This is a genomic window from Agrobacterium sp. GW821-FHT02D03 (assembly GCF_059421725.1).
Genome location: NZ_JBWKVN010000002.1, coordinates 858,015 through 1,780,760 on the forward strand (window position 1 = coordinate 858,015; position 922,746 = coordinate 1,780,760).

The 922,746-nt window shown below is 57.8% G+C and carries 810 protein-coding genes, 6 tRNA genes, 9 pseudogenes and 2 riboswitches (2 of these 827 running past the window's edge); of the genes and pseudogenes, 401 read left to right on the forward strand and 424 right to left on the reverse strand.

Annotated features, from left to right (window positions below; genetic code table 11):
* Both AC07U5_RS17315 and AC07U5_RS17320 read right to left on the reverse strand, forming a co-directional pair.
* A protein-coding gene (locus tag AC07U5_RS17315) for a transglutaminase-like cysteine peptidase (RefSeq protein WP_062423626.1) crosses the window boundary here: on the reverse strand, positions 1–275 show its beginning. 340 nt of this gene lie to the left of the window's left edge; only the first 275 of its 615 coding nucleotides appear in the window; it begins with the start codon at positions 273–275; its stop codon lies beyond the left edge, outside the window.
* Positions 276–499: 224 nt separating this feature from the next.
* Positions 500–1,294 carry an alpha/beta hydrolase gene (locus AC07U5_RS17320; protein ID WP_494723751.1) on the reverse strand — a complete coding sequence of 265 codons (795 nt, stop codon included), beginning with the start codon at positions 1,292–1,294 and terminating at the stop codon, positions 500–502.
* Between the two features lie 179 nt (positions 1,295–1,473).
* Here AC07U5_RS17320 and infC point away from each other — a divergent pair, with 179 nt between their 5' ends.
* The 9 genes from infC (at position 1,474) to AC07U5_RS17365 (ending at position 11,959) form a co-directional block, all read left to right on the forward strand.
* On the forward strand, positions 1,474–2,010 hold the full coding sequence (gene infC / locus AC07U5_RS17325) for a translation initiation factor IF-3 (protein ID WP_111847509.1): 537 nt from the start codon (positions 1,474–1,476) through the stop codon (positions 2,008–2,010).
* Between the two features lie 195 nt (positions 2,011–2,205).
* Positions 2,206–2,409, forward strand: a complete 204-nt coding sequence (gene rpmI / locus AC07U5_RS17330) for a 50S ribosomal protein L35 (RefSeq protein WP_027674722.1) — start codon at positions 2,206–2,208, stop codon at positions 2,407–2,409.
* A gap of 40 nt (positions 2,410–2,449) precedes the next feature.
* The gene (rplT, locus tag AC07U5_RS17335; RefSeq protein WP_027674723.1) at positions 2,450–2,854 is read left to right on the forward strand and encodes a 50S ribosomal protein L20; all 405 of its coding nucleotides are present in this window, start codon (positions 2,450–2,452) and stop codon (positions 2,852–2,854) included.
* A 126-nt stretch (positions 2,855–2,980) separates the two neighbouring features.
* Positions 2,981–3,853 carry a BUD32 family EKC/KEOPS complex subunit gene (locus AC07U5_RS17340; RefSeq protein ID WP_274101788.1) on the forward strand — a complete coding sequence of 291 codons (873 nt, stop codon included), beginning with the start codon at positions 2,981–2,983 and terminating at the stop codon, positions 3,851–3,853.
* Complete coding sequence (gene pheS, locus AC07U5_RS17345) at positions 3,846–4,928, forward strand: phenylalanine--tRNA ligase subunit alpha (RefSeq protein WP_494723752.1); 1,083 nt, start codon at positions 3,846–3,848, stop codon at positions 4,926–4,928. Before AC07U5_RS17340 ends, pheS begins: the two co-directional genes overlap by 8 nt.
* Positions 4,929–4,953: 25 nt before the next feature.
* Positions 4,954–7,377, forward strand: coding sequence for a phenylalanine--tRNA ligase subunit beta (pheT, locus tag AC07U5_RS17350; RefSeq protein ID WP_494723753.1), 2,424 nt, complete (start codon positions 4,954–4,956; stop codon positions 7,375–7,377).
* A 211-nt stretch (positions 7,378–7,588) separates the two neighbouring features.
* Complete coding sequence (locus tag AC07U5_RS17355; RefSeq protein ID WP_112520605.1) at positions 7,589–8,578, forward strand: Bug family tripartite tricarboxylate transporter substrate binding protein; 990 nt, start codon at positions 7,589–7,591, stop codon at positions 8,576–8,578.
* Between the two features lie 387 nt (positions 8,579–8,965).
* Complete coding sequence (locus AC07U5_RS17360) at positions 8,966–11,125, forward strand: methyl-accepting chemotaxis protein (RefSeq protein ID WP_113261379.1); 2,160 nt, start codon at positions 8,966–8,968, stop codon at positions 11,123–11,125.
* Between the two features lie 309 nt (positions 11,126–11,434).
* The gene (locus AC07U5_RS17365) at positions 11,435–11,959 is read left to right on the forward strand and encodes a flavin reductase (RefSeq protein ID WP_112520606.1); all 525 of its coding nucleotides are present in this window, start codon (positions 11,435–11,437) and stop codon (positions 11,957–11,959) included.
* A gap of 16 nt (positions 11,960–11,975) precedes the next feature.
* On the opposite strand, the gene AC07U5_RS17370 is transcribed toward AC07U5_RS17365, so the two are convergent.
* Together AC07U5_RS17370 and AC07U5_RS17375 are read right to left on the reverse strand one after the other, a co-directional pair.
* On the reverse strand, positions 11,976–13,094 hold the full coding sequence (locus tag AC07U5_RS17370; RefSeq protein ID WP_494723754.1) for a mandelate racemase/muconate lactonizing enzyme family protein: 1,119 nt from the start codon (positions 13,092–13,094) through the stop codon (positions 11,976–11,978).
* 54 nt (positions 13,095–13,148) lie between these two features.
* A complete protein-coding gene (locus AC07U5_RS17375) occupies positions 13,149–14,150 on the reverse strand; it encodes a GntR family transcriptional regulator (protein WP_494723755.1) in 1,002 nt (333 codons plus the stop codon).
* 124 nt (positions 14,151–14,274) lie between these two features.
* On the opposite strand from AC07U5_RS17375, the gene AC07U5_RS17380 reads away from it, so the two are divergent.
* The 8 genes from AC07U5_RS17380 to AC07U5_RS17415 all read left to right on the forward strand — a co-directional run bounded on the left by AC07U5_RS17380 (position 14,275) and on the right by AC07U5_RS17415 (position 23,050).
* The gene (locus AC07U5_RS17380; protein ID WP_494723756.1) at positions 14,275–15,342 is read left to right on the forward strand and encodes an Ldh family oxidoreductase; all 1,068 of its coding nucleotides are present in this window, start codon (positions 14,275–14,277) and stop codon (positions 15,340–15,342) included.
* 115 nt (positions 15,343–15,457) lie between these two features.
* Positions 15,458–16,156, forward strand: a complete 699-nt coding sequence (locus tag AC07U5_RS17385; protein ID WP_494723757.1) for a FadR/GntR family transcriptional regulator — start codon at positions 15,458–15,460, stop codon at positions 16,154–16,156.
* A gap of 76 nt (positions 16,157–16,232) precedes the next feature.
* On the forward strand, positions 16,233–17,207 hold the full coding sequence (locus AC07U5_RS17390) for a sialic acid TRAP transporter substrate-binding protein SiaP (protein WP_494723758.1): 975 nt from the start codon (positions 16,233–16,235) through the stop codon (positions 17,205–17,207).
* A 112-nt stretch (positions 17,208–17,319) separates the two neighbouring features.
* Positions 17,320–17,895: a TRAP transporter small permease gene (locus AC07U5_RS17395; protein ID WP_112359028.1), complete on the forward strand. Its 576-nt coding sequence runs from the start codon at positions 17,320–17,322 to the stop codon at positions 17,893–17,895.
* A gap of 1 nt (position 17,896) precedes the next feature.
* A complete protein-coding gene (locus AC07U5_RS17400) occupies positions 17,897–19,303 on the forward strand; it encodes a TRAP transporter large permease (RefSeq protein WP_062443734.1) in 1,407 nt (468 codons plus the stop codon).
* Between the two features lie 73 nt (positions 19,304–19,376).
* A complete protein-coding gene (locus tag AC07U5_RS17405; RefSeq protein ID WP_494723759.1) occupies positions 19,377–20,426 on the forward strand; it encodes an L-idonate 5-dehydrogenase in 1,050 nt (349 codons plus the stop codon).
* 18 nt (positions 20,427–20,444) lie between these two features.
* Positions 20,445–21,641 carry a mannonate dehydratase gene (gene uxuA / locus AC07U5_RS17410; RefSeq protein WP_494723760.1) on the forward strand — a complete coding sequence of 399 codons (1,197 nt, stop codon included), beginning with the start codon at positions 20,445–20,447 and terminating at the stop codon, positions 21,639–21,641.
* Entirely contained in the window at positions 21,641–23,050 is a 1,410-nt protein-coding gene (locus AC07U5_RS17415) for a mannitol dehydrogenase family protein (protein WP_494724268.1), read from the forward strand. Before uxuA ends, AC07U5_RS17415 begins: the two co-directional genes overlap by 1 nt.
* 71 nt (positions 23,051–23,121) lie before the next feature.
* On the opposite strand, the gene AC07U5_RS17420 is transcribed toward AC07U5_RS17415, so the two are convergent.
* The 4 genes from AC07U5_RS17420 to AC07U5_RS17435 form a co-directional block, all read right to left on the reverse strand.
* Complete coding sequence (locus tag AC07U5_RS17420; RefSeq protein WP_494723761.1) at positions 23,122–25,008, reverse strand: MFS transporter; 1,887 nt, start codon at positions 25,006–25,008, stop codon at positions 23,122–23,124.
* Positions 25,009–25,388: 380 nt separating this feature from the next.
* Positions 25,389–26,627 (reverse strand): aminopeptidase, encoded by a 1,239-nt coding sequence (locus tag AC07U5_RS17425; protein ID WP_494723762.1) that lies wholly within the window; start codon positions 26,625–26,627, stop codon positions 25,389–25,391.
* Positions 26,628–26,712: 85 nt separating this feature from the next.
* Positions 26,713–27,189 (reverse strand): Cys-tRNA(Pro) deacylase, encoded by a 477-nt coding sequence (gene ybaK / locus AC07U5_RS17430; protein WP_274101770.1) that lies wholly within the window; start codon positions 27,187–27,189, stop codon positions 26,713–26,715.
* A gap of 5 nt (positions 27,190–27,194) precedes the next feature.
* The gene (locus tag AC07U5_RS17435; protein ID WP_494723763.1) at positions 27,195–27,545 is read right to left on the reverse strand and encodes an ArsC family reductase; all 351 of its coding nucleotides are present in this window, start codon (positions 27,543–27,545) and stop codon (positions 27,195–27,197) included.
* 191 nt (positions 27,546–27,736) lie between these two features.
* On the opposite strand from AC07U5_RS17435, the gene AC07U5_RS17440 reads away from it, so the two are divergent.
* On the forward strand, positions 27,737–27,904 hold the full coding sequence (locus AC07U5_RS17440; RefSeq protein WP_165457025.1) for a hypothetical protein: 168 nt from the start codon (positions 27,737–27,739) through the stop codon (positions 27,902–27,904).
* Between the two features lie 152 nt (positions 27,905–28,056).
* Here AC07U5_RS17440 and attM read toward each other — a convergent pair whose 3' ends face one another.
* The 3 genes from attM to AC07U5_RS17455 are packed head-to-tail and all read right to left on the reverse strand — an operon-like array spanning position 28,057 to position 31,528.
* Complete coding sequence (gene attM, locus AC07U5_RS17445; protein ID WP_062423647.1) at positions 28,057–28,848, reverse strand: AttM family quorum-quenching N-acyl homoserine lactonase; 792 nt, start codon at positions 28,846–28,848, stop codon at positions 28,057–28,059.
* Positions 28,849–28,892: 44 nt separating this feature from the next.
* Positions 28,893–30,053 (reverse strand): iron-containing alcohol dehydrogenase, encoded by a 1,161-nt coding sequence (locus AC07U5_RS17450; protein ID WP_494723764.1) that lies wholly within the window; start codon positions 30,051–30,053, stop codon positions 28,893–28,895.
* A 20-nt stretch (positions 30,054–30,073) separates the two neighbouring features.
* On the reverse strand, positions 30,074–31,528 hold the full coding sequence (locus AC07U5_RS17455; RefSeq protein WP_494723765.1) for an NAD-dependent succinate-semialdehyde dehydrogenase: 1,455 nt from the start codon (positions 31,526–31,528) through the stop codon (positions 30,074–30,076).
* A 47-nt stretch (positions 31,529–31,575) separates the two neighbouring features.
* On the opposite strand from AC07U5_RS17455, the gene AC07U5_RS17460 reads away from it, so the two are divergent.
* On the forward strand, positions 31,576–32,394 hold the full coding sequence (locus tag AC07U5_RS17460) for an IclR family transcriptional regulator (RefSeq protein WP_494723766.1): 819 nt from the start codon (positions 31,576–31,578) through the stop codon (positions 32,392–32,394).
* 320 nt (positions 32,395–32,714) lie between these two features.
* Here AC07U5_RS17460 and AC07U5_RS17465 read toward each other — a convergent pair whose 3' ends face one another.
* The 3 genes from AC07U5_RS17465 to AC07U5_RS17475 form a co-directional block, all read right to left on the reverse strand.
* Positions 32,715–33,149 carry a pyridoxamine 5'-phosphate oxidase family protein gene (locus AC07U5_RS17465; RefSeq protein WP_494723767.1) on the reverse strand — a complete coding sequence of 145 codons (435 nt, stop codon included), beginning with the start codon at positions 33,147–33,149 and terminating at the stop codon, positions 32,715–32,717.
* Positions 33,150–33,200: 51 nt separating this feature from the next.
* The gene (locus AC07U5_RS17470; protein ID WP_494723768.1) at positions 33,201–34,028 is read right to left on the reverse strand and encodes a DUF1206 domain-containing protein; all 828 of its coding nucleotides are present in this window, start codon (positions 34,026–34,028) and stop codon (positions 33,201–33,203) included.
* Positions 34,029–34,180: 152 nt separating this feature from the next.
* Positions 34,181–35,092, reverse strand: coding sequence for a LysR family transcriptional regulator (locus AC07U5_RS17475; RefSeq protein ID WP_494723769.1), 912 nt, complete (start codon positions 35,090–35,092; stop codon positions 34,181–34,183).
* A 96-nt stretch (positions 35,093–35,188) separates the two neighbouring features.
* Between AC07U5_RS17475 and AC07U5_RS17480 the strand changes: the two genes are divergently transcribed.
* Together AC07U5_RS17480 and AC07U5_RS17485 are read left to right on the forward strand one after the other, a co-directional pair.
* Positions 35,189–35,518 (forward strand): YybH family protein, encoded by a 330-nt coding sequence (locus tag AC07U5_RS17480; RefSeq protein WP_062443772.1) that lies wholly within the window; start codon positions 35,189–35,191, stop codon positions 35,516–35,518.
* A complete protein-coding gene (locus tag AC07U5_RS17485; protein WP_494723770.1) occupies positions 35,515–36,303 on the forward strand; it encodes an SDR family oxidoreductase in 789 nt (262 codons plus the stop codon). Before AC07U5_RS17480 ends, AC07U5_RS17485 begins: the two co-directional genes overlap by 4 nt.
* A 208-nt stretch (positions 36,304–36,511) precedes the next feature.
* Here AC07U5_RS17485 and guaA read toward each other — a convergent pair whose 3' ends face one another.
* The 23 genes from guaA to dnaN form a co-directional block, all read right to left on the reverse strand.
* Complete coding sequence (gene guaA, locus AC07U5_RS17490; protein ID WP_113326108.1) at positions 36,512–38,089, reverse strand: glutamine-hydrolyzing GMP synthase; 1,578 nt, start codon at positions 38,087–38,089, stop codon at positions 36,512–36,514.
* Between the two features lie 82 nt (positions 38,090–38,171).
* Positions 38,172–38,810, reverse strand: coding sequence for a 5'-methylthioadenosine/S-adenosylhomocysteine nucleosidase (locus AC07U5_RS17495; RefSeq protein ID WP_062443780.1), 639 nt, complete (start codon positions 38,808–38,810; stop codon positions 38,172–38,174).
* Complete coding sequence (locus tag AC07U5_RS17500) at positions 38,800–39,258, reverse strand: PaaI family thioesterase (protein WP_062423657.1); 459 nt, start codon at positions 39,256–39,258, stop codon at positions 38,800–38,802. Before AC07U5_RS17500 ends, AC07U5_RS17495 begins: the two co-directional genes overlap by 11 nt.
* A gap of 111 nt (positions 39,259–39,369) precedes the next feature.
* Entirely contained in the window at positions 39,370–41,172 is a 1,803-nt protein-coding gene (locus tag AC07U5_RS17505) for an NAD(P)/FAD-dependent oxidoreductase (protein ID WP_494723771.1), read from the reverse strand.
* A 115-nt stretch (positions 41,173–41,287) separates the two neighbouring features.
* Positions 41,288–42,361 carry a 2,3-butanediol dehydrogenase gene (locus AC07U5_RS17510; RefSeq protein WP_494723772.1) on the reverse strand — a complete coding sequence of 358 codons (1,074 nt, stop codon included), beginning with the start codon at positions 42,359–42,361 and terminating at the stop codon, positions 41,288–41,290.
* Positions 42,362–42,515: 154 nt separating this feature from the next.
* Positions 42,516–44,399, reverse strand: coding sequence for a sigma-54-dependent Fis family transcriptional regulator (locus tag AC07U5_RS17515; RefSeq protein ID WP_494723773.1), 1,884 nt, complete (start codon positions 44,397–44,399; stop codon positions 42,516–42,518).
* 224 nt (positions 44,400–44,623) lie between these two features.
* Positions 44,624–45,079 carry a TspO/MBR family protein gene (locus AC07U5_RS17520; RefSeq protein WP_062600350.1) on the reverse strand — a complete coding sequence of 152 codons (456 nt, stop codon included), beginning with the start codon at positions 45,077–45,079 and terminating at the stop codon, positions 44,624–44,626.
* Between the two features lie 50 nt (positions 45,080–45,129).
* On the reverse strand, positions 45,130–46,221 hold the full coding sequence (locus tag AC07U5_RS17525) for a DUF1513 domain-containing protein (RefSeq protein WP_494723774.1): 1,092 nt from the start codon (positions 46,219–46,221) through the stop codon (positions 45,130–45,132).
* A 1-nt stretch (position 46,222) separates the two neighbouring features.
* Positions 46,223–47,344 carry an imelysin family protein gene (locus AC07U5_RS17530; protein WP_494723775.1) on the reverse strand — a complete coding sequence of 374 codons (1,122 nt, stop codon included), beginning with the start codon at positions 47,342–47,344 and terminating at the stop codon, positions 46,223–46,225.
* Positions 47,344–48,864 carry a di-heme oxidoreductase family protein gene (locus AC07U5_RS17535; RefSeq protein WP_494723776.1) on the reverse strand — a complete coding sequence of 507 codons (1,521 nt, stop codon included), beginning with the start codon at positions 48,862–48,864 and terminating at the stop codon, positions 47,344–47,346. The genes AC07U5_RS17530 and AC07U5_RS17535 overlap by 1 nt, the downstream gene beginning before the upstream one ends.
* A 96-nt stretch (positions 48,865–48,960) precedes the next feature.
* Positions 48,961–50,238 carry an imelysin family protein gene (locus tag AC07U5_RS17540; RefSeq protein ID WP_494723777.1) on the reverse strand — a complete coding sequence of 426 codons (1,278 nt, stop codon included), beginning with the start codon at positions 50,236–50,238 and terminating at the stop codon, positions 48,961–48,963.
* Positions 50,239–50,394: 156 nt separating this feature from the next.
* The gene (locus AC07U5_RS17545) at positions 50,395–51,684 is read right to left on the reverse strand and encodes an RsmB/NOP family class I SAM-dependent RNA methyltransferase (protein ID WP_494723778.1); all 1,290 of its coding nucleotides are present in this window, start codon (positions 51,682–51,684) and stop codon (positions 50,395–50,397) included.
* 157 nt (positions 51,685–51,841) lie between these two features.
* On the reverse strand, positions 51,842–52,210 hold the full coding sequence (locus AC07U5_RS17550; protein ID WP_494723779.1) for a septal ring lytic transglycosylase RlpA family protein: 369 nt from the start codon (positions 52,208–52,210) through the stop codon (positions 51,842–51,844).
* A gap of 380 nt (positions 52,211–52,590) precedes the next feature.
* Positions 52,591–53,469 (reverse strand): SDR family oxidoreductase, encoded by an 879-nt coding sequence (locus AC07U5_RS17555; RefSeq protein WP_494723780.1) that lies wholly within the window; start codon positions 53,467–53,469, stop codon positions 52,591–52,593.
* On the reverse strand, positions 53,470–54,606 hold the full coding sequence (gene queG, locus AC07U5_RS17560; protein WP_494723781.1) for a tRNA epoxyqueuosine(34) reductase QueG: 1,137 nt from the start codon (positions 54,604–54,606) through the stop codon (positions 53,470–53,472).
* 82 nt (positions 54,607–54,688) lie between these two features.
* Positions 54,689–55,381: a glutathione S-transferase family protein gene (locus tag AC07U5_RS17565; RefSeq protein WP_062423668.1), complete on the reverse strand. Its 693-nt coding sequence runs from the start codon at positions 55,379–55,381 to the stop codon at positions 54,689–54,691.
* A 53-nt stretch (positions 55,382–55,434) separates the two neighbouring features.
* Positions 55,435–56,028, reverse strand: a complete 594-nt coding sequence (locus tag AC07U5_RS17570) for a hypothetical protein (protein WP_494724302.1) — start codon at positions 56,026–56,028, stop codon at positions 55,435–55,437.
* Positions 56,029–56,251: 223 nt separating this feature from the next.
* Entirely contained in the window at positions 56,252–57,232 is a 981-nt protein-coding gene (locus AC07U5_RS17575; RefSeq protein WP_313590680.1) for a complex I NDUFA9 subunit family protein, read from the reverse strand.
* Positions 57,233–57,351: 119 nt separating this feature from the next.
* Positions 57,352–57,639: a DUF1330 domain-containing protein gene (locus tag AC07U5_RS17580; protein WP_062423671.1), complete on the reverse strand. Its 288-nt coding sequence runs from the start codon at positions 57,637–57,639 to the stop codon at positions 57,352–57,354.
* 11 nt (positions 57,640–57,650) lie between these two features.
* The gene (gene pyrF / locus AC07U5_RS17585) at positions 57,651–58,358 is read right to left on the reverse strand and encodes an orotidine-5'-phosphate decarboxylase (RefSeq protein ID WP_494724269.1); all 708 of its coding nucleotides are present in this window, start codon (positions 58,356–58,358) and stop codon (positions 57,651–57,653) included.
* 5 nt (positions 58,359–58,363) lie between these two features.
* Positions 58,364–58,945, reverse strand: coding sequence for a histidine phosphatase family protein (locus AC07U5_RS17590; RefSeq protein WP_494723782.1), 582 nt, complete (start codon positions 58,943–58,945; stop codon positions 58,364–58,366).
* 14 nt (positions 58,946–58,959) lie between these two features.
* Positions 58,960–59,553, reverse strand: a complete 594-nt coding sequence (gene pmtA, locus AC07U5_RS17595; RefSeq protein WP_062423673.1) for a phospholipid N-methyltransferase PmtA — start codon at positions 59,551–59,553, stop codon at positions 58,960–58,962.
* Positions 59,554–59,724: 171 nt separating this feature from the next.
* Positions 59,725–60,843 (reverse strand): DNA polymerase III subunit beta, encoded by a 1,119-nt coding sequence (gene dnaN / locus AC07U5_RS17600; protein ID WP_062423674.1) that lies wholly within the window; start codon positions 60,841–60,843, stop codon positions 59,725–59,727.
* A 259-nt stretch (positions 60,844–61,102) separates the two neighbouring features.
* Between dnaN and rsmI the strand changes: the two genes are divergently transcribed.
* From rsmI to AC07U5_RS17645, 9 genes are all read left to right on the forward strand, one after another.
* The gene (gene rsmI, locus AC07U5_RS17605; RefSeq protein ID WP_494723783.1) at positions 61,103–62,032 is read left to right on the forward strand and encodes a 16S rRNA (cytidine(1402)-2'-O)-methyltransferase; all 930 of its coding nucleotides are present in this window, start codon (positions 61,103–61,105) and stop codon (positions 62,030–62,032) included.
* Positions 62,022–62,390 (forward strand): YraN family protein, encoded by a 369-nt coding sequence (locus AC07U5_RS17610; protein WP_494723784.1) that lies wholly within the window; start codon positions 62,022–62,024, stop codon positions 62,388–62,390. The genes rsmI and AC07U5_RS17610 overlap by 11 nt, the downstream gene beginning before the upstream one ends.
* Before the next feature lie 7 nt (positions 62,391–62,397).
* Positions 62,398–62,955 (forward strand): sugar O-acetyltransferase, encoded by a 558-nt coding sequence (locus AC07U5_RS17615; RefSeq protein WP_494723785.1) that lies wholly within the window; start codon positions 62,398–62,400, stop codon positions 62,953–62,955.
* A 141-nt stretch (positions 62,956–63,096) separates the two neighbouring features.
* Positions 63,097–64,395: an extracellular solute-binding protein gene (locus AC07U5_RS17620; protein WP_494723786.1), complete on the forward strand. Its 1,299-nt coding sequence runs from the start codon at positions 63,097–63,099 to the stop codon at positions 64,393–64,395.
* A gap of 199 nt (positions 64,396–64,594) precedes the next feature.
* Complete coding sequence (locus tag AC07U5_RS17625) at positions 64,595–65,566, forward strand: ABC transporter permease (protein ID WP_494723787.1); 972 nt, start codon at positions 64,595–64,597, stop codon at positions 65,564–65,566.
* 11 nt (positions 65,567–65,577) lie between these two features.
* Positions 65,578–66,420 carry a sn-glycerol-3-phosphate ABC transporter permease UgpE gene (gene ugpE / locus AC07U5_RS17630; RefSeq protein ID WP_494723788.1) on the forward strand — a complete coding sequence of 281 codons (843 nt, stop codon included), beginning with the start codon at positions 65,578–65,580 and terminating at the stop codon, positions 66,418–66,420.
* A 12-nt stretch (positions 66,421–66,432) separates the two neighbouring features.
* Positions 66,433–67,536, forward strand: a complete 1,104-nt coding sequence (locus AC07U5_RS17635; RefSeq protein ID WP_494723789.1) for a sn-glycerol-3-phosphate import ATP-binding protein UgpC — start codon at positions 66,433–66,435, stop codon at positions 67,534–67,536.
* Positions 67,537–67,623: 87 nt separating this feature from the next.
* On the forward strand, positions 67,624–68,205 hold the full coding sequence (locus AC07U5_RS17640) for a helix-turn-helix domain-containing protein (RefSeq protein ID WP_494723790.1): 582 nt from the start codon (positions 67,624–67,626) through the stop codon (positions 68,203–68,205).
* A gap of 11 nt (positions 68,206–68,216) precedes the next feature.
* Positions 68,217–68,744: a GNAT family N-acetyltransferase gene (locus AC07U5_RS17645; protein WP_494724270.1), complete on the forward strand. Its 528-nt coding sequence runs from the start codon at positions 68,217–68,219 to the stop codon at positions 68,742–68,744.
* A gap of 34 nt (positions 68,745–68,778) precedes the next feature.
* On the opposite strand, the gene AC07U5_RS17650 is transcribed toward AC07U5_RS17645, so the two are convergent.
* The 6 genes from AC07U5_RS17650 to AC07U5_RS17675 all read right to left on the reverse strand — a co-directional run bounded on the left by AC07U5_RS17650 (position 68,779) and on the right by AC07U5_RS17675 (position 74,403).
* A complete protein-coding gene (locus AC07U5_RS17650) occupies positions 68,779–71,286 on the reverse strand; it encodes a methyl-accepting chemotaxis protein (RefSeq protein WP_494723791.1) in 2,508 nt (835 codons plus the stop codon).
* 304 nt (positions 71,287–71,590) lie between these two features.
* Positions 71,591–71,770 (reverse strand): hypothetical protein, encoded by a 180-nt coding sequence (locus AC07U5_RS17655; protein WP_062423683.1) that lies wholly within the window; start codon positions 71,768–71,770, stop codon positions 71,591–71,593.
* Positions 71,771–71,921: 151 nt separating this feature from the next.
* Positions 71,922–72,110, reverse strand: a complete 189-nt coding sequence (locus AC07U5_RS17660) for a Trm112 family protein (RefSeq protein ID WP_027674673.1) — start codon at positions 72,108–72,110, stop codon at positions 71,922–71,924.
* A gap of 9 nt (positions 72,111–72,119) precedes the next feature.
* Positions 72,120–72,791 carry an LON peptidase substrate-binding domain-containing protein gene (locus tag AC07U5_RS17665; RefSeq protein ID WP_062443849.1) on the reverse strand — a complete coding sequence of 224 codons (672 nt, stop codon included), beginning with the start codon at positions 72,789–72,791 and terminating at the stop codon, positions 72,120–72,122.
* A 75-nt stretch (positions 72,792–72,866) separates the two neighbouring features.
* A complete protein-coding gene (gene trxA, locus AC07U5_RS17670; protein WP_113273811.1) occupies positions 72,867–73,835 on the reverse strand; it encodes a thioredoxin in 969 nt (322 codons plus the stop codon).
* A gap of 55 nt (positions 73,836–73,890) precedes the next feature.
* Entirely contained in the window at positions 73,891–74,403 is a 513-nt protein-coding gene (locus tag AC07U5_RS17675) for a prolyl-tRNA synthetase associated domain-containing protein (protein WP_062443855.1), read from the reverse strand.
* A gap of 254 nt (positions 74,404–74,657) precedes the next feature.
* Between AC07U5_RS17675 and AC07U5_RS17680 the strand changes: the two genes are divergently transcribed.
* The 3 genes from AC07U5_RS17680 to AC07U5_RS17690 all read left to right on the forward strand — a co-directional run bounded on the left by AC07U5_RS17680 (position 74,658) and on the right by AC07U5_RS17690 (position 76,220).
* Positions 74,658–74,732 (forward strand) — tRNA-Gly (locus AC07U5_RS17680).
* 217 nt (positions 74,733–74,949) lie between these two features.
* Positions 74,950–75,024 (forward strand) — tRNA-Gly (locus AC07U5_RS17685).
* Between the two features lie 137 nt (positions 75,025–75,161).
* Positions 75,162–76,220, forward strand: coding sequence for a D-alanyl-D-alanine carboxypeptidase family protein (locus AC07U5_RS17690; protein ID WP_494723792.1), 1,059 nt, complete (start codon positions 75,162–75,164; stop codon positions 76,218–76,220).
* A gap of 32 nt (positions 76,221–76,252) precedes the next feature.
* Here the strand turns inward: AC07U5_RS17690 and AC07U5_RS17695 are convergent, their stop codons facing one another.
* Positions 76,253–78,190, reverse strand: coding sequence for a putative bifunctional diguanylate cyclase/phosphodiesterase (locus tag AC07U5_RS17695; protein ID WP_494723793.1), 1,938 nt, complete (start codon positions 78,188–78,190; stop codon positions 76,253–76,255).
* Positions 78,191–78,395: 205 nt separating this feature from the next.
* Positions 78,396–79,283: an AraC family transcriptional regulator gene (locus AC07U5_RS17700; RefSeq protein ID WP_494723794.1), complete on the reverse strand. Its 888-nt coding sequence runs from the start codon at positions 79,281–79,283 to the stop codon at positions 78,396–78,398.
* A 197-nt stretch (positions 79,284–79,480) separates the two neighbouring features.
* On the opposite strand from AC07U5_RS17700, the gene AC07U5_RS17705 reads away from it, so the two are divergent.
* The 6 genes from AC07U5_RS17705 to AC07U5_RS17730 all read left to right on the forward strand — a co-directional run bounded on the left by AC07U5_RS17705 (position 79,481) and on the right by AC07U5_RS17730 (position 88,527).
* Positions 79,481–80,935 carry an alpha-glucosidase/alpha-galactosidase gene (locus AC07U5_RS17705; protein ID WP_113273815.1) on the forward strand — a complete coding sequence of 485 codons (1,455 nt, stop codon included), beginning with the start codon at positions 79,481–79,483 and terminating at the stop codon, positions 80,933–80,935.
* A gap of 114 nt (positions 80,936–81,049) precedes the next feature.
* Entirely contained in the window at positions 81,050–83,131 is a 2,082-nt protein-coding gene (locus AC07U5_RS17710) for an ABC transporter substrate-binding protein (protein WP_494723795.1), read from the forward strand.
* A gap of 219 nt (positions 83,132–83,350) precedes the next feature.
* The gene (locus AC07U5_RS17715) at positions 83,351–84,355 is read left to right on the forward strand and encodes an ABC transporter permease (RefSeq protein ID WP_494723796.1); all 1,005 of its coding nucleotides are present in this window, start codon (positions 83,351–83,353) and stop codon (positions 84,353–84,355) included.
* A gap of 2 nt (positions 84,356–84,357) precedes the next feature.
* Positions 84,358–85,479: an ABC transporter permease gene (locus AC07U5_RS17720; RefSeq protein WP_494723797.1), complete on the forward strand. Its 1,122-nt coding sequence runs from the start codon at positions 84,358–84,360 to the stop codon at positions 85,477–85,479.
* Positions 85,480–85,497: 18 nt separating this feature from the next.
* Entirely contained in the window at positions 85,498–87,153 is a 1,656-nt protein-coding gene (locus AC07U5_RS17725) for an ABC transporter ATP-binding protein (RefSeq protein ID WP_494723798.1), read from the forward strand.
* Positions 87,154–87,174: 21 nt separating this feature from the next.
* On the forward strand, positions 87,175–88,527 hold the full coding sequence (locus tag AC07U5_RS17730) for an alpha-glucosidase/alpha-galactosidase (RefSeq protein ID WP_111847314.1): 1,353 nt from the start codon (positions 87,175–87,177) through the stop codon (positions 88,525–88,527).
* A gap of 246 nt (positions 88,528–88,773) precedes the next feature.
* On the opposite strand, the gene nrdF is transcribed toward AC07U5_RS17730, so the two are convergent.
* From nrdF to nrdH, 4 genes are read right to left on the reverse strand one after another with little or no spacing between them, the layout of a single operon-like run.
* Positions 88,774–89,763, reverse strand: a complete 990-nt coding sequence (gene nrdF / locus AC07U5_RS17735; protein WP_111847315.1) for a class 1b ribonucleoside-diphosphate reductase subunit beta — start codon at positions 89,761–89,763, stop codon at positions 88,774–88,776.
* Between the two features lie 16 nt (positions 89,764–89,779).
* The gene (gene nrdE, locus AC07U5_RS17740) at positions 89,780–91,936 is read right to left on the reverse strand and encodes a class 1b ribonucleoside-diphosphate reductase subunit alpha (protein WP_111847316.1); all 2,157 of its coding nucleotides are present in this window, start codon (positions 91,934–91,936) and stop codon (positions 89,780–89,782) included.
* On the reverse strand, positions 91,924–92,322 hold the full coding sequence (gene nrdI / locus AC07U5_RS17745) for a class Ib ribonucleoside-diphosphate reductase assembly flavoprotein NrdI (RefSeq protein WP_111847317.1): 399 nt from the start codon (positions 92,320–92,322) through the stop codon (positions 91,924–91,926). Before nrdI ends, nrdE begins: the two co-directional genes overlap by 13 nt.
* A gap of 8 nt (positions 92,323–92,330) precedes the next feature.
* On the reverse strand, positions 92,331–92,555 hold the full coding sequence (nrdH, locus tag AC07U5_RS17750) for a glutaredoxin-like protein NrdH (RefSeq protein WP_062423697.1): 225 nt from the start codon (positions 92,553–92,555) through the stop codon (positions 92,331–92,333).
* 303 nt (positions 92,556–92,858) lie between these two features.
* Positions 92,859–93,074, reverse strand: a riboswitch (cobalamin riboswitch).
* A 181-nt stretch (positions 93,075–93,255) separates the two neighbouring features.
* On the opposite strand from nrdH, the gene AC07U5_RS17755 reads away from it, so the two are divergent.
* From AC07U5_RS17755 to AC07U5_RS17785, 7 genes are all read left to right on the forward strand, one after another.
* Positions 93,256–94,275 (forward strand): ABC transporter substrate-binding protein, encoded by a 1,020-nt coding sequence (locus tag AC07U5_RS17755; protein WP_494723799.1) that lies wholly within the window; start codon positions 93,256–93,258, stop codon positions 94,273–94,275.
* Positions 94,276–94,310: 35 nt separating this feature from the next.
* On the forward strand, positions 94,311–95,330 hold the full coding sequence (locus AC07U5_RS17760; protein WP_494723800.1) for a FecCD family ABC transporter permease: 1,020 nt from the start codon (positions 94,311–94,313) through the stop codon (positions 95,328–95,330).
* The gene (locus AC07U5_RS17765) at positions 95,327–96,088 is read left to right on the forward strand and encodes an ABC transporter ATP-binding protein (protein WP_494723801.1); all 762 of its coding nucleotides are present in this window, start codon (positions 95,327–95,329) and stop codon (positions 96,086–96,088) included. The genes AC07U5_RS17760 and AC07U5_RS17765 overlap by 4 nt, the downstream gene beginning before the upstream one ends.
* Before the next feature lie 55 nt (positions 96,089–96,143).
* Entirely contained in the window at positions 96,144–97,040 is an 897-nt protein-coding gene (locus AC07U5_RS17770) for a DMT family transporter (protein ID WP_494723802.1), read from the forward strand.
* A gap of 300 nt (positions 97,041–97,340) precedes the next feature.
* Positions 97,341–97,859: a sigma-70 family RNA polymerase sigma factor gene (locus AC07U5_RS17775; RefSeq protein ID WP_062424532.1), complete on the forward strand. Its 519-nt coding sequence runs from the start codon at positions 97,341–97,343 to the stop codon at positions 97,857–97,859.
* Positions 97,860–98,316: 457 nt separating this feature from the next.
* A complete protein-coding gene (locus AC07U5_RS17780; protein ID WP_494723803.1) occupies positions 98,317–99,045 on the forward strand; it encodes a Crp/Fnr family transcriptional regulator in 729 nt (242 codons plus the stop codon).
* 205 nt (positions 99,046–99,250) lie between these two features.
* Positions 99,251–99,853, forward strand: a complete 603-nt coding sequence (locus tag AC07U5_RS17785) for a hypothetical protein (protein ID WP_113261430.1) — start codon at positions 99,251–99,253, stop codon at positions 99,851–99,853.
* Between the two features lie 53 nt (positions 99,854–99,906).
* Here AC07U5_RS17785 and AC07U5_RS17790 read toward each other — a convergent pair whose 3' ends face one another.
* The 4 genes from AC07U5_RS17790 to coxB all read right to left on the reverse strand — a co-directional run bounded on the left by AC07U5_RS17790 (position 99,907) and on the right by coxB (position 104,280).
* Positions 99,907–100,674, reverse strand: coding sequence for a Crp/Fnr family transcriptional regulator (locus AC07U5_RS17790; protein WP_494723804.1), 768 nt, complete (start codon positions 100,672–100,674; stop codon positions 99,907–99,909).
* 128 nt (positions 100,675–100,802) lie between these two features.
* Positions 100,803–101,135, reverse strand: a complete 333-nt coding sequence (locus AC07U5_RS17795) for a hypothetical protein (protein WP_494723805.1) — start codon at positions 101,133–101,135, stop codon at positions 100,803–100,805.
* Complete coding sequence (gene ctaD, locus AC07U5_RS17800) at positions 101,135–103,630, reverse strand: cytochrome c oxidase subunit I (protein WP_494723806.1); 2,496 nt, start codon at positions 103,628–103,630, stop codon at positions 101,135–101,137. Before ctaD ends, AC07U5_RS17795 begins: the two co-directional genes overlap by 1 nt.
* The gene (coxB, locus tag AC07U5_RS17805; protein WP_494723807.1) at positions 103,627–104,280 is read right to left on the reverse strand and encodes a cytochrome c oxidase subunit II; all 654 of its coding nucleotides are present in this window, start codon (positions 104,278–104,280) and stop codon (positions 103,627–103,629) included. Before coxB ends, ctaD begins: the two co-directional genes overlap by 4 nt.
* A gap of 81 nt (positions 104,281–104,361) precedes the next feature.
* On the opposite strand from coxB, the gene AC07U5_RS17810 reads away from it, so the two are divergent.
* A complete protein-coding gene (locus AC07U5_RS17810) occupies positions 104,362–104,859 on the forward strand; it encodes a DUF2231 domain-containing protein (RefSeq protein ID WP_062423707.1) in 498 nt (165 codons plus the stop codon).
* Here the strand turns inward: AC07U5_RS17810 and AC07U5_RS17815 are convergent.
* The 3 genes from AC07U5_RS17815 to AC07U5_RS17825 form a co-directional block, all read right to left on the reverse strand.
* Positions 104,837–105,325 carry a CopD family protein gene (locus tag AC07U5_RS17815; RefSeq protein WP_494723808.1) on the reverse strand — a complete coding sequence of 163 codons (489 nt, stop codon included), beginning with the start codon at positions 105,323–105,325 and terminating at the stop codon, positions 104,837–104,839. The two genes, AC07U5_RS17810 and AC07U5_RS17815, sit on opposite strands and share 23 nt — an antisense overlap.
* The gene (locus AC07U5_RS17820) at positions 105,325–106,068 is read right to left on the reverse strand and encodes a cytochrome c oxidase assembly protein (RefSeq protein WP_494723809.1); all 744 of its coding nucleotides are present in this window, start codon (positions 106,066–106,068) and stop codon (positions 105,325–105,327) included. The genes AC07U5_RS17815 and AC07U5_RS17820 overlap by 1 nt, the downstream gene beginning before the upstream one ends.
* A 135-nt stretch (positions 106,069–106,203) precedes the next feature.
* Positions 106,204–106,431 (reverse strand): hypothetical protein, encoded by a 228-nt coding sequence (locus AC07U5_RS17825; RefSeq protein WP_494723810.1) that lies wholly within the window; start codon positions 106,429–106,431, stop codon positions 106,204–106,206.
* Between the two features lie 159 nt (positions 106,432–106,590).
* Here AC07U5_RS17825 and AC07U5_RS17830 point away from each other — a divergent pair, with 159 nt between their 5' ends.
* On the forward strand, positions 106,591–106,974 hold the full coding sequence (locus tag AC07U5_RS17830; RefSeq protein WP_494723811.1) for a hypothetical protein: 384 nt from the start codon (positions 106,591–106,593) through the stop codon (positions 106,972–106,974).
* Between the two features lie 255 nt (positions 106,975–107,229).
* Positions 107,230–108,222 carry an inositol 2-dehydrogenase gene (gene iolG, locus AC07U5_RS17835; RefSeq protein ID WP_112358962.1) on the forward strand — a complete coding sequence of 331 codons (993 nt, stop codon included), beginning with the start codon at positions 107,230–107,232 and terminating at the stop codon, positions 108,220–108,222.
* 78 nt (positions 108,223–108,300) lie between these two features.
* Here iolG and iolB read toward each other — a convergent pair whose 3' ends face one another.
* From iolB to AC07U5_RS17880, 9 genes are all read right to left on the reverse strand, one after another.
* On the reverse strand, positions 108,301–109,110 hold the full coding sequence (gene iolB / locus AC07U5_RS17840) for a 5-deoxy-glucuronate isomerase (RefSeq protein WP_494723812.1): 810 nt from the start codon (positions 109,108–109,110) through the stop codon (positions 108,301–108,303).
* Between the two features lie 15 nt (positions 109,111–109,125).
* Entirely contained in the window at positions 109,126–110,025 is a 900-nt protein-coding gene (iolE, locus tag AC07U5_RS17845) for a myo-inosose-2 dehydratase (protein ID WP_494723813.1), read from the reverse strand.
* A 2-nt stretch (positions 110,026–110,027) separates the two neighbouring features.
* A complete protein-coding gene (gene iolD / locus AC07U5_RS17850; RefSeq protein WP_494723814.1) occupies positions 110,028–111,851 on the reverse strand; it encodes a 3D-(3,5/4)-trihydroxycyclohexane-1,2-dione acylhydrolase (decyclizing) in 1,824 nt (607 codons plus the stop codon).
* A complete protein-coding gene (locus AC07U5_RS17855) occupies positions 111,848–113,773 on the reverse strand; it encodes a bifunctional 5-dehydro-2-deoxygluconokinase/5-dehydro-2-deoxyphosphogluconate aldolase (protein WP_494724271.1) in 1,926 nt (641 codons plus the stop codon). The genes iolD and AC07U5_RS17855 overlap by 4 nt, the downstream gene beginning before the upstream one ends.
* A 115-nt stretch (positions 113,774–113,888) precedes the next feature.
* Positions 113,889–114,704, reverse strand: a complete 816-nt coding sequence (locus AC07U5_RS17860) for a MurR/RpiR family transcriptional regulator (RefSeq protein WP_062423722.1) — start codon at positions 114,702–114,704, stop codon at positions 113,889–113,891.
* A 101-nt stretch (positions 114,705–114,805) separates the two neighbouring features.
* Positions 114,806–116,809 carry an acetyl-CoA carboxylase biotin carboxylase subunit gene (locus AC07U5_RS17865; protein ID WP_494723815.1) on the reverse strand — a complete coding sequence of 668 codons (2,004 nt, stop codon included), beginning with the start codon at positions 116,807–116,809 and terminating at the stop codon, positions 114,806–114,808.
* A gap of 11 nt (positions 116,810–116,820) precedes the next feature.
* Positions 116,821–118,353 carry an acyl-CoA carboxylase subunit beta gene (locus AC07U5_RS17870; protein WP_494723816.1) on the reverse strand — a complete coding sequence of 511 codons (1,533 nt, stop codon included), beginning with the start codon at positions 118,351–118,353 and terminating at the stop codon, positions 116,821–116,823.
* 91 nt (positions 118,354–118,444) lie between these two features.
* The gene (locus AC07U5_RS17875; RefSeq protein ID WP_062444220.1) at positions 118,445–118,882 is read right to left on the reverse strand and encodes an EamA family transporter; all 438 of its coding nucleotides are present in this window, start codon (positions 118,880–118,882) and stop codon (positions 118,445–118,447) included.
* 121 nt (positions 118,883–119,003) lie between these two features.
* Complete coding sequence (locus tag AC07U5_RS17880; protein WP_112358951.1) at positions 119,004–120,338, reverse strand: dicarboxylate/amino acid:cation symporter; 1,335 nt, start codon at positions 120,336–120,338, stop codon at positions 119,004–119,006.
* 257 nt (positions 120,339–120,595) lie between these two features.
* Here AC07U5_RS17880 and AC07U5_RS17885 point away from each other — a divergent pair, with 257 nt between their 5' ends.
* Positions 120,596–122,416, forward strand: a complete 1,821-nt coding sequence (locus tag AC07U5_RS17885; protein WP_494723817.1) for a sensor histidine kinase — start codon at positions 120,596–120,598, stop codon at positions 122,414–122,416.
* Between the two features lies 1 nt (position 122,417).
* On the forward strand, positions 122,418–123,773 hold the full coding sequence (locus AC07U5_RS17890) for a sigma-54-dependent transcriptional regulator (protein ID WP_333631222.1): 1,356 nt from the start codon (positions 122,418–122,420) through the stop codon (positions 123,771–123,773).
* A gap of 46 nt (positions 123,774–123,819) precedes the next feature.
* Here AC07U5_RS17890 and AC07U5_RS17895 read toward each other — a convergent pair whose 3' ends face one another.
* From AC07U5_RS17895 to AC07U5_RS17920, 6 genes are all read right to left on the reverse strand, one after another.
* The gene (locus tag AC07U5_RS17895) at positions 123,820–124,302 is read right to left on the reverse strand and encodes a BA14K family protein (RefSeq protein ID WP_062423727.1); all 483 of its coding nucleotides are present in this window, start codon (positions 124,300–124,302) and stop codon (positions 123,820–123,822) included.
* A 111-nt stretch (positions 124,303–124,413) separates the two neighbouring features.
* Positions 124,414–125,160, reverse strand: coding sequence for an aspartate/glutamate racemase family protein (locus AC07U5_RS17900; RefSeq protein WP_153310824.1), 747 nt, complete (start codon positions 125,158–125,160; stop codon positions 124,414–124,416).
* A 10-nt stretch (positions 125,161–125,170) separates the two neighbouring features.
* On the reverse strand, positions 125,171–125,989 hold the full coding sequence (locus AC07U5_RS17905) for an ABC transporter permease (RefSeq protein ID WP_062423729.1): 819 nt from the start codon (positions 125,987–125,989) through the stop codon (positions 125,171–125,173).
* A 3-nt stretch (positions 125,990–125,992) separates the two neighbouring features.
* Positions 125,993–126,904 (reverse strand): ABC transporter permease, encoded by a 912-nt coding sequence (locus AC07U5_RS17910; protein ID WP_062443958.1) that lies wholly within the window; start codon positions 126,902–126,904, stop codon positions 125,993–125,995.
* A 192-nt stretch (positions 126,905–127,096) separates the two neighbouring features.
* Positions 127,097–128,386 carry an ABC transporter substrate-binding protein gene (locus AC07U5_RS17915; protein ID WP_062423731.1) on the reverse strand — a complete coding sequence of 430 codons (1,290 nt, stop codon included), beginning with the start codon at positions 128,384–128,386 and terminating at the stop codon, positions 127,097–127,099.
* Between the two features lie 30 nt (positions 128,387–128,416).
* Entirely contained in the window at positions 128,417–129,496 is a 1,080-nt protein-coding gene (locus AC07U5_RS17920) for an ABC transporter ATP-binding protein (RefSeq protein WP_494723818.1), read from the reverse strand.
* 260 nt (positions 129,497–129,756) lie between these two features.
* Here AC07U5_RS17920 and AC07U5_RS17925 point away from each other — a divergent pair, with 260 nt between their 5' ends.
* The gene (locus AC07U5_RS17925) at positions 129,757–130,467 is read left to right on the forward strand and encodes a GntR family transcriptional regulator (RefSeq protein WP_494723819.1); all 711 of its coding nucleotides are present in this window, start codon (positions 129,757–129,759) and stop codon (positions 130,465–130,467) included.
* 37 nt (positions 130,468–130,504) lie between these two features.
* On the opposite strand, the gene AC07U5_RS17930 is transcribed toward AC07U5_RS17925, so the two are convergent.
* Together AC07U5_RS17930 and alr are read right to left on the reverse strand one after the other, a co-directional pair.
* Positions 130,505–131,761, reverse strand: coding sequence for a D-amino acid dehydrogenase (locus AC07U5_RS17930; RefSeq protein WP_494723820.1), 1,257 nt, complete (start codon positions 131,759–131,761; stop codon positions 130,505–130,507).
* Between the two features lie 7 nt (positions 131,762–131,768).
* Entirely contained in the window at positions 131,769–132,935 is a 1,167-nt protein-coding gene (alr, locus tag AC07U5_RS17935; protein ID WP_494723821.1) for an alanine racemase, read from the reverse strand.
* 127 nt (positions 132,936–133,062) lie between these two features.
* On the opposite strand from alr, the gene AC07U5_RS17940 reads away from it, so the two are divergent.
* Positions 133,063–133,539 (forward strand): Lrp/AsnC family transcriptional regulator, encoded by a 477-nt coding sequence (locus AC07U5_RS17940; protein ID WP_062423735.1) that lies wholly within the window; start codon positions 133,063–133,065, stop codon positions 133,537–133,539.
* A 13-nt stretch (positions 133,540–133,552) separates the two neighbouring features.
* Here the strand turns inward: AC07U5_RS17940 and thiD are convergent, their stop codons facing one another.
* The 3 genes from thiD to AC07U5_RS17955 are packed head-to-tail and all read right to left on the reverse strand — an operon-like array spanning position 133,553 to position 135,733.
* Positions 133,553–134,353, reverse strand: a complete 801-nt coding sequence (thiD, locus tag AC07U5_RS17945) for a bifunctional hydroxymethylpyrimidine kinase/phosphomethylpyrimidine kinase (protein ID WP_494723822.1) — start codon at positions 134,351–134,353, stop codon at positions 133,553–133,555.
* On the reverse strand, positions 134,350–135,009 hold the full coding sequence (gene thiE / locus AC07U5_RS17950) for a thiamine phosphate synthase (protein ID WP_494723823.1): 660 nt from the start codon (positions 135,007–135,009) through the stop codon (positions 134,350–134,352). The genes thiD and thiE overlap by 4 nt, the downstream gene beginning before the upstream one ends.
* Positions 134,996–135,733: a hydroxyethylthiazole kinase gene (locus AC07U5_RS17955; RefSeq protein ID WP_443275201.1), complete on the reverse strand. Its 738-nt coding sequence runs from the start codon at positions 135,731–135,733 to the stop codon at positions 134,996–134,998. The genes thiE and AC07U5_RS17955 overlap by 14 nt, the downstream gene beginning before the upstream one ends.
* 71 nt (positions 135,734–135,804) lie before the next feature.
* Positions 135,805–135,907, reverse strand: a riboswitch (TPP riboswitch).
* A 209-nt stretch (positions 135,908–136,116) separates the two neighbouring features.
* Between AC07U5_RS17955 and AC07U5_RS17960 the strand changes: the two genes are divergently transcribed.
* Positions 136,117–136,785, forward strand: a complete 669-nt coding sequence (locus AC07U5_RS17960; protein WP_113265559.1) for a CHASE3 domain-containing protein — start codon at positions 136,117–136,119, stop codon at positions 136,783–136,785.
* A 154-nt stretch (positions 136,786–136,939) separates the two neighbouring features.
* On the opposite strand, the gene AC07U5_RS17965 is transcribed toward AC07U5_RS17960, so the two are convergent.
* The 6 genes from AC07U5_RS17965 to AC07U5_RS17990 all read right to left on the reverse strand — a co-directional run bounded on the left by AC07U5_RS17965 (position 136,940) and on the right by AC07U5_RS17990 (position 146,033).
* A complete protein-coding gene (locus AC07U5_RS17965) occupies positions 136,940–137,911 on the reverse strand; it encodes a LysR family transcriptional regulator (RefSeq protein WP_494723824.1) in 972 nt (323 codons plus the stop codon).
* Positions 137,912–138,126: 215 nt separating this feature from the next.
* Positions 138,127–139,464: a telomere resolvase TelA gene (gene telA / locus AC07U5_RS17970; RefSeq protein WP_494723825.1), complete on the reverse strand. Its 1,338-nt coding sequence runs from the start codon at positions 139,462–139,464 to the stop codon at positions 138,127–138,129.
* Positions 139,465–139,553: 89 nt separating this feature from the next.
* A complete protein-coding gene (locus tag AC07U5_RS17975; protein WP_494723826.1) occupies positions 139,554–140,696 on the reverse strand; it encodes a M24 family metallopeptidase in 1,143 nt (380 codons plus the stop codon).
* Between the two features lie 190 nt (positions 140,697–140,886).
* Entirely contained in the window at positions 140,887–142,251 is a 1,365-nt protein-coding gene (locus tag AC07U5_RS17980) for a virulence factor family protein (protein WP_112358942.1), read from the reverse strand.
* Positions 142,248–144,848, reverse strand: coding sequence for a bifunctional lysylphosphatidylglycerol flippase/synthetase MprF (gene mprF / locus AC07U5_RS17985; protein ID WP_494723827.1), 2,601 nt, complete (start codon positions 144,846–144,848; stop codon positions 142,248–142,250). Before mprF ends, AC07U5_RS17980 begins: the two co-directional genes overlap by 4 nt.
* 147 nt (positions 144,849–144,995) lie before the next feature.
* A complete protein-coding gene (locus AC07U5_RS17990; RefSeq protein ID WP_144620067.1) occupies positions 144,996–146,033 on the reverse strand; it encodes a dipeptidase in 1,038 nt (345 codons plus the stop codon).
* Between the two features lie 110 nt (positions 146,034–146,143).
* Between AC07U5_RS17990 and AC07U5_RS17995 the strand changes: the two genes are divergently transcribed.
* Positions 146,144–147,676 (forward strand): serine hydrolase domain-containing protein, encoded by a 1,533-nt coding sequence (locus tag AC07U5_RS17995; RefSeq protein WP_494723828.1) that lies wholly within the window; start codon positions 146,144–146,146, stop codon positions 147,674–147,676.
* Here AC07U5_RS17995 and AC07U5_RS18000 read toward each other — a convergent pair.
* Entirely contained in the window at positions 147,666–149,177 is a 1,512-nt protein-coding gene (locus AC07U5_RS18000) for an MFS transporter (RefSeq protein ID WP_494723829.1), read from the reverse strand. The two genes, AC07U5_RS17995 and AC07U5_RS18000, sit on opposite strands and share 11 nt — an antisense overlap.
* Before the next feature lie 174 nt (positions 149,178–149,351).
* Between AC07U5_RS18000 and AC07U5_RS18005 the strand changes: the two genes are divergently transcribed.
* Entirely contained in the window at positions 149,352–150,224 is an 873-nt protein-coding gene (locus AC07U5_RS18005) for a LysR family transcriptional regulator (protein WP_443268697.1), read from the forward strand.
* 16 nt (positions 150,225–150,240) lie between these two features.
* On the opposite strand, the gene AC07U5_RS18010 is transcribed toward AC07U5_RS18005, so the two are convergent.
* From AC07U5_RS18010 to AC07U5_RS18045, 8 genes are all read right to left on the reverse strand, one after another.
* Positions 150,241–151,107, reverse strand: a complete 867-nt coding sequence (locus AC07U5_RS18010; protein WP_494723830.1) for a D-amino-acid transaminase — start codon at positions 151,105–151,107, stop codon at positions 150,241–150,243.
* 129 nt (positions 151,108–151,236) lie between these two features.
* Positions 151,237–152,541 (reverse strand): LLM class flavin-dependent oxidoreductase, encoded by a 1,305-nt coding sequence (locus AC07U5_RS18015; RefSeq protein ID WP_494723831.1) that lies wholly within the window; start codon positions 152,539–152,541, stop codon positions 151,237–151,239.
* 15 nt (positions 152,542–152,556) lie between these two features.
* Complete coding sequence (locus AC07U5_RS18020; RefSeq protein ID WP_494724272.1) at positions 152,557–153,903, reverse strand: MmgE/PrpD family protein; 1,347 nt, start codon at positions 153,901–153,903, stop codon at positions 152,557–152,559.
* A complete protein-coding gene (locus AC07U5_RS18025; RefSeq protein WP_494723832.1) occupies positions 153,900–154,685 on the reverse strand; it encodes an amino acid ABC transporter ATP-binding protein in 786 nt (261 codons plus the stop codon). Before AC07U5_RS18025 ends, AC07U5_RS18020 begins: the two co-directional genes overlap by 4 nt.
* A 12-nt stretch (positions 154,686–154,697) precedes the next feature.
* Positions 154,698–155,480 carry an amino acid ABC transporter permease gene (locus AC07U5_RS18030; RefSeq protein WP_494723833.1) on the reverse strand — a complete coding sequence of 261 codons (783 nt, stop codon included), beginning with the start codon at positions 155,478–155,480 and terminating at the stop codon, positions 154,698–154,700.
* Positions 155,477–156,223, reverse strand: a complete 747-nt coding sequence (locus AC07U5_RS18035; protein WP_494723834.1) for an amino acid ABC transporter permease — start codon at positions 156,221–156,223, stop codon at positions 155,477–155,479. Before AC07U5_RS18035 ends, AC07U5_RS18030 begins: the two co-directional genes overlap by 4 nt.
* Before the next feature lie 23 nt (positions 156,224–156,246).
* Positions 156,247–157,083: a transporter substrate-binding domain-containing protein gene (locus tag AC07U5_RS18040; RefSeq protein WP_494723835.1), complete on the reverse strand. Its 837-nt coding sequence runs from the start codon at positions 157,081–157,083 to the stop codon at positions 156,247–156,249.
* 145 nt (positions 157,084–157,228) lie between these two features.
* Positions 157,229–157,699 (reverse strand): heme-degrading domain-containing protein, encoded by a 471-nt coding sequence (locus tag AC07U5_RS18045; RefSeq protein WP_494723836.1) that lies wholly within the window; start codon positions 157,697–157,699, stop codon positions 157,229–157,231.
* A 90-nt stretch (positions 157,700–157,789) separates the two neighbouring features.
* On the opposite strand from AC07U5_RS18045, the gene AC07U5_RS18050 reads away from it, so the two are divergent.
* On the forward strand, positions 157,790–157,900 hold the full coding sequence (locus AC07U5_RS18050) for a Kazal-type serine protease inhibitor domain-containing protein (protein ID WP_494723837.1): 111 nt from the start codon (positions 157,790–157,792) through the stop codon (positions 157,898–157,900).
* A gap of 104 nt (positions 157,901–158,004) precedes the next feature.
* Positions 158,005–158,259 carry a hypothetical protein gene (locus AC07U5_RS18055; protein ID WP_494723838.1) on the forward strand — a complete coding sequence of 85 codons (255 nt, stop codon included), beginning with the start codon at positions 158,005–158,007 and terminating at the stop codon, positions 158,257–158,259.
* Between the two features lie 189 nt (positions 158,260–158,448).
* Here the strand turns inward: AC07U5_RS18055 and AC07U5_RS18060 are convergent, their stop codons facing one another.
* Both AC07U5_RS18060 and AC07U5_RS18065 read right to left on the reverse strand, forming a co-directional pair.
* Entirely contained in the window at positions 158,449–158,745 is a 297-nt protein-coding gene (locus AC07U5_RS18060; protein ID WP_494723839.1) for a PRC-barrel domain-containing protein, read from the reverse strand.
* A 406-nt stretch (positions 158,746–159,151) separates the two neighbouring features.
* Complete coding sequence (locus AC07U5_RS18065) at positions 159,152–160,039, reverse strand: GNAT family N-acetyltransferase (RefSeq protein ID WP_494724273.1); 888 nt, start codon at positions 160,037–160,039, stop codon at positions 159,152–159,154.
* A 236-nt stretch (positions 160,040–160,275) separates the two neighbouring features.
* On the opposite strand from AC07U5_RS18065, the gene argE reads away from it, so the two are divergent.
* The 6 genes from argE to AC07U5_RS18095 all read left to right on the forward strand — a co-directional run bounded on the left by argE (position 160,276) and on the right by AC07U5_RS18095 (position 166,870).
* A complete protein-coding gene (gene argE / locus AC07U5_RS18070) occupies positions 160,276–161,400 on the forward strand; it encodes an acetylornithine deacetylase (protein WP_494723840.1) in 1,125 nt (374 codons plus the stop codon).
* A 12-nt stretch (positions 161,401–161,412) separates the two neighbouring features.
* A complete protein-coding gene (locus tag AC07U5_RS18075) occupies positions 161,413–162,336 on the forward strand; it encodes a 2-hydroxyacid dehydrogenase (protein ID WP_494723841.1) in 924 nt (307 codons plus the stop codon).
* Positions 162,337–162,361: 25 nt separating this feature from the next.
* Positions 162,362–162,715 (forward strand): cupin domain-containing protein, encoded by a 354-nt coding sequence (locus AC07U5_RS18080; RefSeq protein ID WP_062423758.1) that lies wholly within the window; start codon positions 162,362–162,364, stop codon positions 162,713–162,715.
* A 164-nt stretch (positions 162,716–162,879) separates the two neighbouring features.
* Positions 162,880–164,343: an aldehyde dehydrogenase family protein gene (locus AC07U5_RS18085; protein WP_494723842.1), complete on the forward strand. Its 1,464-nt coding sequence runs from the start codon at positions 162,880–162,882 to the stop codon at positions 164,341–164,343.
* 10 nt (positions 164,344–164,353) lie between these two features.
* Positions 164,354–165,403: a tartrate dehydrogenase gene (locus AC07U5_RS18090; RefSeq protein WP_494723843.1), complete on the forward strand. Its 1,050-nt coding sequence runs from the start codon at positions 164,354–164,356 to the stop codon at positions 165,401–165,403.
* A 9-nt stretch (positions 165,404–165,412) separates the two neighbouring features.
* The gene (locus AC07U5_RS18095) at positions 165,413–166,870 is read left to right on the forward strand and encodes an NAD-dependent succinate-semialdehyde dehydrogenase (RefSeq protein WP_494723844.1); all 1,458 of its coding nucleotides are present in this window, start codon (positions 165,413–165,415) and stop codon (positions 166,868–166,870) included.
* A 246-nt stretch (positions 166,871–167,116) separates the two neighbouring features.
* Here AC07U5_RS18095 and AC07U5_RS18100 read toward each other — a convergent pair whose 3' ends face one another.
* Together AC07U5_RS18100 and AC07U5_RS18105 are read right to left on the reverse strand one after the other, a co-directional pair.
* Positions 167,117–168,391, reverse strand: a complete 1,275-nt coding sequence (locus AC07U5_RS18100; RefSeq protein WP_112953215.1) for an NAD(P)/FAD-dependent oxidoreductase — start codon at positions 168,389–168,391, stop codon at positions 167,117–167,119.
* A 42-nt stretch (positions 168,392–168,433) separates the two neighbouring features.
* Positions 168,434–169,102, reverse strand: a complete 669-nt coding sequence (locus tag AC07U5_RS18105) for a haloacid dehalogenase type II (RefSeq protein WP_494723845.1) — start codon at positions 169,100–169,102, stop codon at positions 168,434–168,436.
* 304 nt (positions 169,103–169,406) lie between these two features.
* Between AC07U5_RS18105 and AC07U5_RS18110 the strand changes: the two genes are divergently transcribed.
* The 6 genes from AC07U5_RS18110 to AC07U5_RS18135 all read left to right on the forward strand — a co-directional run bounded on the left by AC07U5_RS18110 (position 169,407) and on the right by AC07U5_RS18135 (position 177,129).
* Positions 169,407–170,246, forward strand: a complete 840-nt coding sequence (locus AC07U5_RS18110) for a GNAT family N-acetyltransferase (protein ID WP_494723846.1) — start codon at positions 169,407–169,409, stop codon at positions 170,244–170,246.
* Between the two features lie 51 nt (positions 170,247–170,297).
* On the forward strand, positions 170,298–171,671 hold the full coding sequence (locus AC07U5_RS18115) for an aspartate aminotransferase family protein (RefSeq protein ID WP_494723847.1): 1,374 nt from the start codon (positions 170,298–170,300) through the stop codon (positions 171,669–171,671).
* Positions 171,672–171,885: 214 nt separating this feature from the next.
* Entirely contained in the window at positions 171,886–173,487 is a 1,602-nt protein-coding gene (locus tag AC07U5_RS18120) for an ABC transporter substrate-binding protein (RefSeq protein WP_494723848.1), read from the forward strand.
* A gap of 201 nt (positions 173,488–173,688) precedes the next feature.
* Entirely contained in the window at positions 173,689–174,618 is a 930-nt protein-coding gene (locus tag AC07U5_RS18125) for an ABC transporter permease (protein ID WP_494724274.1), read from the forward strand.
* A gap of 2 nt (positions 174,619–174,620) precedes the next feature.
* Entirely contained in the window at positions 174,621–175,472 is an 852-nt protein-coding gene (locus AC07U5_RS18130; RefSeq protein WP_494724275.1) for an ABC transporter permease, read from the forward strand.
* 1 nt (position 175,473) lies between these two features.
* Positions 175,474–177,129: an ABC transporter ATP-binding protein gene (locus tag AC07U5_RS18135; RefSeq protein ID WP_494723849.1), complete on the forward strand. Its 1,656-nt coding sequence runs from the start codon at positions 175,474–175,476 to the stop codon at positions 177,127–177,129.
* Positions 177,130–177,203: 74 nt separating this feature from the next.
* Here the strand turns inward: AC07U5_RS18135 and AC07U5_RS18140 are convergent, their stop codons facing one another.
* Positions 177,204–177,680: an Lrp/AsnC family transcriptional regulator gene (locus AC07U5_RS18140; RefSeq protein ID WP_062444238.1), complete on the reverse strand. Its 477-nt coding sequence runs from the start codon at positions 177,678–177,680 to the stop codon at positions 177,204–177,206.
* Between the two features lie 227 nt (positions 177,681–177,907).
* On the opposite strand from AC07U5_RS18140, the gene AC07U5_RS18145 reads away from it, so the two are divergent.
* From AC07U5_RS18145 to AC07U5_RS18165, 5 genes are read left to right on the forward strand one after another with little or no spacing between them, the layout of a single operon-like run.
* Complete coding sequence (locus tag AC07U5_RS18145) at positions 177,908–179,233, forward strand: NAD(P)/FAD-dependent oxidoreductase (protein WP_494723850.1); 1,326 nt, start codon at positions 177,908–177,910, stop codon at positions 179,231–179,233.
* 28 nt (positions 179,234–179,261) lie between these two features.
* The gene (locus tag AC07U5_RS18150; protein ID WP_494723851.1) at positions 179,262–180,458 is read left to right on the forward strand and encodes a hydantoinase/oxoprolinase family protein; all 1,197 of its coding nucleotides are present in this window, start codon (positions 179,262–179,264) and stop codon (positions 180,456–180,458) included.
* The gene (locus AC07U5_RS18155) at positions 180,455–182,077 is read left to right on the forward strand and encodes a hydantoinase B/oxoprolinase family protein (RefSeq protein WP_494723852.1); all 1,623 of its coding nucleotides are present in this window, start codon (positions 180,455–180,457) and stop codon (positions 182,075–182,077) included. The genes AC07U5_RS18150 and AC07U5_RS18155 overlap by 4 nt, the downstream gene beginning before the upstream one ends.
* Positions 182,078–182,122: 45 nt before the next feature.
* Positions 182,123–182,824 (forward strand): SDR family NAD(P)-dependent oxidoreductase, encoded by a 702-nt coding sequence (locus AC07U5_RS18160; protein WP_440598802.1) that lies wholly within the window; start codon positions 182,123–182,125, stop codon positions 182,822–182,824.
* A 1-nt stretch (position 182,825) separates the two neighbouring features.
* Complete coding sequence (locus AC07U5_RS18165) at positions 182,826–184,175, forward strand: NAD(P)/FAD-dependent oxidoreductase (protein WP_494723853.1); 1,350 nt, start codon at positions 182,826–182,828, stop codon at positions 184,173–184,175.
* Positions 184,176–184,268: 93 nt separating this feature from the next.
* Here the strand turns inward: AC07U5_RS18165 and soxG are convergent, their stop codons facing one another.
* From soxG to AC07U5_RS18185, 4 genes are read right to left on the reverse strand one after another with little or no spacing between them, the layout of a single operon-like run.
* Positions 184,269–184,817, reverse strand: coding sequence for a sarcosine oxidase subunit gamma family protein (gene soxG, locus AC07U5_RS18170; protein WP_494723854.1), 549 nt, complete (start codon positions 184,815–184,817; stop codon positions 184,269–184,271).
* Positions 184,810–187,773: a sarcosine oxidase subunit alpha gene (locus tag AC07U5_RS18175; protein WP_494723855.1), complete on the reverse strand. Its 2,964-nt coding sequence runs from the start codon at positions 187,771–187,773 to the stop codon at positions 184,810–184,812. The genes soxG and AC07U5_RS18175 overlap by 8 nt, the downstream gene beginning before the upstream one ends.
* Complete coding sequence (locus AC07U5_RS18180; RefSeq protein WP_112953446.1) at positions 187,770–188,045, reverse strand: sarcosine oxidase subunit delta; 276 nt, start codon at positions 188,043–188,045, stop codon at positions 187,770–187,772. Before AC07U5_RS18180 ends, AC07U5_RS18175 begins: the two co-directional genes overlap by 4 nt.
* Positions 188,046–188,069: 24 nt before the next feature.
* Complete coding sequence (locus AC07U5_RS18185; protein ID WP_494723856.1) at positions 188,070–189,320, reverse strand: sarcosine oxidase subunit beta family protein; 1,251 nt, start codon at positions 189,318–189,320, stop codon at positions 188,070–188,072.
* A gap of 89 nt (positions 189,321–189,409) precedes the next feature.
* On the opposite strand from AC07U5_RS18185, the gene AC07U5_RS18190 reads away from it, so the two are divergent.
* The 7 genes from AC07U5_RS18190 (at position 189,410) to purU (ending at position 196,533) form a co-directional block, all read left to right on the forward strand.
* Entirely contained in the window at positions 189,410–190,384 is a 975-nt protein-coding gene (locus AC07U5_RS18190; protein ID WP_494723857.1) for a GlxA family transcriptional regulator, read from the forward strand.
* Between the two features lie 47 nt (positions 190,385–190,431).
* Entirely contained in the window at positions 190,432–191,100 is a 669-nt protein-coding gene (locus tag AC07U5_RS18195; protein WP_494723858.1) for a helix-turn-helix domain-containing protein, read from the forward strand.
* A gap of 96 nt (positions 191,101–191,196) precedes the next feature.
* Positions 191,197–192,102, forward strand: coding sequence for a class II glutamine amidotransferase (locus tag AC07U5_RS18200; RefSeq protein ID WP_112359871.1), 906 nt, complete (start codon positions 191,197–191,199; stop codon positions 192,100–192,102).
* A gap of 36 nt (positions 192,103–192,138) precedes the next feature.
* Positions 192,139–192,825, forward strand: a complete 687-nt coding sequence (locus tag AC07U5_RS18205; protein WP_062444833.1) for a GltB/FmdC/FwdC-like GXGXG domain-containing protein — start codon at positions 192,139–192,141, stop codon at positions 192,823–192,825.
* Between the two features lie 15 nt (positions 192,826–192,840).
* Complete coding sequence (locus AC07U5_RS18210; protein WP_062423865.1) at positions 192,841–194,169, forward strand: FMN-binding glutamate synthase family protein; 1,329 nt, start codon at positions 192,841–192,843, stop codon at positions 194,167–194,169.
* A gap of 88 nt (positions 194,170–194,257) precedes the next feature.
* The gene (gene glnT, locus AC07U5_RS18215) at positions 194,258–195,565 is read left to right on the forward strand and encodes a type III glutamate--ammonia ligase (protein ID WP_113261352.1); all 1,308 of its coding nucleotides are present in this window, start codon (positions 194,258–194,260) and stop codon (positions 195,563–195,565) included.
* 83 nt (positions 195,566–195,648) lie between these two features.
* Complete coding sequence (purU, locus tag AC07U5_RS18220) at positions 195,649–196,533, forward strand: formyltetrahydrofolate deformylase (protein WP_312930153.1); 885 nt, start codon at positions 195,649–195,651, stop codon at positions 196,531–196,533.
* Between the two features lie 91 nt (positions 196,534–196,624).
* Here purU and AC07U5_RS18225 read toward each other — a convergent pair whose 3' ends face one another.
* From AC07U5_RS18225 to AC07U5_RS18235, 3 genes are all read right to left on the reverse strand, one after another.
* On the reverse strand, positions 196,625–197,872 hold the full coding sequence (locus AC07U5_RS18225) for a hypothetical protein (protein WP_494723859.1): 1,248 nt from the start codon (positions 197,870–197,872) through the stop codon (positions 196,625–196,627).
* Between the two features lie 218 nt (positions 197,873–198,090).
* A complete protein-coding gene (locus AC07U5_RS18230) occupies positions 198,091–201,039 on the reverse strand; it encodes a DUF4838 domain-containing protein (RefSeq protein WP_494723860.1) in 2,949 nt (982 codons plus the stop codon).
* 243 nt (positions 201,040–201,282) lie between these two features.
* Positions 201,283–202,788, reverse strand: a complete 1,506-nt coding sequence (locus tag AC07U5_RS18235) for a lipopolysaccharide biosynthesis protein (RefSeq protein WP_494723861.1) — start codon at positions 202,786–202,788, stop codon at positions 201,283–201,285.
* 583 nt (positions 202,789–203,371) lie between these two features.
* Here AC07U5_RS18235 and AC07U5_RS18240 point away from each other — a divergent pair.
* The 6 genes from AC07U5_RS18240 (at position 203,372) to AC07U5_RS18265 (ending at position 210,344) form a co-directional block, all read left to right on the forward strand.
* Complete coding sequence (locus AC07U5_RS18240; protein WP_494723862.1) at positions 203,372–204,469, forward strand: polysaccharide pyruvyl transferase family protein; 1,098 nt, start codon at positions 203,372–203,374, stop codon at positions 204,467–204,469.
* Between the two features lie 421 nt (positions 204,470–204,890).
* Positions 204,891–205,805 carry a glycosyltransferase family 2 protein gene (locus AC07U5_RS18245; RefSeq protein WP_494723863.1) on the forward strand — a complete coding sequence of 305 codons (915 nt, stop codon included), beginning with the start codon at positions 204,891–204,893 and terminating at the stop codon, positions 205,803–205,805.
* Between the two features lie 169 nt (positions 205,806–205,974).
* Entirely contained in the window at positions 205,975–206,892 is a 918-nt protein-coding gene (locus AC07U5_RS18250; protein ID WP_494723864.1) for a glycosyltransferase family 2 protein, read from the forward strand.
* 66 nt (positions 206,893–206,958) lie between these two features.
* Positions 206,959–208,158, forward strand: a complete 1,200-nt coding sequence (locus AC07U5_RS18255; RefSeq protein WP_494723865.1) for a glycosyltransferase family 4 protein — start codon at positions 206,959–206,961, stop codon at positions 208,156–208,158.
* Positions 208,159–208,176: 18 nt separating this feature from the next.
* The gene (locus tag AC07U5_RS18260; RefSeq protein WP_494723866.1) at positions 208,177–209,016 is read left to right on the forward strand and encodes a glycosyltransferase family 2 protein; all 840 of its coding nucleotides are present in this window, start codon (positions 208,177–208,179) and stop codon (positions 209,014–209,016) included.
* A gap of 308 nt (positions 209,017–209,324) precedes the next feature.
* Positions 209,325–210,344 (forward strand): glycosyltransferase family 4 protein, encoded by a 1,020-nt coding sequence (locus AC07U5_RS18265; protein ID WP_494723867.1) that lies wholly within the window; start codon positions 209,325–209,327, stop codon positions 210,342–210,344.
* Positions 210,345–210,495: 151 nt separating this feature from the next.
* Here AC07U5_RS18265 and AC07U5_RS18270 read toward each other — a convergent pair whose 3' ends face one another.
* The 5 genes from AC07U5_RS18270 to rfbC form a co-directional block, all read right to left on the reverse strand.
* Complete coding sequence (locus AC07U5_RS18270) at positions 210,496–211,206, reverse strand: endonuclease/exonuclease/phosphatase family protein (RefSeq protein WP_494723868.1); 711 nt, start codon at positions 211,204–211,206, stop codon at positions 210,496–210,498.
* Positions 211,207–211,520: 314 nt separating this feature from the next.
* Positions 211,521–212,390 carry a glucose-1-phosphate thymidylyltransferase RfbA gene (gene rfbA / locus AC07U5_RS18275; protein ID WP_062423878.1) on the reverse strand — a complete coding sequence of 290 codons (870 nt, stop codon included), beginning with the start codon at positions 212,388–212,390 and terminating at the stop codon, positions 211,521–211,523.
* Positions 212,387–213,295 carry a dTDP-4-dehydrorhamnose reductase gene (gene rfbD / locus AC07U5_RS18280; protein ID WP_494724276.1) on the reverse strand — a complete coding sequence of 303 codons (909 nt, stop codon included), beginning with the start codon at positions 213,293–213,295 and terminating at the stop codon, positions 212,387–212,389. Before rfbD ends, rfbA begins: the two co-directional genes overlap by 4 nt.
* 5 nt (positions 213,296–213,300) lie before the next feature.
* Entirely contained in the window at positions 213,301–214,380 is a 1,080-nt protein-coding gene (gene rfbB / locus AC07U5_RS18285) for a dTDP-glucose 4,6-dehydratase (protein WP_494723869.1), read from the reverse strand.
* 24 nt (positions 214,381–214,404) lie between these two features.
* Entirely contained in the window at positions 214,405–214,980 is a 576-nt protein-coding gene (gene rfbC, locus AC07U5_RS18290; protein WP_494723870.1) for a dTDP-4-dehydrorhamnose 3,5-epimerase, read from the reverse strand.
* A 286-nt stretch (positions 214,981–215,266) separates the two neighbouring features.
* Here rfbC and AC07U5_RS18295 point away from each other — a divergent pair, with 286 nt between their 5' ends.
* Both AC07U5_RS18295 and AC07U5_RS18300 read left to right on the forward strand, forming a co-directional pair.
* Positions 215,267–216,760, forward strand: a complete 1,494-nt coding sequence (locus AC07U5_RS18295) for an O-antigen ligase family protein (RefSeq protein ID WP_494723871.1) — start codon at positions 215,267–215,269, stop codon at positions 216,758–216,760.
* Positions 216,761–217,155: 395 nt separating this feature from the next.
* Positions 217,156–218,364, forward strand: coding sequence for a polysaccharide biosynthesis/export family protein (locus AC07U5_RS18300; RefSeq protein ID WP_062423881.1), 1,209 nt, complete (start codon positions 217,156–217,158; stop codon positions 218,362–218,364).
* A gap of 520 nt (positions 218,365–218,884) precedes the next feature.
* On the opposite strand, the gene AC07U5_RS18305 is transcribed toward AC07U5_RS18300, so the two are convergent.
* On the reverse strand, positions 218,885–219,082 hold the full coding sequence (locus AC07U5_RS18305; RefSeq protein ID WP_494723872.1) for a hypothetical protein: 198 nt from the start codon (positions 219,080–219,082) through the stop codon (positions 218,885–218,887).
* Between the two features lie 149 nt (positions 219,083–219,231).
* Here AC07U5_RS18305 and AC07U5_RS18310 point away from each other — a divergent pair, with 149 nt between their 5' ends.
* The 5 genes from AC07U5_RS18310 to AC07U5_RS18330 all read left to right on the forward strand — a co-directional run bounded on the left by AC07U5_RS18310 (position 219,232) and on the right by AC07U5_RS18330 (position 225,828).
* Positions 219,232–221,517, forward strand: coding sequence for a polysaccharide biosynthesis tyrosine autokinase (locus tag AC07U5_RS18310; protein WP_494723873.1), 2,286 nt, complete (start codon positions 219,232–219,234; stop codon positions 221,515–221,517).
* A 36-nt stretch (positions 221,518–221,553) separates the two neighbouring features.
* Complete coding sequence (locus AC07U5_RS18315) at positions 221,554–222,213, forward strand: hypothetical protein (RefSeq protein WP_494723874.1); 660 nt, start codon at positions 221,554–221,556, stop codon at positions 222,211–222,213.
* Positions 222,214–223,799: 1,586 nt separating this feature from the next.
* Positions 223,800–224,426 (forward strand): sugar transferase, encoded by a 627-nt coding sequence (locus tag AC07U5_RS18320; RefSeq protein ID WP_062423885.1) that lies wholly within the window; start codon positions 223,800–223,802, stop codon positions 224,424–224,426.
* Positions 224,427–224,693: 267 nt separating this feature from the next.
* Positions 224,694–225,431, forward strand: a complete 738-nt coding sequence (locus tag AC07U5_RS18325; RefSeq protein ID WP_494723875.1) for a YrbL family protein — start codon at positions 224,694–224,696, stop codon at positions 225,429–225,431.
* 130 nt (positions 225,432–225,561) lie between these two features.
* Complete coding sequence (locus AC07U5_RS18330) at positions 225,562–225,828, forward strand: hypothetical protein (RefSeq protein ID WP_494723876.1); 267 nt, start codon at positions 225,562–225,564, stop codon at positions 225,826–225,828.
* A 147-nt stretch (positions 225,829–225,975) separates the two neighbouring features.
* Here the strand turns inward: AC07U5_RS18330 and AC07U5_RS18335 are convergent, their stop codons facing one another.
* Positions 225,976–226,329 carry a hypothetical protein gene (locus tag AC07U5_RS18335; protein WP_494723877.1) on the reverse strand — a complete coding sequence of 118 codons (354 nt, stop codon included), beginning with the start codon at positions 226,327–226,329 and terminating at the stop codon, positions 225,976–225,978.
* Between the two features lie 114 nt (positions 226,330–226,443).
* Positions 226,444–226,528, reverse strand: a tRNA-Leu gene (locus tag AC07U5_RS18340).
* Positions 226,529–226,860: 332 nt separating this feature from the next.
* Here AC07U5_RS18340 and AC07U5_RS18345 point away from each other — a divergent pair.
* Positions 226,861–227,376, forward strand: coding sequence for a disulfide bond formation protein B (locus AC07U5_RS18345; RefSeq protein WP_494723878.1), 516 nt, complete (start codon positions 226,861–226,863; stop codon positions 227,374–227,376).
* 292 nt (positions 227,377–227,668) lie between these two features.
* On the opposite strand, the gene AC07U5_RS18350 is transcribed toward AC07U5_RS18345, so the two are convergent.
* Positions 227,669–228,226: an HNH endonuclease gene (locus tag AC07U5_RS18350; RefSeq protein WP_062423942.1), complete on the reverse strand. Its 558-nt coding sequence runs from the start codon at positions 228,224–228,226 to the stop codon at positions 227,669–227,671.
* A gap of 99 nt (positions 228,227–228,325) precedes the next feature.
* Entirely contained in the window at positions 228,326–228,970 is a 645-nt protein-coding gene (locus AC07U5_RS18355) for a DNA-3-methyladenine glycosylase family protein (RefSeq protein WP_494723879.1), read from the reverse strand.
* 53 nt (positions 228,971–229,023) lie between these two features.
* On the opposite strand from AC07U5_RS18355, the gene gluQRS reads away from it, so the two are divergent.
* Complete coding sequence (gene gluQRS / locus AC07U5_RS18360; protein ID WP_113265705.1) at positions 229,024–229,905, forward strand: tRNA glutamyl-Q(34) synthetase GluQRS; 882 nt, start codon at positions 229,024–229,026, stop codon at positions 229,903–229,905.
* Here gluQRS and AC07U5_RS18365 read toward each other — a convergent pair.
* Positions 229,876–230,784, reverse strand: a complete 909-nt coding sequence (locus AC07U5_RS18365) for a YihY/virulence factor BrkB family protein (RefSeq protein WP_113265435.1) — start codon at positions 230,782–230,784, stop codon at positions 229,876–229,878. The two genes, gluQRS and AC07U5_RS18365, sit on opposite strands and share 30 nt — an antisense overlap.
* A gap of 172 nt (positions 230,785–230,956) precedes the next feature.
* Between AC07U5_RS18365 and AC07U5_RS18370 the strand changes: the two genes are divergently transcribed.
* From AC07U5_RS18370 to AC07U5_RS18400, 7 genes are all read left to right on the forward strand, one after another.
* Complete coding sequence (locus AC07U5_RS18370; protein ID WP_494723880.1) at positions 230,957–231,790, forward strand: SDR family oxidoreductase; 834 nt, start codon at positions 230,957–230,959, stop codon at positions 231,788–231,790.
* Between the two features lie 94 nt (positions 231,791–231,884).
* On the forward strand, positions 231,885–232,082 hold the full coding sequence (locus AC07U5_RS18375; protein WP_062423947.1) for a twin transmembrane helix small protein: 198 nt from the start codon (positions 231,885–231,887) through the stop codon (positions 232,080–232,082).
* 1 nt (position 232,083) lies between these two features.
* Positions 232,084–232,671 carry a cob(I)yrinic acid a,c-diamide adenosyltransferase gene (locus tag AC07U5_RS18380; protein WP_494723881.1) on the forward strand — a complete coding sequence of 196 codons (588 nt, stop codon included), beginning with the start codon at positions 232,084–232,086 and terminating at the stop codon, positions 232,669–232,671.
* 29 nt (positions 232,672–232,700) lie between these two features.
* On the forward strand, positions 232,701–233,477 hold the full coding sequence (locus AC07U5_RS18385; protein ID WP_494723882.1) for a rhomboid family intramembrane serine protease: 777 nt from the start codon (positions 232,701–232,703) through the stop codon (positions 233,475–233,477).
* 180 nt (positions 233,478–233,657) lie between these two features.
* Positions 233,658–234,404, forward strand: a complete 747-nt coding sequence (locus tag AC07U5_RS18390) for an electron transfer flavoprotein subunit beta/FixA family protein (RefSeq protein ID WP_062423950.1) — start codon at positions 233,658–233,660, stop codon at positions 234,402–234,404.
* A 23-nt stretch (positions 234,405–234,427) separates the two neighbouring features.
* Positions 234,428–235,357, forward strand: a complete 930-nt coding sequence (locus AC07U5_RS18395) for an electron transfer flavoprotein subunit alpha/FixB family protein (RefSeq protein WP_062423951.1) — start codon at positions 234,428–234,430, stop codon at positions 235,355–235,357.
* A gap of 164 nt (positions 235,358–235,521) precedes the next feature.
* Positions 235,522–236,403 carry a 3-hydroxybutyryl-CoA dehydrogenase gene (locus tag AC07U5_RS18400; RefSeq protein ID WP_062423952.1) on the forward strand — a complete coding sequence of 294 codons (882 nt, stop codon included), beginning with the start codon at positions 235,522–235,524 and terminating at the stop codon, positions 236,401–236,403.
* Here AC07U5_RS18400 and tlpA read toward each other — a convergent pair whose 3' ends face one another.
* On the reverse strand, positions 236,404–237,072 hold the full coding sequence (gene tlpA, locus AC07U5_RS18405) for a thiol:disulfide interchange protein TlpA (RefSeq protein WP_144620275.1): 669 nt from the start codon (positions 237,070–237,072) through the stop codon (positions 236,404–236,406). It abuts the gene before it with no gap.
* A gap of 22 nt (positions 237,073–237,094) precedes the next feature.
* On the opposite strand from tlpA, the gene argH (AC07U5_RS18410) reads away from it, so the two are divergent.
* From argH (AC07U5_RS18410) to AC07U5_RS18430, 5 genes are all read left to right on the forward strand, one after another.
* A complete protein-coding gene (argH, locus tag AC07U5_RS18410) occupies positions 237,095–238,495 on the forward strand; it encodes an argininosuccinate lyase (protein WP_062423953.1) in 1,401 nt (466 codons plus the stop codon).
* Between the two features lie 107 nt (positions 238,496–238,602).
* The gene (gene lptM, locus AC07U5_RS18415) at positions 238,603–238,797 is read left to right on the forward strand and encodes an LPS translocon maturation chaperone LptM (protein WP_062423954.1); all 195 of its coding nucleotides are present in this window, start codon (positions 238,603–238,605) and stop codon (positions 238,795–238,797) included.
* A gap of 12 nt (positions 238,798–238,809) precedes the next feature.
* Positions 238,810–240,078: a diaminopimelate decarboxylase gene (lysA, locus tag AC07U5_RS18420; protein ID WP_062444885.1), complete on the forward strand. Its 1,269-nt coding sequence runs from the start codon at positions 238,810–238,812 to the stop codon at positions 240,076–240,078.
* A gap of 166 nt (positions 240,079–240,244) precedes the next feature.
* A complete protein-coding gene (locus AC07U5_RS18425; protein WP_494723883.1) occupies positions 240,245–242,932 on the forward strand; it encodes a TIGR02302 family protein in 2,688 nt (895 codons plus the stop codon).
* Between the two features lie 161 nt (positions 242,933–243,093).
* On the forward strand, positions 243,094–244,263 hold the full coding sequence (locus tag AC07U5_RS18430; RefSeq protein ID WP_111847426.1) for a zinc-dependent alcohol dehydrogenase: 1,170 nt from the start codon (positions 243,094–243,096) through the stop codon (positions 244,261–244,263).
* A gap of 147 nt (positions 244,264–244,410) precedes the next feature.
* On the opposite strand, the gene AC07U5_RS18435 is transcribed toward AC07U5_RS18430, so the two are convergent.
* A complete protein-coding gene (locus tag AC07U5_RS18435) occupies positions 244,411–245,427 on the reverse strand; it encodes a substrate-binding domain-containing protein (RefSeq protein ID WP_313057088.1) in 1,017 nt (338 codons plus the stop codon).
* Between the two features lie 259 nt (positions 245,428–245,686).
* Here AC07U5_RS18435 and AC07U5_RS18440 point away from each other — a divergent pair, with 259 nt between their 5' ends.
* From AC07U5_RS18440 to AC07U5_RS18480, 9 genes are all read left to right on the forward strand, one after another.
* Positions 245,687–246,955 carry an ABC transporter substrate-binding protein gene (locus tag AC07U5_RS18440; protein WP_112519821.1) on the forward strand — a complete coding sequence of 423 codons (1,269 nt, stop codon included), beginning with the start codon at positions 245,687–245,689 and terminating at the stop codon, positions 246,953–246,955.
* Between the two features lie 63 nt (positions 246,956–247,018).
* Positions 247,019–247,987 carry a carbohydrate ABC transporter permease gene (locus tag AC07U5_RS18445; protein WP_494723884.1) on the forward strand — a complete coding sequence of 323 codons (969 nt, stop codon included), beginning with the start codon at positions 247,019–247,021 and terminating at the stop codon, positions 247,985–247,987.
* Positions 247,984–248,817: a carbohydrate ABC transporter permease gene (locus AC07U5_RS18450; protein ID WP_112519514.1), complete on the forward strand. Its 834-nt coding sequence runs from the start codon at positions 247,984–247,986 to the stop codon at positions 248,815–248,817. Before AC07U5_RS18445 ends, AC07U5_RS18450 begins: the two co-directional genes overlap by 4 nt.
* Before the next feature lie 10 nt (positions 248,818–248,827).
* Positions 248,828–249,856, forward strand: coding sequence for an ABC transporter ATP-binding protein (locus AC07U5_RS18455; protein ID WP_494723885.1), 1,029 nt, complete (start codon positions 248,828–248,830; stop codon positions 249,854–249,856).
* A gap of 56 nt (positions 249,857–249,912) precedes the next feature.
* Positions 249,913–250,698, forward strand: coding sequence for a ThuA domain-containing protein (locus AC07U5_RS18460; RefSeq protein ID WP_494723886.1), 786 nt, complete (start codon positions 249,913–249,915; stop codon positions 250,696–250,698).
* A gap of 6 nt (positions 250,699–250,704) precedes the next feature.
* The gene (locus tag AC07U5_RS18465; RefSeq protein WP_062600152.1) at positions 250,705–251,748 is read left to right on the forward strand and encodes a Gfo/Idh/MocA family protein; all 1,044 of its coding nucleotides are present in this window, start codon (positions 250,705–250,707) and stop codon (positions 251,746–251,748) included.
* Between the two features lie 267 nt (positions 251,749–252,015).
* On the forward strand, positions 252,016–254,157 hold the full coding sequence (locus AC07U5_RS18470; protein WP_494723887.1) for a GumC family protein: 2,142 nt from the start codon (positions 252,016–252,018) through the stop codon (positions 254,155–254,157).
* Positions 254,158–254,190: 33 nt separating this feature from the next.
* A complete protein-coding gene (locus AC07U5_RS18475; RefSeq protein ID WP_494723888.1) occupies positions 254,191–255,465 on the forward strand; it encodes a lipopolysaccharide biosynthesis protein in 1,275 nt (424 codons plus the stop codon).
* Between the two features lie 41 nt (positions 255,466–255,506).
* A complete protein-coding gene (locus AC07U5_RS18480; protein WP_494723889.1) occupies positions 255,507–256,424 on the forward strand; it encodes an ATP-grasp fold amidoligase family protein in 918 nt (305 codons plus the stop codon).
* On the opposite strand, the gene AC07U5_RS18485 is transcribed toward AC07U5_RS18480, so the two are convergent.
* Positions 256,425–257,726: an oligosaccharide repeat unit polymerase gene (locus AC07U5_RS18485; RefSeq protein ID WP_494723890.1), complete on the reverse strand. Its 1,302-nt coding sequence runs from the start codon at positions 257,724–257,726 to the stop codon at positions 256,425–256,427. It lies immediately after the preceding gene.
* 248 nt (positions 257,727–257,974) lie between these two features.
* Here AC07U5_RS18485 and AC07U5_RS18490 point away from each other — a divergent pair, with 248 nt between their 5' ends.
* Positions 257,975–258,430 carry an NUDIX domain-containing protein gene (locus AC07U5_RS18490; protein ID WP_112360402.1) on the forward strand — a complete coding sequence of 152 codons (456 nt, stop codon included), beginning with the start codon at positions 257,975–257,977 and terminating at the stop codon, positions 258,428–258,430.
* 43 nt (positions 258,431–258,473) lie between these two features.
* Here AC07U5_RS18490 and AC07U5_RS18495 read toward each other — a convergent pair whose 3' ends face one another.
* The gene (locus tag AC07U5_RS18495; protein ID WP_494723891.1) at positions 258,474–259,715 is read right to left on the reverse strand and encodes a glycosyltransferase; all 1,242 of its coding nucleotides are present in this window, start codon (positions 259,713–259,715) and stop codon (positions 258,474–258,476) included.
* 269 nt (positions 259,716–259,984) lie between these two features.
* On the opposite strand from AC07U5_RS18495, the gene AC07U5_RS18500 reads away from it, so the two are divergent.
* The 4 genes from AC07U5_RS18500 (at position 259,985) to AC07U5_RS18515 (ending at position 265,416) form a co-directional block, all read left to right on the forward strand.
* Entirely contained in the window at positions 259,985–261,097 is a 1,113-nt protein-coding gene (locus AC07U5_RS18500) for a glycosyltransferase (protein ID WP_494723892.1), read from the forward strand.
* On the forward strand, positions 261,094–262,173 hold the full coding sequence (locus AC07U5_RS18505) for a glycosyltransferase family 4 protein (protein WP_494723893.1): 1,080 nt from the start codon (positions 261,094–261,096) through the stop codon (positions 262,171–262,173). Before AC07U5_RS18500 ends, AC07U5_RS18505 begins: the two co-directional genes overlap by 4 nt.
* 71 nt (positions 262,174–262,244) lie before the next feature.
* The gene (locus AC07U5_RS18510) at positions 262,245–263,501 is read left to right on the forward strand and encodes a glycosyltransferase (RefSeq protein WP_082546315.1); all 1,257 of its coding nucleotides are present in this window, start codon (positions 262,245–262,247) and stop codon (positions 263,499–263,501) included.
* Between the two features lie 97 nt (positions 263,502–263,598).
* The gene (locus tag AC07U5_RS18515; RefSeq protein WP_494723894.1) at positions 263,599–265,416 is read left to right on the forward strand and encodes an alpha/beta fold hydrolase; all 1,818 of its coding nucleotides are present in this window, start codon (positions 263,599–263,601) and stop codon (positions 265,414–265,416) included.
* 126 nt (positions 265,417–265,542) lie between these two features.
* On the opposite strand, the gene secA is transcribed toward AC07U5_RS18515, so the two are convergent.
* The gene (gene secA / locus AC07U5_RS18520) at positions 265,543–268,260 is read right to left on the reverse strand and encodes a preprotein translocase subunit SecA (RefSeq protein ID WP_062423973.1); all 2,718 of its coding nucleotides are present in this window, start codon (positions 268,258–268,260) and stop codon (positions 265,543–265,545) included.
* Between the two features lie 240 nt (positions 268,261–268,500).
* Here secA and AC07U5_RS18525 point away from each other — a divergent pair, with 240 nt between their 5' ends.
* The 6 genes from AC07U5_RS18525 (at position 268,501) to AC07U5_RS18550 (ending at position 272,750) form a co-directional block, all read left to right on the forward strand.
* A complete protein-coding gene (locus tag AC07U5_RS18525) occupies positions 268,501–269,364 on the forward strand; it encodes a peptidylprolyl isomerase (RefSeq protein WP_062423974.1) in 864 nt (287 codons plus the stop codon).
* Between the two features lie 78 nt (positions 269,365–269,442).
* Positions 269,443–270,684: a bifunctional glutamate N-acetyltransferase/amino-acid acetyltransferase ArgJ gene (gene argJ / locus AC07U5_RS18530; RefSeq protein WP_494723895.1), complete on the forward strand. Its 1,242-nt coding sequence runs from the start codon at positions 269,443–269,445 to the stop codon at positions 270,682–270,684.
* An 18-nt stretch (positions 270,685–270,702) separates the two neighbouring features.
* Entirely contained in the window at positions 270,703–271,473 is a 771-nt protein-coding gene (locus AC07U5_RS18535) for a GNAT family N-acetyltransferase (protein WP_062423976.1), read from the forward strand.
* Positions 271,473–271,886, forward strand: a complete 414-nt coding sequence (gene mutT / locus AC07U5_RS18540; protein WP_112519520.1) for an 8-oxo-dGTP diphosphatase MutT — start codon at positions 271,473–271,475, stop codon at positions 271,884–271,886. Before AC07U5_RS18535 ends, mutT begins: the two co-directional genes overlap by 1 nt.
* A 143-nt stretch (positions 271,887–272,029) precedes the next feature.
* Positions 272,030–272,347 carry a hypothetical protein gene (locus AC07U5_RS18545; RefSeq protein ID WP_062423978.1) on the forward strand — a complete coding sequence of 106 codons (318 nt, stop codon included), beginning with the start codon at positions 272,030–272,032 and terminating at the stop codon, positions 272,345–272,347.
* A 205-nt stretch (positions 272,348–272,552) separates the two neighbouring features.
* On the forward strand, positions 272,553–272,750 hold the full coding sequence (locus tag AC07U5_RS18550; protein WP_062423979.1) for a Flp family type IVb pilin: 198 nt from the start codon (positions 272,553–272,555) through the stop codon (positions 272,748–272,750).
* 34 nt (positions 272,751–272,784) lie between these two features.
* On the opposite strand, the gene AC07U5_RS18555 is transcribed toward AC07U5_RS18550, so the two are convergent.
* Positions 272,785–273,657: a methyltransferase domain-containing protein gene (locus AC07U5_RS18555; protein WP_494723896.1), complete on the reverse strand. Its 873-nt coding sequence runs from the start codon at positions 273,655–273,657 to the stop codon at positions 272,785–272,787.
* Between the two features lie 82 nt (positions 273,658–273,739).
* On the opposite strand from AC07U5_RS18555, the gene AC07U5_RS18560 reads away from it, so the two are divergent.
* Genes AC07U5_RS18560 through AC07U5_RS18575 form a run of 4 tightly spaced genes read left to right on the forward strand, consistent with a single transcriptional unit; the run spans position 273,740 to position 276,119 of the window.
* The gene (locus tag AC07U5_RS18560; protein ID WP_494723897.1) at positions 273,740–274,498 is read left to right on the forward strand and encodes a ComF family protein; all 759 of its coding nucleotides are present in this window, start codon (positions 273,740–273,742) and stop codon (positions 274,496–274,498) included.
* Positions 274,499–274,541: 43 nt separating this feature from the next.
* Positions 274,542–274,796, forward strand: coding sequence for a glutaredoxin 3 (gene grxC, locus AC07U5_RS18565; RefSeq protein WP_062423982.1), 255 nt, complete (start codon positions 274,542–274,544; stop codon positions 274,794–274,796).
* 37 nt (positions 274,797–274,833) lie between these two features.
* The gene (locus AC07U5_RS18570; RefSeq protein WP_112953015.1) at positions 274,834–275,694 is read left to right on the forward strand and encodes a carbon-nitrogen hydrolase family protein; all 861 of its coding nucleotides are present in this window, start codon (positions 274,834–274,836) and stop codon (positions 275,692–275,694) included.
* Complete coding sequence (locus AC07U5_RS18575; RefSeq protein WP_112519524.1) at positions 275,691–276,119, forward strand: DUF1178 family protein; 429 nt, start codon at positions 275,691–275,693, stop codon at positions 276,117–276,119. Before AC07U5_RS18570 ends, AC07U5_RS18575 begins: the two co-directional genes overlap by 4 nt.
* A 22-nt stretch (positions 276,120–276,141) precedes the next feature.
* Here the strand turns inward: AC07U5_RS18575 and ubiG are convergent, their stop codons facing one another.
* Positions 276,142–276,888 carry a bifunctional 2-polyprenyl-6-hydroxyphenol methylase/3-demethylubiquinol 3-O-methyltransferase UbiG gene (ubiG, locus tag AC07U5_RS18580; RefSeq protein WP_062423985.1) on the reverse strand — a complete coding sequence of 249 codons (747 nt, stop codon included), beginning with the start codon at positions 276,886–276,888 and terminating at the stop codon, positions 276,142–276,144.
* Positions 276,889–277,104: 216 nt separating this feature from the next.
* Between ubiG and AC07U5_RS18585 the strand changes: the two genes are divergently transcribed.
* Positions 277,105–277,890, forward strand: coding sequence for an SH3 domain-containing protein (locus AC07U5_RS18585; RefSeq protein WP_494723898.1), 786 nt, complete (start codon positions 277,105–277,107; stop codon positions 277,888–277,890).
* A gap of 33 nt (positions 277,891–277,923) precedes the next feature.
* On the opposite strand, the gene AC07U5_RS18590 is transcribed toward AC07U5_RS18585, so the two are convergent.
* Positions 277,924–279,768 carry a DEAD/DEAH box helicase gene (locus tag AC07U5_RS18590; protein ID WP_062444937.1) on the reverse strand — a complete coding sequence of 615 codons (1,845 nt, stop codon included), beginning with the start codon at positions 279,766–279,768 and terminating at the stop codon, positions 277,924–277,926.
* A 345-nt stretch (positions 279,769–280,113) separates the two neighbouring features.
* Here AC07U5_RS18590 and AC07U5_RS18595 point away from each other — a divergent pair, with 345 nt between their 5' ends.
* The 5 genes from AC07U5_RS18595 (at position 280,114) to AC07U5_RS18615 (ending at position 287,014) form a co-directional block, all read left to right on the forward strand.
* Positions 280,114–281,394: an aspartate kinase gene (locus tag AC07U5_RS18595; protein WP_494723899.1), complete on the forward strand. Its 1,281-nt coding sequence runs from the start codon at positions 280,114–280,116 to the stop codon at positions 281,392–281,394.
* A 163-nt stretch (positions 281,395–281,557) separates the two neighbouring features.
* Positions 281,558–283,825, forward strand: coding sequence for a phosphoenolpyruvate--protein phosphotransferase (gene ptsP / locus AC07U5_RS18600; RefSeq protein WP_062423989.1), 2,268 nt, complete (start codon positions 281,558–281,560; stop codon positions 283,823–283,825).
* Positions 283,826–283,856: 31 nt separating this feature from the next.
* Positions 283,857–284,936 carry a peptide chain release factor 1 gene (prfA, locus tag AC07U5_RS18605; RefSeq protein ID WP_062423990.1) on the forward strand — a complete coding sequence of 360 codons (1,080 nt, stop codon included), beginning with the start codon at positions 283,857–283,859 and terminating at the stop codon, positions 284,934–284,936.
* Between the two features lie 26 nt (positions 284,937–284,962).
* Positions 284,963–285,796 carry a peptide chain release factor N(5)-glutamine methyltransferase gene (gene prmC, locus AC07U5_RS18610; RefSeq protein WP_494723900.1) on the forward strand — a complete coding sequence of 278 codons (834 nt, stop codon included), beginning with the start codon at positions 284,963–284,965 and terminating at the stop codon, positions 285,794–285,796.
* A 384-nt stretch (positions 285,797–286,180) separates the two neighbouring features.
* Positions 286,181–287,014: a DUF4167 domain-containing protein gene (locus tag AC07U5_RS18615; protein ID WP_113180033.1), complete on the forward strand. Its 834-nt coding sequence runs from the start codon at positions 286,181–286,183 to the stop codon at positions 287,012–287,014.
* Positions 287,015–287,249: 235 nt separating this feature from the next.
* Here AC07U5_RS18615 and scpA read toward each other — a convergent pair whose 3' ends face one another.
* The 8 genes from scpA to AC07U5_RS18655 all read right to left on the reverse strand — a co-directional run bounded on the left by scpA (position 287,250) and on the right by AC07U5_RS18655 (position 297,496).
* The gene (scpA, locus tag AC07U5_RS18620; RefSeq protein WP_494723901.1) at positions 287,250–289,391 is read right to left on the reverse strand and encodes a methylmalonyl-CoA mutase; all 2,142 of its coding nucleotides are present in this window, start codon (positions 289,389–289,391) and stop codon (positions 287,250–287,252) included.
* A gap of 167 nt (positions 289,392–289,558) precedes the next feature.
* On the reverse strand, positions 289,559–290,827 hold the full coding sequence (locus tag AC07U5_RS18625) for a GNAT family N-acetyltransferase (protein WP_313590905.1): 1,269 nt from the start codon (positions 290,825–290,827) through the stop codon (positions 289,559–289,561).
* Positions 290,828–291,015: 188 nt separating this feature from the next.
* Positions 291,016–291,909, reverse strand: coding sequence for a DMT family transporter (locus AC07U5_RS18630; RefSeq protein ID WP_494724277.1), 894 nt, complete (start codon positions 291,907–291,909; stop codon positions 291,016–291,018).
* Between the two features lie 101 nt (positions 291,910–292,010).
* Positions 292,011–293,057, reverse strand: a complete 1,047-nt coding sequence (locus AC07U5_RS18635) for a glutathione synthase (protein ID WP_062423995.1) — start codon at positions 293,055–293,057, stop codon at positions 292,011–292,013.
* 10 nt (positions 293,058–293,067) lie between these two features.
* Entirely contained in the window at positions 293,068–294,942 is a 1,875-nt protein-coding gene (locus tag AC07U5_RS18640; protein ID WP_494723902.1) for a flavohemoglobin expression-modulating QEGLA motif protein, read from the reverse strand.
* Positions 294,939–295,757, reverse strand: a complete 819-nt coding sequence (locus tag AC07U5_RS18645; RefSeq protein WP_494723903.1) for an N-formylglutamate amidohydrolase — start codon at positions 295,755–295,757, stop codon at positions 294,939–294,941. The genes AC07U5_RS18640 and AC07U5_RS18645 overlap by 4 nt, the downstream gene beginning before the upstream one ends.
* 186 nt (positions 295,758–295,943) lie before the next feature.
* Entirely contained in the window at positions 295,944–296,195 is a 252-nt protein-coding gene (locus AC07U5_RS18650; RefSeq protein ID WP_494723904.1) for a sulfurtransferase TusA family protein, read from the reverse strand.
* Entirely contained in the window at positions 296,192–297,496 is a 1,305-nt protein-coding gene (locus tag AC07U5_RS18655) for a L,D-transpeptidase family protein (protein ID WP_494723905.1), read from the reverse strand. The genes AC07U5_RS18650 and AC07U5_RS18655 overlap by 4 nt, the downstream gene beginning before the upstream one ends.
* Before the next feature lie 125 nt (positions 297,497–297,621).
* Between AC07U5_RS18655 and cls the strand changes: the two genes are divergently transcribed.
* The 4 genes from cls (at position 297,622) to AC07U5_RS18675 (ending at position 301,344) form a co-directional block, all read left to right on the forward strand.
* Positions 297,622–299,082, forward strand: coding sequence for a cardiolipin synthase (cls, locus tag AC07U5_RS18660; RefSeq protein ID WP_494723906.1), 1,461 nt, complete (start codon positions 297,622–297,624; stop codon positions 299,080–299,082).
* Positions 299,083–299,186: 104 nt separating this feature from the next.
* Positions 299,187–300,008 carry an endonuclease/exonuclease/phosphatase family protein gene (locus AC07U5_RS18665; RefSeq protein ID WP_062424000.1) on the forward strand — a complete coding sequence of 274 codons (822 nt, stop codon included), beginning with the start codon at positions 299,187–299,189 and terminating at the stop codon, positions 300,006–300,008.
* 317 nt (positions 300,009–300,325) lie between these two features.
* Positions 300,326–300,856 (forward strand): DUF992 domain-containing protein, encoded by a 531-nt coding sequence (locus AC07U5_RS18670; protein WP_062424001.1) that lies wholly within the window; start codon positions 300,326–300,328, stop codon positions 300,854–300,856.
* Positions 300,857–300,957: 101 nt separating this feature from the next.
* Positions 300,958–301,344 (forward strand): c-type cytochrome, encoded by a 387-nt coding sequence (locus AC07U5_RS18675; RefSeq protein ID WP_335323627.1) that lies wholly within the window; start codon positions 300,958–300,960, stop codon positions 301,342–301,344.
* Positions 301,345–301,352: 8 nt separating this feature from the next.
* On the opposite strand, the gene recX is transcribed toward AC07U5_RS18675, so the two are convergent.
* The 4 genes from recX to AC07U5_RS18695 form a co-directional block, all read right to left on the reverse strand.
* Entirely contained in the window at positions 301,353–301,898 is a 546-nt protein-coding gene (recX, locus tag AC07U5_RS18680) for a recombination regulator RecX (protein WP_113226508.1), read from the reverse strand.
* A gap of 1 nt (position 301,899) precedes the next feature.
* A complete protein-coding gene (locus AC07U5_RS18685; RefSeq protein WP_494723907.1) occupies positions 301,900–303,147 on the reverse strand; it encodes an adenylate/guanylate cyclase domain-containing protein in 1,248 nt (415 codons plus the stop codon).
* A 184-nt stretch (positions 303,148–303,331) separates the two neighbouring features.
* Entirely contained in the window at positions 303,332–303,562 is a 231-nt protein-coding gene (locus AC07U5_RS18690; RefSeq protein WP_062444964.1) for a helix-turn-helix domain-containing protein, read from the reverse strand.
* A gap of 211 nt (positions 303,563–303,773) precedes the next feature.
* Positions 303,774–304,667 carry a helix-turn-helix domain-containing protein gene (locus AC07U5_RS18695; protein ID WP_494723908.1) on the reverse strand — a complete coding sequence of 298 codons (894 nt, stop codon included), beginning with the start codon at positions 304,665–304,667 and terminating at the stop codon, positions 303,774–303,776.
* 85 nt (positions 304,668–304,752) lie between these two features.
* On the opposite strand from AC07U5_RS18695, the gene AC07U5_RS18700 reads away from it, so the two are divergent.
* From AC07U5_RS18700 to AC07U5_RS18720, 5 genes are all read left to right on the forward strand, one after another.
* Entirely contained in the window at positions 304,753–306,024 is a 1,272-nt protein-coding gene (locus AC07U5_RS18700) for an ABC transporter substrate-binding protein (RefSeq protein WP_112360378.1), read from the forward strand.
* Positions 306,025–306,114: 90 nt separating this feature from the next.
* Positions 306,115–306,975, forward strand: coding sequence for a carbohydrate ABC transporter permease (locus tag AC07U5_RS18705; protein ID WP_062600603.1), 861 nt, complete (start codon positions 306,115–306,117; stop codon positions 306,973–306,975).
* Positions 306,972–307,808 carry a carbohydrate ABC transporter permease gene (locus AC07U5_RS18710; protein ID WP_062424008.1) on the forward strand — a complete coding sequence of 279 codons (837 nt, stop codon included), beginning with the start codon at positions 306,972–306,974 and terminating at the stop codon, positions 307,806–307,808. The genes AC07U5_RS18705 and AC07U5_RS18710 overlap by 4 nt, the downstream gene beginning before the upstream one ends.
* Positions 307,809–307,823: 15 nt before the next feature.
* Entirely contained in the window at positions 307,824–308,906 is a 1,083-nt protein-coding gene (locus AC07U5_RS18715; RefSeq protein ID WP_312805357.1) for an ABC transporter ATP-binding protein, read from the forward strand.
* A 35-nt stretch (positions 308,907–308,941) separates the two neighbouring features.
* On the forward strand, positions 308,942–310,945 hold the full coding sequence (locus AC07U5_RS18720; protein ID WP_494723909.1) for an aldo/keto reductase: 2,004 nt from the start codon (positions 308,942–308,944) through the stop codon (positions 310,943–310,945).
* Between the two features lie 42 nt (positions 310,946–310,987).
* Here the strand turns inward: AC07U5_RS18720 and AC07U5_RS18725 are convergent, their stop codons facing one another.
* Positions 310,988–312,028, reverse strand: coding sequence for a LacI family DNA-binding transcriptional regulator (locus AC07U5_RS18725; protein WP_116492883.1), 1,041 nt, complete (start codon positions 312,026–312,028; stop codon positions 310,988–310,990).
* Between the two features lie 136 nt (positions 312,029–312,164).
* On the opposite strand from AC07U5_RS18725, the gene AC07U5_RS18730 reads away from it, so the two are divergent.
* The 6 genes from AC07U5_RS18730 to AC07U5_RS18755 all read left to right on the forward strand — a co-directional run bounded on the left by AC07U5_RS18730 (position 312,165) and on the right by AC07U5_RS18755 (position 318,318).
* A complete protein-coding gene (locus AC07U5_RS18730) occupies positions 312,165–313,199 on the forward strand; it encodes a Gfo/Idh/MocA family protein (RefSeq protein ID WP_494723910.1) in 1,035 nt (344 codons plus the stop codon).
* Positions 313,200–313,207: 8 nt separating this feature from the next.
* Complete coding sequence (locus AC07U5_RS18735; RefSeq protein WP_494723911.1) at positions 313,208–314,140, forward strand: sugar phosphate isomerase/epimerase family protein; 933 nt, start codon at positions 313,208–313,210, stop codon at positions 314,138–314,140.
* A 52-nt stretch (positions 314,141–314,192) separates the two neighbouring features.
* The gene (locus tag AC07U5_RS18740) at positions 314,193–315,398 is read left to right on the forward strand and encodes an ABC transporter substrate-binding protein (RefSeq protein ID WP_494723912.1); all 1,206 of its coding nucleotides are present in this window, start codon (positions 314,193–314,195) and stop codon (positions 315,396–315,398) included.
* A 124-nt stretch (positions 315,399–315,522) separates the two neighbouring features.
* Positions 315,523–316,425: a carbohydrate ABC transporter permease gene (locus AC07U5_RS18745; RefSeq protein WP_062424015.1), complete on the forward strand. Its 903-nt coding sequence runs from the start codon at positions 315,523–315,525 to the stop codon at positions 316,423–316,425.
* A complete protein-coding gene (locus AC07U5_RS18750; RefSeq protein ID WP_111847473.1) occupies positions 316,415–317,245 on the forward strand; it encodes a carbohydrate ABC transporter permease in 831 nt (276 codons plus the stop codon). The genes AC07U5_RS18745 and AC07U5_RS18750 overlap by 11 nt, the downstream gene beginning before the upstream one ends.
* Positions 317,242–318,318: an ABC transporter ATP-binding protein gene (locus AC07U5_RS18755; RefSeq protein WP_343106886.1), complete on the forward strand. Its 1,077-nt coding sequence runs from the start codon at positions 317,242–317,244 to the stop codon at positions 318,316–318,318. The genes AC07U5_RS18750 and AC07U5_RS18755 overlap by 4 nt, the downstream gene beginning before the upstream one ends.
* Before the next feature lie 3 nt (positions 318,319–318,321).
* Here AC07U5_RS18755 and AC07U5_RS18760 read toward each other — a convergent pair whose 3' ends face one another.
* Both AC07U5_RS18760 and AC07U5_RS18765 read right to left on the reverse strand, forming a co-directional pair.
* On the reverse strand, positions 318,322–318,732 hold the full coding sequence (locus AC07U5_RS18760; RefSeq protein WP_113272428.1) for a TIGR02588 family protein: 411 nt from the start codon (positions 318,730–318,732) through the stop codon (positions 318,322–318,324).
* 7 nt (positions 318,733–318,739) lie between these two features.
* Positions 318,740–319,588, reverse strand: a complete 849-nt coding sequence (locus AC07U5_RS18765; protein WP_112360370.1) for a TIGR02587 family membrane protein — start codon at positions 319,586–319,588, stop codon at positions 318,740–318,742.
* A 209-nt stretch (positions 319,589–319,797) separates the two neighbouring features.
* Here AC07U5_RS18765 and minC point away from each other — a divergent pair, with 209 nt between their 5' ends.
* The 6 genes from minC to AC07U5_RS18795 all read left to right on the forward strand — a co-directional run bounded on the left by minC (position 319,798) and on the right by AC07U5_RS18795 (position 326,061).
* A complete protein-coding gene (minC, locus tag AC07U5_RS18770; protein ID WP_494723913.1) occupies positions 319,798–320,529 on the forward strand; it encodes a septum site-determining protein MinC in 732 nt (243 codons plus the stop codon).
* Positions 320,530–320,559: 30 nt separating this feature from the next.
* On the forward strand, positions 320,560–321,372 hold the full coding sequence (minD, locus tag AC07U5_RS18775) for a septum site-determining protein MinD (RefSeq protein WP_062424020.1): 813 nt from the start codon (positions 320,560–320,562) through the stop codon (positions 321,370–321,372).
* Positions 321,369–321,629: a cell division topological specificity factor MinE gene (gene minE, locus AC07U5_RS18780; RefSeq protein ID WP_062424021.1), complete on the forward strand. Its 261-nt coding sequence runs from the start codon at positions 321,369–321,371 to the stop codon at positions 321,627–321,629. The genes minD and minE overlap by 4 nt, the downstream gene beginning before the upstream one ends.
* Before the next feature lie 114 nt (positions 321,630–321,743).
* On the forward strand, positions 321,744–322,463 hold the full coding sequence (locus tag AC07U5_RS18785; RefSeq protein ID WP_494723914.1) for a GntR family transcriptional regulator: 720 nt from the start codon (positions 321,744–321,746) through the stop codon (positions 322,461–322,463).
* 137 nt (positions 322,464–322,600) lie between these two features.
* Complete coding sequence (locus tag AC07U5_RS18790; RefSeq protein WP_111847541.1) at positions 322,601–323,536, forward strand: dihydrodipicolinate synthase family protein; 936 nt, start codon at positions 322,601–322,603, stop codon at positions 323,534–323,536.
* Between the two features lie 326 nt (positions 323,537–323,862).
* Positions 323,863–326,061: a methyl-accepting chemotaxis protein gene (locus AC07U5_RS18795; protein WP_438370794.1), complete on the forward strand. Its 2,199-nt coding sequence runs from the start codon at positions 323,863–323,865 to the stop codon at positions 326,059–326,061.
* 131 nt (positions 326,062–326,192) lie between these two features.
* Here AC07U5_RS18795 and AC07U5_RS18800 read toward each other — a convergent pair whose 3' ends face one another.
* From AC07U5_RS18800 to AC07U5_RS18825, 6 genes are all read right to left on the reverse strand, one after another.
* Entirely contained in the window at positions 326,193–327,293 is a 1,101-nt protein-coding gene (locus AC07U5_RS18800; RefSeq protein WP_494723915.1) for an RHE_PE00001 family protein, read from the reverse strand.
* A gap of 115 nt (positions 327,294–327,408) precedes the next feature.
* Positions 327,409–328,722 carry a sensor histidine kinase gene (locus AC07U5_RS18805; protein WP_494723916.1) on the reverse strand — a complete coding sequence of 438 codons (1,314 nt, stop codon included), beginning with the start codon at positions 328,720–328,722 and terminating at the stop codon, positions 327,409–327,411.
* Positions 328,723–328,759: 37 nt separating this feature from the next.
* Positions 328,760–329,413: a response regulator gene (locus AC07U5_RS18810; protein ID WP_062424025.1), complete on the reverse strand. Its 654-nt coding sequence runs from the start codon at positions 329,411–329,413 to the stop codon at positions 328,760–328,762.
* 67 nt (positions 329,414–329,480) lie between these two features.
* Positions 329,481–331,136: a phosphoethanolamine transferase gene (locus AC07U5_RS18815; protein ID WP_494723917.1), complete on the reverse strand. Its 1,656-nt coding sequence runs from the start codon at positions 331,134–331,136 to the stop codon at positions 329,481–329,483.
* Between the two features lie 138 nt (positions 331,137–331,274).
* Positions 331,275–332,291, reverse strand: a complete 1,017-nt coding sequence (locus AC07U5_RS18820; protein ID WP_494723918.1) for a DNA topoisomerase IB — start codon at positions 332,289–332,291, stop codon at positions 331,275–331,277.
* Positions 332,292–332,402: 111 nt separating this feature from the next.
* On the reverse strand, positions 332,403–333,626 hold the full coding sequence (locus AC07U5_RS18825; protein WP_494723919.1) for a PQQ-dependent sugar dehydrogenase: 1,224 nt from the start codon (positions 333,624–333,626) through the stop codon (positions 332,403–332,405).
* 183 nt (positions 333,627–333,809) lie between these two features.
* On the opposite strand from AC07U5_RS18825, the gene AC07U5_RS18830 reads away from it, so the two are divergent.
* Complete coding sequence (locus AC07U5_RS18830; protein WP_062424028.1) at positions 333,810–333,995, forward strand: hypothetical protein; 186 nt, start codon at positions 333,810–333,812, stop codon at positions 333,993–333,995.
* Here AC07U5_RS18830 and AC07U5_RS18835 read toward each other — a convergent pair.
* Genes AC07U5_RS18835 through AC07U5_RS18845 form a run of 3 tightly spaced genes read right to left on the reverse strand, consistent with a single transcriptional unit; the run spans position 333,992 to position 335,938 of the window.
* Complete coding sequence (locus AC07U5_RS18835) at positions 333,992–334,621, reverse strand: class I SAM-dependent methyltransferase (protein WP_494723920.1); 630 nt, start codon at positions 334,619–334,621, stop codon at positions 333,992–333,994. The genes AC07U5_RS18830 and AC07U5_RS18835 overlap by 4 nt on opposite strands.
* A gap of 8 nt (positions 334,622–334,629) precedes the next feature.
* Positions 334,630–335,298, reverse strand: a complete 669-nt coding sequence (locus AC07U5_RS18840) for a pseudouridine synthase (RefSeq protein WP_113272436.1) — start codon at positions 335,296–335,298, stop codon at positions 334,630–334,632.
* Positions 335,299–335,350: 52 nt separating this feature from the next.
* A complete protein-coding gene (locus tag AC07U5_RS18845; RefSeq protein WP_113272437.1) occupies positions 335,351–335,938 on the reverse strand; it encodes an IMPACT family protein in 588 nt (195 codons plus the stop codon).
* Positions 335,939–336,118: 180 nt separating this feature from the next.
* On the opposite strand from AC07U5_RS18845, the gene AC07U5_RS18850 reads away from it, so the two are divergent.
* Entirely contained in the window at positions 336,119–337,330 is a 1,212-nt protein-coding gene (locus AC07U5_RS18850) for a TIGR03862 family flavoprotein (RefSeq protein WP_494723921.1), read from the forward strand.
* 140 nt (positions 337,331–337,470) lie between these two features.
* Positions 337,471–340,422, forward strand: coding sequence for a hybrid sensor histidine kinase/response regulator (locus AC07U5_RS18855; protein WP_494723922.1), 2,952 nt, complete (start codon positions 337,471–337,473; stop codon positions 340,420–340,422).
* Positions 340,423–340,488: 66 nt separating this feature from the next.
* Here the strand turns inward: AC07U5_RS18855 and AC07U5_RS18860 are convergent, their stop codons facing one another.
* The 9 genes from AC07U5_RS18860 to AC07U5_RS18900 form a co-directional block, all read right to left on the reverse strand.
* Entirely contained in the window at positions 340,489–341,433 is a 945-nt protein-coding gene (locus AC07U5_RS18860) for a 2-hydroxyacid dehydrogenase (protein WP_494723923.1), read from the reverse strand.
* A 126-nt stretch (positions 341,434–341,559) separates the two neighbouring features.
* Positions 341,560–343,908, reverse strand: a complete 2,349-nt coding sequence (locus AC07U5_RS18865) for a Wzz/FepE/Etk N-terminal domain-containing protein (RefSeq protein WP_111847489.1) — start codon at positions 343,906–343,908, stop codon at positions 341,560–341,562.
* Positions 343,909–343,979: 71 nt separating this feature from the next.
* The gene (locus AC07U5_RS18870) at positions 343,980–344,972 is read right to left on the reverse strand and encodes a glycosyltransferase family 2 protein (RefSeq protein ID WP_494723924.1); all 993 of its coding nucleotides are present in this window, start codon (positions 344,970–344,972) and stop codon (positions 343,980–343,982) included.
* On the reverse strand, positions 344,969–345,838 hold the full coding sequence (locus AC07U5_RS18875) for a glycosyltransferase family 2 protein (RefSeq protein WP_494724278.1): 870 nt from the start codon (positions 345,836–345,838) through the stop codon (positions 344,969–344,971). The genes AC07U5_RS18870 and AC07U5_RS18875 overlap by 4 nt, the downstream gene beginning before the upstream one ends.
* A gap of 59 nt (positions 345,839–345,897) precedes the next feature.
* Entirely contained in the window at positions 345,898–346,914 is a 1,017-nt protein-coding gene (locus tag AC07U5_RS18880; RefSeq protein WP_113272443.1) for a glycosyltransferase family 2 protein, read from the reverse strand.
* Positions 346,911–348,110, reverse strand: coding sequence for a glycosyltransferase family protein (locus tag AC07U5_RS18885; protein ID WP_494723925.1), 1,200 nt, complete (start codon positions 348,108–348,110; stop codon positions 346,911–346,913). The genes AC07U5_RS18880 and AC07U5_RS18885 overlap by 4 nt, the downstream gene beginning before the upstream one ends.
* A 40-nt stretch (positions 348,111–348,150) precedes the next feature.
* Positions 348,151–348,939 (reverse strand): endo-1,3-1,4-beta-glycanase ExoK, encoded by a 789-nt coding sequence (exoK, locus tag AC07U5_RS18890; RefSeq protein WP_494723926.1) that lies wholly within the window; start codon positions 348,937–348,939, stop codon positions 348,151–348,153.
* A 3-nt stretch (positions 348,940–348,942) separates the two neighbouring features.
* Positions 348,943–350,052, reverse strand: a complete 1,110-nt coding sequence (locus tag AC07U5_RS18895; protein WP_082479297.1) for an acyltransferase family protein — start codon at positions 350,050–350,052, stop codon at positions 348,943–348,945.
* A gap of 394 nt (positions 350,053–350,446) precedes the next feature.
* Positions 350,447–351,931 (reverse strand): lipopolysaccharide biosynthesis protein, encoded by a 1,485-nt coding sequence (locus AC07U5_RS18900; protein WP_494723927.1) that lies wholly within the window; start codon positions 351,929–351,931, stop codon positions 350,447–350,449.
* Positions 351,932–352,051: 120 nt separating this feature from the next.
* On the opposite strand from AC07U5_RS18900, the gene AC07U5_RS18905 reads away from it, so the two are divergent.
* Positions 352,052–353,017, forward strand: a complete 966-nt coding sequence (locus tag AC07U5_RS18905; RefSeq protein ID WP_494723928.1) for a glycosyltransferase family 2 protein — start codon at positions 352,052–352,054, stop codon at positions 353,015–353,017.
* Positions 353,018–353,069: 52 nt separating this feature from the next.
* Positions 353,070–354,023: a polysaccharide pyruvyl transferase family protein gene (locus AC07U5_RS18910; RefSeq protein ID WP_494723929.1), complete on the forward strand. Its 954-nt coding sequence runs from the start codon at positions 353,070–353,072 to the stop codon at positions 354,021–354,023.
* Positions 354,024–354,046: 23 nt separating this feature from the next.
* Here AC07U5_RS18910 and AC07U5_RS18915 read toward each other — a convergent pair whose 3' ends face one another.
* Together AC07U5_RS18915 and AC07U5_RS18920 are read right to left on the reverse strand one after the other, a co-directional pair.
* Positions 354,047–355,036 (reverse strand): glycosyltransferase family 2 protein, encoded by a 990-nt coding sequence (locus tag AC07U5_RS18915; protein WP_494723930.1) that lies wholly within the window; start codon positions 355,034–355,036, stop codon positions 354,047–354,049.
* Positions 355,037–355,162: 126 nt separating this feature from the next.
* Complete coding sequence (locus AC07U5_RS18920; protein ID WP_494723931.1) at positions 355,163–355,453, reverse strand: exopolysaccharide production repressor protein; 291 nt, start codon at positions 355,451–355,453, stop codon at positions 355,163–355,165.
* 342 nt (positions 355,454–355,795) lie between these two features.
* On the opposite strand from AC07U5_RS18920, the gene AC07U5_RS18925 reads away from it, so the two are divergent.
* Positions 355,796–356,065: a DUF6074 family protein gene (locus tag AC07U5_RS18925; RefSeq protein WP_062424043.1), complete on the forward strand. Its 270-nt coding sequence runs from the start codon at positions 355,796–355,798 to the stop codon at positions 356,063–356,065.
* Positions 356,066–356,093: 28 nt separating this feature from the next.
* Here AC07U5_RS18925 and AC07U5_RS18930 read toward each other — a convergent pair whose 3' ends face one another.
* Positions 356,094–357,137 carry a LacI family DNA-binding transcriptional regulator gene (locus AC07U5_RS18930; protein ID WP_062445031.1) on the reverse strand — a complete coding sequence of 348 codons (1,044 nt, stop codon included), beginning with the start codon at positions 357,135–357,137 and terminating at the stop codon, positions 356,094–356,096.
* Between the two features lie 162 nt (positions 357,138–357,299).
* Between AC07U5_RS18930 and AC07U5_RS18935 the strand changes: the two genes are divergently transcribed.
* The 3 genes from AC07U5_RS18935 to AC07U5_RS18945 all read left to right on the forward strand — a co-directional run bounded on the left by AC07U5_RS18935 (position 357,300) and on the right by AC07U5_RS18945 (position 360,991).
* Positions 357,300–358,820: a sugar ABC transporter ATP-binding protein gene (locus AC07U5_RS18935; protein ID WP_494723932.1), complete on the forward strand. Its 1,521-nt coding sequence runs from the start codon at positions 357,300–357,302 to the stop codon at positions 358,818–358,820.
* A 64-nt stretch (positions 358,821–358,884) separates the two neighbouring features.
* Complete coding sequence (locus tag AC07U5_RS18940) at positions 358,885–359,898, forward strand: ABC transporter permease (protein ID WP_494724279.1); 1,014 nt, start codon at positions 358,885–358,887, stop codon at positions 359,896–359,898.
* Positions 359,899–360,043: 145 nt separating this feature from the next.
* Positions 360,044–360,991 carry a substrate-binding domain-containing protein gene (locus AC07U5_RS18945; RefSeq protein WP_062424047.1) on the forward strand — a complete coding sequence of 316 codons (948 nt, stop codon included), beginning with the start codon at positions 360,044–360,046 and terminating at the stop codon, positions 360,989–360,991.
* Between the two features lie 175 nt (positions 360,992–361,166).
* Here AC07U5_RS18945 and AC07U5_RS18950 read toward each other — a convergent pair whose 3' ends face one another.
* The 3 genes from AC07U5_RS18950 to AC07U5_RS18960 form a co-directional block, all read right to left on the reverse strand.
* Entirely contained in the window at positions 361,167–362,429 is a 1,263-nt protein-coding gene (locus tag AC07U5_RS18950; protein ID WP_494723933.1) for an NAD(P)/FAD-dependent oxidoreductase, read from the reverse strand.
* A 138-nt stretch (positions 362,430–362,567) separates the two neighbouring features.
* Positions 362,568–364,064, reverse strand: coding sequence for a glycosyltransferase family 39 protein (locus tag AC07U5_RS18955; protein WP_494723934.1), 1,497 nt, complete (start codon positions 364,062–364,064; stop codon positions 362,568–362,570).
* A gap of 246 nt (positions 364,065–364,310) precedes the next feature.
* Positions 364,311–366,599 carry an NADP-dependent malic enzyme gene (locus tag AC07U5_RS18960; RefSeq protein ID WP_494723935.1) on the reverse strand — a complete coding sequence of 763 codons (2,289 nt, stop codon included), beginning with the start codon at positions 366,597–366,599 and terminating at the stop codon, positions 364,311–364,313.
* A 650-nt stretch (positions 366,600–367,249) separates the two neighbouring features.
* On the opposite strand from AC07U5_RS18960, the gene AC07U5_RS18965 reads away from it, so the two are divergent.
* Positions 367,250–369,679 (forward strand): glucose/quinate/shikimate family membrane-bound PQQ-dependent dehydrogenase, encoded by a 2,430-nt coding sequence (locus AC07U5_RS18965; RefSeq protein ID WP_494723936.1) that lies wholly within the window; start codon positions 367,250–367,252, stop codon positions 369,677–369,679.
* Positions 369,680–369,936: 257 nt separating this feature from the next.
* Positions 369,937–371,367 carry a mannose-1-phosphate guanylyltransferase/mannose-6-phosphate isomerase gene (locus AC07U5_RS18970; RefSeq protein ID WP_111847504.1) on the forward strand — a complete coding sequence of 477 codons (1,431 nt, stop codon included), beginning with the start codon at positions 369,937–369,939 and terminating at the stop codon, positions 371,365–371,367.
* Between the two features lie 35 nt (positions 371,368–371,402).
* Here the strand turns inward: AC07U5_RS18970 and AC07U5_RS18975 are convergent, their stop codons facing one another.
* The 13 genes and pseudogenes from AC07U5_RS18975 to AC07U5_RS19035 all read right to left on the reverse strand — a co-directional run bounded on the left by AC07U5_RS18975 (position 371,403) and on the right by AC07U5_RS19035 (position 385,125).
* Positions 371,403–372,095, reverse strand: coding sequence for a ParA family protein (locus tag AC07U5_RS18975; RefSeq protein ID WP_062424054.1), 693 nt, complete (start codon positions 372,093–372,095; stop codon positions 371,403–371,405).
* 123 nt (positions 372,096–372,218) lie between these two features.
* Complete coding sequence (locus AC07U5_RS18980; RefSeq protein WP_062424055.1) at positions 372,219–373,307, reverse strand: protein-glutamate methylesterase/protein-glutamine glutaminase; 1,089 nt, start codon at positions 373,305–373,307, stop codon at positions 372,219–372,221.
* A 6-nt stretch (positions 373,308–373,313) separates the two neighbouring features.
* Positions 373,314–374,162: a CheR family methyltransferase gene (locus AC07U5_RS18985; protein WP_494723937.1), complete on the reverse strand. Its 849-nt coding sequence runs from the start codon at positions 374,160–374,162 to the stop codon at positions 373,314–373,316.
* Between the two features lie 12 nt (positions 374,163–374,174).
* Positions 374,175–374,669 (reverse strand): chemotaxis protein CheW, encoded by a 495-nt coding sequence (locus tag AC07U5_RS18990; RefSeq protein ID WP_062424057.1) that lies wholly within the window; start codon positions 374,667–374,669, stop codon positions 374,175–374,177.
* Positions 374,670–374,767: 98 nt separating this feature from the next.
* On the reverse strand, positions 374,768–376,471 hold the full coding sequence (locus AC07U5_RS18995) for a methyl-accepting chemotaxis protein (RefSeq protein WP_343109154.1): 1,704 nt from the start codon (positions 376,469–376,471) through the stop codon (positions 374,768–374,770).
* 133 nt (positions 376,472–376,604) lie between these two features.
* Positions 376,605–377,660, reverse strand: a pseudogene (locus AC07U5_RS19000) (methyl-accepting chemotaxis protein); the annotation flags it as partial.
* A 288-nt stretch (positions 377,661–377,948) separates the two neighbouring features.
* Positions 377,949–378,668 (reverse strand): annotated as a pseudogene (locus tag AC07U5_RS19005) (MCP four helix bundle domain-containing protein); the annotation flags it as partial.
* Positions 378,669–378,795: 127 nt separating this feature from the next.
* A complete protein-coding gene (locus AC07U5_RS19010) occupies positions 378,796–380,610 on the reverse strand; it encodes a methyl-accepting chemotaxis protein (protein ID WP_494723938.1) in 1,815 nt (604 codons plus the stop codon).
* Positions 380,611–380,784: 174 nt separating this feature from the next.
* The gene (locus AC07U5_RS19015; RefSeq protein WP_494723939.1) at positions 380,785–381,327 is read right to left on the reverse strand and encodes a chemotaxis protein CheW; all 543 of its coding nucleotides are present in this window, start codon (positions 381,325–381,327) and stop codon (positions 380,785–380,787) included.
* Positions 381,324–383,321 carry a chemotaxis protein CheA gene (locus AC07U5_RS19020; RefSeq protein WP_062424061.1) on the reverse strand — a complete coding sequence of 666 codons (1,998 nt, stop codon included), beginning with the start codon at positions 383,319–383,321 and terminating at the stop codon, positions 381,324–381,326. The genes AC07U5_RS19015 and AC07U5_RS19020 overlap by 4 nt, the downstream gene beginning before the upstream one ends.
* On the reverse strand, positions 383,318–383,686 hold the full coding sequence (locus AC07U5_RS19025; protein ID WP_113175918.1) for a response regulator: 369 nt from the start codon (positions 383,684–383,686) through the stop codon (positions 383,318–383,320). The genes AC07U5_RS19020 and AC07U5_RS19025 overlap by 4 nt, the downstream gene beginning before the upstream one ends.
* The gene (locus tag AC07U5_RS19030; RefSeq protein ID WP_062441850.1) at positions 383,687–383,998 is read right to left on the reverse strand and encodes an STAS domain-containing protein; all 312 of its coding nucleotides are present in this window, start codon (positions 383,996–383,998) and stop codon (positions 383,687–383,689) included. It lies immediately after the preceding gene.
* Positions 383,995–385,125, reverse strand: coding sequence for an HD-GYP domain-containing protein (locus AC07U5_RS19035; RefSeq protein ID WP_494723940.1), 1,131 nt, complete (start codon positions 385,123–385,125; stop codon positions 383,995–383,997). Before AC07U5_RS19035 ends, AC07U5_RS19030 begins: the two co-directional genes overlap by 4 nt.
* Positions 385,126–385,780: 655 nt before the next feature.
* Here AC07U5_RS19035 and AC07U5_RS19040 point away from each other — a divergent pair.
* From AC07U5_RS19040 to AC07U5_RS19065, 6 genes are all read left to right on the forward strand, one after another.
* Positions 385,781–387,016 (forward strand): ABC transporter substrate-binding protein, encoded by a 1,236-nt coding sequence (locus AC07U5_RS19040; protein WP_113226333.1) that lies wholly within the window; start codon positions 385,781–385,783, stop codon positions 387,014–387,016.
* Positions 387,017–387,153: 137 nt separating this feature from the next.
* Positions 387,154–388,056 (forward strand): carbohydrate ABC transporter permease, encoded by a 903-nt coding sequence (locus AC07U5_RS19045; protein ID WP_062424065.1) that lies wholly within the window; start codon positions 387,154–387,156, stop codon positions 388,054–388,056.
* Positions 388,049–388,990: a carbohydrate ABC transporter permease gene (locus AC07U5_RS19050; RefSeq protein ID WP_062424066.1), complete on the forward strand. Its 942-nt coding sequence runs from the start codon at positions 388,049–388,051 to the stop codon at positions 388,988–388,990. Before AC07U5_RS19045 ends, AC07U5_RS19050 begins: the two co-directional genes overlap by 8 nt.
* A gap of 4 nt (positions 388,991–388,994) precedes the next feature.
* A complete protein-coding gene (locus AC07U5_RS19055; protein WP_113265372.1) occupies positions 388,995–390,083 on the forward strand; it encodes an ABC transporter ATP-binding protein in 1,089 nt (362 codons plus the stop codon).
* Between the two features lie 43 nt (positions 390,084–390,126).
* Positions 390,127–390,888 (forward strand): sugar phosphate isomerase/epimerase family protein, encoded by a 762-nt coding sequence (locus AC07U5_RS19060; RefSeq protein WP_113265371.1) that lies wholly within the window; start codon positions 390,127–390,129, stop codon positions 390,886–390,888.
* A gap of 122 nt (positions 390,889–391,010) precedes the next feature.
* Positions 391,011–392,144: a Gfo/Idh/MocA family protein gene (locus tag AC07U5_RS19065; protein ID WP_494723941.1), complete on the forward strand. Its 1,134-nt coding sequence runs from the start codon at positions 391,011–391,013 to the stop codon at positions 392,142–392,144.
* Positions 392,145–392,244: 100 nt separating this feature from the next.
* On the opposite strand, the gene AC07U5_RS19070 is transcribed toward AC07U5_RS19065, so the two are convergent.
* Positions 392,245–393,027 (reverse strand): alpha/beta fold hydrolase, encoded by a 783-nt coding sequence (locus AC07U5_RS19070; protein ID WP_113265369.1) that lies wholly within the window; start codon positions 393,025–393,027, stop codon positions 392,245–392,247.
* 139 nt (positions 393,028–393,166) lie between these two features.
* Between AC07U5_RS19070 and AC07U5_RS19075 the strand changes: the two genes are divergently transcribed.
* Positions 393,167–393,634, forward strand: a complete 468-nt coding sequence (locus AC07U5_RS19075) for a MarR family winged helix-turn-helix transcriptional regulator (protein ID WP_111847026.1) — start codon at positions 393,167–393,169, stop codon at positions 393,632–393,634.
* A gap of 84 nt (positions 393,635–393,718) precedes the next feature.
* Here AC07U5_RS19075 and AC07U5_RS19080 read toward each other — a convergent pair whose 3' ends face one another.
* The 3 genes from AC07U5_RS19080 to AC07U5_RS19090 form a co-directional block, all read right to left on the reverse strand.
* Entirely contained in the window at positions 393,719–396,214 is a 2,496-nt protein-coding gene (locus AC07U5_RS19080) for a TonB-dependent receptor (RefSeq protein WP_494723942.1), read from the reverse strand.
* A gap of 90 nt (positions 396,215–396,304) precedes the next feature.
* Positions 396,305–397,255, reverse strand: a complete 951-nt coding sequence (locus AC07U5_RS19085; protein WP_494723943.1) for a FecR family protein — start codon at positions 397,253–397,255, stop codon at positions 396,305–396,307.
* A complete protein-coding gene (locus tag AC07U5_RS19090) occupies positions 397,252–397,776 on the reverse strand; it encodes an RNA polymerase sigma factor (protein WP_062424073.1) in 525 nt (174 codons plus the stop codon). Before AC07U5_RS19090 ends, AC07U5_RS19085 begins: the two co-directional genes overlap by 4 nt.
* A 213-nt stretch (positions 397,777–397,989) precedes the next feature.
* On the opposite strand from AC07U5_RS19090, the gene queC reads away from it, so the two are divergent.
* The 5 genes from queC to AC07U5_RS19115 all read left to right on the forward strand — a co-directional run bounded on the left by queC (position 397,990) and on the right by AC07U5_RS19115 (position 400,569).
* Positions 397,990–398,700, forward strand: coding sequence for a 7-cyano-7-deazaguanine synthase QueC (queC, locus tag AC07U5_RS19095; RefSeq protein WP_062600085.1), 711 nt, complete (start codon positions 397,990–397,992; stop codon positions 398,698–398,700).
* On the forward strand, positions 398,700–399,068 hold the full coding sequence (queD, locus tag AC07U5_RS19100; RefSeq protein WP_494723944.1) for a 6-carboxytetrahydropterin synthase QueD: 369 nt from the start codon (positions 398,700–398,702) through the stop codon (positions 399,066–399,068). The genes queC and queD overlap by 1 nt, the downstream gene beginning before the upstream one ends.
* A complete protein-coding gene (queE, locus tag AC07U5_RS19105) occupies positions 399,065–399,814 on the forward strand; it encodes a 7-carboxy-7-deazaguanine synthase QueE (protein WP_494723945.1) in 750 nt (249 codons plus the stop codon). The genes queD and queE overlap by 4 nt, the downstream gene beginning before the upstream one ends.
* A gap of 244 nt (positions 399,815–400,058) precedes the next feature.
* A complete protein-coding gene (locus AC07U5_RS19110; protein WP_494723946.1) occupies positions 400,059–400,250 on the forward strand; it encodes a hypothetical protein in 192 nt (63 codons plus the stop codon).
* A gap of 163 nt (positions 400,251–400,413) precedes the next feature.
* Positions 400,414–400,569, forward strand: a complete 156-nt coding sequence (locus tag AC07U5_RS19115) for a hypothetical protein (protein ID WP_494723947.1) — start codon at positions 400,414–400,416, stop codon at positions 400,567–400,569.
* On the opposite strand, the gene AC07U5_RS19120 is transcribed toward AC07U5_RS19115, so the two are convergent.
* Positions 400,566–401,120 (reverse strand): DNA-3-methyladenine glycosylase, encoded by a 555-nt coding sequence (locus tag AC07U5_RS19120; protein ID WP_494723948.1) that lies wholly within the window; start codon positions 401,118–401,120, stop codon positions 400,566–400,568. The genes AC07U5_RS19115 and AC07U5_RS19120 overlap by 4 nt on opposite strands.
* 110 nt (positions 401,121–401,230) lie before the next feature.
* Here AC07U5_RS19120 and AC07U5_RS19125 point away from each other — a divergent pair, with 110 nt between their 5' ends.
* The 3 genes from AC07U5_RS19125 to AC07U5_RS19135 all read left to right on the forward strand — a co-directional run bounded on the left by AC07U5_RS19125 (position 401,231) and on the right by AC07U5_RS19135 (position 404,088).
* Positions 401,231–402,010 (forward strand): SDR family oxidoreductase, encoded by a 780-nt coding sequence (locus AC07U5_RS19125; protein WP_494723949.1) that lies wholly within the window; start codon positions 401,231–401,233, stop codon positions 402,008–402,010.
* A gap of 204 nt (positions 402,011–402,214) precedes the next feature.
* Complete coding sequence (locus AC07U5_RS19130; protein ID WP_494724280.1) at positions 402,215–403,219, forward strand: L,D-transpeptidase family protein; 1,005 nt, start codon at positions 402,215–402,217, stop codon at positions 403,217–403,219.
* Positions 403,220–403,341: 122 nt separating this feature from the next.
* Positions 403,342–404,088 carry a L,D-transpeptidase gene (locus tag AC07U5_RS19135; protein ID WP_494723950.1) on the forward strand — a complete coding sequence of 249 codons (747 nt, stop codon included), beginning with the start codon at positions 403,342–403,344 and terminating at the stop codon, positions 404,086–404,088.
* A 20-nt stretch (positions 404,089–404,108) separates the two neighbouring features.
* Here AC07U5_RS19135 and AC07U5_RS19140 read toward each other — a convergent pair whose 3' ends face one another.
* Genes AC07U5_RS19140 through AC07U5_RS19150 form a run of 3 tightly spaced genes read right to left on the reverse strand, consistent with a single transcriptional unit; the run spans position 404,109 to position 407,039 of the window.
* Positions 404,109–405,137, reverse strand: coding sequence for a sensor histidine kinase (locus AC07U5_RS19140; protein ID WP_062424081.1), 1,029 nt, complete (start codon positions 405,135–405,137; stop codon positions 404,109–404,111).
* 13 nt (positions 405,138–405,150) lie between these two features.
* Complete coding sequence (locus tag AC07U5_RS19145) at positions 405,151–405,588, reverse strand: response regulator (protein ID WP_062424082.1); 438 nt, start codon at positions 405,586–405,588, stop codon at positions 405,151–405,153.
* Positions 405,585–407,039: a sensor histidine kinase gene (locus AC07U5_RS19150; RefSeq protein WP_113227512.1), complete on the reverse strand. Its 1,455-nt coding sequence runs from the start codon at positions 407,037–407,039 to the stop codon at positions 405,585–405,587. Before AC07U5_RS19150 ends, AC07U5_RS19145 begins: the two co-directional genes overlap by 4 nt.
* A 218-nt stretch (positions 407,040–407,257) precedes the next feature.
* On the opposite strand from AC07U5_RS19150, the gene AC07U5_RS19155 reads away from it, so the two are divergent.
* Both AC07U5_RS19155 and AC07U5_RS19160 read left to right on the forward strand, forming a co-directional pair.
* Positions 407,258–407,680 carry a hypothetical protein gene (locus AC07U5_RS19155; protein ID WP_494723951.1) on the forward strand — a complete coding sequence of 141 codons (423 nt, stop codon included), beginning with the start codon at positions 407,258–407,260 and terminating at the stop codon, positions 407,678–407,680.
* 152 nt (positions 407,681–407,832) lie between these two features.
* Positions 407,833–409,014, forward strand: coding sequence for a low temperature requirement protein A (locus AC07U5_RS19160; protein WP_494723952.1), 1,182 nt, complete (start codon positions 407,833–407,835; stop codon positions 409,012–409,014).
* A gap of 24 nt (positions 409,015–409,038) precedes the next feature.
* On the opposite strand, the gene AC07U5_RS19165 is transcribed toward AC07U5_RS19160, so the two are convergent.
* The 6 genes from AC07U5_RS19165 to AC07U5_RS19190 all read right to left on the reverse strand — a co-directional run bounded on the left by AC07U5_RS19165 (position 409,039) and on the right by AC07U5_RS19190 (position 415,528).
* Entirely contained in the window at positions 409,039–409,977 is a 939-nt protein-coding gene (locus AC07U5_RS19165; RefSeq protein ID WP_494723953.1) for a LysR family transcriptional regulator, read from the reverse strand.
* Complete coding sequence (locus tag AC07U5_RS19170) at positions 409,958–411,091, reverse strand: PLP-dependent cysteine synthase family protein (protein WP_062441802.1); 1,134 nt, start codon at positions 411,089–411,091, stop codon at positions 409,958–409,960. The genes AC07U5_RS19165 and AC07U5_RS19170 overlap by 20 nt, the downstream gene beginning before the upstream one ends.
* A gap of 255 nt (positions 411,092–411,346) precedes the next feature.
* The gene (locus AC07U5_RS19175; protein WP_062424086.1) at positions 411,347–412,099 is read right to left on the reverse strand and encodes an ABC transporter ATP-binding protein; all 753 of its coding nucleotides are present in this window, start codon (positions 412,097–412,099) and stop codon (positions 411,347–411,349) included.
* Positions 412,093–413,160, reverse strand: a complete 1,068-nt coding sequence (locus AC07U5_RS19180) for a FecCD family ABC transporter permease (protein WP_440612787.1) — start codon at positions 413,158–413,160, stop codon at positions 412,093–412,095. The genes AC07U5_RS19175 and AC07U5_RS19180 overlap by 7 nt, the downstream gene beginning before the upstream one ends.
* A 1-nt stretch (position 413,161) precedes the next feature.
* Positions 413,162–414,298, reverse strand: a complete 1,137-nt coding sequence (locus AC07U5_RS19185) for an ABC transporter substrate-binding protein (RefSeq protein ID WP_494723954.1) — start codon at positions 414,296–414,298, stop codon at positions 413,162–413,164.
* A 96-nt stretch (positions 414,299–414,394) separates the two neighbouring features.
* Positions 414,395–415,528 carry an ABC transporter substrate-binding protein gene (locus AC07U5_RS19190; RefSeq protein ID WP_062600074.1) on the reverse strand — a complete coding sequence of 378 codons (1,134 nt, stop codon included), beginning with the start codon at positions 415,526–415,528 and terminating at the stop codon, positions 414,395–414,397.
* 109 nt (positions 415,529–415,637) lie between these two features.
* On the opposite strand from AC07U5_RS19190, the gene AC07U5_RS19195 reads away from it, so the two are divergent.
* A complete protein-coding gene (locus AC07U5_RS19195) occupies positions 415,638–416,447 on the forward strand; it encodes a class I SAM-dependent methyltransferase (RefSeq protein WP_494723955.1) in 810 nt (269 codons plus the stop codon).
* Between the two features lie 39 nt (positions 416,448–416,486).
* On the opposite strand, the gene AC07U5_RS19200 is transcribed toward AC07U5_RS19195, so the two are convergent.
* The 6 genes from AC07U5_RS19200 to AC07U5_RS19225 all read right to left on the reverse strand — a co-directional run bounded on the left by AC07U5_RS19200 (position 416,487) and on the right by AC07U5_RS19225 (position 422,881).
* Positions 416,487–417,332 carry a dipeptide ABC transporter ATP-binding protein gene (locus AC07U5_RS19200; RefSeq protein WP_162686348.1) on the reverse strand — a complete coding sequence of 282 codons (846 nt, stop codon included), beginning with the start codon at positions 417,330–417,332 and terminating at the stop codon, positions 416,487–416,489.
* Positions 417,329–418,195 (reverse strand): ABC transporter ATP-binding protein, encoded by an 867-nt coding sequence (locus tag AC07U5_RS19205; RefSeq protein WP_494723956.1) that lies wholly within the window; start codon positions 418,193–418,195, stop codon positions 417,329–417,331. Before AC07U5_RS19205 ends, AC07U5_RS19200 begins: the two co-directional genes overlap by 4 nt.
* A 1-nt stretch (position 418,196) precedes the next feature.
* Positions 418,197–419,114, reverse strand: coding sequence for an ABC transporter permease subunit (locus tag AC07U5_RS19210; protein ID WP_062424092.1), 918 nt, complete (start codon positions 419,112–419,114; stop codon positions 418,197–418,199).
* Positions 419,115–419,129: 15 nt separating this feature from the next.
* Complete coding sequence (locus AC07U5_RS19215) at positions 419,130–420,134, reverse strand: ABC transporter permease subunit (protein ID WP_062424093.1); 1,005 nt, start codon at positions 420,132–420,134, stop codon at positions 419,130–419,132.
* A 146-nt stretch (positions 420,135–420,280) separates the two neighbouring features.
* Entirely contained in the window at positions 420,281–421,879 is a 1,599-nt protein-coding gene (locus tag AC07U5_RS19220) for an ABC transporter substrate-binding protein (RefSeq protein WP_062424094.1), read from the reverse strand.
* A gap of 309 nt (positions 421,880–422,188) precedes the next feature.
* Positions 422,189–422,881, reverse strand: coding sequence for a superoxide dismutase (locus AC07U5_RS19225; RefSeq protein ID WP_494723957.1), 693 nt, complete (start codon positions 422,879–422,881; stop codon positions 422,189–422,191).
* 281 nt (positions 422,882–423,162) lie between these two features.
* Here AC07U5_RS19225 and AC07U5_RS19230 point away from each other — a divergent pair, with 281 nt between their 5' ends.
* Entirely contained in the window at positions 423,163–424,215 is a 1,053-nt protein-coding gene (locus AC07U5_RS19230) for a sugar phosphate isomerase/epimerase family protein (RefSeq protein WP_494723958.1), read from the forward strand.
* Between the two features lie 26 nt (positions 424,216–424,241).
* Positions 424,242–425,429, forward strand: coding sequence for a Gfo/Idh/MocA family protein (locus AC07U5_RS19235; RefSeq protein ID WP_494723959.1), 1,188 nt, complete (start codon positions 424,242–424,244; stop codon positions 425,427–425,429).
* A gap of 61 nt (positions 425,430–425,490) precedes the next feature.
* Here the strand turns inward: AC07U5_RS19235 and AC07U5_RS19240 are convergent, their stop codons facing one another.
* From AC07U5_RS19240 to AC07U5_RS19250, 3 genes are all read right to left on the reverse strand, one after another.
* The gene (locus tag AC07U5_RS19240; protein ID WP_494723960.1) at positions 425,491–425,688 is read right to left on the reverse strand and encodes a hypothetical protein; all 198 of its coding nucleotides are present in this window, start codon (positions 425,686–425,688) and stop codon (positions 425,491–425,493) included.
* 169 nt (positions 425,689–425,857) lie between these two features.
* Positions 425,858–425,995 (reverse strand): hypothetical protein, encoded by a 138-nt coding sequence (locus AC07U5_RS19245; RefSeq protein ID WP_494723961.1) that lies wholly within the window; start codon positions 425,993–425,995, stop codon positions 425,858–425,860.
* A 278-nt stretch (positions 425,996–426,273) separates the two neighbouring features.
* Positions 426,274–427,500 carry a putative nucleotide-diphospho-sugar transferase gene (locus AC07U5_RS19250; RefSeq protein ID WP_494723962.1) on the reverse strand — a complete coding sequence of 409 codons (1,227 nt, stop codon included), beginning with the start codon at positions 427,498–427,500 and terminating at the stop codon, positions 426,274–426,276.
* 1,036 nt (positions 427,501–428,536) lie between these two features.
* Here AC07U5_RS19250 and AC07U5_RS19255 point away from each other — a divergent pair.
* Together AC07U5_RS19255 and AC07U5_RS19260 are read left to right on the forward strand one after the other, a co-directional pair.
* A complete protein-coding gene (locus tag AC07U5_RS19255; protein WP_494723961.1) occupies positions 428,537–428,674 on the forward strand; it encodes a hypothetical protein in 138 nt (45 codons plus the stop codon).
* A gap of 350 nt (positions 428,675–429,024) precedes the next feature.
* The gene (locus AC07U5_RS19260; protein WP_062424584.1) at positions 429,025–429,654 is read left to right on the forward strand and encodes an outer membrane protein; all 630 of its coding nucleotides are present in this window, start codon (positions 429,025–429,027) and stop codon (positions 429,652–429,654) included.
* 64 nt (positions 429,655–429,718) lie between these two features.
* Here AC07U5_RS19260 and AC07U5_RS19265 read toward each other — a convergent pair whose 3' ends face one another.
* The gene (locus AC07U5_RS19265) at positions 429,719–430,033 is read right to left on the reverse strand and encodes a BA14K family protein (protein ID WP_082447356.1); all 315 of its coding nucleotides are present in this window, start codon (positions 430,031–430,033) and stop codon (positions 429,719–429,721) included.
* A gap of 363 nt (positions 430,034–430,396) precedes the next feature.
* On the opposite strand from AC07U5_RS19265, the gene AC07U5_RS19270 reads away from it, so the two are divergent.
* The 5 genes from AC07U5_RS19270 (at position 430,397) to AC07U5_RS19290 (ending at position 436,420) form a co-directional block, all read left to right on the forward strand.
* Positions 430,397–431,947 carry a cryptochrome/photolyase family protein gene (locus AC07U5_RS19270; protein WP_494723963.1) on the forward strand — a complete coding sequence of 517 codons (1,551 nt, stop codon included), beginning with the start codon at positions 430,397–430,399 and terminating at the stop codon, positions 431,945–431,947.
* A gap of 12 nt (positions 431,948–431,959) precedes the next feature.
* Positions 431,960–432,652, forward strand: coding sequence for an SDR family NAD(P)-dependent oxidoreductase (locus AC07U5_RS19275; protein WP_494723964.1), 693 nt, complete (start codon positions 431,960–431,962; stop codon positions 432,650–432,652).
* A 162-nt stretch (positions 432,653–432,814) separates the two neighbouring features.
* Positions 432,815–433,096, forward strand: coding sequence for a hypothetical protein (locus AC07U5_RS19280; RefSeq protein ID WP_162741013.1), 282 nt, complete (start codon positions 432,815–432,817; stop codon positions 433,094–433,096).
* A 157-nt stretch (positions 433,097–433,253) separates the two neighbouring features.
* Positions 433,254–434,255 (forward strand): glycosyltransferase, encoded by a 1,002-nt coding sequence (locus AC07U5_RS19285; protein WP_113180191.1) that lies wholly within the window; start codon positions 433,254–433,256, stop codon positions 434,253–434,255.
* The gene (locus AC07U5_RS19290; RefSeq protein ID WP_494723965.1) at positions 434,255–436,420 is read left to right on the forward strand and encodes a glycoside hydrolase; all 2,166 of its coding nucleotides are present in this window, start codon (positions 434,255–434,257) and stop codon (positions 436,418–436,420) included. Before AC07U5_RS19285 ends, AC07U5_RS19290 begins: the two co-directional genes overlap by 1 nt.
* 177 nt (positions 436,421–436,597) lie before the next feature.
* On the opposite strand, the gene AC07U5_RS19295 is transcribed toward AC07U5_RS19290, so the two are convergent.
* Complete coding sequence (locus AC07U5_RS19295; RefSeq protein ID WP_494723966.1) at positions 436,598–437,686, reverse strand: hypothetical protein; 1,089 nt, start codon at positions 437,684–437,686, stop codon at positions 436,598–436,600.
* Positions 437,683–438,972, reverse strand: coding sequence for a lipopolysaccharide biosynthesis protein (locus tag AC07U5_RS19300; RefSeq protein WP_494723967.1), 1,290 nt, complete (start codon positions 438,970–438,972; stop codon positions 437,683–437,685). The genes AC07U5_RS19295 and AC07U5_RS19300 overlap by 4 nt, the downstream gene beginning before the upstream one ends.
* A 119-nt stretch (positions 438,973–439,091) precedes the next feature.
* Between AC07U5_RS19300 and AC07U5_RS19305 the strand changes: the two genes are divergently transcribed.
* From AC07U5_RS19305 to AC07U5_RS19330, 6 genes are all read left to right on the forward strand, one after another.
* Positions 439,092–440,561: a GumC family protein gene (locus AC07U5_RS19305; protein ID WP_494723968.1), complete on the forward strand. Its 1,470-nt coding sequence runs from the start codon at positions 439,092–439,094 to the stop codon at positions 440,559–440,561.
* Positions 440,562–440,605: 44 nt separating this feature from the next.
* Positions 440,606–441,910, forward strand: coding sequence for an O-antigen ligase family protein (locus tag AC07U5_RS19310; RefSeq protein WP_162236297.1), 1,305 nt, complete (start codon positions 440,606–440,608; stop codon positions 441,908–441,910).
* Positions 441,882–442,652: a polysaccharide deacetylase family protein gene (locus tag AC07U5_RS19315; protein ID WP_494723969.1), complete on the forward strand. Its 771-nt coding sequence runs from the start codon at positions 441,882–441,884 to the stop codon at positions 442,650–442,652. The genes AC07U5_RS19310 and AC07U5_RS19315 overlap by 29 nt, the downstream gene beginning before the upstream one ends.
* A 9-nt stretch (positions 442,653–442,661) precedes the next feature.
* Complete coding sequence (locus tag AC07U5_RS19320; RefSeq protein WP_313591035.1) at positions 442,662–443,903, forward strand: glycosyltransferase family 4 protein; 1,242 nt, start codon at positions 442,662–442,664, stop codon at positions 443,901–443,903.
* 167 nt (positions 443,904–444,070) lie between these two features.
* On the forward strand, positions 444,071–445,279 hold the full coding sequence (locus tag AC07U5_RS19325; RefSeq protein ID WP_494723970.1) for a glycosyltransferase family 4 protein: 1,209 nt from the start codon (positions 444,071–444,073) through the stop codon (positions 445,277–445,279).
* 176 nt (positions 445,280–445,455) lie between these two features.
* Positions 445,456–445,707, forward strand: a complete 252-nt coding sequence (locus tag AC07U5_RS19330; protein WP_130978721.1) for a hypothetical protein — start codon at positions 445,456–445,458, stop codon at positions 445,705–445,707.
* Between the two features lie 185 nt (positions 445,708–445,892).
* On the opposite strand, the gene AC07U5_RS19335 is transcribed toward AC07U5_RS19330, so the two are convergent.
* The 5 genes from AC07U5_RS19335 to AC07U5_RS19355 all read right to left on the reverse strand — a co-directional run bounded on the left by AC07U5_RS19335 (position 445,893) and on the right by AC07U5_RS19355 (position 450,431).
* Positions 445,893–447,032 carry a ceramide glucosyltransferase gene (locus AC07U5_RS19335; RefSeq protein ID WP_494723971.1) on the reverse strand — a complete coding sequence of 380 codons (1,140 nt, stop codon included), beginning with the start codon at positions 447,030–447,032 and terminating at the stop codon, positions 445,893–445,895.
* 271 nt (positions 447,033–447,303) lie between these two features.
* Positions 447,304–447,765, reverse strand: a complete 462-nt coding sequence (locus AC07U5_RS19340) for a hypothetical protein (RefSeq protein ID WP_062441741.1) — start codon at positions 447,763–447,765, stop codon at positions 447,304–447,306.
* A 479-nt stretch (positions 447,766–448,244) separates the two neighbouring features.
* Positions 448,245–449,111 carry a glucose 1-dehydrogenase gene (locus tag AC07U5_RS19345; protein ID WP_494723972.1) on the reverse strand — a complete coding sequence of 289 codons (867 nt, stop codon included), beginning with the start codon at positions 449,109–449,111 and terminating at the stop codon, positions 448,245–448,247.
* Between the two features lie 136 nt (positions 449,112–449,247).
* Positions 449,248–449,751 (reverse strand): ribonuclease H family protein, encoded by a 504-nt coding sequence (locus tag AC07U5_RS19350; protein ID WP_494723973.1) that lies wholly within the window; start codon positions 449,749–449,751, stop codon positions 449,248–449,250.
* A gap of 392 nt (positions 449,752–450,143) precedes the next feature.
* Positions 450,144–450,431 (reverse strand): hypothetical protein, encoded by a 288-nt coding sequence (locus AC07U5_RS19355; protein ID WP_494723974.1) that lies wholly within the window; start codon positions 450,429–450,431, stop codon positions 450,144–450,146.
* A gap of 316 nt (positions 450,432–450,747) precedes the next feature.
* On the opposite strand from AC07U5_RS19355, the gene AC07U5_RS19360 reads away from it, so the two are divergent.
* The gene (locus AC07U5_RS19360) at positions 450,748–452,838 is read left to right on the forward strand and encodes a carboxy terminal-processing peptidase (RefSeq protein ID WP_062600052.1); all 2,091 of its coding nucleotides are present in this window, start codon (positions 450,748–450,750) and stop codon (positions 452,836–452,838) included.
* 297 nt (positions 452,839–453,135) lie between these two features.
* Positions 453,136–454,545 (forward strand): sensor domain-containing diguanylate cyclase, encoded by a 1,410-nt coding sequence (locus AC07U5_RS19365; protein WP_494723975.1) that lies wholly within the window; start codon positions 453,136–453,138, stop codon positions 454,543–454,545.
* 33 nt (positions 454,546–454,578) lie between these two features.
* Here AC07U5_RS19365 and AC07U5_RS19370 read toward each other — a convergent pair whose 3' ends face one another.
* The 7 genes from AC07U5_RS19370 to AC07U5_RS19400 all read right to left on the reverse strand — a co-directional run bounded on the left by AC07U5_RS19370 (position 454,579) and on the right by AC07U5_RS19400 (position 462,227).
* Positions 454,579–455,313, reverse strand: a complete 735-nt coding sequence (locus tag AC07U5_RS19370; RefSeq protein WP_494723976.1) for a copper homeostasis protein CutC — start codon at positions 455,311–455,313, stop codon at positions 454,579–454,581.
* A complete protein-coding gene (locus tag AC07U5_RS19375; protein ID WP_494723977.1) occupies positions 455,306–456,550 on the reverse strand; it encodes an MFS transporter in 1,245 nt (414 codons plus the stop codon). Before AC07U5_RS19375 ends, AC07U5_RS19370 begins: the two co-directional genes overlap by 8 nt.
* 225 nt (positions 456,551–456,775) lie before the next feature.
* The gene (locus AC07U5_RS19380; protein WP_494723978.1) at positions 456,776–458,215 is read right to left on the reverse strand and encodes a M81 family metallopeptidase; all 1,440 of its coding nucleotides are present in this window, start codon (positions 458,213–458,215) and stop codon (positions 456,776–456,778) included.
* Between the two features lie 14 nt (positions 458,216–458,229).
* A complete protein-coding gene (locus AC07U5_RS19385; protein ID WP_494723979.1) occupies positions 458,230–460,149 on the reverse strand; it encodes a beta-N-acetylhexosaminidase in 1,920 nt (639 codons plus the stop codon).
* A 27-nt stretch (positions 460,150–460,176) separates the two neighbouring features.
* A complete protein-coding gene (locus AC07U5_RS19390) occupies positions 460,177–460,959 on the reverse strand; it encodes an SDR family oxidoreductase (protein WP_494723980.1) in 783 nt (260 codons plus the stop codon).
* Positions 460,960–460,963: 4 nt separating this feature from the next.
* Positions 460,964–461,830 (reverse strand): MurR/RpiR family transcriptional regulator, encoded by an 867-nt coding sequence (locus AC07U5_RS19395; protein WP_062600045.1) that lies wholly within the window; start codon positions 461,828–461,830, stop codon positions 460,964–460,966.
* A 10-nt stretch (positions 461,831–461,840) separates the two neighbouring features.
* Positions 461,841–462,227 carry a RidA family protein gene (locus AC07U5_RS19400; protein ID WP_440612767.1) on the reverse strand — a complete coding sequence of 129 codons (387 nt, stop codon included), beginning with the start codon at positions 462,225–462,227 and terminating at the stop codon, positions 461,841–461,843.
* 112 nt (positions 462,228–462,339) lie between these two features.
* Between AC07U5_RS19400 and AC07U5_RS19405 the strand changes: the two genes are divergently transcribed.
* Entirely contained in the window at positions 462,340–462,828 is a 489-nt protein-coding gene (locus tag AC07U5_RS19405) for a hypothetical protein (RefSeq protein ID WP_313058298.1), read from the forward strand.
* 34 nt (positions 462,829–462,862) lie between these two features.
* On the forward strand, positions 462,863–464,338 hold the full coding sequence (locus AC07U5_RS19410) for a M81 family metallopeptidase (protein WP_494723981.1): 1,476 nt from the start codon (positions 462,863–462,865) through the stop codon (positions 464,336–464,338).
* Between the two features lie 139 nt (positions 464,339–464,477).
* Here the strand turns inward: AC07U5_RS19410 and AC07U5_RS19415 are convergent, their stop codons facing one another.
* The 5 genes from AC07U5_RS19415 to AC07U5_RS19435 form a co-directional block, all read right to left on the reverse strand.
* On the reverse strand, positions 464,478–465,596 hold the full coding sequence (locus tag AC07U5_RS19415) for an ABC transporter ATP-binding protein (RefSeq protein ID WP_062600583.1): 1,119 nt from the start codon (positions 465,594–465,596) through the stop codon (positions 464,478–464,480).
* 127 nt (positions 465,597–465,723) lie between these two features.
* Positions 465,724–466,896 carry an ABC transporter substrate-binding protein gene (locus AC07U5_RS19420; protein WP_494724281.1) on the reverse strand — a complete coding sequence of 391 codons (1,173 nt, stop codon included), beginning with the start codon at positions 466,894–466,896 and terminating at the stop codon, positions 465,724–465,726.
* Between the two features lie 86 nt (positions 466,897–466,982).
* Entirely contained in the window at positions 466,983–467,843 is an 861-nt protein-coding gene (locus AC07U5_RS19425) for a carbohydrate ABC transporter permease (RefSeq protein ID WP_494723982.1), read from the reverse strand.
* Positions 467,840–468,724 (reverse strand): carbohydrate ABC transporter permease, encoded by an 885-nt coding sequence (locus AC07U5_RS19430; RefSeq protein WP_494723983.1) that lies wholly within the window; start codon positions 468,722–468,724, stop codon positions 467,840–467,842. The genes AC07U5_RS19425 and AC07U5_RS19430 overlap by 4 nt, the downstream gene beginning before the upstream one ends.
* A 13-nt stretch (positions 468,725–468,737) precedes the next feature.
* Entirely contained in the window at positions 468,738–469,916 is a 1,179-nt protein-coding gene (locus AC07U5_RS19435) for a Gfo/Idh/MocA family protein (RefSeq protein WP_113175931.1), read from the reverse strand.
* A gap of 470 nt (positions 469,917–470,386) precedes the next feature.
* On the opposite strand from AC07U5_RS19435, the gene AC07U5_RS19440 reads away from it, so the two are divergent.
* Genes AC07U5_RS19440 through AC07U5_RS19455 form a run of 4 tightly spaced genes read left to right on the forward strand, consistent with a single transcriptional unit; the run spans position 470,387 to position 474,271 of the window.
* Positions 470,387–471,136 (forward strand): GntR family transcriptional regulator, encoded by a 750-nt coding sequence (locus AC07U5_RS19440; RefSeq protein WP_062424132.1) that lies wholly within the window; start codon positions 470,387–470,389, stop codon positions 471,134–471,136.
* Positions 471,137–471,159: 23 nt separating this feature from the next.
* The gene (locus AC07U5_RS19445) at positions 471,160–472,182 is read left to right on the forward strand and encodes an SIS domain-containing protein (RefSeq protein WP_494723984.1); all 1,023 of its coding nucleotides are present in this window, start codon (positions 471,160–471,162) and stop codon (positions 472,180–472,182) included.
* On the forward strand, positions 472,179–473,360 hold the full coding sequence (gene nagA / locus AC07U5_RS19450) for an N-acetylglucosamine-6-phosphate deacetylase (protein ID WP_111847072.1): 1,182 nt from the start codon (positions 472,179–472,181) through the stop codon (positions 473,358–473,360). The genes AC07U5_RS19445 and nagA overlap by 4 nt, the downstream gene beginning before the upstream one ends.
* Positions 473,357–474,271: an ROK family protein gene (locus tag AC07U5_RS19455; RefSeq protein WP_111847073.1), complete on the forward strand. Its 915-nt coding sequence runs from the start codon at positions 473,357–473,359 to the stop codon at positions 474,269–474,271. The genes nagA and AC07U5_RS19455 overlap by 4 nt, the downstream gene beginning before the upstream one ends.
* Before the next feature lie 33 nt (positions 474,272–474,304).
* Here AC07U5_RS19455 and AC07U5_RS19460 read toward each other — a convergent pair whose 3' ends face one another.
* Positions 474,305–475,237 (reverse strand): methylenetetrahydrofolate reductase, encoded by a 933-nt coding sequence (locus AC07U5_RS19460; RefSeq protein ID WP_113260897.1) that lies wholly within the window; start codon positions 475,235–475,237, stop codon positions 474,305–474,307.
* Between the two features lie 262 nt (positions 475,238–475,499).
* Here AC07U5_RS19460 and AC07U5_RS19465 point away from each other — a divergent pair, with 262 nt between their 5' ends.
* From AC07U5_RS19465 to AC07U5_RS19515, 11 genes are all read left to right on the forward strand, one after another.
* A complete protein-coding gene (locus AC07U5_RS19465; protein WP_111847075.1) occupies positions 475,500–477,710 on the forward strand; it encodes a putative bifunctional diguanylate cyclase/phosphodiesterase in 2,211 nt (736 codons plus the stop codon).
* A gap of 43 nt (positions 477,711–477,753) precedes the next feature.
* Positions 477,754–478,662 carry an amino acid ABC transporter substrate-binding protein gene (locus AC07U5_RS19470; protein WP_494724282.1) on the forward strand — a complete coding sequence of 303 codons (909 nt, stop codon included), beginning with the start codon at positions 477,754–477,756 and terminating at the stop codon, positions 478,660–478,662.
* Positions 478,659–479,561 (forward strand): amino acid ABC transporter substrate-binding protein, encoded by a 903-nt coding sequence (locus tag AC07U5_RS19475; protein WP_494723985.1) that lies wholly within the window; start codon positions 478,659–478,661, stop codon positions 479,559–479,561. The genes AC07U5_RS19470 and AC07U5_RS19475 overlap by 4 nt, the downstream gene beginning before the upstream one ends.
* A 456-nt stretch (positions 479,562–480,017) precedes the next feature.
* Positions 480,018–480,239 (forward strand): hypothetical protein, encoded by a 222-nt coding sequence (locus tag AC07U5_RS19480; RefSeq protein ID WP_062424591.1) that lies wholly within the window; start codon positions 480,018–480,020, stop codon positions 480,237–480,239.
* Positions 480,240–480,281: 42 nt separating this feature from the next.
* Positions 480,282–480,842, forward strand: coding sequence for a DJ-1/PfpI/YhbO family deglycase/protease (locus tag AC07U5_RS19485; protein WP_062424138.1), 561 nt, complete (start codon positions 480,282–480,284; stop codon positions 480,840–480,842).
* A 668-nt stretch (positions 480,843–481,510) separates the two neighbouring features.
* On the forward strand, positions 481,511–482,191 hold the full coding sequence (locus AC07U5_RS19490; protein WP_062424139.1) for a sugar transferase: 681 nt from the start codon (positions 481,511–481,513) through the stop codon (positions 482,189–482,191).
* A gap of 119 nt (positions 482,192–482,310) precedes the next feature.
* Positions 482,311–483,594, forward strand: a complete 1,284-nt coding sequence (locus AC07U5_RS19495; protein ID WP_494723986.1) for a polysaccharide biosynthesis/export family protein — start codon at positions 482,311–482,313, stop codon at positions 483,592–483,594.
* 7 nt (positions 483,595–483,601) lie between these two features.
* Entirely contained in the window at positions 483,602–484,873 is a 1,272-nt protein-coding gene (locus AC07U5_RS19500; protein ID WP_494723987.1) for an O-antigen ligase family protein, read from the forward strand.
* Positions 484,874–484,990: 117 nt separating this feature from the next.
* On the forward strand, positions 484,991–485,752 hold the full coding sequence (locus AC07U5_RS19505) for an ImuA family protein (protein ID WP_494723988.1): 762 nt from the start codon (positions 484,991–484,993) through the stop codon (positions 485,750–485,752).
* Entirely contained in the window at positions 485,667–487,184 is a 1,518-nt protein-coding gene (locus AC07U5_RS19510; protein ID WP_494723989.1) for a DUF6504 family protein, read from the forward strand. Before AC07U5_RS19505 ends, AC07U5_RS19510 begins: the two co-directional genes overlap by 86 nt.
* Positions 487,181–490,438 carry an error-prone DNA polymerase gene (locus AC07U5_RS19515; RefSeq protein ID WP_494723990.1) on the forward strand — a complete coding sequence of 1,086 codons (3,258 nt, stop codon included), beginning with the start codon at positions 487,181–487,183 and terminating at the stop codon, positions 490,436–490,438. The genes AC07U5_RS19510 and AC07U5_RS19515 overlap by 4 nt, the downstream gene beginning before the upstream one ends.
* Before the next feature lie 49 nt (positions 490,439–490,487).
* On the opposite strand, the gene AC07U5_RS19520 is transcribed toward AC07U5_RS19515, so the two are convergent.
* From AC07U5_RS19520 to ytfQ, 5 genes are all read right to left on the reverse strand, one after another.
* A complete protein-coding gene (locus AC07U5_RS19520) occupies positions 490,488–491,219 on the reverse strand; it encodes a FadR/GntR family transcriptional regulator (RefSeq protein WP_062424144.1) in 732 nt (243 codons plus the stop codon).
* 21 nt (positions 491,220–491,240) lie between these two features.
* Positions 491,241–492,221 carry a galactofuranose ABC transporter, permease protein YjfF gene (gene yjfF / locus AC07U5_RS19525; protein WP_343107895.1) on the reverse strand — a complete coding sequence of 327 codons (981 nt, stop codon included), beginning with the start codon at positions 492,219–492,221 and terminating at the stop codon, positions 491,241–491,243.
* Complete coding sequence (locus AC07U5_RS19530) at positions 492,218–493,261, reverse strand: ABC transporter permease (protein ID WP_062424145.1); 1,044 nt, start codon at positions 493,259–493,261, stop codon at positions 492,218–492,220. Before AC07U5_RS19530 ends, yjfF begins: the two co-directional genes overlap by 4 nt.
* A complete protein-coding gene (ytfR, locus tag AC07U5_RS19535) occupies positions 493,261–494,784 on the reverse strand; it encodes a galactofuranose ABC transporter, ATP-binding protein YtfR (protein WP_343107896.1) in 1,524 nt (507 codons plus the stop codon). Before ytfR ends, AC07U5_RS19530 begins: the two co-directional genes overlap by 1 nt.
* A 174-nt stretch (positions 494,785–494,958) precedes the next feature.
* Positions 494,959–495,918, reverse strand: coding sequence for a galactofuranose ABC transporter, galactofuranose-binding protein YtfQ (ytfQ, locus tag AC07U5_RS19540; RefSeq protein ID WP_062441680.1), 960 nt, complete (start codon positions 495,916–495,918; stop codon positions 494,959–494,961).
* A gap of 495 nt (positions 495,919–496,413) precedes the next feature.
* On the opposite strand from ytfQ, the gene AC07U5_RS19545 reads away from it, so the two are divergent.
* Positions 496,414–498,225, forward strand: coding sequence for a dihydroxy-acid dehydratase (locus tag AC07U5_RS19545; protein ID WP_113272510.1), 1,812 nt, complete (start codon positions 496,414–496,416; stop codon positions 498,223–498,225).
* A gap of 169 nt (positions 498,226–498,394) precedes the next feature.
* On the opposite strand, the gene AC07U5_RS19550 is transcribed toward AC07U5_RS19545, so the two are convergent.
* From AC07U5_RS19550 to AC07U5_RS19560, 3 genes are all read right to left on the reverse strand, one after another.
* Positions 498,395–499,117: a metallophosphoesterase gene (locus AC07U5_RS19550; protein ID WP_494723991.1), complete on the reverse strand. Its 723-nt coding sequence runs from the start codon at positions 499,115–499,117 to the stop codon at positions 498,395–498,397.
* An 88-nt stretch (positions 499,118–499,205) separates the two neighbouring features.
* Positions 499,206–500,426, reverse strand: coding sequence for a GGDEF domain-containing protein (locus tag AC07U5_RS19555; protein WP_494723992.1), 1,221 nt, complete (start codon positions 500,424–500,426; stop codon positions 499,206–499,208).
* 207 nt (positions 500,427–500,633) lie between these two features.
* The gene (locus AC07U5_RS19560) at positions 500,634–501,554 is read right to left on the reverse strand and encodes a LysR family transcriptional regulator (RefSeq protein ID WP_494723993.1); all 921 of its coding nucleotides are present in this window, start codon (positions 501,552–501,554) and stop codon (positions 500,634–500,636) included.
* A gap of 109 nt (positions 501,555–501,663) precedes the next feature.
* Here AC07U5_RS19560 and AC07U5_RS19565 point away from each other — a divergent pair, with 109 nt between their 5' ends.
* The 13 genes from AC07U5_RS19565 (at position 501,664) to AC07U5_RS19625 (ending at position 515,857) form a co-directional block, all read left to right on the forward strand.
* Positions 501,664–502,440, forward strand: a complete 777-nt coding sequence (locus AC07U5_RS19565; protein ID WP_113272514.1) for an SDR family oxidoreductase — start codon at positions 501,664–501,666, stop codon at positions 502,438–502,440.
* Positions 502,441–502,539: 99 nt separating this feature from the next.
* Positions 502,540–503,526, forward strand: a complete 987-nt coding sequence (locus AC07U5_RS19570; RefSeq protein ID WP_494724283.1) for an aldo/keto reductase — start codon at positions 502,540–502,542, stop codon at positions 503,524–503,526.
* 262 nt (positions 503,527–503,788) lie between these two features.
* A complete protein-coding gene (locus AC07U5_RS19575) occupies positions 503,789–504,424 on the forward strand; it encodes a hypothetical protein (RefSeq protein ID WP_494723994.1) in 636 nt (211 codons plus the stop codon).
* A 2-nt stretch (positions 504,425–504,426) separates the two neighbouring features.
* Complete coding sequence (gene alkB, locus AC07U5_RS19580; protein ID WP_494724284.1) at positions 504,427–505,080, forward strand: DNA oxidative demethylase AlkB; 654 nt, start codon at positions 504,427–504,429, stop codon at positions 505,078–505,080.
* 179 nt (positions 505,081–505,259) lie between these two features.
* Positions 505,260–507,002 (forward strand): methyl-accepting chemotaxis protein, encoded by a 1,743-nt coding sequence (locus tag AC07U5_RS19585; RefSeq protein WP_440612752.1) that lies wholly within the window; start codon positions 505,260–505,262, stop codon positions 507,000–507,002.
* A gap of 253 nt (positions 507,003–507,255) precedes the next feature.
* Entirely contained in the window at positions 507,256–508,149 is an 894-nt protein-coding gene (locus AC07U5_RS19590; RefSeq protein WP_494723995.1) for a DMT family transporter, read from the forward strand.
* A 104-nt stretch (positions 508,150–508,253) separates the two neighbouring features.
* On the forward strand, positions 508,254–508,505 hold the full coding sequence (locus AC07U5_RS19595; protein WP_062600022.1) for a DUF2188 domain-containing protein: 252 nt from the start codon (positions 508,254–508,256) through the stop codon (positions 508,503–508,505).
* A gap of 1 nt (position 508,506) precedes the next feature.
* Positions 508,507–509,016: a 2'-5' RNA ligase family protein gene (locus tag AC07U5_RS19600; RefSeq protein WP_494723996.1), complete on the forward strand. Its 510-nt coding sequence runs from the start codon at positions 508,507–508,509 to the stop codon at positions 509,014–509,016.
* A gap of 51 nt (positions 509,017–509,067) precedes the next feature.
* Entirely contained in the window at positions 509,068–509,727 is a 660-nt protein-coding gene (locus AC07U5_RS19605; RefSeq protein WP_494724285.1) for an ABC transporter ATP-binding protein, read from the forward strand.
* Positions 509,724–512,132: an ABC transporter permease gene (locus tag AC07U5_RS19610; protein WP_494723997.1), complete on the forward strand. Its 2,409-nt coding sequence runs from the start codon at positions 509,724–509,726 to the stop codon at positions 512,130–512,132. The genes AC07U5_RS19605 and AC07U5_RS19610 overlap by 4 nt, the downstream gene beginning before the upstream one ends.
* Positions 512,122–513,192: a lipocalin-like domain-containing protein gene (locus tag AC07U5_RS19615; RefSeq protein ID WP_494723998.1), complete on the forward strand. Its 1,071-nt coding sequence runs from the start codon at positions 512,122–512,124 to the stop codon at positions 513,190–513,192. Before AC07U5_RS19610 ends, AC07U5_RS19615 begins: the two co-directional genes overlap by 11 nt.
* A 106-nt stretch (positions 513,193–513,298) precedes the next feature.
* Positions 513,299–514,540 (forward strand): glucoamylase family protein, encoded by a 1,242-nt coding sequence (locus AC07U5_RS19620; protein ID WP_494723999.1) that lies wholly within the window; start codon positions 513,299–513,301, stop codon positions 514,538–514,540.
* Between the two features lie 99 nt (positions 514,541–514,639).
* Positions 514,640–515,857: an MFS transporter gene (locus AC07U5_RS19625; protein WP_494724000.1), complete on the forward strand. Its 1,218-nt coding sequence runs from the start codon at positions 514,640–514,642 to the stop codon at positions 515,855–515,857.
* A 30-nt stretch (positions 515,858–515,887) separates the two neighbouring features.
* On the opposite strand, the gene AC07U5_RS19630 is transcribed toward AC07U5_RS19625, so the two are convergent.
* The gene (locus AC07U5_RS19630; protein WP_494724001.1) at positions 515,888–516,628 is read right to left on the reverse strand and encodes an MOSC domain-containing protein; all 741 of its coding nucleotides are present in this window, start codon (positions 516,626–516,628) and stop codon (positions 515,888–515,890) included.
* A 52-nt stretch (positions 516,629–516,680) separates the two neighbouring features.
* Positions 516,681–518,360, reverse strand: coding sequence for an FAD/NAD(P)-binding protein (locus AC07U5_RS19635; RefSeq protein WP_494724002.1), 1,680 nt, complete (start codon positions 518,358–518,360; stop codon positions 516,681–516,683).
* 201 nt (positions 518,361–518,561) lie between these two features.
* On the opposite strand from AC07U5_RS19635, the gene AC07U5_RS19640 reads away from it, so the two are divergent.
* A complete protein-coding gene (locus AC07U5_RS19640) occupies positions 518,562–518,795 on the forward strand; it encodes a DUF2171 domain-containing protein (protein WP_113326352.1) in 234 nt (77 codons plus the stop codon).
* Positions 518,796–518,872: 77 nt separating this feature from the next.
* On the opposite strand, the gene AC07U5_RS19645 is transcribed toward AC07U5_RS19640, so the two are convergent.
* The 3 genes from AC07U5_RS19645 to fba form a co-directional block, all read right to left on the reverse strand.
* The gene (locus tag AC07U5_RS19645) at positions 518,873–520,501 is read right to left on the reverse strand and encodes an ABC-F family ATP-binding cassette domain-containing protein (RefSeq protein WP_111847097.1); all 1,629 of its coding nucleotides are present in this window, start codon (positions 520,499–520,501) and stop codon (positions 518,873–518,875) included.
* A 166-nt stretch (positions 520,502–520,667) separates the two neighbouring features.
* Positions 520,668–521,327, reverse strand: a complete 660-nt coding sequence (locus tag AC07U5_RS19650) for a peroxiredoxin (protein WP_062424164.1) — start codon at positions 521,325–521,327, stop codon at positions 520,668–520,670.
* A gap of 185 nt (positions 521,328–521,512) precedes the next feature.
* A complete protein-coding gene (fba, locus tag AC07U5_RS19655; RefSeq protein WP_062424165.1) occupies positions 521,513–522,577 on the reverse strand; it encodes a class II fructose-bisphosphate aldolase in 1,065 nt (354 codons plus the stop codon).
* Between the two features lie 413 nt (positions 522,578–522,990).
* Between fba and AC07U5_RS19660 the strand changes: the two genes are divergently transcribed.
* From AC07U5_RS19660 to AC07U5_RS19675, 4 genes are all read left to right on the forward strand, one after another.
* Entirely contained in the window at positions 522,991–523,992 is a 1,002-nt protein-coding gene (locus AC07U5_RS19660; RefSeq protein ID WP_111847098.1) for an ABC transporter substrate-binding protein, read from the forward strand.
* A gap of 152 nt (positions 523,993–524,144) precedes the next feature.
* Positions 524,145–525,032, forward strand: coding sequence for an ABC transporter permease (locus tag AC07U5_RS19665; RefSeq protein WP_062441642.1), 888 nt, complete (start codon positions 524,145–524,147; stop codon positions 525,030–525,032).
* Positions 525,025–526,113, forward strand: coding sequence for a quaternary amine ABC transporter ATP-binding protein (locus tag AC07U5_RS19670; RefSeq protein WP_494724003.1), 1,089 nt, complete (start codon positions 525,025–525,027; stop codon positions 526,111–526,113). Before AC07U5_RS19665 ends, AC07U5_RS19670 begins: the two co-directional genes overlap by 8 nt.
* Before the next feature lie 91 nt (positions 526,114–526,204).
* Positions 526,205–527,227 (forward strand): LLM class flavin-dependent oxidoreductase, encoded by a 1,023-nt coding sequence (locus tag AC07U5_RS19675; RefSeq protein ID WP_494724004.1) that lies wholly within the window; start codon positions 526,205–526,207, stop codon positions 527,225–527,227.
* A gap of 133 nt (positions 527,228–527,360) precedes the next feature.
* Here the strand turns inward: AC07U5_RS19675 and AC07U5_RS19680 are convergent, their stop codons facing one another.
* The 8 genes from AC07U5_RS19680 to AC07U5_RS19715 all read right to left on the reverse strand — a co-directional run bounded on the left by AC07U5_RS19680 (position 527,361) and on the right by AC07U5_RS19715 (position 535,800).
* Positions 527,361–529,082 (reverse strand): ABC transporter substrate-binding protein, encoded by a 1,722-nt coding sequence (locus tag AC07U5_RS19680; RefSeq protein WP_062424170.1) that lies wholly within the window; start codon positions 529,080–529,082, stop codon positions 527,361–527,363.
* 80 nt (positions 529,083–529,162) lie between these two features.
* On the reverse strand, positions 529,163–529,444 hold the full coding sequence (locus AC07U5_RS19685; RefSeq protein WP_494724005.1) for a DUF2160 domain-containing protein: 282 nt from the start codon (positions 529,442–529,444) through the stop codon (positions 529,163–529,165).
* Positions 529,445–529,458: 14 nt separating this feature from the next.
* Positions 529,459–530,274, reverse strand: coding sequence for a carbohydrate ABC transporter permease (locus AC07U5_RS19690; RefSeq protein ID WP_113180233.1), 816 nt, complete (start codon positions 530,272–530,274; stop codon positions 529,459–529,461).
* Between the two features lie 14 nt (positions 530,275–530,288).
* Positions 530,289–531,155 (reverse strand): carbohydrate ABC transporter permease, encoded by an 867-nt coding sequence (locus AC07U5_RS19695; protein WP_062424173.1) that lies wholly within the window; start codon positions 531,153–531,155, stop codon positions 530,289–530,291.
* A 3-nt stretch (positions 531,156–531,158) separates the two neighbouring features.
* On the reverse strand, positions 531,159–532,229 hold the full coding sequence (locus AC07U5_RS19700; RefSeq protein WP_494724006.1) for an ABC transporter ATP-binding protein: 1,071 nt from the start codon (positions 532,227–532,229) through the stop codon (positions 531,159–531,161).
* 12 nt (positions 532,230–532,241) lie between these two features.
* Positions 532,242–533,324, reverse strand: a complete 1,083-nt coding sequence (locus tag AC07U5_RS19705; protein ID WP_494724007.1) for an ABC transporter ATP-binding protein — start codon at positions 533,322–533,324, stop codon at positions 532,242–532,244.
* A gap of 87 nt (positions 533,325–533,411) precedes the next feature.
* Positions 533,412–534,920, reverse strand: a complete 1,509-nt coding sequence (gene glpD / locus AC07U5_RS19710) for a glycerol-3-phosphate dehydrogenase (RefSeq protein WP_494724008.1) — start codon at positions 534,918–534,920, stop codon at positions 533,412–533,414.
* An 82-nt stretch (positions 534,921–535,002) separates the two neighbouring features.
* Entirely contained in the window at positions 535,003–535,800 is a 798-nt protein-coding gene (locus AC07U5_RS19715; protein WP_494724009.1) for a DeoR/GlpR family DNA-binding transcription regulator, read from the reverse strand.
* A 379-nt stretch (positions 535,801–536,179) separates the two neighbouring features.
* Here AC07U5_RS19715 and AC07U5_RS19720 point away from each other — a divergent pair, with 379 nt between their 5' ends.
* The 5 genes from AC07U5_RS19720 (at position 536,180) to AC07U5_RS19740 (ending at position 542,025) form a co-directional block, all read left to right on the forward strand.
* Complete coding sequence (locus AC07U5_RS19720; protein WP_111847107.1) at positions 536,180–537,778, forward strand: peptide ABC transporter substrate-binding protein; 1,599 nt, start codon at positions 536,180–536,182, stop codon at positions 537,776–537,778.
* Positions 537,779–537,838: 60 nt separating this feature from the next.
* Positions 537,839–538,762, forward strand: a complete 924-nt coding sequence (gene oppB / locus AC07U5_RS19725) for an oligopeptide ABC transporter permease OppB (RefSeq protein ID WP_062424177.1) — start codon at positions 537,839–537,841, stop codon at positions 538,760–538,762.
* Positions 538,755–539,885: an ABC transporter permease subunit gene (locus AC07U5_RS19730; RefSeq protein ID WP_113260923.1), complete on the forward strand. Its 1,131-nt coding sequence runs from the start codon at positions 538,755–538,757 to the stop codon at positions 539,883–539,885. The genes oppB and AC07U5_RS19730 overlap by 8 nt, the downstream gene beginning before the upstream one ends.
* 1 nt (position 539,886) lies before the next feature.
* The gene (locus AC07U5_RS19735) at positions 539,887–541,494 is read left to right on the forward strand and encodes an ABC transporter ATP-binding protein (RefSeq protein WP_113180238.1); all 1,608 of its coding nucleotides are present in this window, start codon (positions 539,887–539,889) and stop codon (positions 541,492–541,494) included.
* 183 nt (positions 541,495–541,677) lie between these two features.
* Positions 541,678–542,025 carry a hypothetical protein gene (locus tag AC07U5_RS19740; protein ID WP_062441615.1) on the forward strand — a complete coding sequence of 116 codons (348 nt, stop codon included), beginning with the start codon at positions 541,678–541,680 and terminating at the stop codon, positions 542,023–542,025.
* Positions 542,026–542,195: 170 nt separating this feature from the next.
* On the opposite strand, the gene AC07U5_RS19745 is transcribed toward AC07U5_RS19740, so the two are convergent.
* Positions 542,196–542,915, reverse strand: coding sequence for a hypothetical protein (locus AC07U5_RS19745; protein ID WP_494724010.1), 720 nt, complete (start codon positions 542,913–542,915; stop codon positions 542,196–542,198).
* A 190-nt stretch (positions 542,916–543,105) separates the two neighbouring features.
* Positions 543,106–546,909, reverse strand: a complete 3,804-nt coding sequence (locus tag AC07U5_RS19750; protein WP_494724011.1) for a vitamin B12-dependent ribonucleotide reductase — start codon at positions 546,907–546,909, stop codon at positions 543,106–543,108.
* Between the two features lie 756 nt (positions 546,910–547,665).
* On the opposite strand from AC07U5_RS19750, the gene AC07U5_RS19755 reads away from it, so the two are divergent.
* Positions 547,666–548,244 carry a histidine phosphatase family protein gene (locus AC07U5_RS19755; protein ID WP_443265813.1) on the forward strand — a complete coding sequence of 193 codons (579 nt, stop codon included), beginning with the start codon at positions 547,666–547,668 and terminating at the stop codon, positions 548,242–548,244.
* On the opposite strand, the gene AC07U5_RS19760 is transcribed toward AC07U5_RS19755, so the two are convergent.
* Entirely contained in the window at positions 548,222–548,362 is a 141-nt protein-coding gene (locus AC07U5_RS19760; RefSeq protein WP_156462345.1) for a hypothetical protein, read from the reverse strand. The genes AC07U5_RS19755 and AC07U5_RS19760 overlap by 23 nt on opposite strands.
* A gap of 71 nt (positions 548,363–548,433) precedes the next feature.
* Here AC07U5_RS19760 and soxR point away from each other — a divergent pair, with 71 nt between their 5' ends.
* Complete coding sequence (gene soxR, locus AC07U5_RS19765) at positions 548,434–548,898, forward strand: redox-sensitive transcriptional activator SoxR (RefSeq protein WP_494724286.1); 465 nt, start codon at positions 548,434–548,436, stop codon at positions 548,896–548,898.
* 105 nt (positions 548,899–549,003) lie between these two features.
* On the opposite strand, the gene gpt is transcribed toward soxR, so the two are convergent.
* The 5 genes from gpt to purC form a co-directional block, all read right to left on the reverse strand.
* The gene (gpt, locus tag AC07U5_RS19770; protein ID WP_062424236.1) at positions 549,004–549,501 is read right to left on the reverse strand and encodes a xanthine phosphoribosyltransferase; all 498 of its coding nucleotides are present in this window, start codon (positions 549,499–549,501) and stop codon (positions 549,004–549,006) included.
* A 186-nt stretch (positions 549,502–549,687) separates the two neighbouring features.
* Positions 549,688–550,092 (reverse strand): hypothetical protein, encoded by a 405-nt coding sequence (locus AC07U5_RS19775; protein ID WP_062424237.1) that lies wholly within the window; start codon positions 550,090–550,092, stop codon positions 549,688–549,690.
* 66 nt (positions 550,093–550,158) lie between these two features.
* Positions 550,159–550,830 (reverse strand): phosphoribosylformylglycinamidine synthase subunit PurQ, encoded by a 672-nt coding sequence (gene purQ / locus AC07U5_RS19780; RefSeq protein WP_062424238.1) that lies wholly within the window; start codon positions 550,828–550,830, stop codon positions 550,159–550,161.
* Positions 550,831–550,949: 119 nt separating this feature from the next.
* The gene (purS, locus tag AC07U5_RS19785) at positions 550,950–551,192 is read right to left on the reverse strand and encodes a phosphoribosylformylglycinamidine synthase subunit PurS (RefSeq protein ID WP_062441600.1); all 243 of its coding nucleotides are present in this window, start codon (positions 551,190–551,192) and stop codon (positions 550,950–550,952) included.
* 17 nt (positions 551,193–551,209) lie between these two features.
* Positions 551,210–551,974, reverse strand: coding sequence for a phosphoribosylaminoimidazolesuccinocarboxamide synthase (gene purC / locus AC07U5_RS19790; RefSeq protein WP_027673419.1), 765 nt, complete (start codon positions 551,972–551,974; stop codon positions 551,210–551,212).
* 247 nt (positions 551,975–552,221) lie between these two features.
* On the opposite strand from purC, the gene AC07U5_RS19795 reads away from it, so the two are divergent.
* Positions 552,222–552,563, forward strand: coding sequence for an ATPase inhibitor subunit zeta (locus tag AC07U5_RS19795; RefSeq protein WP_112357926.1), 342 nt, complete (start codon positions 552,222–552,224; stop codon positions 552,561–552,563).
* Positions 552,564–552,757: 194 nt separating this feature from the next.
* On the opposite strand, the gene AC07U5_RS19800 is transcribed toward AC07U5_RS19795, so the two are convergent.
* From AC07U5_RS19800 to bcp, 9 genes are all read right to left on the reverse strand, one after another.
* The gene (locus AC07U5_RS19800; RefSeq protein WP_494724012.1) at positions 552,758–553,345 is read right to left on the reverse strand and encodes an RBBP9/YdeN family alpha/beta hydrolase; all 588 of its coding nucleotides are present in this window, start codon (positions 553,343–553,345) and stop codon (positions 552,758–552,760) included.
* Between the two features lie 152 nt (positions 553,346–553,497).
* Positions 553,498–554,805 (reverse strand): adenylosuccinate lyase, encoded by a 1,308-nt coding sequence (gene purB, locus AC07U5_RS19805; protein ID WP_062424242.1) that lies wholly within the window; start codon positions 554,803–554,805, stop codon positions 553,498–553,500.
* Positions 554,806–554,919: 114 nt separating this feature from the next.
* On the reverse strand, positions 554,920–555,597 hold the full coding sequence (gene rpe / locus AC07U5_RS19810; RefSeq protein WP_494724013.1) for a ribulose-phosphate 3-epimerase: 678 nt from the start codon (positions 555,595–555,597) through the stop codon (positions 554,920–554,922).
* A gap of 138 nt (positions 555,598–555,735) precedes the next feature.
* A complete protein-coding gene (locus AC07U5_RS19815; RefSeq protein WP_494724014.1) occupies positions 555,736–556,809 on the reverse strand; it encodes an ABC transporter substrate-binding protein in 1,074 nt (357 codons plus the stop codon).
* Positions 556,810–556,958: 149 nt separating this feature from the next.
* Positions 556,959–557,369, reverse strand: a complete 411-nt coding sequence (locus AC07U5_RS19820) for an NUDIX domain-containing protein (protein WP_062599998.1) — start codon at positions 557,367–557,369, stop codon at positions 556,959–556,961.
* The gene (locus AC07U5_RS19825) at positions 557,369–558,871 is read right to left on the reverse strand and encodes a DEAD/DEAH box helicase (protein WP_062599997.1); all 1,503 of its coding nucleotides are present in this window, start codon (positions 558,869–558,871) and stop codon (positions 557,369–557,371) included. The genes AC07U5_RS19820 and AC07U5_RS19825 overlap by 1 nt, the downstream gene beginning before the upstream one ends.
* 188 nt (positions 558,872–559,059) lie before the next feature.
* Positions 559,060–560,322, reverse strand: coding sequence for a M23 family metallopeptidase (locus AC07U5_RS19830; protein ID WP_494724015.1), 1,263 nt, complete (start codon positions 560,320–560,322; stop codon positions 559,060–559,062).
* A gap of 72 nt (positions 560,323–560,394) precedes the next feature.
* Positions 560,395–561,216, reverse strand: coding sequence for a ferritin-like domain-containing protein (locus AC07U5_RS19835; RefSeq protein WP_153311026.1), 822 nt, complete (start codon positions 561,214–561,216; stop codon positions 560,395–560,397).
* Between the two features lie 24 nt (positions 561,217–561,240).
* On the reverse strand, positions 561,241–561,708 hold the full coding sequence (gene bcp, locus AC07U5_RS19840) for a thioredoxin-dependent thiol peroxidase (protein ID WP_494724016.1): 468 nt from the start codon (positions 561,706–561,708) through the stop codon (positions 561,241–561,243).
* A gap of 175 nt (positions 561,709–561,883) precedes the next feature.
* Here bcp and AC07U5_RS19845 point away from each other — a divergent pair, with 175 nt between their 5' ends.
* From AC07U5_RS19845 to AC07U5_RS19870, 6 genes are all read left to right on the forward strand, one after another.
* Entirely contained in the window at positions 561,884–565,285 is a 3,402-nt protein-coding gene (locus tag AC07U5_RS19845; protein ID WP_494724017.1) for a YhdP family protein, read from the forward strand.
* A 106-nt stretch (positions 565,286–565,391) separates the two neighbouring features.
* A complete protein-coding gene (locus AC07U5_RS19850) occupies positions 565,392–568,319 on the forward strand; it encodes a valine--tRNA ligase (RefSeq protein WP_494724018.1) in 2,928 nt (975 codons plus the stop codon).
* Positions 568,320–568,722: 403 nt separating this feature from the next.
* Entirely contained in the window at positions 568,723–569,889 is a 1,167-nt protein-coding gene (locus tag AC07U5_RS19855; protein ID WP_494724019.1) for an OmpP1/FadL family transporter, read from the forward strand.
* 195 nt (positions 569,890–570,084) lie between these two features.
* Positions 570,085–570,420: a hypothetical protein gene (locus AC07U5_RS19860; protein WP_494724020.1), complete on the forward strand. Its 336-nt coding sequence runs from the start codon at positions 570,085–570,087 to the stop codon at positions 570,418–570,420.
* Complete coding sequence (exoR, locus tag AC07U5_RS19865; protein ID WP_494724021.1) at positions 570,414–571,208, forward strand: exopolysaccharide production regulator ExoR; 795 nt, start codon at positions 570,414–570,416, stop codon at positions 571,206–571,208. Before AC07U5_RS19860 ends, exoR begins: the two co-directional genes overlap by 7 nt.
* 198 nt (positions 571,209–571,406) lie before the next feature.
* Complete coding sequence (locus AC07U5_RS19870) at positions 571,407–573,392, forward strand: methyl-accepting chemotaxis protein (protein ID WP_494724022.1); 1,986 nt, start codon at positions 571,407–571,409, stop codon at positions 573,390–573,392.
* An 87-nt stretch (positions 573,393–573,479) separates the two neighbouring features.
* Here AC07U5_RS19870 and xth read toward each other — a convergent pair whose 3' ends face one another.
* Both xth and erpA read right to left on the reverse strand, forming a co-directional pair.
* Positions 573,480–574,274, reverse strand: a complete 795-nt coding sequence (xth, locus tag AC07U5_RS19875; RefSeq protein WP_494724023.1) for an exodeoxyribonuclease III — start codon at positions 574,272–574,274, stop codon at positions 573,480–573,482.
* An 85-nt stretch (positions 574,275–574,359) separates the two neighbouring features.
* Entirely contained in the window at positions 574,360–574,689 is a 330-nt protein-coding gene (erpA, locus tag AC07U5_RS19880; protein ID WP_062424255.1) for an iron-sulfur cluster insertion protein ErpA, read from the reverse strand.
* Between the two features lie 175 nt (positions 574,690–574,864).
* Here erpA and AC07U5_RS19885 point away from each other — a divergent pair, with 175 nt between their 5' ends.
* From AC07U5_RS19885 to AC07U5_RS19940, 12 genes are all read left to right on the forward strand, one after another.
* Positions 574,865–576,082, forward strand: a complete 1,218-nt coding sequence (locus tag AC07U5_RS19885) for a deoxyguanosinetriphosphate triphosphohydrolase (RefSeq protein WP_494724024.1) — start codon at positions 574,865–574,867, stop codon at positions 576,080–576,082.
* A gap of 62 nt (positions 576,083–576,144) precedes the next feature.
* Positions 576,145–577,902: an arginine--tRNA ligase gene (argS, locus tag AC07U5_RS19890; RefSeq protein WP_062600573.1), complete on the forward strand. Its 1,758-nt coding sequence runs from the start codon at positions 576,145–576,147 to the stop codon at positions 577,900–577,902.
* 68 nt (positions 577,903–577,970) lie between these two features.
* Positions 577,971–581,093 carry an SPOR domain-containing protein gene (locus tag AC07U5_RS19895; protein ID WP_494724025.1) on the forward strand — a complete coding sequence of 1,041 codons (3,123 nt, stop codon included), beginning with the start codon at positions 577,971–577,973 and terminating at the stop codon, positions 581,091–581,093.
* A gap of 99 nt (positions 581,094–581,192) precedes the next feature.
* Positions 581,193–582,209 carry a beta-N-acetylhexosaminidase gene (gene nagZ / locus AC07U5_RS19900; protein ID WP_494724026.1) on the forward strand — a complete coding sequence of 339 codons (1,017 nt, stop codon included), beginning with the start codon at positions 581,193–581,195 and terminating at the stop codon, positions 582,207–582,209.
* 47 nt (positions 582,210–582,256) lie between these two features.
* Entirely contained in the window at positions 582,257–583,102 is an 846-nt protein-coding gene (locus AC07U5_RS19905; protein ID WP_494724027.1) for a segregation and condensation protein A, read from the forward strand.
* Positions 583,103–583,109: 7 nt separating this feature from the next.
* Positions 583,110–583,823: an SMC-Scp complex subunit ScpB gene (gene scpB / locus AC07U5_RS19910; RefSeq protein ID WP_494724287.1), complete on the forward strand. Its 714-nt coding sequence runs from the start codon at positions 583,110–583,112 to the stop codon at positions 583,821–583,823.
* Positions 583,824–583,982: 159 nt separating this feature from the next.
* Complete coding sequence (locus AC07U5_RS19915) at positions 583,983–584,195, forward strand: twin-arginine translocase TatA/TatE family subunit (protein ID WP_062424260.1); 213 nt, start codon at positions 583,983–583,985, stop codon at positions 584,193–584,195.
* An 89-nt stretch (positions 584,196–584,284) separates the two neighbouring features.
* On the forward strand, positions 584,285–585,118 hold the full coding sequence (gene tatB, locus AC07U5_RS19920; protein ID WP_494724028.1) for a Sec-independent protein translocase protein TatB: 834 nt from the start codon (positions 584,285–584,287) through the stop codon (positions 585,116–585,118).
* A complete protein-coding gene (tatC, locus tag AC07U5_RS19925) occupies positions 585,115–585,927 on the forward strand; it encodes a twin-arginine translocase subunit TatC (protein ID WP_062424262.1) in 813 nt (270 codons plus the stop codon). The genes tatB and tatC overlap by 4 nt, the downstream gene beginning before the upstream one ends.
* Positions 585,928–586,022: 95 nt before the next feature.
* Positions 586,023–587,306, forward strand: a complete 1,284-nt coding sequence (gene serS / locus AC07U5_RS19930; protein WP_112357940.1) for a serine--tRNA ligase — start codon at positions 586,023–586,025, stop codon at positions 587,304–587,306.
* A gap of 137 nt (positions 587,307–587,443) precedes the next feature.
* The gene (surE, locus tag AC07U5_RS19935) at positions 587,444–588,220 is read left to right on the forward strand and encodes a 5'/3'-nucleotidase SurE (protein WP_112357941.1); all 777 of its coding nucleotides are present in this window, start codon (positions 587,444–587,446) and stop codon (positions 588,218–588,220) included.
* Positions 588,217–588,870: a protein-L-isoaspartate(D-aspartate) O-methyltransferase gene (locus AC07U5_RS19940; protein ID WP_062424265.1), complete on the forward strand. Its 654-nt coding sequence runs from the start codon at positions 588,217–588,219 to the stop codon at positions 588,868–588,870. Before surE ends, AC07U5_RS19940 begins: the two co-directional genes overlap by 4 nt.
* A 77-nt stretch (positions 588,871–588,947) precedes the next feature.
* Here the strand turns inward: AC07U5_RS19940 and AC07U5_RS19945 are convergent, their stop codons facing one another.
* The 7 genes from AC07U5_RS19945 to AC07U5_RS19975 form a co-directional block, all read right to left on the reverse strand.
* A complete protein-coding gene (locus AC07U5_RS19945) occupies positions 588,948–590,600 on the reverse strand; it encodes an OFA family MFS transporter (protein WP_494724029.1) in 1,653 nt (550 codons plus the stop codon).
* Between the two features lie 174 nt (positions 590,601–590,774).
* Positions 590,775–591,119 (reverse strand): formate dehydrogenase subunit delta, encoded by a 345-nt coding sequence (locus AC07U5_RS19950; protein ID WP_494724030.1) that lies wholly within the window; start codon positions 591,117–591,119, stop codon positions 590,775–590,777.
* On the reverse strand, positions 591,109–591,933 hold the full coding sequence (gene fdhD, locus AC07U5_RS19955; protein WP_112519634.1) for a formate dehydrogenase accessory sulfurtransferase FdhD: 825 nt from the start codon (positions 591,931–591,933) through the stop codon (positions 591,109–591,111). Before fdhD ends, AC07U5_RS19950 begins: the two co-directional genes overlap by 11 nt.
* A 9-nt stretch (positions 591,934–591,942) precedes the next feature.
* On the reverse strand, positions 591,943–594,825 hold the full coding sequence (gene fdhF, locus AC07U5_RS19960) for a formate dehydrogenase subunit alpha (protein WP_494724031.1): 2,883 nt from the start codon (positions 594,823–594,825) through the stop codon (positions 591,943–591,945).
* 4 nt (positions 594,826–594,829) lie between these two features.
* Entirely contained in the window at positions 594,830–596,386 is a 1,557-nt protein-coding gene (locus AC07U5_RS19965) for a formate dehydrogenase beta subunit (protein ID WP_494724032.1), read from the reverse strand.
* The gene (locus tag AC07U5_RS19970) at positions 596,383–596,862 is read right to left on the reverse strand and encodes a formate dehydrogenase subunit gamma (protein ID WP_494724033.1); all 480 of its coding nucleotides are present in this window, start codon (positions 596,860–596,862) and stop codon (positions 596,383–596,385) included. Before AC07U5_RS19970 ends, AC07U5_RS19965 begins: the two co-directional genes overlap by 4 nt.
* Before the next feature lie 134 nt (positions 596,863–596,996).
* Complete coding sequence (locus AC07U5_RS19975) at positions 596,997–597,932, reverse strand: LysR family transcriptional regulator (RefSeq protein ID WP_494724034.1); 936 nt, start codon at positions 597,930–597,932, stop codon at positions 596,997–596,999.
* Positions 597,933–598,234: 302 nt separating this feature from the next.
* Between AC07U5_RS19975 and AC07U5_RS19980 the strand changes: the two genes are divergently transcribed.
* On the forward strand, positions 598,235–599,836 hold the full coding sequence (locus AC07U5_RS19980) for a peptidoglycan DD-metalloendopeptidase family protein (protein WP_494724035.1): 1,602 nt from the start codon (positions 598,235–598,237) through the stop codon (positions 599,834–599,836).
* 51 nt (positions 599,837–599,887) lie between these two features.
* Here the strand turns inward: AC07U5_RS19980 and mobB are convergent, their stop codons facing one another.
* The 7 genes from mobB to AC07U5_RS20015 form a co-directional block, all read right to left on the reverse strand.
* Positions 599,888–600,409 (reverse strand): molybdopterin-guanine dinucleotide biosynthesis protein B, encoded by a 522-nt coding sequence (gene mobB / locus AC07U5_RS19985; protein WP_062424274.1) that lies wholly within the window; start codon positions 600,407–600,409, stop codon positions 599,888–599,890.
* Complete coding sequence (gene mobA, locus AC07U5_RS19990) at positions 600,406–601,038, reverse strand: molybdenum cofactor guanylyltransferase MobA (RefSeq protein ID WP_494724036.1); 633 nt, start codon at positions 601,036–601,038, stop codon at positions 600,406–600,408. Before mobA ends, mobB begins: the two co-directional genes overlap by 4 nt.
* The gene (locus tag AC07U5_RS19995; RefSeq protein ID WP_494724037.1) at positions 601,035–602,261 is read right to left on the reverse strand and encodes a multidrug effflux MFS transporter; all 1,227 of its coding nucleotides are present in this window, start codon (positions 602,259–602,261) and stop codon (positions 601,035–601,037) included. The genes mobA and AC07U5_RS19995 overlap by 4 nt, the downstream gene beginning before the upstream one ends.
* Positions 602,258–603,160, reverse strand: a complete 903-nt coding sequence (locus tag AC07U5_RS20000) for a DMT family transporter (protein ID WP_494724038.1) — start codon at positions 603,158–603,160, stop codon at positions 602,258–602,260. The genes AC07U5_RS19995 and AC07U5_RS20000 overlap by 4 nt, the downstream gene beginning before the upstream one ends.
* A 148-nt stretch (positions 603,161–603,308) precedes the next feature.
* Entirely contained in the window at positions 603,309–604,358 is a 1,050-nt protein-coding gene (gene moaA, locus AC07U5_RS20005; RefSeq protein ID WP_494724039.1) for a GTP 3',8-cyclase MoaA, read from the reverse strand.
* Positions 604,359–604,632: 274 nt separating this feature from the next.
* Positions 604,633–605,622: a carbon-nitrogen hydrolase family protein gene (locus AC07U5_RS20010; protein ID WP_494724040.1), complete on the reverse strand. Its 990-nt coding sequence runs from the start codon at positions 605,620–605,622 to the stop codon at positions 604,633–604,635.
* A 177-nt stretch (positions 605,623–605,799) separates the two neighbouring features.
* Positions 605,800–606,480: an alpha/beta fold hydrolase gene (locus tag AC07U5_RS20015; protein ID WP_494724041.1), complete on the reverse strand. Its 681-nt coding sequence runs from the start codon at positions 606,478–606,480 to the stop codon at positions 605,800–605,802.
* A 244-nt stretch (positions 606,481–606,724) separates the two neighbouring features.
* Here AC07U5_RS20015 and AC07U5_RS20020 point away from each other — a divergent pair, with 244 nt between their 5' ends.
* Genes AC07U5_RS20020 through AC07U5_RS20030 form a run of 3 tightly spaced genes read left to right on the forward strand, consistent with a single transcriptional unit; the run spans position 606,725 to position 609,606 of the window.
* Positions 606,725–607,105: a gamma-butyrobetaine hydroxylase family protein gene (locus AC07U5_RS20020; RefSeq protein ID WP_494724042.1), complete on the forward strand. Its 381-nt coding sequence runs from the start codon at positions 606,725–606,727 to the stop codon at positions 607,103–607,105.
* A 35-nt stretch (positions 607,106–607,140) separates the two neighbouring features.
* Positions 607,141–608,958: a monovalent cation:proton antiporter-2 (CPA2) family protein gene (locus AC07U5_RS20025; protein ID WP_062599966.1), complete on the forward strand. Its 1,818-nt coding sequence runs from the start codon at positions 607,141–607,143 to the stop codon at positions 608,956–608,958.
* Between the two features lie 39 nt (positions 608,959–608,997).
* Positions 608,998–609,606: a pyridoxamine 5'-phosphate oxidase family protein gene (locus AC07U5_RS20030; protein WP_494724043.1), complete on the forward strand. Its 609-nt coding sequence runs from the start codon at positions 608,998–609,000 to the stop codon at positions 609,604–609,606.
* Positions 609,607–609,653: 47 nt separating this feature from the next.
* Here AC07U5_RS20030 and AC07U5_RS20035 read toward each other — a convergent pair whose 3' ends face one another.
* Together AC07U5_RS20035 and fumC are read right to left on the reverse strand one after the other, a co-directional pair.
* Positions 609,654–610,724 carry a GGDEF domain-containing protein gene (locus tag AC07U5_RS20035; protein WP_062424611.1) on the reverse strand — a complete coding sequence of 357 codons (1,071 nt, stop codon included), beginning with the start codon at positions 610,722–610,724 and terminating at the stop codon, positions 609,654–609,656.
* 263 nt (positions 610,725–610,987) lie between these two features.
* Complete coding sequence (gene fumC, locus AC07U5_RS20040) at positions 610,988–612,379, reverse strand: class II fumarate hydratase (protein WP_062424281.1); 1,392 nt, start codon at positions 612,377–612,379, stop codon at positions 610,988–610,990.
* A 421-nt stretch (positions 612,380–612,800) separates the two neighbouring features.
* Between fumC and AC07U5_RS20045 the strand changes: the two genes are divergently transcribed.
* From AC07U5_RS20045 to AC07U5_RS20065, 5 genes are all read left to right on the forward strand, one after another.
* A complete protein-coding gene (locus AC07U5_RS20045) occupies positions 612,801–614,687 on the forward strand; it encodes a L,D-transpeptidase family protein (RefSeq protein ID WP_494724044.1) in 1,887 nt (628 codons plus the stop codon).
* A gap of 60 nt (positions 614,688–614,747) precedes the next feature.
* A complete protein-coding gene (locus tag AC07U5_RS20050) occupies positions 614,748–615,677 on the forward strand; it encodes a glutaminase (RefSeq protein WP_494724045.1) in 930 nt (309 codons plus the stop codon).
* Between the two features lie 68 nt (positions 615,678–615,745).
* Complete coding sequence (ttcA, locus tag AC07U5_RS20055; protein ID WP_494724288.1) at positions 615,746–616,624, forward strand: tRNA 2-thiocytidine(32) synthetase TtcA; 879 nt, start codon at positions 615,746–615,748, stop codon at positions 616,622–616,624.
* Positions 616,625–616,668: 44 nt separating this feature from the next.
* Positions 616,669–617,496, forward strand: a complete 828-nt coding sequence (locus AC07U5_RS20060) for an inositol monophosphatase family protein (protein ID WP_112953906.1) — start codon at positions 616,669–616,671, stop codon at positions 617,494–617,496.
* A gap of 24 nt (positions 617,497–617,520) precedes the next feature.
* The gene (locus tag AC07U5_RS20065) at positions 617,521–618,345 is read left to right on the forward strand and encodes an inositol monophosphatase family protein (protein WP_494724046.1); all 825 of its coding nucleotides are present in this window, start codon (positions 617,521–617,523) and stop codon (positions 618,343–618,345) included.
* Positions 618,346–618,420: 75 nt separating this feature from the next.
* On the opposite strand, the gene AC07U5_RS20070 is transcribed toward AC07U5_RS20065, so the two are convergent.
* Positions 618,421–619,629, reverse strand: coding sequence for a multidrug effflux MFS transporter (locus AC07U5_RS20070; RefSeq protein ID WP_112953902.1), 1,209 nt, complete (start codon positions 619,627–619,629; stop codon positions 618,421–618,423).
* Positions 619,630–619,766: 137 nt separating this feature from the next.
* The gene (gene grxD, locus AC07U5_RS20075; RefSeq protein WP_062424286.1) at positions 619,767–620,102 is read right to left on the reverse strand and encodes a Grx4 family monothiol glutaredoxin; all 336 of its coding nucleotides are present in this window, start codon (positions 620,100–620,102) and stop codon (positions 619,767–619,769) included.
* A 187-nt stretch (positions 620,103–620,289) separates the two neighbouring features.
* On the opposite strand from grxD, the gene AC07U5_RS20080 reads away from it, so the two are divergent.
* On the forward strand, positions 620,290–621,006 hold the full coding sequence (locus tag AC07U5_RS20080; RefSeq protein WP_112953900.1) for a polysaccharide deacetylase family protein: 717 nt from the start codon (positions 620,290–620,292) through the stop codon (positions 621,004–621,006).
* Between the two features lie 12 nt (positions 621,007–621,018).
* On the opposite strand, the gene AC07U5_RS20085 is transcribed toward AC07U5_RS20080, so the two are convergent.
* Positions 621,019–621,282 (reverse strand): hypothetical protein, encoded by a 264-nt coding sequence (locus AC07U5_RS20085; RefSeq protein WP_112953898.1) that lies wholly within the window; start codon positions 621,280–621,282, stop codon positions 621,019–621,021.
* 153 nt (positions 621,283–621,435) lie between these two features.
* On the opposite strand from AC07U5_RS20085, the gene AC07U5_RS20090 reads away from it, so the two are divergent.
* Positions 621,436–622,590 carry a hypothetical protein gene (locus tag AC07U5_RS20090; RefSeq protein ID WP_494724047.1) on the forward strand — a complete coding sequence of 385 codons (1,155 nt, stop codon included), beginning with the start codon at positions 621,436–621,438 and terminating at the stop codon, positions 622,588–622,590.
* A 71-nt stretch (positions 622,591–622,661) separates the two neighbouring features.
* On the opposite strand, the gene AC07U5_RS20095 is transcribed toward AC07U5_RS20090, so the two are convergent.
* The 3 genes from AC07U5_RS20095 to AC07U5_RS20105 form a co-directional block, all read right to left on the reverse strand.
* Positions 622,662–622,895 carry a BolA family protein gene (locus AC07U5_RS20095; protein ID WP_003516012.1) on the reverse strand — a complete coding sequence of 78 codons (234 nt, stop codon included), beginning with the start codon at positions 622,893–622,895 and terminating at the stop codon, positions 622,662–622,664.
* 19 nt (positions 622,896–622,914) lie between these two features.
* Entirely contained in the window at positions 622,915–625,149 is a 2,235-nt protein-coding gene (purL, locus tag AC07U5_RS20100) for a phosphoribosylformylglycinamidine synthase subunit PurL (protein WP_494724048.1), read from the reverse strand.
* A gap of 114 nt (positions 625,150–625,263) precedes the next feature.
* Positions 625,264–626,676, reverse strand: coding sequence for an aminotransferase-like domain-containing protein (locus AC07U5_RS20105; RefSeq protein WP_494724049.1), 1,413 nt, complete (start codon positions 626,674–626,676; stop codon positions 625,264–625,266).
* Positions 626,677–626,770: 94 nt separating this feature from the next.
* Here AC07U5_RS20105 and AC07U5_RS20110 point away from each other — a divergent pair, with 94 nt between their 5' ends.
* From AC07U5_RS20110 to AC07U5_RS20130, 5 genes are all read left to right on the forward strand, one after another.
* Positions 626,771–627,064 (forward strand): DUF1127 domain-containing protein, encoded by a 294-nt coding sequence (locus AC07U5_RS20110; RefSeq protein ID WP_113225859.1) that lies wholly within the window; start codon positions 626,771–626,773, stop codon positions 627,062–627,064.
* A 225-nt stretch (positions 627,065–627,289) separates the two neighbouring features.
* A tRNA-Glu gene (locus tag AC07U5_RS20115) sits at positions 627,290–627,364 on the forward strand.
* 89 nt (positions 627,365–627,453) lie between these two features.
* Positions 627,454–628,038: a hypothetical protein gene (locus AC07U5_RS20120; protein ID WP_494724050.1), complete on the forward strand. Its 585-nt coding sequence runs from the start codon at positions 627,454–627,456 to the stop codon at positions 628,036–628,038.
* Positions 628,039–628,103: 65 nt separating this feature from the next.
* Positions 628,104–628,547 (forward strand): VOC family protein, encoded by a 444-nt coding sequence (locus AC07U5_RS20125; RefSeq protein WP_274101316.1) that lies wholly within the window; start codon positions 628,104–628,106, stop codon positions 628,545–628,547.
* Positions 628,548–628,622: 75 nt separating this feature from the next.
* Positions 628,623–629,165 (forward strand): lipocalin family protein, encoded by a 543-nt coding sequence (locus tag AC07U5_RS20130; RefSeq protein ID WP_494724051.1) that lies wholly within the window; start codon positions 628,623–628,625, stop codon positions 629,163–629,165.
* Between the two features lie 85 nt (positions 629,166–629,250).
* Here AC07U5_RS20130 and tyrS read toward each other — a convergent pair whose 3' ends face one another.
* Entirely contained in the window at positions 629,251–630,504 is a 1,254-nt protein-coding gene (gene tyrS / locus AC07U5_RS20135) for a tyrosine--tRNA ligase (RefSeq protein WP_494724052.1), read from the reverse strand.
* A gap of 174 nt (positions 630,505–630,678) precedes the next feature.
* On the opposite strand from tyrS, the gene AC07U5_RS20140 reads away from it, so the two are divergent.
* Positions 630,679–631,224, forward strand: coding sequence for a GNAT family N-acetyltransferase (locus tag AC07U5_RS20140; protein ID WP_144620465.1), 546 nt, complete (start codon positions 630,679–630,681; stop codon positions 631,222–631,224).
* A 99-nt stretch (positions 631,225–631,323) separates the two neighbouring features.
* On the opposite strand, the gene AC07U5_RS20145 is transcribed toward AC07U5_RS20140, so the two are convergent.
* Positions 631,324–632,001: an alpha/beta hydrolase gene (locus AC07U5_RS20145; protein WP_062441481.1), complete on the reverse strand. Its 678-nt coding sequence runs from the start codon at positions 631,999–632,001 to the stop codon at positions 631,324–631,326.
* A 211-nt stretch (positions 632,002–632,212) separates the two neighbouring features.
* On the opposite strand from AC07U5_RS20145, the gene AC07U5_RS20150 reads away from it, so the two are divergent.
* The 8 genes from AC07U5_RS20150 to sufA all read left to right on the forward strand — a co-directional run bounded on the left by AC07U5_RS20150 (position 632,213) and on the right by sufA (position 639,514).
* Positions 632,213–633,382 (forward strand): cysteine desulfurase family protein, encoded by a 1,170-nt coding sequence (locus tag AC07U5_RS20150; protein ID WP_494724053.1) that lies wholly within the window; start codon positions 632,213–632,215, stop codon positions 633,380–633,382.
* Positions 633,383–633,583: 201 nt separating this feature from the next.
* The gene (gene sufB / locus AC07U5_RS20155) at positions 633,584–635,053 is read left to right on the forward strand and encodes a Fe-S cluster assembly protein SufB (RefSeq protein ID WP_062441476.1); all 1,470 of its coding nucleotides are present in this window, start codon (positions 633,584–633,586) and stop codon (positions 635,051–635,053) included.
* Positions 635,053–635,274, forward strand: a complete 222-nt coding sequence (locus AC07U5_RS20160) for a hypothetical protein (protein ID WP_494724054.1) — start codon at positions 635,053–635,055, stop codon at positions 635,272–635,274. Before sufB ends, AC07U5_RS20160 begins: the two co-directional genes overlap by 1 nt.
* A gap of 11 nt (positions 635,275–635,285) precedes the next feature.
* Entirely contained in the window at positions 635,286–636,041 is a 756-nt protein-coding gene (gene sufC, locus AC07U5_RS20165) for a Fe-S cluster assembly ATPase SufC (RefSeq protein ID WP_062424300.1), read from the forward strand.
* A gap of 24 nt (positions 636,042–636,065) precedes the next feature.
* A complete protein-coding gene (sufD, locus tag AC07U5_RS20170; protein ID WP_113326413.1) occupies positions 636,066–637,337 on the forward strand; it encodes a Fe-S cluster assembly protein SufD in 1,272 nt (423 codons plus the stop codon).
* On the forward strand, positions 637,330–638,583 hold the full coding sequence (locus AC07U5_RS20175) for a cysteine desulfurase (RefSeq protein WP_062424302.1): 1,254 nt from the start codon (positions 637,330–637,332) through the stop codon (positions 638,581–638,583). Before sufD ends, AC07U5_RS20175 begins: the two co-directional genes overlap by 8 nt.
* 23 nt (positions 638,584–638,606) lie before the next feature.
* Entirely contained in the window at positions 638,607–639,014 is a 408-nt protein-coding gene (locus AC07U5_RS20180; RefSeq protein WP_112519658.1) for an SUF system Fe-S cluster assembly protein, read from the forward strand.
* A gap of 110 nt (positions 639,015–639,124) precedes the next feature.
* Positions 639,125–639,514: a Fe-S cluster assembly scaffold SufA gene (gene sufA / locus AC07U5_RS20185; RefSeq protein ID WP_494724055.1), complete on the forward strand. Its 390-nt coding sequence runs from the start codon at positions 639,125–639,127 to the stop codon at positions 639,512–639,514.
* A gap of 68 nt (positions 639,515–639,582) precedes the next feature.
* On the opposite strand, the gene AC07U5_RS20190 is transcribed toward sufA, so the two are convergent.
* The 5 genes from AC07U5_RS20190 to AC07U5_RS20210 all read right to left on the reverse strand — a co-directional run bounded on the left by AC07U5_RS20190 (position 639,583) and on the right by AC07U5_RS20210 (position 644,383).
* Entirely contained in the window at positions 639,583–640,518 is a 936-nt protein-coding gene (locus tag AC07U5_RS20190; RefSeq protein WP_312930995.1) for an MYG1 family protein, read from the reverse strand.
* Positions 640,519–640,593: 75 nt separating this feature from the next.
* Positions 640,594–641,076, reverse strand: a complete 483-nt coding sequence (gene greA / locus AC07U5_RS20195) for a transcription elongation factor GreA (protein WP_494724056.1) — start codon at positions 641,074–641,076, stop codon at positions 640,594–640,596.
* Between the two features lie 73 nt (positions 641,077–641,149).
* On the reverse strand, positions 641,150–642,358 hold the full coding sequence (locus AC07U5_RS20200) for an ABC transporter permease (protein WP_494724057.1): 1,209 nt from the start codon (positions 642,356–642,358) through the stop codon (positions 641,150–641,152).
* Entirely contained in the window at positions 642,348–643,070 is a 723-nt protein-coding gene (locus tag AC07U5_RS20205) for an ABC transporter ATP-binding protein (RefSeq protein ID WP_494724058.1), read from the reverse strand. Before AC07U5_RS20205 ends, AC07U5_RS20200 begins: the two co-directional genes overlap by 11 nt.
* Positions 643,071–643,084: 14 nt before the next feature.
* A complete protein-coding gene (locus tag AC07U5_RS20210) occupies positions 643,085–644,383 on the reverse strand; it encodes an efflux RND transporter periplasmic adaptor subunit (RefSeq protein WP_494724059.1) in 1,299 nt (432 codons plus the stop codon).
* Between the two features lie 258 nt (positions 644,384–644,641).
* On the opposite strand from AC07U5_RS20210, the gene AC07U5_RS20215 reads away from it, so the two are divergent.
* Positions 644,642–644,718, forward strand: a tRNA-Pro gene (locus AC07U5_RS20215).
* A 261-nt stretch (positions 644,719–644,979) separates the two neighbouring features.
* Here the strand turns inward: AC07U5_RS20215 and AC07U5_RS20220 are convergent.
* On the reverse strand, positions 644,980–645,120 hold the full coding sequence (locus AC07U5_RS20220; protein WP_165457054.1) for a hypothetical protein: 141 nt from the start codon (positions 645,118–645,120) through the stop codon (positions 644,980–644,982).
* A 343-nt stretch (positions 645,121–645,463) separates the two neighbouring features.
* Here AC07U5_RS20220 and AC07U5_RS20225 point away from each other — a divergent pair, with 343 nt between their 5' ends.
* Entirely contained in the window at positions 645,464–645,769 is a 306-nt protein-coding gene (locus tag AC07U5_RS20225; protein WP_062424309.1) for an ETC complex I subunit, read from the forward strand.
* Between the two features lie 31 nt (positions 645,770–645,800).
* A tRNA-Arg gene (locus AC07U5_RS20230) sits at positions 645,801–645,877 on the forward strand.
* Between the two features lie 292 nt (positions 645,878–646,169).
* On the opposite strand, the gene AC07U5_RS20235 is transcribed toward AC07U5_RS20230, so the two are convergent.
* The 3 genes from AC07U5_RS20235 to AC07U5_RS20245 form a co-directional block, all read right to left on the reverse strand.
* On the reverse strand, positions 646,170–646,784 hold the full coding sequence (locus tag AC07U5_RS20235) for a RelA/SpoT-related domain-containing protein (protein WP_494724060.1): 615 nt from the start codon (positions 646,782–646,784) through the stop codon (positions 646,170–646,172).
* Positions 646,785–646,869: 85 nt separating this feature from the next.
* Entirely contained in the window at positions 646,870–647,982 is a 1,113-nt protein-coding gene (locus AC07U5_RS20240) for a ParA family protein (RefSeq protein ID WP_494724061.1), read from the reverse strand.
* 689 nt (positions 647,983–648,671) lie between these two features.
* Entirely contained in the window at positions 648,672–649,835 is a 1,164-nt protein-coding gene (locus tag AC07U5_RS20245) for a M20 aminoacylase family protein (protein WP_494724062.1), read from the reverse strand.
* Between the two features lie 239 nt (positions 649,836–650,074).
* Between AC07U5_RS20245 and AC07U5_RS20250 the strand changes: the two genes are divergently transcribed.
* The 3 genes from AC07U5_RS20250 to AC07U5_RS20260 all read left to right on the forward strand — a co-directional run bounded on the left by AC07U5_RS20250 (position 650,075) and on the right by AC07U5_RS20260 (position 653,832).
* The gene (locus AC07U5_RS20250; protein WP_425532530.1) at positions 650,075–651,115 is read left to right on the forward strand and encodes a D-alanyl-D-alanine carboxypeptidase family protein; all 1,041 of its coding nucleotides are present in this window, start codon (positions 650,075–650,077) and stop codon (positions 651,113–651,115) included.
* A 112-nt stretch (positions 651,116–651,227) separates the two neighbouring features.
* Entirely contained in the window at positions 651,228–652,379 is a 1,152-nt protein-coding gene (locus AC07U5_RS20255; protein WP_113225871.1) for a CobW family GTP-binding protein, read from the forward strand.
* 160 nt (positions 652,380–652,539) lie between these two features.
* Positions 652,540–653,832, forward strand: coding sequence for a diguanylate cyclase (locus AC07U5_RS20260; protein ID WP_494724063.1), 1,293 nt, complete (start codon positions 652,540–652,542; stop codon positions 653,830–653,832).
* A gap of 118 nt (positions 653,833–653,950) precedes the next feature.
* Here the strand turns inward: AC07U5_RS20260 and AC07U5_RS20265 are convergent, their stop codons facing one another.
* The 3 genes from AC07U5_RS20265 to AC07U5_RS20275 all read right to left on the reverse strand — a co-directional run bounded on the left by AC07U5_RS20265 (position 653,951) and on the right by AC07U5_RS20275 (position 658,965).
* Complete coding sequence (locus AC07U5_RS20265) at positions 653,951–655,960, reverse strand: aq_1923 C-terminal domain (protein WP_494724064.1); 2,010 nt, start codon at positions 655,958–655,960, stop codon at positions 653,951–653,953.
* Between the two features lie 132 nt (positions 655,961–656,092).
* Positions 656,093–658,222, reverse strand: a complete 2,130-nt coding sequence (locus AC07U5_RS20270) for a sensor histidine kinase (protein WP_494724065.1) — start codon at positions 658,220–658,222, stop codon at positions 656,093–656,095.
* Complete coding sequence (locus tag AC07U5_RS20275) at positions 658,219–658,965, reverse strand: response regulator transcription factor (RefSeq protein ID WP_494724066.1); 747 nt, start codon at positions 658,963–658,965, stop codon at positions 658,219–658,221. The genes AC07U5_RS20270 and AC07U5_RS20275 overlap by 4 nt, the downstream gene beginning before the upstream one ends.
* 185 nt (positions 658,966–659,150) lie before the next feature.
* On the opposite strand from AC07U5_RS20275, the gene AC07U5_RS20280 reads away from it, so the two are divergent.
* The 13 genes from AC07U5_RS20280 (at position 659,151) to AC07U5_RS20340 (ending at position 675,150) form a co-directional block, all read left to right on the forward strand.
* Positions 659,151–660,209 carry an ABC transporter substrate-binding protein gene (locus AC07U5_RS20280; protein ID WP_194286689.1) on the forward strand — a complete coding sequence of 353 codons (1,059 nt, stop codon included), beginning with the start codon at positions 659,151–659,153 and terminating at the stop codon, positions 660,207–660,209.
* 98 nt (positions 660,210–660,307) lie between these two features.
* Entirely contained in the window at positions 660,308–661,333 is a 1,026-nt protein-coding gene (locus tag AC07U5_RS20285; protein WP_111846798.1) for an ABC transporter substrate-binding protein, read from the forward strand.
* Positions 661,334–661,427: 94 nt separating this feature from the next.
* On the forward strand, positions 661,428–663,659 hold the full coding sequence (locus AC07U5_RS20290) for an ABC transporter permease (RefSeq protein WP_494724067.1): 2,232 nt from the start codon (positions 661,428–661,430) through the stop codon (positions 663,657–663,659).
* Complete coding sequence (locus tag AC07U5_RS20295; protein WP_312804454.1) at positions 663,656–664,717, forward strand: ABC transporter ATP-binding protein; 1,062 nt, start codon at positions 663,656–663,658, stop codon at positions 664,715–664,717. Before AC07U5_RS20290 ends, AC07U5_RS20295 begins: the two co-directional genes overlap by 4 nt.
* A gap of 30 nt (positions 664,718–664,747) precedes the next feature.
* Positions 664,748–665,557 carry an inositol monophosphatase family protein gene (locus tag AC07U5_RS20300; protein ID WP_494724068.1) on the forward strand — a complete coding sequence of 270 codons (810 nt, stop codon included), beginning with the start codon at positions 664,748–664,750 and terminating at the stop codon, positions 665,555–665,557.
* Between the two features lie 203 nt (positions 665,558–665,760).
* Complete coding sequence (locus AC07U5_RS20305) at positions 665,761–666,498, forward strand: FadR/GntR family transcriptional regulator (RefSeq protein WP_062441426.1); 738 nt, start codon at positions 665,761–665,763, stop codon at positions 666,496–666,498.
* Positions 666,499–666,562: 64 nt separating this feature from the next.
* Entirely contained in the window at positions 666,563–668,074 is a 1,512-nt protein-coding gene (locus tag AC07U5_RS20310; RefSeq protein ID WP_494724069.1) for an ABC transporter substrate-binding protein, read from the forward strand.
* An 80-nt stretch (positions 668,075–668,154) separates the two neighbouring features.
* Entirely contained in the window at positions 668,155–669,102 is a 948-nt protein-coding gene (locus AC07U5_RS20315) for an ABC transporter permease (RefSeq protein WP_494724070.1), read from the forward strand.
* Positions 669,099–669,971, forward strand: coding sequence for an ABC transporter permease (locus AC07U5_RS20320; RefSeq protein WP_112519678.1), 873 nt, complete (start codon positions 669,099–669,101; stop codon positions 669,969–669,971). Before AC07U5_RS20315 ends, AC07U5_RS20320 begins: the two co-directional genes overlap by 4 nt.
* Positions 669,972–669,992: 21 nt before the next feature.
* Positions 669,993–671,777 carry a gamma-glutamyltransferase family protein gene (locus AC07U5_RS20325; protein WP_494724071.1) on the forward strand — a complete coding sequence of 595 codons (1,785 nt, stop codon included), beginning with the start codon at positions 669,993–669,995 and terminating at the stop codon, positions 671,775–671,777.
* Positions 671,778–671,780: 3 nt separating this feature from the next.
* Positions 671,781–673,607 carry an ABC transporter ATP-binding protein gene (locus AC07U5_RS20330; protein WP_494724072.1) on the forward strand — a complete coding sequence of 609 codons (1,827 nt, stop codon included), beginning with the start codon at positions 671,781–671,783 and terminating at the stop codon, positions 673,605–673,607.
* 135 nt (positions 673,608–673,742) lie between these two features.
* Positions 673,743–674,306, forward strand: coding sequence for a cytochrome b (locus AC07U5_RS20335; protein WP_427928489.1), 564 nt, complete (start codon positions 673,743–673,745; stop codon positions 674,304–674,306).
* A gap of 10 nt (positions 674,307–674,316) precedes the next feature.
* On the forward strand, positions 674,317–675,150 hold the full coding sequence (locus tag AC07U5_RS20340) for a RibD family protein (protein WP_494724073.1): 834 nt from the start codon (positions 674,317–674,319) through the stop codon (positions 675,148–675,150).
* On the opposite strand, the gene AC07U5_RS20345 is transcribed toward AC07U5_RS20340, so the two are convergent.
* From AC07U5_RS20345 to AC07U5_RS20360, 4 genes are read right to left on the reverse strand one after another with little or no spacing between them, the layout of a single operon-like run.
* Positions 675,079–675,873 carry a class I SAM-dependent methyltransferase gene (locus AC07U5_RS20345; protein ID WP_427928462.1) on the reverse strand — a complete coding sequence of 265 codons (795 nt, stop codon included), beginning with the start codon at positions 675,871–675,873 and terminating at the stop codon, positions 675,079–675,081. The two genes, AC07U5_RS20340 and AC07U5_RS20345, sit on opposite strands and share 72 nt — an antisense overlap.
* Positions 675,870–676,916, reverse strand: a complete 1,047-nt coding sequence (locus tag AC07U5_RS20350) for a glycosyltransferase family 4 protein (protein WP_427928463.1) — start codon at positions 676,914–676,916, stop codon at positions 675,870–675,872. The genes AC07U5_RS20345 and AC07U5_RS20350 overlap by 4 nt, the downstream gene beginning before the upstream one ends.
* Positions 676,913–677,311: a 6-pyruvoyl trahydropterin synthase family protein gene (locus tag AC07U5_RS20355; RefSeq protein ID WP_062424332.1), complete on the reverse strand. Its 399-nt coding sequence runs from the start codon at positions 677,309–677,311 to the stop codon at positions 676,913–676,915. The genes AC07U5_RS20350 and AC07U5_RS20355 overlap by 4 nt, the downstream gene beginning before the upstream one ends.
* A 13-nt stretch (positions 677,312–677,324) precedes the next feature.
* Entirely contained in the window at positions 677,325–678,464 is a 1,140-nt protein-coding gene (locus AC07U5_RS20360) for a zinc-dependent alcohol dehydrogenase (protein WP_494724074.1), read from the reverse strand.
* Between the two features lie 18 nt (positions 678,465–678,482).
* Here AC07U5_RS20360 and ribA point away from each other — a divergent pair, with 18 nt between their 5' ends.
* Genes ribA through AC07U5_RS20375 form a run of 3 tightly spaced genes read left to right on the forward strand, consistent with a single transcriptional unit; the run spans position 678,483 to position 681,130 of the window.
* Positions 678,483–679,589: a GTP cyclohydrolase II RibA gene (ribA, locus tag AC07U5_RS20365; protein WP_494724075.1), complete on the forward strand. Its 1,107-nt coding sequence runs from the start codon at positions 678,483–678,485 to the stop codon at positions 679,587–679,589.
* A gap of 24 nt (positions 679,590–679,613) precedes the next feature.
* Positions 679,614–680,378, forward strand: a complete 765-nt coding sequence (locus AC07U5_RS20370) for a CDP-alcohol phosphatidyltransferase family protein (RefSeq protein ID WP_427928465.1) — start codon at positions 679,614–679,616, stop codon at positions 680,376–680,378.
* Positions 680,375–681,130 carry an FkbM family methyltransferase gene (locus AC07U5_RS20375; protein WP_427928466.1) on the forward strand — a complete coding sequence of 252 codons (756 nt, stop codon included), beginning with the start codon at positions 680,375–680,377 and terminating at the stop codon, positions 681,128–681,130. The genes AC07U5_RS20370 and AC07U5_RS20375 overlap by 4 nt, the downstream gene beginning before the upstream one ends.
* An 8-nt stretch (positions 681,131–681,138) precedes the next feature.
* Here AC07U5_RS20375 and AC07U5_RS20380 read toward each other — a convergent pair whose 3' ends face one another.
* Positions 681,139–682,056 (reverse strand): lysylphosphatidylglycerol synthase transmembrane domain-containing protein, encoded by a 918-nt coding sequence (locus AC07U5_RS20380; RefSeq protein WP_494724076.1) that lies wholly within the window; start codon positions 682,054–682,056, stop codon positions 681,139–681,141.
* A gap of 108 nt (positions 682,057–682,164) precedes the next feature.
* Here AC07U5_RS20380 and AC07U5_RS20385 point away from each other — a divergent pair, with 108 nt between their 5' ends.
* Positions 682,165–683,751 carry an LTA synthase family protein gene (locus tag AC07U5_RS20385; protein ID WP_494724077.1) on the forward strand — a complete coding sequence of 529 codons (1,587 nt, stop codon included), beginning with the start codon at positions 682,165–682,167 and terminating at the stop codon, positions 683,749–683,751.
* 16 nt (positions 683,752–683,767) lie between these two features.
* Here the strand turns inward: AC07U5_RS20385 and AC07U5_RS20390 are convergent, their stop codons facing one another.
* The 8 genes from AC07U5_RS20390 to dinB all read right to left on the reverse strand — a co-directional run bounded on the left by AC07U5_RS20390 (position 683,768) and on the right by dinB (position 693,478).
* Positions 683,768–685,501 carry a M14 family metallopeptidase gene (locus AC07U5_RS20390; protein ID WP_494724078.1) on the reverse strand — a complete coding sequence of 578 codons (1,734 nt, stop codon included), beginning with the start codon at positions 685,499–685,501 and terminating at the stop codon, positions 683,768–683,770.
* A gap of 5 nt (positions 685,502–685,506) precedes the next feature.
* Complete coding sequence (locus AC07U5_RS20395) at positions 685,507–686,355, reverse strand: ABC transporter permease (RefSeq protein ID WP_062441393.1); 849 nt, start codon at positions 686,353–686,355, stop codon at positions 685,507–685,509.
* A gap of 6 nt (positions 686,356–686,361) precedes the next feature.
* Entirely contained in the window at positions 686,362–687,285 is a 924-nt protein-coding gene (locus AC07U5_RS20400) for an ABC transporter permease (protein WP_062424339.1), read from the reverse strand.
* Between the two features lie 74 nt (positions 687,286–687,359).
* The gene (locus tag AC07U5_RS20405) at positions 687,360–688,895 is read right to left on the reverse strand and encodes an ABC transporter substrate-binding protein (RefSeq protein WP_335323819.1); all 1,536 of its coding nucleotides are present in this window, start codon (positions 688,893–688,895) and stop codon (positions 687,360–687,362) included.
* Between the two features lie 39 nt (positions 688,896–688,934).
* Positions 688,935–690,770, reverse strand: a complete 1,836-nt coding sequence (locus AC07U5_RS20410) for an ABC transporter ATP-binding protein (RefSeq protein ID WP_494724289.1) — start codon at positions 690,768–690,770, stop codon at positions 688,935–688,937.
* Positions 690,771–691,241: 471 nt separating this feature from the next.
* Entirely contained in the window at positions 691,242–691,595 is a 354-nt protein-coding gene (locus AC07U5_RS20415; RefSeq protein ID WP_494724079.1) for a hypothetical protein, read from the reverse strand.
* On the reverse strand, positions 691,592–692,368 hold the full coding sequence (locus tag AC07U5_RS20420) for an exonuclease domain-containing protein (protein ID WP_494724080.1): 777 nt from the start codon (positions 692,366–692,368) through the stop codon (positions 691,592–691,594). The genes AC07U5_RS20415 and AC07U5_RS20420 overlap by 4 nt, the downstream gene beginning before the upstream one ends.
* Positions 692,369–692,371: 3 nt before the next feature.
* Positions 692,372–693,478: a DNA polymerase IV gene (gene dinB, locus AC07U5_RS20425; protein ID WP_494724081.1), complete on the reverse strand. Its 1,107-nt coding sequence runs from the start codon at positions 693,476–693,478 to the stop codon at positions 692,372–692,374.
* Positions 693,479–693,619: 141 nt separating this feature from the next.
* On the opposite strand from dinB, the gene AC07U5_RS20430 reads away from it, so the two are divergent.
* Both AC07U5_RS20430 and AC07U5_RS20435 read left to right on the forward strand, forming a co-directional pair.
* Positions 693,620–693,913: a hypothetical protein gene (locus tag AC07U5_RS20430; RefSeq protein ID WP_062441378.1), complete on the forward strand. Its 294-nt coding sequence runs from the start codon at positions 693,620–693,622 to the stop codon at positions 693,911–693,913.
* Positions 693,914–694,038: 125 nt separating this feature from the next.
* Positions 694,039–694,929, forward strand: coding sequence for a LysR substrate-binding domain-containing protein (locus AC07U5_RS20435; RefSeq protein WP_494724082.1), 891 nt, complete (start codon positions 694,039–694,041; stop codon positions 694,927–694,929).
* 6 nt (positions 694,930–694,935) lie between these two features.
* On the opposite strand, the gene AC07U5_RS20440 is transcribed toward AC07U5_RS20435, so the two are convergent.
* Positions 694,936–695,202 carry a CBU_0592 family membrane protein gene (locus AC07U5_RS20440; RefSeq protein ID WP_062424346.1) on the reverse strand — a complete coding sequence of 89 codons (267 nt, stop codon included), beginning with the start codon at positions 695,200–695,202 and terminating at the stop codon, positions 694,936–694,938.
* Positions 695,203–695,436: 234 nt separating this feature from the next.
* Here AC07U5_RS20440 and AC07U5_RS20445 point away from each other — a divergent pair, with 234 nt between their 5' ends.
* From AC07U5_RS20445 to AC07U5_RS20465, 5 genes are all read left to right on the forward strand, one after another.
* Positions 695,437–696,999 (forward strand): ABC transporter substrate-binding protein, encoded by a 1,563-nt coding sequence (locus tag AC07U5_RS20445; RefSeq protein ID WP_494724083.1) that lies wholly within the window; start codon positions 695,437–695,439, stop codon positions 696,997–696,999.
* Positions 696,999–697,946: an ABC transporter permease gene (locus AC07U5_RS20450; protein WP_062424349.1), complete on the forward strand. Its 948-nt coding sequence runs from the start codon at positions 696,999–697,001 to the stop codon at positions 697,944–697,946. The genes AC07U5_RS20445 and AC07U5_RS20450 overlap by 1 nt, the downstream gene beginning before the upstream one ends.
* Positions 697,943–698,767 (forward strand): ABC transporter permease, encoded by an 825-nt coding sequence (locus AC07U5_RS20455; RefSeq protein WP_494724084.1) that lies wholly within the window; start codon positions 697,943–697,945, stop codon positions 698,765–698,767. Before AC07U5_RS20450 ends, AC07U5_RS20455 begins: the two co-directional genes overlap by 4 nt.
* A complete protein-coding gene (locus AC07U5_RS20460) occupies positions 698,764–700,377 on the forward strand; it encodes an ABC transporter ATP-binding protein (protein ID WP_494724085.1) in 1,614 nt (537 codons plus the stop codon). Before AC07U5_RS20455 ends, AC07U5_RS20460 begins: the two co-directional genes overlap by 4 nt.
* Before the next feature lie 89 nt (positions 700,378–700,466).
* Positions 700,467–702,470 (forward strand): CocE/NonD family hydrolase, encoded by a 2,004-nt coding sequence (locus tag AC07U5_RS20465; protein WP_494724086.1) that lies wholly within the window; start codon positions 700,467–700,469, stop codon positions 702,468–702,470.
* A gap of 136 nt (positions 702,471–702,606) precedes the next feature.
* Here AC07U5_RS20465 and ggt read toward each other — a convergent pair whose 3' ends face one another.
* The gene (ggt, locus tag AC07U5_RS20470) at positions 702,607–704,364 is read right to left on the reverse strand and encodes a gamma-glutamyltransferase (RefSeq protein WP_494724087.1); all 1,758 of its coding nucleotides are present in this window, start codon (positions 704,362–704,364) and stop codon (positions 702,607–702,609) included.
* Positions 704,365–704,915: 551 nt separating this feature from the next.
* On the opposite strand from ggt, the gene AC07U5_RS20475 reads away from it, so the two are divergent.
* From AC07U5_RS20475 to AC07U5_RS20505, 7 genes are all read left to right on the forward strand, one after another.
* Entirely contained in the window at positions 704,916–705,800 is an 885-nt protein-coding gene (locus AC07U5_RS20475) for an AraC family transcriptional regulator (protein ID WP_062441914.1), read from the forward strand.
* A 93-nt stretch (positions 705,801–705,893) separates the two neighbouring features.
* Positions 705,894–706,805 (forward strand): ABC transporter substrate-binding protein, encoded by a 912-nt coding sequence (locus AC07U5_RS20480; protein ID WP_082479273.1) that lies wholly within the window; start codon positions 705,894–705,896, stop codon positions 706,803–706,805.
* 128 nt (positions 706,806–706,933) lie between these two features.
* Positions 706,934–708,436: a sugar ABC transporter ATP-binding protein gene (locus AC07U5_RS20485; RefSeq protein WP_494724088.1), complete on the forward strand. Its 1,503-nt coding sequence runs from the start codon at positions 706,934–706,936 to the stop codon at positions 708,434–708,436.
* Positions 708,426–709,403, forward strand: a complete 978-nt coding sequence (locus AC07U5_RS20490) for an ABC transporter permease (RefSeq protein ID WP_062599863.1) — start codon at positions 708,426–708,428, stop codon at positions 709,401–709,403. The genes AC07U5_RS20485 and AC07U5_RS20490 overlap by 11 nt, the downstream gene beginning before the upstream one ends.
* Positions 709,404–709,440: 37 nt before the next feature.
* A complete protein-coding gene (locus AC07U5_RS20495; protein WP_494724089.1) occupies positions 709,441–710,172 on the forward strand; it encodes an SDR family oxidoreductase in 732 nt (243 codons plus the stop codon).
* Between the two features lie 80 nt (positions 710,173–710,252).
* Positions 710,253–711,863 carry an FGGY-family carbohydrate kinase gene (locus tag AC07U5_RS20500; protein ID WP_494724090.1) on the forward strand — a complete coding sequence of 537 codons (1,611 nt, stop codon included), beginning with the start codon at positions 710,253–710,255 and terminating at the stop codon, positions 711,861–711,863.
* A 56-nt stretch (positions 711,864–711,919) separates the two neighbouring features.
* Complete coding sequence (locus AC07U5_RS20505; RefSeq protein WP_494724091.1) at positions 711,920–712,645, forward strand: SDR family oxidoreductase; 726 nt, start codon at positions 711,920–711,922, stop codon at positions 712,643–712,645.
* Positions 712,646–712,711: 66 nt separating this feature from the next.
* Here the strand turns inward: AC07U5_RS20505 and AC07U5_RS20510 are convergent, their stop codons facing one another.
* Genes AC07U5_RS20510 through AC07U5_RS20525 form a run of 4 tightly spaced genes read right to left on the reverse strand, consistent with a single transcriptional unit; the run spans position 712,712 to position 715,759 of the window.
* Positions 712,712–713,773 carry a CobW family GTP-binding protein gene (locus AC07U5_RS20510; protein WP_494724092.1) on the reverse strand — a complete coding sequence of 354 codons (1,062 nt, stop codon included), beginning with the start codon at positions 713,771–713,773 and terminating at the stop codon, positions 712,712–712,714.
* Positions 713,773–714,072, reverse strand: coding sequence for a hypothetical protein (locus AC07U5_RS20515; RefSeq protein WP_062599859.1), 300 nt, complete (start codon positions 714,070–714,072; stop codon positions 713,773–713,775). The genes AC07U5_RS20510 and AC07U5_RS20515 overlap by 1 nt, the downstream gene beginning before the upstream one ends.
* A 26-nt stretch (positions 714,073–714,098) precedes the next feature.
* On the reverse strand, positions 714,099–714,998 hold the full coding sequence (locus tag AC07U5_RS20520; protein ID WP_494724093.1) for a polysaccharide deacetylase family protein: 900 nt from the start codon (positions 714,996–714,998) through the stop codon (positions 714,099–714,101).
* Between the two features lie 41 nt (positions 714,999–715,039).
* Entirely contained in the window at positions 715,040–715,759 is a 720-nt protein-coding gene (locus tag AC07U5_RS20525) for a FadR/GntR family transcriptional regulator (RefSeq protein ID WP_494724094.1), read from the reverse strand.
* A 165-nt stretch (positions 715,760–715,924) separates the two neighbouring features.
* On the opposite strand from AC07U5_RS20525, the gene AC07U5_RS20530 reads away from it, so the two are divergent.
* On the forward strand, positions 715,925–716,908 hold the full coding sequence (locus AC07U5_RS20530) for an asparaginase (protein WP_494724095.1): 984 nt from the start codon (positions 715,925–715,927) through the stop codon (positions 716,906–716,908).
* 64 nt (positions 716,909–716,972) lie between these two features.
* Here the strand turns inward: AC07U5_RS20530 and AC07U5_RS20535 are convergent, their stop codons facing one another.
* The 7 genes from AC07U5_RS20535 to AC07U5_RS20565 all read right to left on the reverse strand — a co-directional run bounded on the left by AC07U5_RS20535 (position 716,973) and on the right by AC07U5_RS20565 (position 726,791).
* Positions 716,973–718,022 (reverse strand): sn-glycerol-3-phosphate import ATP-binding protein UgpC, encoded by a 1,050-nt coding sequence (locus tag AC07U5_RS20535; protein ID WP_494724096.1) that lies wholly within the window; start codon positions 718,020–718,022, stop codon positions 716,973–716,975.
* The gene (ugpE, locus tag AC07U5_RS20540) at positions 718,022–718,870 is read right to left on the reverse strand and encodes a sn-glycerol-3-phosphate ABC transporter permease UgpE (RefSeq protein WP_494724097.1); all 849 of its coding nucleotides are present in this window, start codon (positions 718,868–718,870) and stop codon (positions 718,022–718,024) included. The genes AC07U5_RS20535 and ugpE (AC07U5_RS20540) overlap by 1 nt, the downstream gene beginning before the upstream one ends.
* Before the next feature lie 9 nt (positions 718,871–718,879).
* On the reverse strand, positions 718,880–719,761 hold the full coding sequence (ugpA, locus tag AC07U5_RS20545) for a sn-glycerol-3-phosphate ABC transporter permease UgpA (protein ID WP_112358007.1): 882 nt from the start codon (positions 719,759–719,761) through the stop codon (positions 718,880–718,882).
* A 79-nt stretch (positions 719,762–719,840) separates the two neighbouring features.
* On the reverse strand, positions 719,841–721,145 hold the full coding sequence (gene ugpB / locus AC07U5_RS20550) for a sn-glycerol-3-phosphate ABC transporter substrate-binding protein UgpB (RefSeq protein ID WP_062441329.1): 1,305 nt from the start codon (positions 721,143–721,145) through the stop codon (positions 719,841–719,843).
* 292 nt (positions 721,146–721,437) lie between these two features.
* Positions 721,438–724,629, reverse strand: a complete 3,192-nt coding sequence (locus AC07U5_RS20555) for an efflux RND transporter permease subunit (RefSeq protein WP_494724098.1) — start codon at positions 724,627–724,629, stop codon at positions 721,438–721,440.
* A gap of 123 nt (positions 724,630–724,752) precedes the next feature.
* A complete protein-coding gene (locus tag AC07U5_RS20560; protein WP_494724099.1) occupies positions 724,753–725,943 on the reverse strand; it encodes an efflux RND transporter periplasmic adaptor subunit in 1,191 nt (396 codons plus the stop codon).
* Positions 725,944–725,993: 50 nt separating this feature from the next.
* Positions 725,994–726,791, reverse strand: coding sequence for an alpha/beta hydrolase fold domain-containing protein (locus tag AC07U5_RS20565; protein WP_494724100.1), 798 nt, complete (start codon positions 726,789–726,791; stop codon positions 725,994–725,996).
* Between the two features lie 139 nt (positions 726,792–726,930).
* On the opposite strand from AC07U5_RS20565, the gene AC07U5_RS20570 reads away from it, so the two are divergent.
* Both AC07U5_RS20570 and AC07U5_RS20575 read left to right on the forward strand, forming a co-directional pair.
* On the forward strand, positions 726,931–727,842 hold the full coding sequence (locus tag AC07U5_RS20570) for a LysR family transcriptional regulator (protein ID WP_062424370.1): 912 nt from the start codon (positions 726,931–726,933) through the stop codon (positions 727,840–727,842).
* Positions 727,843–728,024: 182 nt separating this feature from the next.
* The gene (locus tag AC07U5_RS20575) at positions 728,025–728,918 is read left to right on the forward strand and encodes an NAD-dependent epimerase/dehydratase family protein (protein WP_494724101.1); all 894 of its coding nucleotides are present in this window, start codon (positions 728,025–728,027) and stop codon (positions 728,916–728,918) included.
* Between the two features lie 164 nt (positions 728,919–729,082).
* Here the strand turns inward: AC07U5_RS20575 and rsgA are convergent, their stop codons facing one another.
* The 6 genes and pseudogenes from rsgA to AC07U5_RS20605 all read right to left on the reverse strand — a co-directional run bounded on the left by rsgA (position 729,083) and on the right by AC07U5_RS20605 (position 734,022).
* Positions 729,083–730,093: a ribosome small subunit-dependent GTPase A gene (gene rsgA / locus AC07U5_RS20580; RefSeq protein WP_494724102.1), complete on the reverse strand. Its 1,011-nt coding sequence runs from the start codon at positions 730,091–730,093 to the stop codon at positions 729,083–729,085.
* A gap of 15 nt (positions 730,094–730,108) precedes the next feature.
* Positions 730,109–730,282, reverse strand: coding sequence for a hypothetical protein (locus tag AC07U5_RS20585; RefSeq protein ID WP_165456979.1), 174 nt, complete (start codon positions 730,280–730,282; stop codon positions 730,109–730,111).
* 176 nt (positions 730,283–730,458) lie between these two features.
* A pseudogene (locus tag AC07U5_RS20590) lies at positions 730,459–732,042 on the reverse strand (ABC-F family ATP-binding cassette domain-containing protein); the annotation flags it as partial.
* Between the two features lie 222 nt (positions 732,043–732,264).
* Positions 732,265–732,564, reverse strand: a complete 300-nt coding sequence (locus AC07U5_RS20595) for a hypothetical protein (RefSeq protein WP_494724103.1) — start codon at positions 732,562–732,564, stop codon at positions 732,265–732,267.
* A gap of 217 nt (positions 732,565–732,781) precedes the next feature.
* Entirely contained in the window at positions 732,782–733,480 is a 699-nt protein-coding gene (locus AC07U5_RS20600) for an anti-sigma factor (RefSeq protein WP_111846638.1), read from the reverse strand.
* Positions 733,477–734,022 (reverse strand): sigma-70 family RNA polymerase sigma factor, encoded by a 546-nt coding sequence (locus AC07U5_RS20605; protein ID WP_062424375.1) that lies wholly within the window; start codon positions 734,020–734,022, stop codon positions 733,477–733,479. The genes AC07U5_RS20600 and AC07U5_RS20605 overlap by 4 nt, the downstream gene beginning before the upstream one ends.
* Positions 734,023–734,225: 203 nt before the next feature.
* On the opposite strand from AC07U5_RS20605, the gene AC07U5_RS20610 reads away from it, so the two are divergent.
* Together AC07U5_RS20610 and AC07U5_RS20615 are read left to right on the forward strand one after the other, a co-directional pair.
* On the forward strand, positions 734,226–735,014 hold the full coding sequence (locus AC07U5_RS20610) for a DUF4394 domain-containing protein (protein ID WP_494724104.1): 789 nt from the start codon (positions 734,226–734,228) through the stop codon (positions 735,012–735,014).
* Positions 735,015–735,186: 172 nt separating this feature from the next.
* Positions 735,187–736,212 carry a hydroxyacid dehydrogenase gene (locus AC07U5_RS20615; protein WP_494724105.1) on the forward strand — a complete coding sequence of 342 codons (1,026 nt, stop codon included), beginning with the start codon at positions 735,187–735,189 and terminating at the stop codon, positions 736,210–736,212.
* A gap of 72 nt (positions 736,213–736,284) precedes the next feature.
* On the opposite strand, the gene AC07U5_RS20620 is transcribed toward AC07U5_RS20615, so the two are convergent.
* Together AC07U5_RS20620 and AC07U5_RS20625 are read right to left on the reverse strand one after the other, a co-directional pair.
* Positions 736,285–739,296, reverse strand: a complete 3,012-nt coding sequence (locus tag AC07U5_RS20620) for a DEAD/DEAH box helicase (protein ID WP_494724106.1) — start codon at positions 739,294–739,296, stop codon at positions 736,285–736,287.
* A 468-nt stretch (positions 739,297–739,764) separates the two neighbouring features.
* Positions 739,765–741,801: an oxidoreductase gene (locus tag AC07U5_RS20625; RefSeq protein ID WP_494724107.1), complete on the reverse strand. Its 2,037-nt coding sequence runs from the start codon at positions 741,799–741,801 to the stop codon at positions 739,765–739,767.
* A gap of 142 nt (positions 741,802–741,943) precedes the next feature.
* On the opposite strand from AC07U5_RS20625, the gene AC07U5_RS20630 reads away from it, so the two are divergent.
* On the forward strand, positions 741,944–742,582 hold the full coding sequence (locus AC07U5_RS20630) for a TetR/AcrR family transcriptional regulator (protein WP_313056867.1): 639 nt from the start codon (positions 741,944–741,946) through the stop codon (positions 742,580–742,582).
* A gap of 139 nt (positions 742,583–742,721) precedes the next feature.
* On the opposite strand, the gene AC07U5_RS20635 is transcribed toward AC07U5_RS20630, so the two are convergent.
* Both AC07U5_RS20635 and AC07U5_RS20640 read right to left on the reverse strand, forming a co-directional pair.
* A complete protein-coding gene (locus tag AC07U5_RS20635; protein ID WP_494724108.1) occupies positions 742,722–744,563 on the reverse strand; it encodes a putative bifunctional diguanylate cyclase/phosphodiesterase in 1,842 nt (613 codons plus the stop codon).
* A 56-nt stretch (positions 744,564–744,619) separates the two neighbouring features.
* Entirely contained in the window at positions 744,620–745,114 is a 495-nt protein-coding gene (locus tag AC07U5_RS20640) for a putative pterin-binding protein (RefSeq protein WP_494724109.1), read from the reverse strand.
* Positions 745,115–745,917: 803 nt separating this feature from the next.
* Here AC07U5_RS20640 and proV point away from each other — a divergent pair.
* From proV to AC07U5_RS20665, 5 genes are all read left to right on the forward strand, one after another.
* On the forward strand, positions 745,918–747,150 hold the full coding sequence (gene proV, locus AC07U5_RS20645) for a glycine betaine/L-proline ABC transporter ATP-binding protein ProV (RefSeq protein ID WP_494724110.1): 1,233 nt from the start codon (positions 745,918–745,920) through the stop codon (positions 747,148–747,150).
* A 36-nt stretch (positions 747,151–747,186) separates the two neighbouring features.
* Positions 747,187–748,077, forward strand: coding sequence for an ABC transporter permease (locus AC07U5_RS20650; RefSeq protein WP_494724111.1), 891 nt, complete (start codon positions 747,187–747,189; stop codon positions 748,075–748,077).
* A 66-nt stretch (positions 748,078–748,143) separates the two neighbouring features.
* Positions 748,144–749,043 carry a glycine betaine ABC transporter substrate-binding protein gene (locus AC07U5_RS20655; RefSeq protein ID WP_448745596.1) on the forward strand — a complete coding sequence of 300 codons (900 nt, stop codon included), beginning with the start codon at positions 748,144–748,146 and terminating at the stop codon, positions 749,041–749,043.
* 62 nt (positions 749,044–749,105) lie between these two features.
* On the forward strand, positions 749,106–749,378 hold the full coding sequence (locus tag AC07U5_RS20660; protein ID WP_245495221.1) for a transcriptional regulator: 273 nt from the start codon (positions 749,106–749,108) through the stop codon (positions 749,376–749,378).
* 274 nt (positions 749,379–749,652) lie between these two features.
* Positions 749,653–751,062, forward strand: a complete 1,410-nt coding sequence (locus tag AC07U5_RS20665; protein WP_494724112.1) for an HD-GYP domain-containing protein — start codon at positions 749,653–749,655, stop codon at positions 751,060–751,062.
* A gap of 120 nt (positions 751,063–751,182) precedes the next feature.
* On the opposite strand, the gene AC07U5_RS20670 is transcribed toward AC07U5_RS20665, so the two are convergent.
* From AC07U5_RS20670 to AC07U5_RS20715, 10 genes are all read right to left on the reverse strand, one after another.
* Positions 751,183–753,927, reverse strand: a complete 2,745-nt coding sequence (locus tag AC07U5_RS20670) for a LuxR C-terminal-related transcriptional regulator (protein WP_494724113.1) — start codon at positions 753,925–753,927, stop codon at positions 751,183–751,185.
* A gap of 90 nt (positions 753,928–754,017) precedes the next feature.
* A complete protein-coding gene (locus tag AC07U5_RS20675; protein ID WP_494724114.1) occupies positions 754,018–755,106 on the reverse strand; it encodes an S-methyl thiohydantoin desulfurase family protein in 1,089 nt (362 codons plus the stop codon).
* A gap of 1 nt (position 755,107) precedes the next feature.
* Entirely contained in the window at positions 755,108–756,196 is a 1,089-nt protein-coding gene (locus AC07U5_RS20680; protein WP_062424391.1) for an S-methyl thiohydantoin desulfurase family protein, read from the reverse strand.
* 10 nt (positions 756,197–756,206) lie between these two features.
* The gene (locus AC07U5_RS20685; protein WP_062424392.1) at positions 756,207–757,748 is read right to left on the reverse strand and encodes a hydantoinase/oxoprolinase family protein; all 1,542 of its coding nucleotides are present in this window, start codon (positions 757,746–757,748) and stop codon (positions 756,207–756,209) included.
* A gap of 99 nt (positions 757,749–757,847) precedes the next feature.
* Positions 757,848–758,906: an ABC transporter ATP-binding protein gene (locus AC07U5_RS20690; protein WP_427928486.1), complete on the reverse strand. Its 1,059-nt coding sequence runs from the start codon at positions 758,904–758,906 to the stop codon at positions 757,848–757,850.
* Positions 758,907–758,999: 93 nt separating this feature from the next.
* Complete coding sequence (locus AC07U5_RS20695; RefSeq protein ID WP_236769456.1) at positions 759,000–760,103, reverse strand: ABC transporter substrate-binding protein; 1,104 nt, start codon at positions 760,101–760,103, stop codon at positions 759,000–759,002.
* A 54-nt stretch (positions 760,104–760,157) separates the two neighbouring features.
* Positions 760,158–760,961: an ABC transporter permease gene (locus AC07U5_RS20700; RefSeq protein ID WP_112519715.1), complete on the reverse strand. Its 804-nt coding sequence runs from the start codon at positions 760,959–760,961 to the stop codon at positions 760,158–760,160.
* Positions 760,961–761,893, reverse strand: a complete 933-nt coding sequence (locus AC07U5_RS20705; RefSeq protein ID WP_494724115.1) for an ABC transporter permease — start codon at positions 761,891–761,893, stop codon at positions 760,961–760,963. Before AC07U5_RS20705 ends, AC07U5_RS20700 begins: the two co-directional genes overlap by 1 nt.
* Before the next feature lie 23 nt (positions 761,894–761,916).
* Positions 761,917–762,690 (reverse strand): aspartate/glutamate racemase family protein, encoded by a 774-nt coding sequence (locus tag AC07U5_RS20710; RefSeq protein WP_494724116.1) that lies wholly within the window; start codon positions 762,688–762,690, stop codon positions 761,917–761,919.
* 559 nt (positions 762,691–763,249) lie between these two features.
* Positions 763,250–764,143, reverse strand: a complete 894-nt coding sequence (locus AC07U5_RS20715; protein ID WP_494724117.1) for a helix-turn-helix domain-containing protein — start codon at positions 764,141–764,143, stop codon at positions 763,250–763,252.
* Positions 764,144–764,337: 194 nt separating this feature from the next.
* Here AC07U5_RS20715 and AC07U5_RS20720 point away from each other — a divergent pair, with 194 nt between their 5' ends.
* The 5 genes from AC07U5_RS20720 to AC07U5_RS20740 all read left to right on the forward strand — a co-directional run bounded on the left by AC07U5_RS20720 (position 764,338) and on the right by AC07U5_RS20740 (position 770,079).
* The gene (locus tag AC07U5_RS20720) at positions 764,338–766,464 is read left to right on the forward strand and encodes a molybdopterin-containing oxidoreductase family protein (RefSeq protein ID WP_494724118.1); all 2,127 of its coding nucleotides are present in this window, start codon (positions 764,338–764,340) and stop codon (positions 766,462–766,464) included.
* A gap of 51 nt (positions 766,465–766,515) precedes the next feature.
* Positions 766,516–766,821: a ferredoxin family protein gene (locus tag AC07U5_RS20725; RefSeq protein ID WP_062424398.1), complete on the forward strand. Its 306-nt coding sequence runs from the start codon at positions 766,516–766,518 to the stop codon at positions 766,819–766,821.
* Positions 766,818–768,158, forward strand: a complete 1,341-nt coding sequence (locus AC07U5_RS20730) for an FAD-dependent oxidoreductase (protein WP_494724119.1) — start codon at positions 766,818–766,820, stop codon at positions 768,156–768,158. The genes AC07U5_RS20725 and AC07U5_RS20730 overlap by 4 nt, the downstream gene beginning before the upstream one ends.
* Positions 768,158–769,174 (forward strand): GTP 3',8-cyclase MoaA, encoded by a 1,017-nt coding sequence (gene moaA / locus AC07U5_RS20735; protein WP_494724290.1) that lies wholly within the window; start codon positions 768,158–768,160, stop codon positions 769,172–769,174. Before AC07U5_RS20730 ends, moaA (AC07U5_RS20735) begins: the two co-directional genes overlap by 1 nt.
* 185 nt (positions 769,175–769,359) lie before the next feature.
* Entirely contained in the window at positions 769,360–770,079 is a 720-nt protein-coding gene (locus AC07U5_RS20740) for an SDR family NAD(P)-dependent oxidoreductase (protein WP_113176003.1), read from the forward strand.
* Positions 770,080–770,225: 146 nt separating this feature from the next.
* Here AC07U5_RS20740 and AC07U5_RS20745 read toward each other — a convergent pair whose 3' ends face one another.
* Positions 770,226–771,191, reverse strand: coding sequence for a 2-hydroxyacid dehydrogenase (locus AC07U5_RS20745; protein ID WP_494724120.1), 966 nt, complete (start codon positions 771,189–771,191; stop codon positions 770,226–770,228).
* Positions 771,192–771,422: 231 nt separating this feature from the next.
* On the opposite strand from AC07U5_RS20745, the gene AC07U5_RS20750 reads away from it, so the two are divergent.
* From AC07U5_RS20750 to AC07U5_RS20795, 10 genes are all read left to right on the forward strand, one after another.
* A complete protein-coding gene (locus tag AC07U5_RS20750; protein WP_062424404.1) occupies positions 771,423–772,970 on the forward strand; it encodes an ABC transporter substrate-binding protein in 1,548 nt (515 codons plus the stop codon).
* 68 nt (positions 772,971–773,038) lie between these two features.
* The gene (locus AC07U5_RS20755; protein ID WP_062424405.1) at positions 773,039–774,010 is read left to right on the forward strand and encodes an ABC transporter permease; all 972 of its coding nucleotides are present in this window, start codon (positions 773,039–773,041) and stop codon (positions 774,008–774,010) included.
* Positions 774,007–774,846 (forward strand): ABC transporter permease, encoded by an 840-nt coding sequence (locus AC07U5_RS20760; protein WP_494724121.1) that lies wholly within the window; start codon positions 774,007–774,009, stop codon positions 774,844–774,846. Before AC07U5_RS20755 ends, AC07U5_RS20760 begins: the two co-directional genes overlap by 4 nt.
* A gap of 2 nt (positions 774,847–774,848) precedes the next feature.
* Positions 774,849–776,552: an ABC transporter ATP-binding protein gene (locus tag AC07U5_RS20765; RefSeq protein WP_494724122.1), complete on the forward strand. Its 1,704-nt coding sequence runs from the start codon at positions 774,849–774,851 to the stop codon at positions 776,550–776,552.
* Between the two features lie 125 nt (positions 776,553–776,677).
* Positions 776,678–778,030: an aspartate aminotransferase family protein gene (locus AC07U5_RS20770; protein WP_113226720.1), complete on the forward strand. Its 1,353-nt coding sequence runs from the start codon at positions 776,678–776,680 to the stop codon at positions 778,028–778,030.
* A 17-nt stretch (positions 778,031–778,047) separates the two neighbouring features.
* Positions 778,048–779,475, forward strand: coding sequence for an amidase (locus tag AC07U5_RS20775; RefSeq protein WP_494724123.1), 1,428 nt, complete (start codon positions 778,048–778,050; stop codon positions 779,473–779,475).
* A gap of 71 nt (positions 779,476–779,546) precedes the next feature.
* The gene (locus tag AC07U5_RS20780) at positions 779,547–780,632 is read left to right on the forward strand and encodes a phosphotransferase (RefSeq protein ID WP_494724124.1); all 1,086 of its coding nucleotides are present in this window, start codon (positions 779,547–779,549) and stop codon (positions 780,630–780,632) included.
* Entirely contained in the window at positions 780,629–781,963 is a 1,335-nt protein-coding gene (locus AC07U5_RS20785) for an aspartate aminotransferase family protein (RefSeq protein ID WP_494724125.1), read from the forward strand. The genes AC07U5_RS20780 and AC07U5_RS20785 overlap by 4 nt, the downstream gene beginning before the upstream one ends.
* Positions 781,964–782,000: 37 nt before the next feature.
* Positions 782,001–783,239 (forward strand): Zn-dependent hydrolase, encoded by a 1,239-nt coding sequence (locus AC07U5_RS20790; protein ID WP_494724126.1) that lies wholly within the window; start codon positions 782,001–782,003, stop codon positions 783,237–783,239.
* Positions 783,240–783,368: 129 nt separating this feature from the next.
* The gene (locus AC07U5_RS20795) at positions 783,369–784,079 is read left to right on the forward strand and encodes a GntR family transcriptional regulator (RefSeq protein WP_494724127.1); all 711 of its coding nucleotides are present in this window, start codon (positions 783,369–783,371) and stop codon (positions 784,077–784,079) included.
* 107 nt (positions 784,080–784,186) lie between these two features.
* Here the strand turns inward: AC07U5_RS20795 and AC07U5_RS20800 are convergent, their stop codons facing one another.
* Together AC07U5_RS20800 and AC07U5_RS20805 are read right to left on the reverse strand one after the other, a co-directional pair.
* Complete coding sequence (locus AC07U5_RS20800) at positions 784,187–786,253, reverse strand: ATP-dependent helicase (RefSeq protein ID WP_494724128.1); 2,067 nt, start codon at positions 786,251–786,253, stop codon at positions 784,187–784,189.
* Positions 786,254–786,612: 359 nt separating this feature from the next.
* Positions 786,613–788,082, reverse strand: coding sequence for a sensor domain-containing diguanylate cyclase (locus AC07U5_RS20805; RefSeq protein WP_494724291.1), 1,470 nt, complete (start codon positions 788,080–788,082; stop codon positions 786,613–786,615).
* Positions 788,083–788,376: 294 nt separating this feature from the next.
* Between AC07U5_RS20805 and AC07U5_RS20810 the strand changes: the two genes are divergently transcribed.
* Entirely contained in the window at positions 788,377–789,588 is a 1,212-nt protein-coding gene (locus AC07U5_RS20810; protein ID WP_113176014.1) for a CHASE3 domain-containing protein, read from the forward strand.
* Between the two features lie 189 nt (positions 789,589–789,777).
* On the opposite strand, the gene AC07U5_RS20815 is transcribed toward AC07U5_RS20810, so the two are convergent.
* Positions 789,778–790,008, reverse strand: coding sequence for a hypothetical protein (locus tag AC07U5_RS20815; protein ID WP_113176015.1), 231 nt, complete (start codon positions 790,006–790,008; stop codon positions 789,778–789,780).
* A 23-nt stretch (positions 790,009–790,031) separates the two neighbouring features.
* On the opposite strand from AC07U5_RS20815, the gene AC07U5_RS20820 reads away from it, so the two are divergent.
* Both AC07U5_RS20820 and AC07U5_RS20825 read left to right on the forward strand, forming a co-directional pair.
* Complete coding sequence (locus AC07U5_RS20820; RefSeq protein WP_494724129.1) at positions 790,032–790,178, forward strand: hypothetical protein; 147 nt, start codon at positions 790,032–790,034, stop codon at positions 790,176–790,178.
* 126 nt (positions 790,179–790,304) lie between these two features.
* Positions 790,305–791,201 carry a YihY/virulence factor BrkB family protein gene (locus AC07U5_RS20825; protein ID WP_494724130.1) on the forward strand — a complete coding sequence of 299 codons (897 nt, stop codon included), beginning with the start codon at positions 790,305–790,307 and terminating at the stop codon, positions 791,199–791,201.
* A 161-nt stretch (positions 791,202–791,362) separates the two neighbouring features.
* On the opposite strand, the gene AC07U5_RS20830 is transcribed toward AC07U5_RS20825, so the two are convergent.
* The 8 genes and pseudogenes from AC07U5_RS20830 to AC07U5_RS20865 form a co-directional block, all read right to left on the reverse strand.
* Positions 791,363–791,566 carry a cold-shock protein gene (locus AC07U5_RS20830; RefSeq protein WP_062424416.1) on the reverse strand — a complete coding sequence of 68 codons (204 nt, stop codon included), beginning with the start codon at positions 791,564–791,566 and terminating at the stop codon, positions 791,363–791,365.
* A gap of 447 nt (positions 791,567–792,013) precedes the next feature.
* Positions 792,014–794,323, reverse strand: a complete 2,310-nt coding sequence (locus AC07U5_RS20835; protein ID WP_494724131.1) for a glycosyltransferase — start codon at positions 794,321–794,323, stop codon at positions 792,014–792,016.
* Entirely contained in the window at positions 794,320–797,562 is a 3,243-nt protein-coding gene (locus AC07U5_RS20840) for a glycosyltransferase (protein ID WP_494724132.1), read from the reverse strand. The genes AC07U5_RS20835 and AC07U5_RS20840 overlap by 4 nt, the downstream gene beginning before the upstream one ends.
* A gap of 113 nt (positions 797,563–797,675) precedes the next feature.
* A pseudogene (locus AC07U5_RS20845) lies at positions 797,676–798,815 on the reverse strand (glycosyltransferase family 1 protein); the annotation flags it as partial.
* A gap of 71 nt (positions 798,816–798,886) precedes the next feature.
* Positions 798,887–800,047 (reverse strand): glycosyltransferase family 4 protein, encoded by a 1,161-nt coding sequence (locus AC07U5_RS20850; RefSeq protein ID WP_113176021.1) that lies wholly within the window; start codon positions 800,045–800,047, stop codon positions 798,887–798,889.
* A 172-nt stretch (positions 800,048–800,219) separates the two neighbouring features.
* Positions 800,220–800,822, reverse strand: a complete 603-nt coding sequence (locus AC07U5_RS20855; RefSeq protein WP_062424418.1) for a hypothetical protein — start codon at positions 800,820–800,822, stop codon at positions 800,220–800,222.
* 74 nt (positions 800,823–800,896) lie between these two features.
* A complete protein-coding gene (locus AC07U5_RS20860) occupies positions 800,897–801,217 on the reverse strand; it encodes a PepSY domain-containing protein (RefSeq protein WP_062441223.1) in 321 nt (106 codons plus the stop codon).
* 534 nt (positions 801,218–801,751) lie between these two features.
* Complete coding sequence (locus tag AC07U5_RS20865; protein ID WP_494724133.1) at positions 801,752–802,813, reverse strand: SDR family oxidoreductase; 1,062 nt, start codon at positions 802,811–802,813, stop codon at positions 801,752–801,754.
* Positions 802,814–802,910: 97 nt separating this feature from the next.
* On the opposite strand from AC07U5_RS20865, the gene AC07U5_RS20870 reads away from it, so the two are divergent.
* The gene (locus AC07U5_RS20870; RefSeq protein ID WP_494724134.1) at positions 802,911–803,288 is read left to right on the forward strand and encodes a winged helix-turn-helix transcriptional regulator; all 378 of its coding nucleotides are present in this window, start codon (positions 802,911–802,913) and stop codon (positions 803,286–803,288) included.
* A gap of 433 nt (positions 803,289–803,721) precedes the next feature.
* Here the strand turns inward: AC07U5_RS20870 and cydB are convergent, their stop codons facing one another.
* The 7 genes from cydB to AC07U5_RS20905 all read right to left on the reverse strand — a co-directional run bounded on the left by cydB (position 803,722) and on the right by AC07U5_RS20905 (position 812,326).
* Positions 803,722–804,726, reverse strand: coding sequence for a cytochrome d ubiquinol oxidase subunit II (gene cydB, locus AC07U5_RS20875; protein WP_062441867.1), 1,005 nt, complete (start codon positions 804,724–804,726; stop codon positions 803,722–803,724).
* The gene (locus tag AC07U5_RS20880) at positions 804,716–806,140 is read right to left on the reverse strand and encodes a cytochrome ubiquinol oxidase subunit I (protein ID WP_494724135.1); all 1,425 of its coding nucleotides are present in this window, start codon (positions 806,138–806,140) and stop codon (positions 804,716–804,718) included. The genes cydB and AC07U5_RS20880 overlap by 11 nt, the downstream gene beginning before the upstream one ends.
* Before the next feature lie 332 nt (positions 806,141–806,472).
* Positions 806,473–807,972 (reverse strand): ABC transporter substrate-binding protein, encoded by a 1,500-nt coding sequence (locus AC07U5_RS20885; protein WP_494724136.1) that lies wholly within the window; start codon positions 807,970–807,972, stop codon positions 806,473–806,475.
* A gap of 34 nt (positions 807,973–808,006) precedes the next feature.
* Positions 808,007–809,680 (reverse strand): dipeptide ABC transporter ATP-binding protein, encoded by a 1,674-nt coding sequence (locus tag AC07U5_RS20890; RefSeq protein ID WP_494724137.1) that lies wholly within the window; start codon positions 809,678–809,680, stop codon positions 808,007–808,009.
* A complete protein-coding gene (locus AC07U5_RS20895; RefSeq protein WP_494724138.1) occupies positions 809,677–810,498 on the reverse strand; it encodes an ABC transporter permease in 822 nt (273 codons plus the stop codon). The genes AC07U5_RS20890 and AC07U5_RS20895 overlap by 4 nt, the downstream gene beginning before the upstream one ends.
* Positions 810,495–811,436 carry an ABC transporter permease gene (locus AC07U5_RS20900; RefSeq protein WP_494724139.1) on the reverse strand — a complete coding sequence of 314 codons (942 nt, stop codon included), beginning with the start codon at positions 811,434–811,436 and terminating at the stop codon, positions 810,495–810,497. Before AC07U5_RS20900 ends, AC07U5_RS20895 begins: the two co-directional genes overlap by 4 nt.
* The gene (locus AC07U5_RS20905; protein WP_494724140.1) at positions 811,436–812,326 is read right to left on the reverse strand and encodes a proline iminopeptidase-family hydrolase; all 891 of its coding nucleotides are present in this window, start codon (positions 812,324–812,326) and stop codon (positions 811,436–811,438) included. Before AC07U5_RS20905 ends, AC07U5_RS20900 begins: the two co-directional genes overlap by 1 nt.
* A 97-nt stretch (positions 812,327–812,423) precedes the next feature.
* Here AC07U5_RS20905 and AC07U5_RS20910 point away from each other — a divergent pair, with 97 nt between their 5' ends.
* Together AC07U5_RS20910 and AC07U5_RS20915 are read left to right on the forward strand one after the other, a co-directional pair.
* A complete protein-coding gene (locus tag AC07U5_RS20910; RefSeq protein WP_113226701.1) occupies positions 812,424–813,233 on the forward strand; it encodes a LuxR family transcriptional regulator in 810 nt (269 codons plus the stop codon).
* Positions 813,234–813,426: 193 nt separating this feature from the next.
* A complete protein-coding gene (locus tag AC07U5_RS20915) occupies positions 813,427–814,338 on the forward strand; it encodes a proline iminopeptidase-family hydrolase (RefSeq protein WP_494724292.1) in 912 nt (303 codons plus the stop codon).
* A 472-nt stretch (positions 814,339–814,810) separates the two neighbouring features.
* Here the strand turns inward: AC07U5_RS20915 and AC07U5_RS20920 are convergent.
* Positions 814,811–815,032: pseudogene (locus AC07U5_RS20920) on the reverse strand (hypothetical protein); the annotation flags it as partial.
* Between the two features lie 276 nt (positions 815,033–815,308).
* On the opposite strand from AC07U5_RS20920, the pseudogene AC07U5_RS20925 reads away from it, so the two are divergent.
* From AC07U5_RS20925 to AC07U5_RS20945, 5 genes and pseudogenes are all read left to right on the forward strand, one after another.
* A pseudogene (locus tag AC07U5_RS20925) lies at positions 815,309–815,782 on the forward strand (TetR/AcrR family transcriptional regulator); the annotation flags it as partial.
* A gap of 184 nt (positions 815,783–815,966) precedes the next feature.
* Positions 815,967–816,218: a type II toxin-antitoxin system ParD family antitoxin gene (locus AC07U5_RS20930; RefSeq protein WP_494724141.1), complete on the forward strand. Its 252-nt coding sequence runs from the start codon at positions 815,967–815,969 to the stop codon at positions 816,216–816,218.
* Positions 816,218–816,511: a type II toxin-antitoxin system RelE/ParE family toxin gene (locus AC07U5_RS20935; protein WP_494724142.1), complete on the forward strand. Its 294-nt coding sequence runs from the start codon at positions 816,218–816,220 to the stop codon at positions 816,509–816,511. Before AC07U5_RS20930 ends, AC07U5_RS20935 begins: the two co-directional genes overlap by 1 nt.
* Before the next feature lie 131 nt (positions 816,512–816,642).
* Positions 816,643–817,035: pseudogene (locus tag AC07U5_RS20940) on the forward strand (type II toxin-antitoxin system VapC family toxin); the annotation flags it as partial.
* Complete coding sequence (locus AC07U5_RS20945) at positions 817,007–817,201, forward strand: hypothetical protein (RefSeq protein ID WP_494724303.1); 195 nt, start codon at positions 817,007–817,009, stop codon at positions 817,199–817,201. The pseudogene AC07U5_RS20940 and the gene AC07U5_RS20945, both read left to right, overlap by 29 nt.
* On the opposite strand, the gene AC07U5_RS20950 is transcribed toward AC07U5_RS20945, so the two are convergent.
* From AC07U5_RS20950 to AC07U5_RS21040, 19 genes are all read right to left on the reverse strand, one after another.
* A complete protein-coding gene (locus tag AC07U5_RS20950) occupies positions 817,148–817,639 on the reverse strand; it encodes a GGDEF domain-containing protein (protein WP_494724143.1) in 492 nt (163 codons plus the stop codon). The genes AC07U5_RS20945 and AC07U5_RS20950 overlap by 54 nt on opposite strands.
* Positions 817,640–817,696: 57 nt before the next feature.
* Complete coding sequence (locus AC07U5_RS20955) at positions 817,697–818,362, reverse strand: hypothetical protein (RefSeq protein WP_494724144.1); 666 nt, start codon at positions 818,360–818,362, stop codon at positions 817,697–817,699.
* Between the two features lie 552 nt (positions 818,363–818,914).
* Positions 818,915–819,475, reverse strand: a complete 561-nt coding sequence (msuE, locus tag AC07U5_RS20960; RefSeq protein ID WP_494724145.1) for an FMN reductase — start codon at positions 819,473–819,475, stop codon at positions 818,915–818,917.
* A 50-nt stretch (positions 819,476–819,525) separates the two neighbouring features.
* The gene (locus AC07U5_RS20965; protein WP_494724146.1) at positions 819,526–820,704 is read right to left on the reverse strand and encodes an acyl-CoA dehydrogenase family protein; all 1,179 of its coding nucleotides are present in this window, start codon (positions 820,702–820,704) and stop codon (positions 819,526–819,528) included.
* A gap of 118 nt (positions 820,705–820,822) precedes the next feature.
* On the reverse strand, positions 820,823–821,929 hold the full coding sequence (locus tag AC07U5_RS20970) for an LLM class flavin-dependent oxidoreductase (protein WP_112360862.1): 1,107 nt from the start codon (positions 821,927–821,929) through the stop codon (positions 820,823–820,825).
* 148 nt (positions 821,930–822,077) lie between these two features.
* Complete coding sequence (locus tag AC07U5_RS20975; RefSeq protein ID WP_494724147.1) at positions 822,078–823,172, reverse strand: LLM class flavin-dependent oxidoreductase; 1,095 nt, start codon at positions 823,170–823,172, stop codon at positions 822,078–822,080.
* On the reverse strand, positions 823,169–824,887 hold the full coding sequence (locus tag AC07U5_RS20980; RefSeq protein WP_494724148.1) for a dipeptide ABC transporter ATP-binding protein: 1,719 nt from the start codon (positions 824,885–824,887) through the stop codon (positions 823,169–823,171). Before AC07U5_RS20980 ends, AC07U5_RS20975 begins: the two co-directional genes overlap by 4 nt.
* Positions 824,866–825,711 (reverse strand): ABC transporter permease, encoded by an 846-nt coding sequence (locus AC07U5_RS20985; RefSeq protein WP_112360859.1) that lies wholly within the window; start codon positions 825,709–825,711, stop codon positions 824,866–824,868. Before AC07U5_RS20985 ends, AC07U5_RS20980 begins: the two co-directional genes overlap by 22 nt.
* Positions 825,708–826,718 carry an ABC transporter permease gene (locus AC07U5_RS20990; protein ID WP_494724149.1) on the reverse strand — a complete coding sequence of 337 codons (1,011 nt, stop codon included), beginning with the start codon at positions 826,716–826,718 and terminating at the stop codon, positions 825,708–825,710. The genes AC07U5_RS20985 and AC07U5_RS20990 overlap by 4 nt, the downstream gene beginning before the upstream one ends.
* Positions 826,719–826,741: 23 nt before the next feature.
* Positions 826,742–828,406 (reverse strand): ABC transporter substrate-binding protein, encoded by a 1,665-nt coding sequence (locus AC07U5_RS20995; RefSeq protein ID WP_494724150.1) that lies wholly within the window; start codon positions 828,404–828,406, stop codon positions 826,742–826,744.
* A gap of 350 nt (positions 828,407–828,756) precedes the next feature.
* Complete coding sequence (locus tag AC07U5_RS21000) at positions 828,757–831,123, reverse strand: molybdopterin guanine dinucleotide-containing S/N-oxide reductase (protein ID WP_494724151.1); 2,367 nt, start codon at positions 831,121–831,123, stop codon at positions 828,757–828,759.
* A gap of 39 nt (positions 831,124–831,162) precedes the next feature.
* Positions 831,163–832,536: an FAD-binding oxidoreductase gene (locus AC07U5_RS21005; protein WP_494724152.1), complete on the reverse strand. Its 1,374-nt coding sequence runs from the start codon at positions 832,534–832,536 to the stop codon at positions 831,163–831,165.
* A 108-nt stretch (positions 832,537–832,644) separates the two neighbouring features.
* Positions 832,645–833,247 carry a 2-hydroxychromene-2-carboxylate isomerase gene (locus tag AC07U5_RS21010; RefSeq protein WP_494724153.1) on the reverse strand — a complete coding sequence of 201 codons (603 nt, stop codon included), beginning with the start codon at positions 833,245–833,247 and terminating at the stop codon, positions 832,645–832,647.
* Entirely contained in the window at positions 833,244–833,828 is a 585-nt protein-coding gene (locus tag AC07U5_RS21015) for a TetR/AcrR family transcriptional regulator (RefSeq protein ID WP_494724154.1), read from the reverse strand. The genes AC07U5_RS21010 and AC07U5_RS21015 overlap by 4 nt, the downstream gene beginning before the upstream one ends.
* Before the next feature lie 9 nt (positions 833,829–833,837).
* Complete coding sequence (locus AC07U5_RS21020; protein ID WP_494724155.1) at positions 833,838–834,902, reverse strand: ketopantoate reductase family protein; 1,065 nt, start codon at positions 834,900–834,902, stop codon at positions 833,838–833,840.
* 384 nt (positions 834,903–835,286) lie between these two features.
* The gene (locus AC07U5_RS21025; RefSeq protein WP_494724156.1) at positions 835,287–836,144 is read right to left on the reverse strand and encodes an ABC transporter permease subunit; all 858 of its coding nucleotides are present in this window, start codon (positions 836,142–836,144) and stop codon (positions 835,287–835,289) included.
* Entirely contained in the window at positions 836,141–836,944 is an 804-nt protein-coding gene (locus AC07U5_RS21030) for a taurine ABC transporter ATP-binding protein (RefSeq protein ID WP_494724157.1), read from the reverse strand. Before AC07U5_RS21030 ends, AC07U5_RS21025 begins: the two co-directional genes overlap by 4 nt.
* Positions 836,945–837,010: 66 nt before the next feature.
* A complete protein-coding gene (gene tauA, locus AC07U5_RS21035) occupies positions 837,011–838,024 on the reverse strand; it encodes a taurine ABC transporter substrate-binding protein (RefSeq protein ID WP_494724158.1) in 1,014 nt (337 codons plus the stop codon).
* Positions 838,025–838,280: 256 nt separating this feature from the next.
* Positions 838,281–839,363, reverse strand: coding sequence for an LLM class flavin-dependent oxidoreductase (locus AC07U5_RS21040; protein WP_494724159.1), 1,083 nt, complete (start codon positions 839,361–839,363; stop codon positions 838,281–838,283).
* 427 nt (positions 839,364–839,790) lie between these two features.
* On the opposite strand from AC07U5_RS21040, the gene AC07U5_RS21045 reads away from it, so the two are divergent.
* The 7 genes from AC07U5_RS21045 (at position 839,791) to AC07U5_RS21075 (ending at position 846,228) form a co-directional block, all read left to right on the forward strand.
* Positions 839,791–840,756, forward strand: a complete 966-nt coding sequence (locus tag AC07U5_RS21045; RefSeq protein WP_494724160.1) for an aliphatic sulfonate ABC transporter substrate-binding protein — start codon at positions 839,791–839,793, stop codon at positions 840,754–840,756.
* 62 nt (positions 840,757–840,818) lie between these two features.
* Positions 840,819–841,604 (forward strand): ABC transporter permease, encoded by a 786-nt coding sequence (locus AC07U5_RS21050; protein WP_494724293.1) that lies wholly within the window; start codon positions 840,819–840,821, stop codon positions 841,602–841,604.
* Position 841,605: 1 nt separating this feature from the next.
* The gene (locus AC07U5_RS21055) at positions 841,606–842,373 is read left to right on the forward strand and encodes an ABC transporter ATP-binding protein (RefSeq protein WP_494724161.1); all 768 of its coding nucleotides are present in this window, start codon (positions 841,606–841,608) and stop codon (positions 842,371–842,373) included.
* 172 nt (positions 842,374–842,545) lie between these two features.
* Complete coding sequence (locus tag AC07U5_RS21060; RefSeq protein ID WP_112360844.1) at positions 842,546–842,737, forward strand: hypothetical protein; 192 nt, start codon at positions 842,546–842,548, stop codon at positions 842,735–842,737.
* 50 nt (positions 842,738–842,787) lie between these two features.
* Positions 842,788–844,236 (forward strand): FAD/NAD(P)-binding protein, encoded by a 1,449-nt coding sequence (locus tag AC07U5_RS21065; protein ID WP_494724162.1) that lies wholly within the window; start codon positions 842,788–842,790, stop codon positions 844,234–844,236.
* 120 nt (positions 844,237–844,356) lie between these two features.
* The gene (ssuD, locus tag AC07U5_RS21070) at positions 844,357–845,565 is read left to right on the forward strand and encodes an FMNH2-dependent alkanesulfonate monooxygenase (RefSeq protein ID WP_494724294.1); all 1,209 of its coding nucleotides are present in this window, start codon (positions 844,357–844,359) and stop codon (positions 845,563–845,565) included.
* Between the two features lie 69 nt (positions 845,566–845,634).
* Positions 845,635–846,228 carry an alpha/beta hydrolase gene (locus AC07U5_RS21075; protein WP_494724163.1) on the forward strand — a complete coding sequence of 198 codons (594 nt, stop codon included), beginning with the start codon at positions 845,635–845,637 and terminating at the stop codon, positions 846,226–846,228.
* Between the two features lie 188 nt (positions 846,229–846,416).
* On the opposite strand, the gene AC07U5_RS21080 is transcribed toward AC07U5_RS21075, so the two are convergent.
* The 8 genes and pseudogenes from AC07U5_RS21080 to AC07U5_RS21115 all read right to left on the reverse strand — a co-directional run bounded on the left by AC07U5_RS21080 (position 846,417) and on the right by AC07U5_RS21115 (position 853,605).
* Complete coding sequence (locus AC07U5_RS21080; RefSeq protein ID WP_494724164.1) at positions 846,417–847,208, reverse strand: ABC transporter ATP-binding protein; 792 nt, start codon at positions 847,206–847,208, stop codon at positions 846,417–846,419.
* 30 nt (positions 847,209–847,238) lie between these two features.
* Positions 847,239–848,018, reverse strand: coding sequence for an ABC transporter permease subunit (locus AC07U5_RS21085; protein ID WP_494724295.1), 780 nt, complete (start codon positions 848,016–848,018; stop codon positions 847,239–847,241).
* 118 nt (positions 848,019–848,136) lie between these two features.
* Complete coding sequence (locus AC07U5_RS21090; protein ID WP_494724165.1) at positions 848,137–849,093, reverse strand: aliphatic sulfonate ABC transporter substrate-binding protein; 957 nt, start codon at positions 849,091–849,093, stop codon at positions 848,137–848,139.
* A gap of 355 nt (positions 849,094–849,448) precedes the next feature.
* Positions 849,449–850,651: pseudogene (locus tag AC07U5_RS21095) on the reverse strand (alpha-hydroxy acid oxidase).
* An 82-nt stretch (positions 850,652–850,733) separates the two neighbouring features.
* Positions 850,734–852,242, reverse strand: a complete 1,509-nt coding sequence (locus tag AC07U5_RS21100) for a tripartite tricarboxylate transporter permease (RefSeq protein ID WP_494724166.1) — start codon at positions 852,240–852,242, stop codon at positions 850,734–850,736.
* A gap of 30 nt (positions 852,243–852,272) precedes the next feature.
* Positions 852,273–852,734, reverse strand: a complete 462-nt coding sequence (locus tag AC07U5_RS21105) for a tripartite tricarboxylate transporter TctB family protein (protein ID WP_494724167.1) — start codon at positions 852,732–852,734, stop codon at positions 852,273–852,275.
* Positions 852,731–853,456, reverse strand: coding sequence for a tripartite tricarboxylate transporter substrate binding protein (locus tag AC07U5_RS21110; protein WP_494724296.1), 726 nt, complete (start codon positions 853,454–853,456; stop codon positions 852,731–852,733). Before AC07U5_RS21110 ends, AC07U5_RS21105 begins: the two co-directional genes overlap by 4 nt.
* Positions 853,453–853,605, reverse strand: a complete 153-nt coding sequence (locus AC07U5_RS21115; protein WP_494724168.1) for a hypothetical protein — start codon at positions 853,603–853,605, stop codon at positions 853,453–853,455. The genes AC07U5_RS21110 and AC07U5_RS21115 overlap by 4 nt, the downstream gene beginning before the upstream one ends.
* A gap of 86 nt (positions 853,606–853,691) precedes the next feature.
* On the opposite strand from AC07U5_RS21115, the pseudogene AC07U5_RS21120 reads away from it, so the two are divergent.
* Positions 853,692–854,219, forward strand: a pseudogene (locus AC07U5_RS21120) (RraA family protein); the annotation flags it as partial.
* Positions 854,220–854,502: 283 nt separating this feature from the next.
* Here the strand turns inward: AC07U5_RS21120 and AC07U5_RS21125 are convergent.
* From AC07U5_RS21125 to AC07U5_RS21165, 9 genes are all read right to left on the reverse strand, one after another.
* On the reverse strand, positions 854,503–856,638 hold the full coding sequence (locus tag AC07U5_RS21125; RefSeq protein WP_494724169.1) for an ATP-binding protein: 2,136 nt from the start codon (positions 856,636–856,638) through the stop codon (positions 854,503–854,505).
* On the reverse strand, positions 856,580–858,088 hold the full coding sequence (locus tag AC07U5_RS21130; RefSeq protein WP_494724170.1) for an ATPase domain-containing protein: 1,509 nt from the start codon (positions 858,086–858,088) through the stop codon (positions 856,580–856,582). The genes AC07U5_RS21125 and AC07U5_RS21130 overlap by 59 nt, the downstream gene beginning before the upstream one ends.
* Before the next feature lie 738 nt (positions 858,089–858,826).
* Complete coding sequence (locus tag AC07U5_RS21135; protein WP_494724171.1) at positions 858,827–859,693, reverse strand: D-psicose 3-epimerase; 867 nt, start codon at positions 859,691–859,693, stop codon at positions 858,827–858,829.
* A gap of 83 nt (positions 859,694–859,776) precedes the next feature.
* The gene (locus tag AC07U5_RS21140) at positions 859,777–860,433 is read right to left on the reverse strand and encodes a nucleoside triphosphate hydrolase (protein ID WP_494724172.1); all 657 of its coding nucleotides are present in this window, start codon (positions 860,431–860,433) and stop codon (positions 859,777–859,779) included.
* A 45-nt stretch (positions 860,434–860,478) separates the two neighbouring features.
* Entirely contained in the window at positions 860,479–861,336 is an 858-nt protein-coding gene (locus tag AC07U5_RS21145) for a sugar phosphate isomerase/epimerase family protein (RefSeq protein ID WP_494724173.1), read from the reverse strand.
* 1 nt (position 861,337) lies between these two features.
* Positions 861,338–862,333 carry an ABC transporter permease gene (locus tag AC07U5_RS21150; protein WP_494724174.1) on the reverse strand — a complete coding sequence of 332 codons (996 nt, stop codon included), beginning with the start codon at positions 862,331–862,333 and terminating at the stop codon, positions 861,338–861,340.
* Positions 862,330–863,343, reverse strand: coding sequence for an ABC transporter permease (locus AC07U5_RS21155; protein WP_335323899.1), 1,014 nt, complete (start codon positions 863,341–863,343; stop codon positions 862,330–862,332). Before AC07U5_RS21155 ends, AC07U5_RS21150 begins: the two co-directional genes overlap by 4 nt.
* Positions 863,336–864,826, reverse strand: a complete 1,491-nt coding sequence (locus AC07U5_RS21160; protein ID WP_494724175.1) for a sugar ABC transporter ATP-binding protein — start codon at positions 864,824–864,826, stop codon at positions 863,336–863,338. Before AC07U5_RS21160 ends, AC07U5_RS21155 begins: the two co-directional genes overlap by 8 nt.
* 162 nt (positions 864,827–864,988) lie before the next feature.
* Positions 864,989–865,966 carry a substrate-binding domain-containing protein gene (locus AC07U5_RS21165; protein WP_494724176.1) on the reverse strand — a complete coding sequence of 326 codons (978 nt, stop codon included), beginning with the start codon at positions 865,964–865,966 and terminating at the stop codon, positions 864,989–864,991.
* Positions 865,967–866,208: 242 nt separating this feature from the next.
* Between AC07U5_RS21165 and AC07U5_RS21170 the strand changes: the two genes are divergently transcribed.
* On the forward strand, positions 866,209–867,276 hold the full coding sequence (locus AC07U5_RS21170) for a LacI family DNA-binding transcriptional regulator (protein ID WP_296104867.1): 1,068 nt from the start codon (positions 866,209–866,211) through the stop codon (positions 867,274–867,276).
* Positions 867,277–867,340: 64 nt separating this feature from the next.
* Here the strand turns inward: AC07U5_RS21170 and AC07U5_RS21175 are convergent, their stop codons facing one another.
* The 9 genes from AC07U5_RS21175 to AC07U5_RS21215 form a co-directional block, all read right to left on the reverse strand.
* Positions 867,341–868,951 carry an FGGY-family carbohydrate kinase gene (locus AC07U5_RS21175; protein ID WP_494724177.1) on the reverse strand — a complete coding sequence of 537 codons (1,611 nt, stop codon included), beginning with the start codon at positions 868,949–868,951 and terminating at the stop codon, positions 867,341–867,343.
* Between the two features lie 39 nt (positions 868,952–868,990).
* Positions 868,991–869,719, reverse strand: a complete 729-nt coding sequence (locus AC07U5_RS21180) for an SDR family oxidoreductase (protein ID WP_494724178.1) — start codon at positions 869,717–869,719, stop codon at positions 868,991–868,993.
* Between the two features lie 105 nt (positions 869,720–869,824).
* The gene (locus AC07U5_RS21185) at positions 869,825–870,907 is read right to left on the reverse strand and encodes an ABC transporter ATP-binding protein (RefSeq protein ID WP_494724179.1); all 1,083 of its coding nucleotides are present in this window, start codon (positions 870,905–870,907) and stop codon (positions 869,825–869,827) included.
* Between the two features lie 58 nt (positions 870,908–870,965).
* Positions 870,966–871,961 (reverse strand): sugar-binding transcriptional regulator, encoded by a 996-nt coding sequence (locus tag AC07U5_RS21190; protein WP_494724180.1) that lies wholly within the window; start codon positions 871,959–871,961, stop codon positions 870,966–870,968.
* A gap of 16 nt (positions 871,962–871,977) precedes the next feature.
* Entirely contained in the window at positions 871,978–872,883 is a 906-nt protein-coding gene (locus tag AC07U5_RS21195) for a sugar phosphate isomerase/epimerase family protein (RefSeq protein WP_494724181.1), read from the reverse strand.
* Complete coding sequence (locus AC07U5_RS21200) at positions 872,880–873,698, reverse strand: carbohydrate ABC transporter permease (protein ID WP_062424443.1); 819 nt, start codon at positions 873,696–873,698, stop codon at positions 872,880–872,882. The genes AC07U5_RS21195 and AC07U5_RS21200 overlap by 4 nt, the downstream gene beginning before the upstream one ends.
* Positions 873,698–874,600: a carbohydrate ABC transporter permease gene (locus AC07U5_RS21205; RefSeq protein WP_494724182.1), complete on the reverse strand. Its 903-nt coding sequence runs from the start codon at positions 874,598–874,600 to the stop codon at positions 873,698–873,700. The genes AC07U5_RS21200 and AC07U5_RS21205 overlap by 1 nt, the downstream gene beginning before the upstream one ends.
* 61 nt (positions 874,601–874,661) lie before the next feature.
* Complete coding sequence (locus tag AC07U5_RS21210) at positions 874,662–875,213, reverse strand: SIS domain-containing protein (RefSeq protein WP_494724183.1); 552 nt, start codon at positions 875,211–875,213, stop codon at positions 874,662–874,664.
* Between the two features lie 96 nt (positions 875,214–875,309).
* Positions 875,310–876,659 (reverse strand): ABC transporter substrate-binding protein, encoded by a 1,350-nt coding sequence (locus tag AC07U5_RS21215; RefSeq protein WP_494724184.1) that lies wholly within the window; start codon positions 876,657–876,659, stop codon positions 875,310–875,312.
* A gap of 313 nt (positions 876,660–876,972) precedes the next feature.
* Here AC07U5_RS21215 and AC07U5_RS21220 point away from each other — a divergent pair, with 313 nt between their 5' ends.
* The gene (locus AC07U5_RS21220) at positions 876,973–877,776 is read left to right on the forward strand and encodes an inositol monophosphatase family protein (protein ID WP_494724185.1); all 804 of its coding nucleotides are present in this window, start codon (positions 876,973–876,975) and stop codon (positions 877,774–877,776) included.
* A 316-nt stretch (positions 877,777–878,092) separates the two neighbouring features.
* Here the strand turns inward: AC07U5_RS21220 and AC07U5_RS21225 are convergent, their stop codons facing one another.
* Complete coding sequence (locus AC07U5_RS21225) at positions 878,093–878,461, reverse strand: winged helix-turn-helix transcriptional regulator (protein ID WP_112519766.1); 369 nt, start codon at positions 878,459–878,461, stop codon at positions 878,093–878,095.
* Positions 878,462–878,562: 101 nt separating this feature from the next.
* Here AC07U5_RS21225 and AC07U5_RS21230 point away from each other — a divergent pair, with 101 nt between their 5' ends.
* From AC07U5_RS21230 to AC07U5_RS21245, 4 genes are all read left to right on the forward strand, one after another.
* Positions 878,563–879,528, forward strand: a complete 966-nt coding sequence (locus AC07U5_RS21230) for an NmrA/HSCARG family protein (protein ID WP_494724186.1) — start codon at positions 878,563–878,565, stop codon at positions 879,526–879,528.
* 96 nt (positions 879,529–879,624) lie between these two features.
* On the forward strand, positions 879,625–880,344 hold the full coding sequence (locus AC07U5_RS21235; protein ID WP_494724187.1) for a helix-turn-helix transcriptional regulator: 720 nt from the start codon (positions 879,625–879,627) through the stop codon (positions 880,342–880,344).
* 47 nt (positions 880,345–880,391) lie between these two features.
* On the forward strand, positions 880,392–880,760 hold the full coding sequence (locus AC07U5_RS21240) for a DUF1330 domain-containing protein (protein WP_062424450.1): 369 nt from the start codon (positions 880,392–880,394) through the stop codon (positions 880,758–880,760).
* A 222-nt stretch (positions 880,761–880,982) separates the two neighbouring features.
* Entirely contained in the window at positions 880,983–882,302 is a 1,320-nt protein-coding gene (locus AC07U5_RS21245; RefSeq protein WP_494724188.1) for an alpha/beta hydrolase family protein, read from the forward strand.
* Positions 882,303–882,444: 142 nt separating this feature from the next.
* Here AC07U5_RS21245 and AC07U5_RS21250 read toward each other — a convergent pair whose 3' ends face one another.
* Genes AC07U5_RS21250 through AC07U5_RS21275 form a run of 6 tightly spaced genes read right to left on the reverse strand, consistent with a single transcriptional unit; the run spans position 882,445 to position 888,933 of the window.
* Complete coding sequence (locus AC07U5_RS21250) at positions 882,445–883,329, reverse strand: carbohydrate kinase family protein (RefSeq protein ID WP_494724189.1); 885 nt, start codon at positions 883,327–883,329, stop codon at positions 882,445–882,447.
* Positions 883,326–884,366, reverse strand: a complete 1,041-nt coding sequence (locus tag AC07U5_RS21255; protein WP_112358059.1) for an ABC transporter ATP-binding protein — start codon at positions 884,364–884,366, stop codon at positions 883,326–883,328. Before AC07U5_RS21255 ends, AC07U5_RS21250 begins: the two co-directional genes overlap by 4 nt.
* Complete coding sequence (argH, locus tag AC07U5_RS21260; protein WP_494724190.1) at positions 884,366–885,880, reverse strand: argininosuccinate lyase; 1,515 nt, start codon at positions 885,878–885,880, stop codon at positions 884,366–884,368. The genes AC07U5_RS21255 and argH (AC07U5_RS21260) overlap by 1 nt, the downstream gene beginning before the upstream one ends.
* A 4-nt stretch (positions 885,881–885,884) precedes the next feature.
* Positions 885,885–886,727 carry a carbohydrate ABC transporter permease gene (locus tag AC07U5_RS21265; RefSeq protein WP_494724191.1) on the reverse strand — a complete coding sequence of 281 codons (843 nt, stop codon included), beginning with the start codon at positions 886,725–886,727 and terminating at the stop codon, positions 885,885–885,887.
* A complete protein-coding gene (locus AC07U5_RS21270) occupies positions 886,724–887,665 on the reverse strand; it encodes a carbohydrate ABC transporter permease (RefSeq protein WP_494724192.1) in 942 nt (313 codons plus the stop codon). The genes AC07U5_RS21265 and AC07U5_RS21270 overlap by 4 nt, the downstream gene beginning before the upstream one ends.
* A gap of 14 nt (positions 887,666–887,679) precedes the next feature.
* Entirely contained in the window at positions 887,680–888,933 is a 1,254-nt protein-coding gene (locus AC07U5_RS21275) for a sugar ABC transporter substrate-binding protein (RefSeq protein ID WP_494724193.1), read from the reverse strand.
* A gap of 249 nt (positions 888,934–889,182) precedes the next feature.
* On the opposite strand from AC07U5_RS21275, the gene AC07U5_RS21280 reads away from it, so the two are divergent.
* The 3 genes from AC07U5_RS21280 to AC07U5_RS21290 are packed head-to-tail and all read left to right on the forward strand — an operon-like array spanning position 889,183 to position 893,725.
* Positions 889,183–890,406, forward strand: coding sequence for an ROK family transcriptional regulator (locus AC07U5_RS21280; RefSeq protein WP_494724194.1), 1,224 nt, complete (start codon positions 889,183–889,185; stop codon positions 890,404–890,406).
* 17 nt (positions 890,407–890,423) lie between these two features.
* On the forward strand, positions 890,424–892,826 hold the full coding sequence (locus tag AC07U5_RS21285; protein ID WP_494724195.1) for a PIG-L family deacetylase: 2,403 nt from the start codon (positions 890,424–890,426) through the stop codon (positions 892,824–892,826).
* Positions 892,823–893,725 (forward strand): DMT family transporter, encoded by a 903-nt coding sequence (locus AC07U5_RS21290; RefSeq protein ID WP_111846553.1) that lies wholly within the window; start codon positions 892,823–892,825, stop codon positions 893,723–893,725. Before AC07U5_RS21285 ends, AC07U5_RS21290 begins: the two co-directional genes overlap by 4 nt.
* Positions 893,726–894,239: 514 nt before the next feature.
* On the opposite strand, the gene AC07U5_RS21295 is transcribed toward AC07U5_RS21290, so the two are convergent.
* The 8 genes from AC07U5_RS21295 to pcaQ form a co-directional block, all read right to left on the reverse strand.
* On the reverse strand, positions 894,240–894,494 hold the full coding sequence (locus AC07U5_RS21295) for a hypothetical protein (RefSeq protein WP_494724196.1): 255 nt from the start codon (positions 894,492–894,494) through the stop codon (positions 894,240–894,242).
* A 121-nt stretch (positions 894,495–894,615) separates the two neighbouring features.
* A complete protein-coding gene (locus AC07U5_RS21300; protein WP_062599753.1) occupies positions 894,616–895,320 on the reverse strand; it encodes a TfuA-like protein in 705 nt (234 codons plus the stop codon).
* Between the two features lie 2 nt (positions 895,321–895,322).
* Entirely contained in the window at positions 895,323–896,540 is a 1,218-nt protein-coding gene (locus AC07U5_RS21305; RefSeq protein WP_162693806.1) for a YcaO-like family protein, read from the reverse strand.
* A 32-nt stretch (positions 896,541–896,572) separates the two neighbouring features.
* Positions 896,573–896,791 carry a hypothetical protein gene (locus AC07U5_RS21310; RefSeq protein ID WP_062424462.1) on the reverse strand — a complete coding sequence of 73 codons (219 nt, stop codon included), beginning with the start codon at positions 896,789–896,791 and terminating at the stop codon, positions 896,573–896,575.
* A 30-nt stretch (positions 896,792–896,821) separates the two neighbouring features.
* Positions 896,822–898,777 (reverse strand): AfsR/SARP family transcriptional regulator, encoded by a 1,956-nt coding sequence (locus tag AC07U5_RS21315; protein WP_494724197.1) that lies wholly within the window; start codon positions 898,775–898,777, stop codon positions 896,822–896,824.
* Between the two features lie 51 nt (positions 898,778–898,828).
* Positions 898,829–899,290 carry a helix-turn-helix domain-containing protein gene (locus tag AC07U5_RS21320; RefSeq protein WP_062599751.1) on the reverse strand — a complete coding sequence of 154 codons (462 nt, stop codon included), beginning with the start codon at positions 899,288–899,290 and terminating at the stop codon, positions 898,829–898,831.
* 401 nt (positions 899,291–899,691) lie between these two features.
* A complete protein-coding gene (locus AC07U5_RS21325) occupies positions 899,692–900,483 on the reverse strand; it encodes a GGDEF domain-containing protein (protein ID WP_494724198.1) in 792 nt (263 codons plus the stop codon).
* 895 nt (positions 900,484–901,378) lie between these two features.
* Complete coding sequence (gene pcaQ / locus AC07U5_RS21330; RefSeq protein ID WP_062424466.1) at positions 901,379–902,311, reverse strand: pca operon transcription factor PcaQ; 933 nt, start codon at positions 902,309–902,311, stop codon at positions 901,379–901,381.
* 84 nt (positions 902,312–902,395) lie between these two features.
* Here pcaQ and pcaDC point away from each other — a divergent pair, with 84 nt between their 5' ends.
* The 10 genes from pcaDC (at position 902,396) to aroQ (ending at position 910,792) form a co-directional block, all read left to right on the forward strand.
* Positions 902,396–903,607 carry a bifunctional 3-oxoadipate enol-lactonase/4-carboxymuconolactone decarboxylase PcaDC gene (gene pcaDC, locus AC07U5_RS21335; protein ID WP_111846547.1) on the forward strand — a complete coding sequence of 404 codons (1,212 nt, stop codon included), beginning with the start codon at positions 902,396–902,398 and terminating at the stop codon, positions 903,605–903,607.
* Positions 903,604–904,344: a protocatechuate 3,4-dioxygenase subunit beta gene (pcaH, locus tag AC07U5_RS21340; protein WP_494724199.1), complete on the forward strand. Its 741-nt coding sequence runs from the start codon at positions 903,604–903,606 to the stop codon at positions 904,342–904,344. The genes pcaDC and pcaH overlap by 4 nt, the downstream gene beginning before the upstream one ends.
* Position 904,345: 1 nt before the next feature.
* Entirely contained in the window at positions 904,346–904,966 is a 621-nt protein-coding gene (gene pcaG / locus AC07U5_RS21345) for a protocatechuate 3,4-dioxygenase subunit alpha (protein WP_494724200.1), read from the forward strand.
* A gap of 5 nt (positions 904,967–904,971) precedes the next feature.
* A complete protein-coding gene (locus tag AC07U5_RS21350; RefSeq protein WP_494724201.1) occupies positions 904,972–906,054 on the forward strand; it encodes a 3-carboxy-cis,cis-muconate cycloisomerase in 1,083 nt (360 codons plus the stop codon).
* 325 nt (positions 906,055–906,379) lie between these two features.
* Entirely contained in the window at positions 906,380–907,048 is a 669-nt protein-coding gene (locus tag AC07U5_RS21355; RefSeq protein WP_062424470.1) for an amino acid ABC transporter permease, read from the forward strand.
* 10 nt (positions 907,049–907,058) lie between these two features.
* On the forward strand, positions 907,059–907,709 hold the full coding sequence (locus AC07U5_RS21360) for an amino acid ABC transporter permease (protein ID WP_113326509.1): 651 nt from the start codon (positions 907,059–907,061) through the stop codon (positions 907,707–907,709).
* Positions 907,710–907,822: 113 nt separating this feature from the next.
* On the forward strand, positions 907,823–908,662 hold the full coding sequence (locus tag AC07U5_RS21365; RefSeq protein ID WP_494724202.1) for a transporter substrate-binding domain-containing protein: 840 nt from the start codon (positions 907,823–907,825) through the stop codon (positions 908,660–908,662).
* 11 nt (positions 908,663–908,673) lie between these two features.
* The gene (locus tag AC07U5_RS21370) at positions 908,674–909,432 is read left to right on the forward strand and encodes an amino acid ABC transporter ATP-binding protein (protein WP_062424472.1); all 759 of its coding nucleotides are present in this window, start codon (positions 908,674–908,676) and stop codon (positions 909,430–909,432) included.
* Positions 909,433–909,488: 56 nt separating this feature from the next.
* On the forward strand, positions 909,489–910,358 hold the full coding sequence (locus tag AC07U5_RS21375) for a shikimate dehydrogenase (protein ID WP_112956504.1): 870 nt from the start codon (positions 909,489–909,491) through the stop codon (positions 910,356–910,358).
* Positions 910,355–910,792 (forward strand): type II 3-dehydroquinate dehydratase, encoded by a 438-nt coding sequence (aroQ, locus tag AC07U5_RS21380; protein WP_062424474.1) that lies wholly within the window; start codon positions 910,355–910,357, stop codon positions 910,790–910,792. Before AC07U5_RS21375 ends, aroQ begins: the two co-directional genes overlap by 4 nt.
* Here the strand turns inward: aroQ and AC07U5_RS21385 are convergent.
* Complete coding sequence (locus AC07U5_RS21385) at positions 910,770–911,465, reverse strand: TetR/AcrR family transcriptional regulator (RefSeq protein ID WP_062424475.1); 696 nt, start codon at positions 911,463–911,465, stop codon at positions 910,770–910,772. The genes aroQ and AC07U5_RS21385 overlap by 23 nt on opposite strands.
* Positions 911,466–911,583: 118 nt before the next feature.
* Here AC07U5_RS21385 and AC07U5_RS21390 point away from each other — a divergent pair, with 118 nt between their 5' ends.
* Entirely contained in the window at positions 911,584–913,485 is a 1,902-nt protein-coding gene (locus AC07U5_RS21390) for a bifunctional sugar phosphate isomerase/epimerase/4-hydroxyphenylpyruvate dioxygenase family protein (protein WP_494724297.1), read from the forward strand.
* A gap of 257 nt (positions 913,486–913,742) precedes the next feature.
* Here AC07U5_RS21390 and AC07U5_RS21395 read toward each other — a convergent pair whose 3' ends face one another.
* Complete coding sequence (locus tag AC07U5_RS21395; protein ID WP_494724203.1) at positions 913,743–914,969, reverse strand: MFS transporter; 1,227 nt, start codon at positions 914,967–914,969, stop codon at positions 913,743–913,745.
* Positions 914,970–915,162: 193 nt separating this feature from the next.
* Positions 915,163–915,570, reverse strand: coding sequence for a MarR family winged helix-turn-helix transcriptional regulator (locus AC07U5_RS21400; RefSeq protein ID WP_062424477.1), 408 nt, complete (start codon positions 915,568–915,570; stop codon positions 915,163–915,165).
* Between the two features lie 178 nt (positions 915,571–915,748).
* Here AC07U5_RS21400 and AC07U5_RS21405 point away from each other — a divergent pair, with 178 nt between their 5' ends.
* The 4 genes from AC07U5_RS21405 to pobA all read left to right on the forward strand — a co-directional run bounded on the left by AC07U5_RS21405 (position 915,749) and on the right by pobA (position 920,821).
* Entirely contained in the window at positions 915,749–917,161 is a 1,413-nt protein-coding gene (locus AC07U5_RS21405) for an aldehyde dehydrogenase (protein WP_494724204.1), read from the forward strand.
* A gap of 53 nt (positions 917,162–917,214) precedes the next feature.
* Complete coding sequence (locus tag AC07U5_RS21410; RefSeq protein ID WP_062599739.1) at positions 917,215–918,054, forward strand: p-hydroxycinnamoyl CoA hydratase/lyase; 840 nt, start codon at positions 917,215–917,217, stop codon at positions 918,052–918,054.
* Positions 918,055–918,085: 31 nt separating this feature from the next.
* Entirely contained in the window at positions 918,086–919,582 is a 1,497-nt protein-coding gene (locus AC07U5_RS21415) for an AMP-binding protein (RefSeq protein ID WP_494724205.1), read from the forward strand.
* Positions 919,583–919,645: 63 nt separating this feature from the next.
* Entirely contained in the window at positions 919,646–920,821 is a 1,176-nt protein-coding gene (gene pobA, locus AC07U5_RS21420; protein ID WP_494724206.1) for a 4-hydroxybenzoate 3-monooxygenase, read from the forward strand.
* Positions 920,822–920,828: 7 nt separating this feature from the next.
* Here pobA and AC07U5_RS21425 read toward each other — a convergent pair whose 3' ends face one another.
* Entirely contained in the window at positions 920,829–921,590 is a 762-nt protein-coding gene (locus AC07U5_RS21425; protein ID WP_494724207.1) for an IclR family transcriptional regulator domain-containing protein, read from the reverse strand.
* A gap of 133 nt (positions 921,591–921,723) precedes the next feature.
* On the opposite strand from AC07U5_RS21425, the gene AC07U5_RS21430 reads away from it, so the two are divergent.
* Positions 921,724–922,446 carry a 3-oxoacid CoA-transferase subunit A gene (locus tag AC07U5_RS21430; RefSeq protein ID WP_494724208.1) on the forward strand — a complete coding sequence of 241 codons (723 nt, stop codon included), beginning with the start codon at positions 921,724–921,726 and terminating at the stop codon, positions 922,444–922,446.
* A protein-coding gene (locus AC07U5_RS21435; RefSeq protein ID WP_272865800.1) for a 3-oxoacid CoA-transferase subunit B crosses the window boundary here: on the forward strand, positions 922,443–922,746 show its 5' portion. 398 nt of this gene lie beyond the right edge of the window; 304 of the gene's 702 nt are visible here — the first part of the coding sequence; it begins with the start codon at positions 922,443–922,445; the stop codon falls past the right edge of the window. The genes AC07U5_RS21430 and AC07U5_RS21435 overlap by 4 nt, the downstream gene beginning before the upstream one ends.

Here is a 922,746-nt window from a genome sequence, read left to right on the forward strand (position 1 = left end):
GTCATGGCGACGATTGTGGTGTTCACTTCAGTGTTGATGTCGCGAATGACAGTCCAGCCATAATCCGTCACGCGAGGAGCGGGTGTCAGCTTGCTGCGAATATCGCATTCGGATGCGTATCTCTGGCAGAATTCGTAATGGCCGATCGGCTGCGATGTAATGCCGCCCGTCACCATGGCCGGGCTGCCTTTGTTTTCAGCCTGCACGGAGGCCGCAGAAAGTAGTCCGGCCGCCACTGCAATGAGCAGCGCCCGTGCCTGCGATGCATTCATCATCAAACCCGTCCCTTGAAGTCTTAATAAAGTGTTAAGAGAGATCAGGGGTAAGTGTCAATCGGAAGCGGGCCCTCTATGAACGCAAGATGAATATTATGGTTAAGAGCGTTGCCGAAATGCTCAAAGCATAAGGCCCGAAAATCGAAATCGATTTTCGGAAAGAGCGGCCCATCGATTCAAAGGGGTAGAGCATACTTTGTGCGCCCTTAAGGACGCCCGGTGCCCTAAGCCACAAGGCTTTTGACCGCACCGAGCATTCTCTCAATGTCCTGGGGACGCGAAAGCCGATGGTCGCCATCACGGATAAGGCTCAAGACCACATCGTCGGCAGGCAGGTGTTCCATCAGTCGTAAGGCATGTTGGTAAGGCACGTCTTCATCACGCATGCCTTGCAGAATATGAACGGGGCAGCCGGTATCGATCACACCTGTCAAAACCAGATTGTTGCGGCCGTCCTCCATCAGATCGCGGGTGAAGATGTTGGGCTCGGGGCTGTATTCCGATGGCTCTTCGAAATAGCCGCGCTCGGTAAGCGACGCCTTTTCAGCTTCCGTCAGATTGGGCTCGATCAATTCCGCAGTAAAGTCCGGCGCTGGCGCAATAAGGACAAGACCTGAAACGTTCGGCCCCTTGCCGCGCTTGCGCAGTTCTTCGATCAGTCTGAGCGCAATCCATCCACCCATGGATGAACCGATCAGAATGACGCTTTCAGGTGCCTTGTCGTCCAGAACGGCAAGAGATTCCTCCAGCCATCGTGAAATGGTGCCGTCTCTGAACTCGCCTTTCGATGCGCCATGACCAGAATAATCGAAGCGGATGCAGGCGAGCCCCTCCTGTTGCGCAAAGCGATCGAGCTCGACGGCCTTCGTGCCTGTCATGTCGGAGCGGTAGCCCCCGAGCCAGACGAGGGCAGGGCGATGATCCGACGCTTGCGCCGATCGAGACAGGATTGCGATCTCGCGCGCGGCGTCACCTTCGCCGACGACAATATACTGTGGGGCTTCGTGTGGCTGCGTCATCTTATTCTCCATACGTTTCTTTCCCCTGTAGACCAGATTCGTAAAAACCACGACAGGAGGTGATTTTTTTGCAAAGCCATGCTATTGACTTCCCAGAGGCGTTCACGACATTTCAGCCATTTGCACCGACAAGCTGTTTTTGCCGACGCGATATCGAAACAGATCAGGAGAATACGACCATTCGCAGACCGTTCAAAGCCGATGCCCCCGTCAAGGAAGGCCCGCGCTCCAACAGGGAAATTCGCATTCCCAAAATTCAGCTGATTGATGAAGAAGGCCAGAACCTCGGCGTGATGCCGACGGACCAGGCGTTGAAGATGGCGGAAGAGGCCGGTCTTGATCTTGTCGAGATTTCGCCGAATGCAGAACCGCCTGTTTGCAAAATTCTCGATCTCGGTAAGCTGAAATATTCGACGCAGAAGAAGGCGGCCGAAGCGCGCAAGAAGCAGAAGATCGTCGAGGTCAAAGAAATCAAGATGCGTCCGAACATCGACACCCATGACTATGAGGTGAAGATGAAGGCAATGAACCGTTTCTTTGAAGAAGGCGACAAGGTGAAGGTAACGCTGAAGTTCCGTGGCCGCGAAATGGCTCACCAGGAACTTGGCATGAAGCTGCTTCAGCAGGTGAAGGAAGATACCTTGACAATCGCCAAGGTGGAAGCCGAGCCGAAGCTCGAAGGCCGCCAGATGATGATGGTGCTTGCACCGAAGTAATGCTTGGGCGCGCTGGCATCGAGGTCGGCGTCTTCCACTCTCGCAGGGGAAGTTTGGCTTCCCCGTTGCGCTTTCTCATAACTGCGGTTATAAGCGCGCGTCCGAACGGTCCGGCAGGGCATGCCGTGGCCGTTCTTGAATAGCTTGAAACGGGCTTCGTCTGCCTGTTTCGATACAAAATAACGGAGTAGCAAAATGCCCAAGATGAAGACGAAATCCGCTGCAAAAAAGCGGTTCAAGATCACTGGCACCGGCAAGGTTCTCGCAGCCGCCGCCGGTAAGCGCCACGGCATGATCAAGCGTTCCAACAAGTTCATTCGCGACGCGCGCGGAACCATGGTTCTGGCCGAAGCTGACGGCAAAAAAGTCGTCAAGAACTACCTGCCGAACGGTCTCTAAGACTCTTCCGCATTTTTGGACACTTTAAGGAGATCATGACATGGCACGCGTAAAACGTGGCGTAACTTCCCGCGCCAAGCACACCAAGACACTCAAGGCAGCCAAGGGCTTCTACGGCCGTCGCAAGAACACCATCCGCGCAGCAAAGGCAGCGGTTGACCGTTCCAAGCAGTACGCTTACCGCGACCGCAAGGTCAACAAGCGTAACTTCCGCGCTCTGTGGATCCAGCGTATCAACGCTGCTGTCCGCGAATTCGGCCTGACCTATGGCCGCTTCATCGACGGCCTGAACAAGGCTGGGATCGAAGTCGACCGTAAGGTTCTGTCCGACATGGCTATCCATGAGCCGGCAGCTTTCGGCGCGCTCGTCGACGCCGCGAAGAAGGCTCTTGAGTACCTCAAGGATGCAGGTACGGCCAACGAGTTTGAATCCGCTGTAAAGTAATTACGGCGCGGACAAATTGTTGTTCATTTGAAACCCGCGCCGGGCAACCGGGGCGGGTTTTACGTTTGAAAATGCTTCCTTTCCAGAAGGAAGCCCTCTGGGCGCTTTGGCGCCGACGGGACTATCATGCTTCAGGCTGCCAATGCGAGCGAGAGGGAAAAGGGCTTCCATGTTCATCTGGAAGATGCCGATATTGCTGCGCTCATGCAGACCCTGTTGATGAGCGAAAAGCGCATCCAGCGGCTGGAGCTGAGTTCCGGCGCCGTCTGGATCAAGCGTCAGGGCACCGAAGAACCACGGTGGTGGAGCAAGTTGCAGGGCTTCGCCGCCCGCCTTCTTCCATACGCGTTCCTCAGACCCTCCCCGGTGCTTTCGCCTGTCGAGATGATGGCGCGTGAAAAGCGCCGGATGATAGAGTTCGGCAATGCAGGCTTCACCGTTCCGGCGATCATCTATTCCTCCGATACCGCCATCGTGCTGGAAGACGTGGGGCCGACTATCCAGGGCATCGTGGCGCGCAAGGCAAGCGAAGGACATCCCGATCGGTTGCTGGTTCAGTCGGCGATCGAGCTCGGCGAGCTTCATGCCGCCGGTCTTTGCCATGGGCGCCCGCATATTCGCGACTTCTTTCTTAAAGGCGGCCGTATCGGCTTCATGGATTTCGAGGAAGAGCCGCAGGCGGTCATGCCGCTTGCCAGCGCTCAGGCGCGTGACCTGTGGCTGCTGTTCTTGCCACTGAGCGCCTTTGCCGAAAACACTGATGCAACGCTTGGCGCTGCCTATCGCGGATGGTCCGCCCATGCACCACAGGCGACCATCGATGAATTGCGTCGTCTGGTACGTGTGCTTGGCCGATTTTTGCCGCTCGCCCGGTTGATTGGCCGCGTGCAGATGGGTAGTGATCTGCGACGCTTTATCGTGGCGACCGACTTTCTAAAGAATGCTGTTGAAACCGATGTCGGGGCCAAGACCTCCGGCAGGGCAGGAAAAGATGACTGAACTGGACACTTTGAAATCGCAACTGATGTCGGAGATCGCTGCGGCGGCAGACGAGGCGGCCATCGAGGCCGTGCGCCTATCGGCGCTTGGCAAGAAGGGCTCCGTTTCCGAGCTTCTGAAAACGCTGGGCACCATGACGCCGGAAGAGCGCCAGACACGCGGCGCGGCCATCAACCAGCTGAAGAATGAGGTGACGGACTTTCTTACCGCTCGCAAGAGCGAGTTGAAGGATGCAGCCATCGAAGCGCGGCTGAAGGCCGAGACGCTCGACGTCAGCCTACCCGTCCGTCAGTCTCCTGCAGAACGCGGCCGCATTCATCCGATCAGCCAGATCGTCGATGAGATCACGGCGATCTTTGCCGATATGGGCTTCTCCATTGCCGAAGGCCCGGATATCGAAACCGACTATTATAACTTCACGGCGCTGAACTTCCCGGAAGGCCACCCCGCCCGCGAAATGCACGACACTTTCTTCTTCCAGCCGGATAAGAAGGGTGAGCGCAAGGTTCTGCGCACCCACACCTCGCCGGTTCAGGTGCGCACCATGGAAGCGCAGAAGCCGCCGATCCGTATCGTCATTCCCGGCAAGACCTACCGCCAGGATTCCGATGCCACCCATTCGCCGATGTTCCACCAGGTCGAAGGCCTGGTGATCGACAAGAAAGCGCATGTCGGAAACCTTCGCTGGATTCTCGAGGAGTTCTGCAAGACATTCTTCGAGGTCGATAGCGTCGTCATGCGCTTCCGCCCATCCTTCTTCCCCTTCACCGAGCCGAGCTTCGAAGTGGATATCCAGTGCGACCGCTCCGGCCCGATCATCAAGTTCGGCGAAGGCAAGGACTGGATGGAGATCCTCGGCTGCGGCATGGTGCACCCCAATGTGCTGCGCGCCGGTGGGCTCGATCCGGACGAGTATCAGGGCTTTGCCTGGGGCATGGGTCTCGACCGCATCGCCATGCTGAAATACGGCATGCCGGACCTGCGCGATTTCTTCAACGCCGATGTTCGCTGGATGAACCATTACGGCTTCCGCCCGCTCGACATGCCGACGCTGTTCGGCGGTCTGAGCGTCTGATCGGTCAAGTCGAGGAGTATATAGTATGAAATTCACGCTCTCCTGGCTAAAAGAGCATCTCGATACGGATGCCTCTCTGGAGCAGATCTGCGAACGCCTGACGGCAATAGGTCTCGAGGTCGAAGATGTCGACGACAAGGCGGCTTACAAGCCCTTCGTCATCGCCAAAGTCCTGTCGGCGGAAAAGCATCCGGAAGCGGATCGCCTGAAGGTGCTGTCGGTGGATGCCGGTGACGGTAAGCCGGTGCAGATCGTTTGCGGAGCGCCGAATGCGCGCGCCGGCCTCGTTGGCGCTTTGGCGCGTCCGGGGACCTATGTTCCGGGCATCGATGTGACGCTTTCCGTCGGCAAGATCCGCGGCGTCGAAAGCCACGGCATGATGTGTTCCGAAAAGGAGCTCAACATGTCCGACAATCACGATGGCATCATCGATCTGCCGGAAGATGCGCCGGTCGGCACGTCTTTCGCGTCCTATGCCGGGCTTGATGATCCGGTCATCGAGATCAACCTCACGCCGAACCGTCCGGATTGCACCTCGATCTATGGCATCGCACGTGATCTGGCGGCCTCTGGTCTCGGCACCTTGAAGACGCGGCCCGCACCGAGCTTCAAGGTCGAGGGCGCAACGCCGGTCGATGTCAAGCTGGAGCTTGATGATGCGGCTCTCTGCCCGGGCTTCTCGCTTCGCATCGTGCGCGGCGTGAAGAATGGCCCCAGCCCGAAGTGGATGCAGCAGCGCCTGCTGGCAATCGGCCTGCGCCCGATCAACGCATTGGTCGACGTCACCAACTACATGACCTTCGATCAAGGCCGTCCAATGCACGTCTTCGATGCGGCGAAGGTCAAGGGCGATCTCGTCGTGCGGCGCGCAAAAGACGGCGAAACGATCCTTGCCCTCGATCAGCGTGAATACAAGCTCGGTCCAAACAATGTGGTGATTGCCGACGACAATGGGCTCGAGTCCATCGGGGGTGTCATGGGCGGCGAACATTCCGGCTGCGACGAGAATACCGTCGATGTGCTGATCGAGTCGGCACTTTGGGATCCAATCAACATTGCCAAGACCGGACGTTCTCTCGGCATCATCACCGATGCGCGCTATCGTTTCGAACGCGGCGTCGATCCGGAATATATGGTGCCGGGCCTTGAGCGCACGACGGAACTGGTGCTCGATCTTTGCGGCGGCGTGGCTGGAGAAGCAAAGGTCGTCGGCTACAAGGGCTTCGAGCCGAAGTGGATTGATTTCCCACTCTCCGAGGTAAAGCGCCTGACGGGTCTCGAGGTTTCGGCGGAAGAATGCCTTGCGATCCTCAAAGGTCTCGGTTTCGGCATCGAAGGCTCCGGCGAGCGTGTTTCCGTGTCGGTGCCTTCATGGCGTCCGGACGTCGATGGCAAGGCGGACCTGGTGGAAGAGGTCATGCGCATCCATGGCGTCGATAACATCAAGCCGGAACCGCTTGAGAGCCTCGGCGCCATCAACGGGCGCATTTTGACGACGCTGCAGATCCGCACGCGTACCGCGCGCCGTGCACTTGCAAGCCGCGGCATGCTGGAGGCCGTCACCTGGTCCTTCATTCCGGAAGCGCAGGCGAAGCTCTTCGGCGGCGGCTCCTCCGCGCTCAAGCTCGCCAACCCGATCGCTGCCGATATGTCCGACATGCGGCCGTCCCTGCTTCCCGGTCTTTTGACCGCAGCCCAGCGCAATGCCGACAAGGGCTATGGCGATGTGGCAATCTTCGAAGTGTCGGGAACCTATGAGGGCGATACGCCGGAAGGCCAGCGGCGTGTCGCCGGTGGAGTTCGCCGCGGCACCGCATCGCTTGCCGGTGCAGGCCGCATGTGGTCGAACACAGCAAAGGGCGGCGGAAAGCCTGTCGATGTCTATGATGCGAAGGCCGATGCTCTGGCAGTGATCGAAGCCTGCGGCTTGCCGATGGCGAATGTGCAGATCGAGGCCGGTGCTCCGTCCTGGTACCATCCTGGCCGTTCCGGCACGATCAAGATGGGTCCGAAGGTGGTTCTTGGTTACTTCGGCGAATTCCATCCGAAGACGCTGGGTGCTCTTGATATTTCTGGTGCCTATTGCGGCTTCGAGATTTATCTCGACGCCATGCCAGAACCGAAGAAGAAGGCAACGCGCACCAAGCCGGCGCTGGAGCTTTCACCGTTCCAAGTGGTGAAACGCGACTTTGCTTTCGTGGTCGACAAGTCGGTCGAAGCGGGCGCCATCATCAAGGCGGCAACCAGCGCCGATCGCAAGCTCGTCACCGGCGTGAATGTTTTCGACGTCTTCGAAGGCGCGTCGCTCGGTGAGAATAAGAAGTCGATTGCGATCGAAGTTCAGATCCAGCCGATGGACAAGACCCTGACGGATGAGGACTTCGAAGCCTTGACCGCAAAGATCGTCGGTAATGTCGAGAAGACAACGGGCGGCGTGCTTCGCGCGTAATCCTTTACTCCATGTCATGATGCTGAAAAACCCGCTTTCACGGCGGGTTTTTTATTGCTCAGAATAGCCATCCAAATATAAGAAACGCGTCATGCGTGTATTTCATAACAAATTGACTCCTGGAAAAGCTTAGATCGCATGTAGAGGTTGCTACGGTCGTCGCTTTTAGTACTATGCCTCCCAGGCCGTTGGGCCGTGAGGAGGAGATTTTATGGCAATTGGGTATTTGAAACGCCGTGCAGCATTGATGCTTGCTGCATCGGCGGCAGCTTTATTAACGTTCAACACAGGCGCTCATGCGCAGGCTTTTCCCGAGCGCACGATCACGCTCGTCGTGCCTTTTGCGGCAGGCGGCTCCACCGACGTCGTTGCGCGCGTCATTGCGCAAAAAATGGGTGACACGCTTGGCCAGCAGATCATCGTCGAGAATGTCGCCGGTGCTGGCGGAAATCTCGGTGCTGACCGCGTTGCGCGCGCCGAGCCCGATGGATACACGATCCTCATGGGTACGGTGGCGACACATGCCCTCAACCCATTGATCCTCAAGACGAAGCCCTATGATCCTGAAAAGGATTTCGCACCGATTTCGTTGCTGGTCGTCGTGCCGAACGTGCTGGTTGTCAATCCGCAGCTGCCGGTCAACAATGTTGCCGAGCTGATCGCGCTCCTGAAGAAGGAGCCGGATAAGCATGCCTATGCCTCATCCGGCAACGGCACGCCGCTTCACCTTTCTGGTGAGCTGTTCAAGAGCATGGCCGGCGTCGACATGCAGCACGTGCCTTATAAGGGCTCCGGCCCGGCATTGAACGATCTGCTGGGCAATCAGATTTCGATCATGTTCGACAACCTGCCATCCTCATCCGCGCACATCAAGTCGGGTACCTTGAAGGCGCTGGGTGTGACGACGGCGGAGCGGGCGTCCTCCTTCCCGGATGTGCCGACTATTGCCGAAACCGTGCCAGGTTATGAGACCTATACCTGGAATGCGCTTTTTGCACCGGCCGGAACGCCGCCTGAGGCAATCGCCAAGCTGAATGAGGCTGCCAAAACGGCACTGTCCGATCCGGATGTGGCAAAGCGCATGGCGGATTTCAGCGCTAAAATCGTCGGTTCGTCGCCGGAGGAGCTGAAGACCCACGTGTCGGAAGAGATTGCCAAATGGGGTCCGGTGGTGAAGGAAGCCAACGTTCAGATGGACTAAGGCCAGTACAGCCTCGCGATGGATCGTCTTCCCCAGTATCTCCGCAGGGGAAGGCACCTCCAATCCTTACCTGTTGGTTAAGCCATGAAAAATGTGATCAACTGCTGTTACACCTGATCATCATTTAGGCAATTAAACCGATAATAAATTATTTTATCCTATTACCTTCATCCATGACGAAAGTCGTCGCAGGCGTTCAAGCGCCGTCGAAGAGTCTTCAGATGGATCGAGGCAAAAGTGAATTTTTTCAGGAACTTGAAAATCAGCACCCGCATCGTCGTGGTTGCCGCTATCCCTACAATCGCCCTCCTAGGCGCTGTGGTCCAAGATAATTTCCGAAGGCTGGACGTTGCCTCTCAAGCCAGTTCCGTCTCTGAGATCTCAGCCATGGCACCTCTGATCGGTGGTATGGTCCACGAAATTCAGAAGGAGCGCGGTGCCTCTGCCGGCTTTGTGGGTGCGAAGGGGCAGGGCGAGTTCGGACCTCTTCTCGAAAAACAGCGCCTCGTGACCGATGCCGCGATTGCGAGATTTCGAAAGCTTAATCTGACGACCGAAGAAGCCGCCGGCACTCCTGCTTTCATGCAGCTCGCCATTACCGCGCAAGCAAAGCTCGACAAGCTTGACGCCATGCGGCAGGACATTACCTCGCTAAAGGCATCTGTTGCCGATATTGGTGCTTATTTCGCCGATACGATCGGCAGCCAGATCAAGCTCATCGAATCGATGAGTTCTCTGACGTCGGACAGCCGCATTTCCAATCGGATAATCGCTTATTCTGCACTCCTGCAAGGGAAGGAACGGGCGGGCCAGGAACGAACAGTCGGAACCGCGGCCTTTACCACCGGAAGCATCACTCCCGAAAGCTATCAGAAATTCGTTCGCCTCGGTGCCATGCAGGGCGTCTATTTCTCGATCTTCGATTCCTATGCAGGTGCTGCTGAAAAATCAGCGCTGGAGGCTGCACTTGGCAGCGATGCCGCCAAGCTTGTCGATACGCAGCGCTCTGTTCTTCTACAGGCGCCCTTTGGAGGCCAGTTGAGTGGCATCAGCGGAGAAGCTTGGTACAAAGCGACCACGGACCGCATCAACGTTCTCAAGACGGTCGAAGACAAAGTCGGTGCGGAACTGAGTGCCTATGCTACAGGCGTTGCGACGTCTGAACAACGTGGCCTTACTGTATCAATTCTAACATCCTTAGGTGTCCTTGCCGTCGTGGCTGTTCTTGCCGCAATCATTACCCGCTCGATCACGGGCCCTATCGGCAGCGTGGTTGGCACCATGCGTGAACTCGCAGCAGGTCGCGCCGATGCTGCATTGGATGTTGAACCTGACTGCAGCGAGATCGGCGAAATGGTTCGCTCCGTTGCAGTCTTTAAAACCAACGCCCAGGAGCGTATCAAGCTTGAGGCCGAAGCCGAGGCCAACCGATCGCTCACTGAACGTGAACGTTTGGAGCGCGAAGCGCGGCAGGCCCAGGACGCAGCGGAAGTGCAGCACGTGGTCGATACGCTCGGTGCGGGTCTCGGCGCTCTTGCAAACGGCAAGCTGAACTACCGCATCCAAGACAGCTTCGCTGACCGTCTCGACAAGATCCGCGTGGACTTCAATGGTGCGATAGAGCGGCTTGAGGATACGATCATAAAGGTCAGCGGAAACGCGCAGGGGATTGCGGCGGGTTCCAACCAGATCAGAGCATCTGCCGACGATTTGGCACGACGCACAGAACAGCAGGCAGCGTCGGTCGAAGAGACCGCCGCGGCGCTGGAGCAGATCACGACCACGGTGGCGGATACGACGCGCCGGGCAGAGGAAGCCGGTCGCCTCGTGAGCGAAACGCGTGAAAACGCAGAACGCTCCGGCGTTGTCGTGACAAAGGCCATCGGCGCCATGAACGAGATCGAAGCGTCTTCAAGAGAGATTTCCAATATTATTGGAGTCATCGACGAGATTGCGTTTCAGACCAATCTGCTAGCACTCAATGCTGGTGTCGAAGCCGCACGCGCGGGTGAGGCCGGTAAGGGGTTCGCTGTCGTCGCCCAGGAAGTGCGCGAGCTTGCCCAACGATCGGCCAGTGCTGCAAAGGACATCAAGGCACTGATTGCAAAGTCAGGCGATCATGTCAAAAACGGTGTTGGCCTTGTCGGTGAGACGGGTGAGGCGCTCACCCACATCGTCGCGCAGGTGAAGGATATCAGCGTCAACGTGCTCTCAATCGTTGAGGCATCGCGTGAGCAGTCCACCGGTATCAAGGAAATCAATAACGCGGTTTCCCAAATGGATCAGGGCACGCAGCAGAACGCTGCCATGGTGGAAGAGTCGACGGCAGCCAGCCACTCGCTCGCCAGAGAGGCGGATTCGCTGTTTTCCCTCGTGGGCGCGTTCGAAACGGGTTCGCAGCGCAGCGCTCAGACGGCGGTCTCGGCACGTCCCGTCGTTCCATCCGCGGCACCTCAGCGCTCTCCAGTTCGTAGCCTCGTCAATCGCGTTGCGTCTTCCTTCAACGGGAACGCGGCGCTGAAGGCAAACAGCTGGGAAGAGTTCTGAAACTGCGCGATCAGCATCGCTGATGAAAGGCCCCGGACGTCGTCTGGGGCTTTTTTTCTGTCACCAATAGAGGTGTAAAAATCAGGCTTGAAATTTCGCAAAAATCACGATGCGCGTCTTCAAGAAGGTAAGGCTTTGTTTGTGCATCCAACAAGACGACGTAAGGCGCTCTGGGGGACAGCGAATTGAGGTCGGCCCGCATTTATTCGCTGCGGGAAGAATTTTCGATTCCCTTGCGGCCTCGAGACGTTAATGTGGAGCGGAACAGACGTCCTGTATTTGACGACTCTTTAGGAACAGTCGCTTGAGATGCGTATGTCAGATGGTGAGAAGGAAGCCGCAATGGGGATTAAGACTGCGGAAGAGCGCAGCCTGGACTACAGAAACGCGATGGCGCAGCTTGCCGGCGCAGTCAATATCGTCACCACAGATGGACCGGCAGGCAGGGCGGGGTTTTCCGCCACCGCCGTCTGTAGCGTATCGGACAATCCCCCAACCCTTCTCGTCTGCATCAATCGCAGTTCATCGGCGTACCGGATGTTGTTTGAGAACGCCGTCGTGTGCGTCAACACGCTCTCAGCAGATCAGCAGCCATTGAGCCAGCTCTTCGGAGGCAAGACCCCGATGGAGGAGCGTTTCGCAGGCGGTGAGTGGTCGTCGCTCGAAACCGGTGCACCGATTCTGAAAGGCGCACTCGCCTCCTTCGATTGCCGTGTTCGCGCAATCCATGATGGCAGTACCCACGACATCATCATATGCGATGTGGTCGATACTGCCGTAGGAGAAGGGGAAGAGGCGCTGCTTTACTTCAAGCGGGCTTATCGCACGCTCTAAACGCGCCAACGTCGCTTCAGCCTATGCTTTTGCCAAAACGGGCAAAGCTTTTTTCCAGCACGGTCGTGCCAGCGCCGGGGCGTTGCGGCCGCTTGTAGACGCCGCCCTGAACATCTGCCGGCTCCTCGAAGTGATCCTTGATCCAGGGAATGTATTCGAGGATCGTCGAGGCCGGGTGCCAGTAGCTCAAGTGGACATGGACCTGGCTCATCTCGCCTGCATGCGGCACGACGGGCAGGCGATGCGCCAGGGCCAGATCCGCCACCTGAATATATTCGGTAATGCCGCCAAGCCGGGTCACATCCGGCTGAACATAGGCGACCGCGCCCGCTGATATGAAGGAGCGGAAGGCATCGACCGTGTAGAGCTGTTCACCGAGCGCGATCGGAATTGCCGTGTTGCGGGCGAGTGCTGCGTGGCTGCCGACATCGTCATACCAGAGCGGTTCTTCAAACCAGTAGATATCCAGATCCCGTGCGAGCGCGCAGAAACGCTGGCAGGTCGGCAGATCCCATTTGCCATTTCCGTCGATGGCGATGCGCACCGACCCGCCAAGACGCTTGCGAACCGCCGTCAGCCGATCGATATCCACATTCGGATCGTCGTGACCGACCTTGATCTTTAGCCGGGTAAAGCCATCATGTTCGACGGCTCTTGTGGAGCCCTCGATCAAAGCGTCCTTCGTAAAAGAAAGCCAGCCGATATCGGTATTGTAGGCCTCGAGCTTGTCGGTGTGGGCTCCGCCCAGATAGCTCCAAAGCGGTAGGCCCGCCTTCTTCGCCTTCAAGTCCCAGAGCGCGACGTCTACCGCGGCAAGTGCCAGATGGGTGATGCCTGCACGGCCGACCCATTGCAGCGATGGATAGCGGGCAAGCTTGGTCCAGAGCCGCGAATGGTCATTGGCATCTTCGCCAATCAGGAGAGGCGCATAGCAATCGCGAATGCAGGCAGTGATCAGTCGGTCCGAGGCGAGATGTGCATGCGTGCCGGTAAAGCCGTAACCCTCCAGCCCATCCGTTGTGACGATCTTCGTGCCGACGACGCCCCAATGGGTGATGGAATGGGTCGAGTCCGAAATGGAATCGGACGTCAGTGGCAGATGAAGAATGAAGGGGTGGATAGATGCGATTTTCATGACGGATAACCCTCCTCCGGTTATCGGGTGGTATGTCTTGTGGAATCCTGCTGCTCAGCCGCCTTCCATCTTCTCGAGATAAGGCAACTCGTCAGGCGAAATGACCTCCGCGACGGCTTTGATGCGCATCATCGCGCGGCTTCTGGAGATTTGCAGGTGGCGTGTCAGCCCGGCTTTCGCCCCTTCGATATCGCCTGCCAGAAGGCTGTCGAAAATCGCCAGGTGTTCCGGCAGGAAGGGCTCGGTGTCGAAGAGCCCCATGGTCCAGTGATAGAGAAAATGGTGGGCGACGAGCAGCGCCTGCGGCAGGCTGATGGCACGCATCAGCGAGGCGTTTTCGCAGTAGCCGAGAAGCTCGACATGCAACTGTTGTTCGAGCGCATCGAGCATCTCGCCGTCGATCTTGTCGACCGACTGGATGGCGTCCGCGACGTTTTTGCGCAAGGAGAGCAACAGTCCGTCCGGAAAATTGGCGGCCGCCTTTTCCAGCGCGATCGGCTCGAGAATCCAGCGAAGCTCATAGAGTTCGTCGATATGCTTGGCCGTGAGCGCCGGTGCATACCATCGCCCGCTCTCGTCCTTGTGAACGATACCGCGCTGCTGCAGACGCGCAACGACATCGCGCGCCACGGTTCTGCTGACGCCATAATGCTTGGCCAGCATCGCCTCGTTTATTCGCCAATCTGCGAGCGATGTGCGCGAGACGATCTCGATCTCGATATTGTCGTAGATGAGTTCCCAACTGGATCTCGGCTGCATGCGCATCGTGTCGGTCGTGGGGACCGAACTCTCATCGGTTGTGCGTATCTTTGGCACCGATTTGCTTTTTGCCACGACATCATAGCCGCGGCTCTCGGCCTTGCGCACGAGATGAAGACGCTCCAGTTCAGCCAGCGCCTGGCGTGCCGGTGCGCGGCTGATGCCGAAGCGGTTGGCGACCATGGTTTCGGTCAGCCTCGTGCCGTGAACGATGACGCCATTGGCGATGTCCGCAGCCAGAAGGTCGCAGGCTCTGCGGTACAGGCGGGGCGCGATTCCGGTCGCGGCGCTCTTCATTGTTCTCCTCCCCCACTCTCGGTCTCGTTGCCGACCAGCGATCGTTTTTAGCGCTACAGGGATTGCACGGCCAAAAAACAATGTCTAGTGTATGCATAAGACATTTTGAAAAGGAGAAGCCAGGATGCTGCAAGACCAGGCGCGCGCCCATGTCCCGTTGACATTGCTGGACCGGTTCTGCCGCGCGGTCTTCGCAGCCTGTGGTGCGGATGCCCCAACGGCGGATGCGGCGACGCGCGCCATGATGCATGGAACGCGCTACGGCGTGGACAGCCACGGCGTCCGTTTGCTCGACCACTACGTGACTGCCATGCAGGGTGGACGCATCAACCGCACCCCTCGCCTTCGCAAGGTGGCTGGGCTCGGCGCTGTCGAAACGTTGGATGCGGATGATGCGCACGGGGCGCTGGCTGCCTATACGGCGATGACCCATGCCACCGAGCTTGCGACACAGTTCGGCATCGGGGCGGTTGCCATTCGCAACACTTCTCACTTTGGCCCCGCCGGGGCCTATTCGCTGGAAGCGGCGAGGCGAGGGTTTATCGCCATCACCTTCTGCAACTCCGATAGCTTCGTGCGTTTGCACGACGGCGCGCAGCGTTTTCACGGCACAAATCCGATTGCGGTTGGTGTTCCGTCCGCCGGAGACAACCCATGGCTTCTCGACATGGCGACGAGCTCCATCCCCTATAACCGTGTGCTGCTCTATCGGAGCCTTGGTCAGCCTTTGCCCGATGCGACAGCTTCGGACGAAGGCGGCCATGACACCAAGGATCCGCATGCGGCGGCCATGCTTGCTCCGCTCGGTGGCGAGTTCGGCTTCAAGGGCGCAGCACTTGGCGGTGTGGCGGAAATCTTCAGCGCGGTGTTGACCGGGATGAAGCTCAGCTTCGACATCGCGTCGATGGGTGGCCCGGATTTTTCCACGCCACGAGGTATGGGTGCCTTCGTTCTTGCGCTGAAGCCTGAGGCATTTCTGGAGAAAAGCGTCTTCGAGGGAGCGATGACGCGTTATCTGGACTCGTTGCGAAACTCGCCAGCACGTGAGGGCGCACGGGTGATGGCGCCAGGAGACCGCGAGTGGGAAGTCGCGGCCGAAAGGGAGCGTCAAGGTGTTGTCCTGGACCCGGCGACGCGGCAGTCATTCGCAGATCTGGCAAATCGGTTGGGTATTACGCAGCCATTTGCCTGATGTGACGGGGTCGGAGGCGCGATCCACGTTTGCCAATTGACTTCGTCAGCGAAACAGCCTTAATGGACATGATTGGTAAGACCACTTTACCAATGCCGCAGCGGGAGGGGACATCATGTTTGTGGCGCTTGAGCCGCGTCGCCTCCACAGGCAGGTGGCGGATCAGATCAGGACGTTGATAGAGGCAGGTGAAATCGCGGACGGAGCCAAGCTTCCGGCAGAACGCGATCTTGCCGAACGCTTTGCAGTTTCAAGGCCGACCGTTCGCGAAGCGTTGATCGTGCTGGAAGTCGAAGGCTACATCCAGATCCGCATGGGCTCAGGGGTATACGTCAACCAACGTCCGAAAGCGCACTCGATCTTGCCTGCGGACGACAGCGACGGGCCTTTCGAAATTCTCCAGGCGCGCAGCATCATCGAAGGTGGCATTGCCGAAGAGGCGGCAAAGCGCGCCAATGCCTCGCATGTCGCTCTACTGGATGAGAATTTGAAGCGGATGGAAGATGCCATCGGCGACGCGGTGAAGATGTTGGTTCACGACCGGGCGTTTCATCTGGCGATCGCCGACATCATCGGCAATGTCACACTCCATCGCTTCACCGGACATATCTTCGACCGCCGCATGACGCCTTACTTCGAGCGTCTTGCCAGCCATTTCGAAGGGCCGCGGACCTGGCGCCTGGCGCTTGAGGAGCATGTGGTGATCCGTGATGCAATTGCCGCAAACGATCCGGACGCGGCGAAAGCTGCCATGCAGCGACATCTCAGCCAGTCGCAAAAGAGATTTTCTCAAAGCTTCGGAGAGGAGGCTTGAGGGGAGGTAATGTGCTGTCGCGTTCGACGCGGCGGTAGAGAAGCAACATCTGACACTATCTCGGGAGGAGACAGAAATGACGTTCAGATTGAGAAGCCTGCTGGGTGCCACAGCCATCATCGTGGCCTCTGCGCTGTCTGCGCAGGCGCAGACCGTACTGAAATGGGCCCATGTTTATGAGACGACGGAACCCTTCCACACGGAATCGGTATGGGCGGCGAAGGAGATCGAGAAGCGCACGGAGGGTCGCTACAAGATCGATGTGTTCCCGGCATCGCAGCTCGGCAAGGAAGCCGATATCAATCAGGGCCTGAAACTCGGCACGGTCGATATCATCATCTCCGGTTCGAGCTTTGCAGCCCGCGATTCCAAGCCGATTGGCGTCACCTACTTCCCTTACATCTTCCGCAATCCGGAGCACCTGATCGCCTACACCAAGAGCGATGTCTTCAAGCGTCTTGCCAAGGGTTACGAGGACAAGACTGGCAACGTCATCACGGCGGTCAGCTATTACGGTACGCGCCACACGACATCGAACAAGCCGATCGAGAAGTGCAGCGACCTGAACGGCGTGAAGATGCGCGTTCCGGATGTGCCGGCCTATCTTGCCATGCCGCGCGCCTGCGGCGCCAACACCACGCCGATCGCTTTCGCCGAAGTCTACCTCGCGCTGCAAAACGGCACGGTCGATGCGCAGGAAAATCCGCTGACGACCATCGAAGCAAAGAAGTTCTTCGAAGTGCAGAAGAACATCGTTCTGACCGGCCATATCGTCGACCATCTCAATACGGTGATCTCCAAGTCGCGCTGGGCGAGCCTGTCTGACGAAGACAAGAAAATCTTCGTCGACGTGATGCAGGAGGCTGCCACCAAGACGACGAAGATCATTGAGGAGCGTGAAGTGGCACTCGTGGACGACTTCAAGAAGCGTGGCCTGACGGTGACGGAAGTCGACAAGGCCGACTTCGAAAAGAACGTGCTCGACAAGGTGAAGTTCGAAGACTTCGGATACAACAAGGCCGATTGGGAAGCGATCCGCGCCATCCAGTAAATTGCGCCTGGCGCGGGGCTCATCTCCGCGCCACCCTTCTCGTTTTCAGCACCGGCAGGTGAGCGCATCTTGACACTGCTGCTCGCGCCGATGCTCCAACCGGAAAAATTCAATGACGCAGGAAATCCATACTCAGGTTACGCCCGAGGAGCTTGCCCATACTTTCGACGAGGCACCGCCCGATACCGACCTTTCCGTTTATGCCTTCGAAGACTGGCTGACGCTCGCTCTGTTCTGGATGATGACGGGATGCGTCTTCCTCCAGTTCTTCACCCGTTACGTTCTCAATGACAGCTATGCCTGGACCGAAGAAATCGCCGTCAACTGCCTGATCGGGGTCGTCTTCCTTGGCTCGGTCATGTGCGTGCGCATGTCGCGCCATATCCAGGTCGATGTTCTCTACCACTACCTGCCACCGAATCTCACGCGCATCATGGCAATCGCGGTCGATATCATCCGCATCGGTTTCTTCGCCTACGGCTCATGGCTGATGTGGCGTTATCTGGAGATCGTTGCGGATGAGGAAATGGTCACCGTGGCGCTGCCGCGCAATATCGTTTTCTACACCGTCTTCGGCGCCTTCGTGCTGATGTTCCTGCGCGCGATCCAGGTCTTCGTGGCCAATCAGCGTCGCGGCTATTCGGTTCTTGAGCGGCCGGAAGAATTCCAGACGAGCGAGGAGATTTGAGATGCTGCTGCTGATCGGTTCTTTCCTCCTTCTGATGGTTGTCGGCCTGCCGGTGGCCATCTCCATGGCGACGTCGTCGTTGCTCTACATCGTCTTCTATAATGTCGCGCCGGATATCATCGCGGCGCAACGCATGATCGCGGGCGTCGAAAGCTTTCCGCTTCTCGCGGTCCCATTCTTCATCCTGGCCGGAAACCTGATGAACTCCGCCGGCGTGACGGGGCGCATCTATTCCTTCGCCGTGGCCCTCGTCGGCTGGATGAAGGGTGGCTTGGCACAGGTCAACATCATCGGCTCGGTGATCTTCTCCGGCATGTCCGGCACGGCCCTGGCAGATGCCGCCGGCATCGGCACCATTGAAATCAAGGCGATGAAGGATCACGGCTATCCGGTGGAAGCCGCTGTCGGCGTCACGGCCGCTTCGGCAACGCTTGGGCCTATCTTCCCGCCCTCCTTGCCCTTCGTCATTTACGGGATGATGGCCAACGTCTCCATCGGCGCATTGTTCATGGCCGGCATCGTGCCCGGTGTCGTCATGACGCTGTTGATGATGATCACGGTTGCGGTCTTCGCTTATGTCAAGCAATGGGGTTCGGACACGCCCTTCAGCCTGCGCACCATCTTCGGTGCCTCGCTGGAAGTCTTCATCGTCATGCTCGTTCCCGCCAGCATCTACGTGTTGACCCTATTCGGCATGTCGCTGAACCTCTCCATCCTGATCGTGCTGGCCGTACTGATCTTCTGCGACTGGTACTTTGACTTCTCCGCCGTGATGGCGCTGATGACGCCGGTCATTCTGATCGGCGGCATGACCATGGGCTGGTTCACGCCGACGGAAGCGGCGGTCGCGGCCGTGCTCTGGTCGCTCTTCCTCGGTCTTGTTCGTTATCGGACGATGACGTTCAAAACGCTGGCGAAGGCGACCTTCGACACGATCGAAACCACGGCATCGGTTCTATTCATCGTGGCGGCGGCTTCGGTCTTTGCCTGGCTTCTGACAGTCAGCCAGGCGGCCCAACTGCTTTCCGCAGCGATCCTGACGCTGACCGACAGCAAATGGATCTTCCTCTTGCTGGTCAACCTGTTGATGCTGTTCGTAGGTTGCTTCCTCGACACGATTGCGGCCATCACCATCCTCGTGCCGATCCTGTTGCCGCTGGTCTTGCAGTTCCATATCGATCCGGTGCATTTCGGTCTGATCATGACGTTGAACCTGATGATCGGTCTCCTGCATCCGCCACTCGGCATGGTGCTCTTCGTTCTCTCCCGTGTGGCGAAGCTTTCGGTAGAGCGCACGACGATGGCCATTCTGCCATGGCTTGTTCCGCTCTTCGTGGCGCTGATTTTGATCACCTTCATTCCGGCAATTACGCTGTGGCTGCCAACGGAAATGGGTCTGATCCGATAGGGTATGAAATCGGTCCGCGCAGGTTTAGGCTCGCGCGGACCTCCTCTGTCACGACAAGGAAAGTCGACTGGAAATGCTGACACGCGTCGCGCGTCTTTACGGCAAAAGAGACCTCAAGGTCGAAACGCAGGAGTATTCCGCGCCGGGGGAGGGCGAAGTCCTTCTGCGCATGGCATCCGGAGGGATCTGCGGATCTGACCTGCATTATTATCAGGATGGCGGATTCGGGCCTGTACAGGTGCGCGAGCCGATCATTTCCGGCCATGAAGCCTCAGGCTATGTCGAGCAACTCGGCGCAGGTGTCAGCGGTCTTGCGATCGGTGCGCTGGTGGCCGTCAATCCATCGCAGCCCTGTGGCCAATGCGCTTATTGCCTCAAGGGACAACCTATCCACTGCCTCGATATGCGCTTTATGGGAAGCGCCATGCGACTGCCGCATGAGCAGGGCATGTTCCGCGACCATTTGGTCGTGCCTGCGAAGCAATGTTTTGCCCTCGCCGAGGGCGTGAGCGCACATGAGGCCGCCTGTGCCGAACCGCTCGCCGTTTGCCTTCATGCCGTTTCGCAAGCGGGCAATCTTTCCGGCAAAAGCGTAATGATCACCGGCGCGGGGCCGATAGGCCTCTTGACCGTCGCCGCGGCAAAACACGCCGGTGCGGCCGAAATCCTCGTGACCGACCTTACAGATGCCGCCATCGCCCGCGCACCGGCCATGGGGGCGACAGGAACAGTCAACGTTGCCAGTAACCCGGAGGCGCTAGCGCCTTATCAGGAAAACAAGGGCAGCTTCGACGTGGTGTTCGATTGCTCGGCCGCCGCGCCTGCGCTTCGATCCGCCTTCAGTGCCATCAAGCCGCGCGGCACCCTTGTGCAGGTGGGAGTGACGGGAGACATCACGATCCCGCTCAACCTGCTGGTGGGCAAGGAAATCAACTGGCGCGGGTCGCAACGTTTCGACGCGGAGTTTGGTGAGGCCGTCTCGCTGATTTCGTCTCGCGCCATCGATGTGCGGCCGATCATTTCGCATCATTTTCCGCTTGAACAGGCGGTTGCGGCTTTCGAACAGGCCGGTGACCGCCAGGTGGCCTGCAAGGTGCAGATCACCTTCAGCGACCAGATCTAAAATTCAGAGGATAGGATCATGAGACATACATGGCGCTGGTTCGGGCCAGTGGACAGAGTAACGGTTCAGGACGCCGCACAGGCCGGTGCCGTCGGCATCGTCAGCGCGTTGCATCACATTCCAACCGGCGATGTCTGGCCTGTCGACGAAATCCAGAAGCGTCATGCGGAAATCAAGTCGGGCGGGCTTTATTGGGATGTGGTGGAAAGCGTCTGGATGTCGGAAGACATCAAGACTCAGACAGGCAACTGGAAGCAGCACATCACCAACTGGCAGGAAACGCTTCGCCGGCTCTCAGCAAGCGGGATCCGCACCGTCTGCTACAATTTCATGCCGGTGCTCGATTGGACACGAACCGATCTCAGATGGGAAACCCGCCACGGGGCGAGAGCAATGCGCTTCGACCTGACCGATTTTGCCGCTTTCGATATTCATATTCTCAAGCGCCCGAACGCCGCTGCCGATTATCCCGATTGGCTGGTGGACGAGGCCGCGCGCTGCTTTGCCGATATGCCGGACGCGAAGATTGCCGCACTTGGCAGGAACATCGGCGCTGGCCTTCCCGGCTCCGCCGATGGCTACACGCTCGACCAGCTTCTGGAGAAGTTGCGCAGCTATCACGGCATTGATCGGGCAAGGCTGCAACAGAATCTCATCGATTTCCTCTCCGAGGTCGTGCCGGTGGCAGAAGAGGTCGACATCAATCTTTGCGCCCATGGCGACGATCCGCCGTGGCCGTTGCTCGGTCTGCCGCGCATTCTCTCGACGGAAGAGGATTACGCGCATATGCTGAGTGCCGTCGATAGCCGCGCGAACGGCGTGACGCTTTGCACCGGCTCTCTTGGTGCGCGACAGGATAACGATCTGCCTTTCATCGCCAAGCGCTTTGCCGACCGCATCCACTTCGTTCACCTGCGCAACGTCACCCGCGACACCGATACCGTGCCGTGCTCCTTCTTCGAGGACGAGCATTTGGAAGGTGGAACGGATATGGTTGCCGTGATTGCTGCCCTTCTCGCAGAAGAGAAACGCCGTCTGGATGCCGGTCTTTCCGATCATCAAATACCCATGCGACCGGATCACGGACAGGAAATCCTGGACGATGTGACCCGTGGCGCTCAGCCCGGTTATCCGGCTATCGGCCGGCTGAAGGGTCTCGCGGAACTTCGCGGTATCGAACGTACCCTTTCTCATCCCAACTATGGAATCATTTGATTATGAGCAGATTGTCTTCTTCAACCCTATTGCCTGACGTCATTGCACAGCCTTCCTATGACCGCGCGAATTTGCAGCCCGGCGTCATCCATATGGGGCTCGGCGCTTTCCACCGCGCCCATCAGGCCGTCTATACGCAGCGGGCTTTGTCGGAACAGTTCGGCGCCTGGGGCATTGTTGCGGTCAATCTACGGTCCCCTGATCCGGTGGAAGCGCTTGCCGAGCAGGATGGTCTCTACTCGATCATAGTTCGCAATGCGGAAGGCGATACGGCGGAAGTCATCGGTGCCACGGTCGATTGGCTTTGCGCCGCCGAACGCGGCACGGATGTGCTCGATTATCTTGCCAACGAAACCATCAAGATCGTCACACTGACGGTCAGCGAGAAGGCCTATGGGCTGGACCCCGTCACGGGTGGTCTGGACCTGAAGCATCCTTCCGTCGCGGCCGATCTTGTCAATCCTCACGCGCCGGTCGGTGCGGTCGGTTTCCTTGTTGAGGGTCTTGCGAAGCGTCGCGAGAAGGGGATCGCGCCTTACACCGTTCTCTGCTGCGACAACCTCCCCTCCAACGGTCACGTGGTTCGTCGCCTCGTCCTCGACATGGCGGAGCGTCGCGATCCCGAACTGGCGCACTGGATTGCCGAAAATGGTGCATTCCCATGCAGCATGGTCGACCGTATCGTTCCAGCGGCAACGGCCGAGAGCCGCGCAAGGGCGGAAGCACTTCTTGGCGTTGAAGACAAGCTGTCGATCGAGACCGAGCCCTTCATGCAGTGGGTCATCGAAGAGAATTTCGTCTCTGGTCGACCCGCATGGGAAGCGGGCGGTGCCGTCTTCGCCAAGGCCGTCGAACCCTATGAGAAGATGAAGCTGCGTCTGCTGAACGGACCGCATACGATGATTGCCCATCTTGGCATTCTCAATGACCTTGAATTCGTGCGCGACGTGATGGCTGTGCCGGAATTTGTCGAGAAGGTCAGGCGGCATATGCAGGCAGCGGTCAAGACACTCGATCCGGTGCCGGGCATTGATCTGCCTGCCTATATGGATGAGCTTGTCGAGCGCTTTGCCAATCCGACGATTGCGCATAAGAATATCCAGATTGCCATGGACACTAGCCAGAAGCTGCCGCAGCGCGTTCTGGCGGCAACCGTGGAAACGCTGGAGGCGGGCCAAGATGCTGCGGCGTTTGCCTATGTGATCGCGCTCTGGATCGCCTCGATCCACAAGCGCGGAAATCTCGACGATCCGCGTCGCGAGGAGATCCTTGCCGCCGCGGGCAATGTCGATCCGAGCGACCCCTCGGCGTCCTTCTTTGCCATCGACGGACTTTTCCCGCCAGCACTCGTCCAGAATCGCGCCTGGCGCGATCGCGTCAATGCCGAATTGCAGAGCCTGAAGGTCTAGGCTTCCCATTCTCGAGCAACAAAAAACCCGGCGATCGTCTCGCCGGGTTCTTCTTTGGGATCTGAGGGTCCTCAATCCATCTTGTGGATGTCGCGGTCCTTCGTTTCCGGCAGGAAGAGCAGGCCGATCACGAGCGTGATGCCGGCAAAGACGATCGGGTACCAGAGGCCGTAGTAGATATCGCCCTTGGCAGCGCTCATCGCAAACGCCGTTGCAGGAAGCAGACCGCCGAACCAGCCGTTACCGATGTGGTAGGGCAGGGACATGCCGGAGTAGCGGATGCGGGTCGGGAAGAGCTCGACCAGAAGCGCTGCGATCGGGCCGTAGACCATCGTCACATAGATGACGAGAACGGTCAGAACCGCGATGATGACCACCCAGTTCACGGCTGCCGGATCGGCAACCATGCTGAAGGCGCCGCCGCCCGGAACCGTATAGACGGCCATCTCGGTTGCGCCATTGGCTTCCGCCGGTGTCAGCAGCTTGTCTGTGACAAGCTTGTCGACGGGTACGGTTTTGGCAGGCGTTGCCTGGATTGCATCGGCGTTGAGCGCCAGTTCAGGGTTTGCAGCAACAAAGGCGTCGAGCTTTGCGGCTGGGACCTGAGCGGCGCCGCGAACCAGCGGATAACCGCCGTCATGCAGGGCAATGTTGATCTGCTTCTGGAAAGCGCGATCCTTGGCGGCCGCGTCTGCACCTGCTGCCACAGCGTCGTAGCTGCTTACGGTGGTGTTGCCGATCTTGACGGTGGCGGGTTGTCCGGCAGGGCCTTCCACCACATCATAAGGTACGGAGTTACGGGTCAGGAACGAGGTTGCGATATCGCAGGATGTCGTGAACTTTGCCGTGCCCGTTGGGTTGAACTGGAACTTGCAGTCGCCGGGAGCAGCCGTCACGGTTGCCCGAACGGTCGCCTGGGCCTCAGCAAGGGCTGGGTTGCCCGCCCATGTCAGCGCTTTAAACAGCGGGAAGTAGGTCAGCATCGCCAGAACGAGGCCAGCCATGATGATGGGCTTGCGGCCAACCTTGTCGGAGAGCCAGCCGAAGAGAACGAAGAAGCCGGTGCCGAGCAGGAGAGCGCAGGCGACCATGATGTTTGCCGACTGGCCATCCACCTTCAGAATGCTCTGGAGGAAGAACAGGGCGTAGAACTGGCCCGTGTACCAGACCACTGCCTGACCGACGACCGCACCAAGAAGTGCGATGATGGCGATCTTGGCGTTCTTCCATTGACCGAAGGCTTCGCTGAGCGGGGCCTTGGATGTCTTACCCTCTTCCTTCATCTTCTTGAAGGCAGGGGATTCATTCATTTTCAGACGGATCCAGACCGATACGCCGAGCAGAATGACGGAGAGCAGGAATGGAATGCGCCAGCCCCAGGCTGCGAAGGCTTCCTTGCCGAGGCTGAACTGCACGCCGAGAATGACGACCAGAGACAGGAAGAGACCGAGTGTCGCGGTGGTTTGGATCCACGAGGTGTAATAGCCGCGACGTCCATTCGGCGCGTGCTCTGCCACGTAGGTCGCAGCACCGCCGTACTCACCGCCGAGTGCCAGACCTTGAAGCATGCGCAGCAGAATGAGGATGATAGGCGCTGCAATACCGATCTGTGCGGCACCTGGCAGAATACCGACCACAAAGGTCGAGAAGCCCATGATCAGAATGGTGATGAGGAAGGTGTATTTACGTCCGACGATATCACCGAGACGGCCGAAGACCAGAGCGCCGAAGGGACGAACGAGAAAGCCTGCCGCAAAGGCCAGCAGCGCGAAGATGTTGCGCGTCGTTTCCGGATACTGGCTGAAGAAGTTCGCGCCGATATAGATGGCGAGCGAACCATAGAGATAGAAGTCATACCATTCGAAGACCGTACCGAGAGAAGAGGCGAAAATGACCTTCTTCTCCTCCCCCGTCATGGGGCGGGCCTTTTCCACGCCTGTCGCTGCTATATTTGCCATTGGCTGTCCTCCACAGAAATCAAGAAGACGCATCGCAACAGCTCGACTCCCCTCGAACTGGCCCTTCCGGGCGCGATGCACCTGATTGCAAAGTGACAGAATTTTAACGAAAGGAAGAGCGATGCTTTTGGCTTATGACTTTAGTCTAATAGACGCGCGCTCTTCAGGACCGATTGACAGGGGATAGCAGGCACGAGCGGCGATCCGTTACGATCGCTGTCGCCAATCGCTCTGCCGCAGTGGCGGGCCGGGCCTCTCATCCTGCAGCATCGGCCCGAAAATCGGACTCGATTTTCGCAAAGCACGAAGCGTCGGTTCAAAAGGCAGAGCGGCTGTGCGTCCAAAAGGAAGCGCGGCGCTCTAAGAGGCCCGTGCCGAGATCAGGCCCACTCGCCCCTGCGCATAACGGGCACGACGGAGCCATCGGGCTTGATGCCGTCGATATCGACCTTGTCGGAGCCGATCATCCAGTCGATGTGAATCAGGCTGGAATTGCCGCCTTGCGCCTTGATCTGATCCTGGCTGAGCGTCGCCCCGTCGATGAAGCACTTGGAGTAGCACTGGCCGAGCGCGATATGGCACGAGGCGTTCTCGTCGAACAGCGTGTTATAGAACAGAATGCCGCTCGCCGAAATCGGTGAGGAATGCGGCACCAGCGCCACTTCGCCGAGGCGCCGTGCACCCTCGTCTGTATCGAGTACCTTGTTCAGCACCGATTCACCCTTCGAGGCCTTGGCTTCGACGATGCGGCCTGCCTCGAACTTCACCTGGATGTTGTCGATCAGCGTGCCCTGATGGGAGAGCGGCTTGGTGCTGGAGACATAACCGTCCACGCGCAGCGCATGGGGCGTGGTGAAAACTTCCTCGGTCGGGATGTTCGGATTGCATGTAACACCGTTCTTCGCCACGGAGGCGCCGCCGTGCCATTCATGGCCGTCTGCAAGGCCGATGGTGACATCGGTGCCGGGACCTGTGAAGCGCAGCGAGGCGAAATGCTCGCCATTCAGCCACTTGGAGCGCTTGGCAAGATTGGCATTGTGCTCGACCCAGGCTGCCACCGGATCGGCGACATCCACACGCGATGCTGCGAAGATCGCATCCGCCAGCTTACGAACGGCTTCGTCTTCGCTGACGTCCGGGAAGACCTGCTTGGCCCAGGATGGGTTGGGGTAGGAGATGATGTTCCAGTTGATGTCAAAGTTGGAAATCTTCTCAAGCGCCGGCTTGTAGGCCGTGGAGTTTGCCTTATTGGCGCGCGCGACTTTGGCCGGGTCCTGTTCGGACAAAAGCATGGGGTTGTCGCCGGAGATCGCCAGTCTTGCAGCGCCGTTGGCGTAAGCCTTTGCCATGCCTTCGTAGAGCCAGCTGGACGCCTTGTCGAAATTGGCGTCACTTGCATGGCGATAGCGCGCCAGCGTCGTTTCCTCATCGGAATAGAAGGTGGTGACCAGGCCGCTGCCTGCCATATAGGCGTGCTTGGTCAAGAAACGGACCAGCGGCAAGGCTGCCAGCGGCGCCGTGATCACCAGATCCTGATCCTTCTGGAGCTGAAGTCCAATCTTGACGGCGACTTCGGCCAGCTTTTCGAGTTTGACGGGATCGATAGGAGAAACGCTCATGATCTGCCTTCACATGTCTGCTTGAATGGGTTTGGACAATAGACCATCCATCGGGAAAGCCAACCACCTTCCCAGACGGCAATGCTCAATCTGCGACAAGCGGTGCGGCCTTCGCCTTCAAAGCAGCGAGCGCATCTTTGGGCGAAAGGCGCACCTGCAGCCCGCGCTGGCCGCCATTCATATAGACGTAAGGATGTTCCATTGACTGAGCCTCTATAGCAGTCGGCACCAGCTTCTTCTGCCCGAATGGGCTGATGCCGCCCACATGGTAACCGGTTGCCCGCTCGGCATCTGCCGGCTTCATCATATGGGCAGACTTTCCGCCAAAGGCTGCCGCCAGCTTCTTCATGCTGACTTCCCGGTCGGAAGGGACAGCAACACAGACGGCCTTGCCGTCCACCTCGGCCATCAGCGTCTTCAGCACCAGATGCGGCGGCTCGCCAATCGACTCGGCTGCCTGAAGACCGATGCGTTCAGCATTCGGATCGTATTCATAGGATACAGTGGTAAAGGCCACGCCGACCTTGGTCAGCATCTGCGTTGCACGGGTCGTCTTGGACATGGAGCCTACTTGCCGAAAATCGAAGCGTAGGTATCAGGCTTGAAGCCGACGGTGATTTTGTCTTCGCTTTCCAGAACCGGGCGCTTGATCATCGACGGCTGCTCCAGCATGAGCCCGATCGCCTTCTCTTTGGTGAGATCGGCCTTCTGCGCATCGTCCAGTTTCTTGAAAGTGGTGCCCGCCCGGTTCAGAACGGTTTCCCATCCCGCCGTTTCGCACCAGGCGTCCAGATGGGCGCGATCGATGCCTTGCGTCTTGTAGTCATGAAAGGCGGCGTCGATGCCGTGCGCTTCCAGCCAACTGCGCGCCTTCTTCATCGTGTCGCAGTTCTTGATGCCGTAAATGACCGTCGCCATGGTTCAGTCTCCCTTCCTGTCAACGAATTAACAAAATCTGGGCCGCAGTCAAAGCGCCACCACCCATGCAAATTTGCCGTGGCTGTCATCCGAAGGAGTTCGAGCTCTGCCGCATGGCTCCCCCGCTATATCATGAGTTGTAGAAACGGGTGGATTTGCCCATATTTAGGTCAACCCAAAAGGAGAAAGAAATGCGTTCGGTTGCAAAGACATCGCGTAAGTTTTTCAGTGAAACCCTTGCTGTTTTCGGCGCCGCCGTTTCGGTTTCCGCCGCTGTGCGCGCCCATCGCAAGCCTGCCGGTTCTGATCTTGATGCGCTTGGCATCGATCCCAAGGCCTTCGACAAGGTTCAGCTGTAACATTCGGTCGCGCGCCTTGAAGGGCTGCGCACCGTAAAGCTCGATCAAAAAAACCGGGCTCTGCTTGATGCAGAGCCCGGTTTTTCCGTTTTTGAAACTGAGTTGAACCTTTGCGACGGGGATGGAGCCTCGCCGCCGATGAGAGCGGCATATCAGCCGTAATATTCGGGAGCCTTCTTGAAGGTCGACCAAGCGTCGGGGTCATGCCCCGTCACCACGATCGCATCTGTCTTATCGGCAATTGTTCTGAGTTTCTGCACGGAACGCACGGTGTCCACAGTGGAGGCAAGGAAGCCTGGCAATGCCTTTTCTTCCCAGTGATCGAGCGTGTAGGCAGCGTCGATGGTGAGCAGCAACGGCTTGCTATCCGGCACTCGCACCAGGAAGGACTGGTGGCCCGGAGCGTGGCCGGGGGTGAATATGGTCGTCAGGGTGCCATCGCCGTAGATGTCGTAGAGATCGTCATCCGCGCCGTTGAGGAACTGCCATTTCAGGCCCGGCTTATCGAAGTCCTTTCGGATATAGCCGCCTGCCGCAAACCAGTCCGGCGTGAAGGCGTATTCATATTCTCGGCGTTGGACGATATGGGTGGCATTGGGAAAGCGACCGATGGCGCCGGTGTGATCGAGATGCAGGTGGGACTGGACGACGTATTTGACATCCGCAGGGTCGAAGCCGAGCGCCTTTATCTGATCGACGCAGCCCTGATCCTTGTCCAGAACCGGCCAATAGACATCGCACACGCCGCCCCAATGGCCGCGCGGGTCGGTTGCCACTTCGATCGCGTTGCCGCCATCGATGACCGTATGCCCGTCCGGATGGGTGATCAGGAAGAAAGGAACGGGAATTTCGTAGTCCGCGCCGTCTCCCTGGTTCATCTTGATGTTGTGCACCTTGCACTTCAAGGTTCCGGATTGAAGCATATAAAGCCTGATATCGGTCATAAACGTTTCCTCCCTGAGAGTAGATTTCTGAATGGTTTCGGTGATCAGAACGCTTCCCGATAAAGCGCCAGCGCATCCTCCTCGCGCACCTCGACGGGGTTGTTGACAAGCAGACGCGTCTGCTTCATGGCGTCCGATGCCAACATTGCGAGGCTGTTGTCGGTAACGCCGACATCTCTCAAACGGCGCGGCGCACCGCTCTCGTCCATCAGCTTTTCCATGTGCTGAACGAATGCGGTGGATCGCGTGGTCGCGTCACCTTCGCCCGGCACCTTCAATACGTCGGCAAGCTCCGCATAAAGCGGTGCTGCTGCAGCGGCGTTAAAACGAAGGATGGGGCCGAGCATGAGAGCGTTAGAGAGGCCGTGGGGAATGTGGTAGTGTCCGCCAAGCGGATAAGCGAGAGCATGCACGGCCGCTACCGGCGAGTTGGCAAAGGCTTGACCGGCCAGCGTGGCGCCGAGCAACATGGCCTCTCTTGCGTGACGGTTTTTGCCATCCTTGCAGGCTGCGACCAGATTGTCTCCCAAGAGACGCAGGGCTTCGCGCGCCAGGCAATCGGAGAGCGGGTTTTTCTTGTGCTTGCTGGTATAGGCTTCGATCGCGTGAACCATTGCATCGATGCCGGTGGCAGCGGTGTGGACTTGCGGCAGGCCCACCGTCAACTCGGCGTCAAGCAGCACGAAATCCGCATAAAGCTGAGGCGAGACGACGCCCATCTTGGTGGTCTCGCCGGTGGTGATGATCGAGATATTGGTGACCTCGGAGCCCGTTCCGGCCGTGGTCGGAACCAGTACCAGAGGCGCACGCGAACCCTTGACGTTGCCGATGCCGTACATGTCCGAGAGTGACTGATCGGAAACCAGAAGCACAGCCACAAGCTTCGCGATATCGAGCGATGAACCGCCGCCAAGACCGATGACGATATCCGCGCCGAAGGCTTTGGCGGAGGCGACGCATTCCGAAACCACATGTTCGGGCGGATCGGCAACCACCTTGTCGAAGGTCTCGACGGAAAAGCCGCTGACAGACAGCGCTTCGGCAATCGGTTGGATGAGCCCTGCCTTTACCAGACCGCTGTCGGTTATGAGAAGCGCTTTTCGCTGTAAGAAACGGCCAGCCAGAATTTCACCGAGCTTTGCTGCCCCGCCCCAGGCGGCCTGCATGGAGGGGACGGTTCGAAACTCGAACGGATTGATGGTCATAGTATCCTCCCGATCACGTCTCAGCTGAGAGCCGAGCAGAGATATTTGATTTCAAGATATTCATCGAGGCCGAAGTGGGAGCCCTCTCGGCCGAGGCCGGATTGCTTGACGCCACCGAAGGGGGCAACCTCGTTGGAGATCAGGCCGGTGTTGTGACCGACCATGCCGTAATCCAGCGCTTCCGCGACGCGCCATGTGCGGTTGAAGTTTTCGGTGTAGAAATACGCCGCCAGACCAAACTCGGTGTCGTTGGCCATGGCAATCGCCTGGTCTTCCGTCTCGAAGCGAAAAAGTGGCGCAACCGGTCCAAACGTCTCCTCGCGCGCGACCCTCATGGTCTGTGTCGCGCCCGCAATAACGGTCGGCTCGAAGAAGGTGCCGCCAAGTGCATGTCTTCCTCCGCCAGTGATGATAGCAGCACCTTTCGCCAGAGCGTCGGCCACATGTTCCTCGACCTTCTTGACAGCGTCCTCGTCGATCAAGGGACCGATCGTCACGCCCTCTTCGGTACCCACGCCAACCTTCATCGCCTTCACTTTTGCGGCCAATTTCTGCGCAAAGATGTCGAAGATTGCTGACTGGACATAGATTCGATTGCTGCACACGCATGTCTGCCCGGCATTACGATACTTCGATGCAATTGCGCCTTCGACTGCCGCATCGATATTGGCATCGTCAAAGACGATGAACGGTGCGTTGCCGCCAAGTTCGAGAGAGAGTTTCTTGATCGTCGGGGCCGATTGCGCCATCAGAACGCGTCCAACTTCGGTCGATCCGGTGAAGGATATCTTCCTCACTGTGTCGCTTTCGGTAAAGATCTTTCCGATCTCCCGTGCCTCGCCTGTCACCACCTGCAGCACACCAGGGGGAATGCCGGCTTCCTCAGCAAGGACGCCAAGCGCCAATGCTGTAAGCGGCGTCTGCTCTGCAGGTTTGACGATCATCGTGCAGCCCGCGGCAAGCGCCGGCGCGGCCTTGCGGGTGATCATCGCCGCCGGAAAATTCCAGGGCGTGATGGCAGCGCAAACACCGATCGGCTGTTTTAGGATGGTGATGCGTTTGTCGGTGGTGGGGGCAGGAATGGTTTCGCCGTAGACCCGTTTTGCTTCCTCTGCAAACCACTCCACGAAGGAGGCGGCATAGAGCGCTTCACCCTTGGCTTCGGCGAGCGGTTTGCCCTGTTCTGCCGTCATCAGCGCTGCGAGATCGTCGGCGTTTGCCACCATCAGATCGAACCAGCGCCTGAGTATGGATGCGCGCTCTTTGGCGGAGCGGGTTCTCCAACCGACCAAAGCCTGTTCAGCTGCCTCGACAGCGTGCGCTACCTGGTTGGACGTCAGTGACGGAACCTCAGCGATGACCTTCCCGGTCGCCGGATTTTCAACCTTGATCGTTTGGGAACTATCCGATTGAATCCATTTTCCGTTGATCAAACATGCATCTGTTAGAAGGCGAGGATTTCTCAACTTGAGCACTGTGCGATCTCCAGATAAGTTCATCTAATTGAACCGTGGTCTGTGTATTGAACTATGATCGCTGTTGCCGATCCTGTCAAGGAGACGAAATGCAAAATGACGAGCCCGGCTCTTCTTCCGCGCAAACGGTGCCGGCCCTGCGCCGGGCAGTTGGCATTCTCGATATTCTCGCCTCTGGCAAAAATCTGACGGCTGCTGAAATCGCCCGCGCACTTGGTCTGCCGAAGAGCACGGCCCACGGACTCCTGGCGGTGATGAGTGAGCTCGATCTTGTGGCGAGATCGCCGGATGGAACGTTGAAGATTGGACCTCATCCACTCAGATGGGCGAACGCCTTTTTGTCGCAGCTCGACATCGTCACGACATTTCAGGAAGTGCTTGCACGGGACCGGAAACTTGACCCCTACACTGTTACGCTGACGGTACGCGAAGGCGCAGAGGTCGTCTATGTTGGGTGTCGTAACTCAGATCAGCCTTTAGGCCAGACATTCCGCATCGGCATGAGACTGGCGGCACCGTTTACTGCGACTGGCAAGATACTGTTGTCGGATCTCAAACGTGAAGAACTCGATCATCTGCTGGCCGATTTTCCCAAACCTCTGACGCAACGGAGCGTCCGCACCGTCGAAGAGCTTGAGAAAGAGCTCGAGCTCACGCGAGAACGTGGCTTTTCCATTGACGATGGGCAAATCCGTGAAGGGATGATCTGTATTGGTGCAGCACTTCGAGATCACTCAGGTTCCGCGGTTGCAGGAATTGCGATCAGTATGTTGCGCAGCGAAGCAAGCGACGACAGAATATCCGAACTGGGAGCGCAATTGCAGGTGATCGCAAAGGGAATGTCCGAAGGGCTTGGCGGAGCCTGAAGATGTCGATTCGACGGTCGACCGAATGGAAAACAACGGGGCTCAAAGCAAGAACGGTTGTGATCAGACCCACTATTGTCAATCCACCCGCCGAGTTCTGCGCGATGCCAGCCTGACGCATGCCGCGCAAAACTGCGTGACGGCTTTGCGATAACGACATGCGGCAGGAGAAGGACCCACAGCATTTTGGAGCGAATCTGAAAGTTCGCGAGACGCGTCATAGCGCCGGCCCGAAAATCGGAATCGACTTTCCGAAAAGCACGATGCGTAGATCAAAAAAGATAGAGCGTCCTTTGTGCGTCCGATAGGACGCACGGCGCTCAGAGGTCGATTGTGCCGTTTTCTTCCCCGTCCCAGTACTGCACGCGAACGCCGCGCACCTTGATCAGGACCAAACCGGGAGTATCGACGCCTTCCGTGAACCAGCGATCAAGGTCGGACACCCAGTGGCGCTCGAAGGCGGCCTTGTCCTCTATGAGTTCTGCCGCGCCCTCGATCGAAATGAACATGCCGGGTTTGCCTAGCAGACTTGGCGGCTCGGTGAAGGAAAGCGTCACCTGAGAATTGCGATTGATGTGGGAGACCTTGTGCGTGTCCTTCATCGAGAAAAACCAGGAATCGCCATCGTAAGCGACATCGCCATTGTTGCTCATCGGGCGGTTGGTAATGGCGCCGGATGAGCCGTGCGTTGCCATCATGCAGAAGTCGATCTTCTTCATCGTTGAAGCAATGTCTTCGATTGTCTTGCTGACCATGGAAGGCTCCTTTTCTTGAGCGTTGGATCACTAGAAGGTGGAACGTCGCTGTCACCGCCCGGGCAAAGCGGAGCGCACGGATTGCGTTACTGCGCTTAAGGAAGGGCTCGGGATCGTCCGGTAGCGGGCCTCTATGAGATTGTAGATGCCGAAGGCGGCAAGCCCTGCGGCAACGCAGATATAAAGAGCGCTGCCAAATGGCATCTGCCTCAGCCACTGCATCGCATCGCCCATACTGCCGGCCTCCTGCGGATCGACCTTCATTCCCGCCGTGATGAACAGGATGCCGATGATGGCAAACACCAGGCCGCGTGCGACGAGCCCGTAGATACAAATCCAGGTGGCGATGGCGTTCTGATCCGGGATGCGAAGATAGCGCTCGAACTTTCGCGTCAGTCCCTTCGCAGCAGTCACACCGCCGCCGATGACGAAGCCTGCTCCAACAACAATCAAAAGATAAGATCCGAAGGGCTGGGACATGATCCATTGGGCGAGATCTTTCTCGCCAGATCCTTCATTGCCACCACCGGCAAGAAAGCTATGGCCAAGCGCAAAGCCGGCAAGACCGAGGTAGGTCATCGCACTGCCAATCAGCGCCGTTCGAATGACAAGGCCCTTGGCACTCGTGCCGTGGTCATCCGTATCGGCAATGGCTTGCGCCAACCGCCAGCAGACAAAACCGAGAAGCCCGACGCCGATGGCACCCACCCAGATGCGTCCGAACGGCTGGTTCAGAAGCGTTGAGAGTGCCGACTTCGTTTCGGCTTTCTCACCCGCGACACCGGACAGCAGCGCCAGCCCGCCGACGAGCATGAAGACGATACCGCGTGCGGCGTAACCACTCTTGGCGAGCAGATCGAATCGAAAGGTTGAGGGCATGACGGGTCCGCAGTGCTGGGAACAATGGGTCCCTAACGCGCCGCGCGGATGAATGGTTGAGCCGGGAGTAAAAAAAGTGCCGAAGTTGCCGTCACCTTTTCGCAGAGGTGGCGTCTTCGAGACCGATTTTCAGCGACTGCCGAGATAAAGGCTCAGGGCTGCGCGAGCCGTCCGGCGGCATAGTCGCGCGCCAGCGCGATGAAGGCCTGGAAGGCCGCCGAGGAATTGCGTCGATTATAATAATAGAGGCACAGCGGTACGAGCGGTGGCGTCCAGTCATCGAGGATGCGCACAAGCCGTCCTGCAGCGATGTCTTCGCGGACATCCATTTCCATGAAATAGCCGATGCCTAGACCGCTTGTCACCGCGATCCGCGCCAGGGAGGCTTCGTCGAGCGTGATCGGCCCATCGACGTCGAGTTGCAGGCTTTCGCCACCCTTCTCGAACCGCCACCGGAGCAATGTCCCATCGGGAAGCCGCGCCCGAACGCAGGGGTGGATAAGCAGATCCTGCGGCACTTGGGGAACAGCCTGGTTTTGGAAGAAGGCAGGAGATGCGACGACGGCCATGCGTCGCATCTGGCCCAGCGGTATTGCGATCGCGTCGCTAGGCACAAGATCGGCGCTGCGCACCGCCAGATCGAAGCCCGCTGCCACCACGTCGACAAGCCGCCCCTCAGTCACGATGTCGATATGCACTTGGGGATAGCGCTGCAGATAGTTCAGGACCAGCGGCGCCATGATCTCGCGCGCCGCCGTCGCGAAAGTATTGATGCGCAACGTACCGGACGGTGTCTCCTGCTGGGAGCGTGCGGTGTTCATCGCCTTCTGGATGTTTTCCAGCGCCGGCTTGATCTGTGCAACGAAGATGCGTCCCGCATAGGTGAGCGAGACGCTGCGCGTGGTGCGATTGAACAAACGAACGGCAAGCTCCCGCTCAAGCTTGCCGACAGCGCTGCTGATCGCCGTAGTCGACATGCCGAGTTCGAGAGCCGCTGCTCGAAACGAACCGCACCGAACAATGGCCAAGACCGCCTCAAGTTCAATGAGAGAGTGGCGCGCCATTGTCCCGATTTCCGTTACACCCCATGCGGTTTCATCTCGCTTATCGGGAGAAAAGTCCAGCGCTAAATTAGCCGCATCATTTAGAAGGAGATGAACATGTCACTGAACCTACCTCAACCGATCGCCGATTATATCGAAGCAAATGCGCGTCTCGATCTGGAAGGCATGATGAAGCAATTCACGAATGATGCGGTCTTCATAGATAACGGCAAGCATTTCGTGGGCCAGGCTAAAATCCGCCAGCTGCTTGAGGAGGAAGCGATCGCGGTCAAAGCGATCTTCGAGCCCGATAGTGTTCGGGAAGAAAACGGCGACGTTGTTCTCGAAGGTCCTGCTCACGGAGATTTCCCCGGCAGCCCACTCCGCTTCACCTATCGATTCACGCTGGCGCACAATGCCATCAAGACCCTGGAGACCACGATATGAGTGTCCAGGTACTTCCCCATGAATTTGCCGGCAAGCGTGTGCTCGTCAGCGGCGGCACCAAGGGTCTCGGCCGCGCCACGGTGAAACGCTTCCTCGCCGGCGGCGCTCGTGTCGTCACGGCTGCCCGCACGATCAAAGATAAGATTGAAGGCGTGGAATATGTCCAGGCGGACCTGACCACTGCTGAGGGTAGCGAAGCGGTGGCCAAAGCGGCGATCGAGCGGCTTGGCGGTATCGACATTCTTGCGCATGTTATCGGTGGCTCTGTTTCGCCGGCGGGCGGTTTTGCCGCGCTGACGGATGAGCACTGGCTCGCCGAACTGAACCTCAACCTGCTGGCAACGGTCCGGCTCGACCGACTGTTGATCCCGCGGATGCTGGAGCGCGGTCAGGGCACCGTCGTGCACGTAACCTCCATCCAGTCCGTGCTGCCGCTGCCCGAATCCACGACAGCCTATGCCGCTGCGAAAGCGGCGCTGAGAACCTACAGCAAGTCGATTTCGAAAGAACTCGGGCCCAAAGGTGTGCGGGTCAATTCCGTCTCTCCCGGCTGGATCATGACCGATGCCGCGGGCGACTTCCTCGACATGCTGCGCAATGCCAATGGCGGCACGATCGAAGACGCGCGTCAGTCCGTGCGCGATGCGCTGGGCGGGATCTCGATCGGGCGCGGAGCTGAACCGGAAGAGGTCGCCGACCTTATTGCCTACCTTGCCTCCGACCGGGCCGCTGCGATCCACGGTGCCGAGTTCGTCATCGATGGCGGTACGATCAAGACAGTCTGAAGCGGCCCGCAAACCCTTCGCGGCGAGAGAGTGTTCACGAGGTAATCGACCGCAAGGTACTGACCAGCAGGGCAAAGCGAGCCTCATGGACAGTCATTCAATCGCGTAACGCCGGGTCAACGCGCCATATCTAGAAACCTGAAAGCCCGCAATAAGCGGGCTTTCAGCACTTTCTCTCAATTGCTGCCGGTTTATAGCGGGAGCGGGATCACTCCCACTCGATCGTGCCGGGTGGCTTCGACGTCACGTCATAGACGACGCGGTTGATGCCCTTGACCTCGTTGATGATGCGGGTGGCCGCACGACCGAGGAAGTTCATGTCGTAAGGGTAGAAATCCGCAGTCATGCCGTCGACCGAGGTCACAGCGCGCAGCGCGCAGACGAAGTCATAGGTACGGTAGTCACCCATGACACCCACGGTCTGGACCGGCAGCAGAACCGCAAAGGCCTGCCAGATGGTGTCGTAGAGGCCAGCTTTGCGAATTTCGTCGAGATAAATCGCATCCGCCTTGCGCAGAATATCAAGCTTCTCGCGCGTCACTACGCCGGGGCAACGGATCGCCAGACCTGGGCCTGGGAAGGGATGGCGGCCGATGAAGCTTTCCGGCAGGCCGAGTTCGCGGCCAAGAGCGCGGACTTCGTCCTTGAACAATTCACGAAGCGGCTCGACCAGCTTCATGTTCATGCGCTCGGGAAGGCCGCCGACATTGTGGTGGCTCTTGATCGTGACGGAGGGGCCGCCAGAGAAGGACACGCTTTCGATCACGTCTGGATAAAGTGTGCCCTGCGCCAGGAACGCCGGAGCACCCTTGCCGTCGGCTGCGATCTTGGCAGCTTCGGCTTCGAAGGTTTCGATGAACAGGCGACCGATGGTCTTGCGCTTGACTTCCGGATCGGAAACGCCAGCCAGTTCCGTGAGGAAGAGGTCCGAGGCATCCACATGGACGAGCGGGATATTGTAATGATCGCGGAACATGCCGACGACCTGCTCGCTTTCAGCCAGACGCATCAGACCATGATCGACGTAAACGCAGGTCAGCTGATCGCCGATGGCCTCATGGATGAGGATCGCTGCAACCGAGGAATCGACGCCGCCTGAAAGTGCGCAGAGCACGCGACCATCGCCGACCTGCTCGCGGATCTTGCGGATCATCTCGGCGCGATAGGCGGCCATCGTCCAGTCGGATTTCAGGCCGACGATCTTGTGAACGAAGTTGGAAAGCAGCTTTGCGCCGTCCGGCGTGTGAACCACTTCCGGGTGGAACATGGTGGTGTAGTAACGGCGCTCTTCATTGACTGCGATGGCGAATGGCGCGTTTTCGGAGGTCGCGGCCACTTCGAAGCCGGCCGGCAATTGCGTGACGCGATCGCCGTGGCTCATCCAGACCGGGTAACGGCCGCCGAGTTCCCAGAAACCGTCGAAGAGCGGGCTTGCCTTCTTGATCTCGATATCGGCTCTGCCGAATTCCGCCGCATGGCCGCCTTCGACCGTGCCGCCCAGCTGGGTGCAGAGTGTCTGCTGGCCGTAGCAGATGCCGAGGATCGGGATGCCTGCATCGAACACCGCCTGCGGTGCGCGGGGGCTTCCCTCTGCCGTGACAGATGCGGGGCCGCCGGAGAAGATGACGCCCTTCGGCTGCATCTTCTCGAATGCCTCGCCGGCGTTCTGGAACGGGTGAATTTCGCAGTAGACCCCGGCTTCGCGGATACGGCGCGCAATCAGCTGCGTCACCTGGCTGCCGAAATCGATGATGAGGATGCTGTCGGGATGGGCTATCTGGGTCATGGCGAGCCTTTAAAGAATTGCCGGGCGTAAGGCAACCCGGCAGATGCCTTGAAAAGCCAGAAAATGGGCTTCAGTGCAAGCTTTAGAGCGGAATCTCTCCAGCCTTTATGGCGTCCTTCAGCCTGTCGACGGCCTCTGCCAGCCTCTCGTCGATGACGTGCAGATATTCGGTCCAATCACCGATATGGTGCACGTCGGCCTTGCCATCGGAGATGCCGCGTAAGCCGATCAGCGGAACGCCGAAACGCTGGCAGGCCCGCAGAACCGCGAAGGTCTCCATCTCCACCAAGTCGGCGTCGATCGCCTCGTAGGCACTTCCGGATACGACGTTAGCGCCGGTTGAAACCCGCGCAGTGGGAATCTGCGGGATGATGAATGGGAGCGGAACCTCCGCCGGAAGATCGAGAAAGGGCGTACGCCCCCTTTCGAAGCCGAAGGCGGAGGCGTCCATATCGCGGTAGGAGACGCTCACCGCCTGATAGACGTCCGCCTGTTCCAGTGTGCGCGAACCGGCGGAGCCGAGCGAAACGACGAGGTGCGGCAGGCGCGCCTGGCCGTTGAGGTCGCTTAGTGCCGCGGTCAAGGAGACAGCAGCCTCCACCGGCCCGACGCCGGTCATCAGTGGCCGGAAGCGGGCTTTCAGATGCGGGCCGTACTCGGCATCTGCCGCCATGACGAAGAGAAGGCGCTTGCCGTCGATATCGACCAGTTCATAGCTCATTTTCGTTGAACCCTTCGCGGCCCTTGAGAACCATCATCGTACCGGTCATCGACGCGATCAGTTTGGCTGGTCCGTCGGAGATCGCATAGGCGCGCCCGTCGGCAACGATGATGTTGCTGCCAGGCTTGGTGATTTCGCCGCGAAAGAGAAAACGCTCACCACGCCCCGGAGACATGAGATTGACCTTAAACTCGATCGTCAACAAAGACGCTTCGGGCTCGACGATGGTGTAGGCTGCATAGGTGCAGGCGGTGTCGAGCGCTGCGGCGATGACGCCTGCGTGCAAGATGCCGTGTTGCTGGGTCAGCTTGGGATGAAAGGGCAGTTCGATTTCGACCAGCCTGTGCTCGATACGCGAGAGCTCAGCTTTTATCGCCTGTACGACGCCCTGACGTGCAAAGCTCTTTTCAATGCGCTGGCGAAAATCGCCAGGATCGGTGAATGCCATTCCCCTGCCTCTCATTTTTACGCAAAAATGACATGGCGTCCGTTCACGCGCAAGACAAGGGTGGCTGATCCGTCGGTTGTTGCCAACCGACGGATCGAGGCCAGTTTCACATCATGCCAGATGATGGGGCTTTTGCAGACCATAGACCGGGGTTTCAAGCCCGACCTGGCGCGCCTTCAGCTGAAGCGACAGATATTGCGAGTAGTGGCGCGACTGGTGCAGGTTGCCGCCATGAAACCACAGCGCCTGTTGCTGGGTCGGCTTCCACATGTTGCGTTGCTCCCCTTCCCAGGGGCCGGGATCCTTCGTTGTGTTGGAGCCGAGACCCCAGCACTTGCCGACCTTGTCTGCCACCTCGCGGGAGATAAGATCTGCGGCCCAGCCATTCATCGAGCCGTAGCCGGTTGCGTAGACCACCAGATCCGCCGGCAGCTCGGTGCCGTCTTTCAACACCACGGCATTTTCCGTGAGATGCGAGACATCCACGCCCGATTTTAGCTTGATCGAGCCGTCGATCACCAGATCGCAGGCGCCGACATCGATGTAGTAGCCGGAGCCGCGACGCAGATATTTCATGAAGAGGCCGGATTCGTCATCGCCGAAGTCCAGCATGAAGCCGGCTTTCTCCAGTGCCGCGTAGAACTCGGCGTCCTTCTCGCGGATCCTGTCGTAAATCGGGATCTGGAACTCATGCATGATCCTGTAGGGGAGCGAGGCGAAGATGAGATCGGCCTTGCGCGTCGTCATCCCGCTCGCGACCGCGCGTTCGGAATAGAGGTCGCCGAGACCGATTTCCATCAGCGAGTCCGATTTGACGATGTGGGTGGACGACCGTTGCAGCATGGTGACGTCTGCGCCGGCCTCCCAAAGGGCGGCGCAAATATCATGGGCCGAGTTGTTGGAGCCGATCACCACGACCTTTTTGTCTGCATAAGCATCCGGGCCAGGATGTTGCGACGAGTGCTGCTGTTCTCCCTTGAAAATATCCTGCCCTTGGATTTTCGGCACGTTTGGCTTGCCCGACATGCCGGTCGCCAGCACCAGCTGTTTCGGCCGCAGCACGACGTCCTCACCGGCTCGGTTTACGACAACCGTCCATTCGCCTTTGGCCTCGTCATACTGCGCAGATTTGCACGTCGTTGAGCCCCAGTAATTCAGCTCCATGACCCTGGTATACATCTCCAGCCAATCGCCCACCTTGTCTTTCGGGGTAAAGACCGGCCAGTTTTCCGGAAAGGGAATATAGGGAAGGTGATCGTACCAGACGGGATCGTGCAGGCAGAGCGACTTGTAACGCTTGCGCCAGCTGTCGCCCGGCCGCTCGTTCTTTTCGATGATGATCGTCGGAACGCCGAGTTGGCGAAGGCGCGCACCAAGCGCAATGCCGCCCTGGCCGCCGCCAATAATGACGACATAGGGCTGCTCGGAGTAACCGAGTTCGCTGGCTTCGGCCTCGCGCTTTTCTTTCCAGGTCCGGCGGTTGCGGTCATGGCCGTGTTCGGCGCCCATGGGGCGGCGCGTGCCTTTCGGCTCTTCGTGACCTTTCAGCTCGCTCATCGTGGTCAGCAAGGTCCAGATCAGCCCGTCCTTCAGGCGGATATGGCCGTATCCACGCGCTGTCGCAGTCTCGAACTCAAACCAGCCTTCGGTGACGCCACCGCCTTCCGAGGCCGGCTCTTTACCGTCTTGCACAAAGCCCGAAGGCTTGATTGCGGCAAGCTGGCTCTGCAGCATGTCGCGGATCTCTTTACGGCCTTCCAGCGTCTTCAGGTTCCAGGTGAATGTTACCAGATCGCGCCAGTGGCAATCGGCCTGAAACAGGTGGATGGCAGCATCTATGTCGCCTGCTTCAAGAGCTGTGCCGAACTTGGAAAGAACAGTGTCGATTTTGGTGGCGGGACTGACGTCAAGCATATTCATCTCCTCCATGGTTTGCTTGGGTCTTGTGGCAAGCGGCGGTCTCTCCACTTGCCAGCCTATTGACCTGCCGCATTCCGGGCTCCTCTTCCCGGGCTGCGGCAGGGATGGGCTATTTGGAAAGATCGATGAGGATCTTCAGATGCGTGCCGGCCGGGTCCAGCAAGGTATCGAAGCCCTCAGACACGGCGGTATCGAGCGTGATGCGCTTGGTGACGATCTTCGTGGCGGGTAACAGCCCGGAGGCAATCAAACGGATCACGCGGGGCCAGTAATGGGTCGGGTAGGCCCAGGAGCCCTTGATTTCCAGGTCTCGGAAAGTCACTTGGAACCAATCGAGCGGATTTTCGTGTGGGTGGAGGCCCGTCTGGACTACGACGCCCTGCTTGCGTACCGCATCGGCACAGGCCTTGAGCGCATGTTCGTTGCCGACGCATTCGATCGCGACATCGCAGCCGACAAGCCCCTCGGTTGCCGCGCGTACGACATCGCCGACATGATCGCGCTTGGGGTTGATGGTGATCACGTCGGGAATGACGTTGCGAGCAAGTTCGAGGCGCGCATCGTTGAGATCGGAGACGAAAAGCTGCGCGGCACCGGCGGCGCGAGCGGCGAGAAGCGTCAGCATGCCGATCGGGCCGGCACCTGTTACCAGGACGCTGTTACCAGCGGTTACACCACCGCGGTCGCAGGCATAGACGGCAACGGCCGTCGGTTCTACCAGCGCTGCTTCCTCATCGGTCATGTCGTCCGGAATTTTCTGGACGTTGTATTCATTGACCAGCGCTGCCTCGGCCATGCCGCCGCCGTCCCAGCTCAGTCCAACGAGCGCCAGTTGCGGGCTCAGATGGAAGAGACCGCGATCGGCAAAGTAATCGCCGGAGCGCGGCATGATCAGTGGCTGGATCGATACGCGGTCACCGACGCGCACCGAGGTCACGCCCTTTCCGATGGCCTCCACCACACCGCCGAATTCATGGCCGAGGATCTGCGGACCATGCGCGCCGGTGAACGGGTGCGGCTCGGTGGGCACGAAGATCGGACCGTAGCTGTATTCGTGGAGATCGGTACCGCAGATGCCGACGAAGCGGTTACGGACGAGCACCTGTCCCGGTCCGGGATGTTTCGGATCTGGAACATCCTCGATCCGCAGATCCTTGGCCGCATGAAATCTAAGGGCGCGCATTTTTTTCCTCCATGGCGTCTGATGCCAGAGAAGGTGCAATGCCCATGCCAGACGCGTTCCTAGGCTGAGACGCCGGAGATTGCTGGGGTTTCGCGACAGGCCGGTTTTGCATTCCGCCACAGCTGTGGTGCTACAGCTGTGGCGCGTGCCTCACTCAGTGAGGCTTGCCGATGCCAAGCCTGCGCATCCGACGATGGAGCGTGGTGCGATCAATACCAAGCCTTCTGGCCGCCTCGGAGACATTGCCGTCGCATGCGGCAAGCAGCGTACGGAGATCGAGTTCCCGTTCATCGGCCACAGGCGTTGTCGAGGCGAAAACGAGATGCTCTGGGAGATCGTCCACCGTAATAAATCCGTCGTCGCAGAGCGCTGCCGCGAAGGCTATCGCATTGTCCAGTTCGCGAATATTGCCCGGCCAGCGATGATGCGCGAGCGTCAACCGCGCGGCGTCGGAGAGAGAAAGTGGGCGGCCCGGCACGCTGTGCTTCTCTAGGGTCCTCTCAAGCAGCCACGAGAAGTCCTCCCGCTCTCTCAAAGGCGGCAACGTCATGACGGCGGTATTCAGCCGATAATACAGGTCTTCGCGGAAATCTCCGGTAAGGACCATGTCCCTCAAAGGGCGGTGCGACGCGGAGATGACCCTGAAATCAACCTTCTGCGGTGTCGAGCCGCCGACCGGCAGAACCTCTCCCTCGGCGAGAACACGCAGCAGCCGGTTCTGTGCGACAAGCGGCATGTCGCCAATCTCATCCAGGAAAAGCGTGCCCCCATCCGCTTCCTCCACGAGCCCTTTGCGTCCCTTCGGCAAAGCGCCGGTGAAGGCGCCTGGAAGATAGCCGAACAACTCGCTTTCGATCAGTTGTTCGGGAATGGCTGCGCAATTGATGGTGACGAAGCGGCCGGAGAGCCCGCTTAAATCATGAATGATGCGCGCCAGATGCTCCTTGCCGGTGCCGGTCTCGCCCTGCAGCAGGATCGGGAGTTTCGAAGGTGCCAGTCTCTCCACCTTCCGCTGGAGGTTCTGGATCGCCGGTCCGCTATCACCAATTCGGGAAACCGTCGCCTGAGATTTCGACCGCGCGAGCGGCACGGTCGATCTGGTCTGCTGCGGCTCGATTGCATGCGCGTAAAGGATGGTCCCGCCTTTGACCACGATCCGCCTTTCCTGCGGAAGGCTGGAGCGGGTATGGGACGCAAGCTCATCAAGGTCGGCTTCGAAAAACGCCTCAACGCGCTGTCCGAGAAGTTCGTCCGGCTTTCGCCAGTCCAAACCTCGTGATGCGGCAAGGAAGCGGGCAGCGCCATGGGTCATGCCCGTGATCCGGCCCGCGCCATCGACTGAAAGGGCCGCCTCCGGATCGACATCCAGAAACTCCGGTGCGCTGGCAAAGCGCAGGACGAGATCATGTCGGCTGCTCGCCATCAGGTTTGCCAGTTCTATGCGTCGTACCGTCGAAGACACAAGGTGGCGGGCCATGTTCTGGCTTGTCTTGAGGATGGGAGAACTCAGAAGCGAGATATCCAACACGGCCGCGAGAGCGCCTTGCGTATCGTAGATGGGTGCGGCGGTGCAGGAGAGCGGCGTATGCGTGACATCGAAATGGTCGGTCTGGTGGATGGTCAGCGCTTCGCCCGTCGCAATACAGGCCCCCACAGCGCAGGTGCCGGCGCGGGGTTCGGACCACTCCGATCCGAGGTAAAGTCCTGCCTTGCGCAGATTGTTGTTGAAGGAGGGATCCCCCAGGAATTCCACCGTCACGCCCTGCCGATCGGAGAGAAGGAGCACATAATTCTGCTCCGCCACCTGGCGGTAGAGCGCTTCCAGGGCGGAACGGGCAATGTGCACCAGATCTCCGGATCGCTGCCGATGTTCGCGCAGCCGCGTGTCCGAAACGATCACCGCTTCCCGCGCTTTTGCGGGGTCCAACTGGTAGGTATCGAGGCAGCGTCTCCAGGATTCCAGGACGACGGCATCACGACCGGTGTTCCTGCCATCTGCGACATGCTCGATTTCTTTGATGTGATCCGAAACATTCATAGACTGCCGGCTTTCGATCGCCGCCTCCCATGGCTCTCGCAGAGAGCTTAACCAGTTTCGGTGTGGGTTTCCACTCCGGTGCTCCCGATGGTTGCCGGAAGCGGAGCAGACTTGCGACTACAGCATCATGCTTTGCAAAAATCGGCCTCGATTTTCGGAAAGCACGGTGCGTCGATTCAAAAAGGTCAGGCATCCTTTGTGCGTCCAGCAGGACGCACGGCGCTTTAGTTTAAATAGAGAATGCTGGCATTCAGAAGCGTGGCAAAGCCGACCCAGGCCGCGTAGGGGATGAAGAGCAACATGGACAGCCGGTCGCGGCTGGAGGTCAGAATGATGAAGGCGATGATGCAGATCAGCATCGGAACGATGATGATCAGACCCGCTGCCGGGCTCTGCATGCCGAAGAACATCGGCGACCAGAGGAAGTTCAGCAGCATCTGACTGCCCCAAAGCTGCATCCGTCCGCCCATACGGCTTCGCAACCATGTGCGCGCGCCGGCGATAGCGATCATCACGTAGAGCGTGGTCCAGACGGGGCCGAAAATCCAGTTGGGAGGATTGAATGGCGGCTTGTTCAGGGACTGGTACCAGTCGCCGGGAACGTTGTTGATGCCGATCAACGCGCCACAGGTCACGACGACAGCAATAAAAACGAGATAGACGACGAGCGCGTTCTTCATGCCGCATGAATGGTGGCGACAGGCTTTGGTTCCCGCGCCATTTCAACAAATTAGCGAGAGATGCGCGCGATGTGCTGGTCCCATGAAACAGCACTCATCCGGCCCGCAAAATCTCCGTCATAGGAGGAGGCGATGACGCCGCTATTCGATGCGGCGACGCCTGCCGCTTCGCGCAATGCGGTCTGCGTCAGCACCGTGCCGTGCTTCTCGTCGAGCGTGACGAAGGCGTTGCCATTGGGAGACGTCAATCCGACCACACCCGCCTTGCGGTTGACCGCGATGGCGCCGACGTAGTTGGCTAGACGCCCGGTCGTTTCATCTGGCAGGTCTACGAAACGCAGATCCTCGCCCTTGGAGAAATAGCCTGCAAGTGGGGGCAGGTCATTGCGCGGACCTTCATACTGGCACGCAAACCAGATGCGACCGTCATTGCCGAGATCGACGTGGCGGGTGGAAAGCTGCTTCAACTGCTCCGGGAGTGTGTGTTTCTGGATCAGGTTGCCGGTCGCAGCCTCCAGAAGCACCAGCGAGGGCTCCATGCGATCGATATTGAGTTTGGTGCGGCCAAAATCCGGGTGTGTCTCGATACCGCCATTGGCAATCACGATCATCGAGCCATCGGCGCTCACCGTCATGTCGTGGGTGCCGATCCCGTGGGCGTCATATTCACCGAAGCGGCGGAAGCCGTCTTGTGCGTCATAAAGGCCGATGACGCCACGATTGCCGTCGAAGTCGTTCTCGCTGGCATAGAGGATCGTACCATCCGGCGAAAACTGTCCATGACCGTAAAAGTGCCGCCCCTCGGGTGTGTTGATCACCACTGGAGCGCGACGACCGCGTGGATCGAAGGCGACGAAGAAGGTGCCTGGCCTGCGGGCGAAAGCGACCGTCATACCCGTCTCCGGGCTGAAAGCCATACCATGCGCGCGTGCCGGCAAGGCGACCCTGTCGATGATCTCTCCCGCCTCGCTGAGCGTCGCCACGCCATAGGCACCGTCACGACCGCGGAAGGCGGAGGCGAAGACGGCGTCGGTGCGCTCGAGCGCGAAAAGCGAACGCGGCGCAAGCGAGGCCAGAAAGGGGACACCGGCAGCCTTGATGAAGCTGCGTCTGTCGATAAGAAGCCGCCGGTCCTTGTCCACGTCAGTCTCCGTCCGAGAACGAAAAGCCGGAGCTCAGACCGATGGCGCCACCATACTGGTCGTTGATGCGGTAGATCAGGTCTTTGCCATTCAACAGCAGGTAATCGACCTTGGCGCGCTCCTTGTCGTCAGCCAAGGCTTTTTCGACATCGGGATTTATGCTGCCGGAGACGCGGACCATGGATTTGGCGATGAAGTCGATAGAGCCGATGATCGAGCGCTGATCCGGTGGCAGGAGATCGCCCATATGGGCAGTATGCAATAGATCCTGGACGGCGGCGATGTTGTCGCCGATACTCTTCCAGGTGAGACCGGAGCGCCAGTAGATAGCGGTGCGCGGAAATTTCACATTGTCCGGCCCCTTGTAGAAGGTCTCGATGCGCTGGTCGCGGATCGCTTCCGATGCATGAACGAGCACGCCAAGAAGCGCGACCAGTGCTTCCCGCTCATCGCGAAAGACGGGGTTGTCCGGGCCTGGCTCTTTCCAGTTCTTTGCGGTCCCGTCCGGTGCCGTCCAGATCGTCACCAGTTCGTTTCCGATATTGGCAAGATTGCCGGCGATCGCCGCGCCATAGCGGCAGCGAAAATCGTTCTTCTGGCCGGTCAAAGCCTCGGCGCCGGTGCCGTAGAGCACGAACTCCAGAGCACCGAGACCTTGTGCTGCGACACTCTTTGTCTTCAATCCGTCTGCCGTCGTCACGCTCTCATCCTTGTCGGCGAGATAGCGCTGCACCTGCTTCAGGCCCAGACCCTTCTTGTCCGGATAATAGAGAATGCGCTCGAAACGGTTCTGTTCGATGACCGGACCGACGCGGACGATTTCGATATGCGACCAGGCGTCCACCGTATCGGCAAAACCTTGCTTGGCATCGTTCATCTTATTGGCGGATGGATCGGCACAGAGCGCTTGCATCGTGCTTTCCAGCGCGCGTGCCTTGTCGCGGAATGTCTCATAGCCAGGGCGGATAAACCCGTCGACGGCCTTTTCCGTCGTCGCACGCACCTTGACGGGGTCGAGCGGCGGCGGTGGCATCAACTCGACATCCTGGGCCTTGGCCGTACCCATGAAGAGAAGGATCGTCAGCGGCAGGCTTGCCAGAAGTTTACGCATCGAAATGTCCATCAAAGAGACTCCAGAAATGTCAGCAATGCCTGCCGGTCGGATTTTTGCAAGGCAGCAAAGGCGTCGCGCGCTTTTTGTGCCTCACCCCCGTGCCAGAGAATTGCTTCGGTCGGGCTGCGGGCCCGCCCGTCACGCAGGTAGAACTCGTTGCCGTTGACGGCGCGCGTCAAGCCAATACCCCAGAGCGGCTGCGTGCGCCATTCCTTGCCTGTCGCGTCACCAACCTGCTGCCCATCCGCCAGACCGTCGCCCATGTCATGCAGAAGAAAATCCGAATAGGGCCAGATCAGTTGGAAAGAGTGAAGGGGATCGTCGGCGTTTCGTCTTGTGACAAATTTTGGCGTGTGACAGGTCGTGCAGCCGCTGTCGTAGAACATTTGTTTGCCGCGCAGAACGTCTGGGGCATCCACATTGCGTCGGGCAGGAACGCTCAGGTTTTCGGTATAGACCGTCACAAGATCGAGGACAGGGGAGGGTGCTTCGGTGTCGCCCAACCGCTTTTGCACGCCGGTCGGCATGGCAAGACAGTCCGTCTGCCTTTCCGTGCAATCCCCATAGGCAGTGGGTGCGTCGGGCGTCGATATGCCGAGATCATGCGAAAAGGCCATTGCGGCCTGATCCCGCACGGTTGCGTTCTGGGCTTTCCAGCCGAAACGACCGAGCGACAACGTGCCTGAACGATGGTCGCGTACGAAGGCGGGCTTGCCGGAAATCCCATCACCGTTTTTATCCTCAGGATCGGCATTGGCGAGAATGTCTTCTTGAGCGATCGCTTCGATCAAGCCAAGGCCAAGCGTCGGCTGCGCAATCCGGAGTGAGATGGAGGTTGTGGCTTCGAGAGGTCCAGCAGCCAAGCCATCGACGCGATAGCTCGGCTTGCGCAGTGACACGATTTCGCCGTCGCCAAGCGTAACCGTCCGCTCCTCGTAGGAAACGGTCAATTTGCCTTCCGCCTGCAAACCCGGCACGGCGAGGTTTTGCAGTTGGGCGCCGTAGGTCACATCGGGAAAATTGAGGACCCGATGATCCTGGAGAAGCTTGTCTTCTTCAGGCGTGCGCGGAGCGCGTGCAATTCGGGCGATCATCGAGACGGCGTCCTCGCCCTCCCGCGGCGGGCGCCCGCGTCCGTCATTGATATGACAGGTCTGACAGGAGCGGGCGTTATAGAGCGGCCCCAAACCATCGGAGGCCTGCGTTGATGAAGGCGAGGACACCCACAGCTTCTGAAACAGCGCATGGCCGAGCTTGAAGTCCTGGCGCTGCTCCAGGGCGATGTTGGCGGACGGTTGGGAGAAGGACGTATTGCCCGGCGCAACCCTGGTTGTCGCCCCACCGGCGGACATGGCTTCGAAAGGCTCGGCCTTGGAGAAATCGGTCGTAGGCCTAGTGACGGCGCGAACGCGATCGAGATCGCTTTGGGAGATGTCACGGCGTGTCGCATCGGCAGCCAGTGACGGCAGGCCGCATATGAGAAGGGCGAGGGTGGGCGTGACAAGCCGAACGAGATCAGTGCGCTTCATGTCCTCGGCTCACGATGACCCGGCTTGGAGAAATGGAAACGAGGTGATGAGGCCGTCCGGGATGGCAGCCTCATCTATTTTTCGGATCAATCTATCTTACTTGAAGACGGCGTTTGGATTGTCGAGGCTCTGGGACCCCTCAAGCTCGATCTTGCCGAGGTCGAGGGCGGCAATCACGCGTTCGATCGTCTTAGTCTGGTCGAGAAGCCCGTCGATGGCGGCCTGCACCACGGCGTTACCCTCCTTGTTGCCTTCGCCAATCATCTGGTCGTAGGCCTCAACGGTCTGGGCGCGCTTTTCCATCGCGTGCATGGCATCGAGCGTCTTGTTGAGCTTCGCTTTCATCTCGTCGTCCAGCTTCTTGTCACTGGCGGCAACGAGTTCGGAGAGTGAAGGTCCGGTCATCTTGGTGCCGTCGGCGCGGGTGTATTCGCCGGTATAGGCCGAAGCGATGCCGATCGCGTCGTTGAGATGAGAATTATAGGTGTTGTCGGAGAAGCAATCATGCTCTTCTTCCGGATCGTGCAGCAGCAGGCCAAGCTTCATGCGCTCGCCCGCAAGCTCGCCATAGGACAGCGACCCCATACCGGTGAGGATTGCGGACAAGCCCTTCTTGGGATCGGCTTCGACATTCTTCGCGGCTTCGCCGTCCGGTGCCCAGTTCGCGGCCATTTCCTTCAGGTCGGAGACCAGCAGGGTCGAAGCGGCTTTCAGATAATCGGCGCGGCGGTCGCAATTGCCGCCCGTGCAGTTCTTCGTGTCGTAGTCAGTATAGGGGCGGTTGCCCGCTCCCGGGCCGGTGCCGTTCAAATCCTGACCCCACAGCAGAAACTCGATCGCGTGATAGCCCGTGGTGACGTTGGCTTCCACTTCGCCAGCTTCTGCAAGGCTTCGGATCAGTTCGGGCGTGATCTTGGATGCATCGACCACTTCCCCGCCAACGGTCAGTTTCTTGTTGGCGATGATGTTGGCCGTGTAGAGTTCGTTCTCGTCGCTCTCCGTGCCGTAGGAACTATCGACATAGTCGATCAGGCCTTCATCCAGCGGCCATGCATTGACCTTGCCTTCCCACTCATCAACGATCGGGTTGCCGAAGCGATAGACTTCAGACTGCTGGTAGGGAACACGCGCCTTGATCCATGCTTCGCGGGCAGCTTTCAGCGTTGCGTCACTCGGCGCCGCAATCAGCGCGTCGATCGCCTTGTCCAGCGCTTGTGCGGTGGTCAGTGAATCCTGATACTTCGCCTCAGCCAACTCGGCATAATGCTTGACCACGGCGGCGGGATCGGTCGCTGCTCTTGCGGGCGCCGCGGTGAAGGCTGACGATGCAGCGAAAAGCGCCATGCTGGCGCTTAGAACGGTTTTGCGAAACATGCTCTCTCCTGTCCAGCACTGCGGTAACGAGGCTGTGAAGGCGAGTTCTGAACCAATCATAAACTGGTGTCAAATATTCTAGTTTAGAAGCTTTCCAACAAACGGACTGACACGGTCTTATCGCCTTGCAGCAGCGTTTATATGAGGAAATCCTTTCTAGCCCTTGCGGGTCATGGCGCAGAAGAAGAAGCCATCCGTATCCGTCGTCGCTGGCGTCAGAGTTACCGTTTCACCATCTGCAGAATGGGGCTTGGTCGCGGCAGGTCCAAAGGTCTTTGTCCACCGGTCAAGTGCCGACGTGATGGAGAATTCCGGGTTTTCAGCGCAGAAGCGACGAACCTGACGTTCGTTTTCTTCCGGCAGCACGGAGCAGGTCACATAGAGAAGTTCACCACCCGGACGCACAAAGGCCTTTGCCTGATCCAGAGCTTCGGCCTGTTGACCGACGCGCTCTTCAAGATTGCGTTGCGTGATGCGCCATTTTGTGTCGGGCCGCCTGCGCCATGTGCCGGTGCCCGTGCACGGTGCATCTACGAGAACGCGGTCGAACTTGTCGCGGAACGCGTTCAGTCCCGCCGGCCTGTCATGCACCTGGACGTTTCGCGTGCCGGCACGTTTCAGACGCTCGATGATCGGCGCCAGGCGTTTTCTATCCGCGTCGAAGGCGTGAACCTGGCCCTTGTTGTTCATGGACGCGGCCATGGCCAGCGTCTTGCCGCCGCCGCCGGCGCAATAATCAAGAATCTGCTCACCTTCCGTGGCACCCGCCAGATCGGCAACGATCTGCGAGCCTTCGTCCTGCACCTCGAACCAACCCTTCTGGAAGGAAAGCTCGGCTGTGACGTTTGGCAGGCGCGACGGACCTTCGCCCGCTGGAATGCGTATACCTTGACGCGCGATGCGGGTTGCGACCGCGCCGGTCTCTTCCAGCGCCTTGAGCACCTTATCTCGGTTCGCCTTCAGCGTATTGGCGCGAAGATCGAGTGTCGGGCGTTCATTCAGTGCTTTTGCCTGGCGAAGCCAGTCGTCTGCAAATGCCGCTTCAAGCGATGGCTGAACCCATTCCGGAATATCGCCCTGAATGTACAGAGGCGCGTCGGCCAGCGAGCGGCTTTTCAGTGCGTTGATTGAATCTTCGGAAAGAGGCGGGGGTGCGAACTTATCGCCATCGAACTCTTGCGCCAGTTGCTCCGGCGTTTTGCCCCATTGGCGCAGCATGACGGCGTAGCCCAGCGCCGTGGCGCTATCGTCATCCATCAACCATGCGTGGGACAGTTTCATGCGAAGGGCATCGTAGACGATGTTGCCGATGGCGGCCCTGTCGCCGGAACCAGCGAAACGATGCGCCAGTCCCCAGTCCTTCAGTGCGTCGGCGACGGGGCGTCTGCGCGCCTCGATATCTGCCAACACTTCGATTGCTCCGGCCAAACGCCCGCCCAAACGCATTGTCTACCTCATTTTGTGATGCCCAGTTGGTAGACGCGAATGGCGGCGAGGGCAAGGCTTAGGCTGGAATTCCCGAACAAGCACTTCGGAAATCAAAGCATGGTTCACGTTAAGCGTTTAAACGGCCTCGCGAGAACGACATGCGGCAAAACAAGTCTTACTTGGCGGCAACGATCTCGTAGCAGACTTTGGCGGTACCGGAGCTAACCATGCCGAGGTTCTTGGCTGCAGCCTTGGACAGGTCGAGAACACGACCCTTGATGAACGGGCCACGGTCATTGATGCGAACGACAACGGCTTTGCCATTGCGGGCATTGGTCACCTTGACCTTGGTGCCGAACCGCAAGGAGCGATGCGCTGCGGTCAGATTGGAAGGATTCATCCTTTCGCCGGAAGCAGTCTTGGAAGTGAGAGCATACCAAGATGCGCCGCCGCAACCATTTGCGGCAATGGCTTGAAGAGGAGCGATAAAACAGCAGGCGGCAATAGTTGCTGCCGCGATAGTCATGCGTCGGATAGTCGTCAAACTGTGCTTCCCTGATACTCGGCCCCGCGCCGAATGAATTGCGGAGAGTTTAGGGACGCGGAAAAATGGCAAAAACTTGCCTTCTTCCAATCACGAACTGTTACAGACTGTAACATTCGTGATCGGCAGCGTGAAAGTCAATTTTAGATAGCCGTCTATGGTTTCGGAAAAATTTCTTTAGAATCAAACCACAAGCGCAAAAGGATTGCGGCACCAGCTTACGAGTCACGACTTCACAAAAGTCGAGTGAAATAATTTTCTAAAAGCTGAAAAAATCCCCTAAATTTGCACATTAATAAAAGGTTAAAGACAAATTTGACGATGATAAACATTCTCAAAACGCCACTTGGATGGATTTTTCACCCTTTGAAGATGAACGTTCATTCATCTTTCCAGGTGCCGCTTTCCCACAATTGGCGCAGCGATCCGCGGTAATCGGGGTAGCGAAACGAAAAGCCCATTTGGCGGAGCTTGCCGTTGGAGACCCTTTTGTTCTCGCCATAGAAGGACCGGGCCATGGGGCTCAGCTCCGCGGTCTCGAAGGATTGTTCGGGAGGAGGTTCGATCGCCATCAACTCCGCGGCGAACGTTACGACATCTTGCGGCGGCGCCGGCTCGTCGTCCGTCACGTTGAAGATGCCGTCGGCGTTGTGCGACACAAGGAAAGCGCTCACTGCCCCGATGTCCTCGACGCGGATGCGATTGAACACCTGATCCCGCTTGATCAGGCGCCGGGCAGTCCCCTTTTCCAGGTTCATGAAGCCGTTGCGGCCCGGTCCATAAATGCCCGACAGACGCAGAATACAGAGCGGCACCGAGGCGTCGTTCGCCGCTTTGATCCACGCCTGCTCTGCCTCCACGCGCTCCAGCGAGCGCGCCGAAACGGGCTTGCAAGGCGTCTGCTCATCGACCCATGCGCCATCGTGATTGCCGTAAACGCCGACGGTGGAAAGATAGGCAGCCCATTTCAGCTGCGGCATGAGCGATTGCAGATCCCCACCGCACAGTCGCAACAATGGATCGCCCGTCTTGCCGGGAGCAATCGATTGGACGAGATGGGTGACGGTCGAGAGTGCCGCGCGCAAATCGTCATTGAGCATTTCGCCATCGAAGATGAAGGGGGTGATGCCGAGCGATTGCAGCTTGTCGGCCTGGTCTGCGCTTCGCGTGGTACCGCACACCTGGTCCATGCTGTCCTGAAGACTTTTGGCGATTGCTTTGCCGGAATATCCGGCACCGAAAATCATCAGCTGCGACATCTATGCTCCTGCGATACGCCACTCTTCCTGCACATCCGAATCGTCTTCGGTCGTGTGCGCCGCAGCGTAAGCATGGAAGCTATGGCTGTCCATCAACTGTGAGAGTGCCCAGACGGCCATGCCGCGCACCTCCGGTGATGCATCACTTGTCAGACGCTTGCACTGTTCGACCAAGCGTTGATCCTTTGAATTGCCGGCCGCGATCAGAACGTTGCGTATGAAACGATTGCGACCAATCCGCTTGACTGGCGATCCGCTGAAGAAGGTTCGGAATGCAGCGTCATCGAGCCCAAGAAGAAAGTCGATGGAGGGTTCCTTGAGATCGTCTCGCGCCTGCAACTTCATTTCCGATGCGCTGGCGGCGAACTTGTTCCAGGGACACGCAGCCAGGCAATCGTCGCAGCCATAGATGCGGTTGCCGATCATCGGTCTGAATTCGTGCGGTATCGGCCCTTTATGCTCAATTGTCAGATAGGAAATGCAGCGTCGCGCATCGAGCTTATAGGGCGCCGGAAAGGCGTTGGTCGGGCATGCGTCCAGGCAGGCGCGACAGGAGCCGCAATGATCTCTCTCAGCCTCATCGAGACAGAGTTCGGCCGTGGTGAACATGCTGCCGAGAAAGAGCCATGAGCCGAAAGAGCGGCTGACGAGATTGGTGTGCTTGCCCTGCCAGCCAAGACCGGCAGCGGCAGCCAGCGGCTTTTCCATGACTGGCGCGGTATCGACAAAGACTTTCACGTCTTCTCCGGCACGCGCCGCAAAGCGTGTTGCGATCTCCTTCAGCCGTCCTTTGATGACGTCATGATAATCGCGGTTCCGGGCGTAAACGGAGATTGCGGCCTTGTCCGGCTTTTCGAGGATTGTGCGCGGGTCTTCATCCGGTCCGTAATTCAGTCCGAACATCACGATCGAGCGGACATCACCCCACAGGGTCTTGGGGGAGGCCCGGCGCTCCTGCGTTTCCGCCATCCAGCCCATGGTGCCGTGGAAGCCGCTATCGAGAAATTCACGCAATCGCTCCGGCGCCTGCGGAACAGCGTCCGGCGAGGTGATCCGACAGAGGTCGAAGCCAAGCGCCGTTGCTTCCGCTTTGACGAAATTCGTCAGCTTGCGGGCGCGCAGCTCCTGCTTCTGCAAGACCGTGTCGATTGCTTTTCTCCTGCGACGCCAGCCGGCACCGCGCCGACTGAGACGCTACATATAATGCGTGGTGACAGGATTAGAAATCGAGATCGGCATAATGGGAAGAGGGTGCCAGACGCGGCACGCGTTCGGCCAGCAGCGGACGGAAGGACGGGCGCGACTTAACCCGCTGGTACCATTCCTTGGCAATCGGCGCTTCCAGCCAGTTTATCTCCCCGAGATAGTCAAGAATGGAGACCGATGCTGCGGCCGCGAGATCAGCATAGCTCAAGCGATCACCGGCGATCCAGGTGCGCGAACCCGCAAGCCATTCGAGATATTTCATATGCTGGCGAATGTTCGACCGGGCGGTCCGCAGAAGTTTCGAGTCCGGCGGGCCGCCACCTTGGGCAGCCGTCATCTGCAATTTGTAGACACGCTCGCGCACCAAGGGCTTGGTGACGTCGTTTTCCATCTTCTGAAGAAACCACTCGGTCAGACGACGGATTTCAGCGCGTTGAAACGGTTCTTCCGCCAAAAGACGACGATCGCGCTTCAGCACGCCATGCGCCTCATCCAGAAACTCCGCCAGTACATAAGGCCCACAGAGCGAGCGCATATTGTCGTCGAGATAGACGGGCAAGGTACCGGCAGGATTGAGCGCTAGAAATTCCCGCCTCTTTTCCCAAGGCTGCTCCTCGACAAGATCGATCTGGAAGCCATATTCGGCAAGGATCAGCCGGACGAACCGTGATGCTGTCGACATGGAGGAATGATAAAGAGTTGGCATTTGCGCTCAGAGTTTGTGTTTCTTGCGGTTGCTTATCTGTGGTGGAAAAAAGCTCAAAGTGCGGCTTCGGCATGAAATAATAGACGAAGTTTTTTTAACGTAACTTTAATGCTGCGTTGCACCACAGCATGGGCGCGAAAATCGGGACCGATTTTCGGAAAACGCAATGGGTAGGCTCGGATAAGATGGAGTGTCCCTTGTGCATGCAAGGATGCACGACACACTTTCTCTTTCGTGACGGCCTTGGCGGCTAAAATAAAAAAGCGCCCTGGATTTTCCCTCCGGGCGCTTAGCCTTTTCACGCAACGGCCGTCAGGGCCATCGACCTCACTGCGCAGAGATGGAGCTCGTTGCGCATGGGTCAACCCCATAGGCAGGAGAGCAACCGGTCTTGCCCGCGGCAACCGTGCCCGGAGCCATGAACGAACCTGCCAGAACAACCAACGCCGCACACGCAAAAAAGAGTGCGATAGACCTGCCCATTTCTCATTGCCTTTCAAAATTAAAATACGAGCGGTCACGCCGCTGCTTGGTTGTTCGATGGAGGATGTGTCGTGATTGTGGCGTTTACCAATAACTGACGTTGCTGAACACCGGGTTAATGTGAAGACTTTTCCACCGTTGCCCTTGCGCCACGCTTGCGGCATTCCCCACGCGTTTCCGCGACATTCCCACCCCTTGAACGTCGCGACGAATTCGCCGCCGAACGCTCGTTGGGGTCATAACGGGTGGAGTAATCTTTGGTTGCAGCGTGTTTTGAAAAAACCGCAGGCATCGTAGCGCAGTCGCAATCGACTTCATCAAAGCACGCGGCGCGTCAACTCAGAGAGTTGAAGCGCCGTTCGTGCTGAGAAGAGGAAGAGTTGTGCTTTAAGCGGCTTTTCCCGCATTGCTGAACTGGCCGTGCGGGCGGTAGCTGACCAGATAGGACGACAGCACCGAGGTGATGCGAACGGGGGTGATCCCCATACCTTCCAACGTCAGACCCGCCTTCTCAGCCTCAGCCGATACCACATTGTCATTCTTCAAAAGGGCAATCTGGTCGGAGGTAAAGGGAGGCTTGATCAGCGGAATGAGGGACGCCACCGAACCCATCAACGAGGCAATGCCGAACGGCAGGTTGACCATCGGGCGTTCGCGGTAGGTTGCTTCCAGTACCGCCTCGAGACATTGACGGAAGGTCAGAACGTCCTGGCCGCCAAGCTCATAGGTGGCGCCGGGCTTCAGCTGACCGTCGACGCTGCGGGCGACGGCTTCTGCGACATCTTCGACATAGACGGGCTGGAACTTCGTCTTTCCACCACCGATCAATGGCAGAAAGGGAAGCGTGCGGGCCATGCCGGCAAACTTGTTGAAGAAGTCGTCCTCAGGGCCGAAGACGATGGATGGGCGCAGAACGATGGCGTCTGGCAGAATGGAGCGGATCGCGGCTTCTGCGCGGCCCTTGGTGCGGGCATATCCAATCGAAGAATTTGCATCGGCGCCGATTGCCGAAATATGGGTCAGCGTCGCGCCTGCCGCTTTCGCCGCTTCAGCGACGGCGCGCGCACCAAACTCCTGCACGGCGTCAAAGGTGTTGCGGCCATTTTCGAACAGCAGCCCGACGCAATTGACGACGTGATCGGCATCTTCAACAGCACGGACGATCGAGTCCTTGTAGCGCAAGTTCGCCTGGGCAAAGGAGATTTGGCCGACATTACCGAGCGGCTGCAGGAAGCCTGCAAGATCCGGGCGGCGCACCGCAACGCGGATGCGATAGCCGCGCTTTGCGAGCGTGCGAACCACATGCCGCCCGACAAAGCCCGAGCCGCCAAAAACGGTGACGAGAGGAGGAAGGTTGGCCAAGGGCATGGGACGGCTCCTGCGAAGCGTTAATGGATATATTCTGGTGTCTTAGCCGAAAGCTCGGCGCACGGGAAGAGAGAACAGTATGAAGCAGAACGGCGACTGACAGAGCCGTCCAGTGCTATTCAAATTCCCTCGACGACAACCATTTCCGCATCGGCCACTTCCTGGCGAATTTTAGCTGCGGCCTGATACTCTTCGGAGTTATAGCAATCGACAGCGTGCTGCATCGAAGGGAACTCGATGATGACGTTGCGGGCGCGTGCCTGGCCCTCCAGCTCCGTGAATGCACCGCCGCGAGCGATGAACTTTGCCCCGTAGCGTTCGAAAGCCGGCTTGGCTGTCGCGACATAATCCTTGTAGCGCTCGGCATCGCGAACATCCACGCGGGCGATCCAATAGGCTTTGGTCATGGCTTTCGTCCTTATCGATTGGCTGGGAAGCTGGCGCGCAGCATTTCGTCCAGAATGGCGCGTGCCGCAGCCTTCGGGTCTGCCGCTTTGACGATGGGGCGGCCAACGACCAGATGGCTCGAACCGCCCTGAATGGCGTCGAAAGGTGTGACGACGCGCTTCTGGTCTCCGGCGTCTGCTCCGGTCGGGCGAATGCCGGGGGTGACCACCGCCATGTCGAGTCCAAGGATGTCGCGGACGGCTGAGGATTCTTCAGCCGAGCAGACAATGCCGCCCATGCCCGCTTCTCTTGCCTGTTCGGCGCGCTTGAGAACCAGCGACCGCGCGTCACCTTGGTATCCTGCCTCCACCAGATCGGCATCGTCCATCGAGGTCAAAACCGTGACGCCGAGAAGCGTAAGATCCGATCCCTTGGCCGCAGCAACGGCAGCACGCATAGCCTTTGGATAAGCGTGCAGGGTCAGCATCGACATGCCCATCTTGGCGATGTTTTCCACGCCGGAGGCAACGGTGTTGTCGATATCCAAGAGCTTCATGTCGAGGAAGATTTTCTTGCCGCTCTGGGCGAGCTCGCGGGCGAACTCCAGCCCACCGGCGAAGACCAGCTGATAACCGATCTTGTAGAAGATGACATCGTCGCCAATGGCAGTGACGATCGCCTCGGCCTCCTTGACGGTTGGAACATCCAGGCCAACGATCAGGCGCTCGTTCGTGGTCATCATCTTCACCCCTGCCAATTTTCGATGGGCGTCCAGTCGCATGTCACTTTCCGGTCCGCAAGATCGAATCTGAAAAGATTGCCACCGCCGGGCGGCTGGTCGGTGCTGCGGCGGATGACATCGTGGCTGAGGTGACATTTGAGAAGAGTTCCGACCGCGCCATGACCGATGACGGCAATGGGCTGGCTGGGATCGTGGGCGGCGAGTATGGTTTCGACCGATTTTACAATGCGAGCCTGTGCGTCGGCTGCGGTCTCCCAGCCTTTGTAGCTTGCATGCGGGTGGGCGAAGAACCAGTCAGCGGCCTTTTCGAAGAGGTCAGGCGGAAGAAAGCCGGTCGCGCTGCGGTCGTTCTCGTGCATGTCCTCAACAGTTTCAACCTCAAGACCGCTGGCGCGAGCAAGATATTGCGCCGTTTCGATCGCTTTCGTCTCGGTGCTGCTGACGATACGGCGCAAGTTGCGAGCCCAGGGCTGCGAAAACGCCCTTCTGGCTCTTTCTGCCCCTATATCCGATAGTCCCCATTCGGGAACGGGAACCTTCGGATCGATGCGAACCTGCGGATGGGTTATGTAGAGAGCGTACATCCCCAAAGATTAGACTAGGTGCGGGTATAGGTCCACAGCTGGGCGGGCGGAATGTTGCGCACAACAAAGTCGAAATGGCGGATGTGATAGAGGTGCGGCTGCGCCACGATTGGCGAGACCGGGCCATAGGAAATCTGAACGACGGGACGGCCGTGCGGGACGCGGTTCAGCAGCTCATCCAGCAACTTTATTCTCGCTGCCATCGGAAAATTCAGCATGGGAACGGCGGAAATGACGCAGTCGAACATCTGGTCCTTCTGCTCGCCCAGCGTCTTATCCAGATCGAAGGCGTCGCCATTGATGAAGTTCACGCCAGGATAGCTGCGCAGAAGCTGCTGATAGAAATCCGTCGAATATTCGATCGCCGTCACCTGATCGGGCCGGAGACCGCGGCCGAGGATGGCTTTGGTGATGACGCCGGTTCCGGGTCCGAGTTCAAGAACGGGAAGGCCTGAATGAGGGTTGATGACGCTTGCCATCCGCCGCGCGGTGATGCCGGATGTGGGAACGATCGCGCCGACTTTTTTCGGCTGATTGACCATCCCCTTGAAGAAGCGAATTTCTTCTTCGAATTTTCGGCCGAAGCGTTCTTTCAGGCTCAGTCCCATTTTTTGTCCCCTTATTTGTCGTCAAACACCATTTGTTGAAACTGTGGCGACATCTTGTCTCGTATGGCGCAAATCAAAAGCAAAATGTCGCAAGTGAAAAAACTTATCGCAATGCTGGAGCCAAAAAAAGCCGGAGGAAAATTCCGCCGGCTTTGTTCCAAGATTGTTGTTTTACACGCGCATCGGCATCAGCACGTAGAGCGCATCATCCCCCGCTGTATCACGTACCAGCGTCGGCGAGCCTGCGTCGGCCAGCAGGAAGATCGCATCTTCGCCGGACAATTGCGCCGTGATGTCGAGGAGATATTTGGCGTTGAAGCCGATCTCCATCGGATCGTTCTCATAGCCAACAGCCACTTCTTCCGTTGCACTTCCCGAATCTGGGTTGTTGACGGTCAGCGTCAATTGTCCGTCGGTCAAGGCAAGCTTGACGGCGCGCCCGCGTTCCGAGGAAATGGTGGACACGCGGTCCACGGCCTTGGCAAAGCTGCTGCAATCGACGCGCATTTCCTTGTCGTTGCCGGTCGGGATGACGCGCTGATAGTCCGGGAAGGTGCCGTCGATGAGCTTCGAGGTCATGACGATGTCGCCGATGGTCAGACGGATCTTGGCGTCGGACACTTCGACAGCGACTTCCAGCTCGGGATTGTCGACGAGCTTCTGCAATTCGCCAACCGTCTTGCGCGGAATGATGATGCCCGGCATGCCCTCGGAACCGGATGGCGCGTCGACATCGGCGCGTGCCAGGCGGTGGCCGTCTGTCGCAACTGCACGCAGCTTCAAATCGCCGCCGCTTTCGATCGTGTGGAAGAAGATGCCGTTGAGGTAATAGCGGGTTTCTTCGGTGGAGATGGCGAACTGCGTGCGATCGATCAGCATCTTGAGATCGGTGGCCTTCAGCTTGAAGCTGTGGCTGAAGGTGCCAGCGGTCAGGTCAGGGAAATCCGTTTCCGGCAGGCACTGCAGCGAGAACTTGGAGCGCCCGGACGCCACCGTCATCGACGAACCGTCGGGATTGGTCGCGAGTAGCACTTCCGACCCGTCCGGCAGCTTGCGGACGATTTCATAAAGCAGATGGGCCGGCACGGTCGTCGCACCCGCCTGTTCCACCATGGCCGGTGTCGCTTCTGTCACTTCCAGATCGAGGTCGGTCGCCTTCATGTCCAGATTGGCGCCGGATGCGCGCAGCAGAATATTCGACAGGATCGGAATAGTGTTGCGCCGTTCGACCACGCGATGCACGTGGTTCAGCGACTTCAAAAGGTTGGACCGCTCAAGAGTAATACGCATGGACGCTACCGCTTTCAACCGTTGCGATCCGGCGGTGCCGGATCGGCAAGATAGTCTTTCCCGGCCTGATGCCGGATAATGGGACAGGCAAAATGGCAGAGTTATCGTGTGAAATGCAAGAGGCCAGCATACGCTAGCCGTTGCTATTCCCCGCTAACGTGCGTGATCCACAGATAAGAGTGACATCTTGCGCTTGTTCAGCCGCGTCCGATTGCCCATAAGTGCTTCCTTGGAATGGCAAAATAGATTGGACTGACCCGTGACAGACGAAACCAACCACGACCAGACGGAGACGTCTTCGGGCAAGAGCTTTCGCATCGCGGGCGTTTCGGTTCCGGCACGTCCGCTCGAGAATGCCCTCTATCTTGTGGCCACCCCCATCGGCAATCTGGGCGACATCACATTGCGCGCGCTCGAAACGCTAAGCTCCGCCGATGTTCTGGCCTGCGAGGATACGCGCGTCACCCGCATCCTTCTGGAGCGCTACGGCATTCGCAATCGCCCCTATGCCTATCATGAGCATAATGCCCAGGAGGTAGGGCCGAGATTGGTTGCTGCTCTGGAGGCGGGCAAGTCGGTGGCACTCGTTTCCGATGCAGGCACGCCGCTCGTGTCCGATCCCGGTTATCGGCTTGGCCAGCTGGCGCTGGACGCGGGCTATCGCGTCGTGCCCATTCCAGGCGCCTCCGCACCGCTTGCCGCACTCGTCGGATCGGGCATGCCAAGCGACGCCTTCCTGTTTGCAGGGTTCCTGCCGGTAAAAGATCGTGGCAAGCGCGATCGCTTTGCCGAGCTTTCGAAAATCCCCGCAACGCTCATCTTTTTCGAATCCCCCCACCGCATCGGCGCATCCGTGCGCGTCGCCGCAGAGGTGCTTGGGCGCGAGCGTCGCGCGGTCGTCTGCCGTGAGCTGACAAAGACTTTCGAGGAGTTCCGTCGCGGGACGTTGGGCGAGCTTGCGGAATATTACGACGAAGACCGCACGGTGAAGGGTGAGATTGTGCTTCTCGTGGAGCCGCCATCCTATGATGACATCCCCGATATTGAGGATGTCGAAAAGCTGTTGAAGGATTTGGTCTCCACCATGCCGGCGGCCAAGGCGGCTGCCGAGGCGGCGAAGCTTACCGGCTTGCCACGCAAGGAACTCTATCAGCGACTGCTCGACATGAAGGGCAGCCATGGCGGCTGATGCGCGGCATGTGAAAAGACGCCGTGCGGAAAAACGCGGCCATGCTGCCGAATACTGGGCGGCGCTTTATCTCATGCTGAAGGGCTATCGCATCCTGGCGCTGCGCTATCGCACGCCGCTTGGCGAGATCGATCTCATTGCCCGGCGCAAGGACGTTGTCGCCTTTATCGAGGTGAAGGCCCGTCGATCGGAAAACGGCGCGGTTGATGCTGTCAGCCTTCAATCCCAACGGCGTATTCGCGCCTCTGCCGATCTCTGGCTGGCACGACGTAAAGATGCGCATCTGTTGTCTTTGCGTTTTGACATCGTCGCTGTCTTGCCGCGGCGTCTGCCAGTCCATTTCATCGATGCTTTTTGAGGACGATTTGATGTCGAGCGAACGTGAAAAAATGGCTGCTGGCGAATGGTATTGCTGTCTCGATGACGAGTTGGACGCGCTTCGGGTCAAAGCGCGTTTTGCCGTTCATCAGCACAATATACTGCCGCCGGACGAGCGTGGATCGATTGGCCCGCTGCTTGGCAAGCTTCTAAAATCGGCCGCGGGAAGCGCTTTCATCGAAGCGCCGTTCCATTGCAGCTACGGCCTCAATATCAGCCTGGGGGAAAGGGTCTATCTCAATGCAGGCTGCACCATCCTCGACTCCGGCACCGTCGAGATTGGTGCGGGCTCCATGCTCGGCCCTGGCGTTCACATCTATTGTGCCGATCACCATCGCGACATCACATTGCGCGGACAGGGGATCGAAAGGGCACGGTCGGTAGTGATCGGCAAGGATGTCTGGGTCGGCGGCGGCGCCATCATACTGCCGGGCGTGACGATTGGCGATGGAGCCATCGTCGGTGCCGGTTCGGTGGTGACGAAGAGCGTCGCGCCAGGTGACATCGTCGTCGGCAACCCGGCGCGCTCGACGGGACATAAATGATCTACCTGCGATTGCCCGGCGCGATCGGCCTGCAATTTCGAAGCTTCTCACGTAACAAATCTGACATGAAACTGTAAAATCCCCGTCACGGAACGTCCCTATTCGCATCCTCACCCAACAAGGGCGGTAGAGGATCGAAAGATGATCAAGAAAATTTCCATGGCCGTGATGGCCTTCAGCGTTTCCGCAACATCTTCCATGGCGGCAACCAACATCACCTTCTGGCATGGCATGGGCGGCCGCAATGGCGAAGTCATCAATGAGGTCGCGCAGAAGTTCAACGCCGCGCAGAGCGCATGTTCGTTGACGCCGGTTTCCAAGGGTTCTTACGAAGAAGCGCTGGCAAGCGGCATCGCCGCGTTCCGCTCCGGCGAGCAGCCGAACATTCTCCAGGTCTTCGATGCCGGTGCCGCCACCATCATCAACGCCAAGGGCGCTGTGATCCCGGCGGAAGATATCATCACCAAGGCCGGCTACACGTTCGATCGCGAAGCCTTTATTCCTGGCGTTCGCTACTTCTACGCTGCAGCTGATGGCAAGTTCGTTGGCATGCCGTTCAACTCCTCCGCTCCGATCATGTATATCAACACCGACGCCCTGAAGAAGGCCGGTGTCGAAGCGCCCAAGACCTGGGAAGAGTTTGAGACAATCGCGCCGAAGCTGAAGGAAGCCGGTTTCATCCCGCTCGTTCAGTCGCAGCTGACCTGGCAATTCACCGAGAACTTCTTCTCGCGTAACAACGTCCAGTTCGCCACCAACAACAACGGTTATGACAGCGTCGTCGACACCAAGCTCAAGGTCACCGACCCGAACCTCATCATGATGTTCGAAAAGCTGAAGTCCTGGAAGGATCAGGGCTACTTCGCCTATTACGGTGCCGGCTGGAACGACAACCAGAAGCCATTCGAAGAAAACAAGGTCGCTCTCTGGATCGGTTCTTCGGGTTCCTTCGGCGGTCTGCAGAAGACGGCGCAGATGCCATTCTCGGCAACTTTCCTGCCATACTGGGGCGCAATCAAGGGCGCTGGTACCAACTCCTTCATCGGCGGCGCAGCCCTGTTTGCCATGTCCGGCAAGCCTGAGCCTGAAAACAAGTGCGTAGCGGACTTCTTCCAGTTCCTCACCTCGCCTGAGATCCAGAAGTTCTACCATGAAGCAACCGGCTACGTGGCCATCACCAAGGCAGCCTACGAGCTGGCGAAGAAGGAAGGCTACTACGAGAAGCAGCCTGTTGCTGAAGTCGGCATCAAGCAGCTGTCGCTGCCAGGCGGCGAATGGTCCAAGGGTTACCGTCTCGGCTTCTACCCACAGATCCGCGCCATCATGGAACGTGAATATGGCCGCATCTTCTCCGGCGAAGTGTCCGTAAAGGACGCCTTCAATATCATTGAGAAGGAAGGCAACGACCTTCTGGCTCGTTTCGCCAAGACCGCTGGCTGATCATACCGTCACCCTATCGAAGGACCTCTCCTCTTAATCGAGGGGAGGTCCGTTCCAATTGCAAGGCGCTTCCGAGGCTCCGTCATCCTCGCCTCCAAGGCAGGGCATGACGCACAGCACACAAGCAGCGCTCTCTCAAAATTCAGGGACCGAGGTCTTCACAAGACGTCTGGTCCATAACCAAGGAAGGTTTGCGGACGTGACCTACGTTCCCTCCCAACCGAGTGCCACACAGGTTCTTCCCGGTCTTGCCGCGAAAGCGAAGAAGCCTGTCGTGGCGACAGAGACGGCCAAGCGCGTCCAGTTTTCCCCTTCGCTGCTGCCCTATCTCTTTCTCGCGCCCCAACTCCTGGTCATTTTCATTTTCTTCTACTGGCCGTCGGTCCAAGCGGTCCAGTCCTCCTTCTATATCGAGGACCCCTTCGGCTTCGGCTCGACCTTCGTCGGCTTTTCGAATTACTCAGATGCGCTTTTTAGCGTCGAATATCTGAGCATCGCCAAGTTTACAGGCATATTCACCATCCTCGTCACGGTGTTTTCTCTGGCCATAGGGCTGCTGCTGGCCGTGAAGGCCGACGCGGTCATCCGCGGTTCTTCGGCCTACAAGACGCTGCTGATCTCCGTCTATGCAATCGCGCCGCCGGTTGCGGGCCTGATCGGAATGATGTTCTTCGACCAGCATATCGGTCCCTTCGTCAAGATCGCCGGCTTCTTCGGCTGGCACATGCAGGTGGGCGTCAGTTACTTCGACACGGCTTTCGCCATGGTCTTCGTCTCCGTCTGGAAGCAGATCCCGTATAATTTCATCTTCTTCCTGTCGGGCCTGCAGAGTGTGCCGGTCTCGGTGCGCGAGGCGGCCTATCTTGATTGCCGGTCCGGCTTTCGCCGGTTCTGGACCGTCATCATGCCGCTTCTGGCGCCGACCGCTTTCTTTCTACTGATCATCAACGTCACCTATGCCCTGTTCGATACCTTCGGCATCATCGACGTGATGGTGAAGGACAAGGCGGCCAACAATCCGATCACGCTGGTCTACAAGGTGTTCCTCGATGGTTTCCGTGGAAACGATATCGGCGGCTCCTCGGCGCAATCCGTCATTCTGATGGTCGTGGTCTTCGTGCTGACCGTTATGCAGTTCCGCTTTCTCGAAAAACGCATCCATTACGGTTGAGGTGTTGACCCATGTATAAGACAAAGCCTCTCGACCATCTGGTGCTGATCATCGGCTCGCTGTTTCTGGTCCTGCCGGTCATCGTTGCCTTCATGACCTCGACGCACACCGCAGCCGAAATCCACATGAATGGATTGGCGCTGACGCCAGGCAACAATTTCATCGCGACCTATGAGAAGGTGCTGACACAAAAGGGTGGCTTCACCGGCCAGGTGACCGGCTTCAGCATGGTGATGAACTCGCTGATCCTCGGCATCGGCTTTGCCGTCGGCAAGATCGTGCTGTCGATGATGGCGGCATACGCCATCGTCTACTTCCGCTTTCGCTTCGCGACGCTCGCCTTCTGGATCATTTTCACCACGCTGCTATTGCCACTCGAAGTGCGCATCATGCCGTCCTACGAGGTGATGAGCAAATTGGGGCTTTTGAACTCCTATACTGGCCTCATCGTCCCGCTTCTCGCCTCTGCCACAGGCACCTTCTATTTCCGCCAGTTCTTCAAATCGGTGCCGGACGAATTGCTGGAGGCGGCGCGCATCGATGGCGCGGGCCCGATCAAATTCTTCATCGATGTGTTGATCCCGCTGTCGCGCACCATGGTGGCAGCGATCTTCATCATCATGTTCGTCTATGGCTGGAACCAGTATCTCTGGCCCATGCTGATGACCAATGATGAGAGCTTCTTCACGCTGATGCGCGGCATCAAGTCGATCCTGCAGGTCTGGGTCGGTTCGCAACTTCCCGATTATAACGAGGCTTTCGCGCTTGCGGTTCTCGCCATGCTGCCCCCGGTGATGATCGTCATCATCTTCCAGAGCTGGTTCATCAAGGGCCTCACCGAAAGCGATAAGTAAAGGATACCGACAATGGCCGAGATCGAAATCAGTCAGGTCTGCAAGGATTACTCCAACGGCATGCGCGCCGTTCATGATGTGGATATCTCCATTAAGGATGGAGAGTTCATCGTGCTCGTCGGCCCGTCCGGCTGTGGCAAGTCCACGCTTCTGCGCATGGTTGCTGGCCTGGAGGAAATCTCAGAAGGCACCGTCAGCATCGGCAATCGCATCGTCAATGATGTGGAGCCTGCCGAGCGCGACATCGCGATGGTGTTTCAGAATTACGCGCTTTACCCACATATGTCGGTACGCGAAAATCTCGAATATGGTCTGAAGAACCGCAAGACGCCAAAGGCGGAGATCGATGCGCGTGTGGCCGAGGCCGCACGCATGCTGCAGCTCGAGCCCTATCTGGAGCGCAAACCACGGGCGCTTTCCGGTGGTCAGCGCCAGCGCGTTGCCATGGGCCGTGCCATTGTGCGCAAGCCCGCGGCCTTCCTCTTCGACGAGCCGTTGTCCAACCTTGATGCCAAGCTGCGCGTCTCGATGCGCGGGGAAATCAAACGGCTGCAACGCCGCCTTGGCACCACCTCCATCTATGTCACGCATGACCAGTTGGAAGCGATGACGCTGGCGGATCGTCTCGTGGTGTTGAATGCGGGACGCATCGAACAGATCGGCGCGCCGCTCGATGTCTACCACACGCCCGCCTCCACCTTTGTGGCAAGCTTCATCGGTTCTCCTGCCATGAACCTCCTATCTGGCGAACTGCATGGTGATCGTCTGGCGATCGGTCCTGCTGTCTTGTCGCTGAAAGGTGTTGCGCCGACCTCCGGCCCGGTGACGGTCGGCATACGGGCGGAAGATTTGCGCATTGCAAATGGTGATGAGCCAGCCTTGCCGTTCCGTCTCGATTATGTCGAGGAACTCGGCTCGCAGCGACTGGTGCACGGCGTCGTTGGCGATCAGCCGCTGACGGTGTCGCTTTCCGCCGAACTGGAGCTTCCGGAAATCTTCGCGCTCACCATCAATCCCGGCAGACTGCATTTCTTCGACAAGGAGACCGGCAAGCGGATCGATGTCAGGCTCAATGAGCAGAGTGCGCAGCCGCAAGTCGAACGGGCAAGCGTCTGATCAACAGTGAGGAAGCCGGAGTGCGCGATGCGCCCCGGCTTCATTTTTGTCCATTGACTCCATTATAAGATCGAATATTCTCTTATCATGGAAAATCAAATTGACCCGCTTGAACCGGTAATCGCCGCAAGGCTCAAGCTTCTGCGAGAGCAAAGTGGACTAACGCTCGATGGACTTGCGACGGCGTCCGGCGTGAGCCGCGCCATGATATCCCGCATCGAAAGAGGCGAGGCGAGCCCTACGGCATCATTGCTTGCGCGCATCTGCGCCGCACTCGGCCTGTCTCTGTCGCAGTTTTTCGCCGAGGGCGAGGCGCCGCCATCACCGCTGGTAAAACGAAGCGATCAGCCGACGTGGAAAGATCCAGAAACCGGTTATGTTCGCCGCGCCATCTCGCCGCCCCGTACGGGCTCGGATGTCGACATCGTCGAAGTTTCGTTGCCCGCATCCGCGTGCGTCAGCTTCCCGCCCCACCCGGCCAGCAAGGGCATGACCCAATATGTCTGGCTGTTCGAGGGCGCACTCCACATGACGCTTGGAGAGCAGACCTACCGGCTAGAGCCGGGTGACTGTCTCTTCATGCCCGTTGGGGAGGGCCACATTTTTCACAATCCGTCCGATAGTCCCGCTCGCTATGCCGTCGTGCTGGACCAGAGAAAGCGCATATGATGGAAGAGAACATTATAAACATCCGGCTTTTAGACCGCCAGGAGACACTGGATGCGCTGCCGGATCTTTGCGACGTCCTGTCGGACTGTGTCAATGGCGGAGCCTCGGTTGGCTTCATGTTGCCCTTCGGGCCAGACGACGCATACAGCTTCTGGCAGGATGTTGCAGAAGCGGTAGGCCGTGGCACCACACTCCATGCAGTGGCGGAACGCGATGGCAAAGTGGTTGGCACGGTTCAGGTGGGTCTTGCCACCAAGCCCAACCAGCCTCACCGGGGCGACGTGATGAAGCTGCTGATCCATCGAACAGCGCGCGGTCTCGGTCTGTCACGCCGGCTGATGGCGCATGTGGAAGCTGAGGCGGCAAGCCTTGGTCGGACGCTTCTCGTGCTGGATACGGCAACAGGCAGCGAGGCCGAAGCCATCTATCCGCGCTTCGGGTGGCAACGCGCCGGCGTCATCCCGGATTTCGCGCTCTTCCCCGATGGGCGTTACTGCGACACGACCTTCTTCTACAAACGCATAGGTCCGGCCGAATGACCGGACCTGTTGTAGAAGGCATGCTCTCTTAAAATCAGGCTGCGTAACGGGTTGCAGCACTGTCCTTCGTCAGGCGGAATTGCTGCAGCAATTGCAGCAACTGGTCTGTCTCGGTGTTGAGTTGCTGCGTCGCTGCACTCGTCTCCTCCACCATGGCGGCGTTCTGCTGGGTGAGCACATCGACTTCTCCGACGGAGCCGTTGATCTGTTGCAGTACGACCGCCTGATCCTGGGTAGCCTGGGTGATCTGGTGCACCTGATCGCTGACCTTGGAAATCTGAACGCCGATTTCCGCCAGGGCGTCGCCGGTCTGGTTGACGAGGTTTGAGCCTGCCGAGACCTCTTGCGTCGAGACGGCAACCAGCTGGCGGATTTCCTTGGCGGCAGAGGCAGAACGCTGCGCCAGTTCCCGCACCTCATGGGCAACGACTGCAAAGCCCTTGCCGGCTTCGCCCGCGCGGGCCGCTTCCACGCCGGCATTGAGCGCCAGAAGATTGGTCTGGAATGAGATGGAGTCGATCACCTCGATGATATTGCCGATCGTCTGCGAAGCCGCCTCGATTCTCTCCATCGCCGCTATTGCGTTTCGGACGATAGCAAGGGACTCGTCTGTGTGGCGGCGCGTATTGTCGACGATACTGTTGGCTTGCCGCGCACGCTCCACCGCATTGCGCATGTTGGAGTTGACCTCATCCACGGCGGCTGCGGTTTCTTCCAGCGAGGCTGCCTGGCGCTCGGTGCGCCGGGATAGATCAAGCGTCGAGGCCGACATCTGTTGCACGTTGACGCGGATCGTTCCGACATTGTCCTGAATGCCGCCGATCGTCTGGCGCAGCCGCTGCATGGACTGGTTGAAGTTGAGGCGCAGTTCCTCCAGGTGTCCCGTAAAGGGCGTATCGATCATCGTGGAAATGTCCCCCGCCGACAGCCGTTCCAGGCCATCGCCCAGTGCGGACACCGCAAACTGGATCTGACGATCGAGTTCCCGGCGCTCCGCTTCGTTCATCTGCCGCTCCGCTTCGGCGGCAGAGCGCTGCTCTTCCGTCTGCGCTTCGAGGCGCAGGCGTTGAGCGGCATTTTCCTTGAAGACTTCCAATGCGCGCGCCATGTCGCCGATCTCGTCATGACGGGTGTTGCCGTTGAGCGGCACGTTGACGTCGCCGGTGGCAAGCCGCTTCATGGCGCTGACGATCGTCAGGATTGGGCCCTTGAAGGTCATGACCAGACCGATGCCAGCGAAAATCGCGATCAGGATGCCGGTGAGCATGGCAGAGATAGAGATGCCGTCAGCCTTGCTGCGTTCGCTATCTGCCGCAAGACGCTGGGATTCGGCAAAGCCTGTCAGCTGCTCCCAAATATGGCCGATTTCTTCTGTCGCCTTGGCGAAGGCAGCCTTGCGCTGGTTGAACATGGTCAGGAGATCGGTGGCATTCTTGTCGAGCTTTGTGGAAAGCGCATCGATCAGGGTCGCGCTTTTGATGGCGCTTTCGGACATCGTCTTGTCGGACATCACCGCACCCGCAGAGACGCTCAGACGGAAGGCCATATCGCGAAACCGTTCCAACCCGTCTTTTGTCGGGGCTGCGGCAAAGCCGGCCATCTCAAGCTGCATGTTCTTTGCGTCGTCGCCGATCTGCCGCGCCATCGTCAGGAAGTTGACGGCGGGCTCGATCTTGCCATCCAACTGTCCGAACACCTCGGTCGCCTGGCGCGACTTTACCGTTGCAAATCCTTGAAGGCGGATGGTTGCCGGGCGCATCATGTTGATCGCCTGATCGATCGTTCCAACCGTCATGTCGTTGACGACGCCGACATCGATCTGCTGGCGGATTTGCTTCACATTTTCGGAAATCTGATCAATGACCAGCTTCTGGTCGGCACTAGCGATGGCAGACAGCGACTTTGCCGTAGCCTCAAGCCCGCCGATCGAATCGCGAATGACCGCAATCTTTTCTTCCGGAACTGTACGCTTGTTGAATTCAGTAACGACGGTGGCGATCAGTGTCGCGCCGCGAACCAGCCTGTCGGCCTCGCGCAACATCTCCTTGGCCTTCGTCTCATCGGTTTCAAGCGTGCTGCGGATGTTGGTGGCGTTTGCCAAAAGGCCATTAAGCTCTTTGGTCACGCCCGCCATATCGCCATTCATTTGCGATCTGAGCGCCTGTTCTTTCTGGTAAAAGGACCACAGCTCATCCACCTGAACGCCGATCAGCGAGGTGCTTTTAATGGCGTCCTGAATGGCCGGATCGCTTCCGTCACCCGTCATCTTGAGAAAAGTGATCTGCTCATCGATTTGATGATGAAGCGTATTTCGCGTCTCTTCGGTGGTGTTGTGAAGAAACGAGGTCATGCTTTCATAGACCTGCTTGAAGCCGGTCAAGGATTGCAGGGTCGTGTTGGAAATATCCATGCGACCTTGAAGCAGCTTTGAGGTGTAAAGACCCGAGAGACCAACCGCAAGAATACTAAGAATGAATGGTGCAATGAAGACAATAACCTTTGTCTGGATCTTAAACCGTGCCAGAACTCTATCAATAAACATGCTGTCCCAGAGCCTCTATTACATTATGCCGTTGATTATTATCGGTTTTCCGGCAGAGGAGACTTTTGCAATCAAGCTTTGAAAAAGCGTTAAAAAAAGACCGTATTTTTTGCTGGTGCCATGAGCGATCAGTGGCTGCCCATTAAATGGACGACCAGAGCAATGTGCGTGATATTGGAAATTCGTGTTCGGTCTTCGAGCCGATGCGATAGGCCGCTTATTGACCCATCACTGTTATGGCCGCAACGTTCATAAAATTTGTGATCGCCGCGGCCAGAAGCCATACTAATACTTTACCTAAAGGTTAGCCCGCCCCGGGATTGACCTCGTTGTCGTCCTCGTCCGGGAGGGAGCCGGCACCTGGCGTCTTGCTGTTGTCGGTCAGATGCTTTTTGGCGTGCGGACCGGCAGCGGGAATATCTTCATTGCGCTCGGTCTTCACGTTTTTTTCTTCGATCGCCTCGCGGGCGTTTTTGTCTTCCATCGTTCGAACTCCTCATCGCAATGTGACGATTGTCGTCAAAGATCGAACGCATGGGGGGAATACCGGTTCCCGGGCGTGAGGCAAGCGGGTGCTGCGTGCCGCGGCGTCTATTGGATGCGTACTGTCAGTATGAAGGGGCGACTTGAGGTCGTCAGTCTTCGATCTTGCGCGCTTCCGAAATCAGCATGATCGGCACCCCGTCGCGGATCGGGTAGGCCAGCTTGGCGCGTTCGGAAATCAATTCGTGATGTTCTCGATCATAGGTGAGCCTGCCCTTGGTCAAAGGGCAGACGAGAAGATCCAAAAGCTTCGGATCGACCTTGCTCAGCTTTTCATCCATTGGTGTGGCTCATTGCAGGATGACACCACCCTCTGCCCCGCCCTGAGCCAGCACGATCTCCATGATGGCGATCAGTGCGTCCGCGCGGGATTTCAGGTCCGGAGCCTCCAAGAGAGCCTGCTTTTCCGCCGGTCCAAAGGGGGACATCATCGACAACGAATTGACCAATACGCGATTTCCCGCGCGCTCGACGCTGTCCCAATCCGCCTCCAATTGGTTCGATTCAAGGAAATTGCGGAAGATGCGCAAGAGATTGGCACGATCGATATCTTCCTCCCCATCTTCACCGGAGAGATCGGCAATGAACGGAGCTTGCTTGAACACGCGGTAAGGCGTCTTCTCTTCGATCTCCTCCAGCAGCCTGAAGCGGCAGACGCCTGTCAACGACACGACGTAGCGGCCGTCGCCGGTCTCGGAAAATGAGGTGATGCGACCGATGCACCCGATGGGGCTCAGTGCGCCACCCTCTGTTCCGGCTTCGAGAGCTTGCAGGGCGGGCTGGACCATGCCGATCAGTCGGTGGCTTGCAATGGCCGCGTCGAACATCGCCAGATAGCGTGGCTCGAAGATGTTGAGCGGCAGGTGCCCTTCCGGCAGCAGCAAGGCGCCCGATAATGGAAAAACAGGAATGGTCTCGGGTAGATCGCTTTCTTTCAGATATCTCGCATTTCCGACATGCATCGGAGGGATTCCTTATGTCTCATCGTTCCCGCTCCAGTTTAGATGAGGAGCGGGTCGGCAAAGCGCAAGACGGTTTTAGGAAAAGAGTATGGAGGAGAGCTTTCTGCGACCGGAAATGCTGGCCGGATCCTTGAAACCCCAGGTCTCGAAAAACTCCACCAGCTGCTTACGCGCGCCGTCGTCTTCGAAGGTCCGGTCCTTGCGCATGATGGTCAGCAACTCTTCAACGGCCTCTTCCCGTTTCCCCTGAGCATTTAGAATTTTGGCGAGCTTCAGCCTTGATGCGTGATCGTCCGGGTTCAATTGCAGGGCCTGCTGCAAGGCCAACGGATCGCCGAGCTTGCGGGCTTCTTCGAACTGCGCCAGCTTTTTCGATGCCGCCTGCACGGCTGCGTCCTTGGTAAGTTCTTCCGACAGGGCCGACAGAAGCTCGCTGGCGCGCTCATACTGCCCGACCGCGATCATGCACTCGGCAATGCCGGCGACAGCGGCGGCATTTTCAGGATCGGCCTGCATCACTGCGCCGAAGAGCTGGGCGGCATTCTGGAAATCGCCGGCTTCCAGTAGCTGTTTTGCCTCGGCGAGCGCCGCCTCGATTTCGGCCTCCTGATCATCGCCTGCCGGTCCTGCGAGCTTCTCGATGAATTGCAGAATCTGGCTTTCCGGAACCGCCCCCATGAAACCATCGACCGGTCTGCCGTCGACGAATGCAACGATGGCGGGGATGGACTGAATGCCGAGCTGTCCAGGGATGGCGGGATGATCGTCGATATTGAGCTTGACCAGCTTGACGCGTCCGCCCGCTTCATTGACCACCTTTTCCAGAACGGGCGTCAGCTGCTTGCACGGGCCGCACCACGGCGCCCAGAAATCCACCAAGACCGGCTGCCGGCGCGATTCATCCATGACGTCCTTGGAGAAGTTCGCGGTCGTCGTATCCTTGATATAGGAGCCTTGAGCGCCGGATTGTCCGCCGCCGAAGCTTGCCGAACCCGTCATCTGACCTCCGAGCGAAGCTCCGTAAGGGTTATCCATTCCGCTCATATCTTGTCTCCCATATCATCTCGTGCCGGTGCGCTCATACCGCACAGATCGTGGTTTATTCCGTGACTTTCAAGATCAGCGGCGTGTGCCCCGTCGCCTCCAGGAAGCGCACGAGATCGTCACGGCCGATCGTCGTCGTCGCGTCGTTGGTCAGCGGGTGGCCATTGATCAGGTCGGATTTCATCAACTCGCTATCAAGCACGAAGGTCACTTGATTGTCGGTATCGTTGATCGCGCCGAAGACGGTGACCGAACCGGGAACGACGCCCAGATAGTCCAGCATCTTTTCCGGTTTGCCGAAGGACACCTTGCTGGCGGCATCGATGGTCTTGTGAACCGTCTTCAGGTCCACCGTCGCGTTTTCTTCGACGGTCAGAACGAAATACTGGTCCTTCTTGTCCTTGACGAAAAGGTTCTTCGTGTGGCCGCCCGGGATCAGATCGCGCAGGGATTCCGATTCAGCGACTGTGAAGACCGGCTGATGCTGCGTAGTCGTGTGTTTTATGCCAAGGCCATCGAGAAAGCTGAAAAGATCCTGCGCCGTCTTGGGGGAATGCTCTGCAACCATCACTGCGTGCCTCTGCCGGATTTCGTCTGTCTTTGACAAAGTGAATAGGCCCGACACACCGCTTTTGCAATCCATTCTGCCGTGAAGCCCGCAAAAGATCAGCCTTTTCCGATGCTTGCGATGAGGCACAAATTTTTCTCCCGGTTTTCGTCATTTCCCTGTTGCATTTGAAAATCGGTTGAGCGATATAGCGCCCGTCGCCGCAAGACGGCGCCCACGGTTCAGCGATCTACCCCGAACCGTTGGATTTTTGAGCGGGTGTAGCTCAGGGGTAGAGCACAACCTTGCCAAGGTTGGGGTCGAGGGTTCAAATCCCTTCGCCCGCTCCAAATCTCTCTTTTCAATGTTCATTCTCGTTCTTCGCCATAGACCATGGCGCAATCCGCGTTTGTGGCGCAAACGGCTGGCCGCTGGCGTGCAAAAGATATATCGCACCCTCCCTGCATTTATCTCTTGCATTTGAAAGTCGGTTGAGCGATATAGCGCCCGTTGCCGCATGATGGCGACCCGCGGTTCAGCGATCTACCCCGAACCGTCGGACTTTGAGCGGGTGTAGCTCAGGGGTAGAGCACAACCTTGCCAAGGTTGGGGTCGAGGGTTCAAATCCCTTCGCCCGCTCCAAATTCTCAAAATCAAAAACTTTAGATATGTCTTTATTGCATATCAGCTTACATGCTCGGCCATCTTTGCTCAGGTGGCATCCGGATCGTTTAGCTGATATGGGAACCGCTTTTGCAAGACATTGGATATGCAGTAAGATGAAAAGACTGATCGGCTCCGTTTTGTTGGGATCCTTGTTTGCCGCGCCGATTGCTGCAAATGCAACTCCGGTGCTCGTGCTGGATGCCGATACCCATCAGGTGCTCGTTCAGGAAGATGCCGGCGTTCCCTGGTATCCCGCGTCGACAACCAAGTTGATGACGGCGTTTCTGACTTTCGAGGCCTTGCGTGATGGCGAGATTTCGCTCTCCACGCCTGTAACCATGACGAAAAAGTCCGTCAGCGAGGCATTTCTGGAGTCCGGTCTGTCTCAAGGTCAGGCCATGACACTGGAAGACGCTCTTTATGCCATGATCGTCGCCTCAGCCAATGATGTTGCGATGGCTGTCGCGGAAAGAGTGGGCCATGGCGAGGCACCTTTCGTTGAGAAGATGAACGAAGCAGCCCGGCGCCTCGGCATGACGGGGACGCATTTTTCCAATCCGAACGGATTGTTCGACAAGAACAACTACACCACCGCACGCGATCTCGCGATCCTGGGGCTTGCCATCGAGCAGCAGTTCCCGCAGTTCCAGAACTTCTTCCAGGTCTCTGCCGTATCGATCAACGGCAAGGAAATCCCATCCAACAATTTGCTCCTGACCCGCTACCGCGGCACCACCGGTATGAAGACCGGGTTTCTCTGCGCATCCGGGCGCAACTTCGTCGGCGTCGCCAGGCGCGACAACCGCCGCCTCATGGTGGTGGTGATGGGGGCGACCACCGAGCGCGAGCGCAACGAACGCTCTGCAAAATATCTGGACGAAGGCTTTGAAGGACGGCTGCCTCCGAGCTTCGGAACGGTGGAGTCGATCGCCAACAGACCCGAGGTGAAGCCGGAAGATATGAGAGTGCGGCTTTGCACCAATCAAAGCGTTCAATATGAAGCGACGCGTGAAGCCATGTTTCCGATGGGGCTTCCAGGCCAGCCAAGCTATCTCAATGATGAAATACCTGGCATCGTTCACCGCATCACAACCTGGCAGAATGAAGCCGCTGCCGCCGATGTTCCGTTGCCATCACCGCGACCGGTCGAGAATAATGCACCGCGGAACTGAGACCTCTTGAGCTACACCATGCTTTGGCGTCTTTAGCCGACGGCCACAACATCCGTCCGAACCTGCTGGTCCAGGAAGGGCTGAACGTCGATGGCTTTCAGCGGGCGGGAATAGATGTAGCCCTGGATCAGGTTGCAGCCCATTTCGGTCAGCATATTGAGCTGATCTTCGGTCTCCACGCCTTCGACGACGCAATCGAGGGACAGATCGCGCGACAGGGAGCTGACCGACCGGACGATCTTCTGACTGGCCTCGCTGTCGATGAGGTTGCGAATGAAGCTGGCATCGACCTTGATCTTGTCCAGCGGCAGGCGCTGGATTTGGCTAAGACTTGAGTAGCCGGTTCCGAAGTCATCCAGCGAGATGCGGGCGCCTGTGGCTTTGAGTGCGTTGAGACTGGCGATGCCCTGGTCCAGGTTCATCATCAAGGCCGTCTCCGTCACCTCGAACTCGACCCGGCGTGCAGATACGCCGCTCTTTTCCAGGATTGACATCAAGCCAAGGATTTTGTCCGGAGCTGTGATGTCGTGACCGGAAAGATTGAAGGAAATTCCGACCGTGTCCGGCCAGTTCCGCACCGCGTCCAAGGCCTTGCGCAGCAAGATCGGAGTCAGGGTGGAGATCAGACCGGACTGCTCTGCGACCGGAATGAACCGCGCGGGGGAGACAAGTCCAAGGGCTGGGCTCTGCCAGCGGGCAAGGCATTCCAGAAGGATGGTTTCGTTGCGCCCGGAATCGACGATCGGCTGGAAGGTCAGGAACAGTTCCTTCTCAAGGTCCGCTGCGCGCAGGCTGCGCTCGATCAGGGCGGCTTCGCGCACCGTTTCCTCATGCTCGGCGCTGAACAGGACGGTTTGCTGTTTGCCGGTTTTCTTGGCGTGGAAGAGCGCGTAGTCGGCGCGATCATACAGTTCCGTCGAGGTCGCTCCCGCCTGCGGGAACGTCGAGAATCCAACTGAGCAGCCAAGCGACAGACGCAGGTCGTCGACAAAGATCGGCGCTTTCACGGACTCGATCAGTCCATCCCCAAGGCTGATCAGTTGCTTAGGATCGCTTTCATCCCGCAGGAAGAAGGCGAATTCGTCACCACCCAGTCGATACACCTCGGCATGGGCTAAGAGAATGTCCTGCAAGCGTTGCGCCATGGCCTTCAGCAGCCTGTCACCCACGAGGTGGCCATTGCTGTCGTTGATGGCCTTGAATCCATCGAGATCGACGATGGCGAGCGCAAGCGGTTTGTCTGCTTGGCGTGCGTGATCGAGTGCCTGCTCCAGGTCACGGAAGAAGCGGCGTCTGTTGCCAATCTCGGTCAGCATGTCGGTATTGGCGATGCGGAAGTTGTCTTCGCTCAGTGCTTCGATTTCGCGCGTCTTGGTCTCGATCGAAAGCCGTGAAGAGACGAGGCTGGTGAAATCGCGATAATAGCCCTGAGCGACATAGGCGAGGCCCGCAACTCCGCCGACCAGAAGAACGACGATGCCGATCAGCGCAGAGCCGGAATGGGCGCCGATATAGAGCATGCCGAGAACGCAAAATGTCGCCGACAGAATGGAAGAGGTGCGCAGGTGCAAGAGGCCAAACAGCAGGAAGACCATCTGTCCGCCCATGCAAAGCGCCAAAAGCAGCAGCGACTCGCCCGTTCCCCAATGGGAGAGCCAGACTTGCCAGGCGACGATCATCGCCATCCAGACGGTGATCTCCATACCGAGAATGCGCACCGCGCGGGTACATTCTTGGGATGGTGGGATAACGTTGCGCTTGCGATGCCAAAGATAGGCCCAGATCAGCGACTTCGGCACCAGCACCGCCGGTAGAATGCCCCAGGCCCACCAGGGTGCGAGGGCGGAATGGACAAACGCCACAGCAACAATGTCGGCGCACAGCGCGATGTAGAGCGCCGGCCAGGTTCTGGCCAAGGCATGATATCTCGCCTGCTCTACAGTCCGTGCATTCGCAAAGCCGTCGCTCATCTCACCATCCGCATGTTGATCGTCCATGGTGAGACTGATAACGCAGAAGAGTAAAGTCCGGTCTTACGATCGAAGTTAATACATCATAACTGTTTTACATCGAAAACATACTTGAGAAGAACTGCATCTGCGATATCGCAACCACTGCAGACGCTTTCCAGCCGCATGGGTATATCGAATAAATCTTGCCGCCAAAGCGAAGGCTCTAATGCTGTGGTGGGCCCGGATACATCCCACTGGTGCGGAACTCGCTGGGATTGGTGCCATAGAGCCTGCGAAACACCTTCGAAAAATAGTTCGGGTCTTCGAAGCCGCAGAGCACGGAGACCTCCTTGATCGGAATGTCCGCCGCCGATGTCAAAAGTTTTGCAGCGCGACGCAGCCGCCTTTGCAAAACGAATTCCGCCGGCGGCACCCCTTCATTCGCCGTGAAGATCCGCGAAAAATGCGCGCGGCTCAGACCAGCAACGGCTGCGAGATCATTGACCGAGAGGCGTTCATTGAGATGCCCGTCGATATAGCTGAGCACCTGCTGCATGGTGCGATATTCGCCGCCGAAAGAGGGATGCGAACCGAAGACATCATCATAAAGCGTCATCGCCGCCTCGTAGGCGGCTGCGGACGCCGCTCCGGGCGTTTCTGCGCCGTTGACGAGGCGAGAGCAGCAGCTTGCCAGTTGATCGATCGTCTGCGTCTTCAACTTGAGGATCGGGCCGGTGACGGCGAGGATGTTGCGGTGAATACGCAGCGCCTCCTCGCCATTCATGGAGATCCAGAAAAACTCCCATTCCTGGCCTTCTTCCAACCAGTAACGGTGATTGTGGGGAATAAGAAGCAGCAACGTCTCGCCGGGCTTCACCAGGTAGCGACGATTGTCGTAGCGCAGATTGCCCGAACCGCTGATGCAATATTGCAGGACTGTGAACGGCGTCTGTCCACGCTTTCGCCCATCCCAGTCGTAATTTCCGCCGCGGCGGATCTCATACCCGCTGCTTGTCGGCATCGTATGAAGCGTCTGGCGGCCGCGCGGCAGGGATACGGCGCGCATGCAAGGGCCTTGGTCGATCAAATCTTGCAGCACAAAATTACCCATTAAAGCATAATCCTTCTCTGGCATTGACCATCTTTATACGCATAATCGCCCGCAGAGGAGACAGCCAGCAGGATTATTTAAAAACGATATAGTCAATAATTCTGATTTTCCAATAAGATGGAAGGTCATCTGAGTTTTTGTGACGCGAGAATCCTTTGGCCCGTTTCACCCTTTCCATTTGAAAAAGAGGTGGCGTTATGAGTTTCAAAATCGCTATAATCGGGGCGGGGAGCGTCGGCTTCACAAAAAAGCTCTTCACCGATGTTCTGTGCGTACCGGAGTTTCACGATATCGAGGTGGCGCTGACGGATATCAGCCAGCACAATCTCGATATGATCAAGGCCATTCTCGACAAGATCGTTGAAGCCAACCGCCTCAAGGTCAAGGTCACCGCGCACACCGATCGTAAACGTGCGCTGGAAGGCGCCAAGTACATCATCAGCTGCGTGCGCGTCGGTGGTCTGGAGGCCTATGCCGAGGATATTCGCATTCCGCTCAAATACGGTATCGACCAGTGTGTCGGCGATACGATCTGCGCAGGCGGCATTCTCTATGGCCAGCGTAATATTCCCGTCATTCTCGATTTCTGCCGCGACATTCGCGAAGTGGCTGCCCCGAATGCGAAGTTCCTGAACTACGCAAACCCGATGGCAATGAACACATGGGCGGCCATCGAATATGGCAAGGTCGACACTGTCGGTCTTTGCCACGGGGTCCAGCATGGCGCCGAACAGATTGCCGAAGTTCTGGGCGCAAAATCGCTTTCCGAACTCGACTACATCTGCTCTGGCATCAACCACCAGACATGGTTTGTCGACCTGCGTCTCAATGGTCGCAAGATCGGCAAGGAGGAGCTGATTGCTGCCTTTGAAGCCCATCCGGTGTTCTCGCAGCAGGAAAAGCTTCGCATCGACGTCTTGAAGCGGTTCGGCGTCTATTCCACCGAAAGCAACGGGCATCTGTCGGAATATCTGCCATGGTATCGTAAGCGGCCGGAAGAAATCTCCCGCTGGATCGACATGTCAGACTGGATCCACGGCGAGACCGGTGGTTACCTCCGTTACTCGACGGAAACGCGCAACTGGTTCGAAACCGAGTTCCCACAGTTCCTGGCCGCTGCCGACAAGCCGATTGATCCGGCCAAGCGCTCAAATGAACATGCCAGCCATATTCTGGAGGCGCTGGAAACCGGACGCGTCTATCGCGGCCACTTCAACGTCAAGAACAATGGTGTCATCAGCAATCTACCTTCGGATGCGATCATCGAGTCGCCCGGTTTCGTCGATCGCTTCGGTATCAACATGGTCTCAGGGATCACTCTGCCGGAAGCCTGTGCGGCGACCTGCATGGCGTCGATCAATGTTCAGCGCATGTCGGTGCACGCAGCGGTGACCGGCGATATCGACCTCTTGAAGCTTGCCGTGCTGCATGATCCGCTGGTGGGTGCGGTCTCCACGCCGGAAGAGGTTTGGCAGATGGTCGACGAAATGGTCGTGGCGCAGGCTCAGTGGCTGCCACAATATGCCGATGCCGTTCCAGCCGCGCGCGAGCGCTTGAAGAACGCGACGGTCAAGACCCGCGATTGGGAAGGGTCAGCGCGTCGCGCCGTTCGCTCCGTCGAGGAGCTGCGCGCCATCAAGCAGGCGAGCTGATCGCCGCAGAGAGATCAGACGGCCCTGAGGAGGACCGTCGGTAAAGACCGGGCGGGAGGCCCGGTTCAAAGAGCCACGGCGGGTATGGCCCGTTGTTCAAAAAGGGGAGTGAGGATGAGAAACCGATATCTTGTGAAAACGGCCGCCCTTCTTGTTGGCGTGTCCGCGTTGGCATATGGCGCCATGGCGTCGGAACTGACCGTCGTGCCGCAGCCGCCGGACTTTCCGGCGCAGACCAAGGTCCAATACGTGGATGGCTCGGCCATCCTCGAATACAAGGCGCTGCCGGAATATCATGAGCCTTCCTGGGTAACGAAGCAGTTCGTCGATCAGAAGAAGCTGCCTCCCGTCAAGGATCGCCTGCCGAAAGAGCCGATGGTCTACAAGACCGGCAACATGCCGGATGGTGTGGGCGTTTATGGCGATACGCTGCGTCATGTCATCGGTGGTCGTCCGGAAGGCTGGAATTATTGGGCCGGTCAGAACCAGGGATGGGGCGGCATCGATATCGGTCTCTTCGAGTGCCTGACGCGCACCGGCCCGCTCTTCCAGGTCAAGGCGGACGACCTCCAGCCAATGCCGAACCTCGCGAAAAGCTGGGAATGGTCCAAGGACGGCCACAAGCTGACCATGAAGCTCATCGAGGGTGCGAAGTGGTCCGACGGCCAGGATTTCACCTCCGACGACGTGATGTTCTACTGGGACGACAACGTCCTCGATCCGAACGTCTCGCCGCTGAACGGTGCCACCCAGGAGACCTTCGGCACCGGCACGACGCTGAAAGCCATCGACAAATACACGATTGAATGGACCTTCAAGGACGCGTTTCCGAAGCAGTTCATCTACAATATGGCTTATGGCACCTTCTGCCCAGGTCCTGCCCATATGCTGAAGCCGCAGCATCCTAAGTATTCGAAGAACACCTACGAGCAGTACAAGAACGCGTTCCCGCCGAGCTACATGAACTTTCCGGTCATGGGCGCGTGGGTTCCGGTCGAGTATCGCCCGGACGACATCATCGTCATGCGCCGCAACCCCTATTACTGGAAGGTTGACGAAAAGGGCAACCAGCTCCCTTACCTGGACGAGACGCACTACAAGCTCTCGACCTGGGCCGACCGTGACGTCCAGGCAGTTGCAGGCTCCGGTGACATTTCCAACCTGGAGCAGCCGGAAAACTTCGTGGAGTCGCTCAAGCGCTCCGCCCAGAAGGACGCTCCCGCGAGACTTGCCTTCGGACCGCGCCTGATCGGCTACAACATCGAGATGAATTTCTCCGCCAACGGCTGGGGCGATCCGGATGCCCGCCAACAGGCCATTCGCGAACTGAACCGAAACGAGCACTTCCGTCGAGCCATCACCATGGCAACCAACCGCAAGGAACTGGGCGATTCTCTCGTCAAGGGACCGTTCGTCGCGACCTATGCCGGTGGTATCCTTTCCGGCTCGAATTTCTACGATCGTCAGTCGACCCTCTACTACCCCTTCGATCTTGAAGGCGCCAAGAAGGAGCTTGCTGCAGCCGGTCTGAAGGACACCGATGGCAATGGCATCGTCAACTTCCCGGCAGGGACTGCCGGCGGCAAGGATGTCGAAATCTCGATGCTCGTCAGCAATGACTACACGACAGACAAGAGTCTTGGCGAAGGCGTCATCGCTCAGATGCAGAAGCTCGGCATTCGTGTGGTGCTGAACGCCCAGGCCAGCAAGGATCGCGATGCGGCAAACTTTGGTGGCAAGTTCGACTGGTCGCTACACCGCACCCAGGCAGAACTCGCGTCCGTCGTGCAGAACACGCCACAGCTCGCTCCCACCGGTCCGCGCACCAGCTGGTTCCACCGCGCTAACAACAAGAATGAGCTCGACTTGATGCCATTCGAGAAGGAACTGGCTGATACGATCAACAAGTTCGTCATCTCAAGCGACCCGAAGGAGCAGGCCGAACTGATCAAGCAGTATCAGAAAATCTACACGACCAACGTCAACACGGTCGGTCTTGTGGAATATCCCGGTGCTCTGATCATCAACAAGCGCTTCAAGAACGTGCCGAACGGTGCGCCGATCTACATGTTCAACTGGGCCGAAGACTCGATCATCCGCGAACGCCTCTATGTTCCGGCAGCCGATCAGGGTGACTACCAGCTCTTCAAGGACATGTTGCCAGGCAAGCCTGGCGGTGACGGTCCGCAGAAGTAAGCGTTTCCTCCCGGCTCTGCGCCCCGCAGCATCAGGCGGGGCGTGGAACCTACAGCATCGGCCCGAAAATCGATTCCGATTTTCGGAAAGCCCGACGCGTAGATTCAAAAAGTTAGAGCGTCCTTTGTGCGTCCTCCAGGACGCACGGCGCTCTAAGTGGTGGCGGTTTGTCGGCTATAACACCGCGGACCGCCACCGTCCCCTCGAGGAGAAGTTCTTATGTTGAGGTTTCTGGTTACCCGCCTTCTGTCCGCAATCCCGTTGCTTCTGATCCTGAGCATCGTGACATTTGCGATCATCCAGGCGCCGCCCGGCAACTATGCAGATTATATCCGGTCGCAGCTTATGAATCTCGGGGGCGCGTCCTTCGAGCAGGCCGATGCTCAGGCCAAGGCCTATGCCGTTGCCCACGGTCTCGATAAGCCGATCGTCATCCAGTATTTCAACTGGATCTGGAATATGGTGTCGAAGGGCGATTTCGGCTACAGCATGTACTACAACCGCCCCGTCGGCGAGATTGTTGCAGAACGTCTGCCGCGCACGCTGATCCTTGCGCTCGTCTGCCACATCCTGGCATCCATCCTCGGCATCAGCTTCGGTATTCTTGCGGCGACACGCCAATATAGCTGGGTGGATACGATCCTCTCCGGCATCGCCTTTCTCGGCATGACCATTCCGCGCTTTCTGATGGCGCTGATCATGGTCTATCTCCTGGTCTTCCATTTCAACATCAGCGAAATCGGCAACTTCTTCTCGCCCCGTTATGGCGGCGCGCCCTGGTCCTGGGACAAGTTCGTCGATCTGGTGAAGCATGTCTGGCCGGTGGTCGCCATCGCCACCTTTGGCGGGCTTGCCTATAATATGCGCGTCATGCGCGGCAATCTGCTCGATACGCTGAATGCGCAATATATCGAGACGGCACGGGCCAAGGGCCTGCGCGAAAGTGCCGTCGTCATGCGCCATGCCGTGCCCAATGCGCTCCATCCGCTCATCATGTATCAAGGCGTGGTTCTGCCCTACATGCTGACCGGCGAAATCGAGGTCGCGATCATCTTCGCGCTGCCGACCGTCGGACCAGCCATTGTTGGTTCCATGCACGTGGGCGACGTCTATGTGACAGCCACCTTCATGCTGGTGCTGGCTGCCACACTGATCGTTGGCAACATCATCGCCGACATGCTGCTGGCAGCGCTTGATCCACGTATCAAACTGGGAGGAGCGTGACCATGTTGGTTCCAGCCGAAACCACAATCGAGCCGACGGTAAAGACTGCACCAGCAGGCAACGAAAGCTATCAGGCTCTGGTCTGGCGCCGCTTCCGGCGGTCTTTCACCGGCATGCTTGGCCTCGTGCTCGTCTGCGCTCTTCTCATCATGGCGGTCTTCGCAGGCTTCTTAGCCCCCGTCGATCCGATGCTGTCGGAAGATTCCTTCATGCCGCCGGAATCGATTTCGATCCATGACCAGGAGGGCAACCTGGTCATGCCGCGTGTCTATCCGATCGTCGATTCCGACAAGCTCGATCCCATCACGTTCCAGCCCATCAGCGGACCGGATTATGAGAATCCCCGGGTCCTCGGCTTCTTCGTGACCGGCTTCGAGTACAAGCTCTTCGGCATCATCCCGTCCACGATCCACTTCTTCGGCTCGACGGATGGCAAGCCCATTCACTTCCTCGGTACGGACAAGCTCGGTCGAGACATTCTCTCCCGCGCGATCTACGGCTCGCGGATTTCGCTGATGATTGCGTTGACCGTCGTCACCATCGTCACCGCGATCGGCACGACCGTCGGCATGGTCTCCGGCTATCTTGGCGGTGCCTTCGACACATGGACGCAGCGATTTGTCGAGCTCGTGCTCGCCTTCCCGCAACTGCCGCTTTATCTGGCGCTGACATCGCTGATCCCGGTTACTGCACCCACCAATGTCTTTCTCGGCTTCGTCATCGTCGTCATGTCGGCGCTCGGCTGGGCGCAGATGTCGCGCGAAGTGCGTGGCAAGACGCTCGCACTTGCCCGCATCGAATATGTGAAGGCGGCGATCGCAATCGGGGCAACCGACCGGCGCATCATCTTCCAGCACATTTTTCCGAATGTGATGAGCCATGTGATCGTGGCGGTGACGCTGAACATTCCGACGATCGTGCTTCTGGAGTCCTTCCTTGGCTTCCTCGGCTTTGCGGTGAAGCCGCCGCTGATCTCCTGGGGTCTGATGCTTCAGGATACGGCCAATTATTCGGTCATCGGCTCCTACCCCTGGATACTCGCACCTGTCGGTTTCGTGCTGGTCACTGTCTTCGCCTTCAATGCGCTGGGCGATGGTCTTCGCGATGCGATCGATCCCTATTGAGCCGAGAAAGAGATCACGATGACACAAAATCTCATCCCCGAACTTCGTCTCGACGCAGCGCTTCATACCGACGAGCCGCTTCTCGATGTTCGCCACGCCGGCGTCAACTTCAAGACCGAGCACGGCCAAGTCTCCGCCGTTCAGGATATTTCGTTTCAGCTATACCGCGGCGAGACGATTGCCATCGTCGGTGAATCCGGTTCGGGAAAATCGGTCACGGCACGTCTGGTCATGGGGCTCTTGTCCAAGCGCGCCACGGTCAGTCCCGATACGCGGGTGAAGTTTCGCGGCGAAGACATTCTGAAATATTCGCGCGACAAACGCCGCCTGCTGCGCGGCAGCCGGATATCGATGATCTTCCAGGAGCCGATGAGCTCGCTCAATCCGCTCTACTCCATCGGCACGCAGATTGCCGAAGCCATCCGTGCACATCGCCGGGTGAGCAAGTCGGAGGCGCGCAAGCAGGCCATCGCACTTCTGGCCGAAGTGCGCATCCCGGATCCGGAACTGAGGATCGATCAATATCCCCACCAGCTATCCGGCGGACAGCGCCAGCGCGTGATGATTGCCATGGCGCTTGCCAACAATCCGGACCTGCTGATCGCCGATGAGCCGACGACCGCGCTCGACGTCACCGTGCAGGCGCAGATCCTCAATCTGCTGCGCGATTTGCAGCAAAAGCACGGCATGGCCGTCGTCCTCATCACGCATGATCTGACGGTGGTGCGGCGCTTCTCCGACTATGTCTATGTCATGCAGAAGGGTCTGCTGCAGGAGCACAATACCACAGCCGCGCTCTTCGAGGCGCCGCAACACCCTTACACGCGCCATCTTCTCGGCTCAGAGCCCCGCGGCCGAGCCAAGCCACTGTCGGACGACCAACCCATCCTGCTCGAAGGCAAGAATGTCCGGGTATCGTTTGGTTTGCGCAGCGGCGGCTTTTTCCGCCCGGTATTTCACGATCTCGTTGCGGTGGATGGCCTGTCGCTTGACCTCAGGCGGCATGAAACACTCGGGCTCGTCGGCGAATCCGGCTCCGGCAAGACGACCTTTGGGCAGGCACTGACACGACTGATCAGCAATGAGGGCGGGGAAATCTTCTTCGACAAGCAGCCGATCCATAACAAGGATCGCGATGGCATGCGCCCCTTACGTTCACGCATGCAGGTGGTGTTTCAGGATCCGTTTTCATCGCTCAATCCCCGCATGACGGTCGGCCAGATCATCGGTGAGGGGCTGGTCGTCAATAATATCGGCGCCAACAGCGCCGAGCGGCTGGATCGCGTGCGAGCGGCTCTCAGAGATGCGGGACTTCCCGACAATGTCACCAATCGCTTTCCGCATGAGTTCTCTGGCGGGCAACGCCAGCGTATCGCCATCGCACGCGCGATCGCGCTGGAGCCCGAGTTCCTGCTGCTGGACGAGCCGACATCGGCGCTCGACCTCTCTGTGCAGGCACAGATCATCGATCTCTTGCGCAAGCTGCAGGATGAGAAGGGCTTGAGCTACCTCTTCATCTCGCACGACCTGAAGGTTGTGCGGGCACTTTGCCACCGCGTCATCGTCATGCAGCGCGGGCAGATCGTGGAGCAGGGGTCCGTCGAGGAAGTCCTATCCAATCCCAAGACCGAATACACGCAGCGGCTGGTCCGGGCTGCGTTCGAAATCGCATAATTTCCGAGAGTGGAGAAAGAAATGACAAGAAATCCCAAGATCGCTTTCATCGGGGCAGGGTCCACGGTGTTCATGAAAAATATCATCGGCGACGTGTTGCAGCGCCCCGCTTTGTCCGGCGCCCGCATTGCGCTGATGGACATCAACCAGCAGCGGCTGGACGAGAGCGCCATCGTCGTCAACAAGCTGATCTCGACGCTCGGCGTCAGCGCCAAGGCGGAAACCTTCACCGATCAAAGAAAGGCGCTGACGGATGCCGATTTTGTCGTCGTCGCCTTCCAGATCGGCGGCTATGAGCCTTGTACCGTCACCGACTTCGAGGTGCCGCGCAAATATGGTCTGCGCCAGACGATTGCCGATACGCTTGGTGTGGGCGGCATCATGCGTGGTCTGCGCACCGTGCCGCACCTCTGGAAGATTTGCGAGGACATGCTGGCGGTCTGCCCGAACGCCATCATGCTGCAATATGTGAACCCCATGGCCATCAACACTTGGGCGATCGCGGAGAAATATCCGACAATCCGCCAGGTGGGTCTCTGCCACTCTGTTCAGGGAACGGCGATGGAACTGGCGCTCGATCTTGATATTCCCTACGAGGAAATTCGCTACCGCTCCGCTGGCATCAACCACATGGCGTTCTTCCTTGAATTCGAACACCGCCAGCCGGATGGCAGCTACAAGAACCTTTACCCGGATCTGGTGCGCGGCTACCGCGAAGGCCGTGCCCCGAAGCCCGGCTGGAACCCACGCTGCCCCAACAAGGTCCGCTACGAGATGCTGACGCGCCTCGGTTACTTCGTCACCGAAAGCTCCGAGCACTTCGCGGAATACACGCCCTATTTCATCAAGGAAGGCCGTGAGGACCTGATCGAGAAATTCGGCATTCCGCTCGATGAATATCCGAAGCGCTGTATCGAGCAGATCGAACGCTGGAAGGGTGAGGCGGCCGCCTATCGCTCGGCCGACAAGATCGAGGTCAAGCAATCGAAAGAATATGCCTCGTCCATCATCAACTCGGTGTGGACCGGCGAGCCTTCGGTAATCTACGGAAACCAGCGCAACAATGGCTGCATCACCTCATTGCCTTATAACTGCGCCGCAGAAGTGCCCTGCCTCGTCGACCATAACGGCGTGCAGCCAACCTTTATCGGCGAATTGCCACCGCAACTGACAGCGCTGATGCGCACCAACATCAACGTCCAGGAACTGACGGTCCGGGCGATGATGAGCGAAAACCGCGAGCACATCTATCACGCGGCGATGATGGATCCGCATACGGCGGCGGAACTCGACCTCGATCAGATCTGGTCGATGGTGGATGACCTTCTTGTCGCCCACCGCGACTGGCTGCCGGAGTGGACACAGGCACGCTGATCCAACAAGGCTTGGCGGCGCTTTTCTCACACTTGCCGCCAGTATGATCGCCGCAATCGTTCGCGGTTGGGACTCGCCACTACTCTACGTCTCAGGCACTTTCTCAAGCACATTGGAGATGCCTGAGGCTGCGGGACTGACTGTACCCTACAGCATCGGCCAGAAAATCAGGCTCGATTTTCTGGCCGATGCGTCGATTCAAATAGGTAAGGCGTCCTTCGTGCGCTCCAAAGGACGCGCGGCGCTTCAGAAATCCCAGTCCTCATCCTCTGTGGCGACTGCTTTGCCGATGACATAGGAAGAGCCGGAGCCGGAGAAGAAGTCGTGGTTCTCGTCGGCATTGGGTGACAGCGCCGAAAGGATGGCCGGATTGACCTTGCAGGCCTCCGGCGGAAACAGTGCCTCGTAGCCGAGATTCATCAGCGCCTTGTTGGCATTGTAGTGCAGGAACTTCTTGACGTCCTCGGTCAGGCCGACGCCGTCGTAAAGCGCTTCGGTGTATCGCGCTTCATTGTCATAAAGCTCAAGCAGCAGATCAAAGGCGAAATCCTTGATCTCCTGGCGCGCCGCCTCTGGCAACCGTTCGAGCGCGCGCTGGAACTTATAGCCGATATAGTACCCGTGCACCGCCTCGTCGCGAATGATGAGGCGGATCATGTCTGCCGTATTGGTGAGCTTGGCCCGGCTCGACCAGTACATCGGCAGATAAAAGCCCGAATAGAACAGGAAGCTTTCAAGGAAGACAGACGCTACCTTTTTCTTCAATGGATCGTCAGAGGCATATTGCTCCAGGATCAGGGACGATTTGCGCTGGAGGAACTCGTTTTCTTCCGACCATCGATAAGCATCGTCCACATCGGGCGTAGAGCACAGCGTCGAGAAGATCGACGAATAGGAGCGGGCATGCACGGCCTCCATGAAGGAGATGTTGGAAAGCACCGCCTCTTCATGCGGTGTCGCCACATCTTCCATCAGGCGGACTGACCCGACGCCGTTCTGGATCGTGTCGAGCAGTGTCAGTCCGGTGAAGACGCGGATCGTCAATTGCTGCTCTTCGGCCTTCAGCGTTGCCCAGGACGGGATGTCGTTGGAGAGCGGCACCTTTTCCGGCAGCCAGAAATTGCCCGTCAGTCTGTTCCACACCTCGAGGTCCTTATCGTCCTCAAGGCGGTTCCAGTTGATCGCGCGGATCGCGGTGGCAGCCTTTGGCGCCGTGGTCTTCAGTTGGATGTTCATGGTTGTTACCGAATGATCAGAGGGCGCAGGAGACGCAACCTTGCACTTCCGTGCCGGTCAGCGCCATTTGGCGAAGGCGGATGTAGTAGATCGTCTTGATGCCCTTCTTCCAGGCATAGATCTGGGCGCGGTTGATATCGCGTGTCGTGGCGGTGTCGCGGAAGAACAGGGTCAGCGACAATCCCTGATCCACGTGCTGCGTGGCGGCCGCATAGGTATCGATGATCTTCTCAGGCCCGATCTCGTAGGCGTCCTGGTAGTATTCGAGATTGTCGTTGGTCATGAAGGCAGCCGGATAATAGACGCGGCCGATCTTGCCTTCCTTGCGGATTTCGATCTTCGAGACGATCGGGTGGATGGAGGAGGTCGAGTGGTTGATATAGGAAATCGAGCCGGTCGGCGGCACCGCCTGGAGATTCTGATTGTACAGCCCACCCTCCATCACAGCCTGCTTGAGTACCAGCCAGTCTTCCTGTGTCGGGATGTGAATGCCGGCCCTTTCGAACAGATCGGCAACGCGCGGCGTTGACGGCTTCCATTCCTGTTGCGTGTATTTGTCGAAGTAGTCGCCGCTCGCATATTTGGACTGTTCGAAGCCCTTGAAGCGCTGACCACGCTCTACTGCCAGGCGATTGGAAGCCTTCAGTGCGTGATAGGTCACCGTGTAGAAATAGATATTGGTGAAATCCACGCCTTCTTCGGAGCCATAGAAAATCCGCTCGCGTGCCAGATAGCCATGCAGGTTCATCTGGCCGAGGCCGATCGCGTGGCTCTCTGCGTTGCCCTTGGCGATGGATGGCACGGAGGCGATATGGCTCATGTCCGAGACGGCCGTCAAAGCGCGGATTGCGGTCTCGACCGTCCTGCCGAAATCGTCCGAATCCATCGCCGCTGCGATGTTGAGCGAGCCAAGGTTACAGGAAATATCCTTCCCCGTCGTTTCATAGGACAGGTCGGCCTCATAGGTGCTGGCTTCACTGACCTGAAGAATTTCCGAGCAGAGATTGCTCATGGTGATGCGCCCAGCAATCGGGTTCTCGCGGTTCACCGTGTCCTCGAACATGATGTAGGGATAGCCGCTTTCGAACTGGATTTCGGCCAGCACCTGAAAGAACTCGCGCGCCTTTATCTTCTTTTTGCGGATCCGGCTGTCGGCGACCATCTCCCGGTATTTTTCCGTCACCGAAATTTCGCTGAAGGCAACGCCATAGATGCGTTCCACATCATAGGGTGAGAACAGGTACATATCCTCATTGTTCTTGGCGAGTTCGAAGGTGATATCCGGAACGACGACGCCGAGCGACAGCGTCTTGATGCGGATTTTCTCGTCGGCATTTTCGCGCTTGGTGTCGAGGAAACGCATGATGTCGGGGTGATGGGCATTGAGATAGACGGCGCCTGCACCCTGGCGCGCGCCAAGCTGGTTGGCGTAGGAGAAGGAATCCTCCAGGAGCTTCATCACCGGAATGACACCGGAGGACTGGTTTTCGATCTGTTTGATCGGCGCACCGGCTTCACGAAGATTGGTCAGTGAAAGGGCCACCCCGCCGCCGCGCTTCGAGAGCTGCAATGCCGAGTTGATGCCGCGGGCGATCGACTCCATATTGTCTTCCATGCGCAGCAGGAAGCATGACACGAGCTCTCCGCGCTGCTTCTTGCCCGCATTGAGAAAAGTCGGAGTTGCCGGCTGGAAGCGGCCGGAGATCATCTCATCCACCAGGCCGCGCGCCAGTGTCTCGTCGCCGCGCGCCAGCGTCAGCGCCACCATACAGACGCGGTCCTCGTACCGCTCCAGATACCGTTTTCCGTCGAAGGTTTTCAGCGTATAGGACGTGTAGTATTTGAAAGCCCCGAGGAATGTCGGGAAGCGGAATTTCTTCGCATAGGCATGGTCGAAGAGATCGCGGACGAAGTTGAAGGCGTACTGGTCCAGCACTACCTGCTCGTAATAGCCTTCACTCAAAAGATAATCGAGCTTTTCGCGCAGATTGTGAAAGAACACCGTGTTCTGGTTCACGTGCTGAAGAAAGTACTGGCGCGCTGCCAGCCTGTCCCTGTCCAGCTGAATCCGGCCATCCTCATCGTAAAGGTTCAGCATCGCATTCAGTGCATGGTAATCCAGCACTGCTGCGTCCGACTGCTTCAGGGGCCTCTCGAGTGTCAACGTGTCCAAAATCGTTCCAATCCCTGTCTGACATTGACGACGTCCTCACCCGTCCCCATCAGCTCGAAGCGATAGAGATAGGGCACGCCGCATTTGGCGGAGATGATGTCGCCGGCGATCCCGAAGGTCGCGCCGAAATTGCTATTGCCCGCAGCAATCACGCCGCGAAGGTTTGCTCGATTATTCGCATCGTTGAGGAAGCGAATGACCTGTTTGGGAACCGCGCCCTTGCCGTTCTCGCCGCTATAGGTCGGGACGATGAGGACGAACGGGCTTGGAACATGCAGAGTCACAGCAGCGCTGATCGGGATGCGGCGGGCGGGGGTGTCGAGCTTGGCCACGAAGCGATGCGTGTTTTCCGAGCGCGTCGAGAAGTAGACGATCTCCCCCGCCATAGTCTGCGTCACGATGCAAGCGTGCTGATCATGTCGGGCCGAAAGCCCCCCCAATGCGTCTCGCCGGCAATCACGACTGGCACTTGACGATAACCAAGACCGAGCACCCGCTCATAGGCTTGCTCGTCAGTCGAGACATCGACGATCGTATAGTCGAGACCCTGACGATCGAGCGCGCGGGTGGTCGCAGTGCATTGAACGCAAGCGGGTTTGCTGTAGACGGTGATGCTCATCTTGATCCTCGTTCGAAAAAAGGCATGGGAAATCGCTCTCGCGCCGTGAAGCGCGTGACGGTTTAAAAACAGGGTTAAACGCAAAGCCGTGGTCTGCCGGACACTGCTGTCGCATAGCTAGATAGCAAAAGCGCTGAACGCTTTTGTGCACCATGCCTCAGACGCCGGTTACTCCAACGGATAAAAGACTGAACTCGTAATCATAGGACTTCACCCCGAAGTGGCTCTACGCGAAGGCATGGGGGAAGCGAGACGCACAGGGTCATCCCGTACGCATTCGCGACCTTCCGGGCACCCCGCCGGTGGACGTATTGACTCAAGGCAGGTCTCCTGGCTCGCGGGTCGTCACATTCATCTCGCCTTCCCGAAACCTTATGTTTCAGTGGCTGCTGAGAGAATGCTCGCCGCTTACAGTTGCGGGGGCAGCTGCGGCATTGCTCCACCATTGCTGGCTTCGCGCACCGTATTCCCATCTTCGCTCCCGACAGAATCGGAAGAACCTTGAATACCAGATATAGTAGGCATTTCGTTCAATGCGTCAATAGGCTGTTGCAACGACGCGAACTGGGCTGATCTTGATATCAACAGGAAAAATGCCGACACCATAATATGAAGCAAACGGTCTTGTTTTGTACAAGGAGAGGTGATTATAGGCGCAGGCATTGTGCGGCGGGAGCCGCGTTCAACGGGATTTCGGGTGATGATGAAGCGTCTTTTTGCGGCTGTGGGATTTTGTGCATTTGCAGGGTTTGCAGCAAACCCGGCGACGGCTGCGACGACCTATCCTCTGGCGATCGAAAACTGCGGCGCCACGGTCACCTTCAGCAAGGCACCTGAGCGTGCCGTGGCACTTGGTCAGAACAGTGCAGAGATCATGTTGCTGCTTGGCCTTCAGGACAAGATGGTTGGCACTGCCTTCTGGCCGAACAAGGTTCTGCCGCAGGTCGCCGAGGCAAACGCCAAGGTCAAGGTTCTGACCGTCGAGTTTCCGACCTTCGAATCCATCCTGGCACAGAACCCGGACTTTGTGACCGCCGCTTTGCCGACGCTCGTCGGCCCCACCAGCAAGGTGGCGAAGCGCGAAGATTTCGACAAGCTTGGCATCTCCACCTATCTTTCGCCCAGCATGTGCGCGCTGGACGACATGTCCAAAGACAAGTCCGGTTATGGCAATCGCTCCAAACTCTGGAACATGGAGACGCTGTATAAGGAGATCGATGATCTCTCGCAGATTTTTGACGTGGCCGACAAGGGTCAGGCCGTCATCGCCGACCTGAAGAAGCGCGAAGCTGCATTGCGTGCTGATGCGCCGAAGGATGGCAAGAAGCTTTCCTATGTCTTCTGGTTCTCCAGCCCGTCGCCGTCGGCTGACGCCTATCTCGGCGGCAAGAACAGCCCATCGGGCTATATCGCCGATCTGTTGGGCGGCACCAATGCCATTACCACCGAAACCGAATCTCCGGCCATTGGTTGGGAAACGATCATTGCCGCCAATCCCGACGTGATCGTCGTGACGCAGGTCGACCGCAATCGCTGGGAACTCGACAAGGCAGATGCCAAGATCAAGTTCCTGAATAGCGACCCTGCCACCAGCCAGATGAATGCAGTCAAGAATAAGGCGCTTGTCATCATGCCGGCGCAGGCGATGAACCCGAGCGTTCAGACGATCTACGGCGCCGAGCAGATTGCTCAGCAGTTGAAGACCCTCGGCCTGAAGTGAGTTCGGTGGCGGCAAAGGATCGATCGGGTAGCGGGATGCGACGGCTTGTTGCCTCCGTAGCGCTCTATCTTGCCTGCTTCGCGACGATTGCCCTCGTGGTCGGGATCAGTGTCGGGATTGGCGATTTGCCAATTCCGCTCTCGACCACCTATGCCGCCATCACCAACAAGCTCGGCTGGACGTCGGTCGAGATCAGCCGCATCCATGAGGCAGTGATCTGGGAATACAGGCTGAGCCGCGCGCTCGTGGCCGTCTTCTGCGGCGCGGGCCTCGCCATGTGCGGGGCCATCATGCAGGCCATGCTGCGCAATCCGCTGGCTGAGCCCTATGTTCTCGGCATTTCCGCTGGCGCCTCGACCGGTGCCGTAGCCGTCGTCATTCTCGGGATCGGTGCCGGCGCGGTGTCGCTGTCTCTGGGTGCCTTCTTCGGCGCCTTTGCGGCATTCTTCCTGGTTGCCATTCTGTCCAATGGGGCGCGCGGTGGCGCAGACAGAACGATCTTGGCGGGTGTTGCAGCCGCTCAGCTTTTTAATGCCGCCACATCCTATGTGGTCACCACTTCCGGCAATGCCCAGCAGGCCCGCGACGTGATGTTCTGGCTTCTCGGCAGCTTCGGTGGCGTGCGTTGGCCGGATGTCGGTCTCGTGTCCATCGTCGTCGGTCTCGGTCTGATCTGCTGCCTGTTCCATGCGCGCGTGCTGGATGCCTTTGCCTTCGGCGATGAGGCGGCCGCCTCACTCGGTGTCAATGTCGGGCGCACGCGCATCATTCTCTTTGCGCTGACCGCAGTCATCACCGCCACCATCGTCAGTATGGTGGGGACGATCGGCTTTGTCGGTCTCGTGGTTCCGCATGCAGCACGTTTCGTCGTCGGGCCGCTGCACGCACGGCTCTTGCCGGCCTGCGCCATCACCGGGGCGATCTTCATGGTGCTCGCCGATATCGCCTCGCGCACGCTTGTGCCGCAGCAGGTTCTGCCCATCGGCGTGGTGACGGCTCTGGTCGGAGTGCCGTTCTTCTCCGTCATCCTTTACAGGCTGCAACGCGCGTCATGAGTATCACAGCGGACAATCTGGTGTGGAAGGTCGGCGCAAAGACGATCTTGGATGGCATTTCCTTCACGGTCGAACCCGGCAAGATGCTTGGACTTCTCGGCCCGAATGGCTCCGGCAAGACATCGCTGCTTCGCCTGCTCAGTGGGTTGAAGAAACCCCATTCAGGCCAGGTGCTGCTGGACGGCAAGGATATCAAGACGATCCGCCGCAAGTCTCTTGCACAGCGTATCGCCTTCATCGAGCAGCACGCCACGACGAACGTCAATCTGAAGGTCATCGACGTCGTCAAGCTGGGACGCTTTCCCCACAAGTCAATGTTCTCCGGCTGGACGCGGGAAGACGATGCGGCTGTGAATGAAGCGCTTGAGCGCACAGAGATGACCGCCAAACGCAACGATGCCTGGCAGAGCCTCTCGGGCGGTGAGAAGCAGCGTGCTCATCTTGCCCGCGCCTTGGCGCAGTCGCCGAAGGAACTCATTCTCGATGAGCCCACCAATCATCTGGATGTCCACCATCAGATCAGCCTTTTGCGTCTCGTGTCTCAGCTTCCGGTCACCAGCATCATCGCGCTCCACGATCTCAACCATGCTGCCATGTACTGCGATCACCTGATCGTGCTGCAGACCGGCAAGATCGTGGCGTCAGGAACGCCGGAGGAGGTGATGACGCAGGATCTCTTGCGGGACGTCTTTTCGGTTGAAGCCGTCGTCGAGGCCTCACGCTTCCACGCCAAGCCACATATCCAGTTTCTTCGATAGAACATCGCGTTTGAATGTGTGGCAGCAACCACCCATCTACGGTCCAGGGACACTTGTGAAAACCATCAGCGAAAACCAGACGCTTGGCATTGGCCTTCGGGTTCTCTCGGGATTTCTTTTTGCAGCCATGTCGATCTGCATCAAGGCGACCTCGGGTGAGGTGCCTGTCGGCCAGATCGTCTTCTTCCGCTCGGCATTTGCGCTGATCCCGCTCGTGATCTTTCTATGGTGGCGCAACGAATTTCCGCGTGGGTTAGCGACGCGACGCCCTTTTGGCCATTTGCTGCGCTCCAGTCTTGGGGCTGCTGCGATGTTTGCGTCCTTTGCCTCCATTGCGCGCCTGCCCCTGGCGGAGGCAACGCTTCTCACCTACCTCTCGCCGACCTTCACCAGTGTTGCTGGTGTGGTGCTTCTCTCCGAACGGCTGACCAAGTGGCGTGTGGGTGGTGTGCTTTTCGGGCTTGCCGGGGTGGTGACGCTGGTGTGGCCAGAGATCGGTCACGGCGTCATGGATGACGCGCGAATGTGGGGTTATATCCTCGGTCTACTGATGGGGGTGCTGACCTCCTTCGCCCTGATCATGGTGCGCAGTCTCAGCAGAACGGAACATCCGGGCGCGATCGCCTTCTACTTCGTCATTGCCTCGATGATTGGCGGTCTCTTCACCGTGCCTTTCGGCTGGGTGATGCCGGACCCCATAGGTTTCTCACTTCTCATTCTCGCCGGCCTTTTCGGTGGCTTTGCGCATATCGCCATGACGATGGCCTTTCGACACGCCGAAGCATCCTTGCTGGCGCCCTTCGAATATCTTGCGATCCTCTGGCCGATTCTGGCGGACTTGCTGATCTTCAGGTCGCCGCTCTCCAGCACTTTCATCACCGCCCTGCCGCTGATCCTCGTCGGTGCAGCGCTGGCTGCCATGGAAGGAAGGCGCAGGCGCCCTCAATCATAGATTGCGCTCTGCCATTTTGCGTTATGGACTCTGATCGAGGGCGTGCGGTGAAGGCTGCTGCGGTCGCATGTCATTATCGCAAAACCGCGGCACGGTTTTGCTTGGACCGTGCTCTAATACCAGCGCTAGAGGGGCTCTTTTCCCCGTTAGTGATCCTGCCATAAAAGATACTTCGAACCGTCAGATTCCCGTTCCGTTCCTTAAGTTTTCTCTAATTCAACCGCTGTGTGTACGCTGGCGTACAGCAACGATGACCTTCCCCCTGCATTATGACCTTCATCAACGGAGGGGAATATGGACATGCAAAACGCCAGCACCGCATCCGAATTGGTTGTCACGGAAGACCAGCTCGCCGAATTGAGAATGGGCATCGCCGATCTCAGCCCGGCGCTTTCTGCTTTCGCCCGCCGTTTTGTTCGTACGGAAGGAGAGGTTGATGATCTCGTCCAGGAAACGATTCTAAGGGCGCTTCGCGCCGTCCACCGGTTCACGCCTGGGACAGCGTTGAAGTCGTGGCTGTTCACCATTATGCGCAACACATTCTGCACCCGTTATAAGGTCGCTCAGCGCGAACGCATCGGCCTGCCTGCGGGTGTGGAGAAAATGATGTCCACGCCCCCGAGCCAAGAATGGCGCCTCGAACATCAACAGGTCATGCGTGCTATAGGCGATCTGGATTCTGACCAGAAGAAGGCTCTGCTCTTAATCGCGGACGGTACCAGCTACTCCGACGCTGCGGATCTATGCGGCTGCCGTATCGGCACCATCAAGAGCCGTGTCAGCCGCGCTCGCGAAGCTCTGCGCCGCGACCTTTATTAAAACATCTGATCAGCGCGTTTGACATGGCCCATCCCTGCACGTCGGGGATGGGATAAGAGTTCGTTCATGTTTCCGGCCATGCTCATAAAGCGCCGCCCGCGTATCGGTGCAGATAGGTACTGTCTTCTCCCGTCCGCATGAGTCAATACCGGGGCGAAGTGCGAGACTCCAGACCGCGCAGTGTGAAGAAGCGAAGCTCGCCTCATCCATGGACTGAGCCACCTGTCTCCAATGAGGTATCTGGCGGTTGCCGCCGACATCCTTGGAAACACGGACATTGTTAGACACCTTACCCCTCCTTCGTGCCGCCACATCCTCAGTGGATATTCGTCACATGAATAGGACGGCTGGCAGGGAGCGCGCTCTGTACGGTAGATGACATTGTATTGCTCAAAGGTTTCAACTGTTTAGTGTCCCTCAAACGTCCTGTGGACGATCGAAGGGAATGACGACTTCAATGGATACCGAACAGAACTCTGTACGCAACAAACTGTTGAAAGCTCTGCGTCCGGATGATTACGAACTGCTGCGGCCGAGCATGCAGATCGTCAAGCTTAACGTCCATGAAGTGATAGAGCAGCCGCATGTCCCCATCGAACGGGTCATTTTTTTCGAAACGGGTCTCGCTTCCGCCATCGGTCATCTGTCTAGTGGGAAAAGCATCGAGGTTGGGCTGACAGGTCGTGAAGGCATGTCGGGCTCCGCCATCGTACTCGGCAGTACAGAAGCAACGCACCGCACGCTTGTTCAAGTGGGCGGCTACGGGATCGCCGTTTCGTCTTCCGCTATCGTCGACGCCATGAGAGTCAGCGATACCTTGCGTGATGTATTCCTGACCTACATCCACACATTGCTCACTCAGACTGCGTCGACGGTCGTCGCCAATGGTCTATCAAAACTCGACAAACGTCTCGCGCGCTGGTTGCTGATGATCCATGACCGGATCGATGGCGCAACGGTGGCGATGACCCACGAGTTCCTTGCCCTTGTTCTTGGAGTGAGACGTCCTGGCGTTACTGTCGCGCTTCATATTCTTGAAGGAAAAGGCCTGATCCGGGCCTCCCGGGGGCAGATTACCATCATCAATCGGCAAGGGCTGGAGTTGGAAGCCGGTGGCTCATATGGCCAAGCAGAGAGCGAATACAATCGCCTCATGACCGATATACTCGCAAGGCAAGTATCTTAGTACCACATTGCTTTTACGCTGATGCAGACTACTTGTACTAAAATGAGACAAACTGCTGGTTTCACGGAAATGTGACGTCATTTTTCCCCTATATTAGACCTCAATTATATATAGATGTTTCAAAACAGCATCCTCTAATATACACTCTTAAATGGCATCTTTGATGCTGATGTGGAGTGAGTATCGTGTGTGAGGAGGAAAAATCATGACAAGACTGAGTAGTGTTTTGTTGGTGAGCGCATGTCTGGCGCTTCCGATCAATGCGCATGCCTTGGACGTCAGTGTGGGCGGAGTTAGCGCAAGTGTCGGCGGCAATGGTAGCGGCGGCTTGGGTGTCGGTGCTTCTGTCGGAGGAAGCGGCGGGATCAATGCTGGAGCCAGCGTCGGAGGTCGTTCGGGAGGTGGCCTTGGCGCAGATGTCAACGCTTCGGTGGGCGGAAGCAGAGGCGTGAACGCCAATACCAGTGCGACGGTCGGAGGCCGGAGCATTGCAAATGCGAACGTGAACGCGTCAGTCGGCGGAAGCCGCGGATTGAATGCCAAGGCAAATACCACAATCGGCGGGGCCAAAGCGCTTGACGTCGATCTTGACGTTGGCGTCGGTACCGGTCTTGGAAGACCCAACCCTGGAACCATCAATCCTGGCACCAACCCGTCACTGCCGGCCAACGGCATGATCCGTGCCTACAACGATATGTCGCGCACGGAGCAGCTTCGCCTAGCGAAGCGTTGCGTCGATATAATGAGGGGCGGCTATGAGGCAGATCTCGTGAAGCTCTGTCGGATCATCCGCACCGCCTCGCGGTAAAGCAAAGTCGCGAAAGGGGCCGTCCGCAATCGAGGCGGCCCCCGCGCTCTTGCTCAACCCGCAGAGCGGGTATCGGCCGTCGTAGGGCGCAAAAGTGCCGAGGCGCGAAAGCGGGCAAAGACCCGGTCATGCTCTTCCTCGGACAGGCCGTAAATATCGCCGGCATATTCTTCCAGGGCGTCCCGATTGCGAATGGTGATCTTGGCTCTTTCGGAGCGAATGAACCCCCTGCCTTCAAGAAAATGCAGGGCATCTGTCACGCTCGGTCGCCGGACTGCCAGCATCAGCGACAAAAATTCGTGGGTCAGATGAAGCTGGTTGCCGCCCACCCGGTTGTGGCAGACGAGTATCCACCGGGCCAGCCGTTGGCTGACGGGCTGCGTGGTATTGGATAGCAAGGTGCACTCGATCTGGGTGCGCAGCGCATGCGATGCGCAGGTCAGCAGTTGCTCAAGAATTCGATGACGATTGCGCAGAGCCTGGAACGCGGTGATTTCCAAAACTATCGCCTGCCCTGGGACCTGCATGATGACTTGCGTAAAGCTCGTCTCCGCATCGACCAATGCGCCTGACGGCACATAACCTTCCCGCCCGACAATGCCGGATTCCGTCACCTTGCCGGAGCGCGATTGAACGAGGACCGAGGCGATGCCGCTACAGACGAAAAAGACCTTCTCAATCTTCTCGCCTGCTTTGATGAGGATTTCGCCGGCAGGCAGATCGACAGCCACGGCACGCCTCAGGAGCTCTGAGCGAATGTCATCCGGCAGGAACGAGATCAATTGGTTCTGGCCTGCAAGTTTCTCGTGTTCCTCAATCATTCTGCTTCCTCTCGCGGCACAATTGTTCGGCAATGGCGCAGATTTTCAAGCCACCAGCGTGGAAATGCTCGAGCGGAAGAAAAGTTCTGTGTTCGCCACTCTTCGTATTCGCGGTTAGCCAATACGCTTCAGCAGAGGTCCAGCCATAAAATGCCTGAAAACACATAAGCCGTGCTGAAGAGCGCAGCGCCCGCCGTGTAGCGCGCCACGGCGAGCATCGTTCCGCTCATGGACGAGGAGATTTTCTCAACACTCAGCGCAACGAAGACGGTCGTCGCTATGATGAGGGTCGTGGCAGCGAATAACAGAATGAGAAGCGCTCTCAGCGAAGAGATTGGGCCGATCGCCATGTCCTGCCATCCCAGCGAGCAGCCGGTGGCCTGAGCGCCATAAAGAAGGAGAAAGCCGAGGCTCCAGGCCGTGAAGGGCAGCAGAAGGGCGATGGCCAGCGCATATCGCATCAGCTTCCTCCACCCTGCAGAAGCGACAGAAGAGAGGGATAGACGGCCACGATCGCAGTCGTTGCGGCCACATATCTGTTCCAAAGTCCTGCGATCTGCAGATCGACTAGTCTGTTTTCGGTGACGTAGCCGGTTCGGATTCTCCAGGTGCAAAATACGGACAATAGCGCGCCGATGCCGATGTGAATAAGTCCGTAAATATTGACGGCGTAGATCACGGCATCCGATGCGTGAAACTCCGTTCCATACGTTCTGACGAGGTCCACCAAGAGCAATGCAATCGCGATGCCGTATAGCGCCATGCTTGCAAGGCGCAGGAACGGTGCGCGCAGCATAGCTTTCGCGGGCAGTGAGCCAAGCACAGAAGCTGCTATCGCGATAGCGCAGGCCAAGAGCGTCCAGAGGGATGAGACGGAAGAGGGGGCAAGGTTCTCCCAGCCTGGCGCCGACACCCAGAGGAACAGGCCCCCAAAGAGAAGCGAAGTGAAGAGTGTGGCGGTGACCAGCAATGTCAGTCGCATCGCCATGAGCGAGGGGGGATCTCCACTTTCAAAATGCGGTGGCAAGACGAGCCCCTTGCCCGCGTAAAGTTCACCGCCTGTGGTCTGCACGGCCTCATTTGGAGTCCATCTCAGGAAGAGACCGATCACCGCCAGAAGCGCCAAGGGCGCTATCACGTGGAGCTTTGCGAGCAAGGAGACGAAGAACAGCCCTGTCACCAGGGCCGTGATGAGCGGAAGATAGGTTTGGCGTGGCAGGATAATGATCTGGTTGGGCCTGGCCTGAACGGCGCTTACCCCCAGTGTTTCCATCCAGCCATTGCGGGTGAAGCCGAGATAGCCATCGCCTGCCGCAAGGTTTGAGCCAAGGCGGTTGATGTCGAGCCTGTCTGCCCGTGTGTCGACAGATGGCAGGGCGGCGAAGTTGTAGGATGGCGGCGGTGTCGGCATAGCCCATTCAAGTGTGCCGGCGTTCCAGGGATTGCGCCGGAACGGACGGCCAAAGAAAAACACCAGAAACAGATCGATTGCGGCCAGCACGAAGCCCATCGCCATGATGAAGCTGCCGATGGACGACATCAGGTTCAACCATTCCCACGGCGACTCCGCCGGGTAGGTATCGACCCTCCGCGGCATGCCAAGGAGACCTGTCAGGTGCATCATGAAGAAGGTCAGGTTGAAGCCGATAAAGATCATCCAGAAGGCTGCGTGCGACATATGCTGAATGGGCTGGCGACCGGAGATGTGAGGCACCCAGTAATAGGCGCCTGCCAGCATCGGGAACAGGAAGCCGCCGACAAGCACGTAGTGGAGGTGGGCGACGACGAAATGCGTGTCATGCGCCTGCTGATCGAAGGGTACCATCGCCAGCATCACGCCGGTCAAACCACCGATGACGAAGACGAAGAAGAACCCGAAAATGTGCAGCATCGGAATGGTGAAGGACGGCCGGCCCTGGCTCAGCGTCGCAATCCACGCAAAGATCTGGATTGCTGTCGGCACAGCAACGAGGGCACTTGCCGCGGAGAAGAACGACAGGGCCACATGCGGGATGCCGGTCGTGTACATGTGATGGACCCAAAGCCCAAAGGACAGGAAGGCCATCGACAGGATGCCGGCGATGATGATCTTGTATCCCGTAAGCGTCGTGCGGGCGAGCACGGGCAGGATCGTGGAGATGACGCCGGCTGCAGGCAGAAAGATGATATAGACTTCCGGGTGGCCGAACAGCCAGAACAGGTGCTGCCACAAGAGCGGATCACCCCCGCGGGTCGGGTCGAAGAAGGGCAGGCCGAAGGCGCGTTCCGTTTCCAGCAGGATTGAGCCCAGGATCAGCGGCGGAAAGCCGATCACCATCATGCCCGCCACCACCAGCATGTACCAGGCGAAGATCGGCATCCGGTCGAGCGACATGCCGGGCGCGCGCATCTTGAGGATCGTCACGACAATCTCGATCGCGGCCGTCATCGCCGAAATTTCGACGAAGGTGATGCCGAGCAACCAGACATCGGCGTTGATGCCGGGGCTGTAGGTGGAGGAACTGAGCGGCGTATACATGAACCAGCCGCCATTCGGCGCGACGCCGGCCAGAAGCGCGATGATCAGCATGCTGCCGCCAAAGAGGTAGCACCAGTATCCGTAAGCGGAGAGACGCGGAAAGGCGAGGTCGCGGGCGCCGAGCAGTTTGGGCAGCAGATAGATCGCCAATCCCTCGAAAAACGGGATGGCGAAGAGGAACATCATGATTGTCCCATGCATGGTGAAGACTTGCGCATACTCTGCCGCATCGAGAAAGCGGCTTTCGGATGTCGCAAGCTGTGTGCGGATCAGCATGCCGAGAAAGCCGCCGATCCCGAAGAAGACGAGGGCGGTCAGCATGAAACGTGCGCCGATAATGTTGTGATTGACGGCGGCAAGTCGGCGCCAGCCCTTGCCTGTGCCCCAGATGGCTTCCAGTTCCCGATGCAGGCGAATGGGTGAAATCTTTTGCGTCACGTCGATCCCTGTGCATCTGGAAGTGTCTCAATCACCTGCCGATAGTCGTCAGGCTCATGGGCGATCACGCTGAAAGTCATGGCGCTATGGCCGGTGCCGCAATATTCGGCGCAGATACCGCCAAACGTGCCGGCCTTGTCCGCCTTCAGCCGTATGCGCGTCTCATGGCCTGGAATGGCATCGATCTTGCCGGCAAGGCGCGGCACCCAGAAACTGTGGATCACGTCGGTGCTGGAAACGACGATCTCGACCGTCTGTCCAGCCGGGATGTGGAGGATATTGCGACTACCAGGACCGGCGTTCGCCGCACCATAGCGAACATCCCAGTTCCACATGCTGGCCTGGACACGAATGACGTCGGCAGGTGCATCTGCTCTCGCGCCGAACAGAGCTTCGCCCTGGAGGAAGGCTACACCCAGAAGTGCCGTCAAAACGGGGATGGGCATGACGATCCCGCCGCCGATAATCCAGCGCGAAGCAGGGACGTTTGACAGCTTTCGAGAAAAGGCGCTCAGGAAGAAAAGGCCGAGCACAAGAGCGAATAGGACGGCCGATCCTAAGAGCATGATCCACCACAGTTGCGCCACGGCGCTGGATGCAGGCCCTGCCGGATCGAGTGTGGAAAGATCGCCGGAACAGCCGGCCAGCATCAACGGCAGGGTGGTCGTCGTCGCGATTGCGCGGAACCTCTGCCCGGGCCCGCTGGTTGTCGGAGAAAGAGGAGACGTGTTTTGGATACACCGCCGAAGAAAAACCCGGTCATCTCCAAGCTCGAGGAAAAGGATGCGAGTTCGGCCGTTGCCGTTGCTGGCCATCCCCTTCATGCAATGACGGTGCATTTCCCGATTGCGCTTGTCTTCGGGACGCTCGGTGCGGACATCATGTACTGGTGGGGCGCCGATCCATTCTGGCTGCGTGTCGGGCTGTGGACGACGGGCATTGCATTCTTCAGCGCCATTGCGGCCGGTTTGATCGGCTCGGCCGAGCTCTTTCTCGTTCCAGGCATCCGCGCGCGTGTTGCAAGCTGGGCGCATGCAGTGGCTGGCATGTCGCTGATTGCGGTCTGCGGGGCCAATTGGGGCGGTCGCTATTTTTCCAGCATCGAGGTCCTGCCCCATGGCCTTGTCCTGTCGCTGATCGCGTCTGGTCTGACCGGACTGGCTGGCTGGCATGGCGGCAAGTTGATTTTCGATCATGGCGTCGGTCTCATGGTATCGCCCAAGGACTGATCGACCGCGCGATCTCTTTCAGCCCGCCAGCCTCGATCGGGACCATGTCGAGGCTCCACTCCGGTTTGGCGAGAACGACGAAAAAGATGCCGAGCACGGTCGCGGCGGTGAGCACGGTAGCGCCGATGAAGCGCCACACGGGATAAACCTCTCCCTCGTTGAAAAGACGAATAATGACGAGCCCTGTAACGATGTGCACTGTCACCATCACGCCGATAAGCCCAAGCTTGATGGTGAACCAGAGCGTGAAAGTGTGCTGAAAGAAAATCAGGGCCGTTCCGGTCAGGATCGAGACGAAGGCCGCTGGCGAGGCGACGACGACGTAGCAGAAGCGCACGAGGCGCTGGAGCGCGTAAAGAGCGGGTCGATTGCCGACATGGGCGCGCTGGACGTAAAGAGCAGGCAGACTGAGAAGTGTCGCGGCCCAGATGGAGATCGCTGCGATATGGATGAATTTCAGCAGCATCACCATTGCCAGCTGCCCTTGCCATCCCGGCTAGCGACACCGCGATAAAGGCGCATCAATGCCACGATGAGATAGGGTAGGAGGCCCACCGTCCACATGATGACTCCGGCAAGCTGCTGGTCCTGAAGCGGCTCGAGGCCGAAGGCTTGTGTCGTATCGAGATGTGCGGCGAAAAGTGGAGCGCGCGAGAGCGTCAGGATCGCCGCAAGCATGCCCATCTGCGCAACGGTCGCAAGAGCAAGAGTAACGGCAGTGAAGACACTGGTTCTCGGAGACAGCAGGATCGCCCATAGCCAGATGGCACTGGCAAGAAGGCCTGCCTGCATGATCCAATAGGGGATCATGCCATTAAGGGCGAAGGCATAGCCTGGCGGAATGTGCCAGAACCAGAAGATCAAAGTGTGAAAGATAAACGCCATCTCCGGTGGCAGGCGGCTGGAAACAGCGCTTCTCGTCCGGAAGGCCGTGGTGAGAAGGGGAGCAAGCACTGTCATCAAGATGAAGTGATGGGTCACCCGCACGGAAAACAGCGCGGTGGTCAGAGCGCAAAGCGGTGAAATCAAAAGAAGGGTGGATACGGCGAAAACAGCCGTCGCAATCCATATGCGGTGTCTATGAAGCGAAAGCGCCGACAGCATCGTCAGCGCGACGACGACCGCCAGAGCAAAGGGGTCGAAGTTCCAAGCACCCCAGACTTGCGATGGCAGCGGTGCAGGACCGCAATAAGGAACTGGTTGGTTCACCCCAAAAATCCGTCCGCCCTCCGTTGAAGCGATGCAGAGGCATCAGGGGTCGAACGCTGGAGGGCGGATGAGGTTCCGGCGTTGTATTTTAAGATGAGGGAATGCGTTCGCCTTCATCTTGGAGCGGAGGGTCAATCAGAGGCGCGATGCTTGATCTCGTCTTTGCACGGGGCTTTCCTGTCGCCGCGGGGCATGGTTGGGCTCGCTCTGATGCGTCCTTTGGTTCTTGAGTGAGCGCCGGCTCATCTCGTCCTTGAGCTTCTGCATTGCCAGGTGACGGCTTGGATAGACCTTAGTCAGCATGCCATTGTGCAGCACAGCCCAACCGTGCTCATGGGGCATCAATACCGTGTCATTGCTCATGATTTTTTCCTCCCGATAGGCTCACATTCTATTTTGTGATGTGCCCAAACCGTGTTTGCGCAGTTCGGTTCCTCAAGGGACGGGAAGACGGATGGACATGATGATCGTCTACGGGCCGGAAGGGCGAGTCGATTATCGGTGGATGCAAGGGACTGCTAAATGACCAAAACGAACGCGGAGCGGCGCTTGAGGACGAACGGACGTTTGACGATAGCCGTCTTCGGCAAAAGCGACACGCTCACGCCTGCAATCAAGTCTGCATGGTCCGAGGCATCGATGGTTTTGCAAGGTCCTTACGCCGTGACGTCGGTCAATGATCACGACTGGCATTTCAGCGGCGCAGTCATCGATGCGCGATACGGAGCCGAATTGATGCTGCCGTTGATGGCAGACTTGGACAGCAGAGCAATCCCCTACATCTTTTTCGTTCCCCCCAGCGCCCTCACTCACCACCATGGGCCGTTCGTGCTCTCGGACGCTAAAGCTGAAATCAGACACATCGTCTCCGCGCTCGCGGCCCAGAGCCGCGGCTCCACACATTGAGGCGCTATAGAGTGCCTAGATCCCTCAAGTCAGCGCTCTCCATGTGATCCGATAAGTGTCCGACACACCACGAGCCAAGCAGGAATAGAATAAATATTTCACTGAGGATTCTAATGGAATTTCCACTTGATTTCGCCTTGGCTTGAGCTAGGGTCTCATCGATCGTCATCGACAGAAGATCGGATGGTGACAGGGCGCGACCTGCTTCTTCGGAAGTGGCCGTCCCAAGGAGGAGTTTAGCGTGGAGCAAATGAAATGATCAGGTTCGGTGTGCTGGGTGCGGGCCGTATTGGCAAGGTCCATGCGGCAACGATTGCCGCCAATCCCAAGGCAAAGCTTGCCTATGTCGCGGATGCCTTTCCTGCGGCGGCGGAACAGCTGGCGCTACAAACGGGCGCGCGGGTCGCATCCGTTGAAGAGATTATCGCCGCATCGGATGTCGATGCCGTGCTGATCGCCACCCCGACGCCAAGCCATGCCGATCTGATCGAGGCGGCATCCAAGGCTGGCAAGCATATTCTTTGCGAAAAGCCGGTATCGCTTTCGGTTGATCGCATCAACCAGTGCCTGGATGTGGTCGAACAGAATAAATCCACTCTGATGATCGGCTTCAACCGCCGCTTTGATACCAACTTCTCGATGGTCGAGCAGCGGCTGCGCAATGGCGATGTCGGAGAGATCGAGATCGTCACCATCATCAGCCGCGATCCCAACCCGCCACCGGCAAGCTATGTGAAGTCCTCCGGCGGTCTCTTTCGTGACATGATGATCCACGACTTCGATATGGCCCGCTTCCTGATGGGTGAAGAGTTCGTGGTCGTCAACGCGCTCGGCTCTGCGCTGGTTGACAAGGCGATCGGTGAGGAAGGCGATGTGGATACCGCAGCCGTGCAGATGCAGACGGCATCGGGACGGATCGCAGTGATCACCAATTCCCGCCGTGCGACCTATGGATACGACCAGCGTATCGAAGTGCATGGCTCGACCGGCATGCTCTCGGCCCGCAACATCCAGAATTCGAGCGTCGAATTGTGGAACGCCAACGGCATTGCCGGCGATCCGGTGCAGAACTTCTTCATCGAGCGCTACGCCCAGGCCTATGCCAACGAGATCAACACCTTCATCGACGCGGTCGATGCCGGCAACACCTCGCCGCGTCCAAGCGGTTTCGACGGTCTCCAGGCGCAGAAACTGGCCGATGCCGCCACCGAAAGCTGGCAGACAGGCAAGCCTGTTCAAATCGTCTGATCGGATTTTTGGACCAACAAAAAACGCTCGCATCGTTGTTTCGGTGCGAGCGTTTTTTTTCAGGCAGAGATTGCGCGTTTATGGATTGTCGCGCTTGAAAATCCAGTCGTGATCCGGGTGGTTCTGGAAGCGCCATTTGCGCATCGGTCCGGCCATGACGTTGAGATAGTACATCTCATAGCCATAGGGAGAGCCACAGGGGTGATGCCCCTTCGGTACAAGCACCACATCGCCGCTTGAGACCGCCATGGTTTCGTCCAGCGAGCCGTCTTCGGTAAAGACGCGCTGGAAGCCGAAGCCCTGCTCCGGATTGAGGCGGTGGTAGTAGGTCTCTTCCAGATAGGTCATTTCCGGATAGTTGTCCTCGTCGTGCCGGTGCGGCGGGTAGGAGGACCAGTGACCGGATGGGGTGAAGACTTCCGTGACCAGCAGGCTGTCGGCCACGTCGCGATCTTCCATGGCGATCGGGAAGATGTAACGCGTGTTGCCGCCCTTGCCGCGCTCCGCCAGAGTAATTCCCGCTGGTCCAATGACTTGCGCTTCACGACCTGGCTTTGCCGGTGCGGTGCACACACCAAGCGTGCAGTCGGTAGTCGCAGTGACGGTCCAGGAAGAGCCTGCCGGGATGTAGACACAATGCGGCGGCTTGCGCTCGAAGACATTCATGCGGTCGCCAAGTTCGCCGAAATTCTTGTCTTCCGACGAGATTTCCGCCTTGCCCTCGACGAGAACGAGAATTACCTCTGTCTCGCCGGTTTGTTCGGTTGCGGTTTCGCCAGGCTTCAGGTTGTAGAGCCCGAAGCCCACATAGCCCCAATTGGCGCTTTCCGGCGTGATGTCGTGAACCTTGCCGGAGGTGCCGGTGGGTTTGCGCAGCAGATCTGCCATGTGTCGGACCTTTCCTTAGCCTTTGTCCAGGCCGGCTTCGCGGGCGAAGGCGCGCAGCGATTTCAGGCCGAGGCTCTGATACTCGAAAGGATTGCGGACATCCGGATCCTGCTCGGCCTCGATCACCAGCCAGCCGCTGTAGCCGTGCTCTGCGGCAATCTTGAGAACGGGAAGGAAGTCGACGCCGCCCTCGCTATCACCGGGAACGGTGAAGACGCCACGGCGCACGCCTTCGAGGAAGGAGAGGCTTTCGTCGCGAACCTGCTTGGCGATGACCGGACGCACGTTCTTGGCGTGGATATGGCCGACGCGACCCATGTGCTTCTTCGCCAGCCGCTCCGGGTTGCCGCCACCGAAAAGGCAATGGCCGGTATCGAGCAGCAGCTTGGCGTGCGGACCAGTGTTCTCCATCAGCCGGTCGATCTCGTCTTCGCTCTCGACGATCGTGCCCATGTGATGGTGATAGACGAGCGCGACACCCTGATCGGCAGCATGTTTCGCCAGCGCTTCGACGCCTTCGCCAAAGCGCTTCCATTCGCTGTGGGCGAGCTTCGGGCGGTCGTTGACCGGCTTTGCATCCTCGCCGTGGATGGCGTTGGAGGTTTCGCAGACGATGATGACCTTGGAGCCCATCGCCTTCAGAAGGTCGAGGGCAGGCTGCATGGCGGCCTTCTCGTCTTCGATGGAGTTGGTCAGAAGGTTGAGCGAATGCCAGCCGGAAACGTAGCGCAGCTTGCGGGGCTCCAGCACCGCCTTGAGGCCTTCCGGTTCCTGCGGGAACTTGTGGCCTTTCTCGATGCCGTCGAAGCCAATCTTGGAGGTTTCGTCCAGGCACTGCTCAAGGCTGATATGAGCGCCGAGCGTGCGGTCGTCGTCATTGCTCCAGGCGATGGGGTTTGTACCGTAAAGGATCATGATCAGCGTCTTTCTTTCAGTGCGGATTCATAGGCTGCACGAGCCTGTTTGACTTCATTGCGTTCGGAGACTTCCGGCACGGCGACATCCCACCAGTAGCCCCCGGCATCCGGTGTCGGATAGGGGTCGGTATCGATAACGATCACGGTCGGAACGTCTGCGTTGCGGGCTGCATCGAGTGCTGTTTCGAGTTCTGCGATTGTCGAGACCTTGTGCGCATCCGCGCCCATACTTGCTGCATGCGCGGTGAAATCGATGGCGATCGGGTTCTTCTGATTGGTGTGGGCGTAGAGATTGTTGAACTCTGCCCCGCCGGTGCCCATCTGCAGCCGGTTGATGCAGCCATAGCCGCGATTGTCGGTGATGACGACAGTGATCTTCACGCCCATGGCAACGGCAGTGGCAAGCTCCGAATTCATCATCATGTAGGAGCCATCGCCCACCATGACGATCACGTCGCGCTCGGGCTCTGCCATCTTGATGCCGAGGCCACCGGCAATCTCATAGCCCATGCAGGAGAAGCCATATTCCATGTGGTAGGAAAGCGGCAGCTTCGCCTTCCACAGCTGGTGCAGCTCTCCAGGCATGGTGCCTGCCGCACACATGACGACGGTATTGTCACGCGAGGCGCGCTGTACCGCGCCGATCACCTGCATATCCGTCGGCAGGCTGTTGGCCTCCTTCGGTGCCGCGGTCACGGCGTCGGCCTTGGCGAACCAGTCCTGCTTAAGGCTTGCATCGGGTGCGGAAAAGCGGTGGCTGCCCAAGGCTTCGGTCAGTTTTTCCAGGCCGACTTTTGCATCGGCCGTCAGGCTGATGGCATCGTGCTTGGCGCTGTCATAGGCTTGCACGTTAAGTGCAAGTAATTTGCGCGCCGGGTTCTTGAAGAGCGCCCAGGAGCCGGTGGTGAAATCCTGAAAACGGGTTCCGACACCGAAGACGAGATCGGCCTTTTCTGCAATCGCATTGGCGCTCGATGCGCCCGTCACACCGGCGGGACCGAAATTCATCTCGTGATCCCAGGCCAGCGCGGATTTGCCGGCCTGGGTTTCGATAACGGGTATGGAGTGGCGCTCGGCGAAGCTCTTCAGCGTCTCGGTCGCGCCGGAAAAATGCACGCCGCCGCCCGCGACGATGATCGGGTTCTTCGCCGCTTTGAGGGCGGCGATCGCTTCTTCGAGTTCGGCTCTGTCGGGCTCGGGGCGGCGCTGGCGCCAGACCTTATTGTCGAAGAAGCTCTCCGGATAATTATAGGCTTCCGCCTGCACATCCTGGCAGAAGGAGAGTGTCACAGGACCGCAATCGGCGGGGTCCGTCATGGTGCGGAAGGCGCGTGGCAATGCGGTCAGAAGCTGTTCGGGGCGCATGATCCGGTCGAAATAGCGGCTGACCGGCTTGAAGCAATCATTGGCCGAGACCGTACCGTCGTTGAAGTCTTCGATCTGCTGCAGCACCGGATCCGGCCCACGGTTGGCGAAGACATCGCCGGGGATCAGCAGGACGGGCAAACGGTTCACATGCGCAAGGGCGGCAGCCGTTACCATGTTCAACGCGCCGGGACCGATGGAAGAGGTAACCGCCATCGTCCGGCGGCGGCCAAGTTGCTTGGTGTAGGCAATCGCCGCATGCGCCATGGATTGCTCGTTCTGGCCGCGATAGGTCGGTAGTTCCTCGCGGATGCCATAAAGGGCCTCCCCCATGCCGGCTACGTTGCCGTGGCCGAAGATCGCCCAGACGCCGGCGATGTAAGGCTCGCCATCCTCATTCATCTGGGCTGCCAGGTAACGCACAAGCGCCTGTGCCGCCGTCAATCGTACCGTCTTCACGCTGCCTCTCCCTTTACATGCGCGGCGCGCGCCTTGTCCCAAATCCGGCAAAGCGCATCATAACGGGTTGCCATGTCGGCAACCGCCTCCTCGTCACTCACTCTGCCCGCAAGCCAGTTGCGCGCGGCCTCGGCAAAAATCGTGCGACCCACGGCAAATCCTTTTACCAGATCGAAGCCTGCCGCCAGCCTGAAACTCTCCTCCAGCTCGCTCTGCGGCGCCTCCAGGCCGAGAACCACGATACCACGAACGTAAGGATCATGACGTTTTACCGCATCGGTCGCCTGACGCCAGGCTTCCACGCTCTTCAGAGGCTCAAGCTTCCACCAGTCTGGATAGACGCCGATCTCGTAGAAGCGGTCTATGATGCGGGCAGTCGTTTCATCATCGATCGGTGCCACCTTGGAAGGGATGACTTCCAGCAGAAATTCCAGCCGGTTGCGGCGCGCGGCGGCGAAGAGACGCAAGACCGTCTCTTCCTGCTCGGCGCGCATCGCCTCGTCATCGTCCGGATGGTAGAAGCACAGCACCTTGACCACATGTTCGGCCGGCCATTCGTTCAGACCGCCGCAATCGGGTCCAAGATCCGGCTCCAGAGTCAGTGGGCGCGAGCCCGGCCATTCTGCGGGGCGGCCGATCCACAGGCCTGAGCCTGCCGCCTGATAGAGAGCATCGCGGCCAAGACGACCATCACAGAGAATGCCGTACCCGGCATCGCCACCGGCAACCTGATGGGCGGCTTTCAGGCAAAGCTCCTTGAAGGAGCCGATCTTCTTGTCGTCGACGCCGACATCCTTTGCGATGGCTTCCAGTTGCATACGGTGATCGAAGGCAAAGACGCGCATGGTGCTCCAGTCGCCTTTGCGATTGGTGGCCCAATGCACCTGTTCCAGCGCGTCGTCCTTGCGCAGCGCCTTGTTGCGAATGCCCGTGCGGAAGAAATATTGCAGTTCCTCCCAGCTTGGATATGCAGGCGTGCAGCCATGGCGCGACACGGCGAAAGCGCCGCAGGCATTGGCGTATTTCAATGTCGTCGGCCAGTCTTCACCGCGCAGCCATCCGCGGAAGAGGCCTGCCATGAAGCCATCACCGGCACCCAGCACGTTGAAGACTTCGATGGGGAAGCCTTCGCCGCTTTCGCCATCGTCGAGACTGTCTGGAATGGCGCCTGGAAAGACCACTGCGCCCATCGGCCCGCGCTTGCAGACGAGCGTGGCGTTGGAGACAGCGCGCACGGCACGCAGCGCTTCCAGAGTATCGGTGGAGCCACCGGCAATGTGGAACTCTTCCTCGGTGCCGACGATCAGGTCGAAGAGGTTGAGGGTGGATTGCAGCTTCTGCGTGACCTTCGCCGATTCCACGAAGCGGCTTTCGCCGTCACCATGGCCAGCCACACCCCAGAGGTTCGGGCGGTAGTCGATGTCGAGCGCAGTCTTCGCGCCGCTGTCGCGCGCCAGGCGCAGTGCCTTCAGAACCGCCGCTTCCGTACGGGGATGCGAAAGATGCGTGCCGGTGGCGCAGACGCAGTTCGCTTCGGCGATGAAAGCAGGGTCGATGTCGTCTTCGCTCAGCGCCATATCGGCGCAGTTCTCGCGATAGAAGATCAGTGGGAACTGCTGCTGGTCGCGAATGCCGAGAATGACGAGTGCGGTCAGGCGCTCCTTGTCGGTCTGCACGCCGCGAATATCGACGCCTTCGCGTACCAACTGTTCGCGGATGAAGCGACCCATGTGCTCGTCGCCGACGCGGGTAATGACGGCACTCTTCAGACCAAGGCGTGCAGCACCTGCTGCAATGTTGGTGGGAGAGCCACCGATGTACTTGTTGAAGGAGGACATGTCCTCCAGACGTCCGCCGATCTGCGCGCCGTAAAGATCGACCGACGAGCGGCCGATCGTGATGAGATCGAGTGTCTTCACGATCTGTCTCCTCCGCGCTGTCACGCGCTACAAAGGACGGAACTGAATATCCGTCACTTTTCTCCCTCATTTGTATTTGGACTATAAATTCTATTTTTTCTATTTTCAATACGAATATTCAGTTTTGTCGGTGCGTTCCTACACCGACTGCAAGCGCAATGGCAATGCAGAGGGTCGCCGACAGAGAACGGAATGCGCCGAAATCAACCTCTGACACGGTCAGCACTGTGGCATCGAATTGTCGTAGCGGATTGACCGCCGTATCGGTGATCGCCACGACCGGAATTTTTCGGGCACGGCTGGAGGAAACGATCTCCATCGTCTCAGCCGAATAGGGCGCAAAGGTGATGGCGAGAACCACATCGCCCTGGCGGATTGCATTGGCGCTTTGCAACTGGCCGACGGAGGCGTGCAGCATGGAGGGCACCTGCATCTTCTCGAAAGCGTAGGCGAGATAGCTTGCGACCGGGAAGGAGCGGCGCAAGCCGACGATGTGGATCATCTGCGCGTCGGCCAGCACCTGGATTGCGGCCTCGAAAGCAGATTGATCGACGGTTTTCAGCAGGTTTTCCAGCGAGGCACGCCCCGCTTCGACAAATTCAGCCAGAAGCCGTCCACCACTGTCTTCGCCCTTGTCGCGCAGGTTGGTGAGCCGGGTATCGTAATCCGGCCAACGGCCGGAATAGCTTTCCTTGAACAGTCGCTGCATTTCGGAGAAGCCGGAAAAGCCTAAGATCTGGCAGAAGCGCATGAAGGCGGAAGGCTGGACTCCAGCGGCTTCCGCCATCTCCGCGACAGTGGAAACGGCGATACGATCGGTATTGGCTGCCACATAATCCGCGCACTGCCGCAATCTCTTCGGCAGTTTCGGCGCAACCTCGACAAGTCTCTCCTCAAACTCCTTCACCGTTGCCGGTGCGGCAAGATCCTGCATCTCGTTTCACTCCCCCAAAAATGAAATCGTCTCTCCTGGATTGGAATATCTATTCCAGAAAAGGCAGGACAGGGAAGGGGAATCTTAGGTGGGCACCCTCGTCAATCGAATTGCAGGATCACCTCATCGACGGCAAGGCTGTCACCAGCCTTCACGCAAACCCTGGCAACGCGGCCCTTGCGCTCAGCGCGAAGAATGTTCTCCATCTTCATCGCCTCTACGGTTGCCAGCGCCTGTCCGGCCTCGACTTCATCCCCCTCCGCGACCGAGATCGAGGTAATGACGCCCGGCATGGGGCAGAGCAGCATCTTCGATGTATCCGGCGGCAGCTTTCCCGGCATGAGACGCGCAAGTTCGGCGACGCGAGGGCTGCGAACCTGGGCGACGATGTCCACACCATGCCAACGCAATCGGATGGCGGATGGCGACAGATCGATCTTTACCGCCAGAACCGCATCGCCCAGCCGGAACATGCCAAGGCTGCGGCCCGGTAGCCAGTCGGTTTCGACAGCCAGCCTCTCGCCGCCCTCGACTTGGGTCACGATATGATCGCCCTCGAGATCAACGAAAATCCGGTGCTGGGTTTTACCGAGTTGAACCACCCAGTCCTTGCCGACAATGCGGCGATGGTTGCCGATGGTGCCGGAGATCTGAGCTGCGCGGCTCTGCACCTGATGGTGAATGACCGCAGCAATCGCGGCCAGTCGTTCAGCGGCTTGCGTCTGCGGCTCCACTCCGGAAAAACCGTCTGGAAATTCCTCGGCGATAAAGCCGGTGGTCAGATTGCCGGAACGGAAACGAGGATGCTGCATGACCGCCGAAAGAAAGGGCAGGTTATGCCCGATGCCCTCGACCTCGAAGCGATCGAGCGCCTCGCCCATGGCATCGATAGCGGAGAGCCGTGTCCCGCCCCAACTGCAGAGCTTGGCGATCATCGGATCGTAATACATAGAGATTTCGCCGCCTTCGAAGACGCCGGTATCGTTGCGAAGGATCGTGCCATTCTCCTGGCGGCCTTCTTGCGGGGGACGGTAGCGGGTCAATCGACCGATGGAGGGAAGGAAGTTGCGATAAGGATCTTCCGCATATAGCCGGCTCTCGATCGCCCAGCCATTGAGCTTGATGTCCGTTTGGGAGAGAGCCAGTTTTTCGCCCGCTGCCACCCGGATCATCTGCTCCACGAGATCGATGCCGGTCACAAGTTCGGTGACGGGGTGCTCCACCTGAAGCCGGGTGTTCATTTCCAGGAAGTAGAAGTTGCGGTCGCCATCGACGATGAACTCCACCGTACCGGCGGAGAAGTAGCCGACCGCTTTGGCCAACGCCACGGCCTGTTCGCCCATCGCCTTGCGCGTTGCCTCATCGAGAAACGGAGATGGTGCTTCTTCGATCACCTTTTGATTTCGGCGTTGAATGGAGCATTCCCGCTCGCCCAGATAGAGCACCGTGCCGTGCTGGTCACCGAGAACCTGGATTTCGATGTGACGCGGCTGTGTGACGAATTTTTCGATGAAAATCCGATCGTCACCGAAAGATGCTTTTGCTTCATTGCGTGATGACTGGAAACCCTCGCGTGCCTCGCTATCGTTCCAGGCAATGCGCATGCCCTTGCCGCCGCCGCCGGCCGATGCCTTGATCATCACCGGGTAGCCGATCTCGGATGCGATGCTGACGGCCTCATCGGCAGTCTCGATCAAGCCCATATGGCCGGGAACGGTGGAGACGCCTGCCTCGGCTGCCAGCTTCTTGGAGGTGATCTTGTCGCCCATCGCTTCGATGGCTTTGACCGGCGGGCCGACGAAGGCAACACCTTCCTTTTCCAGAGCCGCCGCGAAAGCTGGATTCTCAGAGAGGAAGCCATAGCCCGGATGCACCGCATCAGCACCCGTTTTGCGAATGGCCTCGAGGATCTTGTCGATCACGATATAGGACTGGTTGGAGGGTGCCGGGCCGATATGCACCGCTTCGTCGGCCTCGCGCACATGCAGCGCATTGGCATCCGCATCGGAATAAACCGCGACCGTTGCGATGCCCATCTTCTTTGCGGTGCGAATGACGCGGCAGGCGATTTCGCCGCGATTGGCAACGAGGATTTTCTTGAACATAGGCTTCATCCTCACAACGGAATCGTATCGTGTTTCTTCCAATGCGTCGTCACCTGCTTGTTGCGCAGGGACGCAAAGGCGCGGGCAATCCGACGTCGCGAGGAATGCGGCATGATGACTTCATCGATGAAGCCGCGTTCGGCAGCGACGAAGGGATTGGCGAAACGCTCTTCATATTCGCGCGTCCGTTCCGCAATCTTGTCAGGGTTCGACAGTTCGGAGCGGTAAAGAATTTCAGTCGCACCCTTGGCGCCCATCACGGCAATCTCCGCCGTTGGCCAGGCATAGTTGATGTCGGCACCGATATGTTTCGACGCCATGACATCATAGGCACCGCCATAGGCCTTGCGGGTAATCAGCGTCACCATCGGTACCGTTGCTTCGGAATAAGCGAAGAGCAGCTTGGCGCCGTGCTTGATGACGCCGCCATATTCCTGCGCCACGCCAGGCAGGAAGCCCGGCACATCCACCAGGGTCAGGATCGGAATGTTGAAGGCGTCGCAGAAGCGGACGAACTTCGCCGCCTTGCGGGAGCTGTCGATATCCAGGCATCCGGCCAGCACCATGGGCTGGTTGGCGACGACGCCCACCGTTTCTCCCTCAAGGCGGATGAAGCCGGTGATGATGTTTCTGGCAAATGCCTCCTGCAACTCGAAGAAATCGCCTTCGTCGGCAATCGCGTGGATCAGCTCCTTCATGTCATAGGGCTTGTTGGAACTGTCCGGGATCAAGGTATCGAGCTTCGCCTCAAGGCGGGCCGGATCGTCATGGAACGGTCGCGTCGGCGGCTTCTCCCGGTTGTTGGTGGGGAGAAAATCGAACAGCGCGCGCACCGCTTCCAGCGCCTCGATGTCGTTCTCATAGGCGCCATCGGCAACGGAGGATTTCTTCGTGTGGGTGGTGGCGCCACCCAGCTCCTCGGCGGTGACGATCTCATTGGTGACGGTCTTCACAACGTCCGGACCGGTGACGAACATGTAAGAGGTATCGCGCACCATGAAGATGAAGTCGGTCATGGCGGGCGAATAGACCGCACCGCCCGCGCAAGGTCCCATGATGACGGAGATCTGCGGCACCACGCCGGACACTTCCGCGTTGCGACGGAAGACTTCCGCATAGCCCGCAAGCGACGAGACGCCTTCCTGGATGCGCGCACCGCCGGAATCGTTGAGGCCAATCACAGGCGCGCCGACGCGCACCGCCATATCCATGATCTTGCAGATTTTTTGGGCGTGGGTCTCGGACAAGGAGCCGCCAAGCACGGTGAAATCCTGGCTGAACACATAGACCTGCCGCCCGTTGATCGTGCCCCAGCCGGTCACGACGCCATCGCCGGCCACCTTCTGATCCGCCATGCCGAAATCCACCGCCCGGTGGGTCACATACATGTCGTATTCTTCGAAGGAGCCTTCATCCAGCAGCACGTCGAGGCGTTCGCGCGCCGTCAGCTTGCCTTTGGCGTGCTGCGTATCGATACGCTTCTGTCCGCCGCCCAGACGAGCCTCGGCGCGGCGGCTTTCCAGTTCTTGAAGGACTGAACGCATAAGACCTCCCTGTCGCATTCGCAGACAAGTCTTAAAGCCTTATTCGTAAAATGGAAATGTCCGCCTTCGTCGCAGACGGAACATACACCAGCTAGCTGCGATAGGCGACGAGAACCGCCCCGCAGGCAATCAGGACCACGCCGAGCCAGTTGGGAAGAGAGAGCCGTTCGCCCAGAAAGAGAACCGCAAAGACCGCGACGAAGACGACGCTGAGCTTGTCGATCGGCGCAACGCGCGCGGCATCGCCGATCTTCAGGGCACGGAAATAGCAGATCCAGGATGCACCGGTCGCAAGCCCGGAGAGGACGAGGAACAGCCAGGTGCGAGGCGTAATCGTCGCCGGGCTTTGCCAGTTCCCGGTAACATAGACCATCAAGCCTGCAGCCAGAAGAATGACGATGGTTCGGATGAAGGTGGCGAAATCGGAGTTGACGTTTTCGATGCCGATCTTGGCGAAGATGGCGGTCAGCGCGGCGAAAGCGGCCGAAAGAAGAGCCCAGACTTGCCATGAGAGAAACAGGTTTTTCATCATCAAGCACCGTTGAGGAGAGGAGTGGTATCCATCTTTACCAAGCCGGGGCCGGAAAAGAAGAGGCCCGCCTCGAATGATCGAAGCGGGCCTCTGTATGCATTGTTTTCAAGAGAGTGTCTTACTCTGCCGGAACCCCAAGTGCTGTTGGATCGTCGACGACTTTGGGCTCTTCGCCTCTTAGCACCGTTGCCAGCTGCTCCTGGTCGAGTTCGCCTTCCCAACGGGCAACGACAATCGTTGCGACCGCGTTGCCGACGAAGTTGGTCAGAGCGCGGCATTCCGACATGAAGCGGTCGATGCCGAGGATCAGCGCCATACCGGCAACCGGCACGGATGGTACGACCGAGAGTGTGGCCGCGAGCGTGATGAAGCCAGCACCGGTGATGCCTGCAGCACCCTTGGAGCTCAGCATGGCAACGAGCAGCAGGAGAACCTGTTCACCGAAGGACAGGTGGATACCCGTTGCCTGTGCGATGAAGAGGGCAGCGAGCGTCATGTAGATGTTCGTGCCATCGAGGTTGAAGGAGTAGCCGGTCGGAATGACGAGACCGACGACGGAGCGCTTGCAACCTGCCTTTTCCATCTTGCTCATCAGGCCCGGAAGGGCGGCTTCCGAAGAAGACGTGCCAAGAACGAGCAGCAGCTCTTCCTTGATGTAGCGGATCAGCGCCAGGATGGAGAAGCCGTTATAGCGGCAGACAGCACCCAGAATGACGAGCACGAAGATCAGCGACGTCAGGTAGAAGGTGCCGATCAGCATGGCGAGGTTGGTGACCGATGCAATGCCGTATTTGCCGATGGTGAAGGCCATGGCGCCAAACGCACCGATCGGAGCAGCCTTCATCAGGATCGCGACCAGCTTGAAGATCGGATACATCAGAGCATGCATGAAATCGACGACAGGCTTGCCACGCTCTCCGACGACGCCGAGCGAAATGCCGAACAGGACGGAGAAGAACAGAACCTGAAGAATATCGCCTTCTGCGAAAGCGCCGACGATCGTCGTCGGGATGATGTTCATCAGGAAGCCGGTGATGGACTGCTCATGCGCCTTGGCGGCGTAGGTGGCAACGGCCTTACCATCCAGCGTGGACGGATCGATGTTCATGCCGGCACCCGGCTGAACGACGTTGGCAACGATCATGCCGACGATGAGCGCCAGGGTGGAGAAGGTTATGAAGTAGATCATCGCCTTGCCGGCAACGCGGCCGACCTTCTTCATGTCGTTCATGCCGGCAATGCCGGTTGCGACTGTGAGGAAGATCACAGGTGCGATGATCATCTTGACCAGGCGGATGAAACCATCACCAAGCGGCTTCAGCTGTTCGCCAAGAGCGGGATAAAAGTGGCCGAGCGCAATACCTGCGGCGATAGCGACGATGACCTGGAAGTAGAGATGCCGGTAAAAAGGCAGTCTGGCGTGGCTTTCGGCCACGGCTGTGCTGTCAATCATTTTAGTTCCTCCTCGGCTTAACCCTGCCCTGACGGCCTCCCGGGTTTGCCTTTGCGTTTTGCCCGGCCCTCTGCCGTTCGGAAATACAAGAGCAAATAGCGTGCCAGTTCGATCTTTGAGGATTAAATGACTGAAAAGCATGGATTTTATTTTGAGCCGAATCAGGAACCGTTTTCACAAGTGTGTTTTCCCGCTCAACATCTCTTGTGTTTTGTGTGGATTCCCGCACATTGGGGCGATGGGTGTCGAGCAATACAATGTCCACTTTCTTAAATAGTAGCCGCTTCCGCTGGATGGCCTTTGCGCTGATGTGGGTCATCATCGGCTTCGGCGCCTTCGTGGCTGCCGACAAGATCGGGCGCGTCCAAGCGACGAAGCGGCTGATTGCCGATTCCACCACGGACGCCGAGCTGAAAACGGCTTTGCTGAATGTGGCACTGGAGCGCCCGCGCGTCCTGCCACTCGTCCTCTCCCGCGACAGGGATATCACCGAAGCATTGGAGAATGGCGGCGCGGCCGTTCAGCGTCTGGACGAAAAGCTGGAGGGGCTGATCGAGGGCACGCAGGCCTCGGTCATTTATGTAACGGATGCGAAGGGCGTCACCATTGCGTCCAGCAATTGGCAGACACCCGAGAGTTTCGTCGGCTCCAATTATGCCTTCCGGGACTATTTTCGCAGAGCCATGGAAACGGGCATGGCGGAGCATTACGCGCTTGGCAATGTCAGCCGCCGGCCGGGGCTCTATATCTCGCGGCGGATCGATGGCGCAGGTGGCAAGCCGCTCGGCGTCGTCATCGCCAAAGTGGAATTCAACCGGCTTGAGACCGACTGGAATATCGGCGGGCGTCCCGTTTATATCGTCGATTCCAACGGTGTGGTGCTGATGACAAGCATACCCGAATGGCGGTTCAAGACGGTGGCGCCGATCGACGAAGCCAAACGGCGAATGATTTCCGCCAGTCTCCAATTCGGAGAGGAAGCGCTCTCTCCCTTGCCGGTAACCGTGCGATCCAAACTCGGTCCGGATGTGGCGCTGGTTGAGGTGAACTCCCCGCCAGCGCTGAGAGGAGATTATCTTCGTCTCGAACTTCCCGTTCCGACGACCAGATGGTCGTTGCATTATCTTCAGCCCGTGACGCCGACGACCAATGCCGCGATACGCGAAAGCCGGATCATTGCTCTTGCCGCCCTCATGCCGCTCTTTGCGCTGTCGGCAATCTGGCTTCGGCGTCGGTTAAAGGCGGAGCAGGCACAGGCTGCTGCAGAGCGGGCGCGGGCGGAGTTGGAGCGTCGCGTGCAGGAGCGCACCGTCGATCTCACGATGGCGCGCGACAAGCTTCAGGCCGAAATTCTGCGACACGAACAGACGGGTAAGGAGTTGCAGAGCGTTCAGCACGATCTTGTCCAGGCAAATCGGCTCTCGATCCTTGGCCAGGTTGCGGCGGGCGTCGCGCATGAGATCAATCAGCCCGTGGCGACCATTCGCGCCTATGCCGACAATGCGCGTGTACTTTTGAAGCGAAAGCGCGCCGAAGAGGCGGATGAGAACCTAGAGAATATCGCCGCACTGACCGAGCGCATCGGCGTCATCACCAGCGATCTCAAAATCCTCGCCCGCAAGGGAAGGACCGCAGCCGAGCCCGTCAGCCTTCGTCTGGTCGTGGAAGGGGCGGTGGTGTTGTTGCGCAGCCGCTTTTCCGGTCGCATGGACATTCTCGATCTCGATCTGCCCGACGAGAGCGTCAAGGTGATGGGAAGCCGCATCCGCCTGGAGCAGATCGTCATCAATCTCCTGCAGAACGCGCTTGAAGCCGTCGAGGAGAAGACTGATGGTCGCGTCGACGTGCGGGTCGAGGAGGAAAAGGACGACGTTGTGCTGAAGGTTCGCGACAACGGACCCGGTATCGCCGCGCCTATTCTCGAGCAGCTTTTCTCGCCCTTCAACACGTCGAAGGAAGGTGGGCTTGGCCTCGGCCTCGTCATCTCCAGCGATATCGCCTCGGATTACGGTGGCCGGATCGAGGTCGATACCGGCGAAAGCGGCACATGTTTCTCTGTCTATTTAAAGCGGGCATAACATGACGGTAATGGGAACGGTCTATCTGGTTGATGATGACTCGCAGCTTCGCAAGGCGATGCGGCAGACGCTGGAACTCGAAGGCATGACGGTGATGCCTTTCCCCAAGGCAGAGCTGGCGCTCGATGCCCTGGAAGAAAATTTCGACGGTGTGATCGTCACTGATGTGCGTATGCCCGGCATGGATGGCCTGCAGTTTTTCGAGCATGTTCGGAAGATCGACGCGGATCTACCGGTCATTCTGATCACCGGCCATGGCGATGTGCCAATGGCGGTCAGTGCGCTGCAGAACGGCGCTTATGATTTTATCGCCAAGCCCTTTCCCGCCGAACGCATGGTGGAAAGTGTGCGCCGTGCGCTGGAGAAGCGCCGGCTGGTGATGGAAAACAGGGCGTTGAAGCAGGCGGCTGACCAGTCGATCGACGACATGCCGCTGCTTGGCCAGACGCCTGCGATGGAGCGCCTGCGCAATACCTTGCGCCACATCGCCGATACGGATGTGGATGTGCTGGTGGCGGGAGAGACCGGCAGCGGCAAGGAAGTGGTGGCGACTGCCCTTCACCGCTGGAGCAAGAAGCGCAGCCACGGAAACTTCGTGGCGTTGAACTGCGGTGCCTTGCCGGAAACCGTGATCGAAAGCGAGCTTTTCGGCCATGAGGCCGGCGCCTTTACCGGTGCGCAGAAGAAGCGTATCGGCCGTATCGAATATTCGAGCGGCGGGACGTTGTTTCTGGACGAGATCGAAAGCATGCCGCCTGCTTTGCAGGTGAAGATGCTGCGTGTTCTGGAAATGCGTGAGGTATCTCCGGTTGGCTCAAACGAGGAGCGTTCCGTCGATATTCGTGTCGTTGCCGCCGCCAAGGTGGATCTCGGGGATCCCGAGCAGCGTAAGGATTTTCGCGAGGATCTCTATTACCGTTTGAATGTGGTGACGCTCTCCATCCCGCCATTGCGCGAGCGGCGTGCCGACATACCGCTGCTTTTTTCTCACTTCGTCAGCAAGGCTTCCAGCCGCTTTGGCATGCCGGTGCCGCAGATCGGCGCATCCGTTTCGCGCTTCCTCAACGAACATCAATGGCCGGGCAATGTGCGTGAACTCGGACATTTCGCCGAGCGTGTGGTGCTGGGACTGGAAGGCGGGCAGCCGCAGATTTCCAGCCCGGCTGCGATATCGAGTGGATCAGGGACGCTTTCCGAACGCATGGATCGGCAGGAGGCGGACATCATTCGCGAAACACTGGAGAAGCATCAGGGTGACGTTGCCGAAACCATCGCGGCGCTCGGAATTGCGCGCAAGACCTTTTACGACAAGCTGCAGCGCCATAACATAAACCGCTCGGATTACGTCCCCAAATGAGGGTTATCCGAGCGGTTCAAATTCTTAAAAATCCAGGCTGTAGCGGTCAGCCTGCGACGCAGAAGTGACTGTTTCCATCATTGCCGATATAGGTACCGCTGTTCGGATTGAAGCTGCGGTAACGCTGCGAGCAATAGTTATACCAGGACTGGGACCACGGTTCGATCGTGCGGTAAACCTGACGCTGTCTGTAGACGGGGCGGGGCTCGTAAACCGGCTGGGCGCGATAGACCGGGCGTGGTGCGGGACGATACTCGCGATAGTCCGGATCATCATATGTGTAGCTGGGCTGATAGGTCTGGTAGCGGCGGACCGGAGGAGGCTCGGCATAGACCGGCTCTTCCTCATAACGCGGCTGCGACAAGGCCGAGCCGACGGCGACACCGGCAGCGAGGCCAAGAACACCGCCGATGATGGCCGCGTCGCGATTTCTGTGACGCCAGTCGCCAGCCGATGCCGTGTTCAAGGGTGCCAGGACGGTTGCAGATACCGCGAGGGCCAGGAGAGATTTAGCTGCAATCGAAGCCATGTTCATTTTCCATCAAAACGGCAGTTGCCCGCCAGTTGTTATCCGATGGTTAAGAAAATAGATTCCGCAGGCTGAACGGGCGCTGAATGAATTGTGGCAGGACCGAAACGCTTAACCTGCCACCATATGGCTAGGCGAAAACGCTTCCATCAGTCCCAGGTAGGGCTTTTCGACGGGGCTTGCATAGGCACCCCGCTTTGCCGTGGTGAGCTTCAGCGAGATCAGGGTCTCGGCATGTTTGACCGCTGCCGAAACACCATCGATGACGGGAACGCCAAATTCATGTGACAGCTCTGCCGCGAGATCCGCCATGCCGGCGCAGCCAAGCACGATGGCCTCCGCCTTGTCTTCTTGAAGCGCTGCCGTGATCTGGGCCCGTAGCCGCGGCAGGGCGTCTGAACTCGGGTCTTCCAGCGACAGGACCGGAATGTCCGCCGCCCGCACCTTGGCGCGCGCGCCCATGCCGTAGCGATGGACCAGATGTTCGAGCGGCAGGCGGGAGCGTTCCATGGTGGTGACGACGGTGAAGCGTTGCGCGATGAAAGCCGCGGTCGCGACGGCTGCCTCGCAGATGCCGATGACGGGGATGGTCGCAAGCGCGCGCGCCGCATCGAGGCCCGTATCGTCAAAGCAGGCAATGACTGCAGCCTGTGCGCCGCCCTTTTCCGCCTTGGCGATCTCCAGGAGAAGCCCCGGTATGGCGAAGACCTCGTCGTAATAACCCTCGATCGAGACCGGTCCCATCGACGACGTCACGGCGACGATCTCCGTCGAGGCGGAAGCGACCGCCTTGGCCGCCGCCTCGATCGTCTGGGTCATCGACTGGGTGGTGTTGGGATTGACTACGAGAATGCGCATGATGTGCGGGTCAGCCTTTCGAGCGGCGGCGGTTCATGGCGGCAATGATGCCAAGCGTTGCGCCGATGACGATGAGAGAGAAGAAAGTGGTGACGGCACCCAGGGCATAGAGCACCGGCGTGGTGACGTTCGTCGTCATGCCGTAAATTTCGAGCGGCAGCGTATTATACGTGCCGGACGTCATCAGGGTTCGGGCAAACTCGTCATAGGAAAGCGTGAAGCCGAACAGGCCGACGCCGATCAGGCTTGGCGCAATCATCGGCAGCACCACGTTGCTGAAGGTTTGCCAAGAATTTGCACCCAGATCACGTGCCGCTTCTTCGTAAGATGGCGAGAAGCGGTTGAAGACCGCAAACATGATGAGGACGCCGAAGGGCAGGGTCCATGTCAGCTGTGCGCCGAAGGCGGAGCTGTACCATGCAGGCTCCAGGCCAAGCTGCTGGAAAAGCACGCCGATGCCGAGCGAGATGATGATCGATGGCACCACAAGACTTGCAACCGAGAGATAAAAGAGCGGGGTGGCGCCGACGAATTTGCGGCGGAAGGCGAGGCCAGCCAGAAGCGAAACGAGCACGGTGACGATCATCACCATCACGCCCAGCATGAAGGAGCGTCGGAAGGAGCCGCCAAAATCGCCGACCGCCTGCTGCTCGAAGAGGTTGGCGAACCAGTGCAGAGAGACGCCGTTTAGCGGGAATGTCAGGCCGCCATTCGGTCCCTGAAAGGCCAGGATCAGGATGGCCGAGAGCGGGCCATAGAGAAACAGCACGAAGAGGGCGAAGAAGATGGCAAGGATGTAGAATTCGCGACCGCGTTTTTCCGAATGCATGGATCAGAGCTCCTTACGGATATCGACGACCCGCAGAATGCCTGCGACCATCAGGAGGACGAGGGCGAGAAGGACAACGGCGTTTGCGGCAGCGGCCGGATATTGCAGGAGCGACATCTGGTTCTTCATCATCAGGGCAACAGAGGCACTCTGTCCGCCGGACATGACCTGCACGGTGGAGAAATCCGCCATGACCAGCGTTACGACGAAGATCGTGCCGATGGCCATGCCGGGCTTCGCCAAGGGAATGATGACGTTCCACAGCACCTGCCAGCTGGACGCGCCCGCATCGCGCGCGGCCTCCACCAGCGACTTGTCGATGCGCATCAGCGTGTTGAAGATCGGCGTCACCATGAAGAGCGTGTAGAGATGCACCATGGCCAGCACGACGGCGAAGTCCGAATAAAGCAGCCATTCGATGGGTGCCGGAACAATTCCCAAATTCACCAGCGCACTGTTGATCAGGCCGTTGCGACCGAGGACTGGGATCCATGAAATCATGCGGATGATGTTTGAGGTGAGGAAGGGCACGGTGCAGATGAGGAACAGGACCATCTGCATGGTGGTGGTGCGAATATGGAAGGCCAGAAAATAGGCCACCCAGAAGCCGAGGAACAGCGTGATTGCCCAGACGAGGAAGGCATATTTCAACGTGTTGAGATAGGTCTGCCACGTCACCCAGGAGCCGAGCGTTTCGGTGTAGTTGAAGGTGACGAAGTCGGGATACATCTGGGCAAAGTCATAATCCCAGAAGCTCACCACCACGATCATCAGGATCGGCAGGAGAAGAAAGAAGCCGAGGATCAGCGCCAACGGCGTTGCCTCGATGTAAGACACAAGTCCCTTCGGCAGGGTGAAGGGCTTACCCGCTTTTTCTTTCTTTTCGCCAACGCCTATAAATCTGACCGTCGCCATTCAATGGAACCCTTTATTGTTGTCATGATCGGCAGCCTCGCACTGCCGGTCCTAGTGCGATAACGACGGATTGAAACCTCCCCGCCGTCATGGTCGGCCCCCGGATCAAGTCCGAGGATGACGAAAAGCAAGTGTTGAAGGTATCGGCAACCGAAGACCGGCGGCGTTGAACCGCCAGCCTTCTTGTTCTCATCAAGCAGCGATGAACTCGTTCCAGCGACGGACCATGTAGCGGTCTTCGTCCATGACGGAGTTCCAGCAGGCGACCTTGCCCATGCGCTCTTCGAAGGAGCCGCCATCGCGCACAGCGCCAGCCTTTTCCATGACCTTGCCGTCCGGAGCGATGATATCGCCCTGGGCAGGCTTGCCTTCTACCCAGTAACCCCACTCGTCGGCGGTCATGTAGTTCTTCGCGGTATCCATGGCAGCGGAGTAGTAGCCCTGGCGGTTGAGGTAAGCGCCAACCCAGCCGGAAGTGTACCAGTTGATATATTCATAGGCCGCGTCGAGCTTCGCGCCGCTCAGGTGCTTGGCGAGACCGAGACCGCCGCCCCAGGAGCGATAGCCTTCCTTCAGCGGCTGGTATTTGCAGGCGATGCCCTTGGAGCGAACGGCGGCAACCGCTGGCGACCACATGGACTGGATGACGACTTCGCCCGACGCCATGAGGTTGACGCTCTCGTCGAAGCTTTTCCAGAAAGCGCGGAACTGGCCGTCCTTCTTGGCCTTGATGAGGAAATCGATGGTCTTGTCGATTTCGGCCTTCGTCATATTGCCCTTGTCGGCATATTTGATGTTGCCCATGGCTTCCATGATCATCGCAGCATCCATGATGCCGATTGATGGAATGTTCAGGATGGAGGTCTTGCCCTTGAACTTCGGGTCCATGATATCGGCCCAGGTGGTGATCTCACGGCCGACGAGATCCGGGCGAATGCCGAGCGTATCGGCATTGTAGATCGTCGGAACCATGGTGAAGTATTCGGTCTCGCTCTTGGCAAACTTCTTGTCGCCGGGCTTTTCGACATAACCCACCGTGTGGGGTGCCGTGCCCTGGGCAATCACGCTGTCCGGCGTCAGCTTGCCGGTTTTGAACAGCGGCACGATCTTGTCGTAATATTTCAGCTTCTTGATTTCCATCGGCTGGATCACACCGGCCGGATAGACCTTCTTCAGGATCCAGTATTCGATGTCTGCGATGTCGTAAGAGTTCGGCTGGGTGACGGCGCGCTGTGCGGCTGCATCCGAATCCGTTGCCGTCATTTCAAGCGTGATGCCGAGGTCCGCCTTGCACTTTTCGGCAATCGCATTGATGTTGGACACGCCCGTGCCGAACTGGCGCAGCGTGATCGGGTTCTGCGCCCAGATAGTGGGGAAGCCGGTGATCAGGCCGGAGCCGACGGCAGCACCCGTGGCGGCAGCGCCCGCCTTCAGGAGACCGCGGCGGGTCAGGCCCTTTTTCGTCTTGTTGGAATCGGTCATTTCAGTTCTCCTCTGGTTGTTTTATGGTCGTTATTCTACCCGTCCGAGCACGATGGCATCGTCCGCATTCCAGGAAAGAGGTATGGCATCGCCAACCTTGATGGGATTTTCGAAGAAGACCGCGTCGGTCAAAATCACGTTGAAATCGTCGATGCCGGCACCGTTGACGGCAAGTTTGACGCTGGCGCCGCGGTACTCGACGTTGGAGACGATGCCGGTGAAACCAAGGCCAGGCGCCCCTTCGCCGATGCGCACACGGTCGGTGCGCACGGCAATATCGACCGCATCATCCGGCGGTGTCTTGCCGCTGGCCTTGAAGATGCCGCCGCCTGCCACTTCCAGCGTCACCATCTCACCGTCAACCTCTTTCAGGCGACCCGAGATGACGTTGTGATCGCCCATGAAGCGCGCTACGAAAGCCGTTGCGGGGCGCTCGAACACCTCGCGGGGTGCGGCGGCCTGCTCGATGCGTCCGTCATTCATGACAACAATGATATCGGCCAGCGCCATGGCCTCTTCCTGGCTGTGGGTCACATGCACGAAGGTAATGCCGAGCGAGGTCTGGAGCTTTTTCAGCTCTGCACGCATGCGGATCTTGAGGAAGGGATCGAGTGCGGAGAGCGGCTCGTCCAAAAGCAGCGCTTCCGGGTCGGTGATGAGCGCGCGGGCAAGGGCGACGCGCTGCTGCTGGCCGCCTGAAAGCTGGGCAGGACGGCGGGTCGCATAGGGCTCAAGCTGCATCAGCTTCAGCATTTCGAGCGCTTTAGCCCGCCGGGTCTCCTTGTCCGCGCCCTTCATCTTGAGGCTGAAGGCGACATTGTCGACGAGATCGAGATGCGGGAAAAGCGCATAGGATTGAAACATCATCGCCGTGCCGCGCTGGGCCGGCGGCAGATCGGTGACGACCGTATTGCCGAGCCGAACATCGCCGCTGGAAATGGTTTCATGGCCTGCGATCATGCGCAGTGTCGAGGTCTTGCCGCAGCCGGACGGACCCAACAGACAGCAGTAGCTGCCCGCCGGTATTTTCAGGCTAATGGCGTGAACGGCCGTGGTGCTTCCATAGACCTTGGTAACGGCGGCGATGTCTATCTCGGCAGCTTTGCTCATGCATGATCCCCTGCTTGTTGCAGATGAACTTGCATAAGCCGTGCCAATTTCAGGCTTACGTGTCTAACCGATTGAAACGGCAGCGCTTTTATTTTAGCTGGCGCGACTTTGATCAGCCTCTGCCACTTGCATGCACAAAAAAGCAGCTATTGTTTTCAATAGCGGGCAGGATTGTATGCAATTTTGCGGGAGCGATGGCCGCTTTGATGTTTCCACGTCGCGACTTTCGCGATAGTAAGAAAATAAATCGGGAAAAAGCAATGACACTTTCGCAACTCGAACCCGACATGGACAACGCGCCGGGGGATCGCGCGCAAGCAATTCGCGATACCTTGCGCGATGCGATCGCAGATCGCCGTCTCACACCGGGAACGAAGTTATCAGAGGCCGAAGTCGGCGCGCTCTTCGATGTCAGCCGTACGGTCGTACGCGCTGCCTTGCAGATGCTGAGCTTTGAGGGACTGGTGAGGACGGAGCGAAATAGGGGCGCTTTCGTATCCAATCCATCGCCGGATGAAGCCCGTCAGGTCTTTGCATCTCGTCGCCTCATAGAACAGGGCATCGTTGCCGCAGCGGTGGAACGGATCACACCCGAAGGCATCGCCAGCCTGCGCGCCCATCTGCAAGAGGAAACGCGATACCAGCATGAGAGGGGGCCTTCTGCCCGTCGAGCGGAGATCAAGGCTTCAGGCGATTTTCACCTGCTCCTGGCCTCACATGCCGGCAACGCCATTCTCGAAAAATTCATGGGCGAACTCGTCGCCCGCTCCTCGCTTGTCATCGCCCTTTATGGCCGATCCGGCATTTCAAGCTGCGGCCATGGCGATCACTCTGCCATTCTCGACGCGCTGGAAGCTCGCGATGGAGAAAAGGCCCATCGGCTGATGATGCATCACATCGATCACATCGAGGCCGATCTCGATCTGCGTGTGAAGGAAGGCCTGGCGCTGAAGGAAGCGCTGGCGCTGTAACAAAAGCCGTGCGCGCAAGCGCCGCACGGCCGTTGTGTTATGCCGCGTAGCGGCTGATTCCGAGGTCGGCGGTATCGATGTCCGGCTTGTTGCCCGACACCAGATCCGCCAACACCCGCGCCGAGCCACAGGCCATAGTCCAGCCGAGCGTTCCGTGTCCGGTGTTCAGGTAAAGGTTCGCGTAGCGCGTCGCGCCAATCACCGGCGTGCCATCCGGCGTCATCGGCCGCAGTCCGCACCAGAATTTCGCCTGGGATTGATCACCGGCACCACCGAACAGGTCTTCCACCGAATGTCTCAAGGTCGCCTGGCGTTTGGCGGGCAGATCCTTGTTGAAGCCGGCAATTTCCGCCATGCCGCCCACGCGGATGCGGTCGCCGAGGCGGGTAATCGCCACCTTGTGCGCCTCATCCATGACCGTGGAGATCGGCGCCTTGGCCGCATCGACGATCGGCACGGTGATCGAGTAGCCCTTGACCGGATAAACCGGCAGGTCGAGACCGAGATGCTTGAGAAAATGCGGCGTGTAGCTACCAAGCGCGCCAACAAAAACATCCGCTTCGATCAGGCCCTTGCTCGTCTCAACGGCCTTGAGGCGGTTGCCTTCGACGATAGGGCGCATGATGCCGGTGTCGTAGATGAACTTGACGCCAGCCTGCTCCGCCAGTTTCACCAGCTCCGAGGTGAACATGAAGCAGTCGCCCGTCTCATCGCCCGGCAGCCGCAGGCCACCGACGATCTTGTCCCGCGCGGAGGAAAGACCCGGCTCTACTGCAACGCAGGCGTTACGATCAAGAATCTCGTAAGGCACGCCACCGGCTTTGAGAACCTCGACGTCCTTGCCGATACCATCGAACTGCTTCTGGGTGCGGAAGACTTCCAGCGTCCCCTGCATGCGCTGATCGTACTGAATGCCGGTCTCGTCACGAAGCGCCATCAGGCAGTCGCGGCTATACTCGGCGATACGTACCATGCGGCTCTTGTTGACGTTGTAGCGCGCAGCCGTGCAGTTGCTCAGCATCTGGATCATCCAGCGCCAGGCAGCGGGATCTGCGGTGGGGCGAATGATCAGCGGCGCGTGCTCCATGAAGAGCCACTTCAGCGCCTTCATCGGAATGCCGGGTGCTGCCCAGGGCGAGGAATAGCCCGGCGATACTTCGCCGGCATTGGCGAAGCTGGTTTCCAGTGCCGCTGCCGGCTGGCGGTCGATCACGGTCACGGAATGTCCGGCCTTGGCGAGGTACCAGGCTGAGGTGACGCCAATGACGCCGGCTCCAAGAATGGTAATGTTCATGCTGGCCTCACAGGTTTCGAGCAATAGTGGAAGAAGCGGCAGCCTGCTTTTCCGGATAAATATAGCGACGGCGATAGCGCTGGCCCAGCCGCGTCAGTATTTCATAGGCGATCGTGACTGCATCCTCGGCAATTGCCTCGAGCGGCTGGTTCGGGCCGATGATTTCGACGAGGCTGCCGTGGGTGAGCGTGCCTTCGGGAAGGGCGGAGATATCGAGCGTGATGCTGTCCATCGAAACGCGCCCGGCAATAGGAAGCCGAACGCCGTTGAAATAAGCGGCACCTCGGCTGCTCAGCGCGCGCGGCAGCCCATCGGCGTAGCCTGCGGCAATCGTTGCCAGACGGGTATCGGCTTTGGTGCGCAGCGAGGCACCGTAGCCGACGAAGCTTTCAGCCGGCACTGTACGAGTTTGAACCACGGCAACGCTCAAGCCGACGACCGGCTTCATCGGATTGGGATGAACTGCCGATGGCGCGCCCCCATAAAGCGCGATACCCGGTCGCATCAGGGCGTTATGGTAGTCCGTGCCGAGAAAGATGCCGCCGGAATTGGCAAAGCAGACCGGCACACCGGGAAACTGCTCGGTGGTTTTGCGCATAACGTTAAGCTGCAGCGCATTGGCCTCATGATCCGGCTCGTCGGCGCAGGCGAGATGGCTCATGATGCAGGCAAGATCGATGCCTTTGAGCATGGCTGGTGTCGCCAACAGCCTTTCCACCTCGTAAGGCGCCAGTCCTAGCCGCGACATGCCAGTGTCGACTTGCAGGGCAGCGGGCAGAGTCTTGCCAAGGACGGCGGCTTGCGCCGACCATTGGGCGACCTGCTCCAGCGAGTTGAGCACCGGAATGATATTCAGCGCAGAGCAGGAGGTTTCGTTTCCGGGCTGGAGGCCATTGAGAACGAAGATTTTCGCATCGGGCGCGATGTGCAGACGAAGAGACAGCGCCTCATCAATATGAGCGACAAAGAAGTGCCGGCATCCCGCATCGTAGAGGACGGGCGCGACGATATCGGCACCAAGACCATAGGCATCTGCCTTCACCACGGCACTTGTCAGCGCATGCGGCGCCTTGGAGGCAAGCGTCAGATAGTTGTCACGAAGGGCTGCAAGATCGATCGTCAGATAGCCGCTTGCGCCACCTTGAGCTTTCTGCTGCTGGAGGGTCATGTCCATTGTCGTTCCCCTTGTTCTTTTGGCAACAGAGTATTGCAATGATCCTTGAATTTAAGCAGGGTAAGGCGAAGAAAATTCGATAAATTCGTTTTTCTTGCAATTTCATGCGATCAATCGGAATGAAATCATGTCTGCTCTCGACGCTACCGATCGTCATATCATCCGCCTGCTTCGGCTGAATGCCCGCATCAGCAATGCCAAGCTTGCCGCTGAGGTGGGGTTATCGCCGTCCGCTTGTTTGCGTCGCGTGGATATTCTGGAGAGGGAAGGCGTCATTCGCGGCTATACGGCCATCACCGGAAGTGCTGCCGGTGGAGAGGTGATTTCGGTCATCGTCCAGATCACCCTCGACCGGCAGACGGAGGATTTTCTCAATCGCTTTGAAAATGCCGTGCGACGCTATCCGGAGGTGCGAGAATGCTATCTCATGACCGGCGGCTCGGATTATTTTCTCCGCGTCGAAGTGGAAACGGCGGGCGATTTCGAGCGGGTCCACAAGGATATTCTCTCCAAGCTTCCGGGCGTCTCACGCATCCATTCGAGCTTCGCCATCCGCAATGCGCTCGCCGCCCCCAAGCCGCGTGCGACGGAGCGCAAATCTTGATCGGCAAGGCTCCTCAGGGCGCCCACCAGCGGTAAAAATGATGAACCGGCCCGTGACCATGACCGACCTTCAGGTCGCGGCCTGCGGCCAGTGCACCCTGGAGATAGTCCTTGGACAGGCCGACGGCATCCGTCAGCGGTAGGCCGAGCGCCAAATGGGCCGCAATCGCTGCCGCAAGCGTGCAGCCGGTGCCATGGTCGTTCTTCGTCTCGATGCGCGGCATGGAAAATTCTTGAATTGTCTCGCCGTCCATCAGAAGATCGGCGCTCTTTGATCCGGTACCGTGGCCGCCCTTGATCAGCACAGCCTTCGCACCAAGCGCCAGGATCATCTCGGCCTGTTTCAGCATCGCGGCACGATCGGTGGCGATGCCGGTTCCGGTCAGCAGTGCCGCCTCAGGAAGGTTCGGCGTGGCAAGCGTTGCCTGTGGCAGCAATTCGCTTCGAAGCGTTTCGATTGCTTCCTCCTGAAGCAGCCTGTCACCGGAGGTCGCTACCATCACCGGATCAAGGATGACCGGTTGGGGCTGGCTGCGCAGTCTCTCGGCGATCGTTCGTATCGTGTCGATACGCGAGACCATGCCGATCTTGATCGCCTTGATATCGAGGTCGGAAAACACCGCATCCATCTGCGCAGCAATGATCGTGGCGGAAATATCTTCAACCGCGGTCACGCCCTTGGTGTTCTGTGCGGTGATGGCGGTGATGACGCTCGCACCATAGACACCAAGAGCGGAGAATGTCTTGAGGTCGGCCTGGATGCCGGCACCGCCGCCACTATCGGAACCGGCGATGGTCAACGCAATGGCGGTCATGGGCGTGCTCCTATCGCGTCATCCACGGCATTGCGAAACGCCTTGGCTGTCGTTGCTATATCGTCCGTGCGGAATAGGGCGGAGATCAGCGCCACCCCATTGGCACCTGCTGCAATCACGTCAGGAACGCGCTCCAGCGTGATGCCGGCAATCGCGCCAACCGGCAGGTCAGGTCGCTCATTGCGCAGGTATGTCCTGATTTGCTTTAGCCCTGCAAGGCCCACAGGCGTATCCGGATTGACCTTGGAGGTGGTTTCGAACACCCCGCCAATGCAGGCATAATCGGCCGGCGCTTGCGCGACGTGTCGGGCATCAGCCATGGATTTGACGGTGAGCCCAATGATTGCATCTGGGCCGAGAAGCCGCCTTGCCGTGTCCCCGTCCATATCGTCCGCGCCGAGATGCACGCCATCCGCGCCGGTTGCCATCGCGACATCGACCCGGTCGTTGATCACCAGCGGCACGCCGGTGCCCTTAAGGGCTTCAACGATGGTTCTCGCCTGGTCGATCATCTGGCATGTGGAGGCCGTCTTGTCGCGATATTGGATGATCGTTGCACCGTTATGTGCTGCCAGAGCTGCAAGCTCGGCAAGCGGCGCGATATCGCTGAGAGAGGCGTCGACAATGGCATTCAGCCGGTAATCAATCTTCGTCATGTTCGATCCTCGCATGGGAGAGTATGTCTTCGCTCTTCAGGTTGAAGAGGGCGTCCAGAAAGGCGACTTCGAACGATCCTGGCCCGCTGGCATGTCTGGCCGCGATCTCTGCGGAAACGCCGGTAACAGTCAGAGCCGATGCTGCAGCCAGCATCGCATCCGGCTCGACGGCCATGAAGGCGGCAATGATACCGCCGGAAAGGCATCCGGTTCCCGTCACCTTTGCCATCAGGGCATGGCCGTTGACGATCCGGACCTTGCGGTCGACATTACTCAAGCGATCCACCGCTCCCGTCTGAATGCGCAATGCACCACCGACGTCGCCGATAACCGCCATTTCTGCCGCGTTCCCACGTGTGATCGAGGGGTGCAGCCGGCTCAATTCATGGGCGAATTCTAGCCGTGAAGGGGAGTAGTCGCAATGGACCGGATCAACGATCCAGGGTTTGCCCTGGCGATTGGCAATAGCGACGGCGATGCGGATGACCTTGCGGCGCGCTTCGTCCAGCGTCCCGAGGTTGATCGTCAGCGCATCCGTCTTCGTCACGAAGCTTTCGATTTCCTCTTCCGACGATGTCATTGAGGGAATGCCGCCGATTGCGGTGATGCCGTCAGCGGTAAACTTCTGCACCACCGTATTCATCAGGCAGTGGACACGCGGTCGTCGCTCCCGCACGAGAGCCAGAAGGTCTGCCGCTTTTTCTGCGGTGGGAAAGCTTGCCATCAGCCGTTCATCTCCAGACACGCGGTTTGCGGACCCGGATAAGCATGACGCATGGAAAAGAAAGCTGTGCCTGACGGCGACTGTTCCGTTCCTACGCCGGTATGAACCGGATCAGGTTCAAGGGTCCGGCTCACCACCATCTCAGCATCGTTCGATGCTCCCCTCGGAATGCCTGACTCTAAATGAGAAATAGAACCTCGTGTCAAGGCGTTTGACAGACCAGTTCAAGTCACATGGCTGCAATCGAATTCGGCGAACGGCTTTGAACTTCCTGATTGTTGTTGCGTTGAACTGCCTGGCACGGTGTATGCCAACCTGTTCGCGCTTTTGCCGTCGGACGGATATAACGACGTTGAACTGCGCTTGCTTGGATGATCCCGTAAATGTCTGACTGGTCTTTGACGTCGCTGCGCCACAAGTATCTGACATTCCCGACACTGCTGCGATCGATACCGGTCGGGGTCGTCCTGGCTGCCGGTATCCTTGCCACCTCATGGACGCATGACCTTTTAAGCGACCACTACGATATGGTGGTCCATACCTATGAAGCGATCGATACCACCAAGGACGTCTTGATCGCGCTTGATGATGCCGAAACGGGACAGAGGGGCTATCTCGTCAGCGGCGACAAGCGCTATCTCGCGCCGTATGAGAAGGCGATGGAGCGCCTTCACCTGCTTCAGAACGATTTGATGACCAGGATATCGGACAATTCCGGGCAGGTTGCCCGCGTCAAAGCGCTCGACGCATTGATCGAGAAGAAACTTGAAGAGCTGAAGCACTCAATATCGCTCTATGATGACGTCGGTGCCGATGCCGCCCGCACGAACGAAATTGGCTACATGGCTGTCGGAACGATGGACCGCATCCGCGATATCATCGGCGAGATCACCGTCACCGAGCATACATTGCTGGACACCCGGCACGCCGAGGTCGAGGCCGATGAATTCCGCATCAGGGTTGTGGCGATCATCGTGGGCCTGGCTTCGTTCCTCACACGTGCTGGCGTCGAGATGTACCTAGCTCGCCGGTATCGTCTGATCCGGTCATGAGCCGCCAAAGCATGGTCTAAGCAGAACTGCGCAGCGGTGTTCCGACGACGACATGCGAACAACAGGACCGTAAAGCGCAAGAGCACATCTGAAAGATCGCGAAGCGCTCCTATTCGACTTACAAAGAACGCGTCTCCCTTTTCGAACCGATGCCTCATGCTTCTTCGACGGCCGGTTCCAATTTTTCGAGCCGGTGCTGTGTAGTAGCGTCCAGCTTGCGGAAGTCCGGCAAGGCGATGGCTGCTTGCTCCAACGCGTCGATAAGTTGAAGCACGTTCGTGCGAAGCGAATGACCCGGCGCTGTGACGACCTCCCATCGGAACGGTATGTGGAAAGAAAGAGGCAGCACGGCGATGTCTTTGATGGGAAGCGCTCGGATGGACGTGGATTCCACGATCGCAATTCCCAGGCCCGCCCGTGCCATGGCGATGGACGTATGGGCGGAATTGCTGTTGAGGATGCCGCCGGTCTCGACGCTTTCGGCACCCATGGCTTGTTCCAGTTCGACGCGTAGCGGATGAGGGCGCGCGGGTGCGATGACGCTTCGGCCGGCAAGGTGCTTTGAGGTGAGAAGTCCGGCATGAACAAGCGGATCGTCGTGCCTTAGAACGGCGACGTGAGAAACCTCGCCGATCCAGTGCGTTTCCAGCCCGGCCTGATCGACCGGCAGGGTGACCAAACCAATATCGGCAGTACGGGCCAGCACCGCGGCGATGACGTTCTCGCAGCTTGTACTGCGAATATGCACCTCATTCGGAAAGAGCGGCTCCGGCAGTCGCGCGAGCGCCAGGGGTGCAAGGCTTGCCGCAAGTTCTGGCACCGCCGTGATCTCCATCGCGCGGCCTGCTGCCGTTTCGATATGTCTGCAGTTTTCGCTGATGGTGCGCAGACCGCCCAGCAGAAGCTCGACCTTGGAGAAAAAGGCGATGCCCTGTGCCGTCGGAAAAATCCTCGGGCCATTGCGATGAAGAAGCGTAAATCCGATGTCTTTTTCAAGATCCTGGATCAGCCGGCTGATGACAGGCTGGGCTTTTCCAAGCGCCTTGGCGGCTCCCGTCATACTGCCAATCGAGATCACCGCCACGAAGGCTTCCAACTGCCTTGTATCGAGATAGCTGTCGATCATGATTGGCCCAACAAGACAAACCCGCTTGAGCGTCCCTCAGCAAGCGCTCTTCAAGTGGTAGGTCATGACGCTATAAGTGGCAAGGACAATAGTCCCACAACCTCGCGTGCTACAACACAATGCGTAGATTCAAAGGTAAAGTGTCCTTGTGCATCCAATAGTGTGCACGGCGCTTTATACGCGAGGCCGTCATAGTCAAAACGGCGTATTGCGGCCTACTCGCCTGCCATGCCGGGGATCTGATTGACGGTGATCATCTGCCGTATCGTGCGATCCGCCACACGCTCCGCCCGCGCTTTCGATTCATGCTCGTCCTCAGGAAAAGCATAGGTCATGTAGGAGAGCGACGTTTCCAGATCATTGTTGTTATGGCCGAGGATGGCGGCGAAATAGCTGTTCTTCGTGACATTGGCGGGCGCGAAGTTGCGATAAGCGATTTCGGCATAGAGGTGCCGTAGCCCATAGGGCTTCGGCGGCTCTTCCTTCGGCCAGATGTCCTCGAATTTCGCGATTATTGCATCGCGCAGCGGCAGTCTCGCATCGGTGGAAAACTCGTCCACGTTCATGCCGAGCCAGAGCTTGCCATCGCTGCTGTTTCTCAGGCGTCGATAGGCCTCGAGCACGATCTTGGCTTGCTCCAGAACCGGAATTTCATAGGTGATGCCGTATTTCGTCCCTTCGCCCTGCTTCGTCTTCGCCTGCCCGTTGAACAGCACGCTCCATTTGGAGACGCCATTGCCATAGGGCGCTGGCGTGAACTCGGCCTGGGTGAAGACTTCGAAGGGGCGCCGACCGGTGGTGCCGATCAGGCCGATGCCGATCGTCAAAGGGTCCTCAGAGTGAAGGAAGCGCCGGCAGCGTCGCATCACCTCGGAATAATGTGCGAAGGTGATCAGCGAGCCGTGCTTGGTGGCGATCTTCGCCATTTTGGCTTTGCGCGCGTCATCGTAGAGCTGCGGCGTGCCAGCGGCGATGCGCAGCATGGGATGCTGCTCGCCAAATGCCTCGCGAATGGCATTGCGATATTTCGTGATGTAGGAGATGACCGTCGCCTGCGTTCTGCCGGTCATGGCGTCCATTTCCCGGTCCCACAGCGCCTGCATCTCTCCCTTGGTGCTGACGCCATTGATGGCGGAGATGAAGTCCGAAACGCGCAGCAGGAAACGGGGTTTGCGGCCCGCCGTATTGTGCTCCGCTCTTTCGATCTTCTCCACGATCGACATCGCCACCCCGCTTTGCGGGTAATCGCCTCGCGCTATGTAGGTATCGAGACGCTCGCGCAGTTTTTTCATGTTGCAGATGGCAAGCGGTGTCGTCTTCGGCCCGAAGGCGTCTTTCAGCGCATAGCGGTACTTAACGATGTAAAGCTCAAGCGTCTTGGCGGTTCTGCCGTTTTCGAAATGGAAACGGACCTCGTCGTCCCAAAGACGTCCGATTGCTTTCGTGTCGAAGCTGCCGTCGTCCTTGCGCGTTGTCTTGATCTTCTCAACGAAGTCGGCGATGCGATCGGCCAGAATGGGCGTTTTTGTTTTTCTTTTTTCCGCGACGGACATCGATTCCTCCTCAAGTTCTCTTGGGATAGAAAATATATAAATTTTACGCAAGGGCTAATGTAGGGGCGACAGGGGCGGGGTTTCTGAATTTAACCGAAAGGGTGGACGGGCGAGTCGGCAGGCTGTGTGAACCAGCGTGGGCCATCGGCGGCCATGTGGATGTGATCCTCAAGACGGATGCCGAATTTTTGCGGATAGACCAGCATGGGTTCGTTGGAGAAGCACATGCCGGCCACGAGCGGCTGCGTGTTGCCGCGCACGATGTAAGGTCCTTCGTGGATTTCCAGTCCAAGACCATGGCCCGCCCTGTGCGGCAGTCCGGGAAGAGCGTAATCCGGTCCGAGCCCATGCCGAGCCATGACCGCGCGGGCTGCCGCATCGAGATTTTCGCAGGGCGCCCCAAGCTGTGCGGCATCGAACACCGCCTGCTGTGCCTCGCGCTCGATAGCCCAGGCGCGAGCAAAATCAGCGCTTGGCTCGTCCATCACATAGGTGCGCGTCAGGTCGGAGTGATAGCCGTCGATCCGCGTTCCTGTATCGACCAGAATGACGTCGCCTGCCTGCAAAGTCTGCTCCCCGTCGGCGCCATGGGGCAGCGATGTCGCCTCGCCAAAGGAGACGATGCAGAAGGAAGAGCCACCCTCTCCGCCCAGCTCGCGGTGCTGCTCGTCGATGAAGCGGACGACATCGGACGCCAGTACGCCTGGCTTCATCATGGCATGGGCACGCTTGTGCACGTCCAGCGTCAGGTTCATCGCATAGTCGATGATGGCAATTTCAGCGCTGGATTTGAGAAGCCGAAGGCCGCGGATCACTGGGCCGCTATCGACCAGACGATCAGGCCCGACCTTGGCGGCAAGGCTGTGATAGATGAAGAGGGGTAGGGCGTCGTCCAGAGCGATCATGCCGGATGAGCCTGCAAGGCTTGCGACGAGGGCCGAAGGGCTTTCCTCCTCCTGCCACAAATGAACCTCTCCCTCGATATGGGGAAGTGTGTCGACACGGCTCTGTTCGAAGCCTGGCACGATGTAATGAAGAGCATCCAGGGTGATCACCGCGCCAAGCAGCCGCTCGCTCTGGTGCCAGACAAGGCCTGTGAAATAGCGCAGACTTTCCGTCGAGCCGAGAAGCACGGCGCTGAAGCCTTGCTCGCCCATCTTCACCCGCAAGCGCTGAAGCCTCTCCTGGCGTTCGGCATCGGAAATGGCAGCGGGCTTGGCTGGAAATCGCATCGTCACACACTTTGGTTGTTTTGCCCAAAGCATGTCCGCGATGTCTCACAGATGCGCGTCACGCTTCAGGCCATTGTTCTTGAGCGGTGTTGCGCGTTGGGGTGGTTAGACCCTTGCGCGCAACGCAGCGTCAGAAGCAGTACAAAGGCTGCAGACTGTATTCAAGATGACGGTAGCGCCTGAGACGCCGTTATTTTTGCAGTCGCTGTTTCAGCGAAGCGACGATCTTGCGGGTCAGCGCCTCATAGTCCTCATCGAAATGGTGGCCGCCCTCAATGCCGATCAGTTCCATGCCCTTGTCTTTGAGAGCAGGGCAGGCGCTTTCATCATCGTCCGTGCCATAGACGCATTGGACGATCTTCGGATTGATCTTGGCGAGATCGTTGACAGGATCTTCCGCTCCATCCGAGGAGACCCCGAGCCATCCGCCAACGGAAATCTCGTAGGACACCTGGTGGGAAAGCGACAGAAGGCTCATCTGCACCACGCGCGCTTTATCCTTCTCCGGCAACCCGTTATAGGTCGCAGGCAGAATATCGGCGCCGAAGGAATAGCCGATCAGAAGAACGTTGTTGACCTTCCATTCCTTGCGATAGGTGTCGATGATCCGCGCGAGGTCGTCCGACACGTCCTGAGGTTTTCTCTCGGACCAGAAGTAGCGCAGTGAATCAACACCGACGACAGGAATACCGTCTTTCTGCAGATAGTCGCCGACATCCTTGTCGATATCGCGCCAGCCACCATCGCCGGAATAGACGACCGCCATCGTATCCATGGTCGGCTTGGCTTCGAGAATCGTAAGCGGCAGGCCGAGCGGGCTGTCGGAATTGGCTGCCGCATCGATCCGGTCCTGCAGAACCTGAATCAGCGCGGTCTGCGCATCATCCGTCACATCCTTGACGTCGATGTCCGCATGCGCCTTCAAAAGCGCGTCGACATGTTCCCGGCCTTTCGGGTCGGCCTTCGGCGTGAACAGCACCGTGACGGGCGCCGGAAGCGGACCGTCCGTCAGGCCGTAGATGGTGCGGTCGCCGTCCTTATCCTTGGTTGCGGGTGTGCAGAGCACCTTCTTCAAGGGAATGCTCGCCACAGGATCGACCGCGACAGCCTCACCGATCGTTGCCGCCGGGCTCTGCGCGATCATCGCCAGGACCAGCGCGCCGCCATCACCCGTGCCGGCGATAATCGGAAGGCTGTAATTGGAGACACCCGCCTTGCGCTGGATTTCCTGCGCAAGCTGTTCGATATCGGAGATCATGTAGACGCAGTCGTCGTCGTCTTTCTCGAGCGACTTGATGTATTCTGGAAAATCGATGCCGACGACGGCGGCGCCTTTTTCGAGAAGGGCATCGGCTTCCTTCTGTTCGGTCTCATCCCAGCCATTGCCGTCCGACACCAGGAACACAGTCGAGGTGATGTCGCCATCGGGCAGCAGGATGTGATCGGCGGGGATCATGCCGGTTTCGTATTTTTGAGCGTCCTGCGCCGGCGCATGTGAAGGCAGCAAAACCGCTGCCGTGAGCAAAGCGCCTGTGAGCCGTTTCAAAAATCTCATTTACCGATCACTCCTCTCACGCCGCCGCTGATGAGAACCGTTGTGTCCATCAATGCCAGCGCGGCGCTGGTGCCGTTCGAGACGGCAACGTAACGTGGCTCCCATTTGGGATGAAATTTAGACTTGAAGGCGCGCAGGCCTTTGAAATTGTAAAACCGCTCGCCGTGCTCGAACAATGTGCCGCCGATACGGTCCCAGACGGGGGCGGCATCGCGTTTCGACATGCCGGACAGCGGCGCCATGCCGAGGTTGAACTGGGCATAACCCTGCTCACGCATATGTTCGATGATGCTGACGAAGAGAAAGTCCATGGAGCCACGCGGTGCATCCGGTGCAAAACGCATCAAATCCACCGTCACCTGGCTCTTGGTGTCGGTCATCAACAGGTTGGCAAAGGCAGTGATCTTGCCGTCCTTGTGCAGCACCGCAACCGGCTGAGACAGGATGTAGTCGCGCTCGAAGGAACCGAGCGAGAAGGTCTTTTCGCGCGTATTGTGATGCTCCAGCCAGGAATCGGAGACTTGCTTCAACTCGTCATAAATGGCCGGGACATCCGGCGTATCGACAACTGAAAAGGTCAGCCCGTCGCGCGCGCCGCGGCTCAGCGATTGACGCAGATTGGCAAGCTTGCCGCCCTTCAGTTCGAAGCGCTTGAGATCGATCATGGCGAGTTCGCCGAGCTTGAAGGCGCGAAGACCCGCATCTGTGCAATAGGGAAGCGACGCGGAGGAAATCTGGTAGAAGACAGCGCGTCCACCATTGGCACGCACGGTCTCGACGAACTGCCAGATCAGATCGGAAAATTCGCTTTCGTCCCCGACAGGATCGGCCAGCGCGATCCACGAGCGGCCGCGAATGCCATACATGATGAAGGCATTGCCCTTTTCCGAGAACATGATGTGCTTGTCGCCCATGCGCACGAGATTGGCGTCCGCCACGTCCTGCTTGGCGACGATATCGGTGGCCTTCTCGATGTCTTCGGGCTGGATCTCTTCCGGCCGGTAGGTGACAGGCCGCAAGAGGCTGAAGATGGCGATGGTCGAAGAGGCGAGAACCAGACCAAGGACGGCGCGAAGCCCGCGCGGCGCTTCCTCTGAAAACTCGAACTGCCACCATAAAGTCTGGCTGTAATCGGTATCGCGATAGACGAACAGGAGGATCGTGGCCGCACCGGCCACGATGACCGCCATCGCGGCAATCCAGGTGGGACCAAGAGCCTGACGCAGAAGCGAGGCGTGGCGGGTAAAGGCGCGCATGTTGTAGAAGAGCGCGACGATGAAGACGCCAAGGAAGATCGCCTCGAAAATCGCGATCGCCTTGATGAGTGAGAGGAACAGGCCGCCTGCGGCCGCCACCAGCGCCACCCACCATGCGCCATCCAGACGCTGGCTCAAGCCGCGGGATGCGACGACGAGGCCGAGACCCAAGATACTGGAGAGAAAGTGCGCAGCTTCGATAATGGGAAGCGGCACGAAGTTGGACAGGAAATCCAGGTTGCTGTTCGGCGTCGGCGTCACGGAGGAGAAGATCAGCATCGCGCCGAGGATCAGGGCAAAGGCCGAGAGAAGCGAGGGCGCCAGCCGACCGGCGAGATTGCCGATATCGGCCATCACCGGCTTTGCGGCGAACTGCTTCATCTCGGTGATCAGCATCAGGATGATGGCGAAGAGAAGCGGCAGCACGTGATAGATGACGCGGTAAAGGACGAGGCCACCGAGAAGCTGATCGAGGCTGATGGCGTTGCCGAGACCCGCCACCATCACCGCCTCGAAAACGCCAAGACCTGCCGGCACGTGGCTGAGAACGCCAAGGCCGACGGCGGTGGCGTAGATGGCAAAGAAGCTTGGCCAGCCGACATTGGTTTCCGGCAAGAGCACATAGAGCACCGAAGCCGATGCCGCGATATCGAGCGCTGACACCAGGAACTGGCGCGACGAGGTGCGGCTATCGGGAAGGCGCAGTTTCAGCTGACGGATCTGAACGACGCGCCCATTGCGACCGACATAGATCAGCGTCGCCAGAACGAGAATGACGATGACTGCGGCACCGCGAAGCCAGATGGCGTCCACGCCCATGATGCTGGCGACGCGCGGCGCAACGATCAAGGTTGCCAGCGCACTGACAGACAGAAGTCCGAGGCCGAAGGACAGGGTGACGAAGGCGATGACGCGGGCGATGTCGGATGGCGTCAGCCCCATGCGCGAATAGGCGCGGAAGCGGATCGCGCCGCCGCTCAAGGGACCGAAGCCCGCAGTGTTGCCAACGGCATAGGCGATGAAGGCCGTGGCGATGACGGAAGGCTTTTTGAGGCGCTTGCCGATAAATTCGAGTGCGTTCAGATCGTAGCAGATCAGCGCAGCAAAGCTCAGCGCCGTGAAGAGGACGGCCAGAAACGCCGACTTCCAGCTGGTGTCGAGAAGGGCGACGACGATGTCATCGTAGCGGACCTCGGAGGTGAGGCGATAGATCGTCACCGTCATCATGACGAAGACGGCAATAACCGCAAGCGATGTCAGATGAGGTTTGTAACGTTCGAAAAAGCCGCTCAGGCCATCTTCGGCCTCTTCAATCGGCGTGACGTCGTTCTTCTCTGTCATTTAATGTTCCACGAAAGCGAGGCGCAGTTTGCCAACCACAGGATTATGACAGTAATTCGTTGTGGTTTCACAAATACGAAAAATCATAATCTTTGTGAGATTATCTACAGTATGTCGTTTGTCTAAAATGCTGGGGAGAATATCGGGTTACGCACCCCAGCTGCGTTCCAAAACTCTTAGCCAGTTGCCGTGACCGATCTTTTCCAGCGACGCCTGATCGTATCCAGCCTTGCGCAGTTCATCGACAAGAAGTGGCAGATCGGAAGCGTCACGCATGGCAGCCGGAATGGTCGTGCCGTCGAAGTCGGAGCCGAGCGCCACATGGTCGATGCCGATACGATCGACGATGTAATTCACGTGGCGAACCAGTTCGCGAATATCCGTATCCGGGTTCTTGATGCCATCCTGACGCAGGAATAGGACGCCGAAGTTGATGCCCACCAGACCGCCCGTATCGCGAATGGCGTCGAGCTGGCGGTCGGTCAGGTTGCGGCTGTGGTTGCATAGCGCATGGGCGTTGGAGTGCGAGGCGACCAGCGGCGCATCGGACAATTTGGCGATATCCCAGAAACCCTGCTCGTTCATATGCGACAGGTCGATCATGACCTTCAACTCGTTGCAGGTCTTGACGAGACGCTGCCCCGCCTCCGTCAGCCCCGGGCCGATATCGGGTGAGGAAGGAAAGCGGAAGGGAACACCATAGGCAAAGATATTGGGCCTGCTCCAGACGGGACCAAGCGTGCGAAGGCCAGCCTGATGCAGAACATAGAGCGCCTCCAAGTCGGCGTCGAAGGCTTCGACACCTTCGATGTGGAAGACGGAGGCGAAGGAGCCGCGCGCCATGGCGTTGCGGATATCCGCAGCGCTGCGGCAGACCGTAAGCCCGCCCTTTGACTGCGCTTCGATGCGAAACAGCAGACCGGCCATTGCCAGCGTGGTGGCAAGTGCTGTCTGCTGGGTCGGAGCCAGGAAATCGCCATTGGCATCGGTTCCGCGCGGCGAGGGGATATAGACGGCACAAAGCCCGCCGGCCAATCCGCCTTTCTTGGCCTTGGGAAGGTCGATATGGCCGGTGCTATCTCCTTCGATGAAACGCTCTTCCGGGTTTGAATAACCGGAGAGTTTCAATCTCAGCAGAACATCATTATGCCCATCGAAGACGGGCAGGACGGTTTGATCGGTCATAGGATTGCTTCCAACTGATGTCATCGCGTCTTTGCTCTATCCCCGAGAGTGGGGCAAATGCAACGCAAGAATGGTTTCCGCTGCCTGGTGGAGCAAAGAGGACGTGGGAGATGACAAAGACGATGGACTGGCGTGCTGCTTCGAAAACGGCTGGAGATTTCGTTTCGCATTGGCGCGACGATGAGCCGGGCGGCTGCGTGGTCGGCTTCGATCTTTCCGGCATTCGCTTCGCTCGTGCGGGCGGCGTTGAAAGTCTCTCCACCCTTGCGCCGTTCTCATCCAGGACCGTGGCCCGCTATGCGTCGCTCACCAAACATGTGTTCTGCGCCATGGTCCTTGCCCATAGCGATGTGATGGGTCTCGATGATCCGCTCGGGGAGCACCTGCCGGAGCTGCAGTCCCCGTTACGCGACGTGACGGTCGGTCAGGCGCTGGATATGAGCGGAGGTTTGCCCGATGTGCGTGAGTGCCTCTCGCTGCTTGGCCTGTCGGTCTACAGCGAGACGAAGACTCAGCCCTTGCTGGACTATGTTGCGCGCCAGACGAGGCTGAATTTCCCCGCCGGTACGGAAGTGTCCTACTCCAATACCGGCTACCGACTGGTCGAGGCCGCACTGGCGCGAAAGGGTTTGTGCTTCGACGATTTCGTGCAAGAGACCTCCACGTATCTGGGGCTTGCGCTGTTCGCGCCGGATGTCTGGAACGATCCTGTTATCGGCCTGGCACCCGGCTATTGGAAATCCGATAAGGGATGGCAATTGTCCGCCGCCGGTCTTCACCTTTCCGCCTCCGGAAGCCTTGCCGGAAGTGCCGAAGCGCTCGTCGCATGGCTGCAATCCCTGTTGAAGGGCGATCATGGTTCCACCGGCGTGCTCGATCGACTGTCAGCTCCGCGTCCGCTCGCCGATGGCAGGGTGAGCGAGTATGGTCTGGGTCTTCGGTGGACGCATCTCGGCAACAGGCGTTTCGTCGGCCATGGCGGATCGCATCCCGGCTACAAGAGCTATTTCCTGCTCGATCCACAGAATGGCACGGGTTTCGTCGTCCTCTCCAATCGTGAGGACACGAATGGGTTCAAGATTGCACTTGAGAGCATGGCGGCACTGACGGGCTTGCCGCTGCCGAGACCTGCAGCATTCCTGCCGGATGGTCTCTACATCACAGAGACCGGGCCCTGGTGGCTGGAGATCAAGGGCAGCACCTGCAGCTTTCTCGATGCCGAAGACACGCTCTATGACGAGGGTAATGGCTGGGTCTCGTCTCGCTCAGCGTCCTCGCCCGTTCGTCTTCGCGTTTATGGAGCAACGCTTGCTGGCGAAGTCGGCCATGCGCCGCGACGGTTTCTACCTGTCGTGGCTGGCAAAGACGTTCCGCCAACGCTTGATGGACGCTGGCGCTCCGACGAGGGCGCGGAGTTCGACATCGCCGCTGGCACCCTAATCATGGGCACTGGGCCCCTTCGCCGGCGCATGCCGCTTATGGCGCTCGGCAATGGGCGCTATCTCTTCACCATCCAAGATGGCCCGTGGACGAAGCGCGTCTGCCTCCACACGCTCGGCGACGATCATGTGGAGCTTGTGACAAGCCGCGCCCGGATGATCGAGTATCGACGGAAATGCGATGGGCTTGGTGCTACCGTTTAAGGGGTGTCCGATTGTTCCCGAAGATTGTGAAGCTGACTAGGGCCAGGATGAATGCTGAGATCGCGCCATAGAGCGCAACCCTTCCTATGCCGTACGACAGCGCCGATTTCGCCAACGTGAGCGAGACCCCGTTGTTCTCGATGGCGGTGAGGTTTCCGGCCGAAACGATATCTGCTAGCGTTCGAAGCGTGGAACCTGAGGGTGCATCGGGAAGCGCACGAAGTATGTAGCCGGATATACTGCTCGACAAGATGAGTCCCATCAGCGCAATGTTGATGGATAGTGAGATCATTCGGGCGCTCATATCCATGCCCGACGCCATCCCGCTGCGTTCCAGCGGTAACGCCCCCGTTGCCGTGTTTGTGACGGGCGTATTGGTCAGGCCTAATCCGATGCCAGCCAAGGCGCAACCCGGCAGCAAGGTCATCCAGCTGGCATGCTCGCTGTTGATCACCAAAACCAAGAGCATGAACCCCGCACCGATAGTGAGGAGGCCAACCGGGATCACAAGTCTCGGACCCCATTTAAGCAATAGCCGCTCGGCAAGCGGCGGAACGACAATGGTTGGGAGCGTATAGGCCAGCACGGTCATCCCTGCAGCGATCGCATCATAGCCGAGCACAGCCTGAAGATAGATCGGCAGATAGATGACGAAGGGCCAGAAGCTGAAATTCATGCCGCTCGACCCAATGATCGCACCAGCGAAGCGACGGACGCGGAACGCTCCGAAATCAAACATAGGCCGCGCGACGCGGGTCTCGATGATTACGAAAAACAGGAAACTCGCAGCGCTTATAGCGAGAATGGTCAATGCAAGAGGGCTTGTCGGTCCAAGCTGCTGACCTTGGGTGATGAGATAGACAATGCCGAAGACGGCAAGCGAAAGCGTTGCAATTCCTCCCATGTCGATGCGTGTCGCGTGCGGATCGACAGATTCTTCGACGCCTTTCTGCGCGAAGACGACAGTTGCGACCGCGATCACCACATGGACGAGAAAAACCCAGTGCCAGCTTGTCAGTGTAATGAGCATTCCCCCGACGATCGGACCAAAACCCAAACCCACTCCAAAGACGATACCCCACCATCCAAATGCTTTCCCGCGCTCAGCCCCATCCTGGAATTGATGGGATAAAACAGCGACCTGACAAGCGAGCATCGCCGCTGCACTGGTTCCTTGAAGAAAGCGGGCTGCGATTAACAGGGGCGCGCTGGTCGCCAGCCCGCAAATCAGCGAAGCGAAGGCGAAGACTGCGATGCCGATCTTGAAGACCCGTTTGCGTCCAAAGCGATCGCCCAACGTCCCCATGGCCATCAGTACGGAGCACATCGCGATCGTATAGGCGTTCATGATCCATTGGAGTTGCTGAAAGTCCGCCGACAGGACTTTCTCGAGCGTCGGCAAAATTGAGGGAATGCTTGTAATTTCAAGCCCTAACATCAGAGCCGAAAGACATACGGCGACGAGCGCGAAACGATTTCTGGATTGTCGATAGGTTGTCATGGTCTGCCTTGCTTTTTGACAATGCAAGGCGCGTCGCCCCCATCGGGAAGCGAAGACTGGGTGTGACGGCCTTGTAGATTGATTTGTGTCGAAGCCAATGTGCCGGAGGCTTGACCATCCATCAACTGCATGGCAGGGAATTTCAGTAACAACAAAATATGATGGATGATCGGGATGCTGGAAGTCGATGCCGTGCGGGCGTTCGTGATGATCGCGGACCATCAGAGCTTCACACGCGCGGCGGAAGCTCTTGGTTCTACGCAGGGCGCCGTCAGCGTGAAGCTCAAGCGGCTCGAAGATCGTCTTGGAAAGCGGTTGATCGAACGCACGCCGAGGCAGGTCCGGCTATCGGCGCAAGGCGAAACCTTCCTGCCACCAGCGAGAGAATTTCTCGCTGCCCATGAGCGTGCAATGGCTGCACTGACGGCAGAGCGACGGCGGTTCCGGCTCGGCATTGCTGCCCATATTATGGGACCGGAGATGCCGATCCTCCTCGCCAAGCTGAAGACACTCGATCCCTGCCTCAAGGTTGAAGTCATGATCGACAATTCGCGTGCGCTTCTCGACTCCTACGAGGAGGGCGCGCTTGATGCAATCATCGTGCGCAGCGATGATGACCGGAGAGGCGGCGAGGTGCTGGGGCCAGAGCATTTCGGATGGTTCGCGTCCGCTGATTTCGAGCATCGGGCCGGCGAGCCATTGCCGCTTGCCAGCCATCCGACCTGCTGCACGGTGCGCGAAGTGGCGACCCGCTTGTTGGACGGCGCATCGATCCCCTGGACGGAAGTGTTTATCGGAGGGACCTCGGCCGTCACTGCCGCGCTTTCTGCTGGACTTGCCGTGGCGGCATTTCCCTGCCGATTGGCAACGCCGGACATGATCGACGTCGGGCATGCGCTAGGCCTGCCGCGCATTCCCTCGCTATCGATCACGCTGCACTCCTCACTCACGGATGCCAAGACGCGGGAATCGCTGCGGGCAATTACCGCAGCCTTCAGTGAGCATCGTAAATCCAGTAACCGGCGGATCAGCCTCGCAAGCGCCTGATCGAGAGAAGACGTCTTTAGCCAGCGATCGGAATACCGGCTGAGAGCTGCTCGCGAATATAGATATCCAGCAGACGGCGGCTGATCGGGCCAACTTCACCATTGCCGATTGTGACACCATCCATTCTGACCACGGGCGTGACGAAGCTCGTTGCAGATGTCACGAAAGCCTCAGAAGCGGCTTTGGCTTCTTCTGGGGTGAAAGCGCGCTCTTCCACCTTGAGATCCGCCTGCCTGGCAAGATGAAGAATGGAGCCGCGGGTGATACCGTGCAGCAGCGCGTTCGACAGATCGCGTGTGACCAGCACGCCTTCCTGCGTGACTATATGGAAGTTTGCCGAGCTTGCCTCGGTGATGTGGCCATTTTCGACAAACAGAACGTCGTCGTAACCTTGGCGATTGGCTTCCGTCTTGCGAAGCGATGAATAAAGAAGCTGGACAGTCTTGATCTGCCGGTCCGACCAGCGGCCCTCGGGCACTGTCTTGACGGAAAGACCGGTCTTCCACTTCGGATTGTCCAGTACCTTCTTGGTCTGGGTGAACATCACGAAGGTCGGCTCCATGGCTTCAGGAAAGACGAAGTCGCGATCCTGAACGCCGCGGGAAACCTGCAAATAAATCAGGCCGTCCTCGATGCCGTTGCGTCTTGCGATTTCCTTGTGCAGGTCCAGCAATTCGGCTTCCGCCACCGGCATGGCAATGCCGAGCGCATCAAGCGATCGTTTCAGACGGGCGAGGTGGCCGGGATAATCGACGAGCTTGCCGTGAATAATCGCCGTCACTTCATAAATCGCGTCGGCAAAAAGGAAGCCACGATCGAAGACCGAAACTTTTGCTTCGCCTTCCGCAACCCATGCGCCATTGAGATAAACCGTTCTGTCCATGATCCTGCCTATGCTTGCCCTATGCCTACCAGCTATCCTCCCTGTCTGGCATTGCGGGCATCAGTATGCAAGGCTGGCGGTTCAGAACCGGAGGCTTCGAGCCAGTGCGTATAGCAGTCTGAAACGAGATCAGACCGAGGTGAGTGCCGGACGCGCCAGACCAAGATGGTCGCGCAGCGTCGAGCCTGTATAATCGGTTCGGAACAGCCCGCGCTCCTGCAGAATGGGCACAACCAATTGCGTGAAGTCTTCCAGGCCCTCCGGGAAGAAGGGCGGCATGACGTTAAAGCCGTCGGCGGCGCGGGTTTCGAACCATTCCTGCATCCGGTCCGCGACTTCGACCGGCGTGCCGAGCATGATATGGTGCCCGCGTCCGGCAGCCACGCGAAGGGCCAACTGGCGGATCGTCAGGTTCTCGCGTCTGGCCAGTGCCGTCAAAAGCTCGGCCCGGCTGCGCAACTGATCGGAAATGGGCAGATCTGGCAAGGGACCGTCTGGATCGTAGTCTGCGAGGCTGTGACCGATGCGTTCTTCGAGAAGCGGCATGGCGCTTTTCAGCTCCGTCCACTGGTCGAGCTCTGCCAGTTTTTCCGCCGCTTCTTTCGACGTGCGCCCAATCACCGGCAGAAAGCCCGGCATGACGGCAACGGCATCTGCAGGACGGCCGAATTTCTCGACGCGTGATTTCAAGCTCTTGTAGAACCCTTGCGCTTCCGCAAGGCTTTGCTGCGCGGTAAACACGACATCGGCGGTACGGGCCGCAAGATCCTGGCCCGGACCGGAGGAGCCGGCCTGGATCAGGATAGGGTGGCCCTGCGGCGAGCGGGGAATGTTGAGAGGGCCTTTAACCGAGTAATATTTACCCTGGTGGTCCAGCATATGCACCTTGTTCGGATCGGCATAGATGCCGCTCTGCTTGTCCTTGATGAAGGCGTCATCATCCCAGCTGTCCCAGAGACCGCGAACCACATCGACGAACTCTTCCGCCACCGCATAGCGCTCGTCATGCTCGGGATGCGACTTCGAGAAGTTGTTGGCCGTGCGGGCATAGGAGGTCGTGACGATATTCCATGCGGCGCGACCGTGGCTGAGATGATCGATCGAGGAAAAGGCCCGAGCTGTATGGTAGGGTTCGCCGTAGGTGGTGGAGGATGTTGCGGCAAGACCGATCTTGTCGGTGACGAGGGCAAGTGCTGCAAGCAGCGTCAGAGGTTCGAAACGGGCGATCGTGGACGGATGGGCATCGACGCCACTGGTCAATCCATCCGCTAGAAACACCATGTCGAACTTCGCCTGCTCGGCGGCTTGCGTGACGCGGCGAAGCAGGTCGAAATTCTCGCTTCCCGCTTCCGCTTTCGGGTGCCGCCAGCCGGAGACGTGATGGCCTGCGCCCTGGAGAAACAGGCCGAGGTGGATTTGTCGCTTGGCAGTCATGGCATACGTCTTTCGTCAGAGGGAGGTCTGGTTGAGCAGCGACAGAAGGCGGACGATATCGGCCTCGCTTTCCATGCTGCGAACGAGTTCGGGAATATCGGCAAAAGCCGAGCTCCCTGAAGTCGCATTCTTGAATTTTTGTTCGGGGTCGGTGAGGCTTGGCAAGCCGTCGAAACGACGGTGGATCTTCGTGCCATCCTTGAGCGCGATATCCAGAAGCACGAAGCGCGTGCTCGGATCGCTCGACATACGCGGCGCGGTATTGTCGTGGCGGCGGCTGGCCTTGGCAGCAAGCGCCATAATGCGATCTTCGACCGGTCTTTCGTCGAAATGATCAAGTCTCAGCGCCCCATCCAGCAGGGCGGCGGCAAACACATATTCCGGACTGAAACGGGCTTCGATACCGTTTTCCGGCTTTGTGACCACGAGAGCCGCGTCCGCGCCTGGCGGATAGGTGAACGTAACAGCTTCCACCTGATCCGCAACCAGACCTTCGCGGTGAAGCTCGATGCCGAGGGATGCGACCGGATGACTTGCCGTGCAGCAGGGATAGGCTTTCAGCGTCAGGCCAGGCGATGCGATCTGCCACGGAGCGCCCCAGTTTTCGGTCGCCAGTTCCGGCCGAGAGGCACCGAAGCCGTAAGCCGAGTAAAAGCCGGTTGGGTTGTCGAGAAAATCGGGCGCGCCGCTGAAGCCAGCCGCCGCGAGCCGGGAAGCAAGCAGGCCTGAGCGCGCCGCCATTCCGGCATGGTAGGGTTTGGCATCGAAGCCGAATTGCAGGCGCATGCCTGAGCTTTGCGTTGCGGCAAGCCCAAGCGCGATCGCGGTCTTTTCGGCGGTCGCGCCGGTGAGATGGCTGATGGCGGCGGCAACGCCGATCGGTCCAAGCGTAGCGGTTGCGTGGAAGCCATTTTCGTAGTGCCTGGAACCGAGAGACAGTCCGAGCCGCGCCAGTGCTTCCAGCCCGACGATGTAAGACGCAACTAGGGCGTCTGCCCTTACGCCCTCATCGGCGGCGAATGCCAGGAGAGCTGGTAGAATGACGGTGGTCGGATGGCCGCGCACGCTGGAATGAACATCGTCATAATCCAGTACGTGGCCCGCGTAACCATTGATGACCGCAGCCGTGAGAGGGTCCGTCTTTGCGGCTCGGCCGATGAGGATCGCGTTGCCTGGAAGATCGACGCCCACTGCCTTGGCGAGGATATCCGTTGTACGGTCATTGGCGCCGGCGATGGCACAGGCCAGAAAATCGATAATCGCTATCCGCGCGGCTTCCATGGCCGCACTATCCTGGCGGGGATCGGCGTTGCTGATTGCCATGGCAAAGGCTGCGGTGATGGGGGCCTTAGACATGGTCAGATCCCTTCGCCATCGCGAACGGAGCGCCCGCCGGAAAGACCGCCGACAAATTGGCGGATGCGGGGATTTTGCGACTGGTGGAAGATGTGCTTCGGCGAGCCTTGCTCCACTACCCGGCCATTTTCGGTGAAGATGACGGTATCGCTGATCTCTTCGGCAAAACGCATCTCATGCGTGACTAGAATGCTGGTCATGCCGTCGCGGATCAGGTCGCGGATCACCCAGAGAACTTCGCCGACCGTTTCCGGATCGAGGGCCGATGTTACCTCGTCGAAGAGCACAAGCTCCGGCTTCATCGCCAAAGCCCTGGCGATCGCCACACGCTGCTGCTGGCCGCCCGACAGCTGGCCTGGATAGGCGTCGGCTTTTTCCGAAAGCCGCACTTTCTCCAGCAACTCGCGTGCGAGTATGACGGTCGCTCCGCGGTCCGCGCCTAAGATGCGGGTCGGTGCCAGCACAATGTTGTCGAGCACGGTCAGATGCGGGAAGAGATTGTACTGCTGGAAGACGATACCGACGCGCTTGCGTAGTGCGATGCGTTCGCTTTCCTTTGTCAGCTCATCCACGCGCGTGCCAGCAACGGTGATGCGGCCCTTCTGCGGCGTAACAAGCGCGTTGATGCAGCGGAGCAGCGTCGACTTTCCCGAACCCGAAGGGCCGATGATCGAGACGGCATCGCCCTTGTTGACGGTGAGATCGATGCCCTTAAGAACCTCGGTCTGTCCGAAGGCGAGATGAACGTCCTCCAGTTTTACGATCGCGGTGTCGGTGGATGTGGTCATGATCGAAATCCTTCAACCCGCATTGAAGCGCTGCTCGAGGCGGCGCGTCAGTCGAGAAAGCGGGTAGCAAAGCGTGAAAAAGGCGGCCATGACCACGACATAGGCGATGACGGTGAAGTCCAGCCGGCGCACGGCGGTGCTGGCATCGGTCGCGGCGTGCATGAGTTCGTGAATACCGACGAGCGACGCAAGCGATGTCCCCATGGCAATCGAAGAGGCGACATTCATCCAGGGTGGCAGGGACCGTCTGATGCATTGTGGCAGGATGACGAAGCGCAGCGCCTGTAACCTTGAGAAGCCGAGCCCCTTGGTTGCCTCCCACTGCGTTGTCGGAATGGAAAGCACTGCTCCGCGCGTAATCTCGGCAATGTAGGCGCCAGCCACGATGCCGAGGCCGATCACCGCCTTGATCCAGTCGGGAAAGGGCAGGTAGTGGCCGAAGGCGACGATCTCGAAGGGAAAGATATAGGTGGTAGCGAATATCAGCACGAGTGCCGGCGCATTGCGGAAAATCTGCACATAGATCGCCGCAGGCCAGCGTATGAGCCAAAGCGGCGCCAGTTGCATGAGGCCAAGAAGCACACCCGCAACGGTCCCCAGCGTCACAGCAGAGAACGTGATGACGATGTTCATCCAGAAGCCGGAAGCGAGATAGGGCACCCACTTCACCAACTCGGCACCAAGTGTGGGATCGAGCAGCAACCAGATGACCACCAGAAGGGGCATGGCAACAAAGCCGATATAGCTCAGAATGCCGCCGCTGGACTCTGTTTGTTGTGAGGTGACTGCACTCATAGCCCATACCCCGGAACCGCCAGCTTGCGTTCTACCCATGTGCCGAGGCGGGCGATGAGGAAATTTATCAGGCTGAAGAATGCGAGCAGCACGATCATCAGTTCGACCACATTGTCGCGCTGCGTCCAGACCATGATGGAAGCGTAGGTGATTTCGCTGACCGCGATCGCGTTGCCGACAGTGGTCGATTTGACGAGGCTGATCAGACCATTGACGATCGCTGGCAGTGAAGAGCGGAGCGCGAGCGGAATCTGCACAAAGCGGAGGATTTCGAACTGGCTGAAACCCATGCCGCGCGCGGCTTCGATCATCGATGCGGGAACCGCCTCGATACCGCCTCGGATCGCTTCCGCATGCAGGGCTGCGACATGCAGTCCCACCACGGCAACCACCCAGAAAAATGGTGACAGCGGATTGTTGACCGCACCCCCGACCATGTTGGACACAATGGTGTTGAGCACGAGGAAGCTGAACATCAACTGCACCAGCGTCGGCGTGTTGCGCGTAAGCTCGACGAAGGCGCGCACAGGTGTTGACAGCCAAGACCTGCCAGAGGTCAGGCAGGCCGCAAAGATGACACCGAAGCACAGGCTGACCGGGATGGTGATGGCGACGAGATAGAGGGTCGTCAGAAAGCCGTCGCGCCAGATCTGCGCTTCATAGCCGGTCAGGAGAAATTCGTAATTGAGGCCCAGCCTGCCCGTCAGATCGACGAACAGGCTGGTCGGGTTCATGTCTTGCATGGAGCGCTACCGCTGCCTTCCGCTTACTGCGCGGCAGAAAGCTTCGTCTTTTCTTCCTCGAGATACTTGGTGTTCAGCAGGCGGTTCGCCTTGGCCATTTCAAGCAGCTTGCCGGACGCGTGAAGCTTCTTGACGCTATTGTCGAGCGCTGCCTGCGTGTCGCTTTCGCCCTTGCGCAGCCAGATAACGGAGTCGGACGGGATGAGCTCGGTTGGGAAGGGGATGGCGTAATCCTTCCATTCATCGGCGCGCTCCACGAGAAGAAGGCCGACGGTTGCGCCCACATGCACGGCGGCAACGCAGTTGCCGCCCTGAAGTGCCAGAAGCGATTCTGGCTGGCTCGGCAGGCCCTTGACGATTGCGCCATAGTCTTCGGCCAATGGCTGTGCGTAGTTGGAGCCCTGCGAAATGCAAACCGGCTTGCCCTTCAAATCGGCCCAGTCCTTCAGTCCGCTATCCTTACGCACCACCGCCGCGCCGCCAGCGCGATCATAAGGGGTCGGAACGTAATCGAGGATCTTCGCGCGATCTTCTGTGTACTGCATGTTGGCAATCAGGATATCGACCTTGCCCTGCTGCAGGAACTGAACGCGGTTCGGCGGTGTCACCGTCACGGTTTCGAGCTCGACGCCGAGATCGGCCGCCAGGGCCTTGGCGAGATCGACATTGTATCCCTTCTGCTCCTGCGAGGCCGGATCGATGTAACCAAATGGCGCGCCGGACAAGATGACGCCGACAGTGAGCTTGCCGCGGCCCTTGATGCGATCAAGCGTGGCATCCGCGGAAGCTTCAGTCGCTGCCAGCGTCGCAAGTGAGATGGAAAGGGCGAAGACAGCTTTGGTGACGGCTTTGACGAACATGGAGGCTCCTATTTCGCCGCGAAACATAATCGAACGGCCAAGGCCTCACGAGGAACGCCATTCTTCATTTTAGCAAGAATGCAGAAAAGCGTTCTTTCTTCATGCGGCGCCTTTGGCAACGCTGCCCCCAATCAAGCGGCTGCCGTTAGATACTCAGTAGTTCGCGAAGGCTTTCCACGATCAGGGCGTGATCCTCTATATCGGGGAGTCCACTGACGGCAACGGACCCGACGAGCGTGCCGCCCTGCAGGATCAGCGGAAAGCCGCCGCCGCTTGCCACATAATCAGTCACGGGCAAGCCGAATTTCGCATTGAAGTCATAGCCCTTGGCCTCAGCCTCGAGCCGCACGCGAAGAGAGCTGCGGTGGAAGCGGTGCACGACAGCGCATTTGCGCCGGGTCCAGCCGAAATTATCGATGGTCGCTCCGGGCAAAAGCGTTGCAAAGACCACGTCGTTTCCGTGCCTGACCTCGACGGCCACAGGGTGATTTTCCTCCGCCGCTTTCTGCCGGATCAGGCTTCCGAGCGTCCAGGCAAAGTCGTAGTGAAATGTTGGAACCTGCAGGGCCGCTTCTTCGGCCTTCACGCTCTCGATCGTCGGCTTGCTACTGTGCATCATCACGTCCTCGGGTCGACGCTTTCGCGCTCAAGATGGGGGATTGAATAGGGGGACCAACCGCATCAGACAAGCCTTTTCGGCGACGGTGTGCGGGAGGATTGTCCTGAGAATTCCAGTGAGTGCGGGATGAGGAGGAGCACATATATGTCCGCTTGCTCCCTGTCACGCAATGGCGCGACCTTCTACTGCAGATATTGAAAGTGAGGCCGATTTTGCAATATCATGAGCTGCCCCAAATACTTATGGGAACAAAACAATTTATTCGGAAGTTGTAACATATATAATTAATGCGTGGTGCCACCATGAACACACAGTCTCCATCTTATTCCACCGTCCCCCTTTCGTCAGATGACCTGGAAGAGGTCAACCGTTTCCTCAACGCCTGGTGCGAAGAAAACGGTGTCGATAAGACCGACGGAAGAGCGCAGGAAGTCGCCTCGGCGCTTATCGAATGGTACGCGACCAGCCCGAGCTATCGGCACAAATCCAAACTGGAGCACTCACCGCATCTGCCAGAATCGGACAAGATTTCGGCTCTCCTCAACCAGTTGAAGTGAGACGAGCTTGTCGAGATACGTTCTGTGCATGGGATAGCGCATAGCGAGAGATGAAAACACCGCCACCAGTGAGACGGTCGTCATAGCTTTTCTGTCGCATAAAGTTTGCCGTAGTCCGCAGACAATGAACGGGCCACGTCGTCGAAGCGAAAGGCGGCCCCTAGAGGCCGCCTCCGCTTTTTCAAAAAATCAGTCGCGATGCTCTGGCATCTCCTTGAGCTGATCCTTGGTCCAGGAGGTCACGGCATGCACATCGCCGTCCTCGTCACGCATGAAGTCCAGATCGGAGATGGAAACCGCAACTGGCTTCGCGCCGATCCCGAGAAAGCCACCGACATCGATAATCACGTTGCTGCTCTCGCCGATACCATGGACGTGGTCAACCTTCCCAACCTTGTGATCGTCTGCTCCGTAGACCGCGGCTCCTGCGAGCACGGAGGGTCTCAGTTCATCAACGGTGAGGCGGATGTGATTGCTATGATCCATGATGTTTCTCCTGTTGTTGGCACCAAGATAACTCATGGATTCCGCTCCTGTTCCGAAGGAAATTTGTATGCGCGAGCGACCCCAAAATTAAGAACGTAAAGTTCGACCGGGAGTTTTGACGGTGCCACGTCTTGTCCGACGACATTGATCTTGCGCCGCGACGTTAGCGAGACATTGGGGGCCTCAATTACGCGTCGATGATCCCATAGCGTTAAGGGGATGTGCGCCTTGGAAAAGCATGCAAAGGTCATCGCCGAACGAATAGCAGCCATTAGGATGGGTGCCCAGCCGGCGGGGACAGTCAACTTCAATCCCGATGGAAATGTCTGCGCCGTCCTGTCAGTCGGAAACTGGGATAAGGGGACCTCGCCTCGATCTCTGCCGGCAGGAAGGGCCAGTCCCGCTTTTAGCCGAGCGTCTGGCTGACTAGCGAATAGGTGACGGGTGCATTCGCGTCACCGCAGGCGAAGTCACTGAGCGTTTTGCCGTGCGACATTGTCAGCACGGTATCGAACACCGAAAGCCCGCAGCGTGATACGACGGCTGCAAAATCGCCCGTCTCGAAATGGGTGTCGAGGCGGAGGAAACCGCCCTCGTGATCGCGGATATGCGGTGAGACCACTGCAATGGCGTCTTCGTCGGTCGCGGCAACAATAGGACCTACGACATGGCCACGCCCGAAGCGGCGGCAAAGTGCGAAGGCAACGAGACGGCCGTCGCGGAAAACGCCATAGCCGCGCGAAAGCTGGAGGAGTTTCCCCATGAGAGCTGGCCGCCCGACGCCGAAGGCGATTGCATCCAATGCGGTCACCGCAGTAAGATCATCATCCGTGAGTGGGCGCATTTCGCCGGAAACAGGCTCTCCGACCTGGGGTCCGGCGACGATGCCCTGACACTGATAGACCGTCTTCTCAGGGCGAAAGCCAAGCGAAAGGTAAAGCCGCTGGGCGGCTCGCGTAGCATTCAGACGCAGATTGACGCCTTCAAGGTCCTTCAGCGCATATTCCATCAGCCAAAGACCCGTGCCCTGCGTCTGCAGGCGCGGCGAGGTGATGACCATGCCGATGGTGGCAAGTTCGGCCGACTGTCGAAACCACATGGCCGAACTCATGATACGGCCGATGTCGTCAAAGGCCACGACGCCCTTCCCGACCTCGCACAGGAATTGCCAGTCGACGCCCCGGTGCGGCCAACCCACGGAAATCGATAGCGCATGAAGCTGGTCAAGGTCGGCAGCGGCGACATCGCCGACCCGCATTGCAAAGGCGTCAATCTGAAGGCTTTCGCGCGGCATAACTGTCTCGGTCACCGATCAATCCTAGAAATGTTTGCGGTTCCTTTGCTGCGACAATGACGGGCAGCAGAACCAGCATAGCGCGGCGTCGCCGCAGATTTTGCTCGAAAATTCATACAAAGCGCAACATTCGGCCGAATGAACCGCAGGTTCGGCATCGAATCCCGCTCGAAACAGCCATCCTGAAAACCTGCAGGACCATGTCACAAACGGCCGTAGGCCGCACCGGGGAATTCATGAACGCCACCGAAATTCTGGAAAAGCTGGTGTCCTTCGACAGCGTCGTCGGTCGACCTAACGGCGCCATCGTCTCATGGATCTGCGACTACCTCGCCGCCCACGGTATCCAAGCACAGGTCATTGCCGGCCCTGAAGGCGATCGCAGTAATCTCTTCGCCACCATGGGACCTGCAGATGTGGGAGGCTATATACTTTCCGGTCACATGGATGTCGTGCCGGCAGATGTCAGCGAATGGACCTCCAGCCCCTTTAGCCTTCGGCGTGAGGGCGATAAGCTTTTCGGGCGCGGCACGACGGACATGAAGGGCTATCTCGCCGCCGCACTTGCTGCCGTGCCCGAGCTTGCCGGGGCGAAGCTCAGGCGCCCGATCCATCTGGCCTTTTCCTATGACGAGGAAGCCGGCTGCCGAGGCGTGCCGCATCTGATCGCCCGCCTGCCGGCGCTCTGTGCGCCGCCTCAAGGCGCGATCATCGGCGAGCCGAGCAACATGCGCGCCGTGCTCGCCCACAAGGGCAAGGCGGCGGTGCGGGTCACGATCCGCGGGAGAGCCGGCCATTCCTCGCGCCCCGATCTTGGGCTTAATGCCATCCACGCCATGGCGGACGTGCTTAATGCCGCGATCGGGGAAGCGACGCGCCTGACGCAAGGCCCGTTCGACACAGCTTTCGAGCCAGCTTATTCCTCGCTGCAGGCCGGCGTGATTTCCGGCGGCAAGGCGATCAATATCGTGCCTGACATCTGCACGCTGGAGCTGGAGGCGCGGGCCATTTCCGGCGTCGATCCCAGCGCTCTGCTGTGGCCGATCCGCGAGACGGCGGAGGGATTGCGCGCAGCAGGCTTTGCGGTCGAGTGGGACGAAATGAGCGCTTATCCGGCGCTGGCGCTGTCGGCGCAGAGCCCGCTTGTCCATCTCGTTGCGGACCTCACCGGCGAGACCCCGCTTGGCGCGGTGAGCTATGGCACCGAAGCCGGCCTCTATCAGGCCGCTGGCATAGACGCGCTGATCTGCGGCCCCGGCGATATCGGCCGCGCTCACAAGCCGGACGAATTCATCCTAGAGAGCGAACTCGTCGCCTGCCAGCGCTTCATCGAAGCGCTCGGCGCTCGTTGCGCGGTATAAGGACAAACTTCAATGACCTTTCTCTTCAATTCCGACGCGCGCCGTGGTGCAATTTTTGCCGATGCCTTCGCGAAGGCCTTGCCCGATCTAAGCTTCAGCATGGATGCAACGCAGGTCGATCCGGACGCGGTGCGCTATCTCATCACTTGGACGACGCCAGCCGATCTGGCGCGTTACCGCAATCTCGAAATCCTCTTTTCGATCGGCGCTGGCGTCGATCAGCTCAATCTGGCGGCCATTCCCGACCATGTGAAGGTCGTGCGCATGGTCGAGGACGGGATCGTGCGGATGATGCAGGAATATGTGCTGCTTGCCACGCTTGCCTTGCATCGCAATCTGCCCGCCTATCTCCACCAGCAGCGGCAGGGCATCTGGTCGCCCATGCCGCAAAAGCAGGCGGAGCAACGACGCATCGGCGTTCTCGGGCTCGGCATGCTGGCCCAGGCGGTTCTCGACCTGCTGAAGCCACTCGGTTTTCCGCTCGCCGGCTGGAGCCGCAGCCCGCGCGACCTTGATGGCGTCACCTGCCATCACGGCGAGGCCGGACTTCGCGCCATGCTGTCCGCCACCGACATTCTCGTCTGCCTGCTGCCGCTGACGCCGGAAACACGCGGCTCTCTCAACCGCGATCTTTTCGCGGCACTGCCGAAAGGTGCGGCGCTCGTCCATGTCGGACGCGGGCCGCAACTCGATCAGGCCGCATTGCTGGAAGCGCTCGACAGCGGGCATCTCTCGTCCGCCATGATCGACGTCACCGATCCGGAACCTCTGCCGGCAGAGCATGCCTTCTGGACCCATCCGAAGATCATTCTCACTCCGCATATCGCCAGCGTCACCCAGCCGGAAAGTGCGGCCCAAGCTGTCATCGAAAATATCCGGCTGCATCTGTCCGGCCGCGACCCTATCGGCCTTGTCGACCGCACACGCGGCTATTGAACGGTAACCCCTCGAAAGGAACGCCATGTCTCTTCTCAAAACACTCGATCCGAACCCGACCTCACCCCCACGCGAATCCGGCCCGATGCCGGAGCGGCTGATTGCCGGTGCGCCCGCCTTCAAGACCTGGGCCATGGATGAGGCAAAGGACGGTCTTGTTCTTTCCGGCGTCTGGGAAGCGACGCCCGGCGAAACGAAGTCGATCAAGGGCGAGGTCTTCGAATTCTGCCACATCCTCTCAGGCGTTGTTGAAATCACGCCCGATGGCGGTGATCCTGTCATCTACAAGGCCGGCGATAGCTTCGTCATGAAGCCGGGCTTTGTCGGCGTCTGGAAGACGATCGAGACGGTGCGCAAGATCTATGTAGTCGTCAACTGAGGCGGCAGTTTCTCCGCCGGAATATCGCGCGGGTGGCACGGCAAAAGATTTGTCTGCAACCCCCTTCGAAAACGCAAGAAACGTCGGAGGAGCGGGGCTCGCGCAACCATTCGTGCTCGCCATTCCCTGTTAGTGTCCTGACGAGACTGAAAGGACCCGCCCTCATGAGCCCGAGCTTCGACCCAGATACGCTTGCCCTGCCGATCGGCCATTTCATCGGCGGCGCGCTGATCGAAGCAAAAGACGGGCTCGACATGCACCGCCCCTCGGACAGCAAGGCTTATGCACATTGCCCCATCGCCGATGCCGATCTGGTAGACCACGCGGTCGAGAACGCCAAGGCGGCGCTGAAATCCAGCAATTGGGGTGGCGTTCGCCCCCGCGAGCGCACCAAGGCGCTTCAGGCCTGGGCAGACCTGATCGAGGCCGAAGCCGAGACGCTGGCGAAGATCGAGGCGCTGTCCTCGACGCGGCCCGTCAGCCAGCTCGTCCTCGGCGATATCGCCGTAACCGCCGAGCAGATCCGTTTCTTTGCCGAATTTGCCGACAAGGAAGGCAGCGATGTCGTTCCAACCGACGACCAGACCTTCGGCATGACAATCAGCGAGCCCTATGGTGTCGTCGTCGCGATCACGCCTTGGAACTTTCCCATTTCCATGGCCGGATGGAAACTCGGACCGGCTCTTGCCGCCGGCAATGCGGTCGTTATCAAGCCCTCCGAAATGACGCCGTTTTCAACCGTCTACATGGCGCAACTGGCGATCAAAGCCGGCATTCCGGAGGGCCTCGTCAATGTTGTTCTCGGCGATGGCCTGACGACCGGCAATGCGCTGACGGGCCACGCTGATATCGCCAAGGTGAGCTTCACCGGCTCGACGCGCGCGGGCTCGGCCATCATGGGAAACATTGCCCGCACCGGCGTCAAGCCGATGACGCTGGAGCTGGGCGGCAAGAGCCCGCAGATCGTCTTCGCCGATGCCAATCTCGACAAGGCTGCCGCTGCGATTGCCGGCAGTGTCATCTTCAATGCCGGCCAGGCCTGTGTCGCTGGCACGCGGCTGATCGTCGAGAAATGCATTGCCGACCAACTCATTGCCTCGATCATCCTCCGCATGCAGGCCGCGCGTCCCGGCCCCACCTGGGACACGGCCACACAATATTCCCCGATCATTTCCGAGGGCCAACGCGGACGTATCGCCAGCATTGTTGACGCAGCGAAAGCGGCCGGTGGCGAATGCCTCACAGGCGGCGGCGACATGGAAGGCGCGGGCTATTTCTACGCGCCGACACTGATCGCTGGGGTAACCCAGGACAATCCGGCCATTGTCGAGGAAATCTTCGGACCCGTTCTCACCGTCCAGACATTCGAGACGGAAGAGGAAGCGCTCGCCCTTTCCACCCACCCGGTCTACGGGCTTGCGTCCGGTCTCTTCACCTCCGACCTCTCCCGTACCCTGCGCTTTGCCCGCGCAGTGGAGGCAGGCACGGTCTGGGTCAATCGCTACAGCCGCTCGCGCGACCACATCCTGCCCACTGGCGGCTACAAGCGTTCCGGCATCGGCAAGGACCTCGGCCGCGAGGCCTACGAGGCCAATCGCAAGACGAAGAGCGTCTTGATCAGTCTTTGAGGATAAGCAGATGAAAACCCACAAGATTGCCTTGATCCCTGGCGACGGCATCGGCCGCGATGTCACCGACGCCGCGTGGAGCGTGCTTCAGACGGTGGCCGCACAGTCCGGCTGCGCGCTTTCCGGAACGGAATTCCCCTGGTCCTGCGCCTTTTACAAAGAAACCGGCCGGATGATGCCAGATGACGGGATCGAAACGCTGCGCAGCTTCGACGCCATTCTTCTCGGCGCGGTCGGATGGCCGGCGGAGGTGCCGGATGCCGTTTCGCTACACGGACTGCTGCTGCCCATCCGCAAGGCCTTCGTGCAATATGCCAATATCCGACCGCACCGGTTGCTGCCGGGTATGCAAGGCCCGCTGAGGGCGGAAAGCTTCGACATTCTCTGCATTCGCGAGAATACCGAGGGCGAATATTCGGGCGCCGGCGGGCGCGTCCATCAGGGGCTCGACAATGAAGTCGCCGTGGAAACCTCGATCTTCACCCGCAAGGGCGTCGAACGCATCATCCGCTTTGGCTTCGAACAGGCACGCGCGCGCCGCGGCAAGCTTGCTTCGGTCACCAAATCCAATGCGCAGAAATATTCCATGGTCTTCTGGGACGAGATCACCAGGGCACTCGCAGCCAAATATCCCGACGTCGAGGTCACGAGCTACCATGTCGATGCGCTTGCCGCGCGCATGGTGATGGCGCCCGAAAGCCTCGACGTTATCGTCGCCTCCAACCTCTTCGGCGATATCCTGACCGATCTTGGTGCCGCCATTCAGGGCGGGCTCGGCTTTGCCGCCTCCGCCAATATCAACCCGGACCGCTCCGCCCCATCCATGTTCGAGCCCGTCCATGGCTCAGCCCCGGACATTGCCGGCAAGGGGATCGCAAATCCCATGGCCACGATCTGGTCCGGCGCGATGATGCTCGATCATCTGGGCGAAAACGACGCCGCCGCCCGCGTGATGGCGGCGCTTTCCGCCGTCACCGCAAAGGGCATCGGCACGGTTGCGGGCAAGGACTCGACCGACACGATTACCGCTGCGGTCATCGCCGCACTCACCTCTGTATAGGACAAAGCCATGCTGAACCTCAAGGACCAGAGCCTTCTCCGCCAGGCCGGCCTCATCAACGGCGAATGGACTGCCGCCTGCTCGGGCAAGACCATCAATGTCATCGATCCGGCAACGCAGTGCACCATCGGCACCGTACCGGACATGGGCAGCGAAGAAACCCGCGCAGCCATCGTCGCGGCAGAGGCCGCCTTCAAGACCTGGAAGGCAAAGACGAATGCCGAGCGCGCGCTGATCATCGAAAAGTGGTTCGATCTGATGATCGAAAACCTCGAGGATCTGGCGCTGATCCTGACCTCCGAACAAGGCAAGCCATTGGACGAGGCGCGCGGTGAAATCCGCTATGGCGCCTCCTTCGTCAAATGGTTCGCCGAGGAAGCCCGCCGCATCAACGGCCACACGATCCCGGCGCCGTCGCGCGACCGCCGCATCATCGTCTTGAAGGAGGCGGTCGGCGTCTGCGGCATCATCACGCCCTGGAACTTCCCCAATGCGATGATCACCCGCAAAGTGGCACCAGCGCTTGCCGCAGGCTGCACGGTCGTCATCAAGCCCTCCGAATTCACCCCCTATTCGGCGCTGGCGCTCGGCGTGCTCGCCGAACGCGCCGGCATTCCGGCAGGCGTGATCAATATCGTCACCGGAATGCCCACCAAGATCGGCAACGAGTTGATGGCCAGCGAGACGGTGCGCAAGATTTCCTTCACCGGTTCGACTCGCGTCGGCTCTCTGCTGATGCGCGGGGCGGCCGACAGCGTCAAGCGGCTCAGCCTCGAACTGGGCGGTAATGCGCCCTTCATCGTCTTCGACGATGCCGATCTCGACCTTGCCATTGAAGGCGCGCTTGCGTCCAAGTTCCGCAATGGCGGCCAAACCTGCGTCTGCGCCAACCGCATTCTCGTGCAGTCGGGCGTCTACGACGCCTTCGCTGCCAAGCTGAAGGCCCGTGTCGATGCCATGAAGGTGGGTCCGGGAACGGAAGCCGGCGTCTCTATTGGGCCGATGATCAATACCGCCGCCATCGACAAGATTAAACGCCATGTCGCGGACGCGCTTTCAAAGGGTGCGAAGATCATCACCGAAACGCCTGTTATGCCGAAGGGCGGCCAGTATACGGCGCCGCTCGTGCTCACAGGCGCGACGACCGACATGGAACTCGCAACCGAAGAGACCTTCGGACCCGTCGCGCCGCTCTTCCGCTTCGAGACGGAGGAAGAGGCGATCGCGATTGCCAACGGCACGCCCTTCGGTCTTGCCTCCTATTTCTACACCGAAAGCATGAAGCGCGCCTGGCGCGTCGGTGAAGCGCTGGAATTCGGCATGGTGGCGCTGAACACTGGCCTCATCTCCATGGAAGTCGCCCCCTTTGGCGGCGTCAAGCAATCCGGCCTCGGCCGCGAGGGCGCGCAAGTGGGCATCGAGGAATATCTGGAAACCAAGAGTTTTCACATGGGCGGACTTGTGTAAGGAAAGACTCGGGCAGTCGGGAGGCTGCCCCTTTTTATTTGGCTAAGGCGAGCAAAGGCGGAGAGGCGGATACCAAAGCTCTCCGTTACGCCGGGCTTAGGCCCGTATCCAATGTACGATCGTCCGTCGCATTCCAGGCTGTCTATAAGCGGAAGAACTCGAGACCTTTTCAGCCCGCAGATGCGGGCTGACGGCATTCCCGCTCGAGGCCGGGGTGACGGGAAGCGGGGATACCCCGCCGATCGCTCACTGAAACCTGTCGAGCATCTTGTAATACTGCCCTACCAGCGGCAGGAACCAGGGCTTGCCGAAATGGCCGGGGACGGCGGGCCAGGGGTAGTCGCGCATCGGGTTGCGGTCCACCTTGCCAAGAATGGCGTCGGCCACCATCATGCCGAGATGGGTGGAAAGCTGAGCACCATGACCGGAATAGCCCATGGCATACCAGAGACCGTCATGGAAGCCGGCGCGCGGGTAGCGGTCGGCCGTCATGTCGACGAGGCCACCCCAGCAGTAGTCGATCTCGACGCCCTTCAACTGCGGAAAGATGCGCTCCATGCTCTCGCGCAGGATCGCGCCGCTCTTCTCATCCGAGCGCTGGTCCGAGGTCGCGGAGAAGCGTGCGCGTCCGCCGAAGATCAGGCGGTTGTCGGGTGCCAACCGCCAGTAATTGCCGATATTCATCGTGTTCACACAGGTGCGGTTGCCGGGCATGACGGCGGCAACTTCCGTGTCCGTCAGCGGTCGCGTGGCAATCAGAAAGCTGCCGACGGCAATGATGCGGCGGCGGAACCAGGTGAAGTTCTGCGTCGTGTAAGCACCGGTCGCCATGACGACATTGGCAGCGGTGACGCTACCGCGCGACGTTTGCAGCGCATGTATCCCATTCGTCTCGCGATGTTCGGTGACGGTCGTGCCTTCAAAGATCGTCGCGCCGTGGCGCGCGGCGGCCGTCGCCAATCCTGCGACATAGCGGCCCATATGCATCATGGCGCTCTTCTTCGACAGCATCGCACCGTAAAAGGGGGAGCCGACTTCCTGCCTCAGCTCCTCCGGCGACAGCAGCGCGGTGTCCGGATCGCATTCCTTGTTCAGCGACTCGAAATTGCGGGCAATGGCCTCGAAATGCTTGGGCTTGGAGGCGAGCTTCAGCTTGCCGGAGCGGCGGAAATTGCAGTCGATGCCCTCTTCGGCGATGAGCGCCTCGATGGAATCGATGGAATCGTCCAGCGCATGATAGAGCGCGATGGCGCGCTCTTTGCCGAGTTCCGCTTTGGCACCGAGATAGCTATGTGCGAGCCCGTTGTTCAGATGCCCGCCATTGCGGCCGGACGCGCCGAAGCCGATGCGTTCCGCCTCCAGCACGACGACCTTCGCCCCTGCGCGTGCCAGCTGCCGCGCGGCTGCGAGCCCGGTAAAGCCCGCGCCGATGACGGCAACATCGTAATGTCCGCTGACCGGGCCCTGAACCGCACCGGTGAAGACCGGCGCCGTGTCATGCCAATAGGAGACGAATTTCATCGGCCTTGCCTCTGCTTTCATTGATCTGCGGCTTAAGCCCGCTCAGAGACCCACAACACCGGGAAGACCGGAAATGTCGGAGATTTCGGTATAGCCGTAATAGGGGTTGGCCGGCTCGTGGCCGCGATTGACCCAGACCTTGTTCTTGATACCGAGATCGTGCGCCGACATCAGGTCATAGCGGAAGGAAGAGGAGACATGCAGCATGTCTTCCGGACCGCAACCAAGCATGTCGAACATGTATTCGAAAGCCTGGAAGCGCGGCTTGTAGGCCTGCGCCTGTTCGGCGGTATAGACCTTGTGGAACGGCGCGCCGAGCTTTTCGACATTCGACATGATCTGCGCGTTCATGGCGTTGGATAGAATGACGAGCGGAATTTCCTTCGCGACCTTGGCAAGCCCTGCCGGGACGTCCGCGTGCGGCCCCCAGGTCGGCACGCGTTCATAGACCATCTGCGCATCTTCATCCTTGAAGGTCACCCCATTGGCCTTGCAAGCACGCGACAGCGAATTGTGCACGACGTCCGCATATGGCTTCCAGGCGCCCATGATCTCGTCGAGGCGATAGGCGGAAAAGTTGCGGATGAACTTGTCCATGGCCTGCGCATCGAGACGGTCGCCATAAAGGTCGCGGGCGGCACCCGCCATGTCGAAATTGATCAGCGTGCCATAGCAGTCGAAGGAGATGTATTTCGGGCGGATGGGAGCCATGATGTTCTTCCTCTGGCTTTCATGTTTCGTTGCCCCGATCATAAGCCGGTTTATCCCACCTCGATTGCGTGAATTCACCCATGTGGGAAGCACAAAGTTTCTAATCTGCCGTCCGGTTTGGCACACTATTGCACGGCGGAGCTTTGCCGCGTCCCTTTCCGGCCCCTTGCAAATGTCGCTCTGACCGGGCCGCAGCATAAGATGCGGCGCCGGCATTGCGCTTCGGCGAAAGATAGTGTCGCGACCTTGCCATTCAGACGAATAGCGTTCGCGTCCTCGCCGACATTTCATGTCAGGAAAAGGAATGACCATGCAGAACCAGATCGACATCGTCGCCTTCGGGCCTGAACACATCGACCGAGCCGTGGCGCTGTCGCGCGCAGAAAGCTGGCCACATCGCCGCGAGGACTGGCAGCTGGTGCAACAACTGAGCGCCGGAATTGCCGCCATGGATGCCGGCCGCCTCACCGGAACGACCCTGTTGACCCCCTATGGTCAGGATTGCGCCACCATCAACATGGTGATCGTTGACAAATCGATGCGCGGGCTGGGGGTAGGGCGCAAGCTCATGGAGCGCGCAATGGCGCTGGCCGAAGGCCGACCGCTGCGCCTCGTTGCCACGAAGGAAGGGCTGCCGCTTTATGAAAAGCTCGGCTTCGTGACCACTGGCGAGATCCGTCAGCATCAGGGCGAGGTTCGCCCCCTCGACCGGCCGGACGGTGTCGAGGACATGCAAGCCGGCGATCTGGAGTCGCTGAAGGCGCTCGACAGGGAAGCCTATGGCGCGGATCGATCTGCGCTGATTGACGCTCTCGTCCGGCACGGCAAGATCGCGGTTATCCGCAAAGGGGAAACAATCGAGGCGTGGGCGGCGATCCGCCCCTTCGGCCGTGGGGAGGTCATCGGTCCGGTCATTGCACCCGACGCCAAGACCGCCTGCGCACTGATTGCCTTTCACGCCGCATCACGCCCGGGCGCGTTCCTGCGTGTCGATACCGGAAGCGAAACGGGCATTGCGCCCTGGCTTTCCGAAATCGGACTCCCGCATGTGGGTGGCGGCATCGCCATGCGCCGCCCATCCAAGGACAATGCCGAACAGGCCCGCCGCAAAGTCTATGCACTGGCCAATCAGGCGCTGGGCTGACGCTGAACCCGCACCCCGATCTGGCTCACGAACTCATACCGGAGACCACCCATGCTCGCCAATTCTCTGATCGAACTCGATCGCGCCCACCTTATCCACCCTGTCGCCTCCTATCGCGGACACGAGCGGCAGGGTGTGCGCGTGCTCAAATCCGCCTTCGGCGCGACTGTCACCGAGGCCAACGGTCACCAATTGATCGACGGGTTTGCCGGGCTATGGTGCGTCAATGCCGGCTACGGCCATGAGAGCATTATCGAGGCGGCGACGAAGCAGTTGCGCGAATTGCCCTATGCGACGGGTTACTTCGATCTCGGTTCGGAACCGGCGATCCGGCTGGCGGCGGAACTTGCCGAGCGCGCGCCGGGCGATCTGAACCGCGTCTATTTCACCCTCGGTGGATCGGATGCCGTGGACTCCACCATTCGCTTCGTCCGCTATTACTGGAATGCGAAGGGTGAGCCGCAGCGCGATCAGTTCATCTCTATCCAGCAAGGCTATCACGGTTCGTCAACGGTCGGGGCAGGCTTGACCGCCCTTCCAGCCTTTCATGCAGGTTTCGGCCTGCCCTTTCACTGGCAGCACAAGCTTCCCTCCCCCTATCCATACCGCAACCCGGTCGGCGAGGACGACGTTGCCATCACCGCGGCCTCTCTCGCCAGCCTGAAAGCCAAGATCGAGGAGATCGGCGCCGATCGCGTGGCAGCATTTTATGCCGAACCGATCCAGGGCTCGGGCGGGGTCATTGTCCCGCCAAAGGGCTGGATCAAAGCCATGCGCGATCTCTGCAAATCCTATGGCATTCTTTTCATCGCCGACGAAGTGATCACCGGCTTTGGCCGCACCGGCCCGCTCTTTGCCTGCTCCGATGAAGACATCGTGCCCGACATGATGACCGTCGCCAAGGGGCTCACCTCCGGCTACGTGCCGATGGGTGCCGTCTTCATGGCCGATCATGTCTATGACGTGATTGCCGATGGGGCCGGCGACGCGGCCGTCGGCCACGGCTTTACCTATTCCGCCCATCCGGTCAGCGCCGCCGTCGCGCTGGAAGTGCTCAAACTCTACGAAGGCGGGTTGCTGGAAAACGGCATCAAAGCTGGCGCGCGTCTGCTGGCGGGTCTCGAAAGCCTGCGTGACCATCCTCTAATCGGCGATGTCCGTGGCCGCGGGATGCTCTATGGCGTCGAACTCGTGACGGACAAGGCGAAGAAGACACCGCTTCCGGCAGCTAGCCAGCCGGCACGCCGTATCTTCGACCGGGCCTGGAGCAACGGTCTCGTTATCCGCGCTTTCCCGCAGGGCGTACTGGGCTATGCGCCGCCGCTTTGCTGCACGGACTCCGATATCGACGCCATCGTCGAGCGCACCCGCAAAACGCTTGATGAGACGCTGCAGGACCCGGAAATCCGGCAGGCCGTGGCCTGAGGAAAAGACGGGAGCCGGCGGCATTTCACCGAAATGTCGCAGGGGGAAGAAAGTTCGCAATTTTATGCCGTGGCCGGAGGCCAAATCGGACGATACGCCCCGGCAGGCATGCGACACTGCTAACTAGAAAAGGCCGGAAACGCCACTATCAAACCAGGTCGGAAAATCCGCACGAGACGGATACCCACCGAGAGCAAAGCAAAAGGGGAATGACATGACCGATACTGTGACCAACTGGACGAACCGTGACGCCGCACAAGTCGAGGACGCCATCCGCCGCGGCGCTTCCCGCCGTGATCTTCTGAAGCTGATGCTGGCAAGCGGCGTCGCCCTTTCCGCTGGTGGTGCCCTCTTCTGCCGCGCCGAGAGCACCATGGCCGCAACGCCGGTTTCCGGCGGACATATGAAGGTAGCCGGCGTTTCTTCTTCCAACGCCGACACGCTCGACCCCGCCAAGGCTTCGGTGGCGACGGACTATATACGCTGCTGCTCGCTCTACAATCGCCTGACCTTCATCGACTCGCACGGCGTTCCGCAGATGGAACTTGCCGAAAAGCTCGACACCAAGGATGCAAAGACCTGGACCGTAACGCTGCGCAAGGGCGTGACTTTCCATGACGGAAAGGCCTTGACCGCTGACGATGTGGTCTTCTCCCTGAAGCGCCACCTCGACCCGGCCGTCGGCTCCAAAGTCGCGAAGATCGCGGCCCAGATATCCGAAGTTAAGGCCGCTGATGCCGGCACGGTTGAAATCGTGCTGAAAGCGGCCAATGCCGACCTGCCTTATATCCTGGGGCTCCACCACTTCATGATCGTACAGGATGGCACCACTGATTTCTCGAAAGGCATCGGCACCGGCGCCTTTGCGCTCGAAACCTTCGAGCCCGGCGTTCGCTCCATCGTCAAGAAGAACAAGAACTACTGGAAGCCAGGCCTGCCGCATCTCGACAGCTTCGAATTCTTCGCAATCGGTGACGACAACGCCCGTGTTAACGCACTTCTGGCAGGTGACGTCCAGTTCGCCTATGCGATCAACCCACGCTCAGCGAAGTTGGTAGAAGCTCAGCAGGGCTTCCAGATTTCGAAGTCGACGTCCGGCAACTATACAAACCTCAATATCCGCCTTGACATGAACAAGGCCGACTTCGTGACCGGCATGAAATACCTCGTCGACCGCGAGCAGATCGTAACGGCGGCACTGCGCGGTTTTGGCGAGGTTGGCAACGACCAGCCGATTTCCCCGGCCAACTTCTTTCACAATGCCAACCTTAAGCCGAAGGCCTTCGATCCCGACAAGGCGAAGCATTACTTCGAAAAAGCGGGCGTTCTCAGCCAGTCGATCCCGGTCATTGCCTCGGATGCGGCCAACAACTCGATCGACATGGCCATGATCATGCAGGCAGCGGGCGCCGATATCGGGCTGAAACTCGATGTCCAGCGCGTGCCCGCCGACGGCTATTGGGACAAGTACTGGCTGAAGGCGCCGATCCACTTCGGCAATATCAACCCGCGCCCGACGCCCGATATCTACTTCTCGCTGCTCTATTCGTCCGACGCGCCATGGAACGAAAGCCAGTACAAGTCGCCTAAGTTCGACTCCATGCTGCTTGAAGCCCGCGGCATGCTGGACCAAAACAAGCGCCGCGAGATCTATAACGAGATGCAGACCATGATCGCCGACGAAGCTGGCACGATCATACCTGCCTACATTACCAATGCCGACGCCGTGTCCTCCAAGGTCAAGGGCCTTGAGACCAACCCGCTCGGCGGTATGATTGGCTTCGCAATGGCCGAATATATCTGGCTGGAAGCTTGAGCGGAGCCATCCGTGTCCGGGAGCGTCAGCCCCGGACCCCACGGCCGTTTTCAGAATGCCCCTTGGAACCCGGTACGCAGGAATTTCTGCGCACCGGTGACAGATTGCTCTTATTTCCTAGGGCTTTTGATAAAAATCGGCATTATTGCCATCATCATACAAAGCTGCCGGAGGTCTCTCGTGAACTCTGAAATCGCACGCATGGTTGCAAAGCGGCTCGTGATCGCCGTCATCACATTGCTCATCGTCTCTTTCGCGGTCTTCTTCGCAACCGCCATGCTGCCGGGCGACACGGCCTCCATTCTGCTTGGCCAGTCGGCAACGCCTGAGGCAGTCGCCGGGCTGCGCCAGGCCATGCATCTCGACGATCCTGCGATGCTGCGCTTCCTGCGCTGGGCGCTCGGCTTCCTCACCGGCGATCTCGGCAAGTCCTACGCCAACGATATGCCCATTTCGGTGCTTGTCAGCGGACGCTTCGTCAATACGATGCAGCTTGCTGGAATTACGGCGCTGATCTCCATTCCCTTCGCACTGACGCTTGGCATCACCTCAGCCGTCATGCAGGGTTCGCTTTACGACCGCATCGTCACCATCGTCACCATCGGCGTGATTTCCGTTCCGGAATTCATGGTTGCCTCGACTGCCGTGCTCGTCTTCGCCGTCTATCTGAAATGGTTGCCAGCCATATCCCTGGTCAATGAGGTACACTCGCTCTACGACCTCTTGCGCATGTATGCCATGCCGGTCATGACGTTGACCTTCGTCGTCTCAGCCCAGATCATCCGCATGACCCGGGCGGCCGTGATCGAGACGCTATCGACTCCTTATGTCGAAATGGCACGGCTGAAAGGCGCCTCCCGCAGCCGCATCGTCCTTCGCCACGCGCTGCCCAACGCGCTTGGCCCCATCGTCAACGCGCTGGCGCTTTCGCTCTCCTATCTTATCGGCGGCGTCATCATCATCGAGACGATCTTCAACTATCCCGGCATTGCCAAGCTCATGGTCGATGCGGTCGCCACCCGCGACCTGCCGCTGATCCAGACCTGCGCAGTGATCTTTTGCGCCGGCTACCTGATCCTGATCACGATTGCCGACATCATCGCCATCATTTCCAATCCGAGGCTCCGCTGATGATGCAAGGCGCTCCGTCGATTTCCGCCGCAACCGGCTTCTTCGGCTACAGGTTCAACCCTGTCGGCGTGCTTGCCTTCCTGGTCATCTTGTTCTGGACCGTCGTCGCCCTCTTCGCACCGCATATCGCTCCCTATCCGGTCGGCAAGATCGTCGACATGGACTATTTCGGCCCGATGAGTTCAAAGCTCTGGCTCGGCTCGGACTATCTCGGCCGTGACGTGCTGTCCCGCATCATCTACGGCGCACGCTATACGCTTGGCATTGCGCTTGCCGGCGTGCTGATCGCCTCCTCCTGCGGTGTGATCTTCGGCATGGCGGCCGCCGTCATCGGTGGCTGGTTCGATGCGGCGCTCAGCCGCTTCATGGATGCCATGATTTCCATCCCCAGCAAGCTTTTCGGCCTCGTCATCGTGGCCGCCGTCGGTTCCTCACTGCCGGCGCTGATCCTGACTCTCGCCTTTATCTATACGCCGGGTTCCTATCGCTTCGCCCGCGCGCTTGCCGTCAATGTCAACACGATGGATTTCATCACCGTCGCCCGCGTTCGCGGTGAAAACACGCTGTATCTCGCCGTGTCGGAAATCCTGCCCAACATCATCCGGCCGGTCCTGGCCGATTTCGGCATCCGTTTCGTCTTCATCGTGCTGCTGCTCTCCGGCCTGTCCTTCCTCGGCTTGGGCGTGCAGCCTCCGCTCGCCGACTGGGGCGCGCTGGTGCATGAAAATATTCAGGGCCTGTCCTTCGGCGCGGCGGCGGTGATTGCGCCATCGCTTGCCATCGCCAGCCTCACGATCAGCGTCAACCTGCTGATCGACAACCTGCCCCGCAAGATCCGCGATCGGAGCGCCTGAGATGAGCACGCTTGTCGAAATCAAGAACCTGCATGTCGAGGCGACCACCGATTCCGGCCGGCGCATCGAGATCATCAAGGGAGTTAATATCGAGATTGCCAAGGGCGAGATCGTCGCCCTCATCGGTGAAAGCGGCTCAGGCAAGACGACGATTGCGCTGACGCTGATGGGCTATACCCGCCCCGGCTGCCGCATTTCCAAGGGCACGCTGCTAATCGATGGCAAGGACATGGCGACGCTTTCCGAGCGCGAGCGGACCAAGGTGCGCGGCACCGAGGTCGCCTATGTGCCGCAAAGTGCCGCCGCCGCCTTCAACCCCTCGCAAACGATCATGGATCAGGTCATCGAAGTGACCCGCATCCACGGCCTGATGACGCCGGACAAGGCGCGTCAACGCGCCATCGAACTGTTCAAGGCGTTGTCGCTCCCCTCGCCTGAAACTATCGGCGAACGTTATCCGCATCAGGTTTCCGGCGGGCAACTGCAGCGGCTTGCCGCCGCTATGGCGCTGATCGGCGGCCCCAAGCTCGTGATCTTCGACGAACCGACCACTGCGCTCGATGTCACGACCCAGATCGACGTGCTGAAGGCGTTTAAGTCGGTCATGAAGGCCGGCGGCATCACCGGCGTCTATGTCTCGCACGACCTTGCCGTCGTTGCCCAGATCGCCGACCGCATTGTCGTCCTCAAGGGCGGCGAGGTGCAGGAAGAGGGCACGACGCAAGCCATCCTGTCGACGCCCGCGCATCCCTACACGCAGGAACTGCTCTCTGCATTCGAACCGCAGGAAACGCAATTCGCCGGCAAACGAACGGACAAGGCACAACCGCTTCTGGTCATCGAGAACGTCACCGCCGGTTACGGAAGGGTGCAGGAAGATGGCCTGCCTCTCGTCAAGGCCGTCCGTTCCGTCAGCCTCTCGGTGGAAAAGGGCCGCAATCTGGGCATCATCGGCGAATCCGGCTGCGGAAAATCGACGCTTGCCCGTTGTATCGCCGGCATCCTGCCAGCCAGCGCCGGCAACATCATCTTCAATGGCAAGGAACTCGACCACGACGCTCGTCGCCGCTTCCGCGAGGCGTTGCGCGAAATGCAAATCGTCTTCCAGTATGCCGATACGGCGCTGAACCCCGCCAAACCTATCGAAGACATTCTCGGCCGGCCGTTGACCTTCTATCACGGCCTGAACGGCTCTGCCCGCAGTGCCCGTATCGATGAACTCCTCGACATGGTGCGCCTGCCGAAGGCGTTGCGTTACCGCCACCCGTCCGAACTCTCCGGCGGACAGAAGCAGCGCATCAACTTCGCTCGCGCACTCGCCGCCAATCCGAAGCTGATCATCTGCGACGAGATCACCTCGGCGCTTGATACCGTCGTCGCCGCTGCGATCATCGAACTGCTGAAGGACTTGCAGCGCGAACTCGACCTCTCCTACATCTTCATCAGCCACGACCTTTCGGTGGTCGAGGCGATCTGCGACGAGGTCATGGTCATGTATCGCGGCGAGAAGGTGGAGCATTTGACGCGTGAAGATATGAAATCGCCCGCGCATCCCTATTCAAAGCTCCTCTTCTCCTCCGTGCCGAAACTCGATCCGACCTGGCTCGACACTCTGGTGTTGGAACCGGAGTTGGTGCGGCAATATGGCGGGGCGTGAGAGCTGGTTGGCCGTTCGATAGGCTTAGCGCATGTCCCGAAGGGGAAAGCGATACCAAACCCACGGAACTAAAATCACACCGGAAACAAACTCGTCAGCGGCAGGTGCGACTTCACGATCGGTGATTTCAGAACGACGAAACTGAAATATTTGTCGATACCGATATCCATGTCGGTCAGTCGCTCCATGATCGTCTGGTATTCGCCGATCCCGGCGGTGACGAATTTCATCAGATAATCATAGCCGCCCGAGACCAGGTGGCATTCGATCACCTGATCGATCTTGTCCACGACGGCAAGGAAGCGGGCGAAATCGACCTGACGGTGGTTCTTGAGCGTGATTTCGGTGAAGACGGTCAATGTCTGGCCAAGCTTGCCGAGATTGATCTGGGCCGAATAGCCCTCAATATAGCCCTCCGCCTGCAAACGCTTGACGCGCATCAGACAGGGGCTGGGCGACAAATGCACCAGATCGGCCAACTCCACATTGGTGATGCGGCCATTCTTCTGCAGCTCGTAGAGGATCTTGATATCCGTCCGGTCGAGTTTCATCATCGCCTTGCCGCCTCCCCCATTTTCGTCCAGCATAAAATGCTGCTGGACAGCCGAAACAACGTTAGCACAGACTGATGCGTTGTCCATCAAGCCGGTAAAACGGAATTGGCGCAGAAGATTTCGATGCCTGTGCCGGGTCCGGAATTTTCTGCCGTCGTGAACGAAACTGCGGTTCCTCAGATGCGCACTAAGCGCATACTGTCGTGGCAGAACTGGAGATTGCCATGCCCGCGCCGCTTGCCCTCATCGACACCCCCTCCGACCTGCCGCAGACCGCCGATGTCGTCGTGATCGGCGGTGGCATTGTCGGCGTCTTCGCGGCCTATTACCTGACGCAGCGGGGCCTGAAAACAGTGATGATAGAAAAGGGCCGCATCGGCGCGGAGCAGTCGAGCCGCAACTGGGGTTGGTGCCGCCAGCAGAACCGCGACGCACGCGAATTGCCGATCTCCACGAAAAGCCTCGATCTCTGGGAGCGGTTCGCAGCCGACACGGGCGAAAATACCGGTTTCCGCCGCTGCGGTCTCCTTTATCTCTCCAACAACGAAGCCGAGATTGCCGGCTGGGCGCGCTGGCGCGATTTCGCCAAAACCGTCGGCGTGACGACGCATGTGCTCTCAGCCGCCGAGGCCACCGAAAAGGGCCGCGCGACGGGGCGATCGTGGAAGGGCGGCGTCTTTTCGCCGACCGACGGCATTGCAGACCCGGCAAGCGCTGCACCCGCCGTTGCGCGCGCCATTGTCAAGCTGGGCGGTGCTGTCATCCAGAATTGCGCGGCGCGTGGCGTCGAAACGGAAGCCGGACGCCTGAGCGCCGTCGTCACGGAAAAGGGCACCATCCGCACGAAGACGGCAATCCTTGCCGGCGGAGCATGGGCCTCATCCTTCTGCCGGCAACTGGGCATCCGCTTTCCGCAGGCTTCGATCCGCTCATCCATCCTGTCCGTTTCGGGCGGCGCGCAGGGCATTCCGCCGGCACTCCACACGGCCGGAATTTCTCTCACCGCCCGCGGCGATGGCGGCTATACGTTGGCGATCAGCGGGCGCGGGCGTGTCGATGTCACGCCACAGCAATTGCGCTTCTCACCGCAATTCCTTCCCATGTTTGCCAAGCGCTGGAAAAGCCTCGCGCCGGGCGGGCTCGAAGGTGTGAAGAGCGGCCATGAAACGCTGGCCCGCTGGCGCTTGGACAGGCCGACGCCAATGGAGCGGATGCGCATTCTCGATCCTCGACCCGATCAGGCCACCATCACACTGACACATGAACGCGCGCTGGCGTTGCTGCCTGAACTGAGGAAGACGAAGATCACGGCAAGCTGGGCTGGCTATATCGATTCCACGCCGGATGGCGTGCCGGCTATCGGCGAGGTCGAGAGCCTGCCGGGCTTCATCCTCGCCGCAGGATTTTCCGGCCACGGCTTCGGCATCGGTCCCGGCGCGGGTCATCTCATTGCCGATATCGCGACGGGGGCTGATCCGATCGTCGATCCGAAACCCTACCACCCTTCCCGCTTCAAGACATCGGCCTGGGGCAAGGTGGCCGACTTCTGAGGGCGGAGTCTACGCATAGGGCCGCGCCATGAGACGCATCCTTTCTAGCGGCCGATACTTTAGGGAGGCTAAGGCGCATAGGAACGATCGATATCCAGATCGACAGGCTGGACTGAGATCTCTCCTTCTCGCGACGTGTCAATGCGCGGCGGGATGGAGGCGAAAATCCGGAACTGCTCTGCGAGCGGGCCCGATGAGCGCCGAAGCGGTACCCGGACCGGTTTGCTACCGGCGCGGCGCAACCCTGCCCACCGTGACCGATGCAAATCTGGTGCTTGGCCGTTTTTCGCCCCAGTCACGACTGGGCGGCACGATGACACTCGATCTCGATGGCGCGCTGAAAGCGATCGATACGGTCATTGCCAAGCCGCTGGGGCTCGATGTTTACGAAGCGGCGGCGGGCATATTGCGGGTCGCCCATGCCAATATCGTGCGCGGTATCCGCGTGGTGTCCGTCGAGCGTGGTTACGATCCTCGAGACTTTGCTCTGGTGCCGTTCGGTGGCGCGGGCCCCATGCATGGCAGCCCCGTCGCCCGTGAGTTGAAAATGCCGCGCGTAATGGTGCCCCCCACTCCAGGTATCCTGTGCGCGCTCGGCCAGCTGATATCGGATTTGCGTCATGACTTCGTCGAGACTCATGTGGTTGCCTATGAGGCGATGACGGAAGCTGAAGCCTCAGCTCGTATCAGGCGCCTGACGGACCGGGCCGACTCCCATCTGGAACACGACGGCGTTGCCCGGGAAAATCGCGAGATGGAAGTGCGCATCGATATGCGCTACCGCGGCCAATCCTTTGAATTGCCAGTCACGGTCGATCCCACGAAGCCGGGTTGGTGGGCAATTCTTCCCGACCGCTTCCACGCGGCGCATCGCGCTCGCTTCGGCCATGCCGACCAGAGTGCGGCTCTCGAGATCGCCGGTTTCGGAGTGACGGGCATCGGCCGCATCGAGACGCCGGTCTTGCCGGAGCTGGAGCGGGGTGGTCCCGTTCCTTCTGAAGATGCCCGCATCGGCGACCGGCAGGTTTACTATGAGCCCGGCGACACCGGCGCCAATGGCGCATTTCAGACCGCTGCGGTCTACGCCCGAGACAAGCTCAAGGCGGGCAACGTCATCGCCGGTCCCGCCATTATCGAGGAAGTTTCGTCCACCACCGTCCTTTATCCGGGTGATCGCCTGACCGTTCATGCATCCGGCAGTCTGATCGTTGAGGTAGCAGCATGAGCAATTTCGATCCAATCCGCCTTGAGGTATTGCGCAACGCGTTGGAGGCGTCCGCACAGGAAATGGGAGTGGTGCTGAAATGCACCGCCTTTTCTCCCAATATCAAGGAGCGGATGGATGCATCCTGCGCCATCTTCAATGCCGAGGCGGAACTGGTCGCCCAGGCGGAGCATGTTCCTGTCCATCTCGGCTCCATGCTGAAGGCTGTCGGCCCTACGCTTGCAGAGCTGCCGGCGCTGAAAGAAGGTGACGTCGTCATCGTCAACGACCCGTTCATCGCCGGTGCCCATCTGCCGGACATCACGCTGATCGCGCCGGTCTTCGCTGAGGGTGAATTGGTTGCCCATGTGGCCAGCCGCGCCCATCATTCCGATGTCGGCGGCATGGAGCCAGGCTCCATGCCGGGAAGTTCCACCGAGATCTACCAGGAAGGTCTCATCATTCCGCCTGTGCTCCTTTACGACGGTGGTGTGGAGCAAAGCGGTATTATGTGCATGGTGCTTGCGAATGTGCGCACGCCGGAAGAGCGGCGGGGCGATCTCAATGCCCAGCTTGCGGCATTGCGCGTGGGCGAAACCCGCATTCACGAACTTGCCGCGCGCTTTGGTGTCGGAGGCTTGAAGGAAGGGCTTTCGGCCATTCTCGCCTATTCGGAACGACGCATGCTGAAGCGTCTCGCCGAATTGCCGCCGGGGCGCTACGTCGCGAACGATTGGTTGGATGACGATGGGTCCAGCCCGGAGCGGGTTATGATCAAGGTCGCTGTCGAGGTGTCGCCGGAACGGCTCGTCTTCGATTTCGAGGGAACCGCACCGCAGCGGCGCGGCAATGTCAACGCGGTCAAGCCCATGACCCATTCGGCAGTGTTTTACGCCATCAAGATTTTGACGGATGCGACGCTTCCGCCCAATGCCGGCGTGCTGCGTCCTGTGGAAATCCGCATTCCACCCGGCTCTTTCCTCGATGCCCGTGCGCCGGCGGCTGTCTGTGCCGGCAATACGGAGACGACCCAACGGGTTGCCGATACGGTTCTGCGCGCCTTTGCCCAGATCGCTCCCGATCGTATCGCGGCCGCCAGCCAGGGCACCATGAACCTCATTGGCATAGGAGGACGCGACCCCAGAAGCACTCGGGCTTACACCTATATCGAAACGATTGGTGGTGGACAGGGCGGGCGTCCCTACGGCCAGGGGATGCATGGGGTCCATGCCAATATGTCGAACACGCTCAACACACCGGTCGAGGCGCTCGAAATCAGTTATCCTCTGCGCGTCGAACGCTACGAACTTCGCGAAGGTTCGGGCGGCGGCGGTCATCATGCAGGCGGTGAAGGGTTGATCCGTGCCATTACAGCCATCGATCACGAGGCGCGTGTTTCCCTGCAATCCGACCGGCGTCTCACAGGCCCCTACGGTCTGCATGGCGGAGCATCCGGCGCCACCGGGCAAAATTCCGTGCGGGACAGGCAGGGCAAGGTCACTGCGCTTCCGGGCAAGGGATCGGTCACATTGGCCCCAGGAGAAACTGTCATTGTGGAGACCCCGGGCGGTGGAGGGTGGGGTGCCCCGCAAGCGGCCGATAGTCGGCTATCTGTGGCTGCGGCGCGGGTAGACGCCTGATACTGAGACACTATCAACGCGTACCAAGCCGGAAAGGATAAGGGCATGATCTCGGAGAAGCGGGTGGCGATGGTGAGCGGTGCGTCGCGCGGCATCGGTGCAGCGATCGCGGAGACACTGCTCTCTGCTGGCTGGAACGTCAGCCTTGGGGTGCGCGCGCCTGCATCGTCGCGTTTTTCGGATCATCCCGATGCCTTGGTTTGCCCATTCGATGCGCTTGATCCGGAAAGCGAGAGGGCATGGGTCGAGGCAACCATCGCGCGTTTTGGCCGTCTGGATGGCCTGGTTCATAATGCTGGTATCATGATACCAAAGTCTGTTCTAGACGCCGGGGACGATGACTTCGACATGATCTTCAACGTGAATGTCAAATCGCCGATGCGGCTGAGCCAGCACGCCTGGCCCTACCTTGCCGATGCCAAGGTCGGGCGCATCGTTACGGTCGCGTCGCTGTCTGGCAAGAGGGTGAAGTCAGCCAGTTCCGGTCTCTACGCCATGTCCAAATTTGCGGTCGTTGCACTCGGCCACGCGCTGCGCCAATGCGGTAAGGAAAGCGGAGTGCGTTCTACGATCATTTGCCCAAGCTTCGTGGCAACGGATATGGGTAACGCCCTTGCGGGCAGAGACAGCAATGAGCTAACCCAACCGGAGGATATTGCGCGGATCGTGCATATGGTGCTGGAGCTGCCCGTCACAGCCAGTATCTCTGAGATCCCGGTGCATTTTAGTGTGGAAGACTGTTACTGACATGAACGCTGCCTTTTCTTATCACATGCCCGCGATCACCCCTGTCGCGAATACAGAAGACCTGCCAGAGGCGGTTGATGTGGCAATCATCGGCGGCGGGATCATCGGTGTTTCGGCCGCATTTCAGCTCGCCAGACGTGGCGTCCGGGTCGCAGTCCTGGAAAAAGGCATTGTCGGTGGCGAACAGTCCGGTCGCAACTGGGGCTGGGTGCGTCTTACCGGTCGTGACACACGCGAATTGCCGCTGATGCTGCAATCCCATGCGATATGGGAAACGCTGCATCAGGAGACCGGCGTGGATGTCGGCTACCGAAAGCGTGGCATCATTTATGCAGCCAAAACGCCAGAGGCGCGCGCGCGATATGAGCGTTGGGCCGTTCTGGGGCGTGAGTTCGGTATCGGTGTCAGAAGTCTTGAACCACAAGACGTTGCGGCGTTTGTGGCTGGGATGGACAGGACGACGTTCGGCGGCATCTTCGTTCCAGAGGATGCGTCAGCCGAACCGCAGCTGGCTGCGCCCGCCATCGCCTCACGCGCCCAACGGGACGGTGCCTTCATCCTTCAGCAGTGTGCGGTACGTGGTCTCGACATCGAAGCGGGACGCATTGCAGGGGTGGTAACCGAGAAAGGCCGCATAAGGGCCTCGACCGTCATTGTCGCGGGGGGTGCTTGGTCATCGCATCTTCTGTCGCGCCACGGGCTTCGCCTGCCGCAGTTGAAGGTCTTGTCGTCGGTCATGCGAACAGCTGCCGTTGATGCAGGTATCGAGCCGACGATGGGCTTTTCGGATTTCACCCTTCGCAAGAGGTTGGACGGCGGCTATACGGTGGCGTCTTCGGCCACCAGCCTTGTCGATATCGTACCCGACAGCTTTCGTTTCTTCCGTGACTTTCTGCCCGCCTTCATGATGGAGCGGAAATCCCTAAAGCTGAGCTTCGGCAAACCCTTCTTCGATGAACTGATCGGATATAGGCACCGGCCTTTCGATCAGGCAAGCATCTTTGAAAAAATCCGCGTTCTCGACCCAACGCCCGACGCCAATTTATTGACGAGTGTCGAGGCCGCAATGCGAAAAAGTGTTCCGGCTCTTCGGGACGTTCCGATTGCCCAGAGGTGGGCCGGGATGATCGATACGATGCCGGATGTCATTCCGGTCGTATCAGAGGTGGAGGCCCTCCCTGGCCTCATCGTTGGAACCGGCTTTTCAGGCCATGGTTTCGGTATTGGGCCGGGGGCTGGACGTCTTCTCAGCGATCTCGCAACAGGCGACACGCCCTGTGTCGATCCGACACCATTCCTCTTCTCGCGGTTCAGCGATGGCAGCCGTCCGGAAATCCAGTATTGGCTATAAGAAAGCCCCAGAGTGTGCAGCGCTCTTGCGATAGCGACACGCTGGCGAATCTAGAAGACTGCGACGGGCTTTAGTCGCAGCGGCGTGAATGGGTCAGGCGAATTCCGCGCTCATTCTAACGAGATCGTCCCATAGGCTTTCGGCAAAGCCGCGCAGCACGATGATCTCGAAGGCGCTCTCTTCCAAACGGGTCAGGTGGGCGGTGATGTGGCCGATCAGTGTCGTGACAGAACTACCCACAGGGAAGGCCGGAAGAGAAAGATCGACCGCCGTCCCCTTGGCCAGAACGCGTTCGACCATCTTGTCCTCGATACGGATGCGAACCCGACCCTGACTTTGGTCCACACCCATCGCCTGCGGCTCTAGCGCGTCGAGCAGAGCCTTCAATTCGCCGTGAGACAGACGTTCATCGCTGACGATAAACCATTGCCCCGGCGATACAGTGCGAACATCACCCTTGCCCATTGCGCGCAGGCGGTCTTCCACCGCGGGCGCGGATGGTTCTGCCAATACGTGGATGATGGTGCCTTCTTGCAAGGCGGACAGGGTAATCATGTTGGAGACGAAAGCTTTTTTCGCGCCAAGCACGGGGCGTAATGTCGGCTGAAAGCCGGATTTGAAATCAAGCTTTTGATCAGGCATGGAGCTTCTCGTTCTTGGGATCGAGGAAAACTGGATCGCACAGGCGCGCGGCGGTGTATTCGTTGCGAATGCCATTCCACACGATGACCTCCTCGCCATGCCTGTGTGACCCCCTCTTCACGAGGGCAAGGCCGATGGTCGATCCGAGATGGGGAGAGAAAGCGCTGGAGGTGACGTAACCCTGATCGTTCTCCAGTGTCGCAGCGGCGTCCTTCGCCAGAATATGGGAGCCGGTGCGGAAGCTATGGTTTTTATCGATCGGGACAACGCCGACCAGATTTGGCCGGTCGCTGGCTGACAGCCCTTCGCGCTGCAGCATCGCCTTGCCGATGAAATCCACCTTGGTGGCGGACACCATCTTGCCGAAGCCGAGATCGGCCGGCACGACCGTGCCGTTGATCTCATTATGGGTGACGTGACCCTTTTCAACGCGCAGGACGCTCAGCGCCTCGACGCCATAGGGCATGATACCCTCCGGCTTGCCTGCCTCCATCAGCGCATCCGCAACGCTCTCGCCATAGCCTGCGGGAACGGCAAGCTCATAGGCGAGCTCGCCCGAGAAGGAGATGCGGAACAGGCGTCCGTTCAGCTTTCCGCCAAACAGAGAGACCTCTTTCGCGGCAAGGAAGGGAAAGGCGTCATTCGAAAGGTCGTCATCGACGATCTTCTCAAGAATGGTTCTCGATTTGAGTCCGGCAATCGCCATCTGCGCCCATTGATCGGTGACGGAGGCTAGCCGCACATCGAGATCCGGCCACAGCGCCTGGGCGCAGAATTCCAGATGGTTCATCACGCCTGCGGCATAGGCCGTGGTCGTCGTCATGAAGTAGCGGTTTTCGTCCAGCCTGCTGGTTGTGCCGTCATCATAGATCATCCCATCCTCGCGGAGCATCAGGCCGTAACGCGCCTTGCCGACGGCAAGCTTGAGGAAGCCATTGCAATAGACCCGGTTGAGGAATTCTGCGGCGTCGCGCCCGCAAACCTCAATCTTGCCGAGCATGGAAACGTCGCAGAGTCCTGCATTCTTTCGCACATTCAGAACTTCGCGATCAACGCTTTCGCGCCAACCGTTTTCGCCCTGTCGCGGAAACCAGGATGAGCGATACCAGAGCCCGGTTTCGACGAATACAGCGCCATTCTTCTCCGCCCATCCATGCAGCGGCGACTTGCGCACCGGCTGGAAATGGTGGCCGTGATAGGCACCGGTCAGCGCGCCGAAGGAAACCGGCGTATAGAAAGGTCGGAAGGTGGTGGTGCCGACCTCTGCCGGAGAAACGCCGCGCGCCTCAGCCAAAAGACCAATGGCGTTGACGTTGGAAAGCTTGCCCTGGTCCGTTGCCATGCCATTGGTCGTATAGCGCTTGGCAAGCTCCACATGGGCATAGCCTTCGGCCACCGCCAGGCCGAGATCCTTGCGATGCACATCGTTCTGGTAATCGACGAAAGCCTTTGCTTTCACGCCAGGAATGGACCAGAGCGGCTTTGCCGCGGCTACGCCGACATCGTGTTCGACCGGTCCGAAGGACGGCGCGGTCGCGGCAAAGCCGAGGGCTTGTGCCAACTCCGCACCCTTGCTTGCACCGTCCTCAAGGCATGCGGCGAGGCCATGCGTGGCAGAGACCGCACCGGCGAGATCTAGCCCTTCGAGACGACCGGGCGCGAGGAAGGCCGCCTCTTCGTCCGACCATACGGGTTTTCCGCCCCGGTGGCAGGCGAGGTGAATGATCGGGCTGAACCCGCCAGACATAGCAAGCGCATCGACATCCAGATGTTCGATGCTGCCGTTTTTGTAGATTTCGATGCCGGTGAGCGCCTTGCTGCCCTTTGTATTGGCAACGACGCCACCTTTGATGATACGCGCCTTTCCGCCATAGGAGAGGTTTCCCTCATTGCGGCTATCGATAATGGCGACGAGCGAGACACCTTTCGCTTCCAGATCGCGAGCCAGCGCATAGCCGCTGTCATTGGTGGTGAATATTGCTGTCGCTTTGCCGGGGCTGACGGCGTAGCGGTTGAGATAGCTGCGCATCGCGCCCGCCATCATCACACCTGGCACATCATTTCCCCCGAAAACCAGGGGCCGTTCTTCCGCACCGGTCGCCAGAAGCGCACGTCTCGCCACGATGCGCCACAACCGTTCCACAGGCACATGAGGCGTGGGATCGGGTAGATGTTTTTGCACGCGCTCCACCGCGCCGAACACATTGCCATCATACCAGCCGAAGGCGGTTGTTCTGGTCAGGACGGTGACATTCGGAAGGGATTCAAGCTCGGCAACACAGGTTGCGGCAAAATCCGGTGCGCTGGTGCCGCCAATGGTCGCCGTTTCTGAAAGCAGCCCGCCGCCCGCGACGGAATGTTCGTCAACAAGGATAACGCGCGCACCTGCCCGTCCGGCGGTGAGAGCAGCTGCGAGTCCGGCAGCACCAGCGCCGATTACCAGTAGATCGCAATGCGCCCAGCATTTGTCATAGGCGTCGGGGTCTGCTTCATAGCTTGCCTTGCCGAGGCCTGCCGCGCGGCGGATGAAGGGCTCGTAGAGCTTTTCCCAGAAGGCGGCGGGCCACATAAAGGTCTTGTAGTAGAAGCCCGCGCTGAGAAAGGGCGAGATCAGGCCGGTCATCGCGCCGATGTCGAAGTCGAGAGACGGCCAGCGGTTCTGGCTTCGCGCTTCCAAACCGGCATAAAGCTCCTGCATCGTGGCGCGGGTATTGGGCTCGGTTCTGCCGCCGTTGCCGATCGTCATCAGGGCGTTCGGTTCTGCCGCACCCGCGGTCAGGATGCCGCGGGGACGGTGGTATTTGAAGCTGCGGCCGACGAGTTGCTGACCGTTGGCAAGCAGGGCAGAGGCGAGGCTATCGCCTTGGAAACCCTGCATCGTCTTGCCATCGAAGGTGAAGGAGAGCGGCTTGGAGCGGTCGATCAGACCGCCAGTGGGCAGGCGGTGGGATGTCATGCGCTTTTGACCTTTGTCTTGTCGGCTGCGTCTTCGCAGGCACTGATCTCGTGCGTTGCCGTATTGCGGGTCACCACAAGCCACCGGCGGCAGCCTGCCGTGTGGTGCCAATATTCCTCATAATCGCCACGCGGATTGTCGCGCAGATAGACATAGTCGAACCATGCCTCCGCACTGTCGTCCGGTGCGGGTCGCTGAAGAACGGCACCCTTGATGGTGAACTCTTCCTTGGGTCTTGGCCCGCAATGCGGGCAGGGCACGAGACTTGCCATTTCGAACGTCCTTGATCCGCTTTGTCAGTGAAGATTGGGCTGGGCGCCCTGGCCCTTTTCGTCAATGAGATAGCCGCGTTGAAAGCGATCCAGACGGAACGCGGTGGCCGTTTCCTGCGGCGCGTCGCGCGCCAGAAGATGAGCAAAGCAGAAGCCTGAGGCAGGCGTTGCCTTGAAGCCGCCGTAGCACCAGCCGGCATTCAGATAGAGATTGTCGATGGACGTGCGGTCTATGATTGGCGACCCATCCATCGACATATCCATGATGCCGCCCCAGGAACGAAGCACGCGGACCCGGGAAAGCGCGGGGATCATCGCCTTGCCGGCTTCCGCGACATGTTCGACGGTCGCGAGATTGCCGCGCTGTGCGTAGGAGTTATAGCCATCGATATCGCCGCCGAAGACGAGACCGCCCTTGTCGGATTGTGAGACGTAGAAATGTCCGGCACCAAAGGTGACGACGCCATCGATGAAGGGTTTCAATCCTTCCGAAACGAAAGCTTGCAGCACGTGGCTTTCGATCGGTAGCCGAAGCCCGGCCATGGCCGCGACCTGGGAGGAATTGCCGGCGGCTGCGAGCGCCAGTTTGTCGCAGCCGATAAAGCCGCGGCTCGTTTCGACGCCGACCACCTTGCCGTTGTCGCGGCGAATGCCTGTCACTTCGCAGCCCTGGATGACGTCGACGCCGCGTTGATCGGCCCCGCGGGCATAGCCCCAAGCAACCGCATCGTGACGCACGGTGCCGCCGCGCCGCTGTAACAACCCCCCTTGAATGGGAAAGCGCGCATTGTCGAAATCGAGAAACGGCAGCATGGATTTGACGGCGGCCCGATCCAGCAGTTCGGCATCGACGCCGTGCAGCCGCATGGCGTTGCCGCGACGCGTATAGGCATCGCGCTGCGCGTCTGAATGGTAGAGATTGAGAACGCCGCGTTGAGAAACCATGGCGTTGAAGTTGAAATCCTGTTCCAGACCTTCCCACAGCTTCATCGATAGTTCGTAGAACGGATTGTTGCCCGGCAGCAGGTAGTTGGACCGAATGATCGTGGTGTTGCGCCCGACATTGCCGGAGCCGACATAATTCTTTTCCAGCACCGCCACATTGGTGATGCCGAATTCCTTGGCCAGATAATAGGCGGTCGCCAACCCATGTCCGCCGCCGCCCACGATGATGATGTCGTAGTGGGGTTTGGGCGCGGGGTCCCGCCAGGCAGGCTTCCAGGCCTTGTTGCCACGAAGGCCGTTCATCAAAATGGAGAGGGCGGAATAGCGCATGGCAATACCTCGACGGATGTCCGACCAGGATAATCGTGCAGCCCGCCGTAAGATTGCATGAAAAGGACGTTTCAATATAAGAATGGGACATGTCACATCCCGATCAAAAAAATGTCCAGCGTATCGGCTTCGTTCTCATCCCGAACTTTGCATTGATGTCCTACGCCTCTGCAGCCGAGCCATTGCGCGCAGCCAATCTGATTGCCGGCACGGATATCTATGACGCCGTCCCCCTATCCTTCGATGGCGAGGCGGTGAGAAGTTCGTCTGGCATCACTGTGGAGTGCCAGCCGCTGATGAGCTTTGGCGAAGGGTGCAACACGATTTTTGTCTGTGCAGGTGGCACGCCGCAGGACTGGGCTTTATCGGAGGGTTCACTTGCGCTTTTGCGCCGTCTTGCACGGCAGGGTGTCAGGATCGGCGGAATTTCCAGCGGCGCCTATGTTCTGGCGGCGGCAGGCTTGCTCGATCATCGCGACTTCACCATTCACTGGGAACACGCCCCCGTGCTGCGAGAAGCCTTCAATCATCTGACGCCGCGGCAGGCGCGCTTCGTGTTCGATGGCGACCGGATCACCTGTGCGGGCGGGGTTGCGCCGCTAGACATGATGCATGCGATGATTTCGCAGCGCATGGGCGCCCATTTTGCAAGGCGTGTCAGCGATTGGTACCTGCATACGGCGGTGGCTGAACCGGGTGCGCCGCAGCGTGGCTCGATCGCCGAACGCTATGGCACCCATCATCCCGCCTTGCTCACCGTGCTGGAGAAGATGGAGGTGACGATTGAGAACCCGCTCGATCGCAACACTATGGCGAAACTTGCCAGAACCAGCATACGCCACCTCGACCGGCTTTTCGCCGATCAACTTGGGGCGTCATTTTTGGAAACCTATCGTGCCATCAGGCTTGATCACGCCCGAAGACTGCTGGAACAAAGCCCACTGTCCATAGCGGAAGTGGCCTTCGCCACCGGGTTTTCCAGCGCGGGTCACTTTTCAGGAAGCTTCAAGGCTCATTTTGGAAAGACGCCGGGCGCTGTCCGACAAAGATTTCCTGCGAATTAAAATATTCTTCCTTTAAAGAAGAGTGACCATACCGTGCCGGAGGCTCCATGGCGAAACAATCCATCAGCGTAGAAGCCGCGCAGCAGGTCCTGTCGCAGGATCCGCATGCCGTTCGCGAACCGAGGGTCAACAATCTGGAGATGGCCATCGGTCACGAGGTCAGAGCCTATCGCAAGAAACTTGGCATAACCGTCACCGACCTTGCTTCCGCGACCGGCGTGTCGGTTGGCATGTTGTCGAAGATCGAGAACGGTAACATCTCGCCGTCGCTGACGACATTGCAGACGCTCTCCAAAGCGCTGGGCGTGCCGATCACCGCCTTCTTCCGAGGTTTTGAGGAGCCCCGCAGCGCCACCTTCGTCAAGGCCGGGCAAGGCGTCAATATCGACCGCAGAGGCACGCGCGCAGGCCACCAGTACAGCCTGCTTGGGCATATCGACAACAACACCAGCGGGGTGACGGTCGAACCCTATCTCATCACGCTCACGACCGATTCCGACGTTTTTCCCACCTTCCAGCACGAGGGCATGGAGTTTCTCTACATGCTGGAGGGCGAGGTCGTCTATCGACACGGAGAGCAGCTTTTTACCATGCAGGCGGGGGATAGCCTGTTTTTCGATGCCGATGCGCCGCACGGACCGGAAGTGTTGGTGCAGCTTCCCGCACGTTACTTGTCGATCATCTCCTACCCTCAACGACGAGTGACGGGCGATTGATAAATTGCCTTAAAGGAAAAAAATATTCCTCATAGTTGACGTCTTGAAATTTCGTGTGATACGCCTTTGTTCACAAACGAACGGAGGTGCCTGTCGATGTGCGGCATTGTTGGATTATTCCTGAAAGACAAAAGCCTGGAACCGCAGCTGGGTCAGTTGCTCTCGGATATGCTGATCACTATGACCGATCGTGGACCGGACTCGGCCGGTATCGCGATCTACGGTGGCGCTGCCGCAGGACGCGCCAAGGTAACGATTCAGTCCGCCGATCCTGATGCAGACTTTACAGGACTTGCAGAGGCGCTGAAGGAAAAGGGCGTTGCGGCTGCGGTGACCGTCAAGAGCACGCACGCGGTTCTGGACATCCCGGCGGACAAGCTTGATGGCATCCGTGCCGTTCTTTCCGCTCTCCGCCCCAATGTCCGCGTCATGGGCTCGGGTGATAGCGTCGAGATTTACAAGGAAACCGGCCTGCCGAAGGATGTGGTGGCCCGTTTCGACGTGCGCTCCATGGCAGGCACCCACGGCATCGGCCACACCCGCATGGCAACGGAATCGGCGGTGACGACGCTTGGCGCGCACCCCTTCTCCACCGGCTCGGATCAGTGCCTCGTGCATAATGGTTCGCTCTCCAACCACAACAATCTGCGCCGCGAACTGGTTCGTGAAGGCATGAGTTTCGAAACCCAGAACGACTCCGAAGTGGCTGCTGCTTACCTCACGGCAGAAATGGCCAAGGGGAAGGACCTGGGTGAGGCGCTGACCGGTGCACTCGACGATCTCGACGGCTTCTTCACCTTCGTTGTCGGCACCAAGTCCGGTTTCGGCGTCGTTCGCGATCCGATTGCCTGCAAACCCGCTGTCATGGCCGAAACCGATCAGTATGTCGCTTTCGGCTCGGAGTATCGTGCCTTGGTCAATCTGCCGGGCATTGAGACCGCCCGCGTCTGGGAGCCGGAGCCTGCGACCGTCTACTTCTGGGACCACGAAAAAGCAGCCTGATGCCGTCATCGGCCTATCCGTGTGAAAGTCATATCCATGCCAGTCTTCGATCTCTCTCATACGCCGCTGCGTGACCTCAACAAGGCGCTGCACGGCCTTTCTGCTGGTGTAAACGACACCGAATTTGAAGTCGTCAATCCGCGCGGCCATCACGCCGTTGCTGTTGGCATTGACAGTCCCGTAACCGTCGATGTGCATGGTTCTGTCGGCTATTATTGCGCCGGTATGAATGATGGTGGCACCGTCACCGTTCATGGCTCTGCCGGTCCCGGTGTCGCCGAGAACATGATGTCCGGTACCGTCGTCATTGAAGGGGATGCCTCTCAATATGCGGGTGCCACCGGTCGCGGCGGGCTTCTCGTCATCAAGGGCAATGCCGCCTCCCGTTGCGGGATTTCGATGAAAGGTATCGATATCGTCGTGCAGGGCAATATCGGCCATATGTCGGCCTTCATGGGCCAGTCCGGCCATCTCGTCGTCTGCGGCGATGCGGGCGATGCACTGGGCGATAGTCTTTACGAGGCAAAGCTTTTCGTGCGCGGCTCGGTCAAGAGCCTCGGCGCCGACTGCATCGAAAAGGAAATGCGCTCCGAGCATCTGGAAAAGCTGGCGGAGCTTCTCGACAAGGCCGGCATCACCGATGTCAAGCCTGGCGAGTTCAAGCGCTACGGCTCTGCCCGCACGCTCTACACCTTCAACATCGACAACGCCGATGCGTATTGAGGCAGGGATCTACCGATGAGCTATCACAACCCATTCACCCCGCCGCGCAAGTCCGCAACCTTTGACGACCATACGTTGGCGGAAATCCGCCGCGCCGCGGCCACCGGCATTTACGATATTCGCGGTGCGGGCACGAAGCGCAAGGTTCCGCATTTTGACGACCTGCTGTTTCTTGGTGCTTCCATTTCGCGCTATCCGCTCGAAGGCTATCGCGAGAAATGCGATACGAGCGTCACGCTTGGAACCCGCTTTGCCAAAAAGCCGATTACGCTCAAGACTCCGATCACGATTGCGGGCATGAGCTTCGGCGCGCTGTCCGGAAATGCCAAGGAGGCCCTTGGCCGTGGCGCCACGATTGCCGGCACCTCCACGACGACGGGCGACGGCGGCATGACGGATGAGGAGCGCGGCCACAGCCAGACCCTCGTCTACCAGTATCTGCCATCGCGTTATGGCATGAACCCGAAGGACTTGCGCCGTGCAGACGCCATCGAAGTGGTCGTCGGTCAGGGCGCCAAGCCCGGCGGCGGCGGCATGCTGCTCGGCCAGAAGATTTCCGACCGCGTCGCCACTATGCGCAATCTGCCCAAAGGGATCGATCAGCGCTCGGCCTGCCGCCATCCCGACTGGACCGGCCCGGATGATTTGGAAATCAAGATCCTCGAACTGCGTGAAATCACCGACTGGGAAAAGCCGATCTATATCAAGGTCGGCGGTGCGCGCCCCTATTACGACACGGCGCTTGCTGTAAAGGCCGGTGCCGATGTGGTGGTGCTGGACGGTATGCAGGGCGGCACGGCTGCAACGCAGGACGTCTTCATCGAAAATGTCGGCATGCCGACGCTCGCCTGCATTCGCCCTGCAGTCCAGGCCCTTCAGGATCTCGGCATGCATCGCAAGGTGCAATTGATCGTATCTGGCGGTATTCGCTCCGGCGCCGATGTGGCGAAGGCTCTGGCGCTTGGCGCGGATGCAGTAGCGATTGGTACCGCGGCACTCGTGGCGCTTGGCGATAACGACCCGAAATGGGAAGAGGAATACCAGAAGCTCGGCACCACCGCTGGCGCTTATGATGACTGGCACGAAGGCAAAGACCCGGCTGGCATCACGACACAGGATCCGGAGCTTGCCGCGCGTCTCGACCCAGTCGCCGCCGGTCATCGCCTTGCCAACTATTTGAAGGTGATGACGCTGGAAGCGCAAACCATCGCGCGCGCCTGCGGCAAGAACCACCTCCACAATCTGGAGCCGGAAGATCTCGTGGCCTTGACCATGGAGGCCGCAGCCATGGCGCAGGTTCCGCTGGCGGGAACGAACTGGTTCCCCGGCAAAGGTGGCTTCTAAAAACGCATGCATTAAGGGCGGGCGCGTTTGGGAGGATGCGGCCGTCTTTCTAAAATCAAGTGTCTGATACCAAAAAAAGGGGAATGACGTGACACTGGACCTCTCCGCATATGCAGCCGATAAGGGCATCAAATATTTTATGATCAGTTACACCGATCTCTTCGGTGGGCAGCGCGCCAAGCTGGTGCCTGCCGAAGCGATCGCTGACATGCAAAAGGACGGCGCGGGCTTTGCAGGCTTTGCCACCTGGTTCGATTTGACACCCGCTCATCCTGATCTTTTTGCCGTGCCAGATGCCTCCTCGGTCATCCAGCTTCCATGGAAGAAGGATGTCGCCTGGGTCGCCGCCGATTGCGTAATGGAAGACCAGCCGGTCGAACAGGCGCCGCGTGTGGTCTTGAAGAATTTGATTGCCGAAGCCGCCAGCGAGGGCTTGCGGGTGAAGACCGGTGTCGAGCCGGAGTTCTTCCTGATTTCCGCCGACGGCAGCAAGATTTCCGACGAATATGATACTGCAGAAAAGCCCTGCTACGATCAGCAGGCGGTGATGCGCCGCTACGATGTGATCGCCGAAATTTGCGACTACATGCTGGAGCTGGGGTGGAAGCCGTACCAGAACGACCATGAAGACGCGAACGGCCAGTTTGAAATGAACTGGGAATATGACGACGCGCTTCAAACGGCCGACAAGCATTCCTTTTTCAAATTCATGGTCAAATCCGTTGCAGAAAAGCATGGGCTTCGCGCCACCTTCATGCCGAAACCCTTCAAGGGCCTGACCGGGAACGGCTGCCATGCGCATATTTCCGTGTGGGATCTGGACGGCAAGGTCAATGCCTTTGCCGACAAGGCAATGCCGTTTGGCCTTTCCGCCAAGGGCAAGACCTTTCTTGGCGGTATCATGAAACATGCCTCCGCGCTGGCGGCTGTCACCAATCCGACCGTCAATTCCTACAAGCGCATCAATGCGCCGCGCACCATATCCGGCGCCACATGGGCACCCAACACGGTGACATGGACCGGCAACAACCGCACCCATATGGTGCGCGTGCCGGGGCCCGGGCGGTTCGAGCTTCGTCTGCCGGACGGTGCGGTGAACCCCTATCTGCTCCAGGCCATCATAATCGCAGCCGGCCTTTCCGGCGTTCGCGCGCAGGCCGATCCAGGTCCACATCACGATATCGACATGTATCGCGAAGGCCATACGGTCACCGATGCGCCGAAACTGCCGCTCAATCTTCTTGATGCGTTGCGCGAATATGAGAAGGATGAAGCGTTGCAGCAGGCGCTCGGCGTCGAGTTCTCCAAGGCCTATTTGAAGCTCAAGCATGGTGAGTGGAACAGCTACTGCTCCCAGTTCACCGCCTGGGAGCACCAGACCACGCTCGACGTTTGACAACGTTTCCCGCCGCCTTGCGGCTTTTCCCGCGCTCCTCGCGTAGCGCGGTTTTTTTCCATCGATGACAGAGAGGGCGCCAGATGACGACCTATGTATTGACCGTAGCTTGCAAATCCACACGCGGCATCGTCGCCGCCATCTCGGGTTATCTCGCGGACAAGGGTTGCAACATCGTTGATAGCTCGCAATTCGATGACCTCGAAACCGGCAAGTTCTTCATGCGCGTCTCCTTCATTTCCGAAGAGGGCGTGTCGCTTTCAGACATCAAGGAAGGCTTCAAGCCGGTTGCCGAGCGCTTCAAGATGGAAGCCGAGATCTTCAGCGATGGCGAACGCACCAAGACGCTGCTGATGGTCTCGCGTTTCGGTCATTGTCTCAACGATCTGCTCTATCGCTGGAAGATCGGCGCGCTGCCGATCGATATCGTCGGCGTCGTTTCCAACCACTTCGATTACCAGAAGGTTGTCGTCAATCACGACATTCCCTTCCACCACATCAAGGTGACGAAGGAAAACAAGCCGAAGGCCGAAGCGCAGCTGAACGACCTGATCGAAAGCACCGGCACGGAGCTTGTGATCCTGGCACGCTACATGCAGGTCCTCTCCGACGACATGTGCCGCAAGATGTCCGGCAAGATCATCAACATCCACCACTCCTTCCTGCCAAGCTTCAAGGGCGCCAACCCCTACAAGCAGGCATATGAGCGTGGCGTGAAGCTGATTGGCGCCACCGCCCACTACGTCACCGCCGATCTCGACGAAGGTCCGATCATCGAGCAGGACACGGTGCGTATCACCCACGCCCAATCGGCAGACGACTACGTTTCGCTTGGTCGCGATGTGGAAAGCCAGGTTCTGGCGCGTGCCATCCACGCCCATATCCACCACCGCACCTTTATCAACGGCAACCGCACCGTGGTCTTCCCGCCAAGCCCCGGTTCCTATGCGTCGGAGCGGATGGGGTAAGTTGTTGCATGCGCCGAACGCCACCGCGGGAGTTCGGGCCGTGGCAAACGCCAAAGCGAAGAAGAAGAAACTGAAGGTCGCGCCTGTTGGTTTAGACCTCGATGCGTTTTGCTTCCGAAGTCCACTCTCGACCGAATTTTCTCCTAATGGCAGACAGAGGTACAGCTACAAATTTAGCTTTTAAACTCGTTGATACGAGTATCCCGATGAAAAGATAATACATTTCTGATTGGTGAAGTGGGTTCAGAAGAGTTAATACTGCAATGGGTAAAAGTGTAATGATTGTGTTGAACCCCAGCCCGACTCCGCAGAAAAAAACAAGCCAAAATGCAACCCCAAAGACACCCGCAACAATCGCCATGTCGAGTGGTACTGCAAATACAGAATTGGTCCCTAGCCCGAGTCCTTTGATGCTTTCGCTGCCCTTTGCAAAATAGGCCTCAACGAAGCCGAAACCATAACCGAGCGGATTTTTCTCGATCAGTTCGATCGAAGATTGAAAGGCCAGCCCTCGTTCCTCTTCAAGTTTCACATCGATCTTTTCTTGAGTGAACTCGTTACCCAGAACGGCGATGTAAAGGGTCGCGCCGACAAGCACAGCAGCGACCTTAGCAACCAACGGCGTGCGCGATCTGAACAAGAACACGAGCCCGCAGGCAACCATATTTGTTTTATTCAATGTTAGCACTGTTACTACGCCATTCAAAAGGATGAACGGAATGAAGCGACGCTCCCCGCCGGTTCTCAAAAGTAACAAGTACGACATCAGAAAAAAATAGGATGACAGCCAGTTCCGCTCTTTAAAAGTGCCGTGAAGTGCTCCGATCCCGAAGTCGATTTGCTGAAAAATGATCGGCACTTGGAGTTTTTCAACGATAATCTGAAACACAAGAAACATCGCCAGAAAGAGATAGCCAAACGGGAGGGTCTTACGCAGCGAGGCATGGCCTAAGTAGCGGCCGACAATATAAAAGCCAGGATAAACAAATAGAAATTTCAGTAACTGCTCACCGCTTTTGATCCTGTCTTCCGGTTGCAATACCGTCATTGCTGTGGCCGCTGCCATACAAGACAGAAAGACACCCGCCTCAACCGAGTTAATTCTTACTTTCCCCCGGATAATAATTAGCGCTAAGACGGCCACCATCCAGAAATGAGCTGGTTGGAGGACCGATATCTGGACAAATTGAAACGGAATCAGCAAGATTCCACTTATCAGAATAATATCGCTAGCGTCTGCCCGACCCAGCCGTCTTAAAACCTTCCGAATAAATATCGACACATATCCAGGTTTGTATCCAGGAAGTGGTGTGCCAAATCTACGTTCGGAAATAGGCATGAGTGACCTTGAGGCGATTGAGCAACCGAGTTTATCTCATCCGCCAAGGCGGAATATCCAGTGCTTTACACCAATCTCGTAGGGTTTCAAAGAGAGGCTATCGACCCGGATATTAAAGTGTATTTCAAAATAGTTTCCCCCGGGATAAGAAGGAGATATATCTCTATAAGCCATTCGCGATCTCCATAAGCCGCTCTAATTGTGCTGCGGCGTCTATCTCAACGGCAGTTCCCTCCTTTTGCCATTTGGACACCACTCGTCACGCGGTTCGAAACCGCCACTGACCGATCAACCAATACCATCGATCCCTCAGGACCCTTGCGTGGCTGGATATAGATGCTGTGAAGGTGGTCTGTGGTGAAGCGAAATGGACCACCGGGCACCTCAATCCAACGATAGTCGTCGCCCGCGGCAGGATCATTGCGCACTGTCGCAAAGCAGGACATTGGAGGTGCTGATCCGACCCTGGCAATTTCCTCATTGCCGCCGCTTCCACCTTTAACCCGAAGGGCCACATACACCCACCAGTCGCCTTGGCGCGGCAGTTTATCGAACAATAGTTGCGTGTTCCATTTTTCTGAGTTCCGGTCAAGCGCGATTGCGGACCCGTCTGAGGCAAGAGGATCGCTGACAATGGTGCTCTGCCAGCCGGCATAACGCTGGAAGGAAATATCCTGAATGTCTTTCCACTGCGGGCTGTCTTTGACGATGTCGGGCACACTGGGTGGCTCGATGATTCTCACCTCCAGTAGGTTCTTAAGTTCCTTAACGTCGCTGTTCTGAATGTATTGCCAGATTTTTTCCGCCTGGATCGTCTGCCAGAAACGCGTGAGCCGCTCTGGACGTGTGCCTTGAACGTCAAAGTCGATGTTCTTCTGAGCACGCACGTAACCTGCTTGCCGTCGAAGAATGACAAAATCGACAGGCAGACGAGCCAGACGCACCTGAGCGGCGTACTCCGTGCCTGCTACCGCCTCTTCCGCCTTATTGAAGAGAGCATTGGCGCGCGACACGAAATCTGCGTCGAACATCGTCATGTCGACCGTCGTCTTTTCAGAAAGTACGTCGTCCGTGGCGGCGAGTTTGTCATGCATAAGCCGGATGTAGTCGAGCACCTGCGGAGCAGCGGGGCCATAATATTTGTCGCAGAACTCGGTAATGACGTCCCAAGGATCCTGCTGCGGGTCCCACAGCAGTCGCGCGATCATCCAGGCGCGCAGCGCAGCGAATTCTGCGCCTAGCGTATTGGAACTGCCTTCGCCCATATAGCCCTCTACATGATTAAGCGAGGCAAGCCATTTCAGCGAATTGCCAATCGGGACGATGTTTGGCGTAGGCTGAATATATCCGGCAAAGTTGGTGATGTGGTCCCAAACCAGTACGTGTTTGGCAATAGTATTCCAACGGACCAGATCCTGGCCAAGTCTTTCGTTGGCGGGACCATTCAATGCATCTCTGTAGTTGACCTGAATGGTCATGGGATAGACAAGAATGTAGTCCGGTACCGTCATGCCCTCGGGGGGCGTAAAGCTCCAATGATAGGCATTGAAGGCCAACCGCGCGCCAGGCAGTTCTGCACGCACGAGATTTGCCACTTCAATCATCATGTCCAGCCGCGGAGCTGATGCATGACCACCATGCTTTGCCGCGAAGGCGGCGCTCGCCGGATCCATGTCCCAACCCCAGTCCATGGCATGGATCGAGAACCAGACGGCCCTGTAGTCCGGTAGAGCTTTTAATTTTTGAACGACGACCCGCGCCATTTCTTTGCGCATGCTCTTGTTCATCATCGCCAACTGCCCGCCAGCATACCAATCGGGATGGCTATCCTGATATGTGTTCTGCGGCAGTAGCTGGAAAAATTCGAAATAAATCCCTTTTGCGGCCCAGCTTTGATTCCAACTGTCGATAGCGATCGGCGTCTGCAATGAGGAAGGCTCGTGCGATTGGCCGTTCATGAGGTTGCGTTGTCTCCAAGGCTTATCTTCTCCCTCTTTACTCAGGACTTCGCGGAATGCGAAGCGCGGCACTTGGCGTTCGTTCAGCGATGGTAGAGTGATGTCTGGCGTATTCGGCCAATAGGTGAATTTTGGAGATAGCCAGCGAACTCCGAGCTTGTGATCGAGAAACCAGTTGACGCCATACATGTCTCCACGAGACGTAGCACCCGCAATCAACACATGCGGGCCAAAGCTTCGGATCAGAAAGCCGTCATCGCCTAGCCCACTGAAGTCGATGTCGGTAAAGGCACGTTTCGCAATGGCATTTTTCCGCCCGACCACCAGCAACGGTTCTGCTGCCACGGCCTCATCGGTCGATAGCCGCTCTGGAGCGGCCGCTCCTGCCAGCTTTGCTGTGAAGTCGGAAAGATCTACAGCAGCTTGAAGAGTAATGATATCTTCCTGGGCGCCAACATGAACGCGCATCCCCATCCTGCCGCCTTCCGCCAGCCGATAGCGATCGTCGGCCGGCGCCGGCCGCACAAGTTGGTCTGTCAAGCGTCGGGAATTAGCGGATGGATCGGCCGGTCTTAGTAGCCTCTGCTCGGCGAGCGCCATCTTGGCGACGTCGCCAGCAGATGTGGGCGCATCGTCGGTCTCCGTTAGCGAGACGTCTGTGAACGCTGCCTCGCCAGAGGAGCAGGCCGCTTTGCGGAGGTAGAGTACCATCTGGTCCGCTCCTTGCGGCGCCCGAAGAACGATCGAATGTGACTGCCAGCCCGACTCACCGCCTGTCACGAACGCTGCACGTTCTTGACGCTTTGCGGACTGTGTCTGACATTGACCTTCCGAACGGTCATCTACAGAGACCAAGGCCGGGCCCTGCCAGCCTTCGTTCATTTTTCCCTGAACGCGGAAACTGTATTGAACATAGACTGTATTCGCATCTGCGGTTTCACTGAACACCTTGGCTGAAAGCCGATAATTGCGTCCGCCTATGACTGATATATGTTCCTGGACCATCATTCCTGACCGGAGCGAAACTGCCTTGTCACCTTCAACGGTTCTTACACCAGTGCCGGAGCCCTGCGCCCACCAAGGGCGCAGTTCGCTCGCCAGGAAAGAGCCGTTGACGATACGATTCCGCACAACGTCTTGTGCAATAGCGGGTGACACAAGGGACAAGACGGCGAGGCAAGTAACAGCAATTTTGCTGATAGGTGACATGGCTTTTTAGTCCCTACGTTCCGTTAAAATGAGGCTTTGGATAAATAGATGAAGGCTTGGAACCGGCGTTGAGCATACGTCTCGTGCTGAGGCAAAGTATATTTCGAGGAATAGGATTACTCGAGATCTAGTTTCATGTGCATTCCTACATGTAAAATGTACAATATCTTGTTCTAAAGAGGCACCTTTTTTAGCTTGAGAGCGTACCAGCCACGCGAAGCTGTCGCCCGAGGAACCTCGCGGTTAAACGCCAGCCCCTCCCTTAGAAGAGCGCAACCTCCTAATCAGCTTGCTCAACTCTTGCAGTATGAAACGCTCCGGTCCATCGGGCTTTCCGCAAACAGCCCACAAAACGAGAATCGACGCGGAATAGGTGCTGCCGCCGACCATAATCGAAACTGCAAGATGAAAAATCTCTGTGATTGTCGGTATCGTATTGCTGATTACGCTATCGATGGCGACAACCGAAAACACCATGATCGCGGTTGCTATCAACGTCCTCGCATTTGCCATCCACTGTCTGCGCATCGACAGTCCGATCATTTGGCGAACAAGGAGCATATTGATAGGTATCGCGAGTGTTCCAGTTATTGCGCGGGCGAAAACAAGGCCGGAAAGACCGCCGAAATATATGCCAATAAAAATCGTTGGAACGCGGGCTAAGAACATTGCCGTATCGCGCATGAACAATCGTCTTGTCTCGCCCACTGCCATAGCCAGTGGTTGAACCGTGGAACTCAGCGTTTGGATGGCAAACACCGATGCCAAGACCTGGATAACGATGACTGCTGGCAGCCATTTTTCACCCAAGGTGATCTTGACCAAGCTTTCGGCAACCAACGCCACCCCAACGCCGATTGGCAAAGCGATGGCGGTAGACAGGGTTTGTGCGCGTTCGTATGCGTTTACAAGCCGTTCGCGATCATCCCTCACCCGTGCGAATGCTGGAAAGAGGGCCGGAGCGAGGGGCGCGGTAGCTTCGCGCGTCGGCATATAGGCGAGTTGGTCACCGACATTGTAATACCCCAGTTCCGCGCGTCCAAGGAAACCGCCGACTAGCAACTGGTCGAACTTAAAATTGATCGTGTTTACGATTTGTCCGAAGGACAGCCACGACGAAAACGCCCAAAGCTCTCGCATGTGAAGAAGGGAGAATCTTGGCCAATAAGGCACAATCCAGTAAGCAACCGCTATCGAGATGATAGGCCCGACCAGCAATCCGCCCACAATTGCCCAATAATTCTGTAAATACAGCGCCAGAGCGATCGACACGATAGTGCTTCCGACCTTTGATAATACCGTAATCGCAAATCCTTGACGGAAATCAAGCTCGCGAGTGAAGGTCACCATTTTCGGGTTAGAGCAAAAGCCTGAAATGGCGGCGTTTCCCGCCAGCGCAAACATAATCGTCAGAAGGCGCGGCTCATCATATATTAGCACCACTGGATAGCTGCAAATGAGGATGACTGCCGCGATGGCAAGGCCCCGTAGACACTCCATTGTCCAGGCCGTGTGAAAGTAGTCTTCGTTGGGGCTTTTATGGTGGATGAGTGCGTTGACCAAAGACAATTCGGTCACGGAAGAAATTATCGCTACCACTGTCGTAGCGATTGCAACGATACCGAAGTCCGCCGGGGTCAGTAGTCGCGCAAGAATGATGGTGCTGACTAATGTAAGCAAATTGGCTAGGGTACGCGCTGCAGTGAGCCAAATTGTACCTTTTACGAGCTTAGATCTTGTATTTGCCACGTCTAGGATACCGTCCTTCGCAGATGACTGAATTCTTCAGATTGCGGGTCATTTAAGTCGCCCTGCACTAATTTTGTACCCAACGGCGTCGGATCTTGACCAGCAAGTCTGTGCAATATTAAAGCTCCAATATAAAATTCCTAACGATATCTTGAGATGATTCATCTTCTGATTACAGGATGAAATTTTGATCCGCGCACTGATGGAAACTCATAGACTTCTGGTCTGAGTGAAGTTGAAGCCTTTTATATGGGGATAGCGTATTGCAGTAATGTACGGCTTCAGTTTCCTAGGATTCTTTCGTAACGTAGAGATCACCAGCGGTCCAGATGGTAAAACGTGTCTTTGGGCTTATCAGATAGACATGGCCTCTGTTCGAAAGGCTATCGCAGTGACGCCGCGATAGCCATTGCCAGTGGGACTCGATATAACTGGCGGAATTTCATTGGCACTGTCGCGATCAATAATCTGAACCCAATAATTTGCCTCTTTGACGCTTCAAAAGAAAGGTCTGGAAGTCTTTCTCAGCGACAAATTTCGGTTGAACGTGTATATTTATTTTTACTAAAGCACCTCAAGGCCGATGTTAATCTTCTCAGAACTCAACGATTGCCGTTCGATCGAGATACGTGTTAACAGCTTTTTGATCTTGGTGGAAAATGTTCTGGGGAATGAATTAATGGTGCATTTGGGGAAGGCCGTTATAGATAAAAATTGCGCATTACTTCAGAATGCCTTGTCTTCATATATCCGTCCGGGTGAGCGTTATGCCATAGTAGATTTCCCTGGGCATTCAAATGTCGGCGACAGTCTTATTTGGCTCGGGGAAATGGAGCTTCTTCGCGAACTCGCAGGAGGTCTTCCGAATTATACTTGTGACTACAATCAATTCGACTCTGATCTTTTAAGAGAAAAGGTGCCTGATGGTCCGATATTTTTTCACGGTGGCGGCAATCTAGGCGATATATACGAGCCTCACATGGAGCTTAGATATAAAATGATGAGGGAGTTTCCCGACAGGGAAATTATCCAGCTACCACAGTCAATTTATTTCGCAGATCAGTCTGCAGCAAAGAATTGCCGGGATCACATTGCGAGGCATGGAAAATTCAAAATCATGGTTCGTGATCATGCGTCACTCCGCATCGCTATTGAGAATCTAGGTTGCGAGGATACAGTTTTGTTGCCCGACTGCGCTTTCGCATTAGGCGCATTAAGTCGTACACAGCCTGTTGAAGCCGAATATTTGTACATGATGCGTGAGGATGTAGAGCGAGTTGAGATAGGGATAGATACGCTTAGGAAAGATTATCCAGGGCCGAGACACGACTGGCTATCAGAGCCCCCCGAAACAACTAGAAAATCATATCGTGCTCTCTTTGAGACTCTTGTCGGCGGACGAATGACAATAGCCGATATGCGCGTAAGCCAGCATAACTTAGTCGCGTGGCGACGAGCAAAACGCGGCATGGATTTGCTCTCCAAAGGTAATGTAGTCATCTGTGATCGTCTTCATGTCCATATCTTATGTGTGCTAATGAATATTCCCCATGTAGCTTTGGACAACTCATATAGGAAAATTCATAATTTTATTGAGGCATGGATGGATGATTGCCCGCTTGTTCGTAAAGCAAGCGATATACGCGAGGTAAAAATGGAACTAGAGGATTTAAAAACCTGACTTCGATGTAGATGTTGCTCGCTAACGTGAATAATCGGGCAATGCTTAAGGGCGGACATTTTTACAGGAAGACGTTGGGTTTGGTATGAATTGTTATTCCGCGGTGTGACTGAGATCCCTGACATGCGTTAGTGCATTTTACTGAGGTATGGCGGTCGTGTTCATCAATGGTTCATGAATTTTTCTGAAGGTTTGTTATTAAAGAAGACGCATGGACCGAGATACTCTATTTTCTATTCAATGGAACTATTGAGTCTGAAGTTGATGTTTCGCTTTACGAAGCCCGAAGCATAAGTGAGGGCAGTTCCACTGAAACGCAGCATTAGCTCTTTGTGTGAACTAAGTTCAATAGCCATACGCGGCGATGCGCAATGCCAGCAGCGTCTAGGAGAATAAACATGATGTTCATAGGGGAGCATGCTTGCTTGTAACCGTTACAATATGCACGCGCAACCGAGCTCGATCTTTGAAAAACGTGCTTGAATCGATTGCTGACGCATCCCTGGGTGTCGTAGACGACTGGGAGTTGCAGATCGTAGATAACGGGAGCACTGACGACACAAAGTCGGTTGTGGAAAGCTTCGCTGCCCGTCTGCCAATTCGTCATGTCTTTGAGCCACTGGCAGGCTTATCCAATGCACGTAATACGGGTGTTGCGCAGGCGAAGGGCAGATTTGTTCTTTGGACAGATGATGATGTCCGCGTCGATGTTGGTTGGTTGAAGGCTTACATAAAGGCGTTCAAGGTCAATCCAGATGTTGCAATTTTCGGCGGGAAAGCTCGCCCTGTCTATGAAGAGCCGGTAGTGACGTGGTTCGCTGACTGCGAGGCTTCTCTATCTGACCTCTTGGCAATTCGCGACGCGGACTGGATCCAAGTCTCCCCTGATCGGCTGCCTTACGGGTTAAACTACGCCGTACGCCGCGACCTCCAAATCAAATACAGATACGATCCCGAACTCGGGGTAGCGCCGGGACGAAGACGAGGTGGTGAAGAGACCGAGATGATGCGTGCGGCACTTAAATCAGGTGCAATTGGGCTTTGGGTATGGGATGCGATTGTATATCATTTAATTCCACCAGATCGCCAGACGATCGACTATGTGATGCAATATTATCGCTCTTCCGGTTTCGATTATGAATACTGGGTTAAAGGGGACATTTTTCGTATTGGAGGTGTCCCGGCCAGTGTTTATCTATTCGTCGCGTATAAATATTTAAAGATGAGTGCGTTGAGGTTTTTGGGGAGTAGGGAACGGTTCTTAGACTCCTACGTCGCTTATGCACTATTGCTTGGTATGCGCGACCGATATGTCAAAGACAATGCAGATGCTTGAATTTCAAGTACGGGCTAAAATCGCCGGTCTCTGGACTCTTAACATCGATCGAGAGCCATCAGGCATCGGACAAAATTTTACGAGCGCGAAACCCGAGCGGGTTGAGACAGCAGCGAAGCCTTTAGTCCCGTGGAGTTATTTGCATCCAATTTACGGTATCGGGTGAAGCATGTTCGACGATTTCTCGGCTTCGGTCGTCATTCCTCTCTACAACAAGAGAAATACTATTCTCCGTGCGATGGAATCGGTTCGTCTGCAACAGACAGATCGCGTTGAAATTATTGTCGTTGATGACGGCAGCACAGATGACGGTCCGGCGATCGTTGAACAACTCCGTGATCCGCAAATACATCTTGTCAGGCAGGCAAATGCAGGACCAGGGCGCGCGCGCAACGTTGGTGCGCGGATGGCGCGATCAGATTTGATCGCGTTCCTAGACGCAGACGATGAATGGTTGCCGGGGTATCTTGAGGCTGGCCTTGGGGCTTTGAACGAGTTTCACGACGCCCTCGCTTACGTGGCGGGTTACGATGCTGGGCGACGTTCTGACTACGCGGCAAACCGAGTTGCCTTAATTGCAACGCGCCCCGAAATCCTGTCTCCACCGACGACCCTTGATTGCGCCGCCCTACTGTCTCGAATTGATGCTCTCCATTCAAGCTCCACGATTGTACGTAAAGATGTTTTCGAGCGTTTAGGGGGCTTCTATGACGCGGAAAGGTGCCTCTGGGGGGAGGACAGTTTTTTGTGGGCACAGGTCTTGTTTTCTGGACCGATTTTCTGGGACCCTGTTGCACGCATTAAGCTGCATGTTGAAGATTCTGCGCTTGGTTACGCTGTGACGAAGCGTATGGAGGCACGGCCTTTGTCAAGATTTTTCCGCGACGTCGAAAAAGCAATTCTCCCTGAATCTCTGTTGTCGTTTCGGAAGCTGGCCAAGGAGCTCGCGTTGAAAGATGCCGCGGACCTTTCCAGCTCCGGTCAATATTGGAAAGCCTTCCATCTTCGAACCTTACATCGTGCCTTCAACCCGCGTGGTTTTATTGGCGATGTTCGTAGATTTAGCCGCTATGTCATTAATGGTTGATCAGTATTTCGCAATGAAGACACGTTGCCACTGTCCTGGCGTATCTAAATTTCTTGGGGAGCATGCATGAAAATTGCGTTTATATCGGTTATCCCTGTTGTCCCGGCGCGGGAGGGCAACAGCAGCCGCATCCTCAACCTTGCGCGTGCAATCCGCGAACTAGGTCATGAAATCTATTTCATTCATCTCCCTTCCAATCTGACCGCGATGACGGATATGGAGGGACACCGAAAAGAGTTTGGCTCGAATCGGTTTTTTATTCTGGAGCGCACGGCTGTGGAACGCGGCCTATATTATGCTAAGCGTCTTGCTTTCGAGATGCGTCGGCGTCTGTTCAAATCCTCCAAATCGGACCTTCGATACTACTTCGGTCTGGACGAATTTTTCGGGGTGGGCTTTCGTCGCAAGTTGAAGGCTTTGCATGAAAAGCATGACTTCGATGCCGCCTTGTGCGCCTACGTCTTTCAATCCGCGACGTTAACGAGCTTTCCACCGAGTGTGTTGAAAATCCTGGATACCCACGACGCCTTCGCCGACCGGCATAAGCTCTATGGTGACGACAGCTATTGGTACTCCATCCCGGTCAGTGAAGAGAACCGTGGCTTTCGACGTGCCGATGTGGTGATCGCCATTCAAGACGAAGAGGCGGGACGCTTTCGCCAGCAACTCGGCGGAGACAAGCCGGAAGTTGGTGTTGTCAGTCATTTCATTGATCTGTCGCGTCGTGTGGAAAATTATGGATCGCGAAATGCCGTATTCGTGGGTTCCGGCAACTCGGCAAATGTTGTTTCACTCAATTATTTCACTTCAAAGGTTCTTCCGATCATTGTCAAAGCCCTTCCCGATTTCCGGCTTGTCGTCGCTGGCAGTGTTGGGAAGGCGATTGCCGATCACCCGAACATCGACAAGATCGGCTTTGTCGATCATATTTCCGACGCTTTCCGATCAGCGCAGATTTCGGTGAACCCAACGCTGGTTGGAACAGGTATCAATATAAAACTCCTTGATGCTATGGCCGCGGGGGTCGTGACGGTCGCGACGCGTACGGGAATGCGCGGGTTGGGCGAGGCTTTCCAGGCAGGTGTCATAGCGGTTCCAGACGATAGCCCCGAAGCATTTGCTCAGGCGATCATCGATCTGGCTTCCAGCGAGGAGAGGCGGGCTGCAGAGGGAGAGAAGGCGTATCAGTCTGCGGTTGCGTGGAATGCGGCTCAGATGACGTCATTGGACACGTTGTTGAAAACGCCTCATCCCGCACGCCATTAACAGATGAAAGACAAACCCATGCAGATTTCCCTCGTGACGACCACTATGAACAGGTCCGATGTCATCGGGCGGCTTCTTGACTCTCTCGAAAAGCAAACTGTTGGCTTTTTGGAATTCGTAATCGTGGATCAGAGCCGTGATAACAAGACTCAGGAGATCGTCGAGCAGTATGTCGGCCGAATTCCAGTCAAATATGTGCGCGACGAAGGTAAAGGAGCTGCACGAGGCCGTAATGTCGGCGTGCGCCACATTTCGGGCGATCTGGTCGGTTTTCCCGACGACGATTGTGCTTATCCGCCGGATGCTATCGAGCGGGTCGTAAAGATGTTCGCTGCTGACCCCCAACTGGATTTTCTATCCGGCTCGAGTATTGACTTCACCGGCGTCCCCTCACAAGGAAGATGGAAGACTACGCCCTGCACGATCGACATGCAGAATGTCTGGATCACCCAGACGATGTACACCACCTTCTACAGAACTGCGGTATTTCGCGATGTCGGCGGCCTAGACGAGACGCTTGGAACAGGTGGCGGTACCAAATGGGGCTCCGGGGAAGAGACCGAGCTGATGATCCGCGCGCTGCGAAAGGGTCATAAGGGAATCTATGACCCAGATCTGAAATTCATGCATCCGGAACCGCTTGCAGTGTTCGATGCTGCGGCACTAGATCGCGGCCGTCGCTACAACCGCGGCTTTGGACGCGTACTTCGTCTCGGCAACTATTCGATCTGGTTCGTTTTTTATATGGCGGGACGACCGCTGGTAGGTTCGTTGGTATCAATCTTTAAGGGGCAGATGGGTCAGGCTCATTATCGGCTGATCGCATTCACCGAGAGGATTCGTGGATGGTCAGACTAACTGACCCCGTGTGGCGAGGGATCATGAGTAGTTGGAAGAAACATCCTGATTCAGAATTGTAGTCATGTATCTTTAAATCTTCAGTTAATGTCTTGAGAAGCAGCTGTAGCGAGAAGTTAGCTTCCTGCTTGGCTTTTTGCGATTAAGTGCTGAGCAGCCAATGCATATCAGCAAAAGTCTGTGGTGGCTTCACGATGGCGACATACGACGACGCAAAGAACTAGAGCGTATAAGCGGATCCGAAAGATCGAAGCACGCTTTGGATCCTCATAAATACAGGACAGATGGACCGATCGAAAGGATAGTGTATGCGTTTCGAGACGAATGGCAAAACCCTTAGCATACTGGCTGACCGTCGCTGGCCTGCGGAGACCGGGATAGGGAAAGTGCAGGCAGAGCTAGAGGCTCGCTTGCCGCAAGACATGAAGCTCGTAGACCTGCATGTCAGGGGACGAATTGGCTCCCCTCTATCTCCACTCGCCATAAGCCGCTCGTTTCATCATCACGGCGGGGAAGGCGTGTTCTTCAGCGCCGGTTTCGTTCCTGCACTTTTCAGCCGTCTGCCTTCAGTCGTAATCGTTCACGACCTCACCCATCGGCGCTTTTACGGTGCCGCGAAGCGGGCCTATTATGATCTTGTCTATAAGCCGCTCTACAGGCGCTGCAGTGCAGTTATCTGCGTATCGGAATTCACAAGACAGGAATTCCTGGATTGGTCCGGCATGCCGGAAGAGAAAGTTCATCTTGTATATAATGGTTGTGAAGCCTGCTTTACGGAAGCGGGAGAGCGGCACACTCCTGGATACGATTACGTGTTTTACGGAGGCAACCATCGCTCGTACAAAAACTTGGACCGGCTGATCCGTGCTTATGCTGCATCGTCTTTGCCGTCTCGAGGGATTAAACTTGTGTTTACGGGCAATCGGAACGATGATCTGACTGCTCTTGCCAGCCGACTATCGGTCGGAGGACACCTTGTTTTCACAGGCCGCTTACCCGCAGAAGAAATTCCATCATTCTATCGGGGCGCCTTGGCCGTAGCTTATGTTTCTCTTTTTGAAGGCTTTGGTCTCCCAATTATTGAAGCTTATGCATGTGGTGTCCCCGTCCTAACATCGAATTTAACTGCGATGCCAGAAGTCGCGGGAGACGGAGCTCTCTTGGTTAATCCTGAATCGGTGCAGGAGATCAGGCTGGGGCTCGACCGCATTACGTCCGATGAAGCGCTTCGCAAAGAGCTGGTTGACGGCGGCCGAAAGAGACTCGGCGACTTTAATTGGGATAAGTCCGCTGAGCGGGTCTGGCAAATCGTGAAAGACGTAGCATAGATTTTTGTTGTGAGCCGCTTTTTGAATTGGGCTGGCAGGCGGTACCAATTAGCCTCAGCATCCCCACGTTGCACGAGTTGACGTTGGGGGGCTCTATATTGTGAGTGTCGGCGTTACCTCGAAATGAGTTGCAGCCAACGTTGTCGTGGTCTCACAATTTGCTGATCGCAATTTCCGCTGTTAGCCCATAGTGGTTGGATCCATATGCATCTCGTAGCCGGGTCACCGATATGATTTTCAGGGGAGGGCGGGCGTAGATGTGGTCGACGGGCAGCCCGAAACGACCAGCTTCAACGGGCCACGTTGCTGGCTCCCACAAGGCCGTGCGCAGGCCTGTAGCTTTGAGAAAGTTTTGCATACCTGGGTCGAGGCTGGAAGCATTGAAATCTCCAGAGAGAACGAGTGGTCCTGTCATTTGTGTCAGGATCACGCCAGCGGCGTTTTTAAGTTCTAGGCTGTGGAAATCGTCGAAGTATGGCTTTGTGGCATGGATGCCTGCGAAATTGATCGTTTGGCCTGCGATCTTGATTGTCGCAGTGATGAACCTCTCGTCGAATATCTTGCTAAGGGACATCAATTGCGGGGCTTCAATTGGGAACTTTGAAAGCATCAGCTGGTCGCATTGTCTGGTCATGGCGCCACAGCCGACCCTGTAGGGATAGACCTGCGCCAACTCATCAATATGGTGTTGCAAAGGGGGCGCCTCCATGACATTCACGACGTCAGCGCCCGATGCCACGATCATGCGCGCTATTGTCTCGCCACTTTCAAAATTGCTGTTGAGCGCATTGATGGAGAGGAGCGTGAATTTTGGCTTGCCTAGATCCGCTGGACCAGCGGGTAGGCTGTAGTGCGTTGCCATAGCGACAGCGTCCGCAGTGAGAACGACCGAGGCAACCAGAAGTCCCCACAACATAATGTCGCGCTTTGCCAGTAGCCCGATGATAGTTGCTAGCACACAGGCCACTGTTATATGAAGATGCATTGTATAAAGCGCGGAAAACATCCAGTGCGGATGAACGTACCGCGTAGACAGCGCGGTTAAGGTCAATAGGACAACGACTCCGATGGCGCAAGCGAGTCTCTGCCTCATGACGAATGTCCACCATGCTTACTTTGCTCGAATGGCGCGCCTGCTACACCAGACCGGTACTTCTTGTTACCGGCCACTGAAGATCAAAGCTGGTTGATGATATTTCTCAGGTAGTTGCCGTAGGTGCCTTTTCCATAATTTCTCGCCAGCTCCTCGAACTCGCCAGCTGTGATATAGCCGAGCCTGAAGGCGATCTCTTCCGGACATGAGATCTTGAAGCCTTGCCGTCTCTCGAGAGTTGCTACGAACTCGGAGGCTTCCAACAAGCTATCAGGAGTTCCGGTATCTAGCCAGGCGTAGCCACGCCCCATTTGCTGGACATTGAGTTTTCCGCGCTCGAGATAGGTGCGGTTGACATCGGTTATTTCCAGCTCACCACGCGGCGACGGTTTTAGGTTCGAAGCGATATCGACGACATCTTTGTCGTAGAAATAAAGTCCGGTGACGGCCCAGTTCGATTTGGGTTTTTCCGGTTTTTCCTCGATCGAAATTGCCTTCATCGAGGTGTCGAATTCCACGACCCCGTAACGCTCTGGATCATTGACATGATAGGCAAAGACCGTCGCACCACTCTCATGTGCCATAGCGCCACGAAACAGTTCGGTGATGCCATGGCCGAAAAAGATGTTGTCGCCGAGAACGAGGCACGAGGATTGGCCCGCGACAAAATCCGCGCCGATAATATAAGCCTGCGCCAATCCGTCCGGCGAAGGTTGCACTGCATAGGACAGTGAAATACCCCACTTCGCGCCATCACCCAACAGCGCCTGAAAGCCAGGGAGATCGCGCGGCGTGGAAATGATCAGGATATCACGAACCCCGGCCAACATGAGTGTCGAGAGCGGATAATAGATCATCGGCTTATCGTAAACGGGCATCAACTGCTTGGAACTGACCAGTGTCATGGGATGCAGGCGCGTTCCGCTGCCTCCGGCGAGGATAATACCCTTCATAATTTCGTCCCATCATTAAAGTGTTTGAGAGTGAGACGTGCGACAACGTGCGCGGTGGAGGTCTTCCAATCTGGCAGCCGGACGTCATGGCGATCTTGCAGCAGGCTACAATTGAGCCTGGAGTTGGCAGGTCTTTTTGCTGGCGTAGGATAAGAGCTTGCCGGGATGCCGACGACCTCCGCCGAAGGGCCGCCATTGAGCGCCGACTGAGCGAAGATCTCCGCAGCAAAATCGGCCCAGCTTGCCTCCCCGGAACCGCTCATGTGGAAAATGCCGCGCAATGCCGCATTGTCGTTGTCGACCAGATTGCTGGCAACAGCAAAAACGGCGTCGGCAATATCGAATGCTGAGGTCGGATTGCCGATTTGATCATCAACCACATTTATGCTGTCCCGCGCTTCAGCAAGCCGTAGCATCGTCTTCAGAAAATTTTTGCCAAAAGGACTATAGACCCAGGCCGTCCTTAGTATTGCATAGTTGGCTGTGGCAGCCGCAATCGCTCGCTCGCCAGCGAGCTTCGCGCGCCCATAAGCAGACACGGGAGCCACCGGATCTGTTTCGACATAGGGACTATCCTTATTGCCGTCGAAAACGTAGTCAGTCGATAGGTGAATAATAGGAATGGAGAGTACGCTGGCTGCTTCGGCAATCTTTCCGCTTGCGACGCCGTTGATGACCGTGGCGGCAGTTTCTTCATTTTCCGCTTGATCGACGGCGGTGTACGCGGCTGCCGAAACGATCACGTCCGGCTTTGCTGCGCTTATGATTGCATGAATGCTGTCCGGAACCGAGAGGTCGAGGCTGGGTCGCCCTAGAGCGACTACCTCAAACCGGCCATTTTCGGCTGCTCGTTCCAGTAAAGATTGGACCACCTGGCCGTCCTTACCTGTAACAATCATCCTCAACTGCTTCATGCATTGCCCTCTTTGCTTGGTGCAGCAGGCATGTTCAAGAGCCCCAGCCGTGACCCGGTATAGCCTTGTCGTAACGGTCCCCACCACCAGGCGTTGTCAAGATACCACCGGACAGTTTTCTCGATGCCGGTGTCGAAGTTTTCCTGCGCCTTCCAGCCAAGTTCAGTCTCGAGTTTCGTTGCGTCGATTGCGTAACGGGCGTCATGGCCCGGACGATCGTCGACATAAGTAATTAAGCTGCAATGGGAGATCGGCTTCGGCGATAACTTGTCCATTAATTCGCAAATGCGGGTAACAACATCAATATTGCGGCGCTCGTTTCTGCCCCCAATGTTATAGGTTTCGCCTACCCGGCCGCGCTCTGCGACGATATTGAGCGCGCGGGCGTGATCTTCAACATACAGCCAGTCGCGGATGTTTGCTCCGTTGCCATAGACGGGCAGCGCCTTTCCTTCCATCGCATTGAGGATCACCAAGGGGATTAGCTTTTCTGGGAAGTGATAAGGCCCATAATTGTTCGAGCAGTTCGACACGACGACAGGCAGCCCATAGGTTCTTTGCCATGCTTTGGCCAGATGGTCAGAAGCTGCCTTGGAGGCTGAATAGGGGGAACTCGGATCATACGGCGTCTCTTCGGTGAAGAGGCCTCTATCTCCGAGCGAACCATATACTTCGTCGGTCGAGACATGCAGGAAGCGAAAATTCGCCTTTGCGTCACCGGAAAGACCTGCCCAGTAGTGCCGGGCACATTCCAACATCGTGAATGTGCCAATCACATTGGTGTCGACGAAGTCTTTCGCGCCGGTGATGGACCTGTCAACATGGCTTTCGGCAGCCAGATGCATAACACGATTTGGCTGGAAGCTTTCAAAAGCGTTTGAAATAGCTGCGTGATCACAGATGTCGGCTTTGAGGAAGCGGTAGCTGGCATTGTCTCTGACAGTTGTCAGGGATGTTTCGGTGCCAGCATAGGTCAGCTTGTCTACGTTGAGAACATCATAGCCCTTGTCAGCTACCAGGTGGCGGACCACTGCAGAACCAATAAAACCGGCGCCGCCAGTTACAAGAATGCGCATAATTGCTTCCGATCCGTTCGACGCTTAGACGGTCCGCGCCGTGCTATATTGAAACACACCGCCAAGGGCGGCGAGTGTTGGTTGCTTGCGATCCTTGTCCGACAGGATCGCTCTGTCAGCAGATACCGGCCAATTGATACCCAGAGCCGGATCATTCCACGATAAGCCCCGGTCATGTTCCGGACTGTAGTAGTCGGTCACTTTGTAGCTGATCACGGTGTTGGGCTCGAGTGTACAAAAACCATGGGCGAAACCAGGGGGTACCCAGAGCTCGCGCGCGTTTTCGGCGCTCAGCTCCTCGGCAACGAATTGTCCGTACGTCGGAGAACCAGAGCGAATATCCACGGCGACATCCAGCAGCGCGCCAGCTGTGCATGAGACAAGCTTGCCTTGTGCCTTTGGCTCAAGCTGAAAGTGCAGACCGCGTACTGTTCCGACTTCCGCTGACATAGAGCGATTGTCTTGAACAAATGTGAATTGGCCAACCTCTGCTTCAAAAAGGGATGCCCTAAAGGTCTCCATGAAATAGCCACGCGAATCCCCAAATTTCTTTGGAACAATCAAGAATGGGCCATCAATATTCAGTCGCTCAAAGAGCATTATCATTACCCTAAAATCGCTTCGAAAAAGACGTAATTGAGAAACCGAGACTTACTGGTTGGAACCAAAATGTCTAGTCGTATCCAGTGTATTGCATGCATAGTTCCGGGAAATAGTGAAGAGATTTTCTTTTGAAAACGTTACGTTGTCCTGCGGAAAGTGCTGAAATGCTCTGCACAGTTTCAAACTATTCAAATCCTGCTTTCATAGCAAGTCAGGAGCATGTATGTGGTGCGGTAGAATTACAGTTACGGAGCGGCCCGTTGTTGCGCCGGCAGGAACTTTTATGGAACGGTCATCCGCCCAGCGAGGGACGCATAGTGAGAAGGATAAGAGCGAGCTTTACCAGCAGCGCGGAAAAATAGCAGGAACGTTGCAGAGCTTGCTGAGGGTTTTGCTGTTGCTGCTGTGCCTTTTCCTGGTGTTCGCCTATGGCGGGGTTCAAGCTGAAACGGTTGCCATCGTATCGCTGATCCTATTCGTCATGATCCCTGTTGTTCTACTCGTGTCAGCAATTCCGGCCGATACGCGAAACATCATAATAATCGCTTTGATCCTGGTTGCCTTGCTGGTCAGCTGGGCCGAGTTTCAGGCATCGGGTATCAGCGGCCTCTTCTATCACGATCCCGCTTGGCAAATGGTACGGACCTATATTCCGTCGGCTCAAGTCCCAGTGTCGCTCACCCCTGGGGACACATCCGGCGCGGTTTTGATGCTGGCGGTCCCGTTTGGCGTATTCATTGCAACATTGATACTTTTTAGTGGCGAGCACCAGTCCAATCGACTTCTACGCTACATCGTGATCGTCGGCGCCGTCATCTCGGTTTTCAGCATCTTACAGTTTCTTGCTCAGCCGGACATGGTTCTCTTTGTCAAGAAAAAGGCCTATCAAGACAGTCTCACCGGCGCATTCATCAACCGCAATACGGCGGCAACGTTCTTCGGCCTGCTTTTGGTGCTGCAGGTCGCGTTGACGTGGCAGAAAGCCAGCGAAACCGACTTGATACGCTCGTTGCTCGCGTACTTGAACGGAATACCCTTTACCAATCGGCGGGCTACAATTTTTGCAGCTCTTTCTGCGTTATCGTGTCTGGCGACCGCGTGTGCGCTCATGCTGACCAAGTCACGAGGTGGTATCGCGTCGACCTTTGTCGCGCTTTTATGTCTTCTGCTGATCCTTGTTCTCTTCCCAGATCAAAGGGAGGCTAGGGCAACCAGCGTCAGGAAAGGCTGGAGTTGGAGATTTGCGACAGCAACCGCGATTCTCCTTGTTGGAAGCGGCATCTTTATTTCGCTAGCAGAGCGTGTTCTCTTTCGGGGGGCGGCTCAGAACTTCGAGAGCCGCGTCTGTGTCCTCCCAGGAATAATCACCGCGATCAAGGACCACATACCGTTCGGGGCGGGTCTCGCCAGCTTCCGAGAGGTTTTTTCCGCATACCGTGATGCGCGATGCGGTATCTATCTTATTTGGGATCGTGCGCACAATGTCTATCTAGAGGGCCTTTTTTCTTTAGGTTTGCCCTTTATTCCACTGCTTTTTATCGGCATGGGAACTTTGGTGTTCGCGTACGTCTATGGGCTACGAGTAAGGCGCCGTCAGCGTTACATTGCGGCGGTTGGTTTGGCCTGCCTCATCCTTACGGTTCTTCATTCGGCCGTCGATTTCTCTCTGCAGATCCCAGGCCTCGCCGCGTTTTTCGCTTTGATGTGCGCGCCAATCGTGTCGATCTGCATGCTTCCACGTAAGCGGCAATCGAGGGTCAAAACAGTAAAGGACTGAGCTAGATCGTCCGGTGCCGTTCGACCTCGACGAGATCAGGCGTACTTCCTCGCATTGTTCCAAGTGAAGCCGATAAGTAGGAGAAAACCTCTCTCGGAGACTGTGTAATAGAAAATCGCTTATGAAGCGCGTTTTCATCAAAAAATAAAATTCTCTGTGTCATATTATTCGGCATAAACTGGAAACTTCCCTTTATGTAAGTCCAGTTAGAAGGGAAAAAGGCATTTTAAAAAATATTTACAGCCCACTGAATGTGGATAGCTAAAACGAGCTCGATGTTGCTCCACGGCAACTTTATATGGAAAACACATGCATAAAGGTATTCGTGCACAACGCAAGTATTGCGTTAATTTTTCAACCATTTTAAGCACATAAAGACTGACGAGGGGCTTACATTGAAACATGTTAAATCTGGCATTCTGCTAAGTACACTTTTGTTTGGAGTGTCGGGGTGTACCTCTTTGCCAGCCTCCGGCCCGTCGGCGCGCGCTGTTGAGTCAAATGCGACGGTAAAAGTATCCAGTGTATCCTCGAAGTCGAACCAGACGGCCGGTATCGATTATGCACTGGTGGATATAAATGCAGCGGTGCTATCTGCGTTCAGCGAGACGACAGTCAAATCATTTGAGGGTGGCTTCGGTGGCGGCCGAGGAGGGGCGCCGGTCCTGCCTCTTGGTGTTGGTGATGTTGTTCAGGTTTCGATATTCGAGTCTCAGGCGGGTGGTCTTTTCATTCCAGCCGATGCAGGAAGTCGTCCGGGTAATTTTGTCCAACTGCCGCAGCAAACCGTGGGGCGCTCTGGTTCGATCAACATACCGTATGCAGGCGAGATCCAGGTCTCAGGTTATACTGAAGAACAGGTCGCGCGCGTAATTGAAGATCGGCTGGCGAACCGAGCCATTGAACCGCAGGCGGTAGTCACTAAGATCAGTGCGCGTTCAGCTCAGATTGCTGTTCTTGGCGATGTGAGAAATCCAGCCAAGATTACTCTGACAGAGGCCGGCGAGCGCGTTCTGGATGTTCTTTCAGAGGCAGGCGGGCTAAACTCTCCTGGCAAGGAGACCTATGTTACCCTGCAGCGGCGCGGTCGCTCTGGAACTATCCTCTATGATCACCTCGTGAAAACGCCCGCGGAGAATATCTACGTGGTTCCCGGGGACATTATCACTGTTGATCGTGAGCGCCGGACTTATCTTGCTTTTGGCGCTGCCGGCCTCAATGGGCGTTTTGATTTTGAAGAGTCTGATCTCTCTCTCGGTGACGCCCTCGGCAAAGCGGGTGGCTTGCTGGATGGCCGTGCTGATCCTGCTCAAGTTATGCTGTATCGTGTGGCTGACAAGGCGATATTGGCCAAGCTCGGTGTTAATGTATCCCACTTCAAGGCTGATACCGTCCCTGTAATATTCCGTGCAAACCTGCGAGATCCGTCGAGCTTGTTTGCTCTCCAAAAATTCCCAATGGAGGATAAGGACATTCTCTACGTCACCAACTCCGACTCGACAGAGCTTGTAAAGTTCCTCAATATCGTCAATTCGGTCACTTCGACTGCAGCAGGCGCTACTTCGGATGTTAAGTCGACACGTGATACAGTAAGAGCTTTCTGAGCGTGATAGCTTCACTGAAGTAGATCAGCCTTTAAGCATAAGTGATATTTGTTTTTTTCCAGGGTTGCTGCTGGCCAGAAACCATGGTGATATGTTGGTAACCAAAGTATTAAGCTCTAGGAGCATCTGGATGTTCTCTTTCCGCGCAACCGGCCTACTGGCTATATGTACATGTGCGTATCTCGGGTTTTCGGCTGGAGTGCACGCTCAGGATGCGCCCAGCGGCTCGTGTTTCGTTGCACCCGCCAAGCTTCCCGACGCAGATGTTCAGGCTTTCCTCAGCAATCCGCAATCCCTTCTTCAGCAGTATGCGGTTGGTGGGATGGCAATGCAGATGCGCGTTCGGGCCTTGGCTGGCTCGAACCCAGCCACACTTGCTGCTCTCATTTCACTGGCTTCCCCCACTGCTGACGGTCAGGCGCAGGTCGCAGCAATTGGTGGTGGGTTGGGACGTGCAGCGAGAGCATGCGTTGTTGCCGATCCAGTTTATGCTGGCACGATCCAGAGGAGCGTTTTGGAGTCAAACAATCAGCCATTGATTGATGCGTTTAATGGCGCCAATGCGGAAGCTCCAACCGCGGCCCTCGGTGGCGCTGGTGGTGCGGGTGCGGGTGCCGGTGCCGGCGGCGCAGCTGTCGGTGGTCCGGGCGCTGGAGGTGCTGTGGGTGGCTCTGGTTTGCCTGGTGCCCAAGCTGCAGGAAGTAATGGTGTCGGGCAAAGCAACGGCTCGCTTGTGGCGAGTGCCAGCAGCGCCAGATTCTTCTCCGCTAGCGGAGGCGGTGGGTCCAGTTCGTCGGTAAGCCCTACAGCGCCGTAATTCAATGAACTCATACATAGCATAACGGCTCGGGGCTGAGATCTAAATCCATGGATGCTAGAAACACGTCTCTCACCGTTAAACATGAGGGGTCGTCGGAAGATCAAGCTTCCGACTTCTCTATCGATTTTGATTGGCTGCTTGGAGTTGCAAAGCGTCAGTGGAAAATTGTCGCTGCCACCGTCGTCGTGTTTGTCGCGCTTGGAATCGCCTATGTGCTGACAGCTGTGCCCCTGTATCAGGCGACTGCAAACATCCTTATAGATAGGGCGAATACCGTCGTCGTTGAACAATTGTCGAAGTTTGGTGAAAACGTGGACGACGATGCGTCCGTGCTAAGTCAGGTCGAACTTCTGAAATCCAGTGCGATTACAATGGGCACGGTAGATAGGCTCAAGCTTGATGAAGATCCCGTTTTCATGGCTTCTGACGACGGCCCGCTCACCCAGGTTAGAAACTTCGTACGGTCTTTGTTGAATGTTTCAACGTGGTTTGTTTCCGATACTGTAGTGAATGAAGACAAAGAGCGGCTAAGGCGCTATGCGTCTGACAAGGTCCGAAACAACATGCAAGTCAGCCGGACGGGCAAATCCTATGTTCTTGCATTGAATTTCGTTTCACCATCTCCAGAGCTGTCGGCGAAAATAGCCAATGGGATTGCCGAAGCTTATCTCAATGATAAGCTCGATTCAAAGTATGACGCGACGAGGCGGGCGAGCGACTGGCTTCAGGATCGCATTGCGGAACTCAAGCAAAAAGCATTAGAGTCTGACCTCGCCGTGCAAAAATTTCGGACTGCGAATGGATTGGTCTCGACAGGAACTCAGCTTGTTAGCGATCAGCAACTTACAGAGCTCAACAGCGCGCTGATCGCTTCACAGGCTGATGTAGCGTCAAAAATGGCGCGCTTTGATCGAATTCAGCAAATCATTAAAGATGGCCAGATGGACGCCATCGTTACCGATGTTCTCGCAAGTACGATCTCAAATGATTTGCGCTCGAAGTATTTGACCGCATCCAAACGCGCTGATCAACTCGCTGCTATCCTCGGCCCCGACCACGAAAGTGTGGTCAGACAACGCAACGAGATGGCCGACTACAAGCGCCAAATGTTCGACGAATTGGGGCGCATTGCAGAGAGTTACAAGAGCGATGTCGATGTCGCGAGAGCACGAGAAAAGAGTCTTAAGGACTCCGTGACTCAAGCGACGAGCGTCAGCGCAGGCGCTAACGAAACCATGGTGCAGTTGCGGGAACTCGAACGATCGTCGGAGACCTACAAGAATCTTTACCAGTCTTTTCTGCAGAAGTTCCAAGAGGCAGTTCAGCAACAATCCTTCCCGGTGACAGAGGCCCGTATCATCTCTCCAGCGGTCGTGCCAGCAACACCCGCCTATCCGAAGAAAACGCTGGTGGTTGCCCTGTTTGCAATTTTAGGGGCTGCAGCAGGCTCTGGCATTGGGATGTTTCGCGAATACAGGGACCGTTTCTTCCGAACGGCCGAGCAGGTGCGCGATGTTCTGGGGCTGGAAACGCTTGGTACGGCACCGCTTATTTCGAAAATCGGCAAGCCTGTAGACAAGTTAGGTCCGGAGCCCTCAGAGCGCGAGATTAGAAAGTCTAGCGCCGTGATGGACTATGTTCTGGACCATCCCCTCTCGCCCTTCGCAGAGGCGATGCGGAGCGTGAAAATCGCTGCTGATATGGTCTTGCCATCCGCTTCTTGCAGGATAATCGGCGTTGTTTCTACCCTTCCCGGAGAGGGCAAGTCGACGATTGCTGTCAACCTGAGTGAGCTGTTAGCGAGCCAGGGATCACGCACTGTGCTGGTAGATGCAGATTTAAGGAACCCAGGCGCGACGCGCGCGATCGCACGACATGCGGAAAAGGGACTGGTTGAAGCTATCTTTGAGCAAGCCTCCTTGGAAGAGTGCTTGCTTCGCAGCAAAAGATCGAATCTTGCTTTTTTACCTGCCGTGATGAAACAGCGCCTGCCTCATTCGGCGGAACTGCTATCTTCAGCCGCAATGAGACACCTGCTTAATCGTATTTCTGATCAGGCAGACTACATCATCGTCGATCTTCCACCACTAGCCCCAGTCGTGGATGCGCGCGCTATGGCGGGCAGCGTGGATGCGTTTGTTTATGTTACAGAGTGGGGTCGCGTTGCGAGGCGCATGGTACGTCAAACGTTGCAGGCTGAGCCGCGGATATATGAAAAGTGCCTTGGCGTCGTTCTCAATAAGGTCGATATGAACCGAATGAAGCTTTACCAGACGTTTGGGTCTGCGGAGTATTACCACTCAAGTTATTCAAATTATTATCGCGAGGGTTAAGGCGATTAGTTCTGTTGATTTTGGGCGGGCGTCGCCGTGAGGTCGGCCATCCTCCCCGCCAGTATCACCTTCATCTGTCTGCTACTGGCGATTACTGCTCTTAAGCAAATCGACTTGAGCCGTGAAGCGGCGGACGTCGTCTATCTGGGGCAGCGACTAAATCTGTCTAATTCGATTGATAGTGCTGCCGTTGAAACCAGAATGGAGGATGTTTCCAGACTGGCTCAAGCGGGCGTGTGTCGGTCAGATGTCGTCATTAGCAGTGCAACGGTGGTACTCGCAAATGTTGATTTCAAAAACCCAGATGATGACTACGAGGAATGGGCAAACGCAGTGATCTCTGCCCGGGGTTATCTTTTGCATGCCTTGACCTGCGTCCCGACGCGCGGTGACCTTTGGTTGCGCCTTGCTATGATACAGAATGCTGCCGGGGAGAATCCCAGCGAGGTGGTCTCGCTTCTATCGCAATCACAGCTGATGGCTCCGTCTGAAGGGGATGTCGTTTTCGGTCGCTTGCGTTTTTGGAGCAGGCTAAGCGATACCACGCTAGATCTTGGAACAAGTGTCCTAGAGAAAGATATCATGACAGCTTGTATCGACCCGACACGGCTAAAAAATCTGCGAGTTTCGGCGTCTTTAGCTGCAAGGTTCAAAAATGTGGCGCCAGCCCGATGCAGGTCGATGGTTTTATCTTAACCGGAGAATGCAGTGATCGTTTCGGAGTGCGTATGCGCATCGCCATAACGTAGTGCGCTTCGAGGATGAAAGAAGGAACGGATAGAGGGTACGCGCGCCTGTAGCGTTCCTAATCTAAGCGAAGTCTGTTCATTTGGACGTCCATCATGCTATCCGTGCTCGGTAAAACGATTATAACAAACAACAACTAGGCGAGAGAAAATGGTCACCGTGCGGGGGAAGTCCATCGTCTCGCTCTAATATATTCATTGATGAAATAGGATTGACGCCCGTGCGCCGCTTCGGTGGCCACCATCAAACACGCCCATTCGTCGCGGAAGCTGTATCTAAAGCGGACCTGTTGATCGGGAGAGACGTAAAACTGCACTGAATGGTATCTCTTCCGTGACTAACGGGCCTCTCAAGGCGCTACAGGCTATGTATTATTCCAACAGCCAGCAGCGCCCAGATAGCGACCGAGAGCATTGTAGCTAACAGTAAATAGCGAAAGCGCCTAGACATAGTTACATTTTAATAATCTAATATTAATGTGCAATGGAACTTGTCGTAGATGGTAAACTATGGGTTAACAAACACGACTTACGGTCTAAAGCGTGCCGCGATCTTTCCGATCCGCTCATACGCTTTAGGTCCTTGTCATTGCATGTCGTTATCGCAAAATCGCTGCATACTTTTGCGCGACATGTTTTAAGCTGAAATCGTGCCAACAGCGGCTTTGGGCGCGCTACTTCGTGCTTGCGGTGTAAAAAGTGTCAATTGAATTTGGGGACAGCGAGTCGGCAATTAGCGCCCCGCCTCTAATCGCGAGCGACCACAAGCCAACCGAAATCAAAATACTCAGCAACCAAATCTTTGAACGGGGCGTCATTTTCATACTCCTAATCAGCTCAAGATTAGGGAAGATTCGTTGCGAGCCCTTTAAGATAGACCTTTAACAAGAGGTTAAAAGCAGCAGAGCTACGGTTATTTTTTTATAGGCAGGAAAATTTCCCACTTCCCTATCTCGATGCGGGTATTCAACGGGGACGCCCTATTTCTTTCCTAAAGTAGAATTTGGGCGGACGGCATTCCCATTTGTTGCGGATGAAAAAGACACCGGCCTCGCTTCACTAATGATAAGCGTAGAATTTTGTCAGCCGCTTCGTTTCCGCCTTCTTACGTCACCTTCTCGAGTCACGGGTTGGCGCTCCTCCCTCCTGCCATACTCTCGACTCTTCAAGTGAGCGAATTACGTAAAGTTATTTTAAATTAAAGGTTGAAAAATCCAGATATAAACAATTTATAGAGGATTCTTAATGTCGCATGTGTACTTTCCGGGCTCGGAAATACAACATCAGTAGTCGTTCCAGTGGAACGTCACGAAGACGTTGTCTCGGTAAACTTAGATTGCAAAAAAGCAACATTCGTCTTGAGGTTAACTATTTATTAATGATAAAGATGACGTGGACAAAAGTTTAGGTTAAGAGAGCGTTATTGTCTTTAGTGCGGTTGGGATTGATATGAGCTTTTTTACTAATCAAAGCGCCACCGATCAACTCAGTGGCTCGATTTCAGACGTGAGTAACGCCAGTCATGCAAGTGGCTTGATGGCGACCGAAAGCTCTTTGGCGGCAGGGTCATCGCTAAAGCGAGGTTTTGACATCACGTTTTCATTGACAGTGCTCATCGTTCTTTTGCCTGTCATGCTTCTGATTGCCTTGGCAGTTAAGCTCGATAGCCCAGGACCTGTATTTTTTAAGCAGGCTCGGTGGGGCAAAGGTCAAAAGCAAATCCGAATTTTGAAGTTTCGATCGATGCGCACGGATTTGTGCGACGCGAGCGGAGTTACGCAGACGATCGACGGAGATCCGCGAGTGACCCGTCTTGGGAGCTTTCTCAGGAAGAGCAGTCTCGATGAACTACCTCAGTTCATCAACGTCTTGATGGGTGACATGTCGGTGGTCGGCCCCCGTTGCCACGCAATTGGGATGATAGCGGCCGGAGTTCCGTACGAACAACTGGTTTTCAACTACCACCACCGACATGAGGTTCGCCCAGGCATTACCGGGCTTGCCCAGGTTCGTGGCTGGCGGGGGCCAACAGTTGATCCGGTGCATGCTAGAGCCCGTATTGCTGCCGACTTACATTATATCGAGAACTACAGCTTTTGGCTCGACCTCCAGATTATAATGGCAACTATTCGCAACGAAGTGTGTGGTGGCACCGGGCTGTAACGCGCCAATGGACTTTTCCCCTTGTTGCTCTCCTGCGTGCACGGATGCGCGGGTTTGGCTTTACAACTGCATCATGCAAAGCAGCTGAGATTATCTGATTTCATTGCAGACCTCGATATGGGGCGACGGTGGGTTGATCGTCTTGCACAAATGTGGTCGTCCCTGATTTTCGAGGTTCGGCTCGTTAGCTATCGTAACTGATGCTTTCCCCCGCCATAAATATTTAATATAAGAAGTATCTGATATTTATGATGGCAGGAGACTGTGATGTCGTTATCGGCGTCGGTAAGCGATAAGTCTCGATCCCCGTTAAGACTTCTGGAAAAGCCGCTGGCGTCCGGCATGTCGCGTGAGGTCTACGCTCTTCCTGATACCAACATGCTCGTGAAGGTGCAGACAAAGATACCGCCACGCCGCTACTTCCAGAACATCCGGCTGCTGTATCTGGTGCGGCGTTTTTATAAGGCCATCGTGCCACTGCGGCGTGAACTGAGAGAGTATGAACGGGTCGCCCATGAAGGCCCAAGAACAGCGCGCCATCTGCAGCATTTTGCAGGCGTCGTCTCCACCGACAGGGGCACGGGAATTCTCGTGAAGGCTGTGCGTCGGAGGAACGGTGCCCTTGCGATGACCCTTCAGGATGCGATCGAGAGCGGGCAATACAGCCAGCAGACGGATGCTGCGCTTTCGGAATTCCTGGACTGGCTGGTCAAGAGCGAGATTGTTGCCGTGGACGTGCACCTGAAGAATATCGTCGTTGACGAGAAGAACGGTGCACTCGTCCTGATCGACGGCATCGGAGACAAGACATTCCTTCCTGTCCGGTCATGGTTTTCCTGGTTGAACAGAAGTTATAAGAAGCGACTGGCCCAGTCGATCTATGCAGAAGTGGCGCACCGCTTTATGAAATCAGCGTTGAGCAACCGGACTGTTCTTCTGCTCTTCGTATTCGCAGGTACGATATTGGGTATCGATATCTCAGACGGTCAGTTGATCGATGGATGAATCTTCGTAGTTTCCAATAAGCCCGTGGACACCTGCATCTGACCCCAGCAAACTATTGACTCGATCTCGATCTTACGTTGTATCCTTGATCAAGGGACGTAGGGGCGTCTTCGAGGGGTAAAGGGACATCATGAAAAAGATTTTGACGCTGCTGGTCGCAGGACTGGCCGTGACTGCCTGTGCAAAAAGACCAGATGCTATTGTTCCAGTCGATGTGCCGATGGCCGCTTATGGCAACATGGACTGCCAATCATTGGCGCAGGAATACCTGAAGGAGCAAACCGCTCTATTGGCCGTCTCCAAGCAACAGAACGATGCCGCAACAGGCGATGCTTTCGGCGTCTTTCTAATTGGGGTTCCGATGTCAAGCACCTTTGGCGGTGATAAGGAAGGCTAGGTGGCTGTCACGAAAGGCAAAGTCAACGCGATAGAAGCCAATCTGAGAAGCAAAGGCTGCAACATTCCGGCGGTGACAAAGCCGGGAAGCAAAAAGTTGGCGAGATGAATGACGTGATCTCGCCGTAAGGTATTACACCTATAGCGATTAATCGACGATAGAAAAATCGACCGGCGGCATTTCGTTGGCGGTCATTCTGGTGATCGGAACATGCTGCTCGACTGTTGTACTTGTTTCTACGGCATTGATCGCTTTGCTTCGGACAAAGCTGGAATTCCCAACGGTGCTAAGGTTAGCGACTGACCGCTGCGCGCTCTCCACATACATTGCAAGCGAGATGTCTTCCCCGTGAAATAGAATGTAATCTTTGACCTCGATAGGTAGAGTACGACGCAGCAAGTATTCTTGCCCGGCCATCCGCTGCGGTTCGCAGTTCATGCCATGTGAAAAACCCAGAAGGCATGACTGCACGAAAGGGAGATCGGATTTGCGCGAGTCCATCTCGACGCAGATTCGGCCAAAGCGCGCGAGTGTCGCTCCACGCTCTGAGGTTGTCAAAAAGTGACACAAAAAGCGCCTAAAAGCGCAGCTTTCTCAGTGGCTTGAAAAATATTATGGTGCCCCTTGCCGGAATCGAACCAGCACTCCTTTCGGAACCTGATTTTGAGTCAGGCGCGTCTACCAATTCCGCCAAAGGGGCAACTCCGAAGCGTGTCGGTTGGTATGCGGCGGACTATACGAACCGCGGGTCTTTGGTCAACCTGTTTTTGCTGAAAATTTCTTTTGATGAGACTTTGCTTGTCTGCCGCGGGAGCGGCGGTTCTGAGGATTGCAGTTCGGGTGGGACTGGATTAGAGCGATGGTGCTTTCCGCTTTAAAGCGCGTCGTGACCGTTCAAGTTCGCTCCGCTCGCTTTGAGGCGTTCTTTTGCAAGACCTAGTTCGTGGAGACGCTGGACTTTCTGCGACGCGGGGTGCCTTAGTTTCCACCTGTTCAGGTGGTTTGCAGGATTTTGGCGTTATGAGGACGATGATGAGCTTAGGTGTTTCAGCAGAAAAAAGCCGCATGGTTTCGGCGTTGCTCGTCACGGCGGGTATGATCTTCACCGTTGGGTCGGCTTTGGGGTTTCAGCAAATTGGCGGCTATACGCCCTGCGCGCTTTGCCTGTTGCAGCGTGATCCTTACTATTATGCGATCCCGATCGGCGTTCTTGCCGTCCTCGCCAGCATCTTCAAGCTGCCGGCTGCCCTCACGCGCGCGCTGCTCGTCGTGATCGGCGTTGCCATGCTCATTGGGCTCGGGCTTGGCGTCTATCATTCGGGTGTTGAATGGGGTTTTTGGCCGGGCCCTACGACCTGTGCGACCGGCGCACCGTCGATTACCACCAATGCCGGCAATCTCTTGAATGATCTTAACGCCATCAAGGCGCCGTCCTGCAACGAGGCAGCGTTGCGTGTTCTGGGCCTTTCCTTTGCGGGCTGGAACGTGATCGCAAGCGCAGTGCTTGCTGGAATCGCGTTCTGGGGTGCTAGCCGTAAAAGCGCTTGATCAAAGCGACATACGAAGTTGGTGCGCGTCGCCACGTTTGAAGCTCGCGGTTCGCTTTAAGCTTTTCGTGTGAATCCCGTTATCGCAACAAGCTTTTTAAAGTGCCGTGCGTCCTATTGGACGCGCGAAGTGCGCTGTATCTCTGAGACTGCACGCATCATGCTTTCCGAAAATCGGTTTCGATTTTCGGGCGTATGCTGCAGCCGTTGCATAGCGCTTCGTCCGCTCGAAGGGCACGAGGGGTCACAGAATCCGCGTCTACCTTTGCCGTCGAAGGCAGTCCTTAAAAAAATCAGGGCTGCAGTTCGGTATCCCAGTAGAGATAGTCCATCCAGCTTTCGTGCAGGTAGTTCGGCGGGAAAGACCGTCCGTTGTTGTGCAGGTCCTGAACCGTTGGCTGGTAGGGATGCTGGTGCGGGAACATGCCGGCCTGTTTCGGTAGCTTGCTGCCCTTTTTGAGATTGCAGGGAGAGCAGGCCGCGACAACATTGTGCCATGTCGTCTCTCCGCCATGGGCGCGGGGGATGACGTGGTCGAAGGTCAGGTCGTCGCGAGATCCGCAATACTGGCACTCGAACTTGTCGCGAAGGAACACGTTGAAGCGGGTAAAGGCGGGGTTTCGCGTTGGCTGGACATAGGTCTTGAGGCTGACGACACTCGGCAATCGCATCGAAAAACTGGGAGAGCACACCGCGTGGTCATACTCCGCGATGATGTTCACACGGTCGAGGAAGACTGCCTTGATCGCGTCCTGCCAGGACCAGAGCGACAAGGGATAATAACTCAGTGGCCTGTAGTCTGCGTTCAGGACGAGCGCCGGCAGGGCCTGTGGTGAAACTGCAATCGTCAAGGGCGTCTCCTGAGCGATTCTGCATCTACATCTGTATATTAGGTCTGTTGTTACAGGATTGTGAAGCCTCTAAATGAAGCGCGGAAAGAAAGGCGGATTTCAGGCAATCGGTAGCGCATCGCGCCGGGTGATCGCGGCGTAATAGGCCCAGAAAATGCGCGCGGCGACCGATTGCCACGGCGACCAGAAAAACGCCCTTTCGGCGAGTTCGTTACGGCTCGGACGGGCGTCCAGCGCGAACGCGTGCATCACGGCGGCCTGAAGCGCCACATCGCTAGCGGGGAAGATATCGGCGTGCCCGCCGCAGAACATCAGATAGACTTCCGCCGTCCAAGGACCGATGCCTTTCAGGGCCGTCAATCGTTGCATTGCGACGGTTGGTTCGAAGTGGCTGAGTTCGATCAGATCCAGCTCGCCTGCGGCAACTGCCGCGGCGAGTGACAAGAGTGTTGTCCGTTTGGCATTCGACAAGCCGAAGCTTGAGAGGGTCGCCTCATCCATGGCGAGAAAACGCTCCGCTGTCATCACTCCCGTTCCCGCCACCATGCGGCGCCAGATGGCATCGGCGCTTGCCCGGGAGACCATCTGCGAGACGATGATATGCGCCAATCCGGCAAATCCGGCCTCGTTCAGCCTGAGCGGGATTTCACCCGCCCGCTCGATCACGGGCTCCAGCCGTGGATCGATCAGGCGAAGTGCGGACACGCCCGCTTCGATGTCGTTCGTGGATTGGATGATCTTCATCTTAAAACCCGGTCCATAATGACAGCTCGCCGCAAAACGTGGCAGAAGACATCATGACTTCGCCTCTTCGTCAAAATCCAGTCTTTCGCTTTGCGCCCAGTCCGAACGGCCCGCTGCATCTGGGCCATGCGCTTTCGGCTTTCCTGAACCATAATATGGCCGTCGCGCAAGGTGGGCGCTTCCTGCTGCGTATCGAAGATATCGATTTGATGCGCTGCACCCCTGCTTTCGAGCAGGGTATCTATCAGGATTTGCGCTGGCTTGGCTTGAATTGGGAAGAGCCTGTTCGGCGGCAATCGGAGCATTTTTTGGAATATCGTGCGGCGCTTGATCGTCTTATCGAGATGGGACTGATCTATCCGGCCTTCATGACCCGCGGCGAGATCAAGGCTTTTGTTTCGGAGTACGAATCAGCCGGTCGAAGCTGGCCGCGCGATCCGGATGGTGCACCGCTCTATCCGCCACTGGACAAGGAGCGTGGGCCCCAAGAGGTCAAAGCCTTGCTGGCGACCGGCGCAAAACATGCCTGGCGCCTGAGTATGGAAAAAGCGCTGGCGCAGCTTTCCGATCCTTTGGTCTGGTTGGAGTTGGGGCAGGGCAGAGACACATCGATCAAGGCCGATCCAGCTGCCTGGGGTGATGTGGTTCTGTCCCGGTCCGATGCCCCGTCCAGCTATCACCTGTCCGTCGTCATCGATGATGCGCTGCAGGGCGTGACGAAGGTTGTGCGTGGGCTCGATTTATTCCATGCCACATCCGTGCATCGGCTGCTCCAGGCGCTGCTCGATCTGCCGGTGCCGGACTATCATCATCATCACCTGATTTTGGGCTCGGATGGGCGCAAGCTGTCGAAGAGCGAAGGCAGCACAGGGCTCGCGGTTCTGCGTGACGCGGGTTGTGCGCCCTCAGATATCCGCCGCTTCGTCGGCCTCTAGCGCACGTCTGAGACTGCCGGTGCGGATGCCAGCCTTCACCACCCGGCGAACGCGGTATTTCATCAGCGCCGCATTGACCTCAGCACCCAGCATGAAGATCACGCCAACCATGTAAAGGAACACGAGGACGATCATCACCGAGGCGAGACCCGCATAGGTGGCGGCATAGTTGGCGAAGGTGGCCAGGTAGTAGGCAAAGATCGCAGCGCCGACGATCCAGAAAATCATCGTCAGCAGAATACCGGGCAGAACGTCCCACAGCTTGCGGCGGCCTGCCGGCAGCCACAAATGCGCGGCAACAAGGCCCGCGGTCAAGACCACGATAGTCCCGTAAAGGCCGAGATTGGAAACCAGTTGCAACACCTCTGTCAGAAGGGAAGAGCGGGTTTCGACGAATTTTAAAGCGACAGGAACGGCAACCAGGACGATGCTGATGCCGGCAAAGATGATGACGGCCAGCACGACATAGAAGAGGCTGAGAAGACGGGTGATGTACCACCAGCGGGTCTCGGTCACGCGGTATGCGCGGTTCAGCGAAATGCGGATGGCTTCCACGCCATTGGAGGCGAAGTAAGCTGCCGCCAGAACCGAGATGGTCAAAAGCCCGCCACGCGGTATCGTCAGAACCTGCTGAACCTGCGCCGCGAGCGGACCGGCAATGGCCTCCGGCCACGTGTCGAATATCAGATGAACCGCCGTTTCCGAAAACTGATCCGCACCGAGGAAACTCGCCAGTGCGGTTCCGAAAATCAGGAAGGGAAAAAGCGCCAAAAGGCCAGACAATGCGACATGGCTTGCCATGGCCCAGCCGTCATCCTCGGCAAAGTGGATATAGGCGTCGTAGGCAACTTTGCGGGCGAGGCTTAAAGCGGCAGCCATGTCACCTCCTTGATCAGAATTTCATTCGTAACGAGCAATGAAATATGGGAAATGGGTTTCGAATTGTATAGCGCCCGAAACCATGCATCGGTTCCATTTTACCGATAAGAATTGTGCGCTATTCAACGGGACGCAAGCTTCTTTGCCTGCTTGTTGAAGTGTCGAGGATACCATGTCTGAAAAGCCCGTCATCATCATCACCGGCTGCTCCACCGGGATTGGTGCTTATTGCGCCGGCGCGCTTCACCGTGATGGCTGGCGGGTCTTCGCCACGGTGCGCCGAACGGAAGATATGGCGGCATTGGAAGGCCAGGGCATCGAAGCGCTGATCATGGACTATACCCGGCCGGAGAGCATTGCCGCCTTGGTGGATGAGGTCGCAGCCCGCACCGGCGGTCGTATCGATGCGCTCTTCAACAATGGCGCTTATGGACAGGCGGGCGCGGTTGAGGATATTTCTGTCGCGGTGCTGCGCCAGCAATTCGAGACCAATGTCCTCGGCTGGCACGACCTGACCTGCCGTGTCATCCCATTCATGCGCAGACGAGGGCAGGGGCGAATCGTTCATTGCTCTTCCATCCTTGGGCTGGTGCCCTATCGATATCGCGGCGCTTACAACGCGTCGAAATTTGCTTTGGAAGGGCTCGGTATCACCTTGCGTATGGAACTGGAGGGCAGCGGCATTCATGTCAGCCTCATCGAGCCCGGCCCGATCGCTTCGAATTTTACGGCGACGGCCTTGAAGCATATCAAGGCCAATATCGATATCGAGAATTCGGCGCATGCGCAGGAATACAGACGCCAGCTTGCCCGGCTGGAAGGCAGCGGACCGGTCAACAAGCATAAGCTCGGTCCCGAAGCGGTCTACAAGGACCTGAAACATGCTTTGACGGCGCGTCGTCCAAAGCCGCATTATGTGATCACCACGCCGGCAAAGCAGGGTGTGCTGTTGAAGCGTCTACTACCAGCTTCTCTATTTTACCGACTTCTTCGCAAGTTCGACTAGCTAAATCGCCATCTCATCCGTTAGAACGCTTTGCAGTCGCCGTTATCGCAAAAACGCTGACCGTTTTTGCGCGACATGCTGAGGGAGGCAATAGATGTCCAGCTTTACCACCGTGCTTGCGGTCATTGTCATGGGGCTGGTCGTGCTGGTTCTCATCCGTGGTCTGTTCAACATGTTGAAGGGGACCGATGCCAACCGTTCCAACCAGTTGATGCAGTTGCGGCTTATTCTGCAGGCAGTGGCGATCGTTTTGATCATGCTGACCTTGTGGCTGACAGGAGGCGGGCGCTAATATGGTAAAACTCAACAAGATTTATACACGGACCGGCGATGACGGCACCACGGCGTTGGTCTCCGGCCCGCGCCGGGCGAAATATGATCTGCGCGTGGAAAGCTATGGTGACGTGGACGAGACCAATTCAGTCATCGGCATGGCGCGGCTACATACCGCCGATTTGACGGAACTCGACGCGATGCTGTTCCGCATTCAGAACGATCTGTTCGATCTGGGGGCAGATTTGGCCACGCCCGATGATGGTAAGCCCTTGTCTTACGAGCCATTGAGGATCGTCGAATCGCAGGTCACCCGCATCGAAAAGGAGATCGATGCTTTGAACGACACGCTGTCGGCTCTCACCTCCTTCGTGCTGCCCGGCGGCTCGGCCGCGGCGGCGCATCTGCATCTGGCCCGCACGGTGTCGAGACGGGCGGAGCGCCGTATGGTGGAGCTTGCGAAGATAGAAGACGAGATCGTCAGCCCAGCGGCATTGAAATACATCAACCGCCTCTCCGATTTCCTCTTCGTTGCCGCGCGTTTCGCCAATCATAATGCGGACGCGATCAAGGCGGATGTCCTCTGGGTACCGGGCAAGAACCGCTGAGTTGAGCGCAAAAGCAGAGGTCGCACTCCATGTTCATCCCGCTGCATGATGCGAACTCGCTGAAGCACATCAAACTGCAATATGTGACGGTGTCGCTGATCGGCATCAATATTCTCGTCTGGCTGGTCGTTGGCGCATTTTCAAGCGATCAGCAGGCGAGCGCTGCGGTGCTGGGGCTAGGTTTCATTCCCGCCATTCTGTTCGACTACGCTTCGCTTGACCCTGCGCTGGTACTGGTGCCGAAAGATGCGACGATCGTTACCTATGCGTTCCTGCATCTGAGCTTTTGGCACCTCGCCTCGAACATGGTGTTTCTTTGGGTGTTCGGCGACAATGTGGAAGATGCGTTCGGCCATCTCGGCTTCCTAATCTTCTATCTTGCCTGCGCCGCCGCCGGTGCGCTGTTTCACGGGTTCATCGCGCCACAGTCCCAAGGTCCACTGATCGGGGCATCGGGTGCGGTTTCCGGCGTGGTGGCCGCGTATCTTCTGCTGCATCCGCGCGTGCGGGTCTGGGTGCTGGTCTTCATGCGCATTCCGGTGCCGCTTCCAGCCTTCATTCCCCTGGCACTATGGGTTGGCCAGCAATTCGTCATGCTGCTCCTGAGCCCGGAAGAAAGCGTCTCCTGGGCGGCACATGTCGGAGGTATTGTGACGGGGGCGATCCTTGTCGTTTTCTTTCGTCGAAGCGGCGTTCCACTGTTTGACCGGACACTGGTTACGCCGCGGGCGGTTCAGCACAAAAATCAGGGGCTGCAAGACGCTGGCGTGTCGCAAACGGAACGGCCATCCGATAGTATTCCGTGAAAATTATCTGAGAGCGAGTATTTACGTTCACGTCAACGTAAGATATTTCGTGAGTGCATCGCGTCATGAGCATTGTTCCGTTGATCTCATTGGAAAAATGCGTATCCATGGCTCAACTTGATTGTCAGGAGGACCGTTTGCGTACGCGCTTTACGGTCAGGAGTTGAAAGAAGGCTGCCGATGAAGATTCTTGTCCCAGTGAAGCGTGTGGTGGACTACAACGTGAAGATCCGCGTCAAGGCGGATGGCTCCGGTGTAGAGCTTGCCAACGTCAAGATGTCGATGAACCCTTTCGACGAAATCTCCGTCGAGGAAGCCCTGCGCCTGAAAGAGGCTGGCAAGGCCGAGGAAGTGATCGTCGTTTCCATCGGTCCTGCAAAGGCTGAAGAGACGCTGCGTACCGCGCTCGCCATGGGTGCCGACCGCGCCATCCTCATCGAAACTGATGAAACCGTTGAGCCGCTCGCTGTTGCCAAGCTCTTGAAGGGTGTCGTCGAGGCGGAAAATCCAGGTCTCGTCATTGTCGGCAAGCAGGCGATCGACGACGATTCCAACCAGACCGGCCAGATGCTGGCAGCGCTCTTGGGCTGGGGCCAGGGCACGTTTGCTTCCAAGGTTGAGCCGTCCGATGGCAAGGTTGCTGTGACCCGCGAAGTGGATGGTGGTCTGCAGACTGTCGAGCTGAAGCTTCCGGCTGTCGTCACCACCGACCTTCGCCTCAACGAGCCGCGCTACGCGTCGCTGCCGAACATCATGAAGGCCAAGAAGAAGCCGCTCGACAAGAAGTCGCCAGCCGATTTCGGCGTCGATATCGCTCCGCGCCTCAAGGTTTTGAAGACCGAAGAGCCCGCTGGCCGCAAGGCAGGCGTCAAGGTTGGATCCGTCTCTGAGCTGGTGTCCAAGCTTAAAGCCGACGGCGTCCTTTAAGGAAAGTGAAAGGGAGATAAACCATGGCCATTCTTCTTCTGGCAGAACACGACAATGCAACCCTTTCCGACCAGACGGCAAAGACGCTGACGGCGGCAACGCAAATTGGCGGTGACGTGCATGTGCTGGTCGCCGGTTCCGGTGCCAAGGCCGCAGCCGATGAAGCTGCGAAGCTTTCCGGCGTTTCCAAGGTGCTACTTGCCGACGACGCATCCTACGCCAACCAGTTGGCCGAGCCGCTGGCTGCACTGATCGTTTCGCTGGCTGCATCCTATGATGTGATCATCGCCCCTGCGACGGCCTCGGCCAAGAACGTGCTGCCCCGCGTGGCAGCGCTTCTCGATGTGGCGCAGATTTCCGAAATCACGGACGTCGTGTCCTCCGATACCTTCAAGCGTCCGATCTATGCCGGCAACGCTATCCAGACGGTTCAGTCGACCGACGCCAAGAAGGTCATCACCGTTCGTACCGCGTCCTTTGCTCCGGCTCAGGCTGGCGGTTCTGCCTCCGTCGAATCCGTCTCGGCTGCCGAGAACCCTGGCGTTTCCTCCTTCGTTTCGGACGCGCTTGCTTCGTCCGACCGTCCGGAACTCACCTCTGCCAAGATCATCATCTCGGGCGGTCGTGCGCTCGGTTCTTCGGAGAAGTTCAAGGAAGTCATTTTGCCGGTTGCCGACAAGCTTGGTGCCGCCGTCGGCGCATCGCGCGCTGCCGTCGATGCCGGTTACGCGCCGAACGACTGGCAGGTTGGCCAGACAGGCAAGGTGGTTGCTCCGCAGCTCTACATCGCCTGCGGTATCTCCGGTGCCATCCAGCATCTGGCGGGTATGAAAGACTCCAAGGTCATCGTCGCCATCAACAAGGACGAAGAGGCACCCATCTTCCAGGTTGCCGATTACGGTCTCGTCGCAGACCTCTTCGAAGCCCTTCCAGAGCTTGAAAAAGCAATCTGATAACCGCAATGATGGGAAGCGGCGCGTTTTTACCGACGCGCCGCTTTCGTTTTGTGGCAATATGCGCAACAACGAAGATCTGAAGCGCGACCGGGTCAGTCTGAAAGACCAAGACGCGCTTCAACGCCATGAGCGCTGAGACCAACCCGACAGGAGATAAACGCATGACAGCCCCAATCAAGAACATCGGTGTTATCGGAGCCGGTCAGATGGGCTGCGGCATCGCGCATGTGTCGGCTCTCGCAGGCTACAAGGTGCATATCTACGATGTCTCCAAGGACCGCATCGAGGCGGGGCTGGCCACCATCAACGGCAATCTTGCGAGACAGGTCTCCAACGGCAAGCTTGAGGACGATGCGCGCAAGTCCGCGCTCGGCCTGATCGGCGGGTCTTCCGATCTGAACGATCTGGCGGCAATGGATCTCGTCATCGAGGCCGCTACCGAGAACGAAGAGGTCAAGCGCAAGATCTACGCTCAGGTCTGCCCAGTGCTGAAACCTGAAGCCCTGCTTGCTACCAACACCTCGTCCCTATCCATTACCCGCCTGGCGTCGGCGACCGACCGCCCCGAACAGTTCATGGGCATTCACTTCATGAACCCGGTACCGGTGATGAAGCTCGTCGAACTGGTGCGCGGCATTGCCACCGGCGAAAAGACCTTCGAGACGGCCAAGGATTATGTCCGCTCGCTGGATAAGGCGATTACCGTTGCGGAAGATTTCCCGGCCTTTATCGTCAACCGCATTCTTCTGCCGATGATCAACGAGGCGATCTATACGCTTTATGAAGGCGTTGGCACGGTGGAAGCCATCGATACGGCCATGAAGCTTGGTGCAAACCACCCCATGGGCCCGCTGCAGCTTGCCGACTTCATCGGTCTCGACACTTGTCTTTCGATCATGCAGGTTCTGCATGATGGCCTGGCCGACAGCAAATATCGGCCATGCCCGTTGCTGGTCAAATATGTCGAAGCCGGCTGGCTTGGCCGCAAATCCGGCCGCGGCTTCTACGATTACCGTGGCGAGATCCCAGTCCCGACACGCTGATCAGGGGGAGGTTGCTGCCGTTACCAGCGCCTTGGCGTCGGGGCTGTCCCAGGCGGCCGGGCCGTTCATGGAAGCAAGCAGGCAGCCCTTGTCATCCAGAAGCAGCGTTGCCGGCAGGCCGAAGGCAAGGCCTTCCTTTTTCAAGGCATTGAAGACGCCCATGGAGCTATCGCGGTAAAGCTTCAGCGAATCGATCTTGTATTCGCTCATGAAGGCTTTCGGCTTCTCATCCTCGCCATTGTCGATATTGATGGTCACGACTTCGAATGCGTCGCTGCCTCTTTCCTTCTCCAAGGCGTTGAGAGCAGGCATCTCCTCGCGGCATGGCACACACCACGTGGCCCAGAGGTTCAGCAGAACGGTTTTGCCTTTGAGGTCCGCTTGCGTCATCGCCGTGCCGTCGGCCGACTTGAAGGAGAGCGGAATGACACGGGGCTTATCGGTTGGCGACATCGCCGCGATCTGGCCTTTCAGCAGGGGTTCGATGCTGGCGATGCGCTTGGCCGCGCCCTCACATAAAGCCGCATCCGCCACCGCTGCCCCTTGAACCTGTCCTTCAGACCCAATATGCCTGAACAACACCACTCCCCCGCCGCAGACAATGCCGGCGATGGCGGCAATTGCAACAAGTCTGACGGAAGGAAGTCTGAAAGGTCTTTTTTCTGTCATCGAATACTCCAGGGCATGCACAATGGCTGACGGCGCAGAACAAAAATCCTCCAACCAGATGTGGGGCGGACGCTTTGCTTCCGGTCCCTCAGCCATCATGGAAGAGATAAATGCCTCCATCGGCTTCGACAAGAAGCTTTACGCCCAGGATATCCGAGGCTCCATCGCCCACGCCACCATGCTTGCCGCAAAAGGCATTATTTCGGCCGAAGATAAAGACAAGATCATCGAGGGTCTGAACACGATCCTGTCAGAAATCGAGGCAGGGACCTTCGAGTTTTCACGCAAGCTCGAAGACATCCACATGAATATCGAGGCGCGTCTCGCACATCTCATCGGACCCGCCGCTGGACGCTTGCACACGGCGCGCTCGCGCAACGACCAGGTTGCACTCGATTTCCGCCTCTGGGTCAAGGAAGAGTTGCAGAAGACCGAAGCCATGCTGAGCGCTTTGATCGCAGCCTTCCTTGACCGCGCCGAGCAGCATGCCGATACGGTGATGCCGGGCTTCACACACCTGCAGACGGCTCAGCCCGTCACCTTTGGTCATCACTGCATGGCCTATGTCGAAATGTTTGGCCGCGACCGTGCCCGCGTTCGCCACGCCATCGAGCATCTGGATGAAAGCCCGATCGGCGCTGCGGCGCTTGCCGGAACCGGTTATCCGATCGACCGCCATATGACGGCGAATGCGCTCGGCTTCCGCGAGCCGACGCGCAACTCCATCGATACGGTGTCGGATCGCGACTTCGCGCTGGAGTTTCTTTCGATCGCCTCCATCTGCGCCACGCATCTTTCGCGCCTGGCGGAAGAAATCGTCATCTGGTCGACACCGCAATTCGGCTTCATTCGCCTGTCGGATGCTTTCTCCACCGGCTCCTCCATCATGCCGCAGAAGAAGAACCCGGATGCCGCGGAACTGGTGCGCGCCAAGACCGGTCGCATCAATGGCTCGCTGGTCGCGCTTCTCACTGTGATGAAGGGTCTGCCGCTCGCCTATTCCAAGGATATGCAGGAAGACAAGGAACAGGTCTTCGATGCGGCGGAGAGCCTGGAGCTTGCGATTGCCGCCATGACTGGCATGATCCGCGATCTGGAAGTGCGCGCTGATCGCATGCGTGCCGCTGCCGGTTCCGGTTACTCGACCGCGACGGATCTTGCCGACTGGCTGGTGCGCGAGGCGGGTCTGCCATTCCGCGATGCGCATCACGCGACCGGACATGCGGTGGCGCTTGCGGAAAAGAAGGGTTGCGATTTGGCCGATCTTTCGCTTGAGGAATTGCAGGCGATCAATTCGGCGATCACCGCCAGCGTCTTCGACGTGCTGTCCGTCGAGGCGTCGGTCGCAAGCCGCACCAGCTTTGGCGGTACGGCGCCGTCTGAGGTGCGCAAGCAGATCGCCTGGTGGCGCGGTCGCAACTGATCGAGCAACCGATCAATCTGGCGTTACGCCACCATCACAAGAAACAGGGTGCACAAGCTCCCTGTTTTTCGTTATCAGAGATGCAAAGATTTCCTTTGGACGGGTCCATGCTCCTTAAAACCTCTCGCAGTATCATCATTCCGGTCAGCGTGGCGCTCGCCGCAGGTCTTGCTCTCTCCAGCTGTGGTCGCAAGGGCGATCTCGATGCGCCGAGCACGCCGGTCGAGCAGCGCAACCAGCGCACAAACGGCAAGGTGGAAACGACGCCGGAACGCCCCTTCATCCTTGACAAGCTTCTGTAACGGATTACAGCCGTGAACCATTTTCATTACATCGACGGCGTGCTGCACGCCGAAAACGTTCCCGTGCCCGAAATCGCCAAGGCTGTTGGAACGCCCTTCTACGTCTATTCGACGGCGACGCTCGAGCGTCACTACAAGGTCTTTTCCGAGGCCTTCAGCGATGTCGATGCAATGGTCTGCTACGCCATGAAGGCCAATTCCAATCAGGCTGTGCTGAAGACGCTGGCAAAACTTGGCGCAGGGATCGACGTCGTATCAGGCGGTGAGCTTCGTCGTGCGCTGGCGGCCGGCGTTCCGGCAAGCCGCATCATGTTTTCCGGCGTTGGCAAGACACCGGCCGAAATGGATCTGGCGCTGGAGGCCGGCATCTATTGCTTCAACGTGGAATCGGAGCCGGAACTCGAGGTTCTCAATCTGCGCGCAGTGAAGGCGGGGAAGAAGGCGCATGTCTCCTTCCGCATCAACCCGGATGTGGATGCCAAGACGCACGCCAAGATTTCGACCGGCAAGAAGGAAAACAAGTTCGGGATTTCCTATCAGCGGGCGCGGGCCGTCTATGCCCATGCCGCGACACTTCCCGGCATCGATGTCAGCGGCATTGACATGCATATCGGCAGCCAGATCACTGAGCTGCAGCCTTTCGAAGATGCGTTCCGACTGCTGCGTGAGTTGGTGGAGTCGTTGCGCGGCGATGGTCACACGATCAGCCATGTGGATATCGGTGGGGGCTTAGGCATTCCTTATAAGGACGACAACAATCCACCCCCCCTGCCGGATGCCTATGCGCATATCGTCAAGAACGAGCTGAAGAGCCTCAACTGCAAGATCGTCACCGAGCCGGGTCGCCTGATCGTTGGCAATGCCGGAATCCTCGTAACCGAAGTTCTTTACGTGAAGGATGGCGGCGAGAAGTCATTCGTCATCGTCGATGCGGCGATGAACGATCTCATCCGTCCGACGCTTTATGAAGCCTATCACGGCATTCGCCCCGTCGTGCAGCCGTCCGCAGATGCGCCGCGCATCAAGGCGGATGTGGTGGGACCGGTCTGCGAGACGGGCGATTATCTGGCGCTTGATCGCGAGATGGCAGAACCTGAGCCCGGTGATCTCATTGCCGTCAGCTCTGCCGGTGCCTATGGCGCGGTGCAGGCAGGCACTTACAACTCGCGGCTTCTGGTGCCGGAAGTGCTGGTCAGTGGAGACCAGTTCCACGTCATTCGCCCGCGCGGCACCTATGAAGAACTGATCGCGCTCGACTCCGTGCCAGCCTGGCTGGACTGAGAGCGTCTATCACGATTAGGCGAACTGGACGAAAAAAGCGGGGCAAGCGCTGGCTTGCCCTCGTCTTCGCCACAAACAATGCTATCCTGCACGCTGTTGCACTGAGAGATTTCGCGGCTGCGTCATTGGCGGCGAGATCGTGTGGCCAGACCGGGAGAACGGATTGATGACCACCAGGCAAGGCGGAAAAGGCGCTTTCGACAAGAGACCTGAGCTGGCACGGCGCGTGGCGGCCAAACGGTTCTTTGCGAAACTCGTTCTGTTTGCCGAGCGCCTTGCGCCGAAAACGCTTCTGCCGCTCTCGGTCGCCGCGGTGTTTCTCTCGCTTGGTTGGTTCGGTCTGTTCCGGCAGATGCCCGACCTTTTGCGCTGGGCTGTCGTTTTTGTCGTGGTCTTTACATTCCTCAGCGCGCTCCTGCCGATTGCGCGTCTGCGCTGGCCTTCGAAGGAAGAAGCCTCGCGCCTGCTTGAAGAGCGCAATGGTCTTCCGCACCAGCCGGTCGGCGTTCAGGAAGACGAGCCCGCTTTCGATACCCCCATTGCGCGCGCGCTATGGAAAGAGCACCAGACGCGCATGGCCGAGCGGATCGCCGCGCTCGATGCAGGTTTGCCGCGGCCGGATATCGCCCGCCACGACCGGATGGCGCTTCGTGCTATCCCGGCGCTGCTCCTTGTTGCTGCGTTCGGCTTTTCCTATTCGAATGGTGCAGGCAGCATTGCCGATGCATTTCGCAGCCGTCCGGCCTCCGGGCCGCTGAACCCGGATATCCGTCTCGATGCCTGGGTGACGCCGCCATCCTATACGGGTCGGGCGCCCATTTTTCTCACCAGCCAGAATGCCGATCGCGCCGACGCGGTCTCCGTTCCGCAATCCTCCAAGCTGACGATCCGAATGACGGGTGGTGCGGGCCAGGAGGAGGTCACCTTCGAGCCTGACGCGGCCGGCGAGTTGCAAAAGCTTGCGCCGGAAGGCGCGCAGGAAAAGGCGACCGTCGCTGTTGCGCCTGCCCAGCCAAGCCCCGAGGGCCAGACCGCAGTTGCGCCGCGCACCTTCACGATGGAGTTCAAGGAGAGCGGTACCATCGAGGCGAACGGCCAGTCTTGGTTCTTCAATATCATCCCGGACAGACCACCGGTCATTGCTTTTGACAATCTGCCGCGCCGTGCGGCCAATGGTGCGCTGGAGATCGGCTTCACCGCCAAGGACGATTATGGCGTGCGTGAAGCCCATGCCGTCATCGAGCCACTCGACATTCAGGCTGACGCCACGCCGCTTTATCCGCCGCCGGAATACAAGCTCGATCTTCCGCGCCAGAATCCGCGTGACATGAAGGGCGTGACGAGCCGCAATCTCACCGAACATCCCATGGCGGGAAAACGCGTCCGCATTACGCTCGTCGCAACCGATGGCGCAGGTCAGACGGGCAAGAGCCCTCCGCAGGAAATGATCCTTCCAGGGCGCAATTTCTCCGAGCCGCTAGCGGCCTCGGTCGCAGAACAGCGGCAGATCTTCTCGCTCGATACACGCCAGATGCCAAAGGCGATCGCCTATAATGAGGCGGTCAGTCTGCGTCCGGAAGAGACCATCCCCAACAAGACGCACTACCTCCTGCTGCAATCGGCGCAGGCGCGCATGAAGCTCGCCTATAATGAGGAGATGCTGAAGAATACGGCGGACTATCTCTGGGAAATCGCTTTGGGGATCGAAGACGGTGATCTATCGCAGGCGGAAAAGCGCTTGCGTGATGCGCAGGATGCCCTGTCGCAGGCACTGGAACGCAAGGCACCGGATGAGGAAATTGCCAAGCTCATGCAGGAGCTTCGCGAGGCGATGAACGAGTTCATGAAGGAACTCGCGCAGCGCATGCAGAATGCACCCCAGGGCAATATGAACCAGCAGGCGCAGAACGTGCTGCGTCAGCGCGATCTGGAAAACATGATGAACCAGATCGAGAACCTTGCCCGTTCCGGTAACCGCGATGCGGCGCAGGAAATGCTGTCGCAGATGCAGCGGATGATGAACAACCTGCAGGCCGGTCGCCCGCAGCGCGGCCAGCAGGGCCAACAGCAACAGGAAAATAGCCAGTTGCGCCAGCAGATCGACAAGCTGGGCGAGATCATGCAGCAGCAACAGAAGCTGATGGACGAGACCTTCAAGCTCGACCAGGCGCTGCGCGACCGTATGCAGCGCGGCGATCCTCAGCAGGGCGAAGAGGGCGGCGAGCAGCAGATGGGCGAGAACGGCCAGCAGCCGCAAGATCAGCAAGGCCAGAACGGCGAGCAGCAGAATGGCCAGCCGCAGAACGGACAGGGGCAAAACCCCGATCAGATGACCGCCCAGCAACTTCGCGAGGCGTTGAAGAACCTGCGCCAGCAGCAGGAGGGACTGGGCAAGCAACTCGGTGACCTGCAAAAGGGCCTCCGCGATCTCGGCATGGAGCCCGGTCAGAATTTCGGCAAGGCCGAGCAGGAAATGAAGGGTGCCGGTGAAGCGCTGGGTCAGGGCCGTGGCGAACGGGCTGTCGAAGGTCAGGGCAATGCGCTGAATGCGCTGCGCCAGGGTGCTCAGGACATGATGGGCCAGATCATGCAGGCCATGCGCCAGCAGGGGCAGCAGCCTGGCCAGGGTCAGCAGGGCATGATGGGGCAGGGCGACCAGAACGGCCGCGATCCGCTTGGCCGTCCCCGCGCCAATTCCGGCCCGGATTTCGGTGATTCACAGGTTCGGGTACCAGATGAAATCGACGTGCAGCGCGCACGTGAGATTCTCGAAGCAATCCGCGAAAAGCTCGGTAACAATCCGCCTGCGGATGTGGAACGCCGCTATCTGGAACGTCTACTGGATATCCAGTAACCGCTACAGACGGGTTATCCCCCACAGCAAGGCCGCGATATGTCGTTGCGCCGTGGTCTTTTCGAGTGGCTTGATTGTTGCCGGCTGACCCCTGTCAGGAACAATCTCAAAAAGCTCTGGTTCGAAGAAGCGCTACACCAAGCGAACCAAAGGAGAATGTTATGAAGGCACTGACCTGGCATGGCAAACACGATATTCGATGCGAAACCGTGCCCGATCCCGTCATCGAGGATGATCGGGATGCCATCATCAAAGTAACCGCTTGCGCGATCTGCGGCTCCGATCTTCATCTTTATCAAGGCTCCGTGCCTGACATGCATTCCGGCGATGTCATGGGCCATGAGGCCATGGGTGAGGTCGTTGAAGTGGGCAAAGGAAACAGCAAGCTGCAGGTCGGCGACCGGGTCGTTGTGCCGTTCACCATTTCCTGCGGGCATTGCTTCTTTTGTCAGCGCGGCTTCTTTTCCGGTTGCGAGAACAGTAATCCCGACAAGGAGAAAGCGAAGAAGATGTGGGGCAATTCCCCCGCCGGTCTTTTCGGCTATACGCATATGCTTGGCGGCTATAGTGGCGGTCAGGCGGAATATCTTCGGGTCCCCTATGCAGATGTGGGGCCAATCAAGGTGCCCGACGGCTTGACCGATGAGCAGGCTCTCTTTCTGTCCGACATCTTTCCGACAGGATACATGGCGGCGGAATTCTGCAATATCCAACCCGGCGAGACGGTTGCCATATGGGGCTGTGGACCGGTCGGTCAGATGGCGATCCGCTCGGCTTACATGCTGGGTGCTGCCCGCGTGATTGCCGTCGACAGTGTGGCGGAGCGCCTCGCGCTTGCGGCGGCTTCCGGTGCGCTGACGCTTAACTATCTGGAAACCGATATCTATGACGAGATCATGCAACTGACCGGCGGGCGTGGCGCAGATGCCTGCATCGATGCTGTCGGGACAGAGGCAGACCCTGCAGCCAGCTGGGACTCGCGCATCGACCGGATCAAGGTCGCAACCTTTATGGGGACCGATCGGCCGCATGTGCTGCGTCAGGCCATTCACTGCTGCCGCAACTTCGGCACTGTTTCGATCGTCGGTGTCTATGGTGGGTTTCTCGATAAGATTCCGATGGGCTCTGCCATCAATCGCGGCTTGACCCTTCGCATGGCGCAGACGCCCGTCCAGCGCTACCTGCCGATGTTGATGGACCGTGTGCTGAAAGGCGAGATCGATCCATCCTTCGTCATCACCCATCGCGCGACACTGGAGGAAGGGCCCGGCCTTTACGAAACCTTCAAGAACAAGGACGATGGTTGCATCAAAGTCGTCATCAAGCCGTAAGGAATGCGACGAGCCTCGACCACAATCGGAGAGGGGCTTGCGCTCCATGCGATGATGAGGGGGATATTGTCAGTGGTTGGACGCTGGCGAAACAGCATCGACAGATGGTTGAGCCCAGCAAAGCTAGAGGAGCTTTGCTATTGTCTTTCAGGACGCTGAGCCGGTGGACTGACGCAGGATCAACTCCACCGGCCACAGTTCCTGACATTCCTGAATCGGCCTGCCGGAGATGATCTGGAGGAGAAGTTCGGTCACGCGCATGCCGGCCATGCGCATGGATGAGCGGGTGGTGGATAGCGGCGGCAGCATGCTTTCAGGCGTCAGGTAGGGAAACACATCGTCATGAGCGATGACGGAGACGTCCTTGCCGATGACGAGACCCAGTTGCGTCGCGGCACGATAAACGCCTTGAGCAGTCATCATCGCTCCAGCAACGAAGGCAGTGGGGCGCGATGGTTGCTCCAGAAGTGCGCGGGCAAATCGAAAGGCCGTCTCTTCGCTGAAATGCTCGTTCATCATCAGCTTCGGGTCGGGTGAAAGCCCGTATTCCGAAAGCGCGTCCGTAAATCCCTGTTCACGGTCGTTGACGAATGTTCGGCCTTTCGGTCCATTGATGAGGGCAATGCGCCGGTGTCCGCGCTCGAGAAAGTGCATGGTGGGACGGTATGTAACGTCGCGATTGTCGATATCGAGCCAGGCATGCGGAAACGACGTCTTCGACCGGCCATGCACGATAAAGGGCACGCCCAGTCGGTTCAACAGGGCCACGCGTTCATCCGCCGGGCGGGGCGAGTGGACGACGATGCCATCCACCTTGCCGCTGGCCGCCAGACGGTTGAAGATCGCCAGTTCCTCATCGAGATTGTTGTCGATGGCGACACTGACAAGAATGTCGGTTTCCTGGCCTTCCAGACGCGCGGCCATGCCGCCCATGAATTCCGAGAAGAAGTGTCCGCCGCCACTGCGACCCATGACGACGCCGATGGCGCCCGCGCGCCCGGTCACAAGCCTGACCGCATTGGCATTGGGGCGATAGCCGAGCCTGCGGGCAGCCTCCATCACCCGCTCGCGGGTTTCCTGGCGAACCTCCGGATAACCCCCAAGGGCGCGGCTGACCGTCGTCGGGGAAAGGCCGACCTGTTCTGCGAATTCCTTGAGCTTCATGATGTCCGCCGTTTTCATCTGCATGCTAGCTCAAAGCGAATTTTTCAAGCAACAAAAATCGAAAGCGATTTAAAATTAGAGAAGGAGGATGAAGCATTTAGATTCAGAGGCTTCTCTGCGATCGTACCTTCAAGGGCGTGTCAATGCGGAAAAATACCATTTCATCCGCTATTGACAGGCGGAAGAGGAATTGTAAGCTTCGAAAAATTGAAAGCGTTTTCAATTTACGTATCGTCAAAGTTTCATAGGGAGGAGAATGATGACGAACTTTTCTAAGAGGGCCTTGTTGCTGTGCGGTAGCCTTTTGGCCTTTGCGGCATCAGCGCAAGCTGCCGAGATCGCCATGGCGGCCAATTCCACCGGCAAAAACCTGAACTTCATTCGTGAGCGTTTGGCCGAGTTTGAAAAGCAGAGCGGCCATAAGGTCAAACTGGTGACGATGCCGCCATCGTCCAGCGAACAGTTCAGCCAGTATCGCCTTTGGCTTGCAGCCGGGAACACGGATGTGGATGTCTACCAGACCGATATCGTCTGGGCGCCACAACTTGCCGATCAGTTCGTCGATCTGACGGCTGCGGCCAAGGACGTCATCGGTCAGCACTTCCCATCCGTGGTCGCGTCGCAAACCGTGGATGGCAAGCTTGTGGCCATGCCGATGTACACCGATGCGCCGGCAATGTTCTATCGCAAGGATCTGCTAGACAAATACGGCAAGCAGCCGCCGAAGACTTGGAAAGAGATGGCAGAGACTGCCAAGGAAATTCAGGACAAGGAACGTGCAGCCGGCCAGAAGGATATGTGGGGCTTCGTGTTCCAGGGCAGCGCTTATGAAGGCCTGACCTGCAACGCGCTCGAATGGGTGGCGTCCGCTGGCGGTGGACATATCGTCGAGACCAATGGCGACATTACCATCAATAACGAGAAGGCCGCTGCCGCTCTCGATATGGCGAAAAGCTGGATCGGCACGATTTCGCCCCAGGGCGCATTGGCCTACAAGGAAGAGGAGGCGCGCGGGGTCTGGCAGACGGGCAACGCCGTCTTCATGCGCAACTGGCCCTATGCCTATGCTCTGGGCAATGGCGCCGATAGCGCCATCAAGGGCAAGTTCAGCGTCGCGCCGCTGCCAGCGGGCGCAGACGGCGAGGCACCTGCTTCGACCCTGGGTGGCTGGAACGTTGCTGTCTCGAAATATTCGAAGAGCCAGGATGCAGCCATTGAGCTGGTCAAGTTCCTGACCTCTGCCGAAACGCAGAAGAAGCGGGCGGTGGAGCTGTCCAATATGCCCACCATTGCAGCGCTTTACGACGACAAGGATGTCGCTGCTGCGCAGCCCTTCATGCCGCAGTGGAAGCCGATCTTCGAAACGGCGGTTCCGCGTCCGTCCGCGGCAACCAAGGTGAAGTACAACGAGGTCTCGTCGAAGTTCTGGGGTGCTGTCCACAACACGCTCTCCGGCTCCGGCACGGCTGCCGAAAACCTCGAACTTCTCGAAGTCGAGCTGACCGATCTCAAGGGCAGTGGCTGGTAACACTGTCAACGCGAAGCGGCATCTCTCGCCGCTTCGCCTCCCGTCCAATCGGTGGAAGCTCTCATGAAAACAACTGTCCCTGATCGACAGGCGGCGATGGTCGGCTCCGACCTGCAGTCGGAGCGGCTACGCTCAGCCTGGCTGTTCCTCGCCCCGACCTTTCTCGTGCTCGCGCTTGTCGCGGGCTGGCCTCTCGTCAGAACCGTCTGGTTCAGCCTGACGGACGCCTCTCTGACCAATCTCTCCGGCGCCCAATTCGTCGGACTCAAGAACTACATTTCGTGGATTACGCTCAGCAGCGGCCGCACCGTCTATCGTGGTCTCCTGGCAGATCCGGTCTTCTGGGGCGCTGCCTGGAACACGGTAAAATTCACCATCGTCTCTGTGTCGCTCGAAACGGTTCTGGGTCTCATCGTAGCGCTGGTGCTGAACGCCGAGTTCAGGGGGCGAGGCTTCGTGCGTGCCGCGATCCTCATTCCCTGGGCCATTCCGACCATCGTTTCGGCCCGCATGTGGTCCTGGATGCTGAACGACCAGTTCGGCATCTTGAACGACATGATGCTGAGCCTCGGTCTCATCAGCCATAAGATCGCGTGGACCGCAAACCCCGAAACGGCAATGACGGCGGTGCTGATTGTGGATGTGTGGAAGACAACGCCCTTCATGGCGCTCCTCATTCTCGCCGGTCTGCAGATGGTGCCGAAGGATATGTACGAGGCAGCCAAGGTCGACGGCATCCACCCGATCAAGGTGTTTTGGCGCGTCACACTGCCGATGATCCGCCCGGCGCTGATGGTCGCGGTTATCTTCCGCATGCTGGATGCGATGCGCGTCTTCGACCTCATCTACATATTGACGCCCAACAATGCCCAGACGCGCACCTTGTCGGTGCTGGCACGCGAAAACCTCTTCGACTTCGACAAATTCGCCTATGGTGCGGCGGTCTCGACGATGCTGTTTCTCATCATCGCCTCGATCACCATCGTCTATATGTGGCTTGGCCGCGTCAACACCGATGGAGGCGCAAAATGACAGCTTCGACTGTTGTGAAAAACACCGCCTTTTATGCGCTCGTCGCCATCATCATCGTGGTGGCAGTCTTCCCCTTCTATTATGCCATCCTGACGAGTTTCAAATCCGGCACGGCTCTCTTCGAAATCAACTATCTGCCGAAGAGCTTTTCTCTCGGCAACTATGCCGACGTGCTGGCCAATGACAGCTTCCTGCGCAATCTCGGCAACTCGCTGATGGTGGCAACCTGCGTCGTGGCTCTCTCGCTGCTTCTGGCGGTGACGGCGGCTTATGCGCTTGCCCGCGTTCGCTTCAGGGGACGCGCGCTGCTGCTGCTGACGATCCTCTCGGTCTCGATGTTCCCGCAGATCGCGGTGCTGGCCGGCCTCTTCGAATTGATCCGCTGGGCGGGTCTGTTCAACACGCCGCTGGCACTGATCTTCTCCTACATGATCTTCACTCTACCCTTTACCGTCTGGGTTCTGACGACCTTCATGCGGGATCTGCCGGTGGAAATCGAAGAGGCGGCGATCGTCGATGGTGCATCGCCATGGGTCATCATCACGCAGGTCTTCCTGCCGCTGATGTGGCCGGCGCTGGTCACGACAGGGCTTCTCGCCTTCATCGCGGCCTGGAACGAGTTCCTCTTCGCGCTCACTTTCACCTCATCGAACGATCAACGCACGGTTCCGGTGGCGATCGCCCTGCTTTCGGGAAGCTCCCAGTTTGAAATTCCCTGGGGAACGATCATGGCGGCCTCCGTCATCGTCACTGTTCCACTCGTCATCCTCGTTCTGATCTTCCAGCGACGCATCATTTCCGGCCTCACCGCCGGCGGCGTCAAAGGCTAGGAGAAATCTCATGACCAGCATTCAACTGCGCAACGTGCGCAAATCCTTTGGCGCTTTCGAGGTGATCAAAGGCATCGACATGGATATCCGCTCCGGCGAATTCATGGTCTTCGTCGGCCCATCCGGCTGCGGGAAATCGACGCTGCTGCGTCTCATCTGCGGCCTGGAGGAAATCACCGGCGGTGAACTGTCCTTCGAGGGCGAGGTGGTCAATCGCCTCACACCCGCCAAGCGCGGTGTCGCCATGGTCTTTCAGTCCTATGCACTCTATCCGCACATGACCGTTTTCGAGAACATGGCCTTCGGCATGAAGCTCGCCGGCTCCAGCAAGCAAGAGCGGCGCAAGCGCGTGGAAGCGGCCGCAGAGATGCTGCAGCTGACGCCCTATCTCGAACGTCTGCCCAAACAGCTTTCCGGCGGCCAGCGTCAGCGTGTGGCGATCGGACGCGCTATCGTTCGCGATCCCAAGGTCTTCCTCTTCGACGAGCCACTCTCCAATCTGGATGCCGCCCTTCGTGTCGCGACCCGTCTTGAAATTGCCAAGCTCCACCGTAGCATGCATGACACGACCATGATCTACGTTACCCACGATCAGGTGGAGGCGATGACGCTTGCAGACAGAATTTGCGTGTTGCGGGACGGTCGTGTCGAGCAGGTCGGCACGCCACTCGAGCTTTACGAAACCCCGGTCAACACCTTCGTCGCCGGCTTCATCGGCTCGCCGAAGATGAATTTCATCAGTGGTCATCTCGCCGAAAGCCATGGCGCCCATTCGATCGGTATTCGGCCGGAGCATATCGTGGTTTCCGATGGAGCGGGTGGCTGGACGGGCGAAATCGTTCACTCCGAAATGCTCGGCTCCGACAGCTACATTTATGTCGATATCGGCGCGGACGAACCGCTCGTCGTGCGCGAGGAGGGCGTTTCGCACCGAGCGCCGGGCGAAAAACTCAAGCTCTCGCCCTTGCCGGAGCACATTCACAGTTTCGATCAAGCAGGTGTTTCTCTCAAACGTGCAGAAACACGCGGAGCCGCCTGATCAATTTCAGTTCACCGGCGTTAACAACCCGCGCTGGTTCATCAAGGAGCATATCTATGACCATCAATACCGTCGTCTGGGGCGAAAACATCCACGAGCATATCAATGAGACGGTTCGTGCTGTTTATCCCAACGGCATGCACAACACGATTGCCGATGCCCTGAACAAGGACCCGAAGATCAATGCGACGACCGCCACCCTGCAGGAGCCCGAGCACGGGCTTTCGCAGGCGAGATTGGACCAGACCGATGTGCTGGTCTGGTGGGGCCACAAGGACCATGGCGCCGTTCAAGATGAGATCGTCGAGCGCGTCGCCAAGCGCGTCTGGGAAGGCATGGGTCTCATCGTTCTCCACTCCGGCCACTTCTCCAAGCCGTTCAAGCGGCTGATGGGCACACCTTGTGCCTTGAAGTGGCGCGAGGCCGGCGAACGTGAACGCATCTGGACCATCAATCCCCGTCACCCAATCGCCGCCGGCCTGCCAGAGCATTTCGAACTGGAAAACGAGGAAATGTACGGGGAGCAGTTCTCCGTGCCGGAACCCCTTGAAACCGTGTTTATTTCTTGGTTTCAGGGCGGCGAGGTTTTCCGCTCCGGTCTCACATGGCGCCGCGGTGCGGGCAACATCTTCTATTTCCGTCCGGGACATGAAACATATCCCACTTACCATGACGCCAACATTCAGACGGTCATCAGCAACTCGGTCAAATGGGCATACAATCCGGCAGGCGCGCTGAAGAGCATCCACGATGCCCCGAACGTGCCCGTTGAAAAGGCGCTTGAGCCTATCGAAGAGCGCGGCCCCAAACTGCACCAGGCTGGTGAAGCAGGTTACAGGTAATCCATCATGAAGCTTCTTATTCTCGGTACCGGTGGCATGGCGAATACGCATGCCACCCACTTCTCTCAGATTTCCGGTGTGGAAACCGTCGCGGCTGTCGACGTGGACGAGGTGATCGTCCGCGCCTTTGCCGCACGCCACAACATTCCACTGACCTTCACCTCGCTGGACGATGCCCTTGCCTGGGGCGAGTTCGATGCGGTGGCGAACGTCACGCCGGATGCAATCCACCATCCAACCAGCCTCAAGCTTCTGGCTGCCGGTAAGCACGTCTTCTGCGAAAAGCCGCTGGCGGAAACCTATGGCAAGGCTGCCGAAATGGCGGATGCCGCCGAAAAGGCTGGTCTCGTTGCCATGGTCAATCTTACCTATCGCAATGTGGCGCCGCTACAGGAAGCGCGCAAGATGGTGCTGGACGGCCGCATCGGCAAGCTTCGTCACCTGGAGGCATCCTATCTCCAGAGTTGGCTGGTGTCGAAAGCCTGGGGCGACTGGATGACAGAGAGCAAGTGGCTCTGGCGCCTGTCGACCAAGCACGGCTCAAACGGTGTGCTGGGCGATGTCGGCATCCACATTCTCGACTTTGCGTCCTATGGTGCGGGAAGTGATGTGGAGCGCATCTTCACGCGGCTGAAGACCTTCGACAAATATGAGGGCAATCGGATCGACGTCTATGATCTCGATGCCAATGACAGCTTCACCATGACGGCGGAATTGCAGAACGGCGCCATGGGCGTCATTCACGCCACCCGTTGGGCGACCGGCCACCTCAACGAGCTTCGTTTGCGCCTGCATGGCGACAAGGGCGCGCTTGAGGTCGTTCATACGCCGGAATATTCGACGCTGCGCGGTTGCCTTGGCGAGGATATCGAAAAGGCGGTCTGGCGGGATATCGAGCCGGAACCCGTGCCGACCAATTACGAGAAATTCGCCAAGGCTGTGATGGAGGGTGGGGTCGCCGATCCTGATTTCCGTCACGCGGCCAACCTGCAGAAGATCCTCGACCTCTCGATCATCACCGATCGCGAGCGACGCGAAATCGCCGTCTGAGGTTTCGACAGTCAGCACAGACATTGAAGGCCGGGGAGCTGCCTGCTCCGCGGCCTTCTTGCATTATGGCTCGCCAACACCCGACAAACGGTATGTTAACAGGTGCTGTTCTAGGGTGATCCAGAGAGTGTCTGTGCTGGAGCGCCGATATACTGAAGCGGCCATCGTTGAAGCTTGGACATCTCTGTCGCGCGGGTCATGGTGATGTTGTCCTCACCAGTTCCTCGTCTGCTTTTATGTGTTTGCGTTATGGGCCGGTGAACTGAGATGGCGATGAATCAGGGCGTGATGGACGGGGCGAGCTATCGCGAACCTACGCATGGACCGGAAAACCTGCTGCGGCTCTTCGCCCTTCTATGGCGTAATATCCTCATCATCCTCTTGAGCGGACTGCTTCTGGCAGCTGCCGCCTTCGGCGTGTCGCTGCTCATCCCCAATTACTATTCTGCGACAACCCAAATCCTGCTTGATCCGGAAGGCTCCAGGATTTTGGAAAGCGATCTGACCGCTCAGCCGCGCGCGGTCGATTCTCACGTGCTGAACCAGCAATATCTGCTGACGTCGAATGAGCTTCTGACCCGCGTCGTCGAAAAAGAAAATCTGCAGAACGATCCAGACTTCGGCGCCTACAATTCCGAATATACCGACAGCAAAAGCCGCACGCAGCTTGCGGTCGATAGACTGCGCAAGGCCGAGTCTGTTGCGATCGTCGGCAAGAGCTTCATCGTCAATGTCACTGTGAGATCGAGCAGCCCGGAGCAGGCGGCAAAGCTCGCCAATACGATTGCCGATACCTACCTGGAACTCCGTTCCGAGATGAATGCCGACACGCTGAAGCGCACGGGCGGTGGCCTGTCCGCACAGTTAGAGCAACTGCGCAAGGCCGTGGAAGATGGTGACCGTGCCGTTCAGGCCTACAGGGCAACCCACAACCTGGCCAATGTCGCCGGGCGTCCCGATATCGAGCAGCAGATTTCCGACACCAATGGGGAGATTGCGCGTCTTTCAGGCACGATTGCGGAGAACGAGGCACTCGTCTCCGAACTGAGGCAGGCGCGTAACGACCGGCAATATCTGCGATCGATCCCCGATTCGTCGCTGACTCCCTCGATCATTTCGCTCAGGGCCCGGTACCAGCAAAGCCAGGAGGAACAGGCCGTTCTCGCAACCTCGCTCGGCGCGCAGCATCCAGCGCTTCAGGCCGCAAGAGCGAGAACGCAGTCGCTTGCCACCATCCTCGACGACCAGCTTCGCAATTTCTCCACCACCACGTCGCGCAATCTCGACCGGCTGAAAAACCAGTTGGCCCTTCTTCAGGCCAATCTTGACCGGCTGACGCGCAATCAAAACGGCGAAGAAAGCACGATGGTGCAACTGCGCGAGCTTCAGCGCAAGCTCGACAGCGATCGTGCCGTCTACGAATCCTTCCTGCTGCGGACGCGCCAGCTTTCCGAGCAGCAGGGAACGCCGACGGAAAATTCGCGGATCATCTCCGTTGCCGAGGCGCCGTTGAAGAAGGCCGGACCGCCGAGAGCCTTGCTGGCCACCGGTGCCGGACTCTTCGGCATGATCCTGGCAGCCGGTATTCTGGTGCTGCGCGACCAGTTCGGGGGACGAAGCTCGGCGGTCGCTGCTGCTACCCCCTCCATTGTCAATCGCTTCAAGAGGGCGAAGCCGGAAAAGACTGCGATCACGCCGCCTGAAGAAAAGCTTCAGACTGTTCCATCGACGCCGGTTTCGACGGTTGCACCTGTTGCTTTGCCACAGCCTGTTCCCGAACCCGTAACTTTTGCGTCAGGCATCATACCTGCCAAGCGCAGCCGCGCGCTTCTGGCCAATGAGAAGGATGACTATGCGGGGCTTGTGAAGGAACTGTGCTCTTCGGTTCCTTTGGCACAAGGATATGCGGTGCTCGTGGCTGCCGTCGGCCCGCAAAATCGCGCCTCGCATACGGCATTCAACCTGGCACATGCTGCCGCGCGCCTGGGACGGCGCGTGCTGTTGGCGGACGGCGCAAGCCGTGACCCGGCATTGACGCGCATGTTGCTGGACGCCTCCTCCTCCGCCGCAGACAACGCTGTCACAGATCGTGCTGAGCGTGGGGAAATTGTGGATTTCGAAGACACGGCGCTGATGAAATTCCTGCCCGCTGGTGCTGATCTTCAGGCTCATCTGTCGGGCAAAATGGTGAGCGAGGAAAACGAGGCTTTCGATTTGATCGTTGTCGATGGCGGGATTGCCAGCGCGCATCCCATCTCCGCACCGATTGCCAAGATGGTCGACGAGGTCGTTCTTATACAAAATGAGGACGATGCCGGAAGCACCGTTCTCTCGCTCGTGGCTCTCGAAGAAAGTGGGCTCAAGCAGGCACGGGTGGTTCGCCAAGACCGTACCGGCCTGCATTATTGAGGCCCGGTCTTGGCAGACAGTAGGCATCTCGCCATGAAGCGCATCCCATTCTGGCAGAAGGGCCTTGGAGCCACAGGCCTCAGCATTCTCTTCAATACGGGACTTCGCGGATCGACGCTCGTTCTGCGCTTCGCACTCTCCTTCTATATCGTTAAGTTCATGGGGCTGGAGGCGGCGGGTATCTATGGCCTGGCGCTCGGCGTCGTCACCACCGCGCCGGCCATCCTCGGATGGGGACTCAATTACTTCATCGCCCGCGATGTCAGCGGTAAATCGAACGGCGTGACCGGCGCCTATATGAAGACGCGGCTTGCGGTGACGATTGCGTCCCTGTCCCTGATGACGCTACTGGCCGTCGTTGCGGCGTTCATCTTCAATTATCCGATCAAACCTCTGTATGTCGTCATCCTGATTATCGTCTGGCTGGAGACGATCTCGTGTGACATCCACATGCCCTTGATCTCCAAGGAAATGGCAAGCGCCGCCAATATCCTTTTCTTCCTGCGAACGACGTCGTGGGTCTTGCCCGTGATTGCTCTGGGCCTCGCCTTCCCAGCGTTTCGCAACGTTGAAACAGTGTTCGTCGGCTGGTCGCTTGGGTATATCGGCATGTTTGTTGGCCTGTTTTACGCCCTGCGCCATTGGCCGCTTGCGCGCATCGCCAAAGCACCGGTGCGCTATGACTGGATCAAGAGCCGCATGCGCCGCTCCTGGATGATCCACATCAGCGAGATTTGCAATGTCGGCCTTGTCTATGCCGATCGCTATATCATTTCGCTGTTGCTGACGTTGTCATTGACGGGGGTCTACACCTTCTACTGGTCGCTGGCGAATGCGTTGCAGACGCTGATCTCGACGGCCGTCCTGCAAATCGCCATCCCAAAATTATTCAAGGCTTACAACGACGGCTCGGCTGCGGAATGGCGGCGGATGATGGTCCGGCAATTTACCAAGACTGCCGTGGCTGGCCTCATTCTCGGCGTGGCGATTTTCGTTGCGGGAAGTGTGGTGGTGGAGGTCATGAACATGCCTGCGCTTATTGAGCATGAGGGCGTTTTTGCGCTGCTGCTGGTCACGGCTGCGGTTCGCGCCTGCACCGATCTCATGGGTTTTGGCATGAGCAGCCTCAGAAAGGACGGCCATTACGCCGTCGTCAATCTTTCCAGCGTTATTATCTCGATCGGCATGAGTTTTCTTCTCATCAGCACCTTGGGCTTCATGGGAGCGGGGCTCGCAGCGCTTGTGACGGCCCTGATAACGGCGAGTGTTTCGGCGCTCATGCTGTGGCGAGCTTCAAGGAATATTTAAAGCAATTGATGCCTGCTGGGGGCAGGCTAAAGGGGATGGGCATGGCAGTCGGTCAACCGCAGAAAACCGTGTTGGGGAAGCTTCTAAAGGCGCTCTATCACGCCACCATACACAGCCTGCCGATCAAACAGGCGACCCAACTGCAGTATTTCCGCTATCACCGGCTTTGGCCCAACATCAATAACCCCAAGACACTCAACGAACATCTGGTTGCACGCAAGATTGCGTGGCGTGAACCTGCGGACGATCCGCGATTGATCATGCTGAGCGACAAGATCGCTGTCAAAGCGCATGTCGCCAAGGTTCTGGGTGACGAGTGGGTGACGCCGACGCTTTGGCGGGGCAAGAACCTCGACGATTGCCCGCCCTTGCCGTTTCCCTATGTGATCAAGGTCAATCACGGTTCGGATCGGAACATCTTTGTCTATGGGCCTGACGATCTCGTCGGCGCCAAGGAGAAGTGCGACCTCTGGCTACAGGGACGTACCGCCTGGCGTCTTGCGGAAGAATGGTACAACCATATCGAACCGGAACTCTTCATCGAGCCCTTTATCGGCGAGAATGGCGAAGCGCCGGTCGATTACAAGCTGTTCTGCTTCGAGGACGATATTCCCTGCATCCAGATCGATACGGCCCGCTTCAGCGATCACCGCCGCTGCTTTTATGACGAGCATTGGAATAAGCTGTCCTTCGGCCATTATTACCCGATGGAAGACAAGGAATTGCCGCGTCCTCCGCATCTCGATGCCATTCTCGCCGCGGCCCGCACCCTGGCGCAGGGCTTCGAATTTGTCCGCATCGACTTTTACGACAAGCCGTCAGGACCGGTTTTCGGGGAAATGACCTTCTCTCCGACGTCGGGATTTGGCGCCTTCCGTCCACCATCGACGGATGCCTGGCTGGGCACCTTTTGGCGCGCTAATCCCAAAGGGCGATTTCGCACATCGGCGGAGGGGTAATCAGCCTGCCGAAGGGAGATCATTGGCGTCCGTGCGATTGGGGACAGTGAGAAGCCACGACAGGATGATGCCGCCCAGGAGCCACGCCGACACAACATAGACGTAGTAGAAGCTCGGGGTGAAGACCGCGTTGAACAGGAATAGGAACGCGATGTAACCGCAGGCCACGCGTCGCACGCCTAGGCCGTTGCGCGGCAGGTCCGTGTGGACCCAAAGATGCAGCTTGCCGAAATAGAAGCCGAAAAGCGTTGCGGCAAAAATGATGCCTGGGATGCCGAAATTGAGGTAGGCCTCGCCGAAAAGGGTGGGGCGCAGGCCTGCATGGAATTCAGGATCAAGCCCTGCGAGCGTCGTGGTGATGACGCCGGTGCGGTAGTCGTTTCGAAACTCGCTGATGAAGGCGGGGATCAATGCGGTGTAACCGGCCAGATAGGTCATGCCGTGGTAGAACTGGCCCTTGAAGCCGCTCAAGATCCACGCGTAGTCGCGAAAATCCGAGAAGTTGTTGCCGTAGAAGATCTGGGCGCTCAGGCTGTCGATCAAGTCGGGTGCTGCCTGGCCATCTGCAGACGAGCGCAATATGCCGAGGCCTACGGCGACAAGGATAAACGCGAAGGCGGAAGCACCGAAGACGAGAAGGTTGCGGTATCGGTAGGCGATGATGATGCAAATGATGAAGGCGAAGAGCGCTTCGATACTGGCGCCGCGCGTACCGATCATCAAGCCAAGGACGCTGCAGAAGAGGCCCATGGCAATGAATTTGCGGCCCCCGGCAAAACCATAGACCAGCAGGCTGATCGCGGTGGTCGGAAGAATGACAGCGTAGAGGTTGATGACCGGGCGGATCGAGGGGTTTTCGAAAGCGAATTCGCGACCCTCGAAGGGCCTCACTCCCAGAGCGAATAGCCCCGCTGTTGCCAGAAGAATGATGAGGAAGGACAGCCAAGCGCCGGTGCGCGTCTGCCAGAAAGAGTAACCGCTTTCAATGAAGTCGAAGAGGTAGCTTCGGCCTGAACTGAATGTCGAAAGGCCCATGCCGACAATGAGAAAGACGACGCCAAGCACCGAGAGAAAGAAGGCCTGGTCGAGGTGCTGCCGGATAGCAAAGATTGCACCACCAACCGCCGCCATGTTCTTTTCCGAGCCGGCGAAGATGGGCATGATGAGGACTGGCAGGACGGTGTAACGAAGCCAGAAATAGGAGGAGAGTGTCAGCACACCCCATCGCAAGAAGGAGCTGATATAATAGAGGACGAAGATCAACCAGCCGAGAATGAGGATGAGCCAAGCGAGATTGGACATTTCCAAGCCTTGTTCACGTGCCGGGCTGCTAAAATCGGCTAGCTGAACCCGCTTCGGTTCAGGCTATGTTTCGTTGCCATCACCATGCCCAAAATCTCTTAAGATATTGTTGACCATGTTTGTTGGTTGGACGTCCACAGCCAATCATGATCGGATTTCCGATCTCTGCCGATTTTGTGCTACTGATTTCTTCTGGGCGCTCGGGGCATTTCTGGCTTGACGAGCCCTCTTGCTGAGAGATCGTTAGGATGACATCTCACATTCAAATTTTGCGCGAAAAGCTTGGCCAAGGCTTATTGCTCTGCCCGTCGGTCGCAGCGGTGATTCACGATTCGAACGGTCGGTTGTTGCTGCAGGAGAAGTCGTCTGGAGAGGGGTGGAGCTTGCCAGCAGGGGCTATTGAGCCCGGCGAAACTCCGCGGGAAGCCATCGTTAGAGAGGTATTCGAGGAAACGGGCCTGTCGATAGCTGTCGAAGAGATCGTCGACGTTTTTGGCGGAAAGCATTTCCGCTACACTTATCCAAACGGCGATGAGGTTGAATACGTTGTGACGCTGTTCAAGTGCAAGGTTACGGCTCCACAGGCGCCGATCCCTGACACTGAGACGAGATCGATACGTTATTTCCACTCGGGAGCGTTGCCGACGTTGGCGCTGCCATATCCAAAGTCATCGCTGTTTGGACGTGATCAAGAGGAAAGCTAAGCTCTGGCGAAGTGCAGTTTACCTGTAGCCCTTGTCGAAGAAACTACACGGCAGAGCCAGTGGCAGCCGTCATTAGGATTTTCTCGAGCTTGTCATAATATCCTGACTGCTCCGCCGTGCCATCAAATGAGGCGATCCCTGGAAACAGCTCGTCACGTCTCTGCCACCAACGCTCCGGGCCGATTGAGACTGCTTTCGCCAGCAGTCCGGCAAGCGCTCGCGGCTGCTCCGGATCGTAGCACCAGCCGGTTTTCTCTGCTTCGATGATTTCCGGCGTTCCGCCTCTCGTGCTGCCGATGACGGGAACACCATAGACGCCAGCCTCAACGAGGATACGGCTTTGCGGCTCGTGCCAGAGAGAGGGAACGACGACAGCATCGGCGATGCGATAGATTTCCTGAGGTGTGACGAAACCGCGAAACTCAACATTCGCCACTGAGCCGAGACGTTTGATACGGTCCTCCTCACCCGGGCGACCGCGTCCCGCGAGGACCAGACGGGCATTGCTCCCTGCAGGCAAAGCCTTGAAGGCCTTGATCAAATCGGGAACGCCCTTTTCCTTTGCCAGCGCACCGAGGTAACCGAAGGTAAACACGCGCTCCACCGGTGTAGTGCGCCCAATGGCGCTTGTGTCGAAGGATTGCAGCGGCGTGTTCTTGTTGTGCATGACATGCCAGTCAGCTTCTGCCAAAACACCGTTTTCGATGAAACGCTGCTTCACGAAGTTGCTGACGGCAATCACTGTCATGCCGTTTCCGCGTAGTCTCAAGCGACGATTGATCAGGCTGCAATCGAAGCAGGGCGTTATGCAATTGTCCTCCCTGCGGAACATGCTGGTCTTGGGACAGAGCAGGGCGTAGTCTCGAAGATGCAGACAGATCGGGATCCCTGCATCCTCGGCGGCCTGAAAAATCGCTGGCTGCATGTAGGAGGAGTTTTGCGCGTAGATGAGATTGAAATTCTCGCGCCTGAAAAATTCTGCAAGTCCTTCCACGCAAAGCGCGCCAAAGGCCGTGCGCAGATGCCATGCGGCACGACGAGCAAAGTTGACCGAGGGCTTGAGGTGGCCGGGCAGGTAGCTGTTCTTCCAGGGCAGTCGAACCACGCGTACATTGCCGGCAAGTCTGGTTTCCCCTGGCGGCACTAGAGGATCTCCGACTTTTCCGAGCGCCAGTACGGTCACATCATGCGTCTTGGCGAGCTCGATCGCCCCCGCGCGTGCCGATATCTCAGCGCCTCCCTCTGCCTGGGGAGCAAAAGTCTGCGAGACGATGCAGATTTTCACGCGTCTTCCCCTCGTTGATCGGGAGTGGTTCGTTACAATTGTTCCTAAATCGCAAACAACTCTTTAAATATGTTGAATAAACCTTCCTTGAGAAAGCATGTCTAAAGTCCTTGCATCAATCAAGAGTTCTTCACTTCGAAGTCGGGAGGAAGGGCGCAGTTGAGCAAATCGGTGGCGAGCGCATGAATTCTGTTTTACAAAATCGCTGGGCAACAAAAACAACAACGCCGCGTATACCCACGTCAATGGGTGGCCCAAGGGAAGAGACAATGAGGGTTCTGCACGTTTTTGAAACACTGCCGGGTGGGCCTGCGACATATCTCAGTGAGGTGGCGCCCCATCAGGTGGCAAAATACGGCGCGGCGAATGTCAGGGTGATCGTCCCAGACCGACACTTGTCTCATGTGCAAAATATTCCATTGTCCTGTATCGCCACGTTCCGAAGGAATGGCCGGTACAAATCCCTTGCGGCGCTGGCACGTGCGGTCACGGAAGAGGTGCAATCGTTTCGTCCGGACGTCGTGCATGCCCATTCGACCTTTGCAGGTCTGGCGGTGCGCTTAGTCGGCGCGCTCAATCGAAATTTCCCCCCCGTCGTCTACTGTCCGCATGGATGGTCTTTCGACATGGAGACGCTTGGCCCTCTGCGTCCCGTCGCGAAGCTGGGTGAGCGTCTGCTTGCGCCCTTGTGCCAGAAGATCGTCGCCATCTCACAGCACGAATATGACAGAGGGATCGAAGCCGGTATTTCTCCTGACCGGATGGTCGTGATCGAAAACGGCCTGTCGAGCAATCGGCCCGTGGCGGTTCCGGTCGAATGGAGCGATCCACGTCTCAAGGTGCTGTTTGTTGGACGCCTTGATCGGCAAAAGGGTGTCGATGTGCTTTTGAAAGCCGTCCAGTCGCTCGGTAGCGAGGTCACAGTCAAAGTCATCGGGGCTCATGTCACGACGAAGGAAGAGCAAAACAAGCCCATCTCTGTTCCGGACAATGTCGAGCTTTTGGGATGGAAATCGCCCGAGGAGATTGCAGGCTATATGAATGCCTGCGACGTGGTGGTCATGCCGTCGCGTTGGGAGGGTTTTGGCCTTGTTGCTGTGGAAGCAATGCGTGCCAGGAAGCCGGTGATTGCTTCTGCAGTTGGTGGCCTTCGCTCGATCGTACGCCATGGTCAGACGGGCTTTCTGGTTCCCGCTGGCGATAGCGACGCTCTCGCGCAAACGATCGTGGCGCGCGATAGAGCGGGTTGGCGCGAGATGGGCCTTGCGGGATATATGCGTTTCCTGTCCCGTTATCAGAGCGACAGGATGAACGGCGATATTGTCGATCTCTATGACCAGATAACGGGCAAGCAAACCGCCGAGGTTCGTGTGCTGGCATGACCACCTTCATCAATGGGCGCTTCCTCACTCAAACGACGAGTGGGGTTCAGCGTTTTGCCCGGGAGGTCGTCATTGCTCTCGACAAACGGCTGGCCGAAAACCCCACCGCGGACGAGTGGGTGCTGCTGACGCCGGAGGGAGCCACGGAAAGGATGCCTCTGCGTGCGATCACACAGCGGGCTGTGGGCCGGTCTTCCGGGCATGTCTGGGAACAGACGAACCTCTACAAAGCCGCACGGCACGGCCGGCTCATCAACCTTGGAAATAGCGGCCCCATCCTTCATTCGCGCGCGGTCACAGTCGTTCACGACGCGATGATTTTCCGCACGCCGGAGAATTTTTCGCGCAAGTACCGGCTGGTTCACGGGTTGTTGGGCCGTCTTCTCGCGCACCGCGGAAAAATCGCCACCGTATCGGAGTTTTCAAAGCGAGAGCTCGAAAGTGCTTTCGGCACCAAGGATGTCACTGTTGTTTCTAACAGCTGCGAGCACATGGCTGCGGTTGTCAGGGATGAGACCATCGTGTCGCGATTGGGGCTCGCGGATGAACCCTATCTCCTGTTCGTCGGCTCGCGTACGCCGAACAAGAATATAAGGCGCGCCATGGACGCTATCCGGATGATGGGTTCAGCAGCGCCCAAGTTCGTCATCGCAGGCGCGCCCGCATCCAGCGTTTTTCAATCCTATGAGACGTCCGATCCGGAGGCAAATTCTGTCACCGATAAGATCGTCTTCACAGGCCGCCTGTCCGATGAGGAAATTGCTGGACTTTATGCCGGAGCGACGGCGCTTCTTTTTCCCAGCCTCTATGAGGGGTTCGGCATTCCGCCGCTGGAGGCCATGTTGCTGGGTTGCCCTGTACTGGCATCGGATATTCCGCCGACCCGGGAGGTCTGCGGCGATGCGGCACTGTTCTTCGATCCCCTTCGACCGGACGACATGGCTCGCGCGATCAAGGAGATTTTGCACAACCCAGAACATCGTGCAAAGATGATAGAGCGTGGATATCTGCGCGCTCAAGAATTTTCTTGGGACAGGAGCGCAGGTCGCCTTCTTGATATTGTCGAGCAGCTTTAAGTAAAATTGAAGATACTTAAATGTAATAGTCGACTGGCAGAGCGCCAGTTGAAAGAAAGTGAATCCAGTCGATGCGGATTTGTATCGTAGCCCAGACATTCGCGCCCCAGGAAGAGGGCGGTGCGGAGATTGTGGCGCGTATGTGCGCTAGGGAGTTGGCGCGCCACCACGAGGTCTTCGTTCTCTCGCTCGGTATGAGTGGCGACAGGTTGGCGCCGACGGGCGAAGCGACGGGTGAAGACGGTATCAGAGTCGTCCGGGTGAATTGGCACAACAGCTACCTCCCTGGACATAAGAAGCCGCTGGTCGGGCGCATCGAGAAAGCGCGCTGGCATCTCAAGGCATCAGTGGGTGCCGTTTCAGCCAAGGAAATCAGGGAGATATTCGCGCGTGAGCAGGTGGACCTCGTCTACGCGCATAACTCGGCACGCATGCAGCCGGCGCTCTTCGAGGCCAGCCGGCAATTGAATATTCCCTTATGTGTGCATCTGCATGACTACGCTCTGCTTTGTCCAAAATCGAGCATGTTCAACGCTGGCGGAAATTGCGACACCCCGTGCCTCAAATGTCGTGTTCTGACGTCGAGACTGAAATCGGATGGCGATGGAATGACCGCGATCGCGGTAAGCGAGGCGCTTAAGCAGACCTATCTTCGGGCAGGCGTTCTCACCAAAGCGGACTGGCACGTGCTGAGGAACGAGAACCTCCGCGAGGATAAGCTTCATCGGCCCTTCGTCGGACGCGATAGCGCTCGTAGTGATATCTTCACTTTTGGCTATCTCGGGGCTCTGTCGGAAGAAAAGGGCATCGAAGATCTCATCCGCGCCTTTGTCGACATGCCGAATCGCCGCTCTGCCAAGCTTATTATTGCGGGTCGGGGCCGCGAAGATTATGTCCGTCACCTGCAGTCCATCGCCAACGGCGCGCCAGTCACCTTCATGGGCTTTACGCCGCCGGAGGAGGTTTACGGAGTGGCGGATGCTGTCATTCTACCTTCTCGCTGGCGCGAGCCTCAAAGCCTCATCCTGATCGAAGCCGCGGCCTATGGTGTGCCGATCATCGCCACCAATCTCGGCGGTACGCCCGAGATCGTGGAAGATATGAAAACGGGCTGGTGCTATGATCCAAGTGTGGCCGGATCGCTCGCCGGGGTGATGGAAAAGGCGCTGAAGATCGGTCACGGAAATTGGTGGGCGGAGCGCGATAAACTTTTTCCAGGTATCCGGGGCTTTAAAGGGACGGCTGAAGCATCGCGCTACTACGAACGGTTGAACGCACTTCTGGTTGAGGCGCAGAGGCCGGATCATCTACATCTTCAGGCTCTCTAAAGTAATAACTTTGGAAAAGCACAGTATCTTTAGATTTTATTTAGCCGATTGTCCGATTTTTGCTTTCGCTCCATAGGTGCAAGCAGGGGAATTGAACATGAACGCCGGTTTCGCTTCCAGTCAGATGTCTGTGTCTACGCAGCAGACATCTGTCGACCATCCGGTTACATTTGCAAACACGGTCGGTCTTTATAAGCCGGCGGATGTTTCCTTGAGCGGCGAGGGTGTCGACACCGCGGTCCTGTTCGTCAGTTCCTGGGGCTTTGAAGAATTATGCGCACGTAAATTCTGGCGATTGCTTGCTGGCGATCTAGCGACACGCGGCCTCTCGAGCATGCGCTTCGACTATCCCGGAACGGGTGACGCAATCGATCCAGTCGACTACGACAAGGGTCTCGATCTATGGCTCGACAGCATTCGCGGGGCAGCAGCGAAACTGCGGGAGCTGTCTCAGACCCGCCAATTGATCCTCATCGGCCATGGTCTTGGCGCACTGTTGGCCTGGAAGGCCGCGGAAACCATGGACAATGTGGTCGGTCTTGCTCTTGCCGCTCCCGCATTGTCCGGGCGTCACTGGCTTCGAGAGTTCGTGGCCTTAAGTCGTGTCGCCAATCCCGATGCCCTGCAGCATAGGGCGCAGGCATCAGGCCCCGCCATGGGCGAACAGGTCTTCCCGGATAGTCTCGCCGCCAGTCTTCGCACCATCGCCATATCGTCTGCCACAAGCGTGCCTGCGCGCAATATTTTTCTCTTGAAGCAGGAGAACCGTCCGGCCGACGAGCAGTTCGCAACCCATCTTGCCGCGCTCGATACCGAGCTGCGGGCGGTGGTGTTTCTCGGCTACAACAACTTCGTGCGCGACGTGCTTTTCTCGGTTCCGTCCTTGAAGGCCATCGAGATGCTCTCTGGTTGGGCTGCCGACGTGGCGGCAAAGCAGGGCGGCAAGACTGCAATGCTGCAGCAGGAAGCCTCGGTGCAAGGTCTCTCTTCGCAACCGCTGGCGGGCGACGGATTTCAAGAGCGCCCGGTCCGCTTTGGCGATCACAAACGGCTCTATGGCATCGTCTGCGAACCCCTTGGTCAGCGACAAGGTGCCACCGTCATCGTGTCTCCAACAGGCTATGAACGCATGTCGGGATGGGGGCGTATATCAGCTCAAATGTGCAGAGACCTTGCCCGCCAAGGCATTGCCTCGCTTCGCTTCGATGGAGCAAATGTTGCCGATAGCCCGCCTGCCGAGGGCGCGCCGGAGCAGATTCTCTATCATGCTAGTCAGTTGACAGACGTCATGGCTGCCGTCGATTTTCTCGAAGCGGAAAACCAGCTCCCCGTGATCGTCACCGGACGTTGCAGCGGCGCGTGGGTCGCCTTCAAGAGCGCCGTAAAAGACCCGCGGATCAAGGGCTGCGTGCCGGTCAACCTCTATGATCTCTATATTCCAGCCGACGTGGACGTGAACCTTTTTCTCCGCTCAACCCGTCAGTCGCTGTCTGGATATGGCTCCAAGTTTATGAGCGGAGCGCTCTGGAAGCGTGTGCTGCGGGGTGAAGTGCGCGTGGTAAGCGGCCTCTCCAATCTGTTCAAGGCGTTGGTGGGGAAGGCGTTTTCCTTTCTCACCCCGCTTTCAGTGAAGTACCCTTATTTTTCCGAACGCGCCCGTTCGCTCTCGCGCGACTTCGGCAAACTGGCCGAAAACGATACAAGGGTCACCTTAATCTACTCTGAAGGAGACGCTGGCTTTGGCATGCTTGAGCGCAACTTCTGCCGGCGCGGGCGCCTTTTGAGAGGTCCATACGGCACGCCTAAGGTCGTCACGATCCCTAAGGCCGATCACAACCTCACCACCGCCGAGGCTCGCGAGGCTTGGACGCTGGAGTTGAAGACACTGGCCCTTCAACTTCCGCTCAAGCCTTAAGATCGGTTTCACAGTCTGTGAGGAAAAGCGGTCACCTTGCGGCTGTCCCATGGCGTGACCTTAAAAGAAAAGCGCGCCACCTGATTTAAACTCAGATGACGCGCTCATTGTTTTCAACGGTAAGGATCAAGCCTGCTCGAAAACACCGTGGCAGTGCTTGTACTTCTTGCCGGATCCGCAGGGGCAGGCCTCGTTGCGGCCGACTTTGCCCCATGTGGACGGATCGTTTGGATTGCGCTGTTCCGGTGGAACATAGACGTCCCCATTCCCGGCGGAGGCCACGGCAAATTCATCCTCACCGGTGATCGGGTCGAGATGATGCGCCGTCATTTCCGGAAGCTCAGCGGGCGGTGGCGGATCGCGCATCAGTTCGACACGCATCAGCTGGGCGGTGACCGCTTCACGCAGATTGGCGAGCAAGGCCTGGAAGAGTTCGAAGGCTTCCGCCTTGTATTCCTGAAGAGGATCGCGCTGTGCGTAACCGCGGAAGCCGACGACAGAGCGCAGGTGATCGAGGTTGACGATGTGTTCGCGCCACAGATGGTCGATCGTCTGCAGAATGACGGAGCGCTCGACATAGGTCATCACTTCAGGACCGAAACGCTCGGCCTTGTCTGTCATGACTTTGTCTGCAGCTTCGGTGATGCGCTGAAGAATATCGTCTTCTGCAATACCCTCTTCCTTGGCCCAATCGTCGAGCGGCAGGTCGAGGTTGAGGGACTGCTGAACGCCAGCCTTGAGGCCTTCGATATCCCACTGTTCCGCATAGGCGTTTTCAGGGATGTGCTTGCCGACGAGAGCTTCGATCACTTCGTTGCGCATGTCCGCTGCGGTTTCGCCGATATTGTCGGCTTCCATCAGCTCGAGGCGCTGTTCGAAGATGACCTTACGCTGGTCGTTGAGAACGTCGTCATATTTCAGCAGGTTCTTACGCGTTTCGAAGTTGCGGGCTTCCACCTTCTTCTGCGCGCGTTCGAGAGCCTTGTTGATCCACGGATGGACGATCGCTTCGCCTTCCTTGAGGCCCAGCTTCTGCAGCATCGAGTCCATACGATCGGATCCGAAGATGCGCATCAGGTCGTCCTGGAGCGACAGATAGAACTTCGAGCGGCCGGGGTCACCCTGACGACCGGAACGGCCGCGCAGCTGGTTGTCGATACGGCGGCTTTCGTGACGCTCGGTGGCGATGACGTAGAGGCCGCCGCCCGCAAGCGCCTTTTCCTTCAGAACCTTGATCTCGTCGCGGATCGCCTGTTCCTTGGCGTCGCGCTCCGGTCCAGGCTCCATGCCTTCCAATTCGCGCTCAAGGCGCATGTCGACGTTGCCGCCGAGCTGAATGTCCGTACCGCGGCCCGCCATATTGGTGGCGATGGTCACAGCGCCGGGCACGCCTGCCTGCGAGACGATATAGGCTTCCTGCTCATGGTAGCGGGCGTTCAGAACCTGGAAGTTCTCAAAGCCCGTCTGGCGCAGCATGGTGGCGAGCAGTTCGGATTTTTCAATCGAGGTGGTGCCGACGAGAACCGGCTGATTGCGCTCATGCGCTGCACGGATCTCTTCGATGATCGCCTTGAACTTCTCTTCGCCGGTCCGGTAGACCTCGTCGTCTTCGTCGATACGCTGGATCGGCAGGTTTGTCGGGACTTCCACGACGTCGAGGCCGTAAATGTTGTTGAATTCTTCCGCTTCCGTCGAGGCCGTACCGGTCATGCCGGCAAGCTTGGTGTACATGCGGAAATAGTTCTGGAAGGTGACGGACGACAGCGTCTGGTTTTCCGGCTGGATCTGCACCTTTTCCTTGGCCTCAAGCGCCTGGTGCTGACCTTCGGAGTAACGGCGACCCGGCATCATGCGGCCGGTGAATTCGTCGATGATGACGATCTCGCCGTTGCGGACGATGTAGTCCTTGTCGCGCTGGAAGAGCTTGTGTGCCTTCAGAGCGTTGTTGATGTGGTGAACGATGGCCACGTTCTCCACGTCATAGAGCGATTCACCCTTGAGAAGGCCTGCGTCACGCAGAAGATTTTCGAGCTTTTCGGTGCCCTGCTCGGAGAAGTTCGCCGAGCGCTGCTTCTCGTCGATTTCATAATCTTCCGGCGTCAGCATCGGAATGAAGGCGTCGATCGTGTTGTAGAGATCGGAGCGGTCATCCAGCGGACCGGAAATGATCAGCGGCGTGCGCGCCTCATCGACCAGAATGGAGTCGACTTCGTCGACGATGGCGTAGTTGTGGCCGCGCTGGACCATCTGCGCCTTGTCGTACTTCATGTTGTCGCGAAGATAATCGAAGCCGAGTTCGTTGTTCGTCGCATAGGTGATATCGCAGGCATAAGCGTCGCGGCGCTCGTCGTCGTCCAGGCCATGCACGATCACGCCGGTGGTCAGGCCGAGGAAGCCGTAGAGGCGGCCCATGATGCTGGCATCGCGCTTGGCGAGGTAGTCGTTGACCGTCACCACATGCACGCCGTTGCCAGCCAGTGCGTTGAGGTAAACGGCAAGCGTCGCCACCAGCGTCTTGCCTTCACCGGTCTTCATTTCGGCGATGGCGCCTTGATGCAAGATCATACCGCCGGTCAACTGAACGTCGAAGGGACGCATGCCGAGAACGCGGCGCGAAGCCTCGCGCGCAACGGCAAAGGCTGGGATCAGCAGGCTGTCGAGCGTCTTGCCTTCGGCCAGCTGCTGGCGAAATTCGACCGTCTTTGCAGCAAGCGCCTCGTCGGAGAGCGCCTTCAACTCATCTTCGAGCGCGCCGATGGCTGCAATATTGGTGCGATAGGAACGAACGCGGCGATCGTTTGACGAGCCAAACAATTTGCGGGCGATGCCGCCGAGACTGACCATCCAACTGGCCCTTTCTGAAATTTCGTTTCGTCGGGCGCTTTCAGCGTCATCGGCAATAACGCACAAATGACGAACGACACCCCGAAACGCATCTGGACGCGAGATTGCGTGACAGATAAGAGGGGGGGCAAATGATGTCAACGGTTCTGCCCGTTACAGAATGGCCACATTCCGGTGTTTGGAAGTTTTTTCAGCCGGAAAACCACGTCTGGAGCCGGCTTTGTCTCCGAAAGGTTCAATATGTTGCGCTACAATAGAATCGCCGCTGCCGTGATCGTGGCCGGGCTTGGTCTTCACTTCCCTGCCTTCGCCCAGGAAGATGCCGTGGTGGCCACGGTCGGCGATCTCGAGATTCGTCAGTCGGAACTCGATCTGGCCATGAGCAATCTCGACTCCCAGCTGGCTCAGCTCCCGGATGAGCAGAAGAAGGTTGCCGCTCTTTCCAGCGCGATCGAAGTGAAACTGCTGGTCGAGGGTGCGACTGCCGAAGGTCTGGACAAGACCGACGACTTCAAGAAGCGCCTGAACTTCATCTCCGACCGCGAATTGCACAACGCCTATTTCCGCAAGCACGTGGCCGACGCGATCACCGATGCCGAGGTAAAGGCACGTTACGACAAGGAAGTCGCCGCACTTCCGAAGGAAGAAGAAGTCAAGGCTGCCCACATTCTGGTTGCGACGGAAGAAGAAGCCAAGGACGTGATCAAGCAGCTCGATGCCGGCAAGGATTTCGCTGAACTGGCGAAGGAAAAGTCGACCGACTCTAACAAGGATGACGGCGGCGATCTCGGCTGGTTCGGCAAGGGCCGCATGGTTCCGGAATTCGAAGAAGCCGCATTCAAGCTGGAGAAGGGCGCCTACACCAAGGAGCCGGTCAAGTCGCAGTTTGGCTTCCACGTCATCAAGGTCGAAGACAAGCGCATCTCGCCTCCGCCAGCCTTCGAGCAGGTCGAGCCGCAGGTTCGTCAGCTCGTCATGCGTGACAAGTATATGGACCTCATCAAGAAGGCCAAGGCCGAGCAGAAGGTCGATATCAAGGACGAAACGCTCCGCAAGGAATATGACGAGGTCAACAAGGCGCAAGACGCTCAGCCGCAGCAGTAAGTGCCCCACGCATGAGGGCGGCGTTCAGCCGCCCTTTTCTCGCTTCCAGCATTGTCTTCCCTAACGCAGGTCGATTCCATGTCCGCTGCCGTCTCCCCACTTGCTCCAAAATCCTATCCTGAGATGCCCGTCATCCGCGGTGTGCGCATGGCGACGGCTGCTGCTGGCATCAAGTACAAGAACCGAACCGACGTTCTCCTGATGGTGTTTGACGAACCGGCCGCCGTTGCGGGTGTGTTCACCAAGTCCCGTTGTCCATCCGCACCGGTGGATTATTGCCGTGCCAACCTTGCGGGCGGCATCGCGCGGGCGGTCGTGGTCAATTCCGGAAACGCGAACGCATTTACCGGACAGAAGGGCAGGGCGGCGACAGAGCTGACGGGTAAATCCGCCGCCGCCGCCGTCGGATGCAGCGAAAGAGAAGTGTTTCTGGCATCCACCGGCGTGATCGGCGAGCCGCTCGACGCTTCGAAATTTGCCGGCGTTCTCGATCAGATGAATGCTGATGCCAAGGGCGATTTCTGGCTCGAAGCCGCAAAGGCTATCATGACCACGGATACCTATCCAAAGGTCGCAACGCGCACCGCCAAGATCGGCGGCGTTGAGGTCACGATCAATGGCATCGCCAAGGGTGCGGGCATGATCGCACCAGATATGGCGACCATGCTTTCCTACGTCGTGACTGACGCCGACATTGCATCGCCCGCCTTGCAGGCGCTTTTGTCCGCAGGCGTCGGCCCGACGTTCAACTCCGTGACGGTCGATAGCGATACGTCGACCTCCGATACCTTGATGCTGTTTGCCACCGGCGCTGCTGCTGCCGACGGTCAGGCGCGTATCGAAAACGCCGATGATGCGCAGCTCGAACGCTTCCGTGCCGCACTTAACGACCTTCTAAAAGACCTCGCTCTTCAGGTCGTGCGGGACGGCGAAGGCGCGCGCAAGATGGTGGAAGTGACGGTCACCGGCGCTGAAAGCGATGCTGCCGCCAAGAAGATTGCGCTTTCCATCGCCAACTCTCCGCTGGTGAAAACCGCAGTTGCCGGAGAAGACGCCAATTGGGGCCGCATCGTCATGGCCGTCGGCAAGTCCGGCGAGCTTGCCGATCGTGACCGGCTGGCCATTTCGTTCGGACATGTGCGTGTTGCCGTCAATGGCGAACGCGACCCCTCCTATTCCGAAGCGGAAGCCACTGCCGTGATGAAGCAGCAGGATATTCCGGTGAAGGTGGATATCGGGCTTGGTAATGGCACGGCAACAGTTTGGACTTGCGATCTCACCAAGGAATATGTCGAAATCAACGGCGACTACCGGAGCTAAACGGTGGAGGCCAAACCCATGCATAGCAGTGCCGTTAATTTGCCACTCGTTCGCCGCCTGGAGGCGGTAAGCTTTCGTGCCTGGCCGGCGTCGTCGGTCATTTATGATGGCAGTTGGCAAATCCGGTTGACGGGCTCGCATCCCTCCAAGCGCATCAATTGTGTCGTGCCTCTGGACCCGTCCGATTACGGCAATTGCGATGTGCGACTGGAAAAGGCGCGCCGTCGCTTCGAGGATTTCGGCAGACCGCTGATCATTCGCGAGACGACGCTGATGCCGCCTGAACTCAGGGCGCACCTCTACGATAATGGCTGGACCGTTTTCGAAGAGGTAAAGGTGATGACGGCCGATCTGGTTAACGCCGAGTTGCCGGAGACCATGGCCCATCTCCCGACCCACGATATCGGCAGGTTCGTGGAAGCGAGTCTCAAGGTGGGCAACGAAGACCTATCCCTCCGCTCTCCGATCGCTGAGATCGTCAGTTCGATCAAGCCCAATCTCGGCCTCTTCATCAAGGAAGAGGTAGAAGGTGATCCGCACGCCACCGTCATCTGTGTGCAGGACAATGATCTCGCAGGTGTTCTTTCCCTCGAAGTAGCGAGCGCTGCGCGGCGGATGGGTGTAGGCAGTGAAATCCTCACCTCGGCATTGCGTTGGGCTCGGATCAGCGGCGCAAAGACGGCGTGGCTGCAGGTCGTCTCAACCAATGTGCCGGCGCTCGCTCTTTATGAGAAGTTCGGTTTCGAAGAGGCTTATACCTATCGCTATTGGGGCAAGGACAATTCGTGATGGATGAGCCGTTCAAGAAGATCCTGCTTGTCGTGGCTTGCGCCCTTGTGGATCACGATGGCCGGATACTTCTCGCTCAGCGACCGGAGGGCAAGTCGCTTGCCGGACTCTGGGAATTTCCCGGTGGCAAGGTCGAGCAGGGCGAAACGCCTGAAGAGACGCTGGTGCGTGAACTGAACGAAGAGCTCGGCATTACCACCAAGGTCGCCTGCCTTGCACCGCTCACCTTTGCCAGCCACACCTACGAGACGTTTCATCTGTTGATGCCGCTTTATGTCTGTCGCCGCTACGAAGGCATACCCCATGGGCGGGAAGGGCAGACTGTAAAATGGGTGAAGCCGCAGGCTCTGCGCGATTACCCCATGCCGCCCGCTGACGAGCCTCTCATCCCCTATCTTCAGGACCTTCTCTGAAATTTCTGTGAAAAGGCCGAAAAGCAGCGCTTTTCAACCGGCCTACGCGTCCCGAAACGGCACGCCGTTAACCGATCGTTTAGCAAGCTCTGGCACATTGCAGTGCTGAAGATTTGGTAAATGGCGCGTAGTGAGGCCGAGTGATGAATGAGGATTTCTGGAAAACCGTTGAAGACCGCCAGTCTTATTCCGCCAAGTCACGCCGGATCGGCGTTTTAAACGTTGCGCTTTTGTTTGGCATGGTTGCAATCGCGCTCTCATTGATCGTAACGCCGATGCTGGCCGGCAAGACCTCGCCGGCACGCTTTGCGCAGGTGCCGGACAATATCGACATGATCAGCACCGGTTCGATCAAACGTGGCGATCAGCCAACGACTTACAGCATCCGTCGCAGCATCACGCAGCCCATGCCCGGGTCCGTCTGCATCGTAGATGGCTATAACAGCGGGCGCGACTGCTGATCCGTCTCGCAATAGGCCAGTATTGCAAGATATGGGGCGTGGTTTAAACGTCTCTTTAGTACAGCAACAACCAATGCCACTGTTTCACTACCTATCGGAGAAAAGTCGAAGGTACGGTAACGAAATAGATATGTTGTTGATCCATTATCGCAAGCATGTTGATTGAGGACGTTTCTATTGCGTCTGTCCGGCAGGGGTTTGTGATTTGCACGGAAAAAATTGTATCTCGCGTTACTTTTGGAATTTCGTCACCGATACGCGCGGCGCGACCGCCGTGGAATATGGTCTTCTGATCGGCATTATTGGCGGCGCCTTGATCCTTGGATTGGGGGGCGTGCGTGACAGTCTCCTGGGCGTGTTAACGACCATTGTCGAAGCCCTCACCAACGCCTTGCCCTCCTGAAAGTATCTGCTTTTCAGCGCAAAGCGAGTCACCTTCAGGAGCTTTTTCCCTTCAATGCATCCGCAAGTCTGACGTTGGCAGAGCCGGGTTTCAGCGGCTTCTGCTGGCTCTCATGCGGTGCCCAGCCTGACATGTAGATGACGGAGAAGGTGGCCCTGATCCGTCCATCTGGATCGCTGTATCGTTCCGCGTAAAGCTCCGCAGCGCGCATGAAGAAGCGTCGGGTAAGCGGCGTACGGCTGCGGCCCATAAGCGGGTTTGTCATGCCCATGGCGCGCAGGTCGCGCATCAGCGGGAAGATGGAATCGTAGCGCACCGTATAGGTTTCCGTATCCGTGACTGGCAAGGCAAATCCCGCGCGCTGCAAGAGCGCGCCGATATCGCGCACATCAGCAAAGGGGATGACGCGTGGGCTTGCGCCGCCAAGCAGTTCCACCTCCGTTGCCAGAAGAACCTCGCGAAGCTCCTGCAGCGTGCCGCTGCCAGGAAGGGCGGCCAAAAACAGGCCATCCGGCTTCAACGCTTTGCGAATTTGGATCAGCGTTCCCGGCGTGTCATTGGTCAAATGCAGCGAGAGCGGTGAGATCACAAGGTTGGCGGAAGCAGGCTCAAGCCCGAGGTCTTCGAGGGATGAGATTTTCGAGTTCGGCTCGCGGACAAGAAATTCGTCACTGGTCTCGATCCGGGTCATCGAGCCTACCTTGCCGGTTTCCATGACCCGCTTAGCGGTAACACCCGTCGCGCCGTGAAGCTCGATCGCGGTATCGAAATGGCGCTCGACGATGGCAATGCGGTCGGCAATTTCATCTGCAGCAATATTCAGCAGAAAGTGAGCCTGACGATCTCCAATCTGCAATGCGCGCTCACGGTGGCGTTCAATAAGTTGAGGGTCGAAAAGAATGTCCATTGGCGAACCTGTGATAACTTTGCTGTCGCAAAGGCACCCCTTTCCCCCTATTGTCAAGCGCGGGGAGCATAAGGGGAAGGCGATGGTTTCAAGGCAGATTGTCGTAACGCCCCTGCATCGGCTGCTTCGCTATGTCAGTGATGTCATCTACCCGCCAGCCTGTGCCGGCTGCGGTCGCGCCACAGGTGGCGCCGGGGCCTTTTGTGTTCAGTGCTGGCCAGAGATAAAATTCATCGAGCGGCCCTATTGCGAGGTTCTCGGCATCCCCTTCGTCTATGATCACGGCGAAGGAATGGTCAGCGCTGAAGCCATATCCAATCCGCCGAGCTTCGATCGCCTCAGGTCCGCGACGATTTACGACGGGCCAGCCCGCAAGTTGGTCCACCAATTGAAATATCAGGACCGTACGGATCTAGCAGCTCTGATGGCATTGTGGATGGCAAGGGCAGGCGGCGAAGCGCTTGCTCAATGTGATTGCATCATTCCCGTTCCGCTTCATCGCTGGCGGTTTTTCTCGCGCCGTTTCAATCAATCGGCCGAACTTGCCCGGCATCTGGCGGCGATTGCCGGAAAGCCTTTTCTGCCGGCGACTCTGATCAGGGTGAAGTCGACCAGCCGTCAGGTAGGGCTTTCGGCTGTTGCGCGAAAGAAGAACGTCCAAGGCGCCTTTGCGCTTTCGCCGGGGCAGGAGGCCGAGATTTTCGGCAAGCGCGTGGTGCTCGTTGACGATGTCTACACCACTGGAGCCACGGTGTCGGCGGCGGCGAAGCGGCTGAAAAAATCAGGCGCGGCGCAAGTCACGGTTTTGACCTTTGCAATGGCCATATCCGGGCCTATATGACATGCAAAATTCATGCTCCACGCAGCTTTAGAGGTTGAGATATATGGCATCCGTTACGATCTATACGCGCGATTTCTGCGGCTATTGCGCCCGCGCCAAGGCCCTGCTGCAGAGCAAGAACGTGAATTTCACCGAATATAATGCGACGGAAAATCCGCAATATCGCCAGGAAATGATGGACAAGTCCGGCCGTAACACCTTCCCGCAGATCTTCATCGGCGAGCAGCATGTCGGTGGCTGCGACGATCTTCACGCGCTCGATCGGGACGGAAAGCTCGATCCGCTTCTGGCAGCATAATAGTCGATAAACTGACATGGACATTGGGAAGAGAGACATGAGCTTCAAGGCCGCCGCAATCCAGATGTGCTCCGGAACGGATCCGAAGCGAAACGCCGAAGCCATGGAGAGGCTGGTGCGCGACGCTGTGGCGCAAGGCGCCGTCTATGTACAGACGCCCGAGATGACCGGCGCTTTGCAGCGCGACCGTGCCGCACTCCAGGCCGTCTTGAAAGATGAGACCTGCGACATCATCGTTTCCACCGCAGCCAAGCTTGCGCGGGAACTCGGGATCTATGTTCATGTGGGCTCCACGGCGATTGCGCGTCCCGACGGCAAGATCGCCAATCGTGGTTTTCTCTTTGCACCGGATGGAGACCGCATCTGCACCTATGACAAGATCCACATGTTCGATGTCGATCTCGACAATGGCGAGAGTTGGCGTGAAAGCGCTACCTATCAGCCGGGTGAAGCGGCACGCATCGCGGAACTTCCTCTGGCGACCTTTGGTTTCGCCATCTGCTACGACGTCCGCTTCCCGTCGCTCTTCCGCGCGGAAGCTGTCGCTGGCGCTCAGGTTCTTACGGTCCCCGCAGCCTTTACCAAGCAGACCGGCGAAGCCCATTGGGAAATTCTTCTGCGCGCGCGCGCCATCGAAAATGGTGCCTTCGTCATCGCCGCGGCTCAGGGCGGGCAGCATGAAGATGGCCGTGAAACCTTTGGCCATTCGATGATCATCGATCCCTGGGGCAAGGTGCTGGCTTCTGCCGGCGGTGCTGGCGAAGAGATCATCGTTGCCGATATCGATCCTGAACAGGTTTCCGCCGTTCGTGGCAAAATCCCCAACCTGAAGAACGCGCGCGACTTTCAACTCGATACGGTGGCGTCCAGGGCGGCTTCTAGGAGTGCGCTTGCTTGATCCGCTACTCGCTGACCTGTGACCATGCGCATGCCTTCGATGGATGGTTCTCGGGCAGCGCCGATTTCGACAGCCAGCGCGAGCGTGGGCTCGTTAGCTGCCCGGTTTGCAATTCACAGGCCATCGACAAGACACTGATGGCGCCTTCAGTCTCGACCGGACGGAAGAAAGAGGCGATGCACACGCTGGCGATGGATGCGGGAAAAAAGGAAGTCCTGGCGAAAATCAGGGAAACGGTCGCGAGCATCCGGGCCAGCGCCGAAGATGTCGGAGACAAATTTCCAGAAGAGGCTCGCAAAATCCACTATGGCGAGGCGCAAGAGCGCGGCATCATCGGTCAGGCTTCCATAGAGGACGTGAAAGCGCTCGTGGAAGAAGGGATCGAGGTAGCACCTCTTCCCCTTCTCCCCGACGATGTGAATTGAAGCCTCGGCTTCAAACGCGCTCTCAGGCCGGGCGTTTGGCCAGCATCATGTAGTTGACATCCATATCGGGAGACAGGTTCCACCGGTCCTGCAGGACGTTGTAGAAAACGCCGGTGCGGTGAACGATCTCCAGGCCGTTGGCGGTTAAAGGACGTTCCACTTCCTCGGGTCGCACCAGCTTTTCATATTGATGCGTTCCGCGTGGCAACCACTTCAAGACATTTTCGGCAGCAAAGATGGCGAGTGCGCGTGCCTTCAGCGTTCTGTTGATCGTTGCGACGAACATCAGCCCGCCGGGGCGAACCATCTGCGCACAGGTGTTTAGAAAGAGGTTCACGTCGGCCACGTGCTCGACCACCTCCATGTTGAGGATCACGTCAAACGTCTCACCCGCCGCCTGCAACTGTTCGGCGGTCACTGCCCGATAGTCGACGGGAACGCCGCTTTCGCGCGCATGGGTAGACGCAATGCCGATATTTTTTTCAGATGGATCGGCGCCAACGACCTCGGCGCCCATGCGGGCCATCGGCTCGGACAGCAGCCCGCCCCCACAGCCGATGTCGAGGAAGCGCAAGCCTTCCAGCGGACGATGGGCCTTCGGGTCGCGGCCAAAATTTTCACACACCCGGTTGCGGATAAATTCGAGCCTGACGGGATTGAATTTGTGCAGCGGACGGAATTTCCCTGTCGGGCTCCACCACTCTGCGGCCATGGCGGAAAAGCGATCCACTTCGCTCTGGTCGATCGTCGTTTTCGCGGTCTCGCTCATGGTCATCTCCTAAATGTCTTCTAGCCTGAAGTCGGATGATTGGGTGGTGAAGTCAAGGGTCGGGCTTCCACAGCTGGGATCATTCACCGCGATCCATCGACGCAAGGAACTGTTTTAGCGGACTTTTCGTTTCATGCTGCGTTCAGCAAGGGGAGCGTATTTTTCCCATACTGATTGCCGACATCGGTGGCCAGGCCTTTGCTTGAGGAGAAAAAAGTGAAGAAGAAACTATTTGGAGCGATTGCGCTCCTGGCGCTCATGGCCGTGCCTGCGCTCGCTGAAGCGGCAACGCGCGGATTCGCGACCGCAAACGTCAACATGCGCTCCGGACCGAGCACCGCCTATCCTGCCGTCGTGGTCATTCCAGATGGCGCGCCGCTCACTATCCACGGCTGCCTGTCCGATACGCCCTGGTGCGACGTGTCCTTCAGCTATGGACGCGGCTGGGTGGCGGGGCGCTATATCCAGGCGCTCTATCGTCAGAACCGTGTTTATGTCGAGCCACGCTACTATCGCGATCTGGGCGTTCCGGTCATCACCTTCGAAGTGGGCCGTTATTGGGATCGCTACTATCGCGACCGTGACTTCTACCGCGAGCGTGATCGTTGGCGTCGCCCGCCGCCTGCCGGTGGCTACTGGAATGCACCGCCGCCATGGGCTGATCGCGATCGTCCGCGTCCGCCGCGGGAAGAATGGCGCGATCGGCGCGGTCCTGGCCCCAATGACGGACGCTGGGAAGAGCGTTACGGCAATTGGAATCAGGGCGACCGGGACCGTCGTGACCGCGAGCAGCAGCGGATGGAGCGAGACAGGGAGCGTCAGCCTGACCGTGAGGGCGATCGCCCCCGTTGGGAGCGCGACCGGAACCGAGATGGCGAGCGTGATCGCAACTGGAATGATGGCGAGCGCCAGCGTCGCTGGCAGGAGCAGCAGCTGGAGCCGTCCAACCAGGGCGGCGGAATGTGGTGCCGCCCCGGAGATCGTAACTGCGAAAACCGTTAAAACTGAAAAGCCCGGCTTTGCGCCGGGCTTTCTTTATGCGGGGTCTTTTTTCTTAGGGCCGCGCTTTTCGAAGGGCTTGTCTTTCTTGCCTTCGAACTTGGCGGGTTTGTCGCCGGTGGCGTTGGCTTTTTTCTTCCAGGGCTTGTCTTCGCCCCGGCGCTCGCCACCGAAATCACCCTTGCCTGCAAATTTCTTTTGAGCCTTTGGCGGACGGGTGTCCTCGCGGGGCTTGCCGGTCATTTCCGGCTTGCCTTCCATGGCCTTGACCCTGATACCCTTCTCGAGCGTCATGTCTTTGCCGAGAGCGGACTCGAAGCGGTCGACGGCATCAGCTGCCAGTTCCACATAGGTTTCCGTCTGCTGCATGCGGATCGCGCCGATATCCTGACGCGTCAGCTTGCCGAAACGGCAGAGCATGGGGATCAGCCAGCGCGGCTCGGCATTCTGCTTGCGCCCGACCGACAGGGTGAACCAGGCGCTATCGGCAAAGTCGGAGCGTTCACGGCGCGGCGCGTTGTTCTCGACAGTTTCGAAGCTGTCGCGACGCGGCTTGCGGCCATCCAGCGCAACTTCGGCAATGTCTTCAGGGGCAGAGCGACCTGAATGGTACATGCGCACGAAGGCCGCCGCGACCTTTTCAGCACCATGTTGCTCCAGAAGCTTGGTGACGAAATCGCGTTCTTCATCGGTAACGGCTTCGTTCAGCGACGGATCTGCCAAGAGGCGGGCACCATCGCGCTCTACGATCTCGTCGGCAGAAGGCGGATGAACCCATGCGGGGCTGACCTTCGCGCCTTCGAGGAGACGCTCGGCCTTGCGGCGCTGGTTGATGGGAACGACAATCGCGCTGACACCTTTCTGTCCAGCACGCCCGGTACGGCCTGAGCGGTGAAGAAGCGTTTCGGAATTCGTCGGCAGGTCGGCGTGGATCACGAGTTCGAGGCCGGGGAGGTCGATACCGCGAGCCGCCACATCGGTGGCCACGCAAACGCGGGCGCGGCCGTCACGCATGGCCTGAAGCGCGTGCGTGCGCTCGTTCTGCGACAATTCGCCGGAGAGGGCGACGACAGAGAAACCACGATTGTTGAGGCGCGCTGTCAGGTGGTTGACGGCAGCACGTGTCGAGCAGAAGACGATGGCGTTGCGCGCCTCGTAGAAACGCAGCGCGTTGATAATGGCGTGCTCGCGATCCGAAGGGGCGACCATCATGGCGCGGTATTCGATATCGACGTGCTGCTTCTGTTCGGACGCCGAGGCGATGCGCACCGCGTTCTTCTGATAGCTTTCGGCAAGCTTGGCAATGCTGCGCGGAACGGTGGCGGAGAACATCAGCGTCCGGCGATCTTCCGGAGATTCCTCCAGAATGAATTCCAGATCCTCGCGGAAGCCGAGATCGAGCATCTCGTCTGCTTCGTCGAGCACCACGGCGCGCAGCGACGACAGGTCGAGTGCGCCGCGCTTGATGTGGTCGCAGATACGGCCAGGCGTACCGACGACGATATGGGAGCCGCGTTCCAGCGCCCGGCGCTCGTTACGGATATCCATACCACCCACACAGGAGGCGATCGAAACGCCGGCAAATTCATAGAGCCACTCAAGCTCGCGCTTCACCTGCATGGCGAGTTCGCGGGTTGGGGCAATGGCGAGAGCCAGCGGGGCCGCGGCCGCGCCGAACCGGTCGCCCTTCGTGAGCAGGGTCCGCGCCAGCGCAATGCCGAAAGCGACCGTCTTGCCAGAGCCGGTCTGCGCCGAAACCAGCGCATCCTTGTCTGCAAGTTCCGGGTCCAGCATGGCCTGCTGAACGGGGGTCAAGTCTTTATAGCCGCGCTTTTCCAACGCCTGCGCAATCGCAGGGGCGATACCCTGAGTGTCTGTCATCTACCGTCTTTCGGAATATGGATGCCTGCATTTGTCCCAAACGGACGACGCCACACAGGCCGTTGAGGGCCACTATGGCCAATTCATGTGGCGCGCTTTTACTGCGATTGCCCGCATTTGTACAGTGCGGGACGGTACGCTTGCCGATTTTGGCGCAAAGGCTTGTCTGAAGCGCGGCGCGGGCACGCGTCCACAACCGTACCGCATGGTTCACAAACGGCATTGCATGGCCTTATCCTTTTCGCTAAGAGACCCGCAACCTGACAGCCCGGTCTTTCCGGGGGAAACGGGGTGTGTGCTTATCTGCCGCTCGCGCGGCGCAGTGGGATGGTACTGGTCTAGGCTATGGCTCGCATTGTCATGAAATTCGGCGGTACGTCCGTCGCAAACCTCGAACGTATTCACAATGTCGCGCGGCATGTGAAACGTGAAGTGGATGCCGGCCATGAAGTGGCCGTGGTGGTTTCGGCCATGTCCGGAAAAACCAATGAACTGGTCGACTGGGTGCAGAACACGCCGAAAGTCGCCGGTGCCAGCGGTTCCGCGTCCTTTTACGATGCCCGTGAATATGATGCCGTCGTTGCGTCTGGCGAGCAGGTCACATCCGGTCTTCTGGCGATCGCGCTTCAGTCGATGGGTGTCAATGCCCGCTCCTGGCAGGGCTGGCAGATTCCAATTCGCACCGACAACGCCCATGGCGCTGCCCGCATTCTCGACATTGACGGTTCCGATATCATTCGCCGTATGGGCGAGGGTCAGGTTGCGGTCGTCGCCGGCTTCCAGGGTCTCGGCCCGGACAATCGCATTGCGACACTCGGCCGTGGCGGTTCCGATACTTCCGCCGTTGCCATTGCCGCTGGCGTCAAGGCCGATCGCTGCGACATCTACACCGATGTTGATGGCGTCTACACGACCGACCCGCGCATCGAGCCGAAGGCACGGCGCCTGAAAAAGGTGGCGTTCGAGGAAATGCTCGAAATGGCGTCGCTTGGCGCCAAGGTCTTGCAGGTCCGTTCGGTCGAGCTTGCCATGGTGCACAAGGTTCGTACCTTCGTGCGCTCCAGTTTTGAAGATCCCGATGCGCCGGGCATGGGTGACCTTATCAACCCGCCCGGTACTTTGATTTGTGACGAGGATGAAATCGTGGAACAGGAAGTCGTAACCGGCATCGCCTATGCCAAGGATGAAGCGCAAATCTCGCTGCGTCGCCTCTCGGATCGCCCCGGCGTTTCTGCCGCCATCTTCGGCCCGCTCGCTGAAGCGCATATCAATGTCGATATGATCGTGCAGAACATCTCCGAAGACGGTTCGCGCACGGACATGACCTTTACGGTTCCCTCCGGCGACGCTCCCAAGGCGCTGAAGGTTCTGGAAGATAACAAGGCGCAGATCGGCTTTGACGTGGTGCAGAACGAAACCGGCCTTGCCAAGGTGTCGGTCATCGGTATCGGCATGCGCAGCCATGCGGGCGTTGCCGCAAGCGCGTTCAAGGCGCTGGCTGAAAAGAACATCAACATCAAGGCCATCACCACATCGGAAATCAAGATTTCGATCCTGATCGACGGCGCCTATGCCGAACTTGCAGTTCGCACTTTGCATTCTGCTTACGGTCTGGATAAAAGTTGATTCTTGAACGTCAGTACACGTTATTCGATTCTTTCCGAAGAGCGGTATTCTGATGCAAGTGTCGCTTTCGGCTTGAGAGCCGGGGGCGGTACACCATAAATTTGATTGAGCCTTTCGTGCCCACCGCAATGGTTTGCACGATCGGCATTCGGGAGCATGCGCGATGAGAGACCTTTCCGCAGGTCCGCGTGTCCTTCTCAGGCGGCTTCGCGAAATGATGGCGGAGCATCTTGAGCCGCAGGAGCGCCTCGACCAGATTGTCCGGCAGATCGCCAGCAACATGGTTGCCGAAGTGTGTTCCGTTTACGTGCTTCGCTCCGACAGCATTCTCGAGCTTTATGCCACCGAAGGCCTGAACAAGGATGCGGTCCATCTTGCCCAGTTGAAAATGGGGCAAGGCCTTGTCGGTACCATTGCCGCCTCCGCTCAACCGCTCAATCTTTCCGATGCGCAGGCGCATCCCGCTTTCCGCTATCTCCCTGAAACGGGTGAAGAAATTTATCATTCCTTCCTCGGTGTGCCGATTTTGAGATCCGGTCGCACTCTTGGCGTTCTTGTCGTTCAGAACAAGACCAGCCGAACATACCGGGAGGATGAAGTTGAAGCGCTTGAGACAACCGCAATGCTTATTGCGGAAATCGTGGCGAGCGGCGAATTGAAGAAAATCACCCGCCCCGGCGTGGAATTGGACCTGACCAGAGCGGTCTCCATCGATGGCGACGCCTATGGTGAAGGCATCGGCCTTGGTCATGTGGTTCTCCACGATCCCCGCATCGTCGTCACCAACCTTCTGAACGAAGACGCCGATACCGAAATCCGTCGCCTTGCCGAAGCCATCGGCTCGCTGCGCATTTCGATCGACGACATGTTGCAGCGCCGTGATGTCGCCACCGAAGGCGAGCATCGCGAGGTGCTGGAAACCTACCGCATGTTCGCCCACGACCAGGGCTGGGTGCGCCGTATGGAAGAGGCGATCCGCAACGGCCTGACGGCCGAGGCTGCGGTCGAGAAGGTGCAGAGCGACACCAAGGCGCGCATGATGCGCCTGACCGATCCGTATCTGCGCGAGCGGATGCATGATTTCGACGACCTGGCCAACCGCTTGCTGCGTCAGTTGATGGGCTTTGGTGGCAGAGCCCCAGACCACGAATTTCCTCTCGACGCAATCGTATTGGCGCGCGCCATGGGTGCTGCCGAGCTTCTGGATTATCCGCGTGAAAAGCTGCGTGGTCTGGTGCTGGAAGACGGTGCGGTCACCAGCCATGTGGTGATCGTTGCCCGTGCCATGGGTATTCCCGTCATCGGCCAGGCAACCGGCATCGTGGCGCTGGCCGAAAACAACGACCCGATCATCATCGATGGCGACGACGGCAAGGTGCATTTGCGGCCTGTCACAGACCTGCAGCGCGCCTATGAAGAGAAGGTTCGCCTCCGCGCCCGCCGCCAGGAACAGTTCCGTGCGCTGCGTGACGTGGAGCCGATCACGAAGGATGGCCAGAAGGTCAGCCTGAAGATGAACGCCGGCCTGCTGGTCGATCTTCCGCAGTTGGAAGAGTCTGGCGCAGACGGTATCGGTCTCTTCCGCACCGAACTGCAATTCATGATCGCATCGAACATGCCGAAGGGGGAGGAGCAGGAGGCCTTCTACCGAAGTGTCCTGCGCCAGGCCAAGGGCAAGCCGGTGACCTTCCGCACACTCGATATCGGCGGCGATAAGGTCGTCTCCTATATGCGAGGCCAGGAGGAAGAAAATCCGGCTCTCGGATGGCGCGCCATTCGTCTGTCGCTCGACCGCCCGGGCTTGCTTCGCACCCAGATGCGGGCGCTCCTGCGTGCGGCCTCCGGCGCGGAATTGAAGATGATGTTGCCGATGGTAACGGAAGTCTCGGAAATTCATGCCGTTCGCGAGTTGATGCAGAAGGAAGTTCAGCATCTTTCAAAGTTCAGTCACGCGCTGCCGCGCAAGCTGCAATTCGGTGTGATGCTGGAAGTCCCGTCGTTGATGTGGCAGCTCGACGAGCTGATGTCGGAAGTGGATTTCGTCTCGGTCGGATCGAACGATCTGTTCCAATTTGCGATGGCGGTGGACCGCGGCAATGCCCGTGTCTCGGATCGCTTCGACAATCTGGGCAAGCCGTTCCTTCGCATTCTGCGCGACATCATTCGGGCTGGCGAACGCAACAATACCCCGGTGACGCTCTGCGGTGAAATGGCAAGCAAGCCATTGTCTGCCATGGCGTTGATCGGGCTCGGTTTCCGGTCGATTTCCATGTCGCCAACGGCGATCGGTCCGGTGAAGGCGATGCTGCTTGGGGTCGATGCCGGGCTGCTGGCGGAAGAGTTGAATGCGGCGCTCGATGACAGCAAATCATTGGAAAGTACGCGTGATTTGCTGGTGCGGTTTGCTTCGACCCATTCGATCCCTATCTAAGCACGATTATAAAGAGTGGAGTATGTGACAGGTGGCGAAGCTTCCCGTCGAGAAAATGCGTGAGCTTGAACGCCGCTTCGGCGAGATCGAAGCGCGTATGTCTGCAGGCCCGGCCGCGGATGTCTATGTCAAGCTTGCGTCCGAGTATTCGGAATTGCAGCCCGTGGTAAAGACCATCCGGGAATATGAGAAGGCCAAGGCTGAGGCTGCCGATCTGGAAGCGATCCTGTCCGACAAGACGATGGATCGCGACATGCGCGAACTGGCCGAAGCCGAACTGCCGGAGCTTTCCGAACGCATCGAAGCGTTGGAGAAAGAGATGCAGATCCTTCTGCTGCCGAAGGACGCGGCGGACGAAAGAAGCGCGATCCTTGAAATCCGCGCAGGAACCGGCGGGTCCGAAGCCGCGCTCTTTGCCGGCGATCTCTTCCGTATGTATGAGCGTTTCGCCAGCGGCAAGGGCTGGAAGGTGGAAGTGCTGTCCTCGAGCGAAGGGGAAGCGGGCGGCTTCAAGGAAATCATCGCGACGATTACTGGCCGCGGCGTGTTCTCCAAGCTGAAATTCGAATCCGGCGTTCACCGTGTTCAGCGTGTGCCGGAAACGGAAGCGGGCGGGCGCATTCACACGTCTGCGGCAACCGTCGCCGTGTTGCCGGAAGCCGAAGATATCGACATCGAAATCCGCCCGGAAGATATCCGCATCGATACGATGCGGGCATCCGGTGCCGGTGGTCAGCACGTCAACACGACCGACTCTGCCGTGCGCATCACCCATCTGCCGACCGGTCTCATCGTCACGTCATCGGAAAAGTCGCAACATCAGAACCGCGCCAAGGCCATGCAGGTTCTCCGCTCCAGGCTTTACGATATCGAGCGGCAGAAGGCCGACAGCGAACGCTCCGCCGACCGTAAGAGCCAGGTCGGTTCCGGCGATCGCTCAGAGCGCATCCGCACCTACAATTTCCCGCAGGGTCGGGTCACCGACCACCGCATCAACCTGACACTCTACAAGCTCGATCGCATGATCGAAGGCGATATCGATGAGTTGGTCGATGCGCTGATTGCCGATTATCAGGCGGGCCAGTTGGCTCAGCTTGGCGAGCAGCAGTGAGCGTCGAGACGACCGTTCAAGCTTTGGTGGCCGATGCGAAGCGGCGCCTGGCCGTTGCGGGCATTGCCGACCCTTCGACGGATGCGCGGATATTGATCGGCGACGTGATCGGCTTTTCTCTGACCGATTTCGTTCTGAAAGGGTCTCGGCCCGTTCATCCTGATGAAGCGCACCGGATCGAAGAACTGATCGCGCGGCGGGAAAGGGGAGAGCCCGTTCACCGCATCCTGGGACACCGCGAGTTTTACGGTCTGGACTTTCTCATGTCGGCCGGGACGCTGGAGCCGAGGCCGGATACCGAAGTGCTGGTCGAGGCGGTGTTGCCGCATCTGCGGGCCGTGGTTGCACAAAAGGGCGAGGCACACATTCTCGATATGGGGATTGGCACTGGTGCCATATGCCTGTCGCTGCTACATTCCGTTCCTGAAGCCACGGGGGTCGGCAGCGATGTGTCGACGGATGCCCTGGCAACTGCATTTCGCAATGCGGGAAGATTTGGGCTTGAGACGCGGTTCGAGACGGTGGAAAGCGATTGGTTCGACCGTATTTCCGGGCGCTTCGACATAATCTTGTCAAACCCGCCTTATATTAGAACAGATGTCATCGATACGTTGAATCGCGAGGTTCGCGATTTTGATCCCTTGATCGCCCTGGATGGCGGTGCGGATGGCCTTCTCCCCTACAGAGTTATAGCTGAAAAAGCAGTGGATTTTCTCGAAAGTGGTGGAGTGGTCGGGGTCGAAATAGGCTACGATCAAATGGCAGATGTAACGACCATATTTGCATCGCAGGGATATGATTGCGTGGACCGCGTCAAAGACTATGGCGGCAACGATCGCGTATTGATATTCCGCAGATAGGTCAAAAAACAGCTGCGGGTGTTTTGTTCAAGGATATTTTGCAAAGCAAAAGAAAAGGCTTGGATTTCCGCAGGAAGCGGGCTAGTTTGCGGCCACATGCCGGGTGGCTGAGGGCGAAATAAGATTCGTCAGGGTTTGGATCAGTCCCGAAGCGGGTTCTCTTGGAGAACTCTGAAAGGCTGGGCATTTCCGGCATGTGATTCAGGAAACTTTGTTCGCAAGCGGCTAGATGCAGCATATGCGCATCAGGTCGGCAAACGCGAAGTCTTGTCTCTTGTGAGAGCAGGACGCGTAATGGTCGCGGTTCAGGAGAGGGCTAATTCCTTGCCGGATCGCATCGAAAAACGATAATTGTCAGCACAACAGAATTCAGGTGAGCAATTGATGAGGCCAGGACAGCAAAACAAGCGCGGCCGGGGGCGTAATAACAACAACAACAATAATAATGGCGGCGGAAACAATAACAATTTCAACCGTAAAGGTGGAAATCCGCTGACCAGAACCTATGATAGTTCCGGCCCCGATGTGAAGATTCGCGGCACTGCCCAGCATATTGCGGAAAAGTACGCCGCGCTCGCACGTGATGCTCAAAGCTCCGGCGACCGCGTCATGGCGGAAAACTACCTGCAGCACGCCGAACATTATAACCGTATCATCGCATCCGCCCAGGCGCAGATGCAGGAACGTTTCCAGCGCGACGATCGCGGTGAATACGGCAATGACCGTGACGGCGACGATATGGACGGCAATGACAATGACGACGTCGTCGTTGTGCTGCCCGTCGCGCATGAGCAGAACGAACAGCGCGCGCAGCGTCAGGACCAGCCCGAACGTCAGGAGCGCCAAGAGCGGCCAGAGCGTCAGGAACGGCAAGATCGTCCGGACCGTGGTGAGCGTCGCGATCGCCGCGAGCGTCCCAATCGCCCTGAACGTCAGCCGCGCGAAGCGCAGGCCGAAGAGGGCGCAGAAGCCGTTGCCGCGGCACCCGTTGTCATCGCGCCGGTTTACGATGCAAGCTCTGCACCGCAGCCCGTGATCGAAGGCACGCCGAAGGAAGTGGCTGTTGAAGAGGAAGCCCAGGCTGAAGCCGGTGCAGGCGAGCGCGCACCGCGCCGCACGCGCAGCACCAGCCCGCGTCCTCGCCGCCCACGCCGCACGGCAGGCGCCGAAGAGGCAGAAGGTGAACAGCCTTCCGAATTGGAGAAGGCTGCCGAGTAAGGCTGCCTTTTCACATTGAGAAAAAGAAAAAGCGATGGGTGAAAATCCATCGCTTTTTTGTTGAGATGCCGAGAGCATCGTGCTTCCCGAAAATCGGACTCAATTTTCGGGAAGCACGATGTGTCGATTCAAAAAGGTAAAGCGTTCTTTGTGCGTTCAATAGGACGCACGGCGCTTTAAACTCTACGCATTGGCCCAACACTTGGTTTCATTTTTAGGGCTGGTGTGTCGGCAGTCACGCGTTACGCAAACGCCCCTGCATCAGGTCGATAACCGCGCGGGCGGCTTCCAATACATTGGTGCCGGGGCCAAAGACCGCAGCCACACCATGGTTCAGCAGAAACTCGTAGTCCTGACGCGGAATGACGCCGCCGACGATGACGATGATGTTCTCTGCGCCCTTGGCCTTCAAAGCTTCGACAAGCTGCGGCGCAAGCGTTTTGTGGCCCGCAGCGAGCGATGACATGCCAACCACATGCACCTTGTTCTTGACCGCGAGATCGGCCGCTTCCTCTGGCGTCTGGAAAAGGGGCCCCGCGAGCACATCAAAGCCGATATCGCCGAAGGCGGATGCGATGATTTTTGCGCCGCGGTCGTGCCCGTCCTGGCCGAGCTTGGCGACCATCATCCGCGGCTTGCCACCGACGCTGCTCGACAGTTCGCCGATCCGGTTGCGCAAGGTGGCAAATTCCGGATCGTCCTCATAAGCGGCGCCGTACACATCGTGGACGACTTCCGGGACGGCCAAATGATCTCCGAAGATTGCCCGCATGGCGTCGGAAATCTCGCCGACGGTCGCCCTCGCACGCGCTGCTTCGACAGCCGCTTCAAGCAGATTTCCTTGTCCCGTGCGTGCAACGTCCGAAAGCGTCGCCAAGGTCTTTTCGACGTCCTTCGGGTTGCGCTGGCGTCGCACGGTTTCCAACCGCTTGATCTGTGATGCCCGAACCGCGGAGTTGTCGATATCCAGAATGTCGAGCGGTTCTTCATTTTCCAGACGGAACTTGTTGACGCCGACGATGATCTCTTCGCCGCGATCGACGGCGGCCTGGCGCTTTGTCGCAGCCTCTTCGATCAATCGCTTCGGCAAGCCTTCATCGACGGCCTTGGTCATGCCGCCCAGTTTCTCCACCTCTTCGATGAGAGCCCAGGCTTTTTCCGCAAGTTCGTTCGTCAGGCTCTCGACATAGTAGGAGCCTGCGAGCGGATCGACCACCTTGGTGACACCCGTTTCGTGCTGGAGAATGAGCTGGGTGTTGCGGGCAATGCGCGCAGAGAAATCGGTCGGCAGCGCCATCGCCTCATCAAGTGCATTGGTGTGAAGCGATTGCGTGCCGCCAAGCACGGCGGAGAGCGCCTCATAGGCCGTGCGGATGACGTTGTTGAACGGGTCCTGCTCCTGAAGCGACACGCCGGAGGTCTGGCAGTGCGTGCGCATCATCATCGAGGATGCCTTTTGCGGTTTGAATTCCTCCATGATCCGCGACCAGAGCAGGCGAGCAGCGCGAAGCTTTGCTGCTTCCATGAAGAAATTCATGCCGATGGCGAAGAAGAAGGAGAGGCGGCCAGCGAAATCGTCGACGTTCAGCCCCTTCTTCAAAGCGGCCCGCACATATTCGCGGCCATCTGCCAGCGTGAAGGCCAGTTCCTGCACCAGCGTCGCGCCAGCTTCCTGCATGTGATAGCCGGAGATGGAGATGGAATTGAAGCGGGGCATTTCACGCGCCGTGTATTCGATGATGTCGGCAATGATCCGCATCGAGGGTTCCGGCGGATAGATATAGGTGTTGCGCACCATGAATTCTTTGAGAATGTCGTTCTGTATGGTGCCGGAAAGCTCGGCGCGTGCGCATCCCTGTTCCTCACCGGCGACGATGAAGGAGGCAAGAATCGGGATGACTGCGCCATTCATCGTCATGGAGACCGACATGTCCTTCAAGGGAATGCCGTCAAACAGGATCTTCATGTCCTCGACGGAATCGATCGCGACACCCGCCTTGCCGACATCGCCGACAACGCGCTCGTGGTCGCTGTCATAGCCGCGGTGGGTGGCTAGATCGAAGGCGACGGAAAGGCCTTTTTGACCGGCGGCCAGATTGCGTTTGTAGAACGCGTTCGATTCTTCAGCGGTTGAGAAGCCGGCATATTGGCGGATCGTCCAGGGGCGGCCTGCATACATCGTCGCCCGTGGGCCACGGACGAAGGGCTTGAAACCCGGCAAGCTATCGAGGTGGGAGACCTTCTCCAGGTCTTGCGCAGTGTAGAGCGGCTTGACGGCAATGCCTTCGGGGGTCTGCCAGGTCAATGTGTCGGGGGACCGCTTGAGTTCTTTCTCTGCCAGTTTCTCCCAATCCATCACCGACTTTTCCTCCGTCATGCCTGTCTCCCTGTTGCGTTATGTCCTGAGCCGGTGGCTGCGCCCTTCCGGGCGCCACTTCTGCAAAACAAAAACGTTCATCTCTCCATCCGGTCGCATCTGAATGCGGCTGAATGTACAGGTTAGAAAGCAATCGATGAATTAACAACCGCTACGATCGAACAAGTCTATGCCTTGCGTCCAAGCGACATGATGCGTTCGCGCAGTGCCTTGGCCAGATTGCGGGTATTTCGGTACATGTGCACCTGAGCTGCTACCTGACGCACGTCACGGTCGCTGTTTTCCGAAAGGCCGATGACCAGCGTTCCCATCTCCGCATCGGTGCCCCACAATTGGTTCACGGGCAGTTCGTCGTCTGGAACGCAGCTGTCGGTGCGAATGATGTTGGCATCGTCAAGCTGCCATTCGGTGAGCCGATGGGCAAGAAGCCGCTCCGGCATATAGTTGGCGTAGCGCGCGTTGAACGCTGCCTTCCAGATATAGGCCTCGCCCATGGCCATGAGGATGACGACGGAGGCGATCGCTTCACCGTTGAGGTTGAGCGTATGAATACGCGCGGAGTCGATCTCAGCCAGGTTGTTGATGGCTTCGCGGGCGAAGGCGGTGCGGTAGCGATCGGTAACCAGCGCATTGCGCTTGCGGTTACTCGCGCCATGCGCCTCGAGCGCCAGAAATTCTTCCATCCGCATGCGCACGTCACGCGCCTGACGGGCGACGTCATAGGTGACCTCTCCCATTGCTTCAAGATCAGACCATTTCGCCTTCAGAAGCGCCCGCTCATCGGACGAAAGCCGGCTGTGGAGAAAGCTGTCGGCATCCGGACCGTTTTCCAGAAGCGGTCGTCTGTCACGTTCAGCGGTCGCAACCGGAAGGTTGCGCGTCATGGCGATCGTCCGGATCATTCGCACGAAGGGGCCATTCAGCCGCACCAGCGGAAGGACGAGCACTTTGGGCAGTCTCAGTTCCGCCTGCATCAAGGCATCGATGAGATTGTCGATCGTTTCGCCCGCGCCCTCGATGTCGACAAGCGGCGTTCCGAGCGGACCAAACGGATTGGCCCAGGCCCGCAAGATGGAAGGGCCGACGGAGAAGCCGGGCTTCTCGACGGTAAAAGGCATGAGAAACCGCATGCGGCTGCGGGTGCCATTTTCATCCCGCATCAGAGCGAAGCGAACGGAGCGGTCATCGATGCGCGGCATGGCTGGTGCGAGCAGTCGCCCGGTAAAAAAGACGTTCGGCTCCATGACGCGATTGGACAGGAAATCGAGTTCTTCCTGAAGGTCGTAACCGAGCTGGGCGGGATAGATGCAAAATTCGCGACCCTCGCGACCGACGCGGATACTGCTATCTGCTTCAGGTCGCTCCAATTCAGCGGAGGTTTTCACCATGGCGAATCGATTTTCGCTGAAATCCGGATTGTTTGGGTCGCTTGCCATGCTTTTCTATACCATTGCTGGATGTAGGATTACCATAAAAGCCAAAGCAGCTTCAGTACTTTAATTGGTTTCAGGCAAATGGGACCGGCGACAAATCCTCGGGCGCGCACATTTATCACAACGTCCTCATCATATATCGAAATCAGACGAATGTTGAGGGCCGTCTAAAACGAAATATTCGCATATGATCATAAATCTGGAACGACGGGCGCGCGTTTGCGGGGAGGAAGAACGCCGAGCACCAGAGCGCAACCGATGATGATGATACCGGCCCCGACGAATTGCGCTGCCGATAGCGGCTCATCCAGCACAAATGCGCCGATGAAGACGGCAATGACGGTCACCACGAATTCCACGCTGATCGTCTTGGTCGCGCCGATCGTGGCGACCAGGCGGAAATAGGTGATGTAGGTCAGCGCACTCATCAAGATGGCGAGGGCGAAGAGGTAGCCGATATCGAGCAGAGACGGCATGGTGGTGATCGGCACCACGGCAAACAGGGGCAAAGTAACGACGCCACCGGCGAAGAACGAGCCGATGGTGATTTCCCAAGAGCCGGTGCCTTTCAGGTAGCGGCTGGCATAATTGCTGCCGAAGGCGGCGCAGAGGCAGCCGAACATGCAGGAAATGCAGCCGAGCACGAATGCTTGAGTGACCGGAACAGCAGGGAAGCCCACAAGGATAACGATGCCGAGAATACCGAAAGCAATACCAAGGAGCGACTGCGCGGATATCTTCTCCAAGCCCCAGAACTGGCCGATCAGCATGGAAAACAGCGGAATGCTGGCGACGAGAATGGCCGCCATCGCCGTACCGATCAGTGGTGTGGCGTAAGAGAGGCCAATCAGCTGGCCGGCAACGGTCGTTGCCCCAACCATCGCGAAGGCGCGCCATCCGGCGGAGAAATCCAGGTGACGACCGATTGCCTTGGCAACGAGATAGAGCGTGATGCTGGCGATAAAGCATCTGAGCGAGACGGCACCCACCCAGCCAAAAGCGCTGACCGTGTGAAGCACGAGCATGAAGGAGAAGCCCCACGCCACGGCAAGAAAGAGATAGGCGGCGAGTTGGCCCGGTTTCATGGCAAGGATCGTTCCGGCAAGAGGGATGATGCCGGAACAGTTAGGCAAGGCCCTGGATTCGGTCAAATGGATTTTCCCGAATGATGGCGCCGCAAGTCGCATTATAGCGTTGCCAGCAGCCGGTTGCTCAACATGCCCGCTGAGGCCGCCTGCATGGAGACTTTCTTCTCCACTGCCTCGATGACGGTATCGGTGAAATCCACATTGGTGAGTTCGCGGATATGGCCAAGGCCGCCAGGGGAAAAGACATTCACCTCCAGGATCTTGTCGCCGACGATATCGAGACCGACGAGGAACATGCCGTCCTCAACGAGTTTCGGCCTCATCATTTCCGCGAGCGCGAGCACATCGTCATTGACCTCGACCGCTTCCGCCGTGCCGGAGGCGTGGATGTTCGAACGAAGATCGCCCTTGGCCGGAACACGACGAAGTGCGGCATAGGCCCCGTCACGCATCAAAGGCTTGCCGTTCATCATGAAGAAGCGGATATCGCCGCTCTTTGCCGCGGGCAGATAAGCTTGGGCGATGAGATAGCCTTCGATACTGACCGCCTCGAATATCTGATTCAGGTTGGTTTCCTTGGAAGAGCCGATCTTGAAAACGTTCTTGCCGCCGGAACCCTGCAAGGGTTTGACGATGACGCCCTTGGGGTGGGCATCGGCGAAAGCGCGAATTTCCTCAACGTTGCGCGAAATCAGCGTTGTCGGACGAACGATCTCAGGGAAGCTTTGGAAGTAGAGTTTGTTCTGAGCCAGCGCCAGACCTTCCGGATCGTTAAGAACAATCACACCTCGCTGCTCCGCCAGTCGCCCGAAGAGAATGCCGGAGTGGACGGCCCAAGGCCGCGCGGTCTGATCGAGCGACGGGTCGTTGCGCAGCATCAGCGCGTCGATTTCTTCGATATCGATCGTCTCGCGCTGCAATTGCCGTTCCTGCAGAGCCGCATGGAAAGCCTCCACCTTCTTGTACTTTTGCTTCGGCATAACGAGCGCATGGACGACAAGCGTGTCATCCGGGCGCAAGGTGAAGTCCCCGGGCGTCAGGTAGATGACCTCGTGGCCGCGATTGAGCGCGGCCATGGCCAGAAGCCCGGTGGCGTAGCTTGGATGTTCGCCTTCGATTGAATTGACAAAGAACGCTAGGCGCATGGTCCCCTCCTTAAAGCGTGGCCATTTCGGCGATGGAAAGTCCTGATCGTATTTTTTCGAGCCGTTCATTGGCGCGTGTCAGTGAGAGAAAGGCCGGACGAATGCCGGGCGGTCGCAACAGGCCGCGAAGCGAAAGCTCCTGCATGATGGGGAAATGGGCCGCGGAAATCTTGCCCATCCAGAAGGGGTCAAGAGCGCCGCCTTTACGAAGATGCTGGAGGATTTCGCTCAACCCACGAAGATAGATGGCGTCTTTCGGTAGCCCGCCGCCGCGATAGACGCGCAGCACCATGTTGAAGGCATTCGCCTGATCAAAATGATGCTCATCCGTGACCAGTCGATAGGTCTCGACGAAACTTGCCCCATCGAGCATGGCGGCACAGGCGACGACGCGTCCGGCGACGAGGCGAAGGCGCTGGCGTGTCATGCCACCCGAAAGATGTTCGGCCAGCACGGCTAAGCCTTCCTGCACGCCCTCATAGCCGGAAAGGCCGCTGCGAAAGAGCCGAAGACCCTGAGCCGAACCGTTGAAGTAGGTGAGCAGGTGAACGCCGATCTCGTGATGCAGCAAGGCGTCGAGGCGGCGCTGCTCCATCACCGTGTGGCGGGAAATCAGCAGCTTTTCGCCGGTCACCATCAGACCCGGCGGAAGGTCATCACGGATTTCGACGCGCGCCTTGAAGCTCGCCTCCTCCTGATGATAGGCGTCGACCATCTCGCGTGCCTTTTGCGCGACTTCGTAGCAGCCGACCATGGGGATATCATCTTCATTGGCAGGCATCTTACAACGCGCGAGGACATCGAGCGCGAGGGTTAGCAGTTCCGGCTCGACCGAACTGTAAAGCGCACGGCCAAAATCGGTATACTGCCGCTTGTGCAGGTGGGCGAGCATCGTCAACTGCAGGTCGATCTCCTGCTGCTTTTCGCGGTAAAGATGATAGAGGACCGGGTCTTCCAGATGGTCGAAGGCGACCGAATAGAGCTTGCGCTTCTGCTCTTCCACGTCGACGCCCAGCGGGCGATAGAGGAAATGCGGCGCATACTCGAAATCGCTTTGCTTGAATTCCTCGAAGGCCTGACGCGCGTTGATCGGCGTGACCGACAGGAGGAAATCGAAGGATTGAGCGATTTCATCAACCGAGCGATCGGCACGGCGCACCGCATCGACAAACGCCTTTCGCCCGAGCGCCCGGTGCGTTGTGATGTTCAGCGTGTTCGTTTCTGTCGCGAAGGCTGAGAAAGCACGAAGCCCTGCATCGAAAAGATCGGCAATCATGGTTTCGCGAAGACCGGGATAGTCGGTTCCTGATTCCGGCTGACGATAGATGGGCGCGAAGCGAACGCTGATGCAGGGGAAAGAAATACCAGCCTCTCTCAGCCGCAAGATCGGATCCTGTGCGGGTTCCGGCCGCGTGATGCGCGGGGTGCGGAACCGTATCTCGGCATCGCAAATCGCCTTGATGAAGGCTTTCCGGGCATTCTGCGTCTCGGGTTCCGTGGTCGCGGAGACGGCGACTTCGTAATGCGGCAGGAAGGGGGAGTCGTCAGCCAGCAGGATATCGTGCTCCAGTTCGCCGATATCGAGAACGACGAAGGCGCCGAAGCGCTTGACCATCTCATTGCCGATCGCCTGGATGATCGGTGCGGCTTCGCTCAAGCTCGAGGCGATGAGGTAGGATGCATTGGCAGAAGCAATGTCGCGCGCTGCAAGGTTCTTCGTTCCGTAGGTCAAATGCAGGCACAGGAACGGAAGCGGCCTGTCGATATGAAGACGACCATCCTTGCCGACATCCTTGCGGATCGCCTGTCCCTCAGACAAAGCGGTTGAGATTTGCGACAGCAGCGGCTCTTCTTTTGTCTGCTTGATCGGGGAGATATTGCTCATTGGTGCTCTCGCAGCAACCGTTCAAGCAGTGCTTCCAACGCGATCATCGTGCGGCGAATATCGGCGATAACCCGTGTGTCCGGTTCTCCGGTCCACTCGTCCATGAAGATCTTCTTGAACTCGATGGCAATGGCACATCCGGTGTCCGGATAGGTCTCATGAACGAAGCGCGTTTGTTCGCCGCGTCCCTGAAATGCAATATTTTCACGAACGTCGAGCTTGCGGCCACCGATCTCAGCCGAGGCGAAGTGCTCCATCACGGCGTCCACCGCAAAGGCCCAGCGGCCGCGATCCATGGAGATGGTGCCGATATTGATGTCGGGCGCCTTTTCCTGCGCGGTGACAGGTCCATCGGCGCCCTGGCGGCGGTGATTGTAGCTGTGAACGTCCAACAGGATAAAGCGACCATGTGACCTTTCGATCCGATCCAGAAAGGCCGACAGCATCGCGTAATAGTCGTCGTGCACGGAGAGAGACGCGGCAATGGCAGCGTCGGATGGACGCGTGCGCCAGACCTCCAGTCCCCAGGACTGATCGGGCGTGAGATAGATCGCGGCGTCCCTTGCACGATTGAGGTCGATCTCGAAGCGTGATCGCTGCCCGATGATCCTGTTTGTCAGGCCGCCGATCATCTCACCGGTATAAGGATCTTCCTCATAAAGCCGTTCTTTATCGGAAAGCGCCATCGTGTCGAGGAGATCGTCGCGCAGAAGATGACCGTCATGGATAGCGGTGCCAATGATCGGTGAGCGGCCAAATGACGCCGACCAGATTCGTCTTTTTGATGTGTTGGGACTTGCGCCGTTTTCCGTCATTTTCCCCTCATGAACTCGGGTGGGAAACACGAAAGCGCGAATGTTGGTTCCAGGATACCTCTATTGGATCGTGGAACAGCCTAAAACGTGTTGCAATCTCTCAGATTAGGTCCTGATGCTTCAAGCCTCTGTTTTGTCGTATGTCGGGATCGCAAAACCGCTGCGCGATCTGCGTGGACCATCCTTTTAAGAGCGGCTTACTTGCTCACCTCGGCGAATGCGAAACCGGTGGCCGTCCTCGGTCTTGATCGTCTCGAGAAGAATATGACCATCTTCCCGGCACATATGAGTAATATCGATGACCGCCAGAGGGTCGGTCGTCTCGACAACCAGGTCTTCATTAGGGAGCATGGCGGAAAGTTTCTTGCGACTTCGCAAAACCGGAAGAGGGCATTTCAGCCCCTTCAGATCGAAGACGGCCTCGGTTACCGAGGTCACTCCTTGGCCCAGAACTTCCAGAACGGTTTCTTTGCCGGTTCTTCCTGTGCCGTTGCGCTGAATGCGAGCGGGTTGACGGCGGGAACAGGGATGGCCTGCGCTGCTGCCGCTGGTGCTGGCTGCGTCTGAACCTGTGCCGCGGCTGCGAGCATGACGGATGTCGGGCGGGCAGCGACCGCAGGCTGGGATGGCGTTGGCTGCGATGCCGGAGCGGTCGTGCGCGGTGTTGAACCAGAGGCCGAGGCAATGGCGGTCGCCCCGGTTGCGGAAATCCCCTTCGCCGCCTTCTTTTCCATCAGTGCGGCGAATTCGGTTTCCTTCATCAGCTTGCCGGCTTTCAGCGCCGAGCCGGTCGGTGCGTAAGCCGGTTCGCGACCTTTACGCTTTTCTGCCACCAGAACCTTGCGCTCGGCCTCGGTCGGATCATACCAGACCATACCGTCGAACTTCTTCATCGCCTTGTCATAGGCAAGGTCGTAGGTCTTGTTGTAGCTGACCATTGTGCTGGCGAGTGCCGGCGGCGTGCTCATGGCGGGGCAGGTTGCAGCAGCGTTGAACTGCCCACCCTGTGTCTGCTGATTGAACACGTATTTCTTCTCGCAGACATTCACCTCGGGCGGACGCTTGGTGACTTCGAAATGATCGTAGCCGACCTTCAGCATCTTCCAGAATTCGTAATTCTCGCTTTTGTGGTGGCGTGCCATGTTTTCCGCGGTCATGCGGAATGGCAGCGCCTGTAGCTGGATCGTCTTCTGGCCGCCCTTGAAGGCGTCACGCGCGAAAGCGTAGATCTCCAGCATCTGCGCGTCGGTCATCGAGTAGCAGCCCGATGACGAGCAGGCGCCATGGATCATCAGGTTCGTGCCGTTGCGGCCGTTCGCTTGATCGTAGCGGTTCGGGAAGCCGGTGTTGATCGAAAGATAGTAGTTCGAATAGGGATTCATGTGGCCGGGAGAAAGGTTGTAGAACCCTTCTGGCGCCTGCCTGTCCCCCTCTTTGACCTTCGGTCCGAGTTTGCCGGACCAGGCGCAGATATCGTAGGACGCAATCACCTCGAACCGGTTGTCGCGTCGTGCCTTCCAGACTTCCAGCTTGCCTTCTTCCTTCAAGATGCGAATCATGATCGGCGCATTGCGATCCATGTTCTTCTTGTCCATCTCGGCAAGGATGGTGGGGGCGAGGGGATAATCGACCTTGTTTTTGACATGAGACACGTCACGCTCGACGGTTTCGAGCGTTTCGTTACAGCCCGCGAGCATTAGACCGGCGCAGGCAAGAAGAGCGATGTGTCTCAAACGCATGGGCGTCATACCGATTTGCATGATGTCTAATGCTCGTAAGGTAAATTGAATTTGATTACAAGTCAGTTGTTTTCTCTCGTGATTCAGGTCGTTGCGGCTTTGCTCTTGATCGCTATATTCAGGTCATGATCGCATTGTTCGAAGCCTACTGGCCCCACGTTCTCGCACTGCTCTCGCTTGTCATGGGGACCGTGGCTGCGGTCCATGCCACAATGACCAAACAGGAAGTGCGCTCAGCGCTGGGTTGGGTGGGCGTGATCGTGCTGTCTCCCATCATCGGCGCGTTGCTCTATGCCATTGCCGGCATCAACCGCATCAGGCGCAGCAACCTTGGGCAACAGCGGTCTTTGATGCATGGCACGATCATGGACCGGGTGGCGCGGTTCGACGCGGACAACGCTCTTGTCGTCGAGCGTTTCGGCCGACGCTTTGTGGCGATGAAGACCGTGGGCGACCGGGTGACGCGTGCGGCGCTTACCACAGGCAACACCATCGAGACCCTGTCCGATGGAGACGAGGCCTATGCGGCCATGCTTGACGCCATCGGTCATGCGCGCCGGTCGATCATCCTGGAAACCTATATTTTTGATCACGACCGGATCGGGCTTCGCGTCGTCGCGGCACTCGCGCGCGCCAAAGAACGGGGTGTGGAGGTTCGTGTGCTGGTCGACGCTGTCGGGGCGCGATACTCAGTGCCAAGCATCCTCTCCAAACTGCGGCTGGAAGAGATCAAATCCGCGGTCTTCAATGGCAACGTGATCATGGGGCTGCGGCTGCCCTATGCCAATCTGCGCACGCACCGCAAGATCCTGATCGTCGACGGCAAGATCGCCTTTACCGGCGGCATGAATATTCGCGAAGGCTTCACCCGCGAGTTCCATGGAGACAAGCAGTCGCACGACACGCATTTCAAGGTCCAGGGCCCGGTGGTCGCCGATCTTTTCACGGTCGCAGCCGAAGACTGGCGCTTTGCAAGCGGCGAGCGTCTGGACGGACCTGTGTGGGATATCACCATTCCCGATGGCGTCCCCGGTCAACCGATCCTGATGCGCGCGGTGGCCTCCGGACCGGACAACAGCATCGAGACGAGCCACAAGATGCTGATGGGTGCATTCTCCATCGCCCGGTCCTCGATCCGCATCATGTCGCCTTACTTCCTGCCGGATCGCGAACTGATCTCCGCCCTGACAACGGCCGCGCGTCGAGGCGTCGCGGTCGACATCATCGTTCCGGCGACAAACAACCTGATGCTGGTCGATCGCGCCATGACGGCACAGTTCGATCAGTTGCTCAGGAGTTACTGCCGCATATGGCGCGCCACCGGCCAATTCAATCACTCCAAGCTGCTCGTGATCGATGACCGCTGGTCCTATGTCGGCTCGTCAAATCTCGATCCGCGGTCACTTCGATTGAACTTTGAGGTGGATATGGAAGTTCTGGATGAAGGCTTTGCGAACACAGTGTCGGAGCGAATAGGGCTGGCACTCGAGAATGCAACGCCGGTGAAGCTGGAAGAGTTGAGGGCAAGGCCGTTCCTCGTTCGTCTGACGGAACGGATATTGTGGTTGGCCTCGCCTTACCTTTGACATCGGCATCGGGTTGAACCCATGACGCGACCATGCGTCGATTGAAGGAACTAGAGCGTCCCTTGTGCGTCCCAAAGACGCGCGGCGCTTACGACAGGAAAACGATGCGACCGAAAAACGATAGTCTCCCTGCAGTTTTCATCTCGTCGCTGCGCAACCGCAAGAACCGGCGCTGTATAGACGAGGTCTCGGTCGAGGAGACCTCTCCGGTCGTGGCCTCCTACAATGTGCACAAATGCATCGGTCGCGACGGCAAGTTTGACCCCGATCGCATTTGCAGGGTTATTCACGAGTTGCGAGCCGACGTTGTTGCGCTTCAGGAGGCCGATAGTCGATTTGGCGAGCGGACGGGCCTGCTCGATCTCGGGCGGCTTGAACGTGAGTGCGGGCTGACGCCGGTGCAGGTGGCAGGCACCAGCAAGGCCCATGGCTGGCACGGCAATGTCGTGCTGTTCCGTGAAGGTGCGGTTCGCGATGTTCACACGGTCAAACTGCCTGGGTTAGAGCCGCGCGGCGCACTCGTAGTGGAGTTGGACCTGAAACTCGCGGGAACGCTCCGCATCATCGCCGCACATTTCGGCCTGCTGCGGCATTCCCGCGCTCAGCAGGCCAAAGCTCTGGTGGAGTTGCTGAACAAGCGCGAAGCGCAGCCAACCGTGTTGATGGGCGATTTGAACGAGTGGCGGCTGGGCAATGGCTCATCGCTCAATACCTTCCGCGAGGCCTTCGGGACCTTGCCGCCGGCGGTGCCGAGTTTTCCATCCGGACTTCCCGTTCTTGCGCTCGATCGCATCATCTCCAATCGCGAAGGCATGATCGAGAAGGTTGAAGCCCATGATAGCGCGCTGGCGCGTGTGGCCTCCGATCACCTGCCACTGAAAGCGACGATCAATACGGACCTTCTCAAGATGTCGGCTGCTGGCTAGATCGCTGCACTCCTTCGAACGTGCAACGATGCCCCCGCTCCGTGACGCTGGGTGCGATTCTTTTCGAACACTGCGTCAAACTCCCCAGTCGACACGATGGAGACAACTGAAGCTTGCCTTTAGACGCGGTATCTGGGTGCCATCATCCCGCCTAATTGGGCTTCTAGTCCATCATCGGTGCTGGGGCGATGAACGAGATTCTCCACCTGCTTGAAGGCTTTGGATCAAATCGTTGGAACCATTTTCGGTGTGCGCAATTGAATGTCCGACAAAGACTTCAGGGCTGTTGGGTCACAGAATAAAACAGGAGAAAACAGATGAAAAAGACTTTTGCCGTTACTTTTGCTGCCATGACACTTGGATTGAGCGGTCCGATCAGCGCAGTCGCAGCCGATCTGGCGCCGTACCGCGAAACCTACCAGGACAGCGATGACCGTAATGGCGTTAAGATCGGCTATCTGACCTGCGACGTTGGCGGCGGTGTTGGCTACGTGATCGGTTCGGCCAAGGAACTGGAATGCACGTTCAAGTCCACCGTTGGCGCGCGCCGCACCGACAGCTACACGGGCGTCATCCGCAAGATGGGTGTAGACCTCGGCTTCACCACGCAGGGCAAGCTGGTCTGGGCGGTGTTCGCTCCGACCGCCGGCTACCATCGCGGTTCGCTGTCCGGCCTATACCAAGGCGCAACGGCTGAAGCCACCGTTGGCCTCGGCGTCGGTGCAAACATCCTGGTCGGCGGTACGGCTGGCTCGATCCAGCTGCAGACTGTCAGCGTGACCGGCCAGGTTGGTCTGAACCTTGCTGCGACCGGCACATCCGTGACCCTGACGCCGGCCAACGGCTGATCGGCTTCATCGCGGCCACGTCAAAATGCCGCATGAGCAACAATCGCCCTCTTCGCTATATAGCGGGGAGGGCGTTTTCGTTACCGGACCAGAGAAACATCATGAAGCCAAACTTGTCGCTCGCCGTTTCGCTCGTCTTGCTTTTTGCGACGGGTGCTGTTGCCGATGGCGATCCGGTGGCGGGTGAACGCGCCTTTGGCAAATGTTCAAACTGTCACAACGTCGATACGCCCCGGACGCGGCTTGGACCACACCTGATGGGCGTTGTGGGAAGGCCGGCGGGTTCCGTTGCCGACTATCCGCATTACTCGCAGGCCATGAAGGATGCTGGAGCAGGCGGTCTCGTCTGGAATGAAGAGGCGCTACGGGAGTTTCTCTCAAGCCCGAAGAAGAAGGTGCCAGGCACCGCGATGCGTTTTTTTGGCCTCTGGAGTGAAACGGAGATCGACAACATCATCGCCTATCTCAAGACAAAACCGGCTCCCTGAGCCAGTTATCAACGCGAGGCGAGAATGTCTTCCGCCTCATCGAGAGCCATGGAATAGACACGGCTCGCCAACTCGAAGCTGTAACCGCCTCTGGCAAAAGCCGAGATTTCCTTGTTCATCCGCTTCTCGTCCACCTCGTCTTCACGACGGAACGGCCCAAACCGTCTCTTCCGTGCCAGCACGACGGCCGCGTAAAGATCGTCGCTTGCTTCAAGAGCGTGGGCTGCGATGTCCTTGCTGACACCTTTCTGATTGAGCTTCTGGGCGATCGCCCGCTTGGATTTTCCGCTGCGCACCGCGGAGCGGGTGGTGATTTCGGCAAAGGCATTATCGTCCAGCGCCTTGATCTCATAGGCAAACCGCACCGCGGAGTCTGCCAAAGCGCGGATCTGCTCTGCGGAGATGTCGTCGAATTTCTCTTTGGCCTTGCGGGAAATGGCATCGAAAAGCTGCCGCTCCGTCATCATCCGTCTTTCCAGACGGTAGATCGTGGAGTTCCTTGCCCATGTCAGCATGCGGCTTGTGGGAGCGGTCTCGGTCGGCTCGTCACTCATCTCAGGTCTGCGGCGCCTCGTGCGGCGGGTTCTTCAAGGCGTAGACCCCCACCGGATGCTCAAGGCCGCGCAGCAGTTGTGGCCCGATGCTGTCGAATTCGCTCTTGTTGTCGATCATCGCGACGAAATCTTCGGAGAGCAGAACCTGCCTGCGAACCGTTTTGGTCAGGGTTTCCAGGCGCGAGGCAATATTGACCGCAGGGCCGATGACCGTGAAATCGAGCCGGCTCTTGGAGCCGATATTGCCATACATGACATCGCCAACATGAACGCCGATCCCATAGCCGAACGGCTCGTGGCCCTTGTCGATATTGCTGATGTTCAATTCCTCAAGCGCAGTCTGCGCCTCGCGAATGGCGGCTATGAGGTTTGGTCCTGCATCGGCATTGTTCAACGGAAAGATGGCCAGCAGACCGTCACCCATGAACTTCAAAATTTCGCCGCCATGCTTCTCGATCGGCTCCGCCAGCGCATCGAAATAGCCGTTCAGCAATTCGATCACATCGTCACGCGGCCAAAGGTCGGAGATGCGCGTAAAGTCCCGCAGGTCGCAGATCATGATCACCGCGCTCACCGTATTGCCGCTACCCCTTCGCGTCGCGCCCTCCAGAATTTCCTGGCTGGCATGCGGGCCGACATAGGTTTCCAGCAATGTGCGAGCCATGCGGTTCTTCAGCCGTATTTCCGAGACGAGAGAGATGGCAGGCACCAGGCTTTTCAACTGCTCGATCTCGGATTCGAGAAATCCGTTCGCACGATCGCTGGCAAAGGTGACCACGTGGCGTTTGCCGAATGTGTGCTCAAGCGGCCATGCGACATATTCCGTCAGGCCTTCTTCGCGCAAATCCCGATAGATCTGGTAGTCCGGATCGATCGGGCCTGGCAGATAAAGCGGCTGTCGGACCTCGTCCGCCCCCTTGTGGATGTCATAGAGCGGGCTGTTCAGATATTCTGCCGTGGTTTCGCTACCATAGGCATAGGTCGCAAACTCCGCTTCCTTCTCGCCCCGGTTCCACAAGATGCGCGCGCCGCGCCATTGCGGGTGTTGCACGAGAAAATTCATCGATGCCCGCGCAATCGAGATGCCCTGGCTTCTCAGTCGCCCGCACATCTCGACGAAAATATTGTCGATGTAGCGGTTATCGCTCGTCCCAGTCACCAGCCAGTCGAGCACATCGCTTCGCTGGTGTGGCCACAGCGCGTTCTCTTCGACTGGGTTTGGAATATCTACGGTTTCCACAAGAGCCATGTGCTCGCCTCTCCGCCTTTGCGTGATTGAAGAGGCGGCAGCGCTCCCACTTCAATGCAGGGCATTTGGTGCATCATAACGGAAAATGGAAGAGCGGGGAGGATAAGAAATATTGGATATAAAAAAGGGCGCCTGCATGCGGCATCCGCCGGCAGGCGCCCTTTTTCGATCTTTAAGGATCGTTTTAGAGAACGGCGGTCAACGGAAGCTGAAGAGCGTTCGCAACGCGTCTCAGTCGCGAGGGATCACTGTCTGCGCCCGTTTCGAGAGCCAGAATTTCCTGTGAGGTCAGCCCGCAGGTCAGGGCCAACTGATCGACCGTGTAACCTGCAGCGTTACGCGCCGAGGCGATTTTGCCTGCAAAAGGGGCGCTGGTTTCATGTCCTGTAAAAGGTGTCGAGACGGAAATCGTCATTAATAAATCTCCCTAGAAGAATGGACACTGAATGTGCCGGCGGCGAATGCCGTCGCGTTGAATTGCATGCGACTGCGCTGCAAAGGAGAGATGAATGTTGCAGCGCAGCAGGAAAAATAGTCATCTTTGCCGCGCTTGCAATAGTTAAATTGCGATTAACGAATATGCCTTGGTCAGATTGTCGCACGCCTGCAATGGCGATGTCTCGCAATCATTGGAAGTAGCCACTGGAGCCGCGGCGAAACCCCGATGGCGGAATGCCGGCAATCTGGCGGAACGCCTTGTTGAAGGCACTCACCGAACCAAAGCCGCTTTCCATCGCGATACTGAGAATATTGTCCTTACCGTTGACGAGCATGGCCTGGGCGCGGGAGAGCCGGAGAAGTGTCAGATACTTCATCAGCGTCATCCCGGTCGACTTGCGAAAGACGTTCATCGCGTATTTTGGGTGCAGGTTCGCCACCCGGGCGATATCCGTCGCATCGATATCTTCCAGAAAATTGGCGGCGATGAAATCGCACATCCGTGCCACCGCAACGGATGCGGCATTGTCCTGACTGGCCGTCTTTGACGCTGGGGAGGCTGGGGAAATGACATTGTAGGGCTCCATGAACATGCGCTCCACACGCAGGATCAGCTCCTGGACAGCATTCTCGGCCTTGGCGGTGTCACCCGATTTCGCATAATCCCGCCATCGGGCGAAGTTCTCATCATCTGCCTTCCCCGTCACCTCCGTCAGCATGGTGGCACCGCCCATCAACATGGCGGAGACGGCGGGTGGAAGACGCATGCGGAAGAAATGAAAGAGCGGCAGATGCGCCCCGGCGTAGAAGGAATCGTCAGAGGATTCGTCCATCTGATGCGGTTGTCCGCCCCAGAATAGACACATCTGCCCCGCACTCATACGGAACGTGTGGTCGCCCATGCGATAGTGAACGCTGCCGGACATGACGTAATTCACTTCTACCTGCGCGTGCCAGTGGGGCATCAGCATGACAGGTGGGTGGGCGTAGAAAAACTGCAGCGTCGTCGGCCAACCCTCGATGCTGCTCGCACCCGGCTGATAGACGGCTTTTTCCTCGATCTTACTTTTCGACAAATTCACGTTCCCATTTTACGAGACAGATTTCGCCACCCCGCTACTCTGCACATGTTCGCTAAGAACGGCAATTGAAAAAGGGAGGTTTTCAATGTGCTTTAAAATCACGGGCGTGGCGGTATCGCTTGCCCTGCTTGCGGCTGCACCCGCGTCTGCCCAAACCACCATCACGATCTGGAGCTGGAACGTCGCCGCATCGGCGTTGAAATCCACTTTGGAAGGCTTCAACAAGGCCAATCCGGACATCAAGGTGGATGTCCAGGATCTTGGCAACAACCAGGTTTATGACAAGGCGCTTGCCGCCTGCGCCGCCGGTGGCGAAGGCTTGCCGGATATCGTAACCGTTGAAAACTTTGAGGCGGAAGTCTTCTGGAGCCGTTTCCCCGATTGTTTCACCGATGTAAAGGCACTCGGCTACACGCCTGAAAAGCAGGCGCTTTTCCCCGAATTCAAGCGCACCGAACTGGAAGTCGATGGCGTTGCCTACGCCGTTCCGTGGGACTCGGGTCCGGTCGCCGTGTTCTACCGTCGTGACTTTTATGAAAAGGCGGGTGTCGATCCGGCCACCATCAAGACCTGGGACGATTTCATCGCCGCTGGCAAGAAGGTCATGGAGGCCAATCCCGGCGTGGTCATGACGCAGGCCGACTTCAACGGAGACAGCGAATGGTTTCGCATGATCTCCAACGAACAGGGCTGCGGTTACTTTTCGACAGATGGCCAGTCCATCACCATCAATCAGCCGGCCTGCGTTGCGACGCTCGAAAAGCTGAAACAGATGAAGGATGCGGGCATCATCACCGCGGCGATCTGGGATGAAAAGATCCAGGCCAACACCGCCGGCAAGGTCGCAAGCCAGATGTATGGCGGCTGGTATGAAGGCTCGATCCGCTCCGGCTCACCGGACCTTTCCGGCAAGTGGGGCGTCTATCCGATGCCGAGCCTGACGGCAGATGGTCCGCGTGCGGCAAACCTTGGCGGCTCGTCGCTCGCCATCAGTTCCGTTTCCCAGAACAAGGAAGCGGCCTGGAAGTTCGTCGATTACGCGCTGACGACGAATGAAGGCCAGGTCATGATGTTGAAGTCGTTCGGTCTCGTTCCGTCGCTTCTGTCTGCCGTCAACGATCCCTTCGTCAAGGAGCCGCAGCCCTATTGGGGCGGCCAGGCCGTGTGGACGGATATTCTGGCGACCCTGCCGAAGATCAAGCCAAGCAGAGGCACGGCCTACCAGTCGGATGCGGAAGGGATCTACCGCGCCGTCCAGACGAAATATCTGGCAGGCGGCTACCCGGACGCCAAGACGGCACTCGATGATGCCGCCAAGCAGATCGAATCCGCAACGGGTCTTCCCGCTGCACAGTGATCTCCCAAGCTGAACCAGAGCCGGGCGCCCCTTGCACGGGGCGCCCGGATAGGGTCAGCCCTCATGTAAATTATCGTTCGGGAGGTGAAGATGCCCATCAGAACCAGGGTCGCCTATGCGTTTCTTGCGCCCTATCTCTTGATCTTCACGACATTCTGGCTCTGGCCGATCATCAACTCGTTTCTGCTGTCGTTCCAAAACACGCGCGTCAATCCATGGCGTTTCGCGCCGTCGATGAATTGGGGACGCCTGATCGGCGATCCGGCCTTTTACAATGCGCTCTACAACACGCTGATCATTCTCGTCATCCAGGTGCCGATCATGATCGCACTGGCCACCATCATGGCCGTGCTGCTGAATTCGCCACTTCTGAAAGCAAGACCGCTTTATCGCTTTGCCTTTTTCGCTCCGGTCGTCGTGGGTGAGGTCGCTTACGCCGCCGTCTTCCGTCTGATGTTCAGTGCCGATTTCGGCATCATCAACAAGATGCTCGTGAATGTTGGTCTCTCGCCCATCTCCTGGTTCGACAATGCGACCGCTGCCATGGCGCTGATCATCATCGCCGTGACGTGGCGGTGGGCAGGCTACAACGCCATCATCATCCTGGCCGGACTGCAATCCATCCCCGGCGACGTCTATGAGGCGGCGCGGTTGGACCGGGTCAGCAAACGCCAGCAGTTTTTCCACATCACGCTGCCGCTTCTGAAACCCATCATCATCTTCTGCATGGTGCTTTCGGTGATCGGCACGATGCAGCTCTTTACCGAACCATTCCTCATCACCAATCGCGGCGGCCCGGGTGGTGGCACGGAGACGCTCGGCATCTTCCTTTACCGCCAGGGCTTTACCTCGCTCAACTTCGGCTATGCCTCGGCGATTGCCTACACGATTGCAGCCCTTGCCATCGTCATATCGCTCTTCAATCTCTGGGTCGGGAGGGAGCAGAAATGAGATCGAAATCAAGATCGCTTCTCTGGCAGAAAATCGCGTTGCACGCAGCGCTCACGCCACTTGCTCTGATCTGGCTTTTCCCACTGTGGATGATGTTCGTCTTCTCGACCATGCCGGACTACGGCATCTTCAGTCCGAATATCGAGCTGATCCCGTCGACGCATTTTATCGAGAACTTCCAGAACCTGCAGGCCGATACCGATTTTCTGCGCGCGATGTTCATCTCGATCACGGTGGCGGTGATCTACACGGTCCTCTCCGTCATGCTGACGTCGATGGCGGGATGGGCCCTGGCGCGCTATCGCTTCGCCGGACGTTCGGTGGTGGTTGCAATCATTATCGGCACGATCACCTTGCCCTATGCGGTCGTCGTCATTCCGCAGTTCATCATGGTGGCCCGCGAGTTCAAGCTCGGTAACACGTGGGTGGCGCTGATCGTCCCGCCTCTCTTCAACTCGCTCGGCGTGCTCTTCATGCGCCAGTCCTTTTCCATGATGCCGGGTGAGCTGTTCGACGCCGCGCGTGTGGAAGGGGTGAAAGAGTGGCAAATCTTTCTGCGCATAGCGCTACCGCTGGCGCGCCCCACCATGGCCGCTCTCTCGATCATCCTGTTTCTCGCCTCGTGGAACAACTATCTCTGGCCGCTGCTCATCAACTCCCGCCCAGGAATGATGACGGCACCCGTGGCGCTCGGTACGCTGATCGGTCTCACCAAGGTCTCGTGGGGCGGGATCATGGCCGGAGCGGTGCTGCTGACCGCGCCCATCCTCGTCATCTTCGTGGTGTTGCAACGCCACTTCATCGCCGGCATTTCAGCCGGCGCCGTCAAGTAATCCGGGAGGAGCCGCATGGCGGGACTTTCACTTAAAAACGTCGTCAAACGCTATGGTTCGCTGGAGGTTATCCACGGCGCGAACCTAGAAATCCAAGATGGTGAATTCGTCGTTTTCGTCGGCCCTTCCGGCTGCGGTAAATCGACCCTGCTTCGCATGATCGCTGGCTTGGAGGATATCTCGGATGGCGAGATCGAGATCGGCGGCAAAGTCGTCAACGATGCGGAGCCTGCCGATCGCGGCATTGCCATGGTCTTCCAGTCCTATGCGCTTTATCCGCATATGACGGTTGAAGAAAATCTGTCCTTCGGCCTTCGCATGAATGGCAATCCCAAGGCGGACACGGAAGCGCGCGTTCGGCGTGCCGCCGAAATCCTGCAGATCAACGAGTTGATGCAGCGCAGGCCAAAGCAGCTCTCCGGTGGTCAGCGGCAGCGTGTTGCCATTGGACGTGCCATCGTGCGTGAACCGCAGGTGTTTCTCTTCGACGAACCGCTCTCCAATCTCGATGCAGAACTGCGCGTCCAGATGCGGGTGGAAATCTCCAAGCTGCACAAGCAGCTCGGCACGACGATGATCTACGTGACCCACGACCAGACGGAAGCCATGACGCTTGCCGACAAGATCGTGGTGCTGCGGGGCGGCAAGATCGAACAGGTCGGCGCGCCGCTTGATCTCTATGACGATCCCGAAAACCGCTTTGTGGCAGGCTTCGTCGGATCGCCGAAAATGAACTTTCTGCCGGGCAAGGTTGCTGGCGAGACCGCTGAGGGCGTGACGATCACCCTGGACCACGCGCCGACCTTCTCATTGACCCTGCCGGTTGCGGCGCGGCCTGGGATCGGCGCGCCAATCACGCTCGGTATTCGCCCGGAGCATTTCGAGGATGCCGGCAAGGCTGCCGATTTGACGGTTGCCGTCGATGTCGCCGAACATCTTGGCAATACCAGCTACGTCTATGCGCATCTGGCGGAAGAGTTGCCGTTGATCATCGAACGCCCCGAGTCCCGCCATGTGGGCAAGCTCGACCGGCTCACCGTCTCCGTTCCGGCCAACAAGGCCTTCCTGTTCGATAGCGACGGCACGCGCCTGCGCTAAACCCAATTTCACATCCAAAGCAGACGAGGAATATCATGCCCGACCTTCAACCCATCCGCTGGGGCATTATCGGACCCGGCACCATCGCAAAGACCTTTGCCGAGGGCGTTGCCCATTCGACGACCGGCAAGCTCGTGGCGATCGCAACGCGCAATCCGGACCGTCCGGGCCTGAGCGATGGCTTCCCCGGTGCCCGCATCGTCAATGGCTACGATGCGCTGCTGTCCGACGCAGAGATCGATGCCGTCTATATCGCAACCCCGCACACCGGCCACGCCGAATGGGCGATCAAGGCGATCCGTGCCGGCAAGCATGTGCTGGTGGAAAAGCCGATTGCGCTTTCCGCCTATGATGCCGATGCTATTTTCCACGAGGCGAAGAAGGCAGGCGTTTTTGCCGGCGAAGCCTATATGTACCGTCTGCATCCGCAGACCGCCAAGATCGTCGAGCTGGTCAAGGGCGGCGCGATTGGCGAGGTAAGGATCATCCGCTCCAGCTTCGGCTTCAGCATGGGCAGCTTCCGCGCCGATCACCGCCTGTTTGCCAATGAGAGTGCTGGCGGCGGCATTCTCGATGTCGGTGGTTATCCTGTGTCTATGGCGCGGCTGATTGCCGGTGCCGTTTCCGGTCAGCCGTTTCTGGAGCCCACCAAGGTTTCCGGTGTTGCACATCTCGGTCAGTCTGGGGTCGATGAATGGGCCTCGGCCGTGCTGAAGTTTCCGAACGAGATTATCGCCGAAGTGTCCTGCTCGATCATGGCGAACCAGGACAACGTGCTGCGCATCATTGGATCGGAAGGCCGCATTGAAGTGCAGGACTTCTGGTTTGCTTCCGGCCATAAGGGTGGGGTCGGCAAGATCGACGTGATCAAGGGCAAGGAACGCCAGACCATCGAGGTTGCCGAAGATCGTTATCTCTACTCCTTCGAGGTGGATGCGGCAGGCGAGGCCATTCGCAACCAGTCCCAGGAATTCGCCTACCCCGGCATGAGCTGGGCCGACACGCTCGGAAATCTGCGGGTCATGGATCAGTGGCGGGCCTCGGTTGGACTCGAATATGGCGTGGAGAGTGCTGCCAAGCGCGTTCTCAACATTGCAGGCGGCAAGGTTGCGCCGGGCAATTCCGTACCGAAGCGTCAAATTCCGGGCGTCGCCAAGCCCGCATCGGTCGTGGCGCTCGGTTTTGAGTTCTTCCCGAACTTTGCTTCCGCATCGCTGACCCTCGACAGCTTCTATGAGGCAGGCGGTAATCTCTTCGACACCGCCTTCGTCTATGGCGGCGGCAAGACGGAAGCGATTTTTGGCGACTGGCACACCAGCCGCAACGTACCGCGCGAAGACATCGTGCTGATCGGCAAAGGCGCGCATTCGCCGCTTTGCTATCCCGATATGATTGCCAAGCAGCTCGACCAGTCTTTGAACCGGCTGAAGACGGATTATGTCGATATCTACTTCATGCACCGCGACAATACCGATGTGCCTGTCGGTGAGTTCGTCGATGCGATGGATGCCGAAGTACAACGCGGGCGCATTCGCGGCATTTTCGGCGGTTCGAACTGGACGCGCCAGCGCATGGACGAGGCAACCGCCTATGCTGAGAAGACCGGCAAGACCGCGCCGGGCGCGCTTTCCAACAATTTCTCGCTGGCCGAAATGCTGGACCCGATCTGGGCCGGATGTGTCGCAGCCTCCGACGAGCCTTGGAAAGAATGGGCTAAAGAGCGCCAGATCCCGAACTTTGCCTGGTCCAGCCAAGGCCGAGGCTTCTTCACCGACAGGGCAGGCCGCGACAAGCGGGACGATGAGGAGATCGTGCGCGTCTGGTACTCCGAGCGCAATTTCGAGCGCCGCGACCGGGCAATCGAACTTGCCAGGGAGCTTGGCCGACACCCGATCCACATCGCGCTCGCCTATGTGATCGCCCAGCCTTTCCCCGTCATTCCGCTGATCGGCCCGCGCACCATTGCCGAGCTGGAAGACAGCCTGTCGGCGCTCGATATCAAGCTCACGCCTGAGCAGGTGCGCTGGCTGGAAGCTTGATTGATCATAAATATCCGGCCGCGGAAACCGCGCGGCCGGATGTCACCTGGATTGCAGGTTGGTGATATCGCTGTCGCCCGGAATGAGCTGCATCGGCCAGACGATGTGTTTGGGCTGTTGCGGATAGAAGCTGCTATAGGCCGGCATGGTCGATAGCAGGGTCTTGCCGACGGAGACGCCGAGATCGCGCAGCGACATGCGAAAACTCGTCAACCTCGGCTCGAGAAATTGGCCGCTCGGGCCCTCGCGAAAGCCGATGACAGCGAGATCTTGTCCGGCCCGAAGTTTTACCTCTGCAAGGCGCCGGTATAGACCGATCGCCATCAATTCGTAAATCAGGATCAGGGCTGTGGGGCGTGGCCGCATCTGCAACCACTCGCTTGCCGCGTGATAGCCACCCTGTTCGCTGGACCTGGCGCGAATGATGAGTTTTTCGTCATAGGGGAGAGACGCGTCCTCCAGACCCTTGCGATAGCCTTCAAGGAAAATGTAGCCGAGATTGATGTCGGTGTCGGGTGCTGCAACGGCAATCGACCGGTGGCCGGCGGCCGCAAGGCGAGCCACGGCGGTTCTTGCCACACCTTCGAAATCGAGATCGATCCAGGCGTGATCGGTGCTGGAGCCTGTTCGCCCCAGGGTGACGAAGGGCAGGCGCGTCTGCTTGAGGAAGTCGACGCGCTTGTCGATCCGGCTGGTGGACGAAATGACCATCGCATCCACCATGCGCCTTGCCACCATGCGCTTCAGATACTCGTCGGGATCCTCTTCCGCAGGACAAGGCAGGACGATGAGGTCGAGATTGTGGGTCGAGAAAACACTCTGCAAGCCATCCGTCACGCCCAGGAAAAAGTTGTCGGCGTTTTCGACCGCTTGCGTGTCGGACCCGGTCATCAGGCCGATGACGTTCGTGGCACCCTGTCGCAGGCTGCGCCCGGACTGGTTTGCGACGTAGCCCAGCTTTTCTGCCGCCTCCAGCACCCTGCGACGGGTATCGTCATTCACATCCGGCTTGCCATTCAAGGCGCGGGATACGGTGCCGATAGAGATGTCCAGATAGTCTGCGAGCTGGCGGATACCCTTCATGCATGTCCTCCCGGCTCCAAACCAGAGAAGCCTTTCACTACGGTCTTGACACATCTAGCACCTTAAGCATAGTCTCGTAAACGTTTACGAAAGCTGGTTCCGCAAAGAGGAGTTTGCGGGCAGCAGGGAGGACAATGTGACATTGAATGCCGTTTTGTGCGGGTGCGGAGCTATGGCCAAAGGCTGGCTGCGTGCGATCGCCTCACATCCATATTTGCAATCGTCGATCCGCATATGCGGCCTTGTCGATCTGAACGAGAACGTCGCCCAGGCGCTGGCCGACGAGTTCGGGCTCCAGGACGTTGTTATTGGCAGCGATCTCGAAGACGTCCTTACAAAGACAAGAGCTGACGTGGTCTTCGACGTCGTCATCCCCGATGCCCGTTTCGGCGTGGTTGCCGCTGGCCTTTCGGCTGGCTGCCATGTGTTGAGCGAAAAGCCGATGGCGCCTTCCCTGGAAGAGGCGAAGACGCTGCTGGAGCTTGCCAAAGGTGCTGGAAAAATCCACGCCATTGTTCAAAACAGACGCTATATCAGAGGGATACGCCGCTTGCATCGCGCCGTTCAGGATGGTGTTATCGGTGAGTTGACCGCCATTCATTGCGACTTCTTTCTGGCGCCGCACTTTGGCGGCTTCCGTGAGGAAATGCAAAATGTGCTGCTGCTGGATATGGCGATCCACACCTTCGATGCCGCGCGTTTCGTCGCCGATCAAAACCCGCTGGCGGTCTATTGCGTGGAGAGAAATCCAGCTGGCTCATGGTACGCCCATGGAGCATCGGCCAACGCCATCTTCGAACTTTCAAATGACGTCGTCTTCACCTATCGCGGCTCGTGGTGCGCCGAAGGCGAGCGGACAAGCTGGGAAAGCACATGGCGGCTGATCGGATCGAAGGGCATGATCCTTTGGGATGGGGAGGATGGTTTCTCGGCAAACATAGCGGGAAGCGACGAAGGGCTTCTGCGCGGAACTTCCGCCGTAAACGTTTCTGAAAACGTGAATGAAGAGCAGACGGAAGGGCATGCGAGCGTGCTCTTGTCATTCCTGCGTGCCATCGAAAATGGGACGGTTCCAGAGACCGTCTCCTCCGACAATATCAAAAGCCTGGCCATGGTCATGGGTGCGATTGAAAGCGCCCGTACCGGTCAGCGTGTTCTTATCGAGATTTGAGGTCTAATATGAGCGATCCAGCAAAATCCGTCCGCATCGGCACCATGGTCAGTGCCACAAAAGGGGACGCCGCCGAACGAATCTCGGAAATCGGCGACCTTGGGTTTGAAAGCTTCGAACCGTTTTTCTGGCAGACGACCAATGGCCAGGACCTTGCGGAGCTTGGCAAGCGCTGCGTCGAAGCCATCGGCGACCGCGATATCACCATTTCGACGCTCGGCATGTTCGGCAATCCGCTGGAAGAGACGGAGATGGACCTCCAGACCCTTCAAGGCTGGAAGGACTGCATCGACAACGCCCATCATTTCGGCGCAACCTGCGTGGCAGGCTTTACCGGCCGCGTCCGCGGCAAGCCTTTGCCGGATAGCCTTCCACGCTACAGGGAAGTCTGGAGCGAGCTGGCGAAGCGTGCTGCCGACAAGGGCGTGAAGATTGCTTTTGAAAACTGCGCCATGGACGGCAACTGGCAAACGGGTGATTGGAACATTGCCCACAATCCGGATGCCTGGGAACTGATGTTCAACGAGACGCCGGATGATAATATCGGTCTGGAGTGGGAGCCCTGCCACCAGATGGTCTACTTGATCGATCCGTTGCCGCAAATCCGCAAATGGGCGCACAAGATTTTCCACGTCCACGGCAAGGACGCGACCATCCGTTGGGATGTGATCAAGGAGCACGGCATCTTTGGCAAGCATCCCTTTGTCTTCATGCGCACGCCGGGCTTCGGCGACAGCAACTGGACCGACATCATTTCCGAGCTTCGGCTGGCAGGCTGGTCCGGCTCCATCGACATCGAAGGCTGGCATGATCCGGTTTATCGCGATCAGCTGGAAATGACGGGCCAGGTTCATTCGCTCAACTATCTGAAGCATAGCCGGGGAGGGTCCTTCGTCGATCTCGCCGCAGAATATGGAGGCGGCGACCCGTCGCTTTTGTAAGACTCAAGCCGGGGGGAACCGGCATCGCAATCATGATCAAAGGAGGAGTATCATGAATATTGCAAAGCTAATGGGTGCAGTTGCACTTGCCGCATTGTCGACGCCCGCATGGGCCGAGCAGGTTCAGATCAATCTCTGGACCGTCGATCGACCGGGCGAATATCATTACAAGATGGCGGAGGAATTTTCCGCCAAGAACCCGGACATCAAGGTCAATGTCCGATCGGTCCAGTTTCCGGACATGGTCAACGAGTTGGCCAAGGCCATGGCGACAGGCGAAGCGCCGGACGTCACCTATATCGACAACCCGGATGTCGCGCTCTTTGCATCGCGCAAGCTGCTGCTCGACATGAAGCCGATGATCGACAAAAGCTCGGTCATCAAGCTCGATCAGATCCTGCCTGGCCCGCTCGCCTCCGTCACCTACAAGGATGGCGTCTACGGCATTCCGCGCGGGGCGAACACCATCGCGCTCTACTACAATGCCGACATGTACAAGGCCGCAGGGCTCGACCCGGACAAGCCGCCGCAGACATGGAACGAGCTTTATGATGCCGCCAAGAAGCTGACGCAACCTGATAGGGGCGTTTATGGCTTGGCGTTCTCCGCCGCAGCGACCGAAGAAGGCACCTTCCAGTTCCTGCCATGGCTGCAGATGGCCGGCGGCGATTACAACAAGGTTAATGTTCCGGGCGGTGTGGAAGCGCTCACACTCTGGAAGAAGTTCATCGATGAGGGGCTTGCCTCCAAGGACACGCTGATCCGTGGCCAGTGGGACTCGACCGGTACCTTCAACGCCGGCAACGCCGCCATGAGCATTTCCGGCCCATGGGAACTACCGCGCATGAGCAAGGATGCGAAATTCGATTATCGTGTCGCGATCCTGCCTGTTCCGAAAGAAGGAGCACCGCATGCTTCGGCTTTGGGTGAAGGCGACAATGTCATTGTTGCCAACTCCAAGCACCCGAAGGAAGCGTTCAAGTTCATCGAATATATGTATGAGCAGATGCCGCGCGTCTGGAACGACTTCGGCTATGTGCCCGCCTATCCGGTGAAGGTCGAGGATCCGAAATATCCACAGGCGTACAAGGTGTTCGAGGAGTCGATGAAGTTTGCGCGCAATCGCGGCCCCAGCCCTGATTGGTCGAAGATTTCAAAGGCGATCCAGACCGCGATCCAGACGACGCTGACCGGCCAAGCCACGGCGGAAAATGCGCTGACGACAGCGCAGAAGTCGATCGACAAGATCCTCAAATAGGCTGGACGATCCGGTCCTTTGATCGAGAGGCTGCGGGCACGTCCACGTCCGCAGCCAGTTTCCAAACTGATGAAGCGCATGGTCCGCCTTGGTGGAACGTGCATATGAGATGTCGGGAGGCGAAATGCTCCGTTTCAATCGAGTTTTCCGCGATGGTGGTGGGTTTGACAGCGCGCTCGTTCTGTTCGCGCTCGCCTATCTCGTTACCTTTTCTGCCTTCCCGTTGATCTACAATCTGGTCATCTCGTTCCAGAGCGTTGATCTCTTCACCATCGCCACCTTCGACCGTCCGTTTGTCGGTCTCGACAACTACCGCGAAATCATCGACGATCCGCTGTTCATGCCGATCGTGCGCAACACCTTCCTGTTTGTTTTCCTGTCCGTCATCTTCCAACTGGGGATCGGCCTGGCGCTTGCATTGTTCTTCCGGCTCGATTTTCCGGGCGCCTCCTGGCTGCGTGGGCTGTTTCTTGCGGGCTGGATCATGCCGGGACTAGTGGTCGGTGCCATCTGGGGCTGGATTCTGGCCGGCGACTTCGGTGTGGTGAACTGGCTGCTGCAATCACTCGGTATCACCCAGCAGAAGATCTTCTGGCTCTCCGACCCATCGATCTCGATCTACTCCGTCATCATCGCCAATATCTGGCTTGGGGTTCCCTTCAACATGATCCTGTTGTCGGTCGGTCTCGCCTCGATCCCCGATGACGTCTACGAGGCGGCGGAACTGGATGGAGCGACGCGCTTGCAGCGCTTCTTCACCATCACCCTGCCGATGATGCGGGCGCAGCTCGGTGCCGTCATTTCGCTTGGCATCATTTTCACCCTTCAGCAATTCGACCTTTTCGCGGCCCTGACACAAGGCGGTCCGTCGAATGCCTCCAACGTGCTGCAATACTGGTCATGGGAGCTCGCCTTCCGCGAATACCGCATCGGCCATGGCTCGGTCGTTTCCGTCGTGATGACCCTTCTGGTCATCGTCGTCGCCACCGCTTATGTCCGCTCGACGAGGCACGAACATGTTGTCTAGCACCCCCTGGAAACGCTGGCTCCTGCTGGCCATTGCCGTCGCTATCGTCGCGATCTACCTCTTCCCGCTCTACTGGATGTATGTCACCGCGCTGAAGACCAACACCGAGACCTTCGCCAACCCGCCGACACTCTGGCCGCATCATCCCGAGTTGAAGGTCACCCGTGTCTGGAATGACATGGGCATGGATACCTTTATCCAGAACTCGCTGATCATCGCCTTCGGTACGGTCTCGCTTGTCGTGCTCTTCGGCACGGGTTGCGCTTACGCTCTGGCGCGTGTCCGCTCGGTCTGGATGGATCTGGCACTCTTCCTCGTCCTGATGCTGCAGGTCCTGCCGCCATCCCTGATGGTGACGCCGATCTTCGTCGCTTTCAGTCAGCTTGGCCTGCTGTCATGGCCGCGAACGGGCGTCATCCTGGCAACGGCTGCCAACAAGCTGCCGCTCTATATCGTTCTGGTGCGGGCAGCCTTCACCCAGGTGCCGCGCGAGCTCGAAGAGGCAGCGCTGGTGGATGGCAACAGCCGCATCGGCGCATTCCTTCGCATCTCGGTGCCGCTTGCCCGCAATGGCATTCTGGTTTCGGCGATCCTCATCTTTCTTCAGTCCTTGGGCGAGTATGTCTATTCGCGCTCGCTCATCACCGACAGGGCCTTCCAGCCTGCGACTGTTGGCCTGCAGTTCTTCGTCGGGCCGAACGCTTCCGACTGGACCGGCATCATGACCTTCGCGGCGATCTATGTAACGCCCATTCTCATCATCTTCGTCCTGCTTCAGCGCCGCATCGTCAGCGGTCTGACATCCGGAGCGCTCAAATGACATTGCAGATCGAACTGTCCGGCATCCAGAAACACTACGGCGCCTACCACGCGCTGCGCGGCATCGATATCGCCATCCCGAAAGGCCAATTCGTTGCGCTTGTCGGGCCGTCCGGCTGTGGCAAGTCGACCTTGCTGCGCACCCTTGCGGGGCTGGAGACGATCTCGAGCGGAACAATCCGCATCGAAGGCGAAGATATCACCCGCCAGCCGCCGCGCATGCGCGATATCGCCATGGTGTTTCAGTCCTACGCGCTCTATCCGCATATGACAGTGGAAAAGAACCTCACCTATTCGCTGCGGCTGAAGGGTGTTTCCAAGGCTGAGGCACGCCGCAAGGCGGAGGAGATCGCCCAGATCACCGGCCTTACCACGCTCCTCACCCGCTATCCGCGTGAGCTTTCCGGTGGCCAGCGCCAGCGCGTCGCGATGGGGCGTGCCATCATCCGCAATCCCAAGGCGTTTCTCTTTGATGAGCCGCTGTCCAATCTCGATGCGGCGCTTCGCGTTCATATGCGCGCTGAAATCCGCAAATTGCACAACAGCCTCGGAGCAACGTCTGTCTATGTGACACATGACCAGATCGAAGCCATGACCATGGCCGATCATGTCGTCGTCATGCGCGCCGGCGTGATCGAGCAGCAGGGCGCGCCGCTTGAGCTCTACGATCGACCGGTCAACCGCTTCGTCGCAGGGTTCATCGGCTCTCCGGCCATGAACTTTGTAGCGGCTCTCGCCGCGGAAGACGGACGAACGCTGGTTTTGAATTTTGGTGGAAAGTCTGAACCTCAGACGATCATGTCCCCCGTCGCCTTCACGCCGGGCGCACGCGTGACCGTAGGTATCCGGCCGGAGCATATCACGCTCGCACCGCCCGGATCGTCGACGATCACCCTGCCGGTCGGCATTGTGGAAACCACAGGCTCCGCGACCTCCGTGACAACGGCGACGCAACCGGAAATGACGGTGGCGCTTCAGGGAAGAAGCAATGTGAAAGCGGGGGACAGCGTCGGCTTCAATATCGATCCAGCGTCGTTGCATCTGTTCGACCATGAAACCGAACAGCGGCTCTGATCTTCAAGGATCGGTAAAGCCTCCTACGCGCAGATCCAGCGTGCCCGATTGCGGATCGCTCTTGAAGAAGAGCGTCCCGTTGTCATGGGATTCGGCTGCAACATAATCGAAGGTCACATCCGCCGTATCCGTCATTCCGTCTGCGCTGCGCAGCGAGCCGACCACATGCACCGTTGCGGCGGTTGTCTGGCTGACATTGTGGATATCGAAGTTCACCCTGAAGCCGTTGCTGGCGGGCTCTACGGAGACAACGGAAAGTTCGAAATCCGCTTTCGCGTCGTCATAGCGATAGATGTCCCATGATATCCAGCCGAGGAGTGCTATCACGAGCAACGATGAGATGATGCCGGTGACCCACTCTATCCAGTGGGGCGAGGATGTTTCCATATGGCCGTCTGCGGAGGATTTGGTCATGGCGTTCTCATAGCACGAGGCGGGCCGAAGCAGCGCCGATGGCTGCGGGGAAACCCAAGATGACGACGGCCGCGACGATCTGCGACAGGGATGTTCCCGTCAGTCGTTCGAAGCTCCACAGGCAGTAGAGGCTGATGCCAAGCGCGATGACATAGCCCGGCATGGTAAAGCGGATGAAGGTGTGCCACCAGGCGCTGTCTTCTGCGTGGCCGTGCCCGCCCTTGAAATGGAGGGCATAGACAAACCCATGCATCAGAGTGAGCGACAGGAGTACGGTGAGCAGCGTCTGATAGGGCGTGATCTTGTAGGCGATCAGGATCATCTCCTCAGTCGGCGCGACATTGAGCGCGAGGAAGAGAGCGCCGACCATCATCATGAACAGCTCAACAAAGTAGCTGGTCTCCGTCTCGGCGTCGTCGCCTTCGTCATCGTCTTCGGAATGCATGCCAAGTTGGCTGCGGCCAAGAAGCGCGCCAATACTGGCGGGAACGGCCTGAAGCGCGATCTTTGCCACCGTCGTGCTCGTCGTCGCCTGGTGGTTGATCAAGCCGAAGAGGGCAAGAATGGCGGCGCTGACGATGATTGCAAGGCCATAGGCCGTCACCGCATCCCGGATCGCCTCGATCCAGGAGGAGGTTTTCTCAAAGCCGACACGCTTTGCCAGCACCACCAGAAGTGGGATGTTGAGAACGCAAAGAAGCAGCAGTTTCTCCCGCGACATGTAGAAGCCGAGAAACCACAGCTCCATCGTCATCAACATGGGAAGCGCAAAGAGAAGCGCACCACCCACGCCACGCGCGAGACCGATCAGAAACTCCCGTTCCTTCGATGAATCCCGTGTCGCACTCTCGGCCATTTTATCCCCCCGGAATAGGCCTATAACCTTCTGGATTGAGGCCGGTTCCCGCAGCTGCATAAGCAGGCTTTTTCACACGGATCGACCGACTCAGTCCGGTGCTCGGTCAAGGGGGTCTCGAAGTTAATTTTAGCCGCCGCGAAGGGCGCGCGTTAACCATTTGTTAACCAAATCACCGCTACCTCTCTATCAACGATTTCTTTACCAAGATGACCAAAGTGCTAACAGACTCGCGTTCGATCCGTATCAAGGGCCGCTCATTTCTGGCGGTCGTTCTTTCTCCCGAGTCGCCGCTGGATGTCTGGCTGGAGCGGCTGGACGATCTGGCAGCGCGCTCTGCCGGGTTCTTTCTGTCACGTCCGGTGGTGCTGGATGTGGCGGACCTGAAGCTCGACAAGGCGGGCCTGAAGTCCTTGCTTGCCGAGCTTTACGATCGCAACGTTGCCATCATGGGCATCGAGGGCGCACGCCCGTCGATGATCGAAACCGGTATGCCGCCCGCGCTCAAGGGCGGAAAGCCGGCCTCGGATGTCGAGGTTGAACCGGTGGCGCTTGCCGAGGTGGAAGCGCCGGCGGAGCAAAGAGCACCCGTGACCGAAATCCGCAGCGTCGTGCAGTCGCTGATGATCAGCGAGCCGGTGCGCTCGGGCCAGTCGATCATCTTCCCGGAAGGCGATGTGACGATCGTCGGTTCCGTCGCCTCCGGCGCAGAAGTGATCGCCGGCGGTTCGATCCATATCTATGGCGCGCTGCGCGGACGCGCCATGGCGGGTTCACTCGGCAACGCCTCGGCACGCATTTTCTGCAAGAAGCTGGAAGCCGAGCTTCTTGCCATCGACGGTGTTTACAAGGTTGCGGAAGATATCGACCCGAAGCTTCGGGGGCAGGCCGTCCAGCTCTGGCTGGAAAACGATACGATCAAGGCGGACAAACTCAATTAAGCCGTAAGCGGCAGGAAACAGGAGATCAGGATGGGGAAGGTAGTAGTCGTTACCTCCGGAAAGGGAGGCGTCGGAAAGACGACGTCGACCGCAGCCCTCGGTGCAGCGCTGGCACAGAACAAGGAAAAGGTCGTCGTGGTGGATTTTGACGTCGGTCTTCGCAACCTCGATCTGGTCATGGGTGCGGAACGTCGTGTGGTCTACGATCTGGTCAATGTCATTCAGGGCGACGCCAAGCTGACGCAGGCGCTCATCCGCGACAAGCGTCTCGATACGCTGTTCCTGCTGCCGGCTTCGCAAACGCGCGACAAGGACAATCTGACGCCGGAAGGTGTCGAGTGGGTCATCAGCGAACTCAAGAAGCACTTCGATTGGGTGATCTGCGATAGTCCCGCGGGTATCGAACGCGGCGCAACGCTTGCCATGCGGCACGCTGATATCGCCGTCGTCGTTACCAATCCGGAAGTCTCGTCTGTGCGTGACTCCGACCGCATCATCGGCCTTCTTGATTCCAAGACGATCAAGGCTGAACGGGGCGAGCGGATGGAAAAGCACCTGCTTCTGACCCGTTACGATGCCGCCCGCGCCGAGCGCGGCGACATGCTCAAGGTCGATGACGTTCTGGAAATCCTTTCCATTCCGCTGATCGGCATCATTCCCGAAAGCATGGACGTGCTGCGTGCTTCCAACGTTGGTGCACCGGTCACGCTAGCCGATGCCAAGTCGGCGCCAGCCATGGCCTATTTCGATGCGGCACGACGTCTGTCGGGCGAAGACATTCCGGTTTCCATTCCCGGCGAAAAGCGCGGCATCTTTGCCAAGATTTTCGGGAGGGCCGCATGAGCATCTTCAACCTTTTCCGCAAACAGAAGTCCGCACCCGTCGCACGCGAACGGTTGCAAGTCCTTCTTGCGCATGAGCGCACCAATCAGGGTTCGGATCTGGTCGTCATTCTGCGTGAGGAAATTCTGGCGGCGATCGCCAAGCATGTGCAGATCGATAGCGATAAGGTCCATGTGAAAATGGACAGCGACGAGCATATGTCGCTACTGGAAATCGATGTCGAAATTCCATTGAGCGCGTCGCTTCGCGCTGCCTAACTCGATCAAGATAACGCCGGGCACTGTCCCGGCGTTTTCATTGGGCGGTTTGATCTTTCCCTCAGGCGCGATTCTGGACTAAGCCTGTCTTGATCGAGACTGAAGGATGGTTTGATGGCAGAGGTGGAGAAGGCGGACGAGCGGGAAAAACAGACCCACCGAAGAGGCTTTGGCGTTTCCACCGTCTACGAGACACTGCGCAATGAGATCATCGAATTGCGGCTTGCGCCCGGCAGTCCTATCGATGAGCTGCAACTCTCAGAACGTTTCTCGCTGTCGCGTACGCCCATTCGTGAAGCGCTGGTCCGTCTTTCCGCCGAAGGATTGATCACGACGCTGACCAACCGCGCGACTATCGTCTCGCAAATCGATTTTCTTGGATTGCCGGAATTCTTCGACGCGTTGACGTTGATGTATCGCGTTACGACTCGGCTTGCTGCGGCCAATCATACAGAGGCGGATATCGCGCAGATCCGTACCCTGCAGAGCGCCTTTGCCTTGGCTGTCGAAGAACGGGATGCGCTTGCGATGATCTCCACCAACCGCGATTTTCACGTTGCGATCGCGCAAGCCGGTGGCAACCGTCATTACGTCGAACTCTTCACTCGGTTGCTCGATGAAGGACGGCGCATCCTTCGCCTCTACTACTCCTCCTTCAACGATGTCCTGCCCAACCAATATGTCAGCGAGCATGAGGACATGATTCAGGCGATCATCGACCGGGACGTCGAAAAGGCGGATGCGCTTGCCAGAGCGCATGCCGATCAGATTGTCAAACAGATCCGCTCCTACATCACGGCCGATACCCGCCAGAGCGCCAATCTCAGCCTTTAAACTCAAAAACCGCGCCCTGAAAAAGGCCAAATATCCGCGCCCAGATTTCATGTATTTTATTTGTCGACAATATTGAAGTTCGGTGCTACAAGGGCTGCATATCAGGCGGCTATGGTGCCGCAAAAGGATTGGAAACCATGGCCAGCACGATCTTCACCGGATGCATCCCCGCCCTCATGACGCCTTGCAAGGCGGACAGAACGCCTGACTTCGACCTGCTTGTGAAGAAGGGCAAGGAACTCATCGCGGCCGGCATGTCGGCAGTCGTCTACTGCGGCTCCATGGGCGATTGGCCGCTGTTGACGGACGAGCAGCGCCAGGAAGGCGTGCAGCGTCTTGCTGAAGCGGGTGTTCCGGTCATCGTCGGCACCGGCGCCATCAACACCAAGTCGGCCGTCAGCCACGCTGCTCACGCTGCAAAGGTTGGCGCCAAGGGCTTGATGGTCATTCCGCGCGTTCTCTCCCGCGGGTCTTCCGTTTCTGCGCAGAAGGCCCATTTCTCCGCCATTCTCGAAGCGGCAAACGGACTTCCGGCGGTGATCTACAACAGCCCCTATTATGGCTTTGCGACCCGCGCTGATCTGTTTTTCGATCTGCGCTCGCGCTATTCGAACCTCATCGGCTTCAAGGAATTCGGCGGCAAGCAGGACATGACCTACGCTGCAGAAAACATCACCGCCGGTGACGATGATCTCACCCTGATGGTCGGCGTCGATACGGGCGTCTACCACGGCTTCGTCAATTGCGGTGCTGGCGGTGCCATCACCGGCATCGGTAACGCGCTGCCAAAGGAAGTGCTGCATTTGGTCGCTCTGTGCGAAAAAGCCGCGAAGGGCGATGCAGCGGCGCGCGTTGAAGCGCGCGAGTTGGAAGAGGCGCTGACGGTGCTCTCGACCTATGATGAAGGTCCGGACCTCGTTCTGCACTACAAATATCTGATGGTTCTGAACGGCGATACCGAATACACGCTGCATTTCAACGAGACGGACGAATTGAGCGCCTCGCAGCGCCGTCATCTGGAAAGCCAATACACCTTGTTCCAAAACTGGTACGCATCTCGTTATTCGGCTTAACGACTACCGACTTCGATGCATGACGCGATTGCCAAGAATTGCGCTGTGCATCAAGTCTCGTTCTTCTCGCTATACCTCACGGTTCAAAGATATAGCAGGCGGCCAGACGACGGCCGCCTCTTTTTTATTTCAGACCCGGAAGCGGAAACTGATTTGCCGATCGCGATGGAATAGAGTTCAAGCAGAAAATAGCGCGTTTCGCTTAAGCTCAGAGGCGATCGTGCAAAATTCCTAAATGCCAGACAGCACTATTCTTTTTGCGGTTTGTTTGCGAATTGTTTAAAATCTTACATTAACGTCGCCCCAAATTTAGAGGGGCTCGTCGCATGAAGAAGATTCTCAATTCCGTTTCCGGAAAGCTTATCTTAGCTACCGGAACAGCTATTGCCGGCATCATGATTGCTTACACTGCTGTTAACGTAATGAACGTGAAATCAGCGACCGAGCGTGACGTGATGGCGCTCGCAACCGAGAAGGCAGCTTCAGTCAGCGAGAAAATCGCTGGAGACATCTCCGTCGCAACATCCGCAGGCGCAACGCTTGCTGCCACGATCGGTGGCTTCATCGAAAACGGTTCGCGCAGCCGCGCCGACATCGTTTCAATGATCGAAACCGTCGCGCCGCAATATCCGAACGTGTTTGGCGCGTGGATGTGTGAACTGATCGACGGTAAGAGCCCGAAGCCGACGGTCGGCAAGGAAGCTCTGAACGAGGAGGGCATCTTCACGCCCTACTGGACAAAGGATGACAGTGGCAAGATCGGTCTCTCAACCTGGAAGATCAAGCCAGAGGACGAATATTACGGCGGTGTGGTGAAGACCGGTAAACCGCTCATCACCTCGCCCTATCTGACCAACACGAAGCAGCTCGTCACCTCCGTCTCCGTGCCAGTCAAGGCCGCTGGAACGATGGTCGGCATCGCAGGCGTTGATATCAAGCTCGGCGATCTGACAAAGAGCTTGGCCCAGATCAAGCCGTTCGAAGGTGGCGACGTCATGCTGGTCGCGAACAACGGTAAGTGGCTCGCCCACGACAACGCCGACAATCTGATGAAGGATTATTCCGATGTCGGCGCCGATCTCGTCAAGCAGGCCTTGGCCGACGGCAAGATGCGTGTGATCGAGGGGCTCCCGGACGGTTCTGTCCGCCTCGTCTATCCCTTCACGGCACCCGGCATGAACACCACCTGGGCGACGGTCCTGGATGTGCCTTCGGCCGTCTTCTCCGGGCCAGTCTGGCAGCAGATCTACAGCATGCTGATAGGTGGCCTGATCATTCTCGCAGTGACGCTTGGCGTAATCCTCGTTGCCACACAAATCCTGATCAAGAAGCCTCTGACATCCGTTCTGGGTTCCGTCGGCAAGATGGCCAATGGCAATTACAAGGATCAGGTTGCCCAGACGGGCAAGCAGGATGAACTTGGCAATCTGGCCGCATCCCTTGAAAAGTTCCGTTTTGCGCTTGCCCGCGGCGAAGATGTTCAGGCCGAGCAGGAAGAACTCCAGCGCCAGGTCGAAACCGATCGCAAGCGTCAGAGCGACATCGACAATGCCAAGGCTGAAGATCTCCGGCACTTCGTCGAGCTGGTTCAGAGCCGCTTGAATTCTCTGGCAAGCGGCGACCTGACGGTCCGCATGAACGAGAAGGTCGCTCCTGAATTCGACACGATCCGCCAGAATTTCAACATCTCGGTATCTGCGCTGGAAGAGACGATCAGCAATGTCGTGAGCGCAGTCTACACGATCCGCTCCGGTTTGAGCGAAATCTCCACCGCGTCGAACGATCTGGCGCGACGTACCGAACAGCAAGCTGCCGCTCTGGAAGAGACCGTTGCAGCCCTAAGCGAGGTTACTCGTGGTGTGAACGACACCGCCGATGGTGCAACGGATGCGCAAAAGACCGTGAACGGCGCCAGGGCGGATGCTGAAAAGGGTGGCGACGTCGTTGCCCGCGCCGTCGCCGCGATGACCGAAATCCAGGGATCGTCCAGCAAGATCGGCAATATCATCAGCGTCATCGATGAAATCGCATTCCAGACCAACCTGCTGGCGCTGAATGCGGGTGTTGAAGCCGCACGCGCTGGCGAAGCAGGCAAGGGCTTTGCGGTGGTTGCGCAGGAAGTGCGTGAACTGGCGCAGCGCTCCGCCAATGCCGCAAAGGAGATCAAGGGCTTGATCTCCACCTCGTCCAGCCAGGTCGAAACCGGCGTTCATCTGGTTGAAGAAACGGGCGATTCGCTTGGCAAGATCGTCAAACAGGTTCTCGGCATGAGCCAGACCATCAACCAGATTGCAGCCGGCGCCCGTGAGCAGGCCGTCAGCTTGAAGGAAGTCTCGTCGGCCGCCGATCAGATGGATAAGGTTACGCAGCAGAACGCAGCCATGGTGGAAGAAACAACTGCGGCTGCTCAGAGCCTTTCGCAGGAAACCGAAAACCTGGCGAGCATGGTGGGACGCTTCCGTGTCAGCGGAGATACGAGGCTCGCGTCGAACTCGTCCCACGCACGCTACGCCATGGCAAGCTGATCTGCGATTTAGAAACGAGAGCCCCCGTGCATCCTTTGGGAGGCACGGGGGCTCTACCTTTTTGATCCGACGCATTGTGCTTTCCAGAAATCGGTCCCGATTTCCGGGCACACGCCGTATCGGCAAGGGGCTTACAAAATCCCCCAGGCCCTGAAACGTCCGCGGCCCGTCATTTCGCGCAGCTCCAGCTGATTGGCCAGAACCATCGCGCCCTGTGGCGTGGTACCAAGTTCCTTGACGATCATGGATGTAGAGACGACTGGGTTTGCCAGAACCAGTTCGACCAGATCGGGCAGTCGCGAATTTGACCGCTTTCCGACCAACCGTCTTTCCATCCGGCTCTTTCCGTTCAAAAGACGGTCGTGTTCCTTCATGCCGAGTTCGGCCGCTTCGATCATTCCATCGAGGATCGCGACCAGTCGTTCTTCCTGATCGCGCGAATGGCGCCGTTCTCTGTGAATGGCGCGAAGTCCGCTATTGAGCGCCGGCAGGATTGTCAAACCATTGGCGCGCAGCGATGCGGCTGCGAGTTGCCGACCCAGCCACGGGCTTCGGTCCGACACCTGGATATCGCGCCAGGCATCGAGAAGAATGGCAGCCTGCAGCGGCGCCGGATAGTTGGAATAGCGATCGACAAGCTTCCGCCACAGATGAAGTCTTTCTTCCTCGCTATATTCATCGGAGTGTTCGCCGGCAGGGCTGTGGATCGACGTCTCCGATTGACTGCGATAGCTCAAGGCATCTGCGACAAGGGCGGTGCTGCGTGACAGCACGGCGTCCATCTGAGCCAACTCATCGGCAAGAGCTTTGTCCGCGTCGTCTGGCTCTTCGAAGTCCGCCTCTTCGCGATCCGAAACCAGGTTTGATGGGGCAGCCTGCGGCTGGACGCTCTTCCCACGAAGGAGATCGATGCCGTGATCGCTCAGCGCCCATTGCGGCGGATGACTTTCCAACAGCCGCCTTGCCCTCAGAATACGGTGGGCATTGACGATCTCGTTCGTCGGGGCTCGAATGTCCATACGTGCATCGTGCAAGACGAGATCCTCGACATGGACCAGTTCTCCATCGACCCAAAGCGAGGAAACGGCATCGTGGAAATTCTGTCGCTGCAGAAATCCGTCTCTGATCTGAGATCGGCTGACCCTTTCATCGAGACGCGCCAAAGCCTCGCCAGCCCGCGCCAGGGACTGCAGGAGCCTTGTGGCTTTCAATAAAGAGAACTCATAGGTCATTGGAATCACTTAAAGGACAGACCGGAATGAAAGCAATCCTGGCTGTTCACTTTCAACCTATGTTCACACCCAAGAAGATTAAAGTCTGAGAGGCCTTGGAATCATCTCCAGGGCCTCACGCCTGCTTCGGCAGATCGATCTTCGCTTCGAAGCCCTGTTCTCGACCTGGGGCGGGCGAGGATAGAGTGAGCAGCGCATTCATGCGCTTTGCCAGATTGTCGACGATTGCAAGGCCAAGACCAGACCCAGACGCCTGGGTCTGGCCGCGCATGAAGCGGGTTGTCAGTCTCGGCAGAAGTGCTGGATCGATCGGCGTCCCATCATTGACGATCCGAATGGACCTGTTCCTATCGACATAGATATCGACCGGCGAATCTTCGGGACTATGCGTCAGCGCATTTTCCAGGAGATTTCGAATAACGATACCGAAAGCGTCCGGATCGACCTTGGCTTTCAGCGGCCCGTCCTCCGGAAGGTGCAGGTGAATGCGTCCGGCGCCAAGTTCTGAGCGGCTCATATCCTCCACCACGAGTTCCAGCACCGGGAGAAGATCGATGATCGTATCGGAGATGCCGATACCGGCCTCCGCGCGCGACATCTGCAAAAGCTTCTCGGACAGTTGCGCGAGATTGGAGAGCGACAATTCGATCTGATCGACGCGCGGGGCAAGGTGCGGTGGAATATCTGCCTTCAAGCGTTGCGCCTGGGCAAGCGCTCCGGCAATCGGCGTTCGCAATTCATGCGCGCTGTTGGAGGCAAAGGAACGTTCTGCTTCCAGGGCTGAACGCAACCTCTCCAGCAGCAGATTGACCGAGCGGGCGATCGGATCCAGTTCGGTCGGAAGGCAACCGGAATCGACCGGCGCGAGATTGCCGCCATCCTTGCGGGCAATGTCGTCTCTCAGCGTCTGGATCGGCACCAACGTGCGACGGATGACGAGAATGACGGCAATGATGCTGGCCGGGATGAGAACTAGGACGGGAAGGATGAGCGCCGTGGACGCTTCCTCAATCGCTTCGCGGCGATTGGCGAAAGCGTCGGCCACCTGAAGATAAAGATCTCCCTCCGGCGTGACGACGGTATAGATTCGTTGGGTATCCGTATCGGCAAAACCCGGCCTCAGTGGCACGTCGAAGCCTTCTCTGGCGCTCTCATGAGAGTGCAGCAGCACAGCACCGTCGCGATCGCGCACCTGATAGGTCAGATATCCCGAGCCGGTCGTGGGCTGGCCAAGACGCCGTTGCGCTTCGGGGCTGCGTTCGCGAAGATCCTCTGCCACGAGCGGTAGCAGCCGGTCGGCTGTTTCCTGAACGCCGCTGTCGAAGATTTCCGCAAACTCTTCCTCCATGACCATCACGCCAAGGGCAGATGCGACCATCCAGGAAATAGCCAGCACGCTGACGAGCGCGAGCACCATCCGGCGCGTCATGCTCGTTTTCCGAGGCCCCGTTTTAAACGGTATGAGATCAGCGAATTGTATAACCAAGCCCTCTTACGGTTTCCACGCGATCCGAACCGATCTTCTTGCGCAGCCGACTGATATAGACCTCGACAGTGTTGCTCTCGATTTCGGCACCGAACTCATACAAGGTTTCCTGCAGCTGCGCTTTCGAGATAAGTGCGCCAGGTCTCTCGACGAGCTTTTCCAGCACCGCCCATTCCCGCGCACTCAGTGTCAGTGAGCGGTCATTGACCGTAATACTTTTCGCCGCTTGATCGATTTCAATACCGGGCAATCTGACGATCGGCGTCGAGCGTCCCTCGTAACGGCGGGACACGGCAAGCATCCGGGCTGTCAGTTCGCCAAGATTGAACGGTTTGACCAGATAGTCGTCCGCCCCAGCATTCAGGCCTTCGATCCGGTCTGAGACCTGATCATGGGCCGTCAGGATGATCACAGGGACGGCATTGTTCGCTTTGCGCAATGCCCGCAAGAGGCTGAGCCCCTCGCCATCGGGAAGTCGCAAATCCAGCAGGATGAGACCGTAGCTCACGGTCTCGGTCGCGGCCATGGCTTCGCCCAATGTCTTGAACCAATCCACGGCATGCCCTGCTGCCGCCACGTGATCCCTTAGTGCTTCTCCCAGCACATGATCGTCTTCAACCAGCAGAACGCGCACACCGACCTCACTCCCGAACTGCCAATGCGTATCGCTTCGTGCGGTTCGTCGTCAAGGCACAGGCGCATCATGTCGTGGGCTTCGACTGACAGGCGTGGAACACGTCGAGCGACGAGTCGTAGACCGAGGTGGAGACGTTCATCATCCCGAGAATACTGTGGAAGAAATTGTCGTGGGATTTGCCACCGGCCTTTGCCTCATCGGCAAGGCAGGCCCGGTCGACACCCATGGAACGTGCGAAGTCATTGTCCATCCATACCAGGAAGGGCACATGGGTCTGCTCGGCCGGTGCCAGCGTGTAAGGCGCACCATGGAGATAGAGACCGTTTTCGCCAAGCGACTCGCCATGGTCGGAGGCGTAGAGCATGCCGGTCGCAAGCTTGTCGGAGCGGGCCTTCAGCTTGTCGATGATGGCAGAGAGGAAATGGTCGGTATAGAGGATCGTATTGTCGTAGGCGTTGACGATCTCTTCGTCCTTGCAATTGCCGAGTTCCGAGGTGCGGCAATCCGGCGTGAACGTCCTGAACTGATCGGCATAACGGAGGTAGTAGGACGGACCGTGGCTGCCAAGCTGGTGGATCACGATGACGCTGTCCTTGGTGACGCGGTCGAGCCAGCTGTCGAGCCTGTCGAGAAAGATATCGTCACTGCATTCGCCGGTCTTGCAGAAGGTGGCGTCACGGGTGGCGCTCAGATCGAAATAGGGAATCCGGTCCGCTACGCCCTTGCTTCCGGTATCATTGTCCAGCCACTGCGCATCGACCCCGGCATGCACCAGAACATCCATGAGGTTCTCATTGGAGAGCGCCTTGCTGTGGGTATATTCCGAGCGGGTAAACTTCGAGAACATGCAGGGAAGTGAGATGGCCGTGGAGGTGCCGCAACTGACCGTGCTCGGAAAATAGAACACATCTCTCTTTTTCAGTTCGGGGTTGGTTTCGCGGCCATAGCCATTCAGCGAGAAATTGGCAGCACGCGCGGTTTCCCCTGCCACGACCACGGTCACGCGCGGCTTGCCGACCGCAACGACGGGAGGCTGTACCTTCGCGTCGAGACCGGTTTGCGTCACCGTCAACTGCGCTTCCTTGTTGGCGATCTGGAAGTAATGCGCCGTGGCGAACATCGGCGAGATTGGATTGAGGCTTTTGACGATATCCCGGTGCTGACGGATCGCTGTGGTAAAGGTCTTGGAATTCATCGCGGCCATGCCGCCAATGATGACGAGGCAGGCGATCACGCTCAGCGTATTCCAGAACAGCTTTCCAAGGATCGGGCGGTGGCGGATGCGCACGAAAGCAAGAAGGACGATGGGAAGGAGCGCGTAGATCGCCATGTGCAGCATGAAGGCGGAGGTGATCAGATTGTTTGCTTCGCCGGTGGTGGTCTCGAAGGCGTTGCGCACCATGTCGCGGTCGATCACCGCACCGAAGCGATCCATGAACCAGGAGCAGAGCGCGGAAATGACGATCACCACCATCAGAACCGGCTTCATGATGTACTTGGCCGAGAAGGTGATGAGGAGTGCAGCAAAAAGCGCTCCCATGGCCACATAGAGCGCGTAGATCGCGGCGGGATAGGCAGACAGATGGGTGTTCACCTTCGACCAGAATGTCTGGTTCATGAAGAACAGCAAATACAGAGCGGTGATAATGCTCAATGTAATGCTGCCGATTTCAGGACGGCGAAGTCTGCTGCTGTCCAGGTGATCCGTCAATGGTGCCACGCGCCCATTCTCCTCGTGCCAATCAGTGTACCGGACGCGCATGAGCGCTTTTTGCTTTTCCGGCTAATGAAGGCCTTCTGGAGAGATTTGCTGACACGAGACTGAACGGATCAATCTGGTTATCAAGATAGTGCTTAATTAGGTGAGGTAGGAGATAAGCCGACGCTCGTCTGCCCTTAGCCCCGATATGGCTTTTGCCGGCGTTTCCAAAACGGTCTCAAGCCGTTTGATCGCCTTCGGCTCGGTGGCAAGATCCAGTACGGATGGGTGGACATAGCTCTTGCGGCAGATGGCTGGCGTGTTGGAAAGCTCTTCTGCCGCTGCCTCGCAGATGCTCTTGATGGTCGGTGCGCTACCGCTCGCGAGGCGCTCTGCAGCATGGCAGAAGCCGGCCAGCGTGCCACCCCAGGTGCGGAAGGTCTTGGCTGAAATGCCTTCGCCCGCCGTTTCGGACAGGTAGCTGTTGAGCGCGCTGGAATCGATGGGATGGACCATGTGGTTTTCATCCTGCCAAACGAAAAGCTGCTTGCCGGGCAAATCGGCAATCTCTTCCAGAATCTTTTGCAGCTTTGGGTGCCGGAGGCTGCGGCGCACCTTCTGCCCACCCTTGGCGATAAAACGAAGTTCAATTGTCTCGCCGAGCGACACATGGCGCTTCAGAAGCGTCGTTGCACCATAGGTGCCGTTGCTTTCTAGATAGGTCTTGTTACCGACGCGCAGGTAGGCGGCGTCAAGAAGAAGGACCAATGCTGCAAGCGTTCTGTTCTGGCTGTTGATGTCCTTCTCGATATCGGAAAGCGCCCGGCGGCGAATGGCGGGCAACGCCTCGCCAAACGATTTCAGTTGGAAGAACTTGGTTTCACCGCGAAATGCGTGCCAGTCGACGTGATAGCGATACTGCTTTCGCCCTCTCGCGTCGAAGCCGGTCGCCTGAAGATGGCCCGAGGGCTCGATGCAGATCCAGACGCGTTGATAGGCGGGCGGGATGGCAAGTGACCGTATGCGTGTGATTTCGATCTTGTCGGAAAGCAGCGTTCCGTCTGGAAGCCTATAGGAAAATCCCTTGCCTCGCCGCTCACGGGCGATGCCGGGTTCCTGGTCGCTGACATAGGTGAGGCCGATTTTCTTGAGGAGCCGGGCGGGGTGCTGGTTCATGATTTGGCGCTGCCTTCGAGTTTTCTCAAATAACTGCGCTGAACAGGTGTCCGTTCCAGAAAAAGGAGCGGGACATGCCCGCTCCTGTGAATTTGATCAGACTCCGGAGGATCAGGCGTCCGGCGCCAGACGGATGATCTGTGACTTGCCGCCGCCGCGCTCTTCGGTCACGGCGTAGATTGCGCCGTCCTTGCCGAGTTCGACATCGCGGATGCGGGCTTCCAGCGGCAGACGGCCTTCCGAAACCACCTTGTCGCCATCCATCTTCAGCACCACGAGACCCTGGGTGACCAACCCGCCGATCAGGAACGAGCCCTTCCATTCCGGAATGGCATCGCCATTATAGTAGACCATGCCGGAGGGGCCGACGACCGGATCCCAGTAGTAGGTGGGCTGCTCCATGCCCTCCTTGGCGGTCGCGCCTTCGCCGACCTTGTCGCCGCTATATTCGATGCCGTAGGTGATGACCGGCCAGCCATAGTTCAGTCCGGCCTTTGGAAGGTTCAACTCATCACCGCCCTTCGGACCGTGTTCGACGGTCCAAAGACGTCCTTCGCCGTCGAGGGCTGCAGACTGAATGTTGCGGTGGCCATAGCTCCAGATTTCGGGCAGGGCGTTTTCGCGGCCGACGAAGGGATTATCCTGGAGTGCCTTGCCGCTGGTGTCAATGCGGAACACCTTGCCCAGTCCGCTGGAGAGATCCTGGGCCTGGACGCGGGGCTCCTTGTCGGAACGCTCGCCAACGGTGACATAAAGCTCGCCATTATTGCCGAAGACGAGACGAGAGCCGAAGTGCTTGTCTCCGTCGTAGGTGGGCGTTTGACGGAAGATGACTGTGGTGTTCTCAAGCGCTGCCGTGCCATCCTTCTCCACCAGCTTTGCCGAAGCCACCGACGTGCCGTTGCCGCCATCGCGCGGTTCGGAGAAGGAGAAGTAGATCATTCCGGACGTTTCGAAATCTGGCGCCAACGCAATGTCGAGAAGGCCACCCTGGCCGTCAGAGGCTACTTCGGGCACGCCCTCGATCACGGGTCCGGCCTTGCCATCCTTCACGATGTGCATCGCACCTTCCTTCGCCAGGACCAGCATGCGGCCATCTGGCAAGAGGGCCATCGACCAGAGATGTGGAAGATCTTCGGCAACAACGGTCTTTTGCAGCGACGGCATTTTGTCGGGCTGTGGTGCGCGTGTCTGTCCTTCAAAAGCGGGCTTCTGGTTCGTCCCATGCGGTGGGTTCGTTTCTACAGGGCTCGCAGATTGCGCCAAGGCGTAGCCGGGAACGGCAAGAATGACAGACAGAAGTGTGGTGGTCAGCAGGTTTCGAACGCGCGGCATGGAACTCCCTTCCGGTTTAATTGAGCCGACCGGGAACATTTCGGTGCTTTTTAAGTTGCATCAACGTCCGTCAAGAAAACTTGATCGGCGCGTGTACAGTCCTATGTAATTTCTCGTCCACACGATTTACCCTGGAACGTTCTTCTGCGAGCGGCGTTTAGCTGCGTCGGTTAGGAGGGCATTATGCAAAGATTGGACAAGGACGAGCTTGACACTACCGAGGTCAAGCCAATTTTGAGCGTGATGGAGTTTTGCCGTCGCTATCGACTGGATGAGACCGAAGAGAAGCGTCTTCGCAAACTCTTCGGTGATTTTGCCTCGCGTCATGAGCTTTTGATGAACGCGCAGCGCAAGCCTGTGTTCCGTTAATCGTCGGAAACCTCAGCTTTGAACACCATGAACACGTCATAGCGCGTGTTCTTTCCGCAAATCTGATGGGAGGGCTTTTGAAGCCCCTCCATAGGCGCCGCCCGAAGCGGCCACTTCAAGACCACTCTTTTGTTTGCGGACTGCAAAGCCGCTTCCATCAGTTCCAGCTGGTCCGGGTCTGAACCCACCACATCGCGCAGCACCCGCATTTCTTTTTTGACCAGCGCGCTGTTGTGGCGGGGCGGGTGCATCGGATCGACCACCACCACGTCGGGCGACAAGGTCCTCAGCAACTCCCGGGAGTCCCCGTGAAGAAGCGTCATTCTGGAGGCGATCTCTTGATAAATGCCGCCTGCGGCGAGCGCTCTGGCAATTCCATTTTGCAGATGGGCATGCATCTCCGGCGACCGCTCGATCAGCGTGACATGTGCGCCAAGCGAGGCAAGCAGAAACGCATCGCGGCCGAGACCCGCCGTCGCGTCGACAATTGTGGGCGTGCGGCCTTTGGTGAAACCGGCGGCCTTCGGCAAAGCCTGTCCCCGCCCTTCACCTGAGCGCAATCGGTGACCGACTGCTCCGCCGACGAAATCAACGACAAATTCTTGACTTTCATCTTTCCTTGCCATGGCTCGTCTCAGAAGGGCGCGGGGATGCGAAAGGTCACATCGTGACCGTCAGGATGCTGGAAGCTCAGTTCTTCGGCGTGCAGGAGAAGTCGCTCCGATACGGCAAGGGCCTCGCCGCTGGCGTAGAATTCATCGCCAAGAATAGGATGACCGAGCGCTTTCAGATGCACTCGTAGCTGATGCGTGCGACCGGTCAGAGGACGCAGTTCGAGACGCGTCGCGGGCAGCGGCAGCCGCTCCAGAACACGCCACTGTGTCTGTGACGGACGTCCATTATCCTGGTCCACCCGGTGCCGCGGCTTGTTATCCGGGTCGATCGCCAGCGGGAGATCGATGTCGCCACTTTCGCCCGTCACCTCGCCCCAGACGATTGCCTGGTAGATTTTTTTCGTCGTCCGGCTTTCGAACTGGCTCGCGATGGCAGCATGGGCCTTTTTGTTCAACGACATCAAGACGATGCCGGAAGTATCCTTGTCGAGCCGGTTGATCATCAAGGCAGAGGGAAACTGTTTTTGAACGCGAGTCGCGAGGCTGTCAGCAAGTGCGGGATCTCGCCCTGGTACCGACAGCAGCCCGCTTGGCTTGTCCAGCACCAGCAGGCTCTCATCCCGGTGAAGGATCGAGATATAGGGCTCCAGCGGTGGATTATAGATCGGGTTGTGCAATTGGCCAGACATGCGAAGCCTCATAGCATGATTTGTGCCTCACGCCAGCGCAGCACGGGATGGTCTATTCAGGCAGCGGCAGAAGGACACGCCCACTGGTGATGTCCTGGATCATTCGCGCAACGCGTTGCGCCTCGCTTGAAGGCACACTGACGCTGAGGTCTGCCCCCGAGCCCGTGAATGTCTCGGCCTCGATGACCAGATGCTCAACGGATAGAAGGCGGGACTTGACCAGCGCGAGGTCGGAGAAGCCGCAGGTCAAAGTCAGTTGATAGGCAGGAATGATGGCGGTCTTCTCCGCATCCCTCAGACAGGACGCCGCCGTTCCGCCATAGGCGCGCACAAGGCCGCCACTGCCCAACAGAATTCCGCCGAACCAGCGTGTAACGACGACAGCGATGCTGTCGAGTTCATCCCCGTCGATCGCCTGGAGGATTGGCTTGCCCGCTGTTCCTGACGGTTCGCCATCATCGTTGAAGCGATAACTTTGGCCGATGCGCCATGCCCAGCAATTGTGGTTGGCCGCCGGGTCCGAATGGTCGGCGATAAAGCGTCTTGCGGCTTCCTCATTGGCAACAGGACCTGCCGTCGCGATAAAGCGGCTCTTCTTGATGTCCTGTTCGAAAGTTTCCGTCCGGATAAGCGTGAACATGACGCCTCAATAGCGCATATACGCGTTGCGGCAAACGCTCGAAAGCACGTGGCGATCTTTGAGATTCGCCCCTTCCGCCTTCGTTCTTTATCTTGTCGCATGTCGTTCTCGCAAAACCGCTGCACAGTTTTGCGCGACATGCTTTAAGAGGGCCGAACGGGCGAAGGATATTAGTTGGCAATGCAAAGAAAACAGATTGCGATCATCGGTGGAGGCCCGGCAGGTCTGATGGCTGCCGAAGAACTATCCACGTCGGACGTGGACGTGACTGTTTACGAATCGATGCCGACCGTCGCGCGTAAATTTCTGATGGCCGGAAAGTCCGGCCTCAACATCACCCATGGCGAGGATTACGCCCGCTTCACCACGCGCTTCGGCGCTTCAGAAGCCCGCCTTAAAAGCGCGCTGGACGGGTTTACACCGCAGGTGCTGCGCGACTGGGCGGAGGGGCTGGGACAGGAGACTTTCGTCGGAACCTCTGGCCGTGTCTTTCCGAAGGCGATGAAAGGCTCGCCTTTGTTGCGGGCGTGGCTCAGCCGCCTCGCGGAACGGGGTGTTGCGATCAAGGTGCGCCATCGCTGGGTTGGGCTGCGGAACGGCGCGCTTCTCTTCGATACGCCGGATGGGCAAATCGAAATCAAGCCGGATGCTGTTTTGCTTGCGCTCGGTGGCGCAAGCTGGCCGAGGCTTGGCTCGACGGGTGAGTGGGTGCAGGGTTTGCGGGAAGCAGGCGTGGACATTGCGGATTTCCAGCCGGCCAATTGCGGCTTCGATGTCGCCTGGAGCGAGCATTTTCGCGAGCGCTTTTCTGGCGAGCCGCTCAAATCCGTCGTCACCACGTCCGATGCGGGTCGCTTCGAAGGAGAGTTCGTCATCACCCGGCACGGGGTCGAGGGTGCCCTGATCTATGCGCACGCGGCCGCTTTGCGAGACAGTCTTCGCGAAGGCCGTCGGACTGTCCTCACGATCGATCTGGCCCCCGGTCGCTCGGAAGAGCGCCTCGCGCGGGATCTGGCGCGGGCATCCAGCAAGGACAGTTTCTCGAACAGGCTTCGTAAAAGCGTCGGGCTGTCTCCCGTCAAGGTCGCGCTGTTGCGCGAATGCGCATCACCACAGGAGATGTCCGCCAGCGAGCTTGCTCGGTTGATCAAGGCGGTTTCGGTTGTTGTTTCCGCACCTCGTCCAATTGCCGAGGCGATATCCAGTGCTGGTGGGATTCGCTGGGAAAGTATCGATCAGAACTATATGCTGAAATCCTTGCCGGGATTCTTCGTCGCAGGCGAGATGCTGGACTGGGAGGCAACCACCGGTGGATACCTCCTAACAGCCTGTTTTGCTACAGGAAAAGCGGCGGCTAGAGGTCTTCTGAACCGGTTGACAAACATCTGTTAGTCACATGATCGTCATACCTCTTGCATCACACATGAAAAAGAGCTTGATAAGTCCATTCAAATGGATAAGCGAAAGCCTGCTTCCATTTCCTGTATTCAAGACTTGGCGTGGCAAGTCGAAGTTCTTGTTGGTGAATTTGCATGACTGATATGGGTGCGTTTGCGAGTTGGCCTGTCGGCGGCGGAGAGGCGGGTGCCTTGGTACGCGCTTTTGACTGGTCGAAGACGTCGCTCGGGCCGATTGCCGAATGGCCGCAGATCCTTCGCCTGAAGGTGAACTCGGTGGTCAATTCACCCATCCCGCAGGTTTTGATGTGGGGGCCGGATCATGTGATGATCTATAATGACGGCTACATCGAAATCGCCGGAAACTATCATCCGCACGCGCTCGGCGGCACGGTTCCTGGCATCTGGCCGGAGATCTGGGACTGGAACGAAAAAATCCTTGAGGCAGGTTTTCGCGGAGAGGTGCAGTCCTTTCGCGATCAGAAAATGGTCCTTAACCGCAACGGCACGCCGGAGGAGGTCGTCTTCGATCTGTTCTACACGCCGATCTACAACGACGTAGGCATCGTCGAAGGCGTCCTGTGCACTGTTCTTGAAAACACCGAGAAGGTGAAGACCGTCCAGGCACTGGCTGCTAGTCGCGAAGAGCTCAGTCGTCTTACCTCTGCCTTGCCGATCCTCGTCGGTTTTATCGACCTCAACTACACCTATCGCTTTGCCAATCAGGGCTATCTCGAATGGTTCGGCTGGGCACCGGAAGACGTGCTTGGCAAGCGCGTCGTGGACGTCGTGGGCGAGGCATTCTTCAACGAGCGCAAGCCATTCATTCAGCGCGCCATGGCTGGCGAGCATATCGTCTCCGACACCAGCATACAGCGTCCTGATGGCAAGCGGCATGCGGCTGAAATCCGATACGTGCCGAGACGCGACCACAGGGGCGAGGTGGACGGCTGTTACATCCTCATCATCGATATCGAGACGAGGAAGCAGGCCGAGCGCGAAATCCTTCTTAGCAACAGCCGGTTCAAAGCTGCTGTTGAAGCCGTCCACGGTGTTCTATGGACGAACAGCCGAGAAGGCCGGATGAGCGGCGAACAGCCTGCCTGGTCCCAACTGACCGGTCAAAGCTACGACGAATATCAAGGCTTCGGTTGGGCAGAAGCGGTTCATCCTGGAGATCGTGAAGGATCGATCGACAGCTGGAACCGCGCCGTCGCAGCCAAGGCAACGTATGTCTGGGAGCATCGCGTCCGCCGGCGTGATGGCGTCTATCGCACCTTTGCCATTCGCGGCGTGCCGATCATCGATGCGCAAGGCGAGATCACCGAGTGGGTCGGCGTTCATACCGATATTACCGAGCAGCGCAGCGCCGAGGTGGCGCTGAAGGAGCATGCCGCCAGTCTCGAGCGCGAAATCCGTCACCGTATTCGCGCCGAAGATCAGCTTCGTCAGCTGAACGAAGGGCTTGAAGCACGGGTCGAGAAGGAAATTGCCGAACGCCGTCAGACTGAGCTTGCGTTGCAGCAGGCGCAGAAGATGGAAGCGATCGGCCAACTTACCGGCGGCGTGGCGCATGATTTCAACAACCTGCTCCAGGTCATTGCCGGAAATCTCCAGCTTCTTGCCAAGGATGTGGCCGGTAATGAAAGAGCCGAACGCCGTGTCGGCAATGCGCTTGCTGGCGTCAGCCGCGGTGCAAAGCTTGCAAGTCAGCTTCTGGCCTTCGGTCGCCGTCAGGCACTTGAGCCGCGCGTCATCAATGTCGGTCGCTTTGTCGCCGGCATGGACGATCTTTTGAGACGCTCGCTCGGCGAGGCCGTCGAGGTTGAGGTCATCACCGCTGGTGGCCTGTGGAATACCTATGCCGATCCGACCCAGGTCGAAAATGCACTTCTCAACCTTGCGATCAACGCGCGCGACGCCATGGAAGGAACAGGCAAGCTGACGATCGAAGTTGGCAATGCCTCGCTTGATATGGACTATGCGCGCAATCATGCGGAGGTGGAGCCCGGCCAGTATGTCATGCTCGCGGTGACCGATACCGGCTCCGGCATGAAACCGGAAATCCTCGACCGCGTCTTCGAACCCTTCTTCTCCACCAAGCCGGAAGGCAAGGGCACGGGCCTTGGCCTCTCGATGGTCTATGGGTTCGTCAAGCAGTCGGGCGGCCATGTGAAAATCTACTCGGAACTGGGGCAAGGCACGACGGTACGCATCTATCTGCCGCGCTCCATGGCGGATGAAGACAGAGAGATTGTCGTTCACAACGGGCCTGTCGTCGGCGGCTCGGAAACGGTGCTCGTCGTGGAGGACGATGACGAAGTCCGCGGCACTGTGGTCGAGATGCTGACCGATCTTGGCTACCGGGTTCTGACGGCGCGCGACGCACAGGCTGGCCTGACGGTTGCCGAAAGCGGCGTGCCGATCGACGTCATCTTTACCGATGTCGTCATGCCTGGGCCGTTGAAGAGCAGCGAGATGGCGCGCCGCGTCAAGGAGCGCATGCCACATCTCGCCATCCTCTTTACCTCCGGTTACACGGAAAACTCCATTGTCCATGGCGGCAAACTGGATCCTGGCGTCGAGCTCCTCTCAAAGCCCTATACGCGCGAAGCACTGGCACGCCGACTGCGCCACGTGATTGCCAACCAGAAGCAGAGAGCCGAATCCACCCGTGACCGCGCTCCTGATCAGGCGGTGCCGAGCGAGCCGACTGCCAAGGTAGAGCCCAAGGACGCGTTGCGTGTCCTGCTGGTCGAGGATGACGACCTGATCCGCATGAACACCACGGACATTCTGACCGAAGTCGGCCATGCGGTGGTGGAAGCCGCGAATGCAACGCAGGCGCTCGACCTGCTGGATCGGGAGGAGATCGACATCCTGGTTACCGATCTCGGGCTGCCGGATATGGGCGGTGCGGAGCTTGCCGTGCTGGTGAAGCAGCGCAAGCCGGACATCGCCGTGGTCTTCGCCACGGGTGACAATTTCCTGCCGAAGAATGCACCGGCTGGTGCGGTCCTTCTTTGCAAGCCTTACAACGAAAACGATGTGCGCTATGCCATCGGTCAGGCGATGAGCAACTCCTGATCCGTCACGAGCGCGTGTCGCGGTCTTTCAGATCGCGATACGCTTCAAGCCGATGCCTTGCCTGCGTCAGTAGCCTTTTTGCATATCGACCGTCGTCGGCAATTCTCCCGTCCTCCGCCAGTTGCGAATATTCTGCGCGACGATTGCGGCAGAGGAACTGCGATCGGTCGGTGCCGAGATGTGGGGGAGGACCGTAACGCTCGGATGGCTCCAGAACGGTGAACCTTCGTCTAGCGGTTCTTTCTCGAAGACATCGAGCACGGCATGAGCGAGATGACCACTCTCGAGCGATGCCAAGAGATCATCGGCCACGATAACAGCGCCCCTGGCGAAATTGACGATCGATGCGCCTGCCTTCATACGCTTCAAACGGTCGGCATTGATGAGGCCGCGGGTCTCGGAGGTCAACGGAACGAGGCAGACGACGATATCGCTTTTTTCGAGAAGCTCGTTTAGCCCATCTTCACCAGACAGTGTTGTCACGCCTTTCAGGTCTTTGAGCGAGCGGCTCCAGCCCATGACATTGAAGCCGGCGCCTCGCAGGCGTTTTGCAGATTCGGTGCCAAGCAGGCCTAGCCCGATAAGGCCAACCGCCACGTCTTTCGGATGGCGGTATTCGAGATCTTTCCAGACCTTCTTTTCCTGCTGCTGTCGGTAGGCGGGCATGTCGCGATGCAGGTAATAGGTCCAGGCGAGCACAGCCTCTCCCATAACGCGCGCCAGTTCCGGATCGGTCAGACGCACAATGGGCGGCGCTGTCGGTCCGAGTTCCGAAACAATCCGCTCCACGCCCGCCCACAGGCTGTGGATCCATGTCAATCCGGGGAGCTTCGCGATATCGGCTGGATCAGGATTGGCGACGATGGCGACCTCGGCGGCTTGACGTTCGGCGTCCGTCATCTGTCGAATGGAGACGATCTTTTCGTTCGGCATTGCCTTCGACAGCGCGTCGATCCAAGTCGCCTCCTCGTCGTCGGCTGCGCGAGAAACATAAGCGATTGGGGAGGTCATGGTCATCATCCTGCAAAAGATCGGCTGAGCCGACATAAAGTCTGAAAAGGAATATGAAATCCACCCCGCGACAGCGCTTGGGAACAAGAAAATGCCCGCTTGAGGGGCGGGCATCTTGTTGCTTGATCAGACCGTTTCCGGCACTGGCTTTTTGGCGTCGCCATAATAGGCGCCGAACTGCTCGTGGTAGTGTTCAGAGCCGCCCGGGTCTGCATAGCGCTGAAGCTCTGTCATATCCGTCTTGTTGAGAACGATGCCGAGCGTCTTGCTGGCGATTTCCGGTTCGTGGTTCATCAGGTTCTGAACCATCTGGATTGGCGTCTTGCCCCATTCGGTGACGAAGACGAAGCCATCCACCTGCGAGGCGAAGGCCTTGGCATCGATCACCGGCACGACAGGCGCCAGGTCGACGATGATGTAATCGCAGGCTTCACGGGCAGACTCCATGAACTTGCGCATGCCCGCGGATGCCAGCAGCTCGCTCGAATGGGCGAACTGGTTGCTGACGGAGACTGGCAGAATGCCCATCTTGGTTCGGCTATCGACCTTGACGGCCTTGGTCCAGGGAACGTCATCGAGAACCACTTCGACAAGACCGGCCGACTGGCGCGTGGTCAGCATACGGCTGAGACCAGGATTGCGAATATCGGCATCCACCACCAGCGTGCGCTTGCCCGTGGTGGCGATGAGCCCGGCGAGATTGAGTGCGACGACCGACTTGCCTTCATTCGGCAGGCAGGAGATCACGCCAATTACACGGCACTGACGCTCCTGGATCACAACATCAGCCGTCAGTTTCACGTTGCGCAGCGTCTCGGTGAAGCTGGAGCGCGGGCTGTCGACCGCAAGCCGCAGCATCTTTTGGAAAGAGACCTGCCCGTTATCTTCGATATTGGTATCAGGCACATCCGGCGTGGCCGCGCCAGTTTCCGACTTTCCGGTCTCGACCCCCTTCTCACCAATGAACGGCAGGTAGCCCAGGAAGCGCATCCGCAGATTGTCACGCACGTCGGCGCCGGTGTGGAAATAGCGATCGCGGAATTCCAGCACGGCGGCCAGACCGCCACCCAGCATCAGGCCCAGCACGATCGAAAGCGCCATCGTCATGGTCTTCTTCGGGCTGGAGGGCGATGTCGGCAGGCCGGCTTCTGAAATGACGCGTGCCTTGGCAATCGGGAAGGATTGTTTCTGCGAAGCCTCCTCGAAGCGACCGAGATAGGACTCGTAAAGGGTCTTCAGCGCGGTTGCCTGCTGCTCAAGCTCCCGAAGTTTGACCATCGTCATATTGGTCTGGGAGTTGCGGCCGGCAACGCGGTCGATGTTATCGCGCAGCGACTGTACACGTGACTGGGTGACATCGAATTCATTCTTGAAGCTACCAGTCAACTGCTGAAGCTCTTGGTAGATCTGGCCCGCCAAATCCTTTTTCTCGGCTTCGAGGGCGATGGCCTGCGGGTGATCCTTGCCAAACTGCTGGATCACGCCGCGCTCTCGATCCGAAATGCCGATGTAGCGTTTGCGCAGATCCTGGATGACCGTATTGTCCGTATCACGTGCCGAGACCACAGCGTTGTTGACCGCGTTGTCCGGCCCCTGGTCGATGATCGACTTGTACTGAGAGTAGCGGGCCTGTGCCGTCGCCGCGTCGGCCTGGGCCGCAATCAGTTGCCCGTTCAGATCGGCAAGCTGACCTTCCGACATCAACTCTCCGCGTGAGGATACAATGTTGTTGTCTGCTTTGTATTTCTCGACGGCCAGAGAAGCGGCCTGGGCGCGCTGGTTGAGATCCGTCAGACGTTCCTGCAGCCAGACCGAAGCGCGTTCCGACGCATCGAAATTGGCGTTCAATTGCTCGGTTAGATAGGAGTTCGCATAGGTCTTGGCGATGTTGGCGGCAAGCTGGCGGTCTGTGGAGCGGATCGAGATTGCGATGACCGAGCTTCGGCCAACGCGTTCCACCGTCAAAGCCTGCTGGATCACGGCAGCCGCCTTTTCCCGTTTGCCGTTGCGGATCGCCTCTTCCGACGCGGGGGTGTCGCTCGGTGTCACGAGATCGACCACGGCCTTGACGGAGGATTTGACGAGATCGACCGGGCCGGTCGGCGGATTGACGATGGTGTCGTTCTCGTCAAGCCTCGCCTTGTCCACCACCGTCAGAGCCATCTCTTTCGACTTTAGGATTTCGACGGCACTGGCAATCCGGTTGTCGATGACCTGGGCCGCAGGGACGGGGCTTTCTTCCTCGGCATAGCGAGACAGGCTTTCGTCGAGAAGCACCTGGGTCATCGCGGTATACACAGGGGTTGCCAGAACGAGATAAAGTCCAGCCAGAACCATGCTTGCAACGACGCAAGCGCCAATAATATTGGCCCGGCGCACCACAGCAGCCCATAGGCGGTCGAGGTCGATAAAGGTGTCGGAATCCTTTGCAGGGTCCGGAAAATGGCCGTTCGATCTAAAGGTTTTCTGGTTCATGGACCTACCTTGTCATTTTTATGGGCGCGGGACGCGCGGCAGTTGATTGCCTCGCTTGGTCACCGCAGCGTTCAGTTTCTGGCCGGCGTTGCCGAAGATAAGGCTGAAGGAAGAAGCGTTTTCTTGAGCTTTTGCAGTCTGACGGAAATCGGCATGCGGAGATGTTTGAGGGCGGAAGGGTCGCGAAGCGCGATCCTGATCGTGTCTGAGACGGAGCGCCGTTTGATGCTGTCGACCAGCATCAGGAAGTGCCTCGCCTGGATAAGGCTTTTGGTGCGCTCGACCTGCGCGTCCATCGCCGCCGGCAGAAGCGTGTACTGGCGCAGGAATTCCTTGTCTGCGGCGATCATCGCATCGACATGATGGAGTTCGAGCACGCGCGAAATGGAGCCCTGCCGGATATTGTAAACATATCCCGGCATCGGCTCGATGACACAGGAGGCACCGGACGCGAGCGCTGACGCCAGAAGAAGGTAATCCTCGCCGATGCGCAGGTCATGGCGGAAGCGAAGGCCGTGGTCGTTGAGGAAATCACGACGGAAAATCGGCTTTATGTAGCCAAAATTGAAAGTGGACTTGAAGAGGATGTTGGAGCGGATGAAGTCTTCAAGTGTGAGGACACCTTTCGCTTCAAGAAAGGCAGGTTCGAACATCGTCTCGCGCGGGCGTCCGTCGCTGTAAACGACATCCAGGTTATCGACGGCGATATCCGCATTGGCTTTCTCGGCGCGCATGATCATCTGCGCCATGCGATCCGGATAGACCACGTCGTCGGAATCGAGCACCGCAATCCAACGCCCCTGCGCGGCATCGATCCCGGCATTGCGCGCGCCGCCGGGGCCAAGATTGTTGTCGAGGGCAATCAGCTTGACACGGGGATCGCACTCGGCAACCGCCTGTACGACAGCGCGCGTATCGTCCGGCGAGCAGTCATCGACCACCACGATCTCGAGCGAGACATTGTCCTGCGCCAGAGCGCTGTCGATGGCAGCGACAATCGTGTCGGCGGCGTTGTAGGCGGCGATGACGAAGGTCACATCCGTTTCGGTTGGCAATGCGCTCATGCAGCCTCCACAGCGCCGTATTGGCGGATTTCACGAACGCCAAAAATGCCGCTTAGCGATCCGGCATGAAGTGCTGTGCGCAGAGCCGAACGGCTGCGACGGACGGGATCGAAAGCGGTGACTAGCGTGGCTGCGGCGCAATAGGTGATCTTTGCCGCCGTCGAGACGATCAGCGGCAAGCGCCGGAGCCCTGTCTTCTGCTCCGCTTGCAACCGTCCATGCGTCTGGCCCGAGCGAAAACGCCGCTTCGCAAGCCACATGAAGCTGGCACGGCTCTGGGGCACGGGTTCTGTCAGCAAGGCGTTTTCCGAGCAGGCGATACGTCCACCGTCCAGATGCATATTCGTGAAAAAATGCGTGTCTTCCCCGCCGCTCTGCCCGAGCGACAGGGCGAAGCGCCGACCGTTCACCGCAGGAGACGCCATGCGCAGCAGTGTGTTGCATGTGTAGCCGGTGATGATCTCCCCACTCACCCAGACAGGCCGGGTGGAGTGGAAGTCGCCCTTCTTCATCCAGCCCGGCGCATCATCGGCATAGAGCGCTGTCACAGGACCGAGCACGGCATCGGCTTGCGTCTCATGCGCCGTCTTCAAAAGCTCGGTCAGCCAGTTTGCCGGCGCCGTTTCATCGTCGTCGATGAAGGCCAGAAAATCGGCTTCGCATTCGGAGAGGCAGGCATTGCGGGCAATGGAGATGTTGGACTTCGGGCAATGGACGTAATGGATCGGGAAGGGTGAACGCTCGCGCAACGCGTCGATCAACGCGCGCGCCGAGGGTTCGGCGTCATTGTCAGCCACGATCAGGCGCACCGACACGCGCTGCGGAACGTCAAGCCGAAACAGCGAGAGCAGCGTATCTACCACCATCGGGCGGCGATAGGTGCAGATGCCAATATCGACTTTCACAGGAGTTGCGGGATCATACGTCACGAGACAGCCTTCCCTGCCAGTGGCTGGGGCGTGGTGATGGAGCCCAGAAGCTCACGCCAGAAACCTGTCGACCAGGCCAGATGCATGGTCATAGCCGAGACGGCCGCAAGCGGCCCGTAGGGGTTCTTCTCTGCAATTGCCATCCACACCCCATAAGCTAGACATGCGGCAATCCAGAGGCAAAGCGGGACAAGGGCGATCCAGTGGACGAAGCCGAAGAGCGCAAGCGCAGCACAGGGCAGCACCGCAAGCGGGATCATCTGGCGGATTTTTGGAATGGTGCGGTGCTTCAAGAGGTTCTTCGCCCGGCCTCGGCCATAGGCCATATATTGGCGGAACAGCGGACCGATGCTGGCACGCGGATAGTAGGTCATTCGTGTTTTGTCAGTCATCCAGATGCGAAAGCCAGCCTTGCGCAAGCGGTGGTCCAGCTCGGCGTCTTCATTGTGACTGAAGCTTTCATCATAGCCGCCGACGGCCTTGAACGCCTCAATCCGCATCAGGGCATGGTGGCCGTGATCGATCCAGCGACCCTTGGCGCCTTCGCGATGCTTCGAACCGCCATTGCCGAGCTTGGAATTCTGCGCAACCGCCGTGGCCTTCTGGAACGTGCCATGGCCGACCGTATCCATGGCGACAACCACGGAATCCGCACCCGTCGCGACGGCATCTTCCAGCAGTCTATGGCAATAATCGTCAGGATAGTCGCCATGCGCATCGATACGGATCATATAGTCGTAGCCCTCTCCAAAGACTTCGACCGCGAGGTTGATGCCCGCGCTCTGGATGCGCTTTGGGTTGGCAAGCAGAATGACGCGCTGATCCTGCCGGGAAAAATCGGCAACGATGTCACGCGTTCCATCCGTGCTGCCGCCGTCTGCAACGATGATGCGATCGTCCGGATGGTTCAACGTGCTGGAAAATTTCAACAGCAGATCGTCGATCGTTCGTGCCTCATTGAGGCAGGGAATGACGATCAAAGTCTTCACGCCGGGAACAGAGACTGATTTCATGATGTCCTCCCGCTCAAAGCCATCGAAGGAACTGCATCGACCGGCCGACCATCGGTTCGCATGGTCAAGGATTGAAGCACGCGGACAAGCTCGCGGCAGTCGTTTCGATCCGTGATCCATTGCTGCCGGTCGATTGCTGCCAGCGTTTGGAAGCTTTGGAGATAGGAGGCATCGCTCAATTCGGAGAACAGCGTTTCAAGCGACGCGACGTCGGCCGTCTCGAGAACATGCCCGATCTTTCGCTGCTGCAAAAAGCGCGCGGTTTCGGTGCCGGCGACCGCAATCGGCAGGGCACCATGGAGGCAACCTTCATAGAGTCTGTTCGGCAAGAGCCAGCTTGAGTTCTGTCCTTCTTCGAAAAAGTCGATGGCCCAGGTGAACTGGACATCGTTGTAGATCGACGCCAGATCCTCCGGATTTCTATAGGCGCCATGGAAAGAAAGATGAGGCGCGCGCTCAACGAAGCCGTCGAAGTCATCGAATTCGGAATAGGCCGGGCGGCCGCGCAAGACCACTTCGACCTTGCCGTCCATCTTTGCGGCGAAGTCGGCGAGGATTTGGAGTGATTTGCGGCAGCGCAACGCCCCGAACCAGCCTATCTTCCAAGGTTCTCCCGCTTGCGGCAGGCGCGGGGAGGGGGCTGTCATGTCGTCGCCATCCAGCGCCAGAACCTTGTTTTCCTGCAAAAGCACGGGAAGGTTCAGACCGGAACGCGGCTTGAAATAATTCTCCACGAATGCCGGTGAACTGGTGATGAGGAGTTTGACGTTCCGGCCAAGCGCACGCTGAACAGCGTTCAGCAGTTTGCCAGGCAGCCCGTCGTTCAAAAGAAGCCTGTGGATGTCGAGACACTCGTAGACGACCGGAACGTCCGCACCGAAATGGCTCACGGCGCGCCGGGCAAGCGCCAGCATTTCCAGATTGCGGGCGATGATGACGTCGGGTTTCTTCACGGGCGATAGTTTGCTCGCAAGCGTGAGGCTTGCTTTTGCCACGCAGGCGATCCGCTGGGCGAAGCGGCCATCGGCCGTTTGTCCGAGATCGATCGGGGCGACGCCATCGACGTCGGCCAGCCCGTTGTCCGCGCGCTTGAAACCCGCGAGGCTGACGGTCGCGCCACCGGCCCGCAGCGTCATGACGCGACGACGGATGGCAGGGTCTGCCAGATCATGCGCAAAATAGAGAATGTGGGTCATGTCCGATCCGTTCATCTTCGTCTGACTTTGGGCGTCTGCATCAGTTGGTCTGGCAGGCGACGGATTCCGAAAACTGGCACTTGTCGCCGAGCGCGGTGAAGGCGAAGCGGTCGACCTGCATGGTCACAGGACCCGAATAGTCGAACTTGCCCATCCAGCTTTTCAGCGTATCGGTACCCCACAGGCTGAAGAAGATTTTCTGGGCGTTTTGCGGAATCTTCGATGGGTCTGTGACCTCGTGAACCATCTTTCCGTTCACGTAGTAGCGCAGTCGCTGCGGCTCCCAGACGAAGGCGTAATCATTAAAGCCCTTGTCGGCACCACCCGGCACATCCACCAGCTTTTCGTTGCCGCCCTTTGCCGAGATATACTGGTTCAGCTGGACCTGATTGCTGTTCTTGCCCAGGATCTCCATGTCGATCTCGTCATGCGGCTTCTTATCGGTTGGCCCGATATAGGTGAAGAAAGCCGAATTCAGGCCGGAGCCCGGCGCGGTCTTGATGCGCGCTTCATAGGTGCCGTAGCGATAGCGGCCCTTGGTCTGGATTTCTCCGCAGGAATAGTTGCGGTCTCCGGCCTTTTCATCGCTGAAGCCGAGTTCCAGATGGCCGCTTTCGAAGGCGACCAGCTTCTTGGACCACGTGCAGTTCTGGTGCGGGCCGTTGTTCCAGCCATCGGAAACGTACCAGAAAGAGCGGTCCATGCTGTCGAAGTTCTCGATGAAGGACTTGCCGTTCTCTTCCTGGGAAAAGGCGGGAGATGCGCCGAACGTGATGGCGATCAGTGCGGCAGCCACGATGCGCGGCTGAGATAGGGCGGGGTAGGTCATGTGTTACCTCCGTCGTTGCGTATAGGCGGGATTGGCAGAAGATTGGGGAGCGGCGGCAGCTTCCGCCGCGTCGTTATAGGCAAGGGGCTTCGGCTTGCCGCTACGGCTGCCGGTCAGGACTGCATAGAGCGAGGGCAGCCGGGCGCGGACCTGCGCGTTGCTGATGATCAGCAGCACGAAGGTCAAAGCCACCGCGCCGATATAGAAGGCGGGATAGAAATCGAGATCCCCCTTGTTCCACACCATCCATAGGATGACGAGCAGGGGATAATGGGCGCAGAAAATCCAGAAGCTCAGGCTGCCGGTTTGCGATAGACGCTGGCCAAGACGGTTCTGCACGAGCAGGGACGAGGCGACCCAGAAGCCCAGCACGCCGAAGACCGCCAGCAAGTTGCGCATGAGATTGAGGCCGAAGGTAAATTCCGGCCCGGTCCAGTACAAGGCGGTGGCAAGCGCGGCGGCGACGATCAGCGTGACCACCGTCAGCGGTTTGGCATAGGGATCGAGCATCTTCAGGTCGATCTTGTGGAGTGCGAGCGCAATGCCGAGCGTGAAGCTGAAGAGAATGGATTTCTTCTGTACGATCAGCAGACCGAGATCCGGGATCGCCGTCAGGAGCAAGAGAATGGCAAGCGTCGGTAGCGCAAAGCGACGAACCAGCAGCGCTAAAAGCGGCGACAGCAGAATGCAGACGAAAAGATCGCGCAGGAAGTAGAGCGGCACATTGACGGGAAGCTCTTCCACCGCAACGCCATGGCTCAGCATTTCGCGCGGGCTGGCGTTCCACAGGTCAGGAAAATAGCCAACGCCAATACCTGCACGCTGGAGCAGCATGACCGCAATGAAAAGCCCGCCATTCCACAGCAGAAATGGCAGAAGCACGGTCTTGGTCTTGGACTTGATCGTTGCCGGGTAGCTGAAGGCATTCCAGCCGCGTCGGAACAGCAGATAGCCCGAGATCGCGCTCAGGCACGGCACACCGATGCGGAACAGGGCATCACCAAGAAACACCCGGACCCAGTCGAAAAATCCGTAAAGACCCAGAAAAGGACTTGTTTCCGGATCGTGCGGCACGTGAACGAACACGATGCCGGATATTAAAATTATGCGCATCAAATTGATACGGGAAGATAGGTTCTGATCAACAGTCACATCAGTTACCCTAGTTGGGCGGTGTCTCCCCTCACCGCGTTTCACACAGAGCGAACTTGAAGCCCGTGCGCAAAAGTCTGGTTTTCACTTAAGGGCAAAATGTGGCAGCGCGGGAAAATCGCGCCGCAAGATATGAGGGGTAAATGTCTGGATGCTACTTTACTAAAACAAATTATTTTCATTAAGTGTATGATTTTATTTCACTTATTTTTCTTATCGTGCCGCCGTCATGAGTGTGTCCTGAGGCTGAGAAGAAGAGAGCCGTAATGCTGCATTGCAAAATAAACTCGCGAGTTCGCCGTATTTTCTCACGGCGGTGGGGGCAGAATCGCTTCGACAGCCCGTGCCGCCCCCGTCAGCTCGTGATCGGGGCAGGGGTGCCTTGGTCTTTGCGCGATCTCACAAGACCGATGATTTTTTGCAGCAATGCGCGTTCGGTCAGCAGGATCAGGACGCCGTAGATCACACCGCCAGCGACAGCGCCGACGAGCACCTGCATGTATGCGTGCGGCAGCGCGTCGCCCGTCCATTGCAGAATGTAGCGGACCGCAAGAGCCATGACGAAAGCCGAGATCATCGGCCGGCTGCTGACATAGAGGCCCGAAAAGAAGGGGGTTTCGCTCGCCTTGAACACGGCCCAGGAATAGGCAATCAGCGTTGCCGCATTGACGATGCAGAGCCAGATCATCGCGTCTATGAGCGAGCCATAAACCGCGGCAACCCAGACCGCAGCGGTGGTTACGACGGCGCGTATCGTGGCGGACCAGAATAGCACGCGCCCGTAGCCGGCACCCTTCAGATAGGGGATGAAAGTGCTGCATGGGGTGAGGATGGCTTTCGACAGAGCAAGAAGGCCGAGCACAGGCCAAGCATAGGCCCAGTTCTGTCCGAAGATCACCAGCATTGCCGGTTCTGCAACGGCCCAAAGGCCGAACATCATCGGTGCCAGGATGACGGTCAAGACCTGTGTGCTGAACATCAGCGCTTCGCGCCGCCGCTGGCGGTCGTCCATCATGCGGCTGAAGGCCGGGAAAAGAACGCCCATAACGGCAGAGAGCACGACCTGGTTGGGAATGCTGGCAAAACGGTTTGAGGCGGAATAGGCGCCAGCATCGGCAAGACCGAGATAGCGGGCGATGATCACCATCGGCGATTGAAAGGTGACGAAGTTGGCGATTTCCGAGCCCATCAGGCCGGAGCTGAAGCCGAGCAACGGGATCAACCGCTTCGGCTTCATGACGAGGCGCGGCGTATAGCGCGATACGGCATAAAGCCCGACAAGCCGGATGAGGGCTGCGGCGAAAAGCTGGATGATCAGAGCCCAAACGCCGAAGCCGGCGAAGGCCAGCACGACGGCGAGGATGGCCGCAGCACTTTCCGACGTCATGCTCCAGATGGCGTCCTTGCTGAAATTCATCCGCCGCGCCAGAAGCGAATAGGCAACATCGCCTGCCAGTTGCAGCGGAATGAGAAAGGCCATGATGCGCAGCAGATAGGCGCTTTCCACGGCACCTAAGAGGCCACCGAAGAACTCTGCGCCGAAGTAGAGGATGGCTGCCATGGTGCAGGAAATTGCCAGATTGGCCCAGAAGACGGTATGGATCGTATCCATATCCTCTTCCTTTTCCACAATCAGAGCGGAGGTCAGACCAGCGCCTGCAATCATCGTCAAAAACTGCACGACAGTGAGCCCGACAGCGACAACGCCGAATTCTTCCGGTGTCAGCAAACGTGCAAGAATCGGGACTGTGACAAATTTAAGCCCGAATGTGCCTGTCTTTGAGAGCACGCTCCAGCCGACATTGGCCGTGATGGTTTTGACGCTTGGGGCTGGAGGCATGGGTCCATCCTGTGTCTGGAGGCCGGCAAAAATCGTGGAGCCGGCGGGAGGGTTGCCACTCATCGGGGCCGTAAGTCTACGGCGGGCCCGACACTTCTTGATGAAACAAGGGGCGAAACAATGGCGAAATTTACAGTCGTTATTCCATACTACCAGAAGAAGCATGGCATACTCGGTCGAGCGCTTGCATCGGTTTTTTCTCAAGCATGCCAGGATTTCGATCTCGTCATTGTCGACGACGAATCGCCGTATCCCATTGAAAATGAACTGGCGGAGCTGACTGAAGAGCAGAAAAACCGCATCAAGGTGGTCAAGCAGGCGAATGCCGGTCCAGGTGGTGCGCGCAATACCGGGCTCGATCATGTGCCCGCCGAAACGCGCTATGTGGCCTTTCTTGATTCGGACGATATCTGGACGCCGGAGCACCTGAAAAATGCAGAGCTCAGCCTCGATCGGTTCGAAGGCGAATGCTACTGGGCGTCCATGCAGGCAAGCGATGAGTTCTATTATCACTTCGCCATGTCGGAGCTCGAAAAGAACGAGGGCGCAGCCCGTCTGAGCGAATCACCGCGTGTCATCGAGCTGCTGGATCTCGCCAGCGTCATGCTGCGCAACTGGAGCTTCCTGCATCTTTCCTGCATGGTCATCGGCAGGCCGCTCTTCGAAAAGATCCGTTTCGATCCCGCCCTTCGGCTGGCTGCAGAGGACGTGCTCTTCTTCTGCGACTGCATTCTTGCATCCAGGCGCACCCTTCTATGTGACGATGCCGGTGCGGCACGCGGCATGGGCGTGAACATCTTCCACAGCATCGACAACACCTCGCCGGAATTTCTACGCCAGCAGTTCAACACCTGGGTCGCGCTCGACACCTTGCAAAGTCGTTTCTCCAAACGTCCCGCCGATGTGGCCTCCATCGCGTCCTACAAGAATACGGCGCGCAGACAGGCGCTCTGGAGCCAGGCCGGCAAGCTGAAGCGTCGCAAGGCGCCGGAGCTTGGCCTTCTGTTCAAGTGGATGATGCGTGATCCTGCGATCTTGCGTGCAGCCTTCGAACTTGGGGCCGGCAAGATCGTCCGCTCGAAGTGATCGTCTCTTTCGCGGCTTTCTTTCAGGCCCTTTTTTCACTCAGGAGAAATCCATGAAACCTTACCATTGGGAATCCCATCACGGGAATTTCGGCGACGACCTCAATCTCTGGCTCTGGGATTTCCTGCTGCCGGGGCTTCGCGATGTTCATCCGGATGTTCTGCTCGTCGGCGTCGGCACCGTTCTCAACGATGTGCTCTTCCCTCCCGGCCAGCGCAAGCTGGTGATCGGCAGCGGATATGGCTATGGGGCCGTGCCCGATACATCGAACCCCGATCTTTGGGATATCCGTTGCGTGCGTGGTGAAATGACCGCTGCCAAGCTTGGATTGCCGTCCGAGAAGGGCATCGTCGATCCCGCCGTGATGGTGACGGAGATGCCGGAGTTCCAGAACCTGCAGAAGATCTACAAGAAGACCTTCGTTCCCCATTGGGAATCGGCGGAGTTCGGCATGTGGGACACTGTGTGCGAACCGGCTGGTCTCACCTATCTCGATCCGAGAGGAGAGGCGAAATCGGTCATCAAGCAGATTGCCCAGTCGGAAATGATCGTGGCCGAATCCATGCATGGCGCGATCCTTGCCGATGCGTTTCGGGTTCCCTGGGTGGCGGTCAGCACCTCGCAATCGATCAACAGCTTCAAGTGGAGTGACTGGGCAGGAAGCGTCGGCGTCGCCTACGAGCCTCGTTACATTCCCGTGTCCACACGCGCAGAAGCTGCAAAGAAGGGTTCGAAGTTCTGGGGCATGAGCTTTCCGCCACCGCCACCGCCTGTCATCGTCGAACACACACCTGCAGCGCCACATGACGATGGCGATGTGCTTGTCCGTGCCGAGACCCAACGCCCGCTGCGCAAACTGGCAAAGCAGGTCCTCGCCGCCCCGTCGATTCTGGCGCTATGGCAGGCAAGCCGTGCGGAACCAAGACTGAGCCCAGACGGACGGCTGGAAGAGCGTAAGGAGCGCTTTCAGGCGGTTCTGGAAACGGTCAAGCGGGACTACTTCTGAGACGAAACACGCCGCTTTTTCCTTCAGGAAGACAGCGGCGTTCCTTTCAGGAGATAACGGATATCGGCGGGCTGAGTGGGCTTCTTGCGCAAGCGCGCTGTCTTGTCGTGCCAAATCCCGTTGGTGATGGCAGGAACGGCGGGAAGGCGTCGCAATGCATGAACCATGGCGCCACCCAAGCCACGCTGTGATTTGGCGTCGAGGAAATCCCGCAATTCAAACTTCTCCCGAATGTGCCGCTCATGCTCTTTCAGTACTGATTGTTGTTCAGCAGAGAGAGCGTAGTCGGCGAGGATGTTGCGATCGGCCTCGTAGAGCAGCCTCAGATCCTGCGTGCTGTGTCGCCCGCTCAAGGAATTGCCGCGCACGATGGCACCGTAACCGCAATTGCGGATGACCTTGTAGCGTGCGCCTGAGGCAAGTGCCCGAACGTAGAGTTCATAATCCTCACCAAGCCGCAGAGCTTCGTCATAGCGAAGCTGGTGCTGGTCGAGAAACGATCGGCGGATGACGGGTTTCAGAAAGCCGGTTTCACCGCGCTCAATTCCTCTCGTCGAAATATTTCCAGTCACGAATTCCGTGAGCGTCAGGAAGTGATGCTGGGGAGCAAAGCGATGGGGAATGATATTGGTGGCCGAAGGTGACCCTTGCTGAATGAAGGCAATATTGTCTGCGACCAGATCCCAGTCGTCCTCCGCAACCATTGCAGCAAAGCGGCCTTGGAAAAAGAAATCGTCAGCATCCAGAATGCTGATCAGCGGCGCAGAGGAAATGCCGATCGCATGATTGCGTGCGGCGGACGGGCCACGATTGATATCGAAGCGCTCAACGATCAGCCGTCCCGTTCCATCATCGCATTGCTTCGCAACCTGGAAGGTGTCGTCGGTGGATGCATCATCGATGACGACGACTTCCGAGACTTCCGGCTCCGCCAGCGCTGATCGGATCGCCTCTGCGATCGTCGATGACGCGTTTTTAGCCGCTATGATGACGCAGATGGATTGTGAGCCCATGACTTCGCTCCCGTTCTTCAGCATTCGACACGATTACTGGACAGAAAACATGTCAGGGATGAGGAGAGGGAAGTGCTATTTCGCACCTGCGAAATATATTCAAAGCGCTTCAGGAGGTCAGCGCGGTCAGATGTCCTTCAGCGTCGAGCGATGACGACTGACGGCCGAGATGGGTTCCGGGCCTGCCTGGTCGGCTGAAGCAGGTCGGTCTTTTTGAAATTCCAGTGTCTTGCGCATGCGCTTCTTCTCGCGCGATACCATGAAGACGACACCGATGAAGTAGCAGATCTGAATGACGACAAGCGAGATGGCCGTCTGTATCAACGTCGTGTAGAACGAGCCATGGATCCAATAGGTCGCCACTGCGAACACCAGCAAGGCGCAGATCATGCTGACGAAAACGCGGGGCGCGTACATGTCTCTCTCCTCGCCTGATGCTATCCCAGTTTGCGGGATACAATTTTTCATCGGTTCTTTTTCCATAAAATATATGGGCAAATTGGCATCGTTTCAACCAAGTAATAGGCTCAAATACCCCGCTGAACATGAAATTCAGGTAAGGTTTCAAGGTAAAAATCTGCTCAACAAGGATATTTTCGCATCAGAGAATGCACCCTCGCGCGGTCGCCCGTCACGAGAATCCTAAGCAAACCGTGACGTCCCGTTGCCGATAACCGGTTCCGCTTCGCCTCTGCAGACTTCGTTAACTATGTAGCCCGTAAAACTTGGGAACCGATTCTCAAGCTGTCAGGTGTACGTGTGTCCAAGCGTTCCGAAGTAATTGCGTTTCCCGTCAAAAATCGTGTCCGCGACATTCAGCGTTGCGTTGACATGCTGGAGACCCTCCAAGGGGATCAGGCCAACCGGTTTTGGCGGGATGAGTGCCGCGCGCTTGCTGCGCATCTGACGGAACTCGGCTACGACGACACAGCCATGCGCCATGAGGTCATGGAATTCCAGAACGCGGTCCAGGCGCAGCTCTGGGCGCAATCCCAGACCGAAGAAGCCGCACGCCGCGATACTTACTAAAGGCGTTTCGTAATCCGTCGATCGGCGTCTAGCTTTTGTCGCGCGACTTGTGGCTGCGCCGTGAAGGTGCTGCGACGGAGTTTCTCACCACCAGGTCGGGTGTCAGCAACACTTCCTGTTGGGTCGGCTCTTCATTGTTGAGAAGCTGCAACAGAAGCGCCATTGCATGTTTGCCGATGGCGCTGCGGGGCTGGCGAATGGTCGTGAGCGGCGGCGACATGAAGACGGCTTGCGGAATATCGTCAAAGCCGGTGACCGAAAAATCGTCTGGCACATCATAGCCGCGAGCTGAGAGGCCGATCATGACGCCAATGGCTGTCTGGTCGTTGACGCACATGAAGGCCGTCGGCAACCTGTCGCGCATGAAAAGCTGCTCCACCGCCAGCCTGCCGCTCTCCAGTGTCCCATCACCTTCCAGGATCATGCGGCTACTTTTGGGAAGTCCAGCCGCGTCCATCCCTTCGTCGAACCCTGCGCGTCTTCGCATATAGGCAAGGCGGACTCTGGAATCGCCAATGAAGGCGATGTGTTCATGGCCCTCGGCAATCAGCATATCCACGACTTTGCGAGCGCCGGCGGTATCATTGACGCCGACATAGGGAATGCCGCCATTGAAGATCGGCTCGAAAACGCCGACGCTTGGCGGAAGGCGCGCCGTCATGGCCTGATGGCCGAAGGGCAATATGCCGGTAAAGAGAATAAGGCCGGCCGTCTGGTTGGCGTTGAGGAATTTCAGATATTCCAGACCGCGTTGGGCATCGTTCTGCGTGTGGCCGATCAATATGCCATAGCCGTGCGCCCGCGCCTCATTCTCCAGTCCAATGAGGATATTGGAAAAGTTGGGGTCGCCGATATCGGGTGCCACGACGAGAATCATGTTGGAACGGCCGAGTCTCAGGCTACGCGCGACCGCATTGGTGGTGTAGCCTGTGACGGCAATGGCTTGATTGACCTTCAACCGGGTAGAATTGGCAACCTTTTCAGGGTTGTGGATGGCGCGCGATACGGTGGCAATCGATACCTCCGCAATACGGGCTACATCTTCTATCGTGGCTGGTGGCGAATTGGACAAAGATAAGCCTCGGGTCTATCTGCGACCGGACACTACACACGCCGCGCGTTGCGTCAAATGGATTGATCACATCTGTGTACCAACTGCGAATGTAAACCTTTACATCGATCATGTAAAGGTTTACACCAGCCTTGCGGAATGGGAGCCGCATGGAGGAGTGGGATGGAAACCGTCGAGAACGGCAATGCTGTGCTATGCGCGCGCCGGGTTTCAAAATCGTTCAATGGAGTGCAGGTCCTTTTCAGCGTCAATTTCGAGCTGAAGGCAGGCGAGATCCACGCGTTGATGGGTGAGAACGGCGCCGGTAAATCGACACTGGTCAAGGTCCTCTCCGGCTTCGAGCAGCCAAGCTCCGGTGAAATCCTTCTGGACGGAGAGCCGGTGAGGCTGCCGCCGAACGGCGCCGCAGAGGCGCTCGGCATTGTCATCATTCACCAGGAATTCAATCTCGCAGACCACCTGACCGTGGCCGAAAGCATCTTCCTCGGCCGCGAGGTGACCCGCTTCGGCGTGCTCGACAGAAAGTTCATGCGGGCGGAGACGCGGCGCATTCTCGATCTCCTCAACTGTCATGTCGATGAAGACGCGATGATTTCGAGCCTCTCCATCGCGGAAAAACAGATGGTGGAGATTGCCAAAGCCATTAGCCGGGAAGCGCGCATCGTCTTCATGGATGAGCCAACCGCCGTTCTTTCCCGCGAGGAGACGAATTACCTCTTCAAACAGGTGCGTAAGCTGCGCGACCAGGGGACCAGTTTTGTCTTCGTCTCGCACAAGCTGGATGAGGTGATGGAACTGACCGACCGGGTGACCGTGCTTCGCGACGGCCATTGGGTGAAGACTGCGCCCACCTCGATGCTGGATGGCGAGGCGATCGCCCAGCTTATGGTGGGTCGCGAGCTTTCGAGCCTCTACCCTGCAAAACGCGAGCCGGACGTCGACGAACAGATTGTGCTCAATGTCAAAGGCCTCTCCACGGGTTATGTGAAGGACGCCAGTTTCGAGCTGCGCAAAGGCGAAATCCTCGGCTTCTCCGGTCTGATCGGCTCCGGCCGAACCGAGTTGATGGAGGCGATTGTCGGTATCAAGGCAAGCCAGGCGGGAGAGGTGGAGGCCAATGGCGTCACGCTGCCATCGCATGATCTGCACGCGTCGATCGATGCGGGGCTGGCTTACATGACCAAGGATCGCAAATCCAAGGGCCTCTTGCTTGGCTCGGGAATGGGTCTCAATCTCACCCTGCAATCGCTCGACCGACATGGCCGCTTTGGCTATCTCAGCTCCGGCAGTGAGGCGAGAGCGCTGGAAAAGGCGCGCCGCCGCTTCGATATCCGTGTGCGAGACGGCAATGTGATGGTTGGCCGCATGTCCGGTGGCAACCAGCAGAAGCTTCTGTTGGCGAAAGTCATGGAGACCGAGCCGAAGATCATCATCATCGACGAGCCGACACGCGGCATCGATGTCGGGACCAAACAGCAAATCTATCATTTCATCTCGGCGCTTGCGCGAGACGGTCATTCGATCATCGTCGTCTCTTCCGAAATGCAGGAAGTCATCGGACTTTGCACCCGCGTTGCGGTGATGCGCGAAGGTCGGATCGTCGGCATGCTCGAGGGCGACGAGATCAACGAACACGAAATCATGCGCTATGCCGCCGGATTGAAAACAAAAACAGCCGCCTGAACGACCCTGTCAATTGAAGGGTCGTCGTGGGCAACAGGGGCAGGACGGGAGGTCTGTTGTGGGTATGAGTGTAAGTGAAGACGGCAAGGAAAAGAGTGTCCGCCGGTCGCGATCCTTTCGTGACGTGGATTTGCGCGCCGTGGCGCCCTTTGTTGCGCTGTTACTGCTTTTGATCGTCGGCGCGCTGGTCAACCCGAACTTCATCAGCATCAACAATCTGGCCAATGTCGCAACCCGTAGCGCTTTCATTGCGATCATCGCCGTCGGCGCTACCTTCGTCATTTCCGCCGGAGACCTTGATCTCTCGGTCGGATCCATGGTTGCCTTCGTTGCAAGCCTTATGATCCTGCTGATGAATTCCGGCACGATTACCGACCCCGCACTGATGCTGACAGCGGCGATCGTGTTCACCGTCATTGCCGGTTCGCTCTGTGGTCTCGCCAATGGCCTGATCACAACGGTCGGCAAGATCGAGCCTTTTATCGCAACGCTTGGTACGATGGGCGTTTTTCGCGGCCTGACGACCTGGCTGTCCCAGGGCGGCGCGATCACGCTGCGCGAACCACAGTTGCAGAGCATGTACCGACCTGCCTATTTCGGTACGATCTTCGGCATTCCCGTTCCGATCATCGTCATCCTTGCGGTGACGGCCATTGCGGCTTTCATCCTCTACCGCACGCGCTATGGCCGGCATGTAACTGCAGTCGGATCGAACCGCGACGTTGCCAAATATTCGGGCGTCGCCGTCAACCAAGTCCGCACCATCGCCTTCGTCATCCAGGGACTTTGTGTCGCGATCGCCGTTCTTCTCTACGTACCGCGGCTTGGCTCCACATCCGCCACGACGGGCATGATGTGGGAATTGCAGGCTATTACGGCCGTCGTCGTTGGTGGTACGGCGCTGAAGGGCGGGGCAGGGCGCGTATGGGGCACCATTTGCGGCGCTTTCATTCTCGAACTCGTCGGCAACATCATGCTGCTCTCCAACTTCATCAGCGAGTATCTGATTGGTGCCATCCAGGGTGCGATCATCATCATCGCCATGTTGGTGCAGCGTTCGCTGATGCGCCAGCGATGACAGCTGGCTGCCCCAAGGCGGGGCGGCTAGCTCAAAGTCTTGGAGCGCCCCTGCCTGTCTCATGGACATATGGCGCTCCGGAAACACCGGGTCGAGAGGTCGCCCGGCTTCGGAATTGAGACCTTATCTGTTGGGAGGAAGACACATGCGTAAAAGACTGTTGGGAATGGCTGTCGCCATGGTGGCGCTGGCGGGGGCAGCACATGCGGAAGACAAGAAGGTTACGATCGGCGTTTCGATCCCGGCCGCCGACCATGGCTGGACATCGGGCGTGGTGTTTCATGCCGAACGTGTTGCGAAGCTTCTGATGCAGGAGCATCCGGGCCTCAACGTGATCGTCAAGACATCGCCCGATGCAGCAACCCAGGCGAATGCGGTACAGGATCTGGAGACCCAGGGCATCGATGCGCTGGTCATCCTGCCGTCCGATCCTGATCCGCTGGTCAACGCGATCAAGGAAGTCAAAGGCAACGGCAAGTTCGTCGCCCTTGTCGACCGCGCTCCAAGCGTCAATGACGACACCGTGCGCGATCTCTATGTCGCCGGCAACAACCCGGCACTCGGCGAAGTCGCGGGCAAGTACATCGCGGAGAAGACACCGGAAGCTGAAGTCGTCATCATTCGCGGTCTTCCGATCCCGATCGATCAGCAGCGCCAGGACGGTTTCGACAAGGGCATTGCTGGCTCGAAGGTGAAGGTTCTCGACCGCCAGTTCGGCAACTGGAACCGCGACGATGCCTTCAAGGTGATGCAGGACTATCTGACGAAGTATCCGAAAATCGACGTCGTATGGTGCCAGGATGACGACATGGCCGTTGGCGTTCTGCAGGCCATCGAGCAGGCTAAGCGTACCGACATTCAGTATGTCGTTGCCGGTGCAGGCTCCAAGGACATGATCAAGAAGGTCATGGATGGCGACAAGATGATCCCCGTCGACGTTCTCTATCCGCCGTCGATGGTGGCAACCGCCATGGAACTGACCGCTGCCAACTTCTACGATCAGGTTCCGGTTCGCGGCACCTATATCCTGGATGCCACGCTGGTGACGAAGGACAACGCGAAGGACTTCTACTTCCCGGATTCGCCGTTCTGATCGTATCGAAGCATATGATGAGAGGCCCGCTGTCGAAGCGGGCCTTTTGCGTTTAGAGCACCCTGCGCCGTGTTGGGCGCACCATCTTCTTTGATATACGCATCGTGCTTTCCGAAAAGCGATTCCGATTTTCGGGCCGATGCTGTAAGGTCAATTTACTTCACAATGCTGTCGCTCAAGAGAAGCGATTGGCGCGGAAGGGGTCGACGGGGATCGACGTATCGCGCTCGCAGACCAGTTCCGTGACAAGACGTGCTGTGGCCGCTGATTGCGTCAGTCCGAGATGGCCGTGGCCGAAGGCGTAGATGACGGAGCGCGCGGCGCGCGACGGCCCAATCACTGGAAGACTGTCCGGCAGCGAGGGGCGGAACCCCATCCATTGCTGACCGCCTTCGGTTTTCAAGCCGGGCAGGAAGCGGCTCGCCTTCTTCAGCATCGCTTCGGAGCGGCGGAAGTTCGGCGGAAGGTCGAGGCCGCCGAGTTCCACAGCACCCCCCACACGCACGCCGCTCGACAGTGGCGTGACGACAAAGGCATGGTCGTTGAAGTAGATCTGGCGTTTCAAATCGAAGCTGCCTGCGGGAAGGGTGGTGTTGTATCCACGCTCGGTTTCCAGCGGAACGTCATTGCCAAGAGATGCGGCAAGCGGCTTCGACCAGGCGCCAGCTGCCAGGATCACCTTGTCAGCGTCGATCTTGTCGCCATTGGCAAGCGTCACGATGGTGCTTTCGCCCACCGCTTCGATCCTTACGGCTTCACCTTTTCTGAAGCTAGCACCGCGCGCAATTACGAGTTCGGCTATGGCTTTGGTAAACTCGTGAGGGTCGCTGACCTGAAGGCCTGACGGCGTATAGACCGCGTGCTTGAACTGCGGCGCGAGACCAGGCTGCAGCTCATCGATCTCGGTGCGGCCGATCTTGGAGAAGACGAAACCGGCTTTGGCCTTCTCATCCCAGTGATGGCTGGACGCATCGAAGCTCGCGCTCGTATCGTAGAGATCGAGCGTGCCGGTGTTGGAGATGAAGGAGGACAGTTCCGGCATCGCGGCAACATGCTGCATCTCGGATGCGGCAAGCGCCATCATCCGCGTCTGCACCCGCATGCCATGTTCGAACATGCGCGGCGAACTGGCTTTCCAGAAACGCCATAGCCAAGGTGCGATTTTGTGGGCGTAGGCCGGCGGAACGCTGAGCGGGCCGAGCGGATCGATCAGCCACTTCGGCGCCTTCTTCATGATCCCGGGGGCTGGCATCGGAATGATTTCCGGAAAGGCCAGGATGCCGGCATTGCCGGCACTGGCGCCGCGGGCAATTTCGCCGCGCTCCAGAAGCGTGACGGACTTCCCTTCATTCTGCAAATAAAGCGCCGACATGACGCCGACGATCCCCGTGCCGATAACCAGCACTTCGCATTTGCCCAGAGAGCCGTTTCTATCCATGTCTCATCCATTCGGAACGAGATAAGCGCCGATCGCAAATCCGTCGCTTGCCTACCATTTTTGAATATTGTTTGTCGACTGGGGCGTTTCGTGGAAGTCCACGCCCAGCAGTTCAAGAGCCAGCGTCGTGCTTCAGGGCTACTTCGGGGATTTCACCACATTGTCCGGCGTGATCAAAGCATAGCTGAACCGCTGCATCTTGCCTTCGACAGGAAAGTACATCGGCGCCTCGAATGTGTTGACGCTTACGTCGCTCAACGTCACACCCATTTGCGCCTGCAGCCAATCCACCATGCCAGCCGACTGGTCGCGTCCGGTAACCCAGACAAACAACACGGGATGATCGCTCGACAGCGCGAAGGCCGGATCGAAGTCGTCATAGGTGGTGGTGGCAACCGTGGTGTCTGGAAAGACAAACCGCAGGTTTCCACCGGTGTACCAGTCGGAGGTCACGATGAGAGAAGGCGAGATTCCCTTCTCTTGAATATGCTGCCGGAACACCTGCCAGTCGTTGTTGGATCTCGATGTCTTGCCGAGCATCGCCTGGACCGGCACGGAGACGATCAAAGCGACTGGCAAAATGGCCATTACGACGAGGCAGACGGGGAGAACTTTCTTGACGAAAACGGCCGGATCGAATGACCTCTGTTCAAGCCACAGCGCTGCGAGGATCGGGAATGGCATGACGAGCGGGAGCAACCATCTGTCTCTCACCTCCGTCATCGTCGTTGCTATGATGACGATGAGGAGAACCGCTGCAAGCGCGATGAAGTAATGCAGGAAGAAGCGGAGCCAAGGCGAGACCTGTTGCTCGCCGGCTGTGGTGTCCGTCCTCTTCACACTTGACGCAAAAAGCACCAGTGCAGGCAGGATCATCACAATCGCCGATCCCGAAAAGACGTGCGCGATGCCCGTCAGGATCTGCATCCACCGGCTTTCCGGTGCCTCTTCCGCCATCCGCCGCAGTGTCACGTCCGAGGCAAATTGCAGGTTGTCGAAGAGCCATATCGAATGCGGCAGGAAGACGAGCAGGCTGATCCCGATCGTCAGCAGAATGCGCCAATCGAAGATGCGCTCGCGCCCCTTTGGATGAAGCCAGACGGCAAGGAGGATCGCGGGAAGGATGAGAACGAAATTGTATTTCGACAGCATCCCAAGGCCGACCGCAACTCCGGTCAGCACATAGCCCATCGTGGTTGGCGTCTTAAGAAGCCGGACGCTCAGATAGATCGCCCAAAGGCTGGTCAGCATCAGCATCGTCGTGTGGGTGAGATCGCGCTGCGCTTGCCAGAACAGTTGAGGGCTCACGAAGAACGCCAGCGACGCAACCAGGACCAGAGACTTCTCTCTCAAGACGAGGTCCGACAGTTTCACATAGGTCGCAAATACCAGAAAAAGAATGAGGTTCTTGGCAACGGCGAGACCCAGCATCGAGGTGCCGAAGATCGCAAAGATTGCCTGCTGATACCAGTTGTAGAGCGGCGGCTGGGCGTCATAGCCGAGCGCCAGCCACTGGGCAAACAGCACCTGCTGCGCTTCGTCTATGCGTAGTGCCGGAGGGAGCAGGAGACGAACGGCGATCTGAATGAGAAAGTAGACGCCAAAAAGGGCAATCACCGCGTTCGGATTGTTCACCAGAGAGCTTGTGAGTCGCCTGTAGAGACTGTTTATGCCCGACGCTCTATGCTCCAGACCTGTGCAGAGTGCCATTATGGATCCAGCTTTTCGTCATGCGCATTCGCCAGACTGGAGAATGTTTGCGGGGCGTTTTAGCATGGACTAATTATTTTGCGCGCGAAAAATCACGCTTTCGAGACAGAAAATTCTAGGGGATCTTTCGCGTAGCGAGGATGCCCGGCCCACCGGGCACCCCCCTTGGCATTAGCGTCCGGCGTTGTAGGCCGCGATCGCGGCCATGTTGACGATATCGCTGTCCTTCGCACCCATGGCGGTGATCTGTACCGACTTGTCGAGACCGACCAGCAGTGGACCGATCACGGTAGCTCCACCAAGCTCCTGCAGCATCTTTGTGGAGATCGACGCGGAATGGATCGCCGGCATGACGAGAACATTGGCCGGTCCAGAGAGCCGTGCGAACGGATACTGGCTCTGCATCTTTTGGTGGTTGAGGGCGATGTCTGCCGCCATTTCACCGTCCACCTCGAAGCTCACATTGCGCTTGTCGAGAATGCGAACCGCTTCGCGAACCTTGTCGGAGCGCTCACCGACGGGATGGCCGAAGGTGGAATAGGCAAGCATCGCAACGCGCGGCTCGTAGCCGAAACGCCGCGCCAGTCCTGCCGCTTCTTCCGCGATATCCGCCAGGTCTTCGGCCGACGGCATGTCGTGAACGGCCGTATCCGCGACAAAGACGGTGCGATTGCGCGAGACGACAAGAGAGACGCCGATGACGCGGTGGCCGGGCTTGACGTCGATGCAGCGGCGCACGTCTTCAAGCGCTGTGGAGTAGTTTCGTGTCGTGCCGGTCACCATCGCGTCCGCATCGCCCATCGCCACCATGCAAGACGCAAAATGGTTTCGGTCGTTGTGGATCAGGCGCTGGACATCGCGCAGCAGCAAGCCTTTGCGCTGCAGGCGGGCATAGAGGTAATCGATGTAGAAATCGACCCGCTCGGACAGGCGCGCATTGGTGATCTTGATGTTCGGACGGTCGAGATCGATGCCAGCGCGCTCGGCATTGGCCTTGATGATGTCGTCGCGCCCAAGAAGGATGGCGGTGCCGAGCCCTTGAGCGGTGAACGAGATCGCCGCACGCATGACTTGCTCTTCTTCGGCTTCGGCGAAGACCACGCGCTTTGGCGAGCGGCGGACGCGCTCGTAGAGGCGCTGCGTGGTGGATGCCATCGGGTCGCGGCGTGCAGATAGTTCGCGGGCATAGGCATCGAGATCGGGGAGCACGAGGCGCGCAACGCCTGTCTCGATCGCAGCCTTCGCGACGGCGACAGGGATCGCCGAAATCAGGCGGGGGTCGAAGGGAACAGGGATGATATACTGAGCCCCGAAGCGGGGGCGGTTGCCCTGATAGGCAGCAGCCACGTCGTCTGGCACGTCTTCGCGGGCGAGATCGGCGAGCGCCTGGGCCGCTGCGATCTTCATCTCGTCATTGATCTGGCTTGCACGCACATCGAGCGCGCCGCGGAAGATGTAAGGGAAGCCAAGAACATTGTTGACCTGGTTTGGATAATCCGAACGCCCCGTTGCCATGATGGCGTCATCGCGAATGCGCGAGACTTCTTCCGGTGTAATTTCCGGATCGGGATTGGCCATGGCGAAAATGATCGGCTTCGGTGCCATGGAGCGGATCATCTCTTCGGTGAAGGCGCCCTTCTGCGAGAGACCGAACACCACATCCGCACCCTTCATCGCTTCTACGAGTGTGCGGTTGTCGGTCTTCGTTGCATGAGCCGACTTCCACTGGTTCATGCCCTCGGTGCGTCCTTGATAGATGACGCCCTTGGTATCGCACATGGTGATGTTGGCAGGGTTGAAACCCATGGCCTTGATCAGGTCCATACAGGCGATCGCTGCCGCACCTGCGCCGTTGCAGACGAGCTTGGTGGTGTTGAAGTCGCGACCAGTCAGCGCAATGGCATTGATGAGGCCGGCAGCGGCAATGATGGCGGTACCGTGCTGATCGTCATGGAACACCGGAATGTCCATGAGTTCGCGCAGACGGCTTTCGATGATGAAACATTCCGGCGCCTTGATATCTTCGAGGTTGATGCCTCCGAAGGAAGGGCCGAGATAGCGCACGCAATTGATGAAGGCGTCTGCGTCTTCAGTGTCCACTTCCAGATCGATGGAGTCGACATCGGCAAAGCGCTTGAAGAGGACGGATTTGCCTTCCATCACCGGTTTGGACGCCAGTGCGCCTAAGTTTCCGAGGCCAAGGATGGCAGTCCCGTTGGAAATGACCGCCACCATGTTGCCGCGCGTCGTATAGTCATAGGCGGTGGCAGGATCCTCCGCGATCGCCTTCACCGGCACTGCGACGCCAGGGGAATAGGCCAGCGACAAATCCCGCTGCGTTGCCATCGGCTTGGTCGGAACGATTTCAAGCTTGCCGGGACGGCCTTCCGAATGGAAATCCAGGGCTTCCTGATCCGTAACCGATGTTCTTGTGCTGGCGGGCTTTGACGAGTCTGACATGAGCTTGCGGTACTTTCCGTCTATCAACAGTATAAAATCTCTGCCGTAGTTATTGTATTTTCGGCGCTGGTGCCAAGGACTGAATGTTGTTCACTGCAGCAAAATTGAAGGCCAGGGCCACCAAGAGAGATTCAATCGATTAGTTTGCAATTCCTCTTGTTAATCTTTGCTTCGGACGTCAGGCGCCGTGTGGATAACGGGGGAGGGCAATGCGCTTTTGTGCTGCTGTCGCGTCCACACCATCGGGAGTTCGTGGTTTACGCCGGCTCACAGCCTTTTCTGCCCGAGGGACTATTGATAAGTCCTCCTTATGAAAATGACTCTTTCGCCATTGTCATTCCGGCCCAGACGACGCTATACCGCCGGTAGTGGTTTTGGATGACGGCAATGTCTCGTCCTCCGAACCCTGGGAGGATTTGTTCTGGTATTTTGGTCGTCGGCCACAGGGTCGGCGACGATCTATGCAATGAATGGATCGATATGACTGTCACGGCGGACGTCTTTCCCCTCAATCGTCCTTGTTCGGTTGCGCCAACCTCATCGAGGTCGCGTCCAGAGACTCTTCCTGCGAACTGTCCCGGCGGTGCCGGAAACCGAACGATTATCGAGCCTTCCTTTTTTCGGCGGCTCTCCAACCGGATATTGACTCTATGAATAAATCTGCAAATTCACTTTCGCTTCCAGCCAGATTATGGCTGTTGGTGCTGGGCGTGGTCATCCTGGCCGCGGGCTTGTTCTTCGCCATCGGCGGTGGCAAGCTCTTTGCCCTTGGCGGCAGCCCCTATTTCGTCACGGCTGGTGCAGCGCTCGTCATCTCAGGCCTGCTGATCATCCTGCGCAAGCCTGCCGGCGCACTTCTTTTCGGCCTTGTTTTCATCGGCACCGCCATCTGGGCGGTGTGGGAAGCAGGGTTACACTTCTGGCCGCTGATCTCGCGTTTGCTGGCGATTGGCGTCGGTGCAACGGTGGTTGCGCTATCCTATCCGCTTTTGCGGCGCGCGCAGGGTAAAACACCTGCCTATGGTTCCTCCTTTGCCGTCGCTGCCATCTTGGCCATCGCCTCCGGTGCCGGTTTTGCCGGCATGTTCGTGCCGCATCCAACTGTCGCCTTCAAGGGCGAGGCGGCTCAATTGACTCCGGTGACGGCTGGCGATGAGCAGAAGAACTGGGAGCACTACGGCAATACCGCAGGCGGCAGCCGGTTCGTGGCTCTGGATCAGATCACCCGTGACAATGTCAAAGACCTCAAGGTCGCGTGGACTTATCACACTGGCGATACGCCGATCAGCCCCGGTGCAAATGGTGCGGAAGATCAGGAAACGCCGCTACAGGTGGGCGACACTGTCTTCCTTTGCACCCCCCACAATAATGTCATCGCTCTCGATGCCGATACGGGTGCTCAGAAGTGGAAGACGGACATCAACGCCAAGTCGTCCGTCTGGATGCGCTGCCGTGGCCTTGCCTATTTCGACGCTAAGGCACCGTTGCAACAGCCGACCGTACCTGGCTCTACGCCTGTCACGCCCGTGACCGTTGCAGACGGTGCGCTTTGCCAGCGTCGTATTCTGATGAACACGATCACGGCTGAACTGATTGCGCTCGATGCCGATACTGGCGCGTTTTGCCCGGACTTCGGCACCAATGGTCGCGTCGATTTGAAAGTCGGGCTCGGCAATGCGCCTGATCCGCAATATGTGCTGACCTCAGCACCAACGCTTGCGGGCACCACGGTCGTGGTCGGTGGTCGTATCGCCGACAACGTCCAGGTAGATATGCCAGGTGGCGTGATGCGTGGCTTCGACGTGATGACCGGCGAACTGCGCTGGGCCTTCGACCCTGGCAACCCCGAGATCACCAAGCTGCCGCCCGAAGGCCAGACCTATACGCGCTCCACGCCGAATGTTTGGGCCGCAATGTCCTATGATCCGGCGCTGAACACTGTCTTCATGCCGGTCGGCAGCCCCTCCGTCGATCTTTACGGCGCAACGCGCACGCCGCTCGACCATAAATATGGCGCATCGATGCTCGCTCTTGACGCCACGACGGGTCGTGAAAAGTGGGTTTACCAGACGGTCCACAACGACCTCTGGGATTTCGACGTGCCGATGCAGCCAAGCTTCATCGACTTCCCGAAGGCGGGTGGTACAACCGTGCCCGCTCTCGTTTTCGGCACCAAGGCAGGCCAGATCTACGTCCTCGACCGTGCCACGGGTCAGCCATTAACCAAGGTGGAAGAGGTCCCGGTCAAGCCGGCCAATATTCCGAACGAGCGCTATGCGCCAACACAGCCGCGGTCCGTCGGCATGCCGCAGATCGGTGCGCAGACCCTGACCGAAGCGGATATGTGGGGCGCGACCCCATTCGATCAGCTTCTGTGCCGTATCGCTTTCAAGGGCATGCGCTACGACGGCCTCTATACCGCGCCTGGCACTGACCTGTCGCTCAGCTTCCCGGGCTCGCTTGGTGGTATGAACTGGGGCGGTCTATCGACCGATCCGACGACGAACACCATCTTCGTCAACGACATGCGTCTCGGCCTGTGGATCCAGATGAAGGAAGCCGCACCGACCAAGGCAACAGCAAGCGGTGGCGAAAGCGTCAATACCGGCATGGGCCTCGTGCCGATGAAGGGAACGCCTTACGCCGTCGACAAGAACCGCTTCCTGTCCGCACTCGGCATTCCCTGCCAGGCGCCGCCCTACGGCACGATGACCGCCATCGACATGAAGACACAGCAGATCAAGTGGCAGGTTCCTGTTGGCACCGTCGAAGATACCGGCCCGCTCGGGATCAAGATGGGTCTTCCGATCCCGATCGGCATGCCGACTCTTGGTGGCACGCTCGCCACGCAGGGCGGTCTGGTCTTCATCGCCGGAACGCAGGATTACTATCTGCGTGCCTTCGACACCGCGACCGGCAAGGAAGTCTGGAAAGCCCGCCTTCCCGTGGGCAGCCAGGGCGGCCCGATGAGCTACAAGTCGCCAAAGACCGGCAAGCAGTACATCGTTATTTCGGCTGGCGGCGCGCGCCAGTCTCCCGACCGCGGCGATTACGTCATCGCTTACGCGCTGCCGGAATGATGACGAAAAGATGCAATGAATGACGATCGGACCCGGGAGCAATCCCGGGTTCGTGTGTTTTGGAGAGCAGAATACCGCCGGAACCGCTCACTTTGGAGGGCGTTAGGGGCCCCGCGTCGGGCAGTAACCATTTCGATCAACAGACTATTGACGGGTTGAGCTGATAAGTTTCGTATTCGCCCAAGAACGGTCATAGCGATGTTGGGAAATATCTATATGGTCGGCGCAGGCATTTTTAGCTTGGAAAGGTTTTATTTGTGAAGGAACTATCTCGAAAGATCACCCCAGTACTTCTGGCAGGCGGCGCTGGATCTAGACTTTGGCCAGTATCACGGGATCAGTTGCCCAAACAGTTCCAGCCTCTTGTCGGAGAGCTTTCGACATATCAGCAGACCTTAAAGCGCGTCAGCGACAAAAGCCTCTATGCGGAACCGCTGGTGATCACCAACGAGGATTTTCGCTTCTTCGCAAGACGACAGGCCGAAGAGATCGATCTGCCGGCAACCGTCGTTCTGGAACCGGCGCGCCGCGACAGCGCTGCCGCCATGGCTGCTGCAGCACTGCTGGCGGATCGCCGCGAGAAGGGGTCGCTCGTGCTGGCGCTCGCGGCAGACCATGTGGTGCTGGACAATGATCTTTTCGCCGATGCCGTGAGGCTGGGTGCGGAAGCGGCAGAGCAGGGCAACATCGTGGTCTTCGGCCTGACGCCCACCGAGCCGCGCACGTCCTATGGTTACATCAATCCTGGCGAAGCTATCAACGGGAATCCGGACCTTTGCGTTGTCGAAGCGTTCGTCGAAAAGCCGGATGAGGCGCGTGCCGTCAGCTACGTCGAGAAGGGCTATCTCTGGAATTCCGGCAACTTCCTGTTTCGCTCCGACATCATGATCGAGGAGTTGAGGAGCCATGCTCCCGAGATACTGGCCGCAGTTCAGGCGGCCGTGGAAAACCAGGAAGTCGATCTCGGTTTCGTTCGCCTGCACAAGGAAAGCTTTGAGTCCTCGCCGAAGAACTCGATCGACTATGCCGTCATCGAGAATACCAAACGCATGGCCGTCGTGCGGGGGCATTTCCGTTGGTCCGATATTGGTAGCTGGGATGCCATTTGGGAGATTGCCGACAAGCATGACGCTGACAATGCGATCGAGGGGCAGGGGATCATTATCGATTCCGAAGGTTGCCTCGTTCATTCCAACGGCCTGCTGACGACTGTCGTCGGCGCCAAGGATCTCGTCGTTGTTGCCACGAAGGATGCGGTTCTTGTCACGCCGAAGAATCGTGTTCAGGACGTCAAGGGCTTGGTGGAAACTCTGAAAAGTGGTGATCATTCCTTGAAAACGGAGCGGCACAAGCGCGCCTACCGTCCATGGGGTCATATCGAGCAGACGGATTCCGGCCACCGCTATCGTGTCAGCCACGTCAAGGTCGAGCCGGGCCACCGGATCTCGCTGCAACAGCACTATCACCGTTCGGAGCATTGGATCGTCGTTCGTGGTACCGCAACGGTCACGATTGAGGACCAGACCCGCCTACTGACGGAAAACGAGTCGGTCTATATCCCGATCGGCAAGCCTCATCGCCTGGCAAATGAGGGCCAGATCCCGCTGGAACTGATTGAAATCCAGACCGGCTCCTACCTTGGCGAAGACGATATCGTTCGACTGCACGACGACTACAAGCGCGAGTAGGATCGAAGCGTCAGCGCCCCGAAACGTGGATCGGATCAGGCTGCGGAAGACAGCCTGACGGTTCCCTGTGCCGGCAGAAGTCTCAGCACTTCATCGGCATAGGCCATGCTGTTTTGAAGTGCCTTGTCGAGATTGCTGACCTGTGACGGGTTCATCATGTGGAGATAGCCGCGGAACTCGAACATGTCGCGGAAGGCGGCACGTTCGATGATCGGCGTGTTGAGGACGTTGACGTCGCGCTTGGCCAGAAGCGCCTTTGCTGCCAGCAACGCGCGCGTGGTCACCATGGAATTCACGCGTGACAACAGCACCGAGTGCGGGATTTTGATGCCTGCACGATCGTCGAGATAGCGCAGCAGTTCCAGCACCTGTGCTGCGCCCTGCGCATCCATCGTGCTGCCCTGAACCGGGATGATGACGTGATTGGAGAGGCCAACCGCCGTCGCCAGAAGCGGGGACTGGGCGCCGGGCAGATCGACGATCACATGGTCGAACTTCTTGCGGTTGTCGAGCACATGCTGCTGCAGTGTGGTTATCGAAACATAGGTGATGACCGTAAGGTCAATGCGGTGGTCGGCATTATCGCGCCACTTCGAGAGCCAGCGCTGCGGGTCGGTGTCGATCACGCAGACGCGCAAGCCCCGCCGCGCAAGTTCCGATGCCAAGAGAAGAACTGCGGTTGTCTTGCCTGCACCGCCCTTGGTGTTTGCGAACGTGATGACTGCCATGATGAACCCGAGCGTAAAAAGAGGGAGGCGGCGATCATCGCGCAAGAAACCGCACCCATCTCATGGTGCGGTCCGATCATTCAACAATATGGTTAATAGGGTCTGAAGAGAAAGTGCGAGAAGTCAGCGTCTGTGGTCTTCCGCCATGATTTCACGGGCGATCTGATCGAGCGGAACGATCTTGTCGACGCCGCCATGCGCTATCGCTTCCTTGGGCATGCCAAAGACGATGCAGGAGGCTTCATCCTGCGCAATCGTATAGGCCCCGGCCTGATGCATTTCCAGCATGCCGCGCGCGCCATCGTCCCCCATGCCCGTCATGATCACGCCCATGGCGTTAGACCCGGCGGAGCGGGCGGCGGAGCGGAATAGAACATCGACCGACGGTCGGTGCCGGGAGACGAGCGGACCGTTTCTGACGGAGACATGATAGCGCGCCCCCTGGCGCTCCAGAAGCATGTGCTTGTCGCCCGGTGCGATCAGCACGTGGCCGCGCAAAACCGGATCGCCATCTTCCGCTTCCTTGATCTCGACTTCGCAAAGACCATTCAGGCGCTTGGCGAATGCCGCTGTGAACTTTTCCGGCATATGCTGGACGATGACCATGCCCGGTGAGTTTGCCGGCAGTCTCTCCAGCATTTCGCGCAAAGCTTCTGTACCGCCTGTGGAGGCGCCGACACAGATCACCATTTCGGTGGTGCGCGCCATCGCCTTGCCGGACGGCGGCGGCAGCACGGCATCTGCCGTCAATTTGGCCTGGGTACCAAGCGAGCTCGACCCGCGAGGCTGAGCGCGCACGCTCTTGACGCGCGCATGTGCCGCGCTCTTGACGACTTCGCAGATGCGCAAGGCGGATTCTGCCAGATGATCGGCAGCGCCGATGCGCGGCTTGAGAATGACGTCGACGGCACCGGCTTCCAGCGCCTGAATCAGCGTTTCGGACCCTGCTTCGGTCAAGGAGGAGCACATGACGACCGGGATCGGGTGCTGTGACATGATCTTCCGCAGGAAGGTGATGCCGTCCATGCGCGGCATTTCGACATCGAGCGTGATGACGTCGGGCAGGTCTTCCTGGATCCTTTTCGCCGCCATGAACGGATCGGACGCTGCCCCAATGACCTCGATCGCAGGATCGCCCTCTAGCACCGCAGTCAGCGTCTGTCTTACGCTGGCAGAGTCATCGACAATGAGGACGCGTACTTTTTTGACCATGATAACCTACTGCTTGAGGAAAACCGTGTTGGCGACCTGCTTGACCGGAAGATTGATGCCGGTGACAGATTCCGAATGCCCGATCATCAGGTAACCGCCCGGCGCCAGGCACTTGCAAAGCTCGGTCAGCACGTGAGTCTGCGTCTTCTTGTCGAAGTAGATCAGCACGTTGCGGCAGAAGATGACATGGACCGGCGCGCCGATCTCATAGGACGGGTTCATAAGGTTCATGCGGGCAAAGCCGACCTTGGCGCGCAGCTTCGGCGAGATCCTGACGTCGCTGCGATGTTTGTCGCGTGCCTGCATCACGTATTTGCGCTGCAAGGCGGAGGGTACAGGCTCCAGAAGGTCACGATTGTAAATGCCGGAATGCGCCTTCTTTAAAACGTCTGTCGAGAGGTCCGTCGCGAGAATGCTGAAATCGGAGATCACACCCTTCTCGACGGCTTCGGCCATGACCATCGCCATCGTGTAGGGTTCAGCGCCTGTCGAACAGGCGGAGCTCCACGTGCGGGGCTGTCTAATCCCCTGCTTGGCGAGCGTAGGAAGAGCGGTTTTCTCGAGAAAATCAAAATGGTTGGGTTCGCGGAAGAAGTCCGTTTTGTTCGTCGTCACCACGTCGATAAGATAGATGACCTCGTCTTTCAGACCGTCCTGGCGGAACAGGTATTCGCAGTAGTCGCCAAAGGATCGAAAGCCTGTTGCGCGCAAGCGCTTGCGCAGACGGCCTTCCAGCATCGAACGCTTGGCGTCCGTCATCTTGATCCCGCAATAATCATAAATGAAACTGGATAGCTGGCGGAAATCGCGGGTGCTCAAACTATCTTCGAAGTTGACGCTAACAGCGGTACTCAATTACTCGTCCTTTCAGGCTGCGCGCATCGGGCCGTTGTCGACCTTTGCAAGCTCACCGGCATCGCCAGAGAAAAGCTTTGCGAGATCGATGATGACGACGAAGTCGCTTTCGCGGCGAACGACACCGGCGATGTAGCTGGAGTTCCAGCGAATGCCGATGTCCGGTGCGGTCTCGATCTGGTCCTGCCTGAAAGGCGCGACTTCAAAGACCTTGTCGGCAACGAGACCAAGCGCCAGCACCTTGTCGACGAAGGGAATGTCGAGCACCAGAATGCGCGTGTGCGAGGTCTTAACGGTCTTGGTCATGCCAAGGCGCAGGCGAAGGTCGATGACCGGAACGCCCTGTCCGCGCACATCCCTCAGGCCGAGCAGGTAATCAGGGCCGTGGGGGATCTTGAAGGCTTCTTCGTGGTCGAGGATTTCACGAACGACGTCCACAGGAACCGCGAAAACTTCCTCGCCAAGGCTGAACGTCACGTATTGCATGGTAGATGTAGGGCTCGCCATTTGCGTCTTCTCCAGAAGTCTTGGTCGACATTGCCGATTGAGCGGTTGTTACGTCAGGTCAGGGGAGGCGGGCCTGGGGCCCGCATCCATAGGGTTCGTTAGCCAGCATGGCGGAAATCGCCGTCATTCTCATCCGGGCCGCCCATGGACATGTCCAAGGCAAAACCCTTGGCACGCGCTTGTTGGGCATGGACCGTACTAGTCGGGGCAGGGCGACGGCCTGGCGTTGCCGGTTTTCCAGCACTTCGTGGTGCTGCCACTGGCGTTGCCTGGCGCACGGGCGTTGGCCGAACCGCAGGTCCCGCGTTGGCACGCTCGACCTTGAAGAAGGCGATGCTCGTTTGAAGCTCTTCGGCCTGTGCGGCCAGTTCTTCGGATGTTGCAGAGACTTCTTCGGAGGCACCGGAATTCTGCTGCGTCACCTTGTCGAGCTGCTGGATCGCCTCGTTGATCTGGCTTGCACCGATATCCTGCTCGCGGCAGGCTGCAGAGATTTCCGAGACCAGTTCCGCCGTCTTACGAATGTCTGGAACCAGGCGGTTCAGCATTTCGCCAGCTTCGGTCGCAACCTGAACCGTCTCGCCGGAGAGCGAGGAGATTTCAGCGGCGGCCGCCTGGCTGCGTTCTGCCAGCTTGCGCACTTCAGAAGCAACGACGGCAAAGCCCTTGCCATGCTCACCGGCGCGTGCAGCTTCGACAGCGGCATTCAGTGCGAGAAGGTCGGTCTGACGCGCGATTTCCTGGACGATAGAGATCTTTTCAGCAATCGTGCGCATGGCGACGACAGCACGGCCGACGGCTTCACCGCTGGCCTCTGCATCCTTGGAGGACTGGCGAGCGATCTTTTCGGTCTGAGCAGCATTATCGGCGTTCTGCTTGATGTTGGCGGCCATTTCTTCCATCGAAGCGGAGGCTTCTTCGGCAGAGGATGCCTGTTCGGTTGCACCCTGTGACAGCTGTTCGGAAGACGAAGACAGTTCCTGGCTGCCGGAGGAGACGTTGTCTGCCGCGGCCAGCGCGTCACCGACGACACCACGCAGGCGTTCCACCATGTCGTCGACATGCGTCAACAGGACACCGATTTCGTCGCGGGAGTTTACCTGAACATTCTCCGTCAGATCGCCTTCGGCGACCTTGCGAACCGCTGTCGTTGCCCGTGTGAGGCCACGGCTAATGGAGATGCTGATCCATATTGCTGAAACAATGGACACGACGCCAGCGACTGAAGCGATGATCACAAGCGTACCGAACGTGCTTTGGTAGGCAGCGTCGCTCGCCTCATCGGCTTTCTTAACGGCGGCTTCGGTCAAGCTGGAAAGCGATTCCGTCAGGGCGTCGAGCTTTTGACCCGCAACTGTTCCTTCATTCTGGTTCAAGGCAAGCGCGTCATCACGGCGGCCCGTCTTCATGTAGCCGACAAGGCGATCTTCCAGTTTCTCATAACCAGCCCAGAACTCGCGAATTTCCGCCCACTTGCCTTTAAATTCTTCGGGTGCTGCAGCTTCGCCCGCATTAAGCGCCGTCGTGAAGTTTTTTCTCTCTTCTTCGATGGTTTCGAAGGCGGCGTTCATTTTCTGCTCGGTGGTTGCGAGCAAAAGATCGCCCTCTGCCAAACCAAGACCGTCAAATGCCTTCGCCAGATCGTTGGCCACATCATCCTGTCGGATGGGTCCCGTCATCATAGCATCTTGGAGCGTTGCCAATCGATTGAGGCCGCTGATCCCGAAAATCGCGCAGCCTGCCATCAGACCGACGAGCAATGTGAAGATCAGAGTGAGTTTCAATTTAATCGTAAAACGCATCGAGGTGTTCCTTAGCTAAGTAGGACACGTAGCCAGCGCTATCATGCCGCTTTTCAAAGAGACCTTAGGCCTGTGATGGTGGCGGGCTAGATCGCCCGCCATAGTTTCTAGAATGATTGGGTTGTACCCAGTGTCAGGCCGTTTCGCGGAAGTCGTGGTCGTTGTCGTCCGGTCCACCCATGGACATATCGAGGGCAAAGCCGTTGGCGCGAGCCTGCTGAGCATGGACGGCGCTCGTCGGTGCAGGACGGCGCACGGGAGCGGCAGACTTCGCAACTGGACGATGTGCGACCGCCGGGGCTGCATGGCGAGCCGGTGCAGAGCGAGTTGCTGCAGCGGCATTGGCACGTTCGACCTTGAAGAAGGCGATGCTGGCCTGCAGCTCTTCGGCCTGTGCGGCAAGTTCTTCTGATGTTGCAGAGACTTCTTCGGAAGCACCAGAGTTCTGCTGCGTCACCTTGTCGAGCTGCTGGATCGCCTCATTGATCTGGCTGGCACCGATATCCTGCTCGCGGCATGCGGCAGAGATTTCCGAGACCAGTTCCGCGGTCTTGCGGATATCCGGAACCAGGCGGTTCAGCATTTCGCCAGCTTCGGTAGCGACCTGGACGGTTTCGCCGGAGAGCGAGGAGATTTCAGCGGCTGCCGCCTGGCTGCGTTCTGCCAGCTTGCGAACTTCAGAAGCAACGACGGCAAATCCCTTGCCATGCTCACCGGCGCGTGCAGCTTCGACGGCGGCGTTCAGTGCGAGAAGGTCGGTCTGACGCGCGATTTCCTGGACGATAGAGATCTTTTCAGCAATGGTCCGCATGGCGACGACAGCACGGCCCACGGCTTCACCGCTGGCCTCTGCATCCTTGGAAGACTGGCGAGCGATCTTTTCGGTCTGGGCCGCATTATCGGCGTTCTGCTTGATGTTTGCTGCCATTTCTTCCATCGAAGCGGAGGCTTCTTCGGCAGAGGATGCCTGTTCGGTCGCACCCTGTGACAGCTGTTCGGAAGACGAAGAGAGTTCCTGGCTGCCGGAGGAGACGTTATCGGCTGCGGCCAGCGCATCGCCGACGACACCGCGCAGGCGTTCGACCATCGACTGGAGAGCAATGCCGAGCGTGTCCTGGTTCGAAAGCGGCTTTGGCGTAACAGTCAGATCGCCCTCTGCGATCTTATTTGCGACTGTTGCCGTTTCGCGCAGGTTCGTGACCATGTGCAGCATGGCGTTGCCCAGCGTATCCCGATCCGACAGAGGCTTCACGTCCTTGGACAGATCACCCGAGGCGATCGTACCGGCAACATCGGCGGTCGCGCGGAGATTCACAACCATGTTGCTCATGGCGATACCCAGGCGGTCCTTGTCGGAGAGCGGCTTCACGTCCTGGGAAAGATCACCTTCCGCAATGTTGTTTGCGACCGCTGCGGTGGCGCGCAGGTTGGTCGTCATCACGTTCATGCTGTCGACGAGATCCTTGATCTCGTCATTGCTCTTGATCGCGATGTCCTGATCAAGGTCGCCAAGCGCAACGGCGCGAGAAGCACGGATCGCCTGCTGCAATCCCTTATTGATACCAAGCGCAATCCATGTAGCGATCAGGATCGACAGAATGATGATCGCTGCGACGACGCTGATGAGGATCGTACGCGAGGTGTCATATTCCTCGTTGGTCGCTTCATCTGTCGCCTTCAGGTCAGCAGCGATTTCGTTGTTCAGGCTTTCCAGAGTGGTCAGCAGAGCCTTCGTGGCTTTTTCGCCGTCTCCCATGGAGATAGCACCGGCTTGGCGATTGCTTTCAGGCGTGTTGATGGTTGCAAGGCGGAGTACTTCTTCCTGCAGCTTTTCCCACGCAGGAACCGCAGCCTTCAGTTCCGTCACCTTCGCATGAATTGCTGGATTTGTCTCTTTTTCTAGCGTCGCAATAATCTGTCCAATTTTTGCGCGGTCGGTGCGGGCGGCGTCGACATAAGTTGAGATGCGAGCAGCGTCTTCATTCAATGCCGCGCTCTTCTCGTTGGCAATTGCATTTAGGATAGCGTCGGAGAGATCGCTTGAGTTGCGCAGGTTGGCGGCAGGGCCCTGTACGATATCCGTTACCGCGGCATTGAGCGATGACAGCTGGGTAATTGCCATGCCGGCCATACCCGCCGATAACAGAATGATGAGCGCAAAGGCGAGCGCGAGTTTGAGCTTTATCGTAAATCGCATTTTGGTGGATCCTTAAACATGGCGGCAGGCGACGGAACGAGGAAGCTCAGATGCTGGGAGTCTTGCTCGGGTCTGGCGGGTGGGTGACGAGGAGCCTGGGCCTTCAGTCCGAGGCTCCTCGCAAATCTTAGGCGCTTTCGCGGAAGTCCTGATCGTTTGCGTCCGGGCCACCCATCGACATGTCGAGTGCGAAGCCGTTGGCGCGGGCCTGCTGGGCGTGGACAGATTGCGACGGGGCAGGGCGACGAACCGGGGCAGCAGATTTCGCCGCAGGACGGTGCGCAACCGAGGCAGCCGCTGCGCGAGCCGGGGCGGGGCGACCATTTGTATTGGCACGCTCGACCTTGAAGAAGGCGATGCTGGCCTGAAGCTCTTCGGCCTGTGCGGCCAGTTCTTCCGAGGTGGCGGACATCTCTTCGGAAGCACCGGAGTTCTGCTGCGTCACCTTGTCGAGCTGCTGGATCGCTTCGTTGATCTGGCTTGCTCCGATATCCTGCTCGCGGCAGGCTGCAGAAATCTCAGCCACCAGTTCCGCCGTCTTGCGGATATCTGGAACCAGACGGTTCAGCATATCGCCAGCTTCTGTCGCAACCTGAACTGTCTCGCCGGAGAGCGAGGAGATTTCAGCGGCGGCCGCCTGGCTGCGTTCTGCCAGCTTGCGCACTTCAGAAGCGACGACCGCGAAGCCCTTGCCATGTTCACCGGCGCGTGCAGCTTCGACAGCAGCGTTCAGTGCCAGAAGATCGGTCTGACGCGCGATTTCCTGAACGATGGAGATCTTATCGGCAATGGTCCGCATGGCGACCACAGCACGGCCGACGGCTTCACCGCTGGCCTCGGCATCCTTGGAGGACTGGCGAGCTATCTTCTCGGTCTGGGCCGCATTGTCGGCGTTCTGCTTGATGTTGGCGGCCATTTCTTCCATCGAAGCGGAGGCTTCTTCGGCAGAGGATGCCTGTTCGGTCGCACCCTGTGACAGCTGTTCGGAAGACGAAGACAGTTCCTGGCTACCGGAGGAGACGTTATCGGCTGCGGCAAGCGCGTCGCCGACGACACCACGCAGGCGTTCGACCATTTTTTCAAGCGAGATACCGAGGGTGTCCTTGTCCGAAAGCGGCTTCGGCGTCACGGTCAGGTCGCCGTCGGCAATCTGGTTTGCCACACTGGCCGTATTGCGAAGGTTGGCCGTCATCACATTGATGCGTTCGACAAGGTCCTTGATCTCGTCATTGGTCTTGATCTCGACGTTCTTGTCGAGATCACCAACCGCGACAGCTTCAGCAACCGCCATGATCTTGCGCAGACCGGTGTTGATGCCGAGCGCGATCCAGGTTGCGATGATCAGGCTTCCGAGAACTGCCGATGCAACGGCGATGATCATGATCAGACGAACCTGCTCATAGGTAGCCTGGCTGCCGGCAAGCATCGTGTCGACCCGTTCGAGCTGAACACGCACGAGGTCTTTGGTGTTAGTACCGATAGTCAGTGCGAGAGCGCGCATCTGACCGTTCGAGAATTCAATGGCACTCTGCCTGTTCCCAGCTGCCAAGAGGTCCTTCAACTTTACGGACTCTCCGTCGAACTTCTCGAAGTTCTCGATCACGGCAGCCCAGTAAGGCCTGCCCTGTTCCGAAGCCTGCGACAGGCCGGTGCGGCCCAGGTCGAGGGTCGTTGTCGTCAGATCATCCGCGATTTTCATGTAGCGAGCGGTACCGTCAGCACCGCTTTCGAGCAGCGCGTTCTTCTGCTGGCGAATGATTTCAGAGAGATTGCGATCGATCTGGAGCGCGTATTGCAGGCGCTTCTCCGGGCCGTTTGCCAGTTCGCCGATCGCTTGATTGACCGTGCCAAGGCTGTTGATGCTGTAGAACGACAAGCCAGCAAGAACCATCAGGATAATGCCGAATGCCAGCGTCAGTTTGAGTTTAATCGTAAATCGCATTTTGCCCCCTCAAGTAATGCGCAAGGCGCATCAGGTGTTTGCTGACCCGAAAGATCCATTTTCTTTCGGTGTGCCGTCTCGTTAGCTTCCACGCGTCCGGTTGGGCGCAGGGAAAGTGTCATTCACGCCTTTCGGCGCCCGCTTAATCGTCGGTCCCTGTCGACGTCGCGGACGTCATGCCTTTCCAAGTTCCACGACATTGCCCTGCGCGCCGATCTTTCCGGGCAAGCTTTCTCGCTGCGCCGAGAAAATCGCGATCAGGTTCGGCATGATGACGAACTCGGCCCCGCGCTTGATCAGGCAGTTGATGTAGTCGGGTCGCCACCGCATCCCGACGCTGGGCGGCGCCTCGCTGGCGGACTTGGAAAAGGTCGTCACTTCGTAGACCTTGTCGGTTCTAAGCCCGACCAGCGTCTGTTCGCCTTCCAGCGAAACCTCGATGACGATGATACGACTGTCGATGGTCTTCTCCGCCGCATGCATGCCGAAGGCGAGACGGATGTCCGCCAGCGGAATGACCTTGCCGCGAAAATTGATGACGCTCGACACGAAAGCCTTGGCGCCCGGAACGGCCGTTTCAGGCAGAAGGTCGAGGATTTCCTGAACCTGTGCGGCCTCGATGGCAAAGGTCTCGCCTTCGATCGAAAATGTCAGAACTTCAATGTCTTGGCGTTCGGCCCAGAAGTCTACGGGCTGTTTCAAAAGCGGCTGGTTCATCCGGCAATGCGCATCTGCGCCTCCTGTTGCTGGCCTGCCGCAACCAGGTGTGCGACGTCGAGAATGAGAGCGACGCTGCCGTCTCCAAGAATGGTGGCGCCCGAGAAGGTCGCAACATCGTGGTGCAGCTTGGACATGGCTTTGATGACGGTCTGGTGATCGCCGATGATCTGGTCGACGACGAGACCCACACGTTCCGACCCGGTGGAAATGACCACCACCTTCTGGAACTGATCCGGCTTCGTGCCGCTCTGGAAAAGCTCACGCAGGCGGATGAACGGCACCAGGCTTTCACGCAGCGAAATGAACGAGCGACCGCGAGATTTGACGTCGTCTTCCGGCGACAGTTCCAGGCACTCTTCGACTGCCGAGAGCGGTATGACGTAGCAGCCATGGCCGACGCGAACGAGCAGGCCGTCGATAATTGCAAGGGTGAGCGGAATGGCGAGCGATACTTCTGAGCCAGCACCCGGTGCGCTGGTGATGTTGATCGTGCCGCGTAGCGCCTCGATCGTCTTCTTGACGACATCCATGCCGACGCCGCGGCCGGAAAGGTTCGTAACCTGGGCTGCCGTCGAGAAGCCTGGCTCGAATATCATCTGCAGGAGTTCTTGATCTGTCAGGGTTGCGCCCGGGGCCACGAGCCCTGAGGATTCCGCCTTGGCACGAACCCGCTCACGGTTGATGCCACGACCGTCGTCCTTAATGGTGATGATGACATCCCCACCGGTTTGGCGCGCGACAAGTGAAACATGTCCGACCGGGTCCTTGCCGGCAGCTATGCGCTCTTCCGGTGTTTCCAGGCCGTGATCGCAGGAGTTGCGAACAAGGTGGACGAGTGGATCGGCAAGCCGTTCGATCACGGCCTTATCGACTTCAGTGCTTTCGCCCTCGGTGATCAGCTCGATCTGTTTGCCGGTTTCGCGCGCCAGATCATGCGTCAGGCGGCGGAAGCGGCTGAAGAGCTGGGCGATCGGCACCATGCGAAGCACCATCATCGTGTCGCGAAGCTCGCCCGAAAGCCGCTCCACATCTTCGGAGACGGCGCGCAGGTGAATGTCGACGCTGGTGTTGGCGAGCTGCGACAGACGCGACTGAGCGATAACAAGCTCGCCGACGCGGTCCATCAATTCATCGAGCCGTTCAGCCGGGACGCGTACATTCTCAGCGGCTCTTCCCTGCTTGCCATCGGTGGCCGCCTGAACAAGCTGCGGATTGGCCTTGGCGGCTTCTTCGACAGGTGACGGCGGGGGCACGATTTCCTGGGAAGCCGAGGTGTCCTCCACCTGCGTGATCTCAAGCTCCATATCGTCCATGACGAAGATGAAGACGTCATCGATGGCCGAACGGGGCTGCTCGGTCGTCAAGGTCACTGACCAGCCGACATAAAGCTGCGTGGGGTCGATTTCCCCAAGAGGAGGAATGGCGCCTGTGTTGGCGATGATGGAGCATTCGCCTAGCTCAGCCAGCTCGTTGAGCAGGCCGAGTGGGTTGGTGCCATTGGCCATCGCGTTCTCAGGAAGACGGAAGGTGATCGTCCACGTCGCGCCAGAGGTTTTTGGCGCCGGAACAGCAGCGGTCGCCTTCGAAGCCGACTGGGCAACTGCCTTCTTACCAGCGCCTTCGCCGACAGCAGCCTGCAACTTGGCCAGCAACCGATCGCCGGTTTCAGGAAAAGCAGTCGCTGGATTGTCCACCAACCGTCGCATGTGGTCCTGGGCTTCCAGAACGGCAGCGATCAACTCGCTGGTGGCAGGAACTTCGCCCTTGCGAACACGGTCGAAGGCCGTCTCGCAGTGATGGGTAAAGGCAGCGAGTGCCTCGAAGCCGAACATTGCGCCGGACCCTTTTAAGGTATGCAGACCGCGAAACACGGCATCAATCTGACTTTGATTGGATAGATCATGCAAGAGGTCGAGAAGCCCGCTTTCGATCTGCTCGAAAAGCTCGGCGGCCTCCGTCCTGAAAACCTGAATTGGGTCCAGCAGCGTCATTTACCAAGTACCTTTCTGACAATCTTCACGAGGTTTTCCGGGTCGAAAGGCTTGGTCACCCAACCGGTGGCGCCGGCTGCCTTGGCGCGCGCCTTCATGTCGGCATCGGATTCGGTCGTCAGGAAGATGATCGGCACGCCGGTATGGGCTGGCGACTGGCGCAGCGCCTCGATCATCTCCAGACCATTCATGTTCGGCATGTTGAGGTCGGTGACGATAAGATCGAAGGGAGCGCCCTTTGCTTTCGCAAGTCCGTCGGCCCCGTCTACAGCTTCGGTTACCTGATAACCGGCATTGGTGAGGGCGATCTTCGTCGTCATGCGAATGCTTGCGGAATCGTCCACGGTAAGAATGTTGGCGCTCATTTAGATGTCCTTTCCATGCAGCCAGAAGAGGCGCGAAGCCTCGTCCATGTTCTCAAGAAAACCAGCGCGTCCCAGCGTTTCCACGACGCTTTTGCCGGCTGGCTTCTTCAAAGTGATGAATTTGCCCTGCTCGCGGGCGTAAAGACGGGACGACTCGACGAGCTGGACGAAGCTCAGATCGACGGATGCGTCCTCGGGTATGTCCAGCACGACAGCGCTGCTTTCCTGAAATGCGGAAAGCAGGGTCTCGTGAATCGCGGTGATCCCCCTGATCGACAGGGATGAGGGAAGAGTGACTGTTTCAGGGGTCATCGGCTTTCCTGGGTGTTTTCGGTTTGAACGCGCCCTTCGGGAGAAAGGGAGAGTGTGTCGATGAGGCTCGCTGCCAGCGCTGGCGGTTCGACCTGCGCCTTGCTGCCATTTGTCATCAGTGTCTGGACGGCGGGCCACTGCCGATCGAATGCTGCGACGCAGTCCGGATCGAAGTGTAACCCGCTGTTTTCAAGGATGTGGTTGCGAGCAGCCTCGATCTCCCACGCCTTTTTATAGGGGCGTTTGGTGCAAAGCGCTTCGAAGACATCTGCAACCGCGACGATCCGTGCTACGAGCGGAATGTCCTTGCCCTTAATGCCTTTCGGATATCCGGTGCCGTCCCACTTCTCGTGATGGCCACCTGCAATGGCTTCGGCGATCTGCAGAAGACGCGACGTTCCATTGCCAAGCAGACTGACGCCGAACTCGACATGCTTGCGCATTTCGGCAATTTCGTTGTCATCGAGTTTGCCCGGCTTCTGCAAAATACAGTCGGCAATGCCAATCTTGCCGACATCGTGAAGCGGCGCCACGAGATAGATCATCCGGCAAGTTTCTTTGTCGAGCCCGAGGTCTGCCGCAATCAACTGGCTGATCTTCGCGACCCGGGAAATGTGGTCGCCCGTTGCGCCATCGCGAAACTCGATCGCCCTTGCAAGGCGCCAGATGATTTCTTCTTCGCGCGCAACCAGTTCCTGGGTCGCACGGGTGACCTCCTCTTCAAGCCGGGTCGCCTGACGCGAGAGCTCGAGGTGGGCTTTGCGGAGCTGCAGGAGATTGGTCGCGCGGGCCTGAAGCTCGATGGCGTCGAAGGGCTTGGATACGAACTCGGTAGCACCGGCTTCGATAGCTGCGATAAGGACTTCGCGCTGGCGCTCTGCCGTCACCATGACGATCGGTACGAGATCGTATTCGGGCGATTGCTTCAGCGCCTTGATGACATCGATGCCCGTATGGCCAGGCATCATGTAGTCGATGAAGATCAGATCCACAGGATTGGCGAGGCAATAGGTTAGCGCCGCCTCCGGCGCCATAAATGGAATAAGTTCAATACCTTCAATATTGCTCAGAGATGATTGAAGAGCAAAGAGTGCGGACCGGCTATCGTCTACGAGTACTACCTTCACCGTGGCTCCAGGCATTCGGCAGGGAACAGCATTCCGTTCTCCGGTTTTGAGGCCGAAGCGGGCGTTCATGATGATGAGGACATTTGGAAAACCGGGCTTGCGTCATGCGCCCATTGCGACCGCCGCATGCAGGCCGAAAATGTCGTTAGAACACGCAATCGGGCCACGGTTGTCAAAATCTATTTAATAGAACGATGGTTAAGGGCGCGTTAAAACCCAGGCGCCATGGTTTTTTATTTCTAAAAGAAAAAGATCAATAAATAGAATAAGATGAGTCTGTATTTAATATAAGGAATATGCGTCTCTGCCAGCCTAGTAAAAAATGTACGAAGTGAAAAAGGACCAAGGGGAAAGTCAAATATACATGAGTAATATTTCATATTTAAAGCGATTTTTTTATTTATTTATATATTTTAATGTTTGACGTGGCCTATGAAGTTTTTGCGTGCAGCGACGAGTGGGGGAAAACGTAGGCTCCCCGGCGAAGGAAGCCTCATTCCTCCCAAATCCTGCTGATTCATCCAGTGATTTTCGAGTTAAATAATTGAATATAATTGCATTTTTAGAAAGTTAAAATTTCGCGTCTTGCCCAGTTGCGCAACCAATATGATTCGCATACGGTCTTACGGCAACGTTTCAGTGAGGGAGGAGACTCATGCGCATTCGTTCTATCCTGACCGCTTTGGCGGCAAGTGTTATGCTGCCGGCGGGTATAGCCGCAGCAACGGATCTTGAAGTAACGCATTGGTGGACATCGGGCGGCGAAGCTGCTGCCGTAGCCGAGCTTGCCAAGGCATTTGATGCAACCGGAAACAAGTGGGTGGATGGCGCGATTGCGGGTTCCGGCGGCACTGCCCGCCCGATCATGATCAGCCGCATCACCGGCGGCGATCCCATGGGTGCCACGCAGTTCAACCATGGACGACAGGCTGAAGAGCTTGTCCAGGCTGGTCTGATGCGTGATCTCACCGACGTTGCCACGAAGGGTAACTGGAAAGATGTGATCAAGCCGGCAAGCCTGCTCGACAGCTGCACTATCGACGGCAAGATCTATTGCGCGCCGGTGAACATCCACTCCTGGCAGTGGCTGTGGCTTTCCAATGCGGCCTTCAAGAAGGCTGGCGTCGAAGTTCCGAAGAACTGGAATGAATTCATCGCGGCTGGTCCTGCGTTGCAGAAGGCCGGTATCCAGCCTCTCGCACTTGGGGGTCAGGCATGGCAGGCGAACGGCCTGTTCGATACGCTTGTTCTGTCACTCGGCGGCAAGGATCTCTACGAGAAGGTTTACAAGGACAAGGATGCCGAGGCCGCAGCCGGACCGGAAATGGCGAAGATTTTCGCTGCCGCCGATGCCGCCCGCAAGCTTGCCAAGGGCTCCAATGTTCAGGACTGGAACCAGGCCACCAACATGGTCATCACCGGCAAGGCCGGCGGCCAGGTCATGGGTGACTGGGCGCAGGGTGAGTTCCAGCTGGCAGGTCAAAAGGCCGGCACGGATTATTCCTGCCTGCCGGGTCTTGGTCTCAACGAATATCTGACGACCGGTGGCGATGCCTTCTACTTTCCGCTCTTGAAGGATGAAGCCAAGTCCAAGGCGCAGGAAGTGCTGGCCGAAACCATCGTCGATCCGAAGACGCAGGTTGCCTTTAACCTGAAGAAGGGCTCGCTGCCGATCCGTGGGGACGTCGATCTCAATGCGGCGAACGACTGCATGAAGAAGGGTCTTGCCATTCTCGCCAAGGGTAACGCCCTGACGAGCACCGACCAGCTGATTTCTGCTGACTCGCAGAAGCAGAAGGAAGACCTGATGGCGGAGTTCTTCGCCAATGAATCGCTGACCGCTGAGCAGGCGCAGAAGCGCTTCGCTGACATCATCTCTTCGGCGGACTGATTATCAATCGCAAGGCATCGGCGGGCGAAATCCCGCCGATGCCGCGAAACCTCATGAGTGCGCAGTCGGGCGCTCGTCGAGATATCTTTCGGATATTGCTCAACAGATGTCCGGAGCAACGATTGATAGGAGGGCATATGGCCGTAAAGAGCCATTCTGGACGTCCAAATCAGCTGTTTCGCAATCTGAACTCGAAGATTGCATCCATCCCCCTGATCTTGACCTCCATGGTCATTTTTCTGGGCGGCACGATCTGGACCGTTGTTTATTCCTTTACCAACTCCAAGCTCCTGCCAAGGACGACCTTCGTCGGCTTTGATCAGTATGAGCGTCTGTGGGCCGCACCGCGCTGGATCATATCGATCCAGAACCTTGCCATTTACGGCATCCTGTCCCTGATCTTCAGCCTGGTGATCGGCTTTCTGCTGGCCGCACTGATGGACCAGAAAATCCGGTTCGAAAATACGTTCAGAACGATCTTCCTTTATCCCTTTGCTCTGTCCTTCATCGTGACGGGCCTCGTCTGGCAGTGGCTGCTCAACCCGGAATTCGGCATTCAGTCGGTCGTGCGTTCGCTCGGCTGGGAAAGCTTCACCTTCGATCCGCTCTATAATTCGCAGATCGTGATCTACGGCATCCTGATCGCAGCGCTCTGGCAGGGCACGGGCCTCGTCATGTGCCTGATGCTCGCGGGGCTTCGCGGCATCGACGAGGATATCTGGAAGGCGGCGCGTGTGGACGGCATTCCCATGTGGAAGACCTACCTGCTCATCGTCATTCCGATGATGCGGCCTGTCTTCATCACAACGCTTGTCATTATCGCCAGCGGCATCGTCAAGGTCTACGACCTCGTCGTGGCGCAGACCAGCGGCGGTCCGGGTATAGCCTCGGAAGTGCCGGCGAAATATGTCTATGACTACATGTTCCAGGCCCAGAACCTGGGGCAGGGCTTTGCCGCCTCGACCATGATGCTGCTCACCGTTGCCATCATTATCGTTCCATGGGCCTATCTCGAATTCGGAGGGCGCAAGCGTGGCTAACATTAGCACTCTCAACACCGTCGCTGCCGGTGCAGATGCCGTCTCGGATCAGTTGAGCGGACCGCGCGGCCGTAAACCCCGCAAGAGACTGTCGCGCCGCAACATCATCCTCTACGGCACGCTGATCGTCGCAGCGCTCTATTATCTCCTGCCGCTCTACGTGATGGTTGTGACGTCGCTGAAGGGCATGCCGGAGATCCGTCTCGGCAACATCTTCGCGCCGCCGGTGGAAATCACCTTCGAGCCGTGGGTCAAGGCCTGGGCGAATGCCTGCACCGGGCTGAATTGCGACGGGCTTTCCCGCGGCTTCTGGAATTCCGTGCGCATCATGATCCCGTCCACCATCGTCTCGATCCTGATCGCCTCGATCAGTGGCTATGCGCTGGCGAACTGGAAGTTCAAGGGTTCTGAGTTCTTCTTCTCGGTCCTGATCATTGGTGCCTTCATTCCCTATCAGGTCATGATCTATCCGATCGTCATCGTGCTGCGTGAAATGGGCATCTACGGCACGCTGACGGGTCTCATCATGGTTCATACCATCTTCGGCATGCCGATCCTGACCCTGCTGTTCCGCAACTATTTCGCGGGGCTGCCGGAAGAGCTCTTCAAAGCCGCACGCATCGATGGCGCCAATTTCTGGCAGATCTATTTCCGCATCATGCTGCCCATGTCGATGCCGATCTTCGTCGTCGCCATGATCCTTCAGGTCACGGGCATCTGGAACGACTTCCTCTTCGGCGTCGTGTTCACAAGGCCTGAATACTATCCGATGACCGTTCAGCTGAACAACATCGTCAACTCGGTTCAGGGCGTAAAGGAATACAACGTCAACATGGCTGCAACGCTGCTGACGGGTGCCGTTCCTCTTTTCGTTTACTTCGTTTCAGGCCGACTTTTTGTGCGCGGCATCGCCGCAGGCGCAGTCAAAGGGTAAGTTCATGAATAAAAGCGTTTCCATTCGGGATTTGTCTCTGTCGTTTGGCGCGGTCAACGTGCTGTCCACGCTCAATCTCGATATCTATGATGGCGAGTTTCTCGTTCTTCTTGGCTCGTCGGGCTGCGGCAAGTCCACTTTGCTCAATTGCATCGCCGGACTTCTGGAGCCGACCGAGGGCCAGATCTTCATCAAGGATCGCAACGTCACCTGGGAAGAGCCGAAGGATCGTGGCATCGGCATGGTCTTCCAATCCTATGCGCTTTACCCGCAGATGACGGTAGAGAAGAACCTGTCCTTCGGCTTGCAGGTTGCGAAAGTGCCGAAGGACGAGATCGATCGTCGGGTCAAACGAGCTGCGGGGATTTTGCAGATCGAGCCTCTTTTGAAGCGCAAGCCCGCCGAACTTTCCGGTGGCCAGCGCCAGCGTGTGGCCATCGGCCGTGCACTGGTGCGCGACGTTGACGTCTTCCTCTTCGACGAACCGCTATCCAACCTCGACGCCAAGCTGCGCTCCGAACTGCGTGTGGAAATCAAGCGCCTGCACCAGGCGCTGAAGAACACGATGATCTATGTGACGCACGACCAGATCGAAGCGCTGACCTTGGCCGACCGTATCGCCATCATGAAAGCCGGCGTCATCCAGCAGCTGGATGATCCGGTCTCGATCTATAACCGCCCGAAGAACCTCTTCGTCGCAGGCTTCATCGGCTCTCCGTCGATGAACTTCCTGCGGGGTGAACTGGCCGAAAAAGACGGCAAGGTCGTCTTCGTGACCAATGGCGTGAGCTTCAGCCTCGACGGTTATCAGGCCCTGGCACCGCTCACGGCCGGCAAGCCTGCGGTTCTCGGCGTTCGCCCCGAACATATTCGCGTGGACGCCGATATCATCGGCGGCGAGGTGCATGAGGCCGTAGTCGACATCGAAGAACCGATGGGTGCCGATAACCTCATCTGGCTGAAACATGCAGGCCATACGATATCGGTGCGCGTTGGCGGCCACAGGCGTTTTGCGCCCGGAACCAGGGTCAAGCTCGGTTTTGACATGACCATGGCATCCCTATTCGATGCGGGCACGGAAGACCGCATCTGACCCTATCATCTTCACCATTCGAGCCAAATGTCAGGAGAGACCTATGACCAAACTCGGCTTTCAACTTTACAGCGCGCGCAATTTCCCGCCGCTTTCCGATATTCTCAAGAAGCTGTCTGCAGCAGGCTATTCCCATGTCGAAGGTTTTGGCGGGATCTATGCCAATATGGATGAGGCCGCACTCAAGGGCCTCCGCGCCGACCTGGATGCCAACGGTCTCACCATGCCGACGGGCCATTTCGGTCTCGACATGCTGGAAAATGATCGCGAGCAGTCGCTGAAGGTCGCCAAGACGCTTGGTATCGAGGCGATCTATTGCCCCTATCTCATGCCTGATCAGCGCCCAAGCGATTCAGCCGGCTGGTTTGCCCTCGGCAAGCGACTTCAGGAAGCAGGCAAGCCCTATCGCGATGCCGGCATTTCTTTCGGTTGGCACAACCACGACTTCGAGTTCGCGACCTTGGAAGACGGCTCCACGCCACAGGAGCAGATCCTTGCAGGTGGCCCAGATCTCGAATGGGAAGCCGATATCGCCTGGATTATCCGTGGCAATGCCGATCCTTTTGCCTGGATCGAAAGCTATGGCAAGCGCATCACCGCAGTCCACGTCAAGGACATCGCGCCGGCCGGTGAAAACAAGAATGAAGACGGCTGGTCGGATGTCGGGCACGGCACCGTCGACTGGAAGGGTCTTGTCGCGGCCCTGAAGAACACAGCCGTGAAGTACTACGTGGTCGAGCATGACAATCCAAGCGACGCTGATCGCCTGATCACGCGCTCCATCGAATCCTTCAAGACCTACTAAAACCATTGCGGTGAGCGCCGGTTCGCCGCAATCACCGTTCTATTTTCACGCGTGTCCGGCCAACGAAGCTCACTATCAGTTGGCCGGACACCATCATCGAGACCACTTCGGAGTTACCCATCATGGCCAAGGAACTTGGCGTCGGCATCATCGGATGCGGCAATATTTCAACAACCTATTTTTCGCTGTCTCCGCTCTTCAAGGGGCTGAAGGTGCTTGCTTGCGCGGACTTGAACAGAAGCGCCGCGGAACTGCGTGCCGAAGAATTCGGCGTCAAGGCGCAGTCTATCGAGGAACTGCTCGCGAATGACGAGATCGACTTTGTCGTCAATCTCACCATTCCGGCAGCGCATTTCGAAGTCTCCAAGGCGATCTTGCAAGCCGGAAAGCACGTCTATTCGGAAAAGCCTCTCGTCCTCAGTCTGGAAGAGGGTGAGGAACTGCGCCGCATTGCGAAGGAAAAGAACCTCGCCGTCGGTTGCGCGCCGGACACCTTCCTTGGCGGCGCGCACCAGTTGGCTCGCAAGCACATTGACGAAGGCGGCGTCGGCCGCATCACCTCGGGCACCTGCCATGTGATGAGCCCCGGTATGGAGATGTGGCACCCCAATCCCGGCTTCTTCTTCCTGAAGGGCGGCGGTCCTATCCTCGATCTCGGCCCTTACTACATCGCCAACCTGATCAACCTCATCGGTCCGGTGAAGCGCGTCGGCGCCTTGACCTCCATGGCGAACCCAACCCGGACGGTGACCAGCCAGCCGCTTAACGGCCAGATCATTCCGGTCGAGACGCCCACGAACATCCACGCGCTGCTGGAATTCGTCAATGGCGCGACCATCACATTGTCTGCCAGCTGGGATGTCTGGTCGCACCGTCATGCCAATATGGAGCTTTACGGCACAGAGGGTTCCATCTACGTGCCCGACCCCAACTTCTTTGGCGGCGTGGTCGAGGCCAGCGGTCGCGATAAGGACATCAAGCCGCTAGAAGACTGGGCGCATCCCTTCGGCATTTCCAATCAGGAAAGCCCTAACGGTCCGCGCGCCAACTATCGGACCGCCGGCCTAGCAGACATGGTCATGGCGCTGATCGAAGGCCGGGACGCCCGTTGCTCGTTGGAGCGCTCGCTTCACGGCATCGACGTCATGACCTCGATCCTGAAATCCGGAGAAGAAGGCCGCTTCATCGAGATGACCACCACCTGCACCCAGCCTGCAGCGCTCGGCATCGAAGAAGCGCAGTCTCTGCTGCGATAACATCGGCGGCATTGAAGTGCCCGTGTCGCTGACACGGTATTGCGAGGAACTGACTGCCACCGGGGTCGCGGCTGCGCCCCGGTGGCAGTTTCATTTTGGGTTAATTCTGCTTGGCGGAGACCGCCTTCGCCGCCTGGTCGATCGTGTCGGACACGACCTCCGGCTGGGTCATGAACAGCGCATGGCTGGCCGAAACCTTCGTAATCTTCGCGTTGATGCGCTCGGCCATATGGATCAGCATCGCCTGATCGAAAGCCTTGTCTTCTGTGGCGATCACAGCCCAGCTGGGCTTGCTGTGCCACGCGGCGTTCTTCAACCTTGTGGCAAATGCAGACATGTTGATCGGCACCTGAGAGTCGCGCATGAACGCGACTTCCTGATCGCTCACATCATGAGCAAACCCCGCCTTGAACTTATCGCGGTTAACATAACCGTACCCGTCCTTGGTGATGTCCAAGACGAATTCCGTTGCCGGTGCAAAGCCCTCATACTGTTGGGCCGTGGTTTCGCCAGCGTCTGGCGAAAGGGCCGAGACATAGACCAGGCCCGCCACTTTGGGATCGATGCCGGCCTCAGTGATGACCGTGCCTCCCCAGGAGTGCCCGACCAGGATTGTCGGACCATCCTGTCGGTCCAGCACCCGCCTGGTTGAGGCAACGTCGTCTTCCAGTGAGGTCAATGGATTCTGGACAATGCTGACGCGGTAGCCGCGTTTTGTCAGGTTTTCATAAACGCCTTTCCAGCCGGCGCCATCGGCGAAGGCGCCATGAACCAGAACAACATTCCTGACGATCTGGTTCTCAGGAATGACGTCTGCGGCATGGGCAGATGCTGTGGTTACAAAGGCGGCGGCGATAGCAGTGATCGAGGTCAAGGTCTTCATCGTAATCTCCTTAAATTTGCAATAACTATTATTGCGATAACAATAAACTCACACGGATCTATGGGATCGTCAAGATATTATTTATCGCGATATTGGTTTTTGTCGTAACACCCTGTATATAAAGGGAAAGGAGTTCGATATGGCCACCAAAAGGAATGATCCACCACCCCTCAGCGACCAGCTGTGCTATGCGATCTACAGCGCAGGCATCGCGATCCAGCGCGCCTACAAGCCGCTTCTCGATGAGCTGGGCGTGACATATCCCCAGTACCTCGTGCTCAACGTTCTATGGAGCAAAGACGAGCAGACTGTCGGTGCCATCGCAGCTTCGCTCGCGCTTGAATCCAGCACTCTCACTCCGCTTCTCAAACGTCTGGAAGCGTCGGGCCTGCTACAAAGAACGCGAAACGCCAGCAATGAACGCCAAGTCGTTATCGCATTGACCGATGCGGGCAGGGCGCTGCAGCACAAGGCGGGGTGCCTAAGCGATACGCTGCTGGCGGCGTCGACCCAGACGCCAGAAGCGCTCGCGGCACTGAACCGCGACGTGCGAGGCCTACGAAACGCCATCTATTCGCAGATTGGCGGGTGGGACGAGCCTGCGTGAATTTGGCAGACATGCTGGCTGGATGAACGGTAATGGTGGGTCGCATGCCAACTGGGGATGCACGCCTCGTCCCTTGGTGTGCATTTAGAACTTTCGGCTGACCGAAAGCGTGAAGTTTCTGCCCGCCATCGCCGATACGCCATCGGTGAGATAAGGGCTGTAAAACTTATCAAAGATGTTTTCGACGCCTGCTCTGACTTCCGTTCCTGCCATAAACCCTTCCTTCGGTGTCCATTCCAGGAGAAGTCCGTGGACGGCATAGCCTCCACTTTCAGGCCTCGCGTAAAAGTACCCGGTACCTTGATAGTAAGGTGTGTGCTTCTGTTCGGCGACGAACTGGCCGGTCCAGCGCAGTGACAGTTCGGAGTCTGGAATTCGATAACCTAGCGAAGCATTCACAGTGAGCGGAGCCATATCGCCGGGATAAGTTTTGTCGCCATAAATGTCGTTGATCGCGCCCTTACGGGAGCCATTCATGATGGAAAGACCGAGGCTGCCGAACACGGTGTCCGATTCATAATTCGCTTTCACTTCAACGCCGTAGATACGATAGGATGGCGTGTTCCAATAGAAGGGCACAGGACCTGTCACATTTGCCAGATTGGCACTACCAAATCGTCGGGTGACGGGATCGGTAACGTGATTGTAAAAACCGGATACCGAGGCAGTGAGAGTATCCCCTGAACTCCACACATCGTAAAACTCCTGCGACACACCCACATTGAAGGAGTTATTTCGTTCCGGAAGAAGATCTCTTGATGTTGCAGATGCTTTCGTTGCAATGCTTTGCGACGAATAGAGTTCATCGATAATGGGGGTTCGCATCGCATAGGCCCAGTCGAGAAAAAGTGTTGTGGAAGGCGTCGCTTCCCAACGGCCGCTCAGGGCTGGGGTGAAGCCATTGTAGGAAACCGCCGAGTAATCATGTCCCGCCAAGGGGTTGTTGTATCTCGGAGCGGCATTCGGTTTGCCTTCCATTCTCACGTGGTCGAAGCGAAGTCCCGGAGTGATGAAGAAGCCATCCGTGACTTCGACTTCATCACGAATGAAGGCTGAGATCGATGTCTGTGTGCCTTCAGGCACGATCCAGGACGCATAGTAGCCGTAGTTGTAACTTGGATTGCTGCTGTTCGCGACGTCGTACATCCATGTGTCACGATCATGCATGCCGATCTGGATGCCATAGTTCAAGACGTGCGGAGCATTCAGTATTTCAAGCCTGGACGTGTTCTCTGCCTCAAACTTGATGTCGGAGTATTGGGCGTCATTCTCTTGGCCGCCAAGCGAGGCGCTGGGTGTAAATCCCGGGATGACGGGCCGCGTGCGATGGAGGCTCGTGGAAGAAAAGCTTGCCATTGCTTTGAAATTCACGAGGTCGCTTTCGCCGTCATAGCGGTATTTGAGCGTGGCCGAAAAATCGTCTAAATCGCGAGCAGCCAACGCACGCAGTCGCGCCTGTTGCCTTCCGTACCGATCGATACTGGACTGACTCACGGCAAGATCGCCACGAACGGCTGCCACTGGCCCCCAATCATCGGAGCGTCCGTAGGTGAGGGAAGCGCGGATTTCGTGACCTTCGTAAGCAGCGCCGCCATTGGCGGTGAATGTTGTGAGCCGGTCATTTGATGCGTCATAAACCTCTCCGCCGCCCACGCGCATATTGCCGCTCTTGCGCCAGGTTCCAGACATCAGCCCGTCATAGGTTACTGGCGTGTCGAAATCTGATTGCCCATAGACCATGACGCTCCCTGTTCGCTGATTATTGGCGGTGTGGTAGCTCCCTTTCGTCCATCCTCCAAAGCTTTGGCCGGGCTTCAGCATGTCCTTTGCTGTCTTCGTTTCCATCAGGATGGTGCCACCAAAGCCGCCATTTCCGTAGCGAACCGATGTTGCACCCTTCTGAAGTTCGACGCTCTTGAGGATTTCCGGCTCTATGAAAATGGAACCCTGATCGTAAAGTTCGAAATTTTTCGGAGCACCGTCCAGCAACACCCTGGTATCTGACGGTCTCGCAAACCCGCGTATCACCGTTGTCTGTCCTTGCAATCTTAGGCCGCCCGCGGTCGCCACCCCGGGTGTCCTTTGCAACAATTGCGGAAGCGTACTAGCTTGGGAACGTTCGATATCGGCTGAGTCAAATGCGGCGTTGCCCGGCGCACTTTCGTTGAATTCCCGACCTCTGATCACGATTGTCTTAAGTGTGGTAGCTCCGTCTAGTGATGGAGGCTGGACTGGCTCCGATGCCGGCTCGATCTTGATAGTATCCACAGAGATGTATCGATAGGCCAATCCCCGGCCCGACAATAGCGCTTCAAGCGCATGACGCACGTCCATCTGCCCTTTGATCTCCGGGCTCGTCTTGCCTGTCGTAATCGAAGAATCGAAAAGAATTTGCAGCCCCGATTGAGAGCCTAGGCGGTTGATCGCCGAGCTAAGAGGACCTGCTGGAATGTCAAACGCATCGAACTTCGCTGGCTCTGCAAAGGCATTGCACCCACTCCCAAGCGCAAAACCAATAAGCAACGTCGGCAAGATATAGCTTCGACGTCCCGGTCGAATATTCAGGTGTCCACGGTCCATGGGGAGTCTCCGGATATTGGATGTTTTCATCCCCGGTACGAATGAACATGAGTATTTGGGACATCTTTTTAAGATTTTTCGCTGGCGATATCAGCGCAGGATCGTGAGGTAGGGCGTGAGCTTCAATAGCTTGATATCAAACGCTTTGGCGAAAGACTGAAGAGCCTTGTCAGGATCGCTCATATCGAGGGTCCCAGAGACTATTTTGCTACGCAGTTCGCGGTTTGCGACCAGGATCTTTCCCGGCAAGTACCTACCGACGGTCTCGATAACGTCCGGAAGAGGCTGCTCGTCGAATACCAACCTGCCGCTTTCCCATTCAGTGACGGACTTTGAGTCGACAGGAAAGGTCTCGCTAATTCCGGAGGCTGAAGCAAAATTAACGCCCTCGTTCTCCTTGACGACTTTCACCTGATGCTCATCGTTAAGGCGCACAGCGACGCTGTGGCGGATGACAGCAACCCTTGTTTCGCTCTCCAGCATGTTGACGTCGAAGGCTGTGCCCAAAGCTGTCACGGTCGCACCGTCGGCCTCGACGACGAAGGGCCTTGTCGGGTCTGGCGTAACGTCGACAAGCATCTCGCCGCGCATCAAAATGACACGCCGTTCGTGCTGCGAAAACTGAAACGCTATCGCTGAGTCAGCGTTTAGCACGAGATTGGAACCGTCAGGGGCCCTGAAGGATGCTCGCTGAGCAACGTCCGTGACGTGATCGGCCCGCAAGGTTATCAGCGCATCCGACATGTAAAGATACGAGCCCGCAGCTATCCCAGTCATGACAATGATGGAGGGGAAAACCGTCTTCGAAGGTGGCTTGGACGGAAGAGGAAATCCAAAGTCGCTTTGCGCCGCCGAGAGCCGCTTCGCATCGCCTACGAGACAACGCACACGTTCATAGGCTTTCGCATTGCTCTGGTCTTTGGCTAACCAGGCGTCGAAATCCTTTTTCAACTCTTCATAGTTGGGACGGTCTCGCAATTTCAGAAGCCAATCAATTGCCTCCTCTTCGGCGTTGCCCGTAAGATCTGCGCGATCCGTCAAAGTGTCGGCTCCAGTCGTTGGAGGCAGTGCAGATAAGCCTTTCGCAAATGACGGTCGACCATATTCTTCGTAAGTCCGCTCTTCTTCGAGATCTCAGTCGATGTCAGTCCTCCGACTGCACTTGCGAGAAACACCCGGCGACGCTGCAAAGACAACTCCATGATTGCCTGTTCCAGAATGACGAGCCTCAGGCCTATGTCCGCAGTGTCTTCAGCGCTCTGGCAAGCGTCCGCTACAGTTGCAGCCTCTTCGGAGTTACCAGCAAACAGCCGCTTTTCGAAGTTTGCCCTCCTGAAGTGGTCTATGCCCAGATTGATGCAGGCGCGAATGAGGAATGCTTTTACCGCCGACTGGTTTTCCGGCAGTCGCGGTTTCCCCATAAGCCGCACATAAATATCGTGAACTATGTCCTGCGAGCCGAGAGGCGTGTGTCCTCGCTTGCGCATAGCGCGGCAAAGGTCATCGTAATAGGCTTCCATTGCTGCGTTGATCTGAGACTGAGAAGCAGGTTTGCTCCACATGGGTGGTATCCGACTATTCGCTGAGTTGGGCTCTCATAGAACGGAAATGACGAATCGGCAATTAAATATGACTAAAAAAATCATGTTATTTTGTTGTCCACCCTTGGCGCGAGCCACTCGGCTTTTACGTCTTCACAAGCCTCGCCCTTTGCTCTAGAAGCCCAGCGGTAATCCGGTCGCAGCCCACCCGGTCAAAACAAGGGATCTCAAATTATGAAAACTATCGTCATCTGCTCCGGCGGATTGGACTCCGTTTCGCTTGCGCATAGAATTGCAGCGGAACACGAACTTCTTGCTCTGCTGTCTTTCGATTATGGTCAGCGCCACAGAAAAGAGCTGGACTATGCGGGTGCGTGTGCCACCCGCCTTGGTGTGCCGCATCACATCATCGACATTCGCACCATCGGCGCTCACCTCACCGGGTCGGCTTTGACCGACGATGTCGAGGTGCCGGATGGGCACTATGCGGAAGAGACCATGCGCTCCACCGTGGTGCCGAACCGCAATGCCATCATGCTCACCATTGCCTTTGGTCTGGCGGCTGCGCAGCAGGCGGATGCGGTGGCGATTGCCGTTCATGGCGGCGATCACTTCATCTATCCGGATTGCCGCCCAGGCTTTATCGATAGCTTCAACACCATGCAGGCCCACGCGCTGGAGGGCTACGCCCAGGTAGAGCTTTACGCACCTTACGTCATGGTCTCCAAGGCGGATATCGTGACCGATGGGGCAAAGCACGACACGCCCTTTGGCGAAACCTGGTCTTGCTACAAGGGCGGCGAGCGCCATTGTGGGCGATGTGGCACCTGCGTCGAGCGGCGCGAGGCCTTTCATCTGGCTGGCGTGGCTGACCCCACCGATTATGAAGACCCGGATTTTTGGGCGGCGGCCACCAGTGCCTATGCGGCGCGGGAGGTGCGTTGATGTTTCGCATCACCAAGGAATTTCACTTCTCCGCCTCGCATCGACTCAAAGGCCTTCCCGTCGATCATCAATGCGCGCGGCTGCATGGCCACAACTATATCGTCGAGGTGGAGCTTTCCGGCGAGGCGTTGAACGAGCACGGCTTCGTTCGCGATTACCACGAACTGGCGCCGCTGAAGTGCTATATCGACGACTGCTTCGACCACCGGCATCTGAACGACGTTCTCGGCCATGACATGGTGACCGCGGAACGGTTGGCGCAGCATTTCTATGATTGGTGCAAGGATCGGCTTCCCGAGACGAGTGCAGTGCGCGTCAGCGAGACCGCCAAGACATGGGCAGAGTACCGGCCGGCGGCTGCACGATGAGTGTGGCTGTTGACGCGCCGCGCGACCTGCCGATCCGGGTCAGCGAAATCTTCGGTCCGACCATTCAGGGCGAGGGGCTGCTGATCGGTCTACCGACTGTCTTCGTTCGGACCGGCGGCTGCGATTATCGCTGTTCCTGGTGCGATACACTGCATGCGGTGGATAGCGACTATCGGGATGACTGGAAGCCGCTCTCCGTCGAGGCGATCTGGGCGGAGGTCGTCAGGCTGTCTGGCGGCAAGCCGATCACCGTTTCGTTGTCCGGCGGCAATCCTGCGATCCAGCCGCTGGGACCGCTGATCCAGAAAGGTAAGCGCGAGGGATATCGCTTCGCGCTCGAGACGCAAGGCAGCATCTGCAAGGACTGGTTTGCCGATCTGGATTATCTCGTGCTCAGCCCCAAGCCACCCTCGAGCGGCATGGAGACGGACTGGCAGGCCTTCGAGAACTGTCTGGAGGCCGCCGGAACGGGACCTCAGCTTGCGCTAAAGGTCGTCGTTTTCGACGACGCCGATTTTGCCTATGCGCGCGAAGCCGCCTCGCGCTTTCCCGCCCTTCCGGTCTATCTTCAGCCCGGCAATCACACCCCGCCACCACCCGATGACGATGATGCGCGCGTCGATGTCGACGGCATTATGGATCGCATGTTGTGGCTGGTGGAAAAGGTCGCATCGGAGCGCTGGTTCGAGGCGCGCGTGTTGCCTCAACTTCACGTTTTGCTGTGGGGCAATCGCCGCGGCGTCTAACGCATAGATTACTGCATCTTGCGGGCTCGTCATCCCGATAAGCCGGAACCGCGAGCGTGCGTCGCGAAAGTAATAGATAGCATCCTGCTTCAAGTCACGATCGCTACAATGCGCGTCTGCGTCATAACGATTCGTCAAATTAAAGTGTAGTAAAGTTGGCACCTAACGGACATGGTTTGCCGCTATGAGGAGGAACGTAGCGTCGGCTGATGCGTTAGGTTGAAACTTCGAATGGGAGGAAGCCATGTTCGATTTTTTGAAGCCAGCTCAAATGATTGTTGAGAACGACGAGGAGACCGGCACCTATGCAGATGCCTTGCTTCAGGTTCCCGATCTGCAGTTGACCAATGCGGCGCACGAATATGGCCACGATGCCCATACGCGTGATTATGGCGATCAGCGCGAGATCGCGCGCAGCTCACTTGGATTTGTTTGAGTTCGAAAAAAGCGGGCAACCCTTCCACGGACTTGGACGTTACAACGTCATGTCAGGAGAGCGGGCAGTTTGGTCTTAAGAATGGACCGATCCGGCGAGCACAGTGGACCTGAAGGCGATCTCTGGGGACCGGCTGCCCGCACATATTTGGAGATAAGACGCGATGGGTATCGTCCCGACACAGCCAGATCCCACGACGCCGCCAATTCCGCCGCAGCCTGAAGTCCCTCCAATCCAGGAGCCGGAGCCTGACCGCCTGCCGGACGAGGCGCCCAATCCAAACCCCGATGAGAACGATGAGCCACCGATGGTGGTTTAGGCTGGACGACTGAACGGCTTGCTGAGATGAGGCGAGCCTTTGGCGCCGAAACGCCAAGGCAGATCCACAGCCTTTGTAATGCCGATGCGTGGCCCGGCGGCGATCTCTGGATCGGTCTTACTTGGACGAAGCAGGACCGGTTGCTTAAAGACGGACATTCCATCGGCGTCGCCGGTGATCGCAAACGCTTGGCAGAGCTTGCCCGGACCGGAGCATAGGTTCCGCAAGACATCAGTTCCGCGTCTCATCCTCATCAGGTCCACTCCCGTCTGAGGTTCAAGCGCGCGGATCAAGACCGCCGAGCCAGAGGTGCACACGATGTTGGCGCACCAATGAATTCCATAGGAGCGGTAGACGTAGAGGTGTCCTGGCGCACCAAACATGACGCGATTGCGCAGCGTCGGCCCGTTGAAGCTGTGCGAGGCGGCGTCGTCAGGTCGATAGGCTTCTGTCTCAACGATGATGCCGCCCGTGTTGTGAAAGCGAAATTCCATCCCGATCATTGCCCTGGCAACGACCACCGCATCCCTATCGAAGAAATCCTTGTTCATCCCGGCATGGTGACGCGCGCAGGCGCCGGGAACAACCCGTATTTTATCCAGTTTAGTGGATAAGCCACTCGTTCTGGCCAAACGCTACTGCCATCAATAGGAGACAGCCTATGGCGCAGGAAAAAGTTGCACTCGTCACCGGCGCGGGATCCGGCATTGGCCGCGCCTCCGCCATCGCTCTTGCCAAGGATGGCTATGTCATCGGTGCGCTCGGGCATACTGCCGATGAACTCGAAAAGCTTGTTGCCGATATTGAGAAGGACGGAGGAGAAGCTTTGACGCTGGTTGCCGACGTCGCGGATGAGGCTGCAATGGAAGAAGCTATCACCCGGCTCACTGAAAAATATGGACGGTTGGATGTTGTGGTAGCGAATGCCGGCATCAACGGCGTTTGGGCGCCGATTGATGACCTGAAGCCGGAAGAGTGGGACAAGACCATGACCGTCAATCTTCGGGGCACCTACATGACCCTCCATAAGACGGTTCCGCATCTGAAGGCCGCCGGCGGCGGATCGATCGTTATCATCTCATCCATCAACGGCACACGCACCTTCACGTCGCCGGGCGCCACGGCCTACTCAGCCACCAAGGCCGGGCAGCTTGCGATGGCGCAGCAATTGGCGCTTGAGCTTGGCCAGTACAAAATCCGTGTCAACGCGATCTGTCCAGGCGCAATCGAGACGAAGATCGACGACAACACCGATATCCGTAGCTCTCACGAAACGGAAATCCCGGTCGAATGGCCGGAGGGCGACATCCCCATCACGGGCGGGGAGGCGGGTCTGAGCGAGGACGTTGCCGATCTCGTGGTGTTTCTGGCCAGCGACAAGTCGCGTCACATCACCGGCACGCCGGTCTGGATCGACGGCGGTCAGGGACTTCTGCGATAGAAGGACTGCCATTCGTCGCGCTCACGTCGTTGTGTGTCTATGATTAACGGACTCGTAACGGAAATTCACGACTCTTTGTCCATTCGGGTGATTGCCGTCATGTGGTCACCTTCTTTAGTTAGTCACGCGACAAAGAGACGGGCAAGACGTTCCATGAGCACTTCGGCAAAATCGGGTTTCGTAGCGACGAAGCTTCGAGACATCATGATCGCATCGGCGCGTGCCGCAGCTGTCGTTGGGCTGTGTGCTTCGCTTGCTGCCTGTACGTCCATGGGGTTCGACAGCGCGTCGAAAGAGCCGCCTAAATTATCCTCCAAGGTTGCTGCCGCCATGTCTGCCAAGGGCATGAAGCCGGAAAGCCCCGTGCTTGTGCGGATTTTCAAGCAGGAAAGCGAGCTGGAAGTTTGGAAGGTCGACAAGACCGGTAACTACGCCTTGTTCAAGGCCTATCCGATGTGCCGGTGGTCTGGCAAGCTTGGTCCCAAGACCAAGAGCGGGGATCGACAGGCGCCCGAGGGCTTCTACCATGTTTCTTCCAGCATGCTGAACCCGAACTCTCGGTATTATGTCTCTTTCAACCTCGGCTATCCGAACAGGCTTGAATCGGCGCTCGGCTATACGGGTGAAGCGCTGATGGTGCATGGCGCCTGTTCTTCGTCTGGCTGCTACGCCATGACGGATGCGCAGATTGGCGAGATCTATGCGATCGTCGAGCGTGCCTTAAAGGGCGGCCAGGATCGCTTTCAGGTTCAGGCCTATCCGTTCCGCATGACGGCGAAGAATTTGGCGGCTTACAAGAATGATCCGAACTTCCCCTTCTGGCGGACGCTGAAGGACGGCTATGACTATTTCGAAGTCACTCGCCGTCAGCCAAAGGTCTCGGTCTGCGGTCGCCGCTACGTGTTCAACGCAGAATTTGCCGGCGGCGAGCCGGCCGATCCGCTGGCAGCCTGCCCACCCGCTGTCAATCAACTTGACCCGCAAGTGGCTTCGCGGCTCGACGTCGAGAAGCAGAAGCTCGATGTTGCAATGGCCGGTGGAACTTCAAGCGTCATGAACGCTTATGTCGATGGCGGGATGCATCCAAGCTTCCGCGCTATTTTGAAGAACAGCGGTGCAAAGGACATGGCCGGTCGTGTTTCCGGCACGAAGTATCCGATAAGCCGCCCGGAAGCAGCGCTCGCCGATCCGTTTTCCGGAGCACGATGACGATGGCATCGGCCTGAGCAACGGAACCGATTTCGGCAGGCACGATGCATGGATTTAAGAAGGTGGAGTGTCTTTTGGCCGTCCAATAGGACGCACGGCGCTCCAGTTGATGAGGATTTGGATTGAGTAAGCATGAAACTACACGCCGAAGCTTTCTGTTCGGCACCGGCGGACTGGCCCTGACGGCCCTGGCAGGATGCACCACCACGCAGCGCGAGACAGTGGAAACACGCCCCAGAGTCGATCCTTATTATGCTGAGGTCTATGGACCGAAGCCGGACGAGCAGTTCCCTCTGCCGGCGATCCCGTACCAGAAAATCGATCCGCAATTTTACCGCCAGATGGTCGAGAACCCGACCGGCGAACGGCCAGGCACCATCGTTGTCGATACGGCTAACCACTTCCTCTACCTCACCTATGAAAACAACCAGGCGATGCGTTATGGTGTGGGCCTGGGGCGTGCCGGCTTTGAGTGGGCGGGCAGGGGTGTCATCCAGTATAAGCGCCAATGGCCGCGCTGGACGCCGCCCGATGAGATGATCGCGCGCCAGCCGGAACTTGCGCCTTATAGCTCCGCGAACGGGGGCATGGCTCCGGGTCTGATGAACCCGTTGGGAGCACGTGCGCTTTATATCTTCAAGGACGGCCGCGACACGATCTACCGACTGCATGGTTCGCCGGAATGGTGGACGATCGGCAAATCCGTTTCGTCCGGATGCGTTCGCCTGATGAACCAGGATATTGTCGACCTCTATAATCGTGTGCCTGACGGCACGCCGATTGTCGTGACGTCGCTTGCTCCGCCTTCACAGGTGATGGCTGGTGCGCCTGCGCCGCAAATCGTCGCTGGTTTGCCGGGTACTTACTAATTGAAAAGAGCGTCGCCGTCTCAGGCAGGCGGCGCTTCCCATTCCACGCAGATGCGTGTTCCCGAATGCGCCTGAACGCTGCTCTGCTCCACCGTCGCCTTCAAGCTCTGGGCCATGGCAGAGATGAGCTTTGTGCCAAGCCCGGTGCCTTGAGGCTTCGGCTTGCTTCCCATCCCCACACCGTCATCTTCGACGGTCAGTTGCAGCTTGCCCTCGCGGATTTTGAGCGAGATGCGGATATCGCCATCACTGGTGGGGTAGGCGTATTTCAACGAGTTCGTCGTAAGTTCGGTTACGATCACGCCGAGTGCCACCGCCTGGTCGGGTGCCGCGCTGATCGTCTCCATGTCCGTCTTGATGCGAATGCGCTCATTGTCCGGGCCGGATTTCGCCAGCTCGTTGATGATGGAAGAGAGATAGGCGTCAAGATCCACCACACCCATATTGTCGGCGGTATAAAGACTGCGGTGGACGCCGGCGATGGCTGAAATTCTGTTCTGCGTTTCCGATAGAACGGTGCGCGCCTCCTCGCTGGAGGCTGCGATCATCTGCATGCGGATCATTGCCGAGACCAGCGAAAGGCTGTTGGCGATGCGATGGTTCATCTCTTTTGCCATCAGCTCGGCGCGTTCCTTGGCACGCACGAGAAGACGCTCCGCCTCTTCCTTCTCCTTGCGAAGCTGGAAATTGGCGCAGACCTGTTCGATGGAGGTCAAGAGCAGTGGGAAGAAATCGTCGGCGACCGTCTTAATGACGTAGTCGGCAGCACCCGCCTTCAATGCGTCGATGGCGATCTGTGCCTCGCTTGCGCCGGTGACATAAAGAACGGGCGTATCGCGGCTGCGGTCGCCGATGGCATTGAGGAATTGCAGGCCGGTGCCGGTGACAAAATAATGGTCCAGCACCACGGCGTCGAATGTCCCGGCATTGAATTTCTCAAGCCCAAGGACGACGGACGGTGCATGGTCGACCTGAACGCCGTGCCGACCCAGCACGCGTGTAGCGAGCCGCGCGACAGTGGGATCATCATCGACATAAAGTATATGCACCGCGTTTACGCCTTTATGGAACCTGTATCACCGAGAAGAAGAGGCCGAGGTTTCTGATCGCGGTTGCAAAGCCCTCGTAATCGACCGGCTTGGTAATATAGACGTTTGCACCGAGATCGTAGCACTTCTGGATTTCAGTCTCGTCGTCCGTGGTCGTCAATACGACCACAGGCAGACGCTTGGTATGCTCGTTGCTCTTGATCTGCTCCAATATCCTGATTCCAGACATATCGGGAAGATTAAGGTCGAGAAGAACGAGAATGTAGCGGTCCTTGCTGACAAGGCCATCGCGGTTCGGTCCGAGAATGTAGTCCAGCGCCTTGTTGCCAAGCGTGAAGGGCACGATCTCGTTGTTGACGCCCGCGCGTCGCACGTTCTTCTCGATGAGGCGCGCATGCCCTTCATCGTCTTCGATCATGACGATCGTGACTTCCTGGCCGGTGATTTTCATATGTCGTTACCTCGTGTGATTTTCCGCAGATCAGTTGGCAAGGTCAGATGGAATGTACTTCCCTTGCCAAGTTCCGAGGCGACGGTAATGTCCCCGCCTAAATTTCTTATTAGCGAACGCACATGTGCGAGTCCAATACCTTCGCCCTGCTGATCTTGATCGCCCGCGCGCCTGAAGAGTTCAAAGATCCGCTCCAGGTCGTCTTCTGCAATACCACGTCCATTATCGGTAATGTCGAGCCGCACGATACCACGTCCCTGCGGCATGATGCGCGCTGAAATGCGCAGTGGACGACCTTTCATCTGATACTTGACGGCGTTGTCGAAAAGATTGCCAAGGATCTGATCGAGAGAGATCCGGTCGCTGATGACGGTGAAGGGCTGCACGTTGACGTCGATCTCGCCGTCCACTGCAGAGACCTGGTGCTGAACGCTTGCGGCCGCTACCGCCAAAAGCTCTTTCAGATCGACCTTCTCCGCCTGCAACTTGCGGCGGCCATCGCGGGAAATCTTCAGGATGGCATTGATCAGTTGGTCCATCTTGCGGGTGGACGAGCGAATGAAACCGATTGCTTCCGGCAGGTCTTCCTTAACAGCCAACCGCGCGTCTCTGATCTCGTTTTCCGAGAGCGTGGCACCATCGGCCAGCACATAGCTTTCGATAGGTTTCAGCGAGGCTTCGAACTCAGACAGAAAGCCCATAATGTTGACGAGCGGCGCACGCAGGTCGTGCGTCACGATATAGGCGAAGCGCTGTATTTCCTGATTGGCGCGTATCAAGTCACGAGTGCGCTCGTTAACGCGTTCTTCTAGGCCACGATTGAGCGAATCGACCTCCTCGCGAGAGCGCATCAGTTCGCCGACGTATTTCGCGATCAGAAAAAGAGCGCCACCCACAACCGCGATGATAGCGATAGCGCCGCCGATCGTCACCCAGCGAAGATTGTCCGCCGCTTGCAACTGATCGTTGACAATGACGCGCAGCCGATCATCCGTCACATCCTGAAACTCATCCAGCGTGTTGCGGATCTCTTGCATGTAGATGAGGCCTGTATCGGCGCGGACGATATCGATCGCCTCATCGATCCGTCCCGCATTCACAAGATCAATCGTGCGACCGATTTCGGCGATCTTGGCATCGATGGCAGTCTGAAGAACAGGAAGCTTTCCAGTATAGATCGGCTTGTTCTGAACGCTGGCCACAAGCCGCTCACGCTTTTCCGCCAGCGTCTGCAAGGCTTCCCTATATGGAGCGAGATAATCTTCCCTGCGCGTCAGCAGATAACCGCGCTGACCGGTCTCCGCGTCCTGAAGGGTGGTGAGCACGTCCAAAATTGCCGAGCGGATTCGGCGGAGATCTGCGGTCTCACGGGAATAGTTATCGTTCTTTTCAACGAGCCACAGTGATGCCCCGACCATTCCGATCAACAGGGCTATTCCGAGCCCCAGCATGACCAGGGTTCGCCTGACAAAAGGAGAGAGTTTGACCAATGACGTCCCCACATCTCAATCGGCACAGTTGCCCGGCATGTCGCAATGCGCAGTTGAAAACGACCTATGCCTATCCTGTTGTTTATGCAAGTTCATGCAGTCTTACCAGCGGGATAGTACGGTTTCGCACAAAAGACTTTGACTGACGTTAGAGTAGTGGAACCAAAATTCCGGGTCCGATGTTGTTGCTGCAAAGCTATACAGTTCTGGAGACCCCGATGAAACGGTTCGCAGCAGGCGCCGCAGCGCTCTTCCTATTGTCAACGACGACTGCCGTTCTGGCGCAAACCTACGAAGTCAGCAGCATCGCGCCGACGAAGAAAGTCTCATCGAACAGTGCCGTTGCGAAGAAGCCAAAACTGGCAAAGCGAGCGAAAACTGCCGTGGCTGCTAAAACGGACGTTGCTCCAAAAGCGGAGGTCGCCCCTCGAGCTGAGAGCGCTGCTACCTACATCGTCGACGTGTCCGGAAAGCACGTGCGGCTTATTGGGCCACGTTTTTATCCTGACAATTCCAATGAGGTGGAGTTGGCGGGGCGCAAAGACGCTTTGATGAGGGAAGCAGCCCTGATGAACACTTCCCTTTCGACGGCGTCGCGATAGGGTGCTCGCTGCCAAACCATGTTACACATAAGTACAGCGGTTTTGTGATACTGGCATGCGATAAAACAAGGACCTGAAGCGTACAAGTGGATCTGAAAGATCGCGACACGCTTCATGCGAAGGAATGGCCTTGCATCCACTTGGGGAAATATATGACGGATAGCAGGGGAAGCGGGTGGATCAGGCCTGACGATGACGAGTCGCAAAAGGCCACGTTTCCAGAATTATTCTTCGATCTCGTTTTCGTTTTCGCGCTGATCCAGCTTTCCTATACTTTGACGGAAGATTTTGGCGCGACTGCACTCTACGAGGCCGCCATCCTCATCCTTGCATTGTGGTGGCTATGGGTGCACATCACCTGGCTCACCAATCTGCTGAACACCGATAAAGGGCCTGTCAGGATGTTCCTGTTCGGCCTCATGTTTGCCGGGGTGTTGCTTGCCATCGCCTTGCCCAAGGCGTTCGAGAGCCAGGGGATCATCTTCGCCTCGATCTATACGGTGATGCAGCTCTCCCGCTCGCTCTTCGGTCTCTATGTTTTCCACGGTGTCGACCACGGCAACTCCAAGACTTTCGGCAGGATCACCGTCTGGCTGGTGGTTTCCAGCTTTTTCTGGATTGCCGGTGGGCTGACCGATAGCTTGACCTATCGCTTGCTCCTGTGGACGGTGGCGATCGCCATCGAATATATCGGGCCGCTCGTGCGGTACTATGTACCTGGCATACGCGCCCATGACGACGAGCAGATTCTTCTTTCGGGCGAGCACCTTGCGGAGCGATGCGCGCTGTTCGTCATCATCTGCCTTGGTGAGACGATCCTCACGACAGGCAAGACGGCGACGGAATATATGAATTCCGGCCTGACTTTCGTGGTGTTCTGTGCGGCCTTCCTCAGCACCGTCATCATGTGGTGGATATATTTTCACCATGGGCAGGAGCAAGCTTCTGAAAAAGCCGAGGAGACGGCCGAGCCGGAGAAAATTGTACAGAACCTCTTCAACTACGGCCATCTGCCCATCGTCGCGGGGATCATCCTGACGGCTGTCGGAGAGGATTTCAGTCTTTCAAACAGCCATGATCCCGCGACGCTCAGAGAGTCGCTTGCGATCATGGGCGGGCCGATCCTGTTTTTGCTCGGCAATATCGGCGTCAAGGTTGCGGCATCCCATGTGAGGCCGGTTTCGCACTTCGTCGGTGTCGGGGTGCTGGTGGCACTCCTCTTCGTCCCAGATGTTCCGCTTTATGGTCTGCAGATTGCCAGTGCAGCCATCTTGCTGCTCGTTGCGATCTGGGAGTATGTGGCGCTTCGCAAAAATGCCGAGACGATGGGATAGGCTGGCGTCTAAACCGCTCACGCCTCAATCAAGGCTCGGCATGACGTCATGCTTGCGGAAGGTGGGTAATGCCTCAGACCGACGTTCGATTGCGACAATCAGACTTTGCGCCGGCGTTGAGAGCGGCACGCCCGTTGCGGTGATGACGCCCCAGTAAAATGGAACATGGAAATCGAGCGGCAGGACAGTCAGTCCCTCGATCGGCAGGCCCGTCAGTGTTACGGACTCAACGATACCGATACCGAGGCCGCTTCTGGCGAGCGCCAGCGAGACGTAACTCGTATTGCTGTCGATAATGCCAACCGGTTCGACGTCGTGATGATTCAACGCCTGATCGATCCGCCTGCGCAATCGGTAAGGGTTGGCAGAGGTCAACAGGCGGCGTTCCCTAAAGTCCGAGGCTGTGATCACGTGCCGCTTTGCCAGAGGATCGTCGCTGGCGATGACGGCAACATACGAAACCTCGCCGATCCAGTGGACGTCGACACCCGGATTGTCAAAAGGCAGGCTCGCGATGCCGACCTCTGCGGTGCGCGCGACAATTGCTTGTACGACATTTTCCGACGTCATGCTCGCCAGATGGATGTCCAGCGGGGACCCGCGGTCTGGAAGATCGGACAGAGCAAGCGGTGCGATACCGGCCGCCAGTGCAGGAACGGCAGCCAGCCGCACGGTGCCGGCCTGATCATTGGCAATGTCGTACACGGTCTGGCTGATCGTCTTCAGCCCGCTCAAAAACAGCTCCGCTTGAACAAACAACGCACTGCCTTCTTCTGTAGGCGCGATGCGTGGCCCATTCCGATGCAGCACAGGGAAACCAAGTTCGCTCTCGAGGTCCTGGATCAGCCTTGTGACCACCGGTTGCGACTTGCGAAGCGCCTGGGCAGCACCCGTCATGCTGCCAATCGACATGACCGCAACAAACGCTTCGAGCTGGCGCGCATCAAGGTAGTCCAGTGGCATCGAAACTCCTGAAGTCGCCACTATCGATAAAGGCTTCTATCATGGCTCTGTAGGGATTTATATCGATCCTGTTATGAGCGAGCCACTCCTGATTGTAGTACGTTGCGGCGTATCGGTCACCACTGTCGCATATCAGCGATACGAGCGAACCCTCCCGTCCTTCCTTCATCATCGCTGCCGCAATCCAGCATACACCGAAGAAATTGGTGCCGGTGGAGCCACCGACGCGCCGGAAGAGGCGCTCTGAGAGGACATGCATGGCAGCGATCGATGCTGCGTCCGGTATCTTGATCATGTGATCGATGACGCCGGGAATGAAAGAGGGCTCGACGCGCGGGCGGCCCACGCCCTCGATGCGTGACGGTGTCGAGCAGGTGACGTTGCGGTCTCCCGACATATAGGATTGGTAAAAGGCCGAGTGCTCCACGTCCACCACACATAGCCGGGTCGGAAGATTGCGATAGCGGATGTAGCGTCCGATCGTGGCGGAGGTGCCCCCGGTGCCGGCATTCATCACCACCCATGAGGGCTCTGGATGCTCTTCGCTCTGCATCTGGTCGAAGATGGATTCGGCGATATTGTTGTTGCCACGCCAATCCGTTGCACGTTCGGCATAGGTGAACTGGTCGAGATAATGGCCCTGCGCTTCCGCAGCCAGCTTCTCCGCAACGGTATAGACTTCGGCGGGACTGTCGACGAAATGACAGCGACCGCCGAAGCGCTCGATGGCCTCCACCTTCTGGCGGCTGGTGGAGTGCGGCATGACGGCGATAAAGGGCAGGTCGAGCAGATGCGCGAAATAGGCCTCGCTGACAGCGGTGGAGCCGGACGAGGCTTCTACCAGCGTCGTTCCCTGGCGGATCTTTCCGTTGCAGATGCCATAGAGGAACAATGAGCGGGCGAGGCGATGCTTGAGGCTGCCGGTCGGGTGCGTCGACTCGTCTTTTAAATAAATCGATATGCCGCGCAGGCCGTTAAAAACGGGCTTCACGAGATGGGTATCAGCTGAACGGCGTCCGTCACCTTGCAGAATGCCGATGGCACGACGCGCCCATTCGCGGTCTTCGCATGCCGGCAGCGGGGTTATGGGAGGCGTTGAAAGACACTCATGCATTGCAGTTGAGCTCCATCTGGCCCGACCGGCTCGCCGTGCGCGACGCCTCGTTCAAATATTTTATCGAAGCGACAGTTTCCATAAAAATATGCTCCCATGAATAGATATGGAAGAAGAATGTTCCATGGAGTCGTCCTATCTTAGAACGATGGTTTTGCAAAGTGGGTGGAGACCAGCAGCGCGCACCGCAACGCCAAAATTTTAGCGCCGCGTGATCGGATTGGCTCTTCCAGAGCCGTCTCAATGGCGATAGCGTCAGGCGGTGCCGTCCACCAGAACGAAGGGCTGTCCCCTCGAGCACGTTTCGATGCGCGCATCCACCCGATAGATATCGCGCAGCATGGCAGGCGTGATGACATCTTCGGTCGCGCCGCTCACCACCATCTGGCCGCCTGCAATCACAAGGGTATTTTCGCAGTAGCGTAGCGCATGGTTCAGATCGTGAAGCGCGATCAACACGATCATGCCCTCGCGACGGGCGAGGCTTGAGATGAAATCCAGCACTTCCACTTGCCGATGAAGATCGAGCGCTGAGGTCGGTTCGTCCATCAACAGCACTTCCGGCTTGCGGACGAGTGCCTGGGCAAGCGACACGAGCTGGCGCTGGCCACCGGATAGTTCGCCAAGTCCGCGGAAGGACAGGTTGTCGATGTTGAGCGCCTTTAGTATCGCGTCGATCTCGGCAAGCTCGTCGTCTCGAACTTTCCAGCCGCTTCCCTGCTTGGCAGACAGCAGGATGGATTCGTAAACCGTGAGCACCGCATTGGCACCAGTGTCCTGGGGCATATAGCAGATGGTCTTCGGCCCTTGCTCCGTTTGCGATAGCGTCACCACGCCGGGGCCGGAAATCAGGCTGGCAATGCGCTTGAAGAGCGTGGATTTTCCGGCTGCGTTCGGGCCGATGACAGCCGTGACGCTCCCTGCGCGGAGCATATCCATAGTGACATTGGAAAGAACGGTCGTGCGTCCGTATTTCGCGCCGACATCCTGTAGAGCCAAGGCTACCATGCGCGTCTCCTGTTGGAAAAGATCAGGATGAAGAAGAAGGGCACACCAACGAGAGCCGTGATCACCCCGATTGGCAGAACGGCGCCGGGGATCAGCATCTTGCTCACGACGGAGGTGACAGAGAGAAGAAGCGCGCCGCAGATGACCGAGCCGGGCAGGAAGAAACGCTGATCCTCGCCCACCACCATGCGGGCAATATGGGGGCCGACGAGACCAACGAAGCCGATTGTGCCGACGAAGGACACCGGAATGGCGGCCAGCAGGCTGACGGTCAGCATGGTCTGGAGGCGCAGGCGGCGGACGTTGACGCCCATGCTCGCAGCCTTGTCATCGCCAAGGCGGAGCGCCGTCAAAGCCCAGGCGTTCTTCATGAAGAGCGGTACGGTCAGCACGAGAATGGCGGCGGTGACATAGACCTTCGCCCATGTCGCCTTGGTGAGGCTGCCCATGGTCCAGAAGACGACCGCTGCGAGTGCCTGTTCGGAGGCGAGATATTCGAGAAGCGAAAGGGCCGCATTGAAGGTGAAAACCAGTGCGATGCCGAGAAGCACGATGGTTTCGACGCTGACGCCGCGCATGGTGGACGCAAAGTGAATGAAGAGGGCGGCCAGCATTGCCATCAGGAAGGCGTTGATCGGTACCATATACTCCACCGCGCCTGGGAAGATCGCGATGCCGCCGACAAGCGCCAAAGCAGCGCCGAAACTTGCCGCTGCCGAGATGCCAAGCGTGAAGGGGCTGGCGAGAGGGTTCGAGAGGATGGTCTGCATCTGCGCGCCCGCGACAGAAAGCGAGGCGCCGACGGTGACCGCCATCAGGGCAATCGGCATGCGGATGTCCCAGATCACCACGCGAAGCTGGTTGGCAACCGCCGCCGGATCGAAGATGGCGCTTACCACGTCTGAAAGCGTGTAACGCGCCGGCCCCAGCGCCATGTCGGTCGCAATGCTGAGACACAAAGCCAGAAGAAGACCGACAAGGATCAGTATGCGGCGGCCGGCAAGGGCGCGGTATTGATGCCCTCCGGTCGTCTCCACGGGCGTTTCGGTGACGGAAGCCATTTTAGTTCACGCCTTTTTCGAGAGAAACGAAGTAGCCGGGCTTGTAGCTGACGGGTAAGAATTGCTTGTGGAAGTCCGCGAAATTCTTCTCCGGATCGAGATCGGCAAAGAGATCGGGATGAAACCACTTGGCAAATTGCTGGATGGGGAAGAACTCGTAAGGGGCGCCATAGAACTGGTGCCAGACGGCGTGGACATTGCCTTGCTTGACTGCCGTCAGTTCAGGAAACGGCGTGCGGGTCATCAGCTTGGCGAGACGCTCCCGCGCCAGTTTCATATCGGCGCCGCGGCCAACAGGCACGAACTGGTTGATATCGGATTCCGCTGCCCAGTTGGAACCCGTAACGATGATGTGGGCTGGATCGGAGACGACGAGTTGCTCTGGATTGAGATCGCCGAAGGTGGTCTTGATCACGTCAGACGCAATATTGTGGCCACCGGCTTCCTCAACCATCGCGCCGAAATTGACCGGGCCAAAGGTACGGCAGCAGGTATTTTCACCGGAGATACCCGGCGCGCGCTCTATGAAGACGCCAGGACGTTTCAGATCCTTGACGGTCGCCAGCTTATCGGTCACCAGCGCGATCTGCTGGCGGCGATAGGCCATGAATTCGTCTGCGCGCTGTTCGGCACCGAAAATTTGTCCAAGGGCGCGGATCGAACGTTCGGTGTTCTTATCCGGGTCGAGCCGGAAATCGAGATAGACAACCTTGATACCGGCAGCGGCGGCCTTCTCTTCGAAGCCGCTTTCCTTTGCGCTTTGCTCGGCCTCCAGATTCAGCGTGATCACATCCGGGGACAGTGCAATAGCGGCTTCCAGGCTGAACCCGCCTTGCGGCAGATAACCGAAGCGGGGCAGATCCTTGATCTGCGGAAAGCGCTCGACATAGGCCGCGTAGCTATCGGGGTCCTTCTTGATGAGATCGTCCCGCCAGCCGACGATCGTATCAAACGTTTTGTCGCCCTTGAGGGCCGCGACGACGTGAACCTGCCGGGCTTCGCCGAGGATCACCCGCTTTGCAGGCAGATCCATCTCGACGGTGCGACCGGCCGCATCGACGATCTGCGCCGACAAGGCCGGAGAGGAGAGTGTCGCAAAGAGTATGGTTGCGATGGTGCCAAGCGTTTTGAAAATCATCGGATGACCCTCTTTTAAAAACAGCATGGCGAGGCGGAGAGAGGCCGCCTCGCTTCGTTCGTTTCTGGCCTGGTTCGGGCCATCGCCTTCTCTGTTTTACGTGTCGTTTTTCAGAGAAACGAAGTAGCCGGGCTTGTATTCGAGCGGCAGGAAGCGCTCATGCAGTTCCTTGAAGGTCGCCTCAGGATCGAGGTCCTTGAAGAGATCGGGATGCAGCCACTTGGCAATCTCCTGGATCGCGACGAACTGATAGGGGTTGTTGTAGAACTGGTGCCAAATGGCGTGAACATTGCCGTTCTCGACCGCCTTGACGCCGGTAAAGCCCGGGCGCTTCGTCAGCGCTTCCAGCTTGCGGCGCGCTTCCTTTAGATCCGCACCGTAACCGACGCCGACCCAATTGCCGCCGGGCACATAAGCGTCCCACTTGCCACCGGTGATGATGATCTGGTCCGGATTGGAGGCAATGATCTGCTCGGGATTGACCGTGCCGAAGGTGCCGGGAATGATGCCCTTGGCCATGTTGATGCCACCGGCGATCTCGACCATCTTGCCGAAATTCTCATTGCCGAAAGACATGCAGCAATCGTCCGAATATCCGCCGGCGCGCTCAACGAAGACGACGGGCTTCTTCGGGTTTTCCTTCTCGAGAACGTCGGTGACGCGTTTGATGCTGTCGGAGCGGAACTTGATGAAGTCTTCCGCGACCGCTTCCTTGCCCATCAGCTTGCCCATAAGACGCATGCTCGGCTCTGTGTTCTCCATCGGCTTTTCGCGGAAGTCGACATAGACCAGCGGAATGCCGACCTTGCCAAGCTTCTCGATATAACCCGCTTCCTCCGTTGCCGTCTTGGCATCGATGTTCATCAGGATGACATCGGGCTTCAGCGCAACCGCCTGCTCGATATCGAAGGTGCCGTCCTTCATGCCGCCGAACTTCGGCAGCTTGGCGATATCCGGATACTTCGCCAGATAGGCCTCATAGGTTTCTGGATCGGCCTTAGGCAGATCGTCGCGCCAACCGACGACGTGTTCGAAGGGGTTGTTCTTGTCCAGAGCGGCGAGAAAATAGATTTGGCGGCCTTCGCCGAGAATGACGTGCTTGACCGGCACATTGACCTCGACATCGCGTCCGGTGACGTCTTTGACCGTCACTTTTTCAGCAAAAGCCGGCCATACGGTCGAAACCAGAAGGCCCATTGCAAGAACTGCGGATCTGCCTGTAATGCGCATTGAAATAGCTCTCCAATAAAACTTTTGGCGCTTTAAGATTTTATGATTGCGTTCGTCAAGTTTTATCTTTTAGAGCAATTCTCATCTGCAATTGTGAAGGTCGGCCAGCATGGACAGCGCAAATGATTACGGAAGCAACTTTGGTCTGAAGGACGAGATCAAGGCTTATTGGTCCGCTCGCGCTGCGACCTTCGATCTTTCACCCGGACATGAAATCTTTTCCGAGGATGAACGCGCCGCCTGGCATCGCCTTGTGCTGAAGCATCTGGGGCCGGGTGAGGGAAGGCTGGCGCTCGATCTCGCAAGCGGCACGGGGGTCGTCTCCCATCTCATGGACGATCTCGGCTTCAGCGTGACTGGCCTCGACTGGGCAGAGCCCATGCTGGAGCGGGCAAAGGCCAAGGCGAAGAGCCGAAACCGACAGATTGCCTTTCGTATGGGCGATGCGGAAAACACCATGGAGCCGGACGCGAGCTATGATGTGGTGATCAACCGTCATCTCGTCTGGACCCTGGTCGATCCAAAGGCCGCCTTCCTCGAGTGGATGCGGGTTTTGAAGCCCGGCGGGCAGGTGCTGATCGTCGATGGCGATTTCGTCAATGTCAGCCGCATGGAGAAGGTCCTGAAAGACCTGGCGAACTGGCTGCAAAGGCGCGGACTTCTCAAGGCCGAAGCGGTGCATATGCCGCCGGATATGGCCGGCACGCATAACAGCATTCTATCTCGTGTCTATTTTTCCAATGGTGCGCGTGCCGAGGCGGTGGCAGCATTGCTGCGCGATGCCGGCTTCGAGGACGTGACGATCGACACCGATCTTCGCGACGTTCACAAGAGCCAGGCAAAGAACTGGAATGTCCTGAAGGCTGCGGCCCGTGGCATTCAGCACCGCTACGCGATCTGTGCGCGCAAGCCGGGATAAAAAAGCCCCGGATTTCTCCGAGGCTTGAGGGTTGTATGATCAGCCGGCCTTCGCCATAGCCTTGGCAGCCATGCGGGCGCGGATCGATTCCACATCTGCCTTGGGCGTCGCCGCAAACAATGTGCGGGTGTAGCTGTGCTTGGGGTCGGAGAAGACCTCGTCGCGGGTGCCATATTCGACCGCTTCACCGAAATACATCACCATGACTTCGTCGGCGATGTACTTCACAACCGACAGGTCGTGGCTGATGAAGACATAGGTCAGACCGAACTCGTCCTGAAGGTCGGCAAGCAGGTTCAGCACCTGTGCCTGGACCGAGAGATCGAGCGCGGAAACCGGCTCGTCCAGTACGAGAAGCTTCGGATTGAGCATCAGTGCACGCGCAATGGCGATACGCTGGCGCTGTCCGCCGGAGAACATGTGCGGATAGCGATTGTAATGCTCGGGGCCGAGACCGACGCGCACCAGCATGTCGGTCGCCTTTTCGCGGCGCTCGGCGGCAGACATTTTGGTGTTGATCAGCAGCGATTCACCCAGCACATCGCCGATCTTCTGGCGCGGGTTGAGTGAGCCATAGGGATTCTGGAACACGATCTGCACCTTCTGGCGCATATCCGCCGTCAGGTGGCCGGGACGCGTGTCCATCTTCTCGCCATCGATGAAGAGTTCGCCGGATGTGGGCTCGTCGATGAAGGTCAGCATGCGGGCAAGGGTAGACTTGCCGCAGCCGCTTTCGCCGACGATTGCCAGAGTCTTGCCTGTCTCCAGCTTGAAGGAAACGCCCTTGACGGCATGGACCGTCTTGCTCTGCTTCAGAAAGCCGCCAGGGATATGATAATCCCGCTTCATGTCGCGGACTTCGAGCATGATCTTGTTGTCGCTCATGCCGTTTCTCCCCCAGTGCTTGCGGCTGGCGTCGGTGTGCCATCGAAGAACTGCGATACGGTCGTCAGGCGATCGCCCGTCGCGTTCTCCGGCAGCGCTGCCAGAAGTGCCTTGGTATAGTTGCTCTTCGGGTTTTCAAACAGAGTGAGCACGTCGGCCTCCTCCATCTTGCGACCCTTATACTGGACCACGACGCGGTCGGCCGTTTCCGCCACCACGCCCATGTCGTGGGTGATCATGATCAGGCCCATGCCGGTTTCGGCTTGCAGGCGCATGATGAGATCGAGGATCTGCTTCTGGATCGTCACGTCGAGCGCGGTGGTCGGCTCGTCGGCGATCAGGAGCTTCGGATTGCAGGCGATCGCGATCGCGATCATCACGCGCTGGCACTGACCGCCAGACATCTGGTGCGGATAATGCTTCAACCGCTCTTCCGGATCCGGCAGACCGACGAGCTTGAAGAGTTCGATCGCGCGTGCGCGACGTGCCTTCTTGTCGAGGCCCATATGGATTCGCAGAACTTCTTCGATCTGGAAACCAACCGTGAAGCACGGATTGAGGCTTGCAACCGGTTCCTGGAAAATCATGGCGACATCCTTGCCGATCAGCTTGCGGCGTTCGGATGCGCTGAGATTCTGGATATCTTTGCCCTGGAAGAGCATGCGGTCGGCGGTAATGCGCGCCGTCCAAGGTAAGAGGCCCATAACTGCCAGCATCGAGACTGACTTGCCGGAGCCGGACTCGCCGACGATGGCAAGCACTTCACCCGGATCGACCGAGATCGACACGCCATCCACGGCGCGGAACCAGCCATTGGCGGTTTCGAACTCGACGGTGAGATTATCGATTTGCAGAAGTGCCATATCAGGACCTCTTCAGTTTCGGGTCGAGCGCATCACGCAGACCGTCGCCCATCAGGTTGATGGCAAGAACGGTGATGAGGATGGCAAGACCTGGGAAAGTAACGACCCACCAGGCGCGCAGAATGAATTCGCGCGCCTCGGCAAGCATGGTGCCCCATTCGGGTGCGGGCGGCTGCGCGCCCATGCCGAGGAAGCCAAGAGCGGCTGCGTCGAGAATGGCGTTGGAGAAGGAGAGCGTTGCCTGAACGATGAGTGGGGCTGTGCAGTTCGGCAAGATGGTGCGGAACATCAGACGCAGAGGACCGGCACCTGCAAGGCGCGAGGCGGTCACATAGTCCTTGCTCTTTTCCGCCATCACCGCGGCACGGGTCAGGCGCACGAAGTGCGGCTGAAGAACGAGGGCAATCGCGATCATGCCGTTCGTTAGTCCCGGTCCGAGAATGGCGACGAGAACGAGCGCCAGAAGCAGCGACGGGAAGGCCAGGATGATGTCCATCAGACGCATGATGGCGGTGTCGAGCCAGCCGCGATAATATCCGGCCAGAACGCCGATGACGACGCCTGTGGTCAAGGACAGGGTGGTGACGAAGACACCGATAAACAGCGAATACTGCGCGCCGTAGATGAGGCGGGACAGAATATCGCGGCCGACCGGGTCGGTGCCGAGCAGATAGGTCAGGCGTCCCCCTTCGACCCAGGCGGGCGGCAGAAGGACAGCGTCACGATACTGTTCAAATGGCGAGTGCGGCGCGATGAAGTGCGCGAAGACGGCAATGATCACGAGCGCGAGGAAAACATAAAGGCCGATGACGGCACCCTTGTTTTCCGAGAAATAGAACCAGAATTCCTTGAGCATCTGCTTGCGCATGGCGGCAGAGGAAACCGGTGCAGCGGTTTTGGTAATGGCGGTATCGGCCATGAAGCGGTCCTCCCTTTAGTGCCGGATGCGCGGGTTGATCAGGCCATAGAGGAGGTCAACGATGAGGTTGACGACCATGATGATGCCTGCAATCAACAGCAGACCACCCTGAATGACCGGGTAATCGCGGCGGAAGACGGAATCGACCATCCACTTGCCGATGCCCGGCCAGGAGAAGATCGTTTCGGTGAGGATGGCACCTGCCAGCATGACGCCGACCTGGAGACCGATGGTGGTGATGACCGGGATCATGGCGTTGCGCAGCGCATGGATGCCGATCACCCGGAAGGGAGACAGGCCCTTGGCGCGTGCGGTGCGCACATAGTCTTCCGACAGCACTTCCAGCATGGCCGAGCGCGTCTGACGCGCAATGACAGCGAGCGGAATGGTGGCAAGCACGATCGACGGCAGCGCCAGATGGCTAAGCGCGGAGGCGAATGCCCCCTTCTGCCCGGACAGCAGCGAGTCGATCAGCATGAAGCCGGTGACCGGCGGGAAGTAGAACATCAGCGAGATGCGCCCCGAAACAGGTGTCCATTGCAGAATGCCGGAAAACAGGATGATCAGCAGCAGGCCCCACCAGAAGATCGGCATGGAATAGCCCACGAGCGCGATACCCATCAGGCCCTGATCGAAGACCGAGCCACGCTTGATGGCCGCAATAACACCTGCCGGAATGCCGATGCAGATAGCCAGGATGATGGCGCAGAAGGAGAGTTCGACCGTTGCCGGGAAGAGCGCGAAGAACTGATCGATGATCGGAGATTTGGACACGATGGACGTGCCGAAATCCCCTGTCAGGATGCCCTTCAGATAGTCGAAATACTGGATCACCAGCGGACGGTCGAGACCGAGCGCAGCGCTGATCTGCGCATGACGCTCTGGCGACATGACGCGTTCGCCGGAGAGCAGTGCGACCGGATCGCCCGGCAGAAGCCGGATGAACAGGAACGCGATGATAGAAACCCCGATGAATGTCGGGATGAGCACGGCAATACGCCGCACGAGAAAGCCAATCATGAGAAACCTTCGATCTGTTCCCTGAGGAACCTATGCTCTGGCACGAGGCAGTTTCGCCTGCTTATTGGTATGTTATGAGTGCCGCATAAAGGAACTGCCGCGCACCTTCGAAAAGATGCGCGGCATGTCTTGTTTGGGTGCAGCGATTACTCGGTGATGTCGACGTTTTCGAACGTGAAGTCACCCAGCGGGCTCTGGACGAAGCCCGTTACTTCCTTGCGCATAGGAACGATGGACAGGGAGTGGTCGAGCGTGGCCCAAGGTGCTTCCTTCTTGAAGACAACCTGAGCTTCTTCGTAGAGCTTGGTGCGCTCGGCCTGATCGGTCGTAACCTTGGCCTTCTTCACCAGATCGTTGAATTCCTTGTTGCACCACTGTGCACGGTTGTTACCGCCAACAGCTTCGCAGCCGAGCAGCGTGTCAAGGAAGTTGTCCGGATCGCCATTGTCGCCGGTCCAGCCGAGCATGACGGCGCCGTCACGGTCCTTGGCCTTGGAGCGGTCGAGATATTCGGCCCACTCGTAGGAGACGATTTCAACCTTGACGCCGATCTTGGCGAAATCATCCTGGATGATTTCAGCCGCGCGACGGGCGTTCAGCATGTAAGGACGCGAAACGGGCATCGCCCAGACCTTCATGGAGAGGTCCTTCACGCCGGCATCTGCGAGCATCTTCTTGGCAGCGTCGAGATCGTAGGTATCGTCTTCGATCTTGTCGTTATAGGACCACATGGTCGGCGGCAGCGGGTTCTTGGCAGGTGTTGCCATGCCCTGGAAGACAGCGTCGACAATGGCCTTCTTGTTGATGGCCTTGTTCAGCGCCTTGCGCACTTCGACCTTGTCGAACGGAGCCTGGGTGGTGTTGTAGGCGAGGTAGGCAACGTTGAGGCCTTCCTGCTCCATGACCTTGAGGTTCGAGTCTGACTTCATGGACTGAACGTCAGCAGCGTTCGGGTAAGGCATCAGGTGGCATTCGCCAGCCTTGAGCTTCTGGTAGCGAACGGCAGCGTCCGTGGTGATGGCGAAAACCAGATCGTCGATCTTCGGTGCGCCGCCCCAATAATCCTTGTTGGCCTTGTAGCGGATGACGGCATCCTGCTGGTAGCCGACGAATGTGAACGGACCAGTGCCGACCGGCTTCTGGTTCAGTTCGGCCTGCTTGCCTTCGGCAGCGAGCTTATCGGTGTATTCCTTTGAAACGATCGAAGCGAAAGGCATTGCGAGGTTTGCGAGGAAAGGAGCTTCCGGGCGGTTCAGCGTGAACTTGACCGTCATGTCGTCGACTTTTTCGACCGACTTGATCAGTTCAGGGAAGCCCATGCCGGCTGCATATTCCCAGGACGTGCCCGGAACATACTGGTGCCATGGATTGTCGGTCTTGATCTGGCGCTCGATGGAGAAAACAACGTCATCGGCATTCAGGTCGCGGGTCGGCGTGAAGAAGTCTGTGGTCTGGAACTTGACGCCAGGACGCAGCTTGAAGGTGTACTCCTTGCCGTCCTTGGAAACTTCCCAGCTCTCCGCGAGACCTGGAATCGGCTTCGTGGTGCCCTTTTCGAATTCCAGCAGGCGGCTGTAAACGGTGTGTGCAGCGGCGTCGAAGGTGGTGCCGGCAGTGTAGAGGCCCGGATCGAAGCCTTCAGGAGAACCTTCGGAGCAATAGACGAAGGTTTTCGCGCTTGCCACATTCGCGAAGCACGTCGCCGAAAGCAGAGCGGCGGCGATGATGCCAAATTTGTATCTCATATGTGAGCTCCCAATTTTTTGTAACCGGCTCGCTTGTCCCGCGAATGCCGACTGATCGTCGTTATAAGAAAGTCTTTACATACTCAAGCGAACACTGAAACGATTCATATGATTTTTGATCAAATATTCAACTTACCGCGATCTGATACTATTTTAGGCGAAATCATTAGAATGTTATGATCGTCGAATTGCTCAAATGCGATATATCCTTCTATCGCCGTGAGGAGCGGGCATACGAAAGCGCCCCGCGAGATGCAGGGCGCATGGGGTGGATTACGATGGTTCAGTCGTTGATTGCGCCGACGAACCTCAAGCCGCAGAGATCTTATCGCCGACGAAGCGCCAGTTCACGAGGTTTTCCAGCACGGCCTTGATATGGGCGGGCTTACGGTTCTCGTAATCGACGTAATAGGCGTGTTCCCAGATATCGATGCCGAGATAGGCCGGGCGACCGACGGCCACAGGATTGTTGCCATCTTCATATCCGACCAGCGCAAGCTTGTTCGCGTCATCTCTGGTGAGCCAAACCCAGCCGGTGCCGAAGACCTCATCGGAAGCCGCGACGGCCTTTTCGATGAACTTGTCATAACCGCCGAATGCGGCGTTGATTTCATCGGCCGTTTTTCCCTCTGGCCTGTTTGGGCCGCCTGGTACGAACTGGTCCCAGTAGAAAACGTGGTTCCACGCCTGCGCGGCGTTGTTGAAAATCTTCTTGTCTGCCGCCTTGCCGTAGGACGCCGTTACGATCTCTTCCAGCTTCATGTCCGCATAGGGCGTGCCCTTCGAAAGCGTGTTGAGCTTGTCGAAATAGGCCTTGTGGTGCTTGCCGTAATGAAGGCCCACCGTCTTTGCCGAGATATGCGGCGCCAGCGCGTCCTCCTTGAAGGGAAGTGCGGGCTGCTCGAAAGGAGTTGCGGCACGGCCGAGGGACGGCGTTGAGAGAACCGTTGCGGCAGCCGAGGCGGCGCCGGCTGCGAGGACTGCGCGTCTGGTCAATATCATGGCGGTTCGAAGCTCCTGGTGATTAAAGGTTGAGAACGGATAACCACAGCAACTGCAAAAGGTTTCCCGCACTGGCTTCGTTTAAGACGTTCTCCCGAAGTTGTTATCGCGATCGAGACTCGCTGCGAAGGATCTCCAGCGGTCGGCGTCGCCCCTGCGCAATTTTTAGCGGCGCAGGCGACATTCAGGGTTGCACGAAATTCTGGAGCGGTTAGCTTGTCCGCGGTTGCGCGGCGGAGGCTTGGTCCGTTCAACTGTATCGATACAGGAGGAAGTCAGAGATGAAGACGATCAAGGGTCCCGGTTTGTTTCTGGGTCAGTTCGCGGGAGATGCCGCACCCTTCAACAGCTGGGACGCGATCGCCAAATGGGCCGCTGAAAAAGGGTATGTCGGCGTTCAGGTGCCGACATGGGCGAGCCAGTTGATCGACCTCAAGAAGGCGGCGGAATCCAAGGATTATTGCGACGAATTTGCTGGCATTGCGCGCCAGAATGGTGTCGAAGTGACCGAGCTTTCGACCCATCTTCAGGGTCAGCTCGTCGCGGTTCACCCCGCCTATGACGAAGCCTTCGACGGTTTTGCAGCACCGGAAGTGCGCGGCAATCCCAAGGCACGGCAGGAATGGGCGGTCGATCAGGTCAAGCTCGCCTTGAAAGCATCGCGCAATCTCGGCATCGATGCACACGCGACATTTTCAGGTGCTCTCGCCTGGCCCTTCATCTACCCGTGGCCGCAACGTCCTGCAGGCCTGGTGGAAACGGCATTCGACGAACTTGCTAAACGCTGGACGCCGATCCTGAACTTTGCCGATGAGCAGGGTGTCGATGTCTGCTACGAAATTCATCCAGGCGAAGACCTGCATGATGGCGTGACCTTCGAAATGTTCCTGGAGCGCGTGAAGAACCACAGCCGTGCCAACATGCTCTACGATCCCTCGCACTACGTGCTGCAGTGCCTGGATTATCTCGACAATATCGACATCTACAAAGACCGCATCAAGATGTTCCACGTCAAGGATGCCGAGTTCAACCCGACGGGACGCCAGGGCGTCTATGGCGGCTATCAGGGTTGGGTCAACCGCGCGGGCCGCTTCCGCTCGCTTGGCGACGGCCAGGTCGATTTTGGCGCCGTCTTCTCCAAGATGGCGGCCAATGATTTCGATGGCTGGGCCGTGGTCGAGTGGGAATGCGCCTTGAAGCATCCTGAAGACGGCGCGCGCGAAGGCGCTGAATTCGTCAAGGCACATATCATCCGCGTGACGGAAAAGGCCTTCGACGATTTCGCCTCCAGCGGTACGGATGATGCGGCCAACCGGCGCATGCTCGGCCTGTAATAGAACGATTGCGAGGACTGAAAACTATGGCAATTGAAGGAAAGACGACCGACAAGGCGTCCAAGCGTATTCGCCTCGGTATGGTCGGCGGTGGGAGCGGTGCGTTCATCGGCGGCGTTCACCGCATGGCGGCGCGTCTCGACAACCGCTTTGAACTGGTGGCAGGCGCACTATCGTCCACGCCGGAGAAGTCGAAGGCCTCCGGTCTGGAGCTTGGGCTCGATGAAGACCGCTGCTACGGCTCCTATGAGGAAATGGCGGAAAAGGAAGCGGCACGCGAAGATGGCATCGACGCCGTCGCAATCGTCACGCCGAACCATGTTCACTATCCCGCGGCAAAGGCCTTTCTGGAGCGCGGTATCCACGTCATTTGCGACAAGCCGCTGACCTCCAACCTCGAGGATGCCAAGAAGCTGAAAGAGGTTGCCGACAAGGCGGATGCACTGTTCGTGCTCACCCATAATTATACCGGCTACCCCATGGTCCGCCATGCAAGGGAGCTGGTAGAAGGTGGCGTGCTCGGCGATATTCGTCTGGTTCAGATGGAATATCCGCAGGACTGGCTGGCCGAGCCGATCGAACAGACCGGCGCCAAGCAGGCGGTCTGGAGAACGGACCCCGCGCAGTCGGGTGCAGGCGGTTCGACCGGTGACATCGGCACCCATGCCTACAATCTCGGCTGCTTCATTTCGGGTTTGGAGTTGGAAGAGCTTGCGGCAGACGTGCACACCTTTGTCGAAGGGCGGCGCCTGGATGACAACGCCCACGTCATGCTGCGCTTCAAGGCGAAAGGTGGCAAGCAGGCGGCCAAGGGTCTTTTGTGGTGCAGCCAAGTCGCCGTTGGCCATGAGAACGGCTTGAAGGTGCGCGTCTATGGCACCAAGGCTGGGCTGGAATGGACGCAGGCGGACCCGAACTATCTGTGGTTCACCAAGCTTGGAGAGCCAAAGCAACTGATCACCCGCGGTGGTGCCGGTGCCGGTGATGCGGCGTCCCGTGTCACGCGCATTCCATCCGGCCATCCGGAAGGTTACCTCGAAGCCTTTGCGACGATCTACTCGGAAGCGGCCAATGCCATCGATGCGCGCCGCAATGGTTCTGACCTCGACAAGGCCGTCATCTATCCAACCGTGGATGATGGTGTGAAAGGCGTTGCCTTTGTCGAGGCATGCATTCGCTCGTCCAAGGACAACGGCAACTGGGTCAAGCTCTAAGACAAACAAACCGCCGTGCGATTGTCTCGCACGGCGGTTTGGTGAATTCCTATTGCAGCTTTCAGGCAGCGCCCGCGGGATCGCCGATTGGCAGAAGCGCGGGATTGAGTGTCGGATCGTTCGGGTTTTTCGTATCGCCCGGATCGTTCACGGGTGGCACGGGCGGCTTTTCCTGAACTCGGTCCGGAATGCCCGGTGTCGATGTTGGACCACGCGGGCTGTCGATCGTGGACTCGTCCAATGGATCACGGTTTGGCATGGTGAGCCTCCTTTGTTTGTTGTTCGACAAGTGAACAGAATGTAGGGGCATTGGTTCCCCAAGTTGCCCCTGAGGCACTCGCATTTGGGCGATGACTGTTCCAGCGAAGTCATCTGACTATCCTAGTCTCTTTAGTTTTTGTCGAATGGAGACAAAGGGTCTTGCTGTTTCAAGGACGTTGAGGGAGAGCCGTCGGCAGGGTGATCTTTTCTGGCGGCGCGATCTTCGTCAAAGGCAATGTCGAGCAGCCGGTGCGGTTGCACTTGATCGCCTGGGCGGCGACCAGCGCACCCCTGATATCGATCATTCCAGCACCTTGTGCGCGGCGACGATTTTGTTCTCGCTCGGCCCGACCGCCGCCTAGCTCAGCGCCATTTGCCCCTCGGCGGCAAACGCCCTGATCGTCAAAAACCTCAAGAGGGTTGTGGCGACTGGCGTTACCAGTCTGTGGATCGGTGATCCCATGGAGTATCGTGATGACCGAAACCATCGAAAGTTCAAAAGATAGAGCGATCTAAAACATCCATCTCAAATCAATCCGCAACCTCCTTTTTTCAAATGCAATCCCCTTGTTATGCGGCCCAGCTACCTCCGAGCGGTATAGCGGCGGGCGATGCGCGCGAAGCGGCGGGCAATGCGGTGGGGATCGCCAACCGACAGCCATGCGATCCGCCCCATGGCATACAGCGCCAGAGCGGGCGCGCCGATGACGCGGGCGTTGGCGGCAAGGCGGCGTAGTGTCTCCGATGCTGTAGCCCCAGCTACAGCAGCCGAAAGCGCTGTTTTGGCGTCACCAGCACGGCCAACCTGATGAAAAACCATGTGGGAATCAATGCCGATTGCGCCGGGGTCGCCGCCTTTCGCAAGGGCGGCATCAAAAAGAGCGACGGCCTTGGCGATATCACCATGCCCCGCCTCTAGCGCCGCGTAATAGTGTATTTCTTCACTGGTCAGCGGCGCCGAACCGACTGCACGGAAGACGGCCCGCAGCAACAGGTTACGACGAAGTGACGGCCGCGCATCGATCGGGAGGCGGAGGTCTTCTGGAAGGTTGTACGTGCCGTTGCTCATGGTGAACCGGGAAAGAAGCCGGACCGTCGCCGTTCGGAAACGCCGGTCGAAGAAGGGATGGGCGGCAACCAGTTCTCGATCTGTCTCAAGCGGCAGCACGCGGTCGCACAGCGTGCGCGGCAAAACTAGGATGCTGACGCTCTGCCCCTCGACCTCAACCTCTCCTGTTACGGCCGCGTGGCCTCCAAGATCGCGAGGCCGCCACTTGATCCCGAGATCGCGGACAATATAGTTCACCGCATTCTGATCATCTGAGTAGCGCTGCGTTTCCGCCATCCATAAACGAGCAAAGGCGGCTAGCGCTGGTCCACTTCGAGCCGCGAAAAGGCCTGGACATAGGGTGAATCCCCAGTCACGACCAATCGTGGCGGGATGACCATGGTCCATCGTAAAGGCCAGATCGAAGCGCTGATCGACAAGAAGTGTCGCGACATCGCCGAGCCAGAATGCGTCGAGGTCTGAGTGCATAAATAGGTCGGGGTCGGTTCCGTCACTGGCAAGCATTTCCTCTAGCAGCAGAGCCAGTCGACGGATCCAGAACAGACCACGGTTCGGCGCATCCGCCGCTTCCGGCGGCGCGCGGCGTGTAAGGCATCGGCCATCTGCTGAGGCGCGGATAAAGGCTTGCTCATCCATAGCAATCACCGTGGGCGGGACAGGCATATTGGATCTAGAAAGATCAAGCCACAGCCGCAACAAATCGACATAGTCTTGGCTTACGAAGGTGACGATTCTCACCATGAAGCATTGAGCCTAGCACAAGGGTCAACAAAACTATAAAATACGACTTGGGTCGCGCGCAGCCCGTTCAAATGGATTAGGTTTGAAGCTATCATAAATATCTTCTATAACGGCAAACAGGTAAGCTCAACTATAAAACAACTTCAAGCAGGGCAATTGTTTGAAGTTGAGAGCGGTGCCGGCGCGTCTATTTCTATGTTTGTAGGAGACACCGTATCATATGAGGCCGTCGTGTCCGCGAAGACGTTCCTGGATCATTTTTTCGGCTCTTGATGCCCCCACCAGTTTTGGAAAGGCTTCCATCCCTAGTCGGAAAATTTCTCTGATCGTGTCGTGCGGCGATGGCCAGAGTAGAGGATTTCTGTGAGATCGGGCGCTGAACCAAGCGAAAGCTTAATCTCCTCTGCCGCTTTCTACCATCCGAACATGTATTCTCTCTCTTGACGCACACACCGACGTGATTAACGCGCTTCCCGCTCGGCTATTTGCCGAACGCTTCATCGATTGGTTCGAAACCTGCGCGAGCGAGAGCCTGCCATCGTGGCCTTCGACATCTGCACTGGTGCTCGACGTCGTCTTCCACGAAGATCTCATGCCCTTAAGGACTCAACCGGCCCAGCCAATATGACGACAATCAAGCATGCGGCCCTCCAACTTCTCAAGCAGATCCCCGGGAAGGCTAGTCTCGAGATCAGAAAGGCACCGCTGAATTGCACGACAACTATCCCATAACCCTCTACCAACACAGAACGTGACTTCATGCGATTGAACCAAGGGGATCGCATTTGAAAAAAGGAGGTTGCGGATTGATTTGAGATGGATGTTTTAGATCGCTCTATCTTTTGAACTTTCGATGGTTTCGGTCATCACGATACTCCATGGGATCACCGATCCACAGACTGGTAACGCCAGTCGCCACAACCCTCTTGAGGTTTTTGACGATCAGGGCGTTTGCCGCCGAGGGGCAAATGGCGCTGAGCTAGGCGGCGGTCGGGCCGAGCGAGAACAAAATCGTCGCCGCGCACAAGGTGCTGGAATGATCGATATCAGGGGTGCGCTGGTCGCCGCCCAGGCGATCAAGTGCAACCGCACCGGCTGCTCGACATTGCCTTTGACGAAGATCGCGCCGCCAGAAAAGATCACCCTGCCGACGGCTCTCCCTCAACGTCCTTGAAACAGCAAGACCCTTTGTCTCCATTCGACAAAAACTAAAGAGACTAGGATAGTCAGATGACTCCGCTCGAACAGTCATCGCCCAAACGCGATTGCCTTGACACCAAGCTGGACCCCGCACAGCATGGTTTGGCGCAGATGCGCTCGAACCCAAGCGACACCTGAAATTCAGCGTTAACCTCCTGTTATCCATGCCGTTAAAGTTTTAGCTAAATTCTAACCAAGTTTCTTTTTCCGCCATACCTTCGCGCTTATGTTGACCATAACAGCAATCAGACAGGCACTGTCCTTGGTGGCTTTCGGAATGACGTCTCCCGCGGGGAGACTTAAGGACTTGGTATGGAGTTGATGATGTCCAATAAATTCAGATCTTACGCTGTTGCCATTGCGGCAATGGTGGCTGCCAGCCCGGTTGTTGCTGCAGACCTCACCTCGTCCTACGAGGCGCCTCCAACCTATAACGAGCCTGCGAGCTCTTCCTGGACGGGTGCTTATGCCGGTGGCCATATTGGCGCTGCCATGCCAAGCGCAAACCCTTTCCGTGACGGCAAGGGCTTGGCGCTGGGCGTTCAGGGTGGCTACAATTATGACCTTGGCGGTGCTGTCGTCGGTGGCGAACTCGAAGCAACCCATCTCGGCGATACCCGCGTCTCCGTTCCGAACGGAAATCTGCGCGAGCGCTGGCGCGTTGCGGCAAAGGCCAAAGCTGGCGTCAAGATGGACGAAACTCTGATCTACGGCACGGCTGGTCTGACGGTTACGAGCCTTCGCGACGGCGACAATGTTGTCGGCCCTGATGGCATGAAGGAAGGCTACCTGCTCGGCGCCGGTATCGAACACAAGTTCAATCAGCAGATTTCGGGCAAGGTCGAGTACAACTATGTTGCAACCAACGATGTTCGGACATTCTCTGGCGGCACCACATCGCGGACTGATATCAGCGACAACGTCGTCAAGGGTGGTTTGAACTATCACTTCTGACATGTTTGGCAGGATTTGAGACTGCCAACGCGGTTAATTGGAAGGCGGGCAAAACAAGCCCGCCTTACTTGGAGCGGCACTCCGTGCGCGCACCAGAGGCGTTAGCAAAGGTATTGTCCGACGCGTGATAGGATGGGTAGCGTGTTGCGCACCAACGAATGTGTTGAACTTCTTCCGCTGAAAGAAGAAGGTCGCCACTGCCCTTCGTTGCGCCGCCATTGCTAAATGCCGAGACGGAAGCGTTCGTGGCCTCTTCGGCAGAAGCTTCGTTTACATAGGCGGGGTTAATGACGCTCAGGGCGAACGATGGGCCGCTTGCAGCGCACATGAAGGCTGCTGCTAAAAAAACTACGGATTTTGCTTTTCCTGATCTTGACATTTTGGAAGTTCCTTTTCCGTATTGTGGAAAAGCAACGTGGCGAGACTGTCTTTGGTTCCCCTTATTAACGAAGTCTTAGATTTATCGTGCCGATGATGGCCGATAGCCGGTGCGCGAAGCCCCACTGATTCGCGCTGCGTACGTCCTCGTCCGTCTCGCTACGGCCCCGACCCTTCCCGAACGACATCAGCTCAGCATTTCCTCTACGTCTGCGCCTTGTTACACCCACACATGCTTTGCGATCTTCTGGGGCAGACAGGATGCAATACTGGCAGCGATCGCCTACATCATCGTCGCCCATAAAAAGACGTCGATGGCGGTTCCCGTCTGGAACGGCAGGCGGCACCTTGGCGTTCTGCGGCGATGAAACAGCGCTGCCGCAATCTCATCTTCATCCTTGGCGATCAATTGTCCCACTCCGTCTCAAGCCTGGAGGGTGCCGATCCGGATCAGGACATGATCCTGATGTGTGAGGTGCAGGAAGAGACCACCTATGTGCGCCATCACTGCAAGAAGATCATCCTGATCCTTTCGGCCATGCGCCACTTCGCCGAAGATTTGCGCGGCAAGGGGTTCGACGTTCGCTACACCGAGCTGGATGATAAGGCGAACACGGGGAGCTTCACCGAAGAGCTGAAGCGCGCCGTCAAAGAGATAAAGCTAGAGAAGGTCATCGTCACCGAGCCGGGCGAATTTCGGGTGTTGCAGGCGATGTCTGGCTGGGAGAAGTCTCTCAACATTCCCGTAGAAATACGCGCCGACAGCCGTTTTCTCTGTTCGAAGGAGGAGTTCGGGGCGTGGGTTGAGGGGCGGCGCGAGCTGAGGATGGAGTTTTTCTATCGCGACATGCGCCGAAAAACCTCTCTTCTCATGGAAGGCGACAAGCCCGTGGGCGGTCGCTGGAACTTCGATGCTGAAAACCGCAAGCCGGCAAAGCCCGATCTCTTTCGCGCCTCACATCCGAAGTTTACGCCCGACAAGACGACGCGCGACGTGATGAAATTGATCGATGAACGTTTTGCCGAGCATATGGGGGAGGCAAAGGGCTTCGCATTTGCGGTCACGCAGAAGGATGCGGAGCGGGCAGCAGACGCATTCATCGAGCATTTCCTGCCGAGCTTCGGTGAGACGCAGGATGCCATGCTCTCCAGCGACCCGTTCCTCAATCATTCGCTCCTGTCCTTCTACATCAATCTGGGTCTTCTTGACCCGCTCGACATCTGCCGGAGGGCGGAGCGCGCCTATCTGGAAGGCGATGCGCCGATCAACGCTGTTGAGGGCTTCATTCGCCAGATCATCGGCTGGCGGGAATATATGCGTGGCATCTACTGGCACTTCATGCCGGACTATGCGGATCGCAACTTTTTTGACGCGTCGCGACCGCTTCCATCCTTCTTTTGGGACGGCAAGACCGAGATGAATTGCCTTTCGACGGTCATCGGTGAGACCATTGATCACGCCTATGCCCATCACATTCAGCGGCTTATGATCACCGGGAATTTTGCGCTTCTTGCGGGCCTTGATCCCCATGCGGTGCATGAATGGTATCTCGAAGTCTATGCCGATGCCTTCGAATGGGTAGAGATGCCGAATGTCATCGGCATGAGCCAGTTCGCCGATGGCGGATTGCTGGGATCCAAACCCTATGCGGCAAGTGGAGCCTATATTTCGCGCATGTCGGACTATTGCGAAAACTGCCGTTACGATGTGCGCAAGAAGACCGAGGAGGGAGCCTGTCCCTTCAATTCGCTGTACTGGGATTTCCTTGACCGAAACAAAAAGAAGCTCGACGGCAACCGCCGTCTGGCCCAGCCTTATGCGACCTGGGGACGGATGAAGGACGAACAGCGCAAGGACTATAAAAATGCCGCGCGCCAGTTTCTGAAAAAGCTCGATGATGCAGAGCCTGTTTAGGAGTTTCTCGTAATGATGACGTCACTCGCAGACGGATATCGCGCGCTCGTGATCGGCTCTAGCGGTGGGATCGGCTCGGCAGTTGCGAGATTGCTCCAGGCGGACGAGCGGTGCGCAGAGGTCGTCGGTCTTTCGCGCTCCGGCGACGGCCTGGATATTACCGACGAGGCAAGTGTTCACGACGCCCTCGGAAGACTTGACGGAGAGTTTCAGCTCATCTTCTGCGCCACCGGGGCGCTGACGATCGAGGGCGTTGGCCCGGAAAAGGCGCTGAAGCAGCTTTCTGCCGACGCGATGATGAAGCAATTTGCGCTGAATGCGCTCGGCCCCGCGCTGGTGTTGAAACACGTCGCTGCGAAACTGCCGAGGCGAGAGCGCGGGCTGATGGCGTTTCTGTCGGCAAGGGTCGGTTCGATCGGTGACAATCATCTCGGCGGATGGGTATCCTATCGCGCCTCGAAGGCGGCGTTGAACCAGATTATCCGAACCGCTTCCGTCGAACTTGGCCGCAGTCACCCGCAGTCGGTCTTGGCAGCACTGCATCCTGGCACCGTGGCAACCTCGCTCAGTGATGACTACGCCGGTGGCCGCGATCGGTTTCTACCGGAGGAGAGCGCGACCAGGATGCTTTCCGTTCTGGATAGACTTCAGCCGGCGCAAAGCGGAAGCTTCCATGCCTATGACGGTTCGAGCATCGAATGGTAGGCCGTGCGAAGCTGAGGCCATGCGCGGACGGCATCGCTGTCATGACTTGCTTCCCCGGTCCCGCAACCCTATCTCTGTTTCATCAATCCGATCAAACAATGCGTATTGCTAAAGCATCTGCAACGGCAGGTGCGGAGCAAAGACGCGCGCGGAGGTAAATCGATGCAATCAGCACCCAAAAGCTTACCGGAGATGAATGTCGGCGAGCGGCACGCCATGATGAATACTGTGAGCGAAGCGCTTTTCGATGCGGCCGAACATGCGTCTGAAGAGGGCGATGTGCGGCTGGCAGAAAATTTCCGCGCCATGGCTGCGATGATCGAAGGTGAAACCGGGGAAAGGTCATCGGATAACCTCAGGCCGCTTGAGCTTATTCTGACGCAAGCACTGACACTCCTGCAGCTCTACATGGACAAGGCAGCCGGAAACCGGGTGCTTCACTGAATGGATTTCACCGCGCCCGCAAATCCGATAGTTGCCAGACTCTCAACAACCGCATAGACCTCTGCTGTGGCGTTAAGCATATAAGAAATTCTGCATACAGCTTCGTTCCGAAACCTGTATTCTTCCCTCAGTAGACTGACATGTAACGGATGCGGCTGTGAAACTATCGGTCATTCTGAAGACGCTGAACGAAGAAAACCGGATCGGCGCGGCCATCGAAAGCGTGATCGCTGCTTTGAAGGCCGTGCCTGGTATCGAAAGCGAAATCATCGTCGCCGATAGTGGTTCGAAGGATCGAACAGTCGAGATCGCTTCTCGATATCCTGTCATCATCGCCCAGATTCAAGCGCCCGCCAAAGCCAGTTGCGGCGTTGGTCCCCAGCTCGGATTTCAATACAGCAAGGGGGAATTCATCGCCTTGATGGACGGCGACATGCTGCTTGATCCGACCTTTTTGCCCGAAGCCTTCGATTATCTAGACAAGCATCCCCGCGTTGCCGGCGTCAGCGGCGATATCAACGAGGTCAATCTCGATAATCTGGAATTTACCCGCCGGGTGCAGCGAATTGCCTCGCAGGTCAAGCATGGCGTTCGCGATCGTCTGAACGGTGGCGGCGTTTACCGTCGCGCCGCAATCGAAGAGGCCGGATATTTCTCCGACCGCAATCTTCACGCATTCGAGGAATTCGATCTGGCTCAACGTCTTCGTCTGCGCGGCTGGACGCTTTACCGGCTGGACCGGCGCTATGTCGATCACTTCGGCCATAACATCAATTCCTATGTGCTGCTGACACGGCGCTGGTCGTCGAAATATCTGCTCGGCACAGGGGAGCTTTTACGCGCAGGCTGGCAGCAGGGGCGGTTGAAGCAGGTCGTCCAAGAGAACCCGGAGATCAAGCTTTGGCTTGGCGTTTATGCTTGGTGGGCAATTCTGCTTTTCTGTCTGATCGGCAGCCTCTTTCATCCCATCGGACTGATTGCCTTTGTCGCCCTGCTGGTGCTGCCGGTCGTGGCGATGTCGATCAAGAAAAAAAGTCTGGAGCTTGGCCTTTACGCCATCGTGGCCTGGTGCTTTCATGCGGCAGCACTTCCGTTCGGTATCCTATCGCGACGGAAAAATCCCGGAAGTTGGATTGAAAGTAAGTTGTTGAAGCCCTGATGAAAAAAGCCCTTCTTTGGATACTGGCCGTTTCGTTCGCATTGATCCGGCCAGTCTATGCCGAAGAGTGGCTCCCCGTCAGGGAAAAGTCGCTTGAAGTTCAGGCGGGAAGCCCGCTCGATTTTTCTGGCATTCTTCCAGAAACGAAGATCGACGAGAATACGCGGGTCATCGTCACACCCGCTGGCAAGCTCGCGATAGCCAATGACGCCGCCAAGCCGCAGCGCTTCCTGTGCGCGTCTCTTGCGCTAAGCCCGGCGTCTGGCGGGTTTCCGGATCACGATGCTGCCGACCGCTATGCCCTGCAGCTCAAAAGGCACGGCTACAATATCGCCCGTTTCCATTATGTCGACGCCGCGTTGATGGCAGACCGCGCCAAGGATTTCGATTTCGACCCGCAGGTGCTGGATCGCGTCCATTATTTCATGGCTGCACTGAAGCGAAACGGCATCTACTGGATCATGGATGGACTGAGTTCCACGCGCGGAGCCTATGGCGGCTATGAGGACCGATGGGATCTCAAGGGCGACCTCAAGGTCGATGCGCAGATTACGGATGCAGGCTTCGATCACTGGCTGAAGTTTCAGCAGGCCTTCCTCGGCAAGGTCAATCCCTACACCGGCATTGCGCCCATTCGCGATCCGGCACTGGTTGCCATTGTTCCATTCAACGAAAACGGCCTGGAATTCGATTCCATGGTGCAAGAGGGTGTGCGAGGCAGCGTTTTTCAAAAGCAGCTTCAACCGCTCTTCAGTGACTGGCTCTCGAAGAAATACGGCAGTGACGACGCGCTAAAGCAGAAGTGGGGTTGGTGGACGAAGGAAGGCAGTCTTGAGGACCGCTCCGTTGCTCTGCCGACCAATCGCAACGAGCGCAGCGAGCGGATGCGCGACCTGCAATCCTTCTTCATCGATGTCGAGCAGAACGCCACCCGGCGCATGACCAAGGCGCTTCGCGATCTTCGCTTCCGCGGTATCGTCTTGCCCTACAACAACTGGCCGACGATCCAGACTGGTATTAGCCGCAGCATCCAGGATGCGGTGGCGATGAACACCTATCATGACTGGGTTGGTTCCTATGAGCCGGGCACCAGCATCGAGGGGAAGAGCTCGCTGGAAGACGGGCTGCGCTACTTAAGAACCGTGGGTGCTGCACGCTGGCTGGGGCGACCCTTCGTCATCACGGAATATGATCATCTCTTTTGGAACCCCTATCGCTACGAGGCAGGTCTTGCGGCACCCGCTTTTGCTGCCCTACAGGGTTGGGACGTCTTGTGCCGCCATGCGCACGGTCCGATCGTTTTGGCCTATGGCGAAGATTTCCGGTTCAAGAAGCAGATTCTGCCCTACGCGATCGCACTCGACCCGGTGGCACGCGCGGGCGAAACGCTGGCTGCGCTCGTCTTTCGCCGTGGCGACGCCACGAGCACGTCGCTCGATATCCCTTTCCTCGTCGATGAGCAAAAGGGTCTGCCGCAAGGCGTCAACGACATGGAGCCTGAGCTTCTCACACGCCTCGGTCTTGTCGGGGCCATTGGCCTCCAATCTGTGACCGATGCCAAGCCTGGTGTGGTTGCGGTTGCACCGCAGCGCGAGGGGGAGACCCCGATGGCAATCGTGGCAAAGCTGAAAGATGCTGGTCGTGTCGATCCTTCGGCTCCGGCGGATCTCGATAGTGGTAAAGTCGTGAGCCAGACCGGCGAACTGCAACTGGACGCCGGAGCCAAGGCCCTGGCCTTGAGAACGCCGATGACCCAGGCGCTCGCTTTCGACAAGGTCGGGGACGGCGTCGAGGTTGGTGCTTTCAGCGTGAAGCATGCGGATGGACGGGGATTGCTATCGCTGTCGTCACTGGACGGAGTGCCGTTGAAAGACAGCAAGCGGCAGCTCTTGATCCTGGCCTCGGATGCCCGCAATTCCGGAATGCGCTTTCGCGACGCGGATCAGTACGTCATCGAAGATTTTGGCCATCTGCCGGTTCTCATCAGGCGCATGGAAGTCGGTCTCCGCTTCGAGACCCCCGGCACCTTCAAGATTTCTCCTGTCGGGCTGGACGGCCGTGTCCGTGCGCCTGTCGCAACCGTCAAGAGCGGTAACATCCTGCGTCTGTCGAACGACACGCCCGGTGGTCCGACCACCTACTTCTTGGTGGAGCGGACCGAATAAAGGCGCGATGATCATTGAGATCTGCTCCGTGCGCATCAGGCGGCTATTGTCGCGCCGGTCATGGTCGCAAAACCTCGCCGTATGCTAAAGCCAGCTGAAAATCAGGGTCGATTTTCGGAAATAACGATGCGCCAATTTAAAGCGTTATCGCGCCCTTTGTGCGCTCCAAAGGACGCTCTAGTAAAAGTCGCGCGTCAGACGTGTCCAGCCTTCGCCACCGAGACCGCCGAAATACGCCCGGCCGTTTTCCATCGCCTCCCTAAACAAGGCAGAGCGGGAGGTTGCGGAGATGCCGGTGAAGTAGCGATACCAGATGCGGCTGTAGCGGGAGAGAGACCGGATCATCTCGGGTCGGGCCTGGGAGCAGGCATAGGTGAAGCCGGACCGTTGGAGTGCGAGCAGGGTGGCATCGACAACGGCATCCTGAGCCTTGTCTTCGTAAAGAAGATCAAGGATATGCGCAGAGCCTCCCATTTCACCCACACATGAGAAGACGCCAACGACATTGCCGTTCTTATCCTTGACCTGCGCCAGCATCAGCTTGCCGCGTCCGCCCTCTCCCTCCGAGGCGTTGACGGCCCATGTGACGTAGCGCTCGTCATAAACCGGAGCGACCACGTACCATGCCAGATAACGGTTCGCATATTCGGCAAAGACAGCAGGTGTTGCCTCCACCACACTATATCCGTCCGCCGTCGTCACGTTGTTAGCAAGACGATTGTCAGGAAGCTGACCGCGGCTGATGAGGCGTGGAAAGCGGTCGAACAGCTTCATTCTCAGGAAATTGATAAGCGCCGGGACTGGTTTGAACATTTTGTACCAGCGCAGAGCCTGAACCTGGAGTTCGATGCCGCCGATCGCCTTGAAATGGGCAATGCCGATAGGGGCGCCGCTGTCTGTAAAGAGGATGCTGTCGGATTTCGGTCGGGTGCTTAAAAACACCGCCGCAGCGGCGCGCGGATTGGCATCGGGCGTCGTCGCGAAGCCGCAGGTTAGCCTTGCAATCACAGTCTCCTCACCGATACGATAGGTGAGCGGTATGATGTTCAGGAGCGTTTTCAATGCGCCAGTGTCATCGACTGACACGAGGCTCCCATTTTCGGGTGTGTAATTGGGATGGGTAAAGAGGATCTCAGACAGGTGCGCTCCCAGCGCTTTCGTCTTCGGCTTCGAACGGGATCGGAACACCGACGTAAAGAGTTCGCTCATCTGGGGAACATCGGCCAGTTCTGCGGGGCGAAGCTTTGAAGTGTTTTTTGTCGTCATAATTCAACGTCCTTGCTTGCTGCGATGGAGCGGGCGACATACGCCCGAACCACGAGCCATGAAGCGATCACGATGCTAAATTCGATAATATATGCTGAGATAAAAATTCCGTAGGGTGGCCAGAGCCATGCAGCCACGCCGATAACGAGCGCGCCGATGCCGTTGGCGAGGTTGAGTACCCAGGCGCGCGCCCCATGTTCACCAGCCGCTCCCAGCAGATCGACCGCAACCGACCAGATCGCGATAAAGAGGATGAGTGGCGCCAGGATCCTGACGAATGTCGGCAGGGACACATATTCCGTTCCGAATATCAGCGGCATGAGGGAGGCCGCGAAGAAGATGAAGAGGGCTGCCGCCAATCCAAGGCCGATCGCGATTGCCAGAATACGCATTGTCAGCGTGAAGGCGTGGTGGATGCCGTTCACGCTGGCCACGGCGAGGTGAGGGTAAATGAGCCGGTTCAGCGCATCGACCGCCATGTAGCTGCTATCGGTGATGCGCCGGGCGACGCCGTAACTGCCGACCATTTCGGGGTTCGCCACCAAGCCGAGGATCAGGAGATCGACGTTCTGACGGAAGGCGCGAAAGATGAATGGGGTGGCGAAAAGAACCCCCAGGCGGATTTCCGGGCGGTCGAGCCTGTAGTCCGGCCGCGCGATGCGAAAGGCAAGGAACCCATAAAGCGCAAGCGTCAGTATGAATGACACCATTTGCCATGTTGCCCAGCTTTCGACCGTATTGACGTCGAAGGCGATGCAGGCAAGAGCCGCAGTCAACGTTCGGATCAGCGCAAATCCCATGATCGAGGCGTTGGCGGCAGCGTTTCGGCGGTGTGCCAGAAAGATGGTTTCGCCCAGCATGATCAGGCGGACCAGGACGATGTTGGTCAAAAGCAGCTGAAAGGTTATCCAGAGGTTCTCAGCTGGCGCTTCTGCAAAGCGCATGAAGTGCGGCAGTACGATCATTCCGAGGAAAATCAGCACCGCCCCGCTGATGCCGCTTAAGATAATGCTGTGGCCGAAGATGCGCGGAAAGCAGGATGGGTCTTGCGGAACGCGGCGAACGAGAGATTCCGACGCGCCCATGCCGCAAAGGTGGACGGCAATGTTGGTGACGGCGATCAAGGAAACGTAGCGACCGAATTCGTCAGCACCGAAAGTTCGCGCGAGTATCGCAAATGTGATGAGTTGCGCGGCATTGGCAATCAGAAGACTTGCCGAGGATGCGCTATAGGACAAGAGCATTCCAAGCAATCTGGATGTATTTCCTGGTGCGTTTCTTGCCATGTTTCATTCCATGCCGAGAAAGAGGAGGGGCGTAAACCATTTCTCAGCGGTCTGTGTGGTTTATGGGAGCTATAAGCTGAAAATGTTTCGTTTCGATTGACACAAAGGTCCGGTCGCGCATGTACGAGTATCCAAAGCAGAAGCGCGTCGAGCGCCCAACGCCGGAGCCTTTGCCGCGTCCAACCCTCGATGCAAAACCGGCCACACCTTCGGGCCCCATCATCAGGCCCGGCAATATCTTTCTGTGGTTGCGCCGCGGGCTCTTCGTCATTTTGCTGTTTGCTATTATCGGCGCTGCGGCCGGCGTCGCCTTCGGCGTTCTCGTCAAGCCGCGCTACACGGCCTCGATGGATATCCTACTGCCACCGCCGTCCGGTCAAGTCCTTCCAAATGAATTGACGGTGCCCGCCCTTCAGAGCGAAGCCCAAATCCTGGACATGTCGAGCAAGATTCTGCTGCTGAATTCCGGCAACGTTTTGCGGAGGACGGTCGAGCGCGAGCAGTTGCAGCAGCTTCCGGAGTTCAACCCTTCGCTCGAACCTGGCTTCAATCTGATGGAAGCGCTGGGTCTCTCGAGCCCTAAGCCGCCAGGCGATCAAACCTTGACAGCGATGCGAATTCTCGACAAGCGCATCAAGGTTAGCCGCCAGGGCGGGACCTATCTGGTCAACATCACCCTCTGGACACGCGATCCCGAGCGGTCGGTCAAGATACTGGCGACACTTGCCGAGTCCTTCAGGCAAGAGCTTGAGGCAGGGCGTAGCGATCTTGCAAAGAATGCGAGCGCAGCGCTAGCGACCCGCCTTGAAGAGTTGAGGGGTGCCGCGACAGAAGCAGCCAATGCGGTTGTGGAATTCCGGCAGAAAAACAATCTCCAGGATCTCGGCAGTGTGGGCTCCGTCAATGTTCAAAGCCTTTCGCAGCTGAACACGCGGTTGAACGATGCCAACTCCAGACTCCAGGACGTCAGAGAGCGCTACAAAAAGCTGAGCCAAACGTCAGCAAACGGTGTTGCCGGGACCAGTTCGCTGTCGTCACCGCTGCTCGATACGCTGCGCTCGCAATATTCGGTTCTCAAACAGCAATATGACGAGCTGGCACTGACCTACGGAGAACGCTATCCGAAGCTTGCTGCGTCCAGGGCGCAGCTGGCGACGCTTAGAAGCGAAATCGCCCGCGAGACGGACCGCGTCTTGCAAAGTGTCAAGATCGAGATGGACCAGGCGCAAAGTGCGGTCGATAGTCTTCGCAGTCAGATCAACACAGCGCAAGGCCGTGTGTCGAATGACGATGCGGCGCAAGTCGAGCTACAGGATTTGCAGAGAAATGCCGAGGCCAAGGCAGCGCTCTACGACACGTTCCTGAAGCGCGCTGGTGAAACCGGAGAGCAGGAACAGCTCAACGTTTCCAATCTCCGGATCGTCACCGAGCCGGTGCCGCCTGAAAGGCGCAACTTCCCCCCGCCGACATCATTGCTTGCGATCGGTGGCCTGATTGCAGGGCTCTTGCTTGGTGTATTTTTTGTCATCGCAGGTCGTACGCTGATTGAACTCAGGCGCAACGACTGGCGGTTCGAGCGGCTCGTGTGATGCAGGCAACCACGATCTCGCCAGCCCAGCCAAGCGGACAGCACATGAAGGTTAGAGTTGCGACCTTCATGGCGGTCTTCCTGTTCTACTTCATCACCACGAACCCGTTTATTGATCTCGTAAAACTGCAATCTGCCGGAACGGAGATCGTACCTGGGTCAAATTTGCTCAATCAGATGACGTTCTTGCTGATCACGTCTCTGACCATCTATGCGGCCGTGAACCATCCCATGCGCTCGCAGATCGCCCAGCCGAGAGTTTTGATCATCGCCCTTTTAGGGTGGTTTTTCATCTCGTCCGCGCTTTCGAACTATCCCATCGACGCAATCAAGCGGACGATCCTTGCAACTCTGACCTTCTTCAATGCAGGCATGTTCCTGCTTCTTCCCCGCTCGGAGGAGCAATTCGCCCGACTGATGCTCTATGGCACAGCCATCACGCTCAGCGTGGCTTACTTCGGGGTAATTTTTCTGCCGCGGCTTTCTATCCATCAGGCGGCTGAAATCGTCGAGCCGATGAATGCGGGTTACTGGAGAGGCCACTACGCACACAAGAACCTCACGGCTGCGGTGATGCTGCAGATCACATTTTTCGGGCTCTACTTCCGCAGTGCAGGATGGAAGAAAAGCGGCATCGCCATTGCTGTTCTGGCCGTCTTCTTCCTCATGCATACCGGCGGTAAATCCTCGACCGCGATGTTGCCGATGATCCTCATTCTACAATGGATGTTCGAGAGGTTTCGCTGGACACGGTGGTTTATCGCCGTGGGCGGTATCGTTGCCTTCAACACTCTGATCCTTGGCGCCACCCTATCATCGGATTTCCGAAGCCTGGTCGTCTCGGTCGGCATTGATCCGACCTTCACCAACCGCTCGGACATCTGGAAGATCGCCTTCGATGCGATAGGCCAATCGCCGATCCTCGGCTATGGCTTCCAGGGCTTCTGGCAAACGCCTGACCTGATGCAAAGCCCGGCCGGTCTGGAGACTTGGGCGGTCCGGGCTTTCAACGGACATAACGCTTATGTGGATACCCTGCTGACGACAGGCATACCGGGGTTGCTGCTGGCGCTGACGCTGGTCATTCTGGTGCCAATGCGGGCGATCGCTCGACTGGACCGAGCACCACCAAATGATCCGGCATTGACGCGCCTGTTCCAGCGCACATGGCTTTGCGTGCTCTACTCTGCCTGTCTCGAGGCTATTTTCTTCCAGAACGGCAGCCCGGTGTTTTTTATCTTCCTCATCTCCATTTTCGGCTTGGTCCTGCAGTCCAGGATGAGCCTCGTCAAAGAACCGATTGTGACCAGGGAGGAAAGCCATGGCGCTCTTATCCAAAGTCAGCGGTAAGCTTGTGTATTTGCGAGAACGTGTTGCCGAACGGGCTGTGCGCGCTCTGCCGGCGTCGACGCTCAACGTCGCCTGTCGCCGCCCCGTCGTGTCCTTCACTTTCGACGATGTGCCTTGCACGGCGTTAAGCGCCGGTGCGAAGATTCTCGAGGAAAATGGGGTCCGTGGCACGTTTTACATTGCCGGAGGGCTCCTCAATCGGGTGGAGCCGGACCGTAACATCATCTCGGAGGAGGGCTGCCGCGAGCTTGCCGCAGCGGGTCATGAGCTCGGTTGCCATACGTTCGGGCATGAGATCGTCCACACGCTGTCGGGCCGGGCCTTGCGTGAAAATCTTACCCGTAACGGCGCCTTGCTCGACAGCTTTGAGCCGCCGGTGACGAAACGAAACTTTGCCTATCCCTATAATCAAGGGTCACTACGGCATCGGCAACTCTTTGCCGACCGTTACCAGACGGCGCGCGGAGGAGGGGATCGCATCAACCGGGGGAAGGTAAACCGCGGCTTTCTCTGGGGAATGGAGATCCGCCAGCCGGAACAGGACGCCCTCGCTTTGGTTCGGCAGATCGACGACGTGGTGAAAGAGCCAGGCTGGCTGGTGTTCTTCACCCACGATGTCAGTGACACGCCGACACCTTATGGATGCACACCTTCGACATTCTCCACACTGGTGCGCTACGCTATTTCGAGCGGTTGCCTCGTTCTACCGGTTCGGGATGCTCTTCAACATGTGGAGAGTTGAGATGACGCAATGAGCGGGACGCTTCTGGCAATCAACAATTACCATTACCGCCGCGGTGGCGCGGACGCGATCTTTCTCGATCAGATGGAGATGTTTGCCCGCTCCGGGTGGAACGCCGTGCCCTTTTCCATGCAGCATCCAGACAACCTACCATCGCAGTGGTCGCCCTATTTCGTTCCTGAAATCGAGTTTGGTCGTCAAGGCGGTCTGATGACGAAGATCGGTCACGGGCTGGAGATCATCTATTCCCGCAAGGCGCGACAGAGCCTGGCTGCATTGATCGACCAAGTGCGGCCTGATGTGGCGCACGCCCACAATGTTTATCACCACATTTCTCCGGCGATCTTCCCGCTTTTGAAGAAAAAGGGAATACCCACCGTCATGACGGTGCATGACCTGAAGCTCGCCTGTCCCTCCTACAAGATGCTGGCGCCGGATGGCGTTTGCGAAAGATGCAAGGGCGGGCGCATCTATAATGTGCTGCTTCACCGCTGCATGAAAGGATCGATTGCTCTGAGCGGACTGGTCATGGTGGAGACCGCCGTGCATCGCGCGCTCCGGCTCTATCGCGATCATATCGACAAGCTCGTGGTTCCAAGCCGGTTTTACAGGCAAAAGCTGATCGAATGGGGATGGCCGGACGACAAGCTGGTCTATATCCCGAACTTCGTCGACCATGCGATCAGCGAACAACGCTTTGCCGTTGAGGAGGGCGATTACTTTCTGTTCGCGGGGCGTCTTGCGCCCGAAAAAGGTGTCGATACCTTGATCCGGGCGGCTGCACGGTCGGGGCAACGTCTGCGTGTTGCGGGCACGGGACCGGAAGAAGCAGAGCTTCGGGCGCTGGCGCAGATAGAAAATGCCGATGTCGAGTTCCTCGGCTATCTCAGCGGCCAAGCGCTCCATGAAACGGTGGCCGGTGCCAAGGCGCTCGTTCTTCCCTCCGAGTGGTATGAAAATGCGCCGGTCAGTATTCTGGAGGCCTATGCCTTGGGTCGTCCGGTGATCGGAACGGACATCGGGGGTATTCCGGAACTGATAAAACCAGGAGAGACAGGGCTTATCGCTGCACCCGGCGATCCGGATGATCTTGCAGGAGCACTCAACGCGATGAACCAATTCTCTGCAAGCGAGCGCAAGGAGATGGGCGAGCGTGGTCGCGCTTGGGTTAACCAAGAATTCTCTCGCGGCGCTTTTTTCGAAAGGACGCTGGACCTTTATCGAGGTTTAGGGATTTCGTCTCTCGGGTAGGTCTTTAGTATTTTAGATAATTATAATTTACCTGTTATGTGAAGGGTTTCGTCAATAAAATGGCGCTACGGTGCAGAGTAGGCGAGGCAGCGTGAAAGCTGTCCGCCGGTTGCTGGTATCATGACTGTACCGTAGGAGTGGGTAGGATGCCCGGGAGGAAGCGAGTAGTGGACTATACGGCGTCGAAACAGACGACGGCACTTCGGGCGCGCAGGAATGCCGACGAGGTCCACTTTCCCGATCTTGATGCGGTTCGCATTTGTGTGATTGGGTTGCGCGGTGTACCGGGTGTACCGGGCGGTATCGAAACCCACGTTGAGCAACTTGTTCCAGGGCTGGCCGAAAGAGGCGCCGACATTCACGTCTATGCGCGTCAAAATTACGTCGCCGGCGAAGTGCCTTATGTCTGGCGCGGTGTCACCGTTCATCCCACATGGGCGCCAAGCAACACGCGACTGGAAGCCATCGTCCACACGCTTCTCGCGCTCTTCAAAGCCCGAAGGCTAAAACCTGACATCGTCCACATTCACGCGGTCGGTCCCTCGCTGGTGGCACCCTTGGCGCGCCTGATGGGGATGAAGGTCGTCTTCACCCATCACGGCTATGATTACGACCGCGAAAAGTGGAACACGCTGGAGAAGAAGGTTCTGCGTCTTGGCGAATGGGCGGGCATGCGCTTCGCCCACGGCCGTATCGTGGTCGCCAAACATATTGCCGATGCCATGCAGGCAAAGTTCCATCGCAACGTCCATTTCATCCCCAATGGCGTGCAGATCGATATCGAAGCCGCAGATGACACCGTCCTTGATGAATTTGGGCTGACCAAACGCCGCTACGTCCTGCTGGTGGCACGCCTTGTCGTTGAGAAGCGCCAGATGGATTTGATCGAGGCCTTTCTGCATGCGGATATGCCGGACACCAAACTGGTTCTGGTCGGCGGCGGGGACGCCCGTAGCGACTATGCAGAAAAATTGAGAGCACGGGCGAAATCGCATTCGAACATCGTGCTGACAGGATCGCAATCGGGCGCAAGGCTTGGTGGGCTGTTTGCCAATGCCGGACTATTCGTTCTGCCTTCCAGTCATGAGGGGATGCCTATAGCGCTTCTCGAGGCGCTGGCTTACGGCCTTCCCATATTGGCAAGCAACATCGAGGCGAATCTAGCGCTCGAACTGGATGCCGAATCCTATTTCCCCTTGGGCGATGTCCCGGCACTTTCCCAGGCGATGCAGAAAAAGCTCTCGGACAGCAAAATGCCTGCACACGCCTCCGTCGAGGTGGGCGAGATGGGCAGCAAGATCATGGCACGCTATAACTGGACGACCATCTGCGAGCAGACAGCCTCACTCTACCTCTCCGTCCTAAAGCGTAACTGACATCAGACCTTCGGGTATTTGCGTAGTGTTACAGAACCGGCCTGAAACAGGAACCGATCGACGCAAGCGCGATGCCAAGCCCCAAATGACATATGCGCGTCATAATAAGGCATTCCCGTTGAACGATCAGCGTCTTTAAACGTTGCTTTTCAAATGCAATGGTGAGGAGCGCTGAGTTGGTTTTCGATGCGAGCGAGGCAATGAGCCGGTTTGGAGAGAGCCATACAACGGTTGTTTTGTGGCAGCGTTTCGAAGTTTCTCACAGGGAGATGTTCGACTCCCTCTGGAGTGCGATCGAGTTTGTTCGGAACACCGCGTTTCGACCGAGCCGTGTTGAACTGCATGTTCACCGCGGAGGGCACGATGTGCTGATCGCCGGCGATGAACTCGCACTGCTTCTCGCGGAACATGAAGAGCAGAAGGCCTGAGGAAATAGGAGTCAGCGCCAAGCGTGAGAGGATTACTTAGAAGCGTAGTTCTCTGGTTACATGGCCGCGTATCGCCGTCCTCTCTTAAAGCGTGTCGCGATCTTCCAGACTCGCTCCCTGCCCTTTAAGTCTTTGTTTAGCCGCATGTCGTTATCGCAAAGCCGATGCTTTGCTCGGACCAGGCTTTAGCCGCTGAGCGTGCTTTCCTGCGTTCCGACGGTCATCATGTTGCCGCGCCACGAAACAGAGGAACCCATCCAGCTTCTTGCCCAGATAAGCGGGAGCAGCGCATCGCGCATGATCATGGCTGGAAAGCTGGTCCATGAGACATGCCAGCCTTTGAGTTTTGCGAGTGCCAGTTCTGGAAGGTAGTAGAGCCCGAGGACGGCGACCGTAACCGCTACCAGCGTCTTGCCGTCTGCGCCGGCGAGCAGGGCTGCGGCGAGGGCCAGAAACAGAGGTGGAATTCCGCCAACAAGGATTTCGGGCGCGAAGAATTGCGGGAAGGTCACGCGCCGCAACCGAGCCCAGCGGGCCTGCCGCGACCAGACCTCGGCAAAGCTGCGCGTGCCGAGCGGCTGCTCGAAAGGGGCTGGCGCAAGGTGAACGCTGCGTCCACTTGCACGAACGAGCTTCGTCGCGGCAGCATCCTCCGCAATTTCCGCTCCAAGAGCCTCTATACCGCCGAGGGAGTCGAGAAGCGGCTTGTTCCACAGCATTGTCTTGCCCTGCGCAAAGCCCTGGCCCAACGTTTCTGCGGCATATTGGTAGCGGCACTGAAATGTGTTGAGGAAGGTGCATTCAAGCTCCGATCCAAGATCGGCCGGGCGTGAACCAAGCGGCGGCGAGCAGACGAGGCCGCTATCCTTACGCCATGCGCTCATCAGCGTCGCAATGTAATGATCGGGCATCAGCACGTTGGAATCGGCGAGGATCACCCATTCGCTGGTCGCCGCACGCCAACCCTTGACGCAATTGTTCAGTTTGGGATTGGCGCTGATCCGATCATCACCCACCAGCAAGCTTGCCCGAATGTGAGGGAAGGCGGCGATGTTGGATTTAACGTGCGGGATGACAGGATCTGCGCTATCCGCAACACAAAAGATGATCTCGTAGTTTGGCCAGTCCAGCTGAAAGGCCCGAGGAATTGTCAGTGTGGTGAAATTCTCCACACCTCGAAGCGGAATGACGAGGGAGACGGGCGGTTGGGTTTGTGGCTCTAAGCCGCGCTTCGTCGTCGGTTTCACACGGATCGCGGTAAGAGCTATGCTCAACAGGTGAACAAAAATCAGCGCGAGGGCGAGAACGGCGAGAGCGATGTCCATGTGCAACTCCACACATCCGGATCTGCCCGGCGTTTAGGTTTCTATCGCAACTATAACGCTTTCATGACAGACGGATGTCATATGGCTCCGCCTGTCACATAGTTTTCATTCTACTGTGGATGAGCAATATTGCACGCATCCATCCGCAAATGCTGTGACGTTTGAGACTATCGCACCGGTCCGAAAATCGGAACCGATTTTCGGACCGGTGCGATAGGTCGGTTCAATGGGCGAAACGCGTCTCTTATGCGTCCGAAACAACCTGCGCCATCTAGCGCGTCATGCCCCAGACGTAGCCGAGCAATGCGGCCAAGCCTAAAGCCTGAAGAGGGTGCTTTCGGACTTGGCGGATCACCGTGTTCTGAACGGAATCGATTTCACTCTTCGCGACGCGCGCGGATCCGGAAATCATCTCCTGAGCAGATCCCGTGATACGCTCAAGTTCAGAGCGCAGTGCTCTGATCTCTTCCATCGCGCGACCGGTTTCCGGATCGTCGTGGCGCGCTCTGACAGCAGCGAGAGCCTCGTCCACCTTTGGTGTGTCCTCCGTTTCCTGTTCCTCCGCGGGTTCGGTTGTCGCGGTTGCTGTCGTCGGACTCGTTTGAGAAACAGGGTCGGAGGCGGGGAACGTGTCTTCGAGCCCCGTCTGAAGATCTTCTTTTCCGGTGCGCTGTCTTGCCTGCTCGTCATGCAGTGAGGCAACGGCAGGTGACATAGAATTTTTGTCGGACATGGTTTTGTCTCCGTAAGGGTTCGTCGTCTCAACTTCTCAGACGCGGGAGGGTTCCGGTTCGATCGATGATGGATTACGGCGGGCTCGAGATGACGCCGCGTTGCGGGTCCGAGCGGTCATGCTCCACCGCGATAATGGTGGAGAGCCGAAGCGGGTGGAGACGTCCTCGGCCGGCAGCGCATTTGCCACGAGGAAGTCGGGCTGCGCCTCCGCCGCGACGATACGTGCATTGCCCTACCACCTGGATCGAGCATTCTCGCCCCAGCGTGGGTCGCGTCTGCATCTGCCACAGGAAACCAGCTTAAAGATGTTCAGGCTTTCGGATGGCTGGGGTCGGATGACGGACGTGGTCTCGTTGAAGCCATATGTGCGTTGCGGGCCGGCCATGGGAATCTCCTCCTTATTCTCCTGACCGAACCGCAGATGGGCAAGGCGGTTCCGTACGGCCCCGCCCACATTTCCTCTTTTGACTGTCGGTCTCAGATCATGATTTCGCCACCGGTGACGGGAATGACGGCAGCGGTCATGTAGCTGCCGCGGTCCGACGCCAACAGAACATAGGCGCCGGCAAGCTCGGCTGGCTGTCCAGCGCGACCGATCAATGTCTGCTCACCGAACTTTTTGGTCTTCTCCACGCCCATGGTAGACGGAATGAGCGGTGTCCAGATCGGCCCTGGCGCAACCGCGTTTACGCGGATACCTTTTTCGGCGACCATCCCGGCGAGCCCGGCGGTGAAGTTCAGGATCGCACCTTTGGTGGAGGCATAGGCAAGAAGGTGTGGCGAGGGCTGTGTCGACTGAATCGAGGCGGTATTGATGATCGAGCTTCCGGATTGCATGTGCGGCACGGCGGCTTTCGACAGGAAAAATGGCGCATAGATGTTGATCTTGAATGTCTGATCCCACTCGGCTGACTCGATGTCGCCAATGTCCGCATAGGTGCGCTGGAATGCGGCGTTGTTGACGAGGATATCGATCTTGCCGAATTCATCGACGGTGCGCTGCACCAGTGCCTTGCAGTGCTCTTCAGAGGTGATGTCGCCAGGAACGGCGACCGCCTTGCGACCGGCGTCTTCCACCCATTTGACTGTATCGCGCGCGTCCTCCTCCTCGTCGAGATAGGAGATCACGAGGTCGGCGCCTTCACGTGCGAAAGCGATTGCGACGGCCTTGCCGATACCGGAATCCGCGCCGGTGATCAGCGCGACCTTACCGCTTAGAAGGCCGCTGCCCTTATAGGACTTTTCGCCGTGATCGGGCTTTGGCTCCATCTGACCTGTGGTGCCTGGTGGCGCCTGCTGCTGTTCAGGATAGGGCGGGGAAGGGCGGCGAATATCGGAATCCATGTCTGTGCTCCACAATTGTTACGAAGCCCAAACACGGTTCAGCAGTTGCAGTTCCCTGTAAGTTTTAGCGGGCGCTTAAGGATTTTGCGCATCATAGGTGTCTGAAGTTCCCATTCCGCGGCGTAGGAGAGCGACCTTAGCAAACTGCTGTGGCAACTGTTGCGTGCTGGATTGCCTGCCTCGCAAGGGCGTCCGCACGTTCATTCCATGGCAGGCCGACATGGCCCTTGCACCAAGCAATCTCGATCCTATCACTGCGTGTCAGGCACGTGTCGAGCGCCTTCCAATGATCGACATTAGGAACGTCTCGGCTACGACCCTTGCCGTTCGGGGCGCGCTTGCGCCAATGGTTCGTTCTCCAGATGTGGCGCCACCTGTTGCACCCCGTCACCGCGTAGGAGGAATCGGACCAGATCGTCGCAGCTTCGCCAGGCGTGTTCTCGTCCAGCCAGTGGAGGGCTTCAAGAATGGCAAGGAGTTCCGGCGCGCTGCTATCGGCGCAGCCTATACTGCCGGACCGCGACGCCACTTCGACATTGTGCCGAAGCACGACCACGCCCCACCCGCCGATGCGCTTGATCGGGTCATATGAACCATCGACGAAGAGCTGGAGGTCGTGGGGAGCAGAGGATTCCAACATGGGCGAGGTTCTTTCGGCGATCGATCGGCAGCTGAGTTGATGACGCGGTTGAGTTAGACAGGGTTCACCGCTGAAGATGAGCTTCTAGAAGACAAAACACACCCGCGTGCCTATTTCCACAGCACCGTTTCTGGCTCTTCCTACTTCAAGACGCGGAGCTATGCGTCTATGCATATCTCACCTGCGATAAAGGTCATTTATTGTGCTGAGAATTAGGGGTAGTTTCTAATCATCGAAGCGATGCACCTCCTCCCGCAAAGCTTCGAGTTGCAAATGTCCTTATCCTCCTCCCAAAGGGCATTTGTTAGAACAGCAGCACTCCTCCTCCCAGTTGCTGTTCGGTTCTTTTCGAAAGCCTGCCGCACCTCCTCCCGCGGCAGGCTTTTTCGTTTTCAGCGTTTTTGTTTGCGGCGCAGGGTGACGAAGGTCACGACAGCAGCCACCAGGCCATACATCGTCCATTTGAAGGGAAGAGCATCCGCGGTTTCACTGCGGATCGGCAGAACGGTCACGGTGCCGGGAGAAGATTCGTATCCGGCTTTGCCTTCTGCTTTCGCCTGTTCGATCTGCTGAGGCGAGACGGCCCATTCCGCGCCTCGCGACTTGTCCAACATCATGAAAGCCGCTCCGACAGCGATGCCGACGATGATGGCCACGGCCAAGCTTCTGATATTTTGCATGTTTTACTCCTGATTTGCAGGAGCGTCTCTACAGCATCGACGGGAAAATCGGAATCGATTTTCGGAAAGCACGATGTGTCGATTTAGGAAAGGCAAAGCATGCTTTGTGCGTCCAACAGGACGCACGGTGCCTTAGCTGGTGCGTGCCGGTTGGCCCTCGCTTACTGCTGCAAGAAGTCCAGCAGGTCTGAGGTGAGGCGTGGGCCGTCCGTCTCAAATTCAAAGGATCAATATATCTTGATCGCTTTTAAACTATCGCAATTTCGCCCAAGAATAAGATAAGACGGAGATATTGAGTAATAAGGAACATGTCGGGATGCGCTTGAAGCCCCTTTTCTTCAGCCTTGTCATCGGAATTGCCACCGTCGCGCAAGCGCGCGAGCCCGCGCAGATGCCGGTGCTGGAAGCCACTGCACCCGAGGCAGAAGCGGCCGCTCTCAGCGCACAGTTCCTGGAGCGTTATGCATACCGTCCTGTTCCGCTGGACGATGCGCTCTCCGTCAAGGTCATGAACAAGTATATCAAGTCGCTCGATCCCGACCGGATGCTGTTCACGCAGAGCGATATTGACGGCTTTGCCAAGGACAGCAAAAAGATCGACGACGCGATCCAGAACAAGAACCTCGACATCCCCTTCTCGATGTTCAAGATCTATAACCAGCGTGTGGTCGAGCGGATGACCTATGCGCGCAGCCTGTTGAAGAACGGCTTCGATTTTACGGTGCAGGAAGACTATCCGCTGTCGCGCGAGGATGCGCCTTGGGCCAAGACGGAAGAGCAGGCCAACGAACTCTGGCGTAAGCGCGTGAAGAGCGATTGGCTCAGACTGAAGCTTGCCGATCAGGACGAAGCAAAGATCCGCGATACGCTCGACAAGCGTTACAAGAACATTTTGGACCGTGTCGAAACCTATAAGGCCGACGACGTTTTCCAGTCCTTCATGGCGGCTTTCACCACGGCGGTCGATCCCCACACCGATTATTTCAGCGCCAAGGCTTCAGCTGAATTCGATATCTCGATGAAGCTTTCTCTGGTCGGCATTGGTGCCGTGCTGCAGGAGCGCGACGGGTACACGACGATCCGCGAGCTTGTGGCCGGTGGACCGGCGCAGCTTTCAAACAAACTCGCTGTCGGCGACCGCATCATTGGTGTCGGTCAGGGCGAAGAAGGCCCTATCAAGGAAGTTGTTGGGACACGTCTCGACGAGGTTGTGCAGATGATCCGCGGCGAAGCGGGATCTGTGGTGCGCCTGGACATTCTGCCGGCAGATGCCGGAAATGCCAGCGGTCACCGGGTGATCAACCTGGTCCGCGACAAGGTCAGCCTCGAGAAGCAGGCGGCCAAGAAGTCCGTCGTGCCTGTCAAGCTTGGCGACCAGACATTGAAGATTGGCGTCATTGCGCTGCCAACCTTCTACGAAGATTTTGAGGCGCGCCGCGCTGGCGACAAGAACTACAGAAGCGCCAGCCGCGACGTCGAAAAGCTTCTTGGCGAATTGAAGCAGGAGAAGGTCGACGGTGTCGTCATCGATCTGCGTGACAATGGTGGCGGCTCGCTGGCCGAGGCCATCGATCTCACCGGTCTCTTCACTGGCAAGGGACCTGTGGTTCAACAGCGCAATGCAGCTGGCAAGGTTGAAGTCGAGAATGATGATCGCTCCACGCCGGCCTGGGATGGTCCGCTCGGCGTTCTCATCAATCGCGGCTCCGCTTCGGCGTCGGAGATTTTTGCGGCCGCCATCCAGGATTATGGCCGCGGCGTCATCGTCGGTGATCCAAGCTTCGGCAAGGGCACCGTGCAGACGGTCGTCGATCTGGACAGGGTGGCCGGCAAGCAGGAGCCGGAACTCGGCCAGCTCAAGTTGACGATTGCCCAGTTCTTCAGGATCGACGGCGGCACGACGCAGCTGCGCGGTGTTACGCCTGACATCAACACGCCAAGCGTTCAGGATCCGAAAACGCTCGGCGAATCCAGCTATGACAACGCGTTGCCGTGGACGACGATAAAGCCCGCCAAATACAAAAAGCAGGGCGATATGACGGCACTTGTGCCTGAATTGGAAAGCCGTCACGAAGCGCGCATCAAAGACGACAAGGATTATCAGCGCTTCGTCGAAGATGCCGCAGAGCTAAAGGCCCAGCGCGAAAAGAAGACGATCTCCCTCAACGAGGCAGAGCGTCGCAAGGAAATGGCCGCGGTGGCTGCGAAGCTCAAGGCGCGTCAGGAAGCCGGCGTCGTCGTTCCAGAACTCGATGACGGGCTGCAGGCCAATGAGCGAAGCCTCAGTGCCAACCTTGCTCTGGAAAACGCTCGCAAGAACGCGAAAGATGTGCTTCAGACCGAGGCGGCTGCAATCGTGGCCGATATGGCGGATATCTTGCCGGGCAAGGACAAGGCTTCCCGTTAAAATCGGAAGTAACGGCAATAGATTTGCAGCTTCGGCCTGAAAATCAATTTCGATTGGCGGGCCGAAGCATCAATTCAAGGTCTCGCTCATTTGTGACGGTTAAGCTTTGATCGTGTGGGGTCATGCCGTCTGTTGAGAGCTCTGATCTTGCTGTCTGCCGCCTGAGATAAGATGGCCGACGCGGCGTCTCCACTCGTGAGAAAACCATTAACCTTGCCAAGGTAATTGTTTGCCCTGATAACTGTGAGTGCATTATTGCCGATGTAAAGTATCTGCGTATTGCCAACGGAACTCACCATGACGGCGCGCCTTAATCACTTCAAGCTTGTTGGCCCTGTTGCCGTCATTGTCGGGCTTTTGTTGCTCGGACTGGCCGCCGTACTATTTTTTGGTGCTGCCCGCTTGGACGAGGAGGCGAAAGTGCGCCAGGAGACGTTGGTCAAGCGCAATGTCGCGATCTGGATCTCGGACATGGAAGTCGTTTTGACATCCTGGACGATCTGGGACGAGGCGATCGATAAGCTCAACAACAATTTCGATCTCAGCTGGGCCGAGCGAAACCTTGGCCAGTCCATCATCGGCACGTCGAACGTGCGCTCGCTCGCCGTGGTCGACAGCAACGACAAGATTATCTACGCCAAGACGGCAGATGATTTCGCCAACCATTCGTTCCTGAAACAGCAACCGAGCGCGCTTGTCGCGGCAGCCCAACCGTTGATCGACTCGGTGCGAGCGCGGGAGCACCGGCCGAAGAAGAGCGGCATTCCGGACAGGATCTCATCAAGCAAAATCGAAGTGGTGGGGAATGACGCTCTCTTGCTGACGGCAAGCCTCTTTCAGGCCGATATCGGGACAGTCGTCCCCAATACCGACCGCGCGCCAATCCTGGTTTCGGCCATTCCAATCGCGGGCAGCCTTCAGGCGTTTTTCGGCGAGCGCTTCATGCTTGACGATGCAGCCGTCGAGCCGTCTGAGCAGGTCAAGCCCGGTCGCGCGTCTGTGGACATTGCCGCTGCCCCGCATGGGCAGGTACAGGTTCTGTCATGGCAGGCGAACACGCCGGCCCATGATCTGCTGCGGCAGTCACTGCCCTTTGCCGCGGCCACGCTCTGCATCTTCATCGCGAGCTGTGTCCTCGCAATCTCGACGTCGCGTCAGGCGCTCAGGATGCTTGTCGATGCGGAAAAGCACATGCGGCATGCGGCAACACATGATTTCCTCACGGGGCTTGCCAACAGAACACTGGTATCGACCAGGTTTACGCAGCTGTCGGAGCAGGGGCCGTTGACGGTTGTTTGCATCGATCTCGATGGGTTCAAGGCAATCAACGATCGCTTCGGTCACGCCGATGGAGACGATCTTCTGAAGCAGGTTGCCGAGCGGTTGCGTGCCGGATGCGCCGCGGACGATGTTTGCTTCCGTCTTGGAGGCGACGAATTTGCGGTGATGATGCCGAAGGTTTCCGAAGAGGAGGCGGAGGCGCGGTGCCGTCAACTGGCTGCGGTGATTTCCAAGCCTTATGAAGTGAACGGCACGATCATGGCGGTTGGCGCGTCCTATGGAATGAGCAGGGTCCTGGCAGAGGAGACCTCACCAGATCCCGTCTTCAGACGTGCAGACGAGGCGCTCTATATTGCAAAACGTCTCAACCGCGGTGGAGCCAATCCATTCAGAGGCGAAGTTGATCTGGCGGCGTCCTCCTCTTGATCATTAGCGACGCTGCCTTGCGCGTTGACCAAATCAGACCCCAAGAACAATCGTCTTCAACGCGCGAATAACCTGCGGGCTGGTCTGTCTGCGCTGCTCGGGCGCAAAACCGAATTCCACAAGAGAAGGGTCCTCTTTCGAAGAGGCGCTGCCCGAGGCATGGATTTCGTGGATGCCAGTTGCGGCCAGAAGCTCGGGCACGAGATCGGCCGTTACGCCACCGCCCGGCATGATGCTGATACGGCCATCCGCCTGATGCGCCAGGCGCTTCAGCGTCTCCATTCCAAGCGATACGTTCTTTGCGCAGCCGGAGGTCAGGATGCGGGAGATGCCGAGATCGATCGCGGTCTCGAGGGCTTCGATCGGGTAGTTGACCATATCAAAGGCGCGGTGAAGGCTGATGTCCAGGCCGGACGCAGCTTCAATCAACCTCGTCAAAACCTCTCGGTCAAGGCGTCCGTCTGTGGTCGTCGCGCCGATGACGACGCCGGGTAGCCCAAGCTCCCGTGCCTGCGCAATATCCGCCTCCATGATGGCGACATCGGCCTCGTCATAGACGAAGTTTCCGGCTCTTGGGCGGATGAGCGGGTAGACGGGAATTGGGCTCGTTCGTTTCGCGTGGTGCATCAGGCCGTAGGACGGCATCAATCCACCGACGCCCAGTGCGGAGCAAAGCTCGATGCGGTCTGCCCCGCCCTCGATCGCTGCGGCGAGACCCTCTGCGCTGTCGACGCAAATCTCCAGCAACCGCCCGGTATGATCAGCCATGATATTCGCTTCCTTGTTGGGTGTGGAGATCGTCCTTAACAGCCGGCCGCTTGTGAAGGAAGCCGAGCAATGCCACACCGCAGAGACCTGCAAATGCGCCGAGCATTGCCGTGTGGGAATAATCACTGACAGCCGTGCCGACCGAGAAGAGCAGGGAGCTCAGGCCGCCGCCCAAGAAGATGTTGACGGCGATGAGCGAGCTTCCAAGACCTGCGCGCCTGGCGATCAGGTTTTGCAGATAAGTGATGGGCAGGGAAATGATGCCGGCTGCGCCGAGACCCGAAAGAGGTGTCAGCAGGTAGACTGTCATCGGGTCTTTCGCCAAGCCGAGACCGAGCATGTAAGCGCAATAGATAAGCGCACTGGCAGCGATGGCGACTGCGGCCGATGTCTTGGTTTCCACCCATCCCCAGAAGAAAATGAAGACGATCTCGAGAAGAGCGACGATGCCGACGATCGCGCCGACATCGGCCGGCTGCCCGCCCGCCTTTCCGGTTACCACGAGCGGCAACACGATGCCGTTGACATGCAGGGTGCATGAGATCAGCGCAATGGCAAGCACGAAGGGCCAGATCTGGCGTGAGCCGAGATGGCGAATGGATGCGAGGAACGCGTAAGCTGGCTCCTGCCGTTCGGTATGGGCAATGGTTTCTTCACGCATGAAGCGGGCAAAGAGAATGAAACAGAAGGCGCAGGCGATCGCCGCCAGCAGAAAAGCTGGGAGCATGCTCGTTCGGCCCGCAAGCGCGTAACCGACAATGCCGGGCACCAGGACCCAGGAGAGCGAGATCGCGGCACGAACCGCGGAGTTGACGGCGATAAGATCACGCGGCGGCATGCCGGCGCAGCTTGCGCGGACATAGGCGAAAATCAGCGAGTTGAGCGCTCCATAAACCGGAACGGGAATGAGCAGCGCAAGTGCGAAGGTCCAAATGGTCGGAAAGGCATAAACCACGCCATAGCCCAACGCCCCGGATATGCATGCTCCGAGAATGGGAAGCTTATAGTGGCCTAGCCGGTCCGAGAGGATGCCCATGCTGATGCTGGCCGACACGTTGACCAGCGCTGCGACGAAACTCAGGATCGAGAAACCGGCATCTGTCAGACCGAGTTCGCGAATGCCGATCAGCGACATATAGGGCGCGGTCGCGGCACCGGTGAAACCGAAGACGAAAATACCGGCAGCCGAAAGCCGCAGTTGGTCATGTCGATAAACAAAGGGCAGCGCCGACAGCATGGATCGTCCACTTAAAGCATGGTCCAAGCAAAAGTGTGGAGCGATTTTGCAATGACGACATGCGGTAAAAACAGGACCTGAAGCGTGTGAGCGAACCTGAAAGATCGCGATACTCTTCAGGAAAGACAGCCTGCGGTTATGCAGGATGGGAAAGTTGAATGGGCGCTCGGAATGTATCCCGAGCGCCCACGAGTCATCTTGCAGTCAGCGGCTTGGCTGAAAACCTCAACGCCATCGTGCGGATGGTTTCGCAGACGGGGTATAGTCGAAGTCTTTGACGAAAGGAAATATCGGTTGCACCCGCCGCTTCGATGGCAATGTCTCGATATCCTGGTTGATAACGCCATCCGTCAGCGCCATCAGGTTTGGATTTGATAGCGGCTGAAGCTCTGGCGAGAGGTAACCGGATTTCACCACCAGCAATCTTACTTTGGCAGGATCGATGCCGTGACGCGTGAAGTCTGCGATATTGTGGTAGGGGCGACGGCGGGCTGCGAGAATGAGCGTGATGCCGCCGATCTTGACGACAGCCTGTCGCTCATCCGCTGCGCCTGGATCATCGAGGCTGACAATCTCGGCACCGACTTCGACGAAGGGACTGGCGGGATCGAGTGAACCGCCGATCTTGAGGCTGAGCGTCTTGCCGATGCCAGCGGCAAAACACGCTTCCACCGCCGGACGGTCGGTAATACCGCCAATGACGGCGCCTTCGAAGCCGCGCAGGATCAGCGACTTCAACACGTCCGCACGGTCGCCCACGCCACCACCAGTGGGATTGTCGCCGGAATCGGCAAGAATGACCGGCTGCGTTTCAGCCTTCTCGGCCAGGTCAAGCATATCTTCGAGATCGCCGGTGACGGGACCGAAGCGAAAGTCTCCTCTCGCCTGCCAATAGGACAGAGCGATCTCTTCCGCGGCGCGTTTTGCCGCTTCGGGATTTGACCCCGTCACCACAGCGCAGGCGGTTGCTCGCGGCTCATCTGCCCAGACATAGCCGACCATCAGATTGGCATCCCAGACGCCGTCGATCCGATCATGCTCCGGCAGGCGATGGTAGAGCGACTTTGCGGGTTCGTCTTCCGTCGAGGTTTTCTCGCCCGGCAGCAGAACCGGAACCGGAGCCCAGGCGACACCTGGCTTTTCGCCGGTTTTCAGCGTCCTGAACAGCATCGACCAAGTCCGCACCATCGTCTCGCGCACATCGATATGGGGCGCGGTGCGATAGGCAGCGAAGATGTCGATCTGATCGACGATCTTCTGGGTCACGTTGCCGTGCAGATCGTAGCTGACAGCCAGCGGAATATCCGGACCGATGATCGAGCGGGCATTGGCAATCCAGTCGCCTTCGGCATCGTCCATGCCTTCGACATTCATTGCGCCGTGCATGGCAAGATAAAGACCGTCGAGCGGCAGGGTCGCCCGCAGCTTGTCGGAAAATTCTTGCCTGAATCCTTCATAGGTCGCCCTAGAGACCGGGCCGCCTGGAATGGCGCGGGCGTGAAGGAGAGGAAAGATTTCCACACCCTCGGTCGGCAGGAAGCTGAAATACTCAGCACCCGTCAGATCGTCACCGCGCAACACGCGAAAATCTTCCGGCTGCATGAGAACAGGCGAATAGGTGGAGCACTCCGTATGAATGCCGCCGACTGCAATGCGTAACACCATGGCACTGTCTCCGATCAAAGCGTGGGGCTGAGGCGCACGAGCGCCGAGAAGCGATCCCAATCCTTGCGCTCACGCGGTGTCCAAGCGGCTTCTGCCACGGCCGGCAGACGCGGGAAGACCAGATGGTTGAAGTAGTCGCGGTTGAGAAAGTGTTCGGTCCAGATGCAGGCCTGCACGCCACGAAGACGCGGCTTCAGGTCCTCGGGAAAATCACCCACTGCCTCATAGTGATAGGTGTGATGCGGCGGCACGGTGCCGGCCCAGCTGGCGCCCGGCTCCTGCCAGGCTTCGTCCTGCACCATGTCGAGATAATAGGCCTGGCCCGGCGTCATCACGACGTCGTAGCCCTCTTTCGCCAGCTCGACGCCGACTTCGGGCGCGCGCCATGCCATCAGCAACGTGCCGTCCGGATCGACGCCGCCGCCGTGGGAGACTTCGTCCCAGCCCGCCATGCTGCGGCCTCTGTCGGCCAGCATTTTTTGAATTCGCTTCATGAAGTGGCTCTGGAGCCCGAAGGTACCATCCAGACCCTCCTTCTCCATCAGCTTGCGCGCCAGCGGCGAGGCCATCCAAGTGTTGTCGGCCACTTCGTCGCCACCGATATGGATGAGCTTTGACGGGAAGAGCTCGACCATTTCATCGAAGACCTTGCCGAGGAACACATAGGTCTCTTCGATCGCAGGATTGAGGGCGTTGTTCGGGAAGCCTTGAACCGAGCGATAGCTGTCCGGCGCTTCCTGACCATCGACCAGTTCGGGAAGAGCGGCCAGGATTGCAGTGCTGTGGCCGGGAATATCGACTTCCGGTACGACTTCGACATTCAGTTCGCTCGCATGGGCGATGATGGCAGCGACATCCGCCTGGGTGTAGAAGCCACCGACCGGCTTTGCGGCATTGCCAAGCTGCGGAAGCATCGGTTCATCGGGGCCGCGCATGACGCCCACGGTGGTCAATTGCGGATAGGCACGAACTTCGAAGCGCCACGCCTCGTCATCGGTCAGGTGCCAATGGAACACATTCATCTTGTACCAGGCGAGAATATCGATGAGACGAAGCACGTCTGGTGCCGGAGCAAACTGGCGTGATACATCGAGGTGGCATCCGCGCCATCCGTAACGCGGTTCATCCTTGATGGTGCCCGAACCTGGGAAGCGGAACAGCGTCGCATTTCTGCGCGCGCCATCATGGAGCTGTGCCAGTGCTGTCAGACCATATTGGCGGCCCGTATCGCCGCCATAGGCAAGCACGATCTCGTCTTCGGCGAATGTCAGCTCATATGCTTCCGCCGCAAGCGAACCGCTCTGCTGAAAACGTATAGCCTTACCCTGTTCGACCGCGATCAGCGAAAATGGCTGGTGGGCTGCAGAAAACAGGCGGCGATGGAGGCTGAGGACTGTGTCCATCGCCTTCACGTCGGCGAGCGTGCTGCCCGCTGCCGGGAAGAGCACGACGGGTGTTTCACCGGCTTGCAAGTGCGCATGCTTCGGCCAGGGTAAAAGCGAGAAGGGCTCAGTGATGCGTCCTTCCGGCAAGAGCGGCTTTTGCGGATCGCTGACCCTGCCTTCCAGCATCAGATCGGCAACGTCGATGGTGTGATGGGTGCCATCGGAGAATGTCAGATAGGCGGATTTCGCTCCGTCGGTTCTATGCTTGGCAGGCCGCCAGAGGCCGCGCACGGTAAAGCGCCAGCTGGCGCCGGGCTCCAGAACGAAGCCGGCAGGCGGCGCATATTGGTGGAAATTGGCGTTGCGCAGCAGGAACGTCGCGTTCTCGCAAGCTGGATTGTCCATGACGCGCGTCAGCGCCGTATAGGCGAGTTTGAAGTCGCTGATCGGCGTGTCGGTGAGGTTGACGAGGGTAAAGACAAACCCGCCTGACGGGTCGCCCTCAATGGGATGCCATGCGTTTTCGAGGCGGAATCCGGTCTTGCTCATCGTCGTTCCCTTGATTTTTATGCGTGTTCAGTAATGTTCGGATTGAGAGAAGGTGTGGGCGAGCTCGGCCTGGCCTGCCGTCAGCCCGCAATCGACGGGCAGGCAGACGCCGGTGATGGCCGCTGCCTGATCGCTTGCCAGAAAATGGACGGCATTGGCGACGTCGTGCGTGTTGGCGATACGGCGCAGCGCATACCAGCGCTTGACCTCCTCGAAGACATTCGGATTGGCTTCGGCGCGCGCTTCCCAGGCTTGGGTGCGCACGGTTCCGGGCGCCACGGCGTTGGCTCTGATGCCGAATTTTCCGTATTCGACCGCGATCAGCTTGGTCAAATGGATCAACCCCGCCTTGGCGGCGCTATAGGCCGGATGACCGAAGACAGCCATGCCGTTGACGGAGGCGATGTTGACGACGGATCCTTGCATTTCCGTCAGGTCGCGCTCGACCGCGCGGAAGGTCAGGAATGCAGCCTCCAGATTGAGGCTCGAATCCATGCGCCAGATTTCCGGCGTCGTGTCGTGCAGTGAAACGGCGCGTGCCGCACCGGCATTGTTGACGAGGGTTACGACCTTGCCGAGCGCCTCTAATTGGTCCGTCATGGCCTTGAGGCTATCGGCATTGGTGACATCAGCGACGATCGTCACGTAAGCGGCTCCACCGCCAAGCGCGGCAACCGCGCTTTCCAGAGCACCCTGATCAATATCGACAAGGGCTATAAGGTCATGGCTTGCTGCGAGACGGGCAGCGATTGCGCGCCCGATATCGCCGGCAGCGCCTGTCACCACGGCGATGCGCTTATGGGTCGTCATGTCGTCAGTCTCCCAATATCTGGCGGTCGTCGCCGCCATCGCGATGCTCCAGCAACTGCTGCTTGATCTGGCGCAGCGTGATGGTGGAGTGTTTGCGGTTCTTGTAGGCCACCAGGCTGGCAAGCACGTCGATCACCGCGAGATAGGCAAAGCGCGTCGAGGTGGGGCGATAGATGTTGTCGCCTTCCGGAAGGTCGATGCCGATGACATGGTCTGCGAGCCTCGCCACCGGGCTTTTCACTTGAGTGAGTGCAATGGTGCGAATGCCGTTTTCTCTTGCGAGTTTGAAGCAGCGCATCAGTTCCTGATTGCGGCCCGAAAAGGACGAGCCGATGATCACATCGCCCTCCTGCGCTGCCGCCGTCAGCATGAGTTGCATATTGTGGTCGTTGCTGGCGGTGATGCGGGTGCCCAGGCGAAAAAGCCGGTTCTGCAGTTCGAGGGCGACCATGGAGGAATTGCCGCCGGAGCCGAAGGCATAGACCATGGAGGCCGCAGCAATCCGCTCGGCCACGGTATCGAGTGCCTGCGGATCGAGCGCGCGGTGAACCATGAAGAGTGCGTTCTGCGCTTTGGTGATGATGTCTTCGGCGACATCCTCCGCCGACGTGCTCTTGGCTTCCGGGTTGAGGTAACGGACGCCGACGAAAGCGGTCTTGGCAAGACGGACCTTGAAGTCAGCGAAGTTCTGGCAGCCGAGCCGGCGGCAGAAGCGGGTCACCGTCGGCGGAGAGACATCCGCCTTTTCCGCCAGTTCGATGATCGAGGCGCCGACGGCGAAGTCGAACTCGTTCAGCAATATCTCCGCGATGCGCTGTTCGGATGGCGAAAACTGCGCTCTTTCATCCTGAATGGTCGCAAAGATATCCATCGGCCTGCTTTCAGGACTTGGGTTTATAGGCGATGCAGTCGATCTCGACCTTGCAGTCCACCATCATCGAGGCCTGAACGCAGGCGCGTGCCGGCGGATATTCGCCGAAATAGCTCTGGTAGATGCGGTTGAACGTCCAGAAGTCGCGCGGATCATCCAGCCACACGCCGCAGCGCACGACATGCTCGACGCCGTAGCCGGCTTCGTGCAGAATAGCGATCACGTTCTCGATGGTCTTGTGAGTCTGTTCGATGATGCCGCCGGAGATGATCTCGCCATTTTCCATGGCCACCTGACCGGAAACGTGCAGCCAGCCATCGGCCTCGACCGCGCGTGCAAAAGGAAGTGTCTGTCCACCTGCTCCGGATTTTTCAGCGCCATATCGTTTGATGCTCATGGGATGGGCCTTGCAAATTATTTTCGTTATTCATTGACAAGTGACCATAGAAAACGGATTTTTGCCAGAGATTTTTGGTCATCATGAAAATAATTTAGATATGGAGCCCTCGATGCGTGACCCCTTCAGAAACCCGTTTCCTGCCTCGGATGCGGCGCGACACGCCATTTGGGAGATGTTGGTTCCGCGCGATATCGATGCATTTCTGGCCGCAGACTGGTCGATGGTGGCAGATGACTTCGTGGAAGACGGTTTCATCGGCATCAGCGGCAATCGCGAACCGAATCCCGACAAGTGGGCGCTGGCCTTCCCCAATCTTCCCGCCTACCGCGACGAGTGGCTGAAACAGGCACGCGAGTTTGCAGAAGGCAGTTACGGCGAAGACCCACGGACGGCGATTTTCACCACGACGACCCTGGAGGAGATCGAGATTTCTGGCGAAACGGCGTTGGTGCGCAAGAAATTCGACGGCAGCATCAAGAAGGCTGATGGCTCGACCGATGTGATGAAGTGGCAGACACTCTATTATTGCCGCCTGCATGAAGGTCGCTGGAAGATTTCCGGCTTCACCGGTTATCTGCCGAACCCAATGGGCCAATAAACGTCCTGCCCTTCAGCAAAAAAGGCCCAAGCTCTTGCGCATTTTTACCGCGGCTCTCGCCACTGAGACCAACACTTTCGCGCCGATCTGCATCGACAGGCGGGCTTTCGAGGAATCGCTCTATGCACCGCCGGGCCAGCATCCCGTCACACCCACGCTTTGCACCGCTCCGATCACTGTCGGTCGCGCGGTCTGCGCCGCCAAAGGCTGGACGCTGATCGAAGGAACGGCGGCATGGGCGGACCCGGCGGGCCTCATCAACCGTCAGGCCTTCGAAAGCCTGCGGGATGAAATTCTCGATCAGTTGCGCGCGGCAATGCCGGTCGATGCGGTGGTGCTTGGCCTCCATGGCGCGATGGTTGCGGATGGATACCTCGACCCGGAAGGCGATCTTTTGGCGCGCGTCCGCGAGATCGTTGGGCCTGATATTCTGGTCTGCGCCGAGCTCGATCCGCACAGCCACCTGACGAGAAAGCGCGTCGATGCCGTGAACTTCTTCGTCGTCTTCAAGGAGTTTCCGCATACGGATTTTGTCGATCGCGCTGAGGATCTGTGGCGGATCGCGGTGGATACGCTGGAGGGGCGCGTCAAACCGGTCATGTCCGTGTTCGATTGCCGCATGATCGATGTGTTTCCGACGTCCCGCGAGCCGATGCGCAGCATCGTCGATCGGATGATGGCGACAGAGAAGCAGGACCCGGAGGTGTTGTCGCTTTCCATCATCCACGGCTTCATGGCGGGCGATGTGCCGGAGATGGGAACGAAGACCATCGCGGTGACCGATGGCAATGCGGCCAAGGGCGTGGCGCTGGCGCGTTCGATCGGGCTTGAGCTCTTCGATAAGCGCGGCACCTTCATGATGCCGCAAATCGGTGAGGCCGAGGCAGTGTCACTTGCGATGAAAGCGGATACCTCAACCGGTCCGGTGGTGATTGCCGATGTCTGGGACAATCCGGGTGGAGGTACGGCTGGCGATGCCACGGTGCTGTTGCGTGAACTGATGGCCCAGGGCGCTACAAGCGTCGCTGCCGGTCTCGTGTGGGATCCAATTGCCGTCCAAATCTGCATGGCGGCAGGCGAGGGGGCTCAAATTCCGTTGCGCTTCGGGGCGAAATCCGCACCCAATACCGGCGATCCTATCGATGCCCTGGTGAAGGTCGTCAGGGTCGTGCCCAATGCCGAGATGAAGTTTGGAGACAGCATCGCGCCATTCGGTGATGCTGCCCATATCCACTTCGACGGGATCGACGTGATTTTGGGGACGGTGCGGGTTCAAAGCTATGACCCGTCTCTCTTCACGGCCCTCGGCATCGATCCGCTGTCGAGGAAGATCCTGTTGATCAAATCCACCAACCACTTCTACGCCGCTTTTTCGAAGATCGCCTCGCAGATCCTCTATTGCTCGGCTGGGAAACCCTATCCCAACGATCCGGCAACCAACCCTTATCGCCGCGTCAGGCGGGATATTTGGCCGATCGTGCAGGACCCGCATGGACATAAGGCGGCCTGAACGGTTGCCGACGGTCGTGAAAGCTCGCAGATGCGCTCTCGGCGTCTACAGGAATGAACACATAGTTTAAGGGCGCTTCCTTCAAGCAAGGAAACGCCCTTAAACTTTATTTGTGCTTCAAGCCGCCTCGTAACGGAGGTCAGGCCAGAACGGGCAGCTCCTGTGTCTTCCAATCGATACGACGTTCCAGCGCATTGCCATCGCCATCGAAGAGGTGGCAGTCCGCGCCGTTGATGGCAACCGAAACAGGCTTCTCGACTGCAACAGGCGCGGAGCCCGACAGAAGAGCGCACCACTGCTGGCCGGTAGAAAGCGTCGAATAGGAAATCGTGTTGATGCCGAGGCGCTCGATGACGCTTGGGACTGTAGTGATAGTCATATCGCCCGTGCCGAGGCTCAAATGTTCCGGACGGATGCCGAGGGTCAGCGTATCGCCTGCACGCACATTTCCACGCGCGACAGGCACCGTCAGCTGCTTGCCTTCATAGGCGATGGTCACGCCGGTGTCCGAAGCTTCCACACAGGTTACTGGCAGGAAGTTCATTTTTGGATTGCCGATGAAGCCTGCGACGAAGAGATTGTCCGGCTTGTGATAAAGCTGTAGCGGCGAACCGACCTGCGCAATGCTGCCGGCATTGAGAACCACGATGCGGTCGGCCATGGTCATGGCTTCCACCTGGTCATGGGTCACGTAGATCATTGTGGCTTTTAGCTGCCGGTGAAGCTTGGTCAGTTCGATGCGCATGTCGGAGCGAAGTGCTGCATCAAGGTTGGACAGCGGCTCGTCGAACAGAAAGATTTTCGGTTCGCGCACGATCGCGCGGCCAATAGCAACGCGCTGGCGCTGGCCACCAGACAGCATGCCGGGGCGCTGTTCGAGGCGATGCTCAAGCTGCAGGATCTTGGCGACCGCGTGGACCTTTTCGCGGAGCTTGTCTTCCGCCATCTTCTCGACCCGCAGCGGGAAGGCGATGTTCTCGAAGACGGTCATGTGAGGGTAAAGTGCGTAGGACTGGAAGACCATGGCGATGCCACGCTCGACCGGCGGCTTGTCGTTGACGCGGATACCATCAATGACGATATCGCCGTCGCTGATCGATTCCAGGCCTGCAATCATGCGCAGCAGCGTTGATTTTCCGCAGCCGGATGGGCCGACGAAAACGACGAATTCTCCGTGCGGAACATTGAGTTGCACGCCTTTGAGGACTTCAAAGTCGCCGTAGAATTTTTGAACGTTGTTGAGATGAAGCTGACCCACGATCGTCTCCAGAGGGCCGTTTGCACCCGGTGCATTCGGCAGCGCTGTTTGGTGTACCGCAAGGCTGTTCGTCACATGCGGTGGTGTCGAAGGGGACGTTTGAGAGAACGCCCCCTTCGGTTCGATATTACTTGTACTGCTCGAGGTCGGCCGACGCCTTCTTCAGCGCGGCTTCAGGCTCAGCCTTGCCGGTGACGACAGACTGGACCATCTCGATCATGGTGTTCTGGAAGCCCTTGTAGTCGGTGAAGAGCGGCTCAGGACCACCATAGGTGATGCCTTCGATCAGAGGCTTCCAGTAAGGATCCTTTGCAACGAATTCATCGACCTTTGGAGAAGGACGCAGAGGCGTCAGGCCGGCGTCGCCCTGAAGCTCATACTCGCCCTGCGGACCAGGAGAGGTGATGAACTTGGCAAATTCGATCGCCTTGTCCTCAACGCCCGAACCCTTGAAGATGGCAAGGCTGTCGGTGATGAGCAGCGTGCCCGGACCCTTGGCCGATGGGCCAAGCGGGAGCGTTGCGATGCCCCAGTTGATGCCGGTCTTCTGCAGACGCGAAGCGGCACCCGAGCCAGCCTGGATCATGCCGACCTTGCCGTCGAGGAAGATTGCGCGGATTTCGTTCTGCTCGTAGGCCGTTGCGCCTTCGACGGAATAGGGGGTGATGTCCTTGTAAGCCTTCAGAGCAGCCAGCACTTCAGGGCTGTCCATGACGATCTTGTCGCCATCGATGACCTTGCCGTTGTTGGTGTAAACCCAGTGCATGAACTGGTGCATGGTGTTGTCGAAGGTCTTGGCAGGCAGGCCATAACCGGCAATACCGGTCTTTTCCTTGATCTGCTTGGCAAAGGCGATTTCTTCCGCCCAGGTCTTTGGTGGCGTTTCAGGATCGAGACCGGCCTTCTTGAACAGATCCTTGTTCCAGTAGAGGGCCTTGGTGGAGAAAGCGACCGGAACGCCCCACTGTTGATCATCAATGGTGACTGTATCGACGATGTGCGGATAGTAGGACTTCTTTTCCTCGTCCGTCATCGGAACGGGAACGATCATGTCATTTTCGGAGAACTGCTTCAGCGTGCGCGAGCCGACATAGGCCATGGCGGCTGGAGAGCCGGATGCAGCAAGCGTCGTTGCCTTGTCCTGGCACTGTTCCCAGCCAACGACTTCCGGCTTGACGGTCCAGCCTGCGTTCTTGCCTTCCCATTCCTTGATGTATTTTTCATGGATCGGGTCGATCTTGTCGCCGCAATAGATCCAGGAAATTTCCTTGTCGGCGGCGTGTGCAGACATTGCGCCCATTGCTGTCGAAGCAGCAAGGCTCAGCGCGTAGAGGGTAAACTTGAATTTGGTATTCACGGTCAGTCTCCCATTCTCTGGTGGTTATCTTATTGTTTCACCGCGCCTGCGGTCAGTCCGCTGACGAGATAGCGTTGCAGGAAGAAGATCACGATCATCGCCGGGGCAATGCCGACGAAACTTGCGGCCATGAGTTCGTTCCAGATGACCTCCTGGCGGCCGAAATAGGCAAAAAGGCCGACCGGCAGAGGCATGTATTCCGTTTTTGAGTTGAAGGTCAGTGCGTAGATGAACTGTTGCGCGTAGGAGCCAATGAACGTCGTGATCGCGACCACCACGATGCCGGGCATTGCGATTGGGATGATCACGCGGCGTAGGGTGTAAAAGTAGCTGGCGCCATCGACATAGGCTGCTTCATCCAACTCGCGCGGGATGCGCATCATATAGGTTCGCAGCAACCAGATAGCGGACGGGATGAGGAAGGCCACGCCCGGCACGATCATGGCGAAATATGTATTGAGAACGCCGATCGAGCGCATCAAGCGGAAGAGCGGGATGAGCAGGACCGCGCCGGAGAACATGTTGACGGCGAGAAAGGCACCGAGCAACAGACCGCTGCCGCGAAACTCGAAGCGAGCAAAGGCATAGGCTGCAGGAATGACAAGTGCCAACACGACGGCCGTGACGATGCCGGAGATAAAGAACGAGTTGAAAATGTATCGGGCAAAACCCGGTACGCTCACCCACATCGTCCGGTAAGCTTCGAAAGAGCCATTTTCTGGCCAGAAGCGATAAGGTGACGAGAAGAGCTGGCTGAGCGGCTTTAGCGACACCAGAAAACCTTCGACAAAGGGCGACAGCACGAAGATCAGGAACAGCGCGATGCCGCAATAGATCGCGAGGATTTCGTACCACTTGTAGCGGTTGATCAGTGCGGGAGGAGGTGTCATCGCTTGTCTCCGGCAGAAAGCTTGCTGACAATGCGGAAGTAGGCAAGGCAGAAGATGGACAGGAAGATGCAGATCAACACGGCTCGGGCAGCACCCTCACCATACTTATAAGAGCCGATGGCGGTCTTATAAGTGTCGATGATCATCGTCGTTGTTTCGCCGTTCGGGCCACCGCGGGTCAAGATCCAGATGATGTCGAAGGAGTTGAAGGTCGAGATCAGCGACAGCATCGACATGGTGATCATCGAAGGCACGAGAAGCGGCAGCGTGATGCGGCGGAAACGATAGAGGCGTCCGGCACCATCAACCCAGGCGGCTTCGTAAAGATCCTGCGGAACGGCCTGCATGGCGGCGAGAAGATAGAGCGTCACCATCGGCACGCCGATCCACACATCGGTGATCACGGTTGCCCAAAACGCGGTGGAGCCCTGCGCCAGAAAGGCAACCGGTCCATCGACCAGACCGGTGCGCTGGAGCATGCCGGAAATCATGCCGAACTGGCCATTATACATCCAGCCCCACATGAAGATGCCAATTGCCATTGGGACGATCCAGGGCGGCATTGTCAGAATGCGGAAGATCGCACGGCCTGGTACTGCGGCATTTAGCATGGTCGCGCCAAAGGTGCCGATAATCATCTTGATGGCGACCGAGAAGAACGTCCAGATGAAGGTACGGATAATGACTTCCGCAAAAGTAGCGTTGAAAATCTTGTCGTAGTTGGCCCAGCCCACCCAGTTGGTGGTCTTCTTCAGCGATGCATCGGTAAAGGACAGAATAAACGTATCGACAAGCGGGTAGGCGACAATTGCAAGAACATAGAGGAGGGCTGGCGCTAAAAGCAGCCAGGCAAAGAAAACGGCGCTTCGTCTGGTGTCCATGATCACCCTTTCATCAGGCGGAGCGCTTTTGCGCGTCTTCGGTGCCGTGAAGGCAGGCGTCGTACTTTGCCCAGACTGGCGCCAGATCGACCACCTTGCGGGCAGCACGCGCTTCGTCCATGGCAATCGCCAGGATGCCGGCTTCGATGGCGTCGAGGGCAGAAACCGGTAGGGCAGCGCCCGTCGTGACATGGGCAAAGACATCGGCGGCCATCTGCTCGTCCGCGCCGTAATGGTGCGATTTTACCGATGGGGCCTGATAGGTATTGCCGATCAGCTTGGCACTGTCATGGGCGCGGTGAACGTCAAGGAAGCCACGGACGAAATCGCCTTCCGCCATGCCCTTCGCGCCGACGACGCAGAAGCGGCGGAACTCGTCCGGCACGTTGAGGTTCGTGTGGAATGCCAGCGACGCACCGTTTTCATATTCGACGATGGCGGTCTGGAAGTCGATGATGTCGCCATCGCTGTCGAACACCTTGTCTGCACCCATCCAGCCGCTTGGCTTGCGGAAATAGATATCAAGGTCATTAACGCCGCTGTTCTGCGGGGCGTTCTTCGGCACGAAACTACGGCGTCCGCCGAAGCTCGAAACATAGCGCGGGCGCACACCCATCACGCCGTTATAAAGGTCGAGGTCGTGGCAGCACTTTTCCAGCATGAAGCCGCCGGCTAGCTTGTCGTAGCGGCGCCAGTCGCGCATGAAGAAGGCGCCATGATAGGGGGCAATATGCTCGGAGGCTTCGATCGAGGCGATATCGCCGAGAAGTCCCTGAGCCTGTGCCTGCCGCAGATCGCGGTAAAGCGGTGAGTAACGAAGGACGAGACCGACCATCAGACGGTCCTGGCCGTACTGGTTCAGAAGCCGCGCGAGTTCGAAGCTTTCCTCGATGGTGGTGACGATCGGCTTTTCGGTGAACACCGTCAGGCCTGCTTCCAGACCGATGCGAATATGCTCCAGATGGAAAGTATTGGGGGAGCCGATCATGAGAAGATCGAAGGTTTCCTTCGCGATCATCTCCTCAGGGGTTTCGTAAGCGCGGCCGGCCGATATATTTTCTGCCTCCAGCTGCTTCATGCCCGCTGGTTCGGGGTCCACATGGGCGACGATCTCAAAATCAGGATCGATTTCCGTAAAGACCTGGCCAAGATAGCCAAGGCGGAATCCGAGTCCGATTATTGCGACTTTCATGGCTTTGCAGCTCCCCTTTTCGTAATTTATTTTCGTAGCCTGTTGCAAATTTCCAGTATGGTCAACCGGAAAAACCGCAATTGAGTGTGGCTATGAAAATAATTTTCACGTGCTGAATGTTCTTCTTTGTCTCCCGCTTTTCGGGCGTGGAGGATAAGCGTCTAAACACTGGAGTCTTGGGCATTTCCCCTCGCCAGCCACTTTCGGTTTTCCGCAGGCCGGTCGTCGTTGTTAATAACTAATACCAAAAAAATACCTTCTGTCTACAGTGGAACAAAAATTTGTTTCGGAGGCGCCGTGGAATATATGTTCGGCGTTGAAATCGCTCATATTTTGGCGATTATCGATTGATTGGTCCTGCATATTGCCAATGTGGCGTTGTATTGGTATCAGTTTTGGTATGGTGTCTGAGAGACGATTTCTGCCGTAGGTGGCGGACCATCTCCCCATGCAAAGATCGGAGAGGCGCAATGGACGGTGTTTTGCCGTTTGGTGAATTGCAGGCATTACGGGGCGGGCCGCTTTACCAGAAGTTGCGCCGCTTGATCGAGGATGCCGTATCCAATGGGCGATTGAAGCATGGCGATGCCCTGCCAGCCGAACGGGACATCGCCGATGCCGCAGCGATCAGCCGGGTGACCGTGCGAAAGGCGATCGACGAGCTGGTCGAGCAGGGCATTCTGGTCCGGCGCCGCGGTTCTGGAACCTTCGTCGCCAAGCCGGTGCCGAAGATGCAGCAGCCTCTGACACGGTTGACGTCCTTTACCGAAGATATGCGTCGTCGTGGAATGGTGGCAGGATCGCGTTGGATCGAGCGCGGGCTTAAGTTTCCCACAGCTGAGGAAACCATGATGCTCGGCCTTTCAGGCGGGGCTCGCGTTTCACGTATCCTTCGTTTGCGCACCGCCGACGATATGCCGATTGCGCTCGAGCGGACCAGTCTTCCGGACGATATTTTGCCCGAACCTGAGACGGTCGAAGACTCGCTCTATCTTGCGCTCGCCGCCCGCGACATTCGCCCGGTGCGCGCCAATCAGAGAATCTCCGCGGTGCTGCTGCGCGATGACGAAAGCGAGTTGCTGGAGGTTCCACCCGGCTCCGCAGCGCTTTCCGTGCAGCGTATCGCCTATCTCAATACCGGGCGCGTGATGGAAGTCTCCACTGCGCTTTATCGCAGCGACGCCTACGATCTCGTCGCAGAACTCACGATCGGCGCCTGATCAAAACCTTAGAGGCCATACTGATGACGACAATGATGCGACGCGAAATCGACGAAATCCCCCAGGCCGTGGCCCGGCTTCTGGATGCTGGGAAAGACGATATTTCGCGGGCAGGACGCGCTCTTGCGGCCCATGATCCGGCCGTTGTGGTCACCGTCGCTCGCGGCTCTTCCGACCATGCTGCCTATTTCCTGAAATATGCGATAGAGCTTGAACTCGGCCTTCCGGTCGCGTCTCTCGGCCCGTCATTGGCCTCGATCTACAAGGCGCCACTGCGCTTGGAGCGGGCTGCGGCCTTCGCGGTCTCGCAGTCGGGTGCGAGCCCGGATATAGTCGCGATGTTGGAAGGTGCGAAAGCAGGCGGCGCCTTGACCTTATCTCTGGTCAATACGACACCGTCTCCTCTCGCCGACACCGCCTCGATTGCCCTTAATATCCAGGCTGGACCGGAAATCGCGGTGGCAGCCACCAAGTCCTACGTCAATTCGATCGTCGCAGGACTGGCGGTTCTTTCCGAATGGAGCGGCTCGGGCTCCTTGAAGAAGGCTGTGGCAGCGCTCCCCGACCACCTCGATAAGGCGCTTGCGCTCGACTGGAGTGTGTTGGTAGAGCCGCTGGTCAAGGCGGAATCTCTGTATATGCTCGGCCGTGGACCGGCACTTGCCATTGCGACGGAGGCGGCGCTGAAGTGCAAGGAAACCTGTGAGTTGCACGCCGAAGCCTATTCATCCGCTGAGGTGCTGCATGGTCCGGTTTCGCTTGTTGCCGAAAGCTTCCCGGTGATCGCCTTTGCTGCGCGTGACAAGGCGGAAGCCTCGATTGCCGAAACGGCATCGGGTCTCGTCGGCAAGAATGCCAATGTCTATCTGACGTCCGACAAGGGCAGGGGTGCCACCATTCTTCCCTTCGTAGAGACGGGTCACCCACTGACCGATGCCTTGGCCCTGATCGTTCCTTACTATGGCATGGTCGAAATGCTGTCGCGCGCGCGTGGTTTTGATCCTGACAAGCCCGCAGCCCTCAAGAAGGTAACGGAAACACGATGATTGGCTCATTCGCGCTGTGTGGCGGCCGGATTTTCGACGGGGCTGTCTTTCTGGATGGCCACGCACTTGTTGTCGAAAACGGCCGGATCAAGACCATTATGCCGGTGGCAGATCTATCGTCTTCCATCGAGCGTCGTGATGTGGCGGGTGGCCTCATCGTTCCAGGGTTTATCGATCTTCAGGTGAATGGCGGTGGCGGCGTATTGCTGAACAACCAGCCTGATCTCGACGGCATTCGCACGATATGCTCGGCGCATGCTGCCTATGGCACGACCGCCCTTCTCCCCACCCTGATTACCGATACTGTCGATATCCGGAGCAAGGCCGTTGCAGCGGGTATTGCTGCCTTTGCGGAAAAGGTACCAGGCTATCTCGGTCTCCATCTGGAGGGCCCGCATCTCTCAGTCGCCCGCAAGGGAACCCATGATCCCTCGTTGATCCGCCCACTTGAGAGCGACGATCTGCAGTTCCTCGTCGAAAAAGCCGGTCACTTCGGCGAGGCACTCATGACGCTTGCACCCGAAAGTGTCTCGACCGCCGATGTCACCAAACTCGTTGAGGCGGGCTATGTTGTGAGCCTTGGTCACACCAATGCCAAGGCGCGGGACATTTTGCCTTACGTTTCGGCTGGCGCTTCTATGGTCACGCATCTCTTCAATGCGATGAGCCAGATGGAAAACCGCGAGCCGGGTCTGGTTGGTGTGGCACTGGCTAATGGCCGCTTGTCCTGTGGCCTGATTGCGGATGGCTTTCATGTTGATCCGATCGTCATTCAGGTGGCGCTCGCTGCCAAGCAGGGACCGGGACGGATATTCCTGGTCACCGACGCCATGTCGACCATCGGCACCGATCAGCAGGGTTTCCTCCTCAATGATCGTGAAGTCTTCCGCCGTGGCGGACGGTTGACGCTTGCTGATGGTACGCTTGCGGGCGCCGATATCGATATGCTCTCTTGCGTGCGCTTTGCCCATGAGCATATCGGCCTGCCTTTGACGGAAGCGTTGAATATGGCCTCGCTCTATCCGGCCGAGGCGATTGGCTGCGCCACCAAGGGCAGTCTCGCCGCCGGGATGGATGCCGATCTGCTGGTACTGAAGCCGGATTTGTCTTTGATGGCGACCTTCATCGCCGGCGCTTGCGTCTTCGGCGAAGATTTTTCAAGAGGGGCTGCGGCTTGATCGTCTGTTTCGATATTGGCGGCACCGCCATCAAGGGCGCTGGCGCCTGGGCTGTCGATGACATCCGCCCGGTTGCACGCCGGCAGACGCCGATCCATGATTTCGATGCCTTCGTTGATGTGTTGAAATCCGTGATCGACGAGATCGGAGAGAGGCCGGACTGCGTCGCGCTGTCGATTGCAGGCGTCATCGACCCCGATACCGACCGTGCCAACATTGCCAATATTCCCTGCGCTCATGGACGCTTGTTGAAAGCAGACCTTGAGGCAGCGCTTGGGCATCCCGTGCTGATTGCCAATGATGCGGATTGCTGCGCGCTTGCGGAATATGGCGCAGGCGCAGGGCGCGGACATCGCGTCGTCTTCGGGGCCATTCTCGGCACGGGTGTCGGTGGTGGTCTCGTTGTGGATGGCAAGCTGATCAACAGCGCCGGCGGTTTTGCCGGGGAGTGGGGCCATGGCCCCGTTGCTGCCACGCGCGCCGGCAATCCCGCTGTGGAACTGCCGCGCTTTGCCTGCGGCTGCGGCCTCGATGGATGTGTCGATGCCATTGGCAGCGCCCGCGGCATGGAGAAGCTTCACCGTCACCTGACCGGCACCGAGATGAAGGCGGAAGAGATCCTTGCGGCTTGGCAGGACGGCGATGAAAAAGCTGCGCGCACGATCGATATCTATATCGACATTCTCGCAGGACCCCTGTCGCTCGTCATCAACATGACCGGTGCGACAATCGTTCCGGTTGGCGGAGGCCTATCCAACTCGCTGCCGCTGATCGAGGCGCTCGATCACGCCGTGAGAGCAAGAATTCTCCGCAAATTCCAAAGGCCGCTCGTGGTCAAGGCTGAGTGTGCCATTGAGCCCGGTCTCGTCGGGGCGGCCGTGCTGGGACTGGCATTCGCTTCGAGTCGGTAGAGGCTTGGTGGCGCCAACGCCTTCTTCTCTATACTACGACGTACCAGTGGCAGCCTGAGCCTGGGTCACGGTGTTGTCTCCAACCCAGCGCGCTGCCGGCTCAATTCCACCGAGAGGAAAGAGGTGGAGTTGCGATATCAGCGACGCCGGATTGTTCTCGACATAAGCCGTCAGCGCATCCACCATCTCGGTCGGCTCATAGGGCATGAGCAATCGAGTCACGTCCAAAGCCCGCTTTTGCAGCACCTTCAATGAGGGGCCGACGCCGCAGGAGATGGCGAACTTGATTAGAGTTTGAAGTTTTGCGGGACCCGCAATTCCCACATGGATTGGAAGACTGACGCCCGCCTCTGCAATTCGCTCCGCCCAAGTTGTAATAACCCCGGGCTCGAAGCCGAACTGCGTGACGATCGCCATCTCGGCATCGGTCAGTCGAGAGAAGTCCGTTTTCCACTTCAAAGCGCTATCGACATTGCTGGTCGTGCCGTCCGGATCGATGTCACGGCTCCCTTCCGGATGGCCCGCCACATGCAGCCGCTGGAAACCATGCCGGTCGAAGAGACCGCTCTCCAGCAAGTGGATCGAGCTTTCGATCGTGCCGACCGGACGCGTCTCCCCGCCGCCCAGCAACAGGGCCTCGGTGACATCAGCCTCATTGCGATAAAGTTCTATCCAACTCTTCAGAGTGGCGATGTCGGGAATGCTGCGTGCGGGAAAATGCGGCATGACGGCGAACCCGTCCTGGCGTAGCCTTTTCGCCGTCGCGACCATGTCCTGGATCGATGTCCCGGTGATGTGGGCAATATAGACTCGTGTTCCAGGCGGCAGGAGCCTGGAAAAGTCAGTGATCTTCGCGGCGGTCTTCGGCGTCACCTCGATGGAATACGGATTGAGGAGAAAACTCAAATCTTTCGCGCCAAGCGCGCTCTTGTTCTTCGTCCGATCGGTAAACTTCAGTATTGCCATAAGCCGATTTTCTTTCCGCATGCCAAGCGCGATATTTAGAGCCGCAGCGATCTTCAATCCAGACCTAAAACTGGACAGCCGTGCGGTTACCCGGATCGATTTATTTGCTCTTTTTTATCCATTGCATCGAATCCTGCCGAACCATGTGAGGATATTTTTACTCTCTTGCTGAACAGTGGTGTTTCAAACTGCGACGTAACGAGACGCTAGAAGATAATTTTGACCTGATTTCTCTTTCATAAGAGGCCAAAGTGAGAGCCAGATGCTCTTGAGCACGGAAAGTGCGGATCATTTTGAGGCAGAAGCGCCAGCACGGCCGGCCAGAATTGTCTGGTATCAGTCGTTGTTCTGGAAGATCACCGTTTCGCTCGTGTCCAGTGTCGTGCTTGCCTATCTCGTTGGCGCTGCTGTCGGCTGGGTGATGGTCCAGCGGGACTCGCTTGACCAATGGCGTCGCGAGGCAGAACTGAACGCGCAGGTGACGAGTTCTGCGATCCGCACCATTTACACCTTTATCTCCATCGACAGTGATAGCAGCGGCCAGATCGTCAAGATCACCAGCGAGCGACCGCTGGGTGACGATGCCTCCATTTTGGATACAGGCTTCAATCCCGGGGACGTTCTGGCGCTTGCCGCTGCGCAAACCAAGAACAATGTCTGGATTTTTCAAAAGGACCCCGCTGGTCAGACCTTTACCAGTTCCGCCGACGCGCTGGGGGAGGTGGAGAATATCTCGCTGACATTGCCAGAAGGCACGGCGATGGATGCATTCTACGTCGGCTTTGCCGAGCTTGGTACGGTGCGGCACTTCATTGCTTTCGTTCCGGTGGTCGATCAGAATGGAAAGCTGCAGGGCAGTGTGGTCACGACGATCGGCGAGGCTTCCAAGCTTCTCGAAACACAAACGAAGCTTCTACAGAATTCGCTTGCGCTTCTGATCACCATTTTGCTCGTGACCGGCGGGGTCGTTGCACTTCTGATGCGCAAGGTCTTCATGCCGGTGCCGGCGCTGATTGAAGCACTCACCAAAATCGCCCATGACGACACGGCCTCGGTGACGCCGTTTCAACATCGCAAGGACGAGATCGGTCGCGTTGCCGTCGCGATCGAGAAGGTGCGCGAAGCCGTGGTCGAGCGGGAGAACCTGCGCCAGATCCGCGATGTGGCGAAACAGATGGAACATCTTGCCCATCACGATCCGCTGACCGGACTGCCAAACAGAGCCTTCTTCAGCAAGCGGCTGGAGAGCGAGATTGGGGAACTGGCAAATGGCCGACGGTTCAATGTCATGCTTCTCGATCTCGATCGCTTCAAGGCGGTCAATGATGTGTTGGGCCACGCGAGCGGCGATGCTCTTCTCGTATCCTTCGCAGAGCGCCTGCTGCAACTGATCGGGCCGCAGGACATGGTGGCTCGACTAGGCGGTGACGAGTTCGCGATCCTGCAGATCGTCCGTAAAAATGCGGTGCGTGAGGCCAGTCGCCTGGCGAAGGGTATCATCACGTCAGCATCACACCCGTTCATGTTGCTGGGCAAAGAGGCCTCCGTCGGGGCCAGCGTCGGTATTTCGATAGCGCCCCTTCACGGTCACGAGATGTCCGAACTGCTCAAACATGCCGATGTGGCGCTGTACTGCGCCAAGTCCGGCGGTCGCGGGAATTTCCAGTTCTTCGAACATGGCATGGAAATGTCGAAAGAACAGGACCACGAACTGCAGCAGGACCTCGACCTCGCGGTTCAGCGGGACGAATTCGTGCTGCACTACCAGCCGATCTTCTGCTTCTCCAATCCCGAGCCTGTCGGCTATGAAGCGCTGGTGCGCTGGCAGCACCCGGTTCGCGGCTGGGTGACACCCGACGACTTTATTCCGCTGGCCGAAAAGACCGGCCAGATCTGTGCGATCGGCGACTGGGTGTTGAAGCGGGCCTGCCAGGAAGCCATGCGATTGCCGAACGAGGCAACGGTGGCCGTCAACATCTCGGCGATCGAGTTACAGCAGGGCGATCTTGTCGAGAAGGTGCAAAGGGCGCTGAATGACAGCGGCTTGCCGCCATCTCGGCTCGAGATCGAGTTGACGGAAACGGTTCTGCTCTCCGGATCGGAGGCCATCACATGTCTGCAAGACATTCAGGCGCTTGGGGTCAGGATCGCGCTTGATGATTTCGGAACCGGCTATTCGAGCCTTGCTTATCTGACCAAACTACCGATCAGCAAGATCAAGATCGACCGCAGCTTCGTTGCCGACGTGATGACCAGCACCCAGAGCCTGGCAATCATTCAAGGTGTGATCCACATCGCCGCAGGACTTGGATTGAAAACGACGGCGGAGGGCGTGGAAACGCCAGAACAGCTTTCGCTGCTTCGTGCTGCCGGATGCGACCTGTTGCAGGGCTATTACCTTGGCCGCCCCATGCCACTTGCCCATATCGAGAGCCATTATCGTTCCGCACCCGCAAAGATGGTGCACCGCTAGGAGTAGAGACATGAAGCATATTTCTCTTACCCTCCGTGGGCTGATGCGCCGCTCGGTCATTCCCACTTTGTTCGCCGCGCTCGTCTCTTCGCCGTTTCTCACGCTTTCTGCTGGCGCTGAGGAGTTGAAGAGCCCGACCCTCGACAAGATTGCGCGTACCAAGACGATCACGTTCGGGCACCGCCAGGACGAACTGCCGTTTTCCTATGTGACGCCGGATGGCGTCGTGCGCGGTTACTCCATCGATATATGTCAAAGGATTGCGGATCACGTTCGAGACACGCTTAAGCTCGATACCCTGAAGACCGATTATGTGGTGGCGACGCCCGCAACCCGTTTCCTGTTGGTGAAGTCCGGCAAGATCGACATGGAATGCAGCGCGACGACCAACAATGCCGAGCGGCGAGAGCAGGTAGCATTCTCCTATCCCCACTTCATCACAGCCACCCGCTTCGTGACGAAAAAATCGAGTGGGTTGAACAGTATCAAGGATCTGGCCGGACGAACGGTGGCTTCGACGACGGGGACAATCAACATTGCGCAATTGCAAAACGTCAACAGGGAGCAAAAGCTGAACATCTCTGTGCTGATCAGCAAGGTGAATTCTGAAGCCTTCGCCATGGTCGAAAACAATCGCGCCTCCGCCTTCGTGATGGATGATGTTCTTCTGGCCGCCCACGTGGCTTTTTCAAATGCACCTGGAGACTATATGATCTCGAAAGAAACGTTCGGGCCGCCTGAACCCTATGGTATTCTTCTGCCAAAGGGCGATGATGCGTTCAAGACGTTGGTGAATGAAGCTCTCTACAAGATGTTTACGGACGGCGAAATCGAGACGATCTACAACAAGTGGTTCATGTCGCCCTTGCCGCCGGACGGGCGCAATTTCAACCTTCCGCTATCCCCAGAGCTGCAGGCCGCCTTCAAGGAGCCAAAGGAGTACCTGCAATGAGAATGTACATCTTTCATTGCTTCCTGCTTGCATTCTGCGCGCTCGGCTCGATTGCAGCCAAGGCGGAGGAAAAGGTTTTCGACACGCCCACCCTCGATCGAATTGCCCAGACGGGCAAGATCAGGATCGGCTATGGTTCGACAGCACCCTTCTCCTTTCTCAATGCGGACGGCCAGGTTCTTGGCTACTCGATCGACCTTTGCCGTGCTGTGGTGGAAAAACTGAAGCAGCGGCTCAAGGTGCAATCCATCGATGTCGAGTTCGTGCCGCGCACGCCCAGCAATCGCGTGCAGCTTCTCAATGATGGAACGATAGACATCGAGTGCAACGCAAGCACCAACACGGCAGAGCGGCGCAAGAGCGCAGCCTTCGCCTACCCGCACTTTTTCACCGTGACACGGTACGTTTCCCTGCGGAAAAGCGGTTTCAAGACATTGGATGATCTGAAGGGGCGTTCGGTGAGCGTGGCTCTCGGCACCGTCAATGTCAACGAAATCAATGAGAGCAGCCGCAGGCGGAAACTGAATATCTCCGCCGTTCCTGTTGAAAGTCTTCAGGCTGCGTTCGATATGGTCACAGAAGGTCGTGTTGCGGCCTTTGCCATGGACGAGGTTTTGCTGAAAACGATGATTGCCCGCACGCAAAACCCGTCCGACTATGTGCTTTCCGAGGAGCAGGTGACAGATGCCCAGCCCTTTGGTTTTATGATGCGCGTGAAAGACAAGGCGTTCGTCGGGGCAGTGAACGAAGCACTGAGCGAGATTTACAAGTCAGAGACTGCCAAAGAGATTTACAAGCGCTGGTTCGAGGAATCCATGCCGGGGCTCAACATCAACCTTGGTCTGCCGATGAGCAATTTCCTTGCGGAAGCTTTCCGCAATCCGAAGATCGTTGAATAAGCGCAGACGGGTGTGAGATCCCTTCTATCCTTTCGATCTATAAGCATACTGAGCAAACCTGTGTCGCGGCGATGCGATCAGGCATGCGGCAAAACAAGAACGAAAGCGTAAGAGCAAATCTGAAAGATTGCGACGCGCTTAGGTCCATGCTGCGACTATTTCGCTAGACGTCGCGCCTGCGTGTCAAAGCCTGAACGCCGGCGTCGCGCGTCCCGTTTTGTCTTCTCCCCGAGTTGTTCCGGCCTTTGTGCCGTTAATTTTTCAGGAACCAATGCCTGAGGGGCACGTTCGATTGGCAGGAGACGCGCCGTGTCAAACGGACGTGATGGTGCCGGAGAACATCGGGATTTTTCCGTTTTCTCTCGATGGCCAACGAAAAGGCAGACGAGCTTCTTATCCATCCGGCCGTCTCCGCCCAATCTGCCAAGACAATTTGGCTGCCAAGGAGGTTTTGACGTGGAAAAGACCGAAACGCGAAAGCTTGCGGAAGAATACATGCTCCTTGGCGGCACCCGCCAGGTCATGATCGACGACAACAAGACATTTGTCCGTCAATACGACCATGAGCCGGAAGAAGCCGAGCGCTTCTGGCAGGAGCGCATCGCAACCCTCGACAAGGCACGGATCGCCGATGTCGAATTCTTTCTACCGTCTGTCAACTCAGACGTAGAATCCTAACTAGCCCATCCCAACAGAATATAGACCAGGAAGGAAACAGTCATGACTGCTATCAATTCTGCCAAGATCGTCATTCTCGCGACCGACGGATATGAGCGCTCGGAGCTTCGCGTGCCGTACGAAGAGCTGCAGCGCAAGGGCGCAGACGTCAAGATCGCCTCGATCAAGGATGGCGAGATCAAGAGCTGGGACGAGAAAGACTGGGGCGACAGCGTGAAAGTCGACCTGCTCGCCAAGGACGTGCGGATCGAAGATTTCGACGCTCTCGTCCTTCCTGGCGGCCAGATCAATCCGGACGTCCTGCGCGCCAATGACGACGCAATGCGCGTGGTCAAGGAATTCGTGAAGTCCGGTAAGGTCGTGGCTGCCATCTGCCACGCACCATGGCTTCTGGTTGAAGCCGATGCGGTTCGCGGCCGTGAAGTGACGTCTTACGGTTCCATCAAAACCGACGTGAAGAATGCCGGCGGCATTTGGAAGGACGAAAAGGTCGTTTGCGATAAGGGCATCGTCACCTCCCGCAACCCCGACGACCTGGAAGCTTTCGTTGCAAAGATCGTCGAAGAGGTCGAAGAAGGCCGTCACGAACGTAAGGCAGCATAAGCTATTTTTCATAGCTTCAAGACCGATGAAGGGCTGGTGCACCATGGGTGCGCCAGCTTTTCTTTTGGGCACGGCCATGTGAGGCGAATGTGAAGAAAGAGGCGCCAGTGCGCGTGCCTTCCAATCGCGAGTCGAGGCAGGCAACACTTTGCGAGGCAGTGATCTTGCCACATTGTTGCCTTATTTAGGCCACTCTTTCGTCTCTGAAACGTTTCAGAAAGCGGTTGAAATTAATTTTTCCCAACAAAAACGGTTTATTTTTAATTATTTTATATGTGCGGCGCCATAATTTTGCTGCGCTGCATATAAGAAATATTACATGTTTCTTATTTAATTGAGCCTTAGAGAAGCGCTCCATCCTACAGGCAAGACCAGTAAACCAGAAGAACAGTTTTAATATAAATGGCTGCGCAATACATAGAGATGGTCACCATGCGTCAACTGCATGACGCGTGCCTGTCTTTGTTCCTTTTATAGGCGTTCATCAATAGTCTCAGCCAACATGATGTGAGGAATTTGGGGCGGCCGGTTTTAGGCAGCCGGGTAACGCTGCCTCACAAAAAATTCAAAAGCACCAAATTCCGACCACAGACTTCATGTCTCATGGTGACTGCATGACGCGCCCAACGGGTACCGACCTATCGCAAAACATAAATGGAGTTCTCTCTATGAAGTCCGCGACTCGATCGGCTGTTTCGCCGCTTAGTGGTTCTGAAGAGTCTGATGTGAGCTTTCCTATCGGGGGCATCGTGAAACGCAGTTTCGATGTTTCCTCGGCACTGCTCGCCCTTCTTGTCCTCAGCCCGATCTTTCTCATGATCGTGGTCTTGGTCAAACTCTCCGACAAGGGACCCGCTTTTTACGGCCACCGCCGTATCGGCCATAATGGCCGCACGTTTCATTGCCTGAAATTCCGCACGATGGTCGTGAACGGAGATGAGGTGTTGAAACAATATCTGACGTCTGACCCGCAAGCTGCGGAAGAATGGCGCCAGACGAGAAAACTGAAGAACGATCCGCGTGTCACAGCTGTCGGTAGCGTTCTTCGCAAGCTGAGCCTTGATGAACTGCCACAGCTCATCAACATCATTCGTGGTGAAATGAGTGTTGTGGGTCCTCGTCCTGTCGTGGACGAAGAGCTCAACTACTATGAAAGTGCCGCGCGCTACTATCTCAGCACGCGTCCTGGTCTTACCGGTCTCTGGCAGATCAGCGGTCGCAACGACGTCTCCTACAAGGAGCGCGTTGATTACGACACGCAATATGTTCAGAACTGGTCGATGATGAGAGACATTTCCATCATCATGAAAACCGTGCCAGCTGTCTGCATGTCCCGCGGCAGCTATTGAAGCCAGATTAGATACTCGGCGTGAACGCAGGCCCTCCCACCTGTGCCATGCCTTGCGGCTGCGACCGGACCTGAGCCGGTCGCACATTCACTTTTCAAGGCATCAACATGGAGTTTTACATGGTTGGCATCGCCGACGAAGCCCTCCCTAAAAAACGGCGCACCCAAACATGGTGCAAAGGTACTGCTCTGGCTGTTGCCGCGGTGCTGCTCTTCACCAGTCCGCTCAGCGCGCTTGCGCAGGGTGGCCAATACCGTCTCGGAACCGCTGACAAGCTTCGCATCCGCGTTGCCGAATGGCAGCCGGCAGACGGCACCATCCGCAACTGGGATGTGATCAATGGCGATTACTCGGTCGGCCCGTCAGGCACGCTGGCGCTTCCCTTCATCGGCCAGTTGAATGTTGCCGGAAAGACCGCAGGCGAGGTGGGAGAGGCGATCGGGGCGCAGCTTCAAAGCAAGTTTGCTCTGCGCAACCTTCCATCAGCCTCCGTCGAAGTTGCCCAGTTCCGTCCGGTCTTTTTGACGGGGGATGTGCAAACGCCCGGCGAATATCCCTATGCGCCCAATATGACGGTTCTGAAGGCTGTCAGCCTCGCGGGCGGTTTGCGCCGTTCCGATGCAGGGCAGCGTTTTGCGCGTGACTTTATCAATGCCCGTGGTGACGCCGCCGTCTATGACGACCAGCGTGGCCGTCTTCTGGCGCGTCAGGCAAGATTGCTTGCCGAAGTGAGCGGCGATCAGGAGATCAAGAAGACGCCTGAAATGGAAAAGGTCGTCAATATCGATGCGCTCCTGGAAAGCGAAAGTGCGCTGATGAAGTCTCGCACCGAGCGCTATACGCTTCAATTGAAAGCGTTGAAGGATTTGCGTGAACTGCTGGATGCGGAAGTGGAATCTCTGCGCAAGAAAGCAGAGAGCCAGCAGCGTCAGTTGCAATTGGCAAATGAAGACCGGGAAAAGGTCAATCGCTTGAACGAGCAGGGTCTTGCGCTTGCTCAGCGTCGTATCTCGGCGGAGGAACGCGCAGCCGAGGTGGAAGCGACGCTTCTCGACATCGATACGAATGCTTTGCGCGCCAAGCAGGATATCAACAAGGCGATCCAGGATGAGATCAACCTGCGAAACGACTGGGACGCGCAGCGCTCCAAGGAATTGCAGGATACGCAGGCCGAATTGCAGAAGCTGAACCTCCAGCTTTCCACCAGTCGCGAGCTCATGTCGGAGGCCTTGGCGCAATCGGCGGAAGCTCTGCGCTTCGATCCGTCCGGCAAGTCGGCCTCGATTTCCTACGTCGTTGTGCGTGAGGACAAGGGGAAATCGAAGGAAATCAAGGTTGACGAAACCACGGCGCTTGAGCCTGGCGACGTTATCAAGGTTTCCTCGGAAGTGCTGATGCAGTGAGGCTGCCATGCGGATTGCGAAATCGGCACTGATCGATCCTGACAGAAACGGGCTCTACGGAACGGCGGCAGTCGCGCTGTCCTTCTTCGTCTTCGCCTATTCGTCGAAGTTCGGCCAGATCTCGATCCTTGCCTATTACGCCGTCTGGCTGCCTCTGGTCGTCGTGGATTATCGCCGGGTGCTCGGCAATTACACCCGCTACTTCTGGATCTTCGCCTTCGGCATTCTGGCCGTGCTGTCGAGCTTCTGGTCGGACGCCATGTCCGTCAGCCTGCGCGCCTCCATTCAGTACATGACGCACATCGTTTGCGCGCTGATTGCCATGCGCGTCATATCGATCAAGACGCTGACGCGCGGAGCGCTGATCGGCATTACCATCGTTCTTCTCTATTCACTGCTGTTTGGAACCTATCTTTTCGATGCGCTGGATGGCACGACCAGCTTCGTCGGCGCATTCTCTTCCAAGAACCAGTTGGGCTTCTATGCCTCGCTTGGCGTCCTCTTTGCCGCGGCCTCGGTGCTTGTGCTGCGCCAAAGAGGTTTGTGGTTGCCGATCGCGGGCGTTGCCGGTCTGATCTCGGCCTACAGCCTGCTTGCATCGCAATCGGCAACATCCGCGATCACCACTGCAGCCGTCGTCATCATGATGGCGGGTCTGCTGCCGCTCTGGGCCCTGTCACCTGGCAATAGGAAGATGCTGTTTTTTGCAGCCGTTGGATTGGGCGGTCTGTTTGTCGTGGCCGCGCTACAGTTCGGCCTCTTCGACGCGATCCTCGGTGTCTTCGGCAAGGACACGACACTGACAGGACGCACCTATCTCTGGCAGCAGGGCATTGAGGCGGCCAAGCGGGCGCCAATTTTCGGTGTCGGTTATCAGGGCTTCTGGGTGCCGGGCTTCTCCGATGCCGAACGGCTTTGGGACGATTTCTTCATTTCCGGTCGCAGTGGCTTTCATTTCCACAACACCTATATTGAGGTGGTGGTGGAGAACGGTTTCGTCGGTCTCATTCTGCTTGTCATCCTGCTCTACGGCACGCTTTTGGGTCACTTGCGATCAATTCTCATGCGCAATCAGGATCCGCAGGCGCTCATCCTGTTTTCGCTCTGCGCCCTGTTTGTCGTCCGCTCTTTCGTCGAGATCGATATTATTTTCGCATACCAGATCGGCTCGTTCCTACTGTTCTACGCGGCTGGCAAACTCTGCCTGCCGCGGCGCACCCCTGCGGTCACATCGCCCTTTTTGGCAGGTATCGCGGTACGGCCATTGGCCGGGAGATAAAGGAATCATCCATCTCTCCACAGGAGTCCGGCGGACTCATGTTGACTCTTTTGTGAATCTAGAACAAAAAGTGAACATTAGTTTTTTAGCGTGGAATGCTCTGAGAAGTTTCGTGTCATGCAGAAGCGCGCAGAACAGCTTGTCGTGGAGGAATTGCGAGAAAGGCTGGAGAGGATCACCCAAGGTCCTGCCAGACAGCAGGAGACTCTGCCCTTCAATATTCCAGCCATGGATGAGCGTCTCCCCGGTCAAGGACTGAAGCTTGGCAGCTTGCATGAGGTGAGCGGCGGCGGAAATGGTGCCGTGGATGGCGCAGCGTCAGCGCTCTTTTGTGCGGGCATCGCTGCCCGGTTGAAGGGCAAGATCCTTTGGTGCGTGACCCGTCCCGATCTCTTCATGCCTGCTCTCACACAGGCAGGACTTTCGCATAACCGGCTGATCATCGTCGAATGCCGCGACGAAAAGGGCGTGCTGGATTGTTTCGAGGAGGGGCTTCGCTGCAACGGCTTTGGTGCCGTCATCGGTGAAGTGTCGAAGCTGCCGATGAACATGTCGCGGCGTCTGCAACTGACGGCGGAAGCTTCGGGCGTGGCAGCCATAGCGCTTCGCCGCTGGCGTCATGTGAGCGGTGTCGCCGATTTTGGTCAGCCGACCGCCGCCGTCACCCGATGGCGCATTTCCATGCGTCCCTCCACCCCGCTGCCGATACGCGGGGTAGGGCGGTCACGCTGGTTTGTAGAATTGCTGCGTGTCCGGGGCGGCGAACCTTTTGAACTGGAAGTGGAAGCCTGTGATGCAGAGGGTCGTCTCGCTATACCTGCCGACATGGCAGACGGATCGATACCGCAGGATGCTTGGGGACGAAGCGCCGCCGGTTGAAACTCCGCTCGTCATGATCGCCCGCCAGGGAAGCCGCCGGCTCGTGGCTGCTCTGAATAGTGCCGCGCTGAAAGCGGGCTTGCGCCCCGGCATGCCGGCCAGCAAGGCACAGGCCATTCTACCGGGCCTTATTGTCGAAGACTTGAAGCCGGTGGAGGATGCAAAAGCCCTTGAGGATCTGGCCTTCTGGTTTCTACGCATCTATGCCCCCATAGTCGCGCCGGATACGCCCGATGGGCTGGTGCTCGATACGACCGGGGCCGATCACCTGCATGGCAATGAAAGACTGATGCTGACGGGAATGATCAATCGCCTGCATGCGCTGGGTTTTACGGCGCGTGCGGCAATTGCCGAAAGCTGGGGCGCGGCTCACGCGCTTGCCCGTTTCGGGCGCGAAGCCGTCACCATTTTACCTGAAGGCAGTGTGCGAGAAGCGCTCGCGCCTCTCCCGCTTGCCGCCCTGCGGCTGGATGCACATCTGGTCAATGAGCTGAAGGTCCTGGGCTTTCGCCGCATCGGAGAATTGGCAGCTGCGCCGCGCGCGCCGATCACCTTGCGGTTCGGACCGGAGGTTGGGCGCAGGCTGGATCAGGCTCACGGTATCCTGTCGGAACCGATAGAGCCGGTCCGCGTGGCGGAACTGGTAACCGTGCGCCGCTTCTTTCCCGAACCGATTGGTGCTGCAGAAACCATTGCAAAATACACCCGAAAGCTTGTGTCCGACCTCTGTCTGGATTTGGAGAAGCGGGGTTTAGGTGCGCGTCGTGTCGATCTCGTTTTCCATCGTGTCGATAGTGGTGTACAGGCCATTCGGGCCGGAACCTCCAAACCCGCACGCGATAGCAAGCAATTGTCGCGCCTTCTGACCGATCGTATCGAGACGATCGATCCGGGTTTCGGCATCGAGAAGATGACGCTGACGGCGACCCATGCCGAGCCGCTTCTTGCCGGGCAGACGCGCTCCGTTCTTCTGGATGAGGCGGGGGGCGATATTGGCGAGGCTGTCGATATCATCCTCAATCGAGGCCACAAGGTCTATCGCTATGCCGCCGTTCAAAGCGATGTGCCGGAGCGTTCCGTTCAGAAAATTCCGGCAGAGGCCACGGAAGATGCACCCGGTTGGCCTGAGCATTGGCCGCGACCGGTGAGGCTTCTGTTCAAGCCGGAGCCGATCCAGACGGTGGCGCTGCTTCCCGATCATCCTCCCCGAAACTTCACATGGCGCGGGGTACGTCACATCGTCAAGCGGGCCGACGGACCGGAGCGCGTCTTTGGCGAATGGTGGAAGCGCGATCGAGAACTCTCGGCGGTTCGCGATTATTTCCGAGTGGAAAATGAGAATGGCGAGCGCTTCTGGATCTTCCGTTCCGGCGATGGCGAGCACACCGAGACCGGCTCTCTGGAGTGGTTCATGCATGGATTTTTCGCATGAGTACGGGTGTTCGTTATGCCGAACTGCAGGTTACCTCGCATTTTTCTTTTCTGCGTGGTGCCAGCTCCTGTGAGGAATTGTTCGCCCAGGCAAAAGCGCTTGGCATAGAGGCGTTGGGCATTGTCGATCGCAACAGCCTCGCGGCCATTCCTCGCGCGCACAAGATTGCGAAAGAGCTTGAGCTTCGGCTGGTGGTCGGCTGCAGGCTGGATCTGGTGCAGGATGTCTCCGTGCTGGTCTATCCCACGAACAGAGAGGCTTATGGTCGGCTGTGCCGACTGCTGACATTCGGTAAGAGAGACGGCAAGGCTGGCAAGTGCTCACTCACATGGAGCGATCTGGTTGCCTATGGCGAAGGGCTGATCGTGGTCCTCCTGCCGGATGAGACGAGTGAAGGGCTTGCCAGCCATCTACGCAGGATTAAAGCGGACTTTGCCGATCGCGCCTATGTGGCGATGAGCCTGCGCCGCCGGCCCAATGATGCATTCCGCCTCCATGAGCTTTCGCAGATGGCAGCGCGCGCAGGCGTAGCAACGGTCGTCACCAATGACGTTCTTTTTCACGAGCCCGGTCGTCGCATGCTTCAGGATGTCGTCACCTGCATTCGCCACAACTGCACCATCGACGATGCCGGCTTTCGCCGCGAGCGACATGCCGATCGCTATCTGAAGCCGCCGGAGGAAATGTACCGGCTTTTTTCGGCCTATCCGGATGCCTTGGAAAATACGCTGAAGATCGTGAAGAAGTGCAGGTTTTCGCTCTCGGAGTTGGAATATCAATATCCCGATGAGCGGCAGATACCAGGCCTGACGGCGCAGGAAGCGCTGGAAAAATTCGTCTGGGATGAGGCACCGAAGCGATATCCCAATGGCGTGCCGGAAAAGGTGAGGAAGGCGCTTCGGCACGAATTGACCATCATCGCCAAGAAGGAATATGCGCCTTACTTTTTGACCGTCAATACCATCGTCAGGAAGGCACGGGAGATGAAGATTCTCTGCCAGGGACGTGGATCTGCGGCCAATTCGGCCGTCTGCTATGTCCTCGGCATCACCGCAATCGATCCGGATGAAAGCGACCTTCTGTTCGAGCGTTTCGTTTCCGAGGACCGTGACGAGCCCCCGGATATCGATGTCGATTTCGAGCACCAGCGGCGCGAGGAAATCATCCAGTGGATCTATGATCACTATGGGTTCGATAAGGCGGCGCTTTGTGCTGTGGTGACCTGCTATCGCGGCAAGGGCGCCATCCGCGATGTCGGCAAGGTACTGGGCCTTCCCGAAGATCTGACCAAACTCATGTCCTCCCAGATATGGTGGTGGACGGAAGGCACCGGCGAGAAGCATGCCAATGAATTGAATATCAATCTGGAGGATCGGCGCGTCAGACTTGCCTTCGATCTCGCGCGCCAGTTGATCGGCACGCCCCGCCATTACAGCCAGCATCCGGGCGGCTTCGTGTTGACCCATGACCGGCTGGACGAACTCGTTCCCATCCTTCCAGCATCCATGAAGGACAGGCGGATCATCGAGTGGGACAAGGACGATATCGAGATCGTCAAATTCATGAAGATGGATTGCCTGGCACTCGGCATGCTGTCCTGCATGCGCAGAGCCTTCGAAATGCTGACGGTTCGCAAGGGTGAAGAGTTTGGACTGACCAGTATCAATAACAACGACGATCCGACCTACGACATGATCTGCAAGGCCGATACGATCGGCACGTTCCAGATCGAAAGCCGGGCGCAGATGTCGATGCTACCTAGGCTAAAGCCTCGTAAACTCTACGACCTTGTCATTCAGGTGGCGATTGTTCGGCCCGGTCCGATACAGGGTGACATGGTGCATCCTTATCTTCGACGAAGGGAAGGAAAGGAGGAGGTGGTCTATGAGCGGCCTGAATTGGAAAACGTTCTCAAAAAGACGCTCGGTGTTCCTCTTTTTCAAGAGCAGGCGATGCGTGTAGCGATCGAATGCGCCGGTTTTAGCGCCAATGACGCTGACCGTTTGCGAAGAGCCATGGCCACTTTTAAAAACGTAGGGACGATCAACGAGTTTCAAGAAAAGCTCGTTCAGGGCTTGGTCAGAAATAAATTCAGCGAAGACTTCGCCAAGCGTATCTTCAAGCAATTGGAAGGCTTCGGCAGCTACGGTTTCCCCGAAAGCCATGCAGCCTCTTTCGCATCGATTGCCTACGCATCGGCATGGGTGAAGTGCCACCATCCCGATATCTTCTGTGCGGCGCTGTTGAACTCCCAGCCTATGGGATTTTACGCCCCGGCACAGCTCGTTCGCGACGCACGTGATCACGGCGTTGTGGTTCGGCCCGTCTGCGTCAATGCGAGCCGCTGGGATTGCATGCTGGAGGAGAAGGTCGGTCCAGATCGCAACGCCGTGCGCCTTGGCATGCGGCTGGTGAAGGGGCTGTCCAACCATCATGCGGGCAATATTATCGCGTGCCGGGAGGAGCGTCCCTTTCAATCTATCGATGATTTATGGAGGCGGGCAGGGGTACCGGTTTCCGCGCTGGTGTGTCTTGCCGAAGCGGATGCTTTTTTGCCGTCTCTCGGTCTTTCACGTCGTGAGGCATTGTGGGCGATCAAGGGCCTGCGCGATGAACCCTTGCCGCTTTTTGCTGCCGCAGCTGCTCGGGAGAACGCGTTGATCGAGGAGATGCAGGAGCCGGAAGTCAACCTGCTGCCCATGACCGCAGGCGGAGAGGTTGTGCAGGACTATGGCCATGTGGGCCTGACGCTGCGAGACCACCCCATGAGCTTCCTACGCCAGGATCTCGCGCGACGTCGGATCGTGACATGCGCTGAGACGCTCAAGACGAATGACGGTCGCTGGCTGGAGGTCGCTGGTCTCGTGCTCGTGCGGCAGCGCCCTGGCTCGGCGAAGGGCGTCATCTTCATGACGCTTGAAGACGAGACTGGAATTACCAATGCCGTCGTTTGGGTCAAGACCTTCGAAAAATATCGACGTGTCGTCCTGTCGGCGAGCATGGTCGGAATTTACGGCAAGCTTCAGCGTGAAGGTGACGTCGTTCATGTCGTCGCCCACCGCATCACTGATCTGTCGGACATTTTAAGAAGTGTCGGGGAAAGGGATAAGCCGTTTCCGCTGCCGCATGGTCGCGGCGATGAGTTTCATCACGGTAGCCCGCCGACACGGGATAGACGGGGGTTGCCACCGAGATCAACTCTTCAGGAGAGCGATGACGACCACATCATCATCAAAGGCCGCAACTTCCATTGAGAGCCGCAGCGCGCCTTCGTTGCAAGACCGATTAATGCTCTTGAGCCTCTCAGGTGAGAGCGGCGTTCTTGATCCGGTCCTTGCCGACCTCGATCACATGCCGCATGGCTTTCACAGCGGCGTTTTCATCTCGCGCTGCAATGGCGTGCACAATGCGCAAATGGTTGGCGGCAATCTCTGCGATGGTGGCCGGAGCAGAGGCTGGCGACGATAGCTTGAAGGAGATGGCGAGTGCCGCCTCGATCAGACCGCTTGCCGAACGCATGAAGGGATTGCCGGAAATGCTGGCAACGGCCAGATGGAATTCCAGATCGATCTTGGCAATGCTTTCGGCGGTATGGGCAGGGTTGTCGAATTTCGCCGCGATCGCGTAGAGCGCGACGATATCTTCGCTGGATGCATGCCGAGCAGCCGCTGCCGCAGCAGCCGGCTCAAGCGCCAAGCGAATTTCAGCCAGATGCTCGATGAACTCCGGATCGAGACCCGCCTCGCAGCGCCAACCCAGCACATCCGGGTCAAAGAAGTTCCAGCTCGATTTGTCGAGAACGCGTGTCCCGACTTTCGCTTTGGCTTCCACCAGCCGCTTTGCGGCCAGCGTCTTCATCGTTTCTCTGAGAACGGTCCTTGATACGCCGAAGCGAAGCGAGAGTTCGGCATCGTTGGGGAGAAGGGAACCCTCCGGTATCCGGCCCGAAACAATGGCGCTGCCAAGTTCCGCCACGACGTGCGCATGGCTGTTGCGCCGCTTTCGTCCCGATATCGTGTTTTCCAGTAGCCCCAACAACTATCTCCCTCGCTGCTGTTATGCCGGGTGAGCCGCCGCCATTCTTCTGTTTGAGTACCAGATGATTGTGCGTTGCAAAACGATGAATATGAACAGAAGTATGCCGATAACGATTTTCGTCCACCAGGATGACAGTGTTCCATCAAAAACGATATAGGTCTGAATGAGGCCCTGGATCATCAGGCCGATGAAAGTGCCGGCAACGAGGCCTGTTCCGCCTGTCAGCAGCGTCCCGCCGATCACCACGGCGGCAATCGCATCCAGTTCGACACCAACGGTTGCCAGAGAGTAGCCGGACGAGGTGTAGAGCGTGTAGACGATGCCCGCGAGACCGGAGAGAAAGCCGGACAGTGCGTAGATACCGATCGTGGTTTTGGCGACGGGTACCCCCATCAGTTCCGCCGATTGCTGGTTTCCACCAAGTGCGTAGACATTGGCACCGAAGCGGGTGCGGGCTGCCACCAGTATGCCGACCGCAAAGACGATCAGCATCAGGATGGCAAGCGCCGTCAATCGACCGCCACCGGGCACACGAATGTAGAAGCCCTGGATGGCATTGATGACCGGATGGGAGATTGGGACGGAATCGGTCGACATGAGATAGGCGGCCCCGCGTGCCAGAAACATGCCTGCGAGGGTGACGACGAAGGGCGGGATCGCGAGAAAGCGGATCATCGCACCCATCAGGCTGCCAAAAATCGTGGCGATGACGAGCACCGCCGCGAAGGCAACGAGCGGATGAACACCATATCCGTTGACGAGCACGGCGACGAAGACGCTGGAAAAGGCGATGACCGAGCCGATGGACAGATCGATGCCGCCAGACAGAATCACGAATGTCATCCCGACGGCCGCAATACCGAGAAACGCATTGTCGGTCAGAAGATTGCCGATGACCCGTGTGCTGAGAATGCCCGGATATTGGGAAACGCACAGCGCATAGGCAATGATGAAGATCGCCAGCGTGGTGAAGAAGGGAAGGTTGCGTGTGTGGATCATCGCGCAGCTTCTCCTTTGTTGGTAGTGGGCGCCGGTGCCGCCGGGCTTGGTTTTTTCGGCGTCCTGGTAAAGCCGAGCAAAGTGACAAGTGCCGGCGATTGAAGCGTCAGAACCACGATGATGATGCCTGCCTTGATGATCAGGTTGAATTCAGGCGGGAAGCCTGAGACGAGAATACCGGTATTGATCGTCTGGATGATCAGTGCGCCGATGAGCGACGCGGTGATCGAGAAGCGACCGCCATTGAGCGACGTGCCGCCGATGACGACTGCAAGGATCGCATCGAGTTCAAGCCAAAGGCCGGCATTGTTGGCATCCGCACCGCGAATGTCCGCGGTCACGATCATACCGGCGATGGCGGCACATAGTCCGGAAATCGCGTAGACGAAGAACAGCAGGAAGCGGGCGCGAACACCGGCAAGTGCTGCCGCGCGGCGATTGATGCCGGTTGCCTCGATCAGGAAGCCGAGCGCGGACTTGCGCACCAGAAGACCGATAAGAATGGCGCTCGCCACCCAGATCACCACGGGCAGAGGAACGCCTGCAAAGGACCCGGAACCGATGGCTGAAAAGCTGTCATTGTTGAAGGTCAGGATGACGCCTTCGGTGATCAACTGCGCAATGCCGCGGCCGGCAACCATGAGGATGAGGGTCGCAATGATCGGCTGGATGTCGAGGACGGCGACGAGGATGCCGTTCCAGATGCCGCAGGCAATACCGACTGCCAATGAGACGGCGATCACGACGGGAATGGAATGCCCGGCACTGATCAGCGTGGCTGCAACCGCACCGCAAATGGCGATGACCGCGCCGATGGAGAGATCGATACCCTTCGTGGCAATGACCAGCGTCATGCCGATCGTCAAAAGCGCTACGGGTGCGGCGCGCACCAGAATATCGATAAGGCTGCCATAGAGGCGTCCATTCTGCATCGAGACGTTCAGGAAGCCAGGCGATATCACCGTAATGGCAGCCAGAATGATGAACAGCGCAATGAACTGCGGCGCCAGTCTCTTCAATTTCAACGTTACGCTCTTCATCACGCGGCCTCCGTACGGGCGGAGGTCGCAATCGCCTTCATGATGTTTTCTGCAGTCACGTCGGATCCCTTGAGCTCTTCAACATGGCGACGGTCCGACAGGACGATGACGCGATGGGCGACCGCCGTCAGTTCTTCCAGCTCCGAGGAAATGACGACGAGCGACATGCCCTCCTGGCAGAGCTTCTCGATCATCTTGAGGATTTCGGCGTGTGCACCAATATCAATGCCGCGCGTCGGCTCATCAAGAATGAGGAGGCGAGGCTCGGTTGCCAGCCAGCGGGCAAGGATTGCTTTCTGCTGATTGCCGCCAGAGAGGAACTTGATCGGACGTTCACGATCGGCGGGACGAATGTCGAGCGACTTGATGAAGTCGTCGGCCAGCGCTGCCTTCTGACGCTTGGAAATCGGTCGCATCCAGCCTTGGCGCGCCTGCAGGGCAAGCGCGATATTATCGGCGACGGAAAAATCGCCGATAATGCCGTCCGTCTTGCGCTCTTCAGGACAGAAGCCGAAGCCCTGTTCGATGGCCGCTTCCGGTGATTGGATGGACACCTGCTTGCCATCGATGGTCGCCGTTCCGCTTTCCGGCTTGTCGATGCCGAAGAGAAGAAAGGCGGTTTCACTGCGTCCTGAACCGAGGAGCCCTGCAATGCCGACCACTTCACCCGGACGAATATCAAGATCGAAGGGTTCGACGCTGCCGCGTTTGCCATAGCCTTGAAAACGGATGGCAGGCGCCCCTTCGACCACATCATTGTCGGAGGGCTGGCGGTTATGGGTGACATTCTGCAATTCGCGCCCGAGCATCATGGAAATGAGCTCGCCTCTCGGAAGCTCCGAAATGGTGCGCGTCCCCACCAGCTTGCCGTTGCGCAGGACTGTGACGCGGTCGGCAATGTCGTAAACCTGGTTGAGGAAGTGGGTGATGATGACGATGCCGAGACCTTCGGCGCGAAGCTGTCTCAGCACCGTGAAAAGCATCTCGACTTCATGCGCGTCGAGGCTGGCTGTCGGCTCATCCAGAACGAGCACCTTGCCGGAGAGATCGACGGCGCGCGCAATCGCAATGATCTGCCGGATGGCGACCGAATAGCTGGAGAGCAGGGCATTGACGTCGATGTTCAGGCCATAGCGACCAAGCAGCTTCTGGGCCTCTTCGCGCATGGTGCGCTTGTCGATGAGGCCGAAGCGGCGCGGCTGGCGGCCGAGAAAGAGATTTTCGGCAACGGTCAGGTTTTCCAGGAGATTGACCTCCTGGTAGACAGTGCCAATGCCGAGAGCTTGTGCTTCACCGACATCGGCTGGGGAAATCTCGTCGCCATCGAGGCGCACTGTTCCTTTGTCGCGGGTGTAAACGCCGGTGAGTATCTTGATGAGCGTGGATTTGCCGGCACCATTTTCGCCGAGCAGCGCGTGGATTTCACCCGCACGAAGGGTGAAATCAACATTGTCGAGAGCGGTTATGCCGAGGAAGGACTTACCGATGGCACGTGCTTCCAGAAGGGACGTTTGTTCGGACATTCTGAAGCATTCCATTGAAGACAAAGCGTGAATGGAAACGGTGCCGAAGCACCGTCCCGATCGCCAGTTCCGATATGAGGCATGTTCTGCAAAGAACCAGCGGCACTCTGCAATGCGCAAGAACGGAAGCGTTTGGATATCTGGGGTGAAGCGGACTTCACCCCCAAACCGGTCTTAGTAGCCGAGGCCTTTCTTTGCCTCATAGACCTTCATCGGATCGTCAGACGCCGTGTAGAGCTTGGATTCTGTCTGGATCCACTTCTTCGGCTCTTTCTTGTCCTTGAGGTAAGCGTCAAGAGCATCGAAGGCAGGACCAGCCATGTTCGGCGTCAGTTCGACCGTTGCGTTCGCTTCACCGGCAGCCATGGCCTTGAAGATATCCGGAACGGCGTCGATGGAGACGACCTTGATGTCTGTGCCGGGCTTCAGGCCGGCTTCCTTGATCGCCTGGATTGCGCCGACAGCCATATCATCATTGTGGGCGTAAACAGCGCAGATGTTCTTGCCGCCATTTTCAGCCTTGATGAAGCTTTCCATGACTTCCTTGCCCTTGGTGCGGGTGAAGTCGCCGGTCTGCGAGCGCGTGATCTTGATGTTCTTGTGCGAAGCGATGGCTTCTTCGAAGCCCTTCTTGCGGTTGATGGCAGGCGAAGAGCCGGTCGTGCCCTGAAGTTCGACGACATTACAGTCCTTCGAACCGACATCCTTGACCAGCCAGTCGCCAGCAACCTTGCCTTCGTGAACCTGGTCGGAGGTCACAGCGGTCAGGTAGAGGCTGTCTGGAGCTTCGATTTGACGGTCAAGAAGAATAACAGGAATGTTTTCTTCCTTGGCTTCTTTCAGAACGGCGTCCCAACCGGTGGCGACGACAGGGGCAATCAGAATGGCATCGACGCCTTGGGCGATGAAGCCGCGAACGGCCTTGATCTGATTTTCCTGCTTCTGCTGCGCATCGGCAAATTTCAGAGTGATGCCACGCTTTTCAGCCTGTTGCTTGGTGACGGTGGTTTCTGCAGCGCGCCAGCCCGATTCGGAGCCGATCTGCGAAAAGCCGACGGTGAGCGACTTTGCGGATACGCCAGAAGCCAGGCATACGGAAAAAGCGACGGTAACCGCCGCAAGTGCTTTTTTCATCTTTAATCCTCCCAGAGATGATGTCGGCTGACGGGGCGATATGAGCATATAGTATTATCTTTGAAAAGCGATTTTTTGCTTCTGATCGTCACTTGGCGTGAAATAGAACGGGTCATTCTAAATAAAGCAATTTAGATTCAATGAGATAATTTAGTAATATTTTTTCGACGGCATTGCTGCCTCCGTCTTGGGGTTCCTTGACAATTGCGTTCACTCCGAAATAGTAATACGAATACAAAGAACAATCTGCGGCATTGACCGCATTCCTCAATTGCCGCAGATCAGGCAAGGGATGAAAAAGATTGAGGCGGGAGGAATCGTGCGAATCGTCAGCGAGAGTTTGGACGCAGTGGAAGGTTTGGGCAGATGTCCGCCTTGCCAGATGTCGTCGTCTCCGCTACGCGTCTGCGTGGTCCCATTGTCGACGCTTCACCATGAATTCGTCGCACTCCCGTTGACCTACCCGTTCGCCACTTCCGGCTGGAGACCATTATCATGACAGACTCGAAGAATTTGACCGCCCCACAAGGCAAGCTGCGTTCGCGCGCTTGGTTCGACAATCCCGCAAATGCCGACATGACGGCGCTCTATCTCGAGCGTTACATGAATTTCGGTCTGAGCCAGGCCGAGCTTCAGTCGGACCGCCCGATCATCGGTATCGCGCAGACAGGTTCCGACCTTTCGCCTTGCAATCGCCACCACCTCGAACTGGCGAACCGCCTTCGTGAAGGTATCCGCGAAGCGGGCGGCATCGCCATCGAGTTTCCGGTTCATCCGATTCAGGAAACCGGCAAGCGCCCGACTGCCGGTCTCGACCGTAACCTTGCCTATCTCGGCCTCGTCGAAGTGCTGTATGGCTATCCGCTCGATGGCGTCGTTCTGACGATCGGCTGCGACAAGACGACGCCTGCCTGTCTTATGGCGGCGGCCACCGTCAACATTCCGGCGATTGCTCTGTCCGTCGGCCCGATGCTGAATGGCTGGTTCCGCGGCGAGCGCACCGGCTCCGGCACCATCGTCTGGAAGGCTCGCGAACTTCTGGCGAAGGGCGAGATCGACTACCAGGGCTTTGTCAAACTCGTTGCCTCGTCCGCGCCGTCCACCGGCTATTGCAACACCATGGGCACGGCGACCACGATGAACTCGCTGGCCGAAGCGCTCGGCATGCAGCTTCCAGGCTCTGCCGCGATCCCTGCACCGTATCGCGATCGCCAGGAAATCTCCTATCTCACCGGTCTTCGCATCGTCGAGATGGTCAAGGAAGACCTGAAGCCATCCGACATCATGACTAAGGATGCCTTCATCAACGCCATCCGCGTCAACTCGGCAATCGGTGGTTCCACCAACGCGCCGATCCATCTGAACGGTCTTGCACGCCATGTCGGCGTCGAGCTCACCGTCGATGACTGGCAGACCTATGGCGAAGAAGTTCCGCTGCTCGTCAACCTGCAGCCGGCTGGCGAATATCTCGGTGAAGACTACTATCACGCCGGTGGCGTTCCGGCTGTCGTCAACCAGTTGATGGAACAGGGCCTCATCATGGAAGACGCCCTGACCGTCAACGGCAAGACGATCGGCGAGAACTGCCGTGGTGCGATCATCGAAGACGAAAAGGTCATCCGTCCCTACGATCGTCCGTTGAAGGAGCGTGCAGGCTTCCGCGTGCTGCGCGGCAACCTCTTCTCTTCTGCCATCATGAAGACCAGCGTTATCAGCCCGGAATTCCGTCAGCGCTATCTCTCCAACCCGAACGATCCTGAAGCTTTCGAAGGCCGTGCGGTCGTCTTCGACGGTCCGGAAGATTATCACCACCGCATCGACGATCCGTCGCTCGGCATCGACGCGCAGACCGTTCTGTTCATGCGCGGCGCAGGCCCGATCGGCTACCCGGGTGCGGCAGAAGTCGTGAACATGCGTGCTCCCGATTACCTGCTGAAGGAAGGTGTCAACTCGCTGCCTTGCATCGGCGACGGTCGTCAGTCCGGCACGTCGGGCAGCCCGTCGATCCTCAATGCCTCGCCGGAAGCGGCAGCAGGCGGCGGTCTTGCCATTCTGCAGACCGGCGACCGCGTTCGCATCGATGTGGGCAGAGGCACCGCCGATATCCTGATCTCGCCGGAAGAACTAGCGAAGCGTTATGAGGCGCTGAACGCTCAGGGTGGCTACAAGTATCCGGATCACCAGACGCCTTGGCAGGAAATCCAGCGCGGCATCGTCGGACAGATGGAAACGGGTGCCGTGCTCGAACCGGCCGTGAAGTACCAGCGCATCGCCCAGACCAAGGGTCTTCCGCGCGACAACCACTAAAGAATGGTCCGATGTGCCGGAGCGATCCGGCACATCATTCCTCGCCGCCGGTTGTGACACAGCCGGCGGTTTTTCTTTCTCTAAAGCCTGCCGCGATTTTTCATATCCGCTTTTTAGCTTTTGTCTTGTTTCTCCGCATGGCGTTATCGCAAAAAAACGGATCACACCTTTATGAGTCCGACGTCATGACCGTGATGTCGCCATTGCGTCTGATTTTAACGGCAGAAAGGCGCCGCGTCATGAAGGCGCCGGTGTCGACATTCAGCCGGTTAGCGACCATCGCAACATTGCGCACAGGCGTATGACCATGAACCGTGAGAAATGGGTTCTGCGCCAACGGTGCGCCCTGCTGGTTCGGACGGATCCAGAGGAGGTGTTTATCCTCCTGCTGTTCGAGAGGAACGTCGTTCAAAAGTCCCGCGTGAACGAAACAAATGCCGGGCACCGAAATCAAAGAAGGAAGGCTGGCGGCAAAGGCGATGTGATGAGGCGGAATGGCCTGCTGTACCGCTGCACGAAATTGCCGATTGTCGTCCGGGAGCCATCGGATGCCATAGGACTGCAAGGTTTCCAGCCCGCCAAATTCCAGCCAGCGGTGATCCCGATGCGGGTTCTTGAGAAAGTCCAGCATGGTTTCCTCATGGTTTCCGGCCAGGCAAAACCGTTGGAATCCGTCGAGCTGGGTCGAGCTCAACTCTTCCAGCACGGCCGAGGACTTCGGCCCGCGATCGACATAGTCGCCGAGCATGATGATCCACTTTGCGCCAGTCTCCTGCGCGGCGTCGGCCTTTATCTTCTCTTGCAGGACATGAAGAAGATCAAGACAGCCGTGGACATCGCCGACTGCATAGATGACCTCCGGTCTTTCGGAAAAGAAGAGTTTTTGGCGCATGGCGGGACCATATGAGCTGGAGAAAGGGCAACAGCCGGAGCATCGACCCAGCCTTAATGGTGAACGTTACGCTGAAGGATGACACGCTTTATACGCAAAACCTCATAGCCTCACCAGATGCCGAGTCCATACTGAAGGTATTTCGTCCACGTCGTTTGGCAACATAAAGTGCTCTATCGGCAAACTCGACCAAATGGTCGAACGATACGTCTGGGCCATCAGAACAGTTGACGACGATGCCGATGCTGACTGTCACGACGTCTAGCCTATCAGGGCGGCTCGGATGCGGGATTTGCAGATCTGCCACGGCTTGAAGAATAGCTTCGGCTGCGCCTGCCGCGCTCATCTCACTCGCGTTACGCAAAACGAAACTGAATTCCTCACCCCCGAACCGAGCGCAGAAGGCATCGTCGAGGCCGTCCGTGGCATTCGCCAAGGCAGCGGAGACCTCTTGGAGACATGCGTCACCGGCAGGATGCCCGAGAGAGTCATTATAGAACTTGAAATGATCGACGTCGATCATCATCAACCCGATCGATTGCGAGTCGGAGAGCCAGGTGTCCACCTGTTCTGACAAGTGGCGGCGGTTGGGAAGTCGGGTCAGGGCGTCTGTTCTCGAGAGATCCTCATATTGCTTTCGTGCGGCGTCAGCGCTCTGCGCGAGCAGCGTCGCCTCTAGGGCGGTGAGATAGTCACCGCAGCGACGACGTTCGAGCAGATAGTTGGCATAGAGGCCGAAGGCGCTGGCCGTCGCGATCTGAATAACGAAAGCGATCCCAACGGGCGTTTCGAGGTTGTTTTTGGTGACAATCGCGAGAAGGGTCGATGCGAGCGCCAACGACGTGAACAACACGGCATGCGGAAATCGCAAAGCCAGCATCATGTTGCCGAAGATAATGGTGAGCGAGAGTTCGCCAAACGTAAAAACACCCAGGGCGGAGCGCGTTTCCCAGAAGAGGAAGACGGGAAGGAGGTGGGCATTGAGCATGCCGACCGTAATCAGCCGCTCGGTCCAGACGAGAGGCGTACGACCGATAAGCCAAATCAAAGCCAGGGACGTGGGCGTGATGAAGCCGACACGTAGGAGTACCGACGTCCAGAAGGTGTCACCAAGAAGGATGTAGTTCGTGATGTTGTACACATTATAGAATGCGAGGCCGACGAAAATGGCGAATTGCAAATCGACGATTCGTTGGGCGCCTTCCTCTTGATCATATCGCGCCTGTATGGGTGGAGCGAAGCGCAACCAGACATCAAGCGCGGGGCGCCCACCCAAGTCGTAATGCTGTTGGATTAAGCTGTGCTCCACACCAATTTCCAGTTTTTGCCAAACGCTTCACAATCTCCGGCCAAAAGCCGTCGGGGCAGAATGTTATATCGAATAAGTTTAGAACATTATAATCGCCCGGCACCGGCGCCATCTTTCCCAATGTATCTACCATCCACGGGTTGCGCTTTACGAAGAGTGCGATGCTCAACCCACGGCTGGAGCCGCCGAAAGGTTGTGAGAACGGTCTTACCGCGCTAGGGGCGGCAGTCCTTCCCGCGCCCGAATGAGTTCGATCAAGTGACGCAGCGCCGGGTGGTTTTGCCGTCGGCTCGGATAATACATGTGGAAGCCGGCACCGGTCGATGACCATTGAGGCAAAACGACTTCCAGCCGTCCATCGCGCAGCTCCGCATCGGCACGGCGTTTCAAGACGTAGCCGAGACCCAAACCATCGGCAGCGGCATCGATGGTGCTCTGCGTATCGCTGATGGTGCAGTTGCCGGGCACGTCGATCCGTATCATGGCGTCGCCGTTGCCCAGTTCCCATCGGAACGCCGAATTGTCACCCAGAAGAAGGCGCAGGCATGAATGCTGCATCAGGTCGTCAGGCTTCTTCGGTCGGCCATGCGTGTCGAGGTAGCTCGGCGCGCCGACGATCACCCATTCCAACGGTTCGGTGAGCGCGACCGCGATCATATCCTCGGGAACTGTGTCCCCGTATCGTATCCCGGCATCGAAGCCTTCGGCCACCATGTCGACCGGGCGATTTTCGACGACGACGGTAAACCGCATATCTGGCAAGAGCTTCAGAAAACTCGGGAGTAAAGGGCTCACCAGAAGGCGACTGGCGTCGGCGGGAATGTTCAGGCGCAGTTCGCCGAAAGCGCCAGCATGCCCGTCCTCCATCTCGGAGAGCGCCGAGCCGATCTCATCGAACCCTGCCTCCAGGCGGGCGGCGAAGCGCAGCCCCGCGGGCGTCGGCGCGACGCTCCGGCTTGTGCGATTGAGGAGCTTCGTGCCCAAACGCTCCTCCAGCCGGCGGATTGCGTGGCTAAGAGCAGATGCCGTGATGCCCAATTCGATTGCGGCTGCCTTGAAACTGCGGCGCCGAACGACGATTGAGAAGGCGGCAAGGTCGGGCAGCTCCGAGCGGAGAAACGGCGGCATGAATGAGTTCCGTTCAGTGCATCGTTGAATGTGATGCAAGCATAAGAACTTGCTTCTGTGTCTGCAAGGCCTAGGGTCGTCCCAACCGAAGAGTGCGGAGGAGCACCCCATGTGGCACGAATTGAAGATCCCGGATTTGAGCGACAGAGCCGTTCTCGTCACAGGCGCCTCCACCGGTATCGGCGCGGCAGTGGCCAAGGCCTTGGCGGCGCAAGGCGCAAAGGTTGCTGTTCATTATAATGAAAGCGCTGCGGCTGCCGAAGCGGTGCTTGCCAACATTCGCCACGCTGGGGGTGAAGCCATCCTTATTCAGGGAGATGTATCAAAGCCGGGCGGGAGTGAACGCGTGGTCGAGGCTGCAGCTGAAAAGCTCGGCGGGCTTGACGGGCTCATCAATAATGCCGGAGGCATGCTCGGTCGCGTGCCGACGGCGGAGATGGACGACGCCCATTATGCGCGTGTCATGGACCTCAATGCCCGCTCGGTGTTGGCTGCGACAAAGGCGGCCGTCCCGTTCCTGAAGCGGCGGCAGGGCTTCGTCATCAACACGACCTCGATTGCGGCACGCAATGGCGGCGGCAATGGCGCAATCCTCTACGCTGCCGCCAAGGGCTTCGTCTCGACGATCACCCGCGGCCACGCAAAGGAGTTCGTCGGCGACGGTATTCGCGTCAACGCCGTCGCACCCGGCATCATCGCGACACCCTTTCATGATCGCTATACCAGCCCTGAGATGCTCGATGCCCAGCGTCAGAGCGTCCCGATGGCCCGTGTCGGCACACCGGACGAATGCGTCGGCGCCTATCTCTTTCTCGCCTCGCCACTCCTGTCCGGCTACATCACCGGACAGATTATTGAGGTCAACGGCGGACAGCTGATGCCGTAGGGCGCCTCTGGCGCCTTTGTCTCGTCCAATCTTTGCCCACGCAGCCGACCGGCACACCGCCGAAGTCGTCGGCCTTTCTTACGGAGTACATTCATGACCATTCAGACACGCCGTCTCGGTCGGACGGACTGGAATATCTCGGAAATCGGTTTTGGCGCGTGGGCCATCGGCGGCTCATGGGGAGACGTGGACGAGAGTGATGCGAAGGCCAGCGTCCATGCCGCTCTTGATGCCGGTATGACATTCATCGACACGGCTGATGTTTACGGTGATGGTCGCTCCGAGCGCATCATCCGTGACGTGCTGAAGGAGCGCGGCGGCGAGCGGCCGATCGTTGCGACGAAGGCCGGACGCAGGCTGAGCCCACATGTGGCCGATGGATATACCAAGGCCAATCTCGAGGCTTTCGTTGATCGGAGCCTGATGAACCTTGGCGTTGAGGCTCTTGACCTCGTCCAGCTCCATTGCCCGCCGACAGAGGTCTACTATCGCCCCGAAGTCTTCGGCGCGATGGACGACCTCGTTTTGGCCGGCAAGATCCGCTTCTATGGCGTATCGGTGGAGAAGGTGGAGGAGGCGCTCAAGGCCATCGACTTCCCGAACGTCTCGACGGTTCAGATCATCTTCAACATGTTTCGGCACCGCCCCGCCGACCTGTTCTTCTCCGAGGCCAAGCGCCGCGACGTCGGCGTCATCGTGCGTGTGCCTCTGGCAAGCGGTATGCTGACGGGGAAGATGGGCAAGGACTCGACTTTCGCTGCTGACGACCACCGCAACTTCAATCGTCGTGGTGAGGCATTCGACGTCGGCGAAACCTTTTCGGGTGTCCCATACGATGTTGCGCTTGAGGCAGTCGAGGAACTGCGAGCGCTGGTTCCGAGCAACTTGACCATGGCGCAGTTCGCGCTGCGCTGGATCCTGATGGAGGAGGCCGTCTCGGTCGTCATTCCCGGTGCAAAAAACCGCGATCAAGCAACCTCCAACGCTGCGGCGAGCCGTGTGACGGCAATCCCCGCAGAGGTCATGGATAAGGTGCGGGCGCTTTACCGTGACAAAATCGCGCCGCATGTCCATCAGCGCTGGTAGGTAAAGAGACGAAGAAGAGTGCCGTGGGTCGTTTCGCGCACGGCGTTCTTCTTTGAATGAATGCATCATAAGGGACTGGCCGTTGGCTCGCTTGCAATTCCGCTGGGTTCGGATTGCCGGTGCGGGTCTGCTGACACTCGATGCCTAAAAACGAGCTACCTCTCCACGAGAGATATTTGTCTCATCACCATGTCTCACCTCAAAACTGTCCACTTTCTATAGATTGTTGTCGATGTTGCTCTGGAAGCAAGGGAGGAAGGACATGCCGCTGCAAAACCGCGTCGATCCGTTCGGGGATATTCTCGACCTGCCAATGCGAGGCCTCTTCACCGGCAATCGCGGCATCATTCACGACCCCGCCTCACGAACGCTGACGACCAAGCGATGGGCTTCGAAATCCTGGTTGATTTGCAGTTGCAGCTATAAGGACGTCCGTCGCGACGTCATGGCGTCGCGAAGCTGGACGGAGCTGTTCTTTCTCGATGAGGCGACTGCGCTGGCAGCCGGGCATCGCCCCTGCTTTCAATGCCGGCGTGAGGAGGCAGGCAAGTTCGTTGCCGCCTGGGTCGAGGGCAATGGTTCCCCGGCGGGTTCCATCCGCGATATCGACGCAACGCTGCACCGCGAACGCCTGCAGATGAAACGAAAGCGCGTCAATGTCCTTTTGACCCCTGTCGAGGATCTGCCGGACGGGACGATGATTGCGGCGCAAGGCGAGGCCTATCTTGTTGCCAGTGGCAATACCTACCGCTGGAGCCCTCAAGGTTATCGTCAAACATCCACGCTGCCTTTCGTTGACGGGCTTTTGACGCCGCCATCGACGCTAAAAGCTTTGGAGGCGGGTTATCGACCGGTGCTGCACCCGTCTCTTGAAACAGCCGATCTGGATGCTGCGTAATGATGAACGACCTCTTCGCCGGGCTTGAGCCTCAGCAGGCGTCCCGGCAGGATATGGCAGACGGTGCCGTGCTCATGCGCGGCCGTGCACTTGCCCAGGCAGATGAACTGATAGCCGATATTCACCGCATTTCATCATCTGCCCCCTTTCGCCACATGGTCACACCCGGTGGTTTTTCCATGTCGGTCGCGATGACCAATTGCGGCACCTATGGCTGGGTGACAGATCGGCGCGGCTATCGCTATGAGCGGCATGATCCTCTGACGGGTGAGAACTGGAGCCCGATGCCGGAAAGCTTTCTGTCACTTGCGGTAAGAGCTGCCAACGAGGCCGGTTATCCCGACTTCCTGCCGAATGCCTGCCTTATCAATCGCTATGAGCCAGGCGCGAAGATGTCGCTGCATCAGGACAAGGACGAGAAGGACTTTTCCCGTCCCATCGTTTCCGTGTCGCTCGGTCTCCCCGTTGCCTTCCAGTTTGGCGGGTTGCAACGCACCGATCCTGTGACGAAGTATCCGTTGCAGCATGGCGATGTGGTGGTATGGGGCGGACCCTCCCGCCTTTTCTATCACGGTGTGCTGACACTGAAAAACGGCGTCCACGAGAAAGCCGGCCCCTTCCGTTATAACCTCACCTTCCGCCACGCCGTGGTGTAATCAAGGCGTCGCCCACGCCCACGCTGTGCTGAGGTCTCGAAGATCGTCGCGGAAAGACTGGACTTTAACGAGTGTGTTAACTCTAAAAACGATCTCCGCCCTTTCCTCAGGTCGCGTTTACCTGTCGTTTCGTCATTCCTGTGTAGCGTGAAAGCACAACACGAGATCGGGAAACGACCATGGGTGCAATGCTCAAGCCGAACAGGGCCTACGATACAGACCAACAGATTGAGTTTAACAGCAAGCTGACGGCTGCCCATGCGCGCATCGAGAAGCGGTTTCTTGATGGCGGCGCAGTGCTCGTTTCCGTCATGGAGATGCTCAACGATCTTATCGGCATTCTCGATGGGATCACAGGAACAATGGACCAGGGCAAGACCGAGGAGACGGTTGCCGGTCTGCGCAGGACGATGACGGATCTGGCGCATCTGCCGGAAATCGAGCGCGATCGTAAATCCGGTTTCGAAGCACTGACCACCATGTGCGCCTCGACCCGCGGCCATATTGACGACATTCACGAGACCATCCGCTACCTCAAGACCTTTGCCATAACGGTGAAGATTGCCGGTGCGGGGCTGGCGGAGTTTTCCGGTTTTGCCGACGAAATTCGCGATCGCATCCAGTCGGGTGCGGATGAGGTTGCCCGATTTGGTGCCAATCTTGAGGCGATGCGCGCACAACTCACCGATGCCCGCTCATTTTCGTCGAAAACACTGACCGACTTCGGCTCGATCATTCCGCCCATCATCAAGGGACTGACGGAAAACTCCGCCCGCATCGTTGCCCAGCATCGGGAAATGGCGGAGATCGCCGGACAGGTCAAAAAGATTGCCCAAGGCGTGCAGGGCAAGATCGGGTCCGTCCTGTCCAATCTGCAGATCGGTGACATTACCAGACAGCGCATCGAGCATATTCAGAGCATTCTCCAACTGTTGGAAGAGTTCGTCGCCTCGTCGGAAGGCGAAGCGTTGACCGAGACCGAACATGAGGTGCTGCGCGAAGCGGTGCTGCAGCTCGTCAGTGCTCAGATGGACGAAACGGCTGCGGACTTCCAGCGCGATTGCAGCAAGATTTTCACCAGCATTTCCAGCTTTATCGATGATGCGGGCCGCATTTTGTCTTTGCGGGACGAACTCGTCGATCGCAGCTCGAACGGCGACAACAACGTGCTTGCGCTGATGGAAAGAGATATTGTCGAGGCCTGCAAGCTCGCTGAACGCGTTCAGGGCAGCAGCGGCGACGCGGACAAGGTCGTGTTTTCCGTTGCCGAGAGCGCCCAGGAATTGCTGCGCGGTATCGAGGTGCTGCGTTCGATCAAGATCGACATCCATTACATGGCGCTGAACTCCAACCTGCGCTGCTCCAAGCTTGGCGAAGCAGGGCGTTCCGTCAACGTCGTCAGTGGCGAGATGCGGATCTTCGCAGGCAAGCTCGAAACGCCGGCCGACGCCATCGTCGAGGATCTGCGCGGCGTAGAGGTTGCCACACAGGCGCTTGTGGAACAGGGGCAGGGGCTTTCGAAGAACTTCAGCGCGCCGCTCAATGAAGCGCTGGATTCGATCCGGAATGCCAAATCTCAAATGGAGCAAGGGACGCAGGCGCTCGCCGAAGAGGGGCAGGCGGTGTTCAGCCGCATCAGCGCTGTCGTCACCACCCTCGATTTCGAAAGTGAGCTCGGAGCCACCTTCAACGATTGCTGCAATATTGCAGCCCAGTTGTCGCAGGGGTTTCAGGCCGATGTATCGGGCTTCGCCGACAAGATCGAAGGCTTTTCGTCGCGTGTCTACAAACTCTACACCATGGCACATGAGCGCGATATCCACGTGCGATATCTGCCGGCTAACAGCGCCAGCGCTCACGCGACGGCCACACAGTCGGCGGAAGCAGACGATGACGATCTCTTTGCCGATGCACTGTTCTGATCACTTGGAACCATTTTAGCACATGTGCGAAAGCCGTGGGGTTCGCTCCGCGGCTTTCTGCTATTCTGGCAAGCGTTGGTCGGGGTTAAACTGGTGAACCAGCCTGATGCATTTTGGGGTTGCAAAAGCCGGCAGGATATCCGATCCATCCTGCACTGCGTTGCCTGAGGCGGACGCATCCATGTTTGCTCGATAGTCCGGTCGCCGATCGGTATTTCAACGGGCGAGCATCGACAGCCAGTGGTGAATGAGCATGACGGGTTCTTTGGAGGCTAGGCCGCTTTTCGGCATCGGTCTCGCGGCTATGGGCTATTCCTGCTTTGCCATGCAGGATGCGTTGGTGAAGTACCTGGTGGAAACCTATTATGTTCCGCAGATCCTTTTCGTCCGTAGTGCCGTCATCGTGGCGATCACCGGAACACTGGCTTATTTCTACGGTCACCCATCCATTTTGAAGAGCAAATATCGCGGCACGCTAGTGCTGCGCGCAACGCTGATGCTGATCGCCTGGATGCTGTTCTACAGTTCGTCGCTCTATCTCGGTCTGGCGGAACTGACGACACTTTACTTTTCTGCGCCGATCATGGTCGTCGTCCTTTCCATCTTTGTCTTGAAGGAAAAGGTCGGCATGGGGCGCTGGATTGCATGTGCCTTCGGCTTCATCGGCGTGCTTGTCGCAGCCAATCCGACGCACTCGCCCAACTGGCTTCCGGCGCTTCTATGCATCGTTGCCGGTTTCTGCTGGGCCTGGAGCACCATCCTCGTTCGTATCGTCAGCAAGAGCGAAACGACGCTGACGCAGATGTATGCGACGAGCGCGTTGTTCGGCATCGCCTGCGCGCTGGCTCTGCCATGGCTGTGGAAGAACCCGGACATGCAGGGCTGGGCGCTGATGATCGGGGTCGGCCTGATCTCCACGCTCGGCCAGTTTCTGCTCTATGAGGGGTTCCGGCACGCCGAAGCTTCCTCACTCGCTTCGGTCGAATATACCGGGCTGATCTGGGCGTTTCTCTATGGCTATCTCATCTGGTCGGAAATCCCGGCCGCTAACGTCTTCATCGGCGCCCTTCTGATCGTGACCGCAAGCCTTGTGCTTGTTGGCTGGGAACGTCGCACAGTACGATCGCCGAAGGAGCGTATTCTTTAGATGTCCTGTATCTGCGCTGCCCATGCTTTCGCTGTCAAAGCCGCCTTGCTTGGGAACATCCGCGCTGTCGCGACGTTTTCGAGAGCCTGTAAAAGGAGACTCTCATGGCAGTTGTTTATCATGTCGATCAACATGACGGTGGATTTGCGTATCGCGTCGATGATGTCTGGTCCGAGACTTTTCCAGACCACGATACGGCTCTGGAAGCCGCGCGGGATGCGGCGCGCCGCCAGCAGATCGGCGGAGACGAAGTGGAAATTTCCTACCAGCTTGCCGATGGGCACTGGCAATCGCAGCATGTGAAGGGTGGAGACCGGCCGGAAACGGACGTCGTCGACGACACCGCAGACCGATAAAATGACGCTTCCGCCGATCATCGTCACGGCACATGCCGCGCCGGGCGATATGGCATATTTTGACCAAATGAGGCGGAAGCATTTTCCGCCCCATCGAAACTTCCTAAACGCCCACATCACCCTGTTTCACCACCTGCCCGGGCGGGTCTTTGGCGAAGCGTCAAGTCTTGCTCAAGAGGTTGTGGCGCAAACGATGCCCTTCACCGCGGAAGTATCAGGTGTCAGGCATCTGGGCGGTGGCGTCGCTTTCGAGATCAGGAGCGTTGAATTGGAAACCCTGCGCGCCAACCTTTTCAGAGCCTTCGGATCGTGGCCCGGGCCGCAGGATCGACAGAAGTTCAAACCGCATATCACTGTCCAGAACAAGGTGGAGAAGGCGTCCGCGGATACTCTCTACGAGGCGTTGCGTGCAGGCCTTGAACCGCGCCATATCACGATCCTTGGAATTGACCTGTGGGACTATCTTGGTGGACCATGGGGACACCGCGCTTTTCTGCCTTTTCCGCAGTAGGGTGCTGCTTCCGGCTTTGCGCCGACCAACAAGAAAGTGATGCCTTCAGAAATGCTTCTCACGCTCTCCAATGTCAGCAAGTCCTACCGAACCGCGGAGGGGCCGATTGCGGTTTTGCGTGGCATCGACCTGTCGGTGGATGCGGCGGAAAGTGTGGCTCTGACGGGAGAATCCGGCAGTGGCAAGAGCACGCTTCTCCATCTCGCCGGCGGGCTGGATCGGGCCGACACCGGCTCGATCATAGTCAATGGCGAAGACATTACCGCGCTGGATGAGGCTGGACGTGCCAGCTATAGGCGCAAGACTGTCGGGCTGGTGTTTCAACAGTTCAACCTCATTCCGTCACTCAGCGTCGTAGACAACATCGCCTTTCATGCGAAGCTTGCCGGCCGCTACGATGCCGACTGGGCGCGTGAACTCACCGAGACCCTGGGCCTCAGTACGCTGCTCAATCGCTATCCCGAGCAATTGTCGGGCGGTCAGCAGCAACGCGTGGCGATCGCCCGCACGCTTGCGGCACGCCCCGCGCTGGTTCTGGCCGATGAGCCGACCGGCAATCTGGATGAAACAACCAGCGAAGTGGTGCTCGACTTGATGATCTCGCTGAGCCGAGGTGCGGGCTCGGCACTGCTGCTGGTGACACATTCAAGCCGCATGGCGAGCAAGCTGGACCGGCAGGTGGTGTTGCGCGGCGGAAAGATCGTCGCATGATCTGGGCCGTGTTCCACGCGCTGATCTCGCACTGGCGCTACCGCCCGCTGCAGCTTGCGACGCTCGTGCTCGGGATTGGTCTTGCGACTGCACTGTGGTCCGGCGTTCAGGCCATCAATGCGGAGGCCAGGGCGAGTTATGCGCGCTCGGCGTCGATCATTGAACAAGGCAGTCTTCCGCGCCTCGTTGCCAGAGACGGAGGCTTGATCGCGCCGGAAAATTTTGGGGCGCTTCGGCGGGCGGGATGGAACGTCTCGCCCGTGATCGAGGGTGACTACCGTTTCAATACGGTGCGGATCAGGCTGATCGGTGTCGATCCGCTGACGATGACGGGTGAGGGCGGCCCCGTCCAGATCGCCGGCTCTTCCAATCTTGTAGACTTCATGGCAGACAAGGGCCTGCTGATCGTATCGCTTGCGACCGCAGCGCGACTTGAAGGTCAGACGCAGATCCCCTTGAAGATTTCGCCGGATGTGCCGGATGACGCCGCTTTCGTCGATGTCGGACTGGCGGATAGGTTGTTGGTCCGAGACGGGCGATTGAGCCGCATTGTGATGGCGCAAAACCAGCGCTCCGGCTTGCCGGATGTGCAAACCATTGCGCCGGAGCTTCACCTCCAGCCGATGGAAGACCGGGGAGATATGGCCCGCCTGACCGACAGTTTCCACCTGAACCTCACCGCCTTCGGCTTTCTTGCCTTCATCGTCGGTCTCTTCATTGTCTACTCGGCAACCGGCTTGTCTTTCGAACAGAGGCGAGCCAGCTTTCGCACCATCCGTGGGCTTGGCGTTTCTCTGCCTATGCTGACGGTGCTGCTGCTGGTGGAAATCCTGGTTCTGGCTTTGCTGGCTGGCGTGATCGGTGTCGCTCTTGGCTACGTCATCGCTTCGTCCTTGCTTCCTGGCGTGTCATCGACGCTGCGTGGTCTCTACGGCGCGTCCGTTCCGGGAAGCCTCCAATTGCGACCGGAGTGGTGGGCCACGGGAATGGGCATGGCGCTCGTTGGAACCCTGCTGTCCTCCATCCAAAGCCTTTGGCGGGTGCGTCGCATGCCGCTTCTCGCCTCCTCGCAACCGCAGGCCTGGGGCCTTTCATCGGCTCGCGCGCTCCGTCTGCAGGCCATCGCAGGTGCCGGCCTTCTCCTGATCGCGGTAATGGTGGCGCTGTTCGGCAAAGGGCTTGTCGCCGGTTTTACGGTGCTGGGCGCATTGTTGTTGGGGGCAGCACTGCTTCTGCCTGCCTTCCTGTCAAGAGCGCTCACATGGGCGCAACGGCGTGCAAAGGCGGCGTTGAGCGTCTGGTTCTGGGCAGATACGCGCTTGCAATTGCCGGGCCTGTCTCTGGCTTTGATGGCGCTGCTTCTGGCGCTCTCGGCCAATATCGGCGTGGGAACGATGGTGTCGAGTTTCCGAATGACCTTTATCGGTTGGCTCGATCAGCGCCTGGTCTCTGAGCTCTATGTTACCGCCAGAAACGACGAGGAAGCTGCTCGCCTCAGAGCATGGCTGCCACAACACGCCGATGCCGTGCTTCCGATCTTCAGTGCTGAAGGGGAGGTCATGGGCAAGCCGCTGCAGATATCAGGGGTCGCGGACCATGCGACCTATCGCGATCACTGGCCGCTTTTGTCCGAGCAGCCAGATGCCTGGGACGCCGTTGCATCTGGGGCTGGCGCTCTCATCAATGAGCAGCTCTGGCGCGGAGAGAGTTTGAGACTCGGAGAAATACTGCAGCTTGCGGACGGCTGGAGCGTGCGGATCGTCGGCGTCTATTCCGACTATGGCAACCCGCGCGGTCAGCTGATGGTCGGTGCAAATGCTCTGACGACGCATTACCCGCAAGCCTCGAAATTGCGCTATGGCATCCGCGTAGAGCCCGCCCGTGCTGCCGCGTTGAAGAGACAGATGGTGACAGAACTTGGCTTGCCGGAGGGAAATATCGTCGATCAGGCGGCTATCAAGCGTCAGTCCCGGGCCGTCTTTGAGCAAACCTTCACCGTAACGGCGGCCCTCAATATATTGACGCTTGGCGTTGCCGGTTTCGCCATGTTCGCCAGTCTTCTCACCCTATCGGGCGCAAGACTCCCACAGCTCGCACCCGTTTGGGCCATGGGGATCAGGCGGCGCAATCTGGCGTTTTTCGAAGTGTGGCGAACGCTTGCTCTCTGGTTTACCACTTTCGTTTTCGCTATTCCTGTTGGCCTAGCACTGGCATGGGTGCTGCTCGCGATCGTCAATGTCGAGGCCTTCGGCTGGAAGCTTCCGATGATGATCTTTCCGTTGGAGTGGCTGCGCCTTGGCGTCATCGCGCTGATTGCAGCGCTGCTCTCCATCGTCCTGCCCGTCCGCCGCTTGGCCTCCATCGATCCGGCCGATCTTCTCAGGGTGTTTGCCAATGAGCGGTAGAACGCATCTCAGCCTCCTGTTTTTATGTGTCACCCTGTTTCAGCCGCTTGCAGCATCGGCGCAAGGATTTGCGGGGCTGGGCTCTGAGGCGCAAGGCTTTGCAATACCACAGCGTGGCGTGAGCTTGCTCTTTCCCAAGGATCATGGAGCGCATCCGGACTATCGTATCGAGTGGTGGTATGTAACCGCCAATCTGACGACCGAAGATGGCCGTGCTCTCGGAGCGCAGTGGACGCTTTTTCGTTCTGCCCTTGCGCCCACCGACAAGCAAGGCTGGTCCAGTTCCCAGATATGGATCGGCCACGCTGCGGTCACCACGCCGGAAAAACATTTCGTTGCCGAGAGATTGGGGCGGGGCGGTGTCGGGCAAGCCGGCGTAGAAATTACCCCCTTCAACGCCTGGATCGACGACTGGCAGATGAGTGCCCGTCCGCAGGGGTCCGGCGACGCCCTGGATCATCTGACGCTGACGGCCAACGGCACGGACTTCGCCTATCGACTGCAACTGGATGCCACAGGACCTCTCGCGCTGCAGGGAGACCGCGGCTTTTCGGTCAAGTCGCTCGCGGGGCAAGCAAGCTATTACTACTCCCAGCCCTTTTATCAGGTCACAGGCAGTGTCGAACTGAATGGTCAGCCGATCAAGGTCAGCGGGCACGCGTGGCTTGATCGCGAGTGGTCGTCGCAGCCGCTTGCCGCAGATCAGACAGGATGGGACTGGTTCTCGCTTCATCTGGCATCGGGCGACAAGGTCATGGCCTTCCGGTTGCGGGACAGCAAGGGTGGGTACACGTCTGCCAACTGGATATCCGCCGATGGCAAGACGACGCCGCTGTCGTCCGATGACGTCATTCTCGAACCGTTGCGGAGCGCCGATGTGAACGGCAAGACCATTCCAGTCGCGTGGCGGGTGAGAATTCCGGGCAAAGGTCTTGATATCACGGCGCGTCCTCTCAACGAGCAGGCCTGGATGGCAACGTCCACGCCCTATTGGGAAGGGCCAATTTCTTTCCAGGGTAGCAGCAATGGTGTGGGTTATCTGGAGATGACGGGCTATTGATACGTAAACCTATGAAAAGCATAGTCTCTTCGAGACGGAGAAAGCGAGTTTTGTACATGATCTCGATGCCAGGGGCGGCTGTCGCAAAGGCGATAGCCGGACAAGAGTGCGAATAGAAACGTCCGAGTCGAGTGCCTCTCCCTCCGTCAATCTTTTCGACGATATCCATCGGTCGACCTTCGACTATTTCTGGTCGGGCGCTCACCCCGACACAGGCTTGCCTTTCGACCGGCTGAGTGCTGAGGGAAAGCCGATCAACGATATCGTCTCGGTATCCGGTGCCGGCTTCGGCCTCATGGCCATTCTTGTCGGCGCCGAACAGGGATGGATCGGTCGCGGGCAAGCGCTCGAGCGCGTCTCGCGCATGCTTCAGTCGCTGTCATCCGTGGAGCGGTTTCATGGTGCCCTACCGCATTTTGTCCATGCGCAGACGCTGACGATTCTCCCCTTCGGCCGCAGGGACGATGGTGCCGATCTGGTGGAAACCTCTCTATTTCTGCAGGGCCTCATCTGCGCCCGGGAGTATTTCGCAGGACAGACTCCAGACGAGACGGCCTTTAGAGCTTCTGCGGATCAGATCATTCAAGGGGTCGAATGGTCGTGGTTCACCCGCAAGAAGGATGGGCCGCTTTATTGGCATTGGAGCCCAAAGTATCATTGGGCGCGCAATGTTCCGATCACCGGCTGGAACGAGGCGCTGATCGCTTACGTGCTTGCAGCTGGCGCAGAGCATCATGCCATCAAGCCGGAAAGTTATCATGCCGGTTGGGCAAGGCATGGCGAGATGGTCAACGGTAACACCTATCTCGGCACGGTTTTGCCTCTGGGCGAGCCCTTTGGTGGCCCGCTGTTCCTATCGCAATATTCGTTCTGCGGCCTCAACCCCTTTGGGTTACGCGACCGCTATTGCGATTACGCTGGGCAGGTTACGGCCCATGCGAAGATCAATCACGATTACTGCAAGGCGGAGCTTGGCGCTCAAGGTGCCTGGGGAATGACGGCCTGCGACGGGCCGAAAGGCTATCGCGCCTTCTCGCCAACCGTCGATGGCGGCGTTATCGCGTCAACGGCTGCCCTTTCGAGTTTCGCGTTTCTGCCAGATGAAGCGCAGGAGGCGCTGGAGATCTTCGCGTCCCATCAAGATGGAAAGCTGCTGGGACGATATGGTTTTGTCGATTCCTTCTCACCTGCCACCGGCTGGGCGGCGAAGACGCATCTGGCCACCAATCAGGGGCCAATCGTCGCGATGATGGAAAACCATCGCTCTGGTCTGCTTTGGCGGTTGTTCATGAACGCACCCGAAGTACAGCGCGGACTGGACAGATTGGGGTTCGAGCAGGCGAGATGAGTCTTGAGCGTCCCACAGGACGCGGATGCAGATGATCTTGATTGACGATGCTTCAGCGTCCTTTATTCTGCTGGAAACAGAAAAGGGGATCAGTCCAAGATGGCGACGACGCTTTTGGTTCGCAACCGAAATTACCGTCTGCTTCTTACCGCGGGTACGCTGACAAACCTTGGCGACGGAATCATTGTTCTCGCGCTGCCATGGCTCGCCACACTGATGTCGCGTGATCCACTGGCGATTGGTGCGGTAGCTGCTGCCGGGAGTATGCCGTGGCTACTCTTTGCGCTTCCAGCAGGGGTGATCATCGACGGTACGGATCGGCGCAAGTTGATCGCGCAGGCAGACATGATCCGGGCGGGCATAGTAACTGCAATCATGATGTTGGCTTTGAGCGAGCCAGTGGCATCAGCCGTGTGGGTCTTGGCAGGCCTCGCTTTTCTCCTTGGCTGTGCTGAAGTGCTGCGAGACAATGCCGCTCAAACGATCTTGCCGTCTATCGTCTCGCCGGCAGATCTGGAAGTGGCTAACGGTCAGATGTGGAGCGCGGAGCAATTAATGGGGCAGTTCATTGGCCCGCCGCTCGCGGGTGTACTGATCGGGCTTGGTGTTGCGGTGCCATTTGGTCTAGATGCGGCAATACTGGTGCTTGCTGCCGGCATGGTCTGGTTGATCACTATGCCGCCTCAGATGACCCGCACCGCTAGGTTTTGGCCTGCTTTCGTTGAAGGTGTTAGCTGGATGCGGAAAGATCGCCTTCTTTTCAGGTTCGCTGTGACGCTAGGGATGGTGAATTTCCTTTTTTCCATGGCAGCAACCGTTACCGTCCTGTTCTCGCAGGAGATTTTGAGATTGTCTGCGGCCGAGCATGGACTGCTACTTTCCGCTGCTGCGACAGGCGCGGTTGTCGGCAGTCTAGGAGCGCCGTTGATCACGAAAAAGGTCGGCGCTCAGGCAAGCCTATACCTCTCGTTTGTGATATGGGCTGGAGGATATGCAGCTATTTGTCTAACTTCCAGTGCGTTGGCGGTTGGTGCAGCCATGGCCTTCTTTATGGCGGCCTCCATGCTTTGGAACGTCATCACTGTCTCGTGGCGCCAGCGGCGTATTCCGGCAGAATTGCTGGGCCGCGTGAACAGTATCTACCGCTTCTTCGGATGGGGATCGATGCCTCTTGGTGCAATAACAGCTGGTATGCTGGTGTCGGTAATTGAGAACGAGGCCGGCCGCGAGATGGCTCTTCGCGGACCCTTTGCTTTGGCCGCTTTCGGCTACCTGGCTCTGTTGGCTTACGCCCTCCTGAAACTGAGGCTTCAATAAGTAGGCACAGGCTTGTAGGAGCGGATCAGCTCATCCTTCGATGAATACGTCTGTTCCGGCCCGCAGAACCCCGCTCTCGACCACGTCGCAATAAACGCCAAGGCATCTATGGTTCGTTCGCAGGATGGTTCTCAAGACATCCGGCTGCTCAGGCAGGTCCGGTTGCGGGATCAGTGTAACGCCGCAGCGCTTGGTCTTCTCAATGACGATGGCGCGGATGTTGCCGATATGCAGGATGGCACCGATCCAGTCGTCTTCGGGAAAGGCATCCGTTACCGATGCCTGGAGAAGGATAGACGGTCGGAAGCGCCTGCGATCGGCCTCGCCCGAGGTCAACCGGTTTCTGATCTGCTCGACCGAGGCCGAGGAGAGAAGATGAAGCGGGCTCGCCTGATAGGCCCTGCCGATGACGGGGAGCCTCTGTTCGAGCTCGTCCGCCGCATCGGCGTATTTGCCGATGGAGACGCCGAAGCCGAAATGCGCAGACAGTCTTCTTGGAAGATGGTGATCGTCGATGGGCAGCTCATCGCCATCGGGAAACAGAAGCCAGGTTTTCCCCGCACCATCGATCCGGCTGGAGAGCATGAGAGCAGGGCGCCAGCGTGCGTCCTTTTCCGGTGTGGCGATGGCGCCGGTGCTGGTTTCGAAAAGTCCAAAGCACCGATCGCCGGCAATACCTCTCTCATGGAGGGTAACGGTTTCACATCTTTCGCCTCCAGTTGAACTGACGGGGTAACGCCAGATTTCCTGGATGTGGCCGACTTTATTCATGCTGCGAATTCCAACGGTTGATCAGAGTGCTTCCCTGTTACGGGAAGCGTCCTCAAGCCGTAAGACGCTCGTGCAGGTCAATTTTCGCCAAGTCCTTGATAATCGACCCTGCAACGACTTCTCCTATTTCAGCGGCACTGGTGATCCCCTGTATAAACGGATGTTTGTGCAGGAGATAGGGAATTGCAGCACAATAGAGCGCTGTCTGAAGTGCACCCCCGGAGATCACACGATACTCCTCATCCACATCGATGCCGCCGAGATGAGTAACCTCGCGCGCATTGTCATCCGATAATACGCTGCGTTCCAGCACGGTTGGCGCCTCCCGCACCACCTCACTGCTGACAAGGCTGGGGAAGGGGATGTCCTTGGCGGAATGGGCGCTTTGACCCGTTGCATCGATGAAGGTGTCGAACTGGAGTGTCGTATCGTCCGTTGTCACCGTCGCGCCACGGCGCCCAGGATCGGTTGCGATCTCATAATCGTTTCCGAGTTTCTGGATCGACAGCACGCCGGCATTGCGAAGCGCAAGGACACGCTCAATGGAGAGATGCGGGACAGTCGCATACTCATCAATGAAGATGCTCTTGAAGGACTTTCCGAACCGCTTGAAGTCCTCGAGATCCAGATGCGGCACGATTCTCGCAACGATCTCATGGGTGATCATGATGGCGTTGCGCCACGGCACCGTGACCTCGTGGGTCATATTGCTCTTCGCTTCGGCCAGATTGAGCGCTGCCCAGGCAAAGGGGTCCGTTCCAGAGCGATACGCATAATAGGCATCGGCAAAGGTGTCGACGTCGAGATCCGACAATCCGATCTGCATGGCGTAGTCCGGATCGCGCAGCGAGAGTTCCTGACGGAAAAGCTCGAATGTCGCATCGAGAAGACCGCTTGGTCCTTGGGCAATCAGCGCATCGACCGCTTCTTCGGTACAAATGCTCGGCGTCTCGTAGGGAATGGGGAAATAGAAGTCGGCTTCCGGCAGCAGACCTTTTCGCGACATCAAGGTGGCGTGAAAATCACCAGCGTCGCTTGCAGTCTTATAGGTCAGCGCGCCCGCCTCGTCATAGAGGAAAGAGCCGTTCGACGTCGAGACTGTCATCAGGGCGTCGATGGCGCTCAGCGACGTTCCAAGAATGCCGAGCCGTCCACCGCGAATGCTCTCCAGAGCGGTGGCTGGCCAGGGCGAGACGAAGTATCCGGGCTTCGTCTCGGTCGTTTCAGGCCAATCATGGCCGGTCGCCATGATCACATGACCAAAGGCGCTCCCCAACTGCTCGGCATGCTCCGTTTTCACCTGAATGGCGCCTGGACCGACGACAATGTCCGACACGCGATGGCCAGGCTTCACCGTGACCGCGTGCCCTCTCTCCTCTGCCTCTGCGAGAAGGAAACGGAATTGCGTATGGAAATAGTCTCCCAGCACCACGCGGGGATAAAACTGGCGCTCGTTGATCTCGCTTTTGACGATGCCGAAGCGCTGGAGATAAGCGTCCGGCTGCTGTTTCAGCCAGTCCGTCAAGATCTGGCCAATCAATGGAATTTCGATGCTCGGGATATTGCACAACATCACCGGGTCGTTGATGCCCGGCAGATAAGGTGTTCCCTTGCCTGCCTCGCTTTCGGCCTCGTAGATGGTGATGTCGAGAGGCGTAGCGGATTCGATCAGGTACTTCAGCGTGTAGATGCCGGTCGGACCCGATCCGATGATGCAGATTCTGTTTTTCACGTGGATCCCGCCCAGTCCGGATGATGATGGTGACCACATTAAAGGCTAGGATCGGAATGTTGTTCCATCCTCTTTCAAAGCGTCCGCTAACGGACGGTCGGTCTGGGTCTTTTTAGCGGATTGAGTGATTTTTTCGTCGGAACGAAACGGCGCCGGGCTCATTTCCTTCGCATCCGAAACGATAAACAGGAGGAAATACCAATGGTTTCTGCAGACAATATTCGCGAGCATATGGAAGTCAAAGCCGCTGATGGCAGCCATGTTGGCACCGTCGACCATCTAGAAGGCCAGAGCCGCATCAAGCTCACCAAGAACGATGCCGGTGACGGCAAGCATCACCTCATCCCGCTTGACTGGGTCGACCATGTGGATTCTCATGTTCATCTCAGCAAGTCCGCATCGGACGTGCGCCAGAACTGGGAAACACTCAACTAATCGAGTGACCCTCGTTCACGAAAAATGCGGCTTTTCAGCCGCATTTTTTTTGCTCATTTGTTCTGCCGCGAGCGCTATCAGGCGGCGCGTTCCAGACCTGGTGCTTCCATGCCTGTCCGCTCGACATATTCGGTGTAGCCACCATCATATTGATGGATGCCGTCCGGCGTCAGTTCAAGGACGCGGTTGGAGAGGGCGCCGAGGAAATGGCGATCGTGCGATACGAAGAGCATCGTGCCTTCATACTCCGAAAGCGCCTTGATCAGCATTTCCTTGGTGTCGAGATCCAGATGGTTGGTCGGTTCGTCGAGGACGAGGAAATTCGGCGGATCGAACAGCATCGCGGCCATCACCAGGCGTGCTTTCTCGCCACCCGAAAGGACGCGACACTTCTTCTCCACATCGTCACCGGTAAAGCCAAAACAGCCGCTCAGTGCGCGAAGCGGCGCCTGTCCCGCCTTCGGGAAACGTTGTTCCAGCCATTGCAGTATGGTGGCATCACCATCCAGAAGATCCATGGAATGCTGAGCGAAATAGCCGAGCTTCACGCTCGCACCGATCGTGACGACGCCGGCATCCGGCTCGGCGCTGCCCGTCACCAGTTTCAACAGCGTCGATTTGCCAGCGCCGTTGACACCCATCAGGCACCAGCGTTCCTTGCGGCGGATCATAAAATCCAGTCCGTCGTAGATGGTGCGGCTGCCATAGGCCTTCTTGACCTTTTTCAGCGACACGACGTCTTCGCCGGAGCGAGGGGCAGGAAGGAATTCGAAGGCCACTGACTGGCGACGACGCGGCGGCTCGACACGTTCGATCTTGTCGAGCTTCTTCACCCGGCTCTGGACCTGGGCGGCGTGCGATGCGCGCGCCTTGAAGCGTTCGATGAACTTCAGTTCTTTTGCAAGCATCGCCTGCTGGCGCTCAAATTGCGCCTGCTGCTGCTTCTCGTTTTGAGCCCGCTGCTGCTCGTAAAATCCGTAATCGCCAGAATAGGTCGTCAGTGAGCCGCCGTCGATCTCGATGATCTTGTTGACGATGCGGTTCATGAACTCCCGGTCGTGAGAGGTCATCAGCAGGGCACCGTCATAGGTCTTCAGGAAGTTTTCCAGCCAGATCAGGCTTTCGATATCCAGATGGTTGCTCGGTTCGTCGAGAAGCATCACGTCCGGACGCATCAAGAGAATGCGGGCGAGCGCCACACGCATCTTCCAGCCGCCCGAAAGTTTGCCCACATCGCCGTCCATCATTTCCTGGCTGAAGCTGAGACCTGCCAGCACTTCGCGCGCACGGCCTTCAAGCGAATAGCCATCAAGCTCCTCATAGCGGGCCTGGACCTCACCGTAACGTTCGATGATCTCGTCCATCTGGTCAAGTTGATCGGGATCGACCATGCGGGCCTCAAGCTCGCGAAGTTCAGCGGCAATGACGCTGACGGGGCCGGCGCCTTCCATGGCTTCGGCAACCGCGCTGCGACCGGCCATCTCACCGACATCCTGATTGAAATAGCCGATGGTAATGTTCTTCTCGGCGGCGACCTGACCTTCGTCGGGCAGTTCCTCGCCGGTGATCATGCGAAACAGCGTGGTCTTGCCAGCACCGTTCGGTCCCACCAGACCGACCTTTTCGCCGCGGTTGAGCGCCGCGGACGCCTCGATATAGAGAATGCGATGGCTGGCGGATTTGCTGATATTTTCAATGCGGATCATGGGGAGCGGACCAAACTGTCAAAACGTTGCGCCCCTATGCCACGGCCTGCCTGCGGTGTCATCCGTTGAATGCTCGGGGTAGCCAAGAACAGTGCCGAAGCCGCTTTCAAATGGAAAAAGCGGCCGCTTATGGCCGCTTTTTCCTCTTCTCGCCTTGGGAGGCTGGTTATGCCTGGGGCTGCTTGGTCTTGCGCAGATAGGGCAGCACGGTATCGAACGACCCGAAACGCTTCACCGCATCTTCATTCGAAACGGCAGCGGTGATGATCACATCGTCGCCCTGCTTCCAGTTGGCGGGCGTTGCCACCTGATGCTTTGCCGTCAACTGGATGGAGTCGATCGTGCGCAGGATTTCATCGAAGTTTCGGCCGGTCGTCATCGGATAAGTGAGGATCAACTTGATCTTCTTGTCCGGGCCGATGACGTAGACCGAGCGCACGGTCGCGTTGTCCGCCGGTGTGCGTCCTTCGGAGCTGCTGCCGGCGTCTTCCGGCAGCATGTCGTACAGCTTGGCAACCTTCAGTTCCTTGTCGCCGATCAACGGATACTCGACATTGAAGCCAGTTGCGGTCTTGATGTCCTGCTTCCACTGCGCATGGCTTTCGACCGGATCGACGGAAATGCCGATGACCTTGACGTTGCGCTTTTTGAATTCCCCATCAAGGCCAGCCATCGCGCCGAGCTCGGTTGTGCAGACAGGAGTGAAGTTCTTTGGGTGAGAGAAGAGTACCGCCCAGCTATCGCCGATCCAGTCATGAAAGCTGATCTGGCCCTGGGTCGTGTCAGCCGTAAAATCCGGTGCGGTCTGGTTGATGCGCAATGTCATTGTCTGCTCCCATTCACATGTTGACGGAATAGTGCCGTGAAACCCACTGCATGTCGCCGCAGATTTGTGCTTGCTGCAAAGGTTCAAAGAAAAATGAGTCTGAATTTTGTATGAGGGCGCAAAGTTTATCCTACAAATGATCGATGGCCGAACGAGATGTTCGGCCATCGATAGGATGTGCGCTCTTAGGAAATGACCGGATCGAGCGAACCGGAGGCGTAACGCTTTGCCATGTCGCGCAGCGGGATCGGCGTGATCTTGGATGCCTGACCAGCGGTGTTGAACAGCTCGAAACGCTCCTTGCAGAGCTTGGTCATGGCTTCGCGCGCAGGCTTCAGATACTTGCGCAGATCGAATTCAGCAGGCTCTTCGACAAGGACCTTGCGGATCTGACCAGTGATGGCCATACGGCAATCGGTGTCGATGTTGATCTTGCGAACGCCGTTCTTGATGCCGCGCTGGATTTCCTCGATCGGAACGCCGAAGGTCGGCTTGATCGCGCCGCCATAGGCATTGATGATGTCCTGCAGATCCTGCGGAACCGTTGAAGACCCGTGCATCACAAGATGCGTGTTCGGCAGCTTGCGGTGGATTTCTTCAATGACGTTCATCGCCAGGACGCTGCCGTCCGGCTTACGTGTGAATTTGTAGGCGCCGTGGCTGGTGCCCATGGCAACGGCCAGCGCATCGACCTTTGTCTCGCGAACGAATTTCACCGCTTCATCCGGGTCGGTCAAAAGCTGGTCGTGCGAAAGAACGCCTTCGGCACCATGACCGTCTTCGGCTTCGCCCATGCCGGTTTCGAGAGAGCCGAGAACGCCGAGTTCGCCTTCGACCGAGATGCCGCCATAATGGGCCATGTTCGTGACCTGGCGCGTCACATCGACATTGTAGTCCCAGTCGCCCGGCGTCTTGCCGTCAGCCTTCAGCGAGCCGTCCATCATTACCGAAGTGAAGCCAGCCTGGATGGCCGTCATACAGTTTGCGGGCTCGTTGCCGTGGTCGAGGTGAACGCAGACGGGGATGTCTGGATAGATTTCCACCACAGCGTCCATCATGTGCTTGAGCATGATGTCATGCGCATAAGCACGGGCGCCACGCGAGGCCTGCATGATGACGGGCGAGTTGGTTGCGCTGGCGGCATCCATGATGGCCAGTGCCTGTTCCATATTGTTGATGTTGAAGGCGGGCACGCCATAATCGTGTTCAGCTGCGTGATCGAGCAGTTGGCGGAGCGTAATTCGAGCCAAGGTTTCTCCCCTTAATTGAGGTCGCCGTCGATTGCGGGGACCATTTGAACCGAGTGTGTGACCGATTTTTCATCACGGAAAACACTCTTGTCTTGAAGGACATAACTCGCCAAGCACTTTTTAACGGCACGAGTTTTTCAAACGATTTGGATCGAATCTTTTTTTGGAATGGCCCTTTAAACCGGTACCGCGACCGTCATTTTCAACTTAAGCGAGAATCGAATCGGTTCTTTCAATAAGCGGATTCAAAAGAAATTAACCTGTCGTAGTTGAGCGAAAACCCGTCGCTTTCTGCGCAGGCTGTCGGCGGTCTTCACGCCATCATCCACCCAAGCTTGCAAAAGACAAGAAATGAGCCTGGTGCCAGCGGCGCACTTGCGCTTTCATAGATGCCGCCAACAAAGGGAACAGATATGAAGAAACTTCTTGCATCGACCTGTCTTGTATTTGGACTGCTGGGTGGCGCCGTCGCCGCCAACGCTGCCGAATGCGGTAGCCCCACCATCGCCAGCATGAACTGGCAGAGTGCTGAAGTGCTCTCCAACATCGACAAGATCATCTTGAACGAAGGCTATGGCTGCACCGCCGAGATCACGGTTGGCGACACGGTTCCGACCATCACCTCGATGGCTGAAAAGGGCCAGCCGGATATCGCGCCGGAAGCCTGGGTGGATCTGCTTCCAGATGTCGTCAAGCGCGGTGTCGATGAAGGCAAGCTGGTCGTTGCGGCCAAGGCGCTGAAGGATGGCGGCGTTCAGAGCTGGTGGATCCCGAAATATTTCGCGGACGCGCATCCTGAAATCAAGACCTTCGCAGACGTCTTCAAGAACCCGAAGCTGTTCCCCGATCCTGAAGATCCGAGTAAGGGTGCTGTCGTCAACGGTCCGCAGGGCTGGGGTGGCACGGTCGTAACCGCGCAGCTCTTCAAGGCCTATGGCGGTGAAAAGGCTGGCTTCACTCTGGTTGACAGCGGTTCAGCCGCCGGTCTCGATGGCTCGATTGCAAAAGCTTATGAGCGCAAGCAGCCATGGGTTGGCTATTACTGGGCGCCGACCGCTATCCTCGGAAAGTACGAGATGGTGAAGCTGGCTCAGGACGTGCCGAACGATCCCGCAGAATGGAAACGCTGCAACACGGTTGCCGATTGCCCGGATCCCAAGCCGAACGCCTGGCCGGTTGACCAGGTCGTGACGCTCGTCGCCAAGCCCTTCTCCGAAAAGGCCGGCCCTGATGTTATGGCCTATCTCAACAAGCGTTCCTGGGACAACGCCACCGTCAACAAGCTGATGGCGTGGATGACCGACAACCAGGCAACCGGTGAAGACGGTGCCAAGCACTTCCTCAAGGAAAATGCCGACGTCTGGTCGACGTGGGTATCGCCGGAAGCAGCCGAGAAGATCAAAGCGTCTCTCTAAATACTCCCCCGCGCCACGTCGTTCTTTTTTCAGGAACGCTTGGCACGCGAAACGACATGCGGCGCCCATCTGCCGCATGTCAACGCCGTGGGTGACGATACGTCACTGTTCGACCGTTCCCCCTGTCGGGGCAACGCTCACAGGGGATGACTATGGATTGGTTTTACACATTTCCGCATATGAATGATGAGGCTCTTCGGAACCTCAAGAAGGTGATCGACGACGGCTTCCGCGGCTTTACCCGAGAATGGGGCGGCACGATCGAAACGTTCTTTTCGCCGCTTCAGCATTTCCTGATCTCGGCCGAACGCTTCATGACACAGACACCGTGGCCGATCATCATCCTGATCATCATGGCAATCGCCTGGTTTGCCAGCCGCAGCATCAAGATCGTTTTCGGCTGTCTGATCACACTCCTCCTCATCGGTTACTTCGACATGTGGACCGATACGATGCGAACGATCTCGATGATCTTCGTCTGTACGGTTCTATCCATTGCCATCGGCCTTCCACTCGGCATTGCCATGTCGCGGTCCGACCGCTTTCAGCGGATCGTCAATCCCGTGCTGGACGTGATGCAGACGATGCCAAGCTTCGTCTATCTGATCCCGGTTGTCATGCTGCTCGGCATCGGCAAGGTGCCAGGTCTGATCGCCGTCGTTATCTACGCTATCCCGCCGATGATCCGCCTGACCGATCTCGGTATCCGCCTCGTCGACAAGGATGTGCTGGAAGCGGCGGATGCATTCGGTTCATCCGGCTGGCAGAAGCTCTTCAAGGTGCAGCTACCGCTCGCCTTGCCGACAATCATGGCCGGTATCAACCAGACGATCATGATGGCACTTGCGATGGTCGTGGTCGCATCCATGATCGGCGTGCAGGGGCTGGGTCAGCCGGTGCTCAAAGCCATCGCCAACCAGTACTTCACCCTCGGCATCTTCAACGGTCTTGCCATTGTCGGCATTGCCATCATCTTCGACCGGATCAGCCAGGCCTATGGCAAGCGGCTCCAGAAGCACCAGGAGGTCGCCCATGGCTGATGGTTTCGGCGGTATTGAAATCCGCAATCTCTACAAGATTTTCGGTTCCAACCCTGCGTCCCATGTGGAGGCCGTGCGCAACGGTCTGACGAAGCAAGAGTTGAACGAGAAGTATGGCCATGTGCTCGGGCTTCGCGATATCAACATCACCATTCCGTCTGGCTGCATTCAGGTCATCATGGGCCTGTCCGGGTCCGGCAAATCCACGCTGATCCGCCACATCAACCGGCTGATCGATCCGACCGCCGGTGAGGTGCTGGTGGATGGCGTGGATGTGGTGAAGATGTCTCCGACGGAGCTTCGCGAGTTCCGTCGTCATCAGACGGCCATGGTGTTTCAGAAGTTCGCACTTCTGCCGCATCGCAACGTGCTGGATAACACGATCTACGGCCTCGAGGTTCAGGGTGTCGCCCGTAACAAGAGCATAGACATCGCAATGCGCTGGCTGGAGCGCGTCGGCCTGAAGGGTTTTGAACATCGTTATCCGAACCAGCTATCTGGCGGCATGCAGCAGCGTGTGGGCCTTGCGCGTGCGCTTTCCAACGACGCGCCGGTGCTGTTGATGGACGAAGCCTATTCCGCCCTTGATCCACTGATCCGCACGGACATGCAGACGGTGCTTCTCGATATTCAGAGCGAAATCAAGAAGACCATCGTCTTCATTACCCATGACCTGGATGAGGCGCTTCGTCTCGGCGACCAGATTGCAATCCTTCGCGATGGCGAAGTTATTCAACAGGGAACAAGCCAGGATATCGTCTTGCGCCCTGCGGATGCTTACATCGAAAGCTTCGTCAAGGAAGTGAACCGCGGCCGGGTTGTCCACGTGGAAGCCATCATGACACCGGTACGCAGCGGTGTCGCAGCGGATGCTCCGCCGATCCCCGCCGGCACCAACATCGAAGACGCCATGCGACTGCTTTCTATGAGCGGACATGAAGTTGCGACGGTGGTGGGCAAGAAGGCAGAGCCGCTCGGCATGATCACTTTCCGTCAGCTGGCAGGTGCCATGGTCAATGCGCCGGGCTCCGGACCAGCGGAAACCTCTCACGGAGATCATGTCGTGCGTGCACAGGCCTGAACGCACTGTTCACCAATCGCTTCGGTACATCCTGCTGGCGGCGCACTATATGTGGGACAACCACATCAATTAAGCCAGCAGGTTTTATCTCATGAAGAAGATCGGTTTTCTGTCCTTCGGCCATTGGAGCCCTGGATCCCATCCACAAGCGCGTTCCGCCAAGGACGTTCTGCAACAGTCCATTGAACTCTCCGTCGCCGCCGAGGAAATCGGCGTTGATGGCGCCTATTTTCGCGTGCATCACTTTGCACGCCAGCTTGCTTCCCCCTTTCCATTGCTTGCCGCAGTCGGTGCGCGCACCAAGTCGATCGAGATCGGCACGGCCGTCATCGATATGCGCTACGAGAACCCGCTCTACATGGCGGAAGATGCCGGCTCTGCCGATCTCATTTCGAATGGACGCCTGCAATTGGGCTTGAGCCGCGGATCGCCGGAACAGGTGATCGACGGCTGGCGCTACTTCGGTCATCGCCCCGCCGAGGGCGAGAGCGACGCCGATATGGGTCGACGCAACACCGAGATCCTGTTGGAGGTCCTGAAAGGCCACGGCTTTGCCGAGCCCAATCCGCAGCCAATGTTCCCAAATCCGCCCGGTCTGTTGCGACTGGAACCCCATTCGGAAGGCCTGCGCGAGCGGCTCTGGTGGGGTGCCGGCTCCAATGCCACGGCCCGATGGGCGGCAAAGCTCGGCATGAACCTGCAAAGCTCCACCTTGAAGGACGACGAAACGGGTGAGCCCTTTCACGTTCAGCAGGCGGCGCAGATCCGAGCCTATCGCGAGGCCTGGAAAGAGGCCGATCACGAACGGACGCCCCGCGTATCGGTCAGCCGCAGCATCTTCGCGCTGGTGGATGATCGCGACCGCGCCTATTTCGGTCGAGGTTCGAAGGAAAGCGATAGCATCGGTTACCTCGACGCCAATACGCGCGCCATCTTCGGCCGGTCCTATGCCGCCGAACCGGATGTGCTGGTCAAGGAACTGGCGAAGGATGAAGCGGTTGCGGAAGCCGATACGCTGTTGCTGACCATTCCGAACCAACTTGGCGTCGATTATAACGTCCATGCGCTGGAGGCGATCTTGAAATATGTTGCGCCGGAACTCGGCTGGCGCTGACTTCAGGGGGCTCTAACTCTTTGAGTTTTTGCGTAGCGCTTACCGAGAACAGATTTCCGTTTTCGATAAGTGGCCGTCATAAAAAAGCCGGAGCGAATGTCGCCCCGGCTTTCTTTTTATCGGACAAGCAGGCTTACTTCTGCCAGCTCTTCACCAGTTCGTCGTAGTTGACGGTTACCGGCTTTTCCTTCTCGTTCTCGACCTTCAGCTGCGGTGCCAAGTTGCCCTTGGCGACGGCATCCTTGTGCCAGTATTCGAGATCGTGCTCTTCCGCCAGCTTCGGGCCCTTGTCGCCCTGAACGCCTGCACGTTCCAGGCGCTGCATGACCTTTTCCTGTTCGGCGCAAAGCGAGTCCATGGCTTCCTGTGCGGTCTTCGCACCGGAAGAAGCATCACCGACGGCCTGCCACCACAGCTGAGCCAGCTTCGGGTAGTCAGGAACGTTGGTGCCGGTCGGAGACCACTGAACGCGAGCAGGCGAACGGTAGAATTCGATCAGACCGCCGAGATCCTTGGCGCGTTTGGTGAAGCTCTCGTGGTTGATGGTGGATTCACGGATGAGGGTAAGACCTACATGTGCCTTCTTCACGTCCACCGTCTTGGAGGTGACGAACTGCGCATAGAGCCAGGCGGCCTTTGCGCGGTCGGTCGGAGTGGACTTCATCAGCGTCCAGGAACCCACGTCCTGATAGCCGAGCTTCATGCCGTCTTTCCAGTACACACCATGCGGGGAGGGGGCCATACGCCACTTTGGCGTGCCATCCTCGTTGACGACCGGCAGACCCTTCTTGACGGCATCCGCGGTAAAGGCGGTGTACCAGAAGATCTGCTGTGCCACTTCGCCCTGCGCAGGCACGGGACCGGATTCGGAGAAGTTCATGCCCTGCGCTGCGGGAGGAGCGTATGCCTTCAGCCAGTCGAGGTATTTCTGGATGGCGTAAACAGACGCAGGACCATTGGTGTCACCTCCGCGCGCTACGCAAGAGCCGACCGGCTGGGACTTTTCGTTGACCTTGATACCCCATTCGTCGACCGGCAGACCGTTTGGCAGTCCCTTGTCGCCGTTGCCAGCCATGGAGAGCCAGGCATCGGTGAAGCGCCAGCCGAGCGACGGGTCCTTTTTGCCATAGTCCATATGGCCGTAGACCTTCTTACCGTCGATTTCGCGACCGGTGAAGAACGCGGCGATATCCTCGTAGGCAGACCAGTTGACCGGAACGCCGAGGTCATAGCCGTACTTCGCCTTGAAGTCGGCCTTGTTCTTGGCATCGTTGAACCAGTCGTAGCGAAACCAGTAGAGGTTCGCGAACTGCTGATCAGGCAACTGGTAAAGCTTGCCGTCGGGAGCAGTGGTGAATTTGGTGCCGATGAAGTCGGGGAGGTCGAGACCTGGATTGGTGACGTCTTTGCCTTCGCCCGCCATCCAGTCTGTCAGGTTACGAACCTGCTGGTAGCGCCAGTGCGTGCCGATGAGGTCGCTGTCGTTGACGAAGGCATCATAGATGTTTTCGCCCGACTGCATCTGCGTCTGCAGCTTTTCAACGACGTCACCTTCGCCGATGAGGTCGTGGGTGATCTTGATGCCGGTGATTTCCGAGAACGCCTTGGCCAGGACCTTGGATTCATACTCGTGCGTCGTCAGCGTCTCGGAGACGACCTTGATGTCCATGCCTGCAAAGGGCTTTGCAGCGTCGATGAACCATTGCATTTCCTTTTCCTGGTCCGCACGGGAAAGGGACGAGAGGTCGCCGACTTCCTTGTCCAGGAAGGCTTTTGCCTCGTTCATGCCGGCGTGAGCCACGCCGGTGATTGCCAGCAGCGCTGCTGCCGTGGTGGTAAGAAGATGCATTCGCATAAGAGGTCCTCCCAAGGTTTTGCGATTGCGTCATGTGTAGAACTGCCGGGCCGTCCTCCGTCCCGGTATGTTGTCGGCAGCTATACGAAGCGGAACACGCCGATCGCATAGACAACCGAAAGAGCGAGCGCCCACCAAAGGCCTGTACCGACGAAGCCGAGCCAGGCGAGGTTGATGAAGGCGGAGCCGAGCAGCGAGACGAAGAGCCTATCCCCCCGTGTCGTCTCGAAGCGTAGAATGCCGACGCGCGGATTGCCGCCGGGCGAAAAATACTCCCACACCGCCATGCCGATCATCAGGGTCAGGATCGTCATGAAAAACAGTGCCGTCGGTAGCGTCCACGCCATCCAGGAAAAGTTCATTTCTGTTCTCCTTCTCAGACGCGACCGAGGGCGAAGCCCTTGGCGATGTAGTTGCGGACGAAGTAGATGACGAGCGCGCCTGGAATGATGGTCAGTACGCCAGCTGCAGCCAGAACGCCCCAGTCCATCCCCGATGCGGAAACCGTGCGCGTCATGGTCGCGGCAATCGGCTTTGCTGCTGTCGTCGTGAGTGTTCTGGCGAGCAGTAGCTCGACCCATGAGAACATGAAGCAGAAGAAGGCCGCCACGCCGATGCCGCTTGCGATAAGGGGCATGAAGATCTTCACGAAAAAGCGCGGGAAGGAGTATCCATCAATATAGGCGGTCTCGTCGATTTCCTTTGGAACGCCGGACATGAAGCCTTCGAGAATCCACACCGCCAGCGGCACGTTGAACAGGCAGTGGGCAATCGCCACTGCTATATGCGTATCGATCAGGCCGAATGCGGAATAGAGTTGGAAGAACGGCAGGGCGAAGACGGCGGGCGGAGCCATTCGGTTTGTGAGCAGCCAGAAGAACAGATGCTTATCGCCAAGGAAGCGATAGCGAGAGAAGGCATAGGCCGCTGGAAGCGCCGCCGCGACCGAGATGACGGTGTTCAACGCGACATAGATGATCGAGTTGATGTAGCCATTATACCAGGCCGGATCGGTGAAGATGATCGTGTAGTTGCGCAGCGTCGGGTTTTGTGGCCACAGCGAGAAGGCGCCGAGGATTTCGGCGTTCTCCTTGAAGCTCATATTCACCAGCCAGTAGATCGGCAGCAGCAGGAAGATGACGTAGATCGTCGGGATCAAAAAGGAGAAGCGGCTCATGGTGGAATTGCTCATATCGATCTCCTTTCTCACGCATCCGCGTCGCTGTTGGTCATGACGGTGTAGAAAATCCAGGACAGCGCCAGGATGATCAGGAAGTAGATGATCGACATGGCCGCTGCCGGACCAAGGTCGAACTGACCGATGGCCATCTTCACCAGATCGATGGAGAGGAAGGTCGTGGAATTGCCGGGGCCGCCGCCGGTGACGACGAAGGGCTCGGTATAGATCATGAAACTGTCCATGAAGCGCAGCAGCACGGCAATCAGCAGTACGCGTTTCATCTTAGGCAGTTGAATGAAGCGGAAGACGGACCACCGCGAGGCGCCATCGATGCGAGCCGCTTGATAATAGGCATCCGGTATGGAGACGAGGCCGGCATAGCAGAGCAGCACGACGAGGCTTGTCCAGTGCCAGACATCCATGATGATGACGGTTGCCCAGGCGTCCACCGGGTCCTGCGTATAGTTGTAATCGATGCCGAGCTTCGAAAGGTAGTGGCCAAGAAAGCCGATATCGACGCGACCGAAAACCTGCCAGATGGTACCGACGACATTCCAAGGGATGAGAAGCGGTAGCGCCATCAGAACGAGGCAGACCGGAACACCTAGCCCCTTCTTCGGCATGTTCAGTGCGATCAGAATGCCAAGCGGAATTTCGATCGCCAGAATGACGAGCGAGAAGATCAGGTTGCGGATCAGCGCATCCCAAAAGCGTGGCGAGTGCAGCATTTGCACGAACCAGTCGGTGCCTGCCCAGAAGAACTCATTGTTGCCGAACGTATCCTGCACAGAATAATTCACGACCGTCATCAGCGGGATGACCGCCGAAAAAGCGACGAGCACCAGAACCGGAATGACGAGGAACCAAGCCTTGTTGTTGACTGTCTTGTCCATGGCTCAGGCTCCTGTTCCCACGCGCCAGCTATCGGCGTAGATGCCGATGGCCCTCGGATCGAAGGTCACGCGCGGGTCTGCGGGGATTTCACCGTCCTCTGGCACTACGATCGTCAGTGGCTGACCGGCAAAGCTGGAGCGCACCACCTTCTGACGACCGAGGTCCTCGACCTTGGTGATCGAGACCGGCATGCCGTCGCGGCCAAGCGAGATGAATTCAGGCCTGATGCCAAGTTCCGTCTTGGCACCCGCATTGACGTCTGGAGCGGAAGACAGTGCAATCGTCTGGTCACCGATTTTAGCCTGCGCGCCGTTCAGAGAAACAGGCAGCACATTCATGCCGGGCGAGCCGATGAAGTAACCGACGAAGGTGTGGCTGGGGCGCTCAAACAATTCCGCGGGCGTGCCGATCTGGACGATTTGGCCATCATACATGACCACGACCTTGTCGGCGAAGGTCAATGCTTCGGTCTGATCGTGCGTGACATAGACCATGGTGAAACCGAACTGGCGGTGCAGGCGCTTCAACTGCGAGCGAAGCACCCATTTCATATGGGGATCAATGACGGTCAGCGGTTCATCGAAGAGAATGGCGTTGACGTCGTTGCGCACAAGACCGCGACCGAGCGAGATTTTCTGTTTCTGGTCGGCGGTCAGGCGGCGAGCGCGGCGCTTAGCCATGGCGCCGAGATCGATCATCTCTAGGATTTCGTTGACGCGGCGATCGACGTCGGGCTCGGAAACACCGCGGTTTCGCAACGGAAAGGCAAGATTGTCGTAAACCGTCATCGTGTCGTAGATAACCGGAAACTGGAAAACCTGGGCAATGTTGCGCTGTTCGGTCGGCAAATTCGTCACATCTTTGCCATTGAACAGAATGCGGCCGTCGGACGGATGGATGAGGCCGGAAATGATATTGAGCAGGGTGGTCTTGCCACAGCCGGAAGGGCCGAGCAGCGCATAGGCGCCGCCATCGCTCCACTCGTGGTGCACCTCCTTCAAAGCGTAATCGTTGGCCGCTTTTGCTTTGGCGTTATATGCGTGGCGGATATGGTCGAGACTGATACGTGCCATGTCTCTATCTCCTCACGCGGCAGCGAGCTTTGGGGTTGCAAGGGAGCGGCCATTCACGTCGAAGGCCATGATATGGCGGGTGTCGAGATAGATGTCGATCTGGCGGTCCGGCTCGATGTCGAGAATGCCACGGGTCAGCATGACCCAGCGATGGCCGGCAAAGTCGAGATGGATGAAACTTTCAGAGCCGGCGATTTCCGAGACCAGCGTTTTTGCCTGAAGCTTGGCCGCAGCAGCATTGGTTGGGCCAGGGTAAAGGTGATGCGGATGAAACGCCGCTGTTATCGGGCCGTCGGGAATGCCAGCAAGGTGAGCCGGAACAGCGAAAGCCGGTTGGCCGTTTTGTAGGAACGAACCGCCTGATTTGGCCAGTTCGACGATGTTCAATGGCGGATCGGCAAAGGTTCTGGCAGAGACAAGATCGACCGGATTGCGATACATGTCGATGGTCGGACCGTATTGGGTGATCTGACCCTGGTTCATCGTCGCAGTGTTGCCGCCCAGAAGAAGTGCCTCCGAGGGCTCCGTCGTCGCATAGACGAAAATCGCGCCGGACGAGGCGAATATCTTTGGCAGTTCCTCGCGCAGTTCTTCACGCAGCTTGTAATCGAGGTTGGCAAGCGGCTCATCCAGGAGAACGAGGCTGGCATTCTTGACGATGGCGCGCGCAAGTGCGGTGCGCTGCTGCTGGCCGCCGGAGAGATTGAGCGGCGTCCGCTCCAGATAGGGCGTCAATTTCAACAGGTCGGCCGCTTTTCGAACCTCGCGGTCGATCGTCGCATTATCCTTTTTTGCAATCCGCATCGGGGAGGCGATGTTTTCGTAAACGGAAAGCGAGGGATAATTGATGAATTGCTGGTAGACCATGGCAACGCTGCGATCCTGCACGCGTTTGCCGGTGACGTCGGTGCCATCAAAGACCAGCGAGCCCTCGGTCGGTTTGTCGAGGCCTGCCATCAGTCGCATCAGCGACGTCTTGCCGGACAAGGTCGGCCCAAGCAAGACATTCAGCGTGCCCCGCTTGAGTGTCAGATTGGTGGGGTAGATGTGATAATCCCCGCCCACCATCTTCGCGATGTTGCGCAATTCAAGCATTCTGTCCCGCGGCCTCCTCCACCAGCAAGATGTCTGCAATCAATACGTCTTATGCAGCGCCGTCACGGCGCGTCCAAATCAGTCGTCTCAGGCAGCCTTTGTCGTCATGTAATCGTTGAGCGCTGCAACTTCCTCCCGGGAAAAATGCAGGCCTTGCTTCGTTCTGCGCCAGAGCACGTCCTCGCTGGTTCTGGCCCATTCCTGTCCCATCAGCCAGGTGACTTCGCGCTCGTAAAGATCCCCGCCGAAATGCCTGCCCAGTGCCTCCACACCGGTCGCATCTCCCAGGAAGACGGCAGCTTTCGTTCCGTAAAGGCGGACCAGCCGACGGGCATGGCGATCCGAAAGAAAGCCGTAGCGGGCCTTCAGTTTCGCCACTTCAGCCTCGTAGCCGGTCGGTGCAAAATCGCCGCCGGGCAACGAACTCTTCGCGGTCCAGGGCGAACCCTTGGTGCCGATCGCTTCGTTGATCTTTTCCAGCGCGTGTTCGGCAAGACGACGATAGGTTGTGAGCTTGCCACCAAAAACGTTGAGCAGTGGTGGCTCGCCGGTGTTCTGTTCAAGCTTCAACACGTAATCGCGTGTTGCTTCCTGGGCCTTGGATGCCCCGTCATCATAGAGCGGGCGAACGGCGGAATAGGTCCAGACGATATCGTCCTTCGTCACGGGCTCGGCGAAATACTCGCTGGCCGCCTTGCAGAGATAATCCGTTTCCTCTTCGCTGATCCGCACCTGCGACGGGTCGCCGTCATAGTCCCGGTCGGTCGTGCCGATCAGGGTGAAATCGGTTTCGTAAGGGATGGCAAAGATGATGCGGTTATCGGGGTTCTGGAAGAAATAGGCGCGCGGATCGTTGAACTTCTTCTTCACGACGATGTGGCTGCCTTGAACGAGGCGCACATTATGGACCTGGTTCTTGCCCGCCGCGTTGGACAATACCTGATCCACCCAGGGACCGGCCGCATTGACCAGCATCCGCGCCTGCACGGTTTTCACGTGGCCGCTCTCGATGTCCTGCACATCGATGGTCCAAAGACCATTGTCCCGGCGAACGGAGATGACTTTCGAGCGGTTCATGATGTCGGCGCCGCGGTCTGCCGCGTCACGCGCGTTCAGCACCACCAGGCGGGCATCATCCACCCATCCATCGGAATATTCGAAGGCCTTAGTGAAGAGCGGCTTCAACGGTTTGCCGGCCGGGTCACGCCGCATGTCGAGCGACTTGGTGGCAGGCAGCAATTTGCGGCCGCCAAGGTGGTCGTAGAGGAAAAGCCCAAGCCGGATCAGCCAGGCGGGACGAATGCCACCCTTGTGGAAGGGCAGAACAAAGCGCATTGGCCAGATGATGTGGGGCGCCATGGCCCACAGAACTTCGCGTTCCATCAAGGCTTCGCGCACGAGACGGAATTCGTAATGCTCCAGATAGCGCAATCCGCCATGGATGAGCTTGGTGGCACCAGAGGATGTGCCGGAGGCAAAGTCCTTCATCTCCGCCAGCGTAACGGAATAGCCTCGACCGACCGCATCGCGCGCAATGCCGCAGCCATTGATGCCGCCGCCGACGACGAAGATGTCGCGAACCGCCTCTTGAGCCACCTGTCCCTACTCCCTGTTGTTGCGCGTGCAAGCCGAACGATTTTTTTGTTGAAGGGAAAATAAAAGGAACTCAAAGCGAATGTCAAACGAAACTATCGTCTATAGTATCTGTATTCACTGGGGCTGTTTCGATCAGTTGGACGCCTGCTTCTCTGCAGATGTCTCGTATCGACTCCGATGGGCAACGGTCAGTGATAAAGGTCTGAACCTGCGAGAGATGACCGATCCTCACCGGTGCTGTGCGCTCGAATTTGCTGGAGTCACTGGCGAGAATCACGTGACGCGCATTGGCGATGATTGCCTGGGCCACTTTCACCTCGCGAAAATCGTAATCGAGCAAGGCGCCGTCCGGATCGATGGCCGAGACGCCGATCACCGCATAATCCACCTTGAACTGACGAATAAAATCGACTGCCGCCTCGCCGACAATGCCACCATCGGTGCCGCGCACCACGCCACCGGCTATGATGACTTCAATGGAGGGGAAGATCCGCAGCCGGTTTGCGACGTTGATATTGTTGGTAATGACCATCAGTTCGTGGTGATCGAGAAGCGCGTCGCCGACCGCCTCCGTCGTGGTGCCGATATTGATGAAGAGGGAGGACTTGTTGGGAATAATGTTCGCTGCCGCCTTGCCTATGGCCTGCTTCTCGCTCGCTGCAATCGAACGTCGCGCCTCGTAGCGCATATTTTCGGTGCCGTTCGGGAAAATCGCGCCACCATGAATGCGGTTCAGCGTCCGGTTTTCGCAAAGCTCGTTCAAATCCTTGCGGATCGTTTGCGGGGTGACGGAAAAGCGTGCAGCGAGGTCTTCGACGAGCACGCGTCCTTCAGATTTTGCAAGCTCTATGATCTCAGTTTGACGCGCGCTGAAAAACATCGGATGGCCCCCTAAAACCTTTTCGTTTTGTTTCAGTTTAGCCAAAAACGAAAGCCGCTCAAGCGTCCTTCACGCTCTATCTGCATCAGCCTTTCAGGGCGGGATTCTCATGGGGGATCGGCCACCTTCAGCTTTGTGGTCATCTTTTTCCACAGCTAGACACGAAATTCAGCGTAAATTTGTCAGTCAGCTAGACGGATTGTGGCGCGACGTATCCTGATATTTTTTCAGCATATTTTGCATCTGCCGCATTGTTGCGCAGTCACGGTTGTGCCTGTTCAAGGGGCAGGTTTGAAGTGGCTGAAAATATTGGGGGTTGCGCGTCAAGCCAATATGCCCTTGTTTTAGGCCTCTCAAACTGTCTGGGAGCATTAAAAAAATGATTTCGTTTAAAACGACAACGCGGGCCGCACTTCTTCTTGGCTCACTTCTGATTGGCGCCAGTTCCGCTCTTGCTGAAACCGTTCTGCATCGCGGTAATCCGGGGGAACCCCAAACTCTCGATCAGGCACAGACCTCGATCAATATCGAAGCCTTCATCCTGAAGGACCTCTATGAAGGTCTGACGATTTATGACTCCGCCGGCAAGATCGTGCCCGGCACAGCCGAAAGCTGGAAGTTGTCGGATGACGGCACCGTCTATACATTCAAGCTGCGCGACAATGCGAAGTGGTCGGATGGCTCTCCGGTGACCGCAGAGGACTTCGTGTTCTCCTATCAGCGCGTTCAGGATCCGAAGACGGCTGCCAAATACGCCAATATTCTTTATCCCATTAAAAATGCCGAAAAGATCAATAAGGGCGAGTTGCCGCTCGATCAGCTCGGCGTGAAGGCGGTGGACGACAAGACGCTCGAAATCACGCTTGAGCGCCCGACACCCTTCTTCCTAGAGCTTCTCGCGCACCAGACGGCACTGCCCGTCTCCAAGGCAAGCTTCGACAAGAACGGCAAGGACTTCGTCAAGCCGGGCGTCATGGTCTCGAACGGCGCCTATACGCTGCAGTCGCATGTTCCCAATGACAGCCTGACTGTGGTGAAGAACCCGAACTTCTGGGACGCTGCCAATACCAAGATCGACAAGGTGATCTTCTACCCGATCGACGACCAGGCAGCCTCGGTTCGTCGCTTCGAGGCGAAGGAAATGGATCTCGCCTACAACTTCTCGGCCGATCAGCTCGATCGCCTGCGCAAGGCCTATGGCGAGCAGGTCCATGTGTCGCCTACACTTGCAACCTACTACTACACTTTCGATACGCGCGAAGCGCCCTATAGCGACGTTCGCGTTCGCCGTGCGCTCTCCATGGCTGTCGATCGCGACTTCCTTGCCAAGGAAATCTATAGCGGATCGCAGGTTCCTGCCTATTCCATGGTGCCGCCCGGCATGGACTCCTACGGCGAGCCGGCCAAGGCCGATTTCGCAACCTTGTCCCAACTCGATCGTGAAGACGAAGCCGTCAAGCTAATGAAGGAAGCCGGTTACGGTGAGGGCGGCAAGCCGCTCTCCATCGAAATCCGCTACAACACCAACCCGAACCACGAGCGTGTAGCAACCGCTATCGCCGATATGTGGAAGAACACGTTCGGCGCCAATGTGTCGCTGGTGAACCTCGACGTGGCGTCGCACTATGGCTACCTGCAGGAAGGCGGCAAGTACAATGTCGCGCGTGCCGGCTGGGTCGCCGATTACGCGGACGCGGAAAACTTCCTGGCGCTCTCGATCTCCTCCAACAAGACCTTCAACTATGCGAAGTTCAACAACGCGGAATACGACGCGTTGATGAAGAAGTCTTACGAGGAGAAGGACCCGGCTGCCCGCTCCAAGCTGCTGCATGAGGCTGAAACGATCCTGATGAAGGAGCAGCCGGTGGCACCGCTCCTGACCCAGGCCGATCTCTGGCTCGTATCGGATCGCGTCAAGGGTTGGCACGACAACGCTGCCAATGAACACTTGAGCCGCTTTCTGAGCGTTTCCGAATAAGCAGCGCTGGCACGGCGGCTGAATAAGCCCGCCGTGCCATGCCCCGGAGCCTGAAAAGCCATGATTTCATTTGTTCTGCGCCGTCTGGCGAGCGCGGTGCCGACGCTGTTTATCGTCGTCACCATTTCCTTTTTCCTGATGCGTTTTGCACCGGGCGGTCCGTTCAACCTTGAACGGCCCCTGCCGCCACAAACGATGGAAAACCTGATGAGAACCTATCATCTGGACGAACCATTGTGGCGTCAGTATCTGATTTATCTGCGCAATGCAGTGACAGGCGATTTTGGTCCGAGCTATATTTACAAGGATAACACCGTCGCGCAGCTGATCGGCAAAGGCCTGCCTTACTCGCTGGAGCTCGGCTGCTATGCGCTGCTTCTGGCGGTAATTGGTGGCGTTATTGCCGGTACCTTCGCGGCGCTTCGGCAAAACAGCGCCTTCGATTTCTCCATCATGTCGATTTCGACGGTGGGTGTGACAGTGCCGAATTTTGTCGTCGCACCGGTGCTCACGCTTGTCTTTGCTGTGTTCCTCGGCCTTCTGCCTGCCGGCAGCTGGGGCGACGGATCGCTGCGTTATCTCATCCTGCCAATGATTGCGCTGGCCCTGCCGCAGCTTGCGGTTATCGCGCGTCTGACGCGTGGTGCGATGATCGAAGCTCTGCGCATGGACCATATTCGCACCGCCAAGGCCTACGGTCTTCCGGCAAGAAGCGTGGTCGTCTTCCATGCCATGCGCGCTGCCATGCTGCCGGTCGTCTCCTATCTGGCACCTTGCGCTGCAGCGCTTTTGACCGGTTCTGCCGTCATCGAAACGATCTTCACCATTCCAGGTGTCGGTCGCTACTTCGTTCTCGGCGCCATCAATCGCGATTACACGCTGGTCATGGGAACCGTGGTTCTCGTCGCCATCTTCGTCATCCTCTTCAATCTCGTGGTCGATATTCTCTACGGCCTTCTCGATCCGAGGGTTCGACATGACTGATCTTTCGACCAATCTTCCACCCCAAGCCGAGGTGCAGAGCCGAAGCCTCTTCCAGCTGGCAGCGATGCGCTTCCGCCGCAACAAGGCGGCGATGGCGGGCTCCGTCATGCTGGTGCTGATCACGCTCTTCTCCTTCATCGGTCCGCATTTCCTCACCCACACCTATGACCAGGTGTTCTCATCCTACGTTTCCGTGCCACCGAGCCTGGAGCCACGTCCGGATGTGAACAATCTGCAGGAGGTGATGGAAGGCGTTGCAAGCCGTGCCCGTGTCGATCTGAAGGAATTTGCCGTCAGCGGCCAGACCTTCACCGCAACGGTGACCTCCAGCAGCGCCATCGATCCGCGCACGACACGCTATTTCGACCGTGCCAACGAGTTCGAAAACACCAAGGTCGTCGCGACCGAGGACGAGGGACGGACACTGAAGCTGGAAGGCGAGGTGAACCGGGAATACTTCTTCTTCGGCACCGATACCAACGGGCGTGACATGCTGGCCCGTGTCATGCTGGGCGGGCAGATCTCGATTGCTGTCGGGGTTCTGGCGAGCCTCGTGTCGCTCGGCATCGGCGTGGTCTATGGCGCAACGGCCGGCTATATCGGCGGACGCGTCGACAATGTGATGATGCGCTTTGTCGAAATCCTCTACTCGCTGCCCTTCGTCTTTCTCGTCGTCGTCCTCGTGGTGTTCTTTGGCCGAAGCTTCATCCTGATCTTTCTGGTGATCGGGGCGGTGGAGTGGCTGGATATGGCACGTATCGTCCGAGGCCAGACGCTTGCGCTCAAACGACGGGAATTCGTCGGTGCGGCACAGGCTTTGGGCTTGAGCGACTGGCAGATCATCCGCCGTCACATCATCCCCAACACCATCGGCCCGGTCGTCGTCTTCGTCACCGTCGTGGTGCCGAAGGTCATTCTTCTGGAAAGCTTCCTTTCCTTCCTCGGCCTTGGCGTGCAGGCGCCGTTGACGAGTTGGGGGGCGCTGATTTCGGAAGGCGCCAACAACATGCAGTCGGCACCCTGGCTGTTGATCTTCCCGGCTCTGTTCTTCGTGCTGACCCTGTTCTCCCTCAACTTCGTGGGCGACGGGTTGCGTGACGCACTTGATCCAAAGGATCGCTGACATGACGACATCTGAAACCATATTGACGGTTCGCAATCTCAAGGTCGACTTCACCACGCCGGACGGCATGGTCAATGCCGTTAAGGGCATCGATCTTGATGTTCGCCAGGGTGAGACGCTTGCCGTTGTCGGTGAATCCGGTTCCGGCAAGAGCCAGACGATGATGGGCATCATGGGGCTTCTGGCTTCCAATGGCGTCATCAATGGATCGGCGAAATATCGCGGGCGCGAGTTGATCGGCCTTCCGGTCGATGAACTCAACACCATCCGCGGCGCGAAGATCACCATGATCTTCCAGGAGCCGATGACCTCGCTCGACCCGCTCTACCGGATCGGCGCGCAGATCGCCGAGCCGATCCTGCATCACCGTGGCGGCAGCAAGAGCGAGGCGCGCGCCCGTGTTCTCGAACTTCTGAAGCTCGTGGGTATTCCCGATCCTGAGCGCCGCATCGACAGCTATCCGCATGAGCTTTCCGGCGGGCAGCGCCAGCGCGTCATGATTGCCATGGCGCTGGCAAATGAGCCGGACATCCTGATTGCGGACGAGCCGACGACAGCACTGGATGTCACGATCCAGGCGCAGATCCTCGATCTGTTGAAGTCGTTGCAGCAACGCTTCGGCATGGCTGTGGTGCTGATCACCCACGATCTCGGCGTGGTGCGCCACTTTGCCGACCGCGTCACGGTGATGCGGCGCGGCGAGGTGGTCGAGGCGGGCACGACGGAGGATATCTTCGAACGCCCGCAGGCGGACTACACCAAGATGCTGCTGGATGCCGAACCGAGCGGCCACAAGCCGCCAGTGGCAGACGGCACGCCCGTTGTGCTCTCCGGCCAGAATGTCACTGTCGATTACGACATTCCCGGCGGCTTCCTTTCCAAGGCAAGCGTGTTTCGAGCGGTCGACGGCGTGAATATCAATCTGCGTCAGGGTCAGACCATCGGCATCGTAGGTGAATCCGGTTCTGGCAAGTCGACGCTCGGCCGGGCGCTGCTCCGGCTCACCAATGCCAAGGGACGGATCACCTTCGAGAAGAAGGAGATCACCGGGCTGGATCGCAAAGCCATGCGGCCGCTGCGCCGGCGGTTGCAACTCGTGTTCCAGGACCCTTACGGTTCACTCTCGCCGCGCCAGACGGTGGGGGAGATCATCACCGAAGGCCTCTTCGTCCACGAGCCGCAATTGAGCCGCGCGGAGCGTGACAAGCGCGCCATCGAGGCGCTGAAGGAAGTGGGTCTCGACCCCGCAGCCCGCAACCGCTATCCGCACGAGTTCTCCGGCGGCCAGCGTCAGCGTATCGCGATTGCCAGAGCCATCATCCTGAAACCGGATGTGGTCATCCTCGACGAGCCGACCTCGGCGCTGGACCGCTCGGTGCAGGGCCAGGTGATCGATCTGCTGCGCGAATTGCAGAAGACACATGGCCTCTCCTACATCTTCATCAGCCACGATCTTTCGGTGATCAAGGCGATCTCGGATTATGTGATCGTCATGAAGGACGGAAAAATTGTGGAGGAGGGCGAGACCGACGCGATCTTCAACGCGCCGTCTGCCGACTACACCAAGACGCTGATCAAATCCGCTTTCACGGCGGATGTCGCAGCCTGATGTGTTGATCCTCAATACGCACTCACAATCTCTTATGCCCCGCTTCGGCGGGGCATTTTATTGTGATCTGCGTGCCGTCCCAAGATCATCGTGAAATAACCATGAAGGAACCAGTGAGGCGTCTCGACGTTATAGCGCGGTGAACATTTATGTGTGCCGAAGTAATGGCACTGAGGAGGCAACATGCGGAAGATTATTCAAGTTGCGGGACTTGCTGTTACTATGGCAGTTTCAAGCGTCGCCGTGTCCGGCGTGGCACAGGCGCAGGATGTGGAGCTGCGGATCGGCCCCGATGGCGTCCGCCCGGTTATCCGCGATCGCGACCGCGACCGCCGCGACATGGACCGCCGTGGCCCGCCACGTATGGCGGGTTGCAGCGAACGCGAAGCCCGCGCCGCCGCACGAGCATCCGGCCTGCGCGACCCCGAAGTGGTCCGCATCACGCCACGCCGCGTGGTCGTCGAAGGCGATACCCGCCGCGGCCCCGACACCATCACCTTCGCCAACCAGCGCGGTTGCCCGGAGATTTGATTGTAGGTTTTAGATGAAGTTAGAAAGGTCCGTTTAGGCGGGCCTTTTTTCACGATCTAGCTAGCTGCAGGCTTGTCGGTCGGCCATTTCGAAGAGGAAGGCTGCATTTAAAGGTAAACGCAATACCACTTTCCCAACTTGCGCCTAGGTAGCGCGACAAGCTTTCCATGTCACAATGCCAAATAAGAGAGAATGAATTTGACTAGTTTCTGAGCAGTTGCCTTTGCGGCTTCCCCTAAGACTGTGTTGGCGAATGTAGTCGCGATCCATCTCAAGGGCTGAACGATTAAGGCATTTGCCTGATTTTTGGAGATTTTCAAAGACCTGAGCTTTGAGATTCCCGTTTCCAAAGACGCCAGTATACCGTGTTTCTCCTTTGGATACTTGCCCTCAAATTCGTTGCTTTTGTCGATTTCTTTAACGGTCTTCTCTAGGCCTTTTACTAATTCATCAATCTCTTCGCCAGGTTCAATATCAATCTCCGCCCAGCCACTTCTTTCTACGTGCTCCTCTTGGGTCCAAAAGAGGCCGTCCATCCCGGCAATCTCGTCTAAAGATTTATCTCCTTGGGAGAGAAAATACGCGATATCCGAAGAACTATCACGAAGAGCTTTTTCGACAAACTGGATGCCCGCGGAGCTTATTTTATAGCGCCACTCTACCTTCTTTGTCCCGGTTCTGTTGATCAGAGCTGAGTCACTATATCTCGGGCCGTGAAACTCCTCGAGCGCAGACCCTATAAGATTGCGAGAGACGGAAACAGAAAATTTCGCTTTTATCTCGTCAACAGAAAAAGCATCTACGTTGTTATCGTTAACATGCTCAACGTACAGCTTCGCGAGCACGCATCTGGCTAAAGGCACTAGCCTGTACGGAACGTTTTGAAACATGCTGACCACTGTCGGTTTTTGTAGAGAAATTCGTTCGGCTTGTTGAAGTCACATTGCGATTATTTTTTTGCTTCGCTGCCTCCAGCGAGAGAGCCCACTTTGATATAACCGGAGTCTCGTTTTGTTCTCTTAAATAATCCAGCCCGATGGTGACATCGGACTGGATTTTGTTGTTTTATCCCCAGCTAAATCAGCTGCAACCGCTCGTCGCGCCGCACGTGTCGCACTTCTCGCAAGTCCCATTCCGGACCATCGTGAAGTTCTGGCACTCGGAGCACATGTTGCCCGTATAGCCCTGGGCAATCGAGCGCATGCGGCGTTCGTTTTCCACCTTCTTGGCGTCGGCCTTGGCAGAGGCTGCGTCGGCAGCGGCCTTGTCCGAGAAGAGGCCGGTGGCGTTCTGTTCGGTTTCGACCACTTCTTCTGCAATCTCTTCCGCCAGTTCGCGGGCGCGTTCCTCATAGTCACGCTTGAAGGCGACGACTTCCGAGGTGGCGACTGAGACTGTTGCCTCCAGCTTGCGTGCTGCGTTGCCGGAAATCGCCGTCACGTTGGCCGAGGCGCGGGCAGGGGCTGCCGTTGCCGAGCCCTTGATTTCCGCCGAGCCGCGTTCGCTTCCATTGTTGGAGACGAGCGTTGGCTTGTAGCCGCGGGTCAGGCCCTTGGAGACGACATCTGCCTTGCCTTCGGACACGCCGCGGCCAAGTGCGGTGTTGGAGAAGTCCGACGTATCGACATGTGCCAGATCGTGGCGGCCGAGATAGGAGATGGCGAGTTCGCGGAACACGTAGTCGAGGATCGACGTGGCGTTCTTGATCGCGTCATTGCCCGTGACCATGCCGGCAGGCTCGAACTTGGTGAAGGTGAAGGCGTCGACATATTCTTCCAGCGGCACGCCATATTGCAGGCCGAGCGACACGGAAATCGCGAAGTTGTTGATGAAGGCGCGCAGCGCGGAGCCTTCCTTGTTCATATCAAGGAAGATTTCGCCAAGGCGGCCGTCGTCATATTCGCCGGTGCGAAGGAAGATGGTGTGACCACCGATCTTGGCCTTCTGGGTGTAGCCCTTACGGCGGGTCGGCAGCTTTTCCTGGCTGCGGACGACACGCTCGATGATGCGCTCGACGATCTTTTCGGTGATGGTGACGGCCTGGGCTGCCTGCGGCTGAGCCAGCAGCTCTTCCATGGCGTCCTCGTCGTCCTCATCTTCCACCAGCGAAGCATTGAGCGGCTGGGAAAGCTTGGAGCCATCGCGGTAAAGCGCGTTTGCCTTCAGTGCCAGCTTCCAGGACAGCATGTAGGCTGCACCGCAATCTTCCACCGTCGCATCGTTCGGCATGTTGATCGTCTTGGAGATCGCACCCGAGATGAAGGGCTGTGCCGCCGCCATCATGCGGATGTGGGACTCGACCGAGAGATAACGCTTGCCGATTTTGCCGCATGGGTTGGCGCAATCGAAGACGGACAGATGCTCATCCTTCAGGAACGGCGCGCCTTCCAGTGTCATCGCACCGCAGACGTGAACGTTTGCCGCTTCGATGTCCTTCTTCGAGAAGCCAAGATGCTCCAGCAGGTTGAAGCTGATGTCGGAAAGCTGCTCGTCGGAAACCTTCAGCGTGTCCTTCAGGAAGTCCGCGCCGAGTGTCCACTGGTTGAAGACGAATTTGATGTCGAAGGCGCTTTTCAGCGCGCCATTGACGGCGTCGATCTTCTCATCGGTGAAGCCCTTGGCCTTCAGCGAGCCGGGGTTGATGCCAGGCGCCTGGTTCAGGTTGCCGTGGCCGACAGCGTAAGCTTCGATCTCGGCAATCTGGCTTTCCGAGTAGCCGAGCGAACGCAGCGATTCCGGAACCGCACGGTTGATGATCTTGAAGTAGCCGCCGCCGGCAAGCTTCTTGAACTTCACCAGCGCAAAGTCAGGCTCGATACCGGTTGTGTCGCAATCCATGACGAGGCCGATCGTGCCGGTCGGCGCGATAACGGTGGTCTGGGCGTTGCGGTAGCCGTTCTGCTCGCCAAGTTCCAGCGCCTTGTCCCAGGCCGCAACGGCGTGCTTGATCAGGTCCTGATCGGTGCAATCGGCATGGATGAGCGGAACCGGGTTTACCGACAGGCCTTCGTAACCATAGGCAAGACCCTGGGCGGCACGGCGGTGGTTGCGGATGACGCGCAGCATGTTGTCGCGGTTCGGCGCAAAGCCCGGGAAGGGGCCAAGCTCGCCTGCCATTTCAGCAGACGTCGCGTAGGACACACCGGTCATGATCGCGGTCAAGGCACCTGCAATCGCACGACCTTCATCGCTGTCATAAGGAATGCCCGAAGACATCAGCAGACCGCCGATATTGGCGTAGCCGAGGCCAAGCGTCCGGTACTCGTAGGAGCGTTCCGCAATCTGGCGCGATGGGAACTGCGCCATCATCACCGAGACTTCGAGAACGACGGTCCACAGGCGCACCGCATGTTCGTAATCGGCAATGTTGATCTTCTTGGTGGCCGCGTCCTTGAACTGGAGGAGGTTCAGCGAAGCAAGGTTGCAGGCTGTATCGTCCAGGAACATGTATTCCGAGCATGGGTTGGATGCGCGGATGGAGCCGGCGGCTGGCGAGGTGTGCCAGTCGTTCATGGTGGTGTTGAAGTGCAGACCCGGATCGGCAGAGGCCCAGGCGGCATGCGAGATCTTTTCCCACAGGTCGCGTGCCTTCAGCGTCTTCATCACTCTGCCGTCGCGGCGGGCGGTCAGGTTCCAGTCGCCGTCGCTTTCGACAGCGCGCAGGAAGTCGTCCTTCAACGAAACAGAGTTGTTGGAGTTCTGGCCAGAGACCGTGAGGTAGGCTTCCGAATCCCAGTCCGTATCATAGGTCTTGAACTCGATATCCTTGTAGCCCTGCTGAGCGAACTGGATGACGCGCTTGATGTAGTTTTCCGGAACCTGATCCTTCTTGGCAGCGCGGATTTCGCGCTTCAGGGCTGGGTTCTTGGCAGGATCGAAGCAATCGCCGTTATCGCCTTCGCAGTTGAGGCAGGCCTTCATAATGGCCTTGAGATGCTTGGCGACGATCTTGGAACCGGTGACGAGGGCGGCAACCTTCTGCTCTTCGTTCACCTTCCAGTCGATATAGGCTTCGATATCGGGGTGATCGGCATCGACGACGACCATCTTGGCCGCACGACGGGTGGTGCCGCCGGACTTGATGGCGCCGGCTGCGCGGTCACCGATCTTGAGGAAGCTCATCAGGCCGGAGGACTTGCCGCCGCCGGAAAGCTTTTCGCCTTCGCCGCGCAGATAGGAGAAGTTGGAACCGGTGCCGGAGCCGTATTTGAAGAGACGCGCTTCACGAACCCAAAGGTCCATGATGCCGCCTTCGTTGACGAGATCGTCTTCAACGGACTGGATGAAGCAGGCATGCGGCTGCGGATGCTCGTAAGCGGACTTGGACTTGGTCAGCTTGCCGGTGAAGGGGTCGACATAGAAATGGCCCTGGCCCGGACCGTCGATGCCATAGGCCCAGTGCAGGCCAGTGTTGAACCACTGTGGCGAGTTCGGCGCGACGCGCTGGGTGGCGAGCATGTAGGCAAGCTCATCGCGGAAGGCGAGAGCATCTTCTTCGGACGAGAAATACTTGCCCTTCCAGCCCCAATAGGCCCAGGTGCCGGCGAGGCGATCGAAAACCTGACGCGCGTCGATTTCCGAGCCATAACGCTCAGCCTCAGGCAGATCCTTCATGGCAGCCGTATCGGCAACGGAGCGCCACAGGAAGGACGGGACGTCGTTCTCTTCGACCTTCTTCAGAACCTTCGGAACGCCGGCCTTGCGGAAATACTTCTGCGCGAGAACGTCGGTCGCCACCTGGCTGAACTGCGCCGGCACATCAATATCCGCGAGGCGGAACACGACGGAACCATCCGGATTCTTGATTTCGCTGATTGCCTTGCGGAATTCGATTTCCGCGTAGGGCGACTGGCCGGGCTTCGTAAAGCGGCGTTCGATGCGCATCGTTGGTGTCCTTGTCCGTTGGCGCCTGATCGGGCGCAAAATATCGTTCCGGCGTCGCATGGGCCATGCGCCACCAGTTGTCTGCCGATGAATGGAAACGCTCATCCTTGGATGTCGTTCCTTTATGTCGTGGTTATGATGGCTGCAAGCATACTATATATAGTATTAACAGTTTCTTGTCGCCAGACCCCGCCTCACGTTTTGGCAGCTCCCGAACATGAACACGCCCCAGCGTTCCTCACCCCTCGTGGTTGGAACGCAAGACATCGCGTGAACTGATACAGGAGAGAACCGCAGATGAACCTGCCGATTCCGTTGCCGCCGCAACATGGATCTACTTTTAGAAAACGTGCTGATTCCGTCAAGGCCTAGTTTGTAAGGGTTCATTTACCACAAGATGTGGTGTGGGTAGGGTGTGGAAAACGGGGAAAGAAAAACCTTCCATAAATATCAGGCACTTGCAGCGCATTATGGCTGGCCGCTTACCTTGCGTGAAGCTTGCCTGTGGTGGCGGAGGGGCCGATGTGACGGCATTCTGGGAACGTGCCGTTGTTGCGTACAAGCAACAAGTGCCGTGCCTATCCACAAGGTTTGCGATTCGTGGGGCATGTGGAAGCGATGGGCTACAAGATATAGCGGTACTTGGAGGGGTTTCAGCTCCTGCTCTCACGCCAGAAACGGAACAGAACAACACAATCTTGAAACGATGAGCGAGCTTATCTAACCTCGGATCAACACTCATGGAAGGGATACGCGATGCAGACATCGCTGCCACAGATTTTTCTGGTCCGACACGGCGAGACTGCCTGGTCAGTGTCCGGTCGTCATACCGGACGGTCGGATATCGATCTGACGCCCAACGGGGAAAATGCTGCAAGATTACTCGCCGGGCGACTGAAAGGGATCACCGCTGATGTGGTCTGGTCGAGCCCGTCTCTCCGAGCGCGCAGAACATGCGAGCTTGCGGGATTTGCGTCCGCAATGTCTGTCAAGTCAGACCTCAACGAGTGGGACTACGGACAATATGAAGGCGTCACCACGAAGGACATCCACCAGACGGCGCCCGGCTGGCAGCTTTTCCGTGACGGCGCTCCCGGTGGTGAAAGCATTGAGCAGGTGGGTGTGCGAGCAGATCGCATTATCCATGATATCAGGGCCAGCGGCACGACCATCCTGATCTTCTCAAGTTCGCATTTTCTGCGCGTGCTGGCAGCCAGGTGGCTCGGGCTGCCGCCTGAACACGGAAGAAGCTTCGTCCTCGATACCGCAACTGTCAGCGTATTGGGCTACGAACACAATATGGAAGAACCAGTCATTCGAGCATGGAATACGTGATCAGTCCCGGCAATTGCGGCAGGTGATTGATCTCCATATTTTGCAGATCAATTCGCATGCAGCCCTTGGCGCGGGCGCTGCCCAGAATAATGCGGAGCGAGAGCGTTGTGCCTGTCATGGATGGATACCCCTTTCACCGTTGACCTCCTCATGGTAGTTCCTCAAGTAAAGTTGAGGTCAACGAGCATGATGAAAAAACTTCAGCAGATTCCTCTGATACGCGACCTCTCGGTTGGCGATGTTGCCGAGCGCGCTGGCGTCGCGGTCTCGACGCTCCACTTTTACGAGGCCGAAGGGCTGGTCAAGGGCTGGCGCACCAGCTCAAACCACCGCCGCTATGGGCGCGACGTGCTGAGGCGCATCGCCATCATCAAGGTGGCGCAGAGGGCAGGCATTCCGCTGAAGGAAATACAGCAGGCTTTGAACACCTTACCGGATGGCCGCACGCCAACGGGAAAGGACTGGCAGAGGCTTGCGACCCATTGGCAAGCGCAACTGGATGACCGCATCGCGCGGCTTACGCGGCTGCGTAATCAGCTCACCGGTTGCATTGGCTGTGGTTGTCTTTCGACGGATGAATGTCCGCTGCGCAATCCGGCAGATATATTGGGGGACAAGGGTCCTGGACCGGTGCTGCTGGAACCTGGCGAATAAGCCAAGAGGTTTCAGGCTAGTAAGGCGATCATCTGCGAAACAGGATCGGACCGCGTCGCGCAAAACCCATCAGGATTTCGCGCGACGTGAATTTTTGCGTGGTGATCAGCCGGGTGCGCCCTTGGCAATCGGCTCCTGATAGGTGAAGCCCATGTCCCACGGGAAATAGATCCAGGTGTCCTGGCTCACTTCGGTGACGAAGGTGTCGATGGTGGGAACGCCGGTTGGCTTGGCATAGACGCAGGCAAAATGCGCCTTTGGCAACATCTCGCGCACTTCCAATGCGGTCTTGCCGGTATCGGTCAGATCGTCAACGACGAGAATGCCTTCGCCGGACTTTTCCAACAGTTCAGGCGAGATGCCCTTCAGCAGAACGGTATCACCCTGATTCAGGTAATCGTGGCGGGTGGCAATGCATACCGTGTCGATCAGGCGGATGTTGAGTTCGCGGGAAATGATCGCCGCCGGAACGAGACCGCCGCGGGTGATGCAGACGATGGCCCTGAACTCCTGGTTCAGGCCTGCAAGACGCCACGCCAGCGCGCGGGCATCGCGGTGAAACTGATCCCAGGACACTGGGAAGGCTTTATCGGGAAGGGACATGGTGGGTCTGCCATCTCATTCAATTGCTGATGGCTTTGGCTAATAGCGGCAAGAAACGGCAAAAAGCAAGTCTATGCGCCTGCAGCGATCATGATCTTGTTGACGGCGCTCGATGCAGAGCCGCCGTGGACTTTGGGGGGCTCTTTCAAAGAGGCCACAATCGGTCGTGGCCTCTTCGGCTCGCGGTCAGCAGCCCTTGCCGCCATTGGCCCAGCGCTTGATGTCGGCGGAAATGCGCGGTGCATGACCGTCGTTCATAACAGGGCCGAACGCCTGGAGGTTTGCCGGATTGCCTTCGGCCTGGACCACCAGCATCGGGCGTGATTCCGGGCTGTTACGTGGAACGAGCAGAATACGGGGGCGACCGGAGAAGGAGTTGAGTTCCGGTGCCAGGCGGTAGGCCTTGAAGGCCGGATCGCCGGACTTGAACCAGCAGGCATTGGCGCCGAGCGCGATACGCTCCATGACCGGAAGAGCCGCCTGCGACGCGGCCCTCGGGGGCTCAGGCTTTGGCTGGCATGCGGCAAGTGCGAGTGCAGCGAGGGCCAGAGCGGCAATGCCAATGGAACGTCCAGAAAGGATATGGTTCATTCTTCAATCCAGCATGAGCTGCAAAAATAAAGCCGGGCGGATGCGCCCGGCTGGATGTGTCCGATATCAGGCAGCGATCACGCCAAGCGCTGAGGCAAATATGCCTCGGCCATCCTTGCCGCCATGTGCCGCTTCGATCAGGTTTTCCGGATGCGGCATCATACCGAGAACATTGCCCTTGTCGTTAATGACGCCGGCAATATCGTTCAGCGAACCATTCGGATTGGTACCTTCGGCATAACGAAACACCACTTGGCCATTGTCTTCCATCGCCTTCAACTCGTCGGCTTCAACGAAGTAGTTGCCATCGTGATGGGCAACGGGCGAGCGGATGATCTGGCCCTTGTCGTAGGTGCGGGTGAACTCCGTGTCGTTGTTGACGACCTCGAGCTTGACTTCACGGCAGACGAATTTGAGCGAGGCATTGCGCATCAAGGCGCCGGGCAACATGCCGGCCTCGACCAAAATCTGAAAGCCGTTGCAGACACCCAGAACCTTGACACCCTGTTCAGCCTTTTCGCGGATCGCCTGCATGACGGGCATGCGGGCGGCGATGGCACCACAGCGGAGGTAATCGCCGTAGGAGAAGCCGCCGGGGATGACGATTAGATCGACATCCGGGATCTGGGTTTCCGTCTGCCAGATGGTGACGGGCGCCTGACCTGAAATCTTCGTCAAGGCCGCGATCATGTCACGGTCGCGATTGAGGCCAGGAAGCTGGACGACTGCGGATTTCATGGGCCTTGGCTCCGAAATTCAGAGCATTTCCAGCAAGAGTGCCTGCGGTTCTGCATGGGAAATGCGTCAAACAAAGAGTTGAGAGCAATGGGGGTGAACCATCGTCCACCACACTTGCCCTAGAGGATGGCGATCGCGTAGTTTTCGATGACGGTGTTGGCGAGAAGCTTCTCGCACATCGCCTTCAGGTTTTCTTCGGCTTTCGCCTTGTCGGTGGTGTTCAGTTCAAGATCGAAGACCTTGCCCTGACGGACCTGGCCCACGCCGTCAAAACCGAGGCTGCCCAGCGCGCCTTCGATTGCCTTACCCTGCGGATCGAGAACGCCGTTCTTCAGCGTAACAGTCACCCGTGCCTTGATCACCTGATGGTCTCCTGATTTCACTTGACGAGAACCGGGCCTGTGCCGCGGATCGGTTCGTTTTCATTGATGATGCCGAGACGGCGCGCGACTTCCGAATAGGCTTCCACAAGCCCACCCATATCGCGGCGAAAGCGGTCCTTGTCCATCTTTTCCTGCGTCTCGATATCCCACAGGCGGCAGCTATCCGGCGAAATCTCGTCCGCAAGGATAATGCGCATCATATCGCCTTCGAACAGACGGCCGCATTCGATCTTGAAATCGACGAGCTGAATGCCGACGCCGAGGAAAAGACCGGAGAGGAAATCGTTGACGCGAATGGCGAGCGCCATGATGTCGTCGAGTTCGGCGGGATTGGCCCAGCCGAAAGCAGTGATATGCTCCTCGGAGACCATCGGGTCTTCCAGCGCATCCGACTTGTAATAGAACTCGATGATCGAGCGCGGCAGCACGACGCCTTCATCGATGCCGAGGCGCTTGGAGAGCGAGCCTGCCGCAACGTTGCGCACGACAACCTCAAGCGGGATCATCTCCACTTCCTTGATCAACTGCTCGCGCATGTTCAGGCGGCGGATGAAGTGGGTGGGAATGCCGATCTTGTTCAGATGCGTGAAGACGTATTCCGAGATGCGGTTGTTCAGAACGCCCTTGCCGTCGATGACTTCATGCTTCTTTTTATTGAAAGCAGTCGCATCATCCTTGAAGAACTGGATGAGCGTTCCGGGTTCCGGACCTTCATACAGGATCTTGGCCTTGCCTTCGTAGATTCGGCGGCGACGGTTCATAGTGACATATCTCTTGTTTTAGCGCCGGTGCTGATGGCGGTCGTTTCGTTTCTTGAAGCGGTCCCATAGCGGAAAAGAAGCCATTTCACAATGCGACGGCACGCGGTTGTTTGCAATTCTTCAACCCTGTTTTTGGCTGTTCCAAGGCAACATCTCAAAGTTACGCTTTCTCAATAGTTGTATTCTAGAACAGTGGTGTCCCGATCAAGAGGACGCAAATAACGACACAGTAAAACGGGGTATAATCATGGGTCTGAGACAACGCGGTAAAGCGCTCGAGAATTTGTATTTTCACGAAGAAGAACTGAGCTTCCGTCTTCACGGCATGCGTAGCAGGTTGATGGGCCTTTGGGCTGCATCCCTGATGCACAAGGACGACGCCAATTCCTATGCCAGCGAGATCGTTGCCGCGTCCATCGGCCGCGAAGGCGACGACGCCATGTTCAACAAGCTGCATGACGATTTCGTCGCCGCCGGCGTCGGCGTTACCGATGATGTCATCCATGATCAGATGACCAACCTTCTGCGCTGTGCCGCCGACGAGCTCCGCAATGGGATCGCGCAATTCGACAACAAGCGCGCCGCCTGAATTTTCATTCCGTATTTCAACCATCTGACAGGTCTGAGTGTCTTGCGTGGAGATCGTCCATTCTCCATGCGCGCTGAGATTTGGGATGTTTGAGCATAAGTGCCGCAAGGCTCGAGCCGCGCAGGGTATACTTGCGCGGCATTTCCGTTTTACTTTCTATTCGCCAAAGCAGCGGCGAACAGGGCTGATCTTGTTCAGCTTTTATTCTCACTAATCGCAAAGCCCGACGGAGGCTTGAGCTTGCTCAGGAACTGAGCAAAGACCATGGTGCCTTCCGGCCACGGGCCATGGCCCGATTCTGCGTTGATATGCCCTGACATGCCAGCATCGATCAGAAGCGAACCCCAGGCGGCGGCAATGTCATCGGCATGCTCATACGTTCCGAATGGGTCGTTGCGGCTGGCGATGGTGATGGCCGGGAATGGTAGCGGATCGCGTGGATACGGCCCGAACGTCATCAGATGCTTCGGCCGGATGTCGGGATTGGCGACATCTGGCGGCGCGACAAGCATGGCACCAGCCACTCTGGGCGCGATTTCCGGCAAGGCGTGCATAACCGTCGGCACCCCGAGCGAATGCGCGACGAGGACCACAGGCTTCGTCGAGGCGTTCACCTCCTCGACAAGGCGAGCGACCCAGTCTTCACGCACGGGCTTCGACCATTCCGCCTGCTCGACGCGGCGTGCTGTCGACAGCTTCTCTTGCCAACGGGTCTGCCAATGGTCGGGGCCGGAATTGGTGTAGCCGGGAACGATGAGGATATCTGCTTCTGATGCTTTCATGCCGCTTATCTTGGTGTGTTGGCTGGCGTTATCAAGGTGCAAAGCAAAGGATCGCTCATAATGCTGCAGGGTTCTTTGGTATCAGAATATGGTGGCGCTCACCTCGGTACTGGCCGAGGTGAGCAATTCCTACCTTTGCCAGGAACTAAGGATCAAGCCTCGCCGAAGACGCGCTTGAAGATCGTGTCGACATGCTTGGTGTGGTAGCCAAGATCGAACTTTTCGCGGATCGTCTCTTCCGGCAGGGCTGCGCGCACTTCCTCATCCGACAACAGTTCTTCGAGGAAGTCCTTGCCTTCTTCCCAGACCTTCATCGCATTGCGCTGAACGAGGCGATAGGAGTCCTCACGCGAAACGCCGGCCTGTGTCAGCGCCAGGAGCACACGCTGCGAATGGACGAGGCCGCGGAACTTGTTCATGTTCTTCAACATGTTTTCCGGGTAGATCACCAGCTTCTCGATGACGCCTGCCAGACGGTTGAGGGCAAAATCGAGCGTGATGGTGGTGTCTGGGCCGATGCCGCGCTCGACAGACGAGTGGCTGATATCGCGCTCGTGCCAGAGAGCAACGTTTTCCAAGGCCGGAACGACAGACATGCGTACCAGACGGGCCAACCCGGTCAGGTTTTCGGTCAGAACCGGGTTGCGCTTGTGCGGCATGGCGGACGAACCCTTCTGGCCGGGCGAGAAGAACTCCTCCGCTTCCAGAACTTCCGTGCGCTGCATGTGGCGAATTTCGATGGCGACGTTCTCGATCGACGAGGCAATGACGCCGAGTGTGGCAAAGAACATGGCGTGGCGATCGCGCGGGATCACCTGCGTGGAGACAGGCTCCGGCGACAGACCAAGGGCCTTGCACACATGCTCTTCGACGGATGGATCAATATTGGCGAAGGTGCCGACAGCGCCGGAGATGGCGCCGGTGGCGATTTCGGCGCGGGCGTTGACGAGGCGGGCGCGGTTGCGGTCCATCTCGGCATAGAAGCGCGCAAATGTCAGACCCATCGTCGTCGGCTCGGCATGAATGCCGTGGCTCCGACCGATACGAACGGTGTTCTTGTGTTCGAAGGCGCGGGTCTTCAGCGCGGTCAAAACCCGGTCCATGCCGGCGATCAGCAGGTCGGCAGCGCGGACCAATTGGATGTTCAGCGTCGTGTCGAGCACGTCGGACGAGGTCATGCCCTGGTGGACGAAGCGGGAATCCGGACCAACGAATTCTGCAAGATGAGTGAGGAACGCGATGACGTCATGCTTGGTGACGGCTTCGATTTCGTCGATGCGGGCAACGTCAAACTCGGCCGCACCGCCCTTTTCCCAAATGGTCTTTGCCGCTTCCTTCGGGATCACGCCGATGTCCGCCAGCGCGTCGCAGGCATGCGCCTCGATTTCGAACCAGATCCGGAACTTGGTTTCCGGCGACCAGATAGCGACCATTTCCGGCCGGGAATAACGAGGGATCATGGCAAAGCCTTCTTAAACTGAGAAATCTGGTGCCCGTTTAGCAAAGTGTTTCGGCAATCTCAACGCATTCGGCGCGTCAGGGTAAACCTGGCAACACGTACGTCTGCCTGGAGATCAAGCTCGGCCGCGTTCGGCGGATGCTCTGAGAGCGGAGACGGTTTTCGTATAGTCATCCACACCATTGCCCTTGAAGACGGCAGAACCGGCAACCAGAACATTGGCGCCCGCCGCAATGGCGCTGCCTGCCGTCTCGGTGGTGATACCGCCATCCACTTCCAGTTCGATCGGGCGATTACCGATGAGCGACTTCGCCGCGCGGATCTTGTCGAGCATGGCTGGAATGAACTTCTGGCCGCCAAAGCCGGGATTGACGCTCATGATGAGGATGAGGTCCACATCGTCGAGAACGTTTTCGAGCACGGAAAGCGGGGTTGCCGGATTGAGTGTGACGCCGACCTTCTTGCCGAGCGCGCGAATGGTTTGCAGGGAGCGGTGCAAATGCGCGCCGGCTTCGGCATGGACCGTAATGCTGTCGCAACCGGCCTTGGCGAAGGCCTCAAGATAAGGATCGGCGGGGGCGATCATCAGATGGCAATCGAAGAAGGCCTTGCTGTGGGGGCGCAGTGCCTTGATCACATCCGGCCCGAAGGAAATGTTCGGCACGAAGTGACCGTCCATCACGTCCAGATGAATCCAGTCGGCGCCAGCGGCCGTGACATCGGCGACTTCCTGTCCGAGCTTGGCGAAGTTGGCGGCAAGAATGGAGGGGGCGATCCGGACGGAGAGGGTCATCTAAAAATGCTCCTGATTGGCAAGGCGTTGCTGGCCCTTAGCACCGCACGCATGGGTCAACAAGCGTCGATCCAGACCTCCAAAGGGACAAATCGATTAGACAGAGACCGATCGTCCGATACCACGTTTCCAGAGGCCCTAATTCAACGCCTTGTCGACGACGACGAAGTTGGTGCCAGTCCAGCGCTGAAGCCGGTAGGAATTGTCCTGCAACTCGTGGCGTTCATTGAAGATGACGGGGCCGATGACCGTATTGAAGGTGGTGCCAACCATCACGACAGGTGTTGGTTTCGATTGCTCCGATGCCTTCTCCAGCGCCTGGGCTGAGAGTTGGGCGGCGGCATAGGCCGGAAGAACGTAGCCTTCGGGTTCGATATTGGCAGCGCGCAACTGCTGCACCGCCTCTGCCGCGGAGGGCAGTGCTGCGTAATCCGGTAAGGCGACAGCAAGCGTGCCCGGCTGCAGAGGAACAGGCGCGTTTGCCGCCCGCAGCGCATCGCTGCCCATAAGCACGAGTGAAATTTTCTCTGCGGCAGCGTCGCGTGCGATGATCGATAGGTCGTTGCGTTCTGTGGCCGCGAAGACATGTGTCACGCCGGTGCGGCTCAGGCGACGCACGAGGGCAATCTGTTGTTCCTGCGAAGGGCGTAGCGTATCGGTGAAGGTCGGTTTCAACCCCGCCTCTTCCAACCGCGCACGTACACGGTCCACCAGTTCACGGCTATAGATCGTCCCGTCATCAAGAAGCGCAAATGGCAAGCCCTTCCAATCGCGCAGCATGATCTCCGCAACCGCCGAGGTTTCATCGTTCTCCGAGGGTGCCATACGAAAGAGCGGCCAACCGCGCTTCAATGCATCTTCCATCAGAATGGGCGAGCGGCTCGAGAGAGTGATGGCCGGGATGGCGGCATTCTTCAGTGTCGGCAGTGCATCCGCGAGAGTTTCCGTACACAGGAAGCCGACGACCACGGAGACTTTCGACGCCACAAGACCGTCGGCGATGGCACCACCGCTGCCGTCCTCGCAGCTTTCATGAATTTCCATGACATCGAGGCCGACCTTTGCGGCTGCCGCCTTCACACCCTGCCGAATTTGCAAGCCCAGCATCTCATATGCGCCGTTCTGCGGAGCAACGACTGCAATCGTCGCAGCATTTGCAGCGCCAGCGATGCTGAGACTAAAGGCAAAACTGAGCAGGCGGAGTGAATTCATGGATGGCATTATCCTGTGCGATTGTCCGATGTTATCGAGGCTGAGCAGGATGCAAAAGGTTCAATACCTAGAAAAATGCGCTTTATGACAAAGAATGCTCGTTCGTCGCGTGATTGGCGAAATGCCGACGCCGGCAAAGCGTTATCCCGTCACGATGCGAGATGGCGAAACGCATCCCGGGCGAAAACAGAGAGAGGGGAGGGCAGGTCGTCGACATCGAACCAGCCCATATCGGATAGCTTGTCCGGCTCCGTCAATTGGGCCGTTCCCGTCACGTCGTCAGTCACGTAAATCAGTGACAGCCAGTGTTGCCTGTCAGCTGCTATGATCTGCTCGCTAATACAGAGGAAGCGGACGTCCCCGATGGTCAGCCCGCTTTCTTCCTCAGCTTCGCGACGGGCAGCCTCAAGGGCGTGCTCCATGTGATCGACCTTGCCGCCCACAATGCTCCAGTGGCCGGCTTCGGGTGATTTCACGCGCTTATAGAGCAGCACCTTGCCGTCCCGCCTGATGACGAGACCGCATCCGACACCGGGAAAATCGATGCCTGGCTGTGCCATCAGCCTTTGGCGTTTGCGACGATCAGCATGAAGGCCGGGATGTCGTCGCCGAAGCCGACGGGTGTCGGGCCATCATCATGGTCGCGGTAGTGGCGGCGGCGATCACGATTGTCGTCATTCGCATGGGAAGCACCGTGGCTCCGCTCGAAATTACGCGGTGCCTTCTCGTGCCTGCGCTCTGCCTTCACTTTGTCGCCTCCATTTGCCGCAACCTGAATGGTGTCAGCCGGTTTCACATTCGGGATTTCCGCTTCGACCTCTTGAGGCGCTTCGCGGCGGTTCCGATCGCGGCCACGACCACGATCCTTGTCTTTGTCCTTGCCGCGGCGCGGACGATCGGTGGCGAAACTTTCCATGGGTGCGGGAAGTTCCGAAAGATCTCCGCTGAGCCACTCAATCTTTTCGCCGATCAGCTTTTCGATGGCGTCGAGATACTTGGTGTCACGGCGATTGACGAGCGTGAAGGCAGCACCCGAGCGACCCGCGCGGCCGGTACGGCCGATGCGGTGGACATAATCTTCCGCATGGATCGGGACGTCGAAGTTGAAGACGTGGCTGACATCTGGAATATCGAGACCGCGTGCTGCAACGTCGGACGCGACCAGCAGTGTGATCTGATTGTCCTTGAAACCCGCCAGCATCTTCGTGCGCGAGTTCTGGTCCATATCACCATGCAGGGCACCGACGGAGAAACCGTGCCGTTCAAGCGAACGGTAAAGATCAGCGACGTCCTTCTTGCGGTTGCAGAAGATGATCGCGTTCTTGAGCTCGGTCTGCACCTTGATGAGTTCACGAAGCACGGCGCGCTTCTCGTAATCCTTGTCGTGAGTCGCAACGATGCGCTGCGTCACGGTCTTTGCCGTCGAAGAAGGCTTGGCCACTTCGATGCGGACAGGGTTCTGCAGGAAGCGATCGGCCAGCTTCTGGATTTCCGGCGGCATGGTGGCCGAGAAGAACAGCGTCTGGCGCGTGAAAGGAATCATCTTCGCAATGCGCTCGATATCGGGGATGAAGCCCATGTCGAGCATACGGTCTGCCTCGTCGATGACGAGGATTTCCACGCCCGTCATCAGAAGCTTGCCGCGTTCGCAGTGGTCAAGCAGACGGCCGGGGGTGCAGATCAGGACATCCGCGCCACGCTCCAGCTTGCGATCCTGCTCTTCAAACGAAACGCCGCCGATGAGAAGTGCAACGTTCAGCTTGTGATTCTTGCCGTACTTCTCGAAGTTCTCGGCAACCTGTGCCGCCAGTTCGCGCGTCGGCTCCAGAATGAGCGTCCGCGGCATTCTTGCGCGCGCTCTGCCCTTTTCAAGCAGGGTGAGCATCGGCAGCACGAAGGAGGCCGTTTTGCCGGTTCCCGTCTGTGCAATGCCGCAAATGTCGCGTCTTTCCAGCGCCGGAGGAATAGCGCCCGCCTGGATAGGTGTTGGCGTGCTGTAGCCAGCATCGGCAATAGCGGAAAGGACTTTTTGGCTCAGGCCAAGATCAGAGAATGTTGTCAAAGGAAAAACTGTTTCCGTTCTGGTTCGAAGAACAAACGACTGTCGTAGCGTTAGTGCCGCAGATCGTGGTCCGCGACATAGGCCTAAATCGCCGAAAAGTCAAGGAAACAGGGATTTGTCTCGAAATGGCACATGAAAACTGGCCGATGGAAGAAAATCCGGCTCGAATTCTGATGCGTGACGGGTCTTTACTGCAGATAGGTCTTTAATTCGGTGCCCGCAACGAGGAAGCGCATAGGGTCAACCGCCTCGTCATTTAACCGCACTTCGTAGTGGACGTGGGGTCCTGTGGAGCGCCCGGTGCTGCCAGCCTTGCCGATGACATCGGACAGCTCGATCTTTTCGCCGGTACGAACGAGGATCTGCGACAGATGGCCGTAGCGCGTCGTGACACCCTTGCCGTGATCGACCTCTACCATGTTGCCGTAACCGCCTGAATAGCCTGCAAAAGACACGGTTCCGGCACCGGTGGCGCGCACATCGGCGCCGGTTTCTGCGCGGAAGTCTATGCCGGTATGCAATGCGGGCCGACCGAGGAACGGGTCCATGCGATTGCCGAAGCGGCTGGTAATATCGCGACCGGGTGCCGGATTGCCGAGTGGCAGGCGCTCTGCAGTGCCGCGAACGGTTTCCAGACGGTCCAGAGCGCTGTCGAGATCTGCGAGGGAGGCTTGAAACGGATTGGTCGAGGCTTCGACAAAGGGACCGCCAACGGCATCGTCAGCCTTGTCATCGATCTTCAGGCCGGTGCTACGAATAATATCGGCCATGGCGTCGGCGCGGCTCTTTGCCCCAATCGTCAGCGAAGCGATTCGCCCGAGTTGATCCGATTCGATGCGGTTGAGCGAGACGAGCATGCGTGTCAGCGCGCGACCGGATACGGCGCCTCTGTTGTCGCTATAGGTCAAGCTGCCTTTGAGCGTCGATCCTTTTTCCGCACCACGCAGTGCGCGGTCGATGGCGGACGCGCCGCCGGAAAGGCTGGCCTTTTTCTGGGGAGCGAAAGCGTTGGCCGACGGCGTGACACTCTGTTCATCCGGTGCCGATCGAGTGTCTTCCTCATTGAGAAGTTCGTTGGCGCGTCCGTGGCGGGAGGAAAGGGCATTCTGCTGGGCAAGAAGCGTTTCAACCTTCTTTTCAACAGCTTGCTGGTCAATGAGCTGACGCGAAGTAATCTGATCCACCTGCGAGCGTAGCGCTGCGATGCGGTCTTCATAATCCTTTTGCATGCGCGATTGCCGCGCGATCATTGCACCCAGCATATCGTCGCGGAAGACGAGATAAGCCGTCGAGCCGATAAAGCCGAGGCTCATGACGAGGATAATCAGCAGTGTGGGGATGACGAGCAAGGGTCTGATCGTGACATGGCGAACCTTTTCGCCGCTCGCCAGAATGAGGACGTGCTGCTTGCGCTTCTTGCCAAAGGCCAGGTTTGTCCTCGCTTCCGTCATTTCTGCTCCAGCGGTTTGTCGTCCACTGAGGAAGATAATTTGTTAAGGTTAACGAAGCTTTTACAAACGCGCTCAGCTTTGGCTGACAGCGGTGAGCGAACGATAGAAGGACGGAGTCAAACCCGCCTCGGCGCGGGCGAGATCGTTGAAAGGCGGCTTCAGTGGTCCACGAAAGTTGATCCTGACCAGTTGCTTGAACGTTTCGGCAGGGTCCTTCTTTTCCCGCGCGCACAGGAAGCGGAACCATTTCGCGCCGATCGCGACGTGCCCCTTTTCGTCATTATAGATGACGTCTAGAACGGCAGCGCTCTCAAGATCGCCCGTCTCCCGCATCTTGGCCTGGAGGGAGGGTGTGACATCGAGACCGCGTGCTTCTAGAATGAGCGGCACGACCGCAAGCCTTGCGGTCAGGTCGTTGCGCGTCTGGTGCGCGGCCTGCCAGAGCCCGTCATGGGCTGGAAGATCACCGTAATCGGCGCCCATCGCCCGCAGGCGATCTCGCACCAGCCGGAAGTGCTTCGCCTCTTCGAAGGCGACCTGCATCCAGCCATCGAAAAAGGAATGCGGAACAGGCTCGCTGGCGTAGCGGGCAACGATGTCCAGTGCGAGATCCACCGCGTTGAGTTCGATATGGGCAATGGCATGCAACAGAGCAATCCGGCCCTTCACACTGTGAAGCGACCGGCGCTTGACCGCGGTTGGTGGAACAAGTTCCGGCTTCTCAGGTCGTCCCGGTCGATCCGGCAGCTTGGGATCGAGCGGGGACCGCAAGGAGATACGCCGCTCGAACCAGCGGGTCGCGGCTTCCTGCGCCAATGCCGTCTTTCGGTCGAGATCGGCTGTGGCGATGGCCTCGGTTGCCGCGCCGCGGAGTGATGTCATCGTGAATGGCATGGTCACCGGATCAGACTCGACCGGTCAAAGCGCCTTTGCCTCATCGAGAACTGCCTGCGCATGACCTGGGACTTTCACCTTGCTCCAGATTTTTGCGACCTTGCCGTCCGGCGAAATGAGGAAGGTAGTGCGCTCTACGCCCATGTACTTCTTGCCGTACATGCTTTTTTCCTTCCAGACGCCATAGGCTTCCAGCGCGCTCTTGTCCTCGTCGGCGGCCAGCATCACGCTGAGCGAATGCTTGGCGGCGAACTTGTCGTGGCTCTTCACCGAATCGGGCGAAATCCCAATGACGACGGTATTTGCCGCTTCGAACTGTGCGCCCAGTGCGCTGAAGTCAATTGCCTCTGCCGTGCAGCCGGATGTGTCATCCTTTGGGTAAAAATAGAGCACGACCGCTTTGCCCTTCAAATCGGAAAGAGAAATGTCGCCACCGCCGTTTCTGGGAAGACGGAAATCGGGTGCTTTGTCGCCAATCGTCAGTTCTGCCATGGTTCACCTTTCTTTTGCCCGGATTGTTGAGCATGGGGGCAGGTATTCGATATATACCGAATAACAGCTTCGTCCAGTCTTGTGGCGAGTCAAGCGGGATGGCAGGGTGAAACCGCCAAACTGAAGAGGCCCTGGCTTGGGGTTCAGGATATTTCCGGGAGCGGGCAGGGGACGGATGGCGGAAATTCGCGGGGAGAAGGTCAGTTTCAGCAAGCGAGACATCGTGCCGCTGCACGATTTACCGTCTGCGCAGGCCGAAGACCCAATCATCGTTCATTGCCCGGCGCCGCGCTCCATGCTGTGCGCCTTCGCAAAGGTCTTTGTCGCCCTCTTTATCCTCGCCTTCCTGTCCATCGGCGGGATCATTCTGTCCGTCGAAACCGGTTCAGTCGACAGTGTTCTCTCAAGCCAGGCGCAGCAGGCTTTGGAGCGGGCACTCGGTCCCCGCTACCAAGCGCGCATAGGCTCCACGGCAATTCGCTTTTCCTCTGGCCTCCGGCTCTCGCTGGTCGCCCAGGATGTCGATATTACCGATAGCGAATCGGGGCAGCACCTAAGCCGGGCGCGGTCCATCGGCATGGCGCTCGATCCTGTCGCGTTGCTGACCGGACGTGTGTCAATTGCCACGCTGGAAGCCAACGGAATGGAGCTCGACACGGCGCTGTTGCCGAAGGGGCAGGCCTTCGATCTCGCGCAGCTTCGCATCGATGCGATTCCTGCGCTTCTGGAAAATGCCTTTGGCGACCTCGATCGCCTGTCGCAGACCTTCCAGCGCAGCGGCACGGAGGAAATCGATCTTTCCGATATCGCCATCCGCCTGCCGCCCCGCGACGACGGCAAGCCGCGCACCATCAATCTCAGCGAGTTGTCTCTCGTTCCCGATGGCGAGGGAGGCTATACGCTTGATGGCGATGTGGCATTCAACGGCCAGGTTGCGGAATTGGCGCTCGCCGCCACCGCTGTCGATGGCCGCATCAACAATTTCTCCGCTCGGCTCGATGGGTTCGATATCGGTCCCCTTCTGGAACAGTTCGATAACGAAGGGCTGATGCACCAGGGGCTCAACGTCAAGACCGGCATCAACATCGCTGCGGCCCGCGGTGCCGAGAATGAGAAGCCTGCCCTCGATTTATCTTTCGCGCTTGGAAACGGTGAGCTCTATATCGGCGGGGAAGCACAGCCTGTCAGCGGTGGCGTGGTCAACGCGCATTACGATTTCGACGGCAAGGCCGTTCTGGTCGACAATTCGAACCTCCAATTTGGCCGCACGACGCTGCCCATCCAGGCCAAAATCCTCGACAACGACAAGGGTTTCGATCTTTCCGTCCATCTGCCGAATGCGACGGCCGTTGCCGATGCAGGTGGCGAGGAGCCCGTGACATTCGATCTGACGGCGGACGGTACCTTCGACCGTACCACACGCGAGATCAATGTGCCGTCCCTTTATGTTTCAAGCCAGCTCGGCAACATGGCGGGCTCGCTGAAGGTCCATTTCGGCCAAGGGTCTCCGGAAATCAGCTTTGGCGGGCAAATCCCGAAAATGGAGGCGACGGCTGTCAAGCAGCTTTGGCCGTTCTGGATGGCGCACAAGGCGCGGCCATGGGTCATCGCCAACCTGTTCGGCGGTACGGTGCGCAACGGCTCCATTGCCGTATTCATCCCGGCGGGTCGAATGTGTGGACCGAACTGCCCGCTGGAGCTATCCGCCAGCGAATTGCAGATCAAATTCGACGTCGAGAACACCCGCTTGAACGTGGCGGGTGACATTCCACCGCTTCGCGATGCCTACGCTCATTTCGAACTCGTGGGCGAGAAGATCGACGTGACCGTGTCGAAAGCAACCTCCTTCTTTCCATCGAACCGCAGTCTCGAACTCGAAAACAGCCGCTTCTCGATTGCCGATGTTTACGACAAGCCGCTGATGGCCGACCTCGATCTCAACGTCAAAGGATCGGCCGACAGTATTGCCGAACTCGCGTCCTTCCAGCCGATCAATGCGTTGAGGGACACCGAATTTCAGCCAGGCGATTTCTCCGGGAATGTGACTGCCCATGCCAAACTGAGGGTCGGCCTGTTGAAAAGCCAGTCTCCGCCAGATCCGGTCTGGACTGCCGATCTGGCGCTCAACGACGTTTCGCTGGCGCGGCCAATCTCCAACCGCAAGGTTTCCTCGGTCAATGGCAGCCTGAAGCTTAACAATGAGACGCTGCATCTTCTCGGCAAAGGGCGGATTGACGATGTCGCGATGAACATCGATTTCACCCAGCCCATTCGCAAGACCAGCACGGCAGGACGAAAGCTGGTGCTGAATGCAGTGCTGGAGCCAGGCCAGATTGCCAAGCTGGCACCGGAACTCTCCAGCGTGCTGGGCGGAACGACGTTGCTCGAAATCGACAGCACCGATCCCGACCGGCAGGATGTGAAACTCGATCTTTCCAATGCTTCCATGGTTCTGCCGGGGCTTGGCTGGACGAAGGGTGTGGGCGTCAAGGCAAATGCGTCCTTCAGCATGGAGACGGTCAACGGCCGTACCAGCATTCATGATTTGGCGTTCAAGGGCGATGGCTTCGGCGCCGCTGGCGACCTTGCCTTTGATAAGAGCGGTCTGATCTCCGCCAATTTCTCCCGGTTCCAGTTGTCGCCTCAAGATGATTATGCGATCTCCGTTTCCGCGGCAAAAAGAAGCTACACGGTCAATATCAACGGCAAGTCGGCTGATCTCAGGCCCATCATCGCCAAGCTGCGCAATTCCGATAGCGGACCCTCTGGCGCGTCCGCCGGTACGGCCCAAAGCGGCGATCTCGGCTCGCTCAACATCAAGGCAGATCTCGACCGGGTCTATGGATTCAATGACGAGGCGCTATCCAATGTTACCGCCAGCGTTGGCGTCAGGGATGGCAAGGTGCGCTCGGTGGATTTCAAGGGCGTGTCCGGTCGCGGTCAGGCCGTGGTGGCGCAGACCACGAACCAGGGCGACGGCGGCACGATCAATCTGACCAGCAGCGATGCCGGCGCCTTTGCCCGCTTCACCAATCTCTACACCCGCATCCGCGGTGGTCTGTTGAATCTGGTCATGACCACGTCCAATGGCACGTCGTGGAGCGGTTCGCTCGATCTACGCAACTTCGCCGTTCTCAATGAAGCCAAGCTGCAGGATATTGTTGCGACCCCTTCCGGTCAGGATGGACGCAGTCTGAATGCGGCGGTACGGCGCAACATCGATGTCAGTTCGGAGAAGTTCCAGCGCGGCTTCGCTCGCGTCGTCGTTGTCAACGGCGTCGTGGCATTGGAGAACGGCGTGGTCCGTGGCGAGCAGATTGGCGCCACCTTCCAGGGCGTTTTGAAGGACCAGAACGGCAATATCGATATGACCGGGACCTTCATGCCTGCCTATGGCCTCAACCGTCTCTTCGGCGAGTTGCCGTTCATCGGCATCTTTTTGGGTAATGGTCGTGACCGTGGTCTTCTCGGCATCACCTTCAAACTGACGGGCCCGACGGCCACGCCGCGGTTGCAGATCAACCCCTTGTCGCTGATTGCGCCTGGCGTTTTCCGGCAGATATTCGAATTCCAATGATAAAGCGGTTACGCATACGCCTGATGCCGCGTCGGCAGCTGTTGACTCTCAACCTGCCATCCTTATTTAAAAACCAAAAATAGAACTCAAGATTTCAGGCCAGGAAATGCTCGATAAGACCTACGATTCCGCTTCCGTAGAACCCAAAATTGCCAAGGCCTGGGACGAGGCCGATGCATTTCGCGCCGGCGCAAACGCCAAGCCGGGTGCCGAGACCTTCACAATCGTCATTCCGCCGCCGAATGTCACCGGCTCGCTGCATATGGGCCATGCTCTGAACAACACGCTCCAGGACATTCTGGTCCGTTTTGAGCGTATGCGCGGCAAGGATGTTTTGTGGCAGCCGGGCATGGACCATGCGGGCATCGCCACGCAGATGGTCGTCGAGCGCAAGCTGATGGAGAACCAGCTTCCCGGCCGTCGCGCCATGGGCCGCGAAGCCTTCATCGATAAGGTCTGGGAGTGGAAGGCCGAATCGGGTGGTTTGATCTTCAACCAGTTGAAGCGTCTTGGTGCGTCCTGCGACTGGTCGCGCGAACGCTTCACCATGGATGAAGGTCTGTCGAAGGCGGTTCTCGAAGTCTTCGTTACGCTTTACAAGCAGGACCTGATCTATCGCGGCAAGCGTCTGGTCAACTGGGACCCGCATTTCGAGACGGCCATTTCCGACATCGAGGTCGAGAACCGCGAAGCCGACGGCCATATGTGGCACTTCAAATATCCGCTGGCGGGCGGCGAAACCTACACCTATGTCGAGAAGGATGCCGATGGCAACATTGTCTTCCAGGAAGAGCGCGACTATATCGCGATCGCAACCACCCGTCCGGAAACGATGCTAGGGGACGGCGCCGTTGCTGTTCATCCGTCCGATGAACGCTATGCGCCCATCATTGGCAAGCTGTGCGAAATTCCTGTCGGCCCGAAGGAAAGCCGCCGCCTGATCCCCATCATCACCGACGAGTATCCTGATCCGACCTTCGGTTCCGGTGCCGTCAAGATCACCGGCGCGCATGACTTCAACGACTATCAAGTCGCCCGTCGCAACAACATCCCACTCTATCGCCTGATGGATACGCAGGCGCAAATGCGCGATGATGGCGAGCCTTATGCGCGTTGCGCGGAACTTGCCGGCGAAATCACCCGCTCCGGCAAGCTGCCGTCCGAAGCCGATGTCGACGCCATCAACCTCGTACCCGACGAGTATCGTGGTCTTGACCGTTACGAGGCGCGCAAGCGCGTTGTAGCGGCGATCAACGCCGATGGTCTTGCCGTCACGGTTAAGGATGCTGAAGGCAACGACGTTCCGTACGTCGAAAACAAGAAGATCATGCAACCCTTCGGTGACCGTTCCAACGTCGTCATCGAGCCGATGCTGACGGACCAATGGTTCGTCGATGCAAAGACGCTTGCCGAACCGGCCATGGAGTCGGTTCGCGAAGGACGCACGAACTTCGTACCGAAGAACTGGGACAAGACCTACTTCGAATGGATGGAGAACATTCAGCCATGGTGCATCTCGCGCCAGCTCTGGTGGGGCCATCAGATTCCTGCCTGGTATGGTCCCGATGGCCAGGTCTTCGTCGAGAAGACAGAGGAAGAAGCGCTTGACGCTGCCGTTCAGCATTATCTTGCCCATGAAGGCCCTTGGAAGGCCTGGGTGCAGGAGAAGCTTGAGAACTTCAAGCCGGGCGAAATCCTGACGCGTGACGAAGACGTTCTCGACACATGGTTCTCCTCCGCGCTCTGGCCGTTCTCCACTCTCGGCTGGCCGGACAAGACGCCGGAGCTTGCGCGCTATTACCCGACCAACGTTCTCGTCACCGGCTTCGATATCATCTTCTTCTGGGTCGCGCGGATGATGATGATGGGTCTTCACTTCATGAAGGACGACGCCGGTCACGCCGTCGAGCCGTTCAATACCGTCTATGTCCACGCGCTGGTTCGTGACAAGAACGGCCAGAAGATGTCGAAGTCCAAGGGCAACGTCATCGATCCGCTTGAACTGATCGACCAATATGGTGCGGACGCACTGCGCTTTACGCTTGCCATCATGGCGGCGCAGGGGCGTGACGTGAAGCTCGATCCGGCACGTATTGCCGGCTACCGCAACTTCGGCACCAAGCTGTGGAATGCCACGCGTTTTGCCGAAATGAACGGTGTGAAGCGTGATCCGCACTTCCTGCCGGAAGCCGCAACGCAGACGATCAACCGCTGGATTTTGACCGAGCTTGCCAACACGGCAAAGGAAGTCACGGCATCCATCGAAAACTACCGCTTCAATGATGCGTCCAGCACGCTCTATCGCTTTGTCTGGAACCAGTTCTGCGATTGGTATCTCGAACTCCTGAAGCCTGTCTTCAACGGAGAGGACGAGGCAGCCAAGGCAGAAGCGCAGGCCTGTGCGGCTTATGTTCTGGAGGAAGTCTACAAGCTGTTGCATCCCTTCATGCCATTCATGACGGAAGAACTGTGGGCCCATACAGCCGGTGAGGGCGCGAGCCGCGACCAGCTGCTTTGCCACGCCGACTGGCCCGCCCCAGAGTTCACGGATGAGGCGGCTGCGGCTGAAATCAACTGGCTGATCGATCTCGTCTCCGGCATTCGCTCGACGCGCGCGGAAATGAACGTGCCGCCAGGTGCCACCGCACCTCTGGTCGTCGTTGCCGCGAACCCGACGACCGAAATGCGTCTCGACCGCCACTCCGCTGCGATCCGCCGTTTGGCCCGCGCCGACGAGATCCTGGCTGCCGACACAGCACCGAAGGGCTCGGCGCAGATCGTCGTCGGCGAGGCGACCGTGTGCATCCCGCTCGGCAATCTCATCGATGTCTCTGCCGAACGGAGCCGTCTCGAGAAGGCAATCGGCAAGTCGGAGGCCGAACTGGAGCGTATCGACAAGAAGCTCTCGAACGAGAAGTTCGTGGCCAATGCCGATCCGGAAGTGGTCGCAGCCGACCGTGACCGCAAGGCTGAACTCGAGCTTCAGATCAAGAGCTTGAAGATCGCGTTGCAGCGGGTCAACGAAGCCGGTTGATCTCACATCTGCACAGGTTGAAAAGCGCCTTCGCACTGGAGGCGCTTTTTTATTTGTTTTGCGAGGCCAGCACAGTTGAGTCGGCGATGACCGGCTGTCACCACAGTCTCCGCGCCAAGTTCCTCAGAACGTGACAGAAATCGGACTTTCTGAGTGAAAACTATGAATGTTGTGTCGCGGTCACACTCAGTGCTTTTGAAGAAAATATCTTCTAAAATTCGGTAGTTATTTGTTCGATAAGTGGAATAATTTACTTATTTAATCTCTATTTTTGTCTTTCCTCAATTTTTCACGTAAAGCATTGATCAAAATCACCTCGGGCGCTGAGGCCATGGGTGCATTGTCATTTTCTCCAAAGCGCTTCAATTTCCCATCATTACATTGCCTTTGATTGGGGAGAGAGATGGCAACCACTTGGATCAAAAGAGGGACTCTGGGTCTTGTAGGTGCCTGCATGGCGGCTGGTAGCGCGCAGGCTGGAGGTTTCACGCGCGGTGATGCTGATACCGAAATCCTATACGAAGACGGCACGGTGGCGGCGCGGGGCGGCGTAATCTATGTCATTCCGAAGCGCAGCTTCGACACCATCAACGGTGCGAATGCAACCGACGACGAATACTCTAAGAACTACGCTATACCGTCGTTCTCGGCGAAGGCGCGCATTTCGCAAAATTTATCATGCGCTTTCACTTACACGCAGCCTTTTGGGGCTAAGTCAGAGTATGGTACCCAAGCACAGGCCGCAGACAGAGCGGCCGATGTCGCGGCGGGCGCGCTCGTCGGCAATGCCGTTATAAACTCCAAGTTCTCGACAAACGAATATGGTGGCACATGTGCCGTCAATTTCGATGTGGGCCCAGGGCAACTCTATTTCCTAGGCGGCGGTTTCGTCGAGAGCTTTGACTACAGAGAGACAAAGACGCTTGGGACCCTTCATCTTGAAGATTCGAGTGCCGGCGGCTACCGCATTGGTACGGCGTACGAAATCAAGGAGTATGCCCTCCGTGCTGAATTGATGTATCGCTCACAGGTTGATCATGATGCATCTGGCAATTTCACGCCGAGTGCTTTTGGTGCTGGTGTCGTAGGTCCTTCTACTCGATCTGCTGTAGGAACTGGTTCCCTACCGCAGTCCGTTGAACTTAATTTACAGAGCGGTATTGCTCCTGACTGGCTGGCGTTCGGTTCGGTGAAATGGACAGACTGGAGTGTTCTCCAGACGCTGAACTACACCATTACGGGGCTTGGAAATCAGCAGAAGAACTTCTTTTGGAGAGACGGTTGGACGATCACTGGCGGTATTGGCCATAGCTTCAATGAAAATGTCTCCGGCGCTGTCACGTTGACCTGGGACAAGGGCGTTGGTACAGGTGCGGATATTATGACGGACGTCTGGACACTGGGCGCGGGCGCACAGATCAAGAGCGGTCCTGGTGTGCTTCGTGTTGGCGCAGGTGTTTCTTACTTGACATCAGGGAGCCAATCGACTGCACAAAAGGCCGACTTCAACGCCACTGCTGGAGGCGATTGGGCTTATGCGGTGAGCACATCGTACAAGATCGCATTCTGATCAAACTGATTTATCAACTTATTGAAACATAAAATAGCCCGGCCCTTCAACGGCCGGGTTTTTTTGTTGCCGATCGGCAATATTGTGACGATTTGGCAACAAATTTCTGCAACCTTAACGTAGCGTAAGAATGTGGTCGTATTTGTCCATTTCCCGCCACAAAGCATGTGCTTGAGTGCTTTCGACGGCGCGGGAATGGAAGAATATGCAGACATCAAAAGTGGTGCTGCGGAAGTGGTGGAAGTGAAAACAGGTGCGGATTCAGGCTTTAAGCAAGTAAAGATGGGTTGTTCCCGTCAAAGCTTGTTTGGTGGAGTCCAGACGGCAAACAGACGCCGTGATGTTGCCGGAAACGGTGCTTATACCCGTGCTCATGAGATTGCTGATGTATTACCGCTCAGGACCACCGGCAGCACATTGAAAGCTGTTGCCGGAACGACGCAGTGTGTTGAGAGATCGCGGCCTGCTATGGACGTAAGGTTCGCCTTCGCCATGTGCGGGAAGAGTGAGAGAAGTTCGTTGAAATGCTGAGATGTGACATCAACGTTTTGAAACCGCTATGTCTGGGGCTGATGCTCGCATCGCTCTCAATGCCGGTTCTGGCATTCGATATCAATTCGGGCGTCACCAAGGAATCGGGTCCTTTCGATCTCTTCAAGTTCGGCTTCAAGTCCTACAAGAATGGCAAGAAGGAAGATGCTGTCGAGGCGTATCGCTACGCGGCTGAAAAGGGTCATACCGGCTCTCGCTGGGCTCTTGCCAATATGTACGCCTATGGTGATGGCGTCGCCAAGAACGATTTCGAAGCCTTCAAGATTTACAGCGAGATTGCCAGCCAGGGCGTGGAGCCTGGGTCGGAAGACACGGGCTTTTTCGTCAACGCGTTGTTGTCTCTCGCCGATTATTACCGGCACGGCATTCCAGGCAGCCCTGTGAAGATGGATCTTGGCCAGGCACGCCAGCTTTACTTCCAGGTCGCATCGACCTTCGGTGTGGCCGAGGCGCAGTTTCAACTGGCCCAGATGATCCTCGCAGGCGAGGGCGGTCGTGCGGATGCACAACAGGCGAAGAAGTGGCTGAACCAGGCTCGCAAGCACGGTCATGCCGGCGCCATGTCGATCTTCGGCAATCTGCTGTTCCAGGAAGGACAGACAGTTCGTGGACTGGCCTTTATGACCGCCGCGCTGGACAAATGCGCAGCCGCGAACTGTGTGTGGATACAAAACCTTCAGGAACAGGCTTTCTCTGTCGCCGCTGAGGATGACCGTCGCGTCGCAATTCAACTCGCACGCAACATTTCCTCCGGTGATGCGGATTAAGCAGATGTCTGCGGAATTTCGAGAGTTTCTATTCTAGCGAACTCCCAGTCCTTCACAATAACGTTATATTAAACATAGAAGGCGACCATAGGTTGCTTTCGTGTCTCCTTCTACTCTTGCGGGCTGAATGAATCGCGCCCGTGTTGCTCCACAAAGCATGTCCTGTTCATTGTGAATTTTCGTCAATGGGATGCTGCTATGGCGTTGGATTTTTCCCGCATTCGTACCAAACTCGCCCTCATGTCAGGTACGGGCGTTGTCCTTGTTCTGACTGCGTCAGTGGCAGGCTGGTTTCTCTCTCAATCCGTGGATGCCGCTGTCTCAAAGGGGCGCGTTCAGGCTGACCTCGCCCGCAACATGGTGGATATGAAGGCCTCGCTGCGAGGCATGGAAATCGGTGTGGGCGACATAAGGTTGGCGTCTACGCCGACTGAACTGAAAGAGGCGCAGACCTACACCACGAAGCGCCATGAGTCGGCTGTCAAATATCTTGAGCTTGGAACGGTCGCGATGGCCGCTTCCAGCAACAAGGACCGCGCTCAGAAAATTTCCGACGTGCTCGCAAAGTACAGCGCCGACGTCGGAAAGCTCTCGACCGATCGTGCCGCAAACGCCGATATCTCTCAGCAGCTTCTTCCCTTGAAAAATGCGAGCGCTGAACTGGCATCGCTGGCTGATGAGATCGTCAATGACGCGAAAGCGAGATCAGAAGCTGCAAATGAAGAACGCCGGCAGCTTCAGGCGCTTGCGTCCACGATTACCATCATTCTCTCCGGCCTCATGGTCTTGCTGATGATCGTCTCCGCCTTCTTTGGCCGCCGGGCCATTGCGACGCCGATTACGAGAACCACCGATTGCATGAAGACGCTGGCGGACGGTGATTTGTCCGTCGCGATCCCCTACACCGACAATAAGGACGAGGTCGGTGACATGGCCAGAGCTGTTCTGGTGTTCAAACAGAATGCGGTGCGGGTTCGTGATCTTGCTGCTCAGGAGGCCGCACTCCAGGAGCAGAATGCGGATCTACAGAGCAATATCGCCCAAGTCGTCTCTTCTGCGGTTGCGGGTGATTTCTCCGCTCGTATCAGCAAGCGTTATGAGAACCCGGACCTCAATCGCTTCGCGCTCAGCGTCAACGAACTGGTCACATCGGTCGACCGCGGCGTGGCAGAGACCAATCGCGTCGTCGCGGCGCTTGCGGATGGCGACCTGACGGAATCGATGCAGGGTGATTTCCGCGGTGTGTTTCTCGAACTGCAGCGCAACGTCAACGCAACGATGGACAGCCTCCGTTCGGTGATGATGGAGGTGCGTTCCGCAATCGACATGATCAGGAGCGGGGCGGGCGAGCTGCGCATCGCCTCTGACGACTTGTCGAAACGCACCGAACAGCAGGCGGCTTCGCTTGAAGAGACCGCGGCCGCGCTCGAGGAAATCACATCTGCGGTGAAGAACTCCACCGCCCGCTCGACCGAAGCCTCTGAAATGGTTGCACAGGCACGCCAGAGCACCGAACAATCGAGCGACGTCGTCAGAAGCGCCGTCTCGGCTATGGGGCGCATCGAGCAGGCGTCCAATGAGATCGGCAACATCATCAATGTCATTGACGAGATCGCCTTCCAGACAAATCTTCTGGCATTGAATGCGGGTGTGGAAGCTGCCCGTGCCGGCGAGGCTGGTAAGGGCTTTGCTGTCGTGGCGCAGGAGGTACGGGAGCTTGCCCAACGGTCAGCAACAGCGGCGAAGGACATCAAGACGCTGATCGTCAGATCCCGCAATGAGGTGACTGCTGGCGTTTCGCTCGTGACGGAGACCGGTGGGGCGCTGGAAGCGATCCGGGACCATGTCGGGAAAATCGATGAACATGTTCACTCGATTGCCACCGCCTCGAAAGAACAGTCCACCGGCCTCAGTGAAGTGAACGGCGCCGTCAACCAGATGGACCAGACGACGCAGCAGAACGCGGCGATGGTAGAGCAATCCACAGCGGCGACCAGCAAGCTTGCCGACGAGGCAGTCAATCTCAGCAATCTCGTGGCCCGCTTCAAGACGGGAAGCAGTCAAACTGCACCGGCGCAGACAGCAGCGAACTCCCAGCATCGTGTGCCGGTGAGGAGGCCGACCGTACAGCAATATCGCGGCAATGCAGCCGTGGCCATGAAGAGCGAGTGGGAAGAGTTCTGACCTGCAGTCTCTTCCGAGACCAACGAGGCACGGGGCCGGGCGTGAGATGATCGCGTCCGGCCTCATCCCATTTTATCCGCCGCGATGTCAGGCTGCTTCGAAGTCAAAGTAGCCGGAGACCGGCACGTGGTCGGATGGCTTTTCCCAGGCGCGGACATGTTTCTCGATGGAGACGGAATGCAGCCTGTCCGCTGCCTCCGATGACAGCATCAGGTGGTCAATGCGGATGCCGTTGTTCTTCTGCCAGGCGCCTGCCTGATAGTCCCAGAACGTGTAAAGCCCGGCCGCGTCGGAGGTGGCGCGGGTGGCATCGGTGAGGCCGAGATTTTCGAACCTTCTGAAAGCAGCCCGTGTCTGCGGCAGGAACAGGGCGTCGCCGGCCCAGACCCTTGGGTCATGGCAGTCGAAAGGCTCAGGAATGACGTTGTAGTCGCCGGCCAGAATCAACGGCTCTTCCAGTCGCATCCGCTCTTCGGCAAAGCGGCGCAGCCTCTCCATCCAGGCTAGCTTGTAAGGATACTTCACCGGATCATCCGGCGGGTTGCCGTTCGGCAGATAGAGCGAGCAGACGCGGATGACACCGCCCTGCACGGAAAACACACCTTCGATGAAGCGCGCCTGTTCATCACTATCGTCACCCGGCAGGCCGCGATTGACCTCATCGGGCCGCATCTTGGAGAGAAGCGCTACCCCGTTGAAGCCCTTCTGGCCGTGGGTTTCCACATGGTAGCCGAGCGCTTCGATCTCGAGGCGCGGAAAGTTTTCATCGACGGATTTGATTTCCTGAAGGCAGGCAATATCCGGGCTCGAATCCTTCAGCCATTCGCAAAGGTTTTCGATGCGCGCCTTGACGCCGTTGATGTTCCAGGTGGCAATCTTCATCGCAGGGTTCCATTCCGTTTGGACCCTGTTTTACCCGATGAGGCGGCGAAAGCCACCGGTTTTCACTCTTTCAACAGGAAGCGCTCTAAATCGAAAAGCTGGTGCCGCAACCGCAGCTGGCAACCGCGTTGGGGTTCTTGATCTGGAAAGATTGGCCGAGCAGGTTATCGACAAAATCGATTTCGGAACCGGCCATGTAGACGATCGACATGCTGTCAATCAGCACCTTTGCCTCGCCGCGCGATATGACAATATCGTCGTCGGTCGGGGCGCCATCGAGGTCGAATTTATACGAAAAGCCCGAACAGCCGCCGCCTTCGACGGATACGCGAAGCGCCTGCTTGCCTGCCTCGGCGGAGACGATCTGGGCGATTCGTTTCGCAGCGGATTCAGAGAGTGTAACGTCTGTGGTCATGTCATTTCTCCAACCGGGGTCAAGAACCGGAGAGCAAAGTTCTGTCTAAGACCGATTATAAACCAGTCAAATTCACCGTCTATAGCGTTACCACCAGCAAACGTGCTTTGCGGCAACCTTCGCGATAGGTATGAAGGGCAGTGTAAAAGGTCAATGGGCCGATGGCAGGACAGAGATGATTATCGATCAGCGTGCGTTGGGTTTTGGAAGCGGAGAGAGAGCGGTTTATGCCGCCGATCCATGGACGACGCGCGGGCGCCTGTTTCCCGAGACCTCCAGCCTGACGCGCTCCGAGTTCCAGCGCGATCGCGACCGCATCGTTCACACGACGGCCTTTCGGCGCCTTAAGCACAAGACGCAGGTGTTCATCAGCCCGGATGGTGATCATTACCGCACGCGTTTGACCCATACGATCGAGGTCGCACAGATCGCCCGCGCCCTTGCCCGTGCCCTGAAGCTGGATGAAGATCTGGCGGAAGGCGTGGCGCTGGTGCATGACTTTGGCCACACGCCCTTCGGTCACACCGGTGAAGATGCGCTCGATGCGGTGCTGAAACCCTATGGCGGCTTCGATCACAACGCCCAGTCACTGCGCATCGTTACCAAGCTCGAGCGGCGCTACGCCGAATATGACGGCATCAACCTGACCTGGGAAACACTTGAAGGTCTGGTCAAGCATAATGGCCCGCTGTTGAATGCGGCGGGCGAGGGGACGCATGGTCCTGTGCCACTGCCGATCCTCGAATATTGCCAGCTGCAGGATCTGGAGATCGGCACATTTGCCAGCCTGGAGGCGCAAGTCGCAGCCATTGCCGATGACATTGCCTATAACACGCATGACATCGACGATGGTCTGCGTGCAGGTTATCTGACCTTCGACATGCTGGAGGAAGTGCCGTTTCTCTCAAGCCTTATGGCTGAGGTTCGGGCAAAATACCCGTCACTCGACGACGATCGCTTCGCGCATGAGATCATGCGGCGTCAGATCACGCGAATGGTTGAAGACGTGATCGGCGTCGCGCAACAAAACCTTGCCCTCCTAAAGCCAAAGAGTGCGGCCGACATTCGCGCCGCCGACCGCACCATCGCGACCTTTTCGCCGCCGATGGCTGAGACCGACAAGCAGATCAAGAAGCTGCTCTTCGGACATATCTATCGCCACCCGGACATCATGCGCATACGCGCAGGCGCGACACAGATCGTCACCGATCTTTTCCATCGCTACATGGAGACGCCAGCGGAGATGCAAAGCCACTACTGGGTGGACAGCATTCCCGGCATGACCGAGGCTGCCAGAGCCCGCCATGTGGGCGATTATCTGGCCGGCATGACAGACAGTTATGCCGTGAGAACACACCAGCGGCTGTTTGACCATACACCCGATTTGCGATAGGCAGCGCGCAATTGCGAAGCCAATACTAAATGAATGAAAGCCCTTCGCGCAGGTAGATGACCATGAACCTTTTTGCCGATTTTGACGCACGAATCAAAAAAGCTCTCGAGACGATCGATCTCGTCAAAGCCCATCGCGATGCTGTCGATTTTGGCCGTGTCACCGTGGAATCGCCACGCGATCCAAGCCATGGCGATGTCGCGACCAACGCGGCCATGGTGCTGGCAAAGCCACTCGGCACCAATCCCCGCGCGCTGGCCGAGTTGATCGTTCCGGCCCTTGAGCAGGATGCCGATGTCGATAGCGTCAATGTTGCGGGTCCCGGTTTCATCAACATTCGCGTATCGGTCGGCTACTGGCAGCGGCTCTTGGCCGGCATGATTTCGCAAGGTCTGGATTTTGGCCGGTCCACGGTAGGAACGGGTAAGAAGATCAACGTCGAATATGTGTCCGCCAATCCCACAGGGCCTATGCATGTGGGTCACTGCCGCGGCGCTGTCGTCGGCGATACGCTGGCGAACGTGCTCTCCTTTGCCGGCTATGACGTGACCAAGGAGTACTACATCAACGATGCTGGCTCGCAGATCGATGTGCTGGCGAAGTCGGTATTCCTGCGTTACCGCGAAGCACTCGGTGAAGATGTCGGCACGATTCCGCCCGGTCTTTACCCGGGCGACTATCTCGTTCCCGTTGGAAAGGCACTGGCGGATGAGTACGGCATCAAGCTTCGGACCATGCCGGAAGAACAGTGGCTGCCGATCGTCAAGGACAAGGCAATCGATGCGATGATGGCGATGATCCGTGAGGATCTCGCGGCATTGAACGTCAAGCACGATGTGTTCTATTCCGAGCGGACTCTTCATGCTGGTAATGCCGGCCCGATTCTTTCTGCCATCAATGACCTGACCTTTAAAGGGCACGTCTACAAGGGCACGCTGCCGCCGCCGAAGGGCGAGGTTTCGGAAGATTGGGAAGACCGCGAACAGACGCTCTTCCGCTCGACGGAGGTGGGTGACGATATGGATCGCCCGCTGATGAAGTCGGACGGCACCTATACCTACTTTGCAGCCGACGTCGCCTACTTCAAGGACAAATACGATCGTGGCTTCTCCGAGATGATCTATGTGCTGGGTGCCGACCATGGCGGTTACGTCAAGCGTCTGGAGGCGGTTGCGCGCGCCGTTTCCGAAGGCAAGTCGAAGCTCACCGTGCTGCTCTGCCAGCTCGTCAAACTTTTCCGTGATGGCGAGCCGGTCAAGATGTCGAAACGCTCCGGCGATTTCGTCACATTGCGGGACGTCGTCGACGAAGTCGGACGCGATCCGGTGCGATTCATGATGCTCTACCGGAAGAATTCGGAGCCTCTGGACTTCGATTTTGCCAAGGTGACCGAGCAATCTAAAGACAATCCGGTATTTTATGTGCAATATGCTCATGCCCGTTGCAAGTCGGTTTTCCGGCAGGCTAACGAGGCGTTTCCGGGGCTTGATCTGGACGTTTCCGCTCTCTCTTCCGGATCGGTTTTGATTAACGATGTCAATGAGTTGCAGTTGATCGCAAAGCTGGCGGAATATCCGCGTCTGATCGAGTCTGCGGCACAGAATCATGAGCCGCATCGCTTGGCATTTTACCTCTACGATCTGGCCAGTTCCTTCCATGGACACTGGAACAAAGGTAAAGATCAGCCGGAATTACGTTTTGTTAACGATAAAAACCGAGAATTGAGCGTTGCCAGACTAGGGCTGGTGAGTGCTGTCGCAAATGTGCTGAAGTCCGGATTGACGCTTTTGGGAGCGGATGCGCCTGACGAGATGCGATGACATCCCTCACCATTATTTGCTCACAATACGCTGGCAAGTGCTGTGATGCGTAGATGGTGGAACACGTAATGGTCGAAAAAAATGTCGCGTATAACCGAGACTCTCGGTCGCAGGAATTCGCTGACAACGATCCCCTGGCTCAATTGGCGCAACTCGTCGCGCAAGAGGATCGTCCTCCCCATGTCGCTCCCCTGGCTGCGCAGAACGCTGCGCCGCCTGCCACGCGCCGGGAGCCGGAATTCAACCTCGAGGATGAGCTGCTTCGCGAGTTCGCCGTCTATGACGCGCCGCGCCACGAGCCCATCGCGCTGGATCCCGCCAACGATGTGCGCGCGCCCGTTCCGGTCAACGAGTTCATGCAGCGGGTTGAATCGGTGTTCTCCCGCCGCGAGCCTGAGCTCGAGCCGGTTGCGCCACAAGTCCCTGCGGGCCATGAAGACTATCTGGTCGCAGAGCACGCAGCACCAGCACCCCGTTCCGATCTGAGAGACGATTTCAGCGACGACCCCGACTCGGTCGCTTCTGTGTTTGATGTCAATCATCGCGACCAAGCACCAGAACCCCGTGAACCGGCCTATGCCGCTGCACACGAGGCCGTCGTAGAAGCTCCGGTCCCTGCTGCCCTTTCACCTGAGCCGCGCGCTTACGAACAGCCGGTCCAGATGCAGCAGCCGGTCGCTCCGTCGCAGCCAGCCACGCAGTACCAGCCAGCCCCTGTTCAGGAGCCGGATTGGGAGCGTATGGCGGAGACATCTGGAGAGACGGCGATCGATCTGGCCAGCGAGCTGGAAATGTCGGTTGCCGATGACGCGCCCTCTCTCCAGCCGACCGCGCCATCGCTGCGCAAGTCCTCGCTCGATTTCTCCAGCCTGCGGTTGCCGCTTGCCAATTTCGGCACGACCCGGGCGACGCCTGTGGCTCCCAAGGCTCAGCCGCAGCCCGCTCCAGCGGCGATCCCAGCCGTTGAACCACGCGCGCCTGTCGCTGATGAATTGACGGCCGATGTGCTCGCAGGTCAGAAGATGTCCGCCATGGACGAGCTGATCTATGACGTTGCACGCTACGAGATCAGCAACAAGAGCGTCGATGCTGCTGCGCCTGTGGCCAGAATGGAGCCGGTCGTCACGGCTGCCCCGATCTTGCCAGCCGTCGAGCCGGTGATCAAAGTCCAGGCCGTCAAGCCTACGCCTGCACCCGTCCGCGCAGAGCCTGTTTTCGAAACGCCTGTTGCGGCACCAAAGCCAGTCGCACCGCAACCGGTTGTCTCGGCACCTGCCGCGTCTGCGCCGGTCGCTCCTGCCCCTATTGCTCCAGCCCAGCGTATCTCTGCACCGGTCGCGCCAGCGCCTCGCGCTGAACCACCGGCGCCCATCGCAGCCCCTTCTGCTGCCGATGACTTCGACGCTTTCAACGACTCTGATTTCGAGCTTGCGCTTGAGGATATCGATTTTGATATCGATTTGTCAGAGATCGCCAATATCGAAGTGGCACCTGCACCCATAGCCCAGGCTGCGCCTGCCGCCCAGCATGCGACTGCCCCAAAGTCGGCGCCAGTCATGCAGCCGAAGCCAGCTGCGGCACCGATTGTCGCCGCTGCACCTGTCGCTTCCCGCTCGCAGCCTCAGCCGATCGTTGAGCGTGCGCGCTACGAGGAACGTCGTCCTGCAGCTCAGCAGCCAGTTGCGCCTGTCGCGTCGCTGGAAAGCCTGCCTTTCGATCCTAGCCAGATCGGTGAGACCGAGGATGCGCCTGAAACCATCACCGAGTTGGACGTTCCGGAACTGCCCGTTGGCGTTTTCGAGCCGAAGCCGGTTGCGCGCCGTCAGGAAGAAGATCTCGATCTCGACACCGAGCTTGCCTCGCTCTTTGCCTCGCCTGCTTCCGGTGGTCTTGATCGTCACAAGAATGCAGCGCCGCGTCAGGCACAGCCTCAGCCGACACAGGAAGAGGTAGACGAATTCGAGCGTGCGCTGGAGCAGGACTTCCGCCGCAGCATGCAGGAGGCGGCAGAGGGCCGCCTCGGTTCGCAGACACGCGAAGATGCCGCTCCAGAGCAGCAGGTTCGTTATGCCGAGGATGAGCGCGAAGGCGGTGCCCGTCGTTGGTTCGTCCCAATGGCAGCGGCTGTCGGTCTCCTTCTCGTCGGTGGCGGCACCTACGCGCTGATCGGTGGCGGTTCCTCCCACATGGGTTCGAACGGTGCGCCGGTGATTATCTCCGCCGATAGTGAGCCAACGAAGGTTGTGCCGGAAAATCCGGGTGGTCGCGTCGTACCGAACCAGGACAAGGCGGTTTATGACCGCGTTGCCGGTGCCGCACCGTCCGACCCCAAGCAGCCATCGCTGATTTCGACCAATGAAGAGCCTGTGGATGTCGTGCAGCGCACGCTCATTCCTGAGCAGCTTCCGATGGAAGACGAAGCCGACCAGATGCAGGACGGTACGTCCACACCGGTTGGCGAAACGGAAGATCCGCGTCTGCTCTCCCGTGGCGAGAACACCCAGACCGCAGACCATAACGGTCAGTCCGGTGTGAATGTTTCGCCCCGCAAGGTCCGCACCATGATCGTCAAGCCTGACGGTACGCTTGTTGCACAGGAAGTGCCGGCACCTGCGGCTGAAACACCACAGCAGGATAAGGTCGAAGAACTGGCGGCTCCGGCAACCACGGAAAAGGCACCATCGGTACTCGCCACCTCTCGTGTTCCCGTGACGCCTGAGCAGCCTGCCCAGGCAGCGCAGACCTCGGCTCGTCCGGCACCTGCCGCGGCTCAGCCGGCCCAGACCCAAACGGCTGCACCGCTTCCAGCGGCCCGTCCGTCCAGCCAGCCTGCAAACGTGGTTGCCACCGTAACCAATCAGGGTAACGTCCGCCCGGCGGCACCGGCCCAGCCTGCTCAGCAGACAGCATCCGCTGCTCCTGCAGCGGCAACCAGCACGCCGTCTTCGGGTGGCTATTACATCCAGATCGCATCTCTGCCGAGCCAGGCAGAAGCGCAGAAGTCCTATCAGAACATGTCGGCGAAGTTCGGCTCTGTCATTGGTGGACGTGGTGTAGACATCAAGGCTGCCGAAATTGCCGGCAAGGGCACGTTCTACCGTGTTCGCATCCCCGCTGGTGACAAGAACGAAGCGGCGGCATTGTGCGAACGCTTCCGCTCTGCTGGCGGTAGCTGCCTCGTCGCCCGCTGATCGCGAAACTCAAATCCAAAAGCCGGGATGGTCACGCCGTCCCGGCTTTTTTCGTAACTGATATCGATTGCACGTGCCCTCATCGACAGGACCCATACCATGACTGAATCGAAAGCTATGATCCTTGGCTGCAGCGGCTTGACGCTGACACAGGAGGAGATCGCCCTCTACAAGGCGGAGCAGCCTTGGGGTTTCATTCTCTTCGGTCGTAATATTGGTGACGCGCAGCAGATTACCGATCTGGTGGCTTCCCTGCGTGAGGCGGTCGGTCGCCAGGACGCGCCGGTTCTGATCGATCAGGAAGGTGGGAGGGTCCAACGCATTCGCCCGCCGATCCTCCAATCCTACCCGAACGCCCAGGCGTTGGGAGCGATCTATCTGCGCGACCGTGAGCAGGGTCTGCGGGCCGCCTGGCTGATGTCTCGCCTGCACGCCTTCGATCTCATGCGCTTTGGCATCAATGTGGATTGCCTGCCCGTTCTCGATGTTCCGGTGGAAGGTGCAAGCAATGTCATCGGTAACCGCGCTTACGGCTTCGATCCGAAGATGGTCTCGGAAATGGGGCAGGCGGCCGCTGACGGTCTGAAGGCCGGCGGGATGCTGCCGGTGATGAAGCACATTCCAGGCCATGGACGCGGCATGGTGGATTCACATCATGAACTACCGGTGGTGGACGTGCCGCTGGATGATCTCGATGCGCATGACTTTGTCCCGTTCCGTGCCTTGAACAAGGAACTGATGGGCATGAGCGCGCATCTTGTTTTCAATGCAATCGATCCTGAGCGCCCAGCCACGACATCGCACAAAGTGATCGACGAGATCATTCGTGGACGCATCGGTTTTGACGGACTGCTGATGTCGGATGATAGTTCAATGAATGCATTGAAAGGGACGCTTGGCGAGCGCGCTGCCAATATTGTTGCGGGCGGTTGCGATATAGTCTTGCATTGCAACGGTGTGATGAGTGAAATGCTCCAGGTCGTGAAGGAAGTTCCCCCTCTCGCAGGCCGGTCACTGGAACGCGCCAAGGCCGTAGAAGCGGGCTTCCCCGCAGCAGACGATGCCGATGAGGCAAGCTTGAGAGACGAATTCAACGCCATGCTGGCGGTTGCCTGATCCGCTGAGCGGGCAGAGCGCCAGCGAAAGGCCCGACAGACGAGACGATGGCAGCAGAGAAATCGCGCGGCGGCACGCCGATGGACAAGCTCTGGCAGGATGTGACGCCGGAGCGTGCGACGGGCGAAGCGGCATTGATGATCGATGTGGCGGGCTTCGAAGGCCCGCTCGATCTGTTGCTGCACTTGGCTCGCGTTCAGAAGGTCGATCTCTCCCGCATCTCCGTTCTGGCGCTGGCGGAGCAATATCTACAATTCGTCGAAACCGCACGCCGGGTCCGCATCGAACTTGCCGCCGACTATCTGGTCATGGCGGCCTGGCTCGCCTTCCTCAAGTCCAAGCTGCTGATCCCGCAGCAGAGCAAGGATGAGGGCCCGACGGGCGAGGAAATGGCTGCAACGCTGGCCTTCCGCCTTAAGCGTCTGGAAGCCATGCGCGACGCCGCCGAGAGGCTGGTGAACCGCAATCAACTCGGCCGCGATATCTTCGCCCGTGGTGCGCCGGAGCATATTCCCCATCGCAGTCGCTCCGCATTCGAGGCGAGCCTTTACGACCTGCTGAGCGCCTATGCGACGCTTCGCCAGCGCCAGGCGATCACGCAGGTGACGATTGAGAAACGCCAGGTCTGGTCGCTGGTGGAAGCGCGCGAGTTGCTGACCTCTATGCTCGGTGAAATCGGTGAATGGACGGAGCTCGACCGGTATCTCCTGCAATATGTCCCCGATCCCTCAATGCGCGCCACTGCCATAGCCAGTGCCTTTGCCGCGTCGCTGGAACTGGTGCGGGAAGGATCGCTGGAGATCCGCCAGGATGGAGCGTTTCAACCGATCTTCATGCGTAAAGGCTCTGGTAGAGCGCCGGAACGTTCTGAAAGGGCCGATGATGTCGAATGATGTGGATATGGACGGCGGCGTTCCTGACGACGGTGCAGAGATCGGCGGCGGCACGGTTGCGGAGCGTCTTGAAAGAGAGGCGGAGCGCATTGCTGAAGCCTTGGTCTTCGCCTCAGCGCAGCCCGTGTCGGAAGCCTTCATCGCTGAGCGCATTCCGCGCGGTGTCGATGTGCCGCCTCTGATGCACCGGCTGAAGCAGGTCTACGCAACACGTGGCGTCAATCTCGTGCAGGTTGGCGGCAACTGGGCCTTCCGCACGGCGGGCGATCTTTCCTTTGTCATCCATGTCGATGAAAAGGAACCGAAGAAGCTTTCGCGTGCCGCACTCGAAGTACTGGCGATCATCGCCTATCATCAGCCCGTCACGCGTGCCGAGATCGAGGATATACGCGGTGTTCAGACCTCGCGCGGCACGCTGGATGTGCTGATGGAGGCGGGGTGGGTGCGCTTTCGAGGGCGCCGCCGCACCCCTGGGCGTCCGGTGACCATGGGAACGACGGTGGAGTTTCTGGACCACTTCGGCCTTGAGGAGTTGCGCGACCTGCCGGGCCTCGACGAACTGAAGGGAGCGGGGCTGCTGTCCGGCCGCATTCCGCCGAATTTCGGCATTCCCGTGCCGTCGATGAGTGACGAATTGACCGAGGACGAGGACCCGATCACGCAGCTCGATCTTGAAGAACTGGGGCTGCTGGCCCCCCGCGGTGGCGACGTAGACGATTGATTTTGTTGCGGGTGCGCAGCGATCACGTAGATGTGTCGATATGCTGCTGCATCACAGCATTTCTCGCTGGCTTACTTTGTTGAATAGCCATTTTGTTGTTTGAAAAAGCTATTCAAACGGCTTACATCGTTTCAAAGCAAAATTCAGGGAGTTTGCGTTATGGGTTCTTTTAGTGTTTGGCACTGGCTGATCGTTCTGGTGATCGTGCTGGTTCTGTTCGGCCGGGGCAAGATTCCAGAATTGATGGGCGATGTCGCAAAGGGCATCAAGAGCTTCAAGAAGGGCATGGCTGATGACGATGCCACGCCACCGCCTGCCGACACCAATGTCAATGCCAAGACGGTCGATCACAAGGCTGACGAGATCAAGTAATTGATCCGGGGTAGGACGGTCACGTCTTTGCCCTGGTCTTTTGGCCTTGAGGATCATGGCGCGTTGTTGCGCGTGTCGGGAGCTTTTTGATGTTTGATATCGGCTGGAGCGAGCTGCTGGTGATTGCGATCGTCCTGATCGTGGTTGTTGGCCCGAAAGACTTGCCGCCCATGATCCGTGCCTTCGGCAAGACGATGGCCGGCTTCCGCAAGATGGCGGGTGATTTTCGCGCGCAGTTCGATGAGGCCATGAAAGAGGCCGACATGGACGACGTGCGCCAGACGATCGCCGATGTGCGCAATCTCAACCCGACAAATTCCCTGCGCGATGCGATGAACCCTTTGCGTCAGCTCGGTAATGACATCCGCTCCGATCTGCAGAAGGCGGCAACGCCGTCCGGACCGGCAACCAGCGCCCCGGTTGATGCGCGGGATGTCACCCTGTCCGGCCCGGAGATGACGTTGCCTGACGCACCGCCTCCTTCTTTGACGCCTGCGCCGATCGCCGCCGCACCGATTGCTCCAGCGCCCGTTGTTGCGCAAGCAACGCCGGTCGTAGAACCGGTTGCCGAGAAGCCGAAGCGGAGCCGCAAGGCTGCCGCGAAAACCACGCAGGAAGTCGAAGCCGAGGCGGTGGCTGCGAAGCCCAAGCGCGCCCCGCGCACGATTTCGGCCAAGGCCGATGCGAAGAAGCCGAAGGTCTCGTCCGTCGCTGAAATGCAGGCCGAGCCCGCAATTTCTCCTGCGCTGACGGACGTTGCGGCCAAAGCTGCGAAACAGACGTCAGCAAAGGCCGCGGATAAGAAGGTCGCATTGGCTACCGCGCCCAAGCCGAAGGCGGCCCGCACCAAGTCCGACGCCACCATGGCTGCCGAGCCAGCCAAGAAAGCACGAACGGCCAAGGCCAAGAAGGATGAAGCATGAGTGAGGATATCGAGGATAAGCCGCAGCCGCTTATCGAACACCTCATGGAATTGCGCACGCGGCTCATCTGGTCGCTGGGGGCATTTTTCGTGGCCTTTCTGGCCTGCTTCGCCATGGCCAAGCACTTGTTCAACCTTCTTGTCATCCCCTACAAATGGGCGGTGATCTGGGCAGGGCTGGACGTCGCCAAGTCATCGCTGATCTATACTGCTCCCCAGGAATTCTTCTTTACGCAGATCAAGGTTGCCATGTTCGGCGCCATGGTGATCTCCTTTCCTGTGGTTGCGTCGCAGCTTTACAAATTCGTCGCGCCCGGTCTCTACAAGAACGAGCGCGCTGCCTTCCTGCCTTTCCTGATCGCATCGCCCCTGCTGTTTCTGCTTGGCGGCGCGCTGGTCTACTTCTTCTTCACGCCCATGGTCATGTGGTTCTTCCTCGCCATGCAGCAGTTGCCGGAAGACGGCGAGGTCGCAATTTCACTGATGCCGAAGGTGTCGGAGTATCTCAGCCTCATCATGACGCTGGTTCTGTCCTTCGGTCTCGTGTTCCAGCTGCCGGTCGTCACCACGCTTCTGGCGCGTGTCGGATTGCTGACCAGCGACTGGCTGAGAGAGAAGCGCAAATTCGCGATCGTCGCTGCCTTCGTCGTAGCCGCCGTTCTGACGCCACCCGATCCGATGTCCCAGATCGGTCTTGCCTTGCCAGCGATCCTTCTCTACGAGGTTTCCATCTATATGGCTCGACTCGTGGAGAAGAAACGCGCTGCCGAAAACGCTGGCCGGGAGCTTGACGGTCCCGAAGAGGCGTGACGGCTTCTTGAGTTCTTTCTTCAGACGCCGGGTCATTTGTCCCGGCGTTTTGTTTTTCAACAAGCAAAGACGTAAAACCACGGTCTGGAACCACGATGCACGATATTAAATGGATACGCGACAACCCTGAAGCTTTCGATGCGGCGCTGGCCAAGCGCGGAGCCGAACCTCAGTCCGCGAGCCTGATTGCGCTCGACGAGAAGCGCCGCTCCGTTATACAGACCCTGCAGGACATGCAATCCCGCCGCAACACCGCCTCCAAGGAAATCGGTGCGGCGATGGCGCAGAAGAATGCTGAGCTTGCAGAGAAACTGAAGGCAGAAGTTGCCGATATCAAGGACAGCATGCCGAAGCTGGAAGACGAGGACCGTCAGGTTACCAGCCAGTTGAACGATGCCCTGTCGCGCATTCCCAATATCCCGCTGGACGATGTGCCGGTCGGCAAGGATGAGAACGACAACGTCGTGACCCGCGTTGTCGGCCAGAAACCCGGCTGGAATCACGAAGCCAAGGAGCATTTCGAGATCGGTGAAGCGCTCGGCTATATGGATTTCGACCGTGCGGCAAAGCTCTCCGGTTCGCGCTTCACGGTTCTCACGAGCCAGATTGCTAGACTGGAGCGCGCGCTTGGTCAGTTCATGATCGATCTGCACACCCGCGAGCATGGCTACACAGAAGTGTCTTCGCCGCTGATGGTGCGCGCCGAAACGCTGTATGGAACGGGCAATCTTCCGAAGTTCGAAGAAGACCTCTTCAAGACGACGGATGGACGATACCTGATCCCGACCGCTGAAGTGACGCTTACAAACTTGGTCGCTGGCGAAATCCTCGATCAGGAGAAATTGCCGCTTCGTTTCACGGCGCTCACCCCATCGTTCCGTTCGGAAGCGGGCTCTGCCGGTCGCGATACGCGCGGCATGCTGCGCCAGCACCAGTTCTGGAAGTGCGAACTCGTCTCGATCACGGATGCGGAAAGCTCGATCGCCGAGCATGAGCGCATGACGGCCTGTGCTGAAGAGGTGCTGAAGCGTCTCGGCCTGCATTTCCGCACCATGACGCTGTGCACTGGCGATATGGGCTTTGGCGCGCGCAAGACCTATGACCTCGAAGTCTGGCTTCCGGGCCAGAACACCTATCGCGAGATCTCGTCCTGCTCCGTCTGTGGTGACTTCCAGGCACGGCGGATGGATGCGCGCTATCGCGGCAAGGGCGACAAGGCTACGAAGTTTGTTCACACGCTGAACGGTTCGGGCACGGCCGTCGGACGTTGCCTGATCGCGGTTCTGGAAAACTATCTCAACGACGATGGCTCGGTGACCATTCCGGACGTGTTGTTGCCTTACATGGGTGGCCTGACTCGGATCGAGAAGGCAGCCTGAGCTTCGATACCGGCTCCTGCGTCGACGGCGCAGGAGTACTTCATCTCTGCCCGGAGGAGAGCGTCGTCCAGCAAGACATTTGGTTGAGTGGAGACGGGCGCTGTGTGTTGTAGAACGAACCGATGAGGGAGAAGACCATGCGGATTTTGCTGACCAACGATGATGGCATCCATGCCGAGGGGCTCGCAGCGCTTGAGCGCATTGCCCGCACTCTGTCGGACGATGTCTGGATCGTCGCGCCGGAAACCGACCAGAGTGGTCTTGCACATTCCCTGACGCTTTCCGAACCGCTTCGCCTGCGCAAGATCTCCGACAAGCACTACGCGCTTCGCGGCACGCCGACAGACTGCGTGATCATGGGCATTCGTGAAGTTCTTCCCGGCAAGCCCGATCTCGTTCTCTCCGGTGTCAATTCCGGCGCCAACATGGCCGATGATGTGACCTATTCGGGTACGATTGCCGGCGCTATCGAAGGTACGCTGCAAGGCGTGCGTTCCTTTGCGCTTAGCCAGGCCTATGCCTATACGGGCAATGCCGAGCGGATCGTTCCCTGGGAGGTCGCTGAAACCTATGCGCCAGATCTCATCCGCAAGCTGAGCGAGATCGATTTACCGGATGGCACATTCCTCAATCTCAATTTCCCCAATTGCGCACCGAAAGATGTGCAGGGCGTCAGCGTCACAGGGCAAGGCAAGCTCGATTTCGGGCTGACGGTAGAGCAGCGCCAGGACGGCCGCGGACTTCCCTATTACTGGCTGCGCTTCGGTGAGCGGCTCGGCACCTTCATGGAAGGCACGGATATTCATGCCGTCAAGAACAACAAGATTTCCGTAACACCGCTCAAGCTTGACCTTACCGACTACACGGTCAAGGATCGGATCGCCAAGGCACTTGGATTCGGAGCGAACGATTGAAATCCCCCATGGTGGAGAAAGAAGGCTTTGCCGCTCTCGTCCTGAGGCTGCGGGCCGAAGGCATTTCCGATCTCGATCTCCTTACCGCTGTCGAGCAGACGCCCCGCTCTCTCTTCGTCCCGGCACCGCTTGCGGCGGATGCCTATTCCAGCCGCACTATCCCGATCGACTGCGGAGCCTTCATGGAAGGTGCCGATATGGCGGTGAAGATCATCTCCCGGCTTCAGGTCAAGCCCGGTCAGCGCGTGCTTGAAATCGGCACCGGCAGTGGCTTTATGACGGCGGTGCTTGGGCGTAGAGTCGAGCGCGTGCTCTCGGTTGAGCGCTACAAGACACTGGTTCAAGCGGCACAGAACCGGATGGATGATCTCAGCATCCGCAATGTGGTGATCCGTCAGGCCGACGGCTCCAACGGTCTCGTCGGCGAGGGGACCTTCGACCGTATCGTCTCAACCGCAGCCTTTTCTGCCATGCCACGCTTCTTCACCGAGCAGATCGTGTCCGGCGGCATGATGATTGCACCGATCATCCTGGAAGACGGTCGCTGCGTGATGACCCGTTTCTCCAAGACCGGCAGCCGCTTCGAGCGAGAGGAGTTGTTCGAGACGCCCTATCTGCCGATCGAATCCCACATCGCGACGTATCTTTAAGTCGACCTTGAGCTTCGCCAACAAAAAAAGAGCCGACTCGCGCCGGCTCTTGATGATCGTGGACGTCCTTTAGCAACCTACCCGAAAAGCGCGAAGCTGCTCTTCAGCGTCACCCACACGCCCCAAAGGAGCGGAAGGCCGACAGCGGCCCAGGCGAGAGCGGCCTTGCCATCGAAACCGCCCTTGCCGATGCCGAAGGAACCTGTCGGGCCGGCATTCGCGGCTGCGGTCTTGGCCTGGAGCGAGGCGACTTCCTCATCCGACATGAACCACTTGTCGGAGAGCGGCTTGACGAGTGCGTTGGCGATGAGGCCGAGCGCCAGCATACCGGCAAGAATATACATGGTGCTGGTATAGAGGGCTGGCCCCGGCGCTACACCGGCAGCGATCTGCGCCTCACGGATATAGTTGACCACGACCGGACCGACGATGCCGGCCGTTGCCCAGGCGGTCAGCAGGCGACCGTGGATGGCGCCAACGAATTGCGTGCCGAAGATGTCTGCCAGATAGGCGGGAATGGTGGCGAAACCGCCGCCATACATGGACAGGATGATGCCGAAGGCGAGGACGAAGAGAGCCTTCGAGCCCATCAGAGCAAGCGTGGGTGCCAGCGCATAGAGGATGATGCCGAGAATGAAGAAGCAGAAGTAGGTATTCTTTCTGCCGATCTTATCGGACATCGAAGCCCAGAAGAAACGGCCACCGATGTTGAAGAGCGACAGAAGCCCGGTGAAGCCTGCTGCGATTGCGGCGATCTGTGCTTTCTGCGCGGCATCAAGATCAGCAAAGGCAACGCCTGGCTGACCGATCAAGGAACCAGCGAAGATTTCCTGCAGCATGGGCGAGGCCATGCCGATGACGCCGATACCGGCGGAGACGTTGAGGCAGAGCACTGCCCAGATCAACCAGAACTGTTTGGTCTTGTGAGCATCACGCAGATGCACATGACGCGTCGTGATCATCGCGCTTTTGGCAGCTGGCGGCGTCCAGCCTTCGGGGCGCCAGCCAGCCGGTGGTATGCGGTAGCCGAAAGCACCTGCCATCATGAAGACGAAATAGATCAACGCCATCACGACGAAGGTCTGCCACACGCCGACCGTCGTATCGGTCTTGAAATAGCCCATCAGCAGGTTGGCAAGTGGAGCGCCGATCATTGCGCCGCCACCGAAACCCATGATGGCCATGCCGGTCGCCATGCCGCGGCGATCCGGGAACCACTTGATCAGGGTCGAGACGGGAGAGATGTAACCAAGGCCAAGACCCACGCCACCAATCACGCCAGCACCAAGCCACATCAGCCACAACTGATGGGTCATAACGCCGAGCGCTGCAACGAGAATGCCCCCGCACCAGCAGCAGGCGGAAACGAAGCCAGCCTTGCGTGGACCGACACGCTCCAGCCAGCCGCCCCAGATGGCAGCCGAGCAACCGAGCAGAACGAAGAAGAGCGCATAGATCCATCCAAGGTCAGCCACGCGCCAATTGCAGGCGGTGGTAAAGAGCGCGCCGATGAGCGTCAGGCTCGAGCAGCTTGGATCGGTCGCCGGAAGGGCCCGCGACAAAGGCAGCCAGAACACGCTGAAGCCATAGGCCATGCCGATGCACAGATGGATTGCCAGTGCGGCTGGCGGAACCAGCCACCGGTTGAAACCGGGTTTGGCGATAATTCGCTCTCGATCGAGAAGACCTGCCCCTGCCATGCCTCCTCCGCTTACGCCTGCAACTGCCATCGACAATACCTCCCTCTTTGGAATGTCAGGACAACGTCAAATGCTCTCGCTCATACGTGATGAGCGGGCATCGATGAAAAAGGGGAAGCCGGGCTGATCAGAGACCCGTCTTCCAGGATGTAGGTTTCGACCTCATATTGGCGTGCGCAAATACCGTGCGCTTTCGGTACACCTTCACGCCGCGCCGGAAGGAACGCTGGGTTCCGACAGAGATTCTCCAGCTATCGGACCTTTGCCTCCCGGCGCACCCCGTGCTGCGTCTTCCCCCAGGCCGACCGCCTGCGTTGTTGGGTCTCCCGGACGCTTGATCTTTGCCGATGCCGTCACGACGAGCGGCAGGAAGCCGTCTGCGCCATTGTCGATCATCTCGAAGAAGCGCCGCCGCATGCGCGGCTCCCAGAACTTGTTGATGTGCGTGGCCACTCCATCCACCTGCACCTCCTGCGGCTGCGAGGTGAAGAATGTGGCGATCTGGTTTGCCATGCGGATCAGCTTCTCATCTGTGTGGCTAAGCGACATGACTGTTCTCCCCGGAAGCCAGACGGTCGGGTCTGGTAAACACTTCGAATTCATCGCCGCGCGCGATACCGATAAGGCTGATACCGGCCTCTTCCGCTGTCTCGATGGCAAGTGCGGTCGGCGCCGAAATCGCAACGAGGACCGGGCATCCGAGAAGGGCGGTTTTCTGCACCATCTCGACGGAAAGACGGCTGGTGACGACCACGACCCCATCGGCCGCCGGACGTCCGGAGCGGAGGATTGCACCGGAGAGCTTGTCCAGAGCATTGTGCCGCCCGACGTCCTCTCGCACCGCGACGATGCCGTTCTCTGGCCGGTAGAAGCCCGCGCCGTGCACCGCTCGTGTTTCGCGATTGAGGCTTTGCCCGTCTCCAAGCAGGCGAATGGCTTCGCTGATCTGCCTCGGCATCAGGCGGGCCGCCGGATCCTTGACCGTCGCGACCTTGCGGGTTGCCTGCTCGATCGATTCAATACCACAAAGACCACAGCCGACTGGTCCTGCCATGCGGCGGCGGCGTGCCACCAGCGCGTCGGCTGTCGTATCCTTCAGCGTAATCTGCACGTCGATCCCTCGACCCGCTTCAACCAGATCGACCTCGAGGATATCTTCCGCCGACGTCACGATTTCCTCCGCCAGCGAAAAACCATAGGCGAAGTCGATGAGGTCTGTCGGCGTTGCCATCATCACAGCATGGGTGGAGCCTCCATAGGAGAAGGCGACCGGTACTTCCTCCGGGACGATGCGGTGGCCCGCCTCCATTCGCCCTTGTCGGAAGCGCCATTCGTCGATCGTTCGGCTCGGTTTCTGCTGCATTCTCCGATCCTATTCCGCCGCGTCGAGTTTCGCCACGATTCGGCGCGACTGGCGGGAGAATTCCTCATAATCTTCCTGCCACTCCGTCGGACCGTTGGACGGCGAAACCTGAACGGCCGTCACCTTGTATTCCGGACAGTTGGTCGCCCAGTCGGAGAAGTCCGTGGTGATGACATTGGCCTGCGTGTCCGGATGGTGGAAGGTCGTATAGACGACGCCGGGTGCGACGCGGTCGGTGATCAGCGCCCGTAGCGTCGTGTCTCCCGAACGGCTTGCGAGCTTGATCCAGTCACCGTCCTTGATGCCGCGCTGTTCGGCGTCGTGAGGATGGATTTCCAGCCGGTCCTCCTCATGCCAGACGACGTTTTCCGTCCGTCGCGTCTGCGCGCCAACATTGTACTGCGACAGGATACGGCCTGTCGTCAGCAGCAGCGGGAAGCGCGGGCCCGTACGCTCGTCGGTCGCCACATATTCGGTGCGGATGAACTTACCCTTGCCGCGTACGAAGCCGTCGACATGCATGATGGGTGAGCCGAGCGGGAATTTCTCGTTGCAAGGCCATTGGACCGAGCCGTGCTTCTCCAGATAGTCGTAGGAGACGCTGGCAAAGCTTGGAGTTGTTGCTGCGATCTCGTCCATGATCTGCGATGGATGGGTGTAGTTCCAGTCGAGCCCCATCGCCTGGGCGAGCTTCTGAGTTACCTCCCAATCGGCATAGCCATTTTTTGGGCTCATGACCTTACGCACGCGATTGATGCGGCGTTCGGCATTGGTGAAGGTGCCGTCCTTTTCGAGGAAGGTCGATCCCGGCAAGAAGACATGGGCGTAGTTTGCCGTCTCGTTGAGGAAGAGGTCGTGCACGACGACGCATTCCATGGCAGCGAGTCCTGCAGACACATGCTTGGTGTCAGGATCGGACTGCAGAATGTCCTCACCCTGAATGTAGATGCCCTTGAACGACCCTTCGACAGCGGCATCCAGCATGTTGGGAATACGCAAGCCCGGCTCATTGTTGAGCGTCACGCCCCATAGCTTCTCGAAAGTCTCGCGCGTGGCGTCGTCCGAGATGTGACGATAGCCCGGCAGTTCGTGGGGGAAAGAGCCCATGTCGCAGGAGCCCTGGACGTTGTTTTGACCGCGCAGCGGGTTCACGCCAACGCCCGGACGACCGATATTGCCGGTCGCCATGGCCAGATTGGCAATTGCCATGACGGTCGTCGAGCCCTGGCTGTGTTCGGTGACTCCAAGACCGTAATAGATGGCGCCATTGCCGCCGCGGGCATAAAGACGCGCAGCACCGCGAAGCTCTGCTGCCGGAACGCCGGTGAACTTCTCCGTCTCTTCCGGGCTGTGCTCCTCTTCCGACACGAAGGCCGCCCAGTCCTCGAATTCGGACCAATCACAACGTTCGCGAATGAAGGCTTCGTCGAAGAGACCTTCGGTGACGATGACATGGGCAAGTGCGGTCAGCACCGCAACGTTCGTGCCGGGCTTCAGCGGCAGATGGAAGGCAGCCTCCACATGTGGCGTGCGCACAAGGTCGATGCGGCGCGGATCGATGACGATCAGCTTGGCGCCTTGGCGCAGCCGCTTCTTCAGCCGAGAGCCGAAGACCGGGTGGCCGTCCGTGGGGTTCGCGCCAATGACAAGTACGACGTCAGACTGTTCGACACTATCGAAGTTCTGCGTGCCGGCAGATGTGCCGAAGGCCTGGCCGAGGCCATAGCCGGTTGGCGAATGGCAGACGCGAGCGCAGGTATCGACATTGTTGTTGCCGAAGCCAGCGCGGATCAGCTTCTGCACCAGATAGGTCTCTTCATTGGTGCAGCGCGAGGAGGTGATGCCGCCAATCGAGTCCTTCCCGTACTGGTTCTGGATGCGACGGAATTCGGACGCAACATGGGAGTATGCCTCTTCCCACGTCACCTCGCGCCAGGGATCGGTGATTTTTTCGCGGACCATCGGATTGAGGATGCGGTCCTTGTGGCTGGCATAGCCATAGGCAAAGCGGCCCTTGACGCAGGAATGGCCACGATTTGCCTGTCCATCCTTCCACGGCACCATGCGGACTAGCTCTTCGCCGCGCATTTCCGCCTTGAAGGAGCAGCCCACGCCACAATAGGCGCAGGTGGTGACCAGTGAATGTTCTGGCTGACCAATGGCGATCACGGATTTTTCCGTCAGTGTCGCCGTCGGACAGGCCTGAACACAGGCGCCACAGGAGACGCATTCGGAATCGAGGAAGGCTTCATGCGCACCGGGCGACACGCGGCTGTCGAAGCCGCGCCCTTCGATGGTCAGCGCGAAGGTTCCCTGTACGTCTTCGCAGGCGCGGACGCAGCGTGAGCAGACGATGCACTTTGACGGATCGTAGGTGAAGTAGGGGTTCGACTCGTCCTTCGGCATCCACTGCGCGTTGATGCCGCCATCAGTCGAGCGCGCCTTGACGTGGTTGTCGCCCTCATAGCCATAGCGCACATCACGCAGGCCAACCGCACCTGCCATGTCCTGCAACTCGCAATCGCCATTGGCCGCACAGGTCAGACAGTCGAGCGGGTGGTCGGAGATGTAGAGTTCCATCACCCCCTTGCGGATCTGCTTCAACCGTTCCGTCTGTGTGTGGACGACGAGGCCTGGGGCAACCGGCGTTGTGCAGGAGGCGGGGGTGCCGTTTCGACCCTCGACCTCCACCAGACAGAGGCGGCAGGAGCCGAACGCGTCGACCATATCGGTGGCGCAAAGCTTCGGAACCTGGATGCCCGCTTCCATGGAGGCACGCATGATGGAAGTGCCGGCAGGCACAGTAATTTCGCGACCATCAATGGTCAGCGTCACCACGTCCGTGGATTTGGAGGCCGGAGTGCCGTAATCGATTTCGTGAACGAGGGTCATGGTATCACTCCGCCGCTTCAACAAGTGGGGTGGGTGCGAAATCCTCCGGGAAGTGCGTCATCGCGCTCATCACCGGATAGGGGGTGAAGCCGCCCAGCGCGCAGAGCGAGCCGAACTTCATGGTGTTGCAGAGATCCGCCAGAAGCTGGCGGTTTTTCTCGGGTTCGATACCGCGCGCGATCTTGTCGGCGGTTTCGACGCCGCGTGTCGAGCCGATGCGGCAGGGCGTGCATTTGCCACAGCTTTCGACCGCACAGAATTCCATCGCAAAACGTGCCTGATTCAGCATGTCGACGGTGTCGTCGAAGACGACAATGCCCGCGTGACCGATCAGACCGCCGGCGGCGGTGAAGGCTTCATAGTCGAAGACCGTGTCGAAGAGCGATGGCGGGAAATAGGCACCGAGTGGACCGCCCACCTGCACCGCCTTGACCGGGCGACCGGAAATGGTACCGCCGCCAATCTCATTGACGAGTTGGCCGAGCGTCATGCCGAATGCAGCTTCGTACAGACCGCCATGTTTCAGGTTGCCGGCGAGCTGAATCGGGATCGTACCATTCGACCGACCGACGCCGTAATCGCGATAGAACTGCGCGCCGCGATCCATGATCACTGGAATGGAAGCCAGCGACATGACGTTGTTGACGACGGTCGGCTTGCCGAACAGGCCCTGGAGGGCGGGAAGTGGCGGCTTGGCCCGAACGATACCGCGCTTGCCTTCCAGACTGTTGAGAAGGGAGGTTTCCTCGCCGCAGACATAGGCACCGGCGCCAACGCGCACTTCCATATCGAAGGCTTGAGGCGAGCCCATCACTGAAGGGCCGAGGATGCCAGCAGAGCGAGCAATCTTTATCGCCTCGTCCATGACGGCGATCGCATGGGGGTATTCGGAGCGGGTGTAGATGTAGCCCTTGGTCGCACCGACTGCGATTGCGGCGATCGCCATGCCCTCGATCAGGACGAAGGGATCGCCTTCCATGATCATGCGATCTGCGAAGGTACCGCTGTCGCCCTCATCGGCGTTGCAGACGATGTATTTCTGGTCAGCGGAAGCGTCTGCGACGGTCTTCCATTTGATGCCTGTTGGGAAGCCGGCACCACCGCGTCCGCGAAGGCCGCTTTCAGTGACCTGTCGGACGATGTCCGCAGGAGGCATCCCGATCGCCTTCTCTAGGCCTGTCAGGCCCTGATACTGGCGATAATCATCGAGCGACAGAGGATCGGTGACGCCACAGCGCGAGAAGGTAAGGCGTGTCTGGCCTTTGAGGAACGGGATATCCTCTGTCAGGCCATGTGCGAGTGGGTGCGCGCCGCCATTGAGAAAACCCGCGTCGAAAAGTGACGGGACATCCGATGCTTTGACCGGCCCATAGGCGACGCGGCCCGCGTCGGTGCGCACTTCGACCAGCACTTCCAGCCAGAGCATCCCGCGAGAACCGTTGCGGACAATGTGGACATCATAGCCGCGGGAGACGGCTTCTCGCTCGATGGCCGCGGCCACCTTGTCGGCACCGACAGCAAGGGCTGCCGCATCGCGGGGAACGAAGACGGTGATGGTCATTTGCTGACCTCCGCCACGATGTCGTTCAGACAGTGCTCATCGACGCGTCCATAAAGCTCACCATCCAGCATCGCGGCCGGGGCAGACGCGCAGAGGCCAAGACAGAAGACGGGCTCAAGCGTGACCGAGCCATCGGGTGCGGTTTCGTGCCAGTCGAGGCCGAGCCTTGCTTTCGCGCGTTCGGCGAGCCTGTCGCCGCCCATCGACTGACAGGCTTCGGCGCGACAGAGCTTCAGGGTGTGGCGCCCGGCGGGGTGATCGCGAAAATCGTGGTAGAAGGTGATGACACCATGCACTTCGGCGCGCGAAACATTAAGCGCAGAGGCGATCAACTGCTTGGCACTTTCCGGAATATAGCCGAACTCCGCCTGCACCTGGTGCAGGATCGGCAACATCGGACCTTCCAAGTGGCGACAGTGATCGATGATTTCGGATATCCGGCTTGCCTCGGTACTGGCAACCGCTCGAATGTTCATGGTCAGTCCTCCCAAACCGACGCCAGACAGACAGAGACTTATCTCCGTGAAACCCGCGATACCGAGAAGCTGAGTGCTCGTAGGTTGCGCGTGTCCCAATCTGGCTTTCGGGAAGGATGGCGAGAATGCATCCGTCAGGTCAATAAAGGCGTCCCGTTGTGCGATAGAAAATTTCTATCGAAAGCCGATGCCGCTGCGCGGGATCTGGCTTCATGCAAAAGCGCGGAAACGAGAGGCGTGTGAGGCTCGCGATGGGTTGCGACCAAGCCCACCAAGTGTTCAGCATCTGGCTCCGAGATCGGTATCATTCGGATCTGCTCTGGAAAACCGAATGATTCCGCAACGTTACGCGGCATGATGGAGGCCCAATGACCGGTTCGTATGTGGGAAAACAGCACGATCATCGAATTGGATTCAAGTGTCGGCTTTGCTTGGACGCCAGCTTCAGCCATATGCGCATTGATGATACGACGGTTTTGCATGTCCGGTGTTAATAGACAAAGCCGAAGACCGGAGACCTCCTTCCACGTCACAACTTCGCGATCCGCAAGCGGCGTTCCGGCTGCTGTGATGAGGTGGTAGCGTTCCGAATAGAGGGGAACGGTGGTCACACGGCCCAGCGGTTCGTTGTCCAGGTAGGTGATTCCCGCGTCGATCTCGAGATTTTCCAGCTGACTGAGAACCTGCAGTGAGGTCCGTGAGGTGACCGAGAAAGTAACATCCGGGTGACGTGCCTGGAAAGGCTCGGTCAGCCTTGGCACCATGGCGAGTGCAGTGGGGATAACGGCGATCCTGATATGCCCCGCGAGACCCTTTCGGGCTGCGCGCATCTCTTCGCGCATGGTGCGAGCATCGCCCACGATCCGCCTTGCCCATTCGAGAACGCGCTGGCCCTCCGGGGTCAGCCCCTGATAGCGCGACCCGCGCACGACCAGCACGACGCCCAACTGATCCTCAAGCTGGCGGATTGCTGCCGAAAGTGTCGGCTGCGAGATGCGGCATTCTTCGGCTGCCCGACCGAAATGTTCCGCGCGGGCCAGAGCAATGAAAAATTCCAGCTTGTCGATCATCGTGGTTCCTCCCCTCCATTCCGGTTTGGCGCGGATGAGGGGTCGCGGTCAACTGGTGGGAATCAAGCAGGGCCATGCATTGGCGACGGATGAGCCCCATGCTGGATATCGCCGAGGCCGGCATGGTTATCGAATTATCAAAAAATATGCGAAGAGCTTAACGTTTTAACGGCGTGGTAACACTAACGCGCTTTAATCATCTCATCGACGCATGGTTTTTCCGTTTCGGAAGAGGGGCCTTGCAAGTGTTTGTTCAGCCGGATCGATTCCGATGCGGCGTTTGCGTCAGTGTAGATCGAGTCATGCGTATGAGTCATTCGCCTAAAACCGGAAAATCAATCGCAAAGATGTTCGCAGCGGCATTGCTGGCAAGCGTCGCAACGGGTTGCAGCTCGGACGCGACACGCTTTAGCGGACTCTTTTCCAGCAACAATACGGACCAGATGACGACCGCGTCCATTCCTCAGCGCAACGGTGCCGGTGCCTATGGTCAGGCCCCCGTTCCCCAGGCTGATATGAATGGTGGCGGTTATGCTGCCGCCCCGCAGGGCGGTTATGGCAACCAGAACGCGGCCATGAACCAGCCTTATCCGGCTTCGAATGGCGGCTATGGTTCGGTCCAGCCATCAACGGCCCGTTCGGCATCCTCTGCTGCACCTGTTCAGCGCGCCGAGCTCTCCGCTCCATCGCCGGTAGCAAGCCGCGATCCTGCGACGAGACGCGAAGCCATGGCACAGCCATTCCCATCTGCGACCGCAAACGGCGCGCCATCCATGGCGTCGGCGCGGCTACCGGCGAACAACAGCGCCGATACGCTGTCGACCGGGTCTGTCAAGCGCGACAATAATGGCTGGCACACGGAAGGCGCGTCTTCGGTCACGCTGAATTCCGGCGAGACCGTCGCAACGCTCTCCAGACGCTACGGCGTGCCGGAAAAGGCAATCCTGCAGGCAAATGGCCTGAAGAGTGCATCGGCTGCGCGTCCTGGTCAGTCGATCGTCATTCCGCGCTTTGGTCAGACACCCAATGCTGCCCGTGCTGCGTCCAACAATATCGATTTGAGCAAGAACAACGCCCCGGCTCCAACCCGTGGCCAGGAACAGAATCTTGCTGTTCTGCCGGCACAGGGCGCTGCTCGCGACAAGGTTTCGGCTGACAATGGCAAGTTGACCCCTCCAGGCGGCAAGCCGCTGCCGCCAACCGGTGGCTACAAGGTCAAGCCGGGCGACAGCCTTGCCAAGATTGCTCGTGAAAACGGCGTCTCCGTTGCCGAGCTGAAATCTGCCAACAACATTGCAGATGGCAATATTCGCATCGGTCAGACGCTCACCATTCCAGCCGCTGGAACAGACGGCATCAAGACCGCCTCGGTCAAGCCGCATGAGACTGCTGCGCCCGCGGCTGCGGCAAAGGCTGTCGAGACACCTGTTGCCAAGACAGAGGTGCCGAAGGCGCCGGCTGCCGAAGCAAGTGTCAGCGATGTCGAGAAGAAGTCCGATGTCGCGTCGATCGCGCCGGAATCCACCGGCATCGGCAAGTATCGCTGGCCGGTTCGCGGTGCCGTGATTTCCGGCTTCGGCGAGAATGTCGATGGCAACCGCAATGACGGCATCAATATCTCCGTTCCGGAAGGCACGCCGATCAAGGCTGCCGAAAACGGTGTGGTCATCTATGCCGGCAACGGTCTGAAGCAGCTCGGCAACACCGTTCTGGTGCGTCACGACGACGGCAAGGTCACTGTTTACGGCAACGCTGCCAACCTCGATGTTCAGCGCGGCCAGAAGGTTCAGCGCGGTCAGACGATTGCCACCTCCGGCATGACTGGCAGTGCCAAGCGTCCTCAGGTTCACTTTGAAGTCCGTAAGGACGCAACGCCGGTGAACCCATCCTCTTTCCTTGAATAGTGTTTTGCGTATCAAGGTAAAGGAAAAGCCGGGTCGGAAGGCCCGGCTTTTTCATTTTGATGGGCGCTCAAGTCCGACCGTCGCCTCGATGAAGTCGGCGATACGGCCTGTGTCATCGAGATCGAAAACGGGGAGAGTACTTTCCGGGATCAAGTGATCGGCAGCGATTGCAATGATATGCGGATCGCTCGGCGCCAGCGGTTCCGTCTTTGCGGCGTCCTTCCGGCGGGCCTCTATTTTCGGCACGGGCTCGTATTTATAGCCTTCGATCAGAACCAGATCGCAGGGCGCGATGCGCGCGAGGATCTCCTCGAAAGACGGTTCAGCCGCGCCGCGCAGCTCATGCATGATGGCAAAGCGCGTGCCGGATACGATCGTCACCTCATGCGCGCCGGCCTGTCTGTGCCGCCAGCTATCCGCACCCACCTTGTCGATATCGAAATCATGATGGGCGTGCTTGATCGTGGAGACCCGGTAGCCGCGCGCGGTGAGCTCCGTGACGATGCGCACTGCCAGCCCAGTCTTGCCCGAGTTTTTCCAGCCGGAAATGCCAAACACTTTTTGACGCGTCATGGAGTAAGACTCTTCAGGAAGGTTTGCGCTTGCGACAGCTCTTCCGGGGTGTTGATGTTGAAAAACGGATCGATGGAACTGGTGGCGCTTTCCACTGGTGGAAAGGACACGCCGATCGTGGGGTGGCGCGCCAGAAAGCTGCGGATGCGACGGTTGTCGTCCTCCTCGAGCCAGTTCTCCAGATCCTCGACGAGAGCAAATGGCCAGAGAGCAAAGACGGGATGAACCTGTCCCTTGGATGCGGCGATGACAATGGTGTTCTCGTCCGGTAGGTGATCCAAAAGCTTCGAAGCAAGATCGTCCGGAAAAAACGGACTGTCTGAAGGCGCCGTCAACATGTGGCTCGCGCCAGATGGGTGGTCTCTAAAGTGCTGCAAGCCTGCGAGAACGCCAGCGAGAGGTCCTGCGTGACCCATCTTGGTATCGGGCACGAGAGGCAGGTCGAAGGCCTTGCCCCACTCGCCGGTGGCATTGAGCGCCAGCGTCGAAATCTGTGGCGCCAGTCTATCAATGACGTGGTGCAGAAGGTGTCGCTCGCCAAAGGGGCAGAGAGCCTTGTTGGAGCCCATGCGTCGCGAAAGACCGCCGGCCAGAATCAGGCCAGTAAGGGAGCGTGCGGTTTTCATCATGCCTCACCTCTTAGCAGACGCTGCGCGTGGCGGCGCTCCTGTCTGCCCGCATAAGCGCTTGTCGCCACGGCAAGCACGCCATTGACCAGCATGACGAGGAGCAGATGCGTCGTTCCAGCTTCCTCCGATAGCAGGGCCGAGGCAACAACGGAAAGCATCGCCCCACCACCAATCGTCAGCGCGCCGCCAAGTCCGGAGGCAGAGCCTGCCAGATGCGGCTGAACGCTGACCATGCCGGCATTGGCGCTCGGCAGTGTCACCCCATTGCCGACGCCGATGAGCGCGAGCGGAATGAAGAACTCATAGTGGCTGCCGAGATCAAGATGAAGGAGCAGGTATGCAATGACGATGCCGGCAAGCGCGATCACATTGCCGGCCAGCATCATCACCGGGATGCCGATGCGGCTGGCGTAGCGGCCGGAAACGAAGTTGCCCAGCATATATCCTGTCGCCATGAAGAAGAACTGCATGCCCAGCACCGCTGGCGTCAGCCCGTAGAGCACGCTGCCGACGAAAGGCGCGCCGCCGAGGAAGGAGAAAAACAGGCCGGAGGAGAGCGTGCAGGTCAGTGCATAGCCCCAGAAACGGGTGGAGCGAAGAAGCTGCGGCCAAGCCTGGAACTGGGCTGCGAAACTTGCCGACTTCTGCCGGTTGGTTTCGCCCATGTCGAAAAAGACGAGCAGTAGAACCGCAACCGCCGACAGGCCGACGAAAGCGAAGCTTGCCTGCCAGCCAGCGAGATCATTGAGAAAACCGCCGACGGTGGGCCCGACCATAGGCACCACGGACATGCCCATGGTGACGTAGCCGATCATCGAGGCCGCCTGCTCGGCAGGCACCATGTCACGAACGATCGCTCTCGCCAGAACGAAACCCGAGGCGATAGCCGCCTGCAGAACGCGGCCAATCATGAAAACGGTGATGTTCGGCGCGAATGTGCAGATCAGCGTGGCCACAATCATCAGCACGATGCTGACGAGCATAACCGGTCTGCGACCGAAGAGATCGGAAAGCGGTCCGATCACGAGTTGAAGCACGGCAGTGGCGGCGAGATAGCCTGAGACGGCAAACTGCATGACGGCATAATCAGTGCCGAAATAGACCGACATTGCCGCAAGCGACGGCAGGAAGACATTCATGCTGAGTGCTGCGACACCGGCCACCAGAACGAGTGTCATCACATGCGGTGGGGTCGAGCGATCGAGAAAGCGCGCCTTGTTCATTCGATACCTATCGCTTGCTTGGCGATCGGCGCACGGTGACGCCGGCTTTCGCGGTAGAATGTGTAGAGACCGGAAGCGACGATGATGACCGTGCCCGACAGCGTCCAGACATCCAGATGATCGCCGAAGAAGAAAAAGCCGATCGAGAAGGCCCAGATCATGCTGGTGTAGCGAAAGGGTGCGACGAAGGAGATGTCACCGCTGCGCATTGCCGTGATGACCGCCTGATAACCGATGACCACCAGCAAGGCGGCTGCCACCAGATGGGACCAGACATAGGTGTCCATTGGCTGCCAGCCACCGAAAGGCATGATCAGCGCCGCACCGAACAAGGTATTGACGACGGTGGTTGTCATGGTGACGGCCATTGAGGGAACATCTGCATACATGCGCCGGGTCAAGAGGTCGCGTCCGGCGGTGACGAACATCGCACCCAGCACCAGGAGTGCGCCGGAGGTAAAACCTTCCGGACCGGGTCTGAGAATAACAAGGACTCCAAGAAAGCCGACCAAAATCGCCGTCCAACGTCGCCAGCCGACAGGCTCCTTCAAGAAAAGTGCTGCACCGAGCGTCACCGCAAGGGGGAGGGACTGCATGATGGCCGCCACATTGGCGAACTGCATCATGCTGAGCGCCTTGAGGTAAAGGATGGAGGCCGAGATCTCGCAGAGACAACGCATCAGGATGACGGGGCGCAGCATGGTCTTGAGTGGCCGCAGCGCGCCCATATGGCGCGCGATCACGTAAACCAGAACGCAGGTCATAACGCCGCGAACGAAGAGGATCTGTCCGATATTGATGTAGGGCGTGACGGACTTGGTGAAGGCGTCGTTGACCGTAAAGCTTGCCATCGCCAGAGCCATGAGCAGCGCTCCGCGCGTATTGTCCGTCAATGCCATGATGCCATCCCAAGAACGAGGTCGCGATGCGGGCCTTCCGCAGCGAGGCGACTCCGTTCACTCCTCCTGTCCCAAAGTCGTGACATGGTGAGCGGTCGAATTCAATCCATTTAATGTAAGGGTATCAAATAATAAGCTAGCGGAAGAATCAGCCGCCGGTGACGCTCATGTGGCGGGCGACAGCGGGTCGCTTGCGATTCCGATCGATGATGAAGTCGTGACCCTTGGGTTTGCGAAGGATCGCGTCGTCGATCGCCTGAGACAGAAGCGCGTCGCTGTCGGAGGCGCGAAGCGGCGTTCTCAAATCCGCCGCATCGTCCTGACCGAGGCACATATAGAGCGTGCCGGTGCAGGTAATGCGGACGCGGTTGCAGCTCTCGCAGAAATTATGCGTCATCGGCGTGATGAAGCCGAGCCGTCCACCAGTTTCCTTGACCTCCACGTAGCGTGCGGGTCCGCCTGTCTTGAAGGGAATATCGGTGAGCGTGAAGCGCTCCTCGAGCGAGGCACGGAGGTCCGACAGCGGCAAATAGCGATCGGTGCGGTCTTCCTCGATCTCGCCCATCGGCATGGTTTCAATGACCGTAAGATCCATGCCCCGCGCATGGGCAAAACGCATGAGTTCAGGAATTTCGTGCTCGTTGAAGTCTTTCAGCGCTACTGCATTGAGCTTGATCTTGATGCCTGCCGCAAGAGCCGCGTCAATACCGGCCATCACCTTGGAGAAATCACCCCAACGGGTGATCTGTCGGAACTTCTCCGCATCGAGCGTATCAAGCGACACATTGATCCGGCGCACGCCGCAATCGTAAAGTTCGGCAGCATGAGCGGCAAGCTGCGAGCCATTGGTGGTCAGCGTCAACTCATCCAGCCGGCCCGCTTCAACATGGCGGCCGAGATTGCGGATGAGATGCATGATGTTCTTGCGCACCAGGGGTTCGCCGCCTGTCAGGCGCAGCTTGCGCACGCCCTTGGCGATGAAGGCGGAACAGAGCCGGTCGAGTTCTTCGAGCGTCAGCAGATCCTTCTTCGGCAGAAAGGTCATGTGCTCCGACATGCAATAGGTACAGCGAAAATCACAGCGATCCGTCACCGAAACGCGCAAATAGGTGACCGCCCGACCGAAGGGGTCGATCATGGGAGCCCTGACTTCAGAGAGCGGACTTGCCGTTGAGGGAAAACCGGTGACGCTGTTCATGTCCAGAGTCTGGGGATGCGACTGGCTAACGTCAAGTCGAAAATCCGTAATTGCGCTTGGATTGACCGTGGTTGGATCACAATCCATTGCTGTCCCGCCACGCTCACTTGGAAAAGTCCGAGCGCGCGGGCTTGATCGGGACACCGTCACGCTGCGGCCATCCACTCGAAAGTCTGTGATCATCCAACACATAGAGCCCGGGTGCGGTGTCCGTGGACGAATCTGCCCGTTTTGGAAGCGATCGCTGACCGACCGACCCCGAGCTCGTATTCAATCAAAACAAGCTTCGCTCATCGCTTCTCAAATCGCCTTCAATCTGGTGAGGCGCGTAGAGATTGTTGCGAACCTGTCTCCGCCATGACCGTGCAAGACCTTCAGGGTTCGTCTGGATTTCCGCGACCGCAATGGCAGGTTGACCATCCATGGGGCATTGAACGGCCCATTGCCCGTCCGGCGAAGCGATACCAGACGGAGCACCGGGACTCTGAGGCGCGAGCGTAGAGAAGCTGATCCAGTAGCTATTGCTCGCAGCATGGCCGAGCGCCTCTGCCGCGAAGGCAGGAGCTCCCGACGGTGTTGCTCCTGCGGTGGAGAACAGGACACAGTCGACCCCAAGCGTTTCGTACTCAACGAAGATTTCTGGGTAATGCACTTCCATGCCCAGCGCGCACCCGATGCGCACGCCATCGACCTCAAACGTCACGGGGTTCCTGCCGGGTGAATACATGAAGGAGATTTTCGTGTTCGAGAGAAGGCGCTCGTCGTAGCGCGTCACCAACTCTCCACGATCGGAAACGACATATAGGCTGTTGTGTGGTCGGTGCGGCGAAGTCAGGCGATGAACGGACCCGAACACGATCCAAAGCTTGAGTGCGCCGGCCAGTCTCCTGGTTTTCTCCAGTTCCTCGCTCAGCACGTCCCATTGGAAGCGTGTCCAATCGGAAGGCCCGATGGAGCGCGGCCCCGTTTCGGACATGATGCGCTTGCCGGGCCAGCAGGTTGTGCCCTCCGGAAAATGGAGCAGGCGAGACCCTGCTTGATTGGCATCACGCATGAGGCGACGCATCTCCGCTCCACTGGCGCGAAGTGCCGACACATCGCGAGGATCGTCGAAGAGAGACGTTTGCGCCACAGCCAACCGCAGCGACCGGAGTTCGGGACGGTCTGGCTGCTGGCGGATATTACGAAGTGCGGCGGTGTAGGATTCGCCGGTTTTGGCGGCACGGGCACGCACGCGGCGTTTGAAATTTCCATTCTGGGTCATGATTTAGCCTCTCACGTCCCGGACAGGGTTCCCCAGCAACCATCCGGCACGATCGGACCAAGATGAGCGACCCGAGACGAAAGTCCCTTTGCCTCGGTTGAAGACCATGCTGGGGAAGGTCTGAGAGGTTGGGCGCAGGCCACGCCGAGATCAAGATGTCCAGTGACCCTCGATTCGTCAAGCTGTCTCAAGGGTCCGGCAGATAATGGAGTTGAGCACTTCAGGCTGCTCGATCGGCACATAATGCCCGCACTCGGGTACTACATACAAAAGACCATTTCGAGCCATGACAGCTTGCTTCCGGCTGATCTCAATCCCTGGTACAGTGTCCTCTGATCCAGTGATAATAGCGACCGGTCCGGAGAAACTTGAGAGAACATCATCGCGGTTTGGACGGGTGTGAAACACCTTCACACCTCGTGCAACGTCTTCCAAGGACTGACGCAGGGCAATCTTTTTTGTCCTCTCGATCGTCTCCGGCGAAGCTACGGGGGAAAGCAAAGGACTCCAGGATTTCTGCCATGCGAATTCCAGCCCTTCCTCGTTCAGCATCTTGAGAACGGAAGAATGATAGGCAAGGTCTCGCCTTCGCCACGCCTTGGTTCCTATGAGGATAAGGGCTTGGACCCGCTCAGGCGCCAGAGCGGTAACCTCAAGTGCACATGATCCACCGACTGAGCAACCAACAACGACGAGCCGTTTGGCCGTTGTAAGCGACAGTGCGTTTTCTGCCCATGATCCGATATTGTCTCCAAAGTCATAGAGCGTTGGAGCATGGGTCGCTCCGGGTAGTAGGTCCATTTGCTTGGCCCACATTGTCCCGTCCAAGGGCAGCGCGTGTAACAGCAGAAGTTCCATTCCAATGCCTATCATGGCCCCGCCATGGCCGTAAAAAATTGTGGCACATTGTGAGCAGGGGGGTGTGGGTAAGTTTTGCAATCCTCTCGAACCATAGGCCTGTAAGCAAGAGCGCGTGGACCTGCGCTTCAAACCGATGGCCTCGCGCGATAGCCATTGTTGCCACAGGCTGCTATGACGAACCAACGGTCGGTTAACGTGCCGGGCGTCAAATCTTCACACCTCGATAGAACGATCAGAAATTATGAGCAGCAGCGACAATCAGGCATGGCCCACCGAATTGCGGGTTTCCAAAGATCGCAAACACCTGACTGTGGTGTTCGATAATGGTGTCTCTCACACGCTCCCCGCCGAGATGCTGCGCGTTCTATCCCCTTCGGCGGAAGTTCAGGGACATGGTCCCGGGCAGAAGGTGACGGTGCCGGGCAAGCGCGATGTGGCGATCCGCAACGTGGTCGCCACGGGCAACTATGCGGTACGCATCGCATTCGATGACGGGCATGACAGCGGTATCTTTACCTGGCGCTATCTCCAGGAGTTGGGCGAAAAAGGAGACGCACTGTTCCAGAGTTACGAACAGGAACTCGCGGAAAAAGGCTTGAGCAGGGAGCCGCGGTTCCGTTAGGGAACTTGCATTTGATTTCAATATGGAGGTGACACTTGGCCGTCGAGGGAAATGCGAATGATCTGGCCCAAGTGGTCGTCCTGCTGGCCGCCGGTGTGGTGGCAGCGCCCATCTTCAAGCGCATTGGTCTCGGCTCGGTTCTTGGTTATCTCGCGGCCGGTCTTGTCATCGGCCCTTTCGGCTTAGGTGCGTTTTCCGATCCGCAGGCAATCATCCATATCGCCGAACTCGGCGTGGTGATGTTCCTCTTCATCATCGGTCTTGAAATGCAGCCCTCACGGCTGTGGTCCATGCGTAAGGACATCTTCGGTCTCGGCGCGCTTCAGGTGATGGTCTGTATCGGTGGCCTGACGATGATCGGCGTGGCTTTCGGCTTCGCAATCATTCCATCCTTCGTCGCGGGAACGGGTTTCGTTCTCACATCCACCGCCATCGTCATGCAGATGCTTCAAGAGCGCAACAGCCTATCGACGTTAAAAGGGCAGCGTATCATCGCCATCCTTCTCTTCGAGGATCTGGCAATCGTGCCACTTCTGGTGCTGGTCACATTCCTCGGCAGTGGCGGCGAAGAAGTCACGATGGCGGAGCGGCTCTCCTCGATCGGTATTGCTTTGGCTGCGACCATTGCGCTGATCTTTGCCGGTCGCTATCTACTAAATCCTCTCTTCCGGTTGCTTGCGTCTTCCGGTGCGCGAGAGGTCATGACGGCTGCGGCTCTGCTCGTCGTTCTCGGATCAGCCCTGCTGATGCAGGTCAGTGGCTTGTCCATGGCGATGGGCGCCTTTCTTGCCGGCGTGCTTCTCTCCGAGTCCGCTTTTCGCCATCAATTGGAAGCCGATATCGAGCCGTTTCGCGGCATCCTGCTTGGGCTTTTCTTCCTTGGCGTCGGCATGGCGATCGATCTTTCGGTGATTGCTGCCAACTGGAAGATCGTGGTCATCGGCGTCATTGCCTATATGTTCGTCAAGGCGCTGTTGATCTACAGCGTGGCCCGCCTCGTCGGTACCTGCCAGCGTGAGGCGATCGAGCGTGCCGTGCTGATGGCGCAGGGCGGCGAATTTGCCTTCGTCCTCTATTCCGCCGCATCCACTGCAGGCATTCTCGATGCCGAAACCAATGCGGTGCTGACCGCGATGATCATCATCTCGATGATACTGACGCCCTTGATGGTCATTGCCCATGACCGGATCATGCCGGCGGCAAAGCCCAACACGGATGGTCTGGAGCTTCCCGAAAATGTCGAGGGCAGCATTCTGATCATTGGCTTCGGCCGCTTCGGTCAGATCGTTAGCCAGCCGCTGCTCGCGCGGGGCTACACGTTGTCGCTGATCGACAAGGACGCGGATTTTGTCCGCGATGCGGCCGATTTTGGCTTCAAGGTCTATTATGGCGATGGCGCACGCTCGGAGATCCTGCATGCAGCTGGCGCCGCAACCGCACGCGCGGTGCTGATCTGCATCGATGACAAGGAGGCTGCGATCCGCATTGCCGAAATCGTCAAGCACGAGTTTCCCCTCGTACCGGTTCTGGCCCGCGCTTTCGATCGCGGTCACGCAATCGATCTGGTCAAGGCCGGCGTCGATTATCAGATCCGCGAAACCTATGAATCGGCGCTGGATTTCTCGCAGAAGGCCCTGACCTCCGTCGGTGAAGAACGGGATACAGCCGAGCGGCTGGTGGAAGAGTTTCGAGATGTGGATGTCGAGCGCTTTGCGATCGAGGTCGTGGGCGGTATTTATGCGGGCCGGTCGCTGATACGCGGCAATGCTTCGCCCGCCGATCTCGTGGCTGCCAGGACAGCACGCGAGCGCGCGCAACGCGAAGCACGTGAAGAGGCAGAGGCCAGCGGCTGACGCTTTGTGGAAAGACAGCTTAATCGGGAGTGAGGGTTTATGGGAATTATTCGTTCTGTTGAGGAGTTGAAGGCAATCTATGACGGTTGCTCCGAGGCTTCCCTGGTCAAAGTCACGTCAACTCTCACGCCCGAATACCGCAAGATGATCGAGGCGGCACCCTTTCTGGCGCTGGCAACCGTCGGGCCGGAGGGAATGGACTGTTCGCCGCGCGGCGACAAGGGCGGTGTCGTTCGGGTTCAGGATGAGAAAACCGTTCTGCTGCCAGACTGGCGCGGCAACAATCGCGTCGATTCTCTCATGAACATCGTGCGGGACCCGCGTGTAGCCCTGATGTTCCTCGTCCCCGGTTCGACCACCACAATGCGCATCAACGGCAAGGCGGTGGTGTCGGCAGAACCCGCGTTGCTCGCGAGCTTCGTGATGGATGGGAAGAACCCGCGCACGGTGACGGTGGTCACCATCGACGAAGTCTACTTCCAATGTGCCCGTGCGCTGATCCGCTCCGAGCTGTGGAATCCCGAAAACTTCATCGATCCGAAGTCGCTGCCGACACCCGGCGCATTGTTGAAAGCGGCCAAAGCGGATTTCGACAAGGAGACATACGACAAAGAGTGGCCGGAGCGCGCGGCGAAAACCATGTGGTGAAAAGTGCGATTCCCATGAGATCAGCGGCGCGCCGCTGAGCCCGATCCTTACGTCCGGTAGATCAGCCAGCTTTTGCCGGAGTAGTTTTTCTGCATCCCGTCTTCGAACATGATGGTGCGGTTGCGCCCGGACGTCTTGGCATTGTAGAGCGCGACGTCTGAACGGGCGTAGAGTTCGACAGGATTTTGCGCCTGAGAGGCCATTGCGTAACCGATGGAAACGGTAATCTGCCCGTAATCCACGCCGGTCTTCGAGTTTCGGAACGGGGTCTTTTCGAGCGAGAGGCGAATGCGCTCGCACATCTCCCGCACTTCGTCGGCATTCATGTTGTCTACGATGATCGCAAATTCCTCGCCGCCATTTCTGGCCACAAAGATATCCTTACGGACCGACTTGCGGATGACCGATGCAACGCTTGCAAGAATCTTGTCTCCGACGGGGTGGCCGTAAGTATCGTTGACGCGCTTGAAGTTATCGATGTCCAGCAGGATCAGGGACGACAGATGGAGCCCGAAGCTCGTATCGTAGGTCGATGCGAGCCTTTCATCGAAGGCCCGGCGGTTCGACAGACGAGTGAGCGAGTCTGTATTGGCGATGCGCTTGTATTCATCCAGTTCAAGACGAACCTGCTGCATCTCTTCAGCATGTCTGTCCAAGTCTTTGGAACTGCTCTCGCCTTGGGCGATCTTGGTCCCGGTTGCTTCTGAAAGGATCGCGATGGCCGCGCCAACGAGTGAGGTGCTTGTCGCGCTTTTGACCGTGATCCGCTCGCGCGTTTCATCCAGCAGCCGATTGTATTTCTCAAGGCTTGATTGCTCGTGCTTCAAAACAGTGAGCAAGGCGTCCAGCTCGAGATGCAGCTTCTCGTGAACCGTCTCGATGATCTTGCTGTGGCTATGGTTGAAGTAGCGGGTGCCCAGTTCGTCCAGTTCTTCCTGGGTCGCCTTGCTGCCGAGCTGCAGCAGTTCCTTGGAAAGAGCGGGGTTGGAGCCGATGAAGGCTTCGTAGAAAAGATTGTAATTGCGGGGAATGGGCGAGATACCCATGCTGCGCATGGCGTGCAAGATTTGGCTCGCCACGTCTGCTCCGGGAAAATTTTGTGTCGGCCCCGTATTCATGATGTGTCCCCAGATCGTCCCGTTTTTGTTCTGACCGACACGCCTCAACGATGGTTCCCCAACCGATTGTTGATGCTGCATGGAAAGTCGGCGTGTTCTTGGGCGTAGCCTTCTCCGAGAATCGCACGTGAACACGGAATCCAGTTACAGTCTCGCAAAGATTTTATCTACGAAAATTAATGGCTGTAAATAGTATTTCAGAAAAGCCTGAGATGGGGAGTGTGGTCAGACAACGAGTGCGACCCGTTGCCTGACCTTTGTCATTACTTAGGGCCGATCATGTTTTCCGGACGGACGTACTGATCGAATTCCTCGTTCGACAGATATCCGCCACCGACAGCCTCTTCGCGCAGCGTCGTGCCGTTCTTGTGCGCGGTCTTGGCAATCTTGGCGCAGGCGTCATAGCCGAGCTTGGTGTTTAGCGCGGTCACGAGCATGAGCGAGTTCTCCACGCCCTTGCGGATGTTGTCTTCGCGCGCTTCGATGCCGACCACGCAATTGTCGGTGAAGGAAACGGCTGCATCGCCCAGAAGCTGGACGGACTGCAAGAAGTTGTAGGCCATCATCGGGTTATAGACGTTGAGCTCGAAGTGGCCCTGCGATCCTGCGAAGGTGATGGCGGCCTGGTTGCCGAAGATGTGGGCGCAGACCTGGGTCAGCGCCTCGGACTGGGTCGGGTTGACCTTGCCTGGCATGATCGAGGAGCCTGGCTCGTTTTCCGGCAATGCAAGTTCGCCGAGACCGGCGCGTGGCCCGGAACCCAGGAAACGGATATCGTTGGCGATCTTAAAGAGCGCTGCTGCCGCCGCGTTGATCGCGCCATGGGCGAAGACCATCGAGTCATGAGCGGCCAGTGCTTCGAACTTGTTCGGAGCGGTGACGAAGGGCAGGCCGGTGATGGTGGCAATCTCTTCGGCAACCTTTTCGGCAAAGCCGACAGGCGCGTTGAGGCCGGTGCCGACGGCAGTGCCGCCCTGTGCCAGTTCGCAAAGGCCGGGCAGCGTCAGTTCGATACGCTTGATCGATGATGCTACCTGCGCCGCATAGCCGGAAAACTCCTGGCCGAGCGTCAGAGGGGTTGCATCCTGAGTATGGGTGCGGCCGATCTTGATGATGTGGGCAAAGTCCTTCGCCTTCTTGTCGAGCGCGGCATGCAGGTGCTTGAGGCTCGGCAGCAGGTGATGAACGATCTGCTCGGCGCAGGCGATATGCATGGCCGTCGGATAGGTGTCGTTGGACGACTGGCTCATGTTGACGTGGTCGTTCGGGTGAACCGGCTTCTTCGAGCCCATCACGCCGCCGAGCATTTCGATGGCCCGGTTGGAGATCACTTCATTGGCATTCATGTTGGACTGGGTGCCCGAACCCGTCTGCCAGACGACGAGGGGGAAATGCTCGTTCAGCTTGCCGTCGATGACTTCCTGAGCCGCCTTGACGATCGTCTCGGCGAGTTGAGCGTCGAGGCCACCGAGCGCCATGTTGGCGCGTGCGGCTGCCTGCTTGACGATGCCGAGCGCACGGATGACGGATGTGGGCTGCTTTTCCCAGCCGATCTTGAAGTTACCGAGCGAGCGCTGGGCCTGCGCGCCCCAGTAGCGATCGCTGGCGACTTCGATCGGGCCAAAAGTATCAGTTTCCGTGCGTGTGGCTGTCATCGTTGGTGCCTCTCCATTGTGTTCCGGTGGCAAGGCGGCGTTTCAAGCCCGTCTTGCGCGCGGGCCGACATATAGAGCCATCCCGCAACTCTGGAAAGCCTCACGCGCCGCAGGGCGTCAGATTTTGCCGCAGATTCGAAAGTCAATTGACGTGACTTTTGGGTAACGTTCGCAAAAGAGACAATTCCATGGCGCTTCAGGCTTAACAGATGAAAAAACATCTTTCTGCAATGCTTCGAAATTAAAGAGAAATTTAACTATTCCTGCCAAAAATTAAGGAGATTGCCAGAGGTTTTTTGACGAACGGCAGGACAATTCTGGCACGAGATCGGGCTTTGCGCGTTTCCTTTTCAAGCGAAGGCCAATCAGCTAGACAGACAATGTTTTATTTGCGCGTCAATGGATGATGGCGCTGGACGCAATGAGGACCAAATTGCAGATCACTTCAGGAAAAAAATCGGCGGCGTTCATACTGGCTCTCGGTGTTTCCGTCTCAGCGGGCATTCCAGCTCCAGCCAGCGCCATCACCCTTATGGATCTGCTTCGTGGCGGTCCTGGTAAGATCGAGCGCGAACGCCAAGACCGTGGCCTTCCAGGCGTCGTCCAGCAAAACGCTCCGGTCGGTGGCGATATCGATCCGGAGCCGACACCGCGCATTTCCGGTCCGCGCTATTACACCTACAAGGCAGATGGCACCCGTGCGGTTGATACGTCAAAGTTCGGCCCGGACTATGCCGGCGTAAAAGTCTCGGGAACGCCTGAGATCGCCAAGGCGCTCGAAGCTTACTATGCTGGCGGCGCAAAACCGATCTGGGTTTCCAATGGCGATATCAACGAGCGCGCGTCTGCCGTTCTCGCCTTCTTCGAAACCGTGGGCGACAGCGGCCTGGACCCGGCCGACTACAGCATCTCAGCTCCCTCTTCCGACGTCACGGCCAGCATCGCCGGTGAGCCTCAGGCCGAAGTCCAGACGGTGAGTGCCACGGAAACCGAGGCCAAGCCGGTCAACCGCGCGATGATGCAGTTCGAGCTTGCCCTCTCCGCAAAGGTTCTTGGCTATGTCCAGGACACCACCCGCGGCCGCATCGATCCGAACAAGCTTTCCGGCTATCACGATTTCAAGCGCAAGACGGTCAATCTTTCCCCGGTTCTGAAGCTTGCAGCATTGAGCCCGGATGTGACGGCCTATCTGAAGTCGCGTGAGCCTTCCAACCCGGAATATCAGGCACTGAAGGCGGAACTGGTCAAGCTTCTTGATGAGGACAAGTCCGGTGAAAACAAGATCGCTGTCCGCTCCGATCTGGTGCTGAAGCCTGGCGAAGATAACCCTGAACTCGCCAATGTGGTGAAGGCGATCGAGCATCGTTCGTCCGAGGCGCTGAAGTCGCAGCATGCACCGGCCCTGACAGGCTATCAGCAAACGACGCAGTACACGCCGGAGCTGGTCGATCTGGTCAAGGCTTTCCAGAGCGAAAACGGTTTGAAGGCCGATGGCGTGATTGGTCGCGCCACCGTTCGTGCCATGACGGGCGATAGCAACGAGGCGAAGATCGCCAAGCTTGAAGTTGCGATGGAACAGGTTCGCTGGCTGCCGGCAGATCTCGGCGACCGCTATGTGTTCATCAATCAGCCTGCCTTCATGGCCTATTACCATGATCAGGGCAAAGAGCAGTTTGGCATGAAGGTGGTCATCGGTTCGAAGACCAACCAGACCTATTTCTTCCAGGATGAAATCGAGACTGTCGAGTTCAACCCCTATTGGGGCGTTCCGCAGTCCATCATCGTCAATGAAATGCTGCCAAAGCTGCGCAATGACCCATCCTATCTCGACCGCCTCGGCTATGAGGTTTCAGTCAATGGCCGGGCCGTTTCGTCGTCGAGCGTAAACTGGTATGGTTCGACCAACGCGATCTCGGTTCGCCAGCCGCCAAGCAGCGACAATGCGCTGGGCGATCTGAAGATCCTCTTCCCGAACAGCCATGCAATCTACATGCATGACACGCCATCGAAGAGTTTCTTCAACCGCGATATGCGTGCTTTGAGCCATGGCTGTATCCGTCTTGTCGATCCGCGCCGCATGGCAGCGGCCGTTCTCGGCACGACGATCGACAACGTCAACAAGCAGATTGCAGCCGGTGAAAACCGTGCAGTGTCCGTGCCGGTGAAAATTCCGGTCTATGTCGCCTACTTTACAGCATGGCCGGACAAGGACGGTAAGGTGCAGTATTTCGACGACGTTTATGATCGCGACAGCTATGTGATGAAGGCGTTCGCCACCACCACCAAGGCGCGCTCAACCTCCATCTGAGGCGGCTGAAACATCTGACAAAAGCGCCCTACGGGCGCTTTTGCTGTATCGGGGCAGGGCATGCAGAACATTCAGACGGTCATCAACTCCATCTATGACGAGATGAAGAACCACCTCGGGGAGGGGAAGGTCGCGGATTATATTCCCGAGCTTGCCAAGATCGATCCGAAACAGTTCGGCATTGCCGTCACCACCGTCGAAGGCGAGACTTTCGTTGCGGGCGATGCCGCCGTTCCTTTTTCGATTCAAAGTATTTCGAAGGTTTTCATGCTGACGCTTGCGCTCGGCAAAGCCGGTGAGTCCGTCTGGAAGCGTGTCGGACGCGAGCCTTCTGGCTCGTCGTTCAATTCCATCGTTCAGCTCGAACATGAACACGGCATTCCCCGCAACCCCTTTGTCAATGCGGGTGCAATCGTTGTGACCGACATGGTGCTCGCGGGACACCAGCCGCGAGAGGCCATCGGCGAGTTGCTGCGTTTCGTCCGGTACCTCTCCAACGATGATACGGTCTCGATCGACAACACCGTCGCCAAATCCGAGCAGGCCACCGGTTTTCGCAATTTCGCGCTCGCAAACTTCATGCGAAGCTTTGGCAATATTCACCATCCTGTCGACCATACGCTCGGTGTCTATTTCCACCAGTGCGCGCTCTCGATGAACTGCGTGCAGTTGGCACGGGCAGGGCTGTTCCTCGCCAATCGCGGACGCAATCCCCTGACGGGGCACACGGTGGTGTCGGATCGCCGGGCTCGACGTATCAATGCTCTGATGCTGACCTGCGGCCATTATGATGGGTCGGGCGACTTTGCCTATCACGTCGGTCTTCCCGGCAAGAGCGGTGTCGGCGGGGGCATTCTGGCAGTGGCGCCGGGCAAGGCGTCGATTGCCGTCTGGTCGCCGGGTCTCAATAAGGTCGGCAACTCCGCGCTCGGCTCGGATGCGCTTGAAATGCTGGCGAACCGCATGGGCTGGTCCGTATTCGGGGCTTGATCTTGCGCCTATATGAGGGCATTGCCTGTCATTAACCGCTTTCAAGCGGATCAGACAGCGAGATGACCATGACCATTGCCGCACAGATCGATGACATTCAGGACGCCGGCGAGGTCGAAGAGGCTGGTGGCTCGCATCCGCTCTTTACCGATGCGCCGCGCTCCGTCTCCTTCAACAAGCTGCGCAAGCGGCTGTTGCGAAACGTGCGACAGGCCTTCGACGATTTCGGCATGTTGAAGGGACAGAAGCGCTGGCTGGTGGGCCTTTCAGGCGGCAAGGACAGCTATGGTCTTCTGGCGCTGCTGCTCGATCTGAAATGGCGTGGCCTTCTGCCTGTCGAACTGATTGCCTGCAATCTCGACCAGGGCCAGCCGAACTTTCCAAAGCACATCCTGCCGGACTATCTGACGAAGATCGGCATGCCGCATCGCATCGAATATCGCGACACCTATTCGATCGTGAAAGAGAAAGTCCCTGAGGGTGCGACCTATTGCTCCCTCTGTTCTCGTCTTCGCCGTGGCAATCTCTATCGCATAGCGCGCGAAGAGGGCTGCGACGCGCTGCTTCTGGGCCATCACCGCGAAGACATTCTGGAAACCTTCTTCATGAATTTCTTCCATGGCGGCCGGCTTGCTGGCATGCCGGCGAAGCTGATGAATGACGAAGGCGACTTGATGGTGCTACGCCCACTTGCCTATTCCGCCGAGGACGACCTGGCGAAATTCGCAGCGGCAATGCAGTTCCCCATCATTCCCTGCGATCTTTGCGGTTCCCAGGATGGTTTGCAAAGGAATGCCATGAAGGACATGCTGGCCGATATCGAACGGCGTATGCCTGGTCGCAAGGACGTGATGTTGCGGGCACTCGCGCACGTCAATCCCTCGCATCTGCTGGATACAAAGCTGTTTGATTTTTCCGGCCTGACTGTCACGGATCCGTCATCCTAGAGGAATAGGTGAGGCGCATTCCTCACCTATTCAGATTGTTTTCAATGACCCTTTCCGATTCAGATATCGACTTCCTCGTTGCAACCGTTGCCCATGCCGGTACCAGCGAAATCATGCCGCGCTTTCGCAATCTCAGCGCTTCGGCCATTTCCGAGAAGACATCGGCTGTCGACCTCGTCACGGAAGCGGATGTCCTTGCGGAAAAGCAGATCACTGCAGCCTTGCTGCAGCGTTTCCCGACCGCGCATATCGTTGGCGAAGAAGCCTATGATGCCGACCGTTCCGTCATTCCGGCACTTCGCGATGCGCCGCTTGCCTTCGTGATCGATCCCGTAGACGGCACATTCAACTTCGCCTCCGGTTTTCCAGCCTTCGGGACACTTCTTGCCGTGACCGTCAAAGGTGAAACGGTCGCTGGTGTCATTCATGATCCGGTGATGGGCGATAGCATCGTCTCAGTCAAAGGCGCAGGCGCCGTGCTGAAACGCGCAAACGGCAGCGAAGCGAAACTGCGCGTCGCCGAGCCCGTCGGTCTTTCGGACATGATAGGTATCTTTTCCTGGGGTCATAGCCATCCCGACCGCCGACCGGTGATCGCTGCAAATATGGCCAAGACGAAGATGGCGTTGTCCCTGAATTGCTCGGCGCACGAATATTGGCTGGTGGCGACAGGCAAGCTGCATTTCATCGGTCATGAGAAGCTTATGCCTTGGGACCATCTGGCAGGCGTGCTAACCCATCAGGAAGCGGGCGGCTACACGGTGAAGCTCGATGGCACGCCCTACCGCCCAGGAGATACCGAGGGTGGCATCCTTTCTGCACCAGACAAGGAAAGCTGGAAGATGCTGCGCCGGGACATTCTCGGTCTTTGATCTGAACATGTAAAGGAACCTCCCATGTCCGTCGAACTCGACATCGCCTCGCTTGCCAATGCCCTACAGGAAGCGGCGGCGGTGGAAATCCTCCCGCGGTTCCGAAATCTCGGCGAGGGTGACGTGCGGGTGAAAACCGAGGCAATCGATCTGGTAACGGAGGCAGACGAGGCGGCAGAGCGCTTGATCCGCGCCCGTGTCGCCGAGTTTATGCCCGACGCCCTGTTTGTCGGCGAGGAAGCGGTCGCTGCAGATCCATCGCTTCTGGAGAAGCTTGGGGATGCGGATCTTGCGGTGGTCGTGGACCCAATCGACGGCACCTATAACTTTGCTGCCGGATTGCCGCTGTTTGGCGTGATGCTGAGCGTCGTCTCCAAGGGTGAGACGGTCGGAGGCATCATCTTTGATCCGATGGGCAATGACTGGGTGATCGCGGAGAAGGGCTCCGGTGCCTGGCTTTGCAGCGCCGATGGCTCCCAGACGCAGTTGCAGGTGGTTCCGGCGCCGGAACTCTCACAGATGGTGGGTATCGCCAACACCGGCTACTTCGAGGTCGAGACGCGCCGTCGCCTCTTGAACAATCTTGCCGATGTCAGGCTCTTCACCAGTTACCGTTGCGCAGCGCATGAATACCGCATCTTCTGCGGCGGCCACATGCACTTTCTGATGTACAACAAGCTGATGCCTTGGGATCACTTGGCTGGCACGCTGATTTCACAGGAGGCGGGCGCCTATGCGGCGCGCTTCGACGGATCTCCCTATCTGCCAAATCATGTGAGCGGTGGCTTGCTGCTGGCCCCTGACAAAGAAACATGGACCGTGCTGCGTGAGAAGATTTTTACGGTCTGATCGACTGAACGACGGCACAAAAAAGGCGCGGTTGTCATGGCAGCCGCGCCTTTGCTTTATCTTTGAAGGCTTGTGTCAGTGCGTCGGCTTGTTGTGAGCTTGGAACAGCGTGCCCTTTTCGCCGATCAAAACGAACACAAGGCCGATGATGGAGACGATGAAGAAGCCGCTGACCATGGGCAGCGCCGTGCCATTGAAAGCCTGACCGATGCCGGCGCCGATCAGCGAGCCACCCACCGTTCCGAGAAAGCCGATTACGGACGATGCGGTCCCGGCCACGTGACCAAGCGGCTCCATGGCAAGGGAATTGAAGTTCGAGCCAATCAAACCAAACTGGAACATCGACAGGCCGAACATCACGATGAAGAGCGCAAATGGCATTGGCTGGGGACCGAGGATCATCATCAGCAGCCAGACGAAGTTGATGCCGATGAAGCCCAGCAGGGAGCCGTGTGACAGCTTGCGCATGCCATAACGCCCGACGAGCTTGGAGTTCAGGAAGGATGACAGCGACATGAACAGCGCGACAGCGGCAAAGGCGGCAGCAAACCAGGCGCCGAGATCGTAGATGCCCTTATAGACTTGTTCGGCCGAGTTGATAAAGCCGAACAGTGCACCGAAGATGATCATGCTGGCGATCGTGTAACAGAGCGCAACACGGTTGGTGAGAACGATCTTGAAGCCGGTGAGGACGGATGAGACGGTCAGCGGACGCACGTCCTCGGGCCGTAGCGTTTCGGGAAGCCGAATGTACATCCAGACCGTCACGACGGCAGCGATCGCGGCCATGAAGCCGAAGATCAGGTGCCAGTCACCAAAGAACAGCACGATTTGACCTGTGCCAGGTGCGATGACCGGGACCACCATGAACACCATCATGATCAGTGACATGACTTCGGCCATCTGACGCCCGCCATAGATATCGCGAACGATGGAAACGGTGATGACGCGCGTGGCCGCAGAGCCGATACCCTGGATAAACCGAAGGGCCAGAAGGCCGGCAAAGCTCGGCACGAAGATCACGGCGATGGACGACAGGATGTAGATGCCAAGGCCAAACAGCATCGGCTTGCGGCGCCCGAAGCGATCCGCGAGCGGACCGTAGAAGAGCTGGGCGATACCGAAGCCGAGCAGGTAGGCAGAGACGACGTATTGTCGATGGTTCTCGTTATCGACGCCAAGCGATGCGCCGATTTCCTGCAGGCCAGGAAGCATGATGTCGATGGCAAGAGCATTGAGCGCCATCAGCATGGCAGCCAGCCCGATGAATTCCGCGCGCCCCATGGTGCCTGCGGGCGAAGCGGTCGTTTGTGGTGGATGTGTCACAGGATTGCCTCAAAAAGAACGGCAAAGGCGTTGCATGACGCAACGCCTGGCATAGTTTTCTGACAATCAGGGTGGGCCGGATGAACCGGCCGAAATCAGGCCGCGCCGCGGACGCTGATACCCTGTTCTTGGAATTGGCTTTGAAGTTCGCCGGACTGGAACATTTCTCTTACGATATCGCAGCCGCCGAGGAATTCACCCTTGACGTAGAGCTGAGGGATCGTCGGCCAGTTGGAATAGTCCTTGATGCCCTGACGGATATCGGCATCGGCAAGGACGTTGACGCCCTTATAGTCCACGCCGAGATAATCGAGAATCTGGACCACCTGTCCGGAGAAACCGCACTGCGGAAACTGGGGCGTGCCCTTCATGAAAAGAACGATGTCGTTGCTCTTCACTTCGTTGTCGATCAGGTCGTGAATGCCGCTCATGGCTGTATTCCTTTCACATGCGGGTCAAGGCCGCTGCTTCGTTCGCTCTTAAATAACATGGAATATCGTTATTTCCAGTCGCAAAGGCGAAAAAACCAAGGGCGGTCGGAATTGGAACAGACAGTCATGATGCTGCCCCGAAGGTGTGGTGCCCTGATGCTCCATTCAACCAACGCCGAGGCCCGACATGCGCAAATTTGGTGTTTGGATCATCGCGCTGGTGGTGATCCTGCTCTTAGTGTTTGGGCTGTTCCAACTGAGCAAGGCGCGTGGCTATCAGCTGTTTGGAACGATCGTGCCGCGGGTGGAGACGAGCGAGCCCCTCGTGGCGCTCACTCTCGATGATGGCCCCACACTTCGCTATACGCGCGACGTCTTGAACCTGCTGGATGGAAAGAACGTAAAGGCGACATTCTTCCTCACAGGTCGGGAAATGGAGGAAACGCCAGCGCTCGCGGCCGATATCGTCCGGCGCGGTCACGAGATCGGCAATCACTCCTTCTCCCATTCCAATATGAGCCTGATGGGCTTCGACAAGGTGCGCGACGAGATCGAGCGAACGGATCGCGCCATTCGTGCGGCGGGGTATCAGGGCGAAATCTATTTTCGGCCACCCTACGGCAAGAAGCTGCTGACCCTGCCGTGGTACTTATCGCAGACCGGGAGGACTTCAATCACCTGGGATGTCGAGCCGGAATCCTACCCAGACATCGCTGAGGATGCAGATGCGATTGCGGAGTACGTGATCCAGAACGCCAAGAGCGGCTCGATCATTCTGCTGCATGTCATGTATCGAAGCCGCGAAGCGTCTCGCCAGGCTCTACCCAAGATCATCGACGGTTTGCGGGAGCGTGGCTTCCAGTTTGTCACCGTGTCGGAACTGATGAGGCACCAACAGAAGTGACACGAATTGCGGCTATCTCGCGCGTTGCTTGCTGCGCGCGGCAGCGGTCCGGCGTTTGCTGACCTGCCTCTTGGCGGGCGTCGGCTTTTTCTTTCGCACAGGTTTTTCGCCGAGGGCTGCCTCCAGAATGCCGCCAAGGATACCGCCGCCGAGCGATGTGCCGGCTTTCGCCTTTCCTCTTGCCCGTCGTGTCTTCCGAACGCCTGTCTTCGACAGGATCTCCGACATGGCGCCCTTCACGACACTCCCGATGATCTGATCAACGATTTTCGACAAGATCTTCTCCGCTCCGCAACAAAATCCTCTGGGCCGCTTATGATATAAAACATAATTAAGCCACGGTGTTTACTATATGGGCGACACCCATTGTATCAAGCGATCCTTTTGGGCTCTTCGCAACCTTCAGGTTTTGAACCCTTGGCTCGTTTTATGGCGTCTGTCTCCTCACGTCTCGTTTTCTATTTCCCCGGCTTTGATCCTTTGGATGCTGCCGCTCATCACCGTCGCTATGAGCGCAGTGCCGCTCAATCCGGCAAGACCTTTGGTCTCCACTATGGGGTCGGTCCGGTTCAAGAAGTTGAGGCTGGTAGTTGCGTAGAGGCGGTCTCGATCTCCGACGGTCAGAAGACGAAAAGCACCATCTATATTCATGACCATAACAGAATCATTTATGACCTAAGAGCGCCTCCCATCTGGAAGCAGGTTCTGCTCGGCTTCAAGGCCGGGGCCGAGATTATCACCAGCGGCGCGGCATTCCGATACTTTCGTCACGCCTGGCGTTTCGGCCTATTTTTCCTTTTTCCCTATCTACTCATCTTCACGGGCCTCCTGCTCGCGGCGTTGATCGCGGTCTTGCCGCTGCTGCTGCATGTTTCGCCGCTCCTCTGTCTTTTGAGCGTGCCAGCAGCATGGCTGTTCTTCTACAAGGGCGTCATCCCGTTCTCCGGGCGATTTCACACCTTGCATCTGTTTGCCGACTGGCGGTTTGCGCTGATGGTGGGCCGCGACGAGCCGGTCGCGCGTGCCTGGATCGAGGACAAGGCGCAGAAGGTCCTGCTCGCTCTCCAAACATCCTCAGATGAGGTGCTGTTTGTATCGCACAGCATGGGCGCGAGCCTGGCGCTGGCGGTGGCGGGGCGTGTGCTGGAATTGAAACCGGATGCGTTTGATAGACGCAATGTCTCTTTCGTGACTTTGGGCGGTGCAGCACTCCAATGCGCTTTCATTGCCAAAGCCACGCGCCTTCGCGACAGCATCGGGACGCTTGCGCGCCACGGCGAGGTGACATGGTTCGATATCCAGTGTCTGTCCGATCCCATCCATCTCTACAAATGCAACACGGCGCACCTGACCGGGCATGGCGATGCTGGCCAGCCCAAGATCGTGCGGATCAAATTCAAGCATTCGCTTTCGGACGAGCGCTATCGCAAGAACAAGCTGAACTTTCTGCGCATGCATCGCCAATATGTGCTGGGATCGGACCGAAAGTCCGGCTTCGATTTTACGCTGCTGACAGCCGGTCCGCTGCCGGCTGCGTCCTTTGTCGGCCTGAAGTCCGACGTGCCGCCGCCAGCGTTTCAATAAACACAATGCCGCAACGAAAAGGCCCGCGTGACGAATATCACGCGGGCCTTTTGTTGATCAGCGAAAGAGCCTTATTCAGGCGCGGAGGTCTGCAGCGCCAATGCGTGCAGGACGCCACCCATATTGCCCTTCAATGCGTCATAGACCATCTGGTGCTGCTGCACGCGCGTCTTGCCCTTGAAGGCGTCTGCCACGACTTCAGCGGCGTAGTGATCGCCGTCACCGGCCAGATCGCGGATGGTGACCTTAGCTCCGGGAATTCCAGCCTTAATCATGTCTTCAATGTCGCCGGGCTTCATGGGCATGGTGTCTACTCCTCAATTCTTATTCTGCTGCGACGAGTGTCTCGCCGTCCATGAACTGAGGGAACCACGATTCATGGGCATTGCGCAATTCTTTAATCTCGACCGCGCGCGCCGTACCCAGCTTTACCGAAGAGCCGCCGGTCTTGCCAATAACGGCGAGCGAAACGCCTGCCGAAGCAGCCTGCGCCTTGACGGTTTCGAGATCGGACTGCTTGACGGTCAGGACATAACGGCCCTGATCTTCGCCATAGAAAGCCAGGATCGGGTTGTTGCCGGATACCGTTTCGATGGTCGCGCCGATGTCCGATGCCATTGCCATTTCGGCAATCGCTAGAGCGAGGCCGCCGGAGGAGCAATCGTGAACCGCGCTCGTCAGGCCTGCTGTGATGACGGTGCGAACAAAGTCGCCGGTCTTCTTTTCGTTGTCCAGATCGACATGCGGGGCAGGGCCATCGATGCGGCCATGAATGTCGCGCATGTAAACCGACTGGGCAATGTGGGTACCAAGTCCCTCAGGCGCGCCAGCGAGCAGAATGACCTCGTCAGCTGCAGCAAAGCGAATACGCGCCATTTTCGACCAGTCCTTCAGAAGGCCCACGCCGCCGATGGTCGGGGTCGGCAGGATAGCCTGGCCGTTGGTCTCGTTATAGAGCGAGACGTTGCCCGATACGATCGGGAATTCCAGCACCTTGCAGGCTTCGCCGATACCCTTGATGGCATGGACGAGCTGGCTCATGATCTCCGGCTTTTCTGGATTGCCGAAGTTCAGGTTATCGGTTGCCGCCAGTGGCAGTGCGCCGGTGGCGGTGATGTTGCGCCAGCATTCGGCCACAGCCTGCTTGCCGCCTTCGAAGGCGTCTGCTTCCACATAGCGCGGAGTGACGTCGGAGGAGAAGGCAAGCGCCTTCGTCTCATGGCCCTCGACACGCACAACGCCCGCGTCGCCGCCCGGCAGCTGCAGCGAGTTGCCTTGGATCAGCGTGTCATATTGTTCGTAAACCCAGCGGCGCGATGAATTGTTGGCCGAGCCGACAAGCTTGATGAGCGCATCTGCAATATCGGTTTCCGGAATGTCGTTTTCGGAAAGCGGCGCGGAGACCTTTGCCGGTGTCCACGGACGGTCATATTCCGGTGCCTGATCGCCCAGTTCCTTGATCGGCAGATTGGCGACTTCCTCGCCATTGTGCAGAACGCGGAAGCGCAGATCGTCGGTGGTCTTGCCGACGATGGCGAAGTCCAGTCCCCACTTGACGAAGATCGCCTTGGCGACCTCTTCCTTGGAGGGCTCGAGAACCATGAGCATACGCTCCTGGCTTTCGGACAGCATCATTTCGTAGGCGGTCATACGCTCTTCGCGAACCGGAACCTGATCGAGATTCAGCTCGATGCCGAGATCACCCTTGGCGCCCATTTCGACGGCGGAGCAGGTCAGACCTGCGGCACCCATGTCCTGAATGGCGATGACGGCACCCGTCTTCATCAGTTCCAGGCAGGCTTCCAGCAGGCACTTCTCGGTGAAGGGATCGCCCACCTGAACGGTCGGACGCTTCTCTTCGATAGACTCGTCGAATTCCGCAGAGGCCATCGTTGCACCACCGACGCCGTCACGACCGGTCTTGGCGCCGAGATAGACGACAGGAAGACCAACGCCCTTGGCTTCCGACAGGAAGATGGCATCGGACTTTGCCAGACCGGCTGCGAAGGCGTTGACGAGGATGTTGCCGTTGTAACGCGGATCGAACTCCACTTCGCCGCCCACCGTCGGAACGCCGAAGGAGTTACCATAGCCACCAACGCCGGCAACGACGCCTGCCACAAGGTGGCGGGTCTTCGGGTGGTCAGGAGCGCCGAAACGCAGCGCATTCATCGCGGCGATCGGGCGCGCACCCATGGTGAAGACGTCACGCAGAATGCCGCCGACGCCGGTTGCCGCACCCTGATAGGGCTCGATATAGGATGGGTGGTTGTGGCTCTCCATCTTGAAGACGACGCAGTCGCCATCGTCGATGTCCACCACGCCGGCGTTCTCGCCAGGCCCCTGGATGACGCGCGGACCTTTGGTCGGCAGCGTCTTCAGCCACTTCTTCGATGACTTGTAGGAGCAGTGCTCGTTCCACATGGCGGAGAAGATGCCAAGTTCGGTAAAGGTCGGCTCGCGTCCGATCAGGTCGAGAATGCGCTGATATTCATCGGGCTTCAGCCCGTGGGATGCAACGAGTTCCGGGGTGATCTGAATATGATTTGGAAGTGTCATAGGTCTCACGGGGTTCGAGCCGGTACGGGAATTTCCGGTTCTTTACCCTAAGACATGCATTCTTGCGACAGGAAAATGCCTCAGCAGGCCTTCAATTCAGCGTCTTCGTCGCCTCTATTCAATGCTGTCGTAGCCCGCAGAACCGTTGTCGAGCAGCCTTCTGAGGACACCGAGCCCGCGTTTTAATTCGTCATGGGTCTTGGGCAGCGAGAAGCTGATCCGCACCCGATGGAAGATCCGGTCGGTTCTGGCTGGCTTGAACTCGTCTTCATCGTCGATCAGGACATTCTCGTTCATCGCCGCATTGCGGAAGGTGCCGGAAAGCCAGGGTTCGGGAAGTTTCACCCAGACGAAAGCGATGCCCGGCGCGCTATTGAAATCCACCCCCTTCAAGGTTTCGCTGACGATGGCTTTTCGCGCCTCGATCTCCTCGATGCATCCCTTTCGAATGCCGTCCGCATCGCCGCTGATCACCAGTCGCGCAGAAAGCTCCGCCATCAGGAAGGGAATGCCACCGGTCAGCATCTTGTGAGCCACGCGAATGCGCGTGACGAAGGCGGGCGGGCAGGCCACCCAGCCGCCACGCAAGCCCGCGCTGACCGATTTTGAAAGGCCGTTCACAAGGAACGTTCTGTCCGGCGCAAGTTCGGCGATCAGCGGTAGGGGGTTGCCGGTCATTGCGCCGTAGAGATTGTCTTCGACGATCCAGACATTGTGGCGATGGGCGATCTCGACGATTGCCTTGCGGCGCTTAAGCGGGAGTGTTGAGCAGGTTGGATTTTGACCGGCAGGCATCAGAAAAACGATCTTCGGGTGCTGCTGTGCGCAGATCCGTTCGAACTCGTCCGGGATGATGCCTTGGGCATCAATATCTACGATCGATATCCGCCGACCGGAAAGCGAGGCGGCGCGGCTGATTTGAGAATAGGTGACGGGTTCGAAGACGATGCGGTCCCCGGGCGCGGTCATGGCGGTGATGATGCTCATCACGCCCGCATGGGCGCCAAGCGTTGTGACAACATGTTCCGGCTTGGGAGACCAGTCTTGATGGGAAAGCCACCTTGCACCCGCTTCCGCCCAGAAGGATGGGAAGGAGCGGGTGTAGTCCATGATCTCGGACGGCTTTTCCCTGACAATGTCGGTCACATGCGATGCGATGACCTCCTGTTGGCCATTATCCGGCGCTGCGGTGCCATTGAAGGCGATCTGGCCGGGCGCCGCCAATGACACCCTTGTGCCGCCGAAGGGGCTCTCGGCCGCCTTCTGCGCCGCCTCTGCAGGCTTGCGGTCATTCACATAGGTTCCGCGACCAACTTCGCCGCTGACGAGGCCACGCTCGTGAATTAGCGAGTAGGCTCGGCTAATGGTGCCGATCGTAACCCCCAGGTCGAAGGCGAGATTTCGTTGCGGCGGTAGTTTTGTGCCCGGAGCCAGAACGCCATCTTCAATCGCAGATTCGATATGGTCGGCAAGGCGGACATAGATTGGGCCGGAGCCCTCGGCGAGGTTTGGAAGCCAATTTGTCATGGTGACAATATATGCATTGTACCCCTATATATGTCAATTGTATTGATTGTCTCGAAGATCAAGCAGAAGGGCAGAACGCCAGGCAGGTACAATCATGCGCAGGATGGAAGAATATCTAGCAGTAGCGGAACAGGAGAGCGTTGAGCCGACACCGGCAAGGTTTGTCCGCGATCAGATGACACCCGCCAGGCTTTTTATGCCGACGGAAACGCAAAGCGTTCTCGCCCGCGTGTTGCAGCGCCTCGCCTTCTGGTATGTCAAACGGCAAAGCCGGCTGAGCCTCTACGATCTTTCCCCTGAACAACTCGCAGATATCGGGCTGTCCCGAACGGAAGCCTATGAAGAGACCCGAAAGGCGTTCACATTGAGCTGGACGCGTTTTCTCTGAGGACCTGCTTCTCGATGCGGATACGCATCGAGATGAGAAGCCCGCAGCACCTGTCCCAACCGGTGCAGCGGGCTTTTTGCTATCGAACAAGCTTTTGTTTTGAATAGGTAATCCTTGTTATTCAGGGCGTTGCGACTGCGATGTCATTTTTTTGTCAAATCCTGCATTTTACCGCTTGCGGTATCGAAAACCTCTGACTATAAGGGCGCCACAAACCAAGCGCACGCGCCCTTCGTCTATCGGTTAGGACGTCAGATTTTCATTCTGAAAAGAGGGGTTCGACTCCCCTAGGGCGTGCCACTTGGCTTTGTAATCCCCCTTAAAATTGCCTTTCCCAACATCTATTCGTCGCGTTCTTGTTGCCCTGCACGAACTGCACGAGGACGCTCATGACTGCCCGCTTGTGTCTCATCGGCGGATCTTCCCATGCAGGGAAGTCTACGCTGGGTGAGGCCGTCGCCAACTATCTCGGTTGTCGTTGCATTTCGACCGACAGTCTGGCGAAGCATCCTGGACGGCCCTGGCGCGATCCGCCTGAGCTACCGCCACCGCATGTCGTTGAACATTATCGCGATCTGGCGCTGGATCAGATGATGCAATCCGTGCTCGCCCATTATCGCTCCATGTGGAGCCCACTCGTGCTGCCTCTGATCGAGAGCGGAGAGCGTCTTGTCTTAGAGGGCTCAGCACTTCTGCCGGAACTCGTTTCGCAGTTGGATATGCAGCATGTGCGGGCAATTTGGCTCGTTGCTGCCGAGGGCGTGCTGGAGCGCCGGATCGGAGCAGAGAGCGATTACGATTCGCGCGATCCCGATCCACGGTTTCTGATCGACAAGTTTGCTCAACGGGCGGTCGCGTTCAATCGCTTCGTCGGCGAGGAGGCATCACGTCTCTCCTTGCAAAAGATTGAGGTGGGTCGCGAGACCTCGGTCAACGAACTGCTACTCCAGCTTTGCCTGGAAGAAACCAAGTAAGGTTTGCAGTTGACCCTGTCCGCCATTGCGTGATGTTTGTGAGCGTCATTCTGGGAGGATTTTTCGTGACATCGAATGTACCGTTTTCGCTTGTGGGAATAGATCACGTCGTGCTGCTGGTCGACGACATGGAAAAGGCTCTCACCTTCTACCATGAGGTACTGGGATGCCGGCCCGGCTATTCCTATCCGGCACTCGGCATGGAGCAGGTTTGGTGCGGCGCGTCGCTGATCGTTTTGTGGGATATCACTCACCCAGGCGGCCAGAAAGCTGCGCCACCGGTGGCCGGTGGACGAAATGTCGATCATATCTGCATCGCGACGGGACCGTTCGAGCACGATGCATTGCGAGCGCACCTGGAACATCATGGCGTGATCATCGAGCGTGAGGCGATGCATGGCGGTGCACGTGGAATGGGGCATTCCTTTTATATCCGCGATCCTTTCGGTAATTTGTTGGAGGTGAAGGGACCGGCAGAATATCCGGATGGGCGCGCTGTGACCGCCTGATCCTCATCACCATCTTGTTGATGCAACCGCTCTGGAAGCCAAGCGTTTCCGGCGACACCTTTGCGGAGAACCAGCATGAACACACTGCTTCGATGGGCCAGCGCAGGCCTCGTCTCGTGCGCCTTGGGCATTAGCTTCTTTTCCCCAGCGCAGGCCGAGATGGCGAAAGCGCCAGCGGTTGCGCAGACCGACATGTCGCACTACCGAGGGAAGTGGCTTGAAATTGGCAGAACACCCATGTGGCTGACCGATGGCTGCGTGGCAGGCTATTCGATTTATAAGCCTGGTTCCTCGCCCGGGCAGGTGCTGGTTGAAGATGGATGCCGCGAAGGATCGCCGACCGGAAAGCTCAAGACGGTCGAAGGTATTGGGACAATAACGGACGCGAAAACGACCAAGGCGAAGATGCGGGTTCGCTATCCGCTCTTCATCACCTTCAATTACTGGGTGCTCTACAACTCGCCGGACAATACGTGGTTTATCAGCGCAACGCCGGACCTGGAGAATCTGTGGATTTATTCTCGCTCCGTGCCGTCTAAAGCCAAGCTGGCTGTGATGGTCAAGAAGGCAAAGGAACTCGGCTATGATACCTCGAAGCTCGAGTTTCCCGAGTTTTGATGTCGCGAAGTGTGGGGCCGCGTTGCATTGCAGCTTGGGATGATCTGAGGGCCGCTTTCGCAGCCCTTAGACTTTGGCAAATGGATCAGGCTGGGCGCACCAGAATGTGCTTCTTCTTGCCAAGCGAAAGCTTGATGACGCCATCTGCTGTCACTTCGCCCGAGCCGATAAGTTTGCGCTCGTCCGAAACGTTCTCGTCGTTGATGCGCACCGCACCACCCTGAACGTGCCGACGGGCTTCGCCGTTGGACGCGGCAAGACCGGCACGCACGATCAGCGAGAGAAGACCAATGCCTGCTTCCAAGTCTGTCTTCGGCACTTCGATCGACGGCAAGTTGTCGGAAAGCGCACCTTCCTCGAAAGTCTTGCGAGCGGTTTCGGCAGCCTGTTCTGCGTTTTCCCGACCATGAAGCATCGCGGTGATCTCGGTCGCCAAGATCTTCTTGACCTCATTGATCTCCGAACCGCCCAGCGCTGAAAGCCGAGCGATCTCGTCCATTGGCAGTGTGGTGTAGAGTTTAAGGAAGCGGGAAACATCCGCATCTTCCGTGTTGCGCCAGTACTGCCAGAAGTCGTAGGCCGACAGCATGTCGGGGTTGAGCCAGACAGCGCCGTTGGCCGACTTGCCCATCTTCGCACCTGAAGATGTGGTCAGAAGTGGCGAGGTCAGCGCGTAAAGCTGCGGCGTTCCCATGCGATGGCCGAGATCGATCCCGTTGATGATGTTGCCCCACTGGTCCGAACCACCCATCTGCAGCCTGCAGCCAGTGCGCTTGTTCAGCTCTACATAGTCGTAGGCCTGGAGAATCATGTAGTTGAACTCAAGGAACGACAACGACTGCTCGCGGTCTAGGCGTGTCTTGACGCTTTCGAAGGACAACATGCGGTTGACTGAGAAATGCCGACCGACATCGCGCAGGAACTCGAGATAGTTGATGTCACGCAGCCAGTCGGCGTTGTTGATCATCAAGGCTGGCTTATCCGCGCGATCGTAGTCGAGGTAGTTCGAAAACACCCGTTTGATCGAGGCGATGTTGCTCTCGATCGTATCGATGGTCATCAACTGACGCGCTTCGTCCTTGAAAGACGGATCGCCCACCATGCCGGTGCCGCCGCCCATCAGCGAAATTGGCTGATGGCCTGTCTTCTGCATCCAGTGCAGCATCATGATCTGAATGAGGCTACCCGCATGAAGGCTGGGCGCCGTCGGGTCATAGCCGATATAGGCAGTCACGGTTTCCTTGGCGAACAGTTCGTCGAGACCTGCCTCATCGGAGATCTGGTGAATGAAGCCGCGCTCATCGAGCGTGCGGAGGAAATCGGACTTGAACCTGGACATAACCTTTTTCTTTCTGGGATTAGTCGTGACCTTCACTGCATTTCAGTGAATGGCAGCGGCTTTATCATTGTTTTTTGGAAATTACACCCGTTTCGGCCATGAATGTTCGCTTCGATGGACGCTTACTCGCTACGGGGTGGGCGATAGCGGTACGGCAATGGAAAGGTAGGAAAAATGCGCGAGCAAGTCATACTCGAGACTGAAAGGCTGAAAGTGACAATGTGGGCGCCCGGTGACGTCACGCTTGTCCATCAACTGCATTCAACAATCGAGACGACTCGCTATCTCACGGGATCGGCGCCCTGGAGCAACGAGAAATGCGAAGAACGATTGTCGCGCTGGATCGATGATCACCACAGTTATGGCACCACGAAGTATAAGCTCCTGTCACGTGACGACGATCGTTTTCTAGGAAGGGCAGGTTTCTCCTTCTTTGGAGGCGAGCGGCCCGATTTCGAATTGGGTTATTCGCTTTGCCAGACGGAGTGGGGCAGGGGCTATGCGACAGAGATTGGCATGGCATTGCGAAACTGGTTTTTCGACCGAAAGATCGCCGACAAGTTCATCGCCTTCACCCACCCGGACAACATCGCCTCTCAGAAAGTGCTGACCAAGATCGGCATGCGACCGTGCCAGTCGATGACCGTCGAGGGGCTCGTGTGTCCGACATTTGAATATACGGCTGCCATGCATAACCAGATCGCAGCGCGATTGAGTTGACGTGAGTTCGGTCCGGTCAGAGCATCAGGCTTGAGATTAAGCACTGTTCCAACAAAAAACCGCCGGAGTGACCGGCGGCTTTGAAGGTTCTTTCGGTTTTTAGCGGATGCGCTTGGCCGCGGGCTCCGGCACCAGTTCGCCATTCAGGCGACGGTCGAGATAGTCGCCGCATTCGCTCATCAACTCGTCCACCTTGCCGCTGAAGAAGTGGTTTGCGCCAGGCACGGTGCGGTGGGTGATGAGAATACCCTTTTGGGTCTTCAGCTTTTCCACCAGGCCGTTGACGTCCTTTTCCGGTGCCACCTTGTCCGCGTCGCCATTGATGATCAGGCCGGACGACGGGCAGGGGGCCAGGAAGGAAAAGTCGTAGGTGTTGGGCTGCGGGGCAATCGACATGAAACCTTCGATCTCCGGACGGCGCATCAGAAGCTGCATGCCGATCCAGGATCCGAAGGAGTAGCCAGCGACCCAACAGCTCTTGGAATCAGGGTGCAGGCTCTGCACCCAGTCGAGCGCGGACGCAGCGTCCGACAATTCGCCAGCGCCATGATCGAACTCACCCTGGCTGCGGCCGATGGAGCGGAAGTTGAAACGCAACGTCGTGAAACCGCGCTTCTGGAACATGTAGAAGAGCTGGTAGACGATCTGATTGTTCATCGTGCCGCCAAACTGCGGATGCGGATGAAGAATGATGGCGATCGGTGCGCTTTTTTCCTTGGAGGGCTGGTAGCGGCCTTCGAGACGACCTGCGGGGCCGTTGAAAATAACTTCAGGCATAGGTACTCCGGTCGGTTTTTATGTTTCTGACTCTTTCCCCGCGCAAGAAGACTTGACGTGGATGGTCAGCTTTTCTAAAACCTAGTTTAGAACTGTTCGAAACTTGCGTTCCGTGGCGCTGTTGGTGGTGTCATAAGGCAAGGGTGACGGAAATTTCAAGGAAAATGCGCTCTGAGGCGCGAATGATCGGGATAAAGGCACGATTTGCGCCATGGGCACAGCGGAGCGCACATATCTGGACTGGAATGCGACAGCACCTTTGCTGCCGGCCGTCCGTGATGCGCTTGTTTCTGCTCTCGATCTATCCGGCAATCCGTCGTCTGTTCATAAGGAAGGACGTGCCGTTCGCGCCGCCGTCGAGGCTGCGCGTCGGAATGTGGCTGCTTTGGTCGGCGCTGATGCATCGCACGTCGTTTTCACCAGCGGCGCAACGGAAGCTGCAAATCTTGTGCTGTGCCCGCACTTTAAAATGGGCCGTTCACCCTTAAATATAAGCCATCTCTACGTATCCGCCATCGAGCATCCAGCCATTCGGGAGGGCGGACGGTTCAGTCGGTCCGCAGTCACGGAAGTTCCGGTGACGGAGCAGGGGCTGCTCGATATCGAAGCATTGGAAAGCCTGCTTTCGCGACACGACCGGGCATCGGGCCTGCCGATGGTGGCGTTGATGCTGGTCAACAATGAGACAGGCATCATACAGCCAGTGAAAGATGCGGCGCGGCTCGTTCATGCTGCCGGTGGCTTGCTTGTGGTCGATGCCGTCCAGGCGGTAGGGCGCATCCCGGTGGAGATCGAAGCGCTGGACGCAGACTTCTTGATCGTGTCGTCACACAAGATCGGTGGCCCGAAAGGTGTTGGCGCCCTGATCTCCCGCGGTGAAGTGATGATGCCTTTGCCGCTGATCCATGGTGGCGGGCAGGAAAAGGGTCATCGGTCTGGTACCGAGAACACGCACGCTATTCTCGGCTTTGGTGTGGCCGCAAAAGAAGCGGCGCGGATGCAAAAGGCGGAAAGCGCACGTTTGGCGTCGTTCAGGACCCGGCTGGAAGATGGAATGCGGGTCTCCGCGCCGGATGTCATCATCCACGGTGCGGATGTCGCGCGCGTCTGCAACACGACCTTCTTCACGCTTCCCGGCTTGAAGTCGGAAACCGGGCAGATTGCCTTTGATATCGAATGTGTCGCTCTCTCCGCAGGTTCGGCCTGCTCTTCGGGTAAAGTCGGAGAGAGCCATGTGCTGACGGCCATGGGGCAGGATCCGAAGCTCGGTGCTCTGCGCATTTCACTCGGGCACGCGACAACGGTAGATGATATAGAGAAGGCGGTCCGCGCCTTTAGCAAGATTGCAGGACGGCGCAAGCTTTCCGGTCAGGCAGCCTGAGGGCTGGGATAAACTGCGAAATGTCAAAATTTCGCTTGCGGTGCGGTGGGAAAAACGCCAACCCGCTCTTAAATAAACGCATGAAAGCGCTGGCCTCAGATGGCTCCCGCATTTATGTGAAGCGCGAATGAAGACGGGGGTTCCGTCTTGATACGTTGACAAGCCACCGGACCTTGTATCCGGCGAGATTGGAGAACGACAATGGCAGCGGTTCAGGAAACAATCGATCAGGTTCGCCAGATCGATGTGGACCAGTACAAATACGGTTTCGAAACCGAGATCGAAGTCGACAAGGCGCCTAAGGGTCTGTCGGAAGAGGTTATCCGGTTCATTTCCGCCAAGAAGCAGGAGCCGGAGTGGCTGCTCCAATGGCGCCTCGACGCTTATCAGCGCTGGTTGACGATGGAAGAGCCCACCTGGGCGCGCGTCAATTATCCGAAGATCGACTTTAACGACCTTTATTACTACGCCGCGCCAAAGAGCACGCCAGGTCCCAAGTCGCTTGAAGATGTCGACCCTGAACTGTTGAAGGTCTATGAGAAGCTCGGCATTCCGCTGAAGGAACAGGAAATCCTGGCCGGCGTAGAGAACCGTCGCGTGGCCGTGGATGCCGTGTTCGACTCGGTTTCCGTCGTCACGACCTTCAAGGAAGAGCTGAAGAAGGCGGGCGTGATCTTCATGTCCATCTCGGAAGCTGTTCGCGAGCATCCCGAACTGGTGAAGAAGTATCTCGGCTCCGTCGTTCCGACGACCGACAACTTTTATGCGACGTTGAACTCGGCGGTCTTTACAGACGGTTCCTTCGTTTTCATTCCAAAGGGCGTGCGTTGCCCGATGGAGCTTTCCACCTATTTCCGCATCAATGAGAAGAACACGGGCCAGTTCGAGCGCACGCTGATCATTGCGGAAGAAGGCGCCTACGTTTCCTATCTGGAAGGCTGCACCGCACCGCAGCGCGATGAAAACCAGCTTCACGCTGCTGTGGTTGAACTCGTGGCGCTCGACGATGCCGAGATCAAGTACTCCACCGTCCAGAACTGGTATCCGGGCGACAAGGAAGGCAAGGGCGGCATCTACAACTTCGTGACCAAGCGCGGCGATTGCCGCGGTCATCGCTCGAAGATCTCCTGGACGCAGGTCGAAACCGGTTCTGCCATCACGTGGAAGTACCCATCCTGCATTTTGCGTGGTGATGACAGCCGCGGCGAGTTCTACTCGATCGCTGTCTCCAACGGTTACCAGCAGGTCGATTCCGGCACCAAGATGATCCATCTCGGCAAGAACACGTCGAGCCGCATCATTGCCAAGGGCATCGCAGCAGGCTTCTCGGAAAACGTCTATCGCGGTCAGGTCTCGGCCCATCGCAAGGCGACCAATGCGCGCAATTTCACGCAGTGCGACAGCCTTCTGATTGGCGACAAGTGCGGGGCGCATACCGTGCCTTACATCGAAGCAAAGAATGCCTCGGCGCATTTCGAGCATGAAGCAACGACATCCAAGATTTCCGAGGATCAGCTGTTCTACTGCTTGCAGCGTGGCATTCCCGAAGAAGCCGCGATCGCGTTGATCGTCAACGGCTTCGTCAGGGACGTCATTCAGGAACTGCCGATGGAATTTGCTGTCGAAGCGCAGAAGCTGATTGGCATCTCGCTGGAAGGTAGCGTCGGCTAATGAACGAGCCCCGCCTGACGACAAGCTCACGCCTCCTGGTGTTGGGTATTTTCGTCTCGATGGTCGGGGTCTTCATTGGACTTGCCGGGCTGATGGCGGGCTATGAGTTCGCCAAGCCAACTTTAATCGCAAGCGCGGTCGGGATGATTGCTGTCCTTTGGCTCTCCGACGTGTTTGGACCATTTGACCGTTTCTCTTCTCGCAAGAGAAAACAAGATTGAGAGATAACAACATGCTTGAAATCATCGACCTGCACGCAAAGATCGCCGATACCGAAACCGAGATCATCAAGGGTCTGAACCTGAAGGTTGCCGCTGGCGAAGTGGCGGCCATCATGGGTCCTAACGGCTCCGGCAAGTCCACGCTGTCCTACATCCTTTCCGGCCGCGAAGATTACGAAGTGACCTCTGGCGACATTCTCTACAATGGCGAGAGCATTCTGGAGCTGGACGCTGCCGAACGCGCTGCCAAGGGTATCTTCCTCGCCTTCCAGTATCCGGTCGAAATTCCAGGCGTTGCGACCATGCAGTTCCTGAAGGTTGCGATGAACGAGCAGCGCAAAGCACGCGGCGAAGCTGAACTTACAACGCCTGACTTCATCAAGAAGGTCAAGGAAGCGGCTGGCGATCTGAAGATCGACATGGACATGCTGAAGCGCCCGCTCAATGTCGGCTTCTCCGGCGGTGAGAAGAAGCGCGCGGAAATCCTGCAGATGGCGCTGCTTGAGCCGAAGCTCTGCGTTCTGGACGAAACGGACTCCGGTCTCGACATCGACGCGCTGAAGATCGTTGCCGATGGCGTCAACGCGTTGAAGTCTCCCGATCGTGCGACCGTCGTCATCACCCACTATCAGCGCCTACTCGATTACATCGTGCCGGACAGCGTCCATGTTCTTTATAAGGGCAAGATCATCCGTTCGGGCGACAAGGCACTGGCGCTGGAACTGGAAAACAATGGTTACGCCGACATCATCGGTGAAGCGGCCTAATCAACGGGCCAGGAGACCATGTCCATGAATATTCAAACGACAAACCGGCTGACACCTGCGGAAACCGCACTGGTGGAAGCCTTCACAGCGAAGTTCACCGAGCTTCCCGGCAATGGCGATGTCGTTGCTGCGCGCGACGTGTTGTTCGACGACCTGAAGACCGCCGGTCTTCCGACGCGCCGCATCGAAGCCTGGCACTATACCGATATGAAAACCCTGCTGCGCAGCATCCCCGAGGATGCCTCTGCGCCGGTGATCGAGAAGCGTGATTCAGCCGTTGCCGGATCGCAGGTTGCCTATCTACGCCACGGCAAGTCGGCAGATACCGAGATCGTCGATTTCGAAATCGCAAGCTTTGCCGAAAGCCTGCTGGATGGCACGGCTGCCGGCTCGCTTGTAGCGGCTGACAAGGACGACATGATCGGCCGCCTGAATGGCAGCTTCGTGCGTGATGGTTACTCGGTGACCGTGCCGAATGATGCCCAGATCGAGCGTCCGCTCGAGCTCCAGGTGATCCATGGCGCCGGGCAGGTTCACACCCGCTCTCCGGTTCGCTTCGGCAAGGGCTCCAAGGCCACGATCATCGAGCGTCACCTGTCGGTTGCGGCGGAAGCAGCACTCGTCACGCATGTCACCGATCTTGAGGTTCAAGACGGAGCGGAAGCCACCTATATCCTTTTGCAGCAGCAGGGTGCAGCCGATACCCATCTTGCTCAGTTGCGTATCAAGCTCGGCGCAGACGCCAATCTTCGCCTCTTCATCATCAATGCAGGCGGCAAGCTCGTGCGCCAGGAACTGCGCATTGATGTGGAAGGTGAGGGCACCGATCTCTCCGTGCGTGGCGTCAACCTGCTGGGCGGCGAAACCCATACGGATGTGACGATGGTTCTCGGCCACAACGTGCCGAACACGACCTCGACGGAAATCTTCCGCAACGTCGTGTTCGATCGTGCCAAGGGCATCTTCCAGGGTATGATCCGGGTCGCGCCCGATGCCCAGAAGACAGACGCCAAGATGTCCTGCAACACCCTGCTGATGTCCGACGATGGCGAGTTTTCGGCGAAGCCTGAACTTGAAATCTTCGCAGACGACGTTCAGTGCGGCCATGGCGCGACGGTTGCCGATATCAGCGACGAACACCTTTATTACCTGATGGCGCGTGGCGTGCCGCGGGCGAAGGCGCGTGCCATGCTGGTGAACGCATTCGTCGCGGCAATCGTCGAAGAGTTGGAAGACGACAATCTGGTAGAGGCGCTGGAAGGCATCATCTCCAGCTGGCTGGAAGATCATGCCTGATAACAGCGAACGCGCCGTCAAAGCGGCTCCCTACGATGTCGAGGCCGTGCGCAAGGATTTTCCAATCCTTTCGCGTGAGGTCTACGGCAAGCCGCTTGTCTACCTGGACAATGGCGCGTCCGCGCAGAAGCCGCAGGTGGTAATCGATGCGGTGTCCCACGCCTATTCCAACGAATATGCCAATGTGCATCGCGGCCTGCATTTTCTCTCCAATGCGGCAACAGATGCCTATGAAGCATCGCGCGAAAAGGTGCGGCGCTTTTTGAATGCCGGCTCGGTGGATGAAATCGTCTTCACCAAGTCCTCCACCGAGGCGATCAACACGGTCGCCTATGGCTACGGCATGCCGAAGATCGGCGAGGGCGATGAGATCGTCCTCTCGATCATGGAGCACCACTCCAATATCGTGCCTTGGCATTTTATCCGTGAGCGGCAGGGTGCCAAGCTCGTCTGGGTGCCGGTGGATGACGAAGGCGCGTTTCATATCGAGGCTTTCGAAAAAAGCCTGACGGAGCGCACCAAGCTGGTTGCCATCACCCATATGTCCAACGCGCTCGGCACCATCGTGCCGGTCAAGGAAATTTGCCGCATTGCCCACGAGCGCGGGATTCCCGTGCTGATTGATGGCAGCCAGGGCGCGGTTCACATGCCGGTCGATGTCCGCGATATCGATTGCGACTGGTACGTGATGACGGGCCATAAGCTCTATGGCCCATCGGGTATCGGCGTTCTCTACGGCAAGGCCGACCGGTTGAAAGAGATGCGTCCCTTCCAGGGCGGCGGGGAAATGATCCTCGACGTCTCTGAGGACGAGATCACCTATAACGAGCCGCCGCACCGTTTCGAGGCGGGCACGCCGCCGATCGTTCAGGCGATAGGTCTCGGCTACGCACTGGACTATATGGATAATCTCGGACGCGCGGCGATCGCTGCACATGAGGCGGATCTTGCCGCCTATGCCACCGAACGTCTGCGAGACATCAACTCTCTGCGCATCATCGGCAATGCGCCGGGGAAGGGTGGCATCTTCTCCTTTGAGCTTGAAGGCATCCATGCCCATGATGTCTCGATGGTCATCGACCGCCGCGGCGTCGCCGTGCGCGCCGGTACACATTGCGCCATGCCGCTCTTGAAACGCTTCGGCGTGACCTCCACATGCCGAGCATCATTCGGGCTTTACAATACCCGCGCGGAAGTGGATGCGCTGGCCGAAGCACTCGATTACGCCCGCAAATTTTTCGCCTGACATCGGAATTGAGGATCAGGACCATGAGCACCGATACGACCGAACAGCTGCAGGATCTGGCACAATCGCCTGCAGAAGAGGCTGTGCAAGCCCCTGCCAAGACGTCCAGCATCTCCCCGGACGAGCTGGCGCGGCTCAGCGACGACGTCGTCGCCGCGCTGAAGACCGTCTACGATCCGGAAATTCCCGCCGATATTTTCGAGCTTGGTCTCATCTACAAGATCGACATCGAAGACGACCGGATGGTCAAGATCGTCATGACGCTGACTGCACCCGGTTGCCCCGTTGCCGGAGAAATGCCGGGCTGGGTGGAAAACGCGGTTGGCGCCGTCGAGGGCGTATCCGGCGTGACGGTTGAAATGACCTTCGATCCGCCATGGACGCCGGATCGCATGTCGGAAGAAGCGCAGGTTGCGGTGGGCTGGTACTGAGCGCCGTCGATTGCACAATCGACAACACTTGATACCGTCTCGACGCAAGACTAGATTTGAGTCCATAAACATCGGGCCTTGAACCCGACTGTCGAAGGAGTGATGAGCCCATGGGCTTTGCAGTGATGACAATGACGGAGGCTGCGGCCTCTCGCGTCAAGGCGATCGTCGATAATTATGGCGCTGAGGCCAAGGGCGTGCGCGTCGGGATCAAGAAGGGCGGCTGCGCCGGGATGGAATATACCATCGATCTCGTGACCGAGCCTGATTCCAAGGACGACCTGATCGAGCATGATGGTGCAAAGGTCTGGATCCAGCCATCCGCCGTGCTCTACCTGCTCGGCACGCAGATGGATTTCGAAGTCACCAAGATGCGCTCCGGCTTTACCTTCAACAATCCGAACCAGACATCGGCATGCGGCTGCGGCGAGTCCGTCGAACTGAAGGCCGCAGATCTTGCCATGCTCGCCAAGCAGCGTGAGGCTGAGGCTAGCGTCTGAGAAATGCCTGTTGGCATTGCGGTGCTTGTTCCCAAGCACCGCGACACTTCATTTTCCAAAGACGGTACTTAAGCGGATTGCCCCTCTAGCAGGGCTTCCTGTGTGGCAATCTCGGCCATCGTCATTGCGGCTTCTCGCGTCTTTGCAGCCGCGATAAAGCGCCCATTGTGACAGAAGGTTGCGCCTTCAACGCCGCTCGCCTGCTCCAGATCGCCATTGGTCAAGCCAGCCCAGGAGACGGGCAGATCGGCGCGAAGCTCGAAACCTTCTTCCGCGCGGCGGATGCCTGTGACGCACCAGTCCTTGTCGCGAGGATGAACGACGAAGAGCAGATGATCGGCACCGGCCTTGACGATGGCTGGCCTGAAAGGCATTCCGATCGGCAATTCCAAGATGCGTCTTTCGCCGGTGCGCTCTATGGCTTTGAGAACCAGCGTCTCTGCCCGCAGCTTTGCGGCCTTCTTCTCGATGCCGGCTTCGACAAAGGCGCGAGCGATCGCAAGCGCGCTCTGGAAGGCTTCGTCGTCAGCACCTGGTTCACGGTTGTCGAATGAAGGTTTCAAGGTTTCCAAAAGAGACGGCAAGGTGAGACCGGCAAGCTCGCCGGCAATGGCCGGGCTCAGCGCCCCATTGTCGGTAAGGTCGATCGGTAGCACAAAGCTCTTGTCGAAAGACGCGTGGACGTTTTCGATATCGGCGCCAGCAACGCCAAGCGCGATGAGGTAATCACGACCGTAATGTTTCCAAACAAGGCCAAATGAACTGTAGGGCTGACCATCGTCACGCAGCGGCGCGCCGCGCTGGTGGTGATCGAAAATCTGCGCCTCGGCATCATAGGCGCCGCCAACATCGTAGATGACCCGGTCTTGCGTAGGGGTGATCCACTCTGGCGCGCGGCTGCGAACGATCTTGGCCGTTGGGTAAAGCCGGGTGAGAATGACGCTGGAGAGTAGTTCATCGGCATGGAAGCCGCCGGAATGAGTGACGAGGAATTCCACCGCCATGGCGCAGTAAACCTTTTGCTGAAAGTCAAGTAACCGGGCAGTTACCCGTTATTTCGACCTGCTGCAACTGGCGGCTTATTGAATGGCCGTAATTTCCAACTCTTGCTCGCCGACCGTCACAATATCACCAACAGCCTTGCCGTTGAGAGCGCGAGCGACGGGGGAAACATAGGAAATGGACCCGGCCTTGGGGTCGGCCTCATCTTCACCGACGATACAGTAGGATTGCACGCGGCCATCTTCACGCGTGAAGGTGACGGTGCTTCCGAAGGAGACAACATCGTTCGTCTCGGGTGCGGGCATCACCTGCGCGGTTCGCAGTCGCTCCGCCAGATAGCGGATATCGCGCAAGTGTGGCGCGATCTGGCGCCGGCGTTCGTTCACGTCCTCCACCGCATTGGCGATCTCATGCGCGGCGCGGGCAGCTTTCATCTGTTCTTCAAGGAGCTTGAGACCTGCTTCGGTAACGAGGTTGGGATGTTGCGAGACAGGGCGATCCGGCAGCTGTGTTTCCGCTGCAGTTTCCGCACTCTCTTCTTTCACAAACGCAACGCTCACGATCCGACTCCCTCAATTCTAGCTTGTTTTCATATGGGGAGCGCAGGGCGCTTCAGCAAGTTCGACAGCACCGTTACTCGTGGCGCAATGCCTCGATAGGGCTGAGGCTTGCAGCACGGCGAGCCGGAAAATAGCCGAACACCACGCCGATAGCGGCCGAGAAGGCGAAGGCGACGGCGATGATCACCGGGCTGGTGACGAAGGGCACCCCGAGGAAGCTGACGACCGCATAGGCCAGGCCAAGGCCTGTCAAAATTCCCGCGGTCCCGCCGAAGGCCGAAAGCATGACGGCCTCGACGAGGAACTGTGTCAGAACCTGCTTTTCCAGAGCGCCGATGGCAAGCCGGATGCCGATCTCGCGCGTTCGTTCCGTCACCGACACCAGCATGATGTTCATGATGCCGATCCCGCCGACCAGAAGACTGACGGCGGCGACAGCGCCGAGCAAACCCGTCAAAAGGGTGGTGGTACCGGTCATGGCAGACGCGATCTGCGCCATGTCGTTGACAGTGAAATCGTCCTGGCGGCCAAGCCCGATGCGCCGACGCTCGCGCAGCAGATTTTCCAGGTCGGACTGCACTTTTGCAGTCGAGACTCCATCCTGGGCGGAGACCATGATGGAGGAAATCGTCGTCGTGCCGCCAATGCGGCGCTGATGAATTTTCAGCGGCATGATCACGGTGTCATCCTGATCATCGCCAAGACCGGATTGCCCTTTGCGCCCCAGAACAGCGATGACCGGGCAGGAGATGTTGCTGACGCGGATCGTCTGTCCCACCGGATCGGACGATCCGAACAGTTCCTGTCGAACGGTTTCACCGATGATGCAGCCGATCTGTCCGCCCCGGTCTTCAGCGGGCAGAAACTCGCGGCCTAACGCTATCGTCCAGTCCTGCGCGATCAGATAGTCGTTGGTGGTGCCGACGACGCTCGTCTGGTGGTTCTTGCCGCCATAAATGACCGTTGCCGCAGATGACCGGTTCAACGGCGCGACAGCCCGCACACCGCGGATCTGGTCGCGGATGGCCTGCACGTCGCTATCAGTGAAGCGTTTGGCATCGACACTGGCGCGACCAGGGCCGAATTGTCCGGGCCTGACGAAAAGCATGTTGGTGCCGAGGCGAGAAAGCTCAGACTTTACCTGCTCCGTCGTGCCGTTGCCGATGGTGACCATGGCGATGACCGCTGCCACACCGATAACGACGCCGAGCACGGTGAGGAAGGAGCGCAGCATGTTGCGGCTGATGGCGCGCATGGCGAGCCTGACGGTCTCAAAGAACATCGGTGGCCTCCCTTCTAAGCTCGACGGCGCTGTCCGAACCCAGACGGCCATCGACGAAGCGCAGCAGGCGCTTGGCATGGGCGGCGATATCTTCTTCATGGGTCACCATCACGACGGTGATGCCGCGATCGCGATTGAGCGAGGTGATCAGGTCCATGATCTCGATGCTGGTTTTGGTATCGAGATTGCCTGTCGGCTCGTCGGCAAGAAGCAAGGCCGGCTTGGTGACGATGGCACGGGCAATTGCCACGCGCTGCTGCTGCCCGCCGGACAGCTCCTGCGTGGTGTGGTGTTCACGCCCCTTCAGCCCGACCTGCGCCAGGGCTTCCATGGCAAGCGCCCGCCGCTCTGCGGATTTCATGCCGCGATAGATCAAAGGCAGCTCGACATTCTCGACAGCCGAGGTGCGCGACAGCAGGTTGAAGCCCTGAAAGACAAAGCCCAGCATGTGGCGGCGGAGCAGCGTCAGGTGCTCATTGTCAAAGCCGCTGGTGGGCACGCCCTGAAACAGATATTCCCCCGAAGTGGGCGTATCCAGGCAGCCGATGATGTTCATCGAGGTGGACTTGCCGGAGCCGGATGGTCCCATGATGGCGACAAATTCGTGTTCATTGATCGACAGGCTGACGCCGTCCAGCGCCCGAATGGCCGCTTCGCCTTTACCATATTGCTTCACGACATCGCGGAATTCGATCAGAGGCGGTGCGCTCATGCTTCCACTCCCGCCTAGCTGCTGCGTTGGGTTGCGTCGGTGATCACCTGGTCGCCGGGCTTCAACTCGTCCGAGGTCACGGCGGTGAACTGGCCATCGGTGGAGCCCGTCTGGACCGAGACGCTGACCGGGGTGCCGTTGCGCAGAACCCAAACCTGACGCTTGCCCGACGCGGCCTGCTCGGCACCGCTGCCGCGCGAGCGGTTCATGCGTGGCGGGCGGAAAAGGCCCATCAGCCCGCCGCCGCGCGAAGCGTTCTCCCGCGGTGGGGTGTAGCGCAAGGCGGCGTTGGGCACGAGTAGCGCATCTTTGACATGTTCGACCACGATATTTGCGGTCGCCGTCATGCCGGGGCGCAGCAGGAGTTCGGCATTATCCACCGTCAGAATACCCTTGTAGGTCACGACGTTGGAGACGGTTTCTGAAGCAAAACGAACGGTTTCGATTTTCGCCGGGAAACGGCGCTCGGGATAGGCATCCACATTGAAGGTGGCCTCCTGACCAGCCTCCACCTTGCCGACATCCGCCTCATCGATCGAGACCTGAAGCTCCATGCGGCGCAGATCCCCGGCGATGGTAAAAAGCACCGGAGCGTTCAGGGACGATGCCACCGTTGCACCGGGATCGACATCGCGCGTCAGGATCACGCCATCGATCGGAGACACAATCTTCGCCTTGCTGAGATTGACTTCCGCAAGCCGCAGATCCGCCTCGGATGAAAGCACCGTCGCTTCATTGACCTCCAGCGTTGCCGCAGCCGCATCGCGGTTGAACTGCGCCGCATCGAGATCCTGCTGACTGGAGACGCGGTTCTGCACCAGCGATCTCAGCCGCTCCAGCGATGTGTTGGCCGAGCCGAGATCGGCTTTCGCTTTTGCGACATTGGCTCTGGCGGAAGCAAGCTTGGCGCGCGCGCTCTGCACATCGGCCTCAAGTTTGTTGGTGTCGAGTTCAGCCAGAATGTCGCCCGCTTTCACCGGACTGTTAAAGGTGACGTTGACCTTGCGGATCGTGCCGGAGAGCTCGCTCGATATATCCACCTGGTCGGTGGGCTGCACCGAACCGGTGGAGGTAACAATGACGGAGAGATCGCCGCGCTTTGCTTCCTGCGTCGTGTAGGTGTAGGCGACGCGCGCACCGGCAAAGGCAAAATAGTATGTCGCCGCGCCAGCAACCATCAGCAGCGCGAGAATGATATAGAGCGAACGCCTGGATTTCTTTCTTCCGGTTTTCGAAGACACCAGAATGTCGCGAAGATCGGGCTTCGCTTCCTGGCTGTTCGGTTTTTCGCTACTGGCGTCCAAGTGGTTCATTCCCGTTGTCTGAGAGATTGCAGAAGTTGTGCCTTGATAGGTGGCTATCTGAGGAAGCTACTGCAACTGCTAAAATACGTCTGCTGGATCGCACGGCTGGAAGGGTGGGTGAAGTGAAAACTTCGTAATCTTCCCGCCAGGTGCATCCCGTCCCACAATCAGGGACGCCTGAGCCGATTGAGAAAAAACAAACGGAAAGGTGATTTTAGCTGTTGCAGGGTGTGCGGTAACCGTGTATCTCCCCGCTCACGACATCGGCGGAGTGTAGCGCAGTCTGGTAGCGCATCTGGTTTGGGACCAGAGGGTCGGGAGTTCGAATCTCTCCACTCCGACCATTCGACAAATCACTGATTTGTCTGGATTTGTAATTTCCCTTACATTGTTGAAATTGCTCTGGTGAGCGTATGTGAACGTTAAGCGTGTTCTGCTGGGCTTGCTGTTTTCAATACGATCGACGTCTCGCAATGTGATGTCGAGGCGCCGATGGATTGCGTTTTGATTTGTGGTCTCAAGCCTTGGTATTGTCTGCCGCTTGTGACAACCGTCCTCCTTGGAAAATGAATGTGCTCCTACCGCGCGCCGTGAGGCCTCCAGCCTCATACTCCGTATTGGAAGTGCACCCAGATCAAAGCGCAGAGCGCAATGCCGCCAATAATGACGGCGAGCAGCTTACTCTGGCCGGGACGGGGCTTCTTCGGCGGTTGTGGCTTGCGAAACTTGATGACGTTATCGCTCATGATGCGTGTCTCCTCTTAGGTGTCGCGATAGAATATGCTTCGCGCGTCCCATTCAAGCGTGGCTTTCGCTTTTTCTGTTGGTGAAGGCTCTTATGTTTCGGAGCGCGCCGGCCTCTTTACGGAGGTATAACGGCCGCTCTATCCTCTTTAATTGAGGCATCGTGCTTTCTGAAATTCGGTTAGGATTTTCAGCCCGATGCTGTAGCATCTACAAAGCAAGCGGCTTGACTTCGCGCGGGAGTCAGTCCAAGTGAAATTCTGATGCCGACCGTAATAAAATGGTTACGGGAAGCCGCGTAAAAAGAGCGTCATCGCGCTTGATCGCAAGACTGGAGCAGTTGAAATGTCTGCAAAAATTTATCGTCCGGCAAAGACCGCCATGCAGTCCGGCAAGGCCAAGACGAATATCTGGGTGCTGGAATTCGACGCCGAGGTTCCGCGCAAAATCGATCCGATCATGGGCTACACGTCCTCGTCGGACATGAAGCAGCAGGTCAAGCTCAATTTCGACACACAGGAGCAGGCCGAAGCCTACGCACAGCGCAAGGGCATCGAGTATCGCGTGATCCAGCCAAAGGAAGCAGAGCGCCAGACGGTTTCCTACACGGACAACTTCCGCTATACGCGCACGCAGCCTTGGACACACTAACCGTTTTCGGCGCCTCCACTGCGCCGCGAGTGGCCCCTTAGCTCAACTGGATAGAGCAACTGCCTTCTAAGCAGTAGGTCGCAGGTTCGAGTCCTGCAGGGGTCGCCATTTCGCTCACGTCGGACACCGAGCTTTGTTATCTGCTAAATTATACGTAATCGGTATAACCAACCAAGGTAACCGAATGTCGTGTCCAAACCCGGTGAAGAATACCCTATCGACTATCACGTTGATTAAGCATATTGCTTGATCTTCATGAACGCAGGATTACGACGAGGTCGTATGGGCTAACTCCAACAACCAAGGGGGATTTTTCTTCGATCATCAGTACCTTAGGTGGCACTACGAAATTGGATCAAGATCACCAAAACGAGCGTGGAGACAGTCGTTCCTTATTGAGCTATCCGCCTCGTTTCTGGTGTTCCGCCTCGTGTACGCGCTGAAGAGAATCCAGTAGACGACTTCCAGCTCCGACGATTTTTGACAAAACGCGGATCTGCTCGCGACACGCGATGCTTTCGGATTTGACGGGGTAGTTTATCTTATGATCAACCTCTCCCCAGATTTCTTCGAACAAAGTCCTCACTTGAAGTTCGCAGCAAATCGGAGAGTTCTCTTTCGGACGTATTAAGTAATGAACACTAGTATACGCCGTAGATTTTTCTTGTACCTCAAGGTCGAAGCCGCGAAAGTATAAGGCCGCTTCTGGGTCCCATGTGTAGGCTTTAGGTCGTTCGCTTAACCACCAATCGCCTTCGTCTACTCTCTTTCTCACTACTGCATCGATCTTGCCAAAATCGTCCTGAAACAGGTGTAGGATTCTGACGCCTGCGAGGTCAGTCATCTGCTCGAAAAAGTTATGTTCGTCGATTTCCCTACCTTGTGATAGTTTACGAATTATTTTTTTTCGAAGGTGCTCTTTGTCCTTCAGTCGAGATTTGAAGGAATGGACGACTCTTTCGTCAGTTTGGACAAGGCTTGGGTGAGATCCTATAAATTTCACTATCCCGTCCATGAACACCTCCAACTGGTGGGTTCTGTCTGGATCTACCAGCCGGACCAAGCGATCCGCTGTAACTTCAGGTGTCTCTAGGTTTGCTTCAGACATCAAGAAAAAACACTCGGTCTAACAAATCTTGTGCGAACTGGTGATATGCGTCCCGTGTCGCGTAAAACCGCCCTTTATTCGGGTTGATAGTCTTCTCATCGTCTTTTTCTATTTGACGGTGATCCGGAAGCTGCCACATCGGCATGTGGTACTTTTGTGCGAGTGAGGGGAACGTGTTATGTGAATGAATTACCGCATTATTGCCAATGGATCGTTCAGCAGCGCCCCCTGGGTAAGCTATCATATTCTGTGAATCGATGAACTTTCGGATAACATCAGGTATTTGCTCTGCATAATTCGAATGAGCTCTTGCGAGCTTGAGAGCGCTTTTGCTGTCCGATCGCGGTTTAGCATTGTAGATGGTGTATCCAAGAAACCTAACGAACTCCCTAGGAAAGGCATCACGTTTAGTGTCTGAGAGAAAATGGAATATACTCTCGAATTGCTTTCTCCAGGTAGTGAGTGCCGCACCAATGTTTCGAATACCGTAAACCGAAAATAGGTCTGGTGCACAAGGGATGAGAAACCCGTCGGCCAAAGATAAAAGATCTCTGTTGAGAGCACCGAGGCTCGGAGACGTGTCGAATATAACGATATCGTAGCCATACTGCTCAGCGTACTCGTGAGCGAGGGTCCTAACCCTAGTCGCGGTTCTTATCGACAAGGGGTCGCCTTGATATATGCCTGCCCACCTTTCAGCCAGCTTAGCCTCAAATAAGTGCAGCGTTAGTCGGCCCGGTATAAGATCAACATTTCCTCCCACACGCAAGGGTGGGGGGAGTTCTTCTATTTCCCTTGTTCCATCTTCCGTTGGCTTCAACAGAAAATGAATTGATCGGGGATCTTCAACAGTCTTTAGAAATGCTTCTTCACCCATTTCGTCACGGGTAGCAGCGTAGTCGTCAACAAAACTATCTTCAGCTTCCCATATGTCATGAATGGTTTCCATTTCTAATGCGAAGATAGTTAGGTTGCATTGTGGATCCAAGTCGATAAGCAAAACACGTTTGCCTAATTCTCCTAAAGCATGTGCGAGGTGAAATGTTAGAGTGGTTTTTCCCACCCCGCCCTTATTGTTGAAGATAGTTATAATCTTTGGAGGCATATTTATATCTCAGTTCCCGTTTACGCATTTCAATCATGAGTCGTATATTCGTGGAAGATCTAATTTAAGAGTAGCCTGCAAAATCGTTGTAACTTCTTCTTCTCAAGTGGATGCAGCGAGAATTGCGCCTTGCTTGCGTAGGAGACTAACGTTTTGTGACACGGTAGATTTCGGGACTTCGACTTTAAGCAAATTTGCGTCCCGTGAAAGCAACACGGTATACCGAAACTCTCAGCGATCAGGAGGACAACAGAGTGATATCGATTCCACAACCGCAAACGGCCGTAAGTTTGGTGTCCACGAGAGGATTCGAACCTCCGACCCCAGGATTCATACCACTTCGGCTTTCGCCGCCGTCCCGCCGGTAGGTGGGCGCGTTCGTGGTCTGGACTGTCCCTTCACCATGGGCGTAAACGCCTTTAGGTGCTGCCCATCCAGTCTCTACACCTTCAACGGATTTCTCCGAAGCTTGGCTCGGGATTGGCATGCTGGAAGCCCAGCGAAGCGTTCCCCGACTTTGAGCAGATCGATCGCGTCGTTTCCGGGCGCGACCCCCAATTTCACTTAGGAATCCTGTGCTCTATCCTGCTGAGCTACGTGGACACACATTGGCGCTTTTAAACCACTGGTCTTTCGGGATCAACAGCGTTCTGAGGCACATTTGTGATGTGCCCAGAAATTTTGAGATATCACCCCTGCAGCCGCTGTTCCGCAAGCTTCACCCAGTAGGAAATGCCATAGGCAAGTGCCTCGTCGTTGAAGTCGTAGCTTGGGTTATGCAGTCCTGCTGTGTCGCCATTGCCGATGAAGATGAACGCTCCGGGGCGCTCCTTCAGCATGTAAGAGAAATCCTCGCCTGCCATGGAAGGATCGACATCGGCATCGACATTATTGGCGCCGACCACGTCGCGGGCAATTTCGGCTGCATAGTCGGTCTCTGCGGGATGGTTGACGGTTATGGGACAGTAGCGGTGATACTCCGCTTCCGCTTCAGCGCCGTTGGCAAGAGCGATGCCTTCGGCAATCTGGCGGATCCGCGTTTCCGCCATGTCACGCACGTCTTCATCGAGTGTCCGCACCGTGCCGGCGATCAGCGCCTCGTTGGGAATAATGTTGTGGCTGGTGCCGGCCTGGAAGCGGGTGACCGAAACGACGATCGAGCGCAGGGGATCGGCATTGCGGGATGCGATCAATTGTAGATTGGTGACGATCTGCGCGCCGATGGCGATCGGATCTGCGGTGCGGTGAGGCTGAGCGGCATGGCCACCACGGCCTTTGACGGTGATGGTGAACTTGTCTGGCGCGGCCATGATGCCGCCCTTGCGAATAGCGAACTGGCCAAGCGGAATGCCCGGCATGTTGTGCATGCCATAGACCTCGTCCACGCCGAAACGATCCATCAACCGGTCTTCCACCATGGCGAGCGCGCCAGCGCCACCTTCTTCGGCAGGCTGGAAGATGACCACAACCGAGCCGTCGAAGTTGCGGGTCTCGCAAAGATACTTGGCGGCACCCAGCAGCATGGCCATATGTCCATCATGGCCGCAGGCGTGCATGTTGCCGGGCGTGAGAGAGGCCCAGGGCTTTCCGGTTTCCTCAAGGATCGGCAGAGCATCCATATCGGAACGGAGGCCGATCGTTCGGCCGTTCCTGCTGCGGCCGTGGATGACGCCAACAACGCCGGTGCGGCCGATGCCATTGACGATTTCGTCGACCCCGAACGCGGTCAGCTTCTCGGTGACGAAGCGCGCGGTCTCCTCTACATCATAGAGAATCTCCGGGTTCTGATGAAGATGGCGGCGCCATTGCGTCGCTTCTTCCTGCAACTCGGCGGCTCTATTCAAGATGGGCATTCTCTCGGTCCTGACTTTAGAAAAACAGCATGCGTGAATCGTGCTTCGGCTTGCCCCGATATTGCGCCGCATAATTGACGCAATCAATCTAGTTTGCCATTGCTAGGCCATATATGGTGACTATTGCCAAGCCCGCAAAGAAGACGGGAATTTGAGGACAGGCCTTGCAAGACGATCGCAGAACACGCCGCGCCGCCGGACGACTTTCGAAAACTGTTGCCGCTGTGGCCGCCAGCATAATGGCGCTGACATCGGTTGCTGCGGCCAATCCCAAGATGGTGGTCGATGTCAAGACAGGCAGGGTGATCGCGCATCAGGAGGCGTTTCGCAAATGGTATCCGGCATCGCTGACAAAATTGATGACGGCCTATATCGCCTTCAGCGCCATGAAGTCCGGAAAGCTCAGCCCCGATACGCCTGTCGTCTTCAGCAAACACGCCTCCGATCAGCCAGCCAGCAAGATGTATTTCAAGCCGGGCTCGAAGCTTACGCTCGATAGCGCGCTGAAGCTGCTGTTGATCAAGTCGGCCAATGATGTGGCTGTGGCGATTGCCGAAACCATCGGCGGTACCGAAGGTAATTTTGTCGCGCAGATGAACGCGCAAGCCGCGCGTCTGGGCATGTCATCGACGCATTTCATCAATCCGAACGGCCTTCCCGGCGCTGGGCAATACACCACCGCGCGTGATCTGGCGCTGCTCGCGCTCATCATCAAGCGTGAGTTCCCGGACTATGCGAGCTACTTCTCTCTCGAGGGTGTGACCACGGGCAAGAAGAACTATGCCAATTACAATATGCTGGTCGGCCGCTTCGAGGGTGCCGATGGCATGAAGACCGGTTTCATCTGTGCCTCCGGTTTCAACCAGGTGTCTTCTGCAAAACGGGATGGACGACAGGTCATTTCCGTGGTTCTCGGCTCCGACAGCCTTGCCGGGCGCACCGATGAATCCGCCGAGCTGTTGCAGCTCGGGCTGACGTCGCCAGCCGGCCAGGGGGTATCGCTTGCCTCTCTGGCACCCTATGGGGATACGCTTGCGGTGAATGACATCAGCAAGGAAATCTGCAATCCGAAGGCCGCCAAGGTGCGCAGCGAAAGCCGTGACGAGGCGGGCCGCATGATCATCAAGTCGCCCTATGTTCGCGAGATGACGCGTCCGCCGGTCTACTCCTTCGCCGGCCTGATACCCGGCACGGAACCCGTGGCGGTGGCAGAGACCAAGGGCAAGGGCGGAAGCGAAATGGCCAATGTGCCGATCCCCATCCCGCGTCCGGCTTTCTGACGCTTTGCATGTCTGGAGAGGTGGCAAATCCGTTGAGCCACGTCGCGGCTTCCCCAACCCGCGTTTGATGCTATAAGCGTCAAATTGTAACATTATAACGAAAAGGTGCCTTATGGCATTTGAACGGATTCCCGTGTCCATTCTCACCGGCTTTCTCGGTGCCGGCAAATCGACCCTGCTCAATCGGCTGTTGAAAGACCCGGACATGGCCGATGCGGCGATCATCATCAACGAGTTCGGTGATGTGAGTATCGATCACATGCTCGTGGAGCGTTCGGGTGATGGCATCATCGAGCTTGCCGAAGGCTGCCTATGCTGCACGGTGCGCGGCGAATTGGTGGATACGCTGGCCGAGCTGATGGATGGCATCCAGACGGGACGTTTGAAGCCGGTAAAGCGGGTAGTGATCGAGACAACGGGGCTTGCCGATCCTGCACCCGTCATGCAGTCGATCATGGGCAATCCTGTCATTGCGCAGAACTTCATGTTGAACGGTGTGATCACGGTTGTCGACGCGGTCAACGGCGCCTCGACGCTTGATCATCATGAGGAAGCCTTAAAGCAGGTGGCCGTTGCCGACCGGCTGGTGCTGACGAAACGGAAGCTCGCCTCTGCAGACGCCGTCGCCGCACTTGCTTCCCGCCTCGGTGACCTCAATCCCCGTGCTGCGGTTGAGGATGGCGATCAGGAGACCTGGAGCGCCGCCGTTCTTCTGGACAACGGTCTTTATGATTTTGCCAGCAAAAGCGCGGACGTCAGCCGTTGGCTGGGTGAAGAAGCCGCTCATGACAAAGATCATCACCATGGCGATCATCATCACCACGATCACGACCACGATGATCACCATCACGCCCACCATCATCACCATCACGATGTGAACCGGCACAACGCGTCAATCCGGTCTTTCTCCATCATGCATGATCGCCCCATCGATCCGATGGCGATTGAGATGTTTGTGGATTTGCTGCGCTCGGCTCATGGGGAAAAGCTTTTGCGCATGAAGGCGATCGTTGCGCTCTCAGACAATTTAGATCGACCGCTCGTTCTGCATGGCGTGCAGTCCATCTTCCACCCGCCACAGCGCTTGCAAGCCTGGCCCGATCCACACGATCGCCGCACCCGCATGGTCCTCATCACCAAGGATTTGAGCGAGGATTTTGTCAAGGATCTGTTCGCGGCCTTTACCGGGACGGCGACGATCGACAGGCCGGATCGGCAGGCGATGACGGACAATCCCCTCGCTGTGCCGGGTCTGACGTTCTAACGCAACAAGCGGCATTCCAACGACGATGCCGCGCCCTGCGCGTCGTTAAGTCGTTCATCCCAGGAATGGGACGAGACTAGACCATGATTTCTTGTGCTTGAATCAATTACATTCGTGCCTACTAATTAATAGGCAGTGTACTTGGTTCTAGGAGAAGATTTTGCATAGAGGAGCGCAGTGGCTGAGAGAAAATGCGCAAGCCCGCTTAGCGCTTTTTGACTTTGCTTTCGAACATGCCCCTGTCGGCATCGTGTTTCACGATGTCGCTGGGCGCATTCGACGGGCGAACCAGGCCTTCTCAAGACTAGTCGGAATTCCCCTCGATACGCTTCAGGGCATGTCATTCAAGAAGTTTGCCCATCCTGACGATCTCGACAGGGACGAGACGCTCTTCAATGCTGTCATTGAGGGTACACGCGATGGCTACTCCATCGAGAAGCGGTATATCAATCACCAGGGCGCTATCGTTCATGTGGTGATCCACCTGACAGCGATGCGGGATGCGGTGGGGAATATCGTGCAGCTGCTGTCACAGGTGCAGGATATCTCCGCGCAGAAGGAGAGCGAGCGCCAACTCGCGGAGAAGGCGGCGCAACTCGAGCTCGCCATGGAAGCCGTGCGTGGAGGGTTCTGGCACATGGATGTGGCGGCCGGACGCTTCGAGACCTCCGAACGGCTGGCACAGTTTATTGGTGGACCGGGCGCTGGGCGGCTCGATCTCGAACTCTATCTGGCGCGGGTCAATCCCAGCGACATGGCCTCCGCTGATCTCACGCCTCTGCTTTTGGGCGAAGTCGATCACTCCTGTGCCGAGTATCGGCTCAACACCGTGTTCGGCGAAAGATGGATGCGCTGCGACCGTCGTCTCCTTCGCAACCCGGATGGAACTCCGCGCCGGATCGTCGGGGTCGCTATCGATTTCACGGACGAGCATATGCGTCTCAAGGAATTCGAGCGTCGCTCGGAAACCGACGCTCTGACCGGCCTTCTCAACCGGCGCGGTCTTGCCATGCGCTATCCGCTGCTGCCATCGACTTCCGGATGGACGGTGTTGCTGATGGACCTCGATGGCTTCAAGACCGTGAATGACGTTCACGGTCACTCCGCCGGCGACAAGGTGCTGCTGGAGACAGCCAGACGCCTGGAGCAGGACGTCCGCGCCGAAGACCTGGTCTGTCGAACGGGCGGCGACGAGTTCGTGATCGTCGTTGCGGGCGATCTTGGCGTTGCGGATCAGGTCGCAGCCCGCATTGTTGAAGGCATGCGCGCACCCATCGCTGTTGGCGCAACAACTGTCGAGGTTCGTGCCACGATCGGTGGGGTCTGGATACCTGCCAAGACATCGCTCGAAGAGCTTCTGGCCGATGCCGATGCCTTGCTTTACAAGGCGAAAGCTGCCGGCAAGGACCGGTGGAACCTGCAAGCCAAAAATGTCCCAGCCGCCGCGCACTGATATGCCTGGTCGACAACTGGCCATGGCTCGATTGACCGAGTTCTGCTTGTCTTGCGAAGCCCACTGGTAAGGCTTGTGCATCAAGCGCGCGCCGCTGCCGACGCGCGCTTGATGTTCGTTACTCAGCCGCAGCCTGAATATCGACCTTGTCGAGGAGAATGAGCGGATCCTGCGATGCGGCCGCGAGATCGAAGATCCCAAGTCCGTTCGGGTTCTTCGCCTTGACGGTGACGGTGAGGGTGCCTGGCTTGAGGACGAAGGCGGCAAGTGCGTCGGTCGCGCCTCTCAACTGTGGCCGCTCGGCGGCGAGTTGCTGCATCAGGAAGCTTGCGCCCAGCGTCAACGTCGTGCGCGCTTGTGCTTCGCTGATGTTGTTCTGCAAAGCGTAGAGCTTGGTCAGGAGTGCTACCCCACCTTCATCCTTCCAGGTGAACTTGATCTCCCGACCCATCACGCTGAAAAGCGCTGCGTAAGCATTGGCGACGTCGAACGAGAAGAACTCTTTTGTGATCCCGCTCAAGAGGCCTGAGAGTTCGATTCGGCCAAAATCCTTGCCGCTGACAGAGATTTGGCGAATTGCCAGGCTACTGTTTTTTTCATCCCATGCGCTTGAGAGCGCGTAAGAGAGTGTCAACTCCTTCAAGCCAAGAGCGCGCGCCTCGGCAAATTCAGAGGAATCCTCCGGGATCGGGATAACGAGATCTTCCATCTTGTTTTCGAAATCGGTCGGAATGCCGTTAACAGGATTCTTCAGCACCGTTTCAAAGTTCTTGAGCGCGAACTTGATGCGCTCGGGCTTGCCGGTCGCGGGTTCGTCGGTCTTTTCCGGCGCCGAGGTATCGAAGTCTAGGCCGCTGATGCGGAAGCGTTCGAAGCTCGGCAGGAACTGTCTGTAGGGGAAGGTCGCCAGTTCTTCTACTTCCAGAGCGGCGGCCTGGGTGAGACCCTTGGCGGGCAAGGTCCAATCAAATCCCACGATGCTTGCTTCCGCCATCGACACCCTGTCTTGACCCTTGAGGATGGACAGGCCGTGAACGCCAAAATCGGTCTTGTAGCCTTCAATCCGCATGTCAGTCCGGTCGATGGTGATCGTCGTTCGCCCTTCCGTCGACTCTTGACCCTTGTCCAGGTCTTCCATCTTGAGGCCGAGGAACTGGATATCGCTCTCGCCGATGATGTCGAAAATCGAAAGCACCCTCTTGAAGTATGCCTGACGTTGTTCCGTTGTCAGGTCGTCTATATCTGCGACCTCAGTGATGGACGCCAGCGTCTGGGCCAGCGGTTCAGCGGGCATTCGTGCGCTCAAGCCACTGCTGCGCAATTCGTCGTAGGTCACTTGCCCGTCGTGGTCGGAGGTGGAAACCTTACTTATAGAAAGAGGACCAAAGACCTGTTTTGGTTCTTTGTCGTCCGGCCCCGCGGTTTCGGTGTTAAGCCTTACAATATATGCAACATCGACATCCTTGCCTTTGATCTCGCCAGTCGACGTGAGCAGACGCTTGGTTTGAGCAGCCCCAGTGTGGTCTTTTACTTCTCTGGTGGCGTCGGCGTTCACCTTGTCGATCGAGTAATCAGCGATCTTGCCATGCGCGACGTTTGAAAGAATCGCATTCGTATAAACGACTTTCTGCTGTCTTGTGCGCATCGCATACGATATCGTCATTTCCGGAATGGAAATTCGCTTCGCCGAAAGGCGTTCGATGCGTTTGGCAAGCGGATCGTCCGCGCCTGTTCCGGTTGCTTCCAATGAAGCGGGTCGTTCGATCTCGGCGTTCTCAATCCGGGCATTGGGAATAACGAACTTGGTTCTCGCATCCTCCATGGAGATGTTGCTGAGTTCCAATACCCCGTCGGCAAAAGGGAGTTTCGGGCGTCCGTCAACCGAGGCGACGCTGATTTTCTCGCCTGTCTTCAAGGGCAACGTCAGGTCTTTGATGTGAACCTGTCCCAGAAAATCGACATCGACCGAAGCCGCGGTTGCACCTCTTTCGGCAATGACTTTTTCGACCTGCTTCTGGTAGTACACCTTCGCGCCGACCGCGCCTGCGCCGATGATGACGATTATCGCCGTTGCGGCCAAAAGGGCCTTTTTCGCTCCGCTGCCGGTCTTGGTGTTTGCTTCTTCCACGATGCCTGTCCTCTCCGGCGCAAATTACGATCCAGGACTTCTTAAGGCACGGCAAAGTAGCGAAGCAAGGGGACAATCCCCGACCGTCACAACATATTGCAGGGTTCTTCGCGTCCTTGGCGAAGCAGCAAATCAAAACGTCGAGTTACCGCCTTGCTCATCGCCGCGGGTTGGAAATGTCAGTGCCACGCGAACACCTTGCTCAGGCCTTGACGTGATCTTTGCATCCCCGCCGCTCTGGCGCATGAAGCCATAAACCATGGCAAGGCCAAGGCCCGTGCCGCCCTGTTGCGCGCGCGTGGTGAAGTAAGGTTCGAAAGCCCTGTCTATCGCGTCCTGATCCATGCCGCGACCGTTGTCCTCAACCGACACTTCCACCTCTTGCTCCAGTAGCCGTGCCGAAATGAGGATCGAGCCGCCAGTCGGTAAAGCGGCTGCGGCGTTGAGGCAGAGGTTGAGAATGGATTGTTCGAACAGGGCAGCATCCAGTGCGAGCCTCGGCAAACCGTCTTCAATTTCGAGCGTGATCTCGTTGTTAGGCCCAACCGCAATCTCGAGCACATCCATCATTGCGCGCAAAAGCGCGCCGATGTCGACGGAGGCTGGATGAATGGGTTGCTGACTGCCGATTGAGAGCATGCTGCTGGCAAGTTCGCGCCCGCGATTGGCTGCCTTGCGAATCCGATTGATGTTGCGCTGCTGGCGCTCGCTAAACCCCGTCTCGCGCTCCAGAAGTCCAAGACTTCCCGTGATGATGCCGATCATGTTGCCGACCTCGTGGCTCAGTTGATGGGTCATGCGCATGATACCATCAAGCCTTTGGGCTTTCGCCGCTTCTGCCTCCTGTCGATCAAATGCTGTGACATCGCGCGCCAGGATGACAATGCCGCCATCTGGCTGGCGTGAAATGGCAATTTCCGTGACCTGCTGATCATCGGTGCGATGACGCACCGTGATCCGATTTGCAAGCGTTCCAAGGGCTCCGTCACGCGGTAATAATTCGGGGTCTATCGCAGGGATCGTGTCGATGAACTTGCGAAGGGGCAGCTTTCTTGACGATCCACCCCGTCGGCCGACAAGCTCGATGACCCGCCTGTTCATGGTGATGGGATGGCCCGTCGCGTCGAAGAGCGCGATTCCCTCGTTCATGGTCCGGAACGTCGAACGTATCGTTCTCGCGGCCGCTTCAGCCGTGCGGCGCAGACGCGAGGCTCGATCGACGCTGTCCTTGAAGGCGTGGAATGCTTCTGACAGACGCACAAGCTCGGTTTCCGAGCCTCTATAGGCTGGGAGGGTGACATCCTGCTCACCCTTGGCAAGCGAGTTCATGCCGGTGGACAGTGCCGTGATGCCGCTTGATACCCGCATGACAGAGCGGATCGACAGGGTGGAGAGAATGACGACGATGAAAAAGGCAATCGCCACCATGACAATCAGTCGCGTCAGTGCGGCCGATGCCGAATTAAGTCCATTGGTCAGCCTCTCGGCGACCGCTCCGCTTTGCGTTTCCGTCGTGTGAGACAGGGTGCGAGACACGGTGTGGAGTTTCGACACGGACGACTGGATGGCGAACATTTCCAGAAGATACTGCGTCTGCGCGTCGAACACGCTCTTGTAAAGCGCAAACCCTTCTTTGCCGACCTGCGGAGCCGCTGCCGGGTCATTCAAGAAATAGCCGGTCTCTGCGGTGAAGCGGCGCTGTAGTTCGCCCAGTTGGAACAGGCTCGCAGAATTGGCGGCAGCCTGGACAAGGGCATTGAGACGCTGGCGAAGCGCATCTTCGTTTACCGTCTGCCGGGTCGCAATCTGGCCAAGCGCTGCAGCCGCCTCCGCCTTGTGTTGTTGTGCCGCGTCTGCATCCGCTGCAAGCGACATGGTTTGCTGACGAATGGACTGCAGAAGGCTGACGATGTCATCATTGGGAAGAGCGTTCTGGCTGTCTCCGTGCTTGTACTGCGCGATCGTCTGGAGGAGCCCATCGACTTGTGCCACGACCGCTCGGCTCTCGCTGGAGACTCGGTATGGGGACGTGGCGTTCATCAGCAGAGGCGCGCTGGAAACCAGTTCGGCAACCTGGCGGGAAACCAGCGAGGCTCGGGCGAGGCTGGAAAAGGCTTGCAGACTATAGGCCGCCATCTCCGTCTTCGCCTTATGCAAACCGTAGATCGCAACCGACGAGAGAATGAAGACCGACGAACAGATGAACACGATGGCGAAGGGCAGCCGAAACGCGATGGACTGGAGGAAGCGCCGCTCGATCACAATGGCGGCTCTGCGATTTCGGTGTGCAAGACATATCCCTTGCCCCTTCGTGTCTGGATATGCTGCGGCAAGTCTGGATTGCGCTCGATCTTGCGGCGCAGGCGCAGCACCAGTACATCGACATTGCGATCGATGAAGCGATCACTCTCCGCACCGAGGCGATCGAGGATCTGGGACCGGCTGACCGGCTTGTTCGGTGTCTGAGCCAGTATTTCCAGGAGAGCAAACTCGGCGCTGGTCAGCGTCTTGCTGCGATCTGCAAGGCAGAGTGCGCGTCGTGCGGACAGATCGACCGCCCAGTCACCAAGCCGCAAAGAACTCGCCTCATGCTCGCGCTCCGGCTCCTTCTCTACCTTGAGCGATGGCGCGATGCGGCGAAGGACCGCCTTGATGCGAGCCGTCAGTTCGATCGGCTCGAAGGGTTTTACGACATAATCGTCGGCCGCTGTTTCCAGCCCGAGGACACGTTCGGTGGCACTGCCGGCGGCCGTGACCATCAGGATGCCGACATTGAGCCCCAGGTTCGTGCGGACGCGTTGAGCAAATGTCCTCCCGGAAATCCCGGGCAGATTGTGGTCGAGCAGAACGATATGGAACTGGTCGCGCCCTAAAATCGCGGTAGCGTCTTCGGCAGAATGGACGACCGTGGGTGACCAGCCCTCGGCTTCGACAAGATCCGCAATCAATTCTGCCATATCCGGATCGTCCTCGACGATCAGAATCTTGATCCTCTGGTTTTGCAAAATGAAGTCCTCCCAGCATCGATCATAGGCAAGAGCGTGGGATTATTCAAAAGGTCGATGATGACCGGCCCTGTCAGATTTGTAACATTCGTAACCGAATGTCCTTGCATGATCCAATCGTTGAAAAATCGGTAACCATTCAGCGATTGCGCAAGCGGTCGGTTCTGGCATTCTCTGCGGCAAGAATGGAACGGGGAGGTTCCAGGGAGGATCGATTGAAATCACTGCTTGCGGCATTGAGCGCCGGGCTGATCCTGTGGGTTGGCGGCGCGGCCTTTGCACAGGACGGCGGGAAGCTGAGCGTGCTCTGCGCGGCGGACGAAGCGTGGTGTGGGGCAATGCAACGCGCCTACGAGCTGAAAAGCGGCGTCCAGACCGTGATGGTGCGCAAGAGCACGGGTGAAGTTCTCGATCAGATCAGACGGGAAAAGAATGCACCAACCGTTGATGTCTGGTGGGGCGGCACCGGCGACACGCATCTGCAGGCGGCGTCCGAAGATTTGCTAGAGGCCTACGCTTCCGTACATGAAACCGAGGTTCTTCCCTGGGCTCAGAATTTCTTTGCCATGTCGGGTGGGCAGGCGGCGGGGATTTACGCCGGTGCGCTCGGCTTTGCCTACAATAGCGAGCTTCTGCAAAAACAAGGCCTTCCGGCGCCAACGTGCTGGAAGGATCTGATCAGCGAGGCCTATCGCGGTAAGATCGTCACGCCCAATCCCAACTATTCGGGTACGGCCTTCACGATGCTTGCGACGCTCGTGCAACTCTTCGGTGAGGACGAGGCGTTCAGCTACATGACGGCGCTTGATCGCAATGTCACCGATTATACCAGAGCCGGTTCTGCTCCGGTAAAGGCTGCCGCTCGTGGAGAAGCGCTGATCGGGATATCCTTCATGCACGATGCGGTGACGCAGAAGGAGGCGGGCGCGCCGCTTGTTATCGTCGCCCCTTGCGAGGGCACAGGATATGAGATCGGCGCGGTCAGCATCATTCGTGGCGCGAAGAACAGGGACGAGGCAAGGCATTTCGTGGATTTTGCACTGAGCCCAGAAGGGCAGGCGACAGGGTCTGCTGCCGGGCAGAACCAGGTCCCTTCCAACGCGAAGGCAGTCCTGCCACCGGGAGCACCCGACCTCTCGCTTATCAAGATGGTCGATTATGATTTTGCGACATTTGGCAATCCAGAGGAAAGAGGCAGACTTCTTCTAAGGTTCGATACGGAAGTCCATCCGCCCAGCCAATAAGCGAGCAACCTTAACCGGGACAGACGGCAGCGACGGCATGCCGAATGGCGAAGCCATGTCCTGAGATCAGCATTCAGACGCACATCATGGAGGAAAACATGCGACTGACACTTATTTCCAGCCTGCTTCTGGCAGGAACAACCTTGATGAGCTTACCCGCCCATGCGGCCGGTGACCTCAACCTCATCTGCGCTGCAGATGTGGTCATCTGCGAACAAATGAAGGGCGACTTCGAAAAGAGCCACGACATCAAGGTCAACATGGTGCGCATGTCGTCCGGCGAGGCATACGCCAAGATCCGCGCGGAAGCGCGCAATCCGAAGACCGATGTCTGGTGGGCTGGTACCGGCGATCCGCACCTGCAGGCAGCATCTGAAAACCTGACGCTCGAATACAAATCCAAGATGTTGGACCAGCTGCAGGATTGGGCAAAGAACCAGGCAGAGAGCGCCGGCTACAAGACGGTTGGCGTCTATGCCGGTGCTCTCGGCTGGGGCTACAACACCGACATCTTCAAGAGGAAGGGTTTCAAGGAGCCGAAGTGCTGGGCAGACCTGCTTGACCCAGAGCTGAAGGGCGAAATCCAGATCGCCAATCCGAACTCTTCGGGGACGGCTTACACGGCACTCGCGTCGCTTGCCCAGATCATGGGTGAAGATCAGGCCTTCGATTATCTGAAGAAGCTGAACGCCAACATCTCCCAATATACCAAGTCCGGTTCGGCACCCGTGAAGGCGGCTGCCCGTGGTGAGACGGCGCTCGGGATCGTCTTCATGCACGATGCCGTCGCGCAGACAGCGGAAGGCTTCCCTGTGAAGTCGGTCGCCCCTTGCGAAGGCACGGGTTACGAGATCGGCTCCATGTCGATCGTCAAGGGCGCGCGCAATATGGAAAACGCCAAGATCTGGTACGACTGGGCGCTGCAGGCCGATGTGCAGTCGCGGATGAAGGACGCCAAGTCGTTCCAGCTTCCATCCAACAAGAATGCTGAAATCCCGAAAGAAGCTCCACGCTTTGAAGATATCAAGCTGATCAACTACGACTTCAAGACCTATGGCGATCCTGCAAAGCGCAAGGCCCTGCTGGAACGTTGGGACAAGGACGTTGGCGCAGCCGCCAACTGATAGCTCCCTCCTGCCGCCTTCGTCTTCAAGTCTTCGACTGGTTGAGGGATGAAGGCGGCCCCTTTCCGATACACTCAAATTTGTGAGGTTGACCATGACACATGGCAATCGCCGGCTGGACATTGTTCTGGCCGTGGGACTGGCGGCCCTTGTGCTTGTTCCCTGGTACCGCATTGAAGGCGGTTTCTACGGCCTCGGCTGGCTGGCGGAATTTCCGCTGTCCAGGGCGGTCGCTCCCGGCATTCTTCAGATGGTGTCGGAAGGTCGCGTCTGGCTGTTCGGCGTTCTTGGGTTTTTCCTCATGGGAGCGATCGCACGGATCGTACCGGACAACGAAAAGCGTGGCGCCTTGCTGGTGATAGCGGGCAGCCTCGGTCTTGGGTTCCTCGTCCTTCAGGGACTGGCAATCGGGTTTTCCGGCTGGACTTGGCAGGCGACAGAAAGTCTCTTTGGCCCCTTGGCGGATGGTCAGCCTTCCAAGGGTGCAGGCGCGGTGACGATGGCCTTCGTCTTTGTCCTTTTCATCTCCTTTGGGCTTGCCGAACGAGGTTTCATGAAGGGCGATGCCTTTATCGTCTCATGCATCTCGCTGCTGATTTTTCTTGTGAGCGTCTTCGTCTTTTATCCGATCGGCAGCATGATGATCGGCGCCCTTCAGGACTTCGACGGTTCCTTCAATCCTGACGGCTTCATCCGCAACATGCGCGACCCAGGCATCTGGAGCCTTGACTGTGTCATGGGCGGCAGTCGTTGCGGCGTGGCATGGAGAACCCTGTTTCTGGCGATCATGACGGCAGCAGGTTCCACCATCCTCGGTCTTGCCTTCGCACTGGTGGCGACAAGAACACGCTTTCCTTTCAAGAAGGGTTTGCGTCTGTTGACGGTGCTGCCGATTATCACGCCTCCATTCGTGATCGGCCTTGCACTCACGCTGCTCTTCGGGCGCGCAGGTGTCGTGACCGAATTCATGTCTGGCGTCTTTGGCGTCGAACCAGGTCGCTGGCTCTATGGTCTGCCAGGCATCTGGATCGCTCAGGTTCTCTCGTTCACGCCCATCTCCTTCCTTGTCCTCATCGGCGTTGTCGAAGGGGTGAGCCCTTCCATGGAAGAAGCGTCGCAGACGCTTCGTGCCGACCGCTGGCGGACCTTCTGGCGCGTATCCCTGCCGTTGATGAAGCCTGGCCTCGCAAACGCGTTCCTGATCGGCTTCATCGAAAGCATGGCCGACTTCGGCAACCCGCTGGTGCTGGGTGGAAGCCATGGCGTTCTCTCGACCGAAATCTTTTTTGCAGTGGTTGGTTCTCAGAACGACCCTTCGCGAGCGGCCGTGCTCGCTATCGTCCTGCTTTGCTTCACGCTCTCTGCCTTTATTGCGCAGCGCTTCTGGCTGGCGGGAAAGAACTTTGCCACGGTGACGGGCAAGGGAGACAGCGGCGCGCATATCGCGCTGCCGAAGTCGATGTCCATTGCAGTCCACGCGCTGGTGGTTCCGTGGATGATCTTTACCGTCGTCGTCTATGGCATGATCCTTGTCGGTGGGTTTGTGAAGACCTGGGGCTTGGACAACACTCTGACGATCGATCACTACGTTCGCGCCTTCTCCGTCAGCATCAGCAACGGCTCCATCGCCTGGACCGGCGTTGCCTGGAACTCCTTCTGGACGACGATGGAAATCGCGCTCATCGCTGCGCCACTGACGGCGGCCGTCGGGTTGCTCACTGCCTACATCATCGTCAGGCAGAAATTTGCCGGGCGCAATCTCTTTGAATTCGCATTGATGATGAGCTTTGCTATTCCGGGCACGGTCATCGGCGTGAGCTACATCATGGCATTCAACCTGCCACCGCTTGAAATGACGGGCTCGGCCCTCATCCTGATCCTGTGCTTCGTGTTCCGCAACATGCCGGTTGGCGTACGCGGCGGCATCGCTGCCATGAGCCAGCTGGACAAGAGCCTGGATGAAGCTTCCATGACGCTGCGCGCAAACAGCTTCCGCACCATACGGCTGGTGGTGCTGCCGCTGCTTCGTCCCGCGATCCGCGCGGCACTCGTCTATTCCTTCGTGCGCGCCATCACGTCCATCAGTGCTGTGATCTTTCTCGTCAGCGCCCAGTACAACATGGCGACATCCTACATTGTCGGTCTCGTTGAAAATGGGGAATACGGGGTGGCGATCGCCTACTCGTCCATGCTGATCGTCGTCATGATCACCGTCATTGCCGGCTTCCAACTCGCGGTTGGAGAAAGACGCCTTCGCCGTGAAAACCGGGTTGCCGGCGTTTCCCTAGCTACATCCCCATCCAATCCTCAGGAGAAAGCCGCATGATTACCGTCAAACCCGGCTCAGTCGTTTTCCAGAATGTTCGCAAGACCTTCGGCGCGTTTACTGCCATACCGGATCTCTCCTTGACGATCGAACCGGGCACGCTCGTGACGCTCCTCGGTCCATCCGGTTGCGGAAAGACGACGACCCTTCGAATGCTTGCTGGCCTCGAGCATCCGAACTCCGGCCGTATCCTGATCGGCGACAAGGATGTCACCATGCTACCCGCCAATGAGCGCGACGTGTCGATGGTGTTCCAGTCCTATGCGCTGTTTCCGCATATGAGTGCGCTGGACAATGTGGCCTATGGCCTTCGATCCTCCGGGCTAAAGAAGAACGAGGCGCGTGACAAGGCGGAGGAAGGGCTGCGCCTTGTCGGTCTCGCCGGCATGGGCCATCGTCTACCTGCCGAACTTTCCGGCGGGCAGCAGCAGCGCGTGGCAGTTGCACGAGCCCTTGTGCTGGAGCCGCAGGTGCTCCTGCTCGACGAGCCCTTGTCGAACCTCGACGCACGTCTGCGCCGAAGGGTCCGAACCGACATTCGTGAACTGCAACAGCGCATCGGCTTTACGGCTGTCTACGTCACGCACGACCAGGATGAGGCGCTGGCGGTCTCCGATCGCATCATCGTCATGAAGGAGGGTGAGATTGCCCAATCGGGAGCACCGCGCGAGCTTTACGAAGCCCCGGCATCGTCCTTCATTGCGGACTTCATGGGCGAGGCAAATGTCGTACCTTGCGAGGTCATCTCACAGTCAGGCGAGGAAGCGATCGTCCGGATCGGTAAGACGGAACATCGCATTCCAAGCAGGCATCCGCGCGCTGGCGCGGCAAAACTCGCCGTTCGTCCAGGGTCTATCCGGATCGGCGCGCCGGGCGAGGCCGGGATGCCGGGACGCGTGCTGCACACCGCCTATCTCGGCGGGCACCTGGAATACGAAGTCGAAACGGAAGTCGGCACACTGTTCATCGTTGATCACGACATGAACCAGACTGTGAACGAGACCAGCGATGTCACACTCAGTTTTAAAAATCGTGGCATAGCGCTCATCGACGCGTGACCTTAGTGAATTCAATCAAGGACATTGGAAATGACAGAACGGAATGGCGCCCTCGAACAGCGCTTTGCGCTTGCACAGGAATTGGCGGCTGAGGCTGGTGCGATGGCGCTCGACTACTTCAACAAGCGCGACAGCCTGGTGATCGAGACGAAGAGAGATCTTCAGGACGTCGTCTCGATCGCCGATCGCAACGTCGAAACCATGCTGCGCGAGCGCGTCGCTGCGACCTTCTCCGGCGACGGATTTCTTGGCGAGGAGCATGGCTATGACGACGGTGTCTCTGGCTACACCTGGGTGGTAGACCCGATCGATGGGACCGCGCCTTTCGTCAACGGCATGCCGAGTTGGTGCGTCTCGATCGCCGTGGTCCGGGAAGGAAAGCCAGTCGTCGGCGTGATCCGCGTGCCATGTGCCGACGAGACTTACGCATCTGCTGAAGGACATGGCGCGACCTTGAACGGCAGGCCTTTGACGCTTGATCCTTCCAGAAATATTCAGAACGCTCTGACCGGCATCGGTTCCAACAATTACGTGACGCCGGAGAGAGTTGGTCGGATCAGCAGTGATGTCATGGCGCGTGGCGGCAATTTTATCCGCAACGGCTCCGGCGCGCTAATGCTGGCCTATGTGGCTGCAGGCCGGCTGGTCGGTTACTATGAACCCCATATGCGAGCATGGGACTGCATGGCCGGTTTCTGCCTGGTGAAAGAAGCCGGCGGGCAGGTCATGCCGTTCTCGCTGGAGGGGGAAAAGCTCTTCGAGGGTCAGCCTGTTCTCGCAGGAAATACATCATGCTATCAAGAGCTTGTGGAAATTCATAAAACCGGTTTGGCAGCTTGAGATTGCTCTAATTTAAAAATCATCTTGGTGCTTTTAGAAAGCAGCGGTCCGCATCAAGGCCGCTGCTTTTTCCATATGTCTCAGGCAAGCATATTCGCTGGATGGTGCCTTTTCTGCATAAAATTTCTGCGTGGATAAAATTTGAGCTTGACGAATGAGCTTGTTCGGCATTCATTGAACCAATGTGAAATTGGTACGCACCAATGAATGAGAAATCCAACATCGCTGGTCTCGACAATGCGAATTACGCGCTTGAACGTCTGCGCGAACTTATCGCTGTAAGTGCTTTTGGCCGCGATGGAAAATTGCCGACGGAGCGCACGTTGAGCGAGCGACTTGGTGCGGGCCGCCGTGAAATTCGGCGAGCACTGGAAGTGCTTGAAGCGGAAGGCTTGATCTGGCGTCGCCAAGGAGCAGGCACGTTCCTTGGTCAGAAGCCCGATAGCTGGGGCGACCATGCGGCAAGCCTCGTCCCCGGCACGAACTTCATGGAAATCATGGAGGTGCGTCTTCGCATCGAACCGCAACTGGCGCAGCTTGCCGCCATGCGCGCCAAACCCTCCGACATTCTGCGCATGCGCGAAACCTGCGCCAAGATCTACGAGCGCACCGATGCGGATTGGCGGGAGCTTTGGGATGGTTCGCTCCATCGTCTGATTGCGCAGAGCGCGGGCAATCAGCTTTTTCTGTCGCTCTTCGACGTCGTCAATCGCGTGCGCCAAGACCCGTCCTGGCAGGCGGTTCGCGAACGTGCACGTCGGCTCGATGACACGCTGAAGGAATCGCGCGACCAGCATGCCGAAATCATCGACGCGATTGCGGCACGCGATCCTTCCAAGGCAGGTGAGGCCATGCGCAATCACCTCCTGACATTGCAGGAACGCCTTATCCGCCAGACATCGATGGATCATCTCGATCACGGATCGAAGGGAGAGATCTGACAGACATCACCGCGGCAAGAACCGGAACACCGGCTGCCTGAACACCATCCAGAGGAAGAACGACATGAGACAGATCACCAAATTTTCCGCCACTCTGCTGACCGCAGCATTGCTCTCCACCTCGGCCTTTGCCGCGGATATTCGTATCGGCTTGCAGGACGACGCCGACGTGCTCGATCCCGCCCAATCGCGAACCTTCGTGGGACGCCTCGTCTATACCAGCATGTGCGACAAGCTGGTGGATCTCGACAACAATCTGTCCGTCGTTCCGCAACTGGCCACCAAATGGGCCTGGGGCGACAATGGCAACACGCTGACAATGGACCTGCGTGAAGGCGTCGTCTTTCATGACGGCACGCCGTTCAATGCCGAGGCGGCCGTCTATACGATCGAGCGCAACATGACGATGCCGGAATCGCGCCGCAAGAGCGAGCTCGCCTCCGTGGCGAAGGTGGAAGCGACCGGCGAGTACCAGATCAAGTTCACGTTGAAGAAGCCTGATGCCAGCCTGCTGGCCCAGCTCTCTGACCGCGCCGGCATGATGATTTCGCCGAAGGCCGGTAAGGAACTCGGCGCGAACTTCGGTTCCAAGCCGGTTTGTGCCGGACCATTCAAGTTCGTCGAGCGCATTCAGCAGGACCGTATCGTGCTGGAAAAGTTTGCCGATTATTGGAACAAGGATAACATCTTCCTCGACAAGGTGACCTTCCTGCCGATCCCGGACACCACCGTTCGTCTGGCCAATCTGCGCGCCGGCGATCTCGACATGGCGGAACGCATCTCTGCTTCGGATGCGGCGTCGGTCAAGGACGATCCGAAGCTGACCTATGGTGAAATCGTGGGACCGGGCTACATGGCCATGTATGTCAATATCGGCAACGGTCCGAAGGCCGACAATCCTTTCGGCAAGGACAAGCGCCTGCGCCAGGCTTTCTCGCTTGCCATCGACCGCGAGGCGATCAACCAGGTCGTCTTCGAGGGGACGGCAATGGCCGGTAACCAGGCATGGCCACCGACCAGCCCCTGGTACAACAAGGACGTCCCCGTGCCGGCGCGTGACGTGGAAAAGGCAAAGGCGCTGATGAAGGAGGCTGGCTTCGACCGCTACGAAATCGAGTTGCAGCATGCCAACAACACCACCCAGACGCAGATGATGCAGGTCATCCAGGCCATGGTGGCGGAGGCTGGCTTCGATGTGAAACTGAAGGCAACCGAATTTGCGACACTGCTTTCCGAGCAGACGGCGGGCAACTACGTGCTTTCACGCTCAGACTGGTCTGGTCGTTCCGATCCCGACGGCAATATCCACCAGTTCGTCACCTGCAAGGGTGGCATCAACGACACCAAATATTGCAATCCGGAAGTGGACAAGCTGCTCGACGAGGCGCGTGCCTCGACTGACGATGCGGTTCGCAAGGAGAAGTATGACGCGGCGACCAAAATCCTCGATGACGATCTGCCGCTGATCTATCTCGGCCATCAAGCCTATCTCTACGCGACGTCCAAAGCCGTGACCGGCTTCACCCCTTCATCCGATGGCATGATCCGCCTGACTGGTGTGAAGAAAGGCTCATAAGCCCTTGATGTTCCGTCGCAGGCGCTGGCAACAGCGCCTGCGCCAATCTCCGGCACACCGGTGTTTCAAGGATCGATCCAATGCACATCTATATCGGCAAGCGGCTTTTGGTTGCCATACCGACGCTGCTTATCATTTCCATTTTTGTTTTCTCGCTGCAAAAGCTTCTGCCGGGCGATCCTATTCTCGCCATGGCGGGCGAGGAGCGCGATCCTGCCGTCATCGAACTCCTGCGCGAGCGGTATCGATTGAACGACCCGGTCGTTTACCAGTATTTCTACTGGCTCGGCTCGGTGCTTCAGGGGGATTTCGGCATATCGCTGAGGACCAATCAGCCGGTTCTTGAATTGATCGGCCAGAAGCTGCCAGTCACCATCCAGCTTGCCGTGATGTCGATGTTCTTCGCGCTGATCATCGGTGTGCCGATCGGCATTCTTGCTGCCGTCAAACAGAATACGTGGATCGATTATCTTTCGAACATCGTGGCGCTGTCCGGTCTCTCTATCCCGAATTTCTGGCTTGGTATCATGCTCATCCTGCTGGTGTCGGTCCATCTCGGTTGGCTTCCGGCATCAGGCTACGAATCTATTTTCGTTGATCCTGTTCGCTCGATCCAGACCATGATCATGCCGTCCTTCGTTCTGGGTAATGCGCTGGCCGCGACGCTGATGCGTCACACGCGATCTGCCATGCTCTCGGTGATGAAGTCCGACTATATCCGTACCGCGAGAGCCAAGGGACTATCCAGCTGGCAGGTGGTGCTCAGCCACTCCTTCAGAAACGCTCTCCTGCCCATCATCACTTTGTCGGCGCGGCTCTTCGGAGAATTGCTGGCCGGTGCGGTTCTGACCGAGCAGATCTTCACCATTCCAGGCTTCGGGAAGCTCATCGTCGATGCCGTCTTCACGCGTGATTATGCCGTCGTCCAGGGTGTGGTGCTCTGCACCGCAATAGGCTTCATCCTGATGAACCTTCTGGCCGATGTCGTCACGGTTCTACTCAATCCACGCATGAGGGCTACCATATGAGTGTGACCGTTCAGATAGCCGCCCCGGTCGCCAAGCGCTCGCAAAATCGCGCATGGAAAAAGATGAAACGCAACAAAAGCGCCATCGCCGGTCTCATCATCATCGTTTTCTTTGCAGTTATTGCTCTGCTCGCACCCGTTCTGCCGATCGCCGATCCCTATGCCACAAGCTGGAGCGCCATCCGCAAGGCGCCGTCGGCGGCACATTGGCTTGGCACGGACGATATCGGTCGTGACATCCTCTCGCGTATGATCTGGGGCGCACAGGCCTCACTGATGGCGGGCGTCGTCTCCGTGTTCATCGCGGTCATCACGGGTGTTCCGCTCGGTCTTATCTCCGGCTATTTCGGCGGCTGGCTCGACCAAGTGATCTCGCGCATCACGGAAGCTTTTCTGGCAATGCCATTCCTGATCATGGCGATCGCGCTTGCCGCCTTTCTTGGCCCAAGCCTCACAAATGCGATGATCGCGATCGGTCTTTCTGCCATGCCGATCTTCATCCGGTTGACACGTGCACAGGTGCTTGCAGTCAAGACGGAGGACTATATCGAAGGGGCGCGCTCGATCGGGCTCGGTCATCACGATATCATGCTTCGCTACATCCTTCCCAACATCGTGCCGCCTATCATCGTTCAGGCGACATTGACGGTGGCAACCGCAATCATTGCCGAGGCAAGCCTCTCCTTCCTTGGCCTTGGACAGCAGGCGCCGGCGGCAAGCTGGGGCTCAATGCTCAATGTGGCGAAGAACTATCTTTCACAGGCACCCTGGATGGCCATCTGGCCGGGTGCAGCCATCTTCCTCGTGGTGATCGGTTTCAATCTCCTGGGCGATGGCCTGCGGGATGCGCTCGATCCGCGTGAACACTGATAATCCCGAAGGACTGATCTTATGACTGCATTCACAACTCGCCCTGAAATCCTCGGCACCTTCGGTGTCGTGACCTCCACGCACTGGATTGCATCCTCGGTCGGCATGAGCATTCTCGAAAAGGGCGGAAACGCTTTTGACGCTGCCGTGGCGACCGGCTTCGTGCTCCAGGTTCTCGAACCGCATCTGAATGGTCCAGGCGGCGACATGCCCGCGGTGATCTATTCGAAAAAGAAGGACAAGGTCGAGGTGATTTGCGCACAGGGTCCGGCCCCTGCTGGCGCCACTATCGAGCACTACAAGGGCGAAGGCATCGACATCATCCCCGGCGACGGTCTGCTGGCAACCGTGATTCCGGGCGCCTTCGACGGCTGGATGCTGATGCTGCGCGATTACGGCACGATGAGTGTCCGGGACGTGCTGGAGCCCGCCATCCACTATCTGGAAAACGGCCATCCGCTGCTGGCGCGCGTTTCCGCCTCGATTGCCGGACTTGCGCATTTCTTCCAGACGGAATGGCCGACATCCTACGAGACATGGGTGCCGGGCGGTCACGTTCCGCAGCCACTGTCAAACTTCAAGAACCCTGTTCTTGCCGAAACCTGGAAGCGGATCGTCAAGGAGTCCGAAGCCAAGCCTAGTCGTGAAGCTGGCATTGAAGCGGCACGCGACGCCTTCTACTGCGGCTTTGTCGCTGAGAAGATTGCCGACTATCTCGCTGAAGCCGAGGTGATGGATGCCAGCGGTTCGCGCCACAAGGGTGTTCTGACAGCCGATGACATGGCGGGCTATCAGGCCACCATTGATGCACCGACCACCTATGATTATCACGGCTGGACGATTGCCAAGACAGGTCCGTGGGGGCAGGGGCCGGTGCTGTTGCAATCGCTCGCGCTGTTGAAAGGCCTTGATATCGGTAAGATGGATCCGGCTGGCCCGGATTTCGTCCACACCGTCGTCGAGGCGATGAAGCTCGCCTATGCTGACCGCGAGGTTTACTACGGAGACCCGGACTTTGCGCAGGTGCCGATGCAGACCTTGCTGTCGGACGCTTACAATGACGAGCGCCGCAAGCTTATCTCGGACCAAGCATCGATGGACCTGCGTCCAGGACTCGTGCCCGGCTTTGAGAACCAGCGCGATCTGACGCTCTCCATGCTGAACTCGATGCAAGGCACCGGTGCGGTCTATGAGCCGACCATGTCGCATCTGACTGAAAAGCGCGGTGACACCGTCCATATCGATGTCATCGACCGGGAAGGCAACATGGTCTCGGTCACGCCATCCGGTGGCTGGCTGCAGAGCTCGCCCATCGTTCCTGGCCTCGGCTTCTGCCTGAATTCCCGCGCGCAGATGTTCTGGTTGAAGCCGGGTCTTCCGACCTCTCTTGCGCCGGGCAAGCGTCCCCGCACGACATTGACGCCGTCCCTGGCACTCTTCGAAGGTCGCCCGACATTGGCCTTCGGAACGCCTGGTGGCGACCAGCAGGACCAGTGGCAACTGTCCTTCTTCCTGCGCTATGCCCACTTTGGACTGAACTTGCAGGAAGCAATCGATCTGCCGCTATTCCATACGTCGCACTTCCCGGGGTCTTTCTATCCACGGACCCGCCAGCCCGGTAACGTCATGATCGAGACGAGCGTCGGTGACGATACTCTACGCGAATTGCGCAGCCGTGGTCATGACGTCACGCCCGCCGAACCTTGGACCGTGGGCCGTCTGACGGCAGCGCGACGCGATCACGATGGGCTGCTGCGCGCAGCGGCAACACCACGCCTGATGCAGGCCTATGCTGTGGGGAGATGAGCCATGACCGCCAATGGGCAGACGTCTACCGAAACAGTTCTGCGTGTCAAAAACCTGACGACCTCCTTCAAGGTCGATGACGAATGGAAGACGGTGGTCCGCGGACTTTCCTTCGAGGTGAAAGCCGGGGAGACGGTCGCGATTGTGGGTGAAAGTGGTTCGGGCAAAAGCGTTACCTCGCTATCGCTGATGCGGCTTCTCGATCCCCTGTTTAGCCGCATCGAAGGTGAGGTGGAACTCAACGGCAAGGCCATTCTCTCGCTTTCGGAGCAGGAGATGCGCCATGTGCGCGGCAATGATGTTGCGATGATCTTTCAGGAGCCGATGACATCGCTCAATCCGGTCTTTACCATCGGGCGGCAGATTTCCGAGGTGCTGATCCGGCATAAGGGGATGACCAAGGGTCAAGCCAGGGACGAAACGATACGGCTGCTGGAAAAGGTACGCATTCCCAATGCTGCTGGTCGTTTCGACGAGTATCCGCATCAATTTTCCGGCGGCATGCGCCAGCGTGTCATGATCGCCATGGCGCTGGCCTCTAAACCGAAGCTTCTGATCGCCGATGAACCGACGACCGCGCTCGACGTGACGATCCAGGGGCAAATCCTCGACCTGATCAAGACCTTGCAGGAAGAGGAGGGCATGGCCGTCCTCTTCATCACCCATGATATGGGTGTCGTCGCCGAAATTGCCGATCGCACCATCGTGATGTTCCGCGGCGACCAGGTCGAGACCGGCGACACCGCGGATATCTTTCACCGTGGACAGCATCCCTACACGCGCGCACTTCTGGCAGCAGTGCCGAAACTTGGTTCGATGGATGGACATGGCAGACCCCTGCGCTTCCCCAAGGTCGATATGCAAACGGGAGAGGTGGGCGAGAGCGTCGAGGTCGCGGACACCGTGGAGGGCGGCCTGACGCCGGTCCTTTCGGTCAAGAACCTTGTCACGCGCTTTGCCATCCGCTCCGGTCTCTTCGGCCGGGTGACGGGTGCGGTGCATGCTGTCGAGAATATCAGCTTCGATCTCTTTCAAGGTGAGACGCTTTCCCTGGTGGGTGAGTCCGGCTGCGGGAAGTCCACGACGGGCCGGTCGATCACCAGGCTCGTGGAGCCGGAGTCCGGTGAAGTCTCTCTCGACGGTTACGATGTGCTGAAGCTCGGCCCAACGGACCTGCGTTCGTTACGGCGAAGCGTGCAGATGATCGTCCAGGACCCGTTCTCAAGTCTCAATCCGCGCATGACTGTGGGGTCTGCTGTGGCCGAGCCAATGATCAAGCACCGCATCGCATCACCATCGGATGCGCGTCGAAAAGCGGCTGATCTGCTGGAGCGGGTCGGATTGTCATCGACCATGATGGATCGCTACCCGCACGAGTTTTCCGGCGGTCAGCGTCAACGCGTGGCGATTGCTCGCGCTCTCGCGCTCAATCCGAAAGTCATCGTTGCCGATGAGAGCGTCTCCGCCCTTGATGTGTCGATCAAGGCGCAGGTCTGCAATCTGCTGATGGATCTGCAGGAGCAGTTCAAAATCGCCTTCCTTTTCATCAGCCATGATATGGCGGTTGTCGAGCGCGTTAGCCACCGGGTGGCGGTGATGTATCTTGGAGAGATCGTCGAAATCGGCCCGCGTACGCAGATCTTTGCCAATCCACAGCACGCCTACACGAAAAAGCTGATGGCAGCGGTGCCTGTGCCAGACCCAGCCCGCCGCGGCATTCGGCGCAATGCCGGTATCGAAGAGCTGAAAAGCCCTGTCCGCAGTGTCGGCTATGTCGCGCCCAAGAGGGAGTACCGTGAAGTTTCGCCGGGACATCTCGTACTGGCCTGATCGGGCCACAATGAATGTGGTCAACAGCGTGACCTGACATCGGGTCACGTTGGGGTCACTCGGTGCCTCGCAAACGTACCGCACCGATTTCCATTCATGCCGACAACTATCCTTGGCTCCGTCCGTTGTGGCATGATGATGCTCAATCCTGGAGGAGTCATGAGGATGAGTGATCGATCGCTGCCGGATATTCCAAGATACAGTGCCGCTTCTCGGCTGCTGCACTGGATCGTTGCCATCCTGGTTTTTCTGACATGGCCGCTTGGGCTGATGATTGGCTTCGTCAAAGATGAAGTGAAGCTCGACTTCTACCTCGTCCATGAAAGCCTTGGCTTTCTCATCCTTTGGGTCATGTTGCTCAGGGTTGGAGTCAGGCTGTATCGACGGGCGCCGCCAATAGAGGGACCGGCGCTGGAGCGGATTGCCGCCCACTCAGTCCATGGTCTGCTCTACCTCTTCCTCATCATCATGCCAGTGTCGGGTTTTCTCGCCACGAATGCGCATGGCTTTCCCCTTGAGTGGTTCGGACTGGTGCCCATCTGGAGCCCGATCGGAAAATCTCCAGACATCGCGCCGACATTTTCAGCGATCCATGAATGGAGCGCGTGGATCATTTTGGCGTTGGTGGCGTTACACATGCTGGCTGTGATCTTCCACCATTTGATCCGCCGGGACGCCACGCTTTACCGCATTCTTTAAAGGGACGTCGATGCGCAACCTTCACATGACCGACAGGCTCTGGACGAAGCTTCTTTCCATTCGCGACGGAAAGGACACGCTCCGCCGCAAGGAAGCCGACCCGGCGCTGATGCTCTATGGTCCGATTGCAGCAGGAAGGGACGGTTTCGTCATCGCGCAGGTCGGTCAGTCGCTCGATGGGCGCGTCGCAACGCCGACAGGCGATGCCCGCGACATTTCCGGACCCGATGGTCTGGCGCATCTGCATCGGTGCCGCGCGCTTGTGGACGCGGTCATCGTCGGTGTTGGTACAGTCCAGAACGACAATCCCCGGCTCTCCGTGCGCGAAGTCAAGGGACCAAGCCCGACGCGTGTCATCATCGACTGCAAAGGTGAACTGACGGGGACGGAAGGACTGTTCAATGATGGCGGTGCGCCGGTGATCGTCATTCAAGGGCATGACGCCCCCGCAACGTCGTATCGCGCCGAGGTGGTAAAGCTCCAGCGCAGCGGCCGCGGTCTTGATCCGCGCGACATTCTTGATTGTCTCGCAGAGCGCGGCCTCAAGCGCATTCTTGTTGAAGGCGGCGCGCGTACAATCGCCCGCTTCATCGACGCGGGACTGGTCGACCGGCTGCATGTCGCGATTGCGCCCCTGATCATCGGTTCAGGCCCGTGCGGCATTTCGCTTTCGCCGATCGCCCAGCTTTGCAATGCTCACCGCCCTCAGGCCGATATTTACGGCCTTGGAAGCGATGTGCTTTTCGACTGCTGTCTGAAGCCGCAGGCAGATTCAAGTGTTCGGAAGGGCCAGGAAATCCGTGTGGCCGACGATGCACCGGCTTCCATCTACGCCAACGCGTGACAGGCGAAAGTCGAGCCACTGCTTGAACTCTGTGGGGTCGATGTTTCCGATTTCCTGGATCGGCGTGGAAAGCCCCGCAAGAAACTCGATCTGAAGCGCCTCGGATTCCGGTCCAAGCTCCCATTGGCTGGAGGCTGTCTCAATGGTGAATCCTGCGTCCTCGCACAAGCCCGATAGATAATCGGAGGCGTCTGGTCCCAGAGCGGGTCCGAAACCCTTGTCTGTGCGCTGATGCGCGTTGAAATCGGCCACAACGGCCTTATCCAAAGGGTGCTTGATCGACCATTCCATGACGCCGTCGTAGTTGAGCGCCGCATAAAGTCCGATCTTTTTGCGTGCCAATCGCTCGATAAATCGGCGGCAGAAATCCTCCGAGCAGAGGTCGAACAAGGCAGAGGCGGTAACGACCGCGACATTCTCGAGCAAACTCTCGTCCAGCGTGTTCAGGTCGGCGCAATGAAATGATACATCGTCCCGCGGTCCGATCTGGCGTTTTGCTTCGTCAAGCAACACCGCCTCGTAATCCAGTAACTTCCAGTCCACATCGGCCAGAAGCGGCGAGAGGGTGCGGAAGGTCGATCCCGTGCCGCAACCGATATCCATGACGACACGCGGGGAGTGCGACTCGATGTACGCTTTCACCGTCTCAACAAGAGACGACGATCGTGCTGCGCGATCGGCCGGTTCACGAAGGCGAAGCCATTCCTTGTCAAAGCCGCTCATATCAAACCTTTCAATCTGTTGGAAATGATGGTGGACGTATCGGTCCAGGTCGGAAGCTCTGCGCCCGCGAATGCGGCAGCCTCGGCCCGGCGAGCTCGCTCGTGGGGATCGATCAAGAGGCGTCTCAGTGCAAAGGCCACAGCCTCGACATCATCCACCGGGACCAGGAAACCGGCATCGCTTGGGACGACATCCGGCACGGCGCCCGAATGACATGCAACGATCGGTAGGCCGTACGAGAGTGCTTCCGCAAACACCATGCCGTAGCCTTCATACCGGCTGGCAAGAGCGAATATATCGGCACCGGCATAGGCAGCCGAAAGATCGTCGCATTCGCCCGCAAGCGTGATGCGGTCGTTGAGGCAAAGAGCTCTGATCTGCTCCTCCAGAGCCGATGCGACGGAAGGATCGAGATTTGGGCTGCCGATGATCTTGGCCTGCCACGAAAGATCGACGATCGTTGCAAGCGATGCGATCAGAACATCGTGGCCTTTTCGTCTCGTAAGGGAGCCGACGGAGAGGATCTGCGGGATCTCGTTGTGTGTCTTATGACCTTGCGGCGGTTTTGCTGTGCCGGGCACCGCGACGCTAATCTTGGATTCCGGCACACCAAAGTTCTCGATCAATTCGCGCGCCGTCATCGGTGAGGTGACGAAAACATGCTGCGTAGCGGCAAGCGCGTTTGTTTCGGTGTGCCGCAAGCGCATTTGATCGCTCTCGCCGACGCCGGTCTCGAGCGCCAAGGGATGATGAACGAGCGCTACGATGTTGAGGCGCGTTTTCTCCCGCTTTGCCCATTCGTCCATCACGCCAAAAGCAAGCCCGTCGATCATCACGAGCATGCCGTCAGGCAGCGCGGAAAGCCGCCTTTCAGCCTCTCTCAGAACGTTTGAAGACGGGGAGGGGAAACCCTCCCCGAGGGGAATGAGATCGATCGCCCATCCAAGCCGATCGAGCCCCGATATGATTTCGCGATCATAGCCGTAGCCCCCGGTTTTCAGCTCGAGATCACCGGGGTAGGCAAAGGCCAGCCTTGATATCAAAGGTCGGCCTCATACCAGCCGCGCGCGGCATGCGATTCATGCAACAGCACCCGGATGCGGCAAATCCGATGGCTGCCCGGGCCAAGACGCTTGACGGCAACCGCTTCCGCCAACTGATCGAAAATGTGTTTAGCGATGACTTCAGTGGTGCTGACCTTACCCTTGAAGATATCGAGCTCATCGAGGTTTTGGTAATTCAAGGGCTTCAGGGTTTCGGAGAGAACAGTCGTTGCCGCCCCGATGTCGACTGCAAGACCGTCTTCGTCCACGTCTTTTGTGAAGAACGCCGCATCAACGACGAAGGTGGCGCCATGCATGCCCTGTGCCGGTCCGAATACCGGACGCGGAAGGCTGTGGGCGATCATGATGTGGTCTCGGACTTCGACTGCGAACATGGTCTCTCTTTCGTTAGTAGCGGATGCGGTGGCAGAGCGTCGTCTGCGATGAAAGGATACGGGGATAGTCGTCGGCCAGATCAGCAAAGTCTGTCTCGCCGGATATGAGGTGATCGAGGCTATCGTCCGCCAACAGTTCCAAAGCTTTCGCCATGCGTCGGCCAAAACTCCAGCGCGCTCGCCGTGAGGGAGGAACGGCCCCGACCTGCGAACTTATCAACTGCAAGCGCTTTGAGTGGAACGCGCCGCCGAGCGGAACGGAAATGATCTTGTCGCCATACCAGCTTGCCTCGACGATGCGCGCCTCGGTGCCAGCATGTTCAATGGCCTCGGAAAGCGCGGCGCCGGCTGCCGAGGCGTTGATCAGTACGTCAAATTCGCCCTTGAGCGTGCCGGCTTCTGCAAAGGAGATGCCCATGGCCTCAGCATGCGCGCGGCGATCGGTATTGTTGTCCAGCAATACCGTACCGGTGCCCGCAATTCGGCGAGACAGGTTGGCGATCAAGGTTCCTACGACGCCGGCGCCAAAGACAGCGACGCGGTCACCGGGTTGGATCATGGCATCCCAGACGATATTGAGTGCCGTCTCCATATTTGCTGCGAGAACGCCACGCTCCGGGGGAAGACCTTCCGGCAATACAGCGATCATGTCCTTCGAGGTGACGAAACGATCCTGATGCGGATGGAGGCAGAATACCGTCTTGCCGATCAGATCGTCCGGGCCGGCTTCAATCTTCCCGATTGTGGAATAGCCGTACTTTACCGGAAATGAGAAGCTGCCTTCCATGTGAGGGCCGCGCATTCTGTCAAACTCGCTCTGCGGCACTTTGCCAGCAAGCACCAGAGATTCGGTACCACGGCTGATCCCACTGTAGAGTGTGCGGACAAGAACCTGATCTGCCTGAAGAGGTTCGATGCTCTCTTGCCTGATGGCGCAACGGTTGGCCGTCTCGATCCACAGCGCCCGGCATAGTGTGGTCTTGTTACTCAAAGCTTCGGCCGATGCTGATGCCAAAATGGTGATCCTAATAAATGCGAATTCCAATGGAGCGTATTGCCGAGACACGCGTTTTGTTCCGTACGGATTGCTAAAATAAATTCCGTGTCTGCGAGAAATCCAACCATGATCTTCTCCGTAGAAAACAAAAACCATCTAGGGAGAGTATGTCACATGTCGTCTGCCACCCATGCTGCTTTTCAGTTTTCCACCCCAGAGATTGAAGTCGAGCGCGCCGTTTCAGAACTACGCTACGGTCGCCCAATCCTCTTCTCCTCAAACGAGCGACGGCTGGCAGTTCTGGCACTGGATGCCGTTGCGCCTTCGATTTACGACCAGTTTGCGATGACCACTGAGAACAGCCATTCTCTCCTTCTCACTGCACCGCGCGCAACGCGCCTGGGCATTGTGGGTGGTGGAGACGTGCTCACTCCGCTCTCAGGCGTCAGCTTCGAAGAGGCGTCGCGGCTGTCCTACGTTCTTGGCGCAGAGCGTCCTCAGACTTGGACGACAGCCGACGAACTTGCATCGCAGACGGCAGAGTTGGCGCGTGTCGCGCTTCTTCTGCCTGCTATGGTCATGGCCGATGTTTCTTCCTCGCCTGAGCGTTTTGCCGGATGCTGCGAGCTCTCTGCGTCACGCCTGCTGAATACAGAAATGGCGCTCCAGCGCTTCGAAAAGGTGGTGAGAACGCGCGTTCCACTCAAAGACCTGGGCAATTCCGAGTTTGTCGTTTTTCGCGGCGGTCTTGCGCAAAAAGATCAAGTTGCGATCGTCGTTGGCAATCCGGACGTGTCGCGCACCGTGCCGATCCGCATCCATTCGTCCTGTATCACGGGTGACCTCTGCAACTCGCTGAAATGCGACTGTGGGGATCAGTTGCGCAATGGTCTCGCGCTGTTGAAGCAGGCTGGCGGTGGGGTCCTGCTTTATCTTGACCAGGAAGGTCGCGGCACTGGTATCGGCGCGAAAATGCGTGCCTATGGCTACCAGCATCTCGGCCTTGACACGATCGACGCCGACGCCGAACTTGGCCTTTCCGAGGACCACCGCCGTTATGAAGCAGCGGTTGCGATGTTGGGTCATATGAACATCAAGAAGGTCGCCGTCTATACGAACAATCCAACCAAGATCAACGGCCTTCGTGCCGGAGGTATCGAGGTGGAGGCGCGCGCTCCGGTAACGGGCACCGTCACCGCCGAGAACCAGAACTACCTCCGCACCAAGACCGTCCGTGCCGGGCATCTGATGGACCTTGAAACGCTGGTCGCAGCCGAATAAGTCCAGGATCCCGGGAGGATAAAAATGGCACTAATACAGGGCGAGTCGCTCGCGACCTTGAGAGACCGAAGGCCTCTCGTGCGAAACACGCTTGCAAATCTCGCCTGCCTGCTGCTCGGCACCATCGCCGTCGCGGTTTTGGTGCGTGTGGAAATGTCGCTGGGTTGGGATTTTGTTGTTGCCGCAACGCTGTCCCTTTCGGCGATATTTGCCTTCGTGCTCTACCTGCTTCCGCAATATCCACATCGGCGTTTTGGCTATGCCAATACTGTGACGGCCATTCGAGCCTCGCTCGTGAGTTTGACGGCAGCAACTGTGCTCTGTTTCGAAAGTCTGCAGCAAGCGGACACAGTCTTGTGGATCCTCGTTGGTGTCGTTGTGGTGGCGCTGGCGCTTGACGGAATAGATGGCTATCTCGCACGGCGGTATCGTCAAGAATCCGAGCTTGGCGCTCGCTTCGATATGGAAGTGGATGCCTTCCTGATCCTCATCCTCTCGGTCGCGGCCGCTCTTCTGGACAAGGCGGGTGCCTGGGTGCTGCTGATCGGACTGATGCGGTATTTCTTCGTCGCGGCCGGTTGGCTTCTTCCGGCACTCTCGGCTGATCTTCCTTCATCGTTCAGGCGCAAGTTCGTCTGTGTGGTCCAGGTGTCGATCCTGTGCCTCATCCTCGTTCCAGCCGTGGTTGCTCCAGTCTCAAACTATCTGGCGGCGGCGGCACTCCTGGCGCTCGTCTACTCATTTGCTGCAGACATTGTGTATCTCGTGCGCAACCGGGTGAGCACATGACGGTGGCCAGGAAGCTATCGTCATCGCTCGGCCTTGCTCGCTCTCTCGTCGTTTATTACGGTCAGCCGTGGCGGCGCTTTGGATTGAAGCGCTTCTACCGCTCCCTCGTCTCTCCTGGGCAGCTTGTCTTCGACATCGGCGCTCATGTGGGAAGCCGCAGCCGAACGCTGATCGAGATCGGAGCGAGGGTCGTCGCAATCGAGCCCCAGCCTCTCTTTGCTGACTTCGTCGAAAAGCATCTTGGCAAAGAGCTTGAGGGCTTCGAAAGGGTGGCTGTCGGTGCAACGCGAGGAAGCGTCGATCTGCTGATCTCCAGCCGTCACCCAACTGTCACCAGCGTTTCGTCCAGCTTTGTCGAGGCGGTTAAGAAAAATGCAGGGTTCTCCCACGTCAAGTGGGATGGGAAGGTCACCGTGCCCATGGTGCGACTGGATGATCTCATCGAAAAATACGGGGTGCCCGCCTTCATCAAGATCGATGTGGAAGGCGCCGAAGCCGCGGTTCTGGCAGGCCTGAGCCAGCCCATCGACCTGATTGCGTTCGAGTATATTCCCGCCATGCCGTCGGTTGCTAATGACGCAATTGCAAAGCTTGCCTCGATCGGCGACTATCGTTTCAATCGCGTCGAGGGCGAAACGCATCGCTTCGTTTCGCAAGGGTGGAAAACGGGAAGCCAGATGCTGACGGAACTTGCTGCAATGCCGGCCGATGCCAAATCGGGCGACATCTATGCGCGCATTGATCGTCGGTGAGGCAGTGGTCAGGCGTGGCTCGGTCGTCTCTTCAAGGCGCTCGCGGCAAGAAAGATCACGCCGGGCGCCGTGCCAAGGAGCGACAGCCAGCCATAGGTGATGCTCGCCGCCAGTCCATCGAGCGGTGCGGCTCCCAACAACGGCCAGAGCGCCATTGCCGCAGCCTCACGCGTGCCCCAGCCGCCAAAGCCTGTCGGGATGAGCATTGCCACCAGACAGAAGGGAATAATGGTCAGACAGGCGACCCAGGGCAGCTGCGTGCCCGTCGCGCCAGCGGCAATAAAGAATATGATCACATAGGTCGAAAGCACGCCCGCACTGGTCGTGGATTGCACGATCCAGGCTCCCCGCCGCACGAAGGCTTCGGCGAGGCCTTCACGCAACGCGTTTTGCGTGGCCCACTTGGGCTTGGCGACATAAAGAGCGACGATTGCGGCCAGAAGCAATGCGCCGGCGAACAAGAGGTAGTGCCGCAGCTGTTGGCCGAAATCCGTCTGCGTCATCAACGGCCAGACGCTGAGGCCGACGATCGCGAGAATGAAGAATGCGATCTGTCCGGACAGTCTCTCAAATATGACTGCCTTGGCAGGTTGCCGCCAGCCGCCGGGTTCGTCACCCCGCATGCGCCATGCTCTGATCGCATCTCCACCCACGCCGCCAGGGAGCGTCTGGTTGAGAAAACTTGCGACATAATATTCGCGTATTGCCTTCAACGGGGCGATGTCCTGCCCAAGACGGCGGGAGGTGAAACGCCAGCGAAGTGCAGAGAGAACGATTTGCAGCTGGACGAGCGCAAGGCACACTGCGACAACGATCCACGAGGTGCGGGAGAGCGATTGTCCAAGAGCATTCAAATCTGTTCTCAGGACGATCGCTGCCAGAAAAGCAAGCGTGATGAAAGAGACGACTATTCGCAGTTTGTTCAAGCGGAAGACCTTTGCATTTTGGCTGCTTTTCCAGCTCAGTGATACGCACTGCATTGAGAGTGGATTGAAGTGAACGGGAAAATCGGGTTCAGCCGCAAACACATTAACTTGAAAGCAGCGATCGGCGCATTGCTTTTCTCTGTTGCTGCACTGCTCGCTTTCAACCTGCCTGATCACCCCGACGCGTTCGGTGTGGGAGCGTTTACGAGGCTACCACTCGAATGGGCGCTCATCGGCCTTCTCACGCTTTTGACGAGGGGCTGGCTGCGGCGCATCGTGATTTTCTTATGCGGCTTTATCGTCTTTCTCGTCCTTTTCCTGAAGCTGGCTGACATCGGCGTCCAGTCCGCCTTCCAGCGCCCATTCAATCCCTATCTCGATCTGAAGATGCTGAAGGATGGCTGGATCCTGATTTCGGGTACGATCGGCACACCGGCAGCGCTCGCAGCGCTGATCGGCGGCGGTCTGCTTTTCCTTCTTGTCGCAAGCATCTTTCTGAGGTCGCTCAAATGGATGGCCAGCGCAACGGGATCGACGCGGCGGATTTTGACTGCGGCGTTTGCGGCAATCCTTGTGATCGGGGCGGGGCTGATGTGGCTCGGCTTGCCTTGGGTCGATCTTCGCACGCCTGTCTATTTGTCGAACAGACTGAGCCTCGTTGTCCGCTCCGCGGAGGATATGCAAGCTTTCGAAAAGGAGCTGGCGACCGGGATCGGTCCGACGGATGGACGCGATCTTTTCCGAAGGGTCAAGGGCAAGGATGTCATTCTGGTCTTCGTGGAGTCCTACGGGCGGTCCGCAGTCGAAGATCCTCTTTATGCCGATGTCACGGGTCGGCGGCTCGGTGCCATCGACCAGCAGCTCGGAGCCGCAGGCTTACACGTGGCCAGTGGCTGGGTCACGTCTCCAACGGTTGGAGGTCTGAGTTGGCTTGCTCACGGCACCTTGCTGTCCGGGCTCTGGGTCGATAGTCAGGCACGCTACGATCGGCTGATGATCAGTCACCAGCCGAGCTTGAACCGGCTGTTTTCTCAAGCCGGATGGCACAGTGTGGCAGTCATGCCGGCGATCACCATGGCGTGGCCGGAAGCGGACTATTTTGGCTACGACCAGATCCTGTCGGCATCCGGCCTTCAATATCGTGGCAAGCCATTCAATTGGGTCACGATGCCGGATCAATACACCCTGTCTGCCTTTGATCGGTTAGCGCTGAAGCCTGCCCATGAGCGCGGACAACGGGTCATGGCCGAGATCGCGCTCATATCCAGCCACGCGCCCTGGACGCCCGTGCCGATACTCATCGATTGGGACAAGGTCGGAGATGGCTCTGCCTTTAACGACCAGGCTGTCAGCGGCGACCCGCCGTCCGTCGTCTGGGCCGTCCCAGACCGGGTGCGTCGCCAATATATACAGACCATCGATTACTCGCTGGCGACGCTTGGGGAGTTCATGGAAAGGCAGCGCCGAGATGTGGTCTACGTCATCCTCGGTGATCACCAGCCGGCGTCGATCATCACGGGGCAGGGTGCGTCACGCGCGGTGCCGGTGCATATTGTCAGCGACGATGCAGACCTTGTTGCGCGCTTCGAAGCCAAGGGATTTGTCAGCGGTATGATGCCCGCTGACACGACGAAGGAGCAACCGATGAGCGCGCTTCGCCAAACTCTGATCGACACCTTCAGTGGCGCGCCCTGATGAGGACGCGCCTGCATCAGGCAGAAGCGCGTTCGCGCATGATGTCTTGCCAGGCATTATAGGCCGAGAGAACCGTTTCCATCTGCGCTGTATGGCCGGCGATGAAATCGTCGCCATAGATCGTTTCGTCGGGGTATTCGGTGATCAGGGTCATCGGGACGTTATGCCGATCATCGACGGATGAGAGACATGGGAAGCCGTTGATGATCCGAAAACCCGTCTCGCCGGCGTGGATTTCATAGAGAGCGATCTGGCGATTGTTGTAATCGAGAAGACCGGGGATTGCCCCGAGATGACCGGTGACCTTGTCCAGCAATGCTTCAGCCTGGCGTTCCCAGTCCGGGTGATGGCGGATGATGAGGAAGAAGCCCTTCGGCAATGTCCACATGGCGAAGTTGCGGGGCACATAGCCGGAAAGCGGTCGCGTCCATTCATGCGAGGGATAGCCATGCAGATTCACATGCAGCTTGGCATCGCTCTTTTTCTCCGCCTTGAAACGGATTTCCTTCTCGAACAGGTTGGTACCCGCATTCTCGGAGGTTCGATATTCGAGATCGTCGCCGAGTGCGGTGTAACGCGCGGCATGGTGCATATGGCGCGGGTTGTCGAGGCGAAGACGCTGGTGCACGGCATATCCGTCGGGGTTCTCCAGCGGCGATATCGTAAAGTGGGCCTGCTTCCTCTGGCCGAGCTTCCGGGCCGCGCGAAGAGCGCCGACAATGCCCGTCGTTTCGTTCGGATGTTGCCCGCCGCTGATCATCACCGCGGCATCGTCGCCGGATTTGTAGCGGGCAGAAAGGATGCGTCCGGAACGGGACCGTGCTTCGAAAGCGTCTCCGCCGATTTCGGCCAGGAGCTTCCTCACCTGGCTTTCCGCAATCGGCTCTTGAGCGGCGTCGATCGGCTGCTCATCCCCGTCTAAGAAACCTGTGGTAAGCGCCCGCGTCTCGATGACAACAGAAATTTCGCCATTGCTCTTGGCGATTTCAGGCACGATCTGTCCTGGTCTCAGACCTCGATCACCCAATGGGCGGCCTGATTTTTTCTGGAAAAATTCGAGAAGCGAAAAATAGAAATCCTCGTGCAGCGCCTCGCGAAGGCTGACGACCTCATCGCCGACCGGCAACGAGATGTCTTTCGCGGGGTGAACAACGCGAATGTTCAGCTCTTCGAAATAGGGCTCCTGATCGCCCCAGGCATGATCGGCTACGGCTTTGATGCCTGCTTCGAAGAGTTCCTCGTAATCCGTCGCCAGTCGCTCGCCCGGCTGCCGGCCAAGCTTCAACCAGCCTGTGGGCGAGACATTGATCTCGCCGACGATGTCCGTATGCACCCGGTTCGGCGCGAGGACGGTCACGCTCTCGATCTGCTCCCCGCGCTTCAGCGAGACATCATAATGAAAGTCACCGTCGTTACGGGCAATGAAGTCAATTTTCGCCTCACCAACCAGAGCCGCGAGCGGATAGGCCTCTAGGCGGAAGCGGTTTGCCGGGGCATTGGCATGGACGGGAAAGTGCACTTCGATCGCCTCGACACCATCGAGATCGATCTCTTCCAAAAAGGCAAAGAGAAGAGGTTTGTAAGCACTGCGAATGCGGGCAGTCACGCCCTTTTCCCGCAACCGTCTTTCCGCCTCTCTCCGGCTTTCCGTGTCGTCGAAGGTCCAGGCTTCCAGCGGTTGGCCCGGAATGGCGAGCTCGACAATAGCGTCCAGCGTTCGAGTGAAAGTCTGGTTTAAAAGCGGGCTCATGGCGATTACCTCGAGGTTCTGCCGGTCGGATCGAGGCTATCGCGAAGCCAGTCGCCGAGGAGGTTGAGACCGAGAACGGTCAGAAGGATCGCCAAGCCTGGAAAGACGCTGACCCACCATGCGGTCTGAAGATAGGTACGCCCGTCCGCCAGCATACCGCCCCAGCTTGGGATAGTGGGATCGACGCCGAGGCCGAGGAAGGTGAGGCTGCTTTCGAGCAGGATGTTGTTGGCGACATTCAGTGTCATCAGCACGATGACGGGACCGATCAGGTTTGGCAGCAAATGCTGGAGGATGATGCGCCAGTCCTTCACGCCGATAGCACGGGCCGACAGAATGAATTCGCGCTCCCTGAGTGTCAGCACCGAGCCGCGCACGAGACGGGCATATTGCACCCACTGCGAGACGATCAGCAGGATGATGGTATTGGTGAGGCTGCCTCCAACGATCGCGATAAAGGTGATCGCGAGCAGGATGAAGGGCATGGCGAGCTGGATGTCTGCAAAGCGCATCACCAGCATGTCCCAGAAGCCGCGGTAGTAACCCGCCACGAGCCCAACCGCCACGCCGAAGATCACCGCGCCGATCACCGAGGTGAAGCCAACGAGGAGTGAGATTTTGCCGCCGGCGACGACGCGGGCCAGCACGTCACGGCCGAGCGGGTCGGTGCCGAATGGATGGGCGGCATTCGCAAACGGCTTCGCGAGCCGCGCCATCAGATCGATTTTTTCCGCGCCACCTGGAAAGAGGACATCAGAGAAAACGACGGCAAGGCAGATCACGACCGTCAACGTTGCGCCAAGGATGAATTCAAGACTGTTGAAGCGCGAGAGGCGCGAGGTGTTGGCAGCCATCGTCTCTTACTCCGTGCGGATGCGGGGATCGACAAGCCCATAGGCAATATCGACCAGAAGGTTGATGCCGACGATCATCAGCGACAGGACAGTGATGACGGCTTGGAGAACCGGATAATCACGAGCGCCGACCGCATCGAAGGCAAGCGTACCGAGCCCGGGCCAGTTGAAGACGCGCTCGATGACGACGATGCCGCCGAGCAGACCACCGAACTGAAGGCCAAAATAGGTGATGAGCGGAATGGCGCAGTTGCGCAGGGCATGCTTGTAGAGCACCTTGTTTTCGCTCAAGCCCTTGGCGCGTGCCACCATCACATATTGCGAGCGCAACGTGTCGAGCATCGCCGTGCGCACAAGACGGACATTGGTCGCTGTCAGGATGACACCCATTGTCACGGCCGGCATGATATAGCTTGCAAATCCGCCCATGCCGCTCGGTGGCAACCAGCCGAGCGTGATCGAGAAGAGTAGAACCAGCATGGTTGCGAGCCAGAAGTTCGGAAACGACAGGCCGACGAGCGAGAATATGCGGATCACCTGATCCGCCGTCTTGCCGCGTGACGTAGCAGCCTTGATCCCAAGCGGAATGGAAAGCGCAATCGACACAGCCATAGAGATGAAGGCGAGCGCCAGTGTGGCTGGGAGTGCGTCTGCAATCAGTCGCGAAACAGGGGTGCTGCCGGTAAAGCTGCGTCCGAAATCAAGCGTCACGAGCCCCTTCAGGAAGCTGAAATACTGGACGAAGAATGGCCGGTCGGTGCCAAGCGCCGCACGGATGCGCGCAAGATCGTCCTCCGTCATGCTGCCGCCGCCCTGGAACATGGTGACCGCGGGATCGCCCGTCAGACGAATTGCGAAGGAGACGAGAAGGGTGATGGCGATGACGACAAAAATCGCCTGCAGCAATCGCTTGATGAGAAAACCGGCCACGAGCTTTTCCTTGAGAAATGTCCTGCCTTGCCCGCACAAAACGGGCAAGGCGATGCGTCAAAGGGTCGAAAGACTTATTCGACGGTGACGTCGGTGAGCTTCAACCGGTTGTCCGGTGGTGCGACGAAACCCTTGACCCGCTTGTTCATGCCGTAGATGGCATTGGTGTTGTAAAGCGGAAGTTCGAGTGCGCGGTCAGCGGTGTAACTGCCGATCTCCTTCAGGATCTTTTCCCGTTCGGCACGGTCGGTCAGCGGGCGCTGGGATTCCAGCAGCTTGTCCAGCTTCTCGTCCTTGTCGTAAGGGTTCCACTTCTCGCCGGAGTGGTACATGGAGTAGGCCGTGTTGTCGTAGTCGAAGGTCCAGCCGCCCCATTTCTGCTGGAACATGGCGCCGGTCTTGCCCTGCGGGATGATGTCGTTCAACAGCACGTTTGTTTCGTAGGGCTTGATCGTCGCAGTGATGCCCACCATCGAGAGGTAACTGGAAATGACCTGAGCCACTTCGTTCATCGTTGCGTCATTGCCGCGAATGTCGATCTGGAGCGTCGTGCCCGGCTTCACACCGGCCTCTGCCAAGAGCTTCTTGGCAGCTTCCGGATCGTAAGGCAGCGGCTTCAGTTCAGGATCGTAGCCAAAGGACAGTGCGCTCTGGAAGCTTGCGATTTCCGAGGCCTGCCCGGCAAGGATCGACTTCACGATCGTGCCGCGATCGACCGCCATGATGATCGCCTTGCGGACCTTAGGATCGGCCGTGACGCCATCGCGCGTGTTGAAGCGGAGTGCATCGACGGTGGGCCCTGGAACGCTGACGATCTCAAGGTTGGAGTCGCCTTCGATGACAGGGATCATGCCGATTGGAATGGTCGGCGGGATGACCAGATCCACACGGCCAGCCTGAAGTTCCGCCACTGCGGTCGCCGGTTCGGCGATGAAGCGATATTCCAGTTCCGAGAGCTTCGGAGCGCCGCCCCAGTAATCCGGGTTGGCTTCCAGCTTGATGTTGTTTTTCGGTGCGTAGGACACGAACTTGAACGCGCCGGTGCCGACAGGATTGAGGTTAAAGTTGTCCTCGCCCTTTTCCTGGATGTATTTCGGTGGCACGATCATGGCGCCGTAGCCTGCCAGCTTGGTCAGCAGCACCGGATCGGGCGCCTTCAGCTTCATGTCCACGGTGTAGTCGTCAATAACATCGACGCTTTCGATCGACACATAGTTGGAGCGCTGTGGGCCCTTTGCACCCTGTTCGCCTAGAAGGCGCTCGAAGGTGAACTTGACCGCGGCTGCGTTAAAGGGCTCGCCGTTGTGGAACTTGACATTCTGTCGAAGCTTGAAGCGGATACGCTTGCCCTCATCCAGTTCTTCCCAGGATTCGGCAAGGCCCGGCACCAGTTTCAAATCCGGACCACGATAGGTGAGACCGTCAAAGATGTTGGTGGCCACCGCCGCCCACTGAACCAGAAAGGTGTCGATTGGGTCCCAGCTACCCGGGTCCTGCGGGCTGGAAATGGTCATTTTGCCGGCGGCAAGAGCGGGCGATGCCACGAATGCAACGCTGGCCAAAGCCAGCGATGTCACAGCAGCGGATATTCCCCTTTTGATTATTCTCATCTTCTGTTTCCTCTTCAGATGGTGTGAACGTTGGATCGGTCAGGCACTTTGAGCGATGAAGTGGCCTGGGTTGATTTCCCGATGGATAAGGATTGGCGGTTCGTCGCCCACGCGGCGCACCGGATTGGGGATCTCACCTTCGATCATGGCGATGCGACGCTCGATAGTCGGGTCGGCGACCGGCACGGCGGAGAGCAGCCTGCGGGTGTAATCATGCGTTGGGGTTTCGAACACCTGGCGACGGCTTCCCATCTCCATGATCTGGCCGAGATAGAGCACCGCCACGCGGTGGCTCATCTTCTCAACCACCGCCATGTCATGGCTGATGAAGAGATAGGCCAGCCCGCGTTCGGCCTGCAGATCCATGAAGAGATTGATGATCTGGGCCTGAATGGAAACGTCGAGCGCCGAAAGAGCTTCATCGGCAATGATCAGCTTTGGATCGGATGCGAGGGCACGGGCGATACACACACGCTGCCGCTGGCCGCCTGAAAACTCGTGAGGATAGCGCGAGGCGTGTTCGGACGTTAGTCCAACGCGCTCCAGCAACTCATCCACACGTCGTTTCACAGCATTGTTATCGTTGATCAATCCGTGAGTGTTGATCGGCTCGGCAATCGAAAAGCCGACTGTCTTGCGCGGATCGAGCGAGGCGAAAGGATCCTGGAAGATGTATTGAACTTCCTGGCGAATGCGGAAGCGCTCGGAGGCGGACATCTGCGAAAAGTTGCGGCCATTGAACGAGATCTCGCCAGATACGGCGTTTTGCAATTGCTGGATGGTTCGTCCAATGGTGGACTTGCCGGAACCGGATTCACCGACCAGCGCCAACGTTTCGCCTGCATGAATGTCGAAGCTAACCTTCTGGACCGCACTCAGACGATGGGTCGTCTTGCCGAATAGGTTCTTGCGGATGTCGAAACGCACGAAGAGATCTTTGACGGAGAGAAGCGGCTTTTGATCGTATTTTGCCGTGTCCTGGACACGCTCCTCACCGACGGTGACGGGCTCGCCGTTCTGCAATACGGTTAACGGTAAGCGTTTGGGATAGTCTTCGCCTTCCATGCTGCCAAGGCGGGGAACAGCGGAGAGCAGGGCGCGCGTGTAAGGATGCTGCGGATTGGCAAAGACATCCCTGACCGGACCTTCCTCGACCTTTTTGCCCTTCCACATCACAACGACATCATCGGCCATCTCTGCCACCACACCCATATCGTGGGTGATGAAGACCATGCCCATGCCGAGCTTCTTCTGCAGGTCGCGCATGATGTTGAGGATCTGCGCTTGAATAGTGACATCGAGCGCGGTTGTCGGTTCGTCGGCAATCAACAGCTTCGGCCGGCAAGCGAGCGCCATGGCGATCATCACGCGCTGGCGCATGCCACCGGAGAGCTGGTGGGGATAGCGATTTAACAGTTCGGCCGCATCCGGCAGACGTACCATGTCCAGAAGCGAGCGAGCTTGCGCCATCGCAGCCTGTTTGCCGAGCTTTTCATGCAAAATCAGCACTTCGCAAATTTGGTCGCCGATGGTGAAAACCGGATTGAGAGAGGTCATCGGCTCCTGGAAGATCATGGCGATCTCCTTGCCGCGGATCGACCGCATCTCCTTCTGAGAAGTCTTCAACAAATCCTTGTTTTCAAATAGAATTTTTCCCGTCGGATAGGTCGCACCCATCATATCTGCTAGACGCATCGTCGAGAGTGACGTGACCGACTTGCCCGATCCTGATTCACCGACAACTGCAACAGTCCGACCCGCCTGCACCGTAAAAGACAGATCGTCCACGACGCGGCTTTCGCCAAACTCAACGCTCAGACCTTCGACGGAGAGGAGCGGCTTGCTGTTGTCCATAAGAGTAATGTCCTTCGTCATGCTCATACCAGCACTCCTGCTGCAAGGACCGTGCCAGTGTCGCAGAGGTGAAGGACATAAGCATCGTCCACGCCGGCTGCGCAGGCGCTAGAATTGGTCACAACGTCGCTTTTGGGGCCGATGAGTAGCATCGTACTGGTTTCCTCCACAATACAGGTCGACGCTAACAAAGGCGAACAATCCTGTCCATCCTGTTGAACAATTTTTGCATATTGCCCTACAAATAGTCACATGCTTTTGCATTGGGCGAGAGGTGCACGCGATGGGCACTGCGTAGCATGGCATGATCACGTGGTTTGAAACTGGATGCGGTCCGGCCGAACTTTTGAGGTTCGAGGCATCTCAAGCGGATGCCGCCGGGCGCGGATGAAGACGCCGAACGCGATCCGCTCGACGGGAGTGACATGGAGGGACTGGAACCATGGGGGCCTTTGACGAGGCATTCAGAAATTGAGCTGACACCCTATCTGCTCAGTCACCGTTGGCGCGGTCTTCTTCGGCAAGCTGCGAAAACCAGGCCGCATAGGCTGTGTTCTTCACGAGATGCCGATTGAGGTCCGGCTCCCCATCGTCCCACCACACCTTTCCCCTCTCGCCGAGAGCGATCTTGGCTTCGTCGACCAGCGCTCTCGCTTGCGCTAGCGCTACACGATCGCCCTTGGCTTGCCGAACCGCTCGCCTCGCGGCCATTAGTTCCTTGACCAACCGTATCCTGGTCTCTTCATCCAGAGCGGGATCGCTTTTGCGCCAGAGGCGCCCGCGGACCACGAAGTACCGACCATCCGGCGTGTCGGGGTAAGATCGGGGCTTTACGCTACTGCTCACAGCAACGACCCTTGGGCCGGTTCCATGTCCTGATGTGTCTCCATCTCACCGCGCCTTGTCAGCTCGGTTTGTGCGCTGAAGCGCACATCGCTATCCCTGTCTTGAAGATAACCGATCAGCGTTTCGGTGCTCAGGCGGTCCCAACCTTTGCCGCGATCCGGACCGGCGGGCACGCGCGGCAGCAGCCCTGGCTCGGCGCTCCAAGCCAAGAGCTCTTCTAGCGAGGCGGCGTTCAGCATATCGCGCAGGTGATGGGCGGTCACATAGGCGTCTGGCATGGCGCGGTGTGCTGGCAGACCAATCTCATGCACCAGGCCTTCCGGCATGCGCAGATAGCGTAACATCTGATTGGAAAAACGCGGCAATTCGGGCCAAACCCGCAGCGCACATTTCCACGTGCAGATCCAAGGCAGTCCTCCCGTCAGCCGAGCCGTGCAATATCGCTGTTCGAAGGCTGCGCGGTGGGCTGCAAAGGCCACCACGCCTCCCTCGGGGCGCAAGACGCTTGGCGCCACTTCCTTCCAAAACGGGGCGTCCGCGACCTGCTCGTCAAGAATATGATGGATGGCCATTGTGTCAGCCGTGATCGGGCGACCGGGATTGACGAAGCGGGCGCCGCGCTCATTCGTCAGCGCCCAACGTCTCCCTTCTACAAGTGCGACATCCTGCCAGCCGATTTCGCAAACATCATTGGCGCCGTTGCCGGCGGTCTCCAGATCAATCACGCGGATGCGTTGCGCTGATACCTTCAGCTCTTCTCTAGGCTCTTTCATCGATTATAAATCGAAGCCGAGCTGAGGTTGTTCCCCATCGTCTGAAATGCTCTCGTTTGTGAGGGAGGAAAGAGTGACTCCGAGCAAGCGAACGGACCGTTTGAACGGATAGACGGTCGCGAGCAGTCCCGCAGCGGTTTCGAGGATCGCGTTGCCGTTGGCGAAGGGGACAGCGCTGCTTCTGCTACGGGTCGCTTGCGTGAAGTCGGAGTACTTGATCTTCACGGTGACGGTCTTGCCGCTGAAACCTTTGGCCTGGCAGTAGCTCCAGACCTTCTCGGCAAGTGGCTTCAACTCGTCGGTAGCCAGATCGAGGTCATCGATATCCTGCACGAAGGTGTCTTCAGCACCGACTGATTTGCGTACACGGTCGGGTCGGACCCGGCGCTCGTCGATGCCACGCGCGATGCCATAGAAATATGGCCCCGACTTGCCGAAGTGATGTGTCAGAAACTGCAGGGTCTGCGCCTTGAGATCGGCACCAGTTTCGATCCCCAATCTGCGCATCTTCTCGGCAGTTGCCGGCCCAACGCCGTGAAACTTCTTTACCGCGAGGCCCTCGACGAACGCAGGCCCGCGCCTGGGCGTGATTACCGCCTGACCGTTGGGCTTGTTGAGGTCCGACGCCATCTTGGCGAGAAACTTGTTATAGGAAATTCCGGCGGATGCGTTGAGGCCAGTCACCTTTTTGATCTTTTCGCGGATTTCCAGCGCGATCTCAGTCGCGATCGGCATGTCCTTTAAATTTTCAGTAACATCTAGGTAGGCTTCATCCAGCGATAGCGGTTCTATTAATGGTGTGTATTCGGCAAATATCTCCCGGATTTGCTGCGAGACGGCGCGGTAGACTTCGAAGCGTGGTCTGACGAAAATCAGGTCGGGGCACTTTCGTGCTGCGGTCACGGAAGGCATGGCTGAATGCACGCCAAAGGCGCGAGCCTCGTAGCTCGCTGCTGCCACGACGCCACGCGCCGCAGCGCCACCCACGGCAAGAGGCTTTCCGCGAAGATCAGGATTATCACGCTGCTCGACGGACGCGTAGAATGCGTCCATGTCCACATGGATGATCTTGCGAAGCGGCGAGGGGTCGTTGAAGCTCATGGAGGCCATAGAAGCTGTTTCGAACAAAAGAAGAACATAGCATGTGTGGTGGCATGCGCCAAGACATCGCGGCCAGAAGTTTGTTGCGTTGATGAAACCAGCGGACCGATGGGGAGTTTGACCTACTCACTATGTCTGAGGAGATCCGTTATGGCCGACAACGCCACCAGTACCATTCGCGCGACATTCGAAACCCGCGAGGCCGCCGACCTTGCTGTCGAACATTTGGTGCAGCAGCACGGCATTGCTCGCCCAGATATCTTCATCCAGTCGGCTTCCGACGAAAACACCACAGGAACGGAATCGTCACGCGGCGACGTGAAGCGCGCCGACGCTCCCCACGAAGGTGAGATCGAAGTGTCCGTCGATATTGCAGCCGACCAGCTGCAGGCCGTTCAGCGCAGTTTTGGTGATGCCGGAGCGATCCGCGTTTCAGGCCGTTGAAGCAAACCGTCAAGCTTAGGTGGCGGGCTATGGGTTCTCGCAAGTGAGCTTGCCGCCTAAGTCAATAACGACGTTGATGATCCCGCGTTGTGGATGTATTTGATCCGGCAACGTCAGGGATCAAAATGCAGACCTTTTCTAGATTGCCGCCACTTGAAGCGCTCGTTGTTTTCGAAGCGGCATCGCGTCTCGGTAGCTTTTCCCGTGCAGGCGTCGAACTCGGCCTGACCCAAAGTGCGGTCAGTCGCCAGATCGGCAAGCTGGAAGCATTCATCGGCTCGAAACTGTTCGAACGGGTGCCGACAGGCGTGCGATTGACGACGGTGGGCGAGAATTATTCGATCGATGTCTCCCGACTGATCCTTGATATCGCAAGTGTCACGGATGGTGTCCGCTCCTGGACGGGTGCCAGCCAGATCACGATCGCCTGTTCCAGAGGCATCGCCGATCAGTGGTTTATGCCTCGCCTCAAGAAACTGAAGAACGATATTGCTGGGCTTGAACTCAGGCTGCGCGTTACCGACGACGTTGCACATTTGCGGCTCGACGAATTCGATCTTGCAATCTTCTACCGCAAAGAAAGACCGATTGGGGTTTGGCTCTCTGAGCTTGGCCAGGAAGAGGTGGTCCCGGTCTCTGGCGCTGGCGCATTGTTACTGGAAGAGCAGAGGGCGCCGGTCCTCATCTCCATTGAAGACTCCATGCGCGAGTGGCAGGATTGGGGCGATTGGTGGCGATCATCAAAGATGTCCCCGCCGCAGGATGCAGTGCACTGGAAACTTGGAGATTACGGTTTGTGTGTCGCGGCTGCCTCACAGAGTCTCGGCACGACGCTCGGCTGGACATGGCTCATCCGCGATCAACTGGACAGCGGTGTCCTCGTTCCGGTGCATAGCCACACGATGCGATCCGAAGGACGATTTTATCTCATGCGGCCTGCTGACCGACATCAGCGAAAGATCGTGCGAGAAGTGGCCGACTGGCTGATTGCAAACAACAAACAAACCGCTCGCTGATTATCATTACGCTTGTACGAGGCGCGCTCTGCGCCGACGATCCAGCATGAAACGTGCGTAACCGATCAAAGTGAATATCAGCCACGCCACCTGCGAAATCAGGGAGCCAAGATTGAAATTCCATATCAGCGAATAGATCAGGAGAACGCCACCGAGGATGTTGAGAATGGTGTAACGACCGTCTTCAACGCTCAGAATGCGCAATTGCAGCAGGGCATATGCGATGAGATAGAAAATTGCTCCTGCAAGGCCAACAATGTCCGCAAGCCCCATTTATACGCACTCCGTAACCGCCTAGTATAGACGCCTGGCCACGCCGGCTCATTCCGGCGACGCTCGTGTACTCCGCTTCGCAAACAAGCGGATACGCTTTGATTTCATGACCCCATGCGCAAAAATCATACCCCAGCTTATGGCTCCGTCTCTAGTGCCGAACCGCTGAGTACGATAGGCCAGCCCCCGAGAGCCGTCCCATGAACGGCGACGATAAAAACAGGGAACTGCACCATGACACACCCTCCTTCTTCCTTTTCGCTCGACCGACGTAGCTTCCTCATCGGCGCCGCCGGTCTGACGGCGCTTTCTGCTGGCTTCATCACACAGGCCAGCGCGCAAGACGCTCAAACTCCGAAGAAAGGGGGCGTGCTGAAACTTGGTATCGGCGGCGGTAGCACCACAGACAATCTCGATCCGCGCATCTTGAAGGACTGGGTACCCGTCAATCAGGCCTTCATGATCATGAATGGTCTTGTCGAGATTGACGCCAACAATCACGCGGTTCCAGAATTGCTCGAAAGCTGGGAAGCGCAGCCGGGTGCCAAGGAGTGGGTGTTCAAGCTGCGCCAAGGGGTGACCTTCCATAACGGCAAGGCGCTGACGGTCGAAGATGTGATCTATTCGATCAATCTCCACCGCGGCGAGACCACCTCTGCAGCGCGTTCGATCGCGTCTGCGCTGAAAAGCGTCGAGAAAGTCTCGGACAGCGAAATCAAGATCGTCCTTGAAAGCGGCAACGCCGACCTTCCCTACATTCTCTCCGACTACCACTTCCTTGTCGTTCCCGAAGGATGGACGGATTTCAACAAACCCGTCGGTACGGGGCCGTTCGTGTTCGAAAGCTACGATCCCGGCGTCCGGTCGCGTTTCACGCGTAACCCCAACTATTGGAAGCCGAACGCCGCGCATGTCGACGCCGTCGAAGTGATCGTCATCAATGATATCGCTGCGCGCACCAATGCCATGATGTCGGGTCAGGTTCATGCGATCAACCAGCTCGATTTCAAGACCGTCGATCTCCTGCGTCGTAACCCCAACCTCAACATCGTCCAGTCGGCTGGTGGCCAGCATTTCACATTCCTGATGGATTGCACGCAGGCGCCTTATAAGGACAACAATGTCCGCCTCGCCATCAAGCATGCGATCGATCGCGAGCAGCTTTTGAAGACCGCCCTGCGTGGCTATGGCCGCCTCGGCAACGATCATCCGATCCCGAGCTCCGATCGCTTTTATGCAGCCGACCTGCCGCAGCGCCCTTACGACCCCGAGAAGTCCAACTTCTATTTGAAGCAGGCTGGGCTCGATACGTTGAAGGTCGAGATTTCGGCCTCGGACGCGGCGTTCTCCGGCGCGGTCGACGCAGCAGCGATTTTCCGCACCAGTGCTGCCAAGAGTGGGATCGATGTGTCGATCAAGCGCGAGCCAGCGGATGGATACTGGGACAATGTCTGGATGAAGGCGCCGTTCTGCATGTCCTATTGGGGCGGACGTCCGACTGCCGACCAGATGCTGACCATTGCATACCAGTCCACCTCGGCACAGAACGATACGCACTGGAAAAACGAGACCTTCGATAAGAAGCTGATTGAAGCCCGCGCGCTTCTGGACGATGCCAAGCGTAAGGAAATCTATGCCGAGCTTCAGGCGCTGATCTCGAACGAAGGCGGCGCGATGATCCCGATGTTCGGCGATTATCTCGACGCCACCTCCAAAAAGCTCAAAGGCGTCACCACGCACCCGATGTTCAACTTCATGGGTGCTCGTCTCGCTGAAAAGGTATGGTTGGACGCGTAATGACTATTCTTATCCTAAAGCGCATTGCTTTGGGTATTCTGACGCTACTGCTCGTGTCGGCGCTTATTTTCGCCGGCACGCAGCTTCTTCCTGGTGACGTGGCGTCAGCAATACTCGGACAGAATGCAACGCCCGAGTCTCTCGCTGTGCTGCGCACGGACCTCGGTCTCGACCAACCGCTGCTGCACAGATATTTTGCCTGGCTCGGCGGGTTTGTAACCGGTGACCTCGGCAATTCTCTCGCCAACCGGCAGCCCGTCGCGGATCTTTTATGGCCACGGTTCTGGAACACCATGGCACTTGCGTTCTACGCTGCCGTGATCTCCGTGCCGGTTGCCGTTCTTCTGGGGCTCTTGAGTGCGATCTGGCGAGGCACTGTCTTTGACCGGGCCGTCAATATCGCTGCTCTCGCCTTTGTGTCGCTTCCCGAGTACTTCCTCGGGCTGCTACTGATCCTGTTCGTTTCCGTGCAATACAATCTCCTGCCGAGCCTTGCGGACACATATCCGGGAATGAGCATGGGAGACTGGCTGAAGGCGACGACGCTTCCGGCTCTGACGCTTGTTCTGGTGACGGTCGCCCAGATGCTGCGAATGACCCGGACGGCGGTCTTGGCCGTCATGGATCAGGCCTATGTGGAGACCGCTTATCTGAAGGGTCTACGCACGAAGCGCGCCGTTCTCCGCCACGCGCTTCCCAATGCCGCGGCACCGATCGTCAATGTCGTATCCTTCAATATCGCCTACCTGATTACCGGCGTCGTTCTGGTCGAGGCGGTGTTTAATTACAACGGGCTTGGTCGCTTCATGGTCGATGCCGTTTCGAAACGCGATCTACCGCTGGTGCAAGCGGCGGCGCTGGTGTTTGGCACCGCCTACGTCATCTTGAACATTATTGCCGACGTTACGGCCATCGCGCTCAATCCGCGCCTGAGGCACGCCCGATGAAATTCCTGCGTACTATTTCACCGACGGCATGGATCGGTCTGTTCATCATTTCACTCAACATTATCCTGTTCTTGGCCGGCCCCCATATCGCGCCTTTCGGGCAGGAGGAGATCGTTGGATCGCCCTTCGATCCGCCTTCGGCAGCCCACTGGTTCGGTCTCGATCAGAATGGTCGGGACATGCTGTCGCGCATTCTCGCTGGCGCGCAGATGTCCATTGGCGTTTCGCTCGCCGCATCTTTGTTGTCTTTTACAATCGGCATCACGCTTGGTTTCATCGCCGCTATTTTCGGCGGCTGGCTCGACACCATCCTCTCGCGCATCGTCGATACCGTCATGTGCATTCCGGTGTTGATCTCGGCCTTGGTCGTCTTGCAAGCGTTGGGATCGTCAATCCCAGTTCTCATCGTCACCATTGCGCTGCTGGACTCGACCCGCGTGTTTCGTCTGGCACGTATCGTTGCGCAAGGGATCAATGTTCTCGAATATGCCGAAACCGCGCGTCTGCGGGGAGAAGGTCTGTTGTGGCTGGTTTTCAAGGAAATCCTACCGAATGCGCTGCCGCCGCTGATTGCGGAATTCGGTCTGCGTTTCTGCTTCACCTTTCTCTTCGTTGCCGGCCTGTCGTTTCTTGGCCTCGGCATCCAGCCGCCTTTCGCAGACTGGGGCGGTATGGTGAAAGATAATCAGCAGGCTATTCTTTACGGCCTTTATGCGCCGCTTTATCCCGCTGCCGCAATCGCCATCCTGACCATCGGCATCAATCTTGTTGTCGACTGGTTGCTGGCGGGCCGCAGTGCTATTCAAGGAGCGGACCGATGAGCGAAGACAAGGTCCTTCAAATCCGTGGCCTGAAGGTTGCAGCTCCAAACGGCGCCATTCTGGTCGATGGCATTGATCTCGACCTTTCCCGTGGTGAGGTCAAAGGCCTCATTGGTGAATCGGGGGCGGGTAAATCCACGATAGGCCTCGCTGCCATGGGCTACGGTCGAAATGGCTGCCGCATCGTTGACGGCGAGATCGTCGTCGATGGCATCTCTTTGATGAAGATCGGCCGCGCTGGACGTGAGGCGGTGCGTGGCGCGCGTATTGCCTATGTCGCCCAGAGCGCTGCTGCGGCTTTCAATCCCGCGATGAAAATCGGCGATCAGATCATCGAGGGGCCTCTCTATCACGGCATCATGAACCGGCAGGAGGCACAAGCCTGGATGCTGGAGCTGCTTGAGGCGCTGCAACTTCCGGATTTTCGCAATTTCGGCAATCGCTACCCGCATCAGGTTTCCGGTGGTCAGTTGCAGCGCGCCATGGTTGCCATGGCGATGTCATGCCGCCCGGACATCCTTGTGCTGGACGAGCCGACCACGGCTCTGGACGTCACGACACAGATCGAGGTTCTCGCACTGCTGCGCAATCTTATCCAGCGGTACAAGACTGCAGCCCTTTATATCACGCACGACCTGGCGGTGGTGGCGCAGGTGGCGGATAGCATCACGGTCTTGCGCCATGGAAAGCGGGTAGAGGAGGGGAGCGCCGAGCAGATCCTCGAGCATCCTCAGGAAGAATACACCAAGCGTCTCGTCTCGGAACGCGAAACGAGCATGGCGGGGCAAGGCGTTCACCACGAAAGTGGCGAGGTCTTGCTGGATGTGCGTGACGTGACCGCTCATTACGGGCGCAAAAAGGTATTGGACAATGTCCATCTAACGCTGCGCCGCGGTGAGACTCTCGCCATTGTCGGCGAATCCGGGTCGGGCAAGTCCACGCTCGCACGCGTCATCGCGGGTCTACCGCCTCATTCGTCGGGAGTGATCTCACTCGCCGGACACAGGCTGGCCGATAGCTACAAGAAGCGCAGCCGGGAAGAGCTGCGCCGTATACAACTCGTCTATCAGCTACCGGATGTGGCCCTCAATCCGCGACAGACGGTTGGCGACATCATCAGTCGTCCCATGTCATTTTATTTCAACATGAAAGACGATCAGCGCGCTTCTGAGGTCGGACGGTTGCTCGATCTTGTCGGACTACCGCGAGACTTTGCCGAGCGACTTCCAAAGGCGCTTTCGGGCGGTCAGAAGCAGCGCGTCTGTATCGCCCGCGCTCTTGCAGCGCGTCCCGATCTCATCATCTGCGATGAGGTCACGTCTGCGCTCGACCCCCTCGTGGCAGAAGAGATCTTGCGATTGCTGCGCTCGTTGCAGGATGAATTGTCTGTCTCCTATCTGTTCATAACCCATGATCTGGGTGTCGTTCGCAGACTGGCGGACCGGACGATGGTGATGCAGCATGGCGTGATCGTTGAAACGGGCATAACCGCAGATGTTTTTGCCCCGCCTTACAAGCCCTACACCGAGCAGCTCATTACCTCAGTGCCGGAACTGCGACGAGACTGGCTTGATGGGGTGCTGGCAAAACGCGCAATCCCCGCCGCTTGAGGACGATGGCGATCTCGGATCGCCGTTCAAAATCCTGTCGTCGCTACTGGAGTCCCGGTACGGCGCCTAATCTGACTGGAATATTTGAAATGACAGTGCATGTCCAAGAACACATCTGGATTCCCTTGAGCGATGGTACGCGCCTTGGGGCGCGGCTCTGGTTGCCGGAAGACGCGGAACAATCGCCGGTCCCGGCAATCCTTGAATATATTCCCTACCGCAAGCGCGACGGTACTCGTGGGCGCGACGAGCCGATGCATGGCTATTTCGCAAGCCAGGGCTACGCGGCCATTCGCGTCGATATGCGCGGGACGGGCGAGTCCGATGGACATATGGCGGATGAATATCTGAAGCAGGAGCAGGATGACGCGCTTGAAGTGATTGACTGGATTTCCCGCCAAGCCTGGTGCAGCGGCAACGTTGGGATGATGGGAAAAAGCTGGGGCGGCTTCAACAGTTTGCAGGTGGCAGCGCGCAGACCTCCCGCGCTGAAGGCGATCATCACCGCCTACTCGACAGATAATCGTTATACGGACGACATCCATTACATGGGCGGTTTGCTGCTCAATGATAATTTGTGGTGGGGCACAATCATGCTGGCCTACCAGAGCCGGCCTCTTGATCCAAAGATCGTCGGCGACGTGTGGAGAGAGCAGTGGCTGGAACGGCTCGACAAGCTCCCTTTCTTCCCCGCTCTTTGGCTCGAACATCAGCGTTATGACGACTATTGGAAACACGGATCCGTTTGTGAAGACTGGAGCGCCATTGAGTGCCCGGTGCTGGCAATCGGGGCATGGGCCGACAGCTATACCAATCCGGTGTCCCGACTATTGGAAAACCTTCAAGTTCCACGTCGCGGGATCATCGGCCCCTGGGGGCACATTTACCCTCAGGATGGTGTTCCAGGTCCTGCCATCGGCTTCCTTCAGGAGGCAACCCGCTGGTGGGATCAGTGGCTGAAAGGTGAAGAGACAGGCGTCATGGACGAGCCCATGCTGCGTGCGTTTGTCTGTGACACGATCGAACCCACAGGCACGCGCACCACGACGGAGGGTCGGTGGGTTGGTGAAGCAGAATGGCCATCGCCTGAGATAACTGCAAAGCAGTTCGATCTTGGCGCTGATCGTCGCCTTGGCGGAAACGCATCGCAGGCAGCGATCCTGCAAATCCGTTCTCCGCAAAGCCACGGAAAAGCAGGTGGCGAATGGATGGCAACGGGTTGCCCAGGCGAACACCCGACAGACCAGCGGCTTGATAATGGGGGCGCGCTCGTCTTCGAAACCGAGATACTGGAACAGGATCTCGATGTGTTGGGTGCACCTTCGGTCCGCCTTCGCGTTGCTGCAGATTGCCCGGTATCGCAAATTTCGCTGCGGTTGAACGATGTTCTGCCGGATGGCCGCGTGACGCGGGTAAGCTATCAGGTCTTCAACCTGACCCATCGTGATAGCCATGAAGAGCCGGAAGCATTGGAGGCGGGCAAATTCTACGATGTAGCGATCAAGCTCAACGATTGCGGCTATCGCTTTGCCAAAGGTCATCGCGTTCAACTGGCCATCGCCACTGCCTATTGGCCAATGGTCTGGACGTCTCCATACAATGCGACGCTCAGCATCTCCGTGGCGGAGAGCAGACTTGAGCTGCCTGTTCGTGCGCCCTCGCATGAGACGAAAGTGCGTTTCGATGCACCCGCTCACGGGCCGTCGACTCCGATGTCGCAGGTCGATGCCGGCACGGTCAGGCGCTGGACCGAACAGGACCATGAAACCGGAATCAATACCTACATCACGGAAGGCGTGGGTGGCTTGTTCGGAGAGGGCGTCATCCGCTTCGACGAGATCGATACTCAACTTAGTCACAGTCTTCGCCGTGAGTTGACCATCAAGGACGACGACCCGCTATCGGCGAAATACGTGCTGACCCAAACCTATGAAATGGGGCGTGACGGCTGGCGGATAAAGATCGAAAGCCGAACAGAAATGCGCTCGGACGAGAACAAATTCTATCTGTGCGGAGAGTTGTCAGCATTCGACAATGGAACGCTGGTCAAGACGCGCCAATGGGACGAGCGCTTTGACCGCGATCTGATCTGAGCCCAATATCGGATGACCAGCAAGAGCGAATGGTGCTGAGCGCACCCTTCGCTCGATTGTTTTCGGCACCGCAGAAAGAGTGCCCTTCAGTTTGCCATTGGTGCTTTTAGCCAGACGAAATGCGCCAAGGTCGCTCTTATTCTCCCAGAGCAACGCCCTCTCGGCGTGGATCGGCGCTTCCAGCCAAGCCTTTGCCGGTGATCTCGATGGCGTGCAAGCCGGAATTCATCTCGCCCGGCTTCACGTCGTACCCGAGTGATTTGAGAGGTTCTGCCATGTCTTCCGCCTTGGTGCCGGCCTCGATATCGTAGGTCCCGAAGCGATTGATGAGATGCGGCTGAGCCACGATCTCCTCCACGGGCATACCCCAGTCGATATAGGCAATCAGCGCCTGCGCCACATATCCGATGATCTGGCTGCCACCTGGCGAGCCGATGGCGAGCAGTGGTTTTCCGTCCTTCATCACGATGGTTGGTGCCATCGAGGAGCGCGGCCGCTTTCCAGGCTCGACCCGATTGGCAATCGGCAGGCCGCCGTCATGGGTCTTGAAGGAAAAGTCCGTCAACTCATTGTTGAGGAGAAAGCCGTTGGTCATCAGACGCGAGCCAAATCCGTTTTCGATCGTAGTCGTCATGGAGACGACGTTGCCTTCCTTGTCAACGATGACGAAGTGACTGGTGGACGGCAATTCCAGTGCCGCATCCCGGCCGAAGAGGAGCGCGTGGTCCCAGCCGGGTTCGCCGGCTTTGACCGCATCCTTGCTCAAGGCCTTGTCGCCATCCAGCAGCCTTGCGCGCTCACCCAGATAGGATTTGTCAAGCAAGCCCTTGATCGGCAACGGCACGAAGTTTGGATCCGCCACGTAACGTTCACGGTCGGCAAATGCAAGACGTTGGGCATCGCCGATGATGCGCCAGCTTTCCACATTCTGTGGCCCCAAAGCCTTGAGATCGAAATTTTCCGAAAGGCCGAGGATTTGGCTGACGGCGACTGCTCCTGACGACGGCGGACCCATGCCGCAGACATCGAGAGCGCGATAGGTGAAGCAGACTGGCTCTCGCTCGATGATACGATAATTGGAAAGATCGGCTAGCGAAAGTACGCCGGGATTGCCGGTGGCTTCCCGCACGGTCTTGACGATGTCCTCCGCAATTTTCCCCTTGTAGAATGCGTCAGCACCATCTTTCGCGAGAAGCGCAAGCGTGTCTGCGTAAGATGGATTTTTTAACACGGTGCCTGCCTTCAAAGCCGCGCCTGAGCTATCGAAGAAATAGGACGTGGTCGCCTTGTAGGTCTTCAACCGGTCACCCTCGGAGGCAACCAGGGACGCAAGGCGTGGCGATACCCGGAAGCCTTGTGTTGCCAGGGTCTGGGCCGGCTTCAGGAGGCTTGCCCATTCCGCTTTGCCGAAGCGTTTGTGGACGTCCTCGAGAAGGCGGACGGTTCCAGGCGTACCAACCGAGCGGCCGCCCACCACGGCGTCCATGAACTTCAGGGGCTGGCCTTTCGCGTCGAGAAAGAGTGTCGGGGTGGCCTCCATGGGTGCCGTCTCCCGGCCATCGAAGGTGGTCAGCTTCCCGCTTTTTGCATCGTAATAGACGAGAAACGCACCGCCGCCGAGACCGGAACTCTGCGGCTCGACGAGACCAAGCACGGTCTGCACCGCAACCATCGCATCAATCGCGTTCCCGCCATTGGCAATCACGTCACGCCCCGCGTCAGCCGCGAGCGGATTGGCAGCCGCCACCATAAAGTTTTTGGCTTCCACGCGTTGAGCCGTTGCAACCGCCGTCGCTTTTTCGGGGGCAACGGTGTCGGACGCCTGCTGTGCCGAGGCCACGGAGGTGCAGAGTGTAAGGGCTAGAAAAGTTCGGCTGAGAAGTCTCGGTTGCATTGTCCTATCCTTCTAATTGGCACCACGACCAATGTGAGTGAGACGCGACACCGCGCGAGCCCATGTGGGTCCACCGCAAAACGATTTGGTCACACTATGAGGACTGTGTCACAGCCTGTCCACTCTGACTGATGACAGGTGCACGACGCGCGTATGGGGGCCTCCGATGATAGTCCGGCATTTTACCGCCGATGCTTTTCTGATGATTATCCATCACCGGATGCGCGAAAAAGTATAAGCCATGCGCCAGTGTAGCCGCCTCTGGAAGCGCGAAAATTTTAGCCTTTCATCGTGCCGTTGCACGGCTTGTGAACATATCACGCGAAGTTGTTGGCTAAAATCGATGCAGGATTGGTGTTCATTGTTAGGTTCAATGCACTGCTATTCCTTTTTCAGCATAGAGCAGTCAAAAAAGTATCAGCAATTTCTGCGGCGTGAGGTGGAGCAATAGCTCCGGTCGCGCCTATGCTCCACCTCAACGCCTGAGACGAGCCATAAGAGGAATGGTCACGTTTTCACTTGAGGCGGACGTGCGTGAGGGAGGAACCATGATGCAGCCCGATCTGGAACTGGTCCACATTCGCAAGGGCGAGTCTTTCGCTGCTTGGCGGCATGGCTACCCGTTCCGTACAGTTCGCTGGCACTACCACCCCGAATACGAAATCCACCTCGTCGTGGCTACGTCCGGCACCTTCTATATTGGCGACTTTGTCGGACGCTTCGACCCCGGCCAGCTGATCATGACCGGCCCCAATCTCCCCCAGAACTGGATCAGCGAGATAGAGCCTGAGGAAATCGTTCCGACGCGCTCTCTCGTGATCCAGTTTCCGGAAGCATTTATTGAGGAAGCCAGTGCATGCATGTCGGAGATGGAACCAGTCCGCAGCCTGCTGGAACGCAGCCGCCGCGGCATTCTGTTTGACGATGAGACGAGCAATCGCGTCCGGCCTTTGATTGAAAGGTTGATCGAAGCGCAGGGGCTTACGCGCCTCGCGCTCTTCTGGGAAATTCTTGACCTTCTGGTCAAAGCGCCATCTCCCGAGGTTCTGGCCAGTCTCAGCTATGAGCTGGATTTGGCAGGCACTGGCGATAGCGGCATCAATCGCGCCTTGTCGCATCTGCGCCAGCATCTGACCGCGCAGGTGGATGAAATTGATCTGGCTGAGATCGTCGGCCAGAGCCCCAGCACGTTTTCACGCGCCTTCAAGCGCCACACAGGCACGACGCTCGTGCGTTACCGCAATCAACTGAGGATCGATCTCGCCTGTCAGATGCTGCTGGCGGATCAGGACGTCAAGGTTGCCGAAGTCTGCTACGACGTGGGCTTCTCCAACCTTTCGAATTTCAACCGGCATTTCCTGAAACTGAAGGGAATGTCTCCGTCGAGGTTCCGAACCATATTCGCGGCCCAAAAGGCGGCAGTCATGGCGGAATAACCCACCGGCACATCGCAGATTTCATCAATTCGGACAGACGACTGTCCGGAAACGGGTAGTTGCTGCCCAAATTCCAACGGGAGGAAGAGTAATATGAAAATGAAGTCGAAGTTTCTGATGGCGACAGCCGCCCTCGCACTGATGGCCGCTCCGGCTCTGGCACAGGAAAAGCTGAAGATCGGCATGACGTTTCAGGAGTTGAACAACCCATACTTCGTGTCCATGCAGGAAGCTCTGAAGGAAGCCGCAGCGAGCATCGGAGCCGATGTCGTCGTAACCGACGCCGGCCATGATGTTGCAAAGCAGATTTCCGACGTCGAAGATATGCTTCAGCAGAAGATCGACATCCTTCTTCTGAACCCAACCGACAGCGCTGGCATCGAAGCCGCCGTTCATGCAGCCAAAGCCGCAGGTGTCATCGTCGTCGCCGTGGATGCCAACGCAAACGGTCCGGTCGACACCTTCGTGGGTTCGAAGAACCGCGATGCGGGCTACATGTCTTGCAAACATCTCGGTGAAGCCGTTGGCGGCAAGGGCGAGGTCGCGATCCTCGACGGTATTCCGGTCGTGCCGATCCTCCAACGCGTCGAAGGCTGCAAGGCCGCACTGGCGGAATTCAAGGACATCAAGCTCGTCGACACGCAGAACGGTCGTCAGGATCGCTCCGTTGCTCTTGGCGTGGTCGAGAACATGATCCAGTCGCACCCGAACCTCGTGGGTATTTTCTCCGTAAATGACGGCGGTGCGATGGGTGCGCTTTCGGCGATCCAGGGTTCTGGCAAGGACATCAAGCTGACCTCGGTGGACGGTGCTCCCGAAGCGGTGAAGGCCATCGCCGATGGTACGCCTTTCATCGAAACCACAGCGCAGTTCCCACGTGACCAGGTCCGCGTTGGACTTGCCATGGCGCTTGCCCAGAAATGGGGTGCTCGCGTTGTGCCGAAGGAAGTGCCGATCGACGTCATGGTCGTGGACAGCAAGAACGCCGGCGAGTTCAGCTGGTAATAACTCCTCCCAGGCTTCGTCCCCGCTTAGGCGGGGGCGGGACGCTTGGATCTAAAGACATTAGAGCGTCCTTTGTGCGTCCGGAATGACGCACGGCGCTCTAAATCCCGACCATTGAGGAGGGTAGAGTGCTCGAACTGAACGGAATAAGAAAAAGCTTCGGCAAGATCGAGGTCCTTCGCGGCGTCGACCTTCAGGCACGCCCCGGTGAGGTGCACGCGCTTCTCGGCGAAAACGGTGCTGGCAAGTCGACCTTGATGAAAATTCTCTGCGGCATTTTGCAGCCCTCCGACGGGACGATCCGCATCGACGGAAAAGAGCGGCAATTCGCCAATTATGACGAGGCGATTGCTTCCGGGATTGGCATCGTCTTTCAGGAATTCAGCCTGATCCCCTATCTCAACGCCGTCGAGAACATGTTCCTTGCCCGTGAGATCCGCGGGCCGCTTCGCCTTTTGAACAAGGGCGCCATGCGCAAGCGGGCCGCCGAGATCATGAGCCGCTTGGTGGTGGATGTTCCACTCGACGTGCCGGTCAATCGGCTCTCGGTAGCCCAGCAGCAATTCGTCGAAATTGCGAAAGCGCTTTCATTGGATGCGCGCATTCTGGTGCTCGACGAGCCGACGGCAACGCTCACTCCGTCCGAGACCGAGCACCTGTTCAATGTCATGCGAGAGCTGCGTCGTCAGGGCGTGGCGATCATCTTCATTTCGCACCATCTCGAGGAAATTTTCGAAATCTGTGACCGCATCACCGTTCTGCGTGACGGCGAGCTCATCGGGTCTTGCATGACATCCGAGGTGGACAACGACCGCCTGGTTGAAATGATGGTGGGCCGGCGCATCGAGGCGAGTTTCCCGCCGAAGCCGAAGCTTGATCCGTCGGCCGAGGTGGTGATCGATGTCGAAGAACTCCAGCTGAAGAAGGGCGGGCCTGTCTCGCGGTTTTCACTGCGCAAAGGAGAAATCCTCGGCTTCGCCGGGCTGGTTGGCTCGGGTCGCTCGGAAACGGTGCTCGCTATGCTTGGCGCCCATTCGGCTTCACGGCGCAGAATAAAACTCGATGGCTCCGAAACACGATTTTCCGGTCCTGATGATGCGCTGATCCGCGGCATCGGTCTGCTGCCGGAAAGCCGAAAGGAGGAGGGGCTGATTACCAGCTTCTCCATCCTGCAAAATATTTCGCTGAACAACTACCGCAAATATCGGAAAGCCCACTGGTTCCTCGACCTCAAGAAGGAGCTGGAGCACACGAAGAAAGCAATGGCGCAGGTGCAGGTCAAGGCGCAGGGACCCTATGCCCGCGTTGACACCCTATCCGGTGGCAATCAGCAGAAGATCGTGATTGCCCGCTGGTTGAACCATGACATGCGGGTGCTGATCTTCGACGAGCCTACGCGCGGCATCGACGTTGGCGCGAAGGCCGAGATTTACGCGCTGATGCGGGCATTCGCCGCGAGCGGCCACTCCATCATCATGATCTCGTCGGAACTGCCCGAGGTGATCGGCATGTCCGACAGGGTCTGCGTCTTCCGCTCCGGCGGCATCGTCGCCACGCTTCAGGGCGAAGATATCAATTCCGAAACAATAATGACAAACGCTACCACCGGGAGAGTTGAACATGTCGCTTGATGCTAACACCGGCGTTGCCGCGAAGACGGGCGGCTTCAAACTGAGCGGCCTGCTGCATTCGCCGCTGGCATTGCCGCTCGCAGGTCTGATCGTCGTCTCGATCCTGATGGGTCTTGCAAGCGACAATTTCTTCAGCGTCAACAACATCATGAACGTGCTTCGCCAGGTGTCCGTCGTTGGCATCCTTGCCGTCGGCATGACTTTCGTCATCCTGACCGGCGGCATCGACTTGTCCGTCGGTGCGGTCATGGCGCTTGTGGGAACGCTCTCGGCGGGATTGATGGTCAATACCGGATTGCCGGCTTCGATCGCGCTGCCTGCCGGACTCTTCATCGGGCTCGGTATCGGCATATTCAATGGCGCACTCGTCGCCTGGGGAAAAATGCCAGCCATCATCGTCACGCTGGCGACAATGGGAATGGCGCGTGGTCTTGGCCTCATCTATTCAGGTGGCTATCCGGTCAGCGGCATTCCGAGCTGGATTTCCTGGTTCGGTGTCGGCCGCATCGGTGCCGTTCCAGTCCCCGTTGTCATCATGGTCGTCATCTACGCCATCGCTTGGGTCCTTCTCCAGCGAACAGCCTTTGGTCGTCACGTCTACGCCCTTGGTGGCAACGAACTCGCAGCCCGGCTTTCGGGGGTGAAGACGCAGCGCGTCAAGCTCGCCGTCTATGGCATTTCAGGTGTCACCGCCGCACTTGCCGCACTCATTCTGACCGGTCGCCTGATGAGCGGTCAGCCCAATGCCGGCGTTGGCTTCGAGCTGGATGCGATCGCTGCGGTGGTGCTTGGGGGGACGGCGATTGCCGGCGGCCGGGGACTTATCCTCGGCACTTTGATCGGCGCCGTGCTGCTTGGCATTCTTAATAACGGCCTCAACCTGATGGGCATCAACCCCTATCTGCAGGACGTCATCAAGGGCTTCATCATTCTGCTGGCCATCTATATCGGGCGCGAGTGGCGCTAGGTCATCCGGAACATCTTCATAAACGCAGGAGAACTAAATGTCTGAATCGCTGCAAGGCAAGATCGCGGTCATCACCGGTGCCGCCTCCGGTATCGGGCTTGCCACCACCGAAGCGCTCTTGGAGCAGGGCGCCACCGTGGTCATGGTCGACTGGAACGAGAAGGCCTTGAATGAGCTTGTCGCAAAGCTTGGCGAGCGTGCCATTGCGCAGGTCACCAATCTTCTGGATACCGACAGCTGCAATGCCATGATCCCCGAAATCCTGGCAAAGGCCGACCACATCGACATTCTCTATTGTAACGCCGGGACTTACATCGGCGGTGACCTGACGGAGACCACACCGGAAGCCATCGACAAGATGCTGAACCTCAACATCAACGCCGTCATGAAGAATGTCCACGCCGTTGTGCCGCACATGTCGGAGCGCAAGACTGGCGATATCATCGTTACCTGCTCGATTGCCGGACACTTCCCCACCTATTGGGAGCCTGTCTATTCCGGTTCGAAATGGGCGATTACCAGCTTCGTCCAGGGCATGCGCCGCCAGATGATCCCGCACGGCGTGCGTGTCGCCCAGGTCTCGCCCGGTCCGGTCGTCTCCGCGCTGTTGGCAGACTGGCCGGAGGAAAACCTCCGCAAGGCCAAGGAATCGGGTAGCCTCATCGACGCGAGCGAAGTGGCCGATGCTATTGTCTACATGCTGACGCGCAAGCGCACCGTCACCATCCGCGACATGCTGGTTCTGCCGACCAACTTCGATCGCGTCTGATAATCGAGTGGCGGCTGTCACATCAATGGGTTCAGCCGCTTCTCTCATGTGTTGTGTGATCCGCTCGAGGAGTATTGCAAATGGCTTCCTACCTGATTGGCGTCGATGTCGGCACCGGATCTGCTCGGGCAGGTGTCTTCGATGTGGAAGGTAAGCTTCTCGCAACGGCCAAACGGCCGATCTCAATGCACCGGCAAGATGTCGGTATTGCCGAGCAAACAAGCGGTGAGGTGTGGCAAGCGGTTTGCGAGAGCGTCCGGGAAAGCGTTTCGCGAGCCGGTATCGATCCGGTAGACGTGACGGGTCTCGGTTTCGATGCAACGTGTTCGCTTGTGGTCTGCGGTCCGGACGGTGAGACGCTTCCGGTTGGCGCCCCCGACCATCCTGAGCGGGACATCATCGTTTGGATGGACCACCGCGCGGTTGGACAGGCTGAGCGGATCAATGCCGGCAACCACGCCGTCTTGCAATATGTCGGCGGGCGCATTTCGCCAGAGATGCAGACGCCCAAGCTCCTATGGCTCAAGGAAAACAGCCCTCGTGTTTACGTCCGCGCCGCGCACTTTTTCGATCTGACGGATTTCCTGACATGGAAGGCCACCGGATCGCTCGACCGCTCTGCCTGCACCGTGACCTGCAAATGGACCTATCTTGCCCATGAGGATCGGTGGGACGGTGATTATTTCAATGCCATCGGTCTCGGGGACTTGGCGGAGCAGGGCTTCCGTCGCATTGGTCAAAACGTCGTCCATCCAGGCACTGCGCTCGGCGCCGGGCTGACGGATGAGTCCGCGAAGGCAATGGGGTTACGCCCCGGCACCGCTGTCGCCGCCGGTCTGATCGACGCGCATGCTGGCGGGGTGGGTACGGTCGCGGCAGGCGGAGACGCCTCGCGATGCCTCGGTTATGTGTTTGGCACCTCATCCTGCACCATGACGACCACCGCCGAACCCGCTTTTGTACCAGGTGTCTGGGGTCCGTATTATTCTGCCATGGTTCCAGGCGCCTGGTTGAATGAAGGCGGCCAGTCCGCCGCAGGTGCTGCCATTGATTATCTGGTGCAACTGCACCCGGCGTTTACGGAGGCGAAAGAGCGCGCAAACAATGATGGCAAGGCCTTGCCGGTCTGGCTCGCCGATCGCGCGTTGAGCTTAGCTACGTCGGCTTCTGCCGCAGTGGATATCGCCAGGGATTTTCATGTGGTGCCGGAATTTCTCGGTAACCGCGCACCGTTCGCCGATCCTCACGCGCGCGCGGTCATCGCTGGTTACGGTATGGAGACAGGGGTGGATTCGCTCGTTGCGCTTTATGTCGCTGGAGTTCTTGGCCTCGGATACGGGCTCCGCCAGATCATCGAGACGCAGGCCCGACACGGTGCGGCGGTGGAAACCATCAGCGTCAGCGGCGGTGCCGGTGCCCATCCGCTTGCTCAGCAATTGCTGGCGGACGCAACCGGTATGCCTGTCGAGTTGACGGAATGCGAAGAGCCGGTTCTTCTTGGTTCGGCTATGCTTGGTGCGGTTGCTGCAGGAACTTTCCCGGATCTTTCGTCGGCCATGCCGAAGATGTCTCGGGTTAAAAACCTTGCCTCGCCAGAGGCCGCGTTCCGCAAGGTGCATGACGTGCGCTACGAGGCGTTCCTGGCACTGCAGAATGCAGGCCGCGCCATTCGCTCCAATACCCGTTCCTGAATACCGTCGAAGTCAAAAATTAGCAGGCCAACGCGGCCGCATTACGCGAGGATATCATGCAGTTTTCTGGAAAGTCCGTCATCATCACCGGAGCCGGCAAAGGGATTGGACGCGCCTGCGCCCGCCTCATGGCGGCACGCGGTGCAGAGGTCGTGGCGATCAGCCGGACGCAGTCCGATCTCGACAGCCTGAAAGCCGAAATTGGCGGACGTTCGATCCGTGCCGATCTCGCCGATGCCGTCGCCACTCGTGCTGCTATGGCAGAGGTAGGCACCTGCGATTTTCTGATCAACAGCGCCGGGATCAATGTGCTGGAAAGCGTATTGGATATGACCGATGCAGGCTATGAAGCTGTGCTCGGCATCAATCTGCGCGCCGCCATCATCACCTGCCAGGAGTTTGCCCGGGCACGCGTCGCAAATGGCGGTGGTGGTGCGATCGTCAACATCACGTCGATTGCCGGTCACCGCGGGTTTCAGGATCATCTTTGCTATGCCGCGTCCAAGGCGGGGCTTGAGGGTGCGACACGTGTGCTCGCCAAGGAGCTTGGTCCCCATGGCATCCGCGTCAACGCGGTCGCCCCCACCATCACGCTGACCGAACTTGCTGCGGAAGCATGGAACGATCCGGTGAAGAGCCAGCCGATGATGGTTCGCCATCCGCTTAATCGCTTCGCTGAAGCGGAGGAAGTGGCAGAGAGCATCGCACTCCTGCTGTCCGACGACAGCAAGATGATTACCGGTGCCATACTGCCGATCGACGGTGGCTTCCTCGCTGTTTGATCGGCGGTTTTGCGAAGCTGATCCGCAGCGAAGCTGCGCGCTTGGCGCTCGATGGGCGAGGCGCGACTATTGCTCCGCCTGCATCGGAGAGGCTGTTATCGCAAGCGGATCGGCCTCGACGAAGGCGGCAAAGGATTGGGCGATATCCCCGATGTCGCCATCGACAATAAAGACGAGAACGCTTGTGCGGTCCTCTGCCGGCCAGGCAGCCATGTGGACGGGCTGGTGGATGAGATGTTGAACGCCGTGGATCACCACCGGCGTCTCATGTCCTTCGACGCCGATGATGCCCTTGACGCGCAGGAGCTTCTCGCCATGCCTGTTGACCAGCAAGGAGAGCCAAGTCGAAAACCGCGGCCATGAGACGGCGTTGGGCGTGGTTAGGGATATGGCGCGGATCGCCCCATGCGCGTTGACGTCCTGAAACGGTGCATGCGCATGGTCATGGTAGCGCTCCGCTGCGACCCAACGCCGTGCTTCGGCGGGCCGGGCTGAAAGGTCGTGGATGTCCTCCGTCAGGATCAGGCTCGCAGCAGGATTGGCAGGATCACTGATTTCAATACTGGCCGTCGGATTCGTGGTCGATAGCTTGGCGATGAGCGCCGCTATCGCGTCGGGCTCGGCAATGTCCGTCTTGGTGATGACAAGTCGATCGGCGACGGCGACCTGCCGCGCGCTTTCGGTATAGGTCTCAATGTTGTGTTGGCCATTCGGAACCTCGACGACGGTGACGATGTTGCCCATCGAAAAATGATATTTCAACATCAGATCAGCCGTCAGCGTGGCGACGATCGGGGCCGGGTCGGCAAGTCCTGTTGTCTCGATGATGAGCCGGTTGAAGGACCCTATACGACCTGCCTTGCGCTTTTCGAAGAGCGACAGGATCGCCTGCTTGAGATCGCCGCGGATTGTGCAGCAGATGCACCCACTCTGCAGAAGGACAGTATCGTCCTCGATTGTCTCAACCAGCAGGTGATCGAGGCCGATGCTGCCGAATTCGTTGATGATCACGGCGGTGTTGGAAAGATCGGGACCCGACAGCAACGCGTTAAGCAGGGTCGTCTTGCCTGAGCCCAGAAAGCCGGTGAGGACGTTGACGACGATGGGTGGTTGAGCGCCAGATGGCATCACGCCTCCCGCATTTTCGACAGAAGCGTTGGATCGAGAGGGTCGATCACCTCGCCGGCAAAAGCCTCAGCCAATGGCCACAATTGGCCCAGATGGTCTACGACGGCACTTTTTCCCGTGCGGCCGGTGAGAACATATCGATCATTCCAGACCTTCAACCGCAGGCCAAAATGAGTGAGGACTGCATTGACGGCGCTGGCCTGACGGTAGCGCTCGGCGGCAGGCGTCATCGACGCAACGCCTTTGCCGCCGCTGCTCCAATGATCCGCCGCGCCAAGCGCACCGCACAGGCCGCACATTCGCTTTCTCCCTTATGCCTTGAGACTTATGATTGCGGACGCGCCGTGCCGCTGCGCGGGTAACGCTTGGAAAAGTCAGCGGCGATCTCTTCCATGGTGACGAACTTCACGCCCTCAAACTGACGGATGTGGTCGAAGATGCGCTCGTGCATCTTGAGCACGTGGGGTTTGCCGGAAACATCCGGGTGGATGGTGAGCGGGAAGACGGCATAGTCATAATTTTCATAGACCCACTCGAACTGGTCGATCCACATTTGCTCGAGGTCGCGCGGGTTGACGAAGCCGTGGCTATTGGGCGCGGCCTTGATGAACATCATGGGCGGGAGGTCGTCGAGGTTCCAGGACGCAGGGATTTCGATCAGGTCGGTTTCGGGACCTTGGGTAAAGGGTTTCATCCAGTGCGATGGATGCTTGGAATAATCGATCTTCGTCCATTCGTCACCGACGGTGACGTAATAGGGGTGGTGGTCGTTGTGCATCAGGGAGTGATCGTAGAGAATACCCTTTTGCTTCAGCAGTTCGTTGGTCTTGGAGCCGAACTCCCACCAGGGGGCCACATAACCGCGCGGCGGCTTGCCGGAAAGCTTGGTGATGAGATCGACGCATTTGTCGAAGATCGCTTCTTCCTGTTCGGGTGTCATGGCAATCGGGTTTTCATGGCTATAGCCATGCATGCCGATTTCGTGACCGGCATCGGCAACCTGCTTCATCTCATCCCAGAATGTCTCGATCGAGTGTCCGGGAATGAACCAGGTGGTCTTGATGCCCCACTTTTCGAAGAGACGGAGCAAACGCACAGAGCCGACCTTGCCTGCAAAGACGCCGCGGGAAATATCGCAGGGGCTGTCTTCGCCACCGTAAGAGCCAAGCCAGCCCGCGACGGCATCGACGTCGATACCATAGGACACCAGTATTTCCTTCGCCATGATCGCTTCCTTCTGTAATGGCCAGATAGGCCTGATTGAATTCAGGGCAGTTCGGTTGGGGAGAGGCCCGAGCGGCTGCCCCCCATGCTGATATGTTTGCGCATGTAATAATGCGCACCGTCCGGATCGCCGCGTTCGATCGCCTCCAGGATCAACTCATGCTCCTTGACCGCAGGCCAAAGATCGCCAGGGTGTAGGACCGGCATGCGCTGGCTCTCCTGCATGACGCCGGAGAATGTTCGATGCATATCGACGAGGAGGCGGTTGCCGGAGATCGCCAGGATCTGGCGGTGAAACTCGGTATCAGCCTCCACGTAACCGCCCAGATCTGCGTCATGTGCCGCGCGGCGGAAGGCCGCTAGCGTGTCGCTTAGGGCGGCTAGATCGTGGTCCGTGCGCGACATCGCAGCAAGTTGTGCAGCATAACTTTCGACGACATGCCGCAACTGGTACACCTCGCGAAGAGAATAGGGTGCGGCTTGCGGCCAGGCACCGTTTCTCTCATCGCTGCCATCGGCGATAACGAAACCGCGACCATTGTCTTGAGCTTTGATTTTGCCGGTGGTCAACAAAACGGAGATGGCCTCACGAAGCGTCGCTCTGCTGATGTCGAGCAGCCTTGCGAGCTCCCGCTGCGGTGGCAGCGCGGATCCTTGCGACCAGTGGCCTTCAGCGATCATCGAGGCGAGTGCTCTCACCGTTGCCGCGACAGCGCTTCCGCTTCCCGCTTCTGCTGTTTTCCTGATCGCTGTTTCAACCAAGTGCGCGCTCCATCTTGGTCTGACCAAGAGTTCCATTTAATACAGAAGATCGGATTTCGGTCAGGCCGTCAACGTCAAATAATAGGCAGTTGGTGCCCAATTCTTCGCCATTTGACAATCTTGGTCAGACCAAGTTAGCTGACGTAAAGATTTAGGGGAAAGATCATGACGAAAACTGTTTGCCTCATCACCACGGGCGGTACGATTGCCTCGCAGAAAAATGCGAGCACAGGCCATGTGACGGCGAAGCTTGGCGGAAGCGAGCTTCGGGCGTCGTTGGGAAGCCGTCTCACCGGTCTCGAGTTGGTGGTCGATGAATTCATGACCGTCGGGAGCTTTGCCCTCTCGCTCGAAGACGCCTTTGCTCTCGCATGCAAGATAAGAGATCATCTCGCCGACCCCAAGATCGACGGTGTCGTCGTGACGCACGGAACCGACACAATGGAGGAAAGCGCCTATATGGCTGATCTTCTCATCGATAGCGAGAAGCCGGTCGTCTTTACCGGTGCGCAGCGCGCAGCCGATGAACCGGATGGCGATGGTCCACGCAACATTGCCGACGCGGTTCGCATTGCTGCATCGGACACCGCCCGCGGGCTGGGCGTCCTTTTGTGTTTCGAACAGGAGTTTCATGCAGCCCGCGACGTGACGAAGTCCCACACCTCTCGCACCGACACGTTCATCTCTGCCGAACATGGGAAGCTGGGTGAAGTCGATGGTGACTTGGTCATCGTGCACCGGCGCCCGGTTGGCCCGGGCAAAGTTCGTGCGACACGTGTCGAGACGGATATCGAGATCGTCAAGCTCGGAATCGGCACAAGCGACAGGTTCCTGCGCTTCGCCGCCTCGGAGGGAATGCGTGGCATCGTGATCGAGGGCTTTGGCCGTGGCAACGCCACACCTGCCGTCACGGCTGCCGCTATCGATCTCGTCAAGAGCGGTGTTCCGGTCATCATGACGAGCCGATGCCAACGTGGTCGCGTCAAGCCGATCTATGGGAATGGTGGCGGCAAAACGCTTGCGGAAGGCGGCGTTATCTTTGCAGGGGATCTCAGTTCGCAGAAGGCACGCGTTCTTCTGGCGATGCTGCTCGGATCCGGGTTGGGAATCGAGGACATACGCCGTGAGGTCGAGCGCTTCGGTCTTTAAGCGGCGTGTCGGTCTATCGAATGCTTGAAGCGGGACCTTCGGAGGTCCCGCTTCATTTTTGCAGTCAGTCGATACGAGCGCCGCTGGCATTGAAGAAGTGCAGGTCTGCCGCCTTTGCGCCTATCTGCACGACGTCGTCCATCTCGATGCGCGAGCGTCCGGCCACACGAAAGACGATGGCGCTGCCATCTGCCAATATGCCATGCACGTAGCTTTCCGCGCCGACCAGTTCCACCGCAGCAACCTTGACGGAGGCGGTAAAAGCCTCGTCCTGGTGAGCGTCTGCGATCAGGTGGAGGTCTTCCGGACGGATGCCGAGAGTGGCTGCTGTGGCCGGAATTGCCGCGGTCTGCGTCATCCACCAATTGCCGGAAGATGTCGGGATCGCAAGCAAGTTCATCGACGGCGAGCCAATGAAGGTCGCGACAAAGGTCGTTGCCGGGCGCTCATAGAGTTCGATGGGGGTACCGACCTGTTCGATGCGCCCTGCATTCAAAACCACCAGCCTGTCGGCCAGCGTCATCGCTTCCATCTGATCATGCGTGACATAGACGCTTGTCGTCGCAAGCGAGCGCTGGAGCCGCTTGATCTCGACGCGCATCTGGACGCGAAGCTTGGCATCGAGGTTCGATAGAGGCTCGTCGAAGAGATAAGCGGCGGGTTCGCGCACGATGGCGCGGCCCATCGCCACGCGCTGGCGCTGGCCGCCGGACAGTTGCCGCGGCTTGCGCTCAAGGAACTGCTCGATCTCGAGCGCCTTGGCTGCCTGCTCGATACGGCGATCGATCTCGTCTTTCGGCGTATTGCGGTTCTTCAGCCCGTAAGCAAGGTTCTGCCGCACCGTCATATGCGGGTAGAGCGCGTAGTTCTGGAACACCATGGCAATATCGCGCTCGGACGGCTCCAAGTCGTTGACCACCCGATTGCCGATCGAGATTTCACCGCCTGAGATGCTCTCAAGGCCCGCGATCATGCGAAGCAAGGTGGACTTGCCGCAGCCGGATGGGCCTACGAGGACAACCAGTTCCCCATCGGCGATCTGCAGTGATACACCTTTGATGGCTTCGACATTGCCATACATCTTGCGGACATCGTTCAAAACAATCTGGGCCATTACTTTTCTGTCTCCACAAGACCTTTAACGAACCATCGCTGCATCAAAACAACGACGATGATAGGTGGGATGATAGCGAGGATCGCGGTTACCATGACGTAATTCCAGGGGGTGGAGGCGTCAGTGAAATCGACCATGCGGCGCAGGCCGATGATGATCGTGTTCATCTTGGCATCGTTCGTGACCAGAAGTGGCCAGAGATATTGGGTCCAGCCATAAATGAACAGGATCACGAAGAGCGCTGCAATGTTGGTGGTCGAGAGCGGAAGAAGGATGTCCTTCATGAAGCGGAAGGGTCCGGCATTATCGATGCGCGCCGCTTCGACCAGTTCTCCCGGGATGGTCAAGAAGAACTGCCGAAACAGGAAGGTTGCCGTCGCTGACGCCATCAGAGGCAGGGTCAGGCCCGCATAGGTGTCGATCAAACCGAGATCAACGATCACCTTATAGGTTGGCAGGATGCGCACTTCGACCGGCAGCATCAGCGTGATGAAGATCATCCAGAAGAAGAACATCCGGAAGCGGAAGCGGAAAAAGACGATGGCGAAGGCGGAGAGGAACGAGATGATGATCTTGCCGACGGCAATCGACATTGCCACGACGAAGGAGTTGAAGAGCAGGCGTTCAAGACTGACGCCGACCACACGTTCGACACCACCCGCCACGGCTTCCCGATAATTTTCTATCAGATGTCCGCCCGGGAGCAGAGACATGGGCGGGCGGATGATGTCTTGCGACGTCATCGAGGAAGCGATGAAGGTGTAGTAGATCGGGAAGGCGACAATGATGATGCCGATGATGAGGATGAGATGGCCGATGCCATTTGCGATGGGGCGTTTTTCAATCATGTCCGGTCCTCATCCGTAATGGACCCGCTTCTCGACGAAGCGGAACTGGAAGGCAGTCAGGCCGATCACGATGATCATCAGGATCACGGATTGGGCCGCGGATGAGCCAAGGTTCAAATTGACGAAGCCATCATTGTAGACCTTGTAGACCAGCGTTTCGGTCGCCTTGGCGGGACCGCCGCCGGTAACGGCATGAATGATGCCGAACGTGTCGAAAAAAGCGTAGACGGTGTTGACCACCAAGAGGAAGAAGGTGGTGGGGGCCAGAAGCGGGAAGATGATGGTCCAGAAGCGCCGGCTCCCACGAGCGCCGTCGATGGCTGCGGCCTCAATGAGCGATTTCGGGATTGCCTGAAGACCGGCCACGAAGAAGAGGAAATTGTAGCTGATCTGCTTCCAGGCGGCTGCGACGACAATCAGCGCCATTGCCTGGTCTCCCTTGAGCAACGGGTCCCACTGGAAGCCGGTGGAGCGTAGCAGATAGGCGAGCGTTCCCATGGCAGGGTTGAACATGAAGAGCCACAGCATGCCGGCGACGGCTGGTGCCACGGCATAAGGCCAGATAAGCAGCGTGCGATAAAAGGTCTGTCCGCGCACGACCTTGTCGGCGGCCGTGGCGAGAAGCAATGCCACGGCCATGGAAACCAGGGCCGTCAACGCGCTGAAGACGATCGTGACCTGAAGCGCGTGGAGATAATTCGGGTCCGAAAGTGTATCGGAAAAATTGGCGAGACCGACGAACGTCGTTTTAAGCCCGAATGCATCTTCCTGCAGCACCGATTGATAGATCGCCTGGCTTGCGGGCCAGAAGAAGAAAATCGCCGTCAGGATGATCTGGGGTGCCAACAGGAGGTAGGGCAGGATTTTGTTCGGGAAGTGAACCGTGTGCAAGGGTGATGCTCCTCAGCCGGCCAGAGAAAAAGCATTGCCCGCATCCAAAGATGCGGGCAGCGGCTTCAGCTTATGGTGATTACTTGGAGGCAGCCGCGATGGCTGCATTGCCGCGCTCGACGATCTGGTTCAGCGTCGTCTTGGCATCCTGCTTACCTGCCAGCATGGCTTCGAACTGCTCGTTCATGATGTCGCGGACCTGTGGCAGGTTCGGCAGGCGAACACCCTTGGAGTTTTCCGTCGGTGCCTTGCCCATCATCTGAAGGATCGGCGTTTCACGCGCCGGATTCTTTTCGTAGAAGCCGGAAGCCTTCGTGGCTTCGTAAGCGGCATTGGTTACGGGCAGATATCCGGAAACCTGATGCAGGCGTGCCTGGATCGGCGTTTGCGACAGGAAGTGGAAGAACTGGGCAATGCCCTTATATTCTTCATCAGACTTTCCGCCAAAGACCCAGAGGCTTGCGCCGCCTGGAATGGTGTTCTGTGGTCCGTGACCTTCGTAATAGGGAAGCTGGCCGATGCCGTAATTCATTCCCGACTTTACGATGTCGCCAAGACCGCCGGAAGACTCGGTCAGGATTGCGCATTCACCCGACAGGAAAAGCTGTTTCGCTTCGGACGTGCGGCCGCCGTAACGGAACGTCCCGTCCTTGGCCATATCGGCGATCGACTGGAAATGCTCGACGAAGAGCGGCGCGTTGATCTTCAACTCCACCTTGCCGCCACCGAGGCCGTTTTCATTCGTGCCGTAAGAAACATTGTTCCAAGCGGCGAAGTTCTCGGTCTGGATCCAGGTCAGCCAGGTCGAGGTGAAGCCACAGGGTGCAGCACCGCTTTCCTTGATCTTGCGAGCCGCTTCGAAGACTGCGGGCCAGGTCTTTGGAGGGTTCTCTGTATCGAGGCCGGCTTTCTTGAAGGCATCCTTATTGTAGTAGAGGATCGGCGAAGACGAGTTGTAGGGGAAGGAGAGCATCGTGCCATCCGGCTTGGAATAATAGGCAACGATACCTGCTAGATAGTCGGCCTTGTTAAACTCGAATCCACCCTTCTTGAGAACATCGGCGACCGGCATGATGGCACCTTCTGCACCCATCATGACGCCAGATCCCGCATCGAAAACCTGAATGATTGCCGGAGGCTGCTTAGACCGGAAGGCTGCGATCCCCGCATTCAGGGTTTCCGGATAGGTGCCCTTGAACACCGGTGTGATCTTGTACTCGCTCTGGCTCTCATTGAACTCCTTGGCGAGCTGATCGACCACCTCGTTGTTCGCACCGGTCATGGCGTGCCACCATTGCAGCTCGGTCGCGGCAAAGGCAGAGGTGCCAAAAGAAAGCGAAATAGCAAATGCCGCCGCGGATGCAGCGAGACGTTTCGTGGACATGATGCCTCCCTAGTTTTACGCATGGTCCAGCAACAAGCTGTCCAGGATTTTTTGCGCCAGAACCTCCCAGAACCAGCGCCAACTCGCTTCATTCGAAGCGTGTCATATAGAAAACGAAAACAAGTGAACGTGCAACGAAATTATGACAGTTGATCTTTGCGGGTTGTGCAAAACCAAAGGCTGAGAAGATCGATGGGCCGCTGGCTTAGGCCTAGGGCACTCCAGACAATGTAGAGAAGCCCCGAAGACGATCGTCCTCGGGGCTTCTGGTTTGACGATATTGTGATCGCCGTCACACCGCTTCGCTCATTTTGTAGTCGGTGTTTGCAGGCTCTTGCTTGTGCTGAATCAGCGGGCGGTTGCCGGAGAGTTTGCGAACGAGCACATAAAAGACCGGCGTCATGAAGATGCCGAAGATCGTGACCCCGATCATGCCTGAGAAAACCGCGACGCCCATGGCAGCGCGCATCTCGGCTCCCGCACCCGTAGAGATGACCAGCGGCACGACGCCCATGATGAAGGCAAGCGATGTCATCAGGATCGGACGCAGGCGAAGGCGGCTGGCTTCGATGGCCGCGGCAACCGGTGAGCGGCCTTCGAACTCCAGTTCCCGTGCGAACTCCACGATCAGGATGGCATTCTTCGCCGATAGCCCGACAAGGACGATGAGGCCGATCTGGGTGAAGATGTTGTTGTCTCCGCCCGTCAGCCAGACGCCGGTCATGGCGGCGAGCACGCCCATCGGCACGATCATGATGATCGCGAGCGGCAGAGTGAGGCTCTCATACTGTGCGGCCAGAACCAGATAGACCAGCAGCAGCGCCAACGGGAAGACCAGCAAACCCGAGCTTCCGGCAAGGATCTGCTGATAGGTCAAATCCGTCCACTCAAAAGAGATGCCCGATGGCAAGGTCTCACTGGCAATGCGTTCGATGGCTGCCTGGGCTTCGCCGGAAGAGAAGCCGGGTGCTGGGCCGCCATTGATATCAGCCGACAGGAAGCCATTGTACCTCGTTGTGCGCTCCGGGCCGGTCGTGGCATTCACCTTCAACAATGCGGACAAGGGTATCATCTGTCCATTCGATGAGCGAACTTTCAACTGACCGATATCTTCCGCCTGGGAGCGGAACTTGGCATCGGCCTGAACACGCACGCTGTAGGTGCGACCGAAAGCGTTGAAGTCGTTCACGTAAAGAGAGCCAAGATAGATCTGCAGCGTCTCGAACACGTCCGTCACCGAGACACCCAGTTGCTCCGCCTTGGCACGATCGAGATCGGCGTAGAGCTGCGGCACATTGATCTGGAAGCTTGAAAACAGGCCAGCCAGTTCGTGCGTCTGATAGGCTTTGCCGAGGAAGGCCTTGGTGACTTCGTCAAGCGTCTGGTAACCGAAGCCTGCGCGGTCTTCGATCTGCATTTTGAAGCCGCCTGTGGTGCCAAGTCCGTTGACAGGCGGTGGCGGGAACATGGCGATGAAGGCATCTTGCACCGCGCCGAATTTCTGGTTGAGCGCCATGGCAATAGCGCCGCCAGAAAGCTCCGGTGTTGTGCGCTCTTCAAATGGGCTCAAGGCGACGAAAACAACGCCCGCGTTCGAGCTGTTGGTGAAGCCGTTGATGGAGAGACCCGGAAACGCGATTGCATGTTCGACGCCTGGCTGCTGCATGGCAATATCACTCATGCGCTTGATGACGTCTTCCGTCCGGTCGAGACTTGCAGCGTCCGGCAGCTGGGCAAAGCCGATCAGATACTGCTTGTCCTGCGCAGGCACGAAGCCGCCGGGCACCGCATTGAACATGGCATAGGTTGCGCCTGCGAGCAGCATATAGACGACCATGACGATGCTCTTACGATTGAGCAATCCGCCGACGCCCTTGCCATACCCGTTCGAGGTTGCCCCGAACGCGCGGTTGAAACCCCGGAAGAAGCCACCCAGCACCTTGTCCATGCCGCGGGTCAGCCAATCCTTCGGCGCGTGGTGGTCCTTCAGAAGCAGGGCTGCCAGTGCAGGAGACAATGTCAGCGAGTTAATGGCCGAGATGACCGTCGAAATTGCGATCGTCAATGCAAACTGACGGTAGAACTGTCCCGAGAGGCCCGAGATGAAAGCAAGCGGCACAAAGACGGCCACGAGTACCAGGGCGATCGCAATGATCGGCCCCGAGACTTCCTTCATGGCGCGATAGGTCGCCTCGCGCGGAGAAAGACCGCTCTCGATGTTGCGCTCGACATTTTCGACAACGACGATCGCGTCATCCACGACGATGCCGATTGCCAGCACAAGCCCGAACAGGCTGAGCGCATTGATGGAAAAGCCGAAGACATACATGACGGCGAATGTGCCGATGATAGACACCGGAACGGCAATCAGCGGAATGATCGAGGCGCGCCATGTCTGGAGGAACAGAATGACGACGATAACGACGAGAGCGATGGCTTCCAGCAGCGTGTCAATGACCTTGTCGATCGAGGCGCGGACAAACTCGGTGGTGTCGTAGACGATTTCGTATTTCACGCCATCAGGCATCGCTTTCTGCAGGTCCTGCATGGTCGCAGCGACCTGGTCGGAAATGGTGATGGCGTTTGAACCGGGAGCCTGGAAAACCGGGATAGCCACAGCGGATTCGCCGTCAAGCAGCGAGCGCAAGGCGTAATCGGCTGCGCCGAGTTCGACACGCGCCACGTCACGCAGGCGGGTGATCTCGCCATTCGAGCCGCTTTTGACGATGATGTTGCCGAACTCCTCCGGAGTGGAAAGCCGACCTTGTGCGTTGACATTGAGCTGCAGGTCGACGCCGTTCGGGCTTGGCGAAGCGCCGATCGTGCCGGCTGCCGCCTGTACGTTCTGTTCGCGAATGGCGTTGCTGATATCGCTGGCGGCAAGGTCGTGCTCGGCGGCCTTCTGCGGATCGATCCAGATACGCATGGAATAATCGCCGGCACCGAAGATCTGTACCTGGCCTACACCTTCGATGCGCGCCAGCCGATCCTTGATGTTGAGGACGGCGTAGTTGCGCAGGTAGGTGAGGTCGTACCGATTGCCGGGAGAGACGAGATGCACGACCATCATCAGGTCAGGAGAACTCTTGACGGTGGAAACGCCGAGGCTTCTGACTTCAGCGGGAAGACGCGGCTCGGCTTGCGAAACGCGGTTCTGCACCAGCTGCTGCGCTTTGTCCGGATCGGTCCCCAGCTTGAAGGTGACGGTCAGCGTCATGACACCGTCGGAGGTCGCCTGGCTGGACATGTAGAGCATGTTCTCGACGCCATTGATCTGTTCCTCGAGCGGTGTCGCCACCGTCTCGGCAATGACCTTCGGGTTGGCACCGGGATAGGTCGCACGAACGACGATGGAAGGTGGCACGACTTCCGGATACTCGGAAATCGGCAAGGCGCGCATGCCAATCAGGCCTGCCACGACGATAAGAACCGATAGGACGCCAGCAAAAACCGGCCGGTCTACAAAAAATCTGGAGATGTTCATGGATTAGCCCTCTCCGGGTGAATTCTGAACGCGGGAGACCACCCCGGTCGCGTGTCGCCACCGGCAGGGATCTTTTTGCATCGATTGGGAATAGGACGGGCCGAGGAAGGCCCGTCGGATCAATTATTGGGCTGCAGCGAGCTTGTCGTCGGTCTGCGGAGCCACGACCGCACCGGGGCGGATGCGCTGCAAGCCGCTGACGACGATCTTGTCTCCGACCTCAAGGCCGCTTTCCACGACGCGCATTCCCTCGGCCGATGGGCCGGGTTTGATCTGGCGGTAGTTCACCTTGTTGTCCTTATCGACGACAAAAACGAACTTCTTGTCCTGATCGGTGCCAATCGCGCGGTCGGTGATCACGATGCGCTTTTCCGACTTCGGTTCGCCCAGTCGGACACGAACGAACTGACCGGGAATGAGATGCCCATTGGTGTTGGCGAATACCGCGCGGACGCCGATGGTGCCGCTCGCACCGTCTACCTGATTGTCGATCAGATGCAGGGTACCCTTGATGGGCGTGCCCTCATCGGCAAGCGTGCCGACTTCAACGGGGATCTGCTCCAGCGCCTGAAGTGCCCCGTTAGAGGTAGGCAGTTGCGACAGCGCCTTGGCGACGATCTCCTCGCTGGCATTGAAGCTTGCATAGATAGGATCGACAGACACAAGCGTGGTGAGAGCAGGGGATGCGGAGCCGGCGGCAACCAGATTGCCGACCGTCACATCAAGCTTGCCGACGCGTCCTGAAATCGGTGCGCGCAACTCCGTGTAGCTGAGATCGAGCTGTGCCGTCGTCAGTGCTGCGCGGGCGGCCCGCAGTTGCGCTTCGGCCTCCGCCACATTGCTTTGGCGTTGATCAAGATCGCTTTGCGAAATGGTGCGGTTGTCGGAAAGTCGCCGACCGCGCTCCAGTTCGGTTTTGGCAAGGCCGATCTTTGCGTCCGCCGAGGCAACCTGTGCCTCCGCACCCGCAACCGCTGCCTGATAGGGAGCTGGATCGATGGTGAAGAGCAGATCACCAGCCTTGACCAGTGCGCCTTCACGGAAGTGAACCGCTTGAATCTGGCCAGCAACGCGGGAGCGGACCTGAACACGCTCGACAGCTTCGAGCCTGCCGGAAAATTGCTCCCAGTGGGTGATGTCTCTGCTTTGCACAACTGCGACCGTCACTGGAACCGCAGGCGCCTCCGCCTGCGGAGCCGCAGCAACGGCGCCCGTCGTCATGGGAAGATCGAATAGCAGCGCTGCGGCTGCTACGGACATGGCAAGTCCTATGCCGGCACCCGCAAGGGCACGGCGCTTGTTCTTGAGCGTCATGGGATACTCCTTGGCTTCGTAAGGAAGCCGATCAGTGATTGTCTAAAATGCTAATTCTTGAGGTCTTGAACAAAACCCGAAAACTCGTCGCAAACAGCCGAAAGCCACTTGCCACCTTCACCTCGATAAAGCCCTGTCCAGCCGGAGCCGGCAGGGAAAACATGCAGCCGAACCTGTATTCCTGCATCACGCAGGCGCGCGGCATAATTCACTGTCTCGTCACGCAGAGGGTCGTCCTCGGCGGTAAAAATCAAAGCTGGGGCCACACGGTCGAGCCGTGTACACTGGCACGGTGCCGCGTATGGGTGCGCTACCCCACAGGCCTTTGCCAGGTACCGGCTCCAGCCTTCGGCCCAACGCTGCCGCATGCCGATCTTGTCGGCATCCCGAAAGGAGGTCGATGCCATCAGCGGATCGATCATCGGCGACAGCAAGATCTGTCCTGCCAGTTTCCCCGGCATCCGATCGCGCGCCTTCAACGCCAGGCCTGCGGCAACATTCCCGCCAGCCTCTTCTCCCGCCACGAACAGCAAGGATTTGGCGCTACCGTACTGCTTGCGGCTATTGCTCAGACAATCGAGCGCATCGAAAGCCCGATCGATCACAGCCGGAAACTCATTGCAGAAGCCGGTGCTGTAATCCGCCTCGATGACCACCGCTCCACTTTCGGCAAGCGCTTTCGCGACCGGTAGCTCCTCGCACTGAGCCCCTTCTGCCAGAAAAGAGCCACCTCTAAGATAAAGGATCAGTGGAGGCGTCCGCACTTTGCCTTCGTTGCTGTAGACACGCACGGACAGGGGCGTGCACGTTGTGCCGCTCGTCTCGATCTCGTGCCACCGGGTGTCCATCATCATTTCCTCGAGAGACTCTATCTACGTCTCTTGTAGTGCTTTCTAATATGGATATATTGTTCGGGATAAGTTGCGCAATCATCCAAATTCGAAAACACTATTCCAAATTCACGGACAATCGAGCGAGGTTGACAGGATGGACCAGCTAGCGGCGATGCGCGTATTCGCACGGGTCGTTGAGACAGGAAACTTCACCAAGGCTGCCAATGCCCTGAATATCCCCAAGACGACCGTGACCAACATGGTGCAGGGTTTAGAGGCGCATCTGCGTACGACGCTGCTGAACCGAACGACGCGCCGCGTCATGGTGACCACAGACGGTGCACTTTATTATGAGCGTGCAACGCAAATCCTGGCGGAAATCGACGAGTTGGATGGTAGCGTTTCAAGCGCCAACGTCCAGCCTTCCGGTCGCCTGCGTGTGGAGATGGCCGGGATGTTCGCCGATAAGATCATTATTCCGAATCTTTGTGATTTTTACCAGCGCTTTCCGCAAATCCGGCTCGACATCGGTGTCGGAGACCGTCTTGTCGATTACATCGCCGAAAACGTGGATTGTGCCTTGCGCGTGGGCACACTGCGTGACCAGTCGCTTATCGCGCGAAAAGTCTCGGAACTCGACTTTCTTACGGTTGCCTCACCCGATTACATCGAGCGCTTCGGCATGCCAAAGACGCCGGAAGATCTGGAAGTCGATCATCACTGTGTCGGTTACCTGAATGCCAATGCAGGACAAGTGATGAGCATGGCCTTCGACGACGGTACCCGTTCCGTTGAAATTAGCCCGCGATACATCGTATCGGCGAACGATGCGAGGACCTATCAGCATGCTGTTGTTGCCGGAATGGGTGTCGGACAATTGGTACCGTTCTCGATTAGGGACGAGATCAGGGAGGGAAAGCTGGTGCGTGTTCTTCCTGAATGGAAAAGCGAGCCCATGCCGATCTACATCGTCTACCCACAGACCAGACACGTGACGAACAAGGTTCGCGTTTTTGTAGATTGGGTGGCAAAGCTGCTGAACAGAAGCGCACTGGGAACTTTATAATTTACTTTCATAAAGTTTTTTAAATGACTGAAAAACAGTTAGATACAGTCTCATCATCATTTCCTTCGTTGCGTCAATGATGGATTTGCTGTCGTATGGATGAGGAGGCGCAAGTGATGTCAGCGATCAATTCAGAACGATCGACCATCACCAAGCGCGCGCGTTTCAAGAGGAGGCAAGAAATGACCAAACGTATCGTTTTCACGGGGGGCACAGGCAAGGCTGGGCGCCATGCCGTTCCCAAGCTTCTGGACAAGGGATACTCCGTCCTGAATGTCGATTTGAAGCCCTTGGATTTGCCCGGAGTGAATACGCTGATCGCGGATATCACCGACAGTGGTCAGGTCTTCAATGCCCTGACGACCCATTTCGGTTTCGATGGTTTCGAAAACGGCGCTCCGCCTTCGGCGCCCGATGCCGTTGTGCACTTCGCGGCGATCCCTCGGGTGCTGATCGAACCGGACAATGAAACATTCCAGGCGAATGTCGTCGGCACATACAATGTCATTGAAGCTGCAATGAAGCTCGGCGTCCGGAAAGTCATCATCGCCTCAAGCGAGACCACCTATGGTGTGTGCTTTGCCGAAGGAGACAAGGACTTCCACTCGTTTCCTCTCGAAGAGGATTACGATATCGACCCAATGGATAGCTATGGTCTTTCCAAGCTCGTAAATGAGAAGACCGCACGTGCCTTCGCCATGCGATACAAAGCCGATATATACGCCCTGCGCATCGGCAACGTGATCGAACCGCACGAATACGGAAACTTCCCGGCCTTCATTGATGACCCCATGTCTCGCAAACGCAATGCCTGGAGCTATATCGACGCGCGCGATCTCGGGGAGATTGTTCATCTGTGTATCGAGAAGGACGGCTTGGGCTTTCAGGTGTTCAACGCGGTCAACGACACGATCACGGCCGATCTTCCGACCGCCGAATTCCTCGCCAAATATGCACCCAATACGCCTGTGACGCGCGAAATGGGAAGGGACGAAGCACCGCTGTCCAATCGTAAGGCGCGAGACGTTTTGGGATTCAAGGAAGAGCATCCCTGGAAGCGCTATGTGACAAGTTAGGCTGGGCCTGTCTGACCACGACGTAAAAATGATGGCGGGTTCAAACGTGGATCCGCCATTGGCATCTTCTCCCGCTGATGCGTAAGCCTCCCCCCGCTTCAGGCCGTTCTTGTTTCGTGCGTCGTTCTCTCAAAGCCGCTGCACATTTTTGCCTAGACCATGATTTAACGCTTTTTCTTGATGGTCTTGTTGCCGCGTGGTCCGCTCAGCACTGGAGTGCGGCTGTTGTTTTCGGCAGACAGGCCTCTCCAACGTTCGAGGCGATCGGCATCGACCTCGCCTTTCGCTATCGCATCTTGTACCGCGCATCCAGGTTCATGCGCATGGGTACAATCGCGAAACCGACACAGAGGCGCTAACTCTGTGATCTCGGCGAAGAGCGTATCTATTCCGTCGGTGATATCGCTGACGTAGAGCGTCCTTATTCCCGGCGTATCGATGACCCAGCCACCGCCTTGAACAGCATGCAGGGACCGCGCCGTCGTGGTGTGCCGGCCCTGTGCATCAGACTCACGGATGGTTCCGGTTTTCTGCATAGCATCGGAGGCGGTCAGTGTGTTCACCAGCGTTGACTTTCCAACACCGGATGATCCCACCAGTGCAACAGTTTGACCAATGCCCAACCATGGCATCAAGGAGATGACAGCATCGGCAGAACGCCCATTCAGCGCAATCACAGGGAGATCGCGCTGCAATGCCTCTGCTTTTGACTGAAAATCGCCAACGTCTGCCGTCGTATCCGCCTTGGTCAGCACGATCACGGGCTTGCTTCCGGCCTGGTCTGCCATGATCAGATAACGCTCCAGCCGGGCGGGATGGAAGTCCGCATTGCATGAGGTCACAATCAACAATGTATCGATGTTTGCGGCAACCAGTTGCTGGCCACGTCCGCCCGCCTGGCGTCTTTGAAACAGGCTTTTTCTGGCCAGTCTGGCGACAAACATTCCGGTCAGCGCATCGGCCAGGATCCAGTCGCCGACTGCAAAGTCTGCCGCGTTGCTGTTGGCTGGTAGTTCCAACGCAGCAGGCCCTGCTACATCGATTGCCTCCACGCGTGAGCGGTGAACCGATGATATGCGTCTCGGCGCCAAGCCGCAGTCTTTCTCGCTCACTTGATCGGCAAAGAAAGGAGACCAACCGAGTTGCTCAAGAGACGGGGTTATCGCAGTCGTCATGAACTGTTGCCTCGCCTACTTCTGGGGATCGCGGCTCGGCAGAGATCTTGCATAAGCAGCGGCTTCTCCGGAGTAAGGAAAATCTTCGCCCAATTGACGATCGCCATCGAGCACCTTGAATGTCGGACCATCGACCTCAGCGATCTTGTAGCCATTCACGTACTCGAATTTCGGCGTTCTAAAACCCATCGGTGTTCCTTCGCTCGGGCAAAATTGCTCTTTGAACTACCTGTCTATCAGGCAGCATACTAAAATACGACGTGCAAAACCGCCGCGTCACTCGATACTCGATAGCGCGTTGATATCCTGTCCGATGGCACAAGCTGGGGTCGCTCGGATCTGAAGGCGATTATACCTTAGTTTTTCTTTTTCTTTTTCTTTTTGCCGGACGAGACGACGATATCCCGGTACTCGTCCATATCGCCCTCGAAGGTGGTGACAGTGCCATTGTTGACGAGCCACAGGCGGTCTGCAGTCGCTTCGATGAGATGACGATCATGCGAAATCAGGATGACCGCACCATCATAGTCGTTGAGAGCCTCAATCAGAGCTCGACGACTATCGATGTCAAGATGGTTCGTCGGTTCGTCGAGGATAAGCAGATTGGGCGCATGGAATGCCGCAAGCCCCATCAGCAGACGCGCCTTTTCTCCACCGGAAAGATCCTTGGCCGCCGTTGCCATCTTTTCGGTGGCAAGACCCATTTGCGCGACGCGTGCACGGACCTTGGACTCAGGCGCCTGCGGCATCAGCTTGCGGACATGATCGACTGCGGAGTCCTCAGGCACCAGGTCATCCATCTGGTGTTGAGCAAAAAAACCGACCTTAAGGGAAGGCGCTGTGCGCAGATCTCCAGTCTCCGGCGCGAGACGGCCGGAGATGAATTTGGCGAACGTCGATTTGCCGTTGCCATTCGATCCCAGGAGCGCGATGCGGTCATCATTGTCGATGCGCAGATCGATACCCTTGAGGATTGGAATTCCCGGCTCATAGCCAACAGAACCACCATCGATGGCAATGATCGGCGAGGCAGGCTGCTTTTCCGGGGTAGGAAATGTCATGGGTTGAACGTGATCTTCGATCACGGAAGACACGGTGCCCATCCGCTCCAGGGCCTTTACGCGCGATTGCGCCTGCTTGGCTTTCGATGCCTTGGCCTTGAAGCGGTCGATGAAGCTCTGCAGGTGCTTGCGCGCTGCTTCGTTCTTGACCTTGGCCTTGTTTTGCAGCTCGTCGTTTTCGGCCTTCTGGCGTTCGAACTGGTCGTATCCACCACGGTAGAAGGTCAACTTCTTCTGGTCTAGGTGGACAATCGCATTGACGGCGTTGTTCAAAAGGTCGCGGTCATGGCTAATGATGATGACTGTGTAAGGATAGCGGCGAATGTAATCCTCGAGCCAAAGCGAGCCTTCCAAATCGAGATAGTTGGTCGGCTCGTCGAGCAGTAGCAGGTCAGGTTCGGCAAACAGTACCGATGCCAGCGCCACGCGCATACGCCATCCACCGGAAAAGGATGAGGCAGGGCGAAGCTGGGCCTCCTGATCGAAACCAAGGCCTGCCAAGATGCTGGATGCGCGCGCTTCGGCCGAATGCGCGTCGATATCAACGAGACGCATCTGGATGTCAGAGATGCGTTCCGGATCGGTCGCTGTTTCCGATTCCAGCATGAGCGCAGCACGCTCCTTGTCGGCAGCAATGACAATCTCGATGAGACTATCTTCAGTGCCTAGAGCTTCCTGAGCCACCTGACCAATCCTGGCATTCTTTGGGATCGAGACCGACCCGGTTTCGGCGCCGTGATCGCCTGTGATGACTTTGAACAACGTGGACTTGCCGGCACCATTGCGGCCAACGAGGCCGGCCTTGGTGCCGCTCGGAAGCGTAACGCTGGCTTTATCAAGGAGGAGACGTCCGGCGATGCGGGTGGAAAGATCGGAAATGGAAATCATGAAGACGTCTTGGTCAAACTTGCGGGTGATAGCAAGCGCTGGAGGTTCTGCGCCTTTGATTAGGGAAAATAGAATTGTTTGTGGATGCTGCGCTGCAACACGTCACGCGTGAAGAACGCGGGCTTTCACAGACCGAAAAGGCATCTACGCGGAAATCAGGCTTGGACAAGACAAGCTGGTGGGCGGCACCTGCGGCCTAGATGCATGGTGGTACACCTGCCCTTAGGAGAGGTTTCTGCCGTAGACCTGCAACGCTATCAGAAACGTCAGACAGCCAATTGCCGTCAAGATCAGTGCTTTCTTCCTAGCCTCCTTGCCTCGATACGCCAGCGCTGCAATGAACGTACACACTGTCCAGGTACCGGTCGTCAGCATTAACAGCCACGAGTAGATGAAGGGGCCGAGATCGTATCCGCCCCCGCCGATGGAAGGCCCGGCAGACAGATCAATCTGAAGCGAGATCAGTACGGAAACCGGAGCGGCAAGCGCCGCGAGCCAGAGCCAGAAAGACCATCTGCGCATTGTCACTCTATCAGCCTAAATCGACCGCAGCGGATTGGCGGGTCGATGCAGCAATCTGCTTTAGAAGGAGATGTGTTGCTTGTCATTGCCTTCCCAATGATGGGGTTTCGTTCTTATGATCTTACGCGGTACGAGGTGTTCAACCTACACCGTTGTGACGCAGGCGCGCGAGGTCATACAGATGACAGTTGTTGAGCGTGCCTTCAAAGAGTGAAAGCTAGCGCGGCATGCGTGCAAATCCCTTCGCCAGGATCGGTCCCGTTGGACGCCCTGTTGGCGAACCGCCTGCTTGCTCAAGCGTCAGCTCGTAAAGCTGATCGGCGCGTGGTTTCGGAAGGGCTGGTCCTTGAAGGCGAGCCGAATGCACACCGTCAAGTAGACCAAGCGAGACCGGCCCCACATCGCGCGATGGCAGGGTCCAGACCTGGATCGTCTTGTCGCGCGGAACGGTGAAATCGGCCAGCAGCCGGACAGACGCTTCGTCATTGCCGAAATCCTCGACGACCGCCTGGACTTCGCCGGCATCATTGACAAGCACCGCGATGACCAGCGGTTCTACCGTTCTGGTCAGGCTGTAGACGAGTCCAACGGCCAGAAGCAGTGACGCGGCGAGAGAGGTGAGCGCTGCAAACTTCCAGCGCCTTAGGCCGTTGTCGTTTGCGACTGGCCGGTCAGGGGCACGATGGTCTTGACGGGGCAGAGCAGACTCGATGCGCCGCCAGAGGTCTTCGCTGACCGATTGAGGAGCCAGGCTCGTATCGAGTGGCAGGAACCGATCCCTGCTTGCTGCGATCGCGGCTTTGAGTTCAGGATCACGTTTCATGGCATCCTCGATCTCTCTGGCTTCAACCGCGTCGAGCAATCCCAGTACATACTCGTCGGCAAGATGAGGCACGTCCTTGCGGTCATAGTTCATGCCAGGCACTCCCGCAGTGCCGACAGTCCACGCCGGATCCATGATTTGGCAGTACCGAGCGGAATTCTCAGGCGACCGGCTATTTCACCGTGTGAGTAACCGCCGACATAGGCCATCAGAATGCCTTGCCGCTTCGTGTCCTCGAGAGAGCCGAGGCATTCATAGAGGCGGGAATTGCGGTCCAATCGATGCCAGGCCGCCATGATCTCATCTGCCTGCTGATCGTCGCGAAGCGTCTCAACGTCTTCGACCACATGCTCTCGTCTGCCGTCACGAAGCAGATTGAGCGCTCTGTTGCGAACAATGGCATAAATCCAGCCGCGCGCCGAACCGCTATCGGAGCGGTACTGATGGGCGTGCGTCCAAATGCGGATGAAGGCGTCCTGCACCACCTCTTCTGCTAGCTCACGACGCCGAACAATACGTTGGGCCACGGCGATAAGCTTGCCTGCCTCCTGATCGAATATCTGACGCAAAGCCAGCCGGTCGCCGTTGGCGCAGCCATTGAGCGCTTTTTCTAGATCAACCGGCAAAGAGCCCATCGCTGTCAAACTCATCTCCTCGGATCGGAAAGGTAAATCCGCTGTCTTTGCCATCTATACCCGGGTCGCGGGCACTTAGATGCAGCTTTCAAAAAAATTTTCACCGGCTGCATCCAATCGCATCCCCCGTGGTGTCTTCAAGATGGAGGGTTGAAAGCCATGTGGCGAAACCTTCTTCGATTTTAAACGCACGGGAGAAGAATATGCAGACCATTCGTTTTGCTTTGGCAGCCTCCATATCAGTCATCGCTACGGCGACATCCGCGCTGGCAGCGCCGGTATTGGGATTGAGCGGCGACAAGACACTCGTCATGTTCGACACGGAAAAGCCCGCGGTGTCGAAGACGATGGAAGTCACAGGCGTCGATAAGCTTGTCGGCATCGATTATCGCCCCGGCAACAAGACCGTCATTGGCGTTACGCCCGATCATCGCATCGTCAGCATCAATCTGGAAACGGGCGCTGCAAGCGATATAGCGAAAATGGACAAGATGCTGACGATCACCGATGCTCCGGTGGTGGTCGACTTTAACCCGATGGCGGATCGTCTGCGTTTCATGAGCGGAACCACCAACCACCGGGTTCACCCTGACACGGGTGCGGTAACGGTTGACGGTACGCTCGCCTTCGAAGAGGGCGATATGCACAAGGGTGAAACGCCGAATATCGTCGCGGCCGCCTATACGAACTCCATCGGAAAGCCGGAAAAGACGGCGATGTACAATATCGACGCCACCATCGGCGCGTTGATCCAGCAAACGAAGCCGAATGATGGGACGCTGAAGGCGATTGGTAAGCTTGGCCTCAAGGATAAGCCGGCGACCTATGCCTTCGATATTCAGGGCATGGAAGGTGGCAAGAACACGGCCTACCTTGCTGCAAACAAGATGCTCTATACGGTCAATCTCGAAACCGGAAAGGCGACCGAAGTCGGCGCGATCACCGGCGTGGAGGATGAAGTGAGAGACATTGCCGTTCTGCCGGCGATGTAAGGAACGAGGGGGCAGGCGGCCAAAGCTGACTGCCTCCTTCCGTCTCATAGACTGTGGGGCGTGACGCCGGGTACTTGCGTCTCTCGACCGTCATCACCGCCGAATTGAGCTTGCCCGGCGAGGGGGTATTCACGCTAATCTGCCGCTCACGCGATTCTTGAGGGAGGAAACGATGAGCCGCAACATCATTCTGGTCGATCCATTGCCGAGAACGCTGGACCTGATCATGGAGCCTTCCGTTCGAGCCCGTCTGGAGGCGCTCGGCGAGGTGATCGTATCCGAAGACCGCCAGATGCCCGCCGAAGAGGTGGAGCGCTACCTTCCAGACACGGTTTTGATTTTCGGCCAGACTGACATGCCAAGAGAGCGTTTGAATCGCGCGCCGCGATTGAAGGCGATCATTAATGTTGAATCGAATTTTCTGCCCAATGTCGATTACCAGGCCTGCGTCGAGCGAGGCATATGGGTGATCACACCGGCGTCGGCTTTCGCGTCACCGGTTGCGGAAGCATCGCTTGCCATGGCGCTGGACCTGGCACGCGGTATCACCGCAGCGGATCGTGAGTTCAGGCAGGGCACCGAACGTTATGGACTTGAAGGGAATTCGGAGACATTCCGCTTTGCAGGAGCCCCGGTCGGCATCATCGGTTTCGGCGATCTTGGCCGCGAACTGCGTGAGCTCATTCGACCGTTCCGAAACACGGTCCGCGTGTTCGATCCCTGGCTACCGAAGGAGATTGTCGAGCGGCTCGATTGCCTGCCATCAACGCTTGATGAGCTCCTGCGAGAAAGCCAGGTCGTCTTCGTCTTCGCCAGTGTCACAAGCGAGAACGAAGGTTTCCTCGGCAAGAAGGAATTCGCTTTGATGAAACCGGGTGCGGCTTTCCTGTTGATGAGCCGCGCCGCGGTCGTCGACTTTCCGGCGATGCTTGAGGCTGCAGCATCAGGCCATATTAGGGTGGCAACCGACGTGTTTCCGGAGGAACCAGTCAAGGCAGGCGATCCGGTCCGGAGCGCACATGGCATCCTTCTCTCTGCTCACAGGACTGGCGGTACACGCGATGCCTTCTATGCTTTGGGTTCGATGGCCGTCGCGGATGCGGAACTCATCATGAAAGGGCTTCCACCGAGGCTTTGCCGTCGTGCTGATCCAGCGACGGCCAGCATGATGAGGTCGAAGCCGGTTTCCGTTTCATAATCATTAGGTTCTCCGCGTAACCTAAACGGATATGGCTGCTCGACTCTCGGTCGGTCATAAAGCGTTTCGCTGCTACCTTGTGCTCGTGTTGGCTTCCGCCAGAATCTGCTCGAACTGTTCCAGTTGCTTTTCGCCTGTGCCGCTTGAAACCTGGAAGATCAGCCTGTCGTCCCGTCGCACTGCTCCTGCCTTTTTTATGAAGTGTGCGAGCACCTTGGCAGGGGTATTTGGTGTGAAGGTTAAGGCGAGCGCCTTCGGTCCCGCCTCGAGCTTTGAGATGCCTAATCGCGCCGCGCTCAGTTGAACGCGGCTTGTTCGCAGCAGGATGAGTACCTCCGAAGGCAATTCACCGAACCTGTCCTCAAACTCTTCTCTCAGATCGTCTATCTCGAGGAGACTGGAGGCACGGGAGAGCTTGGCATAGAGATTGAGTCTGGTGGCGGGATCCGACACGTAGTTCGCCGGTATCGTCGCCGCTGTGTCGAGCTGAAGGATCGTCTGTTGCGGGAAAGGTGATGGCTTCTTGCCCAGTTCCGCGACAGCCCCAGCCAAAAGCTTCTGGTACAGTCCGACGCCGATCACCCTCATATGCCCAGCCTGATCATCACCGGCGATGTCGCCACCGCCACGCAGATCGAGATCTCGCACACTGATCGCCAAGCCAGACCCCAACCGGTCACTCTCAACAAGCGTAGAAAGTCGCGACAAAGCGTCTTCGCCCAGATCTGCCCCCTCTTCCAACAAGAGGGTCGTTCTGCCCTGCGCGCCAGAACGGCCGACGCGTCCGCGCAGTTGATGAAGTTGAGCAAGCCCGAAACGCTCTGGGTGCCATATGAACATGGTATTGGCCCGCGGCACGTCCAGCCCATTCTCGATGATGTTGGTGGCGAGCAGGACATCTCCATCGCCTCCCGCAAAACCGACAATCGTCTCGTCGATTTTTGCCGCCGGCATCCTGCCATGCGCCACCTTGACCGACAGTTCTGGAACGATGTCCTTCAGTATGGTTTCGACACCTTCGATGTCTTCGATACGAGGAACGACGACAAAGCTCTGTCCCCCACGGCGATGCTCCCGCATCAAACCCGTTCGCATCGATGCGCGGTCGAAAGCAGCGAGTGAGGTACGCACCGGACGCCTTCGCGATGGCGGCGTGGTGAGAAGGCTAACCTCCTGAACGCCAACCATAGCCGATTGCAGTGTTCGCGGAATTGGCGTCGCCGACATCATAAGCGTGTGGAGGGAAGGCGCGAGCCTGTTCATCGCACTTTTCTCTTTCAACCCAAAACGATGCTCCTCATCCACGATCAACAGCCCCAAGCGCGCGAAACGCACATCTTTTGCGAAGATCGCTTGCGTCGCCACGATGACCCCGATTTTGCCCTCAGCCAGAGCCGCTTTGGTTTGCTTGCTTTCGGCTGGCTTAACCAGCCGCGACATCATTCCGACAGAGACGTCTGTCCCTTCGAAGCGTCGTTGGAAGGTGTGGAAGTGCTGACGCGCTAAAACGGTGGTGGGCGCGATGACGGCAACCTGTCCGCCGGAGAGGGCCACCGCCGCCGCGGCGCGCAGCGCGACCTCCGTCTTGCCGAAGCCGACGTCTCCGCACACGAGGCGGTTCATTGCCTTTCCCGATGCGAGATCAGACAAAACATCGTTGATCGCTTTTGATTGATCGCGGGTCTCGGCGAAAGGAAAACGGCGCGTAAAGGCTGCAAATTGAGTGCGAGGAGGGATGAATGTCTGCGCCTGTGAGGACTGCCTCTGCTTGGCAATCTTCGAAAGGTGACGGGCGGTTGAAACGATGTCCTGCGCAATCTTCTGGCTCTTTTTGCTCCAGGCCTCGGTGTGGAGACGATCGAGCGAAACAGCATCAGGCTCGGAACCATAACGCCAGAGCTTGTCGAACTCTCGCATGGGAACGAGGATGGAATCTCCATCGCGATACTGCAATCGGGCTGCGTCGCGCGCGACGTTCTCGACAAGGATCGTCTCGAGATCCTTCAGAACGCCAATGCCATGATCTTCGTGCACAACCACATCACCGATCCGAAGCTCGGGCTCGGTTAGCAATTGATGAGAGCCGGTGTCCGCCATCGGTGCATCGGGTGCAGCAACGACGACGATACCCTCACTCGTATCGACAAAACCTTCCTGGAGATTGCTGGCAATCTTCATGAGACTGCCAGGCGTCGCTCTCAAAACATCATCCCATCGGGCGACGGTGCCGTTGGGAGCGTCCGCTCCCTTCTCCAGTCGCCGATAAAGAGCCTCGGCGCGCTTGCCGTTACCCGCGATCAGAACCTTCTTATGCTCTTGAAGTGCGTCCTGCGCGAACCTGGTGACCGACTTTCGGTAATCGGCGTCATAGGGCTTCGTCGGCAGATCCTCACCATCGTCGATTTTTAGGGTCTCCAACCCCATACGACCGGTCTGCTCGTCCCATTCGCCGCGGTCGAGATAGAGCGACTGACGCGACGCTGCATTCGCTGCGCCGAAATCAATATGGGCCTGCTGCGCGTCGTCGATGATGTCCAGATAGTGTTCGAGCCGCTGATTGATGCCCTGTCCCAGGATCAGGGTTGTATCACCGAGGAGATCAAACGCGCTCGGCATGAGATCGTACTGGCGAATGAGCGAGTTCTCGATGGTAGTTGCAGATGGACCGGCGTCTTGAGAAGCGTCATCACCCTTAATAACTTCCGAAGCGGGGCCAATCGATACGTGCTCCAAAGAACTTTCCGTGCGCTGCGATAGGCGGTCAAAGCCATGCAACTCCAGAATATTGTCATTCTCATCAAGCACAATCCGCATGGGCCCCGGAGCACCGGCGGGGTAGATGTCGATGACGCAGTCACGGACAGCCAATTCCCCCGGATCGTCTGCAACGCCTTCTTCCGTATATCCTGTGCGTGCGATGAAATCCATGAACGCATCGCGGTTGAACGATGTCCCTACTGCAAGTTGGAAAACGCTCTCGGAGATCGCGTCTGCTGGCGGGACGCGTTGAAGGATTGCTTCCAATGACGTCAGCATCAGGCGACGGCTGGAACCCCCACCAATCCATAGTCGCAGCGCGTCCATTCTCCGGCCCATGCAGTGACGAGACGGGAGAACGCGGTCGTATGGAAGGCAATCCCATGGAGGAAACACAGTATGGTTTATCTCAGGGAAAAGAGCAGTGATGGCCTCTGCTATCCGTTCAGCCTCTCCCTCGCTCGCCGCAACATAGCAGAGTGACGTTTCGGATTGGGCAAGCGAAGCAGCAAGCCTCGTTGCAACGAATCCTGGCGGTAGCTTTGGTGGCTGGATCGGCTCAGGGGCGCTGGTAGATGCGGCGGCTCTTTTCTCTTTGGGTCTAGACGCGCTCACATCCATTCGCATTTCTTTCATAAGCAATTTCACCAGCCATCGAGAACAAAGTTCCCAACAGCTTGTTCCTTGCCAACGTCATCTTTGCAGCGCGTGAGCCCGTGCGGATGCACGATTGTGACGGCCCTTTAGCGAGCCGTCGAGGATGCGTCCATTTTCGCTTCGATTGGATTTGAACGATCAGAGATCCTTTGCAATACGCAGACCGTCGTAGATTGCGGCGTGGGTGTTACGCGCCGCTACCGCATCGCCAATCCTGAAAAGCTGAAACGTGCCATTCTCGTTTCGCGTCACGGATTGGGCATCGCCTGCAATAAGCTGATCGTGGGAGACTTCACCACCGTTGATCGATTGCGGCTTGAGCTCGAAGTAGAGTTCATCCAGCGGCCGTGTTCCGTGGTTGACCACCACCTGGTCGAAGAGCTTGCGCTTGTCGACACCACCATAATCGCTGCCGATGTGGGCCAGCAACTGGTTTCCGCTTCGCTCCACTGCCGTCAACGTATAGGTCACCGTGAACGTGGTTTCGAGCTTCTGCAATGCTCTGATATAGGGGACGAGATTCATGCCCATGACCTCCGGCGCAAAGGCGCGGTCGCGTGTCATGATCTCCACCTTCGCTCCGGACTTCGCGGCAATCTCGGCAGCTTGAAGGGCTGCGTGGTCGCCGGCATCGTCGTAGATCAGCACGTTCGTGCCGGGTTTGACGTCGCCCGAGATGATGTCCCATGACGACACCACGAGTTCGTTGCCGGCCGCCAGTACATCGGTATGGTGAAGTCCGCCCGTGGCGATGATCACCACGTCGGGCGTTTCAGCCTCAACTGTCTCCACATCCGCCCAGGTGTTGAAGTGAAACTGTACGCCGAGCTTTTCGCACTGGCTCATTCGCCAGTCGATAATACTAATCATCTCCCGGCGGCGCTCGCTTTGAGCCGTCAAACGGATTTGCCCACCGGCGTTGTTGGCGGCCTCGAAGACGACAACCGAATGGCCGCGTTCGGCAGACACCCGGGCCGCCTCAAGCCCCGCAGGTCCCGCCCCAACGATGACCACTTTTCTAAGTCGCGTGGCTTTGGGGATGGTGTGAGGGATGTCGACCTCTCGTCCTGTTGCCGCGTTATGGATACAGAAAGCCATGCCGCCCTGATAGATGCGATCGAGACAGTAATTCGCCCCGACGCAGGGTCGTATGTCATCCTCCCGCTTTTCCATGATCTTTCGGACAATGTGGGGGTCTGTCATATGGGCGCGCGTCATTCCAACCATATCGACCTTGCCGGAAGCGATGGCGTGCCGAGCCGTTGCAACATCGGGAATTTTTGCGGCGTGGAACGTCGGGAATTTGGTTGCCGACCGGATCTGACCGGCGAAATCGAGATGCGGCGAATTGGCCATCCCCTGGATCGGAATGACATCCGTCAGTCCTGGGTCTGTATCGATATGGCCGCGGATGACATTGAGGTAGTCGATCAGGCCGCTATCCTTGAGGCGTCGCGATATTTCAAGACCTTCCTCCGAGCCCGTGCCATTCGCTACCCGCTCATCTGCCGTGTAACGAATGCCGAGAATGAATTCGTTGCCAACGCGCTTTCTGATCGCGCCAAGCACGTCGAGACAGAACCGCATGCGGTTGTCGAGCGAACCGCCATAGGGACCATCCAGCTCATTGGTGCGAGGCGAGGTGAACTGCTCAAGGAGATGGCCATATGCCTCCAGTTCCACGCCATCCATCCCGCCTGCTTGCATCCGCTCTGCGGCGTCGGCAAAGTCCTTGATGATCCGCTCGATATCCCAGTCTTCTATCTTCTTGGGAAAAGCGCGGTGCGCGACCTCGCGATGATGCGATGGAGCGACGACCGGAAGCCAGTCGCCCTTGTCCCATCTGGTGCGACGGCCAAGATGGGTGAGTTGAACCATGATCGCCGAACCCTGCTCATGCACGGCGTCGGTCATTTCGCGGATCCAGGGAACAATCTCGTCCTTATAGGCGAGCAGGTTGTTGAAAACCGGAGGGCTGTCTTTCGATACGGCTGCTGATCCGGCCGTCATCGTCAGTGCAACTCCGCCTTTCGCCCGCTCAACCGTGTATGCGCGATATCGCTCCTTTGGCATCCCGTCTTCCGGATAGGCCGGTTCGTGCGCTGTGACGATGATGCGGTTTCGGAGCGTCAGGTGCTTGAGTTGAAAAGGCTGCAGGAGGGGATCGTTCGACATCGGTTTTCTCCGCAAGAGGGTTGTCGTCGACCGTAAAAAAAATGTACATAGGTGTCAATATTAAGAACAGGGCAGTACATTGGATCGACTCACGTGTGATCAGGCAATTGTTTGCGATCCACCGGTTTGATAGGAACCGACCATGACAGAGATTTCTCACGACAGCGGTTGGCGCGGATCGCAAGAGGTGTGGCTGCAGGCTGCCTATGAAGCCTTGTTGGAAACCGGCGTCGAGTCGGTGAAAATCCTGCCGCTTGGAAAAAAGTTGAACTTGTCCCGCACGAGCTTCTACTGGTTCTTCAAGGACCGGGAAGAGCTTCTGGCTGCGCTTCTCACCCGCTGGCGGGAGAAGAACACGGGCAATCTGGTCAAGCAGTGCGAGGCTTATGCTGAGAGTATCGTTGAGGCGATGTTCAATGTCTTTGATTGTTGGATTAACCCCGAACTGTTCGATCCACGCTTTGAGTTTGCGGTTCGGAGTTGGGCCCTACAGTCTGAGGACATATCGACAGAGATAGAGAACGCCGACCGCGCAAGGCTCTCCGCGCTACAGCGTATGTTCATGCGGTTTGGCCACACCGAGTTGGACGCGGATGTTCGGGCCCGTACGACCTATCTCGTTCAGATCGGCTACGTTTCGATGCGCACGAAAGAGGACATTTCTTTGCGTATGAAACGCATTCCTCACTACGTCGAGGTGTATACCGGTATCGCGCCCCAGCAGCGCGATCTCGACCGCTTTTTTGCTCGCCATAGCTTCAGAGCTGCAGACGTCGGATAACTTGCGAACTTTAGTAGCAGCTCAATCGGAATATCCCACGCAAATCGCCAGCAAACTGGCGTGTCCCACCGTGTCAGAAGCTAGGCCGACGCTTGAGCAGCTTCATCAGGCGGCGTGAGCCCGAGTAGGATCGGCCCCGCTATCCGCACCTCTCGAAAGCGTCCGCTCCTGCCTCGAAGGCGAGCCTCGATAGGGATGCATCGGGGGTTAAAGGCCTGTCGAACAGATAGCCTTGACCCAAGTGGCATCCTGCCGCACGCACAATTTCACGATGCTCTTCGGTTTCGATGCCTTCGGCGACGATCGTCAACTTCAGCCGGTGAGCAAGATCGCATGTTCCGGCAATGATCGCTGCGGCTTCCTCGCAATGCGATGCGCCGCGCAGGAACGACTGGTCGATCTTTATTTTATCGAAGGGGAAGCGACGTAGGTAGCTGAGGGAAGCGTAACCGGTGCCAAAGTCATCAAGGGAAATTCGGCAACCCATAAGCCGGAGTTCATGAAGAACGGAGAGTGCACGTTCGTCATTCTCGATCAACGTACTCTCCGTGATTTCGATCTCTAGGCGCTCGGGCCAAACGCCATGTTTTGTCAGAGACGCGCGCGTATGGAGCACAAGGGATGGATTCGTCAACTGAGCTGCGGAGACGTTGACGGCAATAAAGGTGTTGGTTGGAAGAAGGGCTGCATGCTGGCAAGCCGCTTCAATAACCCATGATCCGATAGGACCGATCTGGCCGCTTTCCTCAGCGATCGGAATGAACTCCACAGGGGAGATGAGACCAAGTTCAGGATGTTGCCAGCGTAACAATGCCTCGAAGCCACGCGTGGTGTCGGTGGCAAGATCGACGATCGGCTGAAAAAGCAGAAATAGCTGTCCCGTTTCCGTAGCCGTCGCGAGATCGTTTTGCAGGCATTGCCAACGTGTCAGGTGTTGGTTCATGTCCGGGTGAAAGATCATGAACTGGTTGCGTCCAGCCTTCTTTGCTTCGTAAAGCGCGATATCGGCGTGTCTGAACAGGGTTGAGCCGCGATCGGAATTGATGTTGCAGGAGCTGACACCGAGGCTGACGCTTGAGGTGACGAGCCTGCCATCGATGTCGAAGGGTGCCCGGACTTCCTGCAAAATCCGCTTGCTGCATTCGACCGCTTCGTTTGCTGCGTTGGAGCCAGTGTAAAGAATGCCGAATTCGTCACCGCCAATGCGTGCAATGACGTTGGCGCCGATACACGACGTGCTGAGTCGCTTAGACAATTCGACAAGCAATCGATCGCCAGAGGCGTGCCCCAGCGTGTCGTTGATCATCTTGAAGTGATCGACGTCGAGGATGATCAGTGACTGCTCGACATTCTGTTTACCCGAAATCGAAGCGTGGAAGCCAATCCGGTTTGCGATACCCGTCAGAGAGTCTATTCGTACGACGCGGTCCAACTTGGCATTTTGGCGGAAAACAAACACCAGCAGAACAGCGCCGAAGGCAACGAATGTCATCGTGACAAAACAAATCGTGGCAAAGATGATGCTGAGCTGGCTCTGGTTCTGCTGAATCTCGTCTCCGACAGTCGCATGCGAAAGCGAACCTAATCGCAGCACGGGCGCGATGAAAGGCTGAAGTTTTGATACGCCTTCGCGCATGGCCGTCGGAGAATGCGGCTCGGCGACCAGCGGCGCAAGCGTCGATACAACGGTTTTCAGGTCTTCCAGCATCGCCTTCTGCTTAGGGTCGCTGCTAGACGAACTGGATGACAGGATCTTCAACCGGTTGTTGATGATGCTGAGCCGAAACGCGACATCGCTGATGTCGCCCGATGTCTGGCTTTGCTGAAGGGCAAATTGGAGGCGCAGCAACTCGACCGCGGTTTGGCCTAGATCGAAGGTGCGATTATAGCGGGATGCTTCGACGATATGGCGTTGGTAACTGAAAGCCAGGAAAGAACTCGCAACAGCGATCAAGGCAAGTGCCGCCGTGACAAGTGTCAACGTTATCTTGGTACGCCGGTAGCGGACTGGAAGGTCAATTGCGTCCCCGATCGCTCTCACTGGACGTTGATTTCCGCAATTTGCCACACAGCACGACTGTAATAGGTCTGATGCTGCAATTCGGGGCGGCTATCGAATGGGAAAACCAGAAAGATCGGCCCCTTGTCACTGACCGGCATGATCGTGCCGTTTTGGCGGGTCGCTAGGAGCGCACCGGCCTCTTGCAGCTCGGATATATCCGCTTCCACTTCGTAGTCATTCAAAGCGATGATCTGTAGCTTCATGCCGCTGAACTGCGTCGAGGACAGAAAATCTTTCAGCGACACACCACTGAATTCGGTCACGCCAGAATGCCAGGGCGTCGTCGTCGAGAAGGTGGTCTGGGGCATCTTGTCCATTGCAGAGAGATCAAGAGCGACAGAAGTTTGCTGTCCAGAAGACAGTCCCTGAACCTTCAAAATTGGTTCTGAAGAATACGCAGTATTACTGCCTAAAACACCAGCAAGCGCCAGCCCGGTCAAGAAACGAATAAATATTCGGCGAGTTGGCATGGATCATCCCCAATTTGATTGCCAAGCCATACCTCAAGCATCGTTGTGTTCAATCTTATTTTATTATGGCATTATGTTATGTGTAATAATGATTTAATGCCTCTGTAGGGAACGGTCGCATTTTAACGATTTCGGGCGGGGCGCCCACGTTTCCAGCTCAGATTTTGGATTTGAACACGTTGCGTCTAGTCGAAGTAGTGAAGCTCGTGAGTTCAAAGCGTTTCCAGTCCGCGGGATATTACAGTTCGCTGCAGAGTGGCGTGCGGTACGCCTGAAAAGATAAGGGCGGTTTAAGGACCTGCACGTCGGCGGAGCTTTGCGAGAGTTCGGCGACTATGCCAGTCTCCATGTGCGTTTTTACGTGGCGCGATGTCGCAAATAGACACATTTTAACTTAGAGCGTTTGCTCCAAAATCTCGCGATCAGGTGGATCTTACAAAGAACTTATTCGGGTCTCGGAGGACTGGTGCTTTTGTCGAAGATAGCGTCTGAACGCAAGTGCCGACCCACTTCGCGAAAAATATTTGAGGTTTTTTTATGGACATTGGAAAAAAATTGCCGTAAATAGCGCGCCTCGGTGAGCTTCACGCTCGCCACCTCGCATTTTCATTCGGGTCAGATATTGAGTATGCGAAAGCGTCATCACGGATCTGAGCCCGTGTTTCAAAGCTTGCGGTAGCGGTGATGTCGCAAACAAGCTGTAATCCTGTCGATGTCCGCTCCTGTAGAGCCCTGAGGTTGTCAGGGCTAACCGCGATAAAGAAGGAGAATGCCCTTGCTTTGTGCTGGGCTGAATTAAATTTATGAATTCTCAAACTGAAAATGACGCACTGGCTCCGCCGGTTACGACCAAAATCAGTCTCAATAACGTCTATAAGATATTCGGTGAGGACACCGACAAGGCGCTGGAGATGGTTCGCGCCGGGAAGACGAAATCTCAAATCCACTCCTCGACTGGATGTTCGGTTGGCGTCAACAAGGCTAGCTTTGATATTCAAGCCGGCGAAATTTTTGTCATCATGGGCCTCTCAGGCTCGGGCAAGTCCACCCTCCTGCGATTGCTCAACCGGCTGATCGAGCCCACGGCGGGTTCAATCGAGATCGATGGCCAAGATATCACTAAAATGTCCCGTCGCGACCTGATCGAGGTGCGCAGGCGCGATATCAGCATGGTATTCCAATCCTTTGCGCTTCTGCCCAACCGCACCGTGATCAACAATGCCGCCTTCGGACTTGAGGTTGCCGGTATGGGAGAGGCTGAACGTAACGCCAAGGCGCTCCTAGCGCTGGAAGCTGTCGGTCTCGCCGGTTACGCAGACAGCATGCCCGATCAGCTTTCAGGAGGGATGAAACAACGCGTTGGCTTGGCTCGCGCGCTTGCCAGTGAACCCACCATCCTGCTCATGGATGAGGCATTTTCCGCTCTCGATCCATTGATCCGCATGGAAATGCAGGACGAACTCGTGCGCCTTCAGGCAGAGCACAGCCGAACCATCGTTTTTGTCAGTCACGACCTCGACGAGGCGATGCGCATCGGCGACCGGATCTGCATCATGCAAAACGGCGATGTCGTTCAGGTCGGCACGCCAGACGAAATCGTGATGAACCCGGCAAACGACTATGTGCGCTCCTTTTTTAGAAACGTTGACGTGACACACGTCTTTAAGGCCGGCGACGTCGCACAAAAAACGCAGGTTACGATCATCGATCGGCAAGGTGTAACCGCTGCCGCAGCGCTCGAGCGAATGAAAACATTCGACCGCGAATACGCAATTATCCTGGGGCGTGACAAAACCTATCACGGCGTTGTTAGCCAGACCACGCTCGTCGAAAATATGCGTTCAGGACATTCGGACCCCTATAGGGCAGCGTTTCTATCCGAGATCGAACCGATCCCAGCTGACGAGCCTTTGTCGAACGTCCTCGGACGTGTCGCTGCGAGCCCATGGCCGGTTCCAGTTGTCGACAACTCCAGGCGCTACCTCGGCTCCATCAGCAAATCGACACTGCTTGAAACGCTCGACCGCGCGAGCTGATTTCAGCATTTCCCCCAACCGGCCAACAACCGGAGTTTGACTATGAATTTCGATATAGGGGACGGCGTCGATGCCGTCGTCAATTATGTTCTGGACAATTTTTCGCCCTTCTTGGACTTCGTCGCCACTGTGATCGGGTTCGTGACAAGTACCATCCAGGAAACGCTCACTGCCATTCCCATGCCTGTGGGCATTCTCATCTTTGTCATTCTGTCGTTTTGGCGGGTCGGCGCAGCTTTTGGGGTGTTAGCTGGACTTGCGCTTTGGCTCGTTGACCACATGGGACTCTGGACAGCGATGATGGAAACGCTGTCACTTGTCATAGCTTCAACATTGATGGCTATGATCATCGGTCTTCCGCTCGGGATCGCCATGGCGCGAAAGGATTCCGTTGCTGCGCTCGGCCGACCGGTCCTCGACCTCATGCAAACCATGCCCGCATTCGTCTATCTCATTCCTGCGGCAATGTTTTTTGGGCTTGGTGCGGTACCCGGTGCTATCGCGACCGTCATATTCGCCATGCCGCCAGTGGTGCGGCTCACCAATCTTGGCATCCGCCAGGTGCATGTAGAGTTCATCGAAGCTGGAAACGCCTTTGGCTGCACTCCTTCGCAGTTGCTTTTCAAGGTTCAGTTGCCGAACGCCATGCCCTCGATCATGGCGGGCATCAACCAGACGATCATGCTGTCGCTTTCCATGGTTGTCATCGCATCCATGATTGGCGCAGGCGGCATTGGGAACACGGTTCTCACCGGTATTCAGCGTCTCGACGTGGGCACCGGTTTCGAAGGCGGTCTTGCTGTCGTCATCCTCGCGGTAATCCTCGATCGCCTTACCCAAAGCCTTGGAAAGCCTCAATCTGCCATTTGGTCGGGGCTTTTCAAGAGAAAGAGCGAGCGCAAGGAATTGTCTCCGGCAACCGCCTGAGCGCCTGCGCCGCCCAATGATGCGGATGCTGAATCCGCAAATTCAAACCTCCCAAAAGGAGAACATATGTTCAAGATACTTTCCTCGACCCGCCGGGCCGCACTTGGTGGCGCCATTGGCTTTGCTGCCGCTGTGCTTTTTGGCTCGACAGCGCCGGCGATGGCGCAAGATGCAAAAACCGTCAAGCTCGGCTTCGCCCCCTGGTCCGACGCTGAGTTCGTCACTAAACTTGCTGCCAAGCTGATCAAGGAAAAGCTCGGCCAGGATGTGGAGCTCGTCCAGACGGATGTCGCCCCGCTTTATCAGGGCGTGAGCCGTGGCGACATCGATGCAATGATGATGGCGTGGCTGCCGGCAACCCATGCGGATTACTTTGCGAAGGTGAAGGACAAGGTCGAAACGCTCGGCACAGTCTATGACGGCGCGAAGCTGGGTTGGGTGGTGCCGACTTATGTTCCTGAAGCAGAGATTTCTTCGATCGAGGACCTGAAGAAACCCGACGTTCAGAAGAAGTTGTCCGGCACGATACAGGGCATTGATCCGGGTGCTGGTTTGACCCGCCTTTCACAGCAGGCGGTCAAGGACTATGACCTCGGCGAATACAAGCTGCAGATTTCCAGCGAAGCAGGCATGCTAACGACAGTTGACCGGGCGATGCGAAGTGAAAAGTGGTTCGTCGCCACGTCCTGGAGCCCGCACTGGATGTTTGGGAAGTACAAGCTCCGCTATCTCACAGACCCGAAAGAATCCTTGGGTCAGGCCGAGCATGTCGACATCCTCGCATCGAAGAAATTCAGGGAAGAAAACCCCAAGGCTGCCGAGTTTCTTTCACGCATGAAGGTGCCGCTCAACGACCTGGAAGCGGCAATGTTCACAGCCCAAGAGACGTCTTACGAGGCTGCGATCGAAAAATACATCAAGGATCATCCAGATCAGGTGAAGGCCTGGGTTGGAGAACAGAGCTGATGAAATTCGGCCTCCTCAGACGATAGTCGAGGAGGCCGGTTCATTGCCGGGTAGGGGATATGATGCAAGGAACCAATCACAAAGCGCTGACCGATACCGACACGCTCGGAGGACGCATCTCGTTGGCGCGTGATGCATCTGCGCTGTCACTCGATAATGCTGCGAAGATGGTCGGCGTGGAGAGCAACGTTTGGAGCGCGTGGGAAAATGACCGGAGCGAGCCGGGTCGTGAGTACCTCGAGACGATCGCCGCGTCTCTGCAGGTGAGCGGAGTATGGCTTTCGACAGGGTTCGGTCTCGGGCCGCGATGGCCAGGTGATGAGACGCTTTTCTAAAATTTGTCCAGGGAGATCTGAGCACCCGCTCTATACATCACCCGCATGCGGACCTTGCCGCATGTCTAGCCGATCCTATTTTAAAAATGGCGCACCTGTACGGGGTGCGTCAGCTGACGGCGACTGATGGCCGCATGGGCACACGCGCTCATGTTTGTCTTCATCGATGACGCTCATCATACGCTCCGAAGAAATTTCAGTCACAAAACGTTTAGGCTCATAACTGTTCTGAAACCCTCATTTGATAGCGTCAGCCTTCAACCAGGGGTCAGTTATGAAGCAAGTGCAGATACGTTTGGCCGAGATTATCGAAGCCCTCAGCAAGGCGCTCGATATGACCGAGGGCCAGCCAGACGGGCATTGTATTCGCTGCTGTTACATCGGAACGAGCGTCGGACGAGAGATCGGCCTCAGTGAACCAGAGCTGCACGACCTCTACTACACACTTCTGTTGAAGGATCTCGGCTGCAGCAGCAACGCTTCGCGCATTTGCGAGCTTTATCTGGCGGATGACATCAGCTTTAAAAACGACTTCAAGCTGGTCGATGGAAGCCTGGGGCAGGTCCTGAAGTTCGTGATCAGCCACACCGGGGCAAAGGCCGGTCTTACTGAACGTTTTCGCAGCCTCCTTAACATTCTTAAAAATGGGGGCGAGATTTCCACTGATCTTATACAGACACGGTGTCAGCGCGGCGCGGACATTGCGCGACAAATGCGATTTTCGGAAAACGTCGCAGAGGGCATCATTGGTCTGGATGAGCATTGGAGTGGGCGAGGAAAGCCGAGCGGTCTAGCCGGAGAGGAAATCCCGCTTTTTTCGAGAATCGCGCTCTTGTCGCAGGTAATCGATGTGTTCCAGGCCAGCAGCGGCCCCCAAGCCGCTCTTGACGAGGTTGCAAAGCGCAAGGGAGATTGGTTCGATCCTGCTCTCGTTGATGTCTTTGTAAGGATCGCGTCTCAGCGAGAATTCTGGGAGGAGCTGGCCTCGCCCGACTTAGAGAGAATTGTTCTTGATTCCGAACCCGGGCAGCACGGGGTCTTGGCCGACGATGATTATCTTGATGATATCGCCGCTGGTTTTGCGAAAGTGATCGACGCCAAAAGTCCGTACACTTCGGGCCATAGCGAACGCGTTGCGCTATACACCGATCTTATAGCGGAAGAAATGGACATAGATTTCGAAACCCGGCGGGTTTTGAAAAGAGCGGCTTTGCTGCATGACATCGGCAAGCTTGGTGTGAGCAGTACTGTGTTGGACAAAGCTGGGAAACTCGATGATGAAGAGTGGAGCCAGATGAAGCGACACGCGGAATTTTCAGAGCAGATTCTTTCTGCGATTGGAGCGTTTGCCAACGCGGCCCTGATCGGTGGCGCTCACCACGAGCGTCTGGACGGAAAAGGATATCCGCGAGGTTTAAGCGCAGAGCAAATCCCGATGGAGGTTCGGATCGTTTCCACCGCCGATGTCTTTGATGCACTGACTGCAGACCGACCTTACAGGCAGGCTATGCCGCTGCAGGAGGCATTCTCGATACTTTGGGAAGGCGCGGGCCGATCACATGATCCTATCTGCATCAGCGCCCTTGAACGTGCCTTAGCACGAACCCCTCTTACGACATTTGCCCGTCAGTTGGCGCTGCAGGAGAATACTTCGTCCTCACATGAGGCAACGAAAGCGGCCTAACGCCTGCCGCAGCAGGAAATGGGCCATACGGCAGTAAGGGTCCAAATGGCTCGGCAGTTGCCAGAAGCCACACCTCCCTGGACCATCGGTTGCGCGGGGCTGGTCACAGTAGCTAACCACTCACTTCGGTTCTGTCAGTTTAAGGTGTTTGCTGACGGAGACTGCCATACCGCGGCGGCTTACGCCGAGTTTGGCGAAGATGTTCTTCAGATGAAACTTAACGGTCGCTTCCGAAAGTCCCAGTTCCCGGGCGATCTCCTTGTTGCTTCGTCCTTCGGATAGAAGCGTGAGGACGGTGATTTCGCGAGTGCTCAACAAGCCCGGCGCAGCCGGTGCGGCCTCCTCGTCCGGCAGATTCGGCGCGACACGGCGCGGCTTACGGTCCAGCCCGTGGCCGACAATACGGCTCATAAACTCCACCGCATTTGGGCTGAAGACCTTGAGCCCGAACCGACGGACGATGGCGCGCATGGTCGTTGCGAGATCATGGCCCTCGTCAGTGAAGAGTTGCGTCGCTTCGTGTGTGCGGGCAAGCGCGATCGCAGATTGCAGATAGGCAAAGGCCTGTTGCTGTCGGCCCGCCTTCCAGGACGCCTGGACGGCCATGATCTCTGCCAGCATGCGATGATAGGCGCGGCCCGAGGTTCGGGCGGAGATAATCAGGGCTTCAAGAAGCTCTAGAGCCTGGAGGGCCTGCCCGTGGGCAAGTGCCAGCCGCGCAGTCGCGATGTCGAAATCATAGGCTTCTCGCCAAGTCCAGTTGTCGGCGCCGCTTGTCTCCTTCAGAGATGTTGCCCTCTCCACAGCCTGGCTTGCGGACTCGATCATGCCGGCGCGAACAAGAAGATCGATCCGCATGATGGCTACCGCCGTCTTCAGCCGCGGTAGGTTGCGCTCTACTGCCACTTCTTCTGCTTTGTCCAGAGCAGCTGCTGCGGCATCGAAGCCACTGACCTGCAGACGGCTGCGGGCCAGAAGCCAGAAGAGCCGAGTGAACAGGTCTACCCAGCTTTCACCCCTGATCAAGGGCTCCATGCACTCGGTGAGACTCTGCTCTACTTGCAGTACATCACCCTGTTGATACAGCACATCGGCCATGGCGAGACGTACGATTGCCAGCAGATTTCGATCGGTCCAGTGTACCCGCTCCACGAGTTCTTCCGCCTCACGGCAGAATTGCAAAGCGGCGGAAAATTCACCTTTCAGCGTGCTAACAAGGCCGAGATGGATGAGCATGAAGACCTGCGCATAGGGTGTTTTTTCCTCGCGGTAATAACCGAGGGCCTTCAACGCGGCGCGTCGTGCCTCTTCCAGATCCCCCGTGCGGGTATAGATGATGCATAGATGATTGAAGAGCCATGCCAGCTCCCAGGTGGCATGTGGCGGCAGGGCGGCTGCAGCGCGCTCAAGCCGTCCTGCCTGATCTATCGTCATGCGGCGGTCTTCATAGACATCAATCAGGCTGTCGATATGATCGAGGACGCTTCGGTCAACGGCGGCAAGGGCTGCCGCCGACCATTCGCCATTTTCTTTGAGACTATCGAGCCGCTCGCGTCCGGCCGTGGCATTTCCGCGTTTCGACAGCACTACCGCATAGGACACCATCAATCCGGGCGAAGCATGCAGCACATCAGGCGGGAAATTATCAATCAGATGCTCCAGCACTTGATGGCCGGCTCTGAGGAAGATATCGACGCCGCCGGCCTTACCTATGATCTCTTCTGCCATATGGAAGTCGCCGCTCTGGGCAGCATGGGACACGGCACGCTCCAGATGGGTGCGGGTGGCAAACCAAAGCGCGGCCTGGCGATGCAGCGCTTTTTTGTCGGCGTCCGAGACAAATGCGGCATCGCGCTCAAGGCAGATGCGAAGTACGGGATGAAGCGAGAGCCAGCCATTCTGCCCGTGCTCGATGACCGGATGCATGGTCTCGATCGTCGCTAGGTCTTCTTCCGACAGATCGCTGAAGCCGAGATCTGATGCGAGATCCAGACGAAATTCCTGAAAAGGCGACAAGCTGCGCAACATCGAAAGAACGGCGGAAGAGAGCCGGTTGACGACGGTTTCACGGGCATAATCCGTGAGATCCGGGTGGGCGCCCGCAAGTAGGAGGCGACGCTCTTCCTCCGTCGGGTCGCCCGCCACGATACCTGCGGCGAGCTGTGCCAGTGCCGGCCATCCGCGGGTAATCTCCATAATGGGATCGACAAGCGCCGTCATGGCGCTGCCTGACAGAAGCCGCCGCAACTCAGATCGTCCAAACTCCATGTCCCGCGCGGTCAGTTCCGCCAGCACGCCACGCGCTTTCAGCCGGGCGAGCGGCAATTGCGCGGGCGAGCAAGAGGATAAGGCAATCCGCAGGTTGTCGGGTGCAGACAGTATCAGCCGTTCCAGCAGCCGGTGGCTATCGGCGCCTTCGATATCATCGATATTGTCGATGAAGACAACGGTCTCCCCCTCACGCCTGGCAATGCTTTCCATGGCATCGGTCAGCGCTTCCTGCTTGCCCGCTAGGGCCGCAAGCCCAAGCGATTGAAGCAGCTCACTGACGAAGCGTTCGGGTGACAAAATACCGGAAGCATTCAGCCAAGAGCAATGAGAGATTGCCGTTTCGTGCAGTCCCGGCAAGGCCAATCTTCCATCCACCAACCGCTCATAAGCTGCCTTCATCAGCGCGGTTTTGCCAAACCCGGGAGGGGCTCGCAACACGACGATCTGCCGGGCGAGGCCCGCTGCCAGTTTCGACAAAAGGTAAGGTCTTTCGATGCCGGAAAAGAGCATACGGGGCGGGCTGAAGCGCAAGCCGGCCGCCGCGAAGGTTCTGACGGTACGCAACGGCTTTTCTCGCAGAAGACGGCTCGGCATGAATTCTCTCACATCCCTGAACGACCCTCTCATGCCAGGACAAAATGCTGGAAGAGAGAGCCGTTATCAGTGCCCGACACCGATCGTTCGTCAAGAGCCAAGTGGCTGATAGGCTTGCGACAGGCCGAAGGCGCTGGGACCGAAGACGGCGAGAGCCTCCGGCGCGCGCATGATTGGCGGCACCCTGACAGCTAGCACATTGACGCGTTGACAGTAACGCAACCGCTCTGTGGTGATCGCCTCTGCGGTATCGATATCCAGAATGGTGATGAGATCGGGGACGATGGCAAGCACCCGACCGTCTTCCTCCTCGGCGACGAGATTTTCGTTCTGGATGCGGATTTTGACTTTCGGCTTGGATGGGTCGAATGGTTCGATGGTTGCAATGCCGACCGACCAGCCATTCTGTTCCTTGCGTGCCACATCGGCTATCTTGCCCGCGGTGATGACCTCGGCGTAGCCATAATGGGTGCCGGAGAAATACGAAATCAGCGCTTCGACCAAATTGCGGTGCTGTGCCGCGGCTTCACGCAATGTCCGGCCTATGCCGATGGCAAGAGACATGGTGGCTGGGACAGAAACCCTTTTCGTTGTGCGGCCGTCCATGCCGTAATTGACGATATAGGCCTGGCCGCCCATGCGGATCGTCACGCCACGCGCCAGCCATTCGGCCTTGGCCGCATCCTGCGTTTCGATCAGCACGCGGTTGCCGCGTTCATCCGCGACTGCAACCGGGCTTGCCGGCACGCCGTAGACGTTGAAAGTCTCCATTTCGAGCTGCGGAAAGGCTCGGCCCATGCCGTCGGCATCAATGACCGGGACACGTTTCTTGGCGGCAAGGATGATCGGCACCATGGAATTGATGCCGCCTGCCTCGAAGGGGATGATCGCATCAACATTGAGGCCGGTATGATCCTCATAGGACTCCAACGCCAGATTGCCCTCGTCGCCGGACGGGATTTTCTCAATGAGGATGGTGGGTGCGCCCATGGCGCCGCAGGCGACTACGGTTGCGCCATCCGGCACATCTTCGAGCGCGATCAGATCGACTGGGCCATATTGTTCGATTGCCGCCTTGGCCAGAAGCTTGCCAATGTAAGGATCGCCGCCGCCGCCGGTGCCTAGCACCGCAGCACCCACGGCCAGATCGTCAATGTCCTGATCAGTGATGATTGCCATCTCAGTCAATCTCCTCGATGGAGGTAAAGGGTTCTTTCAGACCGAAGCATGCAGGTCCGAAGACGTCTAGCGCTTCCGGCGTGCGCATAAGTTCTGGAACAGACACCGCAACCACCGTCACGCGCTGGCCATAGCGCAGGTTTTCGCTGGTGATCGGCTCTGCGGTCTCCGTATTCATGATCGAAATCAGGTCCGGCACGATGGCCCTGACCTTGCCGTCCTGCCGTGCAATGAGGTTTTCGTTCTGAATTTCGATTTCCATCTGCGAGGAAAAGGGTGTGATCCCGTCGATGAGCGCACGGCCGATGGTGAAGCCTGCCTTCGTCTCGCGCATGACATCGACAATCTTGCCTTTAAAGATGACGCGGCCATAGCGATAGAGCGTCGAGGGCAGGAAACCCAGCAGCGCCTCGATAGGGTTGCGATGTTCCTCACGCGCTTTTCGCAAAACCTCACCGATACGGATCGCGAGGGTCAACGTGTTGGGGATGGCGGTGCGCTTCACCTCAGCGCCGCTCATGGCATATTCGGCAATATAGGCGCAGCCGCCCATGCGGATGGCCACAGCGCGCGACAGCCACTCCATCTGCCGGTTGTCAACCGCCTCGATCAAAGCACAATCTCCCCATTCATTACTGACCGCCATGGGCGAGCCGGAGACGCCGTAAACGCCGAAGGTCTCCATTTCCAGAAACGGAAAGGCGCGCCCCATACCGTCCGCATCGACGATCGGTAGGCCAAGCCTTGCGCCCACGACCAGAGGGATGGTGGAATTGATGCCGCCGATCTCAATCGGCATGGTGTATGCGGCCTTTCGGCCCAGGCGCTTTTCCAACCGTCTAAGCGAGGCAACCGCTTCGTCGCCCGAAGGGATTTTTTCCACAAGCACGGTTGGCGCGCCCATCATCGCCGTCGGGATGACGAGGCAATCGTTCGAAAGATCCTTAGGATCGATCAGTTCCACTTCGCAGCCTTCGTCCAGGCATTGCTGCACCATCAGACGACCAACGTAGGGATCGCCGCCACCGCCGGTGCCGAGAAATGCAGCACCCACGGCAAGATCGGCTAAATGTTCTCGTGTGAGTTTCATGACCGTCCCCTCAACCAATCACAAGATCGCCAACCGCCTTGACGCGGATGCGTGTGGCGCTGCCCGGCAGATACGCGAGCGGCACTTCTTCGATGTCCATGATCTTAACAGAGGAGGGTGTCGCTCCTGCCTTGATCGCACGTTCGGATGCTTCCGCCTTGGCACCTGCCAGAACGGCATCGCGCGAGGTTCCCTCCAGCGAGAAGATGCGGTCGACCTCGCCACCCACCTGAGCGATGGCCGCGCCGATGGCATTGGCGACGGAAGCGTTTTCCGGTCTCAGCACCTTGGAGGCGGAGGGCAGGTCGCGTGAGACCAGAATCGAACCGCCGCCGACGAGGATGACGGGAAGTGGCTCGGCGCTGGTCTTCATGCGGTCTACTGCCTCATCGACCATGCGGTGCATGGTGGCGAGCGCGGTTTCGATGGTCTTTGTCGGGATGTGCGCGACGCGGGAGCGGTCGCCAATATCTTCCAAGCCCGCGGCCACGACGATATCTGTCGTTGTCAACGTGTCGCCGCCAAAGACGAGCGCCTTGGTGGTTATCTCGTAGCCGACCGAATCTGGCCCGATGCGCTCCCCATCGTCACGCACCAGCGAGCCGCCGCCGAGGCCGATGGCAAGCACGTCCGGCATGCGGAAATTGGTGCGCACGCCGCCAATATCGACGGCAACGGCAGATTCGCGCGGAAAGCCGTGGACCAGCATACCGACATCCGAGGTCGTACCACCAATATCCACCACCATGGCTTCCTTGGCACCTGCCAGCATAGCGGCGCCGCGCATGGAGTTTGTGGGGCCGGAGGCGAAGGTCAGCACCGGATAGCGCTCCACATAATCCGGCGACATCAGTGTCCCGTCATTCTGGCTGATGAAGAATGGCGCCTTTATCTCTAATTCCTTCAGCGCATCCCGGAAGGAGGAAACGACCTTCCTAGACAGTTCCGCCAGCGACGCATTCATGATCGAGGCATTCTCGCGCTCCAAAAAGCCGACGCGGCCGATTTCATGGCTGAGCGAAAGGGCAATATCCGGCACTTCATTCTTGAGGATCTCAGCGGCTCGCAGTTCCATTTCCGGCGTGACCGGTGAAAAGACCGAAGTAACGGCAGCCGTTTTCAGGCCGCGTTCGCGTACGGTGCGGGCGACCTCCATCAGGCCCTTCTCATCCAGCGGAGCGATGGTACGCCCGTCGAATTCATGGCCGCCGCGCAGCATGAAAGTGTGTCGGCCGAGCGTATCGGCCAGATCTTTCGGCCAGTCTGTCAGTGGCGGCAGGCCCTTCGTGGCCGGCAGGCCGAGGCGGATGGCGGCTACTTCCAGCAAGCGCTTGCGCTCGACCACAGCGTTGGTGAAATGGGTGGTGCCGATCATCACCGCCTGGATCTGCGAGACCGAAACCCCGGTCATGGACAACAGCTTCTTCAATACCGCCACGATGCCTGAGCCGACATCGGCGGTCGTCGGGCTTTTGCACGCGCCAAGCACCGCCGCGCCGTCCATAAGGGCGGCGTCCGTATTCGTCCCGCCCACGTCAATGCCTATACGCATGTCTTTCTCCTATGACTGACAAAGGAAACCCTTCGCCCGCGACGCTTCATCCGAGGGCGTGTCGTTTCGCTCGATTGTTTTGTTTGGATGCGCCGGCCGTCAGGCCACCAGCACCTCTGACCGTTCGGGATCCCAGCTCACGCCGCAGATTTGCCCAGGCGACAGTCTCGCGACATGGGACTGGTTCTGTCTTTCGGCGACCATGTCCTGTCCGCCAACCGAAAGACGGTAGCGCACAAGCGCCCCCTGGTATGTTTCCGAGACCACGGTGGCGGGTAGGCCAGTGCCCGGCTCGCCGATGATGAGGTTTTCGGGCCTCACCACCAGTTTGACGGAAGACCCACTCGCAAGGTCGCCGGCGGGAAGGCGGGTCAGCGCCGTCTCTGCGCCGAACCCGACCGCCAGGCGATCGCCGTCGCGGCCCTTCACCGTTACATCGATGACGTTGGACTGGCCGATGAAAGTGGTGACGAAGAGTGTTTTCGGCCGCTCATAGATTTCCTGCGGCGTACCGACTTGCTCGACACGCCCCTCCTGCATGACCCCGATCCGGTCAGACATGGTCAGTGCCTCATCCTGATCGTGCGTGACATAGACCGTGGTGATACCGAGCGTTTTTTGCAGTTCCTTGATCCAGTATTTCATTTCTTCGCGCAGCGCCTTGTCGAGCGCGGATAGCGGCTCGTCCAGAAGCAGGATTCGCGGTTGCGTTACCAGCACGCGGGCAAGCGCCACACGTTGCTGTTGCCCGCCCGACAATTGCCGCTGATAACGATCCTCGTAGCCCATGAGGCCGACCTGTCTCAGGGCAAAGGCAACGGCCGTATCGATTTCGGCGGGCGACTTTTTCCTGAGCTTCAGACCGAATGCGATATTTTCCGCGACACTCATATGAGGGAAGATCGCGTAGTTCTGGAAGACGATACCGATGTCGCGCTTTTCCGGCGGCAGGAACGTAACGTCATCCGAGCCGATCAGGATCTGGCCGGAGGTCGGCCTGATGAAGCCCGCGATCATTCGCAGCGTTGTAGATTTGCCGCAGCCAGATGGGCCAAGTAGCGAAAAGAACTCGCCCTGTTCGATATGTAGATCGATACCGGCGACCGCTACGTTATCGCCATAGGACTTGACGAGATTTTTGAGTTGAATGTCCGACATCGTATCCGATCGTCCTTCCGGTCCGCGCTTCATGCCTGTCCGTCACGTTTGGTTTTGACGGGCGGTCGTTGCGACCGCCCGCTTCGCTTGGAATCAGCCAGCGAAAATCTCGTTCACGGTCTCGACGATTTCGTCTTCGTTCTTGAGATAGGCCTTCCAGTCCGGTAGCCAGAAATTCTTAATGGCATCGGCGCTGTTGACGATACCGGCCTTGACCAGATTGTCGGGTAGCACGGCATTGGAGACGGTGGGACGCAAGTAGAATTCCTTGCCCATATTGGTCATGAAGGAAGGCTCAAGCGCCCTGTTTAACAGCGCGTAGGCAAGCTTCTTCTGGGTCGGCTCGGAGTAGCGGCTGATCGTGTATGTCTGGGTCAGGATCGGCTGAAGCTCCTTCCAGTACATGACGGCGAAGGGCGCACCCTTATCGCGCGCCTGCATCGGCTCGGCATCGCTCTGCACCGCAATCACCACTTCGCCGCGATCCATCAATGTCTGCATGTTGCCGGTGAAATCGGAGATCTTAGCGGGCATCAGCTCCTTCATCGCCTCGAAGCCGGCTTTCAGGTCGTATTGATCCTTGCCGAAGAGTGAGCAGGCGACGAGGAAGAAGTCCATCTGCAGCGTGTTGGAAGTGATGTAAGTGCCTCGCTTGCCCGCAAATTCCGGCTTCCACATATCCTTGAAGCTTGTGGGCGGCGGGTTCACGAGATCGGTGCGGTAGGCGTAGACATATTGGTTGAAGGCCCAGGTGACGCCGACGCCATTGGATATGGCGAAGGGCCAGAGGTTCTTGCCGTTCGGAATATTGGGCAGAATTTCGTCGATGGTGTGGAAGAAATCTCCCGCATCCGCCGTCTTGAACATTTCCGGCAGATTCCAGTTGGTGATGTCGAGCGGCGGCTTCTTCGGCCCGTTGGCCACGAACTTCGGAAACCACGGCCAGGTGGAATCATATTCGATCTTGCAATTAAAATCCTTGGCGAAGTCGTCCAGCAGATATTTGTGGACGAGTTCGCCCCACGGCCCGCCCCATTCGCCGACGCGCAACACTGCGCCGCCAGCATCGAAGACGGAACCGTCATACGTCACGTCCTGCGAGAAGGCGTGGTTGATGTTGAAAAGCGGCAGCGTTGCCGCGGCAGCGCCGAGTTTCAGAAGCTTGCGGCGGTTGGGATCGAAGGTCTTTACGGTCATGTCCATGTTCCCCTTGTTGTTCGAACTTATGGATACGGGTCTATCCCCGGCGGTTCAGCCGCCGAAAATGCGCTTCAGATTGACGAGTTTCGAGGTCGCCACCATCGAGACGACGACGAGGATGATGGCGAAGATGCCGGCGGCTGCTGCTGTTGGCTCGAAGGCGTAGCGTAGTGCCACGTACATGGCCATCGGCAGTGTTTGCAGGTTCGGCGTCGAGAGAAATAGCGTGACCTCGAACTGGCCGAAGGAAATGATGAAGGCGAAGATCGTGCCTGCCGAAATGGCGGGCGAGATGATTTTTAGCGTCACTAGCCGAAAGGCGGTGAACGGCGAGGCACCAAGCGAGCGGGCGGCCTCTTCCAGGCTGCGGTCGAAGCCGACGAGGGCCGCTGTCACCGTGGCGATGACGAACGGGCAGGTGACGATGACGTGTCCGATGACGAGGCCTGCCATGGTCCGGGCAAGGCCGATATCGGTGGTGACATAGAAGACGTAGAGCGCAAGGCCGAGTACGACGCCGGGCAGCACGATCGGCATCATGAAGAAGGCGCGCATCGGGCCGACCACACGGCTTGACGAGCGGGTGAGAAAGAGAGCCGCCATGGTGCCGAGCACGGTGGAAATAACCGTCGAAATGCCGGCGACCATGAAGGACACGCCGTAGGCAGAGAGGAAGGTCGGCGAGGTCAGGAACGCGTAGACCCACCGCAGCGACAGTCCCTGTGGGGGGAAAGTCAGATAGTCGCCGGAATTGAGGCCGGAAAGGATGACGATCACAACGGGTGTTAGCAGGATTGTCAGCGTCAGTGCCGAGAGGAACTTGAAGACCAGCGGAATGGATGTCTCTTCGCGCATCAACTGCGTCCTCCCGTGGTGCGCATGGCGGCGCGGTGGTAGACGGCGATCGCCATCAGGCTTGTCACGAAGAGGACAACGGCAATGGCCGCGCCGAATTGCCAGCGGCCGGTCTCTGCTACCTGCTGGTAGATGTGTATGGGCATGACCATGACCTTCCAGCCACCCATCAATGCTGGGACGACATAGGACGATATGGCAAGCGCAAAGACGAGCAGTGTTCCGGCCAGAATGCCGGGCATGGACAGTGGCAGCACGACGGAGAAAAATGCTTTGCTGCGGGAGGCGCCCAGTGACCTGGCTGCTTCCTCCAGTGATGGATGGATGGATTTGATGATGCCGATTAGCGAAAGCACCATGAAGGGCAGGGTTATCTGCACCAATCCAACGACGACGCCGAAGATATTGTACATCAGCGGCAGCGGTGCCGAAATGATGCCGAGGCGAAGCAAAGCACCGTTTATGAGACCATTGTCGCCGAGCAGCACCATGAGGCCGTAAAGTCGTATGACCATGTCGAGCTGCATCGACGACAGGACGAGGATCATCAACATCGTGTTGCGGCCGGGGTTGACCGTCTTGGCAATCACATAGGCCAGCGGATAACCGAAGACGAGGCAAACGAGCGCGACGACCGCTGAAATGCCGGCGGAGCGCAAGATCGACTCATAATAGATAGGCCGGGTGAAGATACGCACAAAGTTGTCGAAGGTGATATCGCTGGAAAGCGTGATGACGCCCGCGACCGACTTGTTGAAGGCGAGACCAAAGAGCGAAGCCGTCGGTACGACGAAGAAGACGATAAAGAAGAGTAAGGCGGGCAGGATCAGCAGCCACAGGCCATGACCGTGGATGAAGCCGCCTTTGCGGACGCGGGGCGCGGACGCATCGCCGTCTTTCCTGGATACCGATGTGAGTGCCGTTGATGCCATTTGCCCGGGTCCCGCTTATTGTCTCATTGCGCCGCCTGCGGCAGCATCGCTGCGCGCAGTGCGTCGTAACCCAGCAACTGTTTTTCAGGCGGTGCGGGATAGGTCATCCGACTTTGGGTCAATCCGGCCCGAACTATACCTGCGGCCACGGAGATGGCCGTCGGGATCGGGTCGATGACGGGCACGTCGATACCTTCTGCCAGCAATCCTTCGCGCAGGCCTGCCGCACAGCCCATCAGCCCGGTGCAGCCGAAAATCAGGGCTTCTGCACCGTCTTCCTCGACGGCTCTTCTGCCTTCCTCCACCAACCGCTTGGCGGTGGCGGCAAGATCTACCTCTAGCTCGAGGACCGGAATATCGACGCTGCGGACGGAGGCAAGCTTGCTGGAAAGCCCGCAAAGGGCAGCGGTGTTTTCAAAGGACGGGATAAGCCGGCGCATGACGGTAATCACGGAGAACTTGTGTCCCAGCATTGAGGCAACATGCATGCCGGTCTGACAGGGGCCGGCGACCAGCATGCCCGATAACTCACGCGCTGCACGTAGACCGGGGTCACCCATGCAGTCGATGATCACGGCATCTACACCTTCGCGCTCGGCGCGCAAGATTTCGACGAGAGTTCCTGGAACAGACATTGCCGCTTCGAACTCGCTTTCGATCGAACCCGGCCCTGTCGCGATTTCTGCATGAGAAATGCTAATCCCCGGATGCTCTATCGCTTTTAGGTCTTCAAGCTTGCGAAAGCCGCGTGTGACGAGCGGCGATACGATCCGAACATGGACTACATTGTCACGCATTCTCGATACCTTATCCGATCACTAAGACTTGCTAGCTGGGTCGAAGCCCTGAGTCGCAACAGTTGTGGTCTCCTCCGCTGTCGGGGGAACCGTTTTGCTTGCTTCCACGCTTACGGTGCATCGGCTTTGCTCTGGACGAAAGGGCTGCGGCGAATAGGAGGCTCGATTTTTCGGATGGGTAGGAGGGGTGGTTTAGAACTCCAAATCCTATCCCTTAGAATAGGTAAGTTTGCGTGTAATTAATGCATTTTAAATCGTTGCTTAAAAAATACGCGAGTAGTTCGGATTCTGGCACTTTTCTGAACGTGCGAAAAGTTGCTTGTTACGTGTGGACAGGGGAGGCGGGGTTCGCTTTGCAGGCGTCGTCTTTTTGCTAACAGCCGCGCGCTTATTTCAGTCGCTGAAGCGGCGCATCATAGATTAGGGGAGGAGCTTTGAAGAGGTTGGGCGGGCGTTAAATCCTAGCGTGACCACTTTATACTTGAAGTCTTTTCGACAGGGGCCGAGACCACACAGATTGTCGCCTTTAGCGACCTCAGCGCATTCTCCGGGAGCTATGTCACTCTAGGTGCGCTATGCCGCGAAACGCATTTGGTGTTATCCCAGTGGTTTTCTTGAAGGCGCGCGTGAAGTTGGCGTGGGACGAAAATCCAGCTGCCAACGCGACGGCTTCAATGGTCCAGTTCTCGTCGGAGAGCCTTTGCTTGGCGAGCGCCATTCGCCTGTCGTTGACGAAGGCATGCGGGCTCATTCCGGTTGCCAGCTTGAATGCCCTGGTAAAATGCCCGACACTCATGCACGCGACCGAAGCAAGAGCGGTGACCGTCAGATCATCGTCTAAATGAAAATCGACATATTCTTCCACGCGCATAAGCCTCTTCGCATCGAGTGGCTTTTCCGCCCTCACAGTCAGCGCGCGGCTTGTCGAGTGACCGGAGTAGGACCTTATGAGATGGGCCGAAAGAGACATTGCGAGGGTTTCGATAAACAGCCGCCCGCCGGCGCTTTCGCAGGACATTTCCTGTAAAATCTGGACAGCCGCAAACTCGATGAACGGATCCTCGTCGATCGCTTCGTACCGAAGTTCGATGCGCGCCGGATCGAGGTCGTATTCCCGCAATATAGTGTCGGAGAAAGGCTGTCCCGGCAGGAAGATGTGAAGACAGTCGTCCATTTGCTCGGATACGGAGATGAACTCTTCCTCAACGCCGGCGGGACAGAGCCAGATTGTGCCCCGTTTGGCCACCGTGTGCTGACGCATGCCACCGCCGCGCCGGTCCACGACGGATCTCCCGCGTAGAAGCACCGCGATCTCGGTGTCCCGCGGGACGAGGGAGGGAAGCTCTCCGGCATCATGACGCCATCGTTCCGCAAGCAGGTTTTCCCAACCATTGGCGTTCGATGTCTGAACCATGGTTCCGGTGACGTATTTATCGACGGAATGACCCAGCAAGTGTCTTCTCCGCGCCTTGTGGTTTCGCCGATATCAATAGAAGCAAGATCGAGGCCACTTGCAGCACGATGGTGATTTTCGCAGAAACTGAATAGCCAATCGCAGAAGCGGATAAAGGCAAGCCCACGAAACGCTGCCAGACTGCCCAGAATTGAAGCGCTGCCTATCGAAGGCGCAATAACTGGGAGTTGAACATGTCACGCACCACTGTCGTCGGAGCCTGCCCGCATGACTGTCCAGATACCTGTTCCATCCTGACCACTGTCGAGGACGGCAAGGCGATCGCAGTTCGCGGCAATCCAGACCATCCCTTCACGCGCGGGCGTCTCTGCGTAAAGGTCAACAACTATCAGGATCGCGTTTACAGCGACAAGCGCGTGCTCTACCCCATGCGGCGCTCCGGCCCGAAAGGCAGCGGCCAGTTCACCCGGATCACCTGGGATGAGGCGCTGGCGGAGATCGCCGCGAAGTTCAAGGACATCATCGCGACCGATGGCGCCCAGGCAATACTTCCTTATAGCTATCTCGGAACGCAGGGCATCATCAACGGTCTGAATGTCGGAGATCCCCTGTTCAACAAGCTCGGCGCAACGGTCAGCGAGCGCACCTTCTGCGATTCCGGCTCCTGCACGGCCTACATGATGACCATCGGCCACACGCCCGGGGTTGATCCGGAGGCCTTCATCCACTCGAAATACATCATCCTCTGGGCCTGCAATACGCTCAGCACAAACTCGCATCACTGGCCCTTCATCGAGCAGGCAAAGAAGAACGGCGCGAAGCTGGTGGTGATCGACCCCGTGCGCACCCGGACAGCACGCTTGGCTGATTGGCATATTCCAATCCGGCCGGGGACGGACGGCGCGCTGGCGATGGCAATGATGCATATCATCATCAAGGAAGGACTGATCGACCGCGACTATATCGATGCGCACACGGCGGGCTTTGCCGAACTCGCCGAGCGTGTGGAGCAATATACGCCGGAATTCGCCTCTGCCGAAACCGGCATCCCGCTGGAAGATATTTATCAGCTGACGCGGGAATACGCCTCCACCCCGCCTGCTGTCATCCGCATCGGCGTTGCGGTGGAGCGCCATGCCGGCGGCGGCCAAACGGTACGCTCCATTGCCTGTCTGCCAGCTCTGATTGGCGCCTGGAAGCATGTCGGGGGTGGGCTTCTGCAATTGCCGATCTGGGCATTCCCCGTCAACTGGGGTGGATTGATGCGCCCAGACCTTCAGCCTGAAAAAATGCGGGTGATCAATTCCTGGCAGCTTGGCCCGGCGTTAATTGGCGAGCTCCCGCTCGATCCACCTATCCGCTCGCTCTTCGTATACAATGCGAACCCTATGTCGATGGTGAGCCAGCAGGGCAAGCTGGAAGCTGGTCTCGCGCGTGACGATCTCTTCACTGTCGTCAGCGAGCACTTCATGACCGATACCGCCCGCTACGCGGATATTCTTCTGCCGGCTACGACCCAACTCGAGCAGAAGGATATTATGTTTTCCTGGGGCCATCTCTATTTGTCTTACAACAATCCGGCGATTGAGCCGCTGGGTGAAGCCGTGCCGAACACCGAGCTATTCCGGCGTCTTGCCGGAGCGCTCGGGATCGACGACCCATTCTTCCATCGCTCGGATGACGAAATGATCGCGCAGTCCATGGACTGGACGAGCCCTGTGATGGAAGGCATCGACCTGGAGACGCTGAAAGAAAAGGGCTACCTGCGGCTGAGCATGCCCGTTGCAGGTGAATGGGCGCCACACCGAGACGGCAACTTTCCGACGCCGACAGGAAAATGCGAGTTCAAATCGACGCTTGCCGAGACCGGCAACTTCGTCGCCCCGCTCTTCCGCCAGGGTTATAATGGCGACCAGTCGGGAGAGCCTGTCGATCCGCTGCCGCACTATATCGCGCCGAACGAGAGCCCTGCCAGTGCCCCGGCACTTGCCGGTAAATATCCGTTGAGTCTCATTTCCCCAAAGAGCCATGCCTTTCTCAACTCGAACTACGGCAACCTGCCTGCACAGCTAGCTCAGGCCGGTGAAGAACAAGCCGTTATCCTCCATCCGAGCGACGCCGATCTTCGCGGCATCACCGCCGGTACGCCTATCCGCGTCTTCAATGATCGCGGCGTCTTCGAGGCTTTTGCGACGGTTTCGCAAGATGTGATGCCAGGTGTGGTGGTCGCACCTGCCGGTTACTGGCAGCGCTCGAACCGCCGCGGGCCGACCGTCCACGCGCTGACGCCGCCGGCATTCGCCGATCTCGGACGCGCGCCGACCTTCTCGGATGTGCTGGTCGAGGTGGCTCCAACGTGAGAGCCCCTATCGGTTTCGCACCAATTGGATTTTTGAAAGGGCATAATAGACATGACCTATGTCGTGACTGATCAATGCACGGGATGTCGCTACACGGAATGCGTGACCGTGTGTCCCGTCGAATGCTTTCATCTCGATGATGAAATGACCTATATCGATCCCGAAAATTGCATCGACTGCGGTGGCTGCGTGCCAGCCTGTCCAGTCGGCGCGATCCAGGCGTCCTATTTGCTTGCGCCCGAACAGCAGAAGTGGATCGAGATCAATCGTCGTCGGGCGGCGGAAACGCCTGTGATTACCAGCCGTCTCGCACCGCTTCCCGGTGCCGACGAGCGAAAAAAGGCGCTCGGCCTATGACGACGCCGCAGTATCGCGTTGCCATTGTTGGGGCCGGACCGAGCGGTTTCTACGCTGCGGAAGCCCTTTTGCGCGCGCAGAAGGATGTTGCCGTCGATCTGTTCGAGCGGCTGCCTGTCCCCTATGGCCTGGTGCGCTTCGGCGTCGCCCCCGATCATCCGAAGCTCAAGCAAGTCACAGCCGTTTTCGACCGGATCGCTGCCATGCCCGGCTTTCGCTTCGTCGGCGGTGTCGATGTGGGAACGGATATTAGCATCGCGGCGCTGCGGCGTGCCTATCATGCCGTTGTCCTTGCGACAGGCGCGTCGCTCGGTCGGGAGATTGGCCTGCCTGGCGAGAAACTGGCGGGTAACCGACAGGCAAGTGACTTTGTCGGCTGGTACAACGGCCATCCCGACCATCGTGACCTTGCTTTCGATTTTTCAGGTGAGCGGGCTGTGGTCATCGGACATGGCAATGTCGCGCTCGACGTGGCGCGCATTCTCCTCAAGACGCCGGATGAATTGCGCCAGACGGATATCGCCTCGCATGCGCTGGAGGCACTTGCCGAAAGCCGGGTTCGCGACGTGCATCTCATCGGGCGGCGCGGCCCAAGCGAAACTCGATTTTCGGCTAAGGAGCTGGGCGAGTTCGATACTTTGACGGCCTGTGATCCGGGAGTTGATCCATCCGATCTACCGGCCGATGCCTTCTCGCATGGCGATGGCTTCGACATAGAGCGAAAAGCCTCGTTGGACCTCCTTGAGCGCTTTTCCCGCCGTGTCGCGACCAAGGAACGACGATGCCTCTTCCGCTTCCACCTCGAACCCGTCTGCTTTGAAGGCGGTGAAGGGGTTCAAAGCGCCGTCTTCAGGCGCAACTGTGTGGAAGGAGCGCCGGAGGAATGCATTAGGATCGACACGAAGCTAGTGTTTCTCAGCGTCGGCCGCCGAACGTCACCGATCGAAGGTATCGCCTACGATGGATCGCGCGGCGTTCACGCTAACCGAGGCGGCCGCCTGATGGTCCACGATCGGATCGATCACGGCCTCTATACGTGCGGTTGGAGCAAGCGTGGCCCACAGGGAACTATTGGCACCAACCGCGCCTGTGCGCTCGATACCGTGGAGAAGATTCTTGTTGATCTCGATAGCCTGCCGTCGCCGGAACCAGGCGCCATTGACAGGCTCGTCTCTTCCATTGGCAGACGGCACGGAGTGCCCCTCGATTTCGATGCCTGGCGGATTATTGATAGCGCAGAGGTAGCGCGCGGCTGTGTTAACGGCAAGCCACGCGAGAAGTTTGTGTCGGTGGACGACATGGTCGCTACAGCGCGAGGAAGGGGGATCGCATGCTGATGGAAACCTCTCAGGCCTCTGCTCGTCCTCTCGTGGACACCTTTGGCCGCAGCGTCAGCTATTTGCGTCTGTCTGTCACCGACCGTTGCGATCTGCGCTGCGTCTATTGCATGCCGGAGCGAATGATCTTCATGCAAAGGCAACACCTTCTGTCCTTGGAAGAACTGGAGCGGGTCGCGCGCGCCTTTATCCAACTTGGCGTGACCAAGATCCGCATCACCGGCGGAGAACCGTTGGTGCGCAAAAATGTCATGACCTTGTTTAACAACCTCTCGCCGCTTCTGCGGGAGGGCTCCTTGAAAGAACTAACGCTCACCACCAACGCCACACGGCTTGCAGATCATGCAGCGGCGCTGGCAGAGGCCGGCGTGAGGCGTGTCAACGTGTCCCTCGACACGCTCGATCCTCAGCGTTTCACCGAACTCACACGCGGTGGGTCACTGACAACAGTTCTCAAGGGGATCGAGGCCGCACGGCTTGTGGGGCTCGCCATCAAGATCAACACTGTTGCGTTGAAGGGTGTAACGGAAAAAGAGGTGGATCAACTCATCCGTTTCGCCCACGGAGATGGTATGGACTTGACGCTCATCGAAACGATGCCTCTGGGGGAAACCGGCGAGGATCGGCTGGCTCAGTATCTACCGCTAGACAGCTTGCGCCGCCAGATGGAAGAGCGTTGGACGCTCAATCCCGTTGCTCTACGCACAGGCGGCCCGGCACGGTATGCTCGCATCGAAGAAACCGGTGGTTTGGTTGGCTTCATCACGCCGCTCACCCACAATTTCTGTGAAGGTTGCAACCGCGTTCGGGTCACTGCCGCAGGCTTGCTGCATACCTGTCTTGGGCAAGAGGATGCCGCCGACTTGAAAGACGTCATGCGCGCTTCACAGGACGACAGAATGTTGGTGGATGGCATCCGCGCCGCGATCCAAAGCAAACCAAGAGGCCATGACTTCGTTCTGGACCGAATGTCGGCGCCCACAATCGCTCGTCATATGTCGAACACGGGCGGATGACGACTGACAAGAATGGCTCCACGGCCCGGCTTGACTGTCGCCGGCCGCAGGCTTCCACGGCTGGCTAACGTCGCTTGGCCCCAAATCGCTTGCAAACCTCTTGGTAGACGTTAACCTAGCGATATATCGCGCGTGCCACATGCGGCGAAATGATTGGAGTTCCGCCCTTGGTAGACTTACCCTATATGCTTTTGACGGGTGCTAGTCGTGGGATCGGGCACGCTACAGTCAAGCTGTTCTTGCAGCACGGCTGGCGAGTATTGACGGTGTCGCGGCAGCCATTTTCGGAGGAATGCCGCTGGCCATCGGCTCGCGAAAGCCATATTCAGGCCGATCTCGCCGACCTTTCCGGTATTGACGACTTGGTCCAAATGGTACGCAGTCGTCTTCCTGATGGCAAGCTGGCGGCGCTGGTAAACAATGCAGGTATCTCGCCGAAGGGGCCTGAAGGCAGCCGCCTTGGGGTGGCCGAAACCGATGCGGCGACCTGGACAAAAATTCTGAATGTCAACCTGGTTTCCACCGCTCTCCTTGCTCGCGCGCTACTGCCTGAACTCCAGGCCGCGCGCGGTTCCATCGTCAATGTGACATCGATTGCGGGCTCTCGCGTCCATCCCTTCGCCGGGGTTGCCTATGCCGCGTCCAAGGCCGGACTGGCCGCGCTTACCCGTGAACTTGCGCACGAATTCGGGCCCCGCGGTGTTCGAGCCAATGCGATTGCTCCGGGCGAGATTGCCACCTCCATTCTGTCTCCCGGCACAGATGAGCTCGTGGAGGCCGAGGTGCCGCTGGGGAGGCTCGGTACGACGGACGAAGTTGCCAGGACCATCTACTTTCTCTGTACCGAACAGTCATCCTACATCAATGGCGCAGAAATCCACATCAACGGCGGACAGCACGTCTGATGTTACGAAACGATCTGGCCATGGGAGTGTCGCTGTTCGCCTCCTGGGCAATTTCGGCAACAGCCAGCACTGAGGCGCTGTTCGTCATTTGACACGCATAAGCTCTCTCTCTTTTCAGTGTCTATGCATCGGCTGAGGCGTGCCTTTTAGTAGCCGCTGTCTCGATCACCTTCATTGAGTGGCGGCATTCCCGCCAACACGCGTGTCGCATTCTCGAAGATCTGCGCGACGACGTCTTTGGGATCTGGCATGGACGCGATGTGAGGCGTTGTGAAGATCTTGGGATGATCCCACAGGGGGCTCTCCTCGGGTAGCGGTTCTTTCGCGAAAACGTCGAGTACAGCTCCGCGAAGGTGGCCGCTGTCGATTGCTTCGATCAGATCAGCTTCGACCAGGTGCTCGCCGCGGCCCATGTTGATGATTGCAGCTCCTTTCGGGAGATGGGCGAACAGCTTGGCATTCATAATTCCGCGCGTGGCGCCGGTGAGGGGAAGCAGGCAGATCACCGCGTTGCAACCGGAGAGAAACACCGGCAGTTGCTCGTCACCGTAATAGGTGATGATGCCCGCTTCTTCCTTGGGTGAGCGTGCCCATGCGCGGACATTGTAGTTGAGGGCAAGAAGGCTGCGTCCTACGGTCCGCCCGATCGCACCAAATCCTAGTATGCCAACCGAGTAATCGCGTGCCGGGATCTGCGAAGGGCGTTCCCAGCATTTCAGTGTGGCATTTTGCAAATGTCGGTCCATCTCGCGATGAAACAACAGGACCGACCAGATGGCATATTCTGCCATACCAAGCGCATGCCGGTCGTCCACCACACGGCAAACTGGGAGAGAAGGGAGGCGTGGATCGGCGAAAATGTTGTCCAGGCCGGCAGCGATACTATGGACCAATCTAAGGTTTGGCATAGTAGCAAGAAGCCCGTGAGGCGGATTCCAGGCGACCGCAACGTCGGCGGTCTCAAATCCAGCCTCTGGATAAATGCTGAGTCTCGCGCCCAGCCCGGACGCATTGAAGGCGTCTTTCAGAAAGCTGAGGTCGAGAGTGCTACTGATTAGAGCTATGTGCGGCTTCTGATTTAGTGCCTCATTCATCGTCTCAATCCTGTCCAAGCCCGTTCCAGGGTAGCGCATTTTTGGCACAAAGCCGCAAACGCGTGCTATCCGCTTAATTTTTAATCCACATTTTAGTGAGTTCAACTTTTATGCAAAAATGGCGCAGTCTTGCTTGACACCCAGCGCTTATGGGAGTCAAGATGATGTACCAATATATTGGTATATTGTTACTGCGATGAGATCGCAAAGTGACGTCTGCAAGAAACGAAAATCCATAAGGGGAACTTCATGCGACGACTGATTTCTGCATCCCTAGCCATTTTCATGATGACAACCGCTGCATCAGCGCAGGCTGTTCCAGGGGGTAAACTGAACCTGATCGTTCAGCCCGAACCGCCAAGCGTTATGATCGGCACCACAACAAATGGGCCGGCCCTACTGGTCGGTGGCAATATCTACGAAAGCCTGCTCCGCTACGATGAAAACCTCAAGCCCGAGCCATCGCTCGCCAAATCCTGGACCATTTCCGACGATGGCCTGACCTATACGTTTACGTTGCAGGATGGCGTGAAATGGCACGACGGCAAGCCGATGACATCGGCTGACGTTCTGTTCTCCGCCAACGACTATCTTATGAAGATGCAGCCGCGTCATCGCAACTTAATGACCCATGTGGAAAGCGTGACCGCGCCCGACGAAAAGACCGTCGTGTTCAAGCTGAAGCAACCTTTCGAAGCCTTTATCCGCGGATTGGCCTTCTACACGATGCCGATCGTGCCCAAGCACATTTACGAAGGTACCGACTACGCGACGAACCCAGCCAACGACAAGCCGATCGGAACGGGCCCTTTCAAATTCGACGAATGGAAGCGTGGCAGCTACATCCATCTCGTCAAGAACAATGACTATTACATTAAGGGCAAGCCTTACCTCGATGAGCTGTACTATCAGGTCATTCCAGACGGTGCGTCGCGGTCCGTTGCATTCGAGACAGGCAAAGTCGATGTCTTACCGGGCGGATCGGTTGAGAATTTCGACATTCCCAGACTGAAGGATTTGCCCAACAGTTGCATAACGGAAAAAGGCTGGGAGTACTTCGCTCCGCTATCGTGGCTATGGTTGAACAACCGCAAGGCACCGATGGATAATGTGAAATTCCGTCAGGCAGTGATGTACGCGCTCGATCGCGAGTTTGCCAAAGACGTTTTGTGGAACGGCTATGGAAAGGTTGCAACCGGTCCACTGTCGTCAAAATTGCCCTTCTACAAGGATGTTGAACCGCATTATCCACACGACGTCGATAAGGCCAAAGCACTGCTTAAGGAGGCCGGCTATGACGGCAAGCCTCTGAAGCTTCTCCCGCTACCATATGGTGAAACATGGCAGCGCTGGGCAGAAGCGGTGAAGCAGAATCTTGAGGAAGTCGGTATTCCGATCGAGATCGAAGCCACGGACGTTGCGGGTTGGAATCAGCGCACGTCGAACTGGGATTACGACATCGCCTTCACATATCTTTACCAGAATGGCGACCCGGCCATAGGCGTGGATCGCAACTACAAGACCTCTCAGATCGCAAAGGGCAACCCGTTCAACAATGTCGAGGGCTATTCCAACCCGGAACTCGACAAGCTGTTCGAACAGGCAGCCGTCGCCTATCCAGCCTCCAAGCGTCAGGAACTCTACGATCAAGTCCAGAAGAAGCTTCAGGAAGACGTGCCGGTCGCCTGGCTGCTCGAGCTCGGTTTCCCGACGATCTATAACTGCAAGGTTCAAGACATCGTCACGACGGCGTCAGGCCTTCCGGAATCCATGCGCGACGCCTGGATCAAGAAGTAAGTCGATATTTGGCGGAGATCAGTCTCCGCCAATCATTCAGACCGAAAACCCTAGTCGGAGCCACGCTCATGCTCAGATTCATCTCGGGGCGCCTGTTAAAGGCAGCCGTGATCTTGATCTGTATCACCGTGCTCAACTTCTTTCTCATTCATGCTGCGCCGGGAGACCCGGCTTCGGTGATGGCGGGAGAAGCAGGTGATGCCGATCCCGCCTTCCTTCAACAGCTCCGAGAACGGTTTGGTCTCGATCAGCCACTTTATGTGCAGCTTTGGATCTATGTGTCTTCGGTCCTTCGGCTTGATCTCGGTTACTCCTACCGTCAGCAGCTACCGGTGCTTCAGCTCATTAGCGAACGTTTGCCGGCGACGTTGCTTCTCTCACTCTCCGCTTTTGTGATCTCGCTCGGTCTCGGTGTTGCGGCTGGCGCTTTTGCTTCTGCCCGGCAAGGAAAGTGGGCCGACACGATCATCTCGCTTGTGGCGCTGATCTTCTACGCGACACCGCTGTTCTGGCTGGCGCTGATGGGCGTCTTACTGTTCTCCGTCGAACTCGGCTGGCTACCCGGCTTCGGTTACGAAACGGTCGGGGCCAACTACACTGGCGTTGCCCGTATGCTTGACATATTGCGGCACCTTATCTTACCCGCCATGACGCTCGGCCTGTTTTTCATGGCCGTCTATGCCCGCATGACCCGCGCCTCGATGTTGGAGGTTGGCAGGCTCGATTTCGTCAAGACTGCGAAGGCCAAGGGTCTGCGTCCAGGCATCATCCAGCGCCGCCATGTGCTGCGCAACGCTCTCTTGCCGGTCGTAACCCTTGCCGGTTTGCAGGCAGGTCAGTTGGTCGGTGGAGCCGTGCTGATCGAGACTGTCTTCGCGTGGCCGGGCATCGGCCGGCTGATGTTCGATGCATTGTCGCAACGAGACTATAATCTTTTGCTTGGTGTGTTTGTCGTCTCCGCCGCGATGGTCCTGCTCTTCAACCTCATCACCGACGTGCTTTACCGCCTCGTCGATCCGCGCATCAAGGTGGCGTCATGAAGGATTTCTGGAAACGCTTTTCGCAGAATCGCGGTGCTGTCGTCGGCCTCGTTATTTTGCTCCTGGTCGTCATTGTATCGATCGTTGCTCCCTTCCTTTACACCAAATCCCCCTGGGCAATGGTCCAGCGGCCGTTCATTCCGCCTTTCACCATGGATGCCTTCTTCCTCGGTACGGATCCGATGGGGCGTGATCTCGCTGCAGGTCTCGCTTACGGTGCCAGGGTGTCGCTTCTCGTTGGTCTTGTCTCGACCGTGGTCTCTCTGCTGATCGGTATTCCGATCGGTGCGATCGCCGGTTACTTCGGCGGTTGGGTCGATGATGTGCTGATGAGGTTCACCGAGTTCTTCCAAAGCGTTCCGAGCTTCGCGCTTGCAGTGGTACTGGTGGCCATTTTTCAGCCGAGCATCTATTCGATCGTGATCTCGATCGCCATCGTCTCCTGGCCTCCTGTCGCCCGCCTTTTGCGCGGCGAGGTGATGTCGCTCCGGTCGCGTGAATTTGTCGAGGCAGCTGTTCTTTCCGGCCAAAGGCACTCAACGATCATCTGGCGGCAAATTCTGCCGAATACACTTTCGCCGATCATCGTGCTTGCCTCAATGATGGTGGCTGCGGCGATCCTGATCGAAAGTTCGCTTTCGTTTCTCGGATTGGGCGATCGCAACATCATGTCCTGGGGTTACATCATCGGCGCCGGTCGCACCGTGATCCGCCAGGCCTGGTGGGTGAGCTTTTTCCCCGGCCTTGCAATCCTGTTGACTGTGCTGGCGCTGAACCTAGTCGGGGAGGGGCTGAACGATGCCCTCAACCCTCGCCTTCCGCGAAAGGGGAAGTAAATATGGCCGACACCATAAATACCGATGACGTGAGCTTTGAAGGGACTGCTTCGGCCGTTCTTCATCCGGGAGCGCTGGAGAAAGAAGGGCGCGGTGACCCGGTCGTCCATATCGACCGGCTGAGCATCGCATTACCGGATGGCGCAGACCGGCCCTTTGCAGTCGACCGTGTCAGCTTCAAGCTCTTTCCTGGCGAGATGCTTTGCGTGGTCGGCGAAAGTGGCTCAGGCAAATCGATGTCTGCCAATGCGCTGATGGGACTATTACCGGATACGGTGCGCGTGGCGCAGGGCCGCATCCTCCTAGGCACGACGGATCTCGTTACCATGCCAGCCGGCGCGCTCTACGCCGTTCGAGGGCGCCGCGTTGCGATGATTTTTCAGGAACCGATGTCTGCGCTCAACCCGCTGATGAAGGTTTCGGCGCAGATCGAGGAGGTTTTCGAAGCGCATGGGTTGCTGACACCAAAGGAGCGAAAAGAAAAAGCACTGTCGCTTCTTACGGAAGTCGGCCTGCCAGATCCGCCGCGTGTTGCAGCCAGCTACCCGTTCCAGCTTTCCGGCGGTCAGCGCCAACGCGTTATGATTGCCATGGCGCTGGCGTTGGAACCGGAGGTGCTGATCGCAGACGAGCCGACCACCGCGCTCGATGTGACGACGCAGGCGCAAATTTTGAAACTGATCGCCAAGCTCCAGAAGGAGCGCAATATGGCGGTCATGTTCATTACCCATGATTTCGGCGTCGTAGCCGAGATCGCCGACTATGTCAGCGTCATGCAGCTCGGTCGAATAGTCGAACAGGGGACAGCGGAAGAAGTCCTTTTCTCGCCGAGACACCCCTATACGAAGAAGCTGATCGCTGCCATTCCCCGCGCTGGCGAGGGCGTCAAGCACGTTGACGACCGGGAGCCACTGCTCACTGTCGAGAACCTTTCGAAGGTTTATCGTATGGGCACGGGGCTGTTCTCCAAGGTGCGCGAGGTGAATGCGGTCAAGAACGCGTCCTTCACACTTTGCCGTGGCGAAACGCTGGGCATTGTGGGGGAAAGCGGGTCCGGTAAATCCTCAGTGGGACGTTGTCTCGTACGGCTGCAAGATCCCAGCAGCGGGCGCATCTTGCTTGGCGGTCAAGACATGGCGCATTTGAAAGGCGAAGAACTGCGGACCATGCGCCGGCGGATGCAAATGATTTTTCAAGATCCTTACTCATCGCTCAATCCGCGCGAAAAAGTCGGGCGCATCATTGCCTCAGGGCCTATTGCTTATGGCGAAGATGAAAAGAAGGCGTTGGCACGCGCGGCCGAATTGATGGAGATGGTCGGTCTCGATCCGAAGGCGACGAACCGTTTTCCGCACGAGTTTTCTGGCGGTCAGCGCCAGCGTATCGGCATTGCGCGGGCGCTGGCGCTCGAACCTGAGATCATCATCGCCGATGAGGCCGTTTCAGCCCTTGACGTGTCGATCCAGGCCCAGGTCCTGGAACTGCTGGGCCAGCTCAAGAAAGACCTCGATCTCTCTCTCGTCTTCATCACTCATGACCTTCGCGTAGCGGCAAAGATCTGCGACCGTGTGATGGTGATGCAGAAGGGCGAGGTGGTCGAACTCGGCTACGGGAACATGATCTTCGATAAACCCCAGCACCCCTACACAAAGAGCCTGATCGAGGCCATTCCCGGTCGGGCGAAGGAAGCGCTCATGACGGCCTAGTGGAATGAATTTGACACTTGATGCCGACGTGAGCCGGCCTTGATGATGAAATGTCAAAATCAGACCACTCGTCCGGTCGATATCAACCAAGTTGGGGGCTTAAGAGCCCGATTGTGGAGCAGTACATGACGATTATGCCGAATTCTGTGGAAGCCCGCGACATCGCCTATCAGATGCATCCGATGGTCAATCTTCGAAAATACGAAAAATCAGGCGGTCTTGTGATCGAGAGCGGCGACGGGATCTATGTCACCGACAATACGGGAAAGCGTTATATCGAGGGACTAGCCGGGCTGTGGTCGGTGGCGCTGGGCTTCGGCGAAAAGCGTCTGGTGGAGGCGGCCAAGGCACAGATGGAGAAGCTGCCCTATTATCATAGCTTCGCCTACAAAACTCACGGGCCTTCGGTCGATCTGGCGGAGATGTTGATCAAGCTCGCTCCCGTGCCGATGTCGAAAGTGCATTTTACATCCTCGGGTTCGGAAGCCAACGACCTTGCCTGCAAGATGGTGTGGTACCGTTCCAATGCGCTTGGCAAGAAAGACAAGAAGAAGATCATCGGCCGGATCAAGGGCTATCATGGCGTGACAATTGCTTCCGGTTCAATCACGGGCCTGCCTCGCAATCATGAAAGCTTCGATCTGCCGCTCGACCGGATGATCCACACGTCATGCCCATCCTACGTGCATTTCGCCTTGGACGGCGAGAGTGAAGCTGATTTCACCAAGCGCATTCTGAATGATCTGGAAGAGCTCATTCTGAAGGAAGGTCCGGAAACGATCGCTGCCTTCTGGGGGGAGCCTGTGATGGGCGCTGGCGGCGTGCTGGTGCCGCCGGATGGTTACTGGGCCGGCGTTCAGGAGATCCTGAAGAAATACGATATTCTTCTTGTCGCTGACGAAGTGATCTGCGGCTTCGGCCGCACGGGCAAGATGTTTGCGTGCGAAACGCTCGGCATTGAGCCGGATGTGCTCGTCGTGTCGAAGCAGATCTCCTCGTCCTACATGCCGCTTTCTGCGATTATCATGAACGATCGCTTTTATCAGCCGATCGCCGATGAATCGGATCGGATCGGCGTCTTCGGTCACGGGTTCACCGCGTCCGGTCATCCCGTCGCGACAGCCGTCGGTCTCGAGAATCTAAAGATCATCCAGGAACGCGACCTTGTCGGCAATGTCGCGCGCCTCGAAGAAAAGTTCCTCCACGGACTGGCGGCTCTTGCCGAACATCCGCTTGTGCATTCGTCGCGCGGCATTGGCCTTCTTGGTGCGCTGGAGGTTAACCCATGGGCGGATGCAAATGCTGGGGACGCCGCTGCGGCGGTTGCGGCGGCATGCCAGAACGAAGGCCTGATCATCCGCAATATTGGAGAAGCGATCTGCTTCTGCCCACCGTTGATTATCACTGCCGAGCAGATCGACGACATGTTTGGTGCCGTCAGTCGCGCACTGGCCACCGTTCAAGCCACGCGCGCCTAAGCCTTGAGGATTGAGATATGGATGTGACGAACAAAACCGACCTCGGCGAGATGACGGCCGTGCAGCTCTCACAGCTCTTCGCCTCGGGCCAGGCGTCCCCCGTGGAGGCCGCAAAGGCATCGCTGGCACGGATCGAGAGGTTCAACCCAAGCGTAAATGCATTCGCTTATGTCGTGCCGGAACTTGCACTGGCAGAAGCGAAAGCATCGGAAGCGCGCTGGAAGAAAGGAGAGCAACTTTCCCCCATCGATGGTGCGCCGACAACAATCAAGGAATTGACCCCCGTGAAGGGTATTCCCTGGCGACGTGGGTCAGCATTGGGTTCGACAATGCCATCGGAGAAAGAGTTTCTCATCATGGAACGCCTGCGCGGCGCTGGCGTCACTGTCCTTGGCACAACAACATCGCCGGAGTTTGGCTGGAAGGGAGTGACCCACGGCCCGGCCTTTGGAAATACGCTCAATCCATGGCGTACAGATCGCGCCTCCGGAGGCTCGTCTGGCGGTGCAGCCGTTGCAGCAGCGCTCAATATGGGTGTCCTGCATGAGGGGTCTGACGGCGCCGGCTCGATCCGTATTCCGGCCTCTTTCTGCGGAACATTCGGTATCAAGCCGACCTATGGCTGGATTCCCTCCGACACGCCGACGCCGCTGTTCGAGCTTGCGCATCGCGGCCCGCTGACTCGGACGGTTGAAGATGCGGCGCTGTTCATGAATGCAACAACGGGTCCAACCCCGAAGGCGATGTATGGCTACTGCCCCACTCCCGTGCCGAACTGGCATGAAGGAACCAAGGCTGCCAACATCAAGGGCATGAAGATCGGTTACAGTCGCAATCTTGGCTACGCCGAGGTCCAGCCGGACGTGGCGGCCGCCGTCGAGCGCGCTGCCAAGCGGCTGGCCGACATGGGTGCCATTATCGAAGAGGTCGATCCGGGGTTCTCCAATCCGCAGGATGCTCTTCTCGCCCTTTGGTACGCCGCCGAAGCCAGAACTGTAGAGTTGATCAATCCAACGGAAGAGCAAAAAGCGCTCATGGATCCGGGCCTGATCCGCATTTATGAGAAAGGCTGTGCCTATACCGCGCGGGACTATGTCGCGGCCGAACAGGTCAGGGCTGATCTTAAAGTGACGATGGCGCTGTTTCATCAGACCTATGACGCGCTCATGCTGCCGACCATGCCGACGACAGCAATTGAGGCAGGTGTGGATTTCCCAGGCGGCATCGAAGGCAAGGACTGGTCTGACTGGTCGCCATTCACCTATCCGTTCAACATGACCGGCCAACCGGCCGTGTCGATACCCTGCGGCTTCGATCAAGGCGGCCTGCCTATTGGTTTGCAGTTTGTTGGCCCGCGCTATCGCGATGACATCGTGCTCGCGCTGGCCGCGGCCTATCAATCGGCCTTTCCGGAGGAGACGATCAGCGCGCCGAGGCTCGCCTGACATCAGACAATGTGCGGGGACCGACGATGGCCCCGTGCCTATCATTCAATGCAATATCGGGGAACGGGAACATGGCTTCCACGGCACACCAGGAAGCGGCAAGTGCGCTTGGCGCGGAGCTGAAGACAAGCGCAACCACCGTGCTTGCGGATCAGGCAGAGCAGATCGCGCGGGAGAAATACGGCTTTGTCGGGAGGGCGGAATGGCTCTGGGGCGAAAAGGACAGCAATTACCGTCTGACGCTCGACAACGGTTCGGAATATCTCCTCAAAATCCTCAATCCGGCCGAAAATCCTGCCATGACCAGCATGCACAGTCAGGCGCTTCTGCATGTCGAAGCTGCCGACCCGGGCATTCCAATCCAAAGGATCATCCGAACGCTCGACGGCGAGGCGGATTTCCGGATGACCGATGATGAAGGTGCCAACCGTGGGGTACGCATGGTTACGTTTGTTCCGGGGAAATCTCAGAAATCGCAGCCGCATTCTGCGATCCAGCGCTATCGCATCGGCGCGTTGTTGGGTCGGATGCAGAAGGCTCTTCAAGGTTTCACACATGAAGCCGCGCATCATCGCATCACCTGGGACATGTCTCACGCAGCGGGGCTGCGGGACTTGCTGTCCATCTTCGGCGACGAAGCGCAACGAAGGAGGCTGGAGGCGGCGATGACCGACTTCGAAAGCCTGATCCTGCCGCGCATAACGCAACTGCCCGCGCAGGTTATCCATAATGATTTCAACATGGAAAACATTCTCGTCAGAGAGGAGAATCCAGACGCGATCAGCGGCATCATCGATTTCGGTGACATGGTGCATGCACCGGTCCTATTCGATGTTGCGGTGGGTGCGGCCTACCAGATGGGGGACGCTGCGGACCCCGTCGAAGCGATGTGCGATTTCCTCAAAGGATATGCGACGGAGAAGCCGCTGTCCGATCAGGAACTCGAACTGATATATCCAGCCATCGTGACGCGCATGCTGATGCGACTTGCGATACAGGAATGGCAAGCCAAACTATTTCCGGAACATAAGGAACGTTACACCCGAAATAGTCCCACCGTCTGGGTACAATTTGCCCGCCTCGATGCATTGCCAAAGGATGATACTATTGCGCGACTAGCAGCGGCTTGCCGCACGTCCGTGGAGAGACCGGCATGAACAAGCCAGCAACGACGATGATCAACGGCTTCGACGCGTCGCGTCTGGCCAGTCTGCCGGAGCGGGAGCGTTCGATGATCGAACGTCGTCAGGCGTTGCTCGGCCCGTCGTACCGATTGTTTTACGAAAATCCTCTACACCTTGTGCGCGGAGACGGTGTCTGGCTCTACGACCCTGACGGAAATGCTTATCTTGACGCGTATAATAATGTGCCCTCGGTAGGCCACTGCCATCCCCGCGTGGTTGCTGCGATTGCCGAACAAGCTGCGGTATTGAACACACATACGCGCTATCTCGACGATAAGATCCTTGCTTACTCGACGAGACTGCTTGCAACATTCCCCGAGGAATTGAACCGGGTCATGTATTGCTGCACCGGTAGCGAAGCTGTTGACCTGGCACTACGCATTGCCGGCTATCAAACCGGTGGAACCGGTATCATCATCACCGAAAACGCTTATCACGGCACGACAGCTGTAACGGCCGCCATCTCTCCATCGCTGGGCCCCAACATGCCGCTTGGCATGCATGTGGTCACCGTGCCGGCACCCAATGCCTATCGTGCCGATGGCGGAGACGTCGGCGACATGTTTGCGCAGGAGGTTTCCAAGGCGATTGCATTCATGCGCCGCCGTGGGATCAAGCCCGCCGCCTTCATCGCCGACAGTATCTTTTCGACCGACGGGATATTCTCGGAGCCAGCTGGCTTTTTGAGAAAAACATTGGAGGTTGTCCATGAGGCCGGGGCACTTTACATCGCCGACGAGGTGCAGCCGGGCTTCGGTCGTACAGGCTCTCACATGTGGGGCTTCATGCGCCATGGCATTGTGCCGGACATCACTGTGATGGGTAAGCCGATGGGCAACGGCATGCCTATCGCCGCTGCGGTGATGAAGAGCGAGGTGCAGGAGCGCTTTGGCCACGACATTCGCTATTTCAACACCTTTGGCGCCAACCACGTTTCGATTGCCGCCGCCAATGCCGTCCTGGACATCATCGAAGACGAGGGGCTGACCGACAATGCGTTGTCGACGGGCAACTACATGCTGGAGAGCATGCGTCAGCTGCAGCAGACATTTGACTGCATCGGAGATGTTCGGGGTGCGGGCCTCTTTCTCGGCCTTGAATTCGTGAGCGATCGCAAGAGCCGCACTCCGGATGGTGCCCGCTCGCTGGCGGTGGTCAATCGTATGCGCGAACATCGCGTCCTCATCAGCGCGGCAGGCATTCACGGCAACACGCTGAAGATCCGTCCACCGCTGCCCTTTGGGCGCGAACACGCCGATATCTTCCTCAATACGCTCGAATCCGTGCTGCACGAAACGAATTGATTTCGAGAATTGCTTTTAGACCATCCAAGGATAGACCATGACAGCGTCACCTGACATTAACGCCGAACGCTTGTGGGCCGACATCATGACGATGGGGGCAATCGGCGCCACCGAGGGCGGCGGCAGCTTTCGCCCGGCCCTTTCTGACGCGGACAGGGAAGGCCGCAACCTGTTTCGTTACTGGGCGCAGGAGGCCGGCCTCACAGTCACGGTAGACGAGATCGGCAACATGTTTGCAAGGCGGGAAGGTGAAGACCCGTCTCTGCCGCCACTGATGATTGGCAGCCATCTCGACACCCAGATGCCCGGTGGCAAATTCGATGGCGTCCTCGGCGTGCTCGCTGGACTTGCTGTTGTGCGATCGTTGAATGCCGGAGGCATTGCGACAAAACGGGCAATCGAGATCGTCAACTTTACCAACGAGGAAGGCGCGCGGTTTCAGCCGGGCATCATGGGGTCCAGCGTTTTTGCCGGGCTCTCGCGGCTCGATGAAGCCTTGTCACGCAAGGACGATGAAGGAACGCTGCTCGGCGACGAGCTTGTTCGCATCGGGTATGCGGGATCCCGTGCAGTCGGTGGTCGACCAGTGCATAAATATTTAGAACTGCATATCGAGCAGGGACCAGAGATGGAGGCGGCCGGTGTAACGATCGCCGCCGTTTCCAATAGTTCCTGGGGTTGCAGCGGATTCATCGATATCAAAGGCGAGAATGGCCATTCGCAGACCGCACCGATGTCAAAGCGTCGGAATGCTCTGGTTGCGGCAGCTCAACTCATTATAGAGATCGAGGCGATAGGCGCGGAGAACGAGCCCGATGGAATGGTGAGCGCCACAGTCATCCGCAATTGGCCGAACAACCGAGTAAACATTCCGCACTTGACCAAGCTATCATATGTCGTCGTTCATGCGACGGAGCCGGGTCGGGCCGCGATTATCAACCGCATCGAGTCTGCTGTAAAACGGATTGCGGATGAGACTGGGCTATCGATAGACAACGCCAATTCGCATTATCGCCAACGGCTGGATCTATCGAGTGAGCTTTGCGGACAGGTAATGGAAGCAGCAGCGGACCGTGGCTATCCATCCATGACGCTGCCGACGCTGACGTCGCATGACGCCCTATCGATGACGCAGATATGCCCCACCGCCATTATCTTCGTCCCCTGCAAAGGTGGCATCTCCCACAGTGAGAAAGAGTGGTGTGAACCATATCAAGTTGCAGCGGGTGCCAGAGTTCTCCTCGACATGACCCTTAAGATCGCCAACGAGCTCTGACGCTCAGCGGCAAGACATCATCCCATGGTACGGGAAACGGGCGATGTGATACTATGTTGTACTTATTGAACTGCGCGAAAGAGGCATTGGGTGAACTTACACACGAAACTGGGATTAGGTGACACGAGCGTGACCGAAGGCGCGGGCCTACCCAAGGCACTGTGGGCCTATAATGTCATCCGCGACGCAATCATTACCATGAAGCTGGCACCCGGAGAGACGCTTAGCGAAAAAGATACCTGTGCAGAGTTGGGTATCTCGCGCACCCCGATGCGCGAAGCAGTCTTGCGTTTAGCCCAAGAAGGTCTGGTCAACATCGTTCCCAGCGGCGGCACCTTCATCAACAAGATCGTCATGAAAAAGGTCATCGAAGGCCATCTGGTTCGCTCAAGCCTTGAGATGCGCACCATAAGGCTTGCGGCGCGCAACTTCGATCCCGTTTATGAACGCGACCTTGACCTTTTGATTTTCCGCCAGCACGACGCCGCCAAGCGGCGCGATGTAAATGAGGCCTTCAACGTCGACAACGAATTTCATCGTCTCTTGTGCAGGATTTCAGGCTTTCCGGACATCTGGCAAACAATCCACAATGCCACCGGTCAGCTTGATCGCGTGCGCCGCCGTGGCTTTCCAAAGATCGGTTACTTCGATGAGGTAATCGCAGAGCACGTAGCACTCTCTACGGCCATAAAGGCCCGTGATGAGGATGAGGCCGTGACTTTGCTCAGACGTCATCTCAGTGGCATTTCGGCCGTGATAGAGTATGTCGTTCAAACAGATGCAGACGCAATCAGTGGACGAGACCATATCGCTTTGCTTAATGGACTTCAGGACCTTTAACCCTTCTGGTCGATCGCCGGTCTACGGGCAAGATGCTGTGTGCGCGCATGCATAGTTTCCGAACGGTAACGGGTCCGCCGTCGCTTAAAGGGCGCGCCCTGGCAATACTACTTCCACATTTCGCGCATCCGCGCGCCGACATCGATGCGAATTTGCTGTGCACTACGCTCAGATGCCGCAGCCGAAACTTTGGGCCAAGTCATAGTTTCGAAATATTGAAGCAGAGTTGCTGGGATGAACCTGGACCGTGATGCATAGACGTGTCGATCGCCTTGCGAGTTCTGCCCATGGGTAAAAAATCGCTGCGGCGTAATCAGCGCCAGGCTGTCCTTCGCGCGTGTCATTCCTACATAAAGCAGACGCCGCTCTTCTTCGAGTTCCTGTGTCGTCCCCGTGCCTAGATCAGACGGTATGCAGCCATCGACAACATTCAGCATGAACACTGAGCGCCATTCCTGGCCTTTCGCAGAATGTATTGTCGAGAGGATGAGGTAGTCCTCATCGAGCAAAGGGACTCCTGCCTGGTCGCTCGTAGCATCTGGAGGATCAAGGGTCAGTTCGGTCAAAAACCGTTCGCGGGACGCGTATCCGCCAGCAATTTGCTCAAGCTGTAGAAGGTCAGCTTTACGCGTATCGGCATCTTCATGCATCCGCTCAAGATGGGGTTCGTACCAAAGACGGGCCTCAGCTATGTCCGAGGGCCACCCTTGCTGCGTTTTCCCAAGACCAGCGAGGAGCGTCACAAAAGATGTCCAATCTGCACCCGTCTTTGGTGGCGGCGGGATTTCCGCAAGTGCCATGATCGGTTCAGGATCAGACGAGATAGTATCGAGAATAACACCAGCCTTCTTCGGACCGATGCCTGGGAGCATCTGCAGCAGGCGAAATCCGGCGACCCGATCACGCGGGTTTTGCGCGAAACGGAGGACGGATAGCATGTCCTTTACATGGGCGCTGTCGAGAAACTTGAGACCGCCAAATTTGACGAAGGGGATGTTGCGTCGGGTAAGCTCAACCTCAAGTGCACCACTATGGCTTGATGTTCGAAAGAGAACGGCCTGCTGCTTGAGCGTCATTCCCGTTTCGCGATTGGCAAGCACCTGATCGATGATGAAGTTAGCCTGTTCGGTCTCGTCCTTGACTGTGACAAGTTTCGGGCGCTCGAGCGACTCCCGCTCCGTCCACAGGTTCTTGGTGAAACGCTCACGTGCAAGTTCGATGACGCTGTTCGCTGCCGCCAAGATCGGTTGCGTCGAGCGGTAATTGCGGTCGAGCGTGATGATGTCAGCGGCTGGGGTGAATGACGACGGGAAGTCGAGAATGTTACGGACCGTCGCAGCGCGGAAGGAATAGATCGACTGGGCATCGTCGCCAACCACAGTCAGACCGCGACCACCCGGCTTCAGCGCCATCAAGACCGAGGCCTGCAATCTGTTGGTGTCTTGATATTCGTCAACCATAACGTGGTCGAACCGCTTGCCGATATCATCGGCTAGATCCGGATCGCCGACCATTTGCGCCCAGTAGAGGAGGAGATCGTCGTAGTCGAGAACGTTCTGGCTCTGCTTTGCCTCTACATAGGCCGCAAACAATTCCTTAAGCTGCTCTTCCCACATCGCCACCCAGGGATAGTGCTGACGCAGTATCTCGCTCAACGGCGTCTGGGAGTTTACCGTGCGGGAATAGATCGCAAGACAGGTGCCCTTGGTGGGAAATCGGCTTTCAGTTTTTGAAAAGCCTAGCTCATGACGCGCCAGGTTGATCAGGTCCGCACTGTCTTCCCGATCGTGAATCGTAAAGTCCATGTTGAGACCGATCTGCTCGGCATACATTCTCAGCAGCCTTGCGCCGATACCGTGGAATGTGCCGGACCACGCAAGTGCGTCCGTCAAGATCGCAGAGTTAGAGCCCAGCACATTGCGGCAGATTCTCTCAACGCGGCGGGACATTTCCGATGCTGCTCTGCGTGAGAAGGTCATGAGAAGAATGCGCCGAGGGTCGGCACCATTGACGATGAGATGAGCGACGCGGTGCGCCAGCGTGTTTGTCTTGCCGGAGCCTGCACCGGCGATGATCAACAGAGGTCCTCCCGTCTCGCCCTCAGCCAGTCCAACGCCATGCTCGACGGCCTTACGCTGTTGCTCATTTAGTTTCTCGAGATAGGCGACGGCCATAAGATCTTACTTAATGCTCAGATTGCAAAGGAGGGTTTGGAACAAAGGCTGAACATACGTGACTCTTTTGCGGTATGGAAGGTTCTCATGCCGTCGAGCGATGATTTCTTCCAGAAGAGCAGGAGAATGGTCGGACGAAAATCCGACGCGGCTCGTTTTTAGAGAATGCGACTTTGATTTCCAAAACATGCGCAAGTTTTGGCGGCGGCGCTCAGGCTGTCAATTGCACGATCAGTGCGCCAACTCTAGCGACTTAAATAACTGATGATGCTTGGCGTGGCCTAGCAGGCACCAATCACTAGTACCCAGACGTCTTCGTCATGTGACAGCCTGGAGTCAGGGTTCGATTCTGCCGCGGATTATCGTCTCCGAGCTTCCGCTCGGGTCAGGGCGCCGCCAAGATTGATAGAGGCGTAATGTGCCTTCTTGTTTTCATACATGAGTGCGTCAGCACGTTTGACGACAGACTCGATTGTCTCGTCTGCTTCACTGGTCGCCACGCCGTAGGACATGCTCAGAGGAGGAGTCGAGTAAAACTGATTGTTGATCCGCAGAAGTTCAAGGATTGTTTCCATCATTGTGGCAGCGGATTTTGCATCTGCGCCGGGCAACAGGACCGCAAATTCATCCCCGCCTATCCGGCAGGCATGGTTCGGCGCCGCCACCGCGCCATTGAGGATTTCGCCGAAGCGGCGCAAGAGTCCATCGCCTGCGTCGTGCCCAAGTTGATCGTTTGCCTCCTTCAAGCCATTGAGGTCAATGATGACGGCTGAGACAGGGCGCAGCGATTTGCGCTCGAGGCGGTTCATCTCGTCGGCATAAAAGGCGCGATTGTAGAGTTTGGTGAGGACGTCATGCTTTCCGAGATATTCGAGATAGGCTTCTGCCTTCTTGCGTGCTGTGATGTCGGCGAGCGCCACCTGTACGCGAGACCAATCGCCTTCGTGACCCGGGAACACGGAGAAATGCAGCAAGATGTGACGCATTGAACCATCTAGGGCGTAATTCACCACTTCGCGGTGATGAAAGAGATTGCCGTTCCAAAGCTCCATCAGTTGTTCTCGGAAGGGTTTCTCCATGTCGTCACGGAAAATTTCGCCAAGCCGGTGCAGAAGATCGTTTTGATCTCTTGCGCCAAACAGATCGAGCGTTGACTGATTGACGTCTATAACCTTAATCTCGCTCATACATTGGCGCACAAATTCCGGGTGAACGTCCATGAATGTGCGGAAGTCGGTAATGCCGCGGTCACGGATGTCTTCAATCAGCGTGCGGATGCGACTGAAATCCTCAATCCATAGCGATACCGGGGAATGCTGGAAAATGCCCTCCGCCTGACGCCTTTGTTCGGCTTCTGCACGACGGGCGTCTTCGCGCTCGGTGATATCCTCGGTGGTCAAAAGAACCCTGCCGAGCGTCTCTTCATGACCTGGTAGAACTGTTCCTCGCAGTTGGATGTCGAGCCTGCGTCCGGAAATCGTGTAATTGACGGTCGTGCTCGAGAAAGACATTGCGCCATCGAAGAGCGCGGACAGTTCGTTGATGTGAGTGTCCAGCATATCATCGCGGAAGACGGAAGTGATATTGTCGACCAAGTGCTCGAGACTATCCGCTTCGAAAAGGTCCAGAGTTTTGGCGTTGACAGCGGTGACGCGGATCCGCGTCGAACAGGCATGAATCCGACTGCGATCCTCTCTCAGGAACGCTTTGATATCGGTCACTCCCTTTGAGCGCCAGTCATCGAAAAGCGCCTGCACTCCGCTGAAATCTTCGATCCACATGGCGATCGGCGCAAGATTGAAGATATCGGACTCTAAAGCATCGATCATCGGATTTCCTGGGGTAAGTTCAAGCACTGGAGTGGACCGCGCTGCCGAGACTTTACGAATAATATGTAACCGGTGCTTTAATAGTATTGAAAGTCCTCGATCAAAAGATGGGTTGGCGCGTGCGAGCCCGTAAGGATCGGCATTTCCGCAGGCGCGACACACAAGGTCAATCCAAGCGAATGTTAACGGGCGGGACGTTGAACAATGTTCGTCGTCATTCGTTTGTCTCCGCAAGCTGCGGATTGAATCTCCCGATTGCTTTTCGAAGTCTTTTATCTTGGCGGAGCCGCACGCATGCGCCGAACTTCATCTATCGAAACCAGTATTTCCAAACAGCTCGCAAAGAAGGCAATGCCAATCGCGCTTTCAGTCGTTACGATCGGTGTGTGCATGACAATTTACCTGTCGTTCTGGATATCGTCAGAAGACAAAAAGGCAGATGAGGCGGTCCGGGGAAACGTTGCATATCTCACAGATGTCTCCAGCCTCATGTCCCACATTCAAGACGCAGAAATCGGACAGAGAGGGTTCCTCCTCACGGGCGACCAGCTTTACCTTAAGCCATATACCACCGCGATGGAATCGCTTGATGGGATGCTTGATAAGCTTGCTGCGGGAGCGGAAGACGCATCTGTCGAAACAGGAAGCATCCCGACCCTGCGGAGTCTGGTTGCCCAGAAGAAGTCCGAGCTCGAACAAAGCGTGGAATATCATCGCAATGGGGACGACAGCGGCGCGATTGCGCTTGTAAAAACCGGGCAGGGTAAAATCCTCATGGATGGGATCCGGTCTGTGTTGGCTCAGATGGAGAAGGATGGACTGGAGCAACTTGCAAAACGTTCCGACGCAGCCAGCGCTGCGAAGACGCGGATGCACTTTCTCCTTTTGTTGTTCGCCATAATGGTCGGCGGTATGGCGATACTGGTCGTGCGCGCCACGGTCACGCGGGCGAAAGCGGCTGAAAGGACGAGAGATGAACTTCTTTCGCACGCGGACCGGCGCCTGATGGCGGTCATGGCAGCTGACCTTGTTGGTTACAGCAGGCTGATGGAAAACAATGAGGCCGATACTCTCGAGCGTTTAAAGGCGGCAAGAGACGTCATCGATACGATAATTGAAGACAATAGTGGTGTGATCATAACGACAGCGGGCGATAGCATCGTTGCGGCATTTCCAAGCGCGCTTTCAGCGATCGACTGTGCGCTCCAGATCCAGAAGTTTATGGTGACGCACAATGCCGACAGGCCAAACGACGATCGCCTTCTATTTAGAATAGGAATGAATGTCGGAGACGTCATCATAGATAACGGAGACATATTCGGTGACACCGTCAACATCGCCGCTCGGCTTGAGGGCATCGCTGAGCCCGGAGGCATATGTGTCTCCCGGTCCGTCAGGGATCACATCAGGAAGCAGAGAAAGCTAAAGTTTGAAGACGCTGGTTTCCAGCAGGTCAAAAATATCTCTCGACCGATCAGCACGTTTAGGGTTCGCGAAGCCGCCTAGATATGTTCAACGCTCTCGGTTCCACGGGCAAGGGGTATGCTAAAGGCCTTCGGAGCGAGAAACGTTCTCAGCCGGAAACGTTACCTTGTAAGCACGAAATCAGCGCGATCGCGGATCTGTTCGGATGAGGGTAAAGGAAACCCTCCAACTTGGAGGGTTTCGCAGGAGACGCGATCTTCGATTGTTTGGCTAGAGCGCAATTTGCCGAACAACGGTGATTTTGCCAAGTTCAACCAGCGGCGTGACGTCTAGGCTTGTACCTTTGTCAGCCATGTCGAGGCTGTAGAGAAATTCCCGTCCAGCCGGATCGTTATCCGTCGCCTGGATTTTTTCTCGACCGATGTATGGACCGGCCGGGATGGAAATTCCTGAAGCCTCACAGTCCTCTATTGCTCTAAAACGTACGGGTGCACCTTCCATTTGTACCTCCTCGGGATTTGCAAATGAAGAATATGCAGCTGGTACTGCCGGATTGTGATGCCCTGAAACAAACCGTGATGCAATTGCCGGTGCCGATTTTCTTGAAGAGGAGACAAACTCTGTTCGGAATGGCATGGGGAAAAAGCAACTTAACAGGCGATAAACGTTAGCTATTTCGTTTATGATGCGGTTTCAGAACGAGCATGCTGGAGAGATCAATGAGCGACGACACTGGGGGCGATCGCGGCCGTGACGCCGAGGCACCACAGGACATTCCGGCAAAGGGTTTAAGGGATGTGTTCTGGCGCGTCGTCAAGGCGATCATGGCTGATCGCGTGACGTTGATTGCTGCTGGCGTCACCTATTTCATGTTGCTGTCGCTGTTTCCGGCACTCGGTGCCTTGGTGGCACTCTACGGATTTGTCGCAGATCCCACGGCGATTATGGCCCACATCGGTTTCCTTGCAGGTGTCTTCCCACCTGGATCGTTCGATTTGATAATGAACCAGCTGACATCTCTCACGCAGCAGGCGACATCGACAAGAAGTCTGGCGTTCTTTGGCGGCTTGCTCGTAGCGATCTGGAGCGCCAATAGCGGTATGAAGGCCTTGTTCGACGCGATGAATGTCGCATATCAAGAAGATGAAAAGCGCAGTCTGGTTCGTTTGAACCTTCTATCCCTGGGGTTCACTTTTTGCGCGCTTGTCGTCGCAATCATTCTGATTGCAGCTATTGGCGTGCTGCCCGCAGTTCTGAAGTATCTGTGGCTTGATGATTGGCAGGAGTTTCTTGCCCGTCTAGCGCGTTGGCCATTCATCATCCTTGTCTTCGGCTGCGGAATTTCAATGATCTACCGGTACGGTCCGAGCCGCGAAGAAGCAAAGATCAAATGGTTAAGCTGGGGCGTCGTCTTCAGCACGGTGCTCTGGCTGGTCGCCTCCGTCCTGTTTTCGTTCTACCTTGAGAATTTCGCGAACTATAATGCGACCTACGGCACTCTCGGCGCCCTCATTGGGTTGATGGTCTGGGTGTGGATTTCGGTCGTTATCCTGATCGTCGGAGCAGAGATCAACGCCGAACTCGAGCATCAAACGCGCAAGGATTCGACAACCGGCTCACCGAAGCCAATGGGGGAGCGTGGGGCTTATGTTGCTGACACTGTTGGTGAAGCGGTCAGGGACGGGAGTTTGTGATCCGGCGAGGCGCGGGCAGCATGCAGCGACTGGGTGGAGGCGGCATTTTACGCCCAAACATGTGCTCTCGTTGAGGCTACCATTTTGCGATCACAACGAGTCTGCTGCGGTGTTGTCAGGTTGTGCGTGGCCCCGGCAATAGAGACGGGGCCATAGCGTAATTACAGAACAGTTACGTTCTCTGCCTTTGCCTTGCCCGTCTTACGGTCCTGGCCGACATCATAGCTAACCTTCTGTCCGTCGGTCAAAGCGCCACCGAAGCCCACCGCGGAGATATGAACAAAGACGTCCGGACCGCCGTTGTCTGGGGTAATGAAGCCGAAGCCCTTATCCTGTGCGAAAAATTTAACAGTACCAGTTGCCATGTTGTCCTCGTTTTATCGATTGGAAACTGCCGCAATATCGACTGTTGCGTTCAACTTCAAGTTTTTCCGTACGCTACCGACGCTGGGCCGCAAACGGAGATGGCTCTTTCGCTCAGCCACGCATCTGCAGGTCGCCCTCCATCCTGGGGCCCAGAGCGTGGCGACGCTCATCCAGCGTCTCGATTGGAAGAGGGAAACTGGGATGATCGTGATCAGCGGCTCGGTTGGGCACGATTGCGTTGTCAGCGGCACCAGATCGGATTGGCGGCCAGTGTCCAGGCGTTCGGGAAACCGGCGACGGTCGTCGTCCTCTCACTCAGGAGAAAACTCGGAGAGAGCGTGACCTAAAGCGTGTCGCCATCTTTCAGATTCGCTCCTTCGCTTAAGGCCTTTGTTTTGTCGCATGTCGTTATCGAAAAACCGCTTCACACTTTTGCGCGACATGCTTTAGGAGCGCTGTTTGTTTCCATTGTAGACCAAAGATGGGAGAGGGCTGTATGAGTGAAGATGACCTCCGTCTGGCATCTGGTTCGATCTCAATACATCGGCGAGGGGCTGGTAGACCGAGCGGGCATTCTCCGCGGTTATATCGCTGGAAAGAAGTCCGTTGAAGCAAGGTCGGTTATCGTCCCAACCGGGATGATTGATGATGGGATAAAGGCAGATGCCCTCGAGAGGCACACCTGCCTGCATCGCTTTCGCTCCTTGCGAAGCCACATATTCGAACCATTCCGCTCGCCGCTCGTCTTCGATACCCGTCTCGGCAATCAGAATAGGTCGGCCGTAGCGGGCATAGGTTTCAGCCAGTATCTTGCTCAGCGGCTTGTAAAGTGGATGGCCGATATCGATCGGAGGACCGCCATGGATCCACTGATTGTTGAAATAGTAATTGACGCCGATGATATCGAGAAGCTCCGGCCTACCACCGATTTGGGGCCACATTCTTCCTGCGATAAGGTCCCAACCTTGAAACTGCGCTTGCCTGTGGCCCTCGCTGGCACCCGCTTCCCACGGTCGGGCGGGATCGGTGATGACGTTGATGACCGGATCACAGTGAACGAAACGCGCTCGCGGCTCGATCATGAGGATAGTTTCCATCGCAGCAATCGCCGCTCGGGCAAGCTGTACCTTGAGCTCGTATCCGCGGCCATTCGCAAAGGGGTTGAGATAGCCGGCATCCCCGCCGCCCCAGGAGAAGAAAGAGATTTCGTTGACGGGGCAATAGAACGGGACATCATCGCTCTCCTCACGCACCAATCGAGCACATGCGCCGGCAAACAGGGCAAATCGATCTACAAACTGCGGCGACCAAATGTCGAGATCGTCCGGCCATCCATAGTGCAGTAAGTCCCAGATCACCTGCGTTCCGGTTGATTGGGCCGCCCTTAGCATCGGACGAATGCTTGACCAGTCATAGCCGCCTTGTCTTTCGATAAGATGCCAACGAAAGCCATCGCGAACGGTTCGAATGTTGAAGTCTGCAAGCTGGTTGTAATCTCGAGCCGCATGCACGTCGTGACCGACCGCAGCAATCATGTCGAGACGTCGACCTTCAGCTGAGCCGGTAGAGCGGAGCCGGTGCGTCGAGCATTCGAAGCCGCCTTGTAAGAAAGACTTGAACAGACCCGTCGGTCCGGAAGGCTTTCGCCCACTCAGCACCTCAGCAAACAGCTTTTCCCATTGAGGAAGGACAGCTGTAACGCTGTATGTGGCTTCCACCTTCCGTCGGAGCGCTTGTCCTAGGGTCTCACGCAAAGCGGGGTTTGCTATCAGCCGTTCCATGGCTTCGGCAACGACGGAGGGATTGTTATACGGCACGAAAATACCGCTCACACCGTCTTCGATCTGCTGTATCGCGCCGTTATCGGGTGTGGCAATGACGGGGAGGGCGGCAGCGCCGGCTTCCGCGATGACATGTGGCATGCCTTCGCCCTTTGACAACCAAACAAAAATATCCATCGCCGACAGCAGGGTCGGGATATCCTTTCGATCACCCAGAAAGTGCAACACGCGGTCCAAATTTCGGCTCGTTGCAAGTGACTGCAGGTGTACAGCATAGTCTGGAAGGAAGGCGTCCGGTCCGCCTATGATCACGAAGCGGGTTCTCGGATCGCGGGCATGAACCAGTGCCGCAGCTTCGATGAAATCCTCGACGTTTTTTTTGGGATCCAGCCTGCCGACCCAGCCGATAAGGGTCTCGTCCGGGTTCACGCCAAGCGATGTTCTTATGGCGGCCCTTTGAGGGACTTCGAAATCCGACAGTTCTACCATCGACGGAATTTCGATGGCATCGCCTTCTCGCCCCGGCATGACAGATGCGGCTGCGTCTCGGATAGAGCGGCATACGCCGACATAGCGACTGGTGAAATGCTTCGGTCCGGCAAGCGCCTCAGATACCAGCCCGCCATGTTCGATAAGCGGCGGGCGCCAGTGCAGCCGTTCCAGCGCAGGATAGATATCGGCGACGTTCTGGCAGGATATGACGATGTCATAACCTGGTATCTTGTTGGTGAGATAGGCAACAGTGTCTTCAAATGAAAGGTGGTAGGGGGTGGTATCCACCTCTACTCCAAGTTCTCGCAGTTGCTCGTGCGTCTGGTGCGGCATGTTCGGCTTGTGGAAACAGGCAACGACATCCAGACGATAGCGGCTGCGATCCAGATGCCGGGCGAGAAGCCTGACTTCCGTCTCCTCGCCGCCCACGACCAGCCATGCGAAGACGAAGAGAATGCGAATGGGTTGTTCGTGAAGCGTCATTCGTTGACCGCGAAGATGATTTGCAGAAAATCCGGGCGGTTCGTGACGAGGTCTGCCAGAAATTGTGGACCGTCTGCAAAAGGGACAACATGCGTGATCATGTGCTCGCGAATGATCTTGCCGTGTGATCGGAGGAGCCCGATGGTTTCGTGCGCCAGGCGCCGCCTTGTCCACAGGCCATCCAGTCCGCGCGGGACGCGATTGATCTGGGCACAGCGAATGTTGAGGCCGTTGTGGTGGAATTCCTCGCCAAGCCGCAGCGCGTCAGCCCCACCCTGATAGAAGGCGAGATCGATGACCGTGCCTTGCGGACGAAGCGCTTTAAGCGCGACGTGCAGACTTTGGGGGTGCGCCCGGGTCTGGAACACGAAGTCTGCGCCGCGATCCCCTACGCCATTGTGCCAACGCGCCTTGGTGTGCTGCCAGGCAGCATCCTCTGTCATCGCCGTCAACCCCATTGATTGTGCTTTGTTGCGGCGAAATTCCGAGGGATCGGCGATGATGACATCAAGTGCGCCTGCCCTTTGAGCAAATAGCGCCGTCATCAGACCGACCGTGCCTGCACCGATAATGACGACTTGGCGGCCCGCAATTCCTGAACCGAAGGTGGATATCGTTTGTCCCAGCGCATCCGCATCCGCGTGGAGAATGCCGTTGGCAGCGATTGGGCCCATCTGCGCAACGAAGACACCGAGCATGGGGTCGATGTCGTCAGGCATCGGCACCAGCACATCGTGAAACGGGTCCGCAGTGTGACCGGATTTATGCGCATAGGTGGTCGCGAGAATATCGCCTTCACCAAAACCGGAGGTGCGGGATTCTGCAACGCGTGCCACTTCCATATAGCCGAGGAAGGGGACCGGATAATTCAGGTCCGGTTCGTTTTTCAGGAATACGCCGCGTCCCGGATCAAACCGGGAGTGAAAGTAAGGATTTGTGTTTTTCATGAAGGTGAGCTCGGTACCTGCCGAAAAACCGGTATAGAGCGTGTCCATCCGCACCTGACCGTCGCCGGGAGGACCCTCCTCGTAATCAAAGAAAAAAGCCTTGCCCGGTGCCTCGATGCCAAGCGAACGGATGATGCGGTGACCAGGCGCCAGCCCAGGTGGCGGGTCATTTCGCGGCTCGTGATGGAGCGGTGAAGCAGGGTTGCGAGTGACGGTGGGTTGGTCGACCGCCACGGGCTCGCCGCTGCGAGCCGATTGCACCACGGCGAGGGCGATGCGATGGGTGGCAAGCGCATCCTGATAAGTACAGCGTATATGGTTTTCGCCTCCACGCACCGCGTCGATGAAATCGCGGTCTTCACGCCAGACGGGATCGCCATCCGCACGGCGGGTCGGTCGCCCCGCACCAACGTCGACCATGATATCATGGTCGGTCAGCTCAATGGCCAAACGATCCGCAAAAATGTTGAGACCGATGCGGTGACTCCAGCCAAGCAGGCATGTGGATGAGATGTTGGCGATGACCCCGGACTGAAAGGTGAGACTTGCGGTGGTGACGCCGGGCACGTCGAAACCGGGAAAATTACTCCGATCCTTGAAACCGACACGGCCATAGACATCGGTGACTTCCCCGACAAGATAGCGAGCCAGATCGATGATGTGGGTGGTCTGCTCCACAATCTGCCCACCGGACATCTCCGACTTCCACCACCATTGCGGCGGCGGGGTTTGGTCCAGCCAGTAGCCCGAAAGAAGCTGGGCGGGATTATCCTGGAGCAGGTTGCGAGCTTCCTCGACTGTATCGAGGTAGCGCCAGTGATAGCCGACGCCGGTAATCAGATCGGCAGCCGTGACGGCGGCGCTCAGTTCTTCCGCCAATGCCAGATCCAGGGTGATCGGCTTTTCAACGAAGAACGGGATGCCTTTGGCGATCAGATCCCGCTCGGCCTCACCGTGGGCAAATGGTGGCACGCAGATATACACGGCGTCCAGCGGCTGTGCTTCCAGCATGTCGCGGTGGCTCTCAAAGGCCCTCGCACCGAAGCGGCTGGCGGCCTGTTCGGCGCGGGCGAAATCCGGATCAGCAAAAGCGACGAGCGCGACATCCTCAAAACGGCTGAGAATATCCAGATGGCGGTTGGCAATGCCGCCCGCGCCGATGAAGCCGATACGCGTTTTTTCCATGGAAGCGTGTCCTTGTGTGAGGGGTGCGGCGTGCGAAAGAACGCGCTGGTAAACGGAGGCGGTCTCGGCCGCCATGCGCTGGGCGGAAAAGAGTGTCTGAAAACGTTGCGCGCCGGATTGCCCGGCGACCCTTGCCGCTGCGGGATCCTCAAGCGCGCTGATAAGGACCTCCGCCAGCGAGGCAGGATTGCCGGGGTCGGCGAGAAAGGGATGGCAGGAGCCGAGCGCTTCGATATTTCCACCAATATTGGTCGCGACGACGGGGAGCCCGATAGACATGGCTTCCAGCACGGCCAGCGGCAATCCTTCAAATTTGGAAGGAAGAACGAAGAGATCGGCCAGCGCCATGAGATCGGCGATATCGGTTCGGTGACCCAGGAACAGGATCTGCTGCTGGAGGGACGCTGCCTCTACCAGACCCTTGATCGTTTCCAGTTCTTCGCCCCTGCCAATCAGAAGGAGGACAGTATCCGGGTGGGCAGCTAGAACGGCTGGCATGGCCGCGATCAGGCTTGCATGGTCTTTCTGCCTGGAAAAGCGAGCAACGGACAGAAGAACGGTTTTACCGTCAAGTCCGTTGACTGGAGCCGCTTGTCTCTCCCCATCCGGTCTCAGTGCGAAGATACCGTTGCGGACAAGGCTGATATGCTCGGGATCGACACCATTATCCTCGAAGCTGTCGAGGGCGGCTTGTGATACGGCGATGCGGTGGGAAAGCGATGCGCACTGGCGGGCGTAGTTCTGCTGTTGGTCCTTGTCCGTCAAAAGATAGGGCAGGTGTTCGGTCCTGATGACAGCTATGTTGGCATCAAGACCCGCCGTTGCAATTTGATGACCCTCCCAGCCGATACCTGCATGGACATGCAGGAGCGATGTGCCGGTGGCATGCAGCCAATACCCGAATGTCTCGATATCATCGATGGCCTTGATGGCGAGCCCGGAGCGTGCGGCTCGCGACAGGAAATCACCTTCAGTGTCGGCATAGGCCGCAACGGTTACGCTCCACTCCTCGTCAAGAGCACGGGCCAGTGTCAGCATGTGCTCGCCCATGCCGGATGGATCCAGACTATCGGTTGCAAGGACGATCCTGCGCGGTTTTTCGCTCATAGACCGGGCGCGCCTACGACTTCGCCGAGGATCATTGGTTTGCTGGCAGTTGTCTTCCGCGACGTGCCTTTAGCAGCCTGCATATGGGCAAAACCGGTGCTGGAAATGACGCCGTCCACGAGCCCCTCCATCGCCGTGAATGTCTTGTCCCACGACGAACCTTCCAGCATCTGATCGACAGGTTTCCACCATGCGTTGCCGCTTCTTGCCAGCAACAGAGCGTCGTCGCAGGCTTGCGCAAAATGCTGCGGATCGCTGGCGATAAAAACCCCTTCCACCTCTCCATAATGACGGATGACATCCTTGATCGCCGTGCTGATCACAGGACGACCGGCGGCCAGATATTCTGGTGTCTTCGTAGGGCTGATGAATTGGGTAGAACCGTTCAATGCGAAAGGCATGAGGGCAGCGTCCCAGCCTGAGACGTAGGCTGGCAATTCGCCGTAATGTTTCTGTCCGAGATAGTGGATATTCTGTGCCCTCGGCAAATCCTCCGGCGCAATCTTGGCGATCGGTCCGATGAAAATGAAGGAATAATCCGGCCTTGCCGCAGCCAGGGCTGCAATGAGTTCGAGGTCCAGACGCTCATCGATGACGCCGTAATAACCAAGCTTTGGGCCGGAGATGGCTTGCTGATCGGCCGGTTCAACAACCCTTTGCCGGGCTTGGTGAAAATGATCGACATCGACACCAGATGGGAACGGGTGGATGTTGCTATGCTGCTTGCATTTCGCCTCATAAAGGCTGTAGCCGCCGGTGAAGACAACATCGGCCCGCGCCATCAATGCAGCTTCCATGTCCTTCATGCGGTCCGGTGCGAACCTGAAGTTCGCAAGCTCGTCCATGCAATCATAAATGACCGCGGCCGCATCGATATGACGCGCAAACTCGTACATCGCGGGCGTGTAGAACCAGAGAATTGGCCGTCGTGCGCCTGACATTGCTAGAAACTCATCCAGAAGTCGACTTAAGGCCAGGTTACGCTCGGCTGCATTCCACCAATGAGGAACACGCGGGCGTATCGATTTGACGGTAGTGCCCTCGAATGGATGGATTTCAAAGTAAGCGAGATGGTGGTCTGTAGGTATATATTCTTCGAAGAAAAAGACAGCTCTCTGCTTCGCAAAGCGAGCCATCAAATGCTGGGGACGCTGCAGGACGAAATCCCACCGCAAATGCGAAAAACAGATGAGCGGTGCTTCCCGCTCGTTGATTGCAAGTGACTGCGAGGAGATCGAGCTAGAAAGGTTCATTGAGGCATCCGGGTTTGAGGACGTAACCGAACCGGACGAAATAAGCTTTGTTCCGGGCGAGGGTGAACTTTCTAACTCTTTGACCTGCGCATGATTTTGCGCAGTTTTTCAACGGAGTGCGGCCACGTCCAATTGTCGATGACGGCTTGCCGGGGAGAAAAATCATCGAGTTTTTCCAGCATCAACAAAATCGCTTCGTGAAAGCTTTCTGCCGGTGCGGCCCATCCCGTCTTGGGAGTGATGTATTGCAATCCGCAGCGCAGCCGACTGTTGGCGAGAACAGGAAGACCGGCCAGCATATATTCAGTGAGGATGGCGGGGGCACCGTCATCAATGCCACAGACGACGCCGATCTTGGCGAGGTTCATCAGTCGGTTGACCTCTGCAAAGGGAACACCCGGCGGGCCGATGAAGTCAACGTCAATACCGAGGTCAAGCGCACGTTGGCGCAAGTCATCGCCCAGTTCCCCATAGCCGAAAACGCACAGACTGCGGATCGATCGCGGCAGCTTTTCCAAAGCGTCGAACAGGATGTCGTGACGTTTATAGGCTTGGGCAGCAGCGACATAGACGATGTCGTAGGGTTTCGGTCCAACAATGGGGTGGAACTGCGTTTCTGATGCGAATTCAGGCCCGATCGGCAAAACCGCGGTTGCCATCTGCGGATGGCGCTGTCTCACCTCCTGTGATTGCCATTCAGCTCCTGTCAAAATCAGATCGAAGCACTGACTCACCTCTGGCGGAATGCGTAGAGCAGGGGCATCAATGGAATTATATATTTTATAGCTTGGCCCGCAGGCGTTCAATATATCCTGTGAGACGCCAAGACCCCATATGCAAAGGATTTCCGGCGGGCCGAATGTGGCAAGATGGGCCACCATATCATTGGAGTGAAACGGCGCATTCGGTCCGTTCAACTGAAACGCACGGCGGATGATAAGGGGCGCTTGGCGCATGTCCGCCGCGGGAGGGCTCTCACCGCGCCAATGTGTCCAAATTTCCACGACATCGACCAAACCCGCTTTTATGCAGGCAAGAGGCAGACGTTCAATATAACCGCCTTCGACGCGAACATCAGCCAACTCTGTGCATTGCGATGCGGGTTTGCCGCGTTCGCCGCTCTGCCATTGCATTTGGAACTCTTCAATAGACGGCACGACGCCCGAAAAGGCATCTCCGTCCTGGAAGTCGCTGATCACAACGAGGCGTCTGAGTGTTTGAGTTTCTCTCATCGCGAACGTATTCCAATTTCGCACGAGTGGTTTTGGACGGCGCCCATCTTAGGAGTGGTGAGTTCCACCCCTAAGGAAAAAGGCCGCCCGAAAGCGGCCCAAATCATTTCCAGCGTGCGGCACGTACCCGCAAACCAAGGGGGCAGCGGCAAGAGCCCCTACCGATGTCAGTTCAGAGAGCGGGACGGTTGTAACGATCGCGCTCGGTCTTGATCTGGTCGGCGTCATAGGGATCAAGCGTGTCGTCGAAGCGGTTCCAACCCTCTTTCTTGTAAGCGTCACGGCGCGCTGCTGGATCGACCAAGTTCGATCGCTTGAGAATAGCTTCCGCTTCCGGAACCATGCCGTCGTCCACCTTTGCGGTCACGATAGTGCCGCCACGGCGTACGCCTTCCGCATAAACGTGAGCGTCTTCTTCAGAGACACCTGAGTCCGTCATGGCACCTACGATACCACCTGCCGCACCACCCGCCACGGCACCAGCGGCGACGCCAGCAGCGGTTGCTGCAAGCCAACCGGCGGCCACGACAGGGCCGACACCCGGGATGGCCATGAGGCCGAGGCCGGTCAGCAGACCACCTGCACCGCCCACAACTGCACCTATGCCAGCGCCCGTTCCAGCGCCTTCTGCGGCCTTGGATTCGCTGCCATCGTGGTGATGAGCGTTGTTCGAGACGATGCTGATGTCATTCGATGGCACGCCTGCTGCTTCTAGTTGAGTCACTGCCGAATGCGCATCCGCATTGTCGTCGAATAGTCCAGTTACAGTTTTCATCGGGTTGTCCTCGATTGCGTAAATAGTAGTGATGCAAGATCTGGCCTTAAGATCACCGCCGGATGCACGCCGCTTTACTTGGCGACAATGTTGCCCTGGTAATCCATGGAGATCATGACGGACTTGCCGTCCTTCATTCCAGCGGCCATCCAGATTCCCTTGTCATCCTTCTTGAGGTCCTTGACGTCGGAATAGCCGGCTTCTTCTATGCGGCTTTTTGCCTGCGCTTCGGTGAAGCTGTTAGCACCCTCGACAGGAGCGGTCGGATTCTTGGTTTCAGGAGTCGCGACTGCAGGCGTGTTACCATCTGTGCTGGTTGCTGGAGCCGACGTCTGGGCAGCAACAGACATCGCCGTGGCGCTCAGCAGCGCCACTGCTAGGATGATCTTTTTCATGATGGTTTCCTCTCGTGGGGGTTGCGTTTCGTGTTTCCCCTAAGACCTAACTGGAACCCCCAACATTCGTTCCTGGCGCTGAGAAATTTAAGCACGGGCTAAACCGCGTTTGTCTTGATAGGCTCGTGTTCACGAAGGACAGCGAAAATGGATCGATCCGTCACACCCGGCGTCGCGGGTTTGTTCCCGTCACCCCTGCTGGGTGGAAATTATCTATGTTGAAGCAGGCACTGTCCCACAACTGACGGCAGCACCAGAGGTAGGAGATTTCAGCTCCAACTGCGTGAGTTTCATCAATTCCGCTAAACCTCGGCACGATCTATCCTTCATCCATTGGCTTTTCACCGCGGCCTTACTTTTTCACTCGAATAATTTGTCGTGACTTTTGAAGCGGTAGAATCTCGCGATCGAGCGACAGCATCGGCCCGAAAATCGGACTCGATGCTCGGAAAGCACGATGCGTCGATTCAAAAAGGGTAAGCGTCCCTTGGGCGTCCAATAGGACGCCCGGCGCTCTAGCAGCAATCCTCTCCTTCATGGAATAAGGCGGTTTTTACGCAAGCTCTCGAAAAGGGCGAAAAACGCATCGTCTGTGGGTTGATATTCTCTGAAGCCCAGACGTCGGCTTTTGCCCATGTCGGTGACCACCTCGATGGGACGACCCAGATCCGCATCGGTGTGCCATGGAGATGCGAGGCGGTCTATGTCGGACTCCGCCAGGCTGTCGCGTTTCGCGATGTCGCTCCAGATCGCAGCATCCTCACTCATCTGCTCTAGAAGAGGACTCATGGTGCCATCGAACTCTGCAGGCTCGATGTCAAACCAGTTGGCGATCCGCTCCCACATCCACTTCCAGCGGAATATGTCTCCATTGACCACATTGAACGCCTCGTTGTGGGCCTGCGGTGTCTCTACCGTCCACAGCAAATGCTTCGCCAAGAGGTTGGCGTCTGTCATGTCGCTCAGACCGTTCCATTGGGCCGAAGACCCGGGAAAGCGGAAAGCACGTCCCGTCTCTCGGCAGATGGTGGCATATACGGCAAGGGTTGTTCCCATGTTCATGGCATTGCCAACGGCCTGCCCTATGACTGTATGCGGACGGTGCACGCTCCAGGTAAACCCATCACGGCTGGAGGCAGCAAAAAGCTCATCTTCCTGCGCGTAATAGAAGTTCTCGACATCAAGTCGGCCCTGTTCTTCACGGAATGGGGTTTGCGGCAAGGTGCCATTGCCATAGGCCTCAAAGGGACCGAGGTAGTGCTTGAGACCGGTGACCAACGCCACGTGCATGTTTGGATTGCTTGGGCTCAGACCATGCAGCAGATTCCGAACCATGGACGAGTTCACGCGGATATTTTCTGCCTCGGTCTCCTGACGCGCCCATGTGCTGATGAAGACGGCATCAGGCTTCACATCGCTCAGCGCCTGTGCTGTTTGGCGCGCATCCTGCAGGTCGGCAGCGACGGGAATGATCTGGGCGTGATCCTTTGGACGTCTTGCCAGACCATAGACTTTCCAGCCTTCTTTCAGCAAAAGCTCTGAGGTCGCGCCGCCGACGATCCCGCTTGCACCAACGACCAATGCTGTTCTAACCATGATGATACTCCACTTGCGATCTCGTCAGAGTTGGGCATCCAGTCGCTCGACATCCAGACGGCACCAGTTGGGGACATAGATACCAAGAGGTGACTACATGAGGCCGGGCAGCGATGAGGAAGAGTGGCGCGAGGACTGCGCGCCCCGCCGGGTGCTGGAACTTTTCTCGACGAAATGGACGAGCATGATTCTGCACACGCTGCACAAGCTTCACCAAGGTACAGCCAGGACCGGCGTGCTGGAACGCAGCCTGCCGGGCATCTCAAAGAAAATGCTCACGCAAACTTTGAAGGAGATGGAGCGTTCAGGTCTGGTCTCGCGCCATGTGCATTCAACAAGACCACCGGCCGTCGAATATCGACTGACCGATTTAGGCAATCGTTTCGTCGAGCCCGTAGAGATGCTCTACGGCTGGGGGAGGGACAATGCTGATGCACTGGATGCACTCGAACCTCGCACCACCTCAAGTCGCTAAACCGCGATGCGGTCAATTCAGTGTACCCATCTCGATTTTTCGAAGCTCGATTCAGATCTTAGCGCCGATGCTGCAGAGCGTGTAAGGCTAAAACGTGAAAGCGCTAGATCACGTTTCTTGCAAGAAGATCGCTCAAGCGACGTCATTCCATCCCTCATCGCGCTCAGTCCGGGGGGGCTTTTAAACAAGGCCGCCGCTGCAATGCACCTGTTATCGCAGAGGCCGAGAGCCGGAGTGCTTCGGCGTTTCTAAGAAACGGCTGGTCGCCTTAGAGCTCGCTCGTGGCTCATCGCCCTATTTCCGCATGCTTCACTGAGAGGGCAGCTGAGCTATTTCAAAAACAGGCGGATGACGAGCCCGATCACCGCGACAGTACCGACGCCGGCCAGCCATAGGGCGATAAACCAGGCCGTCTTGCGAAGGGCCTCGGCCATCAGTGATATCCTTCTTCCGGATCGATCTTTCCGCGGAAGACCCAGTAGGCGTAAGCGGTATAGGCAAGGATCATGGGGACCAGTATCATGGCGCCGACGAGCAGGAACTTCATCGAACTCTCTGGTGCGGCCGCTTCCTTGATCGTCAGGACACCGGGTATCATGTAGGGATAGAAGCTGATCCCAAGTCCGACAAAGCTCAACACGAACACGCCGAGCGCCGACAAGAACGGCTGCAGGTGCTTCCCTTGGGTCAGCCCGCTCCAAAGCGCAAAAGCACAAGCCGCTAGCAGCAACGGTACCAAGGCCGAGAAAAAGGCGGTGGGCCAGGCGAACCAGCGTTCGAAGTAAATCCGGTTGATGAACGGTGTCCAGAGCGACACTATGGCAATCAGCGCCAGAAGCGCCAGGCTTAGGGGACGCGCGAGCTTTGCCGACCGCGCCTGTATATCGCCCGAAGTCTTGAGATTGAGCCATGTCACGCCGAGTAGCGCGTAGCCTGTGAGAACGGCGACGCCGGTCAGGATTGAGAAGGGTGTGAGCCAGTCCCACCAGCCGCCTGCGTATTGCCTACCGGTGACCGCGACGCCCTGCACAAGTGCGCCGAGAGAAATACCTTGCATGAGAGCTGCTACCGAAGATCCGATCCAGAAACCAAAATCCCAGAGATGGGATTCATGGTGGGTTCGCCATCGAAACTCGAATGCGACTCCTCGGAAGATAAGGCTGACCAGCATCAGTATGATCGGCATATAGAGCGCTGGCATGATGATTGCGTAGGCGAGCGGGAATACGGCCATGAGGCCGCCGCCCCCGAGAACCAGCCATGTTTCGTTGCCGTCCCATACGGGAGCTATCGAATTCGTCATGACGTCGCGGTCGCGACGCTTTCGGAAGAACGGGAAGACGATGCCGATCCCGAGGTCGAAACCGTCCAGTACAACATAGGCGAGGACGGCGAAGGCGATGATCCCCGCCCAGACGAAGGAAAGATCAATGTCCATGGCGGCCTCCAAGCGAATGATCCTGCGTTGCGCCGGGCACGATGCCTGCCGTCCGGATCGGGCCGGCGTCAAGTTCCTGATCCGTGTCGAGCGGAGTTGGCGGACGTCGCATAAGCTTCAGCAGGTAGTAGACGCCCACGCCGAAGACGACAAAATACACCGCGATGAAGATAAGCAGCGAGGTCCCGACTGCGGGAGCGGAAACCGGCGACAGGCTCTCGGCAGTTCGCAGATGCCCATAGACCGTCCAAGGCTGACGACCGACCTCAGTCGTGTACCAGCCGGCAAGGACGGCCACGAAACCGGAGCCGCCCATGGCCACCGCGACACGATGAAGCGATGGCGTGTCATACAGCGTTCCTTTCCAGCGGGCCCATACCGACCAGAGCCCGACACCGAGCATCAGGAAACCGAGGCCGACCATGATCCGGAAGGTCATGAACGGCATGAGCGCCGGGGGACGTTGGTCGCGCGGCCATTCCTTTAGACCCTTGATCTCGCCGTCCAACGAGTGCGTCAGGATCAGCGAGCCGAGCTTGGGAATCTCGATCGCGTAGCGAGTGGTCTCTGCTCCGTCGTCCGGTATGCCGAAGAGGACAAGAGGGGCGCCTTCCTTATGAGTCTCGTAGTGCCCCTCCATAGCTGCGATCTTCGCTGGCTGATTTTCGAGCGTGTTCAGGCCATGCAGGTCGCCGACGAAAATCTGAGCAGGCGTGACGATCGCCGCCATCCACATCGCCATCGAGAACATGATGCGGGCCTGGCGGTTCGTCCGATCCTTCAGCAAGTGCCAGGCGCCGACCGCGCCCACGGCAAAGGCCGTGGTCAGGAAGGCTGCCAGCACGGTATGGGTCATTCTGTAGGGGAAGGAAGGGTTGAAGATGATCCTCCACCAATCTTCAGGCACGAAAATGCCGTTCGCGTCGACGCTGAAGCCAGCTGGCGTGTGCATCCAACTATTGGCCGACGTGATCCACGTTGCGGAAATCAGCGTGCCTACAGCTACCATGGCGACCGCCACCATATGCGCGGTGTCGCCAACACGCTTGCGGCCAAACAGCGCGATACCGAGGAAGCCCGCCTCAAGGAAAAACGCCGTCAAGACCTCGTACCCCATCAGCGGTCCGATAACTGGTCCGGCTTTGTCTGAAAACGCGGACCAGTTCGTGCCGAATTGATAGCTCATGACGATCCCAGACACGACGCCCATCGCGAAGGTCACTGCGAAGATAGTCTTCCAGTATTCGAAGAGCTTCAGGTAGGCCTCGTCCCGCTTCCACAGCCATAGTGCGTTTAGAACGGCGAGATAGCTCGCTGTCCCGATCGAGAACGCGGGAAAGAGAAAATGGAATGAGACGGTGAACGCGAACTGTATTCGCGCCAGCATTTCTGCTTCGAGGCCGAGGAAGGTCATGGTGACTCCATCACTGAGGACCCTCGAACTTAGCAATGTAGCCCGATGTTCCGGGCAGGCGTTACCACTTCATAGAGTCGATGGAGTGCATAGTAAGCTCATCTCAAGAGCTTCCAAGGACGCATGGCGTCGCGTGACGCAATGTCACGTCTATTGTCGCCACCATCTGCTTGCTTGCGACGTTGATCTTGGAAAGCCACGCTCAGGGCTCGCAGGACATCGATCGGAATATCAAGGGCCTTTTTCGGAGCAGATACTGATGCCCTAATTGTCTTGGACATAATTTGTCGTCCGCGGAGAAGTAAGTCTCCGCGGACAAACCTGTGATCTGCTCAGTTCTTCACTGTGTCTTCGAGGAAGAAGCGGCCGAGTGGGTTCTGGTAGAAGTTGGAAACGTTCTTGCGCATCACGTTTATATAGGGGCTGTAATAGAGGTCGATCCAGTTCACGTCTGCCTTGGCCATCTTCTGTAGCTCGACATACATGGCCTCGCGCTTGGCAGGGTCCGTTTCGAGACGCGCGGCGGCGACCAGATCCTTAACTTTGTCGTTCTTGTAGCGCGTCATGTAGTTCATGTTCGTGTCGTGGCCGAGTACGAAGGTCGTCTTCTGGTCAGGGTCGAGAATGTCATTTGTCCAGTACATGACTGAAATGTCGTAATCGCCCGCGATCAACATATCCCAGCTCTGGCTGGAGTCGACCTTCTGCAGATTGGCCGTCACACCCGCTTTGGCGAGTTGCTGTTGAAGGAGGACCGCTATCTGCTCGTCGGTCTCCTTACCGGCGTTGACAATGTAGTTCAGCGTCAAGCCTTCGGCACCTGCCGCTTTCAGCATCTGCTTGGCCTTTTCCGGATCATACGGGCGCTGGAGATTGTCGGCATAGTGATAAAGCGCGCCCCTTGGAATATAGGAGTTGGCGACTTCGCCGAGGCCGAACGTGGCGGCTTCAACAATCGCCTTCTTGTCGATTGCAAGATCAAGCGCTTCGCGCACTTCCTTCTTGGCAAGTGCGCCGTGCTCGTGGTTGATCAGCAGATGATCTTCACGCGTCGAGGGATCCATGCGCACTGTCAGGTCCGGATTCTTCTTCATCTCGGCAACGCGCGAGAAGGGAACAGTGATCGCCACGTCTATCTGACCGGTTTGGACGTTCAGCATGCGCGTATTGTCGTCGGGAATAACGACCCATTCGACGCCGTCGAGGCTGACATGGCCGGCATCCCAATAATTCGGGTTTTTCTTCAAGATGATGCGATCGCCTCGCTCCCAGTCTTCAACCGCGAAGGCGCCGGAGCCGACTGGCTTTTCGGCAAAGGCGTCGGGATTGGCTTCTACGATCTTCTTCGGCAGGACGGAAGCATTCGGCAGCGCCATCATGGTGATAAAGGGTACCGACTTGCTTTTCAGCTTGACGACCAGTGTCTTGTCGTCTGCCGCCGTGGCGGTATCAATGATCTTAAAACTGTCAGCCCAAAGCGAGCCCTTGTCGTCACGGATGCGTGTCAGCGAGAAAGCAGCGTCGTCGGCCGTAACTGGGCTGCCATCGGAGAATTTCGCGTCACGCAGTTTAAACGTGTAGGTCAGACCATCGTCGGAAACAGTCCAGCTTTCGGCAAGGCCGGGCAGCAGTTTGGTCCCCGAGGCATCGACACGTACGAGCACGTCAAAGACGTTGGAAAAGACCCAGTTATCGACGTTCTGTGCCGACTTGATCGGGTCGAAAGTGGTGGAGTCCTCATTGCGACCGATGGTCAGGACACCCGCGGCCTCTGCGTAGGAGGCCGACAAGGAGAGGATGGCGGCGAAGGCGGCGATTTTGGCTTTTGTCATTTTAAACTGCATGTGAACGATCCTCTGATGGTTATTATATTTTGGAGTGTCTCGACAGCGGCTTGTCCGGGTCGATATCGGGAATGGCCTCTATGAGACCGGCCGTATAGGCTCCGGATGGTCTGGCGAAGACATCTTCAGACAAACCTTCCTCTACGATGCGGCCTCGGTGCATGACGACGACCCGCTGGCAGAGCGAGCGGACGACCGGCAGATCATGTGCGATAAACACCAGTGTCAGATCCATCGTCGCAACCAGCTTGCGGAAAAGGGCGACGATCTGGGCCTGTATCGTGACGTCGAGAGCGGCGATACATTCGTCGGCGACGATGACGCGTGGATCAATGGCGAGTGCGCGAGCGATGCCGGCGCGCTGGCACTGCCCACCACTCATCGTGCGCGGCTTGCGTTGCGCGAAGCTGCGATCTAATTCCACGAGATCGAGAAGTTCATTTATCCTCTCCGGTATCTGGGCGGGGGGAATCTTCTTCTGGACTTTCAAGACTTCGGAAAGCGTCTCACCGATCGTCATGCGTGGATTGAGCGAATTGTAAGGGTCCTGGAAGACCATCGCAGCCTGGGTTCTAAGCGCGCGTAATGCCTCTGTATGATGGAGGCGGAGGCTTGCGCCGGCGAAGCTGACATGGCCGGACGAGGCGGGCGTCAGTCCGAGCATAGCCCTAGCCAGCGTCGACTTGCCTGATCCGCTTTCTCCAACGATGCCGACCGTATCCCCCGGCCAGATCTGGAGCGATATGCCATCTACGGCACTGAAGTGCTTGCGCTTCGAAAACAGCCCGCTACTGGCAGGAAAACACACGGAAAGATCGTCGATCTCGATCAGCGGTCGAATGTCTGCATGTCGTGCGACGTCATCCGTAGCCTTGGCCGCTTCAACCAGCATGGACGGATGGCTGGATATCAGCATCTTGGTGTATTCGGCTTGCGGTGTCTTCAGGATCTGCCGCTTCTCGCCGGTCTCAACAATACGACCGTTTCGCATCACGGCGATACGGTCGCACGTCTGGGCGACGACACCGAGATCGTGCGTGACAAGAATGATGGAGAGCCCGCGCTTATCGCGCAGGTCCAGCAGAAGATGAAGGATCTGCGCCTGGATTGTAACGTCAAGCGCCGTGGTCGGCTCATCGGCGATCAGGATATCCGGGTTGCAGGCAAGCGCAATCGCAATCATCGCCCTTTGCCGCATCCCGCCGGAGAACTCGTGCGCATAGCTGCCAAACTGGCGGGGCGGATCGGTAAAGCCAACCTGGCTCATGATGTCGAGTGCCAGCGATTTCGCCGCCTCACGCGAAAGATGTTGATGAAACACTATGCCTTCAAGGATCTGGTCGCCGATGCGCATGACCGGATCGAGATGGCTTGCCGGGTTTTGGAAGATCATACCGATCCGGGCGCCACGGACTGATTGCAGCGTCTTCTCGTCTGTGCCAGCGAGCTCCTGTCCGTCGAACAGGATCGAGCCGCCGGTGCGGTGAATAGTGCGCGATGGCATCAAACCTACGAGCGTGCGGCAGAGCAGGCTCTTGCCCGAACCACTTTCCCCGACGAGCCCTAGAACCTCTCCACGCGCGATATCGATGGAAACCCGGTCGAGGAGGGAGCGTGTTCCCTCGGTCGTCTCGACCGCAACCGAAAGGTCACAAACGGAGAGGAGAGGGTGTTGGGTGAGCACGTGTGTGGTCATCCGTTCACTCCCAGTTGCCTGGCCAGCCCATCGCCGATGAGGGAGAAGCCGAAAGCCAGTACGACGATGGAAAGCCCAGGGAAGAGCGTTATCCACCAGGCCTGCGTCACGAAGCTCTGGCCTTCCGCAACCATCACCCCCCATTCGGCCGTAGGTGGCTGAACGCCCAGGCCGAGATAGCTGATCGCTGCGCCAGACAGCAGAACCAGCACCACATCGGACATGGAAAAAACAATCGATCCCGCAATCGCATTAGGTAGGAGGTGGCGGAAAAGGATGCGTAGGCGCGAAAAGCCAAGGCTCTCCGCAGCCATGGCGTAATCGCTATTTTTGAGCACGAGGATCTGCGCGCGGATGAGGCGCGCATATGACACCCAGCCGACCAGCGCCATAGCGATATAGAAGCTGCCGAGGCCCGGTCCGAGAATGGCGATGATGGACAGCATAAGAACCAGGAAAGGAAAGGCGAGGATCACGTCGATCAGCCGCATCAGGACTGCATCGACCAATCCGCCAAGGAAACCGGAAACAGCGCCGATGACCGTGCCGATGGCAAAAGGGAAGGCGACCCCGATCAACGCCATCTGGAGATCGACACGTGCCGAATGGATGACGCGCGAAAGGATATCGCGGCCGAAATTGTCAGTGCCGAAGGGGTGAGCAAGGCCAGGGGCCATGAGCCGTGCCCCAGCATCTTGAAAGATCGGATCGTAGGGCGCGACAAGTGGCGCAAGGAGTGCCATCAGCACGAACAGGCCTAGGATGGCGAGCCCGGCATAGAGCGTGTCGTTGCGGGCCCTGAGCGTGCCCCCGCTCATAGCTTCACCCGCGGGTCTGCAGCGACGGTGGCGATGTCAGCCAGGAAGTTGACGAGGACAGTGGCACAGGCGAACACCATCGCCACGCCCTGGACAACCATGTAATCGCGCGAGAATATAGCCCGCACCAGTAACTGGCCCATGCCTGGCAAAGCGAAGACGCTTTCGACGACGACCGTTCCGCCGATCAGCCAGCCGATATTGACGGCCAGAAGGTTGATCGTCGGAACCACGGCATTCGGCACGACATGTCGCCAAAAAACGACATCCTCGGGCATGCCACGAGCTCGCGCGGCGGTTGCGACATCAGATTTTAGCCAGTCAATCATCGATGCGCGCAGCGAGCGCATCAGCACTGTGGACAACGATAAAGCGATAGTCAGCGACGGCAGCACAAGATGTGTGAGCTTGTCTGACAGTGTATTGCCGTAGCCTGAAACGGGCAGGAGCGGAATGCTCACCGAAAACAGCAGGATCAGCATCAGCGCCAGCCAGAAGGATGGAAGGCCGATCCCGAAAGTGGATACGACGCGCACCGTGTGGTCGACAAGCTGGCCTTCGTTACGCGCAGCGACAGCTGCCAGTGGCACGGCAATCAGGACAGACAGGAGCACCGAAGAGAACACAAGCGCCAGCGTCGGCTCGATGCGATTGGCGATGAGTTGCAGCACATCGATCTTGAAGGTGATCGAGCGGCCCATCTCTCCATGCATCAGGTTTTTGATGAAGTAGTAATATTGCTGCCAGATCGGTTGATCGAGGCCAAATTGCGAGCGGATATTGGCTATGGCTTCAGGCGTCGCCTTGGTGCCGAGCAAAACGCGTGCCGGATCGCCAGGGATCAACCGGACCAGGACGAAGGTGATGATGGAAACACCGAAGATCACCGGCAGGAACTGCAAGGGTCTTGCTAGAATGAAGCGATAGCGGTGTAGCATCAGCCTTTTACATCCTCCAGGAAGGAGAGCAGCGGCGGGTAGTAGCCCTCCGGATTTTCGTAGAAGGGCATATGGCTGGCATTGTGCACGACATTGATCCGAGCGCCGTCGGGCAGGGCGTTCTTCATACGCAGTGCGCATGCCGGCGTGAGCTCATCGTGCTCGCCGACGACGATCAGCACCGGCGCTTTGATCTTCGGTAGGTCCGGAATGCGGTTCCAGTCCTTCATATTGCCGATATAGAGGAATTCGTTCGGCCCCTGCATGGCCATGTAGGGTTCCATATTCCAGTCTTGCAGCGACTGGTTGACAGGGGCTGGCCATTCGGACAGGCGGCATACATGGCGATAGTTCAAAAGGGTGATGGCCGCGAGATATTCCGGATGATCATAGGACCCTGCTGCCTCATGCGCCTGCATCATCGCAACGGTCTCAGATCCGAGCGCGGCACGCAAACGTTCCAATTCGCTGGCAAGATGCGGCATGTCGGCAACGGTATCGGCCAGGATCAAGCTCTTGACGGCGTCTGGAAAGGTCAGCGTGTAGTCGATGGCAAGCCATCCGCCCCACGAATGGCCGAGCAGGTGGACCCGCCCGAGCCCCAGCGTCTGGCGCACTGCTTCCGTCTCCTCAACGTAGCGTTCAATGGTCCAGAGGCCTTTGTCTTCTGGACGCTCGGATGCGCCAGTGCCGAGCTGGTCGAAGGCGACCACGCGGAAGCCGCTGTCGATCAGACAGGAATGCGCCTCACGCAGATAGTCGCAAGGTAGACCCGGTCCACCGTTCAAGCAAAGCACGGTTTCCGGACCGCCGCCGAAAACATAGGCTACGACGCGATAACCCTGGATCGTCAGCTCGTGTCTCTCGTCCGGTTCGATTTTGCGCCACATGATTTTTCTCGCGTCTGCACAACATTTATGCAGGATTATTTCTAGAGCAATTCGGGCTCTACACTAGCTATCAGAATGATAGGGTGAAGATGTCCAAATGGCAGGTTTAAAATTCGGCGTGGAGCCACGAGAGGTCGGCATGGACGTTAAAGATGTCGAAGGGCGGTTTGCTGCGGCAACGAGCCTAGACGATCAGATCGATCAACTTTTCCTAGCCATGCAGAACTATGGCTTCGATACGCTGATCTACGATTATACGCCCGGTCGCTATGATCTTAGCGGCCAACTGATAATCCCGACTGTGCTGGAACTGCGCAACGTCGACGAGACGATGCGTGATTATTGGTGCCAACGCGGCTACTTCCGTCACGACCCCGTGCAGCATGTGGCGCTTAGCACGACAGGGCCATTCTTTTGGAACTATGACCCAAAGGCGAAGACGCTTATTCACGCTTTCATGAACGAAGAAACCGTGCCCGTCGCTGAATTTCTCTGGGAACGAGGACTGACGGCGGGAGTGACTGTGCCGATCCATCTGCCGGGCGGCGATTACGCCACCGTAACCGGCATTCGTGCAGGCGACCCGGTGAGGCTGGAGCGCGACGTACAGCTTTGTATGGGCGATTTCAATCTGGTGGCACATCTCTTTCAGCGCACCGCGGCGCTACGCATCGGCAGGGAACGGGCTTTGTCCAGCCTGCCGCGCCTGACCGCGCGCGAGCGCGAATGCCTGCGCTATTCGGCGGAAGGGTATTCGGCCAAGGAGATATCCCGCCTGATCGACAGGGCCGTGCCGACTGTGGTCATGCATCTCAATGCCGCAACTCGCAAGCTCGGCGCGCGGAACCGCACGCAGGCGGTCGCTCGCGCGGCGCATCTTCGCATGTTCGACCAACCGCGCGCATAGAGCGCTGTGCGTCCGTTTGGATGCACAGCGCTCTAGCTCTTTGAATCGACGCATCGTGCTAATCCGAAAATCGATTACGATTTTGGGCCGATGCTGTAGGTCACTCCAACCCTATCAGTTGTGATAGCTGCCGCCCCGGGCGTCATTCGCCTATCGTACTGCTCCATGATCATCGCATCTAGGGAGCGCTAAACTGACATCCGTTCAAACTCGTGAAGGCTATCTTTCATTCCGCGACTATCGGACCTGGTATCGCGTTACCGGTGACCTGAAAGCAGCCAGGCTGCCGTTGGTCGTCGCGCATGGCGGTCCCGGCTGCACGCACGACTACGTTGATAGTTTCAAAGACATTGCGGCGCTCGACGGGCGCGCTGTGATCCACTACGACCAGCTCGGCAATGGCAAATCGACCCATCTGCCGGAAAAGGGTGCTGATTTCTGGACAGTGTCACTCTTTCTCGAAGAGCTGGATGCGCTACTGGCCCATCTCGGCATCGCGGATCGATACGCTTTCCTCGGTCAGTCCTGGGGCGGTATGCTTGGCGCGGAACATGCGGTGGGCCAGCCGCAGGGATTAAAGGCGCTGGTCATCGCCAACTCGCCGGCCAACATGCATACCTGGGTCGCGGAAGCCAATCGTCTGCGCCGCGATCTTCCGGTCGACGTACAGGAAATTCTGCTTGCCCATGAGGACGCCGGGACGCTGACGCATCCAGACTACATTGCCGCCTCTCGCGTTTTCTATGACCGCCATGTCTGCCGGGTGGCACCTTGGCCCGAAGACGTTGCGCGTACGTTCGCTGCCATGGATGAGGACAACACCGTCTACCGCAACATGAATGGCCCGACCGAGTTCCACGTCATCGGCACGATGAAAGACTGGACGATCGAGGACCGGCTTGAGCTGATCAAGGCCCCGACACTTTTGATTTCCGGTGCCTATGATGAAGCCACACCGGAAGTCGTGCGTCCCTATCGCGAGCGCGTTGCGGACATCCGCTGGGTGCTCTTCGAGGAGTCCAGCCACATGCCGCATGTTGAGGAGAAGGAACTCTGCCTAAAGACAGTTTCCGACTTCCTGTCAGTCTACGACGCCGTCGCTTGAGCGGATTTTGGTGGTCGAGCCACGCTAGCTCAGGCCTCGTTAAATCAGAGCCAAAAGATTACGACTGCGGCGCTACGAGTGCCTGGAAAGAAAGCGTGGGCGCAGCGGCTTTATCGTGTATGGATCCTGCGGCAGTCCTTGAGCAGACTGAACATGGTCTCGATCTTTTGGCGTGTTTTTATAGAGCTCCAGATTATGCGGGACGATCGCCTTGCGAATTGTCTATGATGGAGTGCAGGCGGTGATCTCACGTTTTGCCAATGCGTCTCGAAACCAGTCGGCGTCGTAGCCTTTGTCAGCGAGCAGGGTCCTGGGCGTAGTCTGTTGGCTTGCTCCGCGGGGTTGCTACCCGGCTTCAGGCCGCCGCTATGTAAGCTTCAATGTTCAGGTTTTAAGGAGTGCTTTTCGAAGGCACCGCCATCAGCGAGATTATGGCGCCTCACGTCAAACGCTTCATGCTTTTAGCGCAATGGTCGATGTGGTCGACGTCAGGTACGCGCATCTGCGTAAAGAGGCGGCGCGCATAAGGAGACACGGATTCCAGGTAGCGTCGCTGCGCATCCGCGTAGAGCGTGCTAAAGGCGAGCGACGATTTCCCAGATCCCGAAACGCCGGTGAAGACGACAAATGCGTCGCGCGGGATATCGACATCGACGTTATTAAGGTTATGCTCCCGTGCACCTCTGACGCGAACAACGTCCTGAGGCTTTTCATTTGCTGTGACGACGTCACCGTTAGGCTGTCTCGTCGTCGGATTTCCCTCAGTTGCGCTTCAGACGCTGATTGTTCATGAGATCCCGCAGTCCGCGGTAAGCATCAAAGGCAACGATAGTCCCGGGACGTCTGAAGCAAATTGACGGTCGTCAACGACGACACCCTCCAATCATCCCAATATTGCTTCAGGAGTTGCTTCCACGCGTGAATTGTTGGCATACACTGTGAGCCGATGATCACAAAATGGCACCCATAGCGCGACCTAGCCGCGGAGGTAGGGATCAAGGCTGCCAGCATCTACCGTCACTTTCTGAGCAAAGCCGATCTCGCAGAGCGCTATTGGCAGGACACAAAGGCTTGGCTTGGAGATGTCGCTGACGCCGAGGTGGATGCGAAGGTGAGCCTGCGAAAATATCCCGAGACTTTCAGGATGTCGCTTGAGAACGGCAATCGCCTTTGCCTCGGAAGCTTCCTAGGTGCTGAGTATGACGACCTTCCAGAGAGAGTTCGCAAAGAGGTGCAGACCTTCGCTGGCGTCAACGTTGCGTGGCTTTCACAGCGGCTGATCGACGCGGGTTTGGCTGATGAGAAGACTAAGGAAGCGAAGGCCCGAGCGATTTTTGCCGCGGTCGCGGGAGCGCAGCTTCTTGCTCGCAGTCGGTCTGATATTTCGCTCTATGACGCGATGATTGAGAGCTACATAGACGCCGGCTTGCTGCCAAGCGAGTAGGTTGGCGGGCTTTGAAGTGGTAGTTGGGTGGTCGAAGGCCCGTTCCTCTAATGAGCAAACGCGAACGGGGTCTCCTGCTAAGGTTATATGCGATACAGCGGAATGAAACTAACCGGTTCCCGATAAAAGCCAGGTTGACAAAGCTTGCCAGAGCCTTAGATACTATCAGCGCTTGGAGGTCCCTATGGCAACGATGAATGTCTCTCTTCCCAATTCCATGAAGGAATGGGTTGAAACTCAGGCTAAAACCGGGCGCTATTCAAACGCGAGCGACTATGTGCGCGATCTCATTCGCAGGGATCAAATGTGCGCCGATAAAGTCGCTGCCATGCAACGTTACGTGGACGAAGGTATCGCGAGCGGCATTGGCAACCGAACCAGGGACGAATTATTCCAAGTCGCGACCGCCCGCGTTGGTGTGAGCGACAAAAGCTGATGCGATATGTTCTTTCTGCTAAGGCGGAAGAAGACGTCATTAGAATAGCTGAATATGGAATGCGCAACTTTGGCAGAGCTCATGCGCAGCGTTATCATGACGAACTTTTCGAGACATTCGCTCTAATCGCTCTCCACCCCGAGATGGCGCGAGAACGCCATGAAATCCAACCGCCCGTGCGTATCCACCCGTTCAAGGCACATCTTATCGTCTACAGCGTCGGAGAGGATAGCATTGTGTTCGTCATCCGCATCCGCCATGGCCACGAGGATTGGGCTCGCAGCGACGAATAGCTAGATATAAGGAACCCGCAGGAGGTTGTCCTGTCACTCTGAGATCATGGCAGAGCAAAGAAGGCTGCGGAGGCTAGACCTGTGGTTATCACTGATCGAGGCAGACCGTCCCACGTGTTGATGATTTAAAGTCTGAGCTTCGGAAAGTCGGCGATGGCAAAGCTAATCCGAATGTGACGGCTTGGATAAGTGCGCAGGATTCCCGTTATCTGTATATTTCCGCGATAACAATTTCAGAGCTTGAATGGAGGATCCTAAGCATTCAGCGCCGCGACATTGAGCAAGGATCTCGATTAGGAACCCGGGTCGATAGCCGTGTTCGACCGGAGTTTGCTGCGCTCACAATACCAATCGATGATGAGGTTACGACGCGCTGTGCCCATCTCCACATTCCAAATCGCCGCTACGAAGCTCATGCAATTATCGCGGCCACTTCGCGTGTCTACGGGCTAGTGCTCGTCACGCGCAACGTTCAGGATTTCCAAGGAACAGGCATTGTCCTCGTTAATCCTTGGCATGCCTGAGGTCAACGCCGCACGGGCGTTGCAATCACTCCCGCCAGATGAACTTGAAAATCTGCGCTTCAATGGTTTGGATCCCTTCAAGAGCGCTCTCGTCCAAAAGCGCTACGTCGACTCAGGAGGCCCTCGTAGCCACGACCCGGAGCTGATGATGCAAGGGATCGGCTGAGGGGTGCGGAAGCAATTCGTTTGTCCCTGCGATCTCAACGCGATTCCGTCCAAGGGCTTTTGCGCGGTAGAGCGCGCTATCGGCGCTTGCAAGCATCCCGGAGAGGTCGTTGCAGTCCGGCGCCGCAAGGCCGATACTGACTGTGGCGCGAGTCTTCAAGCCCTCTGCCCGAGCGGCTTCTTCGGCGAACCGGCTTGCGATTGCTTGGCCGCGACTGAGAGCTTGGGAATGGTCGCACAATGGCAGAAGCGCAGCGAATTCCTCACCGCCCAAACGGACAAGAAGTGCGCCCGGGCCTGCTTCTTTGCTGGCGGTGTCGGCGAACAGTTGCAAAACCTTATCTCCGGTTGGATGTCCATGACGGTCGTTGATTGCCTTGAAGTGGTCGAGGTCGAAGGCGAGCAGTGAGACGGGGTTATCATGCCGCTCCCGCAGCATCCGAGATGCCTGCTCGAAAAAGGCGTGGCGGTTCGCAAGTCCAGTCAGTTGGTCGGTTTATGACATATGCAGCAGGTTGAGCTTTTCCTCCTCTCGTATAATCATCAAAAAGGACATTGGCATCGCCACCGAGTACAAGACAGCCTCGTACATCGTCGCCTTCCCGATGATGGAGATCATATCTTGCCCGTAGCGCTCAATGAGAACAGGGGCAATGAACGCTCGGGCAAAATAGAACAGGGCATGGAAGGCCGAAATCGTTACTGCGACCGGACGGGAGCGCAAGCGCTGCACATTACGGCTGCGCAGGAGCATCCATGCTGTCAGGCCGCAGGTCTGAGCGATGGGGATAGACGAGACATGGTTCCAAAATGCGACCGGGAAGTGCGTGCCAGCGATTGCCCAAGCGATGGCTAGGAAGCTTAGCGCTGCGACGGACGAACAGAAATGCCGTTGACCATCAAGCCCGGCGACTGCGTTAAGGACCAAGAGGTATCCTGACATCATCAGGATGTTGATCGCCGCCATACCCAGCACGACTGGAAAGTGGCTGCGGTTCATTGCGAGCATGCACCCGAGAACGAACGCGAAGAGTGCCGCGGTCAGAACACCAAGCACACGTACGCGACCTGGATGGGCCTGCCTTTCCCAAAGGAGAAGCGAGGCTGACACCAGCAGCGTTCCAACGGTCAAGTACCAAAGGGTTTGTAAATCGATCTGCATTGCTCTGCCCGCCTTACGTCAAAGCCTACAGGGTGGTCTTTATAAGATTCCCTACATGGACTCTTATATCTCCGACATGGTTGGCGTAACGTTAGGCGTGCTTTTGAGTGCCGGTACTGAAGCTAGGGTGCGTTCCGCAAAAGGCCTTGCCAGTTGATCTAATGCGACGGTATTTGAACCGTGAGGTTGTGATCGTGATCGCAGACGTGCCACCCACTACGACAATTTATGCTACCGACCGGCTCGTCAAACCGCGCCAACCTAAATGAATGCACATAGGTTAGGAAGTAGCCGCGCAAGGCGGAGCCGTTGCAGATATCCGTGCCGGCGGCGAAGTCCAATATCTTAGGTTTGAATATGATCGAACACGGCGCTAAGGGGGCATTCTCTTCCATAAAGTTGTTAGGTTAGTGATCGATAATGTCGCGAGCAATGAACAACCCCGTTCGTTCCGGACTGAACTGCGCCTCGAGTTTCCGTCAGACGGAGATCTGCTGGGACGATTGCATCGTGACACAGGCTGCGGCGGCGACGGGTCGAGGAATTCGCGAATTATTCTGCCGCCTCTACGGTCCGTAGGGAGCGATGTTGAAGCAGCAGACTGGCTTCGTTGATCGCTTGGTCCACGCGCGCGGTGACGCTGGGAGAAGGGACGCCCTCTGCGAAATCACGGCTCGACGCGTAGATTGCCGTTGGAGTAACGAAGGCTTCGAAGAAGGCGAAGAGGGGCCGGAGTTGATGCTCGACCATGAGAGAATGGCGGTCGCCTCCGCCCGTAGCAGTCAACAACACGGGCTTGCCCCGTAGATCTGCGGGGTCGAGCAGATCGATAACGTGTTTGAATAGACCCGTATAACTACCCTTGTATGTGGGTGAGCCGATAACGAGGGCCTCTGCGTCGATGATGGTTTCTACCAGCCTTCGCGCATGTGGATCCAGGTCGGCTGCCGAGCGAGCGGAGAGCAACGACAGTCCAAGCTCCTCGACATCCAAAACGATGTGGCCAAGGCCGACGCGCTTGGCCAAAGCTTCGGTGACAGTTTCGACAAACCGTCTTGTGCTGGACGGACGGGTGGTATTGCCGGAAAATCCGACGATCAGATTATTGCTCATTGAATATCCATTTTTTGGCGCGGACGCCTCTTCCTATTTGATTATGCATGTTAGGCGGTTTTGATGATGGCGAGTTTGGGAGGCAATGCCTGCTCGGTTTCGGCCTTGTCCCAGCGGTCAAAGGCAGCCTTGCCAAGGATCGCAATGGAAGTGTCTTCCTGGGGGGCGTGGACGAGGACGGATTGAACGTCGCGGAAGTGGCGTTCGAGGCCGAGGTCTTCGTTGAGGCCGGGATTGCCGATGCCGCGAACGGCGATCTGAACCGCTTCCCTGATCTGGCGTCCTGCAAGAAGCCGCGCGCGGATCAGGCGCTCGGCATCGCTCAGATCGCCATCGAGCGCCCCGAAGATGATCTGGCGCGCCCCGGACACCAGAAGGTCGATTTCACCGGAAAGGGTGATGAAGCGCTCGGTCTTGGCAATGGGATGGCCAAGATTGGTTGGAACGCGCTCGTGGGCGAAGCGGATGAAAGCGTCCTGAGCAGCTTCCGCCGCGCCGAGATAGATCGCTGTCAGCGCAAGCGTCATGGCGGCATGGCCGCGATTATCCTGTTCGGCAACCGACGGATCGACGAGATCAAGCACGTGTTCTGCCGGGATCTCGACATTGCTATACTCGACGTCGTGCGAGCCGGTCGCCCGCATTCCAAGGCTTTTCCAGTTCTCGATAATGGTAATACCGGGCAGGCCGTTTGGAACGACGAAGGTTCCAACACGCGGCTGGTGCTCATCCGTATGAGCCCAGACGAGAAAATGTGTGAGACCATGCGCGCCCGTGACGAAACGCTTGCGACCGGATATTGACCAGCCGTTCGCCGTTTTCCTCGCAACCGTGGCTGGAAGGCCGCCGCGTGCGGGCGACCCGAGTTCGGGTTCAACGCGAGCGGCGTTCAGCAAGAGCGGCCTTTGCCTGACCTTTGACAAGAGCTCCTTATAAAGGCCCTCCGGCCAATGTCCTCTCTTAGCCTGGGCTAGATGATTGAACAGGGTCATGGCGGTGATGAGTGCGACGGACGGATCGCCGCGCCCCAATGCCGCGAGAATATGCGCCGCCGTGCTGAGCGTGCCGCCCTGACCGCCATATCGCGTCGCGACGGTGCTTTCGAGAAGCCCCGCCCGATGAACCGCACGTATGCCGGCCCAGGGGAATGCACCGGTGCGATCGGATTCCGGTGCGGCCTCAGCCACCTCACGAACGGCGTAATCGAGTGTCATGGGATCGTAAGACATGCGGGCAACGACCTTATAGCTCAGGGAGCGAGGCAGTGTTTCGCTGCGGCCACCTCGTTGACTTGAGAGGAAAATCCGTCCGATTGAGGAACCGGACGGTATGGTTGCTGCATCGCGCTCAGGCGGCCGCCGCCTTGCGTTTGGCGTCCTCGCGCTCGCGGATGCCGTCGCGCACCAGCGGGAGGATGTATCGGCCGTAATCGACGGCATCGTTATAATTGTCATAGCCGCGGATCGAGATCAGATCGCAGCCGAGATCGATGTAATCGAGAATGGAATCTGCGATGGTACGGGGCGATCCAACAAGCGCCGTCGTCGCGCCGCTTGCATTGGTAGCAGTCACGGTGGGGTACCAGAGCGCCCGGTCATGCACATCGCCTCTCTTGGCGATATCAAGAAGCCGTTGGGAACCGATATTGGCTGGCGTCGCCGCATTGAGAGGACTGCGGGAGAGACCTTTCTGGCGGTTTGCGTTCAACTGGTCGAGCACGCGATGCGCCTTCTCCCAGGCAAGGTCATCGGTTTCTGCCACGATGGGGCGGAAGGTGACCCAGATGCGCGGGCGATCCGTTCGGCCCGCCTTTGCCGCTTCGGCATAGATGCGGTCGATCTGTTCCTTGGTTTCTTTCAGAGGCTCACCCCAGAGGCCGAAGATATCGCAGAGCGAACCGCCGATGCGATAGGCAGCATCGGACGAGCCTCCGAGCGAGATCGGGATCACGCCATTGGTAGGGCGAACAGCGCTGCGGAACTGCTTGAACTGATAATATTTGCCGTCGAAGTCAAAAGGCTCTTTTGAAGTCCATGCCAGCCGAAGAATGCGAATATACTCCTCCTGGCGCTCATAACGCTCTTCCTTGTTGAGAAAGTCGCCTTCACGCGCCTGCTCTTCATCGCTGCCGCCGGCAATGAAGTGAACGACGACGCGCCCGCCGCTCAACTGATCGAGTGTAGCAAGCGATTTGGCCGCCACCGTCGGGTACACGGTGTTCGGTCTGAGCGCGACGATGATCTTGATGTTCTTCGTATGCGCAAGCACCGTCGCTCCAATCGTGAAAGGATCGAATGACGAGGACGAATACGGGATAAGAGTATAGTTGAAGCCGTAGTCGTCCAGTGCGCGCGCATAGCGTTCCAGAAACTGCGGATCGACGGGTGCATCGGGAATTGGGTTCAAATCGTTGGACGCGTTGGGGAAACTGACGCTGATGAATTCGGCAGCCATGGGAGCTCCTTGAGGTCTCTGTGAATCTGCGTGAAGGCTAGAGGGCCATGTGCGAACGAGGAAGACAGGTCTTTCTTTTTCTATGGAAATTGTAGAAAATATTGCCAGCCTGTCTTCCGCGGGTGAAAACTCGGCGGCGTTGCCGTTCCTATGCGTGCTGATAGTGCATGGCCTGCCATCCCAGAGAGGGCGCGACTGTGGTGACGAAGTCCGTCAGCAATCTGATATTTTCGGACAGCCCAAAGGCAGGAGGCAGGAACAGCACAAGTTCGTCTGCCGCTGCAAGGCCCGGATCGCTGAAAACCTTCTCTATCACCTCATCCGGCTTGCCTTGAAAGACAGGAGAAATAATCGCGCCCGACGGGGGGGCGGCAGGCGGCAGCGCGCCCTTCGGTCGGGATGCGCCGATGCCTGCCGTGCGGCGCTCGAGGTCATAGGCTGCATAGGTCGCACGGAGTTCCGGGGTCGTGCTGACCAAAATGGATGCCGCCACGGCAACCGGCGGCGGCGTCGTCTTCCAGAGGCGAAGCCAGTGACTGCGATAAGCCTCGATGATCCTTGCCTGATAGTGGCCGAAGCTTTCTCCGCCCTCCTGATCGTGCAGGACCGTTCCGCAAATCAGGCCAATACCGAGTTCGGCGGCCTGGATCGCCGAGGCGATGCTGGAAGAGCCTTGCCGGATGCGGTTTCGCAAGGTGGGACTGTGTGGCGTAACGCGCAACTCAGCCCCTGGAGCAGCGCCTTTGTCCTTGTCCGTAACCGTGTGCAGCACATCCCCGGAGATGGCGGCGAGGAAGCGGGACTGACGGCGCTTTGCCTCTGTTCTGGCGTCTGTCTCGACGGCACCGAAAATCGCGTCGAATGCTCCGTTTGCTCCCGTCGCAAGGGCAATTTCCAGGCGCCCGCCGATCAGAAGATCGGTGGTGCCTGCCGCCTCGGCCAGAAGGATTGGGTCTTGGTAGCGCATGGGAATGACCGCCGAGCCAAGCGTGATGTGGCGCGTATGTTGTCCGGCGGCAGCAAAGAAGGGCAGCGGCGAAGACAGGTAGTGGTCGAAATGGCGTTGATAGGCCCAGCCGGATTGATAGCCGAGCCTTTCCGCCTGCTTGAACAGTTCGATACCCTGCCTCAACCCCTCCGCCGGTCCGTCATCGTCATTGAACGAGACCCGCGTATTGAAGCCGAGCCGCTGCTTTGGCCGGAAGGAGGAGGGGAGGTTAAGAGAGGGTGCCGCCATATTCATGCGGTGTACTCCTTCTGTCGGGCAGACCGGGCAGCCGGAGGAATGGACGTTCCAGCCGTGCCGGACGGGATCGAGTTCAAAAGCGACACAGTGTAGTCGTGCTTTGGATTGCCGAAGATGTCTGAAACGGTGCCGTGTTCGACGATGCGCCCCTTCTGCATCACCGAAACGGTATGCGCGAGCTGACGAACCAGCGCCAGATCGTGCGAGACGAAGACATAGGTCAGGCCGAGCTTTGCCTGGAGCGATAAGAGGACCTCGACAATATCGGCCTGGACGCTGACATCGAGAGCCGAGGTCGGTTCATCCAGAACGATCACGTCCGGTTTGAGAACGAGGGCGCGGGCGATCGCCACCCGTTGACGCTGCCCGCCGGAAAGGGCGGAAGGCTTGCGCTGTAGCACATGCTCGCTCAAGCCGACATCGGTAAGCGCTTGCCTGACGGCGGCAGCGCGCTCTTGGCGCGTGCCGATCTGGAAACGGTCCAGCGGCTCGCGAACGAGCTGCTCGACCTTCCATGTGGGATCGAGTGATGTGAACGGGTTTTGATAGACCAATTGAAGATGCCGCCAGACGGATCGGAGCGATGAAACGTCCCTGCTTCCGATTAGCTCTCCTGCGACAGTGATCGAACCAGTTTCCGGCTCGTCCAGCCCCAGCAGCAGGCGAATCGTCGTCGTCTTGCCGGAGCCGGATTCGCCGACTAGCGCGTGGGTCGTGCCGGCGGCCACCGAGAAGGAGATGTTGTCCACCGCCGTCAAGATCTTGCCGTCGACGGAAAAGCGCTTGGTCACGCCGTTTACCGAAATCTTTGTCTTACCCTTATCGCCGAGGCGATCGAAGCCGGGATCGCGCAAGGTCGCATAGCGGCTCGGATTGAGCGCGGGAACGTCGCCATGCAGCTTCCGGGCATAGGACGAGGTTGGTGAGGAGAAGACGGCAGATGTTCGCCCCGCCTCCTGCACGGCACCGTTCTTCAGCACGATCAGGCTTTCGGCCCGCTCTCCTGCGATCGCAAGATCGTGGGTGATGAGCAGCATGTTGATGTTCAGATCTTCCTTCAGCCGGGATAGCAGATCGAGGATACGTTTCTGCACGGTGACGTCGAGCGCCGAGGTCGGCTCGTCGGCAACCAGAAGCGAAGGTCGTGGCAGAATGGCCAGAGCGATCAACACGCGTTGCAACATGCCACCTGAAAGCTGGTGCGGATAGGACTCGAAGACGCGCTGCGGGTTGTCGAGACCGACTTTTGCCAATGTATCGAGGATGAGCGATTTGCGGGCGGCCGGGTCGGCTTGATCAGACAAGGCAGCAGCCTCCTGAGCCTGCGATCCGATCGTCCTCACGGGATTCAGTGCGTTCGCCGGGTCCTGCGGAACAAAGCCTATGTCACGGCCCCGAAGTGGCCTGAAACGACGCTCCGAAAATCCGAGAATATCTTGCCTTTCAAAGAGGACACGACCGGAGGCGCTTGCCCCATTGGGCAGAAGCCTGAGCACCGCCTTGGCGATCGTGGATTTGCCAGAGCCTGATTCTCCGATCAGCGCGAGGCTCTCGCCCTGCCGGATATCGAAGCCGACATGATGGACGACCTCTTGCCGGCCATAGGAGACCGAGAGCTCTTCCACTTTCAGCAGAGATGCCGCCGGCAAGCGTGTTGGAGCGGTGAAATCGGTTTTCTGAAAGACGGGTTTCAATGCGATTTGCGAAGCCATCGGCTGATCCTGTTTGCAGAGAGGACGGTCACGATCGTTACGAACGCGGGCGCATAAACGAGCCAGGGCCATTTAAGATAGTCCTTGCCGATCGAGATCAGCAGGCCCCAGTCGGAGGAGGGTGGTGGGTCGCCATAGCCAAGGAAGGCAAGGCTGGCGATGACGAGAATCGACTCGCCGAATTGCAGCACCGCAAGCGGCAGCATGGAGCGGGAGGCATTAGGAAGGACGTGACGAAGGACGATAAAACCACGCGAGCCGCCGAGCAGAAAGGATGCCTCCACAAAGGTTGCCTGACGCGTCTTGATGACTTCGGCGCGTGCGACGCGGGCAAAAAAGGCAATCGCCGATATGCCCGTTGCGATCGCAGCGTTGATGGTTTCGAAGCCGATGGCGGTGACGACGATGACGGCGAGCAGGAATTTCGGGATCGACAGCAGCACATCGACAAAGCGGGCAAAAACGACATCGACCCAGCCGCCGAAAAATCCGGCCAGAAGGCCGATCAGCCCTCCAATGACGACACCTATCACCACGGCTACGAGCGCGCTGGAGACGGATGACGCCGTGCCATAGACGACGCGCGAATAGACATCGCGCCCCAGATGGTCCGTTCCGAACCAGTGTTCCAGACTTGGGGCAAGCAGCTTGTTCGCCGGCACGCCGTTGATCGGGCTGTGGCTGGTGAAGAGCTGAGGCGCGACCGACCAGGCAATGACGATTGCGATGACCAGAAAGGAGAGGGCGACCGTCACAGGAATGTTGAGGTTTTTCAGTCTTTCCAGAGGGGTGGTGACGGGGATGGTATCGGAAAAGAGGCTCATGACTTTGCTCCTGCTTCCAATGTGGGTGAAGCCTCATCGCCAGCCCTCTGGCGGCGCTTGCGGTCGACGATGAGTTTCACCCTTGGATCGAGAAGCGGATAGAGGAGATCGGCGATCAGATTAACGACGACGAAGATGACAGCGCCGAGCGATACGATGGCTTGCAAAACCGGTAAGTCCTGCGTGCTGACCGATCGTTGCACCAGGCTGCCGATTCCTGTGCGCCCGAAGACGGTCTCGGTGATCAGAGAATTACCGAGAAGTTCGCCCACTGTGAGGGCGATCACGGTGACGACTGGAAGTGCAGCGGGCTTCAAAAGATGGCTGGTGAAGAGGCGAGAAGGCGCAATGCCGCGACTGCGGGCGACGGCTGCATAATCTTGCTCGGCTTCGTGATCGAGATTGGCGATCAGCACTTCGGCGATCTGTGCGGAAAACGGGATACCGATGGTGACGGCGGCGAAGAAAGTCGCCCAGAAACTGTCCGGCTCGATGACGCGAAACAGTCTCAGCTGAAAGCCGAAGAGGTGGATAAGGAACAAACCGATGACGAAATTCGGCGTCGATAAAAAAAGGGAGGGAAAGGCGCGCAGCACTCCTTGCCCGTACTTCTTCGGTACGACCTGCGTTCCATAAGCCACTGCGAAGGCCAAGGTCAGTGCCACTGCAATGCCCGAGGCGGCAAGGACCAGCGTTGAAGGCAGGACCTCGGCGATCAGCGTCGCAACCGGCCGATTGGAGCGCATCGACATGCCGAGATCGCCGGTCAGAAAGGCCGAAAGCGAGTTCCAGAGCTGGACGAGGATCGGCTTGTCCAGCCCCTGCGCCGCAATGATCTCGGCGATTTCCTGTTCGGTAAAGCCGTTTTGCGGATTGCGCAACACGCTTGTGATCGGGTCGCCAGGCAAGATGCTGACGACCACGAAGGTGAAGACATAGGCCAGAAGGATGACGATGATCGCCTGGCCGAGCCGCTTGGCGGCGTAGGTAAGGTATGCATTGCTCATAACGTCACCTCCTGGCTTTCATCTCACTCGGACAGGTCGGAAAGATAGGCGGTGTAGTAGCTGGCATAGGCAATGCCATTGTAGACTTCGCCCTTGAGCTTCGGTGACTGAACGTAGATGCGCTGAACGATCTGTGTCCGTGGAATGAAGTAGCCTTGCTCCAGGACATATTGCTGCAGCTTGTCGAGCAGCGGCTTGCGCTCTTCGATCGAGCCCGCACCGGCGATTTTGTCGCGGAGCTCGTTCAGCACGCTGTCGCGCTCATCCAGTGCAAACCAGTTTTCACCATTATTGGCATTGGTCAGGATGCTGGCGACCGTGCCTGCGTCAATGAAGCTGCGCGTGACTTCGTAAGCAGGAACCGCAGACCCGCCGAATTTGACCTTCTGGCCGAAGGTCACGACATCGTAAGCGCGGATATTAACCTTCCAGCCCACCTTGCCAAGCTGCTGGGCAATCAGCTCATCGACCGACTTGGAGGTTGCAAGATAGGGATTGGAGTGAAGGGTGATCTCCAGCGGTTTGCCATCCTTGACGCGCACACCGTTCGCGCCCTTTACCCAGCCCGCTTCATCCAGAAGCTTTTCCGCCTTGTCGGGGTTATAGACGAGCAGGTCACTATGGTCGGTCGCGCCTGGCACATTGCTTTGAATGAACGAGGTCGCGAGCTTCCAGTCCGGTGTATAAACGGTGTCGATGATCTCTTGGCGGTTGATCGCCGCCTGAAGCGCCTGGCGAACCTTCACATCGTCGTAAGGCGCAAGCTTGGTGTTGACTGCCCAGCCATTGACGAAGCCGAGGTAACGCGGCGTGGCAACGGTAAAGCCTTCCTCCTTCAGCGATTTCAGTTCCTGCGGAGAGGCATTATAGGCGACATCCGCCTGGCCGGACTGAACCGATGCCACGCGCAGCGACGGCTCTGAGACGAGCTTATAGGTAATGCTGTCGAGATAGGCAGGACCCGTATGGCCGACCGCAGCGGGCCCCCAGTTGTAATCCTTGCGCTTGACGAGGGTGACATGATCGCCCTCCTTCCAGCTTTCCACCACATAGGGGCCGCTGCCAACCGTTTTGCTGAGGTCCGCCTGGACGCTTGCAGGCTGGGCGATCGTCTTGGGAGAGATGAGGATCGAGCCGTGATAGCCGAGCGTCGGAATGAAGCCGAGCGTTGGCTTTTTGAAGAAGACCTTCACCGTTTTCGCATCCACGGCTTCGGCGCGGTCATAGGTCTTGGGGAAGAGACCGATCGGGTTGATGCCGTCGTTCTTGCGGCCCGCATACCAGATGTTGAGATTGGCAACGACGGCATTTGCGTCCAGAGGCTCGCCATCCGAAAAGGTCACGCCGCTCTTCAGGTGAAGCGTGAACTCCGTCGCCGTGTCGTTCTGCTCCCACGTCTCAGCGATCCACGGGCTTACCTTGCCCTCGGCATCGACATAGACGAGCTTGTCGGTGACATGGCCCCAGATGTGGCCCTGAAAGCTCGATATGGCGCTGTTGTTGGGAATCCATGTATCGCCGAGGGAGTCGATGAGGAATGTGATATCGCCGCCATCATGCGGGCGGTCCGCTGCCTGTACTGGCAGCGGTGCCGTGGCCGAAAGAAAGAGCGCCGCGGAGGCTGCGATCGACGCGGTGACCAGCAGCTTGCGTCGGGAAAAAGAAGGCAGTGAGAGATGTCTGACCATGATGTAGTCCTGAGTGAAATATTGAAAATCTTGGGATGATCTGGCTGTCGAACGGCCCCGCAAAGCATGCGAATGTCCGTCCCCGCCGCACACGCGACGAGACGTCGAAAGCCTGTCGATGAAAGGAAGAGCGTGCTGTTAGCGCTGGCCAGAACGTGTCGAACGCTTGCCAGCGTCTAGAGCGCGCCCGCTTCTACATAGTTCGGTCATGAGCAGCCCCCTTGCGTTGATCTGTTTATCTTGACGCCTAATCTAACAGCGAGGCGGCAGAGAGAAAGACTGGTTGTTCTTTTTCTATAGTTTTAGGGGATTAATTTGCCGCCATTTTCGCTGCTGGTTGGATTGCTGTTTCAGCGTCGGCTGGAACCAGTGCCGGCCGGCTTTGACGCGTATCGGCGTGAGACCGCCAATTCCTCGCCGCCTGTTGCGAAAGTGATGGCCTCGAAAATTGTCACCCTCGGCGGTTCGCCCGCATAGCGCTCGACCTCGACCCTGGCGATCTGTCCAGTCGAGCCCTGTGCGAGTTTCAAGGTGCCGATGTCGCGGGTCAGAATGTTGGGGTTGCCGTGGATGCACATCGTCCGCTCCGCCGCCGGATCGTCCGGCTCAAACCAGGCGCCCGTCGAAAGCTGCAGAACGCCTGGCATCACGTCTTCGCTCAAGAGCGCGCCTACAAGGCAACTGCCTCTTTCATTGAAGAGCCGGACAATATCGCCCTGCGAAATACCGCGTTGGCGGGCGTCCTCCGGGTGAATACGAACGGGCTCCCGCTCTTTGATCTTGGTGGAACGGCTGTAATCGCCATAGTCGAGCTGGCTGTGCAGCCGCTGCCGGGGCTGGTTGCAGACGAGGTGGAGCGGATAGAGATCCGCTTCACCGTCCGTTTCGCTTCGCGCCGGGAACCAGCGCGGATGGCCCTTGCAATCATCATAGCCAAAGCTCTCCAAGGTCCTGGAAAAGATTTCGATCTTTCCCGAAGGTGTCGGAAGTGGCGCGGCCTCCGGATCTGCCCGAAAGGCATGGGCCGGGCCACCATCATCAGCCTTCGTCGGCAGGACAAGCTCGCCGCGCTGCCAGAATGTTTCGAAATCCGGCGCGTCGTGCCCCTGCGCTTCCAGCGCCGAGCGGGTTGTTTCGTAGAGAAAGGCCAGCCATTCGCGGCTGCTGCGCCCTTCGGTAAACGCATCTGACTTTCCGAGTTGCTGGGCGATTCCGGCGAAAATATCGTAATCGTCTCTTGCCGCACCGACGGGATCGATCAGCCGTTTCATTGCAATCATCAGGGGGTCGCGGTCTGCAGCGCCGATATCGTCACGTTCCAGCGTGGTTGTGGCCGGAAGCACGATGTCGGCATGTCGCGCCGTCGACGTCCAGGCAGACTCGTGAACGATGATCGTCTCGGGACGCTTGAAAGCCGCACGCAGACGATTGATATCCTGATGGTGATGAAACGGATTTCCACCCGCCCAATAGACCAGACGGATATCCGGATAGCGTAAGGAGTGGCCGTTATAGTGAAACTCGCAGCCGGGATCGAGAAGCATGTCCGCGATCCGGGCGCAGGGGATGTAATCTGCCACCGGATTTTTGAACTGGTTGAGTGTAGGTAGAGGAACGGCCAGCAACGTCTTGCCGATATTGCCAAGCGCGCCGAGCGAGTAGGAGAAGCCGCCGCCATCGAGCCCGATCTGGCCGAGCATCGCTGCCAGCACGATCCCCATCCACACCGGCTGCTCGCCAAAATCGGCTCGCTGGAGCGAGTGACTGACGGTGATCAAGGTGCGGTTGCTTGCCATTCTCCGCGCAAGGGCTCGGATCGTTTCAGCATCGATCCCGCAGATCGAGGCTGCCCAGTCCGCGCTTTTGGGCCGGCCGTCCTCTCTTCCCAGAAGATACGTCTCAAACGTGTCGTATCCGATGGTGCAGCGTCGAAGAAATGCGTGATCGTGCAGCCCTTCGGTAACAAGCGTGTATGCCAGCCCGAGCATGAGCGCGACATCGGTGCCGGGTTTGATCGCAAGCCATTCGGGGCTTAGTTCGGCTGAAAAGTCATCTCGTAATGGGCTGATGGAGATGAAGCGCGCGCCCCGTTTGCCAGCCCCGCCCAGCGTCTGTCGGACCGTATGCTTGCTGATACCGCCGCCATGGACATCGGCATTCTTGATCGCCATGCCGCCAAAAGCGACGAGAAGCTCGGTGCTGCGTTCGATGGCGTCCCAGGTGACGCTCTTGCGATCGAAGCTGTCATAGGGACCGAGCACATGTGGGATAATCACCATTGCGGCCCCCGAACTATAGGTGTTTACGGATCGCACATAGCCGCCAAGCACGTTCAGAAAGCGGTGGATTTGGCTTTGGGCGTGGTGAAACCGTCCTGCACTCGACCAGCCATAGGAACCGCCGAAAACGGATGACGGACCATGCGTTTCATAGATGCGGCGAAGTTCCGCGGCGACAAGCGCCTCGGCCGTTTCCCACGACACTTCGACGAATTCGTCCACTCCACGCCGCTGCGTGTGGGTGCGATCTTGCTCCAACCACCCACGCCGGACGGCTGGCCGCTGGATGCGCGCTGGGCTGTCGGCGACGGCAGACAGATTACCAAGCAACGGTGATGGGTACGGATCCTTATCATGGGGCCGAACCTCTAAACGACCGTCATTTATCCGCGCAGAAAACGCGCCCCAGTGGGAGCTGTGGGGTTTAAAGAGATCCATCACTGCACTCGCTTTTCTCAGAACGGTCGCGGCTGCGTCTCACGGCAGGATCTTTCCGGGATTCATGATGCCGGCGGGATCCACTGCCCGCTTGATGACGCTCATCAGATCGACGGCATCGCCATGCTCCTCGCGAAGATAGGCGATCTTGCCGGTTCCCACACCATGTTCTCCGGTCGATGTGCCGCCCACCGAGATCGCGTGGCGAACCATTTTCTTGTTGATTGCAGCGACTTCGGCGAGTTCTTCCGCGTTGTTCGGATCCACGGCAAAGACAACGTGATAATTGCCGTCGCCGACATGGCCAAGGATCGCAGTGGGAACCGTGCAGTCCTTTAGAAGCGCTCGTGTCTCCAATATGCAGTCACCTAACCTCGAAACGGGGACGCACACATCCGACGACCAACCCTTGGCGTTCGGCCGTTGCGAAACGACGGCGTAGAAAGCATTGTGGCGGGCCTTCCACAGTCGGTTACGCTCCTCCGGCGCATTCGCCCACTCGAAATCCTTGCCGCCATTCTCCTCGACAATGGCCGAGACCATCTCGACCTGTTCCGCCACACCTGCCGGTGAGCCGTGAAATTCGAAGGCGAGCGTGTCCTCGGTCTTCATATTTAGCCCCGAATAGGCATTGACGGCCTTGATCAGGCCGCGGTCCATCAACTCCATGCGGGCGATGGGGATACCGAGTTGAACGATCTGAATGGCAGAGGCGACGGCCTGTTGCACATTCTCAAAGGAGCAGAGCGCTGCGGATATGGTCTCCGGAATCCCGTACAGACGCAACGTTACCTCGGTGATGATTCCAAGCGTCCCCTCGGAGCCGACGAAGAGGCGGGTCAAATCATAGCCGGCGGAGGATTTTCTCGCGCGGCCGCCGGTTTTGATGATCTGGCCGTTGGGGAGAACGACAGTCAAGCCGAGCACATTTTCTCGCATGGTGCCGTAGCGGACCGCATTTGTGCCAGAGGCACGTGTCGCAGCCATGCCGCCCAGCGAGGCATTGGCGCCAGGGTCGATGGGGAAAAACAAGCCAGAGTCCCGTAGATACGCGTTCAGTTGCTCGCGCGTCACCCCAGCTTCCACCGTGCAATCCAGATCTTCCGCGCTGACGCGCGTTATCTTCGACATGCGCGACAGGTCGATTGATACGCCACCTCTGACAGCTGAGAGGTGTCCTTCCAGCGATGTGCCAGCGCCGAAAGCGATAACCGGGATATTCTCCGATGCGCAAAGCTTGACGATCTCAGACACTTCGGCGGTTGTTTCGGCAAAGGCAACAGCCGCGGGAAGCGCTGCGGCATGGTGGGCCTCCCCACGTCCGTGCTGCTCTCGCAGAGCAACCGATGTCGAAAATCTGTCACCAAGAAGAGCGTGAAGGGCTTGCAACAGAGCGGGCGAGAGTGACGTCATGGGTTGCTTTCCGGAAGAGCCGCGCGGCGCGTCTTACGGAGGCGGCATGCGGGAGGGTCATGTTTTATAGGCAGGCGGAAGCGCCGCCTGCCTCATCTTGTCTGAGGCTCAGGCAGCGAGCCGTTCGCCCTTGAGATGGCGTTCAAGAAAGTGAAGGCTGTCCTGGCCCCAGTAGAGTTCGTCCTCGTAGCGATATGTGGGTACCCCAAACACGCCGGCAGATTTCGCCGTCTCGTAACTTGCTTTGCGAAGGTCTGCGATCGCGCCGCTCTGACTCCGCTCTTCCAATGCCGCGGCATCAAAGCCTGCGGCACTTGCGATCGCAAGACGCACTTCAGCGCTGCCAATATCCTCGCCTCGCACCCAAAGCGCCTCCTGAAACGCCAGGGTTAAGGCGAGCCAGTCCTCGCCGGCTTCAAACGCGGCCACGACAAGGGCGCCCGCGGGTGCGGGATCGGAAAGGCCTGCACGATTGTCGAAGCTCAGTACCTTTCCACGCAAAGCCGCCCAGCGCTTGAGATCCTTCGTCCAATAAGCACGGCGAACTTCGGGCCGATTGCGGGAGTAGATCCCTCCATTTTCTTCGATCAGTGGAATAACATGGGGTCGTATGTTGACGTCGTATTGAGCCGCGAGCGCGGCAAATGGCTCGAGTCCAATAAACGCCCAAGGCGAGCCGATGCTAAAGAAGTAGTCGATCGTCTTCGTCATAAAGACCTGCTTTCAATCGAGGGAGAGGGGGGAGAGGCTGTATCGAAAACGGAAAGAGCGCAGTCGCGAGCAAGCAAGACTGGCTGCGGATCTCGTCCGACGGCAACCGTTGCCAGCGCTCCCTCGTAGAGAAGCGCAAGGTGGGCGGCTGTCAGTTCGTCTGCGATCCCCGCTTTGCTCAGGATCGTGGAGAAAATGCCGCGAACCACGGCCTTGTGGTGCCGCGCGACCGAGCAGACCTTGTCGGATTCGCCGTGCTCGGCTACGGCCAGAGCAAAAGCGCATCCTCGAAAATCCGGGCTGTCTGCTTTTTCATGGAGCCGCTCGAAGATTGAAACGATCTGTGCTCTGGGTGGCAAGGCGGAGGAAACCACCTCATTCAACGACTGGACGACCCGGTCATGACGCGCCGATAGATAGGCGGCAACAAGGTGATCCTTGGAAGGAAAGTGCCGATAAAGCGTTGCTTTGGCAACGTTCGCCTCTTCGATGATGCGATCGATACCGACGGCCCTGATGCCCTCGCGATAGAAGAGACCGCCTGCTGCGGCGATGATTTGGTCCGATATGGCTTCTCTCATTGTATTGCGTCACGCTGCTGGATTGAAATTACGGGAAACGGCGGGCTCCTGCTGTGTTCTCAGTCCTACGGGCAACGTGTCTGAGTCTTGATTGAGTAGTGCAATAATCGCCTCCAGCGCCAGGGGCTCTGTGAATTGCGCCTTCTCGGCAAGTTGACCTGCTAAGCGTTGAACTGCCTCATTGTACGGCGTCGCAACGCCGTGAAGCCGGCCAAGAAGCACGATCTCGCCATTGAGAAAATCGACTTCGCTCGATGCGCCACGCGTAAAACTCTGCCACGTGGATTGCTGGCCAGGGGAGACGCCGCTCCCCGGCGCAACGCGCCAGTTGGAAATGTCTATGCGGCGTTCTAACGGCGAGGCGAGGGAATAGCCTGCAGCCTGAAGCGCCTGCGTTGCCTCATTGACAAGTGCGGTGCCGATATCTTCGCGGAAATCCGGCTTGCCGTCAAACAGCTCAAGAGCGTTCCGGACATTGTGAAGGAGCTTTGCTGCCTTCCATCGACGGATATCGCTGGTGGCTTCGGCAAGATATTTTGCTTTGGTCAGATCCTCTGCGATCTGGTCGCTCAGCGCATCGCGCCCCACCGGAAACCGCCCGACCGTGGCAATACCAAGCTGCGGGTCTCCCGCGACAGCGACCGTGCCAGTTCGCGTAAAGAGGGCTGGGGTCAGAATGCTCGCCCCGTAAACATTGGCAAATGTTCGAAGAGCTGCGGCTTCTGTTGCAAGACCGTTTTGGAATGTGACGATCGGCAAGGACAATGACGCCGGCAGGTGTGAACCGGCGACGTCGCGCCATGACCAGAAGGCGAGCGCGCTGGCTGCATCCTGGGACTTGACCGTGAGAAGGAGAATGTCATCCTTTCGCAGCTCTGGCGGCTCTTCTAGATCAAATGCGGAAAGTTCGATTTGGCGCACACCGTCGGGCCTGCGAAATGTCAGACCATGCTGCTTTATATGCCTGATCTGAGCACCCCGCCCGACGAGAACGTAGTCGATCTCGGACAAGGCGAACTGGGCAGCGAGGCTTGCGCCGACTGCGCCAGCCCCGATGATGATATAGCGTGACATTTTCGGCCTTCTCCCTCATGGGCGGTCGGTTGGATAAGACAATGTCTACGACCGCACTGCCCAGGTAGGAAGACCGGTCATTCCTTTTTTCTATTAATCCTGTAGAATATTATTTCCCAAACCGATTTTTCTCTCAGGGCACGAGTTTTGTCGCCAGGACTTGTCTGTGCGTTTGCTTTTGTCGGATATGCACGCGGACTCCGCCTCCCTCGCGGAGACTATTCGAGAGAGGACCAAGGCACTCACATCTTGCAGGCGCGGTGGGCAAGATAGCGCTCAGGTTGAACTGTCCGGGAACGTCGTCTCCAGGAGAGTTACAACGCCTTGGGACGTGAGCCAATCCAAGGCGGCGACCACTCGCAAACCTGATAGCGCCCTGTTTCATCAGCGCCGGCGTAATGGATCGGCCCATGGCACGAAGCGCCGCTCTATAAGTCGAGCAAGCCATTCGAGTGCGAAGGCAATGATGGCGATCACTACAATTCCCGCTATGACAATATCGTTGACCAGGAACTGCGCAGCCGACTGGATCATGAAGCCGAGGCCGCGGGTGGCTGCCACTAGTTCGGCTGCCACAAGTGTCGACCAGCCAGTCCCAAGCGCAATGCGGATGCCGGTCAGGATCGACGGCACGGATGCAGGCAGCAAAACGCGTGTCAGGACCTGGGTGCGGGTGGCGCCGAAGGCACGGGCGGCATTGACGAAATCCTTTGGCACGGCTTTGACACCTGCACTCGTCGACAGGATGATCGGTGGCAGCATGGAAAGGGCAATCACCGTCACCTTCGAGGCTTCACCGATGCCGATCCAGATGATGATCAGCGGAAGGTAGGCCAACGGCGGTAGAGGCCTGAGGAACTCGACGATCGGGTCGAGAACGCCTCGACCGACGCGACTGAGAGCAATCAGCAGGCCGACGGGAATACCGAGGGACAGGGAGACAGCCAAGGCGCCAAGCACGCGCCCGAGACTTGCAGCAAGGTGCTCCAGCAAAGTGGAGTCTACAAACCCCGTTGTGAAGAGCGTACCGAAGGAGGCCGCGACAACTGGCGGAGAAGGCAGAAAGACTGGGGAGACGACGTTGAGGGCAGACGCTATCCACCACGCTCCCAGAAGCGTGAGGCCAGGGAGAATCGAAATGGCGAGGGTTGGAACGCGCAGGCGCGATTGCCAGGCTTTGGGCTGTCCGGTCACGGAATGGCTTTCTGCTTTGATCTTTGCAGTGTCGGCAAGGAGCGTCATGCTGCGAGTTCCTCATCTGCCGTATCGTGAATGAGCGCCGTCAATCCGTCATGCATGCTGCGGAACAGCGGAGACTGACGAACTTTGCGCGGATCGACACCGGACAGGATTTCCTCGGCGAAGCCGCTTTCGAGGATGGTGCCGATCCGGCCGGGATTTGGCTGTAGCACGACGATGCGGGTCGCCAGCAGCAAAGCCTCTTCGATGCTGTGCGTGATCAGCAGAGCGCCGGCCTGGCTCGTCTTCCAAATGTCGAGAAGGAACAGTTGCAGTTTTGTACGTGTCAGGGCGTCCAGCGCGCCAAGCGGCTCGTCGAGCAGCAGAAAGCTTGGTTCGGCAGCAAGCGCCCGAGCAATGCCGACGCGTTGGCGCATCCCACCCGACAGTTCCCATATGCGCCGGTCGCCAGCACCGTCAAGGCCGACGCGAATCAGGAGATCATTGGCGATCTTGCGGCGGTCCGCAGGCGGCACGTTCTTGAGCGATAAGGGGAAGGCGATGTTATCCTGGGCATTCAGCCACGGATAAAGTGCGTCGTCTTGAAAGACGACAGCTCTCTCTACTCCCGGGCCGGATATCGGCCTTCCGTCGAGCAAAATAGTACCCGATGTCGGAGCTTGGAAACCGGCTGCCAGATTGAGGAGGCTCGTCTTACCGGAACCCGACCGGCCGATGACCACAACAAATTCACCGCTGGTGATCGAGAGATTGATACGCTCCAGAACGTGAACATCGGGTGCTGCTTTGTTCCGGCCGGGGTAGGTCAGGCTGACGGTGTCAAAGGTGAGGCGACTGGGCATGGATTTCCTCGCATTACAACTGGAAGAACCGGCACGGCATGCCGGTTCTCAGGTAGGCTCAACAGATCAGAAGGACAGCTTTGCTGCGTCCTGAACCCAGTGCGGAGAGACGTACGCGCTATAGTCGTCAAGTGTCGCGGGGATCTTTCCTTGCTCCTTGAGGAAAGCCGAGGTCGCCGCAACAGCCTTGACCGTTCCGCCGCCCAGCAAGTCGGCGCCAGCCTGCTCTTGAAGTGTGGGGAAGATATAGCCTTTCAGGAGTGCGGGAACCTCTTCCTGTTTGGCGCCGGTAAGGCGTGCGATCTTCGCAGCTTCCGGCGATGTCGCATTCCAGGCTTCAGGGCTGGCGCGGTAAGCGGCAGTCGCATCACCCGTCACCTTGACGAAGGCTTTGACAAGATCAGGATGCGCGTCGGCAAAGCTCTTGCTGACAATCCATGCGTCGAAGGTCGGCCCGCCCCAGTTGGCGACATCGGCGGATGTGGCAAGTACCGTGCCGGTTTTCTTTATCTCGGAAAGTACCGGGTCCCAGACATAAGCACCATCGATATCACCGCGCGCCCAGGCTGCGGCAATTTCCGGCGGGCGGAGGTTGAGAATGTTCACCGTCTTCGGATCGATGTTCCAGTGCTTCAAGGCCGTCAACAGGCTGTAATGGGCCGTCGATACGAAGGGCGTCGCAATCTTTTTTCCTGCTAGATCTTCCGGCTTGGTAACTCCTCGAACGGCAAGCGCTTCCGCCTCACTGATGAGACCGACGAGAGCAATCGTTTCAATCGGCAATTGGCGGCTTGCGGCAGCTGCCAGCGGTGAGGAGCCGACGTAACCAATATCGATCGAACCGGATGCAATCGCGGCGATTACGTCCGCGCCACCATCGAACTTCTGCCAGTTGATCTTGGCTTTCGTCGCTTTTTCGTAAGTGCCGTCCGCATGTGGCACACGGGATGGCTCGACGATCGGCTGGTAGCCGATATTGATGGTCGTCTCGGCACTCCACGCGGGCGTGGCGAGGAAGGAAGTGCTGACGGCAGAGGCTGCGATAAGAGCGGCGAAAGCGCGGCGGGAAAGCTTTGTCATGAGCGGTTCTCCATGTGATATCTCATGACATTCAATTTATGAAATCTATTCATTTTATAGAGATATGAGCGACCGCTTATCGCTTTATCTTTGAGCGTAACATTCTAAATTCTCGGGGATCTGCAGGAGAAATTTCGCAACACCGCACTCGGTGGCAATACTTTGGCGCGCATGCCCCGATGATGGGTAGCGGGATCGGATGGAGTGCGCCGTAGCGAAAATCCCGAGGCGTTATCAACCTGTTGCAGATCAATCCTCATTCCTGCTGGTGAGTTTTGAGTAGCGGGAGAAGCTCTTTTCCCTGCCGCTCAATCTCTCTCAGATAAGGCGTATCCGATAATATGAATTTCGTGATGCCGAGGTCTCGGTACTTATTGAGGGAGGCAGCGACATTCACCGCCGATCCGACGAGCCAGGTGGTCGCGGCTCCACCGCCGCCGACGCGTCCCGGCGCTGTATAAAGGTTATCGTCGAGCACATCACCTTGTTGTTGCAGATCGTATAATCGCTGCTGGCCCACCGCGACGGACTGGAGATGATCGTTCCAGCGTGCGCCGCTCCCTTTTGCCATTTCGGCGACCCTGTCTTCCGCATCACGCCAGGCTTCCGCGGTCGTGCTTCGAATGACAGTGGTGATACGCAGGCCAAATTCCAGTGGCGGCAAATCGCGGTCCAGCCGTTTGCTGAGATCCTTCAGTCGCTCGATACGGTCCTTTATGGATTGCAGTGGTTCGCCCCAGAAAAGCTGAACATCCGCTTCCGTTGCCGCGACCTGTTCCGCAGCATCCGAGGCACCGCCAAAGTAGAGCTTCGGATGCGGGCGACCTTCCCTCTTAGTGATCCGGGGCTGAGCAGTTGAGTTGGAAAGCTGAAAGTGCTTCCCGTGGAAATTCACATTTTGCTCGGTCCAGAGCCGTCGTACCAGCCGCATGAATTCCTTCGTGCGGGCGTAACGTTGTGCCTGATCGCCTTCGCTGTCTCCATAGGCAGCGAGATCATCTCGACCTGAGACGATATTGATGCGAAGGCGTCCGCCCGACAGCTCATCAAGAGTTGCTGCCGCGGAGGCAAAGTGCGCTGGCTGCCAATAGCCTGGGCGAATGGCAGCCAGTGGTTCGAAGGTTGAGGTTTGCGCTGCGAGCGCTGTGGCAACCGTAAATGTGTCCGGCCGGCCCCAACCAGTTCCGATCAGCGCGCCTTTCCAGCCGTTTTGTTCCAGCGCCTTGGCGTGGGAGGTCAGGGTGGCGAGGCTGTTATGATCGGCTGATGCAATGTCTCCCCGGTGGCCAGCTTTCGTGTCGTTTGGAATGTACCAGAGAAATTCGCTCGCGCCGCCCATGCCGTCATCCCGAATGTCATTATCTGTGAATTTCGTGAGGCGAGTGCCTCACATTGAAAGCATTCCAGACGACAGGCAGAGCAACCAAGCAGGGCAATCCAAATTGGTGAAGGTGAGAGGAAAGTAATTTGCTGTGTCAGAGCCTTCGCAGTAAATTCTACCGATTTTATATGGTTTGGTGGCAATCGCTTCGATGTCGGCGTCAAGTTGCGACGATTGCCCGCTGCCGTCAGAGCGTCGTGCGAGGGTCCATTAATAGATCGACGCATGCGCTTTTCGAAAGTCGATCTTCCGATAACGGCAAAACATCTCTGAGACCGCTTTGCGACTGCTTTATTCTAAAGCCCGTACAAACTTTAGAAAGGGGCACCTTTCAGAAGTTGATCAAAATCATAGATTGACTTCATTGTTTTAAAGGGAGCAGACGATGAAAGTTGTTTTGGGATTGGCGCTTGGTCTTTTGGCATCCGTGACGACCTTTGGTCAGGCGCTGGCGGCCGAGCTTTCCGAGATACGCATCGATTGGGCGACCTATAATCCTGTCAGTCTGGTGCTGAAGAATGACGGTCTGTTGGAGAAGGAGTTCAGCAAGGACGGCATCAAGGTGACCTGGGTGCAGTCCGCGGGCTCCAACAAGGCGCTGGAGTTCCTTAATGCCTCATCGCTGGATTTCGGCTCGACCGCAGGTGCTGCCGCGCTCATCGGGCGCGTCAACGGTAATCCCATCAGTTCGGTATATGTTTATTCCCGTCCTGAATGGACGGCGCTTGTGACCCGGAAAGACACCGGCATTGCCAAGGTGGCGGATCTGAAGGGTAAATCCATTGCTGTGACACGCGGAACAGATCCGCATATTTTTCTGGTCCGCGCTTTGGCGGAAGCTGGCCTTTCCGAGAAGGATGTCAAACTTGTGCTTCTGCAGCACGCGGATGGCAAGCTGGCGTTGCAGCGTGGGGATGTTGATGCCTGGGCCGGTCTCGATCCGATTATGGCCTCGGCTGAGGTGGAGAACGGCGATGTCCTGTTTTATCGCAAGCCGGAGAACAACAGTTGGGGCGTTTTGAATGTTCGTGAAGCGTTTGCGAAGGAACATCCCGAAGTCGTTTCCCGCGTGATTGCTGCCTATGAGGTCGCGCGTAAGAAAGCGATCGCCGAGCCCGGTGTTCTGAAGGCTGCGCTGGTGACTGCAACGAAACTGCCGGATAGCGTCATCGCAAAGCAGCTTGAGCGTACCGATCTCAGCCATTCCAGGATCGGTGACGAGCAACGGGAGACCATCGAGGCGGCAGGCATCGCCCTGCAACAGGCGGGCGTGATCAAGACGGATGTTGATGTAAAGAAAGTGACAAGCGACTTGATCGATCCGACCTATGGTAGCGCGCTCGGCCAATAGGGAGTTGTTCAATGGCGTTGGCCGATTTGTGGCGGGCGGACAGTCAGAAGAAAGAAACCGGGATGCGTGCGATACGCGTCCCGGTTCTCGACAATCCAGTTTTCGGCCTGATATTTCCATGCATTCTCCTCCTCCTATGGGAGGGTCTGGTCCGTTCCGGACTTATCGAGGGACGGTTGATGCCGCCGCCGTCGCGCGTCTTCCAGACCATCGGCGAACTTGCATCTTCGGGTGAACTGGCAGATCACATCGGCATTACGGTCTGGCGTGTCGCGGTCGGTTTTTTGGCAGGCGCTGCTTTTGGCACAGTCATCGGTGCCGTCACCGGATATTCACAGCGTTTGAGCCGTCTACTCGACCCAACGCTGCAAGCGCTTCGCGCCATTCCATCCATTGCCTGGGTCCCGTTGTTTATACTGTGGTTTGGGATATTCGAAGCATCCAAGGTCGCGCTGATTGCCGTCGGTGTCTTCTTTCCAGTCTATCTCGGCGTTTACGGCTCCGTTCGTGGTGTCGATCGTAAGGTGGTGGAAGTCGGTCGAATATTTCGTCTGTCTGATTTCCAACTTGTGCGGCGTATTCTTCTGCCTTCCGTCTTGCCGGACTATGTGCTGGCACTTCGGGCCGGTCTCGGGCTTGGCTGGATGTTCGTGGTGGCTGCGGAGTTCATGGGTGCTTCGAACGGGCTTGGCTATCTTCTCGTGGATGGGCAGCAACTGGGCAAGCCCGACCAGATTCTGGCTGCGATCCTCATTTTCGCTGTCTTCGGAAAGTTGACGGACACGCTGCTGATTGTCGGTAGCGCGCCTTTTGTTCGGTGGCATGATCACCACGGCCGGAAGAGATAAGATGTTAATCATAGATGCACTATCGAAGACCTTTCCCAATGGCACGCAATCTATCAGTGGCTTCAGTCTTGAGATCAAGCCGGGAGAGGTGCTCGCTATCATTGGTGGCTCTGGATGTGGCAAAAGCACGCTGCTGCGGCTTGTGTCGGGTCTTGAGAGCGCGACGCGCGGCCGCATCATCCTCCAGGATAAGACGCTTACCGAACCCGATGAACGTGTGAACCTTGTTTTCCAGGAACCAAGGCTCTTTCCGTGGTTGAGTGTCGCGGACAATATCGGCTTCGGGCTGAAGCACCTCTCTCGCGAAGATCGTCACCTTCGTGTTTTGCAGGCGTTGGACCGTATGGGTCTGTCGGCCTATGGAGACCGGTGGGTGCGCGAGCTGTCCGGCGGTCAGGCACAGCGCGTCTCGCTGGCTCGCGCTCTGGTGGTTGAGCCGGCGGTTCTGTTGCTGGACGAACCGTTTTCGGCGCTTGATGCGATGACGAGGACATCTCTGCAAGATCATCTCTCGGATCTATGGCTCGAACAGCGCACGACCATGCTGCTTGTTACGCATGATATCGAAGAGGCTGTCGTGCTCGCCGACAGGATCGTCGTTATGCAGCCATCGCCTGGACGGATATTCGAAACGGTCAGTGTCGATCTCGCGCGCAAACGGGATCGAAACTCTACTGCGTTCACTGCGTTGAAAAGCCACCTGTCGGAGTTGCTGGAACGCTCCTTAGCGGTGCGCGCTGATCATGGTGCGGCAGTGAATGCTGCTTGAGTGCAGCTGCCCCCCCACTCTTGCACGCAGTTTGGATGTTTTCAACGGCAGGCCCGGACAGGGTAGAGCGTTGTCGGAAACGCACGAAAAATAGAATAGTGATCTTGTAGAGAATCTTGACCCGCACCCCTTAGCTGGCGAAACTATAAGTCTCACAAAGGGAGAAGGTGAAATGCCGACTGGTTTCAATCTGTTTTCGCTCGACATGTTCAAGATATTTAAACCGAGCGCTCCCAAGGCGGAATTTGCCCCTGAGGAAATGCCGCTGCCTTCTCTCGGTCGCGACGACGAAAGCAAAAATCGCGATCGTGAGCAAGAAGCGGAAATCGCCTTCTGGGGTCTCGCCTGCTACCCCGTTGTTTAGGGCGGGACGGTGCAGCGTTGTCAGCCTTGCTTCAGGATTGACGTAAAACTATGAAGTCTTTCTCTCCTGCGTCATCTGACCGCGTCAGCGTGGCAATTATCGGCGGTGGATTTACGGGCGCTGCGACGGCGGTGCATCTTGTTGGAAGCGAAGACACTCCCGCCGACGCATCCGTGGTCGTCGTGGAGCCCCGATCTGATTTGGGCCGCGGTCTTGCGTATAGCGCGATCGATCCAGCACACCGGGTAAATGTTCCTGCAGCGAGGATGACGCTTTTTCCCGACATACCAGATGATTTCGAGACTTATCTGAGAGATTTGCCGTCCGAGCACGATGGTGACCTTATCGGACACGATGGCTCTCCCTATCCCAGACGGTCTGTCTTTGGCGATTATGTTTCGGCACGTCTTCGCCCCTATTTGCAGAGCGGGCGTATCGGTCACTGGCAAACAGACGCGGTAGCGGTATCTCAAAAAGCTGGCAGTTATGAGATTATCGGGGCCGACGGAAATGCGCTGCTTGCCGATATCGTTGTATTGGCGGTGAGCCACCCGCCGCCTTCGCTGCCCAGAGCGCTCGTGCCTTTCCAGAACGACCCAAAGTTGATTGCGGATTTCACGGTTCCTGATGCGATAGACGCAATCGATGCTGCGCATCGCGTTCTCATCATAGGCAATGGCCTGACCGCTGCCGATGTGGTCGCGTCGCTCAAAAGACGTGGACATACCGGCCACATCACCTCTGTATCTCGCAGAGGGCTGAGATCGCGCGGCCACGGACCAGCCGGGCAGGACCCTTTCGGCGATTTTCTGTCCGAGCGACAACAGTCTGCCAGCGCCCTTCTTCATGCCATCCGTCAACGTCTAAGGGAGGCAGAGGCTCAGGGCATGACCTGGCACTGCGTCGTTGACGCGGTGAGGGGGCAAGGGCAGGAGATTTGGAAAAACTTACCCGTCGCCGCGCGCAGACGCATCGCCCGGCACGTGCGACCGTTCTGGGATGTCCATCGCTTTCGGGTCGCCCCACAGGTTGAAGCTGCTGTGGAGCAGGCAATCGCAAGCGGCCAAATGGATGTTCGTGCAGCCTCGCTTTCTTCCATTACGAAAAACGCCGCAGGCTATCGGGTCGTGCTGAGGCCTCGCCTAAGTGGGGAGGTCGAGGCGCTTGATGTCGATGCCATCGTCGTGACCACGGGGCCGGCACATGGCGGCATTCTCCAAAGTCAGCCACTGCTTCGACAACTCGAAGAGGCCGGCCTCTTGCAGGCTTGCCCGACCGGGCTTGGTATCCTGGTCGACGCGCAATCTCATCCCATATCGACTTTTGGCGAGAGCACCACTTCGCTGTTCATCGCCGGTCCGCTTGCGCGAGGGGCGTTTGGAGAATTGATGGGGCTGCCCCAGGTAACGGAGCATGCGATCTTTGTCGCGGCGGGTGTTCGCGATCTGATGTGTAGGAGCAAGATCTCGCCCCATGCGAACTACGCAGTCGCAGGCTGACGGTCGGGTGTTTCAGGAGACGTTTGTTCCGCTGGCGGCACGCGTGTTGGAATGTGGTTTCTTATCAAGTTTGTAGACTTTTGTAAGATCGGCGACACTTCAATGCGCCTATAGGATCTGATCATGACAGTTGCCAAGCCACTCGATTTTCTCTGGTTTATCCCTAGCTCGGGAGACGGCGCCTATATTGGTTCCGACGACCTGAGCAGGCCTTCCGATCCCGGTTACTTTCGCGAGATCGCCAAGGCTGCGGATCGGCTGGGCTATTCGGGCGTGCTGATCCCGACGGGCGCTGCCTGTGAGGAGTCTTTTATTCTTGCCGCTGATCTTGCAGCACATACGGAGAGATTGAAGTTCCTCGTCGCGATCCGCCCGGGTGTCGCGTCGCCTGCCTACTATGCGCGAATGGCGTCTACGCTTGACCGTGTTTCGAACGGCCGTCTGCTTCTCAACATCGTCGTGGGCGGGAGCGCGCAGGAGCTTGCTGGCGATGGGATATTCCTTCCCCATGACGAGCGATACGATCACGCGGACGAGTTCTTCCAGGTCTTCAACTCACTTATTGCCAACGGTCACGCCCATCTTGATGGCCGCTACATAAAGGCGATCGATGCGCGCCTTGGTCTGCCGCCTGTTCAGCAACCCCATCCGCCGATCTATTTTGGCGGATCCTCCGATGCCGCGATCGACTTCTCCGCTGGCATCACCGACAAGTACCTGACTTGGGGCGAGCCGCCGCAGCAGGTTGCGGAAAAGATCGTCAAGGTGAGGAAAGCTGCTGAGGCGCATGGGAAGAAAGTCACGTTCGGTATTCGGTTGCACTTCATCGTCCGTGAGACGGATGAGGAGGCCTGGGCAGCGGCCGACAGACTGATCTCCAAACTGTCTGACGAGACGATTGCCGCGGCGCAGGAAGTCTTCGCCAAGAATTCGGATTCCGTTGGTCAGGCGCGGATGGTGTCTCTTCACCAGGGTCGGCGCGACAAGCTGGAGGTTTCGCCGAACCTGTGGGCGGGCATAGGCCTCGTCCGATCGGGTGCCGGTACGGCGCTCGTCGGTTCACCGCAGACGGTCGCGGCTCGCTTGCGTGAGTATCAGGAACTGGGCATCGACACCGTTATAGCCTCGGGATACCCCCATCTGGAGGAAGCCTATCGCGTTTCCGAACTGCTTTTCCCGGAGATTGGCCTCCCTGGTCCCAGAGGGCAAATCCGTTCGTCCTTCGGCGAGCAGCAGGTCTTCGGCGGTGGCGGACATGGTGGCAATGTAAAAACTGCTTCCGCTCCTGGACCCTCGCCTACGAAGGTGGCGGCCGCGTCACAAGGCTGATAGCTGCCAGCCGTTCAGGAACGACGTCCCTTGCTTCGAGGCAGCGGGCTTTGCACTTATGGATGATGCATGTGTACGACCCTGATTGTTCCTGGACTGAATGGCTCACCTCCTGGTCACTGGCAGGACCATTGGCTCTGCGACGATCCTTCGGCCAAGCTGGTCGATCAGGATGACTGGCAGTGTCCAGTGCTGCAGGACTGGTTGGCGCGGTTCGAGGCCGCGCTGGCCAATGTGAACCAAGCCTATGTCGTGGCGCACAGCCTCGGCTGCGTGTTGATTGCAAATATGGCCGAGCGGCCGCTGGCCGACAAAATCAAGGCCGCACTCCTCGTTGCGCCTGCGTCGCTGGAGGAAGTCGAGGCACTGCATCTTTGCATCGTCCGGTTCGGCAAGTTTCCAACGTCGCCTCTTCCCTTTTCGAGCCTCGTGGTCGGTAGCACTACCGACCCTTACATGAAGGGTGAAGAGGTGACGCAGACCGCCCGCCTTTGGGGCAGTGATCTCATCAATCTCGGCCCCGTGGGCCACATCAATATCGCCAGCGGTTTTGGACGATGGCCGCGGGGCTACGAACTTTTTGAGACGCTTATCCGATCTGGAGATTTAACAACGGAGCAACCCGCTCGCCTCGTTTTAGACGGGGCCGAGCGGGTAGCGTAGACTCCGTCGTCTTTCTAAGGCATGTCGCGATCTTTCAGATTCGCTCCTTGCGCTTCAGTTCATTGGTTTGGCGCATGTTGGCATAGCAAAGCCGCTTCACACTCTTGCGCGACATGCTTTAGTCCTTCAGACGGAGAGAAGATGATCCATCTCGTCGGATGTCTCTAGCGATCATATCGATCCGCTCGTCATTTGAACAACGCACTCAAAATCTTTCCTTCAAGCGCGGCCAGTTCCGGTGCACCGTGACGGCGTGGCCGCGCAAAGGAGACCTCGATATCAAGTGCAATCCGACCGGCATCGATGACGATAATGCGGTCGGCAAGCGCCACGGCCTCGGTGACGTCATGGGTAACGAGGACGGCTGTGAATTTCTGCTGTTGCCAAATTTCTTCCAACAGCCGCTGCATCTCGATCCGGGTGAGTGCGTCGAGCGCTCCGAGCGGCTCGTCCAGTGCCAGAACCCGCGGTCTGGCGACGAGGGCCCGGGCAAGTGCCACGCGTTGCCGCTGCCCACCGGAAAGAACAGACGGCCACTCGTCCGCGCGGTCATCCAGGCCGACGTCGCGCAGGATCGAGAGAGATCGCTCGCGTGCCTCCGCACCCTTGGAGATACCGGTCAAGCCGACTCCCACATTCTTTGCGACGCTCGCCCAAGGCAATAGACGGGGTTCCTGGAACATGATGCGCGTGCGTGCGCTTCCATCCTGCGATTTGACGGTGACGGAGCCGGAACTTGGCTTGTCGAGCCCTGCCAACAGCCTAAGCAAGGTGCTCTTGCCGCAGCCGCTTTTGCCAATAACTGCGAGGAATTGGCCGGCAGGGATATCGAGGTCGATGCCCTTCAAAACCGGCTTGTTGCCAAAGTCGCGCGTAACGCCTCGAAACGACACTGCGGTCGGCAATCGCATAGAAGCCGGAACTGCAACTGGTTCCGCGAAAGACGCTTTCGACACGGTTGGGATGTTGACAACGGACATTAGTCTAAATTCTCCACGTCTCTGAAGGCTTCAGGCGGATTGAAAAGCAGGATGCCATTGCAGGGTCAGCCGTTCCAGCAGACGCGCAAGCGAGTCAGCAAGCTTTCCGAGCAAGGCGTAGATAATAATGGACAACAACACGACGTCGATCAGCAGGAATTCCCTGGCTTGCATTGCCATGTAGCCGAGGCCTGAAGAGGCAGCGATGGTCTCCGCGACGATGAGAGTAAGCCACATGATGCCGAGCGCATAACGCAGCCCGACGAACATTGCCGGCAGGGCGCCCGGCAGGATGACCTGAAAGAAAAGCGCCGAAGACGACATGCCGTATGTGCGGCCCATTTCAACAAGCTGGCGATCAACGCTCTGTATGCCGAGCAACGTGTTGACATAGATCGGGAAGAAAACACCGAGTGCCACCAGGAATAGCTTGGCCTCCTCGTCAATCCCGAACCAAAGGATGACGAGTGGTATCAGCGCGAGGTGAGGGATGTTACGGATCATCTGCAGTGTCGTGTCGGTGAGATTGCGCGACAATGCCGACAGACCGTTCATCAACCCAAAAACGAGGCCGATCGTCCCACCGATCGTGAAGCCGGACAGCGCGCGTACTGTGCTGATGGCGATATTGTGCAGTAGTTCACCGGATAGCAGCAACCGCCAGAAAGCCTCTGCCACCGCAGATGGAGGCGCCATTGTACTGGCTGAAATCCAGCCTGCGCGGCTCGCTATTTCCCACAGAATGATCAAGAAGGCTGGAAGTATCCAGCCGGATATCTTGCCTGAGACAATGCGATTGATGCGAAACATCGAGACTGCTTCCCTGGTGCCTAACGCCTGGCTCGTCACCGGACGGTCATGTTGAAATAGACATCGGCGCGCCCTGGTGAGCGCGCCGATCAGCGTGAATGAGGTCAGTTCGGCACGCCTAATTCGTTCCCTGTGCCTTCCAGACTGCGTCAGCCACATTGATTTGCTTTGGAATGAGGCCAAGCCTGAAGAACCTATTAGCCGTTTCCTGCTGGCTCTTGGTGATCTCCGGCGTGACAGGTCCGATACCGAACTCGGCACGGTTTGCAGCCAGCGTTTGCGCCTCAAGCGGCACATTGGTCACGTCGTGTAGAGCCTGTGCGACCTTGTCGCGATTGGCGGCAGCCCATGTTGCCGCAACCTTAAGGGCCCCGATCGTTGTCGTGACAGCGTCTGGATGAGCGGCTGCGAACTTGCTGTTGGCCAAGAAGTAGGTGTTCACCTTCAGCGTCTCAGCAGATGTCGTCAGCACGCGCGGCTTGTATCGCGTTTCAGCGATTGCGAAGTAGGGGTCCCACACGGCCCAGGCATCGATCTTGTCGCTGGCGAAGGCGGCAGCCGCGTCCGGCGGGCTAAGATAGACAGGAGTGATGTCCGAAAACGCCACGCCCACCTTTTCCAGTGCCGCAACCAGAAGATTGTGCGCGCTCGTTCCCTTGCCGACGCCGACCTTCTTGCCCTTCAGATCAGCAACGGTCTTGATGTCGGACTGAGGCTTAACAAAAATCGCCTCGCCGGCGCCATTGGAAGGAAGGGCTGCAACATAGGTGATCGCAGAGCCTGCGGCTTGCCCGAAAATAGGCGGAGCATCGCCCGTCCACCCCAGATCGATCGAGCCCACATTGAGCGCTTCGATAATCGGTGGCCCCGCGTTGAACTCGACCCACTTGACGGTCGTTCCCTTCGGCTCGAGAGCCTTCTCTATGACCTTCTGCTGCTGGGCAATCACCGGCAGATTGGTTTTCTGGAAGCCGATCCTGAGTTCCTTCAAATCTTCAGCGGAAGCAGGTGACAATGAAAGCATGATGAGCATGGCAATGCCCGCTCCTAATACGCGTCGTGTGACAGCGGACATTAAGGTTTCTCCAACGATGGTAGTCCTGTACCAATGCTCTGATCCTAGCGAAGCAACTCCCCAAGCGAGCCGTCTTTTTTTCCGATTGGAGCTGCAGAAGAGAAAAAATTTTTGCCAGTTTGCTGCATAGAGGGATTGAAGCGATCGATGCTCATGCGATCGATACGACGAACCCCTAAAAGGACGTTGGCTGTGCCGATTGCATCATACGCGCCCTCACCACCGCAGCGAAGACATGTACCGAATTAGACGCCGAGATAATTGCTGACGAAGATAATCAATCATCCCAGGCAGTTGGTTGTTTGTGAGCGGGTCGTTCGTTCGGATACCATCAAGAGCTGATGACCGGAAGCAATTAACCGAACGCCGAGATACGATGTCTTACGGGTCGTTCATCAGTAATTTCTTTGATTGATGTCACCCCAAGCAAGCCAATGTTACGGTGAAGTTCATCATGCAAGATTGCGGCCGCTCTCGCCACGCCCGCCATACCACCGACAGTGGCAGCATAAAGGAACGGCCTCCCGACGAAAACAAACTGTGCGCCCAAGGCCAGGGCCTTTACGATGTCCGTGCCTCGCCTAATGCCACCATCCATCATGACGGGAACGGCGTCGCCGATACTCGAGACAATATCGGGCAATGCGGTCATTGGAGCTATTGCTCCGTCGAGTTGACGTCCGCCGTGGTTCGAAACGATGATACCATCAACACCGCTCTTTACTGCGATCTTGGCGTCTTCGGAGTGTAGAATACCTTTGATAACGAGGTTGCCGGTCCACCTTTGACGAATTCTAGCGACGTGGCTCCAGTCCAGGTGATCCGTCTTTCCGAAATCGCGCATCACGTTCTAGGCGATGATCGGAGCGCCGCGTGTGGAAAAGGAGTTCTCAAAATGCGGTATACCGTGGTTGATGATTGTCCGCATGAAGGTTCTGACCGTCCACCTAGGGTGACTGAGCCCTTGCCAGGCGAGACGTAAGCTGGGGGGCAACGGGGTCGAGAAGCCCGCTCGCACGTTGTTTTCGCGGTTAGCCAGCACTGCCGTATCGGCTGTGAGAACCAATGTCTTGAAGCCCGCTTTCGCAACGCGGTCGATGAGAGCATCGATTTTCTCAGGCTCACCTGGCAAATAGGCCTGAAACCAGGAGCGGGGTGCGGCCGTGGCGACGTCCTCAAGCCGGATCAACGATGACCCGCTCATGATCATGGGGATGCCCGATGCCTGCGCCGCCTCGGCTAGGACAAGATCACCACGGTAGGCCATCAGGGCGCTGATGCCCATCGGCGCGATACCGAAAGGCGCTCTCCACTCTTCTCCAAACAGGTTAGCCACCGTGGTACGGGCCGAGACGTTTCTTAGAACGCGCGGCACAAAGCTTATCGCCTCGAATGCCTCCTCATTCATCCGACGTGAGGCGTTCGTTTCACTTCCGCCCGCGATATAGCCGAACAAAGGCGCGGGCAGGTGGCGCCTCGCAAGCGCTTCAAAATCATCAAGCGATAGGACGCTGTCCAAACGCCGTGCAAATTTTGTCGCGAAGATGGGGGATGTCATCTGCCATATCCAAGCTAATAACGGACCAAGAAGCGCCCGGAACACTGCCGAAAGGATAAGGGCGCCTCGTGACGCCCAGGTTTTAGTCTTCGCTCGCCTCGAACGCAGCTTTCCTGTTTTTGCGGATGGTCGGCAAAATCAAAGTCAGCAACATGAGCGCCGTCAGCGCCAGAAGTCCCGCGCTTATCGGGCGCTCGAAAAACACCAGCCAGTCGCCTTGCGAAAGCAGCATGGCGCGTCGCAGGTTCGTCTCCAGCAGTGGACCGAGAACAAACCCGAGAAGGAGCGGGCCTGGTTCGCATTTCGCCTTACGCAGAACGTAACCCAAAACACCAAACAGGATGACCAGGGCGACATCGAAACCACGGTTGCTGACGCTGTAGACACCTACGCAGCAGAACAACAGGATGGCCGGGTACATGATGCGGTATGGGATTTGCAGCAACTTTACCCAGAGCCCAATCAAAGGCAGGTTGATGACGAGGAGCATCGCATTACCGATCCACATTGACGCCACCAACCCCCAGAACAGGCCGGGCTGGTTTTGGATGACGGAAGGTCCGGGCGTGATGCCATGGATCGTCATTGCACCAAGCATCATGGCCATGATGGAGTTGGACGGAATGCCGAGGGTCAGAAGAGGAATGAAAGAGGACTGCGCACCGGCATTGTTTGCGGCTTCGGGACCCGCCACACCGGCGATCGCGCCATGACCGAACTTTTCCGGTGTCTTGGCCATGCGCTTTTCAACCGAATAGGCACTGAATGCACTGAGCGTTGCACCGCCGCCTGGCAATACGCCCAGAATTGTGCCTACGCCTGTACCGCGAAGCACGGCGCCCCAGCTTTCCTTGAATTCTTCACGCGTCGGCCATAAGCGACCGATCTTGCTTTGCAGAACGCCGCGGACCTCCTTCGACTCGAGATTGGTTGCGATCTCCGCAATACCGAAGAGACCAACAGCGATGACGACAAACTCGATGCCGTCATAAAGATCCGTTGATCCAAAGGTCATGCGGGCCGAACCGCTGTTGACGTCGATGCCAACCATGCCGAGCACAAGGCCAAGGCAGACCATTCCAATCGCCTTGACGACAGAGCCATGCGCGAGAATGGTCGCAGCAAGCAGACCGAAGATACACAGTGCGACATATTCCGCAGGCCCGAAGGACAGGGCGAAAGATGAAAGCGTTGGCCCGGCAACGGCGAGGGCAATCGTTGAGACTGTTCCAGCAAAGAACGAACCTAACGCAGCAATTGCCAGTGCCGCACCGGCCCGACCTTTTCGAGCCATCTGGTATCCGTCGATCGCCGTGACGACTGCCGAAGCCTCACCAGGAAGGTTCACAAGGATCGCCGTTGTGGAGCCACCATATTGCGCGCCATAGAAAATGCCGGCCAGCATGATCAGCGCGCCGAGTGGCGGCAGGAAGAATGTGACGGGTAAGAGAATTGCAACGGTCGCGGTCGGGCCAATGCCAGGCAAAACGCCGATCAAGGTGCCAAGAAGCGCCCCGATAAAGCAAAACATCAAATTCGTCGGTGTCAGTGCTTCGGAGAAGCCAAGCATCAAGACGTCGAGAAATGCCATCGAAGTAATCCGATCAGGTCAGGATGGCGATCACAGAGGCCAAATGGGCATCTGGACGCCGAGTCCGTAGATAAAGAGAAGCGCGCCGAGCGTGGTCAGGACCGCGGTGGAGATGAAGATTTCTCGCCACCTCGATTCCGGATCAGCAAGACTTCCGACGACAAGAAGCCAGATTGTCGCAACAACAAAGCCAAGGCTTTCTGCGGCGAAAGCAAATCCCGCGATACCAACCACGAGGATGATCAGCGGTTTTGGATTGATCGCGTCGAGTGCTTCGTGGGGCTTGGTCAGAGCCTTGATCAGCACAACGGCCCCGATCAAAGCAATGATGACGCAGAGCGACCTTGGCAAGAAGCCCGGCCCCATCGTCGCCGGCGTGCCGAATGACAGGTCACGCCCGGCCCAAAGGCCGAGCGCTCCCAGAAAGATCATGACATAACCAGCAAGAATATCAGGAAAGTCCCGGCCCTTGGTTGCAGACTTTATGCTCATTGCTGCACCCACGGTGTCTTGTTCCAGATTTCCTGGAAGCGAGCGAGGCGGTTGGGCATCTCCTTCTCCCAGTCGGGACCACTGAGATACGCCAATGGCAACGCCATCTGCTTGGCCTGTTTCTGGAAGTCGGGATTGTCGAGCGTCGCCTTGACGGCTGCTGCGAAGCGATCTGCAATCTCGGCAGGCACTTCGCGGGGTGCGGCAATACCGCGCTCCGAAGTCATCTCTACGTTGAAGCCAGACTCGATAGCAGTCGGTACGTCTGGAAGCTGCGGTGAACGCTCCTTGCCAAACGTATTGATCATTCTGAGACCCGATGTGTCGTTGCCGGCAAATTCACTCACGTTGAGGCCGCCGCCGTTTACCTGAGAGCCGAGGATCGCAGTGCGCGTTTCGCCAGCGCCATTGAACGGAATATGTGTGATCGTGGTGCCGGACTCGGCGCCGAGAATGATGATCGCCAGATGGTCATCAGTGCCGATACCCGAGGAGCCAAAGGATACGGCGCCGGGCTTTGCCTTGGCAGCAGCCACGAAATCAGCAAGCGTTTTGATTTCGGAGTTCGCGGGCACAACAATTGCGGCTGGATCGTCAACGATGCGTGCCACCGGCTTTATCGTCTTCGGATCGTATCCGAGCTTCCTCTGCACCTGCATGGAGAGAAAGCCCGGCGTATTGATGAAAGAGAACGCATGATGGTCTGGGTGAAATGATCTCAGGTGCCTTGGGCAGTTGTGACAGGCTCAAAGAACACGTCCTGCCACTTGGTCAATTTCGACTTCAGCAGGCCTGCTTCAAACATGAAGTCTGCAAAGACCATCACACCTTTGGGCTGAACGCCCCACTCGTCTTTGACGTTCTCCAGCATTTTCTCGATTTGGTCGGCATTGAGAGACGATTTCTCCGAGGCTAAAAAGATTTCAGCCGCTTCTTTTGGATTGTCACGAATGAACCGGCGGCATGATGGTAGGCCCGGCGGTCACGGTGAAAGCGCGCCCCGGCGATAATCTTATGGTCCACAAGGCGCTTGATATTGCGGAACCCGGTGACATCGTCGTTGTCGATGCTGGCGGCGATCTCACCAACGCGATTATCGGGGAGTTGATGGTGGCGCACGCGGTTCAGCGCGGCCTCGGCGGAATCGTTATCAACGGCGCAATCCGTGACAGCGCCGAGCTTTCCGCCGGTACTTTCCCGGTCTTTGCTCTTGGGGTCACTCATCGCGGCCCTTACAAGGATGGGCCAGGCGAAGTGAATGTTCCGATCTCGATTGGCGGGATGGTGATCAACCCCGGCGATCTCGTATGTGGCGATCCGGACGGCTTCCTGAGTGTCTCTATCGACGATGTGGAGACTGTTTTCGATGCGGCGACGAAAAAGCATGTGGCCGAGACGAAGCAGATGGAAGCAATACGCGCGGGGAAGAACGACCGAGCCTGGGTCAATGCGACGCTGACGAAACTCGGTTGCATCGATATCTGAAGCGACTAGCCGCCGCGAATTTCACGGCGGCTAGTCTGGGACGTCTCAGCTTCTATAGAAACACACAACCATCAGTTCGATTTTGTTCAAGAGCAGTGAGTGTCTGGCTACACGTCGAAGACATTTAAGTTGTTCAAAGCATCGATTTTCAGCATCCGCGACTTTTTAGCGCTTGTCGGGGCGGGTGCTCGACAACGTGTTGTTCACGTCCAGACCTGAGGGATAAAAGCTCTCGGCGAGATCGGTACTCTTTCCAGTTGACCCACTTTTCTACAGGCGTGTTCTACGGCCCGTTCCTGATAACTGGCCCTGTCACGACCGGATCGTGAAACAGCTTTCGAAGCTCCCGCTCCAGTTGATCTTGTGTATACGGCTTGCCCAGCCGTGCAACGTCAAGATCAACTCCAGGCGGTAGTTCTGCGTAGCCTGAGGCTATGAGTATCGGAAGCTTTGGAACAATATGGCGGACTGCAATGACCAGATCTGCTCCGGTCATGCCAGGCATCGAATAGTCGGTGATTAGGAGGTCAAAACAGCTTCCGTCCCCCAGGTACTCCAAGGCTTCTTTCCCTGAATGTGCTTCAACGACATCGTGCCCGAGGTCCATCAGCATATCGGCTGAGCTCATAGCTATCAGAGGATCGTCATCCACCAGCAGGATCCGTTTCGGTCCTGAAGCGCTCGCGGTTGGTGCTACTGACACCTCAATCGGTGCTGAGTCGTTCGTGATTTCGGATGTCGAGAGTGGGATCCACAGTTCCGCCTTCGTGCCCCTACCCAACTCGCTTGTCAGCTTGAGATCACCTTTCAACTGGGACGCAAGGCCGTGGATCATGGAAAGGCCAAGACCTGTGCCTTTTCCAAGTTCCTTTGTCGAGAAAAACGGCTCTACGGCCTTTCGCAAGGTTTCACGATCCATTCCGTAACCTTGGTCAACCACAGAAAGGACGACGTAATCGCCTGCCGCAAGCTCACCGTCCGGCACGGACAGATGGACGTGGTTCAGGCCAATGGAGATTTCACCGCCATCCGGCATGGCGTCACGGCCGTTCACAACAAGATTGAGGAGCGCAAGTTCAATCTGGTTTGCATCCGCCGAAACTAGCGGGAGATGCTCCGGCACGTCAGTTCTAACGAACACTGTGGAGCCAACGGATCGTTTCAGCAGGTCTTCCATTCCGGTAACCAGCGCGCGCATATCGACCGGGTCGATGCGCAAATCCTGCCTGCGGGCGAAAGCGAGAAGTCGCTGGGTAAGGGAAGCTCCACGTTTAGCACCCTGCTGGGCACCCTCTATCAGGCGGACCGCTCGCGCATCATCGCCAACATATTTTCGCAGGAGTTCAAGATTGCCGAGCACGGCCATCAAGAGGTTGTTGAAATCATGGGCCACGCCGCCGGTCAGTTGGCCGATCGCCTCCATTTTCTGGGACTGGCGTAACTGTTGCTCAGCTCGCTCTCTTTGGCTCACCTCTTCCATGACTGTCGCATATGCCTTTTCCAGGTCACGCGTACGCGCAGCGACGCGCTCTTCCAGAACCTCATTCAACAGCCGTTGATGCTCTTCCTCTTCCAAACGTGAGGTGATGTCGGCCGATACGCCAACAAGCTTGCTGGCTTTGCCAGTGCGGTCGCTGTAGAGCTGGGCGCGAATCTCCACCCAGTGGGTCGACCCATCGTTCCAGACCGTTCGGTATTCTATCGAGTAATCGGCGCCCGTTTCGATCGTTGTACGAACGGCCGATTGCATGCGCTCGAGATCTGCAGGGTGGATCGATGACAAAAGGTCCGTATAGGAAAAATCATCGCCGGGACCGCGGCCGAAAAGGGATCGAAATGTTGCCGAGGTGGTCAGTTCACTGGTTGCAAGATCGAGCTCCCAGGCGCCGAGCCGGCCCGCGGCGAGGGCCGTTTGAAGGCGACGCTCGCCTTCATCCAGTGCCTCCATTCTGACCCGGGCATCGAATTGACGGCGGCGACCGCGTATGGCCGACCTTGCAACGCTTATGAAGCTGGTTGCATGAAAAGGTCGCTCGACAAAACTCACATTTCCCACCACTTCAGAGAGCCTCGCCGCAGTCGGGTTCCGCTCGGGTCCGCCGCCACGATTTGTGAGGATGATGAAGGGCAGGTCAGACCAACTGGGCTGTGCTGCGATCCAAGCGGAAATCCCCCTCAAGTCCGCTGAACGCAAAGCCTCCTCTGTCACCACAGCGAATGCGACGTTGTCCTTCAGGCCGGCCACAAATGATGCGATATCGGCGACTAGGATGGAAGAAACGCCAGCTTCGCTCAGGAGTGACGCTGCAATTTGTGCATCGCGGCCGATCGGAGCATAGACAAGTGCGCTTATGTCGCTGTTAGAAATTCTTGCTGTCCTCCCCGTTAAGAGGAAGAAGAGGGTGTTGATCGCCGACAAAGTTTGGAACGCCGCGAAGAATCCCCTGGAAGCCAGAAAGCGGTTCTCCGAGGGTCAGTCCGTTACCCGATATCTTGAACTCACGGATCGTGTCTTCGTGAGGCCCCGTGCGCTTCTTTATCACCGATACAGCGCGCCGCACTTTTCCGAGCGCCTCGAAATATCTGAGAAGGATGACGCTATCTGCAAGATAAGTGACATCGACGGGCGATTTCATATCCCCAACGAGCCCATGCTGGGCAACCGTCAGGAACGTGTTGGCTCCCTGCCTGTTGAGGTATTGTAGCAGTTCATGCATGTGCAAAATGAGAGCATTCTCTTCCGGCATTGAAGCCTGGTAGCCATTTATGCTGTCAATAACGACTGTTTTGGCATCGTAGGTTGAGACCCGATCGCGCACACGCTGTGCAAATTCCCCCGGTGATAGTTCGGCGGCATCGAGTTGCTCGATGTGGATGTGTCCTTCTGCCTGCAACTTCTCCAAGTCGATACCCATCGATCTGGTGCGCGCGTATAGGAGACCAAGTTCTTCATCGAAGATAAAGATCGCTGCCCTTTCGCCACGCTCGACTGCGGCGTTGACGAACTGGAGGGCAAACAGGCTTTTTCCCGTTCCAGCAGGGCCGATGAGAAGAGTGCTCGATCCACGCTCCACGCCTCCACCGAGCAGGCCGTCGAATTCGGCAAGACCGCTCGATAGGGTGGTTCGTTCAAATTCGGTTCTGTGCTCGATCGCGCGAAGGCGCGGAAAGACTGCAACGCCACCCGTCTTGATGACGAAATCATGATAGCCGCCGCGAAACGCCTGACCGCGATATTTGATCACTCTCAATCGGCGGCGCTCGGAGCCGTAATCCGGAAGCAACTGTTCGAGATGAATGACACCATGGACCACGCTATGGACGGTCTTGTCAAAATTTTCCGACGTCATGTCATCAAGCAACAGCACCGTCGCATCGGAGCGCGCGAAGAAGTGCTTCAATGCGAGGATCTGTCTGCGGTATCGCAAGGAACTCTGCGCCAGAAGGCGAATTTCAGAGAGGCTGTCAATCACGACGCGCTGGGGTTTAATCCGCTCAAAGGCTTGGAAAATCAGCTTTGTCGTTTCCCCTAACTCGAGATCTGAGGAATAGAGCAGGCTTTGTTGTTGTTCGGCATCGAGAAGGCTTTCCGGGGGAACGAGTTCAAATATCTCGATCCCGCTACCAATCTCCATGCCATGAGATCTCGCGCAATCGCGCAATTCTTCGTCCGTTTCCGACAGGCTGATGTAGAGGCAGCGCTCCCCGCGTTTTTCTCCTTCAATAAGAAACTGCAAAGCAATCGTGGTTTTGCCTGTCCCTGGAGAGCCCTCAAGCAAAAAAACATGCCTGCGCGTAAGGCCACCGGAGAGAACATCATCCAGTCCGCTCACGCCGGTTTCTGCTTTTAGACTCAAAACCTGGCGCATATTTCCTCCCGACTTTTTAAATACGTAGAGTGCGACCCTAAGAGAATCAAGGGTATCGGTGCGAGACTAGGGCCCAGACGGCCAACCAGTGTCCGCCCCGCGCAAGCAATGCCTGTCGGGCAGGGATCCGGCGCTTGGACGATAATGCGGGTATCGCTCGCCGATGTGGAAACGAACACGGCCCCATTCGACAGGGCCATGTCTGCCAGCTGATAGGTCTCAGAGCTGAGGCCGCATACCGTTCATCGGACTGATGCTCTCAAGCAGGGATGCGATGTGCAGGATGGTGGACTCCGCTTGCCACCTGCCGACGAGCTGGACACGTCCTTTGCGTGTGCTCCGGTTTCAAAGCCAAGGATGAACGTATCTGTATCCAGGCCAACGAAAGAACGAGTTTAACTCAGGCGAAAAAACGGGGGCTATTTGACCACGATCGACTAGCTTTGCGGTTTTACTCGTAGAGATCGAGCGCGCGGATAAGGTTGCAGCGATGCAGCGTCATTTAGGCGTCGGCATCGCCAGCAGCAACGGCAATGTAATTGCGGATGTAATACTTCAGGGTGACGACGTCCTGACATGCAACTAGGAATTTCAGCGGATTTTTTCTCTACTATAGTATATATTTCACAATTCTCGGCAGTCGTGTCGCGATTGTTTGCGGGTTGTATTTAACTTCGCCAAATGCATCGCCCCAACTCGATTTAAGTTGAGGCAAAGTTCTCTTTCTGTCCTGTAAGTTCAACCCAAGACGAAACGTGAGAAGGCGAGTGACTTCTTTGCATCTTCGTCCATTTTTGCGCTATCGGCACCTTCGGTGAGATCGCGCCAAACTTTGATGTCGGAGCCGATTGTCCCACCTGTTTTGACGAATGGTTCCATAACGACGACGCCGGTATAGTTGATTTCCCGTAGCGCTGCGCCAATCTCATGCCATGGCATTCTACCCTTGCCCGGTACACGGCGGTTGCTCTCGCCGGTGTGAAAATGACCGAGAAGAGGGCCAGCAGTGCGAATGGCATCGCCAAAGCTGTCTTCTTCGATGTTCATGTGGAAGGTATCGAGCATGACTTTGACGTTGGACTTGCCGACATCCTTTACGAAGGCAACGCCTTCGGCGGCCGTGTTGAGAACGTGGTTCTCGAAGCGGTTCAGAACTTCGATGCACAGATTGATGCCGAGATCGTTGGCGAAATCCGCAATGCCGTGAATACCTTCGACGCCACGTGCACGGTCGCCTTCCTTGTCCACCGGCTGCGAATAGTCGATCGGCCAATAGGAATGCAGCGCACCACCAATCGTGTGGATATCGAGCTTGGCGACATTGCTCAGCGTCCTCTCGAAGAACGCCTTGCCTGCCTCGCGCACAGTCTTATCGGGCGAGGACAGGTTCTTCGACTTCGAAGGACCGATACCGGCCGTCAGGATGATGCCGTTGTCGCGGGCGCTCTGCTTGATGGTCGCAAGTTCGGCATCGCTGTAGTCGTTGATATGATGAGCGGCGACTTCGATCACGTCGAAGCCCAGCTTGGCGACCTTCTCTACGTAGGGGCCGAACTTGGCGCTCCACTCATGTTCCCAGTAGGAGTAATAGATTCCGTGTTTCATAGCAGCCTCTCGCTGTTGTCGTTTGATGTCTGTCTTGATTGTAAAAGGTGGTGTTCGCGGCCGAGCAGGCGGTGACTAGCGTTTCACTCTCTCCCTGGATTTTTCAGCCTGAGATCGGGCGGTGCGGCGGTTTTCATGATGAAGATGCCGTTGGGTAGATCGTTTTTCTCGATCTTGCGATCAATCTCGGTCTCATCGAGACCGAAGCCGCGCCAACGTGCTCGTAGCCGCTCACGCAGATCATCTTCCTCGACATCGACGAAGACCGTGAAATCAAAGATCGGTTTCAACGTGTCCCACGGAGACTGCTTTGCCAGCAGATAATTGCCCTCGCAGACGATGATGTCCACCGATTGCGGAATGAGGCGGCCGCTGGCCCGCGAGATTTCCATGGACCGATCGAAGACCGGAACGGCGATAACGTCGTCTTCGTTGGCCTTCAGGCGTTCCAGCATGTGCCGCAGGCCGTGAACGTCGAAGGTATCGATCGAGCCCTTGAAGGCGCGTCTACCCATAGCCTCCAAAACTGCGTCATCGTAGTGAAAGCCGTCCATGGGAAACAGCGCTGCAGAGATACCGCTTTCGCTGATGATAAGGTCCACGACACGTTCGGCGATGGTGGATTTGCCCGATCCCGGCGCGCCGGCAATCGCGATCATGAGTCTCCGCCCCTGATTGTCGGAGAAATGCTTCATGGCTAGGATGGCGATTTCACGGGCGTTGTCTTCGATGACAGTCAAGGCTTTGGCTCGCATAATAATGTTAATGAGGGTTTTCTGGGGCTTTTAGCGGCTGGCAAAGAGGCCGTATTGAGCTGCCTTGTCGCGCAGGAACGGAATTCCCTTGTCCAGCACATCTTCTGCACCGGGGGCGATCGCTCGCCAAGTGGAGGTTGGACCTGCCATGAAATCAGGCAATCCACCGAAGCTTTCCAGAACCAGAAGCCCGTCGAAATCGATGGCCGCAAGCGCACCGAAAAGTTCGTCCCAGGCGATGTTGCCAAAACCGGGCGTGCCGCGGTCGCTTTCCGACATGTGCATGTATTTCAGGTGATCACGCGCAGCGACAATTCCGCTCGCCAAACCCTTTTCCTCAAGGTTCATATGGAACGTGTCGAGATGGACAAAGACGTTGTCCATGCCAATGCGCTCGACGATACCCACCACTTGTTGCGCGGTATTGAGGAGATGGTTTTCATAGCGGTTGACCGCTTCGATACCAAACTGCAGGCCGAGCGATTTTGCGTGTTTCGCGACCGCACCCAAGGCACGGGTCAGATTGTCATATTCGCCTTGCGTTGGCGCAAAGCCCGTGCGTTCGGTCGTGCCACCGAAAGTGACGCCAGTTAGTGCTTCGGCGCCAATCTCGGCAGCCTTGTTGAGAGCAGCCTTCAGGTGATCGATCGCCGCGTCCGGGCGAATGGAGGCCCAGGCATGTTCCGGCAAAACCAGCGAACATGTCGCCCGCAACTCATGCTTTCGGAGAATCGCGCGACTATGGGCGGCATCGACCGAGGAAATGTCGAAAAACGGTATTTCGATATAGTCCTGATCGTAGATCGCGGCCCCTGTAATAGCGCGTTCGGCGCCTGCGTGGTCCCATACGCTCGTCCACATCATTGCGTGAACACCAAATCCTTGCATCTTATGCTTTCCTGCTGCGCGATGTGGCGAATCTTGACGCCCACGTCCTTGCCGCCATGACGACGATCATCAACACGCCCCATAGCGCCGTGGCAAGATGCTGGTTCGCGCCCATTAGGTTTAGACCGGAGGACAGAAGCTGGAGAACGATCAGCGCGACGAAGACCGGCAGGACACGACCGAAGCCGCCAAAGGGATTGATGCCGCCGAGAAATGCGGCGAGTACCGTGATCAGAAGGTATGACTCGCCATGTCCGACACGCACGGAGTTGAAGCGGGCCAGCATGATAAGGCCCGCAATCGCGCACATCACACCCGACAGAGTGTAGACAAGGATCAGGATACGCCGGGTGTTGAGACCGGAGTAACGGGCAGATTCGATATTTGAACCGATCATCAAGAGCCCAAAGCCGAGCTTTGCCCGAGTTAACAACACATGCCACAGCCCGACACAAACAATGAAAATGATGAGCGGGATCGGCAGGCCGAGAACCGAACCGTGACCGATGGTGGACACGTAATCAGGAAAGCCGGAAATATCGCCGCCGCGCGTGAGAAATTCACCAAGACCACGCAGGAAGATCATCATCGACAGAGTAACGAGGATAGGATGCGCGCGCGTGTAGGCAATGGCGGCACCTGTGAGCGCGCCAGCAGCTGCGCCGGTGAGGAGCGCCGCAAGGCAAGCGAGAAGAAAGGCGCTCGGTGGTGCGTTTACCCCGCCATGGGCCTGCAACACCCATGCTGCGGCAAGGCCCGAAAGGTTGGCGGCGAATGTGATCGACAGGTTGATCCCGCCGGTCAAAAGCGGAAGCAGCATGGCGAGCGTCAGAAGCCCGAGTTCGGGCAGCTGGAAAGCCACGGAACCAAAGGTCCCAGCCGACAGAAAATTATCAGCTAGCGTTCCGAATACGACCATGACAGCGACAAAGGCAACGAGGGGTCCCGCCATGTCAGCGCCGAATGCCGCGTTAAACTTTTGCGTCAAGGATGTCATCGGCGCGCGCTTCCCTGTTTTGAACTCTTCATGGCGGACGGCAGAAGTTTATCGAAGCGGGTCGAAGAGAGCGTGATGGCGATGAGAATGATGGCGCCGACGACCATCTTGAAGGCGAAGGGCGATACGCCCATCAGGTTGAGACCGTTCTGAGTTATTGAAACAAGCAGAACGCCAAGCACGCAGCCGACGACCGACCCCTTGCCGCCGCCAAGCCGGGCACCTCCGAGAACGGTTGCGGCGAGAACATCGAGCTCGCGGCCATAAAGCGCGTTTGGCACAACCTCCTGCGCATAATGCGCCTGCATCAGTCCCGCAATTCCAGCCATGAGGCCGAGCCAGCCAAACGAAAGATAATGCATCGCGCCGATGTTGATGCCGAAGCGTCGAGCGCCTTCCGGATTGTCTCCGAATGCGTAGAGCTGACGACCGATGGTGGTGCGCGAGATCATGAACCAGGTGGCGATGCAGCAGAGGATCATCACGACGACCGGCAGCGTCAATTCAATCCAGGACCCGTCGCTCATCTCGTGTTCGTAGAAGACGACACGGGTGGAAAGCCACTCCGGCAGATCGTAGATGGAGACCCCCTTGGTGAAGAACATCAAGAGACCGAAGAAGATGTTGAAGGTGGAGATCGTCGCGACGATGGAGATGATCTTCAGCCGCCAGACGAGAAACGCATTGATGACGCCAAGGCCGATACCGACACCACCGGCGATGATGAAGCCCTCTGCCCAGTTGCCACCGCCGAGCGCGGAAAGAGCAAGCACAGTCACATATTGGACGACGGACGCCGCGACGGCGAAGGAGATGTCGATGCCACCTGAAATCAAAACGACCAGCAGGCCGACGGCGAAGATGATGTTGACGGCGGAAACATTCAGCACGTCGAAAGCGTTCGAAACGGTCAAAAAGCGATCGGTCCCGAGCGACAGGCCTGCGCAGAGCAGGATCGTCACGACGACCAGCGCGAATTCGGTAGTATTTCCCAGGATCAGCCTACGCATAGATGGCAGTCTCCAGTTCGGTCATAGACATGGCACGTGGATCGTAGGTCGCGTGGAAGCGTCCTTCGACCATGTGAACGATCCGGTCTGAATTGAAATAGACCTCCGGTGCTTCAGCGGAGATCAGGATGATGGAGAGGCCTTGAGCCGCAAGCTTGCGAACAATCTCGAAAATCCCGGCGCGCGCGCCGACATCGACGCCAACGGTCGGTGCATCGAGTATGAGGATTTTCGGGCCGATCGCCAGCCATTTGGCAATGGCGACACGTTGCTGGTTGCCGCCGGACAGCGTGCGGATCGGGTCTTCCGGCTGGCCGATCTTGACGCCGAGCGAGCCGATCCAGTTCTTGACGACCGCGGCTTTTTTCGACGGCGAAATCAGCCCGCCGACAAGCAATTTATCGAGCGAAGCCATGATGAGATTGTCGGCAATCGATTGCGGCTGGTTGAGCCCGAGTGACAGACGGTCTTCGGAGAGATAGGCAATACCTGCCCGAATGGCGTCGCGGTTCGAGCCGAACTTCACCGGCTTGCCTTCGAGCCGAATTTCACCGGCATGCGGACGATGCATTCCAAACAGCGTCAAAGCGAGTTCTGTGCGGCCGGCGCCAAGCAGACCTGTAATGCCGAGCGTTTCCCCCCGGCGTAGTTCGAAGGAAACATCTTCGAATTCGCCATGCCGCGTCAGTCCGCGAACGGAGAGTACAACAGGCTGATCGTCATGGTCGGTAGCGATGACGGCGCTATCGAAGAGGCGGCCAGTCATGAGTTCCGTGACGCGCGACTGCGTCATGCCCTCGACCGGATAGACGCCGACAAGCGAGCCGTCGCGCAGCACCGTGATCCGGTTCGATATTTCGAGCACTTCGGCCAGTCGATGGGAAACGAAAACGACGGCCACGCCCGACGCTGACAGATTGCGCACGATGTCGATCAGATAATCGGTTTCAGATTGCGTCAGCGAGGCTGTCGGCTCGTCCATGAAAACCAGACGCGCCTCACCGACCAGAGCGCGCGCGATGGCGACGATCTGGCGCTGCGCAATGGGAAGTTCCTTGAGCGGACGATCCAAGTCGATCTCGACCCCGAGCCGGGCCAAGGCCTGTTCGGCAGCATTTCGGATTGCGGTCTTATCGACCAGCCCGAATTTGCCCTTCATGGCGTGCTGGAAACCGATATTCTCGGCGACCGTCATTTCATCGAAAAGCGCCAGATCCTGCCAGATCACCTGAATGCCAAGAGACTGAGCAAGCGCCGGCGTTATGGCTGGGACTGCCTTCCCGTCGAACAGCAGTTCCGCGCCCGCTTCCGGTTTGTAGACGCCGGTGATGACTTTGATGAGCGTGCTCTTGCCGCAGCCGTTTTCGCCGGCCAGACAATGCACCTCGCCAGGATTGACCTCGAAAGCAACGCTCTTGAGCGCTCTAACGCCGCCGAAGGTTACGCTGATATTCTTCAAGGACAAGAGCGGTTTGTCGCTCATAGCGCAATTATCTCCCTTCGCCCGGCTGGAGCAGGGCGCTATTCATTTTCTTGTTTTTGTTGATGATACCGTCGCGTAAACAGTTGGACTACGCGACGATAATCCGATCGACCACTCGTGATGCGTCAGCGTCACGGGTCCAATCGCTGTGCCTGACGTGGCTTAGAGACCCATGCCGACCAGCTTGTCGATGCTTTCCTTGTCGATCTTCAGCAACTGATCGACAACGATGGTGTTACCCTCGGGGTTGATCTTCCCAAGACCTGGGATATCGTCGCCAGCCTTGGGTGTTTCACCCTTGGAGAGACGATCTGCCAGGGTGACGAAGACTTCGCCGGCCTGCTTGGGGTTCCACATGAAGCCGCCGGTCAGAGCGCCGCTCTTGATAAGCTTGGCGCCCTGTCCGGGAGAAAAGGGACCGATGACAAAGACCTTGCCATCCTTGCGACGTTCTTCCACAGCGCGTCCTGCGCCGATAGGGCCTTGCGAACCGAAGGCCAGGAAGCCCTTGAGATCCTGATTTGCAGACATGAGGTCGAGCGCTGTGGAGCGGCTCTTGTCCAAATCTTCTGCAACGCCATAACGGTCGCCGACGAGCTTCATGTCCGGATAATTTGCCTTGATGTACGCAATGGCTGCGTCAGCCCAGGCGTTGTGCAGTGGAACGGTGAGCGAACCGACGAAGACTGCATAGGAGCCCTTGCCGCCCATCTTTTCACCGAGAAGCTTGCCGTGCGCTTCACCGAAGCCTTTAGCGGATGCCAGTTCGAAATCCCAGTCTGTGCCCTGCTGCTTCGGGGATTCATGCGTGATGACCCTGATGCCGGCTTCCTGTGCCTTTTTCAGCACGGGCTCAAGCACCTTCGCATCGTTTGGAACGACGCCGATGACATCGACCTTCTGTGCGATCAGGTCTTCGATGGCGCGAACCTGAAGGGCAGGGTCGGCGCTGGTTGGGCCGACCATGAAGCCGTTTACGCCGAGCTTGGCGCTTTGCTCCTTGATGCCTGCCTCCATGGCATTGAACCACGGAATACCGCCGATCTTGACGACGACGCCCACCTTGGGTCCTTCAGCAAAAGCCGTGGATGCGAGCAAGGCAAGAGACAGACCCAGTGCGGCTGAAATGATTTTCTTCATGAATGTTCCTCCTCCAAAAGACGTGTACAGCAGGTGTCTCGCCACAGCTTTTGAGCTCTGTGTACGATCACTTCGATCTCGGCTATTCGAGATTTTCCTCCTGCTACTCCCATAGCGCGCATCGTTTGCACAATCGATATTTCAAATTTGCACAATCGATGGTGCATGGAGGTTAGGCGCGGTTTTTACTTCCGTCAAGAGGCGGATTGCTCTACACATCGATTTCGCAAGGAGGACGAGAAATGGCAGACCTGACCTCGAAGAAGGCCACGATCTACGATCTGTCGGTATTGTCGGGGGCTTCGGCTTCGACGGTCAGTGCAGTGCTGAATGGAAGCTGGCGTAAGCGCCGTATCTCGGAGGAAACTGCTGGCAAAATTCTCTCGCTGGCAAAGGCCCAGCGCTATACCGCCAACCTTCAGGCAAGGGGGTTGCGCAGCTCGAAATCGGGTCTCGTCGGATTGCTGGTTCCGGTTTATGAGAACCGGTTCTTTTCCTCCATGGCGCAGGCGTTCGAGGCCGAAGCGCGCAAGCGGGGCCTCTCGCCAATGGTGGTCTCCGGGCGGCGCGATCCTGAGGCAGAGCGCAAGACAGTTGAGACGTTGATCGCTTACTCGATCGATGCGCTGTTTATCGCGGGTGTCGCCAATCCCGATGGCGTTCATCAGGTTTGTGCCGGTGCAGCCCTGCCACACGTCAATCTCGATCTTCCTGGCAAGCTGGCGTCATCCGTCATTTCCGACAACAGGCATGGTGCGGAGATACTGACACGTGCGATACTGGAGCATGCGTCACGCGACGGCGCGCTTTCGCCTGATGACGTGGTGCTGTTCGGTGGACATGACGACCATGCGAGTCTGGAACGTATCGCAGGATTTGATGCAGCCAAGAATGCTTATTTCGGAACGGTCTGCAGCAGAGTAGCGGTGGAAAAGACAGGCTACTCACCGCGTATGACGGATATTGTCCTTGAAAACTATTTCATGCGCCACGGCCGTTTGCCGCGTTGCTTCTTCGTCAATTCGTCCATCAATTTCGAGGGTCTTCTGCGTTTTATGGGGCGGCATGATCCGGCGGTGGTCGCGAACATCGTGGTCGGCTGTTTCGACTACGATCCCTTCGCGTCGTTCCTGCCGTTTCCGGTCTACATGATCAAACCCGATATTTCGAAAATGCTGGAAGTCGGTTTCGAACTTCTGGATTCGTCGCCGGGCGAGCCGTGTGTGACCATTATCGAGCCACAGCTGATACCGCCGCGCACTGCGCTGACCGGCCCGCTCGACGATGTCAGTGAAACCCTGCGCACTTAATGAACAACGTGAAGGCATGATCAAGCCGAGGTCACTCGCAAGGCGTGCCTCGGCCAATCCATGATCAGGAATCCCGCAGCGATCTTATACTTGCCTGAAGGGTGCAAAAGGCGTCGTAACGCCGATCATGCAGTTGCTGGAGCGTTCCAGAGGCGGGCTCGCATGTCTTGCCGGGCTTGCTGAGCTTTTGCATTCCCTGTTTGAGATCGGTGAAGACCTGCGCAGCGGTTGCGCCAAGAAGGGCCGCTCCCAAGAGGACAGGCTCTGCGGTCTGCGGCGCAATAACGGGCTTGCCGCTGGCATCGGCAAGAAGTTGGCGGATGAGATCATGCTGGCCGGCACCGCCGCTGATGATGATCTGGTCAATCCCTGCGCCAGCCTTCGTCTGTGCCTCGATGATCTGTCGAAGCCCGTAGCCGATCCCGCACAAACCAGCCACATAGAGGGCGACCAGACTGTCGAGATCGCGCTCCATCCCAAGCCCGGCAATGACGGCGCGAGCAGCCGGATCGGCAAACGGTGCGCGGTTTCCGAGGAATTCAGGAACCACATGAAGGCCTCGCGCAAGCGTGACGACCTGAGAAGGAGAAGCGCTTGTGGCAGATGCCATGTTGGCGAGCATGACGGGAAGCGCAACGCCGGTAACACGCGCCTTTTCATGCGCCTCGGGAAAAGAGGGATGAAGGCTGATCAGATGGTCGATGGCCGCACCGGCAGCACTTTGTCCGCCCTCATTCAACCACAGGCCAGGCACCATGGCAGAGTAGTAAGGACCCCAGACACCGGGAACGAATTTCGGCTCTTCGGTCGAGGTCAGCGTACAGGAGGACGTGCCGAAGACATAGGCAAGGTTTGATTCGGGCGTTCCACCGATCCCGACCGTGCCGATGCCGCCTGCATGCGCATCGATCATGCCGGCAGAGACAGGCGTACCCGGTAAAAGGCCGAAATCTTCCGCAGACTTGGCCGTCAGCCCTTGACCGACCGGCGTACCGGGCTCGACGATCTCCAGTCCAATGCGGGCAAAGTTCTCGTCAGCCAGTTCCGCTAGACCGATCTGGCGGAAATAGCTCGGGTCCCACCGCTGCTCATGGGCAATATACGTCCATTTGCATGCCACCGTGCAGGTGGAGCGCGCGAGACTTCCCGTCGCTCTCCATGTGAGGAAATCAGCGAGATCGAAGAACTGCCATGTCCGTGCAAAGATCTCCGGCCGATTTTCCTTCAGCCATAACAGCTTTGGCGTCTGCATTTCAGGTGATATGCGTCCGCCGACATAGCGTAGAACATCGTGGCCCTGCGCATTGATGCGCTCTGCCTGTTCTACGGCACGGTGATCCATCCAGACGATGATGTCGCGCGCCGGGGTTTCAGATGGGCCGACCGGCAAAGAGCGCCCGCCTTCGCCCAGCACCACCAGCGAGCAGGTGGCGTCGAAGCCTATGCCTACGATATCGTCCGGCGAAGCGCCTGCGCGTAAAACCGCTGTGCGCACGGCATATGAGACTGCCTGCCAGATATTCTCGCTCGACTGCTCCACCATGTGGTGGGCATCCTGATAGATGTCGATGTCGTGCTTGGCCGTTCCAAGGCAATCGCCTTCCTCATCAAAAATGCCGGCGCGCGCACTGCCGGTGCCGACATCGACGCCGATGAAATATCTGGAACGGCTCATGGAAAACTCTCCCGCATTACAACTCCACCTCAATCCCGGCTACAGATCGACGCTGTTGGGCAGGATCACGAGATCTCGTATCACGACATTGCGAGGGCGGGACAGCATGAAATAGACAGCTTCGGCGACTTCTTGCGGCTGCATCAGGCTTCCATTGGCGAGCGCCTCCTCCATCTTTGCTTTCGGCCAGTCATCCAGAAGAGCCGTGACAACCGGGCCGGGCAACACTGCGCCGACGCGAACGCCATGGGGCGCGACTTGTCGGCGAGTGGAATGGACGAAAGCCTGGACGGCGAATTTGGACGCGGTGTAAATCGGCTCCCAAACGACAGGAACCACACCGGCGACAGAGCTGGTAAAGAGAATGTCGCCCCTCTTTTGAGCGATCATGTGCGGAAGCACGGCGTGAACGCTACGGAAGGCAGCGTTGATATTCAGATTGAGCATCTTGTCCCAGCTGTCGGGATCGCCTTCTGCGACAGCACCGCCGATATACGCGCCCGCATTGGCATGGAAAATATCGAGCCGTCCGGCTTCAGCCAGAATGCCCGGAAGCATCCCCGAAACCTCTTGGCCGTTCAGGAGGTTGACGACAAGCATACGGCAGCGCTCTCCAAGCTCTGAACAGAGCGCCCGCAAACGGTCCCCGGCGCGATCGATCAGAACAACTGTCGCACCCTCATCGAGAAGTTTGCGTGCGCAAGCCAGGCCAATGCCGGATGCCGCACCGGTGATGGCTGCAACCTTGCCTTCAAAGCTATCGGTCATGTGAGGCTTCCTCCCTACAGTCATTATGCCTTTGTCAATCGAACGTCTGTCCGATCTCTTGTTTTGCGTCCCTGAGTGGTGATGGACGCTTTTTCGGCCTCAGTCTCAGAGCGCCTTGCCGTCCGCAGTGAAGAGATAAATGTGCGCATGGTCGATATCCGCGCTGATTGTCTCGCCCTGCGTCACATCCGGCCGGCCGTTCACCACAATGGTGACTTGTTCTGCTGGCGTACGGGCGTAGACCTGGGTAGAGCCCCCCAGATTTTCGGCGAAATCGAGGGTGAGATTGAGCATGGAATGGCCGGTGCCGATCCTGATATGCTCGGGCCTGAGGCCAACCGTGACGATATCTCCGGGGCGGAGCGTGTTGCTTCGCGGATGGCTGAGCACGAGGCTTTGCCCTTGAAATGCAGGATGCGAAAGACGCAGGCTCGTCGCATCCGCACCCTCGACTTCTGCGGCCAGGAAGTTCATTTTCGGCGAGCCGATGAAGCCTGCGACGAAGGTATTGGCTGGACGGTCGTAAAGTTCTGTCGGCGAACCGATCTGCTCAACCAGACCGGCGCGCAGAACAACGATACGGTCTGCAAGAGTCATCGCCTCTACCTGGTCGTGTGTGACATAGACCATCGTGGCACCGAGATTGCGGTGAAGCTTGGCAATTTCGACGCGCATCTGGCTTCGCAACTCCGCATCGAGGTTGGACAGCGGCTCGTCGAATAGAAAGATTTTTGGATTGCGTACGATCGAGCGGCCAATGGCGACGCGTTGGCGCTGGCCACCGGACAAGGCGCGTGGTTTGCGTTCCAGAAGCGGCTCGATCTGAAGGATGCGGGCGGCATCGCCGACGCGTCGTTTGATCTCCTCTTCGGACAGCTTCGCCATGCGCAGACCGAACGCCATGTTGTCGAACACGCTCATATGCGGATAGAGCGCATAAGACTGGAACACCATCGAAACTTCACGCTTGGCGGGCTCTTCGTAGGTTACATCCTTTTCATCGATCAGGACCTTACCCGAACTCACGTCCTCCAATCCGGCAATCATGCGCAGCAGCGTGGACTTGCCGCAGCCAGACGGGCCGACGAAAACGACGAATTCCCCCTTGGACGCTGATATATCGACGCCCTTGATGACGCCAAGTTCGCCGAACTGTTTCTTGATGTTTTCCAGCTGAAGGAAGGTCATTCTTCGTTACTCCCAATCTGTGAGCGGTTACCGCGCAAGCGGTGCGACGCCCGCTTGACTATTGACGTTTGCTGCGGTCCGGCGGTGCTTCCCGCAGAAGCGCCTCCGCGGATGCCTGATCTGTCACCAGTTGTTTGACGTAACCGGCACGCAGGATCGCGCGGATGATTTTAAATTTGTATAGGCCGCCCGAAGCCAGGATCGAATGTCGCACCGCTTTGAGATCCTTCAGTGCCAGAGAAAGGACGCGCTCTGCCAGCGGATGATCGATTGGGTTGCCGTCCTCGTCGAGAAAGACACCGAGTAGGTCTCCAATCGCCCCGGCGTCCAGGAGCGAAGTAATGTTCTCCGATACGGTCGGCGTCTGGACCAGCAGCGAGCGGGGCGTCATGTCTCCGCACGAAACGAGCGCGATGTCGACCGAGGTTGCGCGCCGCATCGTCTCGCGAATGCCATGATGGGACAGAAGCGCTTCCCGGCTTTCTGCTGTTGGAAAATAAAGCGGCGCCGTCAGATACCAGCATTCGGCGGAGATCGCCCGGGCGTAGCCTGTCGCAACCTCGAATGTGCTCGAGCCTGACCCGCGCGTTAGTCCGCCCATGATCGACGTGACCCAGCTTTCGGGCAGGGCGCGTGGCGTCAGCCGTTTGAGACCGGCGGACAGGGTTTTCCCCCAGCCGACGCCAAGCCCCATTCCGTCCTGCAGCATTCCATCAAGCAAAGCACCGGCGGCCTCGCCGATCACGCGTTGATTTTCGGCGTCATCCGGCAGCGTGGGGGTCACACATGCGCCTTCCAGGCCAAAGCGTTCTTTCAGCTTATGCTCAAGATCGATGCAATCGGCCATCGGCAGACGAATATCGACCACGACGGAGCCATCTGTGCGGATCTGTCCAAGGATCTTGTTGACCCGCAACCGTGTCAATCCCAACTGATCGGCGATTTCCTGTTGGGTCATGCCTCCAATGAAATAGAGCCATGCTACGCGGGCGCGGGTCTGCTGCGCATTGAAATCATCTGCAGCCACACCATTATCCGTTTCTTTGTTCACCATCACTGTCACTCCTGGCTTAAGCAAAGTCCTGCTTAAGGGTGCTGACGGTGCTCTTCAATGCGTCGAGTATGGAGACGCTGTCGCGTTCGAACGGGTAGAAGACCTCAAGAAATACGGGGCAGGCCGAAAGACCTGTCCGCGCGAGCTCAGCCTTGACCTCGCGCGGCTTCACACGTCCCGCTTCAGTGAAGTCCCAATGCCGGTCAAGAATAAAGTCTGTCTGCTGGATATGAACGGCGGAGATCACGTCCTGCAACTCGGCAAGCCATGGCTCCATCGTGTCTGCCTGCTCGCCATAAAGCGGTAAGATGGTGCCGTGGCCCCAGTCGACGCAGAAGGTCCAGGGTGTGGCGCTACCGGCCGCATCTGTCATCATCCGTCGCGCTTGCGCAATCGTCCATGGCCATTCCCGGCGCATGGGCGTCGGCTCGACATAAAGCGCAGACAGGCCTGCGGCCTTTGCCTTTTGGCCGAGCCGCATCATTCTCTCGAGCAGGCTATCATAGTCGCGTTCGTCGATGGCGTCAGCCTCGGTGCCATCCGGCCTTGAGGCAACGGCGCCCAAAGGACCGCCGACTGCGGGAATGCCCGCTTCGGTGGCGAAATCATAGGCGCGCTCCAGCCAATGTTCGGCGTAGGCCCGTACCTCTTCGTCCGGATGAAGCAACTGGTTGAAGGTGTAATGAGCCAAACCGATGAAGGCACTGTGAATAACGATACCGTAATCGGCGGCGGCATTGCGGACATCTTTGGCATGCCGCGATACGACTGCCGAAGGCCACATCGGGTCGACGAGATCGAAGGAAAACTGGATCTTGTCCAGTCCAAGAGTATCGCGCACGACAGGTGCCCAAAGCTGCGGCGTGATCCACCGCTTCACGCAGAAGGAAAGGTTGACACCAAGTGGGTTCGATGCGCTCATTTGGTCGCTCCCATCGTCAGGCCGCGAACCATGTGTCGCGAAACGATCAGTGCGAAGATTGTCACCGGCAGAACGATGACTGTGCCGGTTGCCATGATCTTGCCCCAGGGCAGCTCATAGCCGGACATGAAACTGGTGGCGGCGACGGGCGCCGTCTGGACATTGCGTCTCGTCAATACCAGTGCGTAAAGCAGTTCGTTCCAGGAGAAGATGAACGAGAAGATTGCAGACACCGCAATTCCCGGGGCGCCAAGCGGCAGATAGATTTTGCGGAAGATCGTGAACTGATCCGCGCCATCCAGTCGCGCCGCCTGTTCCAGATCCGGCGGAATGGACTTGAACTGATCGGTGCATATCCACACGACGATCGGCAGGTTGAAGGTCAGGTAGATCAGAATGAGGACAAGATGCGTGTCGAGAATATTGAGTTGCAACGCTAGAATATAGACGGGCAGTGCGAGGACGATCGGGCTCGTCATGCGGTTCGAGATGAACCAGAACCACAGGTCAGATTTGCCGCGAAAGTCGTAGCGGGCTAGGGCATAAGCCGCAGGTGCCCCGAGTGCAACGGCGAGTGCCGTGGTGCAAATGGCGATGATCAGAGAATTACCGACGCCTCCAAGCACCTTGGAGTCGGCGAAAATTTCACGGTAGTGATCGAGCGTCGGCGTAAAGAGCCAGACTGGCGGAGAGGCCAGAATGTCAGACTGCGACTTAAAGCTTGCCGAAACCATCCAGAAGAAGGGAAACAGCGTAAAGAGGACGACTGCGGTGAGCCCTAGAGCGTGTAGAACCTTGCCGGATGACAGGCGCATCAGTTCACCTCCTTATAGAGAACGCGGATATAGAGACGGCTGAGAAGGATCGTGATGATCAGCAGCAGGATCGCCTGGGCGGACGCCGTGCCAAGATCGAACACGCGAAAGCCGATACGTTGAATGTAGATCGATACGAGATCGGTCGCCGATCCGGGGCCGCCACGGGTCATGACGAAGACCATGTCGAAGAGCTTCAGAACGTCTGCCGAGCGCAGGATCAAAAGGGCGGTCAGTCCCGGCATCAGATAGGGAAGTTGGACAAAGCGCAACAAGGACAGCTTCGATGAGGTTTCCAGCCGCGCAGCCTCCTCGATTTCACCCGGCACCATGGAAAGCCCGGCCAGGAAGATCAGGGCGCAGAAGGGTGTCCATTGCCAGATATCCATGATCGCGATGGCTGCGAAGGCGCCGCTTTGCGATCCAAGCCAGTCGATACCGCCGATTCCAAGGACATCCAGAAACCAGTTGGCGACGCCGAAATCACCGTTGAAGATCAATCGCCCGATAAGGCCCACAACGGCATAGGTGGTCGCAAGCGGCACGACGAGCGTCACTCGTGCCAGCGATTTGAGAAAACCCATGCCAGGCTTGTGCAGCAGAAGCGCAATCATCAGACCCAGCACGATCTCGATCGGCAATACGGTGACATAGAATTTGGTAGTCAGGAACAATGACGCCCAAAATGTGCTGTCGGACAGGACGGACGCGTAATTTTCAAACCCGACAAAGGGGAAGCCTTCGCGTGGGCGCGCGATATTGTAGCGACGAAACGATGTCACCAATGCAAATATCGTCGGATAAATCCCGATGATGAACAGCGTCAATACCGCGGGCGCCAGAAACCAGAACGGCGTCCACCGGCCATAGCCGCGGTTCGGTCTGGAGGTGAGTTCTGACATCGGTCTTTCCTCTCAATGCATAGCAGGCGTCGGCACTGCTTTCGCCGGAACGCTTTCGGCTTTATTCAAGGTTCGTGTGATTGGCGCGCATCGCATCGGGCGTCACGTTCAGACGGTCACGCACGGCGAGAACGAGAAGCTCGAAGGCAACGTAGAGCGCGCCCTCATAGAGCGATCCCATCGGCAGGACCGATTGCGTGTCGCCCTGATCGTCGGCCATGGTTTGCGCCGGTATATGCAACACACAATCAGCCTGGCTTGCCGCCTTGCCTTGAGGTTGTGCCGTCACGACGAGAATGCGGGCACCAGCGTTGCGCGCAACGCCGATCAGGGCCGAGACGGTTGAGAAATCGCCAGGACCAGCCGAAACGATCAACAGATCGCCTTCAGCCACGGGCGGCGTGGTCATGTCGCCCACCATGGCGCAATGCAGTCCCAGATGGAAAAGGCGCATCGCCAGTCCCTTGATCTGGAGACCTTCGCGCCCGACGCCATAAAAGGCGATCCGCCGGGCTTTTGTGATTTCCACAACCGTCGCTTCGAATTGCTCCGTGGCGATGTCGCGCAGGCAGACGCCAATCTCGGCAAGGGCTTGGTCTGAGAGATGCAGCATGGATCGGTTCCGGTTAAAGGATCGGCAGGGGGTGGTGACAGCAATTGCCGCCACCCCCTGCCGTGCAATGACCTCTTGTAGATTTGCGCTAGAGGGTTACTGCAACAACTGCTTCTTGCCGTCGTAGTAGCCTTCCTTCTTCAGGATATCCTCCATGCGCGTGCCGATTTCCTTCGATCCTGCTTCGACCGAAACCTCGCCAAGCATCATCTTGGAACCCCACTCGGCAACGACTTCGGAGATGGCTGGCCATGCCGGGAAACGTGGACGGAATTCCGGAACGCCCTTCTGCCAAGAGGCGACCATCGGCTCGACGAATTTGTACTTCGCCTTGATCTCCGGGTCGTTGTAGACGGACATACGGCCGGAAACGCCGCCAGCTTCCACATAGGCCTTGGCGATGTCCTCAGAGGTTGCCCACTGAATGAACAGCCAGGTCGCCTTCTTCTGCTCTTCGGTGGCCTGCGCGGCAACCGCCAGAGAGAAGCCGCCAAGGGCAGGGAGGCGGCCAGCAGGGCCCGCGGGCTCTGGCGCTACCGCGAGGCAGTCTCCGAGCTTGGAGGTCGCGGGATCGACCAGCGTGCCGTAAAAGGCAGACCATTCCGTGATCATTGCGACCTGACCCTGGGCCAGGGAGTTGACAGCTTCTGCGTGGTCGAAGGACACGATGCCGGGTGGCATATATTTCATCAGATCCTGACGGAAGTTGAGGCCAGCCTGGCTTTCCTTGCTCATCAGGTTGGACTTGAACTGCTTGTCGAGCAGCGAGCCACCGAAGGGCCAGAGCATACGCATGAAGCTGTCGGCCGACTGCGTTTCTCCGCGCAGCGATTGCAGGGCGTATGCATATTGGTTCTTCGATGCGTCGGTTAGCTTTGGCGCGTAGACCTTCATCAATTCGTCCCACGTTGCCGGTGGCTTGTCGAAGCCGGCATCCTTGAGCTTGCAGGAGTTGTAGAACATCAGGCCCGAATAGTTGTCGAAGGGCAGGCCGTATGTTTTTCCACCCCAGGAGCCGAACGCATTGAGCAGAAGCGGGAAGAAACCATCCAGCTTGAGGTTCGGATCTGTGATCGACTTGTCCTTGGTGAAATTGTCGATCGGGTCGATCCAGCCGTTCTCGGCAAATTCGCCGATCCAGACGAGATCGACCAGGGCCATCGTGAGGTCGCCTTGCGAGGTGAAGTTCAGCACTTCCTTCTCGCGCGTATTCTCATAAGGAACAATTTCGTAGTTGACCTTGATGCCGGTCTTCTTTTCAAACTCCGGAAGGAGCTTGATGATCGCCCGATAACCTGGGCGATCGAGGAATATACCGCTGATCTCCGTACCCTTTAGCGGCTTGGCCGCATCTTCTAGCCAATCAGCATGTGCCAACATGGGTGCGCCAGCGGCTCCAGCAGCCAGCGCCAGAACGCTGACGCACACTCTCAACAAACGTTTCATGCCACTCCTCCTATGGTGCCTGCCTTATCGCGCAAGCTTGTTTCAGTCTTCAGTCACTTAACAATGTCTGCCGAAAAGCGCTGCTCGTCGCTCGACACCGCCTCTTCCCAAAATGCTCTTTCCCTCGAAACTTCCGCTTTTGGCGCAACTTACAGTCTGCGCAAGACGCGCCTTCGTGAAACGATATTAATGGATTGGGCTCGCTGTCCTCTCAGCGAGAATGCTCAATCGATACACATGTAAATTCAAATTTGCAATAGTATTCATTTGCAAAATATGATTTTACTGAGGTCGTTTAGGGCAGAGGCAAAAAATGAGTGACGTTCGATCAGGGCAAGGTGAAATCCATCACCGCAGGGTGCTGGCAGAGCGCATCGCGAAAGTCGCAGGAGCCAGAGCAAAAGGATTTCTTTCGAAACCAGAACGGCTGAAAGCAGAATTGAAATCATCCACGCAAGATTTGGTAAGCATCGCAGACCGCGCGACCGAGAATTATCTGCGTGGAATGATCAAGAAAAATTTCCCGGACGATGGTATCGTTGGCGAAGAAGCGGGTTCGACGCTTGGAAACTCAGGCTACACCTGGGTGATTGATCCGATCGACGGAACAATGGCGTTTCTCGTGGGGCAACCGAACTGGTCGGTGTCAATTGCGGTCACTCGGAGTTGTGAACCGGTGATCGGCGTCATTTACGCACCAGTTATGCGCGAACTCTACGTCGCCGAAGCTGCCTGTGGCGCTACACTCAATGATAGAAAATTGATCATGAGAAGCGACTGGACAGTCCAATCAACAAACATAGGCTATGGGGGCACGGAACGTGCCGATCCTGTTGAAGTTGGTGCCTTTGTGACGCAGCTCTATAAGGAAGGTGGAGTTCTTTTTCGCATAGGCTCGGGCGCGCTGATGCTGGCTTATGTCGCCGCCAACCGCCTTGGGGGCTATTATGATCCAACTCTCTTTTGCTGGGATTGTCTCGCCGGAGTGGCGCTCATACGCGAAGCGGGTGGTCTAGCGGAGTTCGCAGGCGATTTAAGTAGCCCGGGGCCAATATGGGCAGGCAATCATACCGTTTTTGCTGACCTTAAGCGGCTGAGCATAGTTCGCGAGGAATAGCTGGAAATAAAGTCTAAAGTTGTGAGAATTGACGAGGCAGTCTCCTCGCATGCCTATGCGTCCTGCTCTCCAGCGACGGTGATGATCCTGGAGTGATCTGGTAGAGAGAGGTGCAATGAAGCATTGTGGTCCCCTCGCGCTCTTCGCCGAAACTGATTGCTCCGGGGACGATGCCGGGGCATTTGTTGACGGTACCATCGTTGGACTCTTTCTCGCGAGGCAAGATAACTGAATAGTGTGATGGTAGCCAACGACAGCTACTCGGAATTACCTCTTCTTCAGTCAAGATATTGTTTTAAATGATTACAATCTAAGCTCAGCGGGAAAGCTCAGGCGTCCCCCAAAACCGTCGTTGCGCGGCCAAAACCTCATCGCGATGTTGGTCTGCCCAGTTAAGGATTGCCTGCAGATGCGGTTCGAGCGAACGCCCCAAGCGAGATATTTCATAAACGACTGCAACGGGCGCGGTGCTGACAACCGAGCGGGTTATGAACCCGTTGGCTTCAAGCCGGCGCAGACATTGCGTCAGAGCCTTCTGCGTGATGCCATCATTGGCCCGTCGTAGCGCGTTGAAACGCATAGGCCCGCCGCACAGGCATCCTAGCACCAGCAACGACCACTTCGTCGTGATTTCCTCAAGTACGAGCCTGTTTAGTTCGAGGCTTTCCGGTGGCATGGTGGCCATGGGCAGGGATACTCCTGGAGACGTGGTAGCATTCAGGTGCGTAATTGTACTCACGTATAATATGTATACCTATATTGCCTACTCGCATCAAGGAGGCTCAAATGATATCCAGCAATGATCAGGCTAGCAGTCCGGAAATATCCAAAACGACTTCGGAAAATGTCATCCTCGTATTCGGCACAACCGGTCAGCAAGGCGGCGCCGTCGCGTCAGCTCTGCTGGCAGATGGTTGGTCCGTCAGGGCTCTCGTCCGCGACCTGAAGGCTCCCAAGGCCCGGGAAACAGCGTCTCTTAATATAGAGGTAGTACAGGGAGACTTTAACGACGAAGCTTCGATCAGATCAGCGATGACGGGTGTATACGGCGTGTTCAGTGTTCAGCCTAGTTCGGGGCAGGGGGCGGCCTATGGCGTTTCTGACGAGGATGAGATCAGATACGGCACGATGATCGCTGATATCGCCGCACAAGTCGGCGTCAGTCATCTTGTTTACACTTCGGTAAATGCCGCGGGGCCGGAGAAGACAGGCATGGGACACTTCGACAGCAAGTCGCAAATTGAGGCCCATATTAGGTCTTTGGATATCTCCAGCACCATCATCCGTCCGGCGGGCTTTATGGAGTTGCTTATGCTGCCGGGTTTGGGTCTGGATCAAGATGCCTATGTCTCTTTTTTGCGACCAACGCAAATCGGGCAAGTGATAGCGGTACGCGATATCGGTAAGATCGTTGCGGGTATCTTCTCCAACCCGGGCCGCTTCGCCGGTCGAACAATTGAGATTGCCGGGGATGAATTGACAGGAGAAAGCCTGCAGCGAAGCCTCAGCCGTGCTGCGGGTCGACCGATCGGATACAGCAGGTTTCCCGATGCTGTCTTGAAGGAGAACGAGTTTCTGCGGCGATTGACTGCGTTATTCGATGACGGGCGGCTCGCGGGACATGCAGATATCGGCGAGCTCCGCAGAGAGTTCGGTCACCTGCTGAGCTTCGATGAATGGCTCGACGGCCCGGGTAGACCGCTTTTTGAAGCGGCACAAAACGCCAGTAGCTCAGCAATCACTCTGCGGTGAACTCTATGCATCCGACATGAAGCCGCTACCTGCTACTTGGCCACAGTGTTGTTCGATCATAGATATCTGCTTGGTCAATGACTGGAAGATTGCCGAATGTCGAGAATAAGCCGCCTGTTCGAAATGCTCGGTATGCTGCGCGCGCGTCGGAGACCGGTCACGGCACTCGAGCTGGCAGAAGAGCTCGGCGTCTCGGAGAGAAGCGTTTACCGGGACGTCGAGACGCTGCGTCTGCTCGGAGCGCCTCTCGATGGCCAGGCTGGGGTCGGGTTCGTCCTTAGGGAGGGGTTCTTCCTCCCTAATTTCGCCTTCTCGCCGGAAGAACTAGACGCCCTTGTTCTCGGGCTAGGATGGGTGTGGGAAAGAGCGGATCATTCTCTAGCCCAGAGCAGCGAAAGCGCATTGGCAAAGATTATTTCGAGCCGGGCCGACCGATCTTCGGCCGCCGCCGACGCGCCTGCTCTCCTCGCAGCCGCTTCGATTTCCGAGCGCTCTGACCCAGAGCAGGTCGCCTCCCTGAGGGCGGCGATCCGCCTGCTACGCAAGGTCTCGATCAGCTATGAAGACGATGCTGGCTCTGTTACGGAGCGCGTCTTATGGCCGATCATAATTGTCTATTTCGATGACGTTCGCGTCCTTGCTGCCTGGTGCGAGAGACGATCAGCCTTTCGGCATTTCCGCGTCGATCGCGTTAGAATGGCGACGGTGCTCGATGAGCGGTATCCAGAAAGGCGGTCTTCACTCATGAGGCGGTGGCGGGAGCAGGATCGAGACTGGCGTTGGTTCCTGACAGTTTCTGACGGAGCACCGGGTTAGACTTTCAAACGCGCGCGTCAAGAGCGCTTCGATGAAAGGATAATGATATGGTTGCTTTTTCACCTGACGTCTTCGCGAGGTTCCTGGCCAAGGAAGACGATGATCCCGTCGTGATGTTGAATCTTATCCGCTTCTTGCCCGATGGCGGACGCGAACGACATCTTGAGTATTTGCGACTGGCAGAACCAATCCTGGGTCGTTTTGGTGTCCGGATACTATTCCGAGGCGATGGCCTGGAAGTGCTGACCACAGGCGATGTGCAGGGATGGGATGCGGTCCTGCTGGTTCAGTATCCTCGACGGACTTCTTTCAAGGAGATGGTGGAAGATACGGAATATCAGGCCGCTTTTCAGGTTGGGAGGTCCGCCATTGCAGATATCGTTCTGCAGCCGCTGAAGATCTCAGAACACTTCTAGAAGCGCCGCAGAGATGACTCGGACAATGCATCGCGGTGGGACGCGTTGCAAGCTGCCACCGCGTCATGGGTGAAAACTCACCCATCCTTTTATACGAGTGGGCATGATCCCACCCAATCTGAACAAGAATTCCCTCGAGGCAGCGAATGATTTTTCTTCAGCGTTGTCACCCATTCCCACTCCTGTAGCATCGCAGTGGGGATGGGAGAGGAGGAAAATTTCATGCGTTTCAGCACAACGCTTTTACCGGCGATTGCGTTTATTGCGATCGCTATCGGCAGCGCCACAGCACAACAGGGTGACGGCGAAGATCCAAAGAGGGCAGACTGCCCTACAGCCTTGCCAGCCGGTACAGAATGTTTCGCAGGCCAGGATCTGCATGGCGCCTATTATTGGATTGCAAAACCAAAGAATTGGAACGGTACTCTGGTCGTGCATGCCCACGGTGGTCCGCGCACTGCGAAGCCACAAGCGGATGACCCGGTAGAAGATCTTACGCGCTTTGTCGTGACGGTTCAGGAAGGCTACGCTTGGGCGGGATCCAACTATCGTCGGCAGGGTTACGGCGTGCGCATGGCCGCGGAGGATACCGACAGCGTAAGGCGCATCGCCATTCAACAGCTTGGCAAGCCGAAACATGTCCTGCTTCACGGCCAGTCGTGGGGCGGCAATGTTGCTGCGAAGACCGCGGAGCTTTATGCGCTCGACTGGCAGGGTCGTAAAAACTACGACGGCGTCGTTCTGACCAGCGGGCTTTTAGCCGGAGGGAGCCGTGGATACGATTTCCGCGCCGATCTACGCGCAGTCTACCAGTATTATTGCAAGAACCACCCGCGAAAAGACGAAATGCAATATCCCGTTTGGCAAGGCCTGCCAAAGGGGGCAACGATGAAGCGCGAAGAACTTGAAAAACGTGTCAATGAATGCACAGGCTTGGGGCTTCCAGCGAATGAGCGCACAGCGCAACAGTCTAGAAACCTGAAAAACATCCTTGCGGTCACCAAGGTGCCGGAGAAAACTGTTGTGGCTCATCTTTCTTGGGCGACCGGACTTTTTTCGGATATCGTTTGGCGCCGACTGGATGGAAAAAATCCTTTTGACAACTCCACGGTCACGTACACGGGGTCCGATGACGATACGGCGTTGAACAAGGGTGTTGAACGCTTTGAAGCCGACCGGGAGGCACGTCGCGCAATGGCCTACGACGCCGATCTCACCGGCCAGATCGTTTTGCCTACAATAACGCTCCACGCAGTCAATGACCCTACAGTTTTCGTAGATCACGAGGCGATCTACCGCCAGACGGTAGAGGAGGCCGGGAATAGCGAACTGCTTGTACAGAATTTCTCCGACGAGGCGGAGCATTCAAAACTATCAACTCCGCAGTACGCAGCGCTGTTTACCGCAATGCTGACCTGGATCGAAGAAGGTAAAAAACCCACCAAACAATCCGTGGCCTTGCTTTGCGAGGGAAAGCGCAAGATTTACGATGAGGCATGCAAGCTTTTGCCTGACTACGAATTAAAACTCCCGGCGGAGTGAGTTTTATCTGTATGTGTGAACCGCGATAGCCGCTTGTCAGCGGCTGTCGCAACTACGAACATTTCAGCTCCTCTAAGCAGCGTATCGACTCAATGGTAAAACTAGGCGCTGCCCCGCCACTAAAATTATTGAGGCCCACAGGTCACGACGATCTTGGTCCCCCACCCCTGACTTGAACTGAGCGACTGCCCGCTGTTATGCCAGCTTCAAGGCACCTCTTAGGATCGAGTTGTTCGAGCCATGCATCGATGAAGCCCGCATTGAACGCATCACCTGCACCTGTGGTATCAACGACATCGACATCGTGAGCTGGTGCATGCCAGATACTTCCATCGAACGAAATCCAGGCTCCTGCTCCCCCGACTTTGAGAGCAACGGTTGGGAAAGCTTCTGAAAGTTTTCTGATCGCTGCGTCCGGGGCTTCATGGCTTGTGATCGCGGCGGCTTCCTCAAGGTTGGGCAAAAAGACATCTACGCCGGCACAGGAATTCAGGAACCCATCATCATAGATTAAAGAGGCGTCCCAACTCGGGTCCAATGAGACGGACATTCCCTTATCTTTTGCGCGCGACACCAAGTCCGGGATTTCGTGAAGAGTGGCAAACTCCGCGATGTGCAGATGGCGTGCTTCTTTCCAAGCTAGAGCATCGTCCAGCGTTGAGGGGAGGGCTGACCCAGCGCGGCGGGTCAGAAATGCTCTGTCCTGACCGACTACTGCCGCCACGGTCACCTGTGGTCCCGCATCCGGTGAGTGATCTATAAATTGGAGTTCAACGCCGCTGTCTTTCATTTTTTCGCCGATTATGGACGAAAGCGCGTCATTGCCCAACCTCGCCAGCAAAGCAGCCGGTCGGCCGATGTCAGTGAGGTGTGCTGCCGCGATGTAGGCGCCACCACCCGCCGCAATTTCCAAGTCGCCCGCAAACAATTCGCGGCCCAATACAGGCAACTCTTCTAACCCAGTGAAAATAAGGTCGCAATAGATTCGGCCGATACTGATAACCGCTGCTTTTTCTCTCGTCATCATGCGCGGCCCAGAAGTTTTTCCGTCTTTGCATCGAAAAGGTAAAGCGTCCCGCGCTCTGCCCGGCAGTGCAAGTGACTACCTACGTCAGGGATGGATTTGTCGCGCGCTGTGGCTATGACCGAACCGTTGTCTATGTCCAGGTGCACCAACGTTTCTGGACCTAGCGGTTCGACCGCCGTCACAATGCCTTCCAGCGCAAAGCTCCCGGTATCGGACATGCTTTCCCCGACCAGGAGATCATGGGGGCGCACACCTATCAAAAGCTCACCCGTTGCCGAAGGCACCGCGCTGGTAGCAGTTCTGGTTCCCCGGAGAAGGTTCATCGAGGGACTACCTATAAATCGGGCTGTAAAAACATCGACCGGAGATTCATAGAGCTCCGTTGGTGTTCCGACCTGCAAAATGTGCCCGTCCTTCATCACAACGATCCGGTCCGCCATGGTCATGGCCTCGACCTGATCATGAGTTACATAAACCGTCGTCGTTTTGAGACGCTGATGTAGACGCTTAATTTCGATGCGCATCTGCGATCTGAGCTGCGCGTCGAGATTGGAAAGCGGTTCATCGAAAAGAAATGCTGCTGGATCACGCACCATGGCCCTTCCGATGGCGACACGCTGGCGTTGCCCACCCGAAAGCGCAGCCGGTCGACGATCCAGGAGGGCTTCAAGTCCGAGGACTTTCCCAGCATCTTCAATGCGCCGCCTTTTTTCTTCGCGATCGAGCTTGGACGTGTAAAGTCCGAAACCGATATTCTGGCGAACAGTCATATGCGGATAGATCGCATAATTCTGGAATACCATGGCGATATTGCGCTGTTTTGGCTCCTTTTCGTTGACGACCTTTCCGCCGATCTTCAATATGCCGTCAGAAATCTCCTCTAGTCCTGCAATCATACGAAGTGTCGTGGATTTTCCGCAGCCTGATGGTCCGACAAAAACCACGAATTCTCCGTCGCCGATAGCGAGATCTATACCCTTTACGGCCTCGACTTTGCCGTAGCGCTTTACCAGTTGATTGAGTTCAATAGTCGCCATTATCGTGCTCCCGTAAGGGCAGTGAATTTTTGCTCCAATTCGGCTGCCATTGCGGCCTCATGATCGGCTGCCCGCTGTGCTTCCTTCTCGAACGCGAGAAGTGTGTCGCGATATACGGCGATCGCGTCCCGCATCGGGTCAGGCGCAGGCCCACCGAACCGGGCACGGACTTCAACAAAATGTTCTGGAGAGACGATGTGCCTGAATTGCCCCTCGTCCAATTTAGTTTCTCGTTGTGTGAGCCCGGCAAAGGCTTGCCGGAAAGGCTGGTAACCAGCGTTTGGGAGATCGCCGCCAGAGGCGACCACGCTCTTTGCCACTTGTGCAGCGATTTCGTGCGCCTGACGGAAAGAAAGGTCTTCGATGCGCACGAGAGAGTCGGCGAGCTCGGTTATCGTAATACACGAGCGCCGGATGTTTTGGTCAACGCGATTGGGGTCGATGATGATCTGGCTGACGAGGCTGGCAAATAGATCTAGCACGCGGCCTGCAGTCGCAAACGCCTCATAACCAGTGCCTTGGCTCTCGCCCTCGCTATCGTTCATGTCTGTAAATGGTGTGTTGTGCATGATGTCCAGCATGGTGCGTGCCCGGCCAAGCGTCTGGCTGGCGAGATGCCTCAGATGCTCGATTGGAACGGGATTTCGCTTCTGGGGCATAATGGATGAGATCTGCACCAAGGAATTCGGCACGTAAATCTGTCCGACTTCGAAGCTTGTCCAGAACTGGAAATCCTGAATAACCCTTCCAAGGTGCAGGAACATAAGCTCGATGGCCGAGTAAGTTGATGTCGTGTAATCAACAGCTGCTATGCAAGAGTATGAGTTGCGAACAGGTGCGGCAAAACCAAGGAGGTTCGCCACACGGGCGCGATCAATGGGAAAGCCGGAGGTTGTGATGGCAGCGGCGCCCATAGGCGACAGATCGACAATACGTCTGGCCTCGCCCAAACGCTCGATGTCCCTGAGCAGAACCTCGATCGCCGCGGAAAGATAATGGCCGAAGGTCGTGGGCTGAGCGGGCTGTCCATGTGTGTAGGCGACGATCAGGGTTTTGTCGTTGCGCTCCGCAGCATCGATCAATGCTTCGAGTAGAATTCGCGACTTACCGCTTAGCCGGTCGATCTTATCTTTAAGATTAAGCTTGAACAGAGTGTGATCGATGTCGTTGCGTGACCGTGCTGTATGCAGTCTTCCTGCAACATCGACGCCGATGCGGGATTTCAGCTCTTTTTCAATTAGGAAAAAGAAGTCCTCTACCTCGCCGGTATAGACGAGGGTCGAGGGATCTATTGCTTGATCGATGTCCTCTAATGCTTTTGCGATTTTTGAAGCGGTGTCGAAATCAAGAATTCCGGTCTCGTGGAGCATGACAAGGTGGGCGCGATCAATGCGCCGAAAGCCCTCGGCGTGATGGTGTTTAGCGCCATCGAATAGCGGGCGAAGGACAGTTTCCTTATACACATTGTCTGGAAACACACTGGTATCGGAGATATTTGGGCTGTTACGGGTCATGATGTTATCCTTTCAGTCCCGCCAGCATCACTCCACGCACTATGTAGCGTTGCAGTACGATGAAGACGATGAGGGTGGGGATGGTGGCGATAGCGGCACCCGTCATGATCATCTCCCACTGAATCTGCTGTTCAACCGCAAAGCTCGAAAGCCCAACCGGCAATGTGTACAGTTCCTTGCTTGTTGTGACGATCAGGGGCCAGAAGAAGGCCGTCCAGTTGCCCAGGAACGTAAAGATGGCAAGCGCTGAGAGCGCTGGCGTCACCAGAGGCAGCGCGACCTTCCACCATATCTGGAATTCATTGAGGCCATCGACACGCGCGGCTTCGAGAAAGTCATTGGGGACGGTCTCGAAGAATTGCTTCATCAAGAATGTTCCGAACGCTGTCATCATGCCGGGGAACATGATCCCCCAATAGCTATCGAGCCAGCCGAGCTGACTGGACATCAGATACCACGGTATGACGAGCATCTCGGTGGGGATCATCAAGGTCGAAAGTATTGCAAGGAAAATAAAATAACGGCCTCGGAACTCGAACTTCGCCAGCGTGTAGCCCACAAGGCTATCGAAAAAGCAGTTGGAAATCGTCACCAAGACGGCAACAACCGTCGAGTTGAAGAACCAGCGCAGGAAACGTCCGTCCGCCAGAACGGTAATGTAGTTATCGAGGGTCGGCGCTGCAGGGATTAGCCGAAGATCGTAGACCTGATCGGCTGTCTTAAAGGAGGTAGCGAACATGAAGAGCAGCGGTGAAAGCATGATCAGGCCACCGAGGAATAGCAATGTCCAAGCAAGAATACGACCTGGTCGGATGCGGGCATGGGAAAGCGGCGGAGTTTCGCTCATTTCTTTTCCCTCAATATCCAGAGTTGGAGCAGTGAGACGAACAACAGGATGGTGAAGAGGACGACTGTCTGAGCCGCGGCGTAACCCATCGCGTAGGAATTGAAGGCCGTTTGGTAGATCATCAAGACGAGCGGCTTGGTTGAGCCAAGCGGACCCCCCGGGTCGTTTGTCGTCATATTGTAGACTTGGTCAAAAATGCGCAGGAAGCCGATCGAAGAAAAGACCACGAGAAAAACGGTCGTTGGCTTTAGAAGCGGAAGTGTGATCTTCCTGAGGATGGCCCACTCCCCAAGCCCGTCAATTCGGGCAGCTTCGTAGAATGTCGTTGGGATCGCACGCAATCCAGCCATGAAGATGATAATCTGGAAGCCCAATCCCGCCCAAATGGCTGTCACCATAACTGAATAGAGCGCCTGATCGGTGGACCGAATGAACGGTTGTTGGGGTACCCCCAGCACGCCGAGAACATCATTTATGATGCCGATCGGGGGAGGCTGGTAAAACCAGCGCCAAACCCAAGCCATCGCGGCGGCCGTCGTCAGGTAAGGCAAGAAATACAGTGCCCGGATGAAACCGTGCAGGATCCGTACTCGGTCCAGGAAAAAGGCGATCACGAAGGCCAGTACGAGACTAATCGGGGTGCCGACGATGAGGTAGGTAAAGGTGTTTTTGAACACTTTCCAGAACTGCGGATCTTTGAAGAGCTTCACATAATTGGCGAAACCGATGAATTTGGCCGGTCTTAAAAGATCCCAGTTCGTGAATGATAGCCAAAAGGCATGAAAAGTCGGGTAGAAGCGGATCACGCTGTAAAACAGGATAGGGATCGCTAGGAAGCTCCATATCCATATGAGACGCTTTGTCCGCATGGGAAGGCGATCTCGCAAGGAGCCGCCGGGGCGGCCATTCGCCACCCCATCTTGATCAATCGCCGCCATGGCAGAAACTCCTATCAGGGTTGCGCCGCGTCGATGATTTCCTGCTCGGCCTCAGCCGCCTGCTTGATCGATTCCTCTACCGACTGGCCTTCAAGAAGGACGCGGTTTGTCATGTCAATGGCGTTTTGGCGCTGTGCGGCTTCGTCCAGAAATATCGTTGTGTGGGCATATTCGAGACCCTTCAGGAACGGGCCGTAGATAGGATCTTTGAGGTTTGCGTCCGTAAGAGCCGCAGACCGACGGGCAGGGAGCTCCCCAACAGTTGTCAACCAGATAGACATTGCCTCTGGCGAGGAGATGTAGGCGAGAAATTTCTTCGATGCCTCGAGCTTTTCACCGGTGGTCTTTGCACTGATACCATTGGCGAAATAGCTCGCGTAGTTGGAGCGGATATTCTTGTCGTTAGTTGGAAGTTCGGTAACGCCCCACTCGAAATCTTTGATGGTGCGGAACGAGCCGAGGCGAAACGTCCCGTCTATGGTCATTCCAGCTTTGCCAGCACGAAACGCTGCCTGACCTTCATCCATAAAGCCGGCTTGTCCGATCTTCTTTTCGAGCTGGAGGCTGGTATAGAATTTCAGGGAATGGATGCCAGCGTCGCTGTCATAGGCGACCTTACGGTCATTGTCTGTATAAGGTTCCCCGCCATATTGCCGAATGAGAACTTCGCGCCACCACTGATGGTCCTGTCCACCCATATCGAGCGTTGTTCCAGCGACAGTCAGGTTTCCGGCATCGTCATGCTTGGAAATCTTTTCAGCCGCAGCCACGAACTCGTCCAGGGTTTTGGGAGGATTAGCGGGGTCGAGACCCGCTTCCGTGAAGAGCTTCTTGTTGTAGAACAAAGCAAGTGACCGTACAGCCGTCGGCAGGCCATAATAATCATCTCCCCGCTTCATGGCGCTGACGATGGGGAAAAATTCGCTTTCGATCTTGTCATGGGGGAAGGCGTCCGAGGGTAGTGGCTGCAAGATCCCTCCTGCGGCAAACTTGTCGAGCCAACCGTAGAACAGCTGCATCACATCCGGCCCGTTGCCAGACATATTGGCCGCAATCACGCGTGTCTGATAGTCGGCGTAAGGAAAAGTAACCTGCTTGACGGTGATGTCTGGATTGGCCTTTTGGAAATTAGCGATCAATTCATCCATCGCTTTGACCCGTGTATCGAAGACATACTGCCAATATTGTATCTCAACGGCCTGCGCGGCGTTGAATGCAAATGTGCTGAAGCCGGCGACCAATCCGGCAAATAGAGCTGTCCTGCGCATGTGAGCCTCCTGTTTCTCCGTCCGGTCTTCCGGGTACGGAGTGATCGTTCCCTTTATTCACGCCTTGGCGCGTGACTCATCGACTTCAGACCGTAACGTTTCGTCGAAGCGCAACTGAGCCGGTCGTCAAGATCGGCTATACGGTTCTCTGAAGGCGCGCATTTGTCAATAAGATAATTTACTTGAATTAATGTATTGCGTGTATTCTCGTTCCGGAGTTATGTGTTTCAAGCGGACCGGAAGTGAGAAATGACGTTACACACGATGGAAGCCTATCCAGTCGCTATCGGAAAAAATCCTGAGCGAAGCCGTGAGCATAATCGGCGGGTCGTTCTCGATATCGTGCGCCGGCATGGATCGCTCGGACGAGCTCAACTTGCGAAAATCACCCATCTTACTCCCCAGGCAGTTGCCAACATTGTCGATGAACTGGTCGGTGAGAAGCTTCTGAAAGAGTTAGGTCGACGGCGTACAGGTCGGGGACAGCCGCCAATACAGTTTGCCGTTAATCCAGACGGTGGGGCGACCATCGGAGTGGAAATCGCCGCCGATCACATGGTTACAGTGGGCCTCGACCTAGCCGGAATTCTGCGCGCGCATCGCGTAACGCCTTTGACCGACACGTCGCCCGAAGCCATCCTTAAAACCTTTTCAACAGATCATGCTGCAGTCGCAGACCAGGTGGGATGCCGATTACTTGGCACGGGCGTCGTCATGCCGGGGCCGTTCGAGATCGATGGTATGACCTCGGTTGGTCCCACGACTCTCTCCGGTTGGAACGGGATTGACGCGCGGCAAATGCTAAGCGAGGCATGCGGCCAACAGGTCGTAGTGGAAAACGATGCAACGGCTGCGGCTGTGGGCGAGCGCCTGTTCGGTGCGGGGCAATCTATCCCGAATTTCTGTATGATCTATTTCGGAGTTGGTATCGGCCTTGGCATGATCCAGGACGGCGCCCCTTATCGCGGTGCCTTCGGAAATGCTGGCGAAATCGGTCATGTGACTGTTTCGCCGCGGGGTCGAGCATGTCCTTCATGCGGCCAGAAAGGCTGCCTGGAAGCCTATGCGTCCGTCTACGTCCTCAAGGAGCGGCTGGGTCAAGCAGGTATTGCCAACACCGAGCTCGACAACCTGGAATCCCTATTCAAGATGCAGGATCCAACGGTCATCGACTGGATCTATGATGCGGCAGCGCATCTCGCTCCCATGATCGCCATGCTCGAAAACATTCTTGATCCGCAGACAATCATTCTGGGTGGGGCACTACCCGAGGCGATCATCGCGAGCATCATCCAGCGGATGGGAACACTGCCGACTTCGGTTGGTAGCCATCGTCAGCGCGAATTACCGCGGGTCATGACCGGGAAATCCGGTCAGCTGACCGCCGCGCTTGGCGCTGCTGCCTTGCCGCTATTCGACATCGTGACACCAAAGCTAGAGACATCTCTGGGCACCGCAGCCGTTATCGACTGAAATTAAGGGAGACAAGCATGCTTAGTCCTCGTGAGCGCATCGAACGCCAGATGGCCGATCCCTGGCTCATTCGTCTCCATCGTAGGCTGAGTGCGCTGACTTCCACAATTACCGTAATGCATACGGGTGCGCATCCAGATGATGAGCAGAACGGGTTGCTGGCCTATCTTCGGATGGGGCTTGGCATGCGCACGATTATCGCATGTTCGACACGCGGAGAGGGTGGACAGAACGCGTTGGGGCCGGAGCGTCTGGGCGCGTTGGGCGTCATCCGATCGCGTGAATTGGAAGAGGCCGCCCGGATTATCGATGCAGATGTCAGCTGGCTTGGGCACGGCCCAGCGGATAGAATTCACGATTTCGGCTTCTCCAAGAATGGTGACCAAACGTTCGATCGATGGGGAGAACAGCGCATTGTGGAACGATTGGTTCGCGCCTACCGTAAAGAGCGGCCGGATATCGTCATCCCGACCTTCCTTGATGTGCCCGGCCAACACGGCCATCACCGGGCCATGACGCGAGCTGCCAGAAGCGCTGTTGCGCTCGCCGCAGATCCTGCCGTATTTCCTGAGCACGCTGCCGAAGGATTGCGGCCTTGGAAGGTGGCGAAATTCTACCTTCCAGCATGGTCTGGTGGTGGCGACACCTATGATGACGAGGTTCCTCCGCCGGACACAACGCTGGTGGTCGAAGCGGTCGGCAAAGAGAAGGCGACCGGCGCCGAATATGACCGGATCGGCGAGTGGTCCCGCTATTATCACGCGTCGCAGGGCATGGGGCGCTGGCCAGAACAGCCGCAGCGTATCTGGCCCTTGCATCTCGCCATTCCAGGAGAAGGGGCGGGTGAGGAAACTTCTATCCTCGACAATCTCCCATCCTCATTGGCGGACCTCGCAGGTTTTGATGGCCTCGATCCGGCTCTCGCAAAGGCGCTTATCGAAGCCCACGGGGCTATTGCTGAAGCCATTTCAGCCTATCCGGATACTCAGCGGATAGCACGGTCGCTGCTCACCGCAGCCCATTTCCTGCAACAGGTCGACGAGAGCTCTGGTCAGCCGTTCCGAGAACTGCATGAGCACAGGATTGTCACCAAACGCAGGCTGGTGGATTTAGCGATTTTGACCGCACTCGACCTCTTCGAACGAGCTTACAGCGAGCCAGCTGATATCGTTCCAGGAGGGACTGCAACGCTTCGGGTCGAGTTATCCGACAGAGCCAGTGAGTTTCAAGCCGACGTTAAGCCGGTTCTTCCTGCGGGTGTAAGCTATGATGTTCGATCGCTTTGTCGGCCGGTCGTTTTTTCTCTCGCGGCGGACACTAATGCTGCTGTTTCTAGTCTCTACCACCCAGGCTGGAAGGCCGCAGGGGGCAACGGCCACGCGTATGTGCAGATATCGGCCGTTGTGGATGGGCGAGAAGTGTCTGGTCTTTTCGACTTGGAAGAACCATTTTTTGTCACCCCCCCTCAGTCGTTGACGCTGAAACCCGATGCTCTCCTCGTCCCAAAGGGACAAGATCAGAACAACATTCGTTTTGCGGTAGATATAGACGGGGGACATGCCCCGATCTCTTTCAAAGCCGCAAGCGGTTGGAGCGTGCGCCACTCAGGAGGCGACTGGTTTGCTGAGCTCGCAGGCGAAGGCGCAGCAGGTCTTGTCCAGCTGGAGGCGCTTTCCGGCGGGCAACCGGCCTTTCAGATCACGCCGATTGCTTATCCGCATATCGGTCGGGCACGCTTTCTGTCGCCCTCGACTTTGAAGATTTTGTCGCTGGATCTCAAGCTGCCTAAAAATGCGCGCGTCGGCTATGTTGGCGGCGGCGCAGACAGAGTGGGTATTTGGCTCGCGCGCATGGGCTTAAATGTCACTGAGCTCGACGCGCATGCGCTTGGTGGCGATCTCTCCGCCTTCACAACTATCGTCGTTGGTATATTTGCTTTTGGGATTCGCAGGGATCTTGCAGAGGTAACCGAAAAAATTCATCACTTCGTCGAGAGCGGCGGGCATCTCGTTACCCTCTACCACCGACCGACCGACGGATGGGACCCCGAAGCGACGCCTGTGTGCCGGCTTGAAATTGGCAAACCCTCGCTTCGCTGGAGGGTAACGGACCCAGCAGCAGAGGTCATAGTGTTGCAACCCGATCATCCGCTGCTCATCGGTCCCAATATTATCGATGCCTCAGACTGGACCGGCTGGGATAAGGAGCGCGGTCTGTATTTCGCCTCGAATTGGGACGACGTCTACGAGCCGCTGCTGGCCATGCATGATGTTGACGAGCAACCCTTAAAGGGCGCACTGGTCTCGGGTGTGATTGGAACAGGGAGACACACCCATGTCAGCCTCGTGCTGCATCACCAGATGGACAAGTTGGTTCCAGGTGCTTTCCGATTGATGGCCAATCTTGTGCAGCCGGCGTGAACGACGAAGAAGAACACGACAGGCACCTTGGCCCGCAGAGGAGCGACTTCCATGCGGGTATTGGCTGGCTATTGCTGGACATGGCTCTTGTCGCTGGCGGGATGACCGCGCTGGTGAAAGCTCAGGGTGTAAATTATCCTGCCTTCCAACTCGTTTTCGTTCGGGCGATGATCGGCCTGCTCTTCATCCTGCCGCTCATCTGGCGACACCGAAAAGAGATGAGAGCCGTTCGATATCCCTGGCGCAACCTTTTCCGCATTTGCTGTAATGCTATCGCGTTGACGAGCAATTTCATTGCGATCGGCTTGCTTCCTCTGGCGACTGTGAATGCCGTAGGCTTTTCGCGGCCACTTGTGACAATGGCGCTTGCTGTTACCTTGCTTGGCGAGAGCGTGAACCGGTATCGATGGGCTGGAGCCTGTCTTGCTTTTATAGGTGTGGTCGTTGTCATCAATCCCGTAGGTGGAGAGATCAATGCAGGTGTTCTGGTTATCCTCCTCTCTGTTATCTTCGGTGCTTTAGCGGTAATACAGGCGCGCGCCCTGCGGGCAGAAAACACGACCGTGATGATGGTCTTCTATACGGTCGGACTTGCCGTTATCACCGCCATTCCAGCCGTATGGACATGGAGGCCAGTCGCCCCATTTGACTGGATTCCCCTCCTCGGAATTGGGCTATTGGCGCAACTTGGGCAGTATTGCTTCCTGCAGGCCTATCGTAAGGCCGCTGCCAGCATTCTTGCGCCTGTCAGCTATCTGTCCCTTCTGGTCGTCACAGCTGTTGGATATTTCGTGTTCCAAGAGGTGCCTGAACAAAGGGTGTTGCTGGGGATCGCGATCATTCTGATTTCGCTACTGTCGACGGCGATCCTTGAACGAATTGCAAGGCCCCGGATGTAGGGTGGATGTACATTTTGATCACAGGGTTGACGAAAAACATCCCAGAGAGATCCTACTGAATGTACTCGCCGACACCGACGATAGATTTTAGCTTAAACGCTGCGCTTGGAAACCGCAGTTTGGGCATTCAACAACCCATGATCCGCCGGCTGCCCAACGACTTATGATGCCACTGCGCGCCTTCTGGACAAAGACCATGCGATGTTGAACCTATGCTTCGTCGGGACCTAAAGGCGTTGGAACGTTGCCGTCAACGATATGGTGGTCGGCGCCTTCCCCCAAGGCTCTTGAAATTTGTGAACTTGAGCCCTTCCATGTTGTCAACGATTCCAACATCTTCCGCCCTTATCATCCCCGGCAACATATGATGACAGAAAACCTCACCTCAGGAGAAACGCTCGCGAATGATGGTCGACCTCGCTCAGCAGTATCATTGATGACGGCGCGGCACTCGAGCGCATCATCGACGAGTTGACGACAAGACCAGTCTTGATTGGCAGGGTAGATCGCGCAGTTAGTGCGATGCTCCGGAGATGACGATCGGGATGAATTGGCCATCATCGCTGCCTTCAGTATTATCCACTCCACGTTTTCTGATCTCTTCGACCAGCGAACCTAAAGCCAAATCGAGGCAGTAGGTCGAGAATTCAAGGTCGAGATCCTTAGCGCTGTTGCGCGCATAGGTCACAAGCCGTGCAATCGAAACCAGCTCTGGTGCGATATCGTCGTTTTGATCGGCGTTCTTCTCACGAGTATTTAGTGCCATCATCAATCCTTCATTCCAAATCAGTGTTCTAGGTGAAGGATAAATTAGAAGTTACGGAATTGCGCGTGACATAGGCGTGACACAGCTTGGGGTGCCGAGCAGGATCGGACTACAACCAGCGTCCCTAGAGGATTTTTCGCCACTGCCTCGTCGAAGCGAAGGTCCATGCCGTAGGAACTTCTACTCGGCGGTCGTCAGCCGTCGCTATTGCATCCAGCAACTCCAACGCATCACGCCGCTTCTGGTTGATAGCGTTCTTCCGCAAGAGCATTTGTAGGGTTTCCCGAGATGAGTTGTTCGGTAGATCGGCGTTGGCGACGATTGCCCGGTAAGTTCGCTCTTTAAAGAACATTCGTTTGGCGCTTGTCATGAGGCTCGCATATTCCGCGTGATCAAGTTGGCACCGCAAAAACAGATCTTCGAGAGTTGCCAAGACGTTCACCAAGGGCTCGGACAGGGACACGTAGTTCATCTCTCTTGGACCATGGATTTGCGCGACATCGGAATCGTCAACGAGTTCGCCACTTTCATAAAGGCTGTAGATCTTGCCAATCCCGGCCATCCCAAATGCTGCACATTCCGCAGCCCTCAAAGCGCCCATACTGCTTGAGCCGTAAACGCGAACGCCCTGAGAGAGAGCGAATAAAATTTCCTTGTGCCAGATGGGGGCTACATCTTCGAAATATCCGTCAATTAAACCGATCACCGTGGCACCTTCGGTGACGGCTGCTACGAAATCTCCGTGCTTGGCCGGGCCGCGGACTTCGACATCCGTCGGTACCAGATTCACTGCATCCGGAAGCGTCGGGCCGGCGAATACAACCTTCATAGCTAAAACAACGCCTTCGATATACCTCGAGCCCCAAAACGTCTTTTTCGCTCCCCTGGCGGATTTTCAAGGTCAGGCACCAAGACTTTGGCGACTGAGAATGGAAAATCCGGCGGTGTCAGCGGAGCGACGACGACAGAGGCCACAGATGCAGTTTCAAGATGCTTGAGCACGGTTTCGAACATGTCTTCCAGTGGTCCAAGGCCTACCGTCTTGAGGGGAGGGAGGGGTCTTGGCTCGGCGTTGAAATAGTTCCGAACTTCCTGCGGTAGGGGCCGTTCGAACGTCTCTGGATAGATGTCGTCCCTTGCGCCGCCGATATAAGTCAGGCGGGATTGAATCGCTTCCGTAATTGCCCGGATTGCGGCTCGCGCGGGATCGAGATGCGCACCGCTTCCCTTTGTCACGTCGATGAAGCGCGAATTGCTTCCTGATGTGATTGAGGCCGACCCCAAAAACGCTACGAAACAGGCGATGCCGATGTCGCTCGTAATATCGAACAGCCGAAGTTCTAGACCTGCCGTTTCAATTTTACTGACGAGCCCATCTATGACTGGATCCAGAAGGCTGCGAGGGTCGAGGCAGGTCTTAAGGCGCTGATCTGCGTTCGCTATATTCCACAAAGTTTCTGCATCGCGCTCGATACGTTCCAGGACTCCATGGAAGCTCGCTTCTAAGAGTGTATTTCCAGATGCTAGGCCATCCGAAGACTGCCAGAACCTAACCACCTCTGGAGTACGATCCAGGATGACAGCTTCATAGGGAACCCAGGTTTCAACTTTGGATAAAACATCTCTTGCCCGAACCCATGTTAGCATCTCGTCGTCGGCTATGTCGTTCTGACCTTGGGCGATGAGACCCACGAGGTTATCGACCACCCGCCCTTCCAGTTCGAGGCTCGCTTGTGTTGCAGTGATTGTGTCGATCGATGGACTGCCGGCGATGGCGCGCTCGAGCGCCTCCATCGTTGCAGACACTTTAGCATCAGCATCAGTGATACCCTTGCCGTGATGGATGACGATCGAGCGAGCGTTAGGAGTAACTGCGCTCCAGACGGGAACACCGATATTGTCGAGACCAGTCAATCGAGATACGCGAGTGATCCCGTAGCGTGGGAGGAAGGATGCGACGCGCTTGAGCGTCTCCTCTGGCGTGCAGATACGCGCCGAGTAAGTGGCAGAGCGGGCCTCAGGAAGGTACGGCATCTGATCGTTTAACATCACTGTCTTCCGAGGCCGCATCGTTGGCTAGCTTATCCGTCGAGATGACCGGAGAAGGCGTCGTCGGCCGATTTCACGGAGACAGCGAAATCCACGCCTTTGATGATAGTAGCCCCGCTAGCCCGGAGTTTACCCGCAGCCTCCAGCGCGCTTCCTGCCGGCGGCTGAAAGGGCTTAACAGTTCCTGCATCAAGATCTGCAACCCATAGGCCAGTCTCACCTGGCGCTCCGATAACGACGATTCTTGCCATGCTAAAAATCCTTCTTTTGGCTCATTTGCTTCAAAAGCCTGCTTTTCGCAGGCCATCACGGTAGTGATCTTTCTGCCATTGCTCCTTGAACGGCACGGCGGTCAGCCAAGTATCCACATCGAAGTCGGGATTGGTTTCCCGAGCCTTGCGCACGAAGCTCTTCGCCCTTTTTTGGTCGCCAATCATCGCCCAGCTTGCGGCGGAGAGGCGGTTAGCGAGCCCTCTGTCGGCCATGCGCTCGATATAGGATAAGGCTTGCTCGTACTCTTCGAGGCAGTAGGACGCGCCGGCTGCTGTCCAAAGGTAGACATCGGGACTCAAGGGGTTGAGCTCGATGGCTTTTTCGATTTTCTCGAGTGCTAGGCCGGGCTTCGATGCATGGACAAGGGTGTCGGCGTAGTCCGCGGTGACATCGGCATAATGGGGGCTGAGGGTCTCGGCCAACTCCAAGGCCTCAACGCTTTCATCAATGCCGCCTAAGAGCATCTTAGCAACACCGAGTTCTCTGTAGCCGCCGACCATGTCTTGGCCAGCCGCGATCGCTTTGTTAGCATGTTTCTCGGCTTCTTTCAGAAGTTGAGCGTCTCCACGTGCCGTGATTAGCCATTCCCTTGAATAAGTTCGAGCGATACCGCTCAATGCTGGCGCGAAATAGGGAGAGTGATTGAGCGCTGCTCGAAATTCTTTGCGTGCACGGCGAATATCTGGAAGACCAAGGTTCTTGAGATGTCGCTGTCCGAGGAGGTAATGGTGGTATGCGGTCGGGCTTTGCTCGAAATATTCCCGCGCCAGCTCGTTGCGCTCTATTTCCCCGGTGATCGCCATGGAAATTCGGCGAGCTATCTGACGCCGCTGGACGGCCAGACTGTCTTTTTCCATGTCGTAACGGTCCGCCCAGATGACCTCATCGTTTGCGAAGTAAACCAACTGCACGAAGAGGCTGCATTGGGTGCCCTGGCCTGAAAGCCTGGTATCGAGCACGTAGGAGATGGAATGCTGCGCGATCGTGGTGGCCTTATCCGACTGCCGGCTGATCTGGGCGGCCGTGTAGGGAGCGACCACAGACACCGAGGTCAAGGAACATAGCGCGATGGTGACGTCCTCAATAAGTGCGTCAGCGAAAGGGAGCAGAGGCTGGCGACCGGCAATGCTCTCCACTGGCGGCAGGAGTACAAGCCTCGGCATGGGGCGCTTGAGGCCTGTGTTTGCTTTAGCGCCCAACTGGTCCCCAATTCCTTGCTGCGAAACGGCAAGGAGAGTGCGCTGCTTCTCAAAGACCTTTTTGACGACATTCAGGGCATGGACATCGGGATCGAGCGTCAGGTTACCCCACAGCTTCTGTTTCTGGCCTTCGTAGATGTTTCGGAAGGCCTCTACCTTGCCCTCGGTGGAATAGGTCTCCGCAAGCAAGCTGACGATCATCTCGTCATCCGGGTCGTGCTGAAATATGCGCAGGGCCGCATCCTTGACGAGCGCGATAGCTTGCGCAGATTTCGCGATCGGTATCGCGGTGATCAAGGCTTCCCGCAATCGGGATAGGTGTTGTACCCTTTGCTGTCCAATCCAGGCTGAAAGTGCGGCTCCTGTGCTGTCGACGTTTTCGAGAAACGCATGACTGAAAAGTCCGACTAACGAGCGCAGATCAATCAGCGGGTCCGAAACAGGCGGGGCTTCGAATCCCGCTATGTCGCAGTCGATAGCTTCAGTGTTGAGCTTTACATCGGAAGCAGTGATTTGAACGAATTGATGACCCAATTCCTGCTGGCGGCTGTCGATCCTCGACAATGACTTGCGCATGTTGGTATATGCCTGCGCCGGCTCAACCGCGTCCCATAGCAGCTTCGACAACGCCGTCCGCGATTGGGCACGTTGCGGGTGGACAAATAGGTAGGCAAGCATGATCAAACCCTTTTCGGAGAAGGCAACAGCGTTCCCCGAAGGATCAACGAGCCGCAGTTCCCCAAGTGTCAGCAACCTGAACGCCATTGATCCCCACTACAGTTCGGTCATGGTTGTCCAAAAGCCCAGATCTGCGATCTAGCTGTTCAACCTAACGTCCACCGATGAACGCCCTTCCGGGGCAATAGGAAGAAGCTCGTCCATCTCGGCCATAGCCTTGACGAGCGCCACAATCTTTTGGCGGACGTTTGCATCGGGAATTTTTAAAAACGACTGGTTTAGGGCCATGCCCTCGCGGGATTGAAGAAATTGCGAAACGTAGCTCATCGTCGTGAAATCTCCGATGCCTGCCGTGGTGACCAGCTCTTCACTCTCTTGGTAGAAGAAGAAGCTTGGTGGGACGCCGAGGACATTTGCGATCTTTTGCAGACGGCTTGCGCCAACACGGTTCGTGCCCTTCTCGTATTTCTGCACCTGTTGAAACGTCACTCCGAGTTCGTTCGCCAACTGCGTCTGGCTCAACTTCAGCATCATACGACGCATGCGGATACGACCGCCCACAAACACGTCGATCGCATCGGGACTTCTCTTGTGGACCATGGACGAACTCCTAACACGAAAAGTTTTATAGTTCCGAGAAACGAAGTCGGCGTCGCTCGGGAAACGCGCGTTTATGCTACAGCTTGTATTGAAATTCAGTACAATTTCAATCTCTGGTGTGCACACATTTAAGAATTCAACAAGATTACTTAAGTCTAGCAAACGCTGCTCTGACGCTCCTGAATAAAAATGTAGGTGATGGATTGCTGTCGTTGGCCGCGTGCACGCCAAATTTCTAGGATTGAAGACTCAGGGTAACGGGCGCCGTTGTGGCAGTTCTGTGAGGCGGTAACTCAGCTTGGGGATCAGGTTCGAAAGCGATCGCTGAAAGATGAGCACGGAGTTGGTCCATGTTCAAGGCGCTCATCCGAAAGAGCTACATCGTGGGATGACTTCTCGTCCTAGACTGCCCGCAACTGCTGAGGCAATGGATCGGCGGAGGGGTGCGGAAGCAATTCGTTTGCGCTTGCGGTCTCAACGCGATTCCGTCCAAGGGCTTTTGCGCGATAGAGCGCGCTGTCAGCGCTCGCAAGCATCCCGGCGAGGTCGTTGCAGTCCGGTGCCGCGAGGCCAACACTGACGGTGGCCAGAGTTTTCAAGCCCTCTGTTCGAGCGGCTGCTTCGGCGAACCGGTTTGCGATCGCCGATCCGCGACTAAGAGCTTGAGAATGATCGCACCGTGGCAGAAGCGCAGCGAATTCCTCACCGCCCAAACGGACAAGAAGCGCGTCCGGGCCTGCTTCTTCACGGGCCTTGTCGGCGAACAGCTGCAAAACCTTATCTCCGGTTGGATGTCCATGACGATCATTGATCGCCTTGAAATGGTCGAGGTCGAAGGCGAGCAGTGAGACGGGGTCACCATGCCGCTCCTGCAGCATCCGAGATGCCTGCTCGAAAAAGGCGTGACGGTTTGCAAGCCCGGTCAGTTGGTCGGTCTGTGATATGCGGAGCAGGTTGAGCTTTTCCTCCTCTCGTATAATCATCAAAAAGGACATTGGCATCGCCACCGAGTACAAGACAGCCTCGTACATCGTCGCCTTCCCGATGATGGAGATCATATCTTGCCCGTAGCGCTCAATGAGAACAGGGGCAATGAACGCTCGGGCAAAATAGAACAGGGCATGGAAGGCCGAAATCGTTACTGCGACCGGACGGGAGCGCAATCGCTGCACAGTGCGGCTGCGCAGGAGCATCCATGCTGTCAGGCCGCAGGTCAGAGCGATGGGGATAGACGAGACATGGTTCCAGAATGCGGCCGGGAAGTGCGTGCCAGCGATTGCCCAAGCGATGGCTAGGAAGCTTAGCGCTGCGACGGACGAGCAGAAATGCCGTTGACCATCAAGCCCGGCGACTGCGTTAAGGACCAAGAGGTATCCTGACATCATCAGGATGTTGATCGCCGCCATACCCAGCACGACTGGAAAGTGGCTGCGGTTCATTGCGAGCATGCACCCGAGAACGAACGCGAAGAGTGCCGCGGCCAGAACACCAAGCACACGTGCGCGACCTGGATGGGCCTGCCTTTCCCAAAGGAGAAGCGAGGCTGACACCAGCAGCGTTCCGACGGTCAAGTACCAAAGGGTTTGTAAATCGATCTGCATTGCTCTGCCTGCCTTACGTCAAAGCCTACAGGGTGGTCTCTATAAGATTCCTTACGTCGTCTCGTATATCGCGGATATGGTTGGCGTAACGTTAAGCGTGCTGGGTGCTAAAATTAAATCTAGTGATGTGTTCAGGCGGAAGGGTTTGGCGGCTGATTGAATGCGGCCGTCGACGGGCCTGCCTGGCGAGAGTAGATGGTCAGTCAGATCTCGCAACGGTCCATATCGCAATGTTTCGCGGCTCCACCAACAAAGTAGCTAGGTTGCCATGCCAAGCCGCTCGATAGGGTCGATTTAGCTAGACGTTGAGAAAGTTCTCCCCATCTGTGCATGTTTCATGAAGCTGGAAGACGTTGCCCGCGAAGCACTCGCGGTACCTTTACACGTGCTTAAACAATCGTTGCCGGCACGTGCCGTGAACAACTACTCATCCGATAAATAATCCCACTTTAGCGGTTTGATCCCAGGCAAGCGGTCTTGGTTCAGATCACGCCATCCGCCCAATAGTCGCAGCCCTGCGAATTGCCTCGATCATGAGGGCGAGCGAGGTGAACACTGCAGTATCCGTCCGCATTGTCAGGCCTACGGGGCCGCTAGTATCGGAGGTGTTGAAGGGCAGAATCGCAAGTGCGCCCGCTGCGACGTCGTCGACGACTACACCTTCTGAAATGATCCAGATGGCGTCGCTCATGCGGACATAGGCGCGTCCAAACGAGTCTGAGACTGTTTCGATCTGCGTCTTCGGCATCGCCACGCCCTGTGCGATCAAAAACTGTTCGACGATCGGGCGGATTACCGAATTGCGGGTCGGCATCAAAATTGGGTAATTTGAAAGTTCGGTGAAGAGATCGGCCTTGCCTGACAGCAGTCGATGGCCGGGACGAACGACGAAGACAACCTGCTCCGAGTAGAGGTGCTCGAAGCTGAGGCCCGTCATTTTCTCCGGTGTGGCAAGTCTACCGACGACAAGATCAAGGTCACCCTGGCGCAATTGCTCAAGCAGGATAGCGTTTTCTCCAGTGACAATCTTAATGGGAGCCTGCGCTGCTTCAGCGAGAAAGTGCGTCATGGCCTCGGGCATGATGCGCGCTGATACCGTCGGCAGTGCGCCGATGCGCACCGGCGGGTCGGTATGCGCCGCTTCCCGTGACACAGCGTCTACCGCCTGGCGAAGGGCGGCCATCGTGGCGCCCGCATGGCGCAGGAAGATATCGCCGAGACGCGTCGGACGAATACCGCGACCTTCGCGTTCGAAGAGTGCGACGCCTAACACATCCTCGAGTTCTCGCACCGTCTTGGTGACTGCCGGCTGGCTGATATGCAGCACGTTGGCAGCTCGCATGACGCTCTTTTGTCGCGCCACCTCGATAAAGGCTTGCAGATGCCGGAGCTTGATACGTGGATCGATGAGAGAAGCCATAACCACCAAGTTATGAGAAATGCCGAAAATCTCATTTTACTTAACCAGCGCGATCTTGCAATCTCCGCATAAGAGGAGTGAGAGATGAATTTTCTTCAGGTCGGCGATGCCGCGATTCACTACCGGACCAAGGGTCTGTCGGCTGGCAAACCGGTCATCGCGTTCGTCAACTCGCTTGGCACGGATTTCCGTATATGGGATACCGTCATCGACGAGCTTGGCGATGCTTATGCCTATCTGCTTCACGACAAGCGCGGCCACGGCCTTTCCAGCGTCGGAACGCCGCCCTATACGATAGAGACTCATGCGGACGATCTTATCGCCCTTCTCGATCATCTGAAGATCGGCGAGGTCATCGTCTGGGGGCTTTCGGTCGGTGGCCTCATCGCGCAGTCGGTTGCGATAACACATCCCGAGCGCGTTGCGGCCCTGGTCCTTTCAAACACAGCGCAGAAAATCGGCACGGCCGAGATGTGGAATGCGCGTATCGACGCCGTCCGCGCAAACGGGCTTGAGAGCCTTGTCGATCCCGTGATGGAGCGTTGGTTTACCCCTGCATTTCGCCGCGACGACAATCCGCTTTACGCGGGCGCTCGCGCCATGCTGCTTCGCCAGTCGGCCGAGGGCTACTGCGGCACCTGCGCGGCGATCCGCGATGCCGATTACACCGATGCTCTTGCTCGTCTCGTTGTCCCAACACTTTGCGTCGCTGGCGATCAGGATGGATCGACTCCATCTGAACTCGTAGAGTCGCTGGCCGGTCTCGTTGCCAACAGCTACTTTGTTAGGGTCTGCAACAACGGACACATCCCGCCGCTTGAGCAGCCGACTGCCTACGCAGCTGCGGTCGCGGACTTCCTGAAGGCCCTTCCGCCAGGCGATACCGAACCACTATCCGTCGACCGCCACAGCCGCGGCATGGCCACGCGCCGCGCGGTGCTGGGCGATGCCCATGTGGACCGGGCGAGCGCGCAGGCGACATCCTTCGATCAGCCATTTCAGACATTGATCACCGAAAGTGCCTGGGGCACGGTCTGGTCCAGCGATCGCTGGACAAAGAGAGAGCGCTCAAACGTGACCATCGCGCTTCTTGCAGCACTTGGGCAATATGAGGAGATGGCGATGCATGTCCGGGCGACCGCCAATACCGGTTCCAGTGAGGACGATATTCGCGAGGCGCTGATGCATGTGGCGATCTATGCTGGAGTGCCTGCCGCCAATCATGGCTTCAAGATTGCCAAGCAGGTGCTGGCAAACCGAAACGCATCCTCCCCGCTGAAGGAGCAGACGACGTGAGCAATCATCCACCGGAAACCGGCCCCTTCTTTGCCCGTGATCGGGAGATGCAGCCGCAAGCCTACACGCCCTGGTACAAGACCTCCGTTTTGCGCTCGCCGCAGCGTGCGCTGATTTCGCTTGAGGGCACCAAGAGCGAAATCAGCGGCCCGGTTTTCGGTCATGGGTTGCTGAACCCGCTCGATAACGACCTGATCCTCAACTATGCCAAGCCCGGCGAAATGCCGATCGGGCCGCGCATTCTCGTGCATGGCCGCGTGCTCGATCAGCGCGGTGCGGGTGTCGCCGGTGCGCTTTTAGAGTTCTGGCAGGCCAATGCCGGCGGGCGCTATCGGCACAAGAAGGAGAGCTATCTCGCCGCCGTCGATCCAAATTTTGGCGGTGTCGGTCGCACCATCACCGACGGGAATGGCTATTACTGGTTCAAGACCATTCAGCCCGGTCCCTATCCATGGCCGAATGGCGTGAATGACTGGCGCCCGGCCCATATCCATTTCTCGGTCTTCGGTCATGGTTTTCAGCAGCGGTTGATTACCCAGATGTATTTCGAGGGCGATCCGCTCATCTGGCGGTGTCCGATTGTCAAGACGATCCCTGACGTGGATGCCATCCGTCGATTGATCGCGCCGCTCGACATGAATGCGACCATTCCCATGGATATGCGCGCCTACAAGTTCGACATCGTGTTGCGTGGTCGCCGCTCCACCTTCTTCGAGAACCGCCCGGAGGGGAACTGACATGGTGCAGCCGCTCGATTATCTGAAGGAAAGCGCCTCCCAGACGGCGGGACCCTACGTCCATATTGGCTGCACACCGAACTTCGTTGGCATCAACGGCGTCTTCAAGCAAGATCTCGGCGCGGGAAAACTCTATGACGACCAGGCCACCGGCACCCGCATCACCATTCGTGGCACCGTCTTCGACGGCGGCGGCTATGCGCTGAAGGATGCGCTGGTGGAAATCTGGCAGGCCGATGCTCAAGGACTCTATAACAGCCCGAGCGAAACGGCCGGCGCTCCCGACCCCCATTTCACCGGCTGGGGCCGGTCGCCTGGCGATATGGATACCGGTGAGTTCCTCTTCGAAACGATCAAGCCCGGCCGCGTTCCATTCAAGGATGGACGCTTCATGGCGCCGCACATCACCTTCTGGATTGTCGCGCGCGGCATCAATATCGGTCTACATACGAGAATGTATTTTCCGGAGGAGGACGCGGCAAACGTGGCTGATCCAGTGCTGGCCCGCATCGAACACAAGGACCGCGTTCCGACGCTGATCGCAAAGCCGGATGGCGAGAATGCCTATCGCTTCGACATCCGCCTGCAAGGCGATGGCGAAACTGTCTTCTTCGATATATGACCGCGATGACCCTCTCGCCCTTTGATCATCCTTTCCTCTCCGGCCTCTTCGGCGATGCCGAGATCGCCTCGCTGTTTTCTGCAGAGGCCGATATTGCCGCTATGATCCGCTTCGAGAGGGCTCTGGCACTGGCCCAGGCAGATTGCGGTATACTCGCCGTCGATATTGCGGAAACGATCGACGCGGCGCTTGGCACCTTCGTGCCGGATATGGCCGCGCTTGCGGATGGAATGGCGCGTGATGGCGTCGTCGTTCCTGCGTTCATTCGACAGATGCGCGCGGCAGTCGGTGGGGTGGCTGCGGAGAAGGTGCATTTCGGTGCAACGAGCCAGGATGTAATCGATACCAGCCTGGTGTTGAGACTGAAAGTAGCGAACGACATCATCCAGGCTCGGTTGGATGCGCTGATCGGCGATCTCGACGGACTTCTGGAACGCGACGGCGACAAGCTGTTGATGGCGCATACGCGGATGCAGGCTGCAATAGAGATCAAGGCTGCCGACCGGATCGGTGCCTGGCGATCACCCCTGGAACGGACGCGATCCCGGCTCGCCCATTTTGCCGTCGACGGTTTTGCCTTGCAGTTCGGTGGTGCGGCGGGAACGCTCGAACGCTTCGGTGATGATGGTCCGGCTTTGCGGGCTGCACTCGCCGGCCGTCTCGGTCTTCACGATCAGGCTCAATGGCACAGCCAGCGTGACATGATCACGGAGTTCGGGGGGCTGCTGTCGCTTGTCACCGGCAGCCTCGGAAAGATTGGCCAGGACATCTCTCTACTTGCCGAGGCAGGGGCCGAGATAAGCCTCGCAGGGGGCGGCGGGTCTTCCGCCATGCCGCACAAGCAGAACCCCGTTGCAGCAGAACTGCTGGTCACGCTGGCGCGCTTCAACGCAACACAGGTTTCGGCGCTTCATCACTCGCTTGTTCATGAGCAGGAACGGTCGGGTGCCGCCTGGATGCTTGAGTGGATGACGCTGCCACCCACGGTATTGGCGACCGCCTCCGCACTACGGACTGCGCGCCGACTGCTAGGCGACATCAGACGGATCGGGCGAGAGCCTGAAGAATGTGGCGGTCATCACACTTAGGAAATGACCTGCGAGAGAGGGTGTTGAAACATGATCGCTGCTTGCCGCGTGATGTTTCCTTATGCGTTGAAATAATTGGATAAATAGGAATAAAGTCGCTCTGACAATCAGTCGTAAAAGCTGCATTTTCACCCTTCCTGAGCGTTGACTTTAAAATGAACTAACTGGTACAAACATTCGGAGGTCGGATCTGGAGGGGCTTAGGAGAGCTCTTCTTGAAACACAGACCGGCAAGAACAAGGGAGCGTTCGAAGCCTGAGTGCGGAGAACGGGGAGACGACCCAACGGCGGGCTGATGCCTTAACCGGAAGGTTGCGGAGGAACCATGTCATACAGTCTCGACTTCTCGGCGGTCATCGATCGCCTTCCCGAGCTGCTCGTCGCATGTCTTGCCACCATAGGCCTGGCGCTTGCCGGCATGTCGCTGGCGACCGTCATCGGGATTTTGGGCGTCGTAGCACGTCGGTCACGCTTCAAGCCGTTGCGCGGCTTTGTCATCGGCTTCGTGGAGCTGATCCGCAATACGCCCTTTCTGGTCCAGATATTTTTTATCTTCTTCGCGCTGCCGCAGCTCGGTCTGCGTCTTAATCCGACAGTGACTGCTATCGTCGCGCTGGCGCTTAATGGTGGCGCCTATGCGATCGAAATCATTCGCGGGGGTGTGGATGCCGTCCCAAAGGGGCAGGTGGAAGCAGGGCTCGCGCTTGGCCTCGGTCGCGCGCAAATCTTCCGCCACATCATTCTCAAGCCTGCGCTGCGGGCAGTCTACCCCTCGCTCACCAGTCAGTTCATCATGCTGACGCTGACGACCTCCGTTTGCACGTCGATCGCCGCTTACGAACTCACCTCGGTGGCGCAGAAGATCGAAGCGGATACCTTCCGCTCCTTCGAAGTATATTTTTCCATCACGCTGCTCTACCTCGTGATTTCCTCGCTGATGATGGGCGTCTTTGGTCTCATCTCGCGCATCTCTTTCAGCTACCCGGTCAAGTGAGGAGACGATCATGGCAAGCATCGGCCCCAACGAACTATTCTTCCTCATGCAAGGCCTGAAGTGGACCATCGCATTGACCTTGATCGGCTTTGCTGGTGGTGGTGTCTTCGGCCTTCTCGTGGCATTGGCCCGCACTGCCGAAGTCCCATCCATCCGTCGCGCAACGGCTGGCTATATCGCGGTCTTTCAGGGTACACCGCTCCTCATGCAGCTCTTCGTGGTTTATTACGGCGTGGCTCTGCTCGGCTTCAACATCGATGCGTGGATCGCTGTCGCCATCGCTTTCACACTGCATGCCAGCGCCTTTCTTGGTGAAATCTGGCGCGGTGGTATACAGGCTGTTCCGAGGGGGCAGACGGAAGCGGCTCGTGCGCTCGGCCTGCATTACAGGTCGATCATGAAGGATGTTGTCCTGCCGCAGGCATTGCGCATTTCGTTGCCGGCCACCATCGGTTTCCTGGTGCAGCTCATCAAGGGCACGTCGCTCGCTGCCATCGTCGGCTTTGTCGAATTGTCGCGCGCTGGCCAGATCGTCTCCAATCAGACGTTCCGTCCGCTTACCGTTTTCGCCATCGTTGGCCTCATCTATTTCCTGATCTGCTGGCCGCTCTCTCTTTGGGGTGCCGGCGTTGAGAAACGCCTTCAGACCGCCGCTCGATAGAGCGTCGTGGAAAGACCCGTCGGCTTTTCGAAAATCGGCTTCGATTTTCCGGACGATGGTGGAGGAGATCTACTTTCGTGACCATGCATTCATCAGTTTACAAGGAGGATAATATGATGAAATCCAGCATGACTTTCGGTCGCCGCAGCGTACTTGGGCTAATAGCCGCCGCTGCCGCTCTGCCCTTCATGGCCCCGGTCGATGCCGCGGCCGTCACGCTTGAGGAGGCGAAGGCGAAGGGCAAGGTTGTTATTGGCATTCAGGGCGACAACTCGCCTTGGGGCTTCGTCAATTCTAGCGGGGTCCAGGATGGCCTCGACGCGGATATTGGCAAAGCCTTCGCCAAAAGCCTCGGTCTTGAAGCCGAGTTCGTACCGCTCGCCGTTGCCAACCGTATTCCGGCGCTCATGACCGGTAAGGTGGACGTACTTTTTGCAACGATGGGCATGACGCCGGAGCGCGCCAAGACGATCCAGTATTCGCAGCCCTATGCCGGCAACGTTCTGTCGGTCTATGGGCCCAAGGACAAGAAGATTGCCGGTTTTGACGATCTGAAGGGACTGAATGTTGGGGTACCGAAGTCGAGTGCCATGGACACCGCCATCACGGCGGGCGCAGGCAACAAGGCAAGCATTCTGCGCTTCGACGACGATGCCGCCAATATTCAGGCGATCGTCTCCGGTCAGGTCGAGGCCGTAGGGGGCAACCAGTTTTATGGTGATCGCCTGAACGCTGCGGCCCCCGGCAAGTATGAGTCCAAGTTCGACCTGACGACCCTTTACAATGGCGCGGGCACCCGTCCGGGAGAGAAGGACTGGAACAAGGCCATCAACACCTTCCTCGAAAAGATCAAGGCCGATGGTGAGTTGCAGGCGATTTACACCAAGTGGATGAAGCGCGAGGTTCCGAAGTTCCCGGAATCGATGCCTGACGTCCCCTTCACCGTGGAGTAAGGGAGGTTTCCATGCCGCAATCCGCCGTCCAGGCTCCGCTGATTGCCCTCGAGGGCGTCGGAAAGTGGTATGGAGCCTACCATGCACTTAGGGATATCAATCTGACGGTTCGCAAAGGCGAGAAGATCGTTCTTTGCGGCCCGTCCGGCTCTGGGAAATCGACACTGATCCGCTGCATCAACCATCTGGAGGAAATCCAGGAGGGGACGATCACCGTCGAAGGCACCAAGCTCACCGATTCCGTCCGCGCCATCGATGCCGTGCGTCGGGAGGTGGGCATGGTGTTTCAGAGCTTCAACCTTTTCCCGCACAAGACCATCATGGAAAACTGTACGCTTGCGCCGATGCGGGTGAAGGGGTTGTCAAAAGCGGATGCTGAGGAAACCGCACGCAAATATCTCGCTCGCGTGCGCATCCTCGATCAGGCCGACAAGTATCCCGCCCAGCTCTCCGGCGGCCAGCAGCAGCGTGCGGCAATCGCGAGGGCGCTGTGCATGGAGCCGAAGGCGATGCTCTTCGACGAGCCGACCTCGGCGCTCGACCCGGAAATGGTCAAGGAAGTGCTGGATACGATGATCGGCCTTGCCCGCGACGGGATGACCATGATCTGCGTGACCCACGAAATGGGCTTTGCCCGTCAGGTGGCGGATCGCGTGGTGTTCATGGCGTCGGGCGAGATCATCGAGGAGGGGCCGCCGGAAGAATTCTTCCGCGATCCCAAACACCAGCGCACGCGCACCTTTCTCGGCGAAATCTTGGCGCACCACTGAAGCAAGCGGCGGGGTGACCCGCCGCGCCTTTCACGCCGCATAAACGGTCCATATCCATGACAGAACGAACCGCCTATCATGTCGGCCTTATTGGCGCCGACATCCAGCTTTCGAAATCGCCGGCGCTCCACATGCGCGAGGGTCGCGCACACGGACTCGACTATTCTTACGAACTCGTGGACATCAATGTCCGCAACGTGCCGGAGACCGCGCTGCCCGACCTTCTCGCGGAATTGGAAGCCCGCGGCTTTGCCGGAACCAATATTACGCATCCATTCAAACAGGCGGTAATCTCCCATCTGGACGAGCTTTCCGAGGACGCCCGCATGCTGGGCGCCGTCAACACGGTCGTCTTCCGAGATGGCAAGCGCATCGGTCACAATACCGACTGGTACGGTTTTTACGAAAGCTTTCAGCGCGGTCTACCCGATGCCTGGCGCGATCGGGCGCTTCTCATTGGTGCAGGTGGCGCCGGTGTCGCGGTTGCCCATGCCGCATTGAAACTCGGCATCGGCAGGCTGGATATTTTCGACCAGGACGCGGACCGTTCGGCACGGCTTGCGCGTGAACTCAACATCCGCTTTGGAGAGGGGCGGGCGACGCCAGCCAAAACGCCCGCAGCCGTGCTCGGCGATGCTGATGGTCTCATCCACGCAACACCCGTTGGCATGCCCGCCCATCCCGGTATTCCCGTTGCTCCAGACCTGATTAGTCCGCGCCACTGGGTTGCCGATATCGTCTACATGCCCCTCATCACCAGGCTGATCGAGACCGCTGCGGCGAAGGGTTGTCAGACATTACCGGGCGGCGGCATGGCGATTTTCCAGGCTGTCGGTGCATTCAGGCTATTCTGCGGACGTGAGCCGGATGCGGAGCGGATGAGCGCACACTTTGCGGAGATGTTTCAAGCGGAGGCGGCCGCATGAGCCTATTTTTCGTTCTGAACGGACCGAACCTCAACCTGCTCGGACAGCGCCAGCCGGAAATCTACGGTCGCGAGACTCTTGCCGATGTCGAAGCAACGTGTCGCGAGGTAGCGATGGCCTCAGGTCATGAGCTCTTCTTCGCCCAAAGCAATCGGGAATACGAGTTGATCGACTGGATCCACGAGGCACGCGGCAAGGCCGCAGGCATCGTCATCAATCCTGGTGCTTTCAGTCACACGTCGATTGCCATCCTTGATGCGTTGAACGCATATGAGGCGCCAGTGGTCGAGGTCCATATTTCCAACATCCACAAGCGGGAGGTCTTTCGCCACCACTCCTATGTATCGATGCGAGCCGACGGCGTTATCGCGGGTCTCGGTATCGACGGCTACTGCGTGGCGCTTCGCCATCTTATCGCTCGTCAGACCCTATAGCGTCGATATGTTCGGGCCGCACCACATAGCGCAGGACCATTACAGCCACGTGGCGGGCCAGCGTTTGTTGCGCTTGCGGCGTGAAAAGGTCTTCGCCGAAGATGGAAGAGAAGGTCGGAGCGTTAGAGACGTTGAAGAAAGAGAGCGCACTGATCTGCCAGTGGAGCTCCAGTGCCTCGATGCCTTCACGAAAGACACCGCTATCCTGACCGCGCTTCAGCACCGCCTCGAGCGCGGCAATGGCGGGACGGTTGAGGCTTCGGATGGACTTCGACATCTGCACATGCCGGCCGTGATGGATATTTTCGATCATGACCATGCGGATGAAGGCCGGACTGCGGCGGTGATGCTCGAAAGTGTAGCGACAGAGTGCGTCGAGCGCAGCCATCGGGTCAAGATGGTCCAGTGCCAGATCGCTTTCGCCACCGCGCACCTTACTGTAGGCTTCTTCCAGAACATGCTGGTACAGGCCTTCCTTGTCGCCAAAATAATAATAGATCATGCGTTTGGACGTTTTCGTCCGTGCCGCGATTTCGTCTATCCGCGCCCCGGAAAGACCGTTCTGGGAAAATTCCTCCATCGCGACCGCCAGGATGTCGCGCCGCACGCCTTCCGGATCGCGCTTTGCCGGACGCGCCTTTTTACCCTCAGTGGTCGTCGCGGTGCTCGTCATGTTTCCCCCGGATGCTTTGCATCCGCGTTTTTCCACGTTCCATATTAACCAACTCGTACATAAACACGAAAGGTAAGGCAATATGGCCCAGTACCAGACAGACAAGCAAAGCGTGATGATGCGCACGTCGATGGCGACAGTGTCGATCAGCGGCGAGTTTCCTGAAAAGCTGGCAGCGATTGCCCGTGCTGGCTTTGACGGCGTCGAGATATTCGAGAACGACTTTCTGACCTACGATGCCTCACCACGCGAGGTGGCAAAGATCGTCCGTGATCATGGTCTGGACATCACGCTTTTCCAGCCGTTTCGAGATTTCGAAGGCATGCCGGAGCCTCACCGCAGCCGCGCCTTCGAGCGGGCGGAACGCAAGTTCGAGATCATGCAGGAACTTGGCACGGATCTCATGCTGATTTGCTCGAACGTATCGCCGATCTCCCTCGGCGGGATAGATCGGGCGGCAGCTGATTTCCACGAGCTCGGGGACATGGCTCTTCGACATGGCATGCGTGTGGGTTATGAAGCACTGGCTTGGGGACGCCACATCAACGACCATCGCGACGCATGGGAAATCGTGCGGCGGACTGATCACCCGAATGTCGGCATCATCCTGGACAGTTTCCATACCTTGTCCCGCAAGATCGATCCCAATTCGATCCGCTCTATTCCCGGCGACAAGATCTTTATCGTGCAGCTTGCCGATGCGCCACTCTTCGACATGGATTTGCTCTACTGGAGCCGCCATTTCCGCAATATGCCTGGAGAGGGCGAACTGCCAGTCGTCGATTTCATGCGCGCTGTGGCGGCTACCGGCTATACCGGCCCGCTCTCCCTTGAAATCTTCAACGACCAGTTCCGTGGCGGATCAGCGCGGGCCTTGGCCGAGGACGGGCATCGTTCCCTCGTAAATCTGATGGACCGGGTCCGCCGCCGCGAGCCCGATATCCGCCTTTCCATGCCGGCGATGCCGGACCGGGTCGAGGCGAAGGGGGTGGAATTCGTCGAGTTCACCTCGGCACCCGAGGAACAACAGACCCTCATCGATCTTCTGCAAACGCTTGGCTTTAGACGCACCGCCCGGCACCGCAACCGCGCTGTCGATCTCTATACCCAGGGCGATATCCGTATCCTGATAAATACGGATGAGACTGGCGATAGCTTTGCCGGCGCTTCCTATGCCGTACATGGCACCAATGCCTATGCATTTGGCCTCAAGGTCGATAATGCCGAGCAAGCGCTCGCCCGCGCGCGCGCACTCGGTGCGCCAGTCTTTTCCGAGCCCCGGAAGCCCGGCGAAGTCGCGGTGCCCGGCATTCAGGGCGTCGGCAACGGTGTCATCTACTTCCTCGACGATAATGCGCCGCTTGGCGGTATCTGGGAGAGCGAATTCGAGGCTTTGGTCGATGAGGGCGGGTCGCCCACAGCGCGTCTTACCCGTATCGACCATCTTGCCCAGACAACCCATTATGACGAGATGCTGACGTGGCTTCTATTCTACACATCGATCTTCTCGACCCGGCGCACACCGATGGTCGATGTCGTCGATCCGGGCGGACTGGTCCGGAGCCAAGCCATCGAAAGCGAGCCGGAACCGCTTTTCCGCCTCACCATGAACGGTGCTGAAAATCGCAAGACCTTTGCCGGCAAATTCCTGGCAGAAGGCTTCGGCACCAGCATCCAGCACATCGCATTTGCGAGCGACGACATCTTTGCGACTGCCGAGGCGCTGAAGGCCACCGGCTTTCAGGCGCTGCCGATCTCGCGAAACTATTACGATGACCTCGAGGCACGCTTCGGTCTTGAACCGGATTTCTCCGATGCACTGCGTGTGGCCAGTATCCTCTACGACCGCGACGAACACGGCGAGTACTTCCAAATTTATAGCCGCACTTTCGGTGAAGGGTTCTTCTTCGAAATCATCGAGCGACGCGGCGCCTATAACGGATATGGTGCCATGAACGCGCCTTTCCGGATCGCCGCCCAGCGTCGGCTGTTGCGACCGGAGGGCCTGCCGAAGTTATAGTCGTTCTGTGTCGGAAACACACAGGCACCAGTTTGTCAGCGGTGGCCCACACGGTGGTGTATGGCACCGGAGGTGGCAGAGAACGGTATCGCGGCATGGAACAGTGCTTGGACGTGGCAGTGCTATCGAGGGTGCTGCGCGGCAAATCCGATGAGGAGCAAATCTCTCGCAAGACCACGCTCCTCATCAAGGCAAGACTTTTCTGTTTGCCTAAGCACGCCAACCTCTACGCGGCAAGGTTTGCGATCCGTTGAGGCCTAGCCCAGGCTTCTCGACGCTGCCTGTCGTGTTTTCCCGTTACGGTGCAGGATGAGGATCACGGTGGTAGTGCCGCAGATCGCCGCGATGGGCAGCAGCGTGTATAGAAGTTGCTGCGGACCCATGCCGCTTGCCAGGAGCCAGCCAGCAACGAGAGGTCCGACGATTGAGCCAAGCCGACCGACCGAAACGGCGAGGCCGACGCCTGTGCCACGTACTTCGGTTGGATAGCATTGTGGGGCAATACCATAGAGCAGCGCCTGTACGCCGATGACCGTCGCGCCGACAAAAGTGCCAGCCGCCAGCGCCGCCGCAACATTGCCCGCGGGCAACATGGCAAGAGATGTGATTGCCAGCATCAGCCCGATAAAGCAGAGCGCTGCGGAAAAGGCAGGCCTGTTGCCGTCCAGCAGCCGCCCGCCAAGAATGGCGCCAGCTGCGCCGCCGATATTGAAAACGATCTGCACGGTCGACGCCGTTTCACGCGCAAAGCCCAGTGACACGAGAATCTGCGGCAGCCAGTTGAGAAGCAGATAGACGACGATGAGGCCGAAGAAGAAGGCGGCCCAGAGCAGCAGCGTCTGTGGCAGTGCACCCGGCGCCATCAGCACGTCGCGGCGACGGGCAGGTGCCCTTGCATCGCGTGTCACGCGGAACGGTCCCATCATGAGTTGGAGCGGCAGGGCCAGCAGCAATGGCAAGATGCCGCCTACCAGGAATATCGAGCCCCAGTCGTCATGCAGGCCAAGCAGGGCGATGAGGCTGGCGAGTGCGCCACCAAGCGGCACGCCGGCATACATGATCGCAACTGCCCTGCCGCGCCGCTCAGGCGCAACGGATTCAGCGGCAATTGCGATGAGATTAGGCAGCGCGCCCCCAAGGCCGACGCCGGTCAGAAACCGCATCGCAACCAAATGCTCGAACGTGTCGGAGAAAGCCGTGCCGATCGAAAACAGGCCGAAGACGATCAGCGAAAGGGCAAGCCCGTTGCGCCGTCCAAAGCGATCAGCGATAACGCCGCCGCACAGCGCGCCGAGCACCAGTCCGAAGGTCGCCGATGAGAGGAAAACGCCCAGCTGTGACGGTGAGAGCCCAAAGGCGGAAACAAGTTTCGGCACAGCAACACCCGCTGCCTGAAGGTCGAAGCCTTCGATAATCGCGGCGAGAAACACAAGCACGAGTGCGCGCGTTCCCGTCCCCGCATGAATATGCGTGGCTTTAGTCATGATATTCTCCTCCCAAAGGCCGCCTCAGCGGCAATCATGCTTTCATTTGGCCTACGTCTGACGGAGCCTCAGCGATGTCTCCCGCAGTCCTCCCGAGCCTATCCTCTGCGAGTAAGGGCTCCCTCTCTTCAACGCCGCCGCTCGAAGGCGATGGCTAAAACTGTAACCGTGCTTTCTGCCCGTTCGGATGACGTCACGCGCCCTTCCAGATGCGCGACAACAATTGGCGCAGCACCTCGCGTTCTCTTGGCGTCAGCGCACTAAATGTACGTTCCTCCTGCGCCATGACACGCGCGCGCCATTCGGCCACGGCCTCAGCACCCGTCTCACTCAAGTGCAGATGCTGAATGCGCTGGTCCTCATCATCGGCGAGACGTTCAATCCATCCCTGAGTGTCGAAGTGCGCGAGGATTGGTGCGAGATTGGCGCGCTGCAGCCGCGCCTGCCGGCCGATCTCAGCTGCGGTGATACCTGGCGTCTCATCGATCAGGCACAGAACCGTGAAAGGTATTGGTTTGATCTCGTCGCCCAGCGCCTCGGCAAAACCCGCCAGATCGAGGATCGAGGCCCGACGCAGATGGTAACCGAGGAGATCGTCCATGACAGGCGCTCTTAACCCTTCAATGTCCCGCATTCTCGCCTTCACGCGTCGCCCTTTTCAAAAATAGTAAAATTGACCCTTGTCAGTTTTGTATCGCTATGTGATATAGCAGTCAATCGCTATTTCACATAGCAATGTTTGAGGTCGGGAGCCTCGGACGCTCTAGGGAGGAGAAACCATGACATCGACATCGAACCTGTTTCGACGCGTGAATCCGATTAGCGGCGAGGTGGCGAGCGAAGCGCCTGCGCAAACGCCTGATGAGGCGATAGCTGCAGTCGATGCGGCCGCTCGCGCCATGCCGGCCTGGGCCGCACAAGGGCCGAATGCGCGCCGCGCCGCGCTTCTGAAAGCGGCTGATGCCGTCAGTTCAAAGGGCGACGCCTTTGTGACTGCGATGATGGCCGAGATCGGTGCGACCGAAGCCTGGGCGCGCTTCAACGTCATGCTTGCAGCGTCGATGCTGCGCGAGGCCGCGTCACTCACCACTCAAGTTGCTGGCGAAGTTATCCCTTCCGACAAGCCGGGCTGTCTTGCCATGGCCATTCGCGAACCAGCGGGCGTCGTGCTTGGCATCGCGCCCTGGAATGCGCCGGTCATCCTAGGTGTGCGGGCGTTGGCCACTCCAGTGGCTTGCGGCAATGCAGTGGTGTTCAAAGCAAGTGAACTGTGCCCTAAAACCCATGGCCTTATCGTCGAGGCCCTGGCGGAGGCCGGATTGCCCGAGGGTCTCGTCCAGCTTGTCACCAATGCGCCGCAGGATGCGGCAGACGTCGTCGGTGCCTTGATCGATCATCCGGCTATCCGACGTGTCAATTTTACCGGCTCTACGGCCGTCGGGCGAATTGTCGCGATGCGTGCGGCACAAAACCTCAAGCCCTGTGTTCTGGAACTTGGCGGCAAAGCGCCGCTTGTAGTGTTGGACGATGCGGATCTCGACGAGACAGTGAAGGCAGCTGCCTTTGGCGCTTTTTTCAACCAGGGCCAGATCTGCATGTCGACGGAACGGATTATCGTCGTCGATGCTGTGGCGGATGCCTTCCTTGAAAAATTTGCCGCCAAAGTGCGGATGCTCACCGCTGGAGATCCGCGCCAGGGTGCGGCACCGCTTGGCGCTGTTGTGGATATCAAAACCGCCGATAAGCTTAAGGGCCTGATCGACGACGCCGTCGCCAAGGGTGCAAAGGTGATTGCGGCGGGCGAGCCGAACGGCGTGCTCGTTCCTGCCCATGTCGTCGCGGATGTCAGCGCTGGAATGCGCCTCTATTCCGAGGAGAGCTTCGGGCCTGTCGTCGCGGTGATCCGGGCGAAGGACGAGGCCGACGCCATCCGCATTGCCAATGACAGCGAATACGGTCTTTCGGCTGCCGTCTTCACAGGAGATGCGGCCCGCGGCCTGAAGGTCGCCCGACAGATTCGCTCTGGGATTTGCCATGTTAATGGCCCCACGGTGCATGACGAAGCGCAGATGCCTTTCGGCGGCGTCGGGGCTTCGGGCTACGGGCGCTTTGGCGGTAAGGCCGGTATTGCGGAATTCACCGAGCTTCGCTGGATCACGGTCGAGACCGAAGCCGGACGCTTCCCGATCTGATCTTACGTCGAGCCTGTGCTCGCCTTCAAATCATTTAAAAGGAAACCAATTTCATGACCGAGAATAGCAGCAAGGCGGACGTCGTCGCCGTCGATATTGCCGAAGGCATCGCCTGGGTCCGTTTCAACCGTCCGGAAAAGCGCAATGCGATGAGCCCCGAGCTGAACCGCCGGATGCTGGACGTGCTGGACGAGCTGGAGTTCCGCGAGGATGTTGGCGTTCTTGTCCTCAGCGGCGAAGGCACGGCCTGGACGGCTGGCATGGATCTCAAGGAATATTTTCGTGAAACCGAGGCCAAGGGTCTGGCTGGCGTGCGAAAGAGCCAGCGCGAGAGCTATGGCTGGTGGCGTCGTCTGCGCTGGTACCAGAAGCCGACCATTGCGATGGTCAATGGATGGTGCTTCGGTGGCGGTTACGGTCCGCTCTTCGCCTGCGATCTGGCCTTTGCAGCGGATGAGGCTAAGTTTGGTCTCTCCGAGATCAACTGGGGCATTCTGCCAGGCGGTGGCGCAACGAAGGTGGCAGTAGAGCTGATGCCCTTCCGTCAGGCCATGTATCACGCCATGCTTGGTGAGCCGATCGACGGTCAAAAGGCCGCTGCCTGGGGCCTCGTCAACGAAAGCCTGCCGCTTGCCTCGCTAAAGGGCCGGGTGACCGAGGTTGCCAAGGTTCTGCTGGCCAAGAACCCCGTAGCCCTTAAGGCGACGAAGGATGCGGTGCGCCGCGTCGGCGTTATGACCTATGACGAGGCTGAGGATTATCTTGTGCGCGCTCAGGAAGCCGCCAATTCCTACGACAGTGAAGGTCGCAAGGAGGGCATTCGCCAGTTTATCGACGAGAAGACCTACAAACCGGGTCTCGGCTCTTACGACAAGAGTAAAATCCACAGCTGATAGAGGTTTTACTGGGAGGAGGACCAACATCATGCATAACTGGCTAGCCCCCGATCCGGTGGGCCTGCATGCGCAGGCGCGCCCGGAAAAACTCGCCCTTGTAGATCTGGCGTCCGGGAGGCGCTGGACCTATCGGGGCCTCGACCGGGCGATCGAGCAGGCAAGAGCGGCAATCGACACGCTCGGCCTTGGGCCGGGTGACAGGCTCGCGTCGATTGCACGCAACTCCGCCGATCTTGTGATTGCGCAGCAGGCCTGTCTGCGGTCCGGCCTTATCTTCACGCCACTGAACTGGCGGCTCGCGGCTGCCGAGATCGATGCTATTCTCATCGACTGTACCCCCGCACTGATCCTCGTCGACGGATCGTCGGCAGGTTTCGCGGTGCCGGACGGCGCAAGACTACTTGATATCGCAGCGTTTATCGCGCGTTGCGAAAGTGCGGCGGCAGGCGAACGAGGCTCTCCGCATGATGCCAACCGGCCTTGCGTCCTTCTCTACACCTCCGGAACGTCCGGCGTGCCGAAGGGCGTCATTCTAACTCCCCAGACACTGTTCTTCACCGGCGTCAATTTCGGCGTGCTGGGGCAGGTGACATCTCAGTCTGTCTTTCTCGCGGAATCGCCGTTCTTCCATGTTATCGGCCTGGTAACCTCAGTCTGGCCGCCATTGGTTCAGGGCGGTACGGTGCTGGTCTCATCCGGCTTCGATCCGGTCGTTACCAATTCCCGGCTTGCGGACCGTGCGCTCGGCATCACCCATTACTTCTGCGTCCCGCAGATGGCGACGGCGTTGAAGGACGCCGATGGTTTCCAGCCGGAGAACTGGTCGCTCGCTGCGCTTTTCACCGGCGGCGCTCCGAACCCGCCTGCCAATATCCGTTGGTGGCTGGAGCGTGGCGTTGCCATGGTGGATGGCTACGGAATGACCGAGGCTGGAACGATCCTTGGCATGCCGCTTGATCCAGCGCTGATCTCCAATCATGCGGGCGCCGTTGGGCAGGCGGGGCCGGCCACGGCCATTCGCATCGTCGATGCCGAGGGCCGGGAGGTGCAGGACGGGACCGCTGGCGAGATCATCGTCAAAGGGCCGCATGTCACGCCCGGCTATTGGAACCGACCGGAAGAGCGCGATACCGCCTTCACGCCGGATGGCTGGCTGCGCACCGGCGACATTGGACTTCGAGATGCGGATGGGTTCGTGACCGTTGTCGATCGCCGAAAGGACATGTTCATTTCGGGCGGTGAGAACGTCTATCCGGTAGAAATCGAAAGCGTCCTTGCCGAACATCCAGCGGTCCTCCAGGTGGCGGTTATTGGTGTGCCGGACCCGCGCTGGGGCGAGGCGGGGCATGCCTTCGTTATCCTGTCACCAGGATGGGAAGACGCGGAGGGAGAACTTCGTGCCCATTGCGAGGCGCGGCTTGCCCGCTTCAAGGTGCCGAAACATTTCCGGATCGTCACGGAACTGCCCCGTACCAGCACCGGCAAAATCCGCAAGAACAAGCTCCGTGAGAGTCTTTCCGCCTGACCGTCCCGTTCCCCCCCATCCAGCAGCGCCGCCAAGCGACGCTAAGCCAGTTAGGAGACAATCATGCGCACGCAAGTCGCTATCGTCGGAGCCGGTCCCGCCGGACTTATCCTTGCTCATCTCCTCCATGCCTCGGGCATCGAGACAGTGGTGATCGAGCGGCAGACACGCGCCTATGTGGAGGGACGGGTGCGGGCAGGGGTGCTGGAACAGGGAACAGTGGACTGCCTGTCCCGCCTTGGGCTGGACCAGCGTTTGCGCGAGGAAGGGCTGCGCCATTCCGGCACGCATCTGTCCGCCGACGGCGATGATTTTCGCATCGATCTCGAACAGGCTTCGGGCGGTGCTTGCGTTACGGTCTATGGCCAGCAGGAGGTGACGCGCGACCTTTTCGAAGCCGCCGAGGCGCGGGGTCTGACGATCCTCTTCGAAGCGAGCGGCGTCGGTCTCCACGATATAGAGACGGAAAAACCCTTCGTTACCTTGCGTACGCTGTCCGGGGAGGTCCGGGTCGACTGCGATTTCGTGGTCGGCTGCGACGGGTTCCATGGCATCAGCCGCCAGGCGATCCCCAGCCATGTTTTGCGCATCTTCGAGCGTGTCTATTCGTTCGGCTGGCTCGGCATTCTCACCGAGCGTCCGCCTGTCAGCGAGGAACTCGTCTATGCCAGTCACGAGCGCGGCTTCGCGCTTGCCTCGATGCGTTCCATGACGCGCAGCCGCTATTATATCCAGTGCGACATGGGCGAGCGGCTGGAAGACTGGCCGGACGAACGTATCTGGGATGAACTGGCCGTGCGGCTTGGACCCAATCTCGGCGCACGGCTCCAGCGCGGGCCTTCCTTCGAAAAAAGCATTGCGCCGCTGCGCAGCTTTGTTGCCGAGCCGATGCGCTATGGCCGACTGTTCCTTGCCGGAGATGCTGCCCATATCGTGCCGCCGACTGGAGCGAAGGGCCTCAATCTCGCAGTGTCTGACGTGACCATGTTGGGTCAAGCGCTGGCGGAATTCTACAGTGAGCGCTCGGGCGCGGGGATCGACACCTATTCGGCGCGAGCGCTGGGGCGCGTCTGGAAGGCTGAGCGCTTTTCCTGGTGGTTCACCACCCTTACGCATCGCTTCCCGGAAACGGGAGCTTTTGAGCGGCGGATGCAGGTGGCTGAACTCAGCTATCTGCGAGGCTCACTGCGGGCGCAGGCGAGTTTTGCCGAAAACTACGTCGGCTTGCCTCTGGGATGACTGACGCTTAGACGAGAAGCCCTTTCAACTCCGCCTGTACTACACCCAGCGCAGGCAGATAGCGCTCGACCAAATCCTGCATGGAAGCTGCGGAGGCGGCGACACCGACATTGAGGGCGGCAATCGTCTTGCCCCGGGCGCTCTTCAGCGGCACGGCCAGCGAGCGCAGCCCGATCTCGACTTCCTGATCGATCATCGCATGACCACGGGCGGCGGTCTCTTCGATTTCAGCCATGAGAGCATCGATATCGGTAAGCGTCATCGTCGTGCGTGCAACGATGTCGGAGCGCTCCAGAAAGGCGCGGCGGTCTTCCAGTGATCGGGAAGCCAGAAGGACCCGCCCCATGGAGGTGCAATAGGCGGGCAGCCGCGACCCTGGCATCAGGGCAATCGACATGACGCGACGCTGGGCGGCACGTGCGACATAAACGATTTCGGTATCATCGAGGATTGAAACGGATGTACTTTGTCCGATGTCTTCCGACAGTTGATCGAGAAAGGGCTGCACAATACGCGGCAGTGGCATTGAAGCAAGACAGCCCGTTCCAAGTCGAAGTACCTTTGGTGTGACGGTGAAGAATTTTCCATCATAGGCGGCGTAGCCGAGCTCGGCCAGCGTCAAAAGACAGCGTCTTGCGGTCGCACGATCCAGTTGGGCGATCTCCGCCGCCTCGGAAATCGACAGTTTCGGCCGTTCGGCGCTGAAGGCTTCGATAATGCTCAGCCCTTTGGCGAGGCCACCCATCATGTCGCGTCCACTCACAGCCATATGTCGCCTCTCTCAATAGTGTGCGATAATCGAACAAATATACTATATCGCACTAATGGGCTTGATGTCGAGCCGAGTTGGGATTTACGTGAACCTTAAACGGCCACACGACAGGTCGCTGGAGGAAAACGGTATGGACAAGAGGATAGACAGCCTGGCGGATGCTGTGGCTGATATCGAAGACGGCGCAACGATAATGATCGGCGGCTTTGGCGGCTCAGGCGCGCCCATCGAACTCATTCACGCGCTTATCGACCGCTTCAAGGAGACGGGTAAGCCCTCAGGGCTCACGGTTATCAACAACAATGCCGGCAATGGTCGTATCGGCATCGCGGCGATGATCGATGCTGGCATGGTCAAGAAGATGATCTGCTCCTTTCCGCGTTCATCCGATCCGCGGGCCTTCACAGATCGCTACCTCGCAGGCGAAATCGAGTTGGAACTGGTGCCGCAGGGTACGCTTGCCGAGCGCATTCGCGCCGGCGGTGCCGGCATTCCCGCCTTCTACACGCCGACCGGTTTCGGTACCGAACTTGCTGACGGCAAGGTGATCGCCGAATTCGACGGTCGCAAATATGTGCAGGAGCGCTGGTTGAAGGCCGATATAGCGCTGGTCAAGGGGCATCTCGGTGACACCCACGGCAATCTCACCTACCGTCTGGCCGGGCGCAATTTCAATCCGCTGATGTGCATGGCGGCCAAAAGGACCGTCGCGCAGGTGTCGAAAATCGTGACGCCAGGAGAGATCGATCCGGAGCAGGTGATCACGCCAGGCATTTTTGTCGATTGGGTCGTGGAAGTGGCTGATCCGCAACAGGAAGAAGCGCTGATCCGAGCAGGAGTGGCATACGCATGAGTGACGCACCCATGATTGATACTCGCGACGACATCAAGCTTTCCAACGCCCAGATTGCCTGGCGGGCCGCTCAGGATATTGCCGACGGCGCCTATGTAAACCTCGGCATCGGCTTCCCGGAAATGGTCGCAAAGTTCCAGCCCAAGGGCCGCGAGGCGATCTTCCATACGGAGAACGGCGTCCTGAATTTCGGTGAAGCGCCGCCCCCTGGTGAAGAGGATTGGGATCTCATCAATGCCGGGAAAAAGGCCATCACGCTGAAGCCCGGTGCGGCCTTCTTCCACCACGCCGACAGCTTCG

What these genes read in the sequence shown, in the direction of transcription:
- AC07U5_RS17320 (WP_494723751.1), bottom strand. Translation starts at nt 1,294, where the DNA reads ATGACGCAGCCACACGAAGCCCCACAGTATATTGTCGTCGGCGAAGGT.
- rpmI (WP_027674722.1), top strand. Translation starts at nt 2,206, where the DNA reads ATGCCCAAGATGAAGACGAAATCCGCTGCAAAAAAGCGGTTCAAGATC.
- rplT (WP_027674723.1), top strand. Translation starts at nt 2,450, where the DNA reads ATGGCACGCGTAAAACGTGGCGTAACTTCCCGCGCCAAGCACACCAAG.
- AC07U5_RS17340 (WP_274101788.1), top strand. Translation starts at nt 2,981, where the DNA reads ATGCTTCAGGCTGCCAATGCGAGCGAGAGGGAAAAGGGCTTCCATGTT.
- pheS (WP_494723752.1), top strand. Translation starts at nt 3,846, where the DNA reads ATGACTGAACTGGACACTTTGAAATCGCAACTGATGTCGGAGATCGCT.
- pheT (WP_494723753.1), top strand. Translation starts at nt 4,954, where the DNA reads ATGAAATTCACGCTCTCCTGGCTAAAAGAGCATCTCGATACGGATGCC.
- AC07U5_RS17355 (WP_112520605.1), top strand. Translation starts at nt 7,589, where the DNA reads ATGGCAATTGGGTATTTGAAACGCCGTGCAGCATTGATGCTTGCTGCA.
- AC07U5_RS17360 (WP_113261379.1), top strand. Translation starts at nt 8,966, where the DNA reads ATGGCACCTCTGATCGGTGGTATGGTCCACGAAATTCAGAAGGAGCGC.
- AC07U5_RS17365 (WP_112520606.1), top strand. Translation starts at nt 11,435, where the DNA reads ATGCGTATGTCAGATGGTGAGAAGGAAGCCGCAATGGGGATTAAGACT.
- AC07U5_RS17370 (WP_494723754.1), bottom strand. Translation starts at nt 13,094, where the DNA reads ATGAAAATCGCATCTATCCACCCCTTCATTCTTCATCTGCCACTGACG.
- AC07U5_RS17375 (WP_494723755.1), bottom strand. Translation starts at nt 14,150, where the DNA reads ATGAAGAGCGCCGCGACCGGAATCGCGCCCCGCCTGTACCGCAGAGCC.
- AC07U5_RS17380 (WP_494723756.1), top strand. Translation starts at nt 14,275, where the DNA reads ATGCTGCAAGACCAGGCGCGCGCCCATGTCCCGTTGACATTGCTGGAC.
- AC07U5_RS17385 (WP_494723757.1), top strand. Translation starts at nt 15,458, where the DNA reads ATGTTTGTGGCGCTTGAGCCGCGTCGCCTCCACAGGCAGGTGGCGGAT.
- AC07U5_RS17390 (WP_494723758.1), top strand. Translation starts at nt 16,233, where the DNA reads ATGACGTTCAGATTGAGAAGCCTGCTGGGTGCCACAGCCATCATCGTG.
- AC07U5_RS17395 (WP_112359028.1), top strand. Translation starts at nt 17,320, where the DNA reads ATGACGCAGGAAATCCATACTCAGGTTACGCCCGAGGAGCTTGCCCAT.
- AC07U5_RS17400 (WP_062443734.1), top strand. Translation starts at nt 17,897, where the DNA reads ATGCTGCTGCTGATCGGTTCTTTCCTCCTTCTGATGGTTGTCGGCCTG.
- AC07U5_RS17405 (WP_494723759.1), top strand. Translation starts at nt 19,377, where the DNA reads ATGCTGACACGCGTCGCGCGTCTTTACGGCAAAAGAGACCTCAAGGTC.
- uxuA (WP_494723760.1), top strand. Translation starts at nt 20,445, where the DNA reads ATGAGACATACATGGCGCTGGTTCGGGCCAGTGGACAGAGTAACGGTT.
- AC07U5_RS17420 (WP_494723761.1), bottom strand. Translation starts at nt 25,008, where the DNA reads ATGGCAAATATAGCAGCGACAGGCGTGGAAAAGGCCCGCCCCATGACG.
- AC07U5_RS17425 (WP_494723762.1), bottom strand. Translation starts at nt 26,627, where the DNA reads ATGAGCGTTTCTCCTATCGATCCCGTCAAACTCGAAAAGCTGGCCGAA.
- ybaK (WP_274101770.1), bottom strand. Translation starts at nt 27,189, where the DNA reads ATGTCCAAGACGACCCGTGCAACGCAGATGCTGACCAAGGTCGGCGTG.
- AC07U5_RS17435 (WP_494723763.1), bottom strand. Translation starts at nt 27,545, where the DNA reads ATGGCGACGGTCATTTACGGCATCAAGAACTGCGACACGATGAAGAAG.
- AC07U5_RS17440 (WP_165457025.1), top strand. Translation starts at nt 27,737, where the DNA reads ATGCGTTCGGTTGCAAAGACATCGCGTAAGTTTTTCAGTGAAACCCTT.
- attM (WP_062423647.1), bottom strand. Translation starts at nt 28,848, where the DNA reads ATGACCGATATCAGGCTTTATATGCTTCAATCCGGAACCTTGAAGTGC.
- AC07U5_RS17450 (WP_494723764.1), bottom strand. Translation starts at nt 30,053, where the DNA reads ATGACCATCAATCCGTTCGAGTTTCGAACCGTCCCCTCCATGCAGGCC.
- AC07U5_RS17465 (WP_494723767.1), bottom strand. Translation starts at nt 33,149, where the DNA reads ATGGTCAGCAAGACAATCGAAGACATTGCTTCAACGATGAAGAAGATC.
- AC07U5_RS17470 (WP_494723768.1), bottom strand. Translation starts at nt 34,028, where the DNA reads ATGCCCTCAACCTTTCGATTCGATCTGCTCGCCAAGAGTGGTTACGCC.
- AC07U5_RS17475 (WP_494723769.1), bottom strand. Translation starts at nt 35,092, where the DNA reads ATGGCGCGCCACTCTCTCATTGAACTTGAGGCGGTCTTGGCCATTGTT.
- AC07U5_RS17480 (WP_062443772.1), top strand. Translation starts at nt 35,189, where the DNA reads ATGTCACTGAACCTACCTCAACCGATCGCCGATTATATCGAAGCAAAT.
- AC07U5_RS17485 (WP_494723770.1), top strand. Translation starts at nt 35,515, where the DNA reads ATGAGTGTCCAGGTACTTCCCCATGAATTTGCCGGCAAGCGTGTGCTC.
- guaA (WP_113326108.1), bottom strand. Translation starts at nt 38,089, where the DNA reads ATGACCCAGATAGCCCATCCCGACAGCATCCTCATCATCGATTTCGGC.
- AC07U5_RS17495 (WP_062443780.1), bottom strand. Translation starts at nt 38,810, where the DNA reads ATGAGCTATGAACTGGTCGATATCGACGGCAAGCGCCTTCTCTTCGTC.
- AC07U5_RS17500 (WP_062423657.1), bottom strand. Translation starts at nt 39,258, where the DNA reads ATGGCATTCACCGATCCTGGCGATTTTCGCCAGCGCATTGAAAAGAGC.
- AC07U5_RS17505 (WP_494723771.1), bottom strand. Translation starts at nt 41,172, where the DNA reads ATGCTTGACGTCAGTCCCGCCACCAAAATCGACACTGTTCTTTCCAAG.
- AC07U5_RS17510 (WP_494723772.1), bottom strand. Translation starts at nt 42,361, where the DNA reads ATGCGCGCCCTTAGATTTCATGCGGCCAAGGATCTGCGGATCGAGGAT.
- AC07U5_RS17515 (WP_494723773.1), bottom strand. Translation starts at nt 44,399, where the DNA reads ATGAATGTTTCGGATCACATCAAAGAAATCGAGCATGTCGCAGATGGC.
- AC07U5_RS17520 (WP_062600350.1), bottom strand. Translation starts at nt 45,079, where the DNA reads ATGAAGAACGCGCTCGTCGTCTATCTCGTTTTTATTGCTGTCGTCGTG.
- AC07U5_RS17530 (WP_494723775.1), bottom strand. Translation starts at nt 47,344, where the DNA reads ATGGACATTTCGATGCGTAAACTTCTGGCAAGCCTGCCGCTGACGATC.
- AC07U5_RS17535 (WP_494723776.1), bottom strand. Translation starts at nt 48,864, where the DNA reads ATGAAGCGCACTGATCTCGTTCGGCTTGTCACGCCCACCCTCGCCCTT.
- AC07U5_RS17540 (WP_494723777.1), bottom strand. Translation starts at nt 50,238, where the DNA reads ATGTTTCGCAAAACCGTTCTAAGCGCCAGCATGGCGCTTTTCGCTGCA.
- AC07U5_RS17545 (WP_494723778.1), bottom strand. Translation starts at nt 51,684, where the DNA reads ATGCGTTTGGGCGGGCGTTTGGCCGGAGCAATCGAAGTGTTGGCAGAT.
- AC07U5_RS17555 (WP_494723780.1), bottom strand. Translation starts at nt 53,469, where the DNA reads ATGTCGCAGCTGATGATTTTCGGTGCCGGATATTCCGGCAAAGCAATC.
- AC07U5_RS17565 (WP_062423668.1), bottom strand. Translation starts at nt 55,381, where the DNA reads ATGCCAACTCTTTATCATTCCTCCATGTCGACAGCATCACGGTTCGTC.
- AC07U5_RS17570 (WP_494724302.1), bottom strand. Translation starts at nt 56,028, where the DNA reads ATGCCGCAAGCGTGGCGCAAGGGCAACGGTGGAAAAGTCTTCACATTA.
- AC07U5_RS17575 (WP_313590680.1), bottom strand. Translation starts at nt 57,232, where the DNA reads ATGCCCTTGGCCAACCTTCCTCCTCTCGTCACCGTTTTTGGCGGCTCG.
- AC07U5_RS17580 (WP_062423671.1), bottom strand. Translation starts at nt 57,639, where the DNA reads ATGACCAAAGCCTATTGGATCGCCCGCGTGGATGTTCGCGATGCCGAG.
- pyrF (WP_494724269.1), bottom strand. Translation starts at nt 58,358, where the DNA reads ATGACCACGAACGAGCGCCTGATCGTTGGCCTGGATGTTCCAACCGTC.
- AC07U5_RS17590 (WP_494723782.1), bottom strand. Translation starts at nt 58,945, where the DNA reads ATGTACGCTCTCTACATAACCCATCCGCAGGTTCGCATCGATCCGAAG.
- pmtA (WP_062423673.1), bottom strand. Translation starts at nt 59,553, where the DNA reads ATGGGACTGAGCCTGAAAGAACGCTTCGGCCGAAAATTCGAAGAAGAA.
- dnaN (WP_062423674.1), bottom strand. Translation starts at nt 60,843, where the DNA reads ATGCGTATTACTCTTGAGCGGTCCAACCTTTTGAAGTCGCTGAACCAC.
- AC07U5_RS17610 (WP_494723784.1), top strand. Translation starts at nt 62,022, where the DNA reads ATGGCGGCTGATGCGCGGCATGTGAAAAGACGCCGTGCGGAAAAACGC.
- AC07U5_RS17620 (WP_494723786.1), top strand. Translation starts at nt 63,097, where the DNA reads ATGATCAAGAAAATTTCCATGGCCGTGATGGCCTTCAGCGTTTCCGCA.
- ugpE (WP_494723788.1), top strand. Translation starts at nt 65,578, where the DNA reads ATGTATAAGACAAAGCCTCTCGACCATCTGGTGCTGATCATCGGCTCG.
- AC07U5_RS17635 (WP_494723789.1), top strand. Translation starts at nt 66,433, where the DNA reads ATGGCCGAGATCGAAATCAGTCAGGTCTGCAAGGATTACTCCAACGGC.
- AC07U5_RS17640 (WP_494723790.1), top strand. Translation starts at nt 67,624, where the DNA reads ATGGAAAATCAAATTGACCCGCTTGAACCGGTAATCGCCGCAAGGCTC.
- AC07U5_RS17650 (WP_494723791.1), bottom strand. Translation starts at nt 71,286, where the DNA reads ATGTTTATTGATAGAGTTCTGGCACGGTTTAAGATCCAGACAAAGGTT.
- AC07U5_RS17655 (WP_062423683.1), bottom strand. Translation starts at nt 71,770, where the DNA reads ATGGAAGACAAAAACGCCCGCGAGGCGATCGAAGAAAAAAACGTGAAG.
- AC07U5_RS17660 (WP_027674673.1), bottom strand. Translation starts at nt 72,110, where the DNA reads ATGGATGAAAAGCTGAGCAAGGTCGATCCGAAGCTTTTGGATCTTCTC.
- AC07U5_RS17665 (WP_062443849.1), bottom strand. Translation starts at nt 72,791, where the DNA reads ATGCATGTCGGAAATGCGAGATATCTGAAAGAAAGCGATCTACCCGAG.
- trxA (WP_113273811.1), bottom strand. Translation starts at nt 73,835, where the DNA reads ATGAGCGGAATGGATAACCCTTACGGAGCTTCGCTCGGAGGTCAGATG.
- AC07U5_RS17675 (WP_062443855.1), bottom strand. Translation starts at nt 74,403, where the DNA reads ATGGTTGCAGAGCATTCCCCCAAGACGGCGCAGGATCTTTTCAGCTTT.
- AC07U5_RS17690 (WP_494723792.1), top strand. Translation starts at nt 75,162, where the DNA reads ATGAAAAGACTGATCGGCTCCGTTTTGTTGGGATCCTTGTTTGCCGCG.
- AC07U5_RS17695 (WP_494723793.1), bottom strand. Translation starts at nt 78,190, where the DNA reads ATGAGCGACGGCTTTGCGAATGCACGGACTGTAGAGCAGGCGAGATAT.
- AC07U5_RS17700 (WP_494723794.1), bottom strand. Translation starts at nt 79,283, where the DNA reads ATGGGTAATTTTGTGCTGCAAGATTTGATCGACCAAGGCCCTTGCATG.
- AC07U5_RS17705 (WP_113273815.1), top strand. Translation starts at nt 79,481, where the DNA reads ATGAGTTTCAAAATCGCTATAATCGGGGCGGGGAGCGTCGGCTTCACA.
- AC07U5_RS17710 (WP_494723795.1), top strand. Translation starts at nt 81,050, where the DNA reads ATGAGAAACCGATATCTTGTGAAAACGGCCGCCCTTCTTGTTGGCGTG.
- AC07U5_RS17715 (WP_494723796.1), top strand. Translation starts at nt 83,351, where the DNA reads ATGTTGAGGTTTCTGGTTACCCGCCTTCTGTCCGCAATCCCGTTGCTT.
- AC07U5_RS17720 (WP_494723797.1), top strand. Translation starts at nt 84,358, where the DNA reads ATGTTGGTTCCAGCCGAAACCACAATCGAGCCGACGGTAAAGACTGCA.
- AC07U5_RS17725 (WP_494723798.1), top strand. Translation starts at nt 85,498, where the DNA reads ATGACACAAAATCTCATCCCCGAACTTCGTCTCGACGCAGCGCTTCAT.
- AC07U5_RS17730 (WP_111847314.1), top strand. Translation starts at nt 87,175, where the DNA reads ATGACAAGAAATCCCAAGATCGCTTTCATCGGGGCAGGGTCCACGGTG.
- nrdF (WP_111847315.1), bottom strand. Translation starts at nt 89,763, where the DNA reads ATGAACATCCAACTGAAGACCACGGCGCCAAAGGCTGCCACCGCGATC.
- nrdI (WP_111847317.1), bottom strand. Translation starts at nt 92,322, where the DNA reads ATGGCGGGGGAGATCGTCTACTTCTCGACGCGCTCGGAAAACACGCAT.
- nrdH (WP_062423697.1), bottom strand. Translation starts at nt 92,555, where the DNA reads ATGAGCATCACCGTCTACAGCAAACCCGCTTGCGTTCAATGCACTGCG.
- AC07U5_RS17755 (WP_494723799.1), top strand. Translation starts at nt 93,256, where the DNA reads ATGATGAAGCGTCTTTTTGCGGCTGTGGGATTTTGTGCATTTGCAGGG.
- AC07U5_RS17760 (WP_494723800.1), top strand. Translation starts at nt 94,311, where the DNA reads ATGCGACGGCTTGTTGCCTCCGTAGCGCTCTATCTTGCCTGCTTCGCG.
- AC07U5_RS17765 (WP_494723801.1), top strand. Translation starts at nt 95,327, where the DNA reads ATGAGTATCACAGCGGACAATCTGGTGTGGAAGGTCGGCGCAAAGACG.
- AC07U5_RS17775 (WP_062424532.1), top strand. Translation starts at nt 97,341, where the DNA reads ATGCAAAACGCCAGCACCGCATCCGAATTGGTTGTCACGGAAGACCAG.
- AC07U5_RS17780 (WP_494723803.1), top strand. Translation starts at nt 98,317, where the DNA reads ATGGATACCGAACAGAACTCTGTACGCAACAAACTGTTGAAAGCTCTG.
- AC07U5_RS17785 (WP_113261430.1), top strand. Translation starts at nt 99,251, where the DNA reads ATGACAAGACTGAGTAGTGTTTTGTTGGTGAGCGCATGTCTGGCGCTT.
- AC07U5_RS17790 (WP_494723804.1), bottom strand. Translation starts at nt 100,674, where the DNA reads ATGATTGAGGAACACGAGAAACTTGCAGGCCAGAACCAATTGATCTCG.
- AC07U5_RS17795 (WP_494723805.1), bottom strand. Translation starts at nt 101,135, where the DNA reads ATGCGATATGCGCTGGCCATCGCCCTTCTGCTGCCCTTCACGGCCTGG.
- coxB (WP_494723807.1), bottom strand. Translation starts at nt 104,280, where the DNA reads ATGCTGGCCGGCTGTTCCGGCGATCTTTCCACACTCGATCCGGCAGGG.
- AC07U5_RS17815 (WP_494723808.1), bottom strand. Translation starts at nt 105,325, where the DNA reads ATGCTGCTGAAATTCATCCATATCGCAGCGATCTCCATCTGGGCCGCG.
- AC07U5_RS17825 (WP_494723810.1), bottom strand. Translation starts at nt 106,431, where the DNA reads ATGAGCAATGACACGGTATTGATGCCCCATGAGCACGGTTGGGCTGTG.
- AC07U5_RS17830 (WP_494723811.1), top strand. Translation starts at nt 106,591, where the DNA reads ATGACCAAAACGAACGCGGAGCGGCGCTTGAGGACGAACGGACGTTTG.
- iolG (WP_112358962.1), top strand. Translation starts at nt 107,230, where the DNA reads ATGATCAGGTTCGGTGTGCTGGGTGCGGGCCGTATTGGCAAGGTCCAT.
- iolB (WP_494723812.1), bottom strand. Translation starts at nt 109,110, where the DNA reads ATGGCAGATCTGCTGCGCAAACCCACCGGCACCTCCGGCAAGGTTCAC.
- iolE (WP_494723813.1), bottom strand. Translation starts at nt 110,025, where the DNA reads ATGATCCTTTACGGTACAAACCCCATCGCCTGGAGCAATGACGACGAC.
- AC07U5_RS17860 (WP_062423722.1), bottom strand. Translation starts at nt 114,704, where the DNA reads ATGCAGGATCTTGCCGCACCGGCAACGGTGAAGGAGTTTGAGGAGAGA.
- AC07U5_RS17865 (WP_494723815.1), bottom strand. Translation starts at nt 116,809, where the DNA reads ATGTTCAAGAAAATCCTCGTTGCCAATCGCGGCGAAATCGCCTGCCGC.
- AC07U5_RS17870 (WP_494723816.1), bottom strand. Translation starts at nt 118,353, where the DNA reads ATGCGTTCAGTCCTTCAAGAACTGGAAAGCCGCCGCGCCGAGGCTCGT.
- AC07U5_RS17875 (WP_062444220.1), bottom strand. Translation starts at nt 118,882, where the DNA reads ATGAAAAACCTGTTTCTCTCATGGCAAGTCTGGGCTCTTCTTTCGGCC.
- AC07U5_RS17880 (WP_112358951.1), bottom strand. Translation starts at nt 120,338, where the DNA reads ATGATTGACAGCACAGCCGTGGCCGAAAGCCACGCCAGACTGCCTTTT.
- AC07U5_RS17885 (WP_494723817.1), top strand. Translation starts at nt 120,596, where the DNA reads ATGTCCACTTTCTTAAATAGTAGCCGCTTCCGCTGGATGGCCTTTGCG.
- AC07U5_RS17890 (WP_333631222.1), top strand. Translation starts at nt 122,418, where the DNA reads ATGACGGTAATGGGAACGGTCTATCTGGTTGATGATGACTCGCAGCTT.
- AC07U5_RS17895 (WP_062423727.1), bottom strand. Translation starts at nt 124,302, where the DNA reads ATGGCTTCGATTGCAGCTAAATCTCTCCTGGCCCTCGCGGTATCTGCA.
- AC07U5_RS17900 (WP_153310824.1), bottom strand. Translation starts at nt 125,160, where the DNA reads ATGCGCATTCTCGTAGTCAATCCCAACACCACCCAGTCGATGACCCAG.
- AC07U5_RS17905 (WP_062423729.1), bottom strand. Translation starts at nt 125,989, where the DNA reads ATGCATTCGGAAAAACGCGGTCGCGAATTCTACATCCTTGCCATCTTC.
- AC07U5_RS17910 (WP_062443958.1), bottom strand. Translation starts at nt 126,904, where the DNA reads ATGGCGACGGTCAGATTTATAGGCGTTGGCGAAAAGAAAGAAAAAGCG.
- AC07U5_RS17915 (WP_062423731.1), bottom strand. Translation starts at nt 128,386, where the DNA reads ATGACCGATTCCAACAAGACGAAAAAGGGCCTGACCCGCCGCGGTCTC.
- AC07U5_RS17920 (WP_494723818.1), bottom strand. Translation starts at nt 129,496, where the DNA reads ATGAGCAAAGCTGCCGAGATAGACATCGCCGCCGTTACCAAGGTCTAT.
- AC07U5_RS17925 (WP_494723819.1), top strand. Translation starts at nt 129,757, where the DNA reads ATGACACTTTCGCAACTCGAACCCGACATGGACAACGCGCCGGGGGAT.
- AC07U5_RS17930 (WP_494723820.1), bottom strand. Translation starts at nt 131,761, where the DNA reads ATGAACATTACCATTCTTGGAGCCGGCGTCATTGGCGTCACCTCAGCC.
- alr (WP_494723821.1), bottom strand. Translation starts at nt 132,935, where the DNA reads ATGGACATGACCCTCCAGCAGCAGAAAGCTCAAGGTGGCGCAAGCGGC.
- AC07U5_RS17940 (WP_062423735.1), top strand. Translation starts at nt 133,063, where the DNA reads ATGTCTGCTCTCGACGCTACCGATCGTCATATCATCCGCCTGCTTCGG.
- thiD (WP_494723822.1), bottom strand. Translation starts at nt 134,353, where the DNA reads ATGACCGCCATTGCGTTGACCATCGCCGGTTCCGATAGTGGCGGCGGT.
- thiE (WP_494723823.1), bottom strand. Translation starts at nt 135,009, where the DNA reads ATGACGAAGATTGATTACCGGCTGAATGCCATTGTCGACGCCTCTCTC.
- AC07U5_RS17955 (WP_443275201.1), bottom strand. Translation starts at nt 135,733, where the DNA reads ATGGCAAGCTTTCCCACCGCAGAAAAAGCGGCAGACCTTCTGGCTCTC.
- AC07U5_RS17960 (WP_113265559.1), top strand. Translation starts at nt 136,117, where the DNA reads ATGTCTGACTGGTCTTTGACGTCGCTGCGCCACAAGTATCTGACATTC.
- AC07U5_RS17965 (WP_494723824.1), bottom strand. Translation starts at nt 137,911, where the DNA reads ATGATCGACAGCTATCTCGATACAAGGCAGTTGGAAGCCTTCGTGGCG.
- telA (WP_494723825.1), bottom strand. Translation starts at nt 139,464, where the DNA reads ATGTCCGTCGCGGAAAAAAGAAAAACAAAAACGCCCATTCTGGCCGAT.
- AC07U5_RS17975 (WP_494723826.1), bottom strand. Translation starts at nt 140,696, where the DNA reads ATGCGATTTCCAGCCAAGCCCGCTGCCATTTCCGATGCCGAACGCCAG.
- AC07U5_RS17980 (WP_112358942.1), bottom strand. Translation starts at nt 142,251, where the DNA reads ATGAGATTTTTGAAACGGCTCACAGGCGCTTTGCTCACGGCAGCGGTT.
- mprF (WP_494723827.1), bottom strand. Translation starts at nt 144,848, where the DNA reads ATGACAGAGAAGAACGACGTCACGCCGATTGAAGAGGCCGAAGATGGC.
- AC07U5_RS17990 (WP_144620067.1), bottom strand. Translation starts at nt 146,033, where the DNA reads ATGACCGATCAAACCGTCCTGCCCGTCTTCGATGGGCATAATGATGTT.
- AC07U5_RS17995 (WP_494723828.1), top strand. Translation starts at nt 146,144, where the DNA reads ATGACAAAGACGATGGACTGGCGTGCTGCTTCGAAAACGGCTGGAGAT.
- AC07U5_RS18000 (WP_494723829.1), bottom strand. Translation starts at nt 149,177, where the DNA reads ATGACAACCTATCGACAATCCAGAAATCGTTTCGCGCTCGTCGCCGTA.
- AC07U5_RS18005 (WP_443268697.1), top strand. Translation starts at nt 149,352, where the DNA reads ATGCTGGAAGTCGATGCCGTGCGGGCGTTCGTGATGATCGCGGACCAT.
- AC07U5_RS18010 (WP_494723830.1), bottom strand. Translation starts at nt 151,107, where the DNA reads ATGGACAGAACGGTTTATCTCAATGGCGCATGGGTTGCGGAAGGCGAA.
- AC07U5_RS18015 (WP_494723831.1), bottom strand. Translation starts at nt 152,541, where the DNA reads ATGACTGCCAAGCGACAAATCCACCTCGGCCTGTTTCTCCAGGGCGCA.
- AC07U5_RS18025 (WP_494723832.1), bottom strand. Translation starts at nt 154,685, where the DNA reads ATGACCACATCCACCGACACCGCGATCGTAAAACTGGAGGACGTTCAT.
- AC07U5_RS18030 (WP_494723833.1), bottom strand. Translation starts at nt 155,480, where the DNA reads ATGAGTGCAGTCACCTCACAACAAACAGAGTCCAGCGGCGGCATTCTG.
- AC07U5_RS18035 (WP_494723834.1), bottom strand. Translation starts at nt 156,223, where the DNA reads ATGCAAGACATGAACCCGACCAGCCTGTTCGTCGATCTGACGGGCAGG.
- AC07U5_RS18040 (WP_494723835.1), bottom strand. Translation starts at nt 157,083, where the DNA reads ATGTTCGTCAAAGCCGTCACCAAAGCTGTCTTCGCCCTTTCCATCTCA.
- AC07U5_RS18045 (WP_494723836.1), bottom strand. Translation starts at nt 157,699, where the DNA reads ATGCACAGTAGCAAGCCGACGATCGAGAGCGTGAAGGCCGAAGAAGCG.
- AC07U5_RS18055 (WP_494723838.1), top strand. Translation starts at nt 158,005, where the DNA reads ATGAACACACAGTCTCCATCTTATTCCACCGTCCCCCTTTCGTCAGAT.
- AC07U5_RS18060 (WP_494723839.1), bottom strand. Translation starts at nt 158,745, where the DNA reads ATGGATCATAGCAATCACATCCGCCTCACCGTTGATGAACTGAGACCC.
- AC07U5_RS18065 (WP_494724273.1), bottom strand. Translation starts at nt 160,039, where the DNA reads ATGCCGCGCGAAAGCCTTCAGATTGACGCCTTTGCAATGCGGGTCGGC.
- argE (WP_494723840.1), top strand. Translation starts at nt 160,276, where the DNA reads ATGAACGCCACCGAAATTCTGGAAAAGCTGGTGTCCTTCGACAGCGTC.
- AC07U5_RS18075 (WP_494723841.1), top strand. Translation starts at nt 161,413, where the DNA reads ATGACCTTTCTCTTCAATTCCGACGCGCGCCGTGGTGCAATTTTTGCC.
- AC07U5_RS18080 (WP_062423758.1), top strand. Translation starts at nt 162,362, where the DNA reads ATGTCTCTTCTCAAAACACTCGATCCGAACCCGACCTCACCCCCACGC.
- AC07U5_RS18085 (WP_494723842.1), top strand. Translation starts at nt 162,880, where the DNA reads ATGAGCCCGAGCTTCGACCCAGATACGCTTGCCCTGCCGATCGGCCAT.
- AC07U5_RS18090 (WP_494723843.1), top strand. Translation starts at nt 164,354, where the DNA reads ATGAAAACCCACAAGATTGCCTTGATCCCTGGCGACGGCATCGGCCGC.
- AC07U5_RS18095 (WP_494723844.1), top strand. Translation starts at nt 165,413, where the DNA reads ATGCTGAACCTCAAGGACCAGAGCCTTCTCCGCCAGGCCGGCCTCATC.
- AC07U5_RS18100 (WP_112953215.1), bottom strand. Translation starts at nt 168,391, where the DNA reads ATGAAATTCGTCTCCTATTGGCATGACACGGCGCCGGTCTTCACCGGT.
- AC07U5_RS18105 (WP_494723845.1), bottom strand. Translation starts at nt 169,102, where the DNA reads ATGGCTCCCATCCGCCCGAAATACATCTCCTTCGACTGCTATGGCACG.
- AC07U5_RS18110 (WP_494723846.1), top strand. Translation starts at nt 169,407, where the DNA reads ATGACCATGCAGAACCAGATCGACATCGTCGCCTTCGGGCCTGAACAC.
- AC07U5_RS18115 (WP_494723847.1), top strand. Translation starts at nt 170,298, where the DNA reads ATGCTCGCCAATTCTCTGATCGAACTCGATCGCGCCCACCTTATCCAC.
- AC07U5_RS18120 (WP_494723848.1), top strand. Translation starts at nt 171,886, where the DNA reads ATGACCGATACTGTGACCAACTGGACGAACCGTGACGCCGCACAAGTC.
- AC07U5_RS18125 (WP_494724274.1), top strand. Translation starts at nt 173,689, where the DNA reads ATGGTTGCAAAGCGGCTCGTGATCGCCGTCATCACATTGCTCATCGTC.
- AC07U5_RS18130 (WP_494724275.1), top strand. Translation starts at nt 174,621, where the DNA reads ATGCAAGGCGCTCCGTCGATTTCCGCCGCAACCGGCTTCTTCGGCTAC.
- AC07U5_RS18135 (WP_494723849.1), top strand. Translation starts at nt 175,474, where the DNA reads ATGAGCACGCTTGTCGAAATCAAGAACCTGCATGTCGAGGCGACCACC.
- AC07U5_RS18140 (WP_062444238.1), bottom strand. Translation starts at nt 177,680, where the DNA reads ATGAAACTCGACCGGACGGATATCAAGATCCTCTACGAGCTGCAGAAG.
- AC07U5_RS18145 (WP_494723850.1), top strand. Translation starts at nt 177,908, where the DNA reads ATGCCCGCGCCGCTTGCCCTCATCGACACCCCCTCCGACCTGCCGCAG.
- AC07U5_RS18150 (WP_494723851.1), top strand. Translation starts at nt 179,262, where the DNA reads ATGAGACGCATCCTTTCTAGCGGCCGATACTTTAGGGAGGCTAAGGCG.
- AC07U5_RS18155 (WP_494723852.1), top strand. Translation starts at nt 180,455, where the DNA reads ATGAGCAATTTCGATCCAATCCGCCTTGAGGTATTGCGCAACGCGTTG.
- AC07U5_RS18160 (WP_440598802.1), top strand. Translation starts at nt 182,123, where the DNA reads ATGATCTCGGAGAAGCGGGTGGCGATGGTGAGCGGTGCGTCGCGCGGC.
- AC07U5_RS18165 (WP_494723853.1), top strand. Translation starts at nt 182,826, where the DNA reads ATGAACGCTGCCTTTTCTTATCACATGCCCGCGATCACCCCTGTCGCG.
- soxG (WP_494723854.1), bottom strand. Translation starts at nt 184,817, where the DNA reads ATGCCTGATCAAAAGCTTGATTTCAAATCCGGCTTTCAGCCGACATTA.
- AC07U5_RS18175 (WP_494723855.1), bottom strand. Translation starts at nt 187,773, where the DNA reads ATGACATCCCACCGCCTGCCCACTGGCGGTCTGATCGACCGCTCCAAG.
- AC07U5_RS18180 (WP_112953446.1), bottom strand. Translation starts at nt 188,045, where the DNA reads ATGGCAAGTCTCGTGCCCTGCCCGCATTGCGGGCCAAGACCCAAGGAA.
- AC07U5_RS18185 (WP_494723856.1), bottom strand. Translation starts at nt 189,320, where the DNA reads ATGCGCTATTCCGCCCTCTCCATTTTGATGAACGGCCTTCGTGGCAAC.
- AC07U5_RS18190 (WP_494723857.1), top strand. Translation starts at nt 189,410, where the DNA reads ATGTCACATCCCGATCAAAAAAATGTCCAGCGTATCGGCTTCGTTCTC.
- AC07U5_RS18195 (WP_494723858.1), top strand. Translation starts at nt 190,432, where the DNA reads ATGGCGAAACAATCCATCAGCGTAGAAGCCGCGCAGCAGGTCCTGTCG.
- AC07U5_RS18200 (WP_112359871.1), top strand. Translation starts at nt 191,197, where the DNA reads ATGTGCGGCATTGTTGGATTATTCCTGAAAGACAAAAGCCTGGAACCG.
- AC07U5_RS18205 (WP_062444833.1), top strand. Translation starts at nt 192,139, where the DNA reads ATGCCAGTCTTCGATCTCTCTCATACGCCGCTGCGTGACCTCAACAAG.
- AC07U5_RS18210 (WP_062423865.1), top strand. Translation starts at nt 192,841, where the DNA reads ATGAGCTATCACAACCCATTCACCCCGCCGCGCAAGTCCGCAACCTTT.
- purU (WP_312930153.1), top strand. Translation starts at nt 195,649, where the DNA reads ATGACGACCTATGTATTGACCGTAGCTTGCAAATCCACACGCGGCATC.
- AC07U5_RS18225 (WP_494723859.1), bottom strand. Translation starts at nt 197,872, where the DNA reads ATGCCTATTTCCGAACGTAGATTTGGCACACCACTTCCTGGATACAAA.
- AC07U5_RS18230 (WP_494723860.1), bottom strand. Translation starts at nt 201,039, where the DNA reads ATGTCACCTATCAGCAAAATTGCTGTTACTTGCCTCGCCGTCTTGTCC.
- AC07U5_RS18240 (WP_494723862.1), top strand. Translation starts at nt 203,372, where the DNA reads ATGTTAATCTTCTCAGAACTCAACGATTGCCGTTCGATCGAGATACGT.
- AC07U5_RS18250 (WP_494723864.1), top strand. Translation starts at nt 205,975, where the DNA reads ATGTTCGACGATTTCTCGGCTTCGGTCGTCATTCCTCTCTACAACAAG.
- AC07U5_RS18255 (WP_494723865.1), top strand. Translation starts at nt 206,959, where the DNA reads ATGAAAATTGCGTTTATATCGGTTATCCCTGTTGTCCCGGCGCGGGAG.
- AC07U5_RS18260 (WP_494723866.1), top strand. Translation starts at nt 208,177, where the DNA reads ATGCAGATTTCCCTCGTGACGACCACTATGAACAGGTCCGATGTCATC.
- AC07U5_RS18265 (WP_494723867.1), top strand. Translation starts at nt 209,325, where the DNA reads ATGCGTTTCGAGACGAATGGCAAAACCCTTAGCATACTGGCTGACCGT.
- AC07U5_RS18270 (WP_494723868.1), bottom strand. Translation starts at nt 211,206, where the DNA reads ATGGCAACGCACTACAGCCTACCCGCTGGTCCAGCGGATCTAGGCAAG.
- rfbA (WP_062423878.1), bottom strand. Translation starts at nt 212,390, where the DNA reads ATGAAGGGTATTATCCTCGCCGGAGGCAGCGGAACGCGCCTGCATCCC.
- rfbB (WP_494723869.1), bottom strand. Translation starts at nt 214,380, where the DNA reads ATGCGCATTCTTGTAACTGGCGGCGCCGGTTTTATTGGTTCTGCAGTG.
- rfbC (WP_494723870.1), bottom strand. Translation starts at nt 214,980, where the DNA reads ATGCTCTTTGAGCGACTGAATATTGATGGCCCATTCTTGATTGTTCCA.
- AC07U5_RS18295 (WP_494723871.1), top strand. Translation starts at nt 215,267, where the DNA reads ATGGAACGGTCATCCGCCCAGCGAGGGACGCATAGTGAGAAGGATAAG.
- AC07U5_RS18310 (WP_494723873.1), top strand. Translation starts at nt 219,232, where the DNA reads ATGGATGCTAGAAACACGTCTCTCACCGTTAAACATGAGGGGTCGTCG.
- AC07U5_RS18320 (WP_062423885.1), top strand. Translation starts at nt 223,800, where the DNA reads ATGGCGACCGAAAGCTCTTTGGCGGCAGGGTCATCGCTAAAGCGAGGT.
- AC07U5_RS18325 (WP_494723875.1), top strand. Translation starts at nt 224,694, where the DNA reads ATGTCGTTATCGGCGTCGGTAAGCGATAAGTCTCGATCCCCGTTAAGA.
- AC07U5_RS18330 (WP_494723876.1), top strand. Translation starts at nt 225,562, where the DNA reads ATGAAAAAGATTTTGACGCTGCTGGTCGCAGGACTGGCCGTGACTGCC.
- AC07U5_RS18335 (WP_494723877.1), bottom strand. Translation starts at nt 226,329, where the DNA reads ATGGACTCGCGCAAATCCGATCTCCCTTTCGTGCAGTCATGCCTTCTG.
- AC07U5_RS18345 (WP_494723878.1), top strand. Translation starts at nt 226,861, where the DNA reads ATGAGCTTAGGTGTTTCAGCAGAAAAAAGCCGCATGGTTTCGGCGTTG.
- AC07U5_RS18355 (WP_494723879.1), bottom strand. Translation starts at nt 228,970, where the DNA reads ATGAAGATCATCCAATCCACGAACGACATCGAAGCGGGCGTGTCCGCA.
- gluQRS (WP_113265705.1), top strand. Translation starts at nt 229,024, where the DNA reads ATGACTTCGCCTCTTCGTCAAAATCCAGTCTTTCGCTTTGCGCCCAGT.
- AC07U5_RS18365 (WP_113265435.1), bottom strand. Translation starts at nt 230,784, where the DNA reads ATGGCTGCCGCTTTAAGCCTCGCCCGCAAAGTTGCCTACGACGCCTAT.
- AC07U5_RS18370 (WP_494723880.1), top strand. Translation starts at nt 230,957, where the DNA reads ATGTCTGAAAAGCCCGTCATCATCATCACCGGCTGCTCCACCGGGATT.
- AC07U5_RS18375 (WP_062423947.1), top strand. Translation starts at nt 231,885, where the DNA reads ATGTCCAGCTTTACCACCGTGCTTGCGGTCATTGTCATGGGGCTGGTC.
- AC07U5_RS18380 (WP_494723881.1), top strand. Translation starts at nt 232,084, where the DNA reads ATGGTAAAACTCAACAAGATTTATACACGGACCGGCGATGACGGCACC.
- AC07U5_RS18385 (WP_494723882.1), top strand. Translation starts at nt 232,701, where the DNA reads ATGTTCATCCCGCTGCATGATGCGAACTCGCTGAAGCACATCAAACTG.
- AC07U5_RS18390 (WP_062423950.1), top strand. Translation starts at nt 233,658, where the DNA reads ATGAAGATTCTTGTCCCAGTGAAGCGTGTGGTGGACTACAACGTGAAG.
- AC07U5_RS18395 (WP_062423951.1), top strand. Translation starts at nt 234,428, where the DNA reads ATGGCCATTCTTCTTCTGGCAGAACACGACAATGCAACCCTTTCCGAC.
- AC07U5_RS18400 (WP_062423952.1), top strand. Translation starts at nt 235,522, where the DNA reads ATGACAGCCCCAATCAAGAACATCGGTGTTATCGGAGCCGGTCAGATG.
- tlpA (WP_144620275.1), bottom strand. Translation starts at nt 237,072, where the DNA reads ATGACAGAAAAAAGACCTTTCAGACTTCCTTCCGTCAGACTTGTTGCA.
- argH (WP_062423953.1), top strand. Translation starts at nt 237,095, where the DNA reads ATGGCTGACGGCGCAGAACAAAAATCCTCCAACCAGATGTGGGGCGGA.
- lptM (WP_062423954.1), top strand. Translation starts at nt 238,603, where the DNA reads ATGCTCCTTAAAACCTCTCGCAGTATCATCATTCCGGTCAGCGTGGCG.
- AC07U5_RS18425 (WP_494723883.1), top strand. Translation starts at nt 240,245, where the DNA reads ATGACCACCAGGCAAGGCGGAAAAGGCGCTTTCGACAAGAGACCTGAG.
- AC07U5_RS18430 (WP_111847426.1), top strand. Translation starts at nt 243,094, where the DNA reads ATGAAGGCACTGACCTGGCATGGCAAACACGATATTCGATGCGAAACC.
- AC07U5_RS18435 (WP_313057088.1), bottom strand. Translation starts at nt 245,427, where the DNA reads ATGAAGCTCAAGGAATTCGCAGAACAGGTCGGCCTTTCCCCGACGACG.
- AC07U5_RS18440 (WP_112519821.1), top strand. Translation starts at nt 245,687, where the DNA reads ATGACGAACTTTTCTAAGAGGGCCTTGTTGCTGTGCGGTAGCCTTTTG.
- AC07U5_RS18445 (WP_494723884.1), top strand. Translation starts at nt 247,019, where the DNA reads ATGAAAACAACTGTCCCTGATCGACAGGCGGCGATGGTCGGCTCCGAC.
- AC07U5_RS18450 (WP_112519514.1), top strand. Translation starts at nt 247,984, where the DNA reads ATGACAGCTTCGACTGTTGTGAAAAACACCGCCTTTTATGCGCTCGTC.
- AC07U5_RS18455 (WP_494723885.1), top strand. Translation starts at nt 248,828, where the DNA reads ATGACCAGCATTCAACTGCGCAACGTGCGCAAATCCTTTGGCGCTTTC.
- AC07U5_RS18460 (WP_494723886.1), top strand. Translation starts at nt 249,913, where the DNA reads ATGACCATCAATACCGTCGTCTGGGGCGAAAACATCCACGAGCATATC.
- AC07U5_RS18465 (WP_062600152.1), top strand. Translation starts at nt 250,705, where the DNA reads ATGAAGCTTCTTATTCTCGGTACCGGTGGCATGGCGAATACGCATGCC.
- AC07U5_RS18470 (WP_494723887.1), top strand. Translation starts at nt 252,016, where the DNA reads ATGGCGATGAATCAGGGCGTGATGGACGGGGCGAGCTATCGCGAACCT.
- AC07U5_RS18475 (WP_494723888.1), top strand. Translation starts at nt 254,191, where the DNA reads ATGAAGCGCATCCCATTCTGGCAGAAGGGCCTTGGAGCCACAGGCCTC.
- AC07U5_RS18480 (WP_494723889.1), top strand. Translation starts at nt 255,507, where the DNA reads ATGGCAGTCGGTCAACCGCAGAAAACCGTGTTGGGGAAGCTTCTAAAG.
- AC07U5_RS18485 (WP_494723890.1), bottom strand. Translation starts at nt 257,726, where the DNA reads ATGTCCAATCTCGCTTGGCTCATCCTCATTCTCGGCTGGTTGATCTTC.
- AC07U5_RS18490 (WP_112360402.1), top strand. Translation starts at nt 257,975, where the DNA reads ATGACATCTCACATTCAAATTTTGCGCGAAAAGCTTGGCCAAGGCTTA.
- AC07U5_RS18500 (WP_494723892.1), top strand. Translation starts at nt 259,985, where the DNA reads ATGAGGGTTCTGCACGTTTTTGAAACACTGCCGGGTGGGCCTGCGACA.
- AC07U5_RS18505 (WP_494723893.1), top strand. Translation starts at nt 261,094, where the DNA reads ATGACCACCTTCATCAATGGGCGCTTCCTCACTCAAACGACGAGTGGG.
- AC07U5_RS18510 (WP_082546315.1), top strand. Translation starts at nt 262,245, where the DNA reads ATGCGGATTTGTATCGTAGCCCAGACATTCGCGCCCCAGGAAGAGGGC.
- AC07U5_RS18515 (WP_494723894.1), top strand. Translation starts at nt 263,599, where the DNA reads ATGAACGCCGGTTTCGCTTCCAGTCAGATGTCTGTGTCTACGCAGCAG.
- secA (WP_062423973.1), bottom strand. Translation starts at nt 268,260, where the DNA reads ATGGTCAGTCTCGGCGGCATCGCCCGCAAATTGTTTGGCTCGTCAAAC.
- AC07U5_RS18525 (WP_062423974.1), top strand. Translation starts at nt 268,501, where the DNA reads ATGTTGCGCTACAATAGAATCGCCGCTGCCGTGATCGTGGCCGGGCTT.
- argJ (WP_494723895.1), top strand. Translation starts at nt 269,443, where the DNA reads ATGTCCGCTGCCGTCTCCCCACTTGCTCCAAAATCCTATCCTGAGATG.
- AC07U5_RS18535 (WP_062423976.1), top strand. Translation starts at nt 270,703, where the DNA reads ATGCATAGCAGTGCCGTTAATTTGCCACTCGTTCGCCGCCTGGAGGCG.
- mutT (WP_112519520.1), top strand. Translation starts at nt 271,473, where the DNA reads ATGGATGAGCCGTTCAAGAAGATCCTGCTTGTCGTGGCTTGCGCCCTT.
- AC07U5_RS18545 (WP_062423978.1), top strand. Translation starts at nt 272,030, where the DNA reads ATGAATGAGGATTTCTGGAAAACCGTTGAAGACCGCCAGTCTTATTCC.
- AC07U5_RS18555 (WP_494723896.1), bottom strand. Translation starts at nt 273,657, where the DNA reads ATGGACATTCTTTTCGACCCTCAACTTATTGAACGCCACCGTGAGCGC.
- AC07U5_RS18560 (WP_494723897.1), top strand. Translation starts at nt 273,740, where the DNA reads ATGGTTTCAAGGCAGATTGTCGTAACGCCCCTGCATCGGCTGCTTCGC.
- grxC (WP_062423982.1), top strand. Translation starts at nt 274,542, where the DNA reads ATGGCATCCGTTACGATCTATACGCGCGATTTCTGCGGCTATTGCGCC.
- AC07U5_RS18570 (WP_112953015.1), top strand. Translation starts at nt 274,834, where the DNA reads ATGAGCTTCAAGGCCGCCGCAATCCAGATGTGCTCCGGAACGGATCCG.
- ubiG (WP_062423985.1), bottom strand. Translation starts at nt 276,888, where the DNA reads ATGAGCGAGACCGCGAAAACGACGATCGACCAGAGCGAAGTGGATCGC.
- AC07U5_RS18590 (WP_062444937.1), bottom strand. Translation starts at nt 279,768, where the DNA reads ATGACAGACACTCAGGGTATCGCCCCTGCGATTGCGCAGGCGTTGGAA.
- AC07U5_RS18595 (WP_494723899.1), top strand. Translation starts at nt 280,114, where the DNA reads ATGGCTCGCATTGTCATGAAATTCGGCGGTACGTCCGTCGCAAACCTC.
- ptsP (WP_062423989.1), top strand. Translation starts at nt 281,558, where the DNA reads ATGAGAGACCTTTCCGCAGGTCCGCGTGTCCTTCTCAGGCGGCTTCGC.
- AC07U5_RS18615 (WP_113180033.1), top strand. Translation starts at nt 286,181, where the DNA reads ATGAGGCCAGGACAGCAAAACAAGCGCGGCCGGGGGCGTAATAACAAC.
- scpA (WP_494723901.1), bottom strand. Translation starts at nt 289,391, where the DNA reads ATGACGGAGGAAAAGTCGGTGATGGATTGGGAGAAACTGGCAGAGAAA.
- AC07U5_RS18625 (WP_313590905.1), bottom strand. Translation starts at nt 290,827, where the DNA reads ATGGCAAGCGACCCAAACAATCCGGATTTCAGCGAAAATCGATTCGCC.
- AC07U5_RS18630 (WP_494724277.1), bottom strand. Translation starts at nt 291,909, where the DNA reads ATGAAACCGGGCCAACTCGCCGCCTATCTCTTTCTTGCCGTGGCGTGG.
- AC07U5_RS18635 (WP_062423995.1), bottom strand. Translation starts at nt 293,057, where the DNA reads ATGCGCCTAGCGTTCTTTGTCAATTCAATCGAAGGCGAACATCCAAGC.
- AC07U5_RS18640 (WP_494723902.1), bottom strand. Translation starts at nt 294,942, where the DNA reads ATGAGCAATATCTCCCCGATCAAGCAGACAAAAGAAGAGCCGCTGCTG.
- AC07U5_RS18645 (WP_494723903.1), bottom strand. Translation starts at nt 295,757, where the DNA reads ATGACGGAAAACGGCGCAAGTCCCAACACATCAAAAAGACGAATCTGG.
- AC07U5_RS18655 (WP_494723905.1), bottom strand. Translation starts at nt 297,496, where the DNA reads ATGCGTTTGAGACACATCGCTCTTCTTGCCTGCGCCGGTCTAATGCTC.
- cls (WP_494723906.1), top strand. Translation starts at nt 297,622, where the DNA reads ATGATCGCATTGTTCGAAGCCTACTGGCCCCACGTTCTCGCACTGCTC.
- AC07U5_RS18665 (WP_062424000.1), top strand. Translation starts at nt 299,187, where the DNA reads ATGCGACCGAAAAACGATAGTCTCCCTGCAGTTTTCATCTCGTCGCTG.
- AC07U5_RS18670 (WP_062424001.1), top strand. Translation starts at nt 300,326, where the DNA reads ATGAAAAAGACTTTTGCCGTTACTTTTGCTGCCATGACACTTGGATTG.
- AC07U5_RS18675 (WP_335323627.1), top strand. Translation starts at nt 300,958, where the DNA reads ATGAAGCCAAACTTGTCGCTCGCCGTTTCGCTCGTCTTGCTTTTTGCG.
- recX (WP_113226508.1), bottom strand. Translation starts at nt 301,898, where the DNA reads ATGAGTGACGAGCCGACCGAGACCGCTCCCACAAGCCGCATGCTGACA.
- AC07U5_RS18685 (WP_494723907.1), bottom strand. Translation starts at nt 303,147, where the DNA reads ATGGCTCTTGTGGAAACCGTAGATATTCCAAACCCAGTCGAAGAGAAC.
- AC07U5_RS18690 (WP_062444964.1), bottom strand. Translation starts at nt 303,562, where the DNA reads ATGACGATTTCCGTCTCGACACCTTTTACAGGACATGAAACCAGCGCC.
- AC07U5_RS18700 (WP_112360378.1), top strand. Translation starts at nt 304,753, where the DNA reads ATGTGCTTTAAAATCACGGGCGTGGCGGTATCGCTTGCCCTGCTTGCG.
- AC07U5_RS18705 (WP_062600603.1), top strand. Translation starts at nt 306,115, where the DNA reads ATGCCCATCAGAACCAGGGTCGCCTATGCGTTTCTTGCGCCCTATCTC.
- AC07U5_RS18710 (WP_062424008.1), top strand. Translation starts at nt 306,972, where the DNA reads ATGAGATCGAAATCAAGATCGCTTCTCTGGCAGAAAATCGCGTTGCAC.
- AC07U5_RS18715 (WP_312805357.1), top strand. Translation starts at nt 307,824, where the DNA reads ATGGCGGGACTTTCACTTAAAAACGTCGTCAAACGCTATGGTTCGCTG.
- AC07U5_RS18720 (WP_494723909.1), top strand. Translation starts at nt 308,942, where the DNA reads ATGCCCGACCTTCAACCCATCCGCTGGGGCATTATCGGACCCGGCACC.
- AC07U5_RS18725 (WP_116492883.1), bottom strand. Translation starts at nt 312,028, where the DNA reads ATGAAGGGTATCCGCCAGCTCGCAGACTATCTGGACATCTCTATCGGC.
- AC07U5_RS18735 (WP_494723911.1), top strand. Translation starts at nt 313,208, where the DNA reads ATGAGCGATCCAGCAAAATCCGTCCGCATCGGCACCATGGTCAGTGCC.
- AC07U5_RS18740 (WP_494723912.1), top strand. Translation starts at nt 314,193, where the DNA reads ATGAATATTGCAAAGCTAATGGGTGCAGTTGCACTTGCCGCATTGTCG.
- AC07U5_RS18745 (WP_062424015.1), top strand. Translation starts at nt 315,523, where the DNA reads ATGCTCCGTTTCAATCGAGTTTTCCGCGATGGTGGTGGGTTTGACAGC.
- AC07U5_RS18750 (WP_111847473.1), top strand. Translation starts at nt 316,415, where the DNA reads ATGTTGTCTAGCACCCCCTGGAAACGCTGGCTCCTGCTGGCCATTGCC.
- AC07U5_RS18755 (WP_343106886.1), top strand. Translation starts at nt 317,242, where the DNA reads ATGACATTGCAGATCGAACTGTCCGGCATCCAGAAACACTACGGCGCC.
- AC07U5_RS18760 (WP_113272428.1), bottom strand. Translation starts at nt 318,732, where the DNA reads ATGACCAAATCCTCCGCAGACGGCCATATGGAAACATCCTCGCCCCAC.
- AC07U5_RS18765 (WP_112360370.1), bottom strand. Translation starts at nt 319,588, where the DNA reads ATGGCCGAGAGTGCGACACGGGATTCATCGAAGGAACGGGAGTTTCTG.
- minC (WP_494723913.1), top strand. Translation starts at nt 319,798, where the DNA reads ATGACCAAAGTGCTAACAGACTCGCGTTCGATCCGTATCAAGGGCCGC.
- minD (WP_062424020.1), top strand. Translation starts at nt 320,560, where the DNA reads ATGGGGAAGGTAGTAGTCGTTACCTCCGGAAAGGGAGGCGTCGGAAAG.
- minE (WP_062424021.1), top strand. Translation starts at nt 321,369, where the DNA reads ATGAGCATCTTCAACCTTTTCCGCAAACAGAAGTCCGCACCCGTCGCA.
- AC07U5_RS18785 (WP_494723914.1), top strand. Translation starts at nt 321,744, where the DNA reads ATGGCAGAGGTGGAGAAGGCGGACGAGCGGGAAAAACAGACCCACCGA.
- AC07U5_RS18790 (WP_111847541.1), top strand. Translation starts at nt 322,601, where the DNA reads ATGGCCAGCACGATCTTCACCGGATGCATCCCCGCCCTCATGACGCCT.
- AC07U5_RS18795 (WP_438370794.1), top strand. Translation starts at nt 323,863, where the DNA reads ATGAAGAAGATTCTCAATTCCGTTTCCGGAAAGCTTATCTTAGCTACC.
- AC07U5_RS18800 (WP_494723915.1), bottom strand. Translation starts at nt 327,293, where the DNA reads ATGACCTATGAGTTCTCTTTATTGAAAGCCACAAGGCTCCTGCAGTCC.
- AC07U5_RS18805 (WP_494723916.1), bottom strand. Translation starts at nt 328,722, where the DNA reads ATGACGCGCCGGATGGTGCTCGCGCTCGTCAGCGTGCTGGCTATTTCC.
- AC07U5_RS18820 (WP_494723918.1), bottom strand. Translation starts at nt 332,291, where the DNA reads ATGAACCAGCACCCCGCCCGGCTCCTCAAGAAAATCGGCCTCACCTAT.
- AC07U5_RS18825 (WP_494723919.1), bottom strand. Translation starts at nt 333,626, where the DNA reads ATGCCGCGCGTTCGAAACCTGCTGACCACCACACTTCTGTCTGTCATT.
- AC07U5_RS18830 (WP_062424028.1), top strand. Translation starts at nt 333,810, where the DNA reads ATGCAAAGATTGGACAAGGACGAGCTTGACACTACCGAGGTCAAGCCA.
- AC07U5_RS18835 (WP_494723920.1), bottom strand. Translation starts at nt 334,621, where the DNA reads ATGGCAAGGAAAGATGAAAGTCAAGAATTTGTCGTTGATTTCGTCGGC.
- AC07U5_RS18840 (WP_113272436.1), bottom strand. Translation starts at nt 335,298, where the DNA reads ATGTCTGGCCAATTGCACAACCCGATCTATAATCCACCGCTGGAGCCC.
- AC07U5_RS18845 (WP_113272437.1), bottom strand. Translation starts at nt 335,938, where the DNA reads ATGTTCACGCTTATCCGGACGGAAACTTTCGAACAGGACATCAAGAAG.
- AC07U5_RS18850 (WP_494723921.1), top strand. Translation starts at nt 336,119, where the DNA reads ATGCAAAGAAAACAGATTGCGATCATCGGTGGAGGCCCGGCAGGTCTG.
- AC07U5_RS18855 (WP_494723922.1), top strand. Translation starts at nt 337,471, where the DNA reads ATGACTGATATGGGTGCGTTTGCGAGTTGGCCTGTCGGCGGCGGAGAG.
- AC07U5_RS18860 (WP_494723923.1), bottom strand. Translation starts at nt 341,433, where the DNA reads ATGACCTCCCCAATCGCTTATGTTTCTCGCGCAGCCGACGACGAGGAG.
- AC07U5_RS18865 (WP_111847489.1), bottom strand. Translation starts at nt 343,908, where the DNA reads ATGAACCAGAAAACCTTTAGATCGAACGGCCATTTTCCGGACCCTGCA.
- AC07U5_RS18870 (WP_494723924.1), bottom strand. Translation starts at nt 344,972, where the DNA reads ATGAGCGCATTGCCAACCGAAACGGATGTGACCTTCGTCATCGCCGCC.
- AC07U5_RS18875 (WP_494724278.1), bottom strand. Translation starts at nt 345,838, where the DNA reads ATGGTGGTAGATACGCTGCTCTCGCTGTTTCGGCTTGACGTTCCGCAG.
- AC07U5_RS18880 (WP_113272443.1), bottom strand. Translation starts at nt 346,914, where the DNA reads ATGAAATCAGTCTCTGTTCCCGGCGTGAAGACTTTGATCGTCATTCCC.
- AC07U5_RS18885 (WP_494723925.1), bottom strand. Translation starts at nt 348,110, where the DNA reads ATGACCCACATTCTCTATTTTGCGCATGATCTGGCAGACCCTGCCATC.
- exoK (WP_494723926.1), bottom strand. Translation starts at nt 348,939, where the DNA reads ATGACCTACCCCGCCCTATCTCAGCCGCGCATCGTGGCTGCCGCACTG.
- AC07U5_RS18895 (WP_082479297.1), bottom strand. Translation starts at nt 350,052, where the DNA reads ATGCGCATAATTTTAATATCCGGCATCGTGTTCGTTCACGTGCCGCAC.
- AC07U5_RS18900 (WP_494723927.1), bottom strand. Translation starts at nt 351,931, where the DNA reads ATGCCTCCAGCCCCAAGCGTCAAAACCATCACGGCCAATGTCGGCTGG.
- AC07U5_RS18905 (WP_494723928.1), top strand. Translation starts at nt 352,052, where the DNA reads ATGGCGAAATTTACAGTCGTTATTCCATACTACCAGAAGAAGCATGGC.
- AC07U5_RS18910 (WP_494723929.1), top strand. Translation starts at nt 353,070, where the DNA reads ATGAAACCTTACCATTGGGAATCCCATCACGGGAATTTCGGCGACGAC.
- AC07U5_RS18915 (WP_494723930.1), bottom strand. Translation starts at nt 355,036, where the DNA reads ATGGGCTCACAATCCATCTGCGTCATCATAGCGGCTAAAAACGCGTCA.
- AC07U5_RS18920 (WP_494723931.1), bottom strand. Translation starts at nt 355,453, where the DNA reads ATGTACGCGCCCCGCGTTTTCGTCAGCATGATCTGCGCCTTGCTGGTG.
- AC07U5_RS18935 (WP_494723932.1), top strand. Translation starts at nt 357,300, where the DNA reads ATGGAAACCGTCGAGAACGGCAATGCTGTGCTATGCGCGCGCCGGGTT.
- AC07U5_RS18940 (WP_494724279.1), top strand. Translation starts at nt 358,885, where the DNA reads ATGAGTGTAAGTGAAGACGGCAAGGAAAAGAGTGTCCGCCGGTCGCGA.
- AC07U5_RS18945 (WP_062424047.1), top strand. Translation starts at nt 360,044, where the DNA reads ATGCGTAAAAGACTGTTGGGAATGGCTGTCGCCATGGTGGCGCTGGCG.
- AC07U5_RS18950 (WP_494723933.1), bottom strand. Translation starts at nt 362,429, where the DNA reads ATGGATAGAAACGGCTCTCTGGGCAAATGCGAAGTGCTGGTTATCGGC.
- AC07U5_RS18960 (WP_494723935.1), bottom strand. Translation starts at nt 366,599, where the DNA reads ATGTCAGACTCGTCAAAGCCCGCCAGCACAAGAACATCGGTTACGGAT.
- AC07U5_RS18965 (WP_494723936.1), top strand. Translation starts at nt 367,250, where the DNA reads ATGAATAAATCTGCAAATTCACTTTCGCTTCCAGCCAGATTATGGCTG.
- AC07U5_RS18975 (WP_062424054.1), bottom strand. Translation starts at nt 372,095, where the DNA reads ATGGCAGTCATCACGTTCGCAAACACCAAGGGCGGTGCAGGCAAGACA.
- AC07U5_RS18980 (WP_062424055.1), bottom strand. Translation starts at nt 373,307, where the DNA reads ATGGTCAAAAAAGTACGCGTCCTCATTGTCGATGACTCTGCCAGCGTA.
- AC07U5_RS18990 (WP_062424057.1), bottom strand. Translation starts at nt 374,669, where the DNA reads ATGGCGAGCCCTACATCTACCATGCAATACGTGACGTTCAGCCTTGGC.
- AC07U5_RS18995 (WP_343109154.1), bottom strand. Translation starts at nt 376,471, where the DNA reads ATGCGTTTTACGATTAAATTGAAACTCACTCTGATCTTCACATTGCTC.
- AC07U5_RS19010 (WP_494723938.1), bottom strand. Translation starts at nt 380,610, where the DNA reads ATGCGATTTACGATTAAACTCAAACTGACGCTGGCATTCGGCATTATC.
- AC07U5_RS19015 (WP_494723939.1), bottom strand. Translation starts at nt 381,327, where the DNA reads ATGAACCAGCCGCTTTTGAAACAGCCCGTAGACTTCTGGGCCGAACGC.
- AC07U5_RS19020 (WP_062424061.1), bottom strand. Translation starts at nt 383,321, where the DNA reads ATGACGCTGCTGGACCCAATTCAGGTTTTCAGGACGGAGGCCGCCGAG.
- AC07U5_RS19025 (WP_113175918.1), bottom strand. Translation starts at nt 383,686, where the DNA reads ATGAGCGCCAACATTCTTACCGTGGACGATTCCGCAAGCATTCGCATG.
- AC07U5_RS19030 (WP_062441850.1), bottom strand. Translation starts at nt 383,998, where the DNA reads ATGACCCCTGAAACAGTCACTCTTCCCTCATCCCTGTCGATCAGGGGG.
- AC07U5_RS19040 (WP_113226333.1), top strand. Translation starts at nt 385,781, where the DNA reads ATGCGCATTCGTTCTATCCTGACCGCTTTGGCGGCAAGTGTTATGCTG.
- AC07U5_RS19045 (WP_062424065.1), top strand. Translation starts at nt 387,154, where the DNA reads ATGGCCGTAAAGAGCCATTCTGGACGTCCAAATCAGCTGTTTCGCAAT.
- AC07U5_RS19055 (WP_113265372.1), top strand. Translation starts at nt 388,995, where the DNA reads ATGAATAAAAGCGTTTCCATTCGGGATTTGTCTCTGTCGTTTGGCGCG.
- AC07U5_RS19060 (WP_113265371.1), top strand. Translation starts at nt 390,127, where the DNA reads ATGACCAAACTCGGCTTTCAACTTTACAGCGCGCGCAATTTCCCGCCG.
- AC07U5_RS19065 (WP_494723941.1), top strand. Translation starts at nt 391,011, where the DNA reads ATGGCCAAGGAACTTGGCGTCGGCATCATCGGATGCGGCAATATTTCA.
- AC07U5_RS19070 (WP_113265369.1), bottom strand. Translation starts at nt 393,027, where the DNA reads ATGAAGACCTTGACCTCGATCACTGCTATCGCCGCCGCCTTTGTAACC.
- AC07U5_RS19075 (WP_111847026.1), top strand. Translation starts at nt 393,167, where the DNA reads ATGGCCACCAAAAGGAATGATCCACCACCCCTCAGCGACCAGCTGTGC.
- AC07U5_RS19080 (WP_494723942.1), bottom strand. Translation starts at nt 396,214, where the DNA reads ATGGACCGTGGACACCTGAATATTCGACCGGGACGTCGAAGCTATATC.
- AC07U5_RS19090 (WP_062424073.1), bottom strand. Translation starts at nt 397,776, where the DNA reads ATGTGGAGCAAACCTGCTTCTCAGTCTCAGATCAACGCAGCAATGGAA.
- queC (WP_062600085.1), top strand. Translation starts at nt 397,990, where the DNA reads ATGAAAACTATCGTCATCTGCTCCGGCGGATTGGACTCCGTTTCGCTT.
- queD (WP_494723944.1), top strand. Translation starts at nt 398,700, where the DNA reads ATGTTTCGCATCACCAAGGAATTTCACTTCTCCGCCTCGCATCGACTC.
- queE (WP_494723945.1), top strand. Translation starts at nt 399,065, where the DNA reads ATGAGTGTGGCTGTTGACGCGCCGCGCGACCTGCCGATCCGGGTCAGC.
- AC07U5_RS19110 (WP_494723946.1), top strand. Translation starts at nt 400,059, where the DNA reads ATGTTCGATTTTTTGAAGCCAGCTCAAATGATTGTTGAGAACGACGAG.
- AC07U5_RS19115 (WP_494723947.1), top strand. Translation starts at nt 400,414, where the DNA reads ATGGGTATCGTCCCGACACAGCCAGATCCCACGACGCCGCCAATTCCG.
- AC07U5_RS19120 (WP_494723948.1), bottom strand. Translation starts at nt 401,120, where the DNA reads ATGAACAAGGATTTCTTCGATAGGGATGCGGTGGTCGTTGCCAGGGCA.
- AC07U5_RS19125 (WP_494723949.1), top strand. Translation starts at nt 401,231, where the DNA reads ATGGCGCAGGAAAAAGTTGCACTCGTCACCGGCGCGGGATCCGGCATT.
- AC07U5_RS19130 (WP_494724280.1), top strand. Translation starts at nt 402,215, where the DNA reads ATGATCGCATCGGCGCGTGCCGCAGCTGTCGTTGGGCTGTGTGCTTCG.
- AC07U5_RS19145 (WP_062424082.1), bottom strand. Translation starts at nt 405,588, where the DNA reads ATGAAAATCACCGGCCAGGAAGTCACGATCGTCATGATCGAAGACGAT.
- AC07U5_RS19150 (WP_113227512.1), bottom strand. Translation starts at nt 407,039, where the DNA reads ATGCTGGGGCTCGGAATAGCCCTGTTGATCGGAATGGTCGGGGCATCA.
- AC07U5_RS19155 (WP_494723951.1), top strand. Translation starts at nt 407,258, where the DNA reads ATGTTGTTGCTGCAAAGCTATACAGTTCTGGAGACCCCGATGAAACGG.
- AC07U5_RS19160 (WP_494723952.1), top strand. Translation starts at nt 407,833, where the DNA reads ATGACGGATAGCAGGGGAAGCGGGTGGATCAGGCCTGACGATGACGAG.
- AC07U5_RS19165 (WP_494723953.1), bottom strand. Translation starts at nt 409,977, where the DNA reads ATGCCACTGGACTACCTTGATGCGCGCCAGCTCGAAGCGTTTGTTGCG.
- AC07U5_RS19170 (WP_062441802.1), bottom strand. Translation starts at nt 411,091, where the DNA reads ATGCATGAGTGTCTTTCAACGCCTCCCATAACCCCGCTGCCGGCATGC.
- AC07U5_RS19175 (WP_062424086.1), bottom strand. Translation starts at nt 412,099, where the DNA reads ATGGTAGCCTTGGCTCTACAGGATGTCGGCGCGAAATACGGACGCACG.
- AC07U5_RS19180 (WP_440612787.1), bottom strand. Translation starts at nt 413,160, where the DNA reads ATGGCTTCCGTCACCGAAACGCCCGTGGAGACGACCGGAGGGCATCAA.
- AC07U5_RS19185 (WP_494723954.1), bottom strand. Translation starts at nt 414,298, where the DNA reads ATGATTTTCAAAACGCTTGGCACCATCGCAACCATACTCTTTGCGACA.
- AC07U5_RS19190 (WP_062600074.1), bottom strand. Translation starts at nt 415,528, where the DNA reads ATGCGCATTACAGGCAGATCCGCAGTTCTTGCAATGGGCCTTCTGGTT.
- AC07U5_RS19195 (WP_494723955.1), top strand. Translation starts at nt 415,638, where the DNA reads ATGGACAGCGCAAATGATTACGGAAGCAACTTTGGTCTGAAGGACGAG.
- AC07U5_RS19200 (WP_162686348.1), bottom strand. Translation starts at nt 417,332, where the DNA reads ATGAGCGACAACAAGATCATGCTCGAAGTCCGCGACATGAAGCGGGAT.
- AC07U5_RS19205 (WP_494723956.1), bottom strand. Translation starts at nt 418,195, where the DNA reads ATGGCACTTCTGCAAATCGATAATCTCACCGTCGAGTTCGAAACCGCC.
- AC07U5_RS19210 (WP_062424092.1), bottom strand. Translation starts at nt 419,114, where the DNA reads ATGGCCGATACCGCCATTACCAAAACCGCTGCACCGGTTTCCTCTGCC.
- AC07U5_RS19215 (WP_062424093.1), bottom strand. Translation starts at nt 420,134, where the DNA reads ATGATTGGCTTTCTCGTGCGGCGTATTGCCGTGCTCATCCCGACATTC.
- AC07U5_RS19220 (WP_062424094.1), bottom strand. Translation starts at nt 421,879, where the DNA reads ATGAGATACAAATTTGGCATCATCGCCGCCGCTCTGCTTTCGGCGACG.
- AC07U5_RS19225 (WP_494723957.1), bottom strand. Translation starts at nt 422,881, where the DNA reads ATGATATTGACCAGACGCGCAGTCCTCGCAGCCGGCGCCGCCTCGGCT.
- AC07U5_RS19230 (WP_494723958.1), top strand. Translation starts at nt 423,163, where the DNA reads ATGAAGACGATCAAGGGTCCCGGTTTGTTTCTGGGTCAGTTCGCGGGA.
- AC07U5_RS19235 (WP_494723959.1), top strand. Translation starts at nt 424,242, where the DNA reads ATGGCAATTGAAGGAAAGACGACCGACAAGGCGTCCAAGCGTATTCGC.
- AC07U5_RS19240 (WP_494723960.1), bottom strand. Translation starts at nt 425,688, where the DNA reads ATGCCAAACCGTGATCCATTGGACGAGTCCACGATCGACAGCCCGCGT.
- AC07U5_RS19245 (WP_494723961.1), bottom strand. Translation starts at nt 425,995, where the DNA reads ATGATCGATATCAGGGGTGCGCTGGTCGCCGCCCAGGCGATCAAGTGC.
- AC07U5_RS19250 (WP_494723962.1), bottom strand. Translation starts at nt 427,500, where the DNA reads ATGGTGAGAATCGTCACCTTCGTAAGCCAAGACTATGTCGATTTGTTG.
- AC07U5_RS19255 (WP_494723961.1), top strand. Translation starts at nt 428,537, where the DNA reads ATGATCGATATCAGGGGTGCGCTGGTCGCCGCCCAGGCGATCAAGTGC.
- AC07U5_RS19260 (WP_062424584.1), top strand. Translation starts at nt 429,025, where the DNA reads ATGTCCAATAAATTCAGATCTTACGCTGTTGCCATTGCGGCAATGGTG.
- AC07U5_RS19265 (WP_082447356.1), bottom strand. Translation starts at nt 430,033, where the DNA reads ATGTCAAGATCAGGAAAAGCAAAATCCGTAGTTTTTTTAGCAGCAGCC.
- AC07U5_RS19270 (WP_494723963.1), top strand. Translation starts at nt 430,397, where the DNA reads ATGAAACAGCGCTGCCGCAATCTCATCTTCATCCTTGGCGATCAATTG.
- AC07U5_RS19275 (WP_494723964.1), top strand. Translation starts at nt 431,960, where the DNA reads ATGATGACGTCACTCGCAGACGGATATCGCGCGCTCGTGATCGGCTCT.
- AC07U5_RS19280 (WP_162741013.1), top strand. Translation starts at nt 432,815, where the DNA reads ATGCAATCAGCACCCAAAAGCTTACCGGAGATGAATGTCGGCGAGCGG.
- AC07U5_RS19290 (WP_494723965.1), top strand. Translation starts at nt 434,255, where the DNA reads ATGAAAAAAGCCCTTCTTTGGATACTGGCCGTTTCGTTCGCATTGATC.
- AC07U5_RS19295 (WP_494723966.1), bottom strand. Translation starts at nt 437,686, where the DNA reads ATGACGACAAAAAACACTTCAAAGCTTCGCCCCGCAGAACTGGCCGAT.
- AC07U5_RS19300 (WP_494723967.1), bottom strand. Translation starts at nt 438,972, where the DNA reads ATGGCAAGAAACGCACCAGGAAATACATCCAGATTGCTTGGAATGCTC.
- AC07U5_RS19305 (WP_494723968.1), top strand. Translation starts at nt 439,092, where the DNA reads ATGTACGAGTATCCAAAGCAGAAGCGCGTCGAGCGCCCAACGCCGGAG.
- AC07U5_RS19310 (WP_162236297.1), top strand. Translation starts at nt 440,606, where the DNA reads ATGAAGGTTAGAGTTGCGACCTTCATGGCGGTCTTCCTGTTCTACTTC.
- AC07U5_RS19315 (WP_494723969.1), top strand. Translation starts at nt 441,882, where the DNA reads ATGGCGCTCTTATCCAAAGTCAGCGGTAAGCTTGTGTATTTGCGAGAA.
- AC07U5_RS19320 (WP_313591035.1), top strand. Translation starts at nt 442,662, where the DNA reads ATGAGCGGGACGCTTCTGGCAATCAACAATTACCATTACCGCCGCGGT.
- AC07U5_RS19335 (WP_494723971.1), bottom strand. Translation starts at nt 447,032, where the DNA reads ATGGACATCGCTCTCGCCGTTCTCGCCCTCGCGCTGATTTTTGTTCAC.
- AC07U5_RS19340 (WP_062441741.1), bottom strand. Translation starts at nt 447,765, where the DNA reads ATGTCCGACAAAAATTCTATGTCACCTGCCGTTGCCTCACTGCATGAC.
- AC07U5_RS19345 (WP_494723972.1), bottom strand. Translation starts at nt 449,111, where the DNA reads ATGGATTCCGATATTCGCCGCCCTTCCCCGCCCTATCCTGAACAGCAG.
- AC07U5_RS19350 (WP_494723973.1), bottom strand. Translation starts at nt 449,751, where the DNA reads ATGTTGGAATCCTCTGCTCCCCACGACCTCCAGCTCTTCGTCGATGGT.
- AC07U5_RS19355 (WP_494723974.1), bottom strand. Translation starts at nt 450,431, where the DNA reads ATGCAAAATATCAGAAGCTTGGCCGTGGCCATCATCGTCGGCATCGCT.
- AC07U5_RS19360 (WP_062600052.1), top strand. Translation starts at nt 450,748, where the DNA reads ATGCGCTTGAAGCCCCTTTTCTTCAGCCTTGTCATCGGAATTGCCACC.
- AC07U5_RS19365 (WP_494723975.1), top strand. Translation starts at nt 453,136, where the DNA reads ATGACGGCGCGCCTTAATCACTTCAAGCTTGTTGGCCCTGTTGCCGTC.
- AC07U5_RS19370 (WP_494723976.1), bottom strand. Translation starts at nt 455,313, where the DNA reads ATGGCTGATCATACCGGGCGGTTGCTGGAGATTTGCGTCGACAGCGCA.
- AC07U5_RS19375 (WP_494723977.1), bottom strand. Translation starts at nt 456,550, where the DNA reads ATGCTGTCGGCGCTGCCCTTTGTTTATCGACATGACCAACTGCGGCTT.
- AC07U5_RS19380 (WP_494723978.1), bottom strand. Translation starts at nt 458,215, where the DNA reads ATGGTGTTACGCATTGCAGTCGGCGGCATTCATACGGAGTGCTCCACC.
- AC07U5_RS19385 (WP_494723979.1), bottom strand. Translation starts at nt 460,149, where the DNA reads ATGAGCAAGACCGGATTCCGCCTCGAAAACGCATGGCATCCCATTGAG.
- AC07U5_RS19390 (WP_494723980.1), bottom strand. Translation starts at nt 460,959, where the DNA reads ATGACGACCCATAAGCGCATCGCCGTGGTGACAGGCGCTGCCGGCGAT.
- AC07U5_RS19395 (WP_062600045.1), bottom strand. Translation starts at nt 461,830, where the DNA reads ATGGATATCTTTGCGACCATTCAGGATGAAAGAGCGCAGTTTTCGCCA.
- AC07U5_RS19400 (WP_440612767.1), bottom strand. Translation starts at nt 462,227, where the DNA reads ATGAGCATCAAACGATATGGCGCTGAAAAATCCGGAGCAGGTGGACAG.
- AC07U5_RS19405 (WP_313058298.1), top strand. Translation starts at nt 462,340, where the DNA reads ATGCGTGACCCCTTCAGAAACCCGTTTCCTGCCTCGGATGCGGCGCGA.
- AC07U5_RS19420 (WP_494724281.1), bottom strand. Translation starts at nt 466,896, where the DNA reads ATGGGCGCAATGTCTGCACACGCCGCCGACAAGGAAATTTCCTGGATC.
- AC07U5_RS19425 (WP_494723982.1), bottom strand. Translation starts at nt 467,843, where the DNA reads ATGACACCTCCTCCCGCACTGATCAACCGCTACAAGTGGTACGAAATC.
- AC07U5_RS19430 (WP_494723983.1), bottom strand. Translation starts at nt 468,724, where the DNA reads ATGGACACCAGACGAAGCGCCGTTTTCTTTGCCTGGCTGCTTTTAGCG.
- AC07U5_RS19435 (WP_113175931.1), bottom strand. Translation starts at nt 469,916, where the DNA reads ATGAAAGTCGCAATAATCGGACTCGGATTCCGCCTTGGCTATCTTGGC.
- AC07U5_RS19440 (WP_062424132.1), top strand. Translation starts at nt 470,387, where the DNA reads ATGGACGGTGTTTTGCCGTTTGGTGAATTGCAGGCATTACGGGGCGGG.
- AC07U5_RS19445 (WP_494723984.1), top strand. Translation starts at nt 471,160, where the DNA reads ATGACGACAATGATGCGACGCGAAATCGACGAAATCCCCCAGGCCGTG.
- nagA (WP_111847072.1), top strand. Translation starts at nt 472,179, where the DNA reads ATGATTGGCTCATTCGCGCTGTGTGGCGGCCGGATTTTCGACGGGGCT.
- AC07U5_RS19460 (WP_113260897.1), bottom strand. Translation starts at nt 475,237, where the DNA reads ATGGCAATACTGAAGTTTACCGATCGGACGAAGAACAAGAGCGCGCTT.
- AC07U5_RS19465 (WP_111847075.1), top strand. Translation starts at nt 475,500, where the DNA reads ATGCTCTTGAGCACGGAAAGTGCGGATCATTTTGAGGCAGAAGCGCCA.
- AC07U5_RS19470 (WP_494724282.1), top strand. Translation starts at nt 477,754, where the DNA reads ATGCGCCGCTCGGTCATTCCCACTTTGTTCGCCGCGCTCGTCTCTTCG.
- AC07U5_RS19475 (WP_494723985.1), top strand. Translation starts at nt 478,659, where the DNA reads ATGAGAATGTACATCTTTCATTGCTTCCTGCTTGCATTCTGCGCGCTC.
- AC07U5_RS19485 (WP_062424138.1), top strand. Translation starts at nt 480,282, where the DNA reads ATGACTGCTATCAATTCTGCCAAGATCGTCATTCTCGCGACCGACGGA.
- AC07U5_RS19490 (WP_062424139.1), top strand. Translation starts at nt 481,511, where the DNA reads ATGAAGTCCGCGACTCGATCGGCTGTTTCGCCGCTTAGTGGTTCTGAA.
- AC07U5_RS19495 (WP_494723986.1), top strand. Translation starts at nt 482,311, where the DNA reads ATGGTTGGCATCGCCGACGAAGCCCTCCCTAAAAAACGGCGCACCCAA.
- AC07U5_RS19500 (WP_494723987.1), top strand. Translation starts at nt 483,602, where the DNA reads ATGCGGATTGCGAAATCGGCACTGATCGATCCTGACAGAAACGGGCTC.
- AC07U5_RS19505 (WP_494723988.1), top strand. Translation starts at nt 484,991, where the DNA reads ATGCAGAAGCGCGCAGAACAGCTTGTCGTGGAGGAATTGCGAGAAAGG.
- AC07U5_RS19510 (WP_494723989.1), top strand. Translation starts at nt 485,667, where the DNA reads ATGCAGAGGGTCGTCTCGCTATACCTGCCGACATGGCAGACGGATCGA.
- AC07U5_RS19515 (WP_494723990.1), top strand. Translation starts at nt 487,181, where the DNA reads ATGAGTACGGGTGTTCGTTATGCCGAACTGCAGGTTACCTCGCATTTT.
- yjfF (WP_343107895.1), bottom strand. Translation starts at nt 492,221, where the DNA reads ATGATCCACACACGCAACCTTCCCTTCTTCACCACGCTGGCGATCTTC.
- AC07U5_RS19530 (WP_062424145.1), bottom strand. Translation starts at nt 493,261, where the DNA reads ATGAAGAGCGTAACGTTGAAATTGAAGAGACTGGCGCCGCAGTTCATT.
- ytfR (WP_343107896.1), bottom strand. Translation starts at nt 494,784, where the DNA reads ATGTCCGAACAAACGTCCCTTCTGGAAGCACGTGCCATCGGTAAGTCC.
- ytfQ (WP_062441680.1), bottom strand. Translation starts at nt 495,918, where the DNA reads ATGAAAAAAGCACTTGCGGCGGTTACCGTCGCTTTTTCCGTATGCCTG.
- AC07U5_RS19545 (WP_113272510.1), top strand. Translation starts at nt 496,414, where the DNA reads ATGACAGACTCGAAGAATTTGACCGCCCCACAAGGCAAGCTGCGTTCG.
- AC07U5_RS19550 (WP_494723991.1), bottom strand. Translation starts at nt 499,117, where the DNA reads ATGCGCCAAAAACTCTTCTTTTCCGAAAGACCGGAGGTCATCTATGCA.
- AC07U5_RS19560 (WP_494723993.1), bottom strand. Translation starts at nt 501,554, where the DNA reads ATGCCGCCGTTTCTCCGCTCGGAGCTGCCCGACCTTGCCGCCTTCTCA.
- AC07U5_RS19565 (WP_113272514.1), top strand. Translation starts at nt 501,664, where the DNA reads ATGTGGCACGAATTGAAGATCCCGGATTTGAGCGACAGAGCCGTTCTC.
- AC07U5_RS19575 (WP_494723994.1), top strand. Translation starts at nt 503,789, where the DNA reads ATGCCGCTGCAAAACCGCGTCGATCCGTTCGGGGATATTCTCGACCTG.
- alkB (WP_494724284.1), top strand. Translation starts at nt 504,427, where the DNA reads ATGAACGACCTCTTCGCCGGGCTTGAGCCTCAGCAGGCGTCCCGGCAG.
- AC07U5_RS19585 (WP_440612752.1), top strand. Translation starts at nt 505,260, where the DNA reads ATGGGTGCAATGCTCAAGCCGAACAGGGCCTACGATACAGACCAACAG.
- AC07U5_RS19590 (WP_494723995.1), top strand. Translation starts at nt 507,256, where the DNA reads ATGACGGGTTCTTTGGAGGCTAGGCCGCTTTTCGGCATCGGTCTCGCG.
- AC07U5_RS19595 (WP_062600022.1), top strand. Translation starts at nt 508,254, where the DNA reads ATGGCAGTTGTTTATCATGTCGATCAACATGACGGTGGATTTGCGTAT.
- AC07U5_RS19600 (WP_494723996.1), top strand. Translation starts at nt 508,507, where the DNA reads ATGACGCTTCCGCCGATCATCGTCACGGCACATGCCGCGCCGGGCGAT.
- AC07U5_RS19605 (WP_494724285.1), top strand. Translation starts at nt 509,068, where the DNA reads ATGCTTCTCACGCTCTCCAATGTCAGCAAGTCCTACCGAACCGCGGAG.
- AC07U5_RS19610 (WP_494723997.1), top strand. Translation starts at nt 509,724, where the DNA reads ATGATCTGGGCCGTGTTCCACGCGCTGATCTCGCACTGGCGCTACCGC.
- AC07U5_RS19615 (WP_494723998.1), top strand. Translation starts at nt 512,122, where the DNA reads ATGAGCGGTAGAACGCATCTCAGCCTCCTGTTTTTATGTGTCACCCTG.
- AC07U5_RS19625 (WP_494724000.1), top strand. Translation starts at nt 514,640, where the DNA reads ATGGCGACGACGCTTTTGGTTCGCAACCGAAATTACCGTCTGCTTCTT.
- AC07U5_RS19630 (WP_494724001.1), bottom strand. Translation starts at nt 516,628, where the DNA reads ATGAATAAAGTCGGCCACATCCAGGAAATCTGGCGTTACCCCGTCAGT.
- AC07U5_RS19640 (WP_113326352.1), top strand. Translation starts at nt 518,562, where the DNA reads ATGGTTTCTGCAGACAATATTCGCGAGCATATGGAAGTCAAAGCCGCT.
- AC07U5_RS19645 (WP_111847097.1), bottom strand. Translation starts at nt 520,501, where the DNA reads ATGATCCGCATTGAAAATATCAGCAAATCCGCCAGCCATCGCATTCTC.
- AC07U5_RS19650 (WP_062424164.1), bottom strand. Translation starts at nt 521,327, where the DNA reads ATGACATTGCGCATCAACCAGACCGCACCGGATTTTACGGCTGACACG.
- AC07U5_RS19660 (WP_111847098.1), top strand. Translation starts at nt 522,991, where the DNA reads ATGAAGAAACTTCTTGCATCGACCTGTCTTGTATTTGGACTGCTGGGT.
- AC07U5_RS19665 (WP_062441642.1), top strand. Translation starts at nt 524,145, where the DNA reads ATGGATTGGTTTTACACATTTCCGCATATGAATGATGAGGCTCTTCGG.
- AC07U5_RS19670 (WP_494724003.1), top strand. Translation starts at nt 525,025, where the DNA reads ATGGCTGATGGTTTCGGCGGTATTGAAATCCGCAATCTCTACAAGATT.
- AC07U5_RS19675 (WP_494724004.1), top strand. Translation starts at nt 526,205, where the DNA reads ATGAAGAAGATCGGTTTTCTGTCCTTCGGCCATTGGAGCCCTGGATCC.
- AC07U5_RS19680 (WP_062424170.1), bottom strand. Translation starts at nt 529,082, where the DNA reads ATGCGAATGCATCTTCTTACCACCACGGCAGCAGCGCTGCTGGCAATC.
- AC07U5_RS19685 (WP_494724005.1), bottom strand. Translation starts at nt 529,444, where the DNA reads ATGAACTTTTCCTGGATGGCGTGGACGCTACCGACGGCACTGTTTTTC.
- AC07U5_RS19690 (WP_113180233.1), bottom strand. Translation starts at nt 530,274, where the DNA reads ATGAGCAATTCCACCATGAGCCGCTTCTCCTTTTTGATCCCGACGATC.
- AC07U5_RS19695 (WP_062424173.1), bottom strand. Translation starts at nt 531,155, where the DNA reads ATGGACAAGACAGTCAACAACAAGGCTTGGTTCCTCGTCATTCCGGTT.
- AC07U5_RS19700 (WP_494724006.1), bottom strand. Translation starts at nt 532,229, where the DNA reads ATGGCACGTATCAGTCTCGACCATATCCGCCACGCATATAACGCCAAA.
- AC07U5_RS19705 (WP_494724007.1), bottom strand. Translation starts at nt 533,324, where the DNA reads ATGCTTGAATTGCGCAACATCGCGAAGATGGTGGGCGGGGATTATCAC.
- AC07U5_RS19715 (WP_494724009.1), bottom strand. Translation starts at nt 535,800, where the DNA reads ATGTTTTTCAGCGCGCGTCAAACTGAGATCATAGAGCTTGCAAAATCT.
- AC07U5_RS19720 (WP_111847107.1), top strand. Translation starts at nt 536,180, where the DNA reads ATGATTTCGTTTAAAACGACAACGCGGGCCGCACTTCTTCTTGGCTCA.
- oppB (WP_062424177.1), top strand. Translation starts at nt 537,839, where the DNA reads ATGATTTCATTTGTTCTGCGCCGTCTGGCGAGCGCGGTGCCGACGCTG.
- AC07U5_RS19730 (WP_113260923.1), top strand. Translation starts at nt 538,755, where the DNA reads ATGACTGATCTTTCGACCAATCTTCCACCCCAAGCCGAGGTGCAGAGC.
- AC07U5_RS19735 (WP_113180238.1), top strand. Translation starts at nt 539,887, where the DNA reads ATGACGACATCTGAAACCATATTGACGGTTCGCAATCTCAAGGTCGAC.
- AC07U5_RS19740 (WP_062441615.1), top strand. Translation starts at nt 541,678, where the DNA reads ATGCGGAAGATTATTCAAGTTGCGGGACTTGCTGTTACTATGGCAGTT.
- AC07U5_RS19745 (WP_494724010.1), bottom strand. Translation starts at nt 542,915, where the DNA reads ATGTTTCAAAACGTTCCGTACAGGCTAGTGCCTTTAGCCAGATGCGTG.
- AC07U5_RS19750 (WP_494724011.1), bottom strand. Translation starts at nt 546,909, where the DNA reads ATGCGCATCGAACGCCGCTTTACGAAGCCCGGCCAGTCGCCCTACGCG.
- AC07U5_RS19755 (WP_443265813.1), top strand. Translation starts at nt 547,666, where the DNA reads ATGCAGACATCGCTGCCACAGATTTTTCTGGTCCGACACGGCGAGACT.
- AC07U5_RS19760 (WP_156462345.1), bottom strand. Translation starts at nt 548,362, where the DNA reads ATGACAGGCACAACGCTCTCGCTCCGCATTATTCTGGGCAGCGCCCGC.
- soxR (WP_494724286.1), top strand. Translation starts at nt 548,434, where the DNA reads ATGAAAAAACTTCAGCAGATTCCTCTGATACGCGACCTCTCGGTTGGC.
- gpt (WP_062424236.1), bottom strand. Translation starts at nt 549,501, where the DNA reads ATGTCCCTTCCCGATAAAGCCTTCCCAGTGTCCTGGGATCAGTTTCAC.
- AC07U5_RS19775 (WP_062424237.1), bottom strand. Translation starts at nt 550,092, where the DNA reads ATGAACCATATCCTTTCTGGACGTTCCATTGGCATTGCCGCTCTGGCC.
- purQ (WP_062424238.1), bottom strand. Translation starts at nt 550,830, where the DNA reads ATGAAATCCGCAGTCGTCCAGCTTCCTGGCCTCAATCGCGACCGTGAC.
- purC (WP_027673419.1), bottom strand. Translation starts at nt 551,974, where the DNA reads ATGAACCGTCGCCGCCGAATCTACGAAGGCAAGGCCAAGATCCTGTAT.
- AC07U5_RS19795 (WP_112357926.1), top strand. Translation starts at nt 552,222, where the DNA reads ATGGGTCTGAGACAACGCGGTAAAGCGCTCGAGAATTTGTATTTTCAC.
- AC07U5_RS19800 (WP_494724012.1), bottom strand. Translation starts at nt 553,345, where the DNA reads ATGAAAGCATCAGAAGCAGATATCCTCATCGTTCCCGGCTACACCAAT.
- purB (WP_062424242.1), bottom strand. Translation starts at nt 554,805, where the DNA reads ATGATCCCTCGTTATTCCCGGCCGGAAATGGTCGCTATCTGGTCGCCG.
- rpe (WP_494724013.1), bottom strand. Translation starts at nt 555,597, where the DNA reads ATGACCCTCTCCGTCCGGATCGCCCCCTCCATTCTTGCCGCCAACTTC.
- AC07U5_RS19815 (WP_494724014.1), bottom strand. Translation starts at nt 556,809, where the DNA reads ATGAATTCACTCCGCCTGCTCAGTTTTGCCTTTAGTCTCAGCATCGCT.
- AC07U5_RS19820 (WP_062599998.1), bottom strand. Translation starts at nt 557,369, where the DNA reads ATGGCACAGCCAGGCATCGATTTTCCCGGTGTCGGATGCGGTCTCGTC.
- AC07U5_RS19830 (WP_494724015.1), bottom strand. Translation starts at nt 560,322, where the DNA reads ATGACGGAAGCGAGGACAAACCTGGCCTTTGGCAAGAAGCGCAAGCAG.
- AC07U5_RS19835 (WP_153311026.1), bottom strand. Translation starts at nt 561,216, where the DNA reads ATGCCATTCACGATGACATCACTCCGCGGCGCGGCAACCGAGGCCATC.
- bcp (WP_494724016.1), bottom strand. Translation starts at nt 561,708, where the DNA reads ATGGCAGAACTGACGATTGGCGACAAAGCACCCGATTTCCGTCTTCCC.
- AC07U5_RS19845 (WP_494724017.1), top strand. Translation starts at nt 561,884, where the DNA reads ATGGCGGAAATTCGCGGGGAGAAGGTCAGTTTCAGCAAGCGAGACATC.
- AC07U5_RS19850 (WP_494724018.1), top strand. Translation starts at nt 565,392, where the DNA reads ATGCTCGATAAGACCTACGATTCCGCTTCCGTAGAACCCAAAATTGCC.
- AC07U5_RS19855 (WP_494724019.1), top strand. Translation starts at nt 568,723, where the DNA reads ATGGCAACCACTTGGATCAAAAGAGGGACTCTGGGTCTTGTAGGTGCC.
- AC07U5_RS19860 (WP_494724020.1), top strand. Translation starts at nt 570,085, where the DNA reads ATGGAAGAATATGCAGACATCAAAAGTGGTGCTGCGGAAGTGGTGGAA.
- exoR (WP_494724021.1), top strand. Translation starts at nt 570,414, where the DNA reads ATGCTGAGATGTGACATCAACGTTTTGAAACCGCTATGTCTGGGGCTG.
- AC07U5_RS19870 (WP_494724022.1), top strand. Translation starts at nt 571,407, where the DNA reads ATGGCGTTGGATTTTTCCCGCATTCGTACCAAACTCGCCCTCATGTCA.
- xth (WP_494724023.1), bottom strand. Translation starts at nt 574,274, where the DNA reads ATGAAGATTGCCACCTGGAACATCAACGGCGTCAAGGCGCGCATCGAA.
- erpA (WP_062424255.1), bottom strand. Translation starts at nt 574,689, where the DNA reads ATGACCACAGACGTTACACTCTCTGAATCCGCTGCGAAACGAATCGCC.
- AC07U5_RS19885 (WP_494724024.1), top strand. Translation starts at nt 574,865, where the DNA reads ATGATTATCGATCAGCGTGCGTTGGGTTTTGGAAGCGGAGAGAGAGCG.
- argS (WP_062600573.1), top strand. Translation starts at nt 576,145, where the DNA reads ATGAACCTTTTTGCCGATTTTGACGCACGAATCAAAAAAGCTCTCGAG.
- AC07U5_RS19895 (WP_494724025.1), top strand. Translation starts at nt 577,971, where the DNA reads ATGGTCGAAAAAAATGTCGCGTATAACCGAGACTCTCGGTCGCAGGAA.
- nagZ (WP_494724026.1), top strand. Translation starts at nt 581,193, where the DNA reads ATGACTGAATCGAAAGCTATGATCCTTGGCTGCAGCGGCTTGACGCTG.
- AC07U5_RS19905 (WP_494724027.1), top strand. Translation starts at nt 582,257, where the DNA reads ATGGCAGCAGAGAAATCGCGCGGCGGCACGCCGATGGACAAGCTCTGG.
- scpB (WP_494724287.1), top strand. Translation starts at nt 583,110, where the DNA reads ATGGACGGCGGCGTTCCTGACGACGGTGCAGAGATCGGCGGCGGCACG.
- AC07U5_RS19915 (WP_062424260.1), top strand. Translation starts at nt 583,983, where the DNA reads ATGGGTTCTTTTAGTGTTTGGCACTGGCTGATCGTTCTGGTGATCGTG.
- tatB (WP_494724028.1), top strand. Translation starts at nt 584,285, where the DNA reads ATGTTTGATATCGGCTGGAGCGAGCTGCTGGTGATTGCGATCGTCCTG.
- tatC (WP_062424262.1), top strand. Translation starts at nt 585,115, where the DNA reads ATGAGTGAGGATATCGAGGATAAGCCGCAGCCGCTTATCGAACACCTC.
- serS (WP_112357940.1), top strand. Translation starts at nt 586,023, where the DNA reads ATGCACGATATTAAATGGATACGCGACAACCCTGAAGCTTTCGATGCG.
- surE (WP_112357941.1), top strand. Translation starts at nt 587,444, where the DNA reads ATGCGGATTTTGCTGACCAACGATGATGGCATCCATGCCGAGGGGCTC.
- AC07U5_RS19945 (WP_494724029.1), bottom strand. Translation starts at nt 590,600, where the DNA reads ATGGCAGTTGCAGGCGTAAGCGGAGGAGGCATGGCAGGGGCAGGTCTT.
- AC07U5_RS19950 (WP_494724030.1), bottom strand. Translation starts at nt 591,119, where the DNA reads ATGTCGCTTAGCCACACAGATGAGAAGCTGATCCGCATGGCAAACCAG.
- fdhD (WP_112519634.1), bottom strand. Translation starts at nt 591,933, where the DNA reads ATGCAGCAGAAACCGAGCCGAACGATCGACGAATGGCGCTTCCGACAA.
- fdhF (WP_494724031.1), bottom strand. Translation starts at nt 594,825, where the DNA reads ATGACCCTCGTTCACGAAATCGATTACGGCACTCCGGCCTCCAAATCC.
- AC07U5_RS19965 (WP_494724032.1), bottom strand. Translation starts at nt 596,386, where the DNA reads ATGACCATCACCGTCTTCGTTCCCCGCGATGCGGCAGCCCTTGCTGTC.
- AC07U5_RS19970 (WP_494724033.1), bottom strand. Translation starts at nt 596,862, where the DNA reads ATGAACATTCGAGCGGTTGCCAGTACCGAGGCAAGCCGGATATCCGAA.
- AC07U5_RS19975 (WP_494724034.1), bottom strand. Translation starts at nt 597,932, where the DNA reads ATGATCGACAAGCTGGAATTTTTCATTGCTCTGGCCCGCGCGGAACAT.
- AC07U5_RS19980 (WP_494724035.1), top strand. Translation starts at nt 598,235, where the DNA reads ATGCGTATGAGTCATTCGCCTAAAACCGGAAAATCAATCGCAAAGATG.
- mobB (WP_062424274.1), bottom strand. Translation starts at nt 600,409, where the DNA reads ATGACGCGTCAAAAAGTGTTTGGCATTTCCGGCTGGAAAAACTCGGGC.
- mobA (WP_494724036.1), bottom strand. Translation starts at nt 601,038, where the DNA reads ATGATGAAAACCGCACGCTCCCTTACTGGCCTGATTCTGGCCGGCGGT.
- AC07U5_RS19995 (WP_494724037.1), bottom strand. Translation starts at nt 602,261, where the DNA reads ATGAACAAGGCGCGCTTTCTCGATCGCTCGACCCCACCGCATGTGATG.
- AC07U5_RS20000 (WP_494724038.1), bottom strand. Translation starts at nt 603,160, where the DNA reads ATGGCATTGACGGACAATACGCGCGGAGCGCTGCTCATGGCTCTGGCG.
- moaA (WP_494724039.1), bottom strand. Translation starts at nt 604,358, where the DNA reads ATGAACAGCGTCACCGGTTTTCCCTCAACGGCAAGTCCGCTCTCTGAA.
- AC07U5_RS20010 (WP_494724040.1), bottom strand. Translation starts at nt 605,622, where the DNA reads ATGACCCAGAATGGAAATTTCAAACGCCGCGTGCGTGCCCGTGCCGCC.
- AC07U5_RS20015 (WP_494724041.1), bottom strand. Translation starts at nt 606,480, where the DNA reads ATGGAACTTCTGCTGTTACACGCGCTGCCCTTGGACGGGACAATGTGG.
- AC07U5_RS20020 (WP_494724042.1), top strand. Translation starts at nt 606,725, where the DNA reads ATGAGCAGCAGCGACAATCAGGCATGGCCCACCGAATTGCGGGTTTCC.
- AC07U5_RS20030 (WP_494724043.1), top strand. Translation starts at nt 608,998, where the DNA reads ATGGGAATTATTCGTTCTGTTGAGGAGTTGAAGGCAATCTATGACGGT.
- AC07U5_RS20035 (WP_062424611.1), bottom strand. Translation starts at nt 610,724, where the DNA reads ATGAATACGGGGCCGACACAAAATTTTCCCGGAGCAGACGTGGCGAGC.
- fumC (WP_062424281.1), bottom strand. Translation starts at nt 612,379, where the DNA reads ATGACAGCCACACGCACGGAAACTGATACTTTTGGCCCGATCGAAGTC.
- AC07U5_RS20045 (WP_494724044.1), top strand. Translation starts at nt 612,801, where the DNA reads ATGAGGACCAAATTGCAGATCACTTCAGGAAAAAAATCGGCGGCGTTC.
- AC07U5_RS20050 (WP_494724045.1), top strand. Translation starts at nt 614,748, where the DNA reads ATGCAGAACATTCAGACGGTCATCAACTCCATCTATGACGAGATGAAG.
- ttcA (WP_494724288.1), top strand. Translation starts at nt 615,746, where the DNA reads ATGACCATTGCCGCACAGATCGATGACATTCAGGACGCCGGCGAGGTC.
- AC07U5_RS20060 (WP_112953906.1), top strand. Translation starts at nt 616,669, where the DNA reads ATGACCCTTTCCGATTCAGATATCGACTTCCTCGTTGCAACCGTTGCC.
- AC07U5_RS20065 (WP_494724046.1), top strand. Translation starts at nt 617,521, where the DNA reads ATGTCCGTCGAACTCGACATCGCCTCGCTTGCCAATGCCCTACAGGAA.
- AC07U5_RS20070 (WP_112953902.1), bottom strand. Translation starts at nt 619,629, where the DNA reads ATGGGGCGCGCGGAATTCATCGGGCTGGCTGCCATGCTGATGGCGCTC.
- grxD (WP_062424286.1), bottom strand. Translation starts at nt 620,102, where the DNA reads ATGAGCGGCATTCACGACCTGATCGACAACGAAGTGAAGAGCAACGAC.
- AC07U5_RS20080 (WP_112953900.1), top strand. Translation starts at nt 620,290, where the DNA reads ATGCGCAAATTTGGTGTTTGGATCATCGCGCTGGTGGTGATCCTGCTC.
- AC07U5_RS20090 (WP_494724047.1), top strand. Translation starts at nt 621,436, where the DNA reads ATGGCGTCTGTCTCCTCACGTCTCGTTTTCTATTTCCCCGGCTTTGAT.
- AC07U5_RS20095 (WP_003516012.1), bottom strand. Translation starts at nt 622,895, where the DNA reads ATGCCCATGAAGCCCGGCGACATTGAAGACATGATTAAGGCTGGAATT.
- purL (WP_494724048.1), bottom strand. Translation starts at nt 625,149, where the DNA reads ATGACACTTCCAAATCATATTCAGATCACCCCGGAACTCGTTGCATCC.
- AC07U5_RS20105 (WP_494724049.1), bottom strand. Translation starts at nt 626,676, where the DNA reads ATGACAAATTGGCTTCCAAACCTCGCCGAGGGCTCCGGCCCAATCTAT.
- AC07U5_RS20110 (WP_113225859.1), top strand. Translation starts at nt 626,771, where the DNA reads ATGCGCAGGATGGAAGAATATCTAGCAGTAGCGGAACAGGAGAGCGTT.
- AC07U5_RS20120 (WP_494724050.1), top strand. Translation starts at nt 627,454, where the DNA reads ATGACTGCCCGCTTGTGTCTCATCGGCGGATCTTCCCATGCAGGGAAG.
- AC07U5_RS20130 (WP_494724051.1), top strand. Translation starts at nt 628,623, where the DNA reads ATGAACACACTGCTTCGATGGGCCAGCGCAGGCCTCGTCTCGTGCGCC.
- tyrS (WP_494724052.1), bottom strand. Translation starts at nt 630,504, where the DNA reads ATGTCCAGGTTCAAGTCCGATTTCCTCCGCACGCTCGATGAGCGCGGC.
- AC07U5_RS20140 (WP_144620465.1), top strand. Translation starts at nt 630,679, where the DNA reads ATGCGCGAGCAAGTCATACTCGAGACTGAAAGGCTGAAAGTGACAATG.
- AC07U5_RS20145 (WP_062441481.1), bottom strand. Translation starts at nt 632,001, where the DNA reads ATGCCTGAAGTTATTTTCAACGGCCCCGCAGGTCGTCTCGAAGGCCGC.
- AC07U5_RS20150 (WP_494724053.1), top strand. Translation starts at nt 632,213, where the DNA reads ATGGGCACAGCGGAGCGCACATATCTGGACTGGAATGCGACAGCACCT.
- sufB (WP_062441476.1), top strand. Translation starts at nt 633,584, where the DNA reads ATGGCAGCGGTTCAGGAAACAATCGATCAGGTTCGCCAGATCGATGTG.
- AC07U5_RS20160 (WP_494724054.1), top strand. Translation starts at nt 635,053, where the DNA reads ATGAACGAGCCCCGCCTGACGACAAGCTCACGCCTCCTGGTGTTGGGT.
- sufC (WP_062424300.1), top strand. Translation starts at nt 635,286, where the DNA reads ATGCTTGAAATCATCGACCTGCACGCAAAGATCGCCGATACCGAAACC.
- sufD (WP_113326413.1), top strand. Translation starts at nt 636,066, where the DNA reads ATGAATATTCAAACGACAAACCGGCTGACACCTGCGGAAACCGCACTG.
- AC07U5_RS20175 (WP_062424302.1), top strand. Translation starts at nt 637,330, where the DNA reads ATGCCTGATAACAGCGAACGCGCCGTCAAAGCGGCTCCCTACGATGTC.
- AC07U5_RS20180 (WP_112519658.1), top strand. Translation starts at nt 638,607, where the DNA reads ATGAGCACCGATACGACCGAACAGCTGCAGGATCTGGCACAATCGCCT.
- sufA (WP_494724055.1), top strand. Translation starts at nt 639,125, where the DNA reads ATGGGCTTTGCAGTGATGACAATGACGGAGGCTGCGGCCTCTCGCGTC.
- AC07U5_RS20190 (WP_312930995.1), bottom strand. Translation starts at nt 640,518, where the DNA reads ATGGCGGTGGAATTCCTCGTCACTCATTCCGGCGGCTTCCATGCCGAT.
- AC07U5_RS20200 (WP_494724057.1), bottom strand. Translation starts at nt 642,358, where the DNA reads ATGTTCTTTGAGACCGTCAGGCTCGCCATGCGCGCCATCAGCCGCAAC.
- AC07U5_RS20205 (WP_494724058.1), bottom strand. Translation starts at nt 643,070, where the DNA reads ATGAGCGCACCGCCTCTGATCGAATTCCGCGATGTCGTGAAGCAATAT.
- AC07U5_RS20210 (WP_494724059.1), bottom strand. Translation starts at nt 644,383, where the DNA reads ATGAACCACTTGGACGCCAGTAGCGAAAAACCGAACAGCCAGGAAGCG.
- AC07U5_RS20220 (WP_165457054.1), bottom strand. Translation starts at nt 645,120, where the DNA reads ATGAGCGATAACGTCATCAAGTTTCGCAAGCCACAACCGCCGAAGAAG.
- AC07U5_RS20225 (WP_062424309.1), top strand. Translation starts at nt 645,464, where the DNA reads ATGTCTGCAAAAATTTATCGTCCGGCAAAGACCGCCATGCAGTCCGGC.
- AC07U5_RS20235 (WP_494724060.1), bottom strand. Translation starts at nt 646,784, where the DNA reads ATGGACGGGATAGTGAAATTTATAGGATCTCACCCAAGCCTTGTCCAA.
- AC07U5_RS20240 (WP_494724061.1), bottom strand. Translation starts at nt 647,982, where the DNA reads ATGCCTCCAAAGATTATAACTATCTTCAACAATAAGGGCGGGGTGGGA.
- AC07U5_RS20245 (WP_494724062.1), bottom strand. Translation starts at nt 649,835, where the DNA reads ATGCCCATCTTGAATAGAGCCGCCGAGTTGCAGGAAGAAGCGACGCAA.
- AC07U5_RS20250 (WP_425532530.1), top strand. Translation starts at nt 650,075, where the DNA reads ATGGCGCTGACATCGGTTGCTGCGGCCAATCCCAAGATGGTGGTCGAT.
- AC07U5_RS20255 (WP_113225871.1), top strand. Translation starts at nt 651,228, where the DNA reads ATGGCATTTGAACGGATTCCCGTGTCCATTCTCACCGGCTTTCTCGGT.
- AC07U5_RS20280 (WP_194286689.1), top strand. Translation starts at nt 659,151, where the DNA reads ATGGAACGGGGAGGTTCCAGGGAGGATCGATTGAAATCACTGCTTGCG.
- AC07U5_RS20285 (WP_111846798.1), top strand. Translation starts at nt 660,308, where the DNA reads ATGCGACTGACACTTATTTCCAGCCTGCTTCTGGCAGGAACAACCTTG.
- AC07U5_RS20290 (WP_494724067.1), top strand. Translation starts at nt 661,428, where the DNA reads ATGACACATGGCAATCGCCGGCTGGACATTGTTCTGGCCGTGGGACTG.
- AC07U5_RS20295 (WP_312804454.1), top strand. Translation starts at nt 663,656, where the DNA reads ATGATTACCGTCAAACCCGGCTCAGTCGTTTTCCAGAATGTTCGCAAG.
- AC07U5_RS20300 (WP_494724068.1), top strand. Translation starts at nt 664,748, where the DNA reads ATGACAGAACGGAATGGCGCCCTCGAACAGCGCTTTGCGCTTGCACAG.
- AC07U5_RS20305 (WP_062441426.1), top strand. Translation starts at nt 665,761, where the DNA reads ATGAATGAGAAATCCAACATCGCTGGTCTCGACAATGCGAATTACGCG.
- AC07U5_RS20310 (WP_494724069.1), top strand. Translation starts at nt 666,563, where the DNA reads ATGAGACAGATCACCAAATTTTCCGCCACTCTGCTGACCGCAGCATTG.
- AC07U5_RS20315 (WP_494724070.1), top strand. Translation starts at nt 668,155, where the DNA reads ATGCACATCTATATCGGCAAGCGGCTTTTGGTTGCCATACCGACGCTG.
- AC07U5_RS20320 (WP_112519678.1), top strand. Translation starts at nt 669,099, where the DNA reads ATGAGTGTGACCGTTCAGATAGCCGCCCCGGTCGCCAAGCGCTCGCAA.
- AC07U5_RS20325 (WP_494724071.1), top strand. Translation starts at nt 669,993, where the DNA reads ATGACTGCATTCACAACTCGCCCTGAAATCCTCGGCACCTTCGGTGTC.
- AC07U5_RS20330 (WP_494724072.1), top strand. Translation starts at nt 671,781, where the DNA reads ATGACCGCCAATGGGCAGACGTCTACCGAAACAGTTCTGCGTGTCAAA.
- AC07U5_RS20335 (WP_427928489.1), top strand. Translation starts at nt 673,743, where the DNA reads ATGATGCTCAATCCTGGAGGAGTCATGAGGATGAGTGATCGATCGCTG.
- AC07U5_RS20340 (WP_494724073.1), top strand. Translation starts at nt 674,317, where the DNA reads ATGCGCAACCTTCACATGACCGACAGGCTCTGGACGAAGCTTCTTTCC.
- AC07U5_RS20345 (WP_427928462.1), bottom strand. Translation starts at nt 675,873, where the DNA reads ATGAGCGGCTTTGACAAGGAATGGCTTCGCCTTCGTGAACCGGCCGAT.
- AC07U5_RS20355 (WP_062424332.1), bottom strand. Translation starts at nt 677,311, where the DNA reads ATGTTCGCAGTCGAAGTCCGAGACCACATCATGATCGCCCACAGCCTT.
- AC07U5_RS20360 (WP_494724074.1), bottom strand. Translation starts at nt 678,464, where the DNA reads ATGGTTTTTGTTTTCTACGGAGAAGATCATGGTTGGATTTCTCGCAGA.
- ribA (WP_494724075.1), top strand. Translation starts at nt 678,483, where the DNA reads ATGTCGTCTGCCACCCATGCTGCTTTTCAGTTTTCCACCCCAGAGATT.
- AC07U5_RS20370 (WP_427928465.1), top strand. Translation starts at nt 679,614, where the DNA reads ATGGCACTAATACAGGGCGAGTCGCTCGCGACCTTGAGAGACCGAAGG.
- AC07U5_RS20375 (WP_427928466.1), top strand. Translation starts at nt 680,375, where the DNA reads ATGACGGTGGCCAGGAAGCTATCGTCATCGCTCGGCCTTGCTCGCTCT.
- AC07U5_RS20390 (WP_494724078.1), bottom strand. Translation starts at nt 685,501, where the DNA reads ATGAGCCCGCTTTTAAACCAGACTTTCACTCGAACGCTGGACGCTATT.
- AC07U5_RS20395 (WP_062441393.1), bottom strand. Translation starts at nt 686,355, where the DNA reads ATGGCTGCCAACACCTCGCGCCTCTCGCGCTTCAACAGTCTTGAATTC.
- AC07U5_RS20405 (WP_335323819.1), bottom strand. Translation starts at nt 688,895, where the DNA reads ATGAGAATAATCAAAAGGGGAATATCCGCTGCTGTGACATCGCTGGCT.
- AC07U5_RS20410 (WP_494724289.1), bottom strand. Translation starts at nt 690,770, where the DNA reads ATGACGAAGGACATTACTCTTATGGACAACAGCAAGCCGCTCCTCTCC.
- AC07U5_RS20420 (WP_494724080.1), bottom strand. Translation starts at nt 692,368, where the DNA reads ATGAAAGAGCCTAGAGAAGAGCTGAAGGTATCAGCGCAACGCATCCGC.
- dinB (WP_494724081.1), bottom strand. Translation starts at nt 693,478, where the DNA reads ATGGCCTCCATGAGCTTCAACGACCCCTCGCCGCTTCGCAAGATCATC.
- AC07U5_RS20430 (WP_062441378.1), top strand. Translation starts at nt 693,620, where the DNA reads ATGGCCGACAACGCCACCAGTACCATTCGCGCGACATTCGAAACCCGC.
- AC07U5_RS20435 (WP_494724082.1), top strand. Translation starts at nt 694,039, where the DNA reads ATGCAGACCTTTTCTAGATTGCCGCCACTTGAAGCGCTCGTTGTTTTC.
- AC07U5_RS20440 (WP_062424346.1), bottom strand. Translation starts at nt 695,202, where the DNA reads ATGGGGCTTGCGGACATTGTTGGCCTTGCAGGAGCAATTTTCTATCTC.
- AC07U5_RS20445 (WP_494724083.1), top strand. Translation starts at nt 695,437, where the DNA reads ATGACACACCCTCCTTCTTCCTTTTCGCTCGACCGACGTAGCTTCCTC.
- AC07U5_RS20450 (WP_062424349.1), top strand. Translation starts at nt 696,999, where the DNA reads ATGACTATTCTTATCCTAAAGCGCATTGCTTTGGGTATTCTGACGCTA.
- AC07U5_RS20455 (WP_494724084.1), top strand. Translation starts at nt 697,943, where the DNA reads ATGAAATTCCTGCGTACTATTTCACCGACGGCATGGATCGGTCTGTTC.
- AC07U5_RS20460 (WP_494724085.1), top strand. Translation starts at nt 698,764, where the DNA reads ATGAGCGAAGACAAGGTCCTTCAAATCCGTGGCCTGAAGGTTGCAGCT.
- AC07U5_RS20465 (WP_494724086.1), top strand. Translation starts at nt 700,467, where the DNA reads ATGACAGTGCATGTCCAAGAACACATCTGGATTCCCTTGAGCGATGGT.
- ggt (WP_494724087.1), bottom strand. Translation starts at nt 704,364, where the DNA reads ATGCAACCGAGACTTCTCAGCCGAACTTTTCTAGCCCTTACACTCTGC.
- AC07U5_RS20475 (WP_062441914.1), top strand. Translation starts at nt 704,916, where the DNA reads ATGCAGCCCGATCTGGAACTGGTCCACATTCGCAAGGGCGAGTCTTTC.
- AC07U5_RS20480 (WP_082479273.1), top strand. Translation starts at nt 705,894, where the DNA reads ATGAAAATGAAGTCGAAGTTTCTGATGGCGACAGCCGCCCTCGCACTG.
- AC07U5_RS20490 (WP_062599863.1), top strand. Translation starts at nt 708,426, where the DNA reads ATGTCGCTTGATGCTAACACCGGCGTTGCCGCGAAGACGGGCGGCTTC.
- AC07U5_RS20495 (WP_494724089.1), top strand. Translation starts at nt 709,441, where the DNA reads ATGTCTGAATCGCTGCAAGGCAAGATCGCGGTCATCACCGGTGCCGCC.
- AC07U5_RS20500 (WP_494724090.1), top strand. Translation starts at nt 710,253, where the DNA reads ATGGCTTCCTACCTGATTGGCGTCGATGTCGGCACCGGATCTGCTCGG.
- AC07U5_RS20505 (WP_494724091.1), top strand. Translation starts at nt 711,920, where the DNA reads ATGCAGTTTTCTGGAAAGTCCGTCATCATCACCGGAGCCGGCAAAGGG.
- AC07U5_RS20510 (WP_494724092.1), bottom strand. Translation starts at nt 713,773, where the DNA reads ATGCCATCTGGCGCTCAACCACCCATCGTCGTCAACGTCCTCACCGGC.
- AC07U5_RS20515 (WP_062599859.1), bottom strand. Translation starts at nt 714,072, where the DNA reads ATGTGCGGCCTGTGCGGTGCGCTTGGCGCGGCGGATCATTGGAGCAGC.
- AC07U5_RS20520 (WP_494724093.1), bottom strand. Translation starts at nt 714,998, where the DNA reads ATGGCGAAGGAAATACTGGTGTCCTATGGTATCGACGTCGATGCCGTC.
- AC07U5_RS20530 (WP_494724095.1), top strand. Translation starts at nt 715,925, where the DNA reads ATGACGAAAACTGTTTGCCTCATCACCACGGGCGGTACGATTGCCTCG.
- AC07U5_RS20535 (WP_494724096.1), bottom strand. Translation starts at nt 718,022, where the DNA reads ATGGCCCAGATTGTTTTGAACGATGTCCGCAAGATGTATGGCAATGTC.
- ugpE (WP_494724097.1), bottom strand. Translation starts at nt 718,870, where the DNA reads ATGATTGAAAAACGCCCCATCGCAAATGGCATCGGCCATCTCATCCTC.
- ugpB (WP_062441329.1), bottom strand. Translation starts at nt 721,145, where the DNA reads ATGTCCACGAAACGTCTCGCTGCATCCGCGGCGGCATTTGCTATTTCG.
- AC07U5_RS20555 (WP_494724098.1), bottom strand. Translation starts at nt 724,629, where the DNA reads ATGAACATCTCCAGATTTTTTGTAGACCGGCCGGTTTTTGCTGGCGTC.
- AC07U5_RS20560 (WP_494724099.1), bottom strand. Translation starts at nt 725,943, where the DNA reads ATGACGCTCAAGAACAAGCGCCGTGCCCTTGCGGGTGCCGGCATAGGA.
- AC07U5_RS20565 (WP_494724100.1), bottom strand. Translation starts at nt 726,791, where the DNA reads ATGGACACCCGGTGGCACGAGATCGAGACGAGCGGCACAACGTGCACG.
- AC07U5_RS20570 (WP_062424370.1), top strand. Translation starts at nt 726,931, where the DNA reads ATGGACCAGCTAGCGGCGATGCGCGTATTCGCACGGGTCGTTGAGACA.
- AC07U5_RS20575 (WP_494724101.1), top strand. Translation starts at nt 728,025, where the DNA reads ATGACCAAACGTATCGTTTTCACGGGGGGCACAGGCAAGGCTGGGCGC.
- rsgA (WP_494724102.1), bottom strand. Translation starts at nt 730,093, where the DNA reads ATGACGACTGCGATAACCCCGTCTCTTGAGCAACTCGGTTGGTCTCCT.
- AC07U5_RS20585 (WP_165456979.1), bottom strand. Translation starts at nt 730,282, where the DNA reads ATGGGTTTTAGAACGCCGAAATTCGAGTACGTGAATGGCTACAAGATC.
- AC07U5_RS20595 (WP_494724103.1), bottom strand. Translation starts at nt 732,564, where the DNA reads ATGCGCAGATGGTCTTTCTGGCTCTGGCTCGCGGCGCTTGCCGCTCCG.
- AC07U5_RS20600 (WP_111846638.1), bottom strand. Translation starts at nt 733,480, where the DNA reads ATGAACTATGACCGCAAGGACGTGCCTCATCTTGCCGACGAGTATGTA.
- AC07U5_RS20605 (WP_062424375.1), bottom strand. Translation starts at nt 734,022, where the DNA reads ATGGGCTCTTTGCCGGTTGATCTAGAAAAAGCGCTCAATGGCTGCGCC.
- AC07U5_RS20610 (WP_494724104.1), top strand. Translation starts at nt 734,226, where the DNA reads ATGCAGACCATTCGTTTTGCTTTGGCAGCCTCCATATCAGTCATCGCT.
- AC07U5_RS20615 (WP_494724105.1), top strand. Translation starts at nt 735,187, where the DNA reads ATGAGCCGCAACATCATTCTGGTCGATCCATTGCCGAGAACGCTGGAC.
- AC07U5_RS20620 (WP_494724106.1), bottom strand. Translation starts at nt 739,296, where the DNA reads ATGGACGCGCTGCGACTATGGATTGGTGGGGGTTCCAGCCGTCGCCTG.
- AC07U5_RS20625 (WP_494724107.1), bottom strand. Translation starts at nt 741,801, where the DNA reads ATGTCGAACGATCCCCTCCTGCAGCCTTTTCAACTCAAGCACCTGACG.
- AC07U5_RS20630 (WP_313056867.1), top strand. Translation starts at nt 741,944, where the DNA reads ATGACAGAGATTTCTCACGACAGCGGTTGGCGCGGATCGCAAGAGGTG.
- AC07U5_RS20640 (WP_494724109.1), bottom strand. Translation starts at nt 745,114, where the DNA reads ATGCCAACTCGCCGAATATTTATTCGTTTCTTGACCGGGCTGGCGCTT.
- proV (WP_494724110.1), top strand. Translation starts at nt 745,918, where the DNA reads ATGAATTCTCAAACTGAAAATGACGCACTGGCTCCGCCGGTTACGACC.
- AC07U5_RS20655 (WP_448745596.1), top strand. Translation starts at nt 748,144, where the DNA reads ATGTTCAAGATACTTTCCTCGACCCGCCGGGCCGCACTTGGTGGCGCC.
- AC07U5_RS20660 (WP_245495221.1), top strand. Translation starts at nt 749,106, where the DNA reads ATGCAAGGAACCAATCACAAAGCGCTGACCGATACCGACACGCTCGGA.
- AC07U5_RS20665 (WP_494724112.1), top strand. Translation starts at nt 749,653, where the DNA reads ATGAAGCAAGTGCAGATACGTTTGGCCGAGATTATCGAAGCCCTCAGC.
- AC07U5_RS20670 (WP_494724113.1), bottom strand. Translation starts at nt 753,927, where the DNA reads ATGCCGAGCCGTCTTCTGCGAGAAAAGCCGTTGCGTACCGTCAGAACC.
- AC07U5_RS20675 (WP_494724114.1), bottom strand. Translation starts at nt 755,106, where the DNA reads ATGGCAATCATCACTGATCAGGACATTGACGATCTGGCCGTGGGTGCT.
- AC07U5_RS20680 (WP_062424391.1), bottom strand. Translation starts at nt 756,196, where the DNA reads ATGAAACTCACACGAGAACATTTAGCCGATCTTGCCGTGGGTGCTGCA.
- AC07U5_RS20685 (WP_062424392.1), bottom strand. Translation starts at nt 757,748, where the DNA reads ATGCGTATAGGCATTGACGTGGGCGGGACGAATACGGACGCCGCCCTT.
- AC07U5_RS20690 (WP_427928486.1), bottom strand. Translation starts at nt 758,906, where the DNA reads ATGTCGGACATTCAACTCAAAAATCTCGTCAAGTCCTATGGCGATAAC.
- AC07U5_RS20695 (WP_236769456.1), bottom strand. Translation starts at nt 760,103, where the DNA reads ATGACCGTAAAGACCTTCGATCCCAACCGCCGCAAGCTTCTGAAACTC.
- AC07U5_RS20700 (WP_112519715.1), bottom strand. Translation starts at nt 760,961, where the DNA reads ATGCGCGAAGAGACATCCATTCCGCTGGTCTTCAAGTTCCTCTCGGCA.
- AC07U5_RS20705 (WP_494724115.1), bottom strand. Translation starts at nt 761,893, where the DNA reads ATGGCATCAACGGCACTCACATCGGTATCCAGGAAAGACGGCGATGCG.
- AC07U5_RS20710 (WP_494724116.1), bottom strand. Translation starts at nt 762,690, where the DNA reads ATGCGTGACAATGTAGTCCATGTTCGGATCGTATCGCCGCTCGTCACA.
- AC07U5_RS20720 (WP_494724118.1), top strand. Translation starts at nt 764,338, where the DNA reads ATGTCACGCACCACTGTCGTCGGAGCCTGCCCGCATGACTGTCCAGAT.
- AC07U5_RS20725 (WP_062424398.1), top strand. Translation starts at nt 766,516, where the DNA reads ATGACCTATGTCGTGACTGATCAATGCACGGGATGTCGCTACACGGAA.
- AC07U5_RS20730 (WP_494724119.1), top strand. Translation starts at nt 766,818, where the DNA reads ATGACGACGCCGCAGTATCGCGTTGCCATTGTTGGGGCCGGACCGAGC.
- moaA (WP_494724290.1), top strand. Translation starts at nt 768,158, where the DNA reads ATGGAAACCTCTCAGGCCTCTGCTCGTCCTCTCGTGGACACCTTTGGC.
- AC07U5_RS20740 (WP_113176003.1), top strand. Translation starts at nt 769,360, where the DNA reads ATGCTTTTGACGGGTGCTAGTCGTGGGATCGGGCACGCTACAGTCAAG.
- AC07U5_RS20750 (WP_062424404.1), top strand. Translation starts at nt 771,423, where the DNA reads ATGCGACGACTGATTTCTGCATCCCTAGCCATTTTCATGATGACAACC.
- AC07U5_RS20755 (WP_062424405.1), top strand. Translation starts at nt 773,039, where the DNA reads ATGCTCAGATTCATCTCGGGGCGCCTGTTAAAGGCAGCCGTGATCTTG.
- AC07U5_RS20760 (WP_494724121.1), top strand. Translation starts at nt 774,007, where the DNA reads ATGAAGGATTTCTGGAAACGCTTTTCGCAGAATCGCGGTGCTGTCGTC.
- AC07U5_RS20765 (WP_494724122.1), top strand. Translation starts at nt 774,849, where the DNA reads ATGGCCGACACCATAAATACCGATGACGTGAGCTTTGAAGGGACTGCT.
- AC07U5_RS20770 (WP_113226720.1), top strand. Translation starts at nt 776,678, where the DNA reads ATGACGATTATGCCGAATTCTGTGGAAGCCCGCGACATCGCCTATCAG.
- AC07U5_RS20775 (WP_494724123.1), top strand. Translation starts at nt 778,048, where the DNA reads ATGGATGTGACGAACAAAACCGACCTCGGCGAGATGACGGCCGTGCAG.
- AC07U5_RS20780 (WP_494724124.1), top strand. Translation starts at nt 779,547, where the DNA reads ATGGCTTCCACGGCACACCAGGAAGCGGCAAGTGCGCTTGGCGCGGAG.
- AC07U5_RS20785 (WP_494724125.1), top strand. Translation starts at nt 780,629, where the DNA reads ATGAACAAGCCAGCAACGACGATGATCAACGGCTTCGACGCGTCGCGT.
- AC07U5_RS20790 (WP_494724126.1), top strand. Translation starts at nt 782,001, where the DNA reads ATGACAGCGTCACCTGACATTAACGCCGAACGCTTGTGGGCCGACATC.
- AC07U5_RS20800 (WP_494724128.1), bottom strand. Translation starts at nt 786,253, where the DNA reads ATGGCCGTCGCCTATCTCGAGAAACTAAATGAGCAACAGCGTAAGGCC.
- AC07U5_RS20805 (WP_494724291.1), bottom strand. Translation starts at nt 788,082, where the DNA reads ATGATCGATGCTTTAGAGTCCGATATCTTCAATCTTGCGCCGATCGCC.
- AC07U5_RS20810 (WP_113176014.1), top strand. Translation starts at nt 788,377, where the DNA reads ATGCGCCGAACTTCATCTATCGAAACCAGTATTTCCAAACAGCTCGCA.
- AC07U5_RS20815 (WP_113176015.1), bottom strand. Translation starts at nt 790,008, where the DNA reads ATGGAAGGTGCACCCGTACGTTTTAGAGCAATAGAGGACTGTGAGGCT.
- AC07U5_RS20820 (WP_494724129.1), top strand. Translation starts at nt 790,032, where the DNA reads ATGAAGAATATGCAGCTGGTACTGCCGGATTGTGATGCCCTGAAACAA.
- AC07U5_RS20830 (WP_062424416.1), bottom strand. Translation starts at nt 791,566, where the DNA reads ATGGCAACTGGTACTGTTAAATTTTTCGCACAGGATAAGGGCTTCGGC.
- AC07U5_RS20835 (WP_494724131.1), bottom strand. Translation starts at nt 794,323, where the DNA reads ATGACGCTTCACGAACAACCCATTCGCATTCTCTTCGTCTTCGCATGG.
- AC07U5_RS20840 (WP_494724132.1), bottom strand. Translation starts at nt 797,562, where the DNA reads ATGAGCGAAAAACCGCGCAGGATCGTCCTTGCAACCGATAGTCTGGAT.
- AC07U5_RS20850 (WP_113176021.1), bottom strand. Translation starts at nt 800,047, where the DNA reads ATGAGAGAAACTCAAACACTCAGACGCCTCGTTGTGATCAGCGACTTC.
- AC07U5_RS20855 (WP_062424418.1), bottom strand. Translation starts at nt 800,822, where the DNA reads ATGAAAACTGTAACTGGACTATTCGACGACAATGCGGATGCGCATTCG.
- AC07U5_RS20860 (WP_062441223.1), bottom strand. Translation starts at nt 801,217, where the DNA reads ATGAAAAAGATCATCCTAGCAGTGGCGCTGCTGAGCGCCACGGCGATG.
- AC07U5_RS20865 (WP_494724133.1), bottom strand. Translation starts at nt 802,813, where the DNA reads ATGGTTAGAACAGCATTGGTCGTTGGTGCAAGCGGGATCGTCGGCGGC.
- AC07U5_RS20870 (WP_494724134.1), top strand. Translation starts at nt 802,911, where the DNA reads ATGAGGCCGGGCAGCGATGAGGAAGAGTGGCGCGAGGACTGCGCGCCC.
- cydB (WP_062441867.1), bottom strand. Translation starts at nt 804,726, where the DNA reads ATGGACATTGATCTTTCCTTCGTCTGGGCGGGGATCATCGCCTTCGCC.
- AC07U5_RS20880 (WP_494724135.1), bottom strand. Translation starts at nt 806,140, where the DNA reads ATGACCTTCCTCGGCCTCGAAGCAGAAATGCTGGCGCGAATACAGTTC.
- AC07U5_RS20885 (WP_494724136.1), bottom strand. Translation starts at nt 807,972, where the DNA reads ATGACAAAAGCCAAAATCGCCGCCTTCGCCGCCATCCTCTCCTTGTCG.
- AC07U5_RS20890 (WP_494724137.1), bottom strand. Translation starts at nt 809,680, where the DNA reads ATGACCACACACGTGCTCACCCAACACCCTCTCCTCTCCGTTTGTGAC.
- AC07U5_RS20895 (WP_494724138.1), bottom strand. Translation starts at nt 810,498, where the DNA reads ATGAGCGGGGGCACGCTCAGGGCCCGCAACGACACGCTCTATGCCGGG.
- AC07U5_RS20900 (WP_494724139.1), bottom strand. Translation starts at nt 811,436, where the DNA reads ATGCTACACCGCTATCGCTTCATTCTAGCAAGACCCTTGCAGTTCCTG.
- AC07U5_RS20905 (WP_494724140.1), bottom strand. Translation starts at nt 812,326, where the DNA reads ATGTGGCGCAAAATCGAACCGGACGAGAGACACGAGCTGACGATCCAG.
- AC07U5_RS20910 (WP_113226701.1), top strand. Translation starts at nt 812,424, where the DNA reads ATGGCAGGTTTAAAATTCGGCGTGGAGCCACGAGAGGTCGGCATGGAC.
- AC07U5_RS20930 (WP_494724141.1), top strand. Translation starts at nt 815,967, where the DNA reads ATGGCAACGATGAATGTCTCTCTTCCCAATTCCATGAAGGAATGGGTT.
- AC07U5_RS20935 (WP_494724142.1), top strand. Translation starts at nt 816,218, where the DNA reads ATGCGATATGTTCTTTCTGCTAAGGCGGAAGAAGACGTCATTAGAATA.
- AC07U5_RS20950 (WP_494724143.1), bottom strand. Translation starts at nt 817,639, where the DNA reads ATGCTGCGGGAGCGGCATGATAACCCCGTCTCACTGCTCGCCTTCGAC.
- AC07U5_RS20955 (WP_494724144.1), bottom strand. Translation starts at nt 818,362, where the DNA reads ATGCAGATCGATTTACAAACCCTTTGGTACTTGACCGTTGGAACGCTG.
- msuE (WP_494724145.1), bottom strand. Translation starts at nt 819,475, where the DNA reads ATGAGCAATAATCTGATCGTCGGATTTTCCGGCAATACCACCCGTCCG.
- AC07U5_RS20965 (WP_494724146.1), bottom strand. Translation starts at nt 820,704, where the DNA reads ATGTCTTACGATCCCATGACACTCGATTACGCCGTTCGTGAGGTGGCT.
- AC07U5_RS20970 (WP_112360862.1), bottom strand. Translation starts at nt 821,929, where the DNA reads ATGGCTGCCGAATTCATCAGCGTCAGTTTCCCCAACGCGTCCAACGAT.
- AC07U5_RS20975 (WP_494724147.1), bottom strand. Translation starts at nt 823,172, where the DNA reads ATGAATATGGCGGCACCCTCTCTTAACCTCCCCTCCTCCTTCCGGCCA.
- AC07U5_RS20980 (WP_494724148.1), bottom strand. Translation starts at nt 824,887, where the DNA reads ATGGCTTCGCAAATCGCATTGAAACCCGTCTTTCAGAAAACCGATTTC.
- AC07U5_RS20985 (WP_112360859.1), bottom strand. Translation starts at nt 825,711, where the DNA reads ATGAGCCTCTTTTCCGATACCATCCCCGTCACCACCCCTCTGGAAAGA.
- AC07U5_RS20990 (WP_494724149.1), bottom strand. Translation starts at nt 826,718, where the DNA reads ATGAGCAATGCATACCTTACCTACGCCGCCAAGCGGCTCGGCCAGGCG.
- AC07U5_RS20995 (WP_494724150.1), bottom strand. Translation starts at nt 828,406, where the DNA reads ATGGTCAGACATCTCTCACTGCCTTCTTTTTCCCGACGCAAGCTGCTG.
- AC07U5_RS21000 (WP_494724151.1), bottom strand. Translation starts at nt 831,123, where the DNA reads ATGGATCTCTTTAAACCCCACAGCTCCCACTGGGGCGCGTTTTCTGCG.
- AC07U5_RS21005 (WP_494724152.1), bottom strand. Translation starts at nt 832,536, where the DNA reads ATGACGTCACTCTCGCCCGCTCTGTTGCAAGCCCTTCACGCTCTTCTT.
- AC07U5_RS21010 (WP_494724153.1), bottom strand. Translation starts at nt 833,247, where the DNA reads ATGACGAAGACGATCGACTACTTCTTTAGCATCGGCTCGCCTTGGGCG.
- AC07U5_RS21015 (WP_494724154.1), bottom strand. Translation starts at nt 833,828, where the DNA reads ATGAGAGAAGCCATATCGGACCAAATCATCGCCGCAGCAGGCGGTCTC.
- AC07U5_RS21020 (WP_494724155.1), bottom strand. Translation starts at nt 834,902, where the DNA reads ATGTCACGCTATATCATCATCGGGGCTGGCGCAGTCGGCGCAAGCCTC.
- AC07U5_RS21025 (WP_494724156.1), bottom strand. Translation starts at nt 836,144, where the DNA reads ATGACGCTCCTTGCCGACACTGCAAAGATCAAAGCAGAAAGCCATTCC.
- AC07U5_RS21030 (WP_494724157.1), bottom strand. Translation starts at nt 836,944, where the DNA reads ATGCCCAGTCGCCTCACCTTTGACACCGTCAGCCTGACCTACCCCGGC.
- tauA (WP_494724158.1), bottom strand. Translation starts at nt 838,024, where the DNA reads ATGACAAAGCTTTCCCGCCGCGCTTTCGCCGCTCTTATCGCAGCCTCT.
- AC07U5_RS21040 (WP_494724159.1), bottom strand. Translation starts at nt 839,363, where the DNA reads ATGGGCGGCGCGAGCGAATTTCTCTGGTACATTCCAAACGACACGAAA.
- AC07U5_RS21045 (WP_494724160.1), top strand. Translation starts at nt 839,791, where the DNA reads ATGAAAGTTGTTTTGGGATTGGCGCTTGGTCTTTTGGCATCCGTGACG.
- AC07U5_RS21050 (WP_494724293.1), top strand. Translation starts at nt 840,819, where the DNA reads ATGCGTGCGATACGCGTCCCGGTTCTCGACAATCCAGTTTTCGGCCTG.
- AC07U5_RS21055 (WP_494724161.1), top strand. Translation starts at nt 841,606, where the DNA reads ATGTTAATCATAGATGCACTATCGAAGACCTTTCCCAATGGCACGCAA.
- AC07U5_RS21060 (WP_112360844.1), top strand. Translation starts at nt 842,546, where the DNA reads ATGCCGACTGGTTTCAATCTGTTTTCGCTCGACATGTTCAAGATATTT.
- AC07U5_RS21065 (WP_494724162.1), top strand. Translation starts at nt 842,788, where the DNA reads ATGAAGTCTTTCTCTCCTGCGTCATCTGACCGCGTCAGCGTGGCAATT.
- AC07U5_RS21075 (WP_494724163.1), top strand. Translation starts at nt 845,635, where the DNA reads ATGTGTACGACCCTGATTGTTCCTGGACTGAATGGCTCACCTCCTGGT.
- AC07U5_RS21080 (WP_494724164.1), bottom strand. Translation starts at nt 847,208, where the DNA reads ATGTCCGTTGTCAACATCCCAACCGTGTCGAAAGCGTCTTTCGCGGAA.
- AC07U5_RS21085 (WP_494724295.1), bottom strand. Translation starts at nt 848,018, where the DNA reads ATGTTTCGCATCAATCGCATTGTCTCAGGCAAGATATCCGGCTGGATA.
- AC07U5_RS21090 (WP_494724165.1), bottom strand. Translation starts at nt 849,093, where the DNA reads ATGTCCGCTGTCACACGACGCGTATTAGGAGCGGGCATTGCCATGCTC.
- AC07U5_RS21100 (WP_494724166.1), bottom strand. Translation starts at nt 852,242, where the DNA reads ATGGCATTTCTCGACGTCTTGATGCTTGGCTTCTCCGAAGCACTGACA.
- AC07U5_RS21105 (WP_494724167.1), bottom strand. Translation starts at nt 852,734, where the DNA reads ATGAGCATAAAGTCTGCAACCAAGGGCCGGGACTTTCCTGATATTCTT.
- AC07U5_RS21115 (WP_494724168.1), bottom strand. Translation starts at nt 853,605, where the DNA reads ATGCTGGAGAACGTCAAAGACGAGTGGGGCGTTCAGCCCAAAGGTGTG.
- AC07U5_RS21130 (WP_494724170.1), bottom strand. Translation starts at nt 858,088, where the DNA reads ATGCGCCAGGTTTTGAGTCTAAAAGCAGAAACCGGCGTGAGCGGACTG.
- AC07U5_RS21135 (WP_494724171.1), bottom strand. Translation starts at nt 859,693, where the DNA reads ATGAAACACGGAATCTATTACTCCTACTGGGAACATGAGTGGAGCGCC.
- AC07U5_RS21145 (WP_494724173.1), bottom strand. Translation starts at nt 861,336, where the DNA reads ATGCAAGGATTTGGTGTTCACGCAATGATGTGGACGAGCGTATGGGAC.
- AC07U5_RS21150 (WP_494724174.1), bottom strand. Translation starts at nt 862,333, where the DNA reads ATGACATCCTTGACGCAAAAGTTTAACGCGGCATTCGGCGCTGACATG.
- AC07U5_RS21155 (WP_335323899.1), bottom strand. Translation starts at nt 863,343, where the DNA reads ATGCGTAGGCTGATCCTGGGAAATACTACCGAATTCGCGCTGGTCGTC.
- AC07U5_RS21160 (WP_494724175.1), bottom strand. Translation starts at nt 864,826, where the DNA reads ATGAGCGACAAACCGCTCTTGTCCTTGAAGAATATCAGCGTAACCTTC.
- AC07U5_RS21165 (WP_494724176.1), bottom strand. Translation starts at nt 865,966, where the DNA reads ATGAAGAAAATCATTTCAGCCGCACTGGGTCTGTCTCTTGCCTTGCTC.
- AC07U5_RS21170 (WP_296104867.1), top strand. Translation starts at nt 866,209, where the DNA reads ATGGCAGACCTGACCTCGAAGAAGGCCACGATCTACGATCTGTCGGTA.
- AC07U5_RS21175 (WP_494724177.1), bottom strand. Translation starts at nt 868,951, where the DNA reads ATGAGCCGTTCCAGATATTTCATCGGCGTCGATGTCGGCACCGGCAGT.
- AC07U5_RS21180 (WP_494724178.1), bottom strand. Translation starts at nt 869,719, where the DNA reads ATGACCGATAGCTTTGAAGGCAAGGTTGCAGCCATCACCGGTGCGGCA.
- AC07U5_RS21185 (WP_494724179.1), bottom strand. Translation starts at nt 870,907, where the DNA reads ATGACCTTCCTTCAGCTGGAAAACATCAAGAAACAGTTCGGCGAACTT.
- AC07U5_RS21190 (WP_494724180.1), bottom strand. Translation starts at nt 871,961, where the DNA reads ATGGTGAACAAAGAAACGGATAATGGTGTGGCTGCAGATGATTTCAAT.
- AC07U5_RS21195 (WP_494724181.1), bottom strand. Translation starts at nt 872,883, where the DNA reads ATGAGCGCATCGAACCCACTTGGTGTCAACCTTTCCTTCTGCGTGAAG.
- AC07U5_RS21200 (WP_062424443.1), bottom strand. Translation starts at nt 873,698, where the DNA reads ATGCGCCTGTCATCCGGCAAGGTTCTACACGCTCTAGGGCTCACCGCA.
- AC07U5_RS21205 (WP_494724182.1), bottom strand. Translation starts at nt 874,600, where the DNA reads ATGTCAGAACTCACCTCCAGACCGAACCGCGGCTATGGCCGGTGGACG.
- AC07U5_RS21210 (WP_494724183.1), bottom strand. Translation starts at nt 875,213, where the DNA reads ATGCTGCATCTCTCAGACCAAGCCCTTGCCGAGATTGGCGTCTGCCTG.
- AC07U5_RS21215 (WP_494724184.1), bottom strand. Translation starts at nt 876,659, where the DNA reads ATGAAACGTTTGTTGAGAGTGTGCGTCAGCGTTCTGGCGCTGGCTGCT.
- AC07U5_RS21220 (WP_494724185.1), top strand. Translation starts at nt 876,973, where the DNA reads ATGAGTGACGTTCGATCAGGGCAAGGTGAAATCCATCACCGCAGGGTG.
- AC07U5_RS21225 (WP_112519766.1), bottom strand. Translation starts at nt 878,461, where the DNA reads ATGGCCACCATGCCACCGGAAAGCCTCGAACTAAACAGGCTCGTACTT.
- AC07U5_RS21230 (WP_494724186.1), top strand. Translation starts at nt 878,563, where the DNA reads ATGATATCCAGCAATGATCAGGCTAGCAGTCCGGAAATATCCAAAACG.
- AC07U5_RS21235 (WP_494724187.1), top strand. Translation starts at nt 879,625, where the DNA reads ATGTCGAGAATAAGCCGCCTGTTCGAAATGCTCGGTATGCTGCGCGCG.
- AC07U5_RS21240 (WP_062424450.1), top strand. Translation starts at nt 880,392, where the DNA reads ATGGTTGCTTTTTCACCTGACGTCTTCGCGAGGTTCCTGGCCAAGGAA.
- AC07U5_RS21245 (WP_494724188.1), top strand. Translation starts at nt 880,983, where the DNA reads ATGCGTTTCAGCACAACGCTTTTACCGGCGATTGCGTTTATTGCGATC.
- AC07U5_RS21250 (WP_494724189.1), bottom strand. Translation starts at nt 883,329, where the DNA reads ATGATGACGAGAGAAAAAGCAGCGGTTATCAGTATCGGCCGAATCTAT.
- AC07U5_RS21255 (WP_112358059.1), bottom strand. Translation starts at nt 884,366, where the DNA reads ATGGCGACTATTGAACTCAATCAACTGGTAAAGCGCTACGGCAAAGTC.
- argH (WP_494724190.1), bottom strand. Translation starts at nt 885,880, where the DNA reads ATGACCCGTAACAGCCCAAATATCTCCGATACCAGTGTGTTTCCAGAC.
- AC07U5_RS21265 (WP_494724191.1), bottom strand. Translation starts at nt 886,727, where the DNA reads ATGAGCGAAACTCCGCCGCTTTCCCATGCCCGCATCCGACCAGGTCGT.
- AC07U5_RS21270 (WP_494724192.1), bottom strand. Translation starts at nt 887,665, where the DNA reads ATGGCGGCGATTGATCAAGATGGGGTGGCGAATGGCCGCCCCGGCGGC.
- AC07U5_RS21275 (WP_494724193.1), bottom strand. Translation starts at nt 888,933, where the DNA reads ATGCGCAGGACAGCTCTATTTGCCGGATTGGTCGCCGGCTTCAGCACA.
- AC07U5_RS21280 (WP_494724194.1), top strand. Translation starts at nt 889,183, where the DNA reads ATGACGTTACACACGATGGAAGCCTATCCAGTCGCTATCGGAAAAAAT.
- AC07U5_RS21285 (WP_494724195.1), top strand. Translation starts at nt 890,424, where the DNA reads ATGCTTAGTCCTCGTGAGCGCATCGAACGCCAGATGGCCGATCCCTGG.
- AC07U5_RS21295 (WP_494724196.1), bottom strand. Translation starts at nt 894,494, where the DNA reads ATGATGGCACTAAATACTCGTGAGAAGAACGCCGATCAAAACGACGAT.
- AC07U5_RS21300 (WP_062599753.1), bottom strand. Translation starts at nt 895,320, where the DNA reads ATGAAGGTTGTATTCGCCGGCCCGACGCTTCCGGATGCAGTGAATCTG.
- AC07U5_RS21305 (WP_162693806.1), bottom strand. Translation starts at nt 896,540, where the DNA reads ATGTTAAACGATCAGATGCCGTACCTTCCTGAGGCCCGCTCTGCCACT.
- AC07U5_RS21310 (WP_062424462.1), bottom strand. Translation starts at nt 896,791, where the DNA reads ATGGCAAGAATCGTCGTTATCGGAGCGCCAGGTGAGACTGGCCTATGG.
- AC07U5_RS21315 (WP_494724197.1), bottom strand. Translation starts at nt 898,777, where the DNA reads ATGGCGTTCAGGTTGCTGACACTTGGGGAACTGCGGCTCGTTGATCCT.
- AC07U5_RS21320 (WP_062599751.1), bottom strand. Translation starts at nt 899,290, where the DNA reads ATGGTCCACAAGAGAAGTCCCGATGCGATCGACGTGTTTGTGGGCGGT.
- AC07U5_RS21325 (WP_494724198.1), bottom strand. Translation starts at nt 900,483, where the DNA reads ATGCTCCTGCGCAGCCGCACTGTGCAGCGATTGCGCTCCCGTCCGGTC.
- pcaQ (WP_062424466.1), bottom strand. Translation starts at nt 902,311, where the DNA reads ATGGCTTCTCTCATCGATCCACGTATCAAGCTCCGGCATCTGCAAGCC.
- pcaDC (WP_111846547.1), top strand. Translation starts at nt 902,396, where the DNA reads ATGAATTTTCTTCAGGTCGGCGATGCCGCGATTCACTACCGGACCAAG.
- pcaG (WP_494724200.1), top strand. Translation starts at nt 904,346, where the DNA reads ATGGTGCAGCCGCTCGATTATCTGAAGGAAAGCGCCTCCCAGACGGCG.
- AC07U5_RS21350 (WP_494724201.1), top strand. Translation starts at nt 904,972, where the DNA reads ATGACCCTCTCGCCCTTTGATCATCCTTTCCTCTCCGGCCTCTTCGGC.
- AC07U5_RS21355 (WP_062424470.1), top strand. Translation starts at nt 906,380, where the DNA reads ATGTCATACAGTCTCGACTTCTCGGCGGTCATCGATCGCCTTCCCGAG.
- AC07U5_RS21360 (WP_113326509.1), top strand. Translation starts at nt 907,059, where the DNA reads ATGGCAAGCATCGGCCCCAACGAACTATTCTTCCTCATGCAAGGCCTG.
- AC07U5_RS21365 (WP_494724202.1), top strand. Translation starts at nt 907,823, where the DNA reads ATGATGAAATCCAGCATGACTTTCGGTCGCCGCAGCGTACTTGGGCTA.
- AC07U5_RS21370 (WP_062424472.1), top strand. Translation starts at nt 908,674, where the DNA reads ATGCCGCAATCCGCCGTCCAGGCTCCGCTGATTGCCCTCGAGGGCGTC.
- AC07U5_RS21375 (WP_112956504.1), top strand. Translation starts at nt 909,489, where the DNA reads ATGACAGAACGAACCGCCTATCATGTCGGCCTTATTGGCGCCGACATC.
- aroQ (WP_062424474.1), top strand. Translation starts at nt 910,355, where the DNA reads ATGAGCCTATTTTTCGTTCTGAACGGACCGAACCTCAACCTGCTCGGA.
- AC07U5_RS21385 (WP_062424475.1), bottom strand. Translation starts at nt 911,465, where the DNA reads ATGACGAGCACCGCGACGACCACTGAGGGTAAAAAGGCGCGTCCGGCA.
- AC07U5_RS21390 (WP_494724297.1), top strand. Translation starts at nt 911,584, where the DNA reads ATGCGCACGTCGATGGCGACAGTGTCGATCAGCGGCGAGTTTCCTGAA.
- AC07U5_RS21395 (WP_494724203.1), bottom strand. Translation starts at nt 914,969, where the DNA reads ATGACTAAAGCCACGCATATTCATGCGGGGACGGGAACGCGCGCACTC.
- AC07U5_RS21400 (WP_062424477.1), bottom strand. Translation starts at nt 915,570, where the DNA reads ATGGACGATCTCCTCGGTTACCATCTGCGTCGGGCCTCGATCCTCGAT.
- AC07U5_RS21405 (WP_494724204.1), top strand. Translation starts at nt 915,749, where the DNA reads ATGACATCGACATCGAACCTGTTTCGACGCGTGAATCCGATTAGCGGC.
- AC07U5_RS21410 (WP_062599739.1), top strand. Translation starts at nt 917,215, where the DNA reads ATGACCGAGAATAGCAGCAAGGCGGACGTCGTCGCCGTCGATATTGCC.
- AC07U5_RS21415 (WP_494724205.1), top strand. Translation starts at nt 918,086, where the DNA reads ATGCATAACTGGCTAGCCCCCGATCCGGTGGGCCTGCATGCGCAGGCG.
- pobA (WP_494724206.1), top strand. Translation starts at nt 919,646, where the DNA reads ATGCGCACGCAAGTCGCTATCGTCGGAGCCGGTCCCGCCGGACTTATC.
- AC07U5_RS21425 (WP_494724207.1), bottom strand. Translation starts at nt 921,590, where the DNA reads ATGGCTGTGAGTGGACGCGACATGATGGGTGGCCTCGCCAAAGGGCTG.
- AC07U5_RS21430 (WP_494724208.1), top strand. Translation starts at nt 921,724, where the DNA reads ATGGACAAGAGGATAGACAGCCTGGCGGATGCTGTGGCTGATATCGAA.